Source organism: Leclercia sp. J807 (genome assembly GCF_009734465.1).
GTDB lineage: Bacteria > Pseudomonadota > Gammaproteobacteria > Enterobacterales > Enterobacteriaceae > Enterobacter.
The window spans coordinates 2,569,996-3,492,741 of record NZ_CP046446.1; the positions used below are offsets into that span (position 1 = coordinate 2,569,996).

Consider the following 922,746-nt stretch of genomic DNA (forward strand, 5'->3'; position numbering starts at 1 on the left):
AAATCGCGGCCTGTGCCGGACTGCTTCATCCCCCCAAACGGCAGGTTGGCGTCGATCAGGGTATGACTGTTCACCCATACGGTGCCCGCCTGCAGGCGGTCGGTGTACTCCAGCGCTTTACTGATGTTTTGCGTCCAGACGCTGGCGGTCAGGCCATATTCGGTATCGTTCGCCAGGCGCAGCGCCTCTTCGCCGTCGGCGACGCGCACCAGGTTGACCACCGGGCCAAACACCTCTTCGCGGGTCAGGCGCAGGCTGGCGTCCGGGTTCACCACCAGCGTCGGCGACACGTAGTAACCCTGATCGTTCGGACCACGGTTGCCGGTAATCAGCTCAGCCTGGCGCGACTGCGCTTCATCAAGGAAGGTCTGCACTTTGTCGCAGTGGGCGCGGGAAACCAGCGGGTTGATGTGCGCCTCCTGGGACATCCCCGGCCCGACGCTAAGGGATTTCACCGCCTGCTCAAAACCGCTCACCACGGTATCAAACAGCGGCGCTTCAATGTAAATACGCGAACTTGCTGCACAGACCTGGCCCTGGTTGAGGAAGCTGCCGGTCATCAGCCCTTCGATCACCCATGCCGGATCGGCATCTTTCAGGACGATAGCCGGGTTCTTACCGCCCAGTTCGAGGGTCACGCCCATCAGACGATCCGCGGCGGCGCGCGCAATCTGTTTCCCGGTGGCGGTCGAGCCGGTAAAGCTCACCTTGGCGATATGCGGATGGCTGGTTAACGCGGCGCCACACACGGCCCCGCTGCCGGTCACCACGTTAAAGATGCCATCCGGGATCCCGGCCTCGCTTGCCAGCTCCGCCACGCGCAACAGGGTCAGGGGCGTGGTTTCCGACGGTTTGATCACGATAGAACACCCTGCCGCCAGAGCAGGCATCACTTTCCACATGCCAATCAGCAGCGGGAAGTTCCACGGCACAATCCCGGCCACCACACCAATCGGCTCTTTGCGCGTCCACGCCTGGTAGCGCGCTCCCTGCGGCATAGGAATAGAGAGATCCAGCGTCTTACCGGCGATTTTAGTGGTCAGCCCGGCGGTGTAGCGCATCCAGTTCAGGGTGCAGCCCACTTCAAAGGCGCGGGAGATGTTAATGGATTTACCCTGCTCCAGGGTTTCGAGCTGGGCCAGCTCCTCGGTGTGCTGCTCCACCAGATCGGCGAAGCGCAGCAGAATACGTTCGCGCTCAGCCGGCAGTTTGCCGGACCAGCTGCGGGCGACAAAGGCGCGCCAGCCGGACATCACCGCGCGGTCGACATCCTGCGCGCTGGCATCGGCGGTCGAGGCAATCACCTGCCCGGTTGCCGGGTTAAAGATATCCAGACGCTTTTCGCTGCCGGAGGCGGACGGTTGTCCCTCGATCCAGAGGCCATGTTGGCGATCCAGAAATTGCTGCACGCTGTGCAGTACTGCGACCTGTGTATCAGACATAGCGATTCCTTATTATTCGCAGGGTGTCATCGCAGTCTAAGATGGGTTTGCGCAGTGCGCTTTTATCTCTGTGACATTCGCTTTGTCGGCTGTGACAGGCTCCGCAAAACGCGACAATAACACCGTTTCGCTCTGTTCCACCGCGAGGTTCTTGCCTATATTTCGCCCCATGTCACGGGTAATAAGAAACATAAATGCAACAATGTTTAAACATTCACGACGTAGCAGGTCAGACGATGGCGAGTGCAAAGGAAACGGACAATTATCAGCAGTGGCTGGCGCAGATTAATCAGGCTTGCGGAAGTTTTGCGGCCCGGCCCATGAGCGGCGAGTTTTACGGCGAGCTGGATTCCACCTGGACCGGCAACCTGAAGCTCAGCACCGTCACCGCTGGCGGCGTGAACCTGTTTCGTACCCGCCAGGAGATTAAGACCAGCAACGATGCCTGGTTCTACACTGTCTTTCAGCTGGAAGGTGAAGCGGGACTGGAGCAGGACGACCGGCAAATTATGCTCAACGCGGGGGATATCACCTTAATCGACGCCTCCCGCCCCTGCTCGATCTACTGGCCGGAAAAATCCCGGCAGATCTCATTGCTGCTGCCGCGCCAGATCCTTGAGCAGCACTTTCGTTTTCAGGAAGTGAGCTGCGCGCAAAAACTCTCCCACAGCCTGCCTACCGTCCAGCTCAGCTATCGTCTGCTGCAGGAGAGCATGAACAATCCGCGATTGAGTGAAACCGAGAGCGAAGCCGCGCTGGAGGCGATGGTCTGTCTGCTGCGACCGGTATTGCAGCAGCGGGAAAGCGTTCAGCCGCGCAAGGCGCGCCAGTTCAACCACGTACTGACGCTCATCGACGATCATATTCAGGCGGAACATTTGCGACCGGAGTGGATTGCGGCGGAGTGTGGCATGTCGGTGCGAAGTCTGTACCGGATGTTTGCCGAGAAAGGGCTGGTGGTGGCGCAGTACATCAAGAACCGTCGGCTGGATCTCTGCGCGCAGATGCTACGTAGCGCTCGTGACGATGAGAAACTGGCGGGCATTGGCTACAGCTGGGGCTTTACCGACCATAGCCACTTCTCCACGGCGTTTAAGCAGCGCTTTGGGATCTCCCCTGGCGAATACCGCAAACGCCACCGCTAATCACTTCTGTAACCATCTGCCGTTGACGCCCTGGACATACTCGCCGGGGCGGGCGCGGGCAACCAGTTTGCTCCCCGCCATTTTCGCCACCTCATCGACCGGAAGGTTATTGCTGTCGGCAAGCCGCTGATAACTCTCGGTGCGGGCCTTGTTGATCTGCTCCACCAGCGCCAGGGTTTCGCGATCCTGGCTGCGCGGGGCGATATACCCGCTCAGCGTTTCCCCCACGCGCCCCTCGGTGCGGGCTTCGTTGAGGGTCAGGGCGAACGCGGGCGCACAGAGCCCCAGCGTCAGCAGAATGAGCGTGAAGTATTTTCTCATGGCGGCCTCAGAAGAGATCGCTGCGCGATTTCAGCAGCGATTCCACATCTTTATCCACTTTGATGTGGATTTCATGTTCAATTTTGACGTTCATGTTGATGGTGATGGGCTCCTTCGACGCCGCCACTTCAATCCTCGGCGTGCAGCCTGTCAGCGTCAGTATCACAATCGCGGTGAAGCCACCGGCCAGCTTTTTCATGGTTGTTCCTTACATTCCTTGCCTGTCGGACAGCGGTTATCCGGTAGTGCCGCGTGCTCCTCCAGCCACGTCTGCAGATTGTCGCCAAAACGCAGGCTGCGCCAGAGGGTAAACACGTTCTCCTGATGGGTATAGTTGAGGTTGACGGCCTGTGTCTGGCCCTCCACGCGGCTGGCGCCACGCAAGGTCGACGCCAGGGTTAATTCACCCAGGTTATCTAAATTGAGTTTCGTCCACGACTGCGAAATTTCCATATAGCGAAGCCAGTTAATCGCGCCGCCTGCCGCCCCGTTCTCTTTCACCAGCGCATCGGCAGTCTCTTTATCGAGACGCAACGTCATCGGACCCGCGTTGGTCAGCCAGCCATCTTTGATGATCCACTTGTCGTTGTCCAGCCACAAAGGTAGCGCCCCGCTGAACGGCCCGGACAGGGCAAACTGTTTGGGATTTATCGCGCTGATAAGCTCGCTGGCGGAGAGATTCTGCACCCGCAGCAGGGCCGCATCGTGCTGGGGCATGCGCAGCTGCTGCAGGGTCACTTTGCCGCCCAACAGATCCACGCTGACGTCGCTCAGCAGCAGCGGATTGGCTTCGCTCCAGGGGTAATCGCCCTGGAGATCGGCGATAATGTTGCGCGCCGTGACCTGGTTTTTCACCTCGCCAATGCGTAACGTCACCGGACCGCGGGTCCCTAATGACCAGGTGCCCTGGCTGAAGCGGAACGGCAGGACAAAGTCGACTCCGTTGATTTTGTTGTCCGGCATCCAGACGCTACCGCTTTTCAGCACCCCGTGGCCCCCGGCCTCAAAGCCCTGATCCGCCGCTGCGGAATAAGCCACCTGGGCATAAAGCTCCCCCTCTCTGAGGGTCATCTTCCAGTCCGCTGGGATCAGCGGCTGAAAGACGGTCAGGGATTGCTTCGGCCACCAGGCCTGGCCGCGCAGACGCTCCCCGTCCCAGCGCCCGTTCAGCTGCACCGGGCCGATGGCTCTGGCGTTAAGGGTGCCTTTGTACTGGAAAAATGTCGGATCGCGACCTTCCACACTGAATTTGATCGTTGAGGGGGGTAATACACTGCCGCCGGTAAAGGTGGTCTCCCCGGCATCGAAGGAGAGCGCGCCGCTGAAGTGCGGATCGGCAGGGTCGCGCTGCCAGCGGATTGGGCGCTCAAGCACCATGCGCGGTGCGCTGGCATGCAGGGTGCCATATTTCAGCCGATCGAAGCCGGTGGAAAGCTCGCTCAGCTCAATCACGCTGTCACGCCACTCTCCCCTGCCCGCCACGTCCCAGCGGGCCTGCATCGGGGTAAAGTTGCCCTCGCCCCAGTAGCGCCATTGCCACAATCCGTTGTCCGGCAGGAAATTGCTCGCCCGGCCATCCAGGTGCAGGGTGAAATCCCCCATCTCCTGTTCATGGGCGCGTAAGATGGCCTGCAGGCGACCGTCGATGCCGTTAAGGGTGAGCGCTACGCCAGCTAGCGGCCAGCGCACCTCGTCGATATTTAGGGAGTCGATTACCCGCCCCCGGGAGCGCAGCAGCGCCCCCGGCGCAAATGCCAGCCGGGGATCGGCAAGGCTGCCGGTCAGCGTGGCGGGCAGTTTCGCGTACAGCGTCAGGTCGTTCTGTTTGGCAATGCCGGTGAGCTGCATCGGCATGGCGCTGTTGTCCATGCTCAGCTTACCGGGGCCAAAGGTGAGCACCGCGTTGCCCTTCCCGGCATCGCCCTGGGTCAGCACGTTCATTCGCCCGCTGACGATAGCCTTCTCTGTGCCCTGCTGCCAGTTGTCGATCTTAAGGCCCAGCCGTCCGCTCAGGGGAATACCAGCCTGAACCCAACGCCAGCGTCCGTCGCTGATGGTGAACTGTTCCGGGGTGATCTGCCAGGGGAGATCCAGCAGCGGCTCGCCGCTCTCCCGATCAATCATCACCAGTTGGCCCTGATTGTCCTGCCACTCAAGCTCGGCATCCACAAGAGTTGAGATCTGCGGCACGGTAAAGGTTGCCACCGTGTGCCCCTGCACCGGCAGGCCATCCGGCACCAGCGGCAGGGTAAATTCCCCCACCAGTTCTACCGGCTGGGGATTATCAGGAAGGTGAAGCGTGACATCAGTTACGGTCAGCGAGCGCCCGCGTAGTTTTCCCCGCAGGCTAAACTTATCCCCGTGGTAGACAATTTCTTGCAGGGTCGGGGTCAACGAAGCGGTTAATTTCCCCTCCCACACCTGCCAGGGGGAGAGCGTCAGGCGGTCGATGTTAAGCCAGGTGTTGGGTAGCAGGGCTTGCCATTCGGCCAGGGTGCGCGGCGCGGCGGGCGTGGGCTCGCTGGCAGGGATTTTGCTCAGGCAGGCGCTGTTGAGATCAAGCGCGCCAACGTTGATTTTCCAGCGGCTTGGGTGGCTGAGAGTGGCGTCTTTGACGCGGGCGATTTCGCACTCCTCCACCAGATAGCGCAGATCGGGGATGACCAGAGCGCTGCGGGTCAGGCGCGGGCTCTCTTCAAAGGCGATGCGGGTCCCGGCGGGGAGCCAGATCCCGGCAAGCGTAGGCACCCACTGCGCAAGCGTCAGTAGTAGCGTCAGCGGCAAAAGGACGATCAGAAGCAGTAGCGCGATCGCGGCTTTGTATGTACCCCTCATGGGCAGTTAATATCCTGATTTAGCGAAAAAATTAGCCGACAGTATCGAATATTGTGGCATGTTTAGCCGATCAGTTGAAGCGAACGCCACTTTTAAGGATAGTTGCTACATAATTATCCATAGAACTTATTGAATTCAATAAAATTTTATAAATTGTAAGATTATTTTAATCATGCTACCGTAATTGAAAACACACTGGAGAAAGTCTTATGAAACTCGCGGTATACAGTACAAAGCAATACGACAAAAAGTATCTGCAGCATGTTAACGAGGAGTATGGCTTCGAACTTGAATTTTTCGACTTTCTGCTTAACGAAAAAACAGCCAAAACCGCCCACGGATGTGACGCGGTCTGTATTTTCGTTAACGATGACGGCAGTCGTCCGGTGCTGGAAGAGCTGAAAAAACAGGGTGTGAAGTACATCGCCCTGCGCTGCGCAGGCTTCAATAACGTGGATCTGGATGCGGCAAAAGAGCTGGGTCTGCAGGTGGTGCGCGTTCCGGCCTACTCCCCGGAAGCGGTAGCTGAACACGCCATCGGCATGATGATGTCCTTAAACCGCCGTATTCACCGTGCTTATCAACGCACCCGTGATGCTAACTTCTCCCTGGAAGGGCTGACCGGGTTTACAATGTACGGCAAAACCGCCGGGGTGATCGGCACCGGTAAAATTGGTGTAGCGGCCCTGCGGATCCTGAAAGGATTTGGTATGCGCCTGCTGGCGTTTGACCCGTACCCAAGCGCCGCCGCGCTGGATCTGGGGGTGGAGTATGTCGACCTGTCAACTTTGTACGCAGAGTCCGACGTGATCTCCCTGCACTGCCCGTTAACCGCTGACAACTACCATCTGCTGAACCAGAGCGCCTTCGACCAAATGAAAGATGGCGTGATGATTATCAACACCAGTCGCGGTGGGCTGATTGACTCACAGGCCGCCATCGAAGCCCTGAAAACGCAAAAAATCGGCGCGCTGGGGATGGACGTCTACGAGAACGAACGCGATCTCTTCTTTGAAGACAAATCCAACGATGTGATTCAGGATGACGTCTTCCGCCGCCTCTCCGCCTGCCACAACGTGCTATTCACCGGCCACCAGGCGTTCCTGACCGCCGAGGCGCTGATCAGTATTTCGGAGACGACGCTGGGTAACCTGAGTCAGCTGGAGAAAGGCGAAAAGAGCCCCAACGCGCTCTTTTAATTCTTAAAGCAATAAAGATGCTTAAGGAAAGAGAAATCTGACAGCGGCTCCCTGGTCCGGCTGAAAATCGCTGAGGCGTTGACCGCAGGCCGGGGCGAGGCGCAGGGATGCGCCGAGAGGGCGTGACCTACAGGGATGTAGGATCGCGCCCGACCCGATAGCCGGAGGGAATAAGCCGAAGGGACCGCGAAGCGGCGATTTTCTTGCCGGGAGCCGGGATTGTTAAGGGGGCGGCGATAGCCCCCTTAACACGTTCACCGGTGACGTGGTTTACAGAGAAGCAGCGAACGCAAGGTGAACGGAACCACCTCCACCGCAACATGTTATTCCGTGCATTGCCCGGCGGCGCTACGCTTGCACGGGCCTACAAAACCCAAACCCCAAGCCCCAACCCCAAACCCATCTCCCTACATTTCAGATTAACCCGCAAGACAATCCCCGCCAGCGCAATAGACTATGCATTAGCTATTTATGAAGTGAATATATTGAGAAGAAACATGAAAACGCTCGTCGCAGTAACACTCCTCAGCATGGCGCTGACAGGCTGTGTTAACCCAGGAAAAGCCTCTGTCCAGGAAGAACAACTCCAGCAGCACCGCTTTGTGCTGCAAAGCATCAACGGCACCGCCGTCGCCCCGGTCACCACGCCGCCGGAAATCACCTTTGGCGAAAAAATGGCGGTCTCAGGAGTGATGTGCAACCGCTTCAGCGGCCAGGGCAAGCTCTCCGATGGCGAGCTGAAGGTCAACGATCTCGCCATGACGCGTAAGCTCTGCACCGAACCCCAGCTCAATGAACTGGATCACGCCATCGGAACGATGCTGCGCAGCGGCACAGAGGTGGATCTGACGGAAGATGTATTAACCCTGGCGACGGCCGAGACGACGCTGGTCTTCAAACGCGCAGAATAATCAGTAACTGCCGCACGATCCCACGGCAAGCGACTGTTCACTGCAGCGTTTGCCGTTAGGCAGCGCACACATGCCGATGGCGGAGCCATCGAGCTGACGCGCAACGGACAGCGAACCGCCAATCATGGCGCAATTCGCCTGGCCCGAACTGGACATCGCCGCCTTCATCCCCGGCGCGACGTGCGCGGCGGTTGCCTGCTGAACAGGTTCATTGCTGCAGGCCGACAGTAACAAAGCGGCACACCCAACCCAAAATGCTGCGCGCATAATCTCTCCCCTCGTTGAATTGCAAAACCTATGCATAATAGGCACCCCGTCCGCGTCCGTCGAGAGCGAAACCACGATTTTCCGTGTTGTAAAACGTTTTGTTCGCTATTTTTACGCAAAAGTTTGATCGAGCCATTGGTAGCGTCAATAAGCAGGACACAAAAGCGAAAATCGTTTCAGCGCCCCTTTGCTAAACTCACAAGATAATTACAGGACCCGCCGATGCGTTACGGGTCCCTCTTTCTTTGCGCAATGTAAGGGTGTCATATGCAAACTATTGACGGCAATGGCGCAGTCGCGTCCGTCGCGTTTCGCACCAGTGAAGTGATCGCCATCTACCCCATTACACCCAGCTCGACCATGGCGGAACAGGCCGATGCCTGGGCCGGTAACGGGCTGAAAAACGTCTGGGGTGATACCCCTCGCGTGGTTGAGATGCAGTCGGAGGCCGGGGCGATTGCCACCGTTCACGGCGCACTGCAGACCGGCGCGCTCTCCACCTCGTTTACGTCGTCGCAGGGTCTGCTGCTGATGATCCCGACGCTCTACAAACTGGCGGGACAACTCACGCCATTCGTGCTGCATGTCGCGGCGCGCACTATCGCCACCCATGCCCTGTCGATTTTTGGCGATCACTCTGACGTGATGGCCGTTCGCCAGACCGGTTGCGCCCTGCTCTGCTCCGGCAGCGTGCAGGAGGCGCAGGATCTGGCGCTGATATCACATATGGCGACGCTGAAAAGCCGCGTGCCGTTTATCCACTTCTTCGACGGCTTCCGCACCTCCCACGAGATAAATAAGATTGTCTCGCTCTCGGATGAGACGATCCGCACCCTTCTTCCCCAGGCGGAGATTAATGCCCACCGCGCCCGGGCGCTGAATCCGGAGCATCCGGTGATCCGCGGCACCTCCGCTAACCCCGATACTTATTTCCAGTCCCGCGAGGCGACCAACCCGTGGTATGACGCGGTGTATGACCATGTGGACCAGGCGATGGCCGACTTCGCCGCCGCCACCGGGCGTGAGTACAAGCCGTTTGAATATTACGGCCACCCGCAGGCGGAACGCGTCATCGTTATCATGGGTTCTGCCATCGGCACCTGTGAAGAGGTGGTGGATGAACTGCTGCTCCGGGGCGAAAAGGTGGGCGTGCTGAAGGTGCGTCTCTACCGTCCGTTCTCGGCCAAACATCTGCTGGCGGTGTTGCCGGAAAGCGCGCGATCTGTGGCGGTGCTGGACCGCACCAAAGAGCCCGGCGCGCAGGCCGAACCGCTCTATCTGGACGTGATGACCGCCCTGGCGGAAGCCTTTAATGGCGGCGAGCGCGAGACGTTACCGCGGGTGATTGGCGGACGCTACGGGCTGTCGTCGAAAGAGTTTGGCCCGGATTGCGTGCTGGCCATCTTTAACGAGCTGAGCGCCGCGAAGCCGAAGCCGCGCTTTACCGTTGGTATCTATGACGATGTGACCAATCTGTCGCTGTCGCTACCGGAAAATACCCTGCCGTCAACCGCGAAGCTGGAAGCCCTCTTTTACGGTCTGGGCAGCGACGGCAGCGTGTCGGCGACCAAGAACAACATCAAGATCATCGGTAATTCCACACCGTGGTATGCCCAGGGCTATTTTGTCTATGACTCGAAAAAAGCCGGGGGGCTTACGGTATCCCATCTGCGCGTCAGCGAACAGCCGATCCGTTCAGCGTATCTGGTGTCGCAGGCCGATTTCGTCGGCTGCCACCAGCTGCAGTTTATCGACAAATACCAGATGGCCGAGCGTCTCAAACCGGGCGGGATTTTCCTGCTCAATACCCCTTACAGCGCCGATGAGGTCTGGGCGCGCCTGCCGCAGGAAGTGCAGGCGGTGCTGAACCAGAAAAAAGCGAAGTTCTGGATCGTTAACGCGGCGAAAATCGCCCGCGAATGCGGCCTGGCCGCGCGTATAAACACCGTGATGCAGATGGCCTTTTTCCATCTGACCCACATCCTGCCCGGCGACAGCGCCCTGATGGAGCTGCAGGGGGCCATCGCCAAAAGCTACAGCAGCAAGGGGCAGGAGCTGGTGGAGCGCAACTGGCAGGCGCTGGCGCTGGCGCGGGAGTCGCTGGCGGAAGTGCCATTGCAGCCGGTCAACGCCCACAGCCCGAACCGTCCGCCGGTGGTGTCGGACGCCGCACCAGACTTTGTGAAAACCGTCACCGCCGCGATGCTGGCCGGTCTGGGCGATGCTCTCCCCGTCTCCGCCCTGCCGCCGGACGGTACCTGGCCGATGGGAACCACCCGCTGGGAAAAACGCAATATCGCTGAAGCGATCCCAATCTGGAAAGAGGAGCTGTGCACCCAGTGTAACCACTGCGTGGCGGCCTGCCCGCACTCCGCCATCCGCGCCAAAGTGGTCTCCCCTGAAGCCATGGAAGCTGCCCCGGCCAGCCTGCACTCTCTGGATGTAAAATCCCGCGATATGCGCGGCCAGAAATATGTTCTGCAGGTGGCCCCGGAAGACTGCACCGGCTGTAACCTCTGCGTGGAGGTCTGCCCGGCGAAAGACAGGCAGAACCCGGAAATCAAGGCCATCAACATGATGTCGCGCCTTGAGCATGTGGAAGAGGAGAAAGTGAACTACGACTACTTCCTCGACCTGCCGGAGATCGATCGCAACAGCCTTGAGCGCATCGATATTCGTACCTCGCAGCTGATCACCCCGCTCTTCGAGTACTCCGGCGCCTGTTCCGGCTGCGGCGAGACGCCGTACATCAAGCTGCTGACCCAGCTGTATGGCGACCGGATGCTGATCGCCAACGCCACCGGTTGTTCGTCGATCTATGGCGGCAATCTGCCGTCAACGCCGTACACCACCGATGCCAATGGACGCGGCCCGGCGTGGGCGAACTCGCTGTTCGAAGATAACGCTGAGTTTGGCCTCGGGTTCCGCCTGACGGTGGATCAACACCGCGTGCGGGTGATGCGTCTGCTGGAACAGTTCGCCGATACGATCCCGGCGGAGCTGAACAGCGCCCTGCACAGCGAGGCAACGCCTGATGTACGTCGTCAGCAGGTGGCCGAGCTGCGTCAGGCGCTGGCGGGCGTGGAAGGTGCAGAAGAGCTGTTAACCGATGCCGATGCGCTGGTCGAGAAATCGATCTGGCTGATTGGCGGTGACGGCTGGGCCTATGACATTGGCTTTGGCGGTCTGGACCATGTTCTCAGCCTGACAGAGAACGTGAACATTCTGGTGCTGGATACCCAGTGTTACTCCAATACCGGCGGCCAGGCGTCGAAGGCGACGCCTCTGGGGGCGGTGACCAAGTTTGGCGAGCATGGCAAACGCAAGGCGCGTAAAGACCTGGGCGTCAGCATGATGATGTACGGTCATGTTTATGTGGCGCAGATCTCGCTGGGGGCGCAGCTGAACCAGACGGTGAAAGCGATCCAGGAGGCGGAAGCCTACCCTGGCCCGTCGCTGATTATCGCCTACAGCCCTTGCGAAGAGCACGGATACGATCTGGCGCTGAGCCACGATCAGATGCGCCAGTTGACCGCGACCGGCTTCTGGCCGCTCTACCGCTTTGATCCGCGTCGTGCCGATGAGGGCAAACTGCCGCTGGCGCTGGATTCCCGCCCACCGTCAGACGCGCTGGCAGAGACGCTGATGCAGGAACAGCGGTTCCGTCGCCTCAACGCTCAGCAGCCCGAGGTGGCTGAGCAGCTGTGGAAAGATGCCGCCGCCGATCTGCAAAAACGCTATGACTTCCTGGCGCAGCTTGCCGGGAAAGCCGAAAAGTCGGCCAGCGAATAACCCGAAGCCCGGCATGTCCGGGCTTTTCTTTACCTATAAAAAAAGCCCGCCAGAAAGTGTCTGGCGGGCGGCTCCTGTTCAGTAATAAATAACAGTTTAAATATTAAAAAGTTATTTATGCTATAAACGGAAAAATAACTACAGGCATATAACGCCGCCGAGTGTACTGATTTTAGAGAAGAAAGAGTAATTTTACTTTTATATGGGTTAATTAAATACATTCACCATATTTATCATCATTTCTCTGGCAGTAATTCCTTTAGATTTTACTTACCTGGTAACAATTATGTTTTATCGCTAAAAGAGAGAGTGATTTAGCATGAGACATCTTTCCAGCGTAGGAAGTTCAGCGGAAAGTTAAAAACATTCAAATAAAAACACAGCGTAAGGATTAGTCACAATGCAAAGAAAAGTACTGGCTCTGATAATCCCAGCTCTTTTAATGGCTGGCGCAGCAAATGCAGCAGAGATTTATAATAAAGACGGCAATAAATTAGATCTGTACGGTAAAGTGGACGGCCTGCATTATTTCTCTGACGACAGCAGTGCAGACGGCGACCAGACCTATGTCCGTCTGGGCTTTAAAGGCGAAACGCAGATTAACGATATGCTCACCGGCTACGGCCAGTGGGAATATAATATCCAGGCCAATAATACCGAAGGCTCTGAAAATCAGTCCTGGACCCGTCTGGCGTTTGCCGGTCTGAAATTCGGTGATTACGGTTCATTTGACTATGGCCGTAACTACGGCGTGCTGTACGACGTGGAAGGCTGGACCGATATGCTGCCAGAGTTCGGCGGCGACTCCTACTCCAAAGCCGACAACTTCATGACCGGCCGTGCGAACGGCGTGGCGACCTACCGTAATAACGATTTCTTCGGCATGGTTGAAGGTCTGGACTTCGCCCTGCAGTACCAGGGCAACAACGAAGATGCCGGTAACGGTAACGAAGGCACCAACAACGGTCGTGACGTGCGTCATGAGAACGGTGACGGCTTCGGTATCTCTACCTCTTACGACTTCGGCATGGGATTCAGCGCAGCAGCGGCCTATGCCTCTTCTGACCGTACCAACGACCAGGTTAGCAATACCACTGCGCACGGCGACAAAGCGGATGCCTGGACTACCGGCCTGAAATATGATGCCAACAACATCTACCTGGCGGCAATGTATTCTGAAACCCGCAACATGACGCCTTATGGTGACGGTAAAAAAGCAAACACTGTAGCCGAAAAAACCCAGAACTTTGAAGTTACCGCTCAGTACCAGTTCGATTCTGGCCTACGTCCGGTAGTCTCTTATCTGCAGTCAAAAGGTAAAGATCTTGATAACGGTCAGGGCGATCAGGATCTGGTTAAATATGCTGAAGTGGGTGCGACTTACTACTTCAACAAAAATATGTCTACCTACGTTGATTATAAAATTAACCTGTTGGACGAAGACGATCAGTTCTACAAAGACAATGGCATCGGCACCGATGACATCGTAGCATTAGGTCTGGTTTACCAGTTCTGATGAAATTAGCCCGCGTTACGACGCGGGCTAACTATTTATATTGGCAAAACTCCCAGCCTCTTTATTATTCCTGTCTGGCGTTTCAATATTCTGCTATTGCGTCATTACCTGCTTTGTTGCACCGCTCAGGCAAGTGAGACAAAAATAGTTGTGTTTCTGCCCTTCTGAACCTGGCAGCGATTACTTTTCTGCTGTACCCGTTTCGCGATAGCTCAGCACGCCGGCAACGCCTCCTCCGCCATCGTTAGGGTGAACCCGCCCCTCCATTACCAACACTTCAGGGAAATCAAACGGCGAGACGCCTTCAATGCAAGCTACGTTGACGCCATACTGATTTGGATTTGAGCGCCGCTGGTGGAAGGTGTAAATCCCACAGACCGAACAGAAATAGTGCGCCGCCGTCTGGGTGTTAAACCTGTACTCGGTCAGCAGCGACTCGCCCTGAATAATAGTGATGCCAGATAATGGCGCGGAAACCGCAATCGCCCCACGCATTCGGCAGTATGAGCAGTTGCAGCGTCGGATGGTGTTGAACCCGTCAGAGAGCTCGACGGTGAACCGGACCGCGCCGCAGTGACACTGAGCAGAAACTCTATTCGCCATTACAGGCTCCTTGCGTTGACCATGCTCACAGGCGGCGTGACGGCACGCCGCGTACTGGCTAAGTGTACGCCAGGCTCCCCGTCAGCGCCGGATATATTCCTCCGCGCTCTTTTTCAGATATGCCTCCTGAAAAATCTGTTCTGAATAGGTGAGCTTCATGACGGATGATAAATAGGGGGCGTCGAGTTCGATTAAATCTTCATCATTCTGGTATTTGGCGTATTTATCACCGGCGAAGGAGATCTGTTTTTTCACCACCACATACTTATGCGCCAGCATACTCTCGATTTCATCAAAACGGCTCTTATCCAGCTCAAGCATAATGGCGGTAATTTTGCCGCCCTTATTGAAGATCACCGCGTTGTTTTTCACTCCCTCCAGACCCAGCTCCCGGTTCGGAATAGAGAATATGTCGCCGTCGCTCCACTTACTGCGCCCTTCATGCAGGGACGAGGGATAGGCTTTAATGAATTGCTGTACCGTGGTTTTGCCTAACGTCAGCCCCATTGCGGTGGTGTTCGCCCGGGCGAATGAAGACACTGCGATCAAAATGAATATACCCACGATCAGTTGCCACTGTTTGCCCATCGTTATCACCTCATCGTATTAGTCTGTTTTTACTCACCATCGTCTCTGTTACCTGCCACTTCTCAATCGTACAGGGTCAATTATTAATGGCCTATGCGTCTTTATGGTGAGTGAGCGGGACAGATACAGTACGAGTTACTGAGCTACACAGAGACAACGTTGGGGAGGTATGTGGCGGGGAGAAGCGATAAAAAAGCCACCAGTTAATACTGGTGGCGCGGGTACAACTCACGGTCAGCTATTTTTTGACGGGTTGAGGTTTTTTATCACCTGATTCCGGCGCCTCGCGCGGGTCATCTTTTTCAACATACTGCATGAGTACCTCCCGTTGTTGTGGATGGACTACTACTATAGCGTTGATTATCAAAATAGAGCCAAGCGGCAAACGGCAAAAAACCCAACCTTGTGGAACAGCGTGATTACGCGCTGTAAAACGTGCTGACATTCATCGCCGTAATCCGTACCATACACGCCATACTTTTTCATGTTGACCTGCTGCCCCCCTTCTTAATGGGTGAGCCGCCTGAGCTGCTTTAGCCACAAACGAATTGAGCCACTATTAAATGTCGCAAAATCAAGATATTACCAAGAAAGAACAGTATAACCTCAACAAACTTCAGAAGCGTCTTCGCCGCAATGTGGGTGAAGCCATTGCCGATTACAACATGATTGAAGAAGGCGACCGCATCATGGTCTGCCTGTCTGGCGGCAAAGACAGCTACACCTTGCTCGAAATTTTGCGCAATCTTCAGCAAAGCGCGCCGGTCAATTTCTCGTTAGTGGCCGTCAACCTGGATCAGAAGCAGCCGGGCTTCCCGGAGCATATCCTGCCGGAGTATCTGGAGAAGCTGGGCGTCGAGTACAAGATTGTCGAAGAGAATACCTACGGCATCGTTAAAGAGAAGATCCCGGAAGGGAAAACCACCTGCTCGCTCTGCTCCCGCCTGCGCCGCGGCATTCTTTACCGTACCGCGACCGAGCTGGGTGCAACCAAGATTGCCTTGGGTCACCACCGCGATGACATTTTACAGACGCTGTTCCTGAACATGTTCTACGGCGGCAAAATGAAGGGTATGCCACCGAAGCTGATGAGCGACGACGGGAAGCACATTGTGATCCGCCCGCTCGCCTACTGCCGCGAAAAAGATATCGAACGTTTTGCCGAGGCCAAAGCCTTCCCGATCATTCCATGCAACCTGTGCGGCTCACAGCCAAACCTGCAGCGTCAGGTGATTGCCGACATGCTGCGTGACTGGGATAAGCGCTATCCAGGCCGGATCGAAACCATGTTCAGCGCGATGCAGAATGTGGTGCCTTCGCACCTTTGCGATATCAACCTGTTTGATTTCAAAGGAATTCAGCACGGTTCTGAAGTGGTAAACGGCGGCGATCTGGCGTTTGACCGCGAAGAGATCCCGATGAAACCGGCGGGTTGGCAGCCAGAAGAGGATGATACCCAGCTCGATGAGATGCGCCTGAACGTTATCGAAGTGAAATGATTTTTAAGCGTCTCAGCATTCATGCTGAGACGCTCCCGCCCGCTTATTTCAGCAGACGAACGCGGCAGCTTTTGCCTTTGATCTTGCCGTTTTGCAGCTGTTTCCACGCTTTCTGCGCGACAGACTGACGCACCGCCACATACACATGCGCCGGGTGCACCACGATTTTACCAATGTCTGCTCCGTCCAGGCCGATATCTCCGGTCAGCGCCCCCAGTACATCGCCGGGACGCATTTTGGCTTTTTTACCGCCGTCGATACTGAGCGTTGCCATCTCTGCCGCCAGCGGCGTAATGATGACGTTTGCCGGGGCATCAACCCAGTTCAGTTTGATTTGCAGCATCTCTGCCAGAATATTGGCACGCTGTGCCTCCTCTGGCGCGCAGAAGCTGATCGCCAGGCCACTGTTACCGGCTCGCGCGGTACGGCCAATACGGTGAACATGCACCTCCGGATCCCAGGCCAGCTCGAAGTTCACCACCAGCTCCAGGGATTTAATGTCCAGGCCGCGGGCGGCGACGTCGGTGGCGACCAGCACACGGGCGCTACCGTTGGCAAAACGTACCAGGGTCTGGTCACGATCGCGCTGCTCCAGATCGCCATGCAGCGCCAGGGCGCTCTGTCCGGCCTCGGCCAGCGCATCGCATACCGCCTGGCAATCCTTTTTGGTATTACAGAACACCACGCAGGAGGCAGGCTGGTGAATGCTGAGCAGTTTTTGCAGTAGTGGGATTTTGCCCCGCTGGGTGGTATCGAAGAACTGCTGCTCAATAGCGGGCAGCGCGTCCACAGAATCAATTTCAATGGCGAGCGGATTTTGCTGCACGCGTCCGCTGATGGCGGCGATCGCCTCCGGCCATGTGGCGGAGAAGAGCAACGTCTGGCGCGTTGGCGGCGCAAAGCGAGTCACTTCATCAATGGCATCGCTAAAGCCCATGTCGAGCATCCGGTCGGCTTCATCCAGGACCAGGGTTTGCAGTGCATCAAGCGAGACGGTGCCTTTCTGCAGATGGTCGAGCAGACGGCCCGGCGTAGCGACGATGATATGCGGGGCATGCTGCAAAGAGTCACGCTGGGCGCCGAACGGCTGCCCGCCGCAGAGGGTCAAAATTTTGGTGTTCGGCAGAAAACGCGCCAGGCGACGTAACTCTCCTGCTACCTGATCCGCCAGCTCGCGCGTCGGGCAAAGTACCAGCGACTGCGTCTGAAACAGCGTGGCATCAATCTGCTGTAACAGCCCAAGACCGAAGGCAGCCGTTTTACCACTGCCGGTTTTGGCCTGCACACGGACGTCGCGTCCTTCCAGGATCGCTGGCAGCGCGGCAGCTTGTACAGGGGTCATGGTCAGATAACCCAACTCGTTCAGGTTATCGAGTTGGGCGGCAGGCAGTACGTTCAGCGTTGAAAAAGCAGTCACAGTTATTCTCGCGGTAAAAGACTCACAGTCAGCAGGCGCGTATCCTCGCAGATCTCCGCCTCTGATGCGACATTTTAATCGGCACTTCATCCGGTGGTGGATCCGGCATCGGCTGTGGGCGTGGAATCGGATCGGGAACCGGCACCGGATCAGTAGGCACCGGGTCCGATTGCCGCAGGGGTTGCAGCAGCAGTGATAAAAGCATGGCCATATAACCCTCCAGAAGAACGGGAATCTCTCTTTTAGGGTAGACGCTGCTGAGTTGCAGGCAAAAAAAAGCCGACTTATTTAAGTCGGCGTCGTACGAATCAATTTTGCTATGCAGTAATTCAAAAAAGGAAGTAAGACAATATGGAGCGCAACGCCCATCGCTTGACGTTGCATTCACCTGCGGGAGAGATATTGCACCTTATGGGTAAATCGTTTTTTGACTTCGCTCAATTAAAATGGCGTTTTAAGAAATTCATGGCGACGAAAAAATGTAAATTTACAACCATTTACTGCGATGCAACCACCATGCAACACCACCAATCAAAACGACTAACATGATGCAAAACAGTGAGAAGCCGAAGCGGAAATCGCCGCCGGGGATCCCTCCCAGGTTGACGCCAAACAGACCTGTCAGGAAGGTGCTGGGCAAAAAGACCATCGCCATCAGCGACATGGTGTAGGTTCTGCGGGAGAGCGATTCCTGCATCACCTGGGAAATTTCATCGGTCATGACCCCCGTTCGTGCGATGCAGGCATCAATTTCATCCAGCCCGCGTCCCAGGCGCTCGGCGATATCCTGCATCCTGCGGCGATGATCGTCACTCATCCAGGGGAACCGTTCGCTCGCCAGCCGGGCATAGACATCCCGCTGAGGCGCCATATAGCGGCGCATCACAATCAGCTGCTTTCTTAATAACGCCAGAAAACCGCGGGGTGGGATTTGCTGGTCGATGAGATTATCTTCCAGATCGATAATCTTATCGTGCAACTCTTCGATAAACTCGCTGGCGTGATCGGTCAGCGCGTCGCAGACGTCCACCAACCAGCCTCCACAATCTTGCGGACCGCTGCCCTCTTTTAAATCGCCGACGACATCATCCAGCGCCAGGACTTTGCGCTGCCGGGTCGAGACAATAAGCCGCTCGTCCATGTATAGGCGCATCGCCACCAGCTGGTCCGGGCGTTCATCGGTGCTGCCGTTAATGCAGCGCAGCGTAATCAGCGTCCCCTCGCCCATGCGGGTGACGCGAGGGCGCAGGCTCTCACCGGCCAGGGCGTCACGCACGTTATTGGGTAATAAGGGCGTCGAGGCCAGCCAGTGGGCGCTCTCCGGGTGGGTATAGTTCAGGTGCAGCCAACAGGGATGCTGCTGATCGATAGTATCGTCGTCGGTGAGGGGCCGTGCCCCGCCTTTACCATCCAGTAACCACGCAAATACTGCGTCAGGAACGTTAACTTCCGATCCTTTTATGCCTTCCACAGCGCCTCCGCCAGTAGCTGTTCTTTGCTGTCAGTCTAGCCACCCTGCTAGCTTAAGCAACATTTTCTCCCGGCATCGCGCTGAATTTATTCATAAAAGAGATTAATCCGGTACCGTTTGCTCCCATGATAAAGCCTGGCGAGCCAGGCTTTATTATCAGGCACGTGCGGGTAAGGTTACACCGTCGTACAGAGGCGCAGTGGATGCCGGCTCCAGACGGAAGTTACGGGTACGGGTTTGCAGTTCAACGACCTGATTTTTCAGTACCGCTGATGAACCTGACAGCTCTTCAACCATCACCACGTTACTCTGGGTCACCTGCTCCAGGTCACTCAACGCCTGGGTGATCTGGGCGATCCCCCTCTCCTGCTCGTCGGTAGAGGTGGAGATCTCATCCATCAGCTTACTGACCTGCCCGGAACCGCTGACGATGTCGTGCATATTCTTTTCAGCCTCTGCGACGACCATCGCCCCCTGACTGACATTGCTGCTGGTGACATCGATGAGTGACTTGATATTTTTCGCTGCTTCGGCGCTGCGATGGGCCAGGCTACGAACCTCACCCGCCACGACGGAGAAGCCTTTACCATGATCGCCCGCGCGGGCGGCTTCAACCGCAGCATTCAGCGCCAGAATATTGGTCTGGAAGGCGATGCCATCAATCAGCGAGATGATCTCCGTCATCTGCTGGGCACACTCAGTAATGGAGCGCATATTGTTGGCAACCTGCCCCATCAGCTCGCCGCCTTTTGTTGCCTGAAGCGTGGCGGCACTGGCCTTCTCATTGGCCAGACGGGTGTTATCTGCCGTATTTTTGGTGGTGACGGCCATCTGTTCCATGCTGGCGGAGGTCTGAATCAGGGACGCCGACTGTAGCTCGGTTTTAGAGGCCAGCGCCGTGCTGCGGGCGGCGAGCTGTTCCGACAGGGTCATAGCGGTATGAGAAGAAGAGCGGATCTCGCGCACCAGCGTAGCGAGATTGCTGGACAACGTATTGATTCCTGGGATCAATCGGCCTGCACAATTATTACCAAATTCAGGGATGCTCACCCCCAGATTGCCCGAAATAACCTCTTCGATACTCCTCTTGACGGTATTGATTGGCGCGACCAGATATTGCGTCATGTAAACCCACAGAAATACCCACGCGACGAGAAATAGAGAGTTTAGCAATATTAACAACGATGTTTGCGGTGCTAAAAATATAACCAAGCCATCAATGACAAGAAACACAACCAGCAGATAACTCAGAATAAAAGTCCTCACACTTATATTTCTAAGCATAATAGATCCTACAACGGTATTTTCAGAAGGTAACCACTATATAGCATTCAGTTTTTATTTTTTCACTCTGATTTCGTAGAGATAAACTTTTAATATTTAACATTTCGTAATTTGCGTTAGGGAAGGCATTAATTTCATGAGTTTCGATATGAAACAAATACTCTTTCAAAATCAGTATGCTATCTTGACCACTGACGCTATAAATGATTGGCATAGCTATTTCAATCCTTAAATTTAAGCCACAAACCAGTTTCATTGGCGCATATTTAGCCATGCTTCAATTAAGCAGTGTGGGAAACGAAAATAGGATTAATGTTTTCACAGCAGCGATCCGATACTGAATTAAATAGTTAGTTTCAGGCGACATCGACGAATAAAAACTTACCAGTTGGTAAAATTAATACGAAATTCATACGCATATCACAAAAAAATCCTGTCCGATCGGATGAACTAGAGTATGTTTCAGATAAGCCCACGCGTACTGCGCCGTCGTGGCCCTCCGGTATTTGACGCGCAATAAATGAGACTGACCTATGTCGCCCTCAGGGTTTGATGCACTGGATATGCTTAGAACGCCCGTATGGTTGGTATCCCCGGTAACGGAGGATGTGCTGTTCGCCAATACGGCAGCCAAAATGCTCATGCAGGATGCAACGCTGGACATTCTGCGTAAAGGCATCTGCTCGGCCCACGCTCAGGCAACGCTTGCGATGTATGTCCCCGATTTAAAAGCCCGTCAGGAGATCGTGGAAGTCTGGAGCGTGCGGGTCGATGATCAGCAGACCAGCCTCACCTGTCGCCTCTCGCTGGCCGTTTTTGACACGATCGGTGAAGTGATTGTCTTTGAAGGCATCGCCCGACAGGCAGTAACGGGTCTTAAAGCCACCCGTTCAGGCACCTATCAGCGCAAGAAACAGGGCTTCTACGCCCGCTTTTTTCAGACCAACAGCGCCCCGATGCTGTTAATCGACCCTGCCCGCGACGGCCTGATTGTGGATGCCAATCTGGCGGCTCTGAATTTTTATGGCTATAGCCACGAGGAGATGTGCAGCAAGCACACCTGGGAGATCAACACGCTGGGACGCAATATTATGCCGGTGATGATGGAGATCGCGCGCCTGCCCGGCGGCCATAAACCGCTTAACTTTATCCATCGCCTTGCCGACGGAACGACCCGGCACGTACAAACCTATGCCGGCCCCATTGAGATCTACGGTGATAAACTGATGCTCTGCATCATTCATGATATCACCGAGCAAAAACGGCTTGAGCAGGAGCTTGAACACGCCGCGCTGCGCGACTCGCTTACCGGGCTGCTCAACCGCCGCCAGTTTTATCACCTCACCGATCAAACCTCACCAAACCATCTGCCCGCACAGCAGGAGTTCAGTCTGTTGCTGGTGGATACCGACCATTTTAAGCGTATCAACGATCTGTTTGGGCATCAGAAAGGCGATGAGGTGTTGATTGCCCTCGCGCGGATGCTGGAAAGCGGTAGCCGTAAAGATGATTACGTGTTCCGTTGGGGCGGCGAGGAGTTTGTCCTGCTGCTGCCCCGCACGTCACTGGATGCGGCCATGCAGATCGCAGAGACCCTGCGCACGGCAATCGCCCGCATTGCCATTCCCGGTCTGCCCCGCTTTACTGTAAGTATTGGCGTTGCGCGGCATAACCCGGATGAGAGTATCGACGATCTGTTTAAGCGCGTGGACGATGCGCTGTATCGCGCCAAAAATGATGGTCGTAACAAAGTGCTGGCAGCGTAACTGCGCCTGCTGGCGTCCTCTGTTTTTCACTTTATTTTTGAGGAGTGGTGATGATGAGCAAGAAGATCCTGATGCTGGTCGGCGATTACGCGGAAGATTATGAAACCATGGTGCCCTTTCAGGCTTTGCAGATGATTGGCCATCAGGTTGATGCGGTCTGCCCTGACAAAGCTAAAGGTGATTTTATCATGACGGCGATCCATGATTTTGACGGTGCCCAGACCTATAGCGAAAAGCCTGGCCACCGCTTTGTTCTCAACGCCGATTTTACTGCGGCGAAAGAGGCGGATTACGATGCCCTGTTAATTCCCGGCGGACGCGCCCCGGAATATCTGCGCCTGAATGAGCAGGTACTCGAACTGGTGCGGGCCTTTGACAAGGCAGGTAAGCCGATTGCCGCCGTTTGCCACGGCCCACAGCTGCTGGCCGCCGCTGGCGTCCTGAAAGGACGAACCTGTAGCGCCTACCCGGCCTGCGCGCCGGAGGTCCGACTCAGCGGTGGCGAGTATGCCGATATTGGCATCGATCAGGCGCACGTCGACGGTAATCTGGTTACCGCGCCCGCCTGGCCTGCCCATCCGCAGTGGCTGGCGAAATTTGCTGAGGTATTGCAGCAGTAAGCGGTTAAAGAGAGACGGGACAGGCTCGGTGGTTTCAGGCCAGCCTGTCAACCGCTTCAAAAAAGCGCTCTTCGGTCATGAGCACGTTATCTTTTGCGCTCTGATACTCACGTCGAATTAACCAGCCCGCTTCCGGCGCCATGCTCAGATAAAACACCTGCCGGAAACCAGGCGCCTCCACATGCAGGGCCACAATGCCCGTCTCGGCGCCATTCCAGAGCTGCTCTGGAAGAATAGAGACGCTACGATCGCCGTTCTGCAACCGGATGGCGGTGATGTCATAACGGTATATGCCGCTGTTCAGGCTGTAGCCCACCGTGCTCAGGTCGTGGATATGTTTGGTGGTTAACGTCACCTCAATACCGGAACCCGCAAACCACTGGCTTATTTGCTGCGCAAGGAGATCCATTCGTGAGCAGAATGCCCTGACCTCAGCGTCAGCGGATTTTATATCGGATGATTGTCTGTCGTTTTTGAACTGCACTTTCCTGAAAAAACGTTCTCTGGCTGACACGTTGTGGTTCCTGTATTTTTTATGCGCGGTTTGCTGCCCGGCTTTATTCAGCCGGGGTTTGTTTCAGCGCCGCATAAGAGGCAATCAGCTGCTGCAGATGCTGTTCCACCTGACGCTGCCGGACGGCATTACTGCTTTGCTCTGCGGGGGTAACGGAGAGCTGGCGCAACTGCTCCTCAACCGGAACGGTGCGATTAAGCGACTGCGTGATGGCGAAAATCGCCGATTTCAGTTCGCTGACCGTCATATACTTACCCTTCTGCTCATCCAGGGCGTTAAGCCGCTTCGCCAGTTGCTCAAGCTGCGTCACGCCTTGATGCCAGCCGGTCAGGCTTTCTGGCGCCAGGGCAGAAGCCGCCTTTTGCTGGTGCCACTGATGCGCCAGAGCTTTGCCCTCTTCGGGCGATAGCCTGAGTGCCTGCTGCACCAGGCTATCGCCATAGCTGAGAGCCCAGTCTGGCTTTAACTGCAATAACTGCTCTAACTGGTGCTGTGTCTGGCGAATATCTGTTTCAGATGTTGCGTGGAGCCGTCGATCGACAGAACGCGTTGCTGGCAAGGGAGAAAGAGTTACAGCAACCGGCTCCTGCGCCGGGTCAGATTGGCGCATCGCCAGCCATCCCCCTGCCAGGATCCCGGCCAGCAGCAACATGGTCGCCATACCGCCGGCGAAAGGCTTCCAGGGATTCAAGGGCGGTGGGGATCCATTCACTGCCTCCAGCAGCGGCTCAGGCTCATGCGCCCTTTTTACGCACCCGGCTGCCTCACCGGGATTGCCGCTGGCAGGGGTTTCCGCTTCAGCTGTTGCGGTAACCGGCTTCTCACCGATTTTATCGCTGTTACCCAGCCGCACCGCCGCGCTATTGATATGACTGCGCAACGTGTCGAGTTGGCTGACAGGCGTTAATTCCAGACGTCTTAACGTCTCGTCCAAAGTGAGCAGGTTTTCCTGGGTCTGGTTCAGTTGGCTGAGATCGGCAGACGTCAGGGGCCAGGATCGTAGAGCCTGTTTCAGCCGTTTGCTGAGCGTAGCGAGGATTTCCATCCGGACGGGCACCTGTTGCGGCCACAGATTGCCCCAGTGCCGGGTAACCAGCGAGTTCACAATCGACAGTCCCTCGTTCAGGCCCGACAGCCCGGAGAGATGGGTGCGGGCAAGGGTGTACCAGGCGGCAGTCTGGAGGTCCATGCCGTTTTGTTCAAAAAGCGACAGGCAAAGATGTTCCGCCTGTTGCCAGTTCACATCCGGACGTGCCGGATGAATGAGTTTGTTCATTTCATTACGCAGAGCGACATAATCTGCGAGCGTGCGCGGGTCGCCGCCGATGCGCACCTGGCTTGGTTGTTCGTCATCCATGTTTTAATTGTCCGTGGGCATAAAAGCGAGCCAGATTCAGGATTACGCAGGAAGCAAAGGGAGAATCATTGTTAAGAATGTTTCTTCATCAAACCGGGCAGGATTTCCACCTGAGTGTTAAAGGCTACGTTGTGCGGGTGTAGCTCCTGCAGTTTTTTAAAATCGCGATTTTGCCGACATGCTTTTACTGTCCGTCAGAAGATTAGAGGCGGGTCCGGGTATCAAGATATTGCTGCTGTTTGAGATGACGTATCAGCACGCGCCCTTCAGGCAGAAATTCCGTGCCGTAGCGTACCAGGCCAATACCCTTCAGTTCAGCATCAATGGCATAACGCAGTTCACCGGGAATATCTTGCTCAAGCAGAACCACATCGATTCTCTTAAGTCGGGGCTCGTACTTAAGCAATACCGACGATAAGATCCCCATCAGTTCATGCGCCGTGCCCGGCATCCCCTGCAGAATTTTAGTCATATCCGGCAAACCATAATCCGGCAGGTGCGCCAGCGTACCTGCGCGGCAGTTGAGTACGCGCTGCATGTTATCAAGAACGGATAAAATCACCTGGTTCTGCTCACTGACCTGATGCAGGCTCAGGCCACCGGAGAAATTGCCACTCAGCATTTCATATAGCGATGGCATGTTGTGTCCCTGTGGCATCAGTGATCCTTCAACGGTTGTAATACCAGATGGTTATTCCCGGCTTCCAGAATACGGGGTTTATCCGGATCGAGATCTTCACGTTTGAGAACCTGCTTCCAGGTGTTGTTGACCATATCCGGATGGCGGAACAGTCCAACCACTGCGACAAACTGCGCGCCTTCTTCCATTGGCATATTAAGATTCGCATCCCCGCCCGGTTTTACCACCACGTCACGGTTCGCCAGCAGGTCGGCTTGTAGGATCGTTTCGCCGTCCTTGAGCAACTGCTGATAGACAGTTTTGTCGAACGTTTTGCGATCTTTCAGCTGGTAGACACGGACCACCACCGGCTCAGACAGAGAGTTATTCTCCCGGGAATCCGTGTTCAGTGCTTCACGGGCTGTAAAATCCAGATGCAGCACCTTAATCTTCTTATAAAACACCGCCGTATAGACCGATTTGGTGCCATCTGCGACGCTCTGCGTCACCCCACAGCCCGTCAGGCTGAACGCCAGCATTGCAGGTAGCCAGCACGCGGGTTTAATCAAATTTGTACGTAACACGTCGATTTCCTTGTTGTAATGTTGCAGGTTGCAGGCCTGTGTAATAGCCCAGTTCCGTCGTAAAAGTCTGCGGGATATCGTCAGCACTCTCACCCTCATCTGCCCCCAGCACGCCATTCATGCCGAGCCAGAAAGGTCCTTCGCCGAGCGGCGGAACGGCCAGCAGGCGAGTCAGAGTGGTCAGGGTGATTTTTGCCTTGAAACGCCAGCCGAGGTAGACACGCAGCATCACCAGAAAATCCTGGTACAGCAGTCCATCCGGCTTCCAGCCCTGCGACTCATGTTCGTTATCGGTAAACAGTGCAATCAGCAGCTGGCTGTTGGCATCCATCGCCTCGTCGCCAAGCGGCGTATTCCCGTCCAGCAGAAAATCGTTATCACCGTAAAAGCCCAGTGGCTGACTGACCTCCACCGGACGCAGGCAATACGGACTCACTTTTACTGTGGTATTGGGTGCCAGCAGGCTCACCAGTGCCTGTATCCCCTCCTGGGTTTTTCCAGGCTGCTGCAAAACGCCAAGCAGCGACAGAAAACGGGATACTGGAGTCGCGATATGCTTTGCGGTTCCCGGTATTCCCAGTCCCACCAGGCCCAGCAGCGACTGTGAAATGCTGTCGGTCCCGCCGGGCTCGAAGGTGGCCGGGTAGGAATATTTTCGCCAGATGCGATAGAACTGCGTCAGGATGCGGTGACTGAAGATATCCAGAAAGCCCTGCAGCGCGTCATGCCCTTCCCGATGTTGGGTGATGTCATCGAGATAGGCCGTCGGCAAGGGGGAATCGACACCGTACATCCCCATAAAGGTTGTGCGGATAACCGGAGGCTTGCTGTTATCGTCTTCGTCATATTCGACAGCCTTGAGTTCGCTGGCCGGGAATCCCATCCCCGGATGCGGTGCAAAGCGTACCGGGTCATCTGCGGGATGGCAGGTCGATCCCATCAGCGGTCTGTCCGGATTACATTTCTCCAGCAACTGACAGAACCGATAAAAGTTTATGCGGTGCAGGTCGGCTTCCAGCCGCGGGGTCAGCCGGGAATGCGGCGGTTGTGCTTTTCTTCCCATTCCAGGCGCTCTCCGGTTGGTTGCAGGATGATAATCAGGCGATTAAACAGGTAGATATCGGTGTAGAGCGCAAAGAAACGACTCAGCATCTCGCCAAACAGACAGATGTCGCCACGCCCTGCAAAGCCGTGACTGTCCAGCGTCACCTCAATCTGCACACCACGTACCAGGTAGCCCTGCTCAAAGCGCTCGGTTTCGCTGTGCTTCACGTCAATGATGGCCTCAAGGCGACGGCGGTTCATCTCGCTGTCGGTCCACTCGTACAGCGCCAATGTGCCGCGCAGCACATCGGCGTTATCCATCATCGACAGGAACCCGCTACCAAGGTGGCTCAGCACACGCCAGTGAAAACGGTCCTGTGCCGGTGGGTAGCAGGGCAGCGTCGGCGCACACAGGTTACGCACGGCGATGCTGACCGAGGTGGTTTTCATCACCGTATCAAGCACGGTGCTTTGCAGCGCACGTCGTGGCAACTGGCCATTAGTGCCGGTGAGCGTCAGCGACAGACTTTCGTCTTCCGGCACCGTGTGGTTATCAAACGCTTCGCCACCGAGAATAAGCCAGGTGTTATGCAGCCCTGACGGACCGCGCCGCACGCGCGTGTGGTAGTAATATTCCGGCGCTTCGTGGCGCATCATCCCGCCTTTATGGCGGAAGCTGGAAAACGGCACGTACGTATGCTGGCTTGAGGACATCACCGAGTCCACGGCGTAAATCTCGGTATGCCCATCCTGCACACGCATCGGGCGCAGCATGTATTCGGTCTGCAGTGAATTCAGTGTCAGTGGATCGGATTCCAACGGAAACAGGTTGATCACCGGTACGCAGTTCAGGCGAAGATGTTTTTCGGTAAAGCTGAAATCATGCTCCCAGCGCTCAGCCAGCACCACGTCGATTTCAAACCAGGGGAGCTCAGCCGGGAAAACCACGCCTTCCAGCCCGCGCAGGCCGGTGAACATAAATTTTTCACGGAAGGTGAAGTACTCCAGCAGCAATTGATAGCCGCTGAAACTGCTGCCGCCTCTCGGCCACAGGTCGTCGTCGTCGCCAAATCCCAGCGCGGTAAAATACCCGTCAATCGGTCTTCTGTCCGTATCACCCGGCATCCGCAACCACAGGCGCGCAGTGTTCATGGTAAAGGCTTCATGCATGGCGCAGGCCAGTGGTGCGTCAGCGTTGAAGTAGAACGGGATCTGGCTGAGATCGACACGACTCCAGTCGGTAAGATGGCTGCAGTTGAAGCGCAGGCTGATAACCGAACGCCCGTCAGGGTCGGTTGACAGGCGGGCGTGCTCCAGCGATAACGGCTGAAGGATGATCTCTTTGGTGGTGGTATACCGGCAGCGCGTGCCCTTCTCTCCGATCGGCCGCGAATTTACTTCAAAGCCTTTAACAATACGCATCTGCTCTTTCATCTCGCGCCAGTCGGGAGTGAACTCCACCACTGACATCGAGGGAATGGTGCGCAGGTAATGTGGCCATAAGAGGCTGACCAGCCCCTCGGTCAGTTCAGGCAGGTCATCATCAAGCTTCTCACGCAGGCGCCCCATCAGGAAGGCGAAGCCTTCGAACAAACGTTCCACGTACGGGTCGCGCGCGCCAGCTTTATCGAGGTTGAGCATTGCCGCCTGCTCAGGGTGAGCACGGGCAAACTCTTCTCCGGCCTCAAGCAGGTAGCGCATTTCAGCGTCATAATAACGCAGGGTTAAATCATCCATATTTATTCTGCTTAAAATTGCTGCATGTTAAACACTGAAGCAGACTACGGGAGTCTGGCACGGGTAATCATATAGAAAAGAGAACCATCAATGCTGAGTACAAAGGGACGGCTCTATAGCATATTTTTTTGCCATACCAGGCATCCAACCCGAAGGGATCCCTTGGCATTCTGTGTAACCTTTATGCATTAAAGATTTCGTGTATCTTTCTGAAAAGATAAACATTCCGAGGATAGTTAGCCCTAAGATGATAAACGTGGTTTTCAGCAATTTTTTGCCCGATGTAACGGTTATTTGTTTCCCGGTAGCAATAACGGGGAAGATCATCGCCAATAAAGGTGAGAAAAAAAAGCAAAATGCAGCAGCAAAAACCACCCAAAATGAGAAGTTAATGACATCGGGGTAAGAAAGGTATTCACGCAACTTAAAAATACCAAGATATGAAATCCCGACGGAAACCACCAGGAAAATTACCACCCCGAAAAATGCAATTACACGTTGTTTAAAAGAATACATTATCAATAATCCAGTGGAATAATTTCTTGTAGCGTTTCGCGCAGATATTTCCTGGTTTCTGCAATTACGAATTCTCTCCCGGTCCGTAGCATCCCATCCAGATACATAGCTCCAAGATCCCAGAATCCGTCCTCGATTTCGCGAGCTTTATCAACAAACTCCTGCTGTGCATTCTCAATCAATTCAACGAGCTTATCAGTGACCTTAGAGTGATCGTCCAGTATGTTCAATGCGATGCTTGCACCGAGACCAACAAGCACGACAGCCACGAGTGGGCCAATAACAAATGGAGTCATTGTCAATAAAGCACCGGCCCCCCAACTGACAGCAGACGCAATACCGATCTTTACGGCATCTGTCGCCAGCGAGCCTATAAATTCAGCCAGACTGTATCATCATTCATTATGAAATCAATGGTACGATACGCGAGAGCGAAATAAAACGTTATAACAGTGCCTTCTACTATGGTACTTCTAACACCAAACTTCCCAATTCCCAGGCTGACGATCTTGGGATTTTTAAGAGCATATACAGGTGCGTTTAATATTTTTCGTATCCCTGCATATCCAGTAAGTTTTATGAGTTCAGTCCCATTTTTATTTACGTACACCGTAGATTTAATATTATACAGTTTTAAGTCGGCAATAAGCATGGTTGTTGTAATGGCATCTTTAATACCCAAGCCATAATTTACTGTAATCTGTCCCGGCTGACTTTGTGTCAGCTCCACCCAACCATTTTTGTAAAATCCCCATGATGACAGTATTTCATATACTTCGCCGAGCGTATTTTGCTGGCATACGTTTTTCCTTATCGCTGAATCCAGTCCTGGTCACCCACATAGCACCGCACTGCTTGCCGGATCGAGCGCAATCAGACCGGACAGAAGCAAATCCATCTCAGGCTGAAGCCGTGACTTATCGGTTTCGCTGCGGGCGGCTTTCATGCGCAGCAGTCTGAGCCGGCGAGATTTCACTTCAAACAACAGCGCCGGTGCCCACTGCGTGAGAGTGATTGACTGTGCTGCACCGTCGAGTTCGCCCAGTAGATGCAGGGCGAGTTCATTCTTACCCTTCTGCTCGGCCACACGGGCCATCAGCAGGCGCAGCAACCATTTGTCTTTTATAGAGTCGTTGCCCGGGCGTGTCTGTAGCCAGTGAAGTGTGACATCCAGACCATCCGTGTCCGCTTTCTCCAGCGCTTCCGGCTCGAGGGCAAGAATATCGTTGTCCGTCTCACTAGCAGTACTGACCGTCTCATCGCGCCAGCCGGACATATCGTCCAGCACGCTCTGGTTTATCCAGTTCAAAGTAACCTCATCGGCAAACGGCGTACCGTCATTGAAAGCCAGCGTTTCAAGTCCAGTAAGACGGCGCAGCAGCCCTTTCAGGTCGGCGGTGATAATGTCGGCCAGCACATCTTATCCCGACTTCACCAGGGCCTGATGGATATACCACTGCAAATCCAGCCAGAGGTGGTTGGCGCCACGCGAGAAGGTGCTGTCCGCCTGCTCCAGTATCTCCAGCCAGCTCTGCTGCAAATACAGACGTTTGAGCATGGCCCGCTGATCGGCCCGGGGCGGTTCGATGCGCGTTTTGCCTTCTGCATCTGGTACCGGGATAGCACTCAGCGTGTCATGGCGCAGACTTTTCATCAGCCGGTGGGAGGCAAGCCAGCCATCGGGTTGTTGACGGAGATACTCCGTCAGAGTACGGGCCTGAGCCAGTAAATCCTGACCGGAGGTGATACGGCTAAGCACTGGCGCATCCTGTTCTGTTGTGTGGGATGACGGCTGCGCATGTGTCTGACTGCTGGCGTTCTGCGGTACAACCGCATCAACACCACCGCCTTTCATCAGGCGGGACTCCAGCGCACTGTAAAGCGCAGTCATCTCCGGACGTGATGCTTCCAGCTCTGTTTCCAGGCTGTCGCGGATGAGGAGTAGTGCACCGGCAGTGTGCAGAGCATCATCTCGTACCACTTCCGGCCAACGTGACAGGCTGTCGAGCACACGGGAGCCGGCGAGCCACTCCAGCGCGGCCTTGCGACTGCGGTCACGCTGCGGGTGAAGCTGCATGCCATAGCGCTGCAGTAATCCAGCAAGTAACTCAAGCCCTTCGGCAAAGCCGGTTTCTCCATCCTTGTGCAGACGTGCCCAACAATAATAGGTTGCAATCCGGATATCTTTGGCAGTACGGGTCAGCAGCTTTTCGGCAAGCGTGCATATCAGCCCGGTATCAATGCCAGAGAGCTTATTGACCTCCTCACGGATGCGCTGAAAATCATCGTCATATCCCGGATCTTCTCCGGTCGGACTGGTATCACTTACTGGAGCAAGCCAGGGCTGCCAGTTTTCCGTACGTGCCCGCGCCTGTTGCCTCAGCTGAGCTTCGTCAGCCTGACAGGCGGCTACCAGATTCTGCAAAGTACTCATTATTCGACTCCATCCATGTCACTGTTTCCGGTGTTGACCATCAGCGCCTGAGCCGTGGCTGCGCTGTCAACGCTGAATATCTGGTCTGGCAGCGTGAAGCCGCGCAGTGCCAGTAACGCCAGTGGACCGCTGCCCAGCTGTGAGCGCAGCACCCACTGCAGGGTGCGACCATCCGGCGCAGTGAAGTTCATCATCCACTGGCTGCGGTCAAGTTGCTGGCGCCTGCCCTGATCCAGCCAGCGAATAAAACCCCAGGTACCGCTGTAGTCCCCGAAAAGACGCGCGCCGGCGTTGACCGTGGTCCATGTCAGCATGGTCCCTGGCTTGTAAGTGTCCCCCGGCCAGCGGAAGGACTGCCAGTCAGCCATCTGGTTAAAGTAGTGCAGCTTTTGTCCATCAATGGTCAGTTGCGTTTCCACCACCTGCGGTACCGGACGCGCCTGCAGCTCGAAGCTGATACCCTGGCTGCCGTCGGTAAACAAAATATCCGACAGCTGGCTCAGCTGGTTAATAGCTCGCAGGAAGGCCGGGTTAAAGCTCAGCCCTTGGCTGTTGACCTTATCCGGCACCCACTGGCTTCCCTCCTTGTGTAGCACACCGCTCAGCTCCGTTGTCAGAAAGCGTTCAACACGTCCGCTGTCCTTACGCACAAATTCAGCCAGCATCGGCAGGGAAGCATCACTTTTACTCGCGGCGAATGGGAAGCGTCCGTCAAATGCCGTATGCCAGTTCGCAACGATCGAGCGGCTCCATTTATCATTCAGGCTCGCCGCCGACGGCTGAAGCACGGTCTCCCAGGCCTGAGTCAGTGGCTGCACAAACATCGTGTTACCAAAACCGCTCCACTCTTCGCCAAGGCTTGCCCAAATCAGACTGCCGTATTGCCGGGTGTCGGTCAGATCCACGCTTTTGCCCTGGAATACAGTCTGCGCCAGGGTCTGCATCATCTCCTGCGGATCAGAGGCACCGGCTACCTGTTGCAGGCGCAAGCGTACGCGGGTGATACGGGTCAGATACGTCTGCAGGCTCAGGGAGTTATCCGCCGACATCACGTTACTGCTTTTGTTTTTACCCAGAAGCTGAAGCAGCGGGCCAAAGGTTTCATCCAGTGGCCCCTGTGGGCCTGACGCTGACTGGTCAATCGCAGGTTTGTCCTGTCTGCCGACAAGATCTTTAGCCGATTTGATGATGGAGTCCGAAAGGCCTTCCCTTTGCTGGCCGGTCTGCCCCTGCCAGGCGAGAGTGTTCATCAGGGCAATCAGTGGTGACTGGCGGACATCACTCATCAGCGTCAGCTGGTCTGTAACATCCGCAATATTGTTCGCCGGGTTAAGCCGCAGGCTGTTGAGGAAGCTCAACCAGCTGCCGGCAAAATCGGTGAAGTAACGCTGGGTCAGACGCGCTTTCAGCGCTTCCGGTGACAGGTCGGCAGATACTGCCTTATGGGAATCGCTCAGCACCCAGTCAATCTCATCCCGGCGGGAGTTTGCGGCTTTTTCAATGGCCTGCTGAATCCCCCCTTCCCATGCCTGGCGGGTGAACATACCCGGCACAACCTCATCAGTGGTGAACAGACGGCGGGCATCGGTGCCACTGGTCATGTCCTCCAGCGAGACATCGGCAAAGTTACGGCGCACCGATTTGAGCATGTTCTCATACAGGGTACTTTCCGCGTTGCGCCGTCCTATCTGCTGCAATAATACCTGGCGGCTCTGGCTGACCAGCTGTGTATCCGGGGGGATTTTCCACTGTGGTTGCGCAGGCAGTTCTTCAATGTAGAAGGCCCACAAATCCGGCGCCAGACTTTGCCACAGGCCGCTGGAAATACCCGTCCGCGTCGGCTGCACGGTTTTCATGGTCTGGGCGTAGAATGCGCCATCGGCTTTATCCGGGCGGGCCATCATCAGCCAGGTTTTCAGCTGGTCATAACCCGGTCTGGCCAGCTGTGCCCGCTGGTCGCTGTTGGGTGGAGTGTTTACCAGCGCACTGAGTTTTTGCCTGAGGGCTGCATTTGCCGGATCGCGTATCAGGCGGTGGTTCGCCACGCCGTACCAGGGCAGCATCGCATCAAGCAACTGCTGGTTATGGTCCAGACCAAAGCGCTGATACCATGGAGCACCGTCCTGAATGTGATGCTTCAGGCGGCCGGCATCATTACGCAGGGTATGCAGGGCCGTCAGCTGGTCATCCGATACGGAAGGGTGCGTCACCAGAGAATGGGCCTGTCCGGCGACGGCGACTATCTGCTGGCGGTTAACCGCAAACGACAGCAGCGTTCCCGCCCCCCAGACACCAATAATAGCCATCAGTGTCCAGGCAAGTGTCTGCTCCCACGCCATACCGACACGGCGGCCACGCACGCGGGTGCAGTCGTCAACAATTCCCTGCCAGATTACTGGCAGAGCCAGGGCATGGCGCTGTGATTCCGGAAGATATTTCTCAGCCCCGGCTGTTCCCTCTGACGTACCGGCAGGTTTATTAGCCGGCAGGCTGAACATCAGTCCACGCAGCGGAACGCGTTGCTGGGAGGTATACAGCCACGGCACCAGCTGCTGAGCCCAGCGGGCGATAGCGCCGTCTTTAAGATGCCGGCCCAGGCGCAGCAGAAAGTCGTGGCTGTTGTTTTCCGCGACCTGACTCATCCCCTGCGCCCGCAGGGCTGGCAAGATCCGCTCAAGCTGGCGGATAACATCGTCTTGTTTTGCACGCAGCGGGAAGCTAGCGCCTACCGCCTGCTCAGGTCGCGTACCCTGCGACCAGTTGCTGTCGCACAGCTGCCACAGCCAGACCGGGGCGGAATAATGCAGTAATTCGCTGATTTTTTCCAGGCCGCGTAAATCGTTGTCACTTATTTGTGGGGTCAGATTAAGCGACTGAGGCAGTACACGGATAATGCCGTCCAGCGGGCGTCCGCGACGCAGTTTACGCAGCGCGGTGTATTTTTCGCGGTCGGGCTCCGATGCCAGGCTGCCGCCGTAAATCAGAACGGTACGGTTGCCTTCAAGCCACTGCTGCCGTTGCAGGCCGGGTGCCAGTTGTTCGATTGCAGACTCGTCGCCGGTGACCAGCAGCAGGCGGACTTTACGCCACCATAGCAATCTATAACGAAGATTAAGGTGCTGTTTTAAATCAGTATAATCTGTGATGGTTGTCATCACATCAGGAATCGTTTTAGCTTCAGTTCCAGATAAATCCGGCGGTAAATAAATAAGTTGTTTTTTTCTTTGCTTCCATCGCCAATAAAAAGGAGAGCAAACAGAGCCTAAAAATAAAAAACCAAACACACCACCCCACACAGACCAAATTTGGCGATATGTCAGACCATATTTAAACAAGGCATCCTGATTAATAAACAGCAAAAACGCAGTTATACCAGCCAGGCCGATAATTAAAATAAGATACCCCCAAAATCCATAACGTGCCGACTGTAATTCCTTTTCCTGGGTCATAAGTAATGTTTCCGAGTAATCAAACAAAGCAGCCTGGACTGAGGTGATGCCTGGATAATTAATAATTGGTTAGCTTCAGACTTTTGAGCCGCGTCAACCAACAATGCGAGTGAAACAGGGAATGCCATTTCACCGGGAGGGCCAAAAGAAAAATCAATTAAATAAAAAGGATGTTTCTCTGGAAGTTTCCACTGATATCGATCGGCATACTGCATCAATTTTGAAGTAATATCAGCAGGTATACCAGAAAGCCAGACATGACGTACATCATTCTTATCAATTCGATTGTATTCAAAAAGCATTTCTAAAGCTTTTTCAAGGTTATCATTATCCAGATGCATAACACGACCTAATCCGGCAAGTACCGGTACAGCATGTCGTCTGGAAAAAATCGATGATGATATAAGCTGAGCAGAGACCATTTCACTGGATTGTTTCGGCATACCTGTCAACCAGCATTGGAAGCTAAGAACTAATTTCAAACCATCAAAATTAACGTTGTGGTGAAATTTTTCAATACACTCAACGGAATAATTCACTTCAGGAAGTAAATCCCATTGTGAAAGAATAATCTGGCTTACGTTACTTTTGTCCCAACCGGTGGGTTGCAATACATAAACAGTATGCAAATATTTCCGATAACCCGGATACTGTTGCTCTAACTGTTTGTCGATCATATCACACAAAACACGGATGGAACCCCAGGAATGTGACAACGGTCTGACTTTATCCGGATATGCTGGAATATCAGACAAAGGCCCAAGCAAACTCTCAGCCCCTTTGTCCTCAGGAGTAAGAATAACATTTCCAACCACTGACAACTGTTGTCGGCTCCAGTGCTGCCATAATGCCTTAGTTCGATCAGTTTCCTCTTTCCAGGCAGAAAGAGCAATGCTCGACTGTTCATAACGGTTTAGCGCTGCCCCAAAAAGACACAACCATATGAAAAATGCCGGGAGCAGAAGGAGTAACACTATTTTTTTATATTCCTCACCCCTCCAAAAATAAAAACCTAAAACAGCACAGATTATTAACATAGAAATAAGAACAATCCCCCATCGCTTGTATGACAAGTTGGCAATTGTACTTTTTTCGGGTACTTTGGGGATAGGCCACATAATATTAAGACTCAATAGTATTTTCGATGTGAGAACTAATGACTTTGCATCCACAGGCACAAGCGCAGTTATTAACAACAACGTTCAACCCATTTTCTGATGCTCTTGAATCTCCTTCTTTTATCGGATTGACTCCGTGTATCGGGCAAGAAACTAAATCACCGACAAGGGCAACCTGAATACCATTGATAAACATTGTCGACGACGCGGTAATAACCTTTCCACCATGAGTGGTATCATCACCCAGACAAACAATTCCAGACATATCACCCTCTTTTTAAAAATCAATTTGCGTCAATATGATGACTTACTACAAAAACATCATTTCATTTTATTATTATCGATATGTTTTTAATTTGCGTCGTGTGAAAATATATACTTAAAACGCGCCAGGGCGCACGCGTACGCTACGGCTGATCGTGTCCCAGAAGGCGATAATTTCCTCCTTGCTGTAGGAGGTTGGCGGCATGGAATCATTCTCCAGGGTCAGAATAAAATTGGGGGTCTTGTAGCTGGCTGTCATTTCATTGATGAACATATCAAAGCTGTAACGCGGCTCGTCCTGAGATGCCTGTAAACCCGTTGCCAGGAACTCCTGGGCCTGCAGCCCGTTCACATTAAAGGCCCCTTTTCTTTCCACATGGCCACGATACAAGTTACTCTCTATCTCACCAGCTCTCTCCAGCACCGTGTCTTTTTCACGGGTAAAGTTATCGGTGGAAAGAATAATTCTAATATGTTCCAGTGTCTTACTTTCAAAACCAACAGAAATATCTTCCCGTTCCCTTGCCGTCGGGTCGGTGGCAATAAACGCATGGGTGATACAGGAGCCAGGCTTCGTCGGAATGACGTCATTATCCCTACCGCTAATCCTCGCCATCAGCGACTGCATCTGGCTGACATCACTTGCGACATAGTTTCTGGCTGGTCGCCCCCTTCGTTGCTCATTATATTTAGAGCTCGAATCATTAATTGTCTGCTTCTGAAATTTAATAACTACGCCGTTAGTATATAAATAGCCTTCCAGTATGCGAATAAAATCTGCAGTCCCCCCATTATCATTCCGTTCAAAAATCACACCTTCCATACCAGTGGGTAATGGCCAGACTTTTTTTAAAAAGGGTATATCCTGGGCGTCTATGGTTTTACTGCTTTGTAACGCCTTTTCACGTAATGCGATTAACTGCACAAAACCCGGATGGTACATTTTCTTTGTCGCCAGGTAGGTTTTATATGTATCCTCAGGACGTGAAATCACCGCCGCCCAGATATTGTTATCCAGCGGTGCAGAGTCATTATAAGCCGTAAAGGAGGATGGCAGGTCGAGCATATAGCGCCCGACGCAGTAAGGTTTCATTTCAGCGTTTATCTTGTTCATAGCTACCTGCTGTGATGACGTCAGTGTTTGTGGCGAGGGGTCATAAGGGCGAAAAAATTGATACAATCCATATCCCGCTACGATGAAGACACCCAGGAGCATTGCTTTTTGTTTTATCTTATGCATGGTAAGCAAGCCCTGTATTTTTCACCTGCTGTGCAATTCTTATAATTGAGCGAAGAGTAAACCAGCGCGCATCCATGGTGTTGTCAGATTTGTACGCCCCCTCATGGTCAACGCCCACGCCGAGCTGGGCCTTTAACTTCGGAGAATTAATCACTGCCGCCCTTACCGGCACCGTGCCGTCGCCGTCTTCCACAGGAGGCAATAATTCATATTTGCGGGTAACATAACCCTGGTCCGGTGTTTCCAGCGTTGCATAGCGGATAGTCTGGTTAAATTTGTCCGCCGGGTAGAAGACTTCTCCCTGTTCGCTGACCAGCGAGCGGTAGGCTTTCGGGGTATGTTTTCCACTTACGTCCTTCCAGTGCAGTTCTGCATAAGAGGGATAATTCTTCCCATCATTTCCATAAAAGGCATAGGTATGTTCATGGTAATGCCCTTCAATCCCCTCAATAAAATTTCTGACTTTACCATCAATAATATCTACATATGATTGCCAATCCTGCTCCAGTTGGGTTTTATTCATATTTTTATTTGCAGGATTAATAAAGCGTTCCTCGCATAATCCCCACCACGCCGATTGCTGGGTGTAGATTTCCGTGTAGGGCTCTGTCTGGGGCAAAGGCTGCTTAAGGCCCTCAACATGAAACCAGCCCATACCGTATCCCTTGCCAGGCAGGAGCTGTAAAGGACCCGGTGATTGTGCCAGTACAGGGGTCAATTCAGCGCCGCTACTGCCAATCACTAAACCAACCGGCCCTGCCTCACCCGCTTTCATCCGCTTATAGGCCATCGGGGCGCCGCGATCCGGCATCACCCCGTGTACAATACCCAGGATATTTTTCTTTCCGAAATCTCCGTCCATCAGTTCCGAATAGTAACGGGCAACCAGCCCCCCCATAGAGTGGGTTACCAGAATCACCTTTTCGCATTTGCGTCCGCTGGCTTTGTAATCGCCAATAATCTTTTCAATACGCTTGGCCAGCGTTGTAGCTGAATCCACATTCGACTGTAGCCAGTTATAGCCCACTGCATGAACCGGAAAGAGGTACTGATAGCTTAGCGCCACTTCCTCAGTAGTCAGGGGACTCTCACCCGTTTCGGCTCCCAATGCTTTATCCAGCAGCCTCTCACGCAAGGTCAGGCTACCATTTTTGCTGGTCTTATTTGTTAACATTGTCTGGTTATCGTTCAGCGCTTCCTGGAGCCAGGGGAGGAAAGTGCCATAGCTCATCGCCCCCACTTCCCCCCAGCCTCTCTCTCTGCGCGATGAAAATAACAGCCGCTCTTCCGGACTTTCAGGCTCGATTGTCCCGCTGGGATCAACCACGGTTTTGGTGGGGTCCAGTAATTTTTTTCTTTCCTCGGCGCCCCGCACTAACCAGGATTTCATGCTCCATGTTCCATCTACCTTCCAGATAGACTTGCCGTCAGGACTCATTAAATTACTCCCCATCACCCCCGGTAAGAACACAACCGGGATGACTCTGTCCGGCATCTTATAAAGTTTGAGCCATTGCTCCTTGTCTTTCGGCGTGGCAATGGCCTTATAGAGGGGATGACCAAACTTGTCGTACCCCAGCAGGACACAATTGCTTTCAGTGGCTTCAATCATCTGTTAGTCCTCATCCTTCAGGTTTATCTGCATTGATGCAGGATCCACCAGGTTTTGCTTTTCCCCACGACCGGATGCAGAGGTCATTAGCTCCTGCACGGTCCCATCGCTGTGTGTCAGGCTGATTTTCTGACCCGCTACAGGTGTCTCAGAATAGGGCCACAGCACTTCAGGCCCCATTTCAAATTCGCTGCTCTCCCAGTTCTGGGCCGCCTGACTAAGACTCTGCCCACCAAACTTCTGCCACACCGCCCCGCGCTCGATGATTTTGTCCGGTGCCGCACACTCCACCGTTCCGTCCGCAATCCGGATATATCCCCCGCCGCTTGTCAGCACTATCTCCTTCTTCGCGCTGATGATGAGTTTTCCCTCACTGCTGCTGATACGGATGTCCTTCAGGGCATCCAGCGCTATCTCATCTGACTGCGCCTGGATTTCCATCTTCCCTTTCCCCGCAAACAGCTTCATCCCCAGCTTCTGCGCATACAGACTCACCGCGTCTCCCGCCGCCACCGTGAACTTCTTCAGCACACTGAAGTCGGTATTCCCGCCACTGGTACTGATGATGTTGTCTCCCGCCGACTGCTGCAGGCTTTTCTCTGTCACTTGCGCTATCCCTTCCGGGGCCGAGACCAGCAATGCCGCTTTCTTTAAATCCATCAGCGCTTCTGACAGCAACGCCTTCTGCGTCTGCACATCTGCCAGTTCAGCCCTCGCCGCTTCTGCCGCGCTGCGTAACGATTCAACCAGTGACCGCGCCTGCTCCAACTGGCTCATCGCCGCCTGCATCTCCAGCACCTGCCCCTGGGCCTTCGCCTGGCCGTCAGCACTGATAAAAATCCCTTTCTGCGCCCGGATGGCGCCCCAACTGTCGGTCCTGAGCTCAAAGCCTTCCCCGCGCTTCTGTTTTTCGCTGTCGACCAGGTGGCCGAGATTCAGCTGACTCTTGCCGCCGTACTCCGTGCTGACCTTGATATGCTCTTTCCCGCGTTCATCGTCGAGGCGGATTTTGTTGTTCGCCGGGGTGCGCAGCACGTTACGTTTGTAGTTGCGGATGGTGACGTGGTCGCCGTGCGCCGAGTCATGCAGCACGCCGGCGATGTAGGGCCGGTCCGGGTTGCCGTCCTCAAAGCCAATCGCCACTTCGGTGCCTGCCAGCAGCGGAAGGTGCAGGCCGTACGTGTCCCCCGCGTACGGGCGGGACTGACGGACCCACAGGCTCTCGAACCCGGTCTCCCAGTTGTCCCGGTCAAACAGCATGTTGAGGCGATAGCGGCCGTCTTTGTCGATATGGCCGTAGGTATCGTTTTCGGTGGTGCTGGTGACGCGGGCCGGTAAGGTGCCGGCCATCACCGGGCGGCAGCCCGGCGCCGGGCGGAAACAAAAGTCCGGGCTTTCCGGGATACCGTCAAACCTGACGCCGAAGTCCTCATCACGCCGGGCATGGCTGTGCATCGCCGTGATGACCACGCCACGGGCAAACACCTCAGCCACTTCGTACCCGCCGGTGACGTTCAGCAGCATACCCGGAGAGAGCTCCGCGCAGCTGGTGATGGCCCGGGTCTGCGTCTGGCCATTCAGGTAACGCTCATGACGAATGCGGGCGTAAAACGCACCGGACTCCGGGGCCGGATTGCGGTCATACGGGCTTCCCGGCGTCAGGTAGTTATCGGCATAATGGTAGGCATCCCCGTATGTGGTGGCATCCCCGCGGGTCGCGTCCACCCGGGTGTTCATGTCTTCCGTGGCCTGGCGATAGTTATAGTCGCGGGTGCTGACCTGCTTCTGCACCACGTTATGATGACTCTCCATCCCCCACACCGAGTCCACACCCTGCGAGTGCTGCCCTGACGGTGGTACCGACGGCAGCGTCAGGCCTTTCTCATACCCCTGCTGGCTGTCACAGAACTCCACCACGTCGATGTTCAGGCGCGTGTCGGTGGTGAAGCGGAACCAGATACCGACCTCACCCAGCAGGCGGGTGATAAAGTGCAGGTCGTCCTCACCGTACTGCATCACCTGTTCACGGCGCGGGTACTCTCTGGTGAGCGAGAACAGAAAATCCTGACCGCGCATGCTGTGGCGTTCACGGAGGATTTTTTCCACAATCTGCGGGACGGACATGTCCTGGTAGATGGCGTTCTGGTGCGAGCGGTCAAGCAGCGCCAGACGCGGCTCAAGCGTCACCGCGTAGCGGGTTTCATCTTTTGAGGTGCCCAGGCGCTCAAGACCGGTCACCACCCCCTGTATCACCCGCACCGGCTGCTGTATCTTGATGCCGTAACCCTGGTCAACCGGGGCCTGCAGCGTCAGGGAAGCCGCCTTCATCAGCATCCTCTCTTTGCTGATGGCATGGTCCGCGCTGGTAAATTCGATACGGTAGCGGAAGGGTCTGCTCAGGGCTTCATCGCCTTCAAACGCCAGTACGTCGAGCCCTGACTCACAACCTTTCACCGAAAGCAGGTGATGGCTGTGGCTGAATCTTATCGGAGTACTACTGATCATGCGCACGCTCCTTCTGCACGGCCAAACTCCAGCACAATTCCCCCCTCTTCATCCCAGCCCATCGTCAGGTGCTGCGGCTTCTGTCCTACCGCCATATGCGTCAGCAACTGCTGGCTCAGTACCGGCAGGATTTGCTGGTTAAGCAGGCTGTCGATATTGCGCGCCCCGGTGTCCGGCAGCAGGCAGGCGGCGGTCAGCGCGTCATACAGGCTTTCGCCGATCTCTGTCGTCATTCCGTAGTGTCGTTGCAGACGTGTGCTCACCTGTGCCAGCTTCATACCGACGATGCTGCGCATGGCAGCTTGTGCCAGCGGACGGTAAATCACGGTCTGGAAGCGGGCCAGTAGGGCTGGCTGAAAGTGGTCGCGTAAAATCGGGCGCAGCAGTTCGTGCAGGTCACCTTCGGTGGCTTCCGGCTGTTCGTCCAGCATCTGCATGATATGGTCGCTGCCGAGATTGGAAGTCATCAAAATCACCGTGTTACGGAAGTCGATTTCCCGCCCCTCGCCGTCGCGCATAAAGCCGCGGTCGAACACCTGGTAGAACAGGTTCATCACATCCCGGTGCGCCTTTTCCACTTCATCCAGCAGCACCACGCTGTATGGACGTTTGCGTACCGCTTCGGTGAGGATGCCGCCCTAGCCGTAGCCGACGTAGCCCGGAGGCGACCCCTTGAGCTGGGAGACGGTGTGCGGCTCCTGGTATTCGGAGAGATTGATGGTGATAAGGGATTTCTCGCCGCCGAACAGTTCATCGGCAAGCGCTAAAGCGGTTTCGGTCTTGCCGGTGCCGCTCGGGCCGGTCAGCAGGAATACGCCCTGCGGGCCATTCTCCGGCGCAAGGCCTGTTTTTGAGGCGCGCAGGCGCTGCGCAATAGCGTTCAGCGCCGCCTCCTGGCCCACCACACGTTTGCTCAAACTGGCTTCCAGACTCAGCAGTTCTGTCTGCTCGTCCTTCATTAATGATGAAAGCGGCACGCCGGTCCAGTCGGCAATGACGGTGGCAACAGTACGCGTGTCCACGTCCAGCCCCAGCAACGGGTTATTCTGCTGCACGGCGCCAAGCTGTTTCAGCAGGTCTGCAATCTCCGCCTGACGCGAGATATCCGCGCGGCAGGCGAGCAGTTCTTCCGTGAGTTTCAGCTCCTCGCCGTACTGCGTTTCCAGCGCGTCGAGCTGCAGGATAATGTTGATTTCGTCCTGTTCTATGGCGGCCAGGCGCTCTCCGTGGGTGGCGTTACCCACCGCCATATCCTCCAGCAGCGCCTGCTTTTCCATCGCCAGGGCCGTGAGCTGCGCCTTCATCCGGGTTAGCGGTTCCGGTACGGTGTCAAGGCTCATGCGAATACGCGCCGAGGCGGTGTCCAGCAGGTCCACCGCCTTGTCCGGCAGTTGACGGCCGGTGAGGTAACGCCTGGAGAGGGTAACGGCGGCTTTAACGGCTTCATCCGTAATGTGCACCCCGTGGTGCTGTGCGTAGCGGGACTTCAGGCCGCGCAGCATCAGGCAGGCGGTGTCGTCGTCCGGCTCATCCACCTTCACCATCTGGAAGCGGCGCTCCAGCGCGGCGTCGCGCTCGAAGTACTGCTTGTACTCGCTCCAGGTGGTGGCGGCGATGGTGCGCAGTTCACCGCGGGCCAGGGCCGGTTTCAGCAGGTTGGCTGCATCCGCCCCGCCCGCCTGATTGCCTGCGCCGATAATGGTGTGGGCCTCGTCAATGAAAAGGAGAACCGGCAGTGGCGACTGCTGCACCGCGTCTATGATGTTTTTCAGACGCTGTTCGAACTCACCCTTCACACCCGCCCCCGCCTGCAGCAGGCCAAGGTCAAGGGTACGCACGCTCACCGGCTTCAGGCTGTCCGGCACGTTGCCTTCCGCAATGCGCAGCGCCAGTCCCTCCACCAGCGCGGTCTTCCCGACACCCGGCTCGCCCACCAGAATCGGGTTGTTCTTGCGGCGTCTTGAGAGAATGTCCACCATCTGGCGGATTTCATTATCCCGGCCAAACACCGGGTCGATTTTACCCTCGTGAGCGCGGGCGGTGACGTCGAGGGTGAACTTATCCAGCGCGTTCTGCAGGGCCGGATTCAGTTCCCCTTCTTTTACACCGGCATCAACCGGCCGGCCGACAAATTCCACCTTACCGCCCTGCATCATCTCAGCCTCCTGCTGCACCTCCGGACGCTCGTCCGACTGCGCATCCAGCAACGGACGTAAACGCTCCAGCTGGCTCTGGGCCAGCGTTAACAGCGGCCACAGACCATCGCAGCGGGCCAGGCTCTGTTTTTCCACCAGCGCCATCAGCAGGTGAATGCTGCGAATGTGCTCTTCCCCTGCCAGCGAGGCGCGCAGCCAGGCATCCTGCATTAACGACTGCACCGCGTCCGAAAGCTGCGGACGGCTGCGCACTGAGCGCGGCAGTGAATCCATGAACCCCAGCAAATCCTGCCAGATGGCGTCCATATCCCATTCATAGCGCCGCGCCAGTACCGTCAGATCGCCCTCGCCCTGCTCCAGCAGTTTCAGCAGCCAGTGCTCCGGCAGGATTTCCGCGTGCGCGCGCGTCTGGCACAGGGAGGCAGCGCCCTCCATCGCACGGGCACAATAAGGATTAAGACGGCGTAACAGGATGGCTGGATTTTCCATGAGATTCTCTCTTTATCAGTTCCGGACACGCTACCGCCCGTCGCTTTTCCTCATTTAAGGAACCCAAAGCGCACAAGGTCAGGCTGGCAGATTATGTTTTTCTTTGCTGAATACCCGGCCCTCCGGGTATTCAGCAAAAAAAGCAGACGGATAACCGTCTGCTCAGGAAATCAGGCGGTAGCGCGTTCATTCCAGGAATCGGAATGAATGATGTTGCCGTCTTTATAGGTCCACGTGATTTTTTCGTAGCGCAGCTCAATCTGTTCCAGATGGTTGTGCTTCTCTTTGGAGGGATCCTTGATGTCATGCATCAGCGGGTTGACCTTCACCACCTTCACGTTCTCAAGTTTCGTGTTGAAGTACTCCACTTCCTGACCCGCATCGTTGATTTTGTACCACTTGAATTCCGCAGACTTCAGGGTCTGACCGGTGGTCACCGCCTTGTACAGGTACGGGCTGGAGGAGTCGATTTCCTTGGTGAACAGGAACGGGGTGTGGATACGCGTGCCGGTCAGCTTGCCGGTGTTGTTATCGGTCGGGATGTACAGGTTGTGTTCCTGAGCAACAACTTCGATGCTGCCTTCACGATCCTGAACGTCCACAGAACCTTTAATGTCAGCGCCGCCGTCATCCTTCAGCCACAGATAAACAGGAATTGCCATGTTAATTACTCCATTTCATTTTTTGATACGTCATCATCCTGAGATGACGCGGGGGTATTGCCCGGTAACTGACAGGCATTCGCCTGCGGCACCAGACTGATTTCGACACGGCGGTTAAGCGCGCGGCCTTCCGTAGTGTCGTTGGTGGCGACGGGTCGGCTTTCGCCGTAGCCCTGCACCGCAAAACAGCTCTCCGGCACGTCGCCGGTGTCGCGCATCCAGTCGCGAACAGATTCGGCGCGTTTCATTGAAAGCGCCTGATTGGATTTTTCATCGCCCACGCTGTCGGTATGGCCCGCCACCACGATCAGCCAGCCGGGCTTCGCCTTAATACCGACCAGCGAGTTCACCAGTAGCCTGGTAGAGCCGGGTTTCAGCGCCCATTTGCCGGTGTCGAACAGCGACATGCTGTCGAGCCTCACAATTTTCGGTACCGGTTTGAGGGTCGGCTGTGGTTTGGGCGGCGGAGGCGGTGGCACATACGAACGGATCGCTTCCAGCACTGGTATTCTCAGACGTTCCCCCTGATAAAGACCCAAGCCCAGCCGGGCCGGTACGCCATTACGTGCCAGGTCATCCAGCATCGCCGCATCCTCCCGGAGGACCGCAACGGCGCTGGCTTTCGGACCGTGGTTATCCATGGAGATGCTGTCGTAACGGACAATATCGAAGCTCACACGATGCAGCAGCTGGCGATTGTTCCAGCCACTGCTGAGCAGCGCAGCAATGGCCGCCAGGGTGAAAAGACCAAGGACACAGCGCCAGGTGCGGACCCGGGGTGTGAGTCCTCTTCCTTCCGGCAGCAGAGGCAGGATAAAATCAGGGAACGGGGAAATAACCGTACTGTCAGTTCCCACCGGCTGCCAGCCAGCCACCTGCTGCATCGCAGTGTGGCGGGAAAGCCACACCGTCCAGGCCGATGTGGCAAGACTTCCGGCAAGGATCGGGCCCATTCCCCACAGCATCGCGGCAGGTGCGATAACTGGCATATCGGGGTTCTCATCCATAAAGACGGCCTGGACGTGCTGATGGGACCAGTTCATCAGGCTGTTCATTAACACCTGCTGTTGCATCGCAGGCGTTCCGCCGGTAGTGACCCACGTAGCGATGGAACCCGGTGCTGAAGACTCACGCCATACCCTCATTCCCTCACCCGGGATAGCCGCTTGCCATAGCATGTCGTTCGTCATAGCGCTGCCAATCTGACCGTTCAGAATCAACGGCACAGAATGTCCAGTTTCTTTACGCAACTGGCTGATTTGCCAACGTAGCGCTAGTAGCTGGCTGGTAAGCCACTCGCTGTCAGCGTGTTTCTGTGGGCAGACACTGACCATCACCGACAACTGACGTCCCCAGTCAGGACGCAACCACAGTATCTGACGGACGGCCTGCGCAAGATCCTGATGATCCTCCACACGGATCCAGCATCCCTGCGTGACAGTGAGTACCGGTGACGGATGCGGCCAGGCCAGCGCCAGATCACCACAAACCAGTACCACAGGTTGGCGATAGGTCGCTTCCGGGAGGTCATCCAGATGGCACTGAGTGATGTTGTGTTCCAGACGACGGCCAGCAACGATCCAGAACGCCATGATTAGCCCCAGTATCGCCAGCAGAATGAGTACAGAAAGCTGTCGGGATACCGGCAGAAAACTCAGGCAGACCGCTGCACTCAGCAGGGCGGCCCACAACGCAAGCCCGCGCTGTTGTGCAGGACTCATTTCACGGCCCCCGGCAACAGGGTCAGCAGCATGTGATCCAGCCAGCGATCGAGCCCCCACCAGAGCGCAGCGATCACCATCACGCTCAGGCTAATACGTACGGGCCATGACGCCAGCCAACCGCCCATGATTCCCCGTCCGGTATGGCTTTCCGCCAGTACGGGGTGGTTTTGTGGATAGCTGAACGGCGTGACGCGTTCATTGAGTGCGTTGATGAGTTTCTGGCGCTCGGGATCATTCAGTGAACGATAACTACCAAGGAATCCCAGCAACATGACCCGATGGAAGCAGGTTACGACAGCGTGGTCAGGAGCCGGTTCACGCAGCACATCGCGCATTCGATTGCACAGCGTGTCGCCAGCGTCCATGGTGCCAAGGAAATACCCCTGCAGGGGGATGTCATACCACTGCACGCAAGCATCATCCTCCACACCGCGACCTTTAACCGCTTCATCAAGCAGGGCACACTGTGCGGTGAGAATATGCTGACAACTCGTCTCATCAAGCCCGCTCTCTTTGAGCTCATATTGCACACGTCCGACATCAGCAATGCAGCGCTCCCACAGCATACGCCCTTCTCCATCCTGGAATGTCGGACCGTGACGCAGGCTGATCACCTGCAGCCAGGTGTCCTGCAGCAGGGCATCAATATCAATGGACGCGGCTGCGCCGCGTTTACGCTCACTCATGTTCTCAGTACCGCAAAGAGTTCAAGTTCAGGCTCGCCGAGCATTCCCGGAACGTAAAACATACAGATGCCGCCCTGGAGCATCTCGGTGGCCAGGGGATGAGAGATATCAAGACTGAAATACTGGTTTTCCAGACGCAGCGGGATAGCTGCTGGTACATGGCGCAGCGGCGTCAGAGGTACACCTATCCGCGATGAATTGACGATACTTCTGACATGTTCGGGACTGCCAACCTTGCACTGGCGTGGGAGTTGCTCCTGCAGCTGTGCCACCGACATCGGTGAACGCACTGAGAGGTAGTAATCTGCTCCTTCGCGCAGACGCGGGTCGTGCAGACGAGCCTGCCAGAAGTGAAGCCGGGCATCATGCTCAAGCTCAATCGCCACCACTCGTGACGGCAGGCTGGCTTCCAGCAAGTCGCCCAGTAGATCAAATAGCGGTGGAAATACGCTATTCAGTTGATCATGTTGCCAGACCGGGATCGCACTCACCTGATGCTCGAGCGAGAAGGTCAGCAGGCTGCCTGCCAGACGTGCCAGTTCCGGATAGAGACGCTCAGGCGGACTTTGCGGGTGGCGGTGAAATTGTCCCAGTACGGGCTCAGCGCTGTTCAGGGCATTGAGCAACCAGAATAAGGACACATCGGCCACGGCAAAATCTGCCATGCGCTCATTACTTTCCCGACGCATGGCCATCAGACGACTCAGACGGGCACGCAATTGCGTCAGCAGCTGCTCCAGCTGGGTCACCAGCCAACGGCTGCCCTGCAGAGCCAGCAGTGGCGGAAGATACGTCTCATCGTGTATCCAACTCCCCTGCGAATCCAACAGCAGGCGGGCAACCGGACAAGTCAAGTAATCGCTGTTGTTCTGATGGGCGAAACGCAACGTAAGTTCTGGCCGCATCACCGCAATCTGTCGGGTGTCCTCCCCAAAAGCATTGCGGATATCTCGCCAGCGCTGGCGATAGCGAACAGGGCGCTCGGCCACCTCATCGGGTTTAAGGCAATTGCCGCCATTAGCCCTCAGCAGCGGAAGCGCCAGTACCACCACCACATCCTGTGATTCACTTTCAAGCGCCAGCACCGGTGGCAAGTCGTCAGCATTATCCGTGTCGATGAGTGTCCCATCGGGAAAACGGATGTGCAGATGACGGGCCTGCAGGCGGCCCAGTTTCAGTGCATCCGGTTCGAAAGTGGCATTAATCACTCCCCACGGACAGGAAAGTCCCAGCCGGGCAATGCATTCCGCCGACCAAGCCGCATACGCGGCCTGTTGCTGGAAGTGCTGGGGAGAGACCATCTGGCCTCTGCCCCATAACGGTTGTTCCGTTTTCATTGGCTTCCTGCCTTAGCTTATGCTTTCGCTTTCGGCATCTGGCTCACCAGCGACAGATTCACGTCCATGCCTTCCACCTGGAAGTGTGGCACGGCGTACAGCCGCACGCGGAAGAAACCCGGGTTGTCCTCGATGTCTTCCACCACTACCTTCGCGTCGCGCAGAGGATGCGATGCCTGCAGCTCGTCGCCCGGATCGGTCATTTCGGTTACCAGACCGCGTACCCAGGTGTTGAGTTCCAGCTCAAGCAGACGGCGATCTTTCGTCGTACCGATGTTTTCGCGCTGAATCAGCTTCAGGTAGTGAGCAATGCGTGACAACAGGAAGATATAGGGCAGTCGTGCGTTGATGCGGCTGTTGGCAGTCGCATCGGCGGTGTCGTACAGGGCCGGTTTCTGGGTGGAGTTCGCCGAGAAGAAGCAGGCGTAGTCGCGGTTTTTGTAGTACGACAGTGGGATGAAACCGAGATTCGCAAACTCAAATTCGCGGGTCTCCGGGATCATCACCTCAGACGGGATCTTCACCTGGTTGCCGGTGCCGAGATCGTACAGGTGGATCGGCAGATCTTTCACCGCTCCGCCCGCCTGCGGGCCACGGATCTGTACGCACCAGCCGTTGTTGATAAAGCTCTTCACCATATTGGAGGCGAAGGAGAATGACGCGCTGGTCCACAGGTATTTCTCGTGATCCGGGCCTTTCACCTGCTCAACGTAGTTGAAGCTACGCACCGGCACGGTGTCCGGACCATACGGCAGACGCCCCAGCACCCGCGGCATTACCAGGCCGATATAGCGGGCATCGTCGGTGTCGCGGAACGATTTCCACTTGATGTACTCGGCGCGGTCGAAGTAGTTGCCGATATCTTTGATCGCGGCAACCTCTTCCATCGACTCTTTGAGGAAGAACTTCGGACCGACGGAGCCGATAAACGGCATATGCGCCGCGGCAGACACTTTGGAGATGTTGCGTAACAGCGCCACGTCCTGCGGGCTGGCGTCAAACTCATAAGCCGATATCACCGAGCCAATCGGTTCACCGCCCGGGGTGTCGTATTCGGCGGTATAGGTGTGCCAGTAAAGCCCGCTCTGAATGAGCTCCGGCGCGTCTTCAAAGTCCTGGCGCAGAGCGTCTTTTGAAACATCCAGAATTTCGGTTTTCACATTCTGGCGATAGTCTGTGTTATCCACCAGCTGTTTCAGGCCACGCCACAGAGATTCCACTTTCTGGAACTCTTTATGGTGCATCACCGCATCGAGCTGGCGGCTGATCTGAAAATCGAGTTCAGCGATATGGTGGTCAATCAGCGTTTTGTCGAGCTTTTCCACCTGTTGTCCGGAACGGCGGATGCAGTCCATAAACACCTGCATCGCCGCAGTCAGACGTTCACCTGCTGACGCATCAGCCAGCGCGGCATCATCCAGAAACGCATTAATATCGCCCAGGCTGGAAGCCGGAGTCAGATTGATTTTTTCAAACAGAGAGGCATACACACCCTCTTTTTCCAGTACAGTAGTTTGCCCCTGAGCAGAGCCATTTTCAGTATTTAAAGACATCAGCATATTCCCGGTTAATCCATTAAAAGAGACATCCACACATTATTTCGGGGCAAGCGCACTCATTTCGTTACGTAATTCCTGAGTCAGCGCCGGATCCTTAAGAATTTTCTCGAGCTCTTTTCTGAAAGTGGCGTTATCCAGCAGATTGGATTTGAGATCGCGTAATAAATTACGCATGGCCAGCATAGCGCGGAGTTGAGGGATCTGACGGGCGACCTGTTCAGGTTCGAAGTCTTTCATGCAGGAAAACTGCAGGCGGATATTTTCTTCTTCACCGTCGCCAGTGAGCGTATTTTGTACGGAGAGATTAATCTCCGGGTTAAATTCCGAAAGTACGCTGTCAAAGTTGTTTTTATTGACGTTAATTTTTTCACGTTCAGATAACACACGGGTTTCTTTACCGTTACTGAAATCCCCAACCGTCAGAATCTTAAGGGGTAATTCAACTTTCTTCTGCGCGCCACCGGTGTGGAGAGCCAATTTTAAATTTATTCGTGCCTTCGGCACTTCATTCTGGAAAGAATCAGCCATAGCGGTCCCTTTTCCTTAAGGAATAGTTGTCGAGTTAAATCATGTTTATTCGCGAGTGCGATAGTAGAACAAATAATTACAATGGATCAACTAACTATTACTCCAAAATTAGCGTTTATCTACAGAATTTCAGGTACCGCTAATTGCAAGTACCATTATCTGACCACGGTATATTAAAAACAACACTTGCCGCCAGCCAATAAATAAAAACCATCCCCTAAGAGGATTGTATATTATATTTATATTCCATTATTCTTTTTTAGCAAATCAACGAGAATTATGAATCCCGCCGTTTTATAAGAATAGCAGGCAGACATTTCTATATGGCTTTAAATATCCATCAATATCAGAAATAACCATAATGAATAAAACTGAGACAGAGGCAGGCAGAATATGAAATTGCGGGCAAAAAAATGGCGCCAGATGTCGCGCCATTTACTGAGAGAACACTATCGTACGTTAACGCTTAGTGCTTCACGATATACATCGTGCGGCTGTACGCCACATCTTCCGGGTTGTTAATCGGATAGCCTTTCACCCAGGGCTTGATTAACCGCCCGTTGGTGTACTGGTAGATCGGCGCAATCGGGGCTTTTTCCGCAATGATTTTTTCTGCGGTATTGTAATCCGCATTGCGGGCCTGCTCGGTGGTCTCCAGGGATGCCTGGTTAATCACCTTGTCATACGCCGGATCGTTGAAACGCGAGATGTTGCCAGTATGCGTTGAGGTCAGCAGGGAGAGGAAGGTTGACGGCTCATTGTAGTCACCTACCCACGAGGCGCGGATCACGTCGAAATTACCGGTGTTTCGGCTGTCGATATAGGTTTTCCACTCCTGGTTCTGCAGCTTCACATCCACTCCCAGGTTCTTTTTCCACATCGACGCCACCGCGATAGCAATCTTCTGGTGGTTCTCTGAGGTGTTATACAGCAGCGTCAGCTTCAGCGGTTTCTGCGCATTGTAGCCAGCCGCCTGCAACAGCGTTTTGGCCTGCGCGTTCATCTCTTCCTGGCTCATCTGCTCAAACGGCGATGGCTCAGGGGTAAACCCTGCGGTCACGTCCGGCGTGAAGTGCCATGCGGGTTTTTCGCCGGTACCCAGTACTTTTTCAGCCATGATCCGCCGATCGATGGTCATGCTCAGCGCCAGACGCACCCGGGCATCCGCCGTCGGGCCTTTCTGGGTGTTAAAGGCGTAATAATAAGTACCCAGCTGCGGCGGAGTATAGACCTGCCCCGGAATGTCCTTCATCAGTTTCTGATAAAGATTTTTCGGGAATGACTCGGTGATGTCGATATCGTTCGCCAGATAGCGCTTGGTGGCAGACGACTCCTGGTTGATCGGGATAAAGGTCACTTTCTGCAGAACGGTTTTGTCGTTATCCCAGTAATGGCTGTTGCGCTCAACCACCAGCTTCTCGTTGACCACCCGGTCTTTCAGGATATACGCCCCGTTACCCACCAGTGCCCCAGGACGGGTCCACTCCGGGCTGCTCTCCACATTCGCTTTTTGTACCGGATAGAAGGCGAAGCTCGCCGTCAGATTGGCAAACCACGGCAGGGGTTTATCGAGCTGCACGCGCAGGGTTCGGTTATCCACTGCCGTTACGCCCAACTTATCCGGCGTGGCCTTGCCGTCGATGATCGCCTGCGCGTTAACGATTCCGGCCAGGGCCGCAAACCAGGCGAAAGGCGAGGTCGTTTTGGGATCCACCAGTCGCTGCCAGCTGTAGACAAAATCCTGGGCAGTGACGGGGGTGCCGTCAGACCATTGCGCGTTCTCGCGCAGGGTGAAAGTCCAGACGCGGTTATCATTACTCTGCCAGCGGGTCGCTACGCCTGGCACCAGTTCGCCCTTTTCGTTTTGATTCACGAGCCCCTCGAACAGATCGCGGATCACCTGAATTTCAGGCAGGCCAACCGCTTTAGCGGGATCAAGCGAGGCAGGTTCATCTTTGATATGACGCACCAGCTCCTGTTTGGATGCCAGGGTTGTCCCGGGGGGAACATCCGCCGCGAAGGCGTAAGAAGAGAGGCCACACAATAATAAAGCAGAACAGATCAACGAAACCGGATGCTTCATGAGATCCCCTTTGAAATGATGGGTACGAGCAGATGGGTAATTATTTGTTTCAGAACAGTGAAATGCAAACAACTTCCGTTGGAAAGTTGATTTCTGCCGGTTTTATCCCCTGTGTGAAACTAATTGATTAACCGTGTTTTTTGCACAACACTGCCAGTAATACAATCTGATTCAGGAACGTCTATGTCACTTACCCGCCCAAGAACGGAACGTGGCGCTTTCCCGCCCGGGACCGAACATTATGGCCGCTCATACCTCGGCGCCCCCTTAATCTGGTTCCCTGCCCCGCAGGCCGATCGCAACAGCGGCCTGATCATTGCCGGAACCCACGGAGATGAAAATTCTTCGATTGTGACCCTCTCATGCGCCCTGCGTACCCTGTCCCCGGCGCTGCGCCGCCACCATGTGGTATTAACCGTTAACCCGGACGGCTGCCAGTTGGGATTACGCGCCAATGCCCGTGGCGTGGATTTAAACCGTAACTTCCCGGCGGCCAACTGGCGGGAAGGCGAGACGGTCTACCGCTGGAACAGCTCAGCCGAAGATCGGGACGTGGTGTTGCTGACGGGGGACAAGCCCGGTTCAGAGCCGGAAACCCAGGCACTGTGTCATCTGATCCACAAACTGCATCCGGCCTGGGTTGTCTCCTTTCACGATCCGCTGGCCTGCATTGAAGATCCCGCCCACACGGCACTTGGGCGCTGGCTGGCAGATGCCTTTTCACTGCCGCTGGTCACCAGCGTCGGCTATGAGACGCCAGGCTCATTCGGCAGCTGGTGTGCCGATTTGAGCCTGCACTGCATCACCGCTGAATTCCCACCGATCTCCTCCGATGAGGCCAGCGAGAAATACCTGAAGGCGATGACCGATCTGTTGCGCTGGGAACCTCAGAGATGAACCACGCCGGTGCTGTATTGCAGCGCCGGAGAGACATCCACGGCAAGCCAGGTAGGGCCATCGAGATCGGCAAACTTCACCTCATTCGCCAGCGGCAGTGCGGCACCGATCGCTCGCGAGGTGCAGAGCATACAGCCGAGCATCAGTGAAAAACCACGTTGACGCGCCTCGGCGGCAAGGGAGAGCGCTTCGGTGATGCCGCCGGTTTTATCCAGCTTAATATTGACCATATCGTAACGCCCTTGCAGATCCGCCAGGCTCTCCCGGGTGTGGCAGCTCTCATCGGCGCAGATGGGCAGCGGATGAATAAAGTTCGCCAGTGCGGCGTCCTCACCCGCGGGCAAAGGTTGTTCAAGCATGGCGACATCCAGATCCGCCAGCAGCTGGCAGCGGGCAGCCAGTCCTTCGCTGCGCCAGGATTCGTTGGCGTCGACGATAAGCGTCGCCTGCGGCACGGCCCCGCGAATGGCAACCATCCGCTCGCTGATCAGACGATCGTCCAGCTTCACCTTCAGCAGGCGCGCCCCGGCGTCATAGAGCGCTTTGGCACTGGCGGCCATCTGCGCGGGCTCACCGATGACCACCGTTTGCGCGGTGACCAGCGTCTGCGGCAGCGTCACGCCCGCCAGCGCCGCCAGAGAGATCCCCTGTTGACGGGCGGCTAAATCCCACAGGGCGCTGTCCACCGCGTTGCGTGCGGCACCGGCAGGCAATAACGTCTGTAGCGCTTCCCGGGTAAGGCCGCGCTCCAGTTCAGGCGCCAGCGCCATGATCTGCGCCATTACCGAGGCGATGCTTTCGCCATACCGGGGATAAGGCGTGCACTCCCCCACCCCTTTGACACCCTCTTCCTCTATCTCAACCACCACTACACACGCCTCGCTCCGGGTTCCCCGGGAGATTACAAACGGCGTATGCAGTGGCCAGGCTTCTTCGTAAACCTTGAGGGTTCTCATCACTCACTCCTGTATAGCGGCTTCGCGCAAATAGGGTTTGCTGTGCTATCGGCTGATGACATACACTAACGGCGACGTTAACTATATGTAAACAGGAAGATAACTATGTCACAACTCGTTCATTTCCAGGGCAACCCGGTTTCTGTTGCAGGATCCATTCCTCAGAAAGGCAGCAAAGCGCAGGCGTTTACGCTCGTGGCAAAAGATCTGTCTGACGTCGTGCTGAGCCAGTTTGCCGGCAAGCGTAAAGTGCTGAACATTTTCCCAAGCATTGATACCGGCGTGTGCGCCGCGTCTGTACGTAAATTCAACCAGCTGGCGACCGAAGTGGACAACACCGTTGTGCTGTGCATCTCTGCCGACCTGCCGTTCGCTCAGTCCCGTTTCTGCGGTGCTGAAGGTCTGAGCAACGTTATCACTCTGTCTACCCTGCGCAACCCGGAATTCCTGGAGCAGTATGGCGTGGGCATCTCTGAAGGCGCACTGAAAGGCCTGGCTGCACGTGCAGTTGTGGTGATCGACGAAAATGACACCGTCGTATTCAGCCACCTGGTGAATGAAATCACCACCGAACCAGACTATGCTGCCGCGCTGGAATCGCTGAAGGCGTAACGGCAAAAATGACATGAGCCTGTACAGCATCGGCTCATGTCATTCATTTGACAAGTTCTCATATACCTCGTCACCTTCCTTTCGATACTCTACCGGCGTACACCCCATCTCCCGACGATAGACAGAATACATATACTGAAGTGACGTAAATCCGCTCTGCATAGCCACATCGGCATAACTCAGTTGCGTCTCCCGTAACAAATTTTTTGAGCGCTCGAGTCTGAAGCTCAGTAATTCGTCGTGCAACGTCTTTCCGAGGGTACGCATAAAGTGCATGTCCAGGGTCGCGCGGGAACAGCCTACGTGCTCTGCAACCTGGGCGGCCTTGATCCCCTGGGTTCCGAACTGACGGATGAAGTAGCGGGCGCGCAAAATATAGGTATTCATTATAACGCTGTGTCGGGTAGACGCCTGGGCATTCACGCCTTCAGGCCCGACCATGACATGTTTTTCACGCAGCGGTGTACCCGTCAGCTGCCGGTGCAGCATCTCCGCGGCGGTGCGTCCCATCTGATGAGTACCCTGCGCAACCGAACTGATTGCGATGCGACTGAGGCTGCGCAACAACGGATCATCATCTATGCCGATAATAGCGATCTCTTCCGGCACGGCATAACCCGCAATGGAACACGCCTGCAGCACTTGTCTGGCGCGTGAATCCGTTACTGCGATGATACCAACAGGCTTAGTAAGCGTACCCAACCACCGGGCCAGATCCTCAAGGATGTTTTGCCACACCAAAGCGTGTGTCGGAATGCCTTCAAAGATCTCGGCCTGATGCCCGTCCGCCTCTACAAACTGGCGAAAGGCGTTTGCCCGTTCTACCGCCCAGGGATTCATAATTGTCGGCTCAATGGAGTAACAGGCAAAGCGCGGAAGGCCCATGTCGATGAGATGTTGATACGCCAGCCTCACCAGCTCAACGTTATCCGACGCCACGTAAGGAAGAGAGCGGATCGTTGGGCTGCTCAACTGCCAGGAGCCGCCAATTCCCACCACCGGCATCTCTACCTTCGTCAGTAGCGATGTCAACAGAGGATCATCGAAATCCGCAATGACGCCATCCCCTTTCCATTCGAGCAGGCTGGCCGGGGATGAGCGGAAATCCTCTTCCAGCAGGAAATCCCAGTGGATGCGGGTCGATTTCATGTACTCGCATATTCCTTCAATGATGCTCCTGCCATAGCGCCCTTTGGCCTTCAGCATCAGTGCCACCCGAAACATGTCATGCTTTCGCGACGCCATATCGTGATCCCTGAATATAGAGAGGAAATATCACCCTATCATAAGCCGAACGATGGCTGTAAAGATATTACTGCCATTAATTTATTGTTATTAAAGAGTAATTTTACCATTTAGAAAAATCATAAACCGATTTTGCAGCAGAGTTATGCCAGGCTGTTTTCCGTTCCTGAAGTGCAAAAAAATAAAAAACCTCTGGAGGAAATGTCTCTGCTATGAAATTGCAAATAAACGGAAAACCTCTTTTCCTGTCGCTGACGTTGCTCTTACTGGTTGTCACGCATGTATCGTTCAACCAGGTCCGCGCAGCAGTCAGCCCGGAAAATAACATTGTGGCCGCTAAACCGCGGGTGATTGTCTCAACGGACATCGGCGGGACCGATTTTGACGATTACCAGTCGCTGGTCCACCTGCTGCTGTACGCAGATGCGATGCAGCTCGAAGGCCTACTCTCCTCGCCGTGGGGGCCTGAACGAAACCGTGCGACGGAAATTCTGAAGACTATCGAGCGGTATGAACAGGATTATCCGAATCTGAAAAGCTGGTCCAGTGATTACCCGACCCCGGATTACCTGCGCTCCATTACCCGACAAGGCGGGATGGATTCCGCGCCGCCCGAAGGCTTTAGTCAGCCCACTGATGCCTCAAAACTGATCATTGAAGCGGCAAAACGTCCCGATCCCCGGCCGCTGTGGATCCTGATCTGGGGAGGGATTGACGACCTGGCGCAGGCGCTTCACGACGACCCAACCATCAAGCAAAAAATCCGCGTCTACTATATCGGTGGCCCGAACAAGAAGTGGTCGACATCCGCATACAATTATATTGTTCGCCATCATCCGGACCTGCACATCATTGAAAACAACTCCACCTATCGGGGCTGGTTCACGGGAGGCGATCAAACCAACGGTCTCGACGGCGCGACCTTTGTGGCTACGCATTTAAAAGGCCACGGCGCGCTGGGCGATTTCTTTAATTCCTACGGAGAGGGTCAATTAAAGATGGGTGATACGCCGTCGGTGGCTTATATCCTTGGGCCCAATCCCGACGATCCTCAACAAGAAAGCAAAGGCGGTGGACGGTTTGTGCGGGCATGGGATCGCCCCCTGTACACCTTCAAAGGCAGGCCAACCGCCTCCGACGTGGTGGAAACCTATGGCCTGGTTGAGCTGATCGTTCATCCCAAAGGGCAGGCGCCGGCGGGGACCACCGCATATCTGGTCGTGCCAGCCTCCGGGAACAAGAGCGATCGTTTCCCGGGCTTCGCAGCCGCTGACGGGACGTGGCACTTCCGTTTCGTCCCGAAAGCATCCCAGACGTGGAAGTACACCATTGAATCTAACTGGGCCGGTCTGCAAGACCCGGTTGGCGGCAGCTTTACCTCAGCGTCCCCTGCGGCTTTACGGGCCACGCAGCCCTCTGGCCGCTATCCAAACTGGTGGACCGACAATCCTGATCCCGCGTTAAGCGAGGATGTGCCGCCTTTTGGCCCGCAGCAGGGTATCAAAACCATCAATCAGTGGCGTGCGACCTATCTGGCTGACTTTGCGTCTCGTATCGAACGGCTGAAGCCATCAACACCTGATGTAAAAGAGAGCAAACAACGTCTGTTCGTGTTAACCGATATCGGTGACGATCCCGATGACCAGATGTCAATGGTGCGCCTGATGACCTACGCTAACCAGGTGAATATTGAAGGCCTTGTCGCCACCTCTACCGGCAAAAATAAAGACCAGGTAGAACCACAACGCATCATCGATATCATCAAAGGTTACGGATTAGTCCGCGACAACCTGGAAAAACATGAGCCCAGTTTTCCGCTTGCGGACGATCTGCTTAAGGTCGTGGCTCAGGGCTTGCCAGTCCACAATATGGCCGCAGTGGGTGAAGGCAAAGACTCGACAGGATCGGAACTGCTCATTAAGGCCGTAGATCGCCAGGACGATCGGCCACTATGGGTGACGGTCTGGGGTGGCCCGAATGTCCTTGCGCAGGCGCTATGGAAAGTACGTCATACCCGTACGCCTGAAGAGCTTGAAAAGTTTGTTTCCAGACTTCGCGTCTACGCCATCTCCGATCAGGACGACAGCGGTCCCTGGATCCGTAAAATGTTCCCGTCGCTGTTTTACATCGTCTCCCCGGGGCAAAACGCCGGGGGCGGTTTTCACCACGCCACCTGGATCGGCATCGGCGGTGACTATTTCCATGGCCGTTTCGCCGGGGCGGATTATCAGCTGGTAACCAACGAATGGCTGGATAAAAATGTACGCAGCAAAGGCCCCTTAGGGGCGGAGTACCCGCGCTGGAAGTTTATGATGGAGGGGGACACGCCATCATTTTTGAATCTGATTCATAATGGTTTGTCCGATCCTGAACATCCTGACTGGGGTGGCTGGGGCGGTCGTTACGAGCTCTATACGCCGCATAAAGAACGTTGATTTATGGCTCAGGAGACGCGCCCGATTTGGACCAATGCGCAGGATGAAGTGCTGGGCTTTGATAATCGCTGGCACACCACTAACCATGCGACAATCTGGCGCTGGCGTGAGGCTTATCAAAATGACTTTGCCGCCCGAATGGACTGGACCATCAAGCCCTACAGTGAGGCCAATCATCCACCGGTACCAAAACTCGATCACCCTGCCACCCTGACGGTGAAAAAAGGGCAGCGGGTGGAGCTCAGCGCAATGGGCTCCACCGATCCCGACGGTGATGCCCTCTCCTATGAATGGTTTGTCTATGCAGAGGCGGGAACGCGCGTATTATCAAATGCGGCCACCGGGGTCATGTTAGACATTAAAAACGCTGACCAGCCAAAGGCCTGGTTCGATGTCACCGATGCCCGGGTGATGCCACCTGGAACAGGTACGATGCATATCATTCTGGCCGTGACCGATCATGGCACGCCGCGCTTAACCCGCTACAAGCGCGTGATTGTCAACGTGGTGCCATAACCCCTCAAGCGGCGGGCCTGATGCCTGCCGCTTCACTTATGTAATGACAGGCGCTACTCGTCACCTTTCTTCTGGCTCAGACCATACTCGCGCAGCTTGTTGGCGATGGCAGTATGAGACACACCCAGCCGTTTCGCCAGCTTGCGGGTGCTGGGATAGTTACGATACAGCTGTGTCAGCACCGAGCGTTCAAAGCGGCTGGTAATGTCATCCAGCGATCCTTCCATCGCCTCTTCCCCTACCGCCACCGTTCCGGCGTCGTAGTCCGGCAATAAGATATCCTGCGGCCGCAGCTCATAGCCTTCAAGCTGGGTCAGGGCACGATAGATCGCATTTTTCAGCTGACGAATATTCCCCGGCCAGCCGTAACGGGTAAGGACATTGTTGAGATCGGCTGAGAACTTCGGTCTTGGGATACCCTGCTCATCGGCAAAGCGCGCCACAAACAGCTCGGTCAACGGCATGATGTCCTGGGGGCAATCGCGCAGCGGCGGAATATTGAGGGTCAGAACGTTCAGGCGATAATAGAGATCTTCCCGGAACATCCCCTTCTGCACCAGCTCCACCAGATTCTTTTGGGTGGCGCAGATAACGCGCACATCCACATGCACCTCATGATCTTCCCCCACCCGGCGGAAGGTGCCATCATTGAGGAAACGCAGCAGTTTGGCCTGCATCCGCGGCGACATTTCGCCAATCTCATCCAGCAGCACCGAGCCGCCGTTGGCCTGCTCAAAGAAGCCTTTTTTGCCTTCCGGCGCGTGGCCGAACAGTTCGCTTTCGACGGCATCTTCCGGAATAGAGGCGCAGTTGAGGGCCAGATAAGGTTTGCTCGCCCGCGGCCCCGCCTGGTGCACCGCATGGGCCAGCAGATCTTTGCCGGTGCCGGTGTCGCCGGTGATCAGCAGCGGCGCGGCAAGGTTCGCCAGCTTACGCGCTTGCTCCACCACGTGACGCATTTTCGGGCTGACGGCAATAATCTGGCTGAAGGCTCCCGTATCCTGGCTCGACAGGTTTTGCAGTTGACGCCCCATACGGACCGTTGAGCGCAGCATGATCACTGAACCGGTCAGGGTTCTGTCGTCGTTGTCGCCCTGCAGATAGACCGGGGTGAGCTCCATCAGGAAGTTTTGCCCGTTAATAATCACATGCTCGCTGTGGGTCGAGCGCGGATTGCTCTCCAGCCAGCGCTGGAAATTGAAGCCGGGGATCAGCTGGGTGGCGTTGTGGTTACTCAGTTTCTCCGGCTCCAGCGCAAACAGCTGGCAGCTCGCCTGATTAGCCCGATCGATTTTGCCTTTCAGATCCAGGGATAAAAAGGGTTCGGGCATCGCTTCCAGCAGCGCGCTAAGGGCCAGGTGCTCGCGCTCGGAGGGCATCCACGGCACGGTACGCACATCCGTAACGCCAGCGATACGGCGGATTTCAGCCATTAAGCTGCTGAATGTTTCGAAAGCAATTTCAGCAAAATTCAGGTAAATCTTCCCGATTGGGTCAATCTCAATTCCGCGCAGGTCAATACTCCGCAAAACAAGGAGATCGAGCAGCTCGCGAGTCAGGCCGAGACGGTCCTTACAAAACACTTCCAGACGCATGGGAAAATCACTCTATAAGCCATTAACTCTGAAATGATAAGCCAGATATCTGCAATCGGGAAGATGGCTGTCAACAAATATTGACAGCCTGTGACCATAGTGACGGAATTTTGTGCGAGGAAGCGAGCTTACTGCGGTTTTTTATTGAGGGTATCTTTCAACTGGCCGATTAATTCCCGACGGAAATCCCCCAGCCGGGGTTTATCATCCGCTGTCCACGGCAGTGGACGGCACAATTCCATCGCTTTGATCCCCAGTCGCGCGGTGAGCAATCCTGCACCAATCCCCTGCGCCGCACGGGCCGAAAGGCGAGCGGCCAGATCCTGCGACATCCAGTCCATCCCCACCTCGCGAACCAGCTCACTGGCCCCGGCGAAAGCCATGTTCAGCAGCACCAGGCGGAACAGGCGCAAGCGGCTGTAATAGCCCAGTTCAATGCCGTACAGGGTGGCGATGCGGTTAATCAGTCGCAGGTTTCGCCAGGCTATAAAAGCCATATCAACCAGCGCCAGCGGGCTGACGGCAATCATCAGCGTTGATTCGGCTGCCGAGCGGCTGATCTCCCGCCGGGCCTGACTGTCCAGCACCGGCTGAACGAGGTGGGCATACAGCGACACTACTTCGCGATCGTTTTGGGTTTCGTGAATGGCGGCGTACCAGCGCTGCAGCGCCGGATGAGATTGATCGAGCCCGGCCTGTTTCGCCAGTTTTTCACAAAACGCCCGTCCGTTACCGGTGCCGTGGCTGTGCAGCAGATCCCGGGCTTCATCACGCTCGTGAGCACGCTGGCGCAGTCGCCATAAACGGCGCCATTCGGTGGCAACAGAGCCCACGCCCGCGCCAACGATAAGCGCACCTGCCGCGCATCCCCCCAGCGCCACCCAGTCCTGGGTTTGCCAGGCGTTGATTGCCCACTGCACGCCTTGCCCTACTACCGCAGCGCCCGCCAGCATCAGGCCCGCGCTGACCATTTTGCGCCACAGGCTACGTTTAGATCGCAAAGCGGCCTCGACGACGGCTTCGGCTTGTCCTTCTTCGGCGGGGAGCATATCGGTCATCACCGGCGCGAAGTTTCCGGCCTGAGCGTCATCAAACGTTTGTGCCGCTTTGAAGGCCTCGCGATCCTCCTCTTCCAGAGTGCCGGTAAAATCCATTCGCGGTTTTAAGGGTTCGGTCATCGCAATTTATCTCCGATTAAAAACTCCAGCGCGGCGTCCAGGCGAATATGCGGCAGCGGCTGGTCTACATTCATCGTCTGCGGGCGGAAGGCTTCAAACTGAAACCCCTGCTTTTGCCAGAATGCCTGGCCCGGCAGCCGGGCGGGAACCTCGCCAGGGTAGACCGTCAGCGGGGCGCCATCGCTCAGACGGTGGCCGCGCAGCGCCGGGATCTTATCGCCATTAACGTCAATCAGGCCGCTCTGGGTAGCCTGTACCGAGGCCAGCCCCAGGCAGTCCATGCTAATCCCCTCAAAGGCGGCGTTCTGCCAGGCATCCTGCACCAGCTGCTGGAGGAGCGACACCATATTGGCATGCTGATCCACCGTCACGTGATCCGCCTTGGTGGCGGCAAACAGCAGTTTGTCGATCACCGGGGAGAAGAGACGCCGGAACAGCGTGCGCTGCCCGTAGTGGAAGCTCTGCATCAGTTGGGTGAGCGCGAGGCGCATGTCGTTGAAAGCCTGAGGGCCGCTGTTGAGCGGCTGGAGGCAATCCACCAGCACAATCTGGCGGTCGAAGCGTAAAAAGTGGTTGGTGTAAAACCCCTTCACCACTTTTTCGCAGTAGTAGTTGAAACGCTCGCGCAACATCCCGGCGTTGGTATGTTTGTCCGCCTGGGCAAGCTTCGATTCACCAAAAGCCTCCACGTCCGGCCACGGGAAAAATTGCAGCGCCGGGGCACCCGCCATATCTCCCGGCAGCACAAAGCGACCCGGCTGGATAAAGTGCAGACCCTCTTTCTTACATTGATGCAGATAATCGGTCCAGGCTTCTGAAATGGCCGCCAGCCGGTTTTCATCGGCGGGTGCCAGTGGATCCAGCCCCTCACACAGGGAGCGCCAGCGGGCGGACCACGCCGCGCGGGGCCCCTGTAACAGGCCGGTCATCTGCCGCGACCAGCTGAGATAGTCCTGGGTCAGCATCGGCAGGTCGAGCAGCCATTCGCCGGGATAGTCGACAATCTCCAGATAGAGGGTGGAGGTCTCTTTAAAGTGACGAAGCAGCGAGTCGTTGGAGCGGTACCGTAACGCCAGGCGGATTTCACTCACCCCGCGGGTGGGCGTTGGCCAGGTTGGCGGCGTGCCGTAAAGCTGGGCCAGCCCTTCGTCGTAGGTGAAGCGAGGAATACCAAAATCACGCTGAGGAACGCGCTTTACGCCAAGCAGGCGCTCTTCGCGCACCGCGCTCAACAGCGGCAAGCGCGCCCCGGCATGCAGGTTAAGGAGTTGATTCACCATCGCCGTAATAAAGGCGGTTTTGCCGCTGCGGCTCAGTCCGGTGACTGCCAGGCGCAGATGACGGTCAACCCCACGATTCACCAGAGAATTAAGTTCATTTTTAAGTCGCTTCATCGCCGTCCTTCATTGCGTGGTCCGCTGAATTAGCTTGCTTCAGAATACAGTAAATGGGGGCAGATCGTTGATTATCAATTCATAATTATTGCTATTGCCGTTTTCTCTCCAGTAAGATGAGCCAAATTGCTGTCTTTCAGGAGCGAGTAAGGTGTATGTCACCCACCATTTATGATATTGCGCGAGTTGCTGGCGTTTCGAAATCAACCGTGTCCAGGGTTCTGAATAAGCAAACAAATATTTCGCCCGAAGCGCGCGAAAAGGTGCTCAAGGCGATTGCAGAATTAAATTATCAACCCAATAAACTTGCCCGCGCCCTCACCTCTTCTGGCTTCGATGCCATTATGGTTATTTCCACCCGTTCAACCAAAACCACTGCCGGTAATCCTTTTTTCTCTGATGTACTGCATGCCATTACGGCAAAAGCGGAGCAGGAAGGTTTTGACGTTATTTTGCAAACATCAAAAAGCAGTGAAGACGATCTGCTGAAATGTGAAAACAAAATAAAACAGAAAATGATTAAAGGCGTCATCATGCTGAGCTCGCCGGCAAATGAATCCTTTTTCTCCAGACTGGATACTTACGGTATTCCGGTTGTGGTCATTGGGAAAGTAGAGGGCGATTTCGAGAACATTTACTCTGTCGACACCGATAACTATCATGACAGCGCCATATTAACAGAGACCTTTATTAAAAAAGGTCGGCGTAATATTGCCTGCCTGCATGCGCCACTTGATTATCACGTCTCTATCGACCGACTTGCGGGATATAAAGCCAGCCTGGAAAAATATCAGATCGCCATTAACCCGGAGTGGATCATCGACGGCGGTTATACCCATGAGAGTGCGATCGCAGCGGCCATTCAATTATTGTCCTGCGCCACCCCGCCGGATGCGGTATTTGCCACCGACAGCATGAAGTTACTTAGTCTCTATCGCGCAGCGGATGTGTTAAACATCACGATCCCTGAACAGGTTGCGGTAGCAGGTTACAGCGACCCAATGTTGTCTCTCATTTTGACCCCTGCGCCTGATGGATTCGATATCCCGACGCGTAAACTGGGTGAAGAGAGCTGCGATCTTCTGTTCAGGCGCATCGCGGGTAAGCCCGCCCCGCATAAGGTGCTGGTTGATACTCATTTAACCCGAGCGAATGCGCTTCGTTAAAACCAGGGGCGTTAACCCCTGGTGTACCACTCATCAGAAGGCGTAATTTACCCCTACGCCCGCGTAGTGGAAGCGGTCGTTCTCACCTTCGTCATGGTTTTCCCATTCATAAGCATATTCCAGCGTCATGGACAAACCATTATTGAAATCATAGGCATAGAGAAGCCCCAGGCGGTTAAAATCGTGACCTTCACGCTCAGGATCGTCCTGCCAGTCCCAGTTTGACCAGCGATCAAGACCCAGGCGGGTATAAGGTGTCAGCGTGGTACTGCCTAAAGAAATCGGCAAATAAGCACGTATTTCCTGCGTAGAAAATTCGCCATTATTACGCGAACCATCCATATTAAAACCGCGCTCTAAATAGTAGTTAATTTTTGCAGAGATCGTTTCGTTGAGGATCCAGGTAAAGCCGGTTTCCGTTTCGACACGGCTGTCAGCATAACCGGTTTTTTCAAGATCGTTGGCAAATTGATACATGGCAAACCAGCCGCTAAAACGCCAGTCATCGGTTAATTTAAGATCCCAGTCCGGTTGAATTTTATAGCGCTGCATATTTGCGCTTCCGTCTTTGGCGCCATGTTCATCTTTAAAATGATATCCATAATTACGGAAGCCGCCGGTGAGTCCGAACGTGAAATCATCAGTACCAATAAAGCGATAGCGTAATTCAAATTCTGGACGATCGAAATAGGTTCCCCGGGTCATGCTGCTGTAATCAACCGGCCCCTCCTGATACATAGCCAGTGAGAGGGTCCAGGCGTCCCAGGTAGCATTAAACCACACCGAGGGTTCATATAATCCATCTTTATCGTCGCCCTGGCCTTCGACGTTTTCAATTTCATACATTGCCCCAATATTAAAATCCCAGTGTTGTGCGGTTTCCGTTGCCTGTACGCAGCTGACCCCTGCGCACAGAACAAGCGCAGCACTTTTTAGTAGAGTACTCATTAAAATATTCCCTATATAAGTTACAAACAAAAAAACCGGGAATGTCTATTCCCGGCGAACGCTCTTATTATCGGATGGCCACTTCAGTTTCCGCGTCGAAGAAATGGCACTTATTCATATCGAAGCGGATGCCGATATTGTCTCCTGCCGCATAGTCATTTGCCGCCCCGGCTCGAACCACCAGCTCATGCCCCCCAACGCTGGCGTAGAGCATAAATTCGGCGCCTGTCAGCTCCGCGACGCTGACTTTCGCAGCGATGTTTTCCTCCTCGCCCTGCGGAGTAATAATATCTTCCGGCCGGATCCCGAATACCACGGCTTTACGCTGGTAACCCCTGGAATTAAGCACCGCGAGCTGGTCTTGGGGGATCTCAAGACGCAGCGTTTCGGTGACAAAGTAGCGGTCGTCTATCGCGCCGCGAATAAAATTCATCGCTGGCGAGCCGATAAATCCCGCGACAAACATATTGGCCGGTTCGTTATAGACCTGTTTTGGTGCCCCCACCTGCTGAATGATGCCGTCTTTGAGGATCACAATCCGGGTCGCCATGGTCATGGCTTCGGTCTGATCGTGCGTCACGTAGATCATGGTGGTGTTGAGCTTCTGATGCAGCTTGCTGATTTCAGCGCGCATCTGCACGCGAAGTTTGGCGTCGAGGTTTGAGAGAGGTTCATCCATGAGGAATACACCTGCTTCCCGCACAATCGCTCTGCCTAACGCCACGCGCTGGCGCTGTCCGCCGGATAAGGCGCCAGGTTTGCGCTTGAGGTAGTCTCGCAGACCCAGAATTTGCGCCGCCCAGTTAACGCGCTCTTCGATGACCGCTGGCGCAATTTTTTGCATCTTCAGCCCAAAGGCCATGTTGTCGTAGACCGTCATATGCGGATAGAGCGCATAGTTCTGGAACACCATGGCGATATCCCGGGATTTAGCCGGCACATCATTCATGCAGACACCGTCTATCACCAGTTCACCGGCACTGATCTCCTCCAGCCCGGCAATCATGCGCAGCGTCGTCGATTTACCGCACCCGGAAGGCCCCACAAAAACAATAAACTCTTTGTCCTCTATTTCGAGATTGAAATCTTTCACCACATGAACGTGGTTATCATAGATTTTCTGAATGTGTTTCAGAGACAGTTGCGCCATTGTTAGTTCCTTATCAGTACCGTCCGGGAGGCCCAGAAATCGGTCAGGCATTTCCAGGTCAGCTCCCGCGTTGAATGAAGTTGTAGTCCCGCACGATCAAGGCCAGGCCCAATCCCCACCGACAACATCCCCGCTGCGTTGATGGCTTCGACACCTGCGGCCGCATCTTCAATGCCAATGGCCTCCTTAGGGTGAACCTTCAGGCCAGCGCAGGCCGCAAGGAAGATCTCCGGATGCGGTTTGGAACAGGTAATGCGGGAAGCATCAGCGCAAAAATCAAACGCCTGCTCTATCCCCAGAGCGTGCAAAATGCCTGGCGCATTAAGTGATACGGATGCCAGCCCAATCCTGACGTCCGCCGCACGGATGTCCTCCAGCACCTCGCGGATACCCGGAAGCAGGGATTCATGCGTCAGCGAGGCCAGAGACTGGACGTAGAGGTCGTTTTTTTTACTCGCCAGCGCCAGGCGCTGCTGATGGTCAAACGTCTGCTCTTTGCCACCGTGGCGCAGGATCCGCAGCAGGGAGTCCATGCGGCTTATCCCTTTCAACTCTTCATTGAAGGATTCATCGATGGTGATGCCAACCTCCTGCGCCACCGCACGCCAGGCCAGAAAATGAAGATGCGCGGTATCGGTGATGACGCCATCAAGGTCGAAAATTATGGCTTTAAGCATCACTCCCCTCCGTGGTAGCGCTCCCAGACACAGACGCAACAAAATCTGTGTAAGACCATACCTGCCGCCCCGAAACATTTAATATTCTCCCCCACAGGGTCAGGGTGACGGGAGCAGAGGTTTCAATTGTTAAGCGATCATGCTCGCAGGTGACGTTCATCTGCGCGTTCCGCCAGCGCAGCGGGAACGTGAGCTTACGCCAGTGGGCGGGCAGTTTTGGCGCCAGATGAAATTCACCGTCTATCACCTGTAGACCGGCAAATCCCTGGATAACCCCGGACCAGATAGCGCCCGTCGCGGCAGCATGGATCCCCTCATCACTGCTGTGAGGATCGTCGCCAAGGTCGATGGCAATACCATCACGCCAGAAGGTGTATGCCCGTTCTGTATCGCCGCAACGCGCAAAAACAATCCCGTGAATGGCTTTACTGAGCGACGAGTCATGAATGGTGCGAGGCTCGTAAAAGGCCAGATTGGCGGAACATTGCTGATGCGTAAACCGTTCCGGCAGCAGGTAGTTGAGCATGACCACATCCGCCTGCTTAAGGATCTGCATCTCGTTTACTTCTGCGCGGGAGTAATCCAGCAGGATGGTCTGTTTGCCCGCTTTCGCTTTATAGCGACTCAGATCGATTGCCGGTTTCGCCATGAAGGTATCATCCTGAGGCAACACCCCTTCGGCGTTCGCTTCCGGTAGCCATAAACGTGCCAGGAAACGTGTGGCGTTTTCGGTAAAGCGCGCATCTTCCCGCCCGAACATCAACATAAACTGGCGTGCGCTGGCGACATTATGCCAGGCCAGATAGTTGGTATAGGCGTTGTTATTGACGTGCTCGGTATATTCATCCGGGCCAATCACATCATGGATTTCCAGTCGTCCGTTGGCTTCCGTGGCGCGCCCCATCCAGAACGATGCCGTTTCCATCAGCAGCGTCAGCCCTTCATTACGCATAAAGGCGTCATCGTGCGTTGCCTGCCAGTAAGCAACGACAGCCCAGGCGATATCCGCCACGATGTGGTGCTCCGCCAGTGCAGAAGCCACCTTCTGGCGTACGCCGGTGCGAATGTTGATCGCCGCGAACTCCGGCGTCTCTTCCTGCCCGCTTGCCGCGCTCTCCCACGGGAATAGCGCGCCGGGCCAGCCGTTACGGCGTGCCTTTTCTCGTGCTCCCGGCAGGTTCAGCCAACGATAACGCAGAAGCGTGCGGGCTATCTGCGGACGGGTAAAGAGATGGAAAGGCAGCATGAATATTTCGGTATCCCAGAAGACATGCCCTTTATAGCCCTCCCCGGTAAGCCCCTTGGCCGCAATACTGCTTCGCTCATCATGGGCGGGCGTCATGGCGGTGAGATGCCAGACGGCATAATCCAGCGCCATCTGATCCTGCTCTTCCGTAGAAGAGACCTCCACCCGACAGTCACGCCAGATGTGCTCCCAGGCGCGGGCGGAACGCGCCAGCAAAGCGGCGTAACCACTTGCTGCGCAGGCCTCGAGTTCGGCCAGGGAACGACGGGCAAAGGTCTCCCTTGAGAGGGCTCTGTCCCTGCGGTGAGTCACCCACACCAGCTTCTCCAGAGTGACGGTTTCCTCTTTCGAAACCGTCAGCGCATGGTGAACCATGATGCGGCGATTTTTGGCCGTAAAGCAGCTGTCGCTCTCCATCGAGAGGCGGCAGCATGCAGAGATCGCCACATCCGCAGCGCGATCCTGGGTCTCATACATCCCCTGCAGATAGTGCGGGTCGAAAACTCTGACAGAAATTTCATCCAGATGCTGTCTGCCGCTGTTGGTCTGGGTCGCATCAATGCCCGTTTTCAAAACCATCTGCGAAGACGCGTCCAGCGGCGTGATGGAAAGCTGCATCGCCACCAGCGGCAACGCATCCAGCGATACAAAACGACGGCTCTCCAGACGGTAGCGCTTCCCTTCAGGGGAGCGCCAGAGCACGCTGCGACGCAACTCCCCGTTAGAAAAGAGCAGTTCGCGCTGCCAGCTCAGGATCTCTCCTGACAGCAGGGAAAAATTCTCGCCGTCGAGCTCGATATCAATGCCAGTGATATCCGGGAGATTAACCAGCTCGCTGGTTTCGTTAGGTCCGGCCCGGTGATAGAGGCCAGCCAAATACATCCCCCGGGTCTGTTGGGTGTAATCTTCTTCGTGCGCGGCGCGAATGCCCATATAGCCGTTACCGCAGGCCATAATCGAGCCATATTTATTCAGACTGTGGGGGCAAAATGCCGGATCGGTTAATACAGAGAGGTTCAGCATAACGTCACGCTTTCCCCTTTTTCCGCCGCTTCATACAGCGCGGCGACTAATTGCTGGATCACCCACCCTTGTTCGGCATCGGCGATCATCACTGGCTCCCCCATCACGTGGCGCACAAAGGCTTCCATGCTGCGTAAATGCCGCTGGTCGTCAGCCTCTTCTCGCTGCGTGATGGTGCGTAAAATGCCGCCCTCGTCGTTGTAGATATGCGCCGGGAACAGCGTGGCGCCTGCCTTTTCACCGCAGAACGACACATTCATGATGGATTGCTCGCGGATATTGAGCACGAAGGAGGTATCCAGGCGCAGCACCCCGCCATTACAGAACTCGATCGTGCCAAACAGGGCATCTTCGACGGTAAATTGAGCAGGATCCCACTCCCCGAACTGGCCGCAGTTTTTACGGTTTCCCAGCTTTTGAAAGCTGTGCGCCGTTACCCGTTTTACGGCCGGGAAACCCAGAACATACATCGCGGCATCAAGCATATGGATGCCGATATCGATCAGCGGTCCACCGCCCTGGAGCGATTTGTTGGTAAACACCCCCCATCCGGGCACGCCGCAGCGGCGCAGCGCCTGCGCTGTCGTGAAGTAAATTTCGCCAAATGTCCCTTTCAGCACGGCCTCACGCAGCAGTTGCGTATCACGTGCAAAACGATGGTGAAAATCATACGCCAGCACTTTTCCCGTCCTGCGGGCAGCAATGCGCATCTGATCGGCCTGTTGCGGCGTCATGGCGGGAGGTTTTTCGCACATCACATGACACCCTGCCGCCAGCGCCGCAAGGACATGGTCAACATGGAAACGATTCGGTGAACAGACGCTCACCACATCCGCTTTTACCGCCCGCAGCATATCGTGGACATCCTGCCACGCCGAAGGAATCGCATGGCGTTGTGCAAATGCCTGCGCTTGTTCGAGGCGGCTGTCCATGACAGCCACCATCTGAACATCACTGCGCGTGGCGTAATAGGAGGCGTGCACTTTGTCCGCCACCTGCCCGGCGCCGATGATGGCGACGCGCAGCGGCGAAGGTGTTGAGGCACTCATCACGCTCGTCATCCTTAGCATTCACGCAAATAAGTGAGTGAGTCCCGGTAAGCCTTAGCAGGATCGTCGGCACGAACCCGGCATTCGTAGACCACATACCCCTGATAATTGTCGGCACGGAGCCGATCGAACAGAGTGGCAAAGTCCAGGCTGCCGCTGCCAGGCTGATAACGATGGTTATCGGCAATATGCACGTGCCCAAGCAGATCGCGGTTTTGGTGCAGCGCATCCGTTATCGAATCTTCCTCAATGTTCATATGGTAAAAATCGCCAATGATCTGCACATGTTTCAGGGCGTTCTCTTCGATATAACGACGTGCATCGGCCAGGGTGTTAATCATATGATCCTGATAGCGGTTCAGCGGCTCCAGGTAGACGGTGGTACCGGTGCGCGCCGCCACCTCATCCAGCCAGCGCAGGGAGGCGCTTACCGCTTTACGGTCGCCTTCCAGGCTGCGAGGAGAGGTCATCGGCGGCAGACGGAAGGTAAACATGCCCCAGGCGGCAGGCACGATGATCCCCTTCCCGCCCACCTCTGCGAGCGCTTCAAGAATACGTTCAATCTGCTGTAAGCCGTTCAGGCGGCGCTCTTCGATAAAGTCGCCAATCCAGCCGTCGTAGCCGCCGCAGGCGGTGGTCACCGGTAACCCCGTGGCGTTGATGGCCGCTTTTACCTCGTCCAGATTGTCCACCAGCAATTTGCCGTCGATCTCGTAGCCATCAAAACCCATGGCTTTGATGTACTGGAATTTCTCCAGGATATTGGTCGGGAAAAAGGCCTGGTTTTGCGTTGCGATTTTCATGAATGGCTCTCCTTAGCTTAAAACGTGACGCCCATTTTGATGCTCAGCTCCGGGTGCTGATCGACATACTTCATGTAGCTTTCCGGGCTGGTGGTGAAGGTCACGACCGGGTCAATCAGATCCTCGCAGTTGAGATATCCATTCATCAGCAGCTCCCAGCAGGTCTCTTCGATACGCTTGCGGCTCCAGCGCGGATAATCCGGGTTTGGCTCGCTGCAGGCGCGGGAGAAGACTATCTTCGCGTTGTTGAAATGCGCTTCGCGGCCCAGGTTGAAGCCCGCTGCAAACGGCTTGGCGAAAGCCACATAGGAGATGGTTCCGCCGTAGGCGAGCCCGCGCAGCGCAGACTGCAGGGCATCCGCAAAACCGCTGGTTTCAATGATCACATCCGCGCCCTGCTTGCCGGTCAGTTTTTTAATTTCCAGACCGACATCGGTACCGATTGGGTTCAGGCAATGGTCTGCACCATGGCGACGAGCGATTTCACAGCGGTGTTCGATAGGATCGACACCGATAACAATGGAAGCCCCGGCTTTTTTCGCCAGTTGAATGGCGATCTGCCCGATGGCGCCCAGACCAACCACCACCACGAAATCCCCTACCCGCACGTTAGCATCCCGTACCCCGCTCATGGCGAACTGCGCCGGGTCGTAGCAGACGGCATTTTTCCAGGACGCCCCCTGCGGCATTTTGCGCAGCTTGTAGTTATTGACGGCATTGACAATCACCGTCTCCTGCAGCGGCCCGTAACAGCAGACGCTGTCGCCGATCTGGTACTCCGTCACGTCAGCGCCGCATTCGATGATGTCGCCCACAATCATATTGCCCAGCTGAAACTTGCCGAACTCGATCCCACGGGCGGCCCCTTCTTCACGTGGGGTGAACATCTGCCACTCCGCGTTGAAATCCTCATCAATAAAAGGGCTTGCCGCACGAAAATCCACCACCTCAGTGCCGTGCTTCGGCGCGCCAAAACGGGCGCGAATTTTCACTTCATGCGCAGCAACAGCACGATCTTCATACTCCACCAGCGCCGCCACACGCGGCGCTGTCGCAACTAACTTCTTCATGACTTACTCCTTGTTAAACTGGCCGCCTCAGCCCTTAACGCCACCGGCGGTCAAACCACTTTTGATAAAACGTTCAGACAGCGCATACATGATCACCACCGGCAGTGCCGTCACCAGCGATGCCGCCATCATGCGACCCCAGATGTAATCCGGCGTGCTGAAGAGCGTGTTCAGCCCTACCGGCAAGGTGAAGTTGCTGGCGCTGGAGAGGAAAATGGAGGCGAACAGATAGTCGTTCCACGCCACCATGAAGCAGTAGACGAAGACCGACACCAGCCCGGAAATGGCTAGCGGCACGGTGATGCGAAAGATAATTTGCAGGCGGTTAAGGCCATCCATCATCGCGGCCTCTTCGATCTCGTCCGGGATGGTGTCGAAATAGCTGCGCAGCATGAAGACCGCCGTCGGCAGCGTCTGGGTCACCATGGTGATAATCAACGCCAGCTCGGTATCATAAATGCCGAGCGCGGTGATGATTTTGAACAGCGGTACCACCAGCAGGATCCCGGAGAACATGTAGACGGTGTAGAAGCTTGCATTGATCGTCGCCCGCCCTTTAAAACGCAGTTTGGAGAGGGCGTATGCGCCAAGCGTGCCGAGGAAGACGGCGATAACCGACGAGGTCAGCGACACCACCATGCTGTTACGGAAGTAGTCCACAAACGGGAAGATCAGCGGATTAAAGATGTCGATGTAATGCTGCATCGTCCACTCCTGCGGCAGGATGGTCGGATGCAGCGATATCGCCTCTTTCGCGCTCTTGAATGAGGTCATCAGCATCACGAAGAACGGGAACAGCGTGATGACCAGAAATACCGCCAGCCCCAGATAAAAACCAATCCGGCCCAGTACGCGTTTATTTGTTGCCATTGAGGTTTACCCTATTTCTGGTCAGCAGAATGACAGCGAAGATGATCACAAACAGCACAACGGAGATCGCCGCCGCTTTGCCCAGGTCGTTGAAAGCAAAGGCGGTCTTGTAGAGATAGACGCCCAGAATATCGACCTTGGTGGTCAGCAGGTAGACATCCGCGAACATGTAGAACATCCAGATGGTGCGCAGTGTGACGACGGTAGCCAGCACCGGCATAATCGCGGGTAGCGTGACGATGCGAAAACGCTGCCAGGCATTGGCCCCATCCATCTCCGCCGCTTCGTACAACGATTTATCGATGGTCTGCAAAATCGCCAGGAACGAGATAAACGCGTACGGGAAGTAGCGCCAGATGGCGAACAGCACCACCAGCACAAAACTGCTGCCAGGGTTGTCGAACCACAGCGGGGCCTGTTCGTACAGGTGCAGCAGATCGACACCCAGATAATTCACAATGCCGTAGCCGTTGTTGAACATATACTTCCAGGCAAACACCAGCGAAATCGACGGCGTAACGTAGGAGAGGATCACCAATGAACGCGCCGTCTTCCGCAGGCGAAACTCCCGGTTGAAGAAGATGGCCACAGCCAGTCCCAACCCCGTACTGCCAATAACCACCAGCGCCGTATACCAGAAGGTCATCCATAAGGCGTGCCAGAAGGCGGCGTCACTCAGGATCCGGATGTAGTTATCCAGCCCGACAAAGATGGCGCTCAACCGCGGATTTAATGGCAATCGTAAAAAACTGATTTCAATATTGGAAATCATCGGCCAGGCTACCAGGCCCCCCAGCAATATCAGGCTGGGGGCCAACAGCAGCATGGCGAAAGGCATATCTGAACGACCAGAAAACAACGTCTTCATAATTCCCTTCCGCAGCGCGCTCCTATCGTTGTGAAATCAGATCGGTCAGTCGCTTCTGGCTGTTGCTTAACGTTGCGCCGAGGTCCTGTTGACCTACCGTCACGTTATGCACCATAGAACTGATGATGCCTGAACCCGTTACGTCGCCCATGCGGGTGAAGTTTTTGTCACCCACGGCGCCAAACACCTGAACATTCGGGAACTGTGAGATCAGTTCATAAGGCAACTGTCCAAAGGCTTTAATCACCTCGTTGTTTTTCCAGGTGTCGGTGCCAACCACCAGCTTATTGACCGGCAGCGCGGCGCCAGGGGACATCATTACCCAGTCCGCTGCGTTTTGAGCCTGTTCCATCCAGGCGACGAATTTCTCAGCCGCTTTGGTTTCTTCTTCGGCCTGGCCGGTGGTGATCGTCAGCGACGTCACCATGCCGTAGACCGCGGAGGATTTTTCAGTGGGAACGACAAATCCCAGATTGGCGGGATTGCCGTCTTTATATACGGCTGGCAGGATGTAGGTTGAGTAAACGGCCATCGGTGCAGAGCCGTTCATAAAGGCGTCTTTGATCTCCATAACGTCGTTCGAACCGGGCATGGTGGTCGCCGCCAGCGCTTTATAAAACGCCAGCGCGTTTGCCATTTCCGGCGTATTTATGTCGACATCGCCTTTGGCATTAAAGACATTTGCGCCGCCCGAAAGGGCAAACTGCGAGAACGCTTGCTCAGTCATCACGCTTTCAGCGGTTGGCAGAGCAATGCCGTAATGTTTTTTGGCCGGATCGTTGAGCTTCTGGCTGGCTTTCAGCAGTTGCGCCCAGTTATGCGGCTCTTCAAAACCTGCCGCCGCCAGAACATCCTTGTGATACCAGACACCGGATAGCCAGGCGCTGATCGGCACCCCTGTCCACGCTGCGCCATCTTCGGTGCGTACCACACGCAGAATGCCGTCATAGAAGGTGTTTTCACCCACGGTTTTTATGACTTCGCTGATAGCCGCCCGATCCAGCAGTTGCTCTTTGTCCATGACTTTTGCGTAATCGTGGCTGACTTCAATCACTTCCGGCAGTGCGCCGGTTCGGGCCAGGGTGATCACCTTGGTGTTATAGGCATCTTCCTCAACCGGAACCTGCTTCACCCTGATGGTGGGATTTTCTTTCTCAAATTTTTCAATCAGTGTCGTGATAACCGCCTGACGCTCCTGTTCCACTGATGAGTGCATAAATTCAATGGTGACAGCCGTTGTCTTGTCGTCCTTGCAACCTGACAACAGGGCGCACGAAGCCAGTGCTGATATCAGCACAATTCTGGGCATTTTCATTTTAAGGTCCTTTTTTAGTTTTCTTTAATCCACATGACCCGCCATGGATTAAGGGTCAGAGTAGTACCGTTAATTTCGTTTCCGGTGATCAATTCCTTACCGTTTTTAATAGCTGAGGAGATATTGTGAGATTGATTGCTGAAGTTAAATAATGCTGTGATCCGCTCGCCGTTTGCCGCAGTACGAATGATCTTAAATACCTGGTCGCCGACGGTCGAAAAAATGGCCTGACTGTCGGGATGGAAGGCTTTTTCCGCTCGCCGCAGCGCGATTAATGCATTTAAACCATGGTATATCTGATGCCGAAGATTGTTATTATCTTCGAGTTCATGGTCTATTTCCCCGGCAATATACTTCCTTCTGTTAATCGCACGGTTATAGCCCAGGCGCGCTACCCCAGCATAATCATTACGCGAACCAAGAATACTCTGAATATAGATCGCCGGAACGCCAGGAAAACTGAGCAGAACGGCATGCGCCAGAATAAACCGGGCAGCCCTTTGCTTATCGTCACTCTCCTTCTGGCTTAATGCATCAAGATAGGTCACGTTTATTTCATACGGGCTTCGCGTGCCATCCGGATTATTTTTCCAGTTTACCAGGGCACCTTCGCTCTGCAGCTTCTCTACCAGGGAGAGGATCTCCGCTTCGGGTAAAATTCCACGCAACGGGTTGAGGCCAATACCGTCATGGGATGCCAAAAAATTGAACCAGGTGGTTTTCAACGAAGGCAACTTCAGCGTGGTCGCCCACTGGCATAGCGTCCGGACATCCTGACAATGTACGGCATGCAGAACCAACGGAGGTAACGAGAATTGATAAACCATCTGGGCTTCATTTTCACCGTCACCAAAGTAAGAAATATTATCTTTATGCGGCACGTTTGTTTCCGTGATCAGCACGGTGCCCGGAGCCACCCTGTCAGTAATGGCGCGGAAGAGCTGGATTAGGCGGTGGGTTTGCTCAAGATGAATGCAGCTTGTTCCCGGAATCTTCCACATAAACCCAACGGCATCCAGACGGATATAGCGGGCTCCTTCAACAAGATAGTGAAGCAGCACCTCCACCATGGCGATCAGCACCTGAGGAGAAGCGAAATTGAGATCGATCTGGTCCTCGCTGAAGGTGGTCCACAGGTGACGGATGCTTCCATCACTCAGTGTGAAAGGGGTCAGCAGCGGCAATGCCCTTGGGCGCGTCACGGCGGATAAATCGGTTGCTGGATCGACGGAAATAAAGAAGTCTTCATAGACAGGCTTTTGATGAATATAATTTGCAAACCACTGGCTCTTTGCTGACATATGGTTACAAACAAAATCAAACATCAAGCTGGCTGACTGTTTTAATTCAGCAATGTCTTTCCACGTACCTGTTTCAGATGCGACCTCGTGATAATCCATAACGGAAAAACCATCATCAGAAGACCACGGATAAAAAGGTAAAAGATGGACATGAGAAAAAGCACGAGATAGCCACTTATTATAAAAGCGTGTGAAAACAGGTAGTGCTTTCTCCCCTGCTGCAGAAAACTGATCGGCATAGGTAATCAGGACGACATCTTTTTCATCCCAGTCTGCCTTACGTTTATCTGTAATTACCTTAGCCGCGTTATCGATTTTCTCGATCAGCACTTCCAAATGCGCGTCAGAAAACGATTTCCCGTAAACCAAATTGATTAAATTCTTAATTTTTGCGTTCACTTTATTTTCCATGGTAGCGGTCCCACGGAGTGGCAATCTACTCTCATGAAAATGTCTGTCAACGGACGCAGAGGTGGAAAAAGGGATATACGAAGCAGCTCAACGCATTAATGTGAAGTGCCGCAAATAAAGAAGGAAAAAAGGGCTAAAGCGTAACAAGTCCTCTCCTGATAAAGGAAAGGACTTATTGACGGGGATCAGGAGAAGTAACGGCGGGAAAGACGCGTTGCCAGCTTTTTCAGCATTGGCTCTAGCGCGACGGCCAGCAACATTCGTACCGGCTTGCGGGCGACCGATTTAATCGCCCAGCCCGCCACGCCTGCCGGGCCGTAACGCAGTGCAGTCAGTAATACCAGCTTCCCTGCGATTTTCAGGCCCGGCTTGACGCGATGTCCGGCCTGTTGCCAGCGTTGATTCATATCAATTCTCTCTGTTAAAGCTGACGAAAACGGCTTCGCAGCGTGAAGGTATCCGAGGTGACATACCGCTCCATTTCGCGCAGACGTTTTTCGCCTGCCGACAGCTCAGCATCCACCGCATCCAGTAATTCACCGCTGGTGGGTGCATTCTCATCGCCCAACGCGCTGTCCGGCATCGGGTCCAGCACGAAGGACAAAATGATATAGGCCACAAGGGTAATAAACGCCAGACCAAAGAAAATGGAAAGTACCGTTACCACACGCACCAGTTTCACCGGCACGTCGAGGTAGTGCGCCAGTCCGGCGCAGACGCCGCGCAACATCCCCTGCTGAGGGATACGCCACAATTTTTTATTCAGATTCAGTGCCATTAGCGATCCCTCCAGTTCGGATGTTCCGCATCCAGGATCGCCTCCAGCGCCTGAATACGTTCGCGCATTTTATTTGCGTCCTGAGTTAATTGCGCCAGGCGCTGTTGTTCGCTTTGCGACAGCTCTCCCCTTGAAGAACGGTTACTGTAGTGCAGCCACAACCAGATCGGCAGAACAAACAGCACGAAAATGGTCAGCGGAATGGCAAGAAAAAGCGCGCTCATGTCTACTCCTTGTCTTATGAGTGGCGGCGCCGACGGGCGCCGCAGTCGTTATTATTGATTGTCTTGTTTCATTTTGGCCTTCAGCGCGGCCAGTTGCTCGCTGATTTCATCATCCGCTTTCAGATCGGCAAACTGCTGATCCAGCGTTTTCTGTTTGCCAAAGCTGTGGCTTTCCGCTTCCGCTTCCATCTGATCGATACGACGCTCAAACGACTCGAAACGGGCCATGGCTTCGTCAATCTTGCCGCTGTCGAGCTGACGGCGCACGTCACGGGACGAGCTTGCTGCCTGGTGACGCAGTGTCAGAGCCTGCTGGCGGGCGCGGGTTTCGCTCAGCTTGTTCTCCAGCTCCGCAATCTCTTTTTTCATGCGGGCAAGGGTTTCATCCACCAGGGTGACTTCCTGCTCCAGGGTAGCGACAATATCGGTCAGCTTCTGCTTTTCAATCAGCGCAGAACGGGCGAGGTCCTCTTTATCTTTGCGCAGCGCCAGCTCCGCTTTTTCCTGCCATTCGGCCTGCTGGGCGGTCGCCTGTTCAATACGGCGGGAAAGCTGCTTTTTCTCAGCCAGCGCACGGGCGGAGTTAGAGCGCACTTCCACCAGCGTATCTTCCATCTCCTGAATCATCAGACGAACCAGCTTCTGTGGATCCTCTGCTTTCTCCAGCAGTGAGTTGATGTTGGCGTTCACGATGTCGGCAAAACGAGAAAAAATACCCATAATTGAATCCTCATATTTTCTGTTATCGGGCTGAGCCCTGCTGCATAGCTAATACAATTCCCGTGCCAATTTTATATCTCTTTGATTTCACATGTGGTGATTGCTTTTCCGCCCGCTACGCCCTACTCTCACTTAGTGAATTACACCAATAAGTGGTCAATTACATCATGGCTGAATTTAAAGATACATTACTTGGGGAAGCCAACAGCTTTCTCGAGGTGCTGGAGCAGGTATCCAGGCTGGCACCGCTGAATAAACCAGTGCTGATTATCGGCGAGCGAGGCACCGGCAAGGAGCTGATTGCCAACCGGCTACATTACCTGTCCGGTCGCTGGGATGGACCGTTTATCTCCCTGAACTGCGCCGCGCTGAACGAAAATCTATTGGATACGGAACTGTTTGGTCATGAGGCGGGCGCCTTTACCGGGGCGCAGCGTCGCCATCCCGGTCGTTTCGAGCGCGCCGATGGCGGCACGTTGTTTCTTGATGAGCTGGCGACCGCGCCGATGCTGGTGCAGGAAAAACTGCTGCGCGTCATTGAGTATGGCGAGCTGGAGCGCGTGGGGGGCAGCCAGCCTTTACAGGTCAACGTGCGCCTGGTGTGCGCCACTAACGCCAATTTGCCGGAGATGGTCGAGCAGGAGAAGTTTCGCGCCGACCTGCTGGATCGGCTGGCGTTTGATGTCGTTAACCTGCCGCCGCTGCGCGAGCGACGCAGCGATATCATGCTGCTGGCGGAGCAGTTTGCCATTCAGATGTGTCGCGAACTTGGGCTGCCGCTGTTTCCCGGTTTCAGTCAGCACGCCCGCGAAACGCTGCTGGATTACCGCTGGCCGGGCAATATCCGTGAACTGAAAAACGTGGTGGAGCGCTCCGTTTACCGCCACGGTAGCAGCGAGACTGAGCTGGATGAGATTGTGATCGATCCCTTTCAGCGCCCCACACAGCCCCCTGTCAGCAAACCGCTGACCACGGGTACGCCCACCCTGCCCCTCGATTTGCGCCTGTTCCAGCTGGAGCAGGAGAAGCAGTTGCTGGAGCAGAGCCTGCGCGAGGCACAATTTAATCAGAAACGCGCGGCTGAACTGCTGGGACTGACCTACCATCAATTGAGGGCGTTGCTTAAAAAGCATCACATGCGCTGACATAATCAGCACTTATCCGCAGACATTTTTACGAAGCAGGTGTAAGTGCGATACACTTTGCAGATCGTCACTAAAAACCTTAAAAATTATGCGTCTGGTTTTCTCGTCCCTGATTGCGCTCGGTCTGTTAAGCAGCCAGGCGTTTGCCGCGCCTGAGCTGGCAGAGCGCGCGGATATTCGCGACAGCGGCTTTGTCTACTGCGTAAGTGGGCAGGTCAACACCTTCAACCCGCAAAAGGCGAGCAGCGGCCTGATCGTCGATACCCTCGCCGCCCAGCTCTATGACCGCCTGCTGGATGTGGATCCCTATACCTATCGCCTGGTGCCGGAACTGGCCGAGAGCTGGCAAGTGCTGGACAACGGGGCCACCTACCGTTTTCGCCTGCGCGACGATGTGAACTTCCAGAGCACGCCGTGGTTTAAGCCTACCCGTAAACTCAATGCGGATGACGTGGTCTTTACCTTCCAGCGCATTTTTAACCGCAACCATCCGTGGCACTACATCAACGGCGGTAATTTCCCCTACTTCGACAGTCTGCAATTTGCCGATACGGTGAAGAATGTGCGCAAGCTGGATAGCCGTACGGTAGAGTTCACCCTGGCGCGGCCGGATGCCTCCTTCCTGTGGCATCTGGCGACGCACTATGCCTCGGTGATGTCCGCGGAATATGCCACTCAGCTCACCCTGAAGGACAAAATGGAGTTGATGGATCGCCAGCCCGTAGGAACCGGGCCGTTCCAGGTTGAAGAGTACCGGGCCGGGCAGTACGTGCGCCTGCAGCGCCATGAGAAATTCTGGCGCGGCACGCCGCTGATGCCGCAGGTAGTGGTCGATTTAGGTTCCGGCGGTACCGGGCGGCTGTCGAAACTGCTCACCGGGGAATGTGATGTCCTGGCCTGGCCTGCCGCCAGCCAGCTGACCATCCTGCGCGACGACCCGCGTCTGCGCCTGACCCTGCGCCCGGGCATGAATATCGCTTATCTGGCCTTTAACACCAACAAGCCGCCGCTGGACAACCCGGCGGTACGCCATGCCCTGGCGCTGGCGATCAATAACCAGCGTCTGATGCAGTCCATTTATTACGGTACTGCGGAAACTGCCGCCTCAATCTTGCCCCGCGCCTCGTGGGCCTACGATAGCGAGGCTAAAATTACCGAATACAACCCGGAAAAATCACGCGAACAGCTCAAAGCGCTGGGGGCAGAAAACCTCACCCTGCAATTGTGGGTGCCCACCAGCTCCCAGGCCTGGAACCCTAGCCCGTTAAAAACCGCAGAGCTGCTCCAGGCTGACCTGGCCCAGGTGGGGGTCAAGGTGGTGATTGTTCCGGTAGAAGGTCGTTTTCAGGAGGCGCGCCTGATGGACATGAACCACGATCTCACCCTGTCAGGCTGGGCGACAGACAGTAACGACCCGGACAGCTTCTTCCGTCCGCTCCTGAGCTGTGCGGCCATTGATTCGCAAACCAACTATGCCCACTGGTGCAACCGCGAGTTTGACAGCATTCTGCGCAAGGCGCTGTCGACCCAGCAGCTGGCGGCACGTATCGATGCCTATGATGAAGCGCAGATTATTCTGGCCAAAGAGCTGCCGGTGCTGCCCCTGGCCTCCTCCCTGCGTCTGCAGGCGTACCGTTACGATATCAAAGGCCTGGTGCTCAGCCCGTTTGGAAATGCGTCGTTTGCGGGCGTCTCCCGCGAGAAACAAGAAGAGGTGAAAAAACCGTGATTATTTTTACCTTACGTCGGTTGCTGTTGCTGCTGATCACCCTCTTCTTTCTGACCTTAGTGGGTTTTAGCCTGAGCTATTTTACCCCGCACGCGCCGCTACAGGGTGCGTCGCTGTGGAATGCGTGGTGGTTCTGGTTTGAAGGCGTGCTGCACTGGGACTTTGGCGTCTCCAGCATTAACGGCCAGCCCATCGCCGAGCAACTGAAAGAGGTCTTCCCCGCCACCATGGAGCTCTGCATCCTGGCGTTCGGTTTTGCGCTGATGGTGGGGATCCCGGTCGGGATGCTCGCCGGGATCACCCGCAGTAAATGGCAGGACAAGCTGATCAGCGCCATCGCCCTGCTCGGGTTTTCGGTTCCCGTCTTCTGGCTGGCGCTGTTGTTGACGCTCTTTTTCTCGCTGACGCTCGGCTGGCTGCCGGTCTCCGGACGTTTTGACCTGCTCTATGCGGTAAAAACCGTCACCGGATTCGCCATTATTGACGCCTGGCTCTCAGATTCGGTCTGGCGGCATGAGATGATCATCAGCGCCGTGCGCCACATGGTGTTGCCGGTGCTGGCCCTGGCCGTGGCACCGACCACGGAGGTGATTCGCCTGATGCGCATCAGCACCAGCGAGGTGTTTGACCAGAACTATGTTAAAGCGGCCGCCACACGCGGGTTGTCACGGCTGACGATTTTACGTCGCCATGTGCTGCATAATGCGCTACCGCCGGTGATCCCGCGTCTCGGACTGCAGTTCTCAACCATGCTGACGCTGGCCATGATCACCGAAATGGTCTTTAGCTGGCCAGGCCTCGGGCGCTGGCTGATTAACGCCATTCGCCAGCAGGATTACGCCGCTATCTCTGCAGGCGTGATGGTGATTGGCGCGCTGGTGATTATTGTGAACGTGTTATCTGATATTTTGGGCGCTATGGCTAACCCACTGAAACATAAGGAATGGTATGCCTTACGATAGCGTATACAGTGAAAAGCGCACGCCCGGTGCGTTACGCACCGTGTGGCGAAATTTCTACGGCGACGCCATGGCGATGATCGGCCTGTACGGCTGCGGCGGCCTGGTGCTGCTGTGTATCCTGGGCTCCTGGTTTGCGCCGTATGGCATCGATCAGCAGTTTCTCGGCTATCAGCTGTTACCGCCATCCTGGTCCCGCTACGGTGAAGTCTCCTTCTTCCTGGGCACCGACGACCTCGGGCGCGATGTGTTAAGCCGTCTGTTGAGCGGCGCCGCGCCGACGGTGGGCGGTGCCTTTGTGGTCACCCTGGCCGCCACGCTGTGCGGTCTGGTACTGGGTATTGTCGCCGGGGCTACTCACGGCCTGCGCTCGGCGGTGATGAACCATATTCTCGATACGCTGCTGTCGATCCCGTCGCTGCTGCTGGCGATTATTGTGGTGGCCTTCGCCGGTCCGCACCTGACGCATGCCATGTTTGCTGTCTGGCTGGCGCTACTGCCGCGTATGGTACGTTCGGTCTACAGCCTGGTGCATGATGAGCTGGAAAAAGAGTATGTGGTGGCCGCCCGTCTCGATGGCGCCACCACCATGAATATTCTGTGGTTTGCGGTGCTGCCCAATATCGCCTCGGGCATGGTTACGGAAATTACCCGTGCCCTGTCGATGGCGATCCTGGATATCGCCGCGCTCGGTTTTCTCGATCTGGGCGCTCAACTGCCCTCCCCGGAATGGGGCGCGATGCTGGGCGACGCGCTTGAACTGATCTATGTGGCCCCCTGGACGGTAATGCTGCCGGGTGCTGCAATTATGGTTAGCGTATTACTGGTGAACCTGCTTGGCGACGGGATCCGTCGCGCCATTGTGGCGGGGGTGGAATAATGCCGTTACTGGATATTCGCAATCTGACGATTGAACTTAAAACCGGCGAAGGCTGGGTCAAAGCGGTCGATCGCGTCAGTATTACCCTGAGCGAAGGCGAAATTCGCGGGCTGGTGGGGGAATCGGGCTCAGGCAAAAGCCTGATTGCCAAAGCGATTTGCGGCGTGGCGAAGGATAACTGGCGCGTCACCGCTGACCGTATGCGCTTTGATGATATCGACCTGCTGCGCCTCTCCGTCCGCGAACGACGCAAGCTGGTGGGCCACAACGTGTCGATGATCTTTCAGGAGCCGCAATCCTGTCTCGATCCCTCGGAGCGGGTAGGCAAACAGCTGATGCAAAACATTCCCGCCTGGACCTATAAAGGCCGCTGGTGGCAGCGTTTTGGCTGGCGTAAACGCCGGGCTATTGAGTTGTTGCACCGGGTGGGGATCAAAGATCATAAAGACGCCATGCGCAGCTTCCCGTATGAGTTGACGGACGGTGAGTGTCAGAAAGTGATGATTGCCATCGCGCTGGCTAACCAGCCGCGCCTGTTGATTGCGGATGAACCGACCAACGCGATGGAGCCGACCACCCAGGCGCAAATCTTCCGCCTGCTGACCCGGCTTAATCAGAACAACAACACCACTATTTTGCTGATCAGCCATGACCTGCAGATGCTGAGTAAATGGGCGGATAAGATTGATGTGATGTACTGCGGCCAGACCGTGGAAACCGCTGGCAGCGAGGATCTGATCACCACGCCGCATCATCCGTACACCCAGGCGCTGATCCGTGCGATACCGGATTTTGGCAGCCCTATGCCGCATAAAAGTCGCCTGAATACCCTGCCGGGGGCTATCCCGCTGCTGGAGCACCTGCCGATTGGCTGTCGCCTGGGGCCACGCTGTCCTTATGCCCAGCGTAAGTGCATTGAAACGCCGCGCCTGGCCGGGCCGAAGAACCATCTGTTTGCCTGCCATTTCCCGCTGAACATGGAGAAAGAGTGACATGGTCGAAACCCTGCTGGAAGTGCGCAACCTGAGTAAGACCTTTCGCTACCGCACCGGCTTATTTCGCCGTCAAACTGTTGAAGCGGTAAAACCGCTGAGCTTTACCCTGCGTGAAAAGCAGACCCTGGCGATCATCGGTGAGAACGGTTCAGGGAAATCGACGCTGGCGAAGATGCTGGCCGGGATGATTGAACCCTCGGACGGTGAAGTCCTGATTGACGACCATCTGCTGAAATTTGGCGATTACTCGTTCCGCAGCCAGCGGATCAGGATGATTTTTCAGGATCCCTCCACCTCGCTGAACCCGCGCCAGCGTATCTCACAGATCCTCGATTTCCCGCTGCGGCTCAATACCGATCTGGAACCTGAAGCGCGACGTAAGCAGATCATCGATACTCTGCGCATGGTCGGACTGCTGCCGGATCACGTCAGCTATTATCCGCACATGCTGGCGCCGGGGCAGAAGCAGCGTCTGGGTCTTGCCCGCGCGCTGATCCTGCGCCCGAAAGTGATCATCGCTGACGAAGCGCTGGCCTCGCTGGATATGTCGATGCGTTCACAACTTATCAACCTGATGCTGGAGTTGCAGGAGAAACAGGGTATCTCGTATATCTACGTGACCCAGCATCTGGGGATGATGAAGCACATCAGCGATCAGGTGCTGGTGATGCACGAAGGCTCAGTGGTGGAGCGCGGCAGTACCGCCTCGGTGCTGGCCGCCCCGCTCCACGATCTGACTAAACGTTTAATTGCCGGGCATTTTGGCGAAGCCTTAACCGCAGATGCCTGGCGAAAAGATCGCTGACCTGCCCTGTATGGAGTGGTCGGATTAACACTGTACGCGACACATGCTATTATCGCCGCGTTTTAACGACGGTTGTCCAAAAATGACAGCCGCCACAACAATGAATATAAGGATTAAGAGCTATGGGTTTTCTTTCCGGTAAGCGTATTCTGGTCACTGGCGTTGCCAGCAAACTGTCCATCGCATACGGCATCGCACAGGCTATGCATCGCGAAGGCGCTGAGCTGGCATTCACCTACCAGAACGACAAGCTGAAAGGCCGCGTAGAAGAGTTTGCCGCGCAGCTGGATTCCAGCATTGTTCTGGAATGCGACGTTGCTAAAGATGAAAGCATCGATGGCATGTTCGCCGAGCTGGCAAAAACCTGGTCGAAATTTGACGGTTTCGTTCACTCCATCGGTTTTGCACCGGGCGACCAGCTGGATGGCGACTATGTAAACGCGGTCACCCGTGAAGGCTTCAAAATCGCACACGACATCAGCTCCTACAGCTTTGTGGCGATGGCGAAATCCTGCCGCTCCATGCTTAACCCGGGCGCAGCGCTGCTGACCCTCTCCTACCTGGGCGCTGAGCGCGCTATCCCGAACTACAACGTAATGGGTCTGGCAAAAGCCTCTCTGGAAGCCAACGTGCGCTACATGGCGAACGCAATGGGTCCGGAAGGCGTGCGCGTAAACGGCATCTCTGCCGGTCCAATCCGTACTCTGGCGGCTTCCGGCATCAAAGACTTCCGTAAAATGCTGGCGCATTGCGAAGCGGTTACCCCGATCCGTCGCACCGTGACCATCGAAGATGTGGGTAACTCCGCAGCCTTCCTCTGCTCTGACCTCTCTGCTGGCATCTCCGGCGAAGTGGTTCACGTTGACGGCGGTTTCAGCATCGCTGCAATGAACGAGCTGGAACTCAAATAAGTTCGTTACCTTCCCGCTCCGGCGGGAAGGTTTGCCCACCGTTCAGCCTTCTCTCCCCCCGTTATTCCGTTCCGCTATTTGTTATCACTTAACAATATTTTTCCGCTTATCCGCCTTCCGCCAGGATATTGATCGCCATTTTGAGATCAAGGAACGCACATGGAACAACGCCGTATTTCTGGCAAAGGCCACTGGTATCATGAGACCCAGTCCAGTAGCAGCCCGACGGAAGTCCTGCCTTTGGTTCCCGAAGCCGCGCATGTCGCCGATCGCTTTTTGCTGAATATCGCGCTACCGGCAACGTTGCTGGCAGCCTGTGAACGCTGGTTAACCCCGGCCCGGGCGCTATGCGACCTTTTTTTCCCGCGGACCGTCGCGGTTACCCGGCTGCGTACGCTGAGCGCCTACGATCGTTTCAGCACTGCTCTGACTGTCGCCCAGGTGTGCGGCGTGCAGCGTTTGTGCAATCACTACGCCGCCCTTCTCGCCCCGCTCCCCGGCCCCGACTCCTCCCGTGAAAGCAATCGCCGTCTCGCCCAGATCACCCAGTATGCCCGCCAGCTTGCCAGCTCGCCGGATGTGATCGACAGCAAAGCGCAGCAGGGGCTCGATGAGGTGGGCCTGACGGTGTATGACATTGTGACCATCAATCAGATTATCGGCTTTGTGGGCTTTCAGGCGCGCGTGGTGGCGGTGTTTCAGGCCCTGCTCGGCCACCCGGTGCGCTGGCTGCCGGGGCACCATATCCCGCCTCACGCCCTGCCGGACGATAACGACCTGAATATGTGGCAGCCTGCCATCCCTGGTGTTGAACGTTGTCAGGCCAGCCCACAGCAGCTGGCCTCGCTTGAACGCTGGCAGAACGAGCCGTTATTGCAGCCTCTTGCGCCAGTGCTCTGTCATGAACCGTTGATCCTGGATCAAACCGGTGAAATTCTGATCAGTGGCATTAACACTGTGTATAAAGACGATGAGGCGGTAAGGCGTGCGGTAGAACAGCTGGCGCGATCGCCAGATCAGTTCAGCGCCGCGCAGTTTACCCCGCTGACAGATGATGGCCAGTCGCCCGTACAGGCCATCAACCTGCTCACCTGGAGCGCTTTTTGCGGCTGGCTGAACCGTCTGAAAATCGCCATTGGCAGAAGCGAATAACCACACTAACGACCGAAAGAGCGCTTGCTGTAGCAGTGAGATTCGCGTAAAACTGTCAGCCGCTCAATGGCTACGAAAATAGATCACTATGCTCCAGGACAACCCGCTGCTAGCGCAGCTTAAACAGCAACTGCATTCCCAGACGCCACGTGCTGAAGGGGTCGTAAAAGCCACGGAAAAAGGCTTTGGCTTCCTTGAAGTCGATGCGCAGAAAAGTTACTTCATTCCGCCTCCGCAGATGAAGAAAGTGATGCACGGCGATCGCATTACGGCCGTGATCCATAGCGAAAAGGATCGTGAATCAGCCGAGCCTGAAGAATTAATTGAACCGTTTCTGACCCGTTTTGTGGGTAAGGTGCTGAGAAAAGATGACCGTCTGTCCATCATTCCGGACCATCCTCTGCTGAAAGACGCCATCCCCTGCCGCGCTGAGCGTGGCGTGACGCATGATTTTAAAGAAGGTGACTGGGCCGTAGCAGAAATGCGCCGTCACCCGCTGAAGGGCGACCGCGGTTTTTATGCCGAACTGACCCAGTTTATCACCTTCGGCGAAGACCATTTCGTACCGTGGTGGGTCACCCTTGCCCGCCATAATCTGGAAAAAGAGGCGCCAGAAGGCGCAGCGACTGACATGCTGGACGAAGGTCTTGAGCGTCGCGACCTGACTGCCCTGAATTTTGTCACCATCGACAGCGCCAGCACCGAAGATATGGACGATGCGCTGTATGTTGAAGAGCAGGCTGACGGTAAACTGCTGCTAACCGTAGCGATTGCCGATCCTACGGCCTGGATCGCAGAAGGCACCCCGCTGGATGACGCGGCGAAAATCCGTGCCTTTACTAACTATCTGCCGGGCTTCAACATCCCGATGCTGCCGCGTGAGCTGTCAGATAATCTCTGCTCCCTGCGCGCCAACGAAGTGCGCCCGGTACTGGCCTGCCGTATGTCCATCGCCGCCGATGGCACTATCGAAGAGAACATTGAGTTCTTCGCTGCGCTGATCGAGTCTAAAGCCAAGCTGGTGTATGACGAGGTCTCTGACTGGCTGGAAAACAGCGGTAGCTGGCAGCCAGAGAATGAGGCCATTGCCGATCAGATCCGCCTGCTGCATCGCGTCTGCCTGAGCCGTAGCGAATGGCGTAAGACCCATGCGCTGGTCTTTAAAGATCGCCCTGACTACCGTTTCATTCTCGGTGAGAAAGGCGAAGTGCTGGATATCGTGGCGGAGCCGCGTCGTATTGCTAACCGCATCGTTGAAGAGTCGATGATTGCGGCGAACATTTGCGCGGCCCGCGTACTGCGCGACAAACTCGGTTTCGGTATCTATAACGTGCACACCGGGTTTGATCCGGCTAACAGCGAAGCCCTGGCTGCCCTGCTGAAAACCCACGACGTGCATGTCGATCCGCAGGAAGTCCTGACCCTGAATGGCTTCTGCAAGCTGCGCCGTGAACTGGATGCCCAGCCGTCTGGTTTCCTGGACAGCCGCATTCGTCGCTTCCAGTCTTTCGCTGAGATCAGCACCGAACCTGGCCCGCACTTTGGCCTGGGGCTGGAAGCCTACGCCACCTGGACCTCACCGATTCGTAAGTATGGCGATATGATTAACCACCGCCTGCTGAAAGCGATCGTTAAAGGCGAAACCATTGCCCGTCCACAGGACGAAGCCACGGTGCAGATGGCCGAGCGCCGTCGCCTTAACCGCATGGCGGAACGCGACGTTGGTGACTGGCTCTACGCCCGGTTCCTGAAAGACAAAGCCGGAACGGATACCCGTTTCGCGGCGGAGATCATCGATGTCAGCCGTGGCGGCATGCGTGTGCGTCTGGTGGATAATGGCGCCGTGGCCTTTATTCCTGCGCCGTTCCTGCACGCCGTACGTGACGAGCTGGTCTGCAGCCAGGAAAATGGCACCGTGCAAATCAAAGGCGAAGTGGCCTATAAAGTGACTGAAGTTATCGATGTCACTATTGCTGAAGTGCGCATGGAAACACGCAGCATTATTGCCCGCCCTGCCGTCTGATTGTTGACTGCCTGAAAGCCGGTTCACCTCATTTGAGGGAACCGGCTTTTTTTGCGTTAACGTCAAATTCATCATTATTACTTATCTTTTTCTCCCCTAAATTGCGAAAAGCGATCACACTTATTCATGACAGTCTGTTGAATGCTTTAACGTGTCACCAGAATATTCATTCGCCTGTATCCTTTTTTGCCGATCTCGTTCTAATATAAGAATACTGGGAAAAAACAATAAGTTTAGTTCGGGCTTACCGCTATTTAAGCACGGTAAAACCGACTGAAAATGCACAGCGTGTGCAATTGAGTGCGCCTGGGAGAGAGCATGATTGACGATCTGGAGCAAAATTTGCTGTTTCGTTACATGGGCACCCACAGTCCCTGGTGGCGGCTGACGGCGGACAGTAACGCGCTCCATCTTGCGGCCAGCGAAAGCGCCGATACCACGCAGGTTGTGGCGCTGAATGACGAGCAGGCCAACAGCATTCGCCAGATGACGGTTATTACCTCCAGCATTACCATGACGCTCTCCCTGTACGGAACCGAGGTGCCAGTGCACCTGGTGGGACGTAAGATCAATAAAAAAGAGTGGACAGGTACCGCCTCCGCCTGGAACGACACCCCTTCTGTCGCCCGCGATCTGGCGCAGGGGTTATCCTTTGCCGAGCAGGTGGTTTCAGAGGCCAACTCGGTCATCGTTATTCTCGACCGGCACGGCAATATTCAACGCTTCAACCGCCTGAGCGAAGAATATACCGGGATGAAAGAGCACGAAGTTATTGGTCAGAACGTCTTTAAACTGTTTATGAGCCGCAGCGAGGCAGCGGCTTCCCGGCGTAATATCAGCGGTTTTTTTCGGGACGGTAGCTCCTATGAAGTTGAACGCTGGATTAAAACCCGCAAAGGGCAGCGTTTGTTTTTATTCCGGAATAAATTCGTACACAGCGGCAGCGGAAAAAATGAAATATTCCTTATCTGTTCCGGTACGGATATTACTGAAGAACGCCGTGCCCAGGAACGTCTTCGTGTACTTGCCAATACCGACACCATTACCGGCCTGCCAAACCGCAACGCTATCCACGATCTGATCAGCGAAGCGATAGAAACCCGTGGCGATGGTCAGGTGGGCGTGGTCTATCTTGACCTCGATAATTTCAAAAAAGTGAATGATGCCTACGGGCATATGTTTGGCGATCAGCTGCTGCAGGCGGTGGCGCTGGCTATCCTCAGTTGTCTGGAGGACGGGCAGGTCCTTGCGCGTCTGGGTGGCGACGAGTTTATCGTGCTGGCAACCGGTACGTCACAGGGTGCGCTCGAAGCTATGGCTTCGCGGATCCTCACCCGCCTGCGTCAGCCTTTCCGGATTGGTTTAATTGAAGTCTACACCGGCTGTTCGCTAGGGATCTCCCTCGCACCCCAGCACGGCACCGATCGGGAAAGCGTGATACGCAACGCCGATACCGCCATGTATACCGCGAAAGAGAATGGCCGCGGCAAGTTCTGCGTTTTCTCGCCGGAAATGAATCAGCGCGTTTTTGAATATCTGTGGCTGGACACCAACCTGCGCAAGGCGCTGGACAATGACCAGCTGGTGATCCACTACCAGCCCAAAATTACCTGGCGTGGCGAGGTGAGAACCCTCGAAGCGCTGGTGCGTTGGCAGTCTCCGGAGCGCGGACTGATCCCACCGCTGGAGTTTATCTCCTACGCCGAAGAGTCCGGACTGATTGTACCGCTCGGGCGTTGGGTAATGCTGGATGTAGTACGCCAGGTGGCCAAATGGCGCGATAAAGGCATCAATTTACGCGTGGCGGTCAACGTTTCGGCCCGCCAGCTGGCAGACCAGACGATTTTCAGCGATCTGAAACAGGCGCTGAAGGATCTCAATTTTGAATACTGCCCTATTGATGTCGAGCTGACCGAAAGCTGTCTGATTGAAAACGAAGAGCTGGCGCTGTCGGTGATCCAGCAGTTCAGCCAGCTGGGGGCGCAGATCCACCTTGATGATTTCGGAACCGGTTATTCGTCGCTGTCGCAACTGGCACGTTTTCCCATCGATGCCATTAAGCTCGACCAGGCATTTGTCCGGGATATCCATAAGCAGTCGGTGTCGCAATCGCTGGTGCGCGCGATTGTTGCGGTCGCCCAGGCACTGAATTTGCAGGTGATTGCCGAAGGGGTGGAGAGTGCGAAAGAAGACGCCTTTCTGACGAAGAACGGCGTCAACGAACGACAGGGTTTTCTCTTTGCTAAGCCCATGCCCGCTGTCGCATTCGAGCGATGGTTTAAACGATATCAGTCACGGAATGCGCGTTAGCTGGCTTTACGCAGGCCTGATGCGGTGTGGCGGTCCTGAAGCTGAACCAACCGCTGCATATAGGCCACGTCCTTCGGCTGCAGGCAGAATGCGGCGTCTACCCAATCTTCCGTGATGTCCATCAGCTCACTGCGCGGCAGCTGCAATACCCGCTGGCGGGCGCGCAGCATCGCTCTGACGCCATTCATCTTGGGTTGTAACGTGTCGATGAAGGTCCGCGTCGCCACGTAACCCTGACCGGGTTCGAACAGCACATCCACCAAACCCTGCTGCTCATACCATTCCGCAGTGTGCGACTCCCCTTTGTAGATCAGCTCTTCTGCCAGTTTCATACCAGAGCGGCGGGCGACCAGCGAGTAGCCTCCCATTCCGGGGAACAGGTTAAAGGCGATTTCAGGAAACCCCAGGCGGGCATCCCGTTGCGCCAGTAAAAAGTGGTGCGCGAGCGCCGCTTCAAAGCCACCCCCAAGGGCACTACCCTCTACCATCGACAGGGTGATCGCCCCGGTATCAAATCCCCGCGATGCGGCGTGGACACAGTCCACGCAGGCGCGGGCATAGGCCCGAAGCGCTTCCCGACGACCGTTTTCAATGCACTCGACAAAGAAGCGTAAATCGCCGCCCGTATTATACATATCGGGCACCAGCGAACCGGTCACCCAGAAATCAACCTCAAACCCGGACTGCCGTACCAGCCACGACAGGTTCATAATCTCCTCTATAAGCGCATGATTGAAGCAGGGACGCGGCTGGGCCCGTAACATCATCCACACGGTACGTCTCTCCTCCTCGTAATAGCCGGCGAGCTGGGTGAATCGTGCAGAATCAGTGAACAGTTTACAGGTAGCCTGATTGATAATTGTCATAGTCTAATTCCTCATAGAAAAAAGCGCCTTGCGCGCAGAGTTAGACTAATCCACTACAAAATTCCTACGTATAAAGAAGCATCAAAATATCACTACCATTAATGGGCTTTCGTTAGCTCACTTTTTCCCTTCTCTTTTGCCTTCAATTTCTGCATCATTGAATTTATTCACTTTTCATTTAGGGATGAGATTATGTCTGATATCGATGCACTGAAAGTGGCGCAACGTATTGATACTGTGCTGGATATTCTGGTCGCAGGCGATGTGAACTCTGCTCTTCGTAATCTCGAGATATTAAAATCAGAATTACTGACCCTGGCGGGCGAGCAGAAAAACCCGGGTGCAGTGTCGCCTAAATCCCCATGGGAAGTTTAAGGCTCGATCCACCTCTCGTGTTTAAGTCAGTTTTCAACTAACGGCCATGCCGTTTTAATATGGATGCTATGAACTCCCGACAACAAATAATATTACAGATGGTGATCGACACAGGGCGTGTGAGTGTCGTTGATCTGGCAAAAGCAACCGGCGTGTCAGAGGTCACCATCCGCCAGGACCTCAATCTTCTGGAAAAAATGAGCTACCTCCGTCGCGCGCACGGTTACGCCGTCCCGCTGGACAGCGAAGATGTTGAAACGCGCATGATGAACAACTATGCGTTGAAACGCGAGCTGGCGGAGTTTGCGGCATCGCTGGTGAATAATGGCGAAACGGTGTTTATCGAGAACGGCAGCTGCAATGCCCTGCTCGCGCGCACGCTGGCCGACCAGAAGGAAGAGGTCACCATCGTGACGGTAAGCAGCTACATCGCGCATCTTCTGAAGGAGACGCGTAGCGAAGTGATTTTACTCGGCGGCATCTACCAGAAAAAAAGCGAAAGTATGGTTGGCCCGCTTACGCGTCAGTATGTGCAGCAGGTCCATTTCAGCAAGGCTTTCATCGGCATTGATGGCTGGCAGCCTGATACCGGCTTCACCGGGCGGGACATGATGCGCTCGGATGTGGTGAACGCGGTGCTGGAGAAAGGCGGCGAAACCATTGTGCTCACCGACAGCTCAAAATTCGGCGCGGTTCACCCTTATACCATGGGCCCGGTCTCGCGCTTTAGCCGGGTGATTACCGACGAGGGCATTAAACAAGCCCATATCGCCACTCTGCAGCAAGACGGCTTAACCGTCGATATCGTTAAAAAACCCGCCTGACCCTACTCTAACGCCCGAATATCGGGCGTCATTTTTCTGCCCCTTCGCTCTGAGACTTTTCTGAACCCCCGTTTAAGACTATTTACCTGTCGGATCAGTAATAAAGACGTAAAATTATTGTTAGCGATATAACAGGAAGTAACTATCACCTGCGTGATCTTGTAACGCCTGCGCAATCAAGTTTCATGGAATAACGCGCTTGAGGGGATTCTTAGCCATTTAAGCGAAATGATTTCCGTGGATCAATACTTCAGGAGAATGAATTATGACCTTTAACAGCAAAAAATTATCCGCTGCTATGCTGGCCGTTACGCTGGCATTATCCCTGAGCGCGTGCTCCGGCATGAGCAGACAAGACCGTAATACCGCGATTGGTGCGGGTGCTGGCGCAATCGGTGGTTCCGTCTTAACTGACGGTAGCACGCTGGGTACCCTGGGTGGTGCTGCAGTGGGTGGGATCATCGGTCACCAGGTTAAATAACCTACCGATTGCCACCGCAGTCATTTGATAACGCCCTGTTGTTTCTGGCGCTATCTCAAAATAAAAACAGTAAGCCACGGTTTCGACCGTGGCTTATTTGTTTTGGCGGTGCGTTAACCGCCCGCTAATTTCACTTTCATCCCTTTGGCCTCCAGCAGGGATTTAATGAGATCCCGTTTGTCGCCCTGGATCTCAATAACACCATCTTTAACTGACCCGCCGCATCCGCACTTTTTCTTCAATTCTGCGGCAATCTGCGCCAGAGTGGCATCGTCGGCGTCAATTCCGGTGATCAGCGATACGCCCTTCCCTTTACGTCCGCTGGTCTGGCGTTGAATCCGTACAATGCCATCACCTTTTGGTCGCTCAGCGATCTCTTTTGGCTCATCAATGCGCCCGGTTTCTGTCGAATAGACCAGGCGGCTGTTAGTGTCGCGCATTACGCCCCCTTGTGAAGTGATGCGTTAATAGCTTTCAGGGTTTGTGCCGGATCGGCTGACTGGGTGACCGGCCGACCAATAACCATATAGTCCACGCCCGCCGCCAGCGCCTGTTCCGGGGTCATAATGCGGCGCTGATCGCCTGCATCGCTCCCCTGGGGACGGATGCCCGGCGTGACCAGCTTGAAATCCTGTCCGATAACACTTTTGAAGCGAACGGCTTCCTGAGCAGAGCAGACGACGCCATCAAGTCCGCAGGAGTGCGTCAGGCGAGCCAGACGTTCGGCATGCTCTGCCGGTGACAACGTCACGCCAAGGTCCAGCAGATCGCTGGCTTCCATGCTGGTCAGCACGGTAACGGCAATCAGCAATGGGGCATCGTTACCAAAGGGTAACAGCGCTTCGCGAGCGGCGGTCATCATACGCGCCCCGCCTGAGGCGTGAACGTTCATCATCCAGACCCCCAGCTCAGCCGCTGCGGCTACCGCATGGGCCGTGGTGTTAGGAATATCGTGGAATTTCAGATCCAGAAAAACATCAAATCCGCGCTGCTGCATATCGCGAACAATTTGCGGTCCAAAGAGCGTGAACATCTCTTTACCGATTTTCAGGCGGCAGTCTTGCGGATCAATACGATCAACGAACGCCAGGGCATTGTCGCGATTGCTGTAATCCAGAGCGACAACAACAGGAGATTCAGTAACTACGCGGGAGGAAGATGAAGCTACAGACGTCATGACCGGACCTTCTCGTCGATGGGCGCCGCATCGGCGCGGGAATGTTAAACGGCGAGCATTCTACCTGCGCACCACAAAAATTAACAGGTTACATTTTTATTCCTGCCGGACCACAGCGCGCACGGACCCATTGTGTCAAACCTTAATTAGTATGTTGTAACTAAATTAAGGCTTTTTAAAAATTACTGCCCATCGAGGCCGCGAATTGGCTTAATGGTGGACCAGGCGCGGCATGACGGACAGTGCCAGTACAGCGTATAGGCCGTAAAGCCACACTTCTGGCAGCGGTAGCGCGGCTTGCTGCGCACCTGTTCGCCTACCATGTCCCGCAGCACCATCAAGCTCTCTTTAGCGCGCCCCTCTTCTGCCTCGTTCAGGTGATAATCCATCAGCTTATGGAAGACACGCATGGTGGGATGGCGCTGCAGCTGACGGGTAATGTACACCTGCGCCGTATCACTGCCTTCGTGTTCCTGAACCACATTCGCCAGCATCAGCTCCGCTGTCGCCCCGGTGTTCTCTTCCACGCAACGACGCAAGAAAGCCACCCACTCTGAGGTCATATCCAGCTGCTGATAGCAGGTTTGCAACATCTCCAGGGTTTCGCTGACCAGCTCTTTATCCTGATCGATAACCCGGAGCAGACTCTCTACCGCCTTGTGGTAATCCCCTTTCGCCATATAGACGCGCCCCATCATGATGGAGACGCGCGCGCTGCTGCGATCCGCGGCGGCACCCTTGCGAAGAAGCGCCATGGCTTTGTCCATATCTTCGCTGCCCATCTGCTGTAGGGCGAGTTCGCAGTAGAAGTGGCCAATTTCAACGCGCTGTTTATCTTTACCAAGCTTCACCAGACGTTCAGCAACGTCGATCGCTTTCTGCCATTCACTGGTGGCCTGATAAATCTGCAGCAACTGCTGCAGGGCGCTGATGCGAAAATCGGTTTCATCCACCAGCTGCTTGAACATCTCTTCGGCGCGATCGTAGAGACCGGCCGCCATGTAGTCACGGCCCAGCTGTTGTACCGCCAGCAAACGCTGCTCATAGGTTAATGAGGCGCTCTCCATTAAGGTCTGGTGGATGCGGATAGCGCGGTCGACTTCACCGCGGGAGCGGAACAAATTACCGAGCGTAAGGTGGGCTTCAACGGTACCGGTATCCTCTTTCAACATCTCAAGGAACAGATCGACCGCTTTATCCTGTTGGTTGCTCAGAAGGAAGTTAACCCCGGCGACGTAGTCGCGTGAAAGCCGGTTCGCCTCATCCTGCTTTGTTTGTTGCGCACTTCTGCGGCCCATATACCAGCCATAGGCTGCGGCTACAGGCAAAAGCAGAAACAACAACTCCAGCATCTTAGATTATTCCTTCGCTACCGGCACACCTGAACTTACCGGAACGTCGGCCGGAGGCGCAATTTGGTTTTCAAGACGTTTAATTTTTCGTTCCGCCCGGGCGAGTGATACCCGAACTTTAAGCCAGAACAGACCGCAAATCAGCCAGCCGATAACAAACCCGGCAGCAAACAGAACCGCCAGGAGGCTGGATATCCGATATTCGCCTTGCGCCAGCAGATAATTAAACGTTACCTGTTGATCGTTTTGCGCACCCAATGTGACGGAAATGACAAAAATCGCCAACACTAGTAAGAAAATGAGTAAATATTTCACATTACTTCCCGTTATGTGGTTTAAGCGAATAAAGAGCGTTCACCATAGCGTAACCAGCCTTATAAACTACCATTTTCAGGACGGTGGCGAAACGGAAAAAGCGTCGCGCTAGGTTCTGATCTGCGGCTTAATATAATAATTTCAACCTCAGTCAGCTTTCTTGCTCTCTGTCGGCAATTTCCCGCTTCTCTTCTACCGGCGGCGTGAGCGGACCGCAGACGCGCTGGGCAAGCCAGGTGGCACAGGTAATCAGCAGCCACGACATCAGGGTGGCTACCACCAGGTCCCGCGGCCAGTGCATACCGAGCAGCAGGCGGCTTCCCATCACGCCCGTCGCCCAGACCAGCAGAACGGCGATGGTCAACGTGCGTCGACGCGGCCACAGCAGCCCTACCCCCAGCAACGCCCAACTTGCGGCGAACATCGTGTGTCCGGACGGAAAGGCAAATCCGGTCTCTTTTTGCCAGTGCTTGCGTAAGAATGTCGGGACAGCCTGTTGTTCACTAAGCTGATCTTTCACCAGCTCACCGCGTTCCTTACGCTTTAAATTGTAGAAGTCGTCGACCGGAACATGGTGAGTTTTTTCCAGCCAGACGACAAATGGACGCGGCTCCTGAACCCGATCTTTAACCCAGGATTTGAGCCCCTGGCCGATCAGGATCACGCCAGCGAGAATGGCAAACAGCATAATGGCGGCCCGCAAACGAAAACGCAGGCACCACAAAAACCAGCCGCACAATAGCGTATGCGTAATAATGCCCCAGGGTTGAGTAACCGTCTCGGTTACCCAGAACAGCGCCTTCAACCATGCGCTGTTCGTACCAGGCTGCCACTCCCAGCCTGATATCCACACCGCCACAGGCATTACAAGCAATATCCCTGCACCAACCGCCGTACGGCGGGCTATTGAAAGCATGTCGTCTCCTTTTTTCGATCAGCCCCACAATCATAACCGAAAAATCAGAGCTGCGTAAAAATGTCGGATTGTGCGTTTAACGTTCGTTAAGCCGGCAGTGATTAGGTGAACCCGTGCAGCTTGTGGCAAAATAAGAACATACCGACAGCCAAACAGGCAACAGACACAAGGCGTGTCAGCATTTTCTGGAGAATCACATGCAGCTTAAACGTGTGGCAGAAGCCAATCTGCCAACCCCATGGGGCGATTTCCTGATGGTGGGCTTTGAAGAACTGGCAACCGGGCAGGATCATGTCGCGTTAGTCTTCGGCGATACGTCCGGGCAGACGCCGGTTCTGGCTCGCGTTCATTCCGAGTGTCTCACGGGTGATGCCCTGTTTAGCCTGCGCTGCGATTGTGGTTTTCAACTTGAAGCTGCCCTGTCGCGCATCGCCGAAGAGGGCCGGGGCATTCTGCTGTATCACCGTCAGGAGGGCCGCAACATCGGTCTGCTGAATAAGATCCGCGCCTATGCGTTGCAGGATCAAGGCTACGATACCGTTGAAGCTAATCACCAGTTGGGCTTTGCTGCCGATGAACGTGACTTCACCCTGTGCGCGGATATGTTCAAGCTGCTGGGTGTCGATGAAGTGCGTCTGCTGACCAATAACCCGCGTAAGGTGGAGATCCTGACCGAAGCCGGGATCAACATCGTTGAACGTGTGCCGCTGATTGTGGGGCGTAACCCGAAAAACGAACACTATCTGGATACCAAAGCGGCCAAGCTAGGCCATCTGCTTAACAAGTAAAAAAACAACAGCCCGGCAATCTATGCCGGGCTGATTTTCTTTTAGTTCAGCATATTACGAATGACATAGTGCAAAATGCCGTCGTTCTGGTAGTAGGTGAGCTCCGTCGCAGTATCGATACGACAGCGGCAGTCCACCACCTCGGTTTGCCCATCGGCTCGCGTCAGTTTGACCGGCACGGTGGCGCCAGGCGTCAGGTTCTGCAGATCCGCAATATCAATGCGCTCCTCACCCGTCAGCCCCAGCGTTTTACGCGATACCCCCTGCGGGAACTCCAGGGGTAAAATCCCCATCCCGATCAGGTTTGAACGGTGGATACGCTCAAACGATTCGGCGATAACGACGCGTACACCAAGCAATCTGGGTCCTTTTGCTGCCCAGTCGCGGCTTGATCCGGAGCCGTACTCTTTCCCGGCAATAACCGCCAGCGGAATGCCCTCCTGCTGATACTTCATGGCGGCATCGTAAATCGAGATCACTTCGGTTCCGGGCAGATGGCGCGTCATTCCGCCTTCCACACCAGGCACCATCTCGTTGCGGATACGAATATTGGCGAAAGTGCCACGCATCATCACTTCATGGTTGCCGCGACGCGAACCGTAGGAGTTGAAGTCACGCCGCTCTACGCCACGACTCTGGAGGTAACGCCCTGCCGGGCTATCCGCTTTGATACTGCCTGCCGGGGAGATATGGTCTGTGGTCACCGAATCACCGAGGATGGCCAGTACGCGCGCGCCGTGGATATCTTCCAGCGGTTTGGGTTCCGCCAGCATCTCGTCAAAGAAAGGCGACAGACGGATGTAGGTGGAGTCATCCTGCCAGCTGTAGGTATCTGAGCGCGCCACCTCAATGGTTTTCCACTCAGGCGTGCCTTCAAACACTTCGGCGTACTCTTTGCGGAACATGTCGGTGGAGACCTTTTCCACCGCCTGGGCAATCTCCTGCGCCGACGGCCAGATATCTTTCAGATAAACCGGATCCCCTTTGCGGTCGTGCCCCAGCGGATCGGTTGCCAGATTGATATTCATATTGCCCGCCAGGGCATAAGCCACCACCAGCGGCGGAGAGGCCAGCCAGTTGGTTTTAATCAGCGGATGGATACGACCTTCAAAGTTACGGTTGCCCGAGAGCACCGCCCCTACCGTCAGATCGCCCTGCTTGATTGCTGTTTCGATAGGTTCCGGCAGCGGCCCGGAGTTACCGATACAGGTGGTACATCCGTACCCCACCAGGTTAAAGCCCAGCTCATCGAGATATGGCGTCAGGCGGGCTTGCGCCAGGTAATCGGAGACCACTTTCGAGCCAGGTGCCAGCGAGGCTTTGACCCACGGCTGGCGTTTCAGGCCGAGGGTAACGGCTTTTTTCGCCAGCAGTCCCGCCGCCATCAGAATGCTGGGGTTCGAGGTGTTGGTGCAGGAGGTGATGGCCGCGATCGCAACCGCGCCGTCCGGGAGCTGGTACTGCTGGCCGTTCATGACGTAATCAATGGGCCGGCGATCCTTCTGTGCGGTATTGACCTCCAGTTCAGTGCTGGCGGCAAACGCCTTAGGCACATCCGGCAAAGCCACCCGGTCCTGGGGACGTTTCGGCCCGGCGACGCTGGCTTCAACCTCGCCCATATCCAGCGCCAGGGTGCTGGTGAACACCGGTTCATCGCCCGGATTACGCCACATCCCCTGTGCTTTAGCGTAGGCTTCCACCAGCGCGACCTGCTCGCTGCTGCGCCCGCTGAGGCGCATATACTCCAGCGTCACGCCGTCTATGGGGAAGAAACCGCAGGTTGCGCCATATTCAGGCGCCATATTGGCGATAGTGGCCCGGTCTGCCAGCGGCAGAGAGTCGAGGCCGTCACCGTAAAATTCTACAAATTTACCCACCACGCCGTGCTTACGCAGCATCTGGGTGACGGTGAGCACCAGGTCGGTGGCGGTGATGCCCTCGCGCAGCTTGCCGGTCAGCTTAAAGCCGACCACATCCGGGATCAGCATCGAGACCGGCTGGCCGAGCATAGCGGCCTCAGCTTCGATACCCCCTACCCCCCAGCCCAGCACGCCGAGGCCATTGATCATAGTGGTATGGGAGTCCGTGCCGACCAGCGTATCCGGGTAGGCCACCCACTCCTTATCCTGCAATTCGCTCCACACCGCTTTGCCGAGATACTCCAGATTGACCTGGTGGCAGATACCGGTGCCAGGTGGGACGACGCTGAAGCGACTGAACGCCTGCTGGCCCCACTTCAGAAACACATAACGTTCGTGGTTACGCTCCATCTCCAGACGCACGTTCTCTCCAAACGCATCATCATCGCCAAAATGGTCCACGGTCACCGAGTGGTCAATAACCAGGTCAACCGGGGAGAGCGGATTCACTTTTGCGGTATCGCCCCCCAGGCGTTTTACCGCTTCACGCATTGCCGCCAGATCAACCACCGCCGGAACGCCGGTGAAATCCTGCATCAGCACCCTGGCCGGACGATAGGCGATCTCCCGGTCGGCGTGGGCGTTCTGCAACCATCCGGCCAGGGCGTGAATATCCTCAGCCGTAACGGAGAGGTCATCCTGCCAGCGCAGGAGGTTTTCCAGTAACACTTTAAGTGACTTGGGTAAGCGCGCAATATCCCCAAGTTCCTTTGCGGCCAGTGGCAGGCTGTAGTAGTGATAGGTTTTGTTCTCAGCCTGCAATGTGTCCTTACTGGCTTCGCGTAGGGTTAACGACATAAGCTCCTCCTTAATTACCGGGATTGCGATGCCCTGACTTTTATCAGGGCCGTAATTAAAGATAACACATCATCATCGTAACGATTTGATAACAACTCAAATGGACAAATTCAGTGTGTAAAGAAGGCATAAAAAAGCCCCGCGGGCGCGAGGCTTTCATCGTTCAGTGTAGGGTGAGCCAGATTAGCTGGCACCAGAAGAGGATCGAGAGGGAAAAGGCGGCCATCCACGACCAGTATTTAGCTCCGGATATATTATTCATCATTGCGGCACCACGCTTTATTAATTTATTGCTCGCTGAGTTTGTCTCAGTTCGGTATTGCTGATGTGTATTTATTAAAGAGTACAAAAGCGCATCGGATTATTATCGCTCAACGCTGATAATAAGAATTATTGTTTTTTGTCTTCGTCTTCTGCGAAGAGATCAATGAAGGCTTGTTGCACAGGCGACAGCTTCCAGGATGCCGGGACGTTATCTGCAGATCCATTATGGACTTTGCGACGCGTGTCACGCTGCTGACATACAGGCTTCACTACTTCACTACGCCCCTGAACCGCCATGCTTAACCCCAGAATTTCCAGATAAGTAAAGCCACCACTACCCAAAACAGGGTGGAACCGAGAAACACCGCCAGCCAGGCTTTGCGCTTAAGTCCTGGGTCCCTTTGCGGCTCGTGACGTCCTGACGGCATTGCTAACCCCATACAATCGATTTCGCTTATCATTTGAATACCAAACAATTGGTATAAGTAATCATAGTTGAGATAAATCCTAAAGAAACTTTAGTCGAAGATCCAGCGAATTTACGAATCGTATGGTGTGAAATAGTTAATCTTTTGAGCGGAAATATATAAATGAAACGTGGGATTTGCATAGCGGCAAAATATTTTCTATTTTTGTCACGTTTTTACAACTGACTCATGAAAAAAACGCCGTAACGTTATGGTTATTGTGAGAAATGAAAGCAGATCGGAGGGATTTAATTCAGGTCTTAAGAGAAATAACGGTATCTCTCCCGAAGGAAAGATACCGGAGGTGATTATTTTTCTGGCAGCTTGATATCTTTGAACATCGCTTCGATATCTTCGTTAGAGCGCAGCGCCACCGCCGTATCCACCACGTCACGGGTCAGATGCGGTGCAAATCGTTGAATAAAATCATACATATAACTACGCAGGAAGGTGCTACGGCGGAAACCAATTTTGGTCGTGCTGTGGCCGAATACGCCCTGGGTATCCAGACGCACTAAATCCGGATCGGCAACAGGATCCACCGCCATGCTGGCAATCACCCCTACCCCCAGCCCAAGCCGCACATAGGTTTTGATCACATCGGCATCGGTGGCGGTAAAGACGATCCGCGGCGTAAGCCCCGCGCGATTAAAGGCGGTATCGAGTTCCGAGCGGCCCGTAAAGCCAAAGGTGTACGTCACCAGTGGGTACTGCGCCAGTTCTTCAATGGACACCGACGTTTTTGCCGCCAGCGGATGTTCCGGCGTTACCACAATCGAACGGTTCCAGTGATAGCAAGGCAGCATCACCAGATCGTCATACAGGTGCAGCGCCTCGGTGGCGATAGCAAAGTCCGCATTACCCTTGGAGACCGCTTCGGCAATTTGCGTCGGCGAGCCCTGATGCATATGCAACGAGACGCGAGGATAGCGCTCGATAAAGCCTTTGATCACCCCTGGCAACGCGTAGCGCGCCTGTGTGTGGGTGGTGGCGATATATAACGAGCCTTTATCCGGCCAGGTGTGCTCTCCGGCAACGGATTTAATGGCATCGACCTTCGACAGCACTTCGCGGGCGATGCGGATAATCTCCTGTCCTGCTGGCGTCACTTGGGTAAGGTGCTTACCACTGCGGGCGAAAATCTGGATCCCCAGCTCATCTTCAAGCATGCGTACCTGCTTACTGATGCCGGGTTGCGAAGTGTAAAGACCTTCTGCGGTGGAAGAGACGTTAAGGTTGTGGTTGACCACCTCAACGATATAGCGGAGCTGCTGTAGTTTCATGCCAGACCATCCGATTTAGCGCACACGGGCAATCGCTTAAGACGATTTGATAATAAAGAAAGGGTTAACTATAACCACTATATCACTTATATCTTTGCTGTATAGCCCGGAACAAAAAATAATAACCCGGCAATAAAAAAGGGCCGGAATACCGGCCCTTTTGAGGTAACTTAGCGTAAATTAAGGCTATTTCTTGCCTTCAACCCATTTGCCGTCAACATAAAATGCTGACCAGCCGGTGGCTTTACCCTCTTTCTCAGCAGCGACATATTGCTGCTTGGTTTTACGGCTAAAACGCACAACGGTCTTATTACCTTCCGCATCCTGCTGTGGCGCATCGGCCAGATAACGCAGTTTTTCTGGCAGGCGATCGCGGAAGCGGTAAAGCTCTTCCACCAGCGGCGCACGCGTTTCACGCGATTTCGGGAAGGTATTCGCCGCCAGGAAGACGCCCGCAGCACCGTCACGCAGTACAAAGTACGCATCGGATTTTTCACACGGCAGCTCCGGCAACGGCACCGGATCTTCCTTCGGCGGAGCCACTTCACCGTTACGCAGGATCTTACGCGTGTTTTTGCAGTCGTCATTGGTGCAGGCCATGTACTTACCAAAACGCCCCATTTTCAGGTGCATTTCAGAACCACACTTCTCGCATTCCACAATCGGACCGTCATAACCCTTGATGCGGAACTCACCCTCTTCAATCTCGTAACCGTCGCAGGTCGGGTTGTTACCACAGACATGCAGCTTACGTTTCGGGTCGATGAGGTAGCTGTCCATCGCTGTGCCGCACTTATTGCAGCGGCGTTTGGCGCGTAATGCGTTGGTTTCCGCATCGTCGCCTTCCAGCACGTTCAGCACTTCGTTTTCCGGCACCAGGTTTATGGTGGTTTTGCAGCGCTCCTTCGGCGACAACGCATAGCCTGAGCAACCGAGGAAGACACCGGTCGTGGCGGTACGAATCCCCATCTTACGGCCGCAGGTCGGACAGTCGATGCTGGTCAGCACCATCTGGTTTGGCTGCATACCGCCTTCTTCCGGGTCTTTTTCCGCTTTATCCAGCTGCTTGGTGAAGTCGCTGAAGAAGCTGTCCAGCACCTTCTTCCACTCGGCTTCATGGTTAGCCACCTGGTCCAGGCTGTTTTCCATCTGCGCGGTAAAATCGTAGTTCATCAGCTCGCGGAAGTTATCTTCCAGGCGATCGGTGACGATTTCACCCATTTTCTCCGCATAGAAACGGCGGTTTTCCGCGCGCACATAGCCGCGATCCTGAATGGTCGAGATGATCGACGCATAGGTCGACGGACGACCGATACCACGTTTTTCCAGCTCTTTCACCAGCGAGGCTTCGCTGAAGCGTGCCGGTGGCTTGGTGAAGTGCTGGGCCGGGGTCAGCTCAATCAGGGTAAGTTCATCCCCGGCGTTGACCGCTGGCAGGGTTTTATCTTCATCACCCTTACGCAGCGCAGGCATCACTTTGGTCCAGCCATCGAAACGCAGGATACGGCCACGCGCCTTGAGGCGGAAATCGCCCGCGCCCACGGTCAGCGTGGTGGAGTCATACTGCGCCGGGGTCATCTGACAGGCAACAAACTGGCGCCAGATCAGCTGATACAGTTTTTGCGCATCGGCTTCCATATCCTTAAGGGATTCCGCCAGCACAGAGACATCAGAAGGACGAATCGCTTCGTGCGCTTCCTGGGAATTCTCTTTGCTGTTGTACTGATTGGCGCTTTCCGGCAGGTATTTCTTACCAAAATTGTCGCCAATGTAATCACGCACCATGTTGACGGCATCCTGGCTCAGGTTAGTAGAGTCAGTACGCATATAGGTGATGTGACCCGCTTCATACAGACGCTGCGCCATCATCATGGTTTTTTTCACGCCATAGCCCAGACGGGTGCTGGCCGCCTGCTGCAATGTGGAGGTGATAAACGGTGCGCCAGGCTTGCTGCTGGTCGGTTTGTCTTCACGATCCAGCACCTGATAACGCGCTTTTTCCAGCAGCGCTACCGCGGCCATGGTCTGCTCGCGATTTTCAGGACGGAACGGCTTATCGTTCTGGTGCGACACTTCCAGCGGCAGGGTGTCGCCGCCCGGCGTGGTCACGCTGGCGTCAACTTCCCAGAACTCTTCTGGCACGAACGCTTTGATTTCGCGTTCCCGTTCAACCACCAGACGCACGGCAACGGACTGTACGCGGCCTGCGGAGAGCCCACGCGCAATCTTTTTCCACAGCAGTGGAGAAACCATGTAACCCACGACGCGGTCCATAAAGCGGCGCGCCTGCTGAGCGTTGACGCGGTCGATATTCAGCTCACCCGGCTTTTCAAACGCCTGGCGGATCGCGTTTTTAGTAATTTCGTTAAACACTACGCGGCTATAGCGTGTGTCATCGCCCCCGATCACCTCCCGCAGGTGCCATGCAATGGCCTCCCCTTCGCGGTCAAGGTCGGTTGCGAGATAGATGTGGTCGGCTTTTTCCGCCAGCTGTTTCAGCTCGGAGACGACTTTCTCTTTACCCGGCAGTACTTCGTACTGTGCCTGCCAGTTATCCCATGGGTTAACTCCCATGCGATTTACGAGCGCGCTACGTTCATCCTTTTTAGGCTTTTTGGCCCCTTTGGTGGAGGTAGAGTCGGCGCTCTTCTTGGCTGAGCCACTGGTCGGCAGATCGCGGATATGACCGACGCTGGACTTAACCACGTAGTCACTACCCAAATACTTATTGATCGTTTTGGCTTTTGCCGGGGACTCAACGATAACGAGAGCTTTACCCATATTCACCTTTACCTAATTTGTTTCTTCCAGGAATACGTCGCGTGAGTTCACCTTCCACTGGCGACGAGACATTTATATAACGACGCCACGAGTGGATATCAACCCCGTTTGCCGTTCAGTCATAAAATCGACATCACATAAGCAGTTGAGTTGACGCGATTTTTCTCGCTCCAGTATAACCACACGACGAGATTTAGGTCGAATGTCAAGCAAATCTGTTGCCAGAATGACGAAAGCGCACACTCTACCTGATAAAATCCGTTACGCAACTTTATTAGCATGCAAAAGCAAATCACGCCAGCGCTGTGCCTCTTGCCCTGGAGGGGGCAAAACGGGGAAAATTTGCTCCCGGGACCGCGGCGGCGTAGACTAATATCACTGTTTAAGGAGTGGATAATGCAGCAAAATACCCAACCCATTGACCGTGAAACGTTGCTTGCTGAAGCAAATAAACTCATTCGTGAACATGACGACACCATGGCAGGGATCGAAGCCACTGGCGTTGAACAGCGCAATGGTGTGCTGGTGTTCAGCGGAGAGTACTTTCTCGATGAGCAGGGGTTACCGACCCCGCGCAGCACGGCGGTATTCAATATGTTTAAATACCTCGCCCATGTCTTATCTGAGAAGTACCACCTGGTTGATTGATGCAAAAACGCGAGGCAAATGCCTCGCGTTTTTATTCACAGCAGCGGTTTCTGCCCTCGCTGCAGCCAGCGCAGCAGCAGACGATCCGCGCTCTCTGCGGCGCTGTTGGTAAAGCGGTCCATCAGCTTTTTACGGCGCGTATAGCGTACGCCCACCAGCTCGCGGCCCTCCATCAGCGACAGCAGCAGATCGTCGCTGGTTCCCACCTCATCGACCAGCCCCTTTTCCAGCGCCTGAGTACCGTACCAGTGCTCGCCGGTGGCGACCTCGTCGATATTCAGCGTGGGTCGCATCTGCTTCACAAACCCTTTGAACAGCTGATGGGTGTCATTGAGATCTTCACGGAATTTCTGTCGCCCCTCTTCGGTGTTTTCACCCAGCAGGGTCAGCGTGCGCTTGTACTGACCCGCCGTGTGAAGCTCGACATCGATATCTTTATTTTTCAGGAAACGATTGAAGTTAGGGATCTGCGCCACCACGCCAATCGAACCAATAATAGAGAAAGGCGCCGCGACAATTTTGTCGGCCACGCAAGCCATCATATAACCGCCGCTGGCAGCGACCTTATCCACCGCCACCGTCAGCGGGATATGTTTATCACGCAGACGTTGCAGCTGTGAGGAGGCCAGCCCGTAACCATGCACCACCCCACCCGGGCTTTCGAGACGCAGCACCACCTGGTCTTCGGCTCTTGCCACCGCCAGCACCGCGGTGATCTCCTCACGCAGGGAGGAGACTTCATGGGCGTCCATGCTGCCTTTGAAGTCCAGCACATAGACCCGCGGCTTTGCCACCTCCGGATGGAGTTCCTGCTTTGCTTTCTGCTTTGCCGCTTTCGCGTCAAGTTTGTGCTTTTTCTTCTGCGCTTTGTGCCACTGCTTTTGCTGATGCGCATCAAGCAGCGCCACTGACATCTCTTCCTTCATCTCAGTGTACTGCTCGCTTAAGCGGGTAATGCGCAACTCGCCGCGCTGACGTTTGCGCTGCGTCAGGTTAACAATCAGAACGGCGATCACCGCAATGGCAATCACCACCGTCGCAATTTTGGCCAGAAATAAACCGTACTCAGAAAGTAATTCCACGCGTCCACCTTGGTTTAACCACTTGTTTTCACACCCAGTGTACAACAGCCTTCACCAGGCGTCTCTTACCTGACGATACCCTTGCGAGCCCTCTTCAGAAATGTTTATTTATGGATGAAATATTTGCAAATTGTTAATTTTACAGCGAACTCTCCGGTAGACTGATTGTAATCAGCCGCGCTTTCGGGCATAAAGCCGAAAAGAGACCGCACAGCATGGGCCGCGCCAACGCGCGCCAGAGGAGTGACCTTGCACTATCAACCGAAAAAAGATCTACTGCAAAACCGTATTATTCTGGTCACGGGAGCCAGCGACGGTATTGGCCGCGAAGCGGCGCTGACCTACGCCCGCCACGGTGCGCGCCTGATTCTGCTGGGACGTAATGAAGATAAATTGCGCGACGTCGCGCAGGCGATCGTCAGTGAAGGCGGCGCGCCGACCCGCGAATATGTTCTCGACCTGTTAACCTGTACCCCCCAGAGCTGCCGGGAACTTGCTGAGCGCATTACCGCTGATTATCCCCGTCTGGACGGGGTGCTGCATAATGCGGGCTTCCTCGGCGAAGTGCGGCCAATGGAGGAGCAAACCCCAGAGATCTGGCAGCAGGTGATGCAGGTAAATGTTAACGGCACCTTTTTCCTTACCCAGGCACTGCTTCCTTTATTACTGAAGTCCGATTCCGGCTCGCTGGTGTTTACCTCATCCAGCGTCGGACGTCAGGGTCGGGCTAACTGGGGCGCCTATGCCGCCTCGAAATTTGCCACCGAAGGGATGATGCAGGTGCTGGCCGAGGAATATCAGAGCCGCCATCTGCGCGTCAACTGCATCAACCCCGGCGGGACACGCACCAGCATGCGCGCCAGCGCGTTCCCGACAGAAGATCCGCTGAAACTGAAAACCCCTGCCGATATCATGCCGCTCTATCTGTGGCTGATGGGCGACGACAGCCGCCGGAAAACCGGCATGACCTTTGATGCCCAACCCGGCCGTAAACCAGGAATATCGCAATGAATGATGAACGTCATCAGCAGCGCCAGCAGCGCCTGAAAGAGCAGGTCGATGCCCGCGTTGCCGCAGCGACGGATGAGCGTGGGATTATCATTGTCTTCACTGGTAACGGTAAAGGTAAAACCACCGCGGCCTTTGGTACGGCGACCCGCGCCGTGGGTCACGGGCAAAAGGTGGGTGTGATCCAGTTCATCAAAGGCGAGTGGCCTAACGGCGAGCGTAATCTGCTGGAGCCGCAGGGTGTGGAGTTTCAGGTTATGGCGACCGGCTTTACCTGGGACACGCAAAACCGCGACACTGACACCGCGGCCTGCCTGGCGGTCTGGGAGCATGCAAAGCGCATGCTGGCGGATACTACGTTGAATATGGTTCTGCTCGATGAGATCACCTATATGGTGGCCTACGACTATTTACCGTTACAGGAAGTGGTTGATGCGCTGAACAACCGACCGGCGCACCAGACGGTGATTATTACCGGGCGCGGCTGTCATCGGGATCTTATGGAGATGGCGGATACGGTCAGCGAGTTACGCCCGGTGAAACACGCCTTTGATGCAGGCGTTAAAGCGCAAATCGGCATCGACTATTAACAAAAAACCCGGCCAGGCCGGGTTTTGTTTTTTTAACCGTTGTTGTTACGGCTGCCAGAGCGGCGATTATTGCCGCTGACCTGGCTGTGACGTTTGACCGCCCGGCGGATCTGGTTCGCCTTCATGCGACGACGATCTTTTTCTACCGCCACTTTCGAGGAGGTTTCCGGCGCCAGCTGCACCAGCTCACGCAGATAGTTAGTCTGGGTTAAATCCAGCTCGGTATAGCCACCACGTGGCAGGCCCTTCGGCAGAAGAATGTCACCGTAACGGACGCGGATCAGGCGGCTAACCTGCACGCCAACGGCTTCCCACAGGCGACGCACCTCGCGGTTACGGCCTTCGGTCAGGGTGACGTTGTACCACTGGTTAATACCTTCACCACCGGTAAACTTGATGGTTTTAAACGCTGCCGGGCCATCTTCGAGCTGCACGCCCCGGGAGAGTTCACGGATCTTATTGTCGTCAACTTCACCAAACACGCGAACCGCGTACTCACGCTCTACTTCACGGCTTGGGTGCATCAGACGGTTTGCCAGTTCACCATCGGTAGTGAAGAGCAGCAGGCCACAGGTGTTAACATCCAGACGACCTACAGCGATCCAGCGCGCGCCGCGCAGTTTTGGCAGGCGGTCGAATACGGTTGGGCGACCTTCCGGATCGTTGCGGGTGCAGAGCTCGCCTTCCGGCTTGTAGTAAGCCAGTACGCGGCAGATTTGCTCGGCGGACTCTTTCACCGAGATCAGGTGGCCATCGATACGGATTTTCAGGCCTGGTACGATTTCCACACGGTCGCCCAGCGTGGCGATTTTACCGTCCACACTGACACGTCCTGCTTCGATAATGGTTTCGATTTCACGGCGTGAACCGTGGCCGGCGCGGGCCAGCACTTTCTGTAATTTCTCGCTCATTGAGCTTCCTTCAGGTGTCGCCTTCACAGGCGTCTGGTATACATTCGAAAACAAGGAGTTAAGCGCGATTCGGCCTTAACTCAATGATCTGTAAATCTTTCACAGCACACATAATGGCGGACAATGCGTCTCGCCCAGTGATTCATGGCCGCACATACTACATGAATTTTAGACTAAATGATTCAACAAGTTTTGTATGGCGAAGTTCTGGTACGCATAACCTAAAGGAACAAGAATTGAATCCGGCTGTTATGAGCCCTCGTACAGAGCGGACGGTCAGATTGCGCTATGCCGGGGGCACTCATTCCAGGCATATGACAACTTATCTGTCTTTTGAAAGATGCAGCCATAAACTTTTAGTTATCCAGGCGTAAGGATAAGCATTCTATTTTTTAGAATTTGTAATTAACTTCATGGTTGAAATGTAACAAAAAACAACAATGAAAAGTATTATAGATAAATCTATACCGGTATAAGCGTCAAACATGGAGTCAGCGCTTTCATTGCCGTGCATAAACAAAGCAATATCCACTGCCAGATCGTAATTAATATATGATTCTGGCTCTGGCAGCAGATGTCCTGTGAGCACTATCAATATCAGGAAGTAAACAATCTTACTTATCTTACACACCAGCAATTTGATTATTGCCACAACAAGCCTTATCCATTGTGCCCGCACCAGCGACAACCGCATGCAGATGTGCTCTGTCTTTGGGTTGTGTCAGAGTGCGATAAACCTTAACGCCAATAGCGACATAGCCATCCCCATACGAATATTCATTTATCCTACATCAACATATTCAGGCAGGGGAAAGTTTCAATCGGCAAGAGACGGATTTTCAGATAATAGCAAGAAGCTTCTTAAGGGAAGGCGTAACGAAATAGACGGAGCAGAAATATCGGGACCATTAAAGCAGCAAAAATAATGCAAATTCAATGGCCCCTTCAGAAGGCAATTACAAGAAAGGTTTTACATCCCCCACCCCTTCACGCAACACAACCGGGGCATCTTCCGTTAAATCGATCACCGTGGTCGGCTGTTGGCCGAGATAGCCGCCGTGAATCACCAGCTCAACCTGTTTCTCCAGGCGGTCTTTGATCTCATCGGGATCGGATTCCGTAAAGTCGCTGCCCGGTAGCATCAGCGAGGTGGAGAGCATCGGCTCGCCGAGCGTCTCCAGCAGCGCCTGAGCAATCGGGTTTGACGGCACGCGCATCCCGATGGTTTTGCGTTTTTCCTGCAGCAGGCGACGCGGCACCTCTTTCGTCCCCTTGAGGATAAAGGTGTAATTACCCGGCGTGTTATTTTTGATCAACCGAAACGCCACGTTATCCACGTAGGAGTAGGTCGATAACTCAGAGAGATCGCGACACATCAGGGTGAAGTTATGCCCATTAGGCAGATTGCGGATCCGGCAGATACGCTCCATCGCGTTTTTGTCTTCGATCTTACAGCCCAGCGCATAGCCTGAGTCAGTTGGATAGACAATAACGCCACCCTTACGCACGATCTCCACGGCCTGATTAATCAAACGCGGCTGCGGATTGTCAGGATGGATATAAAAAAATTGGCTCATACTACCCTCTCTTCAATTGGCGTTGGCTGCTCCCAGAGGTGCCACACCGGCTCGACACCAGCGGGTAACCAGAGCTTGCGTCCCAGCTCTATCCAGGGACAAGGCTGATGAAAATCAGAGCCCTGGGAGGCAAAGAGTCCATACTGGCGGGCATATTCAGCCAGCTGACTGCGCTCGTTGGGCGCCTGCTGACACTGAGCGACTTCCATCGCCTCTCCGCCGTGTTCGGCAAAGTAAGCCAGCAGACGTTTCAGCCATTTGGCGGAAAGGTTATACCGCCCCGGATGGGCCAGTACCGCCTTACCACCAGAATGATGAATGACATCAATAGCTTGTTCTATTGTACACCACTGGGGAGGAACGTATCCGGTTTTCCCGCGGGCGAGATATTTTTTAAACACATCCGCAATGTTATTTGCTTTCCCGGCTTCAATCAGAAAACGGGCAAAGTGGGCGCGGGTCACCGCCCCGCCATTCGCCAGACGCAGGGCCCCTTCCCACGCGCCGGGAATGTGAGCCTTCTCCAGACGTTCGGCGATCATTTCTGCCCGCTGTACGCGCCGCGTTTTTTGTTCATCCAGGAACGCACAGAGGGTCGGGTTCTCAATATCGATGTTTAACCCGACGATATGGATCTCGTGATTTTCCCAGACGGTGGAAATCTCCACGCCGTTGATTAAGGTCAGAGGCAATCCGCTGCGGGCAATTTCCGCCCGCGCGGCCGCAATGGCCTCGGTGGTGTCGTGATCGGTAATGGCCAGCGTGCCCACGCGCATCTCATGGGCACGATGGACTAGCTCTTCAGGCGTAAGCAGGCCATCAGAGGCCTGGGTATGGCTGTGTAAATCATAAATCACTGCGTAATTCGTGTCGCTCAAAGCGGCTCCCGTCACTGCTCGTCAATATCTGCGCCGCCATCATAACGGCATGTGGTGAAATTCTGAAATCGGGGGGTTGACAATAAGCCATCGAACTAGTTAACTAGTACGCAAGTTCACTCAACGAGGTATCTGGAAATGACCGCACATTTTTCTCTGCATAGCTGGTGGCGCACCTCCTGAATTATCGGGCAGTGTCGTACGTCTGCGTCATGCATACAGATACCTGGCCCGCCACTGAGCGGGCTTTTTTATGAACAGAATAAAGAGAACAACATAATGCAAACAGCCAAACCGAACCTCGAACTGCTGACCCGTGAGGCGGCGTATCGCCATAATCCCACCGCCCTGTTCCATCAGGTGTGCGGTGCGCGTCCTGCCACGCTGCTGCTGGAGTCGGCGGATATCGACAGTAAAGACGATCTGAAAAGCCTGCTGCTGGTCGACAGCGCCCTGCGCATCACCGCCCTGGGCAACACCGTCACCCTGAAGGCGCTTTCTGAAAACGGTGCGGCCCTGCTGTCGCTGCTGGACGATGTCCTGCCCGCGGGCATTGAGAACGAACATCGCCCGGACCAGCGGATCCTGCACTTCCCGCCGGTGAGCCAGCTGCTGGATGAAGATGCCCGCCTCTGTTCTCTGTCAGTGTTTGATGCCTTCCGCCTGCTGCAAAACCTGGTGAACGTGCCGGAAAGCGAGCGCGAAGCGATGTTCTTTGGCGGGCTGTTTGCCTACGATCTGGTGGCCGGTTTCGAAGAGCTGCCGGAGCTGGAGCAGGGCAATCGCTGTCCGGACTACTGCTTCTATCTGGCGGAAACCTTAATGGTGATCGACCACCAGAAAAAATACACCCGCATTCAGGCCAGCCTGTTTACCCCGTTACTGACGGAGAAGCAGCGCCTGGAACAGCGCATCGCCCAGCTTCAGGAGCAGATGAACGAAGCCCCGCCGGAACTGCCGGTGCAGCGCGTGGAGCAGATGCGTTGTGACGTCAGCCAGACGGACGACGAGTACGGCGCGGTGGTGCGCCAGATGCAGAAAGCCATTCGCGCAGGCGAGATTTTCCAGGTGGTGCCGTCCCGTCGTTTCTCCCTGCCCTGCCCGTCGCCGCTGGCGGCCTACGATGTGCTGAAAAAGAGCAACCCCAGCCCCTACATGTTCTTTATGCAGGACAATGATTTCACCCTGTTCGGCGCCTCGCCGGAGAGCTCCCTGAAGTACGACGCCACTAACCGTCAGATTGAAATCTATCCGATTGCCGGTACCCGTCCGCGCGGTCGTCGTGCCGACGGTTCCCTGGATCGCGACCTCGACAGCCGCATTGAGCTGGAGATGCGCACCGACCAGAAAGAGATGTCCGAACACCTGATGCTGGTGGACCTGGCCCGTAACGACCTGGCGCGTATCTGCACCCCGGGCAGCCGTTACGTCGCCGACTTAACCAAAGTGGACCGTTACTCTTTCGTGATGCATCTGGTCTCCCGCGTGGTGGGCGAGCTGCGTCAGGATCTGGACGTGCTGCACGCCTACCGCGCCTGCATGAATATGGGCACCCTGAGCGGCGCACCGAAAGTCCGCGCCATGCAGCTGATTGCCGAGGCCGAAGGCCGTCGTCGCGGCAGCTACGGCGGTGCGGTGGGCTACTTCACCGCCCACGGCGATCTGGATACCTGTATCGTGATCCGCTCCGCCTACGTTGAAGAAGGCATTGCCACCGTCCAGGCGGGCGCGGGCATCGTTCTCGACTCGGTTCCGCAGTCTGAAGCTGACGAAACCCGCAATAAAGCCCGCGCGGTACTGCGCGCCATTGCGACTGCCCATCACGCACAGGAGATTTTCTGATGGCTGACATTCTGCTGCTCGATAATATCGACTCCTTTACCTATAACCTGGCGGATCAGCTGCGTGCTAACGGTCACAATGTGGTGATTTACCGTAACCATGTCCCGGCCCAGACCTTAATCGACCGTCTGGCCACCATGCAAAACCCGGTGCTGATGCTCTCGCCGGGGCCTGGCGCGCCGAGCGAAGCAGGCTGTATGCCGGAGCTGCTGACCCGCCTGCGCGGCAAACTGCCGATCATCGGTATTTGCCTGGGCCATCAGGCGATTGTAGAGGCTTATGGCGGCTACGTCGGCCAGGCCGGTGAGATCCTGCACGGGAAAGCCTCCAGCATTGAACACGACGGCCAGGCGATGTTTGCCGGGCTGATGAACCCGCTGCCGGTGGCGCGTTATCACTCGCTGGTGGGCAGCAACATTCCGGCGGGCCTGACCATTAACGCCCATTACAACGGGATGGTGATGGCGGTGCGTCACGACGCGGACCGGGTTTGCGGGATGCAGTTCCACCCGGAATCCATTCTGACCTCCCAGGGCGCGCGCCTGCTGGAGCAGACCCTGAACTGGGCGCTGCAGAAACTGGAGCAGACCAACACCCTGCAGCCGATTCTGGAAAAACTCTACCAGGCGCAGACCCTGAGCCAGCAGGAGAGCCACCAGCTCTTCTCCGCCGTGGTACGCGGTGAGCTGAAGCCCGAGCAGCTGGCCGCCGCGCTGGTGAGCATGAAAGTGCGCGGTGAACAGCCGCAGGAGATTGCCGGTGCCGCCACCGCGTTGCTGGAAAACGCCGCCCCGTTCCCGCGCCCGGACTATCTCTTCGCGGATATCGTCGGTACCGGCGGTGACGGCAGCAACAGCATCAACATCTCCACCGCCAGCGCCTTTGTCGCTGCCGCCTGTGGGCTGAAGGTGGCGAAGCATGGTAACCGCAGCGTCTCCAGCCGTTCCGGCTCGTCGGATCTGCTGGCCGCCTTCGGTATTAATCTGGACATGAACGCGGAGAAATCCCGCGATGCGCTGGACGAACTGGGCGTCTGCTTCCTGTTTGCACCGAAGTATCACACCGGCTTCCGCCATGCCATGCCGGTGCGTCAGCAGCTGAAGACCCGCACCCTGTTTAATGTGCTTGGGCCGCTGATCAACCCGGCGCACCCGCCGCTGGCGCTGATTGGTGTCTACAGCCCGGAGCTGGTGCTGCCGATCGCCGAAACCCTGCGGGTGCTCGGTTATCAGCGTGCGGCGGTGGTTCACAGCGGCGGGATGGACGAAGTCTCGCTCCATGCGCCAACGCTGGTGGCCGAACTGCACAACGGTGAAATCAAAAACTATCAGCTTGACGCAGCAGACTTTGGTTTAACCCCGTATCACCAGGAACAACTTGCGGGCGGCACCCCGGAAGAAAACCGTGACATTCTGACCCGCCTGTTACAAGGTAAAGGTGAGCCAGCGCATGAGGCCGCTGTCGCCGCTAACGTCGCCATGCTGATGCGTCTGCACGGCGAAGAGGATTTACAGGTCAACGCGCAAAAAGTGATTGATGTGCTGCGCTCCGGCGCAGCCTACGACCGAGTGACCGCACTTGCGGCAAGAGGGTAAACAATGCAGACCGTATTAGCGAAAATCGTTGCCGATAAGGCCATCTGGGTTGAAGCGCGGAAACAGCAGCAGCCGCTCGCCAGTTTCCAGAATGACGTGGTTCCGAGCAGCCGTCGTTTTTATGATGCCCTGCGGGGCGCGCGCACCGCATTTATCCTGGAGTGCAAAAAGGCCTCCCCGTCGAAAGGGGTGATCCGCGACGATTTCGACCCGGCGAAGATCGCCACCATCTATAAGCACCACGCTTCGGCTATTTCGGTGCTGACCGATGAGAAATATTTTCAGGGAAGTTTTGATTTTCTGCCCATCGTCAGCGGCATCGCGCCGCAGCCGATTTTGTGCAAAGACTTTATCATCGACCCGTATCAAATCTGGCTGGCGCGTTTTTATCAGGCCGACGCCTGCCTGCTGATGCTCTCGGTCCTGGACGATGAACAGTACCGCCAGCTTGCTGCGGTCGCGCACAGCCTGAACATGGGTGTGCTGACCGAAGTGAGCAACGAAGAGGAGCTGGAGCGCGCTATCGCCCTCGAGGCAAAAGTGGTCGGGATCAATAACCGCGACCTGCGCGATCTCTCCATCGACCTGAACCGCACCCGCCAACTGGCGCCGCGTCTGGGCGCAGGCGTAACGGTGATTAGCGAGTCCGGCATCAACAGTTATGCCCAGGTTCGCGAGCTGAGCCACTTCGCCAACGGCTTCCTGATTGGGTCGGCGATGATGGAGCAGGACGATCTCAGCGCCGCGGTACGTCGCGTGCTGCTGGGGGAGAACAAGGTCTGCGGCCTGACGCGTCCACAGGATGTCGCCGCCGCTTATGAAGCGGGCGCCATTTACGGCGGGCTGATCTTCGTTGATGCCTCCCCGCGCAACGTGACCGAGGCGCAGGCGCGCGAGGTGATCGCCGCCGCCCCGTTACAGTATGTGGGCGTCTTCCTTAATGGTGCCATCGAACAGGTGGCGGCCACGGCAGAGTCGCTTTCCCTGGCCGCCGTCCAGCTGCACGGCAGCGAAGATCAGGCGTATATCGATGCCCTGCGCGAAAGGCTAAAACCGCAGGTGCAAATCTGGAAAGCGCTGAGCGTGGCCGATAACCTGCCGCCGCGCACGTTGCAGCATGTTGATAAGTATGTGTTGGATAACGGCCAGGGCGGAACCGGGCAGCGTTTTGACTGGTCGCTGCTCAAGGGCGAGAAGCTGGATAACGTCCTGCTCGCCGGGGGCTTAAGCCCCGATAACTGCGTTGAAGCCGCCAAAGCGGGCTGCGCAGGTCTCGATTTTAATTCAGGCGTTGAGTCGCAGCCGGGCATAAAAGATGCCAGCAAACTGGCTTCGGTGTTCAAAACGCTGCGTGCATATTAAGGAAGAGAAGATGACCACATTATTAAATCCCTATTTTGGTGAGTTTGGCGGCATGTATGTGCCGCAAATCCTGATGCCCGCCCTGCGCCAGCTTGAAGAGGCGTTCGTGAGTGCGCAAAAAGATCCGCTCTTCCAGGCTGAATTCACCGACCTGCTGAAAAACTACGCCGGACGCCCTACGGCCCTGACCAAATGCCGCAACCTGACAGAGGGGACGAACACCACCCTGTATCTGAAGCGTGAAGATCTGCTCCACGGCGGTGCGCATAAAACTAACCAGGTGCTGGGCCAGGCGCTGCTGGCAAAACGGATGGGTAAAACCGAAATCATTGCCGAAACCGGGGCCGGTCAGCACGGTGTGGCATCGGCGCTGGCCAGCGCCCTGCTCGGCCTGAAATGCCGTATCTACATGGGGGCAAAAGACGTTGAGCGCCAGTCGCCGAACGTCTTCCGTATGCGTCTGATGGGCGCGGAAGTGATCCCGGTGCACAGTGGCTCGGCCACCCTGAAAGATGCCTGTAACGAGGCGCTGCGCGACTGGTCCGGTAACTATGAAAACGCCCACTATATGCTCGGTACCGCCGCGGGCCCGCACCCGTTCCCGACTATTGTGCGTGAATTCCAGCGTATGATCGGTGAAGAGACCAAAGCGCAGATCCTCGAAAAAGAGGGTCGCCTGCCGGATGCGGTGATCGCCTGCGTGGGCGGCGGCTCTAATGCAATCGGCATGTTTGCTGACTTCATCGACGACACCCGTGTGGGGCTGATCGGCGTTGAACCTGCTGGTCACGGGATTGAAACCGGTGAACACGGCGCGCCACTGAAGCATGGCCGCGTAGGCATCTACTTCGGCATGAAAGCGCCGATGATGCAGACCGACGAAGGCCAGATTGAAGAGTCGTACTCCATCTCTGCTGGGCTGGACTTTCCGTCCGTGGGGCCGCAGCACGCACACCTGAACAGCATCGGTCGCGCCGAGTATGTCTCGATTACCGATGACGAAGCGCTGGAAGCGTTCAAAACCCTGTGCCGTAAGGAGGGGATTATCCCGGCACTGGAGTCTTCCCACGCCCTGGCCCATGCCCTGAAAATGATCAAAGAGAACCCGGAAAAAGAGCAGCTGCTGGTGGTCAACCTTTCCGGTCGCGGTGATAAAGACATCTTCACCGTTCACGATATTCTGAAAGCACGAGGGGAAATCTGATGGAACGTTACGATAACGTGTTTGCTGAACTTAAGGCCCGCAAGGAAGGCGCGTTTGTTCCCTTCGTCACGCTGGGCGACCCCTCTCCGGAGCAGTCGCTGAAAATCATCGACGCCCTGGTTGAAGCGGGCGCCGACGCGCTGGAGCTGGGTATTCCCTTCTCCGATCCGTTGGCCGATGGCCCGACCATTCAGAGTGCCACCCTGCGCGCCTTTGCCGCAGGCGTGACCCCGACCCAGTGCTTCGAGATGCTGGCAACCATCCGTCAGAAATACCCGGCGATGCCCATCGGCCTGCTGATGTACGCTAACCTGGTCTTTAACCGCGGCATTGACGAGTTCTACGCCGAGTGCGCGCGCGTGGGCGTGGATTCGGTGCTGGTCGCCGATGTCCCGGTCGAGGAGTCTGCCCCGTTCCGCCAGGCGGCGATGCGTCATAACGTTGCGCCGATCTTTATCTGCCCACCGAATGCCGATGATAACCTGCTGCGCCAGATCGCCTCCCACGGTCGCGGCTATACCTACCTGCTGTCCCGCGCCGGGGTGACGGGTGCGGAGAACAAAGCCGCCCTGCCGCTGCACCATCTGGTGGAAAAACTGACGGAGTACAATGCCGCACCGCCGCTGCAGGGCTTTGGTATTTCAGCGCCTGAGCAGGTAACCGCGGCGCTGGGTGCCGGGGCGGCCGGGGCGATTTCCGGCTCGGCAATCGTCAAAATTATCGAGAACAATGTCGATAAGCCTGAACAGATGTTGAGCGAGCTGAAGGCCTTTGTCAGCGCCATGAAAGCCGCAACCCGTCCGCAGTAAAAGAGCCGCCGTCTGGTTTTTTACCAGGCGGCTTCACGCATAAATTGATCCCTTCGATCTTTAACGCAGTTAATCCTTTTCAAACGCGATTCCCGGCGTATCATCCTCACGTTTTATAACACTTCCTCCTTAAACCTTCTGAGTTCAGAGGCTTAACTATGTCATGGCAATATTTTAAGCAGACTTATTTAATTAAGTTCTGGTCACCTGTTCCTGCCGTTATCGCTGCCGGGATCCTCTCCACCTACTATTTTGGCATCACCGGCACTTTTTGGGCGGTTACGGGTGAATTTACCCGTTGGGGCGGACAGTTGCTGCAACTGGCAGGTGTTCACACCGAAACGTGGGGTTACTTCAAACTCATTCACCTTGATGGCTCCCCACTGACACGCATCGACGGCATGATGATCATCGGGATGTTCGGCGGCTGTTTTGCTGCCGCACTTTGGGCCAACAACGTCAAGCTGCGTATGCCGCACAGCCGGATCCGCATCGCCCAGGCGGTGGTTGGCGGTATCATCGCCGGGTTTGGTGCGCGCCTGGCGATGGGCTGTAACCTTGCGGCTTTCTTTACCGGGATCCCACAGTTCTCCCTCCACGCCTGGTTTTTTGCGCTCGCCACCGCCGTCGGCTCGTACTTTGGCGCGCGCTTTACCCTGCTGCCCCTGTTCCGTATTCCGGTCAAAATGCAAAAAGTGAGCGCGGCCTCGCCGTTAACGCAGAAGCCGGATCAGGCCCGTCGTCGCTTTCGTCTCGGTATGCTGGTCTTCTTCGGCATGCTGGCCTGGGCGCTCTGTACCGCGCTAAACCAGCCGAAGCTCGGGCTGGCGATGCTGTTCGGTGTCGGATTTGGTCTGCTTATCGAGCGGGCGCAGATCTGCTTTACCTCCGCGTTTCGCGATATGTGGATCACCGGCCGTACCATGATGGCGAAGGCGATTATCGCCGGGATGGCGGTGAGCGCCATCGGGATCTTCAGCTACGTCCAGCTGGGTGTCGCGCCTAAAATCATGTGGGCCGGGCCGAACGCCGTGATCGGCGGGCTACTGTTTGGCTTTGGGATTGTGCTGGCGGGCGGCTGCGAGACCGGGTGGATGTACCGCGCGGTGGAAGGCCAGGTGCACTACTGGTGGGTTGGTCTGGGTAATGTGATTGGCTCGACCCTGCTGGCTTACTGGTGGGATGATTTATCCCCCGCGCTGGCGACGAACTGGGACAAGGTTAATCTTCTCAACACCTTTGGCCCGCTGGGTGGATTGCTGGTGACCTACATTTTGCTGCTGGTCGCCTTTTTGCTGGTGCTGGCGCAGGAGAAACGCTTCTTCCGCCGCGCTGCCATGAAAACTGACATTCGTGAGGAAGCCGCATGAAAGCGATCGTTCCCGACTACCGCCTCGATATGCTGGGCGAACCTTGCCCCTACCCGGCGGTTGCCACGCTTGAGGCGATGCCGCAACTGAAAAAGGGCGAGATCCTGGAGGTGGTGAGCGACTGCCCTCAATCCATCAACAATATTCCCCTGGACGCCAGAAACCACGGCTATACGGTACTGGATATCCAACAGGATGGGCCCACCATCCGCTATCTCATCCAAAAATAATAAGCGGGTGGCGCCAGGCCACCCTTTCTTAAGTATTAATCCCATTTTCTCCAGGATATCCCTATTGAGTCTATGCTTTACATTGACTACAAAAGGAGAACGTTATGTCAGACCAAAATCTTGATAATGATGCACAATATGCAGGTGAAAAAGCGAAGAACAAACTGGATGAATTCGCCGGTGCTGCACAGCAGCAGTTTGGCGAGGCCGTTGATTCGCCAAAACATCAGCTGAAGGGTGCCGGGCGCAAATATGCTGCACAGGCAAGCGACGTTGTTACTGATGTGACCGACGCAGTGAAAAATAACCCCCTAACCGGCCTGATTGCCGCGGGTGCGGTGGGTATTGTTCTTGGCCTGCTGTTAGGGCGTAAATAAAAAAAGGCCCCTCGGGGCCTTCTTATTTTCAGAAGCGGTATCCCGCCGAGAACATAAACACCCACGGATCCAGACGGGTGTTTATATTTTGCTGCTGATCCCCCGCCTTAAAGCGCACTTCGGTGTCGATATCCATGTACCAGACCGACATATTAATCAGCCAGTCACGGTTGATGAGGTAATCCAGCCCCACCTGCCCCGCCATACCCCATGAATCTTTCAGGCTCAGATCGGAAAGGCCAGCCGCTTTACCGGTGTCGTTAAACTTCTCATCAAAAAACGTGGTGTAGTTGACCCCGGCGCCAACGTAGGGGCGAACCTTGCTGCCAGCATCGCCGAAATACCACTGAGCCATCAGCGTCGGCGGCAGATGGTGAACCGTGGCGATATCCCCGGTTGGGCCCGTACCTACTCTGTGGCGAAACGGCGTGGCCGCCAGCAGTTCAACGCCGACGTTGTCGGTCGCCATCCAGGTAAAGGTCATCCCCGCCTGGGTATTGTTACTGACGTTAAAACCGCCCAAACCGAGCACATTGTCCGAGCCTTCCGTAGGACGCACCGTCGCCGTCCCGAGACGGAAAAAGAACTCACCTGCTTCGTGGGCCATTGCGCCGCCGGAAAGCGTGCTCAGAATCAGTGCTGCCACCGCTGCTTTTTTCATATCCATTCCCTCGTTATGGTTTTATTCAGGAACGGAATATACCTACAAATGATTAATAAGTGATCTTGCATTGATCACACTAAATTCAGTGATTTAACATTCATTGATCTAAATTAATTTTTTTCACAACTAGCAAAAATTGGTAGGCAGGGTCTGGATCAATTTTGCCATTTCGGACACAAAACGCCCCGCTTGCCCACAACCGCGCAAAATGGCAGCGACGCATTACGGGCGCTTTACAAAGATATGCTTTTCCATACAAGGCTTGATACTGCCACCGTACACTTATCCAGGGTACAATTGCCCGCTAATTAACACCTGCAATACTCAAGGAGAGTGCATGTCTATCACGGCGAAGTCTGTCTACCGTGACACGGGGAATTTTTTCCGCAATCAGTTCGTTACCTTTTTACTGATCGCCTTGTTGTGCGCATTTATCACGGTGGTACTTGGTCATGCTTTTTCGCCGAGTGAGGAGCAAATTGCCAGCCTGAGCGAAGGCGATCAAATCGCCAGCAGCGTTGGTCTGTTTGAGATGGTGCAGAACATGACCCCGGAACAGCAGCAGATCCTGTTGCGGGCTTCTGCGGCCTCGACCTTTTCCGGTCTTATCGGCAATGCCATTCTGGCTGGCGGCGTGCTGCTGATGATCCAGCTGGTTTCTGCCGGGCAACGCGTCAGCGCGCTGCGGGCGATAGGTGCCAGCGCGCCGCTGCTGCCCAAGCTGTTTATTCTGATCTTTTTAACCACCATGCTAGTGCAATTAGGGATTATGCTGGTTGTGGTGCCGGGCGTGCTGTTGGCGATTGTGCTCGCCTTCGCCCCCGTAATGATGGTGCAGGACCGCATGGGCATTTTTGTCGCCATGCGTAGCAGTATCCGGCTTGCATGGTCTAATATGCGTCTGGTCGCGCCAGCGGTAATGAGCTGGCTGCTGGCGAAAACTCTGCTGCTGCTGTTTGCACCCAATCTTGCCGTTCTGACGCCTAACGTCGGTGCTGTTGTGGCAAATACCCTGAGCAACCTCATCTCCGCTGTCTTGCTCGTTTATTTGTTCCGCCTGTACACGTTAATTCGCCAGTAATTTTTCTGACGGCCTGTTCAGAACGTACAGGCCATCGCTGATAGATGGAATCGAAGAATGAAGCAGTTTCTTGATTTTTTACCCCTGGTTGTCTTTTTTGCTTTCTATAAGCTGTATGACATTTACGCCGCGACCACTGCCCTGATCGTCGCCACCGCAGTCGTGCTGATTTACAGCTGGGTGCGCTACCGCAAGGTTGAAAAAATGGCCCTGATCACCTTTGTGCTGGTGGCCGTCTTCGGCGGGCTGACCGTCTTTTTCCACAACGATGAGTTCATCAAGTGGAAAGTGACCGTCATTTACGTGCTGTTTGCGGGTGCCCTGCTGTTCAGCCAGTGGGTGATGAAAAAGCCGCTTATCCAGCGCATGCTGGGTAAAGAGCTGGCGCTGCCGCAGGCGGTCTGGTCGCGCCTGAATATCGCCTGGGCGGTGTTCTTTATTCTTTGTGGTCTGGCGAATATCTATATCGCTTTCTGGCTGCCGCAGAACATCTGGGTCAACTTTAAAGTCTTTGGTCTGACCGCCTTAACGCTGATTTTCACCCTCCTGAGCGGCATCTACATCTATCGCCACATGCCGCAGGACGACAAGCAGTAATCCTTCCGCCAGGCTTAATAAGCCTGGCGTTTTTCTTCTGTTCTCTCCGGCAGCAAATCATAGTAGCATCCCGCCTGAAGTCCTCCGTAATAAGTAGAGTTCATAATGACAACAACGAACGCCCCGCAGGGCGAACTGGTTTTACGCACACTTGCAATGCCCGCCGACACCAATGCGAACGGCGATATTTTTGGCGGCTGGTTAATGTCGCAGATGGATATGGGCGGGGCGATCCTCGCTAAAGAGATTGCCCATGGTCGCGTGGTGACGGTCCGGGTTGATGGTATGACCTTTCTGCGGCCTGTCGCGGTGGGTGATGTGGTCTGCTGTTACGCGCGTTGCGTGAAACGGGGAAATACCTCGGTGTCGATCAATATCGAAGTGTGGGTGAAGAAGGTCTCTTCGGAACCGATCGGCCAGCGCTATAAGGCCACCGAAGCGCTCTTTATTTACGTGGCGGTGGATAGCGAAGGCAAACCGCGCGCATTACCGCAGGCATAAAAAAAGCCTCCCAGTTGGGAGGCTTTTTTTATTATTCCATCTGTGCCCCGCCGTTGAGGCGGAAAACGATATTGACGATGAGCCCACTGCCTGGCTTACCGGCTTCGTAGCGCCACTTACGCATCGCGTTTTTCACATCACGCTCGAACATGTTTGACGGCTGCGCGGAGAGGATCTGGATATTATCCACACGTCCGTCGGCGGTGACGTCAAATTTCACCCGTACACGCCCTTCAATACGCAGAGCCTGAGCGCGCGATGGATATTGCGGCTGGTTACGGCTCAACGCACGTGGACCCGCCGGTGCCGCTGGAACCGGCTTAGCGGTAACTGGCGCGGAGTTCATGACCGGGCGAGCCGGGGCTGCGCGCTCAACGGGCTGTGTGGTACGTGGCTCAACCGGGCGCTCTTGACGCTTCGGACGCTCTTCCACCTTTTTCACCGGCTTCGGCTTCGGCTTCGGCTTCGGTTTTGGCTTGGGCTCCGGTTTGTGGATCACCACAGGCGCTTCTTTTGGCGGCTCAGGAACAACTTCAGGTTCTGGTTCTGGCTCGGGTTCGGGCTCTGCAACAGGCTCCGGTGGAGGCGCGACCTGCACAGGCTCCAGCTCCGCAGGCGTTACCATGGTCACCGAAATCGGCTGCGCGGGCGCTGGCATTTCAATAACCTGATGTACCGATGTGTAAAGCAGACCCGCCACCACGGCTCCGTGAATTCCGACGGACAACAGCGTCGGCCAGGGAAAGCGGCGAGGTAAATCGAGGGTCATTGAAGTCATAATCGTTTCAGTTAAAAAGCCAGGCCCTGATTTTAAATGCAAATAGCAATCATATTCAATAAGCCAGTTAAACTTCGCCCGATTTTACCGTCCAGCTGGCGAAAAAAGGCACATCAGGCGCAAGGTTTTAACAATGTTGCCATCTTTACATTGCAGTCACCTGCACTTTCACATAACGTAATTCCCACTTTTATCGGTTAAGGAGCTCCGCTGTGCTTTACGTGATTTTTGCTGCAGATGTCGCTGATTCTCTGGAAAAACGTCTTTCCGTACGCCCTGCCCACCTTGCGCGCTTACAGCTGCTGCATGACGAAGGCAGATTACTGACCGCAGGACCAATGCCTGCCGTCGACAGCAACGATCCGGGTGCGGCGGGATTTACCGGCTCAACGGTGATTGCCGAATTTGAATCCCTCGAAGCGGCACAGGCCTGGGCGCAGGACGACCCGTATGTGGCGGCAGGCGTGTATGATAACGTCGTGGTGAAGCCGTTTAAAAAAGTTTTCTAAGATAAAAAAAGGCTCCGTACCAGGAGCCTTTTTTATTAGTTAAGCGATGCCAGCCGCGCCGCAAAGCCAACAAACAGTAATCCTATTAAACCATTTCCCAGCTTCGCCAGTTTCTTTTTGGTTTTCAGGTAGCGCGTAACAAACGCGCCGGAGAAGATCAGGAAGCTCATATAGATAAAACTGATGATTTCCAGCGTGACCGCGAGGATCATAAAAGCGACGCCGGTGTGCTTCGCGTGAACGTCAATAAACTGCACAAAGAATGAGACATAAAACAAAATCGCCTTCGGGTTGGTCATACTCAGCACCAGCGAGCGTTTCATTATGGTTTTAGCCGGTTCGAGACCGCCAGCATCGCCCTGCTGTGTATGCCTTATTACCGACCAGAGCATTTTGCCGCCCAGCCATAACAGATAGAACGCCCCGAGATAGCGCACAATATTAAACAGCATTGGCGTGGTCTGGATCAGCGCCGCAACCCCTGCCCATGCCAGAAACATCAGTACCGCATCGCCAATAAATACGCCACTGGCGGCAAGATAGCCCTTTTTCACACCGTGACCAATACCGGTTTTTAAAACGAATAAGGTATTAGGTCCAGGAACCAGAACAATAAAAATAGCCCCGACAACATAGGTCCAGAAATTCAGTACACCCAAATCCGCAAACACCTCATCCTCCTTTTTGACGTAGCGAATAAAAAACATCGGGCACCTCTGTGGGTGCCCTTGTGTCATTCAGTAATCCTGAATGGCGAACAGCAACGCATTGCGATGACGGTTCATACTGCATTTTCTGATGGCGTGGATACGCATATTACGGCGGGATTGAGCTTCCAGCCAACGCGCTTTGCGACGACTTGTCTGTCGCAACATGCGCCAGCGCCCTACTTCTGTTCTACTGCGCTTCATGTTACCAACTCTTCACAAAACAGAGCGTTCATTATAGTCCCTTGCCTGCGGCAGACCAGCGCTTTTATCTGGCGTTTTTATTTGCCAGAAAAATCCTGACGCGTAAACTCTTAACAATACGCTTTCAAAAGGATTTTTTATTATGACAACCTTCTACACCGTGGTGAGTTGGCTGCTCATTCTGGGATACTGGCTGTTAATCGCAGGGGTGACGTTACGCATCCTGATGAAGCGCAGAGCAGTTCCCTCTGCCATGGCATGGCTGTTGATTATTTATATCCTGCCGCTGGTCGGCATCATTGCGTATTTATCCTTCGGTGAGCTTCACCTCGGTAAACGTCGGGCCGAGCGTGCCCGGGCGATGTGGCCCTCCACGGCGAAATGGCTGAACGATCTGAAATCCTGCAAACATATTTTTGCCGAAGAGAACAGTGACGTCGCCGCGTCGTTATTTAAGCTCTGTGAACGCCGCCAGGGGATTGCCGGGGTGAAAGGCAATCAGCTGCAATTGATGACCACCTCTGATGACGTTATGAACGCCCTGATCCGCGATATTCAGCTGGCGCGGCATAATATCGAGATGGTGTTTTATATCTGGCAGCCCGGTGGCATGGCCGATCAGGTAGCTGAATCCCTGATGGCCGCGGCACGCCGGGGGATCCACTGCCGTCTGATGCTCGACTCCGCCGGTAGCGTGAACTTTTTCCGCAGCAACTGGGCATCCATGATGCGCAATGCCGGTGTGGAAGTGGTCGAAGCGTTAAAGGTTAACCTGATGCGTGTGTTTCTGCGCAGGATGGATCTGCGCCAGCACCGCAAAATGGTGCTCATCGACAACTACATCGCCTATACCGGCAGCATGAACATGGTCGACCCGCGCTTCTTTAAACAGGATGCCGGTGTGGGCCAATGGATCGATCTGATGGCGCGTATGGAGGGGCCGGTCGCCACCGCGATGGGGATCGTCTACTCCTGTGACTGGGAGATTGAAACCGGCAAACGCATTCTGCCCCCACCGCCGGATGCCAATATCATGCCGTTTGAACAGGCCAGCGGGCACACTATTCATACTATCGCCTCCGGACCGGGCTTCCCGGAAGATCTGATCCATCAGGCGTTATTGACCGCCGCCTATTCCGCCCGCGAATACCTGATCATGACCACCCCCTATTTCGTGCCGAGTGACGATCTGCTCCACGCTATCTGCACCGCCGCCCAGCGCGGGGTCGATGTCAGTATTATCCTGCCGCGCAAGAACGATTCGGTGCTGGTGGGCTGGGCCAGCCGGGCCTTTTTCAGCGAACTGCTGGCGGCCGGGGTGAAGATTTACCAGTTTGAAGGTGGGCTGCTGCACACCAAGAGCGTGCTGGTGGATGGTGAGCTTAGCCTGGTGGGAACAGTGAACCTCGATATGCGCAGTCTGTGGCTCAATTTTGAGATCACGCTGGTGATCGACGATACCGGTTTTGGGGGCGATCTGGCGGCCGTGCAGGATGATTATATCTCGCGCTCCCGCCTGCTGGATGCCCGTCTGTGGATGAAAAGGCCGCTATGGCAGCGAATTGCCGAACGACTGTTTTACTTCTTTAGTCCGTTGCTGTAAAACGTGCCCAACGATGTTAAACAGGTAGTCATCATGGAAATGGATCTGAACAATCGCCTGACCGAAGACGAAACGCTCGAGCAGGCCTACGATATCTTTCTGGAACTGGCCGTCGATAATCTCGACCCGGCGGATGTGATTCTCTTTAATTTGCAGTTTGAAGAGCGTGGCGGCGCCGAGCTGTTCGATCCGTCTGAAGACTGGGCTGAACATGTCGATTACGACCTGAACCCGGACTTCTTCGCCGAGGTGGTGATTGGCCTGGCGGAGACCGACGGCGGAGAGATCAATGATATCTTTGCCCGCGTTCTACTGTGTCGTGAGAAAGACCACAAGCTGTGCCATATACTCTGGCGCGAATAAAAAAAGGCTGCGATTGCAGCCTTTTTTATTGCCAGTTACCCGGTCAGAGCGGGTCAACCTTCAGGCAGGAGACCGCATGGCGGAAGCTGCCCTCCAGTACCGGACGCGTTTTCGCGCACTCCGGCCCGGCAATCGGGCAGCGGGTACGGAACACGCAGCCAGATGGTGGGTTGATGGGCGACGGCAGTTCCCCTTCCAGCAGCTGAATGGTCTTATTCTGCTCCAGGTCAGGATCCGGCACCGGCACGGCAGACATCAGCGCTCTGGTGTAAGGGTGTAACGGATTATGATACACCTCGTCATAGGTGCCCAGCTCCACCGCATGGCCGAGATACATCACCAGTACGCGATCGGAGATGTGCTTCACCACCGCCAGGTCGTGGGCGATAAAGATCAGCGACAGCCCCATCTCACGCTGCAGTTTCTGCAGCAGGTTAACCACCTGCGCCTGAATCGACACGTCCAGCGCCGAGACCGGTTCGTCACAGATAATCAGCTTCGGCTCCAGGATCAGCGCGCGGGCAATGCCGATACGCTGGCACTGGCCACCCGAGAACTCGTGCGGATAGCGGTTGATAAGGTTCGGCAGCAGACCTACCTTCATCATCATCGCCTTGACGCGGTCGCGCACTTCGGTACGCGGCATCTTCGGATGATAGGTACGCAGCGGCTCTGCGATGATCTCGCCAATGGTCATACGCGGATTCAGTGACGCCAGCGGATCCTGGAAAATCATCTGAATGTCGCTTCGGACCTCGCGCCACTCTTCCGGCTTCATCCCCAGCAGATCTTTACCCAGCCAGGCGACCTTGCCGCCAGTGGCTTTCACCAGGCCGATGATCGCGCGGGCAAAGGTGGATTTGCCGCAGCCCGACTCCCCCACCACGCCAAGAGTTTCCCCCTCGTAGAGACGCAGGGTGACGCCGTCAACCGCTTTCAGGGTTTTCGCCGGCTGCCAGAACCACTGCTTGCCGTCTTTGATGTCGAAGTGCACTTTCAGATCGGCGATTTCAAGCAGAACATTTCTTTTTTCGTCAATGGCTGTCATACCAGCTCCTCGTACGGCTTAAAGCAGGCACGCAGACGGCCTGGTGCAAACTCTTCCAGCGGTGGCGCGCTGTTGCAAATTTCCATCGCGTGCGGACAACGCGGCTGGAACGGGCAGCCTTTCGGCAGACGCAGCAGGTTAGGCGGGTTGCCAGGAATGGTCAGCAGCGACTCCCCTTCCGCATCAAGACGCGGTACCGCATTCAGCAGGCCAATGGAGTACGGGTGCGCCGGATGGTAGAAGACATCACGCGCTTTACCGTACTCCATGGTACGCCCGGCATACATCACCAGCACTTTGTCGCAGATCCCGGCCACGACGCCCAGATCGTGGGTAATCATGATGATCGCAGTATTAAACTCGCGCTTCAGCTCGTTCAGCAGGGTCATGATCTGCGCCTGAACGGTCACGTCCAGGGCGGTGGTGGGTTCATCGGCAATGAGCAGTTTTGGCCGGCACAGCAGCGCCATCGCGATCATCACGCGCTGGCGCATCCCGCCGGAAAACTCGTGCGGGAACATGCGCATACGCTTACGCGCTTCCGGCATTTTTACCGCATCCAGCATCTTAACCGACTCTTCAAACGCTTCGGCTTTGCCCATCCCTTTGTGCAGCATCAGCACTTCCATCAGCTGCTCGCCCACACGCATGTACGGGTTCAGGGAGGTCATCGGATCCTGGAAAATCATGGATATCTGCTCGGCACGCAGCTTGTTAAGCTCGTTCTCCGGCAGGTTAAGGATCTGCTTACCGTTAAAGGTGGCAGAGCCGCCGATAACGCCGTTTTGTGCCAGCAGCCCCATCAGCGCGAACGCCGTCTGGGATTTACCGGAACCGGATTCACCCACGATACCCAGCGTTTCGCCAGCACGCAGGCTGAAGTTAAGATCGTTTACCGCGGTCACATCGCCATCAGGCGTTTTAAAGGTGACGCGCAGATCTTTCACATCCAGCAGGAGATTACCCTGCTGATGCGCTTGTGGGGCCGAGGCCGTTTCAATAATAGTCATGGCGGCACTCCTTAACGGTCTTTCGGATCGAGGGCATCACGCAGGCCATCGCCGATAAAGTTGAAACAAAACAGTGTCACCACCAGGAAACCCGCCGGGAACAGCAGCAGCCACGGTGAAACTTCCATAGAGTTGGCGCCATCGCTCAGCAGCGCACCCCAGCTGCTCAGCGGCTCCTGGGTACCCAGGCCGAGGAAGCTCAGGAAAGATTCAAACAGGATCATGCTCGGAACCAGTAGGGAGGCATACACCACCACCACACCCAGCACGTTTGGCACGATATGACGGACCACAATATTACCGGTTGAAACCCCGCCCACCTGCGCCGCTTCGATAAACTCTTTGCGCTTCAGGCTCAGGGTCTGGCCGCGCACGATACGCGCCATATCGAGCCAGGAGACCATGCCGATAGCCACGAAGATCAGCAAAATGTTCTGGCCAAAGAAGGTCACCAACAGGATGACGAAGAACATAAACGGGAAGGAGTTAAGGATCTCCAGAATACGCATCATCACCGAATCGACCTTGCCGCCGAGATAGCCGGAGAGCGATCCGTATAACGTCCCCAGAATCACCGCAACAAAGGCTGCTGCGATCCCTACCATCAACGAAATGCGTCCACCGATGGCCACACGGACCAGCAGGTCACGTCCGGAAGAGTCGGTACCAAAGTAGTGGCCCGATTCGGTATCCGGCGCGCTGGACATCATGCCCCAGTCGGTGTCGAAGTAGGTGAACTGCGACAGCATCGGCGCCAGCGTCACAAACAGGGCGATAAGGACCAGGACAATCAGGCTGGCAACCGCAGCACGGTTATGCATGAAGCGACGGCGTGCATCCTGCCAGAGGCTGCGCCCCTCCACTTCCAGTTTTTCACTGAAGTTTTCCAGCGCCTCGCTGTTTTTCTTACTTAACATCATGGCGAGCTCCAGTGTCAGTAGCGGATTTTCGGATCGATAACGGCATAGAGCACGTCGACGATCGCGTTAAAGAAGATGGTGAGCGCGCCAACGAGAATGGTCAGACTCAGTACCAGTGAATAGTCGCGGTTAAGGGCGCCGTTAACGAACAGCTGGCCGATACCCGGCAGACCATAGATGGTTTCGATAACCATTGACCCGGTGATAATCCCGACGAACGCAGGGCCCAGATAAGAGAGCACCGGCAGCAGCGCAGGTTTTAACGCGTGACGGAAGATGATGCGGCGCATCGGCAGCCCTTTGGCCCGGGCAGTACGGATGAAGTTCGAGTGCAATACTTCAATCATTGAACCCCGGGTAATACGCGAAATACTGGCGATATAAGCGAGAGACAACGCGACCATCGGCAGGATCATAAATTTCAGCGCCCCGCCATTCCAGCCGCCGCCGGGCAGCCATTTTAGGGTGATGGCAAATATCATGACCAGCAAGGGGGCCACGACAAAACTCGGTATGACGACACCGGTCATTGCCACCCCCATAACGGTGTAATCCCATTTCGTATTCTGATTAAGCGCAGCAATAACGCCCGCCGTGACGCCAAGAATAACGGCCAGTAAAAACGCCGCGGCGCCTAATTTCGCCGAAACGGGGAAGCTGGACGCCACCAGATCGTTTACGGAATAATCTTTATATTTAAACGACGGACCAAAATCACCGTGGGCCAGCTGTTTCAGATAGTTGAAATACTGGGTGGAGATAGGATCGTTTAAATGATATTTCGCTTCGATATTCGCCATAACTTCTGGCGGCAGCGTACGTTCACCGGTGAATGGACTTCCCGGCGCGAGACGCATCATAAAGAAGGAGATCGTGATAAGAATAAATAGCGTTGGGATCGCTTCAAGACAGCGACGTAGGATAAATTTCAACATTGCCCGTACCTTCTGGCGTGTGCCTATATAATATTACGATGAGTAGACACCGTGGGGCAGACAGCGCCCGCCCCACTCATTGCCATTAATGCTTGATAATATACAAGTTTTTAACGTAGATATTATCCATCGGGTCTTTCCCGGTATATCCACCTACCCACGGTTTCACCAGACGGGCGTTCACGTAGTAGTAAACCGGTACGATCGCAGAATCTTTGTCGAGCTGCTGTTCCGCTTTCGCGTACAGATCGGCGCGCTGCGCTTCGTCAGTCACTTTCAAGGTATCGCCAATCAGCTTATCGAACTCTGCGCTCTTATAGTGCGCGGTGTTGTTCGAGCTGTCGCTCAGCATGGTGTTCAGGAAAGAGGTCGGCTCGTTGTAGTCCGCACACCAGCCGGCACGGGCCACATCAAAGGTGCCCTGATGGCGGCTATCCAGGAAGGTTTTCCACTCCTGGTTTTCCAGCTTCACGTTCACACCCAGGTTTTTCTTCCAGATGGAAGAGACTGCGATAGCCAGTTTCTTATGCAGATCGGAGGTGTTATACAGCAGGCTGAAGGTCAGCGGCTTGTCTGCGGTATAACCCGCTTCGGCCAGCAATTTCTTCGCTTCTGCATTACGCTGTTCCTGGGTCATTTTGAACCATTCTGGCTCGGTCAGCTTCGCACCATCGGTGTACGGTGGCGTGTAGCTGTACGCTGGCAGGTCGCCCTGGTTTTTCACCTTGTTGACGATGATATCGCGATCCAGCGCCAGCTTCAGGGCGGTACGAACGCGAACATCTGTGAATGGCGCTTTCTGGTTGTTGATTTCGTAATAATAGGTGCAGAGGTACGGGTCAACATGTACTTCAGCAGGGATCTCTTTCTTCAGCTTCTGGAAGAGTTCAATCGGCATGTTGTTATAGGTCATGTCGATTTCGCCGCTGCGGTAGCGGTTAACGTCAGTCACTTCAGAAGAGATTGGCAGGTAGGTAACCTGGTTAATGACAGTTTTCGCGTTATCCCAGTAGTTGGTATTACGCTCCAGGTCGATACGTTCGTTAACGACCCAGGCTTTCAGCTTGTAGGCGCCGTTGGTCACGATATTGGCAGGCTGAGTCCACTTATCGCCAAATTTTTCAACCGCGGCTTTTGGAACCGGGGAAACGGACGGGTGAACCAGCAGCTTATAGAAATAAGGAACCGGCTCGCTCAGGGTAACTTCGAACGTATTGTCATCGATCGCTTTTACGCCGAGATCGGTAATCGGTTTTTTGCCGGTGATGATGTCATCGATATTGGCGATGTGGCCATACTGCAGATAACTCGCATACGGAGAGGCAGTATTAGGATCTGCCAGACGCTGCCAGCTATAAACGAAATCGTGGGCGGTAACCGGGGAACCATCGGACCATTTCGCGTCTTTACGCAGGTGGAAGGTCCAGACTTTAAAGTCCTTGTTTTCCCATTTTTCAGCTACACCCGCAACCGGGTGGCCGTTTACGTCAGTGACCAGCAGACCTTCGAACAGATCGCGGTTAACGTTAGACTCCGGTACACCTTCAATCTTGTGCGGATCCAGAGACTGAACCTCAGCACCGTTGTTACGTACCAGCGTTTGCTTCTCCGCCAGTTGAACTCCAGCAGGGACGTCAGCAGCCATTGCAACGTTGCCTGCGATTAGCGCAGTTAAAATCCCCGCAGCTACCAGACTTTTTTTTGTGATGATGGACATTGTGTTGATACTCCACTCTTTATAATTACTGGTTTTTACCAGCCTGTTTAATTCCCCTTTTTAGGGGTTCCCTGACAACGTAGGAGTTTATGCTGCCGTCAGGCGTTTTTTACTTCTCGCTATCACCGACTTTACTATTACTGGCGGCTCGTCTGGCCACCTTGCGTCGATTTGTGACATGCCTCCCCTGCCGAGGCATGTATTAATTCTTATAGGTCAGAATCGTTAATGAAAAAGATTCTCATCTATAAGAAGTACGCTGAAATGGAATGGCCGGAAAGTACCAAATGAGTTACTTAGGTGCCAATACATTTTGCAAATTTGTTAACCAATTCTCTTTTACGGAAGAGACCGTTACGCCGTGGGCTGCCATGCCGCGCATCGAATGCGAAAAAAGTGCCTGCTATTCAATGAGATGAAGAAAGTATTGTCGATGAGCGTACCGCGATGCCAGAAGCGATCTGTTTTTTGTACAAAAAATTAACAACTGTCTATTATTTAGCACATTCATCTAAATCATTCAGCAAATTACTAATATCATCTCAGTAATCTTGCAGCAAGCCCCAGAGTATTGTGTGAGTAAAATAACAGACGCTTTGCGCGGTTTATGACCAGATGAACGGTATGTGGAAAGGCAACTTGTTGAAAGTTAACAAAACAAAATTATTAATAAAATTTATTATAGTTAAAGCGATTTTCAACTTTCATTATATGATTTGCTGATAATGACAAAAAAAGCGGAGCCCAGTGCTCCGCTTTTTCATTTGAAGGATTACCCTAATAACCCCGGAAAAATTGATTTCAGACCGGTAACAATAAATTCAATCCCCAGCGCCATCAGCAGCAGACCCATAATACGGGTGATAACGTTAATGCCTGTCTGGCCCAGCAGGCGTACCAGCCACGGCGCAATACGGAACACCCCCCAGCAACAGAAGGCAAACAGGGCAATAGCTATCGAGAAGCCAATCAGATGCATCAGGTTATGGTAACGCGTTCCCCATACGATGGTAGAACTGATCGCCCCTGGCCCTGCCATCAAGGGCAATGCCAGCGGCACCACGCCGATGCTCTCTCGGATGGCGGTTTCTGATTTCTCCTGCTTGTTCTGTTTGTCCTCACCCAGCTTGCCGCTGATCATTGACATGGCAATGGTGACCACAAGGATCCCGCCGGCTATTCTGAACGAATCGATCGAGATGCCAAAAATCTGCAATATTGAATCGCCAAGATAGAGCGACGTCAGCAGGATGATCGCCACGGATAAATTTGCCGTCAGGTTGGTTTTATTCCTGGCAAGGGCGGTTTGATAGCTGGTCATACTGATAAAGACGGGAATAATGCCCACCGGGTTCACCAGCGCGAACAGACCAATAAAGAACTTAAAATACGTTGGGAAATCAAAGAGCGATAGGCTCACTGTTAGCTCCGCTGATTAGCAAGTCTTAATATAAAATGTGGCATCCACAATAACCCGGCAGACGATACGCCTTTTATGCCTCTACTTCATCACAATAATGCTAAATATGGTGATGTTACGCTGTAAAATATTTGTGTACTTTATGCGTTGTTATGGTTCAATTAGTTTTGCAATTATTTAACAATCGATGAAATGCCCTAAAATACCCCTGCTGAAAGGTATCAGCTTATGGATAAATTGATACAGATCATGTTTTCGGTACTCAGAAGTGAGTAATCTTGATTACGCCACCAGGGAGACTCAGAGTCTGAACGTAGGCTACTGATGGAAGGCTCTTTTAGTAAATCAGGGGAACGATAAAGACGTTAACATCTTGTTTTTACGTAAGTTAAGCAAGTGGCAATGACGCTGACTATACTGTTTTCGTGTCGAGCAGCTGATTTACTAAAAGAGTTTAACATTATCAGGAGAGCATTATGGCTGTTACTAATGTCGCTGAACTTAACGCACTTGTAGAGCGCGTAAAAAAAGCCCAGCGTGAATATGCCAATTTCACCCAAGAACAGGTTGATAAAATCTTCCGCGCCGCCGCTCTGGCTGCTGCAGATGCTCGAATCCCTCTCGCTAAAATGGCCGTTGCCGAATCCGGTATGGGTATCGTTGAAGATAAAGTGATTAAAAACCACTTTGCTTCTGAGTATATCTATAACGCCTATAAAGATGAGAAGACTTGTGGCGTTCTGTCTGAAGATGACACGTTCGGTACCATCACCATTGCTGAGCCAATCGGCATCATCTGCGGTATCGTTCCAACCACCAACCCAACTTCTACTGCTATCTTCAAATCGCTGATCAGCCTGAAGACGCGTAACGCAATCATTTTCTCTCCACACCCACGTGCTAAAGATGCAACCAACAAAGCTGCAGATATCGTTCTGCAAGCGGCGATCGCTGCGGGTGCACCGAAAGATCTGATCGGCTGGATCGATCAGCCTTCCGTGGAACTGTCTAACGCTCTGATGCACCACCCAGACATTAACCTGATTCTGGCAACTGGTGGCCCAGGCATGGTTAAAGCGGCCTATAGCTCCGGTAAACCAGCTATCGGCGTAGGTGCGGGTAACACCCCAGTTGTTATCGACGAAACCGCCGATATTAAACGTGCTGTTGCCTCTGTACTGATGTCTAAAACCTTCGATAACGGCGTAATCTGTGCTTCCGAGCAGTCCGTTGTTGTTGTTGATTCCGTATACGATGCCGTTCGCGAACGTTTCGCCAGCCACGGCGGCTATCTGCTGCAGGGCAAAGAGCTGAAAGCGGTTCAGGACATCATCCTGAAAAATGGCGCTCTGAACGCCGCCATCGTAGGTCAGCCAGCGTATAAAATTGCTGAACTGGCAGGTTTCACCGTTCCAGCCAGCACGAAAATCCTGATTGGCGAAGTGAATATCGTTGACGAAAGCGAGCCGTTTGCACACGAAAAACTCTCTCCGACGCTGGCAATGTACCGCGCGAAAGATTTCGAAGATGCGGTTGATAAAGCAGAGAAACTGGTAGCGATGGGCGGTATCGGCCATACCTCCTGTCTCTACACTGACCAGGATAACCAGCCTGAACGTGTGGCCTACTTCGGTCAGATGATGAAAACTGCACGTATCCTGATCAACACCCCTGCTTCTCAGGGTGGTATCGGTGACCTGTATAACTTCAAACTCGCGCCTTCCCTGACTCTGGGTTGTGGTTCATGGGGTGGTAACTCCATCTCTGAGAACGTTGGTCCTAAGCACCTGATCAACAAGAAAACCGTTGCTAAGCGAGCTGAAAACATGTTGTGGCATAAACTTCCGAAATCTATCTACTTCCGCCGTGGCTCCCTGCCAATCGCGCTGGATGAAGTGATTACTGATGGCCACAAACGTGCGCTCATCGTGACTGACCGTTTCCTGTTCAACAATGGCTACGCAGACCAGATCACCTCTGTTCTGAAAGCGGCTGGCGTGGAAACTGAAGTGTTCTTCGAAGTTGAAGCTGACCCAACCCTGTCTGTTGTTCGCAAAGGCGCAGAGCTGGCAAACTCCTTTAAACCAGACGTGATCATCGCGCTGGGCGGCGGCTCCCCAATGGACGCAGCCAAAATTATGTGGGTAATGTACGAGCACCCAGAAACGCACTTCGAAGAGCTGGCGCTGCGCTTTATGGATATCCGTAAACGTATCTACAAGTTCCCGAAAATGGGCGTGAAAGCGAAAATGATCGCCGTCACCACCACTTCCGGTACCGGTTCTGAAGTGACACCGTTTGCTGTTGTTACCGACGATGCAACAGGTCAGAAATACCCACTGGCAGACTACGCTCTGACCCCGGACATGGCGATTGTTGACGCCAACCTGGTCATGGATATGCCGAAATCACTCTGCGCATTCGGTGGTCTGGATGCGGTAACTCACGCCCTGGAAGCTTATGTTTCTGTACTGGCGTCTGAGTTCTCTGACGGTCAGGCTCTGCAGGCACTGAAACTGCTGAAAGAGAACCTGCCAGCCTCTTATAACGAAGGCTCTAAAAACCCGGTTGCCCGTGAGCGTGTGCACAGTGCTGCCACCATCGCCGGTATCGCGTTTGCTAACGCCTTCCTGGGTGTGTGTCACTCCATGGCGCACAAGCTGGGCTCTCAGTTCCACATTCCTCACGGTCTGGCGAACGCCCTGCTGATCTCTAACGTTATCCGTTATAACGCTAACGATAACCCGACCAAGCAGACTGCATTCAGCCAGTACGACCGTCCACAAGCGCGTCGTCGCTACGCAGAAATCGCTGACCACCTGGGCCTGAGCGCTCCTGGTGACCGCACTGCTGCGAAGATCGAGAAACTGCTGGCATGGCTGGAAAGCCTGAAAGCAGAGCTGGGTATTCCTAAGTCTATCCGTGAAGCTGGCGTTCAGGAAGCTGACTTCCTGGCACACGTAGACAAGCTGTCTGAAGATGCCTTTGATGACCAGTGTACTGGTGCGAACCCGCGCTACCCACTGATCGCAGAGCTGAAACAGATCCTGCTGGATACCTACTATGGCCGCGAATACACTGAAGGTGTGGTTGCTGCACCGGCAGCTGTAGAAACCCTGGTAAAAGCGGATAAGAAAGCGAAGAAAAGCGCTTAATTAATCGCTCAATAAAAAACCCGCTTCGGCGGGTTTTTTTATGTCTCTTTTCCAGCGTAAATAGCAACAGACTCTACTGGACCGTTAACGACGACTGGCTTCCTGAATCGCTGTCAGAGAGCCTACCACCAGCGCCTCTTTATAATGCTTACGACATACGGATACATAGCGCTCATTGCCGCCAATCACCACCTGTTCGCCTTCTGCATAGGGTTTTCCTGCCTGATCAAGACGCAGCACCATACTCGCTTTACGCCCGCAGAAGCAGATGGTTTTTAATTCCACCAGTTTGTCTGACCAGGCCAGCAAATACTGGCTGCCGACAAACAGCTCGCCGCGAAAATCCGTTCTCAGCCCATAACAAAGTACCGGAATATCCAGCTCATCAACCACTTCAGAAAGCTCATGAACCTGCTGACGCGTTAAAAACTGGCTCTCATCCACCAGTACGCAATGGACTGCCTGGTCAGCGGCCTCTGCACGAATTTCATCCAGCAGATTGGTTTGGGGGTTAAATAACCTGGCCGGAGAAGAGAGGCCAATTCGGGAGCTCACTTTTCCGGCACCAAAACGGTCATCGATTTCAGCGGTATAAACCACCGTACGCATCCCACGCTCCTGATAATTGTAGGAGGATTGCAGTAACGCGGTCGACTTACCTGCGTTCATTGCTGAATAGTAGAAATACAGTTGTGCCATTGGCCGTTAAACCCTAATCAATGTGTATTATTACCGATACGGGATTGTACCATATTTTGTCGGGTCTTCCGTGCTGCGGCGCGGAAGACCCGCGTTACGAGAGATTTCATCCTTCGCCAGGATATAGGACAACTTACGAGGGAGCAGATGAAAAGGACGTAAAAACTCATGGTTTTATAAACGCTAAGTTCTGGAAAAATCTGTTATTTTAATGTCGATACGGGGCTTGAAATGATTCAGGTGTAATTAAAAATTCCCTTGGGCAACCGTGTTTTGAGTACTAATACGAAAGGTTGATATTTATCCGGAGAAACAAAAATCCCCATGAAAATTGTCTGCAAAAAAAGAGTTCACCGTCAGGTTTACAACGCATCTTTTGATAACGCCGCCCCCCTTTCACCTCACCAAATTTAAGTTCTGATAATTAATAATAGTCCCGAATATTAGGTATTTTTGAATTCCTTACATTCTGGCCTATTGCACATATCAATTTATGCCTCTATTATTACCTCAACAAACCCCCACATTATAAGTTTGAGATTACTACAATGAGCGAAGCACTTAAAATTCTGAACAACATCCGCACTCTCCGTGCCCAGGCGAGAGAATGTACTCTGGAAACGCTTGAAGAAATGCTGGAGAAATTAGAAGTCGTTGTTAATGAGCGTCGTGAAGAAGAAAACGCCGCTGCTGCTGAAATCGAAGAACGTACACGTAAACTGCAGCAATATCGTGAAATGCTGATCGCTGATGGTATTGATCCTAACGAATTGCTGAACAGCATGGCTGCCGCTAAAACCGGTACTAAAGCTAAACGTGCTGCGCGTCCGGCTAAATATAGCTACATCGATGAGAACGGCGAATCTAAAACCTGGACCGGCCAGGGTCGTACTCCAGCTGTTATCAAAAAAGCAATGGATGAGCAAGGTAAACAACTGGACGACTTCCTGATTCAGGAATAAGTCAGTAAATATCCGAAAAATCCCGCTTAATGCGGGATTTTTTATGCCTGTATTTTATCTCGTGTGACTTTCTGTTACACGTGCTCATATAACGATTACATCACACTATTACCCTACCCGACGTGAGTGACACCCTAAAAAAGTTATAAAAAAACCGGTGTAGCATGGCTATCACCGGTTTTGCTTAGGGCGTTAACGCCGTATTAGTTTTTAATGCCCAGCGTCTCTTTCAGCCAGCCCTTAAATTCTTCGCCCAGGGACTGGTGACGAACACCATATTCAACGAAGGCCTGCATGTAACCGAGTTTATTACCGCAGTCGTGGCTCTTCCCTTTCATGTGGTAAGCCTCCACGGTCTCTTTTTCGATCAGCATGTCGATGGCGTCGGTCAGCTGGATTTCATCCCCGGCACCTGGAGGCGTTTTCGCCAGCAGCGGCCAAATCTCTGCGCTCAGAACATAACGCCCTACTACAGCGAGGTTAGACGGCGCTACGTCAGCTTTTGGCTTCTCAACCACGCCAACCATTGGCACGCTGTCGCCCGGGTTCATCGCCACACCTTTGCAGTCGACAACGCCGTATGCGGTCACGTCTTCAACCGGCTCAACCATGATCTGGCTGCTGCCCGTTTCGTCGAAACGTTTAATCATTTCAGCCAGGTTATCCTGGGAAAGATCGGATTCAAACTCGTCGAGAATAACGTCCGGTAAAATAACCGCTACCGGCTCGTTACCGACTACCGGATGAGCACACAGGACTGCATGACCCAGACCTTTTGCCAGCCCCTGACGGACCTGCATAATAGTCACGTGCGGCGGGCAAATAGACTGCACTTCCTGAAGAAGCTGACGCTTCACGCGTTTTTCCAGCATGGCTTCAAGTTCAAAACTGGTATCGAAATGGTTTTCGATAGAGTTTTTGGATGAATGTGTTACCAGCACAATTTCAGTAATGCCTGCAGCAATACATTCGTTGACCACATACTGGATTAATGGCTTATCAACGAGTGGCAGCATCTCTTTTGGAATTGCCTTCGTTGCTGGCAGCATCCTGGTTCCCAACCCGGCAACCGGGATAACGGCCTTTCTCACTTTCGAATTTACGGCAGCCATTGAAACTCTCCTGAACTGTTCATGTTTTGAACTTTAGTCTGCATTAATAACGCGTTTAGTATATCAGCCTGGGGAGGATGTCCGGGTCTGAAAAGGACGCGCTACCGCTTAATTAGGATAAATACGAATAAAAACAGGCACCGATAGTAGCATTGCCCGTAAAACGACGGTAAAGCTATCTACCGTTTAAATTCCAACTGACTATTCTGTGGACAACATTAAGCGCAACCGCCCCCCTGTACCCCAAATTTGGCATTGCCATGAGGTGCAGCGATGGCTTATTTGATTCAGATAAGTATTTCCTAAGGTTCCTAACGGAACGCCGTTGCTGACCTGAATATGATGCTCACCCGTATTAAGCGTGGCATTAAGTCCGGCGGAGACTAAAATCAAATTTTTCAGGCCGCTATGGTAATAACCGACCAGTAATGGGAATTGTCCTGGCAAACTGGCCTGGCGCAGCAGCTGGTTAACCTGTTTCAGCAGGCTACCTAACTCAGGCAGGCGCTGACCCTGATGAGAAAGTTGTTCCTGAAGCAAGCCATTAAATAATGCTCGCAATAATAATGCCGCCAGCACGCCATTATCGCCCGCCCGGGTAACATCCAGACAATAAAACGCCAGATCGTTATCGGATAATGGTGCGATATCCAGCACCAGACCCGGTTGATCGGCAGCCATCAGCTGGCGGTAATTAACTTTGCAGCCGGAAAATGTCTGCTGAACCGGCGGCTGAAGCTCCTGTAACAGTTTCGCCGCCGCAGAGGGGTTATTCACCAGCGCATCCCAGTCCTGAAAAAGCCGCTCTTCCTCTTCAACACGCGAATTAAACATATTGGGATAGAGGCAGGCGAGAACGGTTTCACGCAAGCGATTCAAATCTTTAACTGGCTTAAGCAATACGTCCTGGACACCCAGGCGTAACGCTTTTGCGATATCGGCCATATTTTCGGTCGCAGAAATGACCAGAATGGGGATCTGGTCACCGGCATTACGTAAATGCTCCACCAGCTTCAGGCCATTCATCCGCGGCATGGCGATGTCGCAAATCATCAAATCGGGCTTAATGCCCACCATTTTTTCCAGGGCGTCGATCCCATCACCTGCAAGTGCAGTCGTCGCCCCCAGCGATGATAGCCATGAATCCAGTAAGGAGCGGAAAACAGGCTCGTCTTCAACTATCAGAATTTGTTTCCCGGCTAATGGCTGTGTCATGGTCTCTCCCGGCGCTGACAATAGATAAATAGTGGCATGCTATCGGCACTATCGCCTGTCAGATTTTGCTGAAGTAATCAAAAAAAGGGTGCTCAGGCTGTTGCCCGCACTAAAGGTAATAATTCGTCCATTTTCTTTTCGACTGCCTGCGCGCCTGCGGTAATGGCCGCTTCAGCACGATGGAAATCGAGCGTTGAAATTTGTGGACAAAAAGGTTGAATCAATATATCCGGCGGGTCACCCGCCATTCGATTACGCTTCAGGCGATTTTCCAACACCTGAATCGACGTCGTCATGATTTCCATGGCGGTTGGCGCAGCAACCAGCTTGCGGGTGGTTCGCGTGAAACGTCCTCGCAGGCGTTTATGCCACGCGAGATCCTCCAGAGCGGACTCATCCGATTGGGTGTTAACCGGCATCAGATCCTGCTGCATCAGGTGGGCATCATGTTGGAGATCGACGGCAATCACGATATCGGCCCCCATCGCACGGGTCAGTGAAATGGGAACAGGATTCACAACGCCGCCGTCAACCAGCCAGTAACCGTTGTGCGGAACCGGCGCCATAAGACCCGGCATACTGCAGGAGGCACGGACGGCAAGATGAATATCGCCTTCGGTAAACCAGATCTCTCTGCCGGTGCTGAGGTTGGTTGCAACCGCACCGAAAGGCATCTGACAGCTGGAGAATTCGGTCAGGGGCATCACCTGGCGAAAACGGTTAAAGACGCGCTCTCCGCGTAATAACCCGCCACGTTGCCAGGAGAGATCCATCAGGCGCAGGACGTCCCAGTAGCTAAACGATCGTACCCAGGTTTCCAGCTCGGGAAGCTTGCCACACGAGTATGCGGCTCCCACCAGTGAACCTATTGAACAGCCTGCAACAATATCAATTTCGATACCCAAACGTTGTAAGGCGTTGATCACACCAATATGCGACCAGCCCCGGGCTGCACCTGAGCCCAATGCCAGTCCAATTTTTACTTTTCTCATTAGCCCTGTTTAGCGTCCCCTGGATTCCTGCATAGCGTCATTGCGACCGCTCAGTTAACATAGTGCCACCCTGGCGTTATACGCCATTCATTTTTTAATTTCAGGAAGAGAATCGTGTCTCAACTCTGTCCCTGCGGTAGCGCACTCGAGTATAGCCTATGTTGCCAACGATATCTTAACGGTGAGCAGGTTGCACCGGACCCGGCATCACTTATGCGCTCCCGATATGCCGCTTTTGTGACGCGGGACCCAGACTACCTGATCAAGACCTGGCATCCATCCTGCCATGCTACTGATTTTCGTCAGGAGATCGAGGCCGGATTTGCAAATACGCAGTGGCTCGGCCTCACTCAGTACGAAACGGCAGCAGGCCGGGATGAAAACGAGGGGTTCGTCAGTTTTGTTGCGCGCTTTACCGAGCAAGGAAGAGCGGGCGCGATCATCGAACGCTCGCGTTTCTTAAAGGAGGGTGGAGAGTGGTACTATATTGACGGCACGCGTCCACAGTTTGGCCGTAATGACCCCTGCCCTTGTGGTTCAGGCAAAAAATTTAAAAAGTGTTGCGGGCAATAAGGCCTGACAACACGGTTCAAGCAAACACGTAAGGATTTTCCGGCAATGCAATCAACACAACGTAAAGTGCTGCGCACCATTTGTCCCGACCAGAAAGGGCTGATCGCCCGTATCACCAATATTTGCTACAAACATGAACTGAATATCGTGCAGAACAACGAGTTTGTTGATCACCGTACCGGCCGCTTCTTTATGCGTACCGAGCTGGAAGGGATCTTCAATGACGCGACGTTGCTTGCCGATCTGGACGGCGCGCTCCCGGAAGGTTCCGTGCGTGAACTGAACCCCGCCGGTCGCCGCCGGGTGGTGATCCTGGTTACCAAAGAGGCCCACTGTTTGGGCGACCTGCTGATGAAAGCCAACTATGGCGGGCTGGATGTTGAGATCGCCGCGGTCATTGGTAACCACGAGACGCTGCGTACGCTGGTTGAGCGTTTTGATATTCCGTTTGAGCTGGTCAGCCATGAAGGCCATACCCGCGAAGAGCATGACAATTTAATGGCGCAGGCCATCGAAGCGCATAACCCGGATTACGTGGTGCTGGCGAAATATATGCGCGTCCTGACGCCGTCATTTGTTGCCCGCTTCCCGAATAAGATTATCAACATTCACCACTCGTTCCTGCCGGCCTTTATCGGCGCGCGTCCTTATCACCAGGCGTACGAACGCGGCGTGAAAATCATCGGCGCAACGGCACACTACGTGAATGACAATCTGGATGAAGGTCCAATCATCATGCAGGATGTGATTCATGTCGATCACACCTACACGGCGGAAGATATGATGCGTGCCGGCCGCGACGTTGAAAAAAATGTCTTAAGCCGTGCGCTGTATCAGGTGCTGGCGCAGCGCGTCTTTGTCTACGGTAACAGAACGATTATTCTTTAATTCTTTATAAAATGAATTGATTAGCTTTGCGTCTTTATGCGTAAAAATCAGGCAAACGATTCATTTATGCAAAGGAAGTCTTTACAGGGGCGCGTCATTTGATATGATGCGCCCCGCTTCCCACAAGGAAGCAGGCCAGTAAAAGCATTACCCCGTGGTGGGGTTCCCGAGCGGCCAAAGGGAGCAGACTGTAAATCTGCCGTCATCGACTTCGAAGGTTCGAATCCTTCCCCCACCACCATTATTCACCACAGCGATGTGGTAATACCGATGAGATGTAGCGATGTTTGCACTTATCGGAAAGGGTGAGAACCTTCGATGAAGGTCCGAGTCGAGCGAAAGCGAGACAACGTTGCCAAAGGCAACGGCCCGAAGGGTGAGGAGCGAAGCGACGAATAATCCTTCCCCCACCACCATCTTCAAGTTTCACCTCAAAATCTGAATTACCCCTGGTGGGGTTCCCGAGCGGCCAAAGGGAGCAGACTGTAAATCTGCCGTCACAGACTTCGAAGGTTCGAATCCTTCCCCCACCACCATCACTTTTCTCAAAAAACAATCCAAAAAAGAGTGATATTCTTCCGGTTCCGCGCACCAGTTTTCCCCGGTGGCGCTACGCTTACCGGGGCTACAAAACCGCACCATACCCGTAGGCTGGGTAAGGCGCAGCCGCCACCCGGCAAAATAACCGCACTACATCCGTAGGCCGGGTAAGGCGCAGCCGCCACCCGGCGAAATCCCTTACAACGGGGGCAACCGACGGGTCACCGGTGAACTCTTCACAATCGACGTATTGCACTGCGCATGTTCTGCCAGTCCATCCAGCAACGTATCCAGTTGCTCGATGGAGCGCACCACCAGCCGGATAACGAAACAGTCCTCGCCGGTCACTTTGTCGCTTTCAATACACTCGGGCATCTGCTGGATGTATTTATCCACTTTATGCAATAACCCCGGTAACGGTCGCACGCGCACCAGCGCCTGCAGCGTGTAACCCAGTGCGGCCAGGTTTACCCGCGCGCCATACCCCTGAATTATGCCCCGCTCCTCCAGCCGTTTTAAACGCTCTGCCGTACTGGGTGACGTGAGCCCAACCCGGGCGCTTAACACCTTCAGCGACATACGCGCATCCTCTACCAGACAGCGCAGAATATGACGGTCGATCTCATCGATAAGGTAATCCATAGCATTCACCTAATTTATAAAACTAAACCTCTTCTTTTACCTTAATTCAGCGCTGTTAAACCGGACACAGTTTTTTAACAATAGAGGCAATAATCAGGAGGTGTACGATGCGCGACATTCAAAAAGGCGTCTGGCAGATGAGCCTGGCGATGCTGATATCCGGCTCTATCGGGGCTTTTGTGTTGCTTTCCGGCTTGCCGGTTACTGACGTGGTGTTCTGGCGCTGTCTGATCGGCGCCATTTCGCTGTTTCTTTTTATTCGTTTGAGTAAACGCCCTTTTAGCCCGTTAACCAAAGTGACCCTGGGTCTGGCCATTCTTGGCGGCATTGCGCTGGTCATTAACTGGCTGCTGCTCTTTGCCGCGTTCGAACGTATCTCCATCGGACTTTCGACGGTGGTCTATAACACCCAGCCCTTTATGCTGGTGTTGATGGGCATGCTGATGGGCGAGCGGGTGAGTCTGGTGAAATGGGGCTGGCTGTTCCTCGCCTTTGGCGGGGTGGTGATTTTGCTCTCCAGCGAGCTGACCGGCGGACACAGTGCACAATGGCTTTCGGGGATCGGCCTCGCGCTGGGTGCCGCTTTCTTTTACGCCCTCACTGCCATTATCACACGCAAATTACAGACCATTGCACCGCAGCACATCGCCTTTATCCAGGTGTTAACCGGCGTGGTGATGCTGCTGCCGCTGGCGCATATGCCGACCTTCTCCAGCGATTTCCCGTGGGCGATTCTGCTGACGCTGGGCGTCGTGCACACGGGGGTGATGTATCAACTGCTGTACAGCGCCATTCAGAAGCTCCCTACCCCCATCATCGGCTCGCTGTCATTTATCTATCCGGTCGTCGCGCTGATTGTCGACAACCTGGTGTTCGGGCACGCGCTCAGCCTCACCCAGCTGGCTGGCGGAGCGCTGATTCTGTTTGCCGCGGCGGGTAATAACCTCGGCTGGGGCGAAAAAAAACCCCGCCAGAGCGGGGTTGAGATGAAAACGGCGGATTAGCGACGGGCGCGCACAATCTGGTATTTGCGCGTCATGTACTCCACCGGCGCGCTCCAGATATGCACCAGACGGGAGAACGGGAACAGCAGGAACAGCGTCATGCCCAGCACCAGGTGCACGCGGAAGATAAACGCCACGCCGTCCAGATGCTCAGACGCACCGCCATGGAAGGTCACTACCGACTGTGCCCAACCCACCAGCTTCAGCATTTCGCTGCCGTCCATATGCTGAGCCGAGAACGGAATGGTCAACAGACCCAGCGCGCACTGCACCATCAGCAGGGTGAGGATCAGGATATCCGCCCCGGTGGTGGTGGCGCGAACGCGCGGGCTGAACAGACGACGCTTCAGCAGCATCAGGCCGCCAACCAGGGTCATCAGGCCGCAGGCACCGCCGGCAATCATCGCCATCTTCTGCTTCACGTCCATCGGCAGGAAGGATTCATACATCCAGTGCGGGGTCAGCATTCCGAGGAAGTGACCGGCAAAAATCCCCAGGATCCCGAAGTGGAACAGGTTGGATGCCATGTTCATCCCTTTGCGATCCAGCATCTGGCTGGAGGCGGCGCGCCAGGTGTACTGGCCGTAGTCGTAACGCAGCCAGCTACCAATCAGAAATACCGAACCCGCAATGTACGGATAGATATCGAAGAAGAACATATTCAGGAAGTGCATTATTGCTGTCCTCCGTTAGAGATATTCAAATATTGCGGGGCAACGGCACCGGCAAAACGACGCTGGTGAGCAGAGATTTCCGACTCGCCGCAGCTCTGATCTGCAAAGAACTTCACCTGCTCCTCTTCCCAGACCGCATCCAGCGCCTGTGGGGTGTCGTCGCGCGCTTCATCGGCGATTTTCTCCGCCACTTTTTCACTGTCGACCGAGGCGTTAGCCAGCTTCACCAGCAGTTCGAACAGCACCGCATAGCGGCTTTCACGCTGTTGCAGACGCGCGCTCAGCAAGGCCAGAATCGGGGCGATATCCTGCAGGCCGCCCAGCGCCTCTTCTTTTGGCAGCTGCGCCAGATACTCCAGGTAGAGCGGCAGATGATCCGGCAGCTCGCGGCTGTCGAGATGCAGGCCGTGCTGCTCATACTGGGCCATTAAGTCCACCATCGCCTGACCGCGATCGCGGGACTCGCCGTGAACGTGTTCAAACAGCAGCAGCGAGGTGGCGCGGCCCCGGTCGAACAGCTGGCTGTAGTCAGACTGCGCATCCAGCAGATCGCGCGCTAACAGATCGCGGAGGAAAACGCCCAGTTTCTGGGCATCCTCTTTATCCAGGTTTTCCGATGACGCGAGTGCATCGAAGAGTTCCTGTTGATGCTGCGCCAGCGCAGCATCCGGGTACTCGAGCAGACGCGAAACAATGACGAGTTCAATCATTGGTGCGGCTCCGTTTTGCTGGTCACATCCATCGCGTCGATGCGGCGGCTGTTGAACAGGTTGAATTTGTTGTCTGAACCGTGGCAACCGTCGCCGAAGGTAAAGCCACACCCGCTTTTCTCCGGGAAGGCTTCACGCGCTAGCTCACGGTGGCTGCTCGGCACCACGAAACGGTCTTCGTAGTTGGCAATCGCCAGGTAGCGGTACATCTCCTGGGCCTGGGCTTCGCTTAAGCCCACCTCTTCCAGCGCGCGGGTATCGATGACGCCGTCAACGGTTTCCGCACGTTTGAAGTGGCGCATCGCCAGCATACGTTTCAGCGCCAGCAGTACCGGCTGGGTATCCCCTGCGGTGAGCAGGTTCGCCAGGTACTGAACCGGAATACGCAGGCTTTCGACATCCGGCAGGATACCGTTGCTGCCCAGCTCACCGGCATCCGCCGCGGACTGAATTGGCGACAGAGGCGGCACATACCAGACCATCGGCAATGTACGGTATTCCGGATGCAGCGGCAGAGCCAGCTTCCAGTCCATCGCCATTTTGTAGACCGGCGACTGCTGCGCGGCGTCGATCACGCTCTGCGGAATACCGTCCTTCAGCGCCTGAGCGATCACCTTCGGATCGTTCGGATCGAGGAACACATCCAGCTGACGCTGATAGAGATCTTTCTCGTTTTCGGTGCTGGCCGCGTTCTCAATCGCGTCCGCGTCATAGAGCAGTACGCCGAGGTAGCGAATACGGCCTACGCAGCTTTCGGAGCAGACGGTTGGCATCCCGGCTTCGATGCGCGGGTAGCAGAAGATGCACTTCTCGGACTTACCGCTCTTCCAGTTGAAGTAGATCTTTTTGTACGGGCAGCCGGTGATGCACATACGCCAGCCGCGGCACTTGTCCTGGTCGATCAGCACGATGCCATCTTCTTCACGCTTGTAGATGGCACCGCTCGGGCAGGTGGCGACACACGCCGGGTTGAGGCAGTGTTCGCACAGGCGCGGCAGGTACATCATGAAGGTGTTTTCGAACTGGCCGTACATCGCCTTCTGCATGTTTTCGAAGTTCTGGTCTTTGGCGCGTTTTTCGAACTCGCCGCCCAGAATCTCTTCCCAGTTTGGCCCGCTGGTGATCTTGTCCATGCGCTGACCGGTGATCAGCGAGCGTGGACGGGCGATCGGCTGATGTTTACTCTCCGGCGCGTTGTGCAGGTTCTGGTAGTCAAAATCAAACGGCTCGTAGTAATCATCGATGCCCGGCAGGTGCGGGTTAGCGAAGATTTTACCCAGCAGCAGCGCGCGGTTACCCATGCGCGGCTGCAGCTTGCCGTTGATTTTACGGATCCAGCCGCCCTTCCACTTCTCCTGGTTTTCCCAGTCGGTCGGGAAGCCGGTGCCCGGCTTGCTTTCCACGTTGTTGAACCAGGCGTATTCCATCCCTTCCCGGCTGGTCCAGACGTTTTTACAGGTGACCGAGCAGGTGTGACAGCCGATGCATTTATCCAGATTCAGCACCATGCCGACTTGTGAACGAATTTTCATTTTACGCTCTCCTGTACCTGGTCATTACCTTCGCCGTCTAACCAGTTAATATTCTTCATCTTACGTACCACCACGAACTCATCGCGGTTCGATCCTACGGTGCCGTAGTAGTTAAAGCCGTAGGCCAGCTGCGCATAGCCACCGATCATGTGGGTCGGCTTCGGCGTAATACGGGTCACGGAGTTGTGGATCCCGCCGCGCTGCTCGGTGATCTCGGACCCCGGCAGGTTCACGATGCGTTCCTGCGCGTGGTACATCATGGTCATCCCGGCCGGTACGCGCTGGCTCACCACCGCACGCGCCGTCAGGGCACCGTTGCTGTTGAACACTTCGATCCAGTCGTTATCTTCGATACCCAGATCTTTGGCGTCCGCTTCGCTCATCCAGACAATCGGGCCACCGCGTGACAGAGTCAGCATCAGCAGGTTGTCGCTGTAGGTGGAGTGGATACCCCACTTCTGGTGCGGCGTCAGGAAGTTCAGCGCCTTTTCCGGGTTGCCGTTCGATTTCGCGCCCATCACGGCCTTCACCGAGCGGGTGTCGATTGGCGGACGGTACACCAGCAGGCTTTCACCGAAGTCGCGCATCCACTGGTGATCCTGATACAGCGACTGACGACCGGACAGGGTACGCCATGGGATCAGCTCGTGAACGTTGGTGTAACCCGCGTTGTAAGAGACATGCTCATCTTCGAGGCCAGACCAGGTCGGGCTGGAGATAATCTTGCGCGGCTGCGCCTGGATATCGCGGAAGCGAATTTTCTCGTCTTCTTTGTTCAGCGCCAGATGGGTATGGTCGCGACCGGTGAATTCACTCAGCGCTTCCCAGGCCTTCACGGCAACCTGGCCGTTGGTTTCCGGCGCCAGGGTCAGAATCATTTCTGCCGCATCAATCGCCGTATTCAGCATTGGCTGGCCTTTCGCCGGGCCGTCCGCTTTGGTGTAGTTGAGCTTGCGCAGCAGATCCATTTCGCTCTGGGTGTTCCAGGCGATCCCTTTCCCGCCGTTACCGATTTTCTCCATCAGCGGGCCGATAGAGGTAAAGCGTTCGTAAGTGGCCGGGTAGTCACGTTCAACCGGAATGATGTGCGGCGCGGTCACGCCCGGGATCAGGTCGCACTCGCCTTTTTTCCAGTCCTTCACGTCCAGCGGCTGCGCCAGTTCGGCGGCGGAGTCGTGCTGGATGGGCAGCGTCACCACGTCGGTCTCTTTGCCGAGGTGCCCTACGCAGACTTCGGAGAATTTCTTCGCGATGTCTTTGTAGATATCCCAGTCGCTTTTCGATTCCCACGCCGGGTCAACGGCCGCAGAGAGCGGATGAATAAACGGATGCATATCCGAGGTATTCATGTCGTCTTTTTCGTACCAGGTCGCGGTTGGCAGCACGATATCGGAGTAGAGACAGGTGCTGGAGAGACGGAAGTCGAGGGTCACCACCAGATCAAGCTTGCCGTCGAGACCGTTGTCTTTCCACTCCACCTCTTCCGGCTTCACGCCGCCCTGCTTGCCGAGATCTTTGCCCTGAATGCCGTTTTCGGTACCGAGCAGGTATTTCAGCATGTACTCGTGCCCTTTACCGGACGAGCCCAGCAGGTTGGAGCGCCAGATGAACAGGTTACGCGGATGGTTTTTACCGTTTTCCGGCTGTTCTGCCGCGAAACGGATGGAACCCTCTTTCAGGGATTTGACGGTGTAATCCACCGGGGTCATGCCCGCTTTCTTCGCCGCTTCTGCAATGCGCAGCGGGTTGGTTCCCAGCTGTGGCGCAGAGGGCAGCCAGCCCATGCGTTCAGCGCGGACGTTGAAGTCGATCAGGTGACCGCTGTAGCGGGATTTATCCGCCATCGGCGACAGCAATTCCTGCGCGGTAACCGTCTCGTAGCGCCACTGGCTGGAGTGGTTATAGAAGTAGGAGGTGCTGTTCATGTGACGCGCCGGACGCTGCCAGTCAAGGGCAAACGCCAGCGGCTGCCAGCCGGTCTGCGGACGCAGTTTTTCCTGGCCCACATAGTGTGCCCAGCCGCCGCCGCTCTGACCCACGCAGCCGCAGAAGATCAGCATGTTGATCAAACCGCGATAGTTCATATCGAGGTGATACCAGTGGTTCAGACCGGCACCGACGATGATCATTGAACGACCGTGGGTCTTATCGGCGTTATCGGCAAACTCACGTGCGGTACGGATAATCTGCGCCCGTGGAACGCCGGTGATCTGCTCCGCCCAGGCTGGGGTGTAGGCTTTTACGTCGTCATAGCTGGTAGCGCAGTTTTCATCACCGAGACCGCGCTCCAGACCGTAGTTGGCCAGGGTCAGGTCGTAAACAGTGGTGACCAGTGCGGTTGAGCCGTCGGCGAGTTGCAGGCGTTTCACCGGCAGTTTGTGCATCAGGACGTTCTGCAGCTCCACCTTGTTGAAGTGCTCGGAGCCTTCGCCGCCGAAATACGGGAAGCCAACATCGGCGATCTCGTCCTGGCTGCCCAGCATGCTGAGGCGCAGTTCGGTCTCTTCGCCCGTCGTGCCGTTACGCTGCTCGAGGTTCCATTTACCCTTCTCGCCCCAGCGGAAACCAATTGAACCGTTCGGTGCAACCAGCTCGCCATTGCTGTTACAGGCAACGGTTTTCCACTCCGGATTGTTTTCCTGGCCCAGCGCATCCACCAGATCGGCGGCACGCAGCATGCGGCCTGCGGCATAGTAGCCGTCACGCTCTTCGAGCATGACCAGCATCGGCATGTCGGTGTAACGACGCACGTAGTCGGTAAAGTACTGGCTTGGCTTGTCGACGTGGAACTCACGCAGCATGACGTGGCCCATTGCCAGCGCCATGGCCGCATCGGTACCCTGCTTCGGCGCCAGCCACAGATCGCAGAGCTTGGCAATTTCGGCATAGTCCGGGGTCACGGCTACGGTTTTGGTGCCTTTGTAACGCACTTCGGTAAAGAAGTGGGCGTCCGGGGTACGGGTCTGCGGCACGTTAGAGCCCCAGGCGATGATGTAGCTGGAGTTGTACCAGTCGGCAGATTCCGGAACGTCGGTCTGCTCACCCCAGGTCTGCGGAGAGGCAGGCGGCAGGTCGCAGTACCAGTCGTAGAAGCTCAGGCAGGTGCCGCCGATCAGCGACAGATAACGCGCGCCAGAGGCGTAGGAGACCATCGACATCGCCGGGATTGGCGAGAAGCCTGCCACGCGGTCCGGGCCGTAGGTTTTCACGGTATAGACGTTGGAAGCGGCAATCAGCTCATTCACTTCCTGCCAGGAGGAACGTACAAAGCCGCCGCGGCCGCGAGCCTGTTTGAAGCTCTTCGCTTTGTCGGCGTCTTCGATAATAGAGGCCCAGGCCAGAACCGGATCGCTGTGCTGCGCTTTCGCTTCACGCCACATCTTCATCAGGCGTTTACGCATCAGCGGGTATTTCAGGCGGTTAGCGCTGTAGAGATACCAGGAGTAGCTGGCGCCACGCGGGCAGCCGCGCGGTTCGTGGTTTGGCATATCCGGGCGGGTGCGCGGGTAGTCGGTCTGCTGCATTTCCCAGGTCACCAGACCATTTTTGACGAAAATCTTCCAGCTACAGGAGCCGGTGCAGTTTACGCCGTGGGTCGAACGTACGACTTTGTCATGTTGCCAGCGCTGACGGTAACCGTCTTCCCAGTCCCGGTTAGTCTCCAGAACCTGGCCGTGCCCATCGGCAAATGTTTCGCCCTTCTGTTTGAAGTAGCGAAACCGGTCCAAAAATTTGCTCATCGGGTATCTCCTGTATGGAGCCTGTGGCTCTCTAAATCGACATTGCTGATTTGCAGCGAAGGTAACGCTCTGAAAGAGGAGGAGAATTGATAACGATCAAGGGGAGTTGGGGATGTTCAGAAGGGGAAATTTTCGACTACCACCAAAGCGGTACAGAATATAATAATGTAACTTCCTGTTTTATATGGTCATTATTTATTTATCCTACAAAAGCGCGCGTAACATTTAACCCCAGCGGTATTAAGGGGTAGGTAAGCCTGATTAGCGATGGCGATCACAGTGGCCGCATGCTAACAGCGGCACATGCTTTAAGTATGTTGTAACTAAGTACAGGGCAAAAAAAGCGCGGCACCAGGCCGCGCAAACGGATAATCAAACTTACTTTTTATTAGAATTCCGTCCGTATACCAGCCAGGTGACAAACACGCAGACGATATAGAAAATCAGGAACACCTTCATCGCACCCGCCGGCGAACCGGTCAGATCCAGCGAGATACCAAAGGCTTTAGGAATAAAGAACCCGCCAATCGCGCCGATCGCTGAGATAAAGCCCAGCGCGGCTGCGGTGTCGGTAGCCGCCTCACGCATCGCCTGCTGCTCACTGCCGCCCTGCGCTTTAACGCGATCCATCGTCAGTTTACGGAAGATCACCGAAATCATCTGGAAGGTGGAAGCACTCCCCAGCCCGGCGGTCAGGAACAGCACCATAAAGACCGCGAAGAAGGCGCCGAAGTTGCCGCCCACACCGTTTACCGGCAGGGTCATAAACAGCAGGGCACAGAAGAGAGCCATCACCACAAAGTTCACCAGCGTCACGCGGGTACCGCCCAGACGGTCAGAGATCATCCCGCCGGTAGAGCGTGCCAGGGCGCCAATAAACGGCCCGAAGAAGGCGTAGTGCAGGATCTGCACATCCGGGAACTGGGTTTTGGACAGCATCGCAAACCCGGCAGAGAAGCCGATAAACGAGCCGAACGTTGCCAGATAGAGCAGCGCCATGATCCACAGGTGAGCGCGCTTCAGCACCGGCAGCTGTTCGCTGAGCGACGCTTTCGATGCCGCCAGGTCGTTCATGCCAAACCATGCCGCCAGGGTAAAGACCACCAGGAACGGCACCCAGATCCACGCGGCGTTCTGCAGGAACAGCAGCGAGCCGTCGGCCTGTTCAACGCCAGCGCCACCAAACGCGGCGAAAATAGAGACCGAGATCGCCAGCGGCGCAATCAGCTGCATTACGCTGACGCCCATGTTGCCCAGGCCGCCGTTGATCCCCAGCGCCCCGCCCTGCTTCTGTTTCGGGAAGAAGAAGCTGATGTTCGCCATGCTGGAGGCAAAGTTTGCCCCTGCAAAGCCGCACAGCAGAGAGATGATCACGAAGGTGCTAAACGGTGTAGAGGTATCCTGTACCGCAAAGCCCAGCCAGACGCACGGGATGATCATGATGCCGGTACTGAACGCGGTCCAGCGGCGTCCGCCGAACACCGGTACCATAAAGGCATAAGGAACACGCAGCAGTGCGCCGGAGAGCGCAGGCAGCGCGGTTAACATAAACAGCTGGTCGGTGGTAAACTTGAAGCCCACTTTCGGCAGGTTAACAGCGACGGCGCTGAACAACATCCAGACGCAGAACGCCAGCAGCAGACAGGGAACGGAAATCCACAGATTACGACTTGCTACACGTTGGCCGCGCTGTTGCCAGAACGCCGGATCTTCCGGACGCCACTCGGTAATGACTGCGCCAGAATCCCTTTCGGGGGTAGTAGAGTGACTCATAGACACCTCTGATTCTTAAAAGTTGCCACAAAGATCAGGGTTTTAAGCCGACAGGAAGTTGATATAAATCAATGGGAAGGTGAGCAATTTTATGGCCCGAAAATCGCTATCCTCCAAAGTGAGTAGCGCTTTTCAGTGAAAAAGGTGTGGTTTTTCACGGTACTGCTTCCCCCGCTTACCCCTCTCCTCCCATTCACCTCTCCAATGGCAATTAGTAGGTAATCCTTTTGAGGTATGGGTATACTCCAGGGGTTGCCTGAGAATAGAGCCCTTGCCGAGTCCAGGCATTGTCAGGAGCCAGACTGCCCTATGTTTAAACGCTGTTTTTCACCACTCACGCTGGTTAACCAACTGGTGCTGATTGTCATGCTGTCTACCGGGATCGGGGTGACAGGGATGGCGATCTCCGGCTGGCTGGTTCAGGGCGTTCAAGGCAGCGCACACGCCATTAATAAGGCCGGTTCACTGCGTATGCAGAGCTACCGCCTGCTGGCGGCCATCCCCCTGGAAGCCAAAGACCAGGCGTTACTCGATGAAATGGAAGCGACGGCGTTCAGCCCCGAACTGGAAATCGCTGCCCGCCGCGATCGTCAGCAGGCGCAGCTGAAGGCCCTGCAGACTTACTGGCATACCCAGTTAATGCCCGGGCTGCGACAGGCGCGTAATCCGGATGCGGTAGCCCAGGATGTCTCCGGCTTTGTCAGCCGTCTGGATACTCTGGTTTCGGCGTTCGATCACAGCACCGAGCTGCGTATCGGCAGGGTGGTACTGCTGCAGCAGGTGATGGCGGTCTTTATGGGGCTGCTGCTGGTCTTCACCATCCTCTGGCTGCGCGCCCGGCTTCTGCACCCCTGGCGCCAGCTGCTGGCGATGGCTCGCGCCGTGACCCAGCGTGATTTTACCCAGCGCGCCCACATCAACGGACGCAATGAGATGGCGATGCTCGGCGAGGCGCTGAACACCATGTCCGGCGAGCTGGCTGAGAGTTATGCGGTGCTGGAACAGCGCGTGCGCGAAAAAACTGCCGGGCTGGAGCAGAAAAACGAGATCCTCTCCTTCCTTTGGCAGGCCAACCGCCGCCTGCACTCCCAGGTGCCCCTGTGCGAGCGCCTCTCGCCGGTGCTTAACGGCCTGCAGAATCTGACCCAGCTGCACGACATCGAATTGCGCGTATACGACCTGGAAGATGAAGAGAATCATCAGGAATTTACCTGTCAGTCGGATGCCAGCTGCGATGAAATTGGCTGTCGCCTCTGCCCGCGCGGCCTGCCGCCGCTGACCACCAGCGGGACCACCCTGAAGTGGCGCCTGGCGGATAACCTGACGCAGTACGGCATTTTACTGGCGACGCTGCCCGCCGGACGTCATCTCAGCCACGATCAGCAGCAGCTGGTCGATACGCTGGTGGAGCAGCTGACCGCGACCCTGGCCCTCGACCGCCATCAGGAAAAACAGCAGCAGCTGATTGTGATGGAAGAGCGCGCCACCATTGCCCGCGAATTGCATGACTCCATCGCCCAGTCGCTCTCCTGCATGAAGATGCAGGTCAGCTGTCTGCAGATGCAGGACACGGATCTGCCGGAGAGCAGCAAGCAGCTGCTGAGCCAGATCCGCAACGAGCTGAACACCTCCTGGATACAATTGCGTGAACTGCTGACCACCTTCCGCCTGCAATTGACGGAGCCTGGCCTGCGTCCGGCGCTGGAGGCCAGCTGTCAGGAGTTTAGCGCCCGGCTCGGCTTTACCGTCTCACTGGACTATCAGCTGCCGCCCCGTTTCGTACCCTCTCACCAGGCTATTCATCTGCTGCAGATCGCCCGGGAGGCCTTAAGCAATGCGCTGAAACACGCCGGGGCGACGGCGGTGTCGCTCACCGTGAGCCAACATGAAAACCAGGTCAGACTGGTGGTGCGTGACAACGGCTGCGGGATCCCGGAAAACGCCGAACGCAGCAACCACTATGGTCTGATTATTATGCGAGACCGCGCACAAAGCCTGCGTGGAGATTGTCAGGTCCGCCGAAGTGAATCGGGCGGAACTGACGTTATCGTCACCTTTATTCCCGAAAAGCCTCTTTTCACTGCTCAAGGAGAACACCATGTCTAATCAGGAGCCCGCTACAATCCTGTTGATCGACGACCATCCGATGCTGCGCACCGGTGTTAAACAACTTATCAGCATGGCGTCGGATATCACCGTCGTGGGCGAAGCCAGCAACGGGGAACAGGGTATTGAACTGGCCGAAGCGCTCGATCCTGATTTGATCCTGCTCGACCTGAATATGCCCGGCATGAACGGCCTCGAAACCCTCGATAAGCTGCGCGAGAAAACGCTCTCCGGGCGCGTGGTGGTCTTCAGCGTCTCCAACCATGAAGAGGATGTGGTCACCGCCCTGAAACGCGGCGCCGATGGCTACCTGTTAAAAGACATGGAGCCGGAAGATCTGCTGAAATCGCTGCAACAGGCGGCGGCTGGTGACATGGTGTTGAGCGAAGCGTTAACCCCGGTGCTGGCGGCCAGCCTGCGCGCCAACCGTGCCACCTCCGATCGCGACGTGAGCCAGTTGACCCCGCGCGAGCGCGATATCCTGAAGCTCATCGCCCAGGGGTTGCCAAACAAGATGATCGCCCGCCGTCTGGACATCACCGAAAGCACGGTCAAAGTCCATGTGAAGCATATGCTGAAGAAGATGAAGCTGAAGTCACGGGTCGAAGCGGCGGTCTGGGTACACCAGGAGCGCATTTTCTGAGTTTACTCGTCCGGCAGCAGCGTCCAGCGCGGATCCTCCTCTGGCAGCGCCAGTAGCGGCTCCGTCAGGGCAAGCGTGATCTCATTGGAAGAGACACGCTGCCCCGCTTCATCTTCCACCACCACCGACAACCGCCAGCGGTTGCTTGCCCCCTCACTGCTATCCCACGCCGGCAGGATAATGCTCCAGCCTTCGCTGTCACTGGCCTTCGCCGGTGAGGTCAGGCTCAGCGCCTGCGTATCGCCCTGCCAGTGCAGGGAACGCACCCCGTTACGGCTGCGAATATCCAGCTTCAGCATGACCGTTTCGCCCGGCTTGAGATCCCACGGCGGCGTCGCCAGCCATACCGAGAGCGTTTTACGCTGACGGAACTCCAGTACCGGCAGGTTCTGACGTTCAGGTGGATCGTAGCGGCTTCCCCGCAGGGAGCGGCTTTCGGCCACTTCGCTGGCGGAGAGCTGTTTTTTCAGCGGCACCCCGAAGCGGTAGTTGAGTTTCAGGCCGAGGTTGTTCTGGCTCACCCCGCTCTCCCCCTGCTTATGCCCGGCGGAAAGGGTCACCAGCGGCACCGGGGTGTAGTTCAGCCCGAGGTTGACCGCCAGCGGATTGTGGTACCCGGTGCCGGTGTGAAACAGATCCACGCTGTCGCCAAAATATTGTTCAAAGCTGATGCTGGTGTTGAGGTGATGATAAAAGGGCAGCCTGGCGTTGGCGCTGATATCGTACCCGCGCGCCATGCGCTGCTCCTGCACCTCCGAGCTGTCACGCCAGCTGGCAAACGGCTGATAGTAGTTGGCCGACAGGCGCAGGTATTCGCCCCAGGCTTCGGCGCCGAGCCCGGCGCGCTGGAGGTTTTCATCGAGCAGATTGTCATAAAAGGTGTTGTAACCCAGCAGCCATTTGCCCGCCACCCAGCGCTGGCCGATACCCGCATTGCTCACCAGACCGTCCTCCTGCTGGGTCAGGCCGAGCTGACTCCAGGTGAGGTAGTGGTTGTTATCCTGCCAGGGTATAAACCAGCTCCCCTTGCTGCCGGTGAAGCGCCCCTCGTCATTGACCAGCAGATCGACGCTGGCATTACCCCACGGCGAAAGCCAGGACTCAATGTGCTGGTTCACCTCCTGGCTGACGGCGTCCCGCACCTGGCCCAGGGCAAACTGCCGGGCCTGCTCCTCGGTGGTCAGGCCGTTGTCGGTCATGCTGGCTTCGCCGAACGCTTTCGCCATCTCCGCCAGATGCTTCTCACCTTCCCCCGTCGGGGTCGCCATGCCTAAGTCCGGCAGGCTGTCGCCATTATTATCGAACGGATTTTGCGCCTGATGGATAAACGAATTCGGGGCAGCGTGAACGGCTCCGGCATAACAGAGGAGAAGAAACAGCGAACGAATATGGGGGGAAACAACCATCACCGTCGTGTAAGGGTGCCTGTGTTGAAAGAAAACGGAGTTAACACCTTAGCGTGCCTGAGAAAAAATTTCAGCCCTAAGGTAAATTTCAGGAATATCCTGAAGATTGCCGGGTGGCGCTGCGCTTACCCGGCCTACGCATCCTGTAGGCCTGATAAGCCGTTTACCCCCGCACAGAAACCGTAGGCCTGATAAGCGAAGCGCCATCAGGCGTTTACACCCTCACAGAAAGCAGTGCCTTCAGCTCCGGCACGCAGGAGCCGCAGTTGGTGCCGCAGCGCAATTTCGCCCCCAGCGCCGCCGCCGAGTCGCATCCTCCTGCAATGGCCTCGCGGATAGCGTTTTCGCCGACGCTAAAGCAGCTACAGATGATGCGCCCCGGATCGCTGCGCTCGCCAGGGTCCTGCCCGTCAAGCAGGGCGTGACGCTCCGCCAGCGCGACCGGCGCGGTGCAAAAGGCCGCTTCGATAACGCTGTGCGCCAGCGCCGGTACCCCGGTGTTTTGCCAGAATCCCAGCATCAATGCCCCGTCATGCCAGGCCAGGAGGCTGCTGCGCTCGCCCGTCTGCGCGATTTGCAGCTGCCAGCCCTGCCCGGCGCAGTGTGCCAGCAGCCACTCCAACAGCGGCTTGTCCCCCGCCAGAGTCAGGCGCGTCACCCCGTTTGCCGCTTTGCGCCACCAGTGGACGTACGTCGGCAGGGTCAGTTCCTCCCGGCTGTAAAGCTCCCCCTGCCAGGCGGGCTGCCACGGCATCAGCCGCACCGCGGTCTGTTTGCTCTCCGGCTGGCCGGAGTGGGGATCGCAGCGCCCTTCAACCAGGGCATTTACTTTGCCCTGGCGCGAAAAACAGCTGTTCCAGTGCATCGGGACAAACAGCTCCCCGGGGCGCTGCCCATCGTTTATCCGCGCCCGGGCCACCATCAACCCGCGCGGGGCGCTGATGCGCGCCAGTTGTCCGTCGCGCAATCCCAGCCGGGCGGCATCCTGCGGCGAGATCTCTACCGTCGGTTCATCGCGGTGCTGCATCAGGCGCGGCACGTAGCCGGTGCGGGTCATGGTGTGCCACTGATCGCGCACGCGTCCGCTGTTGAGGGTAAAGGGATAGAGCAGATTCGGCGTAGCGCCGTGCGGCTGCGGGTTGACCGGCACCTGCTGCGCACGGGTGAGTGCTTCCCGGTTGATCGGCCACTGCCAGGGCGTCAGCCCATCCCACTCTTCGCGGGTCAGCGGTGCCAGCGCCGCGAGATTGAGCATCCGTTCGCCGTCGTTTTCAAAAGCCGTCAGCGCGGCGTGTTCGGCAAAGATGGCGTGAGGATGATCCCAGGCGAAGGCCGCGCCATGGCCCAGTTTCTCAGCAATACGGGCGATGATCCACCAGTCGGGTTTCGCCTCGCCGGGCGCGGGCAGAAAAGCGCGCTGGCGGGAGATGCGCCGTTCGGAGTTGGTCACCGTCCCCTCTTTCTCCCCCCAGCCGAGCGCCGGAAAACGAATGTGGGCGAAGCGGCTGGTGTCGGTGTCGCGCATCACCTCGGAGACCATCACCAGCGGGCAGGCCGCCAGCGCCTGACAGACCGCATGGCTGTCCGGGAGCGACACCGCCGGGTTAGTACCCATGATCCACACCGCCTTCACTTCACCGCGGGCAATGGCCTCAAACAGCTCCACCGCCATCAGTCCCGGCGTCTGCGCCAGCCGCTCCGTCCCCCAGAAGCGCGCCACGCGGCTCAAATCGTCCGGCGTGAAGTTCATGTGCGCCGCCAGCTGATTCGCCAGCCCGCCCACCTCGCGCCCGCCCATCGCATTGGGCTGACCGGTCAGCGAAAAGGGTCCGCAGCCTTCACGCCCAATTTTTCCGCTCGCCAGATGGACGTTGATAATGGCATTGCACTTGTCGCTGCCGCTGGTGGACTGGTTGATCCCCATGGTGTAGAGCGTCACTGCGCGCGGGGCGGCGATAAACCAGGTGTAAAAGGTGGCGACCTCGTCGGGCGGCAGGCCGCAAAATTCGGCCACCCGCTCAGGTGGCCAGTCGCTGGCCTGGCCGGGGTCGACCGCGTTGAGCAGCCCCACGAACAGCCCGGCGTCGCTGCCCGGCGTCAGGGCCAGATGCAGATCGGCAATATCACAGGTTGCGGTACGCCGCGGGTCGATCACCACCACCTTCATCGTCGGGTTATCAATCTTCGCCTGCGCCAGGCGCTGATAGAGCACCGGGTGCGTCCAGGCGGCGTTAGATCCCACCAGCACCACCAGTTCGGTCTGCTCGATGTCTTCGTAGCTGCACGGGACAATGTCTTCGCCAAAGGCGCGCTTGTAGCCCACCACCGCCGAGGACATGCAGAGCCGGGAGTTGGTGTCGATATTGGCCGCGCCGATAAAGCCTTTCATCAGCTTGTTGGCGGCGTAGTAATCCTCGGTCAGCAGTTGGCCGGAGGCATAAAAGGCCACCGCCTGCGGCCCATGTTTTTCAATAATCTCCCCCAGCCGTGCACCCGCGGTATCCAGCGCCTGCTCCCAGCTCACCGGCTGGTTGTCCACCTCCGGGTGCAGTAGTCGACCCGCTAAGCCGGTGGTCTCCCCCAACGCCGAGCCTTTGACGCACAGCCGTCCGAAGTTGGCCGGATGGCTGTCGTCACCGCGCACGCTCACCTCGCCGTTTTCGACGCGGGCGATCACGCCGCAGCCCACGCCGCAGTAAGGACAGGTCGTTTGGGTTTCCGTCATGAGGCCTCCGCGCGCATCACCAGCTCTTCACTGCCCACCTGCACCCGGTCGCCATCGACTCTGACTGGCCAGGCGCGCACCGCCACTTCCCCGGTTTCAACATGGCGCCCGTCGCGCAGGCGGATCCGCGTTTTATACAGGGGCGAGATCACCACCGGCTCGCCTCCGGCATCCCCGAGAATGCCGCGTGACAATACGCTGGCGCTGCCGCCCGGCTCGCGATCCTCCAGGGCATAAATCGCCTTGCCGAAGCGGAACAGCGCAATGGACTGCGTACCCAGACGGGCACCAATGCCGGCCTGTTCCGGGATCTCGTCCAGAGTACAGATATCCTGCCAGCGTTTTGCGGATGCTGGCGCGGCGTTGAGGGTGCGGAACTGCGCCAGGCGGCCCGGGTCCTGCAAAGTGGTCTGCCATTCGCATTGATAGGTATCTACCACCCGCTGCATCTCCTGCTCCAGCTCGGCGGCAATACCCAGGCTGTCGTCAATGATCACCTCGCGCAGGTACTCCAGCCCGCCCTCGAGGTTATCCCGCCAGGTGCTGGTGCGCTGCAGACGATCGGCGGTGCGGATATAGAACATCAGGAAGCGGTCGACGTAGCGCAGGAGCGTGGCGTCATCGAGATCGCTGGCAAACAGATCCGCGTGGCGGGGCTTCATGCCACCGTTGCCGCAGAGATAGAGGTTCCAGCCCTTGTCGGTGGCGATCACCCCCACATCCTTGCTCTGGGCTTCGGCGCACTCGCGGGTGCAGCCGGAAACGGCCATCTTGATCTTGTGCGGGGCGCGCAACCCCTTGTAACGGTTCTCCAGCGTCACCGCCAGCCCGGTCGAGTCCTGCACGCCGTAGCGGCACCAGGTGGAGCCGACGCAGGATTTCACCGTGCGCAGGGATTTGCCGTAAGCATGGCCGGTTTCAAACCCGGCGTCGATCAGCTGCTGCCAGATCTCCGGGAGCTGTTCCAGCCGGGCGCCAAACAGGTCGATACGCTGTCCGCCGGTGATTTTGCTGTAGAGCTGGTAGCGTTTGGCGATCTGCCCGATGGCGATCAGCCCGTCGGCGGTCACTTCGCCAGCGGCCATGCGCGGCACAATGGAGTAGGTGCCATCTTTCTGGATATTGGCAAAGTAGCGGTCGTTGGTGTCCTGCAGCGGCAGGTGGGCCGGTTTCAGCAGGTATTCGTTCCAGCATGAGGCCAGCACCGATCCCACCAGCGGCTTACAGATCTCACACCCATGCCCCTGGCCGTAGCGGCTGATGAGCTGTTCAAAGGTGTGAATGCGGTTGACGCGTACCAGGTGGTAGATCTCTTGCCGCGAGTACGCGAAATGCTCGCAGATGTCCTTTTTCACCTCCACGCCCTGGGCCGCCAGCTGGAACTCCATCACCTGTTTTACCAGGGCGCTACAGCCGCCGCAGCCGGTAGCCGCTTTGGTGCACTGTTTTACCGCCCCAATGTCGGTGGCACCGTTGCTGACCGCCTGGCAGATGTCGCCTTTGCTGACGTTGTGGCAAGAGCAGATCTGCGCGCTCTCCGGCAGAGCCGCCACGCCCAGCGCTTTCGGGGCGCTGCCCGCCACCGCAGGCAGGATCAGGGTTTCCGGATCGTTGGGCAGGCGGATGTCGTTGAGCATCATCTGCACCAGGGTCGCGTATTCGCTGGCATCCCCCACCAGCACCCCGCCAAGCAGGGTTTTATTGTCGGCGCTGACCACGATCTTCTTATAGATCTGCTGCGGGCCGTGGGTCCACTGGTAGCTCTGCGCCCCTGCGGTGCGGCCATGGGCATCGCCGAACGACGCGACATCTACGCCTAACAGTTTCAGCTTGGTGCTCATATCCGCACCCATAAACGCGTTCTCTTCTCCCGCCAGCGCGGCGGAGGCCACCCGCGCCATCTGGTAGCCAGGCGCCACCAGACCGTAGATTTTTCCCTCCCAGAGGGCGCATTCGCCGATAGCAAAAACATCGCTATCCGAGGTGCGGCACTGGTTGTCGATGGCAATCCCCCCGCGTTCGCCCAGCACCAGGCCACAACTCCGGGCCAGCGCATCCTGCGGGCGGATCCCGGCGGAGAAGACCACCATGTCGGTCGCCAGCTCGCTGCCGTCGGCGAAGCGCAGTACCATCCCGCTGTCGGTTTCTGCGATTTCGGTGGTGGCCTTACTGGTATGCACCCCCACGCCGAGGGCTTCAATTTTACGGCGCAGCATGGCGGCGCCGTCGTTATCGAGCTGCACCGCCATCAGGTTCGGGGCAAACTCCACCACGTGCGTATCCAGCCCAAGCTGTTTCAGGGCGTTGGCCGCCTCCAGCCCCAGCAGGCCGCCGCCAATCACCACCCCGGTGCGCGAATTTTTTGCATGGGCGGCGATGTTATCCAGATCGTCGAGAGTACGGTAGACAAAACAGCCCGGCAGATCCCGGCCCGGCACCGGCGGCACAAACGGGTATGAACCGGTGGCCAGCACCAGCTTGTCCCAGTGGGTTTCGTGCCCTGCTCCCGTGCGAATCACCCGGGCGTCACGATCGATGGCGACCACCGGCTGGGAGAGGCGCAGCTCAATGCCGTTATCGGCAAAGAAATCTCCGGCCACCATCGACAGCGAGTCGGCGCTGCGTCCGGCAAAATATTCCGACAGATGGACGCGATCGTAGGCGGCATAGCGCTCTTCGCCGAAGACCACAATCTGATACTGCTGATGCAAACCGCGATTGACGCAGTCTTCAAGAAAATGGTGGCCGACCATACCGTGCCCAACCACAACCAGAGTAGGTTTTGTCATAGCGTTCTGTCCTGCAACCTGCGGCTGCGTAGTGAATCGATCGAACAGCCAGTCCGCCTGAGCGGGTTCTGACGTAGCCAGTAAATCGGTGAGGGTGGCCGCGCTGCGACACTCCCCCATCAGCAGCACGCCTGCCAGCGTGCCGTTGCGAACCAGTAGACGGCGGTAGTGGCGGGTCAGCGGGTCCCAGCTGGTCCACACCGCATCTTTTTCCTGCGCGATAACCTCGCCAGCGCTGAACAGCTCAATACCGGTCACCTTCAGGCGCATGCCGTTTTGCGTGGGGGTAAAGGGTGCGACGTACTCCCCCGCGAGACGGGCGGCGAGGATCTCCGCCTGGGCGAGGCACGGCGCCACCAGCCCCCAGGTCTCGCCGTTTAATTCACAGCATTCGCCGATGGCGCTGATGCCCTCCATTGCAGTGCGCATCTGGTTATCCACCAGGATCCCCCGGCCGCAGGGCACACCACTGGCCTGCGCCAGGGCGATATAGGGCAACACGCCCGTCGCCAGTACCACCCGGGTGGCGGCCAGGGTGCGCCCGTCGCTGAGGGTGACGCTGTCCGGGGCGATCTGCGACAACCCGGCGTTCAGTTCACAGCCGATACCCCGCTCGCAAAGCGCCTGCTCCAGCAGCAGACCCGCCTGCTGATCGAGCTGCTGCTCCATCAGCCACGGACCGCGATGGACTAACGTGACGTTGTCACCATGCTGTCTTAACGCTGCGGCGGCTTCCACGCCGAGTACGCCGCCCCCCAGCACCACCGCCGGGCCGGGCGTCGCCAGAATAGCGGCCACATCCTCCAGAGTGCGAAAGGTAAAGACGTGGGGCAGATGGCTGCCAGGGATCGGCGGCACGAACGGCTGGGAACCGGTGGCAAAGACCAGTTCATCCCATACGAGCTGTCGGCTGTCGGTACGCAGCGTTCGGGCGCTGATATCCACTGCCCGCACCCGCTCGCCGCACACCACGGTGATGCCGCGCGTCCGATACCAGCTCTCATCGTGAAGCTGTGTCGCCGCCGCCTCTTTCTCGCCCCCCAGCACCGGCGAAAGCTGTATGCGGTTGTAGGCGTGTACGCGCTCCTCGCCGATGAGGGTGATCTCAAAGCGGCCTGGCGCGCGCTCGGTCAATGACTCAACCAGCCGCGTTGCCGCCAGTCCGTTTCCAATGATGACCAGGCGCATGGTTATGCTCCTCAGGCCGCTTTCGGCTGTTTTTCATAGAGGAAGTGCAGGATCTGCTGGCGCATATGGTGATAGCGGCTATCCTCCGCCAGCTGCACCCGGTTGCGCGGACGCGGCAGGTCGACACGCAAAATCTCGCCTACCGTTGCCGCCGGGCCGTTGGTCATCATCAGCACCCGATCCGAGAGCAGCACCGCTTCGTCCACGTCGTGGGTGATCAGCACGATGGTGGTGTTCAGCTCCTGCTGAATGTGCATCACCGAATCCTGCAGATGGGCGCGGGTCAGGGCATCCAGCGCGCCGAACGGCTCATCCATCAGCAGCACTTTTGGCTTCATCGCCAGGGCGCGGGCAATCCCCACCCGTTGTTTCATGCCGCCGGAGATCTCCCCCGGCCGCTTGTGGATGGCGTGCCCCATCTGCACCCGCTCGAGGTTGTGTTCGATCCACTCCCGCCGCTCGGCTTTGCTCATGCTGCGGCGGAAGACCTGATCCACCGCCAGCGCTACGTTGTCAAAACAGGTGAGCCACGGCAGCAGGGAGTGGTTCTGGAACACCACCGCCCGCTCCGGCCCTGGCCCGGCGATCTCGCGGTTATCGCAGAGAAGCCCGCCTTCTGTCGGCAACGTGATGCCGGCGATCAGGTTCAGCAGCGTCGATTTGCCGCAGCCGGAGTGACCAATCAGGCTGATGGTCTCCCCTTCGTGAATATCAAAAGAGACGTTCTGCAACGCCAGGAACTCGCCGCTGGCGGTGGAAAAACGCTGGCTGACGGCCTGGACCTGAATGAGAGGTTTCATCATGTGCTCCTTATTTTTCCTGCCAGCTGAAACGGCGGGCGATCAGCATCAGCCCCTGCTCCAGCAGCAAACCCACCACGCCGATAATGACGATGGCGATGAGAATGTTTTCAACGTTGAGGTTGTTCCACTCGTTCCAGATCCAGAAGCCGATCCCCAAGCCCCCGGTGAGCATCTCGGCGGCGACAATCACCAGCCACGCGATGCCGATGGAGAGCCGCACCCCGGTGAGTACCGCAGGCAGCACGGCCGGGAAGAGAATGCGGCGCATCACCGTCCACTCGGAGAGCTGCAGCACCCGCGCCACGTTGAGGTAATCTTCCGGAATGCGGCGCACCCCTTCGGCGGTATTGATGACCATCGGCCAGATCGAGCAGATAAAAATGGTCCAGCTGGAAGCAGGCTCCGCCTTCTGGAACAGCAGCAGGCCGATGGGCAGCCAGGCCAGCGGGCTGACCGGGCGCAGCAGCGCAATCAGCGGGGTGAACATGCGGGACATAAAGGTAAACCGGCCAATCATAAAGCCCAGCGGGATGCCGACGATCGCTGCCAGGCCAAAGCCGATAGCGACACGCTGCAACGAGGCCAGCACGTTCCAGCCCACCCCCATATCATTGGGGCCATCTCGGTAGAACGGATCGGCAAATAGCGTGATGGCCGAGTCCAGGGTGCTGAGCGGCGTCGGGAACCCTTTGCTGTTGATAGCCGCCAGCTGCCAGGCGATCACCAGCAACCCCAGGCCAAGCAGCGCCGGAATGATGCGCTGGAGCAGATCGTTGGTCCGGCGGGCAAACCCCGGAGTGCGGCGGCGGACCTGCACCGGCGGCAGGGCGATCACTTCCCCGCTGACCGGCTCGGCGGGTACGGCGGGTGCGGCTTTAATGTTGACGTTTTTCATATCAGGCCCCTGTACGGTGAATGGCGAAACGGTTGGCGTAACCCTTCGGATCGGTGCCGTCCCAGACGGTGCCGTCCATTAAGGTGCTGGTGCGCAGCGGCGATGAAGGTGCGCGAATCCCGCCCACGGCAGTGGCGGCATCCTGCCAGATGTCGGTGCGGTTGATGCGCTGGGCGATAGCGGCGTAATCCGGGTCGGTTTTCAGTAGTCCCCAGCGGCGGAACTGGGTCAGGAACCACATTCCGTCGGAGTGCCACGGGTAGCTCACCGCCCCCTCCTCAAAGAAGCGGATCGGGTTGGCATCCTGCCAGCGGTTGCCGGTTCCGCTGTCGTATTCGCCCAGCATCCGGCCCGTGAGGTACTGCTCTTTGGTGTTGAGCCAGGCGCGCCGGGCCAGCAGCTGCGCGGTCTCCTCTTTGTTCTGCGGTGAGGCGTCGATCCAGCGCTGGGCCTCCAGCAGCGCGCTGACCAGCGCCCGGGCAGTGTTCGGGTATTGCTCTACCCACTCGTGGCGGGTGCCGAGCACTTTTTCCGGGTGTTCCGGCCAGATGGACTGGGAGGTGGCGGCGGTAAAGCCGATGCGATCGTTAATGGCGCGGGCGTTCCACGGCTCGCCGACGCAGAAGCCGACCATGTTGCCGATGCGCATGTTCATCACCATCTGCGGCGGCGGCACCACCACGGTGCGCACGTCGTCGAAGGGGTTGATGCCTGCGCTCGCCAGCCAGTAGTAGAGCCACATGGCGTGGGTGCCGGTGGGAAAAGTGTGGGCGAAGGTGTAGGTGCCCGGTGCTTCCCGGGCGATGAGCTTCTTCAGCCCCTCGACGTCGCGCACACCCTGCTGAGCCAGATCGCTCGACAGGGTGATCGCCTGCCCGTTCCGGTTGAGGGTCATCAGGTTGGCCATCGGTTTGGCTTTACCGGCGATCCCCAGCTCCAGGCCGTACAGCAGGCCATAGAGAATATGCGCCGCGTCCAGCTCCCCAGCCACCAGCTTGTCGCGTACCGCCGCCCAGCTCGCCTCTTTGCTCGGCACCAGGGTGAAGCCATATTTCTTATCGAACCCTTTCCAGGCCGCGATCGCCAGCGGCGCGCAGTCGGTCAGGGGGATAAAGCCGACGCGCACCGTGTCCAGCTCCGGTTTATCGGAGCCCGCGGCCCATGCGCCCTGCATCAATCCCGGCAACATCAGCGCCCCGCCCGCCAGCGCACTGGCCTGTAAAAAACGCCGTCTTGTCCATTCCACCATGCTCACTCCTGAAAAAATGGCAAAAAAAAGCGCCCGGCAGTGCCGAAGCACCGCAGGACGCCTTTATCCTCAAGAACGACACACCGCCGTTGGCGCGTCGTTAAAATTGTTATGTTGATTAATGCAAGGGTGATGCCAGGTTTTAAGTGCTTAAAGGACGGGGCTTTTCTGCATTCCGACAGCGAGAACGCACCTCAACCATGCAAGCGTTGCCCATCCGGGGTGCATTTACGGCTGCCACAGGGCTTTGACCGTCAGCAACGCGCGGGCGATATCTACCATCCGTTGATTTTTATCCATCGCCATCTTGCGCAGCTGGCACCAGGCCTGCTCCTCACTCATCTGCTGATGGGTCATTAACACGCTTTTGGCCTTGTCGATCACCTTGCGCTCCTCCAGCGTGTCGCGCATCGAGGCCAGCTGGCGGGAGAGCTGCTCAATCTCCTGCGCCTGCTGGCGCACCAGCGGCAGCAGCGGTTTTTGTGGATAGAGGGCCAGCGGCTCTTCCGTCTGCGGCTCTGCACGCGGCTCGTCGTCAGCCCGGCTAATCAGCGCCTCCACCGCCAGCATCAGATCGGCAATCTGCATCTCTTCCAGGGTGCGCAGATGTTCGAGGCGTTCGGTTTGCAGCGAGAACCAGTGCAGCGCCAGCACTCCCTGATCCGCGGCGGGTTGCCGGGTGCAGGCCAGCCGCCGCAACTGTTCGACCTCCGCCCCCGGTACGCTGAGATTGAAAGGATCGTGCAGGCTGGGAGGGGTCAGGGAGAGAAAGACCTCGAAACAGGTTTGCTGGCCGTCGATTCTGTCTACCAGCGTCTGGCGCATCTCATCGCTGAAAAAGCCCTGGGTAAAGCCAATCGCTCCCAGGGCCCGCTCCTGCCCCACCAGCTCTTTGCCCTGCATCAGACTGTAGAGCGCGACAAATCTGCCCGCGATTTGCGGGTCATCAATGCTGTCATTGAGTTGCGGCACAATACTGAGCAGGTTTCGCAGCATACGGCTATAACGCTCCATCGCCGCCGTAGCGGGCAGCGCGCAAGCCGTAATCGTCTCACGCAGCGCGGGAAGCTGCTCCAGACTTTGCAGGGCGTTGGCCACCCGCTCGCACAGGGCACCGCTGGCCATCACCGGCGAGCCGAGCGCCTGGTGCAGCGCCTGCACATGCTCGTCGACCAGCGCGCGGCTGGCTTTACACTCCAGGGCATAGAGCGCCCCTTCGGAACAGAGCCAGATGTTGGAGGCGCCCCGCTCGCACTGTAGCATATGCACAAGATGGCTGATCCGGCTCACCAGCGTACCCAGCTGTGCCAGTTTGCACAGCTGCTGTTTACGCAGCAGCCTGGCCTGCTGGAACCATTCCGTGGCGCCGGGTGGACGGCCTGTGTTTATCGTCATGCTTATTCTCCCGGGTCAGTGTCTGCCGAAGAGAGAAGCAATTTTCATGCCTTTTCATTATTCAGGAGTCAACATGCAGAAGATTGTGATTGTCGCTAACGGTGCGGCCTATGGCAGCGAATCGCTGTTCAACAGCCTGCGACTGGCGATTGCCTTACGCGAGCAGGAGAGTGACCTGGATCTGCGCCTGTTTTTGATGTCCGACGCGGTCACTGCCGGACTACGTGGGCAAAAACCGGCGGAGGGCTATAACATTCAGCAGATGCTGGAGATCCTGACGGCGCAAAACGTGCCGGTGAAGTTGTGCAAAACCTGCGCCGATGGCCGCGGTATCAGCGCCCTGCCGCTGATCGACGGGGTGGAGATTGGTACCCTGGTGGAGCTGGCGCAGTGGACGCTATCCGCGGATAAACTATTAACTTTCTAATAATGCATTAACAAAAATATTTTTTTCTTATGAGCGCGGTTCCAGCTTCAAGTTTGCCTGCCCGATGCCGATAGGCTTTTTACAACAACACAGCAGGTATTTCATTATGTTCAGGTCAATTCGCGCTCGTATTATTGCGGCGACGGTCGGATGTCTGATCGCCGCGCTTTTACTGAATACCGTGATTAATTTCCAGGTCACGCGTCAGGATAATCAACAGTCCCAACGTTCGATACTGGCCAGCACCAGCGCCAGCCACAGCATGGCGATTGCCGACTGGGTCAGCAGCAAGACGCTGGTGATCAACTCCCTGCAGAACGTCGTCCTGAGCGACGATCCGGTACCAATGTTTAAACAGCTGGCGCAGGCGGGCGGGTTTATCAACGTCTATGCCGGCTACGCCAGCAAAACCGCGAAGTTTTCCAATCCTGAAGGGGTTCCTGCCGACTACGATCCAACGGTGCGTCCGTGGTATCAGCAGGCGGTGAGAGAGGATCGCGCCGTCGTCACCGCCCCGTATGTGGATACCGGCACCAAAAAGCTGGTGGTCACTTTCGCCGTGCCGGTGAAAGAGAACGGCGAGCTGAAAGCGGTGCTGGCGGGCGATGTGGCGATGGACAGCGTGATCGCCAACGTGCGCGGCATCCATCCGACACCAGCCAGCAGCGGGCTGCTGGTTGACAGCGAGGGTTCGGTCATCGCCGCCAGCGATCCCGAGCTGACCTTAAAGCCTTTTAAAGCGGTCATCAGCGGCGTCGATCTGGCTGCGCTGAAGAATGGCAACAGCGCCGAGGGGGAGTACAACGGCGTGGCGAAAACCTTCTCCGCAACCCCGATTGCCGGTACCCAGTGGCAGCTGATTGTCGCGCTTGACAGCGATGATGCGACGACAGGTATGCGCACTCTGCTGAAAGCCTCCTCCCTGTCGCTGGTTGTGCTGGTGCTGCTCAGCGCGGTGGTTGTGCATTTCGTGATAGCCCGCCTGCTGAAGCGCCTGTCGGATATTCGCGATGCGATGCACGCCATTGCCAACGGCACCAACGATCTCTCCCAGCGTCTGCCGGAGAAAGGTGACGATGAAGTGGCGCAGATCGCCCATGCTTTTAACGCCTTCAGCGATAAACTCGCGGTGGTGATGGTGCAGTTGCGCGACGCCAGCGCCTCGGTGAAGAACGCCGCCCAGGAGATTGCCGCCGGGAACCAGGATCTCTCTGGCCGCACCGAGCGGGCCGCCTCCAGCCTGCGTGAAACCGCCAGCGCCGTGGAGCAGATCACCGCCTCCGTGGCGCAGTCCACCGAATCTGCCGCCGTGGCGAACGCGCAGGCGGGCAAAGCTGCTGAGGCCGCGACGCGGGGCGGCAACGTGGTGTCGCAGGCGATCACCACCATGCAATCCATCGAAGCCGCCTCGACCAAAATTGGCGACATCACCAGCGTGATTGACGGCATTGCTTTCCAGACCAATATTCTGGCGCTGAACGCCTCGGTTGAAGCGGCGCGTGCCGGTGAGCAAGGGCGCGGCTTTGCCGTGGTGGCGGGCGAAGTGCGTAATCTCGCCAGCCGCAGCGCCCAGGCGGCAAAAGAGATCAAAAGCCTGATCGACTCCACCACCGACAGCGTGGCGACCGGTTCGCGCTATGTGCATCTTGCCGGGCAGAGCATGAATGAGATCGTCACCAGCATTGGCAGCATGTCGGGGATTATGCGGGAGATCACCGTGGCAACCAGCGAGCAGATGAAAGGCATTCAGGAGATTAACCGCGCGGTGCTCAATCTGGACAGCATGGTGCAGCAGAACGCCGAACTGGTGGTGCAGTCGGCTGCCGCCGCCAGCGCCCTGCAGGGTCAGGCAGGCGACCTCGCTGAAACCGCCGGTCATTTCCGCATTTAATGTTAATCCGCTGCCTGAATGCCGCGTAAAGCGATGTCCGCTGCGCGCTTTCAGGCATTTTGTCATTTTTGTTTAAGGCTTATGCCATTTTTTGATCAAAATCAGCACTCCGATCCTTCCCCTTTGGTGTTATGCCATGAGTGAATTGTGAACAACATCACGCTCAGGATTAGCCGCAAGGAGAGCGTTGTTTCCGGATACGGGGTAAAAAAATGGCACTGGTAAAAGCAAGTCTGAAGTTGTTTGGCGGGGATACGGTAGTGGTGCGCTGCTCAGAACGTTGTCATATTCATCTGATGAGTAACAAAGCGCCACGTAAAACGCAGGCAGATATTTTAAGCGTACAGAACAGGGACAACGCCTGGCTGACGGTGCCCTATACCGGAACCTGGGAGGTGCTCATCGACAGCCACAGCCAGTCGCTTGAGCACTCCATCAGCTACGTTGCAGCATGATCATTCTTCGCCCGGTGGCGCAATGTCACCGGGCTTTTTTTCAGGCAAAGCCAGGGCGCAGCTGGCTTTCCGGCGATTCGTTATCCAGCAGTGCCCGCACCCGCGACACCAGCTCGTTCAGACAATCATCCTGCATGCCGAGACGCGTCAGCTCCTGATCGAGCGAGAAGAGATATTGTGCGTTGGTGCCAAGCGGGCCGCTGGCGGCGGCAATCAGCGGGGCGATGACCTGCGCGCGCGTGTCGGCCTCAAACAGCGGATGGCGCGGGTCCATAATAAAGACCAAGGCGTTAACGGTGCGTCCATCATCCAGCTCCAGCCGACACCAGCTCGGCATATAGCAGCCCGTGATCATCTCACGCTTCCACAGCAGCGCCAGCTCCTCTTCCAGGGTCGCATCCGGCAGACGGTAGGCCACGCCGGTGGTGCGTCCGCCCTCTTTTAGTGCAAGCATACGGCCTGGCTGGCAGGCGCTGCCGCGTCCGGCGGTCAGGCGCAAACAGAAGGCACGATGCCAGCCCGGAAGCGTCCCGGTTGCCGATTCAACATACTCCAGCGCCGGGTTCCACATCAGGGAACCATAGCCGAAGAGCCATACCGGACCGTTGTCCGGACGGCAGGCCAGGGTCGCAGCCAGCGACGCTGCGCGCTGCTCGGCTGACCACAGAAGCGACTCTTCAATCGCACCAAAGGCCGTTCTGCAGTCGGCCTTCATAAGAAAATCTCGCGTTAACATATTGCACCTCCGCCACTGCCTGCATCCCTGCCCTCACTTTATGAACCTTCCGGGTCCTTTTACTGCTCAATTAGAAAGCAGTAGGGTGACGATATGCAATAATCTCGCCGGGTGCAACAGAGCGCGAGGCCGACCGCCTTAAAAGTCAAAGCCGACGGTGCAAACTATTAAGCACAGCTAACTAAGCAATGACTATTTCTTCTTATGCCACTTATCATCGTCTCCCTTTTCGTAGTCCTGCTTCACCGCCGCCCAGGCCACCTTGTGAGCGGTCTCCTCACGACTGTCATCGCCCCGACGGTCCTCTTTATCTTTGTACTGATCCCAGGCGCTGTTAAAGGCTTCTTTGTAAATATCCTGCGCGTGGGCAGGCAGTACGTTCTTAACGTTATCCGGTAAATCAGTTTTCGATTTGTATGGCATAGCAACCCCCTCTTTTTATTCACTTAATAAGTGTGGTCGACAATGCCGCAGGCTTCCAGTCGAATCTATAATTCTGAGTTTCATTTTCTTAATGCACTGTTATTAAGACCCTATTTAACAAAAATATATTATTATGACGATCTCGTGGAATAATTCACCTGTACCGTAAAATTAAGTAAAAGATACTCAGAGATTAAAGGGGATCTGTTAATTTAACCTCCTCTTTTTCTATCTATAATTACAAGCACCTGCCAAAACGGAGAAATACATGACAACCGCACACGAGACGGTGAAAACCCGTCATAAGGAGACGTCTCTCATTTTCCCGGTGCTGGCCCTGGCCGTGCTGCTCTTCTGGGGAAGCGCGCAGTCACTGCCAGTGGTCATCGGGATTAATATTCTGGCCCTCGTGGGTATTCTGAGCAGTGCTTTTAGCGTTGTACGCCATGCCGACGTGCTGGCCCACCGCCTGGGCGAACCTTACGGTTCCCTGATTTTAAGTCTTTCCGTCGTTATTCTCGAAGTGAGCCTTATTTCCGCCCTGATGGCGACCGGTGATGCGGCGCCTACGCTGATGCGCGATACGCTCTACTCCATCATTATGATTGTCACCGGCGGGCTGGTCGGCTTCTCGCTGCTGCTGGGTGGGCGCAAATTCGCGACACAATATCTGAACCTGTTTGGTATTAAGCAGTACCTGATCGCTCTCTTCCCGCTGGCGATTATCGTGCTGGTATTCCCGATGGCGCTGCCGGGGGCCAATTTCACTACCGGTCAGGCCCTGCTCGTGGCGCTGATTTCTGCGGCGATGTACGGCGTGTTTCTGCTGATCCAGACCAAAACGCACCAGAGCCTGTTCGTGTATGAGCATGAAGATGAGAGCGACGACGATGACCCGCATCACGGCAAGCCGTCCGCGCACAGCAGCCTGTGGCATACGGTCTGGCTGGTGGTGCATCTGATTGCGGTCATTGCGGTTACCAAGATGAATGCGGCGCCGCTGGAGACGCTGTTGACGGCGATGAACGCGCCGGTGGCCTTTACCGGCTTCCTGGTGGCGCTGCTGATCCTCTCCCCGGAAGGGCTGGGAGCATTACGTGCCGTGCTGAACAACCAGGTGCAGCGTGCCATGAACCTCTTCTTTGGCTCGGTGCTGGCGACCATCTCCCTGACCGTGCCGGTGGTGACGCTGATCGCCTTCCTCACCGGTAACGAGCTGCAGTTCAGCCTGGGGGCACCAGAGATGATTGTGATGGTGGCGTCGCTGCTGCTGTGCCAGATTTCGTTTTCCACCGGGCGCACCAATGTGCTCAACGGTGCGGCGCACATGGCATTGTTTGCGGCCTATCTGATGACGATATTTGCGTGACGCAGTATTACCACCGAACCCGGAGGCCCGCGCAAGCGCAGCGCCGCCGGGCATAAAAAAACCCGCCTCGGCGGGTTTTTTCTTTCATCAAATTAGTTGGACGTATCCAGCTCTTCAAAGCTCTTGACCAGATCGTCAATCGCCTTGATCTGCTTCAGGAACGGCTCCAGCTTATCCAGCGGCAGCGCGGATGGGCCGTCGCACTTGGCGTTGGCTGGATCCGGGTGGGCTTCAATAAACAGACCCGCCAGACCGGTCGCCATACCGGCGCGCGCCAGTTCGGTAACCTGAGCACGACGGCCGCCGGAAGCTGCGCCAAACGGGTCGCGGCACTGCAGAGAGTGGGTCACGTCGAAGATGACCGGCGACTGGTTAGAGACATTTTTCATCACGCTGAAGCCCAGCATGTCGACCACCAGGTTGTCATAACCGAAGTTGGAACCACGGTCGCACAGGATCACCTGGTCGTTACCGCCTTCGATAAACTTATCAACGATGTTCCCCATCTGGCCTGGGCTGACGAACTGCGGTTTTTTCACGTTGATCACTGCGCCGGTTTTCGCCATCGCTTCGACCAGATCGGTCTGACGGGCAAGGAACGCGGGCAGCTGGATCACGTCAACCACGTCTGCCACAGGCTGCGCCTGGCTTGCTTCATGGACGTCGGTGATCACTTTTACGCCAAAGGTCTGCTTCAGCTCCTGGAAAATTTTCATCCCCTCTTCCAGGCCCGGGCCGCGGTAAGAGTGAATAGAGGAGCGGTTGGCTTTGTCAAAAGAGGCTTTGAACACGTACGGGATACCCAGCTTCTGGGTCACGGTCACGTAGTGTTCGCAGATACGCATCGCGAGGTCGCGGGATTCCAGTACGTTCATGCCGCCGAACAGCACGAACGGCAGGTCGTTCGCCACGTTGATATCGCCAATGCTAACCACTTTTTGTTTCATAGGATCGCCTTATTCAGGTGTGAATCGGAATTAAGATTAATGCAGTGTAATCTGTTTGTGCGCGATGGAATTAATCTGCGCGCGGATCATTTCGCTGATCGGATCTTCCGGACACTGCTCAACAAAATAACTTAAATCATTCAGCGCAACGTGGTCACACTCAAGCTGCACGTAGATAAGGCCGCGGTCGCGGATCTCGTACGGATCTTCCGGGTTAAACTGCAGCAGCACCTCACTGGCACGCAAGGCCAGCTCCATCTGCCGCTCTTCCATCAGGGCTGACTTCAGCGTATCCAGCAGCTTGCGGACCACCTCGGCGTTATCCGCTTCGTCCAGATCTTCGTTGTAGAGCTCCGCCATCGGGCTGATGTTGCCCTTCAGCCAGACATCCAGCGTGTGATCGTCGAGCGTGTCGCCATTAAAGGGATTGATTAACCACATCTCGCCGTCCAGCCACTCGGCGCGCAGCAGCATCTGCGTCGGGAAGATGACCGGCACCAGCGGAATATCAAGACGGTGCGCTACCCATAATAAAATCGCCCCCAGGGAGACAGCGCTGCCCTGACGGTTTTTCAGTACCTGATCGAGCCACAGCGCGTCGGAGAGCCGATACACGCCACGCGTATCGCAAAAGCCCCACTCGCCATAAAAAAGCTCAATCAGTTTCTCCAGTTGCCAGTCCTGAGGGCGCGCCTGATTAATCTCTTCACGCGCCAGACTCACCAGTTTCTCCAGTTCATCGTAGACGTATTGTGAAATGAAATCATCGCGGATCATCTCTGATACCTTAATCATTCCATCGCACAGCGGCACTTTGTTAAATTCGAAATCGGCCAAGGACTCCATGACTTACCCCAGTATCGGTATTCTTGTGGTGGCGAGTTTAATGATGATGTACAGCACCACCAGCCCCAGCAGAAAGGCAACAAACCCCGCCTGCTGGCTGCGCGGACGATGACGTCCCAGCGCAATAAAACCCAAAACGATGTAGATGATAACGCCAAACAGCTTTTCAGTCAGCCATGACCCTTCATCTGTAAACGGCAGATAACCGGTCACCCACATTAACCCCGCGCCGGAAAGAAACAGCACGGTGTCGATGCAGTGCGGCAGAACCCGCACCCAGCGCGCGTTGATAAGGGCGTTATTGCTGTAACGCCACCAGTAACGCAGCGCAAAAAAACTGACGGTCAGGACGACTGCCGTCAGGTGCAGGGCGATCAGTACAGAGAAGCTATTCATGCCATTTGCCCACGGTCAGGCGCTCGTTGCCGCCATAGTCGCGACAGGTTTCAACCTGGGCAAAACCGGCCTGCAGGAAGAGATTGCGCACCGCTTCGCCCTGCGTCCAGCCATGCTCCAGCAGCAGCCAGCCATTGCTGGCCAGGTGTTGGCGAGACTGGATAATAATATGGCTGAGATCTGCCAGTCCGTGATCCGCCGCAACCAGCGCGCTGCGCGGTTCAAAGCGCACATCCCCTTCGCCGAGATGCGGATCGCACTCATCGATATAGGGCGGGTTACTGACGATCATCTCGAACTGCTGGTCAGCGAGGGCGGTAAACCAGCTGCTCTGCTGCACCGTCACGTTCTCTAACGCCAGGCGCTCAAGGTTACGCTGTGCCAGCGCCACCGCATCGGGCATGAGATCTACTGCCGTCACCTGACAGTCCGAACGCTCGCTGGCCAGCGCCAGGGCGATGGCCCCGGTGCCGGTGCCGAGATCCAGAATGCGCGCGGGGGTGGCGGGCAATCTCGCCAGCGCTTGCTCCACCAGGCATTCGGTATCGGGACGGGGAATTAACGTTGCCGCAGAGACATAGAGCGGCAGCGACCAGAACTCACGCTCGCCCACCAGGTGCGCCACCGGCTCACCGGTTTTGCGGCGCGCCAGAAGCGCGTCAAGCTGAGCCTGCTGGTCAGCAGTCAGCTGCGTTTCGCCAAAGGCGAGAAGATAAGTGCGTGCTTTACCCGTCACATGCTCCAGCAGGATCTCCGCATCGCGACGGGGGCTTTCGCCCCCCGCCAGCGTGCTTATCGCCTGCTGTAGCCAGTGCTGAAAATCCATTAATCCTGCTCTGCCAGCGCTGCCAGCTGGTCGGCCTGGTACTCCTGCACGATAGGTTCGATCAGCAGATCCAGTTTGCCTTCCATCGTCTCATCCAGACGATAGAGGGTCAGGTTGATACGGTGATCGGTCACACGACCCTGCGGGAAGTTATAGGTGCGGTTGCGATCGCTGCGATCGCCGCTACCCAGCAGGTTGCGACGGGTTGAGGCTTCCGCCTGCTGGCGTTTCGCCATCTCTGCGGCATGGATACGGGCACCCAGCACCGAGAGCGCTTTGGCTTTGTTTTTATGCTGGGAACGTTCGTCCTGACACTCCACCACGATGCCGGTTGGCAGGTGGGTAATACGGATCGCGGAATCGGTGGTGTTAACGTGCTGGCCGCCCGCGCCGGAGGAGCGGAAGGTATCGATACGCAGATCCGCCGGGTTGATGTCCGGCAGCTCAGCTTCCGGCAGCTCAGGCATGACCGCCACGGTGCAGGCGGAGGTGTGGATACGCCCCTGGGATTCGGTGGCCGGGACGCGCTGGACGCGATGGCCGCCGGACTCAAACTTCAGGCGACCGTATACGCCCTCGCCGCTGATTTTGGCGATCACTTCTTTGTAGCCACCATGTTCGCCTTCGTTAGCGCTCATGATCTCCACGCGCCAGCGACGCGACTCGGCATAGCGGCTGTACATACGGAACAGATCCCCGGCAAACAGGGCCGCTTCATCCCCGCCGGTTCCGGCGCGGACTTCGACAAAGGCGTTGCGCTCATCGTCCGGATCTTTTGGCAGCAGAAGCACCTGAAGCTGCTGCTCCATCTCTTCGGAGCGGACCTTCGCTTCCTGCAACTCTTCCTGCGCCATCTCGCGCATTTCCGGGTCGTCGAGCATCATCTGCGCAGTTTCAATATCTTCCTGAACCTGTTGCCAGTCGGTAAAGCATTTAGCAACATCACTTAATTGTGCATATTCGCGCGACAGGGCGCGGAAACGTTCCTGGTCAGCAATGGTCGCGGCATCGCCGAGCAGCGCCTGAACTTCTTCATGGCGCTCGTGCAGCGCTTCCAGTTTGGCGACAATAGAGGGCTTCATAGGCGTAAGTGCACCTTTTAATTATAAAATGGGTATGGCGCGCTATTCCAGCCCGAGGCTGTCGCGCAGAATATTCAGGCGTTCGTCGTCCCCGTCACGGGCAGCCTGTTGAAGTGATTTAGTTGGGGCATGGATCAAACGGTTGGTCAGTTTCCATGCCAGTTCCTGCATGATGACCTGCGGATCGCCGCCCTGTTCCAGGGCCGCCATCGCTTTGGCAGTCAGCTCATTACGTACCTGTTCCGCCTGACCGCGGTATTCGCGAATCGTCTCGCTGACGCTTTGCGCGCGCAGCCAGGCCATAAATTCGCTGGTTTCCTGCTCAACAATCGTTTCGGCCTGCACCGCCGCCGCTTTGCGCTGGGCGAGGTTGTGGGAAATGATGCTTTGCAGATCGTCCACGCTGTAGAGATAGGCGTTCGCCAGCTTGCCCACTTCCGGTTCGACATCACGCGGAACGGCGATGTCCACCAGCAGCATCGGCTGATTGCGGCGGGACTTAAGGGCGCGCTCTACCATGCCTTTGCCGATAATCGGCAGCGGGCTGGCGGTGGAGCTGATGATGATATCCGCCTCGTTCAGACGGGCGTCGATGTCGCTGAGGGCAATCACTTCCGCGCCGACCTCATCCGCCAGCGCCTGGGCGCGTTCACGGGTGCGGTTGGCGATAATCATCTTCTTCACTTTGTGCTCGCGCAGATGACGCGCGACCAGCTCAATGGTTTCGCCTGCGCCGACCAGCAGCACAGAGACCGTCGAGAGGGATTCAAAGATCTGTCGCGCCAGCGTACAGGCGGCAAACGCAACGGAAACGGCACTGGCGCCAATGTCAGTTTCGGTTCGCACTCGCTTGGCGACAGAGAAGGATTTCTGGAACATGCGCTCCAGCTCGCTGGCCTTAAGGTGGCCTTTTTGCGAGTCGGCAAACGCTTTTTTAACCTGCCCGAGGATCTGCGGCTCGCCGAGTACCAGCGAATCAAGGCCGCTGGCCACGCGCATCAGATGGCTGACCGCATCGTTATCCTGGTGCCAGTAGAGGCTGTTACGCAGCTCTTCTTCGTTCAGGTTGTGGTATTCGCATAACCAGCGGATCAACGCTTCGTGCAGGTTGTCCTGCTCTTCCACGCTGAGATAGAGCTCAGTACGGTTGCACGTCGACAGCACCACGCCCCCCTGCACCATCGGCTGGGCAAGCAGACTTTCCAGCGCCTGGTCGAGCGTATCCGGCGAAAACGTGACGCGTTCTCGCAGTGAAACCGGGGCCGTTTTGTGGTTAATACCGAGTGCTAAAAGGGTCATATGAGCGGGAGTAGTACCAGCGTTAATAGGGTTAGCAGGGCGCATCATACAGGATGCGCGAGATCAATAAAAGAGACTGCCCCCTTTCGGAGTAATAGGTTACCAGTTCATATTAACCAAAAAAGTTCGCGATGCAGCCAACGCCTCTGAACCTGAAGTAGCATGGTTAATTCTATGATTTAGGATAACTTGAGCGTAGACGCTGCCGCATACGGACGCTAGCATTAAGAACTATAACCGCCACGTATCTCAAGGATTTGTCATTATTATGACCAGACTGATTCGCCTCCTGCCCCTCGCCGCGCTGGTACTTACCGCATGTTCCATTACGCCGCCCAAAGGGCCAGGCAAAAGCCCTGACTCACCGCAGTGGCGTCAGCACCAGCAGGAGGTGCGTGGTTTAAGCCAGTACCAGACCCGCGGTGCCTTTGCGTATCTGTCGGATCAGCAGAAAGTGTATGCCCGCTTCTTCTGGCAGCAGACCGGCCAGGATCGCTATCGCCTGCTGTTGCTCAACCCGGTGGGGAGCACCGAGATGGAGCTGATTGCCCAGCCAGGCAGCGCGCAAATCACCGATAACAAAGGGCAGAAATATACCGGCACCGATGCCGAAGAGATGATCGGCAAGCTGACCGGAATGCCAATTCCGATTACCAGCCTGCGCCAGTGGATCCTTGGTCTGCCGGGCGACGCCACCGACTACAAACTCGACGATCAGTACCGTCTGAGTGAAGTAAATTACAGCCAGAACGGTAAAAACTGGCACGTGGTCTACGGCGGCTACGACAGCAACACCAAACCGGCTCTGCCAACCAGCCTGGAACTGACCGAAGGCGGCCAGCGCATCAAGCTGAAGATGGATAACTGGATTGTCAAATGATGACCCACTGGCCTTCACCTGCAAAACTTAACCTGTTTTTATACATTACCGGCCAGCGTGCGGACGGCTATCACACCCTGCAGACGCTGTTTCAGTTTATCGACTACGGCGACACCATTTCGATTGAGCCACGTCAGGATGGGCAGCTTCGTCTGCTCACCCCGGTGGAGGGTGTGGCCGATGAAGATAACCTGATCGTGCGGGCTGCCCGGCTGCTGATGGCGGCGGCGCAGCAAAGCGGACGTCTGCCAGCGGGCAGCGGCGCGGATATCCGCGTGGAGAAACGGCTGCCGATGGGCGGCGGGCTCGGTGGTGGCTCGTCAAATGCCGCCACCGTGCTGGTGGTACTTAATCACCTGTGGGGCTGCGATCTCTCGGTGGATGAACTGGCCGCGCTCGGGTTAACGCTCGGGGCCGACGTGCCGGTGTTTGTCCGCGGGCATGCGGCCTTTGCCGAAGGGGTGGGTGAGATCCTCTCCCCGGCCGAACCCGCGGAAAAATGGTACCTGGTCGCCCACCCGGGCGTCAGCATTCCTACCCCGGTTATCTTTAAAGATCCGGACCTTCCACGCGATACCCCCGTCCGGTCAATAGAAACGTTATTAAAATGTGAATTCAGCAACGATTGCGAGGATATCGCAAGAAAACGTTTTCGCGAGGTTGATGAAGCGCTTTCCTGGCTGTTAGAATACGCGCCGTCGCGCCTGACTGGCACAGGAGCCTGTGTCTTTGCTGAATTTGATACGGAATCCGCTGCACGTCAGGTGCTCGAGCTGGCTCCAGAATGGCTGCATGGTTTCGTGGCGCGCGGTATGAATATCTCCCCGCTACAGCAGGCCATTCTGGCGCAATCTGAGTTTCGGTGACAACGTCACCTTGTTCCAGACGTTGCATCGCGCTCTTTAATACACCGCCTGGATAGCATTCGCCTGGCCCGCACAGTTTACGGCGAACTATCCACCACTGGACGCATGCCTGAGGTTCTTCTCGTGCCTGATATGAAGCTTTTTGCTGGTAACGCCACCCCGGAACTAGCACAACGTATTGCCAACCGCCTGTACACTTCTCTTGGCGACGCCGCCGTAGGTCGCTTTAGCGATGGCGAAGTCAGCGTACAAATTAACGAAAATGTACGCGGTGGTGATATTTTCATCATCCAGTCCACCTGTGCTCCAACTAACGACAACCTGATGGAACTGGTTGTTATGGTCGATGCCCTGCGCCGTGCTTCCGCTGGCCGTATCACTGCTGTCATTCCTTACTTTGGCTATGCCCGTCAGGACCGTCGCGTCCGTTCCGCACGTGTGCCAATTACCGCAAAAGTTGTTGCTGACTTCCTCTCCAGTGTTGGCGTTGACCGTGTTCTGACGGTTGACCTGCATGCCGAGCAGATCCAGGGCTTCTTTGATGTTCCGGTTGATAACGTATTCGGCAGCCCAATCCTGCTGGAAGATATGCTGCAGCTGAACCTGGACAACCCGATTGTGGTTTCTCCAGACATCGGCGGCGTGGTTCGCGCTCGCGCTATCGCCAAACTGCTGAATGACACCGACATGGCGATCATCGACAAACGTCGTCCGCGCGCTAACGTTTCTCAGGTGATGCACATCATCGGTGACGTTGCTGGCCGTGACTGCGTGCTGGTTGACGACATGATCGACACCGGCGGCACTCTGTGCAAAGCCGCCGAAGCGCTGAAAGAGCGTGGTGCTAAACGCGTATTCGCTTACGCGACTCACCCGATCTTCTCCGGCAATGCCGTGAACAACCTGCGCAACTCCGTTATTGATGAAGTTGTGGTGTGCGACACCATCCCACTGAGCGACGAGATCAAAGCGCTGCCAAACGTGCGTACTTTGACCCTGTCCGGGATGCTGGCAGAAGCGATTCGTCGTATCAGCAACGAAGAATCTATCTCTGCAATGTTCGAACACTAATCGGACGCAGTCAGAAAACCCGCTACGGCGGGTTTTTTTGTCTGTAGTATTTATTTGTATGATTAATGCCTCCTTCACCTGCCATTGATATGACAGATGATGCGCACATGGATGATGATTGTGAAAAACGCTTCCTCTCATGTTCTTCCCTTCCGCGCCCTCATCGACGCCTGCTGGAAAGAGAAATATACCCTGTCACGCTTCACTCGTGACCTGATCGCCGGGATCACCGTCGGTATCATTGCCATTCCGCTGGCGATGGCGCTGGCCATTGGCAGCGGCGTAGCGCCGCAGTATGGCCTCTACACTGCCGCCGTCGCCGGGATTGTGATTGCCCTGACCGGTGGGTCGCGCTTCAGCGTCTCCGGGCCGACCGCGGCCTTTGTGGTGATCCTCTATCCGGTTTCTCAGCAGTTTGGTCTGGGCGGATTGCTAGTGGCGACCCTGATGTCCGGGGTATTTTTGATTTTGTTCGGTCTGGCGCGCTTTGGCAGGCTGATTGAGTATATCCCTCTCTCCGTCACGTTGGGCTTTACCTCCGGGATCGGCATCACCATCGGCACCATGCAGATTAAGGATTTCCTTGGCTTACAGATGGCCCACGTGCCGGAGCATTACCTGCAAAAAGTGGGGGCGCTGGCGATGGCGCTGCCGACGACAAACCTGGGCGATGCGGCGATTGGCGTGGTGACCCTGGGCACGCTGATCCTCTGGCCACGGCTGGGCATCCGCCTGCCTGGACACCTGCCCGCCCTGCTGCTGGGCTGCGCGGTAATGGGGATAGTCAATCTACTGGGCGGCCACGTCGCCACTATCGGCTCGCAGTTCCACTATGTGTTGGCGGATGGCTCCCAGGGTAACGGTATCCCGCAGCTTCTGCCCCAGCTGGTGCTGCCGTGGGATCTGCCCGGCTCGAGCTTTACCTTAAGCTGGGACTCCCTGCGCGCCCTCCTGCCAGCCGCTTTTTCGATGGCGATGTTGGGGGCGATTGAGTCGCTGCTCTGCGCCGTGGTGCTGGACGGCATGACCGGTACCAAACATAAAGCCAACAGCGAGCTGGTCGGCCAGGGGCTGGGGAATATTATCGCCCCGTTCTTCGGCGGCATTACCGCCACAGCGGCCATCGCCCGTTCCGCGGCTAACGTGCGCGCAGGCGCCACGTCGCCGGTCTCGGCGGTGGTCCATTCGGTGCTGGTGATCCTCGCCCTGCTTGTGCTGGCGCCCTTGCTCTCCTGGCTGCCGCTCTCGGCCATGGCCGCCCTGCTGCTGATGGTGGCATGGAATATGAGCGAGGCGCATAAAGTCATCAACCTGCTGCGCCGCGCCCCCAAAGACGACATCATCGTGATGCTGATCTGCATGTCCCTGACGGTGCTGTTTGACATGGTCATTGCGATAAGCGTCGGGATTGTGCTGGCATCATTACTGTTTATGCGTCGCATTGCCCGTATGACCCGTCTGGCCAGCGTCAATGTCGCCACGCCGGAAGACGTGCTGGTGCTGCGAGTCATCGGCCCGCTGTTTTTTGCCGCCGCGGAAGGATTGTTCAGCGAGCTGGAGTCGCGCATTGCGGGGAAACGTGTCGTGGTGTTGAAATGGGATGCGGTCCCGGTGCTGGATGCCGGCGGGCTGGACGCCTTCCAGCGTTTTGTCCAACGCCTGCCGGAAGGCTGTGAACTGCGGGTGACCAATCTCGAATTCCAGCCCCTGCGCACGATGGCGCGCGCGGGGGTTCAGCCCATTGCGGGCCGTCTGGCGTTCTATCCTGACCGTGAGGCGGCGTTAGCGGATCTGTGACATCCGGCGCTGCATCATGATACCGATCGCCTGCTGAAGCCACTCGAGCACAGCAGGCGTCATCCAGGTCCCTTTCATCAGATGCGGCTCCTGCTGCATCGCCTCGCGGAATTTTTGCTGGGTCGCGGGATTATCCCCTGCGTAAGACTGGAACAGCGCCAGCCAGTTTTCCGCCAGCCGCTGTGCTTCCGGGCTCTCTGCCTGCACCCCTTCCCGGCTTGCCTGATGCAGTTTTGCCACCAGTGCCGGCCACTCCATCATGCGATCAAAATAGTGCGCACGGGTAAACGCCATCTCCTCGGGGGTCAGGTAGCGCTGCCAGATAGCCAGCTTGCTCTCGGCGAAGGCCCGGGTGATGAAATCGAGGATGGCAGCGTCGATCCCTGTCTGCTCACGCATTTGCGGCTCCACGCTGTGCATCTCATTCAGGCGGGTCAGGAAGTCGGGGTTGCCTGCGGTATCCTCCTCAAGCTGCGTCATCCAGCGCGTTGCCAGCCCGGTAGCGCGTGGGTCGGCAACGTCCACCTTCTCCGCCAGCATGCGCCGGGCTTCGGCCACCAGCCCGGCCCAGATCTCTGCCAGGGCGTCACTTTGCTGCGCAAACGGTAATGCCTGTAACTCTTCTTTACTGAACCAGCGATCGTACATCGTCATTAACTCCAGCGTCTGTAACCAGGATTCCAGATCGGGCTCGGTGCCTGCGGCCAGCGCGCTATGCAAACTCACGAGCTGCTCGCGCAGCGTCTGAATGCTGCGCATCTGTTTATCCAGCAGCGCGATTTGCGCGTCCAGGAGATCCACCATGGAACGCGGATCCCGATCGAGAACCTCTTTAATTTCGGCAAGCTCCAGCCCCGCTTTGGCTAACACCTGGATACGGTGTAGCCGCTGTACATCCGCGAGGGTATAAAGACGGTAACCTGCCGCACTTCTGGCAGAGGGCAGCAGCAAGCCGGTTTGCTCATAATGGTGTAATGTCCGAACGGTGATCCCCGCTCGCTTCGCCAACAGGCCAACCTGAATTAACATCGCTGCTCCTTTTATCTCGCCATCACGGTCACTCTGGTGCCTTACGTTACGTGAGGGTCAAGAAAAAAGGCAAAAAAAAACGGCTTCCGAAGAAACCGTTTTTCGCGCTGTCACTGGTTAACTGTGCTTATGCTGTTCGCGACGGCAGCGTTTATCGTAATGGCGTACCCACCAGTAGCGATCGCAGACCTGTTCGTGGCCACTGACGCGGGCCCCGGCCAGCCAAAGCACCGCCCCCAGGAAGATGCTCAGCACTGCGCCATGGGCGAAGTATTGTGGCAGGTCAAGTTGCGGAAGCTGGTTTAAAATGGAATAACCGACGCCGACAACCATGACGACTAATCCCAACCCCATCAACACGTTACCGAGTAGCGAAGCGTTTTTGCGTTTCATATAGCACCTCCGGAACTTTGGGTTGTAAGGGAATAATCTCCCTATTCCTTGTGTGTAAAGTATAGACACCACCCGTTTTGCGGATTGCGTCAACGATCACAAATACGTACTTCGGTGCAACAAAACTTTACAAATAAGCCTTTGAGTAGCATGAAATTCTAATGGTTCAGCTCCGGGATTATTCAGTTTCTACGTGTCGCTTAGCAGAATTTTGTCAACCGACGCGGCAGACAGTACACTACGCGCCAGACTTAGCACTTTCAGGAACAAAAACGTGACGATTAAACTGATTGTCGGCCTGGCTAACCCTGGCGCGGAATATGCTGCCACCCGCCATAATGCTGGCGCCTGGTATGTTGATCTGCTGGCCGAGCGGTTACGCGCCCCTCTGCGTGAAGAGCCTAAATTCTACGGGTTTACCTCTCGCGTTAACCTGGCTGGCGCCGATGTGCGTCTGCTGGTGCCCACGACGTTTATGAATTTAAGCGGTAAAGCGGTGGCCGCGATGGCGACCTTTTACCGCATCAATCCGGATGAGATCCTGGTGGCGCACGACGAACTGGATCTGCCGCCGGGCGTGGCGAAATTCAAACTTGGTGGCGGCCACGGCGGGCACAACGGCTTAAAAGACATCATCAGCAAACTGGGCAATAACCCTAACTTCCATCGCTTACGCGTGGGGATTGGCCATCCGGGCGATAAAAACAAAGTTGTTGGTTTTGTCCTGGGTAAGCCACCGGTTTCCGAGCAGAAACTGATCGACGAGGCGGTAGACGAAGCGGCGCGTTGCACCGAAATCTGGTTGCAGGATGGTTTAACTAAAGCCACCAACCGTCTTCACGCTTTCAAAGCGCAATAAGCGGCGCGAAACGGCTTTTTTGCCCCGCAGGCTGCGGGTTACGTGTATAATAGGCGTAGTTATTTACTTTTCTTCGACTCGTTAATGTTAACGTGTTGAATATCAAGACATTAAGGTGATTCAGAAATGGGATTCAAATGCGGTATCGTTGGTCTGCCTAACGTGGGCAAATCCACCCTGTTTAACGCGCTGACTAAAGCGGGCATCGAAGCGGCTAACTTCCCGTTCTGTACCATCGAGCCAAACACCGGTGTCGTACCCATGCCCGATCCACGTCTCGATCAGCTTGCGGAGATCGTAAAGCCGCAGCGCATTCTGCCAACCACTATGGAGTTCGTGGATATCGCAGGCCTAGTAAAAGGCGCATCGAAAGGTGAAGGCCTGGGTAACCAGTTCCTGACCAACATCCGTGAAACCGAAGCGATCGGCCACGTTGTGCGTTGCTTTGAGAACGACAACATCATCCACGTGAACAACAAAGTGGACCCGGCGGATGATATCGAGGTCATCAACACCGAGCTGGCACTGGCGGACCTGGATACCTGCGAGCGCGCCCTGCAGCGTGTGCAGAAGAAAGCCAAAGGCGGCGACAAAGACGCGAAAGCGGAACAGGCTGCGCTGGAAAAATGTCTGCCACAGCTCGAAAACGCGGGCATGCTGCGCGCGCTGAAAAACCTGACTGACGAAGACAAAGCGGCGATCAAATACCTGAGCTTCCTGACCCTGAAGCCGACCATGTACATTGCCAACGTCAATGAAGACGGTTTTGAAAACAACCCATACCTGGACAAAGTGCGTGAAATCGCAGCGGCGGAAGGTTCTGTGGTCGTGGCCGTGTGTGCGGCTGTCGAGTCTGATATCGCCGAGCTGGACGATGCCGACCGTGAAGAGTTCATGGCTGAGATGGGTCTGGAAGAGCCAGGTCTGAACCGCGTGATCCGCGCCGGTTACCAGCTGCTGAACCTGCAGACCTACTTCACCGCAGGCGTGAAAGAAGTGCGCGCCTGGACTATCCCTGTCGGCGCGACGGCACCACAGGCGGCGGGTAAAATCCACACCGACTTTGAGAAAGGCTTTATCCGTGCCCAGACCATCGCCTTTGAAGACTTTATCACCTACAAGGGTGAGCAAGGCGCGAAAGAAGCCGGCAAGATGCGTGCAGAAGGGAAAGACTACATCGTTAAAGATGGCGATGTGATGAACTTCCTGTTTAACGTTTAAAGGTCATGCATCTGCGGATGCGTTAACTGATCTGAAAAAAATCCACGCTATGGCGTGGATTTTTTTTATCAAAGGCTCGCTGTCTCGCCTGTAGAATCATTAAACAACATCGCCCATTATTACTCTGCTGAAGAGTAAAACCCCTTCCTGTACGCCGCAGGCGTCGTCGACAGCTGATTTTTGAAATGATGACGCATCGTCGCCACGCTGCCAAACCCCACCTCCTCCGCGATACGCTCAATCGACAGCTGGCTGTTCTCCAGCAGATCCTGGCTGCGGCTCAGGCGGGCATGGAGCAACCACTGGGCGGGTGTCTTGCCGGTGGTGGCGGTGAAACGGCGCAAAAAGGTACGCGGGCTCATCCCGACAAATTTTGCCAGCGACTCAACGGTATGCGGCTCGGCAAGCCTGGCATGCAGGTAGTCGAAGAGTGCCCCAAGGCGATGGCCTTCATACGCGACAGGCACCGCCTGCTGAATAAACTGGGCCTGACCGCCGTCGCGATGGGGCGACACCACCAGCCGACGCGCGACGCGGTTGGCCGCCACGCTGCCATAATCCCGGCGCACCAGGTGCAGACAAAGATCGATACCCGCCGCGCTGCCTGCGGAGGTCAATACATCACCGTTATCAATATACAGCACGTCAGGTGTGACCTTGATGGCGGGATAACGCTGTTGCAGCAGGTCGGTATAACGCCAGTGGGTGGTAGCCTGCCGGTTGTCGAGTAACCCTGCGGCGGCCAGCACAAAGACCCCGGAACAGATAGAGAGGATCCTCGCCCCACGTCGATGTGCCGCGACAAGCTGCTCGCACAGCGCGGCGGGCACCGGAACATCCGCCCCTCGCCAGCCGGGCACGATGATCGTTCCGGCCTCACTCAGCAGCTCCAGCCCGCCATCCACCACCAGTCTGAAGCCACCCGTTGCGCGTAACTCACCCGGATCAACACCCGCCACCGCAAAGCGATACCACTCCTGGCCCATCTCGGGGCGGGGCAGCGCGAAAATTTCGACAGCAATACCGAATTCAAAGGTACAGAGTCCGTCATAGGCCAGCACAACCACCAGAGGATTATTCATCACCGCGCTCAATGCGTTTTGTCATGATCTTGATGTTATCTGGCATTTCTGCCAGCTGTCAAAGCCGCGTCTCCGCCGTAGAGTAAAGACTCATTCCTGGAGGTGTTTATGAGCTATGTAACTGATTATCCTGCAGCGTCGCCAGATGTCGCAGCAAACCATTTTTTACAGCGACTGAGCGTGGAAACAGACTGCGACGATGTGCATACCGCGTTTAAAGAGGGGGATGTCGATTTTGTGTTGCTGCATGTGGTCGGCAGTCCGGAGGCGTTCGCCCGCCGTCATATTCCTGGGGCGCTGCACCTGCGACATCGCGATATGACCGAGCAAAGAATGGCGGAGTGGCCCTCCGATACAGTGTTTGTGGTCTATTGCGCCGGGCCGCACTGCAACGGTGCGGATCGCGCCGCGCTGAAGCTGGCGCAGATGGGCCGCCCGGTGAAAATTATGATTGGCGGAATGACCGGCTGGGCCGACGAAGGTTTTGCTTTTACCTCCCGGTAAAAGAGCCGCGATCCCGTTTGACCTGCGGGATCGCTGACATCTCTTTCACCTGCCCGACGCCGGATAGATCGTCTCTGTCGGCAGCACCCGCCGATCAAAACGCCGCAAGCCATAATAGAGCGCTGCGGTGCAGAACCACCCAATCACCCACGAGACATCGTTGTCGGCAAACAGCCAGGTCAGTGAGCCGTGGTAGAGCGGGTTTTCAATAAACGGCAGCTGGATCAACACGCCAACAACATAGACGCTGATGGCAAACATGTTCCAGTGCCCGTAGCGACCACGGGAATCGAACAGCGCCGGAATATCTACCGCTTTACGGGAGATAATAAAGTAATCGGTCAGGCTGATGGCGCTCCACGGTACGAAAAAGGCCAACAGGAACAACAGGAAATGGGTGAAATGCTTCAGGAACGCCGGTTCGCTCAGCAGCGCAATCACGCATGAGAGGGTCACCATCAGGACCACGAAGGTGACGCGGCTTTTCTGGCTCAGCGTCGTCTGTCGACGAAAACCCGAGACAATGGTGGTCAACGACATAAAACTGCCGTAGGCGTTAAGGGTGGTAAAGGTGATTTTGCCAAAGCAGATCGCAAAGTAGATCACCATCGCCATCGCCTCGCTTTTACCCAGCCCGACAATGTAACTCACCTCATGCCCCTTGAAGGCGCTGCCGGCGATTGCCGCGGTGATCACCCCGAGGGTCATGGACGCCTGGGTGCCCAGCACCGTACCGCTGAAGACGGAGAGAAAGGTCTTCACCCCTGAGACGTCCCGCGGCAGGTAGCGGGAATAGTCGGAGACGTAGGGACAAAAGGCGATCTGCCATGAGGAGGAGAGCGACACCGCCAGCAGGAACATCGGCATCGAGAAGTGGTTATTCTGCATCACAGCGCCCACATCGCTCGCGATCAGCAGAGCGATAAACAGATAGACAAACGCCAGCACCCCCACCACGCTCGCTACCTTGCCGAGCTTGTGGATCACCTTATATCCCAGCACCGCAATCACGATAATGATCGCGCTGAACAGGATCATACCGGCCACGTTCGAGACCGACAGCAGCCTGGCCATCGCCTGTCCTGCCAGCACTGTCCCGCTGGCGGAGAAGCCGACATACATCACGCATACCAGCGCCAGCGGGATCACCGCGCCCAGCACACCAAACTGGGCGCGACTGATGATCATCTGCGGCAGCCCGAGGCGCGGACCCTGCAGGGCATGAAATGACATCACCACCGCGCCCAGCACCTGCCCCACCAGCAAGCCAATGATGGACCACACCACATCCCCGCCCAGCACCACTGCCAGCGCCCCGGTCACGATGGCGGTGATCTGCAGATTGCCGCCAAACCACAGCGTAAACTGGCTGAAGGGGTGGCCGTGCCGTTCATTATCCGGGATGTAATCGATGGATCGTGTTTCCGAAATTCGCGTCCCGCCGCGCTTTGACTGCGCTTCTGAAGATGAAAAAGACGACATAGTTTCCTCTCTGAGTGGATGATTAATGCCCGTCAGAGACCCTGCTATACCCATGCAACGCCATATGACAGAACATGTATATACAACCATTGACATCCACCCACACGCATCTGATGATGGATTTGTGAACTGAGCTGTGAATAATTTGTAATTAAGATGAAAACTATATGTGATTGAGATGGGTTTCGATCGACAGTCAAATCAGGCATCGCCATTACTAATCCCCGCTTAAGACAGGAGTGCAGATGAGCAACAACAGACGAGCGGTACCCGGCATTCGCCATTACGCCGGTCCTGCGGGCGGCTGGGGCGCCTTAAAAGCCACGGCGATTGCCGTGCGTACGCAGATGGACACCTTCGACGCCCCCGCCACGCTGCTGCGCACCAACCAGCCCGACGGCTTCGACTGCCCGGGCTGCGCCTGGCCCGACAAAGAACACAAATCCACCTTTCAGTTCTGCGAGAACGGCGCCAAGGCGGTGACCTGGGAAGCGACCACAAAACGTGTCACCCCGGAATTTTTCGCTGAGCACACCGTCAGCACCCTGTGGTCAAAAAGTGATTTTGAGCTGGAAGGCTATGGGCGCCTGACCCATCCCATGAAATATGACCCGCAGAGCGATACTTTTCTTCCGGTGGCGTGGGACGAAGCCTTTGCCCGTATCGGCGAGGTGCTGCGGGGACTGGCCCCGGATGAGGTTGAGTTTTACACCTCCGGGCGCGCGTCAAACGAAGCCGCCTTCCTGTATCAGCTGTTTGCTCGCCAGCTGGGCACCAATAATTTTCCCGACTGCTCTAACATGTGCCACCAGGCCACCAGCGTCGGCCTGCCCCGCTCCATCGGGATTGGCAAAGGCACCGTCTCGCTGGAAGATTTCGACCATGCTGAGCTGGTGATCTCCATCGGCCATAACCCGGGCACCAACCATCCACGGATGATGGGCACCCTGCACGAGCTCTCCCGCCGGGGCGTGCCGATTATCGTTTTTAACCCGCTGCGCGAAACGGCGCTGGAGCGCTTCGCCGATCCGCAAAATGTCAAAGAGATGGCCACATACAGCGCCACCGATATCGCCTCGACGTACTATCAGGTGAAAGCCGGGGGCGACGCCGCGGCGTTAAAAGGTATCGCAAAACATCTGCTGGTGCTGGATGCGCTGGATCACGACTTTATCACCACCCACACGCAAGGGTTTACCGACTTTGCCACCGATATCGCCGCCACGAGCTGGGAGGCCATCGAGCGCGAGTCTGGCCTGAAGCGCGCCGATCTGGAGAACGTGGCGCGCCTCTACGCTAAATCCAGCGCCACCATCATCACCTACGGCATGGGGATCACCCAGCACAACAAGGGTACCGCCAATGTGCGTTTGATCGCCGATCTCCTGCTGCTGCGCGGCAATTTTGGCAAACCCGGCGCGGGCATCTGTCCGTTACGCGGCCACTCCAACGTACAGGGCAACCGCACCGTGGGGATCACCGAAAAACCGACCGCGGCCTTTCTGGACCGGCTGGGCACGGTGTTCGGCTTTACCCCGCCAGCCACCCACGGCCACGACGCGGTACAGGCGGCGCAGGCGATGATCAACGGCGAGGCCAAAGCGCTCCTCTGCCTCGGGGGGAATTTTGCGGTGGCGATGCCCGATCACGACAGGGCGTTTGCGGCGCTGAAACGTCTCGATCTCAGCGTACATGTCGCCACCAAGCTGAACCGCACCCATCTGCTGGTCGGGAAAGAGACATATCTTCTCCCCTGCCTGGGGCGCACCGAACTGGATATGCAGCAGAGCGGCCAGCAGTCGATCACCGTGGAAGACTCGATGTCGATGGTGCATGCCTCCCGCGGCAAGCTCAAACCGGCCTCTCCCTGGCTACGCTCGGAGCCCGCCATTGTCGCCGGTATCGCCCACGCCACCCTGCCCCACACCAAAACCGACTGGCTGGGTCTGGTGGAGGATTATGACCGCATTCGCGACGCTATCGAGCAGACACTGCCGGGCTTTGAGAACTTCAACGCCCGCATCCGGGTGCCGGGCGGATTTCGAATGCCACTGCCGCCCACGGAGCGTGTCTGGCCCACCGCCAGCGGCAAGGCGATGTTTTCGCTGTTTGAGGGCGTGAGTGAGAACAGCCCGGGCGAAGGCGAGCGTGTGCTGCGTCTGGTTACATTGCGTAGTCACGACCAGTACAACACTACCATCTATGCCCTGGATGACCGCTATCGCGGGGTGTTCGGTCGGCGCGACGTGCTGTTTATGAACGAAGAGGATATGCAACAGTTGGGGCTGGAGCATGGCGATCGGGTAGATATTCATACCGCCCTCCCCGGCTCACAGCAGCGTCTGGATGACATCACCGTGGTGGCTTACAGCATTGCCCCTGGCACGGTTGCTGGCTACTACCCGGAAGCAAACGTGCTGGTTCCGCTGGATTATCTCGATAAAGAGAGCGGTACGCCGTCGTACAAATCGGTGCCCGTCCGCCTGAGTCTGCGCTCAAAAGAGATCCGCGCCCTCTAATCTCTTCTCACGCCGTCACCGATCCGGTGTGTTGCCCGGATCGGTGACGCTCTCTCTGTTCAGTTTGGCGCCGGTCAGCAAATAAAATGGTCAGGTGGGTTCAGCATCTAACACTGACGTTCCGTAAGAATTGTCGATGGTGCACAGCCAGCGGTCATTTTCCAGACGGAATACATAGGTTGCACGCCGGGTTATCTCTGTTGTAACGCCCTGATCATCCGGGTAAAAAAGCTGGGATTCCATGATCACCAGCGCATCGCCTCCGCCTTCAATGATCTGGATATCACCCTGCTTCACAACGAGCTGATCCTGAAAATAATCAGAGATGGAAATAAAGGCGTTGCGGATATTGTCTTTACCTTTAACGATCATACCGGGCTTAATCACCAGCGCGGCGTCGTCGGCGTAGTGCTCCATCAGCGAGTCGAAATCTTTGGCTAAGATCGCCCTGTCACACGCCTTAATGATATTGCGAAGCGGGTGTTCGTACATGTGCATATTCCCTGTTCAGTGATTGCCTCTATTCACTGTATCACCAGCCGGCGCAATGTGTAGGCCAGGCAAGCGAAAGTGCCCGGCAGGCCTTTCTGGAAGAGGTCTCGCAAAGCCAAAAGTAAATCCATGTAATGCCAGATTGTGGGTTTTCATACTTCAATCATGGTCATAAAGTGACCGCATTGCGGCACATTTGCCATTGTGCCAGGGAACTATCAGGCGTTGTATGCAGGGCACAATAAGTGCGTATAGAAGAAGAGGTTTTTCTTGACGATTATGGTATGAGGAGAAAAAGATTCGTCTACGATCATCGGGTTCATCACAGCTACGTCTTTGTTACTGGTCACGAGGTATATACCGTGATTGTGGGCAGTCTGTTAGATGAAGCGACATTTACTCGGATCGGATATGAAATGCCGCCAGCCATTCCATTCCCGATCAATGGAATGGCAGAAGTCTGTTTTATACTTTCGACGGTATGGGGGGCCTGGCTGATTTTCGTCATATTAAATTCAAAGGATTAGGCAGCGCTGTTGTTTTGCAATCAGTTTCCCTGGCCCTAATCGCTCACGCAGAGAAACTTCACATCGGGGGATTTGTTTTTCAGGCGGCTTCTGGAGGCGTGGTGGATAAGGGGCGCCGCACTTCTCTGGAAGAGATCTATGACGTTCTGCTTGGGTTAAAAATTGTACCGCGCTACAATCCGCACACAGGGTTGCCAAAAAGAACGCCGCGACCACTGATACAGGGAGATTTCCATGCCTACAAGAGAGTTACAGAAGGGAGAGCCTGCTATGTCGTATTGCAATAAGCATGAACATTCCGCGCTTCTTGCCCCTGGTGACAGGGAAAAGAGAGTATTTCAGGCATTAGCATCTGCGGAGTTGCACACTCACGGCATCAGTGCAGAGGCATATATTCACGATCTTAAAGCCGAACTGGCTGCAGTTAAAAAACGATCTTCTGCCACCCTACTTCGCAAAAAACTAAATGCATCATCCGGGCGAGAATAACCCGACATCTGAGCGTAGCTTCCAGCAACAGGCCCAACAATCGGGCCTTATTTTTTGCAGATTAAGTGCCTAAAAAGTACCCCGCCGCGCAAAACGCCACCACTCCCGCGATCACCGTGGCAAATAATCCGCGGGTAAGAATGCCCACCAGAGTGGCAAACGCCGCCGCCAGCAGCGAGATGCTGATCCCCGAATCGGTCATTGCGGGTTTACTCATCAGTTCGGCGGCAACAAGGGCGGCCATGATGGCGGTAGGGATAAAGCTCAGCCACTGCAGCAACACTTCCGGCAGCCGAAAGCGGGATAACAGCAAGACCGGCACGGTGCGCATCAGGGCGGTGACCAGCGCCGAGGCGAGGATCGCCAGCAGAATATTTCTTTCCATCTTATTTTCCTTTCCGGGCGCGTAACAGTAGGGTTGCCAGCGTGGCAGCAAGGGATGCGGCCAGAATGACCACCAGACTGAGCGAGCTACTCCCGGCAGTCAGCAGCGTAATCGCCACCGCGACGACAATATTGATGGTTTCGAGGATCTTCCTGCGGCTGGCAAACCACATCATCAGGATCAGGCCGATAAACATCGACACCAGGCTGAATCCCAACCCCTCCATCAGCGAGGCGGGCAGCGTGGTTGCCAGCCATGCTCCGGCCACACAGGCGATGCTCCAGTTCAGCCAGGCGGTCACGTTCAGCCCCAGCATCCAGGGGTAGCTGATTTTGCCCTGCGGGCTGGCGCGCTGCACCGCCACGCCAAAGGTTTCGTCGGTCAGCAACAGCCCGCTGACCACTTTCTGCAGGGTGGTGTAGTCACGAAAAAAAACGCTCATGGAGGAGCTCATCAGCAGGTAGCGCAGGTTGACCAGCAGCACGCTCAGCACCACGGAGGCCATTTCCGCCCCTGCGGCCCAGAGTGAGTAAAACAGGAACTGCGCCGAACCGGCGTAGAGCGCGCTGGCCAACAGCGCGATTTGCCCGGTGGTAAACCCGGAGAGTGTGCCTATCGCCCCCGCCGCAAAGCCAATGCTCCAGTAGCCCGCAATGGTGGGGAGACAGGCAGCAATACCGGCCCGAAATTCGTCCGTGGCGGACGCGGGATGGCCGGTATTTATCTTCATCAACATCGTTTCTTCCCTTATATTACTTAGCTCAATAACTATCTTAAGAATCAACAGCAAACGCTATAGTAAAATCCCGCTTAGCAGTGAAATTTCTTCAGGTTGTGGGAGACGCGAAGGTGGCACGACAAAACGGCATTGCTGCCGCAGCCCGGTAATGCTTATTGCTCCCGGTGAAGCCCGCACCGGTTGGGCATTACGACGAGCGCACCGTGAAAGGCTCGCAATAACTCTTTTTGCGGGCCGATATCCGTCAGGCAAAAGGCTTTTTACGCTGCCACTTCGCCCAGCCCCTGACGGTAAAGGAGATTGCGCAGGCGAATTCTATTTTATGCGTACCTTTCCTTCTGATCATCGACGCGTCCTCTGACGCGTCTCTCCTTGGGTTCAAACCCGATAACGCGGCTTCAGAATGAAGGTTCTTTTTCTGAGCTTTTTAACGTTACAACTAGTGCTATGCTGCCCAGGATAACAAGCGCAGCCAGTAACACCATCTCCTGAAGACCAACCCTTGCCGATACCTGCCCGCCGGCAAGTGCCCCCGTACCGATGGCTGCATTGAAAATGGCGACATAGATGGCTGATGCAGGCTGTGCGGCCTCTTTCGCGCAACGGAGCAGCCAGGTCTGCAACCCAACGAACACAATTGCCATAGCGGCGCCCCAGATGGCCAGAAGCATGCCAGTGAGCCAGAGCGAAGGTGCGGCAACACTCTTCATACCAAGCATCCCCAACGCACCTGCACTGAGGAGCAAAGCGATCAAAATCAGCAATTTAATGTGTCGATCGATAAGTTTACCGGCAACAACATTCCCCAGCAGTCCGGAGAGGCCTGAAATCAGTAACAGTCCAGAAACGGAAGCCATCGGGACATTCCGGGTTTGGGTCAGCAGAGGCTCAAGATAGGTGAATGCCGCAAAGTGCGCCGAAATAATAGAGGCAGTCGCGCCATAGAGAGTGAGAAGCACCGGATTTTTAACCAGCCCACGATACACATCCAGCCTCAGTGGTTGGGGCGCCTTTATAGGCGGGAGCGTCCAGAATAAGAGAGAGGCGGCAGCCAATGACAGCACGGAAATTACCGTAAATGCATGGCGCCAACCGGTCATGTTTGCAACAAAACTGGCCAATGGTACGCCCATCACGCTGGCCGCCGAAACGCCGCCAAATATCACGGAGGTAGCCAGACCAAGCCTCTCTTGCGGAACAAGCTGTACAGCCACTGCGCCGATCAACGCCCAGAAAACACCGTGTGCCAGCGCCCCCGCCATACGTGCCGTCATAAACAGACTCATCGTGTGAACCTGGGTCACGGCCAGGCAAGAGAGCGCCAGAAACAGCATCAGTCCAACGAGCAGAGCCTTACGCGATATGCGTGACGGCATCGCGCCGGACAACAAGGCGGCCAGTGCGGCAACCCAGCCATAAGCCGTCACCGCAAGCCCCGCCCCGGATTCAGTCTGATTAAAATCCTTCGCCAGCGCGCTGAGCATACCTACGGGTGCAAGTTCGCTGGTGACAATCGAAAACGCGCTGATCCCGAGCGCAGCAACTGCTAACCAGGTGCGCGCTGGCACCGGATTTACCTGTAATACGGTATCGTTCATCTCATAAATACTCTTCAAAGAAAGCGGGGAAATATTTGAAGCGGTGCGGGTAGGAGCAGAATCAGGCTCCTACACCTTTCATCCCTTCTGGCGTATAACGTTCTCCGACAACCGGGAGAGTGGATAGCGCGATCCGCAACGCGTCCAGCTCGTCACCGCTGAGCTGGAGATCAAGCGCCGCGGCGTTTTCGCTAAGATGGTGGAGATTGCAGGTGCCCGGGATGGGCACAATGTTGTCTCCCTGCGCAAGTAACCAGGCCAGCGCAATCTGTGAGGGTGTGCAGCCTTTACTGACGGCAAGAGCTGTTATTACCTCCACCAGGGAGTGATTCTTTGCCAGGTTCTCTGCTTGGAAGCGAGGAAGCGTACTGCGAAAATCGCCATTCTGAGGTACCGGCTCATGTTGAAATCTGCCCGTCAGAAAGCCTCGTCCAAGGGGCGAATAGGCCACAAATCCTATCCCAAGCGTTTTACACAGTGGAATGACACTGGCCTTGGCCTCACGACTCCAGAGGGAATACTCTGTCTGAACCGCCGCGACAGGATGAACCGCGTGAGCGCGCCGGAGCGTCTCTGCACTGACCTCACATAATCCGATGTGGCCAATTTTCCCCTCCTTAACCAACTCCGCCAACCCGGCCATCGTCTCTTCAATCGCGGTGTTGCTGTCAATACGGTGCACGTAGTAGAGATCAATATGCTCCACGCCAAGGCGTTTAAGCGACGCTTCGCAGCTTTTGCGCGCGTAGTCGGGTCTGTTGCAGAGCTCTCTTTTGTATTCGCCAGGCTGTCGCACAATGCCAAATTTTGTTGCCAGCTTCAGGGCGGGCTGACGTGTTTTAATGAATTTCCCCAGTAATTCCTCGTTGTGCCAGGGGCCGTAGGTATCAGACGTGTCGAGAAAATTCATCCCCAAATCCAGTGCCTTATCCAGTACTGCCAAGGATGCCTCGTCGTCACGTGGCCCGTAGAACTCGCTCATACCCATACAACCCAGACCAAGCGCAGAAACAGTGAGGCAGGAAGTCAGATTACGTTTTTGCATGTTTATCTCCTTGTGAGGATTGCAGTATCATCCTGCGATAAGTGATAAAACAGAGCTGAAAACGGAGAGCCGTTTTCCATAATCGGAAAATATGAAAGCTGATTTTAACTGGGACGATACGCGGGTATTTCTGGCCATTGCCCGCGCGGGGACGCTGAGTGGCGCAGCGGAGGCCATGAATATGGGTATTGCCACGCTCTCAAGAAGACTGGATCGGCTTGAAAGCTCTCTGGCAGTACCGCTATTCAGCAGACATCAGAGCGGCTATCGGTTAACGGATGACGGGGAGGCGCTTCTGGAGCGGGCGGAGGCGCTTGAAAGTGCAGGGCTTGCCTTCGGGGAGTCTGCAAAATTACAGGTTAACGTCGCCGGGCTTGTTCGGCTGGCAACATCCGACAACCTGGCCACGCATTTTATTCTTCCTTCGCTGACAGGATTGCTGGATAGCTACCCCGATCTACGGGTTGAAGTACTCAGCGGCGTGTCGTCGGTCAATCTGCATCGCAGGGATGCCGATTTAGCGATACGTATGGTTAAACCTGACAGCGGAAATCTGACGCTGAAGCGGCTTGGCACCGTGGGATTCGGGCTTTACGCCGACCGGACATACTTAAAAAAATGGCAAGGTAAGGCCACTGAGTTACTGCTCAGTCATGGGCAGTATATTGGCTGGTCGGAATCTCATCAGCACCTGCCCGCTGCGCGGTGGGTAACACGGATGCTGCGGGGCAGGCCCTGCCGGGTAGAAGCGAATACGCTGGCAGCACAATTATCGGCCGTTTCAGCGGGTCTGGGGCTTGGAATTTTGCCGCACTTTATGGCGAGGGAAAACGCGCTACACTGCGTTAATTCAGATATTGGTGTGGATCAGACATTATGGTTAGTTATGCACTCAGATCTGGCACACTCCCGGCGAGTCAGAGTCGTTGCAGATCACTTGATAGCGTTATTTGAAGAGATGAACGATCGTCTCGCGATGCCCTGACCTTGTGCACTGTATATCTCAGGAGGCGCGCAAGTCTCTCCCCTGAACATAAACAGAAACCGGGCCCGCTTACTGCGGACCCGGCTCTTTCACTCTACAAACCCTTATTCCATCACCCGCGCCCGCTTCCCTCTCTCCTCTTCCCCACTCTCTACCGCTTCCACCAGCGTAAAGTTAAAGTTCACCTCCGTATGCTCCCCTGCGAGATCGCGCGCCTGCGCCACAGCCGCGTCCGTCACCTTCACCGGGTCGGCAATCAGCTCCGCGCGGGTCGCGAAGGCAAAGTCATCCCATAGATACTCATCCCCGTTGAGGTTGATCTGGGTGGTCAGGTGTTTATACCCCGGCGCCGACACAAAGAAGTGCACGTGGGCCGGGCGGTTGCCGTGGCGGCCAAGCGCAGTCAGCAACTTCTGGGTTGGGCCATCCGGTGGGCAACCGTAGCCGCAAGGCACGATGCTGCGCACGGCGTAGCGACCGTCGTCACCGGTGCGCACGCGGCGGCGCAGGTTGTATTCGCTCTGGGACTGGTCGAAGAACGAGTAGCCGCCAAGGGTGTTGGCGTGCCAGATATCCACGATCGCGCCCGCCACTGGCTTACCGTTCAGATCGGTCACCTGGCCCTGCAGCCACATGGTTTCGCCCTGCTCTCTCCCGTCATCCATGCGGGCAAAGCCTTCGCTCAGCGGGGCATTGGCGACATATAGCGGCCCTTCGATGGTGCGCGGAGTGCCCACGTCATTGCCGGAGGCTGCCTCTTTCTCGTCGGCGCGCATATCGAGATAGTGCTCCAGACCCAGCCCCGCCGCCAGCAGCGCCGCCTCCTGGCGTCCGCCCAGCTCGTTAAGGTAGTTCACCGCAATCCAGAACTCTTCATCCGTCACGTCGAACTGCTTGATGGTCTTGCACAGGTCGCTCAGCAGCTGGTGCATGATGTTCTTTAAACGATCGTTACCGCCGGTGGAATTTAAGCCGCTGCTGATCGCCAGTAAGGATTCCAGTTCGGTTTGATGCGCAGGATTCACAGACATTGCATATTCCTCTTTGTAGGGTACGTTTGTTGTTATTGCGAGTGATGAATGGATGAGGGATGCGTACACAGAGGCTGCACGCTGATCTCCATCCACGGGTAGAGCGGCAGCGCGGTCAGGATGTCGTGCAGCTCCTGGTTGTCCGCCACATCGAAAATGCTGACGTTGGCGTACTGCCCGACCACGCGCCAGATGTGCGGCCACTTGCCTTCGCGCTGTAAGCGCTGGGAGTAGGCTTTCTCTTTCGCCTTGATCGCTTCAACTTCTGCCGCAGGCAGCGAGGACGGGATGTTGACGGTCATTTCCACTTTAAAAAGCATCACGTTTTCCTTTTATTGACGTGCGTAATGGCGCAGCTTGTCTTCATCGATTTCAATGCCCAATCCCGGCCCCTGCGGTAACGTCACCTCTCCCTGGCTGAACGCGAGCGGACGGACCACGATGTCATCCTTCAGCAGCAGCGGGCCGAACATCTCGGTGCCCCACTGCATCTTCACCGTCGACCAGGCGTGCAGCGAGGCGGCGGTGCCGAGCGTTCCTTCCAGCATGGTGCCGCCGTACAGCGCCACACCCGCCGCCTGCGCCACATGCGCCAGCTTCAGGGCCTGCGCCGGGCCGCCCGCTTTGGCGATCTTCAGGGCATACGCCCCGGTAAAGCCGCCGCTCGCCAGGGCGTAGCCGTCATGGCTGGTCGCCACCGCTTCGTCGGCGAGGATCGGCACCGCAAAGCGCTGGCTGAGGGCGATAAGCCCTTGCCGATCCCACAGCGGGATCGGCTGTTCCACCAGGTCGATCCCGCCCGCCTGTAGCTGCGTCATCCCTTTGATGGCGGTGGTCAGATCCCAGGCCTGGTTGACGTCCACTCGCACGCTCACCTCGTCGCCCAGCGCGGCCTTGATCGCCAGAGCGTGGCGAACGTCCTCCTCCAGCCTGCGGGCACCGATTTTCAGCTTGAAGGTGTTGTGTCGCCCTTCTGCCAGCAGGCGTTTGCCCTCTTCGATATCTTTCTGGGTGTCGCCACTCGCCAGGGTCCATAGCACCGGCAGACGCTGAGTCAATGCGCCGCCCAGCAGTGAACTGACCGGCAGCCCCAGCGCTTTGCCCTGGGCATCAAGAAAGGCGGTTTCGAGGGCGGATTTGGCAAAGGTGTTGCCCTTCACGCTGGCGTTCATCCTGTCGGCGAGCTGCGCCACGCCAGTGAAAGACTGGCCGCACAGCAGCGGGGCGAGATAGGTTTCAATGGCGGATTTGATCGCCTCCGGGCTTTCCGGGCCGTAGCTCATGCCGCCAATAGTGGTGGCTTCGCCCCAGCCGGTAACGCCGTTCGCGCAATCCATTCTGACGATGGTGAGCGTCTGGCAACCCATGGTCGCCATCGACAGCTTGTGCGGGCGGATGGTGGGAATGTCCACCAGCCAGCAGGCCAGGGATTCTATGGTGAGGGTCATGTCATGCTCCTGCGGGTTAAAAAGGTCAGCACCTGCTGGTTAAAGGCGTCCGGACAGGCGACGTTCGACAGGTGCGAGGCGGGTAACACCACACATTCCGTCTGCTTCGCCTGTGCCGCGAGCCACTGGGCGTCCGACACGGTGGTGACCGGATCTTCATCCCCTGCGATAGCCAGCATCGGGCGCAGCATGGCTGCCACCTCATCGCGGAGATCCGCCGTTGCCAGCGCTTCGCAGCAGGCGGCGTAACCTTCGGCTGGGGTGTCGGCCAGACCGTCAACCAGCAACTTCACCATCCCGGGATTGCTTTGGCGATATGCCGGAGTGAACCAGCGCGCCGCCGCGGTGCTGGCGACCGGGGCCATCCCCTGCTGACGCACCATTGCGGCGCGCTGCAGCCAGCCTTTCGCTTCGCCGATTTTTGCCGCGGTGTTTGCCACCACGATGCGATCAAAACGCGACGGGGCGTGGCGGTTGAGCCACATCCCGGTCATGCCGCCCAGCGAGATGCCGCAGAAAAAGGCGCGTTCAATATCCAGATGATCGAGCAGGGCAATCACGTCCTGCCCCAGCGAGTCGAGAGTGATTCCCCCAGCCGAAACCGGGGAGCGGCCATGCCCGCGCGTGTTGTAGCGCAGCACGCGAAAATGGCGGGTAAAGTCGGTCATCTGTTCCTGCCACATCTGCCAGGTGGTACCGAGCGAGTTGGAGAGCACCAGCAGCGGGGCCGCTTCCGGGCCGTCGAGGCGATATTCGAGATCCATTCACGCCTCCTCGGTTTCGGCGTTAAGGGCAAAAGTCAGCGCCACCGGGGTGACGGACTGGAGATACTCCGCCGTCACGTCGCCGAACAGCTCGCGCACCACAATGCCTTCGGCTGTGATGTCCATCACCGCCATGTCGGTGTAGATCCGGTCGATGCAGGCCATGCCGGTCAGCGGATAGGTGCAGGCTTTGACGATTTTGCAGTCGCCCTGGCGGGTCAGATGTTCGGTCATCACATAGACACGCTTCGCGCCAATCGCCAGGTCCATCGCCCCGCCGACAGCGGGAATCGAAGCGGGCTCGCCGGTGCTCCAGTTCGCCAGATCGCCGCGCTCGGAGACCTGATAGGCCCCCAGCACGCAGATATCCAGGTGGCCGCCGCGCATCATGGTGAACGAGTCGCCGTGATGGAAATAGCAGCCGCCCGCAAGCAGCGTCACCGGCTGTTTTCCGGCGTTAATCAGCTCCGGATCTTCACAGCCCGGTTCCGGCGCAGGCCCCATACCGAGAATGCCGTTTTCGCTGTGCAGGAAGATCTCGCGATCGGCAGGCAGATAGTTGGCAATCCGGGTCGGCAGGCCGATGCCAAGATTCACGTAGGCCCCTTCCGGGATGTCGCGGGCGATGCGTTCGGCCAGCTGTTGATGGGTCAGTTTATTCACGGGCTCTCCTTATGCGCTCTGCGGCAGACGAATAGGTGCGACCGTCACCACGCGCTGGACAAAAATCCCCGGCGTCACCACCGCTTCCGGGTCGAGCTCGCCGAGAGCAACAATCTCGCTCACCTGGGCAATGGTGCACCGGGCGGCGGCAGCCATGATCGGCCCGAAGTTGCGCCCGGTTTTGTCGTAGACCAGGTTGCCCCAGCGGTCGGCCTTCAGGGCTTTGATCAGGGCGAAATCGGCTTTTAACGGGTACTCGAGGACATAATCTTTGCCGTCGATATGGCGGGTCTCTTTGCCCGCCGCCAGCTCGGTGCCAAACCCGGTGGGGGTGAAGATCGCCCCCAGCCCGGAGCCGCCCGCCTGAATACGTGCCGCGAGATTGCCCTGCGGGACCAGCTCCAGCTCGACCTCGCCACGACGGTAGAGGTCGTCAAAGACCCAGGAGTCGGTCTGGCGTGGGAAGGAGCAGATCACCTTCTTCACGCAGCCAGCCTTCAGCAGCGCCGCCAGACCGTAGTCACCGTTGCCGGCGTTGTTGCTGATCAGGGTCAGATCCCGCGGCCTGCGGCGAATCAGGGCATCCAGCAGTTCGGCGGGCTGTCCGGCGGCGCCAAATCCGCCCACCATCACCACCGCGCCATCAAAAATGTCCGCCACGGCACCGTCGGTGGCGGCAATCCGTTTATCAATCATTTCGTTACCTCGTTGTTATTCGTGGACGGCAGGCTGCGCAGGGCGATCCACGCCAGCAGCGCATAGGCCATCAGCAGCAGGGAGATCGGCCAGGAGGCGTCGAAATGCATCAGCAGCGCCACCGCCAGCATCGGCCCCAGGCCGCCGGAGAAGATCGAGCCCACCTCATGCCCCAGCGCCAGGCCGGAGTAGCGCACACGCACCGGGAACAGGTCGCTCATGATGCAGGGCTGGGTGCCGATCATCGCCCCGTGGCAGAACGGCAGGCCGAGCAGCATCGCCAGCATGATCCAGCCGTAGTCGCCGGTGGAGAGCAGCCAGAAGAACGGAAAAGCCATCACCAGCAGGCCTATGACGCCGATGTAGTAGACCGGCTTCAGGCCAATGCGATCCGAGAGCGCGCCCCAGAACAGGATCGAGAAGAACTCCACCAGCATCGCCAGAGTCACGGCGCTGATGATCTCCCCGGTGCCGATACCGATGTGCTTCGCGTAAACCACCGAGAAGGTGAAAAAGATATAGGAGGCGCCATTCTCCGGCAGGCGCAGAGCGATGGCCTGCATCAGCGCTTTCGGGTGCTCGCGCACCAGCACCATCAGCGGGATCTTCTCGTGTTTTTCTTCCGGTCTGGCCTGAGTAAAGGCTTTGCTCTCGCGGATGTTTTTGCGGATATAGACCCCGACCAGGAAAATGACGATGCTCAGCAGGAAGGGCACACGCCAGCCCCAGCTCATCAGCTCCGCTTCCGGCAGCTTCTGCACCAGGTAAAAGGCGAAGGCGGAGAGGACAAACCCACCGGAGACCCCCATCTGGCTCCAGGCAGTAAAGTAGCCGCGACGGGACGCGGGGGCGTTCTCGCTCAGCATCAGCACCCCACCGCCCCACTCGCCGCCCGATGCCACGCCTTGTAAAAAGCGCAGCGTGATCAGAGAGAGCGGCGCCCAGATGCCGATCTGCGCGTAGGTCGGCAGTAGGCCGATGACAAAGGTGGTGGCCCCCATCAGGGTCAGGGTCATGATCAGCGTCATCTTGCGACTGTAGCGATCCCCGAGATGACCAAAGACGATCCCGCCCAGCGGACGGGCGAGGAAGCCCACCGCAAAGCCCGAGAAGGCCAACAGCGTGCCCTGCATCGGGTCGCCGCCCACCGGGAAGAAGAGCGGGCCAAACACCAGCGCCGCGGCGGTGCCGTAGAGGAAGAAGTCATACCATTCCAGGGCATTACCCAGTACCGAGGCGAACACCAGCTTGCGCATTTGCCCGGCATCGTGTGGAACGGCAGCCGCAGCGTTGCGGTTTTCAGTCACGACATTGCTCATCAGCGTTACCCTTATAGTTGGTTTTACGCTTCCACATCATGCCCGATGGCATGGTAGCGACGGTTAAAGTAGACCAGCCCGCGCGGCGCTTCGCTGATGCGTATCGCCTGCACCTGGCAGTAGAAAACGGTGTGGCTGCCCACTTCATGACAGGTGTCGATCAGGCAGTCGAAGCTGGCGACCGACGAGCTGAGCACCGGCGCGCCGCTGACCATCACCTGCCAGGAGTCATACGCAAAACGCTGCTCGGAGCGCAGGCTGGCGTTGGCGAAGACCCCGGAGAGATCCTGGTGGTCGCTGGAGAGGACGTTGACGCACAGCGCCCCGTTCTGCTTGAAGTGTTCATTGGCAAAGGAGTTGCGGTTCATGCAGACCAGCAGCGTCGGTGGCGAGTCCGTGACGCTGCAGACGGCAGAAGCGGTAAAGCCAAATTTACCCGCCGGGCCGTCGGTGGTGATCACCGAGACCGCACTCCCCAGCTGTGCCATCGCGTTACGAAATTCGGTTTGCAGTGTCATAAGGGTTTCCTCACAGATCGATGACTAAACGGGCGCTTTTCGCCCGGGAGCAGCACAACAACATCTGGTCGCCGTCGGCTTTCTCTTCGTCGGTCAGGTAGCTGTCGCGATGGTCCGGCTCCCCTTCCAGCACGTCGGTCAGGCAGCTGCCGCAGATCCCCTGTTTGCAGGAGACGCACACCTTCAGCCCGGCCTGGGCCAGCGCCTCGACGATGGTCTGGTTCTCCAGCACCTGGACGGTAATGCCGCTTGCGGCGGCGACCACCTCAAAGGCCGCACCACCGGTGACAACTTCGGCGCTGAAGCACTCCTGATGCACCTGCTCCGGGCGATAACCGAGGCGGCTCGCCTCGTCGGTGACCGCATCCATCAGCCGGGTCGGACCGCAGGTGTAGACGTGGGTATTGGCCGGGACGTCGCTCAGCACCGCTTTCAGATTGAGGCGTTGCGTGTCGCTGAAGTGCAGATGCACGCGGTCGGCCCAGGCCGCCTGCTCCAGCCGGGCAATAAATGCCGCCCCGGCCCGGGTGCGGGCGCAGTAGTGCAGGCTGAAGGAGCGGCCGCTGGCGTGCAGTTCGGCGGCCATTGCCAGCATTGGGGTGATGCCGATCCCGCCGCCAATCAGCAGGCAATGGCTGGCGGTCTCCTCCAGCGCAAAGAGGTTGCGCGGATCGCTGACCTGAATGAAATCCCCAACGTTGAGCGCATGAGCGGCAAGGGAGCCCCCCTGAGACTTTTTGTCTTTCAGAATGCCGAGCTGGTAGTGGCGGCGATCCTGCGGGTCGCCGCACAGGGAGTACGGACGCACCAGGCCGTCTGCCAGATGCAGATCGATATGTGCCCCCGCGTTGAAGACCGGGAGGTCGATCCCGTCAGCATGGGCCAGCGTCAGCAGGAGCACATCGCCCTGCAACTCCCGCCTGATAACCTGTAATGTCAGCATGTTGGCTCCTTAACGCATAAACAGACCGCCGTTGATGTCCCAGGTCGCCCCGGTGACAAACGACGCCTGCTCTGATGCCAGCAAAGCCACCGCCTGGGCGACAAACTCTGCTTCGCCTAACTGGCCGACCGGGATCATCCCCAGCAGCCCGGCCATCTTCTCTTCCGGCACCAGGGCGTGAACCATCGGCAGATCCAGCGGGCCCGGGGCGATGGCATTCACCGTCACGCCGGATTTGCCGAGCTCGCGGGCAAAGATTTTGGTCAGGGTCAGGATCCCGCCCTTCGAGGCGGCATAGTGGGCACCGGAGGCGGTGCCGCCGTTCTGCCCGGCTAACGAGGCCAGGTTGATGATGCGGCCATAGCCACGGCTCGCGAAGTAACGCCCCAGAGTCTGGCAGCCTATAAAGGTGCCGCGCAGGTTGGTGGCGATCACCCGGTCAAACTCCTCCACCGTAATTTCCATCACCGGGGTGGCGAGGGTCAGGGCGGCGTTGTTGACCAGCACCTCCAGGCTGCCGAAGCGTTCAATGGTTGCGTCCAGTGCCTGCGCAAAATCCTGCGGCTGGCAGATATCCAGCCCCAGCGCCAGCACTCTGCCCTGGCCGCCATCGAGACGATCCGCGGCTTCCCGGGCACGGGCCACATCAACGTCGGTCAGCACCACCTGATACCCCTGCGCCAGCAGGTGAGCGGCAATCACGTTGCCCAGACCGGCGGCCGCGCCGGTCACTAATACGGTTTGCGTCATGGGGGATTCCTCAGAGGATGTAGCCGATGCTGTGCAGCACATCGTCGCTGTTGACCAGGCGGATCACCTTCCGGGTAATCAGCAACCTGCCCTCCTGCGGTGTCAGGTGCCAGGTGATGTCCGCGGCGTAGTGGCGGCTGTGGCCTTTGCGGTGCTCCCACAGTGATTGCGCCCCGCGCACCACGATCAGATCCTCACTGGACTCCAGCAGGCGGAAGCGCGACAGGGTGCGCAGCGTTCTGGCGCGCGGCGTGGTGGAGATGGACTCCCCGCTGTAGAGGCGCTTCACCCGCTTCTCCCGCATGTGGTGATCGTCGCAGGCGTAGTTGAGGGTGTTTTTAAAATCGGTTTCGTTCGGGTCGATAGGTACCACGTACAGGCCGTCGCGCTGCCAGAGATCCAGCCAGGCGTTAAACTCGCCCTGGTCCAGCAGATCGCCTTCGAGATTGATTACGGACATCGCCGCAAATAGCACAGAATCTGGCGTCATCATTTTTCGCTCTCCGTCATCAATTTTTTCCACTGCTGATAGGCCGCGCGCATCCCGGTTTCGGCGCTGACGTCGCTGCGCAGGCCGTCGTCGGTGCGATACTCCCCCGCCAGGCCGCGATTGAGCATGATCCACAGGTCATCCCCCGCGGTGGCCCCGCGCTGTACGCGCTCCCAGGCCTCGGAGTCGTCCGGGGTGCCGAAGCCCATCGGCCCCTGGAAGTGCTCGTGCAGACGCAGGCGCGCCTGGTTCGCGATCTCCGGTCCGCCGTCCATGGTGATCACCGCATGATGAATCTCGGTCTCCATCACTGAGATGGGCTGCAGGACGCGGAAGAAGGCCATTGAACAGGCGATGTTCGGGAACAGGTTGAGGTTGAAGCCGGAGCCGCCTACCGCGCGCACGATGCGGCGCACCTGCTCTTCGTCATGGTCCTTGCGCAGTGCGTCCGCCAGCTCGATAAAGCGCTCCGGGATTGGCGCATCAAGGTTGGCTTCCAGATCCACCAGTTCAGGGATCATCACCATGACGCTGTGGCCGTTGCCGAGATCTTCGACATAGCCGCTGCCGTCCACGAAGTTGAGCATCTCTTCGGTCTGCTTATCGACGGAACTCAGGAAGGAGCGGTGCACCACCGGGAAGTGATAACCGTCGGTGGTGTTCTCCAGCTGGATCTTCCAGTTGCCCGGGAAACGGAAGCGGTGCGCAGGCCCGGTTTTGATCGGGTAGCCCGCCCCCTGCTTCATAAAGAGATCCATCCACTTCTTCGCCGCACCGAGGAAATCCTCCAGCGGTTCGATCTGCTCGTTAAAGGTGGCGAACACCATGCCCGCATACTGCTCGGTACGCAGGGAGACCAGCCCCAGTTCGTTCTTCTCCAGTTGGTCGGCATAGCTTTCCGGGTGCGGCACGCCGCGCAGGCTGCCGTCCAGGGCGTAGCCCCAGCCGTGGTAGGGGCAGACGAAGCTGTTGGTTTTGCCGCTGCGGTGTTCGCAGACGGTGGCCGCGCGATGGCGGCAGCGGTTCAGCAGGGTGTGGATGGCGCCCTTGCGGTCACGTACCACGATCACCGGCTGGGTGCCGATCTCGGTGGTTTTGAAGCTGCCGGTCTCCGGGATCTCGCTGACGTGTGCCACCCAGACCCAGGTTTTGCTGAAAATACGCTCCAGCTCCAGCTGGAACAGCTCGTCAGAGGTGTAGAGCGAGGTGTGGACGCGGTCCGCCTTCACCAGAGCCGCAATCTCTTCCCGGGTCGGGACGGGCTTCGCCGTGGTATCGATATTTTTGACGTTGATGATCTGGTCACACTGCATAATCTGTCTCCTGCTCGTCGTCGAGGTTCTAATTGTTGTCAGGTACCGGTAGCGCATCCGCCGCATGCCAGTGGCTTACCGGCCTGCTGAACAGGTTGCGGGTGGTAAAACGGTGCATGGTCATCTCCCCGGCTTCGCGACGGAAAATAATCTGGATCTCTGCCGCGTTCAGGTGCGCCCCTCCGGCGGTAAAGGCGGAGGCTTGCAGCATCTGCCAGCGGCCATGCAGTTCGCCGTCGGTATCGTGCCAGAGCGCCTCGGAGCATAAAAAATGGCCATTCAGGGCGAAGTGCGCGGGCGAGCGGACGTAGCCCGCCATCATCGCTTCAATCGCTTCGCGCCCCTGATATCTTCCCAGCCGGGTGGCGTAAGGCTCGCCCAGCCCTTCCCAGCAGGCGTCTGCGCTGAACAGCGCGCCAATGGCCTGTACCGTCTCCATGCTGTCGAGGCGATCGCACAGCCGCATGTAGGTGCTGATACAGACCCGGGCGGCCTGCTGATCCTCAAGCTGCTGTAAACGCAGCGCATCCTGTGGGCTCATGGTGTGCTCCGTTACTGAATGATCAGTTCGCGACCGACGCGGGCTTCGATCTTGCAGTACTTCCACAGCTTGTATTCGCCATCGCCCACCGGGGTGGTGCGGAACAGGTTGCACGCAGCCACCACGCTGTCGAGGCTGTCGGCATCGGCCAGCACGTAGGTGGTCCAGGGCGAGGTGGTGGATGGCCCGACCATCAGGCGATCATCGTCCATATTGCCGATGACGCGGATGCCCTGGGTTTCGTCGATACCTTTCATCATCACGCCGAACGCGCCCCACACCTGTTTGGCTTCTGCCGGGGTGGCATCAAAAAAGTTCTGGTTCACGCCGATGCAAAACAGCACGCGTAAGGTTGTTGTCTGGCTCATCTGTTGCTCCTTTCGTCAAAATTACAAATAACCCGGCAGAGGCTGGCCACCGAAATAGACCGTACCGGCGTTGAGATAAGAGAGGTCGCCCATAAAGGCGTGCTGGGTGATCACCATGGTGTCGCGGACGTAGCGTTGCAGCGGGCTTTTCATAGTGATGCCGCCCATGCCGTTCAGCGCCAGCGCCTGGCGGGTAACTTCAGCGGCCACGCGGGTGGCGTGGGTGGAGGAGAGCCGCAGGGCGTTGATCTGCGCGCAGGCAGGATCATCCCCGGCAAGGATGCACTGCCACACCTCGTCGATGGCCTCGTAGAACCAGGCCCGGGCGGAGCGCAGTTCCGCTTCGCAGCGGGCTATCTGCATCTGCGCCTGCGGACGGTCGGCCAGGCGCGGCGCGCCGGTCACCGACTGCTGGCGATGGGCAATGGCATAGATTTCATTCAGAGCGGCGCGGGCGACGCCGAGCGCCACCACCGAGAGCACCTGGGTGGCAAGGGAGAGCACCGGATAGCGATAGAGCGCCCCCTCCAGGTTAAGCGCGCCGCCGCGCACAAAGGTCCACTCCTGCGGCACAAAGGCATCGTTGACCACCAGATCGTGGCTGCCGGTTCCGGCCAGGCCGACGGTGTTCCAGACCGGATCGATCTGCACGCTATCGCGGGGCAGCACCGCCATGCGCGGCAGCGCTTCGCCGCTCTCCGGCATAATGCCGACGCCAAATACCGAGGCCCCCATGCTGCCGCTGGCAAAGCCCCAGCGGCCGGAGACGCGGTAACCGCCATCCGCCAGCACCGCTTTCTGCGGCGGGAAGATGCCGCCCGCGAAGACCACGTCCGGGCCGTCACGGTAGAGTTCTTTTAAGGTGTCCGGCGGCAGCGCCCCAAGATAGAAGGGGCTCATGCCGAAGCTGGCGACCCAGCCTGCGGAGCCATCAGCGGTGGCAATCTGCTCGATCAACTCACAGAACTGTGCCGGGGAGCACTCCTCGCCGCCGTAGATTTTGGGGACTAACGCACGATAGACGCCAACCTGCTTAAACCGGGCGATGATGTCGTCTGAGATATGACGCTGTTGCTCAAAATCGGCGCTGCGGGTAGCGACTTCGTTCAGCAGTGGAACGAGCTCCTCACGAACATGAACGGCAGACATAGCTTCCTCCCAAAAGAGTGTGCGGCCCGCAGAGAGACGAGTGCTGCCGCAATGAGTGATACTCACTGAGTTAGTGTTGAAACTGTCGGTAAAGCGGGATGGTTAGCGGCGTCGTCGCTCAGAGAGCCATTCTGCCGCCTGCACCAGCAGCCCTTCGTGTCCTTTGGCGGCAACGAGTTGCAGCGCCACCGGACGGCCATCAAGCGTGCCCGCAGGCAGGGTCAGCGCCGGGTGGCCGCTGAGGTTGAACGGGCGCACCAGCCGGGTGAGATTGACGACGCTCAGCGGATCCTTCGCTTCTTCCAGCGTGGGCGGCAGTTCCGGCAGGGTTGCCAGCGCCAGCAGCGGGGTTTTCGCCAGCTGGTCATCCACCTGGGCGGTAAATGTACGGCGGATCGCTTCTGCGGCCTCAAGGGCACGGGCATCGATCCCGGCTCCGGCACGGATGCGGGTGGCGACGTCGGCAGAGACCCTGTCGTCACTCAGTAGCGTTTTAAAAGCCTGCCAGTTTTCATGGCTGATGAGGGTCAACCCGGCGCGATGGGCATCCCCCAGCAGCGGCAATTCGGCCTGACGCGGTTGCAGGTCAGCCTGGGCGAGGAAGTTCAACAGCAGGGAGTCGATGCTGATGAGCGCCGACGGGATAAAGCCGATGGCGGGCATTCTGCTCAGCGGCGCGTCAACCGGCAGCGCCAGACGGGTCAGCACGTCACGCAGAACGCCCGGCTCGCGGGCGAAGATCCCCACACAGTCCAGGGAGCTTTGTGCGGGCATCACCCCTGCCCGGCTCAAGGCACCGTAAGTGGGTTTTAAGCCGAGGATGCCGCAGCAGGCGGCGGGCATACGCACCGACCCACCGGTATCGGTGCCGAGCGCAAAATCCACCTCACCAGCAGCCACCACTGCGGCAGAGCCGCTGGAGGAGCCGCCGGGGATCAGGTCAGGAAACAGCGGGTTAACCGGCGTGCCGCCCCAGGGGTTGATCCCGGTGACGCCAAACGCCAGCTCGTGCAGGGTGGTTTTTCCGGTCAGAATACACTTCTGCCCGAGAAGGGTTGCGACCACGTCGGCATGCTGTTCCGCCGCCGGGTTCGCGGCCAGCGCCGGGCAGCCTGCACGGGTGGGAAAGCCTGCGATGTCGAGGGTGTCTTTTACCGCGAAGCGGAGATCGCCCTCGCCGAGGGTACATCGGGTAACAAAACCATTGCTCTCAGTAACAGGCTGCATAATTTGCACCTTAACCAGAAAAAACGAATCATATTTGGGTGACGCACTCTTCGCTGCGGTTCGACCCACGTTTGTTCTGGTCAATCATGGAAGATTTAGATGAATATTCAAGTAATATTTCACGTTATTTTTACGAAAAAATAACACTGAAACATTTTTATAACAATTCATCAGGAGAGGTTTAGGATGATGATAAATAACAATAAACGTGGCGCAGAAATGAAAAAAGAGCCGCTCTGGTCATCAGAACGGCTCTTTTATAATGTTATACTTTACAGTGACTTATGTTGAATTTTTAAGGCTGTCACAAATCCGTAATTCTCTGCGGGAACTATTCAGAGTTCGTTGAGGTTGTCGAGTACTTTCGACAGCGAGAGGTTCATTTTTTCCCGCTGGGCCGCGGTCATACCCTTAAAACCCTTCTCGAAAACCTTGCTGGTAAGACGGTGTGCCTCGGCTACTTTTTCGCGTCCGGCATCGGTGAGCATCACTTCGGTCACCCTGGCATCCTGCACGCTGCTGGCGGTGGTCACCAGGCCATCGTCCCGCAGGCGGCCAACGATTTTGGTGACGGTGGGCATTTTGGCCATGGCGTATTCGGCGATCTGCGAAATGCTGGCCTTACCGTACTGCTCGGTAATCATCAGCACCCGAAAGCGGGACACATCAAGCTGCACCTTTTTCAGTGTGATTTCCATCACTTGCGTATAACGCGCGTAGACGTTAACTATCCAGTAGAACGGGAACTCTTCGCGGTGAAAAGTGGGGCCGCTGTCTGACGATGTGTTCGTATGACTCATGAAATGACGTTCCAGAAGTAATGCATTGATCGCAATTATACCCGCTATTTATCCCCCGCTATAGCCCGATCGCACCCTGCCCCCTGCTGTTAACAATTCGCTGCGCCGCAAAAGCCGATCGACATCGCATTATGATTCAAAAACGCTACTAGATTAACAATTACGTATCATTTTTTAAACAGAACATTGACGTCCATGCCTGCGGTTTCCTATACGTTAGCGCACGTGTTTGCATCGCGTGCACCGGGTAATCCTCTTGCCCGCTGGTTCTCGGCTTTTTTTTAAAATTTACCTGCTTATCAATTAATTATAAAAACTCCCCCGACTAAAACGGGGATTACATTACCTCTAACCGTTATGTGGAGCATTTCATGAACGACAGCCCATCGATGGAGCAAACACGTGCTAGCGTGCTGGCTCCGCCTGCGTCTGCTGACGACACGCTCGATCCGCGTCAACAGCGGGTAATCAAGAAACTATTCCGGCGATTGATCACTTTTTTGTTCATTTTGTTCGTCTTTTCGTATCTGGATCGCATCAACATCGGCTTTGCCGGCCTGACGATGGGCAAAGATCTGGGCCTCACCAGCACCATGTTCGGGCTGGCGACCACGCTGTTTTACGTGATGTATGTCATCTGCGGGATCCCCAGCAACGTGATGCTGAGCATCGTGGGTGCCCGTCGCTGGATCGCAATTCTGATGGTGGTGTGGGGGATCGCCTCCACCGCCACGATGTTCGCTACCGGCCCTAACAGCCTGTACGTGCTGCGAATGCTGGTGGGAATTGCCGAAGCGGGCTTCCTGCCAGGGCTGTTATTGTATTTAACGTTCTGGTTCCCGGCGCACTACCGCGCTCGCGCAAATGCGCTGTTTATGATTGCCATGCCGGTGACCATGGCGCTGGGTTCGCTGGCCTCCGGGTATATTCTCAACCTCGATGGGGTGATGAACCTGAAGGGCTGGCAGTGGCTGTTCCTGCTGGAAGGCTTCCCGTCGGTCATTCTGGGCTTTGTGGTCTGGTTCTGGCTGGACGACAGCCCGGATAAAGCGCGCTGGCTGACCCAGGATGACAAGGCCTGCCTGAAGGAGATGCTGGAAGCGGATCGTCTCAACGCCCAGAGTAAGCAGCTGCAGGAGCAGGCCGCGCTGGCGCCACAGCAGCGTAGCCTGGTGCGCGAGCTGTTCACGCCCACCATCATGCTCTACACCCTCGCCTATTTCTGCCTGACCAACACCCTGAGCGCCCTGAGCGTCTGGACGCCGCTGATCCTGCGCAGCATCAGCGAGGAGAGCAGTAACGTAACCATCGGTATCCTGAGCGCCATTCCGCAGGTCTGTACCATTGTGGCAATGGTCTGGTGGAGTAAACGTTCCGACAAGCGCAACGAGCGTAAAGTCCACACCCTGCTGCCGTACCTGTTTGCCGCCGCAGGCTGGATCCTCACCGCCACCAGCACCGATCCGGTGCTGCAGTTCACCGGTATCGTGATGGCCTCGGCCGGTGCCTTTGCCGCCATGGTGATCTTCTGGACCACCCCGGATCGATCCATCTCCCTGCGTGCCCGTGCGTTGGGTATTGCGGTGATCAACGCCACCGGGATGACCGGCGCCGCGCTGGGGCCGCTGCTGATGGGCTGGATGAAGGATGTCACCGGTAATTTCAACGCCGGGATCTTTATGGTGGCCGGTTTCCTGGTGCTGGGTGCGGTGGTGATTGCATTGATTCCAATGAAACAGGCTGAACCACAGCGATAGTTCTTCCCCTTACCAGCCCGGCGCAGCAGCCCTGTGCCGGGCTTTTTTGTCGATATTCTCGCCCTGCCTCGCATAAGCCCTGCCTGCAAAAGATCATTCTGAGTGATACATTGCCACTTTATTATTGATAAAAACTATTAAAAACACATTATTGATCACTTTTAATTATATAAAAGCCAGAATAATGATATTCATCACGTTTTCTTTCTTTAATTAAGTGCATATTTAGCACCATAAGAATTTGCTTAAAAAAATATAATTCACTGCAAAAGTGAACGTTATTCGCGCGTATTGTTATTTTTGTAGATTTTATTAAGAGGGTTAGTTTATGAGCGCTGAACTGATTAAGGAATCGGTTCTGAATACAATGGTTGATGCGGGGAGAATGTTCTTAGAGCAATATAAATTTATCTCGCCTGAGTTGGAAGAAAAACATCAGGGCCTGATGGCGTTAGACAAGGCGGATGATACTGAAAAAGATGCGCTGTTCTGGATGAATCAAACAGGAAACATGTTCTATGTCTCGACATCTCCTGAATTGACCATACGAACCAAAAAATTATTTGCTAGCGTGGCGATGTTGTTCGCAGCGATGACCAGCGCAATGGATCAGGCGGGTAAATCACTTTTTGACTATGAGGCGTGGTTGTCACTGGTGGACAAGTCTGGTTTTTTTGTTGAAGTGGAGAAAAACAGCAGCATGCTGCTGATTAAAAAGAGTGACGTCGCCGTTAATATCCAAATCATTCAACAGCTCATCCCAGGCCTGAGTACTGACAGCGCAATGGCGATAGCCAAAGGGGTGTTAAGTACGATCCATGGCGAATTACAGGCAACTGAACGCGATGAAGAGGCTAATGTGGGTCACCTTCTTTTCATCTGTGAAGAGCTCTTCGGGGTACCGAGCATAACGATTCGTCTGTTCTATGCATCCCAAAAATCTCACCGCGCCGTCATTCAGGCACCTTGCCACACGTCGGCTACCTCTACGTTTGAGCAATTACAGAACGCGCATACTTTTCTGTTTGCTTCACCCGATACGATATCTGAATATGCGAATCTCTTTACAGATCAACCTGAGGAGTATAGGAATCTGATTGAGCATCTTAAAGAGTTAATTACAGCCAAAGACTAATCCCGTTCCCCTGCTGAATTAAGCCATCTTCATTTGGTCCATTATTATACGAGAGTGCTGAAGCGGCACGGCTATCTTAAAACAGGTGTCCATTAACATTAATCTGGCTAACCCAGATACCCTCTGCGGTTAGCCATTTTGTTCTTCGGCTATGCCTCCGCGGCCACTGGCACCAGACCAAAGGCATAACCCCACAGCAGAGCCAGCGCGCTGGGCACCACGCCGGCAAACTCTCTGAGCGAACTGCGGATGCGGCTGGCGATAAAGTATATCGGGCAGGAAAAACAGGCGATTGAAACCGTGGCGTTGCGTCTCGGCTACAGTTCGCTGGCGGCGTTCAGCCAGGCGTTTAAGCGTGTTGTCGGCCAGTCGCCGGGGCATTGCGTGAAGCCAGTCAGACCCCAGAGGAGATCTGACCGGTTCGCTTTACAGGAGAGATTAAAGCCAGCTCTGCTGGACTGGCGCGCCTTCGGTGCGCTCCGTGCGAGGCATTTCAATTGCCAGCGTTGACAGGTGCTTAGCCCAGAGGTCAGCCACCCATTTCACGCCGCGGGCAGTAAAGCGTGCCTGAGACCAGGTGCGCTCGTTTTCGCCCACCCCGCTGTGCAGAGTAAAATAGCCCGCATCGATGTGGTGCTGCGGCGGAACCAGGTTCCCGCCGACGCGCTGCATGATATTCCGCTCAAGCAGGAACTCCCGGAACTGGGGCTCTTTCGCTTTGAGGATCTTACAGAGCTGACGGAAGCCCAGCGACTCCTTGACCTGAACAAACTGATCAAAGAACGCCGCCTTTGGTGCCCAGAGGGCTAGCTGCTCCTCAGCACGCTGGCGTTTTTCATACTGCTCGGCCCAGGCGCGCGCCGCCGCCGCCGGGTTGGTGAAGTCCGGGATATTGACGTTTCTCTCCTGCTCCTGCCAGCGATCGAGCATAGCGGCAGTAAAGCCCGGGGAGATACGTGAAACCGTCAGCAGGGAGTCCCGTTTGTTCAGCAAAAACTCCTGCCGCATTTCACCTTCGCGCTCATACAGGCTGGCCGTTACCGGCTGCGAAAGACGCTGCGCCGTTTCCAGGCTTTTTACCATGCGCTTCACCTCGGTATGAGCAATACCGGTCAGCTTCGCGATTTCGCGGCTGCTGATGGTGGCAAGCTGGCCACTGGACTGGAAAGTTTCAACAGGAATTACCATAGGTTTCACCCCTCACTCATACATTACTCGGGTAATTTGCTCTAATAGTATACAAATACCTGTTCAAATATCCAGTATAATTTTTAAACGATCTTCTCCCAAAGCAGGCCACGCCTAAGTTGCGGTAATTAGAGCTGTTTTGACCCTGTCGCCAGGCTCTCCAGTTCCCGTGCGTCATGGCTACAGAAAAAAGTGATGTCGTGCGAGTGCGCGCAGGAGAGCTCCCGTAGCCGCTGTTGGTTGTGTCGCCGGGTACCGTTGTCCATTGCCATCATCCACTGATAAAACCGCAGCCCCGGTGTGCAATGACGTTGCGGCTGGCGCATCTCATCCCGATAGAACCAGGCGTCGCCACCGTGCAGCAACCACCCCGACGGCTGGCTGATGGCGATCCCCGCATGCCCGGGCGTGTGCCCGGCCAGCGGCACCAGCAAAATTTCCGGCGGCAATCCGTTCAGCGCCGTCACCGCGTCGAAGCCAAACCAGCGCTCGCCCTGCACCTGATAGCCCTGCCAGCCAGAAGTGCCGCTCCACTGCCCGGGACGATAGCGCTCCCGTTGCAGCCAGCTATGGCGCCGTTGCGCCGTGTCGATCTCCTGCTGCATCAGATGGATGCGCGCGTGAGGGAAATCGCTCAGCCCACCCGCGTGGTCGAAATCCAGGTGTGTAAGCACGATATGGCGGACATCCGCCGCGCTAAAGCCCAGCGCCTCGACGCGAGCGCGCGCCGTAAGCGACTCCCGACGCTGGATATTGTTCAGCGCCCGGAAAAAGCCCGACAGCCTGGAGGGTTCATGTACATCCCCTTCCCCAAAACCGGTATCCACCAGCACCAGTCCGTCGCGGTCGGTTTCGATAAGCAGGCAGTGGCAGACCAGATGCGCATGTAGCCCCTTGCTGAAACCGTCGAACAACGCGCCGCCCAGCGGGCACATACAACCACAGTTAAGATGATGAATCTTCATATCGTCTCCTCATCAGGGTGTGTGTTTCTGCTGACTCTGCTCGGACGTGCCGAAATGGGTGGTGTCCCCATGCCCGTGTTCACCGCTGCCCTGCACACGTTTAAGCTGAATGACCTCGCCGCGCTGCCAGGCATTTGCCCCTTCCGCTACCGGATGGGCCACGATGTCGGCACGCTGGGCTTTGATCTGCTGCGTATCGATCCCCAGACGACGATCGCGATCCGCCAGCAGCCGGGGATCGAGCTGTCCCTCGCCGGTAAAGCCCATCATCAGCGCAGGTATGCCGAGCGGCAGGGTCTTGTCCCTGTCCGTATGCCAGGTATGCCAGGTTTTGCCGTAGGTGTTGACGATTTTATTCATCAGCGCTTTGTCAGCGACCGCAGGCAAGCCGGGCGCCACCAGGCTGCCCGATTTCACTTCATACTGGTGGCTGTGCCAGAGCTTTTTCTCCTCCGGCGGCAGGTTGTTAAACAGGCGTTCGCTGATGATGTACTCCACCCCCATCAGCCGGGCATCCTTTGTATTGCCGTCATAAATGACCGCCTGCATGACCTCTTCATTGAGTACCGTCACGTAGTGATGCGCCTCCATCTGCCCGTTTTTATCCCCACTGTAAAAATGAAAACCGTCAAGATAGGCGCTGATGGCCTCTACCGGCGGACGGGACTGGATCACCTGGGCGCCCGTCTCCAGGGTGCTCAGGGTGGCGGAGGTACTTTTACCGGGAACAGGTGCTTGAGGCGGGGTGTTATTCGCCCCGCAGCCGACAAGCAGCACAATGGCTGGCAGGATCTGAGGTAATGATTTCATTGGCACTCCCTTTCATTATAACCCGTTATGAAGGTAGTGCAGATGTGGCAAGCCAGCCAGACCGTGCCGGAGGTCTGGCTGGCATGCGATCAGAAGTAATATTTAAAGCGGAGGCGGCCACCGTAGCGGGCGTCGGTATCGCTGTTACCCTCTTTCGGCTGGGCATCTATCCACGACGCATAGGCCCCGAGATAAACGTTGAAGTTTTTCATTTTCATTACGTTAGGGAACAGATACGACGCGTGAAGCGTATGGATGTCGTAATCGCCCGGATGGGTGATCCAGCAGTCACCGTCGCAGTCGTCATTCAGCCCGGCAGCGTTAAATCTGTCGATCTCGTTATGGGCGTAGATATAGCCCAGCTCAATATTCTTCCACAGACCATTCACCCCGGCGGTGAAATCAGTTTCGTCGCTGGCGTCCATGTAGGCGGTGTTGAGGTTGACCACAACGCCGTTATCCGGGTCGGTTTTTTGCCCGTTCCAGTTCATTGTCAGGCCATAGCCGGTGCGATCGGACTGATCGATCCAGTGGCCTTCTGCATCCCGATAACCGTAAGCGTTGTTCACCAGGTTGCTCTCCATGGCCAGCGCCGTGGTAAAGCGCCCCTCTGACCAGGCGATAACCGGGCGCACATAGGCCACGTTTTTATCGTTATCCAGATCCATGCCATGGTACTGCTTATCGACAAAGAGCGAGCTGCCGTTTTCCAGCAGGGTGTTGACCTCAAAATACCAATTACCGAGGTTTTTACTCAGCAGGAAGTTACCGCCGCTGTCGCTGCGCCCGCGCCCCTCTTTCATCATGTAGATATAGCCATAACCGTCACTGTAGAGATCGTTCGCCGTGTTGCCGGAGTACTCGATAAAGGTGTCCTGGTTAAGAGGAAACATGTCGTAGGCTTCGAAGCGCCCGACTTTGATTTTCCAGTCGTTCTCCTGGCCGAAGAAGAAGACCGCGTCATCCAGATTCATCTTGCCGGTAAGATCCGCCAGCGGCTGCACCGAGAAACCGGCAAACTGGCCGTTGTCCATTCGCCGATAGCCGTCAAACCCCAGCAGGAGACGGCCATTGATATCCCAGCGCTCGTTGTTTGACGGGGCCCAGTCCTTATTGGCGCTGGTGCGCATGGATGTCAGGCTGCCGCTGCGGCTGGCGGCGTCCATATTAAACTCCACATCGCCATAGAAGCGCAGATCGCCATAGCCTGACAGGGTTAACTTCGGCGCTGGCGACGTCTGGGGTTCAGCTGAGACCACATTTACCGCCGGAGCCTGTTGCGCCTGCTCTAAGCGCGCAATCTGGGCTTCGGCTTTTGCCAGACTGGCTTCCAGCCGGGCAATTTTCTCCTCCATGCTGTCCGTTTGGGTGGCCGCCAGCGTGGTCGCCGGAATACAGGCGCCGACCAGCAGCGCAATATAATGAATACGCATAGATTCCATCCTGTGAGTTTATTGTTGATTCCACTGTTACATTAGGGTTTTGCAAATTTTCCGTTATTTAGATCAGTCACCACGGTATTCATTACCTGTTCATCGAGGCGGTAGAATTTAATTGCCAGCGCGGTCAACAGATAAAAGAGCGAGGGGATAAGGGTAAATAACCAGACAACCCCCTGCACCGCCTGAGGGGATTGCACCGCTGCGCTGGCTTGATATTCAAACCCGGCCAGAACCCAGCCCAGAATAGCGCCGCCGACAGCCACGCCTAATTTAATGACAAAAATATTGGCCGCGACATTCATGCCGGTAATTCGCCGCTGGGTTTTCCACTCGCCGTAATTATTGGCGTCGGTGATCATGGACCACTGCAGCGCGCCGTTTCCGCCCTGCACCGTCTGGATAAGAAAATGGGCCACCAGCGGAATCAGCCAGTATTGCACCGGCAACCAGAAGCAGACGATGCCCAGCCCGGCGTTGAGCAGGTTTATCCAGAATGAGAGTTTGATTTTGCAGAACCGGGAACCCAGCGGCTGCGCCAGCGCCGAGCCCAGCATTGAGGCGATCATTCCCCCCAGCATAAACAGCGAGATAATAGTGGAGCCCTGACGCAGCACGGTATTGACGTAATAGACCACCGCGCCGCCGCGGATCACCACCGCCACCAGCATCATGAAGTTGTAAATGGACAGAATGCGCCACTGCTCATTGCGAAACAGAATTTTGACGTCACGGACGACATTCAGGTTTTCTTCTTTGATGGGCTGGACGCGCTCTTTGGTGGTGGCGAAACAGATGATAAACATCAGGCAGCCAATCACCCCGAAAATGGCCATCGCCATCTGAATGCCGCTCGCGCGATCCTGAGGATAGAGATAATCCGCCAGCGGCAGAATGCAGGCGGTGCCCAGCGCGCCGCCCAATGGGGTGATGGCAAAACGCCAGGATTGCAAAGAGAGGTTTTCCCGCGGATCGGAAGTAAGTGCCGCGCCCAGCGAGCAGTAAGGAATATTGATGGCGGTATACATCAGGGTCATAAAGATATAGGCCGCCACGGCATAGACCACTTTACCGCTGTCAGAAAAGGACGGGATGGTATAGACCAGTACGCAGCTGACCGCGAACGGGCCGCAGATCGCCAGCAGCCACGGACGAAAGCGTCCCCAGCGTGAGGAGGTAGCATCTGCAATCGCCCCCATTATCGGGTCGGTGATGGCATCCAGCAGCCTGACCAGTAAAAACATTGTCCCCATCACAGCGGGCGGCAGCCCGTAGATATCCGTATAGAAATAGGCGAGGATCGCCACGGAGGAGTCAAAGACGATATGGCTGGCCGCATCGCCGAGGCTGTAGCCTATTTTCTCTTTTACCGTTAATTTTTCCGTTGCCGACATTTCAGGTCTCTCCCTGTATTTTTCAGTCAGTTTGTTGTTGCTGCCGACATAATTTCCATATCCCTTCCAAAGCAATCTATTATGTTTTCTCGCTAAGAAGTTATGATTTTCGCTTTATGTGATCCGCGTGATTAATGGTTATTTACGCGAGAAATAGATCGCACCGCTTATATATTTTTCGCGTGGATTCCGCCTCCCGAATACGCAACGGTAAATAGTCTGGTTTTGTGCAAAGTGTTACCTCCGACACGCGAAGTGACAAATATTCGTCTAAGGTTTTCAGGTGATTGATGGCAGCGGTCGCGCTGCCCAAAGAACCCAGGAGAACAACCATGATGAGACCTCAGCAGCAAACAGCATTGCGGCTGGCGATTGGCGGCATCCTGCTTGGGATAACTGCCTTTAGCTATGCGGAAGAACCGTCCGGCGCCCGGAAACAACCACCAGACATTCTGTTTGGCCCGCTGTTTAACGATGTGCAAACCGCCAAACTCTTCCCGGATCAAAAGACCTTCGCCGATGCGGTACCGAAAAACGATCCCCAGACGATCCTTGCCGACTACCATATGCAGCGCAAACAGTCCGGCTTTGATCTGCGCCACTTTGTGGAGGTGAACTTCACCCTGCCGACCGAGAAAGAAAAATATGTGCCGCCTGCCGGGCAGAGCCTGCGGGCGCACATTGACGGTCTGTGGCCGGTGCTGACGCGCACTACCTCCAGCGCCGGAAAGTGGGATTCCCTGCTGCCGCTGCCGAAGCCTTACGTTGTGCCGGGCGGACGTTTTCGCGAGATCTACTACTGGGACAGCTACTTCACCATGCTGGGGCTGGCCGAGAGCGGCCACTGGGACAAAGTCTCCAGTATGGTGGACAACTTCGCCTACGAACTGGACAGCTGGGGTCATATCCCCAACGGTAACCGCAGCTACTACCTGAGCCGCTCCCAGCCGCCCTTCTTTGCCCTGATGGTGGAACTGCTGGCGACGCACGATAAAGAGGCGCTGAAAAAATACCGTCCGCAGATGGAAAAAGAGTACGCCTACTGGATGGAAGGGGTAGATGCCCTTCAGCCGGGCCAGGCCAGCCAGCGGGTGGTGAAGCTCGACGATGGCGCTGTGCTTAACCGCTATTGGGACGATCGCGATACGCCGCGCCCGGAATCGTGGCTGGATGACATCAACACTGCGAAAAAATACCCCAGCCGTCCGGCAACCGAGATCTACCGGGATCTGCGCTCCGCCGCCGCCTCCGGCTGGGACTTCAGCTCACGCTGGATGGACGATCCGCAGCAGCTGGGAACGATCCGCACCACCAGTATCGTGCCGGTGGATCTGAACGCCCTGATGTTCAAGATGGAGAAACTGCTGGCGAAGGCCAGCCTGGACGGCGGTGACAGCGCCGCAGCCAGCCGTTACGAGGGCCTGGCCTCCGATCGTCAGAAAGCGATGGAGCGCTATCTGTGGAACGACAAAGAGGGCTGGTACGCCGATTACGATCTGAAAACCAAACAGGTACGTAATCAGCTGACCGCCGCGGCGCTGTTCCCGCTCTACGTCAAGGCCGCCTCGCAGGAACGCGCGGACAAAACCGCCTCTGCTGCTGAAGCCCAGTTGCTGAAAGCAGGGGGCATTTCGACCACCACCGTTAACAGCGGCCAACAGTGGGATGCCCCTAACGGCTGGGCGCCGTTGCAGTGGGTCGCCACTGAAGGATTGCAGAACTACGGGCAGGATAAAGTGGCGATGGACGTGACGTGGCGCTTCCTCACCAACGTACAGCACACCTACGATCGCGAGCAGAAGCTGGTGGAGAAATATGATGTCTCCACCACCGGCACTGGCGGCGGCGGCGGTGAATATCCGTTGCAGGACGGCTTCGGCTGGACCAACGGCGTGACGCTGAAAATGTTGGATCTGGTCTGTCCGCAGGCGAACCCATGCGACAAAGTGCCCGCCACGCGACCCGCGGCTAATGAGGGTTCGGTAACCACCACCCCATCGACTACCGGCGCACAACCTGCGGCGAATGGCACATCCACCACCAGCGACCAGCCAGCGGCGACAAGCACCCCGTCGACAACTAACCCGTCAACGACCACAACGCCACCGGCTTCTAATGACACGTCGACAACCACGACGCCACCGGCCTCCAATGACACGTCGACAACCACGACGCCTCCGGCCTCCAATGGCACGTCGACAACCACCACGCCTCCGGCCTCCAATGGCACGTCGACAACCACCACGCCTCCGGCCTCCAATGGCACGTCGACAACCACCACGCCTCCGGCCTCAAATAACTCGTCGACCACCACTACGCCACCGGCAACCACCGACCAGCCAGCGGCTAACGATGATCCGACAGAAACGCAGAAAAGTGTCGGCCAGCAGTAGCCTCCAGGCCGGGTAAGGCGAATCCGCCACCCGGCATACTGTCCAGGTTCTGCCCATAAAAAAACGGCTCTTGTAAAAGAGCCGTTTTATCGGTTTCAGGCGCGTCGTACCATCCTGTAGATAAGTAGTACCAGAATGGCACCCACCACAGCCACCAGAAAACTTTGCAGGTTAAATCCGGATACACTGCCGCCGATGCCAAACATGGTTGCCAGCCAGCCGCCGACAACCGCACCGATGATCCCAAGGATACAGGTCACAATAAAGCCGCCGCCATCACGTCCCGGCATGATGAACTTTGCGATAATGCCAGCAATCAGACCAAATACAATCCAGGCGATGATACCCATAGTGTTGCCCTCTTGCAGAGTTAAGCTTGCGCAGGACACCCGCCCGCGCAGGTAATAGTAAGTATAGGCAATCGCCGGAAATCAGTTTTACTACACCGACTTAATTGCGATTCAGGCGAAAAAATAATTGCCGGTTTGTATTAAGTTCCGCGGCCCGCTGCCGATAACGCATCCACAGACTGTCATCTATCGAGGAGCCCTGGGGCGTGAGTAATTACAGTGAGCAGTTCCTGAAAACTAATCCGCTGGCCGTATTGGGTGTATTACGCGATCTGCAAAAAAATGACGTTCCCGTCCGTATCAGCTGGGGGAACAACCAGTTCATCAGCAAAATCCTGGATGCTACCCCGGAACGGCTGATCATGGATTTGGGCAGTCAGGAGTTTGAAAACCGCTCGGTGTTACGCGCGGAGAATATCACCGTGGCCGCCGATACCCTGGGGGCCAAAGTCGAGTTCGACCTGCCGAAGGTGGAACAGGGTGACTACCAGACGCTGCCTGCTTTTATCTCGCCGCTGCCGGCCTCCGTATGGTGCATTCAGCGCCGGGAATATTTCCGCATCAATGCCCCGCTGCATCCGGCCTACTTCTGCAAAGCCAGAATGCCTGATAAGAGCGTCATTCGTTTCCGTCTGCACGATCTGTCGCTGGGCGGCATGGGCGCGCTGATGGATACCGCCAAACCCGAAGGCCTGGTGGAGGGGATGCGTTTTTCGCAGATCGAGCTGGATATGGGCGGCTGGGGTCGCTTCTTTTTCGATGCGCAGCTGATAACCGTGAGCGAACGTAAAGTGGTGGACAGCAAAAACGAAACCATCACCACGCCGCGTCTGAGCTTCCGTTTTCTCAACGTCGGGCCGGGTCCTGAGCGTGAACTGCAGAAAATTATCTACTCGCTGGAGCGTGAAGCGCGGGAACGTGCCAACAAAGTGCGTTAATCGCCACCGGGCAGCACGTGGCTGCCCGGCAACAGATTACATAGCGTCCATCGCTTTCTGTACTTTCCAGATATAGCGCGGAGCCTGCGGGGCGGGATGGTTATTGACGACATGATCAAAGAACTCGTCTTTATCCATGTCATTGATTTCGGCGATCGCTTTTTTGCGATCCGACGAGAAGGTGCGCAACAGCGCGCCCGCACCGTTCACGTATGAAACCACCAGCGCATACTGCATCACCTCCGGATCCTCAATACCGTTCAGGATCCCGTGCTCCAGAATGCTCAGGTAGGCGGTACCCATCGAGATGTTGCGTTCCGGATTCTTCAGCTCGCTGGTGGAGGGTTGCCCGCTCCAGCCCATGTGCCGGTAGACCTCACGCCCGGCGGTGGAGGCTTTCAGCTGCATCAGACCCACCGCATTCGATTTACTCACCAGGTTCGGGTTCCCGCCCGACTCCACCGCAATGATGGCGGTGATGAGCCGCGGGCTGACTCCCCAGGCCTCACCGGCTTTTTCACTGATCGGCATCCACTGCATCGCCCGTTTGACCGGGACTTCCGGGTTCCATTCCGGCTTCTGGTAATCCTGCTTTGAACTACAGCCTGCAAGTAACACAATCAAAAAAGCAAACCATCTCAATTTCACGTCATCTGTCCTTATGGTCATTCATCGCTGTTACTCTATCCTCCGCTTGATGAAGGACGCGCTCAGGCGGCATGATATATATATTTAAGTTTATAAGTCAGCAAGGAAATGCCATGTCTCAGTTTCATCTCATTGCACCATCAGGGTACTGCATTAATCAGGAAGCGGCGCAGCGGGGCGTGGCGCGGTTACTGGGCGACGGCCATCAGGTAAAAAATCAGACGATTATACCCCGCCGCCAGCAGCGATTTGCCGGCACCGAGGCAGAGCGCCTGAATGATATCAACGCCCTTGCCCACCTGCCGGGCGCCGACCAGATAGTGCTGCCGGTGCGCGGCGGATACGGTGCCAGCCGCCTGCTGGAACAGATTGACTGGCAGGGACTGGCGAAACGCCAGCAGCAGGATCCGTTGCTGATTTGCGGCCACAGTGATTTCACCGTGATCCAGCTCGGCCTGCTGGCGCTGCACAACGTCATCACCTTTAGCGGCCCGATGCTGGCGGGCAATTTTGGCGCCCCGGAGCTGAACGCCTTTACGGTAGACCATTTCTGGCGGGCGCTCGGCAACAGTACCTACTCCGTTGAGTGGCAGGGAGATGGCCCGTCGTGCGCGTGCGAAGGCCAGCTGTGGGGTGGCAATCTGGCGATGGTCGTGTCACTCATCGGCACCCGCTGGCTGCCCGCCATTGAGAACGGCATCCTGGTGCTGGAGGATATCAATGAGCATCCGTTCCGCGTCGAACGTATGCTCCTCCAGCTGCATCACGCGGGCATTCTGGACCGTCAGCAGGCGATTGTGCTCGGCAGCTTCAGCGGCGCGACCCCTAACGATTACGATGCCGGATACGATCTGGCGACCATGGTCAATTACCTGCGTTCCCGGGTATCGGTGCCGGTTATCAGCGGGCTCGACTTCGGCCATGAGCAACGAACCGTTACCCTGCCGCTCGGTGCGCAGGCGACGCTGGTTCATGCGCCGGGCAGCAGTCGTTTAACCCTGAGCGGGCATCCGGTGCTTCGGGCGTAAAAAAAGCCCCGGAAGTACCGGATTTCCGCCCTGCAAGGGGTGTTAATATGGTAGGGTTTTACTAACAGTCATCGCGTCAGGCAGGGAGTACGCACACATTGGATGCCGCAGCAATAATCAGTCTTTTTATCCTGGGTTCAGTTCTTGTAACCTGTAGTATTTTATTGAGTTCGTTTTCGTCACGTCTCGGCATCCCCATTCTGGTTATTTTCCTCGCCATCGGCATGCTGGCGGGGGTTGATGGCGTCGGGGGTATTCCCTTCGACAACTACCCGTTTGCGTACATGATCAGTAACCTCGCTCTGGCGGTGATCCTGCTGGATGGCGGCATGCGCACCCAGGCCAGTTCGTTTCGCGTGGCGCTGGGCCCGGCCCTGTCGCTGGCAACGGTCGGGGTGCTAATCACCTCCGGCCTCACCGGGATGATGGCGGCGTGGCTGTTCCACCTTGACCTGATGGAAGGGTTACTGATTGGCGCGATTGTCGGGTCTACCGATGCCGCGGCGGTCTTCTCCCTGCTGGGCGGCAAAGGGCTGAACGAACGTGTCGGCTCGACGCTGGAGATTGAATCCGGCAGTAACGATCCGATGGCGGTGTTTCTCACCATCACCCTGATTGAGATGATCCAGCAGCACGAAACCGGCCTGAGCTGGGTGTTCGCCTGGCACATCATTCAACAGTTTGGTCTGGGTATCCTCTTTGGCCTTGGCGGCGGCTATCTGCTGCAACAGATGATCAACCGCATCTCGCTCCCTGGCGGGCTCTATCCGTTGCTGGCGCTGAGCGGCGGGATTTTGATTTTCGCCCTCACCACGGCGCTGGACGGCAGCGGCATTCTGGCGGTCTATCTCTGCGGTTTCCTGCTCGGCAACCGTCCAATCCGCAACCGCTTTGGCATTCTGCAAAACTTCGATGGCCTGGCCTGGCTGGCACAGATTGGCATGTTCCTGGTGCTGGGGTTGCTGGTGACGCCGTCGGATCTGCTGCCGATTGCCGTTCCGGCGCTGATGCTGTCACTGTGGATGATCTTCTTTGCCCGTCCGCTGTCGGTCTTCGCCGGGCTGCTGCCTTTCAAAGGTTTTAACCTGCGCGAGCGGGTGTTTATCAGCTGGGTTGGGCTGCGCGGTGCGGTGCCGATCATCCTCGCGGTGTTCCCGATGATGGCCGGGCTGGATAACTCCCGTCTGTTCTTCAACGTGGCGTTCTTCGTGGTGCTGGTGTCGCTGCTGTTCCAGGGTACGTCGCTGTCGTGGGCGGCGAAAAAGGCGAAAGTGGTGATCCCACCGGTGGGCTGGCCGGTCTCCCGCGTGGGGCTGGATCTTCACCCTGAGAATCCGTGGGAGCAGTTTGTCTATCAGCTCAGCGCCGATAAGTGGTGCGTGGGCGCCTCGCTGCGGGATCTGCATATGCCCGCCGAGACGCGCATTGCCGCCCTGTTCCGCGATAATGCCCTCCTGCACCCCACCGGCAGCACCCGGCTGCGCGAGGGGGATATCCTCTGCGTCATTGGCCGCGAGCGCGACCTCCCCGCCCTTGGCAAGCTGTTCAGCCAGTCGCCGCCGGTGGCGCTGGACCAGCGCTTCTTCGGCGACTTTATCCTGGAAGCTGGCGCCAAATTTGCCGACGTGGCGTTGATCTACGGCCTGGACGTCGGGCTGGAGTATCGCGATAACCAGCAAACCCTGGGTGAGATCGTGCAGAAGCAGCTCGGCGCCGCGCCGGTCGTGGGTGACCAAGTAGAGTTTGCCGGAATGATCTGGACGGTGGCAGAGAAAGAGGATAACGCGGTGCTGAGGGTGGGCGTGCGCGTGGCGGAGGATGCCGAAGAGTAGGCCGGTTTGCCGGGTGGCGGCTACGCCTGACCCGGCCTACGGGTTTTGTAGGCCCGGCAAGCGTAGCGCCGCCGGGCGATGTTACACAACGACGATCGGTACTCGTGGCGCTAACGCCGTTAACAACTCATATCCGACGGTGCCCGCGGCGGCGGCAACATCGTCCACTTTCACCTCGTTGCCCCACAGCTCAACCGGCGTACCGATCCCCGCATGCGGGCACGGCGTCAGGTCAATCGCCAGCATATCCATTGACGCCGTGCCGACCGTGCCGGTGCGCACGCCGTCCACCCATACCGGGGTACCGGAAGGGGCAACGCGCGGATAGCCGTCGGCATATCCGCCGGCGACGATGCCGATCCGCTGTTCGCCCGACGCACGATAGCGGCTGCCGTAACCCACGGTATCCCCTGCTTTCAGGGTCTGGACGCCAATGATCTCACTGCGCAGGGTCATCACCGGCTTCAGGCCGCTGTTGGCAATATCCTGCCACTGACCCGACGGCGAGGCGCCGTAGAGGATGATCCCCGGACGCACCCAGTCAAAATGCGCCTCCGGATGCCAGAGCGTCGCCGCCGAGTTGGAAAGCGAACGCGGACAGGCCAGACCTTCCGCTGCCTGCTCGATGCGCTTCATCGGCTCGACAATGCCCTCCGTCTTTTCCGCATCGGCAAAATGGGCCATCAGGGTCATTTCGCCGACATTCTTCAGCGCCCGCAGCTGTTGCCAGACGCTGTGCACGCGCTCCGGCTGGAAACCGAGACGGTTCATCCCGCTGTTCATTTTCAGGTAGATATCGAGCGGAGCATGCAGCTTCGCATTCTGTAGCGCCTTGACCTGCCAGTTGCTGTGCACGCTGGTGGTCAGGCGGTACTTATCAAACAGCGGCAGTTCATCGCTGTGGAAGAAGCCTTCGAGCATCAGAATCGGCCCTTTCCAGCCGCGCTCGCGCAGCAGGATCGCCTCTTCAAGGTTGAGCAGCGCAAAACCATCCGTTGCGCTTAACGCGCTCCAGATGCGGTCCAGACCGTGGCCGTAAGCATTGGCTTTGACCACGGTCCAGACGCGTGAAGCGGGCGCAGCGCGACGGACAATTTGCAGATTATCCTTCAGGGCCTGCAGATCCATCTGAGCCAGAACAGGACGGGACATGACGACTCCTTGTTAGTTATGCGCGCCGTGTAAATGTTGTGGACGTGACGGCGTGAAACCCGGACGGTAGCGCGCGACGCTTAAATCATCAAACGGAATAGCGGGTGTGCGCCCGGAGATCAAATCACTGAGTAGCTGCCCTGAACCGCAGGCCATTGTCCAGCCCAGCGTACCGTGTCCGGTGTTTAGCCACAGGTTTTTAAACGGTGTCCGCCCGACTACTGGGGTGCCGTCCGGCGTCATTGGACGCAGCCCGGTCCAGAAGGTCGCCTGTTCGATAAAGCCGCCGCGCGGGAAGAGATCGCCAACGACCATCTCCAGCGTTTCCCGACGCGGTTTCAGCAGCTCAGTGTTAAAGCCGACGATTTCCGCCATTCCTCCCACGCGGATCCGGTTGTCAAAACGGGTGATCGCGATTTTGTAGGTTTCATCAAGGATAGTTGAAACCGGGGCACCGCTCTCCTCTTTTACCGGGATGGTCAGGGAGTAACCCTTCAGCGGGTAGACCGGAATGTCCACAATCCCTTTCAGCATGGCGGTGGAGTAAGAGCCAAAAGCCATCACGTAGGCGTCGGCTTTCACCACCTCATCGCCGCAGAGTACGCCGTAGATATTCTCCCCTTCGTACAGGAGCTTATCCACTGAAGTGTTGTAGCGGAATTTCACCCCCGCCTGTTCCGCCATCTGCGCCAGATTCTGGGTGAAGAGCTGGCAGTCGCCGGTCTCGTCATTAGGCAGACGCAGACCGCCGGTCAGCTTATGCGCGACCTCAGCGAGGGCCGGTTCTACCTGCGCCAGCTGGCTCGCCTCCAGCAGCTGATACGGGACGCCCGCGTCCTCGAGTACAGCGATATCACGGGTGGCGTTTTCGTACTGCTGGGCGGTACGGAACAGCTGCAGGGTGCCACCCTGACGGCCTTCATACTGGATACCGGTGGCGGCACGCAGTGCTTTCAGGCAGTCGCGGCTGTACTCCGCCAGACGTACCATCCGCCCTTTGTTTTCCATGTAGTGCGAGGTGTCGCAGTTGCGCAGCATCTGCCACATCCACTTCAGCTGGAACTGGGTGCCGTCGAGACTGATCGCCAGCGGCGCATGGCGCTGGAACATCCACTTAATCGCCTTCAGCGGTACGCCCGGTGCCGCCCAGGGTGCCGCGTAGCCGGGAGAGATTTGTCCGGCGTTCGCCGCGCTGGTCTCCAGTGCCGGACCCGGTTCCCGATCGATGACGGTTACATCATGCCCGGCCTGACTTAAATACCAGGCGCTGGTCACACCAACGACGCCACTTCCCAGTATGACAACACGCATAGCCACTCCCTTTATAAGCAAAAGAACAATCTTCTGATTACATATTGATAACCCAGCCGAAAATATTATTCAACATAGGCCTTTTTTATGGTGACACATCTCACACCTTCCCCTGCTGACGCGGGTAGCGCGGTTTTGGCATCTCCTGCTGCGCGGCATTTTTAACCAGCATATTATGCTGCAAGACACCCCTTTTTCGTCCCGGGAAAAACGGTAAATCGCAAAGAAAAAAATAGCGTGCCAGCACGCTTTTGAATGGCGTGTTCTATGCTTGAAAAGAGGTTCTCCAGACAGAGAGAGCTACCAACAACGAGGGCGCGCTAATGGCTACTATTGATTCCATGAATAAGGACACCACTCGTCTGAGCGATGGACCCGACTGGACATTCGAGCTGCTGGACACCTATCTGGCGGAAATTGACCGGGTGGCAAAACTCTACCGTCTGGACGCCTATCCCCATCAAATCGAAGTGATTACCTCCGAGCAGATGATGGACGCCTACTCCAGCGTCGGGATGCCCATTAACTATACCCACTGGTCGTTTGGTAAAAAATTCATTGAGACCGAACGGCTCTACAAGCACGGTCAGCAGGGGCTGGCCTATGAGATCGTCATTAACTCTAACCCCTGTATCGCTTACCTGATGGAAGAGAACACCATCACCATGCAGGCGCTGGTGATGGCGCACGCCTGCTACGGGCACAACTCGTTTTTCAAAAATAACTACCTGTTCCGCAGCTGGACCGATGCCAGCTCGATTGTCGATTATCTAATCTTCGCCCGAAACTACATCACCGAATGCGAAGAGCGCTACGGGGTGGAAGAGGTCGAGAAGCTGCTGGACTCCTGCCATGCGCTGATGAACTACGGCGTGGATCGCTACAAACGTCCGCAGAAGATCTCCTTGCAGGAGGAGAAAGCCCGGCAGAAAAGCCGCGAAGAGTATCTGCAAAGCCAGGTGAATACCCTGTGGCGTACCCTGCCGAAACGCGAAGAGGAGAAAGCGGTACCTGAAGCACGCCGTTATCCTTCTGAGCCGCAGGAGAACCTGCTCTACTTTATGGAGAAGAACGCCCCGCTGCTGGAGCCGTGGCAGCGTGAGATCCTGCGAATCGTGCGCAAGGTGAGCCAGTACTTCTACCCGCAAAAACAGACTCAGGTGATGAACGAGGGCTGGGCCACCTTCTGGCACTACACCATCCTCAATCACCTCTATGACGAAGGCAAAGTGACCGAACGCTTTATGCTGGAGTTCCTGCACAGCCACACTAACGTGGTGTTCCAGCCGCCGTACAACAGCCCGTGGTACAGCGGCATTAACCCGTATGCGCTGGGCTTTGCCATGTTCCAGGACATCAAGCGTATCTGCCAGAACCCGACGGACGAAGATAAATACTGGTTCCCGGATATCGCCGGTTCCGACTGGCTGGAGACGCTACATTTCGCGATGCGCGACTTCAAGGATGAGAGCTTTATCAGCCAGTTCCTGTCGCCGAAGGTGATGCGTGATTTCCGCCTGTTTACGGTGCTGGATGACGATCACAATAACTATCTGGAAATTTCGGCGATCCACAACGAAGAGGGATATCGTGAGATCCGCTCTCGCCTCTCGGCCCAGTACAACTTAAGCAATCTGGAGCCGAATATTCAGGTCTGGAATGTGGATCTGCGCGGGGATCGCTCGCTGACGCTGCGCTATATCCCGCATAACCGCGCGCCGCTGGATAAAGGGCGCAAAGAGGTGCTGAAGCACGTACACCGTCTGTGGGGCTTTGACATTCTGCTTGAACAGCAAAACGAAGATGGCAGCGTGGAGTTGCTGGAGCGCTGCCCACCTAAAGGCAATATCCTTTAGGTCGGTATAGCCTTATAGCCTGTTTGCCGGGTGGCACTTCGCTTACCCGGCCTACATATAAAAAAACCTCTCAAGCGAGAGGTTTTTTATTTTATCGACCGTGGATGGAGAGATCGCCCGGCAGGGTCTTCTGCATCCGGTGCCAGATCTCGCCGCTGTCGCGACCGTAGCGACGCACGGTGTCATACACCTGATCGTGCTGACCTTCGGCGCAGAGTTCACTCAGTTTGTGATAGAAGCCAAGCGCGAGGCTGCGGGCTTCCGGATTAGCGAAGTAGTGGCGACCGATGCGGGTATAGAGCCCTTTCATGCCGTTGAGGATCAGGCCGTAGATTGGGTTGCCGGAGGCAAACGCCAGCCCGCGGAAGACGTTGTAATCCAGCAGCGCAAAGGCGTCGGCGTGATCTTCAACCGCCGTGGCGCGGGCGAGCACCTCCTGCGCCTTATCCGGGTGCTGGCGAAACGCCGTACGGATAAAGATGGTGGCGATGTTGGTGCGCACGGAGAGCAAATTGTCGATCAGCTGCGGCACGCTCTCATGATCGAGGCGCGCGAGCGTTTCAAGGATATTCAGACCCGACGTTTCCCAGAAGTTATTCACTTTGGTCGGTTTGCCGTGTTGGATCGTCAGCCAGCCGTCGCGTGCCAGTCGCTGCAACACTTCACGTAAGGTGGTACGTGTGACGCCAATCAGTTCAGAGAGTTCGCGTTCTGCGGGAAGAATCGAGCCTGGGGGGAAACGATTGTTCCAGATGCTTTCGATAATGTACTCTTCCGCGAAACCCGCCGGGCTTTGCGCCTTTATGACCATAGTGAATTTTCCATTAACTGCTTTTTACAAAATTCACTCATCATACCAGAGGCAGACAGAGGCAGATAGCGCAGCGAGGCGAGAAAAAAGGGATCGCCGTTTTATTTTTATCATTTAAAAAAACGCGGCCTGCACTCCTTCCCCGACGCCATTTGCGTATACTTAGTGCGTAATTATGTGACGGGCAAGGGAATCTGTTGTGGAAATGTCGTATCGTCGCGCCCTGTGGCGCAATTTTTTAGGCCAGTCCCCCGACTGGTACAAACTGGCTCTGGTTATCTTCCTGGTAATCAACCCGCTTATCTTTATGGTGAGTCCTTTTGCCGCAGGCTGGTTGCTGGTGGCAGAGTTCATCTTTACCCTAGCCATGGCGCTGAAGTGTTACCCCCTGCTGCCGGGCGGCCTGCTGGCTTTCGAGGCAGTAGCAATAGGGATGACCAGTGCGGAGCACGTGAGAGAAGAGCTGGCGTCCAACCTGGAGGTACTCCTGCTGCTGATGTTTATGGTGGCCGGGATCTACTTTATGAAGCAACTGCTGCTGTTCATTTTTACCCGCCTGCTGTTGAGCATCCCCTCAAAAACGCTGCTGTCGCTGGCCTTCTGTCTGGCAGCCGCTTTTTTATCCGCCTTCCTCGATGCCCTGACCGTGGTGGCGGTGGTGATCAGCGTCGCCGTCGGCTTTTACGGGATTTATCACCGGGTGGCCTCTTCCCAGCCAGAAGCGGGCATGCAGGATGACAGCCAGGTGGATGCCCAACAGCGCGACGTGCTGGAGCAGTTCCGCGCGTTTCTGCGCAGCCTGATGATGCACGCGGGCGTGGGTACTGCGCTGGGCGGCGTCATGACCATGGTCGGCGAGCCGCAAAACCTGATTATCGCCAAAGCCGCGGACTGGAACTTCGTCGAATTTTTCCTGCGCGTTGCCCCGGTCAGCGTGCCGGTGCTGGTATGCGGCCTGCTTACCTGCTGGCTGGTGGAGAAGTTCAGGTGGTTTGGTTACGGCACCCTGCTGCCGAAGCAGGTGCGTGATGTGCTGCAACGCTTCGACGAAGAGAGCCGCAGCCAGCGTACCCGTCAGCAGCGGCTGGCGCTGATTTCCCAGGGCATCATTGGCGTCTGGCTGATTATTGCCCTGGCGTTTCATCTGGCGGAAGTGGGGCTGATTGGTCTGTCGGTCATTATCCTGGCGACCACCTTCTCCGGCGTGACGGATGAACATGCCATCGGCAAAGCCTTTACCGAAGCGCTGCCGTTTACCGCACTGCTGGCGGTCTTTTTCGCGGTAGTGGCGGTGATTGTCGATCAGCACCTGTTTGGGCCGATCATTAACTTCGTGCTGCAGGCCGCGCCGGATGCCCAACTGACGCTGTTTTATCTGTTTAATGGCCTGCTGTCGGCCATCTCCGATAACGTGTTTGTCGGCTCGGTCTATATCAACGAAGCGAAAGCGGCGATGGAGAGTGGTATCATCGACCGGGAGCAGTTTGAACTGCTGGCGGTGGCGATCAACACCGGCACCAACCTCCCTTCCGTGGCCACGCCAAACGGTCAGGCGGCCTTCCTGTTCTTACTGACCTCCGCCCTCGCCCCACTTATCCGCCTCTCTTATGGCCGGATGGTATGGATGGCGCTGCCCTATACCGTTGTGTTAACCGCAGTGGGTTTGCTGTGCGTCAAAATTACCCTCATTCCTTTTACCCAATGGATGCTGCAGGCAGGTATACTGGCGACGCATTAAATGAGTCGGCCGGGCGGTAAAACGCCCGGCTGCACTTATGGATGATAAATGTCCGATTACGTTATATTTGCGCGCTGAGGCTGGTGCGCAAAGTGATTTCGTTTACACTGCGCTTTCTATACCTGCTCCAGGGAAATGATTATGTTGAAATTTTTGAACCAGTGCTCGCGCGGTCGCGGGGCGTGGTTGTTGTTGGCCCTGACCGCCTTCGTGTTAGAAATGGTGGCATTGTGGTTCCAGCACGTGATGATGCTGAAACCGTGCGTACTCTGTATCTATGAACGTTGCGCGCTGTTTGGCGTAATGGGCGCGGGTCTGGTGGGCGCCATCGCCCCAAAAAGCCCGCTGCGCTATGGTGCCATTGCCATCTGGCTTTACAGCGCCGGTAAAGGCCTGCAACTGGCCTGGGAGCACACCATGATCCAGCTGCACCCGTCGCCGTTCCAGACCTGTGACTTTGCCGCCAGCTTCCCGAGCTGGTTGCCGCTGGACAAGTGGATGCCGCAGGTCTTTGTGGCTACCGGTGACTGCGCCGTGCGTCAGTGGGAATTCCTGACCCTGGAGATGCCGCAGTGGCTGGTGGGCATTTTTGCCGCTTACCTGATCGTGGCGCTGCTGGTGCTGATTGCCCAGCCGTTTAAAGCGAAAAAACGCGATCTGTTTGGCCGTTAATGCCCGGCGGCGCTTCGCTTGCACGGGCCTACGGGTAAGCGCAGCGCCACCCGGCAAAAAAGCCGCACATTAAAAAACCCGCCTCGGCGGGTTTTTTATTATCAGCGGTTGGGATGATTCAGAATATGGTCTTCCCAGTCGCGCACCTCGGACTCTTTCACCGCGATATGACGCACGGAGATCCGCTCGCCATGCATTGCCGCTTTTGAGCCGGTCAGCAGCGGGTGCCACGTCGGCAGATCCTTGCCTTCCGCCAGCAGGCGATAGGCGCAGGTCGGCGGCAGCCATTCGAAGGTCGGCAGGTTCTCACGGGTCAGCTTGATGCAGTCCGGCTCCAGCTCGAAACGCCGCTCGTAGTTACGGCACTGGCAGGTTTTGATATTCAGCTGATTACAGGCGACATTGGTGAAATAGATTTCGTCCGAGTCTTCATCCATCAGCTTATGCAGGCAGCACTGCCCGCAGCCATCGCACAGCGATTCCCACTCGGCGTCGGTCATGTTGTCGAGAGTTTTGCTTTGCCAGAAAGGGATTTCGCTCATAAGGATGTCCACACGTCAAAATAAAGCGCACCTTATAACCAGTCTGGCACCTCGATGCAAGTTTTGCCGCCCGAAAGGGGCGGCAAGAGAGGGTTACAGCACGCGGGTTTTCAGTGACAGGCCGTTGACGGCCAGCTCCAGCTCATCGCCGCTATTCAGCGGCCCCACCCCTTCCGGGGTGCCGGTGAGGATCACATCGCCCGGTTTCAGGGTGAAGTAACGGCTCATATAGGCAATCAGTGGCACAATTTTATGGATCATGTCAGAGGTGGAGCCCTGCTGACGCACGTCGCCGTTAATTTTCAGGCTCAGGGTCGTGTTCTGCGGATCGTCCTGGAACTCCGCCGCCGGTACGAACCCGGAGATGGGACAAGAATTATCAAAGCCTTTGGCTTTCTCCCACGGCTGGCCCGCTTTTTTCATTTTGCCCTGCACCTCGCGCAGGGTCAGATCCAGCGCCACACCATAACCGGCAATCGCCTTCTGCACATGATCTTCAGAGGCCTGGCGCAGCGTGGCGCCAATCAGCACCGCCAGTTCCACTTCGTGGTGCACCGATCCCAGCCCCTGCGGGATCACCAGCGGCTGGCGGATATCGCAGAGTGCGGTTTCGGGTTTAATAAACAGCACCGGCTCGTCCGGAACCGCACTGCCCATTTCCTGAATATGCTTTGCGTAATTACTGCCCACACAGACGACTTTACTGACCGGATAATCCAGCAAGGCGCCTTGCCAGTTATGATGCTGATACATAATGAGCCCCTAAAGGTTAATGTAACCCTGACAGATTAATCTCAAACTATTTTTTTCCCAGCGCCTCAAGATGCTGTTTGAGTAAATTCTCTTGCGGCGGAGGGAGTTGTAAATAATAGCCCTGTTCGGCTAACGCGCTTTTTACTTTTTCCAGATCGGCGTTCTTCAGCTGCTTACGCCCGTCAAGCGGCATGAGCATCACCATCTGCGGTTTACCGAAGCTCTTCATCAGCGCCTCAGGCACACGGGAAAAATCGTCCTTTTTTTCGACATAAAGATAGGTCTGGTCGCGCTGGGTACTTCTGTAGATCACACAAAACATATATTTACTCAGAATTAACGGGGAGGGTGACTTGCCTCAATATAATTGTGACTATAACATGCCTGATACTCTTCGGAATATCACGACGCACACGCCGTGGTAAAAAGCAAATTGAGTAAGGCCAGGATGTCAAACACGCCAATCGAGCTTAAAGGCAGTAGCTTCACCTTATCAGTGGTTCATTTGCATGAAGCAAAACCCGAGGTTATTCGTCAGGCGTTAGAAGACAAAATCGCGCAGGCGCCCGCATTCCTGAAACATGCGCCCGTCGTCATTAACGTCAGCGATCTTGAAGCGCCAATTAACTGGCAGCAGCTGCAGCAGGCGGTCTTAGCCACCGGGCTGCGGATTGTCGGCATCAGCGGCTGTAAAGATCCTGAACTGAAAGCCGAAATCGACGAGGCGGGTCTTCCGCTGCTCACCGAAGGCAAAGATAAAGCCCCGCGCGCAGAGCCCCCTGCCCCGCCTGAACTCCCTGTTACACCCGCCACAAAAACGCGCTTGATCGACCTGCCGGTGCGTTCCGGACAGCGTATTTATGCGCCAAATTGTGACCTTATTGTAACAAACCACGTCAGCGCAGGTGCGGAGCTGATCGCCGATGGCAATATTCATATCTATGGCTCAATGCGAGGCCGTGCGCTGGCAGGTGCCAGTGGCGATCGCGATGCGCAAATTTTTTGTACCCACCTGGAGGCGGAGCTGGTCTCCATTGCAGGTGTTTACTGGCTGAGCGATAACATCCCGGCCGAATTTTCTGGCAAAGCAGCACGTTTGCGTCTGGCAGACAACGCTTTGACCGTTCAACCGTTGAATTGATCCCTTTTTAACAAGGAATTTCTATGGCACGCATTATTGTTGTTACTTCGGGTAAAGGAGGCGTTGGCAAGACCACCTCCAGCGCGGCCATCGCTACTGGTTTGGCCCAGAAGGGAAAGAAAACTGTCGTTATCGACTTTGATATCGGCCTGCGTAACCTTGACCTGATTATGGGTTGTGAACGCCGCGTGGTTTACGACTTTGTGAACGTGATTCAGGGTGATGCCACGCTGAATCAGGCAATGATTAAAGATAAGCGTACCGACAATCTCTATATTCTTCCCGCTTCCCAGACGCGCGACAAAGACGCGCTGACCCGCGAAGGCGTGGAAAAAGTGCTCGATGAGCTGAACAAGATGGACTTCGATTTCGTGATCTGCGATTCACCTGCGGGCATCGAAACCGGTGCGCTGATGGCGCTCTACTTCGCCGATGAAGCGATCATCACCACCAACCCGGAAGTCTCATCCGTGCGCGACTCGGACCGTATTTTAGGTATCCTTGCCTCAAAATCCCGTCGTGCGGAAAATGGTCAGGAACCGATTAAAGAGCACCTGCTGCTGACCCGCTATAATCCGGGTCGTGTCAGTAAAGGTGATATGCTGAGTATGGAAGACGTGCTGGAGATCCTGCGCATCAAACTGGTTGGCGTTATCCCGGAAGATCAATCCGTGCTGCGCGCCTCTAACCAGGGTGAACCGGTTATCCTCGACGCCAACGCAGACGCGGGTAAAGCGTATGCGGACACTGTGGATCGTCTGCTCGGAGAAGAACGTCCTTTCCGCTTCATTGAAGAAGAGAAGAAAGGTTTCCTCAAACGCCTGTTCGGAGGATAAGTTATGGCATTACTGGACTTTTTTCTCTCGCGGAAAAAAAACACCGCCAACATCGCTAAAGAACGACTGCAGATCATCGTGGCGGAACGCCGCCGCAGCGACGCTGAACCGCACTACCTGCCGCAGTTGCGCAAAGATATCCTGGAGGTGATCTGTAAATACGTGCAGATCGACCCGGAAATGGTCACCGTGCAGCTGGAGCAAAAAGACGGGGATATCTCGATTCTGGAGCTCAACGTCACTCTGCCGGAAGCGGAAGAGTCGCGTTCATAAACGTGCGTATTGCCGGGCGGCACTGCGTTTGCCCGGCTTACGGTTTGTCGTTTTGTAGCCCCGGCAAGCGCAGCGCCGCCGGGGGTTAAAGATCGCGCTTACTGCGGATACTCTGCCAGTAACGCATTCAGGCGATCGGCCATCAGTTCCCCGCGCCATCCGGCAATCAGTTCTGGCGTGCCGTTTTGCGGTTTCAGCTTCCAGTGCGCGTTCAGCAGCTGGTTGATCTGGCGACGTGAGGCCAGCAGCTCGGCGCTGACTTTACTCTCTGCCGCCACCTCCTGCACCAGGGCCTTGATGGCCTTAAATGCTTTGCGATACCCCGGCATATCCATCAGATTCAGCAGCGGCTCCGGCAGCGCCTCATCCGGCAGTTGTTGAGCTTTTGCCACCAGCGCCAGCAGCGTTTTCCCGTGGAAACGGATCTCCGAACCCGAAAGCCCGATGCTATCCAGCTCGCCCAGGCTGCCCGGCATGTACCGCGCCACGGCCCAGAGATGCTCCTCACGCACCACAAAGTTCACCGCCAGGTCACGCTCGCGCGCCTTACGCAGACGCCAGTCGGCCAGCAGCTGCAGACAGGCCAGCTGGCGAGTGCGCAGCTGCCAGGCGTTGCTGATGTCGCGCCACGCCTCTTTCGGATCGGTCGTCTCCTGACGACGCAGCTGCGTCATCCGGCACTCATTCAGGGCGGCAGGCAGCCAGCCGGAGGCTTCGGCCTCTTTCATCAGCTGACCGGCGATCGGCAGCAGGTAGAACACGTCTGCCGCCGCGTAGTCGAGCTGGCGTTCCGTCAGCGGGCGCGCCAGCCAGTCGGTGCGGGATTCGCTCTTGTCGATCGCCAGCCCGGTGTACTCCTCCACCATGGCGGCAAAACCCCATGACAGCGGGCGACCGGCGAAGGCGGCGAGGATCTGGGTATCAATCAGCGGCTGCGGCATGATGCCGAAGGTGTTGAGGAAAACTTCCAGATCTTCACTGCCGGCATGCAGATATTTGGTGATGGCGGTGTCCAGCAGCAGCTCACGCATCGGCGTCCAGTCGGTGATCCCCAGCGGATCGATAAGCGATACCCGCTTGCCGTCATACATCTGGATCAGACCCAGTTGCGGGTAGTAAGTGCGAGTACGAACAAATTCGGTGTCCAGCGCAATGGCGGATGCATCACGGGTGAGATCGCACAGCGAAGCCAGTTCGTCGTTGGTGGTGATCATCTGGTAATTCAAATCATTTTCTCTATGGTTTGCGCCCATAAAAAAACGCTGGCCAGGCCAGCGTTTCTGGGCGACTAACACGAAGCTCAGCCTTTATTGTCTACTTTGGCGCGCGCTTCGTCACGTAATTCTCGTCGTAATATCTTCCCGACGTTCGATTTTGGCAGTTCGTCGCGGAACTCAACCAGCTTCGGTACTTTGTAGCCGGTAAGATGGCGACGGCAGAAGGTGATCAGCGCCTCTTCGCTCAGGGCGGGATCTTTTTTCACCACAAAGATTTTTACCGTTTCGCCGCTGCTGCCTGCCGGTACCCCTACTGCGGCCACTTCCAGCACGCCGTTGTGCTGCATCACCACGTCTTCGATCTCGTTGGGATAGACGTTGAACCCGGAGACCAGAATCATATCTTTCTTACGATCGACGATACGTAAGAAACCTTCATCATCCATCACCGCGATGTCGCCGGTGTGCAGCCAGCCATCCTTGATAATTTCGTCGGTAGCGTCCGGGCGTTGCCAGTAACCCAGCATCACCTGCGGCCCTCTTACGCACAGCTCGCCAGGCTCGCCATGCGGCACTTCGTTATCGTCGTCATCCACCAGTTTGGCTTCGGTGGAGGGCACCGGCAGACCAATGCTGCCGCTGTGATAGTCGATATCATGCGGGTTCACGCTCACCAGCGGGGCGCACTCGGTCAGGCCATAGCCTTCAAGCAGGTACTGCCCGGTGAGCTTGACCCAGCGCTCGGCCACCGCCTGCTGCACCGGCATCCCGCCGCCCGCCGACAGATGCAGGGTGGAGAAATCGAGCTGCTGGAACTCTTTATTATTGAGCAGCGCGTTAAACAGGGTGTTTACCCCGGTCATGGCGGTAAACGGATATTTCGCCAGCTCTTTCACCAGCCCCGGAATGTCACGCGGGTTGGTGATCAGCACGTTCTGTCCGCCGAGTTCGATAAACAGCAGGCAGTTCATCGTCAGGGCGAAGATGTGATAGAGCGGCAGCGCGGTGATCACCAGCTCTTTGCCGCGGTGCAGCAGCGGCCCGTAGGTGGCATTGACCTGTTCGAGGTTCGCCAGCATGTTGCGGTGGGTGAGCATCGCCCCTTTCGCCACGCCGGTTGTGCCGCCGGTATATTGCAGGAAGGCCAGATCCTGCGAGGCGATCTCAGGCTTAACGTACTGCATCCGGTAGCCGGTGTGCAGCGCCTGGCGAAAAGAGATGGCATCCGGCAGGTGATATTTCGGCACCAGACGTTTGACATATTTGACGACGAAGTTAACCAGCGTCCCTTTGGCGGTGGAGAGCTGGTCGCCCATCCGCGTCAGGATGACGTGTTTGACCTGGGTCTTATCAACCACTTTTTCCAGCGTGTGGGCGAAGTTGGAGACAATCACAATCGCCGCGGCACCGCTGTCATTCAACTGATGTTCCAGCTCACGCGGGGTATAGAGCGGGTTGACGTTAACCACGATCATCCCGGCGCGCAGAATGCCGAACAGCGCCACCGGATACTGCAGCAGGTTGGGCATCATCAGCGCCACGCGATCGCCTTTCTGCAGGCCTAATCCCTGTTGCAGATAGGCGGCAAAGGCCCGGCTGCGCTCTTCCAGTTTACGGAAGGTCATCACCTCGCCCATGTTCACAAACGCAGGCTGATCGGCGTAACGCGTTACGGAGTTTTCAAACAGTTCAACCAGGGATTGATAACGGTCAGGATTTATCTCTGCGGGAACATCCGCAGGATATCGGTTAAGCCAAACCTTCTTCACTACATCACCTCTGAAATGCGTGTTCGTCGTCATCACAACCCCGGTTAATAAACAAGTCGTTAACATAATATTAACTCAGCGTACCAGTTTATTTATTGTCCGGATTTAAGGTTGCGAAGCGCGTCACTATTTATTTTTCTTATTACCGTGGAAAAAACAAAACAGCGGACGGGCCGCTGTTTCTTAATTAAGAATAACAGTGACTTACTCTGTTACTATCGTTCGGACCTGAGCCGGACCGGGGCCATAGCCTGGCCATCCGCCGTAGCCGTAACCATAGCCATAACGCCATGGATGCGGTCCCCAGTACCAGGGATCGGGTGGCGGCATCATCACCTGCTGCTGTACCCGCCAGCGTTTATAGCCGTTGGCCTGCATGGTCATGAATTTATAAGGCGTGTTGCCGACTTTACCCTGCTCTGCGCCGGTGATCGGTCCCACTACGGTGATCAGTTGCCCGCGGAAATCCACCGGATCGAGGAAGCCGTTAACATCGGCGTAGATACGGCCTCGTGAGGCTTCACCCAGCACCGGACGCGCGCCGCTGTCGAGGGGAACGGTGGCAATCTCCAGACGGGTTTTCCCCTGCTGGTTGAGCACCTCCACGACTTTGCCGCCAAAACGCGCTTCCTGACCCACGTAGAGTTCCGGGGCGTTCATCACCCGGACCAGATCCTGCTGCGGCGTGGGGCTGCTGCCCTGGATGGCATCAGGTACGGAGACACATCCCGTTAACGCCAGGGCCAGCGCCCCGACGGTCAGCAGACGAACGACATAGTTTTGAACCGCCATGATGCGACTCCTTTTTCTCAGGCTCTTATACTGAGATTCACTCCCGGCCCGGAAGTTTCTTCCACGCTACGGTGTTTCGCAAATAAACCGGCTCGGCTTTCTCCACCGGCACGGTTTGCCCTGCCTCCAGCATCTGACAAGCGATGGGCAGCATATCTTCTGCGGCAGGCAGCAGCACTTTGCCGTCCACCAGCGTCAGACCGCTCTCCTTTGCCATGTCAGGCCAGGCTGGCCAGCCGGTTCCGACGGTTGCCCACTCACCGGAAAGCTGCTTCATGCGCTCACCTGCCGCTTCCGGCGTGAGCACCGCTTCACTCTCTTCCCCGTGCCAGACGCCCTGCTCGTCACGGGTATATTCCGCCCAGTAGACTTCGCCCATGCGGGCATCGATAGCTGCCAGTACGCGGGTCGCACCGGTGCTGCGCCACGCCCCCTGTGCCATGGTCGCCAGGGTCGAGACGCCAATCATTGGCAGTTCAGCGCCCAGCGCCAGCCCCTGGGCAATGCCGATACCGATGCGAACGCCGGTAAAGCTGCCCGGACCACGGCCATAGGCCAGCGCATCGAGGTCAGTGAGAGAGGTATTGCCCTCGGTGAGGATCATCTTCACCAGAGGCAGGATACGTTGGGTGTGTTCCCGGGGGCACTCTTCGAAATGAGCAAAGGGAGTACCGTCATTCCACAGGGCAACGGAGCAGGCCTCTGTGGCGGTATCGATAGCCAGAATTCGCATGTATTGTCGCGCTCTCGCAGTGGTCAGTCACAAAAAGGGGCGCATTTTAGCACACCCATCAGCAAATTACTGCGCCTGCGACGCAGCAAGGAAACGCACGGCGCGATCGATATCCCGGGTACGTGGCGCTGGCGGCAGGCTGGCGATAAAGGTGGCACCGTAAGGTCGCATGACCAGGCGGTTATCGCAGATCACCAGCACCCCGCGATCGTCCACGTCACGGATCAGGCGCCCCACCCCCTGCTTAAGGGTAATGACCGCATCCGGAAGCTGCACCTCATCAAACGGATCGCCTCCCCGCAGGCGGCAATCTTCCATCCGCGCCTTCAGCAACGGATCGTCCGGCGAGGTAAAGGGCAATTTGTCGATGATCACCAGCGACAGAGTATCGCCGCGCACGTCGACCCCTTCCCAGAAGCTGCTCGTGGCCACCAGCAGGGCATTGCCGTGGCTGACAAACTGCTGCAGCAGCTGGCCTTTGCTGGTTTCACCCTGCAACAGCACCGGCAGCGTCATGGTGGCGCGGAACTGCTCGGCCAGGTCGCGCATCATCGCGTGGGAGGTGCAGAGCATAAAGCAGCGGCCGTTGTTGGCCTCAATCATCGGCTTGAGCATCGCCGCCAGATGGCGGGCGGCGCCGGACTGATTGGGCAGCGGCAGGTTGCGCGGCACGCAGAGCAGTGCCTGGGTGGCGTAATCAAACGGGCTCGGCAGCAGCAGGGATTTGGCCTCTGCGATGCCGAGACGTTCGGTGAAATGGTGCAGATCGTCGTTAACCGACAGCGTGGCGGAGGTAAAGATCCAGCTGCCCGGCTTCTGCGCCATCACATCCTGGAACTTATCGGCCACGGTGAGCGGCGTCAGCGCAAGGGTAAAATGGCGCGAGTTGCATTCGTACCAGTAGCTGTAGCCGGGCTGGTTAAATTCTTTCAACTGTTTCAGACGCGCGCGATAGAGCGTGGCGCGTTCAAAGGCGGCATCCAGCAGCGCCGAACGGCCGAGGGAGAGCTTCGCCACGTCGTAGCAGAGCTCCAGGGCGTCATCGAGCAGCAGCAACGCGCGCTGAATATGCTGATCGGCCAGCAGTTCGCGCAGGTTGCCACGAAAACCCGGATCGCCAAGCTGCATGCGAAAATCCTGCGTACTCTGCGCCAGGCGGTCGGCGCACTTCTGCAGCTGCTGGGTATCTTTCAGTTCGGTGCGGTAGGCGATGGTAAAATCTTTCGCCAGATCCAGCAGCTGGCGGCTGGAGAGCGACTGGCCGAAATACTGGCTGGCGATATCGGGGAGCTGGTGGGCTTCGTCGAAGATCAGCACTTCGGCTTCGGGGATCAGCTCGCCAAAACCGCTCTCTTTCACCACCATATCCGCCAGGAAGAGGTGGTGGTTCACCACCACCACGTCGGCTTCCATCGCCGTTTTACGCGCTTTGACCACAAAACAGTCTTTATAAAGCGGGCAGTCGCTGCCCAGACAGTTGTCGTTGGTGCTGGTGACCAGCGGCCAGGCAGGTGAGTCTTCGGCGACGCTGGCGCAGGTACTGATATCGCCATCCTGGGTCTGGTTGGCCCAGCTGCGCAGGATGATCACATCGCTGAGGGTCTGTACCGGCAGATCGCCGCCCGCCAGCGCCTGCTGTTCGAGCCGCTCAATGCAGAGATAGTTGGAGCGCCCTTTCAGCAGGGCCAGACGGCCTTTGTATTTCAGGGCTTTGGCGACGGTGGGCAGATCGCGGCTGTAGAGCTGATCCTGCAACGCTTTCGAACCGGTGGAGATGATCACCTTCTTCTTCGTGCGCAGCGCTGGCGCCAGATAGGCGTACGTTTTACCGGTGCCGGTACCCGCCTCTACCACCAGCGGCTGGGCGCTGTCGATCGCCTCGGCTACTGCGTGCGCCATCTGGCGCTGCGGTTCGCGCGGCTTGAAGCCGGGAATTGCCTTTGCTAACTGTCCGTCTGCTGCGAAATCGTCTGCCACTCTGCCCCCTGTAATTTTGCACAGGGATTATGTCAGGCCGATCGTCCTGGCGCCAGTCGAGAGTGACGCAGGCAAAACAATATGGCAGTCTTGCCCGCAGAAAGTCACCATAACGAGGAAACGTGTATGACAATTGTGCGCATTGATGCCGAAGCCCGCTGGTCAGATGTTGTGATCCACAACCAGACCCTCTACTACACCGGCGTACCGGAAAACCTGGATGCCGACGCCTATGAGCAGACCGCCAATACCCTGGCGCAGATTGACGCAGTGCTGGAAAAACAGGGCAGCGACAAATCCCGCATTCTGGATGCGACCATTTTCCTGGCCAGTAAAGAGGATTTTGCGGCGATGAACAAAGCCTGGGATGAGTGGGTGGTGGCGGGTCACGCGCCTGTCCGCTGCACGGTACAGGCGACGCTGATGAAGCCGCAGTATAAGGTTGAGATTAAGATTATCGCTGCGGTGTAAGGGGCGTTACTCCTCTTCATCATCCTCAAAACGCGCCACGATCCGCTCGCCGGTATGGGTGGCGCGAAGCTCTTCTGCCACCTGGGAAATTGCCTGCCCGCTGCTCATCCCCTGGGACATCAGCTCCTGTATGCGCTCGACGGCCTTTTGCTGCTGCTCGTGGCTCAGTGAAGGTAAACCTGCAAACATCGTCAACTCCTGCTAAATTATTGGCGCTAATTATTTCACGCTGCCCGGTTGTTTACCACCCATGAACTCGTTATCCCCCGCTGTTATGACATTGCCGTGGCGTCCTGACGCCGCAGAATTCTGGTTTGCTCCGCTCAGCCATCTGCCGTGGGCCATGCTGCTGCACTCGGGCCATGCGGATCACCCCTACAGTCGCTTTGATATTCTTGTGGCCGACCCGCGCACCACGCTGGTGACCCACGGGGCGGATACGCTGATCGACGGGGTTCATTCTGACGCCTGCCCGCTGAGTTTGTTGCAGCAGGCCCTTGATGAGATGGGCCTGCCCTGCACGCCTGACCCGGACCTCCCCTTCCAGGGCGGCGCGCTGGGGCTGTTCGGCTACGACCTTGGCCGCCGCTTCGAAAAGCTGCCGGAACGGGCCTTGCGTGATATCACCCTGGCGGATATGGCGGTGGGCCTGTATGACTGGGCGATAATCGTCGATCACCACAAACAGCGGGTGTCGCTGGTCTGTCATGGTGATGCACAGGCGCGGCTGGCCTGGCTTGAAGCACAGCACTCCCCTGAGAATATACCTGCATTCCGGCTGACCTCCGGCTGGCAGGCCAATATGACCGCGGCGGAGTACAACGACAAATTTGAGCGCGTGCAGGCCTTCCTGCACAGCGGCGACTGCTATCAGGTGAATCTGGCCCAGCGTTTCCAGGCCCGCTACGAGGGCGACGAATGGCAGGCCTTTACCCGGCTGAACGCCAACAACCGCGCTCCGTTCAGCGCCTTTTTACGTCTTGAAGAGGGGGCGATCCTGAGCCTCTCCCCGGAGCGTTTTATTCACCTTGCGGACGGCACCATCCAGACCCGTCCCATTAAAGGCACCCTGCCGCGGCTGGCGGATGCCGAGGCGGATCGCCAGCAGGCGGAGAAGCTCGCCGCCTCGCCGAAAGATCGCGCCGAGAATCTGATGATCGTTGATCTGATGCGCAATGATATTGGCCGGGTGGCGGAGCCGGGAAGCGTGCGGGTGCCGGAACTGTTCGTGGTGGAGCCCTTCCCCGCCGTGCATCATCTGGTGAGCACCATCACCGCCCGCCTGCCGCAAACGCAGACCGCGTGCGATCTGCTGCGCGCCGCCTTCCCTGGCGGGTCGATCACCGGCGCGCCGAAAGTGCGGGCGATGGAGATCATCGACGAGCTGGAGCCGCATCGACGCAACGCCTGGTGCGGCAGCATCGGCTATATCAGCCTGTGCGGCGGCATGGATACCAGCATCACCATTCGTACCCTGACGGCGGTGGAGGGGCAGATCTACTGTTCCGCAGGCGGTGGCATTGTGGCTGACAGCCAGGCCGGGGCGGAATATCAGGAAACGTTTGATAAAGTGAATCGTATTCTGCAACAACTGGAGTGCTAACTGGTGAATACCCACGACCTGACCCTCGACCATTTTTTATCGCGTTTTCAGCTGTTGCGCCCGCAGGTGAACAGCACGTCGCTGAACCAGCGTCAAGCGGCGGTGTTGATCCCGGTGGTGCGCCGGGAGCAGCCGGGCCTGCTGTTGACCCGGCGCTCGGCGAAGCTGCGTAAACATGCCGGTCAGGTGGCCTTTCCCGGCGGCGCGGTGGACAGCACCGATGCCTCGTTAATTGCCGCTGCCCTGCGTGAAGCCGAGGAAGAGGTGGCGATCCCGCCGCACAAGGTCGAAGTGATTGGCGTCCTGCCGCCAGTGGACAGCGTCACCGGTTTTCAGGTCACGCCGGTGGTGGGGATTATTCCGCCGGATCTGCACTATCACGCCAGCGAGGACGAAGTGGAGTCGGTGTTCGAAATGCCGCTGGCGGAAGCCCTGCGTCTGGGCCGTTATCATCCGCTCGATATTCATCGCCGTGGCCACGATCATCGGGTGTGGCTCTCCTGGTATGAGCATTATTTTGTCTGGGGCATGACGGCGGGAATAATTCGTGAGCTGGCGCTGCAGATCGGCCTGAAACCTTGACTATACTTTACATTCGCCTCTTTTTTGCGCCTTTGCGATCCGCCTCCCGCTATTAGTTTATCAGGCGTTAATCATTAGTTTAATTCATGTGAATAGTTGAGCTGACGACAGGGTTCCCTCTTACACTATGCGAAGTTATTACATCGTTACTGGAAACCCGGTAACCCTGTCAGGAGTGTTAAAGTGATTAGTATATTCGACATGTTCAAAGTGGGGATTGGTCCCTCTTCTTCCCACACTGTCGGGCCGATGAAGGCCGGTAAACAGTTCGTCGATGACCTGGTCGAAAAAGGATTACTGGATAGCGTTACCCGCGTGGCTGTAGACGTTTACGGTTCACTGTCGCTTACGGGTAAAGGCCACCACACCGATATCGCCATTATTATGGGTCTGGCCGGAAATATGCCGGACACCGTAGATATTGACGCCATTCCGGCGTTTATTCGCGACGTGGAAACGCGCGGTCGTCTGCTGCTGGCGAATGGCCGGCATGAAGTGGATTTCCCCCAGGACGACGGCATGCGCTTTCGCAGCGACAACCTCTCCCTGCATGAAAACGGGATGCAGATCCACGCCTTCAGCGGCGAGAAAGTGGTCTACAGCAAGACCTACTACTCCATCGGCGGCGGTTTTATCGTCGATGAAGAGCATTTCGGCCAGGACGTCACGGGCGACGTAAAGGTGCCTTACCCGTTCAAATCGGCGACAGAGATGCTGAATTACTGCAAGGAGACTGGCCTGTCCCTCTCCGGCATGGTGATGCAGAACGAGCTGGCGCTGCACAGCAAGAAAGAGATTGAAGACTATTTCGCCAACGTCTGGCAGACCATGCGCGCCTGTATCGATCGCGGTATGAATACCGAAGGGGTACTGCCTGGCCCACTGCGCGTGCCGCGTCGTGCCTCTGCCCTGCGCCGGATGCTGGTCACGACGGATAAGTACTCCAACGATCCGATGAACGTGGTGGACTGGGTCAACATGTTTGCCCTCGCGGTGAACGAAGAGAACGCCGCCGGTGGCCGCGTGGTGACCGCACCAACCAACGGTGCCTGCGGGATCGTTCCGGCAGTGCTGGCCTACTACGATCACTTTATCGAATCGGTAAGCCCGGATATCTATATTCGCTACTTCCTCGCCGCAGGCGCGGTGGGTGCGCTGTATAAGATGAACGCTTCCATCTCCGGCGCCGAAGTTGGCTGCCAGGGTGAAGTGGGCGTGGCCTGCTCCATGGCGGCAGCCGGTCTGGCTGAGCTGCTGGGCGCCAGCCCGGAGCAGGTATGCGTGGCCGCCGAGATCGGTATGGAACATAACCTCGGTCTGACCTGTGACCCGGTGGCCGGTCAGGTGCAGGTGCCATGTATTGAGCGTAACGCGATTGCTTCTGTGAAAGCGATCAACGCTTCCCGTATGGCGATGCGCCGTACCAGCGAACCACGCGTTTCGCTGGATAAGGTGATCGAAACCATGTACGAAACCGGTAAAGATATGAACGCCAAATACCGCGAAACGTCCCGCGGCGGTCTGGCCATCAAGGTACAGTGCGACTAAGACGCTGAAAGCGCTTCTGCGACTTTCGTCTTTCATGCTCTAAACGCCCATCTGATAGGGATGGGCGAATTTCATCCACTTTCCTCGTTACCTGAAATAATGCCGACTACACTAGCCAGGTTGCCATGGGCATCTGCGCCAGTGGCTCTTCGGGTGACCGTGGCATGCAAACAACGCACAGGATAATTAAAAATTATCGCCGCAAACGGGTAATCGTCTGCCTCGTGCTGTCCCTTTCCACTCTCGTTTGCACGCTAATTATCGGCTTTATTTCACAGCGCAATTTAAATCAGCAGACCACCGTGGCCTTTGTCTCCCATGCTGTCGATACGCTGGAAAAGATCCTGCAACCGCTGGAGACGGGACGCGAGGTGGTACAACCGCTTATCGGCCTGCCCTGTGTGGAGGTCAACTTTTTATTGCGCAAGCACGCCGCCTCCCTGCAAACCGTGCGCTCAATCGGCCTGATTAAAGACGGCATTCTCTATTGCTCAAGTATGTTCGGTAACCGCGATATTCCCATCAGCCAGTTTCAGCCCCAGCTACCCGCCGCGCAGCCCTTACTGCTCCTGACCACAGACCAGCCGCTGATGAAAGGCAGCCCGGTGCTGATCCAGTGGTATCCGGCGCCCGGCCAGAGTGAGGATGGCATCATGGAGATTGTGAATATCGATCTTATCGCCCGGATGCTGCTGGAGCCCCAGCTGCCGATCATCAGCGACGTTAACCTCAGCGTCGGCGGTAAGTACCTGAACCATGAGCGCCAGCTTTCGGACAGGCTGGTAACAGACGCTGGCGACAACGTTTACCAGCAGGCTTCCCTCAACTTTCCTTTCATCATCACCGTTAACGGCCCGGGGCTGACCGCGCTGGCGCTGAAAAGTCTGCCGTCGCAGCTGCCGCTGGCGGTGATATTCAGCATGCTGGTGGGGTATATCGCCTGGCTTGCCACCGCCAGTCGCATGAGCTTTACCCGGGAGATCAACTTTGGCCTGGCCTCCGGCGAGTTTGAGCTCTTTTGCCAGCCGCTGATCGATGCCAAAAAACAGGATTGCGTCGGCGTGGAAATTCTACTGCGCTGGAATAATCCTCGGCAGGGGTGGATCGCCCCGGATATTTTTATTCCGCTGGCGGAGGAGCATAACCTGATTGTCCCCCTCACCCGCTACGTGCTTATCGAAACCGTCCGCCATCTGGCCATATTTCCGCCCGCGCCGGGCTTTCATATTGGGATCAACGTCGCGGCCAGCCATTTCCGTGACGGCACTCTGCTTCACGATCTGAATCGCGTCTGGTTCAGTGCCGAGCCCGCGCAGCAGCTGGTGATTGAATTAACCGAGCGCGATACCCTGCTGGAGATGGATTACAACATGGTAGAGGCGTTACATCAGAAAGGGGTGAAGCTGGCGATTGACGATTTTGGTACCGGGAGCAGTTCGCTTTCGTGGCTGGAGAAACTCAATCCGGAAGTGCTGAAAATTGATAAATCCTTTACCGCCGCCATCGGCACGGATGCCGTCAACTCAACGGTGACAGATATTATTATCGCCCTTGCCCAGCGTCTGAATATTGAACTGGTGGCTGAAGGGGTGGAAACCAGCGACCAGGCGAGCCATCTGCGCCTGCACGGTGTGGATATCCTTCAGGGATTTTTGTATGCGCGGCCAATGCCACTGCGGGATTTCCCGCAGTGGCTGGCGGAGAGTTCACCTCCGCCAGCCTCTCATAACGGCGATATGATGCCGTCGACTCCGTAATTACTCTTCTTCGTCGTGGGCGGACTGTTCTTTAACAATGCGCACCAGATCAACGCGGTAATCGTTGGCGGTCACGATGGTTATCTTCAGCGGCGGCAGCTCAAGCACATCACCGGCTCGCGGAATTTGACCGTTCACGGCAATCACCAGACCGGCCACCGTCGCGATATCTTCATCGTGGTTGGTCAGGTGTTCCAGCCCCAGCGTATGTTGCAGGGCGTGCAGGTCCGTGGTGCCTTTGACCAGCCAGCCATCATTATCGTTAACGATTTCCGGCGTTTCGTCGGCATCCGGGAACTCACCGGCAATCGCTTCCAGAACATCCAGCGGCGTTACCAGGCCCTGCACCACGCCAAACTCGTTGGTCACGATGACAAAGCTACCCCGGGCACGGCGCAGCACGCCAAGCAGGTTGATCGGGTCGAGCGTTTCCGGCACCACGATGGCAGGCGACGCGGCGGCAATGGCCTCAACGTCCACACCCTCTTCCAATGCCACCAGCATCTCTTTGGCACGGACCACGCCGATGATCTCATCCAGCTCGCCACGACACACCGGGAACAGGCTGTGCGGGGAGGAGAGCAGCTGCTGGCGGATTTCCGTCACGCTCAGTCTGGCATCGACCCAGCTGATTTCACCGCGTGGGGTCATGATGCCACGCAGGGAGCGCGAGGCCAGCGACAGCACGCCGTTGATCATATAGCGCTCTTCTTCAACAAAGGCGCCTTCCGGAACCGGCACCGGGACATGATTATCGCTGTCCTGCTGTGCTTTGGCTTCGCGGCGGCCGCCCATCAGACGCAAAATCGCATCAGCGGTACGGGCACGCAGCGGCTGGTTCGACTGCTGGCGAATAAAGTTGCGACGGGCAATCTGGTTAAACAGCTCTATAATGATGGAGAAACCAATGGCGGCGTACAGATAGCCTTTCGGAATATGGAAGCCGAAACCTTCTGCCACCAGGCTCAGACCGATCATCAGCAGGAAGCTCAGACAGAGCACCACCACGGTCGGATGCTGGTTAACGAATCGCGTCAACGGCTTCGAGGCGAGCAACATCACCGCCATCGCAATGACCACGGCGGCCATCATCACCGGCAGGTGGTTAACCATACCGACAGCGGTAATGACCGCGTCGAGGGAGAAGACCGCGTCCAGTACCACGATTTGCAGTACCACTACCCAGAAGCTGGCATAGCCTTTACCGTGTCCGTCGTCGTGCTGGCGGTTTTCCAGCCGTTCATGGAGCTCGGTTGTGGCTTTGAAGAGCAGGAATATCCCCCCCAGCAGCATGATCAGGTCGCGCCCTGAGAAGGTAAAGTTGAAGGCGGTGAACAGCGGTTGCGTAAGCGTAACCATCCATGAGATCACCGATAGCAGCGCAAGACGCATAATCAGCGCCAGCGACAGACCGATTAAACGTGCTTTATCACGTTGTTTAGGTGGAAGTTTATCCGCAAGGATCGCGATAAACACGAGGTTATCGATACCGAGAACGATCTCAAGTACCACCAGCGTGAGTAATCCTACCCAGATTTGCGGGTCCATTAAGAATTCCATGACAAGCTCCTGCTAAAGGAATGGCAAAACGGCGCCGCGAAAAGCTCGGGCGAAGCGGTAAAGAACGTAAACAGTGAGTGGCGCGAATCGCCGATAAGGCTGGCCAGAGCTGGCCGGGTGTGTGACTGGCGTCGGTGACGGTCCATACAGTGGGCTGCTGCCCCATACTCCTGACAATTAAACGGATGGTAAACATATCAGAGACCTGAGCTTTTTGGCAAAGATTTACTTTCCTTTGCAAACAGATGTTTCCGTGCTTATTTTGATCACAGAAATATCTTATTGGCTTAGGCTAAATTACGGATCTTCATCACATAAATTATTTTTTCGATGTCTAAAATAAATCGCGTAAGTCTTAGTTAATTGAACTCTAACCCTTATCTGAATCGATTCGTTCTTTCGAAGATGATCTCTAATGCTCCTCTCACCCGGGGGCATTAACGATAATAAAAGGAGGTAGCAAGTGACTATTGCTATTGTTATAGGCACACATGGTTGGGCTGCAGAGCAGTTACTTAAAACCGCAGAAATGCTTTTAGGCGAACAGGAAAACGTCGGTTGGATCGATTTCGTTCCCGGTGAAAATGCTGAGACGCTGATAGAAAAATATACCGCTCAACTGGCAAATCTGGATACCAGCAGCGGCGTGCTGTTCCTTGTCGATACCTGGGGCGGCAGTCCGTTTAACGCGGCAAGCCGCATTGTGGTTGATAAAGAGCAGCATGAAGTGGTTGCCGGGGTTAACATCCCCATGCTGGTCGAGACGCTGATGGCCCGTGATGACAACCCGAGCTTTGACGAGCTGGTTGCCCTGGCTGTCGAAACCGGTCGTGAAGGCGTGAAAGCGCTGAAAGCGAAACCTACAGAAAACGTCGCTCCGGCGGCTGCCCCTGCCCCGGCTGCTGCCCCGAAAGCCGCCGCCCCGCTTAAGCCGATGGGCCCGAACGATTACATGCAGATTGGCCTGGCGCGTATCGACGACCGTCTGATTCACGGCCAGGTGGCTACCCGCTGGACCAAAGAGACCAACGTCCAGCGCATCATTGTGGTCAGCGATGAAGTTGCCGCTGATACGGTTCGTAAAACTCTCCTTACCCAGGTGGCTCCGCCGGGCGTCACCGCGCACGTGGTGGATGTCGCCAAGATGATCCGCGTTTACAACAACCCGAAATATGCGGGTGAACGCGTGATGCTGCTGTTTACCAACCCAACAGACGTCGAACGTATTGTTGAGGAAGGGGTAAAAATCACCTCCGTGAATATCGGTGGTATGGCTTACCGTCAGGGCAAAACGCAGGTGAACAATGCGGTGTCGGTGGACGAAAAAGATATCGAAGCGTTCAGGAAACTCAACGATCGCGGGATCGAGCTTGAAGTTCGTAAAGTCTCTACCGACCCGAAACTGAAAATGATGGATCTGATCAGCAAAGTGGCGAAATAAGCCGGCGCTGGTTGACAAATTTCACACTTAAGTCTGTTAAAGCTATAGGAGAAGTACAATGGAGATTACCACTCTTCAGATTGTGCTGGTGTTCATCGTCGCGTGTATAGCGGGTATGGAATCCGTACTAGATGAATTTCAGTTTCACCGTCCGCTGGTCGCCTGTACGTTAATCGGCGCCGTTCTCGGCGATATGAAAACCGGTATCATCATCGGTGGTACCCTGGAAATGATCGCCCTGGGCTGGATGAACATCGGTGCGGCCGTTGCGCCGGATGCGGCTCTCGCCTCCATCATCTCTACCGTGCTGGTCATTGCCGGCCATCAAAATATCGGCGCCGGTATCGCGCTGGCTATCCCACTGGCTGCAGCAGGCCAGGTGCTGACCATCATCGTGCGTACTATCACCGTTGCATTCCAGCATGCGGCAGATAAGGCGGCGGAGAATGGCAACCTGACGGCGCTGTCGTGGATCCACGTCTCGTCCCTGTTCCTGCAGGCCATGCGTATCGCTATCCCGGCGGTGATCGTGGCAATCTCCGTCGGTACCAGCGAAGTCCAGGGCATGCTGAACGCCATTCCTGAAGTCGTCACCAGCGGTCTGAACATTGCAGGCGGCATGATCGTGGTCGTCGGTTATGCGATGGTCATCAACATGATGCGCGCAGGCTACCTGATGCCGTTCTTCTATCTCGGCTTCGTTACCGCGGCATTCACCAACTTCAACCTGGTGGCACTGGGTGTAATTGGTGCGGTAATGGCTATCCTCTACATCCAGCTCAGCCCGAAATATAACCGCGTAGCCGGTAGTGCACAGGTTGCTGGTAATAACGATCTCGATAACGAACTGGACTAGCAGGTGAGCGAAATGGTTGATATGACTAAAACTACCCCTCAGAAAAAACTGACTTCGGGTGATATTCGTGGCGTGTTCATCCGTTCAAACCTGTTCCAGGGTTCATGGAACTTCGAACGTATGCAGGCGCTGGGCTTCTGCTTCTCAATGGTACCGGCGATCAAACGCCTGTACCCGGAAAACAACGAAGCGCGTCGTCAGGCGATTAAGCGTCACCTGGAATTCTTCAACACCCATCCATACGTTGCGGCGCCGGTTCTGGGCGTAACGCTGGCGATGGAAGAGCAGCGTGCTAACGGCGCCGAGATTGACGATGGTGCCATCAACGGTATCAAAGTGGGTCTGATGGGGCCGCTGGCGGGCGTAGGTGACCCGATCTTCTGGGGTACCGTGCGTCCGGTCTTCGCCGCGCTCGGTGCGGGTATCGCCATGAGCGGTAGCCTGCTGGGTCCTCTGCTCTTCTTTATCCTGTTTAACGTGGTACGTCTGGCAACCCGTTACTACGGCGTGGCCTACGGCTACCGTAAGGGCGTGGATATCGTTCAGGATATGGGCGGCGGCTTCCTGCAGAAACTGACTGAGGGGGCGTCAATCCTCGGCCTGTTTGTCATGGGGGCGCTGGTTAACAAGTGGACGCATGTTAACATCCCGCTGGTGGTGTCAACCATCACCGGTCAGGATGGTCAGACCCGTGTGACCACCGTGCAAACCATTCTTGACCAGCTGATGCCGGGCCTGGTGCCGCTGCTGCTGACCTTCGCCTGTATGTGGCTGCTGCGTAAAAAGGTCAATGCGCTGTGGATCATCGTCGGCTTCTTCGTTATCGGTATCGTCGGTTACGCTATCGGTCTGCTGGGTCTGTAATTTTTTAGTGAATACACCGGGGGCATGAACGCCCCCGTTTTTTTATCCGGAGGATGAATGACGGTCACGGACATCGTACTGGTTGTCTTTATTGTTGCCCTTCTGGCGTATGCCCTCTACGACGAATTGATCATGCCCCGCCGCAACGGCGCGACGTTGCTCTCAATCCCCCTTCTGCGCCGCGGTCGCGTTGATGCCATCATCTTTACCGGTCTGCTGCTGATCCTTATCTATAACAACGTGATGAGCCAGGGGGCATTACTGACCACATGGTTATTATCTGCCCTGGCATTAATAGGGTTTTACCTGTTCTGGATCCGGGCGCCGAAAATAATCTTCAAATCTACTGGATTCTTTTTCGCCAATGTCTGGATAGAATATAACCGCATTAAAGAGATGAATTTATCAGAAGACGGCGTGCTGGTGATGCAATTAGAGCAGCGACGTTTGCTTATCCGGGTAAGAAATATTGACGATCTGGAGAAAATATACAAATTACTGGTTAAAACTCAATAAGATACAAAAATAGCACTGGCTATATTTCGCTATACTTTTCACAGTGTTATATAGCCAAAGCTATATTATGTCGCGACAGTTACGGGCTATTATTAACGTTATTTTCACATCAACCTCTAAATGAAAATCGTTATCAAAAACTAATCTGAATAATACTTCCCTGTAGTTGTTTTATATTCTCAAAATATGTTAAGGTTGCGCCCGTCGTTGGGGAGTAGCCGATTTCCGGTTTACCGGAAATGTACGTGTCAACATACTCGTTGCAAAACGTGGCACGTACGGATTTTTCTGCACAGCAGAAGGATCAGGCGAGACCATAGACGCATCGACTGCTGTTTACTGGGGGCAGTGATGTGTCATATGGATATCCCCGGTCTGGACGCGCTCATGAACCTCTCTGCAACACTTCTCCTGGCCTTTGGCATGTCGATGGATGCATTCGCCGCTTCCATGGGCAAAGGCGCCACGCTGCATAAACCTAAGTTCTCTGAAGCCCTGCGTACCGGTCTTATCTTTGGTGCTATCGAAACTCTGACCCCGCTGATTGGCTGGGGGCTGGGGATGCTCGCCAGCCAGTTCGTGCTGGAGTGGAACCACTGGATCGCCTTTATTCTTCTGACCTTCCTCGGCGGACGTATGGTTATCGAAGGTATTCGGAATGATGTCGGGGACGATGAGCCGATTCAGCGTCACGGCTTCTGGCTGCTGGTGACAACAGCTATTGCTACCAGTCTGGATGCGATGGCCGTCGGCGTCGGCCTGGCTTTCCTGCAGGTCAACATCATTGCCACCGCGCTGGCGATCGGCTGCGCGACCTTTATTATGTCTACCCTGGGCATGATGATTGGCCGTTTTATCGGCCCGCTGTTAGGAAAACGCGCCGAGATCCTCGGCGGTATCGTCTTGATCGGCATTGGCGCACAGATTATGTGGAGCCACTTCGCCGGTTAACTGACTCGCTGCCAGCAGTGGATACTAAAATCTGTCTGGCAGCTGAAATGCGCCTGTTTTGCCAGCGCCTCCCACACCTCCGGCTTTGCCCGCCACGCAAAGGGCGTCATCTGCAGCAGCGCTACCGCCTCTTTTCCAGTCAGTGACATGTTATAGGCCAGCGACAGCGCCTCTTTCAGGGCAAAGCCCTCCAGCTGCTCTGAATGCGGTGCATGCAGCAGAACTTCACTGTAAATCAGCCCTTTCAGCTCCATCAGGTGACGCGGTCCTGGCGTCACGGTGATCACCCAGCCGCCCTCTTTTACCACGCGCGCCAGCTCCTCGCCTTTGCAGGGGGCGTAGATGCGAACGATCGCATCCATACTGTTCTCTTCAAAAGGCAGACGATGGCTGGAGGCCACACAGAACGTCACCTCTGAATAGCGTTTAGCTGCCGCGCGGATGGCAGATTTTGAGACATCCAGACCAAAGGTGGCCGCGCCCTTTTCCTGCGCAGTTTGGGCAAAGGCAGCCGTGTAATAGCCTTCGCCACAGCCAATATCGAGAAGTGACGTCGCACCCTCCGGCAGTAAGGCCGCCAGCTTACCGGCTACCGCGTCACGCAGGGGCTGATAGTGCCCGGCATCGAGGAAGGCCCTGCGCGCCTGCATCATCTCTGCACTGTCGCCCGGATCGCGCGACCGCTTGTGCTGGACCGGCAGCAGATTGACATAGCCCTCTTTCGCCATATCGAACCGATGCCCCTGTGGGCAGGCGTAACTTTTATCCGCATGGGCGAGCGGCGCGTGGCAAAGAGGACAGCAGAATGTCATGGGAACTCCGGGCAATTATAAAGGGCGAAAGTGTACCGCTAATCGCCCCGCTATAAAACGCCTTGCTTAACGCATGACGATAAGATGGCTGGAATCGGCCGGGAGTCCATCCGGCTTGATGTTTTCGATGCGCAGCACGTCGCCCATAATCTGGCTGAAAACCGGTGCCGAAACCGCCCCGCCGTAATAGGCACCGTTTTGCGGATCGTTAATCACCACCGCCAGGGCAAATACAGGACGGCTGGCCGGTGCGACACCGGCGGTATAGGCCACATATTTGTCGACATAATTACCGCCATCGTCGATTTTCTTCGCGGTGCCGGTTTTCACCGCCACCCGGTAGTCACGCACCGCGGCTTTGATGCCGCCCCCACCCGGCAGGGCCACGCTTTCCATCATATGTTCCACCTCCTTCACAATCGACGCGGGCATCACCTGGGTACCCATAACCGGCGGATCGATGCGGGTGATAGAGAGTGGACGTTCCAGGCCATAGCTGCCGATAGTGGCGTAGACGTGGGCGAGCTGTAACGGCGTGACCATCAGGCCGTAGCCGAAGGCAAAGGTGGCGCGATCGAGCTGGCTCCAGAATTTACGCTCCGGCAGCAGGCCGCTGCTCTCCCCCGTCAATCCAAGTCCGGTGGAACGACCAAAACCAAACCCGTGGTAGGTATCCAGCAGTCGCTGGATCGGCATTGCCAGCGACAGGCGCGACACACCCGTGTCGCTCGATTTTTGCAGAATACCGGTCAGCGTCAGCTCCGGGTAGTAACCGACGTCGCGAATGCGGTGTCCGGCCAGGGTGTAGGGATGGGTGTCGATCACGCTGTCTGGCTGCACCAGCCCCTGCTGCAGGGCGGTCATCAGCACCAGCGGCTTGACCGTAGAGCCGGGTTCAAAGGTGTCGCTGATGGCGCGATTACGAAAATCGTTCAGCGTGGCACCCTCGCGGTTGTTGGGATTGAAATCCGGGTAGTTGGCCATCGCCAGGATCTCGCCCGTCTGGATGTTGATCAGCACCGCTGCTCCCGACTCCGCTTTATTCCAGGCGACAGCATTGTCCAGCGCATCTTCCGTGATGGTCTGCAGCCGCTCATCAATGCTCAACTGGATGTTATGCGCCGGAACGGGCGGCACTTCGGTAATATTTTCGATCACGCGTCCGAAGCGATCCTCACGCACACGGCGCAGACCGGGTTTGCCGGTGAGCTGCGCGTTAAAACTTTTCTCGATCCCTTCGATGCCCTGGCCGTCGATATTGGTAAAGCCGATCAGGTTAGCCGCCACGTGTCCGGCCGGGTAAAAACGGCGCGACTCATCACGCAGGCTGATACCAGGCAGCCGGAGTTTAGCGATCCACTGGGCCTGAGCGGGATCTACCTGGCGGGCCAGATAGATAAAACGGCCATGTGGATTGCTGTTGATGCGCGCCGCAAGCGTGGGGAGCGACAGATGTAGCGCACTGGCTAATGCCTGCCAGCGCGCGTCAAAACCCACTCCCCCTTTTGCCAGCACCGTTTTCGGATCCGCCCACACCGCCCGCACCGGCACACTCACGGCCAGCGGTCTCCCCTCCCTGTCCATGATCATCCCTCTGGGGGCATTGATGGCGACCTCACGCAGGGAGCGCATATCTTCCTGCTTAACCAGCGGGTCGGGTTTAACAATCTGCAACCAGGCGACACGACCAAGAAGAAAGAGAAGGCTGCCTAAAATTACCAGACAGAGGAGAGCAAAACGTAACGGGGTGAAGTTTGCTGCGGAATTGACGGGTTTCTTTTTCACCAGGGCTCCAGGGCTGAGTAACAACGCCCTGATTTAACGGCAAATTTGAGCCGTGAGGGTGAAAACAATGCTAATACTCTCGTAGCTTTGAAACAAACTGCTAACAGCGACGCATGTGGTAATACTTTGAAAAATATCCATTAAAAAGCCCCGCACAGGCGAGGCTTTATATCTCTGCAACTGAAACGTTATGACGCTTCAGATCAGGCAGGGGTTCGATCAGATAGCGGTTACGTTAACAGCAGCCGGACCTTTCTGGCCGTCCTGAATTTCGAACTCAACGTTCTGGCCTTCAGCCAGAGTTTTGAAGCCGTTACCCTGGATTGCAGAGAAATGTACGAATACATCTTTGCTGCCGTCAGCAGGAGTAATGAAACCAAAACCTTTAGACTCGTTGAACCACTTAACTTGACCTTTGATCTTTGCCATTTGCAAAATTCCTTAGAATGTTTTCTTAGCCCGCGGGCATTAACTGAGATAAAACTGAGACATTACTGCTTGAGGCACTAATATAAGGTTCGGCAGAGAAGCGGTATTCAACGACAACGTGTTTACTCAGGACTTCTTTACTGAAAATGCCACACATAAACAGAACTGTACCTCGTTTGACCCAAACCGTGTTATCACATACAACTTAAATAATGGCAAGCCATTTTTAAACGTGTCTCGATCAGCCGCACAAATTCCGAGACTGACTTGCCACAATCTGCACAGTAATGCACGTTCAGTGTATACCAGACCAAAATGTTGCCTGCCCAGTCGCTGTCAGGATAAGCGCTGTTATCAAAGACTTTTTTACATTAGCTCAATAACTTCATATCGTCCAGCAAGCGCGCCAGAATTTCTGTGGTCGCTATTTCATTTAGAACTTTTCGTGAAAAGTTATGCTGAATTGATCGTAACGACAAGGGATTGTTGCAGGAAAAAAACATTGTATATCGCTTCGCTTGTTTAAGTTATATACACCTAAACTGGTAATTCGCTATGCACCAAAATAATGATATTTTTATGAACCTGCCTCAAAAAAAGGCAATCAAAACGTTTCGATTAAAATAAAATATGACACCTGTCGGTTTAATAAAGAATATTCGCTAATTGAACCAGTAACGGTTTACAAGGATAAATATTGATCAATGCGCAGAGGATGAAAGTTATCGCTGCGCGGGGAGATATCTGCCAGTGCCTGCGCGAGCTCTCTGACGGGCTCATCCAGTGATTCATCTGCCAGTTCAAAGACACCCCAGTGGATCGGGATCGCCAGCGGCATGCCCAGTTGTTGCCAGAGGTTCACCGCCGCCTGCGGATCCATATGATGAATCGACATGAACCAACGTGGTGCATAGGCTCCGACAGGTATGGCAGCGGCATCTAATTTTCCCAATCGCTCCGGAATGGTTAACAGCTCCGGGGTAAAACCGGTATCGCCGCTAAACCAGAAGCGCTGCCTCTCGCTCTCAAAGACCCAGCCACACCATAACGAGCGATCGCGATCCCAGAGGCTACGCATGCTCCAGTGTTGCGCCGGTACGGCGGTAAACACCAGCCCTTCGAAAACATAGCTCTGCCACCAGTCCAGTTCGATAACCTGTTTCGCCCCACGGCGGCGACACCACGCCCCTAGTCCTAAAGGCACAAAAAAGGTCAACTGCGGAAAGCGTCGCAGAAGCTGGCGCACCGTGGCGGAGTCCAGGTGATCAAAATGGTTATGGGAAATGACAACGGCATCAAGTGGCGGAAGCGCCGCGACACTCATCACCGGGGGCGTTTTTCTTATCGGCCCGGCAAATGACACCGGCGAGGCGCGCCGTGAAAAGACCGGATCGGTGAGGATGTACTTTCCGTTCAGACGTAGCAGCAGGCTGGCGTGGCCTAGCCACCAGACGCCATCTTCTTCAAGGGTGTTGAGCGTAACGGGTTGCCACCACTGGCGGATAAAGGCGTCATAGCCTTCTGAAGGCGGTTTGGGCAACCCGGCGGCTTTACGCGCCTTGCGCCAGCGTTCTACATCGCCGGGTTGACGGACAGGGGCATCCAGATTGCGGAAACCCTGCGGGGTATGATGCGCAAGGGAGGGGTTATACCAGGGATTACGCCAGGCCATACTCACCTCCCTTGACCGATTAGCGTTCGGCTACCAGACGAATAAAGTCATCGTCCTGGCTCTTAGCCGTCTCTTCTGGCGCTTTTGGTACCTCTTTCTCTTCCGGTTCATTAGCTTCGCACAGCCGACGCAGCAGGACATTCTGTCGTTTCTGCAGGTCGACTAACTTCTCCAGCAGTTCGATCTGCTCGTTGGTACGGGAGCTCGCGCGATTGACAAAAAACCACAGCACCAGGCCCGCAACCAGCAGTACGACCGAAATCGCCAGAGATGCCACGCTGAACATCCCGGAATTGACTAACTCACCCATTTCACTCCCCCATAAAAGCGCCTATTTTACCACTCGCGTTAAGGAAGGAAATCACTTGCGATAAAAATGACAACTACCAGGGGATAAACTTATTAATAGAACAAATACCGCTAAAGAACTGTACATCCTGGTCGCACATCACATTGATGGTCTGCGTCCAAAGCAAAACACAGGCCACTAACACTAAGACCAGAATAACCCAGCGTATTTTCTTCACTCCACTCTCCGTACCGTAACTGCCTGATGCCAGGTTATCATGCGCAACTTAAACCATGCCTAACTGTAACGCGAAGGCGATGCTTTCGGAATCATAGACTTGTTAAAGTAAGTGTATCGATTACGCTAAGCGGCAGTTATTCAAAAAATGAGGTAATGATGCGCTTTTTTATTCGCACATTGATTGTTATAGCACTGGTCTGGACGGGTGTACTGCTCGCGGGCTACGGCGTCTTGATCGGCAGTAAAGAGAATGCAGGCGGGCTCGGGATCCAGTGCAAGTATCTCACCGCCCGCGGCGTCAGCACGGCGCAGTATATTCATTCAGACAGCGGTATTATCGGACTCTCCCGCTGCCCGCTCCTGCGAAAGAGCGAGACAGTGATCGATAACGGCTGATCCAATGCATAAAAAAACGCCGCCATCTGGCCGCGTTTTTTTATGGCGTTTTCAATCAGAACGGATAGTCGTTGTAACCCATCTGTTCAGAAATCTTACGCGCCGCCGTGTGCAGCATTTCAACGTACTCGTGCAGATGCTCTTCAGAGAAACGCAGCGTCGGGAAAGAGATACTCAGGCCGGCAATAACGACACCGAAACGGTCGAATACCGGAACGCCGATGCAGCGCAGGCCCTCTTCCTGCTCCTGGTTATCTTCGCCATAACCCTGCTCACGAACTTTATCCAACACCTGCAACAGCTCTTCAGTGGTGGTAATGGTACGCTCAGTGCTGCGTTTGTACTCCACGTTCTCAAGGATCTGCTTCACTTCATCACGGTCGCGCCATGCCAGCAGAACTTTACCGATAGCGGTACTGTAGAGCGGGTTACGGCGGCCAATGCGTGAGTACATACGCAGGTTATACATGGAGTCAATTTTATGGATATAGACGATACTGTCTTCATCCAGCGCCCCCAGGTGCACCGTCTCTTTCGTCAGACGGGAGAGTTCGCGCATCTGAATATCCGCGCTACGGATCAGATCGACGTTCTGCAGCGCACGAGCGCCCAGTTCAAATAACTTCAGGGTCAGGGAGTATTTTTCAGACTCGCCTTCCTGTGCAACATAACCCAGTGATTTCATGGTCTGTAAAAAGCGATAAACGGTGCTTTTTGACATCATCACACGCTGGGACAGCTCAGTAATACCGATTTCGCGCTCTTCACCTAGCGCCTGCAGGATGCCGAACACCTTTAACACGGATGAAACAGAATCTGGCTGTTTATCCAAATCCGCGATTGCCATTAATCACCTCAACGCAAGTGTTTTATAAAATTCAGAACCGGTTTTTATTATAAATTCGCTCATGCATTGCTGCAATCAATCCTGCTTTACCTGGTTACAAATCTGCGACATACAGCCGAAATAACAGTGATAATATCGTTACCCTGTTAATAATAACCCCCACTGCTAATAAATTTTCATGACTACACCCCTTAAAGATGGCCTGCCGCTGCCGCAACGCTATGGCGCTATTGCCACCATTATCATCGGTATTTCAATGGCTGTACTGGATGGCGCTATCGCCAACGTCGCCCTGCCAACCATTGCCAGCGACCTGAATGCTTCCCCGGCCAGCTCAATATGGATCGTTAACGCCTACCAGATAGCCATTGTTATCTCGCTGCTCTCGTTCTCGTTTCTCGGAGATATGTTTGGCTACCGCCGGGTTTATCAGTGCGGGCTGGCGGTATTTACGCTGACATCCCTCTTCTGCGCCCTTTCAGATACGCTGCACATGCTGACGCTGGCGCGTATCATGCAGGGGTTCGGCGGGGCGGCGCTGATGAGTGTGAATACCGCCTTGATCCGCCTCATCTATCCTCAGCGACATCTGGGCCGGGGCATGGGGATCAACTCCTTTATTGTTGCCGTCTCCTCGGCGGCGGGCCCGACGATTGCCGCGGCCATCCTCTCGGTCGCGTCCTGGCAGTGGCTATTTTTAATCAACGTTCCACTTGGGATCGTGGCGTTACTGTTCGCCCTGCGCTATTTACCCGCCAACGGACCGAAAAGCAGTATGCCAAAATTCGATCTCCCGAGCGCGGTCATGAACGCCCTCACCTTTGGCCTGCTGATCACCGCCCTGAGCGGCTTCGCCCAGGGACAGTCGCTGACGCTGATTGCGGGCGAGGTCGTGGCGCTGCTGGTGGTAGGCTTCTTCTTCGTGCGTCGCCAGCTGGCACTGCCGGTGCCGTTATTGCCGGTAGATCTGCTGCGTATTCCGCTCTTCTCCCTCTCCATCTGCACCTCCATCTGCTCCTTCTGCGCGCAGATGCTGGCGATGGTCTCTCTGCCCTTCTTCCTGCAGAGCGTGATTGGCCGCTCGGAAGTGGAAACAGGACTACTGCTAACCCCCTGGCCGCTGGCAACGATGGTGATGGCGCCGCTGGCGGGCTATCTGATTGAACGGGTGCATGCGGGGTTACTGGGCGCACTGGGTCTGGTGGTGATGGCGACAGGTCTTTTCGCTCTCGCCCTGCTGCCTGCGGCACCTCACGATCTGGATATTATCTGGCGGATGGTGCTGTGCGGGGCGGGCTTTGGCCTGTTTCAGTCACCGAATAACCATACCATTATTACCTCAGCCCCCCGCCATCGCAGCGGCGGCGCCAGTGGGATGCTGGGCACCGCCCGCCTGCTGGGACAGAGTACCGGCGCGGCGCTGGTGGCGTTGATGTTCAACCTGGCCGGACAAAGCGGCACGCATCTGGCGCTGCTGACCGCCGGCACGCTGGCTATCGTCGCGGCCATCATCAGCGGATTGCGGGTGAGCCAGCCTCGTTCGCAGGCATAAAAAAAGCGCGTCTTCAGACGCGCTTTTTTATTAGCAAACCCAGCCGTTATTTCAGGTATTCACCGTTACGCAGCGCTGCAATACGCTTATCCAGCGGCGGGTGAGACATGAACAGCTCGCTCAGCGATTTTGATTTACCGTTAATGCAGAATGCCATCATGCTTGAGGCTTCCTGCGGTTCATAGCTGGTTTTCAGACGCTGCAGCGCAGCAATCATCTTCTCGCGCCCCACCAGTTTGGCTGAACCCGCATCCGCGTGGAATTCACGGTGACGGGAGAACCACATGGTGATAATGCTCGCCAGAATACCAAATACCAGTTCCAGCACCATAGAGACCGCGAAGTAGATCAGCGGGTTACCGTTACTCGATTCGCCTTCCTCACGATCGCCACCCATAAACCCTGCGGCAATCTGGGCAATAATACGCGAGATAAAGATTACGAAGGTGTTCACTACACCCTGAATCAGGGTCATGGTCACCATATCGCCGTTAGCAATGTGGCTGATCTCGTGGGCGATAACCGCTTCGGCTTCATCACGGCTCATGTTCTGCAACAGGCCGGTACTCACTGCAACCAGAGAGGCGTCGCGACGCGCGCCGGTGGCAAAGGCGTTGATATCCGGCGCGTGATAGATTGCCACCTGCGGCATGGCGATACCCGCCTGACGGGACTGGTTGGCAACGGTGGTCATCAACCACTGTTCCATATCGTTACGCGGTTGCTCAATAACCTCACCGCCAACGGACTTCAGTGCCATCCACTTGGACATTAGCAGTGAGATAAAGGAGCCACCAAAACCAAACAGCAGCGCCATAATTAACAAACCCTGAACGCTGCTCGACTGAATTCCTGTCAGGCTGAGCACCAGCCCGAAGACCACCATGACCGCCAGGTTGGTGAGCAGGAAGAGCGCGATTCGCATCATAATATTCTTTTAACCTCAGTTTAACAAAACGCACTATGCGATTACCCACATCGTATGGGTATTCCGTATATTTTCAAGGATTGCAGCGGCGTAAGTCACCAGAAAGACACAACTTTACACAATAAAAGGAATGCCTGACGGCAGGATGCGGTTAACAAAAAAACAGGCACAATTTCTTGTGCCTGTCAGGGGAGATTATTTAGCCGGAGCGGGATTCCCGGCGGGCTTCTCTTTTTCCAGTTTCGCCAGATCGATAGCGATTTTCACCGTCTCATCAAGATAGGGATCCGGCTCCTGATAATCCTTCGGCAGGTCGTCCAGCTTTTTGAGGGCTGGCTTTCCTTCACGTTTGAAGCGGTCGTTAATCCGCGCCAGACGTGTTGCATCATCCTCTTCGTTCTCTTTCAGACGCTGCGCGTAATTCAGAGAGACGATATTGCGTTTCGCCTTCAGGGCGTTGAAGCGGGCAATATCTTTGATGATGTACTGGAACTCAGGATCTTTGGCGATGCGATCGTCGTGCTGCTTCAGCAGCGCCGGACCAAACGGAGTCATGTCGCCCGATTTCACGAAGGTGGCAGCGTTCACGCTATCCCACGGCAACGCGTTATCTTCAAACTTCTCACCTGTTTCGGTCTCTTCGGTTCCCGTCGGCATGATGATATCCGGGGTCACCCCTTTACGCTGGGTACTGCCGCCATTCACGCGGTAGAACTTCTGAATGGTGTACTGTACCGAGCCCAGCGCTGGCCATTCCGGACGCAGCATCTGATCGTAAATGCGGTTCAGAGAGCGGTACTGCTGTACCGTGCCCTTACCGAAGGTCGGTTCGCCAACAATCAGCGCGCGGCCATAATCTTGCATGGCGGCAGCAAAGATCTCTGAGGCCGAAGCACTGAAGCGATCGACCAGCACCACCAGCGGCCCTTTGTAGTAGACGACGCCATCGGTATCGGCGTCTTCACGCACTTTACCGTTATTGTCGCGAACCTGTACCACCGGACCGGACGGGATAAACAGACCCGAGAGCGAAACCGCCTCGGTCAGGGCGCCGCCGCCGTTGGTACGCAGATCGATAATAACGCTCTTAACGTTCTGTTTTTCCAGCTTCTGCAGTTGCACTTTGACGTCGTCCGTCAGGCCCACATAGAAACCAGGAATATCCAGCACGCCAACCTTATCTTTACCTACGGTTTTCACCGACATTTTCACCGCGCGATCTTCCAGACGGATGCGCTCGCGGGTCAGGGTAACGATACGGGTCTTGGTGCCTTTGCCCGCTGGTAGAATTTCCAGACGGACTTTACTGCCTTTCGGCCCTTTGATCAGGGCAACCACATCATCCAGACGCCAGCCGATGACATCGACCATGCTCTGACCAACCTGACCGACACCCACAATGCGATCGCCTACGCTTATCGCCTTGCTTTTAGCAGCCGGACCGCCGGCAACCATGGAGTTAATGACGGTGTAATCGTCGTCCATCTGCAGCACCGCGCCGATCCCTTCAAGGGAGAGGCTCATCTCGGTGTTAAACTGCTCGGTGTTGCGCGGAGAGAGATAGTTGGTATGCGGATCGATTTCGTGCGCGAAGGCGGTCATCGCCAGCGAGAAAACATCTTCACTGTTGGTCTGCGCCAGGCGACGAATGGCAAATTTGTAGCGGCGGGTCAGCGTTTCGCGGATCTCTTTCTCATCCTTACCGGTGAGTTTGAGGCTCAGCTCGTCGTACTTAACTTTGCTGTCCCACAGCTGATTCAGCTCGGCTTCATCTTTTGGCCACGGCGATTTACTGCGGTCAAGATTAAAGGTGTCGTTACCCGTGAAGTCCATTGGACGTTCAAGCACCTTAAGCGCGTATTGATAGCGCTCAAAACGGCGTTTCTGCGACAGGTTATACAGGTCGTAGAACAGGTCCAGCTTGCCGCTGCGTAACTCATCCCCGACCTGAGTCTGCTTTTTGGCAAATTGTTCGACATCGCTCGCCAGCAGGACGTTATGGCTGTAGTCCAGCAGGTTCAGATAGCGGTCGAAAATTTTTGTCGAAAAAGCCTCGTCGAGATCGAACTGACGATAGTGCGAACGGGTGAAGCGCGACGTGACGCGCTCACTGACCGTCGCGTGCTGAGTCTCTTCCTTCAGAACCGGAATCTGATCGACACGCGTAATCTCGTCCACAGCGAAAGCGTGGCCTGTTATCGCAAACAGGCCAGCCAGCGCGGTGAGCTTAAAAAATGTGTTCATGCCGGGCTTGGCCTCCGTTTTAGAACAACAAGTGTTCTGCGCGTACAATCATTGACAGACCAGAAGTCAGCTGTACACGAACGCCATCTTTGGTGATTTCCTGTACGGTGGCATCCATAGCATTGTTACCCGCTTTGACCTTCAGAGACTGACCGACGCTCAGGGCGTTAATGTCAGAAACCGGAGTGTGGCGCGGCTCTTCACGAGGCGCACGCGGGGCTTTTGCCGCTGGTTGCTCAGCACGAGGCTTACGCTCGGTATTTTCTTTGCGACGCGGTGCAGGACGTGGCTTGCGCTCACGGCGAGGCGCTTCTTCCTGGCCATTGGCCGCGGCAGCTTCGCGTTTTTTCGCCTGCTGTTCAGCACGCTGAGCCTGAACGCGCGCTTTGGCTTCTTCAAGCTGCTTACGCGCATGCTCTACGTGCTGTTCGTCCAGCACGCCGCATGGGTTGCCGTCGAGGTCAACACGCGTTGCGCCCGCTTTGATACCGTAAAGGTAACGCCAGCTCGAAGTATAAAGACGTAAGGCGGAGCGGAGTTGGGTTTTGCTGAGGTTCATCTCACCTTCAACACGCTCTACCAGATCCTGAAAAATACCAATTTTCAGGGGACGAGCTTCGCCCTCGGCACTAAAACATTGAGGAAAACGTTCGGCCAGAAACGCGATAACTTCTTTACTGCTATTCAACTTAGGTTGATTTTCCATGAAATTTCCTGATTACAACGGACGTTGCCGACAAGCCGCAGGCATGAACAGGCGTCATTATAATGACGCCATCCGTAAATGCTACGTTATCCGTTGATTATCCTGCGACGCTCGCAAAGAATTTATGATAATCGGTCGCGGCGAGAACCTGTTCCAGATTCCCTACCAGCTCGCGCAGCCCCTGTTCATCCTCAGGGGTAAAGCGATTAAAGACCGTGCTGTCGATGTCCAGAACACCAATAATCTGATTTCCCACTGTCAGTGGCAGCACGATTTCAGCGTTGCTGGCGCTGTCGCAGGCGATATGCCCGTCGAACGCATGAACGTCATCCACGCGCTGCACCTGGTTTTGCGCCACCGCCGTACCGCAAACACCGCGCCCAACCGGGATACGGACGCAGGCCAGTTTGCCCTGAAACGGCCCCAGCACCAGCGTGTCGCCTTCCAGCAGATAAAAACCGGCCCAGTTCACATCGGACAGACGCTCAAAAAGTAACGCGCTGGTGTTCGCCAGGGTGGCCAGGAAACTGGTTTCACCTGCCATCAATGCCTGGAAATCGCGGTTTAAATCCGCGTAGAATTCTGTTTTGTTCATTATTCAATCACTTGGTTGTCTTACAAAATTACAGCATAGCCTATTAAAATACGCATTATTTGCGTTCATGCTCAAGATGAATCAATTCATGAGTTAAGATAACTATTAACTATCCCTTTTTAGCGCGACCGATGGCTCTTAAATCACCGAAAATAACGCCGACGAAAAAGATCACTGTGCATGCGGTTGGCGATGCGCTGCCTCGTGCACATTATCAGCGTTGTCCGCAATGCGATACGCTTTTTACGTTGCCAAAGATGAAATCATACCAAAGTGCTTTCTGCCCGCGCTGCAACGCAAAAATCCGCGATGGCCGCGACTGGTCACTGACCCGGCTGGCGGCGATGGCCGTGACCATGATGCTGCTGATGCCCTTCGCCTGGAGCGAGCCCCTGCTTCAACTGCACCTGCTGGGCGTGCGCATCGACGCGAACCTGTTGCAGGGGATCTGGCAGATGACTCGTCAGGGCGATCCCCTGACGGCCTCCATGGTGCTCTTCTGTACCGTCGGTGCGCCGGTGGTGCTGGTGGCGGCGATAGCCTATCTGTGGTTCGGTAATATTCTGGGGATGAACCTGCGCCCGGTGCTCCTGATGCTGGAGAAGCTCAAGGAGTGGGTGATGCTGGATATCTACCTGGTGGGGATTGTCGTGGCCTCAATCAAAGTGCAGGACTACGCTTATCTGCAGCCGGGCGGCGGCCTGTTCGCCTTTATCGCGCTGGTGATATTGAGCGTCCTGACCTTGATTCACCTCAACGTGGAGCAGCTCTGGGAGCGTTTTTATCCCCAGCGCCCCGCCACCCGCTACGATCCGGCACTGCGGGTCTGCCTGGGTTGTCACTATACCGGCCAGCCCGACGCACGGGGCCGCTGTCCGCGCTGCCATATTCCCCTGCGCCTGCGGCGGCATAACAGCCTACAGAAATGCTGGGCGGCGCTCATCGCCTCAATGATATTTCTGCTGCCAGCTAACCTGCTGCCGATTTCGGTGATTTATGTCAACGGCGCGCGGCAGGAGGACACCATCATGTCGGGTATCGTCTCGCTGGCCCACAGCAACATCGCCGTGGCGGCGATCGTATTTATCGCCAGTATTCTGGTGCCCTTTACCAAAGTGGTGGTGATGTTTACTCTGCTCGTGAGCATTCATTTCAAATGTGAGCAGGGGCTGAGAACCCGCATACTGTTGTTGCGTTTCGTGACCTGGATTGGCCGCTGGTCAATGCTGGATCTGTTTGTTATTTCGTTGATGATGTCGCTGATCAATCGCGATCAGCTCCTTGCTTTTACTATGGGACCCGCAGCGTTCTATTTCGGCTCTGCGGTGATTTTGACTATTCTTGCAGTGGAATGGCTGGATAGCCGCTTACTTTGGGATGCACATGAGTCAGGAAACGCCAGCTTCGCCGACTGAAGCGCGAGTTAAAACAAAACGTCGTATTTCGCCATTCTGGTTATTGCCGGTTATCGCACTGATGATCGCCGGTTGGTTAATCTGGACCAGCTACGAGGATCGCGGCAATACCATCACCATTGACTTCCAGAGCGCCGACGGCATCGTTGCAGGCCGAACGCCCGTCCGTTTTCAGGGGGTTGAGGTGGGCACCGTTCAGGATGTTTCCCTGGACAAGAACCTGAATAAAATCGAGGTTCGCGCCAGCATCAAATCCGATATGAAAGATGCCCTGCGCGATGAGACCCAGTTCTGGCTGGTGACGCCTAAAGCCTCGCTGGCGGGCGTCTCCGGGCTGGATGCGCTGGTCGGGGGTAACTATATCGGCATGATGCCGGGCAAAGGCGAGCCAAAAGATCACTTTACCGCCCTCGACACGCAGCCGAAATACCGGCTTAACAATGGCGATCTGATGATCCATCTGCATGCGGCGGACCTGGGCTCCTTAAACAGCGGCTCGGTGGTCTATTTCCGTAAGATCCCCGTTGGCCGCGTCTATGACTACGCCATCACCCCCAACAAGCAGGGGGTGGTTATCGATGTGCTGATTGAGCGGCGCTTTACCTCGCTGGTGAAAAAAGGCAGCCGGTTCTGGAATGTCTCCGGCGTGGATGCCGACCTGAGCCTGAGCGGGGCCAAAGTGAAACTTGAGAGCCTGGCGGCGCTGGTGAACGGCGCAATCGCCTTCGATTCCCCGGAAGGCTCTGAGCCCGCTACCCAGGAAGATGATTTCGGCCTGTATAAAGATCTGGCCCACAGCCAGCGCGGCGTGATTGTGAAGCTCACCCTCCCCTCCGCGGATGGCCTGAAGGAGGATTCCACCCCGCTGATGTACCAGGGATTACAGGTCGGGCAGCTCACCAAAATGACGCTCAACCCTGGCGGCCTGGTGACCGGTGAGATGACCGTTGACCCCAGTGTGGTCGATCTGCTGCGTAAAAACACCCGCATAGAATTGCGTACGCCGAAACTCTCCCTCAGCAACCCCAGCGTCAGCAGCTTGCTGACCGGCAGTACGTTTGAGCTCATTCCGGGCGGCGGCGAACCGGTTAACCAGTTTGTCATTGCCCCGGCCGATAAGGCGCTGCTGCAAAAACCCGGCGTGCTGACCGTGACTCTCAACGCGCCGGAAAGCTACGGCATCGACGCCGGTCAGCCGCTGATTCTGCACGGGGTGCAGATTGGCCAGGTGCTTGAGCGCAACTTAACCAGCAAAGGCGTCACCTTTGCGGTGGCGATTGATCCGCAGTACCGCGAGCTGGTGCATGGCGACAGTAAATTCGTGGTCAACAGCCGGGTAGACGTGAAAGTCGGGCTCGACGGCGTCGAGTTCCTGGCGGCCAGCGCCAGCGAGTGGATCAGCGGCGGGATCCGTATCCTGCCGGGTGAGAAAGGTGCCATGCGCGACAGCTATCCGCTGTATGCCAACCTCGATAAAGCCCTGGAAAACAGCCTGAGCGATCTGCCGACCACCACCCTGACGCTGGTGGCCGACACGCTGCCGGACGTGCAGGCGGGCTCGGTGGTGCTGTATCGTAAATTCGAAGTGGGTGAAGTGATCCTGGTGCGCCCGCGCGCGAATGCCTTTGATATCGAACTGCATATCAAACCGGAATACCGCAAGCTGTTGACCAGCAACAGCGTGTTCTGGGCTGAAGGCGGGGCCAAAGTGCAGCTTAACGGCAGCGGCCTGACGGTGCAGGCCTCTCCGCTCTCCCGCGCCCTGCGTGGGGCCATCAGTTTCGACAACCTGAGCGGGGCCAGCGCCAGCCAGCGTAAAGGCGACAAGCGGATCCTCTATCCGTCTGAGACCGCAGCGCGTGCTGTCGGCAGTCAGATTACCCTGCATGCCTTTGACGCGGGCAAGCTCTCCGAAGGGATGCCGATACGCTATCTGGGGATCGATATCGGGCAGGTCCAGAGCCTGAAGCTGATCACCGCCCGCAATGAAGTGCAGGCCACGGCGGTGCTCTACCCGGAATATGTTGACAACTTCGCCCGCACCGGGACGCGCTTCTCGGTGATCACCCCGCAGATTTCCGCGGCGGGCGTTGAGCATCTTGATACTATTCTCCAGCCTTATATCAACGTCGAGCCTGGACAGGGTAAATCGCGCCGCGACTTCGAGCTGCAGGAGGCGACCATTACCGATTCACGCTATCTCGATGGCCTGAGCATTGTGGTGGAAGTGCCGGATGCTGCATCCCTCGATATCGGTACGCCGGTGCTGTTCCGGGGAATGGAAGTGGGTACGGTCACCGGCCTGTCGCTGGGGACGCTCTCGGATCGGGTGATGGTGGCCCTGCGTATCAGCGATCGCTACCAGCACCTGGTACGTAACAACTCCGTCTTCTGGCTGGCCTCCGGCTACTCGCTCGACTTCGGCCTGACCGGCGGGGTGGTGAAAACCGGGACCTTTAATCAGTTTATCCGCGGCGGTATCGCCTTTGCGACGCCGCCGGGCACCCCGCTGGCGCCGAAATCTCAGCCTGGCAAGCACTTCCTGCTGCAGGAGAGCGAGCCGAAAGAGTGGCGCACCTGGGGAACGGCCCTGCCACGATAACCCCTACGCTCCGGTGTCAACCCACCGGAGCGTTTGTGGTACACTGCGCGCCTCTTTGACTCCCTGTGGTGCGCTCGTGTCTCAACGTTCCGTCTATCTGCCAGAAGAATTTCTGGCACAAATGCGCCAGGCTCTGCCTGACCCTCTCTCTCTTGATGCGTTTATCGCTGCCTGCCAGCGCCCGCTGCGCCGCAGCCTGCGCGTCAACACCCTGAAAATCAGCGTGGCCGATTTCCTTACGCTTGTCGCCCCCTACGGCTGGCAGCTCACCCCTGTGCCGTGGTGCGAAGAGGGATTCTGGATCGAGCGTGACGACGAAGAGGCGTTGCCGCTGGGCAGTACCGCAGAACATCTGAGCGGGCTCTTTTATATTCAGGAAGCCAGCTCCATGCTGCCGGTTGCTGCGCTGTTTGCCGATGGCAATATGCCCGCCCGGGTGATGGACGTGGCGGCCGCCCCCGGCTCCAAAACTACCCAGATCGCCGCGCGGATGAACAACCAGGGCGCAATCCTCGCCAACGAGTTCTCCGCCAGTCGCGTTAAGGTGCTGCACGCGAACATCAGCCGCTGCGGGATCAGCAACGTGGCGCTCACCCATTTCGATGGCCGCGTGTTTGGCGCCGCCCTGCCGGAAGCCTTTGATGCGATCCTGCTGGATGCCCCCTGCTCCGGCGAAGGGGTGGTGCGAAAAGATCCCGATGCGCTGAAGAACTGGTCCGTTGCCAGCAACCTGGAGATCGCCGCCACCCAGCGCGAGCTTATCGACAGCGCCTTCCACGCCCTGCGTCCGGGCGGCACGCTGGTCTACTCCACCTGCACCCTGAACCGCGATGAAAACGAAGCCGTTTGTCTGTGGCTGAAAGAGCAGTACCCGGATGCCGTTGAATTCCTGCCGCTTAACGACCTGTTCGCCAGTGCCGGGGACTGCGTTACGCCTGAAGGCTTCCTGCACGTCTTCCCGCACATTTACGACTGCGAAGGCTTTTTCGTGGCGCGCCTGCATAAAAAGGCCGCCGTTGCAACGCTGCCCGCTCCCAAATATAAGGTCGGAAACTTCCCGTTCACGCCCCTTAAAACCCGCGAAGCCCAACAGATTACCGCCGCCGCTAACCAGGCGGGCCTGTTCTGGGACGACAACCTGCGTCTGTGGCAGCGAGATAAAGAGGTGTGGTTATTCCCGACAGAGATTGAGCCGCTGATCGGCAAAGTGCGCTTCTCCCGTCTTGGCCTGCGCCTGGCGGAGACGCACAACAAAGGCTATCGCTGGCAGCATGAAGCGGTGATCGCGCTGGCAGGCCAGCACAACACCTTTGCCTTAACCCAGGCGGAAGCGGAAGAGTGGTATCGCGGACGCGATGTCTGGCCGCAGGAGACCCCGTCCGGGGATGATGCTGTAGTAACCTGGCAGGGCTTCCCGATAGGCATGGCGAAAAAAGTGGGCACACGACTGAAAAACAGCTATCCGCGCGAGCTGGTTCGCGATGGCCGCTTGTTTACCGGTAACGGTGAAGCGCGCTAAAAAAAGCACTTTTTTACTGGCGCTTTTGCTCTTCATTGACCAGGCTGAAAAGTGGGCGACTATACTGGTCGTACCAGAACACAGCATGATCATGGAGAGCATTATGACGAAAACCAATGTGCGCATTGGCGCATTCGAAATCGATGATGCCGAGTTAAGCGGCGATACGCAGGGCGAACGAACGTTAACCATCCCCTGCAAGTCCGATCCCGACCTTTGCATGCAGCTCGATGCATGGGATGCAGACACCAGCGTCCCGGCAATCCTCGATGGCGAACACTCAGTCCTTTACCGTGAGCATTACGATCAAAGTTCCGATGCCTGGATCATGCGCCTTGCCTGATTCAAAGAGAACCCGCCCGCAGGCGGGTTATTTATTCTCATAATCTCCTCTTCCCTGAATCATCCCCTACAATATCAATATGGTAGTAAATGCTGAGGGGCATGATGTACGCACTGGTGTTATTTATCTGTTATCTGGACGCAGGCTGTGAAGATCTGGTGGTGGATGTGTATCGCACCGAACCGCAGTGTGAGGCCTCAATGGACGATCAGCGTATTCGTCACGGCGGCTGTTATCCGGTTGAAGACTTTATCGACGGATTCTGGCGTCCGGCGCAGGAGTATTCCGACCTGTAATCACTGTAGCTGCGCCAGAGTTAACGCGCCGCCAAATACCGCCCCGGTGTCGATATAGTGCAGGTTCTGGCAATCATAACGCGCTTTGAGCGGCGTATGCCCGAACCAGAAGTGATCCGCCCCGGCGATCCCCGCCTCGTTGCCGTTCATCAGTTCCCGCAGGCGCTCCCTGTCCCAGAGGACACTCTGCTTGTTGACCGGCTTGTCCCGCACGTAGTGGGACGACGGGTAATTGGCATGAGCTATAACATTCACGCCGTTGGTGCAGGCAATTTCGATAATCCACGGCAAGGTCTCACTGCGCCTGAGCAATACCAGCGCCTGCGCCTGCTGTTCACCCTTTAATTGTGCTAACCAATTGCCACCATTCATCATCCACAGACCAAAATCATTATTCTGCAGCGCGTCCAGCGCCATCTGCTCATGGTTGCCCCGCACGGCATAAAACCACGCTTCATTTAATAACTGCAGGCATTTCACGCTATCCGGTCCGCGATCGATTAAATCGCCGACGCAAATAAGTAAATCCTCATAGGGGTTAAAATGCCGCTGCCGCAGATCTGCCATAAGCATTTGATAACAACCATGAAGATCGCTTACCACCCAGACGTGTCGCCACTTATGACCATCAAGATTGAGATACATAGCGCCTCCTCATGATCAGTATAGCCCCTGGGATGCTGACAATAAGATGAGCGGTAAAGAGGGGTTCGGAATAACCTCAATCGACATTAAACAAAGCGGAAATAAAGGTTTAGCAACGCTTAAATGATTATCCGATGGCCTTTAAGATAATTGCAGAAATATAAAGAGGTCTTCATCGTGTCAAATACCATCCTGCCTGCTGAGGTGTCTTTAACGCACCGTTCTTCTGTTATCTTCGCACTGGCGAAAGGCGATTTTATGCCCGGCCCGCTGTGGCACAAACGCGACTACCGGCTGAAATTTTTCCTGCGCTCCCTGCTGTTCTGGTCCTCTACCACCCGCATGCTGGAGACACTCTCCCGTCGCGATGATTTTCCACTGTTGTTAAAAGCACAAACTACGCTGCCGGTGAAAACCCAGCGTCAGTATCTCACTCGCGGGTTACATGCCGGTGAGCGGGCCAACGCCATCCTGCACCATTATGCCTGGCTTGATGCGCTGCCGGACGCCAGCCTGGCGCGGAGCTTTAGCAACCCGACTCCGCTTTCGCTACTGCAGTTCGCCACTAAAGAGGATGCGAGCTATACCATCTACGCCAGCAGCGCGGTGAAGGCCGAACGCGAGGGCGAAACCACGCTCTGGCTGCGGGCCGGGGATAACACCCTGCTGGCGAGTCTGACCTTCAGCGTCGTTGAGGAAAAGGGCCAAAGTGCGCTGGTGATTGGCGGTCTGCAGGGACCGCGTAAGGACGTAGGGCGGGAGACGATCAAAAATGCCACCCGCGCCTGTTATGGCCTGTTTCCAAAACGTATCCTCCTGGAAGCGATCTTCAATCTGGCGAAGCAGTCGGGTATCAGCGCCATTTATGGTGTGAGCGATGAAGGCCACGTTTTTCGCGCCCTGCGCTATCGCCTGAGTAAAGGTCGTCATTTGCATGCCAGCTATGACGAATTCTGGCAATCGCTGGGCGCTAAGCCGTGCGGCGCATTTCGCTGGGCCTTGCCAGCAGGTATGGAGCGCAAAGCGATCGACAGCATTGCCAGTAAAAAACGCGCGGAATACCGCCGGCGTTTTCAACTGCTTGATGAGATAGAACGCGGCATCAGCGCGCGCTTTTGCCGCTAATATCTGCTTTCATCGGTAACAGTCAAAAATTTAACAAAACCGCTAAAAAGCACTGGACTTCCGCCGGGCGTAGTGTGGTATGGTTTAACGAAGAACAGAGAATGTTGCCCATCTGTTAAAGTCCGCAATGGGAAAAGGCGTTTACTTTCAACAGATAAAAAGAGACCGAATACGATTCCTGTATTCGGTCCAGGGAAATGGCTCTTGGGAGAGAGCCGTGCGCTAAAAGTTGGCATTAATGCAGGCTAAGTCGCCTTGCACTTTAAGAATAGATGACGACGCCAGGTTTTCCAGTCCGCAGCAAAAGTGGCCTGAAAAAAAGCGTGAGTCTGTTCTTAAACATAAAAACCGCAATGCTTCCGAAGAGAAGCCTGCGGTTTTTTTATTGGAAGCGGTAAGCTAGCAGAGCGTATTCGCGCGCTCGATAAACGGCGCCAGGCTCATCTTCTGCCCTGGGTTTGCCGGATCGTCAATCTGAATAACCGAGATGGGCTGGCCGTTGCTTTTACCGCTGTCGACCTGCTGCTGCGCCACGTCGTTCAGGGGATACTGCACCAGGGTGCTGGGGTTAATGGCATAGAGCGCATGGCCCGGACGGCAAGTCAGCATCACCTCTTCACGGTTAAAGGCCCATTTATCTTTACCCACTTCGAACCGGCTGACGGTGATCACCTGCGGGGCTGCCAGTGCCGCGCCGGAGCAGGCCAGCAATAAGAAAGAAAGTACTGTTTTTTTCATTGTATTCCACCTCGTCAGAAGGGTTCCCAGGTCGCGAACAGGCTGACTGCCGCCAGAACCAGCGCCCCCAGCACAACCTCACTCTGCGTCATCCTGATAAAATAGCGTTGCTCGCGTCCGTCGCCAGAACGAAACCGCGGCACCAGAACATACCGATTCACCAGGGCAATTACCACCATCATTGCCACCAGCGCACATTTCACCAACAGTAATTGCCCCCAGGCCGAGTGCCAGGGCAGTACCCACCCCTGGATCAGCACAATATTTACCATTCCGGTGAGGATCACCCCCGCCACCGCCAGATGTCCGTAGCGCGAGAAGCGCATCATGGTGTGAACGGCGGCTCGCCGCCAGCGTCCATGGGACAGGCGCAGGCAAAACAGCAGCGGCAGCAGGCCCCCCAGCCAGCCCGCGGCACATAAAAGATGCAGGCCATGGTTGCTGCGCTGCGCCAGGCCCGTTATCCCATCATGCAGCGCCGCATGCCCGGTTCCTGCCAGCAGGAAAAACTGCGCAGCGGTAAAGAACAGCATCAGCGGCATGGTTTTTCCCGGCTGCATCCAGGCGACCCAGAATGTAATCAGGGCCAGGATCATCTGCCATAACCAGATCCGCCCAAACTGGGTCGTGAGCACCGCCTGCCAGATGGATGGGCTGACCACATCCGGCCAGCCGTTACCCATCATGCCGCCCTGTAGCGCCAGCATCATCAGCGCGGCGAGCAGGCTGATGAATGCGACCTTTTTTTGCTGCCCCCGAAAGCGACGCGCCATTAGCCGCCGCAGCGCAACGGGCGCCAGCCATGCACCGTACAGGGCATTGCCAAACAGCACCATCAGGGCAGCAAAATGCGCGAAGCGCAGCGTAACGTAGCAGAACGCCAGCATCTTACTTCACGCTAAAACGGTAGCTGCCCTCGGTCTTATGACCATCTACGGAAACCACGTGCCACTTCACCTGATAGGTACCCGACGTCAGCGCAGCGGTCATCGGTACGATCAGCTGGGTCGGATCCTTCTCGTTGCGTTTTACCGCCCCGAGTGCGACGGGCTGCTGTTTATCATTGGTGAGGGTCACGCCGCTAAAACGGGGTTCGATCCCTTCGGAGAAGTTCAGGGTCAACGCCTGAGGCGCCGCGTCTACGGCAGCGTCTGCGGCGGGATATTGATGCTGTAAATGAGCGTGAGCAAAAACAACCGGTGCTGCGAGCGTCGCCAGCAGCACCGTCAGGGTGCGGGTAACGAGTTTTGTCATCACATATATTCCTTTTTGTTATGCCTGATTACCAGAGGATAACGCTGTACAATGGTCCAGTCGAGGATCATCCTGCCCGGGCTTGTCAACGCGCCGCCGTTTGGGTAACGTTGGCCCGCAAATGAAGGAGACGGTAATGCATATTAATCTCGCCACCCTCCCCCAGGAGGAGATGGACAAAGTGAATGTTGATTTGGCGGCCGCAGGTGTGGCATTCAAAGAGCGCTATAACATGCCGGTGATCGCCGAAGTGGTGGAGCGTGAGCAACCGTCGCACCTGCGTGACTGGTTTCGCGAGCGCCTGATTGCCCATCGACTCAACTCCGTTAACCTTTCTCGCCTGCCGTGGGAACCGAAAGTTAAATAAACTTACCCGCGGTTACAGTTCCTTACACTGTTTATGCCAGGATTAAAGCCCCTGATACATTCATGGGCTTTATGAATCTCTGCGACTCCGTGTATAAGGAAATCACGATGTCCCAATGGAATATTGCCGCCGCACAGTACCGCGCGAGCCATCACTGCGTTGATGAACACATCACGCATCACCTGCGTTTTATCACCGCCGCTGCCCGCCAGCAGTGCAATGTTGTCCTCTTCCCTGAGCTGTCGTTAACCGGCCCGGCCCTGCCCGATGGTCGGCTTCCCGCTCCCCCCGACCACCAGCAGCTGGCTCCGCTTCTGGATGCGGCAAAATCAGCTGACGTCTCGGTGATTGCCGGGCTCACGGTGGAAGAGAGAGGCCAGCGCCAGCCCGGACTGGCCTGGTTTTCCCCGAGCCAGCCCAACGCCATTCTTTATCCACATGGAGCAGGCGCCTGTCTGGAGAACAGACATGGCGGCCTGAGCATTGTTGATCCTCACTCCGATCAGCCCAATATTGCGCCTGATGCTGCTCTGTTTACCCGCGGCATGGCGGTGAGTGAAACGGGCTGGTCTGCCACCTTTTCCCAGCTCCAGCGTTTTGCCCACCGCTATGCCATCGCCGTACTGATGGCGAACCGTGACGGCGGGAGCGCGCTCTGGGATGCCCGTGGGCAATTAATCGTCCGCGCCGACCGGGGTGAACTATTATTGACCGGGCGCTTTGTTGAGCAGGGTTGGCAAGGTGAGATCATTCCATTACGCTAAGCCTTTTACGGCCAGGAGAGAGCCATGCTACGTGTCATCGACACCGAAACCTGTGACCTGCAGGGGGGGATTGTGGAAGTGGCATCTGTCGACGTTGTGAACGGGCAGATCGTCAATCCACGTAGCCATCTGGTACGTCCGGATCGCCCCATCAGCCCGCAGGCGATGGCTATCCACCGCATCACCGAGGCGATGGTCGCCGACAAACCCTGGATTGAAGAGGTGATCCCACATTATCACGGTAGCCCCTGGTATGTGGCGCACAACGCCAGCTTCGATCGCCGTGTACTGCCCGAGATGCCCGGGGAGTGGATCTGCACCATGAAGCTGGCGCGGCGCTTATGGCCGGGCATTAAATACAGCAATATGGCGCTCTATAAATCGCGCAAACTGAGCGTCCGGACGCCGGAAGGGTTGCACCACCACCGGGCCCTGTACGACTGCTACATCACCGCCGCGTTGCTGATCGATATCATGAACACCACCGGCTGGACGCCGGATGAGATGGCCGATATCACCGGACGCCCGGCGCTGCTGACTACCTTTACCTTCGGCAAATACCGCGGCAAAGCGGTGGCGGAAGTGGCAGACAAGGATCCGGGCTATCTCCGTTGGCTGTACAATAACCTCGACAGAATGAGCCCGGAGCTGCGTCTGACGCTGAAGCACTATCTGGGCGGATCCTGATCGACCTCTGCCGCCTGGCTGGTTAACGTCTCCTGAGCCAGGCCAACCAGAAATGCATACTCCAGGGCCACCCCTTCGTAGGATTTGAAGCGCCCGGATTTCCCACCGTGCCCGGCATCCATATCGGTGCAGAGTAGCAGTAAGTTATTGTCGGTCTTCATTTCCCGCAGCTTCGCCACCCACTTCGCGGGCTCCCAGTACTGAACCTGGGAGTCATGTAAACCGGTGGTAACCAACATGTGAGGATAGGCTTTCTCGCCAACGTTATCGTAGGGGCTGTAGGCTTTCATATAGCGATAGTAGGTCTCATCCTGCGGATTGCCCCACTCTTCATATTCGCCAATGGTCAGCGGGATAGACTCGTCCAGCATGGTGGTCAGGACATCCACAAACGGCACCTGCGCTATCACCCCTTTAAAGAGTCCCGGGCGCTCGTTAATCACGGTGCCCATCAGCATGCCGCCCGCGCTGCCGCCCATGGCAAAGCACTGTTTGCGATCGCCATAGCCTAGCCCCAGCAAACCCTCGCAGACATCCAGGTAGTCATTAAAGGTGTTTTTCTTTTTCAGGAATTTGCCATCTTCGTACCATTTTTGCCCCAGCTCGCCGCCGCCGCGGATATGAGCAATGGCGAAGACAAACCCGCGGTCGAGCAGGCTCAGGCGGCTGCCACTGAAATCCGCGTCAATACTGGAGCCATACGAGCCATAGCCGTAGATGAGGATCGGGTTTTTACCTTTGCGAAAATGGTGCTTGTGATAGACCAGCGAGACGGGCACTTCGGTGCCGTCGCGGGCGACAATCCACACGTGCTCGCTGCGATAAACATCGGCGTTAAACCCTTTCACCTCTGCCTGCTTCAACACCCGGCGCTGCCCGGTGTCCATGTCCAGTTCAAACAGGGTATCCGGGGTGGTCATGGAGGAGTAGCCGTAACGCAGGCGCGATGTTTCCGGCTCGGGGTTATAGCCAATCCAGGTGACATAGGCAGGATCGTCAAAGGCGATTCCGATCACTTCGCGGGTTTTACGGTTGATTTGCCGCAGGCTGGTGAGCCCGCGCTGGCGCTCTTCAACCACCAGCCAGTCGGTAAAGAGGGTGAAGCCTTCCAGCATCACCTGATCCCGCGGCGGGATCAGCACTTCCCATTTGCGTTCATCACGTACCTTGGTCTTATAGAGGCCAAAGTTTTTCCCCTCCCGGTTGGAGCGCAAATAGAAGGTGTGCTGGAAGTGATCGAGGCTGTACTCATGATCCTTGCGACGCGGCATAAAGCACAGCGGCTGAGCATCCGGCAGCTCGGCATCCAGCAGCAACACCTCGGTGGTGGTAGCGCTGGCGAGAAAGATAATCACATAGTGTTTGGAGGTGGTTTTATGCAGGCTGACGTAAAAGGTCTCGTCTTTCTCCTCATAAACCAGTTCATCACTTCTCGACGACGTACCGACCGTATGCCGCCAGACCTGATAAGGATGCAGGGTCGTGGCGTGCTTTTTGATGTAATAGATGGTTTCAGAGTCGTTGGCCCAGATAAAGTCGGGTGAAACGTTATCGAGCATCTCCGGATACCAGTTCCCGCTCTCCAGATTGCGGAAACGCAAACCATACTGCCGTCGGGAGAGGTAATCTTCGGCCAGCGCCATGATGGCGTTATCCGGCGATACCGCCATGCCGCCCAGGGTATAAAACTCGCTGTGCGCCGCACGCTGGTTGGCATCCAGCAGGGTCTCCCACTCTTCCCACTCGGCGCAAAGTACCGACTGGCGCTGGTAGATGGCATATTCGTTACCGGGCTCATAAACGTGCCGGTAACGATAGCCATTTCGACTCCAGGGGGCCGAGACGTCACGCTGCGGGACGCGCTCAACCATTTCGCTGAGCAGACGATCCTGCAGCGCCTGCTGCGTCGCCATGACCCTTCGGCCATAGTCATTCTCCTCGTGGAGGTAGTCCAGCACCTCCGGCTTTGAGCGGGTATCGTCGCGCAACCAGTAATAGTTGTCGATACGCGTGTCACCGTGCATGGTGAGAGCGTGCGGTATGCGTTGGGCTTTAGGTGGCATGGCGTTATGATTCTTCTACGTTTAACACCCTATAAGGTTGGCAAAACATGCGCACGATGCAAGCGAAACGGCTCCGCGAGGCGTAAAAATCTAGCCGGGGAGCGCTTGTTTTTGCTGGCGAATATCCTGCTCGATCCCTTCCCGTACGTCTGCCGGGATTTTCAGCGCATCGCCCAGCGCATTAAGATAGCTGCGCTCCATAAAATGATCGATGTCGATTGCCGCACAGCTCAGGAAGTACAGTTCGAGGGCCTCCTCTTCATTCTGGATACCCTTGGCCAGACGCGCAGGATCGAGCGGTTCCTCAATGGCACGTGCCACCAGCGCCCTGCCCTGCTCTTCCACGCCCGCTTCGCGCAACTGCTGTTCGATGGCAGCCCGCTCTTTATCGTCAATGTGGCCATCACTCTTTGCGGCAAAGACCAGCGCCAGGATCAGCCTTTCGCTGCGCTCGTCCAGCGGCGACGCCTGCTGACCAAACTGCGGCTCGCCCTGATGCGCGCTGCGAATTCTCTCTTTGTACTTGTTCCACAGTACAGTACCGGCAACGGCGCCGCCCCCGGCAAGCAGCGCGCCGGTGCCATATTTGCTCAGTAATTTACGCGAGGATTTATTCGCTACCAGTAATCCGGCCAGGCCGCCAAGCGCCCCCGGCGTCAGCAGTTTGCTCAGGCCTTCGCCAGATGACGAAGACCCTTTCTGCCCGAGCAGAGACTGTAATTGATTCAGCCAGTTTGACATGTTTACCCTCACTTAACGGTGGATGAATTTCACAGCGTAAGCGAGGGGATGTCAGGAAATGTCTATGGCGACAAAAGAAGCGAAAATTCACCTCTTCGACGACTGATACTGCGCGCTACCCGCTTTACAGTCGATCTTCACCTGATAATGGATATCGGTGTTTTTACCTCGTACTGTCAGCGGTACCGTCCAGCGATCATTCTCGCCTTTCACCTGCTTAGGGTTGATCCAGGCTACCGGATCGGCCTGTCCCAGGGTTTTTTGATCGTCCGCCCAGCGCACGATGCGGTTTTGCAGATAATCCCGCTTCACGCTGGCGGCAATACCTTCGGCATTCTGCCCTTCGCAGGTGGGAAATTTCACGGTTTTCTCCTCTGCGGCCTGGGCGGTCAGGCTGGCGGCCAGCAGTGCTATTGCTACCCCTGTTTTATTCATCATGCTCTCCTGTTTTGGTTCAACAAAAGCATGGTCGAAAAATGCCGCGATGCAAATAACCCTCCGTCAGCCCGACAGATTTTCGCAACACAAGACAGACGCAAACGTTTTCGTTTATACTGCGCGCAACTTTTTCAGGGGAATCATTATGACTCGTTTAGGAACTGCGCTGCGTCCGGCAGCAACGCGTGTGATGCTGCTGGGCTCAGGTGAGCTGGGTAAAGAGGTGGCCATTGAGTGCCAGCGTTTAGGTATCGAAGTGATCGCCGTCGATCGCTACGCCGATGCGCCAGCCATGCACGTTGCCCACCGCTCGCACGTGATCAATATGCTCGACGGTGACGCCCTGCGCACCCTGATCAATGAAGAAAAACCGCACTTCGTGGTGCCGGAAATTGAAGCCATCGCCACCGATACCCTGCTGGCGCTGGAAGCCGAAGGCCAGCGCGTGGTGCCCTGCGCCCGCGCAGCGAAGCTGACCATGAACCGGGAAGGCATTCGTCGTCTGGCGGCCGAAGAGCTCTCCCTGCCCACCTCACGCTATCGTTTCGCCGACAGCAAAAATGATTTTTTGCAGGCCGTGGCTGAAATTGGCTACCCGTGCATCATTAAACCGGTGATGAGCTCCTCCGGTAAAGGACAGAGCTTTGTGCGCAGCGCCGAACAGCTGGACAAGGCCTGGGATTACGCCCAGCAGGGTGGCCGCGCAGGCGCCGGGCGAGTGATCGTTGAGGGTGTGGTGCAGTTTGACTTTGAGATCACCCTGCTGACCGTCAGCGCCGTTGATGGGGTCCACTTCTGCGAGCCGATTGGTCATCGCCAGGAAGATGGCGACTACCGTGAATCCTGGCAGCCACAGCAGATGAGCCCGCTGGCCCGGGCGCGCGCCGAAGAGATCTCCCGTAAAGTGGTGCTGGCGCTGGGCGGCCATGGGCTGTTTGGCGTGGAGCTGTTCGTTTGCGGCGACGAGGTCATCTTCAGCGAGGTCTCCCCTCGCCCGCACGACACCGGTATGGTGACCTTAATTTCGCAGGATCTCTCCGAGTTTGCCCTGCACGTTCGCGCTTTCCTCGGCCTGCCGGTTGGCGGTGTGCGTCAGTACGGCCCGGCGGCCTCGGCGGTGATCCTGCCGCAGCTGACCAGCCAGAACGTCACCTTTGATAATGTCGATGTCGCAGTAGGCGCTGGCCTGCAGCTGCGTCTGTTTGGTAAGCCAGAGATTGACGGCTCGCGTCGCTTAGGTGTGGCGCTGGCGACGGGCGACAGCGTGGAAGAGGCCGTTGAGCGGGCGAAAAACGCGGCCGCCAGCGTGCAGGTAGCAGAATAAAAAAAACGGGCCGATTGGCCCGTTTTTGTATGGCATTTGACGTTTATCGTAGGCCGGGTAAGGCGAAGCTGCCACCCGGCAAAAAACGCGCACAATACCTAAAACTTACTGCTGCGCGCCTTCTACCGCTTCGCGCGCCAGCTTAGTGATGCGATCCCAGTCGCCCGCTTCCATGGCATCCGCCGGCACCAGCCAGGAGCCGCCGATGCACAGCACGCTTTTCAGCGCCAGGTAGTCACGGTAGTTCGCCGGAGAGATACCGCCAGTTGGGCAGAAACGGACGTTCGCGAACGGACCTGCGATAGCCTGCAGCGCTTTGGTGCCGCCGTTCGCTTCCGCCGGGAAGAATTTGAACTCTTTCAGACCGTAGTCCATACCCAGCATCAGTTCAGACACGGTGCTGATGCCTGGGATCAGAGGAATGGAGCCTTCGGTTGCGGCTTTCAGCAGAGGCTCGGTCAGGCCCGGGCTGATGGCGAACTGCGCACCGGCTTCGGTAACCTCAGCCAGCTGCTGCGGGTTCAGTACGGTACCCGCACCGATGATCGCTTCCGGCACTTCTTTAGCGATGGCGCGAATAGCATCCATTGCACAGGCAGTACGCAGCGTGACTTCCAGTACGCGTACACCGCCCGCAACCAGCGCTTTCGCCATCGGGACTGCGTGTTCCAGCTTATTAATCACGATAACCGGCACTACCGGGCCAGTTTTCAGGATTGCTTCTGCACTTGTATTCCAGTTTTTCATCAGAGTTTTCTCTCGCCAGATCGATAATTCTTGTCGTCTTAAAACGTAATACAGGTCGCGCCCTGTTCTGCACCCGAGAGGTTCTCGCGTAACGCGCTGAACATTTCGCGTCCCGTTCCCACGCGCGATGCGCTCAGGTCAGGAATATGCGGCTTACGTGCGGCCAGGACCGCCTCATCCACCAGTAAGGTCAACTCGCCTGTCTGACCATTAACGCGGATGATGTCGCCATCGTACACTTTCGCCAGCAGTCCACCATCGTAGGCTTCCGGGGTGACGTGGATGGCGGAAGGCACTTTACCCGATGCACCGGAGAGGCGTCCATCGGTAACTAATGCAATTTTGAAACAGCGGTCCAATAATACACCAAGTGGCGGCATTAGTTTATGTAATTCTGGCATTCCGTTCGCTTTTGGTCCCTGATGACGGACAACAACGACGCAATCTTTGTCCAGCAGACCGGCTTCAAATGCCGGCAGAACATCATGCTGGCTTTCGAAAACCACTGCCGGGGCTTCAATGATCTGGTTTTCCACCGGCACCGCGGAGGTTTTCATCACCGCACGGCCCAGGTTACCGGTCAGCACTTTGGTGCCGCCGTGGTGGGAGAAAGGCTTGTCGAAGGTGGCGATCACGCTGTCATCCAGCGAGGCCTGGGCCCCTTCACGCCAGTCCAGCTCACCCTCGTTCAGCCACGGCTCCAGGGTGTAACGCTGCAGGCCGAAACCGGCCACAGTGTTGACATCTTCATGCAGCAGGCCGCCCTTCAGCAGCTCGCGCATCAGCACCGGTACACCGCCCGCCGCCTGGAAGTGGTTGATATCGGCCGGACCATTCGGGTAAAGACGGGTCAACAGCGGAACCACTTCAGACAGATCGGAGAAATCATCCCAGTTAATCTGGATCCCGGCGGCACGCGCCATCGCCACCATATGCATGGTGTGGTTAGTGGAACCGCCCGTCGCCAGCAGGGCCACGATACCGTTCACTACCACTTTTTCATCCACCATTTTACCGAGCGGCATCCACTCGTTGCCGTTACCGGTCAGGCGGGTCACCTGACGGGCAGCGGCCGCGGTCAGCGCTTCACGCAGCGGGGCATCCGGATGGACGAACGACGAGCCCGGCAGCTGCATCCCCATAAACTCCACCACCATCTGGTTAGTGTTGGCGGTACCGTAGAAGGTACAGGTACCCGGTGCATGGTAGGAGGCAGCTTCGGATTCCAGCAGCGCCATGCGGTCAACTTTGCCTTCGGCGTAAAGCTGACGAATACGCACCTTCTCTTTATTGGCGAGGCCACTGGCCATTGGGCCTGACGGCACAAACAGCGCAGGCAGATGACCAAACGACAGCGCCGCCATGGTCAGGCCCGGGACAATCTTGTCGCACACGCCGAGGTAGAGCGCGCCGTCAAACATGTTATGCGACAGACCGACCGCCGTGGACATGGCGATCACTTCGCGGCTCAGCAGCGACAGCTCCATGCCATCCTGCCCCTGGGTCACGCCATCGCACATGGCGGGCACCCCGCCCGCTACCTGGCCTACCGCATTGGCCTGGTGCAGCGACTTGCGGATGATATCCGGGTAGGTCTCATAAGGCTGGTGCGCCGAGAGCATGTCGTTATAGGAGGTGATGATCGCGATATTGTTACGCAGCATACTTTTCAGCGAGGCTTTATCTTCTGGCTTACAGGCGGCAAAACCGTGCGCCAGGTTGCCGCAAGCCAGCTGCGATCGATGGACCGTGTCGGACTTCGCCTGCTGGATGCGCGCGAGGTAGGCAGAACGGGTCTGTTTCGAACGCTCAATAATGCGCTGTGTTACCCGTAACAAAGTCGAATTCATAGAAGCTCCTGTCATTTATCTGTCCGCGCTCTGGAATTAACAAAGTGTTTAGCAGGCGATAACATCGCTGAAACGCTTGATTGCCGGAGCCCTGGGGCAAAATCGCTGCTGGCAGTGTAATAAAAAAAGCCCCGGGTGGAAATCCACCGGGGGCTTAAATGATTAAATATTGCACGCTGGCCTGAGCCAGATCATGTTACCGGTAAAATACCCCGTAGGGATTAGCGGTCAGCCTTACTCAAACTCGTTCCAGGAACGGCCATCACGGGTGATCATCGCCACCGAGGCAACCGGTCCCCAGGTGCCCGCCTGATACGGTTTCGGTGCATCCTGATCCGCTGCCCACGCTTCGGTGATGGAGTCGACCCACTTCCACGCCTCTTCCACTTCGTCACGACGGACGAACAGCGCCTGGATACCGCGCATGGTTTCCAGCAGCAGACGTTCGTACGCATCCGCCAGATGGGTCTGGTTGAAGGTTTCGGAGTAGCTCAGATCCAGCTTGGTGGTCTGCAGGTTGTGTTTGTGGTCCAGGCCCGGCACTTTGTTCAGCACCTGAATGTCCACACCCTCGTCCGGCTGCAGACGGATGGTCAGTTTGTTCTGCGGCAGCTCCTGCCAGGACTCTTTGAACAGGTTCAGCTCTGGATTTTTGAAATAGACAACCACTTCAGAACATTTAGCGGGCAGACGTTTACCGGTACGCAGGTAGAACGGAACCCCCGCCCAGCGCCAGTCATCAATATCCACGCGGATCGCCACAAACGTCTCGGTGTTGCTGGATTTGTTCGCGCCCTCTTCTTCCAGGTAGCCTGGCACTTTTTTGCCCTGCGCAAACCCGGCGGTGTACTGGCCGCGTACCGTCTTCTCACGCACGTTGGAGCGGTCGATACGGCGCAGTGACTTCAATACTTTCACTTTCGCGTCGCGGATGCTGTCCGCGGTGAGATCCGACGGCGGAGACATGGCGATCATACAGAGCACCTGCAGCAGGTGGTTCTGGATCATGTCGCGCATCTGCCCGGCCTGGTCAAAATAACCCCAGCGCCCTTCAATGCCGACCTCTTCTGCCACCGTGATCTCAACGTGATCGATGGTGCGGTTATCCCAGTTATTCACAAACAGGGAGTTCGCAAAGCGCAGCGCCAGCAGGTTCAGCACCGTCTCTTTACCCAGATAGTGGTCGATACGGTAAACCTGGCACTCTTCAAAGTACTCGCCAACCTGGTCGTTGATTTCGCGGGAGGTGGCAAGGGAGGTGCCCAGCGGTTTTTCCATCACCACGCGCGCAGGTTTGGCGTTGAGGTTCGCTTCACCCAGCCCTTTGCAGATGGCGCCGAAGGTGCTTGGTGGCATGGCAAAGTAGTTAATGGTGACGCGATTTTTTTGATCGAGCATTGCGCTCAGATTGGCAAATGCCGACGTGTCGTTAACGTCGAGGTTGCAGAAATCGAGACGTCCGCTCAGCTTGTCCCACAAACTTTCATCGATTTTCTCTTTCATGAAAGTTTCCAGGGCTTCGCGCACGACTTTGGTATACGCGTCTTTATCCCAGTCCGCACGGCCCACGCCCAGGATGCGGGTCTCCGGGTGGATTTGACCCGCTTTTTCCAGTTGATACAGGGAAGGCAGCAATTTACGGCGTGCAAGATCGCCTTTCGCGCCGAAAATGACCAGGTCACATGCCTGGGCTGTTTGCGTTACCGCCATGTCATTCTCCTCAGTTGGATATCCTGGTGCTTTTGCCAGAATATCGTTGTAATTTTATTACAATGCACTCTACTGCTTTTACGTCATTCCCGAAACCATTTGCGCTTATCCTCCCGTGCGATACGGCGATATTTCGCCCGGAGCGCGCAGCAGCGAAGGTAATGGCGATGAAACTGGTGAAACTTTGCTCAGTCAGGCCGTTGCTAAAATCCGACAGCGATCAAGTAATGAAAAAAAACAACAACATTTTTTCCATGGTTTGTCCTTTTCGGACTATCACAGGCGTATATTCTTGCTAATTCGAATCGCGATTTCACCCATTTATGAAATCGCTTCCACCGATGAGCGCTGTGTTAATAATGAACATGCTGGAAAAAATCCAGTTTCAACTGGAACACCTTAGCAAATCCGAGCGAAAAGTGGCTGAAGTAATTCTCGCCGCGCCCGCTCAGGCCATTCATTCCAGCATTGCCGCCCTGGCACAGGAGTCGGGGGTCAGTGAACCGACCGTCAACCGGTTTTGCCGCAGCATGGAGACGCGTGGATTTCCCGATTTTAAACTGCATCTGGCGCAAAGTCTGGCGAACGGTACCCCCTATGTGAACCGCAATGTCGATGAAGACGACAGCGTGGAGGCCTATACGGGCAAGATTTTCGAATCGGCCATGGCGACGCTGGATCAGGTCCGCCAGTCGCTGGATATGACCTCGGTTAACCGCGCTGTCGATCTGCTGACCCAGGCGAAGAAAATTGCCTTCTTTGGCCTCGGTTCCTCCGCCGCTGTCGCTCACGATGCGATGAATAAATTTTTTCGCTTTAACGTCCCGGTTATCTATTCCGACGACATCGTGCTGCAACGCATGAGCTGTATGAACTGTAACGAAGATGACGTGGTGGTGCTGATATCGCATACTGGCCGCACCAAAAGTCTGGTCGAACTGGCCCAGCTGGCGCGTGAAAACGATGCCATGGTCATCGCCCTTACCTCCACCGGGACGCCGCTGGCGCGTGAAGCGACGCTGGCGATCACGCTAGACGTGCCGGAAGACACCGATATCTACATGCCGATGGTGTCCCGTCTGGCGCAGCTCACCGTCATCGATGTCCTGGCGACCGGTTTTACCCTGCGCCGCGGGGCGAAATTCAGAGATAACTTGAAGCGTGTCAAAGAAGCGCTCAAGGAATCGCGTTTTGATAAAGAATTGTTCATCAAGGGTGAAATTCCCTGATTTCAATTACAAAGTTGTTACTTTTTTCGGCATTCGGTAAGTTTGCTGTTGCTATTAAAGACGGACAACGTGCCGAATCATCGTTCACGCAACACCAGGTTGTTTTAGACAACGGAGTATTACATGTCCAGAAGGCTTCGCAGAACCAAGATCGTTACCACCTTAGGCCCGGCTACTGACCGCGATAATAACCTTGAGAAAATTATCGCCGCAGGCGCCAACGTAGTGCGTATGAACTTCTCTCACGGTACGCCAGAAGATCATAAATTACGTGCAGACAAGGTCCGTGAGATCGCGGCAAAACTGGGACGTCATGTCGCTATCCTCGGTGATCTGCAGGGTCCAAAAATCCGTGTCTCCACCTTCAAAGAAGGCAAAGTTTTCCTCAATATCGGGGATAAGTTCCTGCTGGATGCCAACCTGAGCAAAGGCGAAGGCGATAAAGAGAAAGTGGGCATCGACTACAAAGGCCTGCCTGCTGACGTGGTACCGGGCGATATCCTGCTGCTCGACGATGGTCGCGTTCAGCTGAAGGTGCTCGACGTTCAGGGCATGAAGGTCTTCACCGAAGTGACCGTTGGCGGCCCGCTCTCCAACAACAAAGGCATCAACAAGCTGGGCGGCGGTCTCTCTGCTGAAGCTCTGACCGAAAAAGACAAAGCCGACATCATCACCGCCGCGGATATCGGCGTGGATTATCTGGCCGTCTCCTTCCCGCGCTGTGGCGAAGATCTGAACTATGCCCGCCGTCTGGCGCGCGAGGCAGGCTGCGATGCCAAAATCGTGGCGAAAGTAGAACGTGCTGAAGCGGTCTGCAGCCAGGATGCGATGGACGATATCATCCTGGCTTCTGATGTGGTGATGGTTGCCCGCGGTGACCTGGGCGTTGAGATTGGCGACCCGGAACTGGTCGGGATCCAGAAAGCGCTGATCCGCCGTGCGCGTCAGCTTAACCGCTCCGTGATCACTGCAACCCAGATGATGGAGTCGATGATCACCAACCCGATGCCGACCCGTGCGGAAGTGATGGACGTGGCGAACGCCGTCCTCGACGGTACCGATGCGGTGATGCTCTCTGCGGAAACCGCTGCCGGTCAGTATCCGGCGGAGACCGTGGCCGCAATGGCGCGCGTCTGCCTGGGTGCAGAGAAGATCCCAAGCATCAACGTCTCTAAACACCGTCTGGACATTCAGTTCGACAACGTGGAAGAGGCGATTGCGATGTCCGCCATGTACGCGGCGAACCACCTGAAGGGCGTGACGGCGATCATCACCATGACCGAATCGGGCCGTACCGCGCTGATGACCTCCCGTATCAGCTCCGGTCTGCCGATCTTCGCCATGTCCCGCCATGAGCGCACCCTGAACCTGACCGCGCTCTATCGCGGCGTAACGCCGGTGTTCTTCGACAGCAATAACGACGGTGTGGCCGCGGCAAATGACGCCGTGAACCTGCTGCGCGATAAAGGTTATCTGGTGTCCGGGGATATCGTTATCGTCACCCAGGGCGATGTAATGAGCACCATCGGCTCGACCAACACCACCCGCGTGATGACCGTCGAATAATCCGACGGTTTCGCCGGGTGGCGCTGCGCTTACCCGGCCTACAGGTCCGTAGGCCCGTGCAAGCGCAGCGCCGCCGGGCAATAAAAAAATCCCCCGTTTCCGGGGGATTTTTTATTTCTTCGGATAGAGCTCTTTGCGCTTGTACGGCTCTTTCTCGCCCGGCTTGCGCGTCTTCAGCAGCTTCAGGATCCAGGTGTACTGCTCCGCGTGGGGCCCCACCAGGATCTCCACCTCATCGTTCATCCGGCGTGCAATAGTGTTGTCGTCCGCCGTCAGCAGGTCATCCATCGGCGGGCGGACTTCAATCGTCAGTCGATGGGTTTTGCCGTCATAAATGGGGAAGAGCGGAATCACCCGTGCCCGGCATACTTTCATCAAGCGGCCAATGGCGGGTAACGTCGCTTTATAGGTGGCAAAGAAATCAACAAACTCGCTGTGTTCCGCACCGTGATCCTGATCCGGGAGATAGTATCCCCAGTAGCCCTGACGTACGGACTGAATAAATGGCTTAATCCCGTCGTTACGGGCATGCAGGCGTCCGCCGAAGCGACGACGCACGGTGTTCCAGACATAATCAAAGACCTTATTTCCCTGATTGTGGAACATGGCCGCCATTTTTTGCCCCTGCGAGGCCATCAACATCGCCGGAATATCCACGCCCCAGCCGTGCGGCACCAGGAAGATCACCTTTTCATCGTTGCGACGCATCTCTTCGATGATCTCCAGCCCTTTCCAGTCGACCCGGCTGGTCATTTTTTCCGGCCCGCGTAAGGCCAGCTCAGCCATCATCGCCATCGCCTGCGGCGCGGTCGTGAACATCTCATCAATGATGGCTTCGCGTTCTGCCTCGCTCTTCTCCGGGAAGCAGTAAAAAAGGTTTATCTGGGCGCGACGGCGGGCGCTTTTGCCCAGTTTGCCCGCCAGGCGCCCCACTTTGCCGAGCAGCGGATCGCGCACGGAGGGAGGCAGCATCGCAATACCTGCAAACGCATAGACACCCAGCCAGGCGCCCCAGAAGCGCGGATGACGAAACGACTTCTCAAATTCAGGAATGTATTCACTATTGTTCTTTTTGGTTTCCATGCTTTTTCCAGGGCGGGTGAGGCTTTAAAGAATGATGAGATAGTTTAGCGAGGCCATGTGCAACGCACAAAAGAAAAAGCCGGTGCAGGAGTGCACCGGCTTTTATCGCTGCTGAATTAATTCAGGGTCAGCTGCGGAATAACTTCTTTGACCTGTGCCAGATAATCGCTGCGGTCTTTACCGGTCAGCCCTTCGGTGCGCGGCAGCTTCGCCGTTAACGGGTTAACCGCCTGCTGGTTGATCCACACTTCATAGTGCAGATGCGGGCCGGTAGAACGCCCGGTATTGCCCGACAGCGCAATACGGTCGCCACGTTTGACCTTCTGGCCAGGCTTCACCAGCAGCTTACGCAGGTGCATATAGCGCGTGGTGTAGGTGCGCCCGTGACGTATGGCGACATAATAGCCCGCCGCGCCACTGCGTTTTGCCATGACCACTTCGCCGTCACCGACTGCCAGAACAGGCGTACCCTGCGGCATGGCGAAATCCACCCCACGGTGCGGCGCAACACGGCCAGTGACCGGGTTCAGACGACGCGGGTTAAAGTTCGAAGAGACGCGGAACTGTTTCGAGGTCGGGAAGCGTAAAAAGCCTTTCGCCAGACCCGTACCGTTACGATCGTAGAATTTACCGTCTTCGGCGCGGATGGCGTAATAGTCTTTACCATCCGTGCGTAGACGGACGCCCAGTAGCTGGCTCTGTTCGCGCTTGCCGTCCAGCATTTCGCGGGACATCAGCACCGAAAACGAATCGCCTTTTTTCAGCTTACGGAAGTCCATCTGCCACTGCATGGCTTTGATCACCGAGCTGATTTCACCGCTGGTCAGCCCCGCATCACGGGCGCTGGCAACAAAACTACCGCCGCTTAAGGTGCCTTTGATGGCGCTGTTAACCCAGTCACCCTGCTGCATTTCACTGCTCATCTTGAAACCGTTTTCAGTACGATCGTAAGTGCGGGTTTCACGACGGGAGACTTCCCAGGTCAGGCGCTGCAAGTCACCGTTATCGGTGAGGGTCCAGGAGAGCTGTTGACCGATTTTCAGGTTTCGCAGATCTTTATCAGACGCAGCAAGCTGGCTGATTTCACCCATTTCAATGCCGTACTGGTTCAGAACGCTGCTTAATGTATCGCCCGTTGACACGACATATTCGTGTACGCCCACTTCGGCTTCGGTCTTTTCATCAAGCTCATCCTGCGGAATAGCTTCTTCTTCCTGTGGGGCCTGGTCGATAGGTTCACTGGCTTCCGGCAGCAGGGAGCGAATTTCACTCTTTTCCAGCTCAATGGTTCTGATAACTGGCGCGGAATTTGGGTGGTAAATATAGGGCCGCCAGACGGCGACCGCTAAGGTGAGAACTGTAAGCGACCCCAGCATGACGCGGTGGGGCCGGGGCAGATTGTTAAATGCCAGGGCGACAGAGCGGGCTATCTGTTGCACGTAATCACTTCCTCGTTAATCTCCTTTCAGGCAGCTCGCATACTGGTTCGCCAGTTGGCTGAGGAACTGCGAATAGCTCGCTTTGCTCAACTGGATAGAGGTTCCCAATGGATCAAGGGTGCCCATACGTACGGACGTTCCCCTTGCCACGGCTTCAACGACCGCTGGCCTGAACTGTGGCTCAGCAAAAACGCAGGTCGCTTTTTGCTCAACCAACTGTGTTCTGATTTCATGTAAACGCTGCGCACCAGGTTGAATTTCTGGATTCACGGTGAAGTGGCCAAGCGGCGTAAGACCGTAGTGTTTTTCGTAGTAGCCATAGGCATCATGAAAAACGAAATATCCCTTACCTTTCAATGGTGCGAGCTCGGTACCCACCTGCTTATCGGTTGCGGCAAGTTGTGCCTCAAAATCCTTCAGGTTGGCGTCTAGTTTGGCTCGACTTTGCGGCATAAGTTCCACTAATTTTTCATGGATTGCAACCGCTGACAGCCGCGCTATTTCTGGTGAAAGCCAAAGGTGCATGTTGTAGTCACCGTGATGGTGATGCTCATCACCTTTTTCCTCTGCACCATGGCCATGATCGTGGTCGTGATCGTCATCATCCGCCCCTTTCATGAGAAGCGGTTTCACACCTGCAAGGCCAGAGATGTTAACCTGTTTAGCGTCAGGCAGCTGACTCGCTGACTTTTGCATGAAGGCTTCCATCTCCGGGCCAATCCATACTACTAAGTCCGCGTTTTGTAAACGTTTTACGTCCGAAGGGCGCAGAGAATAGTCATGCTCTGACGCACCATCAGGTAATAAAACCTGGGTTTCTGTGACGCCATCTGCAATAGCTGAAGCGATAAAACCGAGCGGTTTAAGCGAAGCGACAACGGCGGCGTTAACATCTTGTACTGCGGTACCCCAAAGGGCGGCGGATAATCCAGCGAAAAGAAGCGTATTTTTCTGTAACATAATGCGACTAATCATCGTAATGAACATGTGGAATGTGATATTATAACATTCGATGACTTCTGCAAGCATAAATTGATATGACGACTTTGGTTTCTCTCGAAAATATTTCGGTTTCATTTGGTCAGCGCCGCGTCCTCTCTGACGTTTCGCTGGATCTGAAGCCAGGCAAAATTCTGACATTGCTCGGCCCCAATGGCGCGGGTAAATCAACACTGGTGCGGGTTGTACTCGGTCTGGTAGCACCCGATGCAGGCCTGATCAAGCGTGACCGGCAGCTACGTATTGGCTATGTCCCTCAGAAACTGCATCTGGACGCCACGCTGCCGCTGACGGTCAGCCGTTTCCTGCGTCTGCGTCCCGATACGCGTAAAGAGGATATTCTTCCGGCGCTCAAGCGGGTGCAGGCCGGGCATCTTATCGACGCGCCCCTGCAAAAGCTCTCCGGTGGCGAAACCCAGCGTGTGCTGCTGGCCCGCGCCCTGCTGAATAAGCCGCAGCTGCTGGTGCTCGACGAGCCGACTCAGGGTGTGGATGTCAACGGCCAGGTTGCCCTGTATGACCTCATCGATCAGCTGCGTAAAGAGCTGGACTGCGCCGTCCTGATGGTGTCGCACGACCTGCATCTGGTCATGGCGAAAACGGACGAAGTGCTCTGTCTGAACCATCACATCTGCTGCTCCGGCACGCCGGAAGTGGTCTCCATGCATCCGGAGTTTATCTCGATGTTTGGTCCTCGCGGTGCCGAACAGCTGGGCATTTATCGCCACCATCACAACCACCGCCATGATTTGCAGGGACGCATTGTCCTTCGCCGGGGAAACGGTAACTCATGATTGAACTCTTACTGCCCGGCTGGCTGGCCGGGATGATGCTCGCCTGCGCGGCGGGTCCACTGGGCTCGTTTGTTGTCTGGCGCCGGATGTCCTACTTTGGCGATACGCTGGCGCACGCTTCCCTACTGGGGGTGGCGTTTGGTTTGCTGCTGGATGTGAATCCTTTCTACGCGGTGATTGTGGTTACGCTGCTGCTGGCCGCTGGCCTGGTCTGGCTGGAGAAGCGCCCGCATCTGGCGGTGGATACGCTGCTTGGGATCATGGCTCACAGCGCCCTATCGCTGGGTCTGGTGGTAGTCAGCCTGATGTCCAATATTCGCGTGGATCTGATGGCCTATCTGTTTGGCGATCTGCTGGCGGTGACGCCTGATGATCTGATCGCCATTGCCATCGGGGTGGTAATAGTCCTCGCAATCCTGCTGTGGCAGTGGCGTAACCTGCTGGCGATGACCATCAGCCCGGATTTAGCCTTTGTTGATGGCGTGAAGCTGCAACGCGTGAAACTGCTGCTGATGCTGGTCACCGCCCTGACCATTGGCGTGGCGATGAAGTTTGTCGGGGCGCTGATCATCACCTCACTGCTGATTATCCCAGCCGCCACCGCCCGTCGTTTTGCCCGTACGCCGGAGCAGATGGCCGGTGTGGCCGTGGGTGTGGGGATGATTGCCGTCACCGGCGGGCTCACCTTCTCGGCGTTTTACGACACCCCTGCCGGACCGTCGGTAGTGCTGTGTGCGGCAGTGCTGTTTATCTTCAGCATGATGAAGAAACCAGCCAGCTGAGGTTATTAATTGCCCGGTGGCGCTACGCTTACCGGGCCTACTTAAAACCAACCGCCAGTTACGGCATCTCCGGCGGCGTAATGCCAAAGTGATCCCAGGCCCGCACCGTCGCCATGCGCCCGCGCGGCGTACGCTGCAAAAAGCCCTGCTGGATCAGATAGGGCTCCAGCACATCTTCAATTGTCTCACGCTCTTCGCCAATCGCTGCCGCCAGGTTATCAAGCCCGACCGGCCCGCCAAAGAATTTATCCAGCACCGCCAGCAGCAGCTTGCGGTCCATATAGTCAAATCCTTCGGCATCGACGTTCAGCATATCCAGCGCCTGGGCGGCGATCTCATGCGAAATAGTGCCGTCGTGTTTCACTTCGGCAAAATCACGCACCCTGCGCAGCAGCCGGTTGGCAATACGTGGCGTCCCGCGGGAACGCTTCGCCACTTCAAAGGCCCCCTCTTCGCTCATATCCAGCCCCATAAAGCGCGCGCTGCGGCTGACGATGTGCTGGAGATCGGGCACCTGATAAAACTCAAGACGCTGCACAATGCCGAAACGATCGCGCAGCGGTGAGGTTAACGACCCCGCGCGGGTGGTGGCGCCAATCAGCGTGAAAGGCGGCAGATCGATCTTAATCGAACGCGCTGCCGGACCTTCGCCAATCATGATATCCAGCTGGTAATCTTCCATCGCCGGATAGAGCACCTCTTCCACCACCGGTGACAGGCGGTGGATCTCATCGATAAACAGCACGTCGTGGGGTTCAAGGTTGGTCAGCATCGCCGCCAGATCCCCTGCCTTTTCCAGCACCGGGCCGGAGGTGGTGCGCAGGTTCACGCCCATCTCATTGGCGACGATATTGGCGAGGGTCGTTTTCCCGAGCCCCGGCGGGCCGAAAATCAACAGGTGATCGAGGGCATCGCCGCGAAGTTTCGCCGCCTGGATAAAGATCTCCATCTGCGAACGCACCTGCGGCTGGCCAATATACTCATCAAGCAGTTTCGGGCGGATCGCCCTGTCCACCAGATCTTCTGTCTGAACACTGCCTGCCGAGACCAGACGGTCTGCTTCAATCATCCTTTACCTCACAATGCGGCGCGCAGCGCTTCACGAATCAGGGTTTCACTGGTGGCGTCCGGTTTAGCCACTTTGCTAATCATCCGGCTCGCTTCCTGAGGTTTATAGCCCAGCGCCACCAGCGCGGCAACCGCTTCCTGTTCCGCATCGTCTGTTGCCGGGCCAGCCGGTGAGGTCAGCACCAGGTCGGCGGCAGGGGTAAACAGATCGCCATGCAGACCTTTAAAGCGATCTTTCATCTCGACAATCAGGCGCTCGGCCGTTTTCTTACCGATGCCAGGGAGCTTAACCAGGGCAGCGGGATCTTCACGCTCTACGGCGTTAACAAACTGCGGAGCCGACATCCCGGAGAGGATCGCCAGCGCCAGTTTTGGCCCCACGCCGTTGGTTTTAATCAGCTCTTTAAACAGGGTGCGTTCCTGCTTGTTGTTAAAGCCATACAGCAGCTGGGCATCTTCACGCACCACAAAGTGGGTAAAGACAATCGCTTCCTTGCCCGCGTCCGGCAATTCATAGAAACAGGTCATTGGCATATGGACTTCGTAGCCCACGCCTCCGGTCTCAAGCAGCACTATCGGGGGTTGTTTTTCTAGAATGATGCCTCTGAGTCTGCCTATCACGTGACGCTCCTGCGTTAAGGGCTAAAAGTTACCGCTGCCATAATAAAAAAAGGCTGGATAAACATCCAGCCTGATTTTTACATTTAGCGCAATCGACCGCGCGCCAGATTGAGCCGCGATTCGCTCATCTGCACCGCATTCTGGCTGATGTGGCAATGGGTAATGGCGATCGCCAGGGCATCGGCAGCATCCGCCTGCGGATTGGCGGGCAGTTTAAGCAGGGTACGCACCATGTGCTGCACCTGGCTTTTTTCCGCACTGCCAATTCCCACCACGGTCTGCTTAACCTGCCGTGCGGCGTATTCAAACACCGGCAGATCCTGATTCACCGCCGCAACAATCGCCACGCCGCGCGCCTGGCCAAGCTTCAGCGCCGAGTCGGCGTTTTTCGCCATAAATACCTGTTCAATGGCGAAATAGTCCGGCTGGAACTGGGTGATGATCTCCGTCACGCCCGCATAGATCAGCTTCAGGCGCGACGGCAGATCGTCCACTTTGGTACGGATACACCCACTGCCCAGGTAGGTCAACTGTCGCCCGACCTGACGGATAACGCCATAACCGGTGATGCGTGAGCCCGGGTCAATACCGAGAATAATTGCCATCACGCCGCTCCGGTTATTGGTTTACGTTGGGCCATTACAGCGTAGCCGCAACCTCGTCGGAGATTTCACCGTTGTGGTAGACTTCCTGCACATCGTCGCAATCTTCGAGCATATCGATCAGACGCAGCAGTTTTGGTGCGGTTTCCGCATCCATATCCGCTTTGGTGGACGGGATCATGGAGACTTCAGCCGCGTCGGCTTTCAGGCCCGCCGCTTCCAGTGCATCACGCACCGCGCCCATCTCTTCCCATGCGGTATAGACGTCAATCGCGCCGTCGTCATAGGTCACCACATCTTCAGCACCGGCTTCCAGCGCCGCTTCCATGATCACATCTTCGTCGCCTTTCTCGAAGGAGATGACGCCTTTTTTGCTGAACAGGTAGGCAACGGAACCGTCGGTACCCAGGTTGCCACCGGTTTTGCTGAAGGCATGACGCACTTCCGCCACGGTACGGTTACGGTTGTCGGACAGACATTCAACCATGACCGCTGTACCGCCAGGACCGTAACCTTCATAAATGATGGTTTCCATGTTCGCGTCTTCATCGCCGCCTACGCCACGGGCGATAGCACGGTTCAGGGTGTCGCGGGTCATGTTGTTGCTCAGCGCTTTATCGATCGCTGCGCGCAGACGCGGGTTGGAACCGGCATCGCCGCCACCCAGACGGGCTGCGGTGACCAGCTCGCGAATGATTTTGGTAAAGATCTTACCGCGTTTGGCATCCTGTGCCGCTTTGCGGTGTTTGGTGTTGGCCCACTTACTATGACCTGCCATAAAAATATCCTCAAAGAGCGCGCCCTTTCAGGCGGCGTTAATTACAAATTCTTCAATCGCCTGCCGGTTGCTCCACGACTTGGTTAACGCCGCAGCTTCGGTCGCATTAACCCAGCGGTAGGTCAAATGTTCGGTGAACACGATCTCCCGTTCGTGGGGAAGCGCAAGGCAGAACCAGGATTCTGTATTGCGTTCAGTCCCCGGCGCATAGCGATGACGTAAATGACTAAAAATTTCAAACTCCACCGTGCGCTGACAGTCCTTCAGGGTCAGTTGCTCGCGAGCAACGTCAATGGTGACCTCTTCCTTTACTTCGCGCGCGGCGGCCTGCAACGCGGTTTCTCCCTCCTCCAGGCTGCCGGTTACCGACTGCCAGAAGGCGGGATCGTCGCGTCGCTGCAACATCAGCACCCGCTTCGTGTCTTCTGCATAAATGATCACTAACACGGAAACGGGAAGCTTATATGCCATATCAGTTTTTCTCTTCCTTTTTCACCACTTCGATACCCAGCTCGCTCAGGGCGGTTGGGTTAGCAAAGCTTGGCGCTTCGGTCATCAGACACGCCGCGGCGGTGGTTTTCGGGAAGGCGATAACATCACGAATGTTGTCGGTACCGGTCAGCAGCATGGTCAGGCGATCCAGACCAAAGGCCAGGCCCGCGTGCGGCGGAGTACCGTACTTCAGCGCGTCCAGCAGGAAGCCAAACTTCTCGCGCTGCTCTTGTTCGTTGATGCCCAGAATACCAAACACGGTCTGCTGCATTTCACCGCTGTAGATACGCACGGAACCGCCACCCACTTCGTAGCCGTTGATGACCATATCGTAGGCATTCGCCACAGCATCTTCCGGCGCCGCTTTCAGCTCTGCCGCGCTCATATCTTTCGGCGAGGTGAACGGGTGGTGCATAGCGGTCAGGCCGCCTTCGCCGTCGTCTTCAAACATTGGGAAGTCGATAACCCACAGCGGCGCCCATTTGGCTTCGTCGGTCAGGTTCAGATCTTTACCCAACTTCAGACGCAGTGCGCCCATTGAATCGGCAACCACTTTCTTGTTGTCTGCCCCGAAGAAGATCATGTCGCCGTCCTGGGCTTCGGTGCGCGCCAGGATGGATTCGACGATCTCAGCATTCAGGAATTTCGCCACCGGGCTGGTGATGCCTTCGATGCCTTTCGCGCGCTCGGTGACTTTGATATAAGCCAGGCCTTTCGCGCCATAAATCTTGATGAAGTTACCGTAGTCGTCGATCTGCTTACGGCTCAGGCTTGCACCGCCCGGTACGCGCAGGGCAGCCACGCGGCCTTTCGGATCGTTAGCCGGGCCGGAGAAGACCGCAAACTCTACGCCTTTCACCAGGTCGGCAACGTCCACCAGCTCCATCGGGTTACGCAGGTCTGGCTTGTCGGAGCCGTAACGGCGCTCGGCTTCGGCGAAGGTCATGATCGGGAAGTCGCCCAGATCCACACCCTTCACGTCCAGCCACAGGCTGCGTACCAGCGCTTCCATCACTTCACGCACCTGCTCGGCAGTCATGAAGGAGGTCTCGACGTCGATCTGGGTAAATTCTGGCTGACGGTCAGCGCGCAGGTCTTCGTCACGGAAGCATTTGACGATCTGATAGTAGCGGTCGAAACCGGACATCATTAGCAGCTGTTTGAACAGCTGAGGAGACTGTGGCAGCGCGTAGAATTTGCCTTTATGGACGCGGGATGGCACGAGGTAGTCGCGTGCGCCTTCCGGGGTCGCTTTGGTCAGCATCGGGGTTTCGATATCGAGAAAACCGTGATCGTCCATAAAGCGGCGCACCAGGCTGGTGATTTTCGCGCGGGTTTTCAGGCGTTCGGCCATTTCCGGGCGACGCAGATCGAGGTAGCGATATTTCAGACGCGCTTCTTCGGTATTGACGTGGTTGAAATCCAGCGGCAGCGATTCTGAACGGTTGATGATGGTCAGATCGGTCGCCAGCACTTCGATTTCGCCGGTCGCCATGTCGCTGTTGATGTTTTTCTCGTCACGCGCACGCACGGTACCGGTCACCTGGATGCAGAACTCGTTACGCAGTTCAGCTGCCAGCTTTAACGCATCGGCGCGGTCTGGATCGAAAAACACCTGCACGATGCCTTCACGGTCGCGCATATCGATAAAGATAAGGCTGCCAAGATCACGACGACGGTTGACCCAACCACACAAGGTCACCTGCTGTCCGACGTGGGACTGACGCAGCTGCCCGCAATATTCTGTACGCATGAGATATCCCTTAACTTAGCCGCAGGCTACTATGTCGCAGCTTTTTGTATGTCAAACTGGATGAAAAAAGGCGGCTATTATACTGGAAATTCCGCCAGACGATAAGAGAGAAGCGCGCCATGCGCGCGTTTGCTGCTCGCATCTTGCATATTCTCACAAAATTTAACAAAAATATCAGACCTGGAACAGGCTGGCTCAGCGTAAGGTATTAGCATGGCTCACTATTTAACAGGAAAAACCATGTTCACACTCGACGCTGCCCGTACCGCCCTTGTGGTGATTGATTTACAGGAAGGGATCCTGCCCTTTGCCGGTGGCCCGCATACCGCTCAGGATGTGGTCAGCCGCAGTGCACGTCTGGCGGAAAAATGCCGCACCAGCGGCTCGCCGGTGGTGATGGTCCGCGTGGGCTGGTCCGCTGATTTCGCCGAGGCGCTGAAGCAGCCGGTAGATGCACAAGCCCCTGCCCATGCTCTGCCGGAAAACTGGTGGGACTACCCGCTGTCACTGGGTAAGCAAGAGAGCGATATCGAAGTGACCAAGCGCCAGTGGGGCGCGTTTTACGGCACCGATCTTGAGTTACAGCTGCGTCGTCGCGGCATCGATACGATCATTCTGTGTGGGATCTCCACCAATATTGGCGTCGAATCCACCGCCCGCAACGCCTGGGAGCTGGGCTTTAACCTGGTGATTGCCGAAGATGCCTGCAGCGCAGCCTCGGCCGAGCAGCACCTCGGCAGTATGACGAATATCTTCCCGCGTATTGGCCGGGTACGCAGCACCGAAGAGATAATCAACGCACTATGATCTATCTGGGGTTACCCCAATGGTCGCACCCGAAATGGGTGCGGCTGGGCATAACGGGTCTTGAAGAGTACGCCCGCCACTTTAATTGTGTGGAGGGTAACACCACGCTCTATGCCCTGCCTAAACCTGAAGTGGTGGCGCGCTGGCGAGAGCAGACCAGCGACGACTTTCGTTTCTGCTTTAAATTCCCGGCCACCATCTCCCATCAGGCTGCGCTGCGTAACTGTGACGATTTAACCGCAGAATTTTTTACCCGCCTGTCGCCGCTGGCCAACCGCATCGGCCAGTACTGGGTACAGCTCCCCGCCACCTTTGGCCCACGCGATCTGCCCGCGCTATGGCAGTTTCTTGATGCCCTGCCCCGGGAGTTCACTTATGGCGTTGAGGTTCGTCATCCTGAGTTCTTCATGAAAGGCGAGGCGGAGAAAGCGCTTAACCGCGGTCTGCATGAGCGCGGCGTCAATCGCACCATTCTCGACAGCCGCCCGGTTCACGCCGCCGTGCCGCACAACGAGGCCATCATCGACGCTCAGCGTAAAAAACCGAAGGTACCAGTTCATGCGGTAATGACCGCCAGCAATCCAATGGTGCGTTTTATCGGCAGCGACAACATGCCGCAAAACCAGGCGCTGTTTGCTGTCTGGTTACAGACCCTGGCGAAGTGGGAACAGACCGCCACGCCGTATCTTTTTTTGCATACCCCTGATATCGCCCAGGCGCCGCAACTGGTCGATGCTCTCTGGCACGCCTTGCAGACCGTGGCGCCGTCCATTGGCGACGCTCCCACAATCCCGCAACAATCTTCTCTTTTCTGAGCTCACCCCCTATCATAGAAGTGCCATCTGCCAAAAAACAGGGAGTTTGTATGGTTTGCGCGCTGTATGCGGTACTGGGTGCGTTGCTGTTAATCAAGTTTTCGTTCGATATTGCGCGCCTGCGGATGTTGTACCGCGTCTCTTATGGCGACGGAGGTTTCTCTGAGTTGCAAACCGCAATCCGCATTCATGGCAATGCGGTGGAATATCTCCCGGCGGCACTGATCTTGCTGTTATTTATGGAAATGAATGGCGCAGAGACCTGGATGGTGCACGTCTGCGGCCTGCTGCTGATCCTTGGGCGCCTGATGCACTACTATGGTCTCCATCAGCGTCTGTTCCGCTGGCGCCGCTCCGGCATGAGCGCGACCTGGTGTTCGCTTGTGCTAATGGTGCTGGCTAACCTGTGGTATATGCCCTGGGAGTTGGTTTTCTCCCTGCATTAGCGCACAATACGCCCCTTTATTTATCCCGGATTTTTACGTTATGTCAGATCGCGACACGCTTTTTTCTGCGCCTATCGCCAGTCTGGGCGACTGGACCTTTGATGAACGGGTGGCTGAAGTCTTCCCGGATATGATCCAGCGCTCGGTCCCCGGCTACTCTAATATCATCTCCATGATCGGCATGCTGGCGGAACGTTTTGTTCAGCCGGACACGCAGGTCTACGATCTGGGATGTTCGCTGGGCGCAGCCACGCTGTCGGTTCGTCGTAATATTAAGCACGACGGTTGCAAAATTATCGCTGTGGACAACTCACCGGCCATGGTCGAACGCTGCCGCCGCCATATTGACGCCTGGAAAGCCCCGACCCCGGTAGAAGTGGTCGAAGGCGATATTCGCCATATCGAGATTAAAAACGCCTCGATGGTGGTGCTGAATTTTACCCTGCAATTCCTGGTGCCCGAAGACCGTCAGCTGTTGCTGGACAAAATTTATCAGGGGCTGAACCCTGGCGGCGCTCTGGTGCTTTCGGAAAAATTCAGTTTCGAAGATGCCACCGTCGGCGAACTGCTGTTCAACATGCACCACGATTTCAAACGTGCCAACGGCTACAGCGAGCTGGAGATCAGCCAGAAGCGCAGCATGCTGGAAAATGTGATGCTGACCGATTCGGTTGAAACCCACAAAGCCCGTCTGCACAAAGCCGGATTCGCGCACAGCGAGCTGTGGTTCCAGTGCTTCAACTTTGGCTCACTGGTGGCGCTGAAAGGCGGTAACGCATGATTGATTTCGGTAACTTTTATCAGCTGATTGCCAAAAACCACCTCTCCCACTGGCTGGAAACCCTGCCCGCGCAGATCGCCGCCTGGCAGCGTGAATCCCTGCACGGCCAGTTTAAGCAGTGGAAAAATGCGGTGGAATTTCTGCCAGAAATGACGCCCTATAAGCTCGACCTGCTGCACAGCGTTACCGCCGAGAGCGAACAGCCGCTGAGCGAAGGCCAGATGCTGCGTCTCGAAAACCTGATGCGCAACCTGATGCCTTGGCGCAAAGGGCCGTTTTCTCTCTACGGCATGCAGATTGACACCGAATGGCGTTCAGACTGGAAGTGGGAGCGCGTGCTGCCGCACCTCTCTGATTTAACCGGACGCACCATTCTGGATGTCGGCTGCGGCAGCGGCTATCACATGTGGCGTATGATTGGCGCAGGCGCCCATCTGGCGGTAGGCATCGACCCGACCCAGCTGTTCCTCTGCCAGTTCGAAGCGGTGCGCAAACTGCTGGGCAACGACCAGCGCGCGCACCTGCTGCCGCTGGGGATTGAGCAACTCCCGGCGCTGGCGGCGTTCGACACCGTCTTCTCGATGGGCGTGCTCTACCATCGCCGCTCCCCGCTGGAACACCTCTGGCAGCTGAAAGATCAGCTGGTCAACGGCGGTGAGCTGGTGCTGGAGACGCTGGTGGTGGAAGGGGATGAGAACACCGTGCTGGTGCCAGGGGATCGCTATGCCCAGATGCGTAACGTCTACTTTATTCCGTCGGCGCTGGCGCTGAAAAACTGGCTGGCGAAGTGCGGTTTTGTCGATATCCGCATCGCGGATGTCTGCCCTACCACTACCGACGAACAGCGCCGTACCGAGTGGATGACCACCGAATCTCTGGCCGAGTTCCTCGATCCGAATGACAGCAGCAAAACGATTGAAGGTTATCCAGCCCCGGTCCGCGCGGTGTTGATTGCCACTAAGCCGTGATTTTTGCCGGGTGGCGGCTTCGCCTTACCCGGCCTACAAAAACGGTGCCGTGTCGCCGGAAAATGCATAAAAAAAGACCCCTGTTGAATTTGCAGGGGCCTGGTACAAACAAGCATCATATTGGGCGACATGATGCGCGGTAAAAACTGTTTTAGCGACAATACCTTTCAATTATCGCCTTCATCTCTGCAACCGACTCTCCCTCGACGCCGTAGCGGGAATATTCATCCGCGTCGGCATCCGTCGACATCGACAAGCCGGTGTTGCGATAGCGCATGGGTGACGGCAACCACTTGCCTGCCGAGCTGTGCAACTCTTCCACCCCTGCCTGTAAAAACGTCTGCAGATTGGCGGCGCGAACGCCAGCACCCGCCATTATTATTGGAACACCTGATTGCGCTTTTAGTTCCTTAATTAATGAAATACCTTTTTCTGCGGAGGCGTGTTGACCCGAAGTCAGCACGCGCGCAACCCCCAGTTCCGCGAGGTTTTCAAAGGCTTGCCGTGGGTTTACGCACATATCGAAGGCGCGATGAAAAGTTATCGCCATCCCCTCTGCGGCGGCCATAATCTGGCGCATGCGCGGCATATCGATATGACCATCCTCATCGAGCAGACCGGTCACCAGCCCCGGAAAACCCAGCTCCTTGACGAGGGCGATATCCTCCAGCATGGCGTTAAATTCGCCGCTGCTGTAGCAAAAGTCCCCGCCGCGGGGGCGAATAATCGGGTGAACCGGAATGGTCACCGCCTGACGCACCGATTTCAGCACCCCATAAGAGGGGGTCAGCCCGCCCTCTTTCGGGGCGGCACAGAGTTCGATGCGATCGGCGCCATGCGCCTGTGCGGTCACGGCGCACTCCATGCTGTAACAACAGATCTCCAGCAATGCCACGAAGCCTCCTTATAGCCTGTTGGGTTTTGCATCATGCCATGCCGCCTTCCCCGCGACACAGCGTCACCTCACAACTCTTTCGCTTTATTGTTCACTGGCGACAATCTCTTCGATTGTCCAGGGGTGAAACTTCACCGTCACGCTGCCGTCGGTAACCGCCAGGGTCGGATTTGGCAGGCGCTCGCGCTCCCCTTTTGGCGAGCTGGTTTTCACAAAAATGCCCGGCTGACTTAAGCCCTCATCAGAGAGCAGCGCCAGGGCGCGGGCATTCAGGGTTTCCGGGTCGCCGGGCAGGACAATCTCGATATGCTCCCAGCCTTCGTGGGGGTAGCGTTTTTCACCCGGCCACGGCAGTTCAACCACCGTAAAGCGCCAGTGGGCGACGCAGACGGGTTCATGCAGCTTAAAGAGACAGATAGGACGACCATTGATGATGTTTTCCGAGAGCAGTTCGCCGCACTGCTCAAACCCGCGCCGCCAGCGCTCCGCAGTGGCATTCTGATGGCAGCGCAGGGAGATGTGGTCCGCCGCGAGCGGAGCGATATCCAGACCCAGGCGGGCGGAAAGCGCCGCAAAGGCGTTAGTGAAACGCGTTAAATCGGCTGCAATGTCCTGCAGGTCGTCAATAGATTGCCAGTTCGCCATCATCAGTACTCTTATCGTCATGCAAAAGCGTTAATTTACTCTGTTGCTGGCCTGCGACCAACCGCTGTTTTGAGCCAGTGCTGACGGCAACGGGCAATTGCAGTATACTCCCGGCCTAAATTCGTTAACGGGCGCGGCAACGTGATGCGCGCGTCAAAAATGTAAGGTATCCCGGTGAATATTCAGGCTCTTCTCTCAGAAAAAGTCAGTCAGGCACTGATTGCTGCAGGCGCACCTGCAGACTGTGAACCGCAGGTTCGTCAGTCCGCGAAAGTACAGTTTGGCGACTATCAGGCCAATGGCGTGATGGCCGTAGCGAAAAAACTGGGCATGGCGCCACGACAACTCGCAGAGCAGGTTCTGTCCCATCTGGATCTCAGCGGTATTGCCAGCAAAACCGAAATCGCCGGACCGGGCTTTATCAACATTTTCCTCGATCCTGCCTTCCTGGCGCAGAACGTCGATGCCGCGTTGCAGTCCGATCGTCTGGGTGTGGCGCAGCCGCAGCCTCAGACCATCGTCGTTGACTACTCTGCCCCGAACGTGGCGAAAGAGATGCACGTCGGCCATCTGCGCTCCACCATCATCGGTGATGCCGCGGTACGCACCCTGGAGTTCCTCGGCCACAACGTGATCCGCGCGAACCATGTCGGCGACTGGGGCACCCAGTTCGGGATGCTGATCGCCTGGCTGGAAAAGCAGCAGCAGGAAAATGCCGGTGAAATGGCCCTGGCGGACCTCGAAGGCTTCTACCGCGATGCGAAAAAGCACTACGACGAAGATGAAGCCTTTGCCGAGCGCGCCCGTAGCTACGTAGTGAAACTGCAGGGTGGCGATGCGTACTTCCTTGAGATGTGGCGCAAGCTGGTGGACATCACCATGTCCCAGAACCAGATCACCTATGACCGCCTGAACGTCACCCTGACCCGTAAGGACGTGATGGGTGAAAGCCTTTATAACTCAATGCTGGCCGGTATCGTGGCCGATCTGAAGGCCAAAGGCCTGGCGGTCGAAAGCGAAGGCGCGACGGTGGTGTTCCTTGATGAGTACAAAAACAAGGAAGGCGAACCGATGGGCGTCATCATCCAGAAAAAGGATGGCGGCTTCCTCTACACCACCACCGATATCGCCTGCGCGAAATACCGCTACGAAACCCTGCATGCGGATCGCGTCCTCTATTACATTGACTCCCGTCAGCACCAGCACCTGATGCAGGCATGGACCATCGTGCGTAAAGCGGGCTATGTACCGGACTCCGTACCGCTGGAGCACCACATGTTCGGCATGATGCTGGGTAAAGACGGCAAGCCGTTTAAAACCCGTGCGGGCGGCACCGTGAAGCTGGCGGATCTGCTGGACGAGGCGCTGGAGCGTGCCCGCCGTCTGGTGGCGGAGAAAAACCCGGATATGCCTGCCGATGAGCTGGAAAAACTGGCCAACGCCGTCGGCATCGGTGCGGTGAAATACGCGGATCTCTCCAAGAACCGGACCACCGACTACGTTTTCGACTGGGATAACATGCTGGCGTTCGAAGGTAACACCGCGCCGTACATGCAGTATGCCTACACTCGCGTGCTGTCTGTCTTCCGTAAGGCTGAGATCGACGAAAGCGTGCTGGTACAGGCTCAGGTGACCATCAGCGAAGATCGCGAAGCGCAGCTGGCGGCGCGCCTGCTGCAGTTTGAAGAGACGCTCTCCGTGGTCGCCCGCGACGGCACCCCGCACGTGATGTGTGCCTACCTGTACGATCTGGCGGGCCTGTTCTCCGGCTTCTACGAGCACTGCCCTATCCTCTCTGCCGAGAGCGAAGCGGTACGCAACAGCCGCCTGAAACTGGCGCAGCTGACGGCGAAGACCCTGAAGCTGGGTCTGGATACCCTGGGTATCGAAACCGTAGAGCGTATGTAACATCGGTGCCCGGTTAACGCCTGATGGCGCTTCAACCGGTTATCGAAATAACACAAAACCCGGCGCAAGCCGGGTTTTGTGTTTGTAGCCCCGGTAAGCGTAGCGCCACCGGGGAGTGCAGTGGTCAAAAATACTTGCGCAGATACTCCGTCAGACAGAGGATTGCCATCGCCTGACCATACGGCATTGAGGTCAACGGGATCTGGCGATAGAACTCCAGATCGCTGCCCATTCCGGTACCGAACGAGGTTTGCAGCAGTTCACCTTCCGGGGAGATGTTCTTCACGATCCCGCGAATGGCTCTCTCCGCCACCTCCGCATATTCGGCCCCCACATAGCGCTTGCGTACCGCCTTCAGGATCCCGTAGCTGAACCCGGCGGTGGCCGAGGCCTCCAGATAGGAGTTGGGATCGTCGAGCAATGTATGCCACAGGCCGCTCTCATCCTGACACTTCGCCAGGGCGGCAATCTGCGCGTTCAGCACCTGCACCAGATAGCGGCGCACGGCGTTGTTCTCCGGCAGTTCCACCAGCTCAAGGAAATCAGGAATAACGATCGTCAGCCAGCTGTTGCCGCGCGCCCAGCGGGCGTTGGCAAAGTTGTGGTGGCCGTCGTAGTTCCACCCGTGGAACCAGAGCCCGGTCTCCCGATCCATCAGATTCTGCACATGCAGCAGGAACTGATAGACCGCCTCCTCCACATATTCGGGTTTATTGAGCAGTTTACCAATCTTCGCCAGCGGCAGGACGGTCATCATCAGGGTGTCGTCCCACATCTGCTGGTGGTTCTCCTCCGCCAGGGTGATGTGCTGCATACCGCCGTGATCGGTGCGCGGCATCTCGTTCATCGCCCACTCCGCCCAGCTCTCCAGCCATGGCAGCCAGGCCGGGTTGCGCGTCTCTTCATAGCGATACGCGAGGGTCAAAAACGGCGACATGGTGTTGACGTTTTTGGTGGTGGCCCCTTCGGCAAAGCGATCGGCAAACCAGCTGTCGATGATATCGCGCATCGCTTCATCCCCGGTCTGGCAGTAATATTGCCAGATACCGTAGAGACCAACGCCGTGGGTCCACTCCCAGCCCGCCCAGCCTTTGGTGTCGATTACCCGCCCGTCGTCCAGCCGCAGTAAAAACTCGCCGGTTTTATCGTGAATGTTCACCAGGTTATGCGTCACGTTTTGGATCAGCGTTTTCAGTTCATCTCTGGCGATAAAACGCTCTGGCTGACGCAGTAACGGGCTATGTTTGACAGGCCAAACCTTCATAATCTTAACCTCTGTTGTATGTCGAATTCAGTGGAGCACGTTCTTTCAGGGACGGTGCAGCGGGTTTATTGCGGTTCAGATAGCCGATGTTGTTGTTTCCCCACAGGCAGTCGTACGGCATACCGGCCAGTATCTCTACCGTGGCGCGGGCCTGCGGCGTGGCAGCCTCGGGCATCGCGCGGCCAGACTCACGCATTTTGGCCGTCTCTTCACGCAGCGTACTGTGCGTCTGTAAATTCAGCTTAAAGCGCAATGACACCAGGAAACCGCAGGTCAGCACCAGGATAGTGCCCACGCTCAGGATCATCAGAATGGTGTGACTTACCCCTTCCGGCTGCACCTTCTGGCCGCTGACAAAGCCAGACATCTGCATCACAATCCCTACCAGCATGATGGCTCCCGCCTGGGACGCTTTACGGGTCAGCGTCATGATCCCGGCGAAGATCCCCTCGCGGCGCTGGCCGGTGATGACTTCATCTACGTCAGCGATATAGGTGTAGGTGTTCCACGGCACATAGTTGATCCCACCGCGGCCCAGACCCGCCAGAGCAGAGACCAGCAGCAGGAGCGCGTAGATGTCGCTCATACCGGCGTAATACAAACCGGCATAGGAGAGCGACGCCAGACCGAACAGCACCACCACCATGCGGTACGACGGCGCCGGTCCAAAACGGATGCAGAGCGGAATCATGGCGATAACGGCCAGGAACTGGAAGATAGCCATGGTGCCCAGCAGATTCGAGGCCATGGAGGCTTCCTGCATCAGCACAAAGACCACGTAGTAGGTAAAGACGGCGTTGAACACGTCCTGGGCGATGTAGCCCCCAAGGTACATCCCCAGGTGCTGGCGGAAGATTTTGATCCGCAGGGTAGAGCTCAGCTCAACGAACAGACGGTTCAGGCTCTGGCCGAGGGTCAGTTTTTTCTTCTCCTCTTCGGCGCGCAGCGCAGCTTCACTCCACTCTTCACGCGGACGCTCCCAGGTGAAGAACCAGACGAAGGTCAGCATCAGGGCGCAGAGCACCGAGAAGACCAGGCTGGCATAGAAGAAGGAGATGGCGTTGTCTTTACCGAAGTGGGTTAACAGAATACCCGGCAGGAACGAGGCCAGAATCGCTGACATCTGGGCCATGGAGATACGCGCGCCGGAGAACTTGGTTTTCTGTTTGAAATCGTCGGTCATCTCCGGCACCAGCGTTTCGTACGGGACCAGGATCATGGTGTAGACGATATCGAAGATCAGATAGGTCAGCAGGTAGTACCAGAAGCCCATATCGCCGACCCACATCAGCGAGTAGCTGAAGACGCAGGGAATGCCGAGCAGAATAAAGAACTTGCGGCGGCCAAAGCGTTTGCCAAGCCAGGTGGTGCCAAAGTTATCGGTCAGGAAGCCCATCAGCGGACTGACGACGGCATCCAGAACCCTTGCCGCCGCAAAGATGAAGGTGGCCTCAATCGGCGTGAGGCCACAGAAGGTGGTGTAGAAATATAATAGCCAGGCAGCGGTCAGCGCTGTGGTCCCTGCCCCGAGAAAATCACCCGATCCGTAAGCAAGATAGTTCGCGAGTCCAATTTTACGTGTTTTCATTACCGTCGACCCTGTAAGTTTTAGATGACTCCCGGTTAACGCGACGCCAACGGGAGTGACTAGACGGTTACAGTAAGAGTATCGCTTACGGGATACCTTTCTGTTTCTGCCACCGCCAGGCGGCAACTGGCAAAAATGCAAAGAGAATTACTACGCGTGTCACTGTTTTATAAAACAGCGTTTCTTTTGCTTCAAAAGGAGGGGTCAGTTTTGCGAGCCAGTCATCAGAATGGCCTGATAACTGGCGAAAAAGCGATCACTAAACGGTCTGTTCAGACGGTTGTGTCGGTAAGCAGCAAAGCCAGAGAATAGAGATAGCCGCTAATACATTTAGCGTAATAGTGATGAACGCCGTCACCTGCCCTGCAGAGTGATTATCTACCGGGATAAGCATAACCTGATGAATACCCGTCAGAATGAGCGGCAGGATCAGCAGAATGAAGAGTAGCGCCCCGCCAAACCACCACCCCGATTTTCCTGCATCGTGCATTCGGCGGATACCCAGCGAGACGACTGGTACGAGCAAGATTACCGGGGCAAGCGCCCTGAGCGGAAGCCAGACAAACCAGGCCCACACCAGTATCATTCCCCCGCGACCGGTACGATCAGCAATCAATGTTATGAGAAAGAAATAACTCAGTGCGGCAACAAAGAGAATAATCGCTACATTAATGACGATAAATAACCAAAACTCTCTTCTTGTCGCTCGCCCCTTATAGACGAACGCCTTTTTCCAGCCGTCGAAATAACAATCCTTAATACTTTTATGCATACCTTCATCCTTTTAAAACACTATCCCTGAGTGATTAAAGCATTACTTATTTAATTTTCCTGAGATGATTACCGAGCTGACCTTTAGCGCCTCTGAAATCAGCAATAAAAATAGCGACACCGCGACGTTCCCCGGATTAATCCATTTCATAATCCAGGGTAAAAAGGTGAGAGACGGCACAACCACCAGCAGGCGCAAGGGGGTCTGCGCAGCTACCAGGTAGCCGACCTTATTCCATGCGGTAAGGAGAAACAGGGCAGAAAAAATAATGGACAGGGTTGTTATCATTGACAAAACAAAGAGAATAAGGAGCCAGTAGCTGCCACCCTGTTCTGAATAAAGCGCGCTAAAATTGATAATATCATCAACGAAAGGAATACGCCCCTGGGTACTACTCTTCCAGACATAGGTGGCCAGATATAAAACATCCATAACCCCCCAAAACAGGCATACTTGCCGAAAGCTCAATTTCATACCTGCTCCCTTTTGCATTATTGCGTTCCATCATTGATATGTATATCACATTATCTCAGCGCGTAGAGTATATTCTCCGGTTATTGACTTCCAGAGATATTCTCTTAATGAAAAGAGCGAGGGAAAAATTAACAGGGCAAGAACAGCAGGAAAAATAACGAAGCCTGCTGAACGACACCTCCATTCCGTTCGGACGAACGGAATGGAGTCAGAGGGTTAGCGGTAGTTCACAATCACTTCGTTACGCTGGACCTTCAGGGCCGGGATAAGGCGACCACCGCCGGGGACTTCCCAGATAAAGCGCAGCGGCTCAACGGCGGGCACGTTGTTGAACGCATGGGTCGTGCCGCTGGCCCCGTCCAGTTCGGTACAGCGCGTCTGGGAACAGAGCCGCACCCGCAGCCCGGCGGGGATCGGGCCGTTGAGCTCATAGCGCCAGGCCACCAGAGTCATCAGGCCCGATACCGGCTGCTGCGCCGACAGCGGGCGTGACGAAGCCGCCACGCCACGGTGGGTAAGGGTCAGGCCGATACTGCTGGCCTGCCATGCCCCCTCCCCTGCGGCCTGCGCCATCAGCGGCAGGGCCAGTAACCAGAGTAATTTACGCATTATTGGCCTCCGATGGTGGCGGTCATGCGGATATGGCGGTTGTCCGACAGCTCCATATTCGACAGCACGACCAGCTGCGACAGGCTGCGGCGCAGGAAGCGCGAGAGCAGCGGACGCAGGGCATGATTCACCAGCAGCACCGGCGGTGCCCCCAGCATCTCCTGACGCTGCAACGCCTCCTGGGTTTGCGCCAGCAGACGATCCGCCAGCCCCGGCTCCAGCCCGCCGCCGCCCTGCAACGCCTGCAGCAGCAGACGCTCAAGCGGCGTGTCGAGCCCAATCACCTGCACCTCGCCGGTACCCGGGAACCACTGCTGGGTGATGGCGCGGCCTAACGCCACGCGCACCACCGCCGTCAGCTCGTGCGGATCGTTCTGCAGCGGTGCATGCTCGGCCAGAGTCTCCAGAATGGTGCGCATATCGCGGATCGGCACCTTCTCGTCGAGCAGGTTCTGTAGCACCTTGTGCAGCGTGGTCAGGGTCAGGACACCCGGCACCAGATCTTCGGTGAGCTTCGGCATCTCCTGAGTGACGCGATCCAGCAGCTGCTGCGCCTCCTGGCGGCCGAACAGCTCTGCGGAGAACTGACCAATCAGGTGGTTAAGGTGAGTTGCCACGACGGTACTGGCTTCCACCACGGTATAGCCCTGGATCTGTGCCTGCTCTTTCAGGGCACTTTCGATCCAGATGGCGGCCAGGCCAAAGGCCGGATCGATGGTTTGTTCGCCCGGCAGCGTACCCGCTGCGGTGCCAGGGTTAATGGCCAGCCAGCGCCCCGGATAGGCGTCTCCGCTGCCGATCTCCACCCCTTTCATCAGGATGCGATAGCGCGCAGGGGGCAGATCCATGTTGTCGCGGATATGCACCACCGGCGGCAGGAAGCCCATGTCCTGGGCAAACTTTTTACGGATACTGCGGATACGTCCCAGCAGTTCGCCATCCTGTTGGGAATCGACCATCGGGATCAGGCGGTAGCCGACTTCCATCCCCAGCGAATCTTCCAGCTGGACGTCATTCCACGTGGCTTCCACCGCCTGGGTGTTTTCCGGCATTTTAACGGGTGCAGGTTCAGCCTTCGGTTTAGATTCGCGCCCGCGCAGCCACCAGGCCAGCCCCAGCAGCGCGCCGGTAAACAGCAGGAAGACGAAGTTCGGCATGCCCGGCACCAGGCCCAGCAGCCCCAGTACCGCAGCAGAGAGCATCAGCACGTTCGGGTTGTTGAACAGCTGCCCGACCATCTGCTCGCCGACATCCTGATCGGTGGCGACGCGGGTTACGATCACGCCGGCTGCAGTGGAGATCACCAGCGCCGGGATCTGGGCGACCAGCCCGTCACCGATGGTCAGCAACGTATAACTTTCTGCCGCATGGCCCATGTCCATCCCGTGTTGCAGTACCCCAACCAGCAGGCCGCCGACCACGTTGATGACCATGATCAGAATACCGGCGATGGCATCGCCGCGAACGAACTTACTCGCACCGTCCATCGAGCCGTAGAAGTCAGCCTCCTGGGTCACTTCGGCACGGCGTTTTTTCGCTTCATCTTCGCCAATCAGACCGGCGTTAAGATCGGCGTCAATCGCCATCTGTTTACCCGGCATCCCGTCCAGGACGAAACGTGCGCCCACTTCTGCGATACGCCCCGCACCTTTGGTGATAACCATGAAGTTGATGATCACGAGGATGATAAACACCACGATCCCGATGGCGAAGTTACCGCCGACCAGGAAGTGGCCAAAGGCCTCAACCACCTTACCTGCCGCCGCGCCGCCGGTATGTCCTTCCATCAGAATGATACGGGTGGAGGCCACGTTCAGCGCCAGACGCAGCAGCGTAGTGAAGAGCAGGATGGTCGGAAACGCGGCGAACTCCAGGGTGCGCTGGGTGAACATCGCCACCAGCAGCACCATAATGGAGAGCGCAATATTGAATGTGAAAAGCAGGTCGAGGATGAATGCCGGCAGCGGCAACACCATCATCGACAGGATTAGCAGGATGAGGATCGGCCCGGCAAGGATCTGCCATTGAGTCGATTTCAGGTTGCCGGGGAGGCGCAACATTGCCACCAGATTAGCCATCAGAGTCCTTCTCGTTCATAAAATCCAGCGCGGCAGGCACCGGGAGATTCTCAGGTTTAACAGGCCGTTGACCACCGGCCAGACGCCAGCGCTTCAATTGCCATACCCACGCCAGCACTTCCGCCACAGCGGCATAGAGCTGGCCCGGGATCTGCTGTCCTATTTCCGCATGCCGGTAGAGCGCACGCGCCAGTGGCGGCGCTTCCAGCATCGGGATACGGTTTTCATTACCAATTTCACGGATGCGCAGCGCGATAAGCCCCGCCCCTTTCGCCACCACTTTAGGCGCGCTCATTTTGTCTTCGTCATATTGCAGCGCAACGGAGTAGTGGGTTGGGTTGGTGACAATCACATCCGCTCTCGGTACATCTTCCATCATCCGGCGACGTGCGGCAGCACGCTGCATCTGGCGGATACGCCCTTTAACGTGCGGGTCGCCTTCCATCTGCTTATGTTCATCCCGGATGTCCTGGCGGGACATGCGCAGTTTTTTAATGTGGCTGTAGATCTGGAAGAAGACGTCAAATCCAACCATCGGGATAATCGAGAGCACCACCAGCAGCGAACAGAGCCCCACCAGATTGAGCGCGTTGCGCATGGCGGTAAACGGCGACTCGCTGATCAGGCGCATCATCTCCGGCCAGTTATGCCAGATAAAAAATCCCGCCACGCTGCCCATCAGCGTCGCTTTCATCAACGCTTTCAGCAGTTCGGCGCCAGTCTGCGCGGAGAACATTCTCGCGATGCCGGGCAAGGGGTTCAGCTTGGAGAATTTGAACTGCAGCGATTTCCCGCTGAACACCAGCCCGCCCAGCATCACCGGCGATACGATAGCCACCAGCACCACGCCGGTGATTAACGGCAGCAGCGCGATCATCGCGCTTTTGATCAGCAGGATAATCTGGCTGAGGATCAGGTTAGGGTCGTTGACCATGCTGTGATCGAAGCGCAGCCCGGCCGAGAGCATGCCGGCCAGTCTGCGGGCAAGGGACTCCCCGCCTATCCAGATAATGCACACGCCAACCAATAAAATCAGCAGCGAGGTGAGTTCTCGGGATCGGGGTATTTGCCCGTCCTCACGCGCTTTTTCAAGTCGGTGGGGTGTGGGGGCTTCTGTTTTGTCGTCGCTGTCTTCTGCCACGGCAAGCATCTCGCAGGTAGAGGTCTGGACGATATGATGCCAAAGCCGCGCCTGACCAATGCGTTAATTAGGGGCGTGAAAAGGGCTGATTTAGGGCTTTCGGTTGCGACAGGGAAAACGAGGGAAAAAAACGCCACCTTTACAGGTGGCGTTTTTGCCTGGCGGCGCTTCGCTTGCACAGGCCTACCGGGACCGCACAATATGATGATATTGCAGGTTTTGTAGGCCGGGTTAGCGCAGCGCCACCCGGCAATGCCAGCAAAACGCAGGTTATCAGAACCCTAAGCTGTCCAGCAGGTCGTCCACCTGATCCTGGCTTGCCACGACACCGGCTTTGGTGGTGTCGAGCTGGGGGCCATTCAGCAGGCTTTCGTTTTCGCGTTGTGGACGTGCGGAAGGTTCCGGCATGTTCTCCAGCAGCACCATTAACAACTGACGCTCAATCTCCTGGATCACATCCATCATGCGCTTGATCACCTGACCAGTAAGGTCCTGGAAATCCTGCGCCATCATGATGTCCAGCAGCTGGGCGTTAGTGAAGCTGGTATGGTCCGGCACCGCTTTCAGGTAGTGACGAGTATCGGTCACCAGTTCGCGGGCGTCGGAGAGTTCGATCGGATTTTCGAACCAGTCGTCCCAGCGTTTGGTCAGCGCTTTTGCGCCCTTTTCCATCTCGTCCTGATGCGGCTGCGACGCTTCAACACTGTTCAGCGCACGCTCTGCCGCCTGGGCAGTCATCTGTACAACATAATCCAGACGGTCGCGGGCATCGGGAATCGCTTCCGCCGCTTCCGCAATCGCCTGATCCAGACCCAGCTCACGCAGGCTGTCGCGCAACATACGCGTCAGGCTGCCGATGCGGGCAATTATGTCGCCGGGTGAATGCTCATCCGTGGGTTTAATCGAAGGCTGCATCATCTCCCGTACCTCACATGCCGAGTTTCTCGAAGATCTTACCGAGTTTTTCTTCCAGGGTTGCCGCGGTGAATGGCTTCACCACATATCCGCTTGCGCCAGCCTGTGCCGCAGCAATGATGTTCTCTTTCTTCGCTTCAGCCGTCACCATCAACACAGGCATAGAGGCCATCGCAGCATTCGCACGAATGGTTTTCAGCAGTTCCAGACCATCCATGTTCGGCATGTTCCAGTCAGAAATAACAAAACCAAAGCCGCCGGCATTCAGTTTGTTCAGCGCATCAACGCCGTCTTCTGCTTCTTCTACGTTATTAAAACCCAGCTCTTTCAGCAGGTTGCGCACGATGCGACGCATGGTGGAAAAGTCATCCACAACCAAAAACTTGAGCTCTTTGTCCGCCATAAAACTACACTCCTCGTTAAATACGTATTGCCTGTCCGGCACTGATTTTCGCCAGCATCTGCTGACTAACCTGACTAAGATCGACCACTTCGCTGACGCCACCCATATTGATGGCCTCGCGCGGCATGCCGAACACCACACAACTTGCTTCATTCTGCGCGATGGTCCAGGCGCCAGCCTGGTGCATCGCCAGCATTCCGGCGGCGCCATCGTTGCCCATCCCCGTCAGGATCACCCCAACGGCGTTGCGCCCCGCGTGTTTCGCCACCGAATGAAACAGCACATCCACCGACGGACGGTGCCGGTTAACCGGCGGCCCGTCATGAATTTTGATTTGATAGTTAGCGCCGCTGCGCGCCAGCTCCATATGCTTGTCGCCCGGGGCGATATAGGCATGCCCCGGCAGAACGCGTTCGCCATCTTCCGCCTCTTTCACGCTGATCTGACACAGCTTGTTCAGACGCTCCGCAAACGAGCGGGTAAAGCCTGGCGGCATATGCTGAGTGATCAGAATACCGGGGCTTGAAAGCGGCAATGGCTGGAGTACATGACGAATTGCCTCTGTTCCGCCGGTAGAGGCGCCGATAACCAGCAGCTTTTCCGAGCTCAGCAGCGGACCGGCTTTCAGGGTAGTCGGGGCCGCCAGCGGCTTATGCGTGGCAACCCGCGCCCTGGCCGCGGTACGAATTTTTTCCGCGATCATCTCGCTATACGCCAGCATCCCCTCGCGAATGCCGAGCTGCGGTTTGGTGACGAAATCCACCGCCCCCAGCTCCAGCGCCCGTAGGGTGATTTCGGACCCTTTGCCAGTCAGTGAAGAGACCATCACCACCGGCATCGGCCGCAGACGCATTAACTTTTCGAGGAAGTCGATGCCGTCCATGCGCGGCATTTCGACATCCAGCGTCAGCACGTCGGGGTTATATTTTTTAATTAAATCCCGGGCTACCAACGGATCGGGGGCCGTCGCCACCATCTCCATGTCGCTGTGGCTGTTGATAATCTCAGTCATGATCTGGCGCATTAACGCTGAATCATCAACTGACAAGACCCTGATTTTACTCATGCTTTATCCTTACTCAGCGCATATACCGTCTGGCCACGCAGGCTAAACTCGCGCACAAGATTGCTGAAGTTCTCCGAGTGCCCGGCAAACAGTAAACCGTCAGGTTTGAGCAACGGAACAAAGCGGCGCAGGATCTCCTGCTGCGTCGTTTTGTCGAAATAGATCATCACGTTACGACAGAAAATGGCGTCAAAGGGCCCCGCCACGTTGTACTGCTTCTCCAGCAGGTTGACCATGGAGAACTCCACCGCATTTGCCAGTTCGCTACGCACCCGCACCAGCCCTTCGTGCGGACCGGTGCCGCGCATGAAGTAGCGCTGAAGCTGCTGGGGTGACAGCGTTTTTAGCTCCTCCTGGCGATAGATCCCACTCTGCGCTTTTTGCAGCACCTCGGTATCTATATCGCTGGCGATCACCTTCCAGCGGCCCGGGGCGGTACCCAGCGTGTCGGCCAGGGTGATGGCGAGCGAGTAAGGCTCTTCCCCGGTCGACGCCGCCGCGCTCCAGACGCGATACTCACCGCTGCGGCGGCGGGCATGCTCCGCCAGCACCGGGAAGTGGTGTGCTTCCCGGAAAAAGGCGGTCAGGTTGGTGGTCAGGGAGTTGATAAACGCCTGCCACTCCGCGCTGTTTGGGTTGGCTTCCAGCATCCCCAGATAGCGACCAAAATCATCCAGTCCGAGCGTGCGCAGGCGACGCACAAGGCGGTTGTAGACCATGTCCCGCTTGTGATCGGCCAGCACAATCCCCGCGCGCTGGTAGATTAACTGACATATCCGACGGAAATGCGCATCGGACAGCGCAAGGCGCTGTGTCATCTGTAACAATAATGACGATTGCCCTGAGGGCAGTGGTGATGTCATAGCGCCTTCTTAATCACGTTCAGGTTCCGACTGGTACGGTCTGCGACCGACCGACTTCTGTTACTGCTTCAACACGTTCATTGACATTAAATACAGCCACCAGCGAGGTAAGGTGATCCGCCTGGCCCGCTAACTGATCGGTGGCTGCCGCGGCCTCTTCCACCAGCGCGGCGTTCTGCTGAGTCACCTGATCCATCTGACTTACCGCCTGCGCCACCTGCTCAATACCGCGGCGCTGTTCATCGGATGCGGAGGCGATTTCGCCCATAATGTCGTTAACCCGGGTGACCGAGCTGACGATCTCGGTCATGGTTTTCGCCGCCGTATCCACCAGCTCCGAACCCTGCTGAACGCGGGACACCGACTCTTCAATCAGCACCTTAATCTCTTTCGCCGCGTTGGCGCTGCGGCTCGCCAGGTTACGCACCTCGCCGGCCACCACCGCAAAGCCGCGCCCCTGCTCGCCCGCGCGGGCGGCTTCGACCGCGGCGTTCAGCGCCAGAATATTGGTCTGGAACGCGATGCCGTCGATCACGCTGATGATGTCGCCAATCTTTTGCGAACTGGCGGCGATCTCATTCATGGTGTTCGCCACGTGGGACGCCTGTTCGCCCCCCTTCTTCGCCGTCTGCGCCGCGCTCTTCGCCAGACCAGAGGCCTGACGGGCGTTGTCGGCGTTCTGCCCGACGGTGGCGGTCAACTGCTCCATGCTGGCGGCCGTTTGCGCCAGCGATGCCGCCTGCTGCTCGGTACGCGAAGAGAGATCGTTATTGCCCTCGGCAATTTCGGCGATCCCGGTGTGCATGGCGTAGCTGCCCTGTCGCACCTCGGATACCGTCTCACGCAGCGAGCCCTGCATCGCCTTCAGGCTGGCGAAAATGGCCGAAATTTCATTTTTGCCGTATACCGCTACAGGCCGCGCCAGATCGCCTTTGGCAATGCTGTCGAAATGGCTGCTGATAATCGCCAGCGGCTGGACAATCATCTTGCGCGACCAGAACAACGCGGCGCTGGTCAGTACCACCGCCAGCACAATCATGGTGGCGAAAATCACGCCAGACATGTGGTAGCTGTTGCGGCTGTCATTTCCCGCCGCCTGCACAAAGTTGTTGATCTCCTGCTGCCAGGCGTCGGTGCTGGCGTCAAATGCCGCCTGCGATTCCTGCACCGGCGCGGTCAGGAAATCTGACAGCTGGTTGTTCTCAAGCCACGTCGCCTGATGCTCCAGATCGCTATACCACTGACTGAACGCACCCTGCATCGCTTTTTTCAGCTCTGCGTCCTTCGCGCTAATCGCCGCCTGGCCGCTAAAGGTTTTGAACAGGCCATCCGCCTGCTTCAGGCTACCGCGCGCGGTTACCATCAGCGCCTTAATGTCATCGGGCGGATAGCTCAGGGCGGTTAAGGTGCCCGCTTTATTCAGCGCCGTGCTGGCCTGCAACAAGACTGCCCGGCTCTGGGTAAGCAGCTCGCGCTGCTGATTACTGCCCTGCATCTCCTGTAAATTTTGATAACCATCGCGAAAAGCCCAAAATGACAAGCCATTACTGCCAACCTGCAACACCCCACAGAGAATCAAAATCAAAAACAGGGTGGTCGAGATACGAATACGATTTAACATCCACGCTCCCATTTAGCGGCCAGCAGCCGCGATTTAACGTACAATCAAAATGTTTCCCAGTTCTCATCTTTCCCGGTTGCCAATGCGCGTACATATGCCGGTGCGTTAACCGGCGAGGCCGGTTGCGGGCTGACGCGCGATGAAACCGTGCTTGCAGGTCCAGAGTTAAGACGAAACGCCGAGACGGCCATCTTCAGACGGCTCGCCTGCTCTTCCAGTTGCGCCGCAGCGGCTGCGGACTCCTGAACCAGCGAGGCGTTTTGTTGTGTGACGCGATCCATTTCCGATACCGCCAAGGCCACCTGGTCGATACCACGGCTCTGCTCATCGGAAGCGGAGGCGATTTCCCCCATAATGTCCGTGACGCGGGTAACGGCATTCACGATGTCATTCATGGTTTCGCCCGCGCTCTCCACCAGCACCGAGCCGGTGTCGACGCGTGCGACAGAGTCTTCAATCAGGGCTTTAATCTCTTTGGCCGCGTTGGCGCTGCGGCTGGCGAGGTTACGCACTTCACCGGCGACCACCGCAAAGCCACGCCCCTGCTCACCGGCACGCGCCGCTTCCACCGCGGCGTTCAGCGCCAGGATATTGGTCTGGAAGGCGATACCGTCGATGACGCTGATAATGTCGGCGATCTTCTTCGAGCTTCCGGCGATGTCGTGCATGGTTTTCACCACGCCATCCACCACCTTGCCACCGCGCTGGGCGGTTTCCGAGGCGCTGTTCGCCAGCTGTGAGGCCTGGCGGGCGTTGTCGGCATTCTGCTTCACGGTGGCGGTGAGCTGCTCCATGCTTGCCGCGGTCTCTTCCAGCGCTGACGCCTGTTGCTCGGTGCGGGAGGAGAGGTCGTTGTTACCCAGCGCGATTTCGCTGGTGCCGGTGTAGATGGCCTCCGAGCCCTGACGCACGTTCGCCACCGTCTCGCTCAGGGAGCGCTGCATGTGGTCAACGCTGATGGCCAGCTGGGTGATTTCACTGCGCCCGGTGATAGTCAGGGAGTGGGTCAGATCGCCGCTGGCAATGTGACGGATATGGTCGATGACACGGTTTAACGGGTTAAGCAGGGTATGGCGAATGCCGTACCAGACCCCCACCAGCACGATCGCCAGGGCGAGCGCCAGGATCGCCATCTGCCATTTGGCGAAGGAGTAATCCTTCACGCTGGCATTAAACGCCGCCTGGTTACGCGCGTCGGATGCGGTAACGTAATCCCGCAGAGCGGTCCCCAGCGCGTTCTGTTTTGACTGGGTTGCCTGGGCGAAATAGGCCTCCATGTTGCCGTTATCAAGGAACTGGATCAGTTCAGTGAGCGCCGCAGCATAGTCCCGGTATGTCTCATTGATGGTCTGGCTCACCTGCTCCATCGACGGCTGTGGAGGAATGGCGCTGTAAGCCTTGAAGTGTTTATCCGCTTCCGCAAGCGTAGTGCGGGCGCTGTTCATCAGTTCCGTTTGCGGCTTAGCGGGATCGGTCACCATACGTGCGGAGGCGCGGCTCAGGTTGATGCGCGTTTGCAGCAGGTAATCCCAGGTGGAGGTGATTTCACTTTGTTGAACCCGGAACTCGTTCGAAACCGCAAAACTGTCCTGGTTGGCTTTAATGGAAGAGAAAAAGAGACTGCCGGAGACGAGCTGCAACAGAGCGAAAACAGCCAGCACCAACATCAGCATTGTGACAACGCGCATACGGTTCAACATACAACACCTTCTCATTGTTTTGTTCTCGGTGTTATCGGCACAACTGAGAGGAACTTTACATTTGCGAAAGGGAAAAGCGCGGTTCAGAACGCGACGTCTACCACGAGGGTATCGCTGTAGTTGCCGGCGGGAGGCGTGGTCTGGTTGGGGAGGATGCGGGCAGTGTAATTATAGGTGCGCAGGAGGCCGTCGGTACTTACCTGGGATGAGGCTCCGCTCGACCAGCGCTCGGTGCCGCTGACGCCCCAGCGGTTGGCGGTGGCCTCTTTATAGATCTCATAGCTCATACGGTTGTTACCGCTGGCCATGCGCCGGACATTATTCAGGGCGTTGAGGCCGTTATTGATGCCGATGGTGTAGGCGCTGCCCTTGGTGCAGGTGACGGCGATGGACTGGGAAATGGTGGGGAAATTCTGTACCAGCGGCGCGCTGTTAAAGTTGATATTCGGGGTGGTCATGGCGCTGCAGTCATTGGTGACGTTCATATTGAGGGTGATGCTGGTCACCGCCGTACCGGTCTGGGGGGTCAGGCAGAGGCCCACGGCCCCTACCTGGCAGACGTTGTAATTAACGCTGAAGTTAAGCGTCACCTGATAGGGCCCGGCGCTGACGTTCTGCCCGGCAACGGTACGGAAATAGAGCGGAATATTGTACTGCCTGGAACCCAGCAGCCCCAGCAGCGTGCTACCGCTCCAGGTATAGGAGCGGGCGATCTGCACTTCGCTGGTGCCGGTGCAGCCCGACGCACCGCACAGTCGGGTAGGAATAACATCGGTGATGGTGGCGTTATCGGTGCGTTTCAGGTTGGCGCGGCTGGCGGCGCTGACGGTGGCGCCGGTGTAGTTGAGGGTAATGGAGTCGTTGGTCAACAGGTTAAGCACCGCATCGCAGCTTACCACCAGGGTGCCGGTGGTCTGTACCTCGTTGTTGCCGCTCAGAGCGAAGGAGGTCACGCTGCCAAAGCTGGCATTGACGGTACTGACGGTACAGGCCCCCCAGCCAGTGCCGGAGACCAACAGCAGCAGTAACAGCAGCAGGCGCCTCATGGTGCCAGCCTGCAGGTCAGCGGACCGTATGTTTGCAGCTTATGGTCCGGATTAGGGGCAAGAGTCAGGGTCACATGGCAGTATTTTCCCTCCGGGGTGCGTACCTCCAGCGGGTTAACGTCGTTCAGGTTCTCCAGCCAGGCGATGCCGTCATAGCCCACGGTGGCCGGGGCGCGGGAGGCGCGGCGCACCTGGCTGCCGAGCGGAATATCCTGACCTTCGCCGTCGTGCAGGATCACGCTGGCGACCCGCTCCTCCTCCATCGGAAAGTCCACCAGGTAGCCGCTGTTGCGGCGCAGCGCCACCCGCCGCTCGGTCTCTTTTAGCCGGGTATCGGCGGGCAGGTTCAGGGTGTTGATGCTGTAGCTCGCCGGATAGTAGGCGGAAACGCCGCTCACCAGCAGGTAGCCGTTTTGGTTGGTTTTCCCCACCGGCTGGTTTTCGTAGCTTACTGGTACGTCGGGCTTGCCGTCGGTGCTGATGACCACGAAGGCGTCGTTGATCTTATTGGCGGCAAAGAGTTCGCCGTCCATCAGCACCAGCGAGCCCAGCGCCTCGCCCCACCAGGTCATCATGTCGCGCTCGCCGTAGGTGCCGCCCTGCACTTCAATATTGTTGTTACGCCAACCCAGCGAGGCCTGCTGGTAGCTGCGGGAGCGGGACTGGTTCGCCAGGGCCATGTTCCAGCTAAAGCCGCCGTCGGTGGGCATGGCGTGGTTGTAGTTGATGCGCTGGGTACTGCCCGCGTCCGGGGTGTTTTCCAGGGTGACGGCGGCGCTGTCGCGTTCGCCGAGCGGAATTTGCAGCGACAGGGCGACCGTCCAGTCGCCCCGCTGCTGGTCCCGGCTGGCGGCAAGGTAGATACTGCTGCTGCGCCACAGGTTGCGGCTCCAGGAGAGGTTAAGCAGCTCGGTTTTCTCGCTGTCGAAACTCTCCACCCCAATCCAGGCGGCGCCGATATTGCCATAATCACCCAGATTAAGGCTCAGGGAGTACTGGTCCGTATTGCGGCTAAGGCTGGCGATGGGCTGGTTGAATTCATCGTATACCGTCGGCTGGTCGTAGAGGGCCAGGTTGCCAAAGCCGCGATCCCGGCGGCTGTGCTGGGTAGCAATGCTGAATTCGCTGGTGCTGTACTGGTAGCCCCAGTTTACCTGCCCCCCCTCTTCACCGCGCATCCGGCTGCGGGTATACGCCGTATTGACCACGCCGAAACGCCCCATTTTTACCACCGTGCCCAAACCGCCCAGCGCCAGCTCTTCGGCCCCTTCCCCATGTCCTTCGAGGGTCAGCCAGTCGGTCAGCCCGTAGCGGTAAGAGCCGCTCCCCGCCGCCGGGCCGTAATCAAAACTTTCAATCCCGTAGTTACGGCGGAGGCTGCCGAGGGTCACGGCTCCGTCGCTCAGCCCTGCCTTCAGCAGTTCGCTGGTGACGTAAAACGGCAGCGTGGTGCTCACCTGGCGACCCAGCGCATCGGTGGTGACCAGCACCGCATCTCCCGCGCCGTTGATATAGGGCAGATTGGTGAGGGTGAACGGTCCCGGCTGCAGGCGGGTGGAGCCGGCGCGATAGCCGTTGACGAACAGATCTACCGAGGTGGGCACCGCCGCCTCGCCGGAAAATTCCGGCAGCGGCCAGGTGACCAGATCCGGGCGGAGCGAAAAGTCCCGGCCATAGCTGATGCCCCCCATACGCACGCTGCTGCTCCAGCTGACGGCATCGCTGATGACATCCCCGGCAGTCCAGGTGGTGGCATTATCCTCATTGGTGACCAGCAGCGTGGTGTCGTAACGCACGTATCCCTCCTGCATGCCGCCGCCGGAGAGGTTTTTGCGCACAAAACCGGTGGAGGATAAAGACCCCCGCTCGTCAAAATAGCGGAACTCATGCCAGAGCGAGGCCTGCCCGCCCGCATGATCGGTCTTGCTGGTATAGAAGTCATAGTTGAGCAGCGCCCCTCTGCCGTAGTGGGGCGTGCTCTGGGTCAGCTCGCCGCCAAAGGGGGTGACCCGGGCGGCGATCCACTCCCGGGGCACGCTCAACAGCAGGCGCTGCCCGGCGCTGTCATACTCGCTGCGCACATCGGCGAGGGTCGTCAGATTGACCTCCCCCGGCGGGACATTTTCCGGCGGCAGGCCTGCGCGCAGCAGGTCAGCGCTGGAGACCAGATAATCGCCGTTGCGCCGGGTGACGGGCACCACCAGCCCGGTATCGTAGTGGTTGACGATCAGCGCCAGCTGAAAGACCGCTTCGTCGTTCAGGGACTGAGGCGCGGGCGGCGGCGGTAGTGCATCGTCGCCGGTATTGGCCCAGCCTGCCGTGGAGACGCAAAGCAGGATCATCATCGTGGGTTTCAGTTGACGGGGGCCGACTGCCATTCGGTATCCCTGGCATTAATTTGCGCACTCATCTGGCCCGGCTGGGTGATGCCTGAGGGGAGAGGCCAGCTGCGTTCGCTGCCCGGCAGAACATACCCCAGCAGACCGTCCGCCATGCTCCTTTTCTGCCCGCCCTGGGTCAGGGAGACCTGACTGAGTCGAACATGCACATCGCCCCGGTTACGTACCTGCAACGCGGGCTGGCCGTTTTCGCGGATAACCCGCCAGCTCAGGTTGCGCGGCTCGGCAAAGGCATGATGTTCCCCCTCTTTGATGGTTTCGATCCCCTGCCCGTAAACAAACAGCGGAATGGAGTAGCGCATCTGCAGCTTAAGGCCGATCTGCGGCGTGGTGCTGTCCTGAGGCTGGGGAATTTCGTCGACGATAATGCGGTAGGCCTGTTCAACCCCCATCGGCACCCCGCCCTGTTTAATCAGGCGAATAAGCTGCTTGCTGCCTTTGGCAATAGTGACAATCGGCGGGCTGGCGACCACCTCCTGCTGGGCGGTGTAGCGCTCAAGGCCGCCCTCCTGGCGCCAGCGCACAATGCGCACCTGCATGGTGGTGGCGCTGTTGCCCTGGTTTTGCACCCACAGCTCGGTCGCGTTGGTATCGGCCGACAGCCAGGGATCGATGGGCCAGAGCAGAATGGATGCCGCACCCTGGGCGGCGTGCGCCGTTATCCCCAGCGCCACCAGCAGCGCCAGCGGGCCGCTTGCAAATGCCTTCATGGTCGTTCTCCCTGTATCACCAGGACAAGGTCACGGTGAGTTGATCTGAATAGTTCCCGGCCGGGCTAAAGCCCGTCAGAAGCGCCACGCCAAACAGCGGCAGGGCGATGTTATTGCTATTGGTATAGGTTACGGGTATGGCCTGGTTAACGCCGATTTCGCTGTTTGCCCCCAGCGAACTGCTGCTGTAGAGCCGGTAGGCGACCCGCTGGGTGCCGCCGGCGCGCTGCATATTGCGCACCGAGGCGTAATTCTGCCCGCCGTCGATGCTCATGCTCAGCGCCACCCCCGGCGTGCAGGCGATACTTAGCGAACCATTAGGCACAAAGCTGGTGCTGACCTGGCCGCTCTGCACCCCGCTGTAGCTGCCAAAATTGAGCGCCCCCAGGACCCCGCCGGTGCCGGAGGTCACCGAGCAGCCCGGAGTTATGGTGGCATTCACCTGAAACGACTGGCTGGTCACCGCCCGGGCGCCGGTCGTCGTCAGTATCAGGGCGACCAGGCCAAAAACGGCGTGCAGCCTCCCCTCACTCCGCGGCAGGAGTGATACGGTCACGCGCTTCATCAATCGCGCGGCTAGTAAGTGACGCTGACGTTTATGGTGTCGGTGTAGGTGCCGGGTACCACGGTGACGCTGTTGCCGCCGCCAGTAATACGGCCATAGAGCGTGTAGCTATTAACCCCGCCTGCGGTAGAGGCCACCGGGATCGGCGCGTTATTGGCGATCACGTTGTTAAAGCTGCTGTCGCTGAACAGGCTGTATGCCACACCCTGAGCGGTATTCGCGGTGTTGACCAGATAGCGCGCCGGCGTGCCGGGCGTACCCACAACCGTTCCCGGCGCGGTGGAGTTGGTATTGCCGGTAATGGCGACCGTGTAGCTGTCGGTGGTGCACTGGATGGTAAAGGTATTGCCCCCATTGGCTCCGGTGAGCTGGGTGGTGAGCGTCGAGAAGGTTGCCGGATGGGTACCGAAATCCAGGGTACCGAAGTTAATGCCGTTCTGGTTTGGCGAGCCGTTGATCAGGCAACCGTTGGTCAAGGTCAGGGTTGCGCCAATGGTCCCGCTGCTGGTTACCGCCTGTGCCGGAACTGTCGCCATCGCCGGAGCCGATCCCGCCAATAACACCAAAAGTTTTCTGTTCATTTTCCACCCTCCAGAAAATGTCGCCGTCGTTATCCTCTATTTTTGATAACGCTCAAATTGTTAGCACCCATTACTGTTGTTAATAGGTGGTTAAAATTAATTTAGATTAAGGCACCGCGAACAACCACTTTAGCCAGGCGGCTAAGACAAATGGCGTATTGACACAAAATATCTTTATATAACAATCGGATAAATTTTTAAAACGCCTGAATATTGAGGCCAGGCGGGATAAAAAATAGGAATAATGTGATACAGATCACAATATATCCTCTTGTTTTCATTGGCAATTTTAATGGCGGTTAAATAACAGTTAAGCCAGAGAAACTATTCCCTGAATTTTGGTTATGAATATATTCACAACTTGAATAAATAACAGGAAGAAAATAAGAACTGGTCGGCGCATAGCGGGAGAAATAAATAAGGGGACCAGCATGGTCCCCTTGAAGTGTTGTCCTGGCCGCCGCAGCGGTGATGGCCTCAGGCTACGTGACTTGCCGCCACATCCAGCAGCGCCATCTCATCACTGTTCAGCAGCTTCTCGATATTCACCAGAATCAGCATACGGTCACCGAGCGCCCCCAGACCAGTCAGGTATTCGGTGGACAGCGTAACCGCGAATTCCGGCGCCGGGCGGATCTGCTCGGCGGTCAGGGAGAGGACATCGGAAACCCCATCAACCACAATCCCGACCACGCGCTGGCCCAGATTGAGCACAATCACGACCGTGTTGTCATCATACTCGACGTCGCCCTGGCTGAACTTCACGCGCAGGTCGACGATTGGCACGATAACGCCACGCAGGTTGGTCACGCCTTTGATGAAATCTGGCGTGTTGGCGATGCGGGTCACCTGATCATAGCCACGGATCTCCTGCACCTTCAGAATATCGATACCGTATTCTTCGTCACCTAAGGTGAAAACCAGGAATTCCTGCCCTGATGGCTCGCCGGCCAGCTTGGTTACATTACTCATACCGGTCATTTTTTTACCTTCTTAACTGAATCAGGCGGCTGTGTGCGCCATACGTTGTTCACGATTTAATCCCTGAAGCGCCGAAACATCGACGATCAGCGCCACACTGCCATCGCCGAGGATGGTGGCGGCTGAAATGCCAGGTACTTTGCGGTAGTTGCTCTCGAGGTTCTTCACCACCACCTGATGCTGACCAATCAGCTGATCGACCAGCAGGGCGTAACGGCGGCCTGCGCTTTGCAGGATCACCACAATCCCCTGCGTGGCTTCAGTCTTGGCGCCGTCCACGTCGAACACTTTCCACAGTTCCACCAGCGGCAGGTATTCGCCACGCACTTCCAGCACGCGCTCACCGCCTGCCAGCGGGTGCAGATCTTCTTCACGCGGCTGCAGCGATTCCATCACCGCGTTCAGCGGCAGGATGAACACTTCGTCCGCCACTTTGACCGACATGCCGTCGAGGATCGCCAGCGTCAGCGGCAGCAGAATGCGGATAGTGGTGCCTGAGCCCTGCTTCGACTTGATCTCAACGTGGCCGCCCATCTCCTGGATGTTACGTTTCACCACGTCCATACCCACGCCGCGCCCGGAGACGTCTGTGACCTGCTCCGCGGTGGAGAAGCCCGGGGCGAAGATCAGCATGCCCACCTCTTCGTCGGTCATGTTTTCGCTGACCGCCATCCCCTGCGACATCGCTTTCGCCAGGATACGTTCGCGATTCAGGCCTGCGCCGTCATCGGTCACTTCGATGCAGATGTTCCCGCCCTGGTGTTCCGCAGACAAAATCAGGTTACCGACCGGGGATTTCCCTGCGGCAACACGGTTTTCCGGCAGTTCGATCCCGTGGTCAAGGCTGTTACGCACCAGGTGCGTTAACGGGTCGATAATGCGCTCAATCAGGCTCTTATCCAGCTCGGTGGAGCTGCCCATCAGCGTCAGTTCGATTTGCTTATTGAGCTTGCCCGCCAGGTCGCGCACCAGACGCGGGAAGCGGCTGAAGACATACTCCATCGGCATCATACGGATGGACATCACCGATTCCTGCAGATCGCGGGCGTTACGTTGTAACTGGCCCATGCTGGTGATGAGATCGCCGTGGTTGACCGGGTCAAGCTCGTTGGAGCGCTGGGCCAGCATCGACTGGGTGATCACCAGTTCGCCCACCAGGTTGATCAGCTGATCCACTTTTTCTACAGCGACACGAATACTGGTCGATTCGCTGGAGCGGGCGGCCGGTTTTTCACGCTCGCCGCGATTTGGCGCAGCGGATTCGCCCGGAACGGCTTTCAGCGCTGGCGCGGCAGGGGCCACGGCCGGTACCGCAGGTACAGCCGCGACTTCAGCCACTTCCGCCGTTTCTGCAGCCGGTGCATCGGTCACGGTCTCAAAGTCGATCTGCTCGGGTTCAATGACAAAACAGAGCACGGCGATGACGTCATCTTTGCTGATGCCGCCGTCGAGGTTAGCTGCCAGCGTGTCCTTGCCCTTCACCACGTTGCTCAGGGTGGCGAGATTGCTCAGCTCTTCTTCCAGAAGGTTAACTTCGCTCTCTTTCAGGCCGGACAGCACCACGCGCAGACGGTCGTCAGCGGCAGGCGCGGCCGCCGGGGCGGGCTCAACAACGCTCAGTTTTGCCGGGCTGACGGCAACGGCTGCCGTCTCGCCTTTGGCTTCCAGCGCTAACTGACGCAGCGCGTTGCAGATATATTCAAAGCTGGCAGCGTCCGGCTCTTGCGAGCTTTTGTAGGCATCGAGCTGTTCCTGCATAATGTCTTTCGTTTCCAAAAACAGGTTAATAATGTCGGTATTGAGCTGCATCTCACCGCGTCGGGCCTCATCGAGCAGGTTCTCCATCAGATGGGTGGTTTCCTGCAAAATGGTAAAGCCAAACGTACCGGCGCCTCCTTTAATGGAGTGAGCTGCGCGAAATATGGCGTTGAGCTGCTCTGAATCCGGCGCCTCGGGCACCAGGTCCAGCAGATGTTGCTCCATATCCGCCAACAACTCGTCGGCTTCATCAAAAAACGTCTGGTAAAAATCGCTAATATCCATGCTCACGCTATCACCTCGGATTGGCTGGTGGCGATGTTGGAACGGCAGCCGAAGGCGCAGGGCCTGGCTGTTTTAAATCATCCAGTGACTCATTCTGACTTTCGGCGTTTTCGTGCAGGATGGCCTGCTCTGCCTGTTTGTTGAGCACTAAGAGACTAATACGGCGGTTGATGGCGTCGTCCGGGCCGCGGTCGGTCACGCGCATGGTGGCGGCCATGCCGACGACGCGCAGCACTTTGCCATCGTCCAGCCCGCCGATCACCAGCTCACGACGGGATGCGTTTGCACGATCCGCCGAGAGCTCCCAGTTGCTGTACCCTTTTTCGCCACCGGCGTAAGGGAAGTCATCGGTGTGACCGGAAAGACTGATTCGGTTAGGGATCCCGTTCAGCACTGGCGCAATGGCGCGCAGGATGTCGCGCATATAGGGCTCTACATCGGCGCTGCCGGTTTTAAACATGGGACGGTTCTGGCTGTCGATAATCTGAATGCGCAGCCCTTCCTGAACAAGATCGATTTTCAGGTGCGGACGCAAGGCGCGCAGCTTCGGATCCGCTTCGATCAGCTGGTCCAGATCGCCGCGCAGTTTTTTCAGGCGGCTCTGCTCCATGCGTCTTTTCAGCTCGTCGATGTTCGGCTCGCGCTTCACTTCACCCTGCTTTTGCGTGTAGTCATCTCCACCGCCCGGGATCGGACTGTCGCTGTTGGAGATGCGCGGCCCCCCCGACACCGCCGTCGCCAGCGGGGTACGGAAATACTCTGCGATCTGAATCAGCTCTTTCGGGCTGGAGATTGAGATCAGCCACATCACCAGGAAAAACGCCATCATCGCGGTCATGAAATCGGCGTAGGCGATTTTCCACGAGCCACCATGATGGCCTCCATGCCCTTTATGCTTGCGCTTTTTGACTATGACGATGGGATGGGACTGGTTTTTCATGCGTCCTCAGTGCTCGTCTGCTGGTTTGGGTTCTTCACAGCGCGCACGTGCTCTTCAAGCTCAATAAACGACGGACGCTCGCTGGAGTACAGGGTTTTACGGCCAAACTCTACCGCGATCGGCGGGGCATAACCGTTAAGATTCGAGAGCAGCGTGATTTTGACGCACTGCATCATTTTGGTGGTTTCAGCGCTCTTCTGACGCAATACGGTCGCCAGCGGAGAGATAAATCCGTACGCCAGCAGAATGCCGAGGAAGGTCCCCACCATGGCGTGCGCGATCAAGGCGCCCAGTTCTGCCGCCGGACGATCCGCCGAGGCCAGGGCGTGAACGACCCCCATAACTGCCGCAACGATACCAAACGCAGGCAGGGAGTCCCCCACCATCGCCAGGCTGTTAGCCGGGACTTCAGCTTCGCTTTCATGCGTTTCGATCTCTTCGTCCATCAACGCTTCGATTTCGAAGGTGTTCATGTTGCCGCTGATGATGAGACGCAGATAGTCGACGATGAACTCAAGCATCATCTTATCGGCGATAATGCGCGGGTAGCTGGCAAAGATCTCGCTCTCTTTCGGATTCTCAATATCGCGCTCCAGGGAGAACATTCCCTGTTGACGCGACTTGGCCATCAGGCGATAGAGCAGCGCCAGAAGGTCCATATACATACTTTTGGTGTATTTCGAACGACGGAACAGTAACGGCAACGCTTTTAACGTTCCCTTGATCGCCTTGCCGTTGTTGCCAACGATAAACGCCCCCACCCCTGCACCACCGATAATAATCAGTTCGGCCGGTTGATAGAGTGCCCCAAGGTGCCCGCCGGTCATCATGTAACCGCCGAAAACTGTACCGAGAACTACCAGGTAACCTAATACGATAAGCACGACATCATCCTTCCGCTAGTGACTGTAGCCAGGATGCGCAGGTCGGGGTTTATCCTTCTGCGGGGCAAAAAAAAAGCAGCGGTAATCTCTTACCGCTGCTGGATCCTTGCCCACACGTTCGGGTTAAACAGCCTGTTCGATCTGTTCATCCAGCAGTTGTGGATTACTATCGGCAGCATCCCGGGAAAGTTTACGTCTTTTTACCGCACGAGACGGTGGTTGGCACAAACTGCAGGCGAAGCTGCCTGCGGGCTGATGTGCATGGGTGATAAAGTTGCCGCTGCAGCAGTTGCAGCGGGAGAGTTCCAGCAATCCGCTCTCAACAAAACGCACCAATGTCCATGCGCGGGTCAGGGCCAGCAAAGGGCCTTCTTCAGGCTGCGGGCACTGCTCGAGGTAAAGTTTGTACGCTTTAATGACCGCATCAACGCCGCTGCATAAGCCGGTCTTGAGCAGGTACTGCCAGGCATTACAGAACATGGAAGCATGAATATTCTGCTCCCAGGTCATAAACCAGTCGGTAGAGAATGGCAGCATCCCTTTTGGTGGTGGGCTGCCACGTAATTCTTTGTACAGTTTGATAAGACGACCACGGCTCAGCTGGGTTTCGCTTTCAAGCATTTGCAAACGAGCACCTAGCGTAATCAGTTCCATGGCCAGTTGAATATCACGCGCTTCCTGAACAATGCTCTTCTCACTCATTTTTAAGCCCTTTTCTTACGGGCTACGTCATCAGGCTGGCTGATTTCGTTAAGCAAACGGGTAGAAAGCAGAATGCCGGTGTGAACCTGTTGCAGGTCATCCACGCGGGATTCCTGAGTCAGTTGCGTGACGGTCTGGTGATTATCAAAGCGGAACTGGCAAACCAGTTGGTTTGTTTCGGCCAGTTTCACCATCTGCGGCAACGTTAAACCGCCAAGCGTGGTGGCCATTTCTTCCTGAATGCCCAGACGGAACATTGCGGAGGCTTTATCCTGGCTAATCAAACGTTGTGCAAGCAATAAATATGACAGGTTGATGTCATAAATGTGTTTTAGCAATTCGGATGTGTTCATTTATCCCTTCCCGAATAACACTTTAATTTCTTGTGCGGTCGACCCGCACCCCGTGATGTCGCCGGGAAAACCCCGGTAAAAAAAAGAAAAGGCTAAAACGCATAGTTGAATTAAGTTTTGTATCGATGAATCACGTTAAGAAAAACAAATTTTGTCTCTTACACATTTATCGCTTCTTACAATTAACTAAGACTTTTCCTAATTCGCGGCAACTTTACCCGTCCACTGTAGGACATACAATGCGGCCTCGCCTGAAATTTAAAATAAATGTGATCTACGTCACATAATTTAGGTGAATGTGAACCAAAAACCCATCAGCATCACTTCTAATTTGTCTGTTTTTTAAACAAATAAGACAAAGATATATTCTGTATCGCCGAATATTCATGCAGAAGTATGAAGAAACCAGGCACGTTACTTGCCTGGGGTTGACAAGTAACAAATTTGCAAAACAGCCTCCCATATCTAAGATAGAAACAATATGGTAAGGAATTGAAATTAAAGGATTAATACCAGGGTCAAAACGTAAGTATTTTATTACGTTTATGGCTGAATGGGTGTTGCGAAGAGGTAAATCCCCTTGTTTTTGCAGGGAATATATTTGTATGATTTACGTTAAGATAGCGGCTTTACCCCCCTTATGAGGGTTTAGCGCTATTCATTACATAAGAATATTTAATGAATAATTATGATAAGTATCACATGAATGTCACCTTCACCCCTTGCGAAGGCCAAAAAATCGCGCTAAAGCTGAGGAATAGCTAATGTACAGATACGTCCGGAGGGTACCATGAGTTACTCCCATATCCTTGTTTCTGTTTCAGTTTCCCCCGAAAGCCATCAACTGGTCGCCAAAGCGGTCGCTATCGCCCGACCGACTCAGGCACGCATCACTCTGGTCACCCTTTCCGCCGATCCTGAAATGTACAATCAACTGGCCGCACCGATGCTGGAAGATATTCGTGGCGTTTTTCAGGAGGAAACCCAGCAATTTCTGGATGATCTTATTGCGCGTGCAGAATATCCCATTGCACAAACGCTTTGTGCAACGGGAGAATTAAGCGAGAGGATACTTGATATATGTCACAAACAACGTGTTGACCTGGTGATATGCGGAAATCATAACCACAGCTTTTTTTCACGTGCAGCTTGTTCCGCAAAAACAATCGTTAACAACAGTAAAGTGGATGTGCTGTTAATTCCACTCAGGGCAGTGTAATGCCCTGAGTGGAATATTTATCAGGCGAGTTTAGGGAACGTTGCGACCTTTTTTTGCAGATTGCTCTCCACGCTGCGGGGAGTAATCTGCTTCAGATCCTCAGTGAAGCGCGCCTGCCAGCGGTCTATATCATTTTCGCGGATCACTTTCATCATATCGGCATGGCGTGAAATACGCTCCGTGAGGGGCATATTCAGCGCACGGTGCAGAGCATTGGCAACATCGTCCCGATCATACGGGTTAACGATCAGCGCCGAGGTGAGCTCGTTAGCGGCACCGGCAAACTGCGACAGCACCAGCACGCCCGGGTCGGCCGGATCCTGCGCGGCGACATACTCCTTCGCCACCAGGTTCATCCCGTCACGCAGCGGCGTGACCAGGCCAACATCGGCATAGCGGAACACCTTCATCAGGATTTTGCGCTCAAAATGCTGGTTGAGATAGAACAGCGGCGTCCAGCCTAACTGGCCGTAACGGCCGTTAATGCGACCGGCTTCGTTCTCAAGCTGATGTCGGATGTCCTGATAGGCCTGCACCTCGCCGCGCGAGGTCGGTGCGATTTGGGTATAGCGGATCTTACCGTGGTGCTCAGGATAATTCTCCAGCAGGGTCTCATAGGCCTGAAAACGCTCCGGCAGCCCTTTGGAGTAATCGAGACGCTCAACGGAGAAGATGTTTTTTACGTGCTTCAGCTCCTCTTTCAGCTGCGCCAGCTTAGGCGGCAGCGGCCCGGAAGCCTGCTCGATAATCTCGTCCGGCTCAATACCAATCGGATAGACTTCAGTGCGGAAGCGCTTGCCCCAGGCGGAGTGCGTGTCATCGTCATGTGCCGTCAGGCGCGTTTTGCTGGCCACGCTGTCGAGGAAGGCCAGGCGGTCATTTTCGGTCTGGAAGCCCAGCAGATCGTAATCGCAGAGCTGTTCAAGCAGCTCGTCGCTCGGCGGCAGCGCGTTGAAGATCTCCGGGGTCGGGAACGGAATATGCAGGAAGAAGCCAATCCGGTTGTTGACGCCGCGCTTGCGCAGCTCGCTGGCAAACGGCAGCAGATGATAATCGTGTATCCATAGCACGTCGTCCTGCTGGACTAACGGCAGCAGCTTATCGGCCAGCAGGCTATTGACCCGCGTGTACCCTTCCCAGGCCTCGCGCTTAAACTTTACCAGGTCGAGGCGGTAGTGGAAGGCTGGCCACAGCACGGCATTGGAGAACTGGCTGTAGTACTCATCGTAATTCTGTTCACTGAGATTAAACGAGGCCCAGGTGATATTCCCGCGCGTCACCTTTTTTAGCGGTTTGTCCTCATTACCAATCTCTCCACTCCAGCCAAACCAGAGCCCCCCCGTACTTTTTAACGCCCCCAGCACCCCAACTGCCAGGCCACCTGCGCTGGCTTTTTTATCATCCGGGGGAGCGATGCGATTAGAAACTACGATCAAGCGACCCATAAGGTTTTCTCCTGTTAATTTGCGCTATTTCTTGTTCTTGTTGATGGTTAGCGGCTTTTATTACCCATTGCCAGACATCAGGTACCGTAGCCAACCGCCAGCTGGCTTTGGTCTCACCTGCGCCGACTTTCACTGATACCCCTTTAAGCTGATTCACCACTTCAAAGCCATGCTCATCGGTGAGGTCATCACCAAAGAAAACCGGCGTTCTGCCGAGAAAAGGCGCTTCATGCATAAAGGCTGAGATAGCCTCGCCTTTATGGATCCCTCTCGGTTTGATTTCGACCACACATTTACCTGGCTGGAGTGACAGCTGCGGATTGTCGTGCACGATCTGTTCCGCCAGGGCGAAAATATTCTTCTCATATTCCTGAGCCTGACGGTAGTGGATTGCAAATGCCATCCCTTTGGCTTCAAGTTCGGTGCCAGGCAGATATAAAAGCGCCGTTGTAAGCTGCGCATGCAGCGTCTGGATCAGATCCGGGGGAAGAGAAACGGATTGCGAATGACCATGGATGTCGCGGCGCTCCGCCCCGTGTACACCGGCAAGCGGGAAACGGTAGGGTCTGGCGAGCTGGTCCAGCTCGGCCATTGAACGCCCTGATATCAATGCCAGTGCCCCCTCATTCAGCTGTGCCAGCTGATTCAGCGCCTGTAATACTTCTGCGGGAACAACTACCTCATCGGGGTGTGGCTTGATGGTAGCAAGGGTCCCGTCGAGGTCGAAAAAGTACGCAAAGTTTTCTGATAGTAAAGGCGGTGAAGTTAACGTATCGGCCACCCTGATCCTCCTTACAGTTGGCGAGATGAAAAACGGCAAACATCTCAGTAGCCATGTAAGTATAGACAGTGTGACGGGGCTCGCCATTTGACATCCCCCTTCCCGCTGCGGCTGGGAAGGGGGGCTACACTTAAAAGTTAAGTCGGGAGGGGGTGGAAAAAAGGGTTAAACGGTGCGCTTTGCTTTTTGCTTGTAACGGTCGAAAATCACCGCTGCAAGCAGGATCAGGCCACGTACCACATACTGCGAGAACGGGGAGATGTTCAGCAGATTCATGGCGTTCTCAACCGTGCCAAGAATCAGTATCCCGGCCACCACATATGAGATTTTTCCGATGCCGCCCTTCAGCGATACGCCACCTAAAACGCAGGCTGAGATGACGATCAGCTCATAGCCGATAGAGGTCATTGGCTGGCCGCTGGTCATACGTGAAGCCAGAATAATCCCCGCCGCCGCCGACACCAGACCGGAAAGCACGAAGATGATGATCTTGGTCCGTACTACCGGCACACCCGCCAGACGCGCCGCCTCTTCATTACCACCAATCGCCAGAGTATTACGGCCAAAGGTGGTTCTGTTCAGCAGGAAACCAAAAATGATCAGGCAACCGACCGTGAGCCAGATAGGCGCTGGCAGACCGAGCCAGTTGGCGTAGCCGAGGGTAAAGAAGCGCTCATCTTCAATCCCCACCGCTTTACCGTCAGAGATGATGTAGGCCAGCCCACGCACAATCTGCATGGTGGCGAGCGTGGTGATCAGGGCGTTGATTTTCAGGCGCGCAATCACGAAGCCGTTTACCAGCCCGCTGAGCACACCGAGCAGCAACCCGGCCGCCACGCCAATCCACAGGCTTTCGGTCATGTTAATGACCACTGCGGTGGTTACCCCGGCACAGGCGATAACCGAGGCGACCGACAGGTCGAAGTCGCCGGATGCCAGACAGAACAGCATCCCGCAGGCCACCATGCCCGACATGGAGATGGCAAGGCCCAGCCCTTTCATGTTAATGAAGGTGGCGAAATTAGGCACAAAGATGGCGCAGCCGAGGAACAGTACGGCAAACACGACCAGCATGCCGTATTGATCCCAGATCCGCCCAAAGCTGAAGGCCGATTTCGGCGCTCCGGATGTAGTGACAGAGGACATCTTATTCTCCTTACTCAGGCGACAGCCTGACTGACTTTAGGCATGGCGAGGCTTAACGCCTGCTGTTCATTCGCCTGTTCATGTAGCAATTCACCGGCAATGGCTCCTTCACGCATCACCACGATACGGTCTGCCACACCCAGTACTTCCGGCAGATCGCTGGAGGCGAAGAGCACCGCCACGCCACGTTTTGCCAGGGCATAAATGACGTTATAGATTTCGTGCTTGGCGCCCACATCGATACCACGCGTCGGTTCATCCAGCAGGATCACCTTCATCTCTTCCGACAGCCAGCGGCCCAGAATGGCCTTTTGCTGGTTGCCACCGGAGAGATTCATAATCAGCTGTTCCGCGCCCGGGGTTTTGATGTTGAGCGATCGAATGTGGTGATCGGCATTACTGACCTCCCACGTGTCGTTAATCAGGCATCCGGCACGAATGGTTTTCCGGCGGGCCGAGATATTGATGTTATCCCGCACCGAGTGCACCGGGATGATCCCTTCGGCTTTGCGGTCTTCCGGGCAGAGCATCATCCCTGCGCGAATGGCATGGGCTGGTTTCTGAATATCGACAGGCTGGCCGTCGATAAACACCTGACCGCCGGTGATGCGGGTGCCGCCAAACAGTCCTTTCATCAACTCGCTGCGCCCTGCCCCTACCAGTCCGAACAGGCCAACGATTTCACCGCTGCGCACCGTCAGGCTTACCGGGGTGCGTACGCCCGGGGCTTTAACCTCTTCGAGGCGCAGCAGTTCGCCGCCATACTGGCGCGGTTCCCAGTGATAGATATCACCCAGTTCGCGCCCTACCATCGCCTGCACCAGCAGGTCGTGGTTGACCTGCTGCATGTCGCTGAAGGTGCGGACATAGCGACCATCTTTAAACACGGTAATAGCGTCGCTGAGGGCGAAGATCTCTTCCATACGGTGCGATACGTACAGAATGATGCGCCCCTCTTTGCGCAGCTCGCGGATCACCCGGAACAGGTTCTCGATTTCACGTGCCGACAAGGAGCTGGTGGGTTCGTCAAAGGCGATAATTTTGGCATTGCGCGCCAGCGCCTTGGCAATCTCCACCATCTGCCACTGGCCGATGGAGAGATACTTGAGCGGGGTCTGGGGATCAATATCCAGCCCAAGGTGCTTAAGCTGTAATCCGGCCTCATAGTTGAGCAGCGAACGGTTAACGAAACCGCCCTTATGCGGAAGCTGCCCAAGATAGATGTTCTCCGCCACGGTCATCTCCGGCACCAGATGCAGTTCCTGGTAGATGATGGCGACACCGGCATTCAGCGCGGCGGTGGTGTCCGCGAAGGCGACCTCTTTGCCTTGGATGGCGAGCGTGCCTGTCGTGGGGGTGTAGTTACCGCTGAGGATCTTCAACAGCGTGGATTTTCCGGCGCCGTTCTCACCCATCAGGGCATGAACCTGACCCGCATAGCAGTCAAAGCTGATGTCGGTCAGCGCATTGACACCGGGAAAGGTTTTGCCGATGCCGCGAAAAGAGAGATACGGTTCAGACTGTTGCATAACGTCTCCGAGGATCGAGTAGTGAACGTCTGGCCCCCCGATGCTACGGGGGGCGCAATCACAGTGAATTACTTACCGCCCAGTCCCTTTTTCTCCAGCTCTGCTTTGAAGTTGTCACGGGTGATCAGCACCACGTCGGTAACTTCAGTGAATTTCGCTGGCTCGGCACCTTTGGTGACCCAGTTGTAGAGCATTTCGCTGGATTTATAGCCATGTACGTCCGGGCTTGGCAGCAGAGAGCCGTAGAAGCCGGTGGCCTGTGCTTTAGAGAGCTCGCTTACCGCATCAACGCCGTTGATGCCGATGCCGATTACATCTGCCGCTTTGAAGCCCTGGCCTTCGGTGGCGCGCACGCCGCCCAGTACGGTGTTGTCGTTCATCCCCACTACCAGCCAGTGTTTCACTTCAGGGTGTTGCACCAGCATGGAATTGGCCGCATCGAAGGCGCCCGGGATGTCGTTGGATTTGGTTGGCACTTTGTAGATCTGTTTTTCCGGGAAGCCGGCCGCTTTCAGGGCTTCCATCGAGCCGGTGGTACGACGGCGTGCGGTATCCAGTTCATCGGCGGTGATCGCCATAACCGCGGTGTCCTTCACGTCCCAGCCGCGTTTTTGCATCTCTTTATAGAGCTCCTGGCCCTGACGCTCGCCGATTTTGGTCGCCGCCATCATCACCAGCGGCACGGTATCCATCGGCTTGCCTTTGGCATTCACGAACTGGTCGTCCACGGCGATAACTTTCATGTCGTAGCCACGCGCTTTCGCCACGATAGCCGAGCCCAGTTTGGGATCCGGAGTACAGATGACAAACCCTTTCGCGCCGCTGGCTGCCAAGCTGTCGATAGCGTTCAGCGTTTTTTCACCATCCGGCACAGCAATTTTAATGACTTCAAAACCCAAATCTTTCCCGGCTTTATCGGCAAATTTCCACTCTGTCTGGAACCATGGCTCTTCCGGTTGCTTCACTAGGAAACCGAGCTTCAGGTTCTCCGCCATAGCGGATTGTGACATAACGGCAGCCAGACCGATGGCCGCCAGCGCTTTAGTAAATTTGTGCATGGTTAACTCCAGCTTTAGCGTTTTAATTTGTAGGGGAATAACAACTAAAATGTTTTTAATCGGACTTAAAACAAGGCATTAGCGCCAGGGGTGTATTAAGCGCATTTGCTTGAGATAGTTTTAGCGGGAAATTAATCATCCATAAGAGAGCGCCATCACACCGCAGAATTACAGTAATTGCGTACATAGATTCAGCGGAAAAAGACATAAATATGCAGGTATTTGTCTGACAAATAGAAAGGAGGAAAGCAGATTAGTCCATAAGATTAGCTAAGAAATCCTTGTGATCCGGGCGCGCTGGCGCCCGGCATCGTATTACCAGGGATAATAGATATGCTCGGCGTGATCGCGTACCGGTGCTTCATCACCCAGTAGACGTGCTGAGAGCGTCAGCGCAAAGTCAAAGGCATGACCCAGCCCCTTGCCGCTGATGAGGTTGCCATCTTCCACCACTGGCGCATCGACATATTCGCCGTCCTGAATTGCCTGCCAGAGTTCTCCCGAGCAGACATAGCGACGCCCTTTTAACAGGCCATTGCCGCCCAGCACGCGCGCCGCAGCCGAACAGATTGGTGCGATAAATTTGCCCGCTTCGTCATGCGCGGCGACAAAACGCACCACATCGGCACTGGCCGCCAGATTCACGCTGCCCTGCGGGCCACCGGGTAAAACGACCGCGTCGTAGTAACTGTCGATTTTTTCGCTGAGGGTGCTGTCCGCCACCATCGGGATATTATGGTAGCTCACCACCGCGCGCGACTCGGCGCAGGCCAGGGTTTCTACCTCAATGTGGAGACGGCGCAAGATATCAATAGTGATAATCGCTTCCGCCTCTTCAAATCCGGGTGCCAGCAGCACCGCTACTTTTGCCATAATGAACTCCGCTAATGAAACATAAAACAATGTTTCATTTTCACCGCGTACAGGGCGGAAAACTTCCAGCGGGATCACATATCGCACTATTTTCAGCAAAAATGATCTGGCGCAATTTTCACCAACTGTAAAAATCTATTAAAAACCAGAATTTTCTGTATTCCACCTGGCAGGAATAATTATCATCTTTTTTGCTAAGCGCCTATTTCACCGCGACGGAGAAAGACATAAAGTAATTTCATTGTTCGAGCTGTATTAAATTCATACAAATTTATATATTACAATAAGTTATTTGCAAAAACCTCACCCCTTTCTTCTCGAAATTCTTCATTTTTTTTAATTCTTGGTGAGGGGTAAGGTTTAGTAAGAATATATTTATAAGGATTTTCTTATAAAGGATTCACTGTTATTATGAATTCTACCTGGTGCCTGAAATGAATTTGGGATCACATACAGGGAAAACAGAATGCTTTTATTCTGTAGTGAACTATCGTTAATGATGATTATTTTTTTGGTTACATAAACGAAGAAAAGGGAATGGATATGGCTGTCTCGGATATGATCACCAGGCTCAACACGCAGATGAACCTCGAGTTTCATGCGTCAAATCTCTCTTTGCACCTCAGCGAGTGGTGTTCAGAACATCAGCTAACCGGTTCCGCGACCTTCCTGCGCCTCCAGGCGCAGAGCAACGTCACGCAAATGATGCGCGTTTTCGATTTTTTAAAAGCATCAGGCGCGATGCCGGTTCTGAAACCCGTGGATATGACTGACGAAGAGTGCAATTGCCTGGAAGCGGTTTTCCAGCGCACACTCGAAGAGTATGAGCAGCGCTGTCAGACGCTGAATCAATTAACGGATGAAGCGCGGAAAATGAAAGATATTTCTACGCTCAACTTCCTGCATGATATTGAAAAAGAACAGCAGCAGGATGGGGTATTACTCAAAACCATCCTTGATGAAGTTCGCCAGGCGCGTCGCACCGGCATGGGTCTGGAACAGACCGATCGCCAGCTGCTTAACGTCGTCAGCCGTCAGCATCACTGATTCTGCGCGTTAACTAAATTACCCGGCCTGTGCCGGGTAATTTTTTGCAAAAGCGTCACCAACCTACTGGTGCAGACCTTCATGTAATTCGCATTCCGGGCGACCCAGAGTCGCCCGTTCACATTATTCTCACAAAACCGTTTGTAAATTCAAAACACCGGTTTATTTTAGTGAGACTCGCCCTGCGGCGTGAACTTCAGCTCGATCAGCGCAATGGCTTTCTGTACGGCGCGCAGCGTAACAGGGTCGGCCGACGCAGGATTGCTGGCGAAATCGATGTTTTTCAGCTGACTGGACATTTTCTCGCGGACTTCTGCGGGCGCAATGATTTCAATCACATCAAGAATTTGTTTGATGACCAGCTGGCATGCAACGACGTCAGAGATCAGTTCCTGATCGGCACTCAGGTTTTGAGACATAGGCTTCTCCTGTTTGAAAGGCCGTCATAGTAGCAAAACGTCAGCGCTGATGCGGCGTACAGGCACAAAAAAACCTGCCGGAGCAGGTTTTTCTTATCAGAACATCGCGCCTGGCGGTACGTCCTTAAAGGTCTTGCAGTAGGATTCGAACATGCTTTTCAGGATCTTGCGCAATTTCATCGGTATGCTCCGGCTAAGTGTTATGCAGGTGTTATTGTTGATGCGGCTATAATATGACCTCCATCACAAAAATCAATGTTTTTGTGATATTCATCACGGCAGTTTATTTAAAACAAAACGATGTTCCGTTTAAAAACGAATATAATTCAGAGCATTAACGCACAACGTGTTTCCGTAAATTTTTAAAAAAATTTTTAAGTGGCAGAGAAAAAATGACCGAAAATCACTCCGGCAAAGCGGCCAGCGGGATCTCTCCCGCCGCGCTGCTGGTAGCCGGCGCGTTCTTTATGGAGTTTCTTGACGGCACGGTGATCGCCACGGCGTTACCCGATATGGCGAAAAGCTTTGGCGTGCAGGCGGTCGATCTTAATCTCGGGATCAGCGCCTACCTCATTACCCTGGCGGTGCTTATTCCGGCCAGCGGCTGGATCGCCGATCGCTTTGGCGCGCGTAAGGTGTTCACCCTAGCCCTGGCAATCTTCACTCTCGCCTCGGTGCTGTGCGGTCTCGCCACCAGCGTGGATCAGTTCATCGCCATGCGCATATTGCAGGGAATGGGCGGTGCATTAATGGTGCCGGTAGGCCGCCTTGCCGTATTGCGCACCACGCCTAAGCACCTGTTGATTACCGCCATCGCCACCCTCACCTGGCCCGCGCTGGTGGCGCCCATCATCGGCCCGCCGCTGGGGGGCTTTATTACCAGCTATGCCAACTGGCGCTGGATCTTCTTTATTAACGTGCCGTTAGGGCTGATAGCTATCGTGCTGGCGCTGCGCATTATTCCCGATATCTATGAAGAGGCCCGTCGCCCATTCGATACGCCGGGCTTTATCGCCACCTCAGTGGCGATGGTGAGTCTGGTCTATGCCATGGAGATAATGGGGGCGCAGGAGGTGAATACAGGCATGACCCTTGCGCTGCTGGCAACAGGAATGGTGACCATGATTTATGCCCTGCGCCATTTCCGGCGTGCCGAGTGGCCGATGATCCGCCTCGACGCCTTGCAGGTACCCACCTTTCGGGTGACGATGTACGGCGGGTCGCTGTTTCGCGCCTCCATCAGCGCCGTGCCGTTTTTGCTGCCGCTGCTCTTTCAGGTGGGATTCGGCATGGATGCGTTCCACTCCGGTTTGCTGGTGCTGGCCGTCTTTGTCGGCAACCTGACCATCAAACCGGCAACCACGCCACTGATTCGCGGACTGGGGTTTAAGAAGCTACTTCTAATCAACGGCGCGCTGAACGTGCTGGCTCTGCTGGCCTGCGCTTTCCTGACCCCGCAAACCCCGGTGTGGCTCATTATGCTGATCCTTTATCTGGGCGGCGTGTTCCGTTCCATTCAGTTTACCGCCATCAGTACCCTTGCTTTTGCGGATGTGCCTTCGCCGCAGATGAGCTATGCCAACACCCTATTTTCCACCGCCACCCAGCTGGCAGTGGGGCTGGGGATCACCCTCGGCGCCATCGGGATCCGCATCGGCGAAGTGTGTAGCGAATGGCTGGGGATGGCGTCGCTACCGGGCATCAGCTTCCGGCTGGCGTTTGTAGCGATTGCGCTGGTCTGTCTGCTGGGGATGGTCGATACCCTGCGGCTGGTAAAAGATGCCGGCAGTGCGGTATCCAGAAAACAGGCATAAAAAAAGCCAGCGCAAGCTGGCTTTTTATCAGTGTTAGCAACTTAGCCGATAATACCGCGAACAAAGGCTTCGATCTCTTTATCCTGGCAGTTCTCGAAGAAGCACTGCTGGAAACGCTGACCGGTAACCGCGGTTTTAACCAGCTCCGGATCGATGGCGCGCAGGGTGTCGAGATAGTTCTCTTTCACCACAGCCGCTTTCACCTGGTTCAGGATGCCCGCGTTGCGAACCTGAGGCTCTTTACGCTCTGGCGGATAACCTTCGCCTTTACGGCCAGTGAAGGCTTTTTCAAAGATAAAGCGCACGTTCAGCTCTGCGCCCCAGCCGAAGCCTTTGGCAAATGGCAGGGCGAGTGCGTTACCGTTGTTGATCTGTGCAAACAGGAAGGCGTCAGCAGGATCGATGCAGTAGCCACACACCACGCCCGGGTGGATGTTCAGGGACATCAGCGCACCCTGGCCGGTACCGCAACCGGTCACCACGAAATCAACCGCTTTAGAGTTCAGCAGAATGCTCGCCATGATCCCCAGGTGAATATAGGTCAGGTGGTGATCGTTTTCGTCGCTCATCCCAACGTTATAAACCGGGAAACCTTTCTCTTCAGCAACGGCGTTCAATTCCTTGAGGATGATGGCGTTTTTTTGCGCCTGGCTGTTTTCCATCATCAGTGCAATTTTCATACTTCGTCTCCTGAATGCGATGCGGGGCACCCCGCTGTGAATAGCTTACCTGACTCACCTTACTACTAAGCAAACGCACTTTCAAATTAAGTGAAAAATAGTTTCAAAAAACAAAGATGCGCTCACAATTTTGATGAAGAGGGATGTGAACACCGGTTCGCAAAAGGATGGCTTATGATTGAAAGAGCCGGATGGTCGTGGCGAAGAGAAAAGAGAGAACAGGTGGTTATTCCTGGCATTGCGCTTTACGTCTGGCGTTAGTATAGGTTATTTCAACGCATTCAGAGTGTTCTATGAAGAGATTATGCACGGTCGGTCTGGTGCTGTTACTGGCAGGTTGCGGCATCACCCGCAAGGCTGAAGTGAGCAGTGTCGATGTCACCTCGGGGGTCGTCAGGCTTGATTATGGTCAGCCACTATTCCAGACCTCTTATGATGATGCCTATGTAACAAGTGGCACTGCCACCCGCGAATGTCAGGCCATGGGATACAGCACGGCCCAGGCCTACGGTCAGCCGATCGAAACCTGTAGCGTGATCAGCGGCTCGCTGTGTCTGAACAAAACCGTCACTATCCAGTATCAGTGCCACGGTTACGCCCCCGCCCCTGCCGTTACGACCTCGGCTTATTACTAATTTCGTTGCCAGCGCTTCTGCTGGCAATAATATTCTAAACACGAAACAGAATAATTATCATTAATATATTTAAGCTGCACGCAATGCGTTTTATTCCCATTCGTATTATGATCGCTTAAATATTTATTTTACTTTTTGCAAATAAATAAATAACAAATTATAGTAACGCTCACGTTGACCAGTTAATAATAAAACGGAGCCACACCATGCTTAAAAGTGAAATGATCGACAAGCTCAATGAGCAAATGAATCTGGAGCTTTACTCCTCCCTGCTCTATCAACAGATGAGTGCCTGGTGCAGCTATCACAGTTTTGAAGGCGCGGCGGCATTTATGCGTCGTCACGCGCAGGAAGAGATGACGCACATGCAGCGTCTCTTTGATTATCTTACGGATACCGGCAGCCTGCCGCGCATCAACCCGGTGGCATCGCCGTTTGCAGAATATGCCTCATTAGATGAACTGTTCCGCGCTACCTACGAGCATGAACAGCTAATCACGCAAAAAATTAATGAACTGGTACACGCAGCAATGACCAGCCAGGATTATCCTACCTTTAATTTCCTGCAGTGGTATGTGGCAGAACAGCATGAAGAAGAGAAGCTGTTTAAATCGGTTCTCGATAAACTTTCACTGGCCGGAAAATCGGGTGAAGGGTTGTACTTTATTGATAAAGAACTGTCGACGCTCGATGCCCAAAATTAATATTTATGCGGCGCCATCAGGCGCCGCGTTATTATTAATGGCGGCAGATTTTACTTTCATGAGTTGAAAAACCCGACGCCTGCGGAATGAATTTACCGCGCGCCGCCAGAAATGCCACCAGCTCCGCCGCCGTCATATCCGCAGCTGAACAGGTGTGAAAACGCGCCTCGTCACCAAAACGCGCCGTAATCGCAGCAATCAGACTCTCTTCGCTGTATTGCTCACCGGACTCGATCATCATCGTCAGCACTTCGTGCCCATGAATGGATGCCATAAACCCTCCAGAAGAAAAGGCGCAGCCTAACCCTTTCCTCCCCGCAACGTTTTGCGCTGGCGCAGGTTTACATGCAACCCGCACAGCTGGTGCAGCGCCAGTCCTGTTTATTGACCGCTTGATAAAACTGGCGATAGCTGGCCGTCTCCAGCGGGATGCCGTGGTCGAAAAAGAGATCGGTCAGCCATTCGACGTTTTCAATAATCCACTCATCTTCCTGCAACCCTTGGGCAAAGATCTCATCTTCGGGATCGATGATCGAATAGATGGCCCAGGTCCCCATATCCTTTTCCTGCCTCGCCTCCGGTAAGGTTAGCGCCTGGCCCTGCCAGCTGATTATCCAGTGCCCGTGACACAATAAATTGCCTGAACGACTCCATTTCGCACAGAAGGGGTTACTGACCACCATCGTCGTCTCACTTTTTTTGAATATTTATAAGAAACGTTTACGTTACGCCTGATTATCGAGCGAAAACATTGCTCTTATGAAGTAGGCAAACCTCCTCATTTTTACGGGCATATGACCAGAGCGACGCTTAAGTTAAATAGCGTAAAGATTATATTACACTCGTTGTAACGCCGGTTTGACGAGCCCGTCCTTTTCCCTTACTCTGCGCCGCAGATTTTGTCGTTGTGCCGTAGGGTTTTAGAGGAAAACGTGAAGAACAGAACGCTGGGTAGTATTTTTATCGTCGCCGGAACGACGATTGGCGCCGGGATGCTGGCGATGCCGCTGGCGGCGGCAGGTGTCGGTTTTGGCGTTACGCTGGTGTTACTGGGCGTGCTGTGGGCACTGATGTGTTACACCGCCCTGTTGCTGCTCGAAGTGTATCAACACGTTCCTGCCGATACCGGGCTGGGATCGCTGGCCGGGCGTTATCTGGGGCGATTCGGCCAGTGGATCACCGGCTTTAGCATGATGTTCCTGATGTATGCCCTGACGGCAGCTTACATCAGCGGCGCCGGGGAGTTGATCGCCTCCAGCGTCAATGACGGGTTCAACGCTGATATCTCCCCCGCCACCGGGGTGCTCTTATTTACCCTGATTGGCGGGGGCGTGGTCTGCGTGGGCACTTCACTGGTCGATCTGTTCAACCGCCTCCTGTTCTCGGCAAAAATAGTCTTCCTGGTGGTGATGCTGGCCCTGCTGGCCCCGCATATTCATAAGGTCAACTTACTGACGCTGCCGCTGGAGAAAGGGCTGGCTCTGTCGGCTATCCCGGTCATTTTTACCTCGTTTGGTTTCCACGGCAGCGTGCCGAGCATTGTCAGCTATATGAATGGCAACGTGCGCAAGCTGCGCTGGATCTTTATCACCGGTAGCGCTATTCCGCTGGTGGCATACATCTTCTGGCAGCTGGTCACCCTCGGCAGTATCAACTCGTCGAGCTTCATGGGGATGCTGGCAAACCATAGTGGGCTGAACGGGCTGTTGCAGGCCGTACGCGAAGTGGTTGCCTCGCCGCACGTTGAGCTGGCGGTGCATCTGTTTGCCGATCTCGCCCTGGCGACCTCGTTCCTGGGGGTGGCGCTGGGCCTGTTCGACTACCTCGCCGACCTGTTCCAGCGCAGCCGCACGGTCAGCGGACGTATTCAGACCGGGGCAATCACCTTTCTGCCGCCGCTGGCCTTCGCGCTATTCTACCCACGGGGTTTTGTGATGGCGCTGGGTTACGCAGGCGTGGCGCTGGCGGTGCTGGCGCTGCTGCTGCCCTCGCTGCTGGTCTGGCAAAGCCGTAAGCATCATCCAGAAGGGAACTACCGGGTACCAGGCGGTAAGCCTGCGCTCTGTCTGGTCTTCGCCTGCGGGATCGCGATAATCCTGGTGCAGTTCGGGATTACGGCGGGGTTGCTGCCAGAGGTGGGATAACGTGCAATGATGCCGGGTGGCGCTGCGCTTACCCGGCCTACGGATATTGAGGCCCGCGCAAGCGAAGCGCCGCCGGGCGCTGTTAATGCAGACAGCAGTTCTTGAATTTCTTGCCGCTGCCGCACGGACAGGGATCGTTGCGCCCCACTTTGGTGCCGTTAATCACCGGCTGCTGAGTAACCGGCTCTTGCGGGTTGGCAATCCAGTAGTTATACAGACGCAGCGCTGCCGGACGAATCCCCTCGATGCTCTGCTGGAACGCCTCTTCACTGAAGGAATCCAGACGCTCAAAGTTCTCTTCGGAACCGTGCAGGGCAATTAAATCCAGATCGGCACGCAGCGACTCCGGCAGAGATGACCAGTCGGTCAATGCCACGCCGCGCATATAGCCGAAGCACCACTCTTCCACCACGGTATAGGTTTGACCGTCGACGTCGTTCATACCGAACATCGGTTCAAACTGATCCGGGTAGTCGCTCAGGCGTTCGGCGATATCGTTCATATGCTTGAAGCAGAGATCGATGAAGCGGTTCATCTCACGCTCGTTCTTCCAGCGCGGAATGTTCTTTTCGCCGCCCCACACCGCCACCAGCCAACGATCTGGTTCCACTACCACGGGGCCGGACAGCACCGCGGTCAGCATACCGTCGAGTTCTGAAACATCCATAACGGACTCGTCATCATGACCGTAGGTCATTAAGGTCTCTTCCAGCCACTCCATTTCGGTTTCGTTTAACGGGCCTTCGGTCATGGGTAGATCTCCTGCAGAATAGAATGGCGTGCAGGGTAACACAGAAACGGTTCTCTTCCCTGTTGATCCGCGGTCTTTGCTGGTGCAAAAACGCTTAAATCGTGACCGTTGCACAACTTATGTGCTTTGTTGTTAATGAGATGTGATCCCCGCTGTAATTTCACTTCGTGGTGCCGGGCGGCGTAAAACGGCGCTCTATACTGAAAATTGTCGAAACAAGGCCCTACGCTGCCCGTTCTGGCAACCATTTTGCTTAATGTTGTTCTGTCGAGGAAATGCGTCAGACACCCTCGCCTGTTTCTGCAGTTTGTCGTCCGTTTAGTGCAATGCATTTTTGGATTGGGTACGCCTTCAGGCGTTCGACTACACACGGTTGTGCAAAAATCACTCAGAAAAGGTAGATCATAATGTCGCTGAAATTCATCAGAAGTCCTCTTTCTCTTGTTCTGGCAGGCTGCCTGGTCACGGCGTTTTCCGCCCAGGCTGATATCGTGATTGGTGTGGCGGGTCCCTTTACCGGACCGAACGCCACGTACGGGGATCAGTACTGGCATGGCGCAACGCAGGCTGCGGAAGATATCAACGCCGCGGGCGGCATTAATGGTGAGAAGATCAAACTGGTGCAGGGCGATGACGCCTGCGAACCGAAGCAGGCTGTGTCGGTGGCTAACCGGCTGGTAGATCAGGATAAAGTTAAAGCTGTGGTCGGCCACTTCTGCTCCTCCTCCACCATGCCAGCCTCGGAGGTCTATAACGACGCCGGCGTGCTGGCCATCACCCCCGGCTCTACCAACCCGCAGATCACCGAGCGCGGCATGAGCGATATGTTCCGCATGTGCGGGCGCGATGACCAGCAGGGCCAGATCGCCAGCGATTTCATTATCGACAAGCTGAAAGCCAAACGGGTGGCGATTATTCACGACAAGGACACCTACGGACAGGGTCTGGCGGATGCTACCAAAGCGGCGCTGGCGAAACGTGGAGTGCAGAACGTGATGTACGAAGGGCTGTCCCGCGGCGAGAAAGACTTTAACGCGTTAGTGACCAAAATCGGCGCCCAGAAGCCAGACGTGGTCTTCTTTGGCGGCTGCCATCCGGAAGCAGGCCCGCTGGTGCGTCAGATGCGTGAGCAGGGCGTGCAGGCGAAATTCTTCTCCGGCGACTGTATCGTCAACGAAGAGATGGTCACCGCCGCCGGGGGGGCGCAGTACACCAAAGGCATCTACATGACCTTCGGCAAAGACCCGCGCCTGATCCCGGAAGGCAAAGCGGTGATCGACAAATTCCGCGCCAGTAAATTCGAGCCGGAAGGCTATACCCTCTACGCCTACGCCTCTGTGCAGGCCATTGCTGCGGCCTTTAAAGCTGCGGGCGGTGCCGATCCGGCCAAAGCCAGCGAATGGCTGAAAGCCAATTCGGTGGATACCGTAATGGGCAAAAAATCCTGGGACAGCAAGGGCGACCTGAAAGTCTCTGACTACGTGGTGTACGAGTGGGACGACCAGGGTAAATATAAGGAAGTACAGTAACGGGACGGAATCACGCTCAACGTCGGTATGGCGACATACCGACGCACTATAACCATCGGGCCGCAGCGCAACCTGCGGCCTGTAACACGAGCGCGCGATGATGGAAACTTTCTTTCTGCAGCAGCTAATCAATGGCTTAACGCTGGGGTCGGTCTACGGATTGATCGCCATCGGCTATACCATGGTCTACGGCATTATTGGCATGATTAACTTCGCCCACGGCGAAGTCTATATGATCTCAGCCTATCTCTGCGCCATCGGCCTGGCGCTCCTCTCCTTCTTCGGGCTGGAATCTTTTCCGCTGCTGATCCTCGGCACGCTGGTCTTCACCATCGTGGTAACCGGCGTCTATGGCTGGACCATCGAACGGATCGCCTATAAACCGCTGCGTAACTCTACGCGCCTGGCCCCGCTGATCTCCGCCATCGGCATGTCGTTGATCCTGCAAAACTATGCTCAGCTCAGCCAGGGCCCACGCCAGCAAGGGGTGCCCACCATGCTTGACGGGGTGCTTCGCTTTCACATTGGCGAAGGCTTTGTGCAGATCACCTACACCAAAGTCTTCATTCTGATTGCCTCGTTTACCGGGATGCTGGTGCTGACCTGGATCATCAGCAACACCCGTCTAGGGCGGATGTGTCGCGCCGTGCAGCAGGATCGCAAGATGGCGTCGATTCTCGGCATTAATACCGACCGGATTATCTCCCTGGTGTTTGTGATTGGCGCGGCGATGGCCGGGCTGGCGGGCGTGCTGATCACCATGAACTACGGCACCTTTGATTTTTACGCCGGGTTTATCATCGGGATTAAAGCCTTTACCGCCGCCGTGCTCGGGGGGATCGGCTCCCTGCCCGGCGCCATGTTAGGGGGGTTAATCCTCGGCATCGCCGAGGCGCAGTTCTCCGGCATGGTCAACACCGATTATAAAGATGTCTTCTCCTTTGGGTTGCTGGTGGTGATCCTTATTTTCCGTCCTCAGGGACTGCTTGGCCGTCCCGTCGTGGCCAAAGTGTGAGAGAAACAACATGACGTCACAGATCGTTTCACAGCCCGTTGCTCACGACGGCTTTTCACTCAAACGCTGCCTCCTCGACGCCATTTTTGCGGGCATGGTCGCGCTGATTATTTTCGGTCCGGTGGCGGGTGTGGTGCTGGATGGCTACAGCTTTAACTTCGAAGGGCGGCGCCTGGCGTGGATCATCGCCACGGTAATGACAGGACGTTTCTTACTCAGCGCCTTTTTAATGACCGCGCCGGGCAGGCGTCTCTCCGCGCGTTTCGAGAGCGACAGCGCCGGGGTTTACGTGCGCCCGCCGGAGTACAAAAGCCGGATGCGCTGGATCCTGCCGCTGATAATCGCTCTGGCGGTCTGTTTTCCTTTCGTCGCCACCAAATACGTGCTGACGGTGGCGATCCTCGGCCTGATCTACGTCCTGCTCGGCCTCGGGCTGAACATCGTGGTCGGGCTCGCGGGGCTGTTGGATCTTGGCTACGTCGCCTTTTATGCCATCGGCGCCTACGGGCTGGCGCTGGGCTATCAGTATCTGGGGCTCGGCTTCTGGACCATGCTCCCCCTGGCGGCGCTCATGGCCGCTGCCGCAGGCGCCCTGCTCGGCTTCCCGGTGCTGCGGATGCACGGTGACTATCTGGCGATTGTGACTCTCGGCTTCGGGGAGATCATTCGTCTGGTGCTTAATAACTGGCTGACCTTTACCGGCGGGCCGAACGGCGTCTCCGCCCCGCCCCCGACCTTTTTCGGGCTGGAGTTTGGTCGGCGGGCGAAAGAGGGCGGCGTCCCGTTCCACGAGTTTTTTAACCTGACCTTTAACCCCAATCTGAAGTTCATCTTCATCTACGCCGTGCTGCTACTGGTGGTGCTAGTGGTGCTCTACATCAAGCATCGCCTGACGCGAATGCCCATTGGCCGCGCCTGGGAAGCGCTGCGCGAAGACGAAATTGCCTGCCGCTCCATGGGCCTCAACCATGTGCTGGTCAAGCTGTCAGCCTTTACCCTTGGGGCGTCGACCGCGGGGATCGCCGGGGTATTCTTCGCCACCTATCAGGGGTTCGTTAACCCCACCTCGTTCACCTTCTTTGAGTCGGCCCTGATCCTCGCCATCGTGGTGTTGGGCGGAATGGGCTCCACCGTCGGGGTGGTGCTGGCGGCCTTCGTGCTCACCGTGACACCGGAGCTGTTGCGCACCTTTGCGGAGTACCGGGTGCTGCTCTTTGGCGTGTTAATGGTGGTAATGATGATCTGGCGGCCACGCGGCCTTATCCGTATCAACCGCAGCGGCTTCGCGGTGCGAAAAGGAGTGGCGCCATGAACGGGACTATCCTGAGCGTGGAGCATCTGATGATGCATTTTGGCGGCATTAAGGCGCTAAACGACGTCAATCTGGAGGTGCAGCGCGGCTCTATCACCGCCCTGATCGGGCCAAACGGCGCGGGGAAAACTACGGTCTTCAACTGTCTGACCGGGTTTTATAAAGCCTCCGGCGGCAATATTCTGTTCAATACCCGCAGCAAAACCACCAACGTGATCCAGATCCTCGGGCAGAAATTCCAGCCGGGAGACTGGATCAACCCGGCGCAGTTCGGCCAGCGTCTCTACTACAAGATGTTTGGCGGCACCCATCTGGTGAACCGGGCCGGGCTGGCGCGTACCTTCCAGAATATCCGCCTGTTCCGCGAGATGTCGGTGGTGGAGAACCTGCTGGTGGCCCAGCATATGCAGGTGAACCGCAACCTGCTGGCCGGGGTGCTGAATACCCCCGCCTATCGCCGGGCGGAGAGCGACGCCCTGGATCGGGCCTTCTACTGGCTGGAGGTGGTGAACCTGGTGGATTGCGCCAACCGGCTGGCGGGCGAGATCTCCTACGGCCAGCAGCGGCGACTCGAAATTGCCCGCGCCATGTGTACCGGCCCGGAGATGATCTGTCTTGATGAACCGGCCGCCGGGCTGAACCCGGTGGAAACCCACACGCTGAGTAACATCATCCGCCTCCTGCGCGATCGCCATGACATCACCGTCCTGCTGATCGAGCACGATATGGGCATGGTGATGGAGATATCGGATCACATCATCGTCCTCGACCACGGAGATGTGATCGCCCAGGGTAAACCCGAACAGATCCAGCACGATGAAAAAGTCATTGCCGCCTATCTGGGCACCGATGAGAGCGAGGTCAGTGTATGAGTGAGGCGATGCTGGAGTTTCGTCAGGTGGATGTCTATTACGGGGTGATCCAGGCGCTAAAGCAGGTTTCATTGCAGGTGAATCCCGGCGAAACCGTAGCGCTGATCGGCGCTAACGGGGCGGGAAAATCGACCCTACTGATGTCGATTTTCGGCCAGCCCCGGGTGCGCGACGGGCAAATTCTGTTTTGCGGCGAAGACATCAGCCATAAATCGACCCACTATGTCGCTTCGGGCGGCATCGCCCAGGCGCCGGAAGGACGGCGGATCTTTCCCGATATGACGGTCGAAGAGAACCTGCTGATGGGGACCATCCCCATCGGCAACCAGCATGCGGCCGAGGATCTGCAGAGCATGTTTGACCTCTTTCCGCGCCTGAAAGAGCGGCGAAAACAGCGGGCAATGACCATGTCCGGCGGCGAACAACAGATGCTGGCCATCGCCCGCGCCCTGATGAGCCGCCCCAAACTGTTACTGCTGGATGAGCCGAGCCTGGGTTTAGCGCCGATTGTGGTGAAGCAGATCTTCCAGACTCTGCGGGAGCTGGCGCGCAACGGGATGACCATTTTTCTGGTAGAGCAGAACGCGCACCATGCGCTGAAGCTCTCCGACCGGGGCTATGTGATGGTCAACGGCCAGATCCGCCTGAGCGGGAGCGGCGAGGAGCTACTCGGCAATCAGGAGGTCAGAAAGGCTTATCTGGGCGGTGTCTGAGCGGAAGCCCGCCAGTCAGGCCTCCCTGACTGGCGTTATCAATGAAGATCGTCAGGCAGCTGCGCGTAATTCACTTTCTGCTGCTTAAAGTTGGTCACCGTGGGCGAACCCACATCCTGCTCCGAGACAAAGGGATATTTCGGGCTTAACTCTTTCGCCTCGATCCCGGTCCAGACGGAGAAGAAATCGAGAAAATCATTGGCAGAGCGGCGGGCTTTAATCAGGCGATGCTCTTTGTCGTCGCTCGACATGATCATAAAGGGCACCTGATAGTTTTGCTGGAAGGCATCACCATGCCCCATATACTGCCCCCCGGTCAGTCGGGATTTATAGGTCAGACCGTGATCGGAGAAATAGACCATCGAGAAGCTGTCGCCGCTATTTTGTAGCTGCTGATAAAGCTGTTTTAACAGGGTGTCGGTCTGGGTGATGCTGTAGATGTAGCAGGAGGTCTCTTTCGACTGCACAAATTCACCATATTTTCCCTGGGTGCGCTCGCAGGCCTGGGGATGTGATCCCATTAAATGCAGGACGATCAGCTGCGTTTGGCTGTGGCGGGTAGAAAGCACCTGCTGCGTCATCTGTAATAAGGTTTCATCCCGGGGATTATTTTCATCTTCATAATAGCCTTTGCGTAAAAACTGCACGTTATGGGCACGCTTCGCAATACTGGCGACAGCGGTATCGTTTTCACCAATTTGTCCCTGATTGGAGAACCACCAGGTCTGGAATCCGGCGCGGTTTGCCAGCGTGACGAAGTTATTCTGATACTCCGGATTTCCCCCGCTCACCCGGGTCATGGAGAGGCCCAGCGAGGTTTGGGTGGAGGCACTGGAGGAGACATAATCCGTGAACAACGTGCCCTTAACCGTGCTGGCAAAGGGGGTGTTATTCCACTGTCCGCCAAAAGCGCCTAAGGCATCCCGACGCGCACTTTCACCGATCACCACCACGTAGTTGTGGTAGCGGGGCTTCACCGCCAGCACGGTCCAGTTGTCCTTCAGTTTAGCCAGCTCCAGCATGTGCGCTTTTTCCTGCACCACTTCGTGGTTGTTGATCACCACGTCTTTCACGAAGCGGAACACCGGATAGCCCACATCCAGCAGGGTGAAGTTTCCCCAGTGGACCAGATTTTTCATCGGCGTCATAAAGAAACAGGCGACGCTGAAGGCCAGACAGAGCATATCCACGCGGCGCCACGGCAGTTTTGGCGTACTTTTACGCCGGAGCGCCACCCCGCCCAGCGCCAGAATGATCAATGAGACCAGATAGCTGTGCCACGGGAATATTGTCAGGATCTCGACGGACTCACTGAAGTTGGTGGAGTGCAGCGCCAGCAGGGTATTAAAGTTCGGTGCGCCATAGGCCTGCTCAAACGGGAAGTAGATGGCCGCCAGCAGGCTACATAGGGCAATAAACCCTTTCTGCACGCGAGGCGCGATCCGCCACAGGACAAAAAGCACACAGCTAAATGCCACTGAATAGAGCAGGCTGAATGAATATCCAAACGAATAATTAATCAGTACGGATTGCAGGAAATAAAAAGCGGCCCACGGATTAAGGGAAACATCGCGCATCCAGAGGGCATATTTACTCGCGGTTATATTCATATTGACCGTAATCCACAATAAGCCGCAGCGACGGAATAACCCATCGTCATAAAAAGCGATATAAGGATAAAAATGGAGCAATTGATAGAGAAACTTATTCTAAGATAGAGCGCGCGGGTAGGAAGGTCAACGTTTTGTAACGCAATATTTATCAAACTGAAGTAATATCATCATAATTTATCAATATTTGTGTGATAGGGCGCCTTTCCTGGTATTTCAGAAAGGCGCCAGTACGACAATAATAATTAAGCCATAATGCGTAATTATTATATTTACGGTTTTTCAATACGGTTCACGGTTGCCGTATATCCCGTTTTCGCCACCGCCTGTAATAATGTCTCCGTCGGGAAACCTTCCGGGACGATGACGTCGGTTTGGCGCGTCTTCAACGACGCTTTCGCTTTCACCACCCCTTCCGTTTCACGCAGGGCCTGGTTAACCGAAATGACGCACAGCGAACAGGTCATGCCCTGCACATCCAGCACCACTTTTTCATTCGCGGCCTGGGCAAACAGCGGAAGCAGCAGACAGGCGCTTATTAACAGTCGTTTCATTCCATCACCTCATAAATCCAGGCTACCACCGTGGGGTAGAACAGCACCAGCAGCATTACCGGCAGCGAGAGCCAGAACAGTAAACGCATCTGCCCCAGGGTGAAACGCCCGGTACACCACAGCCTTTTTGAAAAATAGAGCCGCCAGAACACCCGCAGCATCAGCCCGAGGGAGAGCGCAATCATCGGCAGGCGCAGAAACTCAAACTGGCTGAGCCCGGCAAACCCCGCCGCTGAGATGCCAAAAAGCAGGTAGAGCAGCGGTCCGACGCAGCAGAGCCCGGCGGTAACGGCAGCCGCGGCTGCCGTCAGCAGGGTAAGGCCTGCCCCCTTAGCGTTGTTCAGTTGAGACATAGTGGTAAGTGAACACCTTTGGATCGTAAAAATTGACCGGATCGCCGTCCACCTCGGCATAGGGGTAGCCAAAGTTATTTACCGCCCCCTGCTCCGTCGCCGGGTACAGCTCGAAATCGCGCCCGTAGTTGAAGCCCACCCAGTTCATCTCCCAGTTGCCAAACAGGTAAGCATTCACCGCCTGCACATCGGGATCCTGATGGGCTTTTTTCTCCGCCAGACGCATTTTGGTGACGTCCGCCGGGTCGCACGGCAGCCAGCCGTAACCGGCCAGATAAAACTCCGCCCGGCAGTGCTGCCCGCCGCTGACGTCCGCTACGCCCGCGCTATCGGCCTTGCCGAAGGCGCTGGCGGAGTAGCGCTCCAGCTTGTTGGCTCTGCCCAGACGGATACCGAACAGTTCCCGCGCCGGGATGCCGCTGGCGCGCGCCAGGGCAACAAACACCGAGCTGATGTCGGTGCATTTGCCGCTGAGCTTGCCGCTTTGCAGAATGGTCGCCACATCACCGGTGCCACAGCCGATCACGTCGTTATCGCGCTCCATATGGCTGCTGACCCATTCGTAAATGAGGCGCGCTTTCTTCAGTGGATCGGTTTCGCCGCCGGTAATTTTTTGCGCCGTTTCGCGCACCAGGCCATCAACCGGTGTGTGCGTTGTTGGCAGCAGGTATGGCTTCACCGCCAGCGGATAAACAATCTGTTCCGGTGCCTGCCAGTTTTTCAGCGCGTCATGTTTCAGCGGCTCCCAGTCTGCCGTTTCGATCTCAAGATCGAGCTGAAGCAGCAGATCGCCTTCACTTTTTGGCCAGGTTGCGAACAGGGTTTTCGCGCCATAAGCGTTGTTGGTGGTGACATAGGCCTGCTGATAGTTGCCGGTAAACGCCATGCCGGTCATCTGCTGAAAGGCAGTATCCACCGGGAGCGGGATCCACAGCTTAACGACGCCGCTGGAGCCCTGCGGTGGCGCCAGTTTATAGGTTTGCGACAAGACAAAGCGGCGGCGCATCACCGGAGCGGCAAGCGGAGCGTTGTTTTGCACTACCGTCTTGCTGGCAACGGCCGGGCCCACCAGGCCTGCGGCAGAAAGAAGAACGCTATTTTTAAGAAATTGTCGACGCTGCATGGCTATCTGTCCCTTGAAAATGAGTCTGGCGACGGCAAAACGGGCCGACAGCACAGAGGATCATCACAGCAGACAGGCGCTGGCGCGAAGCGATGGGATTTATTCATCAATAACAGACCTGTTAACTGTGAATGATAGAAATTTTGGAGACGGTATTAGGCGCTTTTCAGCGTCGGTTGTACAGGCTTGAGGTCAAAAAAAGCGGCAGTTTCCCTGAAACGCGCCATATCGTTGCTTCAGCCCGGCGGATGGCGCAGGAAGCCTGATAAGTGACGGAAATCCCAAAACAGAGTATTGGCATAATAGTCCATGCGATGAGCCAGTAGTTCCATAACATTATAAATATGAAAACCCTACTGTTAATTCTTTAATCCAGCGGAGCTAACTCGCTATTTCCCCTGACTTTATCCGGGATAAAGTCTGCGAGGGAAGGATTATTATCACCTAATATTAAAAATGAACACGGGTAGGTCAAACAGCGAAACAACGTTATCACTATCATTTATTTTCACCACCATTCAGAGGTATGAGATGAGTAAAATGTGCTTAACAAAATTACTGTCGGCTGGTTTGCTCGGATTGATGGTATTTTCCACTTCCGCAATGGCGAAAGAAATTGAAGTGGTAAATATTTCAAAAATAGATGGCATGCCCTGGTTTAATCGTATGGGGGAAGGTGTCACCAAAGCCGGCAGTGACCTCGGTATTAAAGCCTCTCAGGTAGGCCCTTCCAGCACCGATGCCCCGCAGCAGGTGAAAATTATTGAGGACTTAATCGCGAAAAAAGTATCGGCGATCGGGATTGTCCCCAACGATGCCGATGTGCTCGAGCCGGTATTTAAAAAGGCGCGGGATGCTGGCATCGTGGTATTAACCAACGAATCTCCCGGACAACCGAGCGCCAACTGGGATGTTGAAATTATTGATAACGAAAAATTTGCCGCCGATAACGTCGAAGAGATGGCCAAAGCCATGGGCGGTAAAGGAGGTTATGTTATTTATGTCGGCAGTCTGACCGTGCCGCAACATAACCTGTGGGCGGATTTGTTCGTCAAATATCAGAAAGAGCACTACCCGGATATGCATGAAGTCACCAGCCGTATGCCGGTGGCCGAGAATATCGACGATGCCCGCCGGACCACCATCGACCTGATGAAAGCTCACCCCGACCTGAAAGGGATTGTCTCCTTTGGCTCTCAGGGGCCAATTGGCGCGGGCCGCGCGGTGAAAGAGAAACGGGCGAAAGGCAAAGTGTTTGTTTACGGCATGATGATCCCCTCTCAGGCCGCTTCCCTGATTAAGAGCGGTGATATCGCCATGGGCATCACCTACGACCCGGCCTCTGCGGGTTACGCCATTACCGCCGTGGCCGACAAGGTTCTGAAGGGAGAAGAGATTACCCAGGGTCTTGAGATCCCTAACCTCGGTAAAGCGGATGTGGATACTGAAAAACGCATCATCAAATTCCACAAAGTCCTGCGCGTGACGAAAGAAAATATCGACAGCCTGTATTAATCCGTTGGTTCTGCACGCCCTGCTGCGATGGTCGCAATATGGGCGTGCTGGGTGAGCCCCTGAGAGGTAATAATGGAGCCGTTTATTTCACTGGGTCATATCAGCAAAACGTTCTACGGTGTGAAAGCGCTGGATAACATCGACCTGACGCTATTTCCCGGGGAGGTCCATTGTCTGGCCGGGCAGAACGGCTGCGGCAAATCGACGCTGATTAAAATTATTTCTGGCGTCTATAAACCCGATCCCGGCTTTCAGATCGTCATTGACGGTAAGCCCCGCTCCCACCTCTCCCCCATCGACTCGGTGAAAGCCGGGATTCAGGTTATTTATCAGGATCTCTCTCTGTTCCCGAACCTCACCGTGGCGGAAAACATCGCTATCCACCAGCATCACCATAACCTGCTGGTGAATAAGGGTGAGATCCATCGCATCGCCGCGCGCACCGTGAAAAGCATTGAGGCGGAGCTGGATCTGGATGCCAATGTGGAGTCTCTGCCCATTGCCCAGCGCCAGATTGTGGCGATCTGCCGGGCGCTGGCCCAGGAAGCCAGGCTGATTATTATGGATGAGCCCACCGCCTCCCTCACCATGCAGGAGGTAAAAGGACTGCTGCGGGTGATTGGCGATTTAAAGAAAAGGAACATTTGCGTCGTGTTTGTCAGCCACCGTCTGGATGAAGTGCTCTCTATTTCCGACCGTATCAGCGTGCTCAAAAATGGCACCCTGGTTGGCACCTGGCCTGCCAGCGACATCAATAATAAAAAACTCGCTTTTCTGATGACCGGTAAAGAGTTTTCTTATGCGTTATTACCGCCGATAGAAAAACTTGGCGACGTAGCGCTGAGCGTTAAGAACCTCACTAAGCAGCACCAATACACCAACATCTCATTTCAGGTGCATCAGGGTGAGATCCTCGCCATTACCGGATTACTCGGTGCGGGAAGAACAGAGCTTTGCCTGAGCCTGTTTGGGCTCACACAGCCTGATTCCGGGGAGATCGTGCTGGCAGGCAACGCGGTGCGCTTCGCCAGCAACCGGGATGCGATCAATGCCGGGATTGGCTATGTCTCCGAAGACCGGATGAGCACCGGCCTGGTGATGGAACAGTCCATCAACGACAACATTATCTCTACCGTGCTTCGACGGCTTAAAACGCCCTTTAAATTGTTAGACAGAACCAAAGCGGACCGCGTCGTCGCCGATTTAGTCGAGCAACTGAGCATTAAAATTGGCAGCGTCAACCTGCCGGTCAATACCCTCTCCGGGGGCAATGCCCAACGCGTGGCGATAGCCAAATGGCTGGCTATCAATCCCAGGGTGCTGATCCTCGACTCCCCCACCGTCGGGGTGGACATTGCCAATAAAGCGGGGATCTATCAAATCATCTCCGCCCTGTCGCGCCAGGGGATCGCGGTGCTAATGATCACCGATGAGATCGATGAAGCCTACTTTAACAGTCATCGCATTTTAGTCATGCGCAAGGGTGAGATCGTCGCGGAACTCCTCCCGGAAAAGACCTCGGAAGCCGCGCTGGCGGAGGTGGTTAATGGTTAATAAATTCGGGATCAAAACCCACGAGCTGTTTTTAAGCCTGACCATACTGGTGATTGGCGGCTACCTGTCGTTTGCCAGCAGCGACTTTCTGACGCTCGGCAATATCTACGATCTGATCAATAACTACGCCATGCTCACTATTCTGGCCTGCGGCTTGTTTATTGTGCTGATTTCCGGCGGGATCGATATCTCCTTTCCGGCCATGACCATCATTTCACAGTACGTAATGGTGACGCTGATTCAGGGTACCACCGGAAACTTTGCCCTCGCGTTTGCGCTGGCCGGGGGGCTGGGATTGCTGCTCGGGTTGATCAACGCCACGCTGGTCAACCGGCTCAACGTGCCTTCCATCATTATCACTATTTCAACCCTGAATATTTTTTACGGCCTGCTGCTCTACCTGACCAAAGGCGTCTGGCTCTACAGCTATCCTGAGTGGTTTGAAGAGGGAGTGATGCTGTTCAAATTCACCGCCGCAGATGGCTACGACTATGGCTTAAGCCTGCCGATCATCACCCTGCTGGCAGTGGTGGCGTTAACCGGCTTCATCATGAATAAAACCAGCGTCGGGCGGATGATTTATGCCATGGGCGGCAACCGGGAGGCGGCCTCCCGCATGGGATTTGGCATCTTTAAAATGCAGCTGTTTGTCTATGGCTACATGGGGCTGATGTCCGGCGTGGCTGGCGTGGTGCAATCCGCGACCGTCTTAACCGTCGCGCCCGACTCTCTGCTGGGCTACGAACTGACGGTACTCGCTGCCGTGGTGTTAGGCGGAACCAGTATCGTCGGCGGGCGCGGCACCTTACTCGGCACCCTGTTAGGGGTGATTTTACTCGCCGTGCTGCAGAACGGTCTTAACCTGTTAGGGATCTCTTCGTACTGGCATACGGTCGTTACCGGGGTGGTGATTGTCACCAGTATCAGCATGACGGCATGGAGTCAGCGTAAAGGTCAGGGAGTCATAGTATGAGCGCCAATAAAACTCAGGATCGCGTCGAGATTTACCTGAGCGTGTTAATCGCGGTGGTGGTGATCGCGTTCAGCTTCCTGATACCCTCGGTCTTCTGGTCAGCCGCTAACTTCCAGTCCATTGCCTCGCAAATGCCGATCCTCGGCGTGCTGGCCCTCGCGATGGCGGTGACGATCCTCACCGGGGGGATCAACCTGTCCATCATCGCCACCATGAACGCCTGCGGTCTGGTGATGGCCTGGGTCGCTACCCATTATCCCCCAACCTTCAGCAGCATGCTGCTGGTGATTGCCGCCGGGTTAGTCATGGCCCTGGCGATCGGTTCGGTGATTGGATTTTTGGTCGCCGTGGTGCGGGTCTCGCCGATTTTAGCCACCCTTGGGATCATGACCCTGTTGAAAGGCATTAATATCCTTATCTCCAAAGGTTCGGCGATTTCTAACTTCCCTGACTATATTCTGGTGATTAACAGCACCAATATCCTCGGCATCCCGCTGCCGCTGCTGGTCTTTCTGGCGGTGGTGGTCGTATTGTGGGTGATCCTCGAAAAATCCGCTTTCGGGCGCACCCTCTACCTGATCGGCTCTAACGAGCAGGCGACCCACTACTCCGGGATCAATACCCGTAAAACCCTTATCTGGGTCTATGTGCTCTCCTCGGTACTGTGCGTGATTGCCGCCCTGCTGATGATGTCGAAACTCAATTCAGCCAAGGCCTCTTACGGTGAATCTTATCTGCTGGTGTCGATTCTGGCGGCTGTGCTGGGCGGGGTAAATCCGGACGGAGGCTTCGGTAAAGTCTTTGGCATGGTGATGGCGCTGATTCTGCTCCAGATGCTGGAGAGCGGCCTCAATATTCTGGGCGTGAGCAGCTACATCACCATGGCTCTGTGGGGCGGCTTGCTGCTGGCGTTTATTTTCCTGAAGGGGGCGCAGATCTCGCGTCTGTTTGGTAAACCCTGATCGCCGCTAATTCTGCTCGCTGCGCCGGTTGGTGTGGTCGTCACTGCGCTGTTGGCCCTGATCATCATCCTGCTTATCATGGCGGATGGGATGGCCCTGGCTGTCATAGATGATATCGTCATCGCCCGCAGCCCAGGCGCATGATGCAGCGAATGTCACTAACGCGGTAATCAAGGTCAGTTTGTTCATTTTGAACCCCTCGCGAAGTTGTCGTTATTAGCGAGTACTACCTTTTTACAGAATAGTTATCCGTAACGCGAAGCGGGTCGTAAAGAAAGGTGATTAATTCCGGTGTATACGAGGAAAGTTTGAGAGGGCGATGAATTTCAGGCACAAAAAAACCACCTTTCGGTGGTTTTACGACACTGCTTATTGCTTTGATTATTCTTGTCTTTCCCATGGTAGCCGGAGTGGGACTTGAACCCACACAGCGCGAACGCCGAGGGATTTTAAATTCTACGCCGAATCATGGTATTACATAGCGATTCATTGCAAAACGCTGCAGGTGTTGGCCAGCCTTCTTTGCAGCAGTTTGCAGAAAATGGATAGCGTTGTATTACGCTGAGCACAGAAACCGCACAGAGTCCTACGGAAAAGAATCTGACGTTCACCACAATGCCGTACCCCTTCACGAACGTGTAGTGCTCCGATCGTGCATTTGATGAACGACATTCAACTACATTCGATGAAACAGACCGCCGGTTATACTGATTGATTCACTGAGTACGACGTACTGCGCATAATAAATCACGGAAAAACAGGATGAAATCAAATACATGAATTTAGGTGTAATAAAGCATTAGGGGGGATAACACAGTTAACATCCCCCCTTGAATGCTCATTTACAAATGATATGCTACCCTCAATTCAACTATGACTTGTAGTACCCAACCGTTGTACCGGAAGATATTACCTGTTAACCCATCATAGTGATGAGGATACTGATAGTTCCGCAAGTTGAGTTTGGAATAGACTCAATTTTTGCTGGCTATCACGGATTGCCTGACTTTTTTCTGTCAGTTCTTTGACCACTTTTTCCATCTCTTGAATCTGCGGAGCAAAAAAGGCAAACGTTTGTTCCTCGGAAGACAGTAGATCATAAAGATCTTTGAATGGCACTTTAATAATTTTTGCCAGCGAAGCTTTCACGTCTTCTAACTCTCGCTCCCTCTCCCGTTCTTTATAAGCGTCCCACAAATCTGAACCTATCGTAAACACTGCCCCCGCAGGTCCGGCCCACTTTGATATACCAGCGGCCAGTTTGGTGGCCTGCCAAGGTTGGAATTTATAGACATAGCCCGTCAACTGACCAATCGTATCACGTGCAGCAAAAATGGTTGTTTTGAGTGTTTCTGGACTAATTTTCGATACGCCCTTAAAAACTCCACCCAAAGAACGGAACGCTCCTTCACTAACACCGCTTAAAAAGCTTTCACTGGAGTTCAATTGACGCGTGATATCATCGGACAAACGCTGAGTGACTGCTGTCGACTGTTCAAAATAGCGATCAACGGACAGCTTTATTCTCAGATGTAGCTTAAAGCCAACCCCCTCTTCTGTGTACCCCAGCTCATCATCCAAAAATGGGCGGATATCTTCCAAACTGAGAGGACGCAGCTTACCCATGAGTTTGTTTTCCATCTGGTTCAGTTCATCAAATAACTCACCCGCCAGACGCTTAACCTCTGCCCTACTCTGGGTAATATCTTTACGAAAACGACCTGCATCCTCATCGGTTTTCGTCACAAACATATTAAGTTCATCAAGCTGTAAACGGGCCTGTGTGACACGTTGCGTGACAATATCTTTCACCACGTCCATTCCGGTTTTAGCCAGCAACACCTCGGGGACATTCGACTTCAGAATTTTGGCAGCCGTAAATTTAAGATCATTTATACGGGAACGACTTTCATAGTGCTCAGGCTTGCTGAACCAGAACGGTAAACCGCGCCCATTTGGATTTGAGGCAATACAAACAATATTCAGTTGCTCACATTCCGTCGTGTTGAGATTTGCAGCGCGTTGTAGTTTACCCTTAAGATTCTCTTTTTTAATTGCTGCCTGCTCATCAAACAGGACCTGATTCGTGAGGTTAGTCACTTCATCCATTTTGTTAATAACAAAAATGGTTGATGCCAATTTATTCAGATCACGAAGGACCCATTTAACAATATCGCTATGGCTCTCTTTGAGTGGGTTAGTGGCATCAACAACGTAAAAAATAAGATGCGCTTCAGAGATATACCGCTTTGTCAGGTCCTCATACATCACCTGTTTACCATTAATTTCACGTTTTTTATCACCAAAAAGACCGGGAGTATCAACAATTTCACACTGGCCTGGGAGTCCTACCGGTTTGTAAATACTTAGCCGATCTGACGATTCATCCATGGAGATATTCATATCTTCCATAATTTGACCCAGCCAGGCTGCAATGACACTGGTTTTGCCATCAGAAAACGCTCCCAACAAGGCAATACGCAGAACATCAGACTCAACGGCATTGATCGCAGCGCTAATTTTTTGCAAGTCATCGCCTGTATCAATATCCATCTCACCCAGCGTTTCTAACATACCGCGCAATTTTAAAAGCGAATTAATAGCCGCCTGTTTTTCAAGGCTGAACTGCTTGAATTGTTCCATAAGGCATATTCTCCAGTTGATTTTTTAATTTTGTAACTCGGGTAATTTGTGCTTCAAAAATAGAAATTGGTTGTAGCAAGGCTGCCTGCATATTGTTTACTTTTTTGAGCAAGTCACCCTCAAGTTCTTTAGTTACTGACGTAACCAGTTTGCGTACTTCTACTGCCACGTCATCTAGAGCCTTATCACGTTCAAGCTCCAATTGTTCACGCACCTTTCCCTGTGCTTTACGGATTTTAGATGCTTTGCTCGTGAATAAACCGTATGCAAACATTATCGCCCCTACTACAGCACCTATAACAGCGCCGGGTATAGCTCCTATGCCCATGAAACTAGCGCCAATAGCAGCCCCTGTCGATGCATAAGAGCCAATTTTGGCTACCAGCGAGCCGAAATCGCGCAATCCGAGGTCATATCCCAGCACCATGTCACTGCCAAAAGAGAGGCTTCCACTACCTGAGAGGGTTGCACGCTGCTGAAACACAACATGCTCAATATCCTCCATCAAGCGGCTTACAGCTTGCAGCATCTGCTGTTGCAATACCTTTACGCTTTCATCAATATCCTTGCGCACTTTTTTTTCAACCTTGGTGCTCCTTTTTTTATACTCCTGCTGAATCCGACGTGAAATAGCATCTTTATCACCAAAGTCCTCTTCAACGATATTATCACTCGCCTCAAGTAACTCGTTAAAAAGAGTGTTCACGTGATTTCTACGTGTATTCGCCATTCGCCGTCGAAACTCTGAAATTGCATTTTTGGATGCAACTATACATTTTTCAAATTCAGGCTCTGTCTTTTTCATAAAACTTTTGTGATTAGCTAACTGCTCTTGCAGCACCTGCAAATATTGCCCTAATATTTCACGAACTTTTCCTTTATTGCTCTCGACAATATCCTGCTGAAAGGTAGTCACTTTACTCCTAATCGTCCGTGCGACAGCGTCAATCTGGCTAAATGTCCGCATATCCTGACGCGTAGGGAATGCATCAAAAAATTCCTGTTGAGCAACCCCAAGATCAAGATTTCGTGCAGGAACTATAGTTGAACATTTCGAACCGTCATCATAAGCCAAGGCAGAAAATGCAAGTAACCCCTGAACGCAGTGTCCCTTAATCAACACGTCTTTCCCTAATACGGCACTGAGCACGTCAATTGTCTGACTCAATGCACCACTTGCACCTCCATGTTGATCGAGAGACTGACGATCCTCTTCAAACTCATAATGGTCTGAAAATCCACGCACGTTAATTAGTGGATATACCTTTGTGCCATACTCTAGGTAAGATTGAATTTTTTTTGCAGTCACTGTTTCTGGTTTTTTGTTGGTACCATTGACGTAAACTACCATATGCGCTTTCGCTATGGCATCTTTAACCAGATGTACATAACGTGACTCATTTCCTTCAATTCCGGGTACATCAATCAGTTGAAAGACTTTGTCTTTGACATGAAGGTTATACTGAGTGTTGCCTTTGGTGAAATCGGCCTCACCCGTACCAATAATTAATCCATCGACACGATTTACTTTATTTTCTAACTGTACAAACTTAATGATTGAATGGATTAGGCGAGACAAACTTTGATCGAGCAATTGCTGAATACTGAGTGCTGACTCATATTCTCTGGAGGGGACAACATCAGGTTGTACCGCGTTATCATCAATAAGTATCTGTGTGTTATGCATAATTAATGCCCGTAAACTGATTTATCAGGAACATCAACCCCGAACCAATAAGCAAACTAATAATAGCGGTTGCCAACAGTTTGATACGTGTTTTACCATTGATTTGCTTTTGCAAAATTTGCAGCCGCAACTGACTTTCATTTTCTTCAAGACGTAATCGAGCTTGGCTCTCTTCCTCTTCTACTCTTACTCTGCATGCACTTTCATTCTTTTCAAGTTGAAAACGAAGTTGGCTCTCTGCTTCTTCTATTTTTAACCGAGAGACACTTTCATTTGAGATAATTTCCTGTAAATGCGCCGCAGACAAATTAATACCTTTTATTTTATCGGCAACATCAATGTAAACTTTTCCTAAATCACTTCGGAGTTGCGTTAAGTTAGCTAGGATCTCCTGCTCAGCCTGTTTTAGATCATTTTTATTTTTGTGCAATAAATTTTGACGGGATGTTTCGTTAAACAGTATTCGCAGTGACTCGATAATAGTGCTTTTACCCGCATTTGTTTCACCAAAAAATGCAAGCGTGAATTTATCCCACTCAGCATGATGTTCGAGATAAGACAATTTCTGGTTAAAAGTATACTGTAAATTTTTCAACTCTGCTGTCATAGCATTAAGTTGCTTTTTACCGTCTTCATTCTCGACATGAATTTCCGATATATCGGACAATGTATCTTCAATACTCTGTCCTACTTCGGCATAGAGTTTGTTAAAATCTTCAGCTGTACTCATGTTATCTCCCATCATTTTTTCGTCACCAACTAACCGTCCCATCTGTATTTCATACCCGGTAAAAACTTTTACTTTCAGCCCGACAAATCCCCAAAAACATTTATAAGATCTCTATTTCGTTGCATCTCTTCATAGCTAATTGCATTATTCAAGATCAATTCAGCATCTCTCAATGTACTGACAGTGCTTTTAAAATTGAGAATTCCTTCTGAATCGGTAATAAGATAATCTCTATCAGATATACCTACAGTCATGTACATTCCACTACCAAACCGAAGTGGTTTACAAACTCCAATGGAAACATTGAGTTCCTTCGCTGCCTGCATAATAAAAAAATTCCATTTATTTCTCAGCGATCTTTTACCATCATTTTTATTAACTGCTATTTTAAAACAAAGTTTATTCTCTTCCAATTGAATATAGCGGTCACAATCATCGCCATAATTGAAATGCCACCAGAACCCAATAAATCCTCCACTTGGATTTGCGACATAATCCCAGTCACCATCAAAGTTCTCTTGCAAACACTTATAAAAGCCAACCCAACAGTAATAGTCCCAATCAACTACTGGTGTATAACTGAACCTCATCACTGCCATTTCTTTATGTTCAAGATATCTGAGATAATCTAATAAAATGCCATTATCCCCTTGATAAGAACTAAGGATGCCAATCATTTCGCTCCGAGTAATTTGATAATAACCATATTCATTTACCCTATCATAATTACTTTGATCTTCACTCTTATAATAAATTGATACTACTTTATCCTTACTGAACCCCCTGGATATAATATTATCATAATATCGTTTAAGCTGATCGGAGTGATCATGAGTCCAGGTTTTGTCTTCAATAATTACTGCATATTCTTTATTGATGACGCAAAGAACATCAATGCCGTAATCTTGTTTTGTTACGGTTAAATTTTTAATTTTTTTTGGGAGCGTTAATGATTTCTTTTCAAAAATTGCGGATAAAAACTGACGCGCGCACGAATGCATTTCTCCATCGGTCACTGAAAATTCGTCATGTGCCCAACAAAGTAACCAACAAATGAATGCATCCTGTGATAATTCACTTGTTGCATAGGAAAATAAATTTGGTCTGTTCATATTAAATTTCCCTTAGACATTATCTATTCCAAATTTAAGAAACTCCAGTCAACTACTTCCCCACACTATTAAATCCAATTGTGCTTTACCACGTACTGCCTTGTTCTTGAGTTCTAAATCACAGACGAACAGGTGAGTAGATCCCTTCGACACTACAACTGTCTCCGTCATCAAATATCAACTCGCCACTACCATAACTATTCACGTCCAGGATTGCCTTTTCATTGAGAGCCAGACTAAGGCACATGGATGTCTTTATATTATTATCTGTACCATAAATTTCATACCAGTTGTCCTCTTTTTTCGAGACCTCCACCTCATATTTACCTGTATTAATATTAACTTTGCCAAAGACATCCGCTACATCACAGGAATCCTTGCTATCTGTAAAAATTAATTTTTTATCATAACCATCGATTCTGAGATATGCGTCTTCAGAATAAGCATAAACGTAACAATATTTAGTATTAACGTATACATCTTTCCCACTAATTTGATATACATTACCATCCTTCCTTGTGACATTTATCTCCCATGTATTTGCATTCGCATAACATGGAGAAAAAAACATGATTAATGATAACAGGCCAATCTTAGAGTTGGGTTTTCCAAAATTTTTAAGAAACAAGATACCCCTTCGAGAATAATTAGAAATATATATAACAACATTTAGTCAAGTAGTTTTTTAATGATGAATTTAATGCCATCTTTTGCATCATTAAATATTTACAGGCGAAACTCCACTACACCATGGACAATTAATCTCAAAAGTCGTTCTACTGCAAGTATCACACTGATAAATCATTTGAATATTCTCCTTTTATTCCAATATCTGTCTATTCGGCGCTTCAATTACCAACCTAATAATCCATAATTTAAAAAAGATCGTCATCACTCAGTCATATTACTTTATGTTCTTATTTTTGAGTCCATCCACTTAGTCATATCCTTGAGAAGAACCAGTGCATCTTTTTTGCTTCTCGTATTCCCCCAAAAACTCAGTTCAAGCACTTTCCCCTTCCCAGTAATTGATACTTCGTAGTCCTCAGGGCTAGCTGTTGGAATGAAATCTCCAGCACTTAAAGCAACTCTTATTTCTTCTTTTAGTGCATTAACTTCAGGGTAATCATCTGAATGTATCCATCCATATACGTAGAACTCAGCTTCATCTCGACCATCCTCTGAAGGGCGATAAACTAACGTAATTCCTGTTTTACCTTGCCCCCAGCATCCCGGCATCAGATGAATTGCTTTATAGTAACCCTTCCAGTTATTAATACCTGTTGCAATATGAATATCAGGCAATACCTCTGAGACAACCGATTTAGCTTCCTCGGTGATAGCATTTTGGTACATTTCCAGCAATTGAACCGATTTTATCAAAGCCGTGAAATTTTCAGTGACAAACTCCACATTTTTATCAGATACCTTATCCATACTAACCTCACTCAATTTTTTAAGATGACTTAAAAACTCCTGATAAAAAACAGTCCACTTGCTGAACCCTTGATTCATCATCTCCAACCCCAGACGTCGGATGGCGGTTTCCAGCAGCAGTGAATAATTGATAAGTTGCCAACCGTCTACGCCTTTAGCGCTGTTACCGTCAGGCTTTATTATACAGCGAAATAGTTTTTGATTGTTGCCGCCGTAACTATCAATGAGACTTACATAGCTGGGAAAAGGATTATATGTATCAGCCAGAACTTTATGCTCAATACCTATAATGAATTCATCATGTCTGATAAGAATATCAATATATTTCCCATCTTCTGTTCGGGCCTCTCTCATTAACTCCAGAGAAGTGAAATCAATTTCATCAACATCGAGGGAATCATCCAGGCAACATAGCAATGCTTTGAGCAACCATGGCGGCACCATTTTCTGGGCTCCCATAAACAAAGCCATCAAATCCGTAGTTGGATTTTCGAGATATCCGGAACCTCCCAATTCAAAGAAATTGAATTCAATATCATCCTCAACCGAGATGCCTTTCAGTTGTTCAATAAATTCGATAGCCAACGCTTCAGAATGCAATTCAACCTCCCTTTAACAATCATATTTACTATGCCATTTATTTGATATTTCAGTTATTGAAAACTGACACTGTTAATCAATATCCATGCAGAAAACTAAAACATTATTCATTAATCCTTTTGCGGGCAATATCTATCTCTATCGCCATTTTAATTTCATCTTTCTTGGATTCTATAATCCTGATATCTTTTTCCATACTTTCAATTAAAGCATTAAGTGTTTTTATTTTTTCAGGATCAGTTTCATATTTTAACTTTACCTCCGGTTCATTCATTTTCATTCTTATTGCATGAATTTGTTCGTTAAGAGGTTTTGTCTTTTCATTTATGATTCTGTTTTTCTCATTGAACCAATGCATGCCTTCATTAAAACGTTCCAGCCCGGCATTTGTATCATTTAGCACCCTGGCTACAACATTTGATACTTCTCCTGATTTACTCTTTCTTTTACCGAGAAGTTTCATTAATAATCCAGAAACAACAATCACCGGAATAGCCACATAAGTTAAATAGACACCAACATAGCTGACAGTTAGTAATGTCAGGACATAAAGAATTAGAGTGGTATAAAAAATATACTTTGATACTGAATACATAACTTCCCCGATTAGTTTCTAAATTAGAATAAGCCCCAAAATCACATATCAGTCAACAACATCCCCGCCATCCCATCCAGTCGCTTCTTGACCTTTTCCCACCCCGGCATGACCTGCCCCATCAGACGGTAAAACTCTTCGCTGTGGTTGTGCTCAGCCACATGGCATAACTCATGTAGCAATACATAGTCGATACATTCTGAGGACGCTTTCACCAGCCATGGATTCAGAGTCAGACAGCCTTTTGCAGAGCAGTTACCCCATTGCGTTTGCATCGCCCGCAGACGTATCGGCGGACGCTCATTAATCCAAAGGGTCTGCGGTATCAGTAAATCAAGCCTGCGTTGAAAGACATCTCTGGCGCGTTCCCGATACCATTCGGCCAGCAACGCTTTAACTTTTTCTGCCGATTTGTGCCTGACCGACACTTCCAGTCGCCCACGCAACATTTTCACTCGTTGCGGCTCCGTAGCGTCTTCTGTCACTTTCAACTGATATTGCTTTCCAAGATAGTAATGGCTTTCTCCGCTGACATACTGACGCGGAACAATGTGTGTCTGCTGCTCCCTGAAATCACGCAGTTGCTGATAGATCCAGCGCCCACGTTTTTTCAGCGCAGACAATACCTCGTGCTCCGGTGTTTCAGGCGGTACAGAGGCCACAACCCGGCAGTCCGGATAAACCTTGATGAGCACCCTGCCCTTTACGACCTGACGCGGAACACACTGTACGGTGATGACCTCATCACCATAAACAATGCGTAACGCTTTCACTGCTGGCGACTCTTTTTCACTCATGATTTCATCAAACCAACGCGCAGTATCTGGATGATAGTTTCCACAATACGGTTCACCTGGATCATTCCAGCCCCTATCTCCCGGCAGGACGTAAACAGCAGAGGTAAAAGATTTGTCTTGACCGCTTTCTCTATATCCTGAGGGTTCAGGGAATTTTCTGCTACTGCTTTGACGATAATGCTGTCCACCTCAAAGGCCAGCTTCGTCCACTTCTCCTGCACCTGAACATCGTTTACCGCAAAAACCTCAGGTAGCTCTTTTTTAAATACACCGTAATACGCCTGAGCATACTTGTTCACCGCCAGTGCATCCGGGATGTCGCTGAGCTTACGGGCTTCAACTTTTTCTTCAAACTCCCGGAATAGGAGATACTGTTTTAGTGGATGGTCGAACAGTTTTTCTGCTTCTTCGATAGCCATGCGCAGGAGTCTGGAAAATGCCTCCTGAGCGTACGGGTCATCACGCAGCTCCTGCTCAATCATCTTCGTCACACGGGTTTTAATGATGTCGGTTTCATTGCGGGTTTTATTGTTATCCCACTCTTCGGGTTTTTCGCTCTTGCCCATTTTACCGACTTCATACACGCCATCCGGTTCACGAACCTCAACGCCAGTGACATGCTTATCCAGCAGTTTTTTCACCTGCTCGGCGTAGTCGTCATAATTGACCTGCTCTCCACTTACCTGCATTGCCCACTGGCGAAGGCTGGACATCTGTTTTACGGTTTCTTTATAGAGATTTCGGTCTTGTTCCGTAAAGCTCTTGTCGGTGAAGAAGGTAGCGGACTGCAGTGCCACTTTCAGGCATCCGGCAAAGGCCGTTAACGCCTCGAAGAAATCATCACGGGTTTTCTGATGGATATCGACCATCTCTCCGTCACGTTCTTCCATTTTAGGCACCAGTACCGCACGTAACTGCTCAGTATCATTTTTGTTTTTAACACCGGCAAATATGGCCCACAGCTGGTTATACAGATGCGGTAGACGCTTGTATTCAGAGCTCATGGCGCTGTACAGCCCGTCAATATCTTTGATGTCGTATCCGCCCTGAGTTCGGGAGGCGAGGTCCTGATATTTGCCGATAGTCGTGTCCAGTTCAGCCAGAATGCCGCGATAATCTATCAGCAGGCCAAACTTTTTCAGTGGATGCAGTCGGTTTACCCGGGCAATCGCCTGGATAAGGTTATGGGATTTAAGCGGCTTGTCGATATACAGCACGGTATTCTTTGGTTCATCAAATCCAGTGAGCAGTTTATCGACGACAATCAACAATTTAAGCTTATCATCGGTATCGAAACGACTGATGATATTGCGGGTATACACGGACTCATCCTGCGTGCCGACGTTATCCTTCCACCATTTAGTCACTTCCGGCAGTTTGCTTTCATCCACTTCGGTATTCCCTTCCCGGGTATCCGGCGGGCTGATAACTACAGCTGACTCAAACAACCCGGCTTCATCAAGATACTTTTTATATTTGATGGCGGAAATCTTGCTGTCGCAGGCAAGCTGGCCTTTCAGCCCCTCATCAATATTCCTCGAGAAGTGCGTGGCGATATCTAACGCAATTAGACGGATGCGGTCATCTGCACTATAAACCTCACCCTTACGGGCATATTTACGCTTAAGGTCGGCTTTTTGCGCTTCTCTTAACCCATCGGTAATACGATCAAACCAGGCATCTATTGCCCGATCGTTAACCTCAAGGTCGGGAATACGTTCTTCATACAGCAAAGCTGTAACGGCTTTATCTTCTACCGCTCGCTGCATAGTATAAGCGTGGACAATCGGTCCGAATTTATTGGTGGTCTTATCTTCTTTTAGCAATGGCGTACCAGTAAATGCCACAAAGGCTGCATTCGGCAGGGCCAGTTTCATTCGCACATGATTCTCGCCACCCTGGCTGCGGTGTCCTTCATCAATCAGAACGATTATGTCGGGGCTGGTATTGACGCATTCAGGCAATTTTGTCGCTGAGTTAAATTTCTGGATAAGGGTAAAGATTATACGTTCTTTACCAGAGCCAATCTGCTGTGCCAGCTTCTGACCTGAGGTCGCCATCGCTTTGGCCTTATCATCCTTCCCGGCCAGTTCTCCACCAGAAGCGAAAGTACCGCTGAGTTGCCCTTCAAGATCGACACGATCAGTCACCACCACAATACGACACTGCTTCAGGCTGTCATGAAGGATCAGCGCCTTGCTGAGGAACACCATGGTGTACGATTTACCTGACCCCGTGGTATGCCAGATCACCCCACCTTCCCTGCCCCCATCCGGTCTGCGAGTACTGATGCGTTCCAGCAGTCTTTTTATGCCGAACACCTGCTGATAGCGAGCGACTATCTTCCCTGTCTTTTTATCAAACAGGGTGAAGAAGCGGGTCATCTCCAGCAGACGTTCCGGCGAAAGCAGGCTGATAAGCAACTTATCCTGTCCACTGACAGCCAGTTCACCAGCGGCGATTAACTGCTGGTACCAGTCGAGATCGGCTGAAGGACGATGATCAAACAACGCATGAATTTGTTCAGTCGATAACTGATGGTTGCGCAGAGCATACATCTGAGGATCGGTTATATCCTCTTCGCGCCATGCCGCCCAGAATTTCATTGGTGTATGACAGGTACCATAGCGTCCGTCATGCCCGTTAATTGACAGTAATAACTGGCTATAGGTAAAGAGCTGCGGGATTTCATCGTTGAACTGGTTGCGGATACTCTGGGATATCCCTTCGTCAATGGTTGGCCCTTTCTTGCCATGACCAGCCGGGCTTTTCGCCTCAATAACAGCCAGCGGGATACCATTAACAAAGCAGACAATATCTGGCCTCCGGGTTTCGACACCGCCTGACCGCAATACCGTAAACTCTTCAGTAAAGTGGAACTGGTTATTTTCCGGATGTTCCCAGTCAATCAGCGCAATGGTGGGGTTCACCTTCTTGCCGTCGATAAATTCCGTGACGGCGATTCCATAAAGCAGGTGGTTATACATCCGCTCATTGGCTTTCAGCAGCCCTTCATTCAGCGCCGGAGAACAGACCTGCGATATCAGGTTATCCAGTGCCTTTTCCGATAACTGGCAAGTTTTACCGCCCGCCATAAAGGAACGCTTCGACAACGCCTCACGCAGAACCGGACGCAGCACCACCTCATCCTGTTTATAGCCCCGATAACCCATAATCTGTTTCGGGGGTAAAAACGTCCAGCCGAGGCTGGTCAGTAACGTCAGTGCCGGGATTTTGGCGCTGTATTCTTCCTGGAATTTAGGTTGGTAGTGCTTATCCACCCGGTAATCCTTCTTGGCTAAGAGGTGAAACTGTATGTCTGTACGGACATACTCAAAAATGAGCGAAGACTTATGATGAAAAGAACGGCGAGTCCCGGTAAAGGCGATCATACTTGGCCTGTTCTGTTTCACCCTTGTTTACATTACCAAATTTCTCCTGATGCGTCGTACAGCAGGAACCACAGGATGCACAAATAAATCGTCCTTCTGAACATTTTTCATGCAAATCTCTGGCGTCAATTATTTCGCTGCATTTGTAACCAATACAGTGATTAATGTAATGCCCGATACCAAACTGTTCGCAGGAATGACTGGCACATTTAAAGACGGTCAGGCGATACGCGGCCTGGAAAGGTTGTTTCACAAATCCTTTCGACTTTGTATCCCAGACGCTGACTTCGACACGAGCATATTTCATATCTGGAACCATCAGCACCCCACAACTTCGGCAATGCAAGCGGGAATGTAATTCTCTGATACGATTGAAATACCCAGCCAGTTTAATTGGGAAATCCCGCTTAGAAGGTTCGCCTGCAATCAGATAGGTCATGCCATAGTGGGCAAGCCAGTCATAAATAGTGAAGTCGATGTAATCCCGACTGAGGTCGGGTAGTACCTGCGGATCATGGCAGATTTTCGAACGACAAAGGAATTTTTTCTCTATCGTTCCGTCAGGTTGTTTTGCATTCCAGTGAAACGCCTCACAGGATAATTCTAAACTTGGGAAACGAATTTGTAATGAACTACATTGTGGGAACAATTTGAAAACAGAAGGATGATTTACCGGAATTTTACCCGACAAGACTCCGTGCCATATCTCATGCAGAATAATACTCAGAACGGACTGTTCATCGTTGCGCCCAAGCAACGGTAACAATTTACTCAGAATGAAGTATTCAGGATCAGAAGAAATTTCAGTATTCGACTCGATATCATTAACAAAACTGAAATCTTTCCTGAACATCTTCTGTTTAATCAAATACGTATTGATAAAAGGACTAATCACGGAATGTTTATAAAATTGCTCTCTCGATGAGAATTTCTGCTGATAGGCATCACGGACAAATGGTTGTATATCCATTTTATTTTTCGTGAAACTACGTCGAACAAAATTCTCTATATCATCATGCCGATGTTCAAGAATCCGCTCGCTACTTATACAATCGTAAAATGCCAGGTAGAGAATAGCACTTATAGATATATGGCTGAGTAATTCATTGATGATGTCCGATGTTGAAGCCCCCTGGCAATCCGTAGCCGCAGAACACCTTTTCACCCAAACAGCGAACTGATCAATGTTATTATCGATAAATGACGAAGGCATGACCGCAGGAGATATTTGTTGTGCGGTCAAATCATCAAAATTCTTATCAGAAGCGAAAAGTGCAAACTGGTTATCGTAGTTACGTGATTTTAAAAATAGCGGCAAGACTTTTGTAGCAGCTATATCACTGGTAACTAACCGAATTATAGCCCTTTCGCCAAAGGACTGAGTGAGAAAATTAATAACGCAGTCACGATAACGCCAACGAGCGAAATCAACGCCCTCCTCAATAATAGCCCGGAGATATTCAATAAGGAGCTCAGCCGTCTCCTCATCTGTTTTATCAAGAATGTGAACATTAAAAGCCGTAGGCTTACCATTTTTACCTATACCTTCCCTGAACAGCACCGGTGCATTGTCAGCGGGTGTATAGTTCCGGCTTATCTCATTCTTATGAAAAAACAGCTCATTACCATTCTCTGATAAGAGAAAGCCAAAGTTATTCTCCCGATCCGTTTTGCTGTTGTAGCCTCCGAACCAGAGAACATTTCCCATGTACCACCGGGAACGATCCAGATTGTTCACTGCCATGAGCAAGCCCCCTTCCGCTTTGTCAGTGCAGGCAGCACTTTTTAAATTTTTTACCACTGCCACACTGACACGGGTCATTACGACCGGGCAGTTTTTCTGCCCCCTTCACGGGAACAGGCCGGGATGATGCCTCTGACATTCTCACCGACAACCAGTGCTGGTAAAGCGCCAGTGCCGCAGGCTGAATGAGAGTAATACTCTGTTCAAATTGAACAGGTGACATTTTCTCAACCACTGGGAAGTTCTTTTCAATACCATGAAGGGCTATCGCCTCCAGCGAGGGACGTAAGGCCTCTGGCAAGGCTGACCAGTCATCCAGAGACCGGCCTTTCATATACCCGAAACACCACTCTTCGACGATGGTATATGTCTTCCCCTTCACCTCACGTCCATTGAAAATCGGTTCAAACTGTTCAGGGGCCTCATACAGGCAGCCAGCGATATCGTTCATATGCTGAAAACACAGCCCCACAAAACGCGTCATCTCTTTTTCAGTGGTCCAGCGAGGGTGGTAATCACCTCGCCCCCAGATAGCACTGAGCCAGGTATTAGGGGAAATCGTATTCGGGCCAGAGACAATCGCCGTCAGAAAGCCATCCAGCTCAGAGAAACAGAGCACAGAGTCATCATTGCCGTATTTCATCAACACCTCTTCCAGCCAGTCGATTTCCCGGTCAATCAGCGGCCCGCTTTTCGTCAGTTTCATTCGGCAACCGCCTCATCGACCTTAACACGACGTTTGCCAGTCAGTAGCTGTTGCATCAGGGCTTTTTTCTCATCTCTCAGGCAGGCGAGTTTTTTCTCAAGTGTGTAGATTTCGGCGTCGGCTGCGGACAGCACGGTGGCGATCTTTTGTTGCTCTTCGATACAGGGCAAATTAATGATATGCGTTTTAATGTTTCCGGTTATTTGTGGTTGACCGGAACCGGATATTAAATACTTCAGATCACTGCCATTCAGAGTATAGAATAGAAATTTTTTACTCACGTAGGAATAGTTATCCGTATTGATAACCATTGCATTTCCGGTAATCCACGATTTTGCTTGAGTCCAATTGACTATGCCGCATGTGCTACCCCGGCAAGTTACGGCTATTTGTTCAGTTTCGTGGTTAAACTCTTGATAAAATCCAATAACTCCATTTGCGCCATAAACTGGATACCCCGAATCAGACATCATAGACTGGGATATTGTTTTTGGTTGATAAACATCAGCTACATCTGAAAGAAGTTTTTTCTCCCATTTACCATTAAACCTCACCCCATTCTCATCCAGCAAGCGTTTTTTCCCGGTAAGCAATTGCTGCATCAGGGCTTTTTTCTGCTGCTGACTGTTGGTGAGAAGCTTTTCCGTCACCGAAATCGCCTTATCCCAGGTTGACAGGATTTGGGCGATTTTCTTTTGTTCCGCCAATGGGGGGACCAAGATACAAACCCTAGCCAAATCCTTTTGCCCAATATTTGCTCGAATAGCACCCTGTCCCAATTTAACAACTTGACTTCTATAGTTTTTCGATTGAAACAAAAAAACCGAATAAGCTGGATCTATTTGGTTTCCCTTAGGACGAGCTCTAATAACAAATCCACCAAACGTAGCAATAGCATTATCAAGGTAAATTGCTGCTATTGCTATTTCATCAAACGTTTCAGACGTTCGATTAAATAGCACATCACCATACTTCAGCTGGTAGCCTTCAAGTTGTTTATCTGTAACCTGCACTCGACCAATAATTTTAGATTCTGTAAGAATATCATTTCTAAAGACATCCATAACGTTCACAAACTTATAACCGTTGCCATATTGTTCTTTTTCAGTGTTCAAGCCATTTTTGAACTCAAACAGGCTATCTAAAGAATTTTTTTCCCACCCCTTAGGCACCATAACCCAACTCCTTCAGATAACCCGCCATCTCCGTTTCCAGATTCGCCAGTTCCACCTTCAGTTGCTCACGTTCAGCACGCACGGCCAGCAAATCAATCTCGTCTTCTTCCTCGAAAGTATCAACATAACGTGGAATATTAAGGTTGTAATCGTTGTCCTGAATCTCTTTCAGGCTGGCAAGATAGGCGTATTTATCGACGTTATCGCCATCACGATAGGTCTTGACGATTTTCTCGATGTTTTCTGCGCTGAGCTGGTTCTGGTTTTTTCCAGCCTTAAATTCACGGCTGGCGTCGATAAACAGCACCTTGTCATCAACTTTCTGCTTTTTGAAAATCAGAATCGCAGCCGGAATCCCCGTACCGTAGAACAGTTTTTCCGGCAGACCAATTACCGCATCCAGCAAATTTTCGTCGATCAGTTTCTGGCGAATTTTACCTTCGCTGGAGCCACGGAACAGCACACCGTGTGGTACCACCACGCCCATACGACCCGTTCCCGGTTTCAGGGTTTCGATCATATGCGAGATAAAGGCGTAATCTCCTTTAGTCTTCGGCGGTACACCGCGACGAAAACGGCCAAACTTATCGTTCTCAGCCTCGTCATGGCCCCACTTATCCAGGCTGAACGGTGGGTTAGCGGTCACGATATCAAACAGCATCAGGTCGCCATTTTTATCGAGCAGTTTCGGGTTACGAATGGTATCGCCCCACTCGATTTTATGGTTGTCTTCGCCGTGCAGGAACATGTTCATTTTCGCCAGCGACCACGTGGAGCCAATCGCTTCCTGACCAAACAACGCATAATTACGGCTGTTATGTCCGGAGACAATTTTACGTCCGCACTTCATCAATAACGAACCAGAGCCGCAGGCCGGATCGCAGATGGTATCACCCGGTTGCGGATCAAGCAGTTCAGCAATCAGGTCTGAAACTTCTGGTGGGGTATAGAATTCCCCGGCTTTCTGCCCACCGCTGGCGGCAAAGTTTTTAATCAGATATTCGTAAGCATTACCGATGACATCCAGCGTACCTACACGGCTTGGCTTCAGGTTAAGATCTTCACCCGCAAAGTCTTCCAGCAGCTGGCGCAGGATGGTGTTCTTCTGTTTTTCTTCACCTAGGCGATCGGTGTTAAACGAAATATCCTGGAACACGCTTTTCCCGGCGTCTTTCAGTTTGGTGCCATTAGCTTCTTCAATCGCATGCAGCGCTTGGTCGATGCGCTCACCATTGCCCGGTTCATGACGACGTTCATACAGCGCATAGAAACTGGCGCTTTTCGGCAATACGAAACGTTCATTCGCCATCATGGCTTCAATGAGTTCTGGTGCATCACCATACTGTTTTTTATATTCATCGTAATGATCCTGCCAGACATCCGAAATGTACTTGAGGAACAGCATAGTAAGGAGAAAATCCTGGTACGTACCAGCATTGATGGTGCCACGGAAGGTATCACACGCGGCCCACAGGGCTTTGTTGATTGTATCCTGACTGATTTTGTCGTTCATGAGTCATCCTGGTATGAAGAAAAGCTAGCGATGCAGGGCTTTGCATCGTAAAAAATTGTGGTAAATGATACCTCAAGAAACGCCCATGGACACACCTGAATCACAGTATCTTTACGGGAATTGTCCACCTGATACCGACAGATGACTTACTAATCTCCTCATGTTTACAAGTTAACAAATTCTAATGATATTAGCAGGATAGACTCAACGTAAGCTATGGTGTAAAACTGCCGTTGGGGTAATGTTATACTCCCTTAACTCTCAACCGGGCCACCCTACACGGCATTGCATCACAAAGGACTTTATTATGTTCGAAACTTATCTGGATCTATCCAACCGCAATGCTAAAAACGCACGCCTTCTCGCAAACTATCAACCCGATATTGATGCCCTGTCTGATCTCTTCTCTGAAACTGATTTGCTAAATTTGATGCTCATAACCGATTCAAATGGCGATATATGGATGAAACCCTCGAGCGACATAATCAACGTCATCAACTCATCGGCGATAATGTCTAATCAGATTAATTTTTTTCAGGATACAACTGTTCTGAAAAAATGGTGTGAGCTTCAAAGTAAGGAATTTTCCAGACTGGCAATAGAGATTTATGCTCATAAATCTACTCGTCAGAATAAAATACCCAAGCATGTAATTGATAAACTAGATGTGTTTATTAAAAATGAATTTCGTTATGTAGAAATTTATGACCACCCATTACTCATGCCTTTCATGGAATTACTTGCTGAGATGGTCACCCCTGCAAAGTTTAGGACCCTCGATAGTTTTTCCTTTGATGGTAAGAAAACCATGCGGACATATGTCAGATCAATTAAATACTATAAATTGTATATCACAAAACACTTAACATCAGATGATTGGCTCAATAAATTTCTTGAAATTCCAGAACTTAAACCTGAAGAAACATCCTGGTTAGTTTTTTCTCATTTTTGTGCCAAATACCTTTTCAATTTAATCAGTAAAACACTCGATGATATGAGAGCGAAGATAATCATTGCCAATGATTATCTTCACCACCCCAACATGGTCATGTTAATCATATTGGCCATGTTACCTTATGAGGTGATGCAACCTGTCATACTCCGCGAAAAATATAGCAATACGCTTACCAGTCCAGATACCTTTATTGTGAAAAGCACGCTTCATCTCGGTAAAGCCAATCTGACAGGATATATAAAGGACGTTCAACAACTCATGCGTAAAGCCTACATCTATATCGCTTTACTGCTGAATCCTGGCTGGGGCCCTACCGCAAAAGAAATTGGCTATTTCATGGAGGGAAACAAACATTCCGAGGTCAAGGGATTTTTAAATCTCTCTCCTATTACTAATTCCAAGACTCCGTCTCCTCGCTCTATGATTAATGATATTACCCTGCTCGGCAAAGAGAACTATATCGATAAACTTATGGCACTGGTGCGCAATAAATAAACACATAAATTATAGCAGCCTGATTGCTTGGCCTTTCTTTCTTATTCTCACCGTTCGCCATCGATGCAAATTGAAATGATGAACTGTGAAAACGTCAACTCGTAATTAACTCACCTGACATCGTATTTTTCCTGGCACACATTCACAGGAGAACTACGATGTCCATTATTGATCTGCGTTTCAGCACTAAATCACTTCAGCAACTGCCGCATCCGACGACAGGTTGTCAGGAATACCGTGATATTCACTGCCCCCATCTGAGGGCGCTGGTCTATCCCAATCAAGTCACGCTTGCGTTTCGGGCGACCATCAACAATCAGCGCATTTATGAAACACTGGGCTCTTTTCCACTTCTCGGTGTGGAAGATGCCCGCCTGCACACCATGATTCTTCTTGGCAATAAAAAACGCCTTGCCATACAATCCCGCCGATATACCGTCGAACAGGCTATCAACGACTTGTGGCTACCTGACATGCGGTTATATAAAAAAAGCCCACAGTCTGAGCTCTCAAAACTCAATCGCTATATCCGCCCCTTCTGGGGACAGCGTCGCCTGCGCGATATTACTGCCGGTGAAATCGAAAAATTCGCGGCTGACCTGCGTTCGACATTACGCCCGGCAACCATAAACCGCCTTCTGGCACTGCTCTCAAAGATATGCTCTCTGGCTGTACGTGCTGAATGGATAAACCATTCCCCCATGACCCACGTTCGTTATCTGAAAGAGAACAACGTCCGGTATCGCACCCTCTCTGTCACTGAAATCCCATTATTTATTGCTGCCGCTGAAGCACTGAATACGCCCGCTGCTGATGCCATATTGCTCGCACTCTATACCGGTATGCGCATTGGCGAAGTTTGTACCCTGAAATGGGAATACTGGCATCCTGATGAACAGCAATTGCTTCTCCCGGATACGAAATCAGGGCACCCATTCACCTGCCCGCTTGCAAATCCCGCAGTGGCTATTATTCAGCGACAGGCACAACTGGCACTCAGCACGACCTGGATTTTCCCACGCATTACCGACACGACTCGCGAGTTGAGCTATCCGCGTGAAACCTTTGCCCGAATCTGCCGGGATGCTGGCATTGAAAATCTGCGGATGCATGACCTTCGCCGGACGTTTGCCACACGCGTGCTACAGGCAACCAGCGATATCGCCATGGCTTCCCGTTTACTGAATCACCACTCACTCACTGCGACCCGCCGCTATGCATTTCATAATGCAGCGGACTCTCAGGCGGTCGTATCACAAGTTGTTGATGCATATAAATAAAAAATCTGACGGAATGAGCTGTGAGTTTTTTGGCGTGTCATCAAACTGCGCGGCTCGTATGGTTAGAGCACACCACTGCAGGGCCCGGCAGTGACTGATAAAACCCTAACGACTTTTAGCTCAGAGGAGCCCTGATATGTACATAAATAGCAAACAGCTTGCTCTCCGCTTGGGCGTTTCACCCAGCACCATTGCCAGCGATATCACCCGTAACCCGGCCAAGCTCCCTCCGTTCATCCGGCTGGGACGTGCGATCCGTTTTCCAGTGGCTGAGGTGGAAGCCTGGGAAAAGCAGCAACTCACGAACATCCAAATTCCACGTTAATCACATTAATTTCTGATAAGGCGAAGAAATCATGACAACCTCAACAACACTCAGCAGTGATTACCTGGTGAACTCAAGCGATAAGATCATCCCTGTCTCTGATGTCAGTGGCATCAGTATCGTTGAAAACCGCCTGTACTTTATTGGCCGGGCAAGCCGTGCACTGCACATTGAGCATTTTGATTCGGACGAGGATGCGAAAGCTGCATTTACCGTCTATGCCAACATTTTCAAAAGCAGCCTGTCTGACGAGGCTATTTACGAAGGAAATCGCTGCATTGCCCGACTGCGATTCGTATACGGTATCAGCCTGTTTCAGAACGACGAGCAGGCTATCCTGATGTTGATTAACCGCAACGGCGGCACTCTCGTCAGTGAATCAGCCAAATCTGACACTCTTGATGAGGTATTTCAGGAACTGGCTACCGCTCTTGGCGGTCGCGAATTTGAAGCAATGCGCTTCCGTTGGTTACATGCAAATTGCCTGCTTTCATCGCGACTCCTCCCAATGGTTGAAAAAACCCCCAACGGCGTCGTCATCAAAGTAAACGATAAGTTCGTATCTTTCCTGGCAACGAAGGACGAAGAACAAAAAGAACAATTGTTTACTGAAATTCGTACAGCCCTCGTCTGATTTCCCCCTTTCTTCTCGGTGCCAGTAATGGCACCGTTCACCTGAATAAGAGAACCCCCAATGATTGACATGAATGCACTGCTCGCGAATGCGGCGGGTGTGACGCAACCTGACGCCCGCTCTGCTAGAACGCTTGATAACTTTCCGTTAATACCGCAAAAATCCAAAAAACGACTGGACGTCAGCAGCGAGCTACATCTTGATATCGGCTTTGATACTGAATATGTCTATAACCCACATACAAAGCAAAACGACATTCTGTCTTATCAGAGCTATGTCGTGCTGCCTGATGGAACGGGTGTTCCCGGAATCCTGTACCCCGCCAGCGCCCACAAAAAAGATCGCCTGTCGCTGAAAAACTTTCTCGCGAAAACCCTGACGCCGCTATTGAAGAATGAGCAGATTACCGAATGGCCGGGTTCGATGACGCTGTATGCTCATTTCCTGCGGGCTGATGTTGCCTCATTTTCCGATTTCTGGAGCGATCACAAAATATTGCTGAAAGGAATTCGCAGTACAGTTAGCAGTTTTAAAAACCGCTACGGTATTGATTTTGATGAAGTCGAAAATCGTCGTGAAAAAAATAGCCTCATCACGTTTGATAAACGGACCAGCCCGCCCCGTTGTAGCAATGTGACGTTCACCGATACGTTGTTGATCACTCCGGGTGGGATGGGGCTGGCGGAATGTGGCCAATTACTTGGTCTGCCGAAACTAACCGTTCCAGCCCCTTATTCAATCAACGATATGCGCCAGTATTTAAAAGGCGATCGACGCGGTTTCGAAGCTTATGCAGTTCGTGATGCCGAAATTGCCGTGCGCTATGCCTTACAGGTGAAATCGTTCTGCACTGAAAGTCTGATGATTGAGCGCGTCCCCACTACGATTGGTGCTATGGCTGTTTCCCGGTTTCTTAAGACCATTAAGGAAAGCGGCCAGTCTCCTGAAGTCTGTATGGGTACCAGGACAATATCGCGACAGTGCTGGAACCCGGATACTCATGGATTCAGAACGTTAAAATCGACGCAGAGTATACCCTCAAGGGAACTCTATGAGACGTTCGCCATAAACTGCTATCACGGCGGTCGAAATGAGTGCTTTATGATGGGTATCACCCCTGAAAGCCAATGGTATGACTACGATTTGGCAGGCGCATACACCACAGGCCTGTTAGATGTTTTGCAACCCGATTATGACAATCTTTATACGAGCCAAAATCCTGAGGAATTTTGCGGACATACCATGGGATTTGCGCTGGTCAGTTTTCGGTTTCCCGACACGGTACGCTACCCCTGCCTGCCCGTCAGAACCGACCAGTACGGATTGTTTTTCCCTTTGACAGGTGAGTCATGGGCGACCGCCCCGGAAATAGCCCTCGCTCTGTCTTTGGGTGCGGAAATAACTATTCAGCACGGTATTATCATCCCATGGCGTCAGTATAAATCTGATAATGCCTCGTCCCCGACAGAACCAGCATGCTCCGTGTTTTTACCCTTTGTGCAACAGGTACGCGAAAATCGTAATCGCCATGATAAAGGATCTCTGGAGGAGAAATTCTGGAAAGAGATCGGAAATTCACTATACGGAAAACTCGCTCAGGGTCTTCACGCAAAGACTGCATTTGATACCGCCCGTGGGCTGAACAGCCCTCTGCCGCCTTCGTCAGTCACCCAGCCATTTTTTGCTGCACATGTCACGGGATTTGTCCGCGCGGTGGTGGGCGAGTTGATGAATGCACTTCCGCCGAATGCAATCGTGGTCAGTGTGACTACAGATGGTTTTCTGACGGATGCTTCTATCGAGGATATCGATATGTCTGGGCCGTTATCGTCACGTTTTCAGGCGTTATGTGACATTGCTGATCCGGGCTCGTCCATGCTGACTTGTAAACATCAGGTCCGACAACTTGTTGCCATGAAAACCCGGGGGCAGTTGACCTATAAGGAATCAGAAGGCTTCCCAATCGTCCACGCACGTGCAGGCGTTAAACCCCCTGCCGATATTCCACGCGACGACTATAACCGCTATATGGTAGACCTCTATATGAATAGGGCTCCGGGTCAGAAACTTCGCAGGGGGTCTCTCATTTCAACCCGTGATATGTGGTTGAATGAAAGCGATCTGGTCGCTGTTGAGTCCGAGATCAGGTTAAACCTGGAATTCGACTTCAAACGTCAACTGCTCGCTCCCACCATGAATGAAGGGCATTTGTTAATGTATTCCCGTCCGTGGGATGATATGTCACAGGCACTTAAGCAACGCCAGCTTTTCGATGACTGGCGGCAGACACATGCTTTGAAAGATGAAGCCGACTGGGAAGACTGGTGTGATTTTCTCTATTGCAGAAACGTTTTTACCCCTCTGAAACTGAAAGTAGGACTAAATCGAAGCGATGATGTCCTTGTTCGCCTTTTCCTGCGGGCCCTGGCTCAACATCAATGGGGGCTTACGCCGGACGACAGAAAGATACAAACCAGTAAGGAGACAGCCACATGGCTAGTGTCTGAAGGTTATTCAGTAACCTTCAGTGATGTCAAAAACGCCGGAAGGGCGAAAATCCCACAAGTCGTGTTTCATTCCGAGACATCACGCATGACACACCTCTTAAGCATTATAACCACCCGATATCCCGGATTCACTCTGCCCAAAAAATGACCGATATCCCCCAATCCATAATCTGGATTGGGGGATATTCATAGAACTGTTGCGCTAAAACACCTGAATAACTGTTTGCTGTCATTTCTGCTCCTGACTTTGTAAATCTTCACAGCGTCAGAGGTCACATCAGGTAACTGCCGGGCAAGATATTTCCCCATATTAACCAGATGACCGACAGGAAGCACAGGGAGCTGATGCTCAGCAAGCAATATAAAATAATCCCGATGAACATCTGCAATCGCACTTCCCTGACCAAATGTGGCAGAAATAACTTTTTCAATAATCCCTCGATATAAACGCAGATCATATTTCTTCCTGCCCTGAATACTAACAAGTTGATAACGCCGTTCATGAATGTACATGAGCGCCCCCTTAATAATTAAATACTAATATTTTGTTTTTAATTATTAATCAGAAATAATGGGTGCCACGACGGAGGGCTACACATGACATCACCACCCTGCTCTTATGATTGTAGCTGGCAGCTTTGCGGTAGGATGGTGGCGGTGTCGACCTGGTAAAATAAGTTAACCGAACAGTAGTGAACTGCCTTTTACCTTTTCCCGATGGTAATACGAGCCAGTCATTTCACCGGGGTTTCCCACACCCGCCAGGTATCACCCTTCCTGTATACATCCAGACTACTCGCCAGAGTGACATCCGGACAGGACTCACCTGATATGCATTCTGCCGTGAAACGGTGACAATTATTCGATAACAGGTTATAGGTTCTTGTCTGGCCTACACTCGCCCGCGCACGTTTCGCCACAGCAGGATCGCCTGCCGGTTTAACGCCCTGACAGTCGGTATAAATTGACATGGCAGTATTCCAGCCGTTCAGCCGTGCCATAAAGGTTCTGGCATTATCCCGACATACCCGTCCGTCACCATCCAGATGAACAATCATCCCGTAGCCCACATAAATACCGCTGTGACGGGTCACATCCAGCCCCATTTCACACCACACAATGCCGCCGACTGCCGGTCTGACCACCGTGTCACGCACGACATTATCAATAAAACTTTCCGCAAGATTGTACAAGGGGTAGAAAATTTGCAGCATCATCCCTCCTCAGGGCGCTATATTCGTTTCGTTCTATCACCATAATTCAGATATACTGAAAAAAATTGACCTATGTCACTGATTAAAAGAGAAAAATTATACGGTGTAAAACCGCCGTTGGGGTAATGATTAACTGATATCGCCCTGGCCGACTGTTGAGGGGACGAAACAGTAAAAACACGAGGGATCTGAGATCCCCCGTGTCTGCACATGTTTATGCGAACAGCCCGGTAAAATAAACATCATCCCCATGCTGTGATGCACGCCACATGCAGAAGATTACAAAGCCGCCCGCTTTCTTCCTGTTCATAACGGGTCAACAACTTTCCACAGTTACCGTTACCCGGTAAATCCCCATTACCAGATATTCCATAAAATTACTCTCCCACAGGGACCAGAGTTCATTCTTCTCAGATGCCAATGAAATATCTCCAATCAGATAATGGGAGACGTAATGACCCGACCAGCAAAAGTCCATTTCCTTTTCCAGCTCCGGGTAAACTCGCCCCATGTAACTAAAGTCTGTGACATAATCGAAATACCATTCGTTATCCTGGCGGATGAACCGCATTTCAACCGGATGAAATCCGCCGGATTCTGCACTGTAGTCCGGGTCACGAAAATTAATGACTACTGCCCTGACCGATGTTTGCTGAGATTGTTCTGCCAGAAGCGTAGCGATGTGCTGCTGAAATAATTTAGTGACAGGCAGCGTTAATCCTGCCTGTTTTAAGACATACTGGGTTTGCATAATAGATTTTCCTGTAAAAGGTGAGTAGAGGTGTGTAGTAGTTTCTGGTTGTATAACAGTTCTGGTAAAGAATTAATTCTTCGCAATCCTTTCTTAATCGCCAACCTTACCGAGTGTTTTAAGACGCGCCCGCCAGTCAGCATATAAAACATGCGTAAACAACTTCTCAGGGTGCGCCTCAAGCAGACATATATCCGGGGAGCGTAAAACAGCAGCCAGAAAACCAGCATTATTGGCACTAGCCCCTTTAAATAATGGTCTGAATACGCCAGATGTGAAGCCCGTTGTCGGTTGAACTTCGAGTACACTTTCAATCTTAGAAAGTGCGATCCAGTCTTTAGAGAACAATCCTCCGCTACCATTTGCCATGAGACGCAGGTAAAGTTCATTATCCGTTTCAGACATTGCCAGTTGCCATGTCAGCATACCACTGGCTTTAGGACTGATTTTTTCCGCCTGTCCTGATTCAATGAGCAGCTTATAACTCTCTTCAGGTAATATTCGCTCATCTTCAGTGATACCTTTTTCAACATCACTTAAATCATTATTTAACTCCAGCTCATCGTGTTCATTATTGTTTTTCCCTGCCTTTGATTTTCTCATTTTCTTCTCCTGATTTTAATCCGATTTACAGACGCAATTCCGCCATAGACATTAATGTATCAATCCCACCAAGAGAACAATTGGGGTGAAATAACAAATAAATACCATTCCCGTTATCCTCTGTAATGGTTAGCATCAAGTAATATTCATCTGTCAGACGGACCACGAACTCAGGGTTTGCAATTAAATGATGAATTACATCTAACAGGTGCCGTTTAAAATCTTCGGGAACATCATCAGGTTCAATGTACATTAATGTTACGCCAACCTCGCCCCAGAAATTCCTTGCGGAGAATTCATCATCAAATGGAAGTATCAGTTCTTTTCTCAGGACAGTCATAACCGAATCGGGAAGAAGGAGCGATGGCAGGTCTTTCCAGCTCGAGACAAATTTCATTGAATAATCCTCATAAACAAAAACCCCGATACGTCTTAAGTATCGGGGTTATATAGACAGGGTTAAGAATCTTAAATTTCCTTCCGAGGTCATCTATATTCTTTCATAATATCCACACGATTTACAGATCAGCACTGGTGCATTATTTCTTTCTCGTTGTTCCAGAAATCCAAAGAGGCGTTTTATTGCCGTGATGATGTTTTTGAGCAATTCAGATAATTGCTCCGGGCTGATATAACCAGCAGACGTTGTCAGGAACCGATCATCGCGAGTCAACTCAGCTATCTTTCCGGCTGTTTCTGTCACTGTGTTTCGGCCACCGCACTTAGGACATTTTAACGACATAATCATTCTCCACGTTATAGGGATGCTAAAATCAATGTTCTTTACCGGTTGTAACGGTGTTCAAAAGAAGGTCGGTAACGCCCTGCCCGGTCTGACGCATACGCTCTGGTGTCAATTTTGCGTAGCGTTCAGTACTCTGAATACTCGCATGCGCCAGTTGGGCTTTAACGTCATACAGACTGTACTGACCACTGGAGACAAGTAATGATGCGACAGAATGGCGCGTGGTGTGGAAACAGACTTCACTCTTATCTATACCGCACTCGGCCAGTATTTTTTCATAGGCCCACCGGGGTTCTGATATCGGTTTTCCATTATCTTTTACGGCAAACAGATAGGGGTTGCTGCCAGCCCGTGGGATCGAATCAATAATGGATAATGCAACATCACTGAGATACACAGTTCTGCTGCGACCATTCTTAGTATAAGGAATGAATAACGACCTGTTATCCCGATCAATATGTTTGTGCATGACGTTCAGCATTTCTGATTTGCGTGTACCGGTTAACAGCAGCATGGCTATCAGTCCCCCGGCTGCCTTATTGGGGTATCGTACCGCAGCGTCGAGGATCCTTCTGATCTCATCGGCGTCAAAAAAGCGCGTCCGCTGATTATTCTCCTTCAGCAAAGGGATCTTATCGGCTTCATTCTTCTCCAGGACATCCTGTCGTAGCGCATAACGCCCCATAGTTTTCAGAATAGCCAGTGCCCTGTTACAGGTAGACGGTGCATACTGCTGGCCGTGAATACGACCTTCAAGCATGTCGAAAAGCACCTGCTGGATTTCCCGGGCCCGAAGGTCACAGTAACGTATCTTCCCCAGACGAGGTTCAATGTATTGCGTGAAACGCTGAACATCCTTATGCCAGGACTTTTTATGGCGCTTGATGAACGGAACATAGGTCTGGTGAAAAAACTCACTAAGCGTTGGCATCGCACGATAATTATCGCGCTCTGCCTTGGGGTCATTTCCCAGTGCAATCGCCTCCTTATGACGACGGGCTATCTGACGGGCTGTCCCCACATCAATTTCAGGGAATCTGCCAATACTGATACTTTTTTTGGTACCGTGGAAAGTGTAGCGCAGGAGGAAACGTTTGTTACCCGTTCGACCTGAGAGGCATTTGAGGCCAATGACCTCAGTATCGGATACCTCAAGCTCTGTAGATCGGGTATCTGTGTTTGCCGGAAGGGCTTTGATGGATGAATTGGTGAATCGGAAGGATTTTTGCATATTTATCCTCATGTATCTGATTGATATCATGAAAATAATATATATCTGAAGGTGTTTTTATTACGGAGCAGGATTGAAGAATGGAAAGGCTATTAGACGCGTAAAAACGGATATTACAGGAAGTTGACGCCCAGTCATTTAACCTGAATGAAGATAAATACTCAGGCGTCTTTTTACCCGTGCCGTTTGAAGAATACTGGCATTCACCGGTAAAAATCATGCTGGTTGGACGTGAAACCGCAGGCTGGAATACGCTGAATGGTAAGAATACGATATCACGGGTGTTGGGACTTATGCCTGACGTCACCATCGGGCAGGTGGTTGAAGAAGCTGTAGATCGTTACAGGAAACATCTTCCGGTACAAAATTATGGCACCACCAACCTCAAATCACGTAGCCGCTTCACGCAATATCATTTCAGGCTGGCCCGGGAGCTTAATATTCCTCCCCAGGCAATCGTGTATGCCAATCTACTGGCGTGGGATTACGACGGACTGACCCCTCTCAATCGCCCTCAAAATGAAGTGCAGGAAGTCATATTAGCCTCGCTGAAGCTGCTGGCGGTACAAATTAAACACCTTGAGCCTGATTTCATCATCTTTGCATCCGGAGCCCGGAGAACAGACTACATCATAAAACAGGGGCTTACTGAGCCAGGCGGCTATGAGACTTCTTCAGTTATTCCGGGGAAGCTGTGGGAGTTCAAAACAGGTAATGCAATCTGTTTCAGAATTGCCCATCCAAGGGCTATGCGCGGACACCAGAAGTACAGAGATGAGGTGATTGCACGAATTAAGCAACTTTGTACTCAGGGTGGCTAGAGCATTACAGCTTGCTCAGCAGGGCCCCTTCCCGGAAGAGTACCGGAAAACAGGCAAAGCAACCTGGTTCTCTATGCTGGAGGCGACACGTTCGATTCGGCATTGCCAGGCTGGAGATTGCAGCTCATTGCACCCCGTGAGCACAGGATATGCACAGGGCGTGAATTTCAGGCACAAAAAAACCACCCGTAGGTGGTTTTACGACACTGCTTATTGCTTTGATTATTATGCTTTTTCCCATGGTAGCCGGAGTGGGACTTGAACCCACACAGCGCGAACGCCGAGGGATTTTAAATCCCTTGTGTCTACCGATTCCACCATCCGGCCTCGGGAAGAAAGTGGAGGCGCGTTCCGGAGTCGAACCGGACTAGACGGATTTGCAATCCGCTACATAACCGCTTTGCTAACGCGCCTTAAATCTTTTGTCTTGCGACTGACACCCGCTATTGCGCATGTCTTAAATTTGGAGCGGGAAACGAGACTCGAACTCGCGACCCCGACCTTGGCAAGGTCGTGCTCTACCAACTGAGCTATTCCCGCATTCATCAAGTCATTATGCTAATCACTTGATTTTGCTATCGACTAACGGGCCGTGCCGTCGTTCGATGCGTTGCATTCTACTTACCTGACGTTTTGAGTCAACGTTAATTTTCGCAAGGATAGATCGTTTGCTGAAAATTGCGCCGAAACGATCACTGATCAAGCAAATCGCCGCGCGCGGCGTTCAAATATTGCAACATTGACCACAGGGTCAGCACCGCCGCGACCATAAACAGGCCAATACCTGCCCACTCTACCCACTCGTTTGGACGCCACAGCATCCATACCAGCGCCGCCATCTGCGCGGTGGTTTTCACCTTACCGATCCAGGAGACCGCCACGCTGCTGCGTTTACCCAGCTCCGCCATCCACTCGCGCAGGGCAGAGATAATAATTTCACGGGCAATCATGGTCGCCGCAGGCAGTGTGACCCACCAGCTGTGATAGTGCTCAACCACCAGCACCATGGCGATGGCCACCATCACCTTGTCAGCCACCGGGTCGAGGAACGCGCCGAAACGGGTGCTTTGATTCCAGCGACGCGCCAGGTAGCCGTCGAACCAGTCAGTGACTGCCGCAACAAAAAAGATAAGTGCACATGCGAAAGGCGCCCAGACAAATGGCAGATAAAACGCCAGTACGAAGAAAGGAATGAGAACGACGCGGAAAAGCGTCAGCAATGTAGGGATATTTAATCGCATAGTGACGGTAACTGTTTGTTGTCAGTAATTATTAGCCCTATGTTGCTACAGAGCCCTCAATGTTTCAACGAGTAGTAGATCTTTTCTGCCAGCCCTTGCGAAATACCTGGCACTTTTGCAATTTCCTCTACGCTGGCGTTGAGTAATCCTTGCAAACCGCCCATATATTTCAGCAACATCTGGCGACGTTTTGGCCCGACCCCTTCGATCGTTTCCAGGGTGCTGGTATTTTTTACCTTTGCCCGTTTTTTACGGTGACCACTAATGGCGTGAGCGTGCGACTCATCGCGAATATGCTGGATCACATGGAGCGCAGGCGAGTCCGGCGGCAGGCTAAAGCCCTCCCCTTCCGGCTCAAGGAACAGCGTCTCCAGCCCGGCTTTACGATCGGTGCCTTTCGCCACGCCCAGCAGCAGCGGATGGTGCTTATCCCAGCTTACATCCAGTTCGGCAAAAACGGATTTTGCCTGGGCGAGCTGGCCTTTACCACCATCAATCAGGATAACGTCCGGGATCTTACTCTCTTCGATAGCTTTACCATAGCGACGGCGCAGCACCTGGTTCATGGCCGCGTAATCGTCACCGGGAGTGATATCCGTAATGTTGTAGCGCCGGTACTCCGCCCGTAGCGGTCCGTTAGCATCAAATACCACGCAGGAGGCCACCGTCTGCTCCCCCATCGTGTGGCTGATGTCGAAACATTCCATCCGTTTCACTTCCGGCAGCTTAAGCACGGTTGCCAGCGCGATAAGACGCTGATGAACGGTCGACTGCTGCGACAGTTTGGTGGTCAACGCCGTTGCCGCATTGGTGCGCGCCAGCTTGAGGTAGCGGGCACGATCGCCGCGCGGTTTGGTCTGCACGTTAACCCGACGTCCCGCCAGCTCCGACAGCGAATCTGACAGCAGCGTTTTATCGCTGAGATTAAAATCGAGCAAAATTTCCGACGGCAGGGTTCGCATCTGGCTGCCCTGCAAATAGAACTGGCCGACAAAGGTCTCGACCACTTCACCCAGTTCGGTACCGCCCGGCACTTTAGGGAAATAGCTGCGGCTGCCCAGCACCTTACCCTGGCGGATAAAGAGTACATGCACGCAGGCCATGCCCGCATCGAATGAGACGCCAATCACGTCCAGATCATCGCCGGTATTGGAGACGAACTGTTTTTCCGTGACCCGTCGTACCGCCTGGATCTGATCGCGGATCCGCGCCGCCTCTTCAAAGTTTAGCGCCTGGCTGGCCTTCTCCATGCGGGCAATAAGCTGGTTCAGCACCTGATCGTCTTTACCGGCCAGGAACAGGCGCACATATTCTACCTGCTGTGCGTACTCCTCTTCGCTGACCAGCCCTTCCACACAGGGCCCGAGGCAACGGCCAATCTGATACTGCAGACAAGGGCGAGAGCGGTTGCGATAGACACTGTTTTCGCACTGGCGAATCGGGAATATCTTCTGCAGCAGCGCCAGCGTTTCCCGCACGGCGTAGCCGTTAGGGAACGGGCCGAAATACTCACCTTTCGCATGTTTGGCACCGCGATGGGTAGCCAGACGCGGATGGGTATCGCTGCTGAGAAAAATAAACGGGTAGGATTTGTCGTCACGCAGCAGCACGTTATAACGCGGCTGGTAGAGCTTGATGTAGTTATGCTCCAGCAACAGCGCTTCGGTCTCTGTGTGGGTCACAGTGACGTCAATCTGCTGGATCTGAGCGACCAGCGCTTCAGTTTTGCGGGAGGCAAGATTGCTGCGGAAATAGCTGGAAAGACGCTTCTTAAGATCTTTCGCTTTACCGACGTAAATAACCGTCCCGCCTGCGTCATACATCCGGTAGACGCCTGGCTGGCTGGTGACGGTTTTCAGGAAAGCACTGGAATCAAACACTTCACTCACTGACTAATTAGGGTCTCGGCATTGCACAGACCATGACGGATGGCCAGGTGAGTGAGTTCGACATCGCCATGAATGTTCAGCTTACTGAACATGCGGTAGCGGTAGCTGTTCACCGTTTTCGGGCTGAGATTAAGCTGCTCAGAGATCTCATTCACCTTCTGGCCTTTGGTAATCATCAGCATAATCTGCAATTCGCGCTCAGACAAACTGGCAAACGGTGATTCGGTCTTTTCTGGTTCAATCTGGCTGAGCGCCATCTGCTGCGCGATATCAGAAGCGATATAGCGCTGGCCGGAATAGACAGAACGGATAGCGTTAACCACTTCCTGAGGGGCTGCGCCCTTGCTCAGGTAGCCCGCGGCGCCCGCCTGCATCACTTTTGCAGGAAGGGGATTTTCAGTGTGAACCGTCAGCATGATCACTTTGGTATCAACCCAGGCGCGCGCGATTTTACGCGTTGCTTCCAGGCCGCCAATACCGGGCATGTTCATGTCCATCAGGACAACATCTGCACTATTTGTCCGGCACCATTTTACGGCATCTTCACCGCAGCAGGCCTCGCCAGCAACTTTTATACCTTTAATATCTTCAAGAATGCGTCGTATCCCTGCGCGCACCAGTTCGTGGTCATCAACAAGAAGGACGTTGATCAAAGGAAATTCTCCAGAATAGGGATAACGCTACAGACAGTTAATTCGGCTCATATTAACGTTTTTTATCGCAAACTGAAAACGTTAAAAAATGCAGGCCTTCGTTATAACTCTCTTTTTTGGAAATTAACTTGTACATCAACTGGAAACGGAAGCCTTGCGCCATGCGGCTCAGGCACCTTTTTTCAGGTTGATGTTTTCAAAAATTTACAAACTTTAGGGGCTATTTTTTTATTGTTAAAATACCTCACGTAATTTTGTAACAATAATTAACCTGCTAACTACCTTAGTTAAACAATACCCTCCGCTTAACGTCTTAAAAGTGTAGGGCGAACGGTCGTTCAATTAAATAAACAAAACGGCTGAAAGTACAAAAAACAAGCACTGCGTTTTTTTTTAAGGCTTGTGGTATACTCCGCCGCCTTGAACTTTGAACTATGCGCTCAAGCGCCGTTTTTATCATGAGGAAAATAAATGAGCACACCTGATTTTGCCACTGCTGAGAATAATCAAGAACTGGCACAGGAAGTCTCCTGTCTGAAATCTCTGTTGACCCTGATGCTGCAGGCGATGGGCCAGGCGGATGCCGGTCGTGTGATCATTAAGATGGAACGCCAGATTGCCCAGATGGAAGACCAGGCTCAGGCTGAGGTATTTTCCAGCACCGTTAAGCAAATCAAACAAGCTTACCGTCAATAAAACAAAAACGGCTGAAAGCAATGCATTCAGCCGTTTACTCGCCTGCCACGCAGAACTGAAGTGTAGTCAGATAATTCCCGTCGCTGCCGCATAGCAGGCTATTTGCGTTTTATTCGGCGCATTAAATTTCTTCTGCATATTCTTCTGGTGGAAGTTCACCGTATTCTCAGAAATAGAGAGTATAATCGCTATTTCTGCCGAGGTTTTGCCTTCCGCTGTCCATTTCAGGATCTCCTTCTCGCGCTTGCTGAACTTCATCTCGGGTGGCATCACCATTTCATGCTCCAGGCGTAGCAGCGTGGTCAAGGCCATTTGCACCAGCATTTGCAGACGCAACTCAACCACTTCATTCGCCATCATATTGACCGACAGGCTGGTGCTGGAGACCGACAGGAACCCCATCGCATGATTAGGCAGCATCAGACACTGAGTGATCCCTTTGCGCAGACCGTGGTCGCGCGCGCCGTCCCATAAGGGCTGCGCATCGGCAAATAAGGCGTCGTTCCAGGGTAAGTGCCCGTGGACGAAATTCTCGGGTTTCAGCACAGGATCGATGGTGAAATAATTTTCCGCCTGATAGTGCGCCATCCACTGTTGCGGATAGGTTGAGTGCACCGAGACTTTCGGTCGGGTAAACGGTACCGGATGACGGACGCAGAGAGCGAAATACTCATAACCCAGGTTCTGAGTTTGACGCTGAAGTTCGGGATATACCTCGCTGGCGGATGTCATCTCCTGAAAACGGAGATAGCATTCCCGTCGCCATGTAAAAAAGTCTAAATCCTTCATACCAAGTGAATGAAGCCCCTGTAAAGATAATCATTATTATGATTTCTTAAATTAACACATAAATCTTATTTATATGTATAAAATATCGACCCTGAGGTAATTATCTACAGATTTTATGCACTTAGGGGGTTTGTGGCGGGATAAAATCGCGGGACCATTCATTTCAGGGATGAATATTTTGCTCCGGAGATTAATTCCGGAGCAATTAAAAGCAAATATGCTATTGCATCAAAAATTTCTCAAGGAATTGCCGGGTACGGGGCTGCTGAGGATCGGCAAACAGCGCTTTCGCCGGCCCCTGCTCCACAATACGCCCCTGATCCATAAAAATCGCCCTGTCTGCCACGTCGCGGGCAAAGCTCATCTCATGGGTGACAATGACCATAGTACGTTTCTCCTGTGCCAGCTGGCGAATGGCATTCAGCACCTCCCCCACTAGCTCCGGATCCAGCGCAGAGGTAGGTTCATCAAACAGGATCACGTCAGGTCGCATCGCCAGGGCGCGGGCAATTGCCACACGCTGCTGCTGTCCACCGGAGAGACGGCGCGGGTAACTGCCCTCTTTCCCGGAAAGCCCCACTTTCGCCAGTAACTCCCGGGCGCGGGCTGTGGCCTCCTCTTTGGGTTCGCCTTTGACAATCACCGGCCCTTCAATAATGTTTTCCAGCACCGTGCGGTGAGGAAACAGGTTAAAGCTCTGGAAGACAAAGCCGACATGCTGACGCAGACGACGAATGAGCCCCTTTTGCTGACCCAGCGACTTACCGGTATCAATGGTGATGTCACCCACGCGAATGGTGCCAGCTTCCGGATGCTCCAGCAGGTTGATACTGCGCAGCAGCGTGGTTTTACCGGACCCGCTGGGCCCGATAATCGCCACCACTTCGCCCTCCTGCACTTCCAGGTCGATACCATGCAGCACCGTCTGGCCATGGAATTTCTTCACCAGGTTTTTAACGTCGATAGCACTCATTTCGGATCACGCTCCTGGCGGTTAAGCTGGTTTTCAAAATAGTTTTGCAGCGCGGACAGCACGGTTGCCATGATCCAGTAGATCAGCGAGGCGGCCAGATACATGGTAAAGACCTCCAGCGTGCGCGAGGTGATCAACTGCGCCTGACGGAACAGCTCCGGCACCTGAATGGTGGCCGCCAGCGAGGTGTCTTTTACCAGGCTGATAAAGCTGTTGCTGAGCGGTGGCAGCGCCACGCGCGCGGCCTGCGGCAGAATGGCCCGGCGCAAAGTCTGCCACGGCGTCATCCCGATACTGGCTGCGGCTTCCCACTGGCCTTTGTCGATGGAGGAGATAGCTGCACGCAGGGTTTCCGCCGCATAGGCAGCAGTATTAAGCGACAGACCGATCATTGCCGCCGGGATGGGATCCAGCTCAATACCAAACTGCGGCAGGCCGTAGTAAATCATAAACAGCTGTGCAATCAGCGGCGTGCCGCGGAAGATGGAAATATAAAAACGCGCCAGCCAGCGCACGGGCAGCAGAGGCGACATGCGCATCAACGCCAGCACAAAACCCAGCACCAGACCGAAAAACATCCCGCCAATACTCAGCTGCAGCGTAAATACTGCGCCTTTCAGCAGGAAGGGCAACGAATCAATCACCAGTTGAATACTTTCTTGCATTATGATTTTTCTGCCTGTGATTTAGACATGAGGATGGTAGGCAAAGAGAGCGGGCGCCCCGCCAGTATGAATAAACAGAATCGGGCCTTCATCTTTAAAGCGTTTCTGTTCGATCCCGTCAATAAGCCCGGCCATGGCTTTGCCGGTATAGACCGGATCCAGCAAAATCCCTTCAAGACGCGCCAGCAGTTTCACCGCCTCGGTCCCCTCATCATTAGGGGTGCCGTAGCCCGGCGCGAAATAGTCATCCCACAGCACGATATCCGCCTTCGCGCTCACCTCCAGCTGCTGTGCCACCGCCTGTTGCAACGACACTACCTTCGGTTTTTGATCGGCTACGCTGCGTGATACGGTAACGCCAATCAGTTCAACCTCCGGCATCAGCTGCTCCAGCCCGACCGCCAGCCCGGCATGGGTACCTGCACTGCCGGAGGCCACCACCACCGAGGAGAGGCCGACTGTGCCTTCGCACTGCTGGGCAATTTCCAGGGCGCTTTCGACGTAGCCCAACGCACCCAGCGCATTCGAACCGCCAACCGGGATCACATACGGGCGAAAACCCTGGGCTTCAACGCGGGTCGCCAGCGCATTCAGCTGCGCCACGGGATCGGTCAGCGCATCGCACATCTCTATCTGTACATTGAACAGATCCAGCAGCAGGCGGTTGCCATTGCTGAGGTAGTTTTCTGCCTTTGTGCCAATCGGGTTTTCCAGCAGGGCGATGCAGTGCAGGCCCAGCTTAGCCGCCACGGCCGCGGTCTGACGAACATGGTTCGACTGGATGGCGCCTGCGGTGATCAGCGTGTCGGCGCCTTCACGCAGGGCATCTGCCGCGAGGAACTCCAGCTTGCGCAGTTTGTTGCCCCCCATTGCTATGGGCGTCACGTCATCACGTTTGATAAGGATGTCGCGCCCCAGGTAATCCGATAAGCGCGGCAAATACTCCAGCGGCGTCGGCGCGCCGATAAATTCCAGACGCGGAAAACGCGTCAGGTTCTGTAATGACATGAAAACCTCCATAACCCTGTCTAAGTCTGATTTTTTTATTATGCACGTTGATGGCGAGGAAATAAAAAAGGCGCTTATCAAAGCGCCTTTTTTTTCAGTCAACTGCTTACTTTGTGACGTCTGCCCCGAACCATTTTTCGGAGAGCGCCTTCAGGCTGCCGTCTTTCTGCATCTCGGCAATGGCGCCGTCAACAGCTTTGACCAGATCCTCGTTGCCTTTGCGGATCGCAACGCCCGCTTCCTGACGGGAGAAGGCATCACCGGCAACGGCCAGGGTGTTGTTGGTCTTCTTCACCAGATCCAGCGCCGCCAGGCGGTCAACCAGAATGGCATCAATACGGCCTACGCGCAGATCCTGGTATTTGGTCGGGTCGTCGTCATAGGTGCGGATATCAACACCCTGCACGTTCTGGCGCAGCCACTCTTCGTAGTTGGTCCCCAGACCGACGCCCACTTTTTTATCTTTCAGGTCGGCAGCAGATTTAATGGAGCCTTCGTTACCTTTTTTCACCAGCGCCTGGATACCGGAGACGGTATACGGGGTGGAGAAGTCATACTTTTTCTTACGTTCGTCAGAGATGGTGACCTGGTTAATCACCACATCAATACGTTTTGAGTCCAGCGACGCCAGCATGCCGTCCCATTTGGTCGGCTTCAGCGAGGCTTTCACACCGAGGTGTTTTGCCAGCTCTTCGGCAAACTCCACCTCAAAACCGGTCAGTTTACCGTCGTCACCCTGGAAGCTGAACGGAGGGTAGGTCCCTTCCAGCCCAACCAGCAGCGTGCCGCGCTCTTTAACTTTGTTTAAAAGACCCTCTGCGGCGAAGGTCTTGACGCTCATACCCGCAACCAGCGCAACGGCCATTACACCCATCAGCGCCTGACGACCCAGAAGTGCAAATTTCATACATACCCCGATATCATTGGAATTTTGGTTGTAGTGTAGGGCGTTCAACCGCAAGGTCAAACACGACTGCGCTACATGTTATTCATTTTTAATATATATCAGAAGTTGTTTCACGGTGGACTTTCTGCTTCACCGCCATCGGCATTTGCGACCTGTATTGCGCATATTTGCGCAGCGCGATCCGGTAGTTGTTGGTGCTGGTCGCAGGCAGCCACGGCTCCAGATTTTCATCCAGATAACCGTCGGTCAGAAGCTCACGGGAAATATTCAGCGAGGTCAGATGCTGGCCAAGACGACGCAGACGCACAACATACTCGCGCACCGTTCCGTGACTCATCTCTGTCTGTTCAAACAGGAACTGTTTGAAACCAATAATATCGAAAAAGTCGCTCTGCTCTTTACAGTGCAGGTCGCCACAGAAACGACATAACGCCACCCACTCCTGTTGCTCTTTCTGCCAGCCGGCTTCATCCAGCAGGGTATCGAGACGGGAGATCGCGATTTTATTGACGATCTCTCCACGACGGACCAGCGTGATGCGGTCAAGCAGTTTATGGCAATGGGCGCAATGCGTCTGGCTGTGTTTAAAGTCTTTCAGGTAGCGGCTTAATGGCCGTCTTTTAGATTGCTGCACCGTCATGATAACTCCTGGTTGTCAATACGTTGTGCGGCACTTAACGGGTGACAAGGATCACCTATAACTTACCCAGCTTGGTACGTAAGCGTTTAATGGCCTGGCTGTGCAGCTGGCTAACCCGCGACTCCCCTACTTCCAGCACGGCGCCAATCTCCTTGAGATTGAGCTCTTCCTGGTAATAAAGGGTCAGCACCAGTTGTTCGCGTTCCGGTAAAGCTTCGATAGCTTCCATTACGCGCTGGCGTACGTTGCCTTCCATTAACTGGTGCAACGGGTTTTCCTGCTGATGATCGTCCGTCACCAGTTCAATGCTATCGCCATGCTCTTCGCGCCACTCGTCATAAGAGAAGAGCTGGCTGTTGTTGGTATCGAGCAACATCTGACGGTAGTCGGCAGTAGTGATCCCCAAACGATCCGCAACTTCGGTTTCCGTCGCGTTACGTCCAAGCTCCTGTTCCAGCTGCCCCATCGCTTGCGCTACTTCGCGTGCATTGCGGCGGACGCTGCGCGGCACCCAATCCCGACTGCGCAGTTCATCCAGCATCGCACCACGAATACGCTGTACTGCGTAAGTCGTAAATGCCGTTCCTTGCAGAGCGTCGTATCGGTCAACTGCATTCAGTAACCCGATCCCGCCCGCTTGTAGCAGATCGTCCAGTTCCACACTCGCCGGCAGACGTACCTGAAGCCGCAATGCTTCATGACGCACCAGCGGAACATAACGCTGCCACAGCGAGTGTTTATCCATTACACCTTCAGCGGTATAGAGTGAATTCACGATAAACAGCCCTGCGTTAGTTGAGTTATCGGCATGATTATCCGATTCTGGAGGGGTTTTAATCGTGTGAAAAGGGGGAGAAATGGGGGGTTATTTGGAATTTACGAGTGAAGGTCATAATAAACAAACCCCGCTAAAGCGGGGTTTGTATTTAAAACTTAACGCAGCAGGGACAACATGGTCTGTGGAACCTGGTTCGCCTGCGCCAGTACAGAAGAGCCAGCCTGCTGCAGGATCTGCGCGCGGGACATGTTGGACACTTCGGTCGCGTAATCGGAATCCTGAATACGGCTGCGGGCTGCAGACAGGTTATTCACGGTGTTGTTCAGGTTAGTGATGGTGGATTCGAAACGGTTCTGGGAGGCACCTAAAGAGCTACGCTGGGTGTCCACTGCTTTGATAGCTGCATCAATATCTGTCAGCGGCGTTGTACCTGCAGCAACACCTGTTGCACCACCGGTAACTTTACCTTTAAGAACGTCAAAACCAACTGCCGCTACGGTACGCATTTGGCCATTAACAGCTTCTTTTTTGGTTTCCGCTGCTGGAAGTGTCGCCGCGCTTTCAGTAAACACATATTTGTTTTCTGTTGCAGTATCTACGCCCGCTGCGCCAGCAGTTGCCAGGTTCCAGCCAGAGCTTCCATTGATACCGATGCTGATTTTCTCGCCATCTTTAGAACCAACCTGGAAATCATAATTTTTAGCCGTCGCTGTACGGTTATCCAGAATTTTGATGCCATTGAAGTCAGTTTCTTTGGTAACGCGGTTTACTTCCTGCATACGCTGGTTGACTTCAGACTGAATAGAGTCGATGTCAGACGCGGAATTGGAGCTGTTCTGCGCCTGGACGGTCAGGTCACGGATACGCTGCAGGTTGTTGTTGATTTCGCTCAGCGCGCCTTCAGCAGTCTGCGCCAGGGAGATACCGTCGTTGGCGTTACGTGCTGCCACATTCAGGCCGTTGATGTTGGAGGTGAAGCGGTTAGCAATCGCCTGGCCAGCGGCGTCGTCTTTCGCGCTGTTGATACGCAGGCCGGAGGACAGACGCTCAATTGCTGTACCCAGAGTTGACTGAGATTTGTTCAGGTTGCTCTGAGTCATCAGCGACAGAGTGTTAGTGTTAATCACTGCCATAGTTTATATCCTTCAATATTATTCATGAGTTACGGCATGCGGCCTGCGGCTTCATTGCCATCATGAAAGTTATCGACAGGTCAGGTCTAAACTTTAGTTTTTAATACCCCTTTTCTCAGTTAACTAAAAATGCAAAAAAGCGCCGGCATGCGGCGCTTTCAGAGAGTGCGTTAAAGATTAACGCAGCAGGGACAGCATGGTCTGTGGAACCTGGTTGGCCTGCGCCAGTACAGAAGAGCCGGCCTGCTGCAGGATCTGCGCGCGGGACATGTTGGACACTTCGGTCGCGTAGTCAGAATCCTGAATACGGCTGCGGGCTGCCGACAGGTTATTCACGGTGTTGTTCAGGTTAGTGATGGTGGATTCAAAACGGTTCTGGGAGGCACCCAGTGAGCTACGCTGGTTATCTACCGCTTTGATCGCAGCATCAATGTCTTCAAGCGGTTTTTTACCCGTTGCTACTCCAGAGTCATCTACCTGACCATTCAGTACGTCAAATCCTTTAGCTAAGACGGTTCGGAACTGTCCATTAACTGCTTCATTGGCTGCTTCAGCCGCCGTTATTTCAGCACCAGTAGGCGCCGTCGGATCTGCGGGAACTGCAGTATTTACGTATTCATTCAATGTCGTACCTGCTTGTCCTGTCGCTGCCAGGTTCCAGCCATCGCTTGAATTCAACGAAATATTGATTTTTTCGCCATCTTTAGAACCAACCTGGAAAGCATAATCCTTCGTTGCGTCCTTAGTATTGAGAATTTTAATGCCGTTAAAATCGGTTTCACGAGTGACGCGATCAACTTCCTCCATACGCTGGTTGACTTCAGACTGGATGGAGTCGATGTCAGACGCGGAGTTGGAGCTGTTCTGCGCCTGGACAGTCAGATCACGGATACGCTGCAGGTTGTTGTTGATTTCGCTCAGCGCGCCTTCAGCAGTCTGCGCCAGGGAGATACCGTCGTTGGCGTTACGTGCTGCTACATTCAGGCCATTGATATTGGAGGTGAAGCGGTTAGCAATTGCCTGGCCCGCGGCGTCGTCTTTCGCGCTGTTGATCCGCAGACCGGAGGACAGACGCTCGATCGCGGTACCCAGAGAAGACTGGGACTTGTTCAGGTTGCTCTGCGTCATCAGCGACAGGGTGTTAGTGTTAATTACAGCCATAGTGATCATCTTTTAATATGAGTCGTATAATAAGACCCGACGCATGCGGCCTGCGGCATGCGACTTCCTGAAAGTTATCGACAGCATACATTTAAACTTTAATAATTTTAATATATCTGGCTTTTTCACTACTTTTTTCAATAAAAAAGCGCCGACATGCGGCGCTTTCAGAGAGTGCGTTAAAAGATTAACGCAGCAGGGACAGCATGGTCTGTGGAACCTGGTTGGCCTGCGCCAGTACAGAAGAGCCAGCCTGCTGCAGGATCTGCGCGCGGGACATGTTGGACACTTCGGTCGCGTAGTCAGAATCCTGAATACGGCTGCGGGCTGCAGACAGGTTATTCACGGTGTTGTTCAGGTTAGTGATGGTGGATTCAAAACGGTTTTGAGAAGCACCTAAAGAGCTACGCTGCGTGTCAACGGATTTAATTGCGGCATCAATCGTCTGTAACGCACCCCATGTAGCCGTGTCCGTTGCATCATATGCACCTGTAGCCACTTTGCGCACGTCAAAACCTTTGGCTTCGACAGTGCGAGCCTCATTGTTAACTTGCGTTGCTGGCACAGCGCCACCGGCGTTGTACATATCCCAGCCACCCGTCGCACTAAAATCACTGGTATCCATCGTGATGGAAATTTTTTCGCCATCTTTCGAACCAACCTGGAAATCAAATTTCTTAGATGCCGCATTATCCAGGATTTTGATGCCGTTGAAGTCAGTTTCATTGGTAACGCGGTTGATCTCTTCCATACGCTGGTTGACTTCAGACTGGATGGAGTCGATGTCAGACGCGGAGTTGGAGCTGTTCTGCGCCTGGACGGTCAGGTCACGGATACGCTGCAGGTTGTTGTTGATTTCGCTCAGCGCGCCTTCAGCAGTCTGCGCCAGGGAGATACCGTCGTTGGCGTTACGTGCTGCCACATTCAGGCCGTTGATGTTGGAGGTGAAGCGGTTAGCAATCGCCTGGCCAGCGGCGTCGTCTTTCGCGCTGTTGATACGCAGGCCGGAGGACAGACGCTCAATTGCTGTACCCAGAGTTGACTGAGATTTGTTCAGGTTGCTCTGAGTCATCAGCGACAGAGTGTTAGTGTTAATCACTGCCATAGTTTATATCCTTCAATATTATTCATGAGTTACGGCATGCGGCCTGCGGCTTCATTGCCATCATGAAAGTTATCGACAGGTCAGGTCTAAACTTTAGTTTTAATACCCCTTTTCTCAGTTAACTAAAAATGCAAAAAAGCGCCGGCATGCGGCGCTTTCAGAGAGTGCGTTAAAGATTAACGCAGCAGGGACAGCATGGTCTGTGGAACCTGGTTGGCCTGCGCCAGTACAGAAGAGCCGGCCTGCTGCAGGATCTGCGCGCGGGACATGTTGGACACTTCGGTCGCGTAGTCAGAATCCTGAATACGGCTGCGGGCTGCCGACAGGTTATTCACGGTGTTGTTCAGGTTAGTGATGGTGGATTCAAAACGGTTCTGGGAGGCACCCAGTGAGCTACGCTGTGTATCGACCGCTTTAATCGCATCGTCAATGGTTTTTAAACCAGTGCTGGTAGTACCGTCGTTTTGCAGTACATCATAGCCATTGCTCGCTACTTTACGATCGCCAGCAGCAATGTTTCCGTCCAGACTTGCAATGCCAGCAGTAGTCGTAGCGGTATATTTATCCCATGCTGTTTTATCGTTCATAGTGATGCCGATTTGTTCACCATCTTTTGAACCAACCTGGAAGTTGAATGTTTTGGATGCTGTATTATTTAATACTTTGATACCGTTAAAGTCGGTCTGGGTAGCAACGCGGTTGATCTCTTTCATTCGCTCGTTCACCTCTGACTGAATCGAGTCGATGTCGGAAGCCGAGTTTGAGCTGTTCTGCGCCTGTACGGTCAGATCACGTACACGCTGCAGGTTGTTGTTGATTTCGCTCAGCGCGCCTTCAGCAGTCTGCGCCAGGGAGATACCGTCGTTAGCGTTACGTGCTGCCACGTTCAGACCGTTGATGTTGGAAGTAAAGCGGTTGGCAATCGCCTGGCCCGCAGCGTCATCTTTAGCGCTGTTGATGCGTAAACCAGACGACAGACGCTCGATCGCAGTTCCCAGAGAAGATTGAGATTTATTCAGATTGCTCTGCGTCATCAGCGACAGGGTGTTAGTGTTAATAACTGCCATGATTTTTATCCTTCAATATTTGTCATTAAGTTACGGCCTGCGGCCTGCGGCTTCATCGCCCTCCAGACAGTTATCGACAGCACAATTTCAAACTTTAATGGAAATGATAGCGTTTCGAGTTCTGTACTACCTTAATAAAAAAGCGCCAATAAATGGCGCTTTTAGACGTAATAATATCGAGCTTAACGCAGCAGAGACAGCATAGTCTGTGGAACCTGGTTGGCCTGCGCCAGTACAGAAGAACCAGCCTGCTGCAGGATCTGCGCGCGGGACATGTTTGACACTTCGGTCGCGTAGTCAGAATCCTGAATACGGCTGCGGGCTGCAGACAGGTTATTCACGGTGTTGTTCAGGTTAGTTACAGTAGACTCAAAACGGTTTTGAGAAGCACCCAAAGAACTACGTTGTGTATCAACGGCTTTAATAGCTTTATCGATATCTGCAAGCGGGTTTCCGGCCCCCAAGGCTGCACCAGTAACTTTACCGCTTCTCACGTCAAAACCAACCGCAGCAACGGAACGGTTGCCAGCAACGCCATTAACATCAGTCAAAGTTGCGGCTGCAACGGTGTTAGCATATACCCCTCCTGCAGTAACTGCAGTAGTTGTACCTGCTGCACCAGCTGCACTGCTTGAGGATGCAAGGTTCCATCCAGCTGCACTATTGATAGCAATTCCAATCGTCTCACCATCTTTTGAGCCAACCTGGAAATTATAATTTGACGCGGTAGCAGTTGTGTTATTAAGGACTTTAATGCCGTTGAAATCGGTCTGCGTTGTTACACGGTCGATTTCAGCCATACGCTGGTTAACTTCAGACTGGATAGAGTCAAGATCGGAAGCAGAGTTAGAGCTGTTCTGCGCCTGGACGGTCAGGTCACGGACACGCTGCAGGTTGTTGTTGATTTCGCTCAGCGCGCCTTCAGCAGTCTGCGCCAGGGAGATACCGTCGTTGGCGTTACGTGCTGCCACGTTCAGACCGTTGATGTTGGAGGTGAAGCGGTTAGCGATCGCCTGGCCCGCAGCATCATCTTTGGCGCTGTTGATACGCAAACCGGAGGACAGACGCTCAATCGCAGTGCCCAAAGTGGACTGAGATTTGCTCAGGTTGCTCTGAGTCATCAGAGACAGGGTGTTAGTATTAATAACAGCCATGATATGTTCCTTTAAAAGTTGTCAGATTCAGGCATCTGCCTACGGTTTTCTCACCGCTATCCTGGTTATCGCCCACCCTCTTCCTAACCTTTAGAAAAAAGATCATTTTTTTAAAGGGACAAACTGCCCGCTATTTTTCCGCTTAATTTCCGCATTGAAGACGGTAAAAAAAGCTAATCTTTTCGCAATTTCTGCCGATAGAGCATCCAGCGATTGTCTCAATAAAGGATGAAAACATGGCAAGTATTAGTTCACTCGGTGCAGGTACCAGTCTGGATCTCAATACGTTGTATGACAATTTACAGACAGCCGAGCAGACCAAACTCACGCCGATTACGCAGCAGCAGACCTCTTATAAAGCAAAATTGACAGCCTGGGGCGTGGTACAAACTGCATTAACCAAGTTTCAAACGGCTTCAGATGCGCTGAAAAATACCTCTGCTATCGCGCAGTCAAAAGTGACCAGCACGAATACGGCATTCAGTGCCACGCTGGCAAGCAGTGCCTCAGCCGGTTCTTACTCAGTAGAAGTGACGCAGCTGGCCGCAGCCCAGACGCTGCTGAGCCCGAAAGTAGCTAGCAAAGATACCGATCTTGGCGATAGCAGCATGAGTTCGCGCACGATCACTATCACGCAGCTAGGTCAGAAAGATCCGTTAAAAGTAACGCTGGCCAGCGACAAGACAAGCCTTGCAGATGTACGTGACGCGATTAACGCTAAACAAGGCAGCGTAACCGCCAGCATCATTAAAGCGGATGACAACAGTTACTATCTGTCACTGACCTCGCGTGACAGCGGTGTCGCCAACGAAATGACGATCACCACCGATGACAGCGAACTGGCGAAATATCTCAGCCACGATCCGCTTGATTCATCAACGGGAATGAAAGTTCAGGTTGCCGCGGCTGATGCCATTGTTAACATCAATGGCATCAAAATTACCCGTAGCAGCAACGCCATTACCGATGCCCCGGAAGGCGTCACGCTCAACCTGACCAAGACCAACGTTGGCAGCCCGGAAACATTGTCGATTGCGAAAGACAATCAGCCGATGACCGATGCGATCCAGGCCTTTGTCGATGCGTATAACTCGTTGCAGACGACCATCAGCAACCAGACGAAATATACCGCAGTGAAACAGGGCGATGGTTCTCAGGACTCTAGCAACGGCGACCTGTTGGGCGACGGCACCCTGCGTAATATCCAGACTCGCCTGCGCTCTATGGTCTCGTCAGCGCAAGGTACCGGCGAACTGGCGACGCTGTCGCAACTGGGCATCACCCAGGATATTAACGGCAAGCTGACCGTGGACAGCACCAAGTTAGGTAAGGCTCTGACGGATAAAACTACCGACGTGCTCGCATTCCTCTCCGGCGACGGTAAAACAACCGGCATGGCGACGCAAACCAGCAACCTGTTGAAAGACATGTTAGGCAACGAAGGTTCAGTTAAAAGCGCCACTGATGGCATCAACAAAACGCTGAAAAATCTGTCCGATCAGTACGACCGTGTTAACGCGCAAATTACAGCCACCATGGCGCGCTACAAAACGCAATTTACCAGTTTGAGTCAGCTGGTCTCCTCCATGGATCAAACCGGGAGCTATCTGACCCAACAGTTCAATGCTATGAACAGTTAATGAATGAGTTGAGGTTTTACGATGTATACAAAATCGGGAATTCAGGCCTATGCGCAGGTTAGTGTTGAAAGTGCCGTCCTGAGTGCCAGCCCGCATCAACTGGTGGTTTTACTTTTTGATGGCGCGTTAAGCGCCATGAAAAAAGCCGTCATATTGATTGAGCAAGGGGACATTCCCGGTAAAGGGCAGGCGCTGGGAAAAGCCATCAATATTATCAGTAACGGTCTGCAGTCTGGGCTAAATCACGAGATTGGTGGCGAGTTGACCACCAATCTCGACAGCCTCTACGACTATATGACCAAACGTCTTTTACAGGCCAATATTCATAATGACATTGATGCCATTAATGAAGTGATGGAGCTGCTCAACAACATCGCTGATGCCTGGAAAGAGATAGGCCCCAATTCTCAACATATGCGGGACAATGACTAATGGAAGCCAATCTGGGATTGCTCCAACACTATCAGCACCTGTTAACTACCAGCGCCTCGATGCTGGCGCTGTCAAAATCGGGGCGTTGGGATGAGCTGATTACTTTCGAAGTGAAGTATTTAACCGCCGTTGAAAAACTGACACATTTTCAGGATGCGAACGAGATTGCGCCGCACATACAGGCGCAAATACGCCCAATGCTCCGGCAGATCATCGATAATGAAATTGAGCTTAAAGCCTTGCTGCAACAGCGTATGGACGAGCTGAGAACTTTAGTTGGGCACTCCTCCCGACAACATAATCTGAATGCAACTTATGGACGTCTCTCTGGCAATATTCTTTTCCCCACGGACATCTAAACGGGGGGTGATTACAAGCGGGTGAAAATATTTCACTTTTTCACCCGCTAACTTCTCCCGTCTCGCTCATACTCTCTGTGTTCTTAAACTGGAGCACGGAAGATGAAAAACCCCACCCTTTTGCAGTTCTTCCATTGGTATTACCCTGAAGGCAGTCAGCTTTGGCCGGAAGTGGCCGAGCGCGCCGATGGCTTAAATGATATCGGTATTAACATGGTCTGGCTGCCCCCGGCGTATAAAGGCGCGACCGGCGGCTACTCTGTCGGCTATGACTGCTACGACCTTTTCGATCTCGGCGAGTTCGATCAAAAAGGATCTATTCCCACCAAATATGGTGACAAAACCCAGCTGCTTGCCGCTATCGACGCGCTGAAACGCAACAATATCGCGGTGCTGATGGACGTAGTCGTGAACCACAAGATGGGCGCCGATGAGAAAGAGGCCATCCGCGTTCAGCGGGTTAACGCCGACGATCGCAATCAGATCGATGACGAGATTATCGAGTGTGAAGCCTGGACCCGCTACACCTTCCCGGTTCGCGCCGGAAAGTATTCAAAATTCATCTGGGATTACAAATGCTTCAGCGGCATCGACCATATAGAAAACCCTGGTGAAAATGGCATCTTCAAGATCGTCAATGATTACACAGGTGATGGCTGGAACGATCAGGTCGATAACGAGATGGGAAACTTTGACTACCTGATGGGCGAAAACATCGATTTTCGTAACCGTGCGGTAACCGAGGAGATCAAATACTGGGCGCGCTGGCTGATGGAGCAAACCCATTGCGACGGCTTCCGTCTGGATGCGGTAAAACATATTCCGGCCTGGTTCTATAAAGAGTGGATCGAACATGTCCAGGAAGTGGCGCCGAAACCGCTGTTTATCGTGGCGGAATACTGGTCGCCAGATGTTGATAAACTGCGCCAATATATCGATCAGGTGGACGGGAAAACCATGCTGTTCGACGCCCCGCTGCACATGAAGTTTCACGAAGCCTCGCTGCAGGGACGTGATTACGACATGAGCCAAATCTTTACCGGCACGCTGGTGGAGGCCGCTCCGTTCTATGCGGTGACCCTGGTCGCTAACCATGACACCCAGCCGCTACAGGCGCTGGAGGCACCGGTCGAAGCCTGGTTTAAGCCGTTGGCCTATGCCCTGATTTTACTGCGCGAAAATGGCGTTCCCAGCGTCTTCTACCCCGATTTGTACGGCGCCAGCTATGACGATACCGGTGGTGACGGCGAGATGTACCACATCGATATGCCGGTGATTGAGCAGCTCGATCAGCTGATCCTCGCCCGACAGCGCTTTGCTCACGGCATTCAGACCCTGTGGTTCGATCACCCTAACTGCATCGCCTTCAGCCGCAGCGGCACCGACGATAATCCCGGCTGCGTGGTGGTGCTCTCTAACGGTGACGAAGGCGAAAAAACCATTACGCTTGGGGAAAACTACGGCAATAAAAGCTGGAAAGATTTTCTCGGTAACCGGGAAGAGGTCGTCATCACCGACGAAACTGGTACCGGCGTCTTTACCTGCAACGGCGGCAGCGTCAGCGTGTGGGTTATAGAAGCGGAATAGTCGTGCGTTGGTAGCCGGGCGGCGTTGCCCCTGCCCGGCCTGCAAATCCCTTAAGGCAGCTTGCTCTCAAGCGGATTTTTACTCAGGTAATTTGCACACTCGACGGTAGGTTTGTCGACGCGCTGCAGGATCATGCCATCGTACTCAATGGCGGAGCCTTCCCGCTCCAGCGGGTAGATATCCAGCTTGCGGGTGACGTTGTAATAATCGTCAGAACGCAGCATGATTTTCCCCGGCACGGCCACCACGCGCTGCCACTGCCGGCAATCGAGGGTATCCCCCTCTTGTGTCACGACCAGCGTCGCGATCGCTTCCGGGCTGACCATGCTGCTCTGCGGCCCTTTCGACTGCCAGTAACCCGCCAGTTCAGCCGGGACAGGATGTTTGATCACGTCCTGATATCTGTCGACCTGCACACAGCCGGTTAAGGCCAGCAGCCCCGCTATAATTGCTATTTTTTTCATCATGATTCCGTCTATGTCGAAAAAAATAGTGTGGCATTAAAGCCGTCGCGTCGCCAGCACCAGAAGGACTAAACCTGCATAGACATGACGTCCTGATACGCCTGCATCAGTTTATTACGCACCTGAATGCCCATCTGCATCGATACCGATGCTTTTTGCATATCGGCCATCACATCATTCAGACCAATGCCCGGTACGCCGAGGGTGAATTTTTCGCCCTGCACGCGCGCCGCAGTTTGCGTGTCGCTGATCCGGTCCAGCGCCGCATGCAGCTGGCCCGCGAAGCTGACCGTCGACTGCACATCAGCCACGTTCTGATTACGCGCAGACATCGCCGTTGCCTGCAGTTGGCTGATGACGCTTTCAATGCCCTGTATTGCCATGACTTTCCCCTGATGGTTTTCTACGCGCTCAAGAGTAGCAGTCTGTCAATGAGATAAAGGCGCTAAATAGCGTTAAAAAACCAGGTTATTTGACGCATAGAAATTCGCGTTTCAACAAATAATGGCACAGCCATGATTATGGAATTTTTTGTGTGTTTGCCGACCCGGGAGTCTGTTTTGTTTCTCCACACTAATAATGAAATCCACGATGAGTCGCGAGGTGCGCTATGAGTGCGTCAGCAACAACAAGCCCTCAAACTAAATCTCTCGAATGGATGAGCCGCTTGCGCGCGAACCCTAAAGTGCCGTTGATCGTGGCAGGCGCTGCCGCCATCGCGATTGTTGTCGCTATGGTCTTATGGGCCAAACAACCAGACTACCGCACGCTCTTCAGCAACCTTTCCGATCAGGATGGCGGCGCTATCGTCACCCAGCTCACCCAGATGAACGTCCCTTACCGCTTCGCGGATAATGGCGGCGCGCTGGAAGTCCCCGCCGATAAAGTTCATGAACTCCGCTTACGTCTTGCCCAGCAAGGCCTACCGAAAGGCGGGGCAGTAGGCTTTGAACTGCTGGATCAGGAAAAGTTTGGCATCAGCCAGTTCAGCGAGCAGGTGAACTATCAGCGCGCACTGGAAGGCGAACTGGCCCGTACCATCGAAACGCTGGGTCCGCTGAAAAGCGCCCGTGTTCACCTGGCCATGCCGAAACCGACCCTGTTTGTCCGGGAGCAAAAAGCCCCTTCGGCATCCGTCACCGTTAATCTGCAGCCTGGCCGCGCGCTGGACGAAGGGCAGATCAGCGCGGTGGTGCATCTGGTCTCCAGCGCCGTGGCGGGTTTACCGCCGGGTAATGTGACCCTGGTGGACCAGACGGGTCGCCTGTTAACCAAATCCAATACCGGCGATCGCGACCTCAATGACGCGCAGCTGAAATATGCCACTGATGTGGAAAATCGCATTCAGAGCCGCATCGAAGCCATTCTCGGGCCGATTGTAGGAACAACCAACGTTCATGCCCAGGTCACCGCGCAGATCGATTTCTCCGATAAAGAGCAGACCGAAGAGCAGTATCGTCCGAACGGCGATGCCGCCCAGGCGGTGATGCGTTCGCGTCAGGTAAACGAAAACCTGCAGGTGGGCGGCCCATTCCCGGGTGGCGTACCGGGTGCGCTCTCTAACCAACCTGCCCCGGCCAACACGGCGCCGATTAATGCGCCAGCGCAGAATCAACAGAACGGTCAGCAGGCGAATCAGCAGCAAACGGCGGCTGCGGCCAATTCCGGCCCGCGTACCAGCAGCCGCAACGAAACCACTAACTACGAAGTCGATCGCACCATTCGCCACACCAAAATGAACACCGGTGATGTGCAGCGCCTCTCCGTGGCGGTGGTCGTCAACTACAAAACCCTGCCGGACGGTAAACCGCTGCCGCTGACCGCCGAGCAGATGAAACAGATCGAAAACCTGACCCGTGAAGCGATGGGTTACTCTGAGAAGCGTGGCGATACCTTAAACGTCGTGAACTCGCCGTTCAGCGCGGTTGACGATAACAGCGGTGAGCTGCCGTTCTGGAAAACTCAGTCCTTTATCGCGCAGATGATGGATGCCGGTCGCTGGCTGCTGGTGGTGATTGTCGCCTGGCTGCTGTGGCGTAAAGCGGTACGTCCGCAGCTGGTACGCCGCGCCGAAGAGGCGAAAGCGCTGAAGGAGCAGACCACGCTGCGTCAGGAAACAGAAGAAGCGGTGGAAGTCCGTCTCAGCAAAGACGAGCAGCTGCAGCAGCGCCGTGCTAACCAGCGCATGGGCGCTGAAGTGATGAGCCAGCGTATTCGCGAAATGTCAGATAACGATCCGCGCGTCGTGGCGCTGGTCATTCGCCAGTGGATGAGTAACGAAAATGAGTAACCTTACCGGAACGGATAAAAGCGTCATCCTGCTGATGACCATTGGCGAGGACCGGGCGGCAGAGGTGTTCAAACACCTCTCCCAGCGCGAAGTGCAGGTTCTCAGTGCGGCAATGGCCAACGTGCGTCAGATCTCCAACAAGCAGCTGACCGAGGTGCTTGCGGAGTTTGAGCAGGAAGCGGAACAGTTTGCGGCGCTCAACGTCAATGCCAACGAATACCTGCGTTCGGTGCTGGTCAAAGCCCTCGGCGAAGAGCGTGCCGCCAGCCTGCTGGAAGATATTCTCGAGACCCGCGATACCGCCAGCGGTATCGAAACGCTCAACTTTATGGAGCCGCAGACCGCAGCCGATCTTATTCGCGACGAGCATCCGCAGATCATCGCCACCATCCTGGTCCACCTCAAGCGTGGTCAGGCGGCGGATATTCTGGCGCTGTTCGACGAGCGCCTGCGTCACGATGTGATGCTGCGTATCGCCACCTTCGGCGGCGTCCAGCCGGCGGCGCTGGCGGAACTGACCGAGGTGCTGAATGGCCTGCTCGACGGCCAGAACCTCAAGCGCAGCAAAATGGGCGGCGTGAGAACGGCGGCCGAAATTATCAACCTGATGAAAACGCAGCAGGAAGAGGCGGTTATTACCGCAGTGCGCGAATTCGACGGCGAACTGGCGCAGAAAATTATCGACGAGATGTTCCTGTTCGAAAACCTGGTCGACGTGGACGACCGCAGTATCCAGCGCCTGCTGCAGGAAGTGGACTCCGAATCGCTGCTTATCGCTCTCAAAGGCGCCGAACAGCCGCTGCGCGAGAAGTTCCTGCGCAACATGTCCCAGCGTGCGGCGGATATCCTGCGCGACGACCTTGCCAACCGTGGTCCGGTGCGTCTGTCTCAGGTGGAAAACGAACAGAAAGCGATCCTCCTTATTGTGCGTCGTCTGGCAGAAACCGGCGAGATGGTCGTAGGCAGCGGCGAGGATACCTATGTCTGATGAACTGCCGTGGAAGGTCTGGACCCCGGACGACCTCTCCCCTCCCCGCGCGGAATTTGTCCCTGCGACGGTCGACCCTGCCGGGCTGCGTGAGGAGGAGGACGAGCCAGAGCTGAGCGAAGAGGAGCAGCGCGCGCAGCAGCTGGCGCAGATCCAGATGCAGGCGCACGATCAAGGCTACGCGGCCGGTCTGAACGAAGGCCGGCAGAAGGGCCAGGAGCAGGGCTATCAGGAAGGTCTGGCTCAGGGGCTGGCCCAGGGTTTAGAGCAGGCGCGTTCGCAGCAGGCGCCGATCCATGCCCGGATGCAACAGCTGGTGAGCGAGTTCCAGAATACGCTGGATGCGCTGGACAGCGTTATCGCTTCGCGCCTGATGCAGATGGCGCTCGAGGCGGCACGCCAGGTCATCGGCCATACCCCGCCGGTGGATAATTCATCGCTGATCAAACAGATCCAGAGCCTGCTGCAGCAGGAGCCCTTATTCAGCGGCAAACCGCAGCTGCGCGTCCACCCGGACGATCTGCAGCGCGTGGAAGAGATGCTCGGCGCGACCCTGAGCCTGCACGGCTGGCGTCTGCGCGGGGATCCGACCCTGCATCACGGCGGCTGCAAAGTCTCTGCCGATGAAGGGGATCTGGATGCCAGCGTGGCAACCCGTTGGCAGGAACTGTGCCGCCTGGCGGCACCGGGAGTCATCTGATGACCGCTCGCCTCACCCGCTGGCTCACCACCCTCGACAACTTTGAAGCGAAGATGGCGCAACTGCCCCCCGTTCGTCGTTATGGCCGCTTAACCCGCGCCACCGGTCTGGTACTGGAGGCGACGGGTCTGCAACTGCCGCTGGGGGCCACCTGCATTATCGAACGGCAAGACGGCAACGAGATCCACGAAGTCGAGAGTGAAGTGGTCGGCTTTAACGGCCAGCGTCTGTTCTTAATGCCGCTGGAAGAGGTCGAAGGCGTGCTGCCCGGCGCGCGGGTCTATGCCAAAAATTTCTCCAGCGACGGACTGCACAGCGGCAAGCAACTGCCGCTCGGCCCGGCGCTGCTCGGACGGGTGCTGGACGGTGCCGGTAAGCCGCTGGATGGCCTGCCCGCCCCCGACACTACCGAAACCGGGGCGCTGGTTACGCCGCCTTTCAACCCCTTACAACGCACGCCGATCGAGCACGTGCTGGATACCGGCGTTCGCCCGATCAACGCCCTGCTGACCGTCGGTCGCGGCCAGCGTATGGGCCTCTTTGCTGGCTCCGGCGTCGGGAAATCGGTGCTGCTCGGCATGATGGCCCGCTACACCCAGGCCGACGTTATCGTGGTGGGGCTGATTGGCGAGCGTGGCCGTGAAGTTAAAGATTTTATCGAGAATATCCTCGGTGCGGAGGGGCGTGCCCGCTCGGTGGTGATTGCCGCCCCGGCAGACGTCTCTCCCCTGCTGCGTATGCAGGGGGCCGCCTATGCCACCCGTATCGCCGAAGATTTTCGCGACCGCGGTCAGCACGTGCTGCTGATCATGGACTCCCTGACCCGTTATGCGATGGCCCAGCGTGAGATCGCCCTGGCGATTGGCGAGCCACCGGCCACCAAAGGCTACCCGCCTTCGGTGTTTGCCAAACTCCCGGCGCTGGTTGAGCGCGCCGGGAACGGCATCAACGGTGGGGGCTCCATTACCGCCTTTTACACGGTGCTGACCGAGGGTGACGACCAGCAGGATCCGATTGCCGACTCGGCACGTGCGATCCTCGACGGCCATATCGTCCTGTCGCGCCGTCTGGCTGAGGCGGGCCACTATCCGGCCATCGATATCGAAGCCTCCATCAGCCGTGCGATGACGGCACTGATTACCGAGAAGCATTACGCCCGGGTGCGTAACTTCAAACAGCTGCTGTCCAGCTTCCAGCGCAACCGCGATCTGGTCAGCGTGGGGGCGTATGCCAAAGGCAGCGATCCGATGCTCGACAAGGCGATTGCCCTGTGGCCGCATCTGGAGGCGTATCTGCAGCAGGGTATTTTTGAGAAGGCCGACTGGGAAAGCTCAATCCAGGCTCTGGAGATGATCTTCCCGCAGGTGTAACAGGGTAGAGGGCGAATGTCATGGCACAACACGGCGCATTAACCACGCTGAAAGATCTGGCCGAGAAAGACGTTGATAATGCCGCGCAGCACCTTGGGGTGATGCGTCGCGGACAGCAACAGGCGGAAGAGCAGCTGAAGATGTTGATTGACTACCAGCATGAGTATCGCACCAACCTCAATACCGATATGACACAGGGCATCGGCAGCCAGCGCTGGATCAACTACCAACAGTTCATCCAGACCCTGGAGAAAGCGATCGAACAGCATCGTCAGCAGGTGGTTCAGTGGAGCAATAAAGTCGACCTTGCGCTGACGGCCTGGCGAGAGAAAAAACAGCGTTTACAGGCCTGGCAGACACTGCAGGATCGCCAGATTGCCGCCGCAACCCTGGCGGAAAGCCGTCTCGATCAGAAAAAAATGGATGAATTTGCCCAGCGGGCAACAATGAGGACCCAGGAATGATCACCCTTCAACAACTGCTTTCGAGCGACAGCGATCTTACGGCTGGCACGCGGGGCGGAAAAGCGGCCGACGGCGCGCAGGATTTTCTTGCCCTGCTGGCGGGCGCGTTAAGCGATGCTAAAGGTCAGGGCAAAGATGTCGGCCTGACGCTGAACGATCTCCAGACATCGGGCGGCAAGTTCGCCAAAGCGGCGCTGCAAACCGGCGCCGCTGATAGCGACGTTGACGCCGATGCCGGCAAGCTTGCCGAGCTGCTGGCTCGTCAGGATCTGACGCTATCCGATGGAGATGCCAGCCAGCCGGGGCTGGCGCACGGCCTGCTGCCGGTCGCCAAAAGCGAGGTGCTGAAATCGCTGACCCAGGCCGCTAAAGAGGCTGACAGCAAAACGGAGCTCAGCGAGGAAGAGCTGGCGGGATTAAGCGCCTTAATGGCGATGCTGCCCCACCAGCAGACCGCAACCGCGGCTACGCCTCAGTCAGTGAGCGCCGGGAGTCTGGATGTGAAAGCGACGCTGAACGGCGATCGTGGTCATCAGCCAGCGCTGGATACCGATGCGCTGCGCACCGCGAAAACCGTGGCTCAGGATAAAGGTGCGGCTTTAGCTTCTGACACCCAACTGACGCCAGCCGTCGCCGCGGCAACGACCAAACAGGGCGCAGAGACCACGCCATCACCGACCGGGCCAACCGCCACGATGGGGCCGATTGTCAGCAATCTTACCTCTGCTCAGCCGACGATGGCCGCCGCACCGGTGGTCAGCGCCCAGTTGGGTAGCAATGAATGGCAGCAGACCATCAGCCAGCACATCACGCTGTTCACCCGTCAGGGTCAGCAGAGCGCCGAGCTGCGTCTGCACCCGGAAGATCTGGGCCAGGTGCAAATCACGCTTAAGCTGGATGATAACCAGGCGCAGCTGCAGATGGTATCAGGCCATAGCCACGTTCGCGCGGCGCTGGAAGCGGCGCTGCCGGTGCTGCGTACTCAGCTGGCGGAAAACGGTATTCAGCTTACGCAAAGCAGCATCAGCAGTGAAAACTTTAACGGCCAACAGCAATCCTCTTCTCAGCATCAGCAGCAGGCATCCCGCGCCGGCAATGCTGGCGGATTTGATGAAGAGAGCGATGAGCTGCTGGCAGCACCGGCCTCCCTGCAGTCTGCAGCACGTGGAAACAGTGCCGTCGATATCTTCGCCTAAACCTAAACGCCAGAGGTAGCGTGATTATCCCCGTCTTTTCGACCCTTTGACGGCGACAGGACACGGGATAATCACCACATTAGCAGTCCCGAAACAGGAAGCACGCAACAGATGACTGACTCCGCCATCACCAAAAAAAGTAAGCGTTCCATCTGGATCCCGCTGTTGGTGTTAATTACGCTCGCCGCCTGCGCCACCGCAGGTTACAGCTACTGGCGTATGAATAAAGCCCCTTCAGCCGAAGCCAAAGTGGAACCACCCCCACCGGCGGCACCTGTCTTTTTCGCGCTGGATACCTTCACCGTTAACCTGGGCGACGCCGATCATGTCTTTTATGTGGGCATTACGCTGCGTCTGAAAGACGAAGCCACGCGCGCGCGTCTGAGTGAATACCTGCCGGAAGTACGCAGCCGTCTGCTGCTGCTGTTTTCTCGTCAGGATGCCACCCAGCTCTCTACCGATGAAGGTAAGCAGAAGCTGGTGGAAGCCATTAAGCAAACGCTGGCCGCGCCTCTGATCAGCGGCCAACCTAAGCAGGAAGTCACCGACGTTCTGTATACAGCTTTCATTCTGCGGTAACGACATGGGCGACAGTATTCTTTCTCAGGCGGAAATCGATGCGCTGCTCAACGGCGACAGCGACAAAGCCGACGAACCAAAAGCGGGCCTGGCGGGCGAAAGTGATATTCGCCCCTACGATCCCAATACCCAGCGTCGCGTGGTGCGCGAGCGTCTGCAGGCGCTGGAGATCATCAACGAACGTTTTGCCCGTCAGTTCCGTATGGGGCTCTTTAACCTGCTGCGCCGTAGCCCGGATATCACCGTCGGCGCGATCCGCATTCAGCCGTATCATGAGTTCGCCCGCAACCTGCCGGTGCCGACGAACCTCAACCTGATCCATCTGAAACCGCTGCGCGGCACGGGTCTGTTCGTCTTCTCGCCAAGCCTGGTGTTTATCGCCGTGGATAACCTCTTCGGCGGCGACGGACGGTTCCCGACGAAAGTGGAAGGCCGTGAATTCACCCACACCGAACAGCGCGTCATCAACCGCATGCTGAAGCTGGCCCTTGAAGGCTATAGCGACGCATGGAAGGCGATCCACCCGCTGGACGTGGAGTATGTCCGTTCCGAGATGCAGGTGAAGTTCACCAACATCACCACCTCGCCAAACGACATCGTGGTTAACACCCCGTTCCACGTGGAGATCGGCAACCTGACCGGCGAGTTTAATATCTGCCTGCCGTTCAGCATGATTGAGCCGCTGCGCGAAGTGCTGGTGAACCCGCCGCTGGAAAACTCCCGCCATGAAGATCAGAACTGGCGTGAGAACCTGGTGCGCCAGGTTCAGCACTCCCAGTTAGAACTGGTGGCCAATTTTGCCGACGTGCCGCTGCGTTTGTCGCAGATCTTAAAATTAAAACCCGGCGATGTTCTGCCGATAGAAAAACCCGACCGCATCATTGCGCATGTGGATGGCGTGCCCGTGCTGACCAGCCAGTATGGCACCGTGAATAATCAGTACGCGTTACGCGTTGAGCACCTGATCAACCCGATTTTGAATTCTCTGAATGAGGAACAGCCCAAATGAGTGATATGAACAATCCGTCCGATGACAACACCGGAGCACTGGACGATCTGTGGGCTGAGGCGTTAAACGAACAAAAAGCACCGGCCAGCAAAAGCGTTGCCGACTCGGTATTCCAGCAGCTGGGCGGCGGCGACGTCAGCGGTACGCTGCAGGATATCGATCTGATTATGGATATCCCGGTCAAGCTGACCGTGGAGCTGGGCCGTACCCGCATGACCATCAAAGAGCTGCTGCGCCTGACGCAGGGTTCCGTCGTGGCGCTGGATGGCCTGGCCGGTGAGCCGCTGGATATTCTGATCAACGGCTACCTGATCGCCCAAGGTGAAGTTGTGGTTGTCGCCGATAAGTACGGCGTGCGTATCACCGACATCATTACCCCGTCTGAACGTATGCGTCGTCTGAGCCGTTAAGCATGAAGACCCAGGCAGTCGTCTCTCAGCCCTCTGCGGTGCCAGGTTCGCCGCTGCTTCAGGTCAGCGGCGCGCTGCTGGGTATTATTGCCTTTATTCTCGTTGCCGCCTGGCTGGCTAAACGCGTGGGACTGGCGGGCAAAACCGCCGGTGCCCGCGGGCTGAAGCTGGCTGCCAGCACCTCGCTGGGCCCGCGTGAGCGCGTGGTGATCGTAGAAGTGGAAGACGCCCGCCTGGTGCTGGGTGTGACCGCCTCGAATATTAATATTCTGCATAAATTGCCGCCTGCGCCGGTCTCTGAGGAGAGTCGCACAGAGGTTCCACAGGATTTTCAGTCCGTGATGAAGAGTTTGCTTAAGCGTTCCGGGAGATCGTGATGCGCCGTTTGTTATCCCTTACGCTTGCCGGGGTTGGCCTGTTCGCTCCCGCCGTGTATGCCCAGCTGCCAGGCCTTATCTCCACGCCAATGGCCAATGGCGGTCAGAGCTGGTCTCTGCCGGTTCAGACGCTGGTGTTTATCACCTCGCTGACCTTTATCCCGGCGATTCTGCTGATGATGACCAGCTTCACCCGCATCATCATCGTCTTCGGTCTGCTGCGAAACGCCCTGGGTACCCCCTCCGCGCCGCCTAACCAGGTACTGCTCGGTCTCTCCCTGTTTTTGACCTTTTTCATTATGTCGCCGGTGATCGACAAGATTTATACCGACGCCTATCAGCCATTCAGCGAAGAGAAGATCTCCATGCAGGAGGCGCTGGAAAAAGGGGCGCAACCGCTGCGGGAATTTATGCTGCGTCAGACCCGCGAAGCCGACCTGGCGCTGTTTGCCCGTCTGGCGAACGCCGGGCCGATCCAAGGGCCGGAGGCGGTGCCGATGCGCATTCTGCTGCCCGCTTACGTTACCAGCGAGCTGAAAACCGCCTTCCAGATTGGTTTTACGATCTTCATTCCGTTTTTGATTATCGATCTGGTGATCGCCAGCGTCCTGATGGCGCTGGGGATGATGATGGTGCCGCCTGCAACCATCGCCCTGCCCTTCAAGCTGATGCTCTTTGTCCTGGTGGACGGCTGGCAGCTGCTGGTGGGGTCGCTGGCACAAAGTTTCTACAGTTAAGGAGCGCCCGGTGACGCCAGAATCGGTCATGATGATGGGCACGGAAGCGATGAAAGTCGCCATCTCCGTTGCCGCTCCCCTGCTGCTGGTGGCGCTGGTCACCGGTCTGATTATCAGTATCCTGCAGGCCGCCACGCAGATTAACGAGATGACGCTGTCGTTTATCCCGAAAATCATCGCCGTGTTTGTGGCGATCATTATCGCCGGGCCGTGGATGCTGAACCTGCTGCTGGATTACATGCGCAATCTGTTCACCAACCTGCCCTATATCATCGGCTAGGCATGCTGCAGGTTACCAGCATCCAATGGCTTGAGTGGCTCGGCCTCTACTTCTGGCCGCTCCTGCGTATTCTGGCGCTGATCTCCACCGCGCCGATCCTGAGCGAGCGGGCGATCCCCAAGCGGGTCAAGATTGGCCTGGCTATTCTTATCACTATCATCGTGGCCCCGACGCTGCCGCCGGTAAATGTCCCGATTTTCTCCGCGCCAGCGCTGTGGGTCGCGCTCCAGCAGATCCTGATTGGCGTTGCCATTGGCTTTACGATGCAGTTTGCCTTTGCCGCCGTGCGTACCGCCGGGGAGCTGATTGGCCTGCAGATGGGTCTCTCCTTCGCCACCTTCTTTGACCCGGGCAGCCGGCTGAACATGCCGATCATCGCCCGAATCATCGACCTGCTGGCGATGCTGCTGTTTATGGCCTTTGACGGGCATCTGTGGCTGATTTCGATGCTGGTGGATACTTTCCACACCCTGCCGATTGGCGGTGAGCCGGTAAACAGCAACGCCTTTATGGCCCTGACCCGCGCGGCCGGGCTGATTTTCCTCAACGGGCTGATGCTGGCGCTGCCGCTGATTACCCTGCTCCTGATCGTTAACCTGGCGTTGGGTTTACTCAACCGTATGGCGCCGCAGTTGTCGGTGTTTGTCATTGGTTTCCCAATCACCCTTACCATTGGCCTTCTGCTTATCGGCCTCTTAATGCCGCTTATTGCGCCATTCTGCGAACATTTATTCAGTGAAATATTTAATCTGCTGGCCAATATTGTGCGCGAACTTTCTGTGAAGTAATAACCCCTGTTTTTTATATTGTCTTTCTGAGGATATTCCTAAAAAAGAAAACGAGAAACATCTGCCAGGATATATCTGGAGCGGGTTTAATGCTTTTATACTCCTCACATTATTCAACATTTACTTTACTTTAAGATGTTTCCTGGCAAATTATACGTAACTTTACGGGATAGTGAGTTTGCCTGAAAGTCCATGTAATGCTCACAGGTAATTTATTTTTCCATCCCGTTTGGCTGTTATAGAGCTCTCAGGCAGGTGGTTAATTATCGTTATGCATTGAGTGAGGGTATGCCATGTCAACGATCATTATGGATTTATGCAGTTACACCCGGCTAGGGTTAACCGGGTATCTGGCCAGCAGAGGAGTAAAGAAAAAAGAGATCAACGACGTACATACGGTAGACGAGCTTGCCGCCGCATGTGACACCTTTACGCCAGGTGTGGTGTTTATTAATGAGGACTGTTTCATTCACGATCCCGCCAACAGTCAGCAAATAAAGCAGATCATTAATCAGCATCCCGGCACCCTGTTTATTGTTTTTATGGCTATAGCCAATATCCATTTCGATGAATATTTGCGGGTGCGTCAGAATCTTCTGATTAGTTCGAAATCTATTAAACCGGAATCGCTGGATGAACTGATCGGGGATTATTTAAACAAAGAGATAAAGAGTGTAGCCGAATTTAATTTTCCCACTTTATCATTAAGCCGAACTGAATCCAGCATGCTACGAATGTGGATGGCCGGACAAGGAACGATCCAGATTTCAGACCAGATGAATATCAAGGCGAAAACCGTATCGTCACATAAAGGAAATATTAAAAGGAAGATAAAAACGCATAATAAGCAAGTGATCTATCATGTCGTTCGTCTGACCGACAATGTGACCAACGGAATTTACGTTAATCTGCGTTAACCCCTTCCCTTTTTTGCTACGCAATCCGATCTCTGGCTATGCCAGAGATTTTTCATTTCGGCCGCGCCAGCTCGCACCAGCCGACACGCATGTTACTCCACGCTCTCAACGAAAATGCCGTCAGGATGGCCGTACTCGTTAAAGAACCAGATCCCGAGCGGGTAGTCTTCCAGCGAGACCAGATACATCGTGCCTTCATTAAACTGCTCAACTGCCAGTACTACCCCCGGGCGACGCGGCCCGCCGTCGGTTTTGACTGTAACCCGATCGTTGACGTTCATAAAATCCTCCTCTGGTTTTGAGCCAGTGTAGAACAAAACGTGAAAACTGGCAGCGTGCTGCTGCGCGTTTGCCGCTTTTATCGGCGGTCTATACTTAAAGCTGTAAAGGGTAAACGAGGAGTACGCAATGAAGACCGAAAAAGAGTACAGCGAAACGGCTAAACGGGAAGTGAATGTTGATGTGGATGCCTTGCTCGCCGCGATCAATGAAATCAGCGAGAGCGAAGTACAGCGCATAGAGGATGACCCTACCCGGGTACGGGTTAACGACCGGGATTACCACACCTGGCGCGAACTGGCGGAGGCCTTTGAGCTGGATATCCATGATTTCAGCGTAACGGAAGTAAATCGCTGAGGCGAAAAAAATCCCGGTCATGGGGTGACCGGGATGAAGCTTGCGTATGCAAGAAGCACTTGTAAATTCGTTACACCAGGAAATCTGATGTCGGGTAAACATTATCTGCAAATTTTTTGCAAGACAAGGAAATATTCTTCACATCTATAGTCGCCAGCTGAAATTAAAATATTGGTTATGGTTCCCCAACTGGCGTGGGCCGCGGGGCGCGCGGGATCGGTTCCATAAGAACATCGTTTTACAGGTCTGGCTTTTAAGAAAAATCCTATCATGGACCTTTATCTGTTACGGGAGATGCTATGCCTTCACTTGATGACCCGTTGCTCATCTACAGCGATCTGGACGGCACATTGCTGGACATTCACACCTATGACTGGCAGCCCGCACTTGGCTGGCTGGAGATCTTACAGGACCATCAGATCCCGGTGATTCTTTGCAGCAGCAAAACCGCGGCGGAGATGCTGGAGATCCAGAGCGATCTGGGGCTGGAGGGGCTGCCCTTTATTGCCGAAAACGGCGCGGTAATCCAGCTGGATGTCCGCTGGGATGACCATCCCAACGCCCCACGGTTAATCAATGGCGCTTCCCATGCCGATATCGTTAACATCCTCAATCAGCTCCGCACCCGGGAAGGTTATAAATTCACCACTTTTGATGACGTGGACGAGCGGGTCATTGGCGAGTGGACCGGGCTTAATAATGCGCGCGCGGGGCTGGCGAAACTGCATGAAGCCTCGGTAACGCTCATCTGGCGCGACAGCGATGAGAGAATGGTCGCGTTTGAGGAGGCGCTGGCCGGGCTGGGGCTAAAATTTGTTCAGGGCGCGCGGTTCTGGCACGTTCTGGATGAGCGCGGCGGCAAAGATCAGGCGATTAACTGGCTCAACGAGCAGTACCTGGATCGCGAAGGCGCGCTTCCCACTACCCTCGGCCTGGGTGACGGGCCAAACGACGCCCCGCTGCTGGATAGCGTCGATTTTGCGGTGGTAGTTAAAGGTATTAATCGCCAGGGTATCACGCTCAAAAACGACGACCCGGCGCGGGTCTACCATACTCACCAGCCTGGACCTGCAGGCTGGCGTGAAGCGCTGGATCACTTCTTCTCATCCTGACCCACAACCTGATTGCGTCCTCGCTGCTTCGCCTGGTAAAGCCGGGCGTCGGCGATGGACTGCAGCTGTTCAAAATCGTAATGGCCGTTTTCCTGCGCACTGCTGACGCCAATCGACACGCTAACCCGCGTCGTCTGGCTCTTTTTCACCAGGATCTCCCGGCGATTGATGCGCTCGCGGATCCGCTCGGCAATCGCCATCGCCTGCTCCGGCCCGGTGTCCGGTAACACAACGCAGAACTCTTCTCCCCCGATCCGCCCGGCAACGTCTGTCTCCCGTATCGTACGGGTGATCAATCCGGCCGTATGCGTCAGCACTTTATCCCCCGCCTGGTGACCAAATCTGTCGTTAATCCGTTTGAAATGGTCAAGGTCCATCTGCATTACCGAGTAAGGCTGCTTTTGCTGTTCACACCGCTTCGCCAGCGCTTTAGCCCGCTCAAAGAGCGCGCCACGGTTATTTATACGGGTCAGCGGATCGTGCCAGGCCTGCCACTGCAGCGAGTGTTGCAGGCGGTACATATTGCTGACCATCCGGCGGATGACAAACCACGAGCCAACCAGCATGGCGGTGAAGAGCAGCCACAGCAGCGCCAGCGCGATAGTAATGCTGCCGAAATCGCCATTCGCCCCTTCTCTCAGGGTGTGGATGCGCAGCACAAGACCATTAAAATGATCCAGATGATGCCAGTTGACGTAGCGGCTCCCCAGACGGATATCCCCTTCGGTATCCTTTTCCAGAGCAGCGGCAATTTGCGCCCGCTCGCGCTCGTCGAAATGGTTCACGTTGTCAGCAACACTCTCCGACGTGGCAAGCAGGTTAAAGCCTTTATCATAGAGCTGGAACTCTCCTTCACCGTTGCCGTCTACCGCATCCTGCAGCAGTTTATTCAGCCCGGGGAGGGTAAAATCTAACGCCAGCGCGCCGTACCAGTAGTGTTGATAATCGACCGGCACGCTGACGGTAACGGTGCGTTCGTCCGCATCATGGGTAAACCAGCGAACGCTGCGGGTCCGGTTCTCACGCTCCGATTGCCCGGTGTACCAGGGGCTGGTCACCAGCTGATAGTAGCGGGATACCACATCCGCGGCCCAGTCGGCGGGATCGGTCGAGACGTAAAACCCGGCGCGGGAGACATAGACCACGCGCTTCGCGTGTGCCGCTGGAGAATTAATACGCAGCAAATAGCCCATTTCAAAGGTGGCGCTCAACTCCTTTGCGAGCCGCTCCTCGTCGCGTCTCAGGCTGGTGGTTTGCTCCACAAAGGCATCAGACACGCCGTTTATGGGTAAGGTGCGCCGCGCGTCGAAGGTCAGCTGCCAGAACGTTTGTTCCTGCAGATCTTTAAAATGGGCGACGGAATTACGCAACAGCGTCGAGGCGAGAGGGGCTTCCAGAGCATCGTCCATGCCGTTGCGAAAGAACAGCAGCTTTTCCACGCTGAACTCAAGCTGACGATCCAGTGAATTGGCCACCGTCTCCAGATGGTTTTTCTGGCTGGCGGCGTACGCATCCTCCAGCACCACGGCTTCACGCCATGTCAACAGCGTGGAGAAGATAAGGACGACAATAAAGCAGATGTTAACAACCCGGCCCGGATGAAAGCGATGTTGTGCCGTAAAAGCCTCTTTTCCTGAAACAATGTCGTGCTTCACACACACTCCGCGAAAGCCACCTTTGCCATCCGTATGACGTCAAAGCCTGACTGATTTTGCTATGTTACTGCTGTTGGCGCGATTATAAGCTACAAAAACGCCCGGCAATGCCGGGCGTAGCGTGACTTAAGCCTTGTCCTGTCGCCGGGTGCCATCACCATGCTGAAGCTCATCTTCACGAAACGCTTCCTGCTTGATGCCGTAACCGTCGTACCAGCGACACTCTACCATTCCGCTTGCATAGCCGGTGACGACCATACTTGGACCGCCATTTTTAGGCTTAACTTCATCGCTGACCAGAAAGACCATAACCGCCTCCTTTATCAGTGTGAAACTGTATCAATTTAGACGAGGAATAGCAGTTACGCCTGGTATAGCTGCAACTTATTAATGCGAGCGGCCTCGCATTTTTTCCACAACTTTTACCACTCCGACAACGATGAGGCCAATGATAAAGCCGAGAACCAGATTGAGTAATGTCGGTAAAATGGCTGCGATAACAGCCCCTTGCGCCTCAGCGAAGTGCTCAATGGCATGATGTAGCGGCGCAATACCGTGCACCACAATCCCGCCGCCGACCAGGAACATCGCCAGGGTGCCAATCACCGACAATGACTTCATCAGCCAGGGCGCTATCACCAGCAGCGCTTTGCCGCTCGTCTTCGCCAGCGCATTGCCCTTTTCGTTCAGCCAGTAGCCGATATCGTCCAGTTTGACAATAAGCCCTACCAGACCGTAAACCCCAATGGTCACCAGAACGGCGATCCCGGAGAGCACCAGCACCTGATTCAGCAGCGGCGCATCCGCCACTATACCCAGGGTGATGGCGACAATTTCCGCCGACAGAATAAAGTCGGTGCGGATAGCCCCCTTTACCTTATCGCGCTCAAACGCAACGGGATCCTTTGCAGCCAGCGCTTCCAGGCGTTGCTGCCGCGCGGCCGGGGACTCCTTCTCCTTATCTTTACGCGATTCGATAGAGTGAAGGATTTTCTCTGCCCCTTCAAAACAGAGAAACGCCCCGCCGATCATCAGCAGCGGCGTAATGGCCCACGGGATAAAGGCGCTGATCAGCAGCGCCAGCGGCACGAGGATCACTTTATTGAGTAACGATCCCTTCGCCACGGCCCAGACCACGGGCAGTTCCCGGTTGGCACGCACGCCCGTCACCTGCTGAGCGTTTAACGACAAATCGTCACCCAGCACGCCTGCGGTCTTTTTCGCCGCCAGTTTTCCCATCAGTGAAATATCGTCCAGCAGCGTGGCGATATCATCCAGCAGTGTTAATAAGCTACTTCCCGCCAAAATAAGGTTCCTTCTTTATGTTAATTACCACAACAGTATGGAGTAAAACCGCCAACCTCGAAACCACCCCGTATATGTCAACAAATTCTTCACATCATCGACACAATTAAAGGACTCGCCAGCGTGATAGTTTTCACGTTAACTATATGCCACCTTTTTAATACGCCGTGAGGGAGTATGCGTTTCAGGCAAGTCTTACCATTAGCGGGCGCCCTGTTTGCGCTCTATATCATCTGGGGTTCTACCTATTTCGTCATCCGCATTGGGGTGGAAAGCTGGCCGCCCCTGTTGATGGCGGGGGTGCGTTTCCTCTCTGCGGGGGCGCTGCTGCTGGCGTTTCTTCTCCTGCGCGGCCATAAACTGCCGCCGCTGCGTCCGTTGCTCAATGCCGCCCTGATTGGCATCCTGTTGTTGGCGGTGGGTAATGGCTTTGTCACCGTCGCCGAGCATCAGAATGTGCCGTCCGGTATCGCCGCGGTGGTGGTAGCCACCGTTCCGCTGTTCACCCTCTGCTTCAGCCGTCTTTTTGGCATCAAAACGCGCAAGCTGGAGTGGCTGGGGATCGCCATCGGGATGGCGGGCATTATTCTGCTCAACAGCGGCGGTAACCTCAGCGGCAATCCCTGGGGAGCGGTGTTGATCCTGATTGGCTCGATGAGCTGGGCGTTTGGTTCGGTCTACGGCTCGCGTATTGAACTGCCCTCCGGGATGATGGCCGGCGCCATTGAGATGGTTACCGCCGGGATCGTGCTGCTGGCGGCATCCCTGCTGTCGGGGGAGAAAATGACCGCCCTGCCCGACCTCTCAGGGTGGCTGGCGGTGGGCTATCTGGCGATTTTCGGCTCGGTGATCGCGATTAACGCCTATATGTTTCTGATCCGCAATGTCTCACCGGCGGTCGCCACCAGCTATGCCTATGTGAATCCGGTGGTGGCCGTCCTGTTGGGTACGGGTCTTGGCGGGGAATCGCTCTCGGCGATAGAGTGGCTGGCGCTGGGGATTATTATTATGGCGGTGGTGCTGGTGACGCTCGGCAAGTACCTGCTGCCAGCAAAACCGGTGGTTACCTCGTGTCAGGCGGAGAAACCGTAAGCGGGCGAATGCCCTGCGTGTCGATCTGCGCGGTGTTACCGCCGCTGCAGATCCACTCTTCCAGCCGCTCGGTGAGCGCCCTGTCATCGAGCTTCATTCTGCCGCGCAGTGCGCACTCCCACACCACCAGGACCCGCCAGCCCTGCTCCTGCAACAGGGTGATATCCCGCGCGTCGCGCACGACGTTTTTACCAATTTTGTCCAGCCAGAAATCGGTGCGGGTCGCCGGGACTTTAAACAGATAGCAGTCGTGACGATGCCAGAAACAGCCGTGGGTAAAGATCACACACGTATGGCTGTCGATGACAAAATCAGGCCGTCCGGCAAGGGCGGCATCCTGCACGCGAAACTCAAAACCGACCTCCGTAAGCAGGCCGGCCAGCCGTTTTTCGATAGCCGTATCCCGCGTGCCGATGGCGCGCATATTTTTACTGCGGGTGGCCTTATTGTGAACGTCCGCCATTCGCGGCCTCAGCCTTGCGTTTCTCAACTGCCTGCAAAATGCGCGGCTCCAGCAACCGGGCGACGGCTGCAAAAGCTGGCACGACCACCGAATTACCAAACTGGCGATAGGCCTGGGTATCCGATACCGGAATGCGGAAGCCGTAGCCCTGCGGGGTTTCAAATCCCATCAGTCGCGCGCACTCCCGCGGCGTCAAACGGCGCGGACGGTGGCGCTGGTTTTCGGCATCATCGAAATCGCGCTCGCCAAGGGCTTTATCCCAGCCACGGTCAATCAGGATCTCGGCGCCATCTTTGTAATAGCGTGCCGACAGCGTGCGGGCGACGCTGTGCGGGTTAGTGGGATCGACCATCCCAAAACCAAAACCGTTGCCCTTCGCCTGATGCTTTTTGGCATAGCGATACAGGTACTTCCACAGCACCGGGGTGAGAATGAATTTGGCGTCCACCACGGGCTCAAGCAGATCGGCAATGGTCGGGCGACGGGTCGGCCACAGCCCCGGGAGATCCCGCAGCGTAAAATTACCGCGCAGGTTGAGATCGCGACGAAAGCCCACCAGTACTATGCGCTCGCGGTGCTGCGGCAGAAAATATTTACCGTCAACGATCTTAGGATCGTCCGGACCGCTGTCAGCGGCATCTGCCACGTCATACCCCAGCTCATCCAGGGTCTGCATGATGATGCGGAACGTTTTGCCCCCGTCGTGGCTCTTCAGGTTTTTGACATTTTCGAGGACGAAGATGGCCGGGCGCCGGGCATCGATAATGCGCGCCACATCGAAGAAGAGCGTTCCCTGGGTATCACAGGCAAAACCGTGCGCGCGGCCCAGCGCGTTCTTTTTCGATACCCCCGCCAGAGAAAACGGCTGGCACGGGAAGCCCGCGAGCAGCACGTCATGGGCGGGAATGTTGTCACGAATGTGCTGCGCCGCCTCTTCGTCCGTCACACCGGTCTGGTTGCTAAGCGTCACTTCACGAATATCTTCATTGAACTGATGCGTGTCAGGATCGCAATACCAGTTGGCTTTATAGGTACGCACCGCGTGTTTGTTCCATTCGCTGGTAAACACGCACTGTCCGCCAATCGCCTCAAAGCCGTGGCGAATACCGCCGATACCGGCGAAGAGATCGACAAAGCGGAAAGCATAGTGAGGATGACAGGCGGGCGGACGAGGCAGCAGGTTTCGCAACACGCTATATTCGCCGTCGCTGAGACGCCGCCCTGCCCGCTCACTGGTCACCAGCCGTTTAATGATTGCCGGGCTCCAGTGACTCTCGCCCTGAGCATTCAGCAGATGTGCCAGCGTTCTGGCATCGTAAATTTCCAGCAGCTGGCACAATAACGCCTGAACTGACGCCGTTGATTTTTCTGCCAGCAAAAGCGCGGACTCCATCACTGATACATTTTCCTGCATACATTTAACCGGGCCAAAAGGGGTTAACAGAGAGTAACACAGAAAGACTTTACAGACTTTCCCGGAAACGCTGTAACACCGCACCGTCGGTGCCTTCGTAATCACCGCGTAGTTCGGCACTCAGCCGGGCCATAAACTGAATTAAAAAGTCAGCGCTCTGGCGCGCCAGCGCACGCCCGGCGGCGGTTTGCATCGTCTGCGGCAGGCGCAGCAATTTGGTCTGAAAATGGTCAAGCGCAAAGGCGCGGTCGTTCAGCTCGCGCTCATCGGCAAAGGGATCTACCGGGTCGAAGAGAGGCACACCCAGTGCGCCAGAGACGGCAAACACACGTGCCAGGCCAATCGCACCCAAGGCTTCCAGCCTGTCAGCATCCTGCACGATTTTCGCTTCCTGCGTGCGCGGCGCAATGCCGGCACTGAAGCTGTGCGCTTCGATAGCATGGTGAACGGCGGCGTAATGCGCGGCAGGAAAATCGGCAAAGTCTTCACACAGGATGGCGATCGTTTTGTCCGCTGCCAGCTGCGACGAGCGGCCTCGCTGCGGATGATTTTTCGGCAGGCTGACAATATCGTGAAAATAACAGGCGGCCAGGATCGTCAGCGCATCGACCGGCTGGTCTGTCATGAGGCGTTTTGCGGTGTTCCAGACACGACGGAAATGGGAGATATCATGGGCAGTATCATCGCTGGCGTGATGCGCCGTCAGCCAGTTTTCAAAACGTTGCTGCCACTGCACAAGTTCCATAGCGCTTTCCATAAAGTGAAAAGCTGTACAATAGCAATTCTTTACCGATCTGACATTTCACGCGGCCGGGTATACCAGGCAATGCTACCGAGGATCGCCCCCACAACACTCAGCACCAGAAAGCCGCACAGGCCTCCCAGCCACTTGCCGGCTGTTGAGCCGGGATCGCATTGAATCATCGAACCTGATACCGAACTGACTTTACTGACGACCCACACATAGCGCGCCATCGCCCAGAGGAAGTAGCCGCAAAAGGCATAAAAGACCCACAGGGCAAGTTTGCCTCCCAGGCTGCGAACGTTTTTCTTTGCCATGTTGTCCTCTCAGCGCAGCAAGACCACTACATTCACACCAATAATATAAAATGTGAAATAAATCACATTTTTCTATCTAATGCACTCTCCTGCGCAGATTTTATGCTGTTAATTTGCGTTAAGTTGATCTTACGCAATTTTTAAGCGTGCCTGTTTATTGCGCTGCTTCGCTTATGCGCGAATGAGAGGAAGCAGGAAAGCAATTATATTGCGCTATTTTTTCACTCTCTTTATCCAGATAAACCTGTTTTCTCACGCTTATAATTGTGCAATGATAACGACGTTATGAGCTTTTTTGTCGTTTCATGATTAAACACCCTTAAATTACCCTTATCTTAGCCCGATAATATTATCGGGCTTTTTTTATTCTCTTCTCTCCTTCGCGCAAACATAAATCAACCAAATAAATTTATACAACCAATAACTGATTGATATAAATATCAATAATCATCGCCTATATTTATTTAAAATTAATAAAATAAACATATAAAGACATTTATATTAATATTTTGAAATAATCTAAATAATTTAGTTACATTTATTTTTAAACAGCAAAAACCCGCCCTGAAATAGTATTACCTCTGTAACCCGGAGGGGATTACGTATATTCATGAAGAAAATACATACAAAGGAATATATAATGAAAAGAAAAGTTCTGGAAGTTCTTGTCCCTGTTTTATTATGCGCTGGCGCGGCTAATGCGGCAGAGATCTACAACAAGGACGGCAATAAATTCGACCTGTACGGAAAAATGGTCGGCGAGCGTATCTGGGACAAGACCGATGATAGCAACAGCGAGAATGCCGATACCTCCTATGCCCGTTTCGGTATCAAAGGCGAAACGCAGATTAGCAACCAGCTGACCGGTTACGGCCAGTTTGAATACAACCTGAACGCCAGCACCCCGGAAGGCGAGCAGGATGAGAGCACCCGTCTGGCGTTCGCTGGCCTGAAATTCGGTGACTATGGTTCGTTCGACTATGGCCGTAACTACGGCGTAGCGTACGATGCAGGTGCGTACACCGATATGCTGGTGGAATGGGGCGGTGACTCCTGGGTTCACACCGATAACTTTATGACTCAGCGTACCACCGGCGTGGCGACCTATCGCAACACCGACTTCTTCGGCGCCGTTGAGGGTCTGGATTTTGCCCTGCAGTACCAGGGTAAAAACAACGATCGTGATATGAAAAAAGCCAACGGTGACGGCTACAGCACTTCACTGGCCTACAACTTCGATGGCTTCGGCTTCGTAGGTGTATACGGTAAGTCTGACCGTACCAACAGGCAGGCTGCTGACGGCTACGGCGATACCGCAGAAATCTGGTCACTGGCAGCGAAGTATGATGCTAACAACCTCTATGCTGCGGTGATGTACGGTGAAACCCGTAACATGACCTGGGCGGGAGATGCCGGTTTCGCTAACAAAACCCGCAACGTCGAAGCCGTGGTGCAGTACCAGTTCGATTTCGGCCTGCGTCCTTCTCTGGGCTACGTCTACTCCCAGGGCAAAGACCTGTATGCACGTAACGGTCATGGCGGCGTAGATGCCGATCTGGTGAACTATGTTGAACTGGGTACCTGGTACTACTTCAACAAAAACATGAACGTTTATACTGCGTACAAATTCAACCTGCTGGATGAAGATGAAGCAGGCATTACTGGCGCACATGCTGACGACCAGTTCGCACTGGGTATCGTTTACCAGTTCTGATTGAGATCGCCAAACGCTCTTAAGCCCGCTGCAAAGCGGGCTTTTTGCTTTCTGTCGCCGCCAGATTTACATCGCTTTTACAATTCCCGCCCATCAGCGATAATGCCCCCCTTTCTCTCTTTGCCGGAGTTTCAATGCGCGATTTGCCGCCCCTTCCCCTCACGCACAAGCGCCCAATGAAACTGAACACGCTGGTCACGCTGATGGTGTACGGTGTAACGGGCGCAATATTACTGGTGATTTTTGTTCTCTACTTTGCACAAATCACCCGCGCCACCCGTGATGGCGTGCGGGATACCGCCCTCGCGGTCGCCAGAACCCTGGCCGACAGCCCGGAGGTGATCCGCGGCTTATCCCTCCCGCCGGAGAGCAACATTATTCAGCCTGTCGCCATGGCAGTGATGCAGCGTAATAATCTGCTGTTTGCCGTCGTCACCAATATGCAGGGGATCCGCTATTCTCATCCCAACAGTGCCCTGCTCGGTAAAGCCTTTATTGGGGCCGATCTGCGGCCTGCGCTGGAAGATAAAGAGAATGTCGCCATCAATCATGGCGTGCTCGACGAGGCGCTGCGCGTATTTACGCCTGTTTATAACGCACATCATCAGCAAATTGGTGTCGTTGCCGTGGGGATCTCACTGAATAAAGTGGAGCAGCAGATCGCCCGCAATCGCTGGGATGCCATCTGGCTGGTGCTGTTCAGCGCGCTGCTGGGGGCGCTCGGTGCCTGGGGGCTGGTGCGGATGCTTAAGCGCATTCTGTTTGGGCTGGAGCCTTATCAAATCTCAGCCCTGCTGGAGCAACGTCAGGCGATGCTGCACTCCCTGCGCGAAGGGGTGATCGCCGTGGATCAACAGGGGCGTGTAACGATGGTCAATCATGCCGCCCGGCAGATCCTGAATATCAGCGCCAGCAGCAAGGCCCTGCACGAGGAACCGCTGCTGGCAAACCTGCGCGAGGTGTTGTGTAGCGGCATGGCTCGCCAGGACCAGGAGCTCAACTGCCACGGCCGGTTATTGCTCTGCAATACCTTGCCCGTCAGGAACGATAATCAGCTGATGGGCGCCATCACCACGTTTCGTGATAAGACGGAGATTAGCCAGCTCCTGCAACGGCTGGACGGTATGGTGAACTATCTGGATGCGCTGCGCAGCCACTCCCATGAGTTTATGAACAAGCTGCATGTGATACTTGGTCTGCTGCATATGAAGCACTATGCCAGACTGGAAGAGTATGTCCTGTCGACCGCCAACGCCTGGCAGACCGATGTCGGCACGCTACAGCGCAACATCAAATCGCCGGTGGTCGCAGGATTTCTGCTGGGTAAAATCAATCGCGCCAGAGAGCTGGGGTTTCGCCTGACGCTCTCCGATGCCAGTCAGGTACCGGATAATCCCAATGCGCAGCAGGTCGCCGGGCTGATTACCGTGCTGGGTAATCTGATTGAAAATGCGCTTGATGCTATGACTGGCCAGCCCGAGGGCGAAATCGGTCTGCTGCTGCACTATCAGCAGGGCTGGCTTAGCGCCGAGGTGAGCGACGATGGTCCGGGTATCGCCCCGGAACATCTGCACGCCATTTTTAGCAAAGGGTTTTCTACTAAAGGGGAAAACCGAGGGGTGGGATTATACCTGGCCCGTCAGCAGATCGAGGATCTGGGCGGAGAGATCGTCGTTGAATCGGAACCGGGCGTGTTTACCCAGTTTTTTGTGCAACTCCCCTGGGAGAGTGAAAGGAATAGCGCGTGATACATGTTTTAATTGTTGATGACGATGCCATGGTGGCCGATCTTAACCGCCAGTACGTCAACCGGGTTGAGGGTTTTTGCTGCTGCGGCGTGGCCACTTCCCTGGCAGAAGCCGGGGCCATACTTCACTCCCCTGCCCGGCAGGTTGACCTGATCCTGCTGGATGTTTACATGCAGCACGACAATGGCCTGAGCCTGCTGCCGGTTATCCGGGCATCCGGGCGCAAAACAGACGTCATTATGATCACCTCGGCCTCTGATGGTGCCACCATTCAAATGGCCATGCACTATGGCGTGGTGGACTACCTGATCAAACCGTTTCAGTTCCCGCGTTTCGAAGAGGCACTAAAGGGCTGGCGTGAAAAAAAGCAGCTGATGGAAGCGCATCAGTATTATGACCAGGCTGATGTTGACCGGCTTCTGCGTGGCGGTGCACCGGCGCTGGCAGACAGCCGTCGCCTGCCGAAAGGGTTAACCCCGCAGACGCTGCGTACGCTGTGCCTGTGGATTGATGCGCATCCGGGAACGGAGTTCTCCACCGACGAACTGGCTGGCGCAGTTAATATCTCGCGAGTATCCTGCCGCAAATACCTGATTTGGCTGGCGCAGGTCAACATTTTGCACACCAGCATCCACTACGGGGCGACCGGTCGGCCGGTCTATCGCTATCGCCTGCGGCCCGAGCAGATTGCCCTGCTCAGACAATATTGCCACCAGGAGTAATACATGCACTTCAACCTCTTCGGATAAACATCCTGATTTAGCTCACATATATTGTCTTGAGGCAGTAAAGGGCTATTACTCCACATAAGTGGAATGATAAGGTAGCCAGCGTAAAAGATCTCTGACGAGAAAACGTGCGGAAAATGTGACGGAAGAGGCTGCGTGGCGGAGAGAGGGGGATTTGAACCCCCGGTAGAGTTACCCCTACTCCGGTTTTCGAGACCGGTCCGTTCAGCCGCTCCGGCATCTCTCCGTTTTGATGTTGCCATCATGCCGGGTAATTTGGCATTTTAACAGACCATAACCGTTCAATTTTGTTCAAGTGACGAGTTTGCGAGCAAAGCGATGATTAAGTGGCCCTGGAAATCGAATGAATCCGCCCGAAGCGCGGCGCTGCCGTGGGAAGAGGCCCTGGCGATCCCCGTCCTGTCTACTTTATCAGATGAGGATAAATTGCGTCTGGTACAGCTTGCCATACGGTTCTTACAGCAAAAACGCCTGGTTCCCTTGCAGGGTTTTGAGCTCGACGATCGCAAGAGCACCCGCATTGCCCTGCTCTTTTGCTTGCCGGTACTGCAGCTGGGTATCGAGTGGCTGGACGGTTTCCATGAAGTTCTGATCTATCCGGCACCGTTTGTGGTGGACGATGAATGGGAAGATGAGATCGGGCTGGTGCACAATCAGCGGATGGTGCAGTCCGGTCAAAGCTGGCAGCAAGGGCCGATTATCCTCAACTGGCTGGATATTCAGGACTCGTTCGATGCCTCCGGTTTCAACCTCATCATTCATGAAGTGGCCCACAAACTGGATACCCGTAACGGCGATCGCGCCAGCGGTGTCCCCTTCATTCCCCTGCGTGAAGTGGCAGGCTGGGAGCACGACCTGCACGCCGCCATGAACAATATTCAGGATGAGATCGATCTGGTGGGCGAAAGCGCGGCCAGTATCGACGCCTATGCTGCCACCGATCCCGCCGAGTGCTTTGCGGTATTGTCGGAATATTTCTTCAGCGCACCCGAACTTTTCGCTCCACGCTTCCCGGCCCTGTGGCAGCGTTTTTGCCACTTTTACCAGCAGGACCCGCTACAGCGTTTACGTGAAAATGAAGGACCTGGCGAAGATTCCGCCGTGCAAGTACACTAAAACAGCAGGCTGTGTCATAATTAATCAATTGAATCAGTGCGTTGAATTTAGTGTTGACACAAAATAGCGAGGCCATTAATATGCGCCTCGTTCACACGATTCCTCTGTAGTTCAGTCGGTAGAACGGCGGACTGTTAATCCGTATGTCACTGGTTCGAGTCCAGTCAGAGGAGCCAAATTTAAGAAGCCCGCTTAAGGAAACTTAAGCGGGCTTTTTGCTATTTCTCACCGTTAAAACCCCGCATCGCAGGGTTAATCTGGCTATATCTGGTAGTCAATCGCCACCTCTTCCGGCTCCATGACCTGACGTTTGATCTCCTCTACCGACAGCCCGGCGTTGCAAAGTTCGATAAAGCGCCAGACATAGTTGCGCTGCAACTGCCCTCGCTTAAGTCCGAGCCACACGGTGTTGGCATCGAAAAGATGACGGGTATCAAGACGCACCAGGCTCCCCTGCTCGTGCTCGCCGCCGGACTGTTCCGCCACCAGCCCGATACCCAACCCGAGCTCGACGTAGGTTTTAATCACGTCGGAGTCCTGGGCGCTAAGCACCACATCCGGCGTCAGCCCTTTACGGTTGAAGGCCTCATCAATGCGTGACCGCCCGGTGATACCCTGGCGATAAGTGATTAAGGGCCATTTTGCGATAGCCTCGAGCGTCAACGGCGAGACCTGCGTCAGCGGATGATCGGGCGGCAGCAGCAGGCTGTGATGCCAGCGAAACCACGGGAACGCCGCCAGCAGCGGATCGTTGCTTAAGCGTTCGCTGGCGATGCCAATATCCGCCCCGCCGTTTTGCAACAGCACCTCAATCTCCTGGGGCGTACCCTGAATCAGCTCCAGGCGCACATCCGGGAACAGCTCCCGAAACGCCTTGATCACCGGCGGCAGGCTGTAGCGGGCCTGAGTGTGGGTGGTCGCGATAGTCAACACGCCGGTGGCGTCGTTGGTAAAGAGATCTGCCAGACGGCGCACGTTGCTGGCTTCATTGAGAATGCGTTCGGCAATGGTCAACAGCGCTTTGCCGGGCTCAGTCATTCCCAGCAGACGTTTGCCGCGACGAATGAAGATCTCAATGCCCAGCTCCTCTTCCAGCTCGCGGATATGGCGGCTGACGCCCGACTGAGAGGTATAAAGCATGTTGGCGACCTCGGTCAGGTTGTAATCCCGACGGGCCGCCTCACGGATAATTTTAAGCTGCTGGAAATTCACGGTTCACTCCGGCGAAACTGACATGACGCTATTGTTAAAGTGCGTCCGCCGTGTAAACAAATAATAAAAATCCGCAACTTATGCTTTTATGGAATATTAGCTGACCAGCTGCAGCTCGCGGTTCTCCAGCGACGGGCGGCTTACCAGCGACATCAGGATCTCTTTCACCGCCTGCGCCTGCGGTGACAGCGAGCCGCGGGCCGAGACGTTAAGCGATAACGGCAGGCTCATGGACGGCGAGCTGATTCTCGCCATCCAGCCGTTAGCGGCACTGGAGAGCGATCGCGCAGCCGATTCCGGCAGCACCGTCACCCCCATTCCGCTGGCAATGGCCGCGGTCAGGGTAGAGATGGAGTCGATCTCGCCAATGATTTTCGCCGTCAGACGGCGCAGCGAGAAGGCTTCATCGACGCGCAAACGTACGGCGCTATAATCACACGGTAAGAACAGATTCATCTCGGCCACCGCCGTTAAATCGACGCTCTGACCCGGGCAATCCCGCGTCCCTACCAGATAGAGATCTTCTTTTAGCACCGGCTGGCTGGTGATCCCCGCCACAGGAGAACGATCGTAGAGCACCGCCATATCCAGCTGTCCGCTGAGTAATTTGTCGTTCAGCGCCGCGCCGCTGTTTTCATGCAGGTAGACCAGTACTTCCGGCAGCTCTGCGCGCACCGCCTGTAATAATGGCATGGTTACAGACGAGGCCGCCGTACCCGGTGCCAGGCCAATCGAAACCTGGCCGGTCAGCGTCTGCCCGACATTGCCCACCGCCAGCTGCGCCTGTTCACACTGGCGCAAAATAGTGCGTGCATGGGTATAAAGGATCTTGCCTGCTTCGGTAGGGGTCACGCCGCGTTTCGTGCGGATCAACAGTTGCTGATCGAGTTCACCTTCCAGAGTGGCCACCTGCTGGCTCAGTGCCGGCTGTGCGATGTGTAACACTTCAGCGGCCTGGGTCAGGCTGCCGATATCGACGATTTTTACGAAGTATTTCAGTCGTCTTAAGTTCATGTTGCCCCCTGTACGAAATGCGTTGCCGGTTCCGGCGCGAATGTACAGAGGGTTTTGCAAGATGCTTGCCAGTTTTGAAAAGAGGTCCGATATGTCCGCTAAGCGGCTGAAAATAAGGAAATCCAATTACTGCCGTCGCTTTTTAAAGTGAAACAGCGGTTTATGATCTGCCCCATTCGGGGTATATCCGCACCAAAAACGTGCAATCCGCTGGTGAAAACATCACTTTGCTGATTTTGTCAGCAAACGAGTCAAACAGAGAAGATCACCCTTTGACAACGGCGACCCACGTCGATAATATGCGCCCCGTTCACACGATTCCTCTGTAGTTCAGTCGGTAGAACGGCGGACTGTTAATCCGTATGTCACTGGTTCGAGTCCAGTCAGAGGAGCCAAATTTAAAAAGCCTGCTTTTAAAGCAGGCTTTTTGCTTTTCTGAGTCGTTACTGAGAAATAGTCACCAGCGGCGTGTGCACCGCTCCGCTCACGTTCACCGGCATCCCCGACCGACGCTCCAGCGCCCCGTCAACCTTCACGGCATCCACATCCGCACCGTTGAGCTGCGCGCGCAGTCCTGCCGTCATGGGCAGCGGGACTCTGTTGGTCGACTCAAATTCCGCGCGATTACGCGACAGCGGCTCATGCACTTCGACCCAACGACTACCGTCCGGCTCAGTGGTGACTTTAACCGGCTGATCGATAAGCTGCACGCGCGTTCCGACCGGGACATTGTCGAACAGGTATTTGATATCGTCATTACGCAGACGAATGCAGCCCTGGCTCACGCGCAGCCCGATACCAAAGTTTGAATTGGTGCCATGAATTGCGTACAGCCTGCCGATATAGAGCGCATACAGCCCCATCGGGTTGTCCGGCCCCGCGGGCACAAACGCGGGCAGAGTCTTGCCCTCTTTGGCGTAGGCCCGACGGGTGTTTGGGGTTGGCGTCCAGGTAGGCCCATCCTGCTTGCGCTCGACGGCGGTTACCCAGTTACGCGGCGTCTCGCGCCCGGCTTCGCCGATACCGATGGGGAAGATCTCAACGGTGCTGCCCCCTGGCGGGTAATAATAGAGGCGCATCTCCGCCACGTTAACCACAATCCCCTCACGCACGGTTGCGGGGAGGATGAGCTGTTGCGGCACTACCAGCTGTGTACCGGGTTGAGGCAAAAACGGATCAACGCCCGGATTCGCCTCCAGCATATTACTGAGCCCCTGCCCGTACTGGGCCGCAAACGCCTCCAGCGGCAGTTTGTTGTCATGTGGAACGGTGATCACCTGCGAGGCCCCCACCAGACGACTCCCTTCAGGCGGCAACGGATAACTCACCGCCAGCGCACTCTGACTGACCAATAAAGCAGCAATAAAGCCCAACTTCATCATACGACGCATTATTCCCTTCCTCTGTCGCTCCGCGTATCTGACAAGCATAGCCTTGTTGCTGCGTTTATAGCCAGTTAACAAACCATCATTTCGATTAATATCACCCGTTTACCTCACGCGGGGATAAAATCGTTTTCACCCGTCCACTGTCGCGGTAGTCTCATATACGTCGCCGTTTTCAGGGCGACCGCAACGTGAGCGATATTCTTTCTAATACCTATAAAAAAATAACGTCAGACAGGATCACTATGGATACCACCCTCGCCTCCTCGTCCCCCGACGGGGCTATACCATCGCTGCATCGCGCGCGCCGCGCGGCCCTCGGCAGTTTTGCCGGTGCGGTAGTCGACTGGTACGATTTTTTGCTCTACGGCATTACCGCCGCGCTGGTTTTTAACCGTGAATTTTTCCCACAGATTAGTCCGGCGATGGGCACGCTCGCCGCCTTTGCCACCTTTGGCGTCGGTTTTTTATTCCGTCCGTTGGGCGGGGTGATCTTCGGTCATTTCGGCGACAAGCTGGGCCGTAAGCGAATGCTGATGCTGACGGTGTGGATGATGGGCATCGCCACGGCGCTGATTGGTCTCCTCCCCTCTTTTGCCGTTATTGGCTGGTGGGCGCCGGTTCTGCTGGTGACCCTGCGCGCCGTGCAGGGCTTTGCCGTCGGCGGCGAATGGGGCGGCGCGGCGCTGCTGTCTGTTGAAAGCGCTCCGGCGCGGAAAAAAGCTTTCTATAGCAGCGGCGTACAGGTGGGTTATGGCGTAGGTCTGTTGCTCTCTACCGGTCTGGTATCGCTGATCAGCACGCTCACCACCGACGAACAGTTCCTGAACTGGGGCTGGCGCATCCCGTTCCTGTTCAGCATTGTGCTGGTGCTGGGGGCACTGTGGGTGCGTAACAGAATGGATGAGTCTGCCGAGTTCGAACAGCAGCGGCAACAACCTGCAGAGAAGCGTCGCCTGCCGGTGATGGATGCGCTGATCCGTCATCCGGGGGCGTTTTTGAAAATTATCGCCCTGCGCCTGTGCGAGCTGCTGACCATGTATATCGTCACGGCTTTTGCGCTCAGTTACTCCACCCAGAATCTCGGCCTGCCCCGGGAGCTGTTTTTGAATATCGGCCTACTGGTGGGCGGCATCAGTTGTCTCACTATTCCCTGCTTCGCCTGGCTGGCCGATCGCTTTGGCCGCCGTCGGGTCTATATCACCGGGGCGTTAACGGGCGCATTGAGCACCTTCCCGTTCTTTATGGCCCTCGAAGCCCAGTCCGTTTTCTGGATTGTGGTGTTCGCCATTTTGCTGGCGAATATCGCCCATGACATGGTGGTGTGTGTCCAGCAGCCGATGTTTACTGAGATGTTTGGCGCGAGTTACCGCTACAGTGGCGCAGGGGTTGGCTATCAGGTGGCGAGCGTGGTGGGCGGCGGTTTTACGCCGTTTATTGCCGCCGCGCTGGTGACTTTCTCCGGCGGTGACTGGCACAGCGTGGCCATCTACCTGCTGGCCGGATGCCTGCTCTCCGCCGCCACCTGCCTGGTGATGAAACCGGCCGCTACCTGATCTCACTTTTGTTTCACATACAGGTGACATACTATCGGGTAACGCCGTACACCTGTGGAACAAGGAGACAGAGATGAATAATAAGGACTCCAGCCTGACCCCGGCTCAGGCACTGGACATGCTGGATGCGCTGTACGACCAAGCGGTTAACGCCCTGCGCAGCGCCATCAGCGACTATATCAAAGACGGAACGCTCCCCGATGCAGAGGCCAGAATGAATGGCCTCTTTGTTTATCCGTCACTTTCCGTGACCTGGGATGGTAGCGCCACCAATACGCCGAAGACCCGCGCCTATGCGCGATTCACCCACGCTGGCTGCTACTCCACCACTGTCACCCGTCCAACGCTGTTCCGCCCTTACCTGGAGGAGCAGCTGACGCTGCTGTATCAGGATTACGGCGCCCACATCACCGTGGAGCCCTCGCGCCATGAGATCCCCTACCCGTACGTTATCGATGGCTCAGAGCTGACCCTGGACCGCTCCATGAGCGCGGGCTTAACGCGCCACTTCCCGACCACCGAGCTTTCGCAGATCGGCGATGAGACCGCCGACGGGATCTACCATCCGGCGGAGTTTTCCCCGCTGTCGCACTTTGATGCCCGCCGGGTCGATTTTTCGCTGGCGCGTCTGCGTCACTACACCGGTACCCCGGCAGAACATTTCCAGCCGTTTGTCCTGTTCACCAACTACACCCGCTACGTGGATGAGTTTGTCCGCTGGGGCTGCAGCCAGATCCTCGATCCCGACAGCCCGTACATTGCCCTCTCCTGCGCGGGCGGGATCTGGATCACCGCCGAAACCGAAGCCCCGGAGCAGGCCATTTCTGACCTAGCGTGGAAAAAACATCAGATGCCCGCCTGGCACCTGGTCACCGCCGAAGGTCAGGGCATCACTCTAATTAACATTGGTGTAGGCCCGTCGAACGCCAAAACCATCTGCGACCACCTCGCGGTGCTACGCCCGGACGTCTGGCTGATGATTGGTCACTGTGGCGGCCTGCGTGAGAGCCAGTTGATTGGTGATTACGTGCTCGCCCACGCCTACTTGCGTGACGACCATGTGCTGGATGCGGTGTTGCCGCCGGATATTCCGATCCCAAGCATCGCCGAAGTGCAGCGGGCGCTCTACGACGCCACCAAAGAGGTGAGCGGTATGCCGGGAGAAGAAGTTAAGCAGCGGTTGCGCACCGGCACGGTTGTTACCACTGACGACCGTAACTGGGAGCTGCGCTACTCGGCCTCGGCGCTGCGCTTTAACCTGAGCCGCGCGGTGGCGATTGATATGGAGAGCGCCACCATCGCCGCTCAGGGTTACCGCTTCCGCGTACCCTACGGCACCCTGCTCTGCGTTTCCGATAAGCCGCTGCACGGGGAAATTAAACTTCCTGGCCAGGCAAACCGTTTTTACGAGGGGGCGATCTCCGAGCATCTGCAGATTGGCATTCGCGCTATCGATCTGCTGCGCGCCGAAGGGGATAAATTGCACTCGCGTAAACTGCGTACCTTTAACGAGCCGCCGTTCCGCTGATCATAAAAAAGGAAAGTTATGCAAACCACCTCACCGCTATTCACCCTGCGCCAGTGGCTGGAAACCCAGGCGCTGGATGGCATTATCGTCCCCCGCGCCGATGCCTTTCAGAGCGAATATTGTCATCCTCATGACGATATTCTCGCCTGGCTGACCGGCTTTGACGGCTCAGCGGGGCACGCCCTGATCCTGCGCGATCGCGCCCTGCTGTTTGTCGATGGACGTTATCAGGTTCAGGCTCGTGAACAGGTTAATCTGGCCGAGATTGAGATCCTGCATCTGCACAACGATCCGCTGGCAGACTGGTTGCAGCAGAACATGAACCCCGGGGCGCGTATCGCCTTTGAAGCGATGCTGATGACCCAAACCCAGTATGAAGCACTCAATGCCAGTCACTGTGAGCTTGTCGCCCTGAATGCATCGCCGTTTGATACCCTCTGGCAGGATCGTCCGGCCCCGCCTGTCGGGGCCATCCGCGAAATGCCGGTGGAGATCAGCGGTGAAAGCAGTGCCGATAAGCGCCAGCGCGTGGCCGCCATTCTGGCAGGACAGCATGCCGATTATCTGGCCATCACCCAGCCGGATAACATCGCCTGGCTGTTGAACGTACGCGGCAGCGATATTCCGACGAGCCCGGTACCGAACTCGTTTGCCCTGCTGAGCCGCGACGGTGCAGTGACGTGGTTTGTCACGCCTGAAAAAACCCGCGCGCTTTCGGCCCTGCTGCTGGAGAGCCTGACGCTGGCGCCTGAATCTGATTTTCTGTCGCAAAGCCAGCAGCTGTGCGTCGGTAAGCGCGTGATGGTGGATGCCGATTCCGCCCCTGTCGCCCTGCGCTTTGCCGTTGAGCCGCAGGGGGAGATCGTCTGGCACGCTGACCCGATCACCGCAATGAAAGCGCACAAAAACCCGATTGAGCTGGCGGGCTACCGCGACAGCCACCATCAGGACGGGGTGGCATGGGTCAACTTTCTTGCCTGGCTGGCGCACGAAGTGCCCCGTCGCGAAGCCTCTGGTCAACCCATTACCGAGCTGGAAGCCCAGGCGCAGCAGCTTCTCTTCCGTGAGCAGCGACCGGGCTTTATCGAGCAGAGTTTTGCCACTATCTCCGCCTCTGGTAGCAATGCGGCGATGTGCCATTACCACTCCAGCGAACAGACGAATGCGGCCATTACCCGCGACAACTTTTATCTGAACGATTCCGGCGGGCAGTATCACAACGGCACTACCGACGCCACGCGCACACTCGCTTTCGGCCCACTGAGCGCTCAGTGTCGTCTGCACTATACCGCTGTGCTGAAAGGCTTTTTATCGCTTATTTCCCTGCAATTCCCGTCCGGAACCTGCGGGCATCAGATCGATGCGTTCGCGCGGCGTGAGCTGTGGGAGCTGGGGCTCGATTTTGATCACGGCACCGGGCACGGCGTGGGCCATCAACTGCTGATCCATGAAAATCCGCAGCGTATTGCGAAGAAGGTTAACCCCTGGCCGCTGGTGGCGGGAAATATCATCACCATCGAGCCGGGCTACTATCTGGCGGATGCGTATGGTATTCGTATCGAAAACCAGGTGGAGGTGGTGGAGAGCGTACCGGGCTTCTGCCGCTTTGCGTCACTGACGCTGATCCCTATCGACCTGAGTCAGGTGGATCTGCATCTGCTGAGCGAAAAAGAGATTACATGGCTGGATGAGTACCACCAGCAGGTGCGTGAGGCGCTCTCGCCGCACGTTAACAGTGAGGCGCGTCCGTGGCTGATCTCGGCCACGGCGCCGGTGCGCGTACACCGCCAGGGGATCATTAAGTAATGACGGCAGCCTTCGGGTTGCCATTTTTTGGACTGTCCCGGAAAAGCAAAAAGCCTGCTTTAAAAGCAGGCTTTTTAAATTTGGCTCCTCTGACTGGACTCGAACCAGTGACATACGGATTAACAGTCCGCCGTTCTACCGACTGAACTACAGAGGAATCGTGTGAACGGGGCGAATATTAGCGATGCCACCTGGCGTTGTCAAAGGCAGAATGCAGATTTTGCATCGTTTGCCGATTTATTCCCCACTTTGCGCATTCACTATCCGTTCTGCGGGGATCGCCGCCACATTTTCACGCACAGGCCGCGGATATTTCCACAGCCAGCGTCCGCTGACCATTCGCCAGTAGAACAGTGCGCCACGTACTGTCCAGTCGAGGAACATCCCCAGCCAGACACCTACCACACCCAATCCCAGCATAATCCCCAGGGTATACCCCGCTACCACGCGGCAGCCCCACATCCCGAGCATAGAAACCCACATGGCGAAGCGGGCATCCCGCGCCCCTTTCAGCCCGGCAGGCAGCACCCACGACGCCGCCCAGATCGGCATAAAGGCGGCGTTCAGCCAGATGAGGATCACCACCACATCTTTTACATCCTGTTCATGGGTATAGAACGACGCCATCAGGCTGGCGAACGGCGCCGTGCCCCAGGCAATGGCCGTGAGCCCGATTGTCGAGAGCCAGAAAACATGGCGCAGCTGGCGCTCCGCCTGACCTATCTGCCCCTTCCCGAGCCGTTTACCGGTGATAATGGTGGAGGCGGAACCCAGCGCGTTACCCGGCAGGTTGATCAGTGCCGCAATGGAAAAAGCGATAAAGTTACCGGCGATCACGTCGGTACCCATTCCGGCCACAAACATCTGGGTCAACAGCTTGCCGCCGTTGAACAACACCGATTCAATGCTGGCGGGTACGCCGATCCCCATCACTTCCCAGATAATGGCGAAGTTAAGCGGCTTGAAATAACTTTTGAGGCTGATGCGCAGCGACGGGTTAAAACCAACCGCCAGCACCACAATAATGGCGATGGCGCCAATGTAGCGGGAGATGGTCAGACCAAGACCGGCTCCGATAAAACCGAGCCCGTCCCAGGAAAAAAGCCCGTAAATCAGCACGCTGCTGATTAAAATGTTGAGAATGTTCATTCCGCCGTTTATCAGCAGCGGAATTTTGGTATTCCCTGCCCCACGCAGCGCCCCGCTGCCAATCAGCGCAATCGCCGCGGCCGGGTAGCTGAGCACCGTCATTTCGAGATACGACAGCGCCAGGGCTTTTACCTCACCGGTCGCTTCTCCGGCCACCACATCGATAATCTCTTCGCCGAAATAGTGGATCACAGCCGCCAGCACAATGGAGAACAGGGTCATGATCACCAGCGACTGCCTGGCGGCAGCCCGGGCCCGGCGCGGATCGCGCTTACCCAGGCTAAAGGCCACCACCACCGTGGTACCCAGGTCTATCGCCGCGAAGAAAGAGATAATGACCATATTGAAGCTGTCGGCCAGCCCCACGCCCGCCATCGCCTCTTTACCGAGCCAGCTGACCAGGAAGGTGCTGAGCACGCCCATCAGCAGTACACAGGTATTTTCCAGAAAGATAGGCACGGCAAGGGGGGTGATTTCGCGCCAGAAGAGAACTTTGTAGCTCTTACGTTTGCTATACCAGCGCGTGCGCATCACGGCCTGGCGTAAAGCGGAGGTGACGTTCAAAATGGACCTTAGAGAGAAAGTTGAAACTACATTTCAAATAATGAGGGAGAAATGCAGATCCTGCAAAGTATTTCCCACAAAAATATGTAGGTAATTACGACAAACTGGTGACAGAACCGGCAGTTGATCGAATCGGACTAAGATCAGGTTTGACAAAAGTTTTTTCGCCGCTAAGATAACGCTCCACAACGATTCCTCTGTAGTTCAGTCGGTAGAACGGCGGACTGTTAATCCGTATGTCACTGGTTCGAGTCCAGTCAGAGGAGCCAAATTTAAAAAGCCTGCTTTCGAGCAGGCTTTTTGCTTTTCTGATGCCGCTAAAAACCGGAGCCAAAAAAAAGCCCCCCGACTGGTCGGAGGGCTTAGCTGTTAGGCGGTGATTACTCGCCTTTGGCTTCCGCGTGCTTCATCTCGCCCATCACTTTCAGTTTTTTGGAGATTTCGCGACGCTCTTTAGAGATCTCGGCGTTTTTGATGATGTAGTCGTCTACGCGGTCTTCGTAGTCGCTTTTCATGCTGGCAATGATGCCCTGGATAGCTTCAACGCTCATGCCTGGTTTGATGTAATCGCTCAGGTTGTCCAGCAGCAGAACGCGCTTCTGGTTGTCACGGATCTTCTTCTCAACGTCCTGGATTTCACGTTGCAGTTTGTTCTTGCGGCGGAACAGGCGGACGAACTCCAGAACATCCTGGAACGAAGGCTTAGTTGTTTCCATTTTTACACCCCTGATAATGTGAGATTCGGATTCGTTTAAACAACCGCGATAGCATTAACCTTACTGACAGCGATTGCTGATGACAATAATTTTTCCTTTGTCCCTATCATAACCTCAATTTCTGCTGAATCGAAGCAGCAGACAACACAACCCTGCATAGCCGCTTTTTATTTGCGCAATGCCCGGCAGATAAGATGCGATAATAATTCCAGCTGGCGAGCAAGCTCCATGCTCAACCATACATAGCCGTGTATGGGCGTTTCCGCCACGTTTTCATTGTGATGATCGTTGATCAACTGACGCAGCTCGGCAACGATTTCGTTCAGCCGCTCGGTGTTCGCCAGGATGGGCTGCGGATTGCCTTCATAAAGCGCATGGGCAATGGTGAGCAGCGTTTGCTGCGTCATCTGCTGCGTCTCTTTTAAGGTCCGGGCATTCAGCATCACAAAATGGCTGGCCCGGGAGGACCAGTGGGCGTTGATCTGTAGCTCGAGCATGCAGACCAGGTTGCGGCTCACGGTCTGGATCGCTTCAAAGATCGCTTTCTGAATATGGGTCTCTTTGCTGGCCGGAGTGATCAGACCGCGCATTTTTACCACGTCATTGAGGATGGTTTGCAGGTGTTTTTCCAGCCGTGGTCGTTCCACCAGGTTGGGGGAAAAGCCCGCCTGGTAGACCCGGTTAAAGGCGGTGACGTAGTTCGCCATCTGGATACGCCAGTGCAAAAAGGCCCGTTGCGGCCAGATGCCGGTAAAGAGCATCGCCAGCAGCGATCCCAGAATCACATCACCGCTTCGCCACAGGGCAGTCTGCATGTCCCCGGTCGGCGCGCCAATCACCACCGCGAGGGTGATGCCGATCAGCAGCGCCTGATAGGGGCGTTTGCCCAGTGCCAGCCAGCCGCAGAGAAACATGGCCGCCGCGCACCACACCAGCATCAGCGGCAGAGAAATTAGCTCCAGCTTCAGGGCAATTAACCCCAGCGCCGAGCCCAGAATGGTGCCGCCAATGCGCTCGTACGCGCGCGGAACGACATTGCCCCAGAAGGAGATCGGCCCCATGATGACCACCAGGGTGATCAGCGGCCATGTCCCTTCCGGCACGGCCAGCAGACGCACCAGTAAAAAGGTGAGGATAAACGCCAGCGCGATACGGCATCCATGTACGATGCGGTAATGACGATACAGTCGAATTTCAAAAGGCGTTAGAGATTTGTCGGGGCGCACACGCTCTCCAGCTTTACGGCAAACCCTGATTGTACTGCGTTTTCTGCCGGAGTAGTGCTCCCCGACAGAAAAACCCTGTTAAAAGTGGGCATTAGTGGACCGTTACGCAATCCGGCTCTGTACCGGAATAAACATCTCGATATCCCAGTAACCGTCGGCGTTACCGTCATTCAGGTAACGTTCAAAGCAGGCTTTTGGCGCGATCTGGTAATCGACATCCTCAAGCAGGCTGTCGAAAAACAGGTTCCAGGGCGTGGCGAAATCATGGTTTTCTACGCGGGCCGTCGCCACCGCGTAGTCGCCTGCAGCCACTTCGGTGAGGATCACCCCTTCACTGTTGGGAGGAATAACAAAATCGTCCGGCACGGTGATGACCGTGTCGCAGCGTAATTTTTCGGCAGGCACTTCGTCAGGGTTATCATAATAGACCGCCACCCATTCCAGCGGCTGGATCTGACGCCCCTGCACCCACATCATCAGTTGTTCAAAACCCTGCTTAACGGTTTGCTCCCACGGGCCAACCATATGAAAACCGGCAATTTTGCGTTTGTTCTGGTGCGTGATGCTGTAGTCCATGCTGCCTCCGATTGTTTACTGTATATACATACACTGTAATGCAGAAAAAAGCGGTTTAACAATAATGACCTGTCTATTATGCGAGCAGGCTCGCACAGTCGCCAGCCTGCTCCTCCATGCGCTACGCCTTATGGTGCAGATAGTCGCTTAGCCGCGAAAACATCCCGCCTTTACCGACGCTCTCCAGCGTCACCAGCGGCCAGTGGGCTACCACTCTATCGCGATCGTATAGTTCGATCTCCCCGACCCGCTGATGGGCGGCAATCGGTGCTTCGAGCTCTTTCTTATCCAGGACATACTTCGCCTTGATGTTGGGCAGCTCCGCCTTAGGCAGCGCCAGCCAGAAGTCCTGATCGGTGCCTAACGAAATACGCTCCTTATCACCGTACCAGATGCGCTCGTTGCCCACTTGCTTACCATTACGCAGGATCTGCACGGTATCGAAATTCTGTTGGCCCCACTGGAGTAGTTTGCGCGCCTGATCCTCGCGGCCTTTTGGACTTTCAGCTCCCATGACGACGGCAATCAGACGGCGCTCGCCGTCGACAGCAGAGGCGATCAGGTTAAAACCGGCGCCGGAGGTGTGTCCGGTTTTCAGACCATCCACATTGAGCGACTTGTCCCACAGCAGACCGTTACGGTTCTTTTGAGTGATACCGTTCCAGGTCAGGCTCTTTTCACTGTACATATGATAAAACGCCGGCTCACCGTGGATGATGGCGCGGGAGAGCACCGCCAGATCGTAAGCGGAGCTGTGCTGGCCCGGTGCATCGAGACCGTGTACCGTTTCAAAATGGGTGTCGCGCAAATTCAGCTTTTTGACGTAATTATTCATCATATTGACGAACTGCGGCTGCCCACCCGCCACGTAATCAGCCAGCGCCACGCAGGCGTCGTTCCCCGAATCGACAATCAGGCCGCGGCTGAGGTCGCGCACGGAGACCCGTTCACCCGCTTTCAGGAACATCAGCGAGGAGCCGTCAAAAACCGGATTGCCCTTGGCCCAGGCATCCTGACCGACCGTGACCATATCGTCGGGGGTGATGCGATGGCTGTCGATCGCGCGATCGACCACATAGCCGGTCATCAGCTTGGTCAGGCTGGCCGGATTGCGCTGCTGATGTTCGTTGCCCGCCGTTAAAATTTGCCCCGTCGTATAGTCCATCAGCACCCAGGAACCCGCCTGGATAGCTGGCGGCTGCGGCGCATAATTAATCGGGTCGGCAGCCAGCGCGGATGAAATGCTCAAAGTGAGTAAAGAAACAGCAATAAACAGACGGCGTTTCAACGGTATATCCTCAGGTCATTTAAAATCGTTGCCCTTTTTACGGAAGTTTCCCGCTGGATACCTGGAATAATTGCAAAAAAATGTGACAGCACGCAGGTTTTTCCCGAATGCCAGGTCGCAAATTTGCAGGTGGACAGCGCTTTTTCTTCGGCGTGCCAGGCCGGATGGTTTACCATAGCAGTGTCACTCATAAACAGGATGGTATTACTGGTGTCTGACTCCGCCGCGCGCCCTACATTTTTATTCCACGATTACGAAACCTTCGGCACCAGCCCGTCGCTGGATCGCCCCGCTCAGTTTGCTGCCATCCGCACCGATGCAGATTTCAACGTTATCGGCGAGCCGGAGGTGTTTTATTGCAAACCGGCCGATGATTATTTACCCCAGCCCGGCGCAGTGATGGTCACTGGCATTACCCCGCAGGAAGCCCGGGAGAAAGGGGTAAATGAGGCAGAGTTTGCCCGTCGCATTCACGACCTGTTCACCGTGCCCAACACCTGCGTGGTGGGCTACAACAACGTGCGCTTCGATGACGAAGTGACCCGCCATATTTTTTACCGTAACTTCTACGATCCTTACGCCTGGAGCTGGCAAAACCGTAATTCGCGCTGGGATCTGCTCGACGTGATGCGCGCCTGCTACGCCCTGCGTCCGGAGGGGATTAACTGGCCGGAAAACGACGACGGGCTGCCCAGCTTCCGCCTGGAACATCTGACCCGCGCGAACGGCATTGAACACAATAACGCCCATGATGCCATGGCGGATGTGTACGCTACCATTGCGATGGCGAAGCTGGTTAAGACCCGACAGCCGAAGCTGTTTGAGTACCTGCTCAGCCATCGCAGTAAGCAAAAGCTCACCACTCTGATTGACGTGCCGCAGATGAAACCGCTGATGCACATCTCCGGGATGTTTGGCGCCTGGCGAGGCAATACCAGTTGGGTTGCCCCGCTGGCCTGGCATCCGGAAAACCGCAACGCGGTGATTATGGTGGATTTGGCCGGGGATATTACTCCCCTGCTGACGCTGGAGAGCGACAGCCTGCGTGAACGGTTGTACACCCCGAAAGAGGCGCTGGGCGATGCGGCTGCCGTGCCGGTGAAGCTGGTGCACATCAACAAATGTCCGGTGCTGGCCCCCGCCAATACGCTGCGCCCGGAAGATGCCGAACGGCTGGGTATCGATCGTCAGCACTGTCTGGACAACCTGAAACGGCTGCGGGAAAACCCACAGGTGCGCGAAAAAGTGGTCGCGATATTTGCCGAAGCGGAGCCGTTCACGCCCTCTGAGAACGTCGATGCCCAGCTTTATAACGGCTTTTTCAGCGATGCTGACCGTTCAGCCATGAATATCGTGTTGCAGACCGATCCCCGTAACCTGCCCGCGCTGGATATTACCTTTGCCGACGGGCGCATCAACAAGCTGATCTTTAACTACCGGGCGCGTAATTTCCCCGGCACGCTTGATGAGGCCGAGCAGGAGCGCTGGTTGCAGCATCGCCGCAACGTCTTTACGCCGGAATATTTACAGGCTTATGCCCAGGAGCTGGAGATGCTCTACGGTGAGTACGAAGGCAATGCGGAGAAGCAGGCACTGTTGAAAGCGCTGTACCAGTATGCGCAGGAGATTGTGTAAGTTCAGGGCATAAAAAAACCGGAGGCGATGTTCTCCGGTTTTTTTGCTTTGCCCGGCGGCGTTACGCTTGCCGGGCCTGGAAAGTTGTTACGCGACGTCTTCGTACTGAGGAACCGGGTTACGGAAGCTTTTGGTTACGCATGCCAGGTAAACCAGGCCAATACCACCCCAGATCAGACCCAGAACCATGGAGCTCTCTTCCAGGTTGATCCACAGTGCCCCCACGGTCAGCGCGCCACATACCGGCAGCAGCAGGTAGTTGAAGTGGTCTTTCAGCGTTTTGTTGCGCTTCTCACGGATCCAGAACTGAGAGATCACGGAGAGGTTAACAAAGGTAAAGGCCACCAGCGCACCGAAGTTGATCAGCGCAGTTGCGGTCACCAGGTCAAAGTTAATCGCCAGCAGCGCAATCGCACCGACCAGCAGCACGTTCCATGCTGGGGTACGCCATTTCGGATGAACATAACCGAAGAAGCGCGTCGGGAATACACCGTCGCGGCCCATGACATACATCAGACGAGAAACGCCTGCGTGCGCCGCCATGCCGGATGCCAGTACGGTAACGCTGGAGAAGATCAGCACGCCCCACTGGAAGGTTTTACCCGCAACATACAGCATGATTTCTGGCTGTGACGCATCCGGATCTTTGAAGCGAGAGATATCCGGGAAGTAGAGCTGCAGGAAGTAAGACGCACCGATAAAGATGATGCCGCCCAGCAGCGCCGTCAGGAAGATAGCACGCGGGATGACACGCTCTGCGTCTTTTGTCTCTTCAGACAGAGAAGAGATACCGTCGAAGCCCAGGAACGAGAAGCAGAGGATCGTCGCACCGGTGATCATTGGCACAACGTGCGCGCCCTCAGACCAGAACGGACGTGAGCTTACCAGCGTACCCGCACCTTCACCGTGAGAAACACCGTAGATGATCAGACCGACGATTACCGCAACAATACCCATCTGCAGGATAACGATCAGGGTGTTGAAGTTAGCAACGGTCTTGATGCTGCGCAGGTTAGAGATGGTCATAAAGGCCACCAGCGCCACAACGAAGATCCACGACGGCACGGAAGGCACCAGCGCTTCGAAGTAAATTTTTGCCAGCAGAATGTTGATCATCGGCATGAACAGGTAGTCCAGCAGCGATGACCAGCCCACCATAAAGCCAACAGCCGGGCTAATGGATTTCTGAGCATAGGTGTACGCAGAGCCAGCAGACGGGAAGCGGCGAACCAGCTTACCGTAGCTCAGCGCGGTAAAGAGGATTGCAACCAGCGCAAAGGCATACGCCGTTGCAACGTGACCGTCAGTGAGGCCTGATACGATACCGAATGTATCAAACAGCGTCATCGGCTGCATATAGGCAAGGCCCATCATAACAACCGGAATCAACGTAAGCGTTTTACGTAATTCCACGCGAGAGGTTTTTGGAGTTGCGTTATGCGACATAGTTATTCTCCTTTACGGTGAATACCGCCACGTAAGCGAATGATTGCCCCATTTCTTTATTCCTCAGCGACAACAACTGTCGGATTTTAGTAAATATCTATCCGGTACGAAGCCCGGCCTCTTGGATTTAATGGTTTTCTTACATGCAAAAAAAAATAATCGACGCCTTTTATATCGTCGATTATTCCATGTTTGCTGCGGCGCATTTTCCCTAAATGATAGCTAAAATGCAAGAGATCGAAAGACATCCTAAAGTTAAATTTTTATTTAATCGGCTGATTTGTCAGCGGCACCCTGCGCATAAACGGCAGCGATAGCACTATTTGATAAAATTTCTTGTCGCCACCATGCACTGGCAAGCCCGGCGGTCTGCTCATTCCAGCCAATCCATACGGAATCATAACTGGATTGCGCAATAACCTGTTTCTCTACCAGCGCACCGCTTTCAATAAAACGCTGGGCTAAATAACGTGGCAGATAGCCACAACCTAAGCCGCTAATTTGCAACTCAAGCTTGGTTTTAAAATCAAAGACGGTAATGGCTTCCTGATCGTCCAGTAACTGGGAAGAGGCCGCACAGCCCGGTAATGAATCGTCCCCCACCACAATAGCGCGATAATTTTTGATCACCCGGCGGTTAACCGGCTCCGGCTCCTGGGCCAGCGGATGGTGTGGGGCGATGACGAACACCTGTTCCAGTTGTCCGAGACAGGCAAAGCCAAAATCGCTGAGCTGCGGCGGCTCATGCAGCGCACCGACGACAATATCTGCCCGTCCCTGGATCAGCGACTCCCATGAACCGGCCAGCACGCCATTGATAAACTTCAGACGGGTCACGCTATGTCGCTCGTAAAAAGCTTCAATAAGCGGCGCCAGCAGGGAAAACGGAAAGGTATCATCCACCCCAATAACCAGCTCATTTTCCCAACCCTGATGCAGTTTGACGGCCTGCTTTTCCAGCTCGCGTACTGAATGCAGTACTTCCCTCCCCTTTTCCAGGAGCATTTTTCCGGTGCGGGTAAAGCGCGCCCGGTGGCCGGTACGGTCAAGGATTTGAATATTAAGGTCGCTTTCCAGCTTGTGAACGGTATAACTGAGGGCGGAGGGCGTTTTAAAGAGCTTCGCCGACGCCGCAGCAAAGCTCCCCTCTTTTTCCAGTGCATCAAGGATTATAAGGACATCCAACAGCGGTTTCATGCTCACCCCCTTGTGGTGCGCTTACGCTCCGCCAGCGGCGTTACTCCATTGGCATAACCAGCGGATCGGGAAAGAGATACTCAAATCCCAGTTCATGACAGATGCGGTTCCCATCAATCAATTTGCCCTTCCCCTCTCCGGGGGCATCGTGAAAGTGCGGCGGTGCCAGGCCAAGCTGACGGGCCATCGCCGGATAGAATGTACTGCGTGTTGGATGAGAGGGCGCACATATATTATAGATGTGCCCGCCCTTCGGGGCCTGTAATAACAGGGTAATTGCGCCGATCACGTCTTCAAGATGCACCAGATTGACGCCATGTTGCCCGTCTGGGGCTGATTTACCGGCAAAAAAGCGCCCCGGATGACGACCAGGCCCAACCAATCCTGCAAGGCGTAATATATCTACCTGAGTGCCGGGTAAATTATGCAGCCAGTCCTCCAGCTCTTTTAAAACACGCCCGCTGGAGGTTACCGGCTGGCGCGGCATATTTTCTTTGACGGCGCCTTCGACATCGCCATATACCGAGGTTGAGCTGGTGAAAATAATGCGCGGAATATGGTGTGCCAGCGCGCTGTCGACAATTTCCTGCACCGCTTGCAGATAATAGGTTTCACCCGGACCGGTGCGACGTGCCGGCAGCGTTAATACCAGCGCATCCACATTCATCAGAGCGTCCAGGTCATCGGCGTCGCATACCAGTTCCGGCTCAAGGCGCAACTCAACGCTCTCAATACCGCACATCCGCGCCGCCTCGACGCCATCTGCGGTAGTTTTGCTGCCAGTGACGTGCCAGCCCCGCGCCTGTAACGACATAGCCAGCGGCATTCCAAGCCATCCCAGACCGACAATTGCGACCTTTTTCATGCGTTTTCTCCTGACTATTACGCCTCTGCTGTAAGGCTACGCCAGCCACGCTGAACTGACAATTGATAGCGCTAATATGAAATCATTTAATGATTAAAAAAAGCCCTTGCTTTATATAGCGCAAGTGGTTTAGGTTAAACGACATCACATGAATAAGCATTCATCGAGAATTTTATGACACGCGTTCAATTTAAACACCACCATCATCACCATCATCCTGACTAGTCTTTCAGGCGATGTGTGCTGGAAGACAGTTAGATCTTCCAGTGGTGCATGAACGCAAGAAAAAGCCCCCGGAAGATCATCTTCCGGGGGCTTTTTTTTGGACCGTATTCAGGCAAGTTACAACAGGATCATGAGGAACCGACAATGTTAGATAATTCACGTTTACGCATAGCTATGCAGAAATCAGGTCGTCTTAGCGACGATTCACGCGAACTGCTGGCGCGCTGCGGCATTAAAATTAACCTGCACACGCAGCGTTTGATTGCGCTGGCAGAGAATATGCCGATTGATATTCTGCGCGTGCGTGACGATGACATTCCGGGCCTGGTGATGGACGGCGTGGTGGATCTGGGCATCATTGGCGAAAACGTGCTGGAAGAAGAGCTGCTGACCCGCCGCGCCCAGGGCGAAGATCCGCGCTACTTCACGCTGCGCCGTCTGGATTTTGGCGGCTGCCGCCTGTCGCTGGCGACCGCGGCTGACGAACCCTGGGACGGCCCGGCTTCCCTGAACGGCAAGCGTATCGCCACCTCCTACCCTCACCTGCTGAAGCGCTACCTCGATCAGAAGGGCGTGCAGTTTAAATCCTGTCTGCTGAACGGTTCTGTTGAAGTCGCGCCGCGTGCCGGTCTGGCTGATGCAATTTGCGATCTGGTTTCCACGGGCGCCACGCTTGAAGCGAACGGCCTGCGTGAAGTGGAAGTGATCTATCGCTCCAAGGCCTGTCTGATCCAGCGCGACGGCGAAATGCCTGAAGCCAAGCAGCAGCTGATTGATCGTCTGCTGACCCGTATTCAGGGCGTGATCCAGGCCCGTGAATCTAAGTACATCATGATGCATGCACCTACTGAACGCCTGGATGAAGTAATTGCCCTGCTGCCAGGCGCTGAACGCCCAACTATTTTGCCGCTGGCAGGGGATCAGCAGCGCGTGGCGATGCACATGGTCAGCAGCGAAACCCTGTTCTGGGAAACCATGGAAAAACTGAAAGCGCTGGGTGCCAGTTCAATCCTGGTGTTGCCGATTGAGAAGATGATGGAGTAACAACCATGAGCTTTAACACCGTGATCGACTGGAACACCTGTAGCGCAGAACAGCAGCGCGACCTGCTGATGCGCCCGGCCATCTCCGCGTCACAGAGCATTACCCGCACCGTGGCGGAGATTCTGGACAATGTAAAAACCCGTGGTGACGAAGCCCTGCGGGAGTACGGCGCGAAATTCGATAAAACCGAAGTCGGCGCGCTGAAGGTGAGTGAGCAGGAGATAGCCGAAGCCGCAGCGCGTCTGAGCGATGAGTTAAAGCAGGCGATGGCTGTCGCAATGCAGAACATTGATACCTTCCACACGGCGCAAAAGCTGCAAACCGTCGATGTGGAAACCCTGCCCGGCGTGCGCTGCCAGCAGGTGACCCGTCCGGTCGACTCGGTGGGCTTGTATATTCCGGGTGGCTCCGCTCCGCTCTTCTCTACCGTGTTGATGCTGGCGACCCCTGCCCGTATCGCCGGTTGCCGTAAAGTGGTGCTCTGCTCTCCGCCACCGATTGCCGATGAAATTCTGTATGCCGCGCAGCTGTGCGGCGTGCAGGAGATTTTCAACGTCGGCGGGGCGCAGGCTATCGCGGCGCTGGCGCTGGGGACGGAGTCCGTTCCGCGCGTGGATAAAATCTTCGGGCCGGGCAACGCCTTTGTCACTGAAGCCAAGCGTCAGGTCAGCCAGCGGCTGGACGGCGCAGCCATCGACATGCCGGCCGGTCCGTCGGAGGTACTGGTGATTGCCGACAGCGGCGCGACCCCGGATTTTGTCGCTTCCGATCTGCTCTCCCAGGCCGAGCACGGCCCGGATTCGCAGGTGATCCTGCTGACGCCGGATGCAGATATGGCAAAACGCGTGGGTGAAGCCGTTGAACGTCAGCTTGCGGATCTGCCCCGGGCAGAGACTGCCCGCCAGGCGCTCTCTGCCAGCCGCCTGATTGTCGCCCGGGATCTGGACCAGTGCATCGCCATTTCTAATCTCTATGGCCCGGAGCACCTGATCATTCAAACCCGCAACGCCCGTGAGCTGGTCGACAGCATCACCAGCGCCGGTTCGGTATTTCTTGGCGACTGGTCCCCGGAGTCCGCAGGGGATTACGCTTCCGGAACGAACCACGTGCTGCCGACCTACGGCTATACCTCCACCTGTTCCAGTCTGGGACTGGCGGATTTCCAGAAGCGCATGACTGTGCAGGAGCTTAGCCGCGAGGGCTTTGCCTCTCTTGCCGCGACGATTGAAACCCTGGCCGCCGCTGAACGCCTGACCGCCCACAAAAATGCCGTGACGCTGCGCGTTGCCGCCCTGAAGGAGCAAGCATGAGTATTGAAGAGTTAGCCCGCGACAACGTTCGCGCCCTGACCCCGTATCAGTCTGCCCGCCGCCTGGGGGGCAATGGCGATGTCTGGCTGAATGCCAATGAATTTCCGACGCCTGTCGCCTTTGAGCTGACCCAGCAGACGCTGAACCGCTACCCGGAGTGTCAGCCGAAAGCGGTGATTGAAAACTATGCGGCCTACGCTGGAGTAAAACCGGAGCAGGTGCTGGTGAGCCGCGGGGCGGATGAAGGCATCGAACTGCTGATCCGCGCCTTCTGCGAGCCGGGCAAAGACGCGGTGCTCTACTGCCCGCCGACCTACGGCATGTACAGCGTCAGCGCAGAAACCTTCAACGTTGAGCTGCGTAAAGTGCCAACACTGGAAAACTGGCAGCTTGATTTGCAGGGTATTGCCGATAATCTCGACGGCGTGAAGGTGGTGTTTGTCTGCAGCCCGAATAACCCCACTGGTCAGCTGATTAACCCGCAGGATATCCGTGCGCTGCTGGAGATGACCCGCGGCAAAGCCCTGGTAGTCGCTGATGAAGCCTATATCGAGTTTTGCCCCCAGGCGACGCTCGCCGGCTGGCTGGCAGAGTATCCGCACCTGGTGATCCTGCGAACCCTCTCAAAAGCGTTTGCTCTGGCCGGGTTGCGCTGTGGCTTTACGCTGGCAAATAAAGAGGTGATTGATCTGCTGATGAAGGTGATTGCGCCTTATCCGCTCTCGACCCCGGTGGCCGATATCGCCGCCCAGGCGCTTACCCCTGAGGGTATTACCGCCATGCGCGGTCGCGTGGCGCAGATTATTGCCGAGCGCGACTATCTTGTCAGCGCCCTGAAAAAGATCTCCTGCGTTGAGCAGGTTTTCGATTCGGAAACTAACTATATTCTGGCGCGCTTCACCGCCTCAAGTGCAGTATTTAAATCTTTGTGGGATCAGGGCATTATCCTTAGAGACCAGAACAAACAACCCTCTTTGAGTGGCTGCTTACGTATCTCCGTAGGCACCCGGGAAGAGAGCCAGCGCGTTATCGACGCCCTGAATGCGGAGAAAGTATGAGCCAGAAGTACCTCTTTATCGATCGTGACGGCACCATTATTTCAGAACCACCCTCGGATTTTCAGGTCGATCGTTTCGACAAGCTGGCGTTTGAAGCCGATGTCATTCCGGTGCTGCTTAAGCTGCAAAAAGCCGGTTTTAAGCTGGTGATGATCACCAATCAGGACGGTCTGGGCACCGACAGCTTCCCGCAGGCCGATTTTGACGGCCCGCACGATCTGATGATGCAGATCCTGACCTCACAGGGCGTCGCCTTTGATGAAGTGCTGATTTGCCCGCACTTACCCGCTGATAACTGCGACTGCCGTAAGCCGAAAGTGAAGCTGGTCGAGCAGTATCTGGCCGAAGCGGCGCTGGATAAAGCCAACAGCTACGTGATTGGCGATCGCGCTACCGACATCGAACTGGCTGCTAACATGGGCATTACGGGCCTGCGCTATCACCGTGACACCCTGAACTGGGCGATGATTGGCGAGCAGCTGACCAAACGCGACCGCTTTTCTCACGTTGAGCGCAATACCAAAGAGACGCAGATCGACGTGAAGGTGTGGCTGGATCGCGAAGGCGGAAGCAAGATCCATACCGGCGTGGGCTTTTTCGATCATATGCTGGATCAGATCGCTACCCACGGCGGATTCCGCATGGAGATCGGCGTAAAAGGCGATCTCTACATTGACGATCACCACACCGTGGAAGATACCGGCCTGGCGCTGGGCGAAGCGCTGAAGCTGGCGCTGGGTGACAAGCGCGGGATTAACCGTTTCGGCTTTGTGCTGCCGATGGATGAGTGCCTGGCGCGCTGCGCGCTGGATATCTCTGGCCGTCCGCACCTGGAATATAAAGCTGACTTTACCTACCAGCGCGTAGGCGACCTGAGCACCGAGATGGTTGAGCACTTCTTCCGCTCCCTCTCCTACGCCATGGGCCTGACACTGCATCTGAAAACCAAAGGTAAGAACGATCACCACCGCGTGGAGAGCCTCTTTAAGGCCTTTGGCCGCACCCTGCGCCAGGCCATTCGCGTGGAAGGCGATACCCTGCCGTCGTCGAAAGGAGTGCTGTAATGAATGTGGTGATCCTCGATACCGGTTGCGCCAACCTTAACTCCGTAAAATCAGCCATTGCCCGCCACGGCTACGAGCCACTGGTCAGCCGCGATCCGGATGTGGTACTGCGCGCCAGCAAACTCTTTTTACCGGGCGTCGGTACGGCACAGGCGGCGATGGATCAGATCCACCAGCGTGAACTGGTTGAACTGATCAAAGCCTGTACCCAGCCGGTGCTGGGAATTTGTCTGGGCATGCAGCTGCTGGGCCGCCGCAGCGAAGAGTCCAATGGGGTGGACCTGCTGGGCATTATTGATGAAGATGTACCGAAAATGACCGATCACGGTTTACCTCTGCCGCACATGGGCTGGAACCGCGTCTATCCGAAAGCGGGCGATCGTCTGTTCCGTGGTATTGAGGATGGGGCGTACTTCTATTTCGTGCACAGCTACGCAATGCCGGTGAACACACACACTATCGCCCAGTGTCATTACGGCGAGCCTTTCACCGCCGCGGTGCAGAAAGATAACTTCTACGGCGTACAGTTTCACCCGGAGCGTTCCGGTGCCGCAGGCGCGCAGCTGCTGAAAAACTTCCTGGAGATGTGATGATTATTCCTGCTTTAGATTTGATTGACGGCACGGTTGTCCGTCTGCACCAGGGCGATTACGACCAGCAGCGCGACTACGGTAAAGATCCGCTGCCACGCCTTCAGGACTATGCCGCGCAGGGCGCTGAGGTTCTGCACCTGGTTGACCTCACCGGGGCGAAAGATCCGGCCAAACGCCAGATCCCGCTGCTGAAAAAACTGGTCGCGGGCGTTAATGTCCCGGTGCAGGTTGGCGGCGGTGTGCGTACAGAAGAGGACGTGGCGGCGCTGCTTGACGCGGGCGTTGCGCGCGTGGTGGTAGGCTCCACCGCGGTGAAAGATCCCGAGACGGTAAAAGGCTGGTTCAGACGCTTTGGCGCCGACGCGCTGGTGCTGGCGCTGGATGTGCGTATTGATGAACAGGATCAGAAACAGGTTGCGGTCAGCGGCTGGCAGGAGAACTCTGGCGTGACGCTGGAGGCGCTGGTCGATCTCTATCTGCCGGTGGGCCTGAAGCATGTTCTTTGCACCGATATCTCCCGCGACGGCACCCTGGCGGGCTCTAACGTGTCGCTGTATGAAGAGGTCTGCACCCGTTATCCGCAGGTGGCGTTCCAGTCTTCGGGCGGCATTGGTGATTTGAATGATATCGCGGCTCTGCGCGGTACGGGTGTTCGTGGGGTTATCGTTGGTCGCGCCCTGCTGGAAGAAAAATTTACTGTGATGGAGGCGATTCAATGCTGGCAAAACGGATAATTCCTTGTCTCGACGTGCGGGATGGTCAGGTCGTGAAAGGCGTGCAGTTCCGCAACCACGAGATCATCGGCGATATCGTTCCCCTCGCAAAACGCTATGCGGAAGAAGGTGCTGACGAGCTGGTCTTTTACGATATCACCGCGTCCAGCGATGGCCGCGTGGTGGATAAAAGCTGGGTGGCGCGCGTGGCGGAAGTGATCGACATTCCTTTCTGCGTGGCGGGTGGGATTAAATCGGCAGACGATGCGGCCAAAATTCTCTCCTTTGGCGCCGATAAGATCTCCATTAACTCCCCTGCCCTGGCCGATCCCGAACTGATTACCCGTCTGGCGGATCGTTTTGGCGTGCAGTGCATCGTGGTCGGCATCGACACCTGGTTTGATGAAGCCACCGGCAAATACCACGTTAACCAGTACACCGGTGATGAGAGCCGTACCCGCGTTACCCAGTGGGAGACTTTGAACTGGGTGCAGGAAGTGCAGAAGCGCGGCGCGGGGGAGATCGTACTGAACATGATGAACCAGGATGGCGTGCGCAACGGCTATGACCTCAAGCAGCTGAAAAAAGTACGCGAAGTATGCCATGTCCCGCTGATTGCCTCGGGTGGCGCAGGCACGATGGAGCACTTCCTGGAAGCCTTCCGCGATGCCGACGTTGACGGCGCGCTGGCGGCCTCGGTGTTCCACAAGCAGATTATCAATATTGGTGAGTTAAAAACGTTCCTGGCGAATCAGGGCGTGGAGATTAGGGTATGTTAACAGAGCAACAACGTGCGCAGCTGGACTGGGAAAAAACCGACGGCCTGATGCCGGTGGTGGTGCAGCACGCGGTGTCCGGTGAAGTACTGATGCTGGGCTATATGAATCAGGACGCCCTGGCGAAGACCCTCGACAGCGGCAAAGTGACTTTCTTCTCACGCACCAAACAGCGCCTGTGGACCAAAGGCGAAACCTCAGGTCATTTCCTGAATGTGGTCAGTATCACCCCTGACTGCGATAACGATACCCTGCTGGTGCTGGTTAACCCTATCGGGCCTACCTGCCATCTGGGCACCAGCAGCTGCTTTGGGGATGCCAGCCACCAGTGGCTCTTCCTCTATCAGCTGGAGCAGCTGCTGGCTGAACGCAAAACGGCCGACCCGCAAAGCTCCTATACCGCGAAGCTCTATGCCAGCGGCACCAAGCGTATCGCGCAGAAAGTGGGTGAAGAAGGCGTTGAAACGGCCCTGGCCGCCACCGTGAACGACCGGGTCGAGCTGACCAATGAAGCCTCTGACCTGATGTATCACCTGCTGGTGCTGCTCCAGGATCAGGATCTGGACTTAACGACAGTGATAGAAAATCTGCGCCAGCGACACAAATAAAAAAACCGGGGAAACCCGGTTTTTTTAGCTGTTGAATCTGTATCAGGCTCTGGCGTTATAGTTACGCAGCGCGTTACGGCCTAAGACAACGCCGGAGCCAATAATCCCGCCAAGCAGCACTGCAAGAACCAGTACGATTGAACGTTTCGGGCTATCGCGACGAATCGGCAGATCCGGCTTCATCACGTAACGATAGGCATGGATGGTTTCCGGATCGATTTTAAGTTTCTGAATATCAAGAAGTTTCTGTTTATTCTGATAGTAACTGTCGGGCAGCGACAGAGGACGTGATGACTCACGCGCAACCATGGCTTGCAATGCTTCAGTACCTAACAGAAACATCGTTTCCTGAGTAACATCCTGAGTCTGTTGAATTTTAGGTGTGGTAATGTTTGCTGCCTCGGCATATTTCAGTGCTTCGGCAACCTGCTTGATGCGTAAATCCTTCTGTTCCTGAGCAATCGTCTCCTGGTTACTCAGTACATCGTTCAGGCTGGCGACCTGCTGCTTGATGTTATCGTTGAGGTCAACTTCAAGCTCTTTTTGAATCAGCTCATCAACCTGCTGAATATACTGTGCGACCTGCTTTTGCGCCGCTTCGGCTGAACCACTTACATATTTGATACTTAAGGGAAAATTTTGACCTTTAACTGTAGGCTCTATAGTAAGCTTTTCCGCGTCAACTTTATTTTCCAGTGTTTGGGACAATGCAGAGAAAGAGGCGTTATAACGAGTGATCACACTCTCTTGAATTTCAGTTAATTTCGGTGCGTTACTACCATAGAGGATGTTGAGTGCATTGCTAAAGCCGCCAATTTGGGCTGCATCAGGTTGAGTGATAATCGCAGTAGATGTCCATTTCTCTTTGGCAAAAATCAGGTACACACCAGCAATAATAATGGCGATGGCGACAAACGCAGCGATTAACCATTTTCCACGCCACAGCTGTACCAACAGATCAATTAAATCAATCTGCTCAGGGTCACTGCTTCGCGTGACCACGTTATTGTTGTTCTGCGTCATATAATCCTTAAAAGGCCAAAAAGCGCAAATAATAAAGTTTCAGGTATAGTTTATCGATTGTTGACGGATTTTCTATAGGAATCCGATGAGGCATATCGAAAATATGATGTTTGGTAACCCTGCGCATCGCGTTATCATACCTCAAATCCGGTACTTAACGCACCGGGCACGATAAGTAACAGATGAGGACAGTTATGAAATTTCTGGTCACTGGCGCAGCAGGCTTTATCGGCGCACATGTCAGCAAGCGGCTTCTGGATGCCGGGCATCAGGTTGTAGGTATCGACAACCTCAATGACTATTACGATGTGAACCTGAAGCAGGCGCGTCTTGATCTTCTCACGTCCGCGAACTTCACCTTCCATAAGCTCGATTTGGCTGACCGCGAAGGTATGGCTACCCTGTTCGCCGATGAAAAATTTGATCGAGTGATTCATCTGGCCGCCCAGGCGGGTGTTCGTTACTCCCTGGAGAACCCCCATGCTTATGCTGAAGCCAATCTGGTAGGCCACCTCAATGTGCTTGAAGGCTGCCGTCACAATAAAGTACAGCACTTACTTTACGCATCTTCCAGCTCCGTTTACGGACTGAATCGTAAGATGCCGTTCTCTACCGACGACTCCGTAGATCACCCGGTTTCGCTGTATGCCGCGACCAAAAAAGCCAACGAATTGATGTCGCACACCTACTCCCATCTTTATGGGTTGCCAACTACCGGTCTGCGTTTCTTTACCGTTTATGGGCCGTGGGGTCGGCCGGATATGGCGCTCTTTAAGTTCACCAAAGCCATGGTGGAAGGCAAGAGTATCGACGTGTACAACTTCGGTAAGATGAAACGTGACTTTACCTACATCGACGATATCGCCGAGGCGATTGTTCGCCTGCAGGATGTGATCCCGCAGGCAGACAGTGAATGGACGGTTGAGTCTGGCTCTCCGGCAACCAGTTCGGCGCCGTATCGCGTTTATAATATCGGTAACAGCTCGCCCGTTGAGCTGATGGATTACATTACCGCGCTGGAAGAGGCCTTAGGCATTGAAGCTGACAAAAATATGATGCCTATTCAGCCGGGCGACGTGCTGGAAACCAGTGCGGATACCACCGCCCTGTATGAGGTGATCGGCTTTAAACCGCAAACCTCGGTGAAAGATGGCGTGAAAAACTTCGTTGACTGGTACCGCGAGTTTTACAAAGTGTAATAAAAAGCCCGGCGATAATGCCGGGCTTTTTCTTTAACCGCCGTATCAGTCGCTACCAAACAGATCGCGGGTATAGACCTTATCCGCCACGTCAGAGAGCTCTTCAGCCATCCGGTTAGAGATGATCACATCCGCTTCTTTCTTGAAAGCATCCAGGTCACGAACCACACGTGAATGGAAGAATTCATCCTCTTTCATCACTGGTTCATAAATAATAACCTGTACGCCCTTAGCCTTAATACGCTTCATGATCCCCTGGATGGAGGAGGCACGGAAGTTATCCGAGCCGCTTTTCATGATCAGACGGTACACGCCCACCACTTTCGGGTGACGCGCCAGAATGGAGTCGGCGATAAAGTCTTTACGCGTCCGGTTGGCATCCACAATGGCAGAGATTAGATTGTTCGGCACGGATTGATAGTTAGCCAGCAGCTGCTTGGTATCTTTCGGCAGGCAATAGCCGCCATAACCAAAAGACGGGTTGTTATAATGGTTGCCGATACGCGGGTCGAGGCACACACCTTCGATGATCTGACGGGTGTTCAGCCCGAGGCTCTCTGCGTAGCTGTCCAGCTCGTTAAAATAGGCAACACGCATTGCCAGATAGGTATTAGCAAAGAGTTTAATGGCTTCCGCTTCTGTCGCGTCCGTGAACAGAACGTCAATGTTCTTTTTAATTGCGCCTTCCTGCAGCAGCGCAGCAAAACGTTCCGCACGCTCTGAGCGCTCACCAATGACGATACGGGACGGGTGCAGGTTATCGTACAATGCCCTGCCCTCACGCAGAAACTCTGGTGAGAAAATGACATTATCGATACCCAGCTCTTCTTTGATCGACTGAGTGAAACCAACTGGAATAGTCGATTTGATGATCATCACGGCATTCGGATTGATTGCTGTCACATCCTTGATCACCGCCTCAACGCTTGAAGTATTGAAGTAGTTCGTCTTCGGATCGTAGTCAGTTGGCGTGGCAATGATGACAAAATCGGCCCCGCTGTAGGCATCAACTTTGTCCGTAGTGGCCCGGAAATTCAACGGTTTGTTGGTCAGGTACTCCTGGATCTCTTTATCCACGATAGGAGAGATCTTCTGGTTCAGCATATCAACTTTGGCCTGCACGATATCCAGTGCGACCACTTCATGGTGTTGCGCGATCAGGATCCCGTTTGAGAGACCCACATAACCTGTTCCGGAAATTGTTATTTTCATCGAGTTAACTTCTTTAGATTAAGTGTCCGGGAGCGACTACCGCCCCACCGCAATAAGCAACTTTTGGGGTTTTTACCGCGTATGTCGAGTTGATGTCAAGGCGAATGGCTGGCTACAGAAAGGCATAAATACAGTGGTTTATGCTGCAGTCTGGCGTGTCGGTTGAATCAGACGAGGCAATGCAGGGTATTACGCATAAAAAAAGCCCGATGATGTTCACCGGGCTTCGCTACATGACTGAGTTAAATCAGATTAATCCAGCCACTCGGTGTGGAATACACCTTCTTTATCAGTGCGTTTATAGGTGTGCGCACCGAAGTAGTCACGCTGCGCCTGAATCAGGTTGGCAGGCAGCACGGCGGCACGGTAGCTGTCGTAATAAGCAACGGCTGCAGAGAAGGTTGGAACCGGAATACCGTTCTGTACCGCATAAGCGACGACATCACGCAGCGCCTGCTGGTAATCATCGGCGATCTGCTTGAAATATGGCGCCAACAGCAGGTTAGCGATGTTCGCGTTTTCAGCGTAAGCATCGGTAATTTTTTGCAGGAACTGAGCACGGATGATGCAACCGGCACGGAAGATCTTCGCGATTTCGCCGTAGTTCAGATCCCAGTTGTTCTCGTCAGACGCAGCGCGCAGCTGAGAGAAGCCCTGAGCGTAAGAGACGATTTTACCCAGGTACAGCGCACGGCGGACTTTCTCAATAAATTCCGCTTTATCACCAGCAAGTTTCGGCTGTGGACCGGTCAGCACTTTAGATGCTGCTACACGCTGCTCTTTCAGAGAAGAGATATAACGTGCGAAGACCGATTCAGTGATCAGGGACAGCGGCTCACCCAGATCCAGGGAGCTCTGGCTGGTCCATTTACCGGTACCTTTGTTTGCCGCTTCATCAAGGATCACATCGACGAGATATTTACCGTCTTCATCTTTCTTGGTGAAAATGTCTTTGGTGATGTCGATCAAGTAGCTGCTCAGTTCACCGTTGTTCCAGTCGGTGAAGGTTTGTGCCAGCTCGTCGTTAGTGAGATTCAGGCCGCCTTTCAGCAGAGAATAGGCTTCAGCAATCAGCTGCATATCGCCGTATTCGATACCATTGTGAACCATTTTTACGTAATGACCCGCGCCATCCGGACCGATGTAGGTCACACACGGCTCACCATCTTCGGCAACGGCAGCAATCTTAGTCAGGATTGGTGCAACCAGCTCATAAGCATCTTTCTGGCCGCCAGGCATGATAGATGGGCCCTTCAACGCGCCCTCTTCACCGCCGGATACACCGGTACCGATGAAGTTGAAGCCTTCAGCAGAGAGCTCACGGTTACGACGAATGGTGTCGTGGAAGAAGGTGTTGCCGCCATCAATGATGATGTCGCCTTTTTCCAGATACGGTTTCAGGGAGTCGATGGCAGCATCAGTGCCAGCGCCAGCTTTCACCATTAACAGGATACGACGAGGCGTTTCCAGGGATTCAACAAACTCCTGAACCGTATAGAACGGAACGAGTTTTTTGCCTGGGTTCTCGGCAATCACTTCTTCAGTTTTATCACGGGAGCGGTTGAAAACGGAGACGGTATAACCACGGCTTTCGATGTTCAGCGCCAGGTTGCGCCCCATCACTGCCATACCGACGACGCCGATCTGTTGTTTGGACATTACATACTCCTGTCAGGTGTGGTCACCGCGACATATACGCGGCTTGAAATGTGGCTTAGATGTTAACTCAGGAAGTGCTAAGGTTGATAGCGTAAGATGCGTTTCAACTTACCATTGAGGGAACGACTTTGCATAAGCTGGATCGAATGGACCCTCTTTAACTTCCAGCATCAATGCTTGTTCAGTTATACACTCAACGCTATGAATATCACCAGGGGCAAATTCCACAACAGTAATGCCTGTATTTTGTCCGGCAGTAAAGCGCTTAATTAGCGCACCTTCATCATTATATAAGCAAACCTGGACTTGCCCCTGGATGATAGTAAACATCTCCCACTGATGCTTAAGAAGATGGAAATGAGGATCGACATAACTGCCCTTTTTCATCGCTATTAACAAGCGTTGAACTTTGTCTTGATGGGAAGCATGTAATAAAAGGTGAGAACGTAATCGTTCAGATTGTTCGGCTTCTTTGTATAAACTGTCCAGCTGCTCATTATCAATCAAACGCATCGACTCGCCTCCAGTCTCATTTCAATTGTTTGTGCCGCAGACTCAACGGAAAATTCTTTTTTTAAGAGTTGATTGGCAGCAATACCCAACTGCTTTCTGATTTCGATATCCTCCATCATTAACAGGGCAGACTGATAAAGATTATCATCCTCGCCATTAATATGAATTTTACCGGCATTATTATTATTGATGATTTCTAACAAGTCATTCCCGACATTAACACTACCTAATATAGGGATGGACTGCACCATATATCCCAGTATCTTACCAGGGAAGTTATGAGAAGAGTGTCTGGCAGAAAGTGAGAATAAACCTACATCGATTTCAGACAAAATACACTTAAATTCCGTCTGGTTAACCGAAGGCAAATAGCTGAAATTCGTCAAACCCCACTCAGTCGCCAACTCATTAATTAACGTAACTTCATCACCCTGGCCAACAAAAAGGAAGTGAGCGTCCGTATGGTTTTTCATCCGGCGCGCCAGACGCATAAGGTTGGCCATGTCCTGAGCGTGGCCAATGTTGCCACCATAGAAAAAGATAACTTTGTTCTCTAAATTCAGTCGCTGGCGTAGAGGCAAGTAGTCTGGTGGCAAAGTAACGGGCGTTAATGACGCCCAGTTACGCAACACTTCACAAGGATAGCCTTTGTTGGTTATCTGGAACGCCTCAATGTTCTTCTCTGACATAAACCCGATACGATTAGCCTGGTTATAAGAGATTTTCTCAAAAATCCGAAAATATATTTCAATCGCAGAACCAGCTTTTATCATACCTGCATCAATTACCCACTGAGGAAACATATCTCGTAAAACCAGATAAGCAGGGCATTGACAACGACTTTTGATTTTATTTACTAACCCGCCCCAGAAAATTGAAGGAGAATAATAAACAACACCCTGAAAGGTATTTTTCTTGACAAGCTTTTTTATCGCGCCCCATGCTTTGTAAGATAACAGCGTTTCATTAATAGCACGCTGAAATTTACCCACATCCTTAAGGGCACCACTTTTAAAACGCCATACGTTAACATTGTCAAAAGTGTCGACAACAAGTTGTTGTTGCAAATCAGAAGAGGGGGTAATAACAGTTACATCATGTCCACGAGCAATAAGTTCCTTTGCTAACTCATGAAACATTTTAGCACCCACCCGGGTGCTATTAGGTAAGTAATCATCAATGATCAGAGCAAGTTTCATTAATATTCTTTCCAGACGACTCTCTTAACGTAATCCGTGTAAGAATGCACGATTCTGACAACTTTGTCAGAAACATTAGGCATACTGTAGTCACTGACCTGGCGTAATAAACGTTCCTCACCACGCGGCTGGGTAGCTAAAATATCTAAGGCCTGCATCACTCGTGTACATTCAAGTCCAACCATCATTACCGAAGCCTCCTCAAAACCTTCCGGGCGTTCGTGCGCTTCACGTATATTTAAAGCGGGGAAGTTCATGATTGAAGATTCTTCAGTAATTGTGCCACTATCTGACAAAACCGCACGGGAATTTTTTTGGAGATTATTATAATCGTGGAAACCAAGCGGTTTTAATAACTTAATGTTGGGGTGAAACTCGATGCCCTGCTCATTAATACGATTACGGGTACGAGGGTGTGTTGAAACAATGACAGGCAAGTCATATTTTTCAGCAACGGTATTAAGTATAGTGGCAAGTTTTATCAATTGCTTAGGAGAGTCAACATTTTCTTCTCTATGAGCGCTGACAACAAAAAACTCACCGGGCCGTAAATTCAAACGCGACAGCACATCTGACGCATCAATTTGCGGCATGTAATGAGTTAAAACTTCAAACATCGGGCTGCCGGTTTTAATAATACGGTCAGCAGGCAGGCCTTCTGCAAGCAGGTATTCGCGCGCTATATCACTGTATGTCATGTTGATATCAGCGGTATGGTCTACGATGCGGCGATTCGTCTCCTCCGGAACACGTTGATCAAAACAGCGGTTTCCTGCTTCCATATGGAAAACAGGAACCTTACGTCTCTTAGCCGGAATGGCTGAAATGCAAGAGTTAGTGTCACCTAGAACCAGCATAGACTCTGGTTTTTCAATCTCTAAAACTTCGTCTATCTTAATAATCACCTGACCGATAGTTTCCGCAGCATTTTTGCCTGCTGCATTGAGAAAATAGTCCGGCTTTCGTACACCAAGGTCATTAAAAAAGACTTCGTTTAATTCATAATCGTAGTTTTGTCCCGTATGAACCAGTATATGTTCACAGTGCTTATCGAGTGCCGCAAGCACACGCGATAAACGAATGATCTCTGGGCGCGTACCCACTACGGACATCACTTTTAATTTTTTCATTATAAGCTTCTCGCTACTGTGTCAGGTTTCTCACGGTCAAAAATTTCGTTAGCCCAGAGCATGACAATAAGTTCATCATTACCGGTATTGGTAATATCGTGGGTCCAACCTGGCACTGTTTCTACAATTTTGAGCTCATCCGAGGAAACATTAAGTTCGTAACGTTCACCTGTTATTACATGCTCGAATTTAAAGCAGGCAACGCCACGAATAACCAAGAATTTCTCATTTTTGGTATGATGATAATGTCCACCACGCGTTATACCGGGATGAGCCGTAAAGAAGGAAAACTGACCTGCGGTTGGCGTTTTCAGCATTTCACAGAAAACACCCCGGGCATCGCCATAAGACGGTACACTATATGCGAATTCTTCTTTCGGTAAATAACTCAACCAGGTTGAGTATAAAGCCCGGACGAATCCCGTACCGACATTCTCAGTGATTAAAGTAGAACGGCTATTTTTGAAGCGATTAATTAACTCTGCAACTTCACCAACGGTTGTAGAATAAACAGGATGAACAGACTTATACCCCGCCTGAATATCTCCCGCAAGTAATGCTATTGCTTCGTTACAAAGATCATCAATATAAATAAGATTAACCGCAGCGGTCGGGTTATTTATGACAATATCTTCACCACGCGCAAGGTTATAGCAAAATGTTGCCACAAATGAATTGTAATTTGGCTTGCACCATTTGCCAAAAACATTAGGGTAGCGATAAATATAGACAGATGCCCCGCTTTCTTTCGCATAATACTCTATATGTTTTTCAGCGGTTGCTTTGCTTTGTCCGTAGGCATTATCCTGTTCGGCCTGGATAGAAGAGCTGAGCATCACAGGTGTTTTTTTGCCGCTGGCTAATAAAGCATCAATAATATATTTTGTTAGATTACTGTTACCTTCAGCGAATTCATGTTCTGTCTTAGGGCGATTGATGCCTGCAAGATGGTATATAAAGTCTGCCTGCTGAATAGCATTATCGAGCTCTTCCGAAGACGAATGCCGGTCAATTCGAATAAGCTCATGCTCCCCTCTTTCCTGAAGACGCAAACACAAGTTACGCCCGATAAAGCCATCAGCTCCAGTAATCAAAATTTTCATATCAGGCATCCAGATCGTATTGTTCACCCGCACGCAGCGCACGGATAAATGGAAGTTTAAGAAGCAATGCTTTCATACCTTCAACATCAAGGCGTTGGGTATTGTGAGAATTATAATCCTCAACTTCAGAGATACGACGATCGCCCTGTTCAACATATTTACCGTAATTCAAATCGCGCAAATCAGGTGGAACACGGTAATAATCACCCATATCGATGGCAGCAATCATTTCTTCACGACTTAATAAAGCCTCAAATAATTTCTCGCCATGTCTGGTTCCGATTACATTGACAGGATGGCTTTCGACATTCAACAGTTCTTTTAGAGCAATGGCCAGGGTCTCAATAGTTGCAGCTGGCGCTTTTTGAACAAAAATATCACCATTGTTACCATTCTCAAATGCATACAGCACTAAATCAACTGCATCTTCGAGGGTCATCATAAAACGCGTCATATTGGGATCGGTAATCGTCAATGCCTTACCATCTTTAATTAAATCAACGAATAATGGTATTACTGACCCACGAGATGCCATGACGTTACCATAGCGGGTGCCACAAATCACAGTCTTGCTGCTGTCAACGTTACGCGATTTGGCAACCATTACCTTTTCCATCATCGCCTTTGAAATACCCATAGCGTTGATAGGATAGACAGCTTTATCGGTACTCAGACATACCACGCGCTTAACCTTATTTGAGATTGCCGCTTCAAGAACATTCTCAGTCCCAAGGACGTTGGTTTTTACTGCCTCCATCGGATGGAACTCACACGACGGTACTTGTTTAAGCGCTGCTGCGTGATAGATATAATCCACACCGCGTGTAGCATTCAAAACGCTAGAATAATCGCGTACATCACCAATATAGAATTTAAGTTTTGGATTATTATACTTCTTACGCATATCATCTTGTTTTTTCTCGTCACGAGAAAAAATTCTAATTTCGCTAATTTCAGTATCAAGAAATCTATTTAATACTGCATTGCCGAAAGAACCTGTCCCACCAGTTATCAATAAAACTTTATTCTTAAACATAATCTTTCCTCATCAAAAAAAATTTCTAAAAACCATCCATCCGGCGGAAGCATCATAATTTAACGAATTATACTCAGATGGAATGTCTCCAGAATTATATTTCGAGATCACTTCTGCCCATTCATCACCCTTATCAGGATTCACAAAATAAGCACCATCGTAATCTTTTAAAACTTCATGGGCATATGGAAGATCGCTTACCAGAATAGGTTTACCAAGGTAAGCAGCCTCTAACAACGGCAATCCTACAGTTTCTAACAAACTGGGAAAAACAATAAGATCGACTTTATTATAAAGAGCGTACAAATCTTTTTGCGAAAGAACACCATGGAAAACAAAGTTATCAACAAGGTGATTTTCTTTGATCCTTTCTATCAAATTTGGATCCATGTCGGCAGTAAATGTAAAATGTACATTTATTTTATCTAATCCATATTTATTTTTTAATGTTCTTACAATATCGATAAATAAGGCATGCTGCTTATAGAAAAGAGGAGTTGCTGGATATAAAATATCCATAACGTCGCCCTCTTTTCTGTGCCCGGTTATATTCAATCCATCCATAACAAGCTCTGGCTTAACAACATGGACCTGTCGCGGATTGACATTTTTCTTTTTTATAATCGCATTACGCATCCATTCTGTTTGTACAAAATAAGAAGTGTCCTTATCAGAAAACAGAAAAATGAAGAAAGAGTAAAACTTTTTATATAACCAGATTTTTATACCCGATTTAGTGAACGGTGTTTTTAAATCAGAAAAGGGTATAGATTGATGTACGTAGACCAGTTGTTTGGCAGACACATTAACGCTAGTGTTTTGTAAGGAAATTACGCAGTCGACTGCGCACTTTAATTTTTTTATTTCTCGTTGTAAAAATATGGTATCCCATAAAATGCGCTGTAGCCAGTTTTTCCTTGCCACTTTAATATAAGTAATATTAGAGTGCGGGTTAAAACTAATTGCCTCTGGAACAAAGAACACAAAGTGCACATCAGATTGTGTGGAAGCAAACTGAATAAATTGTTTAAGAATGCTTAATCCTCCACTGCTAGCCAATGCTGTTCCTGAGATAATAACATTCTTCATAAATCATACTCTTACTATTATAGTGAACATAAAAAACCAGCGTTCAATTTATATAATGTATCACACTTACTTGCCGCTTCCTCTCTGAGTTGAGAATCAGGTAAGTTGTCAAATTCCTGGAATATTGTTTTCTGATTCAGTAAATTATACCGACTGATATCATACATAAATGGCCGTATTACTTGTATCATCATAAAGACTATTATCAGAAATTTATATAAGCTGTGCTTCGGGTTAATATCTTTTAAGTAAGGGAAAACGAAAGACCGTCCAATATGGATATATATGGAAATAATTACGTAAGGTAAGAAATACCACCCTATGCGTGTCATTACTGGCATCACCTTCCCGATTAAAATGGCGAAAGATACAAATAAAATAACGCCAAGAATCGTGATTGAGAATGCTGTTTTGTACTCATATCCAGTTCTGATATTTAATCTCTTAAGTATTTTTCTGGAATTGAACAGAATAAAAATCAATAACAAATCAAATATTGTACCTATACCAACTGATAACTGCGGTTTATACTGCTCTGTATTAAGATAAAAATACATTTTTGCAGCTATAGGGGAACTTGCTGGTAAAAACGACAGGACAAAAAGTATAAACTGTTCTGGAATTAGCATAAAGCATAATGATACTAACAGTACGCCTTTACCAAGTGTTTTTGTGAGTTTTAAACTGATCAAAGGCAGCATCATGATCATAAAAATCAGAGCTGTAGCATGAAACATTGCAGCAGCAATTACAAAAAGGAAGAAGTTTACCTTTTGTTTTTTGTAACCTGCAATTAAAGCTGACAAAAGGAATGTCAATGCTAATGCCTGACGGACTGCCTCAAAATAAAGCACCCATAAAAACATTGCCAGGAAAAAAAAATAGACGAGAGCAGGCCTGTCAAAATGTTTACAGAAATAATATAGCCTGATTAAAACAATTAAAGCTATGGCAACGGTGAGGAAATAGTAGCCAAAATAGCCAAATATAAATACTAATGCTACATAGCCTGGTTCAAAATACGTTGGGTTCAGCTGGCAAACATCATTCCATATGCAATCATAAAAACTGAAATACCCGAGCCAATCATTTCCACCCGGGAATGCAAAGGTAAGGTATGCAATAGATAGTATTAAAATGATAACGCCGGCTTGTCTTTTATTTGTTAGAAAAAGAAGTACAAATGCCGTCAGTGTAAAAAAGATTAAATAGAGCATTTTATAAAACACACCATAAAAATAATCGTATAGGCTTTTTTACCTGTCTTAGCCAACCCAGGGTATATATTGTTAATAATAAAGGATTTCTTACTAAACCTTATAGCAAATCTTTCCTGAAGCACGTACTGCATGCTCAACGTTTTCAGTGCTGCATCCTCTATCTTTTTTATATTAGTTTTTATAGAGCCAATTTTCCCCAGGAGTGTTTTTTTCCTGCCACCTACCACATTGGAAGAGTGTTGGCGATACAATACAGATTTATAATTAAAATACTTCACTTTTCCCTGCGTACAGGCTACTAATCCTATCCAATGGTCATGCATAGTGACCTGTTCAGGAAAAGGTAATGCTATTTCTAACAGTGACTTATTCATCATAGTAGAGCAGCCATAGATGCTTGATTTCCATCTTAACAGATCAAAATCCAGGTTCTCTTCTGGCTTTATTCCATTAATCGCATAATAGCTGTCACCTATGACGTTATCTTTTTCATCTATCAATGTAAGATCGGTATAGATCATCAACGGTTGGTTATTTTCGTGGACGATAAAATAATCCAACATACGCTGAAGCCTGTCATGTGGCCAAAGATCGTCCTGATCGCAAAAGCAAATATGTTCAGCCGTAACGCTTGATAGTGCCTTTGCAAAATTCTTTACAACGCCTCCCTGCCTTGAATCGCTCACTAGTATGATGCGGCTGTCTGCTGTTCCTATTTCTTTAATAATTTTAACTGTGTCATCAGTAGAACTGTCATCACTGATCAATAAACGCCAATTTGTATAGGATTGATTTTGTATAGAAGCTATTTGTTCTCTTACAAACTTGGCACCATTATAGGTAGCCATGACAATATCAACTGACATACTTTACCTTCTTGAAAAAATAACCAGCAGGACCAGGTCAGAAAAAGTACGCAACGACCATGCTATTGCCGTTCCGATAAGACCGAAATGGTTTGTTAAAATAAACAATAAAATCAGATACGGAATTATTTCAAGCGCATGAATACCTGCGGTTATTTTTGAATTGCCTTTAGCCTGGATTGTGGAAAACGGGATCTGAGCCAATGCATTAAAATAGAAGCCGACCAAAAGAATACACAATATAACTGAGCTATCGCCTGCATATTGTGGACCTAACCAGGTTGATAAAATATAAGACGAGAAAATGCCCCCTATAATTACAATAGGTAAGCATACCAGAGAGATAATGTAATAACTTCTGACCTCAAGCTTTTTTCTTTCTTTTTTATCCTGCGCATTGCTTAGTTTTGGGAAAAGCGCTCTTGATAAGGCTGTCGGGATGTTCAGTAGTCGCGCTACGCCTTCTGCGGGTGCCGTATAGAATGCAATTTTATTAGCACCTAACAGGCTCGATATAACAAACCGATCAAAATATACCATGATCGGACTGATAATATTGCTTACCGTCATCCAGCTTCCGAATTTAATTAAGCGTATCAGTGTGGCTTTATGGACGCGGAAAGTCACATTTCGCAAGAAAACTCTCACCGAGGTCGCAGCCATCAGCAAAGTAATCACCCTACCAATCAGAAGTCCAATAGTCGCGTAAACTAATGAATGATGATATAAAACTAAAAGCGTAGGCAATAATGCTAATAAAGAGCTACTAATGACTCGTTGAATATTAATATTAGCAAAACTCTCGATTCCCTCAAGGTAAGCCAGCCAGATTTGACTCACCAGGTAAACGGGAATAATAACTGATAATATTTTAAAGGATTGAACAGCAAAGGCGAACTGCTCCTGAGACACTTTCAGCAAGCTGGCCAGATTACCCGCGGAAAAATAGAGAATTAAGCTCGCAATAATCCCTAACGACAGAACGACTACCGTCGCCGTCCCGATAACCTTTTGTTGCTCATTCAGGTTATCGCGCAACATCGACACTTCACGAATGACGGCCCGGGTTATCCCGCCGTCGAAAATACTTGCGTAGCCAACAATAGCAAAGCTCAGCGTAAAAAGACCAAAGGATTCAGGCCCTAACGTCCTTGCTAGTATACCTAAGCAGGGAATAGCAATTAGCGTTGGAATGGCGAATCCCGCTAAATTATAGACACTATGTCTTATTAAACTCATTATTTAGTCATCACATTAAATAGTACTGCCAAATTCAAATTAATTACCATTAAGATCTTTGCTGAATGTACAAACAAAAAATTGTCTGGCGTCATTAAGCTTCGCTTTTTAAAAACCCTTAATCATTTTCATCAGATACTGTCCATAGGCGTTCTTGGATAAGGAAGCAGCCAGTTTTTTCACTTGTTCCGCATCAATAAACCCTTTGCGATAGGCAATCTCTTCCGGACAGGCTACTTTCAGCCCCTGACGCTGTTCAATGGTCGAAATGAAGTTACTGGCTTCGATCAGGCTATGATTAGTGCCCGTATCCAGCCAGGCAAATCCACGCCCCATCATGGCAACGGACAACTGCTCCTGTTCCATGTAGATGCGGTTGATATCTGTAATTTCCAGTTCGCCACGCGCGGACGGCTTCAGACTTTTTGCCATCTCAACGACGCTGTTGTCATAGAAGTAGAGTCCCGTTACGGCGTAATTACTTTTTGGTTCCGTAGGTTTTTCTTCCAGGCTGATGGCAGTGCCGTTTTTATCGAACTCAACAACACCGTACCGTTCAGGATCGTTAACATGGTAAGCAAATACTGTTGCCCCACTCTCCTGATTAACCGCCGTCTCCATCAGTTTTGGCAGATCGTGACCATAAAAAATATTATCGCCCAGCACCAGGGCACAATCGTCGTTTCCAATAAACGTTTCGCCAATGATAAAAGCCTGCGCCAGACCGTCCGGACTCGCCTGGACCTGATACTGTAAGTTCAGCCCCCACTGGCTACCGTCACCAAGTAGTTGCTCAAATCGCGGTGTATCCTGTGGCGTGCTAATGATCAGGATATCGCGGATCCCTGCCAACATCAGTGTGGACAGAGGATAGTAAATCATCGGTTTGTCATAAACGGGCAGCAACTGTTTGCTGACTGCCATCGTAACGGGATACAGACGTGTTCCCGATCCACCCGCCAGAATAATGCCTTTACGCGTTTTCATATCATTATCTCTTTATACGCCAAATGCCTGTTGCGGAGCAGCGTGTTTATCAAATGGCGGTGGTTGTAAATAATTCTGCCAGCATGCGTTTGACGCCCGTCTCCCACCGGGGAAGCACCATCCCAAAGTTTTGCTTAAATTTTGTGGTATCCAGTCTGGAGTTGTGCGGACGACGTGCCGGTGTAGGGTAATGGCTTGTCGGTACCGCATTTAAGCGGGTCAGAGCCAGCGTTATCCCCGCCTTACGGGCCTCGTCAAATACCAGCGCTGCATAGTCATGCCATGTTGTGGTTCCACCTGCGACAAGATGATATAACCCTGCTACTTCCGGTTTCATCAGCGCCACACGAATGGCGTGTGCGGTGCAATCAGCTAAAAGTTCGGCGCCGGTAGGCGCACCATATTGATCGTTAATCACGGACAATTCGCTACACTCTTTCGCAAGTCGCAGCATGGTTTTTGCAAAGTTATTACCCTTACCTGCATAGACCCAGCTGGTGCGGAATATTAAATGCCACGGGCAATGATTTTGCAGCGCTTTTTCACCGGCAAGCTTGGTTTCACCATAGACATTCAGGGGTGCGGTGGCATCTGTTTCCAGCCAGGGCGTATCCCCATGTCCAGGGAAAACGTAGTCGGTAGAGTAGTGCACAACCCAGGCACCAATCTTAGCCGCTTCTTTAGCAATGGCTTCAACGCTTGTAGCATTCAGCAACTGCGCAAATTCTGCTTCTGACTCGGCTTTATCCACGGCGGTGTGGGCAGCTGCGTTCACAATGACATCCGGCTTAATGCGACGAACGGTCTCAGCCACCCCTTCAGGATTACTCAAATCCCCGCAATACTCGCTGGAGCGAACATCAACGGCAATCAGATTACCTAAGGGCGCGAGGGAGCGCTGTAGCTCCCAGCCCACCTGCCCTGATTTGCCGCACAGCAGGATGTTCATTACTGACGAGCTCCGTAATTCTGCTCAATCCAGGTTTGATAGCTGCCGCTTTTCACGTTCTCAACCCATTGGGTGTTGGCCAGATACCACTCCACAGTTTTACGAATCCCGCTCTCGAACGTCTCCTGCGGCTTCCACCCCAACGTCTGGCTAATCTTATCGGCATCGATGGCATAGCGACGGTCATGGCCCGGGCGGTCAGTCACATAGGTGATTTGATCGCGATACGAGCCCTCTTTCGGTACGATTTCATCAAGCAGATCGCAAATCGTATGGACCACATCCAGGTTCTGTTTCTCGTTATGGCCGCCGATGTTATAGGTTTCACCGGCATTACCCTGAGTCACCACGGTATAAAGCGCACGGGCGTGATCTTCTACATACAGCCAGTCGCGGATCTGATCGCCTTTGCCGTAAATCGGTAACGCTTTACCTTCCAGCGCGTTCAGGATCACCAGTGGGATCAGTTTTTCCGGGAAATGGTAAGGGCCATAGTTGTTCGAGCAGTTAGTCACGATGGTCGGGAAACCGTAGGTACGCAACCAGGCGCGCACGAGGTGATCGCTGGAGGCCTTCGAGGCTGAATACGGGCTACTTGGTGCATAGGCCGTAGTCTCGGTAAACAGCGGCAGTTCCGTTGACGCCGGGCGTTCATCCGGATGCGGCAGATCGCCATACACTTCATCTGTGGAGATGTGGTGGAAAAGGAAGGCTTTCTTCGCCTCTTCGCCAAGCGTTAACCAGTATGCGCGGGCAGCTTCCAGCAGCACGTAAGTCCCGACGATATTAGTCTCGATAAACGCAGCCGGGCCGGTAATCGAACGGTCAACGTGGCTCTCCGCCGCCAGATGCATAACGGCATCAGGCTTGTGTTCGGCAAAAATACGATCCATTGCTGCTTTATCGCAAATATCAGCATGCTCAAAAGCGTAACGCGGGCTGCTACTCACCTCAGCCAGAGATTCAAGGTTACCGGCATAGGTCAATTTATCGACATTAATCACTTCATCCTGAGTGTTTTGAATAATATGTCGTACAACCGCAGAGCCGATAAAACCCGCACCGCCAGTAACAAGAATTTTCACGCGTTCTTTTCCGTTAATTGATATCAGGATGGTCACATTCTGCAGCTGCTATTACAGCCTGAACAGAAATCAGACACGCTACCGCCCCTGGCTTAACAGCTACCAGTGCACTGAACGTGGTCATAAAGAGGTATTTCGCCGCCAGCCCCCAGCATAATGGCAACAGGGTAGCGCACAAATCAATTAATAATTGTCGTCCTAAATGCTGGCAGAAACAAGGGAAAAATAGGGCTAATGAAACAAAAAACCAGCAGTTAACTCACTGAAAATTAGGAATTTATTTAAAAAAAGAAACGGCAGTGTCATTCACATGGCCTATGAAAGCCCGGAATGATCCACTGCCGTTCAGATAACGACGAACAACGGTTAATTGTTATTTAAGAGCTTCGTCATGCTTTCGCGGAACTTCTGCCCTTCTTTCAGGTTACGCAGGCCATACTGAACAAAGGCTTGCATGTATCCCAGTTTCTTACCGCAGTCGTAGCTGTCGCCGGTCATCAGCATAGCGTCCACAGACTGCTTTTTCGCCAGTTCAGCGATAGCATCCGTCAGCTGAATACGATCCCAAGCGCCTGGCTCGGTACGCTCCAGTTCAGCCCAGATTTCTGCGTTCAGTACATAGCGGCCTACGGCCATCAGATCGGAATCAAGCGTCTGCGGTTGATCCGGTTTCTCGATAAATTCAACGATACGGCTGACTTTACCCTCAGTATCCAATGGCTCTTTGGTCTGAATAACGGAGTATTCAGACAGATCGCCTTTCATGCGCTTCGCCAGCACCTGGCTACGGCCCGTCTCGTTGAAACGCGCCACCATTGCCGCCAGGTTGTAGCGCAGCGGATCGGCAGAGGCGTTATCCAGAATGATGTCGGGCAGGACGACCACGAACGGGTTATCCCCCACGACAGGACGCGCGCACAGAATAGAGTGGCCCAACCCCAGCGGCTGCGCCTGGCGAACGTTCATAATGGTCACGCCCGGTGGGCAGATGGACTGCACTTCCGCCAGCAGCTGACGCTTAACGCGCTGCTCCAGAAGGGCTTCAAGTTCGTAGGAGGTGTCGAAGTGGTTTTCTACCGCATTCTTGGAGGAGTGCGTAACCAGAACGATTTCTTTGATCCCTGCAGCAACAATCTCGTCGACAATGTACTGAATCATCGGCTTGTCAACGATCGGCAGCATCTCTTTAGGAATGGCTTTTGTGGCCGGGAGCATATGCATGCCGAGACCGGCTACCGGAATGACTGCTTTCAAATTAATCATATTTCTTCCACCTTAAAATGGTTGCCGAATTATAGCCCTTTACCCTGGTTTAGCCAGCACGAATTGCTACAAATCTTGAGAGGATGTTACGCAATTACAGCGTAAATACCAGCAGATGCAATCCGAATACTCGCGCTTTAATTCCAGGAATCCTCGCAAAATGCCGGCTGGTTAATATTTAGCGCTTCGGCAGGTTAAAATTCAGCCGTTCCGTATTGATCGTATGATGGTCAATTCGGTCGATATCGACCGAACTTTGTCCTTTTTCATTAACCGCGTTAATGTTCGCCAGCGAAAGCAGCGTCTCGTCTCGCGCCATAAACTTCCCGCGCACATCTTTACGCAGATCGAAATTCAGCTTCAGGGCTGGGCCCCTGTCTGCATCCTGCATCACGTTGATATTGCGCATAAAAAGATGCTGAGGTTTATTATGGAACTCCAGAGAGGCGCGCTTCATCTCAAGATTGGTGAGGGCCACGAACGAGGTTTTATTGCCGGAGGAGATCTGTATTCCGCGCAACTTTCGTGCAAGTTTCTGGTTATCCAGATGAATATTGTTGAGGCGAAAATTCTGCGGTATCGACAAATAGTCGCCTTTAATCACGCCGTAACCAATTAACATCCCGGCGCTATCGACCATCTCAACATTATCGATGACAAAATTATCGCAGCCATATATCGCAACCGTTGCGTTATCAATACCCGCTTTCTTACTGAAGTCCGGAGTGATATTTCGGGCTTTTACGTTACGGATAATAAAGTGTTTACCGTTCTCCACGTGCACTAACTGGCGGCAATGGCTACCAGTGATATTGGCCACCACAAAGTTCTTCACCGCCTGGTCTTCCGGGTAGGCATTGTCGTAGGTACTACCGGCCAATCCGATGCCGATGCCCCAGTTGATCTTCCCGTTAGTGCAGTCGATATGGTCGATGACATGGTCTGAGATCAAGATGTTCTGGTCGTTGATCGCCACGTTCCACTCAATGGCATCGCCCTGCAGATAGCTGAAGTGACAGTTGGTGATGCGGGCGCCATCCACCTGGTTATGAAAACCCTGACGCAAAATTGCATAGTTGGCTTTAGTGACCCGCAGGTTGTCGATCAGCAGATTACGCATCACCCGCTTTTGTTTACCGCCAATGTAAATCTGGGTCACCGGGCCATAGCCGCTCATCGTCAGGCCCTGGATCACGCAGTCAGAACCGCGCACGTCGAGGGTAATGTTTTCGCTGCGTCCCTTCCCCTCTCCGATTACCTTGCTGCCATCCTGCAATACCAGCCGCCCGCGGCCATTGCCGGTCATCGCGCCGAGAATGCGCAGGGTTTTACCCTCCGGAATAAAAATAGCGGCGTTGATGTTCTCGCAGGTGACGTCCGCAGGCACCACGACGGTATCACCCTCGGTAAAGGCCTTCTTAAATGCGGCAATGCCGTCACGAAGGTCATACTGGCTGATCTCTACCGTGACAGCGTTTTTGGCGGCCCGAACGCCGACCAGCGGCGCGGCCGCCAGAACGGAACAGGTGGTGACAAACGCGCGTCGCGTCATCTCTTTCGGCATATCGCCTCCCTTTTTAAAGCGTCTGTAGCAGAGTGGCTAACTGCCGGTTGATCAGGTGTTGATTAAAATCGGTCTCCACTTTCCGCCGCGCATTGTGCAGCACGGGCGAGAGCGCATGGTCATCCAGCGCGGCGAAGCGCTCCAGCTGCGTGGCCAGCGCCTCAGGGTTGTTCTCTTCCACCAGCCAGCCAGAGTGGCCGGGCTCGATCAGTTCAGGAATGCCGCTGTGTACCGTAGAGACCACCGGGATCCCCACCGCCATCGCCTCCATCAGCGCTACCGGGATGCCTTCCATATCGCCATCCTTACCGGTGACTGACGGGAGCAAAAAGAGGTCGGCAGCATCCAGCATGGCTTTCACTTCATGGCTGGGTTTGAACCCCGGCATCTCGACATACGCCTCCAGCTCATACTGTTCGATCAAGGTACGCAGACGACGTTCCCAGGGGCCAATACCCAGAATGCGGTAGTGAAAATCCACTCCGCGCGCTTTGAGCTGGCGGCAGGCTTCGATTGCCACGTGCAGCCCTTTTTTCTCGGTCAGACGTGCAACAGAGATGATTTGCAGCGGGCTTCCCGGCGTTTTAACCGGCCGTTGGGTAAAGCGTTGCATATCCACGCCCATACGCGAAACGGTGATTTTCTCCGGCGGGCAGCCCATATTTTTAAGGCGTCCGGCCCACAGGTCGCTTATTGGCAGCATCATGTCGCCGCGCTGAAACAGGCGTTGATACTCAGGGGTATAGTGCGCCAATACCTCCCGGCTGGAGATGTCGATCCCGTGAAAGACGGTAGCGATTTTCCCCTCGATAACCCCCAGTTCACGCAGCTTGGCCGCCGTGACGCCTGCCGGACCGAAGTGGGCGATAAACACATCCGCGCGCCAGGGCCGTACCGTCTGGCCGCAGATGGCGGAGAGGATCAGGTTGCGCGACTCGGCACCATAGCGGGAGACGTTCAGCGCCTTCCAGGTGCGCGGGCGATGCAGCCCGCGCAGGGTCTGGCGGGCGCGGTAGCCCAGTTTCGCAAGCCGGCCCTGCGGCTCATCCTGTAGCCAGCGAGTTTTGCTGGCCAGGTCGTACTGCGTCCATGCGGCGTGGGTATTTTGCGTATCGCCCTTTTGCAGGGCGACGATCTCCACGTCATAACCCATATCAATAAACGCGGTGATCTGGTTCAGTACAAAGGTTTCGGACGAGAGCGGGAATTTCAGTAAGAAGAAACCAACCTTCATTTGCCCTCCCCGACCCGATCCAGCACCGATTTCACCATCCTGATGCCGTTTTCACGTTCGGCTTTCACCGCCACCGCCAGACGTTCGTTGATGGCGGGCAGCTGGCCCAGGGTGTCACCCACCATCGCGCCCAGGGAGCCGTCCAGCAGATGGCGAATATCCACGGCCATCTCAGGCATACCCAGCTGCTGCATGATCCCGGCGGACTTGTGTTCGTAGTTAATGGCGATTGCTGGCGTACCGAAGTTCATCGAAATGATCGCCGAATGCAGACGTGTGCCTACGGTCAGATCGCACGCCCCCAGCAGCTTGCCCATCTCCAGATCGTTAAGTTCGTCCATCACTACGTGGTAGCGGGACGGATCGCTGACGTGCTGGCGCAGATTGAGCGCCACCATACGATCATCTTTGTTGTAGCTGTCGATCCCGGTACAGGTGGAGAGCGCCAGTACCTGATAGCCGCTGTCCAGCACCCGGTTAACCACCTCGGCAAAGGCTTTCTCATAGGCCGCCTGAGTGGTGCCCAGACGCTTATCAAACGGGGCCAGCTCACGCAGAGTGATGGCGACAGTCTTCTGCTGCGCCGCCACGTTCAGCCAGTGCTGCACCGCATAGCTGGGAGTAAAATTCGCTTCCTGATGATCCACCAGCCAGGCGGTATCCACGCCCTGCTCTACTTTGCTTGTGTCGATCTCGCTGCGTTGCATAAGATTCAGGCTCACCGATTCGCGCAGGATCAGCGCATCGCAGTGGCCAAAGACATAGTTGGCCAGCTGGTTGAACTGCGGATCCTGGAACGGGCCGACGCTGTGACCGACCATAAACAGCGGCTTTTTCGCCATAAAGGTGCAGAGCGCATGCTCGAACTGCGGCACGCCGTAGAGGTCAACGAAGAAGGAGCCCCCCACCTGGATGATGGCGTCGTAGCCGGAGAGCAGGCGGACAAAATCGGTAAAGCCCTGGGCGATGGCGATGTTGCGCAGCTTGCCGGTGTCGGTCACCCGTGACAGCAGCACCTGGTGCTGGTAGCGGCGGCGCAGCACCTTTTTCACCCGGCCCATCATGCCTGCGGCGCTGTTATGCTGCTTCATCTGGCTGTAGAGCGGATCGCCCATCACCGGGCGGTTCAGCAGCCAGGAGGAGCTGACCGGGTAACGGCTCATCACATCCACTTCTGTCTCCGGAGACAGGGCGTAAATCGCATCAAGCAGGCCGCGCAGAATGGCGCTGTCACCACGGTTGCCACAGGTATGGTTGCCCAGAATCAATAATTTCATAATAACCTCTTAAAAAATTCCCCTCCCCAGCGGAGAGAGGGAGGAAATAATTAACCTGCGCGAAGCAGCGTTTTCATTTTTTCGTTGCGGCAGAACTGACGCTTAACCTCTACCACCAGTGCATTACGCGACAGCACAATCATCACCGCGAACGCCAGGGCGCCCGCGGCGACCTGCACCGCCAGCAGCGCCGCCAGCGGCAGATGGCCTTTCAGGGCCAGCCCTAAGCCATAGCTCACTCCCAGCGTCGGCAGCGACAGGTAAAACGGCAGCCACAGGCTCAGGATGTACTGGCGATAGCTGGAGCCCAGCACCGGCTTAATCATCACGAAGTAGCTCAGAATGGTGTTGACGATCTGCACCAGCAGGAAGCCCAGCGTGACGCCCATCGCGCCCGCCAGATGGCCGCCAATAACGATCGCCGGAATAAACAGGAAAGTTTTGAAGACGTTGAATTTAAAGCTGATATCGACACGAGCTTTTGCCATCAGCAGCGATCCAATCGGGTTGCCGACGGAGCGCAACAGCCCCACCACGCACAGCAGTTGCAGGATCGGCACAATGCTCAGCCACTTCTCACCAAATACCAGCGGCACCAGATTGCCGGAGACCACCATCAGCCCCAGCAGGGTCGGGAAGTTAATGATCCCCACCACCGACAGCAGCTTGTAGAAGTTGAGCCTGAGCTTGTCGGTATCGTCCTGAATTTTAGCGAACGCCGGGAACAGCACGCGGGTGATAATCGGGTTGAGCTTCATCGGCGGAACGACCGCCACGTTGTACGCCAGGTTATAGCCACCCGCCACGCTGGCACCGAGAATACGCGCCAGTACCAGAGTGGAGAGGTTGGTGTTGACGTAGTTGATAATGCTGTCGGCGGTCAGCCAGGCACCAAAGCGCAGGTTGGACGACACCGAAGAGAGCGAGAAGTGGAAGCCCGGACGGTAGATCTTGCGCCCGAAGTAGCCAAACAGCAGGGTGCGCACGGCAGAGTTCACCAGATAGCCGAGAATGGCCGTCATCGCCAGCGGCCAGAAGTGGGCACTGACCACGGTGAAGGTAAACCCGGCCAGCACCGCGCTGGTTTCAATCATGCCGATTTTGCTGAACTCCAGCTCCTTTTGCATCAGCGCGCGGAACTGCTGCCCGTGGGGGATCACCACAAACGCGAACGACAGTGTACGCATCAGTGGCGCCAGCTCCGGGTTGTTCAGCGCCAGGGCAATGGCATCGCTCAGCAGAAACAGCGCCACGAACACCAGGATGCCGAGGCCGACGTTCAGCCAGTAGAGGGTGGTCAGCTCCAACTGGCTAATCTCTTTGCGCTGAATAATGGAGTTGGCGATGCCGAAATCTGACAGCGTATCGGCGAGGGCGATGATCACCAGTGAGACAGTCAACAGGCCAAACTGGTGGTTATCAATAATGCGCGCCAGCACCGTCATCTGCACCAGCCCAAGGCCGATGATGATCACCGTGGCGATAGCCGACCACTTTGCCCCGCTGAGGGTTTTTTCACGTAAGCTCATGTCAGTACGCCGCTTTGTTCACGAAACCCTTGAAGACGGTCAAGAAAACGATTTTGATATCGAACCAGAGGCTCCACTCGCGGATGTACTCCAGGTCGAACTCAATGCGTTTTTCCATCTTCTCCAGGGTGTCGGTTTCGCCGCGCCAGCCGTTGATCTGCGCCCAGCCGGTGATGCCCGGCTTCACTTTATGGCGCAGCATATAACCTTCGATAAGCTGACGATACTGCTCGTTATGGGCCACCGCATGCGGACGCGGGCCGACAATGGACATGCCTCCGGTTAACACATTAATAAACTGCGGCAGTTCGTCGAGCGAGGTGCGGCGCAGGAAGTTACCGACGCGGGTCACGCGCGGGTCATTTTGCGTCGCCTGGGTCACCACCTCGTCATTCTCCATCACCTTCATGGAGCGGAATTTCCACACCATGATCGGCTTACCATCCATACCGTAACGGGTCTGGCGGAAGATCACCGGCCCCTTTGAGGTGAGCTTCACCGCCAGCGCAATGGCGCACAGCACCGGGGAGATCAGCAGCAGGATCAGGGATGACAGCACGATGTCCTCCACGCGCTTCAGCACCCGGTTGAGGCCGGAGAGCGGCGTGTCATACAGGGGTACCACCGGCACGCCGTTCACCTCTTCAATACGGGAGTGCAGGATGTTAAAGGTGAAGACGTCGGGGATGAGGATCACCGAGCAGGTGGTATCCGCCAGCTTGCGCATCAGGGTTTTGATGCGGGCCTCGTCACTCATCGGCATGGCGATATAGACATTATGGATCTTGCCCGCTTTGGCATCGTCAATCAGCTGCGAATAGTTCCCGGCCCAGTCAGCGGATACGCCGCCAGGCTGCGCGTCGTGATAAACACCCACCACGTCAAAGCCCAGCCACGGCTCTTTACGAAAGCCGTCAAGCAGTGCCAGCCCGGCCGGCAGGCTGCCGGCCACCGCCACCCGGCGGGTGTTGTAGCCGCGGTTACGCAGCCAGCCCGCACCAAAACGGATAAGCGAGCGGCAGACTACCATCCCCACGCTGGTCAACAGGTACCAGGCGAAATAGGTGGCAAAGCGATTATCAAAGTCATTATTGAAGGCCACCAGCCCGAAGCTGAAGACCAGGCTTAAAGTCCAGTTCTGCAATAGCAGCAGTAGCTCGGTGGCGATCTTGACGCCCCGCCATGAGCGGTAGAAGTCGGTCATCCCGCCGATCATCTGGAAGACCACCAACGCGATCAGCGCCATCAGCAGATGCATGTAGAGGAACGGCAGCCCGCTGATTTTACACACCATCCACAACCCACCGAACATGATGGTGATATCAGAAAAACGCTGCACCATAGAGATTAACGATGCATTCGTTTTGGCTCGCTCGCGCTTTTTTAGATTTGTCATCGTTGTTCCTGTTTCAGGGCCCCCTCCCCCAGCGAGAGAGGGGGAAAGGTTACTGATTCAACAGCGCCATAATGTCCTGTGTTCGCGCCGCCATCAGCGCCGCATCGGCACGGGACTCCACGTTCAGGCGCACCACCGGCTCGGTGTTCGACGAGCGCAGGTTGAAGCGCCACTGCGGGAAGGTCATACTGATACCGTCGGTACGGTCGATCTCCAGCGCGTGCAGGGCAAAGTGGTGCTCCACGCGGGCAATCGCCTCGGCAGGTGCCGCCAGCGTGCTGTTGATCTCCCCGCTCGCCGGGAATGCCGCCATGCGGTCGCGCACCAGTTCACCCAGCGACTGGCCCTTCAGGCACAGCAGCTCGGTCACCAGCAGCCACGGGATCATCCCGCTGTCGCAGTAGGCAAAATCGCGGAAGTAGTGATGGGCGCTCATCTCGCCGCCATAAATCGCGTCTTCTTCGCGCATCCGCTCTTTGATAAAGGCGTGACCGGTTTTGGACATCACCGGCGTGCCGCCTGCCGCGGAGACCACATCCACCGTATTCCAGGAGAGGCGCGGGTCATGAATGATGCGCGAGCCGGGGTTTTTCTCGAGGAAGGCTTCCGCCAGCAGGCCGACGATGTAGTAGCCTTCAATAAACTGCCCCTTTTCGTCGAACAGGAAGCAGCGGTCGAAGTCGCCGTCAAAGGCGATGCCCATATCCGCGCCATGTTCAATCACCGCATTGCGGGTATCGTCGCGGCACTCCGGCAGCAGCGGGTTTGGAATACCGTTCGGGAAGGTGCCGTCCGGGGTGTTGTGCACTTTGACGAAGGTGACCGGCACGTTAATCGCCTTAAAGCGCGCTTCCAGGGCATCCACCACCGGGCCTGCGGCGCCGTTGCCGGAGTTGATGACCAGCTTCAGCGGCTTGAGGTTCGCCACATTGATGTAGCCCAGCAGGTGATCGATGTAAGCATCACGCAGATGGATTTTCTTATAGCTACCGCGCGTTGACTCGTTCACCGGCGGGAAGTCATTGGCTTCCGCCAGACGCTGTACGTCGCGCAGGCCGGTATCGCCGCTGATCGGGCGCGCGCCCTCGCGCACCAGCTTCATGCCGTTGTAGTCCATCGGATTGTGGCTGGCGGTCACTTCGATCCCGCCGTCGACGCCTAAATGGAAGGTGGCAAAATAGATCTCTTCGGTACCGGAAAGGCCGATATCCAGCACATCCACGCCCGCGTCCTGCAACCCTTTTGCCAGCGCCAGCTTTAACGCTTCGCTGGTCAGGCGCACGTCGCCGCCCAGAACAATGGTTTTCGGCTTTAAATATTCGCCGTACGCGCGGCCAATGCGCCACGCAATGTCCTCATTCAGCTCTTCACCGAGCTTGCCGCGAATGTCGTAGGCTTTAAAACAGGTTAACTTTTGCATCATTACCCCTTTTTCAGGCAACAGTTGGCCCGACCCGGAGAGGGCCAATTAAATTTTTTATTTCGTCTATTTCGTAGGCCGGATAAGCGAAGCGCCATCCGGCATTTCAGGTCGTGCTATACGCGCCCGTAACGGTCTTCAAATCGGACGATATCGTCCTCTTCCAGATACGAGCCGGAGCGCACTTCAATCAGATCGAGAGGGATTTTCCCTGGGTTTTCCAGGCAGTGCGTCGCCCCCAGCGGGATATAAATCGATTCGTTCTCACCGAGCAGGGTCTCAACATTGTCGATAGTGACTTTGGCGGTACCTGCCACCACTACCCAGTGTTCCGCGCGGTGGTGATGCATCTGTACCGACAGCCCCTCGCCCGGTTTAACGGTGATACGTTTCACCTGATAACGGTCGCCTTCGTCGATGGAGTCATATTTCCCCCACGGACGATAGACTTCGCGGTGAATGTGGTGCTCATGGCGGCCATCGGCCTTGATCTGCTCCACCACTTTTTTGACGTCCTGCACCGCGTTGCGATCGGCAATCAGTACCGCGTCTTTGGTCTGTACCACCACCAGATCCTTCACCCCAACAGTGGTGACCAGACCCGATTCGGCATAGACATAGCTGTTCTCGGTTTTATGGCTGATCACATCTCCGTGATGAACGTTACCTTCCGGCGTGTGGGCGCTGATCTCCCATAGGGATGACCAGGAGCCGACGTCGCTCCAGCCCGCATTCATCGGCACCACCACCGCATCGGCGGTGCGTTCCATTACTGCGTAATCCACTGACTCCTCCGGGCAGGCAAGGAACGCGGCTTCGTCCACGCGGATAAAGTCCAGATCCGGGTCGACGGTGGCCATTGCGCGTTCGCAGGCTTCAAGGATGTCCGGGCGGTACTTTTGCAGCTCTTCCAGATAGCGTCCGGCGCGGAACAGGAACATACCGCTGTTCCAGTAGTACTCGCCGCTGGCGACATAGGCCTGAGCGGTTTCCAGATTCGGCTTCTCAACGAACTGCGCGACGTCAAAGGCCAGGCTGTCGCCCTCACCCGGCGTGACGTTGCCGCGACGGATATAGCCATAGCCGGTCTCCGGCAGGTCCGGCACGATGCCGAAGGTGACCAGCTTGCCGCTTTCGGCATAAGGAATGGCGGCGCGCACCGCATCGCGGAACGCCTCTTCTTGCTGAATCACATGATCTGCTGCCAGCACCAGCATCAGCGGATCGCAATCCGGGCTGCTGCGCTTCGCCGCCAGCGCGGCGAGGGCGATGGCCGGGGCGGTGTTGCGTCCGGCAGGCTCCAGAATGATGTTTTCGGTGAGCTTGTTCAGCTGACGCAGCTGCTCAGCGACGATAAAACGGTGCTGTTCGTTACAGATCACCACCGGGCTTTCGCAATCTACGCCATTAAGACGGTTTACCGTGGTCTGCAGCATAGTGAGTTCCCCTTTCAGGCAGAGGAACTGTTTTGGATAGAGCACGCGGGAGAGTGGCCATAACCGGCTACCTGAGCCACCCGCCATCACAACCGGGTACAACGTATTCTTATTCATGATTTATCCCCGAATATCTGCAATAAACTGGTTCAGCACGTTCTCTTTCTCGAGCGTGCGTTCGGCATAGTCACGCGCGATCGCGTTCTCTTTGGGCATATTCAGCGCCCGTTCGATCCCGGCCACCAGGGCGGGTACCGACTCCGGTTCGACGCACACCGCGATCCCTGGCTGGGTGTCGCACAGTTGGCCCAGCTCGGTATGGGCTTCGGCGGTGATCACCGCGTTGCCGCCCACCGCCAGAATGTTGGTCAGCTTGGAGGGCAGAACGGCATCCGCCGCGCCGCGCTTTTGTACAACCAGATGGCAATCGGCCATCTTCAGCAGCGCCGGTAAGGCCTCGTAAGGCTGCAGCGGCAGGAAAGTGATGTTTTGCAGGCCGCGCTCCTGGGCCAACTTTTGCAGCCGCGCTTTGCCACCGCCCTGGCCGACAATCACAAACTGCCAGGGCTGGTCGCGGAGCTTTTCAGCGGCATCAATAACGTTCTCAAGCCCCTGCTTCTCACCGATGTTGCCCGAATAGAGAATGATTTTTTTGGCTTCTGGCAGACCCAACTGCTCGCGCAGGGCCGCCGCCTCAACAGCAGTCACGTCGCGAAAACGCGCCACTTCCGACCAGTTTGGAAAGAAGATCACCTTCTCCGCCGCTACGCCCTTCTCCTGCGCTTTGTTCATCATTGAGCGGGAGATGGTCGAGACGTAATCGACGTTATGCAGGCTGCTGCGCTCGAAGGCGCTGGCCAGTTTCGCCACTTTGCCGCCCTTGCCTTTCCCGGCCATTCCCAGGCCCAGCATGGCGTCCACTTCGTAATCCTGAATGTGCAGCAGGGTGCGGGCGCCTGAGAGCTTGCCCAGCAGGCGCATACCTGGAGTGCAAAACAGGGTCGGCACCACGCCGATAATGCGATCCGGCTTCCAGCGACGTTGCGCCATCAGCGGGAAGAAACTGCTCAGGGCAAAGCTGCCCAGATGAATCAAACGCTTTAAGGTCGAGGGCTGCTTTGGCACGTATAGCGGACAGCGCCAGACGGTCGCAGCGCCCTCTTCGCGGCGGTAGCGCCAGCTGGAATAGTGCTCGTCCACCTGCCACTCCGGATAATAAGGCGGTGCGGTAATGACCCGCACCTCATGGCCCTGACGGGCCATCCATTCCACCATCTCGCCGGTGTATTTGCCGATGCCGGTCAGCTCCGGCGAGTAGTTAATGCCGTATACGAGAATTTTCATAAGCCCGGCACTCCGGCCTGCTTCAGAAAATAGGCCCGGCTGTTGTCATGGACGTTATCGCTTGCCAGCAGCGCGTCGGGCGTCAGCCAGCGATAGTCGTCATGCTGCGCATCAGGCAGATGCAGCTCTGCCTGATTCACCTTCAGGCGAAAACCGAGCACCACATAGTGGGTGGTGAAATCGGTGCCGGAAAAGTTGTCGTCATAGAAGTGCTGCCAGACCCCGTAGAACTGCCCTGCCGTCATCGGCAGACGGAGCCCCAGCTCCGCCTGCGTCAGACGCGCAAAGGCATTTTCCAGCGTCTCATCTTTCTGCACCCGCCCACCTGGCACGAACCAGTAGCCCTGTGCCGGACGATTGGTGCGCTGTCCGAGCAGGAACTCGCCACGCTCGTTCTCCACAATCAGATCGATGGAGATCAGCGGCGTGGAACGCACTACCGTGGCAAAATCTTCCTGACTTAAAAACATAGTTACCCCCGGAAGCGGTGCTGATTTTCCAGGAACCACTGGTAGGTGCTGGCCAGCCCCTGGGCCAGCGTCACCTCGTGGAACCAGCCCAGCTGGTGCAGACGGGTCACGTCCAGCAGCTTGCGCGGGGTGCCGTCGGGTTTAGTGGCATCGAAGGCCACGCGGCCCTTGTACCCCACCACCTCAGCAATGGTTTCAGCCAGTTCGCGGATGGTGCAGTCCACCCCGGTGCCAACGTTGATGTGCGACAGCATCGGCTCGGTGTTCTCCTGCCACACCTCACGGGCAAGCTCCATCACATGAATGCTGGCGGCAGCCATATCATCCACGTGCAGGAATTCGCGCATCGGCGTGCCGCTGCCCCACACCACCACTTCCGGTGCGTTGCTGACGGTGGCTTCATGGAACCGGCGCAGCAGCGCCGGGATCACATGGGAGTTGCTCGGGTGGAAGTTATCGTTCGGGCCGTACAGGTTGGTCGGCATCACCGAACGATAGTCGCGACCGTACTGGCGATTGTAGGACTCGCACAGCTTGATCCCGGCAATCTTGGCAATCGCGTAGGGCTCGTTAGTTGCCTCGAGCGTACCCTGCAGCAGCTCGCTCTCGGCAATAGGCTGCTTCGCCATCTTCGGGTAGATACAGGATGAGCCGAGGAACAGCAGCTTGTTCACGTTGTGCAGGTGCGCCGCGTGAATGATGTTGCTCTCGATCATCATGTTCTCGTAGATGAAATCCGCCGGGTAGGTATTGTTGGCGACAATCCCCCCCACTTTCGCCGCCGCCAGATAGACCTGGTCGATGCGCTGTTCAGCAAAGAAAGCCTCGACTGCTTGCGCATCCAGCAGGTTAAGCTCGTCGCGGGTGCGCAGCACCAGCTCGACGTTGCCGCGCTGCTCCAGCTGGCGAACAATCGCCGAACCCACCATCCCGCGATGTCCGGCAACAAAAATACGTTGTTTGGTCATTCTCAGGACTCCAGCGCGATGGCAACCTCGTAGCCGTGGGATTTAAGCAAGGAGTGTTTTTTCGCCGCTTCGAGATCTTTAGCCACCATCTCGGAGACCATCTCCTGCAGCGTGGTTTCTGGTTTCCAGCCCAGTTTTTCGTGCGCTTTGGTCGGGTCGCCCAGCAGGGTTTCTACCTCGGCAGGACGGAAGTAGCGCGGGTCAACTTCCACAATCACATCGCCCGGCTGTACGCCCGGTGCATCGTGGCCGGTTACGGAGACCACAATCCCTTTCTCGTCTACGCCGGTGCCTTCGAAGCGCAGCTTGATGCCCAGCTGGGCCGCCGCCATCTCAACGAACTGACGAACGGAGTACTGCACGCCGGTGGCGATAACGAAGTCTTCCGGTTTTTCCTGCTGCAGCATCATCCACTGCATTTTTACGTAGTCTTTGGCATGGCCCCAGTCACGCAGGGAGTCCATGTTGCCGAGGTGCAGCTTCTTCTCCAGGCCCTGGGCGATGTTGGCGATCGCGCGGGTGATCTTACGGGTCACGAAGGTCTCGCCACGGCGCGGAGACTCGTGGTTGAACAGGATGCCGTTGCAGGCGTACATGCCGTAGGATTCACGGTAGTTAACGGTGATCCAGTAGGCGTACATTTTTGCCACCGCATACGGAGAGCGCGGGTAGAACGGGGTGGTCTCTTTCTGCGGGATCTCCTGCACCAGGCCGTACAACTCGGAAGTGGAGGCCTGATAGAAACGGGTCTTCTTCTCAAGACCGAGGAAACGAATCGCTTCCAGCAGACGCAGGGTGCCGATGGCGTCAACGTCAGCGGTGTATTCCGGGGATTCGAAGGAGACGGCCACGTGGCTCATCGCGCCCAGGTTATAGACTTCATCCGGCTGGACTTCCTGCAGAATACGGGTCAGGTTGGAGGTATCGGTCAGATCGCCGTAGTGCAGATGGAATTTCGGGTTCGCCGCGTGCGGATCCTGATAGATATGATCCACGCGCTCGGTGTTAAAAGAGGAGGCACGACGTTTGATTCCGTGCACTTCGTAGCCTTTTTCCAGCAGGAGTTCCGCCAGATAAGAACCATCCTGTCCGGTTACGCCGGTGATGAGAGCGACTTTAGACATGTTTATTTTCTCCAGACTTATCAGAAGTTATTCAGTTTCAACGCGTTCGCGTATCACCACTGCGGGATTGCCACGGCAAAGCCTGTTTGCCGGTAGCGACTTAAAAACACTGCTGCGCGCACCAATAACGGTGCCATTGCCAATGGAGACGCCGGGGGCGACAAATACGTCGGTCGCCAGCCAGCATTTCTCGCCAATGGTGATTGGCTGCGCATTAATATCAAAATGTTGACTCATATAATCGTGGCTGCCGGTACAGAGGTAGCATTTCTGAGATACCACTGCATTCGCGCCAATCGAAATTTCACCCAGCGTATATAACACCGCGTCGTCACCAACCCAGGCGTTATCCCCAAGGGTTAATTTCCATGGGTAAGTAATTTTTACCGACGGGCGAATGACTACGTTTTTTCCGATTTTTGCACCGAAGCTGCGTAATAAAAATGCGCGCCAGCGATACATAATTTGTGGGGACCAGGCAAATAATGTCGCCTGTACCGCCCACCATAACTGCACCTTAACCCCCCCTGCGCCACGAAATCCTTTTGGCACAGAGAAGCCGCTTAATTCCTGCATACTTTTTCCTTATATTCAGACTTTGTTATATAAGGCTTTGGTTTTACCCGTGGTTTTAAGACGTAATAAATAAGATAATTCCGCCCATACACCCGGCACGCGTAATATGTCGCGTTGCACCTTGCGGGCATCCTGGCATAATTCCAGATTATTCGACGTTGACACGCCGCCCATCGAAAATTCAGAAACCAGACCTGGCAGACGTTTAAAAGGATATCCGGCTTTATACAGCCGAGCGGCCAGAGCGTAATCCGATGAAACGCGGTACTGCAGATCGTACGGGTACGTTTTTAACCCGCTCAGTGGAAAGAAAATCGCCTGATGGCTGGCCGGCAGGCTGTGATAAATATACCAGCCCGGTTTCGCCGTACGGCGCACTTTATTTCCATCACCGAAATCAAGTAACGCATCGCCCATATACATAGCGTTATCCTGGACTCGAACGAGTTGACGGACAAACTGCGCTACGTCGTCATGAAAAATATCGCCGGAATTAAGGAAGATGGCATAGCGCCCCTGCGCCATGTCGATACCTTTATTCATGGCATCGTAGATACCGCGATCTTTCTCGCTGATGTAGCGTAAGTTATACTCACCATTCAGTTTTTCGAGGAATTCTGCGGTGCCGTCGTTCGAACCACCATCCACCACAATCCATTCAAAGTTGAGGCTGGGATCGCCTGCCAGATTGCGCAGCGACCGCCAGGTTTTTACCACGCCCTCGTAGTTACGAAAGGCGACAGTAATAACGCTTAGTAACATAAACCACCTCGTTATGAATGCGTAATATTAAGCGCTTTGCGCAAAATAAACGGGCATACAATCAAAAATGCATACTCTGGGCTAAATATTGACCCGGTAAAAAACAGCGATACTGGCGTAAAGAGATAAAGCTGTACGCGAAAATTCTGATTATCACCAAAGGCGCTGATCATCATTTTGAAAACTTTAAACAGATACCACGCCGTTAATAATACTGCGAACCATGAAAAATAAATAATCAGCAGATACAAACCATTGTCTATTGTTTTCCCGACGTCCGCACCGTTAAAGATTCCGAATGATGCGACATATTCATAAAGTGAGCCAAATCTGACTACACCGTCAATATGGGTTAAAGAGTACCCCACCATCACCAGCGGACCGATAATACGGTAATAAGAGGATGATCCTTCGGTGCCCAAATCACCCAGACGTTCGGAAATATACGGGAAGGCAAATACCACCCCGACTAAAAAGACGGACAATGAAATGATCGCTAAAGGTAACTTTTTCTTGATCGCCTCTTTATTCAGATACTGGAACGCCCACTCCAGAAGGTAAAACAGAATAAACGTCATCACCCCGGAGAACGATCCTGACAGAACAATTCCTGCAAGAATCATAGCATCGCTCTTAGGCGTTTTGATACCAAACTGTTTGATGCTGAGCCAAATTGAGATTAACGCCAGAGCGAAGAATGCCGGTTCAAAATAGAGCGCTGTGGTACGCTTGCCGCCAAATTTAATGAAATTCAGTACATAGCTATTACTGTAAATAAGATATTTCGAAATTATTTCCATCAGGCTACTGCCGCCGGTCAGAATAATTTGCGCCATCTCCAGTGCGGCGAGGGTGACAATGATTCCAATGACCAGATAAAAGAACCTGAGGATCTTCCGATAATTGTGCGGCGAGACCGTTTTAAAGCGAATACTCCACACCATGCCAATAATGATGACGATATAGACAAACAGCATGGTGGAAGTAACGTATTTACTGGCATCCAGCGACTGTCCAAAAATGTAGTTAAAGGCCGTCAGTCCCGCCCCCAGCCCCAGCGCTATCATCAGCTTTTTCACGCTGATTTTGTCGACAAACAGCAACAGCAGCAGCGGTAAAAAGGTTACGATGGTAATGGGGAAGCTCTCACCCAGCTGGGCAATTTTGACGTTGACCAGCAGGTAGATGAGCGGCAGCAGCAGATAGCTACAGATTCTGATAGAACGAGACATACTCCTCCAGCATCTGTTGTCCACTGTAGGCCTGGCGGCTGCGGGTGCGGAATGCCTCAAGGGAGGTGCCAAATACCGCCTGGGCGATATCCGCTTTCGCCAGCTGCACCAGAGGCAGCACTTCCTCTTCGCTGAAGGTTTTGCCCCCCGATTTTTCCAGCACTTCCCGCGCGGCGTCGCTGTGGGTGGCGATCACCGGCACCCCGATGGAGAGCGCTTCGCACAGGATCAGCGGGTAGTTATCCACCCGGGAGCTGAATACCAGCGCATCCATCCCGTTCAGGGCGCTCATCAGTTTGCGTTTGTCGGTTTCGAAGCCGTGGTTCACCACGTTCGGCCCTTCAAACGGCGAGAATTTGCCGAAGGTGTGCAGCTCGATCTTATCGCCGAGCGCCATCATGTTGCGCACCAGCTGCTGGTTAGTTTTGCCGTCGTAGCGCAGGTCGTGCGCCACTACCGCGATTTTCGGTTTGCCCGGCGTGACGGCGACCGGCGTCAGTTCCGCCAGAATGGCCTCCGTCGCCACGTCGATGCCGTTGTTGATGATCCGACAGCGCCCTGCCCCGTAAAGACTGTTAAAGGCGTCGGCCACATGCTGGCTGGGAGAGATAAACTGGCAGCCCAGCGCCAGCATGTCGCGGAACAGCTGGCGTTTGCCGTCCACCAGCTGGTGAGCGCGATCTACCTTCACCGGGGGATAGTTGCTGAGCGTCGGGCACTTCTTGCAACTCTCTTTCCAGCCTTCGCAGCCGTCGGTAAAGGCGCAGCGGCCAGTAACGCTCCAGTGATCGTGCAGGGTCCAGACGAACGTGGTGTCGGGTTTGTGCGCCTGCACCTTCTGGCAAAACGCCACGACCTCTTCCAGTTTCAGCCAGTAGCTGTGCAGGACGTGAAAATGGAGCACTACCGGGCCCGGGGTGCGGGTCACGGTGCGGTACAGGCTGTTGAGGTTGCCGAACAGATCGCGGTTAAACAGACGGAACAGGGCAATATTGGCCACCGAGGTCAGGCGCGGGGTATGTTTCACCACCTGCGGATAGCGATCGTGGCTGACGCTTTTTTTACCGCCCTTGCCGTAGCCGTAGATAAAGCGCGAATGAAGTCCTTTTTGCAGCGCGCGCTGGTGCAGATCCAGCGCCACCCCTGCCGCCCCGCCTTCGGCGAGACGAACGTTAAATTGCAGAATGTTCATTTGATCACCTTCACGCGGGCCTTCTCGCCCACCACCAGCGCGTTGTCGGGGATGCTATCCAGCACTACGCTTCCCGCCCCCACGGTGACGTTATTACCGACGGTGATATCACCGATCATCACCACGTTGGCGCCCAGCTCAACGTTATTGCCGATGACCGGACAGGCCAGGCTGTCCGGGCCGCGGTTACCGAGGGTCACACCGTGACGGATAGTAAAATCATCCCCGGCGACCACGAATTTATTGATCACCACGGCATAGCCGTGGTGAATGGTGAAGCGGCGGCCGATGGTGGCCGCGGCCTGGATTTCGTAGCCGAAGATGCACTCGGTGATGAGGCGGTAAAGCACCAGAACCGGCGCCGCCCACAGATTGTTGAGGACGTTTTTTTTGCGCCACACCGAGCAAAAATGGGCCACCCGGTAGGCCAGGACCATGCAGCAGGGGCGCAGGCTCCAGCTGTTTGCGCGACAATCTTCCAGCACCATTATTTCCCCCGCAGTCCGTCGGCCAGACGCTTACCGTTACGGACCGAAATCAGCGTCAACAGGGTGCGCCAGTTCATCCGCTTATTGCGGATCTGATACAGCGTAAAGAGCTGATACTTGCGGCTGGCGCGGTCGAACTTGTCCCGGTGCTTGCGGTAGAAGTGGAAGTAGCCGGAGAATTTTTTCGGCGACGAGGTGATCTGCATTTCACCATGATTGATGTGCAGGATCTGGGTGGCTTCTTCTACCTTCCACGGCTCGCCATACTCCACCACCATCCGCAGGAAGATGTCGTAATCCTGGGCGGCGGCAAGCGACGTATCGAACAGGCACTCCTTAAAGCGCCACGCCCAGGTAAAGACCTGATTGCCGATGATGTTGCGCTTGTAGAACAGCTGGCGGGAGTACGGCGATTTTGGGTACAACGGCAGGCTGGCGGGTTGAGAGTAGACCTCCCCCTCGCAAACGTAGTCGTTGGCGTACAAAAAGGCGTGGGTAACCAGGTGGTGCTGATGCGCCAGGAAGGTCGACAGCCGGTTTGGCGTCCACTCGTCGTCATCGTCAATACCGGTCAGATACTGGCCGGAGGCCTGCAGAATAGCCTGATTGCGGACCGCGCAGGCGCCGGAGTTAATAGGGTTATGGGTGTAGATCACCCGCGGGTCGTCCAGGTCAGCGACAAACTTCTGGAGCTGCTCGTACGAGGAGGAGCAGTCATCAACGATGATCAATTCCCAGTGGTCATAATCCTGGCGCAATACCGATTTTATCGCACGGATCGCCAGCTGCTGACGGTTCCATGTCGGCATATAAATGGAAATCAAAGGACGTGGTGTCATGGTGTTCCCCGAATGGCTCATTACTTGCTGTCCGACTTATATTCGTACTCGTAATACCCGTAATCCTGATACCCGGTGGCGCGGCGGAAGATGGAGTTGAGGATCACCCCTTTCACCGGAATGCCGTTCTGCTCGAAGCGGCTGAGGCTGGTTTCCACCTCTTTTAGGGTGTTCACCGCGTAGCGCGCCACCATCAGCGTGGTGCCCGCATGGCGACCGACAATTGCCGCATCCGTTACTGCGAGGATTGGCGGGGTGTCGATCAGCACCAGGTCATAGTTTTCACTGGCCCACTTCACCAGCTGGGTAAAGCGTTCGCTCATCAACAGTTCCGACGGGTTCGGCGGCACCTGTCCGCGCGTGACCAGGTCAAAGTTAGGGATGGAGGTCGGCTTCGCGCACTGGCTGATATCGCCCTTGCCCAGCAGAATGTCCGACAGACCGTTAACGTTGTTTGTGCCGAGCAGCTCGTGGGTGTAGCCCTTACGCATATCGCAGTCGATCAGCAGCACGCGCTTGTTGGTCTGGCTGACTACCGCCGCCAGGTTGGCGCAGACAAAGGTCTTGCCGATCGACGGGCTGACCCCGGTGAGCATCAGCACGTTGTTGCTGGCCTGCATCATGGCGAAGTGCAGACTGGTGCGCAGGCTGCGGATAGCTTCGATAGCCAGATCCGTCGGGTTACCGACTGCCAGCAGCTGGCTCTGTTTGTAGCGTTTAACGCCGTTAGTGGTTTTGACGCTGTCGCGCGACTTCTGCCACTCCGACAGCGGGATGCTGGCGTAGACGTTGATGCCGTGCTCCTCCAGCACCTGCGGGCTTTCGATCCCACGGTTAAACAGGGAGCGCAGCAGTACGCCGACGATGGAGAGCATCAGGCCGAGAATAATGCTGCCGAGAATAATCAGCGCCTTCTTCGGCTTCAGCACGCCCGGCTGGGTGATGGCCGGGTCGACAATACGCACATCGCCAACGGTGCTCGCCTCGGTGATCTTCAGCTCCTGCTGTTTGTTCAGCAGCTGCATATAGACCTGCTGGCCAGACTCCACGTCGCGGGTCAGACGCAGGATCTCCTGCTGGGTTTTTGGCATCGCGGTGACGCGGTTATTGAGCTTGGCTTTTTCCTCTTCCAGCGTCTGGCGTTTTTCCAGCAGCGTACGGTAGGCCGGATGGCGTTTGGTATAGAGCTTGGAAATTTCCGCCTCTTTAAAGGTCAGCTCGTTGAGCTGGGCGTCGATATTGACCATCGAATCCAGCACCGACTTCGCTTCGAGCGGCAGGTCGACGGAGTCTTTATCCTGACGGAAAGCGTTGAGCTTGTTCTCGGCCTGATCCAGATGGGCGCGCACTTCCGGGAGCTGTTTCGCGAGGAAGTCGAGGCTTTTTGACGCCTCTTCCGACTTACGCTTCACGTTCTGCGCCTGGTAGTTGCGGGTAATGCTGTTGAGGATGTCGCGGATCTTGTCCTTATCCTCGCCGGTAAAGGTCAGTCTCAGCACCCCGGTATCCTTTCCGGTTTCGGTGACCGACAGGTTGCCCTGCAGGTTATTGATCATCCCGAGCATTGAGAATTTGCTGACGGTGAACTCGCTGCCGCTCTGGGCATGGATGTCGCTGACCATCATGCTCACGCCATCTTTATTCAGCATCTCCCCCACCTTGCCGCGGGCGCTAAACCCGGCGTCGCTGGTAAGCTGATACTGGTCTTTCCCCAGCACCTCGAGGGTAAACTCATGGCTGGCGCCCCCGGCAGGAAGCTGGAAGGTGGTCACTTTAACCGTGTCATTCTGACGGCCCATCAACCGGTCCCAGCCCGCACCAAACACCGGGAAGGTGTTTTTAGTGACGCCGATATCGAGGTCCAGATCGTCCACGGTTTTTCCCAGCACAAGGCGGGACTGGATCAGCTCAATTTCCGCCTGCGAGGCGGGCGGCTTGTTTGCCAGCGCCGATCCAATGTCCTGCACCAGGGAATTGCCGGTGTTTTGCTCTATTTGTACCAGCGCGTCGGCGCTGTAGATCGGGGTGGCAAAAAAGGTGTAAATCACCGCCGCAACGGCAAAGAGCGCGGTGATGCCAATCACCCACCAGCGCGCCTCGACCACGGTCCCGATCAGACGACCAATATCAATTTCATCACTGCCCGCGCTCGGGGCGGCAGAAGGTTTTACGTTTGCTGTCATTATTATCCCTGCTGAACGTTCAGTGCCTCTGCCCACTGGCGGGCAGACTGGTCGAGTAAGGTGTAAACCGCCTCAAACGCTTCATGGCTTTTGCGGTACGGGTCGGGGATCTCACGCTCGTTGTCCCAGTGACCAAACAGCATCACTTTGCCGCGCATCTCCGGTGCGATATCGCACAGGGCATGAATGTGGCGTTTTTCCATCGCGAGGATCAGGTCGTAGTCACGGCACAGGCTGGCCGTCACCTGACGGGCGCAATGCCCGTCGAGTGAAAGCTGATGCTCCGCCGCAACCTGACTTGCACGCTCATCGGCCCCTTTGCCCACCAGCGCACCCAATCCGGCTGACGCCACGGTGAGCTGCGGTTGGTACTGCTTAAGTAGCCGCTCAGCGGTAGGGGAACGGCAGATATTCCCCACACAAACCACCAGAATTTTGTTAAACATCGTTATCACCAGTTGTGGTACTGATGTACCGTGTCGGTCATGGTATGGATATTGTTGATGGTCGGCATCAGCTGGTTCATCACACGGTTCCAGCGCGTTATCGGCGCGGTGGTGACATAGACCACGTCATACGGCTGGAGGCGGAAGCCGGTCGCCATCACCAGTGAGGTGGCATCAGACATATCCAGCTGGTAAACGTTGGCAATCTTGCCGTTCGCATTGTTTCCTGTAATCGGACGGATGACGAAGATACCGCTGGCATCGGAGGTGCTCATATCCAGCCCTTCCGCGTTGCCCAGCGCTTCGGTCAGGGTCATACCGCTCAGGTCCATCTTGAGGGTGCTCTGTTTCTTCACTTCACCCATCACGAACACTTTCAGGTCGTCATTGCGTGGCACAAACAGGATGTCGCCCGGATAGAGCAGACGGTTCTGGCTCAGATCGCCGTTCTGCATCAGCGCCTGCAGGGAGATACGCTCCTCTTTGCCTTTATGGGTCAGCACCACATTGCGCCAGTCGGCGCCATCAGTAAGCCCGCCCGCGGAGTTGATGGCGTCAAGCACCGTCAGCGGCACGTTGGTGATCGGCTGTTGGCCGGATTTATTCACCTGGCCGGAGACATAGACTTTCTGCGAACGGAATGCGGCGATATTAACGTCCACCTGCGGGTCAGCGATGTACTGCGCTAAACGGCCGGTAATATCACTACGGATCTGTGCGAGCGTTTTGCCCGCCACGCGAAGTTTGCCGACATAGGGATAGAACATGGTGCCATCCGCCTGAACCCAGTTGCCGGTATCGCTGGAGCTACGATACTGCCCCGCCGGTGTGGTCAGCTCCGGGTGATCCCAGACGGTGACGTTAATCACGTCCCCGGGCCCGACGCGGTACTGGTAGTTGGCGATCTCCTGGTCGAGATCGACATTCGGCCGAGCGACAATCGGGCGAGGGCGTAATTGTTCAACCAGCTGCGGGGTCATGGGATAAACGTTAACCATGCGGTTGATGTCAAAATCAGCATCCTGCTGTTTAATCACATCCTTACCGGAAGTTGAGATATTGCTGCCGGGGAAGATCGTACAACCACTCATCAAGGTCACAGAGACCAATAATGGCATCAATTTCATTTTGGATTTCATCATTGATTATTTATCACTATGGCAGAGTAATTATCCTGTGCATTTAAATAAGTGCGAAGGCGTATTACTTTTAGCATGCAGTCAATAAAAGAGAAATATAACTGGCATCAGTCCTAAAAGAAGCTTATTCGCTCTCAGGCTATTGACAGAATAATCAAGGCTGATTAACACGCTTTCAGGCACGCTACCGCCCTTGGCTTTCAGTTACCAATCTACTGTTTAAACAGCTAGTTAGGGGCAAACACCCTCTTTGACAGGGTTTAATGAGAAAATATAACGGGCAGGATTAATCCGAACACGATATACATTTTTCAGGTCATTAAACCGACACAGAAATAGCACCAAAAACGACCGCTATTTGATGCTGAAAGAATTGTTGCAGCTATCCGAAAAGCAGGCAAGGAATCATCAACGAAGGCGTGGCTTTTAAGAATAATATTAACGGTCGCATTTCCGTGTTTTTAGGAATAGCTTTATATTGACATTATTAAATAACGCCAGAGACCCTGCGATATTTCTTATTTTAATTTATTCGGAATTATTCCGATATTAACGTACAGAATGCAGGGTTTATTACCGGCCAGATAAGGAAAATCTATGCAGATAAATGCCAGGCCGGCATTGCATTTTTCTGGCGCAGTATCCATGATCGAAATGTGACAATTGTCATATAACGAAAGGTATTACTCTCACTATGGAATGGATAGCAGATCCATCAATATGGGCCGGTCTGGTCACCCTGGTGGTGCTGGAACTGGTGCTCGGTATCGATAACCTGGTCTTTATCGCTATTCTCGCCGAAAAACTGCCCCCTGCTCAGCGCGACCGCGCCCGCATCACCGGTCTGTTAATGGCGATGGTTATGCGCCTGCTGCTGTTGGCCTCTATCTCCTGGCTGGTGACCCTCACCCGCCCGCTGTTTACCGTCCACGGCTTTGGCTTCAGCGCCCGCGATCTGATCATGCTGTTTGGTGGTTTTTTCCTGATCTTCAAAGCCACTGTCGAACTCAACGAAAGGCTTGAAGGTAAGGACAGCGAGAACCCCACCCAGCGCCGCGGGGCGAAGTTCTGGGCGGTGGTGGCACAAATCGTGGTGCTGGACGCCGTCTTCTCGCTGGATTCCGTCATCACCGCCGTGGGGATGGTCGATCATCTGCCCGTTATGATGGCCGCCGTCATTATTGCCATTGCACTGATGGTGATGGCCAGCAAGGCGCTGACGCGCTTTGTTAACGACCACCCGACCATTGTCATTCTCTGCCTGAGTTTCCTGCTGATGATCGGCTTCAGCCTAGTGGCGGACGGTTTTGGTTTCCATATTCCGAAAGGGTATCTCTACGCCGCAATCGGCTTCTCGGTGATTATCGAGGCGCTGAACCAGCTGGCGATCTTCAACCGCCGCCGTTTCCTCTCAGCCAATCAGACGCTGCGCCAGCGCACCGCGGATACGGTTATCCGTCTGCTGAGCGGCAAAAAAGAGGATGCTGAACTGGATGCCCAGTCCGCCTCGCTGCTTGCCGACCATGACAACAGCCCGATCTTCGCCCCTCAGGAGCGGCGGATGATTGAGCGGGTGCTCCACCTGAACCAGCGCTCCGTCAGCAGCATCATGACCTCGCGCCATGATATTGAGCACATCGACCTTAATGCCCCGGAGGCGACCATCCGTGCGCTGCTGGATAAAAACCAGCACACCCGCATTGTGGTCACCGGTAGCGACCGGGAAGAGGAGCTGCTGGGTGTGGTTCACGTGATTGACCTGCTCAATCAGCAACTGCGTGGCGAGCCGTTAAACCTGAGGGTGCTGATCCGCCAGCCGCTGGTCTTCCCGGAAGTGCTGCCGCTGCTGCAGGCCCTGGAGCAGTTCCGTAACGCGCGCACCCACTTTGCTTTTGTGGTGGATGAGTTTGGTTCCGTGGAGGGGATTGTCACCCTCAGCGACGTAATGGAGACTATCGCGGGTAACCTGCCGAACGAAGTGGAAGAGATTGACGCCCGGCATGATATCCAGAAAAACGCCGACGGTAGCTGGACCGCCAACGGCCATATGCCGCTGGAAGATCTGGTGCAGTATGTGCCGCTGCCGCTGGACGATAAGCGCGAATATCACACCATCGCCGGGCTGCTGATGGAGAACCTGCAGCGGATACCCCAGCCGGGCGAAGAGGTGCAGGTGGGTGATTACGCGCTGAAAACGCTGGAGGTGGAGAACCACCGGGTGCAGAAGGTGCAGCTGATCCCGCTGATCACGGAGGATGATGTGGATTACGAGGTGTGATGCGGTTCCCCTCACCCTCTCGGGTGAGGGGAGATAGCGCTACTGAAGCTTATCCAGCAACTTCTTCACATCTTTCCCGTTCTTTGAATCTTTATTCTTCTCCGCCCAGTCGCTCAGACGACGTTTCGCTTCATCCTGGAGATGCTTACGCAGCAGCTGGTCCACCTGCAGGCTGTAGTTCAGTGCCTGCCATTTGCCGTATACGTTCAGCGGGATCGGCGTCGTTTTTAGGAAATCGACCAGCTTGCCTTCGCCAAGCCAGCCCTCCAGCACGCGAACTTTGAAGCGGGTGTCGGCGGTCTCCTTAACCAGATCCAGCGTGCCGTTGCCTTCGAGCATCAACATTGGTGATTCGCCCTGCATCCCCTCCAGCGTCACCTGCCCCTTGTCCAGGGTCAGATCGGTGACAAAGCTGTCCAGACGGGTCGCATTGTCAAAGTTGTCTTTGACCTTCACGTTACTGCTGCGCTCTACCGCCTGCTGCACCAGCTGCTGGAAGTTAAGCCCTTCCATGCGGGTATTGTGCATTTCCAGATGCGCCTTACCCTGCCAGTTGTGGCGGAAGGCTTCCGCGTCAATCTTGCTGCCGGAGAAATCCCCGGCCAGGTTCAGGCTACCGGTCAGCGCAATCGGATAATTAAAAGCCTTCAGGATGGTGCCGATCTCAATGTTATCAAGACGCGGCTGGAAGGTGGTCTGGGCGGTGGCTTTACGCACGTCGAGCGTGCCGGGCAAGGAGAGCTGCCCTTCCCCCAATTTACCGCTCAGTTCCGCAATGGTCAGAAGCCCGTTCTTGTTGCTCATCTGGCTGCTGACCTGAGTGAAGTCCATCCCACGCCAGCGAATGCTGTTGGCTTTGAGCTGGATATCGGCACTGAAGCCGCGCAGACCGTTGTAATCGGGCTCGTCCAGACTGGAGGCGATGACCGGGCGCTGGGCTCTGGCCTGATTTTGCCCCTGCTGTACCGCCTGGTTATTTGCCGCTGCGGTCGCCTGCGCCGGGAGCAGATTTTCCAGATTGAGCCTGTCGAATTGCAGGTTCATGTTCCACTGCGGGTCGGTTCCCAGGATCACGCTGGCCTGCCCGGTAAGGGCGCTGTCATTGGCCTGCAGATTGAGTTGGTTAAGCGCGAGTTGTTTCTGCTCCTCGCGCCACTGAACCTGCAGCGTGCCCTGCCCGCTGATGCCCTGCGCCGGCAGATCGACGCCGGTCAGTTGCCAGGTGAGCTGCTGAATGTCAGCGCTCAGCAGATGCGGATAGTCAGAAGCGTTGACGTTAGCGCTAAACGCGAGGTTCAGATCGCGCTGATTGCGGTTCACGCGGGCGCTAAAATCGATTTTACCTTTGTGATGTTCATCCTGCTCCATCTGCAGGTTGAGATTGCGAACCGTGACCTGCTCATCACCCTCGTGCTGGAACACCAGCACGCTGTCGGCCACCTTCAGACGGCCAATGTCAAATGACCAGCCTGCATCTTCCGCTTTATCGGGAAGGGTATTTTCCCGCGGTGCCACCGGGGCATCGGCATTACGAACTGCTTCGGTCTGCGGGGTCAGCTGGATCACCGCCCCTTTAAGCATCACCTGGTTGACCTGTAGCTGATGCGACAGCAGCGGCATTAACGCCACGTCAAGGCGCATATTGTCGGCAGTCACCAGCGGCTCGGTGGCCCCTGGCGCGGTGAGCGACATGCGCCCGGACAGGATGCTAAGCTGCGGCCAGACGTGCCAGCGCAGCGGGCCATCCAGCTTCAGGACATAGCCGCTGCGCGCCTCCACCTGACGCACCATGTAGGCGCGAAAGTCATTGGGATTGACCAGCAGAACCAACGCTGACAGGCCTGCAATCAGCACCACCAGCAAAATCATCAGCGTTGTCAGAACTCTTCTCATGGCTTCCTCAATGGACCGGATTTAAGCTCAATCTTTATCAATACGACTGGCGACAGCACCCTGCTGATCGCGATATTTAGCGTCCTGGCGGCGGTTGTACGGACGTGCCGCCGGGCCGGTTAACGGCTCGAAACTCAACGCGCCAATCATCATGCCCGGACGCAGTGCCAGGGGCAGTTTACCGGCGTTGAAAAACTCCAGTACGATACGCCCTGACCAGCCTGGATCGATACGGTGCGCGGTCACGTGTACCATCAGCCCCAGACGCGCCAGCGACGAACGCCCGTCGAGCCAGCCGACCAGATCCGCAGGCAGGGTGATGGATTCAAAGGTGACGGCCAGCGCCAGTTCACCCGGATGTAAATAGAACGCCTCGCCGTCGTCCAGCACGATTTCGTCGCTCATCACTCGATCGAGTGCGGCGCTGACTTCATCTTTCGGCCCGCTGAGGTCGATAAAGGGCGCGGTATGGCCGCTAAAGGTACGAAACTTATTCCCCAGACGGACATCGACAGTCACGCCGTTAATGCGCTCGACCGGCGGGCGCGGGGTAATGCTCAGACGTCCTTCGTCCAGCCAGGCTTCAATATCTCGATCACAAAGACGCATCACTTTCTCCTTTCGTGCAGCGCGCCCTCAGGCCACCAGAGCCGGAGGGCGAGCCCGGTTATCTTTGAACGGTACACAATTCGCGCGTGTTATTCAAAAAACTGGCTGATTTTCGCTTTCAGAATATCAATAGCGATGCGGTTTTTACCTCCGCGCGGCACGATGATATCGGCGTACTGTTTGGACGGTTCAATAAACTGCAGGAACATTGGGCGGACCGTTTTCTGATATTGCGCCATCACCGAATCCATGGAGCGGCCGCGTTCGTTCACGTCGCGTTTGATACGGCGCATCAGGCAGATATCGAGCGGTGTGTCGACAAAAATCGAGAAGTTCATGGATTCGCGCAGACGGGCGTCGGTGAGCAGCAGGATCCCTTCGAGGATAATGACCTTTTTCGGCGCAATGCGCACCGTTTCCTGCAGACGGGTGTGTTCAACATAGCTATAGACGGGCAGCTCAATGGCGGTACCGTTCTTCAGAGCCTGAAGATGCTGGAATAACAAGCTGTGATCCATCGCGCTGGGATGGTCATAGTTGGTCTTGACACGCTCTTCCATCGACAGATGGCTTTGATCTTTGTAATAGCTGTCTTCTGGAATAACGCCGATGTGCTCATCACCGACCTGTTCACGTAATTCACGGTAAAGCGTACTGGCAATGAGACTTTTACCTGAAGCCGATGCGCCGGCGATGCCTATAATGACGCACTGATGAGACTTATCAGTCATAAATTTTGCGACCTGAGTAACCTGGATGTAAGGAAGGACGACGCCTGAGCGTCAAACGCGGCAATTATAGGGATTTCATCGGCCTGATACCAGCCGAATAGAAATGTTATGCGAGACGCGTTCAAAGACAGTGCAGATTATTCCTGATACAAATTTTTTCGGCTACTTTTCCAGCGCCTAAGATGAATTTTTTGCAGGATAAGTATTTAATAATGCTGTGATGTCAATTTATGAGCGCATACCATATAAATTGTAAATTGTTTGTACTAGCATGAAGAAAATTAAAAAATGAACTCGTCCGGAGCAGACTCCTGGCGGCATGGCGTCTTCGGATAAAGCGGTAATGAATAAAAAATACCAGCGCGTTTTGGTCACTACGCCACATCCTCTACTACGGCTTGTCAGTCTTGGACTGGTTACCTTTATATTCACACTTTTCTCGCTCGAATTAACGCGTTTCGGCACTTTTTTAGCGCCTTTATGGTTCCCCACCTCTATTATGATGGTGGCGTTCTACCGCCATGCCGGAAAGATGTGGCCCGGCATCGCCCTCGCCTGTAGCGTCGGTAATATCTTCGCCACCTGGCTTATCTTCTCCTGGGATGCCATCAACCTGTGGTATACGGGCATTAACGTCCTGGAGGCAATTGTCGGCGCGTTATTGCTGCGCAAACTGCTTCCCGGTTACAACCCTTTGCAGAATCTCGGGGACTGGATCCGTCTGGCGCTCGGCAGCGCGCTGATCCCGCCCCTGCTGGGTGGCGTACTGGTCTGGCAACTGGTCCCGAGCGACGAGCCGCTGCGCAGCTTTATGGTCTGGGTGCTGTCAGAATCTGTCGGCGCGCTGGCGCTGGTGCCATTAGGGCTGCTGTTCAAGCCGCACTATCTGCTGCGCCATCGCAACCCCCGCCTGCTGTTTGAAACCCTGCTGACCATGGTGGTGACGCTGCTGCTCAGCTGGATCGCCCTGCATTTTTTGCCCTGGCCCTTTACGGCCATCATTGTCCTGCTGATGTGGAGCGCCGTGCGTCTGCCGCGTCTTGAAGCCTTCCTGGTCTTCCTGGTGACGGTAATGATGGTGTCGTTGATGATTGCCAAAAATCCGGTCCCGCTGACCACGCAAAATTTTGGCGCGATGACCAACGCTCCGTGGCTACCCTTCCTGATGATGTTGCTGCCCGCCAACGTAATGACCATGGTGATGTATGCGTTTCGCGCCGAGCGTAAGCACATTACCGAAAGCGAAGAGCGTTTTCGCAACGCGATGGAGTATTCCGTTATCGGTATGGCGCTGGTCAGCACCGACGGACAGTGGTTGCAGGCGAACAAAGCGCTGTGCCAGTTCCTGGGCTACTCCCAGGCCGAGCTGCGTTCCCTTAGCTTCCAGCAACTCACCTGGCCGGAAGATTTAGAGAGCGATCTGGAGCAACTGGACCAACTGCTGCAAGGCAAAATCAACAGTTACTCGCTGGAAAAGCGCTACTACACCCGCAGCGGCGAGGTGGTCTGGGCGCTGCTGGCGGTCTCCCTGGTGCGTCACGCCGATGGTACCCCGCTCTACTTTATTGCCCAGGTCGAAGATATTAACGACCTCAAGCATACCGAATGGGTGAATAAGCGTCTGATGGAACGTATTACGCTTGCCAACGAGGCTGGCGGGATTGGCATCTGGGAGTGGGATGTCAAACCCAACGTCATCAGCTGGGATAAGCGCATGTTCGAACTGTATGAAGTGCCTCCCCACGTTAAGCCTACCTGGCAGCTCTGGCATGAGAGCATGCTGCCGGAAGATCGTGCCATGGCGGAACAGGTGGTACGGGATTCGCTGGCGGCCCGCGTTCCGTTCAAGCTGGAGTTCCGTATCCGGGTGAAAGACGGTGTCCGGCACATTCGCGCTCTGGCGAACCGGGTGCTGAATAAACAGGGCGAAGTGGAACGCCTGCTTGGTATCAATATGGATATGACCGAAGTCAAAGAGCTGAACGAGGCGCTGTTCCAGGAAAAAGAGCGTCTGCATATTACTCTCGACTCCATCGGCGAAGCGGTGCTCTGTACCGACGTGAATATGAACGTCACCTTTATGAACCCGGTCGCGGAGAAGATGAGCGGCTGGCTGCAGGAAGAGGCGCTGTCCCAGCCGATCCTCTCGGTCCTGCATATCACCTTCGGCGATAACGGCCCGCTGATGGAGAACATCCACAGCGGAGATATGTCCCGCAGCGACATCGAACAGGATGTGGTGCTGCACAACCGCAACGGCGGCAGCTATGATATTCACTACAGCATTACCCCGCTAAGCACCCTCGACGGACAGAACATCGGCTCGGTGCTGGTTATCCAGGACGTTACCGAATCGCGCAAAATGCTGCGCGAGCTGAGCTATAACGCCTCTCATGATGCCCTCACCCACCTGGCGAACCGCGTCAGTTTTGAGGCTTCCCTTAAGCGGATGTTGCACACCGTGCAGGAGACGCGCCAGCGTCATGCGCTGGTGTTTATCGATCTGGACCGTTTCAAAGCGGTCAACGACACCGCAGGCCACGCGGCGGGGGATGCGCTGCTGCGGGAGCTCTCCTCCCTGATGCTGAGCATGCTGCGTTCTACCGATATGCTGGCCCGTCTGGGCGGGGATGAGTTTGGCCTGCTGCTGCCGGACTGCAACACGGAAAGTGCGCGCTATATTGCCGGTCGCATCATCGATGCCATCAACGGCTATCACTTTATGTGGGAGGGCCGCCTGCACCGCATCGGCGCCAGCGCCGGGATCACCCAGATCGACGAGCGCAATAACCAGGCCTCAGAAGTGATGTCGCAGGCCGATATCGCCTGCTACTCGTCGAAGAACAGTGGCCGTGGCGTGGTGACGGTGTATGAACCGCAGCAGGAGCGAATGCTGAACGCGCCGGGTGCTATCTCGCTGGACGAGCAGTGGCATATGATCAAAGACAATCATCTGCTGATGATCGCCCGCAGCGTCGCCTCGCCGCGCACCCCTGAAAGCAGTACCTTCTGGATGCTTGCCCTGCGCCTGTGGACCAACGACGGCGAGATGCTCGAAGAGCAGGCTTTCCGGGCGGGGCTGGCGGAGCCGGAGTTAATCCATGCCCTGGACAGACGTATTTTGCAGGAGTTTTTCCGCAACTTCGCCACCCCATTGACCAACAAAGGCACCGGGGTCGCCCTGCCGCTCTCCATGGCCGGTCTTGCCAGCGCCACGCTGGTGGATGAACTGCTGGAGATGCTGCACGCCTGTCCGCTGCAGACGCGCCTGCTACATCTGATCGTTAACGTCAGCGTCCTGACGCAGGAGGATGACAATACCCACCACAATCTGCAGAAGCTGCGTGAAGCCGGATGCCGTATCATCCTGAGCCATGTGGGCCGCGATATGGAGGTGTTCAACCACCTGAGCGCGCAGATGGCCGATTATCTGCTCCTCGACCCCGAGCTGGTGGCGAACGTTCACGGAAATCTGATGGATGAGATGCTGGTGACCATTATCCAGGGCCACGCCCAGCGGCTGGGCATCAAAACAATCGCCGGGCCGAGCAACCAACCGATCATGATGGATACCCTCTCCGGCATTGGCATCGACTATATCTACGGCAATACCATTGGCGAGCCGCAGCCGCTGGAGCTGCTACTGAATACCAGCTACTTCGGCATCAACTGACGGCGTCCAGCCGTCGGTGTACCAGATATGCAGCAGGGCGTACGAGCGCCACGGCTGCCAGCGTTCAGCATAGCGGCGGATTTGCGCCGGCGTCATCCCGGCAAAGCGCTGCTTAATCAGATAATCATCCGCCAGAAAGACATCTTTTGCCTGCCAGCCGCGCAGGGCAAAGTAGTTTGCCGTCCAGCGGCCAATTCCGGGCCGGGTCTGTAGCCCTTTAATCGCGCTCTCAATATCGGTCGGGGCCTCTGTCGGGAAATCCCCCGCCATGACCGACCGGGCCAGATGGATCAGCGACTCTGCGCGTTTCAGCGGCATGCCCAGCGCTTTCAGCGCCAGCGGATCGGTTTGTGCTACCGCGGCAGGCGTCGGGAAACAGCGATAGCCCGGCGCCTCCGGCAGGGGTTCACCACAGAGCGCCACCAGCTTCGCGGTGAGCTTCGCGGCCATCGCCACGCTGACCAGTTGGCCGAGGATGGCGCGCACGCCCTGCTCCCAGGTATCCATCGAGCCCGGCAGGCGCAGGCCAGGCCGCGCGGCGCCGAGCGAGCCCAGCGCCTGGGCGATCTGCTGCGGATCGCAGTGCAGATCGAACAGGCGGGTAAGCCGTGCCAGGCAGAGATCGGCAATGGGCAGCAGGCCCTCGCTGAGTACCACCTCCAGCGTGCCCCCGGGCTGCGGGGTGACGCGGATCAGCCCCTGATGTCCCTGGCAGGCAAAGCTGCGGGTATAGTCGGTGGGGGTCACGATTTCAATCCCGGCGACCGCACGATCGCCAAGAAATTTCAACATCCATTGCCAGTCATAGGGCGGCTGCCAGGTGAGGGTAAACATCGTCGCTCCTTTTTTTGTTCTGTCACAGCATAAACGGAGATTGCCACCTGCGCCTTGCTTTCATATTCCTGTTGTCGCCAGCCAGACATTTCGCTACAGTCTCGCCCCTTCTCAATGGCATGGGGACGCTGAAGTGTTTATCGGATTTGACTATGGCACCGCCAACTGTTCAGTTGCGGTGATGCAAAACGGGCAGCCGCAGCTGCTGAAAATGGAAAATAACAGCACGCTGCTGCCGTCGATGCTCTGCGCACCGACCCGCGAGGCGGTGAGCGAGTGGCTGTACCGCCACCATCAGGTTCCGGCTACCGGTACGGAAACCCAGGCGCTGCTGCGTCGGGCGGTGAGCTTTAACCGCGAAGAAGATATCGACGTCACCCCGGGCAGCGTGCAGTTCGGTCTGTCGTCGCTGGGTCACTACATTGAAGATCCGGAAGAGGTCTACTTCGTTAAGTCACCAAAATCCTTCCTCGGCGCCAGCGGCCTGAAGCCGCAGCAGGTGGCGCTGTTTGAAGATCTGGTCTGCGCCATGATGCTGCATATTCGCCAGCAGGCCCAGACGCAGCTGACGGATACGATCGCCCAGGCGGTGATTGGTCGGCCGATTAACTTCCAGGGGCTGGGGGGCGATGAAGCGAACCAGCAGGCGCAGGGGATTCTGGAACGTGCTGCGCAGCGTGCCGGGTTCCGCGACGTGGTGTTCCAGTATGAGCCGGTTGCCGCCGGTCTCGATTTTGAAGCAACCCTGAACAGTGAAAAACGGGTACTTGTCGTGGATATCGGCGGCGGGACCACCGACTGCTCGCTGCTGCTGATGGGCCCGCAGTGGCACCAGCGCCAGGATCGCGAGAGCAGCCTGCTGGGGCACAGCGGCTGTCGTATCGGCGGTAACGACCTGGACATCGCCCTGGCCTTTAAGAGCCTGATGCCGCTGCTCGGCATGGGCGGGCAGACCGAAAAAGGCACCGCGCTGCCGATCCTGCCGTGGTGGAACGCGGTAGCGATTAACGATGTGCCAGCGCAAAGCGATTTCTACAGCGTCGCCAATGGCCGTTTCCTTAACGATCTGATCCGTGACGCCCAGGATGGCGAAAAAGTGGCGCTGCTGCATAAAGTGTGGCGTCAGCGCCTGAGCTATCGGGTGGTACGTAGCGCCGAAGAGAGCAAAATTGCCCTCTCCGAGGCCGCAGAGCACGCCGTAACGCTGCCGTTCATCAGCGATGAGCTGGCGACAGCCATCAGCCAGCAGGGGCTGGAGGCGGCGCTGGCGCAGCCGTTACAGCGCATCCTCGAGCAGGTGCAGCTGGCGCTGGATAACGGCAACGAAAAGCCGGACGTGATCTATCTCACTGGGGGTAGCGCCCGTTCGCCGCTGATCAAAAAAGCGCTGGCGCAGCAGTTGCCGGGCATCCCGATTGCCGGGGGTGATGATTTTGGCTCCGTCACCGCCGGGCTGGCGCGCTGGGCGCAGGTGGTCTTCAGCTAGGGTGGAAATGCCGGGTGTCGTTTGTGTAGGCCGGGTAAGGCGCAGCCGCCACCCGGCACGCAGACCGCACCGGCCTTGCCCCGCGCCATTCGGACAATTCCAGACAGTCTTTCATATTTCCTCCATTTTTCCGCTCAATTGCCTCACTAAACTAGTATTATTTTCCGCACTGTTTCAGGACGAGAACATATAACGATGAAAGGCCGCAATAAATCCCGCTGGGTAATCGCCGCTGGCATCATTGTGGTGGCCCTTGCCGCCGCGTGGTACTGGCATCAACACGCTTCGGCTCCTGCCGGTGCATCCAGCCAGGCGCAGCGCCCGGCAGGCGGTGGACGCCACGGGATGCGCGGCGGTGCGCTGGCGCCAGTGCAGGCCGCCACCGCGGTCAGTAAATCCGTGCCGCGTTATCTCTCCGGGCTCGGCACCATTACCGCCGCCAACACCGTCACCGTGCGCAGCCGCGTCGACGGGCAGCTTATCGCCCTGCACTTCCAGGAAGGACAACAGGTAAAGGCTGGCGATCTGCTGGCTGAAGTCGATCCCAGCCAGTTCAAGGTTGCGCTGGCCCAGGCCCAGGGACAGCTGGCCAAAGATCAGGCCACTCTCGCTAATGCCCGCCGGGATCTGGCCCGTTATCAGCAGCTGGTGAAAACCAACCTCGTCTCCCGCCAGGAGCTCGACGCCCAGCAGGCGCTGGTGAGCGAAAGCATGGGGACCATTAAGGCAGACCAGGCCGCCGTCGCCAGCGCGCAGCTCCAGCTCGACTGGAGCCGCATCACCGCCCCTATCGACGGGCGGGTGGGGTTAAAACAGGTGGATATCGGCAACCAGATCTCCAGCGGCGATACCACCGGGATCGTGGTGCTGACCCAGACCCACCCTATCGATCTGGTGTTTACCCTGCCGGAGAGCGATATCGCCACCGTGATCCAGGCGCAGAAAGCCGGTAAAAGCTTAACCGTGGAGGCCTGGGATCGGGCCAATAAGCAGAAGCTCAGCGACGGCACCCTGCTGAGCCTCGATAACCAGATCGACACCACCACCGGTACCATCAAGCTGAAAGCGCGCTTCAACAATCAGGACGACGCCCTGTTCCCGAACCAGTTTGTTAACGCCCGCATGCTGGTCGCTACCGAAGAGAATGCGGTGGTGATCCCAACGGCAGCGTTGCAAATGGGTAACGAAGGCAACTTCGTCTGGGTGCTGAACAGTGACAACAAGGTCAGCAAGCACCTGGTGAAACCGGGCATTCAGGACAGCCAGAGCGTGGTGATTGCCGCCGGACTGTCGGCAGGCGACCGCGTGGTGACCGATGGCATCGACCGTCTGACCGAAGGGGCCAAAGTGGAGGTAGTGGAAGCCCACGCCGACACCCCTGCCCAGCCAGCCAAACGCGAACATAAAAAACAGGGAGAGAACGCCTGATGCAGGTGATGCCCCCGAGCTCAACAGGCGGGCCGTCGCGTCTGTTTATTCTGCGCCCTGTCGCCACCACCCTGCTGATGGTGGCGATCCTGCTGGCGGGGATCATTGGCTACCGCTTCCTGCCGGTCTCCGCCCTGCCGGAAGTGGATTACCCCACCATTCAGGTGGTGACGCTCTACCCTGGCGCCAGCCCGGATGTCGTGACTTCCGCTATCACCGCCCCGCTGGAGCGCCAGTTTGGGCAGATGTCGGGCCTGAAGCAGATGTCCTCCCAAAGCTCCGGCGGCGCGTCGGTGGTGACGTTACAGTTCCAGCTCAGCCTGTCGCTGGATGTTGCCGAGCAGGAGGTGCAGGCCGCCATCAACGCCGCCACCAACCTGCTGCCGTCCGACCTGCCTAACCCGCCGGTCTACAGCAAGGTGAACCCGGCGGATCCGCCGATTATGACCCTCGCCGTCACCTCCTCCGCCATGCCGATGACCCAGGTCGAAGATATGGTGGAAACCCGCGTGGCGCAGAAGATCTCCCAGGTCTCCGGCGTCGGGCTGGTGACCCTCTCCGGTGGCCAGCGCCCGGCGGTTCGCGTGAAGCTCAACGCCCAGGCGATCGCCTCCCTGGGGTTGACCAGCGAAACCATCCGCACCGCCATCAGCAACGCTAACGTCAACTCGGCGAAAGGCTCCCTCGATGGCCCGACCCGGGCGGTGACCCTCTCCGCCAACGACCAGATGCAGTCCGCGGATGAGTATCGTCAGCTGATTGTCGCCTACCAGAACGGGGCCGCAATCCGCTTAGGAGATGTCGCCACCGTCGAGCAAGGGGCAGAAAACAGCTGGCTTGGGGCCTGGGCCAACAAACAGCAGGCGATTGTGATGAACGTCCAGCGCCAGCCGGGGGCGAATATCATTGATACCGCCGACAGCATTCGCGCCATGCTGCCCACGCTTATCGACAGCCTGCCAAAATCGGTGAGCGTCAAGGTGCTCTCGGATCGCACCACCAACATTCGCGCCTCGGTGAGTGATACCCAGTTTGAGCTGATGCTGGCGATTGCGCTGGTGGTGATGATCATCTACCTGTTCCTGCGCAACGTTCCGGCGACCATCATCCCCGCCGTGGCGGTGCCCCTGTCGCTGGTGGGTACTTTCGCCGTCATGGTGTTCCTCGACTTCTCGATCAACAACCTGACGCTGATGGCCCTGACCATCGCCACCGGCTTTGTGGTGGATGACGCCATCGTGGTGATCGAGAACATCTCCCGCTATATCGAAAAAGGCGAAAAACCGCTGGCGGCAGCGCTGAAAGGCGCAGGCGAGATCGGCTTTACCATCATCTCGCTGACCTTCTCGCTGATTGCGGTGCTGATCCCGCTGCTGTTTATGGGCGATATCGTCGGGCGTCTGTTCCGGGAGTTTGCGGTGACCCTGGCGGTGGCGATTTTAATCTCGGCGGTGGTGTCGCTCACCCTGACGCCGATGATGTGCGCCCGCATGCTGAGCCATGAATCCCTGCGCAAGCAGAACCGTTTCTCCCGCGCCTCGGAGCGGATGTTCGAGCGGATTATTGCCGCTTACGGACGCCTGCTGGCCAAAGTGCTGAACCATCCGTGGGCGACCCTCGGCGTGGCGCTGGGCACCCTGGCCTTGAGCGTGCTGCTGTGGGTGATGATCCCCAAAGGCTTCTTCCCGATCCAGGATAACGGCATCATTCAGGGTACATTGCAGGCGCCGCAGTCGGTATCGTTCGCCAGCATGGCCCAGCGCCAGCAGGCGGTTTCCGACGTGATCATGAAAGATCCGGCGGTAGAGAGCCTGACCGCTTTTGTCGGCGTCGATGGCACCAACCCATCCCTCAACAGCGCCCGCCTGCAGATCAACCTCAAGCCGCTGGACGATCGTGACGACCGGGTCAATACGGTGATCGAGCGATTGCAGCGCGCGGTGGCGAAAGTGCCGGGCGTGGAGCTCTACCTGCAGCCGACTCAGGATCTGACCATCGACACCACGGTGAGCCGCACCCAGTATCAGTTCACTCTACAGGCCACCAGCCTCGACGCGCTCAGCACCTGGGTGCCGCAGCTGGTGGATGAGCTCCAGCAGTTGCCGCAGCTCTCCGATGTGAGCAGCGACTGGCAGGACAAAGGCCTGGCGGCGTATATCAACGTCGATCGCGACAGCGCCAGCCGGCTGGGCATTAGCATGGCGGATGTGGATAACGCCCTGTACAACGCCTTCGGCCAGCGCCTGATCTCCACCATCTATACCCAGGCTAACCAGTACAGGGTGGTACTGGAGCACGATACCCGGCAGACGCCGGGGCTGGCAGGGCTGGATTCGATTCGCCTGACCAGCAAAGATGGCGGAATTGTGCCCCTGAATGCAATTGCCAAAGTGGAAGAGCGCTTTACGCCGCTGGCGGTGAACCATCTGGATCAGTTCCCCTCCACCACCATTTCGTTTAACGTCCCGGACGACTACTCGCTGGGCGAAGCGATTCAGGCCATTACCGATACGGAAAAACGTCTCAGCTTCCCGACCGATATCCAGACCCACTTCCAGGGCAGTACACTCGCCTTCCAGGCGGCGCTCGGGAGCACCATCTGGCTGATCGTGGCCGCGGTGGTGGCGATGTATATCGTCCTGGGGGTGCTGTATGAGAGCTTTATTCACCCCATCACCATCCTCTCGACCCTGCCCACCGCGGGCGTGGGTGCGTTGCTGGCGCTGATGCTGGCGGGCAGCGAGCTGGATGTGATTGCGATCATCGGCATTATCCTGTTGATCGGCATCGTCAAGAAGAACGCCATCATGATGATCGACTTTGCCCTCGCCGCCGAGCGCGAGCAGGGCATGCCGCCGCGGGAGGCGATCTATCAGGCCTGTCTGCTGCGTTTCCGTCCGATCCTGATGACCACCCTCGCCGCGCTGCTTGGTGCCCTGCCGCTGATGCTCAGCACCGGGGTCGGGGCCGAACTGCGCCGTCCGTTAGGGATTGGCATGGTGGGCGGTCTGCTGGTGAGCCAGGTGTTAACCCTGTTTACCACGCCGGTGATCTACCTGCTCTTTGACCGCCTGGCCCTGTGGAGCAAAAGCCGTTTCCCGAAACGTGAAGAAGAGGAGGCGTAAGTGAAGTTTTTCGCCCTCTTCATTTACCGCCCGGTGGCAACGATTTTAATCTCTATCGCCATCACCCTCTGCGGCGTGCTCGGCTTCCGGCTGCTGCCGGTGGCCCCGCTGCCGCAGGTGGATTTCCCGGTGATCATGGTCAGCGCCTCGCTCCCCGGTGCCTCCCCGGAAACGATGGCCTCGTCGGTGGCTACGCCACTGGAGCGCTCGCTGGGGCGCATTGCCGGGGTCAACGAGATGACCTCCAGCAGCTCCCTCGGCAGCACGCGCATCATTCTGGAGTTTAACTTTAACCGCGACATCAACGGCGCGGCGCGCGACGTGCAGGCGGCGATCAACGCCGCGCAAAGCCTGCTCCCGAGCGGCATGCCGAGCCGTCCAACCTACCGCAAAGCCAACCCGTCCGATGCGCCGATCATGATCCTGACGCTCACCTCGGACACTTACTCCCAGGGGCAGCTGTACGATTTCGCCTCCACCCAGCTGGCGCAGACCATCGCCCAGATTGAGGGCGTGGGCGATGTGGACGTCGGCGGCAGCTCCCTGCCCGCGGTGCGCGTGGGGCTCAACCCGCAGGCGCTGTTTAACCAGGGCGTCTCGCTGGATGACGTGCGCAGCGCCATCAGCAACGCCAACGTGCGCAGGCCGCAAGGGTCGGTGGAGGATGGCAGCCGTCGCTGGCAGATCCAGACCAACGACGAGCTGAAGACCGCGGCGGAATATCAGCCCTTAATCATCCACTACAATAACGGCGCGGCGGTGCGCTTAAGCGACGTGGCGAGCATCACCGACTCGGTGCAAGACGTGCGCAACGCCGGGATGACCAACGCCAAACCGGCCATTTTGCTGATGATCCGCAAGCTGCCGGAAGCCAACATCATCGAGACGGTGAACAGCATTCGCGCCCGTCTGCCGGAGCTGCAGGAGACCATTCCGGCGGCCATCGATCTGCAGATTGCCCAGGATCGCTCCCCGACCATTCGCGCCTCGCTCGAAGAGGTGGAGCAAACGCTGATTATCTCGGTGGCGCTGGTGATCCTGGTGGTATTTCTCTTCCTGCGCTCCGGGCGCGCCACGCTGATCCCGGCGGTGGCGGTCCCGGTGTCGCTGATTGGCACCTTCGCCGCCATGTACCTGTGCGGCTTTAGCCTCAACAATTTGTCCCTGATGGCCCTGACCATCGCCACCGGCTTTGTAGTGGATGACGCCATCGTGGTGCTGGAGAACATCTCCCGCCACCTCGAAGCGGGGATGAAGCCGCTGCAGGCGGCGTTGCAAGGCTCGCGTGAGGTGGGCTTTACGGTGCTCTCCATGAGCCTCTCCCTGGTGGCGGTATTCCTGCCCCTGCTGTTGATGGACGGACTGCCGGGGCGTCTGTTACGGGAGTTTGCGGTCACGCTGTCGGTGGCGATCGGTATATCGCTGCTGGTGTCGCTGACGCTCACGCCGATGATGTGCGGCTGGATGCTGAAACGCAGCCCACCGACGTCGCAGCCGCGCAAACGGGGCTTTGGCCGGATGCTGATGGCGTTGCAGTCGGGCTACGGTAAATCGCTGCAGTGGGTGCTGAACCACACCCGGATCGTCGGGCTGGTGCTGATCGGCACCATCGCCCTCAACGTCTGGATGTATATCACCATTCCGAAAACTTTCTTCCCGGAGCAGGACACCGGGGTGCTGATGGGGGGCATCCAGGCCGACCAGAGCATCTCCTTCCAGGCGATGCGCGGCAAGTTGCAGGATTTCATGAAGATCATCCGCGAAGACAAAGCCGTGGATAACGTCACCGGCTTTACCGGCGGCTCGCGGGTCAACAGCGGGATGATGTTTATTACCCTCAAGCCCCGCGAGGAGCGTAATGAAACCGCGCAGCAGGTGATCGACCGCCTCAGGGGCGCGCTTTCGAAAGAGCCGGGAGCAAATATGTTCCTCGTGGCGGTGCAGGATATCCGCGTGGGCGGGCGCCAGTCGAATGCCAGCTACCAGTACACCCTGCTGTCAGACGATCTTGCCGCCCTCAGAGAGTGGGAGCCGAAGATCCGCAAAGCGCTGGCAGCGCTGCCGGAGCTGGCGGACGTTAACTCCGACCAGCAGGACAACGGCGCGGAGATGGCCCTGATCTACGATCGCGAAACCATGTCGCGGCTGGGCATTGATGTTAGCGCCGCCAACAGCCTGCTGAATAACGCCTTCGGCCAGCGGCAGATCTCCACCATCTATCAGCCGATGAACCAGTACAAGGTGGTGATGGAGGTCGATCCCCGCTATACCCAGGATATCAGCGCCCTGGATAAGATGTTTGTGATTAATAACGACGGCAAGGCGATCCCGCTCTCCTACTTTGCCCGCTGGCAGCCTTCGAACGCGCCGCTGTCGGTCAACCACCAAGGGCTGTCGGCGGCCTCGACCGTGTCGTTTAACCTGCCGACCGGCAAATCCCTCTCGGAAGCCAGCGACGCTATCAACCGCGCCATGACCCAGCTTGGCGTGCCGTCCACCGTGCGCGGCAGCTTTGCCGGCACCGCCCAGGTGTTCCAGGAGACCATGAACTCGCAGGTGATCCTGATTCTGGCGGCCATCGCCACGGTCTATATCGTGCTTGGGGTGCTCTATGAGAGCTACGTCCATCCGCTGACCATTCTCTCCACCCTCCCCTCGGCGGGCGTAGGCGCGTTGCTGGCGCTGGAGCTGTTTGGCGCCCCGTTCAGCCTGATTGCGTTGATCGGTATTATGCTGTTAATCGGCATCGTGAAGAAAAACGCCATCATGATGGTCGACTTTGCCCTGGAGGCGCAGCGCAACGGCAACATGACGCCGCAGGAGGCGATCTTCCAGGCCTGCCTGCTGCGTTTTCGCCCGATTATGATGACCACCCTGGCAGCGCTGTTCGGCGCTCTGCCGCTGGTGATCTCCAGCGGGGATGGCGCGGAGCTGCGCCAGCCGCTGGGGATCACCATTGTCGGCGGGCTGGTGATGAGCCAGCTGCTGACGCTCTATACCACCCCGGTGGTCTATCTGTTCTTTGATCGCTTACGGGTGCGTTTTTCACGTAAACAGAAAGAGACGGTAAACGGCTAATGACGGATCTCCCCGCTAACGTTCGCTGGCAGCTATGGATTGTCGCCTTCGGCTTCTTTATGCAGTCGCTGGATACGACGATCGTCAACACCGCCCTCCCCTCCATGGCGAAAAGCCTGGGGGAGAGCCCGCTGCATATGCATATGGTGATTGTCGCCTACGTGCTGACGGTGGCAGTGATGCTGCCCGCCAGCGGCTGGCTGGCGGACAAAGTGGGGGTGCGCAATATCTTCTTTACCGCCATCGTGCTCTTTACCGCAGGCTCCCTGTTCTGCGCCCGGGCGGAGACGCTCAACGAGCTGGTGATGGCCCGGGTGCTACAGGGCGTCGGCGGCGCGATGATGGTGCCGGTGGGCAGGCTGACGGTGATGAAGATCGTCCCGCGCGAGCAGTACATGGCGGCGATGACCTTCGTCACCCTCCCCGGCCAGGTCGGGCCGCTGCTGGGACCGGCCCTTGGCGGGGTGCTGGTGGAGTACGCATCCTGGCACTGGATCTTTCTCATCAACCTGCCGGTGGGCATTATCGGGGCGATTGCCACCCTGATGTTGATGCCGAACTACAAAATGCAGACCCGGCGTTTCGATCTGGGGGGCTTTTTCCTGCTGGCGGCGGGGATGGCAACCCTGACCCTGGCGCTGGACGGGCAAAAGGGGCTGGGGATCTCCTCCCAGGCCCTCGCCGGGCTGGTGGCTATCGGCGTACTGTCGATTCTCTGGTATCTGTGGCACGCCCGGGGTAACGACCGGGCGTTATTCAGCCTGACGCTGTTTCAGAACACCACCTACCGGCTGGGGCTGCTCGGCAGCCTGGCCGGACGCATCGGCAGTGGGATGCTGCCATTTATGACTCCGGTCTTCTTACAGATCGGCCTCGGCTTTTCGCCGTTCCACGCAGGGCTGATGATGATCCCGATGGTGCTCGGCAGCATGGGGATGAAGCGCATTGTCGTGCAGGTGGTCAACTACTTCGGTTATCGCCGGGTGCTGGTCGCCTCCACGCTGGGGCTGGCGCTGGTGAGCCTGCTGTTTATGGGCGTTGCGCTGCTGGGCTGGTACTACGTTCTGCCGCTGGTGCTGTTCTGCCAGGGGATGATCAACTCCATCCGCTTCTCTTCCATGAACACCCTGACGCTGAAAGATCTGCCCGATGAGCAGGCGAGCAGCGGCAACAGCCTGCTGTCGATGATCATGCAGCTGTCGATGAGCGTGGGCGTGACGATTGCCGGGCTGCTGCTGGGCTTGTACGGGCAGCATCAGCTCACCGCCGACAGCGCCGTCGTCCATCAGGTATTCCTCTACACCTACCTGAGCATGGCGTTGATTATCGCCCTGCCAGCCTTTATTTTCGCCCGGGTTCCGGATGATACCAGCAAGAATGTCGTCATCAGGCGGCGCAAAAGGAGTGAACGATGAAGTTCTGGCGACCGGGTATCACCGGCAAGCTATTTCTGGCTATTTTCGCCACCTGTATGGTCCTGCTGATCACCATGCACTGGGCGGTGCGGGTCAGCTTTGAGCGCGGCTTTATTGACTACATCAAACATGGTAACGAGCAGCGTCTGCAGGGCCTGAGCGATGCCCTGGCCGAGCAGTACGCCCTGCACGGCAACTGGCGTTTTTTACGCAACAATGACCGCTTTGTCTTTCAGATCCTGCGCTCGCTGGAGCACGACACTGACGACGATCGCCCCGGCCCCGGCATGCCGCCCCACGGCTGGCGCACCCAGTTCTGGGTGATCGACCAGGAGATGCGGGTGCTGGTCGGCCCGCGGGCTCCGGTGCCGCCGGACGGCACGAAGCGGGCCATCACCGTCAACGGCGCGGCCGTCGGCTGGGTGATCGCCTCCCCGGTCGAGCGGCTGACGCGCAATACCGACATCAATTTTGATCGACAGCAGCGTCAGACCAGCTGGCTGATAGTGGCTCTCTCCACCCTGCTGGCGGCGCTGGCGACCTTCCCGCTGGCGCGCGGCCTGCTGGCCCCGGTTAAACGACTGGTAGACGGCACCCACCAGCTGGCTGCGGGGAATTTTTCTACCCGCGTCGATACCCGCAGCCAGGACGAGCTGGGCAAACTGGCGCAGGACTTCAACCAGCTCGCCAGTACGCTTGAGAAGAACCAGCAGATGCGCCGGGATTTTATGGCTGATATTTCCCACGAGCTGCGTACCCCGCTGGCGGTGCTGCGCGGCGAACTGGAGGCGATTCAGGATGGTGTACGCAAGTTTACACCTGAATCGGTCGCCTCTTTACAGGCGGAAGTGGGCACCCTCACTAAACTGGTAGAGGATCTGCATCAGCTGTCGATGTCCGACGAAGGGGCGCTGGCCTACCAGAAAGCGCCGGTGGATGTGATCAACATTCTGGAAGTCGCCAGCGGCGCCTTCCGGGAACGCTTTGCCAGCCGCGACCTGCGCATTGAGCTGTCGCTGCCGGAGAACGCGGTGGTGTTTGGCGATCGCGACCGGCTGATGCAACTGTTCAACAACCTGCTGGAAAACAGCCTGCGCTATACCGATGCGGGCGGCGCGCTGCGTATTTCCGGCAAATGTGAAGATCACCGCTTTGCGCTGACCTTCGCCGACACCGCGCCCGGCGTCTCTGACGACCAGCTCAACAAGCTGTTTGAACGTTTTTATCGCACCGAAGGTTCCCGCAACCGCGCCAGCGGCGGCTCCGGGCTGGGGCTGGCGATCTGCGTCAACATCGTTGAAGCCCACGGCGGCACCCTCCGCGCCGCCCATTCGCCTTTTGGCGGGGTTAGCATTACAGTAGAGCTACCGCTGGAACGCGATTTATCGAGAGAAGTATGACTGAATTACCCATTGACGAAAACACACCCCGCATCCTGATTGTGGAGGATGAGCCTAAACTTGGGCAGTTATTAATCGACTATCTGCGGGCGGCGAGCTATGCCCCGTCGCTTATCAGCCACGGCGATCAGGTCCTGCCGTATGTACGTCAGACACCACCGGATCTGATCCTGCTCGACCTGATGCTGCCAGGCACCGACGGCCTGACCCTGTGCCGCGAAATCCGCCGCTTCTCTGAAGTGCCGATTGTCATGGTGACCGCCAAAATCGAAGAGATTGACCGCCTGCTGGGGCTGGAGATTGGCGCGGATGATTACATCTGCAAGCCCTACAGCCCGCGCGAAGTGGTGGCCCGGGTAAAAACCATTCTGCGCCGCTGCAAACCGCAGCGCGAGCTGCAGGCGCTGGATGCTGAAAGCCCGTTAATCATCGACGAAGGCCGTTTCCAGGCCAGCTGGCGCAGCAAGCTGCTGGATCTGACGCCCGCCGAGTTTCGCCTGCTGAAAACCCTGTCGCACGAGCCGGGCAAAGTGTTCTCCCGCGAGCAGCTGCTGAACCACCTGTACGATGACTACCGGGTGGTGACCGACCGCACTATCGACAGCCATATCAAAAATCTGCGCCGCAAGCTTGAAGCGCTGGATGCCGACCAGTCATTTATTCGCGCAGTGTATGGCGTGGGTTATCGCTGGGAAGCGGATGCGTGCCGGATTGGCGGATGAAGGGGAAAAATGTTACCCGCTGCGGCGGGTAATGGCATCAGACAGCCTCAGCTGCCCCATGTGCCGTAATGATATAACCCTGCTTTTGCCAGTGCTCCAGCTGCTGGCGCTGTGCGTCCGATAAGGTTTTACCCGCCCAGACGAGGATATGTTGTCCGGGGAAGAACTCCGGGTGAGGTAACTCAAGAGGTTCAGCAAAGACGTTGATGCGCCAACCCCGTTGCGAAAGGCGCCACGCCTCCAGCCACAAACGGGTACGATCCTCCACACCCCAGCCAATCAGTAACGCATCCCTGCCCGCTTTGGTGCGCGATTCGGTCAGGCTGCTCACCGCCTGCTCAATCAGGATACCGTCCAACAGGCTGCCCATGGCGCGCGCGGTGGCGTGGTCAAGACTGAGCGTTTCCCGCACGGGGATAAACACATGATCGACCAACGCATCTACTGAGTGGTGCTGACAAAATACCGCGATCTGCGCGCGTGATTTTGCCGGGCTGACCTGGCGCAGCGTGCCAATCATCTCTTCCTGCAGCACACGCCAGTCTCCCGGCTCGGCGGGTTTATCCCCATCAAGGAGGGCTTTAACCTTACCAACCGGTACGCCACGTTCAATCCAGCGCTTGATCTCCTCAATGCGCTGTAGATCGTCATCATCAAATTGACGATGTCCGCCTTCACTGCGCTGCGGTTTGAGCAGGCCATACCGGCGCTGCCATGCCCGCAGGGTGACGGGGTTGATGCCGCAGCGTTCTGCGACATCGCCTATACTGTAAAAGGCCATCGCTTCCTCATACATGATCGATATATTCATTGTTCAAGGTAACGAATCTCACCGGGCTGTACAACTCGTTATATTGTACAACAGAATTGTATCATTGCCCGGTGAAGGCTAGCGCTAAATCTCCTCGCGCGGCTCAGGCCACGAAACTGGCGGGATGCCGGCCAGTTCAGGGTGAGCAAACAGATGCCCCTGGAACTGCGAAACGCCGGCAGATTCGAGCCACATCCACTCTTCTGGCAGCTCAACACCCACCGCGGAGATCAATATTTCCAAAGCTGTACAACATTTGATAATCGCGAGCACGATCGCCTGCCGTGGACCACTCTTGTGCACGTCGCGGATCAGGTCCCGGTTGATCTTAATCCGGTCTGGCTGAAACTGCGCCAGCAGCAACAGGCCGGCAAACCCTCCACCGAAGTGGTCGATCGCCACGCCGATGCCCGCCGCTTTTAACTCACGCACCGCACCGGTAAACGCATCCAGACGGGAGATGACTTCATGCTCGGTGAACTCAACCACAATCTGCTCGGGCACCAGCCCGTGAGCCTCTATCTCCTGAATGAGATAGCTGACAGCGTTGGGGATATTGACCAACGTCATCGGTAAAAGGTTCACTGACAGGCTCTGTTCCCCCAGCCCCAGTGCGCTTGCCATCGCAAAGGCGACGCTTTTGCTTTTAAGGTCAGCTTCGTAGATGGCATCTTCCTCCAGCCCCGCAAACCAGTGCTGGGCAGAGCCCCCTTCCGGGGTGCGGACCAGGGCTTCAAGGGAGACAATTTCACGAGCCAGCGGATCGATAATCGGCTGGAACGCGAAGTTGCACGAGTCACTGTAACGCCCCGACAGAGCACGTACGCTGGGCGCCACAGTGTCCGGGACAAAGACCCAGTGATCCCCTGACGGTAGCTCAAAGTAGTTCTCTTTCTCACTCTCTTCGACGAAGGTTCTGAAGAAGTGCAGCGCCCTGTCGTTATAGGTCATCTGGTACTTTGTGGTGCCCTTATCCAGGACGTTTTGCAGCACCTCGTGGCGGTCATAGTGCCGTAAATCAAACAGTTCCATGCCGTATTTACCGAAACGTCGGGCGGGGGAGTAATCGCACAACAGTTCCACCACGTTGTGGTGACGCGGATCCTCACAAATCGCGCCGTAAATGGCTCTTACATTCTCCTCAGGTCCTTCGAGCAGCTGAAAAAAGAGCTTGCCAGTAAACAGAAGAATCCCGCTAACGCCGGCTTCTCTGTTTTTTACATTTGCTGCAACAACCATGTCTTCCAGCATAGTAACCGGTACGTCGTCACGAAGGTGACTACGGTAAATGATGGTAGTGAGCATAGGGTTTCCAATAAGAGGAGGTGAATGAATGTCCACAGTATCAGATGGTTGGCTTTACGTCTTATAAGCCTGCCCGGACGGAGCGGTATCCGTCACCTGTACCCGCCATAACGCCGTTAATTGTCGGAAATGTACAACGTTTTAAGCTTATTTTACAAAATAAATTCTTTTCAAGGCATTGAATAGTAATGATTAGCACATAATGATCAAAATATATTTGTTAACTTGTACAATTAGTATGTACAGTATTTACAACTTAACAAGATATTAACCTCTTTAATGCAGCGGATTTCAGGAGTGACATATGCGCGAGAACGGGTACACACCGAACACAGCCAATGCCATTGCCCATTATTTTAACAAAGCAAATCAACCTTCCCAGCAGGAGACGCTCGGACAGATTGTGGTGGAAATTTTACGGGAAGGAAAAATCCTTAATCGAAAAGCGATTTGCACCCGCCTGCTTTATCGAATGGAACAAGCATCGGATCGCGAAGAGGAGAGTCGCTATCAGACTCTGGTTGGCCTGCTGTTTGATCGTTAAGCGATACGTTACAGCGGCTAATTACCCTGTTTTTTGAGTCAGTTTTTTCTTTGAGACAGATTTTTTATACTGTCGCTACAGACTGACTTTATGCCGCATCTCTTCCTGCAGGAAGATGCGGCGACAGAGACGTAGTTATGAACAGAAGTGACCATGAACGACTGACTGATGAACTTATTGGTGAAGCCACCTTTTCTCTACTGAAAGATAACGGCCCCATCAGCATGAAGCTATTGCTGGAGAGGCTACAGCAGATGTTATCGGTAGAGCAGGACGGGCAGCGTCGGCACGTTCTTTCCCAAATTATTTTGGAAATTTCCAACGATGGGAAGGATAGTACCCGGCGTAATACCAAAAGTGAGCGGCAGGATTGGGATACGGATGGTCGACACAGCAGCAGCAATGTGTATCCCCTGTTTGGCAATAGCCCGCAAGCCAACAGGAATAAGCATTAACTGCACCACTTACTTATTAACTGAACCGGTGTGACACTATGAGCCAGGCTATGCTCCAGACAACTGACTTTTATGAAGAACTGCCCAATGCTGCATTGTCCAACTACTTTCGCAGCGCTGGCGCTATGCTGGCCGAAGAGTGGGCGTTGCTTCAGACTGTGACAGGCGCCATTCTGGATGCGAAGGAACCGCTGACTAACAAAGCGATTATTTTACGTTTGATCCGCGAAATCGAATCTACGCGCGATGTTGTCCGCGCCGATATCATTCGTAAGACCCTGGAAATTATTGTCGATCACACCCAGGACGACCTCTGATTACCCACGCCTGAGCCAAACACCGACGGTACTGTCCTGCCGTCGGCGTTTACTCACTCAATGGTTTACCTCCCCTTCCCGCAGCGCTACAATGCCCGCCCTTAATGTATGGGATCTCCTCCCGGCGCCCACCTGGTGTGCGCATCTGACCTGTCATCAGAACGAGAACTAACATGTTTAAACCGGAACTCCTCTCCCCGGCGGGAACGCTGAAAAATATGCGTTACGCCTTCGCCTACGGCGCCGATGCCGTTTATGCGGGCCAGCCGCGCTACTCCCTGCGCGTGCGTAATAATGAATTCAACCACGAGAACCTGCAGCTCGGCATCAACGAAGCCCACGCGCAGGGTAAAAAATTCTACGTGGTGGTTAACATCGCGCCGCATAACGCCAAGCTGAAAACCTTTATCCGCGACCTGAAACCGGTGGTGGAGATGGGGCCAGACGCGCTGATTATGTCGGACCCGGGTTTGATCATGCTGGTGCGGGAGCACTTCCCGGAGATGGACATTCATCTCTCGGTACAGGCCAATGCCGTGAACTGGGCGACGGTGAAATTCTGGAAGCAGATGGGGCTGACCCGCGTGATTTTGTCCCGCGAGCTGTCACTGGAAGAGATTGAAGAGATCCGCACCCAGGTGCCGGACATGGAGCTGGAAATTTTCGTGCATGGCGCCCTGTGCATGGCCTACTCCGGCCGCTGCCTGCTCTCTGGTTATATCAACAAGCGCGACCCGAACCAGGGCACCTGCACCAACGCCTGCCGCTGGGAATATAAGGTCCAGGAAGGTAAGCAGGATGAGGTAGGCAATATTGTGCATAAGCATGAGCCTATTCCGGTACAGAATATTGAGCCGACGCTGGGTATCGGGGCGCCAACCGACAGCGTGTTTATGATCGAAGAGGCCCAGCGCCCGGGTGAATATATGACCGCGTTCGAAGACGAGCACGGTACTTACATCATGAACTCTAAAGATCTGCGTGCCATCGCCCACGTTGAGCGCCTGACCCAGATGGGGGTGCACTCCCTGAAAATCGAAGGCCGCACCAAGTCCTATTACTACTGTGCGCGTACCGCTCAGGTCTATCGCCAGGCGATCGACGACGCGGCTGCAGGCAAACCGTTCGACAGCACCCTGCTGCAAACGCTGGAAGGGCTGGCGCACCGTGGCTATACCGAAGGTTTTCTGCGTCGCCATACCCATGACGACTACCAGAACTATGAATATGGCCACTCGGTTTCCGAACGCCAGCAGTTTGTCGGCGAGTTCACCGGTGAGCGCAAGGGCAACCTCGCGGCGGTGGCGGTCAAAAATAAGTTTCTGGTGGGCAACAGCCTGGAGTTGATGACCCCGCAGGGCAATATTAACTTCACCCTGGAACATATGGTGAATGGCAAAGGCGAGTCGGTCTCCGTAGCGCCAGGAGACGGTCATACCGTCTGGCTGCCTGTTCCGGAAGAGATTGCCCTAGATTACGCGTTGCTGATGCGTAATTTTGACGGCGAGAATACTCAGGCGCCGCACGCGAAATAATGAAAACGGGTTATTTTTTGGTATGAGATGATTCTTAGAATTCGATCACATACCGCTGCGTTTGATGAGGGTATTATTACCAACGCTGAAAAACATAACCCATAAATGCTAGCTGTACCAGGAACCACCTCCTTAGCCTGAGTAATCTCCCTTACGCAGGCTAATTTTTTTGTCTGAAATCCCCCTTCCCCTTTCCTGACGCCTCTTCGCCCTGCAAAAAACACTAATGTAAATTTATTTCAGTCTATAACCAAAAGTACGTGAATTTATAAATATATTAAAGTTAGGTTATATATTCACGCAGCCAATGCTATTCTTCTTTCGAATGAAATTTCACTTAAGGAGCAAGGAGGCAATATATGTACTGGGTGGTTGAAAACAGGATGGTTTGCCCTCGTACTGGAACAATTTTTATACACGTACTTACCGTTAAAAACCTCAGGCTGATAATTTGGTATAAAGGAGATTACTTTATCAGCATCGGATCCGTTCTTGTCACAAGTCCCTTCGGTATCGCCGTTGACGGCAAACTCAGAACACTACACATCCTTCGAACATTTCCCTATACACCTTCGTTCTGGTCATCATTTCTTGAGAATTCAGGCTGCCCTGGCAATGAAGAGGGGCTGATTACCCGCTGTGCACATCGTCAGAAATGTGTTTTTGCTTTATGCCCGTATGGTGCGATAACTGCCTGACCAGGCCTGCACGAGTGGCGTTCATTTTGGCTCGCCACTCATTTAATTTTCGCCTTTCGTCCTCTTCTTACCCGCTTTTCCCCGCGCTGCGATACACTTCTGGAAGATCAGCACAGGAGCAACGTGGATGGCGACCTATCCGGCAAGTTTATTAATTCTGAACGGCAAAGGGACAGGCAACGATCTGTTGCGCGAAGCCGTGACGCTTCTTCGTGAAGAAGGGGTGGTGATCCATGTTCGCGTAACATGGGAGAAAGGTGATGCAGCTCGTTATATCAAGGAAGCCTGCGACCTCGGTGTGGAGACCGTCATTGCAGGCGGCGGCGACGGCACCATAAACGAAGTGGCGACGGCGCTGATTGACCTGCCCGCCACGCAGCGTCCGGCGCTGGGCATTTTACCCCTCGGCACCGCCAACGATTTTGCCACCAGCGCCGGGATCCCGGAGGCGCTCGATAAGGCCCTGCAGTTGGCTATCGCCGGAAAAGCCACGGCGGTGGATATCGCCCGGGTCAACGACGAAACCTGCTTTATCAATATGGCGACGGGCGGTTTTGGCACTCGCATCACCAGCGAAACCCCGGAAAAACTCAAAGCTGCGCTGGGCGGTGTGTCGTACCTGCTCCACGGTCTGGCGCGGTTAGATACTTTGAAACCCGATCAATGTGAAATCCGCGGCGAAAACTTTCACTGGCAGGGTAACGCCCTGGTGATTGGCATCGGCAATGGCCGTCAGGCGGGCGGCGGCCAGCAGCTTTGCCCGGAGGCGCTAATCAACGACGGGCTGCTCGGGGTGCGTATCATTACCGGGGATGAGCTGCTGCCTGCCCTGCTCACTACTCTGACCAAAGCGGAAGACAGCCCGCATCTGGTGGATGGCGAGTCGGCGTGGTTCGAAATCCAGGCGCCGCACGGCATGACCTTTAACCTGGATGGCGAACCGCTGAGCGGCGACCATTTCCACATCGCCCTTTTGCCTGGGGCGATCCAGTGCCGGTTGCCGCCGGATTGTCCGCTTCTGCGCTGATTTGCCCGACGGCGCTGCGCTTGCGCGGGCCTACGGGTTTTGTAGGCCGGGTAAGGCGAAGCCGCCACCCGGCAACAGCCCGCACTATACACACTAATAGACCGCCACCTCCCGGGCCATCTCGCGGGAGTACTGCTGGCTGGCGTTAACCAGCATCCGGGTGTAATCGGTTTTGGCCTGCCCCGCCACCAGGTCGTCCACCGTCAACGTTTCCAGGATTTTCCCGTACTGCATCACCGCCACCTTCTGGCACAGATGGGCGATCACCCCCAGGTCGTGGGTCACCATCAGGTAGGTGAGCTTCGACTCGCGCTGCAGCTCCGCCAGCAGGTTTAAAATCTCCGCCTGCACCGAGACATCCAGCGCTGAGGTAGGCTCATCCAGCAACAGCACCTGCGGCTCCAGGATCAACGCCCGGGCGATGGCCACGCGCTGACGCTGGCCGCCGGAGAGCTGATGCGGGTAGCGGTCACGGAAGGCGCGGTTGAGGCCAACTTTATCCAGCAAGCCGTGAATACGCCGGTCCCGGTCGTTGATGCCGTGGATTTGCAGCGGCTCCTCCAGAATATCGCCGATGGTATGCCGGGGGTGCAGCGAACCGTACGGGTCCTGAAACACCATCTGTACCAGCCGACAGCGCTGGGGGCTGATGCGCCGCTCCAGCGCCTGGCCGTTAATCGCCAGCGCCCCCTCCCAGTGGGTGAACAATCCGGCCAGGCACTTCAGCACGGTGGTCTTTCCGGAGCCCGACTCCCCCACCAGGCCGTAAATCTCCCCTGGCTGCACGTTAATATTGACGTCATACAGTACCTGGTTGCGTTTCTCGCCTTCGCCGAACGCCAGATTCAGGTTTTTTACCTCGATCATCTTCGCTCCTTATTCGGTCAGCCAGCTGGCCTGGCGCTGCAATACCGGCAGCACCGGACGGCGGTGATTCATCTCCGGCAGGGCATTGATTAACCCCTGCGTATAGGGGTGCTGCGCGTTGTGCAGATCGCAGGCGGCGATGGACTCCACCACCCGCCCGGCATACATCACCAGCACCCGGTCGCAGAAGCTGCGCACCAGGTTGATGTCGTGACTGATAAAAATCAGCCCCAGCCCGCGGGACTGGACTAAATCGTCCAGCAGGCCCAGCACCTGCAGCCGCACCGAGACGTCCAGCGCCGAGGTCGGTTCATCGGCGATCACCAGCTCCGGGTCGGTGATCAGCATCATGGCGATCATGATGCGCTGCCCCTGCCCGCCGGAGATCTCATGCGGATAGAGCTGATAGACCCGCTCCGGCTGGCGAATGCGCACCACGTCGAGCATCTCCAGCACTTTGGCTTTCGCCTCGGCCTTGCGTCCCGGATGGTGGGTCAGCCAGGCCTCGGCAATCTGATCTCCGACGCAGACCACCGGGTTCAGGGAGTACTTCGGATCCTGCATGATCATCGAAATACGCTTGCCGCGAATACCGCGCATCTGCGCCTCGCTGACGCTGCGTAAATCGACATCGCCAAACTGCATCCGGGTGGCGGTGATCTGCGCCTTTGCCGGGTGCAGACGCAGCAGCGCCCGTCCGACGGTGGATTTCCCGGAGCCCGACTCACCGACAATCGCCAGCTTCTCGCGCCCGAGCTGAAAGGAGACGCCGCGCACCGCGTTGGTGACCGCGCGTCCGTTGATAAAGTCGACGTGCAGATCGCGCACATCGAGCAGCGGCACATCAGTTGCTGCGAGGATCGAGGATGTCACGTAAGCCATCTCCTAAGAAGTTGAACGCCAGGCTGTTAATCAGGATCGCCAGCCCCGGAATAGTCACTACCCACCAGCACTCCATCATGTAGGTGCGGCCGCTGGAGATCATCGCCCCCCACTCCGGCTCCGGAGGCTGTGCGCCAAGGCCGAGGAAGCCCAGCCCGGCGGCGGTCAGGATGATCCCGGCCATATTCATGGTGATACGGATAATCACCGACGGCAGGCACAGCGGCACGATGTGACGCCACAGCACCCGCACCGGGGAGGCCCCTTGCAGACGCACGGCGGAGATAAAGTCGGCCTGGCGTAACGACAGGGTTTCAGCGCGGGCCAGACGGGCAATCGGCGGCCAGGCGGTGAGCGTAATGGCGATCACGACATGTTCCAGCCCCGGGCCGAGCGCTGCGACAAACGCCAGCGCCAGCACCAGGCTCGGGAAAGAGATAAAGATATCGGTGACGCGCATCAGCACTGCATCCACCTTGCCGCCAAAGTAACCGGCGGTAACCCCCAACAGCAGCCCCAGCGGGCCGACGGTGACCGACACCAGCAGTACGATATAGAGCGTGATCCGCGAGCCGTAGACCAGGCGGCTGAAGATATCCCGGCCAAACTCGTCGGTGCCGAACCAGTGCTGCGCGTTCGGCGCCACCAGGGCGTTATTGAGATCCTGCACCAGCGGGTTGTACGGCGCGATCCAGGGCGCGAAGGCCGCCACGATCAACAGCAGCAGAATGATGCCGCCGCCAATGGCCGTCAGCGGGTTGCGCGCCATCTGCCCGGCAAAGCCGAAGGTGCGGCGGGCCATCCGCGCCAGGCGCTGGCGTCCTTCGCTGCGGGAAGTGCGCAGCGGTGTATCCAGAGAAACGGTCATGATTTCGTCCTCGGGTCAAAGAGTTGATACAGCATGTCGGAGAGCAGGTTGAGCATCACGAAGATCATCCCCACCAGCAGCACGCAGCCCATTACCGCATTCATATCCCCCAGCAGCAGGCTGCCGGTGAGATAGGAGCCAAAGCCCGGCCAGGAGAAGACTGTTTCGATCAGCACCGCTCCTTCCAGCAGCGAGCCGTAGGCCAGCGCCACCACCGTCAGCAGCTGCACCAGGATGTTGCGAAACGCGTGGTTCCAGATCACCTGCCGCTCGGTCAGGCCCTTCACCCGGGCGGTGATGATGAATTCCTGCGACAGCTGGGCCAGCATAAAGCTGCGGGTCATGCGGCTAATGTAAGCCAGGGAGTGGAAGCCCAGCAGCGAGGCAGGAAGCACCAGGTGGTTAATGGCGTTCCAGAAGACTGCGCTGTTACCCGCCAGCAGGGCATCGACGGTCATCAGCCCGGTGCGGCGTGGCACCAGGCCATCCAGCCCTAAATCCAGCCGTCCAGCGCCCCCTACCCAGCCAAGCCAGGCGTAGAACAGCAGCAGCCCCATCATCCCCACCCAGAAGATTGGCGTGGAGTACCCGGCCAGGCTGATGATGCGTACCACATAATCCGAGACGCTGTTACGGCGCGCGGCCGCCAGCACTCCCAGGGGGATGCCTAAACCGGCACCGACAATAATCGCCATCGTCGCCAGCTCCAGGGTGGCCGGGAAGACGCGCAGAATGTCATCCAGCACCGGTTTGCCGGTCAGCAGGGCATTGCCAAGATCGCCGTGCAGCAGGTTGTTCAGGTAGATCCCGAACTGGGTCAGCAGGGATTTATCAAAGCCCAGTTGCTGATAGACCTGCTGATAGGTGCTGTGGTCCGCATCCGGGCCGACAATCGCCAGCACCGGATCGACCGGCATTACGCGGCCAATGAAAAAGGTCAGCACCAGCAGGCCGAACAGGGTCACCAGCACCTGGGTCAGGCGTTTTGAGAAACGCCGGGTGCGGGAGCCTGGAGCGAGGATCGCAACACTCATTTTTCACCTCCGGTTTTGTAGACTTCCCGCAGGAAGGTGGTGGCGGAGGGATGCGACTGGAAGTTTTTCACCTCGTTACGCACCACCACCGAATCGACCATCTGGGAGAGCGGGATCAGCGCCGGGATCAGCTGGTCGTAACGCACCTGGATCTGCTGGTAATCGGCGATCTGCTTCTGCGGATCGCGTTCCAGCAGGGCTTTGTCGATCATCTCGTTCAGGGGCTTGTCGTAAAAACCGGTGCGCCAGCCCTGGAAGTTGGTCAGTCGGGCTTCGTCGCTGTTGTCCGGGTTATAGACCAGCGCGCGCAGGCTGGAGTGCGGATGGGGCTCCACGCCGCTGCCGCCGCGCCCGACCAGCATGTCGAACTTACGCTCGCGCATCGCGCCGTAGATCTGGTTCCCGGTGCCGGTGATGATTTTGGCATTGATACCCGCCTGCATCAGGGTGGACTGCACGGCGATAGCGATATTGAGGAACGGCTGATCCGCCAGCACCCGCAGGGTAGTGTCGAAACCTTCCGGGTAGCCCGCCTCCGCCAGCAGCTTTTTGGCGCGTGGGATATCGAGCTTATAGCCCGGGTCCGGCAGTGTGGACGGCATCCCCGCCTTGATCGGCCGCTGGTGCAATACGCCGTAGCCCGGCATCAGCGCCTTGTTGATGCCCTGATAGTCAATCAGGTAGCGCACCGCTTCACGTACTTTCGGGTTGGCGAAGTGTGCCTCCTTCATGCTCATCGCCACGTAGTAGACCGTGCCCTTCTGCACGGCTTCGACGGTGAGCTGCGGATCCTTACGCAGGGCATTGATGTCGGCTACCGCCATGTTGTTGGCGATATCCAGATCGCCCTTCTCCACCATCAGGCGCAGGGTTTGCGACTCCTGGAAATGGCGCAGCACCACGCGGTTCATCTTCGGCTCTTCGCGCCAGTATTTCGGGTTGCGCTGCATGCGCAGCACGTCTTTCGCCTGCCAGGTTTCCAGCATAAAGGGCCCGGAACCGGCTTCGTTGGTGGTCAGCCAGCGATTGCCCCAGTCACTATTGACCTCGTGACTGAGCACCGTTTTACGGTCCAGCACGCCGAGGTTGCCCAGCGCGCCGAGGGAGTAGATCACCAGCTGCGGGTCGTTGGCTTTCGGCAGGGTGAGCTGCACGGTGTAGTCATCCAGGGCCTTAATCTGCTGGTCGATATTCTTCTTAGAAAATCCATAGGATTTCCATACCGAGGCCTGGGCAAGATTGAGGTGCAGCAGGCGACGCATCGACCACACTACATCCTCGGCGGTCAGCGGGTTGCCGGAGTGGAAGGTCACGTTATCGCGCAGGTGGAAGGTCAGGGTTTTGCCGTCCGGCGAGATATCCCAGGATTTCGCCAGCGCCGGTTTGACGTTGGTGAGGGTGTTGGGGTCCAGTTCCACCAGCGAATCGTAGAGATTGACCACAATGCCGACCACTTCGTTGCCGGTCATCGCGGCCGGATCGAGGGTCAGCAGGTTGTTCATGTTCATACCGATGATGAGCTGATCGGGCGGCGTTTTTGCGTACGCCGCACCGCTCCCCATCATCAGCGAGAGCGCGAGTAAACACGCTCCAGCCAGAGAGGTTCGTTTCATGTATATATCGCCTGTAGGGTACGTTTTTATCTGTCAGTCGTGGCTGACGGTATTGGCTTCGATATATGCAAAATTAATGTCTTCGCCGAGTCCAGGACGCGTCGGCAGGCTGACCATGCCCTCATCATCCATCGGGTCGATCAGGCTGTGCAGGTACGCAGCTGGCTCATCGTAATCGAGGAACGGGTGCAGCAGGCCGCGCTCATACCAGCGGCAGTTCTTGATCGCGCCAATTACCGCCAGGCTCGCCGCGCCGTTGCCGTGTACTTCGCAGTCCATACCAAACGATTCGGCCAGGTTGGCCACTTTCAGGGTTGGCGAAATACCGCCCACGCCATTGGCACCGGCGCGCAGGATGTCGCAGGCCCCCGCCTTCACCCAGTCGGCGCGGCTGTGATGCTTACCGCCCAGGCTTTCCGGCCCGATAATCGGAATGGAGAGGTTTTCGGCCAGCCAGGCATAGGAGGCCATGCTCTCCTCTTCCATCGGCTCTTCAAACCAGGCGAAATTGAGTTTTTCCAGCTCCTTACCGATCCACAGCGCTTCCGCGCGGCTGTACCAGTGGTAGCCGTCGATCATCAGGTCGATATCCGGCCCGACCGCTTCACGCACCGCGGCGCAGGCTTTGATATCCATTTTTGGATTAGGAGCGAAAGAGACTGGCGGCATCCAGGTGTGGAGCTTGATCGCCTTATAGCCGCGGGCGACCAGCTTTTCGGCAAAGCTGGCGTACTCTTCCGGGGTAGAGAGGCCGCCCGGCAGGTCATCGCCGCACATGGTGCTGCCGTAGGCAGGGACTTTGTCGCGGTAGCCGCCGAGGAGTTTCCACACCGGCATATTGAGTTTGCGGCCAATCAGATCCCACAGCGCCTGCTCAACAAAGCCCAGCGCGCGCTCGGTCAGCTGATGAGCGCTGCCGCGCTGCCAGTGCGCCAGCTCCTGCCAGATCTTCTCGCGATTAAATGCATCCTGGCCGACCAGTACTTTACGAAAGAAGGTGTTGACCACAAAGGGGCGCACCACTTCCGGCGGTGCAAAGGCGTACCCTTTGGTGCCATCGTCTGCGGTAATGGTCAGCATCGCCATTTTTGCCAGGCTTTCCGGTCCCGGATGGGAATGTCCGGCGCTGTCAGAGACCCGGCGGGTGGGATACTGAAAGACGGTGACGTTTACAGATTCGATTTTCATTTTTTATCCTTAAAACGGCGTAGGTTCAGCGTGTTCTTTCATTTTGAAAAGCTGTTTCGAAACTAACTTTAAGCGCAAAATTCATCCACTTCCTTAGACAAATTCCGCTAAGCGCTGACCATTTTTTGTGCATTTGCACGGGCAGAAGTGACACTTTTCACAAAAGAGAGGGGAAATGTGAAGTGGATCGGAAGGGTGATTTGAATGAAATGAAACAAGGTTTCGTAAGTAGTTCTCGTCGCTGTAGGCCGGGCAAACGAAGTGTTGCCCGGCATCTGCCCCTCTTCCAACGGAAGAGGGGCAGAATGGCTAGGCGATAGTGACTTTTTTATCGAGATAGACGTCCTGCACGGCGTTAATCAGCTTCACGCCGTCGGCCATCGATTTTTTAAACGCCTTACGGCCGAGGATCAGCCCCATGCCGCCCGCGCGTTTATTGATCACCGCCGTGCGCACCGCATCGGTGAGATCGGTCTCGCCTCCTGCCGCGCCACCGGAGTTGATCAGCCCCGCGCGGCCCATATAGCAGTTCGCCAGCTGGTAGCGTACCAGGTCGATGGGGTTATCGCTGGTCAGTTTGCTGTAGACCCGATCGTCGGTATAGCCAAACTTGACCGCCGTATAGCCGCCGTTGTTCTCGGCCATTTTTTGCTTAACGATATCCGCCCCGATGGTGGCTGCCAGATGGTTGGCCTGCCCGGTTAAATCGGCAGAGACGTGGTAATCCGTACCGTCTTTATTGAAGGCCGGGTTACGCAGATAGGCCCACAGCACCGTCACCATGCCCAGCTCATGGGCACGCTCAAAGGCGGCGGAGATCTCTTCTATCTGGCGGCGCGACTGCTCCGAGCCGAAATAGATGGTCGCCCCTACCGCTACCGCACCCATGTTGAACGCCTGCTCGACGCTGGCATACAGGGTCTGGTCATATTCGGTAGGGTAGCTCAGGGTTTCGTTGTGGTTAAGCTTGACGAGGAACGGGATGCGGTGGGCATAACGTCGCGAGACCGAGGCCAGCACGCCATAGGTGGAGGCCACGCAGTTACAGCCGGCCTCGATTGCCAGCTCGACAATATTCTTCGGATCGAAATAGAGCGGGTTAGCGGCAAACGACGCCCCGGCCGAGTGTTCTACCCCCTGATCCACCGGCAGGATCGACAGATAGCCGGTTCCCCCCAGTCGCCCGGTGTTATACAGGGTCTGCATATTTCGCAGTACCGCTGGCGGGCGGTTGTTGTCGACCATCACGCGGTCGACGTAGTCATGGCCAGGCAGATAGAGCTGGTCGGCTGGAATGGTCATACAACGATGCTGTAACAGGCTTTCGGCATCTTTGCCAAGCAACTGCGCAATATCAGTCATAGGTTTGCTCCCCTTAGTGCCGACGGGCTGCCGGCATGTTTTCTCCAGGCTCACAGGATTGCGAGCTCCCTAAGCCTGGTCCGTGGGTGGCGATTTTTCCAGCGATAAGCGCTAACCTTCACCACCATGCATGGAAATGATGGACTGGACCAATGCCCTGCCCCACTTCCAGCGTGTCCGCCTCTGCCAGCGCGCAGGAGAGCCAGGCTTTGGCTTCGCGCACCGTATCCGCCCAGCTATCATGCCGCGGGCGCAGCGCCGCCAGCGCGGCCGAGAGCGTACAGCCGGTGCCGTGGGTATTTTTGGTATTGATGCGCGGGGCGGTAAAACGTAGGGTTCCATCCCGGGTGAACAGCCAGTCGGGACTTTCAGGATCGTCCAGATGCCCGCCCTTCATCAGCACCGCTTCACAGCCCATCGCCAGCAGGGCATCGCCCTGGGCTTTCATCTCCTGCTCATTGCGGGCATGGGGCGCATCCAGCAACGCCGCCGCCTCGGGTAAATTAGGGGTAATGAGCGCCACCTGCGGCAGCAGTTTCTTACGCAGCGTATCGACGGCGGAAGGTGAAAGGAGCGGATCGCCACTTTTCGCCAGCATCACCGTATCCAGCACTACGTTTTTAACCTGATGACGCAGGAGCTGCTCCGCGACGGCCTCGACAATATCGGCCTCCGCCAGCATGCCAATCTTGGTGGTGTCGATGCGTACATCGCTAAACACCGACTCCAGCTGCGCCGCCACGAAATCAGGTTCGATGCGATAGACCGACTGCACCCCGCGGGTATTCTGGGCAACCAGGGCGGTGATCACCGAGCAGCCGTATGCGCCGAGCGCGGAGAAGGTTTTCAAATCGGCCTGGATCCCGGCCCCGCCGCTGGGGTCGGTGCCGGCAATGGTCAGGGCATTAATGCGTTTCATCGTTGTGCCCCCAGTGTCCACAGGGCATCAAGAAACGCTGCCGCAAAACTGCCCGGCCCGCGGCTTTGGGCAGCCGCAAGGGTACCGGCCCGTTTCATCCAGCCGCAGGCCGCCGCGATGTTATCCAGCCGGTCACCCGGCAGCGAACAGCTGGCCGCCACCACCGCCGACAGCGCGCAGCCGGTGCCCACCACACGGGTCATCATCGGGTCGCCCCCCGTCAGGGTCTGGGTGCGCAGTCCGTCAGTGACGTAATCCACCTCCCCCGTTACCACCACAATCGCATTGGTTTGCCGCGCCAGCGCCTGGGCGGCGGGCAGCGCGCTGGCTGCCGTATCGGTGGTGTCCACGCCGCGTCCGCCCGCGCTCATTCCGGCGAGCGCGAGAATTTCCGAGGCATTGCCGCGAATGGCCGCCGGTTTCAGGGTGAGAATTTGCTGGCAAAAACGGGTCCGGTAGGCCAGCGCGCCAACGGCTACCGGATCGAGCGTCCAGGGCTTGTCCGCCGCCACCGCGCTTTCAATCGCCCGGCGCATCGCCTGGGCGCGCGGTGCGGTCAGGGTGCCGACGTTGATCAGCAGCGCATCGGCCAGCGCGGAGAATTGTTCGGCCTCTTCGGCTTCAATCACCATCGCCGGTGATGCACCAAGGGCCAGCAGAACATTGGCGGTAAAGGTCTGCACCACGTCGTTGGTCATGCAGTGGGTCAGCGGAGAACGGGTTCGGAAATGGTGTAAGGCGTGTAGATTAAGCAGGTCAGGCTGCATGGTATCGCTCCTGCCTTGCGCGAAGAAGCGATAGCCCGGAGGGCATCTGACTTCCCTACGCTGGCATTATCCAGATCAGGTGGTACGGGTATTTCTCAGCCTTCACAAAGAAGGGCACCCCGAGTCAAATTACATACTGTAATGGAGGCAGCGTAGAGGATGCGTCTGGCAATAGCAAGATCCTTTCTGGCACGCCCCCTTTATCACATTCACGTCACCATCCGGCTTACATCTGCAAAACCATTTTCTGACCTCCGGATAACCGTCAGCCAGGATAACTCTCAAGTTTTTAGCTATTCGTGCTAAATGTGATCTTCATCAACCTGATAACGCACCTCTTCCGCGATAGTCACCGCGAGCCATCGCTGCGTTTCTACTATAGACGCACGCATAGAATGGCCAGACCAACAATAATGAACTTATCAAACCCGGGGAATAATGTATGAAAAAGATTCTGTTAGTCGGGATGGTGGCTACGCTTCTTGCGGGCTGCGTCTCAGAAGAGCAGCGCTTAGCGCAGTGTCAGGCCAAAGGCGTAAGCCGCGACGCCTGCTACGTTGCCGATCAGAACCGTCAGGCCGCCATCAATGCCGCGGCGGAAAAACAGGCCCTTGAGAATGCGCATGAAGCCGTACAACACAGTCAGGCGGCACACGTTGCCGACCCGCTGCGTGAAGCGTCATTTAGCGCCAACGGTATCAAAGCCAGCATCAATAACGGCTTTACCCAGGCGACCATCAACGGCGAAAAAGCCACGGTGAAACGCTTTAATGCTAACTTCTACGAAGTCAGAGGCGCAGGCTACGTCCTGTCGATCTCGCTGGATGCGGACGGCGTGACCGATGCCTCGTGGAATAAAACCCATGGCCGCGACAACGGCATTCTGAACGTCGTTCAAAAGTAGTCCAAAAGTATTCTAAAACGCCCCTCTTTTTTACACGAAGCGCCCCCCACAAAACCTCAGCTACCATGCGGGGTTACGCCTTACGCGCGTTGATTCAACGCGCGTTACAAAACGATAAACAATTAACCATTGAGCCCCGGGCAAAAAGGCTCTATATTGGCCGCGTTTTTTGAGGCCCTTCTCATTTTTTTCATTAATTATTCAATCGGAGCCACGTGCTGAGCTGCGGTTGTAGGAGTGATATGATGACGGATAAAGTCCGTATTGATACTTTGAATGCTTCTTCTTTCAAAACCAACGAAACCTATCTGGCCCGTCAGGCCGAAATGGAATCCAATGTCAGGAGTTATCCGCGCAAACTGCCTTTAGCTATTACCAAGGCGGAAGGGGTGTGGATCACCGATGCGGATAATAAAGAGTATCTTGATTGCCTGGCCGGTGCGGGAACGCTGGCGCTGGGTCATAACCATCCTGATGTGCTGAAAAGCATTCAAAGTGTCATTACCAGCGGCTTGCCGTTACATACCCTGGATCTGACGACGCCGTTAAAAGATGCGTTCTCAGAATACCTGCTCTCCTTGCTGCCAGGTCAGGGTAAAGAGTACTGCCTGCAGTTTACCGGCCCATCCGGTGCAGACGCCGTTGAAGCCGCGCTGAAGCTGGCGAAAAAAGTGACTGGCCGTAGCGGCATTATCAGCTTCTCCGGTGCTTATCACGGCATGACCCACGGCGCACTGTCCGTGACCGGCAACCTCTCTCCGAAAGAAGCGGTTGACGGCATGATGCCTGAAGTTCAGTTCATGCCTTACCCACACCAGTACCGCTGCCCGCTGGGTATCGGTGGTGAAGCGGGCGTGAAAGCGCTGGCCTACTACTTCGAAAACCTGATCAACGACGTGGAAAGCGGCGTGCGTAAACCTGCTGCCGTGATCCTGGAAGCTGTCCAGGGCGAAGGCGGTGTGAACCCGGCGCCGGTTGAATGGCTGCAGCGCATCCGTAAAGTGACCGAAGAACACGGCATTCTGCTGATCCTCGACGAAGTTCAGGCTGGTTTTGCCCGTACCGGTAAATTCTTCGCCTTCGAACACGCAGGTATTCAGCCAGACATCGTGGTGATGTCCAAAGCTGTAGGCGGCGGTCTGCCGCTGGCCGTTCTGGGTATCAAAAAGCAGTTCGATGCCTGGTCTCCGGGTCACCATACCGGTACCTTCCGCGGCAACCAGCTGGCGATGGCTACCGGCCTCACCACCCTGCAGATCCTTAAAGAGCAGAACATCGCCGATAAAGTTGCCGCCCAGGGCGAGTGGCTGAAAGCGAAGCTGGTTGAGCTGCAGAAACGCTATCCGGTTATCGGTCACGTGCGCGGTCTGGGCATGATGATCGGTATTGAGATCGTCAAACCGCACGAAGCTGCCGACCATATGGGCTGCTTCCCGGGCGACGGCGAGCTCTCTGCGCTGATCCAGAAGAAGTGCTTCGAAGCAGGCCTGATTCTGGAGCGTGGCGGCCGTAACGGTAACGTTGTGCGTCTGCTGCCTTCCCTGCTGATCAGCGATCAGGAGCTGAATGTGTTCCTGGACAAATTTGAGCAGGCGCTGCTTGCTGCGGGCGTTCGCCCAGTTTAACCGGAGACAATGGATAGAATGTCAGATTTAAACCCGATTTTGTCGTCCTCGGCGCAAAGCATCGAAGCCTACCAGCAGGCGATCGAGCAGAGCACCCAGGCGGTCATGCAGTGGCTGAAACAGCCGGAAATGTACCAGGGTAAAACGGTCGCCGAGCTGCGCGAACGTATTAACCTGGAATTCAGTCCGGAAGGGCTGGGCAACGAAACCGCTATCGAGCGTGCCGTTGAATATTTCCTGAAAGACAGCCTGGCGGTGCATCATCCGCAGTGTGTGGCGCATCTCCACTGCCCGAGCCTGGTGGTAAGCCAGGCGGCGGAAGTGATGATCAACGCCACTAACCAGAGCATGGACTCCTGGGATCAGAGCCCGTCCGCGACCATTATCGAGATAAAACTGATCGAGTGGCTGCGTACCCGCCTGGGTTATCAGGCGGGCGACGCTGGGGTCTTCACCAGCGGCGGCACCCAGAGCAACATGATGGGTCTGATGCTGGCGCGCGATGCCTTCTTTGCGCGTCAGGGCCACTCCGTCCAGCAGGATGGTCTGGTGGGCGATCTGCGTAAGATCCGAGTGCTGTGCTCCGAGAGCGCGCACTTCTCCGTGCAGAAGAACATGGCGCTGATGGGCCTCGGCTACCAGTCCGTTATTCAGGTTAAAACTGACGAATGTTCGCGCATGGATCTGACCGATCTGGCCGCGAAAATTGAGCAGTGCAATGCCAACGGCGAACAGATTCTGGCGATCGTTGCCACCGCAGGCACCACCGATGCGGGCGCTATCGATCCGCTGCGTGCCATTGCAGAGCTGGCGGCGAAGCAGAATATCTGGGTTCACGTCGATGCGGCATGGGGCGGCGCGCTGCTGATGTCTGAGAAGTATCGCGATTACCTCGACGGTATCGAGCTGGTGGATTCCGTTACTCTGGACTTCCACAAGCAGTTCTTCCAGACCATCAGCTGCGGCGCGTTCCTGCTGAAAGAGGCGCGTCACTATGAGCTGATGCGCTATCAGGCGGCGTACCTGAACTCTGAGTTCGACGAAGAGGCTGGCGTACCAAACCTGGTATCCAAATCTCTGCAGACCACCCGTCGTTTTGACGCGCTGAAGTTGTGGATGAGCCTGGAAGCGTTGGGCGAGAAGAAATACGCTGAGATCATCGATCACGGTGTCACCATGGCCCAACAGGTTGCGGCGTATGTCACTGACCAGCCGCGACTGGAACTGGTCATGCCGCCGCAGCTGGCGAGCGTTCTGTTCCGTTTCCGTCCGGAGCATCAGCTGGATGACGCGGCCATCGCGCTGCTCAACCAGAAGATTGGCGATGCCCTGCTGGAATCAGGCCGCGCTAACGTGGGTGTTACCGAGCATAACGGTGTCACCTGCCTGAAGCTGACCCTGCTGAACCCAATTGTGACCCTGGAGGATGTTAAAGTCCTGCTGTCACTGGTGGAACGCACGGCGAACGAGCTGCTGGCTAAGTAAGTTGTCCCCCCGGCAGCGCTCGCTGCCGGGTCTCTCTCTTTCGTTATCTCGCTTTACTCTTCTCGCTTCCGTGCTGCCCGGCAGAATAGCCATAAGCATCATAACCGGAAGCATAATAGCTGGCTGCCGATTTCACGACGTCGTTCAGAATCGCCCCTTTGATGTTGACCCCCATCTGCTGTAAACGATGCTGGCTGACCTCCATCTCGCGAACGCTGGTCACGTTAAACCGGGCCACCAGCAGGGTAGAGGCGGCGATCTGACCTACCAACGCAGCATCGGTGACCGCCAGAACCGGCGGCGCGTCGACAATCACTATGTCGTACCGTTCGCTGGCCCAGGCCATAAATTCACGAAGACGATCGTGCGATAGCAGCTCAGCGGGATTAGGCGGATACTGCCCGCAGGTCACAACATCAAACTGTCCGCTGGTGTAAGTCTGAATCGCCGCCTGGAAGGTCACTTTGCCTGACAGCACATCCGATAAACCGGCGTCATTGCACAACCCAAAGATGTTATGCACGTAGCCTTTACGCATATCAGCATCGATAAACAGCACCCGTTTATCGACCTGCGTCACCAGCGCCGCCAGTGAGGTACTGACCAGTGTTTTACCGCAGTCCTGAGTCGGGCCGCTGAACATGAGAATGTTATTTGCGGCATCCATCATCGCGAAGTGCAGGCTGGTGCGTAACCCGCGCACTGCTTCGACAAAATTATCCAGCGGCCTGTCGACGGGTAAGAATGGCACATCTTTAATTTTATGCCGCCTGGAGTAGTTAAAGAAATAGCGGCCGCCCGCCCGGGTTTTATTATGCAGCCAGACCGAATGGGGCAACGTGGCATAAACGTTAATGCCCTCTTTTTCAAGCTGTTCCGGAGCGTTTATGCCGCGTCGCAGCGCCGCTTTCGCCAGCACGCACCCTGACGAGAGGAAGAATCCGAACAGGGTCATGAAAGCCACAATTGTCGCCTTGCGCGGCTTGATAGGCTCAGGGTGCGTGGCTGCCGAGTCGATAATGCGCGCATTGCCAATCGTGCTGGAACGGGAGATATTGAGCTCCTGCTGACGCGTCAGAAGCTGAAGATAAACCGCCCGATTGGTATCCACGTCGCGGCTCAGGCGCAAAACCTGCTGCTGCGTAGACGGCATCGTCTCCACACGCTTGTTCAGTCGTTCACGTTCGCTTTCTAAAGTCTGCCGCTTTTCACGCAGCGCCCGATAGGTTGGATGGTCCTTTTTAAAGTGCTGAGAGACCTCCGCCTCGCGGAAAGTGAGCTCGTTGAGCTGATTGTCAACGTTAACAATCTGTTCCAGCACTGACTTGGCTTCCAGGGTTAAATCCACCGAGTCACGCTGTTTACGATAGGCATTGAGACGCTCCTCGGCCTGCTCCAGCTCTTGCTGCACCAGCGGTAGCTGGCGTTGCAGAAAGTCGAGGCTCTGCGAATCCTGGGCGGCCTGGCGGGCAATATTCTGCTGCAGATAGTTGTGCATAATATGATTGAGCGTGCTTTTGATCTGCACAGGATCGTGGCCAGTCAGACTCAGCATCAGGATCCCGCTCTCTTTACCCTGCTCGGTCACGCTAAACTGACGGCTCAGGGCATTGATCACCTCCAGTTGCCCACGTTGCCGAACCTTGAATTGTGTGCCGGGCGGCGCCGACAATTCGCGAACGGTAATGCTCACCCCGGCATGCTGCACGGGGGTACCTACCGTGCCGCGCGCGCTGATGCCCTCTCCTTGCAGCAGAAAACGTCCGTTATCTTCGGCGGTCAGGGTCAGTATCATCGGTTTGCCTGGAATTTCAGGGATCGTCAAATTATCCAGAATCAGCGTAGCGGCGGGCTGACCGGTAAGCTTCGCCCATGCTTTGCCTATCAGCGGCAGGCGAACCTGGGTTATTTCATCGCGTAAGCGCAGCGCCTCCACCGTTTTACCCAGGATCATTCGCGATTTCAGTATCTGAATTTCGGCGCTGGAATCTGATGAAAGCGTCGGTGTCAGCTGATCTAAGGTTTTAAGAATGCTGTTCTGCTGCTTATCTTCTATTTGCACCATCGCATCGGCGAGATAGACCGGTGATGCAAAGAGTGCATAAAACGTTCCCAGAAGCACAAAAATTAGCGTAATGCCGAGAATAGCAACGCGATGATCGATTAACTCTCCCAGAAGACGCGCCAGATCAAGCTCATGATGACTGTCAGCATGACCTTGGGTATTTACAATGTTCGACGGCATGTACGTAATCCCTTAACGGTAAGTCGGTTGGCCCATTCCTGGCTTGCTTCGCCAAGCAGGCGAAAAACATATTCAAAAGCTTCCATGCTTTTGCCGTACGGATCGGGGATCTCTTGTTCCCTCAGCCATTGCCCAAACAGCAAGGCTTTGCCACGCGCCTCCGGCGCGATAAGCGAGATCCGGTTTATTTGCTGTGACTCCATGGCAAGGAGCAGATCGTATTCACGCATCATCGCTGCCGTCAGCGGACGGGCCACATGATCCGCCAGGGACAGGCCATGCATGGCAGCGATTTTTTGCGCATAACGATCCGCCGGGTACCCGGCAAGACCGCGAATACCTGCTGATGCGATGGTTAACGAGGGTAACTGTTGCTGTAACAGACGCTCTCCAATCGGGGAACGGCAAACATTTCCCGTACAAATCACCAGAATGGATCGGATCATTATTCAGGCCACGATTTAATAAAGCGCACAGTTTCGGTCAGATCATGCACACCGCTGATCGTCGGCACCAGCTGCGTCAATACTCTGTTCCAGCGTGAAACAGGCGCGGTGGTGACATAGACGATATCGTAGGGCTGAAGCTGAAATTCAGTGCCGAGCACCATCGCAGACGCGTCGCGGGCATTGAGTTGATAGATACGCGCGATTTTGCCGTCCTGGCTGTTCTTGCCGTTGGAGCGAATGACGAAGATGCCGGTGGCGTCGGCCATGCTCTGGTTAAGGCCACCCGCGTTCGCCAGGGCTTCTGCCAGCGTCATGCCGCTGCGATCCATCTTGAGGGTGCTCTGTTTCACCACTTCACCCATGACAAAAACTTTCAGAGCATCATTGCGTGGTACGAACAGAATATCGCCCGGCCACAGCAGCCTGTTTTGCGTCAGGTCCCCGTGCTGCATCAGGGCATAGAGAGAAATCCGGGTATCCTTACCCTTATGCGTCAACACGACATTTCGCCAGTCTGCATCCGTCGAGAGGCCACCCGCCGCGTTGATCGCATCCATAATGGTCAGAGGGATATTGGTAATTGGCTGCTGCCCTGACTTCACCACTTCGCCAGTGACATAGGCTTTTTGCGAACGAAACGCCGCGATACTGACATCGACCTGCGGGCTTTCAATCACCCTGTCCAGTCGGGCGGTGATCTCTTCGCGCACCTGGGCGAGCGTTTTTCCGGCAACGTGTAGCTTACCGACGTAGGGGTAAAAGAGCGTTCCGTCTGCGCCGACCCAGTTTCCGGTGTCGCTTGCGCTACGGTATTGCCCGGCAGGGGTAGTGAGCTCGGGGTGATCCCAGACGGTGATCATCAACACATCTCCGGGGCCTATACGGTACTCCCAGCGCTTTAATTGTTCATCCAGACTCGGATTTGCCTGAGATTTCACCTGGCTTGTTCGAAGCTGTTCAATCACTGAAGGCGTTAATGGCCAGACATCCATTTTCTTATTTAAATCATATGGATTGTCGCTAACTGCAATATTATTTTTCCCAGAAGTGTTTATATGTTGACCGGGCGTAATGGTGCAGCCTGTTAATAATAATGCGCAAAAAATACTTACACTGGAGCGGAGTGGTGTTGTCATTAATAAGAGATACTCTAATATATTCCGTTAAATGCCCATCAATTTCCCTGTAGCTCCCATTAAATTTGCCACATCACTTAACTTAAAATTTTACTTACGATCAAAGAGTTACAAGGAAACAACCTAATAAAAAAACACTAGCTGTACTGGAGATTGTCTGGTGATATCTTTGAAAAGAGGAAAACCAAAACAACACAAATTAATTAAAAAGCATCATAAACACTTCACAAAAAAATTAACATACTACATTAACGGCTATTATGTCCGAACGCGTCATTTTCGGAATTTATAAATACAAAAATAAATAATATAAATTTAAATTAGGAAATAAATTCACTATATAAATAATTGAGTCTGGCCAGAGCAACTTAAGGATGTGTTGATTTGTTACATTTTTAACGCACTTAGCCAACCGGCAAAACATAAAATAGACTATCTGTTGCTCAGCCACGAAACGGCAGAACAAGAGTAATGGCCACGGTAAATCTGGAGATAAAATGACTAAAGGTAAAATTCTACTTCTGGGCGTATTGATGTCACTGGCGAGCACGGCATTTGCTGCGCCACAAGCCACAGCGGCCCCCTCTGGCATCCAGGCCTATGAGGAACAGGAATTTGTAGCCGATTTTACGAAATACAAGATTGGTGATTTCGCCCCGGCGCAGTACCTGACACCTGAGTACACCATCAAGCAGTATAAGCTCCGTAACCTGCCTGAACCGGATGCGGGAACTCACTGGACTTACATGGGCGAGAACTACGTGCTGGTAGGCGATACTGACGGTAAGATCTACAAAGCGTATAACGGCGATATCTTCTACCACCGTTAATCGCTTATTGCGCCGGGTGACGCTTCGCTTACCCGGCCTACCCTAACTTGTAGGCCCACGCAAACAAAGCGCCCCCGGCAAAGCCTTACACCGCGCGGAACGCGATATCGCCCGGGATTACCTCACCCTGCCAGTAAAGCTGTGCGGCAACGCGGTTTGCCAGCTGACGATACATCTCAGCAAACTCACTTTCAGGACGGTTGACGACGGTCGGCTTGCCGCTATCCAGATCTTCACGCAGCGTAATGTGCAGCGGCATCTGCCCCAGCAGCTGGGTGTGATACTGCGCAGCCAGTTTTTCTGCCCCGCCGGTACCGAAGATGGCTTCATGGTGACCGCAGTTGCTGCAGATATGCATGCTCATGTTTTCAACGATACCCAGCACTGGCACCTCTACCTTCTCGAACATCACAATGCCTTTTTTGGCATCAATCAGCGCGATGTCCTGCGGGGTGGTGACAACCACCGCACCGGTAACCGGGATGTTCTGCGCCAGGGTCAGCTGAATGTCACCGGTGCCCGGCGGCATATCGAGCACCAGATAATCGAGATCCGGCCACATGGTCTCCTGCAACATCTGCATCAGCGCTTTGCTGGCCATCGGCCCGCGCCACACCATGGCGTTATCGTCAGTGACCAGATAGCCAATGGAGTTGGTCGCCAGACCGTAAGCCATAATCGGCGCCATGTGGGTGCCATCCGGCGAAGTCGGACGCTGATTTTCCGCGCCGAGCATGTTCGGGATTGACGGTCCATAGATATCAGCATCCAGGATACCAACCTTCGCCCCTTCGGCGGCCAGCGCCAGCGCCAGGTTCACGGCAGTAGAGGATTTACCCACCCCGCCCTTGCCGGAGCTGATCGCGATGATATTTTTCACGCCATTAATGCCCGGATGGTTCTTCACCCGTTTCAGCGTGGCGATGGTATGGGTCAATTTCCAGTCGATGGCCTTCGCCCCGGTGATGCGCAGCAGTTCGGCGCTGGTTTGCTCTTTCAGCGTCTCGAACGCATGGCTCCAGACGAACGGCATATGCAGTTCGACATGCAGGGTATCATCCAGCCACGCCACGTGATGTAACGCTTTCAGCGTGGTGAGATTGTGCTTCAGGGTGGGGTGCTGAAAATTAGCCAGCGTCCCGGCAACCATTGCGCGCAAGGCTTCCGGTGATTTGGCCTGGGATTGAGAACTCATCCCGACTCCTTTGTAGTTGTTCTGAAAAAGAGATGTAATTACCAAGTTTACCCCAGAGGTAACAATTATTCATTTATGGATTAATGCCCTTATCACTTGGCGTAGTTATTCCCTTTCGGGTAACATCAAAAACCCTTTTCACAGCTAAAAGAAGTAATACCTACTATGACTCAAGTCGCGAAAAAAATTCTGGTAACGTGCGCTCTGCCGTACGCTAACGGCTCCATCCACCTCGGCCACATGCTGGAGCATATCCAGGCTGATGTCTGGGTCCGTTACCAGCGAATGCGCGGCCACGAGGTAAACTTCATCTGTGCAGACGACGCTCACGGCACGCCAATCATGCTGAAAGCGCAGCAGCTGGGTATCTCCCCGGAGCAGATGATTGCCGAAATGAGTCAGGAGCATCAGACCGATTTTGCTGGCTTCGACATCAGCTATGACAACTATCACTCCACGCACAGCGACGAAAACCGTGAGCTGTCGGAGCTGATCTATACCCGTCTGAAAGAGAATGGTTTTATCAAAAACCGCACCATCTCTCAGCTCTACGATCCAGAAAAAGGCATGTTCCTGCCGGACCGTTTCGTGAAAGGCACCTGCCCGAAATGTAAGTCTCCGGACCAGTATGGCGATAACTGCGAAGTGTGCGGCGCAACCTACAGCCCAACCGAGCTGATTGAGCCGAAATCCGTGGTTTCCGGCGCGACGCCAGAGATGCGTGATTCCGAACACTTCTTCTTCGACCTGCCGTCGTTCAGCGAAATGCTGCAGGCGTGGACCCGCAGCGGCGCGCTGCAGGAGCAGGTGGCGAACAAGATGCAGGAGTGGTTTGAATCCGGCCTGCAGCAGTGGGATATCTCCCGCGATGCGCCATACTTCGGCTTCGAAATCCCGAACGCACCGGGCAAATACTTCTACGTCTGGCTGGATGCGCCTATCGGCTACATGGGCTCCTTCAAGAACCTGTGCGACAAGCGCGGCGATACCACCAGCTTCGACGAGTACTGGAAGAAAGATTCCACCGCCGAGCTGTATCACTTCATCGGCAAAGACATCGTTTACTTCCACAGCCTGTTCTGGCCTGCCATGCTGGAAGGCAGCGGTTTCCGCAAGCCAACCAACCTGTTCGTTCACGGCTATGTGACCGTAAACGGCGCGAAGATGTCCAAATCCCGCGGCACCTTCATTAAGGCCAGCACCTGGCTGAACCACTTTGATGCCGACAGCCTGCGCTACTACTACGCGGCGAAGCTCTCTTCCCGTATCGACGATATCGACCTGAACCTGGAAGATTTCGTCCAGCGTGTTAATGCTGACATCGTGAACAAAGTGGTCAACCTGGCTTCCCGTAACGCCGGCTTTATCGCCAAGCGTTTCGACGGCGTGATGGCGGCGGAACTGGCGGATCCTGAGCTGTACAAAACCTTCACCGACGCGGCTGCCGTAATTGGCGAAGCGTGGGAGAGCCGCGAGTTTGGTAAAGCGGTGCGTGAGATCATGGCCCTGGCCGACCTCGCTAACCGCTACGTTGACGAGCAGGCACCGTGGGTAGTTGCCAAACAGGAAGGCCGCGACGCTGACCTGCAGGCGATCTGCTCCATGGGGATCAACCTGTTCCGCGTGCTGATGTCTTACCTCAAGCCGGTTCTGCCGCAGCTGGCCGCGCGTACCGAAGCGTTCCTGAATACCGAACTGAGCTGGGACAGCATCAATCAGCCGCTGCTCGGCCATAAGCTGAACGCCTTCAAGGCGCTCTACAACCGCATCGAGATGAAGCAGGTTGAAGCCCTGGTTGAAGCCTCGAAAGAAGAGGTGAAAGCCGCAGCCGCGCCGGTTACCGGCCCGCTGGCGGACGATCCGATTCAGGAGACCATCAGTTTCGATGATTTCGCCAAAGTCGATATGCGCGTGGCGCTGATTGAAAACGCGGAATTTGTGGAAGGCTCCGACAAGCTGCTGCGCCTGACCCTCGATCTGGGCGGCGAGAAGCGCAACGTCTTCTCCGGTATTCGTTCCGCCTACCCGGATCCGCAGGTGCTGATTGGCCGCCACACGGTGATGGTGGCGAACCTCGCGCCGCGCAAAATGCGCTTCGGCATCTCTGAGGGGATGGTGATGGCCGCAGGTCCTGGCGGGAAAGATATCTTCCTGTTAAGCCCGGACAGCGGTGCGCTGCCTGGTCATCAGGTGAAATAAATAAAAAAGCCGGAGTTAATCTCCGGCTTTTTTTATACCCTTTTGCCGGGTGGCGGCTTCGCCTTACCCGGCCTGCATAACCCGTAGGCCCGCGCAAGCGCAGCGCCGCCGGGCAACATTACGGCTTCGCGGCATGCACCCGGTTGGTGAGCCCACGCAGGAAGTAGCGCAGGAACTGATCCCCACACTCGCGATAATTTTTATGGTCCGGCGCGCGCATCATGGCGGTGATTTCCGGCATTGAGACGCGGAACTTCTGTTCGGTCATAATGGCCAGAATATCGTCGGTTTTCAGCGAAAAGGCGATGCGCAGTTTCTTCAGCACCGTGTTGTTATTCACCCGACGCTCCAGCGACAGCTCAGGCGCAGATTCATCTTTGCCACGCTTGTGGTAGATCAGGCCGTTCAGAAAACCGGAGAGGATGATGTCCGGGCAGCGAACAAACCCCTCCTCGTCCTCTTTGGTCATCCAGGTGTCGAACCCGGCGGAGGTGGATTCCATGTCGGCAAGCGCAAGAATGCGCACCATGTCGTTGTTATTGGCTTTCAGGGTGTAGCGCAGGCTACGAAGAATATCATTACTGAGCATAGAGCCTTCGAGTGTCGATGATGCAATGGCGCGCAGTGTAGCAGTTTTACAGCCCTATCGCCTCTTTCAAACTTTTCAGGTAGCGACGGCTGACCGGCACCGTCTGTCCGGCGCGCAGCACCAGTTCTGCCTGACCGTTCTCCTCGAGGCGGATCTCTTTCAGATGCGCCATGTTCACCAGGTACTGGCGATGACAGCGCAGCAGCGGTGTACGGCTCTCCAGGGTGCGCAGCGTCAGCTCGGTAAAGCCCTCTTTGCCTTCGTGGCTGGTGACAAACACCCCGCTCATCCGGCTACTGACAAAGGCCACATCCTCCATCTGCAGCAGATAGATCCGGCTGTGGCCGGTACAGGGGATAAACTTCAGCGGCTGCTGGTGTTCCGCCAGCAGCGATACGTCCTGCACGTTGCGCTCCTGGCGCAGGCGGTTGAGGGTTTTTTCCAGCCGCGGCTCTTCGATGGGTTTCAGCAGATAGTCAAAGGCGTGCTCTTCGAACGCTTTTACCGCGTATTCATCAAAGGCGGTGAGAAAGACAATGTAGGGACGATGTTCCGGGTCGAGCATGCCCACCATCTCCAGACCGCTGATGCGCGGCATCTGGATATCCAGAAACAGCACATCGGGGCGCAGCTTGTGCACGGCACTAATGGCTTCAATGGCGTTAGCGCACTCGCCGACAATCTCAATATCGCTGTGCTCCTGCAGTAAAAATCGCAGGTTTTCTCGCGCTAAAGGCTCGTCATCGACAATCAGCACATTCAACATGCGTGTTCCTCCAGAGGCAGTCGTAAGGTTATACGGGTAAAGCTGTCGGGCTCACAGGTAACGGTAATGCCGCAGTTCTCACCAAAATGGGCGCGCAGGCGTTTGTCCACCAGCCCCATTCCCAGGCCTCCCCCCTCTTTTGCACCGCTGTAGAGCCCGGCGTTGTCTTCTATATGCAGCACCAGATATCGGTTAAAGCGGCTGGCAGTGATGGTTATCTCACCGATACCCAGTAGCTGGGAGGTGCCATGCTTGATGGCGTTTTCCACAATCGGCTGCAGGGTAAAGGCTGGCAGCTGCTGCCAGGCCAGCTCATCCGGCACCGACAGGGTCACCTGCAGACGCGACTGGAACCGGGCCTGCTCGATTTGCAGATAGGCATTCACATGCTCTATTTCATCCGCGAGGGTGACAATTTCCGACGGCCGCTTCAGATTCTTACGGAAAAAGGTCGAGAGAAATTGCACCAGCTGCGTTGCCTGCTCGCTGTCCCGACGGATCACTGCCTTCAGGGTGTTGAGGGCGTTAAACAGAAAATGCGGGTTCACCTGCGCATGCAGGAGCTTGATCTCCGACTGGGTCAGCAACGCCTTCTGCCGCTCATACTGCCCGGCGAGAATCTGCGCCGAGAGCAGCTGGGCGATCCCCTCCCCCAGTGTACGGTTGATGGAGCTGAACAGGCGGTTTTTCGCTTCATACAGTTTAATGGTGCCCATCACCCGCTGGTTTTCGCCGCGCAGCGGGATCACCAGCGTCGAGCCCAGCTTGCACTGCGGATGCAGTGAGCAGCGGTACGGCACTTCGTTTCCGTCGGCGTAGACTACCTCACCGGTCTCGATGGCACGAAGCGTATATGCGGACGAAATCGGTCTGCCTGGCAGGTGGTGGTCGTCCCCGGTGCCGGTAAAGGCCAGCAGTTTTTCGCGATCGGTAATGGCGACCGCGCTGATATCCAGCGCCTGATGGAGCACCTGCGCCACCTTCATGCTGTTCTCTTCGTTAAAGCCCTGACGCAGGATCCCCTCCGTCGAGGCCGCGACATTGAGCGCCGTTGCCGAAAAGGCCGAGGTGTACTTTTCAAACATGGCCCGCTTATCGAGCAGAATGCGCATAAACAGCGCGGCGCCTACGGTGTTGGTGACCATCATCGGCGCGGCAATGCTGCCCACCAGATGCAGGGCATCTTCGAAGGGACGGGCAATCAGCAAAATGATCAGCATCTGCACCAGCTCGGCCACCAGGGTTATCGCGCCTGCGGTAAGGGGGCTGAAGACTTTATCCGGGCGACCGCGGCGGATCATCACGCTGTGGACGAGGCCGCCAAGCAGCCCTTCGACAATGGTCGAGATCATACAGCTCAGCGCCGTCATGCCGCCCATTGAGTAGCGGTGCAGCCCCCCGGTCAGCCCCACCAGTCCGCCGACAACCGGGCCGCCGAGCAGGCCACCCATCACCGCGCCAATCGCACGGGTGTTGGCAATGGAGTCTTCGATATGCAGGCCCAGATAGGTGCCGAGAATGCAGAAGATAGAGAAGGTAACGTAGCAGAGCAGCTTGTGCGGCAGACGAACGGTGACCTGCATCAGGGGGATGAACAGGCGTGTTTTACTCATCAACCACGCGATGACCAGAAACACACACATCTGCTGAAGCAGCAGCAACACCAGATTAAATTCGTACATACCCACAAACCGCAAATTCTGAAAGCGCGTAACATACACCGAAGCGCAATAACTTTCTTTGCACTCAAAGGACGAAAATGTGTTTTCGTGTTAGCCATCACACCTTTAGCCGAACATAATCTGATATTCGCATTATTTGTGCAAAAAAAGAGCGAAACTTCCTGGTTCGGGATTCTCCGTCTACAGTTAATCTGGGCATCCGCAAGCCGGGGGAAAACATGGCGCTCTACACGATAGGAGAAGTGGCACTCCTGTGTGATATCAATCCTGTGACGTTACGGGCATGGCAACGACGATATGGATTACTGAAACCGCAGCGAACCGACGGCGGCCATCGGCTGTTTACGGATGGGGATATCGACCGCATCCGTGAGATCAAAGGCTGGATCGATAACGGCGTGCAGGTCGGGAAGGTCAAAACGCTATTGAGTCCGGAAGGTCAGGAGGCGCAGGATATCTGGCGCGAACAGCAAGAGGTACTGCTGCGTTATCTGCAGTGCGGCCATTTGCACCGCCTGCGTATCTGGATCAAGGAGCAAGGCAGTGAATACCCTGCGCAAACCTTAATTAACCAACTGTTCATCCCGTTACGCAGGCGTCTGCAATCCCAGCAGCCTACGCTCCAGGCGCTGCTGAGCGCGCTGGACGGGGTGCTTATCAACTACATCTGCATTTGTCTGGCTACGGCGCGAAAGAAGAACAGCAAGGATGCGCTGGTAGTGGGCTGGAACGTGCACGATACCACACGCCTGTGGCTGGAGGCGTGGATTGCGGCGCAGCAGGGCTGGCGCGTCGATGTGCTGGCGCATTCGCTGCCACAGCTGCGCCCGGAGCTGTTCGACGGACAGACCCTGCTGGTCTGGTGCGGAGAGTCACCGACGGCGGCACAGGAGCAGCAGCTGACCCAGTGGCAGGCGCACGGCTATCCCGTCTTCCCGCTGAAAGGCAATTAATGGTTCATTAACACCCGCGCTTCACCGTATAATCGCCCTGTTAACATCAGGAGCACATTATGAAGGCAACCAAAGTCGCGGTTATCACCCTCTTCTTTCTCATGGCCGTCAGCGGTATTGGGGGCGTGATGCTGGCAGGTTATTCGTTTATTGTCCGTGGTGGTGTCGGCTGAGGCTTCGCGCCAGCCGTTCAAAGGCGCGATCGACCACAATCGCCGCCAGCGCCACCAGCAGCGCACCCTGGATAATATAGGCGGTATTAAAGCCGCTTAAGCCGATAATAATCGGCGTCCCCAGCGTATTTGCCCCCACCGTTGAGGCAATGGCCGCGGTACCGATATTCACAATCACCGAGGTGCGGATCCCCGCCAGCATTACCGGCGCGGCCAGCGGCAGCTCGACGTTGCGCAGGCGCTGCCAGCCACTCATCCCCATCCCTTCGGCTACGCTGATGGCCGCCGCGGGCACTGCCGCCAGCCCCGCCAGCGTCGCCTGTAAAATCGGCAGCACCCCATAGAGGATCAGCGCGATAATCGCCGGCTGCTGACCAAAGCCCATCACCGGTACCGCAATAGCCAGCACCGCCACGGGCGGGAAGGTCTGCCCGACGGCGGCGATGGTTTCCACCAGCGGGCGAAACTCCCGGCCCGCCGGTCGCGTTACGGCAATCCCGGCGCCTGCACCCACCACGATGGCAAAAATACTGGAGATGCCGACCAGCCAGAAGTGGGCGAGCGTCAGGCTAACGAAGCTCTCCTGCTGGTAGACCGGGCGCGGCAGCTCCGGGAACAGCGCGCTGAAGAGCGGCGCGCTGTAGGGCATCAGGAACAGGAGCGCCATAAACAGCGCCACCAGCCACAGAAGTGGATCGCGTAATAGCCTCACGACGCCTCCCGGGTCAGCAGATCGCGAAACCAGAGCGTGCCGCACGGCTTTTCCTGGTCGTCCACCACCGGCAGACGTTCACAGCCCTGACTGACAAACGCCGAGAGCGCATCCCGCAGGCTCATGGAGGCCCGCAGCGGGCTGGACTCGCCCGAGGTGATTTCCGGGCGCATCGACTCGCCGACCGTGCGCAGCGACAGCAGGCGTACGCCGAGTTCGCTGCGGCCAAAAAACTCGCGCACAAATCCATTCGCCGGTCGGGTCAGCAGCGCCAGCGGCGTCCCCTGCTGCACTACCCTACCGCTGTCCATCAGCACCAGATGGTCTGCCAGCCGGAGCGCCTCGTCGATATCGTGAGTCACCAGAACAATGGTCCGCCCCAGAATGCGATGGATGCGGGTCATCTCCAGCTGCAACGCGCTACGAGTGACCGGGTCGAGAGCACCAAAAGGTTCATCCATCAGCAGTACCTCCGGGTTAGCGGCCAGCGCCCGCGCCACACCGACCCGCTGCTGCTGCCCGCCGGAGAGCTGGTGCGGATAGCGTTCACGCAGGGCGGGATCCAGCCCCAGCAGAGCCATCAGTTCATCCACCCGATCGTCAATCTGTTGCCGCGACCATTTTTGCAGCTGCGGCACGGTGGCGATATTGCGCGCCACCGTCCAGTGCGGGAAGAGACCGATGGACTGAATGGCATAACCCATCCGCCGACGCAGCTCCAGCACCGGCAGGCTGCGGATCTCCTGCCCGGCAAAGCGGATCAGACCGCTGTCGTGCTCCACCAGTCGGTTGATCATCTTCAGGGTGGTCGATTTGCCCGAACCCGAAGTACCCACCAGCACCGTGAAGGCCCCTTCGGCAAAGGTCAGATCCAGATTACTGACCGCGGGCTCGCCGGCAAAGGTTTTACTTACATCATCAAATTCAATCATCGGTTCTCCTTTGCAGCAGGGCGATCCACAGCGCAAACAGCGCATCCACTACCACCGCCAGCACGATGGTGGGTATAACGCCCAGCAGCACCAGATCCAGGGCGCTGCTCAGCAGCCCCTGGAACACCAGCGCGCCGAATCCTCCGGCGCCAATTAAGGCCGCTATCACCGCCATCCCCACGGTCTGCACCGCCACTACGCGCAGGCCGCGCAGCAGCACCGGCAGGGCCAGCGGGAGCTGGATCTGCCAGAAGCGCTGGCGGCTGTTCATCCCCATCGCGTCGGCGCTCTCCAGCACCTCGGCGGGCACCTGGCTGAGTCCCGCCAGCACCCCGCGCGCCAGCGGCAACAGGGCATAGAGCACCAGGGCGATCAGCGCGGGCGTCATGCCGGTTCCGGCAATGCCCAGCGACGACAGCCACGGCCAGGCGCGGGTCAGCCCGGCAAGGGGGGCAATCAGCAGACCGAACAATGCGACTGAGGGGATGGTCTGAATGATATTGAGCACCGCAAACACCGGCCCCTGGGAGGCCGGACGGCGATAACAAAGCAGCCCCAGCGGCACGCCAATGAGCAGGGCCGGGATGAGAGTGCCCAGCAGCAGCGTGAGGTGCTGCTGCCCGGCATCGTTAAAGACATCCTGCCGGTTGGCGTACTCTTTCATCAGCGAGAGGGCGTTGAGTTCGCCGCTGAACAGCAGCAGCAACGGCAGGATCCAGATTTGCGCCTGTAGCAGCCAGCGCCAGAGCGGCGACAGGCTAAGCCGACGAATAGCATCGCTGCAGGCGAGCAGGCAGAGCGCCAGCCAGAGCCACAGGCCGCTGCCCACGGCAGTCCGCGCCAGCGGACTTTCGCTGCTGGCAAGATGCGTGGCGGCAAGCCCCGCGCTCCAGACCAGCGCGGCGAACAGCAGCTCGCACACCACAAGCGTCGCCACCACTGCCCAGCGCCCACGCATCAGCGTGAGTCCCAGCAACAGGCCCGGCACAATAAGCAGCAGCGCAGGCGAGAACGCCCACACCTGCCAGACGGCGCGCCCTTCCCCGGACACCAGCCGGTTCGGGGCGAAATTCACAAAGGGTAGCGCTCCTGCTGCGAGGGCAATGAGAGCCATCAGCAGCAGCACGCGGTTATGACATCTTATCGGCACAGCACAGTCCTGCGGCGGGTTATTTCACCAGCCCTTTTTGCTTCAGGTAATCTGCCGCCACTTTTTTGGCATCCAGCCCTTCGACTGCAATGCTGGCGTTCAGCTGTTGCAGGGTTTTCTCATCCAGCGTTTCAAATACCGGCTTCAGCCACGCGTCCAGCTCCGGGTAGGCCTTCAGCACCGCTTCGCGCACCACCGGCGTCGGGGCATAGATCGGCTGAACGCCTTTCGGATCGGTCAGGGTTTGCAGGCCCAGCGCCGCTACCGGGCCGTCGGTACCGTAGGCCATCGCCGCATTCACGCCCGAGGTTTGCTGGGCAGCCGCTTTGATGGTGACGGCCGTATCACCCCCCGCCAGCGACAGCAGCTGGCTCTGATCGAGCTTGAAGTCATAGGCTTTTTCAAAGGCAGGCAGGGCATCCGGGCGTTCGATAAACTCGGCTGAGGCGGCGAGTTTAAAATCACCCTTCTCTTTCAGATAGCGGCTGAGATCCTCAAGGGAAGTGAGTTTGCCTTTCTCCGCCACATCCTTGCGTATCGCGATGGTCCAGGTGTTATTCGCCGGAGCCGGGGTCAGCCAGATTAGCTTGTTCTGTTCGGCATCGAGTTTTTTCACTTTCTCGTAGCCATCCTTTGCATTTTTCCACGCCGGGTCGTTTTCATCTTTAAAGAAGAAGGCCCCGTTGCCGGTGTATTCCGGGTAGATATCCAGTTCGCCGGAGGTGATGGCGCCACGCACTACCGGGGTAGTGCCAAGCTGCACTTTATTGACGGTTTTGACGCCGTGGCTCTCCAGCACCTGCAAAATAATGTTGCCCAGCAGCGCCCCTTCCGTATCAATTTTCGACCCGACCTTTACCGGCTCCGCCGCCTGTAATGGCAGGCTCAACGCCGCCAGCAGCGCCGTTGAGCCAACAATCCCCTTTAAAATAGTCATTCCGCTTTCCTCATGATTTTGCCGCCTTTTTCAGAGGCTTGAGAGAAAAGCGTAGTCGATAAGTGGCGTTTTAGCGCGTCTCAGGCAGTTTTAACGGCAGGGTAAGCACGCTGGCGGCAAAGTAGAGTATGGCGATCACCCACAGCGTCCCCTCCACGCCGAGCGGGGCCACGCAGAGAGTCACAATCAGCGGCCCGACAAAGTTGCTCAGGCCAGAGCCCAGATTGAGGCAGGCGATCGCCGCGCCTTTGTTATCAGGAAGCAGGGAGGGGATCAGCGCGCTGAGCGGCCCAAACGCCCCGAGCCCAATGGCATAGAGCGCTAAGGCGCAGAATAGCGCGGGCTCGCTGTCACCAAACAGCACCGGCGCGTAACATACCGCCACCATCGCCAGCCCGCACAGGGTGCCGGAGAACCAGACCACCGTGTTGCGCCAGCCGATGGTGTCCCCCAGCCAGCCAAAGAAGTAGCTGGCAAAAATATTAACCACGTTCACCAGCCCCCAGATGGTAAGCCACGCCGCGATGCTGAAGCCAAAGCGCGGCAGGTAGACCGGCATGAGAATCACCAGCGAAAATTTACCGATGTCGTTGATGGTTTTGACGATCACCGCGAAACGCATTTTGGGCTCCCGCACCAGCACCATGATCCCTTCGGTGAGTGCCGCCCCCAGGTTGCCGCCTAGGGCCATCTGCGGCCGATCGCGGTTGAGCACCAGCGCGCAGAACGCCCCCAGCACCACAAAGATAAAGCCGCTCAGCAGGGTCGCGGTTTCGCCGATCCGCGGCAGCATCAGGCTGGCGTACCACGGCCCGACGATCGTCATCCCCACGCCAAAGGCGATCCAGAACCAGGAAACCGCCCGCCCCAGAATACGCGGCTCGCAGCGCTGGTTGATCCAGACCAGAAACGAGTAGGCAAACAGCGGGTAAGCCACGCCACGCAGGGCGTAGCTGGCGACCATCAGGGGATAATTCCCCTGCGGCAGGGCATAGCCGATAAAGGGGATCGAACCGAGAAAATAGACCGCCGTGGCACCCCACATCAGGCGACGCAGGCCCAGTACCCCCGCGCCGATCCCCGAGAACCAGGAGATCACCGCCACGCACAGGCCGAACACCGATGAGAGCAGGCTGATGTGAAACGCGTCATAGCCGCGGTTTTGCAGCATCGAGGCCAGCCAGCTTTGCTCGATGGTGGCGCCGGTAATAAACAGGAGAAGGCCGATAAAGCCCCAGCTCAGTTCCCGGGGCAGACCCAGTCTGGCCCAGATCCCTTGCTGAATATATACGCTGTGTTCTGTCATGTGCTTCGTCCTGAAAGACCAGGCGCACAGGCCCGGTCAGAATAGGAAGATCAGGCGTTATTAAATTGCGGGGAGGTCTGTCGCGCCATCATTCGTTTGCGATTGAGATAGCCAACACTATTCTCGCCCCAGCAGTGCTCATACGGCATACCGGTCAGGCTTTCGATAACCGCACGGTTTTCCGCGCTGACGGTCGCCTTGCTACCCCCCTGCTTCAGGCGTGCCACCTCTTCGTTCAGAATGGCGTGCGTGCGGCTGTTAACGCGGAACTGGAAGGCCGACCAGATCCCCCACACGGTGAGTATCACCGGCAGGACAATCATGATTACCATGATCATATGGATGGCCGACTGCGGCTGTGCGGATTGCCCGGAGACAAAGCCCGACATCTGCAATGCCACACCGACGAGGAAAATTGACATCGCCTGAGAGGCTTTACGCAGCAGGCTCATAAAGCCGGCAAAGATCCCCTCCCGACGCTGACAGGTGAGGATCTCGTCCACATCCGCCACGAAGGTGTAGTTATTCCATGGAATGGCGTAGATCCCGCCGCGCGCCAGGCCGGCAATCGCCGCCCCGGCATACAGCAGCACCATCCCGCCGGTCTGGTGGAAGTATGCTGACACCAGCAGGGCAAAGGCCACCAGCGCCATTGAGGCCTGGGTGGCAAAGGCCCGGGACGGGGAGTAACGCAGGGTCAGCCAGGTGGCGATCCCGACGCCAAAGAACTGAAGAGCGTTGATCACGCCGAGCAGGTTAGAGGCCATCACCGACGAGGTCATCAGGGCGAAGACCACGAAGTAGGTAAAGACGGAGTTGAAGATATCCTGCGCCACTGAACCACCCAGATACATCCCGAGGTGCGATCTGAACGTCTTGATTTTCAGCGTAGAGACAAAATCGTAATAGATTTGGTACGCCCGGGTCGCCAGCGGCGCTTTCTCCTCCTCGTCAGCGTGGGCTTCGCTCTGCTGGATCTCCTCCAGCGAACGTTCCCAGGTGCCGAAGTAGACAAAGAAGAGCACAATCATAAAGGAGATGGTAAAGATGGCACCGGTGTAGAAAAACGACGCCGAGGTTTCCGGGCCGAAGTACGCCACCAGCCGTCCCGGCAGGAAGGCGGCGGCAAAGCCGGCCAGCTGGGCGATGTACATGCGGGCGCTGGTGAGTTTAGAGCGCTTTTTGAAGTCGGAGGTCATCTCTGCCGACAGGGTGTCGTAAGGGATGATGATCATGGTGTAGACAATCTCAAACAGGATGTAGAACAGCAGGTACATCCAGTAGTTAAAGCCCTCCACCCACAGCAGGCTGTAGACCGACACCAGCGGAATGCTGGCCAGCAGGAAGAAGCGGCGACGGCCAAAGCGGCGGCCCAGCGCCGTCTTGTGGAAATTATCGGAAATGTAGCCGATGACCGGACACATGATCACATCGACAATACGCGCCACCGCAAACAGCGAGCCCGCCTGAATCGGTGTCAATCCGCAGAAGGTGGTTAAGAAAAACAGCAGCCAGGCGCTGACAAGCGTGAAGGCGCCGGAGCCAATCACATCTGCCAGCCCGTAACAGACATAGTTACGCAGTTTTATTTCTCGCACTTTTTTTATCATTTTCTATTCCCTGTATTCGCCGGGTAAGTTCGGATGCTCTCTTCATCCCAGCCCGCAGGTAACGGCAGCGGACGGGTAATCTGGATGGCGTGCAGCTCTAATCCCTCAACGCCTGCGGCATAGAGCGCGGGCAGTCCGTGCGGATAACGTTCTACGCCGTGGGCGCGCCCCGTTTGCGGGTTGACGAGATAGGCGTTATCCAGCCCCATCCCTGTCGGGCGCGCGGGGTTGCAGGGAGGGCGCACGTCATAGCAGCCCTGCTCGTCGCTGGCGCTCAGGCGCTGAGAGAAGCTCAGCCCGTTGAAGGTGATGTCGTGAATGGCGCCCGGCACGTCGCTGTGCAGGTTGATAGCCCCTTCCCCGCTTCCGCTGAGGCTTAGAAAGGTGACCTGGCTTATCTCGCCCGGCGTGACGTCGGGCGCGCGGTGGCGGACGGAGACAAAGACCGGATCGGCTTTTCCCCAGTGGCAGGGATCGCCGTGCCGGCAATCAAAGACGATATTGCTGAACAGCATCTGGCTGAACCGTCCGCCGTCGCGGGAGACCAGGCCGATGGCGCGGTTGGATTCGAAAATGACGCAGTTGCTGACCACCAGGTTGCGGATATCGGCAAAGGTCTCGGTGCCCACTTTGATGGCGCAACTTTTGGAGCGAATGATGCAGTTATTGACCGTGACGTTCTCCATCGGCTGCTGCAACGCTGCGCTTTTGGCGGTGGTCTTCAGGCAGATGCCGTCGTCGGCGGCGCTGAAATAGCTGTCGCTGAGGTGAACGTGCTGGCAGCTGTCGAGATCCAGCGCATCGGTATTGGAGAGCGCCAGGTCGTTATCAATGGTGATCTGTTTGATGAAAACATGCCTGCAGCTGACCAGGTGCGCGGTCCACATGGGCGCGTCATACAGCGTGATATCGGCGATCCGCACCTGCTCGCACCCTTCCAGCGCCAGCAGGCGCGGACGATGGGTTTTCGGCTGACGGTAGCCCTGGGCGTCTGGCGTTGGCGCAAACCAGGCGCTCGCATTACCGTCGATACAGCCTGAACCGCTCAGGGTCAGATGATGGGCATCACGTCCATAGAGGAGCGCCATCCTTGAAAGCTCGGCCATGCTTTGGGTTTCGCAGGCCTGGTAGTCCGCCTCATGGGGGCTCGCCAGCAGACGCGCACCGGCTTCCAGATGCAGGGTGAAGTTTGACGGTAATACCAGCGTGCCCGTCAGGTAGGTACCCGGCGTGATCACCAGCGTCCCGCCACCGGCCTGAGCGAGGGTCGTAATCAGCCCCTGGAGGAGATCGGTGACGGGAGTCAGGCCGCTGCGGTCGAGAACGACATTTTCTAACGAGAGCTTCATGTTGATACCTGTCAGCTGTTAAGTGACAGGCATTTAACGCCGTTTTATCCCCCCGCTCGCGGGCCGTATTTGGGGATTTTGAGTGAAGAGTGAAGATCGTCACGCCAGAATAAGGCGGTAGAAAGCGCTTTTGATGGGGTTCACGTTTTCTCAGGGGCGGCAAAAATGAAGTGTGAAAATCATCACAAATCACCTGCCAGGAAGAGATAAAAAAGAGGGATTCAGGTCGGTTTCAGGCGGGACTGGAAAAAAATTGCGGGGCCGATCACGAATCAGGTGAGGCGGCCCCGTCTGGATATTGCCCGGCACCGCCGGGCTTTTTTTACAGCAGCTCGAACTCACCCTTGTTTACGCGGGCAGAATCCGTACCGATAAAGACGTTGAACTTGCCTGGCTCAGCGTCATATTTCATCTGCTGATTCCAGAACTTCAGCGCATCCACGTCGATTGGGAAGCTGATGGTCTTCGTTTCACCCGGTTTCAGGTTGACCTTCTCAAAGCCACGCAGCTGTTTCACCGGGCGGCTCATGGAGGCAGTAATATCCTGAACGTACATCTGAACCACCGTCTCCCCTTCACGTTTACCGGTGTTGGTGACATCCACGCTGGCGGTCACCGTGCCATCCGCCTTCATGGTCGGGGCCGACATTTTCACCTCAGAAACCTTAAAGGTGGTGTAGCTCAGGCCATAACCAAACGGATAGAGCGGACCATTGGCTTCGTCAAAGTAGCGCGAGGTGTACTTGTTCGGCTTGTCGGCGTTGTAAGGTCGGCCAGTATTCAGGTGGCTGTAATAGACCGGGATCTGCCCCACCGAGCGCGGGAAGGACATCGGCAGTTTACCCGACGGGTTGTAGTCCCCAAACAGCACGTCGGCAATGGCGTTACCGCCCTCGGTACCGGCGAACCAGGTTTCCAGAATCGCGTCAGCCTGCTGATCTTCTTTCACCAGCGCCAGCGGACGGCCATTCATCAGCACCAGCACCAATGGCTTGCCGGTGGCTTTCAGCGCGGTAATCAGATCGCGCTGGCTTTGCGGCAGGGTGATATCGGTACGGCTCGAGGCTTCATGCGCCATCCCCTGGGCTTCACCCACGACGGCCACTACCACATCAGACTGCTTCGCAGCATTCACCGCTTCGTCAATCATCTCCTGGGCGGAGCGCGGATCGACCTTCACCGCCTCTTCATACTGGTTGAGGAAGGTGACGATATCTTTATCGTTGGTGACATTGGCCCCTTTGGCGTAAATCACTTTGCCTTTGTCGCCCAGCGCGTCTTTAATGCCCGTCAGCACCGTGACGGACTGATCCGCTACGCCTGCCGCAGACCAGCTGCCCATCACGTCGCGTTTGCTGTCGGCCAGCGGGCCCACCACCGCCACGGTGCCGGATTTCGCCAACGGCAGGGTCTCGAGACGGTTTTTCAGCAGTACCAGGCTCTCACGCGCCACTTCACGCGCCTCTTTGCGGTGCAGGCGGCTTTCGGCGTTGGTGTCTACCGGGTCAGACTCTTTTGGCCCCAGGTGGCTGTACGGATCGTTAAACAGCCCCATATCATATTTGACGTTCAGAACGTGGCGCGTGGCGTCGTCCAGCTCCGCCATGGTGACCTTACCGCTCTTCACCAGACCCGGCAGGTACTTGCTGTAATACTCGTCGCTCATGCTCATGTTGATGCCGGACTTCAGCGCCACCCGCACCGCATCTTCCGGATCGGCGGCCGTGCCGTGCTTGATCAGCTCTTTGATCGCCCCATGATCGGAGACAGTGATGCCCTTAAAGCCCCACTGGTCGCGCAGAACCTCTTTCAGCAGCCAGCTGTCGGAGGTGGCCGGCGTCCCGTTCAGGGAGTTCAGGGCCACCATCACCGCGCCGCTCCCGGCATCCAGACCCGCTTTGTACGGCGGCATATAGTCGTTGAACAGGCGCTGCGGGCTCATGTCGACGGTATTGTACTCTTTACCGCCCTCCACTGCGCCATAGGCAGCGAAGTGTTTGACGCTGGTCATCACCGAGTAGCGATCCGCCGGGCTTTTACCCTGCATCGCTTCTACCATGGTTTTCCCCATCGTCGCGGTCAGGTAGGTATCTTCCCCGAAGCCTTCCGAGGCGCGGCCCCAGCGCGGATCGCGGGAGACGTCCACCATCGGCGCCCAGGTCATGTTGAGGCCGTCGTCCGCTGCTTCGTATGCCGACACGCGGCCGACGGTTTTCACCGCTTCGAGGTTAAAGGAGGAGGCAAGGCCGAGGGTAATCGGGAAGACGGTACGCTGGCCGTGAAGCACGTCAAAGGCGAAGAAGAGTGGGATTTTCAGGTGGCTGAGCTCCATCACCTGATCCTGCATTTTGCGGATATCCTGGCGGGTGACGGTGTTGAAAATTGCGCCCACCTGCCCGTTTTTAATCATCTCGCGAATGGCTTCTTTCGGATTATCCGGCCCGACGCTGATGAGGCGCAGCTGGCCGATTTTCTCATCAACCGACATCTTCGCGAGCAGGTCGGTTACAAATGCGTCCCGGGCTTCCGGCGTTAGCGGATGATTGCCAAACAGGTCGTCAGCCAGCGCGGGTTGCAGCGCCAGACTTACAGCCACACCTACAGAACAGAGCCATTTCATCTCGTTTACTCTCTCATCAATAACCGCCGGATAGTCGCGGCCAGACCGTACGAAAAGCGCAGTGTGCCATAAACCCTCTGAACGTTGCAGGGTTTATTCTCTGATTTTTCTGGTGAATACTGGTTCGCTTAAACATTAATCGCGCTATGATTTTTGACGACGCATTTGAATAACCACAAGGGGTGGACGATGTCTTCTGAACGACTGCACGATAACACCAGTTTCATTAACGAGCTATCACGCCTGGTAGGCCAGGCGCACCTGCTTACTGACGCCGCGAAAACCGCCCGCTACCGCAAGGGCTTTCGCTCCGGACAAGGGGACGCGCTGGCGGTGGTGTTCCCGGGCACGCTGCTGGAGCTGTGGCGGGTGCTCAATGCCTGCGTCGCAGCAGACAAAATTATTCTGATGCAGGCGGCCAATACCGGCCTGACCGAAGGCTCCACGCCGAACGGCAATGATTACGATCGCGACATTGTGATTATCAGCACCCTGCGCCTCGACAAGCTGCATCTGCTGGATAAAGGTGAGCAGGTGCTGGCCTATCCGGGCACCACGCTCTACTCCCTGGAAAAGGCGCTCAAGCCGCTGGGCCGTGAGCCGCACTCGGTGATTGGTTCCTCCTGTATCGGCGCCTCGGTGATCGGCGGGATCTGCAATAACTCTGGCGGATCGCTGGTACAGCGCGGCCCGGCCTATACCGAAATGTCACTCTTTGCCCGCATCGATGAGCAGGGCAAGCTGACGCTGGTGAACCATCTGGGTATCGATTTAGGGGTCACGCCGGAGCAGATCCTCAGCAAGCTGGATGATGACCGCGTGAAAGACAGCGATGTACTGCATGACGGACGCCACGCTCACGACCATGATTACATCAGCCGGGTGCGTGAAATTGATGCCGACACCCCGGCGCGCTATAACGCAGACCCGGATCGTCTGTTTGAATCCTCCGGCTGTGCCGGCAAGCTGGCGGTCTTTGCTGTACGCCTGGACACCTTCCCGGCCGAGAAACGCCAGCAGGTGTTCTATATCGGCACCAACCAGCCGGAGGTGCTGACCACCATCCGTCGCCACATTCTCGGGGAATTTACCCATCTGCCGGTGGCCGGTGAGTATATGCACCGGGATATTTACGACATCGCCGAACGCTACGGCAAAGACACCTTCCTGATGATCGACAAGCTCGGCACCGACAAGATGCCCTTCTTCTTCACCATGAAGGGGCGCACCGATGCGATGCTGGAGAAGGTGTCACTGTTTAAACCGCACTTTACCGACCGCTTTATGCAAAAGCTGGGCAACGCCTTCCCGGCGCACCTGCCGCCGCGGATGAAAAGCTGGCGGGATAAGTACGAGCATCACCTGCTGTTGAAGATGGCGGGCGACGGCATTGCCGAAGCGCAGAGCTGGCTGAGCGAATTCTTCAAAACCGCGGAGGGGGATTTCTTTGCCTGCACCCCTGAAGAGGGCAGCAAGGCCTTTTTACACCGCTTTGCCGCCGCTGGCGCCGCGATCCGCTATCAGGCGGTTCACGCAGACGAGGTGGAGGATATTCTGGCGCTGGATATCGCCCTGCGCCGCAACGATACCGAATGGTTCGAAAAACTGCCGCCGGAGATCGACAGCCAGCTGGTGCATAAGCTCTATTACGGCCACTTTATGTGTTACGTCTTCCACCAGGATTACATCGTTAAAAAAGGGGTCGATGCCCACGCCCTGAAGGCGCAAATGCTGGCTCTGCTGAAGGCGCGCGGCGCGCAATATCCGGCGGAACACAATGTCGGTCACATTTACGAAGCACCGGACTCATTAAAACAGTTTTATCGGGTTAATGACCCAACTAACAGTATGAATCCGGGGATTGGTAAAACAACCAAGCATAAAAACTGGCAAGAGCAGCCTGAAACAGCAATTCATAGCCCGCAAGCCACTGATCAAACCAGTTAGCCAGAATGGGCCCGCTGTTAAGCCTGTACAAATCGTACTAGAGTAGCCTCGGGTCGCCAGAGAAACGTTTCTCTGGCTTTTTTTGATGAGGAGCGGACATATTATGTCGGCTGTTGAAACTTTCTCCGAAACTGACGTTCAGGTTCGCGATGCAGAGGCGGAGGACGCTCATGCCATCGCCGCCATCTATGCCTGGCACGTCCTTAACGGGCGTGCATCGTTTGAAGAAGTTCCCCCTACCGTAGACGAAATGCGCGAGCGTATACACGCGGTGACCAGCCAGGGGCTGCCGTGGCTGGTGGCGCTCTATCGTGGGATTGTGGTGGGCTTCTGTTACGCCACCCATTATCGCGCGCGCCCCGCCTACCGTTACACCCTTGAAGAGTCGATTTACGTCGAGGCCAGCACCCCCGGACGCGGCTTTGGCAGCGCGCTGCTGAGCGCCCTGATTGCCCGCAGCGAAGAGGGTCCGTGGCGCCAGATGATCGCCGTGGTGGGCGATGGGCCGAACAACGCCGGATCGTTACGCCTGCATAAAAAGCACGGTTTTGAAGTGGCAGGACAGCTGAGAAGCGTGGGATACAAGAAAGGCGACTGGCGCGATACGCTGATTTTGCAGCGCCCCCTCAACGACGGTGACTGGACGCTGCCGGAGTAATCTATTTCAACGCGGTATTGCCGGGTGGCGCTGCGCTTACCCGGCCTACACAACCCGTAGGCCCGTGCAAGCGAAGCGCCGCCGGGCATTAAACGCGATTCAATCGTTCTGCGCCGTCGCCATCTGGGCGGCTTTTTGCTTTTTGTAGCTCAGAGCTGCGGCGGGAACCGGGGTGACTTTTCCGGTTTCAATCCAGGTCCGCAGACGGCTGGCGTCGGCAAAGTGGGTATATTTGCCAAAGGCGTCCATCACCACCAGCGCCACCGGCTTGCCATTAAAGACCGTACGCATCACCAGACAGTGGCCCGCGGCGTTGGTAAAGCCGGTTTTAGTCAGCTGGATATTCCAGTTATCGCGGTAGACCAGATGGTTGGTGTTACGAAACGGCAGGGTATACGCCGGATGCGAGAAGGTGGCCATCTCTTCCCGGGTGGTGCTGAGCTGGCCGAGCAGCGGATACTGCTTAGTGGCGATCAGCAGCCTCGTCAGATCCTGCGCCGTCGAGACGTTATGAATTGACAGACCGGTTGGCTCCACAAAGCGCGTCTGAACCATCCCCAGCGCCTTCGCTTTCGCATTCATCGCCCGGATAAACGCGTCATAACCGCCGGGATAGTGGTGCGCCAGGCTTGCCGCGGCGCGGTTTTCCGAGGACATCAGCGCCAGCAGCAGCATATTTTTACGGCTGATTTCGCTGTTCAGACGCACGCGGGAGTAGATCCCTTTCATCTCTGGCGTATGGCTGATGTCGACGCGCAGTTTTTCATCCAGCGGCAGTCGTGCATCCAGCACCACCATCGCGGTCATTAATTTGGTAATCGACGCGATCGGGCGCACCAGATTCGGGTGGCTGGAATAGATCACTTTGTTGGTATTCAGATCGACGATCATAGCGCTGCCGGAAGCAATCTCCGGCTGTGTCGCCGTAGCCACAGCGGCAGTTTTGGCGATTGCGGGGGTCGCCACTGGCACGGCCAGCAACAGTGCAAGACTCAGTAAAGAAACGCGGAATTTCAGCATGGTGAGATTTCGGATAATTATTCACGCACGTAATAACGTACGCCGCCCGGGCCGAAGCGAGAACACGGGCTGGCTAAGGCATCATAGCCGTCCGGATGCCTTGCTACCAGTAGTTAATCGTGAACAGATGCTGCATTGCTGGCAATTACGCCAGCAATGCAGTGTCGTCAGAAGAGACGATATCCATAACCCCAAAGAATAACCGTCAGCGCCAGTAGCACTTCCAGCAACAGCACGCCGATGGCGAGGGTCGAACCGGAAAAGCTGCGGCCCTCTTCTTTGTTGATATTCAGGAAGGTAGGAATACCGATATAGAGCAGATAGCCGGTATAAAAGAGCGCCAGCGTCCCCACCAGCGCGCACAGCCAGACTATCGGGTAGAGTGCCACAATCCCGCTCAGGAACAGCGGCGTCGCCACATAACCGGCAAACACCATACAGCGCGTCAGGGAAGGACGCTGCGGATAGCGGCGCGCCATCCAGTAAATCACCCGCCCCATCACTGCCACCCCGGCCAGCATCAGGGCGTAAAAGACCACTGCCAGCGCCAGGCCGGTTGTCCACGAAAGTTTTACAATGTTGCCGTCGTCAAAATCCCAGCCAATTTGCGTGGTACCGATGAACGCGCAAATCACCGGTACGGCGGCCATCAGCAACACATGGTGGGTATAGTGATGACTGACCGTTTCGTTTTCGCCTCTGATCACGTGCATTTCACGATCGGGATGGGAAAAGAGTCCCCAGACATGGTTCATAACGCCCCCTTGTTGTCGGCCCGCTAGCGATAACTCAAGTATAATGCAGGCCTGAGATTATTTTTTGTACAGTATAAAAATGCAGCGGCAGGTTTGGGCGTCTGGTATATTACTCCCTGCTAAACAGCAGCTTACGGGAGAGAATCGCTGATGGCAGAATTCATTTTTTTCCAGAAAGGAAAGCAAATCGCTGCGCTGGATAAGTCCGACCTGCAGGGTGCAAAAATGCTGGTTGAACAGGGGCATAAAAAGCAGTTTGAAGAGGTGACTGCCCCTGACGGCCAGCAGGCGCTGGCACGCTTTGCCGATATCAAAAAAGAAGAAGAGGTAGCGCCGTTTGCCTGGGCGACAGGTGCCCTGTTTTTTGGTCTGATCGTTCCTGTTTTAGGTTTCATCAGTTGGTTGTTCATGCGTTAACGTTTCCTGCGCTACGCTTAGCGTATGGATATTAATACTTTGATTGCACAGTATGGCTATGCCGCGCTGGTCGTTGGCAGCATAGCGGAAGGGGAAACTATCACTCTGCTGGGGGGTGTGGCGGCGCATCAGGGGCTGCTGCGTTTTCCGCTGGTCGTGGCCGCAGTAGCGCTGGGGGGCATGATCGGCGATCAGCTACTCTATCTGCTTGGCGTCCGGTTTGGTCCGGCGATCCTGCGGCGCTTTTCCCGCCATCAGAAGAAAATCAACCGCGCCCAGCAGCTGATCCAGCGCCACCCTTACCTTTTCGTGATCGGCACCCGCTTTATGTACGGTTTTCGCATCATCGGCCCGCTGCTGATCGGGGCCAGTCACCTGCCGCCAAAAATTTTCCTGCCGCTGAACATTGTGGGCGCCATCATCTGGGCGCTGATTTTCACCACCTTAGGCTACGTGGGCGGTGAAGTGCTGGAGCCCTGGCTGCACGCGCTGGACCAGCACCTGCGCCACTGGATCTGGCTGATTGTGGTGCTGGTGCTGGTTTTCGTGGTGCGCTGGTGGCTGAAACGCCGGGATCGCAGCTAAGGGTTACTGCTCCGGTTTAAACTGCGGATTGCCCAGCATAAAGCCGCCATCGACGATAAACGACTGTCCGGTGGCGTAGCTGGCGTCGGTGTCACATAGCCAGGCGACCAGGCTGGCGATCTCTTTGGTATGCCCCGGCCTTGCCAGTGGAATGTTGGGCATCGAGCCGGGCTTCACTTCGCTGTCGTCCATGTCATTCATCGGCGTGGCAATGGCGCCCGGCGCTACGGCGTTCACCAGAATGTTATGGTGAACCAGCTCCATCGCCATCGACTTGGTCAGGCCGCCGAGGGCGTGTTTGGCTGAGGTGTAAGCGCTGGCCTCCGGCAGCGGCGTATGTTCATGCACCGAGGTGATATTGACGATACGTCCCCCCTCCCCCTGCTTTACCATCTGCCGGGCGGCGATCTGCGAACAGAGAAATGCCCCATCCACATCGACGCTAAAAATGGATCGCCACTGGTCATATTCCATCTCAAGAAACGGCGCTTTGGTCATCGCCCCGGCGTTATTGACCAGCACGTCAAGACGGCCAAAACGTTCAATCAGCGTCTCGATGGCTTTCGCCCCGTCCGGCAACTGGCTGAGATCGAGATGGATGGCCTCTGCCCGCTGTCCGCGCGCCTCGATCTCGCGACAGGTTTTCATCGCCCCTTCTTCATCCGAGTGCCAGGTCACGCCAATATCAAACCCACGCTCCGCCAGCATCAGCGCTGTGGTTTTGCCGATCCCCGAATCTGATGCCGTTACAATAGCCACACGATTGGTTGAACCCATACTCACCTCCAGAAAAGAAGACAAAGAAGTAAGTATAGTGACTTCTCACTTTTCACCCGTGCTTATAGCCGCCACCCAGCGCGGAGGTGAGTTGCAGGGTGGCATCGATGTACTGTCCCTGCAGCGTCAGCCCGGCCAGTTGTTCCTGCAGAGCGGGGATCCGAGCCTCGCTGACCCGTGAGCCTGCGACAATCCCGGCATTAAAGCGCGCCTGTGCCAGCGCGACTACCCGTGCGGCATCGGCTTCAACGCGTTGCTGATGCTTATTTTTCGTCATTAACGTTTCGACTTCGCTTGCCGTCCGGGCGACCTGGTTGACAGCCTCCACTACCGCTTTGTTGTAGTTCGCGATCGACAGATTATTTTGCGCCTGGGCGATATCAAGGTTGGCATTCAGGCGCCCACTGTCGAAAATCGGCAGGGTCAGCCCGGCGGTAACGCCCATCTGCTGCGCCGAGGAGCGGAACAGATCGCTTAAGTGCAGCGCATCCTGTTGCAGGAAGGCCATCAGGTTCACGTCAGGATAGAAGGCCGCTTTCGCCGCATCCACCTCATGCAGGGAGGCTTCGATATACCAGTGCGCCTCCTGCAAATCAGGGCGGCGAGCCAGTAATTCATAGCCCAGAGTGGAAGGCATTTTGCTCTCGACAGCGGGCAAGGCGTGCGGGGTCAGCGTCACCGTTGGGGAGTTGGTAAGCGCCGCCAGACGCGCCTCAATGGCTTTCATTTTTCCCTTCACCTCCGCCAGGTGCTCATCGGTTTTACTGGCGTTAATGTCGGTTTCCACCCCTTCCACAGAAGAGGTGATGCCATGCTGGTACAGCTCCCGGTCGGTACCGATAATATTAAGCTGCTCCTGTTTGATGGCGGCTAAGAGATGCCCAATGGCCGCCTGGGTTTGCCAGTCCCAGTAAAGACGCGCCACGCTGCTGGCAAGCAGTTGACGGGTCTGCTGCAGCTCCGCCTGTTGTGCGTTGACCTTCCCGATGCGGGCTTCAACCTGGGCGCGGTTTTTACCCCACAAATCCAGATCCCAGCCGGCGGTCAGGCCGAAGGTGCCGTTGGTGTACCAGGGGCCAGTGGTTCCGGCCGCCGGATCGGTTATCGCGAAGGGCCCCATTAACCCTTCGGCTGACATCTTCTGCCGCTCTGCGTCGGCAGAGAAATTAACCTCCGGGCCATCGGTAGCCATTGCCATTTTGGCCTGCGCTTCGGCAAGGGCGATGCGCTGACGGGCAAGGGTCATATCCGGCGCATCGGCCAGGGCTTTGGTAATCAGCGTATTTAATTCTGGATCGTGAAAATCTTCCCACCAGCTCTCTTTTGGCCACTCTCCGGCAGCCAGGCCGGTATCGATTTTCGCGGCGGGGATCTGTTGATTCAGCGAGGTTGCGGTATCGTGGCCCGGGGCGCAGGCAACAAGAAGCAGGGAGAGAGGCAAGCAGCAGAAATAAAAAATCGAACGATTCATCACGTTATTCACCAAAAAAAGAAGGGGGGCAAAATACGCCCGCTTCGCCTCCTTTGTTTAGGAATCGGTGGCAATCCACAATTTGTCATACCTTTACATATCCAGTAAAAACCCGGATACGCATCCCGTTTGCACACGTTAACCGTGTCGTTCGGCGCCACAATGCGCGCCGCAAAAACGTGATGCTTGCCGTACTGCTATTTCGCCTGAATCACCCGGGCGATCTCCGCCGAAGATTGCAGGGCGCGGATCTCCTGAAACAGATCCAGGGCCTCGTCGTACTCTTTACGCAGGTAGCTCAACCACTGCTTGATGCGCGCCACGTGGTACAGGCCGGTGTCGCCCTGCTTTTCGAGGCGGGAGTACTTCTTCAGCAGCGTCACCACCTCCGGCCACGGCATACGCGGCTCGTTGTATTTAATCACCCGGCTGAGGTTTGGCACGTTGAGCGCCCCGCGCCCGATCATAATGGCATTGCAGCCGGTCTCCTGCATGCAGGCCAGCGCGCTCTCGCGATCCCAGATTTCGCCGTTGGCAACCACCGGGATAGTCAGCCGTTTGCGTATCTCGCCGATGGCCTGCCAGTTAATGCGCTCGGCTTTGTAACCATCTTCTTTGGTGCGGCCATGAACCACCAGCTCGCTGGCGCCCGCCTGCTGTACCGCATCGGCAATTTCAAACTGCCTGTCGCCGCTGTCCCAGCCGAGGCGAACCTTTACCGTCACCGGCAGATGGGAGGGCACCGCCTCGCGCATCGCTTTCGCGCCGCGGTAGATCAGCTCAGGATCTTTCAGCAGCGTGGCGCCGCCGCCGCTGCCGTTAACCATTTTTGATGGACAGCCGCAGTTCAGATCCACGCCCCAGGAGCCCAGCTCGACGGCGCGGGCGGCGTTTTCCGCCAGCCACTCGGGATATTGTCCCAGCAGTTGGATCCGCACCAGTGTGCCGGAGGGGGTGCGGCTCTGGTGATGCAGTTCCGGGCAGAGTCTGTAAAACGATTTTACCGGCAACAACATATCCACCACCCGCAGGAACTCGGTGATGCAATGGTCATAATCGTTAACGTCGGTCAGCAGCTCACGCACCAGCGAATCGAGCACGCCTTCCATCGGTGCCAGTAATACACGCATATCAGTACCCGTAAAAAAAGAGGCGCTATGGTATCTGCTCTGTGTAATGGTGGAAAGCCCTGTTTAAGGGCTCATGGAACCGGGCTGATTTATAATGTTTTTACCCTTCTGGCTGGGGGAATGCCCGAGGTTCCGAATGGGAATGTCTGGTATGCTCAAAAGTCATGATGTGATCCGTAGCACGTTTCCGGTTTTAATTGTATGATGAATGCGTTCCATTAAGGGCTTCCACCATGAATAAAACACTCATCGTTATCTGGCAATACCTGCGCGCCTTCATCCTGATTTATGCCTGCCTCTATGCAGGTATTTTTCTCGCCTCGCTGCTGCCGATCACCATTCCCGGCAGTATTATCGGCATGCTGATCCTGTTTGTGCTGCTTGCGCTGCAAATCCTTCCGGCAAACTGGGTCAAGCCAGGCTGCTCGGTACTGATCCGCTATATGGCCCTTCTGTTCGTCCCCATCGGTGTGGGCGTGATGCAGTATTACGATCTGCTGAGCGCGCAGTTTGGCCCGATATTTGTCTCCTGCACCATCAGTACGCTGGTGGTGTTTTTAGTGGTGAGCTGGAGTACCCATCTGGCGCACGGGGAGCGTAAAGTGATTGGACAGAAAGGACAGAAAAAATGATGGCTAATATCTGGTGGTCGTTGCCGCTCACCGTGGCAGTCTTCTTCGCCGCCCGCAAGCTGGCGGTGCGCCTGAAGTTTCCGCTGCTTAATCCCCTGCTGGTGGCGATGGTCGTGATCATCCCTTTCCTGCTGTTAACCGGCATCCCTTACGATCACTATTTCCAGGGCAGCAAAGTCCTCAACGATCTGCTCCAGCCTGCGGTGGTTGCGCTGGCGTTTCCGCTGTATGAACAGCTGCACCAGATCCGCGCCCGCTGGAAGTCGATTATTACCATCTGCCTGGTGGGTAGCGTGGTGGCGATGATCACCGGCACCTCGGTAGCGTTGCTGATGGGGGCAACACCGGAAATTGCCGCCTCCATTCTGCCTAAATCGGTCACCACCCCGATTGCCATGGCGGTGGGCGGCAGCCTCGGCGGTATCCCGGCGATCAGCGCCGTGTGCGTCATTTATGTCGGTATTCTGGGTGCGGTATTAGGCCATACGCTGCTGAACGCCATGCGCATTCGCACCAAATCTGCGCGTGGTCTGGCGATGGGCACCGCCTCACACGCCCTCGGCACCGCCCGCTGTGCGGAGCTGGATTACCAGGAAGGTGCCTTCAGTTCGCTGGCGCTGGTGATCTGCGGGATTTTGACCTCGCTCATCGCCCCTTTCCTGTTCCCGATCATTCTGGCGATGGTGGGCTAAAATTTGCGACGCGTCGCGCATTTTTAATCTGAGTTTCATAAGTTGCACACATAATGAGATCTAAGTCACATATAAAGCCCCAGCGGCTCCGTACACTACCGATCCATTAACCTTTATGAGGCAACGCCATGCATCCACGTTTTCAATCAGCTTTTGCCGAGCTTGCAGAGAATTTGCAGTCAGCCCTGGCCCCGGTTCTGGCGGATGCACACTTCCCCGCCCTGCTGACGGCTGAACAGGTCGCCGCACTGAAACGTGCCACGGATCTGGATGATGACGCACTGGCCTTTGCGCTTCTGCCGCTGGCGGCGGCCTGCGCCCGCGCTGACCTTTCCCATTTCAACGTCGGCGCCATTGCCCGCGGCGTGAGCGGCACCTGGTACTTCGGTGGCAATATGGAGTATCTCGGCGCCACCATGCAGCAGACCGTGCATGCGGAACAGAGCGCCATCAGCCACGCCTGGCTGCGTGGTGAAAAATCCCTGCAAGCGATCACCGTCAACTACACCCCGTGCGGCCACTGCCGTCAGTTTATGAACGAGCTTAACAGCGGTTTACAGCTGCGCATCAACCTGCCGGGCCGCGCCCAGCATACGCTGGCGGATTACCTGCCGGATGCGTTCGGACCGAAAGATCTTGAGATCAAATCGCTGCTGATGGACGAGCAGGACCACGGTTATACCGTGAGCGGAGATGAACTGACCCAGGCTGCTATTCTTGCCGCCAATAAAGCACACGCGCCATACAGCAACGCGCCAAGCGGCGTGGCGCTGGAGTGTCGTGACGGGCGAATCTTTACCGGCAGCTATGCTGAGAATGCCGCCTTTAACCCGACGCTGCCGCCGTTACAGGGGGCGCTGAACCTGCTCAGCCTTAACGGTTACGACTACCCGGATATCCAGCGCGCCATTCTGGCGGAAAAAGCTGACGCTCCGCTGATCCAGTGGGATGCCACTGCGGCCACGCTGCGTGCGCTGGGTTGTAGCAACATTGACCGTGTCCTGCTGGGCTAAGCGTATGATGCGGGCAGCAATGCCCGCACAACTGATGAAAATCCCCTCAATTAAATCGCCCTTTCTTGCGCTTACCAGACGGGTAAAGTAGCCTGAGTGAAATTTCACCTTTGGTAAGAGTCATCTGTATGTTAAAGCGCATGTTTTACAGCCTGGTTGTCCTGATCGGCATCGTGCTGTTGACTGCGCTGGGCCTCGACCGCTGGATGAGCTGGAAAACGGCTCCTTATATCTTTGATGACCTTCAGGATCTGCCCTACCGGCAGGTCGGCGTGGTGCTGGGCACCGCCAAGTATTACCGCACCGGGGTGATCAACCAGTATTACCGTTACCGCATTCAGGGAGCGCTCAACGCCTATAACAGCGGCAAGGTCAACTATCTGCTGCTGAGTGGCGACAACGCGCTGCAGAGCTATAACGAGCCGGTCACCATGCGTAAGGATTTGATTGCCGCAGGGGTTGATCCGGCCGATATCGTGCTCGACTACGCCGGTTTCAGAACCCTCGATTCGATTGTTCGCACCCGTAAGGTGTTTGATACCAACGATTTCATCATCATCACGCAACGCTTCCACTGCGAGCGCGCGCTGTTTATCGCCCTGCATATGGGCATTCAGGCCCAGTGTTATGCCGTTCCGTCACCAAAAGATATGCTCACCGTGCGGGTACGCGAGTTTGGCGCACGCCTGGGGGCGCTGGCGGATCTCTACATCTTCAAACGCGAACCACGCTTCTTAGGCCCGCTGGTGCCAATCCCGACGATGACAGAAGTCCCTGCCGATGCCCAGGGTTATCCGGCGGTCACCCCAGAACAGCTGCTTGAGATGCAGAAGAAGAAGTAACCCCCGCCGGGTGGCGGCTTCGCCTTACCCGGCCTACAAAACCAAGAACCAAAAAACAAAAACCAAAAACCAAAAACCAAATTCAGCGATGAAGAAATTCAAAGGGAAATAAAAGGCTTACAGCGGCTGCCTGGTCCGGCTGAAAATCGCCGAAGCGTTTCCGTAAGGCCGGGGCGAGGCGCATGGACGCGCCGAGAGGGCATAGCCTGCATGGATGCAGGCTGGTGCCCGACCCGAAAGCCTGAAGGAATAAGCTGAGGGCACCGCGAAGCGGCGATTTTCTTGCCGGGAGCCGGGATTGTTAAGGGGGCGGCGATAGCCCCCTTAACACGTTCACCGGTGACGCGGTGAACAGAGAAGCAGCGAACGCAAGGTGAACGGAATACCCATAGCCGCCGCATGTTCTCCTTACCTCTCTCCCTCAGTGAGAGGGACATAAAAAAACCCGCACAAGGCGGGTTTTTTGTTAACCGAAATATCACTTCTTACGCGCGTACTTCAGGGAGTCCAGCGCTACCGCAAAGATAATAATCGCGCCCTTGATAATGTACTGCCAGTACGGGTTGACGCCGATATAGGTCAGACCGTAGTTGATAACGGTGAAGATGATCACACCGGTGACCACACCCAGCACGGTACCCACACCACCACTGAACGACACGCCACCCACGACGCACGCAGCAATCGCATCCAGCTCATACATAAAGCCGAGGTTGTTGGTGGCAGAGCCGATACGGCCCGCTTCCAGCAAACCACCGAACGCATAGAACACGCCGGACAGGGCATAGATAACCAGCAGGTTCAGCGCCACGTTAACACCAGAGACTTTTGCCGCTTCCGGGTTACCCCCGATAGCGAAGATGTTCTTACCGAAGCGGGTTTTGTTCCACAGCACCCAGACGAACGCCACGGCAATCAGCGCGTAGAAGGTGATGTAGGAGAGGCGGAAACTGCCCATCGCGATAAAGCCCTGCGTAAAGGTCGAGAATCCACTGTCGAAACCGGAAATCGGTGATGCGCCCACAAAGTCGTAGTACAGGGAGTTGATACCGTAAACGATGATCATGGTACCCAGGGTGGTGATGAACGGCGTTACGTTCAGGTACGCAATGATGATGCCGTTAATCAGACCGATGACCGCGCCAATGGCACAGACAATCAGGATCACCAGGAAAATAGGCATGGTTGCCATTTCCGGGAAGACCTTGTTGGCGTTTTCCATCGACTGCAGAAGCGTTGCCGCAACAACCGCCGCCAGACCAACCTGACGGCCGGCTGACAGGTCAGTACCCTGGGTGACAATAAGACCTGCCACGCCGAGGGCGATAATAATACGCACCGAAGACTGGGTCAGAATGTTACTTAAGTTCAGCAGACTTAAGAAAGTCGGATCCTGGAAAATAATAATAGCCAGTAAGACTAAAAGAACAACGTAAATACCGCCTTCTTTCAGATAAGTAAGAAAACTTTTCTTATTTAACGCACTCATGAGGAGCCCCTGATCTTAAAGGTGCAAAGACGCAAGACGCAAAATTTCGTTTTGCGTTGTCGTTTTGGTGTCAACAATTCCGGCAACGAGACCATTGCTCATAACCAGAATACGATCTGTGATCCCTAACAATTCCGGCATTTCGGAAGAAATAATAATAATCCCTTTATCTTTCTTAGCTAATTCAGCAATCAGCTGATAAATTTCAAATTTTGCACCAACGTCGATACCGCGGGTTGGTTCATCCAGCATCAGAATTTCAGGCTGGGTTAACAACCAGCGCCCAATAATAACCTTTTGCTGGTTACCACCGGAAAGCGATCCAATTTGCGTGCGGTGTCCTGGGGTTTTTACGCGCATGGAGTCAATAACCCACTGGGTATCGCTCTTCATGCGGGAATTATCCAACAAACCGATTTTATTTTTATAATTATGAATATTAGAAATTAAGGAGTTAAAGTTAATATCCAGATAGGCGTAAATACCGGTCGAGCGACGCTCTTCCGTCACCAGCGCAAAGCCGTGGTTAATGGCTTCGTTGGCGTTATGGTTATTAATCTTTTTACCGTGCAGAGTGATAGTGCCGCCAGATTTCTCGCGGATGCCAAACAGCGTTTCGACGATATCGGTACGCTTGGCGCCCACCAGACCGGCAATCCCGAGGATCTCCCCTTTATGCAGATCGAAGGAGACATCGCGAATGGAAGGCTGACGCAGTGAAGTCAGGTTGCGCACTTCCAGAATCACTTCGCCCGGCTTGTTCTCTTTGTTCGGGAAGCGCTGGTTCAGGGAACGGCCAACCATCATGGCGATGATCTTGTCCATGTCCAGCCCTTCCAGCGACTGGGTGGCGATCCACTGCCCGTCGCGAAGCACGGTGATTTCATCACACAGCTGGAAGATCTCTTCCATTTTGTGAGAGATATAAACGATGCCGCAACCGCGCTCTTTCAGTTTACGGATAATGGTGAACAGGTGGTTCACCTCTTTCTCCGTTAATGAAGAGGTAGGCTCGTCCATAATCACGATTTTAGCGTTATAGGAGAAGGCCTTGGCGATTTCAATCATCTGCATTTGAGAAACAGACAACGTACCGACGCGCGCGCGCGGATCGATATCAATATCCAGTTCATCAAAAATAGCTTTGGTGTCGCGATACATTTTGTCCTGATCGACAAATACGCCTTTGGTCGGATAACGACCCAGCCACATATTGTCCATAACAGAACGCTGAAGTACCAGGTTTAGTTCCTGGTGAACCATCGAAATACCGTTTTCCAGCGCCTCTTTGGCGGAATGGAAATCGATCTCTTTTCCCTGAAAAAGAATGCTGCCAGAATCTTTTTGGTAGATCCCAAATAAGCATTTCAATAATGTTGATTTACCCGCACCGTTTTCACCCATTAAGGCGTGAATGGAGTGAGGCCGTACTTTTAAATTAACATTATCCAGTGCTTTAACACCGGGAAAAGACTTGTTGATACCGCTCATTTCCAACAAGTATTCACCGGACGACTGAGTCGTTGTGCTGACCATAATTATACCTTCTCGGCCTCGCGTCGCGTGATAAAAGGGCGCAGAAACTGCGCCCAGTGGAATGCTATAACTTATTTACCGGTGAACTGCGCCAGGTTTTCCTGATCTACGCCAACGTACGGTACACGAACAACTTTGTTGTCAATTTTCCAGTTAGTACCGTCAGCAGCGCCTTTGCCTTCTGCCAGGTTTTTCGCCAGATCGAAGGTGGCTTTCGCCTGGTTGTTGGCATCGTTCAGCACGGTACCGGCCATTGCGCCAGATTTAACCAGTGCCAGCGCTTCTGGCAGGGCATCAACACCAAATACCGGGATAGAGGATTTGTTGTGTGCTTTCAGAGCTTCTACCGCACCCATTGCCATCGCGTCGTTGTTCGCGATAACCACTTCAATTTTGTTCGCGTTCGGGCCGGACAGCCATGCGTCCATCTTGTCTTTCGCCTGAGCGGTATCCCACATTGCGGTATCTAAAGCCAGCTGCTGGGTTTTCAGACCCTTGTCGTTCAGCTCTTTGATAACGTAGGTGGTACGTGCTTCAGCGTCCGGGTGGCCTGGCTCGCCTTTCAGCAGTACGAACTGTACCTGACCGTCTTTGTTCAGATCCCAGTTCGGGTTAGCGGCCCAGTGTTTGGCAATCAGATCGCCCTGAATAATGCCGGATTCTTTGGAGTCGGTACCGACGTAGAAGGCTTTGTCGTAGCTATCCAGCGCTTTGCGGGAAGGTTCTTTGTTGAAGAACACAATCGGCACGTTCTGGCCGCGTGCTTTTTCAATAACGGTGCCTGCTGCTGCCGGGTCAACCAGGTTGATTGCCAGAGCTTTTACGCCTTTCGCCAGCAGAACGTCAATCTGGTCGTTCTGTTTGGACTGGTCATTCTGGGAGTCGTTCATCAGCAGCTGTACGTCTGGTGCGCCAGTACCCTCTTTCTCGATTGCCTTACGCACAACGGACATGAAGTTGTCGTCATACTTATAGATAGTCACACCAATACGGCTATCTGCAGCGTGCGCGGCGGCACCGAAAAGCATGCTTGCCATAACAGCAGACAGAGTCAACACCTTCTTATTCATGATATCTCCGATTTTTATGCAGGGTAGTTCGTGTGAATAAGGCTCGGCGGGCACATGTTAAAGAAACGTTACTGCCGGCCGAAGTCCACTTATAAAATTTCTATCTTCCTTGGTCGGTAACGCTCCAGAATGCGTTTTTTTGGATGTTTAACGAACCTTAGCTATAGCCAAAGTGATTAATCACCGTTACATAGCGTTTCAGTTGCTAAAACGCTGACATCATAGACAGCGCATTGTTAAGTTACTGTGAATTTACTCACAAATTGAAAACGGTTACATCACGGCGAATTATTAGTTAGTGATCGGCACCACAGTTTGCCGAATGGCAACGGAGTGGCGACGCACTAAAGTTGGCATGAAACAGTGTGTTGCATTGATATCCAGCTTCCCGGCGGCCCCCTGTAACGCCAGCTCCGTGGCCAACCGGGCCATGGAGGCGATGGGGTAGCGGACTGTGGTCAGCTGCGGGTCCGTGTAACGGGCAATCGGGATATCATCAAAACCAATCAATGACAGATGCTGTGGCACCGCAATGCCATTGTCTTTCAGCGCCGTGAGTGCGCCCGCCGCCATGCTGTCGTTGTAGGCAAAAACCGCGGTCAACTGCAGGTTGCGCCCGAGCAGCTCCACCATGGCCGCTTCCCCACCCTGCATGTCCGGCGCACCGGTGCCGATCCAGCTGTCTGATCCGGTAATACCCTGTTCCAGCAACGCTTTCTGCCAGCCTTCCCGGCGCATATCGTCGTCCTCAATGCGGTGGCTGGAGGCCAGATAGCCGATGCGCTGATGCCCGTTGTTCATCAGCATCCGCGTGGCCATCATCGCTCCGCTGACGTTATCGAGGCAGACGCAGCGGTGGGCGTAGCCGGGAACGATGCGGTTAATGAGCACCATGCCGGGGATCTGCTCCATGAGGGCAGAAAGCTCCTCGTCGCTCAGGGCTTTTGAATGGACGATCAGGGCGTTACAGCGCTGGCGAATCAGCACCTCAATGGCGTTACGCTCCTTCTCCGCCTCGTGATAGCTGTTGCCGATCAGCACGTTTTTCTGGTGCTCCTGGGCCACCATATCGACGGCTTTTACCAGCGCGCCGAAGAAGGCATCCGACACGTCCATCACCACCACACCGATGGTATCGCTGACCTGGGTCGCCAGCGCCTGGGCGTTCGCATTAGGCCGGTAGCCCAGCGCCGTGACGGCTTTCATCACGCATTCACGCGTCTCCGGACTGACCAGCGCGCTATTGTTGAGAACCCGGGAAACGGTGGCGACAGAAACGCCCGCCTGACGCGCGACGTCACGAATGGTGATCATATTCACCACCCTTATTTAGATTGCAGCGACTCACAGACACCCCCTGTGTTTAGCAAGGTGTCTATTCTGGCAGCGACAAGGCGAGGACTACGTGAAGAAGGTCACAAGGATGAAAACGGTTACATCCGTTTTGTTAATGATTGTGATCCAGATCGTTATCCGGATGTATGGCTTGATGAAACGCCTGACGCACGTATGGTCAATTGCCGCCATACCCATTCCAGCGGCCCCTGACGGAAATGGCGCAGCCAGAGAACAGAGAAAAGAATATTAACCAGCCACACCGGCAGGACAATGCCCAGCAATTGTAGCCGGTCGAACTTCATAAATAAGCCAAGCTGATAGAACAGGGTAGTACAGATCAGCGTCTGTAAAATATAGTTGCTGAGCGCCATGCGCCCCACGCAGGCCACCGCCGTCACCAGCCTGAAACGGCAGAGCTGTGGCCAGTAACCGTAGATGAGCGCGGCATAGCCAATCGTCTGAAACGGCGCGCTCAGCTCGCGCGGCGCCTGCAACAGGAATGCACACCAGCGATAATCCCAGTGCAGATACCACTGGGCGATCACCGCCGGAAGATTGATCGCCAGCCCGATCAGCACCAGCCACATCCCGGTGCGGCGATAGTGGCGCGGACTGAACTCGCCCTTCAGCCAGCCGGTACGCATCAGCGCGGCGCCGATCAGCATCATCCCCGCCAGCTGCCAGCCATACTGTGCGCCGAGCGCCAGTAAGCTGTTGCCAATCATATCCGCCCGGTTGCTGATGGCTTCCAGTCCGCCGCCCAACTTCCAGTACTGCTCATATTGCAGGTTTGCCGCATCCGGTACCCAGGAGCGGTTGGTCGAGCCGCCGGAGATAACCCCCAGCAGCAGCAATATAGCCACGCCGATAAGAAACAGCACCACGCCGGTATTGAAGAGATTTTTGATATCGTGCGCATCGCGGATGATGCGCCAGCAGATCAGCCCTACCAGCCCATAGGCCAGCAGAATGTCGCCATCCCAGAACAGCAGCCCATGAATAAATCCGAACAGCACCAGCAGAGAGAGCCGAGCCTGGATCCAGCGTTTACCGCGTTTCAGTAACAGCTGAAGACCTGCGCCAAACAGCAGCGCAAACAGGGTAAGGAATTTGACCTGGGCAAAGAGATCCAGCACCGCCCATGTCCAGGCGTCGCGGAGAGTGATATCGCCATACCAGGCGGGATTGAGGTAAGCGGCCTTCGGCAAACCGAAGGCGCTTATATTCAGAAGCAGAATACCCAGAATAGCGACGCCACGAACGAAATCCAGCGTGACATTTCTTTCCATGTACCCTGCCCTGACGATTAGCTAACGTGACGGACGGCGCGCAGGAACTCCTGGCGGGTATTCTGGCTCGATTTGAACAGGCCGCCCAGCGAGGTGGTGGTGGTGGCGCTGGTCGCATCACGAATGCCACGCGCTTTCACGCAGTAGTGTACCGCATCAATCGATACCGCCACGTTGTTGGTGCCAAGCAGCGTTTGCAGCGCGATGAGGATCTGCTGGGTTAAACGCTCCTGCACCTGCGGACGCTGGGCAAAGAACTGCACGATACGGTTGATTTTGGACAGGCCAATCACCGCATCTTTCGGGATATAGGCCACGGTTGCTTTACCGTCGATGGTCACAAAGTGATGTTCGCAGGTGCTGGTCAGAGTGATATCGCGCACCGTCACCATCTCATCGACCTTCATTTTGTTTTCAATGACGGTAATTTTCGGGAAATTAGCGTAATCAAGCCCGGAGAAAATCTCATCGACATACATTTTGGCGATGCGACGCGGCGTCTCCATCAGACTGTCATCACTCAAATCGAGATTGAGCAGCTGCATGATTTCGGTCATGTGCCCGGAAATAAGACTTTTACGTGTTTCGTTGTCCATCTCCTGAACCGGTGGGCGCAGCGGCGTTTCAAGGCCGTGTGCTACCAGCGCTTCATGGACGAGGGCAGCTTCTTTACTCATTGATGACATTCTTTTCTCCTGCAGGTGTGGCGCTCTTCTGCCCTCCGTGGGGCAAAATGTGCACTCATTGTGCGCGAGACGGCGAGCATAATCCAGTATTCACCGCGATAATTATTCTAATTGTCGTTACCTTTCAACCTGACGCTGCCAGACCAGTCCGCCCGCAACAAACAATGCGATACCGGCAAGGCCCAGCGCAGGCTCAAGCTGATGGGTAAGCCAGCTCGACAGTGCCGAGGTCATCGGGCCAATTAGCTGCCCGATGGCATAGCCGGTCGTCAGTAACCCGGCCATGTAACGCGTATGATTCGGTGCCAGTTCACGCCCATAGAGCAACGAGAGCTGCACCGCACATAAAAATCCGCCGCCGACCAGCAGCGCACCGGTCACCAGACCGGCCATCCCCGGCATCAGCCAGGCGGCAATCACTCCCACCGCCTGCAACCAGAGCACGATCGCCAGCCGACGATGGGTCGACGCGACGTGGCGCAAGGCTATGCTGAGGGCAATGCCCACCATCGAGGCGACACCAAAAACCGGCCAGACAAACTGGGCAAAGGCGCTACCGGGAAAGCGCAGCGCCGCCATCTGCGACAGAAAGGTCGCCGGGAGGATGTAGCCAAACCCGGCGAGGCTGTAGCTCCAGACCAGACGGCGCAGATCGCGGGTTAGCGTCAGCGGCTCCGGCGTTGTGCCCGGACGATGCAGCTGCCCGGCACGGGGCAGGTAGCGGGCCACCAGCGCGACGAGCACCAGCGCCAGCAGGCCGTAGATTTGCCAGGCAGCGCTGGCGGAGAGCGCCTGCGCCTGGATCCAGACCGCCAGCAGGCCGCTTAAGGCGATCCCCGCCCCCGGCCCGGCAAACACCGCGGCACTCAGGCCCGGCTTGCCAAAATGGGCCAGCCGTTCGTTGGTCCAGGCGGCAATCAACACCATCGACCAGCCGCTCATGCAACCAATCACAAAGCGCAGTAGCCCGTGGATCACCGCATTATCCGCCACGGCGGAGAGCAGCGTCAGCGCCACTGCTCCCCCGATCCCCAGCCACAGACGGCCCTCGACAAACCGGTGCGCGCGCATGGCATCCCACGCTCCCGCCAGATAGCCGAGATAGTTCATCGCCGCCACCAGCCCGGCGCTGGTCAGGGTGAGCTCGCCCGCCGAAATCATCAGCGGCACCTGAGGAGTAAAGGCAAAGCGCCCTATTCCCATCGCCACCACCAGAACCACAAATCCGCTGAGCGCGATACGCAGCGCCATGACCACCCCGATTGTTAAAGTTTCGTAAATTCATGATGCAGGATATGAGGCAAATGCGGAAGTGAAAGTTGCTCACACGTTACTGAATAATCTGTATTATGGCTTTCAATCCCGATCTCACCTTCCTGAAGGAGCCCTGCATGGAACTGCTCGAAGAGCACCACTGTTTTGAAGGTCGACAGCAGCGCTGGCGTCACGACTCCACGGTGCTGAACTGCGCGATGACGTTCAGCATTTTTCTTCCTCCGGCGACCGACGGGGCGAAACCGCCGGTGCTTTACTGGCTCTCTGGCCTGACCTGCAATGATGAGAACTTCACCACCAAAGCGGGCGCCCAGCGCGTGGCGGCCGAACTGGGGATCGCCCTGGTGATGCCGGATACCAGCCCGCGCGGCGACGACGTGGCGGACGATGCCGGATATGATCTGGGTAAAGGCGCCGGGTTCTACCTGAACGCCACCCAGCAGCCCTGGGCGCGTCATTACCGGATGTATGATTATCTGCGCGACGAGCTGCCGGCGCTGATCCAAGCGGAATTTGCAGTAGCCGATCGCTGTGCCATCAGCGGCCATTCGATGGGCGGTCACGGTGCGCTGGTGATGGCGCTGAAAAACCCGGGTAAATATGTCAGCGTCTCGGCGTTTGCGCCTATCGTCAACCCGACGCAGGTGCCGTGGGGGCAGAAAGCCTTTAGCCACTATCTGGGTGAAGATGCTGCAAACTGGCAGGCGTGGGACAGCTGCGCCCTGATGCTGGCCAGCCAGCCGGAACAGGCGATCCCGACGCTTATCGATCAGGGCGATGCCGATCAGTTCCTGGCAAGCCAGCTCCAGCCAGCCGTACTGGCGGAAGCGGCACGGCAAAAAGCCTGGCCGCTGACGTTACGTATCCAGCCGGGGTACGATCACAGCTATTATTTCATTGCGTCGTTTATTGAAGATCATCTGCGCTTCCATGCGCAGCAGTTGTTGAAGTAAGTGCCAGCCTCATGCCCGGTGGCGCTTCGCTTACCGGGCCTACAAAACCCACACCAGCCCGTAGGCCGGGCAAGCGCAGCGCCACCGGCAAACAGACCGCACCAGCCCGTAGGCCGGGCAAGCGCAGCGCCGCCCGGCAAACAGACCGCACCAGCCCGTAGGCCGGGCAAGCGCAGCGCCGCCCGGCAAACAGACCGCACCAGCCCGTAGGCCGGGCAAGCGCAGCGCCGCCCGGCAAACAGACCGCACCGCTCCGGCGATCCCTCGATCAGAACTGGTAATCCACCGCCATAAAGTAACGGCGTCCTTCTTCGGTATAGCTGTAGTCGTCGCGGCTGAGATCTTTATCCAGCAGGTTCATGACGCCCGCACGCAGCTTAACGTTTTTGGTCGCCTGCCATGCGCCACCGGTATTCCACACCACGTAGCCACCCGGCGTAGCCGCGCCATCGGTAATCGCGCGTTTCTCACCCGTGTAATTCCCCTGCACGTAGAAGGACCACGCCTGGGTCGCCTGCCAGTCCAGCGTACCGTTTGCGGTATGGAACGGCAGCTCGGAGAGCGGCTTGTTGCCGCCGTTGCTGATATCACGCCCGTCGTTATAGGTGTAATTCAGCGTCATTCGCCACTCTTCGGCAATCGGGAACTTAATCTCCGTCTCCAGGCCACGGATACGCGCCTTATTGACGTTGTAATAGCGGAACACCGGCTCGCCGTCGGCATTCAGCCCGACATAGTTAGGGTAGCTCTGCGCCTGGCCGACGTTGGCGGTACGGCTGATGCTGATCCGGTCATCAACGTCATTCTGGAAAGCGGTGATGCTCCCCTGAACGCCTTCTAACCAACCCTCTTCCCCGCTGTAGTACAGCCCCAGCTCGAAACTTTCACTGGTTTCTGGTTTCAGATCCGGGCTACCGACAATTTCACAGGCACCGCGGCAGGAGCCGGTGGTCCAGTCCGGACTCAGCTGCAACAGCGACGGCGCCTTGAATGCTGTCGCCCAGCCGCCTTTCACCGTTAGAGTATCGGTGGCGTTATAAACCAGGTAAGCACGCGGGCTCCAGTGGTCGCCGTAGGTTTCATGGTCATCCATGCGCACGCCGGTGGTCAGGGCCAGCGGCTCAAAGATCCGCCATTCATCTTCCAGGAACAGCGCATACTGGCTGGCCGATGTATTACTGCTGTTGCCGCCGGTAAGGTTGACCGGATCTTTCAGCTTATCGTGACGCCACTCTCCGCCAAAGGTCACCAGCTGGTTAATCTCCCCCAACGGCAGGACATATTTACCGTCGATGGAGTTGCTTTCGGAGGTGATCGCGCTGCTGTTGCCCGGATTTTTGTTGTCCACCTTCTCGCCGTAGAATTTCAGCTCGCTGTTGCCCAGCCCCCAGCGGCCATTGTGGCTCAGGGAGTAGTTCTGGCGCTCCAGACGGTTTTTGTCCAGCGAGTCGGAATCCCGATCCTGACGGTCAAAACCATACCCGGCGGTGAAATCGTGGTTATCGTTCGGGGTCCAGGCAAATTCCACGTTGGCATCACGGCTGGTGAAGCCTTCGATACGCGGGGTTTCGCCTGTAGCGCTGGTGGAAGAGGACTGCGGATCGTCTTTATCACGCTGGGAGACGCTGCCGAAGGCTTTCAGGCCGAGAACGCCATCCACCAGCGGGCCGCTGGTATAGAACTGGCCGCCGTAGGTGTCGCCGCGATCGCGATGTTCCTGAATGGTGGTGTCGGCAGTGAGGGTGCCGGTCCATTTCTGGCCGATCTTTTTGGTGATGATATTGACCACGCCGCCCAGAGCATCGGAGCCGTAGAGGGAGGACATTGGCCCGCGCACCACTTCGATGCGCTCGATGGCGTCCACCGGCACCCAGTTGAGATCGAAGTCGTTATGGCGGAACACGGCGTTGCGCGAGTTGACGCGTTTGCCGTCGATCAGGATCAGCGTATAGCTGCTGTCCAGCCCGCGGATACTGACGCCCTTGCGGTTGTCCCCTTCGTTAGTTAACTGCACGCCCGGCACGTCCTGTAACACATCTTTCAGGTTCTGCACTGGCTTACGCTGCAGATCCTGCTGGGTGATGACGCTGATACTGGCGGGGGCATCTTTCAGGTTTTGCTCGTTGGCCGAGGCGGTAACGACCATCGTGTCGCCAGATTCCACCGCCGCAACCGGCAGCGCCAGGGAAAGAGCAGACGCGCACAGCCCTCCCCGAACGAAGGGATTCAACCTAAACATTCCATTTCTCCATGAGGTAAACACAGCAAAATCAAATATGTACTGCTCACATTGCATTGCATGCCGCCCGCTTCTTTGGGCGGGTCGGTCTGGTAATTCTTTGCAGGTGTGGCCGCAACCCCTCCCCTGACCAGGGCGAGAAAGTTGACTCCTTCATCCTTTTGATTACTTTGCTAATGATAAGGCAAACGATAACCATTATCAATTCAATTGTTAAAAGTTATGTCAAGAGAGCATACTGTGGAGAAATAAAAAACCCGCTCGGCTGAGCGGGTTAGAGAGAGGTGGTGCGCTTATTTTTTAAAGCTATTCGGGAATTCCATTTCGCTGTAGCGCACAAACTTCGTTCCCTTCGCCAGCTTGTAACCAAACCAGATGATCAGGAACAGCGGGATACCGATATAGGTGGCCGCTACGCCGCCCCAGTCGATGGTGTCGGCCAGGAAGGCTTCGTAGTTCTGGCCGAGGGTGATGATCAGACAGAGCACAAAGGCGAAGATCGGACCCAGCGGGAAGAAGCCGGAGCGGTATGGCAGGTTGTTAATATCGTAACCCTGCTTCACGTAGCCGCGACGGAAACGGTAGTGGCTGATGGCGATGCCCAGCCAGGCGATAAAGCCCGTCATCCCGGAGGTATTCAGCAGCCACAGGTAGACGGTCTGGTTGCCGAACATCGAGGTCAGGAAGCACAGGCAGGCAATCACGGTGGTGGCGTAGAGCGCGTTACGCGGCACGCCGCCCCGGGAGAGCTTCGCGAAAATACGCGGCGCTTTGCCATCGCAGGCCAGGGAGTAGAGCATACGGGTAGAGGCGTACATCCCGGAGTTACCCGCCGACAGCACCGCCGTCAGGATCACCGCGTTCATAACCGCTGCCGCAGAGAGCAGACCAGCATGCTGGAACACCAGGGTGAACGGGCTGACGCTGATGTCTTTCACATCGTTACGCAGCAGGCTCGGATCGGTGTACGGAATGATCAGGCTGATAATCAGGATGGCGAACACATAGAACAGCAGGATACGCCAGAAGACCTGACGCACCGCGCGCGGGATGTTCTTCTCCGGGTTTTCGGATTCACCCGCCGCGATACCGATCAGTTCGGTCCCCTGGAAGGAGAAGCCGACAATCATCGCCACGCCAATCATCGCCGATAAACCACCCGCAAAAGGTGCATCGCCAACCGTCCAGTTGCTCCAGCCCGCAGGCTCGCTACCCTGGAAGATACCGACGATCATCGCCAGGCCGACGATAATAAAGATGATCACGGTCGCCACTTTGATCAGGGAGAACCAATATTCGGCCTCACCAAAGCCGCGCACGGAGATGTAGTTGAGCAGGAAGATCACCGCCAGGAAGAGCGCGCTCCAGATCCAGCCCGGCGTGTCCGGGAACCACCAGGTCATGACCAGCTGTGCCGCCACCAGGTCCACGGCGATGGTCACCGCCCAGTTGTACCAGTAGTTCCAGCCCAGCGCGAAGCCAAAGCCTTCTTCAACGTATTTCTGACCGTAGGTAGAAAAAGAACCGGATACCGGCATGTACGCCGCCAGTTCACCCAGGCTGGTCATCAGGAAGTAGACCATCAGACCGATCAGGATATAGGAAAAGAGCGCGCCGCCAGGACCCGCTGCTGAAATCGTCGCGCCAGAGGCGACAAAGAGGCCTGTACCGATAGAGCCGCCAATGGCGATCATCGTCAGGTGACGCGCCTTGAGTTCGCGACGTAGCGCGGGCGCTTCTGTGGTTTTAGTTTCGGAAACCATGTGAAAATGCTGTCCATTCAAAAAATGAGGCGCGATTGTAGCAGACGATCGCCGGCTCTTCCGGCACAAATGCCCTGTTATAAGAGAGCTTCATGACCGGTCCAGGATTATAAGTAAAGCAGAGAATAGTATTGATGCGAGTAATGACTACCGGCGGACAAAACGCCGCCGGGCAGGATTACATTTCGCAGTAACGCAGAAAACGCTGGAGGGAATTAGAGAGGTGCTTCTGACGGTGATGGATGCGCCACAGGGTGCGCACCAGCTTATTGGGCAACGGCACGGGGATCTCCACCAGCGTTCCGCTCTCCAGCTGTTCGGCAATCACCCGCCGCGACAGGCAGCTGATGCCAAGACCGTGGCGCACCGCATGTTTGATGGCCTCTGAATTGCCGAGTTCCATGCCCATATGGAACTGCGGCAGATGGGAGAGCAGCAGATAATCGACGATCTCACGCGTGCCTGAGCCCTGCTCGCGTAAAATCCACGGCGCCTGCGCCAGCCGCTCCAGGGTCACCTCCTGCTGTAATAAAGAAGAGGCCGGCGAGGCGAAGACCACCAGCTCATCCTCCAGCCAGGGCTCAGCAATAATGTCGGCGTTGTGGCATGGCCCTTCGATAAGGCCGATATCCACCCGAAAATCGATCACCGCGGTAATCACGTCCTGGCTGTTACCGACGCTCATCTCCAGCGGCAGGGTCGGGAAATCCCGGCGATAGCGGGCAATCACTTCAGGCAGGATATAGTTGCCAATGGTGCTGCTGGCGTAGACACGAATGGCGCCGTTATCCTCGCGAAAGAGCTGTTCGATTTCGACGGTCTGCTCCAGCAACGCCAGCGCGCGCGGGTAGAGCAAACGTCCATGCTCGTTCACCACCAGCCGCTTCCCTACCCGGTCAAAGAGCTGAACCCCCAATTGACCTTCGAGATCGGTGAGCGCAGCGCTGACGGCGGACTGAGAGAGTGCCAGCATCTGAGAAGCCTGGGTGGTCGATCCGCTTTTCAGTACTTCGGCGAAAACTTCAAGCTGGCGTAAGGTAATGTGCATAGTCGCTATCCGGTAGGGTAAGCACTCTGCTTACCACTTATAAAGATTAATTATAAATATATAATCAATTTTATTTTTAAGCCAGTGCGCCGTAACCTTTTAGCCAGAGAAAAGGAGACGGTTATGACAACACTCACCCTACAGCATCATCGTACCGTGTGGCATTACATTCCGGGCCTGGCGCTGAGCGCGCTGGTCACCGGTGTCGCATTATGGGGCGGCAGCATCCCGGCAGTTGCAGGCGCCGGATTCAGCGCCCTGACCCTGGCTATCCTGCTGGGGATGGTCGTCGGAAATACGGTTTATCCGCAGATCTACAAGCCGTGCGACGGCGGCGTTATCTTCGCCAAGCAGCATCTGCTGCGACTCGGGATCATCCTGTATGGCTTTCGTCTGACCTTCGCGCAGATTGCCGACGTCGGGGTAAGCGGTATTGCGATTGATATTTTAACCCTCTCGAGCACCTTTTTACTGGCCTGCTTTATCGGCCAGAAGGTGTTCGGGCTCGACAAACAGACCAGCTGGCTGATTGGTGCGGGCAGCAGCATCTGCGGCGCCGCAGCGGTGCTGGCCACCGAGCCGGTGGTAAAGGCCGAGTCCAGCAAGGTGACCGTGGCGGTGGCGACGGTGGTGATCTTCGGTACGCTGGCGATCTTCCTCTATCCGGCCATGTATCCGCTGGTAGCCCACTGGTTTAGCCCGGAAACCTACGGCATCTACATCGGTTCGACGATGCATGAGGTCGCCCAGGTGGTCGCGGCGGGTCACGCCATCAGCCCGGATGCGGAGAACGCCGCGGTGATCGCCAAAATGCTGCGGGTGATGATGCTGGCGCCGTTCCTGCTGATTCTGGCCGCAAGGGTGAAACAGCTTGCGCCAGCGGGCAACGGCGAGAAGAGCAAAATCACCATCCCGTGGTTTGCGATCCTGTTTATTGTGGTCGCGGTGTTTAACTCGTTTCATCTGCTGCCCAAAGCGGTCGTGGATATGCTGGTGACGCTGGATACCATCCTGTTGGCGATGGCGATGGCGGCGCTGGGCTTAACCACCCACGTCAGCGCCCTGAAAAAAGCCGGGGCGAAACCGCTGCTGATGGCGCTGCTGCTCTTTGTCTGGCTGATTGTCGGCGGGGGCGCCATTAACCTGGTGGTGCATAGCCTGATGGCATAAACCGCTGTAGCCTTATCCTGTTAACCCGCTATCATATGCGTTTGCGGGTTAACAGGAGTCCCTTTATGAAATATGTTGGAGCGCACGTCAGCGCTGCCGGCGGTCTGGCAAATGCCGCTATTCGCGCCGCCGAAATCGAGGCGACCGCTTTCGCCCTGTTCACCAAAAATCAGCGCCAATGGCGCGCCGCGCCGTTAACCACTCAGGTGATTGATGAGTTCAAAGCGGCCTGCGAAAAATACCATTTCTCCCCCGGCCAGATCCTGCCCCACGACAGTTTCCTGATTAACCTCGGTCACCCGGTCCAGGAGGCGCTGGACAAATCCCGTGCAGCCTTCCTTGATGAGGTACAGCGCTGCGAGCAGCTCGGCCTGACGCTGCTGAACTTCCATCCCGGCAGCCATCTGGCACAAATCGACGAAGAGGAATGCCTGGCGCGGATCGCCGAGTCGATCAATATCGTGCTGGCACAGACCCAGGGAGTGACGGCGGTGATTGAAAATACCGCAGGCCAGGGCAGCAACCTCGGTTTTCGCTTTGAGCATCTGGCGGCCATCATCGACGCCGTAGAAGATAAATCCCGCATCGGCGTCTGCATTGATACCTGCCACGCCTTTGCCGCCGGTTACGACCTGCGCAGCGCGGAAGCGTGTGCGAAAACCTTCGCCGAGTTCGAGCGCGTCGTGGGCTTTGAGTACCTGCGTGGTATGCACCTCAACGACGCGAAAAGCACCTTTGGCAGCCGCGTTGACCGTCACCATAGCCTGGGGGAAGGCAACATCGGCCATGATGCGTTCCGCTTTATCATGCAGGATCCGCGTTTCGACAACATTCCGCTGGTGCTGGAAACCATCAACCCGGATATCTGGGCGGAAGAGATTGCCTGGCTGAAAGCGCAACAGCATGCCGAGGCCACCGCAGAATGATGAACGAAAGGGAAAAGCAGATCCTGAAGATCCTGCGGCGCAACCCCCTTATTCAGCAGCATGAAATCGCCCAGATCCTCGATATCAGCCGCTCCCGCGTCGCTGCGCACATTATGGACCTGATGCGCAAGGGGGCGATCAAGGGCAAAGGCTATATCCTGACCGAACAGGATTATTGCGTGGCGCTCGGCGCCATCAATATGGATATTCGCGGGGTGGCCGATATTCGTTTTCCTGAACCCTCCTCCCATCCGGGGGCCATTCAGTGCGCGGCGGGCGGCGTGGCGCGTAACATCGCCCATAACCTCGCGCTGCTGGGGCGCGAGGTGCACCTGATCTCTGCCGTGGGCAGCGATTTTTATGGCGAAACCCTGCTGGAGCAGACCCGCCAGGCGGGCGTTAACGTGCAGAGCACCATCCGCCTGCACGGACAAAGCACCGCAACCTATCTGTCGATTGCCAGTCCGCAGGACGACACTGTGCTGGCGATCAATGACACCCATATCCTGCAGGGGCTGACGCCGCAGCTGCTGAACCAGTCGCGCGAGCTGCTGGCCCATGCGGGCGTGGTGCTGGCCGACTGTAACCTCACTACGGAAGCGCTGGAGTGGGTCTTTACCCTCGCCGGGGATGTGCCGGTGTTTGTCGACACGGTTTCAGAATTTAAAGCCGACAGGATCAAACCCTGGCTGTCGCGCATCCATACCCTGAAGCCGACGCTGAAGGAGCTGCAGATCCTGGCGGAGTGCGAGGATCGCAAGAGCGCCCTCGCCGTCCTGCATGAGAAAGGGGTGCAGCGGATTGTGGTCTGTCTGGAAGATGATTCGGTGCTGTGCAGTGAGCAGGGCGCGGAGCCGCTTCTGCTGACGCCCCCCACCCACCCGGTGGTTGACCGCTTTGGTGCCGATGACGCCTTTATGGCGGGGTTGATTTATGCCTTCCTCGATGGGAGCGATTTTACGGAGAGTGCCCGATTCGCGGGTGCCTGCGCGGCGCTCTCCCGCGCCAGTGAGAGTATCAATAACCCGACGCTGTCGGTAGATAACGTCCTGTCGCTACTGGACAGCCAGCCGTAAACAGGCCGGGTAGTTGCCCTACCCGGCCTGCGTCACTAGCCTGCTAAACCAATAAAGAAGCCCGCAATGGTGGCGCTCATCAGGTTAGAGAGCGTGGCCGCCACCAGTGCCCGCACGCCCAGCTGGGCAATCTCCGGGGCGCGCTGGGGCGATACCGCAGAAAAGGCCCCTACCACCACCCCAATCGAGCCGAAGTTGGCAAAGCCGCACAGGGCAAAAGAGATGATGGCGATGGTCTTCACATCCAGCTGCCCGGCGGTTTGCAGATACGGCGAGAAGTTGAGATAGGCAACAAATTCGTTAATCGCCAGCTTCTGCCCAATCAGGCTGCCTGCAAGCGTCGCATCCTGCCATTCGACCCCCATGATCCACGCCAGTGGCGCGAGGGCATAACCAAACAGCCCCTCAAGGCTCAGGCTTTCCATGCCAAACCAGCCGCCAATGCCGCCCAGAATACCGTTCAGCAGGGCGATGATCGCCACAAAGGCCATTACCACCGTCGCAACCCCGGCGGCGATTTTCAACCCGGTCATCGCCCCGGTCGCCGCGGCTTCGATAATGCTTTTCGGCGGCGTGTCGCTGAACGACAGATTCTCGAAGGTGACCTGTGACGCCTCCGTGGCCGGGCTCAGCAGACGGGCAAATAGGATCCCGCCAGGGATCGCCATCAGTGAGGCGGCGAGCAGGTAATCAATCGGCACCCCCATCCCGGCGTAGCCAATCAGCATCGAACCGGCAATCGACGCCATCCCGCTGCAGATAGCGGTAAACAGCTCGTTGCGGTTCAGCTTATCGACGAAAGGTTTCACGATCGCCGGGATCTCGTTCTGGCCGAGGAAGATGGTGGTCACCGCCACGAAGGATTCGATTTTACTGATACGCAGCGCTCTCTGGAAAATGCCACCCAGCACGCGGATCAGCAGCCCCATCACCCCGATGTAGTAGAGCAGGCTGATCAGCGCGGTGACAAAGATGATGGCGGGCAGTACCCGGAAGGCAAAGACGAACCCGGCGCCGTCAAACAGGGTGTCCATTTTGGGCCCCACCAGCGCGCCAAAGATAAAGGCGCTGCCGGCATCGCTGTAGGACATGACTTTACTGACCCCGATGGCGGCCTGCTCCACCAGCCATTTGCCGGGTGGGAAATAGAGCATGATGCCGCCAATTGCCACCTGCAAAATGAAAGCGGCGCCAACGGTACGCAGGCTGATACGGCGTTTATTGACCGACAGGAGGAAGGCTATCGCCAACAGAACCGCCATACCCAGCAGACTTCTCATTACGTCCATAATGATTTCCTTACCTGAAAACCCGGCGACTGGCCGGGTATCCGTGATTCCACTGTGAGGACAGGCGACGGCAAACTGCCTGTGAAAAGGTTACGCGATGCGCTGGTACGCCTTCGCGATATCGCAGGCCAGGCGGGCGTTGTTAAAGACCAGCTGAATATTGGATTTCAGGCTGTCGCCACCGGTCAGTTCCGCCACGCGAGCCAGCAGGAACGGCGTGCTGGCTTTGCCGGTCACGCCCTGCTCTTCCGCTTCCCGCACGGCCTGGTCGATAGCCGCGTTAATGGTCTCTTCAGGCATCGCAAACTGTTCCGGGATGGGATTCGCCACCACCAGGCCACCGTTCAGGCCGGTCTGCCATTTCACCGCCATTGCGCGCGCGATGGCTTCAGCGCTGTCGAGACGGATGCTGACCTCAAACGGACTGGTGCGACAGAAAAAGGCTGGCAGGGACTGGGTCTGATAACCAATTAACGGTACGCCGTTGGTTTCCAGATATTCAGTGGTTAACCCGAGGTCGAGAATAGATTTTGCCCCGGCGCAAACCACAGCAACATTGGTTTTCGCCAGCTCCTGTAAATCGGCAGAAATATCAAACGTGTGTTCCGCACCGCGGTGTACGCCGCCAATTCCGCCGGTAGCAAAAACCTTAATCCCGGCCATCGCCGCAATAATCATGGTTGAGGCAACCGTCGTCGCGCCATTTATTCCTGCGGCGACCACAAAAGGTAAATCCCGGCGGCTGACTTTAGTCACGGCATGGCCTTCACGGCCTAACAGTTCAATCTCTTCTTTGCTGAGCCCCACTTTCATTACGCCACGAATAATGGCGATAGTGGCGGGAATAACTCCCTGCTGGCGGATCGCATCTTCAACTTCCAGCGCCGTCTGGGCATTTTGCGGGAAAGGCATGCCGTGAGAAATAATGGTAGATTCAAGCGCTACAATCGGTTTGTTATTATTTAAAGCGTCCTGAACCTCAGGAGAAATTTGCAGGAACTCAGCAGATAATTTTAATTCAGACATGTTCTCTCTCCATTAATGCATTAACGTTTTCAGCCGATAAATCAGGGTTATTGGTATATACGGAAGCCAGCGCCAGCGACGAGCAGCCTTGGGCAAAACGAACGGAATGGGCAAATGTGGCCCCTTCCAGCCAGCAGAAGGCGAGCCCCGCCATCATCGCATCGCCCGCGCCGGTGACATTGACAAGCTGGGTTTTAAACGGGGCAGACCAGCCGCTTTCGCCTCCTTTCTCGCTGTAATAAACGCCGTCGCCGCCCATGCTCAATACCAGCCGAAACAGGCCATGCTGGTGAAACCAGGCCGCAACTTTCGGGGCATCCGCCGCGCAGGAGAGCGGGATGCCGCTCAGGGTTTCGGCTTCAATCCGGTTGGGCTTCAGCGTGTGGATATGGCCCAGCCAGTCGCGCACTTTGTTGCATTTCCAGGCCGAGACGGGGTCAACGAACACCGGTGCCTGGCCTGCATTTTCAAATATCCAGCCCAGCGCAGATTCACTGAGATTGCAGTCGATCACCACCGCTTTTGCCGCACGCAGAAAGGCCAGGTGGTGGGCCAGATAGTCCGGATTGATGTAGTCAGAAATAGCCATATCATTAATGGCTACCAGCATTTCGCCGGTATTATCCAGCAAGGATAAATAACTGGAGGTGCCTTCGCCCGCGATCACCTGGCATTTTTCCACCTGTACGCCAGCGGCCTGGGTTTGTGATAGCAGCGACTGACCGTAAAAGTCATCGCCGACAGCAGAAAGTAGCCAGACATTTTTTCCCAGCAAGGCAAGATTTTGCGCAATATTCCGCCCAACACCGCCGGGGGTAAATTTAATTTTCCCTGGGTTAGAGTCCGCATAATTAAGCGAGGCGTTTGAATACCCCGCAACATCCATATTCGCAGAACCAATAACAGCAATATAATCCTTTTCACGCATAGAACATCCTCTGGCACGCAGGCCATCGCAATGATAATTAAGCGAGGGAGTGACTTTAATTTATATTAGAGCACATGTTTATATGTGAACACGTGTTCATAGTATGCGTAAGAAGGGGAAAGTAAAGCGGTGGGAAAGAGGGTGTGAAAGGGTTATGAACAGAATCACAATTTTTTGTAGATAACTTTTTCTTGTCTCCAAAAAACTGCGAGCAGCAGCACGATTAAAGGCAAAAAAAAGGGCAGAGTCGCCTCTGCCCTTTTCGGATGGTGAGAGATTATGCTGCTTTCGCCGCAACCGCTTCAGCTTCCGGGCGTTTCAGCACCGCGTAAGAGAGGCCTGCCACCAGGGTGCCGGCGATAATCGCAAACAGGTAACCCAGCACTGGCGTAATCGCACCCGGGATTAACAGAACAAACAGACCGCCGTGCGGCGCCATCAGTTTCGCGCCAATCGCCATGGAGATAGCACCGGTTACCGCGCCACCGACGATACAACATGGCAGCACGCGCATCGGGTCACGGGCAGCGAACGGAATCGCCCCTTCGGTGATAAAGCACAGGCCCAGTACCAGCGCCGCTTTACCGCCTTCCTGCTGCGCCTTGTCGAACTTACGACGGGCAACGATGGTCGCCAGGCCCAGCGCCAGCGGTGGCACCATACCCGCCGCCATAATGGCAGCCATTGGCGCATAGGTCTGGGTACTCAGCAGGCCGACACCGAAGGCGTAAGATGCTTTGTTCACCGGACCACCCATATCGGTACACATCATCGCACCGAGGATCGCACCCAGCAGGACCGCATTGGCGGTGCCCATGGTTTGCAGCCAGTGGGTCAGGCCTTCGAGGATACTCGCAACCGGCTTACCGATCAGGTAGATCATCGCCAGGCCAACCACCAGGCTGGAGATCAGCGGAATGATCAGGATCGGTTTCAGGGCTTCCATGCTCTGCGGCAGTTTCAGCTTCGAGCTAATCAGCTTCGCCATGTAGCCTGCGAGGAAGCCCGCGATGATCCCGCCGATAAAGCCAGAGCCGGTGCTCACGGCCAGCATACCGCCAATCAGACCTGGAGTCAGACCCGGACGGTCAGCAATTGAGAACGCAATGTAACCCGCCAGGACCGGCACCATCAGCGCGAACGCCGAGCCGCCGCCAATCTGCATCAGCGCCGCCGCCAGGGTACCCGGCTCTTTAAAGGCTTCGATACCAAAGGCGAAGGAGAGCGCGATACAGAGACCGCCCGCCACCACCATCGGCAGCATATAGGAGACGCCCGTCAGCAGGTGACGATACGCGCCAGCGGACTCTTTTTTGCCTTCAGAAGCCGTAGACGCAGTGTTGCCGGCAGGCTGGAACGGTTTCGCTTCAGCCTGGGCTTTGTCCAGCTCTTGCGCGGTTTTCTTCAGCGCCAGACCGGTAGAGGTGCGGTACATCGGCTTACCGGCAAACTTCGCCAGATCCACTTCGATATCTGCCGCCACAATCACCAGATCCGCAGCCGCCACCTCTTCCGGGGTGATCGCATTACCTGCGCCTACGGAGCCGCGGGTTTCGACTTTTACCCACCAGCCGCGTTTTTTGGCTTCGGTTTCAATGGCTTCCGCCGCCATAAAGGTGTGCGCTACGCCGGTCGGGCAGGCGGTAACCGCCACCACGCGTTTCGGACCCGCAGCAACAGCCGTCTCCGCCGCCGCGACAGGTGCGGTATAGAGTGCCGCATGGCCTTTCGCTTCGCTCAGGAACAGTTCCGGGTGTGCAACGGCGCGGTTGATATCGCCCAGCCACACTTTTTTACCGTTCAGCGAGCTGTCCGCCGGGATTTTGTCGCCCAGGACGATAACCAGTTCGGCATCGCCCGGGTTGTCGATGAAATCAAGGTGTGCTTTATGTCCCGCCGAACTCAGCAGGGTTTTCGCCATATAGGCGCGCGCCTGTCCGAGTGCAGAGTCAATAATCAGCAGCGTTTTCATTATGCCTCTCCTGCTGTCAGTTAAAGGGTTTTAAGTCAACGCGCGCCATCATCGCGGCCAACTGGGTACGATCGGTAATACCGACATTGCTCTGGCTGACGGCCAGGGCTGCAACGGCGGTGGCAAGACGTAAAGTATGTTCACTGGATTCGCGCATCAGCAGGCCATAAATCAGCCCGCCAACCATCGAGTCGCCGGCACCGACGGTGCTGACCACTTCCATCGACGGTGGTTTCGCGATCCATTCGCCGGAGGCGTTAACCCACAGCGCGCCCTCTGCCCCCAGGGAGATGACCACATGAGCGATACCCTGCTCACGCAGCGCATGGGCGGCTTCAATCACATCCTTTAATTCTGGCAGCTTACGGCCTGCCCAGATCTCAAGTTCGCGACGATTAGGTTTCACCAGCCACGGTGCGGCTTTCAGCCCCGCCACCAGCGCATCGCGGCTGCTGTCAAAGATGATGCATGGGCACTGGCTGCGCAGACGCGTCATCCAGTCGGTAAAGGCTTCCGGGCTGACGCCGGACGGCAGACTGCCGCTGACGCAAACCATGTCGAACTGACCCAGCCAGCTCAGGGAGTCATTCACAAAACGTTCCCAGTCGGCCTGGGTGACTTCAAAACCGGAGAAGTTCAGGTCGGTGACTTCGCCATCTTTCTCGGTCAGCTTCACGTTGATGCGGGTACGACCCTGCACCACCTGGAAACGGTTGGCGATCCCCAGCTCGCTGAACAGCTGCTGGAAACCATCCTGGTTGTCTTTGCCGAGGAAACCGCCGACGGTAACGTCGATGCCCAGATCCTTCAGCACTTTGGCAACGTTAATCCCTTTACCTGCCGCGTGCAGGCCAGTGGTACGCACGAGGTTGACTTCGCCGCGTTCAATTTCTGGGCAAAAGCCCACGAGGTCGTAAGCCGGGTTCAGCGTAATAGTGGCAACACGTCTGCTCATTATGCGCCCTCCCCCAGACCCGCCGCGATGGCTTCGCCAATCGCTTTCAGCGCCTGTTCAGCATCCGCACCCTGCGCGGTGAAGCGCAGGCGATGGCCTTTCTTCACGCCCAGCGCCACGACTTTCATCAGGCTGCGGCCGTTGGCCGGTTTACCGCTACCGTCGAGGTTGGTGACGGTCACGTCGCTGTTGAACTGTTTAATGGTATTGACCAGCATGGTGCCCGGACGGGCGTGCAGGCCGTGTTCGTTGCGCACGACAAACTCGGCGCTCAGCAGTTCATCGGTGTTCACATCATCGCTGGTCAGCAGCGCCAGCAGGGTCGCGGCGTCCGCTTTCAGCAGTTGTTCAGCTTTTTTGTTCAGCAGCAGGTCGCCGAGGCGCTTCAGCACCTCAACCGGCTGTTCATCGGCCATGGCGACGGTCACCAGCATCGCCGTGGTTTCACCGGCGGTATCGAATGCGGTTGCCGCACGGCTGACGGCGATCGCGCTGCGCAGGTTGCCTTCAGCACAGTCGTTCAGCCAGACGCCCTGACCGAGATTCAGCGGTTTGTCGTTAATGGCATGAGCAACGAAGGCGGTATCCACTGCACCAGCCTCTTTCAGGCGACCGGCGTTCAGCGCCTGTAAGGTCACCAGATCGGAGGCGGCTACGTCGAGCGTCAGTGTCTCGTTATCCAGCTTCAGGGCTTCGCTCTGCTTCTCACCCATCAGCAGGGCGCGAAGCTCTTCGGCGGTGGTGGCGGATTTCAGCTGTTCAGCCACGGCGTCGTCGCTCAGGACGTGCGTCAGCTGACGCAGCAGACCGAGGTGCTCATCGCTGCTGGCGGCAATGCCGATGGCGACATAGGCCACCTGCCCTTCGCCCCAGAGCACGCCCTGCGGGAACTGATAGACCTGAACACCGGTTTTCAGCACCTGATCGCGGGTATCGGTGGTGCCATGCGGAATGGCGATGCCATTGCCAAGGAAAGTAGAAGTCTGCTGCTCACGCGCCAACATGCCGTCAACGTAGCCGTTGGCGACGTTGCCCGCCTGCACCAGCGCGGCGGCGATCTGCCGGATAGCCTCTTCTTTAGTACCGGCCTGTTCGCCGGGATGAATGTCCTGTACGGATAACTGGAACATGGTTCTCCACTCCTGCTGAAATTGAATCGTTTCAGCTTAAATGTGAAAAAAGGCGCCAATCCGTTTGGGTTAGGTAAACCAATTAGCGCTGAAACGTTTCAAGAAGTCTTGCGCTTTACAGGCTTCCTTGCAAGTAAAGCCGCATTTCAGCATGCAGAATTTAGAGTTACAGCACATTTTTGCTGCAGGCAGCTGCCTTTCGGGGGCGTGCAACCGCTCGGCTTCAGCAACTTCAGCAAGCGCAGCGGCGGAATAAAAACCTGTTTTGATTTTTTGTGGGGTAATTGGGGAGGGTATCTGTTTATTTTATAACAAGCGGCGTAAACTCCGCGTCTCTTCATATCACTGATACAGAAACATGCACACCACTCCCGCAGCCGCCTCACCGAAGTCATTTGATTTGACCTCATCGGCGTTTTTAATTGTTGCTTTCCTTACCGGCATTGCCGGCGCGTTACAGACCCCGACGCTGAGCCTGTTCCTCACCAACGAGGTGCATGCCCGCCCGGCCATGGTCGGCTTCTTCTTTACCGGTAGCGCCATTATCGGCATCCTGGTCAGCCAGTTCCTGGCCGGTCGTTCAGACAAGCGGGGCGATCGCAAGTCCTTAATCGTCTTCTGCTGTCTGCTGGGTGTCCTGGCCTGCCTGCTGTTCGCCTGGAACCGTAACTACTTTGTGTTGCTGTTTGTCGGCGTATTCCTTAGCAGCTTTGGCTCTACCGCCAACCCGCAGCTGTTTGCCTTAGCCCGCGAACATGCCGACCATACCGGTCGCGAGGCGGTGATGTTCAGCTCGATCCTGCGTGCCCAGGTGTCGCTGGCCTGGGTTGTGGGGCCGCCGGTGGCCTATGCGCTGGCGATGGGCTTTGGCTTCCCGGTGATGTATATCAGCGCCGCCGTGGCGTTTGTGGTCTGCGGCGCGATGGTCTGGTTTTTCCTGCCGACGATGCGCAAAGAGCCGAAGCTGGCAACCGGGGTGCTGGAGTCGCCGCGCCGCAACCGTCGCGACGCCCTGCTGCTGTTTACCATCTGCACCTTAATGTGGGGCACCAACAGCCTCTATATCATCAATATGCCGCTGTTTATCATTAATGAGCTGCATCTCTCCGAGAAGCTGGCGGGGGTAATGATGGGAACCGCTGCCGGGCTGGAGATCCCGACGATGCTGATTGCGGGCTACTACGCAAAACGCTTCGGTAAGCGCTTCCTGATGCGCGTTGCCGCCGTTGCCGGTTTGCTGTTTTACGTGGGGATGCTCACCGCGCACACGCCAGTAGTATTGCTGGGGTTACAGCTGCTGAACGCCATCTATATCGGCATTCTCGCCGGGATCGGCATGCTCTATTTCCAGGATCTGATGCCAGGTCAGGCGGGCGCGGCCACCACGCTTTATACTAACACCACCCGCGTCGGCTGGATCATCGCAGGCTCCGTGGCGGGTGTCGTGGCCGAGATCTGGAGCTATCACGCGGTATTCTGGATTGCGCTGGGGATGTGCATCGCTACGACGATCTGTCTGACGCGTATAAAGGACATTTAAGGCGCGGTAAGCGCCTCGAGTTCGAGCAGCCAGGTCATGGCCTGGCCGCGCGTATCGCCGCACATCTCCCGCGACGGCTGCAGGCCAGCACACACTTTGGGCCGCGAGCTCAAGCCGAAAATTTTGCAGCGCTGTTGCGCGTCCAACTGCACGCAGGGGGTATTGGCAGGCTTGCCGTTGGGCATCCCGGGAATGGGGCTGGTGATGGAGGGGGCGGTGCAACATGCTCCGCAGTCCGGACGGCAATCCATATTCGTACTTTACCTGAAAGAAAGCCGCTCCCGCGGGCGTGACGGGCACAGTAACACCTTTTGCGTATTGATAGCAAAAGCCGCGAAATCCGCTTGCCTGAAATGCCGCGCGCGAGTACTTTGACGCGATATTTTTGACCTTCCCGTTAACAGGATTACTGCAATGCCAAGAGCGAACGAAATTAAGAAAGGTATGGTGCTGAATTACAACGGCAAGCTGCTGATTGTAAAAGACATCGATATTCAGGCACCCAGCGCCCGTGGCGCAGCAACGCTGTACAAAATGCGTTTCGCTGATGTGCGTACCGGTCTGAAAGTTGAAGAGCGTTTCAAAGGCGACGATATCGTGGATACCGTTACCCTGACCCGTCGCTATGTCGATTTCTCATATGTTGACGGCAACGAATATGTCTTTATGGATAAAGAAGACTACACGCCATACATCTTCACCAAAGATCAGATCGAAGAAGAGCTGCTGTTTATTCCGGAAGGCGGCATGCCGGATATGCAGGTTCTGACCTGGGATGGCGTTCTACTGGCGCTGGAGCTGCCGCAGACCGTTGATCTGGAGATCGTGGATACGGCGCCGGGCATTAAAGGCGCATCCGCGTCTGCACGTAACAAACCTGCAACCCTGACCACCGGTCTGGTCGTGCAGGTGCCGGAATACCTCTCCGCAGGCGAGAAAATCCGCATCCATATCGAAGAAAAACGCTATATGGGTCGTGCTGACTAAGTGCGGGCTGTTTTGCCGGGTGGCGGCTTCGCCTTACCCGGCCTACAAAAGCTCGCATAAAAAAACCGGCTCATTGGCCGGTTTTTTTGTAGGCCCGGTAAGCGCAGCGCCACCGGGCAACAAGGCTTAAAGAAGCTCAGGATATTTGGTCATCTTCAGCGCCAGCTCCACGCCGCGCACTTCCGCCATCCCTTTCAGACGGCCAATGGCCGAATAACCCGGGTTGGTTTTCTTACGCAGATCGTCCAGCATCTGGTGCCCGTGATCCGGACGGAATGGAATAGGACGCAGATCCCCCGCCTGCTTACGGCGTTTCTCTTCACGCAGAATGGCATCCACGACCGCCACCATATTCACGTCACCGCCGAGGTGCGCCGCTTCGTGGAAGGTCTTCGGATTCTCTTCCCGGCAGGTTGCCCGCAGGTGGGTAAAGTGAATGCGGTCGCCGAAGGTTTCAATCATCTGCACCAGGTCGTTGTCGGCCCGCACGCCGTAGGAGCCGGTACACATGGTGAAGCCATTGCTGATGCTGTCGACCGTCTCTTTCAGCCACTGCATATCCTCAATGGTGGAGACGATACGCGGCAGGCCCAGGATAGGACGCGGTGGATCGTCCGGGTGAACCGCCAGACGCACGCCCACCTCTTCCGCCACCGGCACGATAGCGCGCAGGAAGACGGCCATATTTTCCCGCAGCTGGTTTTTATCGATGTTGCCATACTCCGCCAGGCGCGCACGGAACTGGTCGAGGGTGTAGCCCTCTTCCGCACCCGGCAGGCCGGCGATGATATTCCGGGTCAGCTTTTCGATATCCGCTTCGCTTGCCGCATCGAACCACGCCTGCGCCTGCTGCTGCTCTTCTGCAGTATAGTCAGCCGCTGCGCCTTCACGCTTCAGGATATGCAGCTCGAACGCGGCAAAGGCGATCTGGTCAAAACGCAGTGCCTTTGAACCATCCGGCAGCTGATATTCGAGGTCGGTACGCGTCCAGTCGAGGATCGGCATAAAGTTGTAGCATACGGTGTCAATGCCGCAGGTCGCGAGGTTGCGAATGCTCTGCTGGTAGTTGGCGATACAGGTCTGATAGTCGCCGGAGTGGGTTTTGATCTCCTCGTGAACCGGAATGCTCTCCACCACCGACCAGGTGAGTCCTTTTTCGGCCAGCAGCGCCTGACGCGCTTTGATCTCTTCTACCGGCCACACCTGACCGTTAGGAATATGGTGCAGCGCGGTGACAACGCCCGTTGCGCCAGCCTGACGCACGTCATCAAGAGAAACAGGATCTTTGGGTCCGTACCAACGCCAGGTTTGTTCCATCGATTCACCCTCAAAAGTTGTTATACCAATATTTCGTCATGTGATGACGACTACCATACATGCATGCGGAAACAGGTCAACTCGCCTCGCAATATTGATTGATCCATCTCACAGTTCCCGGATATTTACGGCTTACCAATTCAATTTGTTGTCATATAACTTTACACTCACCTTGTTAATTAATGGTTAATCAGGTGTTTATTTCATGAAGACAATTGCCTCCACCGCGCTTCCCGCTCACGTGTTGCAGCCGCAGTACGATCGTCAGGCGTTACGCTCCCGTATCGTCCATTTCGGCTTTGGCGCCTTTCATCGCGCCCATCAGGCACTCCTGACCGACCGGGTGCTGAACGCCAAAGGCGGCGACTGGGGGATCTGTGAGATTAGCCTGTTTAGCGGCGATACGCTGATGAGCCAGCTGCGCGCGCAGGATCATCTCTTTACGGTGCTGGAAAAAGGCGCCGACGGAAATCAGCCGATTATCGTCGGGGCGGTACATGAATGCCTGAACGCTAAACTCGATTCGCTGGCGGCCATTATTGAGAAGTTTTGCGAGCCGCAGGTGGCGATCGTCTCCCTGACCATCACGGAAAAGGGCTACTGCATCGATCCGGCCACCGGCAAGCTGGATACCCACAACGAACGTATTATTCACGATCTGGAGTACCCGGATGCGCCGCACTCGGCGCCGGGTATCCTGGTCGAAGCTCTGCATCGCCGCCGCGAGCGCGGCCTGGCACCGTTCAGCGTGCTCTCCTGCGATAACATTCCGGACAACGGCCACGTGGTGAAAAATGCGGTGCTGGGGATGGCCCACAAGCGCTCGCCAGAGCTGGCGGAGTGGATCGCCGCCAACGTCAGCTTCCCGGGCACGATGGTGGACAGGATCGTACCCGCCGCCACCGACGATTCCCTTGCGGAAATCGCCCGCGAAGTGGGGGTTGAGGATCCGTGCGCCATTAGCTGCGAGCCGTTTATTCAGTGGGTGATCGAGGATAACTTTGTTGCCGGTCGCCCGGAGTGGGAAGTGGCCGGAGTACAGATGGTGCAGGATGTCCTCCCCTGGGAGCAGATGAAGCTGCGCATGCTCAACGGCAGCCACTCTTTCCTCGCCTATCTCGGCTATCTGGCCGGTTTCGCCCATATTAACGACTGCATGGCCGACAGCGCGCTGCGTGACGCCGCTCGTCGTCTGATGCTTAACGAACAGGCGACGACGCTGCGCATCACCGGGGTGGATCTGATCGCCTACGCCGACAGCTTGATTGAGCGCTTCGCCAACCCGGCACTGCAACACCGCACCTGGCAGATTGCGATGGATGGCAGCCAGAAACTACCGCAGCGAATGCTGGAGAGTATCCGCCTCCACCTGCAGCGCGACACCGCCTGGCCACTGCTGGCGCTGGGAGTCGCCGGATGGATGCGCTACGTCAGCGGCGTGGATGATGCGGGCAATGCCATTGACGTGCGCGATCCGCTGAGCGATAAAATTCGCGCCATCATTGAGACCAGCAGCGAGGAGGAGCGCGTGACCGCCCTGCTGGCACTGAATGAAATCTTTGGCCACGACCTGCCTCAGGATCCTCAGTTCGTGGAGGCCATCACCCAGGCTTACCAGCGTATCAGCCAGTCGGGCGCGCGCCAGGCGATTATCGACACGCTGTCGCTTTAACCTTTATTGCGCTTAAGGCGAGCGGGGAGTCTCCCGTTCGCCCTTCCCCTTTCCAAGGCTGTTCTTTTCCGCCAGGATTATTGATAATTGTTATAGCATTACATTTATCACCCTGGAGCACCTGTGACTAAAACCAACCTCATTACCGGTTTTCTCGGCAGCGGGAAAACCACGTCGATACTGCACCTGCTGGCCAATAAAGATCCTGACGAAAAATGGGCCGTGCTGGTCAATGAATTTGGCGAGATCGGCATTGATGGCGCGTTGATGGCCGATAACGGGGCGCTGATAAAGGAGATCCCAGGGGGATGCATGTGCTGTGTCAACGGCCTGCCGATGCAGGTGGGGCTGAATACCCTGCTGCGACAGGGCAAGCCCGACCGACTGCTGATTGAACCTACCGGGCTCGGTCACCCAAAGCAGATCCTCGACCTGCTGACCGCTCCGGTCTATGAGCCGTGGATCGATTTACGCGCCACCCTGTGCCTGCTCGATCCCCGTCAGCTGCTGGACGAAAAGTTTGTCCAGAACGAGAATTTCCGCGACCAGCTGGCAGCCGCCGACATCATCATTGCCAATAAAGAGGACCGCGCCACCCCGCAAAGCCGCGCTGCGCTGGAACTCTGGTGGCAGCACTTCGGCGGCGAGCGTCAGCTTGCGCACACCACCCAGGGGAATGTGGACAATGCCCTGCTCGACCTGCCGCGGCGTAATCTTGCTGAACTGCCCGCCAGCGCAGCCCATTCCCACAGCCACGGCGAAAAACAGGGTCTGGCGGCACTGAGTCTGCCTGCACACCAGCGCTGGCGTCGCAGCCTGAACAGCGGCCAGGGGCATCAGGCCTGTGGTTGGGTCTTCGACGCCGACACCTGCTTCGATACCATCGGTTTACTGGAGTGGGCGCGGCTTGCGCCGGTTGAACGGGTGAAAGGGGTAATGCGTACGCCCGATGGGCTGGTACGGATTAATCGTCAGGGGGAAGATTTCTTCATCGAAACGCAGGGTGTGGCGCCGCCGGACAGCCGAATAGAGTTAATTAGTGCGGTTAACACCGACTGGAATGCCTTACAGTCGAGCTTGTTGAAGCTTCGTTTAAGTTCGGGGAACTAACGTTGCCCTGATTGAACTACTTACGGCGTAATGATGAAAACCCGACTTTTCCCCATTTTATTGCTTAATGTCGCCGGTGTGGCGCTCTTTTTATCCTGGTATCTGCCGGTCAACCACGGTTTCTGGTTCCCGCTGGATAGCGGGATATTCCACTTCTTTAACCGGCAACTGGGAGAGAACCGCGCCTTCCTGTGGCTGGTAGCAATTACCAATAACCGTGCCTTTGACGGCTGCTCGCTGCTGGCGATGGGTTATCTGATGCTGACGTTCTGGCGAAAAGAGAGTCCCGCCGGGCGCCGACGTATTCTGATGATTGGCCTGGTGATGCTACTGACCGCGGTGGTGCTGAACCAGCTGGCGCAGGCCCTAATACCGGTGAAACGCTCAAGTCCGACGCTATTTTTCCCGGATATTTACCGCGTCAGTGAATTGCTGCATATTTCGACAAAAGATGCCTCTAAAGACAGTTTCCCAGGCGATCACGGAATGATGCTGCTTATTTTCAGCGCTTTTATGTGGCGTTATTTCGGCCATAAGACTTTCGTATTAGCCCTGATTATTTTTGTGGTTTTCGCATTCCCTCGAGTAATGATCGGTGCGCATTGGTTCACTGATATTGCCGTTGGATCCCTTTCTGTGGCGTTGATTGGGCTTCCGTGGTGCCTGATGACGCCATTGAGTGAGCGTTTAATCGCCTTCTTTAATCGTTACCTGCCCGGCAATACAACAAAATCGAAACAAGTTACTAACCGAAATTAACAATAACCATCAGGGATCATAACCGATCCCTGATAGATTTTTCCCTCGATTTCATCTTCTTTGTCATCTTCCTGTCACATTAATAACGTTAGAAATTAACGCGTTGTACATTACTTAACCTAAATCACCCTGTCTGACCACGTTCCCGTCAAGTTACTTTTACTATCATATTTCCTTATAAAAAAATTGAGTATTTTTACTCGCAATACCTGTCTCAATCAGGTAATCTCAGACTCGTTTTACCTCAGCGCCACAATTATTATCGTTGTAAATAAATTTGTGCGATTCGCCACAGATTTGACCATAAAGAATTGTCTGTTAGTGCGCAGGTATTTAGTCTCGTCTCGCTTGGCATTTTTTATAACGATATTTGTCGTTAAGGACTTCAAGGGAAAATAAACAACATGGTCAAATCTCAACCGATCTTGAGATACTTCTCACGGGTAATCCCGGCGATTGCAGTCGCGGTTCTGCTTTCAGCTTGTAGCGCATCGAACACCGCAAAGAATATGCATCCTGAGACGCGTGTTGTGGGGTCAGAAGACGCCTCTTCACTGCAAGCTTCTCAGGATGAATTTGAAAAGATGGTCAGCAATCTGGATATCAAATCCCGATTAATGGACCAGTATGCCAGCTGGAAGGGCGTGCGCTATCGCCTGGGCGGCGAAACACGTAAAGGCATTGATTGTTCCGGTTTCGTACAGCGTACCTTCCGCGAACAGTTTGGTTTAGAACTTCCGCGTTCAACCTATGAACAACAGGAGATGGGCAAATCGATTTCGCGTAATAGCTTACGTACCGGCGATTTAGTTCTGTTCCGTGCGGGTTCAACCGGCCGTCATGTCGGCATCTATATTGGTAACGACCAGTTTGTTCACGCGTCCACCAGCAGTGGTGTGACGATCTCCAGTATGAACGAGCCATACTGGAAAAAACGCTACAATGAAGCGCGTCGTGTACTGACTCGCAGTTAACCGCCTGTGCTGTCCGTTTCCCTTGACTGACAGCATGGAAAAAAGCACTGCTATGGCAGTGCTTTTTTTTTATCGCAGGACGCGATAAGTCTGGACGGCTCGTTCCAGGCTATAGTTTTGTTGTTGCGTGAGTTTAGCCGTCATGATAATGCGGGCGGCAAATCAGGATCCCATAACATTTATGTTTACCCGCCATTTATCTTCCCGCCGAAAGGTGCTGATGCTCAGCGTACTTTCGGCTCTTATCGTCGCCCTGCTCTGCGGCGGTATGCAGTTTTTTTTCAGTTACCATAAACGCGAAGTAAAATACGATAACCTGATTAAAGACCTCCATGACTACATGGAAAGTTATTTTAAAGAGCTGCGCGTTTCTGTTGATGAATTACAGCCGCTGACGCTCAGCGAGTGCCCGGATGTACGCTCTGAACTCACCTCCCGCGCGTCATTCAGCCTGAACGTCCGCGCCTTTCTGCTGGTGAAAGATAAAATGGCCTTCTGCTCATCAGCAACCGGGCCGATGCATGTCGCGCTCAGCGAACTGGTGCCGGAAATTGACGCAACTAAAGCGGTAGATATGGCCCTGCTGCCGGGTACGCCAATGATGCCGAAAAAACCGGCCATTGTGTTGTGGCATCGTAATCTGCTGATGAAAGATGGCGGGATATTTACCTCTATTAACCTCAACCTGACCCCTTATTTGCTTTATACCGCTCGCCAGGATGAGTTTGCCGGTATTTCCCTGATCATTGGCAATACGGTTTTTTCCACCTATTCAAACCGCATCACCCACGTTTCGGAGCTGAAAGAGCGCCCTGCGCGCTCAAGCAAAATTGAAGGACTGCCGCTCACCGTTAATCTCTACGCCGAAAGCTGGACGATGGAAGATCTGGTCTTCGCACTGCTGTTTGGTCTGTTGTGCGGCTCCAGCGTCGGGGTGCTCTGCTTCTACTGGCTGATGATGCGCGCCAACCCGCGGAAAGAGATCCTCACCGGCATTAAGCAGAATCAGTTTCATGTGGTCTACCAGCCGGTGGTGGGTGCCAGCGATTTGCAGATGCGGGGCGTGGAGGTGCTGATGCGCTGGCAGCATCCCGGCGCGGGGGCGATCCCGCCGGATGCCTTTATTAACTTCGCAGAGGCCCAGCAACTGATTGTGCCGCTGACGTTGCACCTTTTCGACCTGATCCTGCGCGATGCACCGGCATTAGCGAAACGGCTGCCGCCAGGCTCCAAGCTGGGCATTAATATTTCGCCAGGTCACCTGCACGCCGACAGCTTTAAAGATGACATGCGCAAGTTTGCCGCCTCGCTGCCGCCGGATCATTTCCAGATTGTGCTCGAAATTACCGAGCGCGACATGCTCAATCAACGGGAAGCGACAAAGCTGTTTGAGTGGCTGCATCTGGAAGGTTTTGAAATCGCGGTGGATGATTTCGGCGCCGGACACAGCGCCCTGATCTACCTTGAGCGTTTTACCATGGACTACCTCAAAATCGACCGGGGTTTCGTGAATGCTATCGGGATGGAAACTGTCACCTCCCCGGTACTGGATGCGGTGCTGACCCTGGCCCGGCGGCTGAATATGGTGACCGTCGCCGAAGGTGTTGAAACCCCCGAGCAGGCGAAGTGGCTGCGCGATCACGACGTCAATCTGCTGCAGGGCTACTGGATAAGCCGGCCCCTGCCCCTGGAGCAGTTCCTGAACTGGCAACCTGATATTCACCTTGATAGCGAATAATTGCCCAACCACCGCTACGTCACTTATTATTCTGATATCTTGCCCGGGCAGAACAGATAAGGAAAACGTAGCGTAATGATAGTGCGCATTGTGGTGCTGATGGTGGCGTTGATAAGCGGGTTCAGTCAGGCGCAAACCATTAAAGAGAGCGACGCCTTTGCGGTTATTGGCGAGCCAAAATATGCCATCAATTTCGATCACTACGATTACGTCAATCCCGCCGCGCCAAAAGGGGGCGCTGTGACCCTGGCGGCAAATGGCACCTTCGATAATTTCAACCGCTATGCCCTGCGCGGCGTGGCGGCAGAAAGAACCGACGCCCTCTACGATACCCTCTTTACCACGTCAGACGACGAGCCCGGCAGCTATTATCCGCTGGTAGCTGAGACCGCCCGCTATGCCGATAATTTCTCCTGGATGGAATTGACCATCAACCCGCTGGCGCGGTTTCACGACGGTACGCCGGTCAAAGCCAGCGATGTCGCCTTCACCTTCCATAAATTTATGACCGAGGGCGTCCCCCAGTTCCGGCTGGTCTACAAAGGGGCGACGGTGACCGCCATCGCGCCGCTGACGGTGCGCATTACCCTTGCCAGTCCTAATAAAGAGGACATGCTGAGCCTGCTCACCTTGCCGGTAATGCCGGAAAAGTTCTGGAAAGATCATAAGCTCAGCGACCCGCTCTCCACCCCACCGCTGGCTGGCGGGCCGTATCGCATCACCAGCTGGCGGATGGGCCAATATGTGATTTATTCCCGGGTAAAAGATTACTGGGCGGCAAACCTGCCGGTAAACCGGGGCCGCTGGAATTTCGACACCCTGCGCTACGACTACTATCTGGATGACAACGTGGCCTTCGAAGCCTTTAAAGCGGGTGCCTTTGATATGCGGGTCGAGAGCAGCGCTAAAAACTGGGCCACACGCTACAGCGGAAAAAACTTTGATCGCGGCTTTATCGTGAAAGAGGCGCTGAAAAATGATTCCGCGCAGGACACGCGCTGGCTGGCATTTAATATTCAGCGCCCGGTATTTACCGATCGCCGCGTGCGCCAGGCCCTTACCCTCGCCTTCGATTTTGAGTGGATGAACAAGGCGCTCTTTTATGGTGCCTACAGCCGTGCCAACAGCTATTTCCAGAATACCGAGTATGCCGCCCAGGGCTACCCGGATGCCGCGGAGCTGACGCTCCTCGGCCCATTAAAAAATGCAGTTCCCCCGGAAGTGTTTACGACTCGCTTTCAGCCCCCCGTCTCGAAAGGCGACGGCTTTGATCGTAACAATCTCCTGAAAGCCAGCCAGCTGCTGGACGAGGCGGGTTGGGTCATCCGAAATAAGCAGCGGGTCAATAAGCAAACCGGCAAACCGCTCAGTTTTGAACTGCTGTTGGCCTCCGGCGGCAACAATCAGTGGGTACTGCCGTTCCAGCACAACCTGGCGCGGCTGGGCATTACCCTGAATATCCGTCAGGTGGATAATTCACAGCTCACCAACCGGATGCGCAACCGCGATTACGATATGATGCCGCGCCTGTGGCGGGCCATGCCGTGGCCGAGCAGCGATCTGCAAATCTCCTGGGCCTCTCAGTACATTGATTCCACCTACAATTCACCGGGGGTGAAAAACCCGGCGGTGGATAACCTGATTGCGCAAATCGTCGCCGCGCAGGGGGATAAAGCCAGACTGGTACCGCTTGGCCGGGCGCTGGATCGGGTACTGACCTGGAACTATTACATGCTGCCAATGTGGTTTATGGGGGAAGACAGGGTCGCCCGCTGGGATAAGTTCGCCCTTCCCGCCCAGCGCCCGGTTTATTCTCTCGGGTTTGATACCTGGTGGTATGACGTTAACAAAGCGGCGAAATTACCCGCCGAACGGCGTTAAGGGATCGCAATGGGCGCATATTTACTTCGTCGTTTACTGCTGGTGATCCCCACCCTGTGGGCGATCATCACCATCAACTTTTTTATCGTGCAGATTGCTCCGGGCGGCCCGGTGGATCAGGCCATTGCCGCCATCGAGTTCGGTAACAGCGGGACGATGCCCGGCGGAGGCGATGCGGGCATGCGCGCCAGCCACGCCCGCACCGGGGTCGGCAATATCAATGAGAGCCACTATCGCGGCGGGCGCGGGCTCGATCCGGAGGTGATCGCTGAGATCACCCAGCGGTACGGCTTCGACAAACCGATCCATGAGCGCTACTTCAAAATGCTGGGCGACTATCTGCGCTTCGATTTTGGCGACAGCCTGTTCCGCAGCGCCTCGGTGCTGCATCTGATTAAAGAGAGCCTGCCGGTCTCCATTACTCTGGGGCTATGGGGGACGCTGATCATCTATCTGGTCTCCATTCCGTTAGGTATTCGTAAGGCGATGGATAACGGCAGCCGGTTCGATATCTGGAGCAGCACCTTCATTATTATTGGCTATGCGATCCCGGCGTTTCTGTTTGCCGTCCTGCTGATTGTCTTTTTCGCCGGGGGAAGCTACTTCGATCTCTTCCCGCTGCGCGGGCTGGTCTCGACCGATTTCAGCAGCCTGCCGTGGTACAAAAAGATAACTGACTACCTGTGGCACATTACCCTGCCGGTGCTGGCGACGGTGATCGGCGGCTTTGCGGCCCTGACCATGCTGACCAAAAACGCCTTTCTTGACGAGATCCGCAAGCAGTATGTGGTCACCGCCCGCGCCAAGGGGGTGAGTGAGCGACGCATCCTGTGGAAACATATTTTTCGCAATGCCATGCTGCTGGTGATCGCCGGTTTTCCGGCCACCTTTATCAGCATGTTCTTTACCGGTTCCCTGTTAATTGAGGTGATGTTCTCCCTCAACGGCCTGGGACTGCTCGGCTATGAGGCCACCGTTTCGCGGGATTATCCGGTGATGTTTGGCACGCTCTATATTTTCACTCTGATTGGCCTGCTGCTGAATATCCTGAGTGATATCTGCTATACGCTGGTCGATCCGCGTATTGATTTTGAGGGTCGCTGATGCTGCGCTTAAGCCCCGTCAACCAGGCCCGCTGGGCTCGCTTTCGTCACAACCGCCGCGGCTACTGGTCGCTGTGGATCTTCGCCCTCTTTTTTGCGCTGAGCCTCTGTTCGGAGATCATCGCCAATGACAAACCGCTGCTGGTGCACTTTAACGATCGCTGGTACGTGCCGGTTTTCAAGGATTACAGCGAGAGCGACTTTGGCGGCCCCTTTGCTACCGCGGCGGATTATCAGGATCCGTGGCTACAGGCGCAATTAAAGGAGCACGGCTGGGTGCTCTGGACGCCGGTCCGCTTTGGCGCCAACAGCATTAACTTTGCCACTACCACACCGTTCCCGTCGCCACCCTCGGCACAAAACTGGCTGGGTACCGATGCCAACGGCGGCGATGTGCTGGCGCGTATTCTGTACGGTACCCGCATCTCCATACTGTTTGGCCTGCTGCTGACCCTGTTTTCCAGCGTCATGGGGGTGCTGGCCGGGGCGATCCAGGGCTATTACGGCGGCAAAATTGATCTCTGGGGACAGCGGTTTATCGAAGTCTGGTCCGGCATGCCAACACTGTTTTTAATTATTTTGCTCTCAAGCGTGGTGCAGCCTAACTTCTGGTGGCTGCTGGCTATCACAGTGCTGTTTGGCTGGATGGCCCTGGTAGGCGTGGTGCGGGCGGAGTTCCTGCGCACCCGCAACTTCGACTACATTCGCGCCGCCCAGGCGCTGGGGGTGAGCGATCGCGGGATCATTTTCCGCCACATGTTACCTAATGCGATGGTCGCCACCCTCACCTTCCTGCCATTTATTCTGTGCAGTTCTATTACTACCCTCACCTCGCTCGATTTTCTCGGCTTCGGCCTGCCGCTGGGCTCGCCTTCCTTGGGGGAGTTGCTGTTGCAGGGCAAAAATAACCTGCAGGCGCCATGGCTTGGGATCACCGCTTTCCTCTCCGTTGCTGTACTGCTCTCCTTGCTGATTTTTATTGGCGAAGCGGTACGCGATGCCTTCGACCCGAATAAGGCGGTTTAAGATGACGCAGCCTTTACTTCACATCGACGCGCTCTCCGTTGCTTTTCGCCAGCAGGACGAGCTGCGCACCGTGGTGAATGATATCTCCCTGAAAATTGACGCCGGCGAGACGCTGGCGCTGGTTGGCGAGTCGGGTTCCGGGAAGAGCGTCACTGCCCTGTCGATCCTGCGTCTGCTCCCCGCCCCGCCGGTGGTCTATCCCCAGGGCGATATCCTGTTTCACGGCCAGTCCCTGCTGCATGCTGACGAGCGCACGCTGCGCGGGGTGCGCGGGAATAAGATCGCCATGATCTTCCAGGAGCCAATGGTGTCGTTGAATCCGCTGCACACCCTTGAAAAACAGCTTTACGAGGTGCTCTCCCTGCACCGCGGGATGCGTAAAGAGGCCGCCCGGGGAGAGATGCTGGACTGCCTCGAACGCACCGGGATCCGCAACGCTGCAAAACGGCTTGCCGATTACCCGCATCAGCTTTCGGGCGGTGAGCGCCAGCGGGTGATGATTGCCATGGCGCTGCTGACCCGTCCGGAGCTGCTCATCGCCGATGAGCCCACCACCGCGCTGGATGTTACGGTGCAGGCGCAGATCCTGCAGCTGTTACGCGAGCTGCGCGACGAGCTGAACATGAGCCTGCTGTTTATTACCCACAATCTCAGCATTGTGAGAAAGCTGGCCGACCAGGTGGCGGTGATGCAGAACGGTCGCTGCGTGGAGCAGAACCGCGCCGCGCCGCTGCTTGCCGCACCGCAGCACTCCTACACCCAACGCCTGCTCAACAGCGAGCCCGCAGGGGATCCCATCCCACTGCCGCAAGATGTTCAGCCGCTGCTGCGGGTGAAGGATCTCTCGGTGGCGTTTCCGCTACGTAAAGGCATCCTGCGCCGGGTGGTGGATAACAAGCAGGTGCTGAACAACGTCAGCTTTACCCTGCGCCCGGGTGAGACCCTGGGGCTGGTGGGTGAGTCCGGCTCCGGCAAGAGCACCACCGGGCTGGCGCTGTTACGCCTGATCGCCTCAAAGGGGGAGATCCTGTTTGACGACAAGCCCCTGCATGAGTGGGATCGCCGCCAGATGTTACCCGTCCGCCACCGGATGCAGGTGGTTTTTCAGGATCCTAACTCTTCTCTTAACCCGCGCCTCAACGTTCAGCAGATCATTGAGGAGGGGCTGCGGGTGCATCAGCCCGATCTTAGCCTGCAAGCGCGTGAAGAGGAGGTCATTCGGGTAATGGGCGAAGTGGGGCTCGACCCGCAGACCCGGCATCGTTACCCCGCCGCCTTTTCCGGCGGCCAGCGGCAGCGGATCGCCATTGCCCGCGCGCTGATTTTGCGCCCGGAGCTGATAATTCTGGATGAGCCGACCTCATCCCTCGATAAAACCGTTCAGGCGCAGATCCTGGCGCTGTTGAAAGATTTACAGCGAAAACACCGTCTGGCCTATATTTTCATCAGCCACGATTTGCAGGTGGTACGTGCGCTATGTCACCAGGTGATTGTGTTACGTCAGGGAGAGGTGGTCGAGCAGGGAGACTGTCAGCGCGTCTTTGCCGCGCCGACGCAGGAGTATACGCGTCAGCTGTTAGCGTTACGCTGACGCTCAGAAAGGATTCTGGCCAGAGAAAGGCTCGGCGATAGCCACGCCGACGTTTTTCAGGCGGCAGGTTGCCGCAAACTCATCCTGGCTTTTCACGAACAGGCACGGCTCGCCTTCGCACTCCAGTACCGAGCTGTAAAGCTCAATGTCCGTCAGCGCCTGGCTCAGTTTTTCCATCAGCGGCCATGCGTTGCCCTCTTCCGGGCTCAGCAGTTTGAGCGCCACCAGACAGTTATCAGGGGTTGTTCCGCTTTGCGGAATCGGTTCAACTTTCGAGCCTGCAAAACCCGCCGACCAGCGATAGCTCTGCGGCAAGCGATGCACAATTGAGAGCTGTAATGTATTCACGTTTATTCCCCGGAAGCAAATTTACTTCACAATCTATTTACATTTATAGTAACACAACATTAACCGCCTGCTCTGTTTTTAGTAAGAAAACGCTTACATCCAGGATTTATGGGTTCAGACGTCTTGTTTTTCAGGGCTTTCTGGCGGTGTTTCAGGGTTGTAGCGGCGCTATATGTACCCGTTTCTGTGATCTAACACAACCTTTTTAACTACAAAGCTGTGACTATTTACACAAATAGATTTTACATAAAAGAAACAAACATGAGGTGAGTGAACCACATCCTGGTTGACCTGTATCAAAAAAGGGCTCCGACAGAGCCCTTTTTTGTGCATCAGTTCACCGATTTTCTTGGCCGACTCGCGTAAAGGCAGAAAAGAATTGAGCCAGTGGCGCACAGCGCAATTGACCAGAGCATCGGCCAGGCGCTGTTAAACGTCGCCAGTGAAAGCAGCGCGCCGACAATGGCGCCAATACCAAAGCGGAAAGTCCCCGCCAGTGAAGAGGCGGTACCAGCCATATGTGGGAATTCGTCGAGGATGACCGCCATTGCGTTGGACGAGACCATCGATATACAGCCAACAAACGCCGCAATACCGATCACCAGCGCCCAGAATCCGAAATCAAAGTAAGCGGTCACCACCATCCACACCGCCATCACGAACTGGATCCACAGCCCGATGCGGAACATATTCAGTGCCCCTACCCGGCGCACGAAGCGGCTGTTGATCATCGTCAACACGAAGATGAATACCACGTTCAGCGCGAAATAATAGCCAAATTGCTGCGGTGAGACATGGTTAAGTTCAATGTAGACAAACGGCCCGGCGCTGAGGAATGAGAACATGCCGGCAAAGCTGAAACCGCTGGCCAGCATGTAGCTCAGCACGCGCTTATGGCGAAACAGCGAGGCAAAGTTGCCAAGCGTGGTGCGAATATGAAACTTCTGCCGGTGTTGTGCAGGCAGGGTCTCTTTAATAAAGAAGAAGATCATTGCCGAGGCCAGCAGGGCCGCCAGCGCCAGGATCCAGAAAATGGCGTGCCAGCTAAACCAGACCAGCACCGCCCCCCCGACCATTGGCGCCACCAGCGGCGCGACGGTGGTCACCAGCATGACGAATGACATCATGCGGGAGAACTCCTCCTTCGGGTAGATATCGCGCATCAGGGCATTGATGACCACGCTTGCCGCCGCAGCCGCCAGGCCGTGGAAGAAACGCATCACAATAAGGTGATCGACGGACTGCGCCATCGCGCAGGCCATCGCCGCGCCAGCGAACACCAGCGTGCCGCCCAGCACCACCGGTTTGCGCCCCAGGCTGTCGGCCATTGGCCCGTAAAGCAGCTGACCGAGGGCAAAACCGAGAATATAGCTGCTGAGGGTCATTTGTACGCTGCCTGCCGGCACACCAAACTGCTCGGCGATCACCGGCAGTGCAGGCAGATACATGTCGATAGACAGCGGCATCAGCATGGCCAGCAGGCCAAGAATAAAAACAATGCTGAACGACGAGTGTGGCCTGGTGGTCACAATTAACTCCTGAAATTAGCGTGAAGAGAGGCCAACGCTGGCAATTTCTTCTTCCGTTAACGGGCGGTATTCGCCTGGCTCAAGGTCCGGGTCGAGAGCGATAGCCCCGATCCGTTCGCGATGCAGACCGACAACGTGATTTCCCACGGCAGCAAACATGCGCTTCACCTGATGATAGCGCCCTTCGCTGATGGTCAGACGCACCTCGGTTGGGGTAATAACTTCCAGCACGGCAGGTTTGGTCAGATCTTTTTCATTATGCAGCTGAACGCCGTGGGCGAACTGCTCTGCTGTACTGTCGCTCACCGGATTTTCCAGCGTCACCAGATAGGTCTTTTCACAATGGTGGCGCGGCGAGGTGATCCGGTGTGACCACTGACCGTCGTCGGTCATCAGCACCAGGCCGGTGGTATCGATATCCAGACGCCCGGCGGCATGCAGCTTGTGGGCGACCGGCTCATCGAGAAAATAGAGCACGGTGGGATGGTCGGGATCGTCGGTAGAGCAGACATAGCCTTGCGGTTTATTGAGCATGAAGTAGCGCGGGCCATTCTGCTGCGTCAGCGAATTGCCTTCGTACTCAACCTGATGGTCAGGCTGGAGTTTGAACGCGCTGTCTCGCACAATATCACCCTCCACGGTAACGTGGTTGGCGCGGATCAGACGCCCGGCAATAGCGCGGCTTACGCCGAGTTGCTGAGCGATAAACTTATCAAGTCGCATGAAATATTTTAAGCCTTAAAGGTGCCAGGAGCCGGACAATGCGTCCGGAAAAGAAGCAGTCAGGAACAGCCAAGTATAACGGGCTCTGTGCGCCACTCAAGGGAAAAAGTTTCGTGGCATAATATGAGCGAGATAACCAAACCGAGACCCCATGACCTTTACACTTCGCCCTTACCAGCAAGAAGCCGTGGACGCTACCCTCGCCCACTTTCGTCAGCATAAAGAACCGGCGGCCATTGTCCTGCCCACCGGCGCGGGCAAAAGCCTGGTGATCGCCGAGCTGGCGCGCCTGGCCCGGGGCCGCGTGTTGGTGCTGGCGCACGTCAAAGAGCTGGTGGCGCAAAACCATGCCAAATATCTGGCGCTGGGTCTGGAGGCTGATATTTTTGCGGCTGGCCTACAGCGCAAAGAGAGCCACGGCAAAGTGGTCTTTGGCAGCGTGCAGTCGGTGGCGCGCAATCTGGACAAGTTTCAGAGCGAATTCTCGCTGCTGATCGTGGATGAGTGCCACCGCATCAGCGATGATGATGATAGCCAGTATCAGCAGATTTTAACTCACCTGAAGAGCGTGAATCCGCAGATCCGCCTGCTGGGGCTCACTGCCACGCCGTTCCGCCTCGGTAAGGGCTGGATTTATCGCTTCCATTACCATGGCATGGTGCGCGGCAATGAAAATGCGCTGTTCCGCGACTGCATTTACGAGCTGCCGCTGCGCTACATGATCAAACATGGCTACCTGACCCCACCGGAGCGGCTGGATATGCCGGTGGTGCAGTATGATTTCAGCCGGTTACAGGTGCAGAGCAACGGCCTGTTCAGCGAGGCGGATCTCAACCGCGAGCTGAAAAAGCAGGATCGTATCACTCCCCATATCATCAGCCAGATCATGGAGTTTGCCGCCACGCGCAAAGGGGTGATGATTTTTGCCGCCACCGTGGAGCACGCCCGGGAGATCACCGGCCTGCTGCCTGCCAGCGAGGCCAGGCTTATCACCGGCGAAACGCCGGGCAGCGAGCGCGACCGGCTGATTGAGGATTTTAAGGCGCAGCAGTTCCGCTATCTGGTTAATGTGTCAGTGCTTACTACCGGCTTTGATGCCCCGCACGTGGATCTGATCGCCATTCTGCGCCCGACCGAATCCGTCAGCCTTTACCAGCAGATCGTGGGCCGCGGCCTGCGACTGGCCCCCGGTAAAACCGACTGCCTGATCCTGGATTATGCCGGGAACCCGCATGACCTGTATGCCCCGGAAGTAGGTGCGCCAAAAGGCAAAAGTGACAACGTGCCGGTACAGGTGTTTTGTCCCGCCTGCGGCTTTGCCAATACCTTCTGGGGTAAAACCACCGCCGACGGCACGCTAATTGAACACTTTGGCCGTCGCTGCCAGGGCTGGTTTGAAGATGACGAGGGCCATCGCGAACAGTGTGACTATCGCTTCCGCTTTAAAAACTGCCCCCAGTGCAACGCCGAAAACGATATCGCCGCCCGCCGCTGCCGCACGTGCGATGCGGTGCTGGTCGATCCCGACGATATGCTGAAAGCGGCCCTGAAGCTGAAGGACGCCCTGGTGCTGCGCTGCAGTGGAATGGCGCTGGCACACGGTGCCGATGATAAAGGCGAATGGCTGAAAATCACCTATTACGATGAAGATGGCGCCGATGTAAGTGAGCGCTTCCGTTTGCACACGCCCGCCCAGCGTACCGCCTTTGAACAACTGTTTATCCGCCCGCACACCCGTACGCCCGGCGTACCGCTGCGCTGGATCACCGCGGCGGATATCGTTCATCAACAGCCGCTACTGCGTCACCCGGATTTTGTAGTGGCGCGAAAAAAAGGGCAGTTCTGGCAGGTGCGAGAAAAAGTGTTTGATTATGAGGGCCGCTTCCGCCGTGCCAATGAATTGCGGGGATAGCGGGACTTTTCATTGATGTGAAAGCCATTTGAGTATAAAATGCCGCCCGCTTCACATCCGTGAGGCAGAACACTCACCTGTTGCTGGGTCGCCTGTAGCAGGATTTTTTATACAGAGAGAAATCAATGTTCACTATCAATGCAGAAGTACGTAAAGAGCAGGGTAAGGGTGCGAGCCGCCGCCTGCGCGCAGCTAACAAATTCCCGGCCATCATCTATGGCGGCGAAGCTGCTCCTGTCGCAATCGAACTGGACCACGACAAACTGTGGAACCTGCAGGACAAAGCTGAGTTCTACAGCGAAGTTCTGACCATCGTTGTTGACGGTAAAGAAGAGAAAGTTAAAGCTCAGGCAGTACAGCGTCACGCTTTCAAGCCAAAACTGACTCACATCGACTTCGTTCGCGCGTAATCGCAAACTTGTCGAAAAAAAACCCCGCATTGCGGGGTTTTTTTATGGCCGTTATTTGCCGCCAGAGGTGCGACGCTGCAGCTGATCCCGCAGATTTGGCGGAGTGCCTTTAATGGTCAGCGTGTCGGTCGCCGGATCCCAGAAAATGCGCTCGCCGAGCAACATGGCATCAAAGTTGATGGTTAATCCACCGCCGCTACCGGCAAATTTGGTGAGCTGACGCAGGGTACTGCGATCCGCCGGGAAGCTCTCTTCCAGCTCGTAGCCTTTCTCTGCCGTAAAGTCCTGGAAGCTCACTTCGCTGACGCCCGCCAGCTCTTTGGAGAGCGATTCCAGTTCAATCTCTTCGCCCGCCTGCAGCTGTTCGTTGCAGTAGGCATAAACCTGTTGGCGCACGTTCTGGCGTTCCGCTTTGTCCAGCTCGGCTTCTGCAGTGAAGTCATCCACCGCCTGCAGCAGGCCTTTATTCTGCGCTTTGGCATTCAGCCCTTCGCTGGCGCCGAGGAAATCCATAAAGAAGTCGGCCACCTTGCGCCCTACCCGGCCTTTCAGGAAGGTCAGATAGCGGGTGGATTCAGGATTGGTTTCCCATTCGGTCAAATCGATACGCGCCACAATATCCGCGTGGTTAATGTCCAGATAGTGGGTCGAGCTGATATCCAGCTGCTCGTTGACGCGCATGCTGCTTAAGTTGTTCAGCACCGCCACCAGCAGGTACTCGACCGCCAGGTAACGGTAGTGGCAGAACAGGACGATGCCACCATCGGCAAAGGGGTATTTTGCCAGCTCATCGCGCAGGCGGCCGGTGGCGGCCCGGCTGAACGCGAGAAAATCGTCTTCACCCTGACGCTGCTGGCGCAGCGCCTGCGCCAGTTCGCTCTCTTCGCTGAACAGGCCGTAGGCTTTGTTTTTGGCACTGTATACCCGATGCAGCTCCGCCATCATGTCAACAACGGTAGGCGTCGGTTCCAGTAACGAATCGCGCAGCACCAGCTCAAGGGTTTGCTCATCACGCTTGATAAGCTGGTGCAGGGCAATCTGGTTGATATCCAGACTCATGTTAAACTCTCCTTTTAGACCGGGCCGTATTCAACCACCCCCCAGTCATGTATGCAACCGAAGATAAAAAAGGGGAAAAAAAGCTGTTGCTACGGTAATATGTTGCCCTTTCCTCCACAAACAGATTTCGATTTATGCCACAACTCTCCCGCTACAGTGATGAACACGTTGAACAAATGCTCAGTGAGCTGCTCAACGTACTGGAAAAACATAAGGCACCGACCGACCTTTCCCTGATGGTTCTGGGAAATATGGTGACTAACCTTATCAATACCAGCGTTGCGCCGGCCCAGCGCCAGGCGATCGCGAAATCTTTCGCTCAGGCCTTACAGTCTTCGGTTAACGACGACCAGGCGCACTAAGGGAAACGAACGACAGTTTATGGTGACGAATCGTCAGCGCTACCGTGAAAAAGTCTCCCAGATGGTTAGCTGGGGGCACTGGTTTGCCCTGTTTAACATTCTGCTGGCGATGGTGCTTGGCAGTCGTTATCTGTTTGTCGCCGACTGGCCGACGACGCTTGCCGGACGGGTTTACTCCTGGATAAGCGTCATTGGCCATTTCAGCTTTCTGGTGTTCTCCACCTATTTACTGATCCTCTTCCCGCTGACGTTCATCGTCATGTCGCAGCGACTGATGCGGTTTATCTCCGCTATCCTCGCCACCGCAGGCATGACGCTGCTGCTTATCGACAGCGAAGTCTTTACCCGTTTTCACCTGCATCTTAATCCCGTCGTCTGGGAACTGGTGATCAATCCCGACCAGAACGAAACGGCGCGCGACTGGCAGCTGATGTTCATCAGCGTGCCGATTATCCTGCTGATTGAGATGCTGTTTGCCACCTGGAGCTGGCAAAAACTGCGCAGCCTGACGCGGCGCCGTCGCTACGCCAAACCGGTGGCCGCCCTCTTTTTTGTGGCCTTTATTGGCTCGCACTTTATGTATATCTGGGCGGACGCCAACTTCTACCGCCCCATCACCATGCAGCGCGCGAACCTGCCGCTCTCCTATCCAATGACCGCCCGTCGCTTCCTTGAGAAACACGGTCTGCTGGATGCGCAAGAGTATCAGCGCCGCCTGATTGAACAAGGGGATCCTGAAGCGGTATCGGTGCAGTATCCGCTCAGCGATCTGCGCTACCGTGACATGGGTCAGGGACAAAACGTTCTGCTGATCACTGTCGACGGTCTGAACTACTCGCGCTTTGAGAAACAGATGCCGGCGCTGGCGGAGTTCGCCGAGAAGAACATCAGCTTTACCCAGCATATGAGCTCCGGTAACTCGACCGATGCCGGGATCTTTGGCCTGTTCTACGGTATTTCACCAGGCTATATGGACGGCGTGCTGTCATCGCGTATCCCTGCCGCGCTCATTACCGGGCTCAACCAGCAGGGCTATCAGCTGGGGCTGTTCTCTTCAGATGGTTTCAGCAGTCCGCTCTATCGCCAGGCGCTGCTGTCCGACTTCTCACTGCCGACCACGCAGAGCCAGTCCGACGAACAGACCGCCGGGCAGTGGATCAGCTGGCTGCACCGTTATGCCCAGGACGACAACCGCTGGTTCTCCTGGGTTGCCCTGAACGGCACGACGCTGGATGACAGTAACCAGAAAACCTTCAACCGCCGCTACGCGCAGGCCGCAGGCAATGTCGATACCCAGATTGCCCGGGTGCTGGACGCGCTGCGGGAATCTGGCAAGCTGGAGAATACCGTGGTGGTGATCACCGCTGGCCATGGCGTACCGCTGGGCAGCGAGCGCAACGATGTCGACTGGGCGCGCCCTCGCCTGCATGTTCCGCTGGTGATCCACTGGCCTGGTACGCCGTCGCAGCGCATTAACATGCTGACCGATCATAAAGATGTGATGACGACCCTGATGCAGCGTCTGCTCCACGTCAGCACGCCAGCTAATGAGTATTCCCAGGGTCAGGATCTGTTCAGCGCAACGCGTCGTCATAACTGGGTGACGGCTGCCAGCAACAACACGCTGGCCGTCACAACGCCAACCCTGACGCTGGTGCTGAACAGCAACGGTAATTACAAAACCTATAATCCGCAGGGTGAGAAACTCAACGACCAGACGCCGCAGTTAAGCCTGCTGCTACAGGTGCTGACGGATGAGAAACGGTTTATTGCTAACTGATTTAATATTAATCAGTTAGCCTGCACCACCCTTGCAATAAATGCGGAAATAGGTAGTATGAATTTCACGTGTCGGCACGTAGCGCAGCCTGGTAGCGCACTGTCATGGGGTGTCAGGGGTCGGAGGTTCAAATCCTCTCGTGCCGACCAAAAATTCCTCAAAAAACCAACCTTCGCGGTTGGTTTTTTTTTGTGTCGTCCACCCGGGAGCATCATGCCAGGCAGGTGCGCCATACCTGACTTGCCTGTTTTTTAGCCACCTTCGGTTGGATTTGAGAGCGAAAAGCGTCTAATCATCAAAAAAATGCAGGCGAGTGGCAGTAAATCTACTTAAATCACTAAAAACAATTATAACTCGAACCGATTAAAGCACGCCTTTTAAGCCAGAAAAAATAAACAGTTAAGAAAATCTGTAATAAAAGTCCGTAATCAACACCCTTTTTACTTAAACACTTACGATATACCTTCCCGTGAAAGATAAGAATATAATATGTATCGGATAAATTCATTCATCAAATTTATTAGACGAACCTGTAATACATTCGCTGCGCTAATGGTTTAATAAACACTGGCATGGCAGTCATTTTAATTAAAAATTGAATTCAATTAATCGCCTGTACAAACAAATACCTACTCATTAAACTAGCCTCACATTCGAAACATGAGACGTTTGAATGTAATTCACTAAACGGAAACTCCCGGCAATATAATATTCCCAGTTCACTGCGAATATTCACTTAATATATAAGATTGCTGACGACTTATTACGCCAGGTGAATAAGACTGCTCCACCATAACGGATTAATACACTAAAGGAATAAAAGATGAAAAAATTAATGTTAGCTGGTTGCATCGCTGCCGCTTTTGTTTGCTCTAACGCTATGGCAGATGTGACTGCTTCCGCTACCGCTACCTGGGATGCAAGCGCAACTAAAGATACTACCAGCGCACTGGTTGTGACCCCACTCAAATCTCTCTCTTTCCAGTATGCAGAAGGCATTCAGGCGTTTAACACCCAGAATGGCGCTTTCGACATCACTATTAAAGGCCAGTCTGGTGCCACCGACTTCCTGCTGACCTCTCAGATCGTGACCAACACCCTGAGCCGCGCTACTGATACCTCTACGCTGGACGTAGGTATTAAATGGAATGGCCAGGCTCTGAGCAAAACCGAAGCTTTAAAACTGATCGATACTGCTAATAACGTCTCTGCAGGTCTGGACGCACTGGCTGTAAGCACTGCTTACGCAGGTAAAGATCGTACTTCTACTCAGGGTAACTTCACCTTTGGTATCGACTCTGCAACCAGCGACGGCACCAGCAAAGTTGAGTTCGCCGATCTGAACGACGGCTACTGGAGCGGCGACGTTAAGGTACAGTTCAACGCAGTGTGGACTACCGCTTAATTATTACCCCCGCAGTACCCCTCTAATGGAAAGAGACAAGGAGACTATTAGTCTCCTTTTAATGTAAGGATACCCCATGAAATTAAGTTATCTTTGCGCGGCTGCGTTATCTCTGGCAATTGTGTTTCCTGCTCAGGCAATTAACGTTGGGGATGTCACCTCAATAATTACCTCAAAAAATAATAGCCTGGCAAAAGAAATTGAGAATAACACCGAGGCTGCGCGATTCGTTACCGTTAAAGTTGAAAGACTATCCTCCCCGATGGCTGATGGCAAAATCATTCCAATGGCAGACCGGTCCGAATTACTTTCAACACCAGCAAGTTTAATATTACCCGGCTATGCCAAAGAAAACTTCCGTTTCATTTATAACGGACCAGCCGATGATAAAGAGCGCTATTATCGCCTGTCATGGACTGATGAACCCATCTCAGAATTTGACGGCACCAAAGAAAGCAAGCTCGGTCAGGCGACCACCTCAGCAGTCATTGGTACCATTCTGGTTGTTGCACCACGTAAAGAGCACTTCGACTATAAGCGCCAGGGTGGCGAGATAACCAACACAGGCAACGTTTCTTTCCGTGTTATTTCCTATGGCCCTTGTAAAGATAAAAAGAAGGATGACGGAAAGGGCTGCCGTGAAAGATATAATTTAATGCCTGGGCTCAGCGTAAAAATAAAACATACCGATCTCAACAATAAAATGACCCGTATTGGCATCTGGCATGGTGAGCAGTTAATTCACGCAAAATAGAGACTATTATGGATAAGTCGGATTTAAATAAGGGATCTGTATTCTGCGGGCTCATGTTGTCCGCTGTTGTTGCTTTACCAGCAAATTCTGCCGTACCTCTTCAGGTTAATAATCAAGTCATCCCTGCTGCTTTCGCCTATGCTCTTCAGCAGGGCATGACGATCCCCGTTTTTATACGATATGATGGTGAAAAGGCAGTAGCCCCCAGTCGTCAAAAAATCGCTGATGCAATCATCTCAGTTAGCGATGGTGTTTTTGTTATCAATCAGATCACGCTTTCTGACCTGCCAAACAGAACGGAGCTGGCTTCTCAGCTTAAAACTGTTATCAGCGAGTTGAAGGACGCTAAATTTAACGATGGGAATCGACTCCAGCTCAATAATGACGCCTCTATCATTCTGGATACCCGTTCGTTTTATCTTGAACTGCTGGTCAGCAGAGAGGCGATGGACGCGGCAATAATACCGCGCACCAATATACTGGGCGAATCATCTTCAGATCAGCTTTCTAACATTCTTAACTACAGTGTTGGGAGTTATTACAGCCAGTACGACGAGGATAACAACGGCAGCAGTTATATCACTCTGGATAACTCTACGTCGCTGCGCGAGCACCATGTAAACCTTAACGGTTCTGTTTATGGTGTTGGTACCAAAGATAATAAAAGCGAGCTGTATCGCGCAATGTATGAGCGCGACTATCAGGGGATGCGTGTTGCCGCAGGGATGGTGGATACGTGGAACCTGCAGTCGATAGCCAGCATGAGCGCGCTGAATTCCAGCCGCATTTACGGGGTTAGCCTTGGCAATAAAAGCAGCACCCGAATTGAAGATAATACCTTAACGCTGGTACCTATTACCGTGTTTTTACCTGCCGCAGGCGAGGTACATATTACGCGTAATGGTAAGCTGCTCAGCATTCAACAATTTTCAATGGGCAGCTATGAGGTTGACACCTCTAAGCTACCGTTTGGTGTCTACAATGTTGACGTGTCTGTGATAGTGAACGGCAAAGAGGTTAGCTACCGAACCACGCAAATCAACAAAACGTTTGCGCGCGAATCAAGCGTGACGGGTCTTATCGACTGGCAGCTATTTTCTGGCATGCTTAAATACAATAAGATGGATTATCGTGACCATGACAACATCGATTATGGTGAAAAAGATACCTGGGTCGCCGGCGCAGCATTGGGAACGCGGCTACCTATATTATCCGGCGTAAATATTAAATCCACCCTTTATGGTTTTGACAACAATGGCGTCAATGAGTCGGAAATTAACGTCGAGTTTAACGATCTCTTCAGCGCAAACCAGCAACTGCTGCTGGCAACAGACAGCAGCTGGCAGAGCATCAGTACGCTGAACTTTGCTCTTCCGGGCGGTTACGGCAATATCTGGGCATCGCGCCAGTTTAGCCATATAGGCGATAAACTGCCGATGTACAAAAGTGACTATACAACTATTGGCGCCAGCACCAATCTGAACACGTTTATTCCGGGGTTAGGGAGTCTCTCCGTTAGCTACTCAAAGGATAAATACAACAATAATGATTACACTAACGTAGATTACAGCCAGTCGCTTTATAATAACCGTTGGGCCACGCTCACGATGCGCACCGGTATCCAGCGCTATTCTTATCGTGATAACGGTAACGTCAGCGATAAATACATTAACCTGGATTTAAGCTTACCGCTTTCAACCTGGTTAAGTACTGGCATGTCCAGTGAAAATGGCGCTACGCTGGCGAACGCAACTCTCCGTAAAAGTTTTGACAACAGCCCAATTACTCAGGTTGGGGCATCAGTGTCGAAGCGTATTAGCGGCGGTGACGAGAGTGATAGCAATAGCTACCAGTCTGACGATTTCGACATCAACGGTTATGCCTCTTATGATACGAAATACAATACCGGAACCGTTTCGGCAACACGCTCTTCAGATAATAACACCAACCTGACCCTCAACTCTCAGGGTAGCGTTGCGTGGACGAAAGAGGGTGTTAACCTCGGTAAAGGTACGGATAATTCCGGTATTATTATCAAAACTAACTTCGCGGAAGAAGGTCAAATGACGGCGCAAATTAATGGCCACAATTACCCTCTCACCGGTAAAAGTAATTACATCAGCCTCCCCGCTTACGCTGAATATAAAGTTGAGCTAATGAACGACAAAAACTCTATGGATAGCGTAGAGATTGTCCGCGGGCGTCGCAGTAATGTCGTGCTGTATCCAGGTAACGTCAGCGTAATTACGCCTGAAGTCAAGCAGCTGGTCACCGTATTTGGCCGTATGAAAAACCTTAACGGCAAAGCTTTTTCCAACGTCAATATTCGTAACCACATTGGCAAAACGACAACCAATGATCAGGGCGAGTTTGCCATGGATGTAGACAAGCGCTACCCGGTCATCACGTTAATTGACCAGCAGGGCGGCGTTTGCGAAGCCGACCTTGAACTGACCAAAGCGCGTGGCGCCGTATGGATGGGTGATATTCCGTGCCATCCACAGGTTCAGTCAGCATCTAATAAAGGAGCGCAGCCTAATGTTTAACAGACAGACGTTAGCACTTATTATTTTCAGCCTTGCTATTACATTTTTAAATTCCAGGGCCGCGTACGCAGTTCATATGTATAATGAGGCAGCTGTCTCTAACTCCTATTTGTTTATTGAGAACAACGTCGATAATGAATATTTTCTGACTTCATCTTCCCTCGATCCCCGCTTTACGGGCGCAAATACCTGGACCAAGTATAAAACCAACCAGGATAGTATGGGGTATATGGGCGTCGTTGGCTGGCATGAAACTAATACCTGGGTGGATATGTGGATTGATAATTCCCCCATTAATGGTCCCTTAATGGGGATCCGCTGTCGTCTCCAGAACGGCGGGACATGCCCCTCTACAGGCTATCTCGAGGCGGGCGCCAGGGACAACAGCGGCTTTTATCACGCTCGTGCCGGTAATAGCTTATCTAATGGCTCGTATGGTTTTGCTTCATTTAGTCCAGCAGCATATAATTACTTTAAGGATCAGCCGGTTGGATCGCAGGATAGCTTTGAGCTGAACTACTGCTACAGTGACACGGACTACGACTACGCTGCAGGCGAGCGTTGTAATACCCTTAGCACTGGCTACTGGCACAAGCGTATATTTAACGCCACAAAACTGGGCCATCTCAGGCTCCAGAGCACGGGCGCCCTGGCGGAAGTCTGGATCGCCAGCGACGGTACACCGAGTGTAAACATTGGTTCTGAATATTGCCAGGTGGGGGTGGTCAGCAACGTCAGAGGGCTGATTTGTAAGATGGCCGCTTACTCCCTGCAAGAAACCCAAAAAATCAATTCGCTTGATTTCAAGATGATAATTGATAACTCGAAGCTTGGTTTTAGCCCGGCCGTGGCAGACGTAAAATACAGCGGCGATGCCAACAAATGGTATAACTTCAATACGAATACTGTATATAGCAACGTTTTCACCAATGGTGGTGATTATGTCTATGCCTTTATCTCAGATAGCTTTTTCCAAAAAATGGTTAAGGCGGGGACAAGTATTAGTGCCAATGACAATATTTTTACCCTAAACTTTTATAACAGCAACACACCCGAGTCGGGTTACTATCAATTCACGACCTCGACGACGCTGAATATCGTTCCCAAAGAGTATGGTATTAGCATTGTTTCAGCAGACGAAAAGGCGAATCCTAAACAGTCTGGCAAAATTGACAGTGATAAGCCCATTGAGTTTGAGTACCGTATTACCACATCGGCCCCGCGTCAGGCCGACAGCATTACCGTCCAGGTCGTCGGCGAGAGCGCAACCATTCAGCGCATCCCGTACTGCGTGTTTACCTCTGCCGATGAAACGTTGAAGGTGCCGGTTCCGGCCTATATCTCGTTCACCAGTAATACGGGAGCCACCATTACGAAGCGAAACAGCTGCTCGGACGCGCCGATCAATATTACTCGTGCCAATTGGGTACAAACGGCGTGGAACGCCAATCTCGATGATTCATTTTATTACAGAGCAAATATTAAGCTGATCTTCCCTATGAACGACTCTCGCTCGCAATTTACGCTCTCTGGCCAGGACTGGATGGGCACCGTGAGCGCCAGCGGGGAGATCAAGGCGACGGCAACCTGGGTGGGCGTCGATCGTTCATCTTAAGCCTGGTGCGCAAAGGTCTATGTTTATGAGAAAAGCGGGTTTCACAATCCCGGCGCTATTGGCAGCGCTGCTATCCATTAACACGGCACATGCCGTCTGGTTTAGCGCGCTTATCTACGATATGCCGGCAGACAAAGATTTCGTCTCCCGGCCAATCTATAACGATACCGACCGAACAAATCTGTATAACATCAGCGCCTGGAAAATTGACAGGCCTGGCAATGGCGGTGAAAACAAAATAAGCGACCAGGACCTGGAGATCCTCTGGGCACCGCTGAAGTTTTCGCTCGCGCCCCTGCAAACAGACTATTTTAAACTCTATTATCGCGGCCCAAAGGATGATAAAGAACGTTATTTCCGGGTCGTGTTTAAGGAGATCCCGCTTCGTCTCTACCCGCTGCAGAAAACCGGCAGTAATTTAAACGTGCTGCCGGTGACCTCGATGAGTACCATACTCGTCGTTCGTCCGCGTAAAATTAAACTGGCTTATCAAGTCGATGAGCAAAAAGGCATTATCGAAAACACCGGCAATACCTTTTTCAGGGTGATTATCCAGAAAGGTTGCGAGGGCGATGATGAAAGTTCAACGCAATTTTATATGTTGCCGGGGGAAAAGTATCAGGATAAAAGCGTAAGCGTGACGAATAGAAAATTTATCGTGGCGCAGGAGAAATACATTAAATTAGGTAATGGATGCTTCCATAATTAGCGATTGGTAAACCATAAGTCCCTCTGAACATAAGCCGGTTAACTAACCGGCTTCTGTCTGTTATAAATCCACTCTACCTTATGTCTCCGGGGTGTGTTTATACCCCGTCAGCATCAGTATCAGGCTCTCTTTAGAAGAGGCGGGGCTGAACTGGTAGTGGTTGCCCTGACGGTCGCCACCAATGTACCAGGAGATTTCCGTTTTGCCCGCCGCCAGCGCTTTGCGCACCGCCTTATCAACATCGACCATGCGATATTCACGCTTGTTGTTGAGATACAGCAGCGCATCTGACGAGTAATTGCAGGCCGGACGATTTTTCCAGGTGACAGTGGCGGGATCCCAGTCGTTGCTTGCCGGATAGAAGAAGATCTGATCCGCGCCGTTGGCCTCGACTTTTCCACCATAGATCCGCACCCGGTATTTGAACAGGGACGGCTCCTGGCCCTCAGGCAGCGCAGGGATCTTAAACTTAACCAGACTCATCGTTTCGCTGTTACGGGTGCGACCGCCGTTTTTCCAGTTATCCTGAACCAGCAAAGTCTGCGCCCCAGGTACCGGGGTGGTTGGGGTCTCGCTACTCACCCAGACGTTTGCCAGCGCCTTTGAATAGCCGTAGGGGACGTTAGTGCCGCAGTCCATGCCCTGATTCATGCACATCTCGGTCATAAAGCGCGCGCCGTCTTCAGTCCAGCCATTCATAAAGTCGGCGTGGGCGGTATAGAGGCTACCCCAGTGCTCTTCACGCACATCGCCATTCATGGTGGGATCGAGCGACAGCTGGGCTTTCGCGGTATCCAGGGAAGTGATCCCGTGCAGTACATAGGCCACGTTCATATTTACCGTCGGGATTTTCACCGGATAGCCGGACGGGCACTGCCCTTTCATATCGTAGGTCGCATTCGCCATGCCATGGTGCGGCTGCAGATGGATACCATCCCAGCAGTTAGGGAACTGGATCCCGATATTAAACTGCACCGCATCTTTGGCTTTTCTTAGCCCACACACTTCCCCGACTTTATTGCTGTAACCTTTGCCGTTAGCGCATAAGAAGGTAATGCGGGAGTTAGGCTTGGTGCCGTGGTGATCGCCCGCCAGCAGCGCCAGCCCGGCCGGGAACGGACTGAGCGGGAACTGTTCGACGTTAGACGCCTGGTAATAGGTCTTTTGGTAGGCGGGTTGAACCACCGTCCCGTCCGGCAGGCGCAGCGACGGCGCCCAGTAAGCTGAGCTGTCGGCTTTGTTATCGCAGGTGGTTTCTGACTGCTTACGCAGTGATTGATAGGTCGAATGGGCGTCCGTACGGGTGTTGCCGAAAAAGTCGTGCCACATCGCCTGGTTGGTTTTGCCAAACATCATTATGGCGTCATCGCCCAGGGTATGGTTATAAGCGCAGACGACGTGCGCCTGCGGGCCTGCATGGGCATAAAGTGACGGCAGCAGCAGTGCTGACGCCATCGCGGTATAAAGTGCGGTCCTTTTCATAAGTATCTCCTGATAGAAAGGACCACATTGGTAACAAAACGATACTCACGCTTCGAATGATTTGCGCAATATTTTTCTACTATTACGCGCTTTACAACGCCGCCGGGCGTTTGTGCAGATACCCCAGCGTCAGCAGGCAGATCATCGCCCCGGCATAAAAGGTATATTCCGCCCCCCACATTTCCCAGATGATGCCCGCCCCCAGGCTGGCAATCAGCAGCGCTACGCCGCTTATCATACTGAACAGGCCAAACGCTGTACCCCGCAGGTCGGGGGGTGCCGTCTTCGCCATCATCGCGGTCAGCAGCCCCTGAGTCATCCCCATATGGATGCCCCACAGCGCCACGCCGACAATAATCCCCATCCAGTGGGTGCTCAGCGCCAGCACGATATCGGCGGCGATCAACACCGCCAGCCCCCACTGCAGCAGACGGGTATGGCTCATGGCATCGGAGAGTTTGCCAAACGGATAAGCCGAAAACGCGTAAAGCAGATTCATGGCGACCATCACCAGCGGGATCAGCGCCAGCGGAATGTCCGCCTGCTGAGCCCGCAACACCAGAAATGCCTCGCTGAAACGGGCCAGGGTGAAGACCGCACCCAGGCCAATCACCCACCAGCAGCTGGCGCCGAGGCGTTTCAGGTTCTCTTTTTTAATCGGATTGGTGCGTTTATGGGTGACGGGAGAGGCAGGTTCATGCAGGCCAAAAAAGAGCAGCGCGACGGCAAGCACGCCGGGGATGACGGCTACCCAGAAGATGGTGCGGAAATCATCGTGCCACAGCAGCATCATGCCGACCGCCAGCAGCGGGCCGAGAAACGCGCCAATGGTGTCCATCGACTGACGCAGCCCGTATGCCGCCCCGCGCAGTTCCGGCGGTGTCACGTCGGCCACCAGCGCGTCGCGGGGGGCACCGCGGATCCCCTTCCCTACCCGGTCGATTAAGCGTGCCCCGAGGATCATCCCCGACGACGAGGCGAGCGCAAACAGTGGCTTGCTGGCGGCTCCCAGCCCGTAGCCCAGCAGCGCCAGCCCTTTGCGTTTCCCCAGATAGTCGCTGATGGCACCGGAGAAGACTTTGATGATCAACGCCGTGGCTTCCGCCAGCCCTTCAATCAGGCCAATAAAAATGACGCTGGCGCCCAGCGTGGTCACCATAAAGAGCGGTAATAAGCTATGGATGATCTCCGAGGAGATATCCATCAACATGCTGACGCCGCCAACGACCCAGACCCCTTTTGGGATCCGGCTCAGCGTGGAAAATCGGGAGACCATGCTCCACTCCTGCTATCGGGAAAACAGGTATTTAACCCGAAAACGGCGCAGGAGGGAATGCGAATCAATATCGTAAAAGCGAAGCGCGACAGCTTAGTGCTTATCGCTGCCACCGAGGAAAAAGATCCCCAGCGGGATAGCCAGCAGAACGGTAAAGACCGTGCTGTAGACCAACACCATCGCGGATTGCAGAACGAACATGCTGGTGGTCCACTCCGTCAACGAAATGTTGTACTGCTCAACCACGCCGACGATCGTCACACGCCCCACCCCAATTACCGCGATCAGAAACACCGTCAGCAGCGCCAGCAGAAATTTCTTCCCCGCCGGGGTGTTAAGTTTTTGGCGTACCATGCATTAATTCCTTCACCGATGAATAACAATGATTGCCGCTCACCCTACCACGAACGGCCCTCTGGGGCCAATCCAGAATTTAAAACCACAACAAAGGCAAATAGTCAGTGATATAAACCATATAAAAATAAAATAAAGGCAAAAAACACCAGTTATGGTAGTGTAGGCATGAACCGTTTGACATAAAAAGGAATGACTGTGAAAAACGCACCTAAAAGCATCGTCGCCCTGCTGGCGTTGGCCTGCGCCAGCGCTTATGCCGCTCAACCGCTAGAGAAAACGGCTCCGTATCCACAGGCGGAACAGGGGATGAAGCGCCAGGTTATCGACCTGCCCGCGCAGAAAGATGAAGCGAATTATAAAGTTGAGCTGCTGATCGGGCAGACGCTGGAAGTGGATTGCAACGTTCACCGCCTGGGCGGACAGTTAACCAGCAAGACGCTGGAAGGCTGGGGCTACGACTATTACGTCTTTGATAAAGTCACCTCCCCGGTCTCCACCATGATGGCCTGCCCGGATGGGAAAAAGAGCGCCAAATTTGTGACCGCGAATCTGGGTGAACACAGCTTGCTGCGCTACAACAGCAAGCTGCCGATTGTGATCTATACGCCGGACAACGTTGAGGTGAAATACCGCGTCTGGCAGGCAGATGAGAAAATCGAAAACGCCGTCGCGCGTTAATAAAAAAGCCGGGTGTGATAACCCGGCTTTTTTTGTATCAGAGCGCGATATCCGCGACCGGTTTGCTTTCCGGCTGGGAGGTCGCCTGCGCCTCAGGTTGAGGTGCCGCATCCGGTGCCTGCGGTTTTTCATACTTCAGCTGCAGCACGCGGCTGGTGTACTCCAGCTCCTGCTCGGTGGCCTCAACGTTGCCGTTCAGCGCCGTACCGTATGAAGGAATAATGGTCTTCAGCTTCGCCTGCCACTCCGGGCTGGCGACTTTGTCTTTGAACACTTTTTCCATCAGATGCAGCATAATCGGTGCCGCAGTAGAGGCGCCCGGGGAAGCCCCCAGCAGCGCGGCCACGGTGCCCTCTTTATCGCTGACCACTTCAGTGCCCAGACGCAGCACGCCGCCTTTTTCTTCATCACGCTTGATGATCTGCACACGCTGGCCCGCCTGCCACAGACGCCAGTCCGCTTTCTTCGCTTCCGGATAATACTCTTTCAGCGCCTCAAAACGATCGTCATCGGAGAGCATCACCTGGCTAATCAGGTATTTCACCAGATCGAAGTTATCCAGACCGACATCAACCATCGGACCCACGTTAGAAGTGGTGGTGGAGCTGAGCAGATCCCACAGCGAGCCGTTCTTCAGGAATTTGGTTGAGAAAGTCGCGAACGGCCCGAACAGCACCACGCGCTTGCCGTCGAGAACACGTGTGTCGATATGCGGCACCGACATCGGCGGTGCGCCCACGGACGCCTGGCCATAGACCTTCGCCAGATGGCGATTCACCACGTCCGGGTTTTCCGACACCAGGAACTGGCCGCCAACCGGGAAGCCCGCGTAATTCTCCGCTTCAGGAATACCGGTCTCCTGCAGCAGCTTCAGCGCTGCGCCGCCCGCACCGATAAAGACGAACTTCGCCTTGATGACGTGCTCTTCTTCATTGTGCTTCAGATCGGCGACGGTCACGCTCCAGGAGTTGTCCGCGTTACGCTTAAAGCCTCGCACTTCGGTATTCAGCGACAGGTTGAAGTTCTCTTTTTTCTGCAGAGAGCCCACCAGCTGACGGGTGATTTCGCCGTAGTTAACGTCGGTACCGATTTCCGTACGGGTGGCCGCCACCTTCTGGTTCGGGTCGCGCCCTTCCATCACCAGCGGCGCCCATTCTTTGATCTGGGCGTGATCTTCGGAGTACTTCATGCCGCGGAACAGCGAGCTTTGCTGCAGAGCAGCATAACGTCCGCGCAGGAAGTTTACGTTGTCGTCCCCCCAGACAAAGCTCATGTGCGGGACGGTGTTAATGAAATTGTGTGGATCGTGCAGCACACCGCTGTTCACCTGGTGAGACCAGAACTGACGGGAGATCTGAAACGCTTCGTTGATCTCCACCGCTTTCTCAATGCTGATAGAGCCATCTTTCTTCTGTGGGGTGTAGTTCAGCTCCATTAACGCGGAGTGGCCGGTCCCGGCGTTGTTCCAGCCGTTAGAGCTCTCCTGCGCTACGCCGTCCAGGCGTTCAACCATGGTCATGGACCAGTCCGGCTGAAGCTCCTGCAAATAGGTTCCCAGCGTGGCGCTCATGATCCCGCCACCAATTAACAGAACGTCCGTTTCCTGCTCTTGCGATGCCTGAGCCTTCGCCGCCATGGAGACAGCACTAAGGCTTGCCGCCGCAGCCAGCAGCAGGGCAGTCATTTTTTTCATAATTAATGCCTTCGTAATACGCGTTTGTTCGCTATTTATGCAGATGAAGTCGAGTGCGGCGCCACGGTAGCAATAATTAAATATTGTTTAAAGGTTAAATAATTATTGTAATTATGATAATAAATGTCGCTGCATTTGTAGGGGTATGGCTAATCCGGTGCTGGAAAAGTGCGCCATTTCCCGCTACTATGCAGCGCTTTGTGATCGCGCGCACAGATGCCTCTGGGCTGCACTCATTCTCCTGACCTGCGAAAAACTATGTCTTCAGTACACGCTTCTCCTTCTGCGCTCTCTATCCTGCGCTCTCCATCGCTGTTTATGCGTGAAACCCTTGCCGGTGTTATCACCGCCCTGGCGTTGATTCCGGAAGTGATCTCGTTCTCCGTCGTCGCGGGGGTTGATCCGAAGGTGAGCCTGTTTGCCTCGGTGGTCCTCTGCCTGGGGCTGTCGGTCATGGGTGGTCGCCCGGCGATGGTGACGGCAGCCGCGGGCTCCGTGGCGCTGGTGATCGGGCCGATGGTCCATCAGCATGGCGCGCAATACATCCTGCCGGCGGTGCTGCTGGCCGGCGTGATCCAGATCCTGTTCGGCGCGCTGGGAATGGCGCGTCTGATGCGTTTTATTCCCCAGGCAGTAATGACCGGGTTTGTTAACGCCCTGGGGATCCTGATTTTCTTTGCCCAAGTGCCGCATTTCTGGAGCAGAAGCCCGCTGATCGTCGGCCTGTTTGTGCTCACCCTGCTGATTGTGCTCTGGGCGCCCCGCTACATTAAAAGCGTGCCCTCCCCGTTAATTGCCATCGTGGTGCTGACACTCTATACCGTCACCAGCGGCCAGCTGCTGCCGACCGTGGGGGATGAAGGCTCTATCGGCGGCGGACTGCCGGGGATCACCCAGATGCTGGTGCCGCTGAATCTGCAAACCCTGAGTATTATCTGGCCCTACGCCCTGAGTATCGCCTTTGTCGGTCTGATGGAGTCGCTTCTGACCGCGAAGCTGGTGGATGAACTGACGGCGACCCCGTCCAGCAAGCGCCGCGAAAGCATGGGGCTGGGCGTGGCCAATATCATGGCGGGCTTCTTTGGCGGGATCGCCGGTTGCGCGATGATCGGTCAGACCATTGTTAACGTCGAAATGGGCAAAGGCCGCAGCCGCGTCTCCACCTTTGCCGCCGGGCTGGTACTGCTGGTGCTGGTCACTGCCCTGAGCGAAGTGATGGCGAAAATTCCGATGGCGGTGCTGGCGGGGATCATGGCGATTGTCGCCATTAAAACCTTCAACTGGCAGAGCATTCGCCCTGCCACGGTGAAAGGCGCGCCGGTTGCGGAAACGCTGGTGATGCTGGTGACCGTCGGGGCCACCGTTTCAACCGGCAACCTGGCAATTGGTGTGGTAGGCGGGATTATCATGATGGTGATCCTCCCTGCCCGCCTGCGACGCAAACACGCCGTTACAGCAGAAACAGCGTCGCCAGCCCAAGAAAAATAAAGAAGCCGCCAGTATCGGTAATGGCGGTGATCATCACGCTCGACCCCACTGCGGGGTCGCGCCCGAGGCGGGTCATGATCATCGGGATGAGGACGCCCATCGTCGCCGCCACCAGCAGGTTCAGCACCATCGCCAGAGTCATTACTCCCCCCAGCGCCATATCGCCGTACAGCCACCAGGTCACGCCCCCCATGATGCCGCCCCACACCAGGCCATTAATCAGCGCCACGCCGAGCTCACGCATGATCAGGAAGGTAAAGTTGCCCGGCTGAATATGCTGAAGCGCCAGGGCGCGCACGATCATGGTGATGGTCTGATTACCGGTATTGCCGCCAATGCCCGCTACGATAGGCATCAGCGAGGCCAGCGCCACCAGCTGGGAGATGGTGTGTTCAAATCCGTCAATGACACGTGAGGCGATGAAGGCGGTGCATAGGTTGATCGCCAGCCACGCCCAGCGGGTTTTCACCGCCTTACTCACCGGGGCATAGACATCCTCTTCGGCACTTAACCCGCCGAGGGCGCGCATATCGTTGTCGGTCTCTTTGTAGACCACGTCGACGATCTCATCGATGGTCAGACGCCCCAACAGTTTGCCTTCCGGGTCAACTACGCCCGCGCTGAGCAGGTTGTCACGTTCAAAGGTGCGGGCGGCTTTTTCGGCGTCATCTTCCGGGGAAAAGAGCATCGGCTGCGTTTCCATCACCTCGCTGACGAGGGTCTGGGTGCTGTTAAGCAGAATGGTCTGTAGATCAAGCTCGCCGAGCAGAGTTTTATCCCGGGAAGTCACAAACAGCTTATCGGTGTTCTTTGGCATTTTGCCCAGACGTCGCAGGTAGCGCTGGACCGCGCCCAGGGTGACGTCAGGGCGCACCGTAATGACGCTGAACTCCAGGATCGCACCGACGCGGTCCTGCTCATAGTGCATCACCTGTTGGACCCGGGCACGGTCCTGAGGCGGCAGCGACGCCAGCAACTGTCCGGTCAGGTTGCGCGGCAGGTGCTGGACCATGTAGAGCTGGTCGTCGATATCCAGGGTGCGTACCGCGTCGAGAATGGCCTGGTCGCTCATCTCGTCGATCAGATCGTCCCAGACGTTTTCGGAGGCTTCGAGCAATACCTGACCGCGCTCGTGATCCTCTACCAGTCGCCACAAAGCGTGGCGCTCTTCCGAGGGCAGCGCTTCGAGGGTGTCGGCGAGATCCGGCGGCGGCAAATGAGCTACCAGCGCCCCTACCTCAGCAATATCGTCGGCTAACGTCCCGACATCATATTGCTCAGCCAGGGTCAGTTTACCCAGCAGGGTGGAAGTGAGCGCTTTGTCGGTGGTCATCAGCCAGATCAGGCGCGCACGCTCTTCATCGCGCAGCCGTGCGCTGTTTTTGCTTAATACAGACATTAAATATCAATCCATTAAATAAGTTGGCATTAAGCATAGCGTGGGGTTGTGTAAATTTTAATAAACGGATGAGAGGAGAGGTCAAAAAAGCAGCAGGCGGGAAAAACAAGATTGCAGGCCGGGTGAGGCGAAGCCGCCACCCGGCACAGTTACGCTCAGGCGGTACGGGCTACCGCATCACGCGACGCGGCATCACGTTCCGCGCCGGTCAGTTCCGTCAGTTGGCCGCTGCGCATCTCAAGCAGACGGTCGGCATGGATAAAGTAATGGTCGTCATGGCTGATGGCGAAGATGGTTTTGCCCATCTGCTGCATCAGCGGCAGCAGGACCTGGTAAAACTCGCGACGGAAATGCGGGTCCTGATCCGCGGCCCACTCATCCAGCAGAATAATGTCACGCTCTTCCGCCAGCGCCAGCAGCAGCGCCACGCGCTTCTTCTGCCCTTTTGACAGCTTGAGGTTGAGGATTTTGCCATCCTGCAGCTCCAGCTTGTGGGACATTTGCAGATGCGCCAGCCACTTCTCCACCAGCGCCGGATCGGCCTGCTTGCCTTCCGGCCCCAGCAGCTGATCGAACAGCCAGACGTCGGTAAACACCGCCGAGAAGAGCTTGCGGTAATCCTCCGGTTTTTCAGCGCTCAACGGTTTACCGTCCAGCAGGATCTCACCCGACTGGGGCTGATACAGGCCGGTCAGCAGCATCGCCAGCGTCGATTTGCCGCTGCCGTTACCGCCAATCAGGAACAGGAGCTCGCCGCGATTAAGGGTTAAATTTACCGGCCCGACGGAAAATGCATTGTCCTGGTACTGGAAGGTGACGTTGCGCAGCTCCAGCGTCTGCCAGTTCGGGAAGGCCTCAGGACGCGGGAAATCAGGTTTGTACGGCGCGAGGGCAAACTTACGCAGCTTGTTAAAGGCGACCTGGGCGCTGAGCAGGGTCGGCAGCGCCCCGACGGCAGAAAGCAGCGGCGTACGCAGGAACAGCAGGGTCAGCGAATAGGTGGCGGCGACGTTAGTATCCGCCCAGCCGAGGCTGTTCGCCATCCAGAAGACCAGGCCAATCGCCCCCAGCATCATGATATTCGACCAGTTGACCGCGCTCAGGTGGAAGGTATCGGCCCGCACGATGTGGTGGCGATACTCGCGGGCATCCGGAATATAGAGGTTGTTGAAGATATGCTCGGCACGCTCACGGTTCAGGGTCAGCTCTTTGCGCCCTTCCAGCACCGTCTGATAGTCGTTATAGAGCTTATCTTCGGTTTCGCGCAGCACCGCCATGTGTTTGTAGACGCGCGACACCAGCAGGTAGCCGCCCCAGATGGTGATCGCAATCCACAGGGCGGTGATCGCCAACATTTTGGTGGAGAGCCAGGCCAGATAGGCCACCGATCCGAAGGTCAGGATGATCCCCTGTACCAGCTCCGGCAGACGCACAAAGGCGATGGTGATTGAGCGCACATCGCTGGTCAGCCCGGCCAGCAGCGAGGCGCTGCCCAGCTGCTCGACGCGTTCAACCTGGGTATCCAGAATCCGCTTGATGAACTCGCTGCGCAGGCGGTAGACAAAGTGGTGACCGAGCGTCGTGAGCGCCAGCTGCGAGCCGAGGGTGACGGCCATCAGCAGGACCAGCAGGCCGAGAAATTCCGGCAGCACCATCAGGGTGGTATCAACAGTTTCAATCAAACGCAGGTTGATAAAGGCGATCAGCCCAATACCCAGCGCGGCGCTGAGCAGGCTTAATGCCATCACCGCGATAAACGGCCAGCGATATTGGCGCCAGACCAGTAACAGGAGTTCCATGCAGAGCAATCCAGACAAGAAAAAACAGCCAGCAGTGTAAACTGCTCGCCGTTTACATCAAGAATAATTCTTATTTTTATTCGCTGTACGCCGCCTGGCGGAAGGTCAGGTTGTAGCGACAGTCGCCGGTAAGAGGATGCGTACCAGGCTTAAGGGGCTGAATGCCATGGTAAAACAGTCGTGATGGCCCGCCCCAGACCACCACATCGCCGTGCTCCAGCAGCAGGCGTTGCAGCGGAGCGTTACGCCGTAATCCGCCGAACTGGAATACCGCCGGCAGGCCGAGGGAAACCGAGACAATCGGCGCCCGCAGGTCCGCTTCATCTTTATCCTGATGCAGCGAGAGCTTAGCCCCAATCGCGTAACGGTTGATGAGACAGGCGTCCGGCTGGAACTCAGGATAGCCCGCCGCGCAGGCAGCATCGTGGCACAGGGTGGCAAACGCCTCCGGCATCGATGGCCAGAGGGCGTCGGTAAGCGGGTCTTTCGGGGAGTAGAGATAGCCCCGCTGATTGGTGGTCCAGCCCAGCCCGCCACAGTTGGTCATTGCCACCGACATGGTGTAGCCCCCGGGGGTGACCATCTGGCGGAACGGCGAGACGGTAGCCACCTGTTCGATTGCCTGCATTAATGCAGGCGCTCCAGCCCGGGCGAAGCGGCGCAGAATCACCGCACCGGGCGCAAGCGGCTCCTGCCAGGGTTGTTCATCTGCAAAGAGATCGAGCATCACACCTCCTCTTTTTTCGCTTCCCGACGCAGCAGCGCCGCTTTGCGGGCCGTACCCCAGCGGTAGCCCGAGATCCCGCCATCGCTTCGCACCACACGATGACAAGGGATGATAACCGCCAGTTTGTTGGCAGCACAGGCCCGGGCCACTGCCCGCACCGCGCCAGGGTGTCCAATGGCGTTTGCCACCTGTTGATAGCTTGCCGTTTCGCCGCCGGGAATGGCGCGCAAGGCCTGCCAGACCTGACGCTGAAAGGCGGTGCCGCGAATATCCAGCGGCAGGGCGAGCGCCACGGCGTGGTTATCCACGCTGGCGATCACCCGGGCGACGCGGGCGGCAAAGGCGGCATCTGCCTGTTCCCGCCGGGCGTGCGGAAAAAGGGTCGCCAGCTCGGCAACCAGCGTGCTGTCGTCATCGCCGGGTAAAATAGCGCAGATCCCCCGCGCGCTTTCCGCCACCAGGCAGCGCCCCAGCGTACAGTCGCTCAGGGCGTAGCGCACGGTGGTCTCTTCCCCGCCGTTGCGGTACTGCTTCGCGGTCATTCCCAGGGTGGCGTCTGCGTTGCGATAATAGCTGCTGCTGTCGGGGAAACCGGCCGCCAGCACGGAGTCGGTAATTTTATCCCCCTGCGCAAGGGCATGGCGCAGCCGTTTCGCCCGCGCCGCCTGCTGCCAGGCTTTAGGGGTCATCCCGGTGGCGGTTTTGAACAGACGATGGAGATGATACGGGCTCATCGCCACCGCTTGCGCCAGCTGCTCAAGGGTCAAAGGTTGCTCCTGTTCCAGCAACCGGCAGGCTTTTTCGATGGTCGCGACGCGCTGCGCCTGCGGATCCGGTTGATCCGGGCGGCAGCGTTTGCAGGGACGAAAACCCGCCTGCACCGCCTGGCGGGCATCAGGATAAAAGCGGATATTCTCACGCAGAGCATGGCGCGCCCGGCAGGAGGGGCGGCAGAAGATGCCGGTGGTCTGCACGGCAAACACAAACTGACCATCGGCATGGCGATCGCGGGCCAGCACCGCCAGCCAGCGTTCATCATCATTATTCAGGTTCGGCTTTTTCATGATCGGCTCCTTCTGTAAGCATACTCATAGCCTGCCTGAGCGCCAGCCGACAAAAACCCGCAACCTTGCTTTTTAATTCTTCCCGTTAACGAGGAAACTGGCAAACTGCGGGGACATCCAGGTTTTGAAGCCCTCCCCTTCCCGGGTGATCATATAGACAGCCAGACCTTGCTGACGTACAACCTCTTTGGCTTTTTCCGTCCCCAGCACCATCAGGCCGGTATCCCAGGCATCGGCCTCCAGAGCCGTCGGGGAGATCACCGTCACCGACACCAGGTTGTGGGTAATCGGACGACCGGTCTGTGGATCAATTACGTGCGAAATGCGTTTTCCGTCCAGCTCATAATAGTTGCGGTAGCTGCCGGAGGTACTGATGCCGTGGCCGTTGATATCGAGAATAGCCTGCACGGCGTTTTGCTCATCGGTCGGCTTCTGGATCGCCACGCGCCAGGGCTTATCGCTGGCGTTCATGCCCCGGCTGACCAGCGCCCCGCCTACCGATACCAGATAGCGCGAGATCCCCTCTTCGGCCATTAGCCGGGCCAGGTGATCGGCGGCGTAACCTTCGCCCACCGTTGAGAGATCGACAAACAGATCGGGAATATCTTTTTGCAGATACTGCTGGCCGGACTGATTAATCACGGACAGATGCTGCAGCCCCGTTTTCGCCCGGGCATCGTCAATTTGCGCCTGATCGGGGGTTTTCACCGGCTGCTTGTTCGGGCCAAAGCCCCAGAGGTTAACCAGTGGGCCGACGGTAATGTCCATCGCGCCGTTCGTTTTGTAGCCCACCCGCAGCGATTCGGTGACAATGTCAGCCATCGCTTCGCTCACCGGCCAGGGCGAGGTACTCTTCGACTGATTAAAGCGCATCAGCGCGGAGTCTTTTTTATAAGTGGACATTAGCTGGTCATCGCCGTCCAGCTGAGCCTGGATCTTCCCGCGCAGCTCTTCAGCCCGGGCAGCGGAGAGATCGATGGCGCTGACGCGCCAGAAGGTACCCATCGTTTTCCCTTCCAGCACCGTCGCGGCGGCGGTTTCGCTCTTTGCAGAGGGAGCAGGTGCGTCACACGCAGCCAGCATAAACAGCGTCGCCAGCAAGCCGACACGCAAAAAAGTAATTTCCATTCGTTATTATCCTCAAGCCTGAGACCGGCAAGAGTACACCAAAAAACAGGCTTTGTAAGGGCCTGATGGTAAAACAAAAAAAAGGGGCCTTTTGGCCCCTTTCGCAATAGTACGTAAGACTTAGAACTGGTAAACCAGACCCAGTGCTACGATGTCATCGGTGCTGATGCCTGCACGGTCGGTGAAGGCGTTTTCATCCAGCAGGTTGATTTTGTAATCAACATAGGTGGACATGTTTTTGTTGAAGTAGTAAGTCGCGCCAACATCAACATATTTCAGCAGATCCTGGTCGCCGTTGCCTTCGATATCCTTACCTTTAGACTGCAGGTAAGCCACGGATGGACGCAGACCGAAGTCGAACTGGTACTGTGCAACCACTTCGAAGTTCTGTGCTTTGTTAGCGAAGCCATAAACGGCGTTGTCGGCATCGGACTGAGAGTTGCCGAAGCGGGTAGCGTTGTAGGTCTGGGAGTACTGCGCTGCCAGGTACAGGTTGTTCGCGTCATATTTCAGACCGCCGCTGTACACTTCAGCATGGTCGCCACGGCCATAAACACCTGGACCGTTCTGGTCTGCGGTACGTTTAGAAGAGGCTGCTGCCGCACCTACGCTGAAGCCTTCGCCCAGATCGTAAGTCAGAGAGCCACCGAAGCCGTCGCCGTTCTGTTTCAGCAGGCTACGGCCGGTGTCGTTTTCGCCTTCTACGCTGCCGTTTTTACCCTGGTACTGCAGAGCAAAGTTCAGGCCGTCAACCAGACCGAAGAAGTCCTGGTTACGGTAGGTTGCAACGCCGTTACCACGGGATTGCAGGAAGTTATCAGAACCGTAAGTGTCGCCGCCGAATTCTGGCAGAACGTCGGTCCAGGAGGTGACGTCGTAGATTACGCCGTAGTTACGACCGTAGTCGAAAGAACCTGCTTCAGCGAACTTCAGACCCGCGAAGGCCACACGCGTCCAGGACTGGTTGTCGCTCTCGGTGGTGTTGCCCTGAATCTGGTATTCCCACTGACCGTAGCCAGTGATCTGATCGTTAACCTGAGTTTCGCCTTTGAAGCCGAGACGCATGTAAGTCTGATCGCCATCAGCGCCGTCGTCATCAGAGAAATAGTGCAGACCGTCTACTTTACCGTAGAGATCTAATTTGTTGCCGTCTTTGTTATAAATTTCAGCCGCATTCGCTGCGCCTGCTACCAGCAGTGCTGGCACCAGGAGGGACAGTACTTTAACTTTCATTATTTTAACCCTCTGTTATATGTCTTTTATTACCACTGCTTACTGATTAACCCTCTTAACCAGTCGGCAAGTTCATTCTCCTCAAAAATACAGAATAATCCAATAAGAATATGATACGAAAACTTTTAAGATGTTTCATATTACCGTATAGATGTTTCAAATTGTAAATTTCAGGGAACTTTTTGTCCGCACATTTAGCTAAAAAATAGCGCACTAAAAATCAAATTTCTAAAATTAATCATATAAATCAAAGATATATACAAAAATAAATTATAGCACTGATTGACAAAACAAAAACCGCAGCGGCTACTAAAATATCTCTCGCTATCATCATTAACTTTATTTATTACCGTCATTCAAATTTGAATGTCTGTTTATCCAGAATTGAACCGAATGCAATGCATTCGGTTTTTTTTTACTCATCTTTACGCAATTTTATATAATTTGTGCTACCCACCTGTAACTATAACGACTATTAATTAAATCTTCGCTTGCTATTTTTAGGATCATAAATTGCGTGGTGAATTTAATTTCTTGTTTATTCGTGCTATTTTTTCCAACTATTGTGAGTTATTTGTACAATTTTCACCTGGGCGTACAGATTTAAGACAATCCTTTTTCGTCCTGCAACGACGTGAAAAAGTCAGCCTCACCCGTGGCGTGAGGCTGGAAATTCGATTATTACGCTTTATACTGCCCTACTCGCCTGAAGCGCAGCCATAACGGGTTAAACACATCAATGAGTCAGTCTGAAACCACAGCCGCGAACAAGTTCTCCCTGCTTCCGGGCAGCATTACTCGTTTCTTTCTTCTATTGATCGTTGTGCTGTTAGTGACCATGGGCGTAATGGTGCAAAGCGCCGTGAACACCTGGCTCAAAGACCGCAGCTATCAGATTGTCGATATCAGCCACGCGCTGCATAAGCGCATCGATACCTGGCGCTACGCCACCTGGCAGATTTACGATAATATCGCGGCAACCCCTACCACCTCTTCTGCTGAAGGTTTGCAGGAGACGCGCCTGAAGCAGGACGTCTACTATCTTGAGAAAACGCGACGCAAAACCGAAGCCCTGATTTTTGGTTCCCACGACAGCGCTACGCTGGAGATGACCCAGCGCATGTCGACCTATCTGGATACGCTGTGGGGCGCGGAGACCGTTCCCTGGTCGATGTACTATCTCAACGGTCAGGACAACAGCATGATCCTGATCTCCACCCTGCCACTTAAAGATCTCTCCTCCGGATTCAAAGAGTCTACGGTGGGTAATATTGTCGATTCCCGTCGCGCGGAGATGCTGCAGCAGGCTAACGCCCTGGATGAGCGCGAAAGTTTCTCCTCCCTGCGCCGACTAGCCTGGCAAAATGGCCACTACTTTACCCTGCGTACGACGTTCAACCAGCCAGGGCATCTGGCCACGGTGGTGGCCTTTGATCTGCCCATCAACGATCTGATCCCGCCGGATATGCCGCTGGAAAGCTTCCGCCTGGAGCAGGACAACGGAGCGCAAAACCTGCGCACGCCGACGGATAAAGAGAGCCCTGACAGCGTCTCTATCACCTTTAATGGTTCGAAAATCGAAATTGCTTCCACCCTGAACACCACCGGCATGCGTCTGGTCTGGCAGGTGCCTTTCGGTACGCTGCTGCTGGATACGCTGCAAAACATCCTGTTGCCCCTGCTGCTTAATATTGGTCTGCTGGCGCTGGCGCTGTTCGGTTACAGTACCTTCCGTTCGCAGCCAGGTCGCCAGAGCGATGTTCCTGTGGCAGCCGGTACCAACAACGAGCTGCGTGTCCTGCGCGCGCTGAATGAAGAGATTGTCTCGGTATTGCCGCTCGGCCTGCTGGTCCACGACCAGGAGGCTAACCGTACGGTGATCAGCAACAAAATTGCCGACCATCTCCTGCCCCACCTGAATCTGCAAAACATCACCAGCATGGCGGATCAGCACCAGGGGGTGATTCAGGCCACGATTAATAATGAGCTGTACGAGATCCGCCAGTTCCGCAGCCAGGTGGCATCGCGCACGCAGATTTTCATTATTCGCGATCAGGATCGCGAGGTGCTGGTGAATAAAAAGCTCAAGCAGGCGCAAAGGCTGTACGAGAAGAACCAGCAGGGCCGCGCGGCGTTTATGCAAAATATCGGCGAAGCGTTCAAGCTGCCGCTGAAGGCGCTTGCCAGCGAAGCCGCCCATTTATCCACCCCGGAGAGCATGCAGCTTTCCGCTCATGCCGATACGCTGGTACGGCTGGTGGATGAGATCCAGCTTGCCAACATGCTGGAAAATGACACCTGGAAGAGCACGGCGTCGCTGTTTTCCATTCAGGATCTGATTGATGAAGTGGTGCCGGAAGTGCTGCCGGTCATCAAGCGTAAAGGGCTGCAGCTGCTGATTAACAACCCGCTGCGCGCGAACGATGAGCGTCATGGCGACCGCGACGCCCTGCGCCGCATTCTGTTGATGCTGATCCAGTACGCAGTCACCACCACCCAGATCGGCAAAATTACCCTTGAAGTGAGCAGCGATGAATCGGCTGAAGACCGTCTCACCTTCCGCATTCTGGATACCGGCGAAGGGGTTACCGCCAGCGAAATTGATAATCTGCACTTCCCGTTCCTCAACGAGACCCAGGGCGACAACTATGGCAAAGCCAATGCCCTCACCTTCTGGCTCTGCGATCAGCTGGCGCGTAAGCTCGGCGGCCATCTGAATATCAAAGCGCGTGAATCGCTGGGCACCCGCTACTCTCTGCACGTTAAAATGGCGGCAAGTCCGCAGGATGCGGAGGAGGATGAACGCCTGCTGGATGATGTGGTAATAATGGTGGATGTGACCTCAAACGAGATCCGCAATATTGTGGTTCGTCAGCTGGAAAACTGGGGTGCAACCTGTATATCCCCTGACGAACGGCTGGCAAGTCAAGAATATGATCTCTTTTTAACAGATAATCCGTCTAATCTTACTGCCTCGGGCTTGCTTTTAAGCGATGATGAGCCAGGCGTGCGGAAAATTGGCCCCGGCCAGGTGCGCGTCAACTTTAATATGAGCAATGCTATGCAGGAAGCTGTACTACAACTAATAGAAGAGCAACTGGCGCAGGAAACGATCCCGGAATCCCCACTGGGCGGCAATGAAAATGCTGAACTTCATGCCAGCGGATATTATTCGCTCTTTGTAGACACAGTTCCAGATGATGTTAAGAGGTTGTATACTGAATCGGCCGTGAACGACTTCGCGGCGCTGGCTCAGACAGCACACCGGCTCAAAGGGGTGTTTGCCATGCTTAATCTGGTTCCAGGCAAGCAATTATGTGAAACGCTGGAACATCTTATTCGTGAGAAAGATGCCGCCAGCATAGAAAAATACATCAGCGACATTGACGCCTACGTCAAAAGCTTGCTGTAGCAAGGTAGCCCTATACATGAACAATATGAACGTAATTATTGCCGATGACCATCCGATTGTACTGTTCGGTATTCGCAAATCACTTGAACAGATCGAGTGGGTGAATGTAGTCGGTGAATTTGAAGATTCCACAGCACTGATTAATAACCTGCCAAAGCTTGATGCGCACGTGCTCATCACCGACCTTTCCATGCCTGGAGATAAGTACGGTGACGGGATTACGCTGATCAAATACATCAAGCGCCATTTCCCAAGCATTTCGATCATCGTGCTGACCATGAACAATAACCCAGCGATTTTAAGCGCGGTTCTGGATCTCGATATCGAAGGCATCGTCCTGAAACAGGGCGCGCCGACCGATCTGCCGAAAGCGCTGGCCGCGCTGCAGAAAGGGAAAAAATTCACGCCGGAAAGCGTCTCTCGCCTGCTGGAAAAAATCAGCGCTGGCGGTTACGGCGACAAACGCCTGTCGCCAAAAGAGAGCGAAGTCCTGCGTCTGTTTGCCGAAGGTTTCCTGGTCACCGAAATTGCCAAGAAGCTGAACCGCAGCATCAAGACCATCAGTAGCCAGAAAAAATCGGCGATGATGAAGCTGGGCGTGGAGAACGACATCGCCCTGCTGAACTACCTCTCCTCTGTGACCCTGAGTCCTGCGGATAAAGAGTAATGAGCTACATGCCCGGCGGCGCTTCGCTTGCACGGGCCTACAGGTAGCGTAGGCCGGGTAAGCGTCAGCGCCACCCGGCAATAATAAAAAAGCCCATTTCTGGGCTTTTTTTTATCCCCGCGCTCTTCTCACCCGCTCCGCATATACCGACAGCGTCTGTTTCAGGACATCCAACGTTACCGGCTTGGAAAGACAGCTATCCATCCCCGATTCCAGACAACGCTGCTTCTCCTCTGCCAGCGCGTTAGCGGTGACGCCCACCACCGGGAGCGTCAGGCCGAGCTGACGGATGCGCTGAGTCAGACGATAGCCATCCATATTCGGCATGTTCACATCACTCAGGACAATGTCGATATGGTTTTTGCTCAGCACATTGAGGGCATCCACGCCGTCATTCGCCGTTTTACACTGATAGCCCAGCGAGCCGAGCTGATCGGCCAGCAGGCGGCGGTTAATCGGATGGTCGTCCACCACCAGGATCATCATGTCCTCATTCAACGACTGCTCGGATTCCGGCGACGGCAGCGACGTTGTCCCGTCCGCGCTGTCCATTTCCACACGATAGATACGCGCCAGCAGCGTAATCAGCTCGTGCGGCGAGGCCACGCTGTTCACCCACTCGCCGTGTGCACGCTCCAGGGCGATACCGATATGGCGCCGGCAGAAGATCACCGCCGCTTTACCCTGCCACGGCTTCGTCAGCTCATCGTCGGTGAGAAGCATATCTTCCGCGTCCGGGGTTTGTCCGGCGTAGCGCGCCACCCGGATGCCGTATGAGGTCAGCAGGGATTCCAGGTAGGCATACAGCGAGGCATTATTGACCGCCAGCCAGCAGCGTTTATCACTTAATCCCTCAATCAGCATGTTAGCCGGTGACTGCGCCGCATAAAGTGGAATACGGATAGTAAACTGACTGCCCATGCCCGGTTCGGTATCCACCGAGATATCGCCGTCCATCATGCTGATCAGTTTTTCACAGATCGCCAGCCCCAGCCCGGTGCCTTGGAAGTTGCGCTGAACCCCCGTCCCCACCTGGAAGAACGGGTCGAAAAGTTTGACCACCTCTTTGGCCGGGATCCCCACCCCGGTATCGCGCACGCGAATGCTCAGGTAGTCCCCCGCTTTGGCGACATGCATTACAATGCAACCCATGTCAGTGAACTTAATGGCGTTGCTGAGCAGGTTGGAGATCACCTGCTGCAGGCGCATCGGATCGCCCTGCAGCGTTAGCGGCACGTCCGGCTCAATAAAGCAGTACAGCCCCAGCTGCTTACGCACCACCAGCGGCAGGTAGTTGGCGCTGATATGGTTCATCACCTCGCGCGGCGAGAATTCGCGCGGTTCAATTTTCAGCTGCTCGGACTCAATTTTAGAGAAGTCGAGAATGTCGCTGATGATTTTCAGCAGCAGGCTGGAGGAGTTGTTCATCGCCGTCACCAGACGGTCAACGCCGCGCGGCAGCTCTTTGGTCTGCAGCAGATCGAGGTTACCGATAATCCCGTAGAGCGGAGTACGCAGTTCGTGACTGACGGTGGCAAGGAACATCGATTTCGACTGGCTGGCCTGTTCGGCGGACTGGGCCATGTCCTGCAACGACTCTTCCATTTTGACGCGCGCGGAAACATCCACCAGCACGCAGATCGCCACGTTCTCATTGCGATAGCGCGAATGGACAAAGCTTATCTGCAGGTTGGTGTTGTTACTGGTCAGGACATCGACGAAGTTGACCTGCTGCCCACAGATAATCTGCGTCAGCCGCTGTCGGTCCTCATGGGTGAGCATATTGAGATAGTTATGCGCCAGCTCGTTACTGAGGATGTTGGTCCCGTCAAGGGTGCGTAAAATACAAATCCCCACCGGCGCAGAGGCAACAATCTTGCGGTTAAACTGCTCATGCTCTTCAAGACGCTGGGCATCGTTCTCCGCCGGAATAAAGATTTTACGCTCGTACATCCGCGCGAGGGTAAACAGCGCAATCCCCACCAGCACGTTTAGCAGTACCGAGTTGAGGATCAGTATCCGAATACGCTCCAGCACCATATCCACTGGTACGGAGTAAACAATGCTCAGCGACGAAGGCGGCAGGCTTTTTTTCAACACCAGGTCACGAAAACCGGCGCTGTAGCCAAACCATGAGCGCTCCTGCATCCAGCGAGGATCAACCTTCAGCCGCGATTCCGGCCCGGCCAGTGAAATGAGAGAGTGACCGTTTTCATCGAGAATGGTCACGCCCATCGGCAGATTCCCTGGGGTGAAAAAGTTCTCCATGCGGATAGTCTGCTCAATACCGAGCATCGCCTGCAGACGGTTGCCCAGATAAACCGGCGTCAGGGCATAGAAGTAGCCTACTCCTGAACGCGGACCCTGGCTTATCCAGAACAGATTATTACCGCGCTCATCCTGCGGCGCGTTACGGTATTTGATGATCCGCTCGTGCAGGCTTTTCAGTGCGCTGTCGCGGTCCACCGGCACATCGCGCAGGCCAAAATCGGCCATACAGAGATTTTCGCTGCCAATCAGGAAAACGCGGTTCAGGTCATAGGCTGCCGAGAAGTTATCGCGCCAGTAGCGCATAAACCAGGCCAGCGACTCCAGCGATCCCCGCCACGCTGAGCCCATCGCCGAGCAGTCAGAGTCGGGGAAAAGCGGTTCAAAGTTGGGGACATCCGCCTTACTGTCGCGCCCGCGAATAGCCAGAACACCATTCTCCGCCGTCAGACGGTTTTCGGCGATATATTTGAGCTCCTTCATGACGTCCGCGGTGCGCTGAATATAGCGCTGGGACTGATCGAAGCTGAGGCTAAACTCCTGACGGATCTCCGCCTCCTTCTGGTGCAGCGCATTGACGATGTAAAACACCGAAAATAGCGCGATAAGCACCCAAATCAGGAGCGCCAGCGCCCGAAAAAGATAGCGAGAAACTTTCAGCGTGGTTCGAAAGGAGACGAGGTATTTCAAGGGGGCGAGGCTCCGCCGTCAGGTTCACAAGGAATGGGTTAAGGTAGCGGTAAATCGCCGCCGTCGCAACGTTCGGTTGTCTGCAATTCAGCGCCGCGACAAAAGAAAAGGGCCGGAAACCGGCCCTTTGTCATCAGAAGAGATTACTCTTCGGCATCATCTGCCGCATCATCGTCGATTTCCGCTTCCGGCGCGATTTCATCGTCACCTTCTGCCACGCTACCGTCGATAGAGTCGAGCTCTTCGTCATCCACTGGCTCAGCAACACGCTGCAGACCCACCACGTTTTCATCTTCCGCGGTACGGATGAGGATCACGCCCTGGGTGTTACGGCCCACCACGCTGATTTCCGACACGCGGGTACGCACCAGCGTACCGGCATCGGTGATCATCATGATCTGGTCGGCATCATCGACCTGTACCGCGCCAACAACGGAACCGTTGCGCTCGGTGACTTTGATCGAGATAACGCCCTGGGTGCCACGGGACTTGGTTGGATATTCGTCCTGGGCAGTACGCTTACCGTAACCATTCTGGGTGACGGTGAGGATTGCGCCTTCGCCACGTGGAACAATCAGGGAGACCACGCTGTCTTCGCCCGCCAGTTTGATCCCGCGGACACCGGTCGCCGTACGGCCCATGGCGCGCACCGCGTTCTCTTTGAAGCGCACCACTTTACCGGCGGCAGAGAAGAGCATCACTTCATCGGAGCCGGAGGTCAGATCCACGCCAATCAGTTCATCGCCTTCGTTCAGGTTGACGGCGATAATGCCGGCAGAACGTGGGCGGCTGAACTCGGTCAGGGCGGTTTTCTTCACCGTGCCGCTGGCGGTCGCCATAAAGACGTTCACCCCTTCAGCGTATTCGCGAACCGGCAGGATCGCCGTAATACGTTCGTTTTGTTCCAGCGGCAACAGGTTGACGATTGGGCGTCCACGGGCGCCACGGCTCGCTTCCGGCAGCTGATAGACCTTCATCCAGTACAGACGGCCCCGGCTGGAGAAGCAGAGGATGGTGTCGTGGGTGTTGGCCACCAGCAGGCGGTCGATAAAGTCTTCTTCTTTAATACGTGCCGCTGACTTGCCTTTGCCGCCACGACGCTGTGCTTCATAGTCGGTTAACGGCTGGTACTTCACGTAGCCCTGGTGAGACAGGGTAACAACAACGTCTTCCTGGTTGATCAGGTCTTCGATGTTGATATCCGCGGAGTTGGCGGTGATTTCCGTGCGACGCTCGTCACCGAACTGATCCCGGACCAGCTCCAGCTCCTCGCGGATTACTTCCATCAGACGATCGGCACTGCCCAGAATGTGCAGCAGCTCAGCGATCTGCTCCAGCAGCTCTTTGTACTCGTCGAGCAGTTTTTCATGCTCAAGGCCGGTCAGTTTCTGCAGACGCAGATCCAGAATCGCCTGAGCCTGCTGTTCGGTCAGCCAGTATTTGCCCTCGCGAATACCGTACTGCGGCTCCAGCCACTCAGGACGCGCGGCATCGTCACCGGCGCGTTCCAGCATCGCAGAGACGTTGCCCAGATCCCACGGCTGCGCGATCAGGCCCGCTTTCGCTTCGGCAGGGGTTGGCGCACGACGGATCAGCTCGATGATCGGGTCGATGTTCGCCAGCGCAACCGCCAGCGCTTCAAGGATGTGCGCACGATCGCGGGCTTTACGCAGTTCGAAAATAGTCCGGCGGGTCACCACTTCGCGGCGGTGACGCACGAACGCGCTCAGAATGTCTTTCAGGTTCATGATCTTCGGCTGACCATGGTGCAGTGCCACCATGTTAATACCGAAGGAGACCTGAAGCTGAGTCAGGGAATAGAGGTTGTTAAGCACCACCTCCCCTACCGCATCGCGTTTGATTTCAATCACGATACGCATGCCGTCTTTGTCAGACTCATCACGCAGCGCGCTGATACCTTCAATACGTTTCTCTTTAACCAGCTCGGCAATCTTCTCGATCAGGCGCGCTTTGTTCACCTGATACGGAATTTCGTGGACGATAATGGTCTCACGGCCAGATTTGGCATCCGCTTCCACTTCGGCGCGGGCACGAATATAGATCTTGCCGCGACCGGTACGGTACGCTTCTTCGATACCGCGACGGCCATTAATAATCGCTGCGGTCGGGAAGTCCGGGCCCGGGATGTGTTCCATCAGCCCTTCAATGCTGATCTCTTCATCGTCGATATAGGCCAGGCAGCCGTTAATCACTTCGGTGATGTTGTGCGGTGGAATGTTGGTCGCCATACCTACGGCGATACCGGACGAACCGTTTACCAGCAGGTTAGGGATCTTCGTCGGCATAACGTCAGGAATTTTTTCCGTGCCGTCATAGTTGTCGACAAAATCTACCGTCTCTTTTTCCAGATCGGCCATCAGCTCATGGGCAATCTTCGCCAGGCGGATTTCCGTATAACGCATTGCCGCAGCGGAGTCGCCGTCGATAGAACCGAAGTTACCCTGACCATCAACCAGCATGTAACGCAGCGAGAACGGCTGCGCCATACGGACGATGGTGTCGTACACCGCGGAGTCACCATGAGGATGGTATTTACCGATTACGTCACCAACGACACGGGCAGATTTTTTGTACGCTTTATTCCAGTCATTGCCCAATACGTTCATGGCGTATAGTACGCGACGGTGTACCGGCTTAAGTCCATCGCGGACATCCGGCAGCGCACGGCCAACAATGACCGACATCGCATAATCCAGATAGGAGCTCTTCAGCTCTTCCTCGATGTTAACCGGTGTAATTTCTCTCGCAAGGTCGCTCATCTAACCGCTATCCCTCTACTGTATCCCGGATTCAAAGGTCGGAAATTATAACACACCCGCTTAGGTTTAAACTAATTTGCTTTGTTATCCTGATATACTTCCTCGTCTTTAAATTACGGAGTAAAAGCGTCCATGAATGCGGAAAAATCCCCGATGGCTGACAACGTCGACCACGAAGAGATCGCCAAATTTGAAGCCGTGGCCTCGCGCTGGTGGGATCTTGAAGGTGAGTTCAAACCGCTGCACCGCATTAACCCTCTGCGCCTGGGCTATATCGCGGAGCGTTCCGGCGGCCTGTTCGGTAAAAAGGTGCTTGATGTGGGGTGCGGTGGCGGCATCCTGGCCGAGAGCATGGCGCGCGAAGGCGCCACGGTGACCGGGCTGGATATGGGCTTCGAGCCGCTACAGGTGGCGCGTCTGCACGCGCTGGAGAGCGGTGTCCAGGTGGAGTACGTTCAGGAAACGGTTGAAGCCCACGCGGCGGAGCACGCCCACCAGTACGACGTTGTCACTTGCATGGAGATGCTGGAGCATGTTCCCGATCCGCAATCGGTGGTAAAAGCCTGTGCCGCGCTGGTGAAGCCGGGCGGTCAGGTGTTCTTCTCCACCATCAACCGCAACGGCAAGGCCTGGCTGATGGCGGTGGTCGGCGCGGAGTATGTGCTGCGGATGGTGCCAAAAGGCACGCACGATGTGAAAAAATTCATCAAGCCGGCGGAATTACTGAGCTGGGTCGACGGCACCAGCCTGAAAGAGCAGCATATGACCGGCCTGCACTACAATCCCCTGACCGACAAATTCAAACTGGCGCCAGGCGTGGATGTTAACTACATGCTCCATACCACCGCCAAAAATGAGCAAGAGTAATTACTCTTTTTCTGACGAATGCGCAGCAGTTTGTTGCGCATTTTTGACCACCCGTTGAAGAAATCAGCAGTCGATCAAATTTTCATTTTTTTTTCTGGAATATTGACATGTCGTCCAGGCCTTACGGTACGAGGACTTACGCTTTTTTACGCTTTGACAACCTCAATTTAACCTCAAAATCAACTCTTGTACTCAAAAGAATCCTTACTAGAATACTCACCATCTTGCGTTATGCTTAATGCGAAACCCCTATATATAGTATTTATCCACAACAACCTGTGGATAAACGGGGGATATTTCTTTTTTTCACGGACAGGTAAAAACCCACATGAATCAGAGTCTGCTGGTGACAAAGCGCGACGGTACCACCGAGCGTATCAATCTGGACAAAATCCATCGAGTTCTCGACTGGGCAGCAGAAGGGCTGAATAACGTATCGATCTCCCAGGTTGAACTGCGCTCCCATATCCAGTTCTATGACGGCATCAAAACGTCTGATATCCACGAAACCATTATCAAAGCCGCGGCGGATCTCATCTCCCGCGACGCGCCGGATTATCAGTACCTCGCTGCCCGTCTGGCGATTTTCCACCTGCGTAAAAAAGCCTACGGTCAGTTTGAGCCGCCAGCGCTGTTCGATCATGTGGTGAAGATGGTCGAGCTTGGCAAGTACGACACGCATCTGCTGGAAGACTATACGGAAGAAGAGTTCAAGCAGATGGACGGGTTTATCGATCACTGGCGTGATATGAACTTCTCCTACGCCGCGGTGAAACAGCTGGAAGGGAAATACCTGGTCCAGAACCGCGTGACCGGCGAGATCTACGAAAGCGCCCAGTTCCTCTACATTCTTGTGGCGGCCTGCCTGTTCTCGAACTACCCGCGTGAAACCCGTCTGGAATACGTGAAGCGTTTCTACGATGCGGTTTCCACGTTCAAGATTTCTCTGCCAACGCCAATCATGTCCGGTGTTCGCACCCCAACCCGCCAGTTCAGCTCCTGCGTGCTGATCGAGTGCGGCGACAGCCTGGACTCCATCAACGCTACCTCCAGCGCCATTGTGAAATACGTTTCCCAGCGTGCCGGTATCGGCATTAACGCCGGTCGCATTCGTGCGCTGGGCAGCCCGATTCGGGGCGGTGAAGCGTTCCACACTGGCTGTATCCCGTTCTACAAACACTTCCAGACCGCGGTGAAATCCTGCTCTCAGGGCGGCGTGCGTGGCGGTGCAGCCACCCTCTTCTACCCAATGTGGCATCTGGAAGTAGAAAGCCTGCTGGTGCTGAAAAACAACCGTGGCGTGGAAGGCAACCGCGTGCGTCACATGGACTACGGCGTACAGATCAACAAGCTGATGTATACCCGTCTGCTGAAAGGTGAAGATATTACCCTCTTCAGCCCGTCCGACGTCCCGGGCCTGTATGACGCGTTCTTCGCCGATCAGGATGAGTTCGAGCGTCTGTACAGCAAATATGAAAAAGACGACAGCATCCGTAAACAGCGTGTGAAAGCGGTTGAACTGTTCTCCCTGATGATGCAGGAACGCGCCTCTACCGGCCGTATCTACATCCAGAACGTTGACCACTGCAACACCCACAGCCCGTTCGATCCGGTCGTTGCGCCAGTGCGCCAGTCCAACCTGTGTCTGGAGATCGCCCTGCCGACCAAACCGCTGGAAGATGTGAACGACGAAAACGGCGAAATCGCCTTGTGTACGCTCTCCGCGTTCAACCTGGGTGCGATCAACAGCCTGGACGAACTGGAAGAGCTGGCGGTGCTGGCGGTTCGCGCCCTGGATGCGCTGCTGGATTACCAGGATTACCCAATCCCGGCGGCAAAACGTGGTGCAATGGGTCGTCGTACCCTCGGCATTGGCGTTATTAACTATGCCTACTGGCTGGCGAAAAACGGCAAACGCTACTCCGACGGCAGCGCTAACAACCTGACGCACCAGACCTTCGAAGCCATTCAGTACTACCTGCTGAAAGCCTCGAACGAGCTGGCTAAAGAGCAAGGCGCCTGCCCGTGGTTCAATGAAACCACCTATTCCAAAGGCATTTTGCCGATCGACACCTATAAGAAAGACCTGGATGCGATCGCCAACGAGCCGCTGCACCTTGACTGGGAAGGCCTGCGCGAGTCCATCAAGACCCACGGCCTGCGTAACTCCACGCTCTCTGCCCTGATGCCGTCCGAGACCTCTTCGCAGATCTCCAACGCTACCAACGGTATTGAGCCGCCGCGCGGTCATGTCAGCATCAAAGCGTCGAAAGATGGGATCCTGCGCCAGGTGGTGCCGGATTATGAGCTGCTGAAAAACAACTACGAGCTGCTGTGGGAGATGCCAAATAACGACGGCTACCTGCAACTGGTGGGGATTATGCAGAAGTTTATCGACCAGTCGATCTCTGCCAACACCAACTACGATCCGTCACGCTTCCCGTCCGGAAAAGTGCCGATGCAGCAGCTGCTGAAAGACCTGCTCACCGCCTACAAATTTGGCGTGAAGACCCTGTACTATCAAAACACCCGCGACGGTGCGGAAGATGCGCAGGACGATCTGGCCCCGTCCATTCAGGATGATGGCTGCGAAAGCGGCGCATGTAAGATTTAATGTAAATGCCGGGTGGCGCTACGCTTACCCGGCCTACGATTTTGTTTGCCCGATCTACAAAATCTCTCACAGGACATACTCATGGCATACACCACCTTTTCACAGACGAAAAACGACCAGCTCAAAGAGCCGATGTTCTTCGGCCAGCCGGTCAACGTGGCGCGCTACGATCAGCAAAAATATGACATCTTCGAAAAGCTGATTGAAAAGCAACTCTCTTTCTTCTGGCGTCCGGAAGAAGTTGACGTTTCACGCGACCGCATCGATTTCCAGGCGCTGCCGGAACACGAAAAGCACATCTTCCTCAGCAACCTGAAGTACCAGACGCTGCTGGACTCCATTCAGGGACGTAGCCCGAACGTGGCGCTGCTGCCGCTGATCTCCATCCCGGAGTTGGAGACCTGGGTCGAGACGTGGGCGTTTTCCGAGACGATCCACTCCCGCTCCTATACCCACATCATCCGTAACATCGTCAACGATCCGGCGATTGTCTTCGATGATATCGTCACCAACGAACAGATCCTGAAGCGTGCGGAAGGCATCTCCCACTTCTACGACGATCTGATCGAGATGACCAGCTACTGGCACCTGCTGGGCGAAGGTACGCACAGCGTGAACGGCAAAACCGTCACCGTGAACCTGCGTGAACTGAAGAAAAAGCTCTACCTGTGCCTGATGAGCGTGAACGCACTTGAGGCGATCCGCTTCTACGTCAGCTTCGCCTGCTCCTTCGCCTTTGCGGAACGCGAGTTGATGGAAGGCAACGCCAAAATCATTCGCCTCATCGCCCGCGATGAAGCCCTGCATCTGACCGGAACCCAGCATATGCTGAATCTGCTGCGCAGCGGCGCTGACGATCCGGAGATGGCCGAGATTGCGGAAGAGTGCAAGCAGGAGAGCTATGACCTGTTTGTTCAGGCGGCACAGCAGGAGAAAGAGTGGGCGGAATACCTGTTCCAGGGCGGCTCCATGATCGGCCTGAACAAAGATATCCTCTGCCAGTACGTGGAGTACATCACCAATATCCGCATGCAGGCGGTCGGCCTGGATCTGCCGTTCCAGACCCGCTCCAACCCGATCCCGTGGATCAACACCTGGCTGGTCTCTGACAACGTGCAGGTTGCCCCACAGGAAGTGGAAGTGAGCTCCTACCTGGTCGGTCAGATTGACTCTGAAGTCAACACCGACGATTTGAGCGACTTCCAGCTCTGATGAGCCGCGTAACGCTTCGTCTTTCTGGCACAGAGCTTCTGTGCCAGGAAGAGCATCCCTCCCTGCTTATTGCGCTGGAATCCCACCAGATTGCCGTTGAATACCAGTGCCGCGAGGGCTATTGCGGCTCCTGCCGCTGTCGTCTGGTGACCGGTCAGGTTGACTGGATAACCGAACCGCTGGCCTTCATCAACGACGGTGAAATTTTGCCCTGCTGCTGCCGGGCAAAAGGGGATATAGAGATCGAGATGTAATTGTGCCGGGTGGCGCTTCGCTTACCCGGCCTACAAAACCGCAGTCCGTAGGCCGGGTAAGGCGCAGCCGCCACCCGGCAATTTCAGCGTTAATCCTTCAAAAAGCTCACCGCTTTATCAGGGAAGTCCGTAAACAATCCGTCCACGTCCGCCTGCTTATATAACACCTCGTAAAGCTGATTCACATCCGTGGCATACGGCGGCAACTGGTCAGCACGCACCGTATACGGATGCACCTGCATCTTGTTGGCGTGAGCCTCTTTCACCATCGCCGTCAGCTTCACGTGGCCCGGGGTTGAACCTTCCGCTACCAGCATGTGGTAATCCGGCCCGATCCCGTCGGCGTACTGCGCGATCTGCTTCATCGCACCCGGCTTAAACATCCAGTCGTAGTTGTAGTTTACCCACTTGCCGTCTGCCTGTTTCTCCTGGGTTTCATTCCAGTCGGTATAAGCGATCAGCTGGACCAGATTGAGATCCATCCCCATCTTTGGCTCCAGCTCGGTTTTGATGCGCTTCAGTTCCGCGGCGTCAAAACACTGGAGGTAGACTTTGTCCTTCTTGCTGGTGTAGCCGTACTGTTTCAGCACCTCCAGCGTTTTCGCGGCGATATCCTTCCCTTCCTGATGGTGGAACCACGGTGCTTTGATTTCCGGGTAGATACCGATATGTTTGCCGGTCGAGTGGTTCAGCCCCTGAACAAACTCAATCTCCTCCTGGAAGGTATGGATGCGGAAGTCCGATTTACCCATCGGGAAACGTCCGGGGTAAACCTGCACCTTCTTACCGTTTTCAATCTCAAAGCCCTCGGTAAAATTCAGAGAGCGGATTTCATCCAGAGTGAAGTCAATGGCGTAAAAACGGCCATCTTTTCGGGCACGGTATGGGAAACGATCCGCCACATCGGTCACCCGGTCAAGATAGTGGTCATGCAGGACGACCAGCTGGTCGTCCTTCGTCATCACCAGATCCTGCTCCAGATAATCAGCCCCCTGCGCATAGGCCATCGCTTTCGCCGGCAGCGTATGCTCCGGCAGATAGCCGCTTGCGCCGCGATGGGCAATAACGATTTTATCCGCCGCCAGGGCGGAGCCGGTCATCAGGCCCGCCAGCAGCAGACCGGTCGCGATTTGCGTTACTTTCATGGCAATGCTCCTTATTGACGACGCGCCAGCACTTCCGCGTGGTGACGTTTTTCACCGATCATGACCACAATCAGCAGCAGTACCGCCAGCACGCTGCCGCCGATCATCACCATAAAGCCGCCATCCCAGCCGAAGAAGTCAACGGTATAGCCCACAATGGCGCTCGCCGCCACTGAACCGCCCAGGTAGCCGAACAGACCGGTAAAGCCTGCCGCCGTACCTGCCGCTTTTTTCGGTGCCAGTTCCAGGGCATGCAGACCAATCAGCATAACAGGGCCATAAATCAGGAAGCCGATGACGATCATACAGGCCATGTCCACGCCCGGGTTGCCCGGCGGGTTGAGCCAGTAGACGACGGTGGCAATGGTCACGAGGGTCATAAAGAAGACGCCCGTCGCCCCACGGTTGCCCTTAAACACTTTGTCCGACATCCAGCCGCAAATCAGCGTTCCCGGGATCCCGGCGTATTCGTAGAGGAAGTAGGCCCAGGAAGATTTATCCAGCGCAAAGTGCTTCACCTCTTTCAGGTAGGTCGGTGACCAGTCGAGGATGCCGTAACGCAGCAGGTAGACGAACACGTTCGCCACCGCGATGTACCACAGCAGTTTGTTCGGCAACACGTATTTCATGAAGATCTGCTTTGCCGTCAGCTCTTCTTCGTGCTTCTCGCTGTAATCATCCGGATAGTCGTTTTTGTACTCTTCAATCGGCGGCAAACCGCAGGACTGCGGCGTGTCGCGCATCAGCGCAAAGGCGATAATCGCCACCAGGATTGCCCCAAAGGCTGGCATATAGAGCGCGGCGTGCCAGTCGTTGAACCAGGCCATCCCCAGCAGGAACAGCAGCGGTGGAAGCCCGCCGCCCACGTTATGGGCGCAGTTCCATACCGACACAATACCGCCGCGCTCTTTCTGCGACCACCAGTGCACCATGGTGCGTCCGCACGGTGGCCACCCCATCCCCTGGAACCAGCCGCAGAGGAACAGCAGCACGAACATAATGGCAATGCTGGAGGTCGCCCACGGTACAAAGCCCATGAACAGCATGACCGCTGCCGCCAGGATCAGACCGGCGGGCAGGAACACGCGCGGATTCGAGCGATCCGACACTGACCCCATAATGAATTTCGAAAAACCGTAGGCGATAGAGATCCCCGACAGCGCGAAACCGAGATCGCCGCGTGAGAAGCCCTGTTCCACCAGGTACGGCATGGCAAGCGCGAAGTTTTTACGTACCAGGTAGTACGCCGCATAGCCAAAGAAAATCCCCATGAAGATTTGCCAACGCAGACGGCGGTAAAGAGGGTCTATCTCTGCCTCTGGCAGTCGCGCCCGATGTGGCGCAGGTTTAAAGATACTGAGCATAACAGCCTCCGTGGCCTTTCAAAAAATGACCGGACAACGCGCGCCCGGCCTGAGAGGCGGGGATGTTAAGAAATCACGGTAATTGTTACTGTGAATCAACGCACAGATTGTTACAGAAATATGACAGAATGCGCAAAAAAGCGCATGAAATCACGTTTCACTTTCGAATTTTGCTCGTTTGTGTTCGAAATCAAACAAACCACAATTTTTATGTGGCTAAATGAGATAAAACGAACACAGAGGGATGGCAATGGCAATTCACGATCCACGCTATAGCGATGTGATTATCATTGGCGGGGGCGCGACCGGCGCTGGCATCGCCCGCGACTGCGCGCTCAGGGGGCTGAGCGTCACGCTTCTGGAGCGCCATGATATTGCAACGGGTGCCACCGGGCGCAATCATGGCCTGCTGCACAGCGGCGCCCGCTATGCCGTCACCGACGGCGAATCGGCACGTGAATGTATCGCCGAAAACCAGATCCTCCGGCGCATTGCCCGTCACTGCATTGAGCCAACCGACGGTCTGTTTATTACGCTTCCCGAAGACGATCTTGCCTTTCAGTCAACCTTTATTACCGCCTGCCAGGCCGCAGGCATTCAGGCGCAAGCCATTGACCCGGCCCTCGCACGCCGCATCGAACCTTCGGTTAATCCGGCACTGACGGGTGCAGTAAAAGTCCCGGACGGCACCGTGGATCCGTTTCGCCTGACGGCGGCCAACATGCTGGACGCCCGCGAGCATAGCGCGCGGATCCTGACCGGCCATCAGGTCACCGGGCTTATCCGTGAGGGGCATCGCATCAAAGGCGTGCGGGTCCTGGATATGCACTACAACGAACAGAGCGAGCTGTATGCCGCCGTGGTGGTCAACGCGGCGGGGATCTGGGGGCAGCGCATTGCGGAATACGCCGATTTATCTGTGCGCATGTTTCCGGCCAAAGGCTCGCTGTTAATCCTCGACCACCGCATTAATAACCATGTCATCAACCGCTGCCGCAAACCGTCTGATGCCGACATCCTCGTACCGGGCGATACCATTTCGTTAATCGGCACCACCTCCACGCACGTGGACTACAGCGAGATTGATTACAATCGGGTCACCGCAGAAGAGGTGGACATCCTGCTGCGTGAAGGGGAAAAACTGGCGCCGGTGATGGCCCAGACGCGTATTCTGCGCGCCTACGCGGGTGTGCGTCCGCTTGTCGCCAGCGATGACGATCCGAGCGGACGCAACGTCAGCCGCGGCATCGTGCTGCTTGACCATGCCGCGCGCGACGGGCTGGACGGGTTTATCACCATCACCGGCGGTAAATTAATGACCTACCGTCTGATGGCCGAATGGGCGACGGATGTTGTCTGCCGCAAACTGGGCAATACCGCACCGTGCGTGACCGCAGACCAGCCCCTGCCCGGCTCGCGCCAGTCCACCGAGAAAACGCTGCAAAAAATTATCTCCCTGCCCACCCCCCTGCGCGGTTCGGCCGTCTATCGCCATGGCGACAGAACACCGGTTTGGCTCGGCGAAGGACGACTGAGCCGCAGTCTGGTATGCGAATGCGAAGCCGTTACCGCCGGGGAAGTGCAATACGCGGTGGAGAATCTGACGGTGAATAGCCTGCTCGATCTCCGCCGCCGTACCCGCGTCGGGATGGGCACCTGCCAGGGGGAGCTGTGTGCCTGCCGTGCCGCCGGGCTGTTGCAGCGTTTTCATACCACCACCGCCACCCAGTCGCTCGATCAGCTCAGCGATTTTTTAAACGAGCGCTGGAAAGGCATTCAGCCTGTCGCCTGGGGCGATGCCCTGCGTGAAAGCGAATTTACCCGTTGGGTGTACCAGGGGCTTTGCGGTCTGGAGAAGGAGCAACGCGATGAAATTTGACACCGTGATCGTCGGCGGCGGGCTGGCGGGTCTGCTCTGTGGCATCAAACTCACGAAGCAGGGGCTGCGCTGCGCCATTATCACCCGGGGCCAGAGCGCCCTGCACTTCTCGTCGGGCTCGCTGGATCTGCTGGACGAAACTTACCGCGATACGCTGCCGCCGGAGCACCCCTATCATCTGACAGGCGTGCATAATGTTGAGCGCTTTGCGCTGGAAGCCGAAGCGCTGCTGGCTGAGTGTGGCGCCCGAATGCAGGGCAGCGCGCAGCGCAATCACCAGCGGGTGACCCCGCTCGGTACGCTCCGCTCCGCCTGGCTCAGCCCGGAAGAGGTCCCCGTTGCCCGGTTCAGTGGCGAGCGCGTGCGGGTAGTGGGTATTAGCGGTTTTCTGGATTTTCAGCCCCATCTGGCGGCCGCCTCGCTCAGCCGCCAGGGTATCAACGCTGAAACAACAGAGATTGACCTTCCTGAGCTGGATGTTCTGCGCGATAACCCCAGCGAGTTTCGCGCGGTAAATATTGCCCGTTTCCTCGATAACGAAGAGAAATGGCCCCAGCTGCTTGAGGCGCTCAAACCGCTTGCAGAGGGATACGATGCGCTCTTTATGCCCGCCTGTTTTAGCTTACAGGACAACCTTCTGTGGCGCTGGCTCTCCGACCGCCTGCCCTGTTCGCTCGGCCTGCTGCCAACGCTTCCCCCGTCCGTGCCCGGCATTCGCCTGCATACCCAGCTTCAGCGCCAGTTTGTGGCCCAGGGTGGCGTATGGATGGCGGGCGATGAGGTGAAAAAAATCACCCTGACTGACGGCGCGATGAGCGAAATCTGGACCCGCAACCACGACGACATTCCGCTTCGTACGCGTTACGCGGTGCTGGCAAGCGGCAGTTTCTTCAGCAACGGTCTGCTGAGCAGCCGGGACGGCATTCGCGAGGCGATTATGGGGCTGGACGTCCGCCAGAGTGCCTCTCGCGCGGACTGGTATCAAAGCGATTTCTTTGCCTCGCAGCCGTGGCAGCAGTTCGGCGTAATCGTGGATAACCAGCTGCATCCGCAACTTTCAGGAAAGTCAGTACCGAATCTCTACGCCATCGGCTCGCTTTTGGGCGGATACGATCCTATCGCCCAGGGCTGCGGCGGCGGCGTCTGCGCCATAACGGCGCTCTATGTGGCAGAGCAGATTTGCCAGCGCACGGAGGCTGCACAATGAACGACACCCGCTTTGAAAGCTGCATCAAATGCACGGTCTGCACCACCGTCTGCCCGGTCAGCGGCGTTAACCCACGCTATCCGGGGCCGAAACAGGCCGGGCCGGACGGCGAGCGCCTGCGTCTGAAGGACGGCGCGCTGTACGATGACGCGCTGAAATACTGCATCAACTGCAAACGCTGTGAAGTCGCCTGCCCGTCGGATGTGAAAATCGGCGACATCATTCAGCGCGCCCGCGCGCGCTACAGTACGCAAAAACCGTCGCTGCGCGATGCCATTCTCAGCCATACCGACCTGATGGGCAGCGTCTCCACGTCGTTTGCCCCGCTGGTGAATGCCGCGACCTCGCTGAAACCGGTGCGCCAGCTGCTGGATGCGACGCTGAAGATCGACCATCACCGCAGTCTGCCTAAATATTCCCACGGCACCTTCCGCCGCTGGTACAAAACGGTGGAGGCGGAACAGGCGCGGTACGCCGACCAGGTGGCGTTCTTCCATGGCTGCTACGTGAATTACAACCACCCACAGCTGGGCAAAGATCTGCTGAAGGTACTCAACGCCATGGGTACAGGGGTGCAGTTACTGAGCAAGGAGAAATGCTGCGGCGTGCCGCTGATCGCCAACGGGTTTACCGATAAAGCGCGCAGGCAGGCCAGAAGCAACGTCTCGTCGCTGCGCGAGGCCATCGTCGATAAAGGCATTCCGGTGCTGGCCACCTCCTCGACCTGCACCTTCACGCTGCGGGATGAGTATCCGCACCTGCTGGACGTGGACAATACCGGCCTGCGCGAAAAGATTGAGCTGGCAACGCGTTTCCTGTGGCGCAAGCTGGACAGCGGGCAGACGTTACCGCTGAAAAATTTACCCCTGAAAGTGGTCTACCATACGCCGTGCCATATGGAAAAAATGGGCTGGTCACTCTACACGCTGGAACTGTTGCGGTTAATTCCAGGGCTGGCGCTGACGGTGCTGGATTCGCGCTGCTGCGGCATTGCGGGGACGTACGGCTTTAAGCGTGAAAATTACGAAACATCACAGGCGATTGGCGCCCCGCTGTTCCGCCAGATTGAAGAGAGCGGCGCCGATATCGTGGTGACCGACTGCGAAACCTGCAAGTGGCAGATAGAGATGTCCACCCGCAAGCGCTGCGAACATCCCATCACGCTGCTGGCGAAGGCGCTGGGTTAGGTATCGCCGGGGCCGCCGCCCCGGCAAACCGGTCACTCAACGAACAGCGATTCCACCACGTTGATCCAGCCGTGCTCGCTGGCCACAGGCTTGCCGTTCAACCAGCGACGCAGCATGTTCAGCGCCATCATGGCGCAGACTTCCTGACGCACCGCCAGGCTGTAGCGCGCCGCGCTCATCTTAACGCGCAGGGCATGGGTGCCTTCCGGGGTAGCCAGGGCAAAGTTAAGATGATCCTCTTCCACACCCGACACCGCCAGTGCCAGACCGGCAAAGTGTTTTACGCGCCGCTCGGCAACCCAGTGGGCAGTTTGTGCCAGGGTCTCCTCCTGGGACGGCACCACTTCGCTTGCCAGCAGCGGAGCGCTTACCCGCGAGAGCTGTAACGCCAGCAGGCCGCCGGTGAATTGCTCACTCAGGGTCAGGCTCAACTGACGGTCCTGCAGATCGCGGGCGATTTGTGCCGGAAGCCCTTCGGTGCCTTCAAAGATCAGGCTTTCGCCCGCCACGCGCTGCACCTCAGGCCACAAGGCCAGCATCGCGTCTTTTTCCGTGGCCGGGCCGGTGAGCTTTAACTCGATAATCGGCATGGAAGAGCGATACCCCATCGTCACACCTGCCGGTAAGCTCAGGTGATCCAGGCTCTGCGCCAGGTCGCTCTCCGAGCGGCCAAAAGTAGTGAGACGTAAACAGATCGGGGGTTCAGGTAAGGTAAAACGCTGGCGCAGACGCGGCAGGATCTGTTGTTCGACCATCACCTTAAATTCGGACGGGACGCCGGGGGTAAAGAACATCAGGCAGCGATTAAGTTGAATGGCAAAACCACAGGCGGTGCCGACCGGGTTATCCACCAGCTCCGCGCTGACCGGGATTTCCGCTTGCTTGCGGTTGCTGGGAGCCATCACCCTGCCGCGATCGCTGAAGAAACGCTCCATATGGCTGAGCCACTCGGTGTGCAGCACCAGCTCTTCACCTTTTGCCGTGGCGGCGGCCAGCGCGCTCAGGTCATCGCTGGTTGGGCCAAGCCCGCCATTCACAATCAGGACATCCGCATGTTCGCTGCGCTCGCGCAAAATATTGACCAGTGCGTCCAGCGAATCGCCCACCGTATTACGGCGCGTTAACGGTAATCCCTGTTCAAAGAAAATATCAGCCAGCCAGGCCGCATTGGTATCGGTAATTTGTCCATGCAGCACTTCATCGCCAGTGGACAGCATCTCCACGTTTATCATTGTGTTCTCCCGCTTAGGTGGTGAAAACACTATAACGCAATCGGCGGAGGGAGAAAGAGAAACAGGCGCGGCAGGAGGCCGCGCCGGGGGATCAGAAGCCTGCGCTCACGCCCACGTACGGGCCATCAGCAAGGGCGTTGTCGCGGTTGCCCTCTTTGCCCGCCAGGTTCAGGTAGCGATAACCCGCTTCGATGGTAATCGGACGCATAATGGTCCAGCGCGCACCAGCATTCGCCTCTTCATAGCTGTCGATGCCGCTGGAGAGGGAGTCCGGAGAGTAGTAGTACTCGCCGAACAGACCAAAGCTGTCGCCAATTTTCCACTGCAGTCCGCCGCCCACTGCCGCCGCGTAACCTTCGTCACCGTCGTTCGGGTTGGTGTAAATGCCTTTACCGCCGACGGTCGCCAGGAATGGACCAAGCGGAACGTTAAAACCGAGGCCCAGGCTTGCCGCATCGCCATCGTCGTCGTTATGCGTCCAGCCGCCGGTCATCGCCAGGCCTGCGCTATCCGTGCCAAGACCAAAGCCCAGGTGGGTATAGTCCTCGCCCGCCGAGCCGTTGAAGGAAATAGCGTTGGCCGCTGCCGATACACACATCAGGCCTAAGCCCAGTAATGCCACTTTTTTCATTGTCGTGATCCCGCACAATTTTATAGAAAGCCCCAAAGCGCGTGATTTTAACGTGCGTGGGCCAGCGATCAACGACGACGTGATGTAATAAAAAATTAGATTGTAACGAGTTGATACTTACAGGTTTTAACAATGTTAAAGCCAGGGAAACAGGTTACACCCGGTAACATTGCGCTCGATCAATAATCACCCACCCTAATTTACTTAGATTAATCTGCGCTCAAAACGGAATTACCCACCAATACTGATAAAGAAGGAAGACAATATGAGCAAAAAAGGTTTAACCACGGCATCCGGTTGCCCCGTTTCCCATAACAATAATGTCGCCACGGCGGGTCCACGCGGGCCGATGCTGCTGCAGGATGTCTGGTTCCTGGAAAAACTGGCCCATTTCGACAGGGAAGTGATCCCGGAACGTCGCATGCACGCTAAAGGCTCAGGCGCATACGGCACCTTTACCGTCACCCAGGACATCACCGCTTTTTCCCGCGCGAAGCTGTTCTCCACCGTCGGTAAAAAAACCGATCTTTTTGTCCGCTTCTCCACTGTGGCTGGCGAACGTGGCGCTGCGGATGCGGAACGTGATATCCGCGGTTTCTCGATCAAGTTTTACACCGAGGAAGGCAACTGGGATCTGGTCGGGAATAACACGCCGATTTTCTACCTGCGGGATCCGCTGAAGTTCCCGGATCTTAATCACGTCGTGAAACGCGATCCGCGTACCAACCTGCGTAACCCGACTTACAAATGGGATTTCTTCTCCCAGCTGCCGGAAACGCTGCACCAGCTGACCATTGATTTCAGCGATCGCGGCCTGCCGCGCTCCTATCGCACCATGCACGGTTTCGGCAGCCACGCATTCAGCTTTATTAACCATAACAACGAACGCTTCTGGGTGAAATTCCACCTCAAGTCGCAGCAGGGTATTGAGAACCTGCAGGATGATGAAGCCAAACGCCTGGTCGCGGAAGATCGCGAGAGCTCGCAGCGTGATTTGTTCACCGCTATCGAAAAAGGGGACTTTCCGCGCTGGACCTTTTATGTGCAGATCATGCCGGAAAGCGATGCCGCGAAGGTGCCTTACAACCCGTTCGATCTGACCAAGGTCTGGCCGCACGGCGACTATCCGCTGATGGAAGTGGGTGTGCTGGAGCTGAACCGTAACCCGGATAACTACTTTGCGGAAGTTGAGCAAGTGGCGATGTCGCCTGCTAACGTGGTGCCGGGGATTGGCTTCTCACCGGATCGTATGTTGCAGGGGCGCCTCTTCTCCTACGGTGATGCACACCGCTACCGCTTAGGCGTCAACCACCATCAAATTCCGGTTAACGCCCCGCGCTGCCCGTTCCACAACTATCATCGTGACGGTGCCATGCGTGTGGACGGCAACAGCGGCAACGGCGCCACCTATGAGCCAAACAGCTTTGGCGTCTTCCAGGAACAGCCTGACTTCAGTGAACCGCCATTGTCCCTTGAAGGTGCCGCTGATCACTGGAACCATCGGGAAGATACCGACTACTTCAGCCAGCCGCGCAAGCTATTTGAACTCCTGAGCCCGGAAGAGCATCAGCGTATGTTTGACCGCATCGCCGGGGATATGAAGGATGTGCCGGCGTTCATTCAGGCGCGTCAGATTGCCCTTTTCAGCGAAGTCCATCCGCACTATGGCGCGGGTGTCCAGGCTGCGCTGATGCGTCTGGCGGAAGAGAAGTAAAAAACTAACGGGAGCCCAGGCTCCCGTTTTTCGAATAATTAATGTCTGGCCTGCTCGACAATCTCGGGTGCCAGCCCGGTGAGTTGGGTGACCATCTCAGGCTGCAGGCCCTTTTCCAGCATGGTCTTCGCGATACGAAGCGCTTCCTGTTCAACGCCCTCCGCTCTGCCCTGACTTAATCCCTGAGCCATGCCCTCTTCCCGGAGATATTGCGCAATATTCATTAATGTCTCCTTATGCTGATGATCCTTCGTCCTGTGTGCTAATGCCTGCAAAAACGCTGCGGGATCGGCGGTATGACCGGCCTGAAGAAGATAGTTCAGCAACGTTTTTAGCTGGGCGTTGCCAGTGTATCCCAGCGCCAGGATCCTGACCAGATGCTCATGAAGTTCCAGCATGTCCCGTTGCCGGACATGCTTTTGCAGCAGTTCCAGCATCGCAATCCGGCGGTGCTGCATGATGCTTTCGTCCGGCAGACAGGTGATGTCAACCAGGGGAAAGGGGCCGGTATAAAGAGATTCGGCCTGTTCAGGCATCAGAAAGCCATCGAGCCAGCGCAACGACCCTGGATAAGGTGAGATCCGACCATGATAAAACAGCAGCGGGATCACCAGCGGCAGCTCGCGGTGGCCTTTGTCGAGATGTCGCTGCATGGCGGCAATCGCGTAGCGCATCAGGCGAAAGGCCATGTGCCGATCCGGGGAGCTTTGATGCTCGATCAGCACATAAATATACCCCTCGCCGTTAGAAGTATTAACGGACCAGAGGAGATCGGCATGGCTTTGGCGAAGATCCTCTTCGACAAAGCTGCCAGACTCCAGCCGCAATGATGATAAATCACAGAGTGCGCGTAATTGTTCAGGCAAGTGGATCGTTAAAAAATCACGTGCCGTCTCCGGCTGCGACAGAATATGACGAAACACCGCGTCATGCGGGTTGGGTGTTGATGGGCTGTGCATATTTTCCCTTGCGCCAGTTCCTTTTGCCGGAAAATAGCACAGCGCCTGCTGCAGGTAAGATTGTTGACCTCCTTTCCCGAGCAGGCTCGCAAATCAGCCTCTTAACGACTGGTGAACCCACTGTTGCAGGGCGCGACGGGAGATCTTAATCCCGCCATTTTTCAACTCTGCCGGGAGCACCAGCCAGTGCACTGGCTGCTGAAAGCGCGCCAGTTTGTCGCTGAGCCAGTGCGGAAGCTGTTTGATATCCGCTCCCGCCTCGCATTCGACCACCGCCACCGGCCGCTGGCCAAACTCGTCATCATCCAGGGGAACCACATACACCTGGCTCACCTGCGGATGGGTCACGATCACCCGCTCCAGCTCTTCCGGCTGGATCCCTTCCCCGCCGCTGAAAAAAAGGTTATCCATGCGACCAAGGATCGACAGGCGTCCGTCAACCATTTCACCGCGATCGCGGGTAGCGAACCAACCCTGCGCGTTGGTAATACTGACCAGCTTGCCGTCACGCCAGTAGCCGCTGGCCATGCTGGGGGCCTTCAGCCACACTTCGCCCTCCACCAGCTTCACTTCCCGGCCCGGCAGGGGGTAGCCGACATCCGCCCGGCCATCCGCCTCTTTGGCACACACCGTGGAAGCAAACTCCGTCAGGCCGTAGCCGCACCAGCTGCGAATGCCCCGGCTTGCGGCTCGCTGGGTTAATTCAACGGGGATCGCCGCGCCGCCCAGCAGCACAGCTCTGAGCGCAACATCCTCGCCGGTATTGAGCAAACGCCAGAGCTGGGTAGGCACCAGCGAGGCGTGGGTGCAGCCCTGCAGCATCTGCTCCAGAGGCTGTTTTTCACAGACGGTGAGCCGGGCACCGGCTAGTAGCCAGCGCCAGAGGATCCCCTGTCCGGAAACGTGAAACAGCGGCAGGGAGAGCAGCCAGTCGTCCTCGCCGGTATAGGGCAGAAGCGACAGTACCCCTTCGGCACTGGCAAGGTGGGCAGCACAGGTATGCACCGCCGCTTTCGGCAGCCCGGTCGAGCCTGAGGTTAAGGTCATCGTCGCCAGCCGTTCTGGTTGCCACAGGGCGCCTGCGGTTCCCTGCTGCGGGGCAAGCGTCAGATCAGAAAGGCCGGCATAACCGCCATCACCGTTGAGTACCAGCGCAAAGCGCAGCGTCAGGGGCGGAAGCAGGATCTCTAGCACGGAACGCGGCAGTTGCGGGTTCACCGGCAGGATGCGTGCCCCGCACTGCAATAGCGCCAGCCAGGCCAGCAGCGTGTCGGGATGATTGTGCGCCTGCAGCATTACCCCATCACCTTCGCGCACCCCTTGCTGCACAAAACCGCTCGCCAGCGTATCGGTACGCTGGCAGAGCTCGCGCCAGCTCAGGCTCTCACCGTTAAGCCGCAGCGCCGGTTGGTCAGCCTTGTACGCGCACCAGTGCCGCCATGGCCAGTCAGAAAAAGTCATAGCAGCGGCTCCAGCGCCTCACGGCCCAGACATGGCAAGGTGCTGCCCGGCCAGGATCGCAGCAGCTGCGCCTGCATCAGGCTCAGGGTGTCCAGCCCGGGTACCGTATCCGGGGTGTACTGCGCGGCAATACGCGCCAGTTGGGTCAGACCGAGGCTCGACTCAATGGACGAGCTGATGACCGCCGTCAGCCCCAGGGCATGGGCCGCTTTTACCTGCTCATGCACTTTCATCAGGCAGCCGGTGAGCGTGGGTTTTATGACCACCGCTCTGACTCCCGGCTCGGCAACGAATATAAAATCGTCCTCGCGCAGGCTTTCATCCCAGGCAATGGCGATCCCTGTCTCGCGGGCGAAGGCCAGCGAGTCCGCGCGGGTTTTACAGGGCTCTTCCAGAAAGGCAATGCGATCGCGCCAGGCCGGATTGACATACTTCGCGAACTGCTGTGCCTTCAGCGGCGTCCAGGCGCGGTTAGCATCCAGACGCAGGCGCAGATCCGGGATGGCTTCCAGCAGCAGGTTCGCCACCATCCCGTCGCGCACCGCTTCATACAGACCCACCTTGATTTTCGCCACTTTTTCGCCCGGCATCGCCGCCAGTGCAGCAAACAGCTCATCGGGATCGCCGGTGCAGAGCGGTGCGGCGCGATAGTCCGCCTGTTCCGGCAGGCTGCCGTCCAGTTCCGCCAGCGCACAGCTGATGCCAAAGTCTACCGAAGGCAAACCTGGCAACAGCGGCGCCTCGCCGTTGCGCCACGCGCCAGACCATGCCCGCACTGCCGTTTCGGCTTCCTCCAGCGTTTCACGGCTGAAGCCCGGTAAGGGGGCGATCTCTCCCCACCCTTCCCGACCATCCTGCTGCAGATGAATAAACAGACCGTCGCGGGTTTTTAACCGCCGCTCGCGCAGTACCACACCCGCATCCATCGGTATCTGCCAGCGGTAGATCTGCACGCTGCGCATTACGGATTCCGTTTATATTTGCTGAAGTCCGGCTGGCGCTTCTCGTTGAAGGCGTTACGTCCTTCCTGGCCCTCTTCGGTCATGTAGAAGAGCATAGTGGCATTGCCTGCCAGCTCCTGCAGCCCCGCCTGACCGTCGCAGTCGGCGTTCAGGGCCGCCTTCAGGCAGCGCAGCGCCATCGGGCTGTTCTGCAGCATTTCACGACACCAGCGAACGGTCTCTTTTTCGAGGTCGGCAATCGGCACCACGGTGTTCACCAGGCCCATGTCCAGCGCTTCCTGAGCGTTGTACTGACGGCAGAGGAACCAGATCTCACGGGCTTTTTTCTGTCCGACAATGCGCGCCATATAAGAGGCACCCCAGCCGCCGTCGAAGGAACCGACTTTTGGTCCGGTCTGGCCGAAGATGGCGTTCTCCGCGGCAATGGTCAGGTCACACATCATATGCAGCACGTGACCACCGCCAATAGAGAAGCCCGCCACCATTGCGACAACCGGTTTCGGGCAGGTGCGGATCTGACGCTGGAAGTCGAGCACGTTCAGGTGGTGAACACCGGAGTCATCCTGATATCCGCCGTAGTCGCCGCGCACTTTCTGGTCGCCCCCGGCGCAGAACGCTTTTTCGCCTTCGCCGGTCAGAACGATAACGCCGATGTTGTCGTCGTAACGGGCATCCGCCAGGGCCTGAATCATCTCTTTGACGGTTAACGGGCGAAACGCGTTACGCACCTCTGGACGGTTAATGGTGATTTTGGCGATGCCGTCAGTGGACTTGTGATAGCGAATGTCGGTATAGCCTTCGGAGCAGTCCAGCCATTCCACCGGTGCATAGAGCATGTTTTCATCAGGGTAGATCATAGAGTGTCCTTAATTGAAAGACGGAGTATCTGGGCCAGACGCTCAGCCACCGCAGCGGGGTTTTCCCGATGGGCGTTATGTCCGGCGTGAGGAATTTCATGGCGGGTGGCGGTAAGCTGCCGGGCAATATCCCGAAACTTAGGATCCTGCTCGCCATAGAGATAGAAAAAAGGAAGTGCGCACGAGGCGAGCTCAGGGCGTAAATCGGCTTGTTCGGCAAGCGACGTCGCCTGGAGCATGGCGGCCAGAGCTGGACCATTATTCTGGCTACGCAGGGCGACAAGCTGTTCGCGCTGCGCGGGGGTTAGCGAGGCAAATACCGGCTGCTGATACCAGTCGGCAAACACCGACGCCAGAGGTTCATGGCGCAAGCGTGCCGCCCACTGCGCATCGGAGGCGCGACGGCTCGTCCGCGCGTCTTCATCGCTCAACCCCGGATGCGCCCCCTCCACAATCAGCCCCTGTAGCCCCCCGGGCCGCTGGCAGGCGTGATACATTGCAATGCGGCCGCCGAGGGAGTACCCCACCAGCCAGTAATTTAGTATGTTGTAACTAAGTACAGTGCGATTCAGCAGATGGCTCATCTCACTGAAATTGCTCACCGCAATGTGCGCCGATTCGCCGTGTCCCGGCAGATCGAGATACAGCCGGGAATAATCGCTCAGGCGCTCCCCTGACACCTGCCATTCGCGGCAATCGCCGGAAAAACCGTGCAGGAAAACCAGCCAGGGTTTATCCGGCTGACCTTTACGCTGGGTTCCCGCGAGGATCATAGATGGCTTACCTGCGCCAGCAGGTTTTGCAGCATCTGCGCCCCGTCGCTGTCATTTACCACCACCTCGATTAGCGTGGCGCCGGGTTTGCTCCACGCCGTGTTAAGCGCACTCTCCAGCTCCGCCCAGTTTTCCGGGCGCTGATACTTGAGGCTGAACATCGCCGCCGCATGTTCAAACTGCACGTTCTGCGGCATCAGATAAAAGCGTTCCCGTTCGCTCTGCGGCGTCGGCAGCAGGGAGAAAATCTGGCCGCCGTTGTTGTTGATCACCATCAGCACAAAGGGCGCCGAAGCCTGACGAAGCAGCGCCAGCGCGTTCAGATCGTAGAGCGCCGAGAGATCGCCGACGATCGCCAGCGTCGAACGGGCATTCGCGCGCTGAACCCCTGCTGCGGTTGAAATCAGCCCATCGATACCGCTGGCGCCACGGTTACTGTATACCGGGTAGCCCGCTGGCAGACGGGAGAAGGCGTCAATCAGACGTACTACCAGGCTGTTGCCCACAAACAACTGCCCCTGTTCGGGCAGATAGCGATGGATACGGTGGGCCAGCTGCGCTTCACCGAATACGTCGCTGTGTTGCGCCGTCAGTTCCCAAGCCTGGCGAGAGAGTTCAGGAATGTCGGTTGCCCAGGGGGCGCGTTTTTCCGCCGGATGCAGCTCCAGCCACTCGGCCACGCTGGATACCAGCCGACGGCCACGATGGTGCGCGGGATCCAGCCGCCCTTCCCGCGGATCCACCAGCCAGTACTCTTCCGGCCTGCAGGTGGCCTGCCACTGTAGAAGACGTTTACCCGTCAGGCTGCCGCCAAGCTGGACCACAATCTGTGCCTGCTCCAGTTCGGTCACGGCTCTGGCGTTGCCGAGCCAGAGATCCGCGCACGGCAGCGGCTGGCCGGTCTGGGAGAGCACGTCGCCAATCAGCGGCCAGCCAAGCCGTTGCGCCCACTGCGCTACCTGCTTGCCTTCCTCGGCACTCATCCTGCCCGCGATGACCACACCGCGTTTCTGCCGCCAGAAGAACCAGTCGCGCTGTTGCGGGCTAGAAAGCGCCGCCGGGGCGCGCAGCCAGGGCTTATCGCTCTGCCACCAGTCGCCCAGCGCCTGCTGCCACTCAAGATCGGTATCATCCATTTCGCCATACAGCGGCTCGGCAAACGGACAGTTGATGTGCAGCGCCCCGACACGCAGCCCGCCCAGAGCGTTATCTACCGTCGAAACCAGCCAGCGGGCGGGAATATCGCGGGTCGGACGCGGCAGCGACAGGGTTTCTGTCGGATGGGAGGCAAAAATCCCCGACTGGCGAATGGCCTGATTGGCGCCGCAGTCGATCAGCTCCGGAGGACGATCCGCCGTCAGCAGCACCAGTTTTTCACCGGTCAGCCCGGCTTCGATCAGCGCCGGATAGAGGTTAGCCACCGCCGTGCCGGAGGTGACAATCACCGCTACCGGCTCATGGCTGGCTTTGGCCAGCCCCAGCGCCAGATGGCCGAGACCGCGCTCATCAAAATGGGTGTGATGAATAAAGGCGCGGTTTTCGGCGGCGGCCAGGGTCAACGGCGTCGAGCGCGAGCCGGGCGCAATGCAAACATGCCTGACGCCATGGCGGGTCAGGGCTTCGAGGATCACCGCCGCCCAGCGCCGGTTAAAGGAACTCACTGACATGGAATTGTCCGGTATCAATATTGCGACGTAGTATAAATAATAGAGAAAGATGTAATTTTGATATGAATCGGGAATGTATGACTCAGTATTAATCCTTTAGGAGCAGAGAGCGCAGCCCGGCAGCTTTATTTTCAATCTCCTGCCACTCCTGATCGGGGTCAGAACCGCTGACGATCCCCGCCCCGGCATACAGGCGAACACAGCTCTCCTCAACGCTTGCCGAACGCAGCGCCACGCAGAACTCGCTTTGTGCTAACGAGAGATACCCGGCAGAACCGGCATACCACTCCCGGTCGAAGGGTTCATTGTGGGCGATGAAATCCCACGCCGCCTGGCGCGGCAGACCGGCAACGGCCGCGGTGGGCTGCAGGCGCAGCAGGCACTGTTCATCGTCCGGCTGTTGCAGCGCGGTCCAGATGCAGCGGCGTAAATGCTGAACCTTACGCAAACGCACGATTTGCGGCGGGAGGACATCAAGTACCCCATTTTCCCGCTGCAGGCGCTGGCAGATATCCTCAACCACCAGCATATTTTCCCGCTGGTTTTTATCGTCGTTCATCAGCCAGTTACCCAGCCGCGCGGCATGGGTATCGTCCGGGTGGCTGGCAACGGTTCCGGCCAGCGCTTCGGTGCGCAGCAGCAAACCGCGCCGCCGCCACAGCCGTTCCGGCGACGAGCCGAGAAACGCCCGGCTGGCATCAGTGCGCATAAAGAAGTGGTAGCACTGGAAGTTGACCTGCCGGCTGGCCGCCATCAGCGCGGCGGGGTTTACCGCCTCGTTAAACTGCAAATCTGTCGCCCGGGCCAGCACCACTTTATCGAATTCCCCCCGGCTGATAGCCTCTGTCGCCCGGGTAATCAGCTGAAGCCAGCCGGCCCGGTCAGGGAGATGCGTTTCGCTCACCACCGCTTGCGTGACCGGGGCGACAGGCTGGCTCTCCGCCAGGGTCTGCATAAACTCCCGCGCGCGCTGGGCCTCCGCTTTCAGGGAAGTGTCGCTCCAGAGTACCAGGCGCAACGTTGCGGTCCCGCCGAAGCGCTGCCACAAAAGGCGCGGCAGGAACAGATTGCCCTGCTTTGGATCGAAGGCATTAACGCCCACCACTTTCAGGTCGGGTGCGTGCGGATAACGGTTTAAAAACTGACGGGCGGCGGATAACGAGGGGAAATGCGTTATCGCTCCGAGAGCAGCATACTCTTCGTCGCCATTGCGCTGCTGCCAGTAGAACTGCGGGTAGATGTGCTGGGCATTCAGCCAGCCGAGCGGATCAAATGCGTCGTTGAGGGCAAAGGAGACATCGAGATAATGCAGGCCAGGGGTATCGGGAAAATCGTCGGCTAATTGTTGGCAAAGGCCTTTCAGCGCGGTGGAAATCGAGTGCACGCGAACTTCTCCCAGCTCAAAAACCTCACATTATAAGGGGTACTAATCAGAAAAAGCAGTACCCCCGAGTTGGCAGGGAGAAGCGTTCGTGCTGTGTTGTTAACGGCGGGCGAGTAAAATACCCAACACCAGACCAGCGGCGGCGCCTACACCAATCCCCTGCCATGGCTTTTCACGGACATAATCATCCGCACGATAGACCGCTTTTTTGGCCTTGTAATAGTATTGATCGGACGCATGACCCACGCGCGTTTTCACATCATGCAGAGCCTGCTCAGCACGCGCTTTTAGCTCAATGTATTTCTGATCGGCCGGATCGCCGGAAGAGCGTAAGACCTCCTCCAGGGTTTCACTCAGCAGGGTCAGATCGTCATCTACATGGTTATCCGATGATTGATAAGACATAGTGTTCTCCATGTGGTTGCATCAGTTCCGTAACTATAGACAATGCTTGACGATTCCGCCTGCTACGCTTGTTGTACCTCTTTCGCCATACCCATGTGCGGGATGCCATCTTCGTCGTAGATATCCGTCACCTGCACAAAGCCAAAACGGGCATAAAAAGCGTGCAGATGCGCCTGCGCTCCGAGATATAACGCCTTGTCGGGCCAGTTATTTTCGCAGGAACGCAGCGCGTGCTCCATCAGGGCATAGCCCAGCTTCTCGCCCCGCACCTCACGGCTGATAATCACGCGGCCAATCACAACGGGAGAGAAATCGTCGTCACTTTTCAGAATCCTCGCATACGCCACCAGCCGGTTATCTTTCCAGCCAAGGATATGGCGGTTCTCCCCCACCAGGTCTTCGCCGTCAATGTCCTGATAGGGGCAGGTTTGTTCAACGACAAACACCTCACAGCGCAGTTGAAGTAAGGCGTAAAGTACAGGAACGGTCAGCTCGCTATGGTGCAGATCTTGCCACTGGATCATTGAGGTCTCCTTATCGTGAGGGGAGCCGTTATACTAATGACTTTTCGTCCCCGGTGCAGAGGCTGAGTGCATTATGGAGCTGTTTTTTTTAGGAACATCCGCTGGCGTACCGACCCGTACGCGCAACGTCACCTCAATTTTGCTGGATCTCCAGCACCCCACCCGCAGCGGACTGTGGATGTTTGACTGCGGCGAAGGCACGCAGCACCAGCTGCTGCGCACCGCCGCGCATCCCGGCAAGCTGGATAAAATTTTCATCACTCACCTGCACGGCGACCATCTTTTTGGCCTGCCGGGGCTGCTCTGCAGCCGCTCGATGGCGGGGAATATTCAGCCGCTGACCATTTACGGCCCGCCCGGTATCCGGGCGTTTGTTGAAACCAGCCTGCGGATCAGCGGCTCATGGACAGATTATCCCCTCGAGATTATTGAGATCAAACCGGGCGTGGTGTTCAAAGATGATGCCTATACGGTGACCGCTGCGGCGCTCAATCACCCCGTGGAGTGTTACGGTTTTCGCATTGAAGAGCGGGATAAACCCGGCGCGCTGGACGGTGCCGCGCTGATCGCCGCGGGAGTGCCCTTCGGCCCGCTGTTTCAGCAGCTAAAACGCGGCGAAAGCATCACCCTGGAAGATGGCCGGACTATCAACGGCGCGGCGTATCTCTCCCCACCCCGTCCGGGTAAGAAGCTGGCTATCTTCGGGGATACCGCCCCCTGCGAGAACGCCCTTGCGTTGGCTCAGGGCGTCGATCTGCTGGTGCATGAGGCCACGCTGGAGGTAGCGATGGAGGAAAAAGCCAACAGCCGCGGCCACAGCTCAACGCATCAGGCGGCCAGGCTTGCCCGCGACGCGCAGGTAAAAAAACTGATCGTCACCCACGTCAGTTCCCGTTACGACGCCGAAGGCTGCGCCATGCTGCTGGCCGAGTGCCGCGCTCTGTTTGCCGACAGCCAGTTGGCAGAAGATTTTGCTACCGTGCGCGTTTAATGCTCTGGTTTTCCCCGAAACTGCCGATAACCCTATCAGGCCGGTATTTTTCACTGAGGGGCAAACATGGATAACTTCCAGAAAGACATTGATGACAGGGCAAATCTTACTCTGTCGAACCGATTTGAGCTGCTGCTGTTTCGTCTTGGCCGCTCAATGAATGAAAACAAATCTGAGCTGTTCGGCATCAACGTCTTTAAGCTTCGCGAGATTGTGCCCATGCCCTCGTTCACCAAACCGGCGGGCATGAAGTCGCCCCTGATGGGTATGGTTAATATTCGCGATCAGGTGATCCCGGTTATCGACCTGGCCGCGGTGGCAGGCTGCAAGCCGACGACGGGGCTGAACATTTTGCTGATCACCGAGTATGCCCGTAGCGTCCAGGCGTTTGCCGTGGAGTCGGTCGAAAATATCATGCGCCTGGACTGGAAGCAGGTGCATGCGGCGGAAACCGCGGTCAGCGGACGCTATATCACCAGTATCGCCTGTCTCGATGAGAAGACGGATACCAACGATCTGGCGATGGTGCTGGACGTTGAGCAGATCCTCTATGACATCACCCCGGCCAACCACGACCTGCATGCTACCGATCTGCAGATCACCAAATTCAATATCAAGCCGGGTGCAGTGGCGATTGTGGCAGAAGACTCCAAAGTGGCGCGCTCAATGCTGGAAAAAGGGCTGCAGGCGATGCAGATCCCGGCGCAGCTGCATATCACCGGTAAAGAGGCCTGGGAGAAGATCGGCGTGCTGGCCGCGCAGGCCCAGGCGGAAGGGGTGCCCATTACCGATAAGATCTCGCTGGTGCTGACCGACCTTGAGATGCCGGAAATGGACGGCTTTACCCTGACGCGCAAAATCAAAACCGACGCCATCCTGAAGGAGATCCCGGTGGTGATCCACTCTTCCCTTTCCGGCAACGCCAACGAAGATCATATCCGCAAGGTGAAAGCCGATGGCTACGTGGCAAAGTTCGAGCTGAACGAGCTCTCATCGGTGATTGAAGAGGTGCTGGAGCGCGCAAACAAAAAAATTGACGGGCCGCTGATTAGCCGTAAGCAGCTGGCTTAATTTGCACCATTTTGCCGGGTGGCGCTACGCTTACCCGGCCTACAAAACCTGTAGGCCCTGCAAGCGCAGCGCCGCTGGGCAATAAAAAACCCGCCGAAGCGGGTTTTTTTGTTTCTGGCGTTTTTACATCAGCGGCATCGCATGCTGCACGATGGTGATCAGCGGCTGCGGATAGATACCGAAGATCAGCACCAACAGCGCGGAGATCAGCACCACAATACCGCCCGCGCTGTACTGCCAGTTGCCTGGCGCATCGCGGTTGAGCTGCTGAGGCGCACTCAGATAGAGGCTCACGGCAACGCGCAGGTAGTAGTAGAGACCAATCGCGGAGCCGATAACGACACCCGCCGTCAGCCACCACAGACCGGCCTGCACACCCACTGCCAGCACGTAGAACTTACCGATAAAGCCGAGCGTCATCGGGATACCCGCCAGCGAGAGCATCATCACGGTCATCACCGCGGAGAGGATCGGACGGTGCCAGAACAGACCACGGTAGGAGAAGAGCGAGTCGGCATCCGGGCCACGGTACGGGCTGGACATCAGGCTCACCACGCCGAAGGCACCGAGGCTGCTGAACAGGTAACCGGCCAGGTAGACGCCCACGGTCTCCATGGACATCTGACCACTCTGCAGGGCAATCAGCGCCACCATCAGATAGCCGAGGTGCGAGATGGAGGAGTAACCGAGCAGACGCTTGATATTGGTCTGGCTCAGCGCCATCAGGTTACCGAAGATGATGGAGACAAAGGCGATCACGCCGAGCACCACGCGAACCGCTTCGCTGTCACCCACCGGGGCGTAGAGGAACAGACGCATCACCACGCCGAAGATAGCGATTTTGCTCGCCGTCGCCAGGAAGGTGGATACCGGCGCTGGCGCACCCTGGTAGACGTCTGGCGTCCACAGGTGGAACGGCACCAGAGAGAGTTTAAAGCCGAGGCCAACAATCATCATGCCCAGACCCGCCAGCAGCAGCGGCTCATGCAGCATGCCGTCGCCGAGGCTCTTGCCGAGCGCTTCAAACGAGAGGTTACCGGACTGAGCGTAGAGCAGCGCAATACCAAACAGCAGGAAGGACGAAGCAGCAGCAGACAGGATCGTATACTTGATACTCGCTTCCAGAGAGCGCTTCTGGCGGAAGGCATAACCAATCAGGCCGAACAGCGGCAGAGAGATGAGCTCAATACCGAGGAACAGCGCCGCCAGATGGTTGGCATTCGCCAGCAGAATGCCGCCCAGGGCAGCAATCAGAACCAGCAGGTAAAACTCTTCTCTGTTGTCGTTGTAGCCTTCCAGCCACGGGTAAGCAAAGGTGCAGGTCGCCAGGCTGGCTAACAGCACCAGCCCGGTGTAGAGCATGGCGAAGCCGTCAACGCGCATCAACGGCGTAACATCCATCGCACCCGCCTGGCCAACAAACCAGAGGGAGACTAACGCAGCGTTCAGACCCAGAACCGCCAGCGTGGCATTCAGGAAGTGATTGCGTCGCCACGCAATGGAGAGCATCACAACCACCACCGTCAATCCGACGATCAGCAGCGGTAGCAGCGCAATCAGTTGTTGTGGAGTTATTGTCATGGCGATTTACGGCCTTGTAGTAGAAGCAGAATTAACAAACCACTGCTGGATGTTACCCATCGCGGAGTGCGAGGTATCCAGAATCGGCTGCGGGAAGAAGCCCAGCAGCACCAGCAGTACGACCAGCAGCAGGATGATGAACAGCTCGCGCAGCGACATCCCCGGCAGTTCTTTGGCAGCGATGTCACTCTTCGCTTTACCGAAGTAAGCGCGGTGCAGCATCGCCAGCGAGTAAACGGAGGCGAACACCAGACCGAAGGTGGAGATCACGGTGATCGTCGGCACTACTTTAAAGCTGCCGAACAGGATCATAAATTCGCCAACGAAGTTACCGGTTCCCGGCATCCCCAGGGTGGCAACCGCGAAGAACATCGACATCGCTGGCAGCCATTTGATTTTGCTCCACAGACCACCCATCTGACGCATGTCACGGGTGTGCAGACGTTCGTACAGCTGACCACACAGGATGAAGAGACCGGCTGCGGAGAGACCGTGGGCAATCATCTGGATCACCGCGCCCTGGTAGGCCAGCTGGCTGCCGGTGTAGATAGCAATCAGCACGAAGCCCATGTGGGAAACGGAGGTGTAGGCAATCAGACGCTTGATGTCGTACTGCGTGAAGGCCATCCAGGCACCGTAGAAGATACCGATCACACCGAGCCACATGGCAATCGGCGCAAACTCTGCGGAGGCATTCGGGAACAGCGGCAGCGCGAAACGCAGCAGACCGTAGGCCGCGGTTTTCAGCAGGATGCCCGCCAGGTCAACGGAACCCGCCGTTGGTGCCTGGGAGTGCGCATCCGGCAGCCAGCCGTGCAGCGGCACCACCGGCATTTTCACCGCAAACGCAATGAAGAAGCCCAGCATCAGCAGATATTCAACGCCGTGAGACATCGGGGTCTTCAGCAGGTCCTGATAGTTGAAGGTCCAGACGCCGGTCGCGTTATAGTGCACGAACACCAGCGCCAGGATGGCAATCAACATCACCAGACCACTCGCCTGGGTATAGATGAAGAACTTGGTTGCCGCCGTGATACGCGTTTTACCGTCGGATGCCTTATGGCCCCACAGCGCGATCAGGAAGTACATCGGCACCAGCATCATCTCCCAGAAGAAGAAGAAGAGGAACATGTCGATGGCAAGGAACACGCCGATTACGCCGCCCAGGATCCACATCAGGTTCAGGTGGAAGAAGCCCTGGTATTTTTCGATTTCTCGCCAGGAGCACAGTACCGCCAGAACGCCGAGCAGACCGGTCAGCACCACCATCAGCAGCGACAGACCGTCAATCGCCAGGTGAATGGTAATACCGAAACGCGGGATCCACGGCAGAATGAATTCAGACTGCCACTGCGGAATGCCCGCAGACTGGGTCAGTGAATAGCCGCCCTGCAACCAGAGTTGCAGGCCAAGCGCGAGCGTCAATCCCATGGTGATCAGCGCAATCCAGCGCGGCATCTTCACGCCAAAGCGTTCGGTCTGCCAGCACAGGAACCCACCGATAAAGGGAATTAATATTAGCCAGGGTAGTAACATGGCGATTTGCATTCCTTTTTAAGGCCCCCAGAAGGGGCCTGATTTTCAACGAATTCGAATAAAATTCACTTAACGATCAACGCAACACCATCAGCAGCGCCAGCACCACAACCGCGCCGATGCTCATGGACGCTACATACCAGCGCAGATACCCGTTCTCGCTGAACAGCAGGCCTTTACCGGCCAGGCGAGAAAGGAGTGCCGGGATGTTCATTACCGCGTTCAGCGGATCGCGTTTGATCAGCCACGCAATGCCGAGGAACGGTTTCACGAAGATCATGTCGTACAGCCAGTCGAAGCCCCACGCGTTATACCACCAGGTGCCCAGCAGACGGCCCGGCGCACTGTTGGCAACGGCAGTCACAAGCTGTCGTTTGCCCAGCCACAGCCATGCCGCAATCAGGATGCCCGCGATAGCGACCACACCGGAGGTGATTTCAAGCGTCAGAACGCGACCGTGCTCAAGCTCGGTAGTGTCTGGCAGTACGCCCTGCAGCGGTGGCACAATCATCGCGCCAACGAAGGTGGAGAGTACCAGCAGCACAATCAGCGGCAGGTGGTGGGTAATCCCCTTCCCTGCGTGAGCGTGAATTTGTTCTTTACCGTGGAAGACGATGAAAATCATACGGAAGGTATACAGGGAGGTCATAAACGCACCGACCAGACCCGCAACCATCAGATTGATATGCCCGTTCGCCATGGCGCCCGCCAGGATTTCGTCCTTACTGAAGAAGCCCGCGGTAACAAGCGGCAGTGCCGCCAGCGCCGCGCCGCCCACCAGGAAGCAGACGTAAACCAGCGGGATGGACTTACGCAGTCCGCCCATTTTGAAGATGTTCTGCTCGTGGTGGCAGGCCAGGATCACCGAACCAGACGAGAGGAACAGCAGCGCTTTGAAGAACGCGTGCGTCATCAGGTGGAAAATCGCCGCGTCCCACGCCTGTACGCCCAGCGCCAGGAACATGTAACCGATCTGGCTCATGGTGGAGTATGCGAGAACGCGTTTGATGTCGGTCTGGACCAGCGCGGCAAAGCCTGCCAGCACCAGCGTCACCGCACCGACGATACCCACCAGATGCAGAATTTCCGGGGTCATCAGGAAAAGGCCGTGGGTACGCGCAATCAGGTAAACACCGGCGGTCACCATGGTGGCGGCGTGGATCAGCGCAGAGACAGGGGTTGGACCCGCCATCGCGTCGGCAAGCCAGGTCTGCAACGGCAGCTGTGCAGATTTACCCACAGCACCACCCAGCAGCATCAGGGTTGCCCACCACAGCATATTGTTGCCGGCTTCGAAGTGCGCCGGCGCCAGTTCCACCATTTCGCGGAAGTTCAGCGTGCCCAGTTCGTTGTAGAGAATGAACAGCGCGAAGGCGAGGAAGACGTCACCCACACGGGTTACGACGAACGCTTTCATGGCCGCTGCGCCATTCTTCGGATCGGTGTAGTAGAACCCGATCAGCAGGTAAGAGCAGAGACCCACCCCTTCCCAGCCGAGATACATCAGCAGCAGGTTATCCGCCAGCACCAGTACTACCATGCTGGCGATAAACAGGTTGGTGTAGGCGAAGAAGCGGGAGTAACCCTCTTCACCGCGCATATACCAGGAGGCGAACATGTGGATCAGGAAGCCGACACCGGTAACCACGGAGAGCATGGTCAGAGAGAGACCATCCAGCACCAGGTTAAAACCGATGTTGAAATCACCCACCGACATCCAGGTCCAGAGTGGAACGCTGAAAGCCTGACGTCCGTTGTTAAAGAAGTCGATCCCCGCATACGCTGTTACCAGTGCGGCCAGGCCCACAGAGCCCATGCCGATGGTCGCAGAGAGATTTTCAGACCAGCGGCCGCGTGAGAAAGACAGCAGCAGGAAGCCAATCAGCGGAAAAATAATGGTTAAGGCAAGCATGTTCATCCACGCAACTCACTTACTGAATCGATGTTCAGGTTCTGGCGGCGACGATGGAGCTGCAGCAACAGCGCCAGGCCAATACTCGCTTCCGCAGCCGCGAGGCTGATGGCGAGAATGTACATCACCTGACCATCGGTCTGGCCCCAGTAGCTACCGGCAACCACAAAGGCCAGCGCGGAAGCGTTGATCATGATCTCCAGGCCAATCAGCATAAACAGCAGATTGCGGCGGATAACCAGACCGGTTAAGCCCAGCACGAATAAAATCGCGGCGAGGATCAGTCCGTGTTGTAAAGGGATCATGCGTGATCCTCCGTTTTTCTTTTCGCGCTGTCGTCCTTACGGTTGCTCAGCACTTCACCCATGCGCTCTTCGCGACCTACGTGGAAAGCCACAACCAGGCCTGCCAGCAGCAGCATCGAGGCCAGTTCCACCGCCAGTACGTATGGCCCAAACAGGGTGACACCCACCGCTTTGGCGCTGATTGGCGTGCCGTCAATACCCTGGTCGTTCACACCCAGAATGGCGTAAACGATCACCGCCAGCATGATGGCCGACAGAATTGCCGGACCAATCCACACCTGCGGTTGCAGCCACTGACGTTCCTGCTCGATCTCAGAGCCGCCCAGGTTCAGCATCATCACCACGAAGACGAACAGAACCATGATGGCCCCGGCGTAAACGATGATTTCAAGCGCACCGGCAAAGTGTGCGCCCAGCGCAAAGAACACCCCGGAAATAGCCAGCAGCGAAATGATTAAATAGAGCAGCGCATGCACCGGGTTGGTGTGCGTAATCACTCGCAGCGTAGCCAGGATGGCGATCAGGCCACAGATATAAAAAGCGAATTCCATTGCCCCTCTCCTTACGGTAACAGGCTCTTGACGTCGATAGGCTTGGCTTCGTTCTCTGCTTCGCCCTTATCTTTGCCGTCGATTGCCATACCCGCCATCCGGTAGAAGTTATATTCCGGGTATTTGCCCGGACCGGAAATCAGCAGATCCTCTTTCTCGTACACCAGATCCTGACGTTTGAATTCACCCAGTTCAAAATCGGGGGTCAACTGAATCGCCGTGGTCGGGCACGCTTCTTCACACAGGCCGCAGAAGATGCAGCGTGAGAAGTTGATGCGGAAGAACTCCGGGTACCAGCGACCGTCCACCGTCTCTGCTTTCTGCAGAGAGATACAGCCAACCGGACAGGCTACCGCACACAGGTTACAGGCAACGCAGCGCTCCGAACCGTCCGGATCGCGCGTCAGCACGATACGGCCACGGTAGCGCGGCGGCAGATATACCGGTTCTTCCGGATACATCCGGGTTTCGCGTTTAGAAAACGCGTGCAGGCCGATCATCCAGATACTGCGTACCTGGGTGCCAAAGCCTACCAATAATTCTTTCAAGGTCATGATCTCAAAGCCCCTTATGGCTGCTGCCAGAGAATGACAGCCGCCGTTACCAACAAGTTGACGAGCGTCAGCGGCAGGCACACTTTCCAGCCGAAGGACATTACCTGGTCATAACGCGGACGTGGTAATGCAGCGCGAATCAAAATGAACATCATCATGAAGAACGCGGTTTTCAGCGCGAACCAGATGAACGGCGGTAAGAACGGGCCATGCCAGCCACCAAAGAACAGCGTAACCATCAGCGCGGAAATGGTGACGATACCGATGTACTCGCCCACGAAGAACAGACCGAACTTCATACCGGAATATTCAATGTGGTAACCGTCGGCCAGTTCCTGCTCGGCTTCTGGCTGGTCAAACGGGTGACGGTGACACACCGCCACGCCCGCGATAGCAAAGGTAACAAAACCAAAGAACTGCGGGATGACGTTCCAGATGTCGGCCTGGTTGTTGACGATGTCGGTCATGTTGAATGAACCGGCCTGCGCCACCACGCCCATCAGGGAGAGACCCAGGAACACTTCGTAGCTGAGCGTCTGCGCGGAAGCACGCATCGCACCCAGCAGGGAGTATTTGTTGTTACTGGACCAGCCTGCGAACAGCACCGCGTAAACCGCGAGACCTGCCATCATCAGGAAGAACAGAATGCCGATGTTCAGGTCAGCCACCACCCAGGTCGGGCTGACCGGAACGATAGCAAACGCCAGCAGCAGCGAGGTAAAGGCGATCATCGGTGCCAGAGTAAAGATCACGCGATCCGAGAAGCGTGGGATCCAGTCCTCTTTAAAGAACATCTTGATCATGTCCGCGACCAGCTGGAGTGAACCACCCCAGCCCACGCGGTTCGGTCCGTAACGGTTCTGGAACAGACCGAGCAGACGACGTTCACCGAAGCTCATGAACGCGCCGCAGGTGACCACCACCAGCAGGATAACAACCGCTTTCAGGATGTTCAGCAGGATGTCGATAAGATCAGGCGTTAACCAACTCATGCTTTTGCCTCCTGCAGGTTATCAAGACGCGCGCCGGCCAGCACCGGGGCAATGCCAGGCATACCCATCGGCAGACCCACCTGCCCTGCTGTCAGACCTTCAGAGATAATCAGCGGCAGGCTGATTGTCTGGCCTTCATAGCTAAAGCTGATGTTCGCGCCCGCGTTGACGCCAAGCTTCGCGGCATCTGCCGGGTTGAGCTTGATGTACGGCTGCGGCATACGGGTCTGGAAGACCGGGGAACGCTGGGACATTTCGTCGCTACCAAACAGATGGTAGTACGGCGCAATACGCCAGTTGCCTTCTTCTGCCTGGAAGCGTGCCGGAACGGTGGAGAAGAACGCCAGACCGGTTTCGCTGGCTTCAATCAGGCGTACGCCCGGATCGCCGTGGCGCAGGGAACCACCCACTTCAGCCTGGAATTTGTTCCATGCCTGCGGGGAGTTCCAGCCTGGCGCCCATGCGAATGGGATCTGCGAACGTGGCGCAGACGGCTGGTTGTTCCCTTCCATCGAGAAGGCGAACATGGTGTCTTTATCCTGCGGCTGACGCGGTTCGTGTACGCTGATGTTGGCGCGCATTGCAGTACGGCCACTGTAGCGATGCGGTTCACGCGCCAGTTTCTGGCCGCGAATACGGAAACTCGCTTCCGGCGCCGCATCTTTGATGCCTGCCAGCTGCGGCAGCTTTTCAATAACGGCGTCGATCACGTGGTCGAGTTGCGTCCAGTCCACCTCACGGCTCAGCACGGTGCTGTGCAGGGAGTGCAGCCAGCGCCAGCTTTCCAGCATCAGGGTGGTGTTGTCGTAGTAGGCCGGGTCATAAACCTGGAAGAAGCGCTGGGCACGGCCTTCGTTGTTAATCACCGTCCCGTCGCTTTCCGCGAAGCTTGCCGCAGAGAGCACCAGGTGCGCTTTGTCCATAATGGCGGTGCGCTGATGGTCGATAACCATCACCAGCGGCGCCTTAGAGAGCGCAGCGTCTACGCGTGCGGCAGAAGCATGGCGGTGGAGATCGTTTTCAAGTACGACAACGGCATCCGCAGAGCCAGATTCCAGCTCGCTCAGCGCCTCTTCCAGAGAGCCGCCGCCGATCATACCCAGACCAATGCTGTTTACCGCACGGGCAATCATGGTCACGCCAACGTCGGCGCCACGGCCTTTCAGCGCTTTGGCCACGTTCGCTGCCGCCTGAATGATCTCGCTGCTGCCAGCGTTGGTACCGGAGATAATCAGGGGTTTCTTCGCACCGGCCAGCGCCTGCACGATCACGTCAACTTTGTTCTGCAGATCGCGATCCAGTTCAACGGCCGGGGCACTGCTGTCGAGGCCGTTAGCAATAGCAAAGCCGAGACGGGCCTGATCTTCCACCGGCGCGCGGTAGGTCCAGGCGGCGATGTCATCCAGACGAGTGTCATCAACGTTGGTCACGAACAGCGGATGCTTCGCGCGCTGGCCGATGTTGAGAATAGCCGCGATCTGCCAGTCAGCCACTTTCTGGGCCGCAGCCATTTCGCGTGCTTTACCCTTCACCGCCTGACGAACCGCCAGGGCTGCGCGAGCGCCGGTCTGGGTCAAATCTTCACCCAATACCAGTACCGCATCATAGGATTCGATTTCGCGCAGCGCTGGGGTATGGATACCACCTTCGCGCAGCACTTTCAGCACCAGCTGCAGACGTTCCTGCTCGCCCTGGGCGATACCGGTATAGAAGTTATCCGCACCCACCAGCTCGCGCAGCGCGAAGTTGCTTTCGATGCTGGCGCGCGGGGAGCCGATACCGATCACTTTCTTCGACTGGCGCAGAATATCCGCCGCGCCCTGCATCGCCTGTTCAGCGTTCAGGGTGATGACGTCGTCGCCACGGCGCTGAACCGGACGACGCGGACGGTCTTTCAGGTTCACATAGCCATAGCCGAAACGACCGCGGTCGCAGAGGAAGTAGTGGTTCACGGTACCGTTGTAACGGTTTTCGATACGACGCAGTTCGCCGTAACGCTCACCCGGGCTGGTGTTACAGCCCAGCGAACACTGCTGGCAGATGCTTGGCGCAAACTGCATGTCCCACTTACGGTTGTAACGCTCGGAGTGGGTTTTGTCGGTGAACACACCAGTCGGGCAGATCTCTACCAGGTTACCGGAGAATTCGCTCTCCAGCGTACCGTCTTCCGGACGACCGAAGTAGACGTTGTCATGCGCGCCATAGACGCCCAGATCCTGACCATCCGCGTAGTCTTTGTAGTAACGCACGCAGCGGTAGCAGGCGATGCAGCGGTTCATTTCGTGAGAGATGAACGGCCCCAGATCCTGGTTACGGTGGGTACGCTTGGTAAAGCGATAGCGACGGAAGCTGTGACCGGTCATGACGGTCATATCCTGAAGGTGACAGTTACCGCCCTCTTCACAGACCGGACAGTCGTGCGGGTGGTTGGTCATCAACCACTCCACCACGCTTTCGCGGAACTGTTTCGCTTCCAGATCGTCGATAGAAATAAATGTGCCTTCGGCGGCTGGCGTCATACAGGACATTACCAGGCGACCACGCGTGTCTTCCGCGTTTTGATATTGCTTTACCGCACACTGGCGGCAAGCACCGACGCTGCCCAGCGCCGGATGCCAGCAAAAATACGGAATATCAAGGCCGAGAGACAGACAAGCTTCCAGCAGGTTGTCCGCCCCGTTGACCTCATATTCTTTGCCGTCTACATGAATCGTAGCCATTAGCATGCTTCCAGTTGTCTCGGTCGAAACCGAGCGTTAATCAAAATTCTGTTTTTACCAGCGCGCTTTCAGCAGGTTCGGCTGAATCCCATTGATTGAATGGGTATTGCTGAACGGCTGCTTGATGCCTGCTTCGAATTCGTCGCGGAAATATTTAATCGCGCTCTGCAGCGGCTCAACCGCACCTGGCGCATGCGCACAGAAGGTTTTACCTGGGCCCAGGAATCGACACAGTTGCTCAAGTGTCTCGATATCGCCAGGCTGGCCTTCGCCACGCTCAATAGCACGCAGGATCTTCACGCTCCACGGCAGGCCATCACGGCACGGTGTACACCAGCCGCAGGACTCGCGGGCGAAGAACTCTTCCAGGTTACGCACCAGCGACACCATGCCGATCTCGTGGTCGACGGCCATCGCCAGCGCCGTACCCAGACGGCTGCCTGCTTTACCAATGCTTTCGAATTCCATCGGCAGGTCGAGGTGGGCTTCGGTCAGGAAGTCAGTCCCTGCCCCACCCGGCTGCCAGGCTTTGAATTTCAGACCATCGCGCATGCCGCCGGCGTAATCTTCCAGAATCTCACGTGCGGTGGTACCGAACGGCAGTTCCCAGACGCCAGGATTTTTCACGCGGCCGGAGAAGCCCATCAGCTTGGTACCGGCATCCTTACTTTTAGAGATGCCCTGATACCACTCCACGCCGTTGGCGAGGATCGCCGGGACGTTACACAGGGTTTCGACGTTATTTACGCAGGTCGGTTTACCCCATACGCCGGAGCTGGCCGGGAATGGCGGCTTAGAACGCGGGTTGGCGCGACGGCCTTCCAGGGAGTTAATCAGCGCGGTCTCTTCCCCGCAGATATAACGCCCGGCCCCGGTGTGCACGAACAGTTCAAAGTCGAAACCGGTGCCAAGAATATTTTTGCCCAGCAGGCCCGCTTCGGTGGCTTCGGCAATCGCGCGACGCAGGTTCTCTGCCGCTTCGATGTACTCCCCGCGCAGGAAGATGTAGCCGCGATAGGCTTTCAGGGCGAAGGCGGAGATCAGCATACCTTCCACCAGCAGGTGCGGCAGCTGCTCCATCAGCAGGCGGTCTTTATAGGTGCCCGGCTCCATCTCATCGGCGTTACACAGCAGGTAACGAATGTTCATGGATTCGTCTTTTGGCATCAGGCTCCACTTCAGACCGGTGGAAAAGCCTGCGCCGCCGCGCCCTTTCAGGCCAGCGTCTTTAACCGCGTTAACGATCTCATCCGGCGCCATGCCGGAGAGGGCTTTACGTGCCCCGGCATAGCCGTTTTTGCTCTGGTACTCTTCGAGCCATACCGGCTGTTTGTCATCACGCAGACGCCAGGTCAGCGGATGCGTCTCAGCAGTACGAATTACAGTTTTCATTTGTACTGCTCCAGCAGGTCAGGAATGGCTTCCGGCGTCAGATAACTGTGAGTGTCCTCATCAATCATCATGGTCGGCCCCTTGTCGCAGTTACCCAGGCAGCAGGTTGGCAGCAGGGTAAAACGACCGTCAAAGGTGGTCTGGCCCGGCTTGATATTGAGCTTCTTCTCAATCGCAGCCTGAATGCCCTGATAACCAGTGATATGGCATACCACGCTGTCGCAGTAGCGGATCACGTGACGGCCTACCGGCTGACGGAAGATCTGGCTGTAGAACGTAGCCACGCCTTCGACGTCACTCGCCGAAATACCCAGCACTTTTGCGATCTCATAGATCGCGCCATCCGGCACCCAACCACGCTGTTTCTGTACGATTTTCAGCGCTTCAATGGACGCCGCACGCGGGTCTTCGTAGTGGTGCATCTCGTGCTCAATGGCGGCACGCTCTGCTTCACTCAGCTCAAAAGCCTCGGTTTGTGGTTGTTGATTCTCGTGCATAATTAGCGGTCCACATCTGACATAACAAAATCGATACTACCCAGATACACAATCAGGTCAGAGACCAGACTGCCGCGAATGGCTGACGGGATCTGCTGCAGGTGCGGGAAGCTTGGCGTACGTACACGGGTACGGTAGCTCATGGTGCTGCCGTCGCTGGTCAGGTAGTAACTGTTGATACCCTTGGTCGCTTCGATCATCTGGAAGGATTCCTGCGCCGGCATGACCGGACCCCAGGAAACCTGCAGGAAGTGCGTGATCAGGGTTTCGATATGCTGCAGCGTGCGCTCTTTCGGTGGCGGCGTGGTCAGCGGGTGATCCGCCTTGAACGGGCCTTCCGGCATGTTGTTGAGGCACTGCTCAAGGATGCGCAGGCTCTGGCGCAGCTCTTCCACTTTCAGCATCACGCGGGTATAGCAGTCGGAAACACCACCGCCCAGCGGCACTTCAAAGTCGAAGTTTTCATAGCCAGAGTAAGGACGCGCTTTACGCACGTCGAAATCGATACCGGTGGCGCGCAGGCCAGCGCCGGTGGTGCCCCACTCCAGCGCCTCTTTCGCACCGTAGGCAGCAACGCCCTGGGAACGGCCCTTCAGGATGGAGTTGCGCAGCGCGGCTTTCTCGTAAGAGGCCAGACGCTTCGGCATCCAGTCGAGGAACTCACGCAGCAGACGATCCCAGCCGCGCGGCAGGTCATGCGCGACGCCGCCAATTCGGAACCAGGCCGGGTGCATACGGAAACCGGTGATCGCTTCCACCAGATCGTAAATCTTCTGACGGTCGGTAAAGGCGAAGAAGACCGGGGTCATCGCGCCGACGTCCTGAATGAAGGTGGAGATGTAGAGCAGGTGGCTGTTGATACGGAACAGTTCAGACAGCATGACGCGAATCACGTTAACGCGATCCGGCACGGTGATGCCTGCCAGTTTCTCAACGGCCAGCACGTACGGCATTTCGTTCACGCAGCCGCCGAGGTACTCGATACGGTCGGTGTACGGAATGTAGCTGTGCCAGGATTGACGCTCACCCATCTTCTCAGCGCCACGGTGGTGGTAGCCGATGTCTGGCACGCAGTCGACGATCTCTTCACCATCAAGCTGCAGAATAATACGGAACGCACCGTGCGCAGACGGGTGGTTTGGACCGAGGTTGAGGAACATGAAGTCCTCGTTGTCGGTGCTGCGCTTCATGCCCCAGTCTTCCGGCTTGAAGGTCAGCGCTTCCATCTCCAGATCCTGCTTGGCTTTGGTCAACTCAAACGGATCGAATTCGGTGGCGCGCGCCGGGTAGTCTTTACGCAGCGGGTGGCCGGTCCAGGTCTGCGGCATCATAATACGCGTCAGATGCGGGTGGCCATCGAAGGTCATGCCAAACATTTCCCAGGTTTCACGCTCATACCAGTTAGCGTTTGGGAAGAGTTTGGTGATCGTCGGCAGATGCATGTCGTTTTCAGACAATGCCACCTTGAGCATGATATCCGTGTTGCGGTCTATTGAGATCAGGTGGTAGAAAACGGAAAAATCCGCCGCGGGTAAACCCTGGCGGTGAGTACGCAGACGTTCGTCCATGCCGTGTAAGTCAAACAGCATGACGTAAGGTTTAGGCAATTTCTTGAGGAAATCAACCACTTCCAGTAACTGCTCACGCTTCACCCAAACAACGGGTACCCCGGTGCGGGTGGCCTGAACAGTAAAGGCATCCGGCCCAAAACGGTTGCGCAGTTCGCCGATGACCGGGTCATCCAGATGATCCCGTGTTTGCCAGGCGGCGTCTTGCGCGGTTAAGTCGGTCATAGTGTTCACCATTGCAAAAGGTCCGTGGTGACTGTCGGGCGTGGCTTCGCGCTATTTGAATAGTGATATGCGAAGGTTATCTCCATGCCCACAGGCGCAAATTAAATTTCGTCTGGTGTCCGCAGATTGGTCACTGCGATACGTTCACCGCGTTTACGCTCGCGCTCAGACTGCATGTTAGCGCGGTACACGCCCTGGTCACCCACAACCCAGGAGAGCGGACGGCGTTCTTTGCCAATCGACTCCTGCAACAGCATCAGCGCCTGCATGTAGGCTTCCGGACGCGGTGGGCAGCCCGGGATATACACGTCAACCGGGATAAACTTATCTACACCTTGTACGACGGAATAGATGTCGTACATGCCGCCAGAGTTGGCACAAGCGCCCATGGAGATAACCCATTTCGGCTCGAGCATCTGGTCGTACAGACGCTGAATGACCGGCGCCATTTTGGTAAAGCAGGTGCCCGCTACCACCATCAGGTCAGCCTGACGCGGAGATGCACGCAGTACTTCTGCACCAAAACGCGCAACGTCATGCACCGCAGTGAATGACGTCACCATTTCAACGTAGCAGCAAGAAAGGCCAAAGTTGTATGGCCAGATGGAGTTCTTACGACCCCAGTTGACCATATCGTGCATGGCATGCTCGAGCTTGCCCATGTACACGCTTTTGTTGACTTCTTGCTCCAGGGGGTCGGTTACGATCTCCTGCTTTTGCAGGGGGTAACGGTCATTCTCACCGTTAGGATCTATGCGGGTGAGCGTATAATCCATCTTATTGCCTCGCTGTTACTGCTGACGATTAGGGATACTGTTTTCCGGGTTGATACGTTCACGGCGTGAACGTGCAGGTGTCCAGTCCAGCGCGCCAATACGCACCAGATAAACCAGACCGGCCAGTAACACTAAAATGAAAATTGCGGCCTCGACAAAGCCTACCCAGCCACTCTCACGAATGGAGGTCGACCATGCGAACAGGTAAAGCGCTTCCACGTCGAAAATGACGAAGAACATGGCTACCAGATAGAACTTGGCAGACAGGCGTAAACGCGCGGTACCTACCGAATCGATACCCGATTCGAATGGCGTGTTTTTGTGCCTTGCGCGGGCGCGACCGCCCAGGAACCAGCCGCCGACTAGCATCAGGCAGCACAGGCCAATGGCAACGATAAGAAAGATTGCGAATGCCCAGTGATGAGCGATGACTTCTGTGGATGTTGACATACTCATTGCTTACTCATCAAAAGTGATACCTGGAACACTGCTCTTACTGGCAGATGGGCATCACATCGATTCATGGGGAGGAACAAATAACCGTACACTAACTGTCGAAAATGAGACATAGACAGCAAAATGATGTGGTTTTTTACTCCTTTCTATAACCTTTTGTCAACTTTAACAAAAGTTTCTTCACATTAAATTACATTGATCGAACTTCATTAACATTTAATGCCCTTTACCCTCATTAAATGTGAGGCGCGTACCTGCGTGGGGGTGTTGAATCGTGTCCGTAATGTACTAATACAAAGATTACCCGCCTATTTTGACAGGAATTGCCGTCGATTCCTCCCCCCAAAGAGGAGTATTTTCTTGATCTGTGACACGCTTTTGTTAATTCAATCAAAAAAACGGCAACATCTTTGCTGCTTTTTTAACATGCCCATTGACATTAGAAAGAACAAGTATAGCGGGATTTTAGAGAAAGGCAGGATATCTATCAGATTGATAAAACAGAAAATTGGCAATGACTTAAGTCAAATCCCTCTGGATCCCAAGCAAAAAAAGAACCACTGTGCGCAGAGGCAGCGGCAGTGGTTCGTCATCGTCTGAGCGAATTGTTATCAGATTATTAGGGATTCGTTTACTCGAAATCGCTTTCAATGATTACCGAGTCATCCCCTCCTTGTTGAGTAACAGTATTGTACTGCCAGGGGTTATGGTAATCATCCATGGCGCTAAAGATGGTCTGCGCAAGCTCGTTGTTACTGGCCGGATTATGGCACAACAGATATTCCGTATCCGGCAGCGCGGGCAATCCATCCGCTTTACCTAACACACGCAAATCAGGACTCATCATCTCAACCGGACGAGCCGTTACGCCGAGCCCTGCTTTTACCGCGGCGCGGATCGCAGGCAGCGTGGAGGCAACGTAGGCCAGTCGCCATGGCACATTGGCGGCGTTGAGCGTAGCCAGCACAACGTCGCGGAACGGGCTGGGATCGTCCAGCAGGACTAACGGCACCGGCTCGCCGCGCTGCAACGTGAACTCGGCGGCGCAGTACCAGTGTGTCGGCGAGGTGCGTAGCGTCAGACATTCGAACTGGCTGGTACGATGGGTGGTGACCACCAGATCGACCTCCTGCTCCTGCAACATATCAACCATAAAGGCGTTGCGTTTCACTCTGACATCAAGAGCAAGTTTCGGGTAAACCGAACTGATGCGGTTGAGCAGGAACGGCAGAATGGTGTCGGCCGACTCATCAGAGGCGCCTAATGTTAAGACACCCTGCAGGTTGCTAAACATTAATGATGAACATGCTTCATCATTGAAGCGCAGAATTTTTCTGGCGTAACCCAGGAGCTGAATACCATGCTCCGTTAACAGCTTATTGCGGCCATGACGGGCAAAAAGCTCTTTACCGACCAGTTGTTCCAGTCGTTGCATTTGTTGGCTCACTGCGGACTGGGTACGGCAAACTGCCGCCGCCGCAGCAGCAAAGGTGTTCAGATCGGCGACCGCCACAAAGGTTCTCAGCAGATCGAGGTCGAGATTCAGTATCGGACGATTTGCATTAATCATATCTTTTCACTTACAGGTTGCTCGTACGGAGCTGCCCCGGGTTTAAGCTGTGTGCGTAAAAGTAATACAGTTCCTTCTGAACGAAATCCGCTGACGTCCCGGTCTGGCAGGGGCCTGCATAATGTAATTGTGCTGGTTATATCAGTGGTCAGAAACAACTTATCTGACGTTATTTTTATTCTCAAAATCGTTCGAGATATATAGGTATTTGCCGGATGATGTAAATTCGATTAAAGAAGATGCATATCCAACGTCAACTTTATCGCAGTACAGGTTGAGCGGCAATGGTATCGCTTAACTTCTCAAGGCAGAGATAATTCTAGCAATTACAATAAACTATTAAAGGTCCAGGCATCAAGGCCTGCTGTGACCTGTTATCTTTCATCGCTAAACCCGGCATACATCTTACCCTAAAACCTTTTTCTTTATAAGCCTTATTGCAAATCCTTTGATTTAACCTGAATGGTAACTAGCTAAACTAATTTTATTTATATTAACGAAAGTTGCGATTTCGTCTTTATTTAGAAATAAACAATAATTGAAACCGGACTTAATGATTAATAATGCTTAACATTAATTTCACATGAGCAACGTTAATATAAAAAGGCAGGAAAGCGAATAGCAGTGAGTTTCATTCAGCTTTTACGAAAAATCACTACAGTAAACTGTAGCACCGCCAGCGTAAGCCGCTCAATTCACGCCTTTTTTACAGCGTAAAATCCATATTAAAAGACCCGCAACAGGACAAAACACCAGTAACATCCCAAAATACACACAATAAAGTGATTAACCCCTTTAAAAATAGTTAAAAGATTCAGAGCAAACCGTCAGCAATGCACAAAATCTTCTTCTGCCAACGCTTCAAAATCGGGCGTTCGAGGAGTACATTGTTTCGTGCTGACTCCACGGCAGGACGTCGCAATAACAGTGAAAAGGTCAAAGATTCATGTCACCCATCGAAAAATCCAGCAAGTTAGATAACGTTTGTTATGACATTCGTGGCCCGGTTCTTAAAGAGGCAAAGCGTCTCGAAGAAGAAGGTAATAAAGTACTTAAGCTCAATATCGGCAACCCGGCGCCATTTGGTTTTGATGCACCGGATGAAATTCTGGTTGATGTGATTCGCAACCTGCCGACGGCGCAAGGCTACAGCGACTCCAAAGGTCTTTACTCTGCGCGTAAAGCCATCATGCAGCACTATCAGGCGCAGGGTATGCGCGATGTGACTGTAGAAGATATCTATATTGGTAACGGTGTTTCCGAGCTGATTGTCCAGGCGATGCAGGCCCTGCTGAACAGCGGTGACGAAATGCTGGTTCCGGCTCCGGACTACCCGCTCTGGACCGCAGCGGTCTCCCTTTCCAGCGGTAAAGCGGTGCACTACCTGTGTGACGAATCGGCTGACTGGTTCCCGGATCTGGATGATATTCGTGCCAAAATTACGCCGCGCACCCGCGGCATCGTCATCATCAACCCGAACAACCCCACCGGCGCCGTCTATTCCAAAGAGCTGCTGCTGGAGATCGTCGAGCTGGCCCGCCAGCATAACCTGATCATTTTCGCGGATGAGATCTACGACAAAATTCTGTATGACGCAGCGCAGCACCACTCTATTGCCGCGCTGGCGCCGGATCTGCTGACCGTCACCTTTAACGGCCTGTCAAAGACCTATCGTGTTGCGGGTTTCCGTCAGGGCTGGATGGTGCTGAACGGGCCGAAGAAACACGCGAGAGGCTATATCGAAGGGCTGGAGATGCTGGCCTCCATGCGTCTGTGCGCCAACGTTCCTGCGCAGCATGCGATCCAGACGGCGCTGGGTGGCTATCAGAGCATCAGCGAATTTATCGTGCCGGGCGGGCGTCTGTATGAGCAGCGTCAACGCGCGTGGGAGCTGATCAACGATATTCCGGGCGTCTCCTGCGTGAAGCCAAACGGCGCCCTCTATATGTTCCCGAAAATCGATATCAAACGCTTCAACATCTTTGACGATCAGAAAATGGTGCTCGACTTCCTGCTGCAGGAAAAAGTGTTGCTGGTACAGGGAACGGCGTTTAACTGGCCGTGGCCGGACCATGTGCGTATCGTAACGCTGCCGCGTGAAGATGAGCTGGAAATGGCCATCACCCGGTTTGGACGCTTCCTCGGCGGATACCATCAGTAAACAACTCTCGGGCTGCCACTGGCAGCCCGATTTGCATCTCACCGCCCCTCCCCTCACAATGAAACCTGTCGCTGTGCAGATTTAAGGTAACTTATGAGTCAGAGTCATTTCTTCGCCCATCTTTCCCGCCTGAAACTGATCAACCGCTGGCCGCTGATGCGCAATGTGCGCACCGAGAACGTTTCCGAACACAGCCTGCAGGTGGCGATGGTCGCCCACGCGCTGGCCGCCATCAAAAACCGTAAGTTCAATGGTCAGCTAAACGCCGAACGTATCGCACTGCTGGCGATGTACCACGATGCTTCAGAAGTGCTGACGGGCGATCTGCCCACGCCAGTGAAATACTTCAACTCGCAAATCGCCCAGGAGTACAAGGCGATTGAAAAAATCGCCCAGCAGAAGCTGGTCGACATGGTGCCGGACGAGCTTCGCGATATCTTTGCCCCGTTAATAGACGAGCAGAGCTACAGCGAAGAGGAGCACTTCATTGTGAAGCAGGCCGATGCGCTCTGCGCCTACCTGAAGTGTCTGGAAGAGCTCTCTGCCGGCAATCACGAGTTTTTACTGGCGAAAACGCGTCTGGAGAAGACGCTCGAAGCGCGCCGTAGCGAGGAGATGGACTACTTCATGGAGGTGTTTGTCCCGAGCTTCCAGCTGTCGCTGGATGAGATCAGTCAGGATTCGCCGTTGTGAGTTATGCCCGGCGGCGCTTCGCTTGCCGGGCCTACGGTTTCCAGGCAGCAAGCGTAGCGCCGCCGGGCAAAACTGTCAGAACGGGAACAACACCGGGATCATCACTACGCACACCACCATCACCAGGATCGTGAAGGGCACGCCGAGCTTCACGAAGTCGCTGAAGCTGTATCTTCCCGGCCCCAGCACCAGGGTGTTAACCGGTGACGACACCGGCGTCATAAACGCCGCGGAAGCGGCCATCGCCACCATCATGGCAAACGGATAAGGCGAGACTCCCATCGATTTCGCCATCGCCAGCGCAATAGGCGCCATCAGCACGGCAGTTGCGGTGTTGGAGATAAACAGCCCGATCGTGGCGCACATAACAAACAGGCACATCAGCATCATGTAAGGGCCATAGCCGCCGCCCAACTCCATCAGACCTTTCACCACTAAATCGACACCACCGGTTTTTTGCAGCGCCAGCGCAAAGGGCATCATGCCAACAATCAAAATAATGCTCGGCCAGTGAATCGCTTTGTAAGCGCTTTCAGCGTCGATACAGCGGAATTTCCCCATCAGCAGACAGGCGATGATCGCCGCCACCGGATTAGGGATTTCGTCGGTCAGCATCAGGGCGACCATCAGCACCAGACAAAAAATGGCGTGCGGTGCCTGGCTGTGGGCCGGGGATGCATCGCTGACCTCAACAGGCAGGTTGAGCACCACAAAGTCTCGCCCTCTCTGCCCCAGCTGGGTAATCAGCTTCCAGTTACCCACGACCAGGAAGATGTCCCCCAGCTCCAGAGGCTCATCCACCACCGAGCCATCCATCGCCTCGCCGTCGCGCTTTAACCCCACCACGTTCAGACCGTACCGGGTACGAAAGCCGATTTCACGAATGGTTTTGCCGAGCAGCTCCGACTCAGGGATCAGCGAGACCTCGGCCATCCCCACATCCAGCGCCTGATCGGAGAAGTACTCCCCGCGCAGGACCATCGGCTCCAGCAGCTGCTCGCTGCAAAATTCGCGCAGATCGACCTCTGCCGAAGACATATCAATGAGCAACACATCCCGGGCGCGAAACTCCGATACACCATTTACGTTAACGATAACCCGACGAAAACGGCGCCAGCGCTCCACGCCGATGACGTTGGCCCCGTAGCGTTCGCGGAGTTTCAAATCATCCAGACGTTGCCCAATCAGCGGTGAACCGGGGCGGATCGCCAGACGGCGCGCCCGCCCGGTAAGACGATACTCTTTGATCAGATCGCGAAACGTGCGGCGCTTCCAGCCGTCGCGGGTTTTATCCTGCTTTTCGCTTTTCAGGGCAAAGCGGGTTAACAGCATATAGACAATGCCTATCACCAGGACAACCAGCCCCAGCGGCGTCACGCTGAAGAAGTCGAAACCGTCCAGGCCTTCACGCAGCAGTTCACTATTCACCACCAGGTTCGGCGGAGTCGCCACCAGCGTCATCATGCCGCTGATAAGCCCGGCAAAACTCAGCGGCATCATCAGGCGCGACGGCGAAATCTGCATGCGCATGGAGACGCTCAACACCACCGGTATGAAGATAGCCACCACCCCGGTGGAGCTCATAAAGGCCCCGAGTCCAGCCACGGTGAGCATCAAAAAGACCAGCATTTTGGTCTCGCTGTTGCCCGCCACGCTCACCAGCCACGAGCCCATACTGGTTGCCACGCCGGTCCGCACCAGGCCGTCGCCGATAATAAACAGGGCGGCAATCAGAATCACGTTGGGATCGCTAAAGCCGGAAAAGGCTTCCGGGAGGGTTAAGGTGCCGCTCAGCACAAAAGCGACGATCACCAGCAGCGCCACGGCATCCATGCGGATTTTGCCGGTTGCAAAAAGAATAATGGCGATAAGAAGCAGGCTTAACACCCAGATAAGTTCACCGTTCACAACAGATCCTTGTCAGAAAAGAGTGCATCAGATAGTGCCATAAAAAAGCCCCAACAATGTGGGGCTAAATCATGTGATTACATTTTCCGGGTGACTGTTACATTCCCGTCGGGCTCACGGCTGACGGCGAGTGCCTCCAGCGTGGTGAGCACAAAATCCGCCTCATCCAGACGCGGCGAGTTAGCGGGGACATTGACGGCAATGACGTAGCTTCCGGCATTGAGGCCCGCCAGCACGCCGGCTGCGGCATCTTCTACCACCACACACTCTTCAGGCGCCAGCCCCAGCAGCTCCGCGCCCAGTAAAAAGGCATCGGGCTCTGGCTTGCCGCGCTTGACCCGCTCCGCGGTGATAAAGACTTCCGGCAGCGGCAGGCCTGCCGCTTTATGGCGCGCATGGGCTACAGGAACCGAACCGGAGGTGACGATAGCCCAGGGGATTGCCGCTTCATTCAGATGGGTGAGCAGCGCCTGTGCCCCCGGCAGCGCGGTAATACCGTCGGTATCGGTAGCCTCGACCTGCTCAAGCCAGGTGAACTCCGCCTGAATTTCCGCTTCACTTTTTCCCTGGAGAAAGTGCCGTAAAGAGGTTATGGCCTGTTTGCCATGGATAAAATTCAGTACGTCCTTATGGTCAATGCCATGCCTGTCGGCCCAACGGCACCAGGAGCGTTCTACAACCGGTAGCGAATCGACCAGCGTACCGTCCAGATCAAACAGAAAACCTTTACACTGCACATCTACCTCCGTCAGGCATTAATAATTTGTTGGATCTCGTTGCTGCTCAGGTGGTACTGGCGCGGGCAAGCGTGCCACACGCTGAGCATGCGCTGATATTTTTCCCACATCGGGGTCTGGGCATTAAAGCCATGGGTACCGGCATCGAAATGGGTATAGCGACCTTCGACATTGACCATAAAGCGGACATAGCTCAGGTAACGGGATTCAGTGGCCGCATCAAAACCCAGGAAGGTGACACGACGTTCATCGATGGTCTGAGCATCTTTCAGGTTGGTCCAGGAGACATGCAGGGCGTGGTACATCTCCATGATGTCGATGACCTGGCGGCAGGTCTCTTCTTTCAGTTCGCCAAAGTCGCGATCCAGCTCGCGCATCTGTAAACCAAAGCCACGTTCGACGATAGTCTGCAAGCGGCGATAGCGCTCTGCGTTGTCGGGATCAAGCATAGTCATCATTTTGTACTGATTGGACAAAATCAGACGTTGAGCGTGGGTCATTTCCATCTTTCGACTCCTGTTGCGCATGGCAGCTTTAAAAAAGACACGGTAACGGTGGGTTACTGTGCCTTCTTTTGGTCATCGTTTCGATGATCAATCACAAGTCATCAAGGAATGTTTTATCAAGTTGCTTGAATGCCCGCTTCAGCGTATCAGCCAGCGCCTGATAATCGGGTTTCCCCTCTACCGGCGCGAGCGCCTGACCGGCATCCTGCAATTTGCCGCGTACTTCATAGAACCAGGACAACACGGATGGCGGCAGCGGTGTGACCGAGCGTTTACCAAGCCACCACAGCCCCTGCATCGGCAGGCTCAGGGCAAACAGCGCGGTAGCAACGGCAGGGCCAAGCTGCCCGCCCAGCGCAATCTGCCAGCACAGGGTAAAGACCGCGAGAGGCGGCATCAGGCGAATAGCGTGACGAGTGGCGCGGATCACGCGGTTTTCAATAAAGACGGGCGCCAGACGCTTTTCCAGAGGCCACGTCTTTGCATAGTGCTGCCCCCGGCGAAAAAGGCTAAAAAAGCTCACGGATGGATGCTCGGGTGTCGACATGGCTTACCTCAACTTCACATATAAAGATTAAAAAAATCGTGCAAAACCACAACTGGTCATGACAACGTTCAAAAACTTTTGTCAGCGCTACCCAGTATCAGGTATCCTGTGCCGGCCTGCAAAGGCCTTAGACGAGGAACGTTCACTCGTCAAATTATCGCATATTATGCCATTGCCGGAAAAATGCGCAAAATGGCATAAAATCATATGTATTCTTTTCATGATGCCAGAATGTCCTTCCGGCATGATGTTAATCATAAATGTCAGCGATATCTTGCGCTACGATCCTGGACTCACTGACGTTTTTTTAGCCACGTATCAATAATAGGTACTTCCATGTCGAGTAAGTTAGTACTGGTTCTGAACTGCGGTAGCTCTTCCCTCAAATTCGCCATCATCGATGCGCTTAACGGTGAAGAGTACCTTTCTGGTTTGGCCGAATGTTTCCATCTTCCTGAAGCACGTCTGAAGTGGAAAATGGACGGCAGCAAACAGGAAGCGGCTTTAGGTGCAGGCGCCGCTCACAGCGAAGCGCTGAACTTTATCGTTAACACTATCCTGGCACAAAAACCGGAACTGTCCGCTCAGCTGACCGCAATCGGTCACCGTATTGTTCATGGTGGCGAGAAGTACACCAAATCTGTGGTCATCGATGACAGCGTTATTCAGGGCATCAAATACTCAGCCTCTTTTGCACCGCTGCATAACCCGGCTCACCTGATCGGTATCGCTGAAGCACTGAAAGCCTTCCCGCAGCTGAAAGACAAGAACGTGGCCGTATTTGATACCGCGTTCCATCAGACCATGCCGGAAGAGTCTTACCTCTATGCCCTGCCGTACAAACTGTACAAAGAGCACGGCGTTCGTCGCTATGGCGCACACGGCACCAGCCACTTCTACGTTACGCAAGAAGCAGCAAAAATGCTGAACAAGCCGGTAGAAGAAGTGAACATCATCACTTGCCACCTGGGCAACGGCGGTTCCGTTTCTGCTATCCGTAACGGCAAATGTGTTGATACCTCTATGGGTCTGACCCCGCTGGAAGGCCTGGTCATGGGTACTCGCTCCGGTGATATCGACCCGGCGATCATCTTCCACCTGCACGATACCCTGGGTATGAGCGTAGAAGACATCAACAAGATGCTGACCAAAGAGTCTGGCCTGCTGGGTCTGACCGAAGTGACCAGCGACTGCCGTTACGTTGAAGACAACTACGCAGAGAAAGAAGACGCTAAACGTGCAATGGACGTTTACTGCCACCGTCTGGCCAAGTACATCGGTTCTTACACTGCACTGATGGACGGTCGTCTGGACGGCGTGGTCTTCACTGGTGGTATCGGTGAGAACGCAGCAATGGTGCGCGAGCTCTCCCTGGGCAAACTGGGCGTGCTGGGCTTTGATGTTGACCATGAACGTAACCTGGCCGCGCGCTTCGGTAAGTCTGGCTTCATCAACAAAGAAGGCACCACGCTTGCAATGGTTATCCCAACCAACGAAGAGCTGGTTATCGCGCAAGACGCGAGCCGTCTGACTGCCTGATTCCACACCGCCAGCAATGCTGGCGGTGCTGTTTTGAAGCCCGCCCGTTTTCGGCGGTAACGAAAGAGGATAAATCGTGTCCCGTACTATTATGCTGATCCCGACCGGAACCAGCGTAGGCCTGACCAGCGTCAGCCTCGGTGTGATCCGTGCGATGGAACGCAAAGGCGTTCGTCTGAGCGTGTTTAAGCCAATCGCTCAACCACGTGCTGGTGGCGACGCACCAGACCAGACCACCACAATTGTTCGTGCAAACTCTAACCTGCCAGCCGCTGAACCGCTGAAGATGAGCCACGTTGAGTCTCTGCTCTCCAGCAACCAGAAAGATGTGCTGATGGAAGAGATCATCGCTAACTACCACGCTAACGCCCAGGATGCGGAAGTGGTGCTGGTAGAAGGCCTGGTTCCGACGCGCAAGCATCAGTTTGCCCAGTCTCTGAACTTCGAAATCGCCAAGACGCTGAACGCGGAAATCGTGTTTGTGATGTCCCAGGGTACCGATACCCCGGAACAGCTGAAAGAGCGTATTGAGCTGACCCGCAGCAGCTTCGGCGGCGCGAAAAACAGCAACATCACCGGCGTGATTGTGAACAAACTGAACGCCCCGGTTGATGAGCAAGGCCGTACCCGCCCTGACCTGTCCGAAATCTTCGACGATTCCTCCAAAGCGAAAATCGTGAAAATCGATCCGGCTAAGCTGCAGGAATTCAGCCCGCTGCCAGTGCTGGGCGCGGTGCAGTGGAGCTTCGATCTGATCGCGACCCGTGCTATCGACATGGCGCGCCACCTGAACGCCACCATCGTGAACGAAGGCGATATCAATACCCGTCGCGTGAAGTCCGTAACCTTCTGTGCGCGTAGCATTCCGCACATGCTGGAGCACTTCCGTGCAGGTTCCCTGCTGGTGACCTCTGCAGACCGTCCTGACGTGCTGGTTGCAGCCTGTCTGGCCGCGATGAACGGCGTGGAGATCGGTGCGATCCTACTGACCGGTGCCTATGAAATGGACCCACGCGTCAGCAAACTGTGCGAACGCGCGTTTGCTACCGGCCTGCCGGTCTTCATGGTGAACACCAACACCTGGCAGACCTCCCTGAGCCTGCAGAGCTTCAACCTGGAAGTGCCGGCTGATGACCACCAGCGTATCGAGAAAGTGCAGGAATATGTGGCCGGTTGCATCAATCCTGACTGGATTGAATCCCTGACCGCGACCTCCGAGCGCAGCCGTCGTCTCTCTCCACCAGCCTTCCGTTACCAGCTGACCGAGCTGGCGCGTAAAGCGGGCAAACGCGTTGTTCTGCCTGAAGGTGATGAACCACGTACCGTTAAAGCCGCAGCAATCTGTGCCGAGCGCGGTATCGCGACCTGTGTGCTGCTGGGTAACCCGGATGAGATCACCCGCGTCGCAGCGTCCCAGGGCGTTGAGCTGGGTGCGGGTATCGAAATCGTGGATCCAGAAGTGGTGCGCGAAAGCTATGTTGCCCGTCTGGTTGAGCTGCGTAAGAGCAAGGGCATGACCGAAGCCGTTGCCCGCGAACAGCTGGAAGACAACGTGGTTCTCGGTACCCTGATGCTGGAGCAGGACGAAGTTGACGGTCTGGTTTCCGGGGCTGTTCACACCACCGCGAACACCATTCGTCCGCCGCTGCAGCTGATCAAAACTGCACCAGGCAGCTCTCTGGTCTCTTCCGTCTTCTTCATGCTGCTGCCGGAACAGGTTTACGTTTACGGTGACTGTGCAATCAACCCGGATCCAACCGCTGAACAGCTGGCAGAGATCGCGATTCAGTCCGCTGACTCCGCGATTGCCTTCGGTATCGAACCGCGCGTAGCGATGCTCTCCTACTCCACCGGTAACTCTGGTGCAGGTAGCGACGTAGAGAAAGTACGTGAAGCCACCCGTCTGGCGCAGGAAAAACGCCCGGATCTGGTTATCGATGGCCCGCTGCAGTATGACGCCGCAGTAATGGCTGACGTGGCTAAATCCAAAGCGCCTAACTCGCCGGTTGCCGGTCGCGCAACCGTGTTCATCTTCCCGGATCTGAACACCGGTAACACCACTTACAAAGCGGTACAGCGTTCTGCCGACCTGATCTCCATCGGGCCGATGCTGCAGGGTATGCGCAAGCCAGTGAACGACCTGTCTCGTGGCGCGCTGGTAGACGATATCGTCTACACCATCGCTCTGACCGCGATCCAGGCTTCACAGCAGTAAGCTGCTGCCAAACGTAAAAAGGCGACCCCAGGGTCGCCTTTTTTATTATCGCATTTACGCTTCTTCTTGCTTAGCCGGTTCGTTGTTGGCGTTACGGCTCATCCACAGCGCCAGGGCTTTTAACGAATCAGGCGTGAAGTCATCGCAACGGGCAGTGATCTCCGCCGGGGTCATCCAGAAGACTTCGCTGACCTCTTCTTCCTGCAGCGCAAACGGACCGTGAGAGACGCAGCTGAAGAGGCCTCCCCAGACGCGGCAGTGGCTGTCTTCAAAATAGAACTGACCGTGTTCGGCAAACGGCACACCGGCAATCCCCAGCTCCTCTTCCGCTTCACGGCGGGCGGAGTCAAGTAATAGCTCATCGGCCTGCACCACGCCGCCAGCCGTTGCATCGAGCATGCCGGGCATGAAATCTTTCGTTTCGGTACGGCGCTGCACCAGAATGTTGCCCATACCATCATGCACCACGATATAGGTTGCGCGATGGCGCAGGCGCTGCGCCCGCATCTGCTCGCGGCTCGCCTGGGCGATGACTTCATTGTCTTCGCTGACTATATCTACCCACTCAGTACTTGCCAAATGACTCTGCTCCACCATCGGGAAACCTTCTCTTTAAAGCGCTCTCACGGCGCGTTTACTGTTGAGGAGTAAGTTACGGATTAATCCTGGACTCTGCAATAACCTGGCTGTCATTCAGCGTCATAACGCACAAATGGCCCCCTTCCAGAATCCCATAGCTGGGTGGAAACCCGCCTTTAGGCAGGCTGACGGAGCCAGGATTGAAATGAATAATGTCGCCCTTCTTCCCGGCTACCGGAATATGAGTATGACCATAAACCAGTACATCGCCAGCATTCAGCGCGGGCAGATTATCCGGACCAAACAGATGGCCGTGGGTAATAAAGAGACGGCAGTCCTCCAGCAAGATCTGCTGCCACGGGGCGGTGATGGGAAAGTCCAGTAACATCTGGTCGACTTCGCTGTCGCAGTTGCCCCGCACGGCGATAATGCGCGAGGCAAAAGCGTTAAGCCGCTCTGCAACCTCAGCAGGCGCATAGCCTTCGGGAAGCGGGTTGCGCGGGCCGTGATTAAGCACATCGCCGAGGATCACCAGCCATTGCGCCCCGCTCTGGTTAAACAGCGAAAGCACTTTTTCGGTCGCCGGTAGCGAGCCGTGAATGTCCGATGCAAACATCAGCTTCATCAGTGACTCCTTGTAGTGAAAAGCCGCCCCATCATACCTGAATCAGCAGGCCTTATCAGCCAGCCCGCTTCGCTGAAAGCGCCACATAGCGCTGCACTGAGGCGCGCTGCCACTGGAAGCTGGCGTAATCCACCAGCTGCTGCGGTACGTCGTCACCATTGAGCACCAGGCGGTTAAGCATCAGCGCCAGATCGCTATCCGCAATGCACCACTCCCCGAATAAATTCTGGTTGCCGTGGGCCAGAAGCGAGGTGGCGGTATCCATCAACTGGCTTGCCGCCCGCTGGGCAGTTTCGCTCAGGGCCGGTTTTTTCACCCCGGCAAACACTACATCGGTAGAACGTTCTTCACGGATGGGCATCAGATCGCTGCGCAGCCACGCCTGAATCTGGCGCGCGCGGGCGCGTTTTTGCAGATCGAGCGGATAGATCCGCTCCCATTCCGGCGGCGCAAAACACTCTTCCAGATATTCGGTAATCGCAGAGGATTCGCTGAGTTCAAACCCATCCACCTCAAGCACCGGTACGCGACGGGTCAGCCCGTAGCCCTGCCACTGCGGCTGCCGGTTTTCTCCCCGGCTGAGGTCGATGGTCTTCAGGGCGAAGGGCAATCCCTTTTCGGCCAACGCGACGTACACGCTCATCACGTAGGGTGAGAAATAGTCGGCATCTGACCACAGGGTAATCGCAGGTTGGCTCATAACGTCCTCATAAGGTTTCAGGTGATGGAGAGATATTCAAAATATAACCTCCTGCCCCGGCTGTCACTTGATGAAAACTCACGATTTATCATCACCACCTATACTCAATTCTATGCAGAAAAAAGCGCTATGACAGGAGTTGCGATGATTGACCTTTATTACGCCCCTACTCCCAACGGGCATAAGATCACTCTTTTTCTGGAAGAGGCCCAGCTGGACTACCGCATCCTGCCGGTCAATATCAGCAAAGGCGAACAGTTCCGCCCCGAGTTTCTCGCCATTTCCCCCAACAATAAAATTCCGGCGATTGTCGATCACGATCCGGAGGATGGCGGTACTCCGCTGAGCCTGTTTGAGTCCGGCGAAATATTGCTCTATCTGGCTGAAAAAACCGGCAAGCTGCTGAGCGGGGAATTACGTGAACGCCACGTCACGCTGCAGTGGCTCTTCTGGCAGGTTGGCGGCCTGGGGCCGATGATTGGTCAGAACTATCACTTTAACCATGCTGCGCCGCAGCCTATTGCCTATGCCATCGAACGTTTTCAGGTCGAAACGCAGCGGCTTTATAATGTGTTGAATAAACGTCTGGAAAAATCGCCGTGGCTGGGGGGTGAAAACTACAGCATCGCAGATATCGCCTGCTGGCCGTGGGTCAATACCCATGAAAACCATCGCGTCGATCTGGCGTCATGGCCCGCGGTGAACAACTGGTTTGAGCGTATCCGCACCCGCCCGGCAACCGAGCGTGCAATGCAAAAAGTGCAGCAGATATAAACGCTTTCCTCATGTATTATGGTGTCGATAATGACACGGAGGAAGCCTGCAATGTCCCAGCAAGACGCAATTATTCGTATTAAAAATTTACGCCTGCGCACCTTTATTGGAATCAAAGAAGAGGAGCGTGCTAATCGCCAGGATATCGTTATTAACGTGACGATCCACTATCCGGCAGACAAAGCCCGCGCCAGTGAAGACATTAATGATGCGCTGAACTATCGCACCATTACCAAAAGCATCATTCATCTGGTGGAGAATAACCGCTTCTCTTTACTGGAAAAATTAACTCAGGATGTGCTGGATATCGCACGCGAACATCACTGGGTCACCTATGCTGAAGTCGAGATCGATAAACTTCACGCGCTGCGTTACGCCGACTCCGTCTCTATGACGTTAAGCTGGCAACGCTAAGCGCAACCCTGGAGGTGGTATGAAGATCCTGGTAACCGGCGGCACCGGCCTGATTGGCCGGCATTTAATCCCACGTTTGCAGGTATTAGGCCATGAGCTGACTGTGGTCACGCGTAGCCCTGAGAAGGCGCGCCAGCTACTCGGCTCCGGCATCGATATCTGGAAAGGGCTGACGGAGCACCAGGATCTTAACGGCTTTGATGCCGTCATCAATCTTGCAGGCGAGCCCATTGCCGACAAGCGCTGGACAAAAGAGCATAAACAGCGTCTGTGCAACAGTCGCTGGAACATCACCCAGCGGCTGGTTGATATGGTTAAGGCCAGCGACACGCCGCCCTCGGTGTTTATCTCCGGTTCGGCTTCAGGTTATTACGGCGATTTAGGCGAAGTGGTGGTGACCGAAGAGGAGCCGCCGCACAATGAATTTACCCATAAACTGTGCGCCCGCTGGGAGCAGATTGCCTGCGGCGCGCAGAGCGAAAAGACCCGCGTATGCCTGTTGCGCACCGGCGTGGTGCTGGCCCCCAAAGGGGGGATTCTGGGCAAAATGCTGCCGGTATTTAAGCTGGGTCTTGGCGGCCCGGTCGGTAACGGGCGTCAGTACCTGGCGTGGATCCATATCGACGATATGGTCAACGGCATTCTCTGGCTGCTGGATAACGATCTGCGCGGCCCGTTCAATATGGTCTCCCCCTACCCGGTGCGTAACGAGCAGTTTGCCCATGCGCTGGGCCATGCGGTGCATCGCCCTGCTGTAGTTCGCGCGCCCGCCACCGCTATCCGCCTGCTGATGGGGGAATCCTCCGTGCTGGTGCTGGGCGGACAGCGTGCGCTGCCGAAGCGCCTGGAAGCCTCCGGCTTTGCTTTCAGGTGGTACGACTTAGAAGAGGCCCTGGGAGATGTGGTAGGTTAAACTTACTCTGTCAGCCATGTTAATTTGTTACGTCCGCTCTCTGTTCAAGGCGCTTCGATGGCAACAATTACTACTTCCCGGCTGACGCTCTCCCCTTTTGAGCCCGCTGACTGGCCCTTTTTCCATACTCTGCGCGAATCCCCGGAGATCATGCGCTATATGGCCACGATCGCTCCGGAAAAAGAGACCCGACGCCTGTTTGCCGCCCGTCTTACCGCCCCGCACACCTTTGTAATCCGCGCCCATGATGATGCCACCCCGCTCGGGGATATTGGCCTGCAAATCAGCTCCCACTACCCTGAAGAGGCCGATATTGGTTACACCGTGATTGCCGCCGCCCAGGGCCGGGGAATAGCCAGCGAGGCGCTGCGCGCCGTGTGTGAATATGCGTTTATCCGGGTGGGCGTAAAAGCGATTAACGCATATGTGCTGGCGGACAACGGCGGATCGGTGCGGGTGTTAGAGAAAGCGGGTTTCATGCGCACCCAGGTACTGGAGCAGGCATATGAGATTAACGGCGTGCGGTATGACGACTGGGTGTACCGACTGGAGGTAAGTGCGGCCAGAATGCCGGGCGGCACTGCGTTTACCCGGCCTACGGTTTTGTAGGCCCGGTAAGCGTAGCGCCACCGGGCAACAAACTACTTCAACGATCCCTTAAGGAACTGCTGCAGACGCGGGCTCTTCGGGTTGGCCAGCACCTCATCCGGATGCCCCTGCTCTTCGATTACGCCCTGATGCAGGAAAATCACGTGGTTGGAGACGTTACGGGCAAAGCCCATCTCGTGAGTCACCACCACCATGGTTTTCCCCTCTTCAGCCAACTGCTGCATGATACGCAGCACTTCGCCCACCAGCTCGGGATCGAGCGCGGAGGTGGGTTCGTCAAAGAGCAGCACTTCCGGCTCCATCGCCAGCGCACGGGCGATAGAGACACGCTGCTGCTGACCGCCGGAGAGATGCACCGGGTATTTCATCTGCTGGCGTTCGTCGATACCCACTTTCGCCAGGTATTTCTCCGCCCGGGTACGGGCTTCCTGCTTGCTTAAGCCCAGCACCTGCACCGGCGCTTCCATGACGTTCTCCAGCACCGTCATGTGACTCCAGAGGTTAAAGTGCTGGAACACCATCGTCAGACGAGTACGCAACATCCGCAGCTGGTGTTTATCCGCCACCTTCAGCTGACCGTCTTTGTCCTGCACCAGATTAATGTTCTCACCGCTGACCACAATCGAGCCGGCACTCGGCTTTTCAAGAAAGTTAATGCAGCGCAGGAAGGTACTTTTACCCGATCCTGAGGAGCCGATAATACTGATCACATCGCCCGCATTTGCCTGCAGCGACACCCCTTTCAGCACTTCATGTTCGCCGTAGCGTTTGTGCAAATCGATAACGTTTAATTTGTTCTCAGCCATCTTCATTCTCAGTGCGTCGAAGGTTTGACATGCTGCAACCAGCGTTTTTCCGCTTTGCGGAACAGGCTAATCAGGACATAAGAGATGATTAAATAGAGCACTGCCGCGATCCCGAAGGCGGTAAACGGCTGGTAGGTCGCCGAGTTAATATCACGGGCAATCTTCAGCAGATCCGGCACGGTGGCGGTAAAGGCCAGCGCGGTGGAGTGCAGCATTAAAATCACTTCGTTGCTGTAGGCAGGCAGCGCAATACGCAGCGCCGACGGCAGAATAATGCAGCGATAGAGCTTCACGGAGGAGAAGCCATACGCCCGCGCCGCCTCAATTTCACCGTGCGGCACGGAGCGGATCGCGCCGGCAAAGATCTCGGTGGTATAGGCGCAGGTGTTCAGCGTTAAGGCCAGCACGGTACAGTTCAGCCCGCTGCGGAAGAACGCGTTCAGCATCTCGGTGCCTTTGACGATCTCCAGCGTGTACATCCCGGAGTAGAAGACCAGCAGCTGCACATAGAGCGGCGTACCACGGAAGACATAGGTAAACAGCCAGATGGGGAAGCGGATGTAGTTATTGCTGGAGACGCGGCCAATGGCGAGGAATATCGCCAGGATCCCGCCCATCACTACAGAAGAAATCAGCAGCCAGAGGGTGATCGCCACACCGGTAAAGCGGTATCCGTCGGTCCACAGCAGGGATTTCCAGTATTCCTGAATAATTTCGATCACAGGTCAGCCCTCTTCACACCCACGGAATAGCGCCGTTCGAGCAGCAGCAGCACGCCATTGGAGACAGTGGTAAACACCAGATAAATCACCCCGCAGACAATCGCGAAGTAGAACGGTTCCCAGGTGCTTTTGCCTGCCAGCTGCGTCGCTTTCACCACATCTTCCAGCCCCAGTAAGGAGACCAGCGCCGTCGCTTTGAGGATAACCTGCCAGTTGTTGCCAATCCCCGGCAGCGCAAAGCGCATCATGGCCGGAAACATAATGCGGCGAAACGTCTGTGAGGAGGTAAACCCGAAGGCCGTAGCCGCTTCGATATGCCCTTTCGGCACCGCGAGATAGGCCCCGCGGAAGGTTTCGGTAAAATAGGCGCCGTAGATAAAGCCCAGGGTGATGATACCGGCCACCATCGGATCGATATCAATCTGCGCCATACCGATGGCATCCGTAATGCCGTTAAGGGCGATTTGCAGACCGTAGAAGATCAGCAGCATCAGCACCAGGTCAGGCACCCCGCGGATCAGGGTGGTATAGCCCTCAAACAGCAGCGCCATCGCCCGATTCGCAGAGAGCTTCGCGCCCGCGCCTGCAAGGCCTATTAACACGGCCAGCACCACCGAACTGAGGGCCAGTTCAAGGGTGACCAATGCGCCTTGTAAAATTACGCCAGAAAATCCGTACAGCATACCGCCTGCCCTGTCGTGAGTGGTGTAGCCGTGTCTTTTCCCCTCCCGGGATGGGAGGGGCCGCACGTTATTAAGTGGAGGGATTAACCACCGTAGACATCAAAGTCGAAGTATTTCTTCGCCAGTTTTTCGTAAGTGCCGTCGGCGCGCATCTCGGCAAAGGCTTTGTTCAGCGCTTCACGCAGTTCATTATCCTCTTTACGCAGCCCCATACCGGTGCCCACGCCGAAGAGTTTCTCGTCTTTGATGGACGGACCGCCGAACTTGTAATCTTTACCAACCGGCTGTTTCAGGAAGCCTTCGCTGGCTGCCACTTCATCCTGGAAGGCGGCGTCAATACGGCCCGCAGTCAGGTCAGCGTAGATATTCTCCTGGCCCTGGTAAGAGACGATTTCAATCCCTTTTGGTGCCCAGTGCTCGTTGCCGAAGGTCTCCTGAGTGGTGCCCTGCAGCACGCCCACACGTTTACCTTTCAGTGATTCGATGGTCGGCTGAATATCGGAAGATTTTGCTACCACCAGACGTGAGTCCGCTGCATAAAGCTTGTCGGTGAAGGCAATCTCCTGCTGGCGCTTTTCGGTGATAGAGAGGGAAGACATAATGGCGTCGATTTTTTTCGCTTTCAGCGAAGGGATCAGCGCATCCAGTGGGTTTTCAACGAAGGTACACTCTGTTTTGATACGTTTGCACAGCTCTTTAGCCAAATCGATATCAAATCCTACCAGTTCACCCTGCGCATTCTTCGATTCGAAGGGAGCATAAGTCGGGTCAGTACCAATACGAACTTTTTGCGGAATTGCTGCAAATGCCGCGGTAGCGCTGGAAAAGGCCAGAGCCAGAGAAAGTGACAAAACCAGTTTTTTCATATCTATCCTCAACAGACTGTCTTCTTACGGGATTTTAACGTCGACAGGGTGCCTTTAATGTGCCACTAATCGCCGCGGCAAGGCAAAAGATTATGCCCGGCAGGCGCGAAAAAGTGCATCGCGAGTGCTTAACTATTCACTTTATAACCAACGCGGCGCACGATTTGCACCATCCTGGTTCGCAAAGGCCATTGTCGCACCATAACGGGGAGCCATTATGGTGCGCACCCGTCAGTTCCGGTTAATCGCCGTAAACATTGAAGTCGAAGTATTTCTTCGCCAGTTTGTCGTAGGTACCGTCTTTACGCAGTTCATTAAAAGCTTTGTCAAAGGCCGCTTTCAGCTCGGCATCGTCTTTACGCAGACCGATCCCGGTGCCGTCGCCGAAATATTTTTTGTCTTTAACGGACGGGCCAGCAAAGGCAAACTCTTTACCTGCCGGTTGTTTCAGGAAGCCTTCGCTCGCGGCGACTTCATCCTGGAAAGCCGCATCCAGACGCCCTGCCGCCAGATCGGAATAGATCAGATCCTGGTTCTGGTACGCCACCACGTCCACGCCCTTCTCACGCCAGTTGGCGTTCGCATAGCCTTCCTGCGTTGAGCCCTGCAGCACGCCAACATGCTTGCCTTTCAGCGAGTCAATGGTTGGCTGGACTGGGGAGCCTTTCGCCGCAATCAGACGTGAATCCGCCGCGTAGAGCTTCTCAGAGAAGGCGATCTCCTGCTGACGTTTTTCGGTAATCGAGAGCGAGGAGATGATCGCGTCAATCTTCTTGGCTTTCAGAGACGGGATCAGCGCGTCGAAGTCGCTGCCCACCCAGGTGCATTTCACGGACATGCGTTTGCACATCTCATTTCCCAGGTCGATATCAAACCCAACGAAATCCCCCTTCGCATCTTTCGATGAGAACGGAGCATAGGTTGCGTCTGTACCGATACGTACGTTCTGTGGGAGCGCCGCAAAGCTGCTTGCCGCAGCGCTTAATCCCACCAGCAAAGACAGAGCCAGAACCGTCTTCTTCATACATTACCCTCAAGTGTCGTGATTTTCTTATGTAATAGATTGTGTTGTGTGTTGTTGCAGGCAATCTCTTGCAGGTCTTATGCCACATTGCACATAACGCAAAATTACGGCGTTAAATATGTTAATGAAAGGTTGCAGGATTGCCTTAATGGTGAAAGATAGCAGGTCTGCCAAACGAACCGCAGTGCCTGGAAAGGAAAAAAGGGATTAAATGTTGAGGATATGATCGCTGTTGCAGAATTGCCCTGAAACAGGGCATGTTGCGGTGAGCTGCACTCTGGCAGAACAGCTTTACCGTCAGGCGCCCTGCCAGCGGGTAAAGAGATCGTCCGGCAGGTCAATGTCGAACTGATCGAGCACCCGATTCACGGTCTGATTAATCACATCATCCAGGCTTTGCGGACGGTGATAAAACGCCGGCACCGGCGGCATGATCACCGCCCCCAGTTCAGCGGCCTGGGTCATCAGGCGCAGATGGCCCAGATGCAGCGGGGTTTCGCGCACGCACAATACCAGCGGGCGACGCTCTTTTAATATCACATCGGCCGCGCGGGTCACCAGCGTATCGGTATAGCTGTTGACGATGCCGGAGAGAGTTTTGATGGAACAGGGCAGGATCACCATGCCTGCGGTCTTAAACGACCCGGAGGAGATGCTGGCGGCGATATCGCGCGCGTCATGCACCACATCGGCCAGCGCCTGAACGTCACGCAGGGAGTAATCGGTTTCGAGAGAGAGGGTCTGACGCGCAGCCTGGCTCATTACCAGATGGGTTTCAACCTCGGCGACATCGCGTAATACCTGCAACAAACGGACACCGTAAATCGCACCGCTGGCCCCTGAGATCCCTACTATTAATCGTTTCATGATGTTCGCCCTTGCTGTTACAGGGCTGACTGTGCAGGATTTTGGCGGGAGTTGCAAGCGAGGGCAGATGCCCTCGCCTGCGATAGTACTTAACCTTCGTTATGCATCTCTAAACTTTCGAGATCGTTCGCCAGTTGGACGGCTTTCGCGTCGTCGTTGCGCAGCGAATCGAGGTAGTCCAGGTAGCCCTGATCCACATCTTTGGTCACGTAGATACCGTTAAACACCGAGCACTCAAACTGCTGAATATCCGGGTTCTCAGCACGCACCGCGTCGATCAGATCGTTCAGATCCTGGAAAATCAGGCCGTCGGCACCGATGATCTGGCGGATCTCATCCACTTCACGACCGTGGGCAATCAGCTCGTTGGCGGTAGGCATATCGATACCATACACGTTCGGGAAGCGAATCTCCGGTGCCGCAGAGGCCAGATAGACCTTCTTCGCACCCGCTTCACGGGCCATCTCGATAATCTGCTCAGAGGTGGTGCCACGCACGATGGAGTCATCCACCAGTAGCACGTTCTTGTCGCGGAACTCGGCGCGGTTGGCGTTCAGCTTGCGGCGCACCGATTTACGGCGCAGCTGCTGGCCCGGCATGATGAAGGTGCGGCCAACGTAGCGGTTCTTCACGAATCCCTGGCGGTAAGGTTTACCCAGAATACGCGCCATCTCCAGGGCGATATCGCAGGAGGTTTCCGGGATAGGGATGACCACGTCGATATCCAGGTCTTCCCACTCGCGGGCAATCTTCTCGCCGAGCTTGGTTCCCATATTCACACGGGCGCTGTAGACGGAGATCTTGTCGATGAAGGAGTCCGGACGGGCGAAGTAGACGTACTCGAACAGGCACGGATTGCTGACCGGATTCTCTGCGCACTGACGGGTAAACAGCTGGCCTTTCTCGGTGATGTAGACCGCTTCGCCAGGTGCGACGTCACGCAGGAACTCAAAGCCCAGGGTATCCAGCGCCACGCTTTCGGAGGCTACCATATACTCGGTGCGGCCATCGCCAATATCGCGCTTGCCCAGCACCAGCGGGCGGATGCCGTTAGGATCGCGGAAGGCGACCATACCGTGGCCGATAATCATCGCGACGCAGGCATAAGCGCCACGGATCAGACGGTTAGTGGCGGCTACCGCGGCAAAAATGTTGTCAGCTTCCAGCGGATAGTGGCGGAAGTTATCCAGCTCGCTGGCAAAGACGTTGAGCAGGATTTCAGAATCAGAAGTGGTGTTAATGTGACGACGCTTCTCTTCAAACAGCTTCTTACGCAGCTCGTGAGCATTGGTCAGGTTGCCGTTGTGGGCAAGCGTGATGCCATACGGCGAGTTAACGTAGAACGGCTGAGCTTCAGAGGCGCTGGAACTGCCAGCAGTCGGGTAACGAACGTGACCAATACCCATGTTGCCTTGAAGACGCTGCATATGGCGGGCTTCGAACACATCGTTTACCAGGCCGTTGGCCTTACGTAAACGGAAGCAGTTGTGTGCATCAATGGTGATGATACCCGCAGCATCCTGCCCACGGTGCTGAAGCACCGATAATGCGTCATAAATAGACTGGTTTACCGGCATGAAACCGGCGATACCGACAATACCGCACATTCGTCATTTCCTCGTTAAGCCACATCTCAGGGTTTATGCCCTGGGCAAAAAACTCGACGAGCTTTGCAGATAGTCAAAGAACCATCTGATGATGAAGCTGAACTGCGGGATAAGCTGCGATTTCTGCCAGTCTTCACTTTTTGAGAACCCGGTAAAGGTATCAAGGAAGAACAGTATCGCGGCAACAATCAGCGCGCCTCGCAACGCCCCGAAACAGATCCCCAGCACCCTGTCCGTTCCTGACAACCCGGTTTTCTCAACCAGCTGGCCAATCACGTAGTTAACAATGGCGCCGACAATCAGCGTCGCGATAAACAGCACCGCGATGGCAATCCCATTTCGAACCAGTTCATCTTCAAAGCCCGTGAACCAGACAGACAGGTAAGTGTAGTAATGACTGGCAACAAAGAAGGCACAGCCCCAGGTTACCAGCGATAACGCTTCACGAACAAAGCCACGGATCAGGCTAACCAGACAGGAAAAACCTATCACCGCAATGATGGCGTAATCAATCCAGACCATATGTGTCCCACGATCAAACGCCCTGTCATCCAGTTCGGGGCGAATTCTAACAGAAAAAGAAAACGTTTGCGTAGGGATTTCCTTCCCGCGCGTAAATAAAAAAAGCGCTGAAAAAATATTCAGCGCCCCAGGCGGGTTACCTTCTCAGGCAATCTGCTGCGCCTGTTTTTGCCTTATCCCGTAAGTGAGGGAAACCCTCAATTCACGCTGTAGTTCATCACCACGCCGCTCAAACCAGAGAGTTTATTCAGCTCCCCAAGCGATCCCTTCAGCTTGTCTCTCGACGCATCCGGCCCTACGAGAATACGGGTGATTTTACCCTGTACCGGTGTGGAAGGTGAAGTGTAAACGCGATACCCCGCGCCACGGAGTTTAGCCACCACCTCGTTGACCTTATCGGCGTTTTTCAGGGCACCGAGCTGCACAACGTAGGCTTTACCGGTCGGGGCCGGTTTCTCTTCTGCCGCCGGTTTGCCCGGTGGGGTTTCTGTCGCTGCCGCCAGCTGCTGGCTGGTGTTATCGCGCTGCGGCTTCTCAACCGGTTTCGGTTTTTGCACCGGTTTTGGCGCGTACTGCTCTACCGGCGCCGGAACGGGATCCAGCTCGTTGTTGTTTCCGGCTGCCAGACGCGCCGGATCTAACGATGGCGCCGCGGCATCGCCTGCGCGTACCTCTTCAGCTGCGCCTTCTGGTGGCTGTGCAGGCAGAGCCTGTGTTGCCGCCGGAAGCATGTCCGGCTCATCCCGATCGCCCGGTTTCGGCACCAGCGGGATCGCCGCAAACTCATCCTGATAATGTTTTTTCTGTCCATCAAGCAGCCCGGGGAGAATAATCACCCCCAGCGCCACCAGCACAATGGTACCTGCTAAACGGTTCTGAAACTTACTTGCCACCGGTTCTCCCCGCATCCATTACGTCCATGACATGTGCCACCGTGTGGAACGAACCACACACCAGCACGGTATCTTCTGGTCTGGCATCGGCCATCGCCGCCCGCCAGGCCTGCGCCACGCTATCAAAGCGCTGCCCTGCGCCGAGATGCGCCATCAGCTGTTCGGCAGTCGCCCCGCGTGGGCCTTCCAGAGGGGCACAATACCAGCTATCGACCACACTCTCCATGCAGGCCAGCGTGCCGCCAATATCTTTATCATGAAGCATACCGATAACCGCCAGCACACGCCCGGTTTTTGGCAACGATTTGAGACGTCCTGCGAGATACGCCGCGGCATGGGGGTTATGCGCCACATCCAGAATCAGACGCGGTGATTCGCTGACTATCTGGAAACGCCCCGGCAGAATCGCATGCTGAATGCCGTCGCGCATCGCCTGCTCGCTTACTGCCAGGCCGCTGGCGCGCAGTGCGGCCAGCGCCGTGGCGGCATTTGGCTGCGGTACCTGGGGCAGCGGCAGGTTATCCAGCGTGCCCGCCGCATCTTCAAAGCGCCAGCCGCTTTCCGTCACGCTGTAGCGCCAGTCCACGTCACGGCGCTGCAACAGCGCCCCTTTCTCCTGCGCCACGTCAGCAATAGTGTGCGGCATATCGGGTTCGCCGACGATAGCCGGTTTGCCCGGGCGGAAAATACCGGCTTTTTCACGGCCAATGCTCTCGCGATCGGGCCCCAGCCAGTCAGTATGATCCAGCGCGATGCTGGTGATTACCGCCACATCCGGGTCGACAATATTAGTGGCATCCAGACGCCCACCTAACCCGACCTCAAGGATCACCACGTCCAGCTGCGCCTGCTTAAAGAGCCACAGCGCCGACAGGGTGCCATATTCAAAATAGGTCAGCGAAATATCGCCGCGCGCGGCTTCGATCTCTGCAAACGAGGCGGTGTGGGCGGATTCGGCTAATTCTGTATTCTGCACCCGCACGCGCTCGGTATAGCGCACCAGATGGGGCGAGCTGTAGACCCCTACTTTGTAGCCCGCCGCCATCAGCATCGCTTCCAGGGTGCGGCAGGTGGTGCCTTTGCCGTTGGTACCCGCCACGGTGAAGACAAAGGGAGCCGGTTTCAGAACATCAAGGCGCGCCGCGACCTGGCTGACGCGCTCAAGTCCCATGTCGATGGCTTTACTGTGCAGGTTTTCCAGATAAGAAAGCCACGCGGCCAGAGGCGACGTGGCTTGGGGAAGAGTAGTATTTTCCATGTTGCGCGCTTTTCAGTTACGGTTAGAAAGCAAAAGGGCAGCGCCACTGGCCCTGCCCTTTTCAGTTATCAGGCCTCGGGTTCCTGATCCGGTACTACCACGCCTTCGCGCGGCTCATCCGGGCTCGGCGACGGCAGATTCATCAGCTTCGCCAGAATGCTGGCCAGTTTCAGGCGCATCTCCGGACGGCGAACGATCATGTCGATAGCGCCTTTCTCGATAAGGAACTCACTGCGCTGGAAGCCCGGCGGCAGCTTTTCACGTACCGTTTGTTCGATAACGCGCGGGCCGGCAAAGCCGATCAGCGCTTTCGGTTCAGCGATATTCAGATCGCCCAGCATCGCAAAACTTGCCGATACGCCGCCCATGGTTGGGTCGGTCAGCACGGAGATGTACGGCAGACCGCGCTCCTGCATTTTCGCCAGCGCTGCGGAGGTTTTTGCCATCTGCATCAGCGACATCAGCGCTTCCTGCATACGGGCACCACCGGAGGCGGAGAAGCAGATCAGCGGACAGTTGTCTTCCAGCGCCTGCTCAACGGCACGCACGAAGCGCGCGCCCACTACGGAGCCCATTGAGCCGCCCATAAAGGAGAACTCAAACGCCGCCGCGACAACCGGCATCTCGTGCAGGGTGCCTTTCATCACCACCAGGGCATCTTTCTCGCCGGTCTCTTTTTGCGCAGAGGCCAGACGGTCTTTGTATTTCTTGGAGTCACGGAACTTCAGCACATCTTTTGGCTCAAGCTCGCTACCCAGTTCAACCAGAGAACCTTCATCCAGCAGGCTATGCAGGCGGTTACGCGCCGACATACGCATGTGGTGATCGCACTTCGGACAAACTTCGAGATTACGCTCCAGTTCGGCGCGGTACAGGACCTGGCCACAGCTGTCACATTTAGTCCACACCCCTTCAGGAATACTCGCTTTGCGGGTTGGGGTGATATTGCTTTTAATTCGTTCAATCCAGCTCATTGATAACCTTTCTGCCTGAACCAGGTTTGCTGCAAGGGGCGCATAATGCCATTTTTGCCCCCGACAGACCATGAATGTTGCACATTAAAACATAACAGCCCGAAACTTTGGATAAAAAAGTGGTCGAACCGCAGTCGTGCCTTTATTTTGCTTGTTTTGCCGCCGCGCGACGGTGACGAATCACTTCGATGACGCCCGGCAGAATGGAAACCACAATAATCCCTACGATCAGCAACTTAAGGTTTTCCTGGATCATAGGAATGGTCCCGAAGAAATAACCCGCGTAGGTAAAGCTCAGCACCCACAGCAGCGCGCCGGTGACGTTATAAAGCGCGAACTGACGGTACGACATATGACCCATACCCGCAACAAACGGGGCAAAGGTTCTGACGATGGGCACAAAGCGCGCGAGAATGATGGTCTTACCGCCGTGTTTCTCATAAAACGCATGGGTTTTATCGAGATAGCTGCGACGGAAAATCTTCGAGTCCGGGTTACTGAACAACCGCTCGCCGAACAGCCGCCCTATAGTGTAGTTCACCGCATCGCCAAGGATGGCGGCAATCAGCATTAACACCACCATCAGATGAACGTTAAGGTCGTTGGTCTCCAGCGACGCCAGCGCGCCCGCCACGAACAGCAGCGAATCGCCCGGTAAGAAGGGCGTCACCACCAGCCCGGTTTCGCAAAACAGGATCAGGAACAGAATGGCATACACCCAGACGCCATAATCAGCGACCAGCTCTGCCAGGTGAACATCGATATGCAGAATGAAATCGATCAGAAAGCGAATTAAATCCATATTGTCTAAACCTTTATTGCCACGGCTATCAGTCCGCTAAGAACAGCGGGCCCATTGGCGGTTTTGGAAGGTCAAAACGATCCGGGTAATCGACCGAGACCAGATAGAGCCCTTCCGCTTTCGCCGTTGCTGCCGCCAGCGTTCTGTCCTTCGCCGCCAGCAACTCTGCAATCCAGCTCTCCGGCTGGTGTCCGGCGCCTACTTCCATCAGGCTGCCTGTAATATTCCTGACCATATGATGAACAAAGGCATTCGCTTTGATGTCCACCACCACATACGCGCCATGCCGGCTGACGTTAATATGCATCACGTTGCGCCACGGCGTGCGAGACTGGCACTGCACGGCACGGAACGAGGTGAAGTCGTTTTCGCCGATCAATGCCTGCGCCGCGCGATGCATGCGATCGGCATCCAGCGGCTCGTAAAAATGGGTGACGCCCTGGCCCAACACCGCCGGACGAAGACGCTGGTTATAGATGATGTAGCGGTAGCGGCGCGCGGTGGCGCTGAACCGCGCATGAAAATCATCCGGCACATTTTTGACCCAGCGTACCGCGATGTCACCAGGCAAATTCGCATTTACCCCCAGCGTCCAGGCCGCGTCTTTTCGCACTGCGGTGGTTTCAAAATGCACTACCTGCCCCGTACCATGGACACCGGCGTCGGTACGCCCCGCGCACAGGACATTGATGGGCTCATTCGCCACCTGAGAGAGCGCTTTTTCCAGCTTTTCCTGGACGCTGCGCACCTCATTCTGACGCTGCCAGCCATAATATTTACTGCCATCGTATTCAATCCCGAGGGCAATCTTATGAACGGGCTTTTGCTCCACTTCAGACATTAGTACAGATACTCCTGCACCAGTTTTTCAGCGATTTTTACCGCCATCAGCGCGCCGCCGAAACGCACGTTATCGGCGACCGACCAGAACTGGATCTGCTCCGGCATACCGTAATCGTTACGTACACAGCCAATGGAGAGACGCGCGTTGCCCGTTGCGTCGCCCACCTGGGTCGGGAATTCGCTCTCTTCAGACAGCTCAATATCTTCACCGCGGCCAAAGGCGTCGCGCGCCTCTTCCGCTGCCAGCGGACGCATGGCTTCAAAGCTCACCATCTGGGCATGGCCGTAGAACACCGGCGACTGCACACAGTTGGCGGAGATCATTAGCCCGTCATCCTGCAGGATCTTACGCACTTCATCGATGATACGGCGCTCTTCGCGCACGCTGCCTTCACGATCCGGCAGCAAGGGCAGCATATTGAACGCCAGCTGACGGCCAAAGAAATCCTCTTCGTCCACCGGAATACCGTTCAGCAGCTTCGCGCTCTGCCCCGCCAGAGCATCCACCGCTTTTTTACCGCGGGCTGAGACTGACATCAGGCTGGTTACGGCGATACGGGACAAGCCACCTTCGTCGATGAGCGGTTTCAGGGCGCTAAGCAGCTGGCTGGTCAGGCTGTCCGGGACGGCGATGATGTTACGGTTGCGGTAGTCGGCCAGCACGAAGGGGTTCACCTCCGGCACCACCAGCGGTACGTCCGGCTCAAGGGCAAACAGGCCGCTCAAATCAATGACCAGACAGCCCGCGTTGGTGGCCTCTTCAATATATGCTGCGGAGGCGTCGACACCGGCCGCGAAAAAGGCCAGCTGCGCCTGGGTCCAGTCAAACTCAGCCGCATCCTGAACCATGACGGATTTACCCGCAAAACGCAGGTGCTCGCCCGCGCTCTCATTACGCGCCAGGGCATAGATGTCGCCCACCGGGAACTGACGCTCAGCAAGGGTTTCGAGCAGGGCTTCGCCCACGGCGCCCGTTGCGCCCAGTATGGCAATGTTCCAGCCTTCAGACATGGTGGTTTACTCCAGAAATAAAAAAGCGTCCCTGGCGGGGTATCCGCCAAGGAGCATTAAGAAGACATTAACGAACCGGGTGATGAACGGCGTTGAAACCCAGCTTATGCAGCAGCGACGCCGCAGCAGGATCATCACACATCACATACAGAGAGGACCATTCGCGGCGCTCAACGTAATGCTTACGCAGCTTGTCAAATTCACCCGGCATACCCGCTACTTTTCGCAGCAGCGCGTCATCGCGGCGCACATCATACACTAAATGCACCAGCCTTTTCAGCGTTCCCTGATCCAGCGGGCCGTGCAGGGTAATGCGGCCAAAATCCGGGGTTGGCAGCAGGGTATCCAGCGCCACCTGCTGGGATTTACCGATAAACGCGCTGTACGCCTCAAACACTTGGGTGGTGCCGCGGGCTTTACCTTCGAGGGTGTAACCCGCGATATGCGCGGTACCGATATCCACTTTGTCCAGCAGGGCCACGTTGAGATCCGGCTCCGGCTCCCACACGTCCAGCACCACGCTCAGATCCTGACCCGCTTCCAGGCGCTGCAGCAGGGCCGCGTTATCCACCACCGGGCCACGGCAGGCATTAATCAGGATGGTGCCCGGCTTCAGGCGGCTAATCAGAGCGTCGTCTGCCAGATGGCGCGTTTTATACGGCCCGTCTTTAAATAGCGGCGTATGGAAGGTGAGCACGTCACACTCGGCCACCAGCTCATCCAGGCTGCGGAAATCCCCTTCATCGCCACGGTCAGCGCGGGGCGGATCGCACAGCAACGTGCGGATACCTAACGCCTCAAGGCGCTTTTGCAGGCGACCGCCGACGTTACCGACCCCGACAATGCCTACGGTCCGGCTGGTGAGCGTAAACCCATCACGCTCGGCCAGCATCAGCAGAGAAGAGAAAACATACTCCACGACGGCAATAGCGTTACAGCCCGGTGCGGCGGAAAAGCCAATCCCGGCCTGCTTCAGCCACGCGTCATCCACATGATCGGTTCCTGCGGTTGCCGTGCCGACAAATTTGATCCCTTTGCCAGACAGCAGCGCCTCATTCACTTTGGTCACTGAGCGCACCATCAGCGCATCGGCATCATCCAGCTCAGCGAGCGGAATGGGACGTCCAGGAACGGCCTTAACCTCACCCAGGCGGCTGAACAGCTCACGGGCGTAAGGCATATTTTCATCAACGAGGATTTTCACGTCTGAGTACCTGTTTGAGAGGAAGAAAACCTGTCAAGTGTGCCATAATCTGGCCGCCAGGCATATACGTAAACCTGGTTAACGATGAGTAACGACTTTAAGGATTTTTTGCCGATGCAGCCCATTTCAGGTACGCCGCCACAACCTCCGGGTGATGGCCCGCGTCCATCCCACGTCGCGGGCGAACAGCCCCTCTCCACACAGCAACGCACTGTACTGGAACGTCTGATCACCCGGTTAATCGCCCTGACGTCGCAGCAGAGTGCGGAAGTGTGGGCCGGGGTCAAACACGATCTGGGATTAAAGAGTGATGCGCCCATGCTGTCGCGCCACTTCCCTGCTGCGGAGCAAAACCTCAACCAGCGCCTGAACACCGCCCAGCAAAACCATACCACCCGGCAGATGGTCTCCCAGCTGACGGAGCTGCTGACTCAGGGTAATAACCGCCAGGCGGCCAGCGATTTTATTCGCCAGCAGTATGGCCAGACCGCTTTGAACCAGCTGACGCCCGAGCAGCTCAAAACGGTGCTGACGCTGTTGCAAAATAATCAGCTCAATATTCCGCAGCCGCAGCAGCGCCCGGCCACGGAGCGCCCGCTGCTGCCTGCCGAACACAATACGCTGAAGCAGATGGTGACCAAACTTGCCGCCGCCACGGGCGAGCCGACCAAGCTCATCTGGCAGTCGATGCTGGAACTGTCGGGGGTGAAAGCGGGAGAGTTAATCCCGGCCAGGCAGTTTACCCATCTTGCCACCTGGCTGCAGGCACGCCAGACGCTGAGCACCCAGAGTGCGCCCACGCTGCATACTCTGCAGGCTGCGCTGAAACAGCCGCTGGAGGCCCAGGAGTGGGACAGCATTCAGGACTATGCCCGACAGAACTGGCAGGCGACGCCGCAGACGGTGCTGACCACCGCCCAGGTACAGGATCTGCTCAACGAGATCTTCGTCCGCCGCACCGAGCGTGAAGCTGGCGTGACGGAAGTGCGCAATATCCAGCCAATTTACAGCCCGCTCTTTGCCCCGGTAGTGGAAACCTTCAGAACGCTGTCTGCCCGTCCAGGCCTGATGTTGGTTGCTTTAATCATTGCGCTGGCGATTTTCTGGCTGGTTGCCTGATGTTTTGCCCGGTGGCGCTACGCTTACCGGGCCTACAAAAACACAACCTGTAGGCCGGGTAAGGCGTAGCCGCCACCCGGCAACAAACCGCTAAGATTTCCGAAACGCCACCAGCGTCACCACAATCCCAACCACCGCTGAAACGGCTCCCGCCAGGAAGACCGAAGGATAACCAAACGAGGTGGCTAACAGCCCCGCCAGCGGCCCGGTCACGCCGTATGAGATATCCTGAAAGGCGGCATAGCCACCCAGCGCCGTGCCCCGCACCTGTGGGGCAACGCGTTTAACCACCTCAACACCCAGCGCCGGGAAGATCAGCGAACAGCCGCAGCCGGTCAGGGCTGCCCCCAGCAGTGCTACCGGCGCGGTCGGCGCCTGCCAGAGCAACACCAGACCCACGGTTTCAATCACCAGCGACGCCACCGCTACCTTCACGCCACCATAACGATCCGGCATCCAGCCGAACAGCACCCGCATCAGGACAAACGCGCCGCCAAAAGCGGTAAGCGTAAAACCGGCCATCGCCCAGCCGCGGCTCATAAAGTACAACGAGACGAAGGTACCAATCACCGCAAAGCCAACGCCCTGCAGCGCAAGGCCCAGGCCTGGCTGCCAGATCTGCCCCACCACACTCCACAGGGAAGGACGTTCGCCTTTATGGGCCGGAACTTTACGCACCGTGCCGTTAAACGCCCAGGCCAGCAGCGGCAGTGCCATGGTGGTGGCGGCCAGCGCCGCAAAGCCAAACTGGCTGTTGATCAAAAGACCCAGCGGCGCGCCTGCGGCCAGCGCACCATAGATAGCCATCCCGTTCCACGACATCACTTTGCCGGAACGCGCGGGCCCGACCAGCCCCATCCCCCATGTCAGGGTGCCGGTCAGCAGCTGGCTTTCACCAAAACCGAGAATTAAGCGCCCTACCACCAGCAGCGCGAATTTATAGGCCGCCTCCACCGGCAGCAGCGCGGCCAGTAGCCATGCGCCACCCGCCAGTGCGCAGGCGAACATGCCCTGCAATGCCGAGCGTTTTGCGCCGTGCTGATCCGCCAGCCGTCCGGCATAGCCGCGGGTTAACACCGTGGCTAAAAACTGAATACCCACGGCGATGCCGACCATGGTGTTGCCATAGCCCAGCTCCTGGTGCACAAACAGCGGGATCACCGGCAATGGCAAGCCGACGGTCATATAGGTGAGGAATACCGCAAAGGCGATACGGAACAGCGAGACGTTGCCGGAAGCGGCGTTTTTATCTTTGGTAACGGCCGTCATGCATAACTCCATGTTCAGGCATAAAAAAAGGGAGCCATCAGGCTCCCTTCTACTATACATTCAAACGCTTATGCTTTCAGCTTACGCATCACCAGCGTGGCGTTGGTGCCGCCGAAACCGAAGCTGTTGGACATGACGGTAGTCAGTTCACGCTCGGTTGTCGCAGTGACGATGTTCAGACCTGCGGCCTGCTCGTCCATCTCTTCAATGTTGATGCTCGGCGCGATAAAGCCGTTTTCCAGCATCAGCAGGGAGTAGATCGCTTCCTGCACGCCAGCCGCACCAAGGGAGTGACCGGTCATGGCTTTGGTAGCGGAGATAGCCGGGCTGTTGTCGCCGAACACTTCACGGATAGCACCCAGCTCTTTCACGTCGCCTACCGGAGTAGAGGTACCGTGGGAGTTCAGGTAGTCGATTGGGGTATCAACGCCATGCATCGCCATCTTCATGCAGCGTACTGCGCCTTCGCCTGATGGAGCCACCATGTCTGCACCGTCGGAGGTTGCGCCGTAGCCAACAATCTCAGCATAGATGTGCGCACCGCGGGCCAGAGCGTGTTCCAGCTCTTCCACCACGACCATACCGCCGCCGCCTGCGATAACAAAGCCGTCACGGCTTGCATCATAGGTACGGGAGGCTTTTTCCGGGCATTCGTTGTATTTGGTGGACAGGGCGCCCATCGCATCGAATTCACAGGCCATTTCCCAACCCAGCTCTTCGCCGCCGCCAGCAAATACGATGTCCTGTTTACCCAGCTGGATCTGCTCAACCGCGTTACCGATACAGTGTGCGGAGGTCGCGCAAGCGGAGCTGATGGAGTAGTTTACGCCGTGGATTTTGAACGGGGTCGCCAGACAAGCGGAAACCGCTGAACCCATCGCTTTGGTCACCACGTATGGACCGACCGCTTTCAGGCCGCGCGGGCTACGCATCGCGTCCGCACCAAATACCTGCGCTTTAGAGGAGCCGCCGGAGCCAGCAATCAGACCCACACGCGGGTTATTCTGATAAACCTCTTCGCTCAGGCCAGCGTCAGCAATCGCTTCCTGCATAGAGAGATAGGCGTAGATGGAGGCATCGTTCATGAAACGGACCACTTTGCGATCGATCATGCCCGTGGTGTCCAGTTTTACATTACCCCATACGTGGCTACGCATGCCGGAATCTTTAAACTCTTCAGAGAAGGTGATCCCGGAGCGTCCTTCACGCAGAGATGCCAGGACTTCCTGCTGGTTATTACCGATGCTGGAAACGATGCCCAAGCCAGTAATCACTGCACGTTTCATTCAATACCTCTGTAAGTCGCACTATTTAAGTTTCGAGTCGCACAATAGCGTACACTTGTACGCCGAACAAGTCCGATCAGCCAATTTCTGTGGAAATTTGCACCATCAGACGCACATCGTTAAGATCGCGGCACAGCCTGTCAGACGAGTAACTTACGTGAAACAAAACGCTATACAACCCGCCAACCTCGAATTCAACGCTGAGGGTACACCTGTTTCCCGAGATTTTGACGATGTCTACTTCTCTAATGATAACGGACTGGAAGAGACGCGTTATGTTTTCCTCGAAGGAAATCAGCTGAATTCCCGTTTTCCGCAGCATCCCCGCGATCTCTTTGTGGTGGCGGAGAGCGGATTTGGCACCGGGTTGAATTTCCTCACCCTCTGGCAAGCGTTCGATCGCTTTCGTGCAGCGCACCCTGACGCTACCCTGCAAAGGTTACATTTCATCAGTTTTGAGAAATACCCGCTGGCCGCCGACGATCTGCGTCTGGCGCATCAGCACTGGCCGGAATTAGCCCCCTGGGCGGAACAGCTTCAGGCCCAGTGGCCACTGCCTATCGCAGGCTGCCATCGCCTGCTGCTGGACGGCGGGCGCGTCACGCTCGATATCTGGCTGGGGGATATTAACGAACTCACCGACAAGCTGGATGATTCCCTGAACCAGCAGGTTGACGCCTGGTTCCTCGACGGTTTTGCCCCGGCCAAAAACCCGGATATGTGGACCCCAGAGCTGTTTGCCGCCATGGCGCGTCTGGCGCGGCCCGGTGGCACGCTCGCCACCTTCACCTGCGCCGGGTTTGTCCGTCGCGGCCTGCAGGAAGCAGGCTTCACCATGAAAAAAACCAAGGGCTTTGGCCGCAAGCGCGAAATGCTCGTCGGGGTGATGGAGCAGGATCGCCCCTCCCCTGCCCGCACCCCGTGGTTTGCCCGTCCGGCCAGCGACGGGCGCGAAACCGCCGTGGTGGGCGGCGGGATTGCCAGCGCGCTACTGTCGCTGGCGCTGCTGCGCCGTGGCTGGCAGGTGACGCTCTACTGCGCCGACGACGCACCGGCGACGGGCGCCTCCGGCAATCGTCAGGGGGCGCTCTATCCCCTGCTTAGCGCCCACGATGTGGCGCTGAGCCAGTTTTTCCCGACGGCGTTTACCTTTGCCCGCCGCCTGTACGACACCCTGCCGGTGGCCTTTGATCATACCTGGTGCGGCGTGACTCAGCTTGGCTGGGATGAGAAGAGTCAGCAGAAAATTGATCATATGCTCGCTCTGGGCCTGCCCGAGCAAATTGCGGTTGCGGTCAACGCCCGTCAGGTGGAAGAGAGCACCGGGGTGCCCACCGGCTGCGGCGGGATCCAGTATCCGCTCGGCGGCTGGCTGTGTCCGGCGCAGCTTACCGCGGCGGCGATCGCGCTGGCCCAAACTCTGGGCCTGCAGGTGCACTATGGCCGCAAGGTAACGTCGCTGGCGCAGACCGACGCCCGGTGGATGTTGCAGTTTGCCGACGGTGAGCAGGCGCAGCATGGCAGCGTGGTGCTGGCGAACGGACACGGCATCAGCCAGTTCAGCCAGACCACACCACTGCCGGTCTACCCGGTGGGTGGCCAGGTGAGCCATATCCCGGCGGCCCCGCAGCTGAGCCAGCTGCGCCAGGTGCTCTGCTACGACGGGTATCTGACCCCGCAAAATCCGGCCAACGGCCAGCACTGCATCGGCGCAAGCTATCATCGTGGGCAGACCGAGCCGCAGTACAGCGATGAGGACCAGCAGCATAATCGCCAGCGTCTGATCGACTGTTTGCCGCAGGCGGCATGGGCGCGTGAGGTGGATGTCAGCGCCGGCGAAGCGCGCAACGGCATTCGCTGCGCCACCCGCGATCACCTGCCGATGACGGGTGCGGTGCCGGACTATGAAGCCACGCTGACGGCTTATCAGGATCTCGCCAGCAATACATCCCAGGCGGTCAGCGCCCCGGCGTTCCGGAATCTGTTTATGCTGGGCGGGCTGGGCTCCCGCGGGCTTTGTACGGCGCCGCTGACGGCGGAGGTTCTTGCCGCGCAAATGAGCCACGAGCCGATCCCGCTGGACAGCCACACGCTGGCCGCGCTCAATCCGAACCGGTTATGGGTGAGGAAGTTGTTGAAGGGGAAGAGGGTGAAATCGTAGGCCCGGTAAGCTTAGCGCCACCGGGCGTCTGGCAAAGGAGCCGTTTTAACGCCGGGCGGCGCATCCGCTTGCCCGGCCTACATGTCCTGGCGCTAACTTATGACGTCAGGCTGGCTTTCTGAAACAAGGTTTCCCACATCCCCAGCACTAATGACTGGTCGCGCGGAGAGAGTTCGCCGGCCAGAATCGCTTTTTCCAGGCTGCGGGAGACTTCAGCATGCACCGCGTCCGCAGAGTGGTCGTCACCGGCTTCCAGTTCGGCGACGGCCAGCGTCAGGTGACCACGCAGATAACCGCTGGCAAACAGTTCATCGTCACTGGCGTGCTCCACCATGTCATCAATTAACGCCAGAATGCGTGATTCAAATTCTGCGATCATCTTCTTTCCTCAGTTAAGATCTTCCGGCCACGGGAAGTGTTCCGCCGTGATGTCCGGCGTGTGGTAATAATTCTGTAAAGCCTTGATCAAGCGCGCCGGACGTTCCGGGATGCCTTTCTCAAGGTACTCCATCACCTGCGCGTGCACGCGGCGCTGGAAGACAATACGGTCTGGCTCGAAGTCGCCTTCGAGATTGTCGCAGCTGACGTTGAACGGAAATCCTGCCGCCACGCAGAAGAGCCATTCCAGCGCCTGGGGTTTCACTTCCACATCTTCAAATTGCCCCTGGGTCGCAGCGTCACGCCCGTCCGGGCAGTACCAGTAGCCAAAGTCCACCAACTCGCGGCGCGCTTTACCGGCAATGCACCAGTGGGATATTTCGTGCAGCGCACTGGCGTAAAAGCCGTGGGCAAAGACGATCCGGTTGTACGGTAGCTCTGCATCAGCAGGAAGATAGATCGGTTCGTCGTCGCCTTTAATCAGACGGGTATTAAAATCTTGTGCGAAGCAGCCGTCGAAAATCTCAATCAGCTGTTCGTATTTATGCGTACTGTTCATTAGTTCATCCCCAACCAGTGGAGGATCTCCTGTCCGTGGCTGTCATAAAGAAGTTTGGCACTCATCACGGCCGAGACAATGACAATCATCGGACGGATAAGCTGTTGCCCTTTGCTTAACACCAGACGCGAACCTGCCCGTGCGCCCAGAAATTGTCCGGCCATCATTACGAAGCCGGTCGCCCAAATCACCTTCCCGCCGATGATAAAGAGCAGCAGACCACCGACATTAGAGGTGGCGTTCAGCACTTTCGCATGGGCGGTGGATTTGGCGAGGTTAAAACCGGCCAGCGTCACAAACGCCAGGGCGTAAAACGACCCGGCCCCGGGCCCGAAGAAGCCATCGTAAAAGCCGACGCAGCCGCCCGCAATCAGGGCAAACGGCAGACCGTGCAGGCGGCGCTGCCTGTCTTCTTCGCCCAGTTTCGGCATCAGTAAAAAGTAGAGGCCAATGCAGATGACGAGAATCGGCAAAATCTGGCGCAAAATATCGGACTGCACATGCTGAACCAGCAGCGCCCCGCTGGTCGATCCAATAAAGGTCATCAGGATGTTGAGCTTCTGATCGGCCAGGCTCACCACCTTGCGGCGGATAAAATAGAGCGAGGCGGATAACGATCCGCCACACGCCTGCAATTTGTTCGTCGCCAGCGCCTGGGCCGGGCTCATGCCCGCCGCCAGCAGGGCCGGAACCGTCAGTAACCCGCCGCCACCGGCCAGGGCATCAATAAACCCGGCCAGCATGGCGATAAAAAACAGCGCCACCAGCATCAGCGGCGACACCATAAACAACTCAGCAAATTGGTCCATCACAGGGCATGCTCATCCAGTAGCGCCTGGCAGGAAGGCGGCAACGGAGGCGGTGTCTTCTTCACAGGCTTGGTGGGTCCAGGTTTCGCTGGCTCAAACCAGCTTTGTAGTTCCGCGCCGCAGCCATCGCCTGGCGGCGGTAACGGTTGATCTTCACACTCGAGGCTGTTCGCCGGGCATCGCAGGCGCACGTGCATGTGCGCGCGGTGCTGGAACCACGGCCGCACTTTACGCAGCCAGTCGCGGTCGGTTCCGGCATCTTCGCATAGCTGCTGCTTGATGGCCGGGTTAACGAAGATACGTGTGACGTCGTTATCTTCCGCCGCCAGCTTGAGCATGCTGGAGACCTCCGGCGACCAGCGCGACGGCACTACCCGCTTGCCATCGCTGGAGACCAGATCGAGCGCCTGCGGCTTCAGCAGTTGCGAAGATGACCAGCGCGTTTTCGGCAGCTGGAGGAAGATATCGACATCCAGCCCGGTCTGGTGGCTGGCGTGGCCGCCATTAAAGCGACCGCCTGCCGGCATCCCCATATCGCCCACCAGCACCGTGCCGAGTCCCAGGTTATGCACCTGATTGCCCAGCCGCTGAATAAACAGCACCAGGTCCGGGTGGCCGAAGTAGCGGCGCTGGTCGGTACGCATCACCTGATACGTATCCGACTGCAGAGGAAGTTCCTGCGCACCAACGATACAGCCATTAGAGAACGCACCAATTGACTGGGCGCTACCTGCGATCGGGTGGGTAATTTTTTGCCACGGCGTTGCCGCCAGAGCGGCTCCACTGGCAAGCAGCGCCAGCAGAGCAATTGCGGTTTTTTTCATGGTTACCAGCGTGGAATGGTGGTCGTCACATCCGCATTCTGCGCGCGCTGGCGCAGGAAGTGATCCATCAGCACGATCGCCAGCATCGCTTCAGCGATCGGCACTGCGCGGATCCCGACGCAGGGATCGTGACGTCCTTTGGTGATCATCTCAACTTCTTCACCAGAGCGGTTAATGGTGTGGCCCGGCACGGTAATGCTGGAGGTTGGTTTCAGCGCAATGTTGGCGATAATCTGCTGCCCGCTGCTGATGCCGCCTAAAATGCCGCCCGCGTGATTGCTCTGGAAGCCCTGGGCTGTGATCTCGTCCCGATTCTGGCTGCCACGAAGCTGAACCACGTCAAAACCGTCGCCAATCTCCACCCCTTTGACCGCGTTGATGCTCATCATCGCATGGGCGATATCAGCATCAAGGCGGTCAAAGACCGGCTCGCCCCAGCCCGGCGGGACGCCGTCAGCCACCACGGTGACTTTGGCGCCAATAGAGTCGCCCTCTTTCTTCAGGGCGCGCATCAGTTCATCGAGCGCTTCCAGCTTCGAGGCGTCAGCGCAGAAGAACGGGTTCTGTTCAACCTGCTCCCAGTCGGCGATCGCCAGCGGGATATCGCCCATCTGGGTCAGACAGCCGCGAATGGTGATGCCAAACTTTTGCGCGAGGTATTTTTTGGCAATGGCCCCTGCCGCGACGCGCATGGCGGTTTCACGGGCGGAGGAGCGTCCGCCGCCGCGATAGTCGCGGAAACCATATTTCTGCTCGTAGGTGTAATCGGCGTGACCCGGACGGAACACATCCTTAATGGCACCGTAGTCCTGGGAACGCTGATCGGTATTCTCAATCAACAGGCCGATGCTGGTACCGGTGGTGCGTCCTTCAAAGACGCCTGACAGAATTTTGACTTGATCCGGCTCGCGGCGCTGGGTTGTGTAGCGTGACGTGCCTGGACGGCGTCGGTCGAGATCGTGCTGTAAATCGGCTTCAGTCAGTTCGATGCCTGGCGGTACGCCATCAACGATACAGCCCAGCGCCAGCCCGTGGGACTCACCAAACGTCGTCACACGGAATAATTGTCCAATACTGTTTCCTGCCATCACGGCTCCGTTTTCGTTGTTCTGTATTTGAGCTTTCTGTGTTTGCGCAATGTGAAACGGGCCGAAGCCCGTTGGATTAATCTTTGTAGATGCTGAAATGTTCGCGCGCGGCGAGAAGCTGCGCTTTGGTCAGCATGAAGACGCCGTCCCCACCGTTGTCGAACTCGAGCCAGGTGAACGGCACATCCGGATATTGCTCCATCAGATGTACCATGCTGTTACCCACTTCACAAATCAGAATGCCGTTGTCGGTGAGATAATCTGGCGCACAGGCCAGAATGCGGCGGGTCAGCTTCAGGCCGTCGGAGCCGGAAGCCAGGCCCAGCTCTGGCTCGTGACGGTATTCGTTTGGCAGGTCTGACATATCTTCTGCGTCAACGTACGGCGGATTGGTCACAATCAGGTCGTACTGCACTTTTGGCAGGTCACGGAACAGATCGGAACGGATCGGCGTGACGTGATGGATCAGACCGTGCTCTTCAATATTGTGTTCCGCTACCGCCAGCGCATCAGGGGAGATATCGACAGCATCCACTTCCGCTTCCGGGAAGGCGTACGCGCAGGCAATGGCGATGCAGCCGCTGCCGGTACACATATCCAGGATATGCTCAGGCTGATGGTCAATCAGGCCGGCGAACTGGTTGTTGATCAGTTCACCAATCGGCGAGCGCGGCACCAGCACGCGTTCATCGACAAAAAACTCATGGCCGCAGAACCAGGCTTTGTTGGTGAGGTACGCTACCGGAATGCGCTCGTTAACGCGACGGATCACGCGCTCAACGATGCGGTGTTTTTCGCTGGAGGTAAGGCGCGCGGAGCGCATATCTTCAGGAATATCCAGCGGCAGATAGAGGGATGGCAGAACCAGCTGTACCGCCTCGTCCCACGGGTTGTCGGTACCATGGCCGTACCAGATATTGGCCGCGCTGAAACGGCTGACCGCCCAACGCAACATGTCCTGAATGGTTTGCAGCTCATTTACCGCTTCATCGACAAAAATTTTATCCACTATGTTCTCCAGGGCATGCTCGCTAAATTTTCGGCGGCTAGTGTGCCATGAAGACGGCGATAAATCAGCACTGTCGCTAACGGCTTGCGGGTAAAAAATGCGTTTTGCCGCGCAGTGAGTCAGGTACACTGTCGGAAATAAGAGATGAGACGACCCCATGAAAAAGAAAATATCGCTCAGCGAGGAGGATCAAACGCTGTTTCGTCAGCTAATGACCGGCACGCGTCAAATCAAGCAGGACACCATTGTCCACCGCCCGCAGCGCAAAAAAGTGAGTGAAGTTCCGGTAAAACGGCTGATTCAGGAGCAGGCCGACGCCAGCCACTACTTTTCCGACGAGTTTCAGCCGCTGCTGAACACGGAAGGTGCGGTGAAATATGTGCGCGCGGACGTCAGCCATTTCGAGCTGAAAAAACTGCGTCGGGGAGATTATTCGCCGGAGCTGTTCCTCGATCTGCACAGGCTGACCCAGATGCAGGCGAAACAGGAGCTGGGCGCGCTGATTGCCGCCTGCCGTCGCGAACATGTTTTTTGTGCCTGCGTTATGCACGGCCACGGCAAACATATTCTCAAGCAGCAAACCCCACTGTGGCTGGCTCAGCATCCACACGTGATGGCATTTCATCAGGCACCGAAAGAGTATGGCGGTGATGCCGCCTTGCTGGTGTTGATTGAAGTGGAAGAGTGGCAACCGCCTGAGCTGCCCTGAGAGGCAGGCGGGTGGCTCATGCTACCCGCCTGGGTCCGATTTACATCAGATAGCTTTCGCCATCTTCAGATTGCAGGGGCTCATCTGCCAGTTGAAGACGCCAGCACCCGTTTCAGAGAGGGTAACGTTGGCAATGGCAGAGGTGCTGAACATCGGCGGCGTTTCGCCCGGGCAGAGTTCAGCCACCAGATAGCCGACTAACGGCAGATGGGAAATTACCAGCGCAGAGGCGACACCTTCATTGCACAGCGCCTGAAGATAGGCACTGACAAGACCCACGTCGCCACACGGGGTAAGCTCTGGCAGAACATCGACATTGGCTGGCAGGTTCATACACTCCCCTACCACATCCAGCGTCTGTTCAGCGCGTAAGAACGGGCTGACGAGGACACGTTCAATATCCACTTTTTGCCCTTTCAACCAGGTAGCCATTTGACGGGACTCGTCACAGCCGCAAGGCGTCAGAGGACGTACAGAGTCACTGGCAGCATCAAGTGCCGCGTCACCGTGACGCATGATAAAAACTTGCATATTGCACCGCTTTTGTTGACCAGGATCACCGGTGTTATTACCCCGTGTGAACACATAACGAGGTAGAAAACCCGATGGCCGGGCATTGTGCCTGATCCATCCGTTGAATGAAACGCTGTTTTTTACCTCAACGGCGTAAGTATAGTCAATGTCTGTTTACAAATTAGACAGGACCAGACCCTTCAACGGCGGATTTACTCTTATTTGACCTTAATTTACAAGGTCAGTTTCCTTTGCTGGCCAAAATCGCAGCCCCTGATCCGCCATCTGCAATAATGTGTCACACGGTGTAAACCGCGGCCCATATTGCACAGCCAGTCGTTGTAAAATCGCAACAACTTCACCCGCACCTACGCTATCCATATAGCGGAACGGGCCACCCAGGAAAGGTGGGAAACCAATGCCAAAGACGGCGCCAATGTCGCCATCGCGGGCATTTTTAATGACCTTCTCATCAAAGCAGCGTGCCGCTTCGTTGAGCATCATCATCACGCAGCGTTCCGCGCACTGGGTCGCAGAGAGTTTGCCCTCGCCGCCAGACTTAATAAGCCCATAAACCGCCGGGTCGACCCGCTTCTTGCTTTTACGCCCTTTTGGGTCGTAAAGATAGAAACCGCGGCCATTTTTTCTGCCTTTGCGATCGTCATTCAAAATTGCAGAAACAATGTTTGCGGGCGCGCTAAACCGTTCTCCATAAGCGCTCTCCAGCACAGGTATAATTTTAGTGCCGGTATCGATTCCCACCTCATCCAAAAGTTGGATTGGGCCAACGGGGAAACCAAACTTCACCAGCGCATTATCGATATGCTCGACCTTTTCGCCTTCGGTCAGCAGGCGCATGGCCTCGTTGATATAGGGGGCCAGAATGCGGTTGACGTAGAACCCGGCTTTATCAGCCACCACCACCGGCGTTTTGCCCTGCATTTTTGCCAGCTTAACGACGGTGGCAATGGTCTGCGGGCTGGTTCCGGCATGGGGTATAACCTCCACCAGAGGCATTTTTTCGACCGGACTAAAGAAATGCAGCCCAATCACCTGTTCAGGGCGCGCGGCCTGCGCTGCAATATCGCCAATCGGCAACGACGAGGTGTTAGAGGCAAAGATAGTGTGCGGCGCACAGTTCGCTTCGACCTCGGCCACCATCTGCTGTTTCAGCGCCAGATCCTCAAATACTGCCTCAATCACCACATCGCGATGACGGAATCCGCTGTAGTCAGTGGTGCCGGAGATCAGCGCCAGCTGGCGATCGCGCTCGCTGGCTTTGATATGGCGGCGTTTGACCTTTTTATCAAGCAGCTGCCAGCTGTACTGCAGGGCGTGGTTGATCCCTTTCGGGTTGATGTCTTTGATCCGCACCGGTAATTTGCCTTTGCTGGCGCTGACGAAGGCGATCCCGCCCCCCATCAGTCCGCCGCCCAGCACGCCAATTGATGCCAGCGGCGCAGGCTCGGCTTCGCTGCCGGGATCTTTTTTCACGTCGGTGCTGGCAAAAAAGATGCTGCGCAGCGCCTGAGACTGCGGCGTCATCGCCAGCTCGCCAAAGGCTTTCGCTTCTGCGGCATAGCCGCTGCTGCTACCCTGGGTCAGACCGGTATGAATAACCTCAAGAATGCGTTTTGTCGCCGGGTAGTTGCCCTGGGTTTTTTGCTCGGTTTTGTTCGCCACCATTTTAAACAGCAGCGCACGGCCCAGCGGCCCTGCCAGCACGCGCTCGCGCACCGGTAAGCGACGACTGTCGGGTTTGCCTTTCAGCGCGCGCGCCACGGCGGCATCCAGCAGAATGGAATGCGGAACCACCTCATCCACCAGCCCGACTTTCAGGGCCTGACGCGGGCGCAGCTGTTTGCCGGCGAGGATCATCTCCAGCGCCGTGCTGACACCCACCAGTCGCGGCAGGCGCTGGGTGCCGCCTGAGCCCGGCAGTAAGCCAAGCTGCACTTCCGGCAGGCCCAGCACCGTTTTGGCGTCGTCGGTACAAATTCGCCCATGGCAGGCCAGCGCCAGCTCCAGGCCGCCGCCGAGACAGGCGCCGTTGATCGCCGCAATCACCGGAATGGTCAGGGCGTGAATTTCGGCCATGATCTGCTGCCCCTGACGGGCCAAATCTTCCGCTTCCTGGGCGCTTTCAGCGCGGGCAATCATGTTGATATCGGCCCCGGCGATAAAGTTATCCGGCTTGGCCGAGATAAATACCAACCCGCGCAAGGCTTTGTTTTCTCGCACCTGTTTGAGGATAGCGCGAACCTGACCGCCAAACTCCGCTTTCAGGGTATTCATCTTTTCGCCTGGGGCGTCAATGGTGACGACCGCCACGTTGTCCGGACGTACGTCCAGGGTGAATGCCGTTGTCATCTCCATTACTCTGCCTCCAGAACCATTGCGGCACCCAGGCCACCCGCAGCACAGGCGGTGACCAGTCCAAACCCACCGCCGCGACGGCGCAACTCATGCAGCGTCTGGGTGATCATCCTCGCCCCGGTCGCCGCAAAGGGGTGACCGTAGGCAATGGAGCCCCCCAGCACGTTAAATTTGCTTTCGTCCACTTCACCGGTGGCGTGGGCGCGGCCCAGCACATCCCGGGCAAAACGGTCGCTTGCCAGCAGTTGCAGGTTAGCCAGAGTCTGCGCGGCAAAGGCTTCATGCATGTCGATGAGCGTCAGATCGCCCATCGTCAGTCCGGCGCGCTCCAGCGCCAGCGGCGTGGACCAGGCCGGCCCCAGCAGCATGTCCTGCCAGACATCAATGGCGGTAAAGGCATAGCTGCGCAGATAGCCGAGCGGCTTCAGGCCCAGCTCTCTGGCGCGGGATTCGGTCATCAGGATCACCGCTGCCGCGCCGTCGGTTAAAGGCGTGCTGTTCGCCGCCGTGACGGTGCCATGTTTGCGGTCGAATGCCGGACGCAGTTTCGCATAATCCGCCAGCGTAGAGGTGCCGCGAATATTGTTATCCTGGCTTAGCGGTTCGCGGAATGGTGGGGTGTAGGCGGTCATCACCTCCTCCGCCAGCTTGCCTTCGGCCCAGGCTTCTGCGGCGCGCTGGTGCGAGCGGTGCGCCAGGGCATCCTGCTGCTCACGGGTGATGCCATAGGTTTTCGCCATCTGTTCGGCGGTATCCCCCATTCGCAGCCCGGTGGAGTATTCCGCCACGGCGGGCGGAACAGGAAGGAGATCGCGCAGACGCAGGCGCGAGAACAGTGACAGCCGCTGCCCGGTGGTGCGGGCCTTGTTGACGTCTACCAGCACGCGCGCGAGCTTTTTGCTGACGCCGATCGGTAATACGGAGGAGGAGTCTGCGCCCCCGGCTATCCCGGCGCGAATGGTGCCGGTAATCAGGCTTTCTGCCACGTTCGCTACCGCCTGAAAGCTGGTGGCGCAGGCGCGGCTGACGCTGTAGGCATCAGTGTGGACATTCATTCCGGTGCCCAGCACGATTTCACGGGCGATATTCGGCGCTTCCGGCATTTGCACGACCTGGCCAAAGACCAGCTGTTCAATCACCTCGGGTGGGATTTCACTGCGAGCCAGCAGCTCCCCTACAACCATTTTTCCCAGATCGACGGCAGGTACGCCATGATACGCCGTCGCCTGACGGGCAAATGGCGTGCGTAATCCACTGACAATGGCAATGCGATCCCCCTGACGGGTGATTAGCGGTAATGCCTGACTCATAACGCTCCCCTGTGAATAACAAATGCGCAAAGTGGTCTGACCTGATAACAGTCTTAACTAAATTTTTACATTAGCCAATCGGGGAGAGGAAAAATTGCGAGCGAACACACAGAGAGGAGACGAAACGCCTCCCGGAAGGGAGGCGCGGGAAGGAATTAACGCAGACCGAGTTGAAAAATCAGGGATTCTGCTTCGCAGCTGAACACGAAGTCGATGTCCAGACGAACGCCGCCTTCCACTTCGGTGAAGTTGGCGTTGATTGTGCACGGTTCGGACTCCACGCTGCGGGCTTTTTCGGTCAGCGCGGCCAGCGTCTCTTCGGCGTCGGCACGGCGGGTAAACTCACGGCTGTAAGAGGCGGTGCAATCCGTGTTGTCCACAATGGTGCCCACATCCATACAGCAGCAAACCGGGGTTTCATCAGCACTGCATTTACTCATAGTAGATTTCCTCTTCATTCGCGCATGGCGCGAGATAAACACGATGCTGATATTTTACGCGCCGGGCGGGAGCGGCTCCAGTTGTTAATGGCTTTAAACCGGGTAAGTGAGCAATATCACAAGTAAAAATGATCTAAAACAAAAATCACCCATTAGGAGGACGCGAACTGGTCACAATTTTGCCAACCAGATCCCGTTTCGAAAAACATATCGGTAAATATTCATAAACACCCTTGCAACATTCTATCTGGTCAGACCTATACTCTCGCCACTGGTCTGATTTCTAAGTGTTACCACAGACCCTACACTTCGCGCTCCTGTTACGGTATGTAACAAAAATTGAATAAAAATAACTCAATGAGGTTATGGTCATGAGCCAGAAAACCCTGTTCAAAAAAACTGCGCTGGCAGTCGCAGTGGCAATCGTCTCCACCTCCGCCTGGTCAGCGGGCTTTCAGTTGAATGAGTTCTCTTCCTCAGGCCTGGGCCGCGCCTATTCCGGGGAAGGTGCTATCGCTGATGACGCAGGGAACGCGAGCCGTAACCCTGCCCTGATCATGATGTTTGATCGTCCTACCTTCTCCGCAGGCGCCATCTTTGTTGACCCTGATGTGGATATCTCTGGACGCTCGCCAACGGGCGCAAGCCTGAACGCGGATAACATCGCGCCAACAGCATGGGTGCCAAACCTGCACTTTGTCGCACCAATCAATGATCAATTCGGCTGGGGCGCATCCGTCACCTCTAACTACGGACTGGCGACCGAGTTCAATAACAACTACGCAGCAGGGGCATACGGCGGTACCACCGACCTGGAGACCCTCAACCTGAACCTGAGCGGTGCTTATCGCCTGGATAATCACTGGAGTTTCGGTGTTGGCTTTGATGCGGTCTATGCGAAAGCGAAAATTGAGCGCTACGCGGGTGACCTGGGTCGCATCGTTGCAGGCTCCGGCGCATTACCTCCGGCTCTGGCACGACAGGTCGCGGGGATCCAGGGAGATACCCAGATTGCCTACCTGAAGGGTGATGAGTGGGGCTTTGGCTGGAACGCCGGTATTCTGTATGAAATCGATAAGAACAACCGCTATGGCTTGACCTACCGCTCTGAAGTGAAAATCGATTTCGATGGCGACTATAAGAGCAGCCTGCCTTCAGCCTATAACCAGATCCTCGGCAACTTTGGTCTGCCAATGGGGACGGATGGCCGCACCACTGGCGGTTCTCTGACCCTGAATTTACCTGAGATGTGGGAACTGTCCGGTTATAACAGAGTCGCGCCGCAATGGGCCATCCACTATAGCCTGACCTACACGAGCTGGAGCCAGTTCCAGGAGCTGAAAGCGACTAACAGCGGCGGTGATACGCTTTTCTATAAAGACGAAAGCTTCCGTGACGCTTACCGCATCGCCTTGGGTACCACCTACTATATGGACGATAACTGGACGTTCCGTACCGGTATTGCCTTCGATGACAGCCCGGTTCCGGCAGACAAACGTTCTATCTCCATTCCGGATCAGGATCGCTTCTGGCTGAGCGCCGGTGCGACCTATGCATTCAACAAAGATGCCTCAATTGATGCGGGTGTCTCTTATATGCATGGTCAGAAAGTGTCGTTCCAGGAAGGTCCGTATGAGTTTTCTTCTGAAGGTAAAGCCTGGCTCTATGGCATGAACTTCAACTACGCGTTCTAATCACGCAGGGATAAAAAAAGGTGAGCCTCGCGCTCACCTTTTCTTTTTTATTCCGCATCAATCTCGGAGAGTTCATTCTCGATCGCTTTCGCGTTCGGGTTCTCTTCCGGTTTCAGCTTACCGCCGTTAGCAATGAAGTCGTGATTCTGGAAGTACGCTTCACGCACCATGAGATACGGATCGGAAGACTGACGCAGCAGACCGTCTGAATCCAGCAGTTGCGCGCGCGTCTCTACCCCTTCCAGCGTCCACTTACCCACCGACAGCGGCCAGGTCAGCCACGACAGCACCGGATAGAGCGTATCGACCATATCACCGCCGTCATCACGCAACGTGAAGCTACCGTAGAACGGCAGATGCACATACGGGCCGTAACCCACATTGTAGTGACCCAGCGTACTACCGAAACGGTGCGGCTGTTCGCGCTGCAGCTTCGGATTCGCCATCCCGGCAACGTCAATAAAGCCCCCCATCCCTAACAGGGTGTTCAGGAAGAAGCGGGTAAAGTGGACCATCCCCTGATAGGGATCGCCCTGCAGGAAGTAGTTCGCCATCACCGCTGGCTCTTCGAGGTTGCTGGTGAAGTTGCTCAGCCCGTTACGGGCAGGTTGTGGAACATAATCCCGCCATGCCACCGCAACCGGACGCACCACATACGGATCCAGCACGTTGTAGTTGAAGTTGTACATGGTGCGGTTAAATCCTTCCAGAGGATCGGAGCGCCCCTGCTGCTCGCCAGAGCTGGCGCAGCCCATCAGCAACGTGGTGCTCAACGCAACCACCGACAGCCGAAGTTTCATATCTTTCTCCCTGTTAAGTATGGCTATCAGCAAAAGCCATCCGTCATGGCGCTTTCGCGCTCTGTCTGTAAACGTGTAAGTGATTGTATCAGCGCGTTTACTGATGTCTACGACCACAAATCGGGGCAATAAACACTCTCTGGTATGATCTCAGAATAGCCTGGCTTTAGGTTTTCGTTTGGCTGGCAATTTTATACGGCCTTTGCCGGCGATGTATCGCCTTTATTGCCATTACAGGAATTTAAGAGCTTCCCCACGGGCGGCGGGAGAAAAAGCGCTACGCTTAAAGGTATCTGCAACCTATGGAGCATTGCGATGGACGAGCTAAAAGAAGAAAAAATTGATAGCCATACCGAAGAGCTGGAAGTTGAAAGCGAGGAGAATCGCCGGGGAAAGAAGATTGAGGTTGACGAGGATCGCCTGCCCTCACGTGCAATGGCAATCCACGAACATATTCGCCAGGATGGTGAAAAGGAGCTGGAGCGCGACGCCATGGCGCTGTTCTGGTCGGCCATTGCCGCCGGATTATCGATGGGCGCCTCCCTGCTGGCGAAAGGGATTTTTCATGTCGAGCTTGAAGGGGTGCCCGGCGGCATAATCATCGAAAACCTCGGATACACCTTTGGCTTTATTATCGTGATTATGGCGCGCCAGCAGCTCTTCACCGAGAATACCGTCACCGCCGTACTGCCGGTGATGCAAAGCCCAACCTGGGGTAATTTCGGCCTGCTGATGCGCCTGTGGAGCGTGGTACTGCTCGGCAATATTATCGGCACCGGTGTCGCCGCCTGGGCGTTCGAGTTTATGCCGATATTTGATGAGCCCACCCGCGACGCCTTTGTGAAAATCGGGATGGGGGTGATGGAAAACAGCCCGGCAGAGATGTTCGCCAACGCGATCATCTCCGGCTGGATTGTCGCCACCATGGTCTGGATGTTCCCGGCGGCCGGTTCAGCGAAAATCGTGGTCATTATCCTGATGACCTGGCTTATCGCCCTGGCCGATACCACCCACATCGTGGTGGGGACAGTGGAAATCCTGTACCTGGTGTTTAACGGCACCATTCACTGGACCGAGTTTTTCTGGCCCTTCGCGCTCCCTACCCTTGCCGGTAACATCTGCGGCGGTACCTTTATTTTTGCCCTGCTCAGCCATGCGCAAATCCGCAACGATATGTCGAATAAGCGTAAAGCTGAACTAAAAGCGAAAGAGCAAGCCCAGCAGGAAAAAGAGGAAGAACGCAAAAAAGCGGTGTGAGTGGCGACACTTTAAGCAGTCAGGCGGTCACGCGCTTAACGCATTGTATAAATGACGTTATACTCGTGCCGCTTTGTCCCCTTAGTTAAATGGATATAACGAGCCCCTCCTAAGGGCTAGTTGCAGGTTCGATTCCTGCAGGGGACACTTTCCTGCCGTCAGATTTACCATTTTTTCCCGCAACGTCGTAAGTTACTTTCTGTTCAATAGCACCCATAAACACAACTTAACGGGTTGCTGTAATGTACTCTCCCGCCATCAGAACGTATCCCTGGCTTACCAGGTAATACAAAATTGAACGGAGAAAGTTGATGAAAAAGATCCTGATCGCGCTGGCTTTAATCGCCCCATGCTCAGCCTTTGCTGGGGTTGTGTTTCACCCTGTAGAACGCGCAGCCGTGGTCGCAAATTCCGCCCACCCGGTAGCGGCTGCAACGGTTACCGCGCAGGCAAGAAATCACCGTGCCGCCAGGGTAGATGCTGTTAACTGCAACGATGGGCATTGCGTACAGCGCGGTAACGTCATTCGCTAAGCGTTACGGAGCCCCGAAAGCTCGGGGCTCTCACCGGATGTTATTTCATCGAATCATTCAGCAGTGACAACACTACCTGTGACGTCTGGTTGGCTTTGGTCATTAACGAGGCGAACGTTTCCTGGAGCATTTGCGCCCGGGCCATACTGGACACTTCCGCGGCATAGTCTGCATCTTCAATCCGCGAGCGGGACGCATTGACCGCAACAGACATTGTCGCCTGGAGATTTTGCGTGGACTCTAACCGGTTCGCCACAGCGCCCAGCGTGCTGCGTCTTTCATCAACCTGTTTAATGGCATTATCGAGCGCGGCCAGAGGATTCTCAGGATTTTTCAGGCGGATCTCATCGCCGACTTCAGCGATATTCAGGGTCGTATAGTTGGTCGCCGCATCCGTAGAGGCACTAAAAGACGCCTGGTAGTAGATCTGGAGATCCCCCAGACCATTCAGCGTTTTTAGCAGGAAGCGGGCAGGATTCTCATCAGTCAAAACCAGAGTGGCTTTTTTTGTCTCAGTGCCGTTCACCACTTCCATGTAGTAATTACCGTCCGCGTCCAGGCGCAGCACATCGTTGGAGATATTACCTTTGGCATCGGTATAACGTACGTTGACCTTCGCAGGATCCATCGTGACCCGTGACGACCCGCTGACCTGATTCACATCAGAGAAATTATTCAGGCTGGTGGCGTTATTCGCCGTCACCACAAGCGAACTGTTCGTACCGTCAGTCGTGGTCGTTACTGAGGCAGTGTAATAGTTAAAATTTCCATTGCCATCGTCCACTTCCATAATGTACTGGCTGCCTGACTTCAGGAGTCGGGAACTGGAGCCGGGAAGCGGATTATTACTCGCATCCCTGAAGCTCAATGCTGCGGTCGTAGCATCAATATTGGGCGTAGTCGTCACGACAGCCGGAAGTGTAGCGAAATCCGTATCCAGTTTTGCCGTGGTGCTGGTCATTTGTGCGGTGACGGCACCCGATGAACCGTAGCTCAGGGTTGCAGGATAATAGAAATCATCCTGCTCAATATAATACTGACCGTTTGATTCTCTTAATGACGGCGGGGGACTATTGCTTAACATTCCCCCGTTGGTATCGATATAGCTCACCGAAGTAATGGTCCGGCTATTTAGCTGGGTGACGCTGCTGTAGAGAGGCGTTCCATTGGTGGCACTGATATTTACAGTTCCGGTTCCGCTGGCGGTATCCCAGCTTGCCGCCGTGGTGGCCTGATAATAAGCTGGCTTGCCGTCGGCTCCCGTGTCCTGAATGTAATACCGGCCATCAGTGGCGTTTCGCACCAGTTGCGGCGAGTTGTATGAGCCCGTCGGATACCAGGTTACGCTGACATTGCCGCTGTTCAGGTCGATATTACTGGCATTTCCAGAAACCTGATTGATATCTGAAACTTTACCGCTGATGCCACGAATAACGAAATCCTTCAGGCCGATACTCTCTACGCTGAAATTTTTCGATAAATCGAGGGAGATTTTTTCATTATCCCGGGTGCCGACCTGAAAACCGACGGTACCCGCACTGCCATTCAACAGATTGATGCCGTTAAAGTCGACAGCGCCGTTCAGGCGGTCGATCTCTTTAAGGTTTAAGTTGATTTCGGCCTGAATGGTATCAGCATCCACCAGGGTATTGGATTCACTGAGCCCTTTGACTGTAAGCTCGCGAATACGCTGCAAACGATTGTTAATTTCATCCATTGCGCCTTCGGCCGTCTGAATCATCGACAAACCATCACCAGCATTACGTTGCGCCTGCTGCAGCCCATTTTGCTGGCTGGTCATGCGGTTAGCAATCGCCTGGTTGGCCGCATTGTCCTTCGCGCTATTGATACGCATGCCGGAAGACAAATTGCGGATAGACTGCTCCAGGGCAGAGGTGTTTTTTGCAGATTGACCCCGCAGCGTTAACGCCATCAGGTTAGTTTTTAGGCTCAGCATTTCGATATACCGATACAGGTTTCTCTGAAGCTGTTATCGGTCATACAGTGGATTAGTTGATGATTTATTTGAGCCTTAACCAAATTTGGTAGGGAGGCGTGGCGCATAATTGCGAATATGTTAATGCGCTCCAGCGTTACGAAGACGCCCAAAAGCCGATAATAACCCTGTCATCGGCACGGTTTAAGGAGGATTACATGCCAAAAGCACTACTCATCATCGATATGCAGAATTTTGTCATGGAAAGAATTCAGCAGGGCGTAGATTACTTCCCACATAACAGCATTGAAAACATGACCTCTGTAATTGAAAAATTCAGAAAATCAGGCCATCCCGTCATCCATGTTCGCCATCAGACGCCTGAACAGGGCTCACTTTTCCATCCCCGCTCGCCATCCAGCTTACCCCTGGACGCCTTCAAAGAATTAGCGAACGAACCGGTCTTTATCAAACACACCTCCTCCGCGTTCAGCTCAACGGAATTAATGCCTTATCTTCAGGACGTGCAGATTTCAGAGGTTGTTGTTATTGGCGCGGTGGCAGGATTTTGCGTTAACTCCACCGTCAGAATGGGTGCCGACCTTGGGTTAAAAATGACAGTAGTAAAAGATGCGGTGATCAGTTTTGAACTGAGACAATCTCAGCTCAGCGCAAAAGGCATTCATGATGTCACCCTTGCGCTACTTGAGGCCGATTTTGCCCAGGTGGCAGACGCCACGGCACTACAGCTGTCCTGAATAGTGTGCCGTGGGCGACCATCGCCTGGCACGCCCCTCACGCTCCAGGGTATAATCTGCCAATCATTTGACAGATTTCAGAAACGACGATGACCAAACTCACACTACAAGAGCAGATGCTGAAAGCTGGCTTAGTCAGCAGTAAAAAGCTGGAAAAAGTGCAGCGCACCGCCAAAAAGTCCCGCGTCCAGGCGCGTGAGGCCCGGGAAGCGGTAGAAGTGAATAAGCAGGCGCAAATTGAGCGCGACAAAGAGCTTAGCGAACAGCAAAAGCAGGCGACGCTGGCAAAAGAGTATAAGGCGCAGATCAAGCAGTTGATTGAGATGAACCGCATCGTCATTGCCAAAGGCGATATCGGCTTTAACTTCACCGACGGCAATCTGATTAAAAAAATCACTGTGGATAAGACCACGCAAAAACAGCTGATCAATGGCCGTCTGGCGATTGCGCGTCTGGTTGCTGAAGCGGGTCGCGAGAGCGAATACGCCATCATCCCTGCCGTTGTAGCGAATAAAATTATCCAGCGTGATGCGAGCTATATCGTCTTCAGCGGTGAACTGACGCAAGAAGCGAAGGATGAGGACGATCCGTACGCTGATTTTGTCGTGCCTGACGATTTGATGTGGTAACACTTAAAGGCCACCTCCCGGCGAGGTGGCCTTTCTCCATACTTATTAGCGTTCATGGAACGCCTCCGCTCTGGCGCGCAGAATCGGTTTCAGCAGATAGGCCATCACCGTTTTCTTACCGGTAATAATATCCACCGACGCCACCATCCCCGGAATAATTAACAGCGGCTTTTCATCCGTGCCGAGATGGTTTTTATCGGTGCGCAGGCGAATCACGTAAAAACTCTTCCCATCTTTGTCGGTTACCGTGTCGGGGCTGATCTGCTCCAGCGTCCCTTTCAGACCGCCATAGATGGTGTAGTCGTAGGCAGTGAACTTCACCGTTGCTTCCTGGCCCGGACGTAAAAACGCAATGTCCTGCGGACGGATTTTGGCCTCCACCAGCAGCTTGTCGTCCAGCGGCACAATCTCCACCAGGTCTTTGCCCGGCTGGATCACCCCGCCGATGGTGTTGACCATCAGCTGCTGCACCACGCCGCGCACCGGGGAGGTGACCAGGGTACGGTTCACCCGGTCAGAAATCGCCTTGCCCGAGGCCTCTATCTTGCTGAGATCGGTTCGCGCCTCGTTGAGCTGCCCCAGCGCCTCGCTGCGATAACGCCCCCGCGTTTCGCTGACTTTGCTCTCAATCTCCTTGATGGCCGCTTCCGCCCGCGGGATGGCGAGTGTCACGGAGTCGAGCTGTCCCTGGGTTTCTACCACGCCACGACGCAGGCGGAGCACTTCGACTTTGGAGATCGCCCCTTTCGCCACCAGCGGTTCAGACATGGCGACCTCCTGCTGTTGCAGCCCCAGGCTACGACGGTACTGGCTGGCCTTGCCCTGGAAGTCGAGCAGCTCCTGCTTCTTCTGGATAAGCTGTTCGTTGAGCCCCGCCAGTTCGCTCTGAATGCGTTTGTTCACGCTGGCGAAAAGCTCCATCTCACCGCTGGCGATCTCCGGCGCCTGCTTCACAATTTCCGGCGCCAGGGTCAGGGTTGTGGCATCGTTCAGCTGCGCGGTCAGACGCTGGATACGCGCCTGCAGCGCCAGCCTGTCGGCCTCGCTCTCCCCGGCGTTGGAACGAAACTGGGTATCATCCAGACGCAGCAGCGGCGCGCCGGCTTTCACCACCTCGCCTTCATGCACAAAGACCTCGGCGACGATCCCCCCTTCGAGGTTCTGCACTTTCTGCAGACGGGACGAGGGGATCGCCCGCCCTTCCCCGCGCGTCACTTCGTCAATACTGGCCAGCGATGCCCAGAGGATCATGGCGATAAAAAAGGCGAAGATAGCCCACAGCGTGACGCGTACCACCCGGGGGGCATCATCCAGCAACGCTTTGTTGACCTCGTTGGTGGTAAACGGCGCGGGCTGTTTATCTCCTGACAGCCAGCTCATCAGGCGGCTAAGCATCTCAACGATTCGCATGAATTTGTCCCTTCTTCAGCGCACTCATGACGCTCTCTTTCGGGCCATCGGCAATGATTTTGCCGTTGTCGACAATAATCAGACGATCCACCAGCGTCAGCAGCGAGGCACGGTGGGTAACCATCAGCAGCGTTTTGTTGGCAATCACTGGCGCAAGCGCCTTTTTGATCAGATCTTCGCTGGTGTTATCCATCGAACTGGTGGGTTCGTCCATTAACAGCACCGGCGGGTCGAGCAGTAGCGCCCGCGCCAGGGCGACAGCCTGTCGCTGGCCGCCGGAAAGACTCATTCCCCGCTCACCCACCTGCATGTTGTAACCGGAGGGGTGACGACGGGCAAACTCGTGCACCCCGGTCAGGGTGGCCACCCGCAGCATGGTTTCGTCATCAACGTAGCTGGCGCCGTAAACCAGGTTCTCCCGCAGGGTGCCGCTGAACAGATGAATATCCTGTGGCGCGTAGCCGATATTGTGCCGCAAGTCGTGAACATCGATCTGACGGGCATCGATGCCGTCGATCAGGACATTCCCACTGTCCGGCTGGTAAAAGCCGACCAGCAGTTTCGCCAGCGAGCTTTTCCCGGACCCACTGCGGCCGATAATCCCCACTTTTTCCCCGGGCTGGATCGTCAGCGAGACGTTGCTGAGCGAGGCATACTGATTGCCAGGATAGATAAAGGTCACATCGCGCAGCTCAATGGCGCCGGAGAGGGTTTCCCGCTTCAACGGCACTTCGTCGTCCTGCACCTCCTGCTCAAGATCCATCATCCGGTCGATGGTGGCCTTGGTCATGCGCGCGCGCTGGTAGCGGGTAATCAAGCTGCACAGCTGGCCGATGGGCATCATGGCGCGACGGTGCAATAGATAGCAGGCAATCAGCCCGCCCATGCTCAGGTTGCCGCTGATAATGATGTAGACCCCGGCCACGATCAGGGCCACGCCGCTGAACTGCTGCAGCCAGGCAGTAAAGTTCACCGCCACATAGGAGAGCGACTTCACCCGCAGTTCCAGCTTGCTCAGCTGACCGGTGAGGTGCTCCCACTGATACTGACGCTCGCTCTGGGCGTTGTTGATTTTGATGGCATCGAGACCGGTGAGTGTCTCGACCAGCATCGCCTGGCGTTCGTTAGAGAGCTGATAGGTTTTCCTGACCCGCGACATCAGCGGGCGCTGGATCAACCAGTTCACCAGCAGCGCCAGCGGATAAGCGAGCAGCGGGATAAAGACCAGCGGGCCGCCGATGATGCCAATGACCAGCAGGATCAGCAGGGTAAAGGGCAGATCGATAAAGGCGGTCAGGGTCAACGACGACAGAAAATCACGAATCGACTGGAACTCCTGGAAATTCTGCGCAAAGCTGCCCACCCGCTGCGGGCGGAGCTTCATCTTCATCCCCAGCAGCCGCTCGAACAGCGCCGAGGAGACCACCAGGTCGGTTTTTTTGCCCGCCAGATCGAGGCAAATTCCCCGCAGGATCTTCAGCACAAAGTCGAACACAAAGGCAATGCTGATGCCAATCGCCAGCACCCACAGCGTGGCGGTGGCCTGATTAGGCACCACCCGGTCATAGACGTTCATCACAAACAGCGGGGCGCTGAGGGCCACCAGGTTGACGAGGAAACTGGCGACCACCGCATCCAGGTAAAGGGATTTCGACAGTTTGAGCGTATCCTGGAACCAGGCTTTGGTACGCGGCAGAGTGGCCGTCGGCTGGGCATCAAACTCATGCTCCGGAGAGATAAAAATCACCCGGCCGCTGTAATTCTCCGCCAGCGTCTCTGGCGACACGGTGATCTCACCGCCCTCCGTTTCGCTGGGCAGCAGCCGGGCGCGCTGCTGCGCATCCCAGCCAATCAGCACCGCGGCCTGATTGTTCTTCAGCAGGAGAATGGCAGGCAGAGAGAGCGCGGTGATGTTTTCAAGCCCACGCTGAACGACTCGCGCCTTGAGCCCGGCCCGTCCGGCGGCGCGGGGAAAGGTCTCTGTCGTCAGGGCGTGGGCTGCCAGCGGCAACCCCGCGGTCAGGACGTTGCGGCTGGTGACAATGTTATGCAATTTACAGACGATCATCAGCGCATCCAGCAGGGGATCGTCATGGCTTTGCCGCGGATCTTGCCTGCCCTGCGCCTGCGGGGCCATCTTGATGCGATCAGAGGAGTCAATATCAGGCGTCATTCTCTGCCTCAGTGTTCTGCGGACGGGAACCGCAGATAAAAAAGAGAGGGTTGTTGCCGTTATCTCTGCCAGCAACAACCCCGTCAGCCTCTCAGGGCGTCTTACTTTAATTCAGGCAGTTCTGCCTGGGAAGATTTCGCTTGCGCGAGCGGCTCCGCTGCCGTCGGCGGCTGAATATTCAGGCTCTTAAGCAGTTCGCCGGTACGGGCGCTGATGCGGTAGGTGGTAAACATGTCGACAAACTGCAGCTCGACGTAGCGGCGCTGGGCGCTGAACACCTCGTTTTCACTGTCCAGCATATCGAGCAAGGTCCGGTCGCCAAGGCTGAACTGCTCCTGGTAGGCGCTACGCACCTGCACGCTGCGATCGGCATACTCTTTGGCGATCGGCACCTGCTGCCCGGCGTTTTTCAGGGCGTTCCAGGCCAGACGCAGCTCTTCGTTCAGCTGACGCTGGGCGTTATTTTTCACATCCTGCGCCTCTTTCATTTTGTAGGCGTAAGAGGTGAGCGTCGCCTGGTCGCTGCCGCCGTTATAGAGGTTGTAACGCATGCGCAGCATCGCCTGCCACTCCTGGCTGTGGCCGCGGGTCCCATCGATGTTGTTATCCATGGTGCGCCCGACTTCGACATTCACATCCGGATAAAAGCGCGATTTTGCCGCCTCGTACTGCTGGCGGGTCGCTTCCACATCGGCATCGGCCTGTTTCAGCAGCGGATTGTTTGCCAGCATGACGGTCCGCGCGGCCTCCAGCGAGGCGGGTACCGCGATTTTGGCGGGCATGACGAGAGTGTCAGGCTCTTTGCCGGTGATACTCTGGTAGTTGGCGCGAGCGTCTTCGAGGTTAGTTTGCTCGGTCAGCAGGTTGTTGCGCGCCTGGGCCAGACGAGCCTGAGCCTGCTCAAAGTCTGCCTGACGCCCCACCCCCTGCTCGGTACGCAAGCGGATCTGATCGAATACGCGCTCGTGATTCTTCAGGTTATCTTCTGCCAGCGCCACCATCTTCTGGCGCATCAGTACATCGAGATAGCTCTGGATCGCCTGCAGGGCGGTGGATTCGCTGGTATTCATTACCGTCCAGGCGCGGGAGTTGACCGTCGCTTTCTGGCGGCCCACTTCGCTGGTGGTGGCAAAACCGTTGAAGACGTTCTGGCGCAGATTGATGGCGGACTCGCTGCGGTGCAAATCACGCAGATGATCGCCTGCCCCGCGCGTGCTGGCGTTATCGGTTTGCTCCCAGCCGGTACCGGCGGTGAGATCCAGGGTCGGGAGATAGCCACCCTTGGCGGCGCGGAGATCCTGATCGGCGGAATAGCGGCTGTTTACCGAGGCGTTAACTTCCGGATGCCATAACAGGCTCTCTTTCACGGCCTGTTCCAGGGTCGTGGCCTGGCTATATGTGGCGCTCAGCGCCAGGGTAGCCCCTATAACGAACTGACTATACTGTTTCATCTTATTTTTTTCCTTCATATCCCTTGATTATTGGTCAATATTCACCAGAGAAACCCCATCAGAGAGAGGGGAAAAATGTACCCTGCGATTTTGCGGACAGACGGGATCCCTCGTCTGTCCTGAATAATGTTTGCCGCGCAGTGCCAGACCAGCCCTGCGCGGCGCCAGTCAGGCGTGCTCTTCCGGTTTGGCGATCAGGCTGTCGAGCATCGTGTCGTTACCCGCGTCATACCCCTCCGTTCCGGCGATCTCACCGCCTTCAGCAGGGACATGCTCGACCTCCGCCGGGCCCTCCGCCGTGTCGCTCTGCGGCCCCGCCTGGATCAGCGTGCTGAGATCGTTATGCTCTTCATCATGAATGAGATCGCTAAAGTTCAGCTGCTCCTCCTGATCCGTGCTCTGGAGCGTGAGGTTCTCGCTCTGCGCATTATCGACCGTTGGCGTGCCGTTGTTATCCACACTGCTGGTATTGAGCATCAGGTTGTCGTCATCGATTAACGATGCGGCGTGATCCCCGTTCGCCAGAGTGTGGTCGGCGTCATGCTCATCAGCCGTCAGGCTGCTCGTCTGCTTGTGATTCTCTTCACTGTCGCTTTCAACATGATTCTCCTCAACGCTGTGGTCAGCCATCAGAGGGTGATCGTCAACGTTATCATCGGCGTGCTCTTCTCCGCCGTGGCTTTCGCTGACAAACATTCCGCCCTCTTTCCCGTCAACGGTGAAGTCGGTTTCGTGTTGATCGAAGGCGGTAGAGTCCACTTTCAGCCCGATCTCCCCGAAATCGCTCTGACCGTCCGGCAGCTCAACACTCACCTGGCCGTTGAAGTGCGAGGTGTCGTTGTCAAAGGTCAGGGTGTAGCTCTTCTCTTCGGCGTTGTAACTGACGCTCGCATAGTTGCCGGTAAAGGTCGCGTTTTCCGGGATACCGCTCAGGGTGATGCTGTTAAGGTGATCGCTGCTGTCTGAGCTTTCGAGATTGACATCCAGATTCAGCGTCACCGTATAGCTGACGGTGGTATTGCCGCCGTGCGTGGAGGAAGGTCCGTCACCAAAAACAACGCCTTCGATGCCGTTGGCATTCTGGAACGGTGACTTCCCGGTCTCGTTATCAACCACATGCAGGTTATCTATATCGTTGTTTTTACCATTCTGTGGATGGTCGACACCGGTAACGGTGTAGTCAGCCTCATTCCCCTGAACAAAGATATAGTCCTTACCCACGCTGCTCTGAGGTAAGCCCTGGTTGCCAGTGATGCCGTTGAGCGGTCGGAATTCATAGCGATCCTGCGGCCAGTCACCCTGCTGGTAATAGCCACCCGTATGGTCACCGACCACAAAGATATCGGTGTAGGTCTTGTCGCCGTTATTGGCGTTGGCGTTACCCTGACTGTTGTAGTAGTGGATCTGATCCGGGCTGTCGGCCTTCGGCACGAAGTCGCCCTGGATCTTGCCGTCCGGGCTATCCGGAGTCAGCCAGACATGTACGTTGCTGCCGATCGCCACAATCACGCCGTTCTGGATGTCGTAACCGTTAGGATCGCCGCTGCCGCCATTAACGTGGATGATCTGGTCATCTGTCGTCTCGGTCGTCTTACTGCCTGGAGTGACGGTAACGGTTAGTTTGACGTCGGCGTCGGAATCAGCATCTGCATCAGCGTCAGAATCTGCATCGGCATCGGCATCGGCATCGGCATCGGCATCGGCATCGGCATCGGCATCGGCATCTGCATCTGCATCCGCATCCGCATCAGCGTCAGCATCGGCGTCGGCGTCGGCGTCGGCATCAGCGTCAGAATCCGCATCAGAATCCGCATCGGTATCAGCGTCCGCATCGGCATCAGCGTCCGCATCAGCGTCGGCGTCGGCGTCCGCATCTGCATCGGCATCGGCATCAGCATCGGAATCCGCATCGGCGTCTGCGTCTGCGTCTGCATCAGAATCAGAATCGGCATCAGCATCTGCATCGGCATCGGCATCGGCGTCCGCATCCGCATCCGCGTCAGCATCGGCATCAGAGTCCGCATCGGTATCAGCGTCCGCATCAGCATCGGCATCAGCATCAGCATCAGCATCGGCATCGGCATCTGCGTCGGCGTCCGCATCTGCATCTGCGTCTGCATCTGCGTCCGCGTCCGCATCGGAATCCGCATCGGAATCGGAATCGGCATCCGCGTCGGCATCAGAGTCCGCATCTGCGTCGGCGTCGGCGTCCGCATCTGCATCCGCGTCGGCATCGGCATCCGCATCGGCGTCCGCATCCGCATCCGCATCCGCATCAGCATCAGCATCGGCATCGGCGTCCGCGTCGGAGTCAGAATCCGCATCTGCATCTGCATCGGCATCAGCGTCGGCATCCGCATCCGCATCCGCATCCGCATCCGCATCCGCATCAGCGTCGGCGTCGGCGTCCGCATCGGCGTCCGCATCGGCATCAGCGTCGGCGTCCGCATCGGCATCAGCGTCCGCATCGGCATCGGCGTCCGCATCCGCATCAGCATCAGCGTCTGCGTCTGCGTCTGCATCAGAATCAGAATCGGCATCAGCATCGGCGTCGGCGTCCGCGTCCGCGTCGGAGTCAGAATCCGCATCGGCATCCGCATCGGCATCGGCATCGGCATCGGCATCGGCATCCGCGTCGGCATCAGAGTCCGCATCTGCGTCGGCGTCGGCGTCGGCGTCCGCATCTGCATCCGCATCGGCGTCCGCGTCCGCATCGGAATCAGAATCGGCATCCGCATCGGAATCGGCATCCGCATCGGAATCGGCATCCGCATCGGAATCGGCGTCCGCATCGGCATCGGCGTCCGCATCCGCATCGGCGTCCGCATCCGCATCGGAGTCAGAATCCGCATCGGCATCCGCATCGGCATCGGCATCGGCATCGGCATCGGCATCGGCATCCGCGTCGGCATCAGAGTCCGCATCTGCGTCGGCGTCGGCATCCGCATCCGCATCCGCATCAGCGTCAGCATCTGCATCTGCATCAGAATCGGCGTCGGCATCTGCGTCCGCATCGGCATCGGCATCGGCATCGGCATCAGAATCCGCATCGGCGTCTGCATCCGCATCAGAATCGGAATCGGCATCCGCATCAGCGTCGGCGTCCGCGTCGGCATCAGAATCCGCATCGGCGTCTGCGTCTGCGTCTGCATCAGAATCAGAATCAGCATCTGCATCGGCATCGGCGTCCGCATCCGCGTCGGCATCCGCATCCGCATCCGCATCCGCATCCGCATCCGCATCCGCATCCGCATCCGCATCAGCATCAGCATCGGAATCCGCATCCGCATCCGCATCAGCATCAGCATCGGAATCCGCATCGGCATCTGCGTCGGCATCAGTGTCGGCGTCGGCGTCCGCATCTGCATCTGCATCTGCATCTGCATCTGCATCGGCATCGGCATCGGCATCAGCATCGGAATCCGCATCGGCGTCTGCATCTGCGTCCGCGTCCGCATCGGAATCAGAATCGGCGTCTGCATCAGCATCGGCATCCGCATCGGAATCAGAATCAGCGTCCGCATCTGCGTCAGCGTCAGAATCGGCATCAGCGTCTGCATCCGCATCCGCATCCGAATCCGAATCAGCGTCAGCATCGGCGTCGGCATCAGCATCGGAATCCGCATCAGCATCCGCATCCGCATCTGCGTCCGCATCGGCATCGGCATCGGCATCGGCATCTGCATCCGAATCAGCGTCAGCGTCAGCATCGGCGTCGGCATCAGAATCGGCATCCGCATCGGCATCCGCATCGGCGTCTGCATCTGCGTCCGCATCGGAATCAGAATCGGCGTCTGCATCAGCATCGGCATCCGCATCGGAATCAGCGTCCGCATCTGCGTCAGCGTCTGCATCCGCATCCGCATCAGCGTCGGCGTCGGCATCGGCATCTGCATCTGCATCTGCATCTGCATCTGCATCCGAATCAGCGTCAGAATCGGAATCCGCATCTGCATCAGAATCGGCGTCGGCATCTGCGTCAGAGTCAGAGTCAGAGTCAGAGTCAGAGTCAGCATCCGCATCCGCATCGGCATCAGCATCCGCATCGGTATCAGCGTCTGCATCGGCATCAGCGTCCGCATCCGCATCAGCGTCGGCATCGGCATCGGCATCGGCATCGGCATCCGCATCGGCGTCTGCATCCGCATCTGCATCAGAATCGGCATCTGCATCGGCATCTGCATCGGCGTCTGCGTCTGCATCGGCGTCTGCGTCTGCATCAGCATCGGAATCTGCATCCGCATCCGCATCCGCATCCGCATCAGCATCCGCGTCGGCATCGGCATCTGCATCGGCATCAGAATCGGAATCCGCATCCGCATCCGCATCCGCATCCGCATCCGCATCAGCGTCAGCATCGGCATCTGCATCGGCATCAGAGTCCGCATCGGCGTCGGCATCTGCATCGGCATCAGAATCCGCATCTGCATCGGCATCAGAATCCGCATCTGCATCTGCGTCGGAATCCGCATCCGCATCCGCATCGGCGTCCGCGTCGGCATCGGCATCAGCATCGGCGTCAGCATCAGCATCAGCATCTGCATCGGCATCGGCATCGGCGTCCGCGTCGGAGTCAGAATCCGCATCTGCATCAGAATCAGAATCGGCATCAGCATCTGCATCAGCATCAGAATCTGCATCGGCATCGGAATCCGCATCCGCATCTGCATCCGCGTCGGAATCCGCATCGGCATCGGCATCAGAATCGGAATCCGCATCTGCATCAGAATCGGCATCTGCATCAGAATCGGCATCGGAATCGGAATCAGAATCGGCATCAGCGTCGGCATCCGCATCAGCATCAGCATCAGCATCAGCATCGGCATCAGAGTCCGCATCGGCGTCTGCATCAGAATCGGAATCCGCATCTGCATCTGCATCAGAATCGGCGTCGGCATCTGCATCCGCGTCGGCATCAGCGTCCGCATCCGCATCTGAATCATCAATATCGAGCAGCGTTAATTCTTCCGGGGGCTCATCATCGGGGAAATCCAGACCGATCGTTGGGTAACCCGCAGTGGGATCAACAATTTCGCCGGTAAGATCGAGCACGACGTGGGTATGTGACCCGCCGCCGCTGCCGCCTGGCTCGCCGCCAGAATTACCGGATTGCGGACCAGCTGCTGTCGCTTCCAGGGTTTGCGTCGGGTCCTGCCCGTCGGCAATAGCCTGCTGGATGGCTGCCACGTCCTGCTGCTGGGTCGCTGTGGCCTCTGCCACTATGTGCCCTGAGCTGTCCCACTGACTGTCACGCCCCAGATCCAGTTGTTTGCCATCCGGCAAAGATAAGGTAATTGCGCCAGCCGCTCCCGTCTGGACTTGTTCTCCTTCGAGAACGCGGTCGCCTTCGGTCAGCAAACGCTTACTGCCGTCAGGGCTGACGGCAAATACCTGCCCGATTACTGCTTTGACAATCCCGGATACGCCACTCATATATTGTCTCCCTCAATCTTTTTCTTGCCCAATTCATCCATTTGTCAGGCTTAGAATGCTAAAAGAGTATTTAATCTGTATTAGTAATATGCTGTGCAACTATGACTACAATACGCCTTTATGCACCAGATTTATTGATGCAGATACGGATCAGGGCGCTATATTAATAGATGCCATGAATAAACAGGAAACTAAAAAGATCTGTACTATCAAAATAGGGAGCCAGGGAAATATCCCCCTATTAATTGTTGATTAATCCCGGTACGCAAAAGAGGCTAAATAAGCCCCTCGTCCTCATCCGCGATTAACCCTTCCAGACCACTCAGCGAGCGACGCGCCTGCGCACGGCTGGTGAGTTTGGCCTGTGCGGCAGGCGGCAGGTCAGTAATGGTGATAACCCCTTTACTCATCAGAACCTCGATCAGATCCTCAAGCACACGCACCATCTCAAGGTCGCTTTGCCGCAGCTGGTACAGCGTGGCTTCGCGGATCTCACGCTGGCGCAACCACTCGTTAATCTCGGGCGTACAGAGATCGTGCTGTTCTGTCATTGCGGAAAAAGGTGTCAATTCCACCCGAATTATTCGTCTTTCCGTATCGCGTTCTACGTAATACATATTCAGCCTCTGTATAACCTGTGAGGTTAATTTCCACCCAGCGTACTGGCATCAGCAAAATAGCGCCCCATTGCGCCATACAGCCCCATTTTTTCGAGGATCGCCAGTTCACCTGCCGTTTCCACTCGCTCAGCAATTAAAGGAAGATTTATCTGACGGGCGGCCCAGTAAATAGCCTCAATAAACAGTTTTTTATCGTCCTCGCTGTCTATATCGCGAATATAACTGCCATCAACCTTAATCCAGGCCAGACCCCATTGCGGCAAATTGCCGATAAGGTGGAAGCGTCCGCCAAAGTGCTGGATCCCCAGACGACACCCCAACGCCTTCAGGCGGCTGACCAGAACATTCACCCGCTCGACATCGGGCAGCTCATTCTCATCCAGCTCAAACGTCAGCCAGGTTGCCAGCTGCGGCGCGCTTTTCAGCGGCTGCAGCAGAGCATTCAGGCTCTGGTCATCCGCGACGCTGGCCCCGCTGATGCTCAGCGCCAGCGGACGCGGTGATTTTGCCAGCTCACTTAGGGTCTGCTGGAGCATCACAATGTCCATGCGGCGGCTGAGATTGAGCCGGTGGATCCACGGCATAAAGCGCCCCGCAGGCACCAGCTCGCCCTCCGGGGTTTTAATCCGCGCGAGGATCTTATGATGCAGCACCTCACGCGCGTTGTTGCAGGCGTAGACCGGCTGCGAGAAGAGCGCGAAGGCGCCGCTCGTCAGCACCGCGTCCAGACGGGTGTACCAGCTGTGATGATCGTCTTCGCTCTCGGTGGCCGATGCGGTATCGGGCGTTGCAAAGATGCGCATTTCGGTTTCGGCTCTCGCCAGCGCCTGGTCCGCCTGGGCCAGTACTGCCTGGGGCGTATCGCCTGGGTTAAAGGGCACCATGGCAAAATGCGCCACCGGCGTTACGTCGCTCATGCCCATCTCAGACAGCGCCTTCAGCTGGGTGCTGAGGGTGTTGCGCAGATTATCAAGGTCCTGGCCCAGGATCTGCGGGGCGATAATGGCAAACTCCCCGCCGCGTACGCGGGCTAAAAAACCCTCGTTGTGGAAATAGTTGCGCTGCAGACCGCTCAGGATATCCGCCACGGCCACCAGCAATTGATCGGATTTCGCCCCACCCAGACGCTGGTTAAGCCCCATCAGATCTTGCACCCGCAGCAGCATCATATGGCCAGCGGCGTTCTCTTCATCGCTCAGGCGTGACTGGAGCTGCATATCAAACGCCCGGCGGTTGCTCAGACCGGTCAGGCTGTCGTGATAGGCCTCCTGACGCAGCGCTTCGGTACGCCGGGCCTGCTCGCTGAATAACACCTTGAGCTGCGTCACCATCATGTTGGTGGCGTCCACCACCCGGCGCAGTTCAGGCGTTTTCGGCAGCGCCTGTATGTTGAGAAACTCGCGGCGGCAGATGGCCATCGCCTGCCCGGCAATATAGTTAAGCGGACGCAGAATGCGGTTCAACATCAGGGTAGCCGCCAGCACAAACAGCAGGCTACAGCCGATCAGCCACAAAAAGCTGGCCACGATACTGTTCCACAGGCGGGCCAGGGCGAACATCGGATGGCTGACCACTTCGACCCGGGCGACCTGCGTCCAGCCCCGCATCACAATGGCATCCCCTTCGCCGGGGCTGAGGTTCACCAGCCGCACAAACCACTGCGGTACGCGGGTGCTCTGCGGCACGTCGCTGCGCTCGATAATCGGTTTATTGGTTTTAATATCGATCACGCGAATGCGATAGAAATAGCCGCTGTCGAAGATGGAGTTCACCATCAGTTCGGTCATGGTCGGATCGTCGATATGGGTGGTCAGCGACACTCCCAGTGCCGTCGCCGCGTCCTGCGCGTGGGCGCTAAGCTGATTGCGGTACTGCTCCCGTGAGCTTTCCAGGGTAACGAAAAAGTTGCCGCAGAAAATGACGAGCGTAAATAAACAGATGCCAATCAGTAGCTGTTTATAAAGAGACATGGCCCTATCCTATTCATTAATTACAAATCCTTCTGCACGCATACGGGTGAGAAGATCCTGCCAGCGGGAGAGCCGTTTGCTGTCGCCCACGCGTTTGTTGCCGCCGGACTGCGGCAGCCATAGCCCTTCGCCGTTAAACGCGTAGACCGGAAGCAGGTCGGTACGCTGTGTAGCAGGCAAGATGGCGGTTTTCAGGTTATCCAGAACCAGTGGGATCGCCGTGGGGGTGGAATACCATGTCACCACCATGTGCGCCTGATTCAGTTCGAGTGCTTTAACATAGGTAATACGTAACTGGTTCGCCGGCACGCCCATTTCGCGCAGGGTGAAATATTTCGCCAGCGCAAAGTCCTCGCAGTCCCCTGCCCCCTGACGTAAAAACTCAATTGGCGTTGCCCAGTAATCCTGCTGCTTCCAGACGACGATATCATCGCGAAACGCCATGCGGGCGTTAAAAAACTGGTTAACCCGGTTTAACGTGTCATGGATCGTGCCCTGCGACGGCTGTTTAAGCAACGCGGCCCACTCATCAATCCGCTGCCGGGCGGCGGGGGTAGCCGGGCCATAGAGCCGTTCGGTACGGGTGCTGATGGCGCTGAAATCCCACCCGGCGCCGAGCCCGGGAGAGATAACCAGCAGGAGCACCAGCCAGAGCGACAGCCAGCGTCGGCAGCTCGCCAGAAGAGAAGAAGGAAGCCGCATGGCGTTAACTTACTTCTCGCCTGACCGGACCAGCCAGCGCTTACGGTACGCGACATAGCCGGAAAGGTAGTGCTCAACGTCGTCGATTCGCACACGATAGCTGTGGTGACGAATAAAAAAGCTGCCGACGATGCTTGGCGGGTTTTTAAAGAACATCGCCAGTTCCGGCCAGAAAAAGCCGTTTGCCAGATAGCGGGCGCGGCTCTCCAGCGCCTGGTTGAACACCGTCATGTCGAAGCCCGCCAGCAGATGTTTATGGGGCGATGCCTCAAGCCGCGCGATCATCCGTGAGGCCGCCATCATTAACTCAAGCAGCGTAGGATAAGTGGTGACGCGGTTCTGAACGAAGTCGAGATGATCGCGCACGTTATCCAGCCCAAACTGGTAATAGCGCTCCAGCGGCCGATAGATCGTCAGCTCGTTGACGCAGTAGCTGAGCCAGTGATCGTGCGCCTGCCAGTGCTTCTGGTCGATAAAGTGCTCCATCGCCCGTTCGACCATTGCCAGCCAGCGCGGCGCCTTCGTCAGTCCGTAGAGACGCATCAGCGCAAAGGCGGCTTCCCCGTCGTAATAGATAATGCGGTGCGCCGCCTTCAGGGACAGATCGCCTGCATTCAGCACATGGACAAAACCGCCCGTCTGCGGATCCTGCATAAAGCCGATCCCGTTCGCCAACCGCGCCATCGGTTCCAGATATCGCTCATCGCCGGTCAGCTCGCTGTATTTCGCCATCGCCAGAATACACACCGCATTGCCGCCAAGCTTGATCTCATCCCCGGTATCGACCAGGAAATCGGCGTCGCTGCCATCCGGCAGCCTGTAAGTACGGATAAAGCTGGCGCAGAGGTCGTTGAGCGCCCGCTCGATTGCCGCGAACTGTTCAGGCTGCTGCGTCACTTCCCAGCCTTCGAGCAGTGCATAGGTGGAGCTGGCGTGGCGCAAGGCGTTATAAGTGGGAATCGCGCGGTCGAAACAGGGGAACCAGCCGTACTGATAGCGCCCGGTGGGGGTAATCTGCCGGGCAAGGTAGTCGGTGGCGGAGGCGATCATCGGCTCAAGCGCTGTCGCCTGCCAGTCGGGTAGCTGGCGGTAGCCGCTGTTACGTCCGGTCGATTCGATGGGCAGCAGCTGCTCGCCGTCGCAAAAGAGCGCCCGGGTGGTGAAGCGCCAGAGCGTCTGGTCAGGCTGCTCCGGCCAGCTCAGCACGGCGCCGAAGCGGCGGCGGGAGAAATGGGCCAGATTAGTGGCATTGGGCGTGGCAACGCCGTGATCGCCGTGATAGAGCAGCGCGTTGGCCGCGATCTCCTGCTCCAGCATGGCGTAGCGAAACGCCGGATCCAGGCTGATGCCAAAGCGAAAATAGTTGCGTTTGGTTTTGGCTAAGCGGGCTTGCAGGTTATCCCAGCGCAGAGCCTGCACCTGATCCACAAGGTCAACGCGCAGCCAGCAAACTTCCGTCCCACTCTTTTGCTGCCACTGCAGCAGCGCCTGTACACCCTGCTGCCAGGCGTGATCGAAGGTGTCGCCACAGCCCTGCACAACATGCGCACGGCTTTGGCCATCGGAAGCACTAAAAAAGATCGCCCAGGTGGGGCAGATCGGTGGTTTGGGCGCGACGTCCAGCAATTCCATCGCCGGGCGGATTTGCGCCAGTAATTGGCTGAGCGGCATTTTTACTCCTGATAACGCCTGAGGAAACCCTGTCAGAATAATCCTAACCAGATAATACCATTATGTATGACAAGTTGTGTATTCTGTATGTCTATTGTTTCTTCCGGGGCGGTGGTGTGAGTCGATGTTTCGCGGTATGGATCCTGCTGCTAATCAGCGTTTTCGCTTACGCTGAGACGCCGCTGCTGTGGAACCAGCCGGCCTCCCGACAGCACTGCCCGACCGGCGACGATGCCGTGTGGGTACACTACCCTGAAGGCAACGCCTGTATGCGCTATTTCAGCGCAGGCAATCTGCAGGCCGCCCCGCTGGCGGTGGTGATGCTGAAAGGCGACCGCGTCTCGCAGATAAAGCGCCCACCCGCCACCATCCCGGGGAATACCGCCGCCGACCAACGCCGTCAGGCCCGGGCCATCCTACGCCAGACCGGGTTGCCGACCATCATTCTCGCCCGCCCCGGCACCTACGGTTCCAGCGGTAACCATTACCACCGTCGTCAGGCGGAAGAGTTTCAGGCTATCGATGCCGCCCTCAATGCTATCAAGGCCCGCTATGGTATTCAGCGCTTTATTCTCAGCGGACACAGCGGAGGTGCCACCGCCGCCTCGGCGCTGTTGACTACCGGCCGCCGGGACATCGACTGCGCGGTGCTGAGCTCCGGTGCCTGGGGGCTGCTGGAGCGGGCGCAGCGCATGCGCCTGCAAAACGGTAACGCTCTGGCACCGGCACTGGATACCACCGGACTGCCGCACCCGTGGGATCCCCTCAACCACATCAGCGGGATCGCCGCCGATCCCTTCCGGTTGATCCTGGTGATCGGCAACCCGCAGGATCGCAATACGCCGTTCGATCTGCAGGCGCGATTCGCGGATGCGCTGCGGGAACATGGCCACCGGGTAGAACTGCTCGAACGCCCCGCCAGACCGCCGGAATATCATGATTTGACGGGTAATGCGGCAATCAACGCCATTCGCCTTTGTCCGCTACGCGGATAAGCCCAAAAAAGCAGGAATAAAAATATGAGCCAGAAACCGCCCCGCCAGCCACGCGCTGAGACGCAAGCACCGGGATGGACCGCTGCCGAACTCGAAAAACTACCCGGTAGCATCTGGCACAATCGCCCGGATGCAGGCTGGTGCGCCACTGACATTGTCCTTTTTCATGATAAGGCGCAGCCTGGCCATCACTGCCTCTTTGTCGCCATCGATCCCGACACCTGGCGTAAGGGCTCCGGCAACACCGGTATTTACGCTGGCTGGGATGATACTCATCTTTCGCTTTCCCGCCACGCCTCTCGCTACTGCGGGGCCATCGTCCAGCGCAAGGTTGACGGTCTGCCTCCGGACTTTCCTCAGCTGGTGGTGGGCAACAGCTATCAGGCCCTGCTTTGGCTTGCAGAAGAAGCCCGGCGGCGGCTGGACGGCAAGCTGGTGGCGATCACCGGTACGGTAGGCAAAACCTCGACCAAAGAGATGCTGAACAGCATTCTGGCAAACCACATGTCGGTAGTGGCGAGCCGCGGGAACCACAACACCCGCACAGGTGCCTCCATCACGCTGGCGCGTGCAGTCTGCAATCCGCAGGCGGTGGTAATGGAAGTGGCGATCTCTGCTCTGTGGATGCGCAACGGTGGGATCGGCCCGCGCATTAAGCCGCATATCGTCATTATCACCGAAATCGGCATCACCCAGGTGGGCAGGAGGGTGACCTCTCTCGATGATGTGGCCCGCTTTAAAGCGCGCATCAGTCACGGTCTTATTCCGGGTGGCTACGCCATTTTAAACCGTGATATGGCCGGATATAACACTGTGGCTGCCAGCGTTACCCGCGACGGTGCCCGCATCATCAGCTACGGGTTTGATGCCAACGCCGACGTGCGAATCACGGCATTTACCCAGGATGCCAACGGCAGCCTGATCACACTCAACCTCCACCAGCAGAGCCTGAGTTACCGGCTGGCCGTGCCGGGCAAAGGCGCCGCGCTTAACTCGGTGGCCTCGCTTATCGCCGCCGACCTGCTTGGAGTGAGCCTGGCGGAGATCGTTACCAGCCTTGAAGCCTGGCGCAGCGATGGTCAGCACATGGGCATTACCGCGCTGCCGCTGCAGGGCGGCGGGGCTGTCACTCTGATTGATGACAGCTATAACGCCGAATACCTGTCGATGCTCAACGCGTTTGAGGTGGCCGCCCAGCGTGCGCAGGAAGACGGTGGCCGGGTGATCGCCCTGCTGGGGCGGATCATCAACCTTGGGGATCAGTCCGCCGCCATCCACCGCTCACTGGCGCAGCCCCTGCTGGCGGCCAGCTGCCAGCAGGCATTTCTGCACGGTGACGAGATGCGTACCCTGCACGACGCCCTGCCGGAAGAGGTTCGCGGCGGCCATTTCAGCACCGCAGAGGCGCTGGTGGAGGCCGCTGCGCCGACGTTGCGCGACGGTGATATCGTGCTGGTCAAAGGGAGCGTGCGTAATTCCGACTTCAGGCGGGTTGTCGGCCTGTTGAAGCGCCGACTTACCGCGTCGCCAGCCCTGGCAAAAGGGCAAACCGCCCGTCTGCTGATGAATCTTACCACTGGCGAAACCCGGCTGTCTGAGCAGGGCGACAGCGCATTTGCCCCCACGTACTTGAGCCAGCTGCTGCTGGCCGTCTGCCTGGCAGAACGTCTGCTGGCGAAAAAAATAACCCTTGAGACGCCTGTTGAGATGCACGGCATCGCCGCCCATGTTCTGCAGGGCAATCCGGCTCTTGGCCTGCAACGGGGGAACACTGCAACCGTGAAATCGCTGGTGCAGGGGATGCTCATCCACAACGCCTGCGACGCCGCCATTCATCTGGCGGAAATGCTGGCAGGCAGCAGCGCGGAGGCGTTGAAGGCGCTGCGCAGCCTTGTTGACCAGCTGGAGATGCGCCACACCCATATCAATAACGTCTCCGGTCGTCCCCGCCCCGGCCAGCGCACCACGCTTACGGATATCGCCAGGCTGATACACCATTTCCAGCTGCGCTACCCGCACTGGCTTACGTGGCTGGGTGAGCACGAGGCGGCTATAGGCGAGCGGGTGTACCGTAAAAGCGGCAACCTGCACAGCAACGGCAGCGCATGGGGACAATTCTGCGCCGGACGCTGGGGCGTTGCGCTGCAGTGGATCGCAGGCGAACTCTGGCTGGCCTGCGCTGCCGGGGCGGATGATGCCTTTCATCTCGACTATCTGCTGGATGGGCTCCTGGCCGGAGTGGATGGCGCAGAGCCCGCACCGGCGCCCGTCGAACGGCACATCGACAAACCTGTGGCGACCCTCACCTTGTTGGGCGATACCTATTTTGGCGAGTGGTATACCCGCAAGCGCCAGGCGCGGGGTTTGGATGATGCCCTGCAACGTTACGGCTACGATCACAGCTTTCTGGGCATCGCCCCCCTGCTGCGCGGTAGCGACTTCACTCTTGCCAACTTTGAGGCGGCCCTCGCCACCGATCTGCGCACCAGTCTGGAAGGCCGAAAGCCGTTCTGCCTGACCGGGGATCCGGTCGCCTCGGTTACCGCCCTGCGTAAACAGGGTATCGACGCGGTGGCCCTTGGCAATAATCACGCCATGGATGCCGGACTCCCGGGGCTGGAGAGCACCCTGGCGGCGTTTAGCGGCGGCGGCATTGCCTGCATCGGCGCCGGACGCAATGCGCAGCAGGCCCACGCTCCGCTGGTGCTGACGGTGGGCGGCAGGCAGTACAAGATTTTCAGCGCCTACTGGTACCGGCGCTACATGGAGCAGGATTGCGCCTTTTACGCCCGCCCACGTCGGGCAGGGGTCGCCTGCCTGAGCGGCGGCCTGGCTGAACAGCTGCGTCTGGAGAAAGCACGCCCCCGGCCAGCCACCACTATCGTGCTCGCTCACTGGGGGCTAGATTACCAAGGGACAACGGCGGGACAGCGGGCGCTGGCGCAGCGTCTCTGCGAGGCCGGAGCCGACCTGATTATCGGCTCCGGGCCGCACATGGCTGGCGAGGCGGTACGACTGGGCGAAAGTCTGGTGGTCTACAGCATCGGCAACGGGGTGTTTAACAGTAACGGTGAATACCAGTCGCGCGGCGTGCCGCCGTATGGTTTTATCGTCCGCCTGCTGCTCGGCACCCCGCAACCGCAGATCGCGCTTCTGCCGATCCTGACCGACAATAAACAGACCTTCTGGCAACCCCGCCCGGTGACCGGGGCGGAATTTGCGGATCTGATCGCGCAGCTGACCGCGCAGGGTATGCCTATTACCCGGGAAGAGGCGTCCGATGCGGGCTGGCGCGCCGTCAGTGAGGAGGGTGAATGCAGGCTGATCATGCCGCTGGCTCAGCTGGCCGGGAGGTAAGCAGAATTTTTAAGCGATACAACTACCTGAATTAAAATTCCCGATTACATTTAAAAGACGTCACTCCGCTGTGCGACAGAGTCAGGACAAACTGATGAGCGTGCCACTGCAAAAAATGCCCCGCTGCGGGGTGGTGTTGTTAACGCTGCTTCTGAGCGTAAGCGGTTGTGCTAGCCATGATAAGAATCCCAGCCGGGCGCGCGTAGCGCCGAAATATGTTCGCCCTGCGCCTGTGCAGCCCGCGTATAGCGCACCTGAATCGTTCCTGAACACGCCAGAAGCGCCCTCTGCGCCGCCCGTAAAAGTAAAAAAACGGCCTCAGGTTAAAGCCGCAGAACCGCCCGCGCCCCGGGTCGTGCCGGTGCTGGATAACTCGTTGCCGGAGCAGATCTGGCAACCTGCGATCACCCGTCAGACCAGCCTGGAGCTGAAATCATGACGGAACGCGCTCTCGGTGAACTGGAAAACCGGGCCGATATTAAGCGCCCTGCGCTGCCGCTGTGGCAAAACGCGGTGGTTATTCTCCTCACCCTCACCTACCTTATCTGCGAGCTGGCCTTTAACTCGCGCCTGCTCGATCTGGTGGGAAGTCTCTCTACCCCCGACGATATCCACAATATGGAGCGCTATGGTCGGGCCCTAACCGCCATCGCCGCCGCGCTGCTGGCATTCCAGCTGGTGCTGGCGTGCAACGCCTGGCTGAAAAAACGCGACATTGCGTTTCCCGCTCCCTGGGTGGCAGGCATGGTGTTCTCGCTCTGTCTGCTCACCGGCGTGGTGACATGGCAAACGGTAGAGTGGGTTATTGAGCGCCAGGTTGCCCAAAGCACCGGCGAGTTTCGCCAGAAGTCGATGCTGGCGCAGCTCTATCAGCAGTCTTTAATTGACGGGCACCAGACGCTGGCGGGGATCCCGCTTGATGACGATGGCAGTCAGCGCGAAACCTGGACCAGTCCATCCGGAAAAGCGTTTCTGGCGATGCTGCCGCTACTTATGAGTTCGGTCAGCCGCTATCACGAACTGCTTGAGCGAGAGGCGGCACAAAACCTGCGCGACAGCATCAGCGTTCAGGAGGGCGGGCTCCTCGGCTATTACAAACTCTGGCTGGCCGCGCGCGCGGACATTTATCAGGACTATCTCGGCTATAACAGCGATACCCGGAAAAATGGGCTTTATCATGGGGTGACAATCCCGGCCCGCCTCGACTGGGAGACATTTTTCATGCTAGAACCGGTACAGAAGAGGCTGCGGGAAAAGCTGGCCCTGCCGCTGCAAACCCGGGTGCAGCCTGAATATCCGAAAGAGGACGCCCTGAAACAGTTCGCCCTGGCGCTGCAGGCTCCCCATCTTGACTACGTACTGCAACAGCAACTCCCCCGCCTGCAGGCTGCGCTGACCAGCTACGGTGCAGGCGGAGCAAATGAAAAACGGGGCGAGGATGCGGCGCGGGCGGTGATTGTGCCTCCCATTGCGCTGATGTTCTCCCTGCTCGGCGCCCTCACTCACCTGGCAAAACTGCTCTATCTGCTGCTTCTCCCGTTAAGTGCCGCCCTGCTCTCTGTCACCTCCTGGCGGCCCGTTCGCCTGCTCAACCGCCATCCGCTGATCTTCCCGGTGTTATTAATCTGCCTGCTGCTCGGCCTGTGCAGCGTGACGAACAACAGCATTACGGCTTCTCCGGCCTATCAGTCGCTGCGGCACGCATTGCAGGGAGCGGAAGTGACGATCACCGATACCCCCGCATCCCTGAGCGGCGGCACGCTGTTGCGGGTGATCCATACGGTCAGCATCGGGCAGAGTTACAGCTATCCGTTAAATCACGCCTTACGCCAGAACGTGCTGCTCGGCTTTGATTTTGGATATGAAAGACCTCATGAATAGCCTCTTAATGCGGATAAAAATAGCCTCCTGTTTTAGCGATTTTACCGGTTATTTTTTGCTCGAAAGTAGTGTTAGCAGTTAAGATATAACAGTGCTACATTACGCCGCCCAACGCCAACTGCTGTTTTTTCAGACTCCGGGCATGTACGGTTTCAGCCATGAACCAATACGATTACCGCGGGTCTTATTAACATTCCGGCGTAGCGCCAGTCTGGGGCTACCAACATACTCTTCACAAAGGTCGTTTTATCTTGTCTCAATGCAAATTCACGCGCACGCTTCTGCATCCGCGTTACTGGTTTACGTGGTTTGGTCTGGGCGTCCTGTGGCTGCTCGTGCAATTACCTTATCCGGCGCTGCGCTGGCTGGGTGCCGGTCTTGGAAGCCTCTCGCGTCGTTTTCTGAAGCGTCGTGAATCTATCGCGCGCAGAAACCTCGAACTCTGTTTTCCGGCACTCTCCCCTGCAGAGCGCGATCATCTCATTAATGAAAATTTTAAATCTATCGGCATGGCGTTGCTGGAAACGGGGATGGCCTGGTTCTGGCCGGACTCGCGGGTACGTAAGTGGTTTGACGTTGAAGGCCTGGAAAATTTGCAGCGCGCGCAGGCAAAAAACTGCGGAGTGATGGTGATCGGCGTTCACTTTACGTCGCTGGAGCTGGGTGGCCGGGTGATGGGGTTGTGCCAGCCGATGATGGCTACTTATCGTCCACATAATAGCGCCCTGATGGAGTGGGTGCAGACGTGCGGGCGCATGCGTTCAAATAAGGCGATGATCAGCCGCAATAATTTACGTGGGCTGGTTAGCGCCCTGAAAAAAGGCGAAGCGGTCTGGTTTGCTCCGGACCAGGACTATGGTCGCAATGGCAGCAGCTTCGCCCCCTTCTTCGCGGTAAAGGAGGTGGCCACCACTAACGGCACATTTGTGATTCACCGTCTTTCAAAGTCGGTGATGCTGACGGTTACCATGGTGAGAAAAGACGATAAAAGCGGTTATCGCCTGTTTATCATGCCGGAGATGGAGAACTATCCCCAGGAAGAGGCTGCCGCCGCGGCTTACATCAACAGGGTGATCGAGAGCGAGATCATGCGTGCGCCGGAACAGTATTTATGGGTGCATCGCCGTTTTAAAACGCGCCCTGTAGGACACGCTTCCCTCTATCTTTGACCCCGTCGAAGGTTAGTTTCTTTTAGAAACTAACCTTTTTAATCACCTGTAATCACTCATGTTTATCGTTAGCAGGCTATCTTGCTGAAGGACAATTTATTACCTGCCGAAATTAAACTGTCGCCGTTCCACGACACTCGTAAGTCGTGGAAATTATTTAGAAAAATGCCTCTTGTCACTCCCGAAATTTAAGCGTACATTAGCGCCGTCTGGCTACCTGAAAGCACAGAATTCTGAGCTGGAGTCGTCGCTGAAACGGGATAATTCTCATTTCGGCCCTGGACTGACTTCACCTCTCTATACTCAGTTGGACTCTGTTTTTTATTGCGTATCACGAAATACGCGGAGCGATGAACGTGAAATATTTCTTTATGGGTTTTTCAGTGATTTTGTTCGCATGGGTCGGTACGTTTGCCCTGATGATGAACTGAGCAAAGAAAATGTAGTCAAAAAAACAGGCGCCCAAGGCGCCTGTTTTTTTTGGGGTTACTGACCCGCCTGCTCTGGCGTGGTCTTTGTTACCTGGGGCAACAGTCCGTCGGCGCGGAACATGCTTTTAATGCCCCTCACCGCCTGACGGATACGATCGCTGTTCTCAATCAGCGCGAAACGCACGTGCGTATCGCCGTAGTCGCCAAAGCCAATCCCCGGGGAGACGCACACTTTCGCATCCTGCAGGAGTTTTTTGGCAAACTCCAGCGACCCCATCGCGGCGTAGGCCTCCGGGATCTTCGCCCAGACGTACATTGAAGCTTTCGGCATCTCCACCATCCAGCCCGCCTCATGCAGCCCTTTGACCAGCACATCGCGACGGCGTTTGTACTGGGCGGCAATCTCCTTCACGCACTGCTGATCGCCTTCCAGCGCAGCAATGGCCGCTACCTGCAGCGGGGTAAAGGTGCCGTAGTCGTGGTAGCTTTTGATACGTGCCAGCGCGTTTACCAGCGTCTTGTTGCCGACCATAAAGCCGATACGCCAGCCCGCCATGTTGTAGCTTTTCGACAGGGTGAAAAACTCCACCGCAACGTCCCGCGCGCCGGGTACCTGCATGATCGACGGCGCTTTCCAGCCGTCATACACAATGTCGGCGTAGGCCAGGTCATGCACCACCAGCACGTCGTAGCGCTTCGCCAGGGCCACCACTTTCTCAAAGAAGTCGAGTTCCACGCACTGGGCGGTCGGGTTGGAAGGAAAACCGAGGATCATCATCTTCGGCTTCGGATAGCTTTCCCGGATGGCGCGTTCCAGCTCGTTAAAAAAGTCGACGCCTTCTACCAGCGGCACAGAGCGCACCTGCGCACCGGCAATGACCGCACCGTAAATATGGATCGGGTAGCTGGGGTTCGGCACCAGCACCGTGTCGCCATGGTCCAGCGTCGCCAGCATCAGATGCGCCAGCCCCTCTTTTGAACCGATGGTGACAATGGCTTCGCTTTCAGGGTCGATCTCCACCTGATAGCGTTCCTGATACCAGCGCGAAATGGCGCGGCGTAAACGCGGAATCCCTTTAGAGGTTGAGTAACCATGCGTGTCCGGGCGCTGGGCGACGGTGCAGAGTTTTTCCACGATATGGGGCGGCGTAGCGCCGTCCGGATTACCCATACTGAAATCGATAATGTCTTCGCCGCGCCGACGCGCAGCCATTTTCAATTCAGCAGTAATGTTAAACACATACGGGGGAAGACGATCGATACGCGAAAAACGGCGTTCAGGACTGGAGTCAGCCATAAATTCCTCAGATTACGTTAGCGCCCGGACCGTCCGAGCGACGTCGCCACGGATGTGGCGTGCTTAGAAAATAACCTGAAAAAATTCGCCTTGTCGAGGGGGAAGAAATAAAAAAAAGCGTAGCGCTAAAACAGGAACACTGCTCAAGCAAAAACCGGAAGTAAAAGTGAAAAGAGGCATCATGAATGTTACTTTGTTAACATTTTAATATCATTACAGTTACGACTTCCGGGTGGCTTTTTAGCTTTTCTGCTCGCTTATGAGACCTTAGATACAATCCCCTTTGATTAACGTGGTTTATCCCCATTTTATAAAAGAGCGGGATGGCTGGTCATTGAGCGTCAGGTTTTTTATCATGGTTCTTTCCTCTTTTCCCAGGTTTACCCGTGCACGAAATATTCAATATGCTGCTGGCGGTGTTCGATCGCGCGGCGTTAATGCTGATTTGCCTGTTTTTCCTCATTCGCATCCGCCTGTTCCGCGAGCTGCTGCATAAGTCTGCCCACTCGCCGCGCGAGCTGCTGGCGGTCACCGTCATCTTCTCGATGTTTGCTCTGTTCAGCACCTGGTCCGGGGTGCCGGTGGAAGGTTCGCTGGTCAACGTGCGTATTATTGCCGTGATGTCAGGGGGGATCCTGTTTGGCCCGTGGGTGGGCATTATCACCGGTGTTATCGCCGGGCTTCACCGCTACCTGATCGATATCGGCGGCGTAACGGCGGTTCCCTGTCTGATCACCTGCGTTATCGCGGGCGTGATGTCGGGCTGGATCAACCGCACATTCCCCAAAAAGCAGCACTGGCGGGCGGGTATTATCGGTGGGATGATCTGTGAAACGATGACCATGATTCTGGTGGTGGCCTGGGCCCCGACCACCGAACTGGGGCTGGATATTGTGTCTAAAATCGGTATCCCGATGATCCTCGGCACCGTGTGCATCGGTTTTATCGTGCTGCTGGTGCAGAGCGTGGAAAGCGAAAAAGAGGCCAGCGCCGCCCGGCAGGCCAAGCTGGCGCTGGATATTGCCAATAAGACGTTGCCGCTGTTTCGCGATATTAACGCTGAATCGCTGCGCCAGGTGTGCGACATCATCCGCCGCGACATCGACGCTGATGCGGTGGCCATTACCAATATTGACCGGGTGCTCGCCTACGTGGGCGTGGGTGAAACAAACTACCGGGATAATGATGATACCATCAGCCCTACCACCCGCCAGGCAATCAGCGGCGGCAAGATCATCATTAAGAATAACGATGAGGCCCACCGCACCCCGGAGATCCACTCCATGCTTGTCATCCCGCTGTGGGAAAAAGGGGTCGTCACCGGCACGCTAAAAATTTACTACTGCCACGCGCACCAGATCACTTCCACCTTACAGGAGATGGCGGTCGGGCTGTCGCAGATTATCTCCACCCAGCTGGAGGTCTCCCGTGCCGAGCAGCTGCGGGAGATGGCAAACAAGGCAGAGCTGCGCGCCCTGCAGAGTAAAATTAATCCCCATTTCCTGTTCAATGCGCTGAACGCCATCTCCTCGTCGATCCGCCTGAATCCGGACACCGCCCGCCAGCTGATCTTCAATCTGTCGCGCTATCTGCGCTACAACATTGAGTTGAAAGATGACGAGCAGATCGACATCAAAAAAGAGCTTTATCAGATCAAGGATTACATCGCCATCGAGCAGGCGCGGTTTGGCGATAAGCTCACCGTTATCTATGACATCGATGAAGAGGTGAACTGCGTGATCCCAAGCCTGCTGATCCAGCCGCTGGTGGAGAATGCCATTGTCCACGGCATTCAGCCGCGCAAGGGTAAAGGCGTGGTTACCATCAGCGTGGCCGAATGCGGTAACCGCGTGCGGGTGGCGGTGCGCGACACCGGCCACGGGATCGACCCGAAAGTAATTGAACGGGTAGAGGCAAATGAGATGCCCGGCAATAAAATTGGTCTGCTCAATGTCCATCACCGCGTTAAGCTGCTTTATGGCGAAGGACTACATATTCGCCGCCTTGAGCCGGGTACCGAGATCGCGTTTTATGTTCCTAACGAACGCGCCGCCGTTCATGCCCAGACGTTGTTGTTGCCTTAGAGGGAGTGACGCATGAAAGTCATCATTGTGGAAGATGAAATACTCGCTCAACAGGAGCTGAGCTGGCTGATTAAAGAACACAGCCAGATGGAGATCGTCGGCACCTTTGAAGATGGTCTGGACGTGCTGAAATTTCTGCAGCAGAACCGGGTTGACGCCATATTTCTGGATATCAATATTCCCTCTCTGGACGGCGTATTGCTGGCGCAAAACATCAGCCAGTTTGCCAGTAAGCCGTTTATTGTCTTTGTCACCGCGTGGAAAGAGCATGCGGTGGAGGCCTTCGAGCTGGAAGCGTTCGACTATATTCTGAAGCCATACCAGGAGTCGCGGATTGTCAGCATGCTGCAGAAGCTGGAACACGCCTGGCACCAGCAGTCCGGCGCGGAACAGGTCGCGGCCTCACCGGTCATGCGTGAAAATGACACCATCAATTTGATCAAGGATGAACGCATCATCGTGACGCCGATGAACGATATCTATTATGCCGAAGCGCATGAGAAGATGACCTTCGTCTACACCCGCCGCGAGTCGTTCGTCATGCCGATGAACATCACCGAATTTTGCAGCAAGCTGCCGGCGAGCCATTTCTTCCGTTGCCATCGCTCGTTTTGCGTCAATCTGAACAAGATCCGCGAGATCGAACCCTGGTTCAACAACACCTACATTTTACGGCTGAAGGATCTTGATTTTCAGGTGCCGGTGAGTCGCAGCAAGGTGAAAGAGTTTCGCCAACTGATGCACCTGTGAAGGGAATGCCCCGGTGAACAGACGTCACCGGGGAGAAGCCATTACAGTACCTGGCCCAGAGTCTGACGCAGATGCGCGCCAGAGCCCAGCAGACCCGGATTGTCATGCACAATCAGGTACACCGGGATATCCCGGACATAATCGCGGAAGCGGCCCTTGTCTTCAAACCCGCCGCGGAAACCGGACGATTTAAAGAAGTCGAGGAAGCGCGGTACGATCCCGCCCGCGATATAGACCCCACCAAAGGTGCTCAGATTCAGCGCCAGGTTGCCGCCAAAACGCCCCATGATGACGCAGAAGAGCGAGAGCGCGCGACGGCAGTCGGTGCAGCTATCTTCCAGCGCGCGTTCGGTCACATCTTTCGGCTGCAGATTTTCCGGCAGACGGCCATCGGATTTCACAATCGCCCGGTAAAGGTTCACCAGGCCCGGACCCGAGAGCACCCGCTCCGCCGAGACGTGGCCGATCTCCGCGCGCAGCTCTTCGAGGATGATGCCCTCTTCTTCGCTGTTTGGCGCGAAATCGACATGTCCGCCTTCACCCGGCAGGCTGATCCAGCGCTTGTCGACGTGTACCAGATGGGAAACCCCCAGGCCGGTGCCAGCGCCGTAGACGGCAATGGGCTTACCTTCAACCGGCTGGGTGCCGCCGAACTGGATCAGATGCTCCGGCTTTAACATTGGGATCGCCATCGACACCGCGGTAAAGTCGTTAATAATTTCCAGATGGGCAAAGCCGAGGTTGGCCTTCATTTCGGCGACAGAGAATGCCCAGGTGTGGTTGGTCATCGCCACCCAGTCACCGGTAATCGGGCAGGCAATGGCGATACAGCCATCCTCAACGCTGACATCATGCTCCGTCAGATAGACACGAACCACCGCTTCCAGGCTGGGATAATCCAGCCCGGAATAGGTTTTGGCGCGGGAGATTTCGCCGGTGTTGACGTCACATAACGCCAGACGCGCGTTAGTCCCCCCTACATCACCTACCAAAGCATACTTTGTCATTCTTCTACTGCTCCGCTAAAGTCAAAATAACTGTTTGGCACACTCTAAATTCAAGGCCCGTGAACAACAACGACCTGAATAAAAGCACCCCAGGATTATCGATCTTCATCACAGAATAACTTTACCGTTTCAGCACCATTTGCACTATTGCCATAAGGCTGAACGTGCAAAGTACAGACAGCTCTTTTTAACAAGGAAATCATCATGCTCCATCCGCGAGCCAGAACGATGCTGCTGCTGGCCCCTCCTGCGCTGATTATTGGCGTTGCATCCAGCCTGATCCTGATTGTGATCATGAAGGTCGCCTCCGTGCTGCAATCGATTTTGTGGACCTCATTACCGGCTTCCCTCGGCCTTAACGCAAGCTCGCCGGTATGGGTTATTTTAATCCTGACGCTTACCGGTATCGCTGTAGGACTGGTGATACGCTACAGCCCGGGACATGCCGGGCCAGATCCGGCCGTAGAGCCGCTGATTGGCGCGCCGGTAGATGCCGCTGCCCTGCCCGGGTTGATTATCGCCCTGATTATTGGTCTGGCGGGCGGCGTCAGCCTTGGGCCTGAGCATCCGGTGATGGCGGTGAACATCGCGCTGGCCGTCGCCATAGGAGCGCGGGCGTTCCCCCGGGTGAACGCCCTCGACTGGACCATTCTCGCCTCTGCGGGCACCATCGGGGCGCTGTTCGGCACGCCTGTTGCGGCGGCGCTGATTTTTTCCCAGACCCTGAGCGGCAATCCGGAGATCCCGCTCTGGGATCGTCTGTTCGCCCCGCTCTTATCCGCCGCCGCCGGAGCCCTGACCACCAGCCTCTTTTTTCATCCTCACTTCTCGCTGCCCGTTGCTCACTACAGCCAGATGCAGATGGTCGATATTTTTAGCGGCGCGATTGTCGCCGCCATCGCTATCGCGCTGGGGATGGTGGCGGTCTGGTGTTTGCCACGCCTGCACCGTCTGATGCATCGTCTGAAGCACCCGGTCCTTATTCTTGGCGCTGGCGGATTTATTCTGGGGATCCTTGGGGCAATCGGGGGCAACATCACCTTGTTTAAGGGGCTGGATGAGATGCAGCAGATGGCCTTCAGCCAGATCTTCAGCGTGTCAGATTATCTGCTCTTTGCGCTGATAAAACTGGCGGCACTGGTGGTGGCTGCGGCGTGCGGTTTTCGCGGCGGGCGCATTTTCCCGGCGGTGTTCGTCGGCGCGGCGCTGGGGTTGATGCTGCATGAACATGTAGAGGCCGTTCCCCTGGCGATTACCATCTCCTGTTCGATTATGGGGCTGGTGCTGGTTGTCACCCGGGATGCATGGCTAAGCCTGTTTATGGCGGCAGTGGTGGTGCCGGACACCACCCTGCTGCCGCTGCTCTGTATTGTGATGCTGCCCGCCTGGCTGTTGCTGGCGGGCAGACCGATGATGGCTGCCTGGAACGATGAGAAGTAATCAGGCGCTTTTGCGTGCTTCCAGCGCCTGGATAATGCCGCTCAGCAGCGGCGGAACGTCGGCTTTCGGCAACATCACCTCAATTAACGACAGCCGTTGTGGGTGCGCGACTCTCTCCAGCACCTCTTCCAGCTGCACCGTCTCGCTCACCCGCCAGCACTCGGCCTGACAATCCAGGCTGAGCGCCTGCGGGATCTGCGTCCAGTTCCACAGCGCTATGTCGTTATAGCGCTGGTTCGGACCATGAATGGCGCGCTCTACCGTATACCCTTCGTTATTCAGGACCATGATCACCGGGCGCTGCTTATCCCGCAGCATGGAGCCCAGCTCCTGGATAGTGAGCTGCGCCGCACCGTCGCCGGTAATGGCAATCACGCGACGATCCGGGCAGGCAGTCTGCGCACCGTAGGCGGCGGCCAGAGTGTAGCCAATCGATCCCCAGATCGGCTGCACGATAAAATTGACCTCATCCGGCAGACGCAGCGCGCCAGCACCAAAGGCCGAGGTTCCCTGGTCGGCGAGAATAATGTCCCCCGGACGAATATAGGTTTGCAGCGTTTTCCAGAAGCTGTCCTGGGTCAGCGAGCCGGGATGAACCGCATGCAGCTGTCTCGCCGGGCGGGGCGTATTCCCGGTTTGGGCATACTGATGGCAGAGGCTGGAGAGCACCTTAATGGCCTGGCTCATGGAGATCCCGGTGTACCAGACATCGCCAATGCGCGAGGCGTGGGGCTGAACGTCAATGGTCTGCTGATGGGTGAGCTTGTGGGTGAAGCCTGCGGTAAGCGTATCGGTAAAACGCGTACCCACGCAGATGACGGTATCGGCGCCTTCAATGGCCTCGTTAACCTCGGCTGCGCTGGCGGAACCGCTGTAGGTGCCGGCAAAACCGGGTTTGCGCTCGTCAAAAATTCCTTTCCCCATCAGCATGGTGGCGTGGGCGATGGGCGTTTGGTCCACCCAGCGTTGCAGCTGATTTTTCAGGCCATAACGCAGGACGAGGAAGTCGGCCAGCAGCGCGGTGCGATCGCTCGCGGCCAGCCGTTTTTCTGCCGCCTGGCGGAAGGCGTCAAGACGGAAACTGTCGCTCTCATAAAGACGGTCCATAAGCGCGCTAACAGGCGGCGTGGCTGGTTTTTTTGCCACATCGGCAGGCAGCATAATATAGCCCGGACGGCGCTCCCGGAGCATCTGGGTCAGGACCCGGTCGATTTCATAGCAGGCGTTTTGTTCAGTCAGGAGCGCCTGGGCGACGGTAACGGGCTCACTCATCTTATAGAAGTGACGAAACTCGCCATCACCGAGCGTATGGTGCAGCAGCTCCCCTTTTTTCTGCGAGGCGCTGCCCGGGGCACCCACGATATGCAGAACCGGCACGTGCTCGGCGAAACTGCCCGCGATACCGTTCATGGCGCTGAGCTCGCCAACCCCGAACGTTGTCAGCAGCGCAGCAAATCCTTTGCAGCGCGCATATCCATCAGCGGCATAGGCCGCATTTAATTCGTTGGCACAACCTACCCAGCCAATATCCGGGCTGGCGATAACGTGATCGAGAAACTGCAGATTGTAGTCGCCCGGCACGCCAAACAGATGATCGGCACCACAATCTGTAAGACGGTCCAGCAGGTAATCGGCGACGGTGTAGGGGGTTTGCATGACAGTTATCCTTATAATGTTGACTTCAACTTGAGTATTGAAGAAGCGTGATAGCTGTCCAGGAATGGCGATAAACTGCCCATGGAAATAATGCTTTACGTATTTTCGCAAGGTAATCTGCCTGCCAGACGTTTAGTGTAAACGTATACACTGAATGACATTCTGACGCAGAGGGGCAAGTCTCATGGTTTATCAGGCGAATCAAAACCGTTACCAGTCAATGAATTATCAACGATGCGGGCAAAGTGGTCTCAAGCTCCCTGCCATCTCCCTGGGGCTGTGGCATAACTTTGGCGACGCCACGTTGATCGAAAACAGCCGTCAACTTTTACATCGTGCCTTCGATGTGGGGATTACGCACTTCGACCTTGCCAATAACTACGGTCCACCGCCGGGTTCCGCAGAGCGTAACTTTGGACGGATTTTGCAGGAAGATTTCAGCGCCTGGCGCGATGAACTCATCATCTCAACCAAGGCGGGCTATACCATGTGGGAGGGCCCCTATGGCGACTGGGGCTCGCGTAAGTATCTGATTGCCAGCCTCGATCAGAGCCTGAAGCGGATGGGCCTGGAGTATGTCGATATTTTCTATCATCACCGTCCGGACCCGGAAACGCCGTTGAAAGAGACGATGAAAGCGTTAGACCATGTCGTGCGCCAGGGCAAGGCACTGTACGTTGGGCTATCCAATTATCCGGCAGAGCTGGCTCGCCAGGCTATTGAGATCCTCGATGATTTAGGCACGCCCTGCCTTATCCATCAGCCGAAATACTCAATGTTTGAACGCACCCCGGAAGCGGGCTTACTGGATGTACTGAAGGATAAAGGGGTGGGCTGCATTGCCTTCTCGCCGCTCGCCGGGGGGCAGTTGACCGACCGCTATCTGAACGGTATTCCGGCAGATTCCCGCGCCGCCAGCGGGAGCCGGTTCCTCAATCCGGATCAGCTTACCGAAGAGAAACTGGCGAAAGTGCGTCAGCTCAACGCCCTGGCGGAACGCCGCAACCAGAAGCTGTCGCAGATGGCGCTGGCCTGGGTGTTACACCAGGAGGCCGTCACTTCGGTGCTGATTGGCGCCAGCAAAACGGCGCAAATTGATGATGCCGTGGGAATGCTGGCGAACCGTCACTTCACGCCTGAGGAACTGAACGAAATCGACGCGATTCTGAACAGTGTAAATTAAAAGCACTTTTAGCAAAAAGTGCTACGCCTTCTGAATTAGGAGTTAAAGCGATTATCCGGGACTTTACCGCCCCTTAATATTGCTTTAACAAGCCGATTACGGCTCCGATCGTGAAGGAGAATAACCATGTTCAGGTCTCTGATTCTGGCAGCAGTATTACTGGCTTCAGCCCCGCTGGTCGCTAATGCTGGCGAAATCACCCTGTTGCCATCCATAAAATTACAAATTGGCGATCGTGATAATTACGGTAACTACTGGGACGGCGGCGGCTGGCGTGACCGCGACTACTGGCGCCGTCATTATGAATGGCGCGGCAATCGCTGGCACAGACATGATAACGGCTACCACCGTGGCTGGGATAAACGTAAAGCCTATGAGCGTGGCTACCGCGCAGGCTGGAGCGATCGTGACGATCATCGAGGCCCACGAGGCCGCGGTCACGGGCATGGTCACGGCGGACACGGTCACCGTCACTGATACGAAAAAGGCGCCTCCCGGCGCCTTTTTTACAATCCCAGTGCGGTCCCGATTAGTAACCACAGATTCAGCGCCACCACCAGCACGACGATCGCCCACCCCGTCCGTTTCACCGTCTTACTGTTAACCAGATCGCCCATCAGCTTCTTGTCGCTGGTAAAGACCAGCAGCGGCACCAGCGCCAGCGCAATACCAAAACTGAGCAGCACCTGGCTCATCACCAGAATGCGGGTCGGATCCAGTCCCATCAGGATCACCACAAACGACGGCAGCATCGTGATCGAACGGCGCACCCATAAAGGAATGTGGAAGCGCACGAATCCCTGCATGACCACCTGCCCTGCCAGCGTGCCTACAACGGTGGAAGAGAGACCCGCCGCCACCAGGCTCAGGCCAAAGATAGTTGCCGCCGCGTGACTCAGCAGCGGTTCCAGCGTCAGGTACGCCTGATCCAGATCGGCGACGCCGGTATGGCCGTTGAAGTGGAATGCCGCTGCGGCGGTCGCCATCATCGCCAGGTTAACAAACCCGGCAATGGTCATGGCGATGGCAACGTCCCATTTCGTCGCGGAGTAGCGCTCCTGCCGTGAACCGCCATGCAGATTCTGGGTCAGCGAGGAGTGCAGATAGATCACGTGCGGCATAATGGTCGCGCCCAGTACCCCGGCTGCAAGGAACACCGCTTCGGTGGTCGGCAGGCTCGGGATCGCCATCCCTTTACCCAGCTGAACCAGATCCGGCTGAGAGAAGATGAGCTCAACAATGTAGGCTGCCGCCACAAACAGCAGCAGACCACCGATCACTTTCTCCAGCGGTTTCTGCCCGCGTCGTTGCAGCATCAGAATAAGGAAGGTGGCGATACCGGTTAATACCGCGCCCTGCAACAGCGACACGCCGAGGATCAGCTTAAAGCCAATCGCCGCGCCGATAAATTCTGCCAGATCGGTCGCCATGGCAATAATCTCCGCCTGCACCCAGTAGAACCAGACCAGCGGACGCGGATAGTGGTCGCGGATCTGCTCCGCGAGGTTTTTGCCGGTGGCAATGCCCAGTTTTGCCGACAGCACCTGGATCATCATCGCCATCAGGTTGGCCCAGACTACCACCCACAAAAGTTTATAGCCGAAGCTGGCTCCGGCCTGGATGTTGGTCGCAAAATTACCGGGATCGATATAGCCAATGGCGGCAATAAACGCAGGTCCCATTAATGCAAACCGCATTTTGCGTGCAGCCCTACCACTGCTACTCTCATCAACGCGACTGTTGCTCATTTTTGCCTCAGTAATATAGCCTTTGCTATGTTAAATGCTATCAAAATGCGAATGATTATCAAGTTCATTTAGAAGGATTATCGTGATTGCAGTGATAGCGAAGAACAATTAGCGGGCTGGAATGGTCTATCGATAGCGGGCAGAAGCACGCGCCTTTGTGAAGCGTAGCACACAAACTTAACTTTTAACTCATTTACATAACATAACGAAAATGTATCGTATGTCACTATTTTTGAGACTCGTCACAGGACTCAACGATAGTGTGGCTTTGATCTCGTTTTCTTTACGCTTGTTTCATAGAATGTGCAGCGAAATTAAACCTGCCTCATATTTGGAGCAAATATGGACCGCGTCCTACATTTTGTCCTGGCACTTGTTGTCGTTGCCGTGCTTGCGTTGCTGGTCAGCAGCGATCGCAAAAAGATCCGCATTCGCTATGTCATTCAGTTACTTGTTATTGAAGTATTGCTCGCCTGGTTCTTCCTGAACTCAGACGTGGGGCTGGGCTTTGTAAAAGGCTTCTCCGAGATGTTTGAAAAACTGCTCGGATTCGCCAATGAAGGAACCAACTTCGTGTTCGGTAAAATGAACGACGAAGGTCTGGCGTTCTTCTTCCTGAAAGTGTTGTGCCCAATCGTCTTTATCTCTGCCCTGATCGGTATCCTGCAGCACATCCGCATTCTGCCGATTGTCATCCGCGCTATTGGTACCGTGCTGTCTAAAGTGAACGGCATGGGCAAACTGGAATCTTTCAACGCCGTAAGCTCCCTGATCCTCGGTCAGTCTGAGAACTTTATTGCCTATAAAGATATCCTCGGCAAAATGTCCCGCAACCGCATGTACACCATGGCGGCAACGGCAATGTCTACCGTTTCCATGTCTATCGTGGGCGCGTATATGACCATGCTTGAGCCTAAATACGTGGTGGCTGCGCTGGTTCTGAACATGTTCAGCACCTTTATCGTTCTGTCACTGATCAACCCATACCGCGTGGATGAAAGTGAAGAGAATCTGCAGATGGCGAATCTGCATGAAGGTCAGAGCTTCTTCGAAATGCTGGGTGAATACATACTGGCAGGCTTCAAAGTAGCGGTGATTGTTGCTGCGATGCTGATCGGCTTTATCGCCCTGATCTCCGCGCTGAACGCCCTGTTTGCTGCCGTACTGGGTATCTCCTTCCAGGGTATTCTGGGTTACATTTTCTACCCGGTAGCCTGGGTGATGGGTGTGCCAGCCAGCGAAGCGCTGCAGGTGGGCAGTATTATGGCGACTAAACTGGTTTCTAACGAATTCGTCGCGATGATGGATCTGCAGAAAATCGCCGGTAGCCTCTCCCCGCGCGCCGAAGGCATTCTCTCCGTCTTCCTGGTTTCTTTCGCTAACTTCTCTTCCATCGGTATCATCGCCGGTGCGATTAAAGGTCTGAACGAAGAGCAGGGTAACGTGGTTTCCCGCTTCGGTCTGAAACTGGTCTACGGTTCTACGCTGGTCAGCGTCCTGTCTGCGTCCATCGCTGCACTGGTACTGTAATCAGCATAAAAAAAACCGGGGATAACGCCCCGGTTTTTTTTCGTCTGTCATTTGTCATTCAGTGAGCGGTTGCGGTTTGCCGACCAGATATCCCTGCAGATAATCCACTCCCGAGGCGAGCAACTTTTCCCGCTGCTCTTCCGTTTCGACAAACTCCGCCACCACACACAGCGATCGGGTCTTCGCCAGATTGCAGATGGATTTCACAATCATCGCATCCATGCTGTCGCTGCAAACATCCTTCACAAAGCAGCCGTCGATCTTGATGACATCCGCCTGCAGCCGCTTGAGCCGCTCGTAATTGGCGTACCCGGTACCGAAGTCGTCGATAGCAATTTTAAACCCGTACTGACGCAGCTGCTGAATATTAGCGATACTCACTTCCGAATTGGAGAACGCCTGCTCTTCGGTCACCTCAATTATTACCGTTTGCGGCTTCACGCTGTAGCGCTCAAACAGTGCAATGATCTCTGACGCAACCTCTTTTTGCATCAGCGTCAGCGGCATCAAATTCACCGAGAAACGCGCGCAGCACTCCTGTGAAGGGTGATTCTGCAGCCATACCAGCAGCGCTTCAACCACGCTAATATCGAAGCGTCGGCTCAGGTTAAATTGCGCTACCAGCGGCAGGAACCTGTCGGGCGTAAGGATTTCACCCTCACTCTCCAGGCGCGAGAGGATTTCGTGATACCCCATGCCATCGGCTCTCTGGATGGGTTGTGCATACAGACGCAGTCCCCCCTCATCCAGCGCCCGTTTAATGCGGCTCAGCATCAGCACACGCTCTGTCGTCTGTCCCGAAACCGTCTCAAGGCTGCTGTTCAGCGACAGAACCTGATTCGCCGAGCAGGCCTTTTCCGCCAGCCAGCTCAGCTGGCCCAACGTGTGGTACAAGCTCTCACCACCGCTAGACTCCACGCCGCCCCAGGCGCCGCCAAACTCAATATCCAGGCCGATATTGTTCCAGTAAATTTTGCGGCTGTTCAGGTAATCAATGATGTGTTGCAGGCGCGCTCCGGTTTCCGGGCCGCTGAGCACCACTACCAGCTCATTACCCGGGATCTGGAAAACCTGCTCATTGGCCATCAGCAATGGCTGTAGCTGGCGAATAATGGTCCGTTTGCACTGCACACGCATCATCAGGCCGTAATGACGGCTCAGAAACTCCATGTTGTCCATGCGCAAACAGCACAGGGTGACATCTCTGTTGTCCTTCAGAAAGCATTCCAGCGCGCGCAGGTTACGTAGTCCGGTTAACGGATCGACCAGTGCCCTCTCCCGCCAGTCACGTTTGAGCCACTCACTGCGCTGATAAATGCGGGACATATAAGCCAGACAAATAGCGAAGGAGATGAGCACCGACAGCACAAACGCCAGAGAGTAGCCGTTCTGCACACCCTGCAAAAAATTGCTGTTATAGGTCAGCAGCAGCAAGGCGCTCAGCGCCCAGCCCAGCGCGATAAAGTGATAGCGAAAGCGACTGACGCCTAAGGTGAATAAAATGAAGACAACCGGGACCAGATAACCCGCAATAATATCGGAGGGAAAAGGGACACAGAGCAGTAAAAGGAAAGCAACAAGACCGAGAAGTAATGAAGATGTGAATATTTGGTTGCGAAATGAAAACGAATCAGGAATATTCCGTCGCCAAAATGCACGGGCATAATTCGGATTAATAACCATTCTTAAAGGATAATAGAACAGCATGGTAAAAATCAGAACAGCACAAATCAGGCTCTGAATATCCACTATATGATAGATTACCGAACCCCGGTCAGTGAAGTTCGCAAGGGTAACCGGAAAATCACATAAATAACCGGCCAGATACATCGAGATTTTTATTGATAGCGGAAGGATAAATCCCAGACAGAAAATACGTGCGCCGATAAAGCGGCTGGGCACCTGGTAACGCCAGCGCGATCCGAGCTGCCATCGCAATATTCCGCAGACCACCAGTGTACTAAATACCTGACAAAATAATAAGATAGCATCCTGTCCTGGCGTTAAATCTAAATTCCATGCGTTAATGATGGCAAAGCTGAGAACGATTGGAAGAATAGCCTGACGACCAAATAAGAATATCATCGCCAGCATGACGCTCAGCGGCATCCATGCCAGATAAACCTCAAAACCATCGATGACAGATTTCGGGGAAATAAGGCGAGAAAAAGGAATGACAATCAGGCATAACACCAGCGCGAGCAAGAAGCTCTTTATGTTAATATTAAATTTAATATTCATTAATTTTATTAAACAATTTACCTGGCGTTATTAAATTCACAATAATAATAATTTCTTTATGCAGGTGATTCAAGTTAGGGCTCAGGAAATAGCATTTCCTGATCAGGAATAATCTCAAATAAGATTTATTTACAGAACAACAAAGGAGATAAAACGCTGTATTGCGGACATAAAAAAACCCCCGCCGTCTGGCGAGGGTTTAAATTTTGGTGGAGCTAAGCGGGATCGAACCGCTGACCTCTTGCATGCCATGCAAGCGCTCTCCCAGCTGAGCTATAGCCCCACAGTATTCTTTACGCACCAGACTCTGTTGGGTTCAGAGTTTGGTGGAGCTAAGCGGGATCGAACCGCTGACCTCTTGCATGCCATGCAAGCGCTCTCCCAGCTGAGCTATAGCCCCATCGCGTAAAGCGTGTCGTGTTGACGGGCGGCATCATATGAATTCCATTGCTGAGTGTCAACGGCAAATTTTCACACTGTGGTTCAATCGCTGAAAATTCATGCAAATGAATCACATTGCGAGAGCGCTCGCAGCCATGAGTTAATCTTGTCACGTTTTCCAGTAAAACGATGTTATAAAATGACCCACTAATTAACCACACTCTTACTCAGGAAATTGCATGATCAAGGAACGAATGACGCCAGAAGAGTTAGCCCGACTCACTGGCTATAGCCGACAGACCATCAATAAGTGGGTACGGAAAGAGGGTTGGTCCACATCCCCAAAACCCGGCGTTCAGGGCGGCAAAGCGCGTCTGGTCCATGTGAATGAGAAAGTTCGGGAGTTTATTCGCAACGCACGTAGAGTCCCGGATATGGCCGCATCGCCGGACATGCACCCCGATAACTCGCTACAGGCCTTGTTAATTACGCTGGCCAACGAAATGACACCATCAGAGCAGAAACAACTCACCTCTTTATTACTCCGGGAAGGGATTACCGGTTTGTTGCAACGTTTAGGGATCCGCGATCAGAACTGATATGAAAAGATTACGTAGTAAAATGACCACCGAGGAGCTTGCCGAGACGCTGGGGGTCGCCAGGCAAACCATCAACCGCTGGGTGCGCAATAATGGCTGGAAAACGGAAGGCATTAATGGGGTAAAGGGTGGGCGGGCGCGCCTGATCTATATTGATGCGCAGGTGCACGAGCACATCATGAACATCCCTGCCATTCGTAAACGACAGGCGCTCTACCAGTTGGCAGAGAACGGGGCAAGCTACGGTGAGGCTAAACCCGTTGCCGTGCTACCTGGGATCATCAATGCGCTGGAGAATATGACTTCAGCGGAACAAAAGCGGCTAGAAACGTTGCTTACCCGAGAAGGGATACAGGGTTTTCTCGTGCGGCTGAACATTCATCAGCCAGAGGAATAAAAAACGGCAGGGAGACCTGCCGTTTTTTCGTTCTGATTACTGCTGATTTTCGCGCTCAGCAATAAAGTCCAGCGCTCTGTTGATCCGCGCCACGCTACGGGTTTTGCCAATCGCGTGCACCGTAACGTCCAGAGCAGGAGACTGACCGGCACCGGTAACGGCTACGCGCAGCGGCATACCCACTTTACCCATACCGACTTCCAGCTCATCCGCTGTCGCCTGAATGGCATGATGCACATTCTCAGCGCTCCAGTCGGTAATGGCGGCCAGCTTGTCGCGAACCACTTCCAGCGGCTGACGTGCAACCGGACGCAGGTGCTTCTTCGCCGCGTCGGCATCGAACTCGTCATACTCCTCATAGAAGTAACGGCAGTTTTCCGCGATCTCTTTCAGGGTCTTACAACGTTCACCCAGCAGTTTGATCAGGTCGGCAAGCTGTGGACCGTTGCGGGTATCAATATTTGCCTGCTCAATGTGCCACTGCAGCTGGGTCGCAACATACTCTGGCGGCAGGGTATTGATGTAGTGATGGTTCAGCCACAGTAATTTATCGGTATTGAACGCACTGGCAGACTTACCTACCGCGCTCAGGGTGAAGAGCTGGATCATCTCTTCGCGGCTAAAGATCTCCTGATCGCCATGGGACCAGCCCAGACGCACCAGGTAGTTGAGCAGCGCTTCCGGCAGGTAGCCGTCGTCACGATACTGCATGACGCTGACTGCACCGTGGCGTTTAGACAGTTTTTTACCGTCGTCACCGTTGATCATAGAGACGTGGGCGTAAACCGGTACCGGCGCATTCAGCGCTTTAAGGATGTTGATCTGACGTGGGGTGTTATTGATATGGTCTTCGCCACGCACCACGTGGGTGATCGCCATATCCCAGTCATCCACCACGACGCAGAAGTTATAGGTTGGTGAACCGTCGGTACGGCGGATAATCAGATCGTCCAGCTCCTGGTTGCTGAATTCGATCGGGCCGCGGATCTGATCGTCAAAAATGACTGAACCTTCCTGCGGGTTCGCGAAACGCACTACGCACGGTTCATCCGCCGCGTGATGTGAATGATCGTGGCGGCAGCGACCGTCGTAACGAGGCTTTTCGTTATTCGCCATCTGCTCTTCACGCAGCGCTTCCAGGCGCTCTTTCGAGCAGTAGCATTTATATGCAGTGCCCGCTTCAAGCATGTCATCAATGACGGCGTTGTAGCGATCAAAACGTTTGGTCTGGAAATAAGGGCCTTCGTCCCACTCCAGATTGAGCCAGTTCATACCATCCATAATGGCTTCGATTGCTTCCGGCGTGGAGCGTTCGAGATCGGTGTCTTCGATACGCAGCACAAACTCACCGCCCTGGTTGCGAGCAAACAGCCAGGAATAGAGAGCAGTACGCGCACCGCCGACGTGCAGGTAGCCTGTCGGGCTTGGCGCGAAGCGAGTTTTGATTTTCATGAAGTGGCCTTACAGTGATAAAGATGCCGACAACCGGCATATCCTGGAAACTAAAGTGGGCAATATTCTATCACTCCAGCCTGATTCCTCAATCTTGTTACTGTCAGATCGTTCTCTGTAGCCGTTTTTGTTTAGAAATCATGCATCACAGGTGGTTTTGCGATCGTTTTGTTTAATTTTACGACGAACGAACAAAATCTTTAGAAAAGGCGTTGACTCATTTTCAACTCTCCCTATAATGCGACTCCACACAGCGGGGGTGATTAGCTCAGCTGGGAGAGCACCTCCCTTACAAGGAGGGGGTCGGCGGTTCGAACCCGTCATCACCCACCAACTACTTTATGTAGTCTCCGCCGTGTAGCAAGAAATTGAGAAGTGGGTGATTAGCTCAGCTGGGAGAGCACCTCCCTTACAAGGAGGGGGTCGGCGGTTCGATCCCGTCATCACCCACCACTTTCTCGCCAGCTGGATTTCTTGCCGTAGTAAATGAAGTACCGAAGTGGGTGATTAGCTCAGCTGGGAGAGCACCTCCCTTACAAGGAGGGGGTCGGCGGTTCGATCCCGTCATCACCCACCACTTCGGGTCGTTAGCTCAGTTGGTAGAGCAGTTGACTTTTAATCAATTGGTCGCAGGTTCGAATCCTGCACGACCCACCAATGTAAAAAGGCGCCCTAAAGGCGCCTTTTTGCTATCTGCGATATTAACGATTCGAACCTGCGCAGGTTCGGGACGAACGCAGTGAGTCAACGGAGCCGCCTGCGGCGACGGCCCGAAGGGCGAGCGAAGCGAGTCATCCTGCACGACCCACCAATGTCAAAAGGCGCCCTAAAGGCGCCTTTTTGCTATCTGCGATTCCTACTACTTCAGGTAGCGCTTCTCAAGCCCTTCAATTTTCTGCCGATATCTCTTTTTTAGGCAAGAGACTATCGTCATGACAACAATTCAAACATCCACCCCGTCCGTCCAGACTCAAAGCAGCGGCAGCAGCAGCGCCGGTGGCAGCGACATTGCGTCACAGATTAGCCGCCTGACCTCTCAAATCACCAAACTGACCAAACAGCTGAAAGATGTTGCCAACGGCAGTGGCTCGACGGAAGAGAAAAAAAAGCAGCAGGAGCTGCTGCAGAACCAAATCGAAATGTTGCAGGCCCAGCTCCAGCAGTTACAGCGTCGCCAGGCGGAAGAAGCTCAGCAGAAGCAGGATAAACAGCAGGGTAAAGTGGAAGGCGTTAACTCCCCTTCCGCTGAACACCAGATTGATATCTACGTTTAACGGTTTTCTGGGCTAAATAGCGGATCACGTATGCGGGCCTGTGTCAGCCGCTTCGCCTGCATGCGTACCACTTCCCACAGCGCCTGGGCAGCACCCGAAAGCGAGCGATTCTTTCGACGGACCAGCATCAGCTTCCGCTCGATGATTGGCGTGAAACGTTTTACCGTCAGCCGACTCCCCTGCGGCAACGGGAGCGCCAGCGCTGGCAGCACGCTAATCCCAATCCCGGCTTCGACCATTGGAAAGAGCGTGGCGGGATGACCTATCTCCTGCACAATCGTCGCCCTTACCTGCTGCTCTGTCAGAGCCGCATCAATCAGTGGCCGACTGCCAGAGGCGTAATCCTGTAACACCAGTTTGGCCCCCTGAAGCGACTGCCACGTCACCTCCTCCAGAGCAGCAAGGGGATCGTCGTCACGGCACAGCAATAAGAAAGGCTCAGAGAGCACCTCTTCACACTCCAGATCGCTAACCGGCCCCGGATCGATAACGATACCGAAATCGACTTCCCCCAGGCGGATGCTCTCCAGAACCCACTGCTGCGGCCGGTCATGGAGCACAAAATTGATATCCGGATACTGATGATTACTTTGCGCGATACAGTGTGGAATCAAATGCGCCGAAATGGTCTGGCTGGCGGCGACCCTTACTGTTCCGGAGAGCTGTTGCCCTACTCTGCCTGCATCCCGTAGCGTACTGGTAAGTTCATCCAGCAGCCTTTCCAGACGCGCGGCCAGCTGTTGACCTGCCTCTGTCAACACCACCTCACGGGTGGTGCGGTCGATAAGCCGCACGCCGGTCTGTAACTCCAGCTCTTTCACGCTATGGCTCACCGCAGACTGGCTCAGGCCGATCATCGTTCCCGCACGACTGAAACTTTTCGCCTGCGCGACGGTGACAAATATGCGAAGTTGCCGCAGAGAGTAATTCATCTGTTTTACTCATAAATTGATGCAATAAATCAATTTTATTTCTCAAACGGAGTTAAGCACAATAGCGTTATCTGTTTTCAGGAGTGTTTATGAAACTTTTGCGCATTCTCGATCCGTTCACCCTTATTCTTATCGTCGTGGTTCTGCTCGCCTCCTTCTTCCCGGCTCGCGGCGGCTTTGTCCCTTTCTTTGAAGGTTTAACCACTGCCGCCATCGCGCTGCTGTTCTTTATGCATGGGGCAAAACTCTCCCGTGAGGCAATTATCGCGGGCGGCAGTCACTGGCGACTGCACCTGTGGGTAATGTGCAGCACCTTTGTCGTTTTCCCTGTGCTGGGCGTGCTGTTTGCTTGGTGGGCGCCAGTCGACGTCGACCCGGCACTTTATACCGGCTTCCTCTATCTCTGCATTTTGCCAGCTACGGTGCAGTCGGCCATCGCCTTTACCTCCATGGCCGGCGGTAACGTGGCGGCTGCGGTCTGTTCAGCCTCCGCCTCCAGCCTGTTGGGGATTTTCCTTTCGCCGCTTCTGGTGGGGCTGGTGATGGACATGCACGGCGCAGAGGGCAGTCTGGAGCAGGTGGGCAAAATCATGCTGCAGCTGCTGCTGCCGTTTGTGCTGGGACATCTTTCCCGCCCGTGGACCGGGGCATTTGTGGCGAAACATAAGAAGTGGATCGCCAAAACCGATCAGTCATCGATTTTGCTGGTGGTCTACTCCGCGTTCAGCGAAGCCGTGGTGCATGGCATCTGGCATAAGGTTGGGGTCGGATCGCTGCTGTTTATCGTGGTGGTCAGCCTGGTGCTACTGGCGATTATCATTGCCATCAACGTCTTTGCCGCGCGCCGCTTCGGGTTTAACAAAGCTGACGAAATCACCATTGTCTTCTGTGGCTCGAAAAAGAGCCTGGCTAACGGCATCCCGATGGCCAACATTCTGTTTCCAGCCTCGGTGGTTGGGATAATGGTGCTGCCGCTGATGATCTTCCACCAGCTGCAGCTGATGATTTGCGCGGTGCTGGCGCGTCGCTACCGTCGCCAGACCGATGAGTTGCAGGCGCGGGAGCAGGCCCGCGCGGCAAAAGTTTAAGGACGTCTCAGGGGCTGAACCAGCTGGGTCAGCCCTTCGGTTTTAATCAGCAACGTCAAGGCCATCAGCTCACCCAGATGCCCGGCAGGAAATTCATCCTTACGGGCAAACCACAGCAAATACTCTTCCGGCAAGTCAATCAGCCGACGGCCTTTGTACTTGCCGAACGGCATTTCGGTATTGGCAATCTCAATAAGCTGCGCTTTATCCACGTTACTCTCCCAACAGACGCAGCATTTCGTCTTCGTCGATAACCGTGATGCCCAGCTCCTGCGCTTTGGCAAGTTTAGAGCCCGCCGCTTCACCGGCAATCACCAGGTCGGTTTTCTTCGACACACTGCCGACCACTTTTGCCCCCAGCGCCGTCAGACGCGCTTTAGCATCATCGCGTGAAAGCTGGCTCAGGCTACCGGTCAGCACCACGGTTTTGCCGGCAAACGGACTGTCGATCTCGTCAGCGTTGATCGCCACTGGCGCAGGCCAGCGGATCCCTTCATTAAGCAACTGACCGATAACGTCGCGGTTGCTCTCTTCCGAGAAGAAGTTAAAGACGTGGGTAGCGACGACGATGCCAACGTCCGGCACCTTTTGCAGCTCGTCGATCGTCGCCTTTTCCAGCGCCTCCAGCGTACCGAAATATGCCGCCAGCCCTGCCGCCGTCGCCTCCCCTACTTCGCGGATACCCAGCGCGTAGAGGAAACGGGCAAAGGTGGTCTCTTTGGCCTTTTCCAGCGCGTCGGCCACGTTCTGGGCAGATTTAGGCCCCATGCGATCCAGCCCGGTCAGCTTACCGGGCGTCAGGCGGAACAGGTCTGCTGGCGTATGGACATACTCTTTCTCTACCAGCTGGTCGATGATCTTATCGCCCATGCCGTCAACGTCCATTGCCCGGCGGGAGACGAAATGTTTCAGGGATTCTTTGCGCTGGGCGCCACAGACCAAACCGCCGGTACAGCGGGCTACGGCTTCCCCTTCGACGCGCTCAACGTCTGAGCCGCACACCGGACAGTGGGTCGGGAATTCCACCGCACGCGTATGCTCAGGGCGTTCAGACTCCACCACGTTCACCACCTGCGGGATCACATCCCCGGCACGGCGGATCACCACCTTATCGCCAATACGCAGCCCAAGCCGGTCGATCTCATCGGCGTTGTGCAGGGTTGCATTGCTGACCAGCACTCCGGCCACCTGAACAGGCTCCAGACGCGCGACAGGCGTTATCGCCCCGGTTCGCCCCACCTGGAACTCTACGTCACGCACAAAGGTCATCTGTTCCTGCGCCGGGAACTTAAAGGCTACCGCCCAGCGCGGCGCACGGGCGACAAAGCCAAGCTGCTCCTGCAGTGCGAGGGAATTGACTTTGATCACCACTCCGTCGATATCGAAGCCCAGCGTCGGACGATCGGCTTCGACCTGACGATAAAACGCCAGCACGGCCTCCGGCGAGTCGCACAGCTGCACCCGGTTACTGACCGGCAGCCCCCAGGCTTTAAACTGCAGCAAACGGCCCAGATGGGTATCAGGCAGCTCGCCCCCTTCCAGGATGCCGACCCCATAGCAGAAGAACGTTAGCGGGCGCTTCGCGGTAATACGCGGATCAAGCTGGCGCAGCGATCCGGCGGCGGCATTGCGGGGGTTAGCGAAGATTTTGCCGCCGGTACGACGCGCCTCTTCGTTGATTTTTTCAAATCCCGCCTGGGGCAGGAAGACTTCGCCGCGCACTTCGAGACGTGCCGGAATGTTCTCGCCATGTAATTTGAGCGGAATGGCGCGAATGGTACGCACATTGGCGGTAATGTCCTCGCCAGTGGTGCCATCGCCGCGGGTGGCCGCGCGGATCATCACGCCATTTTCGTACAGAATGCTGACGGCCAGCCCATCCAGCTTCAGCTCGCAGCACCAGCTCAGGGCATCGGTATGCTTCAGGCGATCCTGGACGCGTTTGTTGAAGGCGAGGAAGCTCTCTTCATCAAAGACGTTATCCAGCGACAGCATCGGCACTTCATGACGGACCTGGCTGAAAAAGGCCAGCGGTGCCGCCCCGACGCGCTGGGTTGGCGAGTCCGGCGTGATTAACTCGGGGTGCTGCGCTTCAAGCTCGCGCAGCTCACGCATCAGACGGTCATACTCCGCGTCCGGCACTTCCGGCGCATCCATCACATGATAGAGATATTCATGGTGGCGAAGCGTGGTTCGCAGTTCGGTGAGTTGTTGTTCGATTGAGTCCATGTCGCACCATTAATGAGAAAAACCCCCGACAGGCGGGGGTTGAGGAGGTGTGAAACAAACGCGAAAGTTTACGCGTTAGCTTCTTTCACTTCGCGGATGCGGTCCTGATATTCGCGCAGTTTCTGCGGCGTCATCATTCGACGCTGATCGTCGAGCACCATACCGCCGACTTCATCGGCAATATGCTGAGCGGACTGCAGCATCAGCTTAAAGTTTTGCAGTTCATCGCCATACGAAGGCACCTGCATAAAGATCGTTATGCCCGGCGTCGTGAAATCACCGGTCATCTCCGGATCAAAGGTTCCCGGATTAACCATATTCGCCAGGCTGAACAGCGAAGGGCCGCTGCCGTCAGGGCTGAGGTGGCGATGGAAGATATTCATATCGCCAAATTTAAAGCCCGCCTGATGAATGCTGTTAAGCAGCACGTCGCCATTCAGGGTGGTGCCTTGGTGAGCCGCAACGCTCATGACAATCACCGTCTCTTTACGCTGTGGTTTTTCAGCCACTGGCGCGGCCTCGACAACCGGCTCCGGCTCTGAAACCGGTGCTGGCGCAGGGGCGGGTTGCGGCGCTGGTGCAACAGGCTGTGGCGCCTGCTGTACGACAGGTTGTGGCTGCGGCTGTGGTTCAGGCTGAGCGGCATATTGCGGCTGCGGCACCGGCTGCTGACGCACAGGTTCATGCTGCTGCGGCACGGGCTGCTGTCGCACAGGTTCATGCTGCTGCGGCTGCGGCTGGCGTACCGGTTCGGCCACGGGCTGCGGCGCAGCGGGACGTGGCTGTGCAGAGGCGTAAGGCGGCTGGTACTGATGCTGCGGAGGCTGACGAGGCGCTTCATGCTCCCCATGGCCTGCGCCGGGCGCACTATTGGCCCGATGAACGCGTACTTCACCCACACCCTCGTCTTCCATGTCGTCGATATCCTCATCGCTATCGTCGTCACGGGTAGACTTCATGCGCTTCAGTGGGCGATCGCGAAACATAGAAGAGCGCTCTTTACGGCTGGTCCAGAACCCATGGACCAGTAAAGCGATTATGGCGATCGCGCCAACAATGATTAATATCAGACGCAAATCCTGCATCATTATATTCTCTGTTGTTCTAACACCTTGCCACCACGGCAAACATTTACTCACTAAGAGTATTTGCCGATTACGTCAAGTGCAAGTGCGTGCAGAGCATTCGCAGCATAAAGATGAGTTAAATCGTGCTTTTTGCTGTTTTTTCGAACATTTCCGAACTGGTCAACGTGCCGCAACTGGCTAATATAGGCAGGCAATTTCACTGGTTGTGATAAAAGGAGCTCAACCTGGTTATGGTTTCATCGACATCTTCCCCTTCACGCAGCGGCGTCTGGTACTTTTCGCAGGGCTGGAAACTGGTTTCCCTGCCCGGCATCAGACGCTTTGTGATCCTGCCTCTGCTGATCAACGTTCTGCTGATGGGGGGCGCCTTCTGGTGGCTGTTTACCCGTCTGGACACCTGGATCCCGGCGCTCATGAGCCATGTTCCCGACTGGCTGCAATGGCTGAGCTATCTGCTGTGGCCGATTGCGATCGTTTCGGTTCTGCTGGTGTTTGGCTACTTTTTCTCGACGCTCGCCAACTGGATCGCCGCGCCCTTTAACGGTCTGCTCGCCGAACAGCTGGAAGCGCGGCTGACGGGCGCCACGCCGCCGGACACCGGCGTGCTGGGGATCATGAAAGATCTGCCGCGCATTATGAAACGCGAATGGCAAAAGCTGGCATGGTATCTGCCTCGCGCCATCGTGCTGCTACTCCTCTATTTTATTCCCGGCATCGGCCAGACCGTAGCGCCGGTGCTCTGGTTCCTGTTCAGCGCGTGGATGCTGGCCATCCAGTATTGCGACTATCCCTTTGATAACCATAAGGTGCCCTTCAAAGAGATGCGCACCGCTCTGCGCAGCCGCAAAGTTGCCAATATGCAGTTTGGTGCGCTGACCAGCCTGTTCACTATGGTTCCGTTCCTTAATCTTTTCATCATGCCGGTGGCGGTGTGCGGGGCCACGGCGATGTGGGTGGATTGTTATCGCGACAAACACGCTTTGTGGAAATAAGTTAAAAAGAGGGGTGGCTTATGCCGCCCCTTATTCCATACTGATCCCCATTATTTCTATGCAGCATATAGATATGCGATTTCCTTACTTCCCCCTACCTATGCAACAGGTATGCTGGGACGGTATCCCAATTTCAAACAGTTAAGGACAGGCCATGAGTAAGATTTTTGAAGATAACTCGTTGACTATCGGTCACACGCCCCTGGTTCGACTGAACCGTATCGGTAATGGACGCATCCTGGCGAAGGTAGAATCTCGTAACCCAAGCTTCAGCGTAAAATGCCGTATCGGTGCCAACATGATTTGGGATGCGGAAAAGCGTGGCGTGCTGAAACCGGGCGTTGAGCTGGTTGAGCCGACCAGCGGTAACACCGGTATCGCGCTGGCCTACGTTGCCGCCGCGCGCGGTTATAAGCTGACGCTGACCATGCCAGAAACCATGAGTATCGAACGTCGTAAGCTGCTGAAGGCCCTAGGCGCAAATCTGGTCTTAACCGAAGGCGCAAAAGGCATGAAAGGCGCTATTCAGAAAGCAGAAGAAATTGTGGCCAGCGATCCGGCTAAATATCTGCTGCTGCAGCAGTTCAGCAACCCGGCTAACCCGGAAATCCACGAGAAGACCACCGGTCCGGAAATCTGGGAAGATACCGACGGTCAGGTTGATGTCTTTATCTCTGGTGTCGGTACCGGCGGTACGCTGACAGGCGTGAGCCGTTATATTAAAGGCACAAAAGGTAAAAAAGATCTTATCACCGTTGCCGTTGAGCCAACCGATTCGCCGGTGATTGCCCAGGCGCTGGCCGGAGAAGAGCTGAAGCCGGGCCCGCATAAAATTCAGGGTATCGGCGCGGGCTTTATTCCAGGCAACCTGGATCTGAAACTGATTGATAAAGTTGTGGCTATCACCAACGATGAAGCCATTTCTACCGCGCGCCGCCTGATGGAAGAAGAGGGTATTCTGGCGGGTATCTCCTCCGGTGCTGCCGTAGCCGCCGCGCTGAAATTACTTGAGGATGAAACCTTTACCAATAAGAATATCGTGGTTATTCTTCCATCGTCGGGTGAGCGTTATTTAAGTACTGCCCTGTTTGCCGATCTCTTCACCGAGAAAGAACTGCAACAGTAGTGCCAGAATGTAAATATCGCGTAAAAAAGCACCCATTCGGGTGCTTTTTTGTGGCCTGCTTCAAACTTTTATCTCTTCCGGCATTGCTCAACCCCGTTGGCTCTGGTATTTAAGCTGACAATTATTTTGAAGCACGAAATTAATCGATCCAGGAATTCGCGCTGCTGAATCGATTTTATGATTTGGTTCAAGTCTTGCTTTCGCGGCATAATGTTTAATGTCGAGCGAGACGTCAGCAGCCTGACATGCCAGTGCCGGAATACGTTTGACACATTTGTGCCTCGTGCCGTTAAGCCGGTGCTAACAATACAGGCTAAAGTCCTGCCGCCAGGCTAGACTTTAGTTCCACAACACTAAACCAATAAGTTGGGGAAATACAATGTTCCAGCAAGAAGTTACCATTACCGCTCCGAACGGTCTGCACACCCGCCCTGCTGCTCAGTTTGTTAAAGAAGCAAAAGGCTTCACTTCTGAGATCACTGTGACTTCCAACGGCAAAAGCGCAAGCGCAAAAAGCCTGTTCAAACTGCAGACTCTGGGTCTGACTCAGGGCACCGTTGTGACCATCTCCGCGGAAGGCGAAGACGAGCAGAAAGCAGTTGAGCATCTGGTAAAACTGATGGCTGAGCTCGAGTAAGTATCCGGGTTCTTTTAAATATCAGTCACAAGTAAGGTAGGGTTATGATTTCAGGCATTTTAGCATCCCCGGGTATCGCTTTCGGCAAAGCACTTCTGTTGAAAGAAGACGAGATCGTCATCGACCGGAAAAAAATTTCTGCTGATAAGGTAAATCAGGAAGTTGAACGTTTTCTGAGTGGCCGTGCAAAAGCATCTGCGCAACTGGAAGCGATCAAAACTAAAGCTGGCGAAACTTTCGGTGAAGAAAAAGAAGCCATCTTCGAAGGGCACATCATGTTGCTCGAAGATGAGGAGCTTGAGCAGGAAATCATAGCCCTGATTAAAGATAAAGGCATGACAGCGGATGCCGCTGCGCATGAAGTTATCGAAGGTCAGGCATCTGCCCTGGAAGAGCTGGATGATGAATATCTGAAAGAACGCGCGGCTGACGTGCGTGATATCGGTAAGCGCCTGCTGCGCAACATCCTTGGCCTTGCCATTATCGATCTGAGCGCGATTCAGGATGAAGTTATCCTGGTTGCTGCCGACCTGACCCCGTCAGAAACTGCACAGCTGAACCTGAACAAGGTGCTGGGTTTCATCACCGACGCGGGTGGCCGTACCTCCCACACCTCTATCATGGCGCGTTCTCTGGAGCTGCCAGCCATCGTGGGTACCGGTAGCGTGACCGCACAGGTGAAAAACGACGATTATCTGATTCTGGATGCCGTAAACAACGTGGTTTACGTCAACCCAACTAACGAAGAGATCGAAAAACTGCGTACCGTTCAGGAGCAGGTTGCGACTGAAAAAGCGGAACTCGCTAAGCTGAAAGATCTGCCTGCTATTACGCTGGATGGTCATCAGGTAGAAGTGTGCGCAAACATCGGTACCGTACGTGACGTCGATGGCGCTGAGCGCAACGGCGCGGAAGGTGTCGGTCTCTATCGTACTGAATTCCTGTTCATGGACCGTGACGCCCTGCCAACCGAAGAAGAGCAGTTTGCTGCCTATAAAGCGGTTGCAGAAGCCTGTGGCTCTCAGGCCGTTATCGTCCGTACCATGGACATTGGCGGCGACAAAGAGCTGCCGTACATGAACTTCCCGAAAGAAGAGAACCCGTTCCTGGGCTGGCGTGCCGTGCGTATCGCCATGGATCGCAAAGAGATCCTGCGCGACCAGGTCCGCGCTATCCTCCGCGCCTCCGCTTTCGGTAAACTGCGCATCATGTTCCCGATGATCATCTCTGTTGAAGAGGTGCGTTCACTGAAGAAAGAGATCGAAATCTTCAAACAGGAACTGCGCGACGAAGGTAAAGCATTCGACGAAGCAATCGAAGTTGGCGTGATGGTAGAAACCCCAGCTGCCGCGACGATCGCCCGTCATTTAGCCAAAGAAGTGGACTTCTTTAGTATTGGTACCAACGATTTAACCCAGTACACCCTGGCAGTTGACCGTGGTAATGATATGATTTCACATCTTTACCAACCAATGTCACCGTCCGTACTGAACTTGATCAAGCAAGTTATTGATGCTTCTCATGCAGAAGGTAAGTGGACAGGCATGTGTGGTGAGCTTGCAGGCGATGAACGTGCTACACTTCTGTTGCTGGGTATGGGTCTGGACGAATTCTCTATGAGCGCCATTTCCATCCCGCGCATCAAGAAGATTATCCGTAACACGAACTTCGAAGATGCGAAGGTGTTAGCAGAGCAGGCTCTTGCTCAACCGACAACGGACGAGTTAATGACGCTGGTTAACAAGTTCATTGAAGAAAAAACAATCTGCTAATCCACGAGATGCGGCCCAAATTACTGCTTAGGAGAGAAGTCTAATGGGTTTATTTAGTAAACTATTCGGTGACAAAGGCAATAACGACACCGGAACTATTGAGATTGTTGCTCCGCTGTCTGGTGAGATCGTCAACATCGAAGACGTGCCAGATGTCGTATTTGCTGAGAAAATCGTTGGTGATGGCATTGCTATCAAACCAACCGGTAACAAAATGGTTGCACCGGTTGACGGCACGATTGGTAAGATTTTTGAAACCAACCATGCATTCTCTATCGAATCCGATAGCGGTATTGAGCTGTTCGTTCACTTCGGTATCGACACTGTTGAACTGAAAGGCGAAGGCTTCAAGCGTATCGCTGAAGAAGGCCAGCGCGTTAAAGTTGGCGATCCGGTGATTGAATTCGATCTGCCACTGCTGGAAGAGAAAGCCAAGTCTACCCTGACGCCGGTTGTTATCTCCAACATGGACGAAATCAAAGAGCTGATTAAACTGTCCGGCAGCGTCACCGTGGGTGAAACCCCGGTTATCCGCATCAAAAAGTAATTTTTGACCGCACAGAAAAATGGCGCCTTCGGGCGCCATTTTTGTTTGTCAGAGGGGTAAAACCAACTCGTCGTACCCTTTTTCCTGAGTGTACTGCATGACCTGCGTCACCCTCTCCCCTGCCCGATTTATCGCCGCCGCCACACTCTCATTCTGCACCAGCGCGCTGACAAGCTCTGAACAGAACAGATCGCCAGTACCTTTAAGATCGACGTTGACGCGGGGATGGGTGCTGATTGTCACCTCGTCATGGGATACCAACACCACATGAATAGCGTCAGCGTCACCGGCCACCGGGGCGCTGGTAATCGCCACCCACTGCAACGTATCGGAAAGGAGCCCTTTTGCCGCGGCAATGGCGCTGGCGTTATCCCGACACGATTTGCCACTGAGCACTTCCAGCTCGTAGACATTGGGCGTAATCCCCTGCGCCAGCGGCAGCAGATGCTGACGGTAGGCCTCCGGAATTTCGGGTTTAACGTAGGTTCCGCTGTCGGTGTCGCCAATGACCGGGTCCACCAGAATAAAGATAGTCGGATGCTGCGCCTTAATCGTGCGCAGCCAGTTCGCCAGCAGGATAATCTGGCTGGCGCTGCCCATGTAGCCGGTGGTAACCGCTTTCAGCTCCCGCAAAATGTCCCGCTCTTCCAGCGCCTGCAGATAGCCGCTGAACCACTCGTCGGGGATCACCCCACCGTAAAAGGTGTCGTAGTGAGGGGTATTACTGAACAGCACGGTCGGTATCGCCGTCACGTTGAGGCGATGCTGTCGAATATTGGGCACCGCAATGCTGTTGCCCACGCTGCCATACACCACCTGCGACTGCACAGCCACAATATCGCTCTGCTGCGCCCGGGTTTTATCCCGGAATAAAATCATCTCCATCGCCTTTAGATCCCTGCCCCCTGCGTGTAGCTCTCCTCACCAAACACGCCGGTAGAGAGATAGCGATCGCCGCGATCGCAGATGATCGCCACTACCACCGCGCCCGGCACCGCCTGTGCAATGCGCAGGGCGCCCGCTACCGCGCCGCCTGAACTGACACCGCAGAAAACGCCTTCGCGCACGGCCAGTTCACGCATGGTATTTTCCGCCTCGCGCTGGTGAATATCCAGTACCTGGTCCACAAGCTGAGCATTAAAAATGCCCGGCATGTACTCCGCAGGCCAGCGGCGAATACCCGGGATGCTGCTCCCCTCTTCCGGTTGCAGGCCAACAATGATGACCGCTTTTTCCTGCTCACGCAGAAAACGGGAGACGCCGGTGATGGTGCCCGTGGTTCCCATGCTGGAGACAAAATGGGTGATGCGGCCTTCGGTCTGCTGCCAGATCTCCGGGCCGGTGGTGGTGTAATGGGCATAGGGGTTATCAGGATTGTTGAACTGATCCAGCAGCTTACCTTCACCACGCTTAGCCATCTCAAGGGCCAGATCGCGCGCCCCTTCCATCCCCTGCTCTTTGGTCACAAGAATCAGCTCGGCACCGTAAGCCCGCATCGCGGCACGACGCTCCTGGCTCATGTTGTCCGGCATCAGCAGCTTCATGCGATAGCCTTTGAGGGCGGCGATCATCGCCAGCGCAATGCCGGTGTTCCCGCTGGTCGCCTCGATCAGCACATCGCCGGGTTTGATTTCACCGCGCTTTTCCGCCTGGACAATCATCGACAGCGCGGCACGATCCTTCACCGAACCCGCCGGGTTGTTGCCTTCCAGTTTGATCCAGATTTCGCTGCCGTTATCCGGCCCCATCCGTTGCAGCTTGATCAGAGGGGTATTGCCGATGGTTTGTTCTAATGTGTTCATGACCGCTGTCCAATAAAAAGCCCGGTGGCGTTGACGCTTACCGGGCCTACACAGAGCATATCATAGGCCGGGTAAGCGCAGCGCCACCCGGCAAAACTACGTGGCGTTAACCTATCAGGCAGATTCCGCCAGAGCAAGATCTCCCCGCGTCTCGATACGATCCTTGTCGTGATAAATACGCGCGTGTTGCAGGCCGACAAACAGGCGTTCACCGCGGTGCGGCGGCTCCTCGTCGCGCATCACCACCGTCAGCGGTTCGTTGTACCAGCCCAGCGGCTGTACCACCAGTTGGGTGTAGTGACCTTTTGGGCTGGCTTCCAGCACCTGGACCGGCAGCGGCGAGTCGAGACTGGTGCGACGGCTGACATCCACTTCCCACGGACGCAGGAAGAGATCGACCGGCCCCTGATAGCCTGGGGTGTAACCCAGCGGCCAGCGGTGGGCGCCAACGTGGAACTGACCGCCGCGGATGTTGCCGTGCAGTCGGTTCACTTCCCCCATAAACTCCAGCACGAAGCGGGTCGCCGGTTCACGCCAGAGCTGCTCAGGCTCATCAACCTGTTCGATATTCCCCTGGCTCATTACCACCACCCGGTCGGCTACTTCCATCGCCTCTTCCTGATCGTGGGTCACGAAGACGCTGGTGAATTTCAGCTCTTCATGCAGTTGACGCAGCCAGCGGCGAAGCTCTTTACGCACCTGCGCATCCAGCGCGCCAAAGGGTTCGTCCAGCAGCAGGATCTGCGGCTCAACGGCCAGGGCGCGCGCCAGGGCCACACGCTGTTTCTGGCCGCCGGAAAGCTGGGCCGGATAACGGTCAGCCAGGTGCGCCAGCTGCACCATCTCCAGCAGTTTGGTCACTTTCGCCTTGATGGTGGCGGCGTTTGGACGTTCACGACGCGGCAGCACCGTCAGGCCAAAGGCGATGTTATCGAACACCGTCATGTGGCGGAACAGAGCGTAATGCTGGAACACAAAGCCCACCTTACGGTCGCGGGCATGCAGGCGGCTGACGTCGGTGCCGTGGAAGCGAATATGGCCGCTGGTCTGATGCTCCAGACCGGCGATGATACGCAGCAGCGTGGTTTTCCCGGAGCCAGACGGCCCCAGCAGCGCCACCATTTGTCCGGAAGGGATATCCAGCGAGATATCGTTCAGCACCTGGGTGCGACCAAAGGACTTCTTAATATTGGCAATCTCAATGCTCATGATTTCCCTCCTGATGCTGGCGTTTGGCCTGATTCTCTAAACGCCACTGCACCATACTCTTTAAAAACAGGGTCAAAATAGCCATCAGCGTCAGCAGGGCTGCGGCGGTAAAGGAACCGACGGTGTTATAGTCCTGCTCCAGCAATTCAATTTGTAACGGCAGCGACAGCGTTTCGCCGCGGATAGATCCGGATACCACCGACACCGCACCGAATTCGCCAATCGCACGGGCGTTGGTCAACACCACGCCATAGAGCAGCGCCCAGCGGATATTCGGCAGGGTGACGCGGCGGAACATCTGCCAGCCGGATGCGCCCAGCAGCACCGCCGCTTCGTCTTCGTTGCTGCCCTGGCTTAACATCACCGGCACCAGCTCACGTACCACAAACGGACAGGTGACAAATATCGTGACCAGCACCATGCCTGGCCAGGCGAACATGATCTGCAGGTTATGCTCATCCAGCCAGCCGCCCAGCGGGCCGTTGGAGCCGTAGAAGAGCAGATAGACCAGACCGGCCACCACCGGTGAGACCGCAAACGGAATGTCCAGCAGGGTCAGCAGCAGCTGGCGGCCCGGGAAGTTAAAACGGGTCACAAGCCAGGCCAGCAGAATGCCAAACACCAGGTTCACCGGCACGGTGATAAGCGCAATCATCACCGTCAGCCAGATGGCATGCAGCATGTCCGGGTCGGCCAGGTTTTGCAGCGCGGGCATAATCCCTTTGCTGAACGCCTGGACAAAGATATAGACCATCGGCACGACCAGAATGAAGGCCGATACCAGCACGCCGGTGCCAATCAGCACCCATTTTCCCCAGTTAATACGGGGAGCGTCGTAGCGTTTCAATTGAGTGATTTCCGCCATCAGTGACCTACCACGCGTCGACCAAAGCGACTTTGCAGAGTGTTAATCGAGAACAGCAGCAGCAGCGATGCCGCCAGGATCACCGAGGCAATGGCGCTCGCCGCCGGGTAATCAAACTCCTGCAGGCGAACAAAAATCATCAGCGAGGTCACTTCGGTTTTCCACGCGATGTTACCGGCGATAAAAATCACCGCGCCAAACTCACCGAGGCTGCGGGTGAACGACAGCGCCACGCCTGCCAGCAGGGCCGGAGAGAGCTCAGGCAGTACCACCTTGCGGAAGCTCTGCCAGCGCGTTGCGCCCAATGTTTCTGCCGCCTCTTCATATTCCGGGCCTAACTCTTCCAGCACCGGCTGCACGGTTCGCACTACAAACGGGATGCTGGTAAAGGCCATCGCCACCGCAATACCGAGCCAGGTATAGGTCACTTTGATATCAAACTTCGCCAGCCACTCGCCGTAAAAACCGTTGACGGAAAACAGCGAGGCCAGAGTCAGGCCCGCCACCGCGGTGGGCAGCGCGAAGGGTAAATCCATCAGCGCATCCAGCAACGTGCGGCCAGGGAAACGGTAGCGGGTTAAGATCCACGCCATCAGCAGGCCGAACACGCCATTAAACAGGGAGGCGACAAATGCCGACAGCAGCGTCACCTTATAGGCCGCCACTACCTGCGGATTGCTGATCACCTCCCAGTACTGGGACCAGCTCATCTCAGAGAGCTGGACCACCAGCGCGCTGAGCGGTAACAACAAAATCAAACAGACGAACAGCAGGCTGGTCCCGAGGCTTAAGGTAAAGCCCGGCAGCACACGTCTGGAGGAAACTGCAAACATTACTTACGCCCCGCCGCCAACAGTTTGTCTAACTCACCGCCGCTGGCGAAATGGGTTTTCATCACCTCAGGCCAGGAGCCAAAGTGATCTTCCACGCGGAACAGCTCGGTCTGCGGGAATTTGTCTTTCAGCTTGTTCATTACGTCCGGGTTATTCACGCGATAGTAGAAATCGGTGATCACCGTCTGCGCCTGCGGGCTGTAGAGATAGTTGAGATAGGCTTTCGCCGCCTTCTCCGTGCCGTTGGCTTCGATATTTTTATCCACCCACGCTACCGGGAACTCCGCCAGCACGTTGGTTTTCGGGATAACCACTTCAAAGCCCTGGGCTTCGTACTGCTTACGGATGTTGTTCACTTCCGATTCAAAGCTGATCAGCACATCGCCCAGACCACGTTCCGCGAAGGTGGTGGTAGCACCGCGACCGCCGGTATCGAACACTTCAACGTTTTTCAGGAACTGAGTCATGAACTGTTCGGTTTTGGCTTTATCGTTGCCGTCCGCTTTGTCCGCGGCGCCCCAGGCGGCCAGGTAGGTATAACGCGCGTTGCCGGAAGTTTTCGGGTTCGGGAAGATCAGCTTCACGTCAGAACGCACAAGGTCGTTCCAGTCGTGGATGTTCTTTGGGTTGCCCTTACGCACCAGGAAGCCCATGGTGGAGTAGAACGGCGAGCTGTTGTTCGGCAGACGGCTCTGCCAGTTAGCCGGGATCAGCTTGCCTTTGTCATGCAGGATCTGCACATCGGTGACCTGGTTATAGGTGACCACATCGGCCTTCAGCCCCTGCAGAATGGCCAGCGCCTGTTTCGACGAGCCGGCATGAGACTGCTTAATGGTCAGCTTATCGCCGTTATTCTCTTTCGCCCACTGCTGTTCAAACGGCGGATTCAGGGCGGCAAACAGCTCGCGCGAGACATCATAGGAGCTGTTCAGCAGCTCGGTTGCCTGCGCCTGCGCAACCAGCAACACTGAAGCTGCCAGCACCAGAGATCCTTTTTTCAGTACAGTAATGGCCATTGCGCACCCTTAAAATGTGATGTTTTTCTCAGGGCCATAATATTTATAACGCGTACTAAAGGAGTAACGGTTTTATATACCGTTTAGTGATTTGGAAGCAGAAAAGGGAATAAGGGTGCGGGGAAAGTGCCGGGTGGCGCTTACGCTTACCCGGCCTGTGAAAGGAGTGCCGTTTTATAACGCCAGCAGACGCTCGATAGATGGCGCAAAGTAGTAGCCGCCGGTCACCGGTTTGGTGAAGCGCAGCATCGCGTCGCGCTTGCCGTCGGTGTCGCCAAACATGCTCAGCAGCTGCTGTTCAATGTTATACAGACGCGCGCAGTAGGCGCAGAAGTAGAGGCCGTGTGTGCCGCTGGCGGTACCATACGGCAGGCTCTGGCGAACAATCTTCAGCCCTTTGCCATCCTCTTTCAGATCCACGCGACTCAGGTGTGAGGTCACCGGGCGCTCGTCGCCGTCGATCTCTTCATTGGCCTCTTTGGTGCGGCCAATCATCATCTCCTGGTCGTGCACGCTCATGCGGTTAAGCTGTTTGAGGTTATGCTCCCAGCGCTGGACAAAGACGTAACTGCCGCCCGCGTCCACGCCCTCTTTGATCACCGCGACTTCACGACGGGTCTCATCCCCAGCCGGGTTTTCGGTGCCGTCAACAAAGCCGCTCAGATCGCGATCTTCCACCCAGCGGAAACCGTGGATCTCTTCTTTTACTTCAACGCAGTCGCCAAAGGCAGCCATCGCAGCCTGGGCAATGGAGAAGTTCACGTCATGACGCAGAGAAAGAATATGGATCAGCACGTCGTACTGGGTGGCCGGAGCCAGACCTTTACCATAAGGCACAAAGTCTTTCAGCTCTTCGGCCCCTTCTCCGCCGCTCAGCTGACGCCAGACGTTGTGGCCAAACGCCACCACTGCGCCGCAGTGGGCATCCGGGAATTTGGCCTGGAAGGTGGCCACGTTATCAATAAAGACTTTGCTGGCCGCACGCAGGGCATCAACATCCCCTTTGACATTGGCTTCGATCCAAATCGCCGCGCGGCAATGTTCTGGCAAAATGCCACTCTGAACCTGAGACATCGCTCCTCCTGAAAAAAAGATGCCACGAAGTCGTGGCATGGTTGGCGGCGATTATACCCGCTTTTTCAGCGAGGCGGCTTGTCCAGGCGCAATTTACTGCTGCCAGATAATTTTGCTGACTTTCCAGTTTTTCAGGGTGTCGTCAGAGGGCATTAACCCCTGCGGACCATTCCAGGTTCCGCTGAACTGGTAGCTGATATGCTGGCTGCCTTCCGCCTTGCACTCAACCGCCACACCCTCTTCTGCAGGGGCGCTCGCGCAGTTGCCGTAGGCCTTCTGATAGAGGTCGCTAAATGGGGTGCCGATCTTCACCCCACTGTCGGTTTCGATATCGCTATCCAGCACCTCGATGCGCGTCACCGTATCTTTATTACCGTTAATCACCAGGGCCAGTTGGTCATCTTTCAGCGCTTCGTAATAGTGCACAATGTTGCCGTTCTGCGTTCTCATGCCGCTACGCAGCCGGTAATCACCGCCTAATGCCGATTCGATGGCGCTCTGTTCCAGCGGCGTGGCGGCGGTGAGGTTGCCTACCCCCTGCTCAGTCACGTCGGTGGATGAGCCAAACCAGTTCCAGGGATAAGCCGCAGACCAGTTAACGGCGGAAAGCGTTGAACAGCCCGTCAGGACAACGGGGAGCGCACATAACAGTAAACGCAGCGATTTCATCGGGAGTTCCTTTCTGGTTATTTGAACGCTTGTTGGAGTACAGCATCGCTAAAAAGTGCCGTTTAATCTTTCTCGGGGGTGAAACAGGCGCGCAGACGGGGATGGGTCAGCAGCCACAGCAGCGCCACAATATCGGCCACCACCAGCGCAATGCCCACGCCACTCAGGGCTTCACCGTTCAGCCAGAGCAGCGGCTGCCAGCACAGCAGTACGCCCTGGGCGAGGATAAGCAGCCCGCGCAGGGTACGCCACAGGCGCGGCCAGAGATGGCGCCGCCCGCTCAGTAAAAAGGCCAGCACCGCGGGGATGCCCGGCAGCAGCCCGAGCCAGAAGTTATTGCGATCGGGATAAAACAAGCTCAGCAGCGTGTTGCCCTGATCGCGGGAGGCGCCAGCCAGCACGAACAGCACCCAGGTGCGCGCCTGGAGGAGGAGCACGCACCAGAACAGAAACGGCAGACGCACCCGGCCATAGCTGTCGTAGTCGCCCGGGTGAAAATCAATACTCTTCATCTTCTATCAGGCGCTTGCCCAGCGTCAGCACGTCGGCATGTTCATAGTTAAGACGCTCGTACATGCCCAGTACCATGTCGTTATCTTCCCGCACCATGATCTGAATTTTTGGACAGCCACGGGCGATCAGTTTCTTTTCCAGACGGTTAAGCAGCGCGTTGGCGATGCCGCGACCACGAAACTCCGGGTGCACGCCCAGATAGTACGCCGAACCGCGATGCCCATCATAGCCGCCCATCACGGTGCCTACCACTTCGCCGTTCACCTCCGCCACCAGAAACAGGCTGACGTCATGATTGAGCTTGCGCTCGATGTCCATCTCCGGATCGTTCCACGGTCGCAGCAGCTCGCAGCGCTCCCAGAGGGTGATCACCTCTTCGAAGTCTGCCTGGCGAAAAACACGTATCTCCATGGTATTAACCGCCTTTTTGGGTTCAAAAACAGTGATTATGACGCGAACGCCCGCTTTCGCCAATATCCCGCGAAAAACGCCTGAAAATTTGGCATAATGGCACTTTGTCACGTATTGAAATGAAAAGTAAAACAATTCGCCACATGGACTGTCGTAACGAAAAAGACGATACGATATAACACCAGGACCCCAATTTTTACAATTCAGGCCGCATGAGCACATTCAAACCATTAAAAGCACTCACATCGCGTCGTCAGGTTCTCAAAGCGGGGCTGGCGGCCTTAACGTTAACGGGCATCGCAAAGCAGGCTCAGGCAAAAGACGAGAGCACGCTCAAAACCAGTAACGGACACAGTAAACCCAAAACCAAAAAACCCGGCGCGAAGCGTCTGGTCATGCTCGATCCCGGTCACGGCGGCATTGATACCGGCGCCATTGGCAGAAACGGTTCCAAAGAAAAACACGTTGTGCTGGCGATTGCAAAAAATGTCCGGTCGATTTTACGCAGCAACGGCATTGACGCCCGCCTGACGCGCACCGGCGATACCTTCATTCCGCTGTACGACCGCGTGGAGATCGCCCACAAGCACGGCGCGGATCTGTTTATGTCGATACACGCCGACGGCTTTACTAACCCGTCGGCGGCGGGGGCATCGGTATTTGCCCTCTCCAACCGCGGCGCCAGTAGCGCCATGGCAAAATACCTCTCCGACCGGGAAAACCGCGCGGATGAAGTGGCCGGAAAGAAAACCACCGATAAAGATCATCTCCTGCAGCAGGTGCTGTTTGACCTTGTTCAGACGGATACCATCAAAAACAGCCTGACGCTCGGCTCGCATATTCTGAAGAAGATTAAGCCAGTACACCGTCTGCACAGTAAAGGCACCGAGCAGGCGGCGTTTGTGGTGCTGAAATCGCCGTCGATTCCGTCGGTGCTGGTGGAAACCTCTTTTATTACCAACCCGGAAGAGGAGCGTCTGCTCGGCACGGCGGCGTTTCGCCAGAAGATTGCCAACGCAATTGCCTCCGGCATTATCAGTTACTTTAACTGGTTCGATAACCAGAAAGCGCACTCCAGGAAACGTTGATGAAACCCAATGCACAGCTGGTTAAAACTTTTCTGCTGCAACTGCAGGATGACATTTGCCAGAAACTGAGCGCCGTCGATGGCGGTGAATTCCAGCAGGACGAGTGGCAGCGCGAGGCCGGTGGCGGCGGACGCAGCCGCGTACTGCGCAACGGCGGCGTGTTCGAGCAGGCCGGGGTTAACTTCTCCCACGTCCACGGCGACGCGATGCCCGCCTCGGCTACCGCGCACCGCCCGGAGCTGGCAGGCCGCAGCTTTGAGGCAATGGGCGTCTCGCTGGTGGTGCACCCGCACAACCCGTTCGTGCCGACCAGCCACGCTAACGTGCGCTTTTTTATCGCCGAAAAACCGGGTGCTGAGCCGGTGTGGTGGTTCGGTGGCGGCTTCGACTTAACGCCCTATTACGGCTTTGAAGAGGACGCGGTGCACTGGCACCAGACCGCCCGCGATCTGTGTCAGCCCTTTGGCGACGAGGTCTATCCGAAATACAAGAAGTGGTGCGACGACTATTTTTACCTGAAGCACCGCGACGAGCAGCGCGGCATTGGCGGGCTGTTCTTTGACGATCTCAACACCCCCGATTTTGATACCGTGTTCCGCTTTATGCAGGCGGTGGGCAACGGCTATACAGAGGCGTACCTGCCGATTGTCGAACGGCGGAAAAACCACGATTACGGCGTGCGCGAACGCGAGTTCCAGCTCTATCGCCGCGGGCGCTACGTGGAGTTTAACCTGGTGTGGGACCGCGGGACGCTGTTCGGCCTGCAAACCGGTGGGCGCACGGAGTCGATTCTGATGTCGATGCCGCCGCTGGTGCGCTGGGAGTACAGTTATGAGCCAAAAGAAGGCAGCCCGGAGGCTGCCCTGAAGGATTTTATTAAGGTTCGCGACTGGATTTAACGCCGGGCGGCGCTGCGCTTGCCCGGCCTGCCAGACCCGCAGGTCGGGTAAGCGAAAGCGCCACCCGACAACTGTTGCTTACAGCGGCTGCGTTTGCGCCTCTACCACCGCCAGCGCCACCATGTTCACGATACGGCGCACCGAGGCAATCGGGGTTAATACATGCACCGGTTTCGCCACCCCCATCAGTACCGGCCCGACGGTCACCTCTTCTGAACTGGAGACGCGCAGCAGGTTGTAGCTGATACGCGCCGCTTCCACGTTCGGCATGATCAGCACGTTGGCAGAGCCTTTCAGCGGACTGTCCGGCATCCGCTCGTTACGGATGCTCTCCACCAGCGCGGCATCGCCATGCATCTCCCCGTCGATCATCAGCTCCGGCGCGCGCTCGCGCACCAGCGCCAGCGTCTGGCGCATTTTGCAGGCGGCAGCCGATTTGGATGAGCCAAAGTTGGAGTGCGACAGCAACGCCACCTTCGGTTCGATACCGAAGCGACGCACCGTCTCCGCCGCCATCACCGTAATCTCCGCCAGCTGTTCCGGAGTCGGATCGTCGTTGACGTAGGTATCGGCGATAAAGGTGTTACCGCTTGGCAGCAGTAGCGCGTTCATCGCCCCGGCAGTATGCACGTTGTCGCGATAGCCGAAGATCTCCTGCACCACGCTGAAGTGCTCATGGTACTCACCGATGGTGCCGCAGATTAGCGCGTCAGCTTCGCCACGGTGGACCATGATCGCCCCGATCACCGTGGTATTGCCGATCACCGCCCGCTGCGCCTGCTCCTGGGTGATCCCACGGCGCTTCATGATCGCGTAATATTCGCTCCAGTACTCCTTGAAGCGTGGATCGGATTCATTGTTGACGATTTCGAAATCGACGCCCGGCTTGATCTGCAGACCCAGCTTCTGGATACGCATCTCGATCACGCTCGGACGACCAATCAGGATCGGCTTCGCCAGCCCCAGGCTTACCAGCTCCTGGGTGGCGTGCAGGACACGCGCCTCCTCCCCTTCCGCCAGCACCACGCGTTTTGCGTCCGCGCGCGCCTGGGAGAAGATCGGCTTCATGAACAGGTTAGTTTTGTAGACGAACTCGGTGAGTTTATCGATGTAAGCATCAAAGTCGGCGATCGGGCGCGTTGCCACGCCGGAGTCCATTGCCGCTTTTGCCACCGCCGGAGCGATTTTGACAATCAGACGCGGATCGAACGGCTTCGGAATAATGTAATCCGGGCCAAAGCTCAGATCCTGATCGCCATAGGCGGAGGCCACCACTTCGCTCTGCTCCGCGTGGGCCAGCTCGGCAATGGCGTGAACCGCTGCCAGCTTCATCTCTTCGTTGATGGCGGTCGCGCCGACGTCCAGCGCCCCGCGGAAGATGAATGGGAAGCAGAGAACGTTGTTCACCTGGTTCGGATAATCGGAACGGCCGGTGCAGATGATCGCATCCGGGCGTACCGCTTTCGCCAGCGGGGGCAGGATCTCCGGCTCCGGGTTGGCCAGGGCAAGGATTAACGGCGCGCGCGCCATCTTCATCACCATCTCTTCGCTGAGCACTTTCGGGCCCGAGCAGCCAAGGAAGATATCCGCGCCGTCCACCACCTCTGCCAGAGTGCGCCTGCCGTCATCTTCCACGGCGTAGGCAGCTTTGGTCTCCGCCATGTTGGCTTCGCGGCCTTTATAAATAACGCCTTTGGAGTCGCAGACCACGATGTTGTGCTTCTGCATCCCCAGCGCCACCAGCAGGTTCATACAGGCGATAGCTGCCGCGCCTGCCCCGGAGACCACCATGCGCACGTCAGAGAGGTTTTTCTCCACCACCCGCAGGCCATTGAGGATAGCGGCGGTGCTGATGATGGCGGTTCCGTGCTGGTCGTCGTGGAACACCGGAATGTTCATCCGCTCGCGCAGTTTCTGCTCGATGTAGAAACATTCCGGCGCTTTGATGTCCTCAAGGTTGATGCCGCCAAAGGTCGGCTCCAGCGCGGCCACCACGTTGATAAATTTGTCCGGGTCGAGCTCGTCCACTTCAATATCGAACACGTCGATACCGGCGAATTTCTTGAACAGTACCCCTTTCCCTTCCATGACTGGTTTACCGGCCAGCGCACCGATATTCCCCAGCCCCAGCACCGCGGTGCCGTTGGAGATCACCGCCACCAGGTTACCGCGGGCGGTGTATTTATAGGCCGCCAGCGGATCTTTTTCGATTTCAAGACAGGGCGCGGCCACGCCCGGGGAGTAGGCTAACGCCAGGTCGCGCTGGGTCGCGAGAGGCTTGGTGGGAGAGACCTGAATTTTGCCGGGTACGGGGAATTCATGAAAATCGAGGGCACTCTGTCTTAACTGATCGTCCATTGTAAGGTTCCTTTCACGTGTCATTCAAAATGGGTGATGTTGTTATGGTCTGAGTTCACCCAGGGTGGCGGATAGTATCGCTGCTGACTGCGGTTCAAACTTTGAAGGGTGCCAAAGTCTCACTATCCAAAAACAAAAATTGTTATCAATTTATAACAATCATGTTACCTGCCCATCAAAGCAAGACCATGTCCGTCTGCTATGCTTTTTTGTTAAGTCCATCGCGAATTTCGCAGAAGTGTGATCTAACACACTCCACCAACTCTTTTATTTTCAAGGAGTCATCATTTATGAACCAACTAGACGGCATCAAACAATTCACCACAGTCGTGGCTGACAGCGGTGATATCGAATCCATCCGCCATTACCAGCCCCAGGATGCGACCACCAACCCGTCGCTGCTGCTGAAAGCCGCCGGGCTTGAGCACTTCTCGCACCTGATCGACGACGCTATTACGTTTGGTAAAGCCCGCGGGAAGACCAAAGAGCAACAGGTCGCCGAGGCCAGCGACAAACTGGCGGTGAATATCGGTAGCGAAATTCTGAAAAGTATTCCGGGGCGCGTCTCCACCGAAGTGGACGCCCGGCTGTCGTTTGACCAGGAGAAGAGCATCGCCAAAGCGCGGCAGATTGTGCAGCTCTATGAGGAGCAGGATGTGGAGAAATCGCGCATTCTGATCAAGCTGGCCTCCACCTGGGAGGGGATCCGCGCCGCCGAAGTGCTTGAGAAAGAGGGGATCAACTGTAACCTGACCCTGCTCTTCTCCTTCGCTCAGGCGCGTGCCTGCGCCGAGGCCGGGGTGCATCTGGTTTCACCGTTCGTCGGGCGAATCTACGACTGGTATCAGGCCCGCCAGCCGATGGACCCTTATGTGGTGGACGAAGATCCCGGCGTGAAATCCGTTCGCAATATCTACGATTACTATAAGCAACACCGCTACGAAACCATCGTGATGGGTGCCAGCTTCCGTCGGACCGAACAGATCCTGGCCCTCACCGGCTGCGACCGCCTGACCATCTCCCCTAACCTGCTGAAAGAGTTGCAGGAGAAAGATGAGCCGGTTATCCGCCGTCTGGTACCTTCCTCTACGGTGCTGCCAAAACCCAAACCCATGACCGAAGCCGAATTCCGCTGGGAGCATAATCAGGACGCCATGGCGGTCGAGAAGCTGTCAGAAGGGATCCGTCTTTTCGCGGTCGACCAGCGCAAACTCGAAGATCTGCTTGCCGCCAAACTGTAACCTTGCCATGGAGTGAACTATGTCCCGTAAAGAGTTAGCCAATGCCATTCGCGCCCTCAGCATGGATGCCGTGCAAAAAGCCAATTCCGGTCACCCAGGCGCGCCGATGGGCATGGCCGATATCGCCGAAGTGTTGTGGAACGATTTCCTGAAGCATAACCCTAACGATCCGACGTGGTATGACCGCGACCGCTTTATTCTCTCTAACGGTCACGCCTCGATGCTGCTTTATAGCCTGCTGCACCTCTCCGGCTATAACCTGCCGCTGGAGGAGTTGAAAAACTTCCGTCAGCTGCACTCAAAAACACCGGGGCACCCGGAGCTGGGTTATACGCCAGGGGTCGAAACCACCACCGGGCCGCTCGGTCAGGGGCTGGCGAATGCGGTCGGGCTGGCGATTGCCGAGCGCACGCTGGCGGCGCAGTTTAACCAGCCGGGACATGAAATTGTCGATCACCACACCTATGTCTTTATGGGCGATGGTTGTCTGATGGAGGGGATCTCGCACGAGGTCTGTTCCCTGGCGGGCACGCTGGGTCTGGGCAAGCTGATCGGCTTCTACGATCACAACGGCATCTCCATCGACGGCGAAACTGAGGGCTGGTTCACTGACGACACGGCCAAACGCTTTGAGGCCTATAACTGGCACGTGGTGCATGAGATTGACGGCCACGACCCAGAGGCGCTGAAAGCGGCCATTCAGGAAGCGCAAAGCGTAACTGATAAACCGTCGCTGATAATCTGTCGCACGGTCATCGGATTCGGTTCCCCGAACAAAGCCGGTAAGGAAGAGTCCCACGGCGCGGCGCTGGGGGAAGAGGAAGTGGCCCTGACGCGGCAGAAACTGGGCTGGAAATACCCGGCCTTTGAGATCCCAAAAGAGATCTACAAAGCCTGGGATGCCCGCGAAGAGGGCGAAAAAGCGCAGGCGGCCTGGAACGACAAATTTGCTGCCTATCAGAAAGCCCATCCGGAGCTGGCGGCAGAGTTCAGCCGTCGCATGGGCGGTGGCCTGCCTGAAAACTGGGAAGAGACAACCCAGGCGCTGATTGAAAATTTACAGGCTAACCCGGCGAAAATCGCCACCCGTAAGGCCTCGCAAAACGTCCTTAACGCCATTGGCCCGATCCTGCCGGAACTGCTCGGCGGCTCGGCGGACCTGGCACCGAGTAACCTGACTATCTGGTCGGGCTCGACCTCGCTCAAGGAAGATATCGCCGGGAACTACATCCACTACGGGGTGCGCGAGTTCGGCATGACCGCTATTGCCAACGGTATCGCCCACCACGGCGGGTTCGTGCCTTATACCGCCACCTTCCTGATGTTTGTGGAGTATGCGCGTAACGCCGCGCGTATGGCGGCACTGATGAAGGCCCGGCAGATCATGGTTTATACCCACGACTCCATCGGTCTGGGAGAAGATGGCCCAACTCACCAGGCGGTGGAACAGCTGGCCAGCCTGCGTCTGACGCCGAACTTCAGCACCTGGCGACCGTGCGATCAGGTTGAAGCCGCTGTCGGCTGGAAGCTGGCGATAGAGCGCCATAACGGTCCGACAGCACTGATCCTCTCCCGCCAGAACCTGGCGCAGATCGAGCGTACCCCGGAGCAAGTGAAAAACATTGCCCGCGGGGGGTATATCCTGAAAGACAGCGGCGGCAAGCCGGATCTGATTCTGATTGCTACCGGTTCGGAGATGGAGATTACCGTCAAGGCGGCGGAGAAGCTCACCGCCGAAGGCCATGCAGTACGGGTGGTGTCGCTGCCTTCAACGGATATCTTTGATGCTCAGGATGAAGAGTACCGCGAGTCGGTGCTGCCATCAGACGTCACGGCCCGTGTGGCGGTCGAAGCGGGTATCGCGGACTACTGGTACAAATATGTCGGGCTGAAAGGGAAGATTGTCGGCATGACCGGCTACGGTGAATCCGCTCCGGCCGAGAAGCTGTTCCCGTTCTTCGGCTTTACGGTGGAGAATGTGGTCGAGAAGGCGCAGGCCTTGCTGTAAGTGGTTTGCCCGGCGGCGCTGCGCTTGCCGGGCCTACTAGGTTAACGTCATTCGTAGGCCGGGTAAGCGCAGCGCCACCCGGCATTTTAACGCGTTATCCACAAGGTCGGCCATGCATCCGGCCCATGCCAGTTATCACAGCTTGGCTCTTCCGCATATCGCACCAGCCGGAAACGCTGGCCGGTAAAACGCCAGCGCGTCTGGATACCGCAGTCGGCAATCCCGCGCCCCAGCGCCAGGGTCGTCAGCTCGCGGCTCTTCTCATCAAAACTGGCGTTCATTAACTCCATCTCGCTGCTGTCGCTGGCGGGAACAAACGGCAGGCGCAGACGTACCGCATGGGAAGCAAACGGCTTTTTACGTGAGACCAGCCAGGCCAAATCGACGGTGTTGTATGCCCCCGCCTCGCAGCCAACCATCAGCAGCGCTTTGTCATCCGTTAGGGCGGTGACCCGCACTTCACGACGGGCCGGGTCGAGCGAACACTGGCTGTTGTTGATACGCCAGGTGCCATAGTCGAGCAGATCGCTGCGCTCCTCGCGGGTGAGCGGCGTCGGCGTCGGGTTCACCACGGCCACCTCTTTCAGCGCCGGTGCGGGCGGTACGCTCAGCGGGGGTTGCGCCCCTTTGTTGATCCACGCGGTTTCGCTCCCGCCACGCTTTTGCTGGGCATCAATAAACTGTAGCGCCTCTTTCATCCCATCCAGGGAGATGACCTGCTTGCCACCGGCGAGCGTGATGACCCTTTTTTGCTGAAGTGTAGTCAGCAGGGCGGTAATGGTGGCGGCATGGTCGGTCGTCAGACGCCACGGGGTAATCTGCCAGTGCGGGGGGCTAAGCTGCAACGGCTCGCCGTCGAGCAGCAAGCGGGGGGCAATGGCGGGCTGTTTGGGATCGGGTGTTGCCAGCCCACCGAGATCGATGCGCAGCAACGCGTCAGTTTTTGCACCCGCGCTGCGGCTTAGGGTCATCACCAGCCCGTGATGCTCGCCAGCATTACGGGCGATGCAAAAGTTCTGGTTGTTGCAGGTCACCTGCCAGTCAATAAACGACCGCTGTGCAGGTGCCGCCCGGGCTAACACCGCGGGCAGCACGCTGAGCATGAAAACAAATAAAAGGCAGTGACGCATGAATAGCAGGATCCCGAAAGCAATAGCTGAACAGACAGAGCGTATCTTCCTGCGCAGAACGGGGTTGCTCAATCAGATTTATCGGATAGATTTATTTTGAATACATCTTATTAACGGCAATAAGATCAAGCCATTAACCCGGAACTTTGCAAATACTGTAATAATATCACCGTTTTGCCGTCCCGTATTTCACCCGATTGCATCATCGATAATGCCTGAGCAAAGGGCAGTTCAAGCACCTCGATCTCCTCATCTTCGATGCCACCACCCGCTCCGGCACGCCGGGTGTCGCTATATTCCGCCACGAAGAAATGGACGATTTCCGTTACGCCGCCCGGAGACATATAGAGCTCAAACACTTTACGTGCCTCGCCGACGACAAAGCCAGTCTCTTCAATCGCCTCTTTGCGAATGCACACTTCCGGCTCATCGTTATCCAGCAGCCCGGCACAGGTTTCAATCAGGCGCCCGTCGGGGTTGCCATTCACCCAGGTGGCAATGCGGAACTGGCGGATCAACACCACGCTCTGCTTCTCACGGTTGTAAAGCAGGACCGTGGCGCCGTTGCCCCGATCGTACACTTCGCGTTTGTGGCGCACCACTTCACCATTACGCCGCGTCAGATCGTAGGTCAGGTTGCGCAGGATGAAATAGTTATCCGAAAGGCACTTGTCTTTAATTAATTCAATTTTCACGGTAATACGGGCTCCGTTGCGCTCAATACCGGTCATACTACGCTGCGAAGCCCGCGTTGTCGCCCGTCGGGTTAATGTTCGGTAGGAGAAGCGACCCCAAGCCAGTCGGCGATCCCCTGGGCGGCGTGTCGCCCTTCCGCCATCGCCGTTACCACCAGATCGGCTCCCCGCACCGCGTCGCCACCGGCAAAGATCTGCGGGTTGCTGGTCTGGTAGCGATAGCGCGATTCCACGCTTGCCGCAATCCTGCCCCAGTCATCCACCTCAACCCCCTGCGCCTGTAGCCAGGGCATCGCATGCGGGTTAAAACCAAAGGCCATAATCACCGCCTCGGCAGGCATCACAAACTCACTGCCCTCGATAGGCTCCGGACGACGGCGTCCCTGGGCATCCGGCTCACCCAGCCGGGTGCGCAGCAGGCGGATGCCGTTGACCCGCCCGGTGTCATCGAGGGTGAGCTCCACCGGCTGGACGTTAAACTCAAAGGTCGCTCCCTCTTCTCTGGCGTTTTTAACCTCTTTTTTCGAGCCCGGCATATTGGCCTCATCCCGGCGATAGGCGCAGGTGACATTCGCCGCCCCGTGGCGCAGGGCGGTGCGCACACAGTCCATCGCCGTATCGCCACCGCCCAGCACCACGACGTTGAGTCCGGCGGTATCGACAAAGGGCTCTTCCACCGACGGCGGCAGCCCCATCAGCTGACGGGTATTGCCCACCAGGAACGGCAGGGCATCGTAAACGCCCGGCGCATCTTCATTGGGAATACCCGCTTTCATTGAACGATAGGTCCCCACCCCAACAAAGAGGGCATCGTACTCGCTGAGCAGCTGCGCCAGCGGGATATCTTTACCCACCTCGCAGTTCAGTTCGAAGCGGATGCCCATGGCGGTGAAGATCTCCCGACGGCGGGCCAGCAGGGATTTATCCAGCTTAAAGGCCGGAATACCGAAAGTGAGCAGGCCGCCGATTTCCGGATGGCGGTCAAAGACCGTGACGCTGACGCCGCGACGGATCAACGCGTCAGCACACGCCAGCCCGGCGGGACCGGCGCCGATGATGGCGACCTGCTTATTGACCGGCGTAACGTGGCTCAGATCCGGTCGCCAGCCTTTCGCCAACGCCTGGTCGGAGATATAGCGTTCGATGTTGCCAATGGTCACCGATCCGGCCACGTCGCGCACCGTGCAGGCGCCCTCGCACAGTTTGTCCTGAGGGCAGACTCGGCCTGTTATCTCCGGCAGGCAGTTGGTCTGGTGAGAGAGCTCGACCGCCCCAGCGATATCCCCCGCTTTCACCCGTTCGATCCACTGGGGGATATGATTGTGCAACGGGCAGGTCCATTCGCACACCGAGTGCTCGCCACAGGTAAGGCAGCGGTCGGCCTCCCGCTTCGCCTGCGCCGGACGGAACGGCAGATAGATTTCGTTGAAATTACCCGCCCGCGCGTCAGGGGTGAGCTTATCCGGCTCGCCGCGCGCAGGCGTAGCCTCCAGCTGCTCGCGTTTGCTACCTGTTCTGGTCACGCTCGCCGCCCGGGTCTGCCACGGCTGGGCCTCATGGCGCGCCGTGCGCAATTGCCGGGCGCGAGCCAGCTGGTTCAGGTTATCGGGGGTCACCAGCGACAGGGCATCCGCCGGGCAGTTCGCCACACAGGCAGGCCCCTGCGGGCGCTCAAGGCAGAGATCGCACTTCTGGGCGGTAGCCGCCAGCGGTGTGGTGACAATCTCGATGGTGCCAAACGGGCAGGCAACCACGCAGGCTTTACAGCCGATACATTTGCGCTGATCCACCTGTACACTGTCATGCATGCGGCTGATGGCCCCGTTCGGGCAGCTCTGGGCGCAGGGGGCGTTTTCACAGTGATGGCAGGTTACGGCGCTCTGTTTATTGCCCTCTTTGACCACGGTGATGCGCGGGGTAAAATGGCGCTGGCTGAGGGCATGTTGCTCATTATTATGTGCCATGACGCAAGCGACCTCGCAGGCATAGCATCCAATACATTGCTGGCTATTTGCCATAATAAAACGGTTCATAACGGTTCCCTTGCTGGCCCTGATAACCTTATTCTTTTAACGGAATAGTGTATTTACCCACCGCAACGGTAACAGGCAATGTTCATTTGCCCAGGAACGGAAAATATTTCGCCTGAACCTGTATCAGATCAATTTATTTCAGCGCGGGTGAAATTACGTTTCATTCCCCAGCATAAACGCTTATCAGGACGCGACCGGTGAGAGTTAAACAACCTGTTTCACGCAGCCTTGCCCGGGCCTTTTTCTCCATCATTGCCCTGTCGCTGCTGACCAGCGCGATTGCGCTGTTTACTCTCGCCAGCGGCCAGCGTGATGCTGAAGCCATCAACCTGGCCGGATCGTTACGGATGCAGAGCTATCGCTTGGGTTACGACATCCAGCGGGGCAGCGTCGACCTGGTGCCCCATCGCCGGATCTGGCAACAAACCCTGGATGCCCCTGCCCTGCAAACCCTGAATAGCTGGTATGTCCCGAACGAGGTTAAGCAGCGCTATCGCCAGCTGCAGATCCGGTGGCAGGCGGTGGATCAGAAACTCGCTCAGGGTGATTACGCCTGGTATCAGGCGCAGATGGACGAGTATGTGGCGCGTATCGACGCCTTTGTCCTCTCCCTGCAGCACTATGCCGAACGTAAGATCACCCTGGTCTTCGCCATCTCCTTTGCCGGTGGAGCCAGTATTTTTCTGCTGGTGTTTGTCACCCTCCGGCGCATCCGCCAGCAGGTTGTCGCCCCGCTCAATCACCTGGTCACCTCCAGCTTGCGCATTGAACAAGGTCATTTTGATACCCCGGTGCCGAATACCGATCTCTCCAATGAGCTTGGCCTGCTCTCCCGTACCTTCAACCATATGTCGGCGGAGCTACACACCCTGTACCGCTCGCTGGAGATTTCGGTTGAAGAGAAGACGCATCACCTGCACGAAGCCCACCAGCAGCTGGAGATGCTGTTTACCTGCTCCCAGGCGTTGAATACCGGCAAGATTGACAGTCACTGCTTCCGCCACATCCTGCACATTGTTTGCGAATACACCGGGATCACTTACTTGGCCCTGCACACCAGCGACGGCTGGCAGATGCAGGAGGGTGAAGCCGCACTGCATCTCGACACCCAGGTGCTGCCGGTAGTGATGATGGAGACCCGTTTCGGTGAGCTGCGCTGGCAAAGTGCGCAGCGCCCCGTCCCGATGCCGCTGATGAAAAGCGTGGCGACGATGCTTGGCCGCGGCCTCTTTTCCAACCAGGCGCAGAAGCACTATCACCAGCTGCTGTTGATGGAGGAGCGCGCCACTATTGCCCGTGAACTGCATGATTCGCTGGCGCAGGTGCTCTCTTATCTGCGCATCCAGTTAACGCTACTCAAACATGCGGTGCCGGAAGAAAACGAAACGGCGCAGACGATCATTACCGATTTTTCCCAGGCGCTGAATGCCGCCTACCGCCAGCTGCGCGAGTTGCTTACCACCTTCCGCCTGACGCTGAACCAGGCCAATCTGCCGGCGGCGTTACAGGAGATGCTGGATGACTTACAAAAACAGACCGCTGCCCGGCTGACTCTCGACTGCCAGCTTTCGTCTCTGGCGCTGGATGCACAGATGCAGGTCCACCTGTTGCAGATAGTCCGGGAGGCGGTACTGAACGCCATCAAGCATGCGCAGGCCAGCGACATCACGGTCTGCTGCGTCACCGCCCCGGATGGCAGGCACACGGTGACAATTTGCGATAACGGCATCGGCATTGGTGATGCCAGCGAACCTCCGGGTCACTACGGTCTGAACATTATGCGTGAACGCGCCGACCGGCTGGGGGGAACTCTGAGCTTCTCACAGCCGCCAGACGGCGGTACCCAGGTGAGCGTGCGCTTTTGTTCTTCGACCGCAACCGAGGGTAAATAACGGTAAAAACAGGCGGGGGATCGCCTGGCAGCCACGCAGATGAACAATACTCACCGCTGCACCAGGGCGATGGCGCGGAAAAAGCGCATGATAATTTACATTATCTCCTTTATTTCTCCACGTTTGACATCTCCCTTGCCGCTAGAGTGAAGCGGGCTATCTACAATTACGACGCGCAGCAAAACGAGGTCCTATTTTAATGGCGAATTTTTTCATTGATCGCCCCATTTTTGCCTGGGTGCTGGCAATTTTATTGTGCCTGACCGGCACGCTGGCTATTTTTTCTCTCCCTGTTGAGCAGTACCCGGATCTGGCCCCGCCTAACGTGCGGATTACGGCTAACTATCCGGGGGCATCTGCACAAACCCTGGAGAACACCGTTACCCAGGTGATTGAACAGAACATGACGGGCCTCGACAACCTGATGTACATGTCGTCCCAGAGCAGCGCCACCGGCCAGGCATCGATAACGCTCAGCTTTACCGCGGGCGCCGACCCGGATGAAGCGGTGCAGCAGGTGCAGAACCAGCTCCAGTCAGCCTTGCGTAAGCTGCCGCAGGCGGTGCAAAACCAAGGCGTGACGGTGCGTAAAACCGGCGATACCAACATCCTGACCATCGCCTTTGTCTCTACCGATGGCTCGATGGATAAGCAGGATATCGCCGACTATGTTGCCAGTAATATTCAGGATCCGCTGAGCCGTATCAACGGCGTGGGGGATATCGACGCCTACGGGTCGCAGTACTCCATGCGCATCTGGCTCGACCCGGCGAAGCTCAACAGCTTCCAGATGACCGCGAAAGATGTCACCGACGCCATTGAATCGCAGAACGCCCAGATTGCGGTGGGTCAGTTGGGGGGCACGCCATCTGTAGATAAGCAGGCCCTGAATGCCACCATTAACTCCCAGTCGCTATTGCAAACACCCCAGCAGTTCCGCGACATCACCCTGCGTGTCAATCAGGATGGCTCGGAAGTGCGGCTGGGGGATGTCGCCACCGTGGAGATGGGGGCCGAGAAGTATGATTACCTGAGCCGCTTTAACGGCAAGGCGGCCTCCGGGCTGGGGGTTAAGCTGGCTTCCGGCGCCAACGAGATGGCCACCGCAGAACGGGTTATCGACCGTCTCGACGAGCTGTCGCACTACTTCCCGCACGGGCTGGAGTACAAAATCGCCTACGAGACCACCTCGTTCGTGAAGGCTTCTATTGAGGATGTGGTGAAAACCCTGCTCGAAGCCATCGCGCTGGTGTTCCTGGTCATGTACCTGTTCCTGCAAAACTTCCGTGCCACGCTGATCCCGACCATCGCCGTCCCGGTGGTGTTGATGGGCACCTTCACGGTGCTCTACGCCTTTGGCTACAGCATCAACACCCTCACCATGTTTGCGATGGTGCTGGCGATAGGCCTGCTGGTGGATGATGCCATCGTGGTGGTGGAGAACGTCGAACGTATCATGAGCGAAGAGGGACTCTCGCCCCGCGAAGCGACGCGAAAATCAATGAAGCAGATCCAGGGCGCGCTGGTGGGTATCGCCATGGTGTTGTCGGCAGTATTTGTGCCAATGGCCTTCTTTGGCGGTACGACCGGGGCGATCTACCGTCAGTTCTCAATCACCATCGTGGCGGCGATGGTGCTGTCGGTGCTGGTGGCGATGATCCTCACTCCGGCGCTCTGCGCCACCCTGCTTAAACCCCTGCATAAAGGTGAACACCACGGTCAGAAAGGCTTCTTTGGCTGGTTCAACCGCATGTTTAACCGCAACGCGGCGCGCTATGAGGCGGGCGTGGGGCGGGTTCTGCATCGCAGCCTGCGCTGGATGCTGATCTACATTCTGCTGCTGGGGGGCATGGTTTTCATGTTCCTGCGCCTACCCACCTCGTTCCTGCCGCTGGAAGACCGGGGCATGTTTATCACCTCCGTGCAGTTACCGAGCGGCTCGACCCAGCAGCAGACCCTGAAGGTGGTGCAGCAGGTGGAGTCGTACTTCTTTAACCAGGAGAAAGACAACGTGCTGTCGGTCTTTGCCACCGTCGGCTCCGGCCCGGGCGGGAACGGACAGAACGTGGCGCGTATGTTTGTCCGTCTGAAAGACTGGGATGAGCGCGATGCCACAACCGGCAGCTCGTTTGCCATTATCGAGCGCGCCACCAAAGCCTTCAGCCGCATCAAAGAGGCGCGGGTCTTTGCCAGCAGCCCACCCGCCATCAGCGGGCTCGGCAGTTCGGCGGGCTTTGATATGGAGCTGCAGGATCACGCCGGGGCCGGACATGATGCATTGATGGCTGCCCGCGACCGTCTGCTGGAGCTGGCCGGAGAAGAACCTTCCCTGACCCGCGTGCGTCACAACGGTCTGGACGACAGTCCGCAGCTGCAGATCGATATCGATCAGCGTAAAGCTCAGGCGCTGGGCGTATCCATCGATGATATCAACGATACCCTGCAAACCGCGTGGGGTTCGAGCTACGTGAACGACTTTATGGATCGTGGCCGCGTGAAAAAGGTCTATGTGCAGGCGGCGGCCAAATACCGCATGCTGCCGGACGATATCAATCTGTGGTACGTGCGCAATAAAGAGGGCGGCATGGTCCCCTTCTCGGCCTTTGCCACCTCGCGCTGGGAGACGGGCTCACCGCGCCTGGAGCGCTACAACGGCTACGCCGCGGTGGAAATTGTCGGTGAAGCCGCGCCGGGCGTCAGTACCGGTACCGCGATGGATGTGATGGAAAATCTGGTGCGGCAGCTGCCTGCCGGATTTGGCCTCGAGTGGACCGCCATGTCCTATCAGGAGCGCCTCTCGGGTGCTCAGGCTCCGGCACTGTATGCCCTGTCGCTGCTGGTGGTATTCCTCTGTCTGGCCGCGCTGTATGAGAGCTGGTCGGTGCCGTTCTCGGTGATGCTGGTAGTGCCGCTGGGGGTTATTGGCGCCCTGCTCGCCACCTGGATGCGCGGCCTGGAAAATGATGTCTATTTCCAGGTAGGGCTCTTAACGGTCATCGGTCTGTCGGCGAAGAACGCCATTCTGATTGTCGAGTTCGCCAACGAGATGAATGAAAAAGGTCAGGAGCTGATGGCCGCCACCCTGGAAGCCTGTCGCCAGCGCCTGCGCCCCATCCTAATGACCTCACTGGCGTTTGTGTTTGGCGTTCTGCCGATGGCGACCAGCTCTGGTGCGGGCTCAAGTAGCCAGCATGCGGTGGGTACCGGGGTGATGGGCGGGATGATTTCGGCCACTGTTCTCGCCATTTACTTTGTTCCGCTGTTCTTTGTTCTGGTACGGCGACGTTTCCCGTTAAAGGAAAAACAAAAATAAGATACTGAAAATAAAAAAGGCGTCCTTACCGGCCGCCTTTTTTGTGTGTTAATTTTCACACTTTTATTATTTAGAAAATTAAGTGCTCTTGCGTTTCTTGCTGAATGTCATTTACGAAGCATGCCTTCGATAAAATCTTTCCAGTTCCCCAGTTCACGTTCAATCATAACTACCTCTCTTATTATTATCGGCCATTCTACGAGAATATATCATCATTGTGAAGAGTTTTTAATCAGTGATACTGCTCTACCCCCGTTGGTACGACTGGCTTGTAGATACTATGGGCCCTTCGCGTTAAATTTTATGTGACCAACTGCAATATTTTGAAATAACCTTAATCAGAGCCGGGAAAATAACTTTGTAGTTGTTCTTAAATGCATTTTTGGCCGTCAGCGCTCTATGCAATAAAGGTGAAATAATATTCACGACTTAAGTACAATTTGTCCCGCTGCTGAATATTCAATAAGGTAATAAAACAAATGTGTTATATTTCCACAAACGTCTAACCATCGAAATTACTGAGCAACTGACCATTTTTAAGACAAAAGGATTCACCATGATCACCCTGTATGGCATTAAAAATTGCGACACTATCAAAAAAGCCCGCCGCTGGCTGGAGCAAAACAACCTTGAGTACCGTTTTCACGACTATCGCGCCGACGGTATTGATGCTGATTTGATGCAGAAATTTATTGCGGAGCTCGGCTGGGAAGCGCTGCTCAACACGCGCGGCACCACCTGGCGCAAACTGGATGAAAGTGTGCGGGCCAGCATCAACAATGCCGACAGCGCAGCCGCATTAATGGTGGAAATGCCCGCAATCATCAAACGCCCATTGCTCTGGGCGCCCGGTAAGCCTATGCTGCTGGGTTTCAACGAAAATCAATACCAAACCTATTTTATTGAGGTGTAGTCTATGTCATGCCCGGTCATTGAGCTGACTCAGCAGCTTATTCGCCGCCCCTCCCTGAGCCCTGATGATGCGGGTTGTCAGGCTTTGATGATCGAACGCCTGCGGGCGATTGGTTTTACCGTCGAACCGATGGATTTTGGCGATACGCAAAATTTCTGGGCCTGGCGCGGCCAGGGTGAAACGCTGGCATTTGCCGGACATACCGATGTGGTGCCAGCCGGTGATGCCGATCGCTGGATTAATCCTCCTTTCGAACCGACCATCCGCGACGGCATGCTCTTTGGTCGTGGCGCGGCGGATATGAAAGGATCGCTGGCAGCGATGGTGGTTGCCGCCGAACGTTTCGTGGCGCAGTACCCGAACCATAAAGGCCGCCTGGCGTTTTTGATCACCTCTGATGAAGAGGCCAGCGCTAAAAACGGCACCGTGAAGGTGGTTGAAACGCTGATGGCCCGTAATGAACGTCTGGATTACTGCCTCGTGGGCGAGCCGTCCAGCACCGAAATGGTGGGCGATGTGGTGAAAAATGGCCGTCGCGGCTCTATCACCTGCAACCTGACCATTCACGGCGTCCAGGGCCACGTGGCTTATCCACATCTGGCCGATAACCCGGTACACCGCGCCGCGCCGATGCTCAACGAGCTGGTAGCGATCGAGTGGGACAAAGGCAACGAGTATTTCCCGCCGACCAGCATGCAGATCGCCAACATTCAGGCCGGTACCGGCAGCAACAACGTGATCCCTGGCGATCTCTTTGTGCAGTTCAACTTCCGCTTCAGCACCGAGCTGACGGACGAGATGATCAAAGCCCGCGTCGTGGCCCTGCTGGAGAAACACCAGCTGCGCTACAGCATCGACTGGTGGCTTTCCGGGCAGCCGTTCCTGACCGGGCGCGGCAAACTGGTGGATGCGGTGGTTAACGCCATCGCGCACTATAATGAAATTAAACCGCAACTGCTGACCACAGGCGGTACCTCTGACGGACGTTTTATTGCCCGCATGGGTGCACAGGTGGTCGAACTTGGGCCGGTGAATGCCACGATTCATAAAATCAATGAATGCGTGAATGCCGCTGATTTGCAACTGCTGGCCCGTATGTATCAACGTATCATGGAGCAACTCGTCGCCTGACGATTGCCCCAAAGAAGGATAAGCGAATGGACTGGCTGGCTAAATACTGGTGGATCCTGGTACTGGTTTTTCTGGTAGGCGTACTGCTGAATGTGATCAAGGATCTCAAGCGCGTTGACCATAAGAAATTCCTCGCCAACAAACCCGAACTCCCCCCACATCGTGACTTTAACGACAAGTGGGATGATGAAGACGACTGGCCGAAGAAAGACCAGAAGAAGTAATGCCTTTCCCTCTCCCCTGGCGGGGAGAGGGTTATCCGCTAAAAGAACTCCACGATGTCGTCATCATTGGGCTTGCCGCCGCTGAGCGCTTCATCGAAGTAACGTTTCGGCACGGTAAAACGCAGATGATCCAGCGCAAATTGCATGCTGCGATCGTCAATGGCGTGTCCCAGATCGTCGACAATATCCAGCGTCACATCACCGCCCGCGCGGATCAGCGCCTCCTGAGCAGCAACCGCATGGGACAGCTCAATCACGCGATCTTCCCCGCCGTGGATCAGATGAATAGTGGTTCTGGTGGTCGCCTGTCCGGGCAAGGTCGCATAGCGGCCATTGAAAGCAATTACCCGCGAGACCAGGCCTGGCTCCGCTTTTATGCTCTCCAGCGCCATAATCGCCCCCTGAGAAAAACCGATCAACGCTGTGGCATCCGCCTTCACACCGCTTTGCTGCTGCCAGTAACGCACCGTTTCGACAAAGGTGGGCATGATGGCATCCACGCGCCCCTGACGGCTCTCTTCGGTCACGTCCTGCACGGAAAACCACTGGCGGCCGTTCGGGCCGCAAGGCTCCGGACCGCCCACGCTGACCACAAGCGCGTCAGGAAACAGGGGTGCAAACCAGCGGCCAATCTCCCCCATATTGACCGGGTTGTCGCCAACGCCATGAAACAGCAGCAGAAGCTGTTTGGCTGGCATAGCGGGGCTCTGGACAACAAAATGGTCATGTTTCATGGCAGTCTCCTTAATGGGTAAGCGGGATTCTACGCCTGACAGGCAGAATGAACATGCCAGTTTACTGATGAAGTTATTGAAAAAATTGCCATTGCAAAACCGTCTGCTTCAGCTCCTGACAGCGCTGACTGTCCAGCTGCGCCAGCGCCTGACCCGCCTCGCTGCGCAGATAATTCAGTAACGCCTTGCGCCCGTTCAGCCCCAGACTCTGGCTCAGAGCGCCGTCGTCCCGGTCCTGCTCGATTTTGCCCCGCAAGCCTGCCAGGGGCAGAACCGTTGACCGCAGCAGGCGCGTCAGACTGGCAAACGACGCCGTGAGGGGGCGATGCGCAAAAGCAAATCCGGTCAGCTCCAGCCAGTCATCATCATTAAGGGTAGACTCACCCGCGGGCTCTACCGGGATCTTTTCTCCGTTCATGCGTTCAATCACCGCGGCATCACGACAGAGCCGCTGATGCTCGCGCTGACACAGCGCCTGCCCCGCCGGGCTAAGCGGCAGGAGTGCCATCGCCGTGAAGCAGCCGCTGCTGGCCTCCTGGTGGCTCCCCATCCGCACCAGCACAAAACCGCAGCGCTGCCAGAAACGCCAGAGCGCGTCGGTGTAACCAAAGCTCACAGAAAGGTAGTCGAGGCTCGTCTGCTGGCGGGCCGCGGCCACCAGCGCCCGGCCAATGCCTTCGCGCTGGCGGGCAGGATGGACGGCTACGCGGGTCACCCGTCTCGCGCTCAGCGTTGCCGCCAGGGGCGAGCCCCCGTGTGCCGCCAAAGATTGCGCCACCAGATTGCCGCGCGGACGCCGGAAGCCCGCCCATACCGCCTGGCTGAGCGCCGGGCTTAAGCCTCCCTCCTCCACCAGCCACAGCGCGCCACAGACGCGCTCCCCTGCCCGGGCGACGGCAAAGTGCTGTCCGGGGGCATCCATCATGCGTCGCAGATCGAGGGGAGATGTCCGGTAGTGGGCGGCGCAAAGCAGTTTATAGACCGCCGCCGGAAGCGCAGGAGCGCGGTTCCAGGCCTCCTGCTCCAGGGTTGCGTAGCTAATCTCCCCCTGCGGGATGCTGTCGTCGGGCTCATCATCAAACAGCAGCACCTGCGCGATAAGGCGCTCCAGCGGGCACCCTGCCGCCCAGCGCACCGGAGTGGAGAGGGTGAAGTAACGCAGCCCGGCAAAACGGGCGCAGAATTTCAGCAGGAACCCCCTGCCGGTGCCCTCATAGCCCTGCACCGTGGTGGTCAGCAGGACCCGGGGGAAGCGCGTCACCAGCCGCTCCAGCAGCGGGCCGGGAATGGCCGCCGCCTCATCAACGATCAACCAGTCGGCATGCTCGTCCGAGGCCAGCAGTGCATCAGGAGCCATAAAGCGATAGCGCTCACCGCCGAAACGGGCAATCACGTCGGTCGCAGCCCTGGCGGGAGCGGTGACTATGGCGTTGCCCATAATGCGATGCAACAGCATGCCCGCCAGCGCCGACTTGCCGCGCCCGCGTGGAGCGGTGACGGCAGCGACGCCTTCGGGCATAGTAATGAGCTGGTCGAGTATCGCGGCCTGCTCGCTCTGGGGCTCGCCGTTGGCCGGATGCCAGTCGGGTGCGGGTGGCGTTGGCGTAAGCATAAAAGGCTCGCCCTGCTGCCAGCTTAACACCTGCGGATCGCCCAGGATGTGGCGGCAGAAGCGGTCAATAAAGCGCGGCGTAGGGATGGGCTCTGGCCTGTCGCTCCAGCGCAGGGAATCCTGGTCGGGAATTTTTGGCCACTGTGTCAGGGCGGGGGTGAGTAGAACCAGTAGACTGCCGGCTTGCAGGGTGCCCGCCACGGCAGCAAAGGCCGAGACGTCGAAGCCGTGCCGGGCGTCGAAGATAGCGTGAAGAAACTCACGGCCCAGCAGCTGATGCAGCGCTTGGGGCGCGCAGGATGGCGGCTGCGGGGCATCAGCGCCAATCCACAGCCACTCCCCGGGATAGTCCTCTTTCAACAGCCGCGCCTGCTGCTGCGTCCATGTTTCATCCCCGCTCAGCACCAGCAGTCGCCGGTGCCCTTCCCGCGCCAGTTGTTCAGGCAGGCCTGATAAATTCATCCCTGACATTGAAGATTACAGCGCCTTGCCGAAGGTATTGCACTGTGCCGGATCGCCGCCGTCAAAGCCCTTTTTGAACCAGTTATAACGCTGTTCTGATGTGCCGTGCGTAAAGCTGTCTGGCACGACATGGCCCTGACTTTGCTGTTGCAGGCGGTCATCGCCAATGGCATGGGCGGCGTTGAGGGCCTCTTCCAGATCGCCCGCCTCCAACACGCCCTCCTGCTGCATCTTGCGACCCCAGACGCCGGCGAAGCAGTCGGCCTGTAGCTCCATGCGTACCGACAGGGCATTCACCTCTCTCTCGCTGGCATTCTGCTGGAGCTGACGCACTTTTGGCTCGATGCCGAGCAGTTTTTGCACGTGATGGCCGACTTCATGAGCGATAACATAGCCCTGGGCAAAGTCGCCGTCGGCGCCCAGCTTATGTTTCATGTCATCGTAGAAGGAGAGATCGATATAGACGGTAGCGTCAGCAGGACAGTAGAACGGCCCCATGACCGATTGTCCGGTGCCGCAGCCGGTGCGGGTGGCGCCTCGATACATCACCAGCTTCGGTTGCTGGTAAGTACGGCCCATTTTTTCGAACAGCTGGCCCCAGGTATCTTCCGTGGTGGCGAGAATGACCGATGTAAATTTCGCCGCCTCGTCTTCGCTCGGGCTGATGGAGCGCGTTGCCTGCTGCTGTTGCTGCATCGGTTGCCCGGTTAACAGCCCGCTCAGGTCGACCCCGTAGTAGCCCGCCACCACGACCACCAGCAAAATAATAATGCCGCCCTTGCCTCCCGGCAGGCGAAATCCCGGGCCGCCCATCGACGGGCCCCCACTGCTGCGTCTGTCATCCACATTGTCACTTTCACGACGCCCTTGCCAGCGCATAATCCCACCTCGAAAAATATCATCTTGATAACAGGTATGATCGTAGGCGCTTCGAAGCAAGATTACCACAGGAAACAGGAGTGAGATGCCAGAGGAGGCTGTACTCCTCTGGCAGATAAGGCAGGATTAATCGAGTTTAACACCCAGACGGTGAGCAACGGCTTCGTACGCTTCAATCAGGCCGCCCAGGCTTTGGCGGAAGCGGTCTTTGTCCATTTTATCCAGGGTCTCTTTGTCCCACAGGCGGCTGCCGTCCGGGGAGAATTCATCACCCAGCACCACCTCACCTTTATACAATCCGAATTCCAGTTTGAAGTCGACCAGGATGAGGCCCGCGTCGTCAAACAGCTTCTTCAGCACGTCGTTGGCTTTGAAGGTCAGCTCCTGCATACGCGCCAAATTCTCTTTGCTCACCCAGCCAAAGGTTTCGCAGTAAGATTCGTTGACCATCGGATCGTGCATGGCGTCGTTTTTCAGGAACAGGTCGAACAGCGGTGGGTTCAGCTCCATGCCCTCTTCGATGCCCAGACGCTTCACCAGGGAGCCCGCGGCGCGGTTACGGACGACACATTCAACCGGCACCATGTCCAGCTTCTTCACCAGACACTCTGTATCGGACAGTAACGCTTCCATCTGCGTCGGGATACCCGCCTCTTCGAGCTTGCTCATAATGAAATGGTTGAACTTGTTGTTCACCATGCCTTTACGGTCAAACTGCTCAATGCGCGCGCCATCTCCTGCTGACGTATCATTGCGGAACTCGAGCACCAACAGATCCGGGTTTTCGGTGCTGTATACGGTTTTCGCTTTGCCACGATACAACTCAGCTTGCTTCTGCATCTTCATTACTCCTGGTGTGATGATTTGTGTTCAAAACTGGAGATATTATGCCACGCACACGTTTGCGTAGCACGAAAATTAAAAGGGCTGGATTAACCAGCCCCTTTTTTTTACTTGTTGAATGCCGCCTGAAGGACAGCGACCAGCGCATCATTCTGCGACTGGGTCAGCGTATGGCCTTTCGGATCGATAAACTGCAGGCTGCTACGGTTATCCAGATCGCCGACCTGAAGTTTGTAATCGCCTGAAGCCAGACCCGGATCGCGTACGCCCAGCTCTTCCCAGTTGCTGTCAGAGAGCGGTTTGTAGGTGAGCGTCATGCTGCCGGTTGAGCGGGTGCTGTCGGTGACTTTCATGCCGACACGCTCAAGGGTGGAAGGCAGACGCTGCCAGACCTGGTTGAACGGACCACGCACCACCAGCATTGGCAGACCGGTATCGTCGGCAGCGCTCTGCACGTCGAAGGTGGCACCATTACGGTTCTGAGCAGCATTCGCCGCGTCGGTGGCGCTCTTATCAAGACCCGCAGCAATCACGTTAAGCAGCTCGGTACTGTAACGCTGCATGGATGCCGCGTCGGCAACCGGTTTGCCCGCCTGCTCCAGGTTGATGAGTTTAACCACCACCGCCTGCTGATAACCCTGAGGTTTAACAGAGACTTGATAGCGCCCACGGTACTGTTGATCTTCATCCAGACGGCTCCATTCGATCCAGTCTGTCGTCAGCGTCTGGCTGGCATCGTCGCGCTGGGTGATCGCGTAATTCTTCGACTGAAGTACGCTCACCACCTGCGGCCACAGCCCGGCATTGCGCGCGCTCTCAACCTGCAGCGTCGCGGTATCGCCGGTGAACTGAGTACGCGCCCCGCTTACCAGCGCCAGAGGCTGTGCTGGCGGACGAATATCAAGCGCTTTGCCTACCGCGCCGCTACCGTTGGCAACCGGAATGTTGTAGTCGCCATTCTGAATGGGCAGGATCATGCCAGCAGGTGCATGAAGTTCAGCAAGCGGCGCAGCATCCAGATAGGATTCGTCACCGCTCACCTGGCGCTTGTAGCGTGAATCTGAGCTACAGGCCGCGAGCAGCATAACAAGCGAAACACCCGCAACCTTCGCCAGGCGCGACTTCTGTACTGAGTAAGCCATCAAATCTCCCTAAACTTTACAGCAGACCGGCATGCTTCAGCGCCGCAGTGACCGTTTCACGACCGTGGTCGGTAATCGGGGTCATTGGCAGACGCAGCGTATCGGTCGCTACAAGTCCCAACTCCTTACATGCCCATTTCACTGGGATTGGATTGGGTTCGACAAATAATTTGTTGTGCAGCGGCATCAGACGCTGGTTAATCACACGCGCTTCCTGGAAATGACCAGCCGCAGCCAGTTTACACATTTCAGCCATATCGCGGGCTGCAACGTTAGAGGTCACGGAAATCACGCCGTGGCCGCCAAGCTGCATAAAGTCCAGCGAGGTCGCATCATCGCCACTCAGCAGAATAAAGTCGTCTGAAACCAGCTCTTTGATCTGATGAACGCGGCTTAAGTTCCCGGTCGCCTCTTTAATACCGATAATATTTTTTACTTTCGCGAGGCGGCCTACCGTTTCTGGCAGCATATCGCAGCCAGTGCGCGACGGCACATTATACAGAATTTGTGGCAAGTCAGTATGTTCAGCGATGGCTTTGAAATGCTGGAACAGACCTTCCTGGGTTGGGCGGTTGTAGTATGGGGTTACCGTCAGGCAACCTACTACGCCGCTATCGTTGAAGCGCTGGGTCAGGCTGATGGCTTCAGCCGTGGCGTTGGCACCTGTACCAGCGATAACCGGGATACGCCCGTCAGCCAGTTCAAGGGTCATCAACACCACTTCGCCATGCTCTTCGTGGCTCAACGTAGCAGATTCACCGGTAGTCCCTACCGAAACAATCGCCGAGGTTCCGCTGGCGACATGATAATCAATCAGTTTCTTCAGGCTTGACCGGCAGACATTACCTTTCTCATCCATCGGTGTTACAAGCGCGACAATACTTCCCGTGAACATGGGCCATCCTCTGTGCGTACAAGAGCCTCAATGGTACGTTTGGTGCTGTAATAAAAGCAAGCGACGTGAGACCTCCAGGTTATTGTATGCCGGTTTTTTTTATGCTTTCCTTAGAAAGACTAAACCACGCAAAGGAAGAACAGGTTTGACAACCTCATCACAACATTACCTGGTTATTACTGCGCTGGGTGCCGACAGGCCGGGGATCGTGAACACCATTACCCGCCACGTCAGTAGCTGCGGATGCAACATCGAAGACAGCCGCCTGGCGATGCTGGGTGAAGAGTTCACTTTCATCATGCTGCTTTCCGGGTCGTGGAATGCGATCACCCTGATTGAATCGACCCTGCCGTTAAAAGGCGCAGAGCTGGATCTGCTGATCGTGATGAAGCGCACCACCGCGCGCCCGCAGCCTGCCCTGCCGGCTACCGTCTGGGTCCAGGTGGAAGTGACTGACTCCCCGCATTTAATCGAACGCTTTACCGCCCTGTTTGACAGCCACCAGATGAATATCGCCGAGCTGGTCTCGCGGACGCAACCGGGCAAAGATGACACCGTGCCGAAACTGTTTATTCAGATCACCGCCCACAGCCCGGCGTCGCGGGATGCCTCAAATATCGAGCAAGCGTTCAAAGCCCTCTGTACAGAACTGAATGCGCAAGGCAGTATTAACGTCGTCAATTATTCCCAGCATGAACAGGATGGAGTTGAGTAATGAATCCACTGAAAGCCGGTGACATCGCACCGAAATTTAGCTTGCCCGATCAAGACGGTGAGCAAGTAAATTTGACCGACTTCCAGGGACAGCGTGTACTGGTCTATTTCTACCCGAAAGCCATGACCCCAGGCTGTACCGTACAAGCCTGCGGCTTACGCGATAACATGGACGAGTTGAAAACCGCCGGCGTCGAAGTGCTGGGTATCAGCACCGACAAGCCGGAAAAACTGTCTCGTTTCGCCGAAAAAGAGCTGCTTAACTTCACGCTGCTTTCTGACGAAGATCACCAGGTTTGCAACGCGTTTGGCGTCTGGGGTGAGAAAACCTTTATGGGTAAAACCTATGACGGTATCCACCGCATCAGCTTCCTGATCGACGCTGACGGCAAAGTTGAACACGTGTTTGATGACTTCAAAACCAGCAATCACCACGATGTGGTGCTGGAATGGGTGAAAGCGAACGCCTGATTCGGATCTTCGCTTGTTTCGCCGGGTGACGCTACGCTTACCCGGCCTACAAAACCCGTAGGCCCGTGCAAGCGTTAGCGCCGCCGGGCAACAGCCTACTCCTCCACTGCCGGCACATCCGGCCAGGCATGCACCACCGCTTTGACCAGCGTTGCCAGCGGGATTGCGAAGAAGACTCCCCAGAATCCCCATAATCCGCCAAAAATTACCACCGACAGAATAATGACGAGTGGGTGCAGGTTTACCGCTTCCGAGAACAGCACCGGCACCAGCAGGTTTCCGTCCAGCCCCTGAATGATCAGATAGACGACGAAACAGCTCCAGAACTCGGTGCCCAGACCAAACTGGAAGAGCGCCACGCCCACCACCGGAATGGTGACCACAAACGCGCCGATATAGGGAATCAGCACCGAGAAGCCCACCAGCACCGCCAGCAGCAGCGAGTAGTTCAGGCCGAAGATTAAGAAGCCAATCCAGGTGGCAACCCCAACGACAATCATCTCCAGCACTTTGCCGCGAATGTAGTTGGTGATCTGCTGGTTCATCTCCTTCCACACCTGCCCTGCCAGCCCACGGTTACGCGGCAGGACGCGGCGCACCGCGTTAAGCATCTGATCTTTGTCCTTGACCAGGAAGAAGACCATCAGCGGCACCAGCACCAGATAGACCGCCAGCGTCAGCAGCCCCACCAGCGACGCGAGGGAGAATTTCACCACCGTATCCCCCATCGTCATGATGCGGGTGCGCATGTTCTCGGCCATGGCATCGATAATGCCCGCATCCATCAGGGCCGGATAGCGGCGCGGCAGGGTGGCGGCAAAATCAGAGAGTTTGCTGAGCATCCCCGGCATATCGCGGATGAGATTGATCCCCTGCTGCCAGGCGATCGGCAATACTACAAAGGACATCACCATCAGGATGCCAACAAAAAAGACCAGCACGATGATGCTGGCCCAGCGGCGGGAACAGCCAATATTTTCCAGCCGGACGGTAGGCCACTCCAGTAAATAGGCGAGCACGATCGCCACCAGTAGCGGCGCCAGCAGCCCGCTAAAGAAGAAGAGGATGCCAAAACCGGCAACCAGAATAATCAGCAAAGCAATGGCCTCAGGGTCGCTAAAACGACGGCGGTACCACTGCATTAATAACTCGAGCATTCAACCCTTCCCTGAAGATATTGGCGGAACCTAAAGGGTGAATTGTATCGAAGAGTTAATGAAAAAACTTTCGCTTTTTCTTGCTCCGTCACAAAACGCAAAAGCCTGAAAAGAGGGATTTTCTTATCGCCCTGAGGCGCATACACTTGCAGAGCAGCCGCAGATGAACGATATGCGGGTTCTTCGGTCAAATTAGCACACCCACCAGACAGGACAGAGGTTATGTTCAGGCAGTTGAAAAAAACGTTGGTTGCGACGCTCATCGCTGCGCTGACCGCTGGCCAGATGATGCCAGCCTTCGCTGACTCTGCAGACGCATTGCCGGATATGGGCACCTCGGCAGGAAGCACGCTCTCCATTGGTCAGGAGATGCAAATGGGCGATTTCTACGTGCGCCAACTGCGCGGCAGTGCGCCGCTGATCAACGATCCATTGCTGGTGCAGTACATTAATTCGCTGGGGATGCGCCTTGTCTCCCACGCGGATTCGGTAAAGACCCCTTTCCACTTCTATTTGATCAATAACGACGAGATCAACGCCTTCGCCTTCTTCGGCGGCAACGTGGTGCTGCACTCGGCGTTATTCCGCTATGCCGACAACGAAAGCCAGCTGGCCTCGGTGATGGCGCACGAAATTTCTCACGTCACCCAGCGTCACCTGGCGCGCGCGATGGAAGATCAGAAGCGCAGCGCCCCGCTCACCTGGGTGGGCGCACTGGGCTCTATTCTGCTGGCGATGGCGAGCCCGCAAGCGGGTATGGCTGCGCTGACCGGTACCCTGGCGGGAACCCGTCAGGGGATGATCAGCTTTACCCAGCAGAATGAACAGGAAGCGGACCGCATCGGTATTCAGGTACTGCAACGCTCCGGCTTCGACCCGCAGGCGATGCCGAACTTCCTCGAAAAGTTACTCGACCGGGCGCGCTACTCCTCGCGTCCGCCGGAAATTCTGCTGACTCACCCCCTGCCGGAAAGCCGTCTCTCGGATGCCCGCAACCGCGCCAACCAGATGCGTCCGGTGGTGGTGCAGTCCTCAGAAGATTTCTATATGGCGAAGGTCAGAACCCTCGGCATGTACAACTCGGGGCGCAACCAGCTGACCAACGATCTGCTGGATGCCCTGAACAAAGGCAACGTGCGTGAACAGCGTGCCGCCCGGTATGGTCGAGCGTTACAGGCAATGGAGGCCAGCAATTATGACGAGGCCCGCAAGAACCTGCAGCCGCTGCTGACCGCAGAGGCCAACAATGCCTGGTATCTTGATCTGGCAACCGACATCGACTTAGGGCAGAAAAAAGCCCAGGATGCGATCAACCGTCTGAAAGGCGCCCGTGATCTGCGCAATAACCCGGTCCTGCAACTCAACCTGGCGAATGCTTACTTACAGGGTGGACAGCCGCAGGAAGCCGCGCCCATTCTCAACCGCTACACCTTCAATAATAAAGATGATCCTAACGGCTGGGATCTGCTGGCCCAGGCGGAAGCCGCGCTCGGCCATCGCGATCAGGAGCTGGCTGCCCGCGCCGAAGGTTATGCCCTGGCCGGACGTCTGGATCAGGCCATCTCCCTGCTGAGCAGCGCCAGCTCGCAGGTGAAACTCGGCAGCCTGCAACAGGCCCGTTACGATGCCCGTATCGATCAGTTGCGCCAGCTGCAGCAGCGCTATCGCGCGTATGAAAAGATGTAAAAGGAGAAAAGATGTCTGACGCGGTTACGATCTACCATAACCCTCGCTGCTCAAAGAGCCGCGAAACCCTGAACCTGCTGAAAGCCAACGACGTTGAGCCGCAGGTGGTGCTCTATCTGGATACGCCGCCGGATGCCGATACCCTCCGCACGCTGCTTGCCCAACTGGGAATGACCAGCGCCAGAGCGTTAATGCGCCAGAAAGAGGAGCTTTACAGAGAGTTGGGTCTGGCAGACAGCGCGCTTAGTGAAGAGGCGTTGATTCAGGCGATGGTGGAGCATCCGAAGCTGATTGAGCGCCCGATTGTGGTGGCCAACGGCCAGGCCCGGATTGGACGACCGCCTGAGCAGGTGCTTGAGATTGTGAAGTAAGCAGGATTGGCCCGGTAGCGCGTGCGCCGGGCCTAAAGATTGAGAATGTCTTTCACAAAAGGAATGGTGAGTTTCCGCTGGGCAGTGATGGATGCCTTATCCAGCTGATCGAGGGTCATAAACAGCGTACGCATCTCGCGATCTAAACGTTTTAGCAGAAAACGTCCCACATCTTCCGGCAGTTCAAAACCCCGTAACCGCGCCCGCAGCTGCAAAGCCTGCAGTTTATCCTCATCGGAAAGCGGCTGTAATTTGTAGATTTGTCCCCAGTCGAGACGCGAGGCCAGATCGGCCAGCCCGAGATTTAACTGGCGCGGCGGTCGATCGCCAGTGATCAGCAACCGGGTCTTTCCGGACTCCAGAATGCGGTTATAGAGATTAAAAATCGCCATCTCCCACAGCTCATCTCCCGCCACGCATTCGATATTGTCGATGCAAACCAGCGACAGCTGTTCCATTCCATCGAGCACCTCCGGCACAAACCAGGTGCGTTTATCCAGCGGCACATAGCCGACCGCATCCCCGCGCTGAGAAAGTTCAGCGCAGGCGGCGTGCAGCAGATGGCTGCGCCCTGCACCTTCGCGTGACCAGATATAGATGTAACCGCTGTGCTCCTGGCGCAACACGTTTTGCAGTGCAGCCAGTAAAGAGGGGTTATCACCCGGCCAGAAACTCGCGAAAGTTTCGTCGTCGGGAAGATAGAGTGGCAAAGAGAGCTGTGCCGGTGCGTTCAGAAATACCTCAACCAGGTCTTACTCGGAATCGGCCCAGAGTTTAACACGGAACAAGCGGGGAGAGAACCGGGCGGATCGGCCGCCCGGTTGCAGGATCAATGCGAGACTTTTTCGCTCTCTTCGGCGTCCAGCACCACCTCTTCCGGGCGCAGAACGGAGATCAGCTTGAAGATGAGGGCCAGACCGATACCAACGATGGTCGCCAGCGCCATGCCTTTCAGCTCGGCGGCGCCAATGTGCACCTTGGCACCGCTGACGCCGATAATCAGGATCACCGAGGTCAGGATCAGGTTTTGCGCTTTGCTGTAGTCAACTTTAGAGTCGATCAGAACGCGAATACCGGAGGCGCCGATTACCCCATACAGCAGCAGCGAAACACCGCCCATGACCGGAACCGGAATGATCTGGATCGCTGCCGCCAGTTTGCCCACGCAGGAGAGCAGGATAGCGAAAATCGCCGCACCGCCGATAACCCAGGTGCTGTACACACGAGTAATGGCCATCACGCCGATATTCTCACCGTAGGTGGTGTTTGGCGTGGAGCCGAAGAAACCGGAGATAATGGTCGAGAAGCCGTTGGCAAACATCGAGCGGTGCAGACCCGGGTCGCGGATCAGGTCGCGCTTGACGATATTGGCCGTCACCACCAGGTGACCAACGTGCTCGGCAATCACCACCAGCGCAGCAGGCAGAATGGTGAAGATGGCAAACCACTCAAAGCGCGGGGTGTAGAAAGTTGGCAGCGCGAACCAGTGGGCCTGCGCAATCGGGGTGGTATCCACAACGCCCATCGCGAAGGAGAGCGCATAGCCTGCCAGCACGCCGATCAGGATAGGGATAATCGCCATAAAACCGCGGAACAACACGGAGCCAAAGACCGTCACGCCCAGCGTTACCAGCGAGATAATAATGGTTTTGGTATCCGGGGATTGCCCGTCTGCAGGCAACAGACCCGCCATGTTCGCCGCCACACCGGCCAGCTCAAGACCGATGACGGCAACGATTGCGCCCATCGCCGCAGGGGGGAACATCACATCCAGCCAGCCGGTCCCCGCTTTCTTCACAATGAAAGCCACCAGACAGAACAGCACGCCGCACATAATGAAACCACCCAGCGCCACTTCATAGCCTAACGGCAGCAACAGCAAGACCGGGGAGATAAAGGCAAAGCTGGAGCCCAGGTAGGCCGGGATCTTACCTTTACAAATAAAGAGATAAAGCAGCGTACCGATGCCGTTAAACAGCAACACGGTGGCCGGGTTAATGTGGAACAGAATGGGCACCAGCACGGTTGCACCAAACATCGCAAACAGGTGCTGCAAACTAAGCGGGATTGTCTGTAAAAGTGGCGGTCTTTCACTCACCCCGATAGCACGGCGCGTCATAGAATCTTCCTCAAGTGTTGTTTGTTTTAAGCGGTTGGGTTTATTATTCAAAAAAAAGCCGACTATCAAAGTCGGCTTCTTTTTCGTTATTCACTTATTTAGTACCAAAAATCTTATCGCCGGCATCGCCGAGTCCTGGGATGATGTACCCGTGCTCGTTCAGGCCCTGATCGACAGAGGCGGTGTACAGTTCAACGTCCGGGTGCGCTTTTTCCAGCGCGGCAATGCCTTCCGGCGCGGCAACCAGTACCAATACTTTGATGCTGCTACAGCCCGCATTTTTCAGCAGATCGATGGTGGCGATCATGGAGCCACCGGTGGCCAGCATCGGGTCAACGACCAGCGCCATACGCTCGTCGATATTGGAGACCAGCTTCTGGAAATAAGGCACCGGTTCCAGCGTCTCTTCGTTACGGTAGATGCCAACCACGCTGATACGCGCGCTCGGGACGTGCTCCAGCACGCCTTCCATCATGCCCAGACCTGCGCGCAGGATTGGCACAACGGTAATTTTTTTGCCTTTGATCTGCTCAACCTGTACCGGGCCGTTCCAGCCTTCAATGGTCACAGTTTCGGTTTCCAGATCGGAGGTTGCTTCATAGGTCAGTAAGCTGCCAACTTCAGAGGCCAGTTCACGAAAGCGCTTAGTGCTGATGTCATGCTCACGCATCAGGCCCAGCTTGTGTTTAACGAGTGGGTGTTTCACTTCCACAATCTTCATTCTCTTTCTCCTTCGGGTGGCAGCCACAAAAAAAATCGCCGGATTATACCGCTTTTTTCGGATAGCGCCATACCCATCTTGCTTGACCGGGATCAACCAAAGTGAATTAGAGGCTGTCAGAGAGTATAAAAGAGACAAAAAAAACCGGCGGGGGATCGCCGGCTTTTGTGCGGGGTTTCGCCCGGCGGCGCAGCGCTTGCACGGGCCTACGGTTTTGTAGGCCGGGTAAGGCGAAGCCGCCACCCGGCAGTGGGCGTTTAAAGTGACTCGCCGTTGCTGGCGATCACCTTCTGATACCAGGCGAACGACTTTTTCTTGCTGCGATTCAGCGTGCCGTTACCTTCGTTGTCTTTATCGACATAGATAAAGCCATAGCGTTTTTTCATCTCGCCCGTTCCGGCAGAGACCAGATCGATACAGCCCCACGGGGTGTAGCCCATCAGATCCACGCCATCTTCCACCACCGCTTTTTTCATCTCACGGATATGGGCGCTGAGATAGTCAATGCGGTACTGGTCATTGACCGTACCGTCGCTCTCCAGCACGTCGATGGCGCCAAACCCGTTCTCGACAATAAACAGCGGCAGCTGGTAGTGATCCCAGAACCAGTTCAGGGAGTAACGCAGCCCCACCGGATCAATCTGCCAGCCCCAGTCCGATTTCTGCACATAGGGGTTAGAGACCAGGCTTTTGCTTTCGTCGTAGTCGAGCTGCGGGTTATCTTCCGTGGCTTTGGTGGCAAACGACATGTAGTAGCTGAAGCCGATGTAATCCACGCAGCCCTGCTTCAGTGCCGCTTTATCCTCTTCGGTGATATCCAGCGCAAAACCGCGACGGGCAAAGTAGTTCAGCAGATGCTGCGGATAGGCGCCGCGCACGTGTACATCGGTGAACCAGTAGCGGCGGTGCATGGCGTTCATCGCCATCATCATGTCATTCGGGGCGCAGGTCAGGGGATAGATCGGGCACATGGCGATCATGCAGCCAATTTTCAGCGACGGGTTGATGTCGCGTCCGGCTTTTACCGCCAGGGCGCTGGCCACCAGCTCATAGTGCGCCGCCTGGAACATCACCGGCTCACGATCCTCACCCGGCTGGTACTTCAGCCCGGAGTTGGTAAACGGGGCGAAATCTTCGTGGAAGTTGGCCTGGTTGTTGATCTCGTTAAAGGTCATCCAGTACTTCACTTTGTGCTGATAACGCTCGAACACCACGCTGGCAAAGCGCACAAAGAAGTCGATCAGTTTGCGGTTACGCCAGCCGCCGTACTCTTTCACCAGGTGATAAGGCATTTCGAAGTGCGAGAGGGTAATCACCGGCTCGATGTCGTGCTTCAGGCACTCATCAAACAGATCGTCATAAAACTGGAGCCCTGCCTCATTGGGTTGCTGTTCATCGCCTTTCGGGAAAATACGCGTCCAGGCAATGGAAGTACGGAAACATTTAAAGCCCATTTCTGCGAACAGCTGGATGTCGTCTTTGTACCGGTGATAGAAATCGATGGCTTCATGGTTGGGGTAGTTTTTGCCCGGCAGTACGCCGTCGGTAATTTCGCGGGGGACGCCGTGGGCGCCAGCGGTCATCACGTCTGCCACACTCGTGCCCTTCCCACCCTCCTGCCAGCCGCCTTCAAGTTGATGCGCCGCCACCGCGCCGCCCCACAGAAAACCCTCTTTAAATCCTGACATGCGATATCCCTCATTCAGCGTTAATTATCGGCAAAAAAGAGTACAGAAACCGGTTTCAGTGAAATGATGTGCATTCAGCGAAGGGGTTGCAAGAATAAGAATGTACCCGGTTTCATTTTCGTGAACGGGTTCAAGTTTGTGCGCCAAGCTGCGATTTTCTCTGGATTTTCAGGGTCGCGTTTTTCTGTTGCAGAATGGGCTCGCAAACGTTTGCCTGGACTGTTAGAATTGCGCCGATTTTTCTTACTATCGCAATGCAATCGCGTGGGGACTTGAGCCGTGACCAACAAAACTTCTCTCAGCTACAAAGATGCCGGTGTAGATATTGACGCAGGTAATGCGCTGGTTGACCGTATCAAAGGGGTAGTTAAAAAAACCCGCCGCCCGGAAGTGATGGGTGGGCTGGGAGGATTCGGCGCCCTGTGCGCGCTGCCACAAAAATACCGTGAACCGGTTCTGGTCTCAGGCACCGACGGCGTAGGCACTAAGCTGCGTCTGGCGATGGATCTGAAACGCCATGACACCATCGGCGTAGACCTGGTCGCGATGTGCGTGAACGACCTGGTGGTTCAGGGCGCTGAGCCGCTGTTCTTCCTCGACTACTACGCGACCGGCAAGCTGGACGTCGACACCGCAGCCAGCGTCATCAGCGGTATCGCAGAAGGCTGTTTGCAGTCAGGCTGTGCACTGGTAGGCGGTGAAACCGCTGAAATGCCGGGCATGTACCACGGCGACGATTACGACGTGGCTGGCTTCTGCGTGGGCGTTGTCGAAAAATCAGAGATCATTGACGGCAGCAAAGTGACCGACGGCGACGTGCTGATTGCGCTGGGCTCCAGTGGCCCGCACTCTAACGGCTACTCCCTGGTGCGTAAAATTGTTGAAGTGAGCGGCTGCGACCCGCTGACCACCGAGCTGGAAGGCAAACCGCTGGCGGATCACCTGCTCGAACCAACCCGCATCTATGTGAAATCCATTCTGGAGCTGATTGAGAACGTGGACGTTCACGCGATTGCCCACCTGACCGGCGGCGGCTTCTGGGAAAATATTCCGCGCGTACTGCCGGATAACACCCAGGCGGTGATCGATGAATCCTCCTGGCAGTGGCCAGCAGTATTCAACTGGTTGCAGGATGCCGGTAACGTCAGCGATCATGAGATGTACCGCACCTTCAACTGCGGCGTGGGGATGGTTATCGCCCTGCCGGCAAGCGAAGTGGACAAGGCTCTGGCGCTGCTGCAGGCGAAAGGTGAAAACGCGTGGAAAATCGGTGTCATCAAAGCGTCTGATTCCGAACAGCGTGTGGTCATTGAATGAAAAATATAGTGGTGCTCATTTCCGGTAACGGAAGTAATTTGCAGGCTATCATCGATGCCTGCAAACAGAAGAAGATCAACGGCACCCTCCGCGCAGTATTCAGTAACAAGGCCGATGCATACGGCCTTGAGCGTGCCCGCGACGCGGGCATTGCCGCGCATGCGCTCAGCGCCGCCCAGTTTGCCAGCCGCGAGGCTTTTGACCGCGAGCTGGTGCAGGAGATCGACGCCTATGCCCCGGACGTGGTGGTGCTGGCCGGCTATATGCGGATCCTCAGCCCGGCGTTTGTGGCGCACTATGCCGGACGCCTGCTGAATATCCACCCTTCCCTGCTGCCAAAATATCCTGGCCTGAATACCCACCGTCAGGTGCTGGACAATGGCGACCTGGAGCACGGCACCTCAGTCCATTTCGTTACCGACGAACTGGACGGTGGCCCGGTGATCCTGCAGGCGAAAGTGCCGGTGTTTGCAGGCGACAGCGAAGAGGATGTGACCGCCCGGGTGCAGACCCAGGAGCACGCTATCTACCCGCTGGTGGTGAGCTGGTTCGTTGATGGCCGTCTTGAAATGCGCGACGGCGCCGCCTGGCTGGATGGCGCGCCGTTACCCCCGCAAGGTCACGCGGCGGAAGAGTAAACTTTTGCCGGGTGGCACTATCGCTTACCCGGCCTACAGCACCTTTTGCCCCGCCAACCCTCTATTATCCCTCAAGAAAAAATTTAACTGTCATACTTTTCTGACACAGTTGGACATATAGTGGAAATGCTCGCCATAATAAAGGCGAGACGGATTTACCACGTCCTGTGATTGAACTGGAGTGTGAGTAGTAATGGGTCAGGAAAAGTTATACATCGAGAAAGAGCTAAGCTGGTTAGCATTCAACGAGCGCGTGCTTCAGGAAGCGGCCGACAAAAGTAACCCGCTGATTGAGCGCATGCGTTTTCTGGGGATTTACTCCAATAACCTGGACGAGTTCTATAAAGTTCGCTTTGCTGAACTGAAGCGTCGGATCATCATTAGCGAAGAGCAGGGTTTAAACTCGAATTCGCGTCATCTGCTGGGCAAGATCCAGTCCAGGGTCCTGAAAGCCGATCAGGAATTTGACAGCCTGTATAACGAATTGCTGCTGGAGATGGCACGCAATCAAATCTTCCTGATTAACGAGCGACAGCTCTCGGTTAACCAGCAGAGCTGGCTGCGCCACTATTTCAAACAGTATCTGCGCCAGCACATCACCCCGATTCTGATTAACCGCGAAACCGATCTGGTGCAGTTCCTGAAAGATGACTACACCTACCTGGCGGTAGAGATTATCCGCGGCGACAGCATCCGCTATGCGCTGCTGGAAATCCCGTCAGACAAAGTGCCGCGCTTCGTCAACCTGCCGCCGGAGACGCCACGCCGCCGCAAACCGATGATCCTGCTGGATAACATCCTGCGCTACTGCCTTGACGATATCTTCAAGGGCTTCTTCGATTATGATGCCCTGAACGCCTATTCCATGAAGATGACCCGTGACGCCGAGTACGACCTGGTGCACGAGATGGAGGCCAGCCTGATGGAGCTGATGTCCTCCAGCCTCAAACAGCGTCTGACCGCCGAACCGGTGCGCTTTGTTTATCAGCGCGATATGCCCGATGCCATGGTCGAGATGCTGCGCGAAAAGCTGACCATCTCCCGCTACGACTCCATCGTGCCGGGCGGTCGCTATCACAACTTCAAAGACTTTATCGGCTTCCCGAACGTCGGCAAAGCCAACCTGGTGAACAAGCCGCTGCCCCGCCTGCGCCACATCTGGTTCGATAAGTTCCGCAACGGCTTCGACGCCATTCGCGAGCGCGACGTCCTGCTCTACTATCCGTACCATACCTTTGAGCATGTGCTGGAGCTGATGCGTCAGGCGTCGTTCGACCCCAACGTGCTGGCGATTAAAATCAACATCTACCGCGTGGCGAAAGATTCCCGCATCATCGATGCGATGATCCACGCTGCCCACAACGGCAAAAAAGTGACCGTTGTGGTGGAGCTGCAGGCACGTTTCGATGAAGAGGCCAACATCCACTGGGCCCGTCGTCTGACCGAAGCGGGCGTACACGTGATCTTCTCGGCTCCTGGGCTGAAGATCCACGCCAAGCTGTTCCTCATCTCCCGTAAAGAGGGTGATGACGTGGTGCGTTATGCTCATATCGGCACCGGTAACTTCAACGAAAAGACCGCGCGCATCTACACCGACTACTCGCTGTTGACCGCCGATGCGCGGATCACCAACGAGGTGCGTCGGGTATTTAACTTTATCGAAAACCCGTATCGCCCGGTCAGCTTCGACTATCTGCTGGTCTCCCCGCAGAACTCCCGTCGTCTGCTGTATGACATGATCGACCGCGAGATCGCCAACGCGCAAAACGGCCAGCCAGCCGGCATTACGCTTAAGCTCAACAACCTGGTCGATAAAGGGCTGGTGGATCGCCTGTATGCCGCCTCCAGTTCGGGAGTTCAGGTTAATCTGCTGATCCGCGGCATGTGCTCGCTGATCCCCGATCTTGAGGGTATCAGTGAAAATATTCGCGTCATCAGCATCGTCGATCGCTATCTTGAGCACGATCGGATCTATATTTTTGAGAACGGCGGCGATAAACGCGTCTACCTCTCTTCCGCCGACTGGATGACGCGAAACATCGATTACCGGATTGAAGTGGCGGCCCCGCTGCTCGATCCGCGGCTGAAGCAACAAATTCTTGATATTATCGACCTGTTGTTAAGTGATACTGTAAAAGCACGTTATGTCGATAAAGAACTGAGTAACCGCTATGTGCCGCGCGGCAATCGCCGTAAAGTACGGGCACAGCTGGCGATTTACGACTATATCAAATCACTCGAGCAACCCGATTAACCTATGCCGATAAACGATAAGACCCCACGACCGCAGGAGTTTGCTGCGGTCGACCTTGGTTCTAACAGCTTCCACATGGTCATCGCCCGTGAGGTGGATGGCGCAATGCAGATCATCGGTCGTCTGAAGCAGCGCGTCCACCTGGCTGACGGCCTGGGTGCGGACAATATGCTCAGCGAAGAGGCGATGGAGCGCGGGCTGAACTGCCTGTCGCTGTTTGCTGAACGCCTGCAGGGTTTCACCCCATCGAGCGTCTGCATTGTCGGAACGCATACCCTGCGCCAGGCCGCGAACGCGACGGAATTTTTAAAGCGCGCGGAAAAGGTGATCCCCTACCCTATCGAAATCATTTCGGGTAACGAAGAAGCCCGTCTGATTTTTATGGGTGTGGAGCATACGCAACCCGAAAAAGGCCGCAAGCTGGTGATTGATATTGGCGGCGGCTCGACGGAGCTGGTGATCGGCGAAAACTTTGAACCGCACCTGGTTGAAAGCCGCCGGATGGGCTGTGTCAGCTTTGCCCAACTCTATTTCCCGGGCGGGACAATCAGCCGGGAGAACTTCCAGCGCGCACGCATGGCCGCGGTACAGAAGCTGGAGTCCCTCGCCTGGCAATACCGTCTGCAGGGCTGGAACGTGGCGCTTGGCGCCTCGGGTACGATCAAAGCGGCACACGAAGTGCTGGTGGAGATGGGCGAAAAAGATGGCTTTATTACCCCTGAGCGCCTGACCCGGCTGATGGAAGAGGTGCTCAAGCATAAAAGCTTTACCGCCCTGAGCCTGCCGGGTCTCTCCGAAGAGCGCAAAGCGGTATTTGTGCCGGGTCTGGCGATTCTGTGCGGCGTGTTCGATGCGCTGGCCATTCGTGAGCTGCGTCTTTCCGACGGCGCGCTGCGCGAAGGCGTGCTGTATGAGATGGAAGGCCGTTTCCGTCATCAGGATATTCGCAGCCGCACCGCGCAGAGTCTGGCCAACCAGTACAATATTGACCGCGAACAGGCCAGACGCGTGCTGGAAACCACGACCCAAATGTATGATCAGTGGGAAGCCCAGAACCCGAAACTGGCGCATCCGCAGCTGGCGGCTCTGCTCAAATGGGCGGCGATGCTGCATGAAGTGGGGCTCAATATCAACCACAGCGGGATGCACCGTCATTCGGCCTACATTCTGCAACACAGCGACCTGCCAGGCTTCAACCAGGAGCAGCAGACCATGATGGCCTCGCTGGTGCGCTATCATCGTAAAGCCGTTAAGCTGGACGAGTTGCCGCGCTTTACGCTGTTCAAGAAAAAACAGTTCCTGCCGCTGATCCAGCTGTTACGTCTGGGCGTGTTGCTCAACAACCAGCGCCAGGCGACCACGACGCCACCAACGCTGACGCTCACCACGGACGATAACCACTGGACGCTAAGTTTCCCGCATGACTGGTTTAGCCAGAACGCGCTGGTCTTGCTGGATCTGGAAAAAGAGCAACAGTACTGGAGCGCCGTCACCGGTTGGTGCCTGAAAATTGAAGAAGAGCACTCCCCGCACGTCGCCGCGTAATCCTCCCGTCAGGCGCTCATACCGAGCGCCTCAACCCTAAGCAGACTCTCCAGCGGCACGGGTTTGCCAATCAAATAGCCCTGAAAATAGTCAATGCCCAGTTCTTCAGCGGCGTGGCGGATCTCTTCGCTTTCGACATACTCCGCCACCACCAGCATCTTTTTCATCCGCGCAAGATGACAAATTGAGGCGACAATCTGGTAATCCAGGCTATTGCTGACGATGTTACGAATAAAGCTGCCGTCGATTTTCAGGATATCGGCATTCACGTTTTTCAGCCGCGCATAGCTGGCGTAGCCGGTACCAAAATCATCAATGGCAATCCGGCACCCCATCTGCTGCAGATGATTCACGGTCTGCATCGCCAGCCCCGCGTTGCCAAAACTGCTGCTTTCGGTGATCTCGAAGATCAGCTGCCAGCTCTCAATGGCATATTTTTGCAACATCCGGCTGACCTCAAGCGGCAGCTGGGCCCGGCAGATAGAGGTTGGCGAAAGGTTGATGGCAAACCGCTGCCCCGGAAACGCTTCGCGGTTCTCCGCCATAAACTTGAGCGTCTTCTCCAGCACCAGCAGATCAATTCGCGACGAAAGGCCAAACTCCTGAGCAACAGGCAGAAAAATATCGGGCGAGATCAGTCCGGCATCACCATTTTGCAGACGGAGCAGTATCTCGTGATAGCTATCGCCGCGGATGCCCTGTACGGGCTGCGCCAGCAGGGTAAACTCATCTTTTTCCAGCGCCCGCTGCACGCGATTCATCATCGCGACTTTGTCTTTCAAACCGCGTTGTAGGTTGATTGCGCCCCGCTGCTGCAGGTTTTCCGGGTGGTTGGTCGCCAGAGAGAGATCGGCAATGGTACCCAGTTCACCCAACAGCAGATAGAGATGTACCACCGGGGAGCGCACATAACAGTAGCTAACTCCTACCTGCGGCTGAAGCGGCATGCCGTCCCAGAGGAAGCGGAAACGTTTGATCTGCAGATCCAGCTCTTCAATGCGGGACTGATGTGACTCGGTATCCAGCCGCAACACCAGATCGTGACCCGACATCTGATATACGCACTCGTCCGGCTGCAGAGAGTCGCTCAGCCAGGCGGCCAGCTTCTGTTTGTACTGAATACGCAGCAATACCCCATAGTTACGCCCCAGCACTTCCAGCTCAGGGATGCGCAAGAAACAGAGCACCGACCAGGGCTTTTTGCCCAGCGCGCGGTTAAGCGCCCGCAGGTTCGGCATATGTACGACCGGGTCGAGAAACGCCAGCCGTCTGGCGCGGATATTGATGGCCCGCTGTCGGGTCGCCAACACCGCCATATAGACCACCACGAAGGTAAAGACCAGATAACTGGAGGAGGTAATGGTGAGCTGGATATCGTATCCCTGTGACCAGGGGATGTAGCGGTAAAAATAGTGAATAGAGACGATCAGCACGGGCGTCCAGATCAGGGACATCAGCTTATAACCGAAACGCATCGATCCCCACAGCATGACCGGCATCAGCAGCGACAGCGTGTAGTTGGTACTGAAGATGCTGCTGTTTTCGTTGATCGGCCATAACAGCAAGGCCAGTAATGCGCCGTTGATCAGCACCCAGATGACGACTTCTGTCAGCGACACTTTGCGGTCTATCTGGACCCTTATCTGCGATATCAGGCTACGCAGATAGCGGGGATGACGGAGGATACGGATGATCACATAGCAGAACGGCACCCCCGTCAGGCAACCAACCATTAACCCCTGATAGTTAATCAGCGAGCGGATCCCGGGGGTACTGATACCGGCCAGGTCAAACCGCGCCTGGTAAACGCCGAGGTAAACCGCGAACTGGAACAGCAGCAGGAAAATCGAGGCCGGGCAGAACATCTGCCAGAACATCCGCTGCGCGATAAGCCGTGGGTCGCCATAGGCGGTCATATTACGCCGGGGTGTAAAGACCCGATATCCACCCCAACTGAGGGAGATTGGGATCAGGAAATGCGCAATGGCAATGGCCGTTTCGTAGCCGCCAATCGAGGGATAATAGTGCAGGAAGAGCGCAACCATAATGCCAGGCACTGCCGCCATCCCATAAAACAGCATGAAGGCAAGTAATAACGCCAGCGGCATATAATAGAGCACCACCAGACTCCCCTGAACCTGGGTGTAGGTAGTGGCTAAGCGCGCAATGGGTAGCAGCACGATCGGCAGAAGCAACGGCAGCGCCCACCAGTGATCTTTGTATTTTTTGTATAAAGAGAAAATAGTCATAGATGCCATAGTAAACCCGCTCGTCCAGGGGTAGTTCAGACAGGCATCCAACCTGACGCTGTTGCCGTGCAGACGAAATAACGATTACACGAAAAGGAATAAAGATTTTAGTTACCAACGGCGAGTGACATTTGACTTAAATCAAAAATAGTAATTTCGATAAATAAGATTCACATTTTTTAACCCTACTTTTGTGCTAATTATCAATGGCGTAAATAAACTAATTATTATACATAACATTAAGTAAGTGAGTTGTTGACGGAATTTTACATTACAATTAATTGACCCCTGCCCCCCCCGTATGCCTTAATGACGTACCGCCCGCAGGGTATTATCAGGAAAACAACAGTGAGTCAGGCCACACGTATGCGAAGACGACATCGGTTTAACACTCGGATGACGCGTATCATACTGCTAATCAGCTTCTTCTTTTTCCTTGGCCGTTTCGTCTATTCCTCTATAGGTGCCTGGTATCACCATCAGGAGAAAAAACAGGCCCAGCAATCCAGCCTCTCTGTCGATTACGCCGGGCGTTCCACATCGACAATTAATTAATCGTTTGGTTTTTATTGGTTAATTTAATTATTCTGCGGTTTGTAATAAACGAATAATTTCGCTCATTCCTCTGCTCAGTATTTTGTCCTGACGCATAACGATAGCCAGTTGGCGCTGTAATACCGGCGTAAGCGACTGTACGCATAATCCCTGCCTGTCCTGCGCGCAGGCGACCGCCATTCGGGGAATAATGCTGTACCCCAGCCCGACACGAACCATACGCTTGATCGCTTCGATGCTGCCGGACTGCATCACCGGCTGCACCTCCACGCCGCTTGCCTGGAACCAGGCGTCGATAACCGTACGCGTGCTGCTTCCCGCACTAAACGCGATAAAGGGCTGATCCTGCAGATGCTCTGCGGTCAGCATGCCGAACTCTCCCTGCTCTTCCCCGGCGGCGATAAAGACAAATTCCTCATCCATTACCGGCGCGATCGCCAGCGCAGAACCGGCAGCCGGGAGTGTCACCAGCCCCAGATCGAGACGGTTCTCCTCGATAGCGCGAACAATCTCCAGGGTATTGCCGGTGGTGACGCCAACCCGCAGCAGCGGATGCTCCTGACGCAGCTGCTGCAACAGAGGCGGCAGCAGGTGGATGCAGGCTGTCGCCCCCATTCCGAGGGTAATGGTTCCGCTCACGTCATGGCTGAAGGCCGCCACCGCTCGTATCGCCTCATCCACCGCCTGCTCGATGCGCTCGCCGTGCGTGAGTAACGCCAGCCCGGCCGCCGTGGCTTTAATCCCCCGCCCGGTACGCTCGATTAATCGCGCCTGCAGAAACTGCTCCAGCTGGCGGATCTGCAGACTAACGGCCGGTTGTGAAAGTCCCAGCAGATCCGCCGCGGCAGAAAAACTGCCCCGCTGCACCACCAGGCGAAAGGTCGCCAGCTGTCCCAGATTCAGCGTCGTCATCACAAAGTTTCCCTTATAGGAGCCATAAACGCACCGGCCTGCCAGGGTCCTGATGCAACCGATATGCTCAGCATAACGCCCTGATGGAATGAAAGATAATGAAAAACCCTGCCCTGCCCCGCGCCCTCTCCCTCACTGCCGGCTGTAACCAACTTATCAACTGGGGGATCTCTTTTTATATGCCGGGCACCTTTGCCCGGGCGATGACGGCGGATACCGGCTGGTCGTCAGCGCAAATCTACTCGGGCCTGACGCTCGCCATGCTGGTGATGGCTGCCCTCTCGCCGTTTGTCGCCCGCTTACTGGCGCGGATCGGCGGCCAGCGCGTGGTGATGACCGGCTCCCTGCTGATCGCCTTGGGTTGTCTGCTTATGGCTTACACACACTCGCTTATGACCTGGTACAGCGCCTGGGTGTTAACTGGCATCGGTATGCGCCTGTCGCTGTACGACGCGCTGTTTGCGGCGCTGGTTAATCTTTACGGTCAGCAGGCGCGGCGAACGATCTCCCGCGTGACGCTGGCGGGCGGGCTGGCCTCGGTGATGTTCTGGCCGCTGGGAGAGGCATTGCTCATGGTCATGAGCTGGCGTGAGGCGCTGCTGATCTACGCCCTGTTCGGCCTGCTGAGCGCCACGTTAACCCTGTCGCTACCCAATCAAACTCACCCTCTAGCCAACAAACCCGCCGCCCGTGCCGGGGGAGAGGATCGGCGCAACAGCTGGCTGTACGCCGCGTTTATCGCGCTCATCACCTTTGTCTCTAACGGCACCTCGACCCATCTGCCGGAATTTATCGCCAGCGTCGGCCTGCCGGTGACCATCGGCATGTTATGGGGAATTGGGCAGACCGGGGCGCGGTTCCTGGAGGTGGTGGCCGGAGCGGGACTCACTCCGCTGCGTCTGACCCTGCTTACCGCCCTTGCCATGCCGGTCTGCTTTATGCTCGGCCTGAGCAGTACGCTTTTCCTCTGGTCAGCCGCCGGTTTTGTGCTGGGCTATGGGGCGATTAACGGGCTGGTGACCATCGTCAAAGCCACGCTGCCGTTGCAGTTGTTTGCCCCTGAAGAGTACGCCAGACGCACCGGGGTGCTGCTGATCCCGGCCCAGCTGATGGCGGCGGCTTCTCCACTGGCCTATGCGTGGCTGAACAAGGCTTTAGGAACGATTGGGGCGATGTGGCTGTCGTGGGGGCTGACGCTGGTGATTGCCGGGCTGGCGGTGGCTATCGTCAAGGGTCAGGCATCGCGCCATGCTGAGGGCATCCCTGCCCTGAGTGACTAAAGAACAAATCCGCCGTCAATGGTCAGGCTTGCCCCGGTCATGTAGCCGGATGATGTCCCGGCAAGCCAGGCCGCCAGCGAGGCGATTTCGTCCGGCTCGCCCATTCTTTGCAACGGAATGCTACCAACGATCTGCTCCGCCATCCCGGCGGTCATATCGGTAGCGATGGGCCCTGGCTGGATGTTGTTAATAGTGATGCGCCGTGGCGCCAGATCCAGGGCGAGGTTCTGCACCATCGAGGCGACTGCCGCTTTACTCATGGCATACACGCTGCTGCCCGCATGGCCGGTACGCACCGCCGTATTACTGCCGATGGTGATAATCCTCCCCCCTTCTGCCATCGGCTTCACCGCTGCCTGAATGGCAAGAAAGACACCGCGCACGTTGACCGCCAGAGTGGTATCCAGATCCGCCAGGGAATACTCCTCAATCGTACCGAGGCGAAGCACGCCCGCGTTCACCACCGCGACATCCAGCCTGCCATAGTGGCGCAGCGTCGTATCCACTGCCGCCTGGATTGCTGCCGCATCTGCGCTGTCGGCTTCAATGGCTATCGCCTGACCGCCCTGTTGCTCAATCGTTGAGACCAGCGCCTGCGCCCGGTCCGGGCGTGATACCCAGGTAATGGCAACCCGATAACCCTCGCGCGCCAGTCGCGCCGCAATGGCCGCTCCGATCCCGCGCGCCCCGCCGAAAACCAACGCTACTTTTTCGTGATTCATGATGGTCGTTCTCCTGTTTGCTTTAGCACGCACCCGGGTGCCTCTGCAGACACCATGCCAGCAGAAACAGCCCTGCGCATGCGCGGAATGTATCGCACTGTATCCACGCCGCCCTGCTTACGCAGCCATACAAAAAAGCCGCCCACAGCAAACAGACCCGATACATAAAAATGGTTTTCTGTACCTGTCGTCACTGATTACCTGAAGAGGAGATACCCGGATGATGCATCGAAATATCCTGCTCACGCTGTTCGCCTTGTCATCAGGCTGTACCTGGGCCGCGCCGTTAAGCGGGCTCAGTGCCGCGGATGTGAATGGCCCTGCTGCCGTCGCACCGCTCGAACAGCCCCAGCCTCCGGCAAAGCTGATTGTGGATCCGCCGCTGGCGGGTCCGCTGAGTAAAGGCGCGGTCTTTATTCAATACCGCGCAGAGAACATGCGCATTGAACCGGTGTTCGGACCCGAGGCGTTGAAAGTGACGCCGCGCATCGGCCATATCCACGTCATCGTGGATGACAACCCCTGGCACTGGGCCGACGCCAGCGGCGAGCCGGTCATTCTGGTGGGTCTGCCCGCAGGTCATCACAAGGTGACCCTTATTCTCGCCGACCCAACCCATAAACCTGTTGATCGCAAGACCGTCGAATTCACCGTGCCGCCGCATGCCGCGGTTATGCACTGAACGCAACCCCTGACTTATTTTTGAGGATTTAAACCATGAAAACATTACTGATTGCTGTTCTGACCTTCACCGCCGCAATGGCCTCTTCCGCTTTCGCCGCCCAGGAGATTGATCATCCTCAGGGAGAGCAAAAGATTGGCACCGTTTCCGACAGCAGCGGCGCAACGTCGCTGGCGGATTTGGAGGCGAAACTGCAGGCCAAAGCCGATAAAGCGGGCGCCAGCGCATTTCATATTACCTCCGCCGGGGGGAACAATACCCTGTCCGGCACCGCCGATATTTATCGCTGAGGCGTAACCATGAAAAAACTGTTTATCCATACCGTTGCGGTGGGCCTGCTGCTGGCCGCCGCCAGTGGCTCCGCGCTGGCGAATAATAAAACCGTGGTGCTGGTGCACGGCGCTTTTGCCGACGGCAGCAGCTGGAACCGCGTGATCGACAAGCTGCAACGCCAACATACCGAGGTCATCGCCGTTCAGTTGCCCCTCACCTCGCTGAAAGAGGATATCGCCGCAACCCAGCGCGCTATCGCCCGGGCCCACGGGGATGTGGTGCTGGTGGGGCACTCCTGGGGCGGGATGGTGATAAGCGAGGCGGGTAACGATGCGCGGGTCAAAGCGCTGGTTTACGTGGCGGCGTTTGCCCCTGACTCGGGCAAGTCGACGGCGGATCTGGTGGGGAGCTACCCCGCCCCGCCGGGCAGCGCAGGCATCGTCAAAACCGCGGACGGTTTTCTCTATTTGCCTGAAAAATCGGTACGCCAGGACTTTGCGCCGGACATTAAGGCTGCTGAGCAAAACAGGCTGACCGCTACTCAGGGTCCGATCCGTGCGGATGCCTTTGCAGAAAAGGTCACGCATGCGGCCTGGCACGATAAACCGAGCTGGTATGTGGTCAGCAAGAGTGACCGGATGATCAACCCGGATCTGGAGCGGGCAATGGCGAAAGCGATTGATGCGAAAACCAGCGAGGTGGCGGCAAGCCATGTGTCGATGGTGAGTCATCCCGAGGAAGTTGCCCGGGTGATTGAGCAAGCGGAGAAATGAGACAGGCAATAAAAAGCCCGCGCGATGCGGGCTTGATTTATCAGCGCTTAACAGGCGGGAATTATTCCCACTCAATCGTCGCTGGTGGCTTACCGCTGATGTCATACACCACGCGGGAAATACCGTTCACTTCGTTGATGATGCGGTTGGATACGCGCCCCAGGAAGTCATACGGCAGGTGCGCCCAGTGGGCAGTCATAAAGTCGATGGTCTCTACCGCACGCAGGGAGACAACCCAGTCGTACTTACGGCCATCGCCCATTACGCCTACAGAACGAACCGGCAGGAAGACGGTGAACGCCTGGCTCACTTTGTTGTACAGGTCAGCTTTGTGCAGCTCTTCGATGAAGATCGCATCGGCGCGACGCAGCAGGTCGCAGTACTCTTTCTTCACTTCGCCCAGCACGCGCACGCCCAGACCTGGCCCCGGGAACGGGTGACGGTAGAGCATGTCGTACGGCAGACCCAGCTCCAGACCGATCTTACGCACTTCGTCTTTGAACAGCTCGCGCAGCGGTTCAACAAGGCCCATCTTCATCTCTTTCGGCAGGCCGCCCACGTTGTGGTGAGATTTGATGACGTGTGCTTTACCGGTGGCAGATGCTGCGGATTCGATCACGTCAGGGTAGATGGTGCCCTGCGCCAGCCACTTCACATCTTCCAGCTTCAGCGCTTCTTCGTCGAACACTTCAACGAAGACGCGGCCAATGATTTTACGTTTGGCTTCCGGATCGTTTTCACCCGCCAGCGCGTCGAGGAAGCGCTGCTCGCCTTCCACGTGAACGATGTTCAGACCGAAGTGGTCACCGAACATGTCCATCACCTGCTGGGCTTCGTTCAGGCGCAGCAGACCATTGTCGACGAAGACGCAGGTCAGGTTTTTGCCGATGGCGCGGTGCAGCAGCATCGCAGTCACGGAGGAGTCAACGCCACCGGACAGGCCGAGGATCACTTTGTCGTCACCCACCTGCTGGCGGATACGCTCCACGGCGTCGTCGATGATTTTTGCTGGCGTCCACAGCGCTTCACACTGGCAGATATCGCGAACAAAGCGCTCCAGCATGCGCATACCCTGACGGGTGTGGGTCACTTCCGGGTGGAACTGCACGCCGTAGAAGCGCTTCTCTTCGTTCGCCATGATAGCAAACGGGCAGCTCTCGGTGCTGGCAACGGTCACGAAGTCGGACGGGATAGCGGTGACTTTATCGCCGTGGCTCATCCAGACATCCAGCAGCGCTTTGCCGTCGGCGGTCAGGGAGTCTTCGATACCGCGGATCAGGGCGCTGTCGGTCTGTACTTCAACCTGTGCATAGCCGAACTCACGTTCGTTGGAACCTTCAACATGGCCACCCAGTTGCATCGCCATGGTCTGCATGCCGTAGCAGACGCCGAACACCGGCACACCGGCTTCGAACACATACTGCGGCGCGCGCGGGCTGTTATCTTCGGTGGTGCTTTCCGGGCCACCAGAGAGAATGATACCGCTTGGGTTGAATTCGCGAATCTGTGCTTCCGTGACATCCCACGCCCACAGTTCACAGTAAACGCCCAGCTCACGGACGCGACGTGCCACCAGCTGAGTGTACTGCGAACCGAAATCCAGAATGAGAATGCGATGTTTATGAATATTTTCCGTCATTGACGCTAATTCCGAGGCAAGTGAAACAAAATCGCCCGGCATATAGCCGGGCGTGGAAATTTATCAGGAGCCCATGCGGTAGTTCGGGGACTCTTTGGTGATGGTCACGTCGTGAACGTGGCTTTCCTGGATACCCGCACCGCTGATACGTACAAACTCCGCTTTGGTACGTAACAGGTCGATAGTACCACAGCCGGTCAGGCCCATACAGGAGCGCAGGCCGCCCATCTGCTGGTGGATGATCTCTTTCAGGTAGCCTTTATAGGCCACACGGCCTTCGATACCTTCCGGCACCAGTTTGTCGGCAGCGTTATCGGTCTGGAAGTAACGGTCGGAGGAGCCTTTGGACATCGCGCCCAGAGAGCCCATGCCGCGGTAAGATTTATAAGAACGGCCCTGGAACAGTTCGATTTCGCCCGGGGACTCTTCGGTACCGGCCAGCATGGAGCCCACCATTACCGCTGCCGCACCGGCCGCGATCGCTTTCGCGATATCACCAGAGAAACGGATACCGCCGTCAGCGATAACCGGAATACCGGTACCTTCCAGCGCTTCAACCGCGTCAGACACGGCGGTGATCTGCGGAACGCCCACGCCGGTCACGATACGGGTGGTACAGATGGAGCCTGGGCCGATACCCACTTTCACTGCGCTACAGCCAGCTTCAGCCAGGGCACGCGCGCCCGCGCCGGTTGCCACGTTACCGCCGATGATCTGCAGGTCAGGGTATTTTGCACGGGTCTCACGAATACGCTGGAGAACGCCTTCGGAGTGGCCATGAGAGGAGTCGATCAGCAGCACGTCAACGCCCGCCGCAACCAGTGCGTCAACACGTTCTTCGTTGCCAGCGCCTGCGCCCACCGCCGCGCCAACGCGCAGACGGCCATGCTCGTCTTTACAGGCGTTCGGTTTACGTTCTGCTTTCTGGAAGTCTTTAACGGTGATCATGCCGCGCAGGTGGAAGCTGTCGTCCACAACCAGCGCTTTTTCAACGCGTTTTTCGTGCATTTTTGCGAAGACCACGTCACGGGATTCGCCTTCACGCACGGTAACCAGACGCTCTTTCGGGGTCATGTAGACGCTGACCGGCTGGTTCAGGTCGGTGACGAAACGCACGTCACGGCCAGTGATGATGCCCACCAGTTCGTTATCGGAGGTGACAACAGGATAGCCTGCAAAACCGTTACGCTCGGTCAGCGCTTTCACTTCGTGCAGGGTGGTGGTTGGCAGAACGGTCTGTGGATCGGTAACGATGCCAGATTCATGTTTCTTCACGCGGCGAACTTCTTCCGCCTGGCGCTCGATAGACATGTTTTTATGGATAAAGCCAATGCCGCCTTCCTGAGCCAGGGCGATAGCCAGGCGCGCTTCCGTCACGGTGTCCATTGCCGCGGAGAGCATAGGAATGTTCAGGCGAATGGTCTTGGTTAACTGCGTGCTGAGGTCGGCAGTATTCGGCAGAACGGTGGAATGAGCGGGAACGAGGAGGACGTCGTCAAACGTCAGTGCTTCTTTAGCGATACGTAGCATGGGCAATATCTCTGACCTGGGTGGTTAAATATTGCCGTGGCATTATACAGAGCGTAACCGATTGCATCCACACTTTTTTATAAATAATGCTTGCGATTGCCTCTTATCAGGTTACTATCGACTGAATAACCTGCTGATTTAGAATTTGATCCCGCTCACATGTTATCCTCCCAGTCCCCCTCAATTTATACTGTCAGCCGCCTGAATCAGACGGTCCGCTTGCTGCTTGAGCAGGAAATAGGCCAGGTGTGGATCAGCGGGGAGATCTCCAATTTCACCCAGCCGGCGTCCGGTCACTGGTACTTCACCCTGAAGGACAACACCGCTCAGGTGCGCTGCGCGATGTTCCGCAACAGCAACCGCCGGGTGACCTTCCGTCCGCAGCACGGGCAGCAGGTGCTGGTTCGCGCCAGTATCACGCTGTACGAGCCGCGCGGTGACTATCAGATTATCGTCGAGAGCATGCAGCCTGCAGGGGAAGGGCTTCTTCAGCAGAAATATGAGCAGCTGAAAGCGGCGCTTTCCGCTGAGGGCCTGTTCGATCAGCAGTACAAACAACCGCTCCCCTCCCCCGCCCACTGCGTGGGGGTGATCACCTCGAAAACCGGCGCCGCGCTGCATGACATTCTGCACGTCCTGAAACGCCGCGACCCTTCCCTGCCGGTCGTTATCTATCCGACCGCGGTGCAGGGCGACGATGCGCCGGGGCAGATTGTCCGCGCCATTGAGCTTGCTAACGCCCGTCAGGAGTGTGATGTGCTGATTGTCGGGCGTGGCGGCGGCTCGCTGGAAGATCTCTGGAGCTTTAACGACGAACGCGTGGCGCGGGCAATTTTTGCCAGCCGGATACCGGTAGTGAGCGCCGTCGGGCACGAAACTGACGTCACCATCGCCGATTTTGTTGCTGACCTGCGGGCCCCCACACCGTCCGCTGCGGCAGAGATAGTGAGCCGTAACCAGCTCGAGCTGCTGCGCCAGCTGCAAAACGGCCAGCAACGGCTGGAGATGGCGATGGACTATTTCCTTGCCAACCGCACCCGCCGCTTTACCCAGCTTCATCATCGTCTGCAGCAGCAGCATCCTCAGTTGCGTCTGGCGCGCCAGCAAACGGTGCTGGAGCGTCTGCGCCAGCGGATGAACGTGGCGGTGGAGAGTCAGCTTAAACGGGCGGTACAGCGCCAGCAGCGCGTTACCCAGCGCCTGAACCAGCACAACCCGCAGCCGCGTATTTATCGCGCACAAACCCGCATTCAGCAGCTGGAGTATCGCCTTGCGGAGAATCTGCGTGCCCGCCTGAGCAGCACCCGCGAACGTTTTGGTAACGCGGTCACCCATCTGGAAGCGGTCAGCCCGCTCTCGACGCTGGCGCGCGGCTACAGCGTGACCACGGCAACCGACGGCAAAGTGCTGAAGCAGACGAAACAGGTTAAAGCGGGTGATGTGCTTACTACCCGCCTGTCAGACGGCTGGGTGGAAAGCGAAGTGAAAGGTGTGACGCCAGCCAGAAAAACCCGCGCCCGCAAAAAGGCCTGACGCGATTAATTCCGGGCGTCGGGCATCACCGCCAGCATCGCCAGCGATAGCGCGGAGAAGGCCAGCAGCGCCCACGCCGCGCCGACAAATCCATACAGCTGGCCAAAGAGCACCGAGCCGATTATCTGCCCGACCGCCAGCATCAGGAAGGCAACGCTGACCCCGGCCGCAGGCGAAGGCTCCGCGACCCGCGCCCCCTGCACCAGCAGCACGCCCGATAAAATCACATACCCCGCCCCGCTCATCGCCACCACCGGCACCAGCCACCAGGCAAAGCCCTTGCTGAAGGCCAGGGCAATCAGCGACCCCGCCATAAAGATCTGCGATCCGCGATAAACCCCGCGCATGCCGATGCGTTTCGCCAGGCTGCCGGTAAACACGGCGGCCACCCCAGCCCCGCCGCTCACCAGCCACAGGATGTTGGTGGCGGCGTCATCCAGCCCGGTATGGCGCTGCAAAAGCTCAGGGCCGAAGCTCCACCAGGCGGCGCTGGCGATGCCACTGACCAGCGCAATAGCGGAGAGCCGAATCATCCCCGGTTTATGCATGAGGCTGCGCCAGCCCGGTGCCGTTTCGCCCGCCCTTCCCGCGCGGGGCAGATGGCGCCAGACGGGAATAAGAGAGGCTAACGCCATAAGGGCAAAGATCGCGCAGGCAACCCGCCAGCCGCCCGGTACAAAAAACAGCACCGGCACCGACAGAATAATGCCGCCGCTGGTCCCGGCATTGATAATGGTGTTCACCTGAGTTTGCCGCTCGGGGTTAACCCCGAGGCTCACGGCCCCTGCCAGGGCGGGAGACGCCAGCCCCGAACTCAGGCCAGCAATGAACAGTCCCGCGGCCAGCACCGGCGGCGAAGGGGCGAACGCCAGAATCAGCAGCCCGGCCGCCGCCGTTAAGGCCGCCAGAACGGCCGGCAAGCGCGGCCCGAAGCGCTCAGTCAGAGATGAGGCGAAAAAAACCGACAGGCAATAGGCCCCGTAGCTGCAGGCGGCAATCAGGCCCGCGGCCTGCGGCGAGAAAGGGATAGCCTGCCGGATATCCGGCAGCATGATGCCCCATGAAAAGCGCGCCATCCCATAGGTGATAGCAATTAAGGTGAATCCTGTGATGGCCAGAGCCAGGTTTTTCTTCATGCCGTTCCTCGCATTGGGTCGTTAAAACCTAAACCCTGCGCGCCGGGTGCGCCACTTTTTCGCCCCGCGATTTGTCCGACTTGCCTGTCATTTTGCAGCGATGGCATACACTTACGTTGTTGCTTTTTTCGGCATTGCCATAACAGGAGAGACGCATGACCCGAACCTATAGCGTGATCCCGCCCTATATCCTTCGCCGTATTATCGAGAGCGGCTCTGAGCCGCAGCAGCGCTGCGCCCGCCAGACCCTGACCCATGTCCAGACGCTGATGGCCCACATGCCGGGCAAACCCGTCGCGCCGCACGTGAACAGACCCGGGCAGCTGGCGCGGGACATTTACGACGCCAGGCAGACCCAGGAGCTACCGGGCACCCAGGTGCGCTATGAGGGGCAGCGCTCTAACGGCGACGTGGCGGTGGACGAGGCTTACGATTATCTGGGCATCACCCATGATTTTTTCTGGAAAAACTATCAGCGTGACTCCCTCGATAACAAAGGGCTAATCCTCACCGGTACCGTGCATTATGGCCGGGAGTATCAGAACGCCTTCTGGAACGGGCAGCAGATGGTGTTTGGCGACGGGGACGGCGAGATTTTTAACCGCTTTACCATCGCCATCGACGTGGTCGCCCACGAGCTGAGCCACGGCGTCACCGAGACGGAAGCCGGGCTTATCTACTTTGAACAGTCCGGGGCGCTAAACGAGTCGTTATCAGACGTGTTCGGCGCGCTGGTGAAGCAATATCACCTTAAGCAAACCGCCGATGAGGCCGACTGGCTGATAGGTGAAGGCCTGCTGGCAGAGGGCGTTAACGGCAAGGCTCTGCGTTCCATGTCCGAGCCGGGCAGCGCCTACGACGATCCGTTGCTGGGCAAAGATCCGCAGCCGGGGCATATGGATGATTTCATTAAAACCCGTGAGGATAACGGCGGCGTGCACCTTAACTCCGGCATCCCTAACCGCGCCTTTTACCTGGCGGCCACCGCCATCGGGGGCTATGCCTGGGAAAAGGCTGGCTACGCCTGGTACGATACGGTGTGCGATCGCAACCTGGCGCAGGACGCGGATTTTGCCGCCTTTGCACGGCTGACCATCTATCATGGAGAGAAACGCGCCGGCGGCGACGTGGCGGCAGCCATTGAACAGGCCTGGAAGAGCACAGGAGTACTGTAAATGCAGATCCCGGAACTGACGGACGACGCCGTGGTTGAGCTGGCCCGCGAAGGCGGCGTCGCTTTTATACCTAAGCTGAGCGGCCTGCGGCGTATCGCCCTCTCGGAACTGAACGAGCAGCAGCGCCAGCGGGTGGTAGCGATCCTCGACCAGGCGCTGAACCTCGGCCAGCCGCCCGGCCAGGCGTCATCACCGGGGCGCGGCGATCAGCGCTATTTTCGCATCCAGATCATATGGACCCGGCACAACCAGGCGCAGTATACCGACGTGATCCTGCTGGTGCCGGAACAGGAAGCCCCGCCCTCGCTGGTGGATTTGTGGCGTAAGGGCGAAGACTGCGTCTGCGATTAAGCGCCGGGCAGGACGAACTCAACGCGCTTTTTCGAGATCAGGCCATGGCCGTTCTGGCAGAAATAGTCCACCGCACCGCAGGCTTTTAACACCTCAAGCGGCTTATGGCACTCGGGACAGCGCGCTTCCAGGGCAATATCCTGGTTGCAATGTTCACAATGCGCCACGCCGTTTTGCGGTTCAATCTCCGCATGGCAATCCGGGCAGGTAATCGACATGATGACTCCTTTGTAGGACATTCAGTTCTGTACCGATGTTAACACGATGCGTTTAGTGGGAGCCACGCAGCTGTTGCTGTAATGTCAGCAGGGTTTCCACCTCCTCCAGCCTGCGCTGCGTCGTGCGGCTCACCTCGTCGGGGTCGCGGGCGAACAGGCTCTGTTCACCCAGAATATGCTCCGTCAGACAGCGCGCGTAAATCGTGCCGCCAAAACGCCAGGACTGAACCTTATCACCCTCGATCAGCTCCAGCACATCTTCCGCCCCGCGCCGGTCGTGACTGAGGATGCGGCCGTCCCGCAGATAGAGCCGCAGCCCTTTTTGCCCGCCGCTCGGCCCGGCATACTTGTTTAGCCAGATATCCACCGGCACGCCGCCCATCGTTCCCTGCAGATGCGCCTCGCCTTCTGCGGTGGTCAGGTCGCCTTTAGCGATATCGCGCCCCAGCCGATCTCGGGCGGTCACCACCTGCAAGGCGAGATCGCCACTTCCGCCCAGATAGCGCACCGTCTCGCGCATCATCGCCAGCACGTGCGTGCCGATATCGAGGATCACCCCATCCGGGTGGCGAAGCGTCCGGGTATCCGGCTCGCCGGTGGCAAAGTTAAGCGCGACAGGCTCCCCCGCCGCGTTAAACCCGCTCGGCTCCTGTAAAAAGCCCTCGATCCTGACGATGTCAGAAAAGGAGCCGATCAGCCCCAGACGTACCAGATGAATGCGCGCCATCCAGTGATCGAGCGCCAGCACGCGGGAGGCCGCCTCCGGTCTCGCCAGCAGCGATGTCAGTTTTTCAGCCTGGGCAAGCGTGGCGACAATCGGTTTTTCGACCACAATCCTCGATATGGAGGAGGCCAGCGCCTGCTCAAGCACATCCAGATGGTGTAGTGATGAGGTCGTGATAAAAAGCGTATCGAGGGGGCGGGCAAGGAGGTCGTCGAGCGCAGGAGATCGCGTGATACCAGCAAGGGTCTTTGCGGGCTGGATATCAAACCCCACAGAGTGGAGTGAATCACCAAAGGTATTTTGTAGTGCGGGCAGGTAGGCGGTTTCAACCACCGCGCCAAGCCCGACAAATCCAATCTGCATCTGCTACCTCTTTCGTTGCATTGCCGGGGCGAAACCCCGCCCCGGCCAGGAAAGGTCAGATTCAGGCGTTGGTTACGGGTTTCGGCTCACTTTTCGTTTGCGCATTTTCCAGCATACGACGCACCGGAACAATGAGCACCGTCAGAACGGCAGCACAAATCAGCAGGGCGATGGAGCAGCGCGCGAAGAGGTCCGGCAGCATATCCAGCTGGTCGGCCTTCACGTGACCGCCAATCAGGCCCGCCGCCAGGTTGCCCAGCGCGCTAGCGCAGAACCACAGCCCCATCATCTGACCGCGCATTCTTTCCGGGGCCAGCAGGGTCATGGTCGCCAGACCAATCGGGCTCAGGCACAGTTCCCCGAGGGTCAGCATCAGGATACTGCCCACCAGCCAGAACGGGGAGACACCCGCCCCACCGTTGCTCAGGACATTCTGCGCCGCCAGCATCATCAGGCCAAAGCCCCCTGCCGCGCACAGAATCCCGATCACGAACTTGGTGATGCTGCTCGGGCGAATGTTATTTTGCGCCAGTTTAGGCCAGGCCCAGCTAAAGACCGGCGCCAGCAGAATAATAAACAGGGCGTTAATCGACTGGAACCACACCGCCGGGATTTCAAAATCGCCGATCATGCGGTTGGTGTAGTCATTGGCAAACAGGTTGAACGAGGTCGGCTTTTGTTCAAACGCAGACCAGAAGAAGGCAGCAGAGACCAGCAGGATGAAGCAGACCAGCAGTCTGGCGCGCTCTTTACGGTTCAGGCCAGCAAACATGAACAGCCAGATGAAGTAGAGCGCCACGGAGGCGGCAATCACATACACCAGCACGCTGGCCACGGCGACCGGGTTAATGACAATCACGCCCTGGGCAATCAGGGTGACGATAATTGCAATACCCGCCGCCAGCGCCAGCAACCAGCCGCCGACACCCTTTTTCTTCGCTACCGGGCTATTCCAGGTGGAGTCCAGCCCCACTTCGCTGTCGTAGCGCTTCATCGACGGCACGGCAAACAGGCGGAAGATGACCAGCGCCACCAGCATCCCGATGCCGCCGATACCAAAGCCCCAGTGCCAGCCGTGGGATTTAATCAACCAGCCGGAAATCAGCGGTGCGATAAACGACCCCATGTTGATGCCCATATAGAACAGCGAGAAGCCGCCATCACGACGCGCATCACCTTTCTTATACAGGGTGCCGACCATTACCGAGATACAGGTTTTGAACAGGCCAGAGCCAAGGACAATAAACATCAGGCCGATAAAGAACAGGTTGTTACCCATCACCGCCGACAGTGCAATCGACAGGTGGCCGAGCGCAATCAGAATCGAGCCGTACCAGACCGCTCTCTGTTGCCCGAGCCAGTTATCCGCCAGCCAGCCGCCCGGCAGCGCGGCCAGGTACATGGTACCGGCGAAGATACCGACAATAGCGGAGGCATTTTCACGCGCCAGCCCCATGCCGCCATCATAGACGGTGGCCGCCATAAAAAGGATCAGCAGCGGACGGATACCGTAAAACGAGAAGCGCTCCCACATCTCCGTGAAGAAGAGCGCGCCGAGCGGATAAGGATGGCCGAAGAAAGTTCGGCTTTCGTTTTTATTAACAGAGGATTGCATAATTCTCCCGAGATGATGTGTCGTCGTACTTGTTAGCACCGGAAGTCAGCCGCCCCGTTAGCATTCGGGTGGCTTTTTTACATCCGGCGAAATGTTATTTAACCATTTGATAACCTGAAGCAACTTTTGTCCAGCCCCCACCCCACCCTCAAAAGATGAAAGTTCGACAATCGTCTTATTTCTTAGATTTTATGTTGGATAAACATGAATAGTGATTGACATCACATCAATATTTATTCGTCCCTGTCAGGCATAAAAAAACCCGCGACAGGCGCGGGTTTTTTGACAGAGCAGCAAGGATTATTTGCTTTTCTTGATGTGTTTAATCAAACGCTTACGCTTACGCATCTGGTTCGGCGTCAGGGTGTTGCGTTTGTTAGCAAACGGGTTATCCCCTTCCTTGAACTGGATACGGATCGGCGTACCCATTACGTCCAGCGATTTGCGGAAGTAGTTCATCAGGTAACGTTTGTAGGAGTCCGGCAGATCCTTCACCTGGTTACCGTGAATAACCACGATCGGTGGGTTATAACCACCGGCGTGCGCATACTTCAGCTTCACGCGACGACCACGCACCAGCGGTGGCTGATGGTCTTCTGCCGCCATGGTCATGATGCGGGTCAGCATCGCGGTACCGACACGGCGGGTGGAGCTGTCGTAGGCTTCGCGTACGGATTCAAACAGGTTGCCGACGCCGCTACCGTGCAGGGCAGAGATGAAATGCACACGAGCAAAGTCGATAAAGCCCAGACGGAAGTCGAGGGTCTCTTTCACCTGCTCACGCACTTCATTGCTCAGGCCATCCCACTTGTTGACGACGATAACCAGTGAGCGCCCACTATTGAGGATAAAGCCGAGCAGGGAGAGATCCTGATCGGAGATACCTTCACGGGCATCGATAACCAGCATCACCACGTTGGCATCTTCAATCGCCTGCAGGGTTTTGATTACCGAGAATTTTTCCACTACATCGGTGATTTTGCCGCGCTTACGCACGCCCGCGGTGTCGATCAGCACATATTCACGCTCGTCGCGCTGCATCGGGATGTAGATGCTGTCACGGGTCGTGCCCGGCATGTCGTACACCACCACGCGATCTTCACCGAGAATACGGTTAGTAAGCGTTGACTTACCGACGTTTGGACGGCCCACGATGGCGAGCTTGATCGGCAGATCCTGCGGGTTGAAGTCGTCTTCCGGCTCCTCTTCTTCGCCCTCTTCGCCTTCTTCAAACTGCGCCCAGTATTCCGCGTCTTCATCGACTTCTTCGGGCGGGTTGATCTCATCAACATACGGCAGCAGCGCGGTTTCCAACAGACTGGTCACGCCACGACCGTGAGAGGCAGCGATCGGGTAGATATCGCCCAGGCCTAATGACCAGAAATCGGCCATCGCCTGGTCGGGATCGATACCGTCGGTTTTGTTCGCCACCAGGAAAGTTGCTTTTTCACGCGAGCGCAGGTGCTTGGCGATAGCCGAGTCGGCAGGCATCAGGCCCGCGCGCGCATCGACCATAAACAGCACGATGTCGGCCTCTTCGATCGCCAGCAGGGATTGCTCCGCCATGCGGGTTTCCACGCCGTCCTCTGTACCGTCGATACCACCGGTATCGATACAGATAAACTCACGACCTTCCACTTCTGCACGACCGTACTTACGGTCACGCGTGAGCCCCGGGAAATCCGCAACCAGCGCATCACGGGTGCGTGTTAAACGGTTAAAAAGAGTGGATTTTCCAACGTTCGGGCGCCCGACAAGCGCGACCACAGGTACCATGTTTAAAGCCTCATAAAATTCGATATCACGTCGCATTTGCGGCGTTTTTTAAAAAATCAAAACGGCCCCTGAAGCAACAGGAGCCGTTGAGTATACTACAACCGCGGTGATTAACGCGTGATCGCGTACAGCGTGCCGTCTTTTGCCTGGATCAGCAGTTTACCGTCAACCGATACCGGCTCGGTCAGGAAGCCGGAACTGTCGACCTTCGCCTGCGCGACAAAACGACCGTTGCTCGGATCAATCCAGTGCATATAGCCTTCGCTATCACCCACCACCAGGCTGCCGTTATAGAGTGCTGGCGCGGTCAGCAGACGGTGCAGCAGATCGCTTTGCGTCCACAGCGTCACGCCGCCTTCGGTGCTCAGGGCCAGCACGCGATCGTTCTGATCGACCAGGTAGATGCGGTTGCCGTCAACGATGAAATCGTTCACCGAGCCCAGCTCACGTTTCCACATGATCTGACCACTACGCAGATCCATCGCGGTCAGGTTACCGTTATAGGCCAGCGCATACACAACGCCATTCACGATAACCGGCGTGGTATCGACGTCGCTCAGACGGTCGATTTCGGTCGGACCGGTAGCCTGAGAGATACGCTGCTGCCAGATCAGCTGACCTTGCTGCATCAGTACGGCGCTAACGCGACCGTTATCACCGCCGACAATGGCGGCGCCAAACGCGGTAGCCGGAGCCGATTCGCCGCGCAGGGAGAGCGCAGGCATATCCAGGTTCACGGTCCATTTTACCGCGCCGTCAGTTTCATTCAGCGCCTGCAGCTGACCGTTTGCGGTATGCACCAGCACCATGCCGTCGCTGACGACCGGACGAGAGAGCGTTTCGCCCGCCACGCGAGTCTGCCAGGCAATGGAACCATCGCTGGCGTTAAGAGCATAGACCTGTGCCTTCTCGCTGCCGATATAAACATGGCCACCGGCAACCGTTACACCACCGGAGAGCAGCGCAGGCGTGCGTGACAGCCAGCCGCTTTTTTCTGCGAGGTTGACCGACCACACTTCTTTGCCGTCGTCGGCATTCAGGGCTTTCACCGTGCCTTTGCGGTCAGCCGCATAGACAATGCCGTCCGCAGAAGCCGGATGCAGGTTAGAGTAGAAATCACCAATCCCGTCGCCCACGGAGGTGCTCCAGGCGGTAGAAGGTTCAAACTGGTTTTCAACCGTTGGCAGTGGCGACATGGTCACGACATCTTCTTCACCGCTGAACAGTGAACAGCCGCTCAATAACGTAACGGAAAGCAGTCCTGGCAGAAGTAATTTACGCAATTGCATCGGGTCCCTCTCAGACGGACAAATTATTTATTTTCATCTGCAGCATTTCGCTCAGCGCTGGCGAGGCGTTGCTTTTCACGCCCGCTTCCCACGCGCTGCGCGCGCCCTGTTTGTCACCTTTGCTCAGCAATGCTTCGCCACGCAGGTCGGCAACAATGGCGGCGTAACCTTCACCTTTAACGCTGTCCAGCGTTTTCAGCGCGTCGTCAGTTTTCTTCTGCTGAACCTGAATACGGGCGAGACGCAGGTTGATAACCGCTTTCAGATTATCGTCGCTTGCTGATGCCAGACCCTGCTGCAGCTGGGCTGCCGCTTTGTCCAGTTCATTTTTATCAACAAACTGCTGAGCCACTTCCAGAGAAGCCAGCGCACCGTAGGTGTTTTTGTTGTCTGCGGCAAATTTCTCTGCCGCTGCCAGCGTTTGTGGCTGATCGGCGCGGATTGCGCTCACGGTATTTTCATACTGTAAGGAAGAACCACGGGCAGAGTCGACCTGATGATTGTTCCAGTAACGCCAGCCCACCAGCGCGCCTATACCTAAAATAACCCCAACAGCCAGGGCTTTGCCGTTTTCAGCAAAGAAGCGTTTAAGTGCATCAACCTGGTCGTTTTCGTTCTCGTAAATTTCCACGCAGTCCTTCTCCTTAGCCCAGTAGAGTGCGCAAGTGCGCCGCAACGCCGTCCTGCGTTACCGTTGTTTGCTCACCAGAGCGCAAATCTTTCACTACCACTTCGCCGTTAGCCACTTCTGACTCGCCAAGTACCAGTGCGATACGCGCGCCCCACTTATCGGCACGGGCGAACTGTTTTTTAAAGTTGCCGCCGCCGTGGTTGGTCATCAGCTTAGCCTCCGGGAGCGCATCGCGCACGCGTTCGGCAAGCTGCATTGCCGCAGGCTGCGTTTCCGCACCTGAGGCTACCAGGTATATATCGACAACAGGATCGGCTTTAAATTCCGGATTAACTGCCTGAACTAACAAAACAAGTCGCTCAAGGCCCATGGCGAAGCCAACGGCAGGTGCAGGGCGACCGCCTAACTGCTCAACCAGACCGTCATAACGACCGCCGGCACAGACAGTCCCCTGGGAACCCAGGCTGGTGGTGACCCACTCAAAGACGGTGCGGTTATAGTAGTCCAGACCGCGTACCAGGCGCTGGTTGACCGTATAGGTAATACCGGCAGCTTCCAGCAGTTTGCACAGACCGGCAAAGTGTTCGCGGGAGTCGTCATCCAGGTAATCACCCAGCGCAGGCGCATCGTTCAGCAGCGCCTGTACGTCCGGGTTCTTGGAGTCCAGCACGCGCAGCGGGTTGCTGTACATACGACGCTTGCAGTCTTCGTCCAGCTTCTCTTTGTGCAGTTCCAGGAACGCCACCAGCGCATCGCGGTAGTTGGCGCGCGCTTCAAGAGAACCGATAGAGTTCAGCTCCAGCGTAACGTGTTCAGCGATGCCCAGCGCACGCCACCAGCGCGCGGTAAGCATGATCAGCTCAGCGTCGATATCCGGCCCCTGCAGGCCAAAGGCTTCGACACCCAGCTGGTTAAACTGGCGGTAGCGGCCCTTCTGCGGACGTTCGTGGCGGAACATTGGGCCGATATACCACAGGCGTTGCTCCTGATTGTACAGGAGACCATGCTCGATGCCGGCGCGAACACAGCCCGCCGTACCTTCCGGACGTAAAGTCAGGCTGTCGCCGTTACGATCCTCAAAGGTGTACATCTCTTTTTCAACCACATCGGTCACTTCGCCGATAGCGCGTTTGAATAACGGGGTCTGCTCTACAATCGGCAAACGGATTTCGCTGTAACCGTAGCTGCCGAGCACCTGCTTCAGGGTGCCTTCAATGCGCTGCCAGATGGCGGTCTCGGCAGGCAGATAATCGTTCATGCCGCGAATGGCTTGAATATTCTTTGCCACGTTTGTTCTCTTTCTATAGACAAAAATGAACCCTGGGGTTCATAACCGAAGGGTTCAATCATACACAGGAAGCATACCGCTTCCCATCACGTTATTTTTCGACCTGGTGCACGCTGATGCGCTGCGCTTCATCAAGCATGGTCGCTTTGGCGCGGATTCGGGCTTCAAGCTGATCGATCATGTCGCTATTATCCAGACGATCTTTGCGAACGCCATCTTCATAGAGACCACTTTTCTTGTTGCCGCCCGTTACGCCAAGCGTTGATACCAGCGCTTCACCCGGACCGTTTACCACACAGCCGATAATCGAGACGTCCATTGGGGTGATGATATCTTCCAGACGCTGCTCAAGGGCATTCACGGTACCGATGACATCGAACTCCTGACGCGAACAGGTCGGGCAGGCGATAAAGTTGATGCCACGGGAACGGATACGCAGGGATTTCAGAATATCGAAACCGACTTTGATCTCTTCGACCGGATCGGCGGCCAGCGAGACGCGCAGGGTATCGCCAATGCCTTCGTTCAGCAGCAGGCCGAGGCCAATGGCTGACTTCACCGCCCCACTGCGCGCGCCACCGGCTTCGGTGATCCCCAGGTGCAGCGGCTGATCGATCTGCTTCGCCAGCAGACGATAGGATTCAACGGCAAGGAAAACGTCAGAGGCTTTCACGCTGACTTTGAACTGATCGAAGTTCAGGCGATCGAGATGATCCACATGACGCATGGCCGATTCCAGCAGCGCCTGCGGCGTCGGTTCGCCATACTTTTCCTGCAGATCCTTTTCCAGAGAACCGGCGTTCACGCCGATACGGATGGGGATGTTTTTATCGCGGGCGCAGTCCACCACCGCACGAATACGCTCTTCGCTGCCGATATTGCCGGGGTTGATACGCAGACAATCGACACCGTATTCCGCCACTTTCAGCGCGATGCGGTAATCGAAGTGAATATCGGCAACCAGCGGAACAGAGACCTGCTGCTTGATGAGTTTGAATGCTTCTGCCGCATCCATCGTTGGTACGGAAACGCGAACAATGTCCGCGCCTACGCGTTCTAACGCTTTGATCTGATTGACCGTCGCTTCCACATCCGTGGTGCGGGTGTTGGTCATCGACTGAACGGCGATGGGCGCACCATCACCGATTGGCACATTCCCGACGTAAATACGTTTCGATTTTCTACGTGGAATAGGAGCCTGGTTATGCATGAAAAATCTCCCGCGTTGCCTGTCCGTTACTTACTGTGCTGCTGATTGTTCGGCATTTACGGTCAGACGTGCAACCTGGTTAGTTCTGATAAAACGGCTCAGATCGACAGGTTTACCCTGGAACTGGATCTGGACCGCAGCCGGAGCACCAATCTTGAGTTTGTACGGCGCCTGGCCTGTCAGGTTTAAATTACCGTCTTTACGCTGCAGACCGCTGAACAGCTTTTTGCCCGTCGCATCGGTCACTTCCAGCCAGCAGTCGGCGGTGAAGTTCATCACCAGTGCGTTCGGGTCAACAGGTGCTGCCGACACGCCTGCCGGATCGGCAGGTAAGGTCTGAGTGGCATCCGCCGTTGCTGCAGGCGCGGTTGCAGGTGCAGTCTCGACGTTAGCCTGAGAAGGCGACACCACCGCATTGTCTGCCGGTGCCTGCGCCGTCTGATCCGCGGCTGGCGCAGCAGTTTGCGCCGTTGCCATATCCTGAGTGCCGGTCGCTGGCGTCTGTGAATCGCTGGCGCTTGCAGAGGCGTCGGTATTCAGAGGGATGCTCTGAGCGCCGTCGCCCGCTGAGTTATTGAGTTCGGCGGAAGTTTGATCGGCCATAGTGGTGATCTCTTCCTGCTGCGCTTTGTGGTTCTGCCACCACCACGCGCCTGTCAGGCCGATGACCACAAACAGCACCAGCCAGGTGAAACTCATCAGCCAGCCATCACGTTTTTTACGGCGTTTGCCCAGCGAAAAACTCTGCATCGGCGCGACTTTCGCCGCTCTGACCGGTGCCTGTTTTTCCATCATTGGCAGCAGTTCGTTTTCAGGGATATGAACCAGTTTCGCATAGGAGCGGATATAACCACGCAGAAACGTTGAAGCAAGATCGGCAGGAGCCTTATCTTCTTCAATATCGCGGACCGTGGAAACCTTCAGACATAAGCGCTCCGCAACAGCTTGCTGGCTTAGTCCGAGTTGTTCACGGGCGTTACGAAGACGTACGCCAGTGGAAAGTGCTGCATTTTGGTCGTGAGTGGCTTCAGTATTCATTCGCTACAACTACTGGTACGTGAAAAGTGAGGATCCTGGCGCCGGTGAGTCACAATGCCACCCGCACCGCGAAACTTCTGGTCAGTTAACCTAATGACCCCGCCCAACGCTGTCAGGTTATCGTTGACAGAGGCGGCCTGGCAGTGAGGCTAAACTGTTGTTGCGTCGTTACATACTGCCTCAAAGTCATATAAAACGCACCGTAATTATTACCCATATGCCGGCGCAATGACTGTTTATTCGCATCCGTAGCCGCCACGGCGCAATTCCTGCGCCGTGACTGCATAATAATTACACGGACTTGATCGCGATGGCGTCGCCCTGCATGCGTTTACGCAGCGTACGCTTGGTGCGGTCGATAACGTCACCAGCCAGCTGACCACAGGCGGCATCGATATCATCACCGCGGGTTTTACGCACAATAGTGGTAAAGCCATACTCCATCAGAACCTTGGAGAAACGGTCGATACGGCTGTTTGAGCTACGGCCATACGGCGCGCCCGGGAACGGGTTCCATGGGATCAGGTTGATCTTACACGGCGTGTCTTTCAACAGTGCCGCCAGCTCGTGGGCGTGTTCGGTACCGTCGTTGACATGATCCAGCATGACGTACTCAATGGTGACGCGACCCTGGTTGGCGTTGGACTTCGAAATGTAGCCACGAACCGAGTTCAGGAAGGTCTCAATGTTGTACTTCTTGTTGATGGGCACGATCTCATCGCGGATGGTATCGTTTGGCGCGTGCAGCGAAATCGCCAGCGCCACGTCAATCATATCGCCGAGCTTATCCAGCGCGGGAACAACGCCTGAGGTAGAGAGCGTAACGCGACGTTTGGACAGGCCAAAACCGAAGTCGTCGAGCATGATTTCCATCGCCGGAACCACGTTGGTCAGGTTCAGCAGCGGCTCGCCCATCCCCATCATCACCACGTTGGTGATTGGACGGGTGCCAGTGATTTTTGCCGCACCGACGATTTTCGCCGCACGCCACACCTGGCCGATAATTTCTGACACGCGCAGGTTACGGTTAAAGCCCTGCTGCGCCGTGGAGCAGAATTTACACTCCAGCGCACAACCCACCTGGGAGGAGACGCACAGGGTAGCGCGATCGTCTTCCGGGATATAAACCGTTTCAACACGCTGATCGCCAACCGCAATGGCCCATTTGATGGTGCCGTCAGCGGAACGCTGCTCTTCCACCACTTCCGGCGCGCGGATTTCGGCCACTTCTTTCAGCTTGTTGCGCAGCACTTTGTTAATGTCGGTCATCTCATCAAAGTTGTCGCTGCAATAGTGGTACATCCATTTCATGACCTGGTCGGCACGAAACGGCTTCTCGCCCATCTCTTTGAAGAACTCGCGCATCTGCTGACGGTTCAAATCCAGCAGGTTGATTTTTCCATTTTTATTCGGAACCGCAGGAATGGCGACTTCGGAGGTGTTAACTAATTCAGACATAATATATTCCGGCCTCGTTGTTACACGTTATGGCCCGTGGAGGGTTGAAAAGAAACGCCCCGGAAAGCGGTCTGCTCATCCGGGGCGTTACATTGTACAAAGTCTGGTGCAGGGATGCCACGTTTGCACGCGGCATTTACGAAAATAATGTGTAAACGAAACCGTTATATTAACGGGTACGTGGACACACTTCGCCTTCCGCGAAGAAGTAGGCGATTTCGCGTTTAGCAGATTCTACGGAGTCGGAACCGTGGGTGCCGTTCTCGGTGAAGCTGTCAGCGTAGTCTGCACGCAGCGTACCTGCCAGCGCGTTGTCCGGGTTAGTCGCACCCAGCAGATCGCGGTGACGCTGAACGGCATTTTCGCCTTCCAGAACGGAAACCACGATTGGGCCAGAGGTCATGAACTCAACCAGGCCGTCGAAGAATGGGCGACCTTCGTGCTCAGCATAGAAACCGCGAGCCTGCTCAACGGTCAGATGCAGCATTTTGGTACCAACAATTTTGAACCCTGCCGCTTCAAAGCGCGCAAAGATGCTGCCAATAACGTTTTTTGCCACCGCGTTTGGCTTGATGATGGAAAAAGTACGTTCAATAGCCATGATTACCTCTGTGATTTGTTCTGTTGTTATGCATTCATGCGTAATATGTGGCGCGGATTATAATGAGCATTAGCGCCATTGCCTATGGATGCATGTAACATTTTTTTAAAATAAGACGAGTATTAACAACAGATCCTCTTCAAAACGCCTTTATCTATTGCAGCGTGAAATCCACGGTCGCCACCTGCCCCGCCTCATCCATTACCAGTAGCTGATAATCTCCTGCATTTTCAAGCTGCAACGTATACATTCGCCCCTGGACGTTCAGCGGTTCGCCATTAAGAAACCACCAGCGCGGTCCGTCACTGCCGCTGACCTGCAGAGGTAACGAGACGCGCGACTCGCCCGGCAGACGCTTAATCACAGCCCCCTGACGAATACCGGAGAGCAGCAACGGCGCCGGGAAGGTCTGACCGAGCGGTGGACAGGTTGCAGACGCGGGCGGGATGCGGGCAGATCGCCGCTCTGCCTGAGGCAGCCACGGCTCCAGCGGCAGCGGCCAGACGTCGACGCTTTTTTCCTGCGCCTGCGGGCAGTCTGCCGCCACCCGCTTACCGCTGTTATCCAGCCAGATCGGAAAATGAATGCCGCGGATGCCCTCCTGCTCCGGCAGTAACAGCGTCGGCGGCTGGCTCCCTTCGAGCAGCCACGTCGCGAGTCGACGGCGGCAGTTGCTGTCCCCGTCTGGCAGCGACTGCCCGCCCGGCCAGCAAATCACCCCGCGGCTAACGGAGGCCGGGCGCGGATCGCGCGGCAGACGCGCCTCATCCAGCGCCGATCGCGACTGCAGCAGGTTATTAACCTGATTCAACACCGGCACGGCGCTGGCAAAACCAAACTGCCCGGCGACCGGGGTGCCGTCCGGCCTGCCGGTCCAGACCCCGATAACGTAGCGCGCATTCAGCCCTATCGCCCACGCATCACGATAGCCATAGCTGGTGCCGGTTTTTATTGCCAGCGATACCACCTGAGCAAGCGCGCTGTCGGGTAACGGCTGCGCCTCATTGGCAAGAATGCGTCGGATGATCCACGCGGACCCAGGAGAGAGTAAAGGCCGTTCCAGCAGCGGGTCGTCGGGTTTCAGGCGCAGCTTCCCTGCCCGACCCTGACGGGCAAACGCGCTGTATGCCGCGGCGATATCCGCCAGACGCGCCCCGGCGCCCCCGAGAATCAGGGACAGATTCGGCTGAGCGCCCGCAGGCAGGAGAAGCGGTAATCCGGCGTTACGCAGCATTCCGGCAAACTTCTTCGGCCCGTAGGCCTCCAGCACCTGGACGGCGGGCAGGTTCAGGGATCGCACCAGCGCTTCGCTCATGCTGATCGGGCCGTGAAAACCGCTATCAAAGTTACCCGGACGGTAATCGCCGGTGCGTCGCGGAACATCCTGCAACAGCGAGGCGGGATGGATCAGCCCCTCATCCATCGCCAGGCCATAGACAAAGGGCTTCAGCACCGATCCCGGGGATCGGATCGCGCTGATCATGTCCACATGGCTAAAGCGGCTGTCGTCGTTGATGTCGACCGACCCCACCCAGCCGCGCACCTTCATATCGGTATGATCCAGGACGATCATCGCCAGTGAGCTGCGGGGCGGCAGGCGGGACTTCCAGTTCAGGGCCAACTCCTCCAGCTGACGCTGCAGCGTGGCATCCAGCGTCGTCACCACTTTGCTGTCGCGGCTTTTGCCCAGCATCATGCGCGAGAACAGCGGCGCCAGCTGCGGCATCTGGCGGGGCGCCAGCCAGACGGGTTCCTCCTGCGACTCTTTGACCTGGCGGGCGGACCAGACGCCCTGGGATGCCATCCGGTTGAGGACTTTATTACGTGCCGCCTCTGCCCGCTGCGGCCAGCGATCCGGTCGCAAACGGCTCGGCGCCTGCGGCAGAACGGCAAGCAGGGCGGCTTCAGAGTAGCTCAGCTGTGCAGGGGCTTTTCCCAGATAGGCCCAGCTGGCAGCCCCCACCCCCTGCAGCGTGCCGCCAAAGGGGGCGCGGTTCAGATAGAGGGTCAGGATTTCACGTTTCGAGAGGTGCCACTCCAGCTGGAGCGCCCGCCAGAGCTGGCGCACTTTGCCGCCCATCGTGCGGGAGTGCGGATCCAGCAGCCGCGCTACCTGCATGGTTAGCGTACTGCCGCCCGACACCACCTTTCCGGCAGTGAGATCCTGCCAGGCGGCGCGCAGCACAGAGAACGGGTTAACGCCGGGATGATCCCAGAACCAGCGATCTTCATACTGGATCAGGGCCTCGAGATAGCGGGGTGAAACCTCTTCGATGGTGACCGGATAGCGCCAGATCCCGTCGCGATCGGCAAATCGCCACAACGGAATGCCCTTTTCATCCACCACCACGCGGGCAGGGTTGACCTCGTGTAATGGCAGTGGCCACAGGCGATCGGCGGCCACGACGGCGCCCCATAGCAGAAGAAGCGCTCCCGCCAGCCACAGCCAGCGGGAGCGTAACAGAGAGCGGCGCTGCACGTTACGGAACGACTGTTAGCGGGCCGCTGGCCGCACCCGTTGCCCGCCACTGCGGTACGTACATGGATTCCACCATCGGCACTGGCACCGCGTAGGTTCCCGGGGTGACGGCACGGGCCAGATAGACCAGCGTCACTGTCTCATAATTTTTCACCGACACCGCAGCGACAAAGCGATCGTCACGGAACTCCATATGTTGAATATCCGCCTGCTGCATCTGGTTGAGCAGGTTTTGTACCTCGCTGCCGCTCTCCTGCAGGCTGGCGCTGCTGCTGGCGAGGTTCTGGTTTTCCAGCTCCAGCCCCGCAGGCAGCAGATCCACCACCAGCGCATCCGGCACGTTCTTGCTGGCGCGCACGGTCAGCCAGACCAGAACCAGCTCCCCGCTCTTCAGGGAAGAGAGCGACTTGCTGCTGCCGTCGGTGGCCAGAATCTGTCGTTCAATTTTCAGCACGTTCGAGGCGGGCTGCGGCGCATATTGCGGATAGCCGCTGCTGTCCAGACGCACCCACAGCGGTGCAGTGCCGGTATTGGTCACCTGCAGGGCGGCCAGTTGATCGGCATTAAGATTTTGCACCTGCGGTTTGTCTCCTTTGACGTTGCCTTCCGCCAGCGACGTGGTGGCCTGCCACGCCCCGGAGAGGTTCTGCAGGGAGCGCCCCGCCAGGAACAGAGCGTTACTCTCCTGCGTTGAGAGCCAGCGCTGGCTGTACGCCTGCTCAGAAAGCACATTCAGCAGCGTATTCTGAGCGTTCGGCAGCAGTTTGTACTCTTCCAGCAGGCTGAGCATCATGGCGTTATCGCGAAGCGGGCTGCCGTAATCGGCCAGCCAGCTTTGCGTTTCGCTGCGCGGCGTTTTGATGGCCAGATCCAGCGCCTGCTGGCTGCGCGGCGCATCCCCCATCAGCTTCAGCGCCAGGCCAAGCTGCATCAGCGGCAGGCCCGATTTGGCCTGACCATGACGATCCCAGATTTCACGCAGCGCCCCCAGCGGCGCTTTTTGCTGACGAGCCAGCACCAGCGCGGCATAGGCCTGGATGGCAAATTTGCTGGCGGTGGTGTTCTCGCTGTAGCGGACAGACATCATGCCCGGGTCCTGCAGATAGCGCAGCAGGCGGTTGTTGGCGTTGGTAATGGCCTCAGCCGGGACGCTGTAACCCTGCTCGCCTGCCCGCACCAGGAAATCAGTGACGTAGGCGGTAAGCCAGTACTCTTCCTCACCGTTCTTATCCCACAGGGCAAAGCCACCATTGTCACGCTGCATCTGCAGCAGGCGGGAGATGCCGATCTCAATGGCCGCGCGACGTTTCTCGTCGCTGTCACCCTTGATCCCTAACGCGCTCAGTTGGGCGGCATTGGTATACAGAGAAGGGAAGAGACCGCTGGTGGTCTGTTCCAGACAGCCATACGGATAGGCCTGCAGCTCACGAATGTAGCGGGCCAGGTTGAGCGGCGCCTTGCCGCTGAGCAGAAGCTGCCCCTGTAAGGTCACCGGCGAGAAATTCGCCAGATGCTGTTCCGGCGCATGCCAGCTTTCACCCGGATTGAGCATGGTACCGGTGTTCACCGTCTGCGCCGGGAACGCCGGACGCACGCCGATTTTCCAGCTCTTCTGCTGCGGGGCAAAGGTTTCGCCGGGCAGCGTCAGGCCGTTTACCTGCGCGACGATTTCGCCCTCGCCGTAACCCTCCAGCGCCCGCACCGGAATAAACAGCGTCGAGCGTTCGCCCGCGGCCAGCGTAACCGGCTGTGGCTGGGCCCCTTCCAGCGCCAGATTACCGCCAGCGGTCAGGGCGACGTTCAGGGTCTGCGGACGATCGGTGAGATTAGTCAGATCCAGCGTCAGCCTCGCGCTATCGCCGCTGGCCAGGAAGCGCGGCGTGTTCAGCTCGGTGATCACCGGTGCGGCAACGATGATTTTGCTCTCGCTGCTGCCAAAATCATCGTCGGTCCAGGCTTGGGCCATCAGACGCAGCTCGCCGTTAAAGTCGCCGATAGGTAATGAAACAGTGCCCTCCCCGTTGGCGTCCAGCTCTACCGGCTGCGCCTGCTGGGCGATAATGGTGACATGGTTAACCGGCGGTTTGCCGCCGCGCTTGAGCTCATCGCCGTCGCCGCCAAAGCGCAGCGACGCCAGACGCCCCTGGCCTTCAATGACCTGGCCGTAAATATCGTAGATGTCCGCGCCATAGCGCTTCTGACCAAAGAACGCCTGCCACGGATCCGGGGTGACGTAATCGGTAATGTTGAGTACGCCGCTGTCCACCGCCGAAACCAGCACGTTAACTTTCTGCGGGGTCGTCCCCTCTTTCACGCTGGCTTTCACTTTCACCGTCAGCGTCTGGTCAGGGCGCATTTTGGGCGGGTTCTCCAGGGCGATGCTCAGGCGACGGTTCTCATCGCCCATCGGCAGATGCAGCAAGCCTACAGCCCGTTTTGGCGTGGCCGATTTGGATTTATCGCCAGGGCGAACCACCAGCGTGGAGAGGTAAAGATCGTGGCGTTTCCAGGCTTTATCTACCGGGATCGTCATATCCAGCCCTTCAGCCGGGACGTCGATCTCTTTCCACCACAGCGGCCCTTCGCTGGATTCAATCATCGCATAGCCTTTACCTGCCGCCGGGGCGGCAATGTGCAGCTTGATGGTATCCCCTGGCTGATAGGCCGGTTTGTCCAGCTTCAGGGTGACGCGATCCGGTCGCGCTGCGCCGGAGCCGTCGCTGTTATCCTGCCAGCTGTAGCCCGCCCAGAAGCGCACGCTGCTCACCGCATCATCCGGGGCTTTAACCTCCAGACGGTAGGAGCCCCACTCCACCGGGAAGCTCACTTTCCCCGTTTCGTCCGCGGCCAGATCCAGCGCCTGCTCGCCCTCGATCAGATCTTTTTGATCAAACTGCGACTGCCAGCCGTCACTTTCCGACCAGGTCCAGGCGTAGTCCCGACGTTCGCGGATCAGGCGAACCTGCAGGCCAGAAACGGCTTTCTTCGCCCCGCTGGCATCAGCGTAGACAATGTCGAACCCAGCCTGGCTGTTCTCCTCCACAATCGGCTGGTTGACGGTGGTATCGGTGCGGTAGTCATAGACCGATTTGCTGGCGAACTGCGGACGGATGCCCGGCAGGGTGGCCGCAGGCCAGATAGCCTGTTCCGCCCGGCGGGTCACCGGACGTCCGCCGGACTCCAGCAGGCTGGCCTGCAAAATAACCTGCAGCGGAGAGTGCGTCTCTTTCCACTGGCTTTCGCTGGTCACCTGACCCCGCCCTTGTTCGTCCAGGGTCAGTTGCACTTCGTCGAGGCTGCGGCTCAGGTTCTCTTCGGCGATATCGCCAAACTGGAAGCCCGGCAGTGCGGCCACGGCGTCACGCAGCGGGCGTAAAAAGAGCTGCCCTTGCAGGCTGTTGCCGTTGGCGGGAGCACCGTACAGGTAATACCCCGTTACGTCGAACGCGACATCATCCTGCGGCGCAACCGGCGCTTTTTGCCCGGTAAGATTCAGCGCCATGCGCTCTGGCATAAAGTCTTCGACATGGAAATCCCACATCCGCTGCTGGTTATCGCCGGTACTGGCGCGCACATGCCACATGCCGGTCTGCGCCCCGCTATCAAGGGGATAGTTAAAACGATAGAGACCGTTTTCCGGCTGGCTGACCACGGTACGTGCCACCTGGCCGTCCGGGCGTAATACCTCCAGCTTCACCGGCTGGTCGGGCAGAGGTTTGCCGTCGCTGTCGCGCAGCAGGCCGTTAAGGATCAGCGTTTCGCCCGGGCGGTAGAGATCGCGCGGACCAAACATAAAGAATTGCTTGTTCAGGCCTGGCGCGCCGGAGATGGCAAACTCCGCCAGATCCAGCGCCGGAAGGGTGAGATCCAAAAGCGTGGTCTGCCCATCTTTACGGGCGAGAAGCAGCGCGGCCGCTTTATCTGTCTGCAACGTCGCGTGACCGTCGGCATCGCTGGACGCCTGGGCTAGCGTCTGCCCTTTATCGTTGAGCAGCAGCACCTCAATGCCCGACTGCGCCGCGCCGTTCTCCAGGCTCTGGGTAAAAATATCCAGCCGGTTATGGTAACGGTGGGCGGAGAGACCAATATCGCTGAGGGTAAAGAGCGTGGCGGCGTTGCTGTAGTTATAGTGCCCGGCCTGATTCATCACCGCGATGTAGACCCCCGCCTGCTGTAGCGGCTTGATGTCCGCCAGCGGCAGCAGCAATTTCTCGCGGGTATTGCGCGCCGGGTTAAGGTCGAAGCGACCGGTATAGACCAGATCGGCCATCTTCAGCAGATTGTCAGATTCCCAGTTGGTGAGCGAACTGCGGTACTCCCACTGGCTGACGAACGCGGCCAGGGACTCGGGTTTGACCCGGTAGAAATTCACATCGACGTTGTTTACGTTCAGCGCCATTACCGGCAACCCTTCCACCACCTTGCCCGGCAGCAGCGAGCCGCGGCTGGCGAAGCCCACGGTCGGCTCAATATCGCGTGTGGTGATGGTTTTTTCGATATCGCTGCCCAGCGTGGCTTTATTCAGCCCAAGCAGCGCGCGCTCGACGGTGACCACCAGATTCCGGTTTGGCTCCAGATGGCGCAGGCGCAGCTCCTTCAGATTAGGCGACAGCTCCCATGCCCCATCAACCTTGCCGCTTTTTTTGTCCACCACGTGCACGGTGCGGGCAAAATCCTGGGCGGGATCGAGGGGAACCGAGAAGGTCAGCACCAGGGCTGCCGCGCCGTCGAGCTGGAGCTCTGAAGCATCCAGCAGGGTCAGCGCCTTGCCCTGGCTCTGCGCTGCCAGTTTTTCCAGCGTGGCGCCGTCAGGCTTCGCCGGGACAGTCGGCTGTGTGGTGGATGCAGCCGCCGCAGCGGGCGCCTGGGGTTTGGGCTTATCGTCACTGTTGTCACAGCCGATAAGCGCCAGTGAAGTGAGCAGCGCTAATGAAAGTGCGGCGAAGCGAAACGGTTTCATCCTTTATCCCTGGCCTCTCGGGCCTGTTGGTCGTCGTCGGGGTAAGTATTATCCGCAAGTTTCATTAATACAAAAGCACTCAATCCAATTACGGACAGCGCCTCGCAAAATAATTATCAGCGTTAAAAATTCTGCTGCTACGGCGATCACATCGCATAAGGTTACATGTAACCTTTAACGTCATTTGTTTTTAAAACAAGAAGATATATGGATAAACAGGCGTTCCCACTGCTAGTTTTACTCTCAGACGCACCTTGAGTGCGCGGTTCAATAAGAGAGAACGTGATGAAACGAGCCGTGAACGCCCTACAAAATTTCGGAAAATCATTATACGGACCGGTACTTATCCTGCCGATTGTCGGTCTGTTTATTGCCTTTGGAAACGTGCTGGGTAACGGTGGTCTTGCTGGCTACCTGCCGTTCCTTGGTCATCCACTGATCCAGAGCATCGGCCAGCTGATTTCAAAATCCGCCGTCTCGGTTCTGGTTAACCTCGCGCTGGTGTTCGCCGTGGGGATCCCCATCGGCCTTGCGACGCGTGACAAAGGTTACGCGGCGCTGATTGGTCTGGTCACTTTTGTGGTGTTTATCAACGCCATGAACGTGACCATGAATCTTCAGGGCGCGCTGGCCCCTGCGGAGCAGATGAAAGCCGCCGGACAGAGCATGGTGCTGGGGGTGCAGGTGCTGGAGATGGGCGTGTTTGCCGGGATCCTCACCGGGGCGCTGTCGGGCTACCTGTATAACAAATACTCCGGGGTACAGTTTAACGGCGCGATGGCGATCTACTCCGGCCACTGCTTTGTCGCCATCATTATGCTGCCGGTCTCGATGTTACTGGGGGTGGTGATGAGCGAGCTGTGGCCGTTTGCCCAGCACGGGATCAGCACGATGGCCTTAGCCATTAAAGGTTCCGGACCGTTTGGGGTGGCGATTTACGGCTTCCTTGAGCGCATCCTGGTGCCAACCGGACTGCACCATCTGGTTTATACCCCCTTCCTCTATACCGAACTGGGCGGCACCCAGGAGGTCTGCGGCGCTACCTACCAGGGCGCGCGTAATATCTACTTCGCCGAGATGGCCTGCCCGGAGGTGAAACAGCTCAGCAGCACCGTGGTCTGGGATGCTCGCGGTATCAGCAAAATGTTTGGCCTGTCTGCCGCCGCGCTGGCGATGTATGTCACCGCGAAACCGGAGCGTAAAGCCGCAGCGAAAGCGATTCTGATCCCGGCGGCGCTCACTTCGTTGCTGGTAGGCGTTACCGAACCCATCGAGTTCTCCTTCCTGTTTGTCGCCCCGCTGCTGTTTGTGGTGCATGCGGTGCTGACCGGGATCGGCATGATGCTCTTCTCCCTGTTCGGCGTTCACGCCATCGGCGCCAATGGCATCATCGATTTCATTCTTTATAACCTGCCGCTGGGCACGGAGAAATCCAACTGGCCGATGTACATCGTGGTCGGGCTGATCATGTTCACCGTCTACTTCCTTGTCTTCCGCTTCCTGATCCTGCATTTCCGCATGAAAACGCCGGGACGCGAGGAGGAAGATCAGGAGACCCGTCTGTACAGCAAGCAGGAGTACCAGGCGAAAGGCAGCAATGATGGCCTGGGCGAGGCGATTGTGGTCGGCCTCGGCGGACGTGAAAACATCGAGGTAGTGGATAACTGCTACACCCGCCTGCGCGTCACGGTGAAAGATGTCGCCGTCATCGACGAACCGCGGCTCAAGGCGACGGGCGCGAAAGGCATTATCAAACAAGGTAACAACGTTCAGGTGGTCTACGGGCTGCATGTCAAAAAAATGCGAGAAGCGGTCGAGACGGTTCTCTGAAGGAGATAAACATGATTACACCCCCATTCATTCTCTCTATCGCCGGTGGCGGTAGCACCTATACGCCAGGGATTGTGAAAAGCCTGATGGTGCAGCTGGACAAATTCCCGCTGGCGGAAATTCGCCTCTACGACATCGATGAAGCGCGGCAGAATACCATCGCGCCGGTAGTGGAGAAGGTGATTCGCGATCACAGTCAGAGCATCAAATTCACCGTCACCAGCGACCCGGAAGTGGCCTTCAGCGGTGCCCATTTCATCTTCGCCCAGATGCGCGTGGGTCAGTACAAAATGCGCGAGCAGGATGAGAAGATCCCGCTGCGTCACGGCGTGGTCGGCCAGGAGACCTGCGGCCCGGGCGGGCTGGCGTATGGCTTACGCACGATCCTGCCGATGGTTAAACTGATCGACATGGTCGAGCGCTATGCGCATGAAAAAGCGTGGATCGTTAACTACTCCAACCCGGCGGCCATCGTTGCGGAAGGGGTGCGCCGCCTGCGACCTGACGCCCGGGTGCTGAACATCTGCGATATGCCGGTCGCGGCGATGCGCAATATGGGGGCCATTCTGGGCGTGGATCGCCACAAGCTGGAGGTGGATTACTTCGGTCTGAACCACTTCGGCTGGTTTACCCGCGTGCTGGTGGATGGCGAGGACAAACTGCCGGAGCTGCGTCGCCATGTCGCCAGATTTGGCCTGCTGACGGAAGATGCGGCTAAAACCGACCCGCAGCACTCCGATCCGTCCTGGGTGAAAACCTGGCGCAACATCAAGCCGATCATGGATAACTTCCCGGAGTATCTGCCGAACCCCTATCTGCAGTACTACCTGATGCCAAACCAGATCGTGGAGCACCAGAACCCGGACTATACCCGCGCTAACGAAGTGATGAACGGTCGCGAGAAAAAGCTGTTTGCGGCTGCGGAAGAGTATAAACAGACCGGGATCCTGCCGGATGCGTTCCACGTGGGGGTACACGGCGAGTTTATCGTCGATGTGGCCCGCTCACTGGCGTTTAACCTGCGTCAGCGCCATCTGGTGATGGTGGAAAACCGCGGAGCGATTACTAACCTGCCGTATGACGCCATGGTTGAAGTGCCGGCCTATATCACAAGCGAAGGGCCAGAGCCGATCCGCATCGGCCAGGTGCCGCTGTTCCACCAGACCCTGCTGCAACAACAGCTGGCCTCGGAGCAGCTGCTGGTAGAGGCCACCATCGAAGGCAGCTACGAGAAAGCGTTGCAGGCGTTCACCCTGAACCGCACCGTGCCGACCATGGAGCATGCCAAAGCCATTCTGGACGAGATGATCGAAGCTAACCGTGAATACTGGCCTGCATTGCAGAAAGCGTGGCAGGACGGAGAAGCGGTGAAAAAATAAGGGCTTGCTCGCGAGTTGAACGTGGTTCCCTTGTCGGTGTCAGAAAAAACACCGACAATCCATTATTGGATTCATTTATGGAGGCAACCATGTCCACCTCATATTTTGTCGCAGCCGACTGGCTGATTGAGCACAGTGACGATCCTGAAGTCCAGATCCTCGACGCGCGCATGGCGCCGCCAGGGCAGGAGCATCGTGACATTCCCGCGGAATACCGCGCCGGGCATCTGCCGGGGGCGGTATTTTTTGATATTGAAGCCCTCTCCGATCACACCTCTCCCCTGCCGCACATGATGCCGCGTCCGGAAGCCTTTGCGGTAGCCATGCGCGAGCTGGGCGTCAGCCACGACAAGCATCTGGTGATTTATGATGAAGGGAATCTCTTCTCCGCGCCGCGTGCCTGGTGGATGTTGAAAACCTTCGGCGTGGAAAAGGTGTCGATTCTGGCGGGCGGTCTTGCGGGCTGGCAGCGGGCGGAGCTCCCGCTCCAGCAGGGCGATGTCTCCCTGCCGGACAGCGACTTTGAAGCCACCTTCGACGCCGGGGCGATCAAGCGCGTCACCGACGTGCTGCTGGCCAGCCACGAACAGACCGCGCAGATTGTCGATGCCCGCCCTGCCCCACGCTTTAACGCCGAGGCCGACGAGCCGCGCCCTGGCCTTAAGCGCGGCCATATCCCTGGCGCACGTAACGTGCCCTGGGGCGATCTGGTGTTTGAAGGCGAGCTGAAAACCACCGATGAGCTACGTGAGATTTTTGCCCGTCAGGGTGTGGATCTGCATCAGCCAGTCGTCGCCAGCTGCGGCTCGGGCGTCACCGCCTGTGTGGTGATCCTGGCGCTGGCGACCCTCGGCAAAACCGACGTGACGCTCTACGACGGGGCGTGGAGTGAATGGGGTGCCCGGGACGATCTGCCGGTTGAACCCGCGCAGTAATGGATAACCGCCTGGCGACATTGTTATCGCGCGGGGAGACCCTGACCCGCGCGGAATATCGCGTGCTGGCCCATCTGACCGGGCATCCACTGCTGGTGGGCCAGATCACGGTGCGGGAGCTGGCGCAGGCGACCTTTGTCTCGACCGCCACCATTATGCGCCTCTGCCGCAAGCTGGGGTTTAGCGGCTTTAGTGAGTTCATCTGGCACTGCAAGCAGCTGTTGAGCGACACGCCGCACATTGCCGCCGAAAGCCGTCAGCCTGCGGAGCTGCCCGCGCTTTTCAATCAGTTTATCGCCAACTATCAGCAGACCTTTCAGTGGGCGACGGCGCAAAAGCGCCACTATTTTGCCGAACTGCTGCGGGAAAAAGAGAGCTTCTTTCTCTACGGGGCGGGCTTTTCCTATCTTTTTGCCGAGTACCTGACCAAAAAATTGCAGGTGCTGGGCAAGACGGCCTTTATCTCCGGCCCGGGCGACAGCCGTAATATCTTTCTCAGCAACGCCTCGCGCTATCAGGTCTTTATCGCGGTCTCGCGCAGCGGGGAAACGGAACAGGTTCTGGATAAAGCGCGGATCGCGCAGAACGTGGGGATGACGGTGGTGGCTTTTACCCGCGCGTCGGCGAATAGCCTGGCGGGGATGGCGGATCTGCATTTTGCTTTGTACGACGAAGCGGTGCATTTCGCCGCCGAAGCCGCAGGGGTAACGTCGTTTGAGTCGAACCTGGTGCTGCTGATGGATTTACTGCTGCTGGAAGCAACGGGGTGAGAACCCACCCCGTACGGGCTCAGATAATACGGTTGTTTTTGAAATCGCGCAGGAAGCCACCCCAGCGGCGCTCATAGAATGGCGTGATGTGCTCGGTGATAAAGTGGCTGATGCCCTTCTCCCCCGCCACTACCCGGCAAATATCGATCGGCTCGTCGCCCGGCAGGGTGTCGGTCGCCACGCTGCCCGCGGCCTGAATGATGTCGTCGATCTCACCATCCGCCTCGATACCAATCAGCAGTACCGGCTGTTCGTCAGCCTGCTCTTTGATGGAGCAGAGAAACGCGCGCTTGACCGGCTTGAGGGTCTGGAAAAGGGTGGTCAGGGAGTCGATCATCTGCGCCGGTGGCTCGGCCACTTCCGACAGCAGCAGCGACTCGCCGCCCTCCAGCACTTCCTGAGTGCTAAGCGGGTTGCCCTCTTCGCCGATCAGATGGCTGATCTCGCGCGGGGTGAACTCTTTTCCGGTCGGGAGTTTGGCATTCAGAAACAGGGTTTCGCCAAGCGTCATCTCAAACAGGGTGCGCACCGGCATCACCACGAACGCCTGCTCATCTTCAACGGCCTGCTGTAAGGCCTCAAGGGAGGAGAAGAACGGGATCACCGAGGTGCCGTCGTCTTTTTCCCAGTGCAGCAGATCCAGGGCGCTGTCCTCAACAACCTGCTCGCCTTCCGCCGCCGTACCGGGCACCCAGACGGTGGACTCCAGCAGCGTGCGGAAGAATGCCGGACGATGGGCAGGCTCAGTGGCCGCTTTCTCCAGCAGGGTTTCTAATTCGTTTTTGGTTTCTGACATAGTTTCACTACTTCAAAAAACGCCGGGTGGCGCTTTGCTTACCCGGCCTACAACACCCGTAGGCCCGTGCAAGCGCAGCGCCGCCGGGCAAGCTAATTACTCTGCCGTCAGCAGGTTCGCAATGGTACGCACGCCCAGACCGGTCGCGCCCGCGGACCACTGTTCAACCGCCGCTTTACGGTAGGTCGCGGAGCAGTCGATGTGCAGCCAGCCTTCGCGATAGTTCTCGACAAAGTGCGACAGGAAACCGGCGGCGGTGCTTGCCCCTGCCGGATAGGCCGCGCTGGCGGTGTTGTTCAGCTCGGCAAAGTTCGACGGCAGCTGGCTGCGGTGGAACTCGGCCAGCGGCAGACGCCAGAACGGCTCGTTCTCGGCGGCGGCGCTCGCCAGCAGGCGGTTTGCCAGCTTATCGTCGAAGCTGAACAGCGCGTGGTAGTCGTTGCCCAGCGCGGTTTTCGCCGCCCCGGTCAGGGTCGCCATGTCGATAATCAGCTCTGGTTTTTGCGCCGAGGCATCGATCAGCCCATCCGCCAGCACCAGACGGCCTTCGGCGTCGGTGTTCATCACTTCGACGTTTTTGCCGTTGCGGTAGCGAATGATATCGCCGAGCTTGAAGGCGTTACCGCTGACCATGTTGTCGGCGCAGCAAAGGTAGAGCTTCACGCGTTTGTTCAGGCCGCGGGTGATGGCGAACGCCAGCGCACCGGTGATGGTCGCCGCGCCGCCCATGTCCGACTTCATAGAGTCCATGAACGCGCTCTGCTTCAGGCTGTAGCCGCCGGTATCAAAGGTAATGCCCTTCCCGACCAGGCAGGCGAATACCGGGGCCGCTTTATCGCCGGTTGGGTTGTAGTCCAGCGCCAGCAGCACCGGCGGGCGCTCAGAGCCGCGACCCACGGTGTGGATGCCCATATAGTTCTGCTCGCGCAGATCTTCGCCTTTGGTGATGCGGTAAGAGACGTTGTCGCCCGCCACCTTGCTCAGCAGATCGACGGCGCGCTGCGCCAGCTGCTCCGGACCCAGCTCTTCCGCCGGGGCGTTGATGGTGTCGCGCACCCAGTCGATAATGGTCAGACGGCTTTCCAGCTCGCTCTTGCCAGCTTCGTCAAGGCTTGCCCACTCAATTTTACGGCTGCCTTTTGGCCCTTTATAACCGGCCCAGAAGGCCCAGCTACGATCGGTGTCCCAGCCTTCGCCGTCGAGTAACACATGTTTAATGCCCAGGCCGTCAATTTTACGCGCCGCGCGCTGGATCAGGCCTAAATCGTCGCTGCCGTTCAGGTGCAGGGTAATACCGTCGTTGTTGATGCTGTAAGTGGCTTTTTCACCCCAGCGCGCATCGGCAGGCTGAGTAGAGAGCGTAATCTTCATCGCTTCGGTCATTTTATTTTTCCTTATGAGCAACAAGCAAACGGGCCGCCTGAAGGCAGCCCGTTACGTTTTTATTCTGCTTCGTCCAGCCAGACTAACAGAATCGCCTCCAGAATTTTTTCATTGGATGCGTTGGGATCGTCGTCAAACTCTTCCAGATCGCAAATCCACTGATGCATATCGGTGAAGCGTACGGTCTTCGGATCAAGATCCGGGTTGGCGTCGTACAGCGCCTCGCCGATTTCACGGCTGTCTGTCCACTTCAGTCCCATATTAATGCTCGCGTGCGTGGTTAAGCGTATAACGCGGAAGTTCGACCACCAGATCTTCATCGGTGACGCGCGCCTGACAGCTCAGGCGGCTTTCCGGCTCCAGACCCCATGCTTTATCCAGCATGTCGTCTTCATCTTCTGTGCTCTCCGCCAGGGAGTCAAACCCCTCGCGGACGATGCAGTGGCAGGTTGTGCAGGCACAGGATTTTTCACAGGCGTGTTCCACTTCAATACCGTTACGCAGGGCAACGTTAAGGATGGTTTCGCCGGTCTCAGCTTCCAGAACTGCGCCATCCGGACAGAGGTCCGCATGTGGCAGAAAAACAATCTTTGGCATATTAAACCTCGTCCACGGAGTGGCCTTTCAGCGCGGTACGGACAGACTGGTCCATACGACGAGCGGCAAACTCCTGGGTTTGTTTATCAACGTTTTTAATCGCTTGTTCTATGGCGTCAGCGTCATTGCCTTCGGCCACCGCAATCAACTGTGCGACGGCATCGTCAATGGCCTGACGTTCAGCGGCGCTTAGCAGCGCGGCATCAGCAGTGAGTGCGCTGTTCAGGCTTTCCAGCACGCGTGCGGCTTCGACTTTCTGTTCGGCCAGCATACGCGCCTTCACATCCTGCTCAGCAAAACTCATTGAGTCCTGAATCATGGTGGCGATCTCATTATCGGTCAGACCGTAAGACGGTTTCACCTGAATGGAGGATTCGACACCGGTCGATTTTTCCATCGCCGTGACGCTCAGCAGGCCGTCCGCATCCACCTGGAAGGTGACGCGGATGTGCGCCCCGCCCGCTGGCAGCGCCGGAATGCCGCGCAAGGCGAAACGCGCCAGCGAACGGCAGTCCTGAACCAGCTCGCGCTCACCCTGCAGCACGTGGATGGACATTGCAGTCTGGCCATCTTTAAAGGTGGTGAACTCCTGCGCGCGGGCCACCGGAATGGTGGTGTTACGCGGGATCACTTTCTCCACCAGGCCGCCCATGGTTTCTAACCCGAGGGAGAGCGGGATGACGTCCAGCAGCAGCATTTCGCTGTCCGGCTTGTTGCCGACCAGAATATCGGCCTGGATAGCGGCACCGATGGCGACCACTTTATCCGGATCGATAGAGGTTAATGGCGTGCGGCCAAAGAACTCGCCCACGCGCTCACGCACCAGCGGCACACGGGTTGAACCGCCAACCATCACCACCTCCAGCACCTCTTCGGCTTCCACGCCCGCATCTTTCAGCGCGCGGCGACAGGCCAGCAGGGTGCGTTTCACCAGCGGGGCAATCAGTTCATTGAACTGCTCGCGGCTGATGTCGCCTTTCCAGCCCGCCACCTCAACGGTAACGGAGGAGGCATCGCTGAGGGCGATTTTAGCGGCAATGGCCGCATCCAGCAGCTCGCGCTGGACACGCAGGTCGCTGCGATCGGCAATCCCCGCCTGCTCGCGGATGTGATCCGCCAGCAGATGGTCGAAGTCGTCGCCGCCGAGGGCAGAGTCGCCGCCGGTCGCCAGCACTTCAAACACCCCGCGGCTCAGACGCAGGATGGAGATATCAAAAGTCCCGCCGCCGAGATCGAATACCGCGATCACCCCTTCCTGGCCGGAGTCCAGGCCATAGGCAATGGCGGCCGCGGTCGGCTCGTTGAGCAGGCGCAGCACATGCAGGCCCGCCAGACGCGCGGCATCTTTGGTGCCCTGACGCTGGGCGTCATCGAAATAGGCCGGAACGGTGATCACCACGCCATCCAGCTCGCCTGAAAGGGTCGCGGTCGCGCGGGCGGCCAGCGCCTTGAGGATATCGGCAGAGACGCGGATCGGGTTCAGTAACCCTGCGGCAGTGGCGATCATCGGCAGGCCATTTTCACTTGCCTGCAGCTGATACGGCAGATGGGGATAACGGTTCTGGATATCCGCCAGCGAGCGGCCCATCATGCGTTTTACCGAGCTAATGGTGTTGGCAGGATCCTGCGCGGCATTGGCGCGGGCATCGAAGCCCACGCTGTGACCCTGAGGCTGATAGTGGACCACAGAAGGCAACAGATGTTGACCCTGCGCATCCGCCAGCGTCTCAGCCTGGCCGCTGCGCACGGTCGCCACCAGCGAGTTTGTGGTGCCTAAGTCGATGCCCACCGCCAGACGACGCTGGTGCGGTGCGGCACTTAAACCTGGCTCACTAATTTGTAATAAGGCCATAATTGCTTCCGAAATTAAAAATCGAGCAGCTTTTCTTCGAGTTGTTCAGCACTGCTTCGCAGTTTATCGAGAAAACGCAGCTTGCGAACGCTGTCCGCCGCTACATCCCACGTCTCGTTATTCAATTGGTCAACCATCTGCTGATGGCGGGTATCGAACATCCCTTTTACGCGTTTGATTAAGCGCTCAAGACGAGCTTCGTCTTTGGCCTGTTCGATCTCATCCAGCTCTTCGCGCAGCTCCAGCTGTTCCATCAGGAAGGCGGTGTCGCGGACGGTGTGTTGCTCACTGGAGAGATCAAACCCGTGGCGCGAAAGCAGATATTCTGCCCGGCTCAGCGGATTGCGCAGGGTTTGCCACGCCTGATTGATGGTCGCAGAGTGCTGCACCGCCGCCAGCTGTTCCGCCTGCGTGCCGCTGGCGAATTTATCCGGATGATACTGACGTTGCAGATCCTGGAAACGGGCCGCCAGCGCCTGAGTATCAATTTCATACCCGGCTGGTAACCCAAAGAGGGTGAAGTAATCCATAACAATCTCAGGGTTAGCTGATTAAAGCAAACCCCACACACAGCCTGGCTGCGGTGGGGTTAACAGGTGATGCGCAATTATACGTGGAAGCTTTCGCCGCAGCCGCACTCGTCTTTCACGTTCGGGTTGGTGAATTTAAACCCTTCGTTAAGACCTTCTTTAACAAAGTCCAGCTGAGTGCCGTTCAGGAACTGCAGGCTTTTACCATCGACCACCACCTTCACGCCTTTGTCTTCGAACACGGTATCTTCCGCCGCAGGTTCGTCAACAAATTCCAGTACATACGCCATACCGGAACAACCGGAGGTGCGTACACCCAGTCGCAGGCCAAAGCCTTTGCCACGGTTTGCCAGGAAGGCGCTTACTCGCGCGGCAGCGCTGTCGCTAAGGGTAATCGACATAACAACCTCAACTAATTATTTTGCTTCACGTTTGCTTTTGTAATCCGCAATTGCGGCTTTGATCGCATCTTCCGCCAGGATAGAGCAGTGAATTTTCACCGGCGGCAGTTCGAGTTCATCAGCAATATCGGTATTTTTGATCGCCTGCGCTTCGTCCAGAGACTTGCCCTTCACCCACTCGGTGACCAGGGAGCTGGACGCGATTGCGGAACCGCAACCGTAGGTCTTGAAGCGCGCGTCTTCAATGATACCTTCATTGTTGACTTTAATCTGCAACTTCATCACGTCGCCACACGCTGGTGCACCCACCATGCCGCTGCCCACGCTATCGTCGCTGTTGTCGAAGGAGCCCACGTTACGTGGATTCTCGTAATGATCGATAACTTTTTCGCTGTATGCCATGCTGAATTCTCCTTACAAACCGATTAGTGATGTGACCATTCAATGCTGTTCAGATCCACGCCTTCTTTGTACATTTCCCACAGTGGAGAAAGGTCACGCAGACGGCCAATGGAGTTGCGAACCAGTTGGATGGTGTAGTCAATCTCTTCATCGGTAGTAAAACGACCTAAAGAGAAGCGGATAGAGCTGTGTGCCAGTTCGTCGGTCATGCCCAGCGCACGCAGTACGTAGGACGGCTCCAGGCTTGCGGAAGTACACGCAGAACCGGAAGAGACGGCCAGGTCTTTCAGGGCCATAATCAGCGACTCGCCTTCAACATAGTTGAAGCTGACGTTGAGGATGTTCGGTGCGCCCTGCTCGAGATCGCCATTCAGGTAGACCTCTTCCATATCCTTCACGCCTTCCCACAGACGGTTGCGCAGCGTACGCAGGCGCGCCATCTCGGTTTCCATCTCTTCTTTGGCGATACGGTAAGCTTCACCCATGCCCACGATCTGGTGAACAGGCAGCGTACCGGAACGCATGCCGCGCTCGTGACCACCGCCGTGCATCTGGGATTCGATGCGGATACGTGGCTTACGACGCACGTACAGCGCGCCGATACCTTTCGGGCCATAGATTTTGTGGCCGGAGAAGGACATCAGATCCACTTTCAGCTGGCTCAGATCGATAGGCAGTTTGCCCACGCTCTGGGTCGCATCCACGTGATAGATAATGCCGCGCGCACGGCACAGCTCGCCGATTGTCGCGATATCCTGCACCACGCCGATTTCGTTGTTAACGTGCATGATGGAGACCAGAATGGTGTCGTCACGCATTGCCGCTTCGAGCTCTTTCAGGTCGATGATACCGTTGCGCTGCGGGGCGAGGTAGGTTACTTCAAACCCTTCACGCTCCAGCTGACGGCAGGTATCCAGCACGGCTTTGTGTTCAGTTTTGCTGGTGATGATGTGCTTGCCTTTTTTCTGGTAGAAATTAGCCGCACCTTTAATCGCCAGGTTATCGGATTCGGTTGCGCCAGAGGTGAAAACAATTTCACGCGGGTCGGCACCAACCAGCTCGGCAATCTGATTACGGGCGATATCGACCGCCTCTTCAGCATGCCAGCCAAAACGGTGTGAACGGGAAGCTGGGTTACCAAAGTTTCCGTCCAGGGTCAGACACTGCATCATTTTCTCGGCAACACGCGGGTCCACCGGCGTGGTTGCGGAGTAGTCGAGATAAATCGGTAATTTCATTGCTCTATAAACTCCGTACATCGCTTCAATGCAAGGAATCAGGCAACCGGCTGGATGTACGACCGAGTACGCGGGGCGTTACGCCCCGGCCTGATTCTGAAATACTTATCTTTTTATTACGCGCGTAATTTGACGTCGATAGCGTCCTGCGCGCGGGTATTACGATGGGAATCGTGGCTGTGCTGACGGCCTGATACGTCCAGAACTTCCTGGTTATTTACCAGCTCACCGAGGGTGATATTGTTCAGGAAACCGGTCAGACGGTCGCTCAGATCGCGCCACAGCGCGTGCGTCAGGCATTTGTCGCCGCCCTGACAGCCGCCTTTACCCTGGCAACGGGTCGCGTCGACGGATTCGTCAACTGCGCTAATCACTTCACCAACCGCAATACTGCCCGCGTCTTTACCTAACAGATAACCACCGCCAGGACCGCGAACGCTGGAAACCAGGCCATTTTTACGCAGTCGGGAAAAAAGCTGTTCCAGATAAGAGAGGGAGATTCCCTGACGTTCAGAAATATCAGCCAATGGAACCGGGCCCGCTTCGGAGTTGAGCGCAACGTCCAGCATCGCGGTCACGGCATAACGCCCTTTAGATGTCAGTCTCATGTCTTACTTAACCTCAAACTCGCCCCTGCCCGGGGTTTTTTATTGTAAAGTGGGGGTATTGCATAGCAGGGCCAAGTCTGACATTCCTGACTAAAATGGTCAACTATTTACTTGACTGATTTAGTCAGGTATTTAACCTTCTGTGCGTTCATCTGTTTTTGCCGGGTGGCGCTTCGCTTGTATGGGCCTGCGGGTTTCGTAGGCCGGGTAAGCGCAGCGCCACCCGGCGCCACACCGCACTACTCTTTATTCTTCTGCTCAATCGACGCCAGGATACCGCGCAGGATGTTCAGCTCCTGGCTCTCCGGACGGGCGCGAGTAAAGAGGCGGCGCAGACGGTTCATCACCTGACCCGGATGACCGGCGCGGATAAAGCCGGTAGCGAGCAGGGTCTGCTCCAGATGGCCGTAGAACCGCTCCAGATCGTCCACCAGCGGATAAGGCGTCTCTTCCTGCGCGGCCGGAACACCTTTTTCTTGGGTCGCCAGCCAGGCCATACGCACCTCATAGGCGATAACCTGCACAGCCATCGCCAGGTTCAGCGAGCTGTACTCCGGGTTGGCGGCAATGGCAACGTGATAGTGGCACTTCTGCAGCTCATCGTTGGTCAGCCCCACGCGCTCGCGGCCAAACACCAGCGCCACCGGCGCATGCTGGCCTTCGCTGATGCTTTTCAGCCCGCATTCACGCGGGTCGAGCATCGGCCACGGCAGGGTGCGGGAACGCGCGCTGGTGCCCACCACAAGGCTACAACCCGCTAAGGCCTCATCCAGGGTGTCGACGATCTGGGCATTGCCAATCACGTCGCTGGCGCCTGCCGCGAGGGCAATGGCCTGGGAGTCGGGTTTGACCAGCGGGTTAACCAGCCAGAGATTGGTTAAGCCCATGGTTTTCATAGCGCGGGCCACGGAGCCCATGTTGCCGGTATGCGATGTTTCGACCAGCACGATTCGGATATTTTGCAGCATAATTTTTCTGAGTATGGAGAATATTCGATGATGTTATCATAAACGGAAGACATATGCCGATCCCGCTGCTATACTCTGCGCCGTTTTCGTTTCCCCGTTCTTTAACATCCAGTGAGAGTAACCGATGCAACATCCAATGTTGACCATCGCCGTGCGCGCAGCGCGCAAGGCGGGTAATGTAATTGCCAAACACTACGAAACACCTGATTCCGTAGAAACCAGCCAGAAAGGCAGCAATGACTTTGTGACCAACGTTGATAAAGCGGCAGAAGCTGTAATTATCGACACCATTCGCAAATCTTACCCGCAGCACACCATCATCACCGAAGAAAGCGGTGAGCATGCAGGCGAAGATCAGGATGTTCAATGGGTTATCGATCCACTGGATGGCACCACCAACTTCGTTAAACGTCTCCCACACTTCGCTGTTTCTATCGCCGTACGCATCAAAGGCCGTACCGAAGTGGCCGTGGTTTACGATCCAATGCGTAACGAACTCTTCACCGCCACCCGCGGTCAGGGCGCACAGCTGAACGGCTACCGTCTGCGCGGCACCAACGCTCGCGACCTCGACGGCACCATCCTGGCGACCGGCTTCCCGTTCAAAGCCAAACAGCACGCCCCTGCGTACATGAAAATTCTGGGCAAACTGTTCACCGAGTGCGCCGACTTCCGCCGCACCGGTTCCGCTGCGCTGGACCTGGCCTACGTTGCCGCTGGCCGCGTTGATGGTTACTTCGAGATTGGCCTCAAGCCGTGGGACTTCGCCGCTGGCGAACTGATCGCGCGTGAAGCGGGCGCGCTGGTGTGCGATTTCACCGGTGGGCACAACTACATGCTGTCCGGCAACATCGTTGCGGGTAACCCACGCGTTGTGAAAGCGATGCTGGCGAACATGCGTGACGAACTGAGCGAAGCGCTGAAGCGTTAATCTCAGCGGGCGGGTGAAGATCCTTCACCCGCCTCTTTTCCTGCCCCGCCCCGCCCTCAGGCCATTAACGATTAATTCAGCAGTGACAGCAGAATACGAATGAAGGTATTGGTGACCATCACCAGCACCACCATGCCGTTAAACAGCGCAAAATACCGCCACCCTTTTTGACACCGCGCCTCCCCCAGCCACTGATGCAGCAAACAGGCGATACCGCCCGTCGCCAGTCTGGCTAACAGCACGCCAATCATGACGGGCACAAACAATAGCCATCCTGTCAGGATCAAATCATACTCCCGCGCGCCCAGCAGTAGCCATACGATCTGTGACGGCATATAGAAGCTCAGCGCGAAAATAAGCGGCAGGCGAATATTGCTGCGCGGACTTTCAGCGCTTTTCCGCCAGCACAGGGCATCGCGCACCAGTAACACGCCCAGTACCAGCGTGGCGAAATAGCAGACGTAGTTGAACGCTGCGCCAAAGCGCAGCAATGCCTCGTGGGAGAGATTCTGCGTAAATCCGATGCGCCAGAAAACAATGACAAAAAACCCGCACTGCAGGACCCAACTGCGCACTATCCAGTCAAAAAATTGCCTGGCCGAAGGCTGGTTATGCAGCATCCAGGCGACGAGTGGTATTTTGCTGTAGCCGGGATGCAGAAACGCCAGCACAAAACCGGCCACCAGCAGCTTGCCGTACAGCGCGAGCGGAAGCGTGTCGATGCTGGTTTGCCCCATACCGATAAGAAAATAGAAAATGGAATAGATGCGGGGAAGATCTTCAGGCCACCAGCTTGCCAGTTCGGGCCAGAAGAAGACGATAACCAGGCCGAGCAGCAGGCCGGACCCGGCGGCGAACCAGAGATAGCGTGTTGAAAGAGAAGCATTATGATCGGTCATCGTGACTCCTTGTCATGACCCCAAAGCAAAGCTGCAAACTAAAACATCCCTGTCGAAGCGGCAATCATGTCCCGCCATTTTGGGATTTTTGCCCGGCAGGGACGATTAAAACGGCCTCAGCCCCCTGCCCACCGGCACCGCGCTCAGCCACATGATGACCGCCGCCACCAGCAACACCACACCGCCCGCTAATGCCAGCGTCGTCCATCCGACCTGTCGCCACAGCACCGGCGTTTTATTGCCGCTGAGCCTGACCGCCAGATGACGAAAGCCGTGCACCAGCAGTGCCAGCGAAGAGATGGTTAACCCCGTTCCTGCCGCCATCGCCAGCGCCGAGGCCACACCCCAGCTGAATACGCCGATCACCTTACTGAACAGCAGCACCATAATAGCCCCGGAACAGGGCCGCATCCCCATCGATAGAATAATCATCAGCCGCGCCCGCCAGTCATCCGCGCCCTGCATCTGTCCCGGCGTAGGCAGATGTTGATGGCCGCAGCCGCAGTTTGCGTCGTGGACGTGGTGTGGGGTAAAGGCTTTAAAGGTCGGTTTGCGCAGCAAGGCGCGCAGTTTTTTCAGCGCCCGCCAGCAGAGCATAATCCCCAGCACGCCCACCAGGGCGTAGCTGCCCTTCTCCAGCCAGAAGCTGCTCATGTGCAGATCCCGCGCCGGGAGCCGCAGCAGCATTAATACCCCCACCACCAGGGCGATCGCCACGCCCCCCTGTAATAAAGAGGAGGCCAGGGTTAAGCCGATGCTCGATTTCAGTTTTGAGGGGTGGGTGGCAAGCCAGGTGGTGATCACAATTTTGCCATGCCCCGGCCCCAGCGCGTGCAGCACGCCATAGAGGAAGCTGAAGATCAGCAGTGTTCCGCCTGCTGCCGTCGGGTTGTCGGCCACCGCTTTCAGCAAACCGCTCATCTGCTGGTTGACATCCCGCTGCCAGAGAATGCTCTGACGCATCACCTGCGGCCACGCCTGCCATAACCACACGGCCCCCGCCGCTGCCACAACGAGGAACAGCCCCAGCGGCCAGAGCTCCCACCCACGTCGCGCGCGCATTACTGACATTGTAAGGTCACCGTCTGGGCAAACTGTTTGCCGAGATTCATATCTTCCGGCGGGGCATCGTCTTTATCCAGCGAGCTGGCAAAGTTGAGCGTCTCGTCGCTGGGCTCCGGGGTATCGATAGTAAGGGCGCATTGACTTTTCAGGCCGTCAGGCAGCGTCACGTCATTATCCTCGGCATAGCTCATGTCGACATAATAAGAGGGATCGAAGGTCGAGAAGGTGTACTTTTGTCCGGCCAGCGGCTGGGGCTCCGCCAGCGGCAGAATAAAGGTCAGCACCGCCTGGTGATCCACGCGGCTCATACCGTACTGAGTGGGGCGATTAAGAAATTTCACCTTTTCCCCGTTATGCCAGAACTCGGTAAAGTAGTGCTGGCCGAGCACGTTAGCCATGACCTCCGCCGCCAGTTTTTTCCAGATTTCATCCCCGGGCTTTGCGTTCCCGGCATCATAAAGCAGATCGGCGGATGTTAGCTCGTCCATCACCCAGCGCATTTTCAGGCCGGTGACCTGCTCATCCTTCACCATGATTTGCGTTTTCAGGGTGATAAAGCTGTGAGGGTGCGCGACGGCGGAAAAAGACAAAACCGCCAAAAAAAGCGCAGTTGCGCTGCGTTTAACTATTTGCATCTCATCCTCACGTCAAAAATTCTGTGATGTTCACCCGCATTCCTGAAGGAAAGCCCGGCATCCCGTGCTATGGCGTACATCCTTTAGCTATTCTTATCAAACACCCTAACTGGAACCCGACAGATGATGACGACTCTCGAAATGCCATCTGCACTTTCCAGTTCGCAGCGCCGTTGCCAGGTTCTGTTGATGCTCTATGTGCCAGGCTTTCGCGCCACTCTGCAAAGCATCGGTGAAATCAATGGTGTCGATGATGCCCTCTGCCGGCAGGATATCGACGAGATGCGCATGGAGATCCAGCGCTATCACCAGCTCGACATTGCGACACAGCATGATGGCTGCTACCTGCTGGAAGGTAGCCACCTTAATCAACGCTTATGCCTGCTGCACTGGTTGCGCCGGGCGTTACGCCTCTGCCCCCACTTCATCGCGCAGCAGTTTACCCCATCTCTGAAGATCGCGCTAAAGCAGCTCGGCATCGCCCGCACGTTATATGACGACACTAACCTGCAGGCGCTGGTCAATTTCTGCTCCCGCCGCCTGCAACGGCAGTTTGAATTCCGTGACGCGCAGTTTTTACAGCTCTACCTGCAATACTGCCTGCTCCAGCACCATCTGGGCCAGACGCCGCAGTTTACTGTGGTTCAGCGTAACTGGACCCAGTCGCGTAACGAATATCTGATG

The 922,746-nt window shown here is 55.8% G+C and carries 827 protein-coding genes, 18 tRNA genes, 2 other RNA genes, 10 pseudogenes, 1 riboswitch and 2 other annotated features (2 of these 860 cut by a window edge); of the genes and pseudogenes, 321 read left to right on the top strand and 536 right to left on the bottom strand.

Going from position 1 to position 922,746, the window contains the following annotated elements; all coding sequences use genetic code 11:
• Positions 1 to 1,442 carry the 5' portion of an aldehyde dehydrogenase family protein gene (locus GNG26_RS12345; RefSeq protein WP_156238987.1) on the bottom strand. The gene continues 58 nt to the left of window position 1, outside the view, so the window shows 1,442 of its 1,500 coding nt (coding positions 1-1,442); it begins with the start codon at positions 1,440 to 1,442; its stop codon lies beyond the left edge, outside the window.
• Positions 1,443 to 1,678: 236 nt separating this feature from the next.
• Between GNG26_RS12345 and feaR the strand changes: the two genes are divergently transcribed.
• Complete coding sequence (gene feaR, locus GNG26_RS12350) at positions 1,679 to 2,587, top strand: transcriptional regulator FeaR (protein ID WP_156238988.1); 909 nt, start codon at positions 1,679 to 1,681, stop codon at positions 2,585 to 2,587.
• Here feaR and GNG26_RS12355 read toward each other — a convergent pair whose 3' ends face one another.
• From GNG26_RS12355 to GNG26_RS12365, 3 genes are read right to left on the bottom strand one after another with little or no spacing between them, the layout of a single operon-like run.
• Entirely contained in the window at positions 2,588 to 2,908 is a 321-nt protein-coding gene (locus tag GNG26_RS12355; protein WP_103179820.1) for a YdbL family protein, read from the bottom strand.
• Positions 2,909 to 2,915: 7 nt separating this feature from the next.
• A complete protein-coding gene (locus tag GNG26_RS12360) occupies positions 2,916 to 3,107 on the bottom strand; it encodes a YnbE family lipoprotein (RefSeq protein ID WP_039028506.1) in 192 nt (63 codons plus the stop codon).
• Complete coding sequence (locus GNG26_RS12365) at positions 3,104 to 5,743, bottom strand: YdbH family protein (protein WP_156238989.1); 2,640 nt, start codon at positions 5,741 to 5,743, stop codon at positions 3,104 to 3,106. The genes GNG26_RS12360 and GNG26_RS12365 overlap by 4 nt, the downstream gene beginning before the upstream one ends.
• Before the next feature lie 209 nt (positions 5,744 to 5,952).
• Between GNG26_RS12365 and GNG26_RS12370 the strand changes: the two genes are divergently transcribed.
• The gene (locus tag GNG26_RS12370; protein ID WP_103822173.1) at positions 5,953 to 6,942 is read left to right on the top strand and encodes a 2-hydroxyacid dehydrogenase; all 990 of its coding nucleotides are present in this window, start codon (positions 5,953 to 5,955) and stop codon (positions 6,940 to 6,942) included.
• Between the two features lie 497 nt (positions 6,943 to 7,439).
• Complete coding sequence (hslJ, locus tag GNG26_RS12375; RefSeq protein WP_156238990.1) at positions 7,440 to 7,853, top strand: heat shock protein HslJ; 414 nt, start codon at positions 7,440 to 7,442, stop codon at positions 7,851 to 7,853.
• On the opposite strand, the gene GNG26_RS12380 is transcribed toward hslJ, so the two are convergent.
• Positions 7,854 to 8,120: a DUF333 domain-containing protein gene (locus tag GNG26_RS12380; protein ID WP_103179824.1), complete on the bottom strand. Its 267-nt coding sequence runs from the start codon at positions 8,118 to 8,120 to the stop codon at positions 7,854 to 7,856. It abuts the gene before it with no gap.
• A 267-nt stretch (positions 8,121 to 8,387) separates the two neighbouring features.
• Between GNG26_RS12380 and nifJ the strand changes: the two genes are divergently transcribed.
• Positions 8,388 to 11,912, top strand: a complete 3,525-nt coding sequence (gene nifJ / locus GNG26_RS12385; protein ID WP_156238991.1) for a pyruvate:ferredoxin (flavodoxin) oxidoreductase — start codon at positions 8,388 to 8,390, stop codon at positions 11,910 to 11,912.
• 400 nt (positions 11,913 to 12,312) lie between these two features.
• Entirely contained in the window at positions 12,313 to 13,428 is a 1,116-nt protein-coding gene (gene ompC / locus GNG26_RS12390) for a porin OmpC (RefSeq protein ID WP_156238992.1), read from the top strand.
• A gap of 180 nt (positions 13,429 to 13,608) precedes the next feature.
• Here ompC and GNG26_RS12395 read toward each other — a convergent pair whose 3' ends face one another.
• The 3 genes from GNG26_RS12395 to GNG26_RS22705 all read right to left on the bottom strand — a co-directional run bounded on the left by GNG26_RS12395 (position 13,609) and on the right by GNG26_RS22705 (position 14,935).
• Entirely contained in the window at positions 13,609 to 14,031 is a 423-nt protein-coding gene (locus GNG26_RS12395) for a GFA family protein (protein WP_103822177.1), read from the bottom strand.
• A gap of 81 nt (positions 14,032 to 14,112) precedes the next feature.
• Complete coding sequence (locus GNG26_RS12400; protein WP_156238993.1) at positions 14,113 to 14,619, bottom strand: hypothetical protein; 507 nt, start codon at positions 14,617 to 14,619, stop codon at positions 14,113 to 14,115.
• Between the two features lie 238 nt (positions 14,620 to 14,857).
• Complete coding sequence (locus GNG26_RS22705) at positions 14,858 to 14,935, bottom strand: hypothetical protein (RefSeq protein WP_225759512.1); 78 nt, start codon at positions 14,933 to 14,935, stop codon at positions 14,858 to 14,860.
• Positions 14,936 to 15,182: 247 nt separating this feature from the next.
• Between GNG26_RS22705 and ttcA the strand changes: the two genes are divergently transcribed.
• Positions 15,183 to 16,118 carry a tRNA 2-thiocytidine(32) synthetase TtcA gene (gene ttcA / locus GNG26_RS12410; RefSeq protein ID WP_103822179.1) on the top strand — a complete coding sequence of 312 codons (936 nt, stop codon included), beginning with the start codon at positions 15,183 to 15,185 and terminating at the stop codon, positions 16,116 to 16,118.
• A 43-nt stretch (positions 16,119 to 16,161) separates the two neighbouring features.
• Here ttcA and dbpA read toward each other — a convergent pair whose 3' ends face one another.
• From dbpA to GNG26_RS12425, 4 genes are all read right to left on the bottom strand, one after another.
• Entirely contained in the window at positions 16,162 to 17,535 is a 1,374-nt protein-coding gene (gene dbpA, locus GNG26_RS12415; RefSeq protein ID WP_156238994.1) for an ATP-dependent RNA helicase DbpA, read from the bottom strand.
• Between the two features lie 28 nt (positions 17,536 to 17,563).
• Complete coding sequence (locus tag GNG26_RS22755) at positions 17,564 to 17,740, bottom strand: hypothetical protein (RefSeq protein WP_269776161.1); 177 nt, start codon at positions 17,738 to 17,740, stop codon at positions 17,564 to 17,566.
• Between the two features lie 282 nt (positions 17,741 to 18,022).
• Positions 18,023 to 19,006 carry a zinc transporter ZntB gene (zntB, locus tag GNG26_RS12420; protein WP_103822182.1) on the bottom strand — a complete coding sequence of 328 codons (984 nt, stop codon included), beginning with the start codon at positions 19,004 to 19,006 and terminating at the stop codon, positions 18,023 to 18,025.
• 156 nt (positions 19,007 to 19,162) lie between these two features.
• Positions 19,163 to 20,290 carry a methyl-accepting chemotaxis protein gene (locus tag GNG26_RS12425; protein WP_156238995.1) on the bottom strand — a complete coding sequence of 376 codons (1,128 nt, stop codon included), beginning with the start codon at positions 20,288 to 20,290 and terminating at the stop codon, positions 19,163 to 19,165.
• Between the two features lie 533 nt (positions 20,291 to 20,823).
• Between GNG26_RS12425 and GNG26_RS12430 the strand changes: the two genes are divergently transcribed.
• A complete protein-coding gene (locus GNG26_RS12430) occupies positions 20,824 to 22,056 on the top strand; it encodes a sensor domain-containing diguanylate cyclase (RefSeq protein WP_156238996.1) in 1,233 nt (410 codons plus the stop codon).
• Between the two features lie 53 nt (positions 22,057 to 22,109).
• On the top strand, positions 22,110 to 22,676 hold the full coding sequence (locus GNG26_RS12435; RefSeq protein ID WP_114317080.1) for a DJ-1/PfpI family protein: 567 nt from the start codon (positions 22,110 to 22,112) through the stop codon (positions 22,674 to 22,676).
• A gap of 34 nt (positions 22,677 to 22,710) precedes the next feature.
• Here the strand turns inward: GNG26_RS12435 and GNG26_RS12440 are convergent, their stop codons facing one another.
• The 24 genes and pseudogenes from GNG26_RS12440 to GNG26_RS12555 form a co-directional block, all read right to left on the bottom strand.
• The gene (locus GNG26_RS12440) at positions 22,711 to 23,085 is read right to left on the bottom strand and encodes a hypothetical protein (RefSeq protein ID WP_370463855.1); all 375 of its coding nucleotides are present in this window, start codon (positions 23,083 to 23,085) and stop codon (positions 22,711 to 22,713) included.
• A 148-nt stretch (positions 23,086 to 23,233) separates the two neighbouring features.
• Positions 23,234 to 24,547 carry a VasL domain-containing protein gene (locus GNG26_RS12445; protein WP_156238998.1) on the bottom strand — a complete coding sequence of 438 codons (1,314 nt, stop codon included), beginning with the start codon at positions 24,545 to 24,547 and terminating at the stop codon, positions 23,234 to 23,236.
• Between the two features lie 202 nt (positions 24,548 to 24,749).
• A complete protein-coding gene (gene tssE / locus GNG26_RS12450; protein WP_156238999.1) occupies positions 24,750 to 25,205 on the bottom strand; it encodes a type VI secretion system baseplate subunit TssE in 456 nt (151 codons plus the stop codon).
• The gene (gene tssJ / locus GNG26_RS12455; protein ID WP_197080092.1) at positions 25,205 to 25,750 is read right to left on the bottom strand and encodes a type VI secretion system lipoprotein TssJ; all 546 of its coding nucleotides are present in this window, start codon (positions 25,748 to 25,750) and stop codon (positions 25,205 to 25,207) included. Before tssJ ends, tssE begins: the two co-directional genes overlap by 1 nt.
• Positions 25,728 to 26,813: a type VI secretion system baseplate subunit TssG gene (gene tssG / locus GNG26_RS12460; RefSeq protein ID WP_156239000.1), complete on the bottom strand. Its 1,086-nt coding sequence runs from the start codon at positions 26,811 to 26,813 to the stop codon at positions 25,728 to 25,730. Before tssG ends, tssJ begins: the two co-directional genes overlap by 23 nt.
• On the bottom strand, positions 26,777 to 28,531 hold the full coding sequence (gene tssF, locus GNG26_RS12465; protein WP_156239001.1) for a type VI secretion system baseplate subunit TssF: 1,755 nt from the start codon (positions 28,529 to 28,531) through the stop codon (positions 26,777 to 26,779). The genes tssG and tssF overlap by 37 nt, the downstream gene beginning before the upstream one ends.
• A gap of 87 nt (positions 28,532 to 28,618) precedes the next feature.
• Positions 28,619 to 29,047, bottom strand: coding sequence for a hypothetical protein (locus GNG26_RS12470; protein WP_156239002.1), 429 nt, complete (start codon positions 29,045 to 29,047; stop codon positions 28,619 to 28,621).
• A 2-nt stretch (positions 29,048 to 29,049) separates the two neighbouring features.
• Positions 29,050 to 29,343 carry a hypothetical protein gene (locus GNG26_RS12475; protein WP_156239003.1) on the bottom strand — a complete coding sequence of 98 codons (294 nt, stop codon included), beginning with the start codon at positions 29,341 to 29,343 and terminating at the stop codon, positions 29,050 to 29,052.
• A gap of 74 nt (positions 29,344 to 29,417) precedes the next feature.
• Positions 29,418 to 29,777 carry a hypothetical protein gene (locus tag GNG26_RS12480; RefSeq protein ID WP_156239004.1) on the bottom strand — a complete coding sequence of 120 codons (360 nt, stop codon included), beginning with the start codon at positions 29,775 to 29,777 and terminating at the stop codon, positions 29,418 to 29,420.
• 102 nt (positions 29,778 to 29,879) lie between these two features.
• Positions 29,880 to 31,481, bottom strand: a pseudogene (tssA, locus tag GNG26_RS12485) (type VI secretion system protein TssA).
• Positions 31,481 to 34,930, bottom strand: coding sequence for an ImcF-related family protein (locus GNG26_RS12490; protein ID WP_156239005.1), 3,450 nt, complete (start codon positions 34,928 to 34,930; stop codon positions 31,481 to 31,483). Before GNG26_RS12490 ends, tssA begins: the two are co-directional and overlap by 1 nt.
• The gene (locus GNG26_RS12495) at positions 34,927 to 36,063 is read right to left on the bottom strand and encodes a hypothetical protein (RefSeq protein ID WP_231604111.1); all 1,137 of its coding nucleotides are present in this window, start codon (positions 36,061 to 36,063) and stop codon (positions 34,927 to 34,929) included. The genes GNG26_RS12490 and GNG26_RS12495 overlap by 4 nt, the downstream gene beginning before the upstream one ends.
• Positions 36,053 to 36,313: a PAAR domain-containing protein gene (locus GNG26_RS12500; protein WP_156239006.1), complete on the bottom strand. Its 261-nt coding sequence runs from the start codon at positions 36,311 to 36,313 to the stop codon at positions 36,053 to 36,055. Before GNG26_RS12500 ends, GNG26_RS12495 begins: the two co-directional genes overlap by 11 nt.
• Positions 36,314 to 36,427: 114 nt before the next feature.
• Complete coding sequence (locus tag GNG26_RS12505; RefSeq protein ID WP_197080093.1) at positions 36,428 to 37,552, bottom strand: T6SS immunity protein Tli4 family protein; 1,125 nt, start codon at positions 37,550 to 37,552, stop codon at positions 36,428 to 36,430.
• On the bottom strand, positions 37,545 to 39,164 hold the full coding sequence (locus GNG26_RS12510; protein ID WP_156239007.1) for a hypothetical protein: 1,620 nt from the start codon (positions 39,162 to 39,164) through the stop codon (positions 37,545 to 37,547). The genes GNG26_RS12505 and GNG26_RS12510 overlap by 8 nt, the downstream gene beginning before the upstream one ends.
• A gap of 3 nt (positions 39,165 to 39,167) precedes the next feature.
• Positions 39,168 to 41,669, bottom strand: coding sequence for a type VI secretion system Vgr family protein (locus GNG26_RS12515; RefSeq protein WP_156239008.1), 2,502 nt, complete (start codon positions 41,667 to 41,669; stop codon positions 39,168 to 39,170).
• Positions 41,666 to 44,314: pseudogene (gene tssH / locus GNG26_RS12520) on the bottom strand (type VI secretion system ATPase TssH). The gene GNG26_RS12515 and the pseudogene tssH overlap by 4 nt, the downstream one beginning before the upstream one ends.
• A gap of 170 nt (positions 44,315 to 44,484) precedes the next feature.
• Complete coding sequence (gene hcp, locus GNG26_RS12525) at positions 44,485 to 44,976, bottom strand: type VI secretion system effector Hcp (protein WP_114386690.1); 492 nt, start codon at positions 44,974 to 44,976, stop codon at positions 44,485 to 44,487.
• A 5-nt stretch (positions 44,977 to 44,981) separates the two neighbouring features.
• Positions 44,982 to 46,697 carry an OmpA family protein gene (locus tag GNG26_RS12530; protein ID WP_156239009.1) on the bottom strand — a complete coding sequence of 572 codons (1,716 nt, stop codon included), beginning with the start codon at positions 46,695 to 46,697 and terminating at the stop codon, positions 44,982 to 44,984.
• On the bottom strand, positions 46,694 to 47,386 hold the full coding sequence (gene tssL, locus GNG26_RS12535; RefSeq protein WP_156239010.1) for a type VI secretion system protein TssL, short form: 693 nt from the start codon (positions 47,384 to 47,386) through the stop codon (positions 46,694 to 46,696). The genes GNG26_RS12530 and tssL overlap by 4 nt, the downstream gene beginning before the upstream one ends.
• On the bottom strand, positions 47,383 to 48,723 hold the full coding sequence (tssK, locus tag GNG26_RS12540; RefSeq protein WP_156239011.1) for a type VI secretion system baseplate subunit TssK: 1,341 nt from the start codon (positions 48,721 to 48,723) through the stop codon (positions 47,383 to 47,385). Before tssK ends, tssL begins: the two co-directional genes overlap by 4 nt.
• A gap of 17 nt (positions 48,724 to 48,740) precedes the next feature.
• Complete coding sequence (gene tssC / locus GNG26_RS12545; protein ID WP_114317077.1) at positions 48,741 to 50,276, bottom strand: type VI secretion system contractile sheath large subunit; 1,536 nt, start codon at positions 50,274 to 50,276, stop codon at positions 48,741 to 48,743.
• A gap of 42 nt (positions 50,277 to 50,318) precedes the next feature.
• On the bottom strand, positions 50,319 to 50,810 hold the full coding sequence (gene tssB, locus GNG26_RS12550; protein WP_156239012.1) for a type VI secretion system contractile sheath small subunit: 492 nt from the start codon (positions 50,808 to 50,810) through the stop codon (positions 50,319 to 50,321).
• A gap of 466 nt (positions 50,811 to 51,276) precedes the next feature.
• Positions 51,277 to 52,893 carry an ABC transporter substrate-binding protein gene (locus GNG26_RS12555; RefSeq protein ID WP_114314756.1) on the bottom strand — a complete coding sequence of 539 codons (1,617 nt, stop codon included), beginning with the start codon at positions 52,891 to 52,893 and terminating at the stop codon, positions 51,277 to 51,279.
• Positions 52,894 to 53,076: 183 nt separating this feature from the next.
• Here GNG26_RS12555 and mpaA point away from each other — a divergent pair, with 183 nt between their 5' ends.
• Entirely contained in the window at positions 53,077 to 53,790 is a 714-nt protein-coding gene (gene mpaA / locus GNG26_RS12560; protein ID WP_114386680.1) for a murein tripeptide amidase MpaA, read from the top strand.
• On the opposite strand, the gene ycjG is transcribed toward mpaA, so the two are convergent.
• Positions 53,781 to 54,746, bottom strand: a complete 966-nt coding sequence (ycjG, locus tag GNG26_RS12565) for an L-Ala-D/L-Glu epimerase (protein ID WP_156239013.1) — start codon at positions 54,744 to 54,746, stop codon at positions 53,781 to 53,783. The two genes, mpaA and ycjG, sit on opposite strands and share 10 nt — an antisense overlap.
• 105 nt (positions 54,747 to 54,851) lie before the next feature.
• Between ycjG and tpx the strand changes: the two genes are divergently transcribed.
• Entirely contained in the window at positions 54,852 to 55,358 is a 507-nt protein-coding gene (gene tpx, locus GNG26_RS12570) for a thiol peroxidase (protein WP_103179860.1), read from the top strand.
• Positions 55,359 to 55,397: 39 nt separating this feature from the next.
• Here the strand turns inward: tpx and GNG26_RS12575 are convergent, their stop codons facing one another.
• Positions 55,398 to 56,603: a DNA-binding transcriptional regulator gene (locus GNG26_RS12575; protein ID WP_197080094.1), complete on the bottom strand. Its 1,206-nt coding sequence runs from the start codon at positions 56,601 to 56,603 to the stop codon at positions 55,398 to 55,400.
• 212 nt (positions 56,604 to 56,815) lie between these two features.
• Between GNG26_RS12575 and GNG26_RS22525 the strand changes: the two genes are divergently transcribed.
• Both GNG26_RS22525 and GNG26_RS22530 read left to right on the top strand, forming a co-directional pair.
• Positions 56,816 to 59,038: a nucleoside hydrolase-like domain-containing protein gene (locus tag GNG26_RS22525; protein WP_197080095.1), complete on the top strand. Its 2,223-nt coding sequence runs from the start codon at positions 56,816 to 56,818 to the stop codon at positions 59,036 to 59,038.
• Between the two features lie 3 nt (positions 59,039 to 59,041).
• The gene (locus GNG26_RS22530) at positions 59,042 to 59,554 is read left to right on the top strand and encodes a hypothetical protein (RefSeq protein WP_197080096.1); all 513 of its coding nucleotides are present in this window, start codon (positions 59,042 to 59,044) and stop codon (positions 59,552 to 59,554) included.
• 53 nt (positions 59,555 to 59,607) lie between these two features.
• On the opposite strand, the gene tyrR is transcribed toward GNG26_RS22530, so the two are convergent.
• From tyrR to GNG26_RS12600, 3 genes are all read right to left on the bottom strand, one after another.
• A complete protein-coding gene (gene tyrR / locus GNG26_RS12590) occupies positions 59,608 to 61,149 on the bottom strand; it encodes a transcriptional regulator TyrR (RefSeq protein ID WP_156239014.1) in 1,542 nt (513 codons plus the stop codon).
• Positions 61,150 to 61,277: 128 nt separating this feature from the next.
• Complete coding sequence (locus tag GNG26_RS12595) at positions 61,278 to 62,327, bottom strand: YcjF family protein (protein WP_156239015.1); 1,050 nt, start codon at positions 62,325 to 62,327, stop codon at positions 61,278 to 61,280.
• A complete protein-coding gene (locus GNG26_RS12600) occupies positions 62,324 to 63,721 on the bottom strand; it encodes a YcjX family protein (protein WP_156239016.1) in 1,398 nt (465 codons plus the stop codon). The genes GNG26_RS12595 and GNG26_RS12600 overlap by 4 nt, the downstream gene beginning before the upstream one ends.
• Positions 63,722 to 63,876: 155 nt before the next feature.
• On the opposite strand from GNG26_RS12600, the gene GNG26_RS12605 reads away from it, so the two are divergent.
• The gene (locus GNG26_RS12605) at positions 63,877 to 64,887 is read left to right on the top strand and encodes a LacI family DNA-binding transcriptional regulator (RefSeq protein ID WP_156239017.1); all 1,011 of its coding nucleotides are present in this window, start codon (positions 63,877 to 63,879) and stop codon (positions 64,885 to 64,887) included.
• A 33-nt stretch (positions 64,888 to 64,920) separates the two neighbouring features.
• Here GNG26_RS12605 and GNG26_RS12610 read toward each other — a convergent pair whose 3' ends face one another.
• The 15 genes from GNG26_RS12610 to pspA form a co-directional block, all read right to left on the bottom strand.
• Entirely contained in the window at positions 64,921 to 65,835 is a 915-nt protein-coding gene (locus GNG26_RS12610; RefSeq protein WP_156240189.1) for an OmpG family monomeric porin, read from the bottom strand.
• A gap of 67 nt (positions 65,836 to 65,902) precedes the next feature.
• Positions 65,903 to 66,985: an ABC transporter ATP-binding protein gene (locus tag GNG26_RS12615; RefSeq protein WP_103822217.1), complete on the bottom strand. Its 1,083-nt coding sequence runs from the start codon at positions 66,983 to 66,985 to the stop codon at positions 65,903 to 65,905.
• 2 nt (positions 66,986 to 66,987) lie between these two features.
• On the bottom strand, positions 66,988 to 67,662 hold the full coding sequence (pgmB, locus tag GNG26_RS12620; protein ID WP_370463859.1) for a beta-phosphoglucomutase: 675 nt from the start codon (positions 67,660 to 67,662) through the stop codon (positions 66,988 to 66,990).
• The gene (locus GNG26_RS12625; protein WP_156239019.1) at positions 67,655 to 69,931 is read right to left on the bottom strand and encodes a glycoside hydrolase family 65 protein; all 2,277 of its coding nucleotides are present in this window, start codon (positions 69,929 to 69,931) and stop codon (positions 67,655 to 67,657) included. Before GNG26_RS12625 ends, pgmB begins: the two co-directional genes overlap by 8 nt.
• Complete coding sequence (locus GNG26_RS12630; protein ID WP_156239020.1) at positions 69,925 to 70,983, bottom strand: Gfo/Idh/MocA family protein; 1,059 nt, start codon at positions 70,981 to 70,983, stop codon at positions 69,925 to 69,927. Before GNG26_RS12630 ends, GNG26_RS12625 begins: the two co-directional genes overlap by 7 nt.
• 11 nt (positions 70,984 to 70,994) lie before the next feature.
• Complete coding sequence (locus GNG26_RS12635) at positions 70,995 to 71,783, bottom strand: sugar phosphate isomerase/epimerase (protein ID WP_156239021.1); 789 nt, start codon at positions 71,781 to 71,783, stop codon at positions 70,995 to 70,997.
• Positions 71,784 to 71,800: 17 nt separating this feature from the next.
• Entirely contained in the window at positions 71,801 to 72,853 is a 1,053-nt protein-coding gene (locus GNG26_RS12640; protein ID WP_103822221.1) for a zinc-binding alcohol dehydrogenase, read from the bottom strand.
• Between the two features lie 27 nt (positions 72,854 to 72,880).
• Positions 72,881 to 73,723, bottom strand: a complete 843-nt coding sequence (locus GNG26_RS12645; protein WP_156239022.1) for a carbohydrate ABC transporter permease — start codon at positions 73,721 to 73,723, stop codon at positions 72,881 to 72,883.
• A complete protein-coding gene (locus tag GNG26_RS12650; protein ID WP_156239023.1) occupies positions 73,710 to 74,591 on the bottom strand; it encodes a carbohydrate ABC transporter permease in 882 nt (293 codons plus the stop codon). The genes GNG26_RS12645 and GNG26_RS12650 overlap by 14 nt, the downstream gene beginning before the upstream one ends.
• A gap of 22 nt (positions 74,592 to 74,613) precedes the next feature.
• The gene (locus GNG26_RS12655; RefSeq protein WP_103822224.1) at positions 74,614 to 75,906 is read right to left on the bottom strand and encodes an ABC transporter substrate-binding protein; all 1,293 of its coding nucleotides are present in this window, start codon (positions 75,904 to 75,906) and stop codon (positions 74,614 to 74,616) included.
• Between the two features lie 14 nt (positions 75,907 to 75,920).
• A complete protein-coding gene (locus tag GNG26_RS12660; RefSeq protein WP_156239024.1) occupies positions 75,921 to 77,618 on the bottom strand; it encodes a sugar phosphorylase in 1,698 nt (565 codons plus the stop codon).
• Positions 77,619 to 77,803: 185 nt separating this feature from the next.
• Positions 77,804 to 78,025: a phage shock protein PspD gene (pspD, locus tag GNG26_RS12665; RefSeq protein WP_103822226.1), complete on the bottom strand. Its 222-nt coding sequence runs from the start codon at positions 78,023 to 78,025 to the stop codon at positions 77,804 to 77,806.
• 14 nt (positions 78,026 to 78,039) lie between these two features.
• Positions 78,040 to 78,396: an envelope stress response membrane protein PspC gene (gene pspC, locus GNG26_RS12670; RefSeq protein WP_156239025.1), complete on the bottom strand. Its 357-nt coding sequence runs from the start codon at positions 78,394 to 78,396 to the stop codon at positions 78,040 to 78,042.
• Positions 78,396 to 78,620, bottom strand: a complete 225-nt coding sequence (gene pspB / locus GNG26_RS12675; RefSeq protein ID WP_103179865.1) for an envelope stress response membrane protein PspB — start codon at positions 78,618 to 78,620, stop codon at positions 78,396 to 78,398. Before pspB ends, pspC begins: the two co-directional genes overlap by 1 nt.
• Before the next feature lie 51 nt (positions 78,621 to 78,671).
• Complete coding sequence (pspA, locus tag GNG26_RS12680) at positions 78,672 to 79,340, bottom strand: phage shock protein PspA (RefSeq protein ID WP_103822228.1); 669 nt, start codon at positions 79,338 to 79,340, stop codon at positions 78,672 to 78,674.
• Between the two features lie 167 nt (positions 79,341 to 79,507).
• Here pspA and pspF point away from each other — a divergent pair, with 167 nt between their 5' ends.
• From pspF to pdeR, 10 genes are all read left to right on the top strand, one after another.
• Positions 79,508 to 80,485 carry a phage shock protein operon transcriptional activator gene (gene pspF / locus GNG26_RS12685; protein ID WP_156239026.1) on the top strand — a complete coding sequence of 326 codons (978 nt, stop codon included), beginning with the start codon at positions 79,508 to 79,510 and terminating at the stop codon, positions 80,483 to 80,485.
• A gap of 88 nt (positions 80,486 to 80,573) precedes the next feature.
• Positions 80,574 to 82,214, top strand: coding sequence for an ABC transporter substrate-binding protein SapA (sapA, locus tag GNG26_RS12690; RefSeq protein WP_103822230.1), 1,641 nt, complete (start codon positions 80,574 to 80,576; stop codon positions 82,212 to 82,214).
• Positions 82,211 to 83,176, top strand: coding sequence for a putrescine export ABC transporter permease SapB (gene sapB, locus GNG26_RS12695; protein WP_103822231.1), 966 nt, complete (start codon positions 82,211 to 82,213; stop codon positions 83,174 to 83,176). The genes sapA and sapB overlap by 4 nt, the downstream gene beginning before the upstream one ends.
• Complete coding sequence (gene sapC, locus GNG26_RS12700) at positions 83,163 to 84,053, top strand: putrescine export ABC transporter permease SapC (protein WP_103822232.1); 891 nt, start codon at positions 83,163 to 83,165, stop codon at positions 84,051 to 84,053. The genes sapB and sapC overlap by 14 nt, the downstream gene beginning before the upstream one ends.
• Positions 84,053 to 85,045, top strand: a complete 993-nt coding sequence (sapD, locus tag GNG26_RS12705; protein WP_103822233.1) for a putrescine export ABC transporter ATP-binding protein SapD — start codon at positions 84,053 to 84,055, stop codon at positions 85,043 to 85,045. Before sapC ends, sapD begins: the two co-directional genes overlap by 1 nt.
• Position 85,046: 1 nt before the next feature.
• Positions 85,047 to 85,853, top strand: coding sequence for a putrescine export ABC transporter ATP-binding protein SapF (sapF, locus tag GNG26_RS12710; protein WP_103179872.1), 807 nt, complete (start codon positions 85,047 to 85,049; stop codon positions 85,851 to 85,853).
• A gap of 122 nt (positions 85,854 to 85,975) precedes the next feature.
• Positions 85,976 to 86,764, top strand: coding sequence for an enoyl-ACP reductase FabI (gene fabI / locus GNG26_RS12715; protein WP_114314744.1), 789 nt, complete (start codon positions 85,976 to 85,978; stop codon positions 86,762 to 86,764).
• Positions 86,765 to 86,923: 159 nt separating this feature from the next.
• A complete protein-coding gene (locus GNG26_RS12720; RefSeq protein ID WP_156239027.1) occupies positions 86,924 to 87,916 on the top strand; it encodes a CMD domain-containing protein in 993 nt (330 codons plus the stop codon).
• A gap of 88 nt (positions 87,917 to 88,004) precedes the next feature.
• Positions 88,005 to 89,939 carry an exoribonuclease II gene (locus GNG26_RS12725; protein ID WP_114386666.1) on the top strand — a complete coding sequence of 645 codons (1,935 nt, stop codon included), beginning with the start codon at positions 88,005 to 88,007 and terminating at the stop codon, positions 89,937 to 89,939.
• 318 nt (positions 89,940 to 90,257) lie between these two features.
• Positions 90,258 to 92,249 carry a cyclic di-GMP phosphodiesterase gene (pdeR, locus tag GNG26_RS12730; RefSeq protein ID WP_156239028.1) on the top strand — a complete coding sequence of 664 codons (1,992 nt, stop codon included), beginning with the start codon at positions 90,258 to 90,260 and terminating at the stop codon, positions 92,247 to 92,249.
• On the opposite strand, the gene GNG26_RS12735 is transcribed toward pdeR, so the two are convergent.
• Positions 92,246 to 93,115 carry a crotonase/enoyl-CoA hydratase family protein gene (locus GNG26_RS12735; RefSeq protein WP_156239029.1) on the bottom strand — a complete coding sequence of 290 codons (870 nt, stop codon included), beginning with the start codon at positions 93,113 to 93,115 and terminating at the stop codon, positions 92,246 to 92,248. The genes pdeR and GNG26_RS12735 overlap by 4 nt on opposite strands.
• A gap of 192 nt (positions 93,116 to 93,307) precedes the next feature.
• On the opposite strand from GNG26_RS12735, the gene GNG26_RS12740 reads away from it, so the two are divergent.
• From GNG26_RS12740 to osmB, 3 genes are all read left to right on the top strand, one after another.
• Positions 93,308 to 93,490: a hypothetical protein gene (locus tag GNG26_RS12740; RefSeq protein ID WP_103822238.1), complete on the top strand. Its 183-nt coding sequence runs from the start codon at positions 93,308 to 93,310 to the stop codon at positions 93,488 to 93,490.
• A 68-nt stretch (positions 93,491 to 93,558) separates the two neighbouring features.
• Positions 93,559 to 94,314, top strand: a complete 756-nt coding sequence (locus tag GNG26_RS12745; protein WP_156239030.1) for a DNA-binding transcriptional regulator YciT — start codon at positions 93,559 to 93,561, stop codon at positions 94,312 to 94,314.
• A gap of 265 nt (positions 94,315 to 94,579) precedes the next feature.
• Positions 94,580 to 94,795 carry an osmotically-inducible lipoprotein OsmB gene (gene osmB, locus GNG26_RS12750; protein WP_103179879.1) on the top strand — a complete coding sequence of 72 codons (216 nt, stop codon included), beginning with the start codon at positions 94,580 to 94,582 and terminating at the stop codon, positions 94,793 to 94,795.
• A 113-nt stretch (positions 94,796 to 94,908) separates the two neighbouring features.
• On the opposite strand, the gene yciH is transcribed toward osmB, so the two are convergent.
• From yciH to pgpB, 5 genes are all read right to left on the bottom strand, one after another.
• On the bottom strand, positions 94,909 to 95,235 hold the full coding sequence (gene yciH / locus GNG26_RS12755) for a stress response translation initiation inhibitor YciH (protein WP_114314739.1): 327 nt from the start codon (positions 95,233 to 95,235) through the stop codon (positions 94,909 to 94,911).
• Positions 95,235 to 95,972 carry an orotidine-5'-phosphate decarboxylase gene (gene pyrF, locus GNG26_RS12760; RefSeq protein ID WP_156239031.1) on the bottom strand — a complete coding sequence of 246 codons (738 nt, stop codon included), beginning with the start codon at positions 95,970 to 95,972 and terminating at the stop codon, positions 95,235 to 95,237. The genes yciH and pyrF overlap by 1 nt, the downstream gene beginning before the upstream one ends.
• Before the next feature lie 182 nt (positions 95,973 to 96,154).
• Entirely contained in the window at positions 96,155 to 97,324 is a 1,170-nt protein-coding gene (lapB, locus tag GNG26_RS12765) for a lipopolysaccharide assembly protein LapB (protein WP_156239032.1), read from the bottom strand.
• Between the two features lie 6 nt (positions 97,325 to 97,330).
• Positions 97,331 to 97,639 carry a LapA family protein gene (locus GNG26_RS12770; protein WP_103822242.1) on the bottom strand — a complete coding sequence of 103 codons (309 nt, stop codon included), beginning with the start codon at positions 97,637 to 97,639 and terminating at the stop codon, positions 97,331 to 97,333.
• Between the two features lie 151 nt (positions 97,640 to 97,790).
• Entirely contained in the window at positions 97,791 to 98,555 is a 765-nt protein-coding gene (pgpB, locus tag GNG26_RS12775; protein WP_156239033.1) for a phosphatidylglycerophosphatase B, read from the bottom strand.
• 197 nt (positions 98,556 to 98,752) lie between these two features.
• Here pgpB and ribA point away from each other — a divergent pair, with 197 nt between their 5' ends.
• Complete coding sequence (ribA, locus tag GNG26_RS12780; protein ID WP_168192025.1) at positions 98,753 to 99,343, top strand: GTP cyclohydrolase II; 591 nt, start codon at positions 98,753 to 98,755, stop codon at positions 99,341 to 99,343.
• A 41-nt stretch (positions 99,344 to 99,384) separates the two neighbouring features.
• Here the strand turns inward: ribA and acnA are convergent, their stop codons facing one another.
• The 5 genes from acnA to topA all read right to left on the bottom strand — a co-directional run bounded on the left by acnA (position 99,385) and on the right by topA (position 106,855).
• Entirely contained in the window at positions 99,385 to 102,060 is a 2,676-nt protein-coding gene (acnA, locus tag GNG26_RS12785; protein ID WP_156239034.1) for an aconitate hydratase AcnA, read from the bottom strand.
• Positions 102,061 to 102,223: 163 nt separating this feature from the next.
• Positions 102,224 to 102,325, bottom strand: coding sequence for a small membrane protein YmiC (gene ymiC / locus GNG26_RS22710; RefSeq protein ID WP_231604113.1), 102 nt, complete (start codon positions 102,323 to 102,325; stop codon positions 102,224 to 102,226).
• 298 nt (positions 102,326 to 102,623) lie between these two features.
• Entirely contained in the window at positions 102,624 to 102,764 is a 141-nt protein-coding gene (locus GNG26_RS12790) for a YmiA family putative membrane protein (RefSeq protein ID WP_220436256.1), read from the bottom strand.
• 335 nt (positions 102,765 to 103,099) lie between these two features.
• The gene (gene cysB, locus GNG26_RS12795; protein ID WP_032611190.1) at positions 103,100 to 104,074 is read right to left on the bottom strand and encodes an HTH-type transcriptional regulator CysB; all 975 of its coding nucleotides are present in this window, start codon (positions 104,072 to 104,074) and stop codon (positions 103,100 to 103,102) included.
• Positions 104,075 to 104,260: 186 nt separating this feature from the next.
• A complete protein-coding gene (gene topA, locus GNG26_RS12800; protein WP_103822246.1) occupies positions 104,261 to 106,855 on the bottom strand; it encodes a type I DNA topoisomerase in 2,595 nt (864 codons plus the stop codon).
• Between the two features lie 396 nt (positions 106,856 to 107,251).
• On the opposite strand from topA, the gene GNG26_RS12805 reads away from it, so the two are divergent.
• The gene (locus GNG26_RS12805) at positions 107,252 to 107,503 is read left to right on the top strand and encodes a YciN family protein (RefSeq protein ID WP_103822247.1); all 252 of its coding nucleotides are present in this window, start codon (positions 107,252 to 107,254) and stop codon (positions 107,501 to 107,503) included.
• Positions 107,504 to 107,538: 35 nt separating this feature from the next.
• Here GNG26_RS12805 and sohB read toward each other — a convergent pair whose 3' ends face one another.
• The gene (sohB, locus tag GNG26_RS12810) at positions 107,539 to 108,585 is read right to left on the bottom strand and encodes a protease SohB (RefSeq protein WP_103822248.1); all 1,047 of its coding nucleotides are present in this window, start codon (positions 108,583 to 108,585) and stop codon (positions 107,539 to 107,541) included.
• Between the two features lie 249 nt (positions 108,586 to 108,834).
• Between sohB and GNG26_RS12815 the strand changes: the two genes are divergently transcribed.
• Together GNG26_RS12815 and cobO are read left to right on the top strand one after the other, a co-directional pair.
• Positions 108,835 to 109,596, top strand: coding sequence for a YciK family oxidoreductase (locus GNG26_RS12815; RefSeq protein WP_156239035.1), 762 nt, complete (start codon positions 108,835 to 108,837; stop codon positions 109,594 to 109,596).
• On the top strand, positions 109,593 to 110,183 hold the full coding sequence (cobO, locus tag GNG26_RS12820; protein ID WP_156239036.1) for a cob(I)yrinic acid a,c-diamide adenosyltransferase: 591 nt from the start codon (positions 109,593 to 109,595) through the stop codon (positions 110,181 to 110,183). Before GNG26_RS12815 ends, cobO begins: the two co-directional genes overlap by 4 nt.
• Before the next feature lie 32 nt (positions 110,184 to 110,215).
• On the opposite strand, the gene rluB is transcribed toward cobO, so the two are convergent.
• The 3 genes from rluB to rnm all read right to left on the bottom strand — a co-directional run bounded on the left by rluB (position 110,216) and on the right by rnm (position 113,549).
• Positions 110,216 to 111,094 carry a 23S rRNA pseudouridine(2605) synthase RluB gene (rluB, locus tag GNG26_RS12825; RefSeq protein ID WP_103822250.1) on the bottom strand — a complete coding sequence of 293 codons (879 nt, stop codon included), beginning with the start codon at positions 111,092 to 111,094 and terminating at the stop codon, positions 110,216 to 110,218.
• Positions 111,095 to 112,050: 956 nt separating this feature from the next.
• Positions 112,051 to 112,671 (bottom strand): L-threonylcarbamoyladenylate synthase, encoded by a 621-nt coding sequence (locus tag GNG26_RS12830; RefSeq protein WP_103179897.1) that lies wholly within the window; start codon positions 112,669 to 112,671, stop codon positions 112,051 to 112,053.
• Positions 112,668 to 113,549, bottom strand: a complete 882-nt coding sequence (gene rnm, locus GNG26_RS12835) for an RNase AM (protein WP_156239037.1) — start codon at positions 113,547 to 113,549, stop codon at positions 112,668 to 112,670. The genes GNG26_RS12830 and rnm overlap by 4 nt, the downstream gene beginning before the upstream one ends.
• A gap of 159 nt (positions 113,550 to 113,708) precedes the next feature.
• Positions 113,709 to 113,804: a sequence feature (Trp leader region), on the top strand.
• Between the two features lie 24 nt (positions 113,805 to 113,828).
• Between rnm and GNG26_RS12840 the strand changes: the two genes are divergently transcribed.
• The 8 genes from GNG26_RS12840 (at position 113,829) to GNG26_RS12875 (ending at position 122,338) form a co-directional block, all read left to right on the top strand.
• Positions 113,829 to 115,391: an anthranilate synthase component 1 gene (locus GNG26_RS12840; protein WP_156239038.1), complete on the top strand. Its 1,563-nt coding sequence runs from the start codon at positions 113,829 to 113,831 to the stop codon at positions 115,389 to 115,391.
• On the top strand, positions 115,391 to 116,986 hold the full coding sequence (trpD, locus tag GNG26_RS12845) for a bifunctional anthranilate synthase glutamate amidotransferase component TrpG/anthranilate phosphoribosyltransferase TrpD (protein WP_103179900.1): 1,596 nt from the start codon (positions 115,391 to 115,393) through the stop codon (positions 116,984 to 116,986). Before GNG26_RS12840 ends, trpD begins: the two co-directional genes overlap by 1 nt.
• Before the next feature lie 3 nt (positions 116,987 to 116,989).
• Complete coding sequence (trpCF, locus tag GNG26_RS12850; RefSeq protein WP_156239039.1) at positions 116,990 to 118,348, top strand: bifunctional indole-3-glycerol-phosphate synthase TrpC/phosphoribosylanthranilate isomerase TrpF; 1,359 nt, start codon at positions 116,990 to 116,992, stop codon at positions 118,346 to 118,348.
• A gap of 10 nt (positions 118,349 to 118,358) precedes the next feature.
• On the top strand, positions 118,359 to 119,552 hold the full coding sequence (gene trpB / locus GNG26_RS12855) for a tryptophan synthase subunit beta (protein ID WP_103179902.1): 1,194 nt from the start codon (positions 118,359 to 118,361) through the stop codon (positions 119,550 to 119,552).
• The gene (gene trpA / locus GNG26_RS12860; protein WP_103179903.1) at positions 119,552 to 120,361 is read left to right on the top strand and encodes a tryptophan synthase subunit alpha; all 810 of its coding nucleotides are present in this window, start codon (positions 119,552 to 119,554) and stop codon (positions 120,359 to 120,361) included. The genes trpB and trpA overlap by 1 nt, the downstream gene beginning before the upstream one ends.
• 158 nt (positions 120,362 to 120,519) lie before the next feature.
• Complete coding sequence (gene yedE, locus GNG26_RS12865; RefSeq protein WP_156239040.1) at positions 120,520 to 121,731, top strand: selenium metabolism membrane protein YedE/FdhT; 1,212 nt, start codon at positions 120,520 to 120,522, stop codon at positions 121,729 to 121,731.
• Positions 121,728 to 121,961: a sulfurtransferase-like selenium metabolism protein YedF gene (gene yedF / locus GNG26_RS12870; protein WP_103179905.1), complete on the top strand. Its 234-nt coding sequence runs from the start codon at positions 121,728 to 121,730 to the stop codon at positions 121,959 to 121,961. The genes yedE and yedF overlap by 4 nt, the downstream gene beginning before the upstream one ends.
• A 104-nt stretch (positions 121,962 to 122,065) precedes the next feature.
• Positions 122,066 to 122,338 (top strand): YqjD family protein, encoded by a 273-nt coding sequence (locus GNG26_RS12875; protein ID WP_103179906.1) that lies wholly within the window; start codon positions 122,066 to 122,068, stop codon positions 122,336 to 122,338.
• Between the two features lie 28 nt (positions 122,339 to 122,366).
• Here the strand turns inward: GNG26_RS12875 and ompW are convergent, their stop codons facing one another.
• On the bottom strand, positions 122,367 to 122,999 hold the full coding sequence (gene ompW / locus GNG26_RS12880; protein WP_103822261.1) for an outer membrane protein OmpW: 633 nt from the start codon (positions 122,997 to 122,999) through the stop codon (positions 122,367 to 122,369).
• Positions 123,000 to 123,224: 225 nt separating this feature from the next.
• Between ompW and GNG26_RS12885 the strand changes: the two are divergent.
• The 4 genes and pseudogenes from GNG26_RS12885 to yciA form a co-directional block, all read left to right on the top strand.
• Positions 123,225 to 123,314 (top strand): annotated as a pseudogene (locus tag GNG26_RS12885) (YkgJ family cysteine cluster protein); the annotation flags it as partial.
• Between the two features lie 25 nt (positions 123,315 to 123,339).
• Positions 123,340 to 124,083: a YciC family protein gene (locus GNG26_RS12890; protein ID WP_103822262.1), complete on the top strand. Its 744-nt coding sequence runs from the start codon at positions 123,340 to 123,342 to the stop codon at positions 124,081 to 124,083.
• A gap of 57 nt (positions 124,084 to 124,140) precedes the next feature.
• Positions 124,141 to 124,680, top strand: coding sequence for a septation protein A (locus GNG26_RS12895; RefSeq protein ID WP_103179909.1), 540 nt, complete (start codon positions 124,141 to 124,143; stop codon positions 124,678 to 124,680).
• Between the two features lie 105 nt (positions 124,681 to 124,785).
• Positions 124,786 to 125,181, top strand: a complete 396-nt coding sequence (gene yciA, locus GNG26_RS12900; RefSeq protein ID WP_103179910.1) for an acyl-CoA thioester hydrolase YciA — start codon at positions 124,786 to 124,788, stop codon at positions 125,179 to 125,181.
• 31 nt (positions 125,182 to 125,212) lie between these two features.
• Here yciA and tonB read toward each other — a convergent pair whose 3' ends face one another.
• Positions 125,213 to 125,950, bottom strand: coding sequence for a TonB system transport protein TonB (tonB, locus tag GNG26_RS12905; RefSeq protein WP_103822505.1), 738 nt, complete (start codon positions 125,948 to 125,950; stop codon positions 125,213 to 125,215).
• A gap of 221 nt (positions 125,951 to 126,171) precedes the next feature.
• Between tonB and GNG26_RS12910 the strand changes: the two genes are divergently transcribed.
• Positions 126,172 to 126,468: a YciI family protein gene (locus GNG26_RS12910; protein ID WP_032611245.1), complete on the top strand. Its 297-nt coding sequence runs from the start codon at positions 126,172 to 126,174 to the stop codon at positions 126,466 to 126,468.
• A 35-nt stretch (positions 126,469 to 126,503) separates the two neighbouring features.
• Here the strand turns inward: GNG26_RS12910 and leuE are convergent, their stop codons facing one another.
• Together leuE and GNG26_RS12920 are read right to left on the bottom strand one after the other, a co-directional pair.
• Positions 126,504 to 127,139 (bottom strand): leucine efflux protein LeuE, encoded by a 636-nt coding sequence (gene leuE, locus GNG26_RS12915; RefSeq protein WP_103822506.1) that lies wholly within the window; start codon positions 127,137 to 127,139, stop codon positions 126,504 to 126,506.
• A gap of 66 nt (positions 127,140 to 127,205) precedes the next feature.
• The gene (locus GNG26_RS12920; RefSeq protein ID WP_139157093.1) at positions 127,206 to 127,379 is read right to left on the bottom strand and encodes a YciY family protein; all 174 of its coding nucleotides are present in this window, start codon (positions 127,377 to 127,379) and stop codon (positions 127,206 to 127,208) included.
• Positions 127,380 to 127,521: 142 nt separating this feature from the next.
• Here GNG26_RS12920 and cls point away from each other — a divergent pair, with 142 nt between their 5' ends.
• Positions 127,522 to 128,982, top strand: coding sequence for a cardiolipin synthase (cls, locus tag GNG26_RS12925; protein ID WP_103179911.1), 1,461 nt, complete (start codon positions 127,522 to 127,524; stop codon positions 128,980 to 128,982).
• 33 nt (positions 128,983 to 129,015) lie between these two features.
• Entirely contained in the window at positions 129,016 to 129,345 is a 330-nt protein-coding gene (locus GNG26_RS12930) for an HI1450 family dsDNA-mimic protein (protein ID WP_103179912.1), read from the top strand.
• 43 nt (positions 129,346 to 129,388) lie between these two features.
• Here the strand turns inward: GNG26_RS12930 and oppF are convergent, their stop codons facing one another.
• The 6 genes from oppF to GNG26_RS12960 all read right to left on the bottom strand — a co-directional run bounded on the left by oppF (position 129,389) and on the right by GNG26_RS12960 (position 136,395).
• Complete coding sequence (gene oppF, locus GNG26_RS12935; RefSeq protein WP_103179913.1) at positions 129,389 to 130,393, bottom strand: murein tripeptide/oligopeptide ABC transporter ATP-binding protein OppF; 1,005 nt, start codon at positions 130,391 to 130,393, stop codon at positions 129,389 to 129,391.
• Entirely contained in the window at positions 130,390 to 131,403 is a 1,014-nt protein-coding gene (locus GNG26_RS12940; RefSeq protein ID WP_103179914.1) for an ABC transporter ATP-binding protein, read from the bottom strand. The genes oppF and GNG26_RS12940 overlap by 4 nt, the downstream gene beginning before the upstream one ends.
• Positions 131,404 to 131,414: 11 nt before the next feature.
• Positions 131,415 to 132,323: an oligopeptide ABC transporter permease OppC gene (gene oppC, locus GNG26_RS12945; RefSeq protein ID WP_103179915.1), complete on the bottom strand. Its 909-nt coding sequence runs from the start codon at positions 132,321 to 132,323 to the stop codon at positions 131,415 to 131,417.
• 14 nt (positions 132,324 to 132,337) lie between these two features.
• Positions 132,338 to 133,258 carry an oligopeptide ABC transporter permease OppB gene (gene oppB / locus GNG26_RS12950; RefSeq protein WP_103179916.1) on the bottom strand — a complete coding sequence of 307 codons (921 nt, stop codon included), beginning with the start codon at positions 133,256 to 133,258 and terminating at the stop codon, positions 132,338 to 132,340.
• Positions 133,259 to 133,343: 85 nt separating this feature from the next.
• Entirely contained in the window at positions 133,344 to 134,975 is a 1,632-nt protein-coding gene (oppA, locus tag GNG26_RS12955) for an oligopeptide ABC transporter substrate-binding protein OppA (protein ID WP_114314720.1), read from the bottom strand.
• A gap of 772 nt (positions 134,976 to 135,747) precedes the next feature.
• Complete coding sequence (locus GNG26_RS12960) at positions 135,748 to 136,395, bottom strand: YchE family NAAT transporter (RefSeq protein WP_103179918.1); 648 nt, start codon at positions 136,393 to 136,395, stop codon at positions 135,748 to 135,750.
• 476 nt (positions 136,396 to 136,871) lie between these two features.
• On the opposite strand from GNG26_RS12960, the gene adhE reads away from it, so the two are divergent.
• Positions 136,872 to 139,550, top strand: coding sequence for a bifunctional acetaldehyde-CoA/alcohol dehydrogenase (adhE, locus tag GNG26_RS12965; RefSeq protein WP_103822264.1), 2,679 nt, complete (start codon positions 136,872 to 136,874; stop codon positions 139,548 to 139,550).
• An 84-nt stretch (positions 139,551 to 139,634) separates the two neighbouring features.
• On the opposite strand, the gene tdk is transcribed toward adhE, so the two are convergent.
• Positions 139,635 to 140,249, bottom strand: a complete 615-nt coding sequence (tdk, locus tag GNG26_RS12970; RefSeq protein ID WP_103822265.1) for a thymidine kinase — start codon at positions 140,247 to 140,249, stop codon at positions 139,635 to 139,637.
• A 548-nt stretch (positions 140,250 to 140,797) separates the two neighbouring features.
• Here tdk and hns point away from each other — a divergent pair.
• Positions 140,798 to 141,211, top strand: coding sequence for a histone-like nucleoid-structuring protein H-NS (gene hns / locus GNG26_RS12975; protein ID WP_039030686.1), 414 nt, complete (start codon positions 140,798 to 140,800; stop codon positions 141,209 to 141,211).
• Between the two features lie 203 nt (positions 141,212 to 141,414).
• On the opposite strand, the gene galU is transcribed toward hns, so the two are convergent.
• From galU to rssA, 3 genes are all read right to left on the bottom strand, one after another.
• Positions 141,415 to 142,323, bottom strand: coding sequence for a UTP--glucose-1-phosphate uridylyltransferase GalU (galU, locus tag GNG26_RS12980; protein ID WP_114314719.1), 909 nt, complete (start codon positions 142,321 to 142,323; stop codon positions 141,415 to 141,417).
• Between the two features lie 201 nt (positions 142,324 to 142,524).
• Complete coding sequence (rssB, locus tag GNG26_RS12985) at positions 142,525 to 143,538, bottom strand: two-component system response regulator RssB (RefSeq protein ID WP_114314718.1); 1,014 nt, start codon at positions 143,536 to 143,538, stop codon at positions 142,525 to 142,527.
• Positions 143,539 to 143,630: 92 nt separating this feature from the next.
• Positions 143,631 to 144,530: a patatin-like phospholipase RssA gene (gene rssA, locus GNG26_RS12990; protein WP_114386533.1), complete on the bottom strand. Its 900-nt coding sequence runs from the start codon at positions 144,528 to 144,530 to the stop codon at positions 143,631 to 143,633.
• 114 nt (positions 144,531 to 144,644) lie between these two features.
• Between rssA and GNG26_RS12995 the strand changes: the two genes are divergently transcribed.
• The 5 genes from GNG26_RS12995 to GNG26_RS13015 all read left to right on the top strand — a co-directional run bounded on the left by GNG26_RS12995 (position 144,645) and on the right by GNG26_RS13015 (position 146,527).
• Positions 144,645 to 145,103 carry a YchJ family protein gene (locus GNG26_RS12995; protein WP_156239041.1) on the top strand — a complete coding sequence of 153 codons (459 nt, stop codon included), beginning with the start codon at positions 144,645 to 144,647 and terminating at the stop codon, positions 145,101 to 145,103.
• A 45-nt stretch (positions 145,104 to 145,148) separates the two neighbouring features.
• The gene (purU, locus tag GNG26_RS13000) at positions 145,149 to 145,991 is read left to right on the top strand and encodes a formyltetrahydrofolate deformylase (protein WP_103179925.1); all 843 of its coding nucleotides are present in this window, start codon (positions 145,149 to 145,151) and stop codon (positions 145,989 to 145,991) included.
• Between the two features lie 156 nt (positions 145,992 to 146,147).
• Positions 146,148 to 146,232 (top strand) — tRNA-Tyr (locus GNG26_RS13005).
• Positions 146,233 to 146,275: 43 nt separating this feature from the next.
• Positions 146,276 to 146,407, top strand: a non-coding RNA gene (locus tag GNG26_RS13010) — RtT sRNA.
• 35 nt (positions 146,408 to 146,442) lie between these two features.
• Positions 146,443 to 146,527 (top strand) — tRNA-Tyr (locus GNG26_RS13015).
• Positions 146,528 to 146,729: 202 nt separating this feature from the next.
• Here GNG26_RS13015 and GNG26_RS13020 read toward each other — a convergent pair.
• The gene (locus GNG26_RS13020; RefSeq protein ID WP_103179926.1) at positions 146,730 to 147,173 is read right to left on the bottom strand and encodes an Lrp/AsnC family transcriptional regulator; all 444 of its coding nucleotides are present in this window, start codon (positions 147,171 to 147,173) and stop codon (positions 146,730 to 146,732) included.
• A gap of 107 nt (positions 147,174 to 147,280) precedes the next feature.
• On the opposite strand from GNG26_RS13020, the gene GNG26_RS13025 reads away from it, so the two are divergent.
• Entirely contained in the window at positions 147,281 to 148,177 is an 897-nt protein-coding gene (locus tag GNG26_RS13025; protein ID WP_156239042.1) for a DMT family transporter, read from the top strand.
• Here GNG26_RS13025 and narI read toward each other — a convergent pair.
• From narI to GNG26_RS13050, 5 genes are all read right to left on the bottom strand, one after another.
• A complete protein-coding gene (gene narI / locus GNG26_RS13030; protein WP_103179928.1) occupies positions 148,174 to 148,851 on the bottom strand; it encodes a respiratory nitrate reductase subunit gamma in 678 nt (225 codons plus the stop codon). The two genes, GNG26_RS13025 and narI, sit on opposite strands and share 4 nt — an antisense overlap.
• Positions 148,851 to 149,561, bottom strand: a complete 711-nt coding sequence (narJ, locus tag GNG26_RS13035) for a nitrate reductase molybdenum cofactor assembly chaperone (RefSeq protein ID WP_103179929.1) — start codon at positions 149,559 to 149,561, stop codon at positions 148,851 to 148,853. Before narJ ends, narI begins: the two co-directional genes overlap by 1 nt.
• The gene (narH, locus tag GNG26_RS13040) at positions 149,558 to 151,093 is read right to left on the bottom strand and encodes a nitrate reductase subunit beta (protein WP_103179930.1); all 1,536 of its coding nucleotides are present in this window, start codon (positions 151,091 to 151,093) and stop codon (positions 149,558 to 149,560) included. Before narH ends, narJ begins: the two co-directional genes overlap by 4 nt.
• The gene (locus GNG26_RS13045) at positions 151,090 to 154,833 is read right to left on the bottom strand and encodes a nitrate reductase subunit alpha (RefSeq protein ID WP_156239043.1); all 3,744 of its coding nucleotides are present in this window, start codon (positions 154,831 to 154,833) and stop codon (positions 151,090 to 151,092) included. Before GNG26_RS13045 ends, narH begins: the two co-directional genes overlap by 4 nt.
• Before the next feature lie 378 nt (positions 154,834 to 155,211).
• A complete protein-coding gene (locus tag GNG26_RS13050) occupies positions 155,212 to 156,606 on the bottom strand; it encodes a NarK family nitrate/nitrite MFS transporter (RefSeq protein ID WP_114386523.1) in 1,395 nt (464 codons plus the stop codon).
• 309 nt (positions 156,607 to 156,915) lie between these two features.
• On the opposite strand from GNG26_RS13050, the gene narX reads away from it, so the two are divergent.
• Together narX and narL are read left to right on the top strand one after the other, a co-directional pair.
• Positions 156,916 to 158,712: a nitrate/nitrite two-component system sensor histidine kinase NarX gene (narX, locus tag GNG26_RS13055; RefSeq protein ID WP_114314711.1), complete on the top strand. Its 1,797-nt coding sequence runs from the start codon at positions 156,916 to 156,918 to the stop codon at positions 158,710 to 158,712.
• Positions 158,705 to 159,355, top strand: a complete 651-nt coding sequence (narL, locus tag GNG26_RS13060; RefSeq protein WP_103822275.1) for a two-component system response regulator NarL — start codon at positions 158,705 to 158,707, stop codon at positions 159,353 to 159,355. The genes narX and narL overlap by 8 nt, the downstream gene beginning before the upstream one ends.
• A 2-nt stretch (positions 159,356 to 159,357) precedes the next feature.
• On the opposite strand, the gene GNG26_RS13065 is transcribed toward narL, so the two are convergent.
• The 7 genes from GNG26_RS13065 to nasR all read right to left on the bottom strand — a co-directional run bounded on the left by GNG26_RS13065 (position 159,358) and on the right by nasR (position 171,805).
• On the bottom strand, positions 159,358 to 160,761 hold the full coding sequence (locus GNG26_RS13065; protein WP_156239044.1) for a YchO/YchP family invasin: 1,404 nt from the start codon (positions 160,759 to 160,761) through the stop codon (positions 159,358 to 159,360).
• A gap of 214 nt (positions 160,762 to 160,975) precedes the next feature.
• A complete protein-coding gene (locus GNG26_RS13070; RefSeq protein ID WP_156239045.1) occupies positions 160,976 to 163,486 on the bottom strand; it encodes a nitrate reductase in 2,511 nt (836 codons plus the stop codon).
• Positions 163,483 to 167,463: a nitrite reductase large subunit NirB gene (gene nirB / locus GNG26_RS13075; RefSeq protein WP_156239046.1), complete on the bottom strand. Its 3,981-nt coding sequence runs from the start codon at positions 167,461 to 167,463 to the stop codon at positions 163,483 to 163,485. The genes GNG26_RS13070 and nirB overlap by 4 nt, the downstream gene beginning before the upstream one ends.
• Positions 167,464 to 167,474: 11 nt before the next feature.
• Positions 167,475 to 168,263, bottom strand: a complete 789-nt coding sequence (locus GNG26_RS13080; RefSeq protein WP_156240190.1) for an ABC transporter ATP-binding protein — start codon at positions 168,261 to 168,263, stop codon at positions 167,475 to 167,477.
• A gap of 10 nt (positions 168,264 to 168,273) precedes the next feature.
• On the bottom strand, positions 168,274 to 169,161 hold the full coding sequence (gene ntrB, locus GNG26_RS13085) for a nitrate ABC transporter permease (protein ID WP_156239047.1): 888 nt from the start codon (positions 169,159 to 169,161) through the stop codon (positions 168,274 to 168,276).
• Position 169,162: 1 nt separating this feature from the next.
• Positions 169,163 to 170,410, bottom strand: coding sequence for a CmpA/NrtA family ABC transporter substrate-binding protein (locus GNG26_RS13090; RefSeq protein ID WP_114386513.1), 1,248 nt, complete (start codon positions 170,408 to 170,410; stop codon positions 169,163 to 169,165).
• A 228-nt stretch (positions 170,411 to 170,638) separates the two neighbouring features.
• Complete coding sequence (nasR, locus tag GNG26_RS13095) at positions 170,639 to 171,805, bottom strand: nitrate regulatory protein NasR (RefSeq protein WP_156239048.1); 1,167 nt, start codon at positions 171,803 to 171,805, stop codon at positions 170,639 to 170,641.
• A gap of 73 nt (positions 171,806 to 171,878) precedes the next feature.
• On the opposite strand from nasR, the gene ychN reads away from it, so the two are divergent.
• The 3 genes from ychN to GNG26_RS13110 all read left to right on the top strand — a co-directional run bounded on the left by ychN (position 171,879) and on the right by GNG26_RS13110 (position 174,578).
• A complete protein-coding gene (gene ychN, locus GNG26_RS13100) occupies positions 171,879 to 172,232 on the top strand; it encodes a DsrE/F sulfur relay family protein YchN (protein WP_103179941.1) in 354 nt (117 codons plus the stop codon).
• Positions 172,233 to 172,338: 106 nt separating this feature from the next.
• Positions 172,339 to 174,123 (top strand): methyl-accepting chemotaxis protein, encoded by a 1,785-nt coding sequence (locus GNG26_RS13105; RefSeq protein WP_114386509.1) that lies wholly within the window; start codon positions 172,339 to 172,341, stop codon positions 174,121 to 174,123.
• A 212-nt stretch (positions 174,124 to 174,335) separates the two neighbouring features.
• Positions 174,336 to 174,578, top strand: a complete 243-nt coding sequence (locus GNG26_RS13110) for a DUF1883 domain-containing protein (protein ID WP_156239049.1) — start codon at positions 174,336 to 174,338, stop codon at positions 174,576 to 174,578.
• A 40-nt stretch (positions 174,579 to 174,618) separates the two neighbouring features.
• Here GNG26_RS13110 and GNG26_RS13115 read toward each other — a convergent pair whose 3' ends face one another.
• Positions 174,619 to 175,314: a gamma-glutamylcyclotransferase gene (locus GNG26_RS13115; protein WP_103179944.1), complete on the bottom strand. Its 696-nt coding sequence runs from the start codon at positions 175,312 to 175,314 to the stop codon at positions 174,619 to 174,621.
• Between the two features lie 192 nt (positions 175,315 to 175,506).
• Entirely contained in the window at positions 175,507 to 175,737 is a 231-nt protein-coding gene (chaB, locus tag GNG26_RS13120; protein ID WP_103179945.1) for a putative cation transport regulator ChaB, read from the bottom strand.
• Positions 175,738 to 176,005: 268 nt separating this feature from the next.
• Between chaB and chaA the strand changes: the two genes are divergently transcribed.
• The gene (chaA, locus tag GNG26_RS13125) at positions 176,006 to 177,106 is read left to right on the top strand and encodes a sodium-potassium/proton antiporter ChaA (protein ID WP_103822286.1); all 1,101 of its coding nucleotides are present in this window, start codon (positions 176,006 to 176,008) and stop codon (positions 177,104 to 177,106) included.
• A gap of 92 nt (positions 177,107 to 177,198) precedes the next feature.
• Here chaA and kdsA read toward each other — a convergent pair whose 3' ends face one another.
• The 6 genes from kdsA to hemA are packed head-to-tail and all read right to left on the bottom strand — an operon-like array spanning position 177,199 to position 182,502.
• Positions 177,199 to 178,053, bottom strand: coding sequence for a 3-deoxy-8-phosphooctulonate synthase (gene kdsA, locus GNG26_RS13130; protein ID WP_103822287.1), 855 nt, complete (start codon positions 178,051 to 178,053; stop codon positions 177,199 to 177,201).
• Positions 178,054 to 178,089: 36 nt separating this feature from the next.
• On the bottom strand, positions 178,090 to 178,899 hold the full coding sequence (sirB1, locus tag GNG26_RS13135; RefSeq protein WP_103179948.1) for an invasion regulator SirB1: 810 nt from the start codon (positions 178,897 to 178,899) through the stop codon (positions 178,090 to 178,092).
• Positions 178,900 to 178,902: 3 nt separating this feature from the next.
• A complete protein-coding gene (sirB2, locus tag GNG26_RS13140) occupies positions 178,903 to 179,295 on the bottom strand; it encodes an invasion regulator SirB2 (RefSeq protein WP_103822288.1) in 393 nt (130 codons plus the stop codon).
• Complete coding sequence (gene prmC / locus GNG26_RS13145; RefSeq protein WP_156239050.1) at positions 179,288 to 180,121, bottom strand: peptide chain release factor N(5)-glutamine methyltransferase; 834 nt, start codon at positions 180,119 to 180,121, stop codon at positions 179,288 to 179,290. The genes sirB2 and prmC overlap by 8 nt, the downstream gene beginning before the upstream one ends.
• Positions 180,121 to 181,203, bottom strand: coding sequence for a peptide chain release factor 1 (gene prfA / locus GNG26_RS13150; protein WP_156239051.1), 1,083 nt, complete (start codon positions 181,201 to 181,203; stop codon positions 180,121 to 180,123). The genes prmC and prfA overlap by 1 nt, the downstream gene beginning before the upstream one ends.
• 42 nt (positions 181,204 to 181,245) lie before the next feature.
• Positions 181,246 to 182,502, bottom strand: coding sequence for a glutamyl-tRNA reductase (gene hemA, locus GNG26_RS13155; RefSeq protein ID WP_039030718.1), 1,257 nt, complete (start codon positions 182,500 to 182,502; stop codon positions 181,246 to 181,248).
• A gap of 268 nt (positions 182,503 to 182,770) precedes the next feature.
• On the opposite strand from hemA, the gene lolB reads away from it, so the two are divergent.
• The 4 genes from lolB (at position 182,771) to dauA (ending at position 187,116) form a co-directional block, all read left to right on the top strand.
• Complete coding sequence (gene lolB / locus GNG26_RS13160) at positions 182,771 to 183,382, top strand: lipoprotein insertase outer membrane protein LolB (RefSeq protein ID WP_103179953.1); 612 nt, start codon at positions 182,771 to 182,773, stop codon at positions 183,380 to 183,382.
• Positions 183,379 to 184,248, top strand: coding sequence for a 4-(cytidine 5'-diphospho)-2-C-methyl-D-erythritol kinase (ispE, locus tag GNG26_RS13165; RefSeq protein ID WP_103822291.1), 870 nt, complete (start codon positions 183,379 to 183,381; stop codon positions 184,246 to 184,248). Before lolB ends, ispE begins: the two co-directional genes overlap by 4 nt.
• A 123-nt stretch (positions 184,249 to 184,371) precedes the next feature.
• Positions 184,372 to 185,319: a ribose-phosphate diphosphokinase gene (prs, locus tag GNG26_RS13170; protein ID WP_003856663.1), complete on the top strand. Its 948-nt coding sequence runs from the start codon at positions 184,372 to 184,374 to the stop codon at positions 185,317 to 185,319.
• 120 nt (positions 185,320 to 185,439) lie between these two features.
• A complete protein-coding gene (gene dauA, locus GNG26_RS13175) occupies positions 185,440 to 187,116 on the top strand; it encodes a C4-dicarboxylic acid transporter DauA (RefSeq protein WP_197080164.1) in 1,677 nt (558 codons plus the stop codon).
• Here the strand turns inward: dauA and GNG26_RS13180 are convergent.
• Together GNG26_RS13180 and ychH are read right to left on the bottom strand one after the other, a co-directional pair.
• Positions 187,102 to 188,145, bottom strand: coding sequence for a MerR family transcriptional regulator (locus tag GNG26_RS13180; RefSeq protein ID WP_156239052.1), 1,044 nt, complete (start codon positions 188,143 to 188,145; stop codon positions 187,102 to 187,104). The genes dauA and GNG26_RS13180 overlap by 15 nt on opposite strands.
• Positions 188,146 to 188,262: 117 nt before the next feature.
• On the bottom strand, positions 188,263 to 188,538 hold the full coding sequence (gene ychH / locus GNG26_RS13185; protein WP_103179956.1) for a stress-induced protein YchH: 276 nt from the start codon (positions 188,536 to 188,538) through the stop codon (positions 188,263 to 188,265).
• A gap of 274 nt (positions 188,539 to 188,812) precedes the next feature.
• Between ychH and pth the strand changes: the two genes are divergently transcribed.
• Together pth and ychF are read left to right on the top strand one after the other, a co-directional pair.
• Positions 188,813 to 189,397, top strand: coding sequence for an aminoacyl-tRNA hydrolase (pth, locus tag GNG26_RS13190; protein WP_103179957.1), 585 nt, complete (start codon positions 188,813 to 188,815; stop codon positions 189,395 to 189,397).
• 126 nt (positions 189,398 to 189,523) lie between these two features.
• Entirely contained in the window at positions 189,524 to 190,618 is a 1,095-nt protein-coding gene (gene ychF, locus GNG26_RS13195) for a redox-regulated ATPase YchF (RefSeq protein ID WP_103822293.1), read from the top strand.
• A 119-nt stretch (positions 190,619 to 190,737) separates the two neighbouring features.
• On the opposite strand, the gene ftrA is transcribed toward ychF, so the two are convergent.
• Positions 190,738 to 191,700, bottom strand: a complete 963-nt coding sequence (ftrA, locus tag GNG26_RS13200; RefSeq protein WP_156239053.1) for a transcriptional regulator FtrA — start codon at positions 191,698 to 191,700, stop codon at positions 190,738 to 190,740.
• A 108-nt stretch (positions 191,701 to 191,808) separates the two neighbouring features.
• Here ftrA and GNG26_RS13205 point away from each other — a divergent pair, with 108 nt between their 5' ends.
• On the top strand, positions 191,809 to 192,204 hold the full coding sequence (locus tag GNG26_RS13205; protein ID WP_156239054.1) for a rhodanese-like domain-containing protein: 396 nt from the start codon (positions 191,809 to 191,811) through the stop codon (positions 192,202 to 192,204).
• 45 nt (positions 192,205 to 192,249) lie between these two features.
• Here GNG26_RS13205 and GNG26_RS13210 read toward each other — a convergent pair whose 3' ends face one another.
• Positions 192,250 to 193,635 (bottom strand): cytosine permease, encoded by a 1,386-nt coding sequence (locus tag GNG26_RS13210; protein ID WP_197080165.1) that lies wholly within the window; start codon positions 193,633 to 193,635, stop codon positions 192,250 to 192,252.
• A gap of 296 nt (positions 193,636 to 193,931) precedes the next feature.
• Between GNG26_RS13210 and GNG26_RS13215 the strand changes: the two genes are divergently transcribed.
• A complete protein-coding gene (locus GNG26_RS13215; RefSeq protein ID WP_156239056.1) occupies positions 193,932 to 196,205 on the top strand; it encodes an FdhF/YdeP family oxidoreductase in 2,274 nt (757 codons plus the stop codon).
• 90 nt (positions 196,206 to 196,295) lie between these two features.
• Here the strand turns inward: GNG26_RS13215 and GNG26_RS13220 are convergent, their stop codons facing one another.
• Entirely contained in the window at positions 196,296 to 196,697 is a 402-nt protein-coding gene (locus GNG26_RS13220) for an SgcJ/EcaC family oxidoreductase (protein WP_156239057.1), read from the bottom strand.
• Positions 196,698 to 197,458: 761 nt separating this feature from the next.
• Here GNG26_RS13220 and GNG26_RS13225 point away from each other — a divergent pair.
• Positions 197,459 to 197,713 carry a hypothetical protein gene (locus GNG26_RS13225; protein ID WP_156239058.1) on the top strand — a complete coding sequence of 85 codons (255 nt, stop codon included), beginning with the start codon at positions 197,459 to 197,461 and terminating at the stop codon, positions 197,711 to 197,713.
• Between the two features lie 61 nt (positions 197,714 to 197,774).
• On the opposite strand, the gene GNG26_RS13230 is transcribed toward GNG26_RS13225, so the two are convergent.
• The 4 genes from GNG26_RS13230 to GNG26_RS13245 all read right to left on the bottom strand — a co-directional run bounded on the left by GNG26_RS13230 (position 197,775) and on the right by GNG26_RS13245 (position 201,480).
• A complete protein-coding gene (locus GNG26_RS13230; RefSeq protein WP_103179964.1) occupies positions 197,775 to 198,098 on the bottom strand; it encodes an AzlD domain-containing protein in 324 nt (107 codons plus the stop codon).
• A gap of 1 nt (position 198,099) precedes the next feature.
• Positions 198,100 to 198,834, bottom strand: a complete 735-nt coding sequence (locus GNG26_RS13235; protein ID WP_156239059.1) for an AzlC family ABC transporter permease — start codon at positions 198,832 to 198,834, stop codon at positions 198,100 to 198,102.
• A gap of 401 nt (positions 198,835 to 199,235) precedes the next feature.
• Complete coding sequence (locus tag GNG26_RS13240) at positions 199,236 to 200,435, bottom strand: MFS transporter (RefSeq protein ID WP_156239060.1); 1,200 nt, start codon at positions 200,433 to 200,435, stop codon at positions 199,236 to 199,238.
• Positions 200,436 to 200,496: 61 nt separating this feature from the next.
• Positions 200,497 to 201,480 (bottom strand): aldo/keto reductase, encoded by a 984-nt coding sequence (locus GNG26_RS13245; RefSeq protein ID WP_156239061.1) that lies wholly within the window; start codon positions 201,478 to 201,480, stop codon positions 200,497 to 200,499.
• Positions 201,481 to 201,571: 91 nt separating this feature from the next.
• Between GNG26_RS13245 and GNG26_RS13250 the strand changes: the two genes are divergently transcribed.
• On the top strand, positions 201,572 to 202,465 hold the full coding sequence (locus GNG26_RS13250; RefSeq protein ID WP_114314686.1) for a LysR family transcriptional regulator: 894 nt from the start codon (positions 201,572 to 201,574) through the stop codon (positions 202,463 to 202,465).
• 104 nt (positions 202,466 to 202,569) lie between these two features.
• On the opposite strand, the gene catA is transcribed toward GNG26_RS13250, so the two are convergent.
• From catA to GNG26_RS13335, 17 genes are all read right to left on the bottom strand, one after another.
• Positions 202,570 to 203,496, bottom strand: a complete 927-nt coding sequence (gene catA / locus GNG26_RS13255; RefSeq protein WP_156239062.1) for a catechol 1,2-dioxygenase — start codon at positions 203,494 to 203,496, stop codon at positions 202,570 to 202,572.
• Between the two features lie 32 nt (positions 203,497 to 203,528).
• Positions 203,529 to 203,816: a muconolactone Delta-isomerase gene (gene catC, locus GNG26_RS13260; RefSeq protein ID WP_103179973.1), complete on the bottom strand. Its 288-nt coding sequence runs from the start codon at positions 203,814 to 203,816 to the stop codon at positions 203,529 to 203,531.
• A 12-nt stretch (positions 203,817 to 203,828) separates the two neighbouring features.
• Complete coding sequence (locus GNG26_RS13265; RefSeq protein ID WP_156239063.1) at positions 203,829 to 204,944, bottom strand: muconate/chloromuconate family cycloisomerase; 1,116 nt, start codon at positions 204,942 to 204,944, stop codon at positions 203,829 to 203,831.
• On the bottom strand, positions 204,941 to 205,708 hold the full coding sequence (gene pcaD, locus GNG26_RS13270) for a 3-oxoadipate enol-lactonase (RefSeq protein WP_156239064.1): 768 nt from the start codon (positions 205,706 to 205,708) through the stop codon (positions 204,941 to 204,943). Before pcaD ends, GNG26_RS13265 begins: the two co-directional genes overlap by 4 nt.
• The gene (locus GNG26_RS13275) at positions 205,709 to 206,371 is read right to left on the bottom strand and encodes a 3-oxoacid CoA-transferase subunit B (protein ID WP_114386481.1); all 663 of its coding nucleotides are present in this window, start codon (positions 206,369 to 206,371) and stop codon (positions 205,709 to 205,711) included.
• 9 nt (positions 206,372 to 206,380) lie between these two features.
• On the bottom strand, positions 206,381 to 207,067 hold the full coding sequence (locus GNG26_RS13280) for a 3-oxoacid CoA-transferase subunit A (RefSeq protein ID WP_156239065.1): 687 nt from the start codon (positions 207,065 to 207,067) through the stop codon (positions 206,381 to 206,383).
• Positions 207,064 to 208,323, bottom strand: coding sequence for an MFS transporter (locus GNG26_RS13285; RefSeq protein WP_197080166.1), 1,260 nt, complete (start codon positions 208,321 to 208,323; stop codon positions 207,064 to 207,066). The genes GNG26_RS13280 and GNG26_RS13285 overlap by 4 nt, the downstream gene beginning before the upstream one ends.
• Before the next feature lie 86 nt (positions 208,324 to 208,409).
• The gene (locus tag GNG26_RS13290; protein WP_103822315.1) at positions 208,410 to 208,904 is read right to left on the bottom strand and encodes a flavin reductase; all 495 of its coding nucleotides are present in this window, start codon (positions 208,902 to 208,904) and stop codon (positions 208,410 to 208,412) included.
• A 10-nt stretch (positions 208,905 to 208,914) separates the two neighbouring features.
• Positions 208,915 to 209,847 carry a PDR/VanB family oxidoreductase gene (locus GNG26_RS13295; protein ID WP_156239067.1) on the bottom strand — a complete coding sequence of 311 codons (933 nt, stop codon included), beginning with the start codon at positions 209,845 to 209,847 and terminating at the stop codon, positions 208,915 to 208,917.
• 9 nt (positions 209,848 to 209,856) lie between these two features.
• Positions 209,857 to 210,597, bottom strand: coding sequence for an SDR family NAD(P)-dependent oxidoreductase (locus GNG26_RS13300; RefSeq protein ID WP_156239068.1), 741 nt, complete (start codon positions 210,595 to 210,597; stop codon positions 209,857 to 209,859).
• Positions 210,598 to 210,607: 10 nt separating this feature from the next.
• Positions 210,608 to 211,087, bottom strand: coding sequence for an aromatic-ring-hydroxylating dioxygenase subunit beta (locus tag GNG26_RS13305; RefSeq protein ID WP_156240191.1), 480 nt, complete (start codon positions 211,085 to 211,087; stop codon positions 210,608 to 210,610).
• Entirely contained in the window at positions 211,087 to 212,400 is a 1,314-nt protein-coding gene (locus tag GNG26_RS13310; RefSeq protein ID WP_156239069.1) for a Rieske 2Fe-2S domain-containing protein, read from the bottom strand. Before GNG26_RS13310 ends, GNG26_RS13305 begins: the two co-directional genes overlap by 1 nt.
• A 28-nt stretch (positions 212,401 to 212,428) precedes the next feature.
• Positions 212,429 to 212,941 carry a nuclear transport factor 2 family protein gene (locus tag GNG26_RS13315; RefSeq protein ID WP_156239070.1) on the bottom strand — a complete coding sequence of 171 codons (513 nt, stop codon included), beginning with the start codon at positions 212,939 to 212,941 and terminating at the stop codon, positions 212,429 to 212,431.
• Positions 212,942 to 212,952: 11 nt separating this feature from the next.
• Entirely contained in the window at positions 212,953 to 213,309 is a 357-nt protein-coding gene (locus GNG26_RS13320; protein WP_103822320.1) for an IacB protein, read from the bottom strand.
• Between the two features lie 21 nt (positions 213,310 to 213,330).
• Positions 213,331 to 214,458 (bottom strand): acyl-CoA dehydrogenase family protein, encoded by a 1,128-nt coding sequence (locus GNG26_RS13325; RefSeq protein WP_156239071.1) that lies wholly within the window; start codon positions 214,456 to 214,458, stop codon positions 213,331 to 213,333.
• Between the two features lie 102 nt (positions 214,459 to 214,560).
• Positions 214,561 to 215,685, bottom strand: a complete 1,125-nt coding sequence (locus GNG26_RS13330) for an amidase (protein WP_156239072.1) — start codon at positions 215,683 to 215,685, stop codon at positions 214,561 to 214,563.
• 335 nt (positions 215,686 to 216,020) lie between these two features.
• Positions 216,021 to 216,485, bottom strand: coding sequence for a MarR family winged helix-turn-helix transcriptional regulator (locus GNG26_RS13335; protein WP_103822323.1), 465 nt, complete (start codon positions 216,483 to 216,485; stop codon positions 216,021 to 216,023).
• 389 nt (positions 216,486 to 216,874) lie between these two features.
• Here GNG26_RS13335 and hpaX point away from each other — a divergent pair, with 389 nt between their 5' ends.
• The 3 genes and pseudogenes from hpaX to GNG26_RS13350 all read left to right on the top strand — a co-directional run.
• The gene (gene hpaX / locus GNG26_RS13340; protein WP_370463896.1) at positions 216,875 to 218,242 is read left to right on the top strand and encodes a 4-hydroxyphenylacetate permease; all 1,368 of its coding nucleotides are present in this window, start codon (positions 216,875 to 216,877) and stop codon (positions 218,240 to 218,242) included.
• Between the two features lie 328 nt (positions 218,243 to 218,570).
• Complete coding sequence (locus tag GNG26_RS13345) at positions 218,571 to 219,377, top strand: Zygote formation protein zyg1 (RefSeq protein WP_156239074.1); 807 nt, start codon at positions 218,571 to 218,573, stop codon at positions 219,375 to 219,377.
• A 204-nt stretch (positions 219,378 to 219,581) separates the two neighbouring features.
• A pseudogene (locus tag GNG26_RS13350) lies at positions 219,582 to 219,793 on the top strand (helix-turn-helix domain-containing protein); the annotation flags it as partial.
• A gap of 22 nt (positions 219,794 to 219,815) precedes the next feature.
• On the opposite strand, the gene GNG26_RS13355 reads toward GNG26_RS13350, so the two are convergent.
• From GNG26_RS13355 to GNG26_RS13375, 5 genes are all read right to left on the bottom strand, one after another.
• Entirely contained in the window at positions 219,816 to 220,565 is a 750-nt protein-coding gene (locus GNG26_RS13355) for a phage antirepressor KilAC domain-containing protein (RefSeq protein ID WP_103822326.1), read from the bottom strand.
• Between the two features lie 128 nt (positions 220,566 to 220,693).
• Positions 220,694 to 221,530 (bottom strand): MBL fold metallo-hydrolase, encoded by an 837-nt coding sequence (locus GNG26_RS13360; protein ID WP_156239076.1) that lies wholly within the window; start codon positions 221,528 to 221,530, stop codon positions 220,694 to 220,696.
• Positions 221,531 to 221,542: 12 nt separating this feature from the next.
• On the bottom strand, positions 221,543 to 222,340 hold the full coding sequence (locus GNG26_RS13365; protein ID WP_156239078.1) for an OBAP family protein: 798 nt from the start codon (positions 222,338 to 222,340) through the stop codon (positions 221,543 to 221,545).
• A gap of 89 nt (positions 222,341 to 222,429) precedes the next feature.
• Positions 222,430 to 223,773 carry a carbohydrate porin gene (locus GNG26_RS13370; protein WP_114314669.1) on the bottom strand — a complete coding sequence of 448 codons (1,344 nt, stop codon included), beginning with the start codon at positions 223,771 to 223,773 and terminating at the stop codon, positions 222,430 to 222,432.
• A gap of 41 nt (positions 223,774 to 223,814) precedes the next feature.
• The gene (locus GNG26_RS13375) at positions 223,815 to 225,173 is read right to left on the bottom strand and encodes a glycoside-pentoside-hexuronide (GPH):cation symporter (RefSeq protein WP_114386455.1); all 1,359 of its coding nucleotides are present in this window, start codon (positions 225,171 to 225,173) and stop codon (positions 223,815 to 223,817) included.
• Positions 225,174 to 225,505: 332 nt separating this feature from the next.
• On the opposite strand from GNG26_RS13375, the pseudogene GNG26_RS13380 reads away from it, so the two are divergent.
• A pseudogene (locus tag GNG26_RS13380) lies at positions 225,506 to 227,149 on the top strand (alpha,alpha-trehalase); the annotation flags it as partial.
• A 512-nt stretch (positions 227,150 to 227,661) separates the two neighbouring features.
• Here the strand turns inward: GNG26_RS13380 and GNG26_RS13385 are convergent.
• A complete protein-coding gene (locus GNG26_RS13385) occupies positions 227,662 to 227,916 on the bottom strand; it encodes a GlsB/YeaQ/YmgE family stress response membrane protein (RefSeq protein ID WP_156239080.1) in 255 nt (84 codons plus the stop codon).
• A gap of 206 nt (positions 227,917 to 228,122) precedes the next feature.
• Between GNG26_RS13385 and GNG26_RS13390 the strand changes: the two genes are divergently transcribed.
• The gene (locus GNG26_RS13390) at positions 228,123 to 228,854 is read left to right on the top strand and encodes a flagellar brake protein (protein ID WP_156239082.1); all 732 of its coding nucleotides are present in this window, start codon (positions 228,123 to 228,125) and stop codon (positions 228,852 to 228,854) included.
• A gap of 36 nt (positions 228,855 to 228,890) precedes the next feature.
• On the opposite strand, the gene emtA is transcribed toward GNG26_RS13390, so the two are convergent.
• Positions 228,891 to 229,502: a membrane-bound lytic murein transglycosylase EmtA gene (emtA, locus tag GNG26_RS13395; RefSeq protein WP_103179998.1), complete on the bottom strand. Its 612-nt coding sequence runs from the start codon at positions 229,500 to 229,502 to the stop codon at positions 228,891 to 228,893.
• A gap of 113 nt (positions 229,503 to 229,615) precedes the next feature.
• On the opposite strand from emtA, the gene ldcA reads away from it, so the two are divergent.
• Both ldcA and GNG26_RS13405 read left to right on the top strand, forming a co-directional pair.
• Complete coding sequence (gene ldcA, locus GNG26_RS13400; protein WP_156239084.1) at positions 229,616 to 230,530, top strand: muramoyltetrapeptide carboxypeptidase; 915 nt, start codon at positions 229,616 to 229,618, stop codon at positions 230,528 to 230,530.
• Between the two features lie 98 nt (positions 230,531 to 230,628).
• A complete protein-coding gene (locus tag GNG26_RS13405) occupies positions 230,629 to 232,362 on the top strand; it encodes a potassium/proton antiporter (protein ID WP_103822334.1) in 1,734 nt (577 codons plus the stop codon).
• Between the two features lie 81 nt (positions 232,363 to 232,443).
• On the opposite strand, the gene dadX is transcribed toward GNG26_RS13405, so the two are convergent.
• Both dadX and GNG26_RS13415 read right to left on the bottom strand, forming a co-directional pair.
• Positions 232,444 to 233,514 carry a catabolic alanine racemase DadX gene (gene dadX / locus GNG26_RS13410; RefSeq protein WP_156239086.1) on the bottom strand — a complete coding sequence of 357 codons (1,071 nt, stop codon included), beginning with the start codon at positions 233,512 to 233,514 and terminating at the stop codon, positions 232,444 to 232,446.
• Between the two features lie 12 nt (positions 233,515 to 233,526).
• On the bottom strand, positions 233,527 to 234,825 hold the full coding sequence (locus tag GNG26_RS13415) for a D-amino acid dehydrogenase (RefSeq protein WP_114314665.1): 1,299 nt from the start codon (positions 234,823 to 234,825) through the stop codon (positions 233,527 to 233,529).
• A gap of 323 nt (positions 234,826 to 235,148) precedes the next feature.
• On the opposite strand from GNG26_RS13415, the gene GNG26_RS13420 reads away from it, so the two are divergent.
• Entirely contained in the window at positions 235,149 to 236,681 is a 1,533-nt protein-coding gene (locus GNG26_RS13420; RefSeq protein ID WP_103180003.1) for a SpoVR family protein, read from the top strand.
• Between the two features lie 91 nt (positions 236,682 to 236,772).
• Here the strand turns inward: GNG26_RS13420 and fadR are convergent, their stop codons facing one another.
• The gene (gene fadR / locus GNG26_RS13425) at positions 236,773 to 237,492 is read right to left on the bottom strand and encodes a fatty acid metabolism transcriptional regulator FadR (protein WP_103822336.1); all 720 of its coding nucleotides are present in this window, start codon (positions 237,490 to 237,492) and stop codon (positions 236,773 to 236,775) included.
• A gap of 199 nt (positions 237,493 to 237,691) precedes the next feature.
• Here fadR and nhaB point away from each other — a divergent pair, with 199 nt between their 5' ends.
• Both nhaB and dsbB read left to right on the top strand, forming a co-directional pair.
• Positions 237,692 to 239,230 carry a sodium/proton antiporter NhaB gene (gene nhaB, locus GNG26_RS13430; protein WP_103822337.1) on the top strand — a complete coding sequence of 513 codons (1,539 nt, stop codon included), beginning with the start codon at positions 237,692 to 237,694 and terminating at the stop codon, positions 239,228 to 239,230.
• Positions 239,231 to 239,371: 141 nt separating this feature from the next.
• The gene (dsbB, locus tag GNG26_RS13435; protein ID WP_103822338.1) at positions 239,372 to 239,902 is read left to right on the top strand and encodes a disulfide bond formation protein DsbB; all 531 of its coding nucleotides are present in this window, start codon (positions 239,372 to 239,374) and stop codon (positions 239,900 to 239,902) included.
• 101 nt (positions 239,903 to 240,003) lie between these two features.
• On the opposite strand, the gene GNG26_RS13440 is transcribed toward dsbB, so the two are convergent.
• The 3 genes from GNG26_RS13440 to GNG26_RS13450 form a co-directional block, all read right to left on the bottom strand.
• A complete protein-coding gene (locus tag GNG26_RS13440; RefSeq protein ID WP_114314662.1) occupies positions 240,004 to 240,444 on the bottom strand; it encodes a YcgN family cysteine cluster protein in 441 nt (146 codons plus the stop codon).
• Between the two features lie 93 nt (positions 240,445 to 240,537).
• Positions 240,538 to 241,197, bottom strand: coding sequence for a fumarylacetoacetate hydrolase family protein (locus GNG26_RS13445; protein ID WP_156239088.1), 660 nt, complete (start codon positions 241,195 to 241,197; stop codon positions 240,538 to 240,540).
• Between the two features lie 46 nt (positions 241,198 to 241,243).
• The gene (locus GNG26_RS13450; RefSeq protein ID WP_114314660.1) at positions 241,244 to 241,519 is read right to left on the bottom strand and encodes a YcgL domain-containing protein; all 276 of its coding nucleotides are present in this window, start codon (positions 241,517 to 241,519) and stop codon (positions 241,244 to 241,246) included.
• Positions 241,520 to 241,645: 126 nt separating this feature from the next.
• Here GNG26_RS13450 and minC point away from each other — a divergent pair, with 126 nt between their 5' ends.
• The 3 genes from minC to minE are packed head-to-tail and all read left to right on the top strand — an operon-like array spanning position 241,646 to position 243,447.
• Positions 241,646 to 242,338: a septum site-determining protein MinC gene (gene minC / locus GNG26_RS13455; protein ID WP_103180010.1), complete on the top strand. Its 693-nt coding sequence runs from the start codon at positions 241,646 to 241,648 to the stop codon at positions 242,336 to 242,338.
• A gap of 23 nt (positions 242,339 to 242,361) precedes the next feature.
• A complete protein-coding gene (gene minD / locus GNG26_RS13460) occupies positions 242,362 to 243,174 on the top strand; it encodes a septum site-determining protein MinD (RefSeq protein WP_103180011.1) in 813 nt (270 codons plus the stop codon).
• A 3-nt stretch (positions 243,175 to 243,177) separates the two neighbouring features.
• The gene (gene minE, locus GNG26_RS13465) at positions 243,178 to 243,447 is read left to right on the top strand and encodes a cell division topological specificity factor MinE (protein WP_103180012.1); all 270 of its coding nucleotides are present in this window, start codon (positions 243,178 to 243,180) and stop codon (positions 243,445 to 243,447) included.
• 98 nt (positions 243,448 to 243,545) lie between these two features.
• Here minE and rnd read toward each other — a convergent pair whose 3' ends face one another.
• The 5 genes from rnd to GNG26_RS13490 all read right to left on the bottom strand — a co-directional run bounded on the left by rnd (position 243,546) and on the right by GNG26_RS13490 (position 249,935).
• Complete coding sequence (gene rnd / locus GNG26_RS13470) at positions 243,546 to 244,673, bottom strand: ribonuclease D (RefSeq protein ID WP_156239089.1); 1,128 nt, start codon at positions 244,671 to 244,673, stop codon at positions 243,546 to 243,548.
• A gap of 74 nt (positions 244,674 to 244,747) precedes the next feature.
• Positions 244,748 to 246,433: a long-chain-fatty-acid--CoA ligase FadD gene (gene fadD, locus GNG26_RS13475; protein ID WP_156239091.1), complete on the bottom strand. Its 1,686-nt coding sequence runs from the start codon at positions 246,431 to 246,433 to the stop codon at positions 244,748 to 244,750.
• Positions 246,434 to 246,637: 204 nt separating this feature from the next.
• A complete protein-coding gene (locus tag GNG26_RS13480; protein WP_156239093.1) occupies positions 246,638 to 247,225 on the bottom strand; it encodes a Slp family lipoprotein in 588 nt (195 codons plus the stop codon).
• 37 nt (positions 247,226 to 247,262) lie between these two features.
• On the bottom strand, positions 247,263 to 247,958 hold the full coding sequence (tsaB, locus tag GNG26_RS13485; protein WP_103822346.1) for a tRNA (adenosine(37)-N6)-threonylcarbamoyltransferase complex dimerization subunit type 1 TsaB: 696 nt from the start codon (positions 247,956 to 247,958) through the stop codon (positions 247,263 to 247,265).
• A 66-nt stretch (positions 247,959 to 248,024) separates the two neighbouring features.
• Positions 248,025 to 249,935, bottom strand: a complete 1,911-nt coding sequence (locus GNG26_RS13490) for an ATP-dependent DNA helicase (protein WP_156239095.1) — start codon at positions 249,933 to 249,935, stop codon at positions 248,025 to 248,027.
• A gap of 126 nt (positions 249,936 to 250,061) precedes the next feature.
• On the opposite strand from GNG26_RS13490, the gene GNG26_RS13495 reads away from it, so the two are divergent.
• On the top strand, positions 250,062 to 250,406 hold the full coding sequence (locus tag GNG26_RS13495; RefSeq protein ID WP_103180017.1) for a RidA family protein: 345 nt from the start codon (positions 250,062 to 250,064) through the stop codon (positions 250,404 to 250,406).
• Positions 250,407 to 250,412: 6 nt separating this feature from the next.
• Here the strand turns inward: GNG26_RS13495 and GNG26_RS13500 are convergent, their stop codons facing one another.
• On the bottom strand, positions 250,413 to 250,595 hold the full coding sequence (locus GNG26_RS13500; RefSeq protein ID WP_039030781.1) for a YoaH family protein: 183 nt from the start codon (positions 250,593 to 250,595) through the stop codon (positions 250,413 to 250,415).
• Between the two features lie 61 nt (positions 250,596 to 250,656).
• Here GNG26_RS13500 and pabB point away from each other — a divergent pair, with 61 nt between their 5' ends.
• The 4 genes from pabB to GNG26_RS13520 all read left to right on the top strand — a co-directional run bounded on the left by pabB (position 250,657) and on the right by GNG26_RS13520 (position 255,896).
• Entirely contained in the window at positions 250,657 to 252,009 is a 1,353-nt protein-coding gene (gene pabB / locus GNG26_RS13505) for an aminodeoxychorismate synthase component 1 (RefSeq protein ID WP_156239097.1), read from the top strand.
• A gap of 3 nt (positions 252,010 to 252,012) precedes the next feature.
• Positions 252,013 to 252,591 (top strand): CoA pyrophosphatase, encoded by a 579-nt coding sequence (locus GNG26_RS13510; protein ID WP_103822349.1) that lies wholly within the window; start codon positions 252,013 to 252,015, stop codon positions 252,589 to 252,591.
• A gap of 183 nt (positions 252,592 to 252,774) precedes the next feature.
• Positions 252,775 to 254,139, top strand: coding sequence for an L-serine ammonia-lyase (gene sdaA / locus GNG26_RS13515; protein WP_103180021.1), 1,365 nt, complete (start codon positions 252,775 to 252,777; stop codon positions 254,137 to 254,139).
• Positions 254,140 to 254,303: 164 nt separating this feature from the next.
• Entirely contained in the window at positions 254,304 to 255,896 is a 1,593-nt protein-coding gene (locus tag GNG26_RS13520) for an EAL domain-containing protein (RefSeq protein ID WP_156239099.1), read from the top strand.
• On the opposite strand, the gene yoaE is transcribed toward GNG26_RS13520, so the two are convergent.
• Positions 255,897 to 257,456: a CNNM family cation transport protein YoaE gene (gene yoaE, locus GNG26_RS13525; RefSeq protein ID WP_103822351.1), complete on the bottom strand. Its 1,560-nt coding sequence runs from the start codon at positions 257,454 to 257,456 to the stop codon at positions 255,897 to 255,899.
• Positions 257,457 to 257,919: 463 nt separating this feature from the next.
• On the opposite strand from yoaE, the gene manX reads away from it, so the two are divergent.
• From manX to mntP, 5 genes are all read left to right on the top strand, one after another.
• A complete protein-coding gene (manX, locus tag GNG26_RS13530) occupies positions 257,920 to 258,897 on the top strand; it encodes a PTS mannose transporter subunit IIAB (RefSeq protein ID WP_114314650.1) in 978 nt (325 codons plus the stop codon).
• A gap of 58 nt (positions 258,898 to 258,955) precedes the next feature.
• The gene (locus GNG26_RS13535) at positions 258,956 to 259,753 is read left to right on the top strand and encodes a PTS mannose/fructose/sorbose transporter subunit IIC (protein ID WP_103180025.1); all 798 of its coding nucleotides are present in this window, start codon (positions 258,956 to 258,958) and stop codon (positions 259,751 to 259,753) included.
• A 12-nt stretch (positions 259,754 to 259,765) separates the two neighbouring features.
• Positions 259,766 to 260,617, top strand: a complete 852-nt coding sequence (locus GNG26_RS13540; RefSeq protein WP_168192027.1) for a PTS mannose transporter subunit IID — start codon at positions 259,766 to 259,768, stop codon at positions 260,615 to 260,617.
• Positions 260,618 to 260,674: 57 nt separating this feature from the next.
• A complete protein-coding gene (locus GNG26_RS13545; protein ID WP_156239101.1) occupies positions 260,675 to 261,133 on the top strand; it encodes a DUF986 family protein in 459 nt (152 codons plus the stop codon).
• 387 nt (positions 261,134 to 261,520) lie between these two features.
• The gene (mntP, locus tag GNG26_RS13550) at positions 261,521 to 262,084 is read left to right on the top strand and encodes a manganese efflux pump MntP (RefSeq protein ID WP_156240192.1); all 564 of its coding nucleotides are present in this window, start codon (positions 261,521 to 261,523) and stop codon (positions 262,082 to 262,084) included.
• Here the strand turns inward: mntP and rlmA are convergent.
• The 7 genes and pseudogenes from rlmA to mgrB form a co-directional block, all read right to left on the bottom strand.
• Positions 262,081 to 262,896 carry a 23S rRNA (guanine(745)-N(1))-methyltransferase gene (rlmA, locus tag GNG26_RS13555; RefSeq protein WP_156239103.1) on the bottom strand — a complete coding sequence of 272 codons (816 nt, stop codon included), beginning with the start codon at positions 262,894 to 262,896 and terminating at the stop codon, positions 262,081 to 262,083. The two genes, mntP and rlmA, sit on opposite strands and share 4 nt — an antisense overlap.
• A gap of 66 nt (positions 262,897 to 262,962) precedes the next feature.
• Positions 262,963 to 264,681 carry a peptidoglycan glycosyltransferase FtsI gene (gene ftsI, locus GNG26_RS13560; RefSeq protein WP_156239105.1) on the bottom strand — a complete coding sequence of 573 codons (1,719 nt, stop codon included), beginning with the start codon at positions 264,679 to 264,681 and terminating at the stop codon, positions 262,963 to 262,965.
• A gap of 219 nt (positions 264,682 to 264,900) precedes the next feature.
• Positions 264,901 to 265,110: a transcription antiterminator/RNA stability regulator CspE gene (gene cspE, locus GNG26_RS13565; protein ID WP_001062678.1), complete on the bottom strand. Its 210-nt coding sequence runs from the start codon at positions 265,108 to 265,110 to the stop codon at positions 264,901 to 264,903.
• 12 nt (positions 265,111 to 265,122) lie between these two features.
• Positions 265,123 to 265,267, bottom strand: a pseudogene (locus GNG26_RS13570) (DUF2627 domain-containing protein).
• A gap of 525 nt (positions 265,268 to 265,792) precedes the next feature.
• A complete protein-coding gene (locus GNG26_RS13575; protein ID WP_156239107.1) occupies positions 265,793 to 266,782 on the bottom strand; it encodes an MBL fold metallo-hydrolase in 990 nt (329 codons plus the stop codon).
• Positions 266,783 to 266,801: 19 nt separating this feature from the next.
• Positions 266,802 to 267,092 carry a YebO family protein gene (locus GNG26_RS13580; RefSeq protein ID WP_114386423.1) on the bottom strand — a complete coding sequence of 97 codons (291 nt, stop codon included), beginning with the start codon at positions 267,090 to 267,092 and terminating at the stop codon, positions 266,802 to 266,804.
• Positions 267,093 to 267,165: 73 nt separating this feature from the next.
• A complete protein-coding gene (gene mgrB / locus GNG26_RS13585) occupies positions 267,166 to 267,309 on the bottom strand; it encodes a PhoP/PhoQ regulator MgrB (protein ID WP_103180034.1) in 144 nt (47 codons plus the stop codon).
• A gap of 158 nt (positions 267,310 to 267,467) precedes the next feature.
• On the opposite strand from mgrB, the gene GNG26_RS13590 reads away from it, so the two are divergent.
• Positions 267,468 to 267,707 carry a YobH family protein gene (locus tag GNG26_RS13590; protein ID WP_103822359.1) on the top strand — a complete coding sequence of 80 codons (240 nt, stop codon included), beginning with the start codon at positions 267,468 to 267,470 and terminating at the stop codon, positions 267,705 to 267,707.
• Between the two features lie 55 nt (positions 267,708 to 267,762).
• Here GNG26_RS13590 and kdgR read toward each other — a convergent pair whose 3' ends face one another.
• Positions 267,763 to 268,554, bottom strand: a complete 792-nt coding sequence (kdgR, locus tag GNG26_RS13595) for a DNA-binding transcriptional regulator KdgR (RefSeq protein WP_039030796.1) — start codon at positions 268,552 to 268,554, stop codon at positions 267,763 to 267,765.
• Between the two features lie 178 nt (positions 268,555 to 268,732).
• On the opposite strand from kdgR, the gene GNG26_RS13600 reads away from it, so the two are divergent.
• The gene (locus tag GNG26_RS13600; RefSeq protein WP_114314644.1) at positions 268,733 to 270,106 is read left to right on the top strand and encodes an MFS transporter; all 1,374 of its coding nucleotides are present in this window, start codon (positions 268,733 to 268,735) and stop codon (positions 270,104 to 270,106) included.
• 46 nt (positions 270,107 to 270,152) lie between these two features.
• Here GNG26_RS13600 and htpX read toward each other — a convergent pair whose 3' ends face one another.
• The 4 genes from htpX to GNG26_RS13620 form a co-directional block, all read right to left on the bottom strand.
• Positions 270,153 to 271,034 (bottom strand): protease HtpX, encoded by an 882-nt coding sequence (htpX, locus tag GNG26_RS13605; protein WP_103180037.1) that lies wholly within the window; start codon positions 271,032 to 271,034, stop codon positions 270,153 to 270,155.
• Between the two features lie 195 nt (positions 271,035 to 271,229).
• The gene (prc, locus tag GNG26_RS13610; protein ID WP_156239109.1) at positions 271,230 to 273,278 is read right to left on the bottom strand and encodes a carboxy terminal-processing peptidase; all 2,049 of its coding nucleotides are present in this window, start codon (positions 273,276 to 273,278) and stop codon (positions 271,230 to 271,232) included.
• 19 nt (positions 273,279 to 273,297) lie between these two features.
• Complete coding sequence (gene proQ, locus GNG26_RS13615; protein WP_103822362.1) at positions 273,298 to 273,984, bottom strand: RNA chaperone ProQ; 687 nt, start codon at positions 273,982 to 273,984, stop codon at positions 273,298 to 273,300.
• Between the two features lie 97 nt (positions 273,985 to 274,081).
• Positions 274,082 to 274,579: a GAF domain-containing protein gene (locus GNG26_RS13620; protein ID WP_156239111.1), complete on the bottom strand. Its 498-nt coding sequence runs from the start codon at positions 274,577 to 274,579 to the stop codon at positions 274,082 to 274,084.
• Positions 274,580 to 274,710: 131 nt separating this feature from the next.
• On the opposite strand from GNG26_RS13620, the gene yebS reads away from it, so the two are divergent.
• The 5 genes from yebS to GNG26_RS13645 all read left to right on the top strand — a co-directional run bounded on the left by yebS (position 274,711) and on the right by GNG26_RS13645 (position 280,754).
• Positions 274,711 to 275,994, top strand: a complete 1,284-nt coding sequence (gene yebS, locus GNG26_RS13625; RefSeq protein ID WP_156239113.1) for a membrane integrity lipid transport subunit YebS — start codon at positions 274,711 to 274,713, stop codon at positions 275,992 to 275,994.
• Complete coding sequence (locus tag GNG26_RS13630; protein ID WP_156239115.1) at positions 275,963 to 278,596, top strand: PqiB family protein; 2,634 nt, start codon at positions 275,963 to 275,965, stop codon at positions 278,594 to 278,596. Before yebS ends, GNG26_RS13630 begins: the two co-directional genes overlap by 32 nt.
• Before the next feature lie 76 nt (positions 278,597 to 278,672).
• Positions 278,673 to 280,115: a 16S rRNA (cytosine(1407)-C(5))-methyltransferase RsmF gene (rsmF, locus tag GNG26_RS13635; RefSeq protein ID WP_156239117.1), complete on the top strand. Its 1,443-nt coding sequence runs from the start codon at positions 278,673 to 278,675 to the stop codon at positions 280,113 to 280,115.
• A gap of 103 nt (positions 280,116 to 280,218) precedes the next feature.
• Positions 280,219 to 280,458, top strand: coding sequence for a YebV family protein (locus GNG26_RS13640; RefSeq protein ID WP_103181101.1), 240 nt, complete (start codon positions 280,219 to 280,221; stop codon positions 280,456 to 280,458).
• Positions 280,459 to 280,562: 104 nt separating this feature from the next.
• Positions 280,563 to 280,754 (top strand): YebW family protein, encoded by a 192-nt coding sequence (locus GNG26_RS13645; RefSeq protein ID WP_039030805.1) that lies wholly within the window; start codon positions 280,563 to 280,565, stop codon positions 280,752 to 280,754.
• Here the strand turns inward: GNG26_RS13645 and pphA are convergent, their stop codons facing one another.
• On the bottom strand, positions 280,755 to 281,399 hold the full coding sequence (pphA, locus tag GNG26_RS13650) for a protein-serine/threonine phosphatase (protein ID WP_156239119.1): 645 nt from the start codon (positions 281,397 to 281,399) through the stop codon (positions 280,755 to 280,757). It lies immediately after the preceding gene.
• A 177-nt stretch (positions 281,400 to 281,576) separates the two neighbouring features.
• On the opposite strand from pphA, the gene GNG26_RS13655 reads away from it, so the two are divergent.
• Positions 281,577 to 282,524, top strand: coding sequence for a VirK/YbjX family protein (locus GNG26_RS13655; RefSeq protein ID WP_231604118.1), 948 nt, complete (start codon positions 281,577 to 281,579; stop codon positions 282,522 to 282,524).
• A gap of 399 nt (positions 282,525 to 282,923) precedes the next feature.
• On the opposite strand, the gene GNG26_RS13660 is transcribed toward GNG26_RS13655, so the two are convergent.
• From GNG26_RS13660 to yobA, 3 genes are read right to left on the bottom strand one after another with little or no spacing between them, the layout of a single operon-like run.
• Positions 282,924 to 283,262: a YebY family protein gene (locus GNG26_RS13660; protein ID WP_103822368.1), complete on the bottom strand. Its 339-nt coding sequence runs from the start codon at positions 283,260 to 283,262 to the stop codon at positions 282,924 to 282,926.
• Between the two features lie 14 nt (positions 283,263 to 283,276).
• Entirely contained in the window at positions 283,277 to 284,149 is an 873-nt protein-coding gene (gene copD, locus GNG26_RS13665) for a copper homeostasis membrane protein CopD (RefSeq protein WP_156239121.1), read from the bottom strand.
• A 1-nt stretch (position 284,150) separates the two neighbouring features.
• The gene (gene yobA, locus GNG26_RS13670) at positions 284,151 to 284,516 is read right to left on the bottom strand and encodes a CopC domain-containing protein YobA (RefSeq protein WP_156239123.1); all 366 of its coding nucleotides are present in this window, start codon (positions 284,514 to 284,516) and stop codon (positions 284,151 to 284,153) included.
• Between the two features lie 136 nt (positions 284,517 to 284,652).
• On the opposite strand from yobA, the gene GNG26_RS13675 reads away from it, so the two are divergent.
• The 3 genes from GNG26_RS13675 to exoX all read left to right on the top strand — a co-directional run bounded on the left by GNG26_RS13675 (position 284,653) and on the right by exoX (position 286,334).
• On the top strand, positions 284,653 to 284,883 hold the full coding sequence (locus GNG26_RS13675; RefSeq protein ID WP_103180048.1) for a DNA polymerase III subunit theta: 231 nt from the start codon (positions 284,653 to 284,655) through the stop codon (positions 284,881 to 284,883).
• A gap of 107 nt (positions 284,884 to 284,990) precedes the next feature.
• Positions 284,991 to 285,647 carry a nitrilase-related carbon-nitrogen hydrolase gene (locus GNG26_RS13680; protein ID WP_156239125.1) on the top strand — a complete coding sequence of 219 codons (657 nt, stop codon included), beginning with the start codon at positions 284,991 to 284,993 and terminating at the stop codon, positions 285,645 to 285,647.
• Between the two features lie 24 nt (positions 285,648 to 285,671).
• Positions 285,672 to 286,334, top strand: coding sequence for an exodeoxyribonuclease X (exoX, locus tag GNG26_RS13685; RefSeq protein WP_103822371.1), 663 nt, complete (start codon positions 285,672 to 285,674; stop codon positions 286,332 to 286,334).
• Here exoX and ptrB read toward each other — a convergent pair.
• The 3 genes from ptrB to yebF all read right to left on the bottom strand — a co-directional run bounded on the left by ptrB (position 286,316) and on the right by yebF (position 289,573).
• Positions 286,316 to 288,397 (bottom strand): oligopeptidase B, encoded by a 2,082-nt coding sequence (ptrB, locus tag GNG26_RS13690; RefSeq protein WP_156239127.1) that lies wholly within the window; start codon positions 288,395 to 288,397, stop codon positions 286,316 to 286,318. The genes exoX and ptrB overlap by 19 nt on opposite strands.
• 90 nt (positions 288,398 to 288,487) lie before the next feature.
• Positions 288,488 to 289,138 carry a tellurite resistance TerB family protein gene (locus GNG26_RS13695; protein ID WP_114314615.1) on the bottom strand — a complete coding sequence of 217 codons (651 nt, stop codon included), beginning with the start codon at positions 289,136 to 289,138 and terminating at the stop codon, positions 288,488 to 288,490.
• Positions 289,139 to 289,225: 87 nt separating this feature from the next.
• A complete protein-coding gene (gene yebF / locus GNG26_RS13700; RefSeq protein WP_103822374.1) occupies positions 289,226 to 289,573 on the bottom strand; it encodes a protein YebF in 348 nt (115 codons plus the stop codon).
• Between the two features lie 148 nt (positions 289,574 to 289,721).
• Between yebF and purT the strand changes: the two genes are divergently transcribed.
• The gene (purT, locus tag GNG26_RS13705) at positions 289,722 to 290,900 is read left to right on the top strand and encodes a formate-dependent phosphoribosylglycinamide formyltransferase (RefSeq protein ID WP_156239129.1); all 1,179 of its coding nucleotides are present in this window, start codon (positions 289,722 to 289,724) and stop codon (positions 290,898 to 290,900) included.
• A gap of 105 nt (positions 290,901 to 291,005) precedes the next feature.
• Here the strand turns inward: purT and GNG26_RS13710 are convergent, their stop codons facing one another.
• From GNG26_RS13710 to zwf, 3 genes are all read right to left on the bottom strand, one after another.
• Positions 291,006 to 291,647 (bottom strand): bifunctional 4-hydroxy-2-oxoglutarate aldolase/2-dehydro-3-deoxy-phosphogluconate aldolase, encoded by a 642-nt coding sequence (locus GNG26_RS13710; RefSeq protein WP_103822376.1) that lies wholly within the window; start codon positions 291,645 to 291,647, stop codon positions 291,006 to 291,008.
• Between the two features lie 38 nt (positions 291,648 to 291,685).
• Positions 291,686 to 293,497, bottom strand: a complete 1,812-nt coding sequence (edd, locus tag GNG26_RS13715; RefSeq protein WP_156239131.1) for a phosphogluconate dehydratase — start codon at positions 293,495 to 293,497, stop codon at positions 291,686 to 291,688.
• A gap of 234 nt (positions 293,498 to 293,731) precedes the next feature.
• Entirely contained in the window at positions 293,732 to 295,207 is a 1,476-nt protein-coding gene (gene zwf, locus GNG26_RS13720; RefSeq protein WP_103180055.1) for a glucose-6-phosphate dehydrogenase, read from the bottom strand.
• A gap of 323 nt (positions 295,208 to 295,530) precedes the next feature.
• Between zwf and GNG26_RS13725 the strand changes: the two genes are divergently transcribed.
• Positions 295,531 to 296,436, top strand: coding sequence for a MurR/RpiR family transcriptional regulator (locus tag GNG26_RS13725; protein WP_103822378.1), 906 nt, complete (start codon positions 295,531 to 295,533; stop codon positions 296,434 to 296,436).
• Positions 296,437 to 296,559: 123 nt separating this feature from the next.
• Complete coding sequence (pyk, locus tag GNG26_RS13730; protein ID WP_114314612.1) at positions 296,560 to 298,002, top strand: pyruvate kinase; 1,443 nt, start codon at positions 296,560 to 296,562, stop codon at positions 298,000 to 298,002.
• A 111-nt stretch (positions 298,003 to 298,113) separates the two neighbouring features.
• Here the strand turns inward: pyk and lpxM are convergent, their stop codons facing one another.
• The 3 genes from lpxM to znuA all read right to left on the bottom strand — a co-directional run bounded on the left by lpxM (position 298,114) and on the right by znuA (position 301,484).
• Positions 298,114 to 299,085: a lauroyl-Kdo(2)-lipid IV(A) myristoyltransferase gene (lpxM, locus tag GNG26_RS13735; protein WP_156239133.1), complete on the bottom strand. Its 972-nt coding sequence runs from the start codon at positions 299,083 to 299,085 to the stop codon at positions 298,114 to 298,116.
• 116 nt (positions 299,086 to 299,201) lie between these two features.
• Positions 299,202 to 300,524 carry a murein DD-endopeptidase MepM gene (mepM, locus tag GNG26_RS13740; RefSeq protein WP_114314610.1) on the bottom strand — a complete coding sequence of 441 codons (1,323 nt, stop codon included), beginning with the start codon at positions 300,522 to 300,524 and terminating at the stop codon, positions 299,202 to 299,204.
• Positions 300,525 to 300,539: 15 nt separating this feature from the next.
• Positions 300,540 to 301,484 (bottom strand): zinc ABC transporter substrate-binding protein ZnuA, encoded by a 945-nt coding sequence (gene znuA / locus GNG26_RS13745; protein WP_139157123.1) that lies wholly within the window; start codon positions 301,482 to 301,484, stop codon positions 300,540 to 300,542.
• 77 nt (positions 301,485 to 301,561) lie between these two features.
• On the opposite strand from znuA, the gene znuC reads away from it, so the two are divergent.
• Together znuC and znuB are read left to right on the top strand one after the other, a co-directional pair.
• Positions 301,562 to 302,317 carry a zinc ABC transporter ATP-binding protein ZnuC gene (znuC, locus tag GNG26_RS13750; RefSeq protein WP_103822382.1) on the top strand — a complete coding sequence of 252 codons (756 nt, stop codon included), beginning with the start codon at positions 301,562 to 301,564 and terminating at the stop codon, positions 302,315 to 302,317.
• On the top strand, positions 302,314 to 303,099 hold the full coding sequence (znuB, locus tag GNG26_RS13755; RefSeq protein WP_103180061.1) for a zinc ABC transporter permease subunit ZnuB: 786 nt from the start codon (positions 302,314 to 302,316) through the stop codon (positions 303,097 to 303,099). The genes znuC and znuB overlap by 4 nt, the downstream gene beginning before the upstream one ends.
• A 58-nt stretch (positions 303,100 to 303,157) precedes the next feature.
• Here znuB and ruvB read toward each other — a convergent pair whose 3' ends face one another.
• From ruvB to aspS, 6 genes are all read right to left on the bottom strand, one after another.
• Positions 303,158 to 304,168 carry a Holliday junction branch migration DNA helicase RuvB gene (gene ruvB, locus GNG26_RS13760; RefSeq protein ID WP_103180062.1) on the bottom strand — a complete coding sequence of 337 codons (1,011 nt, stop codon included), beginning with the start codon at positions 304,166 to 304,168 and terminating at the stop codon, positions 303,158 to 303,160.
• 8 nt (positions 304,169 to 304,176) lie between these two features.
• Positions 304,177 to 304,788 carry a Holliday junction branch migration protein RuvA gene (ruvA, locus tag GNG26_RS13765; protein WP_103180063.1) on the bottom strand — a complete coding sequence of 204 codons (612 nt, stop codon included), beginning with the start codon at positions 304,786 to 304,788 and terminating at the stop codon, positions 304,177 to 304,179.
• A gap of 83 nt (positions 304,789 to 304,871) precedes the next feature.
• Complete coding sequence (ruvC, locus tag GNG26_RS13770; RefSeq protein WP_103180064.1) at positions 304,872 to 305,393, bottom strand: crossover junction endodeoxyribonuclease RuvC; 522 nt, start codon at positions 305,391 to 305,393, stop codon at positions 304,872 to 304,874.
• Positions 305,394 to 305,427: 34 nt separating this feature from the next.
• Positions 305,428 to 306,168, bottom strand: a complete 741-nt coding sequence (locus GNG26_RS13775) for a YebC/PmpR family DNA-binding transcriptional regulator (protein ID WP_103180065.1) — start codon at positions 306,166 to 306,168, stop codon at positions 305,428 to 305,430.
• A 27-nt stretch (positions 306,169 to 306,195) separates the two neighbouring features.
• On the bottom strand, positions 306,196 to 306,639 hold the full coding sequence (nudB, locus tag GNG26_RS13780; RefSeq protein ID WP_103180066.1) for a dihydroneopterin triphosphate diphosphatase: 444 nt from the start codon (positions 306,637 to 306,639) through the stop codon (positions 306,196 to 306,198).
• A gap of 1 nt (position 306,640) precedes the next feature.
• Complete coding sequence (gene aspS / locus GNG26_RS13785; RefSeq protein WP_156239135.1) at positions 306,641 to 308,413, bottom strand: aspartate--tRNA ligase; 1,773 nt, start codon at positions 308,411 to 308,413, stop codon at positions 306,641 to 306,643.
• A gap of 240 nt (positions 308,414 to 308,653) precedes the next feature.
• Between aspS and GNG26_RS13790 the strand changes: the two genes are divergently transcribed.
• Genes GNG26_RS13790 through cmoB form a run of 5 tightly spaced genes read left to right on the top strand, consistent with a single transcriptional unit; the run spans position 308,654 to position 312,230 of the window.
• A complete protein-coding gene (locus GNG26_RS13790; protein WP_103822386.1) occupies positions 308,654 to 309,220 on the top strand; it encodes a hydrolase in 567 nt (188 codons plus the stop codon).
• On the top strand, positions 309,217 to 310,035 hold the full coding sequence (locus tag GNG26_RS13795) for a DUF72 domain-containing protein (RefSeq protein WP_156239137.1): 819 nt from the start codon (positions 309,217 to 309,219) through the stop codon (positions 310,033 to 310,035). Before GNG26_RS13790 ends, GNG26_RS13795 begins: the two co-directional genes overlap by 4 nt.
• A 50-nt stretch (positions 310,036 to 310,085) precedes the next feature.
• Positions 310,086 to 310,481 carry an MAPEG family protein gene (locus tag GNG26_RS13800; protein WP_103180070.1) on the top strand — a complete coding sequence of 132 codons (396 nt, stop codon included), beginning with the start codon at positions 310,086 to 310,088 and terminating at the stop codon, positions 310,479 to 310,481.
• A gap of 40 nt (positions 310,482 to 310,521) precedes the next feature.
• Positions 310,522 to 311,262, top strand: a complete 741-nt coding sequence (cmoA, locus tag GNG26_RS13805) for a carboxy-S-adenosyl-L-methionine synthase CmoA (RefSeq protein WP_103822388.1) — start codon at positions 310,522 to 310,524, stop codon at positions 311,260 to 311,262.
• On the top strand, positions 311,259 to 312,230 hold the full coding sequence (gene cmoB, locus GNG26_RS13810; protein ID WP_103822389.1) for a tRNA 5-methoxyuridine(34)/uridine 5-oxyacetic acid(34) synthase CmoB: 972 nt from the start codon (positions 311,259 to 311,261) through the stop codon (positions 312,228 to 312,230). Before cmoA ends, cmoB begins: the two co-directional genes overlap by 4 nt.
• 151 nt (positions 312,231 to 312,381) lie before the next feature.
• Here cmoB and cutC read toward each other — a convergent pair whose 3' ends face one another.
• Positions 312,382 to 313,125 (bottom strand): copper homeostasis protein CutC, encoded by a 744-nt coding sequence (gene cutC / locus GNG26_RS13815; protein ID WP_156239139.1) that lies wholly within the window; start codon positions 313,123 to 313,125, stop codon positions 312,382 to 312,384.
• Positions 313,126 to 313,209: 84 nt separating this feature from the next.
• On the bottom strand, positions 313,210 to 313,770 hold the full coding sequence (locus GNG26_RS13820) for a VOC family protein (RefSeq protein WP_156240194.1): 561 nt from the start codon (positions 313,768 to 313,770) through the stop codon (positions 313,210 to 313,212).
• A gap of 174 nt (positions 313,771 to 313,944) precedes the next feature.
• Between GNG26_RS13820 and argS the strand changes: the two genes are divergently transcribed.
• Positions 313,945 to 315,678 carry an arginine--tRNA ligase gene (gene argS / locus GNG26_RS13825; RefSeq protein WP_156239141.1) on the top strand — a complete coding sequence of 578 codons (1,734 nt, stop codon included), beginning with the start codon at positions 313,945 to 313,947 and terminating at the stop codon, positions 315,676 to 315,678.
• A 124-nt stretch (positions 315,679 to 315,802) separates the two neighbouring features.
• Here argS and GNG26_RS13830 read toward each other — a convergent pair whose 3' ends face one another.
• The 24 genes from GNG26_RS13830 to flhD form a co-directional block, all read right to left on the bottom strand.
• Positions 315,803 to 316,942 (bottom strand): glycoside hydrolase family 105 protein, encoded by a 1,140-nt coding sequence (locus tag GNG26_RS13830; RefSeq protein WP_156239143.1) that lies wholly within the window; start codon positions 316,940 to 316,942, stop codon positions 315,803 to 315,805.
• Between the two features lie 4 nt (positions 316,943 to 316,946).
• Positions 316,947 to 318,530 (bottom strand): MFS transporter, encoded by a 1,584-nt coding sequence (locus GNG26_RS13835; RefSeq protein WP_156239145.1) that lies wholly within the window; start codon positions 318,528 to 318,530, stop codon positions 316,947 to 316,949.
• A 259-nt stretch (positions 318,531 to 318,789) separates the two neighbouring features.
• Positions 318,790 to 319,302: a DUF805 domain-containing protein gene (locus tag GNG26_RS13840; protein ID WP_156239147.1), complete on the bottom strand. Its 513-nt coding sequence runs from the start codon at positions 319,300 to 319,302 to the stop codon at positions 318,790 to 318,792.
• A 42-nt stretch (positions 319,303 to 319,344) separates the two neighbouring features.
• Positions 319,345 to 319,794, bottom strand: coding sequence for a hypothetical protein (locus GNG26_RS13845; protein WP_156239149.1), 450 nt, complete (start codon positions 319,792 to 319,794; stop codon positions 319,345 to 319,347).
• Between the two features lie 198 nt (positions 319,795 to 319,992).
• Positions 319,993 to 320,385, bottom strand: coding sequence for a flagellar protein FlhE (locus GNG26_RS13850; protein ID WP_114386387.1), 393 nt, complete (start codon positions 320,383 to 320,385; stop codon positions 319,993 to 319,995).
• On the bottom strand, positions 320,385 to 322,463 hold the full coding sequence (gene flhA / locus GNG26_RS13855) for a flagellar biosynthesis protein FlhA (RefSeq protein WP_156239151.1): 2,079 nt from the start codon (positions 322,461 to 322,463) through the stop codon (positions 320,385 to 320,387). Before flhA ends, GNG26_RS13850 begins: the two co-directional genes overlap by 1 nt.
• Positions 322,456 to 323,604 (bottom strand): flagellar biosynthesis protein FlhB, encoded by a 1,149-nt coding sequence (gene flhB, locus GNG26_RS13860; RefSeq protein ID WP_156239153.1) that lies wholly within the window; start codon positions 323,602 to 323,604, stop codon positions 322,456 to 322,458. Before flhB ends, flhA begins: the two co-directional genes overlap by 8 nt.
• A gap of 273 nt (positions 323,605 to 323,877) precedes the next feature.
• Positions 323,878 to 324,522, bottom strand: coding sequence for a protein phosphatase CheZ (gene cheZ, locus GNG26_RS13865; protein WP_103822399.1), 645 nt, complete (start codon positions 324,520 to 324,522; stop codon positions 323,878 to 323,880).
• A gap of 10 nt (positions 324,523 to 324,532) precedes the next feature.
• On the bottom strand, positions 324,533 to 324,922 hold the full coding sequence (gene cheY / locus GNG26_RS13870) for a chemotaxis response regulator CheY (protein ID WP_032611971.1): 390 nt from the start codon (positions 324,920 to 324,922) through the stop codon (positions 324,533 to 324,535).
• Between the two features lie 16 nt (positions 324,923 to 324,938).
• On the bottom strand, positions 324,939 to 325,988 hold the full coding sequence (locus tag GNG26_RS13875; RefSeq protein WP_114314597.1) for a chemotaxis response regulator protein-glutamate methylesterase: 1,050 nt from the start codon (positions 325,986 to 325,988) through the stop codon (positions 324,939 to 324,941).
• Positions 325,985 to 326,851 carry a protein-glutamate O-methyltransferase CheR gene (gene cheR, locus GNG26_RS13880; RefSeq protein WP_114314596.1) on the bottom strand — a complete coding sequence of 289 codons (867 nt, stop codon included), beginning with the start codon at positions 326,849 to 326,851 and terminating at the stop codon, positions 325,985 to 325,987. Before cheR ends, GNG26_RS13875 begins: the two co-directional genes overlap by 4 nt.
• Positions 326,852 to 326,870: 19 nt before the next feature.
• Positions 326,871 to 328,472 carry a methyl-accepting chemotaxis protein IV gene (tap, locus tag GNG26_RS13885; protein ID WP_156239155.1) on the bottom strand — a complete coding sequence of 534 codons (1,602 nt, stop codon included), beginning with the start codon at positions 328,470 to 328,472 and terminating at the stop codon, positions 326,871 to 326,873.
• Between the two features lie 44 nt (positions 328,473 to 328,516).
• Positions 328,517 to 330,172, bottom strand: coding sequence for a methyl-accepting chemotaxis protein II (gene tar / locus GNG26_RS13890; protein WP_156239157.1), 1,656 nt, complete (start codon positions 330,170 to 330,172; stop codon positions 328,517 to 328,519).
• Positions 330,173 to 330,255: 83 nt separating this feature from the next.
• Positions 330,256 to 331,218, bottom strand: a complete 963-nt coding sequence (locus GNG26_RS13895; RefSeq protein ID WP_156239159.1) for a spore coat U domain-containing protein — start codon at positions 331,216 to 331,218, stop codon at positions 330,256 to 330,258.
• Positions 331,215 to 333,596, bottom strand: a complete 2,382-nt coding sequence (locus GNG26_RS13900; RefSeq protein WP_156239161.1) for a fimbria/pilus outer membrane usher protein — start codon at positions 333,594 to 333,596, stop codon at positions 331,215 to 331,217. The genes GNG26_RS13895 and GNG26_RS13900 overlap by 4 nt, the downstream gene beginning before the upstream one ends.
• Positions 333,572 to 334,327 (bottom strand): molecular chaperone, encoded by a 756-nt coding sequence (locus GNG26_RS13905; protein WP_156239163.1) that lies wholly within the window; start codon positions 334,325 to 334,327, stop codon positions 333,572 to 333,574. The genes GNG26_RS13900 and GNG26_RS13905 overlap by 25 nt, the downstream gene beginning before the upstream one ends.
• Positions 334,328 to 334,343: 16 nt before the next feature.
• Positions 334,344 to 334,847 carry a spore coat U domain-containing protein gene (locus GNG26_RS13910; RefSeq protein WP_370463897.1) on the bottom strand — a complete coding sequence of 168 codons (504 nt, stop codon included), beginning with the start codon at positions 334,845 to 334,847 and terminating at the stop codon, positions 334,344 to 334,346.
• 56 nt (positions 334,848 to 334,903) lie between these two features.
• Complete coding sequence (locus GNG26_RS13915) at positions 334,904 to 335,473, bottom strand: spore coat protein U domain-containing protein (RefSeq protein ID WP_156239165.1); 570 nt, start codon at positions 335,471 to 335,473, stop codon at positions 334,904 to 334,906.
• 477 nt (positions 335,474 to 335,950) lie between these two features.
• The gene (gene cheW, locus GNG26_RS13920) at positions 335,951 to 336,454 is read right to left on the bottom strand and encodes a chemotaxis protein CheW (RefSeq protein ID WP_032611989.1); all 504 of its coding nucleotides are present in this window, start codon (positions 336,452 to 336,454) and stop codon (positions 335,951 to 335,953) included.
• A 21-nt stretch (positions 336,455 to 336,475) separates the two neighbouring features.
• Positions 336,476 to 338,503, bottom strand: a complete 2,028-nt coding sequence (gene cheA, locus GNG26_RS13925) for a chemotaxis protein CheA (protein WP_103822408.1) — start codon at positions 338,501 to 338,503, stop codon at positions 336,476 to 336,478.
• Between the two features lie 4 nt (positions 338,504 to 338,507).
• Positions 338,508 to 339,437, bottom strand: coding sequence for a flagellar motor protein MotB (motB, locus tag GNG26_RS13930; RefSeq protein WP_103180093.1), 930 nt, complete (start codon positions 339,435 to 339,437; stop codon positions 338,508 to 338,510).
• The gene (gene motA, locus GNG26_RS13935) at positions 339,434 to 340,321 is read right to left on the bottom strand and encodes a flagellar motor stator protein MotA (RefSeq protein WP_103180094.1); all 888 of its coding nucleotides are present in this window, start codon (positions 340,319 to 340,321) and stop codon (positions 339,434 to 339,436) included. Before motA ends, motB begins: the two co-directional genes overlap by 4 nt.
• Positions 340,322 to 340,444: 123 nt before the next feature.
• Positions 340,445 to 341,023 (bottom strand): flagellar transcriptional regulator FlhC, encoded by a 579-nt coding sequence (gene flhC, locus GNG26_RS13940; RefSeq protein ID WP_103180095.1) that lies wholly within the window; start codon positions 341,021 to 341,023, stop codon positions 340,445 to 340,447.
• 2 nt (positions 341,024 to 341,025) lie between these two features.
• Entirely contained in the window at positions 341,026 to 341,376 is a 351-nt protein-coding gene (gene flhD, locus GNG26_RS13945) for a flagellar transcriptional regulator FlhD (protein WP_103180096.1), read from the bottom strand.
• A 790-nt stretch (positions 341,377 to 342,166) separates the two neighbouring features.
• Here flhD and uspC point away from each other — a divergent pair.
• A complete protein-coding gene (gene uspC / locus GNG26_RS13950; RefSeq protein ID WP_156239167.1) occupies positions 342,167 to 342,595 on the top strand; it encodes a universal stress protein UspC in 429 nt (142 codons plus the stop codon).
• A 20-nt stretch (positions 342,596 to 342,615) separates the two neighbouring features.
• Here uspC and otsA read toward each other — a convergent pair whose 3' ends face one another.
• The 6 genes from otsA to GNG26_RS13980 all read right to left on the bottom strand — a co-directional run bounded on the left by otsA (position 342,616) and on the right by GNG26_RS13980 (position 349,427).
• Positions 342,616 to 344,040: an alpha,alpha-trehalose-phosphate synthase gene (gene otsA, locus GNG26_RS13955; RefSeq protein ID WP_103822410.1), complete on the bottom strand. Its 1,425-nt coding sequence runs from the start codon at positions 344,038 to 344,040 to the stop codon at positions 342,616 to 342,618.
• A complete protein-coding gene (gene otsB / locus GNG26_RS13960; RefSeq protein WP_103180099.1) occupies positions 344,015 to 344,821 on the bottom strand; it encodes a trehalose-phosphatase in 807 nt (268 codons plus the stop codon). The genes otsA and otsB overlap by 26 nt, the downstream gene beginning before the upstream one ends.
• A 165-nt stretch (positions 344,822 to 344,986) precedes the next feature.
• Complete coding sequence (gene araH, locus GNG26_RS13965; RefSeq protein WP_103180100.1) at positions 344,987 to 345,967, bottom strand: arabinose ABC transporter permease AraH; 981 nt, start codon at positions 345,965 to 345,967, stop codon at positions 344,987 to 344,989.
• 14 nt (positions 345,968 to 345,981) lie between these two features.
• Entirely contained in the window at positions 345,982 to 347,496 is a 1,515-nt protein-coding gene (araG, locus tag GNG26_RS13970) for an L-arabinose ABC transporter ATP-binding protein AraG (RefSeq protein WP_103822411.1), read from the bottom strand.
• Between the two features lie 68 nt (positions 347,497 to 347,564).
• On the bottom strand, positions 347,565 to 348,554 hold the full coding sequence (araF, locus tag GNG26_RS13975) for an arabinose ABC transporter substrate-binding protein AraF (RefSeq protein ID WP_103822412.1): 990 nt from the start codon (positions 348,552 to 348,554) through the stop codon (positions 347,565 to 347,567).
• Between the two features lie 315 nt (positions 348,555 to 348,869).
• On the bottom strand, positions 348,870 to 349,427 hold the full coding sequence (locus GNG26_RS13980; RefSeq protein WP_156239169.1) for a DJ-1 family glyoxalase III: 558 nt from the start codon (positions 349,425 to 349,427) through the stop codon (positions 348,870 to 348,872).
• Positions 349,428 to 349,970: 543 nt separating this feature from the next.
• Between GNG26_RS13980 and GNG26_RS13985 the strand changes: the two genes are divergently transcribed.
• Entirely contained in the window at positions 349,971 to 350,474 is a 504-nt protein-coding gene (locus tag GNG26_RS13985) for a non-heme ferritin-like protein (protein WP_114317067.1), read from the top strand.
• Between the two features lie 167 nt (positions 350,475 to 350,641).
• On the opposite strand, the gene GNG26_RS13990 is transcribed toward GNG26_RS13985, so the two are convergent.
• On the bottom strand, positions 350,642 to 350,893 hold the full coding sequence (locus GNG26_RS13990; protein ID WP_039030868.1) for a DUF2766 family protein: 252 nt from the start codon (positions 350,891 to 350,893) through the stop codon (positions 350,642 to 350,644).
• Between the two features lie 96 nt (positions 350,894 to 350,989).
• On the bottom strand, positions 350,990 to 351,073 hold the full coding sequence (azuC, locus tag GNG26_RS13995) for a stress response protein AzuC (protein ID WP_098946254.1): 84 nt from the start codon (positions 351,071 to 351,073) through the stop codon (positions 350,990 to 350,992).
• Positions 351,074 to 351,285: 212 nt separating this feature from the next.
• Here azuC and GNG26_RS14000 point away from each other — a divergent pair, with 212 nt between their 5' ends.
• A complete protein-coding gene (locus GNG26_RS14000; protein WP_156239171.1) occupies positions 351,286 to 352,707 on the top strand; it encodes an MFS transporter in 1,422 nt (473 codons plus the stop codon).
• A gap of 41 nt (positions 352,708 to 352,748) precedes the next feature.
• Here the strand turns inward: GNG26_RS14000 and GNG26_RS14005 are convergent, their stop codons facing one another.
• Positions 352,749 to 353,387: an RpiB/LacA/LacB family sugar-phosphate isomerase gene (locus tag GNG26_RS14005; RefSeq protein ID WP_103180105.1), complete on the bottom strand. Its 639-nt coding sequence runs from the start codon at positions 353,385 to 353,387 to the stop codon at positions 352,749 to 352,751.
• Positions 353,388 to 353,680: 293 nt separating this feature from the next.
• Between GNG26_RS14005 and yecR the strand changes: the two genes are divergently transcribed.
• Together yecR and ftnA are read left to right on the top strand one after the other, a co-directional pair.
• On the top strand, positions 353,681 to 354,022 hold the full coding sequence (yecR, locus tag GNG26_RS14010) for a YecR family lipoprotein (RefSeq protein WP_103180106.1): 342 nt from the start codon (positions 353,681 to 353,683) through the stop codon (positions 354,020 to 354,022).
• 206 nt (positions 354,023 to 354,228) lie between these two features.
• Positions 354,229 to 354,726: a non-heme ferritin gene (gene ftnA / locus GNG26_RS14015; RefSeq protein WP_103822416.1), complete on the top strand. Its 498-nt coding sequence runs from the start codon at positions 354,229 to 354,231 to the stop codon at positions 354,724 to 354,726.
• Between the two features lie 34 nt (positions 354,727 to 354,760).
• Here ftnA and GNG26_RS14020 read toward each other — a convergent pair whose 3' ends face one another.
• Together GNG26_RS14020 and GNG26_RS14025 are read right to left on the bottom strand one after the other, a co-directional pair.
• Positions 354,761 to 355,000 (bottom strand): YecH family metal-binding protein, encoded by a 240-nt coding sequence (locus GNG26_RS14020; protein ID WP_103822417.1) that lies wholly within the window; start codon positions 354,998 to 355,000, stop codon positions 354,761 to 354,763.
• A gap of 67 nt (positions 355,001 to 355,067) precedes the next feature.
• Positions 355,068 to 355,409, bottom strand: coding sequence for a hypothetical protein (locus GNG26_RS14025; RefSeq protein ID WP_156239173.1), 342 nt, complete (start codon positions 355,407 to 355,409; stop codon positions 355,068 to 355,070).
• 249 nt (positions 355,410 to 355,658) lie between these two features.
• Here GNG26_RS14025 and tyrP point away from each other — a divergent pair, with 249 nt between their 5' ends.
• A complete protein-coding gene (tyrP, locus tag GNG26_RS14030; protein ID WP_156239175.1) occupies positions 355,659 to 356,870 on the top strand; it encodes a tyrosine transporter TyrP in 1,212 nt (403 codons plus the stop codon).
• 82 nt (positions 356,871 to 356,952) lie between these two features.
• Here tyrP and GNG26_RS14035 read toward each other — a convergent pair whose 3' ends face one another.
• Positions 356,953 to 357,621: a YecA family protein gene (locus tag GNG26_RS14035; RefSeq protein ID WP_114314583.1), complete on the bottom strand. Its 669-nt coding sequence runs from the start codon at positions 357,619 to 357,621 to the stop codon at positions 356,953 to 356,955.
• 407 nt (positions 357,622 to 358,028) lie between these two features.
• Between GNG26_RS14035 and GNG26_RS14040 the strand changes: the two genes are divergently transcribed.
• The 5 genes from GNG26_RS14040 to GNG26_RS14060 all read left to right on the top strand — a co-directional run bounded on the left by GNG26_RS14040 (position 358,029) and on the right by GNG26_RS14060 (position 363,062).
• Positions 358,029 to 359,150 (top strand): branched-chain amino acid ABC transporter substrate-binding protein, encoded by a 1,122-nt coding sequence (locus GNG26_RS14040; protein ID WP_156239177.1) that lies wholly within the window; start codon positions 358,029 to 358,031, stop codon positions 359,148 to 359,150.
• Between the two features lie 100 nt (positions 359,151 to 359,250).
• Positions 359,251 to 360,165 (top strand): branched-chain amino acid ABC transporter permease LivH, encoded by a 915-nt coding sequence (locus GNG26_RS14045; RefSeq protein ID WP_114317066.1) that lies wholly within the window; start codon positions 359,251 to 359,253, stop codon positions 360,163 to 360,165.
• Between the two features lie 10 nt (positions 360,166 to 360,175).
• Positions 360,176 to 361,477 carry a high-affinity branched-chain amino acid ABC transporter permease LivM gene (livM, locus tag GNG26_RS14050; protein ID WP_197080097.1) on the top strand — a complete coding sequence of 434 codons (1,302 nt, stop codon included), beginning with the start codon at positions 360,176 to 360,178 and terminating at the stop codon, positions 361,475 to 361,477.
• Entirely contained in the window at positions 361,474 to 362,349 is an 876-nt protein-coding gene (locus GNG26_RS14055) for an ATP-binding cassette domain-containing protein (protein WP_156239179.1), read from the top strand. Before livM ends, GNG26_RS14055 begins: the two co-directional genes overlap by 4 nt.
• Positions 362,346 to 363,062, top strand: coding sequence for an ABC transporter ATP-binding protein (locus GNG26_RS14060; RefSeq protein ID WP_103822424.1), 717 nt, complete (start codon positions 362,346 to 362,348; stop codon positions 363,060 to 363,062). Before GNG26_RS14055 ends, GNG26_RS14060 begins: the two co-directional genes overlap by 4 nt.
• 38 nt (positions 363,063 to 363,100) lie before the next feature.
• Here GNG26_RS14060 and GNG26_RS14065 read toward each other — a convergent pair whose 3' ends face one another.
• From GNG26_RS14065 to GNG26_RS14080, 4 genes are all read right to left on the bottom strand, one after another.
• Entirely contained in the window at positions 363,101 to 364,672 is a 1,572-nt protein-coding gene (locus GNG26_RS14065; RefSeq protein WP_156239181.1) for a sulfatase-like hydrolase/transferase, read from the bottom strand.
• A 272-nt stretch (positions 364,673 to 364,944) separates the two neighbouring features.
• Positions 364,945 to 365,226, bottom strand: coding sequence for a heavy-metal-associated domain-containing protein (locus GNG26_RS14070; RefSeq protein ID WP_103822426.1), 282 nt, complete (start codon positions 365,224 to 365,226; stop codon positions 364,945 to 364,947).
• Positions 365,223 to 365,579 (bottom strand): mercuric transporter MerT family protein, encoded by a 357-nt coding sequence (locus GNG26_RS14075; protein WP_156239182.1) that lies wholly within the window; start codon positions 365,577 to 365,579, stop codon positions 365,223 to 365,225. The genes GNG26_RS14070 and GNG26_RS14075 overlap by 4 nt, the downstream gene beginning before the upstream one ends.
• Entirely contained in the window at positions 365,557 to 366,702 is a 1,146-nt protein-coding gene (locus tag GNG26_RS14080; protein ID WP_156239184.1) for a transglutaminase-like domain-containing protein, read from the bottom strand. The genes GNG26_RS14075 and GNG26_RS14080 overlap by 23 nt, the downstream gene beginning before the upstream one ends.
• Positions 366,703 to 367,233: 531 nt before the next feature.
• Between GNG26_RS14080 and GNG26_RS14085 the strand changes: the two genes are divergently transcribed.
• The 4 genes from GNG26_RS14085 (at position 367,234) to GNG26_RS14100 (ending at position 371,706) form a co-directional block, all read left to right on the top strand.
• Positions 367,234 to 368,217, top strand: coding sequence for an autoinducer 2 ABC transporter substrate-binding protein (locus GNG26_RS14085; RefSeq protein ID WP_103822429.1), 984 nt, complete (start codon positions 367,234 to 367,236; stop codon positions 368,215 to 368,217).
• 72 nt (positions 368,218 to 368,289) lie between these two features.
• A complete protein-coding gene (locus GNG26_RS14090) occupies positions 368,290 to 369,771 on the top strand; it encodes a sugar ABC transporter ATP-binding protein (protein ID WP_156239186.1) in 1,482 nt (493 codons plus the stop codon).
• Positions 369,764 to 370,744 (top strand): ABC transporter permease, encoded by a 981-nt coding sequence (locus GNG26_RS14095; RefSeq protein ID WP_156239188.1) that lies wholly within the window; start codon positions 369,764 to 369,766, stop codon positions 370,742 to 370,744. Before GNG26_RS14090 ends, GNG26_RS14095 begins: the two co-directional genes overlap by 8 nt.
• Positions 370,741 to 371,706: an ABC transporter permease gene (locus GNG26_RS14100; RefSeq protein WP_103822432.1), complete on the top strand. Its 966-nt coding sequence runs from the start codon at positions 370,741 to 370,743 to the stop codon at positions 371,704 to 371,706. The genes GNG26_RS14095 and GNG26_RS14100 overlap by 4 nt, the downstream gene beginning before the upstream one ends.
• Positions 371,707 to 371,712: 6 nt before the next feature.
• Here the strand turns inward: GNG26_RS14100 and GNG26_RS14105 are convergent, their stop codons facing one another.
• From GNG26_RS14105 to GNG26_RS14170, 14 genes are all read right to left on the bottom strand, one after another.
• Positions 371,713 to 371,895: a hypothetical protein gene (locus tag GNG26_RS14105; protein ID WP_156239190.1), complete on the bottom strand. Its 183-nt coding sequence runs from the start codon at positions 371,893 to 371,895 to the stop codon at positions 371,713 to 371,715.
• 735 nt (positions 371,896 to 372,630) lie between these two features.
• On the bottom strand, positions 372,631 to 374,349 hold the full coding sequence (locus GNG26_RS14110) for a LeoA/HP0731 family dynamin-like GTPase (RefSeq protein WP_156239192.1): 1,719 nt from the start codon (positions 374,347 to 374,349) through the stop codon (positions 372,631 to 372,633).
• Positions 374,321 to 376,036: a DUF1269 domain-containing protein gene (locus GNG26_RS14115; RefSeq protein ID WP_231604120.1), complete on the bottom strand. Its 1,716-nt coding sequence runs from the start codon at positions 376,034 to 376,036 to the stop codon at positions 374,321 to 374,323. Before GNG26_RS14115 ends, GNG26_RS14110 begins: the two co-directional genes overlap by 29 nt.
• The gene (locus tag GNG26_RS14120; RefSeq protein WP_156239194.1) at positions 376,029 to 376,808 is read right to left on the bottom strand and encodes a hypothetical protein; all 780 of its coding nucleotides are present in this window, start codon (positions 376,806 to 376,808) and stop codon (positions 376,029 to 376,031) included. The genes GNG26_RS14115 and GNG26_RS14120 overlap by 8 nt, the downstream gene beginning before the upstream one ends.
• A 32-nt stretch (positions 376,809 to 376,840) precedes the next feature.
• Positions 376,841 to 377,878, bottom strand: coding sequence for a PD-(D/E)XK nuclease family protein (locus GNG26_RS14125; protein ID WP_156239196.1), 1,038 nt, complete (start codon positions 377,876 to 377,878; stop codon positions 376,841 to 376,843).
• A gap of 118 nt (positions 377,879 to 377,996) precedes the next feature.
• Complete coding sequence (locus GNG26_RS14130) at positions 377,997 to 378,506, bottom strand: hypothetical protein (protein ID WP_231604122.1); 510 nt, start codon at positions 378,504 to 378,506, stop codon at positions 377,997 to 377,999.
• A 281-nt stretch (positions 378,507 to 378,787) separates the two neighbouring features.
• Positions 378,788 to 379,915, bottom strand: coding sequence for a PD-(D/E)XK nuclease family protein (locus GNG26_RS14135; RefSeq protein ID WP_156239198.1), 1,128 nt, complete (start codon positions 379,913 to 379,915; stop codon positions 378,788 to 378,790).
• Between the two features lie 103 nt (positions 379,916 to 380,018).
• A complete protein-coding gene (locus GNG26_RS14140) occupies positions 380,019 to 380,378 on the bottom strand; it encodes a hypothetical protein (protein WP_156239200.1) in 360 nt (119 codons plus the stop codon).
• A gap of 173 nt (positions 380,379 to 380,551) precedes the next feature.
• Complete coding sequence (locus tag GNG26_RS14145; RefSeq protein WP_063160151.1) at positions 380,552 to 381,307, bottom strand: M48 family metallopeptidase; 756 nt, start codon at positions 381,305 to 381,307, stop codon at positions 380,552 to 380,554.
• Entirely contained in the window at positions 381,304 to 384,588 is a 3,285-nt protein-coding gene (locus tag GNG26_RS14150; protein WP_156240198.1) for a type I restriction endonuclease subunit R, read from the bottom strand. Before GNG26_RS14150 ends, GNG26_RS14145 begins: the two co-directional genes overlap by 4 nt.
• 70 nt (positions 384,589 to 384,658) lie before the next feature.
• A complete protein-coding gene (locus GNG26_RS14155; protein ID WP_156239202.1) occupies positions 384,659 to 386,443 on the bottom strand; it encodes a cold shock domain-containing protein in 1,785 nt (594 codons plus the stop codon).
• 22 nt (positions 386,444 to 386,465) lie between these two features.
• On the bottom strand, positions 386,466 to 387,149 hold the full coding sequence (locus GNG26_RS14160) for a YecA family protein (RefSeq protein ID WP_000779012.1): 684 nt from the start codon (positions 387,147 to 387,149) through the stop codon (positions 386,466 to 386,468).
• Positions 387,146 to 388,324, bottom strand: a complete 1,179-nt coding sequence (locus tag GNG26_RS14165; protein WP_063160147.1) for a restriction endonuclease subunit S — start codon at positions 388,322 to 388,324, stop codon at positions 387,146 to 387,148. Before GNG26_RS14165 ends, GNG26_RS14160 begins: the two co-directional genes overlap by 4 nt.
• Complete coding sequence (locus GNG26_RS14170) at positions 388,314 to 389,837, bottom strand: type I restriction-modification system subunit M (protein ID WP_063160146.1); 1,524 nt, start codon at positions 389,835 to 389,837, stop codon at positions 388,314 to 388,316. Before GNG26_RS14170 ends, GNG26_RS14165 begins: the two co-directional genes overlap by 11 nt.
• Before the next feature lie 307 nt (positions 389,838 to 390,144).
• On the opposite strand from GNG26_RS14170, the gene GNG26_RS14175 reads away from it, so the two are divergent.
• From GNG26_RS14175 to GNG26_RS14195, 5 genes are all read left to right on the top strand, one after another.
• Complete coding sequence (locus GNG26_RS14175) at positions 390,145 to 391,287, top strand: hypothetical protein (RefSeq protein WP_063160145.1); 1,143 nt, start codon at positions 390,145 to 390,147, stop codon at positions 391,285 to 391,287.
• Between the two features lie 158 nt (positions 391,288 to 391,445).
• A complete protein-coding gene (locus GNG26_RS14180; protein ID WP_059362329.1) occupies positions 391,446 to 392,567 on the top strand; it encodes a site-specific integrase in 1,122 nt (373 codons plus the stop codon).
• Between the two features lie 136 nt (positions 392,568 to 392,703).
• Positions 392,704 to 392,892 carry an AlpA family transcriptional regulator gene (locus GNG26_RS14185; protein ID WP_047741674.1) on the top strand — a complete coding sequence of 63 codons (189 nt, stop codon included), beginning with the start codon at positions 392,704 to 392,706 and terminating at the stop codon, positions 392,890 to 392,892.
• Between the two features lie 31 nt (positions 392,893 to 392,923).
• Positions 392,924 to 393,526 carry a hypothetical protein gene (locus tag GNG26_RS14190; RefSeq protein WP_059362327.1) on the top strand — a complete coding sequence of 201 codons (603 nt, stop codon included), beginning with the start codon at positions 392,924 to 392,926 and terminating at the stop codon, positions 393,524 to 393,526.
• A gap of 60 nt (positions 393,527 to 393,586) precedes the next feature.
• Complete coding sequence (locus GNG26_RS14195; protein WP_156239204.1) at positions 393,587 to 396,181, top strand: hypothetical protein; 2,595 nt, start codon at positions 393,587 to 393,589, stop codon at positions 396,179 to 396,181.
• Between the two features lie 38 nt (positions 396,182 to 396,219).
• Here GNG26_RS14195 and GNG26_RS14200 read toward each other — a convergent pair whose 3' ends face one another.
• From GNG26_RS14200 to GNG26_RS14225, 6 genes are all read right to left on the bottom strand, one after another.
• Positions 396,220 to 396,546 (bottom strand): hypothetical protein, encoded by a 327-nt coding sequence (locus GNG26_RS14200; RefSeq protein ID WP_156239206.1) that lies wholly within the window; start codon positions 396,544 to 396,546, stop codon positions 396,220 to 396,222.
• Positions 396,547 to 396,767: 221 nt separating this feature from the next.
• Entirely contained in the window at positions 396,768 to 397,250 is a 483-nt protein-coding gene (locus GNG26_RS14205; protein WP_227028222.1) for a lecithin retinol acyltransferase family protein, read from the bottom strand.
• Positions 397,251 to 397,563: 313 nt separating this feature from the next.
• Positions 397,564 to 397,998 (bottom strand): DUF2787 family protein, encoded by a 435-nt coding sequence (locus GNG26_RS14210; RefSeq protein ID WP_156239208.1) that lies wholly within the window; start codon positions 397,996 to 397,998, stop codon positions 397,564 to 397,566.
• A gap of 93 nt (positions 397,999 to 398,091) precedes the next feature.
• Entirely contained in the window at positions 398,092 to 398,601 is a 510-nt protein-coding gene (locus tag GNG26_RS14215; protein WP_047741666.1) for a hypothetical protein, read from the bottom strand.
• 25 nt (positions 398,602 to 398,626) lie between these two features.
• The gene (locus tag GNG26_RS14220; protein ID WP_231604124.1) at positions 398,627 to 398,998 is read right to left on the bottom strand and encodes a hypothetical protein; all 372 of its coding nucleotides are present in this window, start codon (positions 398,996 to 398,998) and stop codon (positions 398,627 to 398,629) included.
• A 376-nt stretch (positions 398,999 to 399,374) separates the two neighbouring features.
• The gene (locus GNG26_RS14225; RefSeq protein WP_156239210.1) at positions 399,375 to 400,577 is read right to left on the bottom strand and encodes a site-specific integrase; all 1,203 of its coding nucleotides are present in this window, start codon (positions 400,575 to 400,577) and stop codon (positions 399,375 to 399,377) included.
• Between the two features lie 110 nt (positions 400,578 to 400,687).
• On the opposite strand from GNG26_RS14225, the gene GNG26_RS14230 reads away from it, so the two are divergent.
• A complete protein-coding gene (locus tag GNG26_RS14230) occupies positions 400,688 to 401,398 on the top strand; it encodes a hypothetical protein (RefSeq protein ID WP_370463898.1) in 711 nt (236 codons plus the stop codon).
• A gap of 240 nt (positions 401,399 to 401,638) precedes the next feature.
• Here the strand turns inward: GNG26_RS14230 and GNG26_RS14235 are convergent.
• From GNG26_RS14235 to uvrY, 6 genes are all read right to left on the bottom strand, one after another.
• A tRNA-Leu gene (locus tag GNG26_RS14235) sits at positions 401,639 to 401,725 on the bottom strand.
• Between the two features lie 12 nt (positions 401,726 to 401,737).
• A tRNA-Cys gene (locus GNG26_RS14240) sits at positions 401,738 to 401,811 on the bottom strand.
• 51 nt (positions 401,812 to 401,862) lie between these two features.
• Positions 401,863 to 401,938: transfer RNA gene (locus GNG26_RS14245), tRNA-Gly, on the bottom strand.
• A gap of 152 nt (positions 401,939 to 402,090) precedes the next feature.
• Positions 402,091 to 402,639 carry a CDP-diacylglycerol--glycerol-3-phosphate 3-phosphatidyltransferase gene (gene pgsA / locus GNG26_RS14250; protein WP_032612063.1) on the bottom strand — a complete coding sequence of 183 codons (549 nt, stop codon included), beginning with the start codon at positions 402,637 to 402,639 and terminating at the stop codon, positions 402,091 to 402,093.
• Between the two features lie 56 nt (positions 402,640 to 402,695).
• Positions 402,696 to 404,528: an excinuclease ABC subunit UvrC gene (uvrC, locus tag GNG26_RS14255; RefSeq protein ID WP_103822434.1), complete on the bottom strand. Its 1,833-nt coding sequence runs from the start codon at positions 404,526 to 404,528 to the stop codon at positions 402,696 to 402,698.
• Positions 404,525 to 405,181, bottom strand: coding sequence for a UvrY/SirA/GacA family response regulator transcription factor (gene uvrY, locus GNG26_RS14260; RefSeq protein ID WP_103180122.1), 657 nt, complete (start codon positions 405,179 to 405,181; stop codon positions 404,525 to 404,527). Before uvrY ends, uvrC begins: the two co-directional genes overlap by 4 nt.
• A gap of 471 nt (positions 405,182 to 405,652) precedes the next feature.
• Here uvrY and GNG26_RS14265 point away from each other — a divergent pair, with 471 nt between their 5' ends.
• Positions 405,653 to 405,877, top strand: a complete 225-nt coding sequence (locus tag GNG26_RS14265; protein WP_103180123.1) for a DUF2594 family protein — start codon at positions 405,653 to 405,655, stop codon at positions 405,875 to 405,877.
• Between the two features lie 66 nt (positions 405,878 to 405,943).
• On the opposite strand, the gene sdiA is transcribed toward GNG26_RS14265, so the two are convergent.
• The 13 genes and pseudogenes from sdiA to GNG26_RS14325 all read right to left on the bottom strand — a co-directional run bounded on the left by sdiA (position 405,944) and on the right by GNG26_RS14325 (position 417,257).
• On the bottom strand, positions 405,944 to 406,666 hold the full coding sequence (gene sdiA / locus GNG26_RS14270; protein ID WP_156239212.1) for a transcriptional regulator SdiA: 723 nt from the start codon (positions 406,664 to 406,666) through the stop codon (positions 405,944 to 405,946).
• A gap of 220 nt (positions 406,667 to 406,886) precedes the next feature.
• Positions 406,887 to 407,639, bottom strand: a complete 753-nt coding sequence (gene tcyN / locus GNG26_RS14275; RefSeq protein ID WP_103180125.1) for an L-cystine ABC transporter ATP-binding protein TcyN — start codon at positions 407,637 to 407,639, stop codon at positions 406,887 to 406,889.
• A complete protein-coding gene (gene tcyL, locus GNG26_RS14280; RefSeq protein WP_103180126.1) occupies positions 407,636 to 408,304 on the bottom strand; it encodes a cystine ABC transporter permease in 669 nt (222 codons plus the stop codon). Before tcyL ends, tcyN begins: the two co-directional genes overlap by 4 nt.
• Positions 408,305 to 408,325: 21 nt before the next feature.
• The gene (gene dcyD / locus GNG26_RS14285) at positions 408,326 to 409,312 is read right to left on the bottom strand and encodes a D-cysteine desulfhydrase (protein WP_156239214.1); all 987 of its coding nucleotides are present in this window, start codon (positions 409,310 to 409,312) and stop codon (positions 408,326 to 408,328) included.
• Between the two features lie 106 nt (positions 409,313 to 409,418).
• Positions 409,419 to 410,219: a cystine ABC transporter substrate-binding protein gene (tcyJ, locus tag GNG26_RS14290; RefSeq protein ID WP_114314567.1), complete on the bottom strand. Its 801-nt coding sequence runs from the start codon at positions 410,217 to 410,219 to the stop codon at positions 409,419 to 409,421.
• An 88-nt stretch (positions 410,220 to 410,307) separates the two neighbouring features.
• Positions 410,308 to 410,859 carry a flagella biosynthesis regulatory protein FliZ gene (gene fliZ / locus GNG26_RS14295; RefSeq protein WP_114314566.1) on the bottom strand — a complete coding sequence of 184 codons (552 nt, stop codon included), beginning with the start codon at positions 410,857 to 410,859 and terminating at the stop codon, positions 410,308 to 410,310.
• A gap of 55 nt (positions 410,860 to 410,914) precedes the next feature.
• On the bottom strand, positions 410,915 to 411,634 hold the full coding sequence (gene fliA / locus GNG26_RS14300) for an RNA polymerase sigma factor FliA (protein ID WP_039030897.1): 720 nt from the start codon (positions 411,632 to 411,634) through the stop codon (positions 410,915 to 410,917).
• A 158-nt stretch (positions 411,635 to 411,792) separates the two neighbouring features.
• Positions 411,793 to 412,770, bottom strand: coding sequence for a flagellin (locus tag GNG26_RS14305; RefSeq protein WP_156239216.1), 978 nt, complete (start codon positions 412,768 to 412,770; stop codon positions 411,793 to 411,795).
• A gap of 177 nt (positions 412,771 to 412,947) precedes the next feature.
• Positions 412,948 to 413,931, bottom strand: a complete 984-nt coding sequence (locus GNG26_RS14310; protein WP_156239218.1) for a flagellin — start codon at positions 413,929 to 413,931, stop codon at positions 412,948 to 412,950.
• 187 nt (positions 413,932 to 414,118) lie between these two features.
• A complete protein-coding gene (locus GNG26_RS14315) occupies positions 414,119 to 415,036 on the bottom strand; it encodes a flagellin (RefSeq protein ID WP_156239220.1) in 918 nt (305 codons plus the stop codon).
• 176 nt (positions 415,037 to 415,212) lie between these two features.
• Positions 415,213 to 415,521: pseudogene (locus GNG26_RS22830) on the bottom strand (flagellin); the annotation flags it as partial.
• Between the two features lie 104 nt (positions 415,522 to 415,625).
• Positions 415,626 to 416,103 (bottom strand): annotated as a pseudogene (locus GNG26_RS22835) (flagellin FliC); the annotation flags it as partial.
• A 182-nt stretch (positions 416,104 to 416,285) separates the two neighbouring features.
• Positions 416,286 to 417,257, bottom strand: coding sequence for a flagellin (locus GNG26_RS14325; RefSeq protein WP_156239224.1), 972 nt, complete (start codon positions 417,255 to 417,257; stop codon positions 416,286 to 416,288).
• Between the two features lie 236 nt (positions 417,258 to 417,493).
• On the opposite strand from GNG26_RS14325, the gene fliD reads away from it, so the two are divergent.
• The 4 genes from fliD to amyA all read left to right on the top strand — a co-directional run bounded on the left by fliD (position 417,494) and on the right by amyA (position 421,275).
• Entirely contained in the window at positions 417,494 to 418,897 is a 1,404-nt protein-coding gene (gene fliD / locus GNG26_RS14330) for a flagellar filament capping protein FliD (RefSeq protein WP_156239226.1), read from the top strand.
• 21 nt (positions 418,898 to 418,918) lie between these two features.
• A complete protein-coding gene (gene fliS, locus GNG26_RS14335; RefSeq protein WP_156239228.1) occupies positions 418,919 to 419,329 on the top strand; it encodes a flagellar export chaperone FliS in 411 nt (136 codons plus the stop codon).
• Complete coding sequence (gene fliT / locus GNG26_RS14340) at positions 419,329 to 419,688, top strand: flagella biosynthesis regulatory protein FliT (RefSeq protein ID WP_156239230.1); 360 nt, start codon at positions 419,329 to 419,331, stop codon at positions 419,686 to 419,688. The genes fliS and fliT overlap by 1 nt, the downstream gene beginning before the upstream one ends.
• 102 nt (positions 419,689 to 419,790) lie before the next feature.
• Positions 419,791 to 421,275 carry an alpha-amylase gene (amyA, locus tag GNG26_RS14345; RefSeq protein ID WP_156239233.1) on the top strand — a complete coding sequence of 495 codons (1,485 nt, stop codon included), beginning with the start codon at positions 419,791 to 419,793 and terminating at the stop codon, positions 421,273 to 421,275.
• A gap of 50 nt (positions 421,276 to 421,325) precedes the next feature.
• On the opposite strand, the gene yedD is transcribed toward amyA, so the two are convergent.
• On the bottom strand, positions 421,326 to 421,739 hold the full coding sequence (gene yedD / locus GNG26_RS14350; RefSeq protein ID WP_103822444.1) for a lipoprotein YedD: 414 nt from the start codon (positions 421,737 to 421,739) through the stop codon (positions 421,326 to 421,328).
• Positions 421,740 to 421,807: 68 nt separating this feature from the next.
• Positions 421,808 to 422,122: a flagellar hook-basal body complex protein FliE gene (gene fliE, locus GNG26_RS14355; protein ID WP_103822445.1), complete on the bottom strand. Its 315-nt coding sequence runs from the start codon at positions 422,120 to 422,122 to the stop codon at positions 421,808 to 421,810.
• Between the two features lie 227 nt (positions 422,123 to 422,349).
• Here fliE and fliF point away from each other — a divergent pair, with 227 nt between their 5' ends.
• The 14 genes and pseudogenes from fliF to rcsA all read left to right on the top strand — a co-directional run bounded on the left by fliF (position 422,350) and on the right by rcsA (position 433,844).
• The gene (gene fliF, locus GNG26_RS14360) at positions 422,350 to 424,029 is read left to right on the top strand and encodes a flagellar basal-body MS-ring/collar protein FliF (RefSeq protein ID WP_156239235.1); all 1,680 of its coding nucleotides are present in this window, start codon (positions 422,350 to 422,352) and stop codon (positions 424,027 to 424,029) included.
• Positions 424,022 to 425,017, top strand: a complete 996-nt coding sequence (gene fliG, locus GNG26_RS14365) for a flagellar motor switch protein FliG (RefSeq protein WP_039032560.1) — start codon at positions 424,022 to 424,024, stop codon at positions 425,015 to 425,017. The genes fliF and fliG overlap by 8 nt, the downstream gene beginning before the upstream one ends.
• A complete protein-coding gene (fliH, locus tag GNG26_RS14370) occupies positions 425,010 to 425,717 on the top strand; it encodes a flagellar assembly protein FliH (protein WP_156239237.1) in 708 nt (235 codons plus the stop codon). Before fliG ends, fliH begins: the two co-directional genes overlap by 8 nt.
• Complete coding sequence (gene fliI, locus GNG26_RS14375) at positions 425,717 to 427,087, top strand: flagellar protein export ATPase FliI (protein ID WP_103822449.1); 1,371 nt, start codon at positions 425,717 to 425,719, stop codon at positions 427,085 to 427,087. Before fliH ends, fliI begins: the two co-directional genes overlap by 1 nt.
• A 20-nt stretch (positions 427,088 to 427,107) precedes the next feature.
• On the top strand, positions 427,108 to 427,551 hold the full coding sequence (gene fliJ, locus GNG26_RS14380; RefSeq protein WP_103822450.1) for a flagellar export protein FliJ: 444 nt from the start codon (positions 427,108 to 427,110) through the stop codon (positions 427,549 to 427,551).
• Positions 427,548 to 428,747, top strand: a complete 1,200-nt coding sequence (gene fliK / locus GNG26_RS14385; RefSeq protein ID WP_156239239.1) for a flagellar hook length control protein FliK — start codon at positions 427,548 to 427,550, stop codon at positions 428,745 to 428,747. The genes fliJ and fliK overlap by 4 nt, the downstream gene beginning before the upstream one ends.
• 111 nt (positions 428,748 to 428,858) lie before the next feature.
• Positions 428,859 to 429,326, top strand: coding sequence for a flagellar basal body-associated protein FliL (gene fliL / locus GNG26_RS14390; protein WP_103180148.1), 468 nt, complete (start codon positions 428,859 to 428,861; stop codon positions 429,324 to 429,326).
• 4 nt (positions 429,327 to 429,330) lie between these two features.
• On the top strand, positions 429,331 to 430,335 hold the full coding sequence (fliM, locus tag GNG26_RS14395) for a flagellar motor switch protein FliM (protein WP_103180149.1): 1,005 nt from the start codon (positions 429,331 to 429,333) through the stop codon (positions 430,333 to 430,335).
• A complete protein-coding gene (gene fliN, locus GNG26_RS14400; RefSeq protein ID WP_103180150.1) occupies positions 430,332 to 430,745 on the top strand; it encodes a flagellar motor switch protein FliN in 414 nt (137 codons plus the stop codon). Before fliM ends, fliN begins: the two co-directional genes overlap by 4 nt.
• A gap of 2 nt (positions 430,746 to 430,747) precedes the next feature.
• Positions 430,748 to 431,122 carry a flagellar biosynthetic protein FliO gene (gene fliO / locus GNG26_RS14405; RefSeq protein WP_103180151.1) on the top strand — a complete coding sequence of 125 codons (375 nt, stop codon included), beginning with the start codon at positions 430,748 to 430,750 and terminating at the stop codon, positions 431,120 to 431,122.
• Positions 431,122 to 431,859, top strand: a complete 738-nt coding sequence (fliP, locus tag GNG26_RS14410) for a flagellar type III secretion system pore protein FliP (RefSeq protein ID WP_103180152.1) — start codon at positions 431,122 to 431,124, stop codon at positions 431,857 to 431,859. Before fliO ends, fliP begins: the two co-directional genes overlap by 1 nt.
• 10 nt (positions 431,860 to 431,869) lie before the next feature.
• Positions 431,870 to 432,139 carry a flagellar biosynthesis protein FliQ gene (gene fliQ / locus GNG26_RS14415; protein ID WP_032612271.1) on the top strand — a complete coding sequence of 90 codons (270 nt, stop codon included), beginning with the start codon at positions 431,870 to 431,872 and terminating at the stop codon, positions 432,137 to 432,139.
• A 2-nt stretch (positions 432,140 to 432,141) separates the two neighbouring features.
• Positions 432,142 to 432,934 (top strand): annotated as a pseudogene (fliR, locus tag GNG26_RS14420) (flagellar biosynthetic protein FliR); the annotation flags it as partial.
• A gap of 286 nt (positions 432,935 to 433,220) precedes the next feature.
• A complete protein-coding gene (gene rcsA / locus GNG26_RS14425) occupies positions 433,221 to 433,844 on the top strand; it encodes a transcriptional regulator RcsA (RefSeq protein WP_103822454.1) in 624 nt (207 codons plus the stop codon).
• A 92-nt stretch (positions 433,845 to 433,936) separates the two neighbouring features.
• Here rcsA and dsrB read toward each other — a convergent pair whose 3' ends face one another.
• On the bottom strand, positions 433,937 to 434,125 hold the full coding sequence (gene dsrB, locus GNG26_RS22535; protein ID WP_197080098.1) for a protein DsrB: 189 nt from the start codon (positions 434,123 to 434,125) through the stop codon (positions 433,937 to 433,939).
• A gap of 127 nt (positions 434,126 to 434,252) precedes the next feature.
• Between dsrB and yodD the strand changes: the two genes are divergently transcribed.
• A complete protein-coding gene (gene yodD, locus GNG26_RS14435; protein ID WP_103822455.1) occupies positions 434,253 to 434,480 on the top strand; it encodes a YodD family peroxide/acid resistance protein in 228 nt (75 codons plus the stop codon).
• A 299-nt stretch (positions 434,481 to 434,779) separates the two neighbouring features.
• Positions 434,780 to 435,592, top strand: a complete 813-nt coding sequence (locus GNG26_RS14440) for a mannosyl-3-phosphoglycerate phosphatase-related protein (RefSeq protein WP_103822456.1) — start codon at positions 434,780 to 434,782, stop codon at positions 435,590 to 435,592.
• Here the strand turns inward: GNG26_RS14440 and dgcQ are convergent.
• The 3 genes from dgcQ to GNG26_RS14455 form a co-directional block, all read right to left on the bottom strand.
• Positions 435,574 to 437,247: a cellulose biosynthesis regulator diguanylate cyclase DgcQ gene (dgcQ, locus tag GNG26_RS14445; RefSeq protein ID WP_231604129.1), complete on the bottom strand. Its 1,674-nt coding sequence runs from the start codon at positions 437,245 to 437,247 to the stop codon at positions 435,574 to 435,576. The genes GNG26_RS14440 and dgcQ overlap by 19 nt on opposite strands.
• Positions 437,248 to 437,373: 126 nt before the next feature.
• Complete coding sequence (locus GNG26_RS14450; RefSeq protein WP_103822458.1) at positions 437,374 to 437,556, bottom strand: YodC family protein; 183 nt, start codon at positions 437,554 to 437,556, stop codon at positions 437,374 to 437,376.
• A gap of 78 nt (positions 437,557 to 437,634) precedes the next feature.
• Positions 437,635 to 438,552 carry a DUF808 domain-containing protein gene (locus GNG26_RS14455; protein ID WP_156239242.1) on the bottom strand — a complete coding sequence of 306 codons (918 nt, stop codon included), beginning with the start codon at positions 438,550 to 438,552 and terminating at the stop codon, positions 437,635 to 437,637.
• 177 nt (positions 438,553 to 438,729) lie between these two features.
• Between GNG26_RS14455 and yedA the strand changes: the two genes are divergently transcribed.
• Complete coding sequence (gene yedA / locus GNG26_RS14460; RefSeq protein ID WP_156239244.1) at positions 438,730 to 439,644, top strand: drug/metabolite exporter YedA; 915 nt, start codon at positions 438,730 to 438,732, stop codon at positions 439,642 to 439,644.
• Here yedA and GNG26_RS14465 read toward each other — a convergent pair.
• Genes GNG26_RS14465 through drpB form a run of 4 tightly spaced genes read right to left on the bottom strand, consistent with a single transcriptional unit; the run spans position 439,616 to position 442,580 of the window.
• A complete protein-coding gene (locus tag GNG26_RS14465) occupies positions 439,616 to 440,107 on the bottom strand; it encodes a very short patch repair endonuclease (protein WP_103822461.1) in 492 nt (163 codons plus the stop codon). The two genes, yedA and GNG26_RS14465, sit on opposite strands and share 29 nt — an antisense overlap.
• Positions 440,088 to 441,521 carry a DNA cytosine methyltransferase gene (locus tag GNG26_RS14470; RefSeq protein WP_197080099.1) on the bottom strand — a complete coding sequence of 478 codons (1,434 nt, stop codon included), beginning with the start codon at positions 441,519 to 441,521 and terminating at the stop codon, positions 440,088 to 440,090. Before GNG26_RS14470 ends, GNG26_RS14465 begins: the two co-directional genes overlap by 20 nt.
• A gap of 49 nt (positions 441,522 to 441,570) precedes the next feature.
• Positions 441,571 to 442,266, bottom strand: a complete 696-nt coding sequence (locus GNG26_RS14475; protein ID WP_156239246.1) for a phosphohydrolase — start codon at positions 442,264 to 442,266, stop codon at positions 441,571 to 441,573.
• Positions 442,267 to 442,307: 41 nt separating this feature from the next.
• Complete coding sequence (gene drpB / locus GNG26_RS14480; RefSeq protein WP_103822463.1) at positions 442,308 to 442,580, bottom strand: cell division protein DrpB; 273 nt, start codon at positions 442,578 to 442,580, stop codon at positions 442,308 to 442,310.
• A 640-nt stretch (positions 442,581 to 443,220) separates the two neighbouring features.
• On the opposite strand from drpB, the gene GNG26_RS14485 reads away from it, so the two are divergent.
• From GNG26_RS14485 to dcuR, 3 genes are all read left to right on the top strand, one after another.
• Entirely contained in the window at positions 443,221 to 444,294 is a 1,074-nt protein-coding gene (locus GNG26_RS14485) for a porin (protein WP_156239248.1), read from the top strand.
• 134 nt (positions 444,295 to 444,428) lie between these two features.
• A complete protein-coding gene (locus GNG26_RS14490) occupies positions 444,429 to 446,042 on the top strand; it encodes a sensor histidine kinase (RefSeq protein ID WP_156239249.1) in 1,614 nt (537 codons plus the stop codon).
• Positions 446,039 to 446,764: a two-component system response regulator DcuR gene (dcuR, locus tag GNG26_RS14495; protein ID WP_103822466.1), complete on the top strand. Its 726-nt coding sequence runs from the start codon at positions 446,039 to 446,041 to the stop codon at positions 446,762 to 446,764. Before GNG26_RS14490 ends, dcuR begins: the two co-directional genes overlap by 4 nt.
• 163 nt (positions 446,765 to 446,927) lie before the next feature.
• Here the strand turns inward: dcuR and GNG26_RS14500 are convergent.
• Positions 446,928 to 447,017: transfer RNA gene (locus GNG26_RS14500), tRNA-Ser, on the bottom strand.
• Between the two features lie 92 nt (positions 447,018 to 447,109).
• On the opposite strand from GNG26_RS14500, the gene mtfA reads away from it, so the two are divergent.
• Both mtfA and GNG26_RS14510 read left to right on the top strand, forming a co-directional pair.
• Positions 447,110 to 447,907, top strand: coding sequence for a DgsA anti-repressor MtfA (mtfA, locus tag GNG26_RS14505; protein ID WP_156239251.1), 798 nt, complete (start codon positions 447,110 to 447,112; stop codon positions 447,905 to 447,907).
• Positions 447,908 to 448,007: 100 nt separating this feature from the next.
• A tRNA-Asn gene (locus tag GNG26_RS14510) sits at positions 448,008 to 448,083 on the top strand.
• 85 nt (positions 448,084 to 448,168) lie between these two features.
• On the opposite strand, the gene cbl is transcribed toward GNG26_RS14510, so the two are convergent.
• Together cbl and nac are read right to left on the bottom strand one after the other, a co-directional pair.
• Entirely contained in the window at positions 448,169 to 449,119 is a 951-nt protein-coding gene (gene cbl / locus GNG26_RS14515) for an HTH-type transcriptional regulator Cbl (protein ID WP_114386190.1), read from the bottom strand.
• A gap of 96 nt (positions 449,120 to 449,215) precedes the next feature.
• On the bottom strand, positions 449,216 to 450,133 hold the full coding sequence (gene nac, locus GNG26_RS14520; protein ID WP_156239253.1) for a nitrogen assimilation transcriptional regulator NAC: 918 nt from the start codon (positions 450,131 to 450,133) through the stop codon (positions 449,216 to 449,218).
• A gap of 319 nt (positions 450,134 to 450,452) precedes the next feature.
• Between nac and GNG26_RS14525 the strand changes: the two genes are divergently transcribed.
• Positions 450,453 to 450,528: transfer RNA gene (locus GNG26_RS14525), tRNA-Asn, on the top strand.
• Positions 450,529 to 450,576: 48 nt separating this feature from the next.
• On the opposite strand, the gene ldtA is transcribed toward GNG26_RS14525, so the two are convergent.
• Positions 450,577 to 451,524, bottom strand: a complete 948-nt coding sequence (ldtA, locus tag GNG26_RS14530; RefSeq protein WP_114314541.1) for a L,D-transpeptidase — start codon at positions 451,522 to 451,524, stop codon at positions 450,577 to 450,579.
• A 239-nt stretch (positions 451,525 to 451,763) separates the two neighbouring features.
• On the opposite strand from ldtA, the gene shiA reads away from it, so the two are divergent.
• The 3 genes from shiA to GNG26_RS14545 all read left to right on the top strand — a co-directional run bounded on the left by shiA (position 451,764) and on the right by GNG26_RS14545 (position 456,408).
• On the top strand, positions 451,764 to 453,074 hold the full coding sequence (gene shiA, locus GNG26_RS14535) for a shikimate transporter (protein WP_156239255.1): 1,311 nt from the start codon (positions 451,764 to 451,766) through the stop codon (positions 453,072 to 453,074).
• A 73-nt stretch (positions 453,075 to 453,147) separates the two neighbouring features.
• On the top strand, positions 453,148 to 454,602 hold the full coding sequence (locus GNG26_RS14540; RefSeq protein ID WP_114314543.1) for an AMP nucleosidase: 1,455 nt from the start codon (positions 453,148 to 453,150) through the stop codon (positions 454,600 to 454,602).
• An 18-nt stretch (positions 454,603 to 454,620) separates the two neighbouring features.
• Positions 454,621 to 456,408, top strand: coding sequence for an aminopeptidase P family protein (locus tag GNG26_RS14545; protein ID WP_156239257.1), 1,788 nt, complete (start codon positions 454,621 to 454,623; stop codon positions 456,406 to 456,408).
• An 81-nt stretch (positions 456,409 to 456,489) separates the two neighbouring features.
• Here the strand turns inward: GNG26_RS14545 and GNG26_RS14550 are convergent.
• The 3 genes from GNG26_RS14550 to GNG26_RS22840 form a co-directional block, all read right to left on the bottom strand.
• Positions 456,490 to 456,565: transfer RNA gene (locus tag GNG26_RS14550), tRNA-Asn, on the bottom strand.
• An 80-nt stretch (positions 456,566 to 456,645) separates the two neighbouring features.
• Positions 456,646 to 458,121, bottom strand: a complete 1,476-nt coding sequence (locus GNG26_RS14555) for an EmmdR/YeeO family multidrug/toxin efflux MATE transporter (RefSeq protein WP_156239259.1) — start codon at positions 458,119 to 458,121, stop codon at positions 456,646 to 456,648.
• A 94-nt stretch (positions 458,122 to 458,215) separates the two neighbouring features.
• Positions 458,216 to 458,308, bottom strand: a complete 93-nt coding sequence (locus tag GNG26_RS22840; protein ID WP_370463863.1) for a DUF5951 family protein — start codon at positions 458,306 to 458,308, stop codon at positions 458,216 to 458,218.
• A gap of 6 nt (positions 458,309 to 458,314) precedes the next feature.
• Between GNG26_RS22840 and GNG26_RS14560 the strand changes: the two genes are divergently transcribed.
• Positions 458,315 to 458,390, top strand: a tRNA-Asn gene (locus GNG26_RS14560).
• Between the two features lie 111 nt (positions 458,391 to 458,501).
• Here the strand turns inward: GNG26_RS14560 and GNG26_RS14565 are convergent.
• From GNG26_RS14565 to dacD, 4 genes are all read right to left on the bottom strand, one after another.
• Positions 458,502 to 458,837, bottom strand: coding sequence for a DUF496 family protein (locus GNG26_RS14565; RefSeq protein WP_103180181.1), 336 nt, complete (start codon positions 458,835 to 458,837; stop codon positions 458,502 to 458,504).
• 167 nt (positions 458,838 to 459,004) lie between these two features.
• A complete protein-coding gene (locus tag GNG26_RS14570) occupies positions 459,005 to 460,063 on the bottom strand; it encodes an FUSC family protein (RefSeq protein ID WP_114386184.1) in 1,059 nt (352 codons plus the stop codon).
• 102 nt (positions 460,064 to 460,165) lie between these two features.
• A complete protein-coding gene (sbmC, locus tag GNG26_RS14575) occupies positions 460,166 to 460,639 on the bottom strand; it encodes a DNA gyrase inhibitor SbmC (protein WP_103822474.1) in 474 nt (157 codons plus the stop codon).
• A 121-nt stretch (positions 460,640 to 460,760) separates the two neighbouring features.
• On the bottom strand, positions 460,761 to 461,933 hold the full coding sequence (dacD, locus tag GNG26_RS14580; protein ID WP_103822475.1) for a serine-type D-Ala-D-Ala carboxypeptidase DacD: 1,173 nt from the start codon (positions 461,931 to 461,933) through the stop codon (positions 460,761 to 460,763).
• A gap of 192 nt (positions 461,934 to 462,125) precedes the next feature.
• On the opposite strand from dacD, the gene sbcB reads away from it, so the two are divergent.
• Entirely contained in the window at positions 462,126 to 463,562 is a 1,437-nt protein-coding gene (sbcB, locus tag GNG26_RS14585; protein ID WP_370463864.1) for an exodeoxyribonuclease I, read from the top strand.
• An 87-nt stretch (positions 463,563 to 463,649) separates the two neighbouring features.
• Here the strand turns inward: sbcB and GNG26_RS14590 are convergent, their stop codons facing one another.
• From GNG26_RS14590 to GNG26_RS14605, 4 genes and pseudogenes are all read right to left on the bottom strand, one after another.
• Entirely contained in the window at positions 463,650 to 465,008 is a 1,359-nt protein-coding gene (locus tag GNG26_RS14590; protein ID WP_197080100.1) for an APC family permease, read from the bottom strand.
• Entirely contained in the window at positions 464,998 to 465,060 is a 63-nt protein-coding gene (yoeI, locus tag GNG26_RS22845; RefSeq protein ID WP_138370007.1) for a membrane protein YoeI, read from the bottom strand. Before yoeI ends, GNG26_RS14590 begins: the two co-directional genes overlap by 11 nt.
• A gap of 159 nt (positions 465,061 to 465,219) precedes the next feature.
• A pseudogene (locus GNG26_RS14600) lies at positions 465,220 to 466,205 on the bottom strand (LysR family transcriptional regulator).
• Between the two features lie 40 nt (positions 466,206 to 466,245).
• Positions 466,246 to 467,070 (bottom strand): SDR family oxidoreductase, encoded by an 825-nt coding sequence (locus tag GNG26_RS14605; protein WP_156239266.1) that lies wholly within the window; start codon positions 467,068 to 467,070, stop codon positions 466,246 to 466,248.
• Between the two features lie 174 nt (positions 467,071 to 467,244).
• Between GNG26_RS14605 and hisL the strand changes: the two genes are divergently transcribed.
• The 9 genes from hisL to hisIE all read left to right on the top strand — a co-directional run bounded on the left by hisL (position 467,245) and on the right by hisIE (position 474,461).
• Entirely contained in the window at positions 467,245 to 467,295 is a 51-nt protein-coding gene (gene hisL / locus GNG26_RS14610; protein ID WP_001364200.1) for a his operon leader peptide, read from the top strand.
• Positions 467,271 to 467,394: a sequence feature (His leader region), on the top strand. Its footprint overlaps the gene before it by 25 nt.
• Before the next feature lie 45 nt (positions 467,395 to 467,439).
• Positions 467,440 to 468,339, top strand: a complete 900-nt coding sequence (gene hisG / locus GNG26_RS14615) for an ATP phosphoribosyltransferase (protein ID WP_103180189.1) — start codon at positions 467,440 to 467,442, stop codon at positions 468,337 to 468,339.
• A 5-nt stretch (positions 468,340 to 468,344) separates the two neighbouring features.
• A complete protein-coding gene (gene hisD, locus GNG26_RS14620; protein ID WP_156239268.1) occupies positions 468,345 to 469,649 on the top strand; it encodes a histidinol dehydrogenase in 1,305 nt (434 codons plus the stop codon).
• The gene (gene hisC / locus GNG26_RS14625; protein ID WP_156239269.1) at positions 469,646 to 470,707 is read left to right on the top strand and encodes a histidinol-phosphate transaminase; all 1,062 of its coding nucleotides are present in this window, start codon (positions 469,646 to 469,648) and stop codon (positions 470,705 to 470,707) included. Before hisD ends, hisC begins: the two co-directional genes overlap by 4 nt.
• Complete coding sequence (gene hisB / locus GNG26_RS14630; RefSeq protein WP_103822481.1) at positions 470,704 to 471,771, top strand: bifunctional histidinol-phosphatase/imidazoleglycerol-phosphate dehydratase HisB; 1,068 nt, start codon at positions 470,704 to 470,706, stop codon at positions 471,769 to 471,771. Before hisC ends, hisB begins: the two co-directional genes overlap by 4 nt.
• The gene (hisH, locus tag GNG26_RS14635; protein ID WP_103180193.1) at positions 471,771 to 472,361 is read left to right on the top strand and encodes an imidazole glycerol phosphate synthase subunit HisH; all 591 of its coding nucleotides are present in this window, start codon (positions 471,771 to 471,773) and stop codon (positions 472,359 to 472,361) included. Before hisB ends, hisH begins: the two co-directional genes overlap by 1 nt.
• A complete protein-coding gene (hisA, locus tag GNG26_RS14640) occupies positions 472,361 to 473,098 on the top strand; it encodes a 1-(5-phosphoribosyl)-5-[(5-phosphoribosylamino)methylideneamino]imidazole-4-carboxamide isomerase (RefSeq protein WP_156239271.1) in 738 nt (245 codons plus the stop codon). Before hisH ends, hisA begins: the two co-directional genes overlap by 1 nt.
• Positions 473,080 to 473,856 carry an imidazole glycerol phosphate synthase subunit HisF gene (gene hisF / locus GNG26_RS14645; protein ID WP_156239273.1) on the top strand — a complete coding sequence of 259 codons (777 nt, stop codon included), beginning with the start codon at positions 473,080 to 473,082 and terminating at the stop codon, positions 473,854 to 473,856. Before hisA ends, hisF begins: the two co-directional genes overlap by 19 nt.
• A complete protein-coding gene (gene hisIE, locus GNG26_RS14650) occupies positions 473,850 to 474,461 on the top strand; it encodes a bifunctional phosphoribosyl-AMP cyclohydrolase/phosphoribosyl-ATP diphosphatase HisIE (RefSeq protein WP_156239274.1) in 612 nt (203 codons plus the stop codon). The genes hisF and hisIE overlap by 7 nt, the downstream gene beginning before the upstream one ends.
• A gap of 42 nt (positions 474,462 to 474,503) precedes the next feature.
• On the opposite strand, the gene wzzB is transcribed toward hisIE, so the two are convergent.
• Positions 474,504 to 475,484 (bottom strand): LPS O-antigen chain length determinant protein WzzB, encoded by a 981-nt coding sequence (wzzB, locus tag GNG26_RS14655; RefSeq protein ID WP_156239276.1) that lies wholly within the window; start codon positions 475,482 to 475,484, stop codon positions 474,504 to 474,506.
• Positions 475,485 to 475,678: 194 nt separating this feature from the next.
• Here wzzB and GNG26_RS14660 point away from each other — a divergent pair, with 194 nt between their 5' ends.
• The gene (locus GNG26_RS14660; RefSeq protein WP_114386170.1) at positions 475,679 to 476,683 is read left to right on the top strand and encodes an NAD-dependent epimerase; all 1,005 of its coding nucleotides are present in this window, start codon (positions 475,679 to 475,681) and stop codon (positions 476,681 to 476,683) included.
• Between the two features lie 45 nt (positions 476,684 to 476,728).
• Here GNG26_RS14660 and ugd read toward each other — a convergent pair whose 3' ends face one another.
• The 35 genes from ugd to GNG26_RS14835 all read right to left on the bottom strand — a co-directional run bounded on the left by ugd (position 476,729) and on the right by GNG26_RS14835 (position 515,855).
• Complete coding sequence (gene ugd, locus GNG26_RS14665; RefSeq protein ID WP_103822486.1) at positions 476,729 to 477,895, bottom strand: UDP-glucose 6-dehydrogenase; 1,167 nt, start codon at positions 477,893 to 477,895, stop codon at positions 476,729 to 476,731.
• A 252-nt stretch (positions 477,896 to 478,147) separates the two neighbouring features.
• Entirely contained in the window at positions 478,148 to 479,554 is a 1,407-nt protein-coding gene (gndA, locus tag GNG26_RS14670; protein WP_114386168.1) for an NADP-dependent phosphogluconate dehydrogenase, read from the bottom strand.
• 108 nt (positions 479,555 to 479,662) lie between these two features.
• Positions 479,663 to 480,067, bottom strand: coding sequence for a WbuC family cupin fold metalloprotein (locus GNG26_RS14675; protein ID WP_156239278.1), 405 nt, complete (start codon positions 480,065 to 480,067; stop codon positions 479,663 to 479,665).
• Positions 480,058 to 481,266 (bottom strand): glycosyltransferase family 4 protein, encoded by a 1,209-nt coding sequence (locus GNG26_RS14680; protein ID WP_156239280.1) that lies wholly within the window; start codon positions 481,264 to 481,266, stop codon positions 480,058 to 480,060. The genes GNG26_RS14675 and GNG26_RS14680 overlap by 10 nt, the downstream gene beginning before the upstream one ends.
• The gene (gene wecB / locus GNG26_RS14685; protein ID WP_156239281.1) at positions 481,266 to 482,396 is read right to left on the bottom strand and encodes a non-hydrolyzing UDP-N-acetylglucosamine 2-epimerase; all 1,131 of its coding nucleotides are present in this window, start codon (positions 482,394 to 482,396) and stop codon (positions 481,266 to 481,268) included. Before wecB ends, GNG26_RS14680 begins: the two co-directional genes overlap by 1 nt.
• The gene (locus tag GNG26_RS14690; protein ID WP_156239283.1) at positions 482,396 to 483,499 is read right to left on the bottom strand and encodes a capsular polysaccharide biosynthesis protein CapF; all 1,104 of its coding nucleotides are present in this window, start codon (positions 483,497 to 483,499) and stop codon (positions 482,396 to 482,398) included. Before GNG26_RS14690 ends, wecB begins: the two co-directional genes overlap by 1 nt.
• A 1-nt stretch (position 483,500) precedes the next feature.
• Positions 483,501 to 484,535, bottom strand: a complete 1,035-nt coding sequence (gene fnlA / locus GNG26_RS14695) for a UDP-N-acetylglucosamine 4,6-dehydratase/5-epimerase (RefSeq protein WP_156239285.1) — start codon at positions 484,533 to 484,535, stop codon at positions 483,501 to 483,503.
• Between the two features lie 12 nt (positions 484,536 to 484,547).
• Positions 484,548 to 485,624, bottom strand: a complete 1,077-nt coding sequence (locus GNG26_RS14700; protein ID WP_156239287.1) for a glycosyltransferase — start codon at positions 485,622 to 485,624, stop codon at positions 484,548 to 484,550.
• A 17-nt stretch (positions 485,625 to 485,641) separates the two neighbouring features.
• Complete coding sequence (locus GNG26_RS14705; protein ID WP_156239289.1) at positions 485,642 to 486,841, bottom strand: EpsG family protein; 1,200 nt, start codon at positions 486,839 to 486,841, stop codon at positions 485,642 to 485,644.
• Positions 486,829 to 487,710 (bottom strand): glycosyltransferase family 2 protein, encoded by an 882-nt coding sequence (locus GNG26_RS14710; RefSeq protein WP_156239291.1) that lies wholly within the window; start codon positions 487,708 to 487,710, stop codon positions 486,829 to 486,831. The genes GNG26_RS14705 and GNG26_RS14710 overlap by 13 nt, the downstream gene beginning before the upstream one ends.
• A 3-nt stretch (positions 487,711 to 487,713) precedes the next feature.
• Positions 487,714 to 488,949 carry a flippase gene (locus GNG26_RS14715; RefSeq protein ID WP_156239293.1) on the bottom strand — a complete coding sequence of 412 codons (1,236 nt, stop codon included), beginning with the start codon at positions 488,947 to 488,949 and terminating at the stop codon, positions 487,714 to 487,716.
• Positions 488,950 to 489,057: 108 nt separating this feature from the next.
• Positions 489,058 to 489,936, bottom strand: a complete 879-nt coding sequence (gene rfbA, locus GNG26_RS14720; RefSeq protein WP_156239294.1) for a glucose-1-phosphate thymidylyltransferase RfbA — start codon at positions 489,934 to 489,936, stop codon at positions 489,058 to 489,060.
• Positions 489,937 to 489,985: 49 nt separating this feature from the next.
• On the bottom strand, positions 489,986 to 490,885 hold the full coding sequence (rfbD, locus tag GNG26_RS14725; RefSeq protein ID WP_156239296.1) for a dTDP-4-dehydrorhamnose reductase: 900 nt from the start codon (positions 490,883 to 490,885) through the stop codon (positions 489,986 to 489,988).
• A complete protein-coding gene (rfbB, locus tag GNG26_RS14730; protein ID WP_156239298.1) occupies positions 490,885 to 491,970 on the bottom strand; it encodes a dTDP-glucose 4,6-dehydratase in 1,086 nt (361 codons plus the stop codon). Before rfbB ends, rfbD begins: the two co-directional genes overlap by 1 nt.
• A 366-nt stretch (positions 491,971 to 492,336) precedes the next feature.
• Entirely contained in the window at positions 492,337 to 493,233 is an 897-nt protein-coding gene (galF, locus tag GNG26_RS14735) for a GalU regulator GalF (protein ID WP_103826470.1), read from the bottom strand.
• Positions 493,234 to 493,411: 178 nt separating this feature from the next.
• Positions 493,412 to 494,797: a colanic acid biosynthesis protein WcaM gene (wcaM, locus tag GNG26_RS14740; RefSeq protein WP_156239299.1), complete on the bottom strand. Its 1,386-nt coding sequence runs from the start codon at positions 494,795 to 494,797 to the stop codon at positions 493,412 to 493,414.
• 13 nt (positions 494,798 to 494,810) lie between these two features.
• Positions 494,811 to 496,031, bottom strand: coding sequence for a colanic acid biosynthesis glycosyltransferase WcaL (gene wcaL, locus GNG26_RS14745; RefSeq protein WP_156239301.1), 1,221 nt, complete (start codon positions 496,029 to 496,031; stop codon positions 494,811 to 494,813).
• Positions 496,028 to 497,308 carry a colanic acid biosynthesis pyruvyl transferase WcaK gene (wcaK, locus tag GNG26_RS14750; protein WP_156239303.1) on the bottom strand — a complete coding sequence of 427 codons (1,281 nt, stop codon included), beginning with the start codon at positions 497,306 to 497,308 and terminating at the stop codon, positions 496,028 to 496,030. Before wcaK ends, wcaL begins: the two co-directional genes overlap by 4 nt.
• A 50-nt stretch (positions 497,309 to 497,358) precedes the next feature.
• Entirely contained in the window at positions 497,359 to 498,837 is a 1,479-nt protein-coding gene (wzxC, locus tag GNG26_RS14755; RefSeq protein ID WP_156239305.1) for a colanic acid undecaprenyl disphosphate flippase WzxC, read from the bottom strand.
• A 1-nt stretch (position 498,838) separates the two neighbouring features.
• On the bottom strand, positions 498,839 to 500,233 hold the full coding sequence (gene wcaJ, locus GNG26_RS14760) for an undecaprenyl-phosphate glucose phosphotransferase (protein ID WP_156239307.1): 1,395 nt from the start codon (positions 500,231 to 500,233) through the stop codon (positions 498,839 to 498,841).
• Positions 500,234 to 500,282: 49 nt separating this feature from the next.
• On the bottom strand, positions 500,283 to 501,653 hold the full coding sequence (gene cpsG, locus GNG26_RS14765; protein ID WP_156240200.1) for a colanic acid biosynthesis phosphomannomutase CpsG: 1,371 nt from the start codon (positions 501,651 to 501,653) through the stop codon (positions 500,283 to 500,285).
• A gap of 116 nt (positions 501,654 to 501,769) precedes the next feature.
• The gene (gene cpsB, locus GNG26_RS14770; RefSeq protein ID WP_156239309.1) at positions 501,770 to 503,206 is read right to left on the bottom strand and encodes a mannose-1-phosphate guanyltransferase; all 1,437 of its coding nucleotides are present in this window, start codon (positions 503,204 to 503,206) and stop codon (positions 501,770 to 501,772) included.
• Positions 503,207 to 503,209: 3 nt separating this feature from the next.
• Complete coding sequence (gene wcaI, locus GNG26_RS14775; protein ID WP_156239311.1) at positions 503,210 to 504,433, bottom strand: colanic acid biosynthesis fucosyltransferase WcaI; 1,224 nt, start codon at positions 504,431 to 504,433, stop codon at positions 503,210 to 503,212.
• Positions 504,430 to 504,903: a GDP-mannose mannosyl hydrolase gene (locus GNG26_RS14780; protein ID WP_103180218.1), complete on the bottom strand. Its 474-nt coding sequence runs from the start codon at positions 504,901 to 504,903 to the stop codon at positions 504,430 to 504,432. Before GNG26_RS14780 ends, wcaI begins: the two co-directional genes overlap by 4 nt.
• Positions 504,904 to 504,905: 2 nt before the next feature.
• Entirely contained in the window at positions 504,906 to 505,871 is a 966-nt protein-coding gene (locus GNG26_RS14785; protein WP_103180219.1) for a GDP-L-fucose synthase, read from the bottom strand.
• A 2-nt stretch (positions 505,872 to 505,873) separates the two neighbouring features.
• Positions 505,874 to 506,995 carry a GDP-mannose 4,6-dehydratase gene (gmd, locus tag GNG26_RS14790; RefSeq protein WP_103180220.1) on the bottom strand — a complete coding sequence of 374 codons (1,122 nt, stop codon included), beginning with the start codon at positions 506,993 to 506,995 and terminating at the stop codon, positions 505,874 to 505,876.
• A 27-nt stretch (positions 506,996 to 507,022) separates the two neighbouring features.
• Positions 507,023 to 507,571 carry a colanic acid biosynthesis acetyltransferase WcaF gene (gene wcaF, locus GNG26_RS14795; RefSeq protein WP_156239312.1) on the bottom strand — a complete coding sequence of 183 codons (549 nt, stop codon included), beginning with the start codon at positions 507,569 to 507,571 and terminating at the stop codon, positions 507,023 to 507,025.
• Between the two features lie 15 nt (positions 507,572 to 507,586).
• Positions 507,587 to 508,333, bottom strand: coding sequence for a colanic acid biosynthesis glycosyltransferase WcaE (gene wcaE, locus GNG26_RS14800; RefSeq protein ID WP_103180222.1), 747 nt, complete (start codon positions 508,331 to 508,333; stop codon positions 507,587 to 507,589).
• An 11-nt stretch (positions 508,334 to 508,344) separates the two neighbouring features.
• Positions 508,345 to 509,565, bottom strand: coding sequence for a colanic acid polymerase WcaD (wcaD, locus tag GNG26_RS14805; protein WP_114314505.1), 1,221 nt, complete (start codon positions 509,563 to 509,565; stop codon positions 508,345 to 508,347).
• Positions 509,540 to 510,757, bottom strand: coding sequence for a colanic acid biosynthesis glycosyltransferase WcaC (wcaC, locus tag GNG26_RS14810; RefSeq protein ID WP_156239314.1), 1,218 nt, complete (start codon positions 510,755 to 510,757; stop codon positions 509,540 to 509,542). The genes wcaD and wcaC overlap by 26 nt, the downstream gene beginning before the upstream one ends.
• Positions 510,754 to 511,242, bottom strand: a complete 489-nt coding sequence (gene wcaB / locus GNG26_RS14815; protein WP_103181109.1) for a colanic acid biosynthesis acetyltransferase WcaB — start codon at positions 511,240 to 511,242, stop codon at positions 510,754 to 510,756. Before wcaB ends, wcaC begins: the two co-directional genes overlap by 4 nt.
• 2 nt (positions 511,243 to 511,244) lie before the next feature.
• Positions 511,245 to 512,084, bottom strand: coding sequence for a colanic acid biosynthesis glycosyltransferase WcaA (gene wcaA / locus GNG26_RS14820; RefSeq protein ID WP_103825101.1), 840 nt, complete (start codon positions 512,082 to 512,084; stop codon positions 511,245 to 511,247).
• A gap of 20 nt (positions 512,085 to 512,104) precedes the next feature.
• The gene (gene wzc, locus GNG26_RS14825; protein ID WP_156239316.1) at positions 512,105 to 514,267 is read right to left on the bottom strand and encodes a tyrosine-protein kinase Wzc; all 2,163 of its coding nucleotides are present in this window, start codon (positions 514,265 to 514,267) and stop codon (positions 512,105 to 512,107) included.
• A 2-nt stretch (positions 514,268 to 514,269) separates the two neighbouring features.
• On the bottom strand, positions 514,270 to 514,713 hold the full coding sequence (gene wzb, locus GNG26_RS14830; protein WP_103180226.1) for a low molecular weight protein-tyrosine-phosphatase Wzb: 444 nt from the start codon (positions 514,711 to 514,713) through the stop codon (positions 514,270 to 514,272).
• A gap of 5 nt (positions 514,714 to 514,718) precedes the next feature.
• Positions 514,719 to 515,855: a polysaccharide export protein gene (locus tag GNG26_RS14835; protein ID WP_103825076.1), complete on the bottom strand. Its 1,137-nt coding sequence runs from the start codon at positions 515,853 to 515,855 to the stop codon at positions 514,719 to 514,721.
• 691 nt (positions 515,856 to 516,546) lie between these two features.
• On the opposite strand from GNG26_RS14835, the gene GNG26_RS14840 reads away from it, so the two are divergent.
• Positions 516,547 to 518,130 carry a TerC family protein gene (locus tag GNG26_RS14840; RefSeq protein ID WP_103825075.1) on the top strand — a complete coding sequence of 528 codons (1,584 nt, stop codon included), beginning with the start codon at positions 516,547 to 516,549 and terminating at the stop codon, positions 518,128 to 518,130.
• A gap of 39 nt (positions 518,131 to 518,169) precedes the next feature.
• Here GNG26_RS14840 and asmA read toward each other — a convergent pair whose 3' ends face one another.
• The 3 genes from asmA to udk form a co-directional block, all read right to left on the bottom strand.
• Positions 518,170 to 520,023 carry an outer membrane assembly protein AsmA gene (asmA, locus tag GNG26_RS14845; protein ID WP_156239317.1) on the bottom strand — a complete coding sequence of 618 codons (1,854 nt, stop codon included), beginning with the start codon at positions 520,021 to 520,023 and terminating at the stop codon, positions 518,170 to 518,172.
• 27 nt (positions 520,024 to 520,050) lie between these two features.
• Positions 520,051 to 520,632, bottom strand: a complete 582-nt coding sequence (dcd, locus tag GNG26_RS14850; RefSeq protein ID WP_103180230.1) for a dCTP deaminase — start codon at positions 520,630 to 520,632, stop codon at positions 520,051 to 520,053.
• Between the two features lie 89 nt (positions 520,633 to 520,721).
• Positions 520,722 to 521,363 (bottom strand): uridine kinase, encoded by a 642-nt coding sequence (udk, locus tag GNG26_RS14855; RefSeq protein WP_032612454.1) that lies wholly within the window; start codon positions 521,361 to 521,363, stop codon positions 520,722 to 520,724.
• 343 nt (positions 521,364 to 521,706) lie between these two features.
• Between udk and GNG26_RS14860 the strand changes: the two genes are divergently transcribed.
• Entirely contained in the window at positions 521,707 to 525,036 is a 3,330-nt protein-coding gene (locus tag GNG26_RS14860) for a diguanylate cyclase (RefSeq protein ID WP_156240201.1), read from the top strand.
• On the opposite strand, the gene alkA is transcribed toward GNG26_RS14860, so the two are convergent.
• The gene (alkA, locus tag GNG26_RS14865) at positions 525,004 to 525,870 is read right to left on the bottom strand and encodes a DNA-3-methyladenine glycosylase 2 (protein WP_156239319.1); all 867 of its coding nucleotides are present in this window, start codon (positions 525,868 to 525,870) and stop codon (positions 525,004 to 525,006) included. The genes GNG26_RS14860 and alkA overlap by 33 nt on opposite strands.
• Before the next feature lie 133 nt (positions 525,871 to 526,003).
• Between alkA and yegD the strand changes: the two genes are divergently transcribed.
• The 7 genes from yegD (at position 526,004) to baeR (ending at position 538,524) form a co-directional block, all read left to right on the top strand.
• Positions 526,004 to 527,356, top strand: a complete 1,353-nt coding sequence (gene yegD / locus GNG26_RS14870) for a molecular chaperone (RefSeq protein WP_156239321.1) — start codon at positions 526,004 to 526,006, stop codon at positions 527,354 to 527,356.
• Between the two features lie 195 nt (positions 527,357 to 527,551).
• Positions 527,552 to 528,784 carry an MdtA/MuxA family multidrug efflux RND transporter periplasmic adaptor subunit gene (locus GNG26_RS14875; protein WP_103825069.1) on the top strand — a complete coding sequence of 411 codons (1,233 nt, stop codon included), beginning with the start codon at positions 527,552 to 527,554 and terminating at the stop codon, positions 528,782 to 528,784.
• Positions 528,784 to 531,909: an MdtB/MuxB family multidrug efflux RND transporter permease subunit gene (locus GNG26_RS14880; RefSeq protein WP_156239323.1), complete on the top strand. Its 3,126-nt coding sequence runs from the start codon at positions 528,784 to 528,786 to the stop codon at positions 531,907 to 531,909. The genes GNG26_RS14875 and GNG26_RS14880 overlap by 1 nt, the downstream gene beginning before the upstream one ends.
• The gene (mdtC, locus tag GNG26_RS14885) at positions 531,910 to 534,987 is read left to right on the top strand and encodes a multidrug efflux RND transporter permease subunit MdtC (RefSeq protein WP_156239324.1); all 3,078 of its coding nucleotides are present in this window, start codon (positions 531,910 to 531,912) and stop codon (positions 534,985 to 534,987) included.
• The gene (locus GNG26_RS14890) at positions 534,987 to 536,402 is read left to right on the top strand and encodes an MFS transporter (protein WP_156239326.1); all 1,416 of its coding nucleotides are present in this window, start codon (positions 534,987 to 534,989) and stop codon (positions 536,400 to 536,402) included. The genes mdtC and GNG26_RS14890 overlap by 1 nt, the downstream gene beginning before the upstream one ends.
• Positions 536,399 to 537,802, top strand: a complete 1,404-nt coding sequence (baeS, locus tag GNG26_RS14895; protein WP_103825065.1) for a two-component system sensor histidine kinase BaeS — start codon at positions 536,399 to 536,401, stop codon at positions 537,800 to 537,802. Before GNG26_RS14890 ends, baeS begins: the two co-directional genes overlap by 4 nt.
• Complete coding sequence (gene baeR / locus GNG26_RS14900) at positions 537,799 to 538,524, top strand: two-component system response regulator BaeR (RefSeq protein WP_156239328.1); 726 nt, start codon at positions 537,799 to 537,801, stop codon at positions 538,522 to 538,524. The genes baeS and baeR overlap by 4 nt, the downstream gene beginning before the upstream one ends.
• Before the next feature lie 37 nt (positions 538,525 to 538,561).
• Here baeR and GNG26_RS14905 read toward each other — a convergent pair whose 3' ends face one another.
• Both GNG26_RS14905 and GNG26_RS14910 read right to left on the bottom strand, forming a co-directional pair.
• Entirely contained in the window at positions 538,562 to 539,305 is a 744-nt protein-coding gene (locus GNG26_RS14905) for a MerR family transcriptional regulator (RefSeq protein WP_103825100.1), read from the bottom strand.
• A gap of 114 nt (positions 539,306 to 539,419) precedes the next feature.
• On the bottom strand, positions 539,420 to 540,640 hold the full coding sequence (locus GNG26_RS14910) for a diguanylate phosphodiesterase (protein ID WP_103825063.1): 1,221 nt from the start codon (positions 540,638 to 540,640) through the stop codon (positions 539,420 to 539,422).
• 304 nt (positions 540,641 to 540,944) lie between these two features.
• Here GNG26_RS14910 and ycgZ point away from each other — a divergent pair, with 304 nt between their 5' ends.
• The 5 genes from ycgZ (at position 540,945) to yegS (ending at position 545,216) form a co-directional block, all read left to right on the top strand.
• Positions 540,945 to 541,184: a regulatory protein YcgZ gene (gene ycgZ, locus GNG26_RS14915; RefSeq protein WP_103825062.1), complete on the top strand. Its 240-nt coding sequence runs from the start codon at positions 540,945 to 540,947 to the stop codon at positions 541,182 to 541,184.
• A 137-nt stretch (positions 541,185 to 541,321) separates the two neighbouring features.
• Positions 541,322 to 541,639 (top strand): hypothetical protein, encoded by a 318-nt coding sequence (locus GNG26_RS14920; protein WP_114386122.1) that lies wholly within the window; start codon positions 541,322 to 541,324, stop codon positions 541,637 to 541,639.
• 38 nt (positions 541,640 to 541,677) lie between these two features.
• Positions 541,678 to 541,956, top strand: a complete 279-nt coding sequence (locus GNG26_RS14925) for a biofilm development regulator YmgB/AriR family protein (RefSeq protein WP_103825060.1) — start codon at positions 541,678 to 541,680, stop codon at positions 541,954 to 541,956.
• Positions 541,957 to 542,129: 173 nt separating this feature from the next.
• Entirely contained in the window at positions 542,130 to 543,491 is a 1,362-nt protein-coding gene (gene yegQ, locus GNG26_RS14930) for a tRNA 5-hydroxyuridine modification protein YegQ (protein WP_103825059.1), read from the top strand.
• An 825-nt stretch (positions 543,492 to 544,316) separates the two neighbouring features.
• The gene (gene yegS, locus GNG26_RS14935; protein ID WP_103825058.1) at positions 544,317 to 545,216 is read left to right on the top strand and encodes a lipid kinase YegS; all 900 of its coding nucleotides are present in this window, start codon (positions 544,317 to 544,319) and stop codon (positions 545,214 to 545,216) included.
• 93 nt (positions 545,217 to 545,309) lie between these two features.
• On the opposite strand, the gene GNG26_RS14940 is transcribed toward yegS, so the two are convergent.
• The 9 genes from GNG26_RS14940 to thiM form a co-directional block, all read right to left on the bottom strand.
• Complete coding sequence (locus tag GNG26_RS14940) at positions 545,310 to 546,083, bottom strand: ABC transporter ATP-binding protein (protein ID WP_103825057.1); 774 nt, start codon at positions 546,081 to 546,083, stop codon at positions 545,310 to 545,312.
• Between the two features lie 9 nt (positions 546,084 to 546,092).
• Positions 546,093 to 546,956, bottom strand: coding sequence for an ABC transporter ATP-binding protein (locus GNG26_RS14945; protein WP_114317057.1), 864 nt, complete (start codon positions 546,954 to 546,956; stop codon positions 546,093 to 546,095).
• Entirely contained in the window at positions 546,928 to 547,833 is a 906-nt protein-coding gene (locus GNG26_RS14950) for an ABC transporter permease (protein ID WP_156239330.1), read from the bottom strand. Before GNG26_RS14950 ends, GNG26_RS14945 begins: the two co-directional genes overlap by 29 nt.
• Positions 547,830 to 548,867, bottom strand: a complete 1,038-nt coding sequence (locus GNG26_RS14955; RefSeq protein WP_156239332.1) for an ABC transporter permease — start codon at positions 548,865 to 548,867, stop codon at positions 547,830 to 547,832. The genes GNG26_RS14950 and GNG26_RS14955 overlap by 4 nt, the downstream gene beginning before the upstream one ends.
• Positions 548,864 to 550,480, bottom strand: a complete 1,617-nt coding sequence (locus GNG26_RS14960) for an ABC transporter substrate-binding protein (RefSeq protein ID WP_156239334.1) — start codon at positions 550,478 to 550,480, stop codon at positions 548,864 to 548,866. Before GNG26_RS14960 ends, GNG26_RS14955 begins: the two co-directional genes overlap by 4 nt.
• A 33-nt stretch (positions 550,481 to 550,513) precedes the next feature.
• On the bottom strand, positions 550,514 to 551,668 hold the full coding sequence (locus GNG26_RS14965; RefSeq protein ID WP_156239336.1) for a mandelate racemase family protein: 1,155 nt from the start codon (positions 551,666 to 551,668) through the stop codon (positions 550,514 to 550,516).
• A gap of 309 nt (positions 551,669 to 551,977) precedes the next feature.
• Positions 551,978 to 553,030 carry a class I fructose-bisphosphate aldolase gene (fbaB, locus tag GNG26_RS14970; protein ID WP_103180254.1) on the bottom strand — a complete coding sequence of 351 codons (1,053 nt, stop codon included), beginning with the start codon at positions 553,028 to 553,030 and terminating at the stop codon, positions 551,978 to 551,980.
• Between the two features lie 118 nt (positions 553,031 to 553,148).
• Positions 553,149 to 553,949, bottom strand: a complete 801-nt coding sequence (gene thiD / locus GNG26_RS14975; protein WP_156239338.1) for a bifunctional hydroxymethylpyrimidine kinase/phosphomethylpyrimidine kinase — start codon at positions 553,947 to 553,949, stop codon at positions 553,149 to 553,151.
• Positions 553,946 to 554,716: a hydroxyethylthiazole kinase gene (gene thiM / locus GNG26_RS14980; RefSeq protein ID WP_114314484.1), complete on the bottom strand. Its 771-nt coding sequence runs from the start codon at positions 554,714 to 554,716 to the stop codon at positions 553,946 to 553,948. Before thiM ends, thiD begins: the two co-directional genes overlap by 4 nt.
• Before the next feature lie 35 nt (positions 554,717 to 554,751).
• Positions 554,752 to 554,848, bottom strand: a riboswitch (TPP riboswitch).
• A 310-nt stretch (positions 554,849 to 555,158) separates the two neighbouring features.
• Here thiM and GNG26_RS14985 point away from each other — a divergent pair.
• The 3 genes from GNG26_RS14985 (at position 555,159) to GNG26_RS14995 (ending at position 558,730) form a co-directional block, all read left to right on the top strand.
• Positions 555,159 to 555,620 (top strand): hypothetical protein, encoded by a 462-nt coding sequence (locus tag GNG26_RS14985; RefSeq protein ID WP_156239340.1) that lies wholly within the window; start codon positions 555,159 to 555,161, stop codon positions 555,618 to 555,620.
• A 242-nt stretch (positions 555,621 to 555,862) separates the two neighbouring features.
• Complete coding sequence (locus tag GNG26_RS14990; protein ID WP_103825048.1) at positions 555,863 to 557,245, top strand: diaminobutyrate--2-oxoglutarate transaminase; 1,383 nt, start codon at positions 555,863 to 555,865, stop codon at positions 557,243 to 557,245.
• An 18-nt stretch (positions 557,246 to 557,263) separates the two neighbouring features.
• Positions 557,264 to 558,730 (top strand): aspartate aminotransferase family protein, encoded by a 1,467-nt coding sequence (locus tag GNG26_RS14995; RefSeq protein ID WP_114386115.1) that lies wholly within the window; start codon positions 557,264 to 557,266, stop codon positions 558,728 to 558,730.
• Positions 558,731 to 558,773: 43 nt separating this feature from the next.
• On the opposite strand, the gene GNG26_RS15000 is transcribed toward GNG26_RS14995, so the two are convergent.
• From GNG26_RS15000 to GNG26_RS15010, 3 genes are read right to left on the bottom strand one after another with little or no spacing between them, the layout of a single operon-like run.
• The gene (locus tag GNG26_RS15000) at positions 558,774 to 560,975 is read right to left on the bottom strand and encodes a polysaccharide biosynthesis tyrosine autokinase (RefSeq protein ID WP_156239343.1); all 2,202 of its coding nucleotides are present in this window, start codon (positions 560,973 to 560,975) and stop codon (positions 558,774 to 558,776) included.
• Positions 560,957 to 561,421, bottom strand: a complete 465-nt coding sequence (locus tag GNG26_RS15005; protein ID WP_156239346.1) for a protein tyrosine phosphatase — start codon at positions 561,419 to 561,421, stop codon at positions 560,957 to 560,959. The genes GNG26_RS15000 and GNG26_RS15005 overlap by 19 nt, the downstream gene beginning before the upstream one ends.
• Positions 561,421 to 562,560, bottom strand: a complete 1,140-nt coding sequence (locus GNG26_RS15010) for a polysaccharide export protein (protein ID WP_114314455.1) — start codon at positions 562,558 to 562,560, stop codon at positions 561,421 to 561,423. The genes GNG26_RS15005 and GNG26_RS15010 overlap by 1 nt, the downstream gene beginning before the upstream one ends.
• A 497-nt stretch (positions 562,561 to 563,057) precedes the next feature.
• Between GNG26_RS15010 and GNG26_RS15015 the strand changes: the two genes are divergently transcribed.
• Entirely contained in the window at positions 563,058 to 563,390 is a 333-nt protein-coding gene (locus GNG26_RS15015) for an RcnB family protein (RefSeq protein WP_114314454.1), read from the top strand.
• A gap of 85 nt (positions 563,391 to 563,475) precedes the next feature.
• On the opposite strand, the gene apbC is transcribed toward GNG26_RS15015, so the two are convergent.
• On the bottom strand, positions 563,476 to 564,585 hold the full coding sequence (gene apbC, locus GNG26_RS15020) for an iron-sulfur cluster carrier protein ApbC (protein ID WP_103825043.1): 1,110 nt from the start codon (positions 564,583 to 564,585) through the stop codon (positions 563,476 to 563,478).
• 165 nt (positions 564,586 to 564,750) lie between these two features.
• On the opposite strand from apbC, the gene metG reads away from it, so the two are divergent.
• A complete protein-coding gene (metG, locus tag GNG26_RS15025; RefSeq protein ID WP_114386112.1) occupies positions 564,751 to 566,784 on the top strand; it encodes a methionine--tRNA ligase in 2,034 nt (677 codons plus the stop codon).
• A 118-nt stretch (positions 566,785 to 566,902) separates the two neighbouring features.
• On the opposite strand, the gene GNG26_RS15030 is transcribed toward metG, so the two are convergent.
• The 3 genes from GNG26_RS15030 to GNG26_RS15040 are packed head-to-tail and all read right to left on the bottom strand — an operon-like array spanning position 566,903 to position 569,821.
• Positions 566,903 to 567,373, bottom strand: a complete 471-nt coding sequence (locus GNG26_RS15030) for a DUF1456 family protein (RefSeq protein ID WP_114314452.1) — start codon at positions 567,371 to 567,373, stop codon at positions 566,903 to 566,905.
• A gap of 46 nt (positions 567,374 to 567,419) precedes the next feature.
• Positions 567,420 to 568,139, bottom strand: a complete 720-nt coding sequence (gene btsR / locus GNG26_RS15035) for a two-component system response regulator BtsR (RefSeq protein ID WP_103180279.1) — start codon at positions 568,137 to 568,139, stop codon at positions 567,420 to 567,422.
• Entirely contained in the window at positions 568,133 to 569,821 is a 1,689-nt protein-coding gene (locus GNG26_RS15040) for a sensor histidine kinase (protein ID WP_156239348.1), read from the bottom strand. Before GNG26_RS15040 ends, btsR begins: the two co-directional genes overlap by 7 nt.
• A 218-nt stretch (positions 569,822 to 570,039) precedes the next feature.
• On the opposite strand from GNG26_RS15040, the gene mlrA reads away from it, so the two are divergent.
• Both mlrA and GNG26_RS15050 read left to right on the top strand, forming a co-directional pair.
• On the top strand, positions 570,040 to 570,774 hold the full coding sequence (gene mlrA, locus GNG26_RS15045; RefSeq protein WP_156239350.1) for an HTH-type transcriptional regulator MlrA: 735 nt from the start codon (positions 570,040 to 570,042) through the stop codon (positions 570,772 to 570,774).
• 59 nt (positions 570,775 to 570,833) lie between these two features.
• On the top strand, positions 570,834 to 570,947 hold the full coding sequence (locus tag GNG26_RS15050) for a protein YohO (RefSeq protein WP_072036698.1): 114 nt from the start codon (positions 570,834 to 570,836) through the stop codon (positions 570,945 to 570,947).
• Here the strand turns inward: GNG26_RS15050 and GNG26_RS15055 are convergent.
• From GNG26_RS15055 to bglX, 8 genes are all read right to left on the bottom strand, one after another.
• On the bottom strand, positions 570,922 to 571,659 hold the full coding sequence (locus GNG26_RS15055; RefSeq protein WP_156239352.1) for an ABC transporter permease: 738 nt from the start codon (positions 571,657 to 571,659) through the stop codon (positions 570,922 to 570,924). The two genes, GNG26_RS15050 and GNG26_RS15055, sit on opposite strands and share 26 nt — an antisense overlap.
• Positions 571,656 to 572,591: an ABC transporter ATP-binding protein gene (locus GNG26_RS15060; protein ID WP_156239354.1), complete on the bottom strand. Its 936-nt coding sequence runs from the start codon at positions 572,589 to 572,591 to the stop codon at positions 571,656 to 571,658. The genes GNG26_RS15055 and GNG26_RS15060 overlap by 4 nt, the downstream gene beginning before the upstream one ends.
• Positions 572,584 to 573,741 (bottom strand): ABC transporter permease, encoded by a 1,158-nt coding sequence (locus GNG26_RS15065; protein WP_304599196.1) that lies wholly within the window; start codon positions 573,739 to 573,741, stop codon positions 572,584 to 572,586. Before GNG26_RS15065 ends, GNG26_RS15060 begins: the two co-directional genes overlap by 8 nt.
• Before the next feature lie 19 nt (positions 573,742 to 573,760).
• On the bottom strand, positions 573,761 to 574,678 hold the full coding sequence (locus GNG26_RS15070) for an ABC transporter substrate-binding protein (RefSeq protein ID WP_156239356.1): 918 nt from the start codon (positions 574,676 to 574,678) through the stop codon (positions 573,761 to 573,763).
• Positions 574,679 to 574,748: 70 nt separating this feature from the next.
• Positions 574,749 to 575,984 carry an MFS transporter gene (locus GNG26_RS15075; protein ID WP_156239358.1) on the bottom strand — a complete coding sequence of 412 codons (1,236 nt, stop codon included), beginning with the start codon at positions 575,982 to 575,984 and terminating at the stop codon, positions 574,749 to 574,751.
• Between the two features lie 50 nt (positions 575,985 to 576,034).
• A complete protein-coding gene (locus tag GNG26_RS15080) occupies positions 576,035 to 577,594 on the bottom strand; it encodes an MFS transporter (RefSeq protein ID WP_156239360.1) in 1,560 nt (519 codons plus the stop codon).
• The gene (locus tag GNG26_RS15085) at positions 577,591 to 578,943 is read right to left on the bottom strand and encodes a glycoside hydrolase family 28 protein (protein WP_156239362.1); all 1,353 of its coding nucleotides are present in this window, start codon (positions 578,941 to 578,943) and stop codon (positions 577,591 to 577,593) included. Before GNG26_RS15085 ends, GNG26_RS15080 begins: the two co-directional genes overlap by 4 nt.
• 322 nt (positions 578,944 to 579,265) lie before the next feature.
• Positions 579,266 to 581,563 (bottom strand): beta-glucosidase BglX, encoded by a 2,298-nt coding sequence (gene bglX / locus GNG26_RS15090; RefSeq protein ID WP_114386106.1) that lies wholly within the window; start codon positions 581,561 to 581,563, stop codon positions 579,266 to 579,268.
• Between the two features lie 189 nt (positions 581,564 to 581,752).
• On the opposite strand from bglX, the gene dld reads away from it, so the two are divergent.
• Both dld and GNG26_RS15100 read left to right on the top strand, forming a co-directional pair.
• Positions 581,753 to 583,510 carry a D-lactate dehydrogenase gene (dld, locus tag GNG26_RS15095; protein WP_156239364.1) on the top strand — a complete coding sequence of 586 codons (1,758 nt, stop codon included), beginning with the start codon at positions 581,753 to 581,755 and terminating at the stop codon, positions 583,508 to 583,510.
• Between the two features lie 103 nt (positions 583,511 to 583,613).
• Positions 583,614 to 584,168: a GNAT family N-acetyltransferase gene (locus GNG26_RS15100; RefSeq protein ID WP_103825029.1), complete on the top strand. Its 555-nt coding sequence runs from the start codon at positions 583,614 to 583,616 to the stop codon at positions 584,166 to 584,168.
• Between the two features lie 99 nt (positions 584,169 to 584,267).
• Here GNG26_RS15100 and pbpG read toward each other — a convergent pair whose 3' ends face one another.
• Together pbpG and GNG26_RS15110 are read right to left on the bottom strand one after the other, a co-directional pair.
• A complete protein-coding gene (gene pbpG / locus GNG26_RS15105; RefSeq protein ID WP_103825028.1) occupies positions 584,268 to 585,188 on the bottom strand; it encodes a D-alanyl-D-alanine endopeptidase in 921 nt (306 codons plus the stop codon).
• A 167-nt stretch (positions 585,189 to 585,355) separates the two neighbouring features.
• Entirely contained in the window at positions 585,356 to 585,943 is a 588-nt protein-coding gene (locus tag GNG26_RS15110; RefSeq protein WP_114386104.1) for a Yip1 family protein, read from the bottom strand.
• Between the two features lie 150 nt (positions 585,944 to 586,093).
• Between GNG26_RS15110 and GNG26_RS15115 the strand changes: the two genes are divergently transcribed.
• Entirely contained in the window at positions 586,094 to 586,360 is a 267-nt protein-coding gene (locus tag GNG26_RS15115; protein WP_156239366.1) for a hypothetical protein, read from the top strand.
• A gap of 24 nt (positions 586,361 to 586,384) precedes the next feature.
• Positions 586,385 to 586,945, top strand: coding sequence for a DedA family protein (locus GNG26_RS15120; protein ID WP_156239368.1), 561 nt, complete (start codon positions 586,385 to 586,387; stop codon positions 586,943 to 586,945).
• Positions 586,946 to 586,948: 3 nt separating this feature from the next.
• Here GNG26_RS15120 and GNG26_RS15125 read toward each other — a convergent pair whose 3' ends face one another.
• From GNG26_RS15125 to dusC, 3 genes are all read right to left on the bottom strand, one after another.
• The gene (locus GNG26_RS15125; RefSeq protein WP_103180306.1) at positions 586,949 to 587,722 is read right to left on the bottom strand and encodes an SDR family oxidoreductase; all 774 of its coding nucleotides are present in this window, start codon (positions 587,720 to 587,722) and stop codon (positions 586,949 to 586,951) included.
• A gap of 52 nt (positions 587,723 to 587,774) precedes the next feature.
• Positions 587,775 to 589,193, bottom strand: a complete 1,419-nt coding sequence (gene mdtQ / locus GNG26_RS15130) for a multidrug resistance outer membrane protein MdtQ (RefSeq protein ID WP_156239370.1) — start codon at positions 589,191 to 589,193, stop codon at positions 587,775 to 587,777.
• A 197-nt stretch (positions 589,194 to 589,390) separates the two neighbouring features.
• Positions 589,391 to 590,323 carry a tRNA dihydrouridine(16) synthase DusC gene (gene dusC / locus GNG26_RS15135; RefSeq protein ID WP_156239372.1) on the bottom strand — a complete coding sequence of 311 codons (933 nt, stop codon included), beginning with the start codon at positions 590,321 to 590,323 and terminating at the stop codon, positions 589,391 to 589,393.
• Between the two features lie 233 nt (positions 590,324 to 590,556).
• On the opposite strand from dusC, the gene GNG26_RS15140 reads away from it, so the two are divergent.
• The 4 genes from GNG26_RS15140 to sanA all read left to right on the top strand — a co-directional run bounded on the left by GNG26_RS15140 (position 590,557) and on the right by sanA (position 593,502).
• Positions 590,557 to 590,955 carry a CidA/LrgA family protein gene (locus tag GNG26_RS15140; RefSeq protein WP_156239374.1) on the top strand — a complete coding sequence of 133 codons (399 nt, stop codon included), beginning with the start codon at positions 590,557 to 590,559 and terminating at the stop codon, positions 590,953 to 590,955.
• Positions 590,952 to 591,647, top strand: a complete 696-nt coding sequence (locus GNG26_RS15145) for a CidB/LrgB family autolysis modulator (RefSeq protein ID WP_156239376.1) — start codon at positions 590,952 to 590,954, stop codon at positions 591,645 to 591,647. Before GNG26_RS15140 ends, GNG26_RS15145 begins: the two co-directional genes overlap by 4 nt.
• A 128-nt stretch (positions 591,648 to 591,775) precedes the next feature.
• Positions 591,776 to 592,660, top strand: coding sequence for a cytidine deaminase (gene cdd / locus GNG26_RS15150; RefSeq protein ID WP_156239378.1), 885 nt, complete (start codon positions 591,776 to 591,778; stop codon positions 592,658 to 592,660).
• A 128-nt stretch (positions 592,661 to 592,788) separates the two neighbouring features.
• Positions 592,789 to 593,502 (top strand): outer membrane permeability protein SanA, encoded by a 714-nt coding sequence (sanA, locus tag GNG26_RS15155; protein WP_103825021.1) that lies wholly within the window; start codon positions 592,789 to 592,791, stop codon positions 593,500 to 593,502.
• Positions 593,503 to 593,980: 478 nt separating this feature from the next.
• Here the strand turns inward: sanA and mglC are convergent, their stop codons facing one another.
• The 7 genes from mglC to GNG26_RS15190 form a co-directional block, all read right to left on the bottom strand.
• Positions 593,981 to 594,991: a galactose/methyl galactoside ABC transporter permease MglC gene (mglC, locus tag GNG26_RS15160; protein WP_103180322.1), complete on the bottom strand. Its 1,011-nt coding sequence runs from the start codon at positions 594,989 to 594,991 to the stop codon at positions 593,981 to 593,983.
• 15 nt (positions 594,992 to 595,006) lie between these two features.
• Complete coding sequence (mglA, locus tag GNG26_RS15165) at positions 595,007 to 596,527, bottom strand: galactose/methyl galactoside ABC transporter ATP-binding protein MglA (protein WP_103825020.1); 1,521 nt, start codon at positions 596,525 to 596,527, stop codon at positions 595,007 to 595,009.
• 71 nt (positions 596,528 to 596,598) lie between these two features.
• Positions 596,599 to 597,597, bottom strand: coding sequence for a galactose/glucose ABC transporter substrate-binding protein MglB (gene mglB, locus GNG26_RS15170; RefSeq protein WP_103825019.1), 999 nt, complete (start codon positions 597,595 to 597,597; stop codon positions 596,599 to 596,601).
• Between the two features lie 291 nt (positions 597,598 to 597,888).
• On the bottom strand, positions 597,889 to 598,911 hold the full coding sequence (gene galS, locus GNG26_RS15175; RefSeq protein ID WP_156239380.1) for an HTH-type transcriptional regulator GalS: 1,023 nt from the start codon (positions 598,909 to 598,911) through the stop codon (positions 597,889 to 597,891).
• A gap of 155 nt (positions 598,912 to 599,066) precedes the next feature.
• Entirely contained in the window at positions 599,067 to 600,224 is a 1,158-nt protein-coding gene (gene yeiB, locus GNG26_RS15180) for a DUF418 domain-containing protein YeiB (RefSeq protein WP_103825017.1), read from the bottom strand.
• A 17-nt stretch (positions 600,225 to 600,241) separates the two neighbouring features.
• A complete protein-coding gene (gene folE, locus GNG26_RS15185; protein WP_103180331.1) occupies positions 600,242 to 600,910 on the bottom strand; it encodes a GTP cyclohydrolase I FolE in 669 nt (222 codons plus the stop codon).
• 117 nt (positions 600,911 to 601,027) lie between these two features.
• Positions 601,028 to 602,161 (bottom strand): YbfB/YjiJ family MFS transporter, encoded by a 1,134-nt coding sequence (locus GNG26_RS15190; protein WP_156239382.1) that lies wholly within the window; start codon positions 602,159 to 602,161, stop codon positions 601,028 to 601,030.
• A gap of 140 nt (positions 602,162 to 602,301) precedes the next feature.
• On the opposite strand from GNG26_RS15190, the gene fghA reads away from it, so the two are divergent.
• On the top strand, positions 602,302 to 603,138 hold the full coding sequence (fghA, locus tag GNG26_RS15195) for an S-formylglutathione hydrolase (RefSeq protein WP_156239383.1): 837 nt from the start codon (positions 602,302 to 602,304) through the stop codon (positions 603,136 to 603,138).
• A gap of 268 nt (positions 603,139 to 603,406) precedes the next feature.
• Here fghA and cirA read toward each other — a convergent pair whose 3' ends face one another.
• The 3 genes from cirA to yieE form a co-directional block, all read right to left on the bottom strand.
• Positions 603,407 to 605,377, bottom strand: a complete 1,971-nt coding sequence (gene cirA, locus GNG26_RS15200) for a catecholate siderophore receptor CirA (RefSeq protein ID WP_156239384.1) — start codon at positions 605,375 to 605,377, stop codon at positions 603,407 to 603,409.
• A 293-nt stretch (positions 605,378 to 605,670) separates the two neighbouring features.
• Positions 605,671 to 607,140, bottom strand: a complete 1,470-nt coding sequence (locus tag GNG26_RS15205) for an amino acid permease (RefSeq protein WP_103180338.1) — start codon at positions 607,138 to 607,140, stop codon at positions 605,671 to 605,673.
• Between the two features lie 178 nt (positions 607,141 to 607,318).
• On the bottom strand, positions 607,319 to 608,188 hold the full coding sequence (gene yieE, locus GNG26_RS15210; protein ID WP_103180339.1) for a DNA-binding transcriptional regulator YeiE: 870 nt from the start codon (positions 608,186 to 608,188) through the stop codon (positions 607,319 to 607,321).
• A gap of 123 nt (positions 608,189 to 608,311) precedes the next feature.
• Between yieE and GNG26_RS15215 the strand changes: the two genes are divergently transcribed.
• From GNG26_RS15215 to GNG26_RS15225, 3 genes are all read left to right on the top strand, one after another.
• Positions 608,312 to 609,358, top strand: coding sequence for a YeiH family protein (locus GNG26_RS15215; RefSeq protein WP_156239385.1), 1,047 nt, complete (start codon positions 608,312 to 608,314; stop codon positions 609,356 to 609,358).
• A gap of 65 nt (positions 609,359 to 609,423) precedes the next feature.
• Positions 609,424 to 610,284 (top strand): deoxyribonuclease IV, encoded by an 861-nt coding sequence (gene nfo / locus GNG26_RS15220; RefSeq protein WP_156239386.1) that lies wholly within the window; start codon positions 609,424 to 609,426, stop codon positions 610,282 to 610,284.
• Entirely contained in the window at positions 610,284 to 611,360 is a 1,077-nt protein-coding gene (locus tag GNG26_RS15225; protein ID WP_156240203.1) for a sugar kinase, read from the top strand. Before nfo ends, GNG26_RS15225 begins: the two co-directional genes overlap by 1 nt.
• Before the next feature lie 35 nt (positions 611,361 to 611,395).
• Here GNG26_RS15225 and GNG26_RS15230 read toward each other — a convergent pair whose 3' ends face one another.
• From GNG26_RS15230 to fruB, 6 genes are all read right to left on the bottom strand, one after another.
• Positions 611,396 to 612,649, bottom strand: a complete 1,254-nt coding sequence (locus tag GNG26_RS15230; RefSeq protein WP_156239387.1) for a NupC/NupG family nucleoside CNT transporter — start codon at positions 612,647 to 612,649, stop codon at positions 611,396 to 611,398.
• A 90-nt stretch (positions 612,650 to 612,739) separates the two neighbouring features.
• On the bottom strand, positions 612,740 to 613,675 hold the full coding sequence (locus tag GNG26_RS15235) for a pseudouridine-5'-phosphate glycosidase (RefSeq protein ID WP_156239388.1): 936 nt from the start codon (positions 613,673 to 613,675) through the stop codon (positions 612,740 to 612,742).
• A complete protein-coding gene (locus GNG26_RS15240; RefSeq protein ID WP_103825008.1) occupies positions 613,668 to 614,603 on the bottom strand; it encodes a pseudouridine kinase in 936 nt (311 codons plus the stop codon). Before GNG26_RS15240 ends, GNG26_RS15235 begins: the two co-directional genes overlap by 8 nt.
• A 277-nt stretch (positions 614,604 to 614,880) precedes the next feature.
• Entirely contained in the window at positions 614,881 to 616,575 is a 1,695-nt protein-coding gene (gene fruA / locus GNG26_RS15245) for a PTS fructose transporter subunit IIBC (RefSeq protein WP_156239389.1), read from the bottom strand.
• Between the two features lie 16 nt (positions 616,576 to 616,591).
• Entirely contained in the window at positions 616,592 to 617,530 is a 939-nt protein-coding gene (fruK, locus tag GNG26_RS15250) for a 1-phosphofructokinase (protein ID WP_103180352.1), read from the bottom strand.
• Positions 617,530 to 618,660, bottom strand: a complete 1,131-nt coding sequence (gene fruB, locus GNG26_RS15255; protein ID WP_156239390.1) for a fused PTS fructose transporter subunit IIA/HPr protein — start codon at positions 618,658 to 618,660, stop codon at positions 617,530 to 617,532. Before fruB ends, fruK begins: the two co-directional genes overlap by 1 nt.
• Before the next feature lie 21 nt (positions 618,661 to 618,681).
• Between fruB and GNG26_RS15260 the strand changes: the two genes are divergently transcribed.
• Entirely contained in the window at positions 618,682 to 618,972 is a 291-nt protein-coding gene (locus tag GNG26_RS15260; protein WP_156239391.1) for a hypothetical protein, read from the top strand.
• A gap of 46 nt (positions 618,973 to 619,018) precedes the next feature.
• The gene (setB, locus tag GNG26_RS15265; RefSeq protein ID WP_114386086.1) at positions 619,019 to 620,200 is read left to right on the top strand and encodes a sugar efflux transporter SetB; all 1,182 of its coding nucleotides are present in this window, start codon (positions 619,019 to 619,021) and stop codon (positions 620,198 to 620,200) included.
• Here setB and GNG26_RS15270 read toward each other — a convergent pair.
• Positions 620,197 to 620,451 carry a YkgJ family cysteine cluster protein gene (locus tag GNG26_RS15270; RefSeq protein ID WP_114386085.1) on the bottom strand — a complete coding sequence of 85 codons (255 nt, stop codon included), beginning with the start codon at positions 620,449 to 620,451 and terminating at the stop codon, positions 620,197 to 620,199. The two genes, setB and GNG26_RS15270, sit on opposite strands and share 4 nt — an antisense overlap.
• Before the next feature lie 163 nt (positions 620,452 to 620,614).
• Between GNG26_RS15270 and yeiP the strand changes: the two genes are divergently transcribed.
• The gene (gene yeiP, locus GNG26_RS15275; protein ID WP_103825003.1) at positions 620,615 to 621,187 is read left to right on the top strand and encodes an elongation factor P-like protein YeiP; all 573 of its coding nucleotides are present in this window, start codon (positions 620,615 to 620,617) and stop codon (positions 621,185 to 621,187) included.
• Positions 621,188 to 621,313: 126 nt separating this feature from the next.
• Here the strand turns inward: yeiP and uxuA are convergent, their stop codons facing one another.
• Complete coding sequence (uxuA, locus tag GNG26_RS15280; protein WP_156239392.1) at positions 621,314 to 622,504, bottom strand: mannonate dehydratase; 1,191 nt, start codon at positions 622,502 to 622,504, stop codon at positions 621,314 to 621,316.
• 205 nt (positions 622,505 to 622,709) lie between these two features.
• Between uxuA and GNG26_RS15285 the strand changes: the two genes are divergently transcribed.
• From GNG26_RS15285 to yejF, 9 genes are all read left to right on the top strand, one after another.
• The gene (locus GNG26_RS15285; protein ID WP_156239393.1) at positions 622,710 to 624,176 is read left to right on the top strand and encodes a mannitol dehydrogenase family protein; all 1,467 of its coding nucleotides are present in this window, start codon (positions 622,710 to 622,712) and stop codon (positions 624,174 to 624,176) included.
• Between the two features lie 123 nt (positions 624,177 to 624,299).
• The gene (locus GNG26_RS15290; RefSeq protein WP_156239394.1) at positions 624,300 to 625,286 is read left to right on the top strand and encodes a GTP-binding protein; all 987 of its coding nucleotides are present in this window, start codon (positions 624,300 to 624,302) and stop codon (positions 625,284 to 625,286) included.
• A 33-nt stretch (positions 625,287 to 625,319) separates the two neighbouring features.
• A complete protein-coding gene (locus GNG26_RS15295) occupies positions 625,320 to 626,045 on the top strand; it encodes a phosphatase PAP2 family protein (RefSeq protein ID WP_114314420.1) in 726 nt (241 codons plus the stop codon).
• Positions 626,046 to 626,449: 404 nt separating this feature from the next.
• Positions 626,450 to 627,019, top strand: coding sequence for a bifunctional murein DD-endopeptidase/murein LD-carboxypeptidase (gene mepS, locus GNG26_RS15300; RefSeq protein ID WP_103180364.1), 570 nt, complete (start codon positions 626,450 to 626,452; stop codon positions 627,017 to 627,019).
• Between the two features lie 181 nt (positions 627,020 to 627,200).
• Entirely contained in the window at positions 627,201 to 628,757 is a 1,557-nt protein-coding gene (locus GNG26_RS15305) for a cyclic di-GMP phosphodiesterase (protein ID WP_156239395.1), read from the top strand.
• Positions 628,758 to 628,832: 75 nt separating this feature from the next.
• Positions 628,833 to 630,638 carry an extracellular solute-binding protein gene (locus GNG26_RS15310; RefSeq protein ID WP_156239396.1) on the top strand — a complete coding sequence of 602 codons (1,806 nt, stop codon included), beginning with the start codon at positions 628,833 to 628,835 and terminating at the stop codon, positions 630,636 to 630,638.
• 9 nt (positions 630,639 to 630,647) lie between these two features.
• A complete protein-coding gene (locus tag GNG26_RS15315; RefSeq protein ID WP_114314418.1) occupies positions 630,648 to 631,742 on the top strand; it encodes a microcin C ABC transporter permease YejB in 1,095 nt (364 codons plus the stop codon).
• Entirely contained in the window at positions 631,742 to 632,767 is a 1,026-nt protein-coding gene (locus GNG26_RS15320) for an ABC transporter permease (RefSeq protein WP_156239397.1), read from the top strand. Before GNG26_RS15315 ends, GNG26_RS15320 begins: the two co-directional genes overlap by 1 nt.
• Before the next feature lies 1 nt (position 632,768).
• On the top strand, positions 632,769 to 634,358 hold the full coding sequence (gene yejF / locus GNG26_RS15325) for a microcin C ABC transporter ATP-binding protein YejF (RefSeq protein WP_156239398.1): 1,590 nt from the start codon (positions 632,769 to 632,771) through the stop codon (positions 634,356 to 634,358).
• Positions 634,359 to 634,361: 3 nt separating this feature from the next.
• Here yejF and GNG26_RS15330 read toward each other — a convergent pair whose 3' ends face one another.
• The 3 genes from GNG26_RS15330 to rsuA form a co-directional block, all read right to left on the bottom strand.
• Positions 634,362 to 634,706 carry a YejG family protein gene (locus GNG26_RS15330; protein WP_103180374.1) on the bottom strand — a complete coding sequence of 115 codons (345 nt, stop codon included), beginning with the start codon at positions 634,704 to 634,706 and terminating at the stop codon, positions 634,362 to 634,364.
• Between the two features lie 332 nt (positions 634,707 to 635,038).
• Positions 635,039 to 636,235, bottom strand: a complete 1,197-nt coding sequence (locus GNG26_RS15335) for a Bcr/CflA family multidrug efflux MFS transporter (protein ID WP_156239399.1) — start codon at positions 636,233 to 636,235, stop codon at positions 635,039 to 635,041.
• 15 nt (positions 636,236 to 636,250) lie between these two features.
• Complete coding sequence (gene rsuA, locus GNG26_RS15340; protein WP_103824993.1) at positions 636,251 to 636,958, bottom strand: 16S rRNA pseudouridine(516) synthase RsuA; 708 nt, start codon at positions 636,956 to 636,958, stop codon at positions 636,251 to 636,253.
• A gap of 151 nt (positions 636,959 to 637,109) precedes the next feature.
• Between rsuA and GNG26_RS15345 the strand changes: the two genes are divergently transcribed.
• On the top strand, positions 637,110 to 638,870 hold the full coding sequence (locus GNG26_RS15345) for a DEAD/DEAH box helicase (RefSeq protein ID WP_156239400.1): 1,761 nt from the start codon (positions 637,110 to 637,112) through the stop codon (positions 638,868 to 638,870).
• A 125-nt stretch (positions 638,871 to 638,995) separates the two neighbouring features.
• Positions 638,996 to 639,280 carry a 50S ribosomal protein L25 gene (gene rplY / locus GNG26_RS15350; protein WP_103824991.1) on the top strand — a complete coding sequence of 95 codons (285 nt, stop codon included), beginning with the start codon at positions 638,996 to 638,998 and terminating at the stop codon, positions 639,278 to 639,280.
• Between the two features lie 51 nt (positions 639,281 to 639,331).
• Here rplY and yejK read toward each other — a convergent pair whose 3' ends face one another.
• Positions 639,332 to 640,339 carry a nucleoid-associated protein YejK gene (gene yejK / locus GNG26_RS15355; protein WP_156239401.1) on the bottom strand — a complete coding sequence of 336 codons (1,008 nt, stop codon included), beginning with the start codon at positions 640,337 to 640,339 and terminating at the stop codon, positions 639,332 to 639,334.
• A gap of 134 nt (positions 640,340 to 640,473) precedes the next feature.
• On the opposite strand from yejK, the gene GNG26_RS15360 reads away from it, so the two are divergent.
• From GNG26_RS15360 to GNG26_RS15395, 8 genes are all read left to right on the top strand, one after another.
• Positions 640,474 to 640,701, top strand: coding sequence for a YejL family protein (locus GNG26_RS15360; RefSeq protein ID WP_032612681.1), 228 nt, complete (start codon positions 640,474 to 640,476; stop codon positions 640,699 to 640,701).
• A gap of 19 nt (positions 640,702 to 640,720) precedes the next feature.
• The gene (gene yejM, locus GNG26_RS15365) at positions 640,721 to 642,481 is read left to right on the top strand and encodes an LPS biosynthesis-modulating metalloenzyme YejM (protein WP_103824989.1); all 1,761 of its coding nucleotides are present in this window, start codon (positions 640,721 to 640,723) and stop codon (positions 642,479 to 642,481) included.
• 72 nt (positions 642,482 to 642,553) lie between these two features.
• Positions 642,554 to 642,630 (top strand) — tRNA-Pro (locus GNG26_RS15370).
• A 674-nt stretch (positions 642,631 to 643,304) separates the two neighbouring features.
• Positions 643,305 to 643,886, top strand: coding sequence for a common pilus major fimbrillin subunit EcpA (locus GNG26_RS15375; RefSeq protein ID WP_114314412.1), 582 nt, complete (start codon positions 643,305 to 643,307; stop codon positions 643,884 to 643,886).
• Positions 643,887 to 643,962: 76 nt separating this feature from the next.
• A complete protein-coding gene (locus GNG26_RS15380; RefSeq protein WP_103824987.1) occupies positions 643,963 to 644,640 on the top strand; it encodes a hypothetical protein in 678 nt (225 codons plus the stop codon).
• A gap of 8 nt (positions 644,641 to 644,648) precedes the next feature.
• The gene (locus tag GNG26_RS15385) at positions 644,649 to 647,186 is read left to right on the top strand and encodes a CS1-pili formation C-terminal domain-containing protein (protein WP_156239402.1); all 2,538 of its coding nucleotides are present in this window, start codon (positions 644,649 to 644,651) and stop codon (positions 647,184 to 647,186) included.
• Positions 647,179 to 648,801 (top strand): fimbrial protein, encoded by a 1,623-nt coding sequence (locus GNG26_RS15390; protein ID WP_197080101.1) that lies wholly within the window; start codon positions 647,179 to 647,181, stop codon positions 648,799 to 648,801. Before GNG26_RS15385 ends, GNG26_RS15390 begins: the two co-directional genes overlap by 8 nt.
• Before the next feature lie 25 nt (positions 648,802 to 648,826).
• Positions 648,827 to 649,510, top strand: coding sequence for a fimbria/pilus periplasmic chaperone (locus GNG26_RS15395; RefSeq protein ID WP_156239403.1), 684 nt, complete (start codon positions 648,827 to 648,829; stop codon positions 649,508 to 649,510).
• A 78-nt stretch (positions 649,511 to 649,588) separates the two neighbouring features.
• On the opposite strand, the gene GNG26_RS15400 is transcribed toward GNG26_RS15395, so the two are convergent.
• From GNG26_RS15400 to GNG26_RS15410, 3 genes are all read right to left on the bottom strand, one after another.
• Positions 649,589 to 650,992 (bottom strand): DUF1996 domain-containing protein, encoded by a 1,404-nt coding sequence (locus tag GNG26_RS15400; RefSeq protein ID WP_156239404.1) that lies wholly within the window; start codon positions 650,990 to 650,992, stop codon positions 649,589 to 649,591.
• Positions 650,993 to 651,083: 91 nt separating this feature from the next.
• Positions 651,084 to 652,268: an MFS transporter gene (locus GNG26_RS15405; RefSeq protein WP_156239405.1), complete on the bottom strand. Its 1,185-nt coding sequence runs from the start codon at positions 652,266 to 652,268 to the stop codon at positions 651,084 to 651,086.
• A 93-nt stretch (positions 652,269 to 652,361) separates the two neighbouring features.
• Positions 652,362 to 652,622 carry a DUF2534 family protein gene (locus GNG26_RS15410; RefSeq protein ID WP_156239406.1) on the bottom strand — a complete coding sequence of 87 codons (261 nt, stop codon included), beginning with the start codon at positions 652,620 to 652,622 and terminating at the stop codon, positions 652,362 to 652,364.
• 192 nt (positions 652,623 to 652,814) lie between these two features.
• On the opposite strand from GNG26_RS15410, the gene eco reads away from it, so the two are divergent.
• Positions 652,815 to 653,303, top strand: a complete 489-nt coding sequence (gene eco / locus GNG26_RS15415) for a serine protease inhibitor ecotin (RefSeq protein ID WP_156239407.1) — start codon at positions 652,815 to 652,817, stop codon at positions 653,301 to 653,303.
• Positions 653,304 to 653,340: 37 nt separating this feature from the next.
• On the opposite strand, the gene mqo is transcribed toward eco, so the two are convergent.
• Positions 653,341 to 654,996: a malate dehydrogenase (quinone) gene (gene mqo, locus GNG26_RS15420; RefSeq protein WP_156239408.1), complete on the bottom strand. Its 1,656-nt coding sequence runs from the start codon at positions 654,994 to 654,996 to the stop codon at positions 653,341 to 653,343.
• A 258-nt stretch (positions 654,997 to 655,254) separates the two neighbouring features.
• On the opposite strand from mqo, the gene GNG26_RS15425 reads away from it, so the two are divergent.
• On the top strand, positions 655,255 to 656,484 hold the full coding sequence (locus GNG26_RS15425) for a SulP family inorganic anion transporter (protein WP_231604134.1): 1,230 nt from the start codon (positions 655,255 to 655,257) through the stop codon (positions 656,482 to 656,484).
• Here GNG26_RS15425 and mgtE read toward each other — a convergent pair.
• The 6 genes from mgtE to GNG26_RS15455 all read right to left on the bottom strand — a co-directional run bounded on the left by mgtE (position 656,447) and on the right by GNG26_RS15455 (position 663,834).
• Positions 656,447 to 657,883, bottom strand: coding sequence for a magnesium transporter (gene mgtE, locus GNG26_RS15430; RefSeq protein ID WP_103825107.1), 1,437 nt, complete (start codon positions 657,881 to 657,883; stop codon positions 656,447 to 656,449). The genes GNG26_RS15425 and mgtE overlap by 38 nt on opposite strands.
• A 155-nt stretch (positions 657,884 to 658,038) precedes the next feature.
• Positions 658,039 to 659,682 carry a multidrug ABC transporter permease/ATP-binding protein gene (locus tag GNG26_RS15435; RefSeq protein WP_156239410.1) on the bottom strand — a complete coding sequence of 548 codons (1,644 nt, stop codon included), beginning with the start codon at positions 659,680 to 659,682 and terminating at the stop codon, positions 658,039 to 658,041.
• A 76-nt stretch (positions 659,683 to 659,758) separates the two neighbouring features.
• A complete protein-coding gene (gene alkB, locus GNG26_RS15440; RefSeq protein WP_156239411.1) occupies positions 659,759 to 660,409 on the bottom strand; it encodes a DNA oxidative demethylase AlkB in 651 nt (216 codons plus the stop codon).
• On the bottom strand, positions 660,409 to 661,473 hold the full coding sequence (gene ada, locus GNG26_RS15445) for a bifunctional DNA-binding transcriptional regulator/O6-methylguanine-DNA methyltransferase Ada (RefSeq protein ID WP_156239412.1): 1,065 nt from the start codon (positions 661,471 to 661,473) through the stop codon (positions 660,409 to 660,411). The genes alkB and ada overlap by 1 nt, the downstream gene beginning before the upstream one ends.
• A 72-nt stretch (positions 661,474 to 661,545) precedes the next feature.
• Positions 661,546 to 662,601: an FAD:protein FMN transferase ApbE gene (gene apbE, locus GNG26_RS15450; protein ID WP_156239413.1), complete on the bottom strand. Its 1,056-nt coding sequence runs from the start codon at positions 662,599 to 662,601 to the stop codon at positions 661,546 to 661,548.
• 120 nt (positions 662,602 to 662,721) lie between these two features.
• Positions 662,722 to 663,834 carry a porin OmpC gene (locus GNG26_RS15455; protein WP_156239414.1) on the bottom strand — a complete coding sequence of 371 codons (1,113 nt, stop codon included), beginning with the start codon at positions 663,832 to 663,834 and terminating at the stop codon, positions 662,722 to 662,724.
• Between the two features lie 739 nt (positions 663,835 to 664,573).
• Between GNG26_RS15455 and rcsD the strand changes: the two genes are divergently transcribed.
• Complete coding sequence (gene rcsD, locus GNG26_RS15460) at positions 664,574 to 667,246, top strand: phosphotransferase RcsD (RefSeq protein ID WP_156239415.1); 2,673 nt, start codon at positions 664,574 to 664,576, stop codon at positions 667,244 to 667,246.
• A gap of 16 nt (positions 667,247 to 667,262) precedes the next feature.
• On the top strand, positions 667,263 to 667,913 hold the full coding sequence (rcsB, locus tag GNG26_RS15465) for a response regulator transcription factor RcsB (RefSeq protein WP_032612710.1): 651 nt from the start codon (positions 667,263 to 667,265) through the stop codon (positions 667,911 to 667,913).
• 111 nt (positions 667,914 to 668,024) lie between these two features.
• Here the strand turns inward: rcsB and rcsC are convergent, their stop codons facing one another.
• Positions 668,025 to 670,871, bottom strand: coding sequence for a two-component system sensor histidine kinase RcsC (rcsC, locus tag GNG26_RS15470; RefSeq protein WP_114314399.1), 2,847 nt, complete (start codon positions 670,869 to 670,871; stop codon positions 668,025 to 668,027).
• 143 nt (positions 670,872 to 671,014) lie between these two features.
• The gene (gyrA, locus tag GNG26_RS15475) at positions 671,015 to 673,651 is read right to left on the bottom strand and encodes a DNA topoisomerase (ATP-hydrolyzing) subunit A (RefSeq protein WP_103825115.1); all 2,637 of its coding nucleotides are present in this window, start codon (positions 673,649 to 673,651) and stop codon (positions 671,015 to 671,017) included.
• A gap of 132 nt (positions 673,652 to 673,783) precedes the next feature.
• On the opposite strand from gyrA, the gene ubiG reads away from it, so the two are divergent.
• The 4 genes from ubiG (at position 673,784) to yfaE (ending at position 678,598) form a co-directional block, all read left to right on the top strand.
• Positions 673,784 to 674,518 carry a bifunctional 2-polyprenyl-6-hydroxyphenol methylase/3-demethylubiquinol 3-O-methyltransferase UbiG gene (ubiG, locus tag GNG26_RS15480; RefSeq protein ID WP_114314397.1) on the top strand — a complete coding sequence of 245 codons (735 nt, stop codon included), beginning with the start codon at positions 673,784 to 673,786 and terminating at the stop codon, positions 674,516 to 674,518.
• Between the two features lie 328 nt (positions 674,519 to 674,846).
• The gene (gene nrdA, locus GNG26_RS15485; RefSeq protein ID WP_103180414.1) at positions 674,847 to 677,132 is read left to right on the top strand and encodes a class 1a ribonucleoside-diphosphate reductase subunit alpha; all 2,286 of its coding nucleotides are present in this window, start codon (positions 674,847 to 674,849) and stop codon (positions 677,130 to 677,132) included.
• An 81-nt stretch (positions 677,133 to 677,213) separates the two neighbouring features.
• On the top strand, positions 677,214 to 678,344 hold the full coding sequence (nrdB, locus tag GNG26_RS15490) for a class Ia ribonucleoside-diphosphate reductase subunit beta (protein WP_103825118.1): 1,131 nt from the start codon (positions 677,214 to 677,216) through the stop codon (positions 678,342 to 678,344).
• Complete coding sequence (yfaE, locus tag GNG26_RS15495) at positions 678,344 to 678,598, top strand: class I ribonucleotide reductase maintenance protein YfaE (RefSeq protein WP_103180417.1); 255 nt, start codon at positions 678,344 to 678,346, stop codon at positions 678,596 to 678,598. The genes nrdB and yfaE overlap by 1 nt, the downstream gene beginning before the upstream one ends.
• A gap of 89 nt (positions 678,599 to 678,687) precedes the next feature.
• On the opposite strand, the gene glpQ is transcribed toward yfaE, so the two are convergent.
• Positions 678,688 to 679,743: a glycerophosphodiester phosphodiesterase gene (gene glpQ, locus GNG26_RS15500; protein ID WP_156239416.1), complete on the bottom strand. Its 1,056-nt coding sequence runs from the start codon at positions 679,741 to 679,743 to the stop codon at positions 678,688 to 678,690.
• Positions 679,744 to 679,754: 11 nt separating this feature from the next.
• Positions 679,755 to 681,107 (bottom strand): glycerol-3-phosphate transporter, encoded by a 1,353-nt coding sequence (glpT, locus tag GNG26_RS15505; RefSeq protein ID WP_103825121.1) that lies wholly within the window; start codon positions 681,105 to 681,107, stop codon positions 679,755 to 679,757.
• A 250-nt stretch (positions 681,108 to 681,357) separates the two neighbouring features.
• Here glpT and glpA point away from each other — a divergent pair, with 250 nt between their 5' ends.
• The 3 genes from glpA to glpC are packed head-to-tail and all read left to right on the top strand — an operon-like array spanning position 681,358 to position 685,380.
• Positions 681,358 to 682,986, top strand: coding sequence for an anaerobic glycerol-3-phosphate dehydrogenase subunit A (gene glpA / locus GNG26_RS15510; protein WP_156239417.1), 1,629 nt, complete (start codon positions 681,358 to 681,360; stop codon positions 682,984 to 682,986).
• Complete coding sequence (gene glpB, locus GNG26_RS15515; RefSeq protein ID WP_156239418.1) at positions 682,976 to 684,193, top strand: glycerol-3-phosphate dehydrogenase subunit GlpB; 1,218 nt, start codon at positions 682,976 to 682,978, stop codon at positions 684,191 to 684,193. The genes glpA and glpB overlap by 11 nt, the downstream gene beginning before the upstream one ends.
• Entirely contained in the window at positions 684,190 to 685,380 is a 1,191-nt protein-coding gene (glpC, locus tag GNG26_RS15520; RefSeq protein ID WP_156239419.1) for an anaerobic glycerol-3-phosphate dehydrogenase subunit GlpC, read from the top strand. The genes glpB and glpC overlap by 4 nt, the downstream gene beginning before the upstream one ends.
• Positions 685,381 to 685,412: 32 nt before the next feature.
• On the opposite strand, the gene GNG26_RS15525 is transcribed toward glpC, so the two are convergent.
• Entirely contained in the window at positions 685,413 to 686,612 is a 1,200-nt protein-coding gene (locus tag GNG26_RS15525; RefSeq protein ID WP_156239420.1) for a nicotinamide mononucleotide deamidase-related protein YfaY, read from the bottom strand.
• A 91-nt stretch (positions 686,613 to 686,703) separates the two neighbouring features.
• Positions 686,704 to 687,243: a YfaZ family outer membrane protein gene (locus tag GNG26_RS15530; protein WP_103825126.1), complete on the bottom strand. Its 540-nt coding sequence runs from the start codon at positions 687,241 to 687,243 to the stop codon at positions 686,704 to 686,706.
• A gap of 265 nt (positions 687,244 to 687,508) precedes the next feature.
• Between GNG26_RS15530 and GNG26_RS15535 the strand changes: the two genes are divergently transcribed.
• Positions 687,509 to 688,957, top strand: coding sequence for a catalase (locus GNG26_RS15535; RefSeq protein WP_156239421.1), 1,449 nt, complete (start codon positions 687,509 to 687,511; stop codon positions 688,955 to 688,957).
• A gap of 38 nt (positions 688,958 to 688,995) precedes the next feature.
• Here the strand turns inward: GNG26_RS15535 and GNG26_RS15540 are convergent, their stop codons facing one another.
• The 9 genes from GNG26_RS15540 to GNG26_RS15580 form a co-directional block, all read right to left on the bottom strand.
• Complete coding sequence (locus tag GNG26_RS15540; RefSeq protein ID WP_156239422.1) at positions 688,996 to 689,916, bottom strand: Rpn family recombination-promoting nuclease/putative transposase; 921 nt, start codon at positions 689,914 to 689,916, stop codon at positions 688,996 to 688,998.
• A 93-nt stretch (positions 689,917 to 690,009) separates the two neighbouring features.
• Positions 690,010 to 691,377, bottom strand: a complete 1,368-nt coding sequence (gene menE / locus GNG26_RS15545; protein ID WP_156239423.1) for an o-succinylbenzoate--CoA ligase — start codon at positions 691,375 to 691,377, stop codon at positions 690,010 to 690,012.
• Positions 691,374 to 692,339, bottom strand: coding sequence for an o-succinylbenzoate synthase (gene menC / locus GNG26_RS15550; RefSeq protein ID WP_156239424.1), 966 nt, complete (start codon positions 692,337 to 692,339; stop codon positions 691,374 to 691,376). The genes menE and menC overlap by 4 nt, the downstream gene beginning before the upstream one ends.
• Positions 692,339 to 693,196 carry a 1,4-dihydroxy-2-naphthoyl-CoA synthase gene (gene menB, locus GNG26_RS15555; protein WP_103825131.1) on the bottom strand — a complete coding sequence of 286 codons (858 nt, stop codon included), beginning with the start codon at positions 693,194 to 693,196 and terminating at the stop codon, positions 692,339 to 692,341. Before menB ends, menC begins: the two co-directional genes overlap by 1 nt.
• Positions 693,193 to 693,969: a 2-succinyl-6-hydroxy-2,4-cyclohexadiene-1-carboxylate synthase gene (gene menH / locus GNG26_RS15560; protein ID WP_156239425.1), complete on the bottom strand. Its 777-nt coding sequence runs from the start codon at positions 693,967 to 693,969 to the stop codon at positions 693,193 to 693,195. Before menH ends, menB begins: the two co-directional genes overlap by 4 nt.
• On the bottom strand, positions 693,966 to 695,636 hold the full coding sequence (gene menD / locus GNG26_RS15565) for a 2-succinyl-5-enolpyruvyl-6-hydroxy-3-cyclohexene-1-carboxylic-acid synthase (protein ID WP_156239426.1): 1,671 nt from the start codon (positions 695,634 to 695,636) through the stop codon (positions 693,966 to 693,968). Before menD ends, menH begins: the two co-directional genes overlap by 4 nt.
• 88 nt (positions 695,637 to 695,724) lie before the next feature.
• Positions 695,725 to 697,020 (bottom strand): isochorismate synthase MenF, encoded by a 1,296-nt coding sequence (menF, locus tag GNG26_RS15570; protein WP_156239427.1) that lies wholly within the window; start codon positions 697,018 to 697,020, stop codon positions 695,725 to 695,727.
• 99 nt (positions 697,021 to 697,119) lie between these two features.
• Positions 697,120 to 697,425, bottom strand: a complete 306-nt coding sequence (elaB, locus tag GNG26_RS15575; RefSeq protein WP_103180450.1) for a stress response protein ElaB — start codon at positions 697,423 to 697,425, stop codon at positions 697,120 to 697,122.
• Positions 697,426 to 697,487: 62 nt separating this feature from the next.
• Positions 697,488 to 697,949, bottom strand: coding sequence for a GNAT family N-acetyltransferase (locus GNG26_RS15580; protein WP_156239428.1), 462 nt, complete (start codon positions 697,947 to 697,949; stop codon positions 697,488 to 697,490).
• Between the two features lie 73 nt (positions 697,950 to 698,022).
• Between GNG26_RS15580 and rnz the strand changes: the two genes are divergently transcribed.
• The gene (rnz, locus tag GNG26_RS15585; RefSeq protein WP_156239429.1) at positions 698,023 to 698,940 is read left to right on the top strand and encodes a ribonuclease Z; all 918 of its coding nucleotides are present in this window, start codon (positions 698,023 to 698,025) and stop codon (positions 698,938 to 698,940) included.
• Between the two features lie 66 nt (positions 698,941 to 699,006).
• Complete coding sequence (locus tag GNG26_RS15590) at positions 699,007 to 700,011, top strand: chemotaxis protein (RefSeq protein WP_103825137.1); 1,005 nt, start codon at positions 699,007 to 699,009, stop codon at positions 700,009 to 700,011.
• A gap of 123 nt (positions 700,012 to 700,134) precedes the next feature.
• On the opposite strand, the gene nuoN is transcribed toward GNG26_RS15590, so the two are convergent.
• From nuoN to lrhA, 14 genes are all read right to left on the bottom strand, one after another.
• Positions 700,135 to 701,592, bottom strand: a complete 1,458-nt coding sequence (gene nuoN / locus GNG26_RS15595; protein WP_103180457.1) for an NADH-quinone oxidoreductase subunit NuoN — start codon at positions 701,590 to 701,592, stop codon at positions 700,135 to 700,137.
• Positions 701,593 to 701,598: 6 nt separating this feature from the next.
• The gene (nuoM, locus tag GNG26_RS15600; protein WP_103825138.1) at positions 701,599 to 703,128 is read right to left on the bottom strand and encodes an NADH-quinone oxidoreductase subunit M; all 1,530 of its coding nucleotides are present in this window, start codon (positions 703,126 to 703,128) and stop codon (positions 701,599 to 701,601) included.
• Positions 703,129 to 703,204: 76 nt separating this feature from the next.
• Positions 703,205 to 705,046 (bottom strand): NADH-quinone oxidoreductase subunit L, encoded by a 1,842-nt coding sequence (gene nuoL, locus GNG26_RS15605; RefSeq protein WP_156239430.1) that lies wholly within the window; start codon positions 705,044 to 705,046, stop codon positions 703,205 to 703,207.
• Complete coding sequence (nuoK, locus tag GNG26_RS15610) at positions 705,043 to 705,345, bottom strand: NADH-quinone oxidoreductase subunit NuoK (RefSeq protein ID WP_049841347.1); 303 nt, start codon at positions 705,343 to 705,345, stop codon at positions 705,043 to 705,045. Before nuoK ends, nuoL begins: the two co-directional genes overlap by 4 nt.
• Positions 705,342 to 705,896, bottom strand: coding sequence for an NADH-quinone oxidoreductase subunit J (nuoJ, locus tag GNG26_RS15615; protein ID WP_103180463.1), 555 nt, complete (start codon positions 705,894 to 705,896; stop codon positions 705,342 to 705,344). Before nuoJ ends, nuoK begins: the two co-directional genes overlap by 4 nt.
• Positions 705,897 to 705,907: 11 nt before the next feature.
• On the bottom strand, positions 705,908 to 706,450 hold the full coding sequence (nuoI, locus tag GNG26_RS15620; RefSeq protein WP_103180465.1) for an NADH-quinone oxidoreductase subunit NuoI: 543 nt from the start codon (positions 706,448 to 706,450) through the stop codon (positions 705,908 to 705,910).
• Positions 706,451 to 706,464: 14 nt separating this feature from the next.
• Complete coding sequence (gene nuoH / locus GNG26_RS15625; RefSeq protein ID WP_103825141.1) at positions 706,465 to 707,442, bottom strand: NADH-quinone oxidoreductase subunit NuoH; 978 nt, start codon at positions 707,440 to 707,442, stop codon at positions 706,465 to 706,467.
• Positions 707,439 to 710,162: an NADH-quinone oxidoreductase subunit NuoG gene (gene nuoG / locus GNG26_RS15630; RefSeq protein ID WP_156239431.1), complete on the bottom strand. Its 2,724-nt coding sequence runs from the start codon at positions 710,160 to 710,162 to the stop codon at positions 707,439 to 707,441. Before nuoG ends, nuoH begins: the two co-directional genes overlap by 4 nt.
• 54 nt (positions 710,163 to 710,216) lie before the next feature.
• Entirely contained in the window at positions 710,217 to 711,554 is a 1,338-nt protein-coding gene (gene nuoF, locus GNG26_RS15635; protein WP_103825143.1) for an NADH-quinone oxidoreductase subunit NuoF, read from the bottom strand.
• On the bottom strand, positions 711,551 to 712,051 hold the full coding sequence (gene nuoE / locus GNG26_RS15640; RefSeq protein WP_156239432.1) for an NADH-quinone oxidoreductase subunit NuoE: 501 nt from the start codon (positions 712,049 to 712,051) through the stop codon (positions 711,551 to 711,553). The genes nuoF and nuoE overlap by 4 nt, the downstream gene beginning before the upstream one ends.
• 2 nt (positions 712,052 to 712,053) lie before the next feature.
• Positions 712,054 to 713,856: an NADH-quinone oxidoreductase subunit C/D gene (nuoC, locus tag GNG26_RS15645; RefSeq protein ID WP_103180472.1), complete on the bottom strand. Its 1,803-nt coding sequence runs from the start codon at positions 713,854 to 713,856 to the stop codon at positions 712,054 to 712,056.
• An 89-nt stretch (positions 713,857 to 713,945) separates the two neighbouring features.
• Entirely contained in the window at positions 713,946 to 714,620 is a 675-nt protein-coding gene (nuoB, locus tag GNG26_RS15650) for an NADH-quinone oxidoreductase subunit NuoB (protein WP_003861482.1), read from the bottom strand.
• A 15-nt stretch (positions 714,621 to 714,635) separates the two neighbouring features.
• The gene (nuoA, locus tag GNG26_RS15655; RefSeq protein WP_103825145.1) at positions 714,636 to 715,076 is read right to left on the bottom strand and encodes an NADH-quinone oxidoreductase subunit NuoA; all 441 of its coding nucleotides are present in this window, start codon (positions 715,074 to 715,076) and stop codon (positions 714,636 to 714,638) included.
• A gap of 631 nt (positions 715,077 to 715,707) precedes the next feature.
• Positions 715,708 to 716,646: a transcriptional regulator LrhA gene (gene lrhA, locus GNG26_RS15660; protein WP_103825147.1), complete on the bottom strand. Its 939-nt coding sequence runs from the start codon at positions 716,644 to 716,646 to the stop codon at positions 715,708 to 715,710.
• A 946-nt stretch (positions 716,647 to 717,592) separates the two neighbouring features.
• Between lrhA and GNG26_RS15665 the strand changes: the two genes are divergently transcribed.
• Both GNG26_RS15665 and yfbR read left to right on the top strand, forming a co-directional pair.
• Positions 717,593 to 718,807: a pyridoxal phosphate-dependent aminotransferase gene (locus GNG26_RS15665; RefSeq protein WP_103825148.1), complete on the top strand. Its 1,215-nt coding sequence runs from the start codon at positions 717,593 to 717,595 to the stop codon at positions 718,805 to 718,807.
• 93 nt (positions 718,808 to 718,900) lie between these two features.
• Positions 718,901 to 719,500, top strand: a complete 600-nt coding sequence (gene yfbR / locus GNG26_RS15670) for a 5'-deoxynucleotidase (protein ID WP_103180476.1) — start codon at positions 718,901 to 718,903, stop codon at positions 719,498 to 719,500.
• A gap of 75 nt (positions 719,501 to 719,575) precedes the next feature.
• Here yfbR and GNG26_RS15675 read toward each other — a convergent pair whose 3' ends face one another.
• The 4 genes from GNG26_RS15675 to yfbV form a co-directional block, all read right to left on the bottom strand.
• Entirely contained in the window at positions 719,576 to 721,408 is a 1,833-nt protein-coding gene (locus GNG26_RS15675; RefSeq protein ID WP_156239433.1) for an SLC13 family permease, read from the bottom strand.
• Between the two features lie 77 nt (positions 721,409 to 721,485).
• Complete coding sequence (locus tag GNG26_RS15680; RefSeq protein WP_156239434.1) at positions 721,486 to 722,145, bottom strand: sugar phosphatase; 660 nt, start codon at positions 722,143 to 722,145, stop codon at positions 721,486 to 721,488.
• Between the two features lie 11 nt (positions 722,146 to 722,156).
• Positions 722,157 to 722,651: a YfbU family protein gene (locus tag GNG26_RS15685; RefSeq protein WP_103825151.1), complete on the bottom strand. Its 495-nt coding sequence runs from the start codon at positions 722,649 to 722,651 to the stop codon at positions 722,157 to 722,159.
• Positions 722,652 to 722,742: 91 nt separating this feature from the next.
• Positions 722,743 to 723,198: a terminus macrodomain insulation protein YfbV gene (gene yfbV / locus GNG26_RS15690; protein WP_103825152.1), complete on the bottom strand. Its 456-nt coding sequence runs from the start codon at positions 723,196 to 723,198 to the stop codon at positions 722,743 to 722,745.
• A 336-nt stretch (positions 723,199 to 723,534) separates the two neighbouring features.
• On the opposite strand from yfbV, the gene ackA reads away from it, so the two are divergent.
• Both ackA and pta read left to right on the top strand, forming a co-directional pair.
• Positions 723,535 to 724,737 carry an acetate kinase gene (gene ackA, locus GNG26_RS15695; protein WP_156239435.1) on the top strand — a complete coding sequence of 401 codons (1,203 nt, stop codon included), beginning with the start codon at positions 723,535 to 723,537 and terminating at the stop codon, positions 724,735 to 724,737.
• A gap of 76 nt (positions 724,738 to 724,813) precedes the next feature.
• Entirely contained in the window at positions 724,814 to 726,952 is a 2,139-nt protein-coding gene (pta, locus tag GNG26_RS15700; RefSeq protein ID WP_103180485.1) for a phosphate acetyltransferase, read from the top strand.
• Between the two features lie 54 nt (positions 726,953 to 727,006).
• Here the strand turns inward: pta and yfcD are convergent, their stop codons facing one another.
• Genes yfcD through yfcF form a run of 3 tightly spaced genes read right to left on the bottom strand, consistent with a single transcriptional unit; the run spans position 727,007 to position 728,856 of the window.
• Positions 727,007 to 727,549, bottom strand: a complete 543-nt coding sequence (yfcD, locus tag GNG26_RS15705) for an NUDIX hydrolase YfcD (RefSeq protein WP_103825155.1) — start codon at positions 727,547 to 727,549, stop codon at positions 727,007 to 727,009.
• A 55-nt stretch (positions 727,550 to 727,604) separates the two neighbouring features.
• Positions 727,605 to 728,156, bottom strand: a complete 552-nt coding sequence (gene yfcE, locus GNG26_RS15710) for a phosphodiesterase (protein ID WP_156239436.1) — start codon at positions 728,154 to 728,156, stop codon at positions 727,605 to 727,607.
• A 55-nt stretch (positions 728,157 to 728,211) separates the two neighbouring features.
• Positions 728,212 to 728,856: a glutathione transferase gene (gene yfcF / locus GNG26_RS15715; protein ID WP_156239437.1), complete on the bottom strand. Its 645-nt coding sequence runs from the start codon at positions 728,854 to 728,856 to the stop codon at positions 728,212 to 728,214.
• Positions 728,857 to 729,000: 144 nt separating this feature from the next.
• Here yfcF and yfcG point away from each other — a divergent pair, with 144 nt between their 5' ends.
• The 4 genes from yfcG to GNG26_RS15735 are packed head-to-tail and all read left to right on the top strand — an operon-like array spanning position 729,001 to position 731,566.
• Entirely contained in the window at positions 729,001 to 729,630 is a 630-nt protein-coding gene (gene yfcG, locus GNG26_RS15720; RefSeq protein ID WP_156239438.1) for a GSH-dependent disulfide bond oxidoreductase, read from the top strand.
• Between the two features lie 51 nt (positions 729,631 to 729,681).
• On the top strand, positions 729,682 to 730,044 hold the full coding sequence (gene folX / locus GNG26_RS15725; RefSeq protein WP_103180493.1) for a dihydroneopterin triphosphate 2'-epimerase: 363 nt from the start codon (positions 729,682 to 729,684) through the stop codon (positions 730,042 to 730,044).
• Positions 730,045 to 730,063: 19 nt separating this feature from the next.
• Positions 730,064 to 730,957: a TIGR01777 family oxidoreductase gene (locus GNG26_RS15730; RefSeq protein WP_103180495.1), complete on the top strand. Its 894-nt coding sequence runs from the start codon at positions 730,064 to 730,066 to the stop codon at positions 730,955 to 730,957.
• Between the two features lie 57 nt (positions 730,958 to 731,014).
• The gene (locus tag GNG26_RS15735; protein ID WP_156239439.1) at positions 731,015 to 731,566 is read left to right on the top strand and encodes a GNAT family N-acetyltransferase; all 552 of its coding nucleotides are present in this window, start codon (positions 731,015 to 731,017) and stop codon (positions 731,564 to 731,566) included.
• A 32-nt stretch (positions 731,567 to 731,598) separates the two neighbouring features.
• Here the strand turns inward: GNG26_RS15735 and hisP are convergent, their stop codons facing one another.
• The 15 genes from hisP to pdxB all read right to left on the bottom strand — a co-directional run bounded on the left by hisP (position 731,599) and on the right by pdxB (position 745,648).
• Complete coding sequence (gene hisP / locus GNG26_RS15740) at positions 731,599 to 732,372, bottom strand: histidine ABC transporter ATP-binding protein HisP (protein WP_156239440.1); 774 nt, start codon at positions 732,370 to 732,372, stop codon at positions 731,599 to 731,601.
• A gap of 8 nt (positions 732,373 to 732,380) precedes the next feature.
• Positions 732,381 to 733,094 (bottom strand): ABC transporter permease, encoded by a 714-nt coding sequence (locus GNG26_RS15745; protein WP_103825161.1) that lies wholly within the window; start codon positions 733,092 to 733,094, stop codon positions 732,381 to 732,383.
• Positions 733,091 to 733,777 carry a histidine ABC transporter permease HisQ gene (locus GNG26_RS15750; RefSeq protein WP_103180501.1) on the bottom strand — a complete coding sequence of 229 codons (687 nt, stop codon included), beginning with the start codon at positions 733,775 to 733,777 and terminating at the stop codon, positions 733,091 to 733,093. Before GNG26_RS15750 ends, GNG26_RS15745 begins: the two co-directional genes overlap by 4 nt.
• An 83-nt stretch (positions 733,778 to 733,860) precedes the next feature.
• Entirely contained in the window at positions 733,861 to 734,643 is a 783-nt protein-coding gene (gene hisJ, locus GNG26_RS15755; RefSeq protein WP_103825162.1) for a histidine ABC transporter substrate-binding protein HisJ, read from the bottom strand.
• 241 nt (positions 734,644 to 734,884) lie between these two features.
• Positions 734,885 to 735,667 (bottom strand): lysine/arginine/ornithine ABC transporter substrate-binding protein ArgT, encoded by a 783-nt coding sequence (argT, locus tag GNG26_RS15760; RefSeq protein WP_114386040.1) that lies wholly within the window; start codon positions 735,665 to 735,667, stop codon positions 734,885 to 734,887.
• 297 nt (positions 735,668 to 735,964) lie between these two features.
• Positions 735,965 to 736,534: a UbiX family flavin prenyltransferase gene (locus GNG26_RS15765; protein WP_103825163.1), complete on the bottom strand. Its 570-nt coding sequence runs from the start codon at positions 736,532 to 736,534 to the stop codon at positions 735,965 to 735,967.
• An 89-nt stretch (positions 736,535 to 736,623) separates the two neighbouring features.
• A complete protein-coding gene (gene purF, locus GNG26_RS15770) occupies positions 736,624 to 738,141 on the bottom strand; it encodes an amidophosphoribosyltransferase (RefSeq protein WP_103180507.1) in 1,518 nt (505 codons plus the stop codon).
• A gap of 33 nt (positions 738,142 to 738,174) precedes the next feature.
• On the bottom strand, positions 738,175 to 738,663 hold the full coding sequence (gene cvpA, locus GNG26_RS15775) for a colicin V production protein (protein WP_039030950.1): 489 nt from the start codon (positions 738,661 to 738,663) through the stop codon (positions 738,175 to 738,177).
• A gap of 197 nt (positions 738,664 to 738,860) precedes the next feature.
• Complete coding sequence (gene dedD / locus GNG26_RS15780) at positions 738,861 to 739,556, bottom strand: cell division protein DedD (protein WP_156239441.1); 696 nt, start codon at positions 739,554 to 739,556, stop codon at positions 738,861 to 738,863.
• Positions 739,546 to 740,814 (bottom strand): bifunctional tetrahydrofolate synthase/dihydrofolate synthase, encoded by a 1,269-nt coding sequence (folC, locus tag GNG26_RS15785; protein WP_156239442.1) that lies wholly within the window; start codon positions 740,812 to 740,814, stop codon positions 739,546 to 739,548. The genes dedD and folC overlap by 11 nt, the downstream gene beginning before the upstream one ends.
• A gap of 68 nt (positions 740,815 to 740,882) precedes the next feature.
• Positions 740,883 to 741,788 carry an acetyl-CoA carboxylase, carboxyltransferase subunit beta gene (accD, locus tag GNG26_RS15790; RefSeq protein WP_103825166.1) on the bottom strand — a complete coding sequence of 302 codons (906 nt, stop codon included), beginning with the start codon at positions 741,786 to 741,788 and terminating at the stop codon, positions 740,883 to 740,885.
• Positions 741,789 to 741,930: 142 nt separating this feature from the next.
• Positions 741,931 to 742,590 carry a DedA family protein gene (locus GNG26_RS15795; protein ID WP_103825167.1) on the bottom strand — a complete coding sequence of 220 codons (660 nt, stop codon included), beginning with the start codon at positions 742,588 to 742,590 and terminating at the stop codon, positions 741,931 to 741,933.
• Between the two features lie 28 nt (positions 742,591 to 742,618).
• Positions 742,619 to 743,431, bottom strand: coding sequence for a tRNA pseudouridine(38-40) synthase TruA (gene truA, locus GNG26_RS15800; protein WP_103180516.1), 813 nt, complete (start codon positions 743,429 to 743,431; stop codon positions 742,619 to 742,621).
• Positions 743,431 to 744,444: an aspartate-semialdehyde dehydrogenase gene (locus tag GNG26_RS15805; protein ID WP_156239443.1), complete on the bottom strand. Its 1,014-nt coding sequence runs from the start codon at positions 744,442 to 744,444 to the stop codon at positions 743,431 to 743,433. The genes truA and GNG26_RS15805 overlap by 1 nt, the downstream gene beginning before the upstream one ends.
• A gap of 67 nt (positions 744,445 to 744,511) precedes the next feature.
• Positions 744,512 to 745,648: a 4-phosphoerythronate dehydrogenase PdxB gene (gene pdxB, locus GNG26_RS15810; protein WP_156239444.1), complete on the bottom strand. Its 1,137-nt coding sequence runs from the start codon at positions 745,646 to 745,648 to the stop codon at positions 744,512 to 744,514.
• Between the two features lie 114 nt (positions 745,649 to 745,762).
• Here pdxB and flk point away from each other — a divergent pair, with 114 nt between their 5' ends.
• Positions 745,763 to 746,767 (top strand): flagella biosynthesis regulator Flk, encoded by a 1,005-nt coding sequence (gene flk / locus GNG26_RS15815; protein ID WP_156239445.1) that lies wholly within the window; start codon positions 745,763 to 745,765, stop codon positions 746,765 to 746,767.
• Between the two features lie 90 nt (positions 746,768 to 746,857).
• Here the strand turns inward: flk and GNG26_RS15820 are convergent, their stop codons facing one another.
• Positions 746,858 to 748,036 (bottom strand): MFS transporter, encoded by a 1,179-nt coding sequence (locus GNG26_RS15820; RefSeq protein ID WP_114314357.1) that lies wholly within the window; start codon positions 748,034 to 748,036, stop codon positions 746,858 to 746,860.
• Between the two features lie 68 nt (positions 748,037 to 748,104).
• Positions 748,105 to 749,322, bottom strand: coding sequence for a beta-ketoacyl-ACP synthase I (gene fabB, locus GNG26_RS15825; protein WP_114386035.1), 1,218 nt, complete (start codon positions 749,320 to 749,322; stop codon positions 748,105 to 748,107).
• Between the two features lie 157 nt (positions 749,323 to 749,479).
• On the opposite strand from fabB, the gene mnmC reads away from it, so the two are divergent.
• Complete coding sequence (mnmC, locus tag GNG26_RS15830; RefSeq protein WP_197080102.1) at positions 749,480 to 751,483, top strand: bifunctional tRNA (5-methylaminomethyl-2-thiouridine)(34)-methyltransferase MnmD/FAD-dependent 5-carboxymethylaminomethyl-2-thiouridine(34) oxidoreductase MnmC; 2,004 nt, start codon at positions 749,480 to 749,482, stop codon at positions 751,481 to 751,483.
• Between the two features lie 97 nt (positions 751,484 to 751,580).
• On the opposite strand, the gene GNG26_RS15835 is transcribed toward mnmC, so the two are convergent.
• The 6 genes from GNG26_RS15835 to prmB all read right to left on the bottom strand — a co-directional run bounded on the left by GNG26_RS15835 (position 751,581) and on the right by prmB (position 756,150).
• Positions 751,581 to 751,862: a YfcL family protein gene (locus GNG26_RS15835; protein ID WP_103825173.1), complete on the bottom strand. Its 282-nt coding sequence runs from the start codon at positions 751,860 to 751,862 to the stop codon at positions 751,581 to 751,583.
• A 9-nt stretch (positions 751,863 to 751,871) separates the two neighbouring features.
• Positions 751,872 to 752,420, bottom strand: coding sequence for an elongation factor P hydroxylase (locus GNG26_RS15840; RefSeq protein ID WP_114314355.1), 549 nt, complete (start codon positions 752,418 to 752,420; stop codon positions 751,872 to 751,874).
• Positions 752,420 to 753,229 carry a sulfite exporter TauE/SafE family protein gene (locus tag GNG26_RS15845; RefSeq protein WP_103180532.1) on the bottom strand — a complete coding sequence of 270 codons (810 nt, stop codon included), beginning with the start codon at positions 753,227 to 753,229 and terminating at the stop codon, positions 752,420 to 752,422. The genes GNG26_RS15840 and GNG26_RS15845 overlap by 1 nt, the downstream gene beginning before the upstream one ends.
• Entirely contained in the window at positions 753,229 to 754,053 is an 825-nt protein-coding gene (mepA, locus tag GNG26_RS15850; RefSeq protein ID WP_156239447.1) for a penicillin-insensitive murein endopeptidase, read from the bottom strand. The genes GNG26_RS15845 and mepA overlap by 1 nt, the downstream gene beginning before the upstream one ends.
• A 2-nt stretch (positions 754,054 to 754,055) precedes the next feature.
• Positions 754,056 to 755,141: a chorismate synthase gene (gene aroC, locus GNG26_RS15855; RefSeq protein ID WP_103180536.1), complete on the bottom strand. Its 1,086-nt coding sequence runs from the start codon at positions 755,139 to 755,141 to the stop codon at positions 754,056 to 754,058.
• A gap of 76 nt (positions 755,142 to 755,217) precedes the next feature.
• Positions 755,218 to 756,150: a 50S ribosomal protein L3 N(5)-glutamine methyltransferase gene (gene prmB / locus GNG26_RS15860; RefSeq protein WP_114386029.1), complete on the bottom strand. Its 933-nt coding sequence runs from the start codon at positions 756,148 to 756,150 to the stop codon at positions 755,218 to 755,220.
• Positions 756,151 to 756,307: 157 nt separating this feature from the next.
• Here prmB and smrB point away from each other — a divergent pair, with 157 nt between their 5' ends.
• Positions 756,308 to 756,859, top strand: a complete 552-nt coding sequence (gene smrB / locus GNG26_RS15865; RefSeq protein ID WP_156239448.1) for an endonuclease SmrB — start codon at positions 756,308 to 756,310, stop codon at positions 756,857 to 756,859.
• A gap of 45 nt (positions 756,860 to 756,904) precedes the next feature.
• Here the strand turns inward: smrB and sixA are convergent, their stop codons facing one another.
• The 4 genes from sixA to GNG26_RS15885 form a co-directional block, all read right to left on the bottom strand.
• Positions 756,905 to 757,390 carry a phosphohistidine phosphatase SixA gene (sixA, locus tag GNG26_RS15870; RefSeq protein WP_103180541.1) on the bottom strand — a complete coding sequence of 162 codons (486 nt, stop codon included), beginning with the start codon at positions 757,388 to 757,390 and terminating at the stop codon, positions 756,905 to 756,907.
• Between the two features lie 210 nt (positions 757,391 to 757,600).
• Positions 757,601 to 759,748, bottom strand: coding sequence for a fatty acid oxidation complex subunit alpha FadJ (fadJ, locus tag GNG26_RS15875; protein ID WP_156239449.1), 2,148 nt, complete (start codon positions 759,746 to 759,748; stop codon positions 757,601 to 757,603).
• Positions 759,748 to 761,058, bottom strand: a complete 1,311-nt coding sequence (fadI, locus tag GNG26_RS15880; protein WP_114386027.1) for an acetyl-CoA C-acyltransferase FadI — start codon at positions 761,056 to 761,058, stop codon at positions 759,748 to 759,750. Before fadI ends, fadJ begins: the two co-directional genes overlap by 1 nt.
• A 155-nt stretch (positions 761,059 to 761,213) precedes the next feature.
• Entirely contained in the window at positions 761,214 to 761,498 is a 285-nt protein-coding gene (locus GNG26_RS15885; RefSeq protein WP_156239450.1) for a YfcZ/YiiS family protein, read from the bottom strand.
• A gap of 371 nt (positions 761,499 to 761,869) precedes the next feature.
• Between GNG26_RS15885 and fadL the strand changes: the two genes are divergently transcribed.
• A complete protein-coding gene (fadL, locus tag GNG26_RS15890; RefSeq protein ID WP_197080103.1) occupies positions 761,870 to 763,192 on the top strand; it encodes a long-chain fatty acid transporter FadL in 1,323 nt (440 codons plus the stop codon).
• Positions 763,193 to 763,239: 47 nt separating this feature from the next.
• Here the strand turns inward: fadL and mlaA are convergent, their stop codons facing one another.
• Positions 763,240 to 763,992 (bottom strand): phospholipid-binding lipoprotein MlaA, encoded by a 753-nt coding sequence (gene mlaA, locus GNG26_RS15895; RefSeq protein ID WP_103825183.1) that lies wholly within the window; start codon positions 763,990 to 763,992, stop codon positions 763,240 to 763,242.
• A 315-nt stretch (positions 763,993 to 764,307) separates the two neighbouring features.
• On the opposite strand from mlaA, the gene GNG26_RS15900 reads away from it, so the two are divergent.
• From GNG26_RS15900 to GNG26_RS15910, 3 genes are all read left to right on the top strand, one after another.
• Complete coding sequence (locus GNG26_RS15900; RefSeq protein ID WP_156239452.1) at positions 764,308 to 765,249, top strand: formate/nitrite transporter family protein; 942 nt, start codon at positions 764,308 to 764,310, stop codon at positions 765,247 to 765,249.
• Between the two features lie 75 nt (positions 765,250 to 765,324).
• Positions 765,325 to 765,396 (top strand) — tRNA-Arg (locus tag GNG26_RS15905).
• 164 nt (positions 765,397 to 765,560) lie between these two features.
• A complete protein-coding gene (locus GNG26_RS15910) occupies positions 765,561 to 765,782 on the top strand; it encodes a hypothetical protein (protein ID WP_103180578.1) in 222 nt (73 codons plus the stop codon).
• 40 nt (positions 765,783 to 765,822) lie between these two features.
• Here the strand turns inward: GNG26_RS15910 and GNG26_RS15915 are convergent, their stop codons facing one another.
• On the bottom strand, positions 765,823 to 767,739 hold the full coding sequence (locus GNG26_RS15915) for a flagellin (RefSeq protein ID WP_156239453.1): 1,917 nt from the start codon (positions 767,737 to 767,739) through the stop codon (positions 765,823 to 765,825).
• A 197-nt stretch (positions 767,740 to 767,936) separates the two neighbouring features.
• Here GNG26_RS15915 and GNG26_RS15920 point away from each other — a divergent pair, with 197 nt between their 5' ends.
• Positions 767,937 to 768,476, top strand: coding sequence for a cysteine hydrolase family protein (locus GNG26_RS15920; RefSeq protein ID WP_156239455.1), 540 nt, complete (start codon positions 767,937 to 767,939; stop codon positions 768,474 to 768,476).
• 89 nt (positions 768,477 to 768,565) lie between these two features.
• Positions 768,566 to 769,105 (top strand): DUF2058 domain-containing protein, encoded by a 540-nt coding sequence (locus GNG26_RS15925; RefSeq protein ID WP_103825186.1) that lies wholly within the window; start codon positions 768,566 to 768,568, stop codon positions 769,103 to 769,105.
• 45 nt (positions 769,106 to 769,150) lie between these two features.
• Here GNG26_RS15925 and GNG26_RS15930 read toward each other — a convergent pair whose 3' ends face one another.
• From GNG26_RS15930 to GNG26_RS15965, 8 genes are all read right to left on the bottom strand, one after another.
• Positions 769,151 to 770,515 (bottom strand): HlyD family type I secretion periplasmic adaptor subunit, encoded by a 1,365-nt coding sequence (locus GNG26_RS15930; protein WP_156239457.1) that lies wholly within the window; start codon positions 770,513 to 770,515, stop codon positions 769,151 to 769,153.
• Entirely contained in the window at positions 770,502 to 772,652 is a 2,151-nt protein-coding gene (locus GNG26_RS15935; RefSeq protein WP_231604343.1) for a type I secretion system permease/ATPase, read from the bottom strand. Before GNG26_RS15935 ends, GNG26_RS15930 begins: the two co-directional genes overlap by 14 nt.
• A gap of 137 nt (positions 772,653 to 772,789) precedes the next feature.
• Positions 772,790 to 774,139, bottom strand: a complete 1,350-nt coding sequence (locus GNG26_RS15940) for a TolC family outer membrane protein (protein ID WP_156239461.1) — start codon at positions 774,137 to 774,139, stop codon at positions 772,790 to 772,792.
• Positions 774,140 to 774,307: 168 nt separating this feature from the next.
• Positions 774,308 to 779,572: a hypothetical protein gene (locus GNG26_RS22540; protein WP_197080104.1), complete on the bottom strand. Its 5,265-nt coding sequence runs from the start codon at positions 779,570 to 779,572 to the stop codon at positions 774,308 to 774,310.
• Between the two features lie 275 nt (positions 779,573 to 779,847).
• A complete protein-coding gene (locus tag GNG26_RS15950; protein WP_370463867.1) occupies positions 779,848 to 780,147 on the bottom strand; it encodes a tryptophan synthase subunit beta in 300 nt (99 codons plus the stop codon).
• 68 nt (positions 780,148 to 780,215) lie between these two features.
• Complete coding sequence (gene lapD / locus GNG26_RS15955; RefSeq protein WP_103824703.1) at positions 780,216 to 782,162, bottom strand: cyclic di-GMP receptor LapD; 1,947 nt, start codon at positions 782,160 to 782,162, stop codon at positions 780,216 to 780,218.
• A gap of 9 nt (positions 782,163 to 782,171) precedes the next feature.
• Positions 782,172 to 782,864 (bottom strand): cysteine protease LapG, encoded by a 693-nt coding sequence (lapG, locus tag GNG26_RS15960; RefSeq protein WP_156239465.1) that lies wholly within the window; start codon positions 782,862 to 782,864, stop codon positions 782,172 to 782,174.
• Between the two features lie 9 nt (positions 782,865 to 782,873).
• The gene (locus tag GNG26_RS15965; protein WP_156239467.1) at positions 782,874 to 784,535 is read right to left on the bottom strand and encodes a Mur ligase; all 1,662 of its coding nucleotides are present in this window, start codon (positions 784,533 to 784,535) and stop codon (positions 782,874 to 782,876) included.
• 116 nt (positions 784,536 to 784,651) lie between these two features.
• On the opposite strand from GNG26_RS15965, the gene GNG26_RS15970 reads away from it, so the two are divergent.
• From GNG26_RS15970 to ypdK, 6 genes are all read left to right on the top strand, one after another.
• On the top strand, positions 784,652 to 785,530 hold the full coding sequence (locus tag GNG26_RS15970) for a S9 family peptidase (RefSeq protein WP_156239469.1): 879 nt from the start codon (positions 784,652 to 784,654) through the stop codon (positions 785,528 to 785,530).
• Between the two features lie 24 nt (positions 785,531 to 785,554).
• Positions 785,555 to 788,887, top strand: a complete 3,333-nt coding sequence (locus GNG26_RS15975) for a CapA family protein (RefSeq protein ID WP_156239471.1) — start codon at positions 785,555 to 785,557, stop codon at positions 788,885 to 788,887.
• 94 nt (positions 788,888 to 788,981) lie between these two features.
• Positions 788,982 to 789,326 carry a hypothetical protein gene (locus GNG26_RS15980; protein WP_156239472.1) on the top strand — a complete coding sequence of 115 codons (345 nt, stop codon included), beginning with the start codon at positions 788,982 to 788,984 and terminating at the stop codon, positions 789,324 to 789,326.
• Entirely contained in the window at positions 789,323 to 790,768 is a 1,446-nt protein-coding gene (locus GNG26_RS15985) for a hypothetical protein (protein WP_156239474.1), read from the top strand. The genes GNG26_RS15980 and GNG26_RS15985 overlap by 4 nt, the downstream gene beginning before the upstream one ends.
• 248 nt (positions 790,769 to 791,016) lie before the next feature.
• Positions 791,017 to 791,937 carry a kdo(2)-lipid IV(A) palmitoleoyltransferase gene (lpxP, locus tag GNG26_RS15990; RefSeq protein ID WP_156239476.1) on the top strand — a complete coding sequence of 307 codons (921 nt, stop codon included), beginning with the start codon at positions 791,017 to 791,019 and terminating at the stop codon, positions 791,935 to 791,937.
• Between the two features lie 350 nt (positions 791,938 to 792,287).
• Positions 792,288 to 792,368 (top strand): membrane protein YpdK, encoded by an 81-nt coding sequence (gene ypdK, locus GNG26_RS22850; RefSeq protein WP_197080173.1) that lies wholly within the window; start codon positions 792,288 to 792,290, stop codon positions 792,366 to 792,368.
• Positions 792,369 to 792,423: 55 nt separating this feature from the next.
• Here the strand turns inward: ypdK and alaC are convergent, their stop codons facing one another.
• On the bottom strand, positions 792,424 to 793,665 hold the full coding sequence (alaC, locus tag GNG26_RS16000) for an alanine transaminase (RefSeq protein WP_103824696.1): 1,242 nt from the start codon (positions 793,663 to 793,665) through the stop codon (positions 792,424 to 792,426).
• Positions 793,666 to 794,051: 386 nt separating this feature from the next.
• Here alaC and GNG26_RS16005 point away from each other — a divergent pair, with 386 nt between their 5' ends.
• Positions 794,052 to 795,749, top strand: a complete 1,698-nt coding sequence (locus GNG26_RS16005; RefSeq protein WP_156239478.1) for a sensor histidine kinase — start codon at positions 794,052 to 794,054, stop codon at positions 795,747 to 795,749.
• 12 nt (positions 795,750 to 795,761) lie between these two features.
• Complete coding sequence (locus GNG26_RS16010; protein WP_114314331.1) at positions 795,762 to 796,499, top strand: LytTR family DNA-binding domain-containing protein; 738 nt, start codon at positions 795,762 to 795,764, stop codon at positions 796,497 to 796,499.
• Positions 796,500 to 796,540: 41 nt separating this feature from the next.
• Here GNG26_RS16010 and glk read toward each other — a convergent pair whose 3' ends face one another.
• Positions 796,541 to 797,506 carry a glucokinase gene (gene glk, locus GNG26_RS16015; RefSeq protein ID WP_156239480.1) on the bottom strand — a complete coding sequence of 322 codons (966 nt, stop codon included), beginning with the start codon at positions 797,504 to 797,506 and terminating at the stop codon, positions 796,541 to 796,543.
• A 204-nt stretch (positions 797,507 to 797,710) separates the two neighbouring features.
• On the opposite strand from glk, the gene GNG26_RS16020 reads away from it, so the two are divergent.
• The gene (locus GNG26_RS16020; protein WP_156239482.1) at positions 797,711 to 798,946 is read left to right on the top strand and encodes an ion channel protein; all 1,236 of its coding nucleotides are present in this window, start codon (positions 797,711 to 797,713) and stop codon (positions 798,944 to 798,946) included.
• Here GNG26_RS16020 and ipdC read toward each other — a convergent pair whose 3' ends face one another.
• Positions 798,947 to 800,602: an indolepyruvate decarboxylase gene (gene ipdC / locus GNG26_RS16025; protein WP_156239484.1), complete on the bottom strand. Its 1,656-nt coding sequence runs from the start codon at positions 800,600 to 800,602 to the stop codon at positions 798,947 to 798,949.
• A gap of 184 nt (positions 800,603 to 800,786) precedes the next feature.
• Between ipdC and mgrA the strand changes: the two genes are divergently transcribed.
• Both mgrA and ypeC read left to right on the top strand, forming a co-directional pair.
• Positions 800,787 to 801,785 (top strand): L-glyceraldehyde 3-phosphate reductase, encoded by a 999-nt coding sequence (gene mgrA, locus GNG26_RS16030; RefSeq protein WP_156239485.1) that lies wholly within the window; start codon positions 800,787 to 800,789, stop codon positions 801,783 to 801,785.
• Between the two features lie 126 nt (positions 801,786 to 801,911).
• On the top strand, positions 801,912 to 802,262 hold the full coding sequence (gene ypeC / locus GNG26_RS16035) for a DUF2502 domain-containing protein YpeC (RefSeq protein WP_103824691.1): 351 nt from the start codon (positions 801,912 to 801,914) through the stop codon (positions 802,260 to 802,262).
• 29 nt (positions 802,263 to 802,291) lie between these two features.
• On the opposite strand, the gene GNG26_RS16040 is transcribed toward ypeC, so the two are convergent.
• Positions 802,292 to 803,533 carry an Nramp family divalent metal transporter gene (locus tag GNG26_RS16040; RefSeq protein WP_114314327.1) on the bottom strand — a complete coding sequence of 414 codons (1,242 nt, stop codon included), beginning with the start codon at positions 803,531 to 803,533 and terminating at the stop codon, positions 802,292 to 802,294.
• 342 nt (positions 803,534 to 803,875) lie between these two features.
• Here GNG26_RS16040 and GNG26_RS16045 point away from each other — a divergent pair, with 342 nt between their 5' ends.
• The gene (locus tag GNG26_RS16045; RefSeq protein WP_032612948.1) at positions 803,876 to 805,063 is read left to right on the top strand and encodes a NupC/NupG family nucleoside CNT transporter; all 1,188 of its coding nucleotides are present in this window, start codon (positions 803,876 to 803,878) and stop codon (positions 805,061 to 805,063) included.
• A 54-nt stretch (positions 805,064 to 805,117) separates the two neighbouring features.
• Here the strand turns inward: GNG26_RS16045 and GNG26_RS16050 are convergent, their stop codons facing one another.
• From GNG26_RS16050 to GNG26_RS16060, 3 genes are all read right to left on the bottom strand, one after another.
• The gene (locus tag GNG26_RS16050; protein ID WP_156239486.1) at positions 805,118 to 807,304 is read right to left on the bottom strand and encodes an EAL domain-containing protein; all 2,187 of its coding nucleotides are present in this window, start codon (positions 807,302 to 807,304) and stop codon (positions 805,118 to 805,120) included.
• 207 nt (positions 807,305 to 807,511) lie between these two features.
• Positions 807,512 to 807,587, bottom strand: a tRNA-Ala gene (locus tag GNG26_RS16055).
• A 41-nt stretch (positions 807,588 to 807,628) separates the two neighbouring features.
• Positions 807,629 to 807,704: transfer RNA gene (locus GNG26_RS16060), tRNA-Ala, on the bottom strand.
• 220 nt (positions 807,705 to 807,924) lie between these two features.
• Here GNG26_RS16060 and GNG26_RS16065 point away from each other — a divergent pair.
• A complete protein-coding gene (locus tag GNG26_RS16065; RefSeq protein WP_103824687.1) occupies positions 807,925 to 808,284 on the top strand; it encodes a YfeC-like transcriptional regulator in 360 nt (119 codons plus the stop codon).
• 1 nt (position 808,285) lies between these two features.
• Complete coding sequence (locus GNG26_RS16070) at positions 808,286 to 808,681, top strand: YfeC-like transcriptional regulator (protein ID WP_156239488.1); 396 nt, start codon at positions 808,286 to 808,288, stop codon at positions 808,679 to 808,681.
• A 36-nt stretch (positions 808,682 to 808,717) separates the two neighbouring features.
• Here GNG26_RS16070 and gltX read toward each other — a convergent pair whose 3' ends face one another.
• Entirely contained in the window at positions 808,718 to 810,133 is a 1,416-nt protein-coding gene (gltX, locus tag GNG26_RS16075) for a glutamate--tRNA ligase (protein ID WP_103824685.1), read from the bottom strand.
• 257 nt (positions 810,134 to 810,390) lie between these two features.
• Between gltX and GNG26_RS16080 the strand changes: the two genes are divergently transcribed.
• The 6 genes from GNG26_RS16080 (at position 810,391) to GNG26_RS16105 (ending at position 811,407) form a co-directional block, all read left to right on the top strand.
• Positions 810,391 to 810,466 (top strand) — tRNA-Val (locus GNG26_RS16080).
• Between the two features lie 44 nt (positions 810,467 to 810,510).
• Positions 810,511 to 810,586: transfer RNA gene (locus tag GNG26_RS16085), tRNA-Val, on the top strand.
• 48 nt (positions 810,587 to 810,634) lie between these two features.
• A tRNA-Val gene (locus GNG26_RS16090) sits at positions 810,635 to 810,710 on the top strand.
• A gap of 4 nt (positions 810,711 to 810,714) precedes the next feature.
• Positions 810,715 to 810,790 (top strand) — tRNA-Lys (locus tag GNG26_RS16095).
• 29 nt (positions 810,791 to 810,819) lie between these two features.
• A non-coding RNA gene (locus tag GNG26_RS16100) (RtT sRNA) lies at positions 810,820 to 810,944 on the top strand.
• Between the two features lie 121 nt (positions 810,945 to 811,065).
• Positions 811,066 to 811,407: a FlxA-like family protein gene (locus GNG26_RS16105; protein WP_156239490.1), complete on the top strand. Its 342-nt coding sequence runs from the start codon at positions 811,066 to 811,068 to the stop codon at positions 811,405 to 811,407.
• Here the strand turns inward: GNG26_RS16105 and GNG26_RS16110 are convergent.
• The gene (locus GNG26_RS16110; protein WP_103824683.1) at positions 811,404 to 812,339 is read right to left on the bottom strand and encodes a LysR family transcriptional regulator; all 936 of its coding nucleotides are present in this window, start codon (positions 812,337 to 812,339) and stop codon (positions 811,404 to 811,406) included. The two genes, GNG26_RS16105 and GNG26_RS16110, sit on opposite strands and share 4 nt — an antisense overlap.
• Positions 812,340 to 812,428: 89 nt before the next feature.
• Between GNG26_RS16110 and GNG26_RS16115 the strand changes: the two genes are divergently transcribed.
• Positions 812,429 to 813,427: a bile acid:sodium symporter family protein gene (locus GNG26_RS16115; RefSeq protein WP_103826490.1), complete on the top strand. Its 999-nt coding sequence runs from the start codon at positions 812,429 to 812,431 to the stop codon at positions 813,425 to 813,427.
• On the opposite strand, the gene GNG26_RS16120 is transcribed toward GNG26_RS16115, so the two are convergent.
• The 3 genes from GNG26_RS16120 to zipA all read right to left on the bottom strand — a co-directional run bounded on the left by GNG26_RS16120 (position 813,424) and on the right by zipA (position 816,744).
• A complete protein-coding gene (locus GNG26_RS16120) occupies positions 813,424 to 813,639 on the bottom strand; it encodes a DUF3820 family protein (protein ID WP_103180635.1) in 216 nt (71 codons plus the stop codon). The two genes, GNG26_RS16115 and GNG26_RS16120, sit on opposite strands and share 4 nt — an antisense overlap.
• A gap of 1 nt (position 813,640) precedes the next feature.
• Positions 813,641 to 815,656 (bottom strand): NAD-dependent DNA ligase LigA, encoded by a 2,016-nt coding sequence (gene ligA, locus GNG26_RS16125; protein WP_156239491.1) that lies wholly within the window; start codon positions 815,654 to 815,656, stop codon positions 813,641 to 813,643.
• 68 nt (positions 815,657 to 815,724) lie between these two features.
• Positions 815,725 to 816,744, bottom strand: coding sequence for a cell division protein ZipA (zipA, locus tag GNG26_RS16130; RefSeq protein WP_156239493.1), 1,020 nt, complete (start codon positions 816,742 to 816,744; stop codon positions 815,725 to 815,727).
• A gap of 230 nt (positions 816,745 to 816,974) precedes the next feature.
• Between zipA and cysZ the strand changes: the two genes are divergently transcribed.
• From cysZ to crr, 5 genes are all read left to right on the top strand, one after another.
• Positions 816,975 to 817,736: a sulfate transporter CysZ gene (gene cysZ, locus GNG26_RS16135; protein ID WP_156239495.1), complete on the top strand. Its 762-nt coding sequence runs from the start codon at positions 816,975 to 816,977 to the stop codon at positions 817,734 to 817,736.
• A gap of 154 nt (positions 817,737 to 817,890) precedes the next feature.
• Positions 817,891 to 818,862 carry a cysteine synthase A gene (cysK, locus tag GNG26_RS16140; protein WP_039029656.1) on the top strand — a complete coding sequence of 324 codons (972 nt, stop codon included), beginning with the start codon at positions 817,891 to 817,893 and terminating at the stop codon, positions 818,860 to 818,862.
• 379 nt (positions 818,863 to 819,241) lie between these two features.
• Positions 819,242 to 819,499, top strand: coding sequence for a phosphocarrier protein Hpr (ptsH, locus tag GNG26_RS16145; protein WP_000487600.1), 258 nt, complete (start codon positions 819,242 to 819,244; stop codon positions 819,497 to 819,499).
• Positions 819,500 to 819,543: 44 nt separating this feature from the next.
• Complete coding sequence (gene ptsI, locus GNG26_RS16150) at positions 819,544 to 821,271, top strand: phosphoenolpyruvate-protein phosphotransferase PtsI (protein WP_103824678.1); 1,728 nt, start codon at positions 819,544 to 819,546, stop codon at positions 821,269 to 821,271.
• Positions 821,272 to 821,314: 43 nt separating this feature from the next.
• On the top strand, positions 821,315 to 821,818 hold the full coding sequence (gene crr / locus GNG26_RS16155) for a PTS glucose transporter subunit IIA (RefSeq protein WP_039029658.1): 504 nt from the start codon (positions 821,315 to 821,317) through the stop codon (positions 821,816 to 821,818).
• A 48-nt stretch (positions 821,819 to 821,866) separates the two neighbouring features.
• Here crr and pdxK read toward each other — a convergent pair whose 3' ends face one another.
• The 10 genes from pdxK to GNG26_RS16205 form a co-directional block, all read right to left on the bottom strand.
• A complete protein-coding gene (pdxK, locus tag GNG26_RS16160) occupies positions 821,867 to 822,703 on the bottom strand; it encodes a pyridoxine/pyridoxal/pyridoxamine kinase (RefSeq protein WP_156239497.1) in 837 nt (278 codons plus the stop codon).
• Between the two features lie 5 nt (positions 822,704 to 822,708).
• Positions 822,709 to 823,620, bottom strand: coding sequence for a cysteine synthase CysM (cysM, locus tag GNG26_RS16165; protein ID WP_156239499.1), 912 nt, complete (start codon positions 823,618 to 823,620; stop codon positions 822,709 to 822,711).
• 114 nt (positions 823,621 to 823,734) lie between these two features.
• On the bottom strand, positions 823,735 to 824,829 hold the full coding sequence (cysA, locus tag GNG26_RS16170; RefSeq protein ID WP_103824675.1) for a sulfate/thiosulfate ABC transporter ATP-binding protein CysA: 1,095 nt from the start codon (positions 824,827 to 824,829) through the stop codon (positions 823,735 to 823,737).
• Positions 824,819 to 825,694 carry a sulfate/thiosulfate ABC transporter permease CysW gene (gene cysW, locus GNG26_RS16175; RefSeq protein WP_103824674.1) on the bottom strand — a complete coding sequence of 292 codons (876 nt, stop codon included), beginning with the start codon at positions 825,692 to 825,694 and terminating at the stop codon, positions 824,819 to 824,821. Before cysW ends, cysA begins: the two co-directional genes overlap by 11 nt.
• Complete coding sequence (gene cysT / locus GNG26_RS16180) at positions 825,694 to 826,527, bottom strand: sulfate/thiosulfate ABC transporter permease CysT (protein ID WP_103180651.1); 834 nt, start codon at positions 826,525 to 826,527, stop codon at positions 825,694 to 825,696. The genes cysW and cysT overlap by 1 nt, the downstream gene beginning before the upstream one ends.
• Positions 826,527 to 827,543: a sulfate ABC transporter substrate-binding protein gene (locus tag GNG26_RS16185; RefSeq protein WP_103824673.1), complete on the bottom strand. Its 1,017-nt coding sequence runs from the start codon at positions 827,541 to 827,543 to the stop codon at positions 826,527 to 826,529. The genes cysT and GNG26_RS16185 overlap by 1 nt, the downstream gene beginning before the upstream one ends.
• Before the next feature lie 174 nt (positions 827,544 to 827,717).
• Positions 827,718 to 828,617, bottom strand: coding sequence for a Dyp-type peroxidase (locus GNG26_RS16190; RefSeq protein ID WP_156239501.1), 900 nt, complete (start codon positions 828,615 to 828,617; stop codon positions 827,718 to 827,720).
• Positions 828,618 to 828,710: 93 nt separating this feature from the next.
• Positions 828,711 to 829,286 (bottom strand): RpoE-regulated lipoprotein, encoded by a 576-nt coding sequence (locus GNG26_RS16195; RefSeq protein WP_156239503.1) that lies wholly within the window; start codon positions 829,284 to 829,286, stop codon positions 828,711 to 828,713.
• A gap of 62 nt (positions 829,287 to 829,348) precedes the next feature.
• Positions 829,349 to 829,798, bottom strand: a complete 450-nt coding sequence (locus tag GNG26_RS16200; RefSeq protein WP_103824670.1) for a DUF2919 domain-containing protein — start codon at positions 829,796 to 829,798, stop codon at positions 829,349 to 829,351.
• Positions 829,785 to 830,210 carry a GNAT family acetyltransferase gene (locus GNG26_RS16205; RefSeq protein ID WP_032613000.1) on the bottom strand — a complete coding sequence of 142 codons (426 nt, stop codon included), beginning with the start codon at positions 830,208 to 830,210 and terminating at the stop codon, positions 829,785 to 829,787. Before GNG26_RS16205 ends, GNG26_RS16200 begins: the two co-directional genes overlap by 14 nt.
• Positions 830,211 to 830,422: 212 nt before the next feature.
• On the opposite strand from GNG26_RS16205, the gene amiA reads away from it, so the two are divergent.
• On the top strand, positions 830,423 to 831,298 hold the full coding sequence (gene amiA, locus GNG26_RS16210) for an N-acetylmuramoyl-L-alanine amidase AmiA (RefSeq protein WP_103824669.1): 876 nt from the start codon (positions 830,423 to 830,425) through the stop codon (positions 831,296 to 831,298).
• The gene (gene hemF, locus GNG26_RS16215; RefSeq protein ID WP_156239505.1) at positions 831,298 to 832,197 is read left to right on the top strand and encodes an oxygen-dependent coproporphyrinogen oxidase; all 900 of its coding nucleotides are present in this window, start codon (positions 831,298 to 831,300) and stop codon (positions 832,195 to 832,197) included. Before amiA ends, hemF begins: the two co-directional genes overlap by 1 nt.
• Before the next feature lie 78 nt (positions 832,198 to 832,275).
• On the opposite strand, the gene maeB is transcribed toward hemF, so the two are convergent.
• Complete coding sequence (gene maeB / locus GNG26_RS16220) at positions 832,276 to 834,555, bottom strand: NADP-dependent oxaloacetate-decarboxylating malate dehydrogenase (protein WP_156239507.1); 2,280 nt, start codon at positions 834,553 to 834,555, stop codon at positions 832,276 to 832,278.
• 290 nt (positions 834,556 to 834,845) lie between these two features.
• Here maeB and tal point away from each other — a divergent pair, with 290 nt between their 5' ends.
• Both tal and tkt read left to right on the top strand, forming a co-directional pair.
• The gene (tal, locus tag GNG26_RS16225) at positions 834,846 to 835,796 is read left to right on the top strand and encodes a transaldolase (RefSeq protein WP_103180666.1); all 951 of its coding nucleotides are present in this window, start codon (positions 834,846 to 834,848) and stop codon (positions 835,794 to 835,796) included.
• 19 nt (positions 835,797 to 835,815) lie between these two features.
• Complete coding sequence (tkt, locus tag GNG26_RS16230) at positions 835,816 to 837,804, top strand: transketolase (RefSeq protein WP_103180667.1); 1,989 nt, start codon at positions 835,816 to 835,818, stop codon at positions 837,802 to 837,804.
• An 86-nt stretch (positions 837,805 to 837,890) separates the two neighbouring features.
• Here the strand turns inward: tkt and GNG26_RS16235 are convergent, their stop codons facing one another.
• From GNG26_RS16235 to aegA, 3 genes are all read right to left on the bottom strand, one after another.
• A complete protein-coding gene (locus GNG26_RS16235) occupies positions 837,891 to 838,934 on the bottom strand; it encodes a DUF1176 domain-containing protein (RefSeq protein ID WP_103824665.1) in 1,044 nt (347 codons plus the stop codon).
• Positions 838,935 to 839,059: 125 nt separating this feature from the next.
• A complete protein-coding gene (gene nudK, locus GNG26_RS16240) occupies positions 839,060 to 839,635 on the bottom strand; it encodes a GDP-mannose pyrophosphatase NudK (RefSeq protein ID WP_103824708.1) in 576 nt (191 codons plus the stop codon).
• 65 nt (positions 839,636 to 839,700) lie between these two features.
• Positions 839,701 to 841,662 (bottom strand): formate-dependent uric acid utilization protein AegA, encoded by a 1,962-nt coding sequence (gene aegA, locus GNG26_RS16245; RefSeq protein ID WP_156239509.1) that lies wholly within the window; start codon positions 841,660 to 841,662, stop codon positions 839,701 to 839,703.
• Positions 841,663 to 841,859: 197 nt separating this feature from the next.
• On the opposite strand from aegA, the gene narQ reads away from it, so the two are divergent.
• Both narQ and acrD read left to right on the top strand, forming a co-directional pair.
• Positions 841,860 to 843,554 carry a nitrate/nitrite two-component system sensor histidine kinase NarQ gene (gene narQ / locus GNG26_RS16250; RefSeq protein WP_156239511.1) on the top strand — a complete coding sequence of 565 codons (1,695 nt, stop codon included), beginning with the start codon at positions 841,860 to 841,862 and terminating at the stop codon, positions 843,552 to 843,554.
• 199 nt (positions 843,555 to 843,753) lie between these two features.
• A complete protein-coding gene (gene acrD, locus GNG26_RS16255; protein WP_114314308.1) occupies positions 843,754 to 846,867 on the top strand; it encodes a multidrug efflux RND transporter permease AcrD in 3,114 nt (1,037 codons plus the stop codon).
• Positions 846,868 to 846,974: 107 nt separating this feature from the next.
• On the opposite strand, the gene ypfM is transcribed toward acrD, so the two are convergent.
• Entirely contained in the window at positions 846,975 to 847,034 is a 60-nt protein-coding gene (ypfM, locus tag GNG26_RS16260) for a protein YpfM (protein ID WP_015572204.1), read from the bottom strand.
• 389 nt (positions 847,035 to 847,423) lie between these two features.
• Between ypfM and GNG26_RS16265 the strand changes: the two genes are divergently transcribed.
• From GNG26_RS16265 to GNG26_RS16275, 3 genes are read left to right on the top strand one after another with little or no spacing between them, the layout of a single operon-like run.
• On the top strand, positions 847,424 to 847,780 hold the full coding sequence (locus GNG26_RS16265; RefSeq protein ID WP_156239513.1) for an ArsC family reductase: 357 nt from the start codon (positions 847,424 to 847,426) through the stop codon (positions 847,778 to 847,780).
• Positions 847,781 to 847,783: 3 nt separating this feature from the next.
• Entirely contained in the window at positions 847,784 to 848,911 is a 1,128-nt protein-coding gene (gene dapE / locus GNG26_RS16270; protein WP_156239515.1) for a succinyl-diaminopimelate desuccinylase, read from the top strand.
• A 26-nt stretch (positions 848,912 to 848,937) separates the two neighbouring features.
• The gene (locus GNG26_RS16275) at positions 848,938 to 849,135 is read left to right on the top strand and encodes a YpfN family protein (RefSeq protein ID WP_039029679.1); all 198 of its coding nucleotides are present in this window, start codon (positions 848,938 to 848,940) and stop codon (positions 849,133 to 849,135) included.
• Between the two features lie 38 nt (positions 849,136 to 849,173).
• On the opposite strand, the gene ypfH is transcribed toward GNG26_RS16275, so the two are convergent.
• The 6 genes from ypfH to dapA all read right to left on the bottom strand — a co-directional run bounded on the left by ypfH (position 849,174) and on the right by dapA (position 855,702).
• Positions 849,174 to 849,869, bottom strand: coding sequence for an esterase (ypfH, locus tag GNG26_RS16280; RefSeq protein ID WP_156239517.1), 696 nt, complete (start codon positions 849,867 to 849,869; stop codon positions 849,174 to 849,176).
• A 73-nt stretch (positions 849,870 to 849,942) separates the two neighbouring features.
• Positions 849,943 to 851,943 (bottom strand): tRNA(Met) cytidine acetyltransferase TmcA, encoded by a 2,001-nt coding sequence (locus GNG26_RS16285; RefSeq protein WP_370463899.1) that lies wholly within the window; start codon positions 851,941 to 851,943, stop codon positions 849,943 to 849,945.
• 15 nt (positions 851,944 to 851,958) lie between these two features.
• Positions 851,959 to 852,822, bottom strand: coding sequence for a neutral zinc metallopeptidase (locus GNG26_RS16290; RefSeq protein ID WP_156239521.1), 864 nt, complete (start codon positions 852,820 to 852,822; stop codon positions 851,959 to 851,961).
• 126 nt (positions 852,823 to 852,948) lie between these two features.
• Complete coding sequence (purC, locus tag GNG26_RS16295) at positions 852,949 to 853,662, bottom strand: phosphoribosylaminoimidazolesuccinocarboxamide synthase (RefSeq protein WP_103180677.1); 714 nt, start codon at positions 853,660 to 853,662, stop codon at positions 852,949 to 852,951.
• A 110-nt stretch (positions 853,663 to 853,772) separates the two neighbouring features.
• Positions 853,773 to 854,807 carry an outer membrane protein assembly factor BamC gene (gene bamC, locus GNG26_RS16300; protein ID WP_103824657.1) on the bottom strand — a complete coding sequence of 345 codons (1,035 nt, stop codon included), beginning with the start codon at positions 854,805 to 854,807 and terminating at the stop codon, positions 853,773 to 853,775.
• A gap of 16 nt (positions 854,808 to 854,823) precedes the next feature.
• Positions 854,824 to 855,702 (bottom strand): 4-hydroxy-tetrahydrodipicolinate synthase, encoded by an 879-nt coding sequence (gene dapA, locus GNG26_RS16305; RefSeq protein WP_103180679.1) that lies wholly within the window; start codon positions 855,700 to 855,702, stop codon positions 854,824 to 854,826.
• 145 nt (positions 855,703 to 855,847) lie between these two features.
• On the opposite strand from dapA, the gene GNG26_RS16310 reads away from it, so the two are divergent.
• Both GNG26_RS16310 and bcp read left to right on the top strand, forming a co-directional pair.
• Entirely contained in the window at positions 855,848 to 856,417 is a 570-nt protein-coding gene (locus GNG26_RS16310; RefSeq protein ID WP_197080105.1) for a glycine cleavage system transcriptional repressor, read from the top strand.
• Entirely contained in the window at positions 856,417 to 856,887 is a 471-nt protein-coding gene (bcp, locus tag GNG26_RS16315; RefSeq protein WP_039029687.1) for a thioredoxin-dependent thiol peroxidase, read from the top strand. The genes GNG26_RS16310 and bcp overlap by 1 nt, the downstream gene beginning before the upstream one ends.
• Before the next feature lie 95 nt (positions 856,888 to 856,982).
• Here bcp and GNG26_RS16320 read toward each other — a convergent pair whose 3' ends face one another.
• Complete coding sequence (locus GNG26_RS16320) at positions 856,983 to 858,044, bottom strand: AI-2E family transporter (RefSeq protein WP_103180681.1); 1,062 nt, start codon at positions 858,042 to 858,044, stop codon at positions 856,983 to 856,985.
• Positions 858,045 to 858,266: 222 nt separating this feature from the next.
• On the opposite strand from GNG26_RS16320, the gene bepA reads away from it, so the two are divergent.
• Positions 858,267 to 859,730: a beta-barrel assembly-enhancing protease gene (gene bepA, locus GNG26_RS16325; protein WP_114385993.1), complete on the top strand. Its 1,464-nt coding sequence runs from the start codon at positions 858,267 to 858,269 to the stop codon at positions 859,728 to 859,730.
• Positions 859,731 to 859,741: 11 nt separating this feature from the next.
• The gene (arsC, locus tag GNG26_RS16330; protein ID WP_156239523.1) at positions 859,742 to 860,101 is read left to right on the top strand and encodes an arsenate reductase (glutaredoxin); all 360 of its coding nucleotides are present in this window, start codon (positions 859,742 to 859,744) and stop codon (positions 860,099 to 860,101) included.
• A gap of 32 nt (positions 860,102 to 860,133) precedes the next feature.
• On the opposite strand, the gene GNG26_RS16335 is transcribed toward arsC, so the two are convergent.
• The 4 genes from GNG26_RS16335 to GNG26_RS16350 all read right to left on the bottom strand — a co-directional run bounded on the left by GNG26_RS16335 (position 860,134) and on the right by GNG26_RS16350 (position 864,629).
• On the bottom strand, positions 860,134 to 860,835 hold the full coding sequence (locus GNG26_RS16335; protein WP_214422612.1) for a DnaA inactivator Hda: 702 nt from the start codon (positions 860,833 to 860,835) through the stop codon (positions 860,134 to 860,136).
• Positions 860,836 to 860,930: 95 nt separating this feature from the next.
• On the bottom strand, positions 860,931 to 862,220 hold the full coding sequence (gene uraA, locus GNG26_RS16340; protein WP_156239525.1) for a uracil permease: 1,290 nt from the start codon (positions 862,218 to 862,220) through the stop codon (positions 860,931 to 860,933).
• A gap of 94 nt (positions 862,221 to 862,314) precedes the next feature.
• The gene (gene upp / locus GNG26_RS16345; protein WP_032613066.1) at positions 862,315 to 862,941 is read right to left on the bottom strand and encodes a uracil phosphoribosyltransferase; all 627 of its coding nucleotides are present in this window, start codon (positions 862,939 to 862,941) and stop codon (positions 862,315 to 862,317) included.
• A 257-nt stretch (positions 862,942 to 863,198) separates the two neighbouring features.
• The gene (locus tag GNG26_RS16350) at positions 863,199 to 864,629 is read right to left on the bottom strand and encodes a 6-phospho-beta-glucosidase (RefSeq protein WP_156239527.1); all 1,431 of its coding nucleotides are present in this window, start codon (positions 864,627 to 864,629) and stop codon (positions 863,199 to 863,201) included.
• Positions 864,630 to 864,908: 279 nt separating this feature from the next.
• Here GNG26_RS16350 and purM point away from each other — a divergent pair, with 279 nt between their 5' ends.
• The 4 genes from purM (at position 864,909) to ppx (ending at position 870,383) form a co-directional block, all read left to right on the top strand.
• Complete coding sequence (gene purM / locus GNG26_RS16355; protein WP_156239529.1) at positions 864,909 to 865,946, top strand: phosphoribosylformylglycinamidine cyclo-ligase; 1,038 nt, start codon at positions 864,909 to 864,911, stop codon at positions 865,944 to 865,946.
• Positions 865,943 to 866,584, top strand: coding sequence for a phosphoribosylglycinamide formyltransferase (gene purN, locus GNG26_RS16360; protein ID WP_156239531.1), 642 nt, complete (start codon positions 865,943 to 865,945; stop codon positions 866,582 to 866,584). Before purM ends, purN begins: the two co-directional genes overlap by 4 nt.
• A gap of 193 nt (positions 866,585 to 866,777) precedes the next feature.
• Complete coding sequence (ppk1, locus tag GNG26_RS16365; protein ID WP_156239533.1) at positions 866,778 to 868,838, top strand: polyphosphate kinase 1; 2,061 nt, start codon at positions 866,778 to 866,780, stop codon at positions 868,836 to 868,838.
• A gap of 3 nt (positions 868,839 to 868,841) precedes the next feature.
• Positions 868,842 to 870,383, top strand: coding sequence for an exopolyphosphatase (gene ppx, locus GNG26_RS16370; RefSeq protein ID WP_103824647.1), 1,542 nt, complete (start codon positions 868,842 to 868,844; stop codon positions 870,381 to 870,383).
• Positions 870,384 to 870,391: 8 nt separating this feature from the next.
• Here the strand turns inward: ppx and GNG26_RS16375 are convergent, their stop codons facing one another.
• Complete coding sequence (locus GNG26_RS16375) at positions 870,392 to 872,632, bottom strand: EAL domain-containing protein (RefSeq protein ID WP_156240205.1); 2,241 nt, start codon at positions 872,630 to 872,632, stop codon at positions 870,392 to 870,394.
• A gap of 348 nt (positions 872,633 to 872,980) precedes the next feature.
• Here GNG26_RS16375 and GNG26_RS16380 point away from each other — a divergent pair, with 348 nt between their 5' ends.
• A complete protein-coding gene (locus GNG26_RS16380) occupies positions 872,981 to 873,187 on the top strand; it encodes a YfgG family protein (protein ID WP_103180692.1) in 207 nt (68 codons plus the stop codon).
• A gap of 27 nt (positions 873,188 to 873,214) precedes the next feature.
• On the opposite strand, the gene GNG26_RS16385 is transcribed toward GNG26_RS16380, so the two are convergent.
• The gene (locus tag GNG26_RS16385; RefSeq protein ID WP_156239535.1) at positions 873,215 to 874,099 is read right to left on the bottom strand and encodes a LysR family transcriptional regulator; all 885 of its coding nucleotides are present in this window, start codon (positions 874,097 to 874,099) and stop codon (positions 873,215 to 873,217) included.
• A 98-nt stretch (positions 874,100 to 874,197) separates the two neighbouring features.
• On the opposite strand from GNG26_RS16385, the gene GNG26_RS16390 reads away from it, so the two are divergent.
• On the top strand, positions 874,198 to 875,379 hold the full coding sequence (locus GNG26_RS16390) for an MFS transporter (RefSeq protein ID WP_156239537.1): 1,182 nt from the start codon (positions 874,198 to 874,200) through the stop codon (positions 875,377 to 875,379).
• Here GNG26_RS16390 and GNG26_RS16395 read toward each other — a convergent pair.
• A complete protein-coding gene (locus GNG26_RS16395; protein WP_156239539.1) occupies positions 875,376 to 876,101 on the bottom strand; it encodes an SDR family oxidoreductase in 726 nt (241 codons plus the stop codon). The genes GNG26_RS16390 and GNG26_RS16395 overlap by 4 nt on opposite strands.
• Positions 876,102 to 876,321: 220 nt before the next feature.
• Here GNG26_RS16395 and GNG26_RS16400 point away from each other — a divergent pair, with 220 nt between their 5' ends.
• From GNG26_RS16400 to GNG26_RS16410, 3 genes are read left to right on the top strand one after another with little or no spacing between them, the layout of a single operon-like run.
• Positions 876,322 to 876,783 (top strand): DUF6130 family protein, encoded by a 462-nt coding sequence (locus GNG26_RS16400; RefSeq protein ID WP_103824643.1) that lies wholly within the window; start codon positions 876,322 to 876,324, stop codon positions 876,781 to 876,783.
• A 35-nt stretch (positions 876,784 to 876,818) separates the two neighbouring features.
• Positions 876,819 to 877,073, top strand: a complete 255-nt coding sequence (locus GNG26_RS16405; protein WP_103824642.1) for a DUF1471 domain-containing protein — start codon at positions 876,819 to 876,821, stop codon at positions 877,071 to 877,073.
• 9 nt (positions 877,074 to 877,082) lie between these two features.
• Positions 877,083 to 877,829, top strand: a complete 747-nt coding sequence (locus GNG26_RS16410) for an alpha/beta fold hydrolase (protein WP_156239541.1) — start codon at positions 877,083 to 877,085, stop codon at positions 877,827 to 877,829.
• A 61-nt stretch (positions 877,830 to 877,890) separates the two neighbouring features.
• Here the strand turns inward: GNG26_RS16410 and guaA are convergent, their stop codons facing one another.
• Complete coding sequence (gene guaA, locus GNG26_RS16415; protein WP_156239543.1) at positions 877,891 to 879,468, bottom strand: glutamine-hydrolyzing GMP synthase; 1,578 nt, start codon at positions 879,466 to 879,468, stop codon at positions 877,891 to 877,893.
• 63 nt (positions 879,469 to 879,531) lie between these two features.
• Positions 879,532 to 880,998: an IMP dehydrogenase gene (gene guaB / locus GNG26_RS16420; protein WP_156239545.1), complete on the bottom strand. Its 1,467-nt coding sequence runs from the start codon at positions 880,996 to 880,998 to the stop codon at positions 879,532 to 879,534.
• A gap of 159 nt (positions 880,999 to 881,157) precedes the next feature.
• Here guaB and xseA point away from each other — a divergent pair, with 159 nt between their 5' ends.
• A complete protein-coding gene (gene xseA / locus GNG26_RS16425; RefSeq protein WP_156239547.1) occupies positions 881,158 to 882,531 on the top strand; it encodes an exodeoxyribonuclease VII large subunit in 1,374 nt (457 codons plus the stop codon).
• A 5-nt stretch (positions 882,532 to 882,536) separates the two neighbouring features.
• Here xseA and GNG26_RS16430 read toward each other — a convergent pair whose 3' ends face one another.
• Positions 882,537 to 883,667, bottom strand: coding sequence for an MFS transporter (locus GNG26_RS16430; RefSeq protein WP_156239549.1), 1,131 nt, complete (start codon positions 883,665 to 883,667; stop codon positions 882,537 to 882,539).
• Between the two features lie 155 nt (positions 883,668 to 883,822).
• Between GNG26_RS16430 and GNG26_RS16435 the strand changes: the two genes are divergently transcribed.
• Entirely contained in the window at positions 883,823 to 884,842 is a 1,020-nt protein-coding gene (locus GNG26_RS16435) for a M4 family metallopeptidase (protein WP_156239551.1), read from the top strand.
• Positions 884,843 to 885,193, top strand: coding sequence for a protealysin inhibitor emfourin (locus GNG26_RS16440; protein WP_103824635.1), 351 nt, complete (start codon positions 884,843 to 884,845; stop codon positions 885,191 to 885,193).
• On the opposite strand, the gene GNG26_RS16445 is transcribed toward GNG26_RS16440, so the two are convergent.
• From GNG26_RS16445 to GNG26_RS16505, 13 genes are all read right to left on the bottom strand, one after another.
• Positions 885,190 to 885,411 carry a zinc ribbon domain-containing protein gene (locus tag GNG26_RS16445; RefSeq protein ID WP_103824634.1) on the bottom strand — a complete coding sequence of 74 codons (222 nt, stop codon included), beginning with the start codon at positions 885,409 to 885,411 and terminating at the stop codon, positions 885,190 to 885,192. The genes GNG26_RS16440 and GNG26_RS16445 overlap by 4 nt on opposite strands.
• A 52-nt stretch (positions 885,412 to 885,463) precedes the next feature.
• Entirely contained in the window at positions 885,464 to 886,498 is a 1,035-nt protein-coding gene (locus GNG26_RS16450) for a Gfo/Idh/MocA family oxidoreductase (protein ID WP_156239553.1), read from the bottom strand.
• Positions 886,499 to 886,559: 61 nt separating this feature from the next.
• A complete protein-coding gene (locus GNG26_RS16455) occupies positions 886,560 to 888,113 on the bottom strand; it encodes a peptide MFS transporter (protein ID WP_156239555.1) in 1,554 nt (517 codons plus the stop codon).
• A gap of 300 nt (positions 888,114 to 888,413) precedes the next feature.
• Positions 888,414 to 889,889 carry a ribosome biogenesis GTPase Der gene (der, locus tag GNG26_RS16460; RefSeq protein ID WP_156239557.1) on the bottom strand — a complete coding sequence of 492 codons (1,476 nt, stop codon included), beginning with the start codon at positions 889,887 to 889,889 and terminating at the stop codon, positions 888,414 to 888,416.
• Positions 889,890 to 889,999: 110 nt separating this feature from the next.
• Entirely contained in the window at positions 890,000 to 891,178 is a 1,179-nt protein-coding gene (gene bamB, locus GNG26_RS16465) for an outer membrane protein assembly factor BamB (protein WP_103824631.1), read from the bottom strand.
• 10 nt (positions 891,179 to 891,188) lie between these two features.
• A complete protein-coding gene (locus tag GNG26_RS16470) occupies positions 891,189 to 891,809 on the bottom strand; it encodes a YfgM family protein (protein WP_103824630.1) in 621 nt (206 codons plus the stop codon).
• A 13-nt stretch (positions 891,810 to 891,822) separates the two neighbouring features.
• Positions 891,823 to 893,097, bottom strand: a complete 1,275-nt coding sequence (gene hisS, locus GNG26_RS16475; protein WP_103824629.1) for a histidine--tRNA ligase — start codon at positions 893,095 to 893,097, stop codon at positions 891,823 to 891,825.
• A gap of 91 nt (positions 893,098 to 893,188) precedes the next feature.
• Positions 893,189 to 894,307 carry a flavodoxin-dependent (E)-4-hydroxy-3-methylbut-2-enyl-diphosphate synthase gene (gene ispG, locus GNG26_RS16480; protein WP_103824628.1) on the bottom strand — a complete coding sequence of 373 codons (1,119 nt, stop codon included), beginning with the start codon at positions 894,305 to 894,307 and terminating at the stop codon, positions 893,189 to 893,191.
• 30 nt (positions 894,308 to 894,337) lie between these two features.
• On the bottom strand, positions 894,338 to 895,345 hold the full coding sequence (gene rodZ, locus GNG26_RS16485) for a cytoskeleton protein RodZ (RefSeq protein ID WP_156239559.1): 1,008 nt from the start codon (positions 895,343 to 895,345) through the stop codon (positions 894,338 to 894,340).
• Positions 895,346 to 895,636: 291 nt separating this feature from the next.
• Positions 895,637 to 896,803 carry a bifunctional tRNA (adenosine(37)-C2)-methyltransferase TrmG/ribosomal RNA large subunit methyltransferase RlmN gene (locus GNG26_RS16490; protein WP_103180711.1) on the bottom strand — a complete coding sequence of 389 codons (1,167 nt, stop codon included), beginning with the start codon at positions 896,801 to 896,803 and terminating at the stop codon, positions 895,637 to 895,639.
• Positions 896,804 to 896,972: 169 nt separating this feature from the next.
• Entirely contained in the window at positions 896,973 to 897,404 is a 432-nt protein-coding gene (gene ndk / locus GNG26_RS16495; protein WP_039029721.1) for a nucleoside-diphosphate kinase, read from the bottom strand.
• Positions 897,405 to 897,558: 154 nt separating this feature from the next.
• Positions 897,559 to 899,883, bottom strand: coding sequence for a peptidoglycan glycosyltransferase PbpC (gene pbpC / locus GNG26_RS16500; protein ID WP_156239561.1), 2,325 nt, complete (start codon positions 899,881 to 899,883; stop codon positions 897,559 to 897,561).
• Between the two features lies 1 nt (position 899,884).
• Complete coding sequence (locus tag GNG26_RS16505) at positions 899,885 to 904,843, bottom strand: alpha-2-macroglobulin (RefSeq protein WP_156239563.1); 4,959 nt, start codon at positions 904,841 to 904,843, stop codon at positions 899,885 to 899,887.
• Between the two features lie 285 nt (positions 904,844 to 905,128).
• Between GNG26_RS16505 and GNG26_RS16510 the strand changes: the two genes are divergently transcribed.
• The 4 genes from GNG26_RS16510 (at position 905,129) to GNG26_RS16525 (ending at position 909,757) form a co-directional block, all read left to right on the top strand.
• Positions 905,129 to 906,673 carry a PTS transporter subunit EIIC gene (locus GNG26_RS16510; protein WP_156239565.1) on the top strand — a complete coding sequence of 515 codons (1,545 nt, stop codon included), beginning with the start codon at positions 905,129 to 905,131 and terminating at the stop codon, positions 906,671 to 906,673.
• A gap of 11 nt (positions 906,674 to 906,684) precedes the next feature.
• Positions 906,685 to 908,052, top strand: coding sequence for a 6-phospho-alpha-glucosidase (locus GNG26_RS16515; RefSeq protein ID WP_156239567.1), 1,368 nt, complete (start codon positions 906,685 to 906,687; stop codon positions 908,050 to 908,052).
• An 89-nt stretch (positions 908,053 to 908,141) separates the two neighbouring features.
• Positions 908,142 to 908,987 (top strand): 3-mercaptopyruvate sulfurtransferase, encoded by an 846-nt coding sequence (sseA, locus tag GNG26_RS16520; protein WP_114314231.1) that lies wholly within the window; start codon positions 908,142 to 908,144, stop codon positions 908,985 to 908,987.
• Positions 908,987 to 909,757 (top strand): MurR/RpiR family transcriptional regulator, encoded by a 771-nt coding sequence (locus GNG26_RS16525; RefSeq protein WP_156239569.1) that lies wholly within the window; start codon positions 908,987 to 908,989, stop codon positions 909,755 to 909,757. Before sseA ends, GNG26_RS16525 begins: the two co-directional genes overlap by 1 nt.
• A 19-nt stretch (positions 909,758 to 909,776) precedes the next feature.
• Here the strand turns inward: GNG26_RS16525 and sseB are convergent, their stop codons facing one another.
• The 11 genes from sseB to trmJ form a co-directional block, all read right to left on the bottom strand.
• Complete coding sequence (sseB, locus tag GNG26_RS16530; RefSeq protein ID WP_156239571.1) at positions 909,777 to 910,553, bottom strand: enhanced serine sensitivity protein SseB; 777 nt, start codon at positions 910,551 to 910,553, stop codon at positions 909,777 to 909,779.
• 96 nt (positions 910,554 to 910,649) lie between these two features.
• The gene (gene pepB / locus GNG26_RS16535) at positions 910,650 to 911,936 is read right to left on the bottom strand and encodes an aminopeptidase PepB (RefSeq protein WP_156239573.1); all 1,287 of its coding nucleotides are present in this window, start codon (positions 911,934 to 911,936) and stop codon (positions 910,650 to 910,652) included.
• Positions 911,937 to 911,995: 59 nt separating this feature from the next.
• Positions 911,996 to 912,196, bottom strand: a complete 201-nt coding sequence (gene iscX, locus GNG26_RS16540) for a Fe-S cluster assembly protein IscX (RefSeq protein WP_032613119.1) — start codon at positions 912,194 to 912,196, stop codon at positions 911,996 to 911,998.
• A 1-nt stretch (position 912,197) separates the two neighbouring features.
• Positions 912,198 to 912,533 (bottom strand): ISC system 2Fe-2S type ferredoxin, encoded by a 336-nt coding sequence (gene fdx / locus GNG26_RS16545; protein WP_039029728.1) that lies wholly within the window; start codon positions 912,531 to 912,533, stop codon positions 912,198 to 912,200.
• A gap of 1 nt (position 912,534) precedes the next feature.
• Positions 912,535 to 914,385 (bottom strand): Fe-S protein assembly chaperone HscA, encoded by a 1,851-nt coding sequence (gene hscA / locus GNG26_RS16550; protein ID WP_156239575.1) that lies wholly within the window; start codon positions 914,383 to 914,385, stop codon positions 912,535 to 912,537.
• Positions 914,386 to 914,399: 14 nt separating this feature from the next.
• Entirely contained in the window at positions 914,400 to 914,915 is a 516-nt protein-coding gene (gene hscB / locus GNG26_RS16555) for a co-chaperone HscB (RefSeq protein WP_156239576.1), read from the bottom strand.
• Between the two features lie 77 nt (positions 914,916 to 914,992).
• The gene (gene iscA / locus GNG26_RS16560; protein ID WP_103180721.1) at positions 914,993 to 915,316 is read right to left on the bottom strand and encodes an iron-sulfur cluster assembly protein IscA; all 324 of its coding nucleotides are present in this window, start codon (positions 915,314 to 915,316) and stop codon (positions 914,993 to 914,995) included.
• 15 nt (positions 915,317 to 915,331) lie between these two features.
• A complete protein-coding gene (gene iscU / locus GNG26_RS16565; RefSeq protein ID WP_004866383.1) occupies positions 915,332 to 915,718 on the bottom strand; it encodes a Fe-S cluster assembly scaffold IscU in 387 nt (128 codons plus the stop codon).
• A 23-nt stretch (positions 915,719 to 915,741) separates the two neighbouring features.
• Positions 915,742 to 916,956: a cysteine desulfurase gene (iscS, locus tag GNG26_RS16570; protein ID WP_103180722.1), complete on the bottom strand. Its 1,215-nt coding sequence runs from the start codon at positions 916,954 to 916,956 to the stop codon at positions 915,742 to 915,744.
• Positions 916,957 to 917,072: 116 nt separating this feature from the next.
• Positions 917,073 to 917,564, bottom strand: coding sequence for a Fe-S cluster assembly transcriptional regulator IscR (iscR, locus tag GNG26_RS16575; RefSeq protein ID WP_103180723.1), 492 nt, complete (start codon positions 917,562 to 917,564; stop codon positions 917,073 to 917,075).
• 239 nt (positions 917,565 to 917,803) lie between these two features.
• Positions 917,804 to 918,532, bottom strand: a complete 729-nt coding sequence (gene trmJ, locus GNG26_RS16580; protein WP_103824617.1) for a tRNA (cytosine(32)/uridine(32)-2'-O)-methyltransferase TrmJ — start codon at positions 918,530 to 918,532, stop codon at positions 917,804 to 917,806.
• A 124-nt stretch (positions 918,533 to 918,656) separates the two neighbouring features.
• Here trmJ and suhB point away from each other — a divergent pair, with 124 nt between their 5' ends.
• Positions 918,657 to 919,463 (top strand): inositol-1-monophosphatase, encoded by an 807-nt coding sequence (gene suhB / locus GNG26_RS16585; RefSeq protein ID WP_103824616.1) that lies wholly within the window; start codon positions 918,657 to 918,659, stop codon positions 919,461 to 919,463.
• 71 nt (positions 919,464 to 919,534) lie between these two features.
• Here the strand turns inward: suhB and GNG26_RS16590 are convergent, their stop codons facing one another.
• The 3 genes from GNG26_RS16590 to GNG26_RS16600 form a co-directional block, all read right to left on the bottom strand.
• Entirely contained in the window at positions 919,535 to 920,362 is an 828-nt protein-coding gene (locus GNG26_RS16590) for a hypothetical protein (protein ID WP_156239578.1), read from the bottom strand.
• 105 nt (positions 920,363 to 920,467) lie between these two features.
• Positions 920,468 to 921,433: a nickel/cobalt transporter gene (locus GNG26_RS16595; protein ID WP_156239580.1), complete on the bottom strand. Its 966-nt coding sequence runs from the start codon at positions 921,431 to 921,433 to the stop codon at positions 920,468 to 920,470.
• The gene (locus GNG26_RS16600) at positions 921,424 to 922,062 is read right to left on the bottom strand and encodes a DUF1007 family protein (protein ID WP_114314223.1); all 639 of its coding nucleotides are present in this window, start codon (positions 922,060 to 922,062) and stop codon (positions 921,424 to 921,426) included. The genes GNG26_RS16595 and GNG26_RS16600 overlap by 10 nt, the downstream gene beginning before the upstream one ends.
• A gap of 123 nt (positions 922,063 to 922,185) precedes the next feature.
• On the opposite strand from GNG26_RS16600, the gene csiE reads away from it, so the two are divergent.
• Positions 922,186 to 922,746, top strand: the 5' portion of a protein-coding gene (csiE, locus tag GNG26_RS16605; RefSeq protein WP_156239582.1) for a stationary phase inducible protein CsiE. 717 nt of this gene lie beyond the right edge of the window; the window shows 561 of its 1,278 coding nt (coding positions 1-561); it begins with the start codon at positions 922,186 to 922,188; the stop codon falls past the right edge of the window.

Bases quoted from the DNA above. Each gene is read 5' to 3' on its own strand.
- GNG26_RS13265 (WP_156239063.1), bottom strand. From the start codon at position 204,944: ATGACCCTCACCATAGAATCCCTGGCCTGCTGGCTGGTGGACATTCCC.
- GNG26_RS15805 (WP_156239443.1), bottom strand. From the start codon at position 744,444: ATGTCTGAAGGCTGGAACATTGCCATACTGGGCGCAACGGGCGCCGTG.
- ptrB (WP_156239127.1), bottom strand. From the start codon at position 288,397: ATGCCACCTAAAGCCCAACGCATACCGCACGCTCTCACCATGCACGGT.
- GNG26_RS13250 (WP_114314686.1), top strand. From the start codon at position 201,572: ATGAAAGCTGATTTTAACTGGGACGATACGCGGGTATTTCTGGCCATT.
- zipA (WP_156239493.1), bottom strand. From the start codon at position 816,744: ATGATGCAGGATTTGCGTCTGATATTAATCATTGTTGGCGCGATCGCC.
- GNG26_RS14860 (WP_156240201.1), top strand. From the start codon at position 521,707: ATGAATAAAAAATACCAGCGCGTTTTGGTCACTACGCCACATCCTCTA.
- exoX (WP_103822371.1), top strand. From the start codon at position 285,672: ATGCTACGTGTCATCGACACCGAAACCTGTGACCTGCAGGGGGGGATT.
- ppk1 (WP_156239533.1), top strand. From the start codon at position 866,778: ATGGGTCAGGAAAAGTTATACATCGAGAAAGAGCTAAGCTGGTTAGCA.
- pyrF (WP_156239031.1), bottom strand. From the start codon at position 95,972: ATGACGTCTGTAGCTTCATCTTCCTCCCGCGTAGTTACTGAATCTCCT.
- GNG26_RS13235 (WP_156239059.1), bottom strand. From the start codon at position 198,834: ATGTTGATGAAGATAAATACCGGCCATCCCGCGTCCGCCACGGACGAA.
- nasR (WP_156239048.1), bottom strand. From the start codon at position 171,805: ATGACGATAAACACAGGCCGTCCACCCGGCGCCACGGAATGGTTCCAG.
- GNG26_RS15730 (WP_103180495.1), top strand. From the start codon at position 730,064: ATGAAGATCCTGGTAACCGGCGGCACCGGCCTGATTGGCCGGCATTTA.
- narJ (WP_103179929.1), bottom strand. From the start codon at position 149,561: ATGATTGAACTCGTCATTGTTTCGCGTCTGCTCGAGTACCCGGATGCT.
- GNG26_RS15425 (WP_231604134.1), top strand. From the start codon at position 655,255: ATGTCTTCAGTACACGCTTCTCCTTCTGCGCTCTCTATCCTGCGCTCT.
- chaB (WP_103179945.1), bottom strand. From the start codon at position 175,737: ATGCCATACAAATCGAAAACTGATTTACCGGATAACGTTAAGAACGTA.
- bamB (WP_103824631.1), bottom strand. From the start codon at position 891,178: ATGCAATTGCGTAAATTACTTCTGCCAGGACTGCTTTCCGTTACGTTA.
- GNG26_RS13245 (WP_156239061.1), bottom strand. From the start codon at position 201,480: ATGCAAAAACGTAATCTGACTTCCTGCCTCACTGTTTCTGCGCTTGGT.
- GNG26_RS12380 (WP_103179824.1), bottom strand. From the start codon at position 8,120: ATGCGCGCAGCATTTTGGGTTGGGTGTGCCGCTTTGTTACTGTCGGCC.
- yfcE (WP_156239436.1), bottom strand. From the start codon at position 728,156: ATGAAGCTGATGTTTGCATCGGACATTCACGGCTCGCTACCGGCGACC.
- GNG26_RS13620 (WP_156239111.1), bottom strand. From the start codon at position 274,579: ATGAACAAAACAGAATTCTACGCGGATTTAAACCGCGATTTCCAGGCA.
- GNG26_RS13110 (WP_156239049.1), top strand. From the start codon at position 174,336: ATGGCACTGGTAAAAGCAAGTCTGAAGTTGTTTGGCGGGGATACGGTA.
- wcaC (WP_156239314.1), bottom strand. From the start codon at position 510,757: ATGAACATTCTGCAATTTAACGTTCGTCTCGCCGAAGGCGGGGCGGCA.
- GNG26_RS12435 (WP_114317080.1), top strand. From the start codon at position 22,110: ATGAGCAAGAAGATCCTGATGCTGGTCGGCGATTACGCGGAAGATTAT.
- fadJ (WP_156239449.1), bottom strand. From the start codon at position 759,748: ATGGAGATGACAACGGCATTCACCCTGGACGTACGTCCGGACAACGTG.
- GNG26_RS13080 (WP_156240190.1), bottom strand. From the start codon at position 168,263: ATGAAACCTCTCATTCAGGTCCAGGCCGTCAGCCAGCGTTTTTCCACC.
- ipdC (WP_156239484.1), bottom strand. From the start codon at position 800,602: ATGCAAACCCCCTACACCGTCGCCGATTACCTGCTGGACCGTCTTACA.
- uxuA (WP_156239392.1), bottom strand. From the start codon at position 622,504: ATGGAACAAACCTGGCGTTGGTACGGACCCAAAGATCCTGTTTCTCTT.
- adhE (WP_103822264.1), top strand. From the start codon at position 136,872: ATGGCTGTTACTAATGTCGCTGAACTTAACGCACTTGTAGAGCGCGTA.
- yeiB (WP_103825017.1), bottom strand. From the start codon at position 600,224: ATGGAAAGAAATGTCACGCTGGATTTCGTTCGTGGCGTCGCTATTCTG.
- GNG26_RS16400 (WP_103824643.1), top strand. From the start codon at position 876,322: ATGATGCATCGAAATATCCTGCTCACGCTGTTCGCCTTGTCATCAGGC.
- GNG26_RS15750 (WP_103180501.1), bottom strand. From the start codon at position 733,777: ATGCTGTACGGATTTTCTGGCGTAATTTTACAAGGCGCATTGGTCACC.
- GNG26_RS13445 (WP_156239088.1), bottom strand. From the start codon at position 241,197: ATGTATCAGCATCATAACTGGCAAGGCGCCTTGCTGGATTATCCGGTC.
- GNG26_RS16590 (WP_156239578.1), bottom strand. From the start codon at position 920,362: ATGACCGATCATAATGCTTCTCTTTCAACACGCTATCTCTGGTTCGCC.
- GNG26_RS12625 (WP_156239019.1), bottom strand. From the start codon at position 69,931: ATGCTGAACCTCTCTGTATTAACCGATCCGGCATTTTGCCCCCACAGT.
- yedD (WP_103822444.1), bottom strand. From the start codon at position 421,739: ATGAAAAAAATAGCAATTATAGCGGGGCTGCTGGCCTTAACCGGCTGT.
- GNG26_RS13835 (WP_156239145.1), bottom strand. From the start codon at position 318,530: ATGAAAACACGTAAAATTGGACTCGCGAACTATCTTGCTTACGGATCG.
- GNG26_RS15395 (WP_156239403.1), top strand. From the start codon at position 648,827: ATGAGAAAAGCGGGTTTCACAATCCCGGCGCTATTGGCAGCGCTGCTA.
- alkB (WP_156239411.1), bottom strand. From the start codon at position 660,409: ATGCTCGATCTCTTTGCAGATGAACAACCCTGGCAGGAGCCGCTTGCG.
- fadI (WP_114386027.1), bottom strand. From the start codon at position 761,058: ATGAGTCAGGCATTACCGCTAATCACCCGTCAGGGGGATCGCATTGCC.
- sapF (WP_103179872.1), top strand. From the start codon at position 85,047: ATGGTCGAAACCCTGCTGGAAGTGCGCAACCTGAGTAAGACCTTTCGC.
- narH (WP_103179930.1), bottom strand. From the start codon at position 151,093: ATGAAAATTCGTTCACAAGTCGGCATGGTGCTGAATCTGGATAAATGC.
- GNG26_RS13215 (WP_156239056.1), top strand. From the start codon at position 193,932: ATGAGCAACAACAGACGAGCGGTACCCGGCATTCGCCATTACGCCGGT.
- GNG26_RS13875 (WP_114314597.1), bottom strand. From the start codon at position 325,988: ATGAGTAAAATCAGGGTCTTGTCAGTTGATGATTCAGCGTTAATGCGC.
- hcp (WP_114386690.1), bottom strand. From the start codon at position 44,976: ATGGCAATTCCTGTTTATCTGTGGCTGAAGGATGACGGCGGCGCTGAC.
- GNG26_RS16115 (WP_103826490.1), top strand. From the start codon at position 812,429: ATGAAACTTTTGCGCATTCTCGATCCGTTCACCCTTATTCTTATCGTC.
- ubiG (WP_114314397.1), top strand. From the start codon at position 673,784: ATGAATGCGGAAAAATCCCCGATGGCTGACAACGTCGACCACGAAGAG.
- GNG26_RS12470 (WP_156239002.1), bottom strand. From the start codon at position 29,047: ATGTATTCTTTTAAACAACGTGTAATTGCATTTTTCGGGGTGGTAATT.
- sixA (WP_103180541.1), bottom strand. From the start codon at position 757,390: ATGCAAGTTTTTATCATGCGTCACGGTGACGCGGCACTTGATGCTGCC.
- GNG26_RS14605 (WP_156239266.1), bottom strand. From the start codon at position 467,070: ATGAAAAAGGTCGCAATTGTCGGTCTGGGATGGCTTGGAATGCCGCTG.
- GNG26_RS12510 (WP_156239007.1), bottom strand. From the start codon at position 39,164: ATGATTGAAGCCACTGAAAGCAATTGTGTCCTGCTGGGGTACGACAAG.
- tssC (WP_114317077.1), bottom strand. From the start codon at position 50,276: ATGTCTTTAAATACTGAAAATGGCTCTGCTCAGGGGCAAACTACTGTA.
- tkt (WP_103180667.1), top strand. From the start codon at position 835,816: ATGTCCCGTAAAGAGTTAGCCAATGCCATTCGCGCCCTCAGCATGGAT.
- ribA (WP_168192025.1), top strand. From the start codon at position 98,753: ATGCAGCTTAAACGTGTGGCAGAAGCCAATCTGCCAACCCCATGGGGC.
- hisG (WP_103180189.1), top strand. From the start codon at position 467,440: ATGTTAGATAATTCACGTTTACGCATAGCTATGCAGAAATCAGGTCGT.
- GNG26_RS13305 (WP_156240191.1), bottom strand. From the start codon at position 211,087: ATGACGCCAGATTCTGTGCTATTTGCGGCGATGTCCGTAATCAATCTC.
- tyrR (WP_156239014.1), bottom strand. From the start codon at position 61,149: ATGCGTCTGGAAGTGTTTTGTAAGGACCGTCTCGGCCTGACTCGCGAG.
- GNG26_RS13840 (WP_156239147.1), bottom strand. From the start codon at position 319,302: ATGCATAAAAGTATTAAGGATTGTTATTTCGACGGCTGGAAAAAGGCG.
- fruK (WP_103180352.1), bottom strand. From the start codon at position 617,530: ATGAGCAGACGTGTTGCCACTATTACGCTGAACCCGGCTTACGACCTC.
- GNG26_RS15005 (WP_156239346.1), bottom strand. From the start codon at position 561,421: ATGATCCGATCCATTCTGGTGATTTGTACGGGAAATGTTTGCCGTTCC.
- GNG26_RS13230 (WP_103179964.1), bottom strand. From the start codon at position 198,098: ATGGAAAGAAATATTCTGCTGGCGATCCTCGCCTCGGCGCTGGTCACC.
- GNG26_RS16200 (WP_103824670.1), bottom strand. From the start codon at position 829,798: ATGAAGAGTATTGATTTTCACCCGGGCGACTACGACAGCTATGGCCGG.
- hemF (WP_156239505.1), top strand. From the start codon at position 831,298: ATGAAACCCAATGCACAGCTGGTTAAAACTTTTCTGCTGCAACTGCAG.
- GNG26_RS12940 (WP_103179914.1), bottom strand. From the start codon at position 131,403: ATGACTATTATTGAAACGGCCTCGGCCCCACAAGCGCATCAGCAGGGT.
- yfcF (WP_156239437.1), bottom strand. From the start codon at position 728,856: ATGAGCCAACCTGCGATTACCCTGTGGTCAGATGCCGACTATTTCTCA.
- GNG26_RS12515 (WP_156239008.1), bottom strand. From the start codon at position 41,669: ATGATCAGTAGTACTCCGATAAGATTCAGCCACAGCCATCACCTGCTT.
- GNG26_RS16440 (WP_103824635.1), top strand. From the start codon at position 884,843: ATGCAGATCCCGGAACTGACGGACGACGCCGTGGTTGAGCTGGCCCGC.
- GNG26_RS14450 (WP_103822458.1), bottom strand. From the start codon at position 437,556: ATGGTCTTTCTGGTCAGCGATGAAGTTAAGCCTAAAAATGGCGGTCCA.
- GNG26_RS14565 (WP_103180181.1), bottom strand. From the start codon at position 458,837: ATGGAAACAACTAAGCCTTCGTTCCAGGATGTTCTGGAGTTCGTCCGC.
- eco (WP_156239407.1), top strand. From the start codon at position 652,815: ATGACTGTGAAAAACGCACCTAAAAGCATCGTCGCCCTGCTGGCGTTG.
- GNG26_RS13310 (WP_156239069.1), bottom strand. From the start codon at position 212,400: ATGCAGTGTGACCAGATCATCAACGTCAAAAATATCGATACCACGGCG.
- GNG26_RS15920 (WP_156239455.1), top strand. From the start codon at position 767,937: ATGCCAAAAGCACTACTCATCATCGATATGCAGAATTTTGTCATGGAA.
- ompC (WP_156238992.1), top strand. From the start codon at position 12,313: ATGCAAAGAAAAGTACTGGCTCTGATAATCCCAGCTCTTTTAATGGCT.
- GNG26_RS13800 (WP_103180070.1), top strand. From the start codon at position 310,086: ATGGTTTGCGCGCTGTATGCGGTACTGGGTGCGTTGCTGTTAATCAAG.
- GNG26_RS16510 (WP_156239565.1), top strand. From the start codon at position 905,129: ATGAAACGAGCCGTGAACGCCCTACAAAATTTCGGAAAATCATTATAC.
- GNG26_RS15070 (WP_156239356.1), bottom strand. From the start codon at position 574,678: ATGACTATTTTAAAGGGGATTGTTGGCTCAACGGCGCTGCTGGCGGCG.
- GNG26_RS16195 (WP_156239503.1), bottom strand. From the start codon at position 829,286: ATGAAATCGCTGCGTTTACTGTTATGTGCGCTCCCCGTTGTCCTGACG.
- GNG26_RS14000 (WP_156239171.1), top strand. From the start codon at position 351,286: ATGACCGAAAATCACTCCGGCAAAGCGGCCAGCGGGATCTCTCCCGCC.
- nifJ (WP_156238991.1), top strand. From the start codon at position 8,388: ATGCAAACTATTGACGGCAATGGCGCAGTCGCGTCCGTCGCGTTTCGC.
- sbmC (WP_103822474.1), bottom strand. From the start codon at position 460,639: ATGGACTACAGCATCACGCACCAGAACAAACGCAAAATTGCCGGTTTT.
- GNG26_RS15080 (WP_156239360.1), bottom strand. From the start codon at position 577,594: ATGATAAAAAAAGTGCGAGAAATAAAACTGCGTAACTATGTCTGTTAC.
- crr (WP_039029658.1), top strand. From the start codon at position 821,315: ATGGGTTTATTTAGTAAACTATTCGGTGACAAAGGCAATAACGACACC.
- GNG26_RS14025 (WP_156239173.1), bottom strand. From the start codon at position 355,409: ATGGTGGTCAGTAACCCCTTCTGTGCGAAATGGAGTCGTTCAGGCAAT.
- GNG26_RS12425 (WP_156238995.1), bottom strand. From the start codon at position 20,290: ATGCTTAGAAATATAAGTGTGAGGACTTTTATTCTGAGTTATCTGCTG.
- wzzB (WP_156239276.1), bottom strand. From the start codon at position 475,484: ATGACGCAGAACAACAATAACGTGGTCACGCGAAGCAGTGACCCTGAG.
- GNG26_RS15765 (WP_103825163.1), bottom strand. From the start codon at position 736,534: ATGAAACGATTAATAGTAGGGATCTCAGGGGCCAGCGGTGCGATTTAC.
- cmoB (WP_103822389.1), top strand. From the start codon at position 311,259: ATGATTGATTTCGGTAACTTTTATCAGCTGATTGCCAAAAACCACCTC.
- GNG26_RS14110 (WP_156239192.1), bottom strand. From the start codon at position 374,349: ATGGAACAATTCAAGCAGTTCAGCCTTGAAAAACAGGCGGCTATTAAT.
- GNG26_RS13220 (WP_156239057.1), bottom strand. From the start codon at position 196,697: ATGTACGAACACCCGCTTCGCAATATCATTAAGGCGTGTGACAGGGCG.
- ispG (WP_103824628.1), bottom strand. From the start codon at position 894,307: ATGCATAACCAGGCTCCTATTCCACGTAGAAAATCGAAACGTATTTAC.
- GNG26_RS22530 (WP_197080096.1), top strand. From the start codon at position 59,042: ATGGCTCAGGAGACGCGCCCGATTTGGACCAATGCGCAGGATGAAGTG.
- GNG26_RS13205 (WP_156239054.1), top strand. From the start codon at position 191,809: ATGAGCTATGTAACTGATTATCCTGCAGCGTCGCCAGATGTCGCAGCA.
- GNG26_RS13520 (WP_156239099.1), top strand. From the start codon at position 254,304: ATGCAAACAACGCACAGGATAATTAAAAATTATCGCCGCAAACGGGTA.
- GNG26_RS15215 (WP_156239385.1), top strand. From the start codon at position 608,312: ATGACAACACTCACCCTACAGCATCATCGTACCGTGTGGCATTACATT.
- dcyD (WP_156239214.1), bottom strand. From the start codon at position 409,312: ATGTCATTACAGAACCTGACGCGTTTTCCGCGTCTGGAATTTATCGGC.
- fliN (WP_103180150.1), top strand. From the start codon at position 430,332: ATGAGTGATATGAACAATCCGTCCGATGACAACACCGGAGCACTGGAC.
- GNG26_RS12745 (WP_156239030.1), top strand. From the start codon at position 93,559: ATGAACTCCCGACAACAAATAATATTACAGATGGTGATCGACACAGGG.
- oppC (WP_103179915.1), bottom strand. From the start codon at position 132,323: ATGATGTTAAGTAAGAAAAACAGCGAGGCGCTGGAAAACTTCAGTGAA.
- GNG26_RS13415 (WP_114314665.1), bottom strand. From the start codon at position 234,825: ATGCGTGTTGTCATACTGGGAAGTGGCGTCGTTGGTGTGACCAGCGCC.
- GNG26_RS15840 (WP_114314355.1), bottom strand. From the start codon at position 752,420: ATGAACAGTACGCATAAATACGAACAGCTGATTGAGATTTTCGACGGC.
- GNG26_RS14675 (WP_156239278.1), bottom strand. From the start codon at position 480,067: ATGCGTTTGATTGATAATGAGCAGCTGGACAGTTTATACAAAGAAGCC.
- GNG26_RS15085 (WP_156239362.1), bottom strand. From the start codon at position 578,943: ATGAAGCTCTCGTTAGAAAATGTCGTTCTCGACCGCAGCGGCCTGACT.
- GNG26_RS16020 (WP_156239482.1), top strand. From the start codon at position 797,711: ATGCTCCATCCGCGAGCCAGAACGATGCTGCTGCTGGCCCCTCCTGCG.
- elaB (WP_103180450.1), bottom strand. From the start codon at position 697,425: ATGTCTTATCAATCATCGGATAACCATGTAGATGACGATCTGACCCTG.
- GNG26_RS13675 (WP_103180048.1), top strand. From the start codon at position 284,653: ATGCATATTAATCTCGCCACCCTCCCCCAGGAGGAGATGGACAAAGTG.
- wcaA (WP_103825101.1), bottom strand. From the start codon at position 512,084: ATGACACCACGTCCTTTGATTTCCATTTATATGCCGACATGGAACCGT.
- tonB (WP_103822505.1), bottom strand. From the start codon at position 125,950: ATGACCCTCGATTTACCTCGCCGCTTTCCCTGGCCGACGCTGTTGTCC.
- fliJ (WP_103822450.1), top strand. From the start codon at position 427,108: ATGGCACAACACGGCGCATTAACCACGCTGAAAGATCTGGCCGAGAAA.
- narI (WP_103179928.1), bottom strand. From the start codon at position 148,851: ATGCACTTCCTGAATATGTTCTTCTTCGATATCTATCCGTACATTGCG.
- yedF (WP_103179905.1), top strand. From the start codon at position 121,728: ATGAAAGCGATCGTTCCCGACTACCGCCTCGATATGCTGGGCGAACCT.
- GNG26_RS13640 (WP_103181101.1), top strand. From the start codon at position 280,219: ATGACGAAAACCAATGTGCGCATTGGCGCATTCGAAATCGATGATGCC.
- GNG26_RS12875 (WP_103179906.1), top strand. From the start codon at position 122,066: ATGTCAGACCAAAATCTTGATAATGATGCACAATATGCAGGTGAAAAA.
- trpB (WP_103179902.1), top strand. From the start codon at position 118,359: ATGACCACATTATTAAATCCCTATTTTGGTGAGTTTGGCGGCATGTAT.
- narL (WP_103822275.1), top strand. From the start codon at position 158,705: ATGTCTAATCAGGAGCCCGCTACAATCCTGTTGATCGACGACCATCCG.
- GNG26_RS13050 (WP_114386523.1), bottom strand. From the start codon at position 156,606: ATGAGTCACTCTACTACCCCCGAAAGGGATTCTGGCGCAGTCATTACC.
- GNG26_RS13980 (WP_156239169.1), bottom strand. From the start codon at position 349,427: ATGGCAAAAGTAGCGGTGCTGCTGGCACCCGGATTTGAAGAGGCGGAA.
- GNG26_RS15320 (WP_156239397.1), top strand. From the start codon at position 631,742: ATGCTGCGCTTAAGCCCCGTCAACCAGGCCCGCTGGGCTCGCTTTCGT.
- GNG26_RS14155 (WP_156239202.1), bottom strand. From the start codon at position 386,443: ATGGCAGTGAACAATCTGGATCGTTCCCGGTGGTACATGGGAAATGTT.
- dapE (WP_156239515.1), top strand. From the start codon at position 847,784: ATGTCATGCCCGGTCATTGAGCTGACTCAGCAGCTTATTCGCCGCCCC.
- GNG26_RS14160 (WP_000779012.1), bottom strand. From the start codon at position 387,149: ATGAAACTGACGAAAAGCGGGCCGCTGATTGACCGGGAAATCGACTGG.
- GNG26_RS12650 (WP_156239023.1), bottom strand. From the start codon at position 74,591: ATGAAGACGTTGTTTTCTGGTCGTTCAGATATGCCTTTCGCCATGCTG.
- fghA (WP_156239383.1), top strand. From the start codon at position 602,302: ATGGAACTGCTCGAAGAGCACCACTGTTTTGAAGGTCGACAGCAGCGC.
- ispE (WP_103822291.1), top strand. From the start codon at position 183,379: ATGATGACCCACTGGCCTTCACCTGCAAAACTTAACCTGTTTTTATAC.
- rplY (WP_103824991.1), top strand. From the start codon at position 638,996: ATGTTCACTATCAATGCAGAAGTACGTAAAGAGCAGGGTAAGGGTGCG.
- araF (WP_103822412.1), bottom strand. From the start codon at position 348,554: ATGCACAAATTTACTAAAGCGCTGGCGGCCATCGGTCTGGCTGCCGTT.
- GNG26_RS14035 (WP_114314583.1), bottom strand. From the start codon at position 357,621: ATGACCGAAGGCCCGTTAAACGAAACCGAAATGGAGTGGCTGGAAGAG.
- GNG26_RS13905 (WP_156239163.1), bottom strand. From the start codon at position 334,327: ATGAAGGCATTTGCAAGCGGCCCGCTGGCGCTGCTGGTGGCGCTGGGG.
- pcaD (WP_156239064.1), bottom strand. From the start codon at position 205,708: ATGGATCTCGAATATCGCCTCGACGGCCCGGAAGCGGCCCCGCTGCTG.
- GNG26_RS16390 (WP_156239537.1), top strand. From the start codon at position 874,198: ATGAAAAACCCTGCCCTGCCCCGCGCCCTCTCCCTCACTGCCGGCTGT.
- GNG26_RS12720 (WP_156239027.1), top strand. From the start codon at position 86,924: ATGGAACAACGCCGTATTTCTGGCAAAGGCCACTGGTATCATGAGACC.
- GNG26_RS14085 (WP_103822429.1), top strand. From the start codon at position 367,234: ATGAGTAAAATGTGCTTAACAAAATTACTGTCGGCTGGTTTGCTCGGA.
- dsrB (WP_197080098.1), bottom strand. From the start codon at position 434,125: ATGAACGTCAACGATCGGGTTACAGTCAAAACCGACGGCGGGCCGCGT.
- shiA (WP_156239255.1), top strand. From the start codon at position 451,764: ATGGATACCACCCTCGCCTCCTCGTCCCCCGACGGGGCTATACCATCG.
- ypfH (WP_156239517.1), bottom strand. From the start codon at position 849,869: ATGAAACATGACCATTTTGTTGTCCAGAGCCCCGCTATGCCAGCCAAA.
- rssB (WP_114314718.1), bottom strand. From the start codon at position 143,538: ATGACACAGCCATTAGCCGGGAAACAAATTCTGATAGTTGAAGACGAG.
- flhD (WP_103180096.1), bottom strand. From the start codon at position 341,376: ATGAACACATCCGAATTGCTAAAACACATTTATGACATCAACCTGTCA.
- GNG26_RS15845 (WP_103180532.1), bottom strand. From the start codon at position 753,229: ATGGACCAATTTGCTGAGTTGTTTATGGTGTCGCCGCTGATGCTGGTG.
- GNG26_RS16235 (WP_103824665.1), bottom strand. From the start codon at position 838,934: ATGCGTCACTGCCTTTTATTTGTTTTCATGCTCAGCGTGCTGCCCGCG.
- GNG26_RS16350 (WP_156239527.1), bottom strand. From the start codon at position 864,629: ATGTCAGGATTTAAAGAGGGTTTTCTGTGGGGCGGCGCGGTGGCGGCG.
- GNG26_RS15385 (WP_156239402.1), top strand. From the start codon at position 644,649: ATGGATAAGTCGGATTTAAATAAGGGATCTGTATTCTGCGGGCTCATG.
- mepA (WP_156239447.1), bottom strand. From the start codon at position 754,053: ATGAAAAAAACCGCAATTGCTCTGCTGGCGCTGCTTGCCAGTGGAGCC.
- pabB (WP_156239097.1), top strand. From the start codon at position 250,657: ATGAACTCGTTATCCCCCGCTGTTATGACATTGCCGTGGCGTCCTGAC.
- GNG26_RS14910 (WP_103825063.1), bottom strand. From the start codon at position 540,640: ATGCTCACTACCATCATTTACCGTAGTCACCTTCGTGACGACGTACCG.
- osmB (WP_103179879.1), top strand. From the start codon at position 94,580: ATGACCTTTAACAGCAAAAAATTATCCGCTGCTATGCTGGCCGTTACG.
- GNG26_RS16600 (WP_114314223.1), bottom strand. From the start codon at position 922,062: ATGCAAATAGTTAAACGCAGCGCAACTGCGCTTTTTTTGGCGGTTTTG.
- mntP (WP_156240192.1), top strand. From the start codon at position 261,521: ATGAACCTCTCTGCAACACTTCTCCTGGCCTTTGGCATGTCGATGGAT.
- baeS (WP_103825065.1), top strand. From the start codon at position 536,399: ATGAAGTTCTGGCGACCGGGTATCACCGGCAAGCTATTTCTGGCTATT.
- iscR (WP_103180723.1), bottom strand. From the start codon at position 917,564: ATGAGACTGACATCTAAAGGGCGTTATGCCGTGACCGCGATGCTGGAC.
- acnA (WP_156239034.1), bottom strand. From the start codon at position 102,060: ATGTCGTTAACCCTACGCGAAGCCAGTAAGGACACATTGCAGGCTGAG.
- GNG26_RS13115 (WP_103179944.1), bottom strand. From the start codon at position 175,314: ATGTTAACGCGAGATTTTCTTATGAAGGCCGACTGCAGAACGGCCTTT.
- sdiA (WP_156239212.1), bottom strand. From the start codon at position 406,666: ATGAAGGATTTAGACTTTTTTACATGGCGACGGGAATGCTATCTCCGT.
- GNG26_RS14955 (WP_156239332.1), bottom strand. From the start codon at position 548,867: ATGAGTGTTGCGATCCTCGCTCCAGGCTCCCGCACCCGGCGTTTCTCA.
- GNG26_RS13850 (WP_114386387.1), bottom strand. From the start codon at position 320,385: ATGCGTAAATTACTCTGGTTACTGGCCCTGCCGCTGATGGCGCAGGCC.
- znuB (WP_103180061.1), top strand. From the start codon at position 302,314: ATGATTGAACTCTTACTGCCCGGCTGGCTGGCCGGGATGATGCTCGCC.
- GNG26_RS15925 (WP_103825186.1), top strand. From the start codon at position 768,566: ATGACCAAACTCACACTACAAGAGCAGATGCTGAAAGCTGGCTTAGTC.
- cdd (WP_156239378.1), top strand. From the start codon at position 591,776: ATGCATCCACGTTTTCAATCAGCTTTTGCCGAGCTTGCAGAGAATTTG.
- yedE (WP_156239040.1), top strand. From the start codon at position 120,520: ATGTCATGGCAATATTTTAAGCAGACTTATTTAATTAAGTTCTGGTCA.
- ndk (WP_039029721.1), bottom strand. From the start codon at position 897,404: ATGGCTATTGAACGTACTTTTTCCATCATCAAGCCAAACGCGGTGGCA.
- rssA (WP_114386533.1), bottom strand. From the start codon at position 144,530: ATGAGAAAAGTAAAAATTGGACTGGCATTGGGCTCAGGTGCAGCCCGG.
- GNG26_RS13790 (WP_103822386.1), top strand. From the start codon at position 308,654: ATGTTCACACTCGACGCTGCCCGTACCGCCCTTGTGGTGATTGATTTA.
- flhA (WP_156239151.1), bottom strand. From the start codon at position 322,463: ATGGCTAATCTGGTGGCAATGTTGCGCCTCCCCGGCAACCTGAAATCG.
- ppx (WP_103824647.1), top strand. From the start codon at position 868,842: ATGCCGATAAACGATAAGACCCCACGACCGCAGGAGTTTGCTGCGGTC.
- hslJ (WP_156238990.1), top strand. From the start codon at position 7,440: ATGAAAACGCTCGTCGCAGTAACACTCCTCAGCATGGCGCTGACAGGC.
- sapC (WP_103822232.1), top strand. From the start codon at position 83,163: ATGCCTTACGATAGCGTATACAGTGAAAAGCGCACGCCCGGTGCGTTA.
- GNG26_RS14045 (WP_114317066.1), top strand. From the start codon at position 359,251: ATGGAAACTTTCTTTCTGCAGCAGCTAATCAATGGCTTAACGCTGGGG.
- wcaD (WP_114314505.1), bottom strand. From the start codon at position 509,565: ATGTCTCGTTCTATCAGAATCTGTAGCTATCTGCTGCTGCCGCTCATC.
- purF (WP_103180507.1), bottom strand. From the start codon at position 738,141: ATGTGCGGTATTGTCGGTATCGCCGGTTTCATGCCGGTAAACCAGTCT.
- alkA (WP_156239319.1), bottom strand. From the start codon at position 525,870: ATGTTTACCCTCACCTGGCAGCCGCCCTATGACTGGCAATGGATGTTG.
- cirA (WP_156239384.1), bottom strand. From the start codon at position 605,377: ATGTTTAGGTTGAATCCCTTCGTTCGGGGAGGGCTGTGCGCGTCTGCT.
- hns (WP_039030686.1), top strand. From the start codon at position 140,798: ATGAGCGAAGCACTTAAAATTCTGAACAACATCCGCACTCTCCGTGCC.
- GNG26_RS15400 (WP_156239404.1), bottom strand. From the start codon at position 650,992: ATGAAAAGGACCGCACTTTATACCGCGATGGCGTCAGCACTGCTGCTG.
- lpxM (WP_156239133.1), bottom strand. From the start codon at position 299,085: ATGGAAACCAAAAAGAACAATAGTGAATACATTCCTGAATTTGAGAAG.
- nuoE (WP_156239432.1), bottom strand. From the start codon at position 712,051: ATGCACGAGAATCAACAACCACAAACCGAGGCTTTTGAGCTGAGTGAA.
- trpCF (WP_156239039.1), top strand. From the start codon at position 116,990: ATGCAGACCGTATTAGCGAAAATCGTTGCCGATAAGGCCATCTGGGTT.
- yebS (WP_156239113.1), top strand. From the start codon at position 274,711: ATGGCTCTTAAATCACCGAAAATAACGCCGACGAAAAAGATCACTGTG.
- galS (WP_156239380.1), bottom strand. From the start codon at position 598,911: ATGATCACCATTCGTGACGTCGCGCGTCAGGCGGGCGTTTCTGTCGCC.
- wzxC (WP_156239305.1), bottom strand. From the start codon at position 498,837: ATGAGCTTACGTGAAAAAACCCTCAGCGGGGCAAAGTGGTCGGCTATC.
- purC (WP_103180677.1), bottom strand. From the start codon at position 853,662: ATGCAGAAGCAAGCTGAGTTGTATCGTGGCAAAGCGAAAACCGTATAC.
- GNG26_RS15975 (WP_156239471.1), top strand. From the start codon at position 785,555: ATGAGCCAGAAACCGCCCCGCCAGCCACGCGCTGAGACGCAAGCACCG.
- gyrA (WP_103825115.1), bottom strand. From the start codon at position 673,651: ATGAGCGACCTTGCGAGAGAAATTACACCGGTTAACATCGAGGAAGAG.
- GNG26_RS14540 (WP_114314543.1), top strand. From the start codon at position 453,148: ATGAATAATAAGGACTCCAGCCTGACCCCGGCTCAGGCACTGGACATG.
- GNG26_RS14995 (WP_114386115.1), top strand. From the start codon at position 557,264: ATGTCAGATTTAAACCCGATTTTGTCGTCCTCGGCGCAAAGCATCGAA.
- gmd (WP_103180220.1), bottom strand. From the start codon at position 506,995: ATGTCTAAAGTCGCTCTCATCACCGGCGTAACCGGACAGGATGGTTCT.
- maeB (WP_156239507.1), bottom strand. From the start codon at position 834,555: ATGGACGATCAGTTAAGACAGAGTGCCCTCGATTTTCATGAATTCCCC.
- fliD (WP_156239226.1), top strand. From the start codon at position 417,494: ATGGCAAGTATTAGTTCACTCGGTGCAGGTACCAGTCTGGATCTCAAT.
- GNG26_RS14680 (WP_156239280.1), bottom strand. From the start codon at position 481,266: ATGAAACTTGCTCTGATCATTGATGATTACTTACCTAATAGCACCCGG.
- GNG26_RS16515 (WP_156239567.1), top strand. From the start codon at position 906,685: ATGATTACACCCCCATTCATTCTCTCTATCGCCGGTGGCGGTAGCACC.
- fliO (WP_103180151.1), top strand. From the start codon at position 430,748: ATGAAGACCCAGGCAGTCGTCTCTCAGCCCTCTGCGGTGCCAGGTTCG.
- GNG26_RS16435 (WP_156239551.1), top strand. From the start codon at position 883,823: ATGACCCGAACCTATAGCGTGATCCCGCCCTATATCCTTCGCCGTATT.
- hemA (WP_039030718.1), bottom strand. From the start codon at position 182,502: ATGACCCTTTTAGCACTCGGTATTAACCACAAAACGGCCCCGGTTTCA.
- minC (WP_103180010.1), top strand. From the start codon at position 241,646: ATGTCAAACACGCCAATCGAGCTTAAAGGCAGTAGCTTCACCTTATCA.
- nuoA (WP_103825145.1), bottom strand. From the start codon at position 715,076: ATGAGTATGTCAACATCCACAGAAGTCATCGCTCATCACTGGGCATTC.
- fliM (WP_103180149.1), top strand. From the start codon at position 429,331: ATGGGCGACAGTATTCTTTCTCAGGCGGAAATCGATGCGCTGCTCAAC.
- yfcD (WP_103825155.1), bottom strand. From the start codon at position 727,549: ATGGTGGAGCAGAGTCATTTGGCAAGTACTGAGTGGGTAGATATAGTC.
- mepS (WP_103180364.1), top strand. From the start codon at position 626,450: ATGGTCAAATCTCAACCGATCTTGAGATACTTCTCACGGGTAATCCCG.
- dsbB (WP_103822338.1), top strand. From the start codon at position 239,372: ATGTTGAAATTTTTGAACCAGTGCTCGCGCGGTCGCGGGGCGTGGTTG.
- GNG26_RS13660 (WP_103822368.1), bottom strand. From the start codon at position 283,262: ATGAAAAAAACAGTACTTTCTTTCTTATTGCTGGCCTGCTCCGGCGCG.
- nuoK (WP_049841347.1), bottom strand. From the start codon at position 705,345: ATGATCCCTTTACAACACGGACTGATCCTCGCCGCGATTTTATTCGTG.
- GNG26_RS15820 (WP_114314357.1), bottom strand. From the start codon at position 748,036: ATGACGGCCGTTACCAAAGATAAAAACGCCGCTTCCGGCAACGTCTCG.
- GNG26_RS15050 (WP_072036698.1), top strand. From the start codon at position 570,834: ATGAAGGCAACCAAAGTCGCGGTTATCACCCTCTTCTTTCTCATGGCC.
- ackA (WP_156239435.1), top strand. From the start codon at position 723,535: ATGTCGAGTAAGTTAGTACTGGTTCTGAACTGCGGTAGCTCTTCCCTC.
- GNG26_RS12640 (WP_103822221.1), bottom strand. From the start codon at position 72,853: ATGAAGAAGTTAGTTGCGACAGCGCCGCGTGTGGCGGCGCTGGTGGAG.
- menH (WP_156239425.1), bottom strand. From the start codon at position 693,969: ATGATCCTCGCGGGAACCCAGCGTAAAGGTCAGCCGGATAAACCCTGG.
- yegQ (WP_103825059.1), top strand. From the start codon at position 542,130: ATGTTTAAACCGGAACTCCTCTCCCCGGCGGGAACGCTGAAAAATATG.
- GNG26_RS14165 (WP_063160147.1), bottom strand. From the start codon at position 388,324: ATGGTGCCTAAGGGGTGGGAAAAAAATTCTTTAGATAGCCTGTTTGAG.
- tap (WP_156239155.1), bottom strand. From the start codon at position 328,472: ATGTTAAATCGTATTCGTATCTCGACCACCCTGTTTTTGATTTTGATT.
- GNG26_RS12660 (WP_156239024.1), bottom strand. From the start codon at position 77,618: ATGGAAAATAAAGTGAACGCAAAAATTAAGAATTTAATCAATTTGGTT.
- GNG26_RS15120 (WP_156239368.1), top strand. From the start codon at position 586,385: ATGGATATTAATACTTTGATTGCACAGTATGGCTATGCCGCGCTGGTC.
- oppF (WP_103179913.1), bottom strand. From the start codon at position 130,393: ATGACAGCCATTGACGAAAAAAGAAATGTTCTGCTTGAAATCGCCGAT.
- suhB (WP_103824616.1), top strand. From the start codon at position 918,657: ATGCAACATCCAATGTTGACCATCGCCGTGCGCGCAGCGCGCAAGGCG.
- GNG26_RS15910 (WP_103180578.1), top strand. From the start codon at position 765,561: ATGAAAAAGATCCTGATCGCGCTGGCTTTAATCGCCCCATGCTCAGCC.
- GNG26_RS13480 (WP_156239093.1), bottom strand. From the start codon at position 247,225: ATGGCGGTTCAAAACTATGTCGTTCGTCTGCTGACCGTCGGGGCGCTG.
- yejK (WP_156239401.1), bottom strand. From the start codon at position 640,339: ATGAGTCTGGATATCAACCAGATTGCCCTGCACCAGCTTATCAAGCGT.
- lolB (WP_103179953.1), top strand. From the start codon at position 182,771: ATGACCAGACTGATTCGCCTCCTGCCCCTCGCCGCGCTGGTACTTACC.
- GNG26_RS14465 (WP_103822461.1), bottom strand. From the start codon at position 440,107: ATGGCGGACGTTCACAATAAGGCCACCCGCAGTAAAAATATGCGCGCC.
- znuA (WP_139157123.1), bottom strand. From the start codon at position 301,484: ATGTTACAGAAAAATACGCTTCTTTTCGCTGGATTATCCGCCGCCCTT.
- GNG26_RS15345 (WP_156239400.1), top strand. From the start codon at position 637,110: ATGACCTTTACACTTCGCCCTTACCAGCAAGAAGCCGTGGACGCTACC.
- GNG26_RS16070 (WP_156239488.1), top strand. From the start codon at position 808,286: ATGAAAAGATTACGTAGTAAAATGACCACCGAGGAGCTTGCCGAGACG.
- GNG26_RS15230 (WP_156239387.1), bottom strand. From the start codon at position 612,649: ATGGACGTAATGAGAAGTCTGCTGGGTATGGCGGTTCTGTTGGCGATA.
- GNG26_RS14140 (WP_156239200.1), bottom strand. From the start codon at position 380,378: ATGAAACTTCTCGGTAAAAGAAAGAGTAAATCAGGAGAAGTATCAAAT.
- GNG26_RS12725 (WP_114386666.1), top strand. From the start codon at position 88,005: ATGCTCCAGGACAACCCGCTGCTAGCGCAGCTTAAACAGCAACTGCAT.
- GNG26_RS13600 (WP_114314644.1), top strand. From the start codon at position 268,733: ATGACTACACCCCTTAAAGATGGCCTGCCGCTGCCGCAACGCTATGGC.
- GNG26_RS14170 (WP_063160146.1), bottom strand. From the start codon at position 389,837: ATGAACGACAAAATCAGTCAGGATACAATCAACAAAGCCCTGTGGGCC.
- fliE (WP_103822445.1), bottom strand. From the start codon at position 422,122: ATGGCAATACAGGGCATTGAAAGCGTCATCAGCCAACTGCAGGCAACG.
- GNG26_RS15375 (WP_114314412.1), top strand. From the start codon at position 643,305: ATGAAAAAATTAATGTTAGCTGGTTGCATCGCTGCCGCTTTTGTTTGC.
- mlaA (WP_103825183.1), bottom strand. From the start codon at position 763,992: ATGAAACTTCGGCTGTCGGTGGTTGCGTTGAGCACCACGTTGCTGATG.
- GNG26_RS13545 (WP_156239101.1), top strand. From the start codon at position 260,675: ATGACGGTCACGGACATCGTACTGGTTGTCTTTATTGTTGCCCTTCTG.
- catA (WP_156239062.1), bottom strand. From the start codon at position 203,496: ATGTCTGTGAATCCTGCGCATCAAACCGAACTGGAATCCTTACTGGCG.
- GNG26_RS16040 (WP_114314327.1), bottom strand. From the start codon at position 803,533: ATGAGCAACAGTCGCGTTGATGAGAGTAGCAGTGGTAGGGCTGCACGC.
- GNG26_RS14490 (WP_156239249.1), top strand. From the start codon at position 444,429: ATGCGCGATTTGCCGCCCCTTCCCCTCACGCACAAGCGCCCAATGAAA.
- GNG26_RS13045 (WP_156239043.1), bottom strand. From the start codon at position 154,833: ATGAGCAAATTTTTGGACCGGTTTCGCTACTTCAAACAGAAGGGCGAA.
- thiM (WP_114314484.1), bottom strand. From the start codon at position 554,716: ATGCAGCCTGACCTGCTTAATCTACACGCCTTACACCATTTCCGAACC.
- minD (WP_103180011.1), top strand. From the start codon at position 242,362: ATGGCACGCATTATTGTTGTTACTTCGGGTAAAGGAGGCGTTGGCAAG.
- pepB (WP_156239573.1), bottom strand. From the start codon at position 911,936: ATGACCGAAGCGATGAAGATTACGCTCTCTACTCAGCCTGCCGATGCG.
- GNG26_RS14835 (WP_103825076.1), bottom strand. From the start codon at position 515,855: ATGATGAAATCCAAAATGAAATTGATGCCATTATTGGTCTCTGTGACC.
- GNG26_RS14265 (WP_103180123.1), top strand. From the start codon at position 405,653: ATGAGCACACCTGATTTTGCCACTGCTGAGAATAATCAAGAACTGGCA.
- GNG26_RS13775 (WP_103180065.1), bottom strand. From the start codon at position 306,168: ATGGCAGGTCATAGTAAGTGGGCCAACACCAAACACCGCAAAGCGGCA.
- nirB (WP_156239046.1), bottom strand. From the start codon at position 167,463: ATGCGCCTGGTCATCATTGGAAACGGACTGGCGGCAACGCGGCTGGTT.
- lapD (WP_103824703.1), bottom strand. From the start codon at position 782,162: ATGTCTCTTTATAAACAGCTACTGATTGGCATCTGTTTATTTACGCTC.
- GNG26_RS13500 (WP_039030781.1), bottom strand. From the start codon at position 250,595: ATGTTTGCAGGTTTACCTTCACTGAGCCACGAGCAGCAGCAAAAGGCC.
- GNG26_RS15060 (WP_156239354.1), bottom strand. From the start codon at position 572,591: ATGATTGAATTTGATGATGTAAGTAAAACCTTTGCCGGCGAGCCCGCG.
- GNG26_RS14475 (WP_156239246.1), bottom strand. From the start codon at position 442,266: ATGGAACTTGTGCAGTGGCAGCAACGTTTTGAAAACTGGCTGACGGCG.
- GNG26_RS15735 (WP_156239439.1), top strand. From the start codon at position 731,015: ATGGCAACAATTACTACTTCCCGGCTGACGCTCTCCCCTTTTGAGCCC.
- GNG26_RS13440 (WP_114314662.1), bottom strand. From the start codon at position 240,444: ATGAGCGAAATCCCTTTCTGGCAAAGCAAAACTCTCGACAACATGACC.
- trmJ (WP_103824617.1), bottom strand. From the start codon at position 918,532: ATGCTGCAAAATATCCGAATCGTGCTGGTCGAAACATCGCATACCGGC.
- GNG26_RS12930 (WP_103179912.1), top strand. From the start codon at position 129,016: ATGGAAATGGATCTGAACAATCGCCTGACCGAAGACGAAACGCTCGAG.
- GNG26_RS15795 (WP_103825167.1), bottom strand. From the start codon at position 742,590: ATGGATTTAATTCGCTTTCTGATCGATTTCATTCTGCATATCGATGTT.
- proQ (WP_103822362.1), bottom strand. From the start codon at position 273,984: ATGGAAAATCAACCTAAGTTGAATAGCAGTAAAGAAGTTATCGCGTTT.
- GNG26_RS15410 (WP_156239406.1), bottom strand. From the start codon at position 652,622: ATGGTACGCCAAAAACTTAACACCCCGGCGGGGAAGAAATTTCTGCTG.
- GNG26_RS12475 (WP_156239003.1), bottom strand. From the start codon at position 29,343: ATGACTCCATTTGTTATTGGCCCACTCGTGGCTGTCGTGCTTGTTGGT.
- GNG26_RS15110 (WP_114386104.1), bottom strand. From the start codon at position 585,943: ATGAACCATGTCTGGGGACTCTTTTCCCATCCCGATCGTGAAATGCAC.
- smrB (WP_156239448.1), top strand. From the start codon at position 756,308: ATGAAAAAGAAAATATCGCTCAGCGAGGAGGATCAAACGCTGTTTCGT.
- GNG26_RS14890 (WP_156239326.1), top strand. From the start codon at position 534,987: ATGACGGATCTCCCCGCTAACGTTCGCTGGCAGCTATGGATTGTCGCC.
- GNG26_RS13580 (WP_114386423.1), bottom strand. From the start codon at position 267,092: ATGGGTGAGTTAGTCAATTCCGGGATGTTCAGCGTGGCATCTCTGGCG.
- GNG26_RS15145 (WP_156239376.1), top strand. From the start codon at position 590,952: ATGATGGCTAATATCTGGTGGTCGTTGCCGCTCACCGTGGCAGTCTTC.
- dapA (WP_103180679.1), bottom strand. From the start codon at position 855,702: ATGTTCACGGGAAGTATTGTCGCGCTTGTAACACCGATGGATGAGAAA.
- yeiP (WP_103825003.1), top strand. From the start codon at position 620,615: ATGCCAAGAGCGAACGAAATTAAGAAAGGTATGGTGCTGAATTACAAC.
- wcaM (WP_156239299.1), bottom strand. From the start codon at position 494,797: ATGCCGAAAGAGATGACGCGACGCGCGTTTGTCACCACCTGTTCCGTT.
- GNG26_RS14185 (WP_047741674.1), top strand. From the start codon at position 392,704: ATGTACATAAATAGCAAACAGCTTGCTCTCCGCTTGGGCGTTTCACCC.
- cysM (WP_156239499.1), bottom strand. From the start codon at position 823,620: ATGAACACATTAGAACAAACCATCGGCAATACCCCTCTGATCAAGCTG.
- pyk (WP_114314612.1), top strand. From the start codon at position 296,560: ATGTCCAGAAGGCTTCGCAGAACCAAGATCGTTACCACCTTAGGCCCG.
- GNG26_RS13630 (WP_156239115.1), top strand. From the start codon at position 275,963: ATGAGTCAGGAAACGCCAGCTTCGCCGACTGAAGCGCGAGTTAAAACA.
- aegA (WP_156239509.1), bottom strand. From the start codon at position 841,662: ATGAACCGTTTTATTATGGCAAATAGCCAGCAATGTATTGGATGCTAT.
- yebF (WP_103822374.1), bottom strand. From the start codon at position 289,573: ATGAATAAAACAGGGGTAGCAATAGCACTGCTGGCCGCCAGCCTGACC.
- ada (WP_156239412.1), bottom strand. From the start codon at position 661,473: ATGAAAAAGCCGAACCTGAATAATGATGATGAACGCTGGCTGGCGGTG.
- argT (WP_114386040.1), bottom strand. From the start codon at position 735,667: ATGAAGAAGACGGTTCTGGCTCTGTCTTTGCTGGTGGGATTAAGCGCT.
- GNG26_RS13285 (WP_197080166.1), bottom strand. From the start codon at position 208,323: ATGCGCAAGCTGGTGTTCGCCTCGGTACTGGGTAATGCCCTGGAATGG.
- GNG26_RS12920 (WP_139157093.1), bottom strand. From the start codon at position 127,379: ATGAAGCGCAGTAGAACAGAAGTAGGGCGCTGGCGCATGTTGCGACAG.
- tal (WP_103180666.1), top strand. From the start codon at position 834,846: ATGAACCAACTAGACGGCATCAAACAATTCACCACAGTCGTGGCTGAC.
- ligA (WP_156239491.1), bottom strand. From the start codon at position 815,656: ATGGACTCAATCGAACAACAACTCACCGAACTGCGAACCACGCTTCGC.
- GNG26_RS13575 (WP_156239107.1), bottom strand. From the start codon at position 266,782: ATGGCCTGGCGTAATCCCTGGTATAACCCCTCCCTTGCGCATCATACC.
- GNG26_RS13990 (WP_039030868.1), bottom strand. From the start codon at position 350,893: ATGTCTCAAAACCTGAGTGCCGATCAGGAACTGATCTCTGACGTCGTT.
- GNG26_RS15885 (WP_156239450.1), bottom strand. From the start codon at position 761,498: ATGAGTAAATGCAGTGCTGATGAAACCCCGGTTTGCTGCTGTATGGAT.
- dld (WP_156239364.1), top strand. From the start codon at position 581,753: ATGTCTTCTGAACGACTGCACGATAACACCAGTTTCATTAACGAGCTA.
- GNG26_RS14440 (WP_103822456.1), top strand. From the start codon at position 434,780: ATGCCTTCACTTGATGACCCGTTGCTCATCTACAGCGATCTGGACGGC.
- aspS (WP_156239135.1), bottom strand. From the start codon at position 308,413: ATGCGTACAGAATATTGCGGGCAGCTGCGTCAGTCCCACGTCGGACAG.
- cysZ (WP_156239495.1), top strand. From the start codon at position 816,975: ATGGTTTCATCGACATCTTCCCCTTCACGCAGCGGCGTCTGGTACTTT.
- GNG26_RS14780 (WP_103180218.1), bottom strand. From the start codon at position 504,903: ATGTTTTTAAGTCAGGAAGATTTTGCCACGGTAGTGCGTTCCACGCCG.
- araH (WP_103180100.1), bottom strand. From the start codon at position 345,967: ATGTCCTCTGTCACTACATCCGGAGCGCCGAAATCGGCCTTCAGCTTT.
- metG (WP_114386112.1), top strand. From the start codon at position 564,751: ATGACTCAAGTCGCGAAAAAAATTCTGGTAACGTGCGCTCTGCCGTAC.
- wzc (WP_156239316.1), bottom strand. From the start codon at position 514,267: ATGACAGCAAACGTAAAACCTTCTGCCGCCCCGAGCGCGGGCAGTGAT.
- pspA (WP_103822228.1), bottom strand. From the start codon at position 79,340: ATGGGTATTTTTTCTCGTTTTGCCGACATCGTGAACGCCAACATCAAC.
- glpQ (WP_156239416.1), bottom strand. From the start codon at position 679,743: ATGAAAGTAACGCAAATCGCGACCGGTCTGCTGCTGGCGGGCCTGATG.
- bcp (WP_039029687.1), top strand. From the start codon at position 856,417: ATGAATCCACTGAAAGCCGGTGACATCGCACCGAAATTTAGCTTGCCC.
- yfbV (WP_103825152.1), bottom strand. From the start codon at position 723,198: ATGTCGACACCCGAGCATCCATCCGTGAGCTTTTTTAGCCTTTTTCGC.
- cvpA (WP_039030950.1), bottom strand. From the start codon at position 738,663: ATGGTCTGGATTGATTACGCCATCATTGCGGTGATAGGTTTTTCCTGT.
- fliL (WP_103180148.1), top strand. From the start codon at position 428,859: ATGACTGACTCCGCCATCACCAAAAAAAGTAAGCGTTCCATCTGGATC.
- fdx (WP_039029728.1), bottom strand. From the start codon at position 912,533: ATGCCAAAGATTGTTTTTCTGCCACATGCGGACCTCTGTCCGGATGGC.
- wcaL (WP_156239301.1), bottom strand. From the start codon at position 496,031: ATGAAGGTTGGTTTCTTCTTACTGAAATTCCCGCTCTCGTCCGAAACC.
- GNG26_RS15405 (WP_156239405.1), bottom strand. From the start codon at position 652,268: ATGGTCTCCCGATTTTCCACGCTGAGCCGGATCCCAAAAGGGGTCTGG.
- pgpB (WP_156239033.1), bottom strand. From the start codon at position 98,555: ATGCTTTCAATAGCCCGCCGTACGGCGGTTGGTGCAGGGATATTGCTT.
- GNG26_RS15580 (WP_156239428.1), bottom strand. From the start codon at position 697,949: ATGATCCAGTGGCAAGATCTGCACCATAGCGAGCTGACCGTTCCTGTA.
- GNG26_RS22705 (WP_225759512.1), bottom strand. From the start codon at position 14,935: ATGCAGTATGTTGAAAAAGATGACCCGCGCGAGGCGCCGGAATCAGGT.
- GNG26_RS14940 (WP_103825057.1), bottom strand. From the start codon at position 546,083: ATGATCGAGGTAAAAAACCTGAATCTGGCGTTCGGCGAAGGCGAGAAA.
- GNG26_RS14705 (WP_156239289.1), bottom strand. From the start codon at position 486,841: ATGCTCTATTTAATCTTTTTTACACTGACGGCATTTGTACTTCTTTTT.
- GNG26_RS16455 (WP_156239555.1), bottom strand. From the start codon at position 888,113: ATGCAATCCTCTGTTAATAAAAACGAAAGCCGAACTTTCTTCGGCCAT.
- pspB (WP_103179865.1), bottom strand. From the start codon at position 78,620: ATGAGCGCGCTTTTTCTTGCCATTCCGCTGACCATTTTCGTGCTGTTT.
- GNG26_RS14840 (WP_103825075.1), top strand. From the start codon at position 516,547: ATGGAATGGATAGCAGATCCATCAATATGGGCCGGTCTGGTCACCCTG.
- GNG26_RS15100 (WP_103825029.1), top strand. From the start codon at position 583,614: ATGTCGGCTGTTGAAACTTTCTCCGAAACTGACGTTCAGGTTCGCGAT.
- rodZ (WP_156239559.1), bottom strand. From the start codon at position 895,345: ATGAATACTGAAGCCACTCACGACCAAAATGCAGCACTTTCCACTGGC.
- GNG26_RS14070 (WP_103822426.1), bottom strand. From the start codon at position 365,226: ATGAAACGACTGTTAATAAGCGCCTGTCTGCTGCTTCCGCTGTTTGCC.
- drpB (WP_103822463.1), bottom strand. From the start codon at position 442,580: ATGGCAAAGAAAAACGTTCGCAGCCTGGGAGGCAAACTTGCCCTGTGG.
- wcaK (WP_156239303.1), bottom strand. From the start codon at position 497,308: ATGAAATTATTGATTCTGGGCAACCATACCTGTGGCAACCGTGGTGAC.
- rfbA (WP_156239294.1), bottom strand. From the start codon at position 489,936: ATGAAAACGCGTAAAGGCATTATTCTGGCGGGTGGATCGGGAACACGT.
- kdsA (WP_103822287.1), bottom strand. From the start codon at position 178,053: ATGAAACAAAAAGTGGTTAGCATTGGCGATATCAACGTGGCGAACGAC.
- GNG26_RS15965 (WP_156239467.1), bottom strand. From the start codon at position 784,535: ATGCCGCTCAGCCAATTACTGGCGCAAATCCGCCCGGCGATGGAATTG.
- ruvC (WP_103180064.1), bottom strand. From the start codon at position 305,393: ATGGCAATTATTCTCGGTATTGACCCGGGCTCACGCATCACCGGTTAT.
- ldtA (WP_114314541.1), bottom strand. From the start codon at position 451,524: ATGCGTCGTATGATGAAGTTGGGCTTTATTGCTGCTTTATTGGTCAGT.
- GNG26_RS13335 (WP_103822323.1), bottom strand. From the start codon at position 216,485: ATGAGTCATACGAACACATCGTCAGACAGCGGCCCCACTTTTCACCGC.
- tar (WP_156239157.1), bottom strand. From the start codon at position 330,172: ATGTTGAACCGTATGCGCGTTGTCACAATGCTGATGTTGGTGCTGGCT.
- pphA (WP_156239119.1), bottom strand. From the start codon at position 281,399: ATGTATCTCAATCTTGATGGTCATAAGTGGCGACACGTCTGGGTGGTA.
- rcsA (WP_103822454.1), top strand. From the start codon at position 433,221: ATGTCAACGATCATTATGGATTTATGCAGTTACACCCGGCTAGGGTTA.
- ychF (WP_103822293.1), top strand. From the start codon at position 189,524: ATGGGATTCAAATGCGGTATCGTTGGTCTGCCTAACGTGGGCAAATCC.
- GNG26_RS15315 (WP_114314418.1), top strand. From the start codon at position 630,648: ATGGGCGCATATTTACTTCGTCGTTTACTGCTGGTGATCCCCACCCTG.
- mglA (WP_103825020.1), bottom strand. From the start codon at position 596,527: ATGGTCAGCACAACGACTCAGTCGTCCGGTGAATACTTGTTGGAAATG.
- fliH (WP_156239237.1), top strand. From the start codon at position 425,010: ATGTCTGATGAACTGCCGTGGAAGGTCTGGACCCCGGACGACCTCTCC.
- GNG26_RS13295 (WP_156239067.1), bottom strand. From the start codon at position 209,847: ATGCTGACATTACAGGTTATCAGGCGGGAGTTGCAGGGCGATGTGCTC.
- GNG26_RS16105 (WP_156239490.1), top strand. From the start codon at position 811,066: ATGACAACAATTCAAACATCCACCCCGTCCGTCCAGACTCAAAGCAGC.
- ldcA (WP_156239084.1), top strand. From the start codon at position 229,616: ATGTCTCAGTTTCATCTCATTGCACCATCAGGGTACTGCATTAATCAG.
- ycgZ (WP_103825062.1), top strand. From the start codon at position 540,945: ATGCGCGAGAACGGGTACACACCGAACACAGCCAATGCCATTGCCCAT.
- mgrA (WP_156239485.1), top strand. From the start codon at position 800,787: ATGGTTTATCAGGCGAATCAAAACCGTTACCAGTCAATGAATTATCAA.
- ychN (WP_103179941.1), top strand. From the start codon at position 171,879: ATGCAGAAGATTGTGATTGTCGCTAACGGTGCGGCCTATGGCAGCGAA.
- ugd (WP_103822486.1), bottom strand. From the start codon at position 477,895: ATGAAAATAACAATTTCCGGAACAGGTTATGTGGGTCTCTCAAACGGG.
- GNG26_RS14990 (WP_103825048.1), top strand. From the start codon at position 555,863: ATGATGACGGATAAAGTCCGTATTGATACTTTGAATGCTTCTTCTTTC.
- GNG26_RS15205 (WP_103180338.1), bottom strand. From the start codon at position 607,140: ATGGTTTCCGAAACTAAAACCACAGAAGCGCCCGCGCTACGTCGCGAA.
- guaB (WP_156239545.1), bottom strand. From the start codon at position 880,998: ATGCTACGTATCGCTAAAGAAGCACTGACGTTTGACGACGTCCTCCTC.
- GNG26_RS13025 (WP_156239042.1), top strand. From the start codon at position 147,281: ATGCGCGACATTCAAAAAGGCGTCTGGCAGATGAGCCTGGCGATGCTG.
- GNG26_RS22755 (WP_269776161.1), bottom strand. From the start codon at position 17,740: ATGCTTTTATCACTGCTGCTGCAACCCCTGCGGCAATCGGACCCGGTG.
- azuC (WP_098946254.1), bottom strand. From the start codon at position 351,073: ATGAAATTGCGCAAGATCCTGAAAAGCATGTTCGAATCCTACTGCAAG.
- GNG26_RS14095 (WP_156239188.1), top strand. From the start codon at position 369,764: ATGGTTAATAAATTCGGGATCAAAACCCACGAGCTGTTTTTAAGCCTG.
- GNG26_RS14875 (WP_103825069.1), top strand. From the start codon at position 527,552: ATGAAAGGCCGCAATAAATCCCGCTGGGTAATCGCCGCTGGCATCATT.
- purT (WP_156239129.1), top strand. From the start codon at position 289,722: ATGACTCGTTTAGGAACTGCGCTGCGTCCGGCAGCAACGCGTGTGATG.
- sirB1 (WP_103179948.1), bottom strand. From the start codon at position 178,899: ATGGAGTCCTTGGCCGATTTCGAATTTAACAAAGTGCCGCTGTGCGAT.
- GNG26_RS12370 (WP_103822173.1), top strand. From the start codon at position 5,953: ATGAAACTCGCGGTATACAGTACAAAGCAATACGACAAAAAGTATCTG.
- GNG26_RS15240 (WP_103825008.1), bottom strand. From the start codon at position 614,603: ATGCGTGAAAAGGATTATATTGCTGTTATTGGTTCTGCGAATATGGAT.
- fruA (WP_156239389.1), bottom strand. From the start codon at position 616,575: ATGAAAACGCTGCTGATTATTGACTCTGCACTCGGACAGGCGCGCGCC.
- GNG26_RS14690 (WP_156239283.1), bottom strand. From the start codon at position 483,499: ATGAAAATTTTGATTACTGGAGCTGATGGCTTTATCGGGCGTAACTTG.
- GNG26_RS13370 (WP_114314669.1), bottom strand. From the start codon at position 223,773: ATGCGTATTCATTATATTGCGCTGCTGGTCGGCGCCTGTATTCCGGCG.
- araG (WP_103822411.1), bottom strand. From the start codon at position 347,496: ATGCAACAGTCTGAACCGTATCTCTCTTTTCGCGGCATCGGCAAAACC.
- GNG26_RS14055 (WP_156239179.1), top strand. From the start codon at position 361,474: ATGAACGGGACTATCCTGAGCGTGGAGCATCTGATGATGCATTTTGGC.
- tssG (WP_156239000.1), bottom strand. From the start codon at position 26,813: ATGGGAAGAAAAGCACAACCGCCGCATTCCCGGCTGACCCCGCGGCTG.
- GNG26_RS14100 (WP_103822432.1), top strand. From the start codon at position 370,741: ATGAGCGCCAATAAAACTCAGGATCGCGTCGAGATTTACCTGAGCGTG.
- GNG26_RS13090 (WP_114386513.1), bottom strand. From the start codon at position 170,410: ATGGTGGAATGGACAAGACGGCGTTTTTTACAGGCCAGTGCGCTGGCG.
- truA (WP_103180516.1), bottom strand. From the start codon at position 743,431: ATGTCTGAAGTGGAGCAAAAGCCCGTTCATAAGATTGCCCTCGGGATT.
- GNG26_RS12400 (WP_156238993.1), bottom strand. From the start codon at position 14,619: ATGGGCAAACAGTGGCAACTGATCGTGGGTATATTCATTTTGATCGCA.
- nuoC (WP_103180472.1), bottom strand. From the start codon at position 713,856: ATGGTGAACACTATGACCGACTTAACCGCGCAAGACGCCGCCTGGCAA.
- rlmA (WP_156239103.1), bottom strand. From the start codon at position 262,896: ATGACATTCTGCTGTCCTCTTTGCCACGCGCCGCTCGCCCATGCGGAT.
- hscA (WP_156239575.1), bottom strand. From the start codon at position 914,385: ATGGCCTTATTACAAATTAGTGAGCCAGGTTTAAGTGCCGCACCGCAC.
- GNG26_RS13105 (WP_114386509.1), top strand. From the start codon at position 172,339: ATGTTCAGGTCAATTCGCGCTCGTATTATTGCGGCGACGGTCGGATGT.
- fabB (WP_114386035.1), bottom strand. From the start codon at position 749,322: ATGAAACGTGCAGTGATTACTGGCTTGGGCATCGTTTCCAGCATCGGT.
- yfbR (WP_103180476.1), top strand. From the start codon at position 718,901: ATGAGTCAGAGTCATTTCTTCGCCCATCTTTCCCGCCTGAAACTGATC.
- GNG26_RS14125 (WP_156239196.1), bottom strand. From the start codon at position 377,878: ATGAACAGACCAAATTTATTTTCCTATGCAACAAGTGAATTATCACAG.
- fliI (WP_103822449.1), top strand. From the start codon at position 425,717: ATGACCGCTCGCCTCACCCGCTGGCTCACCACCCTCGACAACTTTGAA.
- pgsA (WP_032612063.1), bottom strand. From the start codon at position 402,639: ATGCGATTAAATATCCCTACATTGCTGACGCTTTTCCGCGTCGTTCTC.
- GNG26_RS13020 (WP_103179926.1), bottom strand. From the start codon at position 147,173: ATGGATTACCTTATCGATGAGATCGACCGTCATATTCTGCGCTGTCTG.
- GNG26_RS15270 (WP_114386085.1), bottom strand. From the start codon at position 620,451: ATGGATTGCCGTCCGGACTGCGGAGCATGTTGCACCGCCCCCTCCATC.
- hisIE (WP_156239274.1), top strand. From the start codon at position 473,850: ATGTTAACAGAGCAACAACGTGCGCAGCTGGACTGGGAAAAAACCGAC.
- iscS (WP_103180722.1), bottom strand. From the start codon at position 916,956: ATGAAATTACCGATTTATCTCGACTACTCCGCAACCACGCCGGTGGAC.
- GNG26_RS15225 (WP_156240203.1), top strand. From the start codon at position 610,284: ATGAACGAAAGGGAAAAGCAGATCCTGAAGATCCTGCGGCGCAACCCC.
- cheY (WP_032611971.1), bottom strand. From the start codon at position 324,922: ATGGCGGACAAAGAGCTCAAGTTTTTGGTTGTGGATGACTTTTCCACC.
- GNG26_RS16445 (WP_103824634.1), bottom strand. From the start codon at position 885,411: ATGTCGATTACCTGCCCGGATTGCCATGCGGAGATTGAACCGCAAAAC.
- GNG26_RS14950 (WP_156239330.1), bottom strand. From the start codon at position 547,833: ATGACCGTTTCTCTGGATACACCGCTGCGCACTTCCCGCAGCGAAGGA.
- acrD (WP_114314308.1), top strand. From the start codon at position 843,754: ATGGCGAATTTTTTCATTGATCGCCCCATTTTTGCCTGGGTGCTGGCA.
- GNG26_RS14090 (WP_156239186.1), top strand. From the start codon at position 368,290: ATGGAGCCGTTTATTTCACTGGGTCATATCAGCAAAACGTTCTACGGT.
- GNG26_RS16395 (WP_156239539.1), bottom strand. From the start codon at position 876,101: ATGAATCACGAAAAAGTAGCGTTGGTTTTCGGCGGGGCGCGCGGGATC.
- GNG26_RS14115 (WP_231604120.1), bottom strand. From the start codon at position 376,036: ATGCATAACACACAGATACTTATTGATGATAACGCGGTACAACCTGAT.
- GNG26_RS15940 (WP_156239461.1), bottom strand. From the start codon at position 774,139: ATGAAACAGTATAGTCAGTTCGTTATAGGGGCTACCCTGGCGCTGAGC.
- tdk (WP_103822265.1), bottom strand. From the start codon at position 140,249: ATGGCACAACTGTATTTCTACTATTCAGCAATGAACGCAGGTAAGTCG.
- der (WP_156239557.1), bottom strand. From the start codon at position 889,889: ATGGTACCTGTGGTCGCGCTTGTCGGGCGCCCGAACGTTGGAAAATCC.
- nuoB (WP_003861482.1), bottom strand. From the start codon at position 714,620: ATGGATTATACGCTCACCCGCATAGATCCTAACGGTGAGAATGACCGT.
- yfcG (WP_156239438.1), top strand. From the start codon at position 729,001: ATGATTGACCTTTATTACGCCCCTACTCCCAACGGGCATAAGATCACT.
- GNG26_RS13315 (WP_156239070.1), bottom strand. From the start codon at position 212,941: ATGAGCCCACAGGATGCGCTGCGTTTACAGCAGCTTGAGGATCAGCAG.
- sapA (WP_103822230.1), top strand. From the start codon at position 80,574: ATGCGTCTGGTTTTCTCGTCCCTGATTGCGCTCGGTCTGTTAAGCAGC.
- htpX (WP_103180037.1), bottom strand. From the start codon at position 271,034: ATGATGCGAATCGCGCTCTTCCTGCTCACCAACCTGGCGGTCATGGTG.
- prfA (WP_156239051.1), bottom strand. From the start codon at position 181,203: ATGAAGCCCTCTATTGTCGCCAAACTGGAAGCGCTGCACGAGCGCCAT.
- ttcA (WP_103822179.1), top strand. From the start codon at position 15,183: ATGTCGCAAAATCAAGATATTACCAAGAAAGAACAGTATAACCTCAAC.
- GNG26_RS16490 (WP_103180711.1), bottom strand. From the start codon at position 896,803: ATGTCTGAATTAGTTAACACCTCCGAAGTCGCCATTCCTGCGGTTCCG.
- GNG26_RS15900 (WP_156239452.1), top strand. From the start codon at position 764,308: ATGGACGAGCTAAAAGAAGAAAAAATTGATAGCCATACCGAAGAGCTG.
- GNG26_RS16430 (WP_156239549.1), bottom strand. From the start codon at position 883,667: ATGAAGAAAAACCTGGCTCTGGCCATCACAGGATTCACCTTAATTGCT.
- GNG26_RS14120 (WP_156239194.1), bottom strand. From the start codon at position 376,808: ATGGGACGGTTAGTTGGTGACGAAAAAATGATGGGAGATAACATGAGT.
- gndA (WP_114386168.1), bottom strand. From the start codon at position 479,554: ATGTCCAAACAACAGATCGGCGTCGTCGGTATGGCAGTGATGGGGCGC.
- cysW (WP_103824674.1), bottom strand. From the start codon at position 825,694: ATGGCGGAAATCACTCAATTGAAACGCTACGACGCTCCCCGTATTAAC.
- GNG26_RS15390 (WP_197080101.1), top strand. From the start codon at position 647,179: ATGTTTAACAGACAGACGTTAGCACTTATTATTTTCAGCCTTGCTATT.
- GNG26_RS13365 (WP_156239078.1), bottom strand. From the start codon at position 222,340: ATGAAATCATTACCTCAGATCCTGCCAGCCATTGTGCTGCTTGTCGGC.
- minE (WP_103180012.1), top strand. From the start codon at position 243,178: ATGGCATTACTGGACTTTTTTCTCTCGCGGAAAAAAAACACCGCCAAC.
- cmoA (WP_103822388.1), top strand. From the start codon at position 310,522: ATGTCAGATCGCGACACGCTTTTTTCTGCGCCTATCGCCAGTCTGGGC.
- cysT (WP_103180651.1), bottom strand. From the start codon at position 826,527: ATGTTTGCAGTTTCCTCCAGACGTGTGCTGCCGGGCTTTACCTTAAGC.
- nac (WP_156239253.1), bottom strand. From the start codon at position 450,133: ATGAACTTAAGACGACTGAAATACTTCGTAAAAATCGTCGATATCGGC.
- GNG26_RS13495 (WP_103180017.1), top strand. From the start codon at position 250,062: ATGACAATTGTGCGCATTGATGCCGAAGCCCGCTGGTCAGATGTTGTG.
- GNG26_RS16110 (WP_103824683.1), bottom strand. From the start codon at position 812,339: ATGAATTACTCTCTGCGGCAACTTCGCATATTTGTCACCGTCGCGCAG.
- GNG26_RS12740 (WP_103822238.1), top strand. From the start codon at position 93,308: ATGTCTGATATCGATGCACTGAAAGTGGCGCAACGTATTGATACTGTG.
- GNG26_RS14020 (WP_103822417.1), bottom strand. From the start codon at position 355,000: ATGGCATCCATTCATGGGCACGAAGTGCTGACGATGATGATCGAGTCC.
- GNG26_RS13330 (WP_156239072.1), bottom strand. From the start codon at position 215,685: ATGCAGCCTGTTACTGAGAGCAATGGTTTTGTTACCCGATGTACCCTC.
- fbaB (WP_103180254.1), bottom strand. From the start codon at position 553,030: ATGACTGATATTGCGCAGTTGCTTGGCAAAGATGCCGAAAGCCTGTTA.
- GNG26_RS12635 (WP_156239021.1), bottom strand. From the start codon at position 71,783: ATGAAAATCGCAACGCAAAACCAGGCCTTTTTCCCGACCAATATCCTG.
- GNG26_RS13225 (WP_156239058.1), top strand. From the start codon at position 197,459: ATGCCTACAAGAGAGTTACAGAAGGGAGAGCCTGCTATGTCGTATTGC.
- GNG26_RS13420 (WP_103180003.1), top strand. From the start codon at position 235,149: ATGGCTACTATTGATTCCATGAATAAGGACACCACTCGTCTGAGCGAT.
- folE (WP_103180331.1), bottom strand. From the start codon at position 600,910: ATGTCATCAATGAGTAAAGAAGCTGCCCTCGTCCATGAAGCGCTGGTA.
- apbE (WP_156239413.1), bottom strand. From the start codon at position 662,601: ATGGAAATTACTTTTTTGCGTGTCGGCTTGCTGGCGACGCTGTTTATG.
- lapG (WP_156239465.1), bottom strand. From the start codon at position 782,864: ATGCGGCTTCCTTCTTCTCTTCTGGCGAGCTGCCGACGCTGGCTGTCG.
- setB (WP_114386086.1), top strand. From the start codon at position 619,019: ATGCACACCACTCCCGCAGCCGCCTCACCGAAGTCATTTGATTTGACC.
- GNG26_RS13180 (WP_156239052.1), bottom strand. From the start codon at position 188,145: ATGTTAATTCAGGTTGGCCTGTTGGCGAAGCGAGCGGGGATCACCGTT.
- aroC (WP_103180536.1), bottom strand. From the start codon at position 755,141: ATGGCAGGAAACAGTATTGGACAATTATTCCGTGTGACGACGTTTGGT.
- menB (WP_103825131.1), bottom strand. From the start codon at position 693,196: ATGATCTACCCTGATGAAAACATGCTCTATGCACCGGTGGAATGGCTG.
- GNG26_RS13725 (WP_103822378.1), top strand. From the start codon at position 295,531: ATGAAATCGCTTCCACCGATGAGCGCTGTGTTAATAATGAACATGCTG.
- GNG26_RS13070 (WP_156239045.1), bottom strand. From the start codon at position 163,486: ATGACGGAAACCCAAACGACCTGTCCTTACTGCGGCGTGGGCTGCGGC.
- GNG26_RS16505 (WP_156239563.1), bottom strand. From the start codon at position 904,843: ATGAAACCGTTTCGCTTCGCCGCACTTTCATTAGCGCTGCTCACTTCA.
- GNG26_RS16185 (WP_103824673.1), bottom strand. From the start codon at position 827,543: ATGGCCATTACTGTACTGAAAAAAGGATCTCTGGTGCTGGCAGCTTCA.
- GNG26_RS14215 (WP_047741666.1), bottom strand. From the start codon at position 398,601: ATGAGAAAATCAAAGGCAGGGAAAAACAATAATGAACACGATGAGCTG.
- sirB2 (WP_103822288.1), bottom strand. From the start codon at position 179,295: ATGAATAGCTTCTCTGTACTGATCGCCCTGCACCTGACGGCAGTCGTC.
- GNG26_RS16320 (WP_103180681.1), bottom strand. From the start codon at position 858,044: ATGCTCGAGTTATTAATGCAGTGGTACCGCCGTCGTTTTAGCGACCCT.
- GNG26_RS16010 (WP_114314331.1), top strand. From the start codon at position 795,762: ATGAAAGTCATCATTGTGGAAGATGAAATACTCGCTCAACAGGAGCTG.
- nuoJ (WP_103180463.1), bottom strand. From the start codon at position 705,896: ATGGAATTCGCTTTTTATATCTGTGGCCTGATCGCCATCCTGGCTACG.
- nuoL (WP_156239430.1), bottom strand. From the start codon at position 705,046: ATGAACATGCTTGCCTTAACCATTATTTTTCCGCTGATTGGCTTCCTG.
- mqo (WP_156239408.1), bottom strand. From the start codon at position 654,996: ATGAAAAAAATGACTGCCCTGCTGCTGGCTGCGGCGGCAAGCCTTAGT.
- GNG26_RS12530 (WP_156239009.1), bottom strand. From the start codon at position 46,697: ATGAGTCCTGCACAACAGCGCGGGCTTGCGTTGTGGGCCGCCCTGCTG.
- GNG26_RS15030 (WP_114314452.1), bottom strand. From the start codon at position 567,373: ATGCTCAGTAATGATATTCTTCGTAGCCTGCGCTACACCCTGAAAGCC.
- GNG26_RS13900 (WP_156239161.1), bottom strand. From the start codon at position 333,596: ATGGCAGTCGGCCCCCGTCAACTGAAACCCACGATGATGATCCTGCTT.
- yieE (WP_103180339.1), bottom strand. From the start codon at position 608,188: ATGCACATTACCTTACGCCAGCTTGAAGTTTTCGCCGAAGTACTGAAA.
- glpC (WP_156239419.1), top strand. From the start codon at position 684,190: ATGAACGACACCCGCTTTGAAAGCTGCATCAAATGCACGGTCTGCACC.
- GNG26_RS14960 (WP_156239334.1), bottom strand. From the start codon at position 550,480: ATGAAACGAACCTCTCTGGCTGGAGCGTGTTTACTCGCGCTCTCGCTG.
- bamC (WP_103824657.1), bottom strand. From the start codon at position 854,807: ATGGCTTACTCAGTACAGAAGTCGCGCCTGGCGAAGGTTGCGGGTGTT.
- uspC (WP_156239167.1), top strand. From the start codon at position 342,167: ATGAGTTACTCCCATATCCTTGTTTCTGTTTCAGTTTCCCCCGAAAGC.
- iscA (WP_103180721.1), bottom strand. From the start codon at position 915,316: ATGTCGATTACCCTTAGCGACAGCGCTGCCGCGCGAGTAAGCGCCTTC.
- GNG26_RS14305 (WP_156239216.1), bottom strand. From the start codon at position 412,770: ATGGCAGTGATTAACACTAACACTCTGTCGCTGATGACTCAGAGCAAC.
- cobO (WP_156239036.1), top strand. From the start codon at position 109,593: ATGAATGATGAACGTCATCAGCAGCGCCAGCAGCGCCTGAAAGAGCAG.
- GNG26_RS14470 (WP_197080099.1), bottom strand. From the start codon at position 441,521: ATGCAGGAAAATGTATCAGTGATGGAGTCCGCGCTTTTGCTGGCAGAA.
- GNG26_RS14075 (WP_156239182.1), bottom strand. From the start codon at position 365,579: ATGTCTCAACTGAACAACGCTAAGGGGGCAGGCCTTACCCTGCTGACG.
- GNG26_RS15010 (WP_114314455.1), bottom strand. From the start codon at position 562,560: ATGACAACACCACTCCGCTCCAGTGTAAGTATTTTTTGCGCATTATTA.
- GNG26_RS13355 (WP_103822326.1), bottom strand. From the start codon at position 220,565: ATGGTAATTCCTGTTGAAACTTTCCAGTCCAGTGGCCAGCTTGCCACC.
- nuoF (WP_103825143.1), bottom strand. From the start codon at position 711,554: ATGAAAACTGTAATTCGTACTGCTGAGACGCATCCGCTGACCTGGCGT.
- GNG26_RS15000 (WP_156239343.1), bottom strand. From the start codon at position 560,975: ATGCCGTCGAACATTGTAAATACCCAAGGTCATGCTGACAGTCATCAT.
- ymiC (WP_231604113.1), bottom strand. From the start codon at position 102,325: ATGATGAATAATATATCCGGAGCTAAATACTGGTCGTGGATGGCCGCC.
- trpD (WP_103179900.1), top strand. From the start codon at position 115,391: ATGGCTGACATTCTGCTGCTCGATAATATCGACTCCTTTACCTATAAC.
- wcaE (WP_103180222.1), bottom strand. From the start codon at position 508,333: ATGTTACTAAGCGTTATTACTGTCGCCTTTCGTAACTACGAGGGCGTG.
- GNG26_RS15295 (WP_114314420.1), top strand. From the start codon at position 625,320: ATGAAAACCCGACTTTTCCCCATTTTATTGCTTAATGTCGCCGGTGTG.
- GNG26_RS13820 (WP_156240194.1), bottom strand. From the start codon at position 313,770: ATGGCGAACTGGCAATCTATTGACGACCTGCAGGACATTGCAGCCGAT.
- GNG26_RS14210 (WP_156239208.1), bottom strand. From the start codon at position 397,998: ATGCAAACCCAGTATGTCTTAAAACAGGCAGGATTAACGCTGCCTGTC.
- GNG26_RS15590 (WP_103825137.1), top strand. From the start codon at position 699,007: ATGGATAACTTCCAGAAAGACATTGATGACAGGGCAAATCTTACTCTG.
- baeR (WP_156239328.1), top strand. From the start codon at position 537,799: ATGACTGAATTACCCATTGACGAAAACACACCCCGCATCCTGATTGTG.
- GNG26_RS14060 (WP_103822424.1), top strand. From the start codon at position 362,346: ATGAGTGAGGCGATGCTGGAGTTTCGTCAGGTGGATGTCTATTACGGG.
- yedA (WP_156239244.1), top strand. From the start codon at position 438,730: ATGCGTTTCAGGCAAGTCTTACCATTAGCGGGCGCCCTGTTTGCGCTC.
- GNG26_RS14220 (WP_231604124.1), bottom strand. From the start codon at position 398,998: ATGAAATTTGTCTCGAGCTGGAAAGACCTGCCATCGCTCCTTCTTCCC.
- fliZ (WP_114314566.1), bottom strand. From the start codon at position 410,859: ATGACGGTGCAGCAATCTAAAAGACGGCCATTAAGCCGCTACCTGAAA.
- GNG26_RS14925 (WP_103825060.1), top strand. From the start codon at position 541,678: ATGAGCCAGGCTATGCTCCAGACAACTGACTTTTATGAAGAACTGCCC.
- GNG26_RS13385 (WP_156239080.1), bottom strand. From the start codon at position 227,916: ATGGGTATCATCGCCTGGATTGTATTTGGTCTGATTGCTGGCATTATC.
- GNG26_RS16285 (WP_370463899.1), bottom strand. From the start codon at position 851,943: ATGAATTTATCAGGCCTGCCTGAACAACTGGCGCGGGAAGGGCACCGG.
- GNG26_RS15015 (WP_114314454.1), top strand. From the start codon at position 563,058: ATGACTAAAGGTAAAATTCTACTTCTGGGCGTATTGATGTCACTGGCG.
- GNG26_RS15235 (WP_156239388.1), bottom strand. From the start codon at position 613,675: ATGTCTGAATTAAAATTATCTGCTGAGTTCCTGCAAATTTCTCCTGAG.
- GNG26_RS12445 (WP_156238998.1), bottom strand. From the start codon at position 24,547: ATGGATGACGAACAACCAAGCCAGGTGCGCATCGGCGGCGACCCGCGC.
- GNG26_RS15985 (WP_156239474.1), top strand. From the start codon at position 789,323: ATGACGGAACGCGCTCTCGGTGAACTGGAAAACCGGGCCGATATTAAG.
- yfaE (WP_103180417.1), top strand. From the start codon at position 678,344: ATGAGCCGCGTAACGCTTCGTCTTTCTGGCACAGAGCTTCTGTGCCAG.
- nuoN (WP_103180457.1), bottom strand. From the start codon at position 701,592: ATGACAATAACTCCACAACAACTGATTGCGCTGCTACCGCTGCTGATC.
- iscU (WP_004866383.1), bottom strand. From the start codon at position 915,718: ATGGCATACAGCGAAAAAGTTATCGATCATTACGAGAATCCACGTAAC.
- trpA (WP_103179903.1), top strand. From the start codon at position 119,552: ATGGAACGTTACGATAACGTGTTTGCTGAACTTAAGGCCCGCAAGGAA.
- GNG26_RS12355 (WP_103179820.1), bottom strand. From the start codon at position 2,908: ATGAGAAAATACTTCACGCTCATTCTGCTGACGCTGGGGCTCTGTGCG.
- GNG26_RS16410 (WP_156239541.1), top strand. From the start codon at position 877,083: ATGAAAAAACTGTTTATCCATACCGTTGCGGTGGGCCTGCTGCTGGCC.
- ftnA (WP_103822416.1), top strand. From the start codon at position 354,229: ATGCTTAAAAGTGAAATGATCGACAAGCTCAATGAGCAAATGAATCTG.
- hpaX (WP_370463896.1), top strand. From the start codon at position 216,875: ATGGAGCAAACACGTGCTAGCGTGCTGGCTCCGCCTGCGTCTGCTGAC.
- purU (WP_103179925.1), top strand. From the start codon at position 145,149: ATGCAATCAACACAACGTAAAGTGCTGCGCACCATTTGTCCCGACCAG.
- GNG26_RS14485 (WP_156239248.1), top strand. From the start codon at position 443,221: ATGAAAAGAAAAGTTCTGGAAGTTCTTGTCCCTGTTTTATTATGCGCT.
- GNG26_RS15140 (WP_156239374.1), top strand. From the start codon at position 590,557: ATGAATAAAACACTCATCGTTATCTGGCAATACCTGCGCGCCTTCATC.
- GNG26_RS22525 (WP_197080095.1), top strand. From the start codon at position 56,816: ATGAAATTGCAAATAAACGGAAAACCTCTTTTCCTGTCGCTGACGTTG.
- GNG26_RS12655 (WP_103822224.1), bottom strand. From the start codon at position 75,906: ATGAAAATGCCCAGAATTGTGCTGATATCAGCACTGGCTTCGTGCGCC.
- tssF (WP_156239001.1), bottom strand. From the start codon at position 28,531: ATGGATGATTTAACCCTGCGTTATTATGACGCTGAAATGCGCTACCTG.
- GNG26_RS22540 (WP_197080104.1), bottom strand. From the start codon at position 779,572: ATGAGTGGCGTATCCGGGATTGTCAAAGCAGTAATCGGGCAGGTATTT.
- feaR (WP_156238988.1), top strand. From the start codon at position 1,679: ATGGCGAGTGCAAAGGAAACGGACAATTATCAGCAGTGGCTGGCGCAG.
- GNG26_RS14145 (WP_063160151.1), bottom strand. From the start codon at position 381,307: ATGAGTGAAAAAGAGTCGCCAGCAGTGAAAGCGTTACGCATTGTTTAT.
- zwf (WP_103180055.1), bottom strand. From the start codon at position 295,207: ATGGCGGTAACGCAAACAGCCCAGGCATGTGACCTGGTCATTTTCGGC.
- sanA (WP_103825021.1), top strand. From the start codon at position 592,789: ATGTTAAAGCGCATGTTTTACAGCCTGGTTGTCCTGATCGGCATCGTG.
- nuoI (WP_103180465.1), bottom strand. From the start codon at position 706,450: ATGACCTTGAAAGAATTATTGGTAGGCTTTGGCACCCAGGTACGCAGT.
- galF (WP_103826470.1), bottom strand. From the start codon at position 493,233: ATGATTAATTTGAAAGCAGTCATTCCGGTAGCCGGTCTCGGCATGCAT.
- GNG26_RS12575 (WP_197080094.1), bottom strand. From the start codon at position 56,603: ATGGCGTCGCGAAAGCATGACATGTTTCGGGTGGCACTGATGCTGAAG.
- GNG26_RS16375 (WP_156240205.1), bottom strand. From the start codon at position 872,632: ATGACTATTTTCTCTTTATACAAAAAATACAAAGATCACTGGTGGGCG.
- tcyL (WP_103180126.1), bottom strand. From the start codon at position 408,304: ATGCAAGAAAGTATTCAACTGGTGATTGATTCGTTGCCCTTCCTGCTG.
- GNG26_RS13240 (WP_156239060.1), bottom strand. From the start codon at position 200,435: ATGAACGATACCGTATTACAGGTAAATCCGGTGCCAGCGCGCACCTGG.
- GNG26_RS15980 (WP_156239472.1), top strand. From the start codon at position 788,982: ATGAGCGTGCCACTGCAAAAAATGCCCCGCTGCGGGGTGGTGTTGTTA.
- prc (WP_156239109.1), bottom strand. From the start codon at position 273,278: ATGAACACATTTTTTAAGCTCACCGCGCTGGCTGGCCTGTTTGCGATA.
- hisD (WP_156239268.1), top strand. From the start codon at position 468,345: ATGAGCTTTAACACCGTGATCGACTGGAACACCTGTAGCGCAGAACAG.
- GNG26_RS15685 (WP_103825151.1), bottom strand. From the start codon at position 722,651: ATGGAAATGACCCACGCTCAACGTCTGATTTTGTCCAATCAGTACAAA.
- GNG26_RS13915 (WP_156239165.1), bottom strand. From the start codon at position 335,473: ATGAACAGAAAACTTTTGGTGTTATTGGCGGGATCGGCTCCGGCGATG.
- GNG26_RS13280 (WP_156239065.1), bottom strand. From the start codon at position 207,067: ATGATTGATAAACGGATTGCCGCCACCGACGGTGCCGTGGCGGACATT.
- hisP (WP_156239440.1), bottom strand. From the start codon at position 732,372: ATGGCTGAGAACAAATTAAACGTTATCGATTTGCACAAACGCTACGGC.
- fadL (WP_197080103.1), top strand. From the start codon at position 761,870: ATGAGCCAGAAAACCCTGTTCAAAAAAACTGCGCTGGCAGTCGCAGTG.
- udk (WP_032612454.1), bottom strand. From the start codon at position 521,363: ATGACTGATAAGTCTCATCAGTGCGTCATTATAGGCATCGCCGGCGCA.
- yejF (WP_156239398.1), top strand. From the start codon at position 632,769: ATGACGCAGCCTTTACTTCACATCGACGCGCTCTCCGTTGCTTTTCGC.
- GNG26_RS15535 (WP_156239421.1), top strand. From the start codon at position 687,509: ATGAGCAAAAAAGGTTTAACCACGGCATCCGGTTGCCCCGTTTCCCAT.
- nuoM (WP_103825138.1), bottom strand. From the start codon at position 703,128: ATGTTACTACCCTGGCTAATATTAATTCCCTTTATCGGTGGGTTCCTG.
- fliS (WP_156239228.1), top strand. From the start codon at position 418,919: ATGTATACAAAATCGGGAATTCAGGCCTATGCGCAGGTTAGTGTTGAA.
- fabI (WP_114314744.1), top strand. From the start codon at position 85,976: ATGGGTTTTCTTTCCGGTAAGCGTATTCTGGTCACTGGCGTTGCCAGC.
- GNG26_RS16275 (WP_039029679.1), top strand. From the start codon at position 848,938: ATGGACTGGCTGGCTAAATACTGGTGGATCCTGGTACTGGTTTTTCTG.
- tssL (WP_156239010.1), bottom strand. From the start codon at position 47,386: ATGAGTGAGCGTAAACGCGGCGCAGCCGCGTCCATTGATATTGATGCC.
- GNG26_RS12830 (WP_103179897.1), bottom strand. From the start codon at position 112,671: ATGAGCCAATTTTTTTATATCCATCCTGACAATCCGCAGCCGCGTTTG.
- sseB (WP_156239571.1), bottom strand. From the start codon at position 910,553: ATGTCAGAAACCAAAAACGAATTAGAAACCCTGCTGGAGAAAGCGGCC.
- nrdB (WP_103825118.1), top strand. From the start codon at position 677,214: ATGGCATACACCACCTTTTCACAGACGAAAAACGACCAGCTCAAAGAG.
- uraA (WP_156239525.1), bottom strand. From the start codon at position 862,220: ATGACGCGCCGTGCTATCGGGGTGAGTGAAAGACCGCCACTTTTACAG.
- ptsI (WP_103824678.1), top strand. From the start codon at position 819,544: ATGATTTCAGGCATTTTAGCATCCCCGGGTATCGCTTTCGGCAAAGCA.
- GNG26_RS15540 (WP_156239422.1), bottom strand. From the start codon at position 689,916: ATGCACAGCCCATCAACACCCAACCCGCATGACGCGGTGTTTCGTCAT.
- GNG26_RS12610 (WP_156240189.1), bottom strand. From the start codon at position 65,835: ATGAGTACTCTACTAAAAAGTGCTGCGCTTGTTCTGTGCGCAGGGGTC.
- topA (WP_103822246.1), bottom strand. From the start codon at position 106,855: ATGGGTAAAGCTCTCGTTATCGTTGAGTCCCCGGCAAAAGCCAAAACG.
- GNG26_RS16595 (WP_156239580.1), bottom strand. From the start codon at position 921,433: ATGTCAGTAATGCGCGCGCGACGTGGGTGGGAGCTCTGGCCGCTGGGG.
- GNG26_RS13830 (WP_156239143.1), bottom strand. From the start codon at position 316,942: ATGAAGGTTTGGCCTGTCAAACATAGCCCGTTACTGCGTCAGCCAGAG.
- fliP (WP_103180152.1), top strand. From the start codon at position 431,122: ATGCGCCGTTTGTTATCCCTTACGCTTGCCGGGGTTGGCCTGTTCGCT.
- wecB (WP_156239281.1), bottom strand. From the start codon at position 482,396: ATGAAAAAATTAAAAGTGATGTCCGTAGTGGGTACGCGCCCAGAGATC.
- thiD (WP_156239338.1), bottom strand. From the start codon at position 553,949: ATGAAACGCATTAATGCCCTGACCATTGCCGGCACCGACCCCAGCGGC.
- GNG26_RS16045 (WP_032612948.1), top strand. From the start codon at position 803,876: ATGGACCGCGTCCTACATTTTGTCCTGGCACTTGTTGTCGTTGCCGTG.
- fruB (WP_156239390.1), bottom strand. From the start codon at position 618,660: ATGTTCCAGTTATCCGTACAGGACATTCATCCCGGCGAACAGGCCGGT.
- bglX (WP_114386106.1), bottom strand. From the start codon at position 581,563: ATGAAATGGCTCTGTTCTGTAGGTGTGGCTGTAAGTCTGGCGCTGCAA.
- tcyJ (WP_114314567.1), bottom strand. From the start codon at position 410,219: ATGAAATTTGCACTTCTGGGTCGTCAGGCGCTGATGGGTGTAATGGCC.
- arsC (WP_156239523.1), top strand. From the start codon at position 859,742: ATGTCTGACGCGGTTACGATCTACCATAACCCTCGCTGCTCAAAGAGC.
- copD (WP_156239121.1), bottom strand. From the start codon at position 284,149: ATGCTGGCGTTCTGCTACGTTACGCTGCGCTTCGCGCATTTTGCTGCC.
- GNG26_RS13345 (WP_156239074.1), top strand. From the start codon at position 218,571: ATGAGCGCTGAACTGATTAAGGAATCGGTTCTGAATACAATGGTTGAT.
- GNG26_RS12615 (WP_103822217.1), bottom strand. From the start codon at position 66,985: ATGGCGCAACTGTCTCTGAAACACATTCAGAAAATCTATGATAACCAC.
- GNG26_RS12895 (WP_103179909.1), top strand. From the start codon at position 124,141: ATGAAGCAGTTTCTTGATTTTTTACCCCTGGTTGTCTTTTTTGCTTTC.
- GNG26_RS15190 (WP_156239382.1), bottom strand. From the start codon at position 602,161: ATGGCGCTGCGTATCGCGCTCAGCGGATTTGTGGTTCTGGTGGTGGCG.
- GNG26_RS15310 (WP_156239396.1), top strand. From the start codon at position 628,833: ATGATAGTGCGCATTGTGGTGCTGATGGTGGCGTTGATAAGCGGGTTC.
- yodD (WP_103822455.1), top strand. From the start codon at position 434,253: ATGAAGACCGAAAAAGAGTACAGCGAAACGGCTAAACGGGAAGTGAAT.
- GNG26_RS13360 (WP_156239076.1), bottom strand. From the start codon at position 221,530: ATGAAGATTCATCATCTTAACTGTGGTTGTATGTGCCCGCTGGGCGGC.
- GNG26_RS15305 (WP_156239395.1), top strand. From the start codon at position 627,201: ATGTTTACCCGCCATTTATCTTCCCGCCGAAAGGTGCTGATGCTCAGC.
- GNG26_RS13540 (WP_168192027.1), top strand. From the start codon at position 259,766: ATGGTTGATATGACTAAAACTACCCCTCAGAAAAAACTGACTTCGGGT.
- pdxK (WP_156239497.1), bottom strand. From the start codon at position 822,703: ATGGAGATGATTTTATTCCGGGATAAAACCCGGGCGCAGCAGAGCGAT.
- GNG26_RS12555 (WP_114314756.1), bottom strand. From the start codon at position 52,893: ATGAAGCATCCGGTTTCGTTGATCTGTTCTGCTTTATTATTGTGTGGC.
- GNG26_RS12505 (WP_197080093.1), bottom strand. From the start codon at position 37,552: ATGCATAAGATAAAACAAAAAGCAATGCTCCTGGGTGTCTTCATCGTA.
- GNG26_RS12440 (WP_370463855.1), bottom strand. From the start codon at position 23,085: ATGGATCTCCTTGCGCAGCAAATAAGCCAGTGGTTTGCGGGTTCCGGT.
- GNG26_RS12365 (WP_156238989.1), bottom strand. From the start codon at position 5,743: ATGAGGGGTACATACAAAGCCGCGATCGCGCTACTGCTTCTGATCGTC.
- pspD (WP_103822226.1), bottom strand. From the start codon at position 78,025: ATGAATCAACGCTGGCAACAGGCCGGACATCGCGTCAAGCCGGGCCTG.
- asmA (WP_156239317.1), bottom strand. From the start codon at position 520,023: ATGAGAAGAGTTCTGACAACGCTGATGATTTTGCTGGTGGTGCTGATT.
- dusC (WP_156239372.1), bottom strand. From the start codon at position 590,323: ATGCGTGTATTACTGGCACCGATGGAAGGCGTGCTCGATTCGCTGGTG.
- menD (WP_156239426.1), bottom strand. From the start codon at position 695,636: ATGTCAGTGAGTTCCTTTAACCGGCGCTGGGCGGCGGTGATCCTCGAA.
- fliG (WP_039032560.1), top strand. From the start codon at position 424,022: ATGAGTAACCTTACCGGAACGGATAAAAGCGTCATCCTGCTGATGACC.
- nrdA (WP_103180414.1), top strand. From the start codon at position 674,847: ATGAATCAGAGTCTGCTGGTGACAAAGCGCGACGGTACCACCGAGCGT.
- edd (WP_156239131.1), bottom strand. From the start codon at position 293,497: ATGAATTCGACTTTGTTACGGGTAACACAGCGCATTATTGAGCGTTCG.
- nfo (WP_156239386.1), top strand. From the start codon at position 609,424: ATGAAATATGTTGGAGCGCACGTCAGCGCTGCCGGCGGTCTGGCAAAT.
- galU (WP_114314719.1), bottom strand. From the start codon at position 142,323: ATGGCTGCCGTAAATTCGAAAGTGAGAAAGGCCGTTATCCCGGTTGCC.
- GNG26_RS13325 (WP_156239071.1), bottom strand. From the start codon at position 214,458: ATGTCTGCCGTTCATGTTCGTGAGGAGCTCGTTCCACTGCTGAACGAA.
- rluB (WP_103822250.1), bottom strand. From the start codon at position 111,094: ATGAGCGAGAAATTACAGAAAGTGCTGGCCCGCGCCGGCCACGGTTCA.
- GNG26_RS15075 (WP_156239358.1), bottom strand. From the start codon at position 575,984: ATGACAGAACACAGCGTATATATTCAGCAAGGGATCTGGGCCAGACTG.
- amiA (WP_103824669.1), top strand. From the start codon at position 830,423: ATGAGCACATTCAAACCATTAAAAGCACTCACATCGCGTCGTCAGGTT.
- cpsB (WP_156239309.1), bottom strand. From the start codon at position 503,206: ATGAATAAGAATACGTTGTACCCGGTTGTGATGGCGGGTGGCTCAGGT.
- GNG26_RS15285 (WP_156239393.1), top strand. From the start codon at position 622,710: ATGAAGACAATTGCCTCCACCGCGCTTCCCGCTCACGTGTTGCAGCCG.
- GNG26_RS14315 (WP_156239220.1), bottom strand. From the start codon at position 415,036: ATGGCAGTGATTAACACTAACACTCTGTCGCTGATGACTCAGAGCAAC.
- GNG26_RS12790 (WP_220436256.1), bottom strand. From the start codon at position 102,764: ATGGGGTTAGCAATGCCGTCAGGACGTCACGAGCCGCAAAGGGACCCA.
- znuC (WP_103822382.1), top strand. From the start codon at position 301,562: ATGACGACTTTGGTTTCTCTCGAAAATATTTCGGTTTCATTTGGTCAG.
- ompW (WP_103822261.1), bottom strand. From the start codon at position 122,999: ATGAAAAAAGCAGCGGTGGCAGCACTGATTCTGAGCACGCTTTCCGGC.
- GNG26_RS12595 (WP_156239015.1), bottom strand. From the start codon at position 62,327: ATGACCGAACCCTTAAAACCGCGAATGGATTTTACCGGCACTCTGGAA.
- glpB (WP_156239418.1), top strand. From the start codon at position 682,976: ATGAAATTTGACACCGTGATCGTCGGCGGCGGGCTGGCGGGTCTGCTC.
- GNG26_RS12805 (WP_103822247.1), top strand. From the start codon at position 107,252: ATGCAGCAAAATACCCAACCCATTGACCGTGAAACGTTGCTTGCTGAA.
- GNG26_RS14190 (WP_059362327.1), top strand. From the start codon at position 392,924: ATGACAACCTCAACAACACTCAGCAGTGATTACCTGGTGAACTCAAGC.
- mglB (WP_103825019.1), bottom strand. From the start codon at position 597,597: ATGAATAAGAAGGTGTTGACTCTGTCTGCTGTTATGGCAAGCATGCTT.
- GNG26_RS14590 (WP_197080100.1), bottom strand. From the start codon at position 465,008: ATGTCGCATAACGCAACTCCAAAAACCTCTCGCGTGGAATTACGTAAA.
- GNG26_RS13065 (WP_156239044.1), bottom strand. From the start codon at position 160,761: ATGGTTGTTTCCCCCCATATTCGTTCGCTGTTTCTTCTCCTCTGTTAT.
- accD (WP_103825166.1), bottom strand. From the start codon at position 741,788: ATGAGCTGGATTGAACGAATTAAAAGCAATATCACCCCAACCCGCAAA.
- rcsB (WP_032612710.1), top strand. From the start codon at position 667,263: ATGAACAATATGAACGTAATTATTGCCGATGACCATCCGATTGTACTG.
- GNG26_RS15360 (WP_032612681.1), top strand. From the start codon at position 640,474: ATGCCACAACTCTCCCGCTACAGTGATGAACACGTTGAACAAATGCTC.
- wcaF (WP_156239312.1), bottom strand. From the start codon at position 507,571: ATGCAGGAATTAAGCGGCTTCTCTGTGCCAAAAGGATTTCGTGGCGCA.
- ptsH (WP_000487600.1), top strand. From the start codon at position 819,242: ATGTTCCAGCAAGAAGTTACCATTACCGCTCCGAACGGTCTGCACACC.
- fnlA (WP_156239285.1), bottom strand. From the start codon at position 484,535: ATGTTTAAGAATAAAGTTTTATTGATAACTGGTGGGACAGGTTCTTTC.
- nudB (WP_103180066.1), bottom strand. From the start codon at position 306,639: ATGGCATATAAGCTTCCCGTTTCCGTGTTAGTGATCATTTATGCAGAA.
- GNG26_RS15040 (WP_156239348.1), bottom strand. From the start codon at position 569,821: ATGTACGAATTTAATCTGGTGTTGCTGCTGCTTCAGCAGATGTGTGTG.
- lapB (WP_156239032.1), bottom strand. From the start codon at position 97,324: ATGCTGGAGTTGTTGTTTCTGCTTTTGCCTGTAGCCGCAGCCTATGGC.
- ychH (WP_103179956.1), bottom strand. From the start codon at position 188,538: ATGAAACGCAAAAACGCTTCGCTACTCGGTAACGTGTTGATGGGGTTG.
- GNG26_RS12500 (WP_156239006.1), bottom strand. From the start codon at position 36,313: ATGTCTGGAATTGTTTGTCTGGGTGATGATACCACTCATGGTGGAAAG.
- menE (WP_156239423.1), bottom strand. From the start codon at position 691,377: ATGACTTTTTCTGACTGGCCATGGCGGCACTGGTGCGCGTACAAGGCT.
- GNG26_RS14785 (WP_103180219.1), bottom strand. From the start codon at position 505,871: ATGACCAAACAACGTATTTTTGTTGCCGGACATCGCGGGATGGTGGGT.
- hisF (WP_156239273.1), top strand. From the start codon at position 473,080: ATGCTGGCAAAACGGATAATTCCTTGTCTCGACGTGCGGGATGGTCAG.
- tssK (WP_156239011.1), bottom strand. From the start codon at position 48,723: ATGAAAACGGAACAACCGTTATGGGGCAGAGGCCAGATGGTCTCTCCC.
- GNG26_RS14965 (WP_156239336.1), bottom strand. From the start codon at position 551,668: ATGAAAATCGAATCTGTAAACGTCACCGTCTTTCAGTATCCCACCCGC.
- apbC (WP_103825043.1), bottom strand. From the start codon at position 564,585: ATGAGTTCTCAATCCCAGGCCAAATCACCGGAAGCCTTGCGCGCAATG.
- pspC (WP_156239025.1), bottom strand. From the start codon at position 78,396: ATGGCACTGAATCTGAATAAAAAATTGTGGCGTATCCCTCAGCAGGGG.
- GNG26_RS14710 (WP_156239291.1), bottom strand. From the start codon at position 487,710: ATGTCAGTTGATATTGTCATGGCTACCTATAATGGTGCCAAGTTTGTA.
- wcaI (WP_156239311.1), bottom strand. From the start codon at position 504,433: ATGAAAATTCTCGTATACGGCATTAACTACTCGCCGGAGCTGACCGGC.
- hisJ (WP_103825162.1), bottom strand. From the start codon at position 734,643: ATGAAAAAACTGGTTTTGTCACTTTCTCTGGCTCTGGCCTTTTCCAGC.
- amyA (WP_156239233.1), top strand. From the start codon at position 419,791: ATGAAAAACCCCACCCTTTTGCAGTTCTTCCATTGGTATTACCCTGAA.
- dadX (WP_156239086.1), bottom strand. From the start codon at position 233,514: ATGTCCCGTCCTGTTCTGGCTCAGATGGATCTGCAGGCCCTGAAGGAT.
- mtfA (WP_156239251.1), top strand. From the start codon at position 447,110: ATGATTAAGTGGCCCTGGAAATCGAATGAATCCGCCCGAAGCGCGGCG.
- ntrB (WP_156239047.1), bottom strand. From the start codon at position 169,161: ATGAAAAACGTCAACATTAAAGCCGCACCCGCCGTACCCGCCGAGCCG.
- GNG26_RS14040 (WP_156239177.1), top strand. From the start codon at position 358,029: ATGTCGCTGAAATTCATCAGAAGTCCTCTTTCTCTTGTTCTGGCAGGC.
- fadR (WP_103822336.1), bottom strand. From the start codon at position 237,492: ATGGTCATAAAGGCGCAAAGCCCGGCGGGTTTCGCGGAAGAGTACATT.
- chaA (WP_103822286.1), top strand. From the start codon at position 176,006: ATGACAACCGCACACGAGACGGTGAAAACCCGTCATAAGGAGACGTCT.
- GNG26_RS13590 (WP_103822359.1), top strand. From the start codon at position 267,468: ATGCGCTTTTTTATTCGCACATTGATTGTTATAGCACTGGTCTGGACG.
- glpA (WP_156239417.1), top strand. From the start codon at position 681,358: ATGGCAATTCACGATCCACGCTATAGCGATGTGATTATCATTGGCGGG.
- cpsG (WP_156240200.1), bottom strand. From the start codon at position 501,653: ATGCAAAAGTTAACCTGTTTTAAAGCCTACGACATTCGCGGCAAGCTC.
- GNG26_RS15435 (WP_156239410.1), bottom strand. From the start codon at position 659,682: ATGGAACTCCTGTTACTGGTCTGGCGCCAATATCGCTGGCCGTTTATC.
- rsuA (WP_103824993.1), bottom strand. From the start codon at position 636,958: ATGCGACTTGATAAGTTTATCGCTCAGCAACTCGGCGTAAGCCGCGCT.
- GNG26_RS12395 (WP_103822177.1), bottom strand. From the start codon at position 14,031: ATGGCGAATAGAGTTTCTGCTCAGTGTCACTGCGGCGCGGTCCGGTTC.
- GNG26_RS14715 (WP_156239293.1), bottom strand. From the start codon at position 488,949: ATGAGTTTAATAAGACATAGTGTCTATAATTTAGCGGGATTCGCCATT.
- GNG26_RS15115 (WP_156239366.1), top strand. From the start codon at position 586,094: ATGGCAGAATTCATTTTTTTCCAGAAAGGAAAGCAAATCGCTGCGCTG.
- GNG26_RS13845 (WP_156239149.1), bottom strand. From the start codon at position 319,794: ATGCAAAAGGGAGCAGGTATGAAATTGAGCTTTCGGCAAGTATGCCTG.
- oppA (WP_114314720.1), bottom strand. From the start codon at position 134,975: ATGTCCATCATCACAAAAAAAAGTCTGGTAGCTGCGGGGATTTTAACT.
- ypdK (WP_197080173.1), top strand. From the start codon at position 792,288: ATGAACGTGAAATATTTCTTTATGGGTTTTTCAGTGATTTTGTTCGCA.
- sbcB (WP_370463864.1), top strand. From the start codon at position 462,126: ATGGTATTACTGGTGTCTGACTCCGCCGCGCGCCCTACATTTTTATTC.
- bepA (WP_114385993.1), top strand. From the start codon at position 858,267: ATGTTCAGGCAGTTGAAAAAAACGTTGGTTGCGACGCTCATCGCTGCG.
- GNG26_RS13895 (WP_156239159.1), bottom strand. From the start codon at position 331,218: ATGAGGCGCCTGCTGCTGTTACTGCTGCTGTTGGTCTCCGGCACTGGC.
- mdtQ (WP_156239370.1), bottom strand. From the start codon at position 589,193: ATGAATCGTTCGATTTTTTATTTCTGCTGCTTGCCTCTCTCCCTGCTT.
- GNG26_RS14180 (WP_059362329.1), top strand. From the start codon at position 391,446: ATGTCCATTATTGATCTGCGTTTCAGCACTAAATCACTTCAGCAACTG.
- pgmB (WP_370463859.1), bottom strand. From the start codon at position 67,662: ATGCTTAAAGCCATAATTTTCGACCTTGATGGCGTCATCACCGATACC.
- hisA (WP_156239271.1), top strand. From the start codon at position 472,361: ATGATTATTCCTGCTTTAGATTTGATTGACGGCACGGTTGTCCGTCTG.
- yciA (WP_103179910.1), top strand. From the start codon at position 124,786: ATGACAACAACGAACGCCCCGCAGGGCGAACTGGTTTTACGCACACTT.
- mglC (WP_103180322.1), bottom strand. From the start codon at position 594,991: ATGAGTGCGTTAAATAAGAAAAGTTTTCTTACTTATCTGAAAGAAGGC.
- nuoH (WP_103825141.1), bottom strand. From the start codon at position 707,442: ATGAGTTGGTTAACGCCTGATCTTATCGACATCCTGCTGAACATCCTG.
- hisB (WP_103822481.1), top strand. From the start codon at position 470,704: ATGAGCCAGAAGTACCTCTTTATCGATCGTGACGGCACCATTATTTCA.
- GNG26_RS16450 (WP_156239553.1), bottom strand. From the start codon at position 886,498: ATGCAGATTGGATTTGTCGGGCTTGGCGCGGTGGTTGAAACCGCCTAC.
- flk (WP_156239445.1), top strand. From the start codon at position 745,763: ATGCAGCCCATTTCAGGTACGCCGCCACAACCTCCGGGTGATGGCCCG.
- GNG26_RS13535 (WP_103180025.1), top strand. From the start codon at position 258,956: ATGGAGATTACCACTCTTCAGATTGTGCTGGTGTTCATCGTCGCGTGT.
- rcsD (WP_156239415.1), top strand. From the start codon at position 664,574: ATGAGTCAGTCTGAAACCACAGCCGCGAACAAGTTCTCCCTGCTTCCG.
- GNG26_RS16050 (WP_156239486.1), bottom strand. From the start codon at position 807,304: ATGAATATTAAATTTAATATTAACATAAAGAGCTTCTTGCTCGCGCTG.
- GNG26_RS12490 (WP_156239005.1), bottom strand. From the start codon at position 34,930: ATGACCCAGGAAAAGGAATTACAGTCGGCACGTTATGGATTTTGGGGG.
- mpaA (WP_114386680.1), top strand. From the start codon at position 53,077: ATGTCACTTACCCGCCCAAGAACGGAACGTGGCGCTTTCCCGCCCGGG.
- GNG26_RS14880 (WP_156239323.1), top strand. From the start codon at position 528,784: ATGCAGGTGATGCCCCCGAGCTCAACAGGCGGGCCGTCGCGTCTGTTT.
- wzb (WP_103180226.1), bottom strand. From the start codon at position 514,713: ATGTTTAACAAAATTCTGGTGGTTTGTGTGGGGAATATCTGCCGTTCC.
- ruvB (WP_103180062.1), bottom strand. From the start codon at position 304,168: ATGATTGAAGCAGACCGTCTGGTCTCGGCAGGCAGTGTTCAGACAGAA.
- GNG26_RS12735 (WP_156239029.1), bottom strand. From the start codon at position 93,115: ATGACAATTATCAATCAGGCTACCTGTAAACTGTTCACTGATTCTGCA.
- mlrA (WP_156239350.1), top strand. From the start codon at position 570,040: ATGGCGCTCTACACGATAGGAGAAGTGGCACTCCTGTGTGATATCAAT.
- GNG26_RS13375 (WP_114386455.1), bottom strand. From the start codon at position 225,173: ATGTCGGCAACGGAAAAATTAACGGTAAAAGAGAAAATAGGCTACAGC.
- purN (WP_156239531.1), top strand. From the start codon at position 865,943: ATGAAAAATATAGTGGTGCTCATTTCCGGTAACGGAAGTAATTTGCAG.
- tssB (WP_156239012.1), bottom strand. From the start codon at position 50,810: ATGGCTGATTCTTTCCAGAATGAAGTGCCGAAGGCACGAATAAATTTA.
- ypeC (WP_103824691.1), top strand. From the start codon at position 801,912: ATGTTCAGGTCTCTGATTCTGGCAGCAGTATTACTGGCTTCAGCCCCG.
- GNG26_RS14195 (WP_156239204.1), top strand. From the start codon at position 393,587: ATGATTGACATGAATGCACTGCTCGCGAATGCGGCGGGTGTGACGCAA.
- fliK (WP_156239239.1), top strand. From the start codon at position 427,548: ATGATCACCCTTCAACAACTGCTTTCGAGCGACAGCGATCTTACGGCT.
- GNG26_RS12430 (WP_156238996.1), top strand. From the start codon at position 20,824: ATGTCGCCCTCAGGGTTTGATGCACTGGATATGCTTAGAACGCCCGTA.
- GNG26_RS12840 (WP_156239038.1), top strand. From the start codon at position 113,829: ATGCAAACAGCCAAACCGAACCTCGAACTGCTGACCCGTGAGGCGGCG.
- GNG26_RS13695 (WP_114314615.1), bottom strand. From the start codon at position 289,138: ATGTCAAACTGGCTGAATCAATTACAGTCTCTGCTCGGGCAGAAAGGG.
- GNG26_RS16205 (WP_032613000.1), bottom strand. From the start codon at position 830,210: ATGGAGATACGTGTTTTTCGCCAGGCAGACTTCGAAGAGGTGATCACC.
- GNG26_RS16385 (WP_156239535.1), bottom strand. From the start codon at position 874,099: ATGACGACGCTGAATCTGGGACAGCTGGCGACCTTTCGCCTGGTGGTG.
- GNG26_RS14200 (WP_156239206.1), bottom strand. From the start codon at position 396,546: ATGTACATTCATGAACGGCGTTATCAACTTGTTAGTATTCAGGGCAGG.
- rnz (WP_156239429.1), top strand. From the start codon at position 698,023: ATGGAGCTGTTTTTTTTAGGAACATCCGCTGGCGTACCGACCCGTACG.
- GNG26_RS14325 (WP_156239224.1), bottom strand. From the start codon at position 417,257: ATGGCTGTTATTAATACTAACACCCTGTCTCTGATGACTCAGAGCAAC.
- mgtE (WP_103825107.1), bottom strand. From the start codon at position 657,883: ATGTCTGTATTAAGCAAAAACAGCGCACGGCTGCGCGATGAAGAGCGT.
- wcaJ (WP_156239307.1), bottom strand. From the start codon at position 500,233: ATGACAAATCTAAAAAAGCGCGAGCGAGCCAAAACGAATGCATCGTTA.
- tssE (WP_156238999.1), bottom strand. From the start codon at position 25,205: ATGCCACAGGGACACAACATGCCATCGCTATATGAAATGCTGAGTGGC.
- cspE (WP_001062678.1), bottom strand. From the start codon at position 265,110: ATGGCAAAGATCAAAGGTCAAGTTAAGTGGTTCAACGAGTCTAAAGGT.
- ycjG (WP_156239013.1), bottom strand. From the start codon at position 54,746: ATGAGAACCCTCAAGGTTTACGAAGAAGCCTGGCCACTGCATACGCCG.
- cls (WP_103179911.1), top strand. From the start codon at position 127,522: ATGACAACCTTCTACACCGTGGTGAGTTGGCTGCTCATTCTGGGATAC.
- GNG26_RS16065 (WP_103824687.1), top strand. From the start codon at position 807,925: ATGATCAAGGAACGAATGACGCCAGAAGAGTTAGCCCGACTCACTGGC.
- GNG26_RS15530 (WP_103825126.1), bottom strand. From the start codon at position 687,243: ATGAAAAAAGTGGCATTACTGGGCTTAGGCCTGATGTGTGTATCGGCA.
- yegS (WP_103825058.1), top strand. From the start codon at position 544,317: ATGGCGACCTATCCGGCAAGTTTATTAATTCTGAACGGCAAAGGGACA.
- kdgR (WP_039030796.1), bottom strand. From the start codon at position 268,554: ATGGCAATCGCGGATTTGGATAAACAGCCAGATTCTGTTTCATCCGTG.
- GNG26_RS13645 (WP_039030805.1), top strand. From the start codon at position 280,563: ATGTACGCACTGGTGTTATTTATCTGTTATCTGGACGCAGGCTGTGAA.
- fliF (WP_156239235.1), top strand. From the start codon at position 422,350: ATGAGTGCGTCAGCAACAACAAGCCCTCAAACTAAATCTCTCGAATGG.
- GNG26_RS15835 (WP_103825173.1), bottom strand. From the start codon at position 751,862: ATGATCGCAGAATTTGAATCACGCATTCTGGCGTTAATTGATGACATG.
- GNG26_RS13290 (WP_103822315.1), bottom strand. From the start codon at position 208,904: ATGACACTGCAAACCGAATTTCGTAACGCGATGGCACAGCTGGGGAGT.
- folC (WP_156239442.1), bottom strand. From the start codon at position 740,814: ATGGAAAATACTACTCTTCCCCAAGCCACGTCGCCTCTGGCCGCGTGG.
- motB (WP_103180093.1), bottom strand. From the start codon at position 339,437: ATGAAAAACCAGTCCCATCCCATCGTCATAGTCAAAAAGCGCAAGCAT.
- GNG26_RS14545 (WP_156239257.1), top strand. From the start codon at position 454,621: ATGCAAACCACCTCACCGCTATTCACCCTGCGCCAGTGGCTGGAAACC.
- tsaB (WP_103822346.1), bottom strand. From the start codon at position 247,958: ATGCGAATTCTGGCTATCGATACCGCCACAGAGGCCTGCTCCGTTGCC.
- GNG26_RS14105 (WP_156239190.1), bottom strand. From the start codon at position 371,895: ATGAACAAACTGACCTTGATTACCGCGTTAGTGACATTCGCTGCATCA.
- lrhA (WP_103825147.1), bottom strand. From the start codon at position 716,646: ATGATTAATGCAAATCGTCCGATACTGAATCTCGACCTCGATCTGCTG.
- cheR (WP_114314596.1), bottom strand. From the start codon at position 326,851: ATGACATCACCACTGCCCTCAGGGCAATCGTCATTATTGTTACAGATG.
- GNG26_RS14310 (WP_156239218.1), bottom strand. From the start codon at position 413,931: ATGGCTGTAATTAACACTAACACCCTGTCGCTGATGACGCAGAGCAAC.
- GNG26_RS14905 (WP_103825100.1), bottom strand. From the start codon at position 539,305: ATGGCCTTTTACAGTATAGGCGATGTCGCAGAACGCTGCGGCATCAAC.
- cysK (WP_039029656.1), top strand. From the start codon at position 817,891: ATGAGTAAGATTTTTGAAGATAACTCGTTGACTATCGGTCACACGCCC.
- cysB (WP_032611190.1), bottom strand. From the start codon at position 104,074: ATGAAACTACAGCAGCTCCGCTATATCGTTGAGGTGGTCAACCACAAC.
- yciH (WP_114314739.1), bottom strand. From the start codon at position 95,235: ATGCGCGACACTAACAGCCGCCTGGTCTATTCGACAGAAACCGGGCGC.
- sseA (WP_114314231.1), top strand. From the start codon at position 908,142: ATGTCCACCTCATATTTTGTCGCAGCCGACTGGCTGATTGAGCACAGT.
- GNG26_RS16190 (WP_156239501.1), bottom strand. From the start codon at position 828,617: ATGTCTCAGGTTCAGAGTGGCATTTTGCCAGAACATTGCCGCGCGGCG.
- gltX (WP_103824685.1), bottom strand. From the start codon at position 810,133: ATGAAAATCAAAACTCGCTTCGCGCCAAGCCCGACAGGCTACCTGCAC.
- GNG26_RS12600 (WP_156239016.1), bottom strand. From the start codon at position 63,721: ATGAAGCGACTTAAAAATGAACTTAATTCTCTGGTGAATCGTGGGGTT.
- hscB (WP_156239576.1), bottom strand. From the start codon at position 914,915: ATGGATTACTTCACCCTCTTTGGGTTACCAGCCGGGTATGAAATTGAT.
- GNG26_RS15930 (WP_156239457.1), bottom strand. From the start codon at position 770,515: ATGCGAATCGTTGAGATGCTTAGCCGCCTGATGAGCTGGCTGTCAGGA.
- prmC (WP_156239050.1), bottom strand. From the start codon at position 180,121: ATGGATTTTCAGCACTGGCTACAGCAGGCGATAAGCACGCTGGCGGGG.
- GNG26_RS16265 (WP_156239513.1), top strand. From the start codon at position 847,424: ATGATCACCCTGTATGGCATTAAAAATTGCGACACTATCAAAAAAGCC.
- hisC (WP_156239269.1), top strand. From the start codon at position 469,646: ATGAGTATTGAAGAGTTAGCCCGCGACAACGTTCGCGCCCTGACCCCG.
- GNG26_RS14985 (WP_156239340.1), top strand. From the start codon at position 555,159: ATGAAAAAGATTCTGTTAGTCGGGATGGTGGCTACGCTTCTTGCGGGC.
- GNG26_RS14225 (WP_156239210.1), bottom strand. From the start codon at position 400,577: ATGCAAAAATCCTTCCGATTCACCAATTCATCCATCAAAGCCCTTCCG.
- guaA (WP_156239543.1), bottom strand. From the start codon at position 879,468: ATGACGGAAAATATTCATAAACATCGCATTCTCATTCTGGATTTCGGT.
- GNG26_RS14080 (WP_156239184.1), bottom strand. From the start codon at position 366,702: ATGCAGCGTCGACAATTTCTTAAAAATAGCGTTCTTCTTTCTGCCGCA.
- iscX (WP_032613119.1), bottom strand. From the start codon at position 912,196: ATGGGACTGAAGTGGACAGACAGCCGTGAAATCGGCGAGGCGCTGTAC.
- cheZ (WP_103822399.1), bottom strand. From the start codon at position 324,522: ATGATGCAGCCTTCGATTAAACCCACGGATGAGCATTCACCCGGCGAC.
- GNG26_RS14700 (WP_156239287.1), bottom strand. From the start codon at position 485,624: ATGAAGAATGTTATTATCTCAGGAACAGCATTGGCTAGCAGTGGAGGA.
- GNG26_RS15525 (WP_156239420.1), bottom strand. From the start codon at position 686,612: ATGATAAACGTGGAGATGCTGTCCACTGGCGATGAAGTGCTGCATGGA.
- GNG26_RS14065 (WP_156239181.1), bottom strand. From the start codon at position 364,672: ATGAATATAACCGCGAGTAAATATGCCCTCTGGATGCGCGATGTTTCC.
- GNG26_RS13795 (WP_156239137.1), top strand. From the start codon at position 309,217: ATGATCTATCTGGGGTTACCCCAATGGTCGCACCCGAAATGGGTGCGG.
- pdeR (WP_156239028.1), top strand. From the start codon at position 90,258: ATGATTGACGATCTGGAGCAAAATTTGCTGTTTCGTTACATGGGCACC.
- fliT (WP_156239230.1), top strand. From the start codon at position 419,329: ATGGAAGCCAATCTGGGATTGCTCCAACACTATCAGCACCTGTTAACT.
- GNG26_RS15380 (WP_103824987.1), top strand. From the start codon at position 643,963: ATGAAATTAAGTTATCTTTGCGCGGCTGCGTTATCTCTGGCAATTGTG.
- dcd (WP_103180230.1), bottom strand. From the start codon at position 520,632: ATGCGTCTTTGTGATCGAGATATTGAAGCCTGGCTGGACGAAGGACGT.
- GNG26_RS16290 (WP_156239521.1), bottom strand. From the start codon at position 852,822: ATGCGCTGGCAAGGGCGTCGTGAAAGTGACAATGTGGATGACAGACGC.
- btsR (WP_103180279.1), bottom strand. From the start codon at position 568,139: ATGTTGAATGTGCTGATTGTCGATGACGAGCCTTTAGCGCGAGAAAAC.
- GNG26_RS12890 (WP_103822262.1), top strand. From the start codon at position 123,340: ATGTCTATCACGGCGAAGTCTGTCTACCGTGACACGGGGAATTTTTTC.
- GNG26_RS13320 (WP_103822320.1), bottom strand. From the start codon at position 213,309: ATGAGCCAGACAACAACCTTACGCGTGCTGTTTTGCATCGGCGTGAAC.
- ftrA (WP_156239053.1), bottom strand. From the start codon at position 191,700: ATGAATAATCCTCTGGTGGTTGTGCTGGCCTATGACGGACTCTGTACC.
- GNG26_RS12360 (WP_039028506.1), bottom strand. From the start codon at position 3,107: ATGAAAAAGCTGGCCGGTGGCTTCACCGCGATTGTGATACTGACGCTG.
- GNG26_RS13680 (WP_156239125.1), top strand. From the start codon at position 284,991: ATGTCCCAATGGAATATTGCCGCCGCACAGTACCGCGCGAGCCATCAC.
- GNG26_RS13450 (WP_114314660.1), bottom strand. From the start codon at position 241,519: ATGTTTTGTGTGATCTACAGAAGTACCCAGCGCGACCAGACCTATCTT.
- pbpG (WP_103825028.1), bottom strand. From the start codon at position 585,188: ATGCTGAAATTCCGCGTTTCTTTACTGAGTCTTGCACTGTTGCTGGCC.
- GNG26_RS15665 (WP_103825148.1), top strand. From the start codon at position 717,593: ATGTCACCCATCGAAAAATCCAGCAAGTTAGATAACGTTTGTTATGAC.
- GNG26_RS13300 (WP_156239068.1), bottom strand. From the start codon at position 210,597: ATGACGCAAACCGTATTAGTGACCGGCGCGGCCGCCGGTCTGGGCAAC.
- GNG26_RS15455 (WP_156239414.1), bottom strand. From the start codon at position 663,834: ATGAAAGTTAAAGTACTGTCCCTCCTGGTGCCAGCACTGCTGGTAGCA.
- cheW (WP_032611989.1), bottom strand. From the start codon at position 336,454: ATGACCGGTATGAGTAATGTAACCAAGCTGGCCGGCGAGCCATCAGGG.
- pspF (WP_156239026.1), top strand. From the start codon at position 79,508: ATGGCTGAATTTAAAGATACATTACTTGGGGAAGCCAACAGCTTTCTC.
- GNG26_RS16405 (WP_103824642.1), top strand. From the start codon at position 876,819: ATGAAAACATTACTGATTGCTGTTCTGACCTTCACCGCCGCAATGGCC.
- yobA (WP_156239123.1), bottom strand. From the start codon at position 284,516: ATGACAAAACTCGTTACCCGCACCCTGACGGTGCTGCTGGCGACGCTC.
- narX (WP_114314711.1), top strand. From the start codon at position 156,916: ATGTTTAAACGCTGTTTTTCACCACTCACGCTGGTTAACCAACTGGTG.
- GNG26_RS12605 (WP_156239017.1), top strand. From the start codon at position 63,877: ATGTCACCCACCATTTATGATATTGCGCGAGTTGCTGGCGTTTCGAAA.
- GNG26_RS16525 (WP_156239569.1), top strand. From the start codon at position 908,987: ATGGATAACCGCCTGGCGACATTGTTATCGCGCGGGGAGACCCTGACC.
- glpT (WP_103825121.1), bottom strand. From the start codon at position 681,107: ATGCTCAGTATCTTTAAACCTGCGCCACATCGGGCGCGACTGCCAGAG.
- nuoG (WP_156239431.1), bottom strand. From the start codon at position 710,162: ATGGCTACGATTCATGTAGACGGCAAAGAATATGAGGTCAACGGGGCG.
- catC (WP_103179973.1), bottom strand. From the start codon at position 203,816: ATGCTTTTTAAAGTGGAAATGACCGTCAACATCCCGTCCTCGCTGCCT.
- GNG26_RS14175 (WP_063160145.1), top strand. From the start codon at position 390,145: ATGTTCGAAACTTATCTGGATCTATCCAACCGCAATGCTAAAAACGCA.
- alaC (WP_103824696.1), bottom strand. From the start codon at position 793,665: ATGGCTGACTCCAGTCCTGAACGCCGTTTTTCGCGTATCGATCGTCTT.
- GNG26_RS15915 (WP_156239453.1), bottom strand. From the start codon at position 767,739: ATGCTGAGCCTAAAAACTAACCTGATGGCGTTAACGCTGCGGGGTCAA.
- otsA (WP_103822410.1), bottom strand. From the start codon at position 344,040: ATGGGTCGCTTGATCGTAGTTTCTAATCGCATCGCTCCCCCGGATGAT.
- upp (WP_032613066.1), bottom strand. From the start codon at position 862,941: ATGAAGATTGTGGAAGTGAAACACCCACTCGTTAAACACAAGCTGGGC.
- GNG26_RS15935 (WP_231604343.1), bottom strand. From the start codon at position 772,652: ATGGCCCCGCAGGCGCAGGGCAGGCAAGATCCGCGGCAAAGCCATGAC.
- GNG26_RS14660 (WP_114386170.1), top strand. From the start codon at position 475,679: ATGAAATTTCTGGTCACTGGCGCAGCAGGCTTTATCGGCGCACATGTC.
- GNG26_RS14920 (WP_114386122.1), top strand. From the start codon at position 541,322: ATGAACAGAAGTGACCATGAACGACTGACTGATGAACTTATTGGTGAA.
- cysA (WP_103824675.1), bottom strand. From the start codon at position 824,829: ATGAGCATTGAGATTGCCAATATTAAGAAGTCCTTTGGTCGCACCCAG.
- GNG26_RS13985 (WP_114317067.1), top strand. From the start codon at position 349,971: ATGGCTGTCTCGGATATGATCACCAGGCTCAACACGCAGATGAACCTC.
- GNG26_RS12645 (WP_156239022.1), bottom strand. From the start codon at position 73,723: ATGGCAACAAATAAACGCGTACTGGGCCGGATTGGTTTTTATCTGGGG.
- GNG26_RS15125 (WP_103180306.1), bottom strand. From the start codon at position 587,722: ATGGGTTCAACCAATCGTGTGGCTATTGTAACGGCATCAGATTCGGGG.
- menC (WP_156239424.1), bottom strand. From the start codon at position 692,339: ATGCGCAGCGTGCAGATCTACCGCTGGCAGATACCGATGGATGCGGGT.
- GNG26_RS14205 (WP_227028222.1), bottom strand. From the start codon at position 397,250: ATGATGCTGCAAATTTTCTACCCCTTGTACAATCTTGCGGAAAGTTTT.
- xseA (WP_156239547.1), top strand. From the start codon at position 881,158: ATGTTATCCTCCCAGTCCCCCTCAATTTATACTGTCAGCCGCCTGAAT.
- tcyN (WP_103180125.1), bottom strand. From the start codon at position 407,639: ATGAGTGCTATCGACGTTAAAAACCTGGTGAAGAAATTCCATGGCCAG.
- sapD (WP_103822233.1), top strand. From the start codon at position 84,053: ATGCCGTTACTGGATATTCGCAATCTGACGATTGAACTTAAAACCGGC.
- flhC (WP_103180095.1), bottom strand. From the start codon at position 341,023: ATGAGTGAGAAGAGCATTGTTCAGGAAGCGCGTGATATTCAACTGGCC.
- oppB (WP_103179916.1), bottom strand. From the start codon at position 133,258: ATGTTGAAATTTATCCTACGTCGCTGTCTTGAAGCGATCCCAACGCTA.
- hisH (WP_103180193.1), top strand. From the start codon at position 471,771: ATGAATGTGGTGATCCTCGATACCGGTTGCGCCAACCTTAACTCCGTA.
- glk (WP_156239480.1), bottom strand. From the start codon at position 797,506: ATGACAAAGTATGCTTTGGTAGGTGATGTAGGGGGGACTAACGCGCGT.
- livM (WP_197080097.1), top strand. From the start codon at position 360,176: ATGACGTCACAGATCGTTTCACAGCCCGTTGCTCACGACGGCTTTTCA.
- yecR (WP_103180106.1), top strand. From the start codon at position 353,681: ATGAAGAGATTATGCACGGTCGGTCTGGTGCTGTTACTGGCAGGTTGC.
- rfbD (WP_156239296.1), bottom strand. From the start codon at position 490,885: ATGAACATCCTGCTGTGCGGCAAATCAGGGCAGGTGGGCTGGGAGCTA.
- folX (WP_103180493.1), top strand. From the start codon at position 729,682: ATGTCCCAGCAAGACGCAATTATTCGTATTAAAAATTTACGCCTGCGC.
- yejM (WP_103824989.1), top strand. From the start codon at position 640,721: ATGGTGACGAATCGTCAGCGCTACCGTGAAAAAGTCTCCCAGATGGTT.
- tpx (WP_103179860.1), top strand. From the start codon at position 54,852: ATGTCACAACTCGTTCATTTCCAGGGCAACCCGGTTTCTGTTGCAGGA.
- GNG26_RS13710 (WP_103822376.1), bottom strand. From the start codon at position 291,647: ATGAAAAACTGGAATACAAGTGCAGAAGCAATCCTGAAAACTGGCCCG.
- GNG26_RS14005 (WP_103180105.1), bottom strand. From the start codon at position 353,387: ATGAAAATTGCACTGATGATGGAAAACAGCCAGGCGCAAAAAAACGCC.
- yoaE (WP_103822351.1), bottom strand. From the start codon at position 257,456: ATGGAATTCTTAATGGACCCGCAAATCTGGGTAGGATTACTCACGCTG.